This is a genomic window from Microbacterium sp. Y356, assembly GCF_059445355.1.
Genome location: NZ_JCAIUE010000001.1, coordinates 392087 through 1314832 on the forward strand (window position 1 = coordinate 392087; position 922746 = coordinate 1314832).

Below are 922746 nucleotides of genomic sequence, written 5' to 3' on the forward strand. Positions count from 1 at the left end.
CCGCCAGAGCGCGCCCACATGTGACCGCGGCGCGTACCAGCTGCGAACGCAAACAGCGCCACAGCCCCTATCAGCGTCAGCACGATCAGCGCGATCGCAGTGGGAAGAGATGCCGCATCCCCTGATCCCAAGCCGATGAATTCAATCAGCAGAAGACCAGTCAGAGCTGCGCCTTCCAGGGCGAGAACCACCGCTGCAGCAGCCGCTAGACCGGGTGAACGCACAATGTCTCCTGAGAAATCTGATTTGTAGGCACAAAATCCTTGATTTCGCGCCCGAGCTGTAACACAATGTTAACAGTCATGTGCTCCCACAGCGGCGTGGGGCGAGCGTCTGCTCGCACTACAACTGAGCGACGACACCCGATCCGTCGCCCGAATCGAGCATTCGCACCGCGAACGCTCACCGAGAATCCACACCAAGGAGCCCCAATGGACTGGCGCGATAAATCCGCCTGCCTCACCGTCGACCCAGAGCTGTTCTTCCCCGTGGGGAACACCGGGCCGGCCGTCGACCAGATCGAAAAGGCCAAGGCTGTCTGCGCCACCTGCACAGTCACCGAGGTTTGCTTGCAGTACGCCCTGGAGACCAGCCAGGACTCCGGTGTATGGGGCGGCCTCTCTGAGGATGAACGTCGAGCGCTGAAGCGCCGCGCTGCGCGCGCCCGCCGCGCATCCTGAGCTTTCCTCACTCGAAAACGGCCGGTCCCGCTGATGCGGGCCGGCCGTTTTCACGTATGCGGCGTTACTTCTTCAGCCAGCGCATGGGAAGGTCAATGACCACTTCTGTGCCCTCGCCCTCGCTGCCGCGCCACACGATCGTGCCGCTGAGCTCTCCCTGAATCAGAGTGCGGATGATCTGTGTCCCGAGACCCTGACCGATCCGCCCTTCCGGAAGCCCGTGCCCGGTGTCGTGCACCGTGACATGCAGATTCTCTTCGGTGCGCGTGGCATCGATCGTGATCATGCCTTCTTTGCCCGCGAGACCGTGTTCCACGGCGTTGGTGACGACCTCGGTGAGCGCGAGCGCGAGCGGCGTTGCGTATTCGCTCGGCAGAACACCGAAATGTCCAGTGAACTTGGTGCTCGCCCTGGTGTTGGGAGCAGCCGCCACCTCGGCGACGAGCTTGAGCACGCGGTGAAAGACCTCGTCGAAGTCGACCGTCTGCGTCAGCCCCTGTGCCAGCGTGTCGTGCACGACAGCAATGGCATCGACGCGGCGCATCGCTTGGGTGAGTGCGTCACGAGCTTCATCCGAGTGCGTACGTCGCGCCTGGATGCGCAGCAGCGACGCCACCGTCTGCAGGTTGTTCTTGACACGGTGGTGGATCTCACGGATCGTGGCATCCTTCGTGATCAGCTCTTGCTCCTGGTGGCGCAGTTCGCTCACGTCACGGCACAGAATGATCGCACCGATGCGGTTGCCGTGGTCCTTCAGCGGAATCGCCCGCAGCGACACTGTGACACCGCGCGCTTCGATATCCGTGCGCCACGGCGCACGTCCGGTGACGACCACTGGAAGCGATTCGTCCACCTCGCGGCTTGCTGGCAGGATCCTGGTCGTCACCTCAGCCAACGACTCCCCCTCCAGTTCGTCCTCGAATCCCATCCGGTTAAACGCGGAAAGCGCGTTGGGAGTGGCAAAGGTGCTGATGCCGTCCACATCGATGCGGATCAGGCCGTCAGAGGCTCGGGGCGCACCGCGACGTGGTGATGTCGGGGCAGCGAGGTCAGGGAACTCACCTGAGGCGATCATCCGGAACAGGTCATTCGCGCATTCATCGAAGGTGATCTGCTGCCGGGATGGAACCCGCGCCTCGCCGAGGTTGGTGTGTCTCGTCACTACGCCGATCACAGGTGCACGTTCGCCTGCTTTGCCGCGCTCGCGCACGATCGGCACGGAACGCACCCTGGTCGGGATCTCCTCGAACCAGTCGGGCGACGAAGAATCGACGATCTCGCCCGAATCGAAGGCGCCCTGCACTTGAGTGCGCCACTGCGGCCGGACGCGATCGCCGACGATGTCGCGATAGAACAGCGTCGCCGCGCCGCTCGGGCGTGTGTGCGCCACCGCGACGAAGGAGCCGTCATTTGTGGCCACCCACATGACGATGTCGGCAGATGCGAGGTCAGCGAGCAGCTGGCCGTCGCCGGCGAGACGGTGGAGCCATTCGACATCATTGTCGGTCAGGCAGCCCTGGGCATGGACGAGATCACTGAGGGTTGACACATGACCAGCCTAGAACCCCGGATGCCGTCGCTCGTGCAATGCCGCGTCACGTCGGGTGCAGCTGGCGCAGCAGGTCGCGATCAGAGCACCGCGAAAGAGGTGGCTCGCCACCGATGGTCCAAGCCTTCGAGACGGATTGCCACAGCTCTCGTTCGCCCCGGCCCCGCGACGATGACCACGGCTTCTACCACCCCATCGGCGGGTGTCGTCTCACGGATCGACAGGATCTCGAAGACGGGCCGCGCCGGCGACGTGCCTCGCGCACTTCTCGCCCTGGCGGAGAGATTCGACCGCGCCCCCAGCTTTCGATACGCATCCTCGCTGAACCACCGCGCCAGCTGATCCAGCTCTCGCACCCCGGCGAAAACCTCAAGAACTCCCTGGGTCAGGCTCCGCAGCAGCTGCGTGGGGTTGGGCAGATCGGTTGCAGCGGTCGGCTGCGGGGCAAAGTACTCATGAAGCGTCATCGTTGTCACTCTCGGTCTCTGATGCGAGTCAGTAGAACACGCGGCGCGTGCCGCTCGCAGGCCTCGGACCACAACATGTGGATAACTCGTACGCGCTCGGCGATTTCTCCCCTACGCTCGGTCGCGTGCATTGGGATCGCCTTTTCGAAGACCTCGAAGGTCAGCTCGCCGCCGAATGGGAGGCGGAGCGGGCCGTGCTGGATGCCGAGTCCGAGCGCCTGCGCATCGCGAAGCTCGGCCTCCGCACGAGATTGCGCATGCTGGAGTTGCGCGAGGCGCCGCTCACGCTGCGGTTGGTCGACGGTGAGCGTCGATCCGTGCAGCTCCGCGCCGTTGGCGCCGATTGGATTGCCGTGCAACCGCAGGACGCCCCGACCGCGATGATCGTCCCGCTGGCGGCCTTGGCGAGCGTTGAGACGCACCACGGCGCGATCCTGGAGACTCTGGAAGACACACCGCCGCGCTCAGACGGGCTGCGCGAGCGCATGACGCTGGGCTTCCTCCTGCGCGACCTCGCTCGCCGTCGCATCCCCCTGCACATGGCACTCCGCGATGGTGAGATGCTGCACGGGACCATCGATCGGGCCGGTAGCGACCACCTCGATCTGGCAGTGCATGATCCTGGTGAGGCGAGACGAGCCACTGCTGTGCGAACATTTCGAATCGTGCCGTTCGACGCGCTCATCTGGGCGCGCACCGACAGCACGGTGGTCTAGTCGCCATGACTCCTAGCGTCTATGGCCGCTGGGTTCCCCACACTTCAGGGAAGCTCGCCTCATCAGCTTGGCGCCACAAGGCCATGCGCCGCGCTTGTTCCGTCTGCTCTGCCAAGTAGTCGGAGATGCTCTGCTCTTCGACTCGCCAGCGCGCAGGTGATCCAAGTTGCGCACCTCGAAGCCGACCGGCAATGACTAGTGCGATGACCTCATCGACCTCAACGCCGAGCAGCTCGGCAACCTGCGCGGGCGCGAGGAAACGAGGAACAGATGCGGGCGTATCGTCCATGCATCCATTCTGGCGCGCCCCAGGCCTGCGCCCTAGTGGCATTCAAGCCCTGTGGATAACTTCTCACCCGACGCTGCTGATTCTGTGACGATAAGTGCATGACGACCCAAACGCGCACACGACGCGCCTTCTGGGGCGACGTCCGATTCCTCGTCGGCATCGCTCTGGTGATTCTCTCGATCGTCGGTGTCTGGCTCATCGTGTCATCCGCGAGGCAAACCACACCGGTGCTACAGGCGAACCGCACGATCACTCAGGGCGAGGCGCTGGTGTCTGATGATTTCCGTGTGGTGGAGGTGAGCCTAGGCAGCATCGTTGAGGGCTACCTGTCCCCACAAGACTTGGTCGCGGGGCTGATTGCCTCGCGCACATTGGCAGATGGCGAACTATTGCCAGCAGCAGCCGCTGCCGAGGCGCACAGCAGCCGCACTACCAACATCGTCGTCGAGAGCAGCGTCGGCTTGCCCGAGACCGTCGGGGTCGGAACCCCGGTCGAGCTCTGGTACTCACCGCTCCTCGTAGAGGATGATGGCTTCGAGGCCCCGAGGATTCTCGCGGCCGACGTCGTGGTCGCATCCGTCCCAGAGGCGAACGGCATGCTCGCGCAGCGCAACGCAGCCGTCGAGCTCGTGATCGATCGCGCAGACGTCGCCGCGGTACTGGCCGCGATCACCGGAGGGGCCGCGTTGTCTGTTGTTCCTCTTGGGTCTGGCTCATGACGTCGGTGCTGATCGCGCTGGATGAACCGCGCGGCTCGGAGCTCGGCGCCGAACTCGAACGTGACGGAATCCTGGTTGTCGACGTCGTGCCGCCCACACGCGTCGACATGGCGCTCCTGTCCGGGGCGGACGCGATCATCCTCCCTGCCACCCGCTCGGCCCTGACAAACGAGCTGGTGGCCTCCTGTGACCGGGCAGGCGTGCGGATCGTGACCCTCGGCGGTGGCGAATCACGTTTGCTCAGTCGGTATGGACTGCCCGAGGCACTCCCTGAGGACGCAGACTCTTGGCAGATCGCCGAGGCACTGTCGGAGGAAGAGCCAGATACTGCACCGCCTGTGCCACCATCGCGTCGTCGAATCATCGCCGTATGGGGTCCGCATGGCGCTCCAGGACGATCCACCGTCGCTATCCAGTTGGCTGTAGAACTCACCCGCTCCGGCCGCAGTTGCGCGCTAATCGATGCCGATACAGTCGCGCCTGCGTTGGCGCTGTTGCTCGGGCTCGGTGACGATGCTCCTGGCATCGCGGCTGCCTGCCGACGCGCAGAACTGGGCGGGCTGGATGCTGCTGAGCTCAGCAGACTCGCCACCAAAGTGGAGACCAGCGCCGGCAGCCTCGAAGTTCTTGGCGGACTCAACCGCCCGTCTCGCTGGCCTGAGCTCTCCGCCGCTCGCCTGAGCACGGCGATCGGACTCTGTCGAGAATGGGTGGATGAGACGATCATCGATGTCTCCGCGTCGTTTGATGCGGAGGAGGAGATCTCGGATGATCTCCTCGGTCCCAGAAGACATGCCGCGACGTCGACGGCCCTGCGCGAAGCAGACCTGGTCGTTGCTGTCACTGCTGCCGATCCGCTGTCGATCTCGCGGTTCCTCCGCGATCATGCAGAGCTCCGCGGCCTCATCGGTGGAACCACGCGGATCGCGGTCGTCGCCAATCAGGTGCGCCCAGGGCCGCTCGGCATAGATGCGCGCGGTCAGATCCGGCGCGCCCTTGAGCGCTTCGCGAGCATCACCGACGTGACTTTCTTGCCGTTCGATCAACGTGCAGCTGACGCCGCGCTGCTCCATGCTCGACCGATGGCAGATGTCACCCCTCGATCAGCACTGGTTGGTGCCATCCGCCGCCTCGCGGAAAGCCTGGAGCCACCGCGACCGCGCCGTGCCACGGTCACTGCCGATAGCTTGCGAGGAAGTTCCCGAGTCGCTCGATGGCTTCGCCCAGAACGCGTGGCTCTGGCAGCGTCACCACACGGAAATGATCCGGAGTGGGCCAATTGAAACCCGTGCCCTGTACGAGAAGGATGTGCTCAGAGATAAGCAGGTCGTAGATGAACTTCTCGTCATCTTGGATCGCGTGGACGTTCGGATCCAAGCGCGGGAAGGCGTAAAGCGCTCCCTGCGGCTTCACACATGAGACGCCGGGAATCGACTCCAGAGCCTGCCATGCGATGTCACGTTGTTCGTGCAGGCGACCGCTCGGAGCGATGAGGGCATTGATCGACTGCACGCCGCCGAGGGCTGCCTGCACAGCGTGCTGGCCGGGCACGTTCGGGCAGAGGCGGGTCGAGGCAAGGAGCGTGATTCCCTCCAGGAAACCCTTCGCGCGCTGCTGCGGACCTGTAATAACGACCCACCCGGAGCGGAATCCAGCAACCCGATACGTCTTGGACAGACCATTGAACGTCAGGCACAGCATGTCGGGCGCAAGCGTGGCTGTGGGAATGTGCACCGCGTCGTCAAACAGGATCCGATCGTAGATCTCGTCCGATAGCAGGAGTAGCTGGTGTTCCCGGGCAATCTGCACGATGCCCTCGAGTACCTCACGCGAGTAAACCGCGCCGGTCGGATTGTTCGGGTTGATGATGACGATCGCCTTGGTCTGCGGCGTCACCTTAGACCGGATATCCTCCAGGTCAGGCTCCCAACCGCTCTGCTCATCACAGACGTAGTGCACCGGGGTGCCGCCGGCCAGACTCGTCATGGCTGTCCACAGCGGATAGTCCGGGGCCGGGATGAGCACCTCGTCTCCTTCGTCGAGGAGCGCCTGCATGGTCATCGTGATCAGCTCGGAGACACCGTTGCCGAGATAGACATCATCTGGACCGAACTGCGGGAAGCCTTCGATCTGCTCGTAGCGACTCACCACCGCCCGTCGCGCGGAGATGATGCCTCGGCTGTCGCTGTAGCCGTGCGAGGTCGGCAGCGCCGCAAGCATGTCGTGCACGATCTGGTGCGGTGCATCGAACCCGAAGATCGCGGGGTTGCCGGTGTGCAGCTTGAGGATGTTGTAACCCTCGGCCTCCAGGCGCGCGGCCTCGACGAGCGCTTTACCGCGAATCTCGTACAGGACGTTCTTGAGCTTCGACGATTGATCGAAGTGGCGCGTAGGGGTCATTGAGAAAGCCTACCGGCTTATGCCGGCAGGCTTTTTCAACTCAGTTCGCGTCTACTTCTTCTTTTTGTCTGCAGCGCGACGCTGCTCGCGATTCTGCGGCTTATTCTGTGCGGGCGGCGCGGCGTCGGTGCGCTGGCCGAATGCTCCGCGCTGCTCAGGCGCCGCCGGAGTTTCATCCTCAGCGACCGTGGCTGCGGCCGCTGCGGCGGCCTGCTGGAGGCGATCGGTGGCCGACTGCTGCACCTGACCGCGGTCATTTCGAACCTCGACCTCACCGGCATCGTTGGGTGCGGAGTACTCAAGTCGCTGCTCGCCACCGTCGGTGGCAAGCCCCTTGGCCTCGACCTCGGTGGTCTGCGCGTCGCCGACACGGCGCACCTCGACCTCAAGGTTGTAGAGGTAGCCGACCGACTCTTCCTTGATCTGCCCCATCATCGACTGGAACATTGCGAAGCCCTCGCGCTGATACTCGATCAGCGGATCGCGCTGCGCCATCGCGCGAAGCCCGATGCCATCCTTGAGGTAGTCCATCTCGTAGAGGTGGTCGCGCCAGCGACGGTCGAGAACCTGCAGGACGACGCGCCGCTCGAGCTCGCGGGTCGCCGCTTCGCCGAGCATCTCTTCACGCTTTTCGTAGGCGATCTTCGCATCCGAAAGCAGTTCGCGGGTGAGTCCTTCGGCGGTGATGCCGCCCTTGCGTCCGCCTCCCTCGGCGACAACCTCGTCGATTGTCACGCCGACGGGGTAAAGCGTCTTCAGCTCAGTCCACAGGGCATCAAAGTCCCAGCTTTCGTTGTGTCCTTCACCGGTGTGATCCGTGACGACGCCGGTGATGGCATCCTCGATGAAGTGCTGCACACGGTCGGCAATATCATCGCCATGCAGAATCTGACGGCGGTCAGTGTAGATCGCCTCGCGCTGACGATTGAGGACATCGTCGTACTTGAGTACGTTCTTGCGCATCTCGGCGTTGCGAGACTCGACCTGCGACTGTGCGCTGCGGATGGCGCGCGAAACCAGACCTGATTCGATCGGCACGTCATCCGGGAAGTTGGTGCGCGCGAGAATCGCTTCGGCGGCACCCGACTGGAACAGACGCATCAGATCGTCGGTGAGGCTCAGATAGAAGCGGCTCTCGCCGGGGTCTCCCTGACGGCCAGAGCGACCGCGCAACTGGTTGTCGATGCGACGCGATTCGTGACGCTCGGTGCCGAGCACGTAGAGACCGCCGACGTCTGTGACCTTGGTACTCTCCTCGGCGACGATAGCCTTCATGGATTCGTACGCCTCATCCCAGGCGGCCTCGTACTCTTCCGGCGTCTCCGCCGGATCAAGTCCCTTGGCCTTCAGCTCCTGCACTGCGAGGAACTCGGCGTTTCCACCGAGCATGATGTCGGTGCCTCGACCGGCCATGTTGGTGGCAACAGTCACGCCACCGAGGCGACCAGCGCGGGCGACGATCTCGGCCTCACGTGCGTGGTTCTTCGCGTTCAGGACCTCGTGCTTGATGCCCTTCTTGGCGAGGAGCCGCGAGAGGTACTCGCTCTTCTCGACGCTCACAGTGCCGACCAGCACAGGCTGGCCGACCGCGTGGCGTTCGACGATGTCTTCCACAACCTGCGTGAACTTCGCCGTTTCGTTCTTGTAGACGAGGTCGGCGTTGTCCTTGCGGATCATCGGCCTGTTCGTGGGGATCTGCACGACGCCGAGTTTGTAGGTCGACATGAACTCTGCGGCCTCGGTCTCGGCCGTACCGGTCATCCCGGCGAGCTTGTCGTAGAGGCGGAAATAGTTCTGCAGTGTCACTGTGGCGAGTGTCTGGTTCTCTGCCTTGACCGGAACGGCTTCCTTGGCCTCGATGGCCTGATGGATGCCTTCGTTGTAGCGGCGTCCGACCAGAATACGGCCGGTGTGCTCGTCGACGATCATGACCTCGTCGTTCATCACGACATAGTCGGCGTTCTTCTTGAACAGCGCGAGGGCCTTGATCGAGTTGTTCAGGAACGAGATGAGTGGAGTATTCGCCGACTCGTAGAGGTTCTCGATGCCGAGATAGTCTTCGACCTTCTCGATACCGGGCTCGAGCACACCCACGGTGCGCTTCTTCTCGTCGACTTCATAGTCAACGCCGGCCTCGAGGGTGCGTGCGATCTTCGCGAACTCGGTGAACCATCGATTGGCTTCGCCTGACGACGGACCAGAGATGATCAGTGGCGTGCGAGCCTCGTCGATCAGGATCGAGTCGACCTCATCGACTACCGCGAAGAAGTGGTCACGCTGAACGAGATCTTCCTTGCGCCACGCCATGTTGTCGCGCAGGTAGTCGAAGCCGAACTCGTTGTTCGTGCCGTAAGTGATGTCGGCCGCGTACTGCTCGCGGCGCACCGCCGGAGTCTGACCAGACACGATGATGCCCGTCGTCATTCCCAGCGCGCGGAAGATTCGGCCCATGAGCTCGGCCTGGTACGACGCCAGGAAGTCATTGACCGTGATGACGTGGACACCCTTGCCAGCGATCGCGTTCAGATACGCGGGGAACGTGGCGACGAGGGTCTTGCCTTCACCCGTCTTCATCTCGGCGATGTTGCCGAGATGAAGGGCGACGCCACCCATTAGCTGCACGTCATAGGCGCGCATGCCCAGCGTGCGCTTGGCAGCTTGACGGACTGCGGCGAATGCCTCCGGCATCAACTGGTCGAGGGTCTCCCCGTTTTCGAACCGGGCGCGCAGCTCAGTCGTCTCGTTCGCCAGTTCTTCATCAGTGAGCTTCTCGAAATCGTCCTCGAGCGCGTTGACGGCCTTCACTACTTGGTTCAGGCGGCGGATAACGCGACCTTCGCCTGCGCGCAGCAGCTTCTCAAGAGGATTCGCCACTTATGTCTTCTCCCTGTTGTGGGTCAAAACCCGGCCGCCCAGATTGGGGCTTCAGTCCTGGGCATACCTCGCTATGTTACCGGCCGGTGACCTTTGCGTCGCCTGCGAGTCAGGCGGGTTCGCACATTTCCCTGTATGTATATACTCGGTATTGTCTTATTGATCGACCAGGAGGTCACCATGTCGGTGCGTCAGAGTCTGCTTGCCATTCTGGATCAGGGCGCGTGCTACGGCTACCAGTTGCGCCACGAGTTCGACCGGCGAACCGGGTCGACCTGGCCTTTGAATGTCGGCCAGATCTACAACACGCTCGAGCGGCTGGAGCGCGATGGCATGGTCGAGCGGGGCGAGGCCGACGAGCAGGGGCACGTGTACTGGGAGATCACGGATGCCGGATCCGCCGAAGTCGCGCAATGGCTCTCCTCCCCGGTTGTGCGGACCCAGGCCACCCGCGATGAGCTGGCGATCAAACTGGCGGTTGCGGCAACTCTGCCCGGAGTGGATGTCGCATCGGTGATCCAGGCGCAGCGCCGCGCTTCACTGTCGCACCTGCAGAGTCTGCAGCGGGCGAAGTACGCAGGCGGCGATCCAGAGGGGGCGGCAGAGCTCGCGTGGTCACTCGTCGTGGATTCGATGATCTTCACTGCCGAAGCCGAAGTACGGTGGCTCGATCACACCGAGCAGCGCCTGGCTCTGAAACCTCACCACACGATGGGCCTCGAACTTGCGACGGAGCGACCGAAACGCGGCCGCCCTACGAATCAGAGCACCGCCGCCGAGGCGGCGACACGATGACCGAGACGGTCTTCCAGCTGGTCGGTGTGACTCAGCAATACGGGCAAGGGACCACGTCCGTTTCCGCTCTCTCGGGAGTGGATCTTGAGGTCCGCCAGGGTGAGCTCGTGGCGATCATGGGCGCATCCGGATCAGGCAAATCGACGCTGCTGTCGATTGCGGGCGGGCTCGCGATGCCGACATCCGGCGAGGTGATCATCGAGGGCTCCCATCTCAGCGAGCAGACCCGAGCCCAGCTGGCGAAGCTGCGGCGGCGATCTCTGGGATTCGTCTTCCAGGATTTCAACCTCATCCCCACACTCACCGCGATGGAGAATGTCATCCTCCCGCTCGAGCTGGATGGCTTCCGTGGAAGGGTCGCCCGTCGCGCCGGTAAGGACGCACTTGCATCGGTGGGACTCGAGGACAAACACGATTCCTATCCCGATGACCTCTCCGGCGGCCAGCAGCAGCGCGTCGCGATCGCCCGCGCCGTCGTGGGAGGCAGACGTCTCATCCTCGCCGACGAGCCGACGGGGGCGTTGGATTCCGTCACCGGCGAGATGGTGCTGAGAATGCTGCGAGCACGGGTGGATGCGGGAGCAGCCGGCATCCTCGTTACCCATGAGGCACGCCATGCGGCGTTCGCCGACCGCGTCGTGTTCCTGCGCGACGGGCGCATCATCGACGAGTCCCGACGCACGGACGCCGACGTGCTGCTCACGGGCGCGTCGCGGTGAGCGCGACGTTGGAGTCGCGAAGAACTCGCGACGACGACACGCAACCTCCCGAGCGACGCGACCGCGGTTCTGTCCGCGCACGCTGGCGGATCGCCGGACGCCTTGCCCGGCGCCAGGTGCGGCGCACGATCGCATCGAGCGTGATGATCGCGATCCTCGTCGCGTTGCCGATTGCGGGAATGACCGCGTTCTCTGTCGTGATGTGGAGCACGATGGCGACGCCAGAGGAGAAGGTGCAGGCGGAGCTCGGCGAGATGCAGGCCTGGGTGCAGCCGATCGGCGTTCCCGATTCCGGGTTCTGGCAGGCTCCGACCGAACCGACGTGGAACGGATATTCATCCGCGAGCGACGGGCAGATAATCACGCCAGGTGGCGTGCCGATAGCTGATCCCACTATCGCGCTTCCCTCAGGCGCTGAGGCGATCCAGACTGTCGAAGGACAGGTTCGAACAAACACCGCGGAGGGTGTCGCACCGCTTCAAGCGTGGGCCGGCGACGTCTGGGATGCGCGGTTCGCAGGACGCTTCGACCTCATTGACGGACGAGTCCCCGCAGCGAGCGACGAAGCCCTGGTGGCCCCCGCCACGCTGAAGCGCCTCGGCATATCGATCGGTGGCGAGATCACGCTCCCCGATTCCGATGATTCATTCACCGTCGTGGGCACCATGAGCACTGCCTACGCGGCATCTAATCAATCGATGCTGTTCTTGCCGGCCGATGCCCCCGTGACCGGCGCCATGAAATGGTTTCTGCCGGAGCACGCGCTGACCTGGACAGACGTGCAGTCACTGAATGAGAAGGGCATCGTGGCGTACTCACGCATGGTCGTTCTCAATCCTCCGGATGCGACCAGCGCAGACCCGTGGGGCAACGTCTACGACCAGTACACCGGCGCAATGTGGAGCCTGATTGCCGTGCTCGCGACGGCCGCGGCCTTCGCCGCCTATGTGGTCGTGATGCTCGCGGGCGCCGCCTTCTCGGTAGCCGCCCGACGTCAGCAGCGGTCGCTGGCCGTTGCGGCGAGTGTCGGCGCGGCACCTGCCGATCTGCGCCGCACGATCATGCTGCAGGGATCGGTGCTCGGGTTCATCGGGGGCGGCGCCGGGCTCTTGCTCGGCGTTGGTATCTCCGCGCTCGTCATTTGGCTCACTGACGATGGTTCCGGTACTCGGTACTGGGGCTTTCACGTCCCGTGGGCGGCACTCGTCAGCATCCTCGTCTTCTCGGTGCTGGTGGGAACGGCAGCAGCCGCGATTCCCGCACGCACTGTGGCACGCACAGACACGCTGAGTGCGCTGCGCGGCGCACGCAGGCCGCAGATGCCTCGCGCGGCACGGCCCATCTGGGGCTCGATCGTCCTCATCGTCGGTGTCGGGCTCACGATTGCCAGCGCCCTGGCCACCTCAGCACTCCAGCTGGTCTCACAAGAAGACATCGCCGGGGATTCTCCTCTGCGGGCGATCCCTCCCTTCGGCATCGTGATCGGCCCGATCCTCGTACAGATCGGGATCCTGCTCTCGGGTCGTTGGTTGCTCTGGCTAGCCTCGCGTGCGCTGTCACGGCTGAGCCTTGCCGCTCGCGTGGCAACGAGAGATGCGGCAGCCAACGCCTCACGTACTGTGCCGGCGTTCGCGGCGATCGGGGCGACGGTGTTCATCGCCGTGTTCGCCCTTTCACAAACGTCAATGCAGAATGCCAGTAGCGCACGAAACTGGTATTACCAGGCTCCAGTGGGCGCCCTCACCGTCGAGTACTACCCTGGCGGCACGGGAATGCTCTCTCCATTGACCGCGAGTCAGACGACGGTCGCCGTGGAATCGGGTGTGGCGATCGCGACAGATGCCGGGGCGGACAGCACAGTAGTCATCCACCGGCCAGAACAATGGTCCTCTTCTTCCGTTTCCGAAGTGCCAGCAGACCTGCACTGGGTGATGGCGCTGATGCCCGAGGAAGAACTCATCGCCCCGTCCGCGAATGGTTACTTCGGTAACGGCCAGGATCTGGGGATTTCAGTGATCGACTCGAACGGCCTTTCCACGGCCACGGGCACTGAACTCACCGAGGCGCAACTCAGCGCATATCGCGGCGGAAGCGCACTTGTCACCGACGAGCGCTGGATAACCGACGGCACGATCGATATCGCCACCTGGTCGGCGCGAGATGCGTACGAGGGCAAAGTACCGAGCAACATCTGGACGAACGGTCCCGAGTCGCCACCCATCGCTGAACCGCTGAGCGAAGAGAAACTCGATGCCATCCTGATCGAGCAGCCGCATCAGCCCATCGCTATTGCGATCTCGCCTGAGACTGCCGAACGGCTCGGTATGGTCACCGCACCCACGAAGGTGATCGCAACTTTCGCGGAACCACTGACGGATGACGATATGGACCGTCTCCGATCTCATGCTGAGCTGCTCAGCACCCCCGAAGTCGTCCTGGCACCGCACAACGAGCGTGGGCCGTCCGAGGACGCATTCTGGATGATCCCCATCCTTGTCGGCGTCGGGATACTTGTGCTCGCAGCATCCTCCGTCGCTCTCGGTCTCGCACGCTTTGAACGTCGACCCGATGATGCCACTCTCACGGCGATTGGCGCGACTCCCGGGCTGCGCAGACGCATTGAATTCTGGCAAGGCCTCGTCATCGCCGGGTTCGGCACCTTAGCGGGCACAGCAGCGGGCATCCTCCCGCCAATCGGCTTCGCAATTCAGTCTCAAGACAGGCTGCTCGTCTCAGATATCCCCTGGTTCACGCTGGGTGCATTCGCCATCGCTCTGCCGCTGCTCATCGCTGTGGCATCCTGGCTGATCCCGCCACGCACCCCCGACCTCACCCGCCGTACAGTGATTGCATGAGCAGTCCTCGGCCGAGCATCCTCCGCTGAGGAGTTCGCCAGGAGCTGACGCACAGCCTGCACATCGCCCGTAGAAAGTAGGATCAAGCCATGGCCGGATTCTGGGGTAAGCGCAAGCGCGAAGAAGAAGCAGCTCGAGCGGCGCAGGATGCCGACCTCGCGCGCAAGGCAGAACAGGCCTTGGTTGCGACGGACGAGCGCATCCGCACTGCTGGCGATGAACTTGCCTTCGCCGAAGCGGAGCTGGGCGCATCGCTCACCAAAGACCTGAAGACAGCCCTGGGCGCCGTCCGCACGCACTTGGGAGAGGCCTTCCAACTGCATCAGCTCAATCACGATGAGATCCCAGACACCGACGAGGAACTTCGCACCCGCAACGCCCGCATCGTGCAGCTGTGCGAGTGGGCCGAAGACCTGCTGGATGAGAAGACGGCCACTCTCGCCGAATCCATCTCACGCGTTCGTCAGGCGCCGCAGGTCATTGCAAAAGTCCGCAAGGATGCCGAATCGCTCAGCGAACGGCTCCCCCAGATTCGAACCACCATCGAGCGTCTGTCCACGCGCTACGCGGATTCAGCGATGCACCAGATCTCGGCATCGGCAGACGAAGCCGAGCAGCTCATCGCCTTCGCCACGCACGGTGCTGAAGTGTCGGAACGTCGCCGCGCCGCCCGCCAGAACGAAGAGGCCAACCTCGCGCTGGAAACGTCGACCGAAGCAACCCGCCGCGCCGGCGCACTGCTGGACGCCGTCGAGGACTTCGAGATCGAAGCGCTCCGCGCAGAATCGACGCTCGCAGAGGTCGTCGCGGATTCCCGCGGCGACATCATCACGGCGCGCAACGCCCCGAAGGTGCCCGCAGTATCTGGCGCAATCACGGACCTCGAAAAGGCGCTTGGCGCCTTGAGCCCCGCCGCTTCCCGAAACGATCCCTTCGCCGAGCTGTCTCAGCTTCGCACTGCGAACACGGCCCTCGACGAGGCGATCGCGAAGGCGCAGTACCGCGCTCAGAACCCGCTGCCGAGCATCGCTCAAGTGCAGCATTCTCTCGATGACGCAGACCGCCAGCTCGGTGTCGCCCGCGGCCTCATCTCCGGGCACCGCGGATGGATCGGTGCAGATGCCCGCACCCGCTTCGCTGAAGCGGAGCGCCTGCGTATCGACATCCCGGAGCTGGTCTCACCCGAGGAGACACGCGAGCAGGCTCTCGCGGCTTCTCGCCGCGTCGCGCAACTGGCGGCCGAGGCGCTACAGCTGGCACAGCGCGACATCGACTCCGCGCGCCCTCAGCAGCAGGGCTGGGACAATGACGGATGGGGCGGCGGACGTGGCGGCGGCGGCAACCTCGCTTCCGGCATCATGGGTGGCCTTGTCATCGGCAGTCTCCTGGACGGCCTCTTCGACTGACACGAAAATGGCCCGCCCCGAGGAGCGGACCACTTCGTTTTCAACTCAGGACGCGAGCGCCTGCTCCGGCGGAGCCTGGGCGGTCAGTGAGATCACACCGTAATCCCAGCCCTTGCGACGGTAGACGACGCTGGGATGGTCTGTGCGGACGTCGACGAACAGGAAGAAGTCGTGTCCGACCAGCTCCATCCGGTCGACCGCTTCCTCCACTGACATCCATTCCGCATCGAAGTTCTTGGTGCGGATGACGACGGGCGAGTACGCTTCTTCCTCTTCACGTTGAACGGGCACGGTGCCGGTCGCGACCGCGTGCAGGAGGTCTGCCGATGCGGGCTCCACATCGATTCCTTCCAGAGAACCGCTGCCCTTCTCGTAGTGCGCTCCACGCGGATGCTGGCGTCCGTCGACGCGCTTCTCCTTCGCGCGGCGCAACTGCTCCGACATCTTGTCGACCGCGAGATCGAGCGCGACGAACTTATCTCCGTCGACAGCCTCAGCCCGCACCACCGGGCCCTTTCCCACGAGTGTGAGCTCAACGGTCTCATCCGGGACACGACCGCCACGATAGGCACGATGCGTGACTTTCACGTCCAGCCGTTGCGCCTTCGCCGCAAACTGCTGAACCCGGGCGATCTTATCCTCGACAACGGTTCGGAAGCGATCGGTGATACCTACCCCGACGCCAACGATGCTTGTTTCCATTGCTGCCTCCTTGTCCCGGTCCTCCCGGCCAAGGGCGGACCGTGGTCGCCTTGTGACCCCCTACGGTAGTCCCCGTTTCCCTAGATGTCACCACTCATTCACACAGTGTTCGTAATGAGTTGCTGATGTTTCGGAGTGGCGGCGAGCGCGAGCGCACCGCACACGCGGAATCCCGCCGCTGTCAGAGCGCGCGCGGCCTCGTCGAGAGTTGCCCCCGTAGTGACCACGTCATCGATAATCAGCACGTCCTGAGAAGCCCGGGCGTGTCGCGCACGCATGCTCATCGACACGTTGCGTTCACGTTCTGCGGCGTCAAGGTCGCGCTGATCCGCAGTACGCCGCGTCTGCACCAGAATCCGGCTGATCGGCAGCCCTGCGCACTGCATCAGTAGCTCTGGCACGCGATAGCCGCGACGCCGGAAAGCCGCTCGTCCCGTGGGCACAGGAACCATCAGCGAGGCAGGGAACTCCGCAGGCATCTCGGCCAGTGCAGCCGCGAGCGCAGCCCCCAACGGGCGGGCCAGCAGCGTCTCACCGTCTTCCTTCACACGACGGATGCAGCGCGCTGGCACCGACTCGAACGTGAACGCAGCGACAACTGGCATCCCCTCCGGCGTCCGCCTGTGCACGGGATCGGCGATCAATTCCTGCGTGCAGCGCTCACAAAGCAGTGTGCCAGGCGCATCGCAACCGGCACAGCATCCGGACAGGAGGAAGGCAGCGAGTTCATCGGCGAGTCCTGTCCACCAGTTTCGGTTCCGCATGACCCGATTGTGCTCTCGCGAGCGTTGTCGGCATCCGAGAAAACACACCATCTGCACAAACCCCGCCGGCAACCATGCCTGTGCAGAAGTACTGAAATCAGCAGAGCTACTGGCCGGCGTGCGTACCGAGCACCAGCACACCAGACAGCCCGATCTGCCAGGTCGTACCACGCTGGGCGAAAAGCACCCCGTCTTCGCTGAGGAGTCGCACTGCAGCAAGCGTGCGACCGCCAGAGACCGAATGGGCACCCGTCGGGGCTGCGCCGAACGTGCCGGGTCCGCCGACATCCTGAGTGAGAACCGTACGGTTCCCTTCGGTATCGAGGAGCGCGCTGAGCGAGTCTTCCCCGACCCAGGACAGGCCAAGCGCTGCAGTGTCAAGCTCGGCGACCATATGCATCGGACCGAGCTCCACAGGAACCTGGTTCTCATCACGGATGATCGCCGCGAGCGCGATCCAGCGCTGCCCACCGACCATCACGATCGCAGCGAGACGAACGCCGTCCGGCCCCACCCGAATCTGCGAAATCGAGGATGCTTCGGGGAACGCATTCAGATCCGCGAATGGCGTGACATCTGCCCGCCAGGCCGTCAGCCCCTGCGGAGCACCTGACTGCACCGACCAGGTGTATCCGTACGGGTCCATCGAGGGCTCGACGAGTCCCTCCCTGGAATCAAGCTCATCTACGCTGCCACCCGCCATTGTGTATATCGCACCGGTATTCAGTTGCACAGCCGCACGAGTGCCGTCCGCGGCGACATCGACAGCTGTCACGGATGGTGCGATGCTGACGAGCTCTGAAGTGATGCCCTCGTAGGGAGTGATCTCGTCGCCGACGTATGAACCGAACTCGCTTTCAGTGAGCACCACAGTCCCGGGTTCAGGGCTCAGAACTTCGATCGTCGCCTTCCCCGCATTCAGGTCACGACCGTTCACCATCAGTCGCACTTCGCTGACACCAGCAGGCCCCAGAGTCTCCTCCAACTGCGTCCGCATGCGTGACAGTTCGGTGGCATCCAGCGACAGCGCGGTCGAAGTCAGCTCGACGGTGGCAACCTTGTCTTGGCTCACCGGCACAGCAGCGCCAACCAGTGAGACGTCACTCGGGAACGCACTGCGTACCGCGGATGCCAACCATTCGCTGGGCGGACCGGAAAGCAGCGCCTGGGTGAGCGTCGTGGCGATCTGCGGACGCCGCGGATACCACCGAATGTCTGGAATCAAGTGGGTCCAGCTCTGGTCGAAGTACTGCAACGCGTACCGCCGGAACACCTGCGAGAACGCCTCGGCATCCAAGACGATTCCGTTTGCCGTAGTCGTAATACGCCATTCGCCCGCATCGTTTCGTGCCAGCTCGAAGGATGTCACGGAAGCCTCACCCGAGAGCTCGGTGTATGCACCTGACTCATCGACGCGCGCAACCTGATCCAACAGAACGCGCACAACACCTGACTGCGCTGAGTCCGGTTCACCGTCCAAATCAGCCGTAAACTCCCGGCTGGCGGCACCGGAATCGATTGTCACCTCGACGCTGGGCTTCCACGTTTCAGCAAGTTCAGCGCTGAGGAATTTTCGCGCCGTCGCCCAGCCGTCGGTCGGTGTAAGCGCGGCATCCATGAAGCCCTCGACGATCTCCTCCGGGCTCGCCCCCACAAGCGGCTCCGCCGCGAGCAAGCTGATATCAGGGGGCAGATCGGTGTCGCCCAGAGTCAGTCCTGGCGTGACATCACCCGATGTCGGCAGACCCGAACACGCCGTGAGGACGACGGCGAAAGCCGCAATCAGACTAACCATGACGCCTCGTCTGCGAATCATGAGTTCTTCTCCTCACCGGTCGGGATGGAGTCAGTGAAGTAAAGTTCCCGCAGCTCGGTGAGTTGGATCGGCTGAGTGGCACGACTGACGTCTGCGAGCATCTCCTGCGGTTCGACCGAGACCGGAGACGGTCCATCCAGTTCGCCAGGGGCGCGTGGCAGCGTCAGCACGAAATTGGTGCCAACCGCAAGCTCCGACCAGACCGCGAGCGTACCGCCATGCAGTCGTGCGTCCCCCAGCGCGATAGACAGGCCCAGACCTGTTCCGCCGATCGTTCGCTGGCGAGAAGGATCCGCGCGCCAGAACCGGTCGAAGACGCGCTCTGCATCACCCGGATCCATACCGAGGCCGAAATCACGCACGCCGACCGCAACCGCATGTTGATTGCTGTCAACCGTGATGACAACCGGGTGTCCTTCACCATGTTCAATGGCGTTGCCGATGAGATTTCGCAGTACTCGGCGCACACGACGTGGATCCATATCGACGGGAGAATATCCCCCAGGCGCAACCAGGCGCAGCTCTGAGCCGCGCTCCTCGGCGAGCGGGCGCATCTGGTCGATGGTGTCTTCTGCCAGCTCGGCGAGACTCGTCGCTTCGAGTTCCAGCTGAACAGATCCGGCGTCATACCTGCTGATCTCCAACAGGTCAGACAGCAGCGTCTCGAAGCGCTGCACCTGAGTGTGCAGAAGCTCTGCGGTCCGGTTCATGGTCGGGTCAAACTGGTCACGCTGGTCGTTGAGCATGTCGGCGGCAAGTCTGATCGTGGTCAGCGGGGTGCGCAATTCATGCGAGACATCAGACACGAAGCGCTGCTGCACGAGCGAGAGCTCACCGAGTTCCTTGATCTGCGATTCAATACTGTCCGCCATCGCGTTGAATGATCGTGCCAGAGTCGCCAGTTCATCTTCGCCGTACACGGGCAGCCGCACCCCGAGATCGCCGGCTGCGAGTCTCGCGCTCGTCTCGGATGCCTCGATGATGGGCCGGGAAACCAGCCGCAGCACGGTCCAGGAGATTCCAGCGACGATCGCGATGAGAATGAGACCGGCCGCCCACAGCGTGCTCTGCACGAACCGGAGAGTCTGTTGGGAGTCGGCCAGGTCGTACGCGATGTAGACCGCGAACGGACCGACTTCTGGCAGCAGCAGCTGCTGACCGACGACGATTCCCGGCGCGACCGTGCCATCCGCCATCGGCAGAGCGACAGACTGCCAGGACTGCCGGTCTGCGAAGGAGACCACTTGCAGGCGAAGCGCTGAACTGAGCACGTCACCGCTGAGGTCGTACGTGAAGCCGCGCACCCCGCTGCCGACAGGAATCTCATCGATCGGGAACACCGCGATATGCGTGGATGCTGCCGCGTTGGGAATCGTCTGCTGCACCTCTCCCCACGCCGCACGCAGAGCCGACGGGCCATCGGACACATCGACGGAATCAAGGTCTCTCTGCGCCGCGGCGACCGCGCTGCGTGCATCCGCGAGCACGTCGTCTCGACGTGACTCGAAGAGGTTGTTCTGGATGACGAGCGCCATCGTCAGGCTTGTCACGAAGATCGCGAATGACGTCAGCAGCAGCGTGACGGAGATCGTGCGAAAGCGCAGCGAGCGTCGCCACAGGTTCGCAACCGTCTCTGGCCAGTCACGCCAGTCACGCCACAGCGCGACGTTCGTCGTCGACGTGATCGTCGCGATCAACTCGATCTCCTAGCCGACGCTCCCGGCCCGGTAGCCCACGCCACGAACCGTCATCACGATCTTCGGCGCGTCGGGGTCGAGCTCGACCTTCGCTCGCAGCCGCTGGACGTGCACATTCACCAGGCGAGTATCTGCCTTGTAGTGATAGCCCCAGACCTGCTCGAGCAGCATCTCGCGTGAGAACACCTGCTGAGGCTTGGATGCCAACGCGACGAGCAGCTGGAATTCCAGCGGAGTCAGCGGGATCGCCATGGTGCCGCGGCGCACCTCATGCGCATCAACGTCGACGACGAGATCGCCGATGCGCAGCACCTCGTTGCTCGTCGTCGTCAGAGGACGCAATCGCGTGCGGATCCGAGCGACGAGCTCCTTCGGGTTGAAGGGTTTGACCATGTAGTCATCGGCCCCCACTTCCAGCCCGCGCACCACATCGGCGGTGTCGCTGCGCGCGGTGAGCATGATTATCGGAATGCCGGATTCCGCGCGGATGCGCGTGCAGATCTCGATCCCGTCCATGCCGGGGAGCATGAGGTCGAGCAGCACAAGGTCAGGGCGCTGTGTGCGCCACTGCTCGACCGCTTTCGCGCCGTCTGCGCAGAACACCGGTTCAAAGCCCTCGGTGCGCAACACGATCCCGATCATCTCGGCGAGCGCGGTGTCATCGTCGACCACGAGGATCCGTGAGGTCATCTGGTCCCAGCCTCATCTTTCTACCCATGTACGCCGCTCTGCGGACGAGAACGGACGCAACTTTTCCCAGCGTACTTCATGACAACGTTTGGATCACGGTAGCGCCCTCTACGTTTCTCCGGAGGAGGCGGCGAGTATGACACGATGGTTCTGCACATCGGAGGGAGCGTCATGAGCGCACAGAACTGGACGCCAGCACCGAAACCGGGGCTCATTCCATTGCACCCGTTGACATTCGGCGCCCTGTTGGCAAAGCCCTTCGCGGCGCTGAGACACAACCCAAAGGTGCTGTTCGGCTTCGCAATCGTCGTGCAACTCATCGTCGCGGCGATTACCGTCACCGTGGTCGGTGCGGTCGTGTACGGCACGTTCCTGCGCTTGGAGTCACTCTCCCCCAGCAGCCCGGATTTCTACCCTGTGTTGTGGGGATCGATCGCGATCAACGCCATAGTGGCGATCGCCATGAGTCTGGTCAGCGTCGCATTCACCGCTGTCATGCAGGGCGTCGTCGCAGCGAACATCGGCTATGCCGCGCTCGGTGAGAAGCCGACGCTGGGCACCCTCTGGCGCCGGATGCGTCCAGCGCTCTGGCGCCTCATCGGTTGGAGCCTTTTGCAGGCGCTCGCCGCTCTCGTGCTCATCGCCATCGTCGGTGGCATCATCGCCCTCGGAGTCATAGCGGGCGTCGGCGGCTCTGCAGAGGGCGTCGGCCTGACCGTTGTGATCGGGATTCTGCTCGTGCTTGGCATGATTCCTCTTGGTGTCTGGCTGAGCACGAAGTTGCTGCTGGTGCCGTCTGTGCTCGTTCTGGAAGGCGCAAGCATCCGCGAGGCCCTTGTGCGCTCGTGGCGCCTGACTCGAGGCCGGTTCTGGAACACATTTGCGGTGATCTTGCTCGTCAGCCTGATCATGAACACTGCCGTGAGCCTGGTGAGCATTCCGCTCTCGCTCGTTGGTTCCCTGTTCGGCTCGATCATCGCCCCCACCGGGCCCAACGACGCCTCAGAAATAGGCGCATATCTGCTGACTGTGATCGCTCCTCAGCTGCTGGTCTACGTACTGCAGGCGGTTGCGATCGTGGTGCAGTGCGCCGCGGCCGCATTCATCTATCTGGACTGCCGGATGCGATACGAGGGCCTGGACCATAGCCTCATCAGCTATCTGGAACGCCGAGACCGCGGGGCCACCGCAGAGCAGCTGGGCGACCCGTTCGCCGTCGATCCTGCCCGCGCCGTGAGCAGCGCGCCGCCCCAGCAACAGGCTCCCGCGTATGCGGCGGCACCGGTCGGCTGGGCGCAGTACCCGCAGCAGGGTTACCCGCAGCAGGGTTACCCGCAGCAGCCCTACCCGCCGCAGCCTTACCCATCCGCCCCGCCTTATCCGCAGCAGCAGACTCCGCCATATGGTGGCGCGACACCTCCGCCACCGGCTCCGCCGGCACCTCCCGCACCTCCGGCATCTCCCGAGCCGACGGCACAGCCGATTCCGCCGTCCAGCGAGAGCCCGTGGGCTCCCCCCGGGTCAGGCAGTGCATGATTCGATTCGATGTCGATCCGTTCGTTCCAGACGGCGAGGAAGCCCGCCGCTGGGCGGAGCAGGAGCTTCAGAATCCGCGCTACGCCGAAGCCAAACCGACGTGGTTCGACTACCTGGCTGAAGATGTGGCTGACTTCATCGCCAGTCTCTTCTCGACTGACACCGGCTCGCAGTTCGGCAATACTGCACTGATCATCGTCACAGTTGTGATTGTCGCGGCGCTCATCACCGTACTGATCCTCTGGGGCAAACCACGCATGTCGCGCCGCGTGAAGCGTCAAGGCATCGAACTACTCGGTGAACGTGATGATCGCACGGCTGCGCAGCTGCGCGCGGATGCTGAACGCAGCGCCCGAGGCGGAGATTGGGACGCGGCAACAGTGTTGCGCTTTCGCGCGCTCGCTCGCGGCCTGTTGGAACGCGACATCATCGACCCGGCCCCCGGAGCCACCGCCCAGGCAATCGCTCGCGAAGCCGCTCGTGTCTTCAATGCACACCATGTCGCGGTGACGGCGGCAGCCGGTGCCTTCGATGATGTCCGGTACCTCCGGCACCCCGCATCCGAAGAGAGTTATCTGGCGCTGGCCGCAACCGATGAGCTGCTCGCCTCGGAGCATCCGGCCGTCGTGCAGACAGAGTCGCCGCCTGAGGCGGTGCCGGCGTGAGTCTCACTGCGGAGCGGGATGCCGCGGCACCCGTCGACCTTCCCGGCACAGCCGTTCGGCCAAAGGGCCGGCTGCGCTCTGCGCTCGGCTGGATCGCGATCGTCGTCGCCGTGATCCTGTTCGCGTTCTTCATCGGCAGCATGAGCGTCACCAGCCCCGACTCGCGCGGAACCCTCGATCCGGACAGCGCCAAGGATTCCGGCGCGCTCGCCCTCTCGGAGATACTGCGGGATCAGGGAGTCGAGATCACAGTCGTCCGCACCCGCGCCGAGGCGATTGCCTCGAGCAGCGACGACACGACACTGGTAATGGCTGATCCCTTCAACCTCTCGGATGATGCGGTGAGACAGCTCATCGAGCCGGCGAACCGCACCGTCATCCTCTCCAGCTCATCACGCATGCTGCGCCTGCTCGACCTGGGCGAGAACGCGCCCACGATCGCCGACGACCTAGTCGCATCGTGCGATCTGCCCGAGCTCGCACACGTCGGCTCGGTGCGCCCGGAACGTTTCTTCACCCCTGCCGCGGGAGTTAATGGCTGTTACACGGATGCCGAACACAACGCGGGCCTACTCGTGGACGATCGTGACGGTACCCGCACCGTGCTGATCGAGGGCAGCGGCCTGTTCAGCAATGAGTATCTTGCCGAAAACGGCAATGCGGCCCTCGGGCTTGCCCTACTCGGCCAGACCGGCGACGTCGTCTGGTACGTACCCTCGCTCGACGACACCGACATCGAGGCCCAGGGCGCGGACACACTCGCCTCGCTCACGCCGGAATGGGTGACGCCAGCGATACTGCTTCTACTGCTGGCCGGCATCGTTGCCGCAATCTCCTACGGGCAGCGCTTCGGTCCACTAGTCGCTGAGACGCTGCCAGTGACCGTCAGAGCCTCCGAGACGATGCAGGGGCGCGCCCGCCTCACTGCGAAGGCCGCTGATTCCGCACATGCTGCCGAGGCGCTGCGCGACGGCTCGATGCGACGGCTGGCCGCGCGGCTCGGGCTCACCGCGCGCTCCACGCCAGAAGAAGTGGCCGACGCGGCATCCGACCGTTTGCGCATCCCTCGTGGCTCACTCCACCAGCTGCTCGCAGGCGCCCTGCCTGCGAACGACGCTGATCTGATCGATACCGCTCGACGACTTGCCGAACTCGAAGCGGCGGTCGACACCGCCGTTCACGTGGAAAGGAACAACACACCGTGACCACCGCATCAACCACGTTCAATGAGGGCGAGCTGCGCCAGGCCATGCATCGCGTGCGCGCTGAGGTCGACAAGGCCGTGATCGGACAGGCCGGCACGGTCACCGGTCTCCTGGTGTGCCTGCTCTCGCGCGGACACGTCCTGCTGGAGGGTGTGCCTGGCGTCGCCAAGACCCTCGTCGTACGATCCTTTGCCCGTGCGCTCGGACTCGACACCAAGCGTGTGCAGTTCACCCCCGACCTGATGCCGGGTGATGTGACCGGATCGCTCGTGTATGACGCACGCACAGGCGAGTTCGAGTTCCGCCAGGGACCGGTGTTCACGAACATCTTGCTGGCGGATGAGATCAACCGCACACCTCCGAAGACTCAGGCGGCCCTTCTCGAGGCGATGGAAGAGCGTCAGGTCTCAGCCGACGGCATCAGTCGCGATCTGCCGGACCCGTTCCTGGTGGCGGCGACCCAGAACCCGATCGAACACGAGGGCACGTATTCCCTCCCCGAAGCACAGCTTGACCGGTTCTTGATGAAGCTCGTGGTGGGCATGCCCGAGCGTGACGCCGAGGTCAGTGTGTTGCGCCTGCACGCCAGTGGATTCTCACCCCGTGCGCTCACTGGCGTCGAGGCCACCGTGACCGCGGAGGAAATCCGCGCCGCGCAGGATGCCGCAGCTCGCGTCGAGGTGACAGACGAAGTACTCGGCTATGTGGTCGATCTGGCTCGTGCCACCCGCCAGTCGCCGTCTGTGCTGTTGGGAGCGAGTCCGCGTGCCTCGACAGGGCTGCTCGCCGCAGCGAAAGCCTGGGCGTGGCTGAACGGATCCACCGCCGTGACCCCTGATCACGTGCAGACGATGCTCGTTCCGGTGTGGCGTCATCGACTGCAGCTGCGCCCTGATGCAGAGATGGAAGGCGTCTCCGCGGATGCTGTTCTGGCCTCCGTGATCCAGCAGACACGGGTGCCGATCTAAGGTGTTCATCTCGCCTCGCCTCGCCCTGGCCCTCGGGCTCGGGGTCATCCCTCTCGTCGCGTTCACCGCGGCGGGCATGCCTGTGTGGGCTGTGCTGGGTGGATGGGTGCTGCTGTGCGCCGCACTGCTCATCGTCGACGTCGCCACCTCGGCGAGCGCACGCACGGTCACGGTGACCAGACAGGTTCCCGGTCGAGCCAGGATGGGCGAAGCTGTCGAGGCGCAGATCTCCGTACACAATCACGGCACTCGAACCTTGAACGCACTCATCCGCGATGGGTGGCAACCGACAGCAGGGGCGAGCTCCCAGCGACTGCACGCCACGATTCCTCCGGGCGAGCGCCGACGGGTCACTGTGCCTCTCCTTCCTCGGCGCCGCGGTGAACTCGCCAGCGAGTTCGTCTTCATCCGCTCACGAGGGCCGCTCGGGCTGGGCGGACGTCAGGCCCGCCACCAGGTACGTGGGGCGGTCCGCGTGCTGCCCGCCTTCGCGTCGCGCAAGCACCTTCCCTCGCGCCTGGCCCGGTTGCGTGAGCTGGACGGCAACACCAGCATCCAGGTGCGCGGTCAGGGTACCGAGTTCGATTCGCTGCGCGAGTACGTGCGTGGCGACGACGTGCGTTCAATCGATTGGCGTGCGACCGCGCGCGCCGGAACGACCATGCTGCGCACGTGGCGCCCCGAGCGCGACCGCCAGGTCGTGATCCTGATCGATACCGGGCGCACAGCCGCCGCCCGCGTCGGTGATGGCACCCGGCTGGATGCCTCGCTGGAGGCATCCCTCCTCCTGGCGGCCCTCGCGACCCGCGCCGGTGACCATGTGCATCTGCTGATGTACGACCGCGCTGTGCGCGCACGCGTGACTGGCATCGACGGGGCCGGACTCCTGCCTGCGATGACGGACGCCATGGCCCCGGTGCACGCACGCTTGGTCGACACCGACTGGGGCGGTGCCTTCGCAGCGATCCGCACGCTGACGAACCGACCGTCGCTGGTCGTCGTGCTCACCGCGCAGGATGCCGCGGAATCTGCACGTGGCTTTCTCGGTGCGTTCCCGAATCCATCCCGTTCGACAACTGTGCTGGTCGGGTCGGTCACCGATGACGCGATCGGCGAGCTTGCGAAACAGCGAGATTCTCGCGAGGAGATCTATCTCGCTGCGGCCGCGGAGCGCACCCTGCGAGACGCCGAGAACGTTGCGGATGCTATCCGGCGTGCGGGTGGAGAGGCGATCACAGCGGATCCGGAGATCCTGCCACCGAAGATCGCTGACCGATATCTCGAACTAAAAGCTGCGGGGCGTCTCTGAGCCTTTTTCTGAATGATTCCTTTTTGTGAATGATTCAGAACAGTGGCATAATAGGGATATGGACCCGATCGTCGCGCTGGAAGCACCGGAGCGCCTGCGCGCCGCCGGGCTTCGCGTGACGGTGCAGCGCGTGGCCGTGCTCAATGCCCTGATCGCTCGCCCGCACACCTCTGCCGATTCGGTGCACGTCGCGATGCGCGATACACACAGCGCTGTGGCTCTGCCCACCGTCCACGGCATCCTCGGAGATCTCACCGATGCGGGCATCGTGCGCAGGGTGAGCCTTCCCGATGCAGCGAGTGCCCTATACGAAGTGCAGCACGCAGATGACAACCATCACCACCTGCAATGTGTGCGCTGCGGGCGTGTGGAAGATGTCGCTTGCGCTCTCGGCGCCGCCCCGTGCCTGCACCCATCCCACGATCACGGGATGCGGATCATCGAAGCCTCTGTGACCTACCGAGCCATCTGTTCTGACTGCGAAAGGAAAAGTGAATGACCTCCCCATCCTTCACCACCACCCAGACCGGCACCCCGGTTGCCAGCGACGCCCATTCGCTGACTGCCGGTGCTGACGGCACCACCGCGCTGCACGACCGTTACCTGGTCGAGAAGCTCGCATCGTTCAACCGTGAGCGTGTGCCGGAGCGCAACCCGCACGCCAAGGGCGGCGGCGCCTTCGGCGAACTCGTCATCACCGAGGACGTCTCGCAGTACACCCGCGCGGCCGTCTTCCAGCCCGGCGCCAAGAGCGAGACGCTGATCCGATTCTCGACCGTCGCCGGTGAGCAGGGTTCCCCCGACACCTGGCGCGATGTCCGCGGCTTCTCGCTGCGTTTCTACACGACTGAGGGCAACCTCGACATCGTCGGCAACAACACCCCGACGTTCTTCCTGCGTGATGGCATCAAGTTCCCCGACTTCATCCACTCGCAGAAGCGCCTCACCGGCTCTGGGCTGCGCGACGCCGACATGCAGTGGGACTTCTGGACCCTCTCGCCCGAGTCTGCCCACCAGGTCACCTACCTCATGGGAGACCGTGGGCTGCCACGCTCATGGCGCCACATGAATGGCTACGGCTCGCACACCTACCAGTGGATTAACGCCGCGGGTGAGCGTTTCTGGGTGCAGTATCACTTCATCTCGAAGCAGGGCGTCGAGCCGATGTTCGCCGACGAGGCAGAGCGCCTCGCCGGTCAGGACGCCGACCACTACCGTCGCGACCTGTACGAGGCCATCGACCGCGAAGAGTTCCCGTCCTGGGATGTTTGCGTACAGGTCATGCCGTACGAAGAGGCCAAGGACTACCGCTTCAACCCGTTCGACCTCACGAAGACCTGGTCGAAGAAGGACTACCCCCGCATCAAGGTCGGCACGTTCACGCTGAACCGCAACCCGCAGAACTTCTTCGCCGAGATCGAGCAGGCCGCGTTCTCCCCCGGCAACCAGGTTCCTGGCACCGGCATCTCGCCCGACAAGATGCTGATGGCCCGGGTCTTCTCGTACCCCGACGCACAGCGCTACCGCATCGGCACCAATTACAACCAGCTTCCGGTGAACCAGCCGCACGCCGCCCAGGTGAGCAACTACATGCACGAGGGCAACATGCAGTACCACTTCAACACGGCGGAACACCGCGTCTACACGCCGAACTCGTATGGCGTGGCAGGCGGCCCCGTGGCTGACCCGGCACGTGGCGTCGAGGCGAGCTGGGAAGACGACGGCACTCTTCTGCGCAGCGCGGCGACTCTGCACTCCGAGGACGATGACTTCGGGCAGGCTCGCACGCTGTTCAACGACGTGTTCTCCGATGAGGAGCGCGCGCGCTTCATCGAGACGCTCGTCGGCCAGTACAACGGGCTCAGCGTCCCCGCTATCCAGGAGCGCTTCTTCTGGTACTGGGGCCAGGTCGACCAGGCGATCGCCAACGCGGTGCGCGAGTTGGCAGGGCTCCCGATCGGCGAAGCCGAGCCCGTGGGCACCGGCGCGTAGTCACTTGATTTCGGTGGGGTCGGATGCTTCAGCATCCGACCCCTTCGTCGTATCTGCGCTCTGGCGAACCTGTGTGGACGCTGAGTAGGCGTCGGCGCGCCTCCCGCGTTGAATTCCCGCCAAGGTGGATGATGTGCCCTGATTCGGTCGTTTCTGACACGAACTGATGAAAGGGAATCCCATGAGTGAATCACTCGTCGAAGCAGCATCTCCCGTGCCTTCGCTCGGAGCTAAACTCACCTCCGAAGCGCTCGGCACATTCCTACTGGTATTTGGCGGTGTCGGCACCGCTCTGTTCGCTTCCAACCACTTCACCGATCCTGGTTCGGGCTCCGCCGTCTACGTCGCGGTCGCTCTTGCCTTCGGCCTCACAGTCGTGGTCGGCGTGTACGCCTTCGGTCCGATCTCTGGCGGGCATTTCAACCCTGCCGTCAGCTTGGGCCTCGCCGCTGCAGGACGTCTTCCTTGGCGTGACGTTCCGGGATATGTCATCGCGCAGATCGTGGGCGGAATCATCGCCAGCACGCTCCTCGTACTGATCGGCCTGTTCGGTCCGGACGGCTGGCTCGCCGGCGCGCAGGATGCAGGCTTCGCCAGCAACGGCTGGGGCGAACACTCCCCCGGTGGCTTCGGAATGTGGTCGGCCATCATCATCGAGGTCATTCTGACCGCAGTCTTCCTCTTCGTCATCCTGGGGACGACGCACAAGCTGCGCCCCACTCCGTTCGCCGGTCTCGCGATCGGTCTCACCCTGACGCTCATCCACCTGATCAGCATCCCGGTCGACAACACCTCGGTGAACCCCGCCCGCTCCATCGCCGCGGCGATCTACGGTGGAGTCGGCCCGCTGTCCCAGCTGTGGGTCTTCCTGGTGTTCCCGATCGTCGGTGCCCTCATCGCCGGCTTCGCATACAAGGCGCTCCTCGACGGCACGAAGAATATCTGACGCCTCTGCGCACCCTCGTCTCAACGCATCCTCGTCTCAGCGCATCCTCACCGAGGCATCCGCCGACGCGACCTTGCGGGAAGAATAACCCGGCTCCGGTTCATCCCGGAGCCGGGTTTTTCTTCCGCCATCAGCGGGCGACTGGCTCGGGACCGGACGGACGGACGGGCGGGATGGCTCGCGACGGATGCTGCCGGATGCCGCGCCGGTCAGCCGGCGACGAGCTGCGGCGTACCCGCCTCGTACTCAAGAAGGTCACCGCGTTCGCCGCGCTGGTAGGCCCGGCGACCGACGAGAAGCATGTATGCGAGGAAGACACCGAGCGCAGCGGCGCCGATACCGATCTTGATCGGCCACGGCAGTGACCAGCCGGTGACGAAGCCTTCCACCAGCCCGGAGAGGAACAGCGCGAACACCAGTCCGATGGCGACGGTCGCAAGGGCACGACCCTCCGCCGCCAGGGCGGTCGCACGGCTGCGGTGACCAGGAGCCACCCACGCCCAGAAGACATGCAATCCGGCGGCCGCGGCCACGAAGATGCTCGTCATCTCCAGCATCCCGTGCGGGAGGATGTACAGCACCATCACGTCGAGGCGATCGTGAGCTGCCATGACCGCACCGGAGACGCCGAGGCCGAACGCGTTCTGCGCGATCACGTAGACCGGCCAGATCCCGGTGACGCCGAACAGCACGCACTGCATGGCGATCCAGGCATTGTTCGTCCAGACCATTCCCGCGAAGACTGCCGCCGGGTTCTCGGTGTAGTACTCGGTGAAGCTCTCCTCGGCATACTGCTCGAGGAAGTCTGCCGGCCCGAGCGCGGCCACCAGAGCGGGGTCACCGGAGATCCATGCCGCGACGCCGACTGTGATCGCGATGAATGCGAGCGCGATGACGAGCGTGGTCCACCTCAGCCGGTACAGCGCCGCGGGCAGCTGGTCGGTGAAGAAGCGGCCGATCTGGGTGAGGATGCTGTCGGATGTGCCCGTCAGTCGCAGTCGCGCCTTCGCGAGAATCAACGAAAGGTATGCGCCCTGCGGAGAATCGCCCACCGAAGTCTTCAGCTCAGCGAGGTCCGCCGATGCTGCACGGTAGCGCACGATGAGTTCGTCAACCCCCGCGCCGTCCAGCCGCTGGCGGCTGAGTTCGTCGAGTCGTTCCCACTCGGCACGGCGAGCATCGCTCAAAGCATCAGCATCCACCTGATTTACTGTACTCATGTCTACGCCGATCGACACCGCGGACGAAGTCCTCTCCGGCGAAGCCGTCGCCATCGATGTCCAGCCGCTCGGGTTCTTCATGCGTGCCCTCGGCGCCCTGATCGACATGGTCGTCAGCTGGGCGCTGTTTCTCTTGTTCCTGTGGCTGCGCACGTGGCTGCTTGCCACCGGCATCGTCACTAGCTCGATCGACGGCATCGTGAATGTCCTGGCGCTGGTGGTGTGTTTCGTCGTCGTGCCGATCGTGATCGAGCTGGCACTGCGTGGCCGCAGCCTCGGAAAACTCGCCGTCGGCGGACGCATCGTCCGATTGGACGGCGGCGCGACCGGATTCCGCCACGCGTTCATCCGTGCACTGATCGGCGTGCTCGAGACTTATATGACGTTCGGCGCCATCGCACTGCTCTCCGGCGCGTTCACGGCGCGCTCGCAGCGACTGGGAGACCTCGTGGCCGGAACCTACAGCCAGCGGGTGCGTACCCCGAAGCTGGTCCCGCTCATCGCTGTGATGCCGCCTGCCCTCGCCGGCTGGGCACAGATCGCTGACGTCGCACGGATGCCGGACCGGCTCGCCCGACGCATCAACCAGTTTCTGCAGCACGCCGAGCGGATGTCGCCGTCCGCTCGTGCGCGGATCGCGTACGAGCTCGTTACCGAGACGGCCGAGTATGTCTCACCGCAGCCCGCAGCCCACCCTGAGCAGCTCCTCATCGCCATCACGGTGCTACGACGCGAGCGCGAGCGCCGTGCGCTGGCCATCGCCGACGCGCGAGCGGAGAAGCTCTCCGGTCGCCACGTCGGCGTCTGAGCCTGCATCAGCCGCTTCAGAAGCGGATCGCGTCGATCACCTTCACCCGGAGGGCAACCATCGCGGGAATGAATCCGGCGATCGCACCGACGATGACGGATGCCACAAGCCCCGTGACCGCCGCACGCATCGGGAACGGCGGAACATCCTGCATTCCAGGGAACATCGCCGGAACCACCCAGTCAGAGCGGAGCACGGCGACGACGATCGCGATGCCGATGATGCCTGCCACGGTCGTTGCCACCAGGCTCTCCAGCAACACGGATACGAACACGCGACCAGAGGTGGCACCGAACGCTCGTCTGACACCGATCTCCCGCACTCGCTGCCGCATGGCAACGAGTTGGATGTTGATCAGACTCAACGCACCGAGCGCGAGGATGAGAACGGCGATACCTCCAGTGATCAGCTCGAAGGTGCGCATGGAATCTTCCATGCCCGGCTGCGACGCCCAGTCAGTACGGCTCACCGAGATCGTCTGACCTGCCGGAAGCCCCGCGCGCAGATCCATCGCGAGCACAGGGCCGATCTCGGCCGCCTGCGCTTCTGTGACCCACACCTCGTGGCGTGGGTAGGCGCCCTCCGGCAACTGGTCGACGCGAGCAGCATACGCGTCGTAGAGCACGTCGATGCGCAGCTCCGTGTCCCACTCGCCCTGCTTCGGAACCACACCCACCACCTGATAGGTGCCGCCGGCGTCCCCGAGGAGCGTGATGGTCGGATGCTGGCTGACCGGCACCCGGCCGATGCGATCCCACAGCGGCTCAGTGATCACCACCGGCGGCGCAAGCGATTCCTCGTCGCCGGCACGGAACCAACGTCCCTCGACCAGCTGTTCACGATGCATCTCGGTATAGAGCGGATCGAGGAGCCTGCCGTAGACGTCTACAACGCCGTCTGGCAGCTGAGTGCTGAACATCAAGCCATCGGCTATCCGAGCAGTATGCGTGAATCCGAAGCGTTCGCTCACCCCCGCGAAACGCTCATCGAAGGCGTCAGAGTCGACGACGCTGCCATCCTCACTCATGATGCTGACCGCGATGGTGGCCGCGCGCCCGCCGAAGCGATCGGACTGCTCGACTTGGTATTGCCGCTGGTACTCCGAGAACGCGACGACCGCGGTCAGCGCGGCAACCGACACCGCGATGCCGATCAGGCTGAGCAATACGCGTAGCTTGTGCACGCGGATCTCTGACCACGCATCGGCAAGGGAACCGAAGAAGCCGCTCATGCGATGACCTCCGGCGGCTCGCTCAGTGCTGCTGCGACTGAGACGGGCGCGCTGCCCGCAGCGTCTACGCCTGGCACTGCTGCGGCAAGAGTGGACGCTTCAAAGGCGCGACTGAGGTCGACCGGTGAGAGCTGCCCCGCTTCCAACCGGTAGTGCCGTCGTGCGCGCGCAGCGACGTGCAGATCGTGCGTGATCGTCACGAGCGCGGCATCCGTCTCGGTGGCGACCTCGTCCAGGAGCGCCATGACGGATGCACCGGTGTCGATGTCCAGTGCTCCGGTCGGCTCGTCCGCGAGGATCAGCACCGGCTTGCGCACGAGCGCCCTGGCAATCGCGACGCGCTGCTGCTCACCGCCGGACAGGCGGTCAGCAAGCTGGTCGATGCGGTGTCCGAGGCCCACGCGCTCCAGCATGTCCGCGGCGAGTTCACGACGTTTCCAGAACATCCGTCCCTTCGCATGGCTCAATGGCATCATGACGTTGTCGATCGCGGTGCGTCCGGCCAGCAGGTTGAACTGCTGGAAGACGAAGCCGACGTTCGCGCCGCGCAGCCGATCGAGCTTGCTGCTGCGCATTTTCCGCACCGGCACACCCTCGAATGACACCGAACCCTCGGTGGGCGCATCGAGCATGCCGAGGATGTTCAGCAGCGTGGACTTGCCTGAACCCGAGCGCCCGACGATCGAGACGTGATCACCGGCATCCACTTCCAGACTGATTCCGCGGAGGATCTCCAGTCGCGAATCATCGGCGAGGAGGACACTCTTGGCGATGTTGTCCAGCGCGACCAGCGTCACCAGCTCATCCCGCTGTCACACTGCTCGACGCCGGGCTCGATTTCATAGCAGAATTCCTCGACTGGGGCGACGAAACCGGGCACGAACTGGCGCACCATCTCGCCCTCTTCGAGTCCGTCCACGACCTCGACGATTGCGCCGTCGTTGACGCCAAGCGACACTGTGCGCTCCTCCGGCTCGCCGCCGTCACCCGCGTCGATCCAGACAACGCCGGTGCCAGAGCCACCCTGCACTGCGGTCACCGGGACAACGACTGCGTCATCCACCTGTCCCAAAGCAAGATCCATCTGCGCAGGAAGACCGGCAAACACCGTCTGGTCGGCAGGGAGAGCGCACTGCACGGTCGCGGCACCATCGGCCGTGACCTGTACCTGCACACCTGTACAGACGAAGGGAGCGGGACCTCCGGTGATCCTCACGGTCGCCTCAGCGGGGGTGTTCACGAGTCGGTACAACTGGACGGGCTCGACGGCGGCGACTAGGTGATACCGCGCCGGGGTCAGAGTGACGACATCGACACCGACCGAAACCTGCTGGCCCTTGATAGCAGCGATCTCAGAGAGATCTCCTGCCTCGGGCGCCACGATGTCGATGTTGCGCACTGGATCGTCCTGCTTCACAGTGAACAGCACCTGTCCAGCAGCGACCGCGCCATTGCCGACGTGAACCGTGGTCACAGTGCCGTTGATCTCGCTGCGCACAGGGTAGGCCTCGTCGCGTGCGACATTGCCGCTCAATGACAGCTCATTGATTACCGAGGCTCGTTCCACGGGGATCAATGGGTCAGTGATGCCCGCTTCTGGGCTCACCATCGCCTCGCTGGTCTCAGGGAAGAATGCGAGCTTGACCAGGCCGACAGCGCACGCGCCGAATACGATTACGAGCAGGATCGGGAAAATCCATCGACGCCAGACGATCACGGGAGCCTCTCCGGAAGCGCCACCATGGTGCGTCCGGAATCATCATAGCCATAATTGCTTTCCAAGCAAGCAATTTATTAGCGTGGATACACCGAATTCAGGCGCGCAGGGCCTCATGTCGAACGACGATCCAGCCTGCCGGAACCGAGAGCCGCTCAGCATGTTGCGCACACAGATCGTGCGCGTGTGGATGGTCAGAGCCTCCGAGTGGCCCGAGGGCAGCCATCTGATCGCCGTAGTCGTAGGTCAGCGTAGCCACCGCTTCACGGGCGCAGGTGACCTTCGAGCAGAGTCGGGCGTTCATCTCTGTCAGCGTAGAGGGTAGGCAGCATCACGCCCGGATGCCGCGCGGGACGCCATAGACTTTCACCATGCCCCGTCACCGTTCTGAGCCCGGTGCCGCAGCTCCTCGCCGCGGTGCTCGACACGGACGACACGGGCGCCTTGGCCGCAGCGAGGTACTGCGCCCGCCCCTGCCACCTCTGGACGGCCGGATCGATCGATTCGATCTGACCATCGGAAATGCTGTCGAATTTCTGCGCGGTACCTGGCCGGAATTGCAGGAAGTGCGCTTCGAGATCGGCGGACTTCCACTCCACGCCGACGAGGCAGGCATCCCTCGCTGGCGCATCGATCGGGAAGAGCGCCGGATCGTGCTGTTTCGAATCCCGATCGAGCGATTGCTCCCCCCAGGACACGACGACGACGTGCACCGTCGCATCGCGATCGAAAGCGCGGTATTCCGCGCCGCCGCTGAGTACGTCGGCAAAGAGCCGTGGGAGTTTGGCCCGGATCAGGGATAGACGATGATGGCGTCCTGCGCGGATGCCGCGGGCCACAGCGGCCAGCCTGCCAGCTGATTGACGTCGGACAGCACGACTGCCGCGTGCAGATCCGCTCCATTCATCGTCAGCGCGTAGGTCGTGTCTGCCAGGACATCGACCACGACCGAGCCGCCAGCCGGAACCGTGACCTCATCCCCTGCGGCGCCATTGGTGGGAGCCAGTGTGACGGTTGCATCCGTTTCGCCCGAGTTCACCAGGTGCAGCCGAGGGTTCGGACCCGCGGGCACTGCGGCGAGCACGTCTCCATCGATCTCCGGCGCAGAAGTCATCCAGGCGAAGTCGGTGCCGGCTCCTGCACCGCTGCTTTGCCAGACGGCGCCGAGGATCGGCGCCTCCGCCTCTGCGGTGACGCTGTAGATGCCCGCGCGTAGACCTTCGAGGTTCACTTCGGCGGGTGTGGCTGCGTCCAATGGCACCGAGAGCGTCTGCACTTCACTGTCCGCCGAGCGCACCGTAACGGTGGCCGTGGTGGCCTGGTCAGTCGCCATCAGACGCAGCAGTGCGACCGGAGAGTCGGACTCGCCCGTAACGACCTGAACACCAGCGAACGTGAGGTCTGTGCGCGGCACGCCCGCGGTGTCTTGCACATCAATTCCGGACGGGTCGAGCGTGCGGATGAGCGAAGACTGCAGCACTGCCCGCAGCGGGGCTCCTGCTGCCGTGACACGCACCACCGGTTGCTGCAGCCCCGCGGCAATCGATGCCATCGGTACCGCAAGCTGCGTGCCCGCTGGCACCAACGTTTCGGTCGAAGTCTGCTCCGTGCCGAACACCGTCAAAGTCGCCGTCGCCGTGACATCGCCCGGATTCGACAGGATGATGAGATCGCTCGTGCCGGTTTCAACCGTTCCGCCCAACAGCCACGACTCCGTGCTCGGTTCACGGCAGGTGCTGGCAGCCAGCCCGGAGAGATCGGATGTGGCCAGGAAGATCGACTCGGATGCTGCGATCAGTGATGCTCCGTTCTGCTCGGCACTTCCGACGAAGCGCTTCGGCCCGGTAGCGGCATCCAGCAGATCGGATGCCGCGATCTCGGAGTCCGTACGCGGTCCGTTGCTGTCGACGGTGAGCAGGGGATCTCCGGCAGACGACATCTGCTGTGCGTTCTGCACGTCGCGGCCGATCGCGCGGAATGCTCCGCCGCAGACGAGAGTGGTGTCACCGGCGGCGGGTCGCACCGACACCTGAGCGGGTTTGTTCTCAACACCGGGCCATTCGAGTGCGACGGCAGCGGTGACACCAGCCACGCACAGGGCAGCGACAACCGCCCCGACAGCCAGTCGGGCACCCGTCGCGACAACACGGATCGCACGCTTCTGAGTCATCGCTCCTCCTCCGCTTGGTCGGACACTTGGTCGGGCTCTTGGTCAGACACCGGGTCGGACGCCGGGTCCGACACCTGGTCGGTAGCCGTCTCGGCTGGTTCCTCGTCGGAAACCACAGGCTCCAGATCCTCGCGCTCATGCTCATCGTCGAAGGAATCATCCGCGCGCTTCGGGAGCACCAGTGGCTCGTCTTGCGAACGCCCGACGATCCGCGACTGCGCGCGGGCAGCACGGCGCGATGCCCGCGTCGGGATCGACAGCAGCAGGGCGCCGAAGAAGATGAGGAGCTGAAGTGTCGTGACCGCGCGCAACGTGCGGGCCTCGGCGCTCGTGAGGCCAGGACGATCGGCCGCGGCAGCGTCCAAGCGCCACAGCACGCCCTTGTCCGTCTCCCCCACCTTCACGAAGCCGGCCCGCTGGTCGAGGGCCGTCACAGAGGCGACGCGGAAAGCGCGTGCGGCGTCCGATTCTTCGCCGGCAACCTGGTCGAGCAGCACGAAACGTATGCCATGCTCAGCAAGTTCTCCCGGGGCGTCGAAGGTGCGCGTGGAGAGCAGGTCGACGGCAAGCGCGCTGATGTCGATGCCCTGCGGCTCCGTCGCCGTACTCAGCATCGTCGTCTGCGCTCCGACCGTGCCGCTCGCGCCCCACACCACTTCTGAGGCCAGGCCGCCGCTGTTCTGTGGCGTGAGCACGAGAGTTGCGATCTCGCGATCCCCACGCGCCTCAGCGGCGACGTATGCCGGCAGCGTGCTTGTCGGCCCGTTGGTCAGCACGGTGCGATCTGCGTGCAGCGCTGTCAGCGCCGGCACTGCGCAGAGAGCAAGACACAGCCCAGCGACGGTGACCGCCGCTACACGTAGTCGGGGAAGGGTGATGGCCGTGTCCAGGGTGACGAGGGCGGCACCGACCACACCGGCCCAGGCGAGACTCAATCCGGTTCCCGGCCAGATCGGCACCGGCATGCCCTGCGAGAAGGAGACCGTTATGCCGACAGCCAGGAATGCCGTCGCAAGCCCGGTGAGTGCGACGACGAGCAGCATGATGCCTGCAGCCCAGCGCGGTGCGATCGCCGCGGCGAGCGCCAACAGCGCGATCGGGGCGATGAGGATCGGCGCCCAGACCGCAATGCTGGGGTCAACGAGCTGCATCCAGCCGGCGAGATCTTCGGTCGGGAATCCGCTGGCCAGCAGCATCCGCCCTGCGCTGTCAGCGGAGGCCTGAGGGCCCGCCCATGCGACTCCTGGGTCAGCGAAAATCGCCCACACACTTCCGTACTGCAACTGCCATACGACGATGGGCAGGAAGAGCACGATGCTCGGCGCGAGCATCCACAGCAGCCGCACCGCGCCGTGGAACCAGCCACGAGCGAGTACGAGGACGATCGCGATCAGCCAGAGCAACCCCAGACCCGGCGCGAGCACAGGGGCACAGGCGAGAACCGCGGCGAGAATTATGGATGCTGCACCGGCCGCGCCCCAAGACCGATGAGCGACGACCGCAGCGTGGAAGAGCCACGGCAGGATCAGATGCAGGAGGACCGCGGCAGGACGTCCCTCGACGAGAGCGGTGAGGAACGTCGGCGCCAGAGCCCATGCGACGCCACCGAAGATGCGCATTCCGCTGCGATCGGTGATTCGGGTCGCAGCGAACCATCCACCGAGCACAGCAAGCGGGAGCGCAAGCAGCCAGAGCAGCACCATGGCGAAGGACGGTGCGCCTCCCCACAGGGTTCCCACCACGGCGATCACGCTGGCGAACGGGTCAGCCGGTCCGGTGACCTCGACACCGACGCCACGAAGACCCCACGTGGCGTCTTGCCAGAGCCCGGCGACTGTATCCCGCATTGGCAGCAGCGCTCCGCCGCCGATTGCGGGCCAGGCCAGGAGGGTCGTGAACGATGCAATGCTCACGACGAGCGCGCCCAGCACTGCCCAGGCGCCACCGCCGGAGAAGAAGTTCAGCTCGCTGACCGCTCCCCCCTCGCTGCCGTTTCCATCATCGAGGCGGCGATGCAGTTGAGCGCGAGTTATCCGCAGCGGTGCGATGCTCGACCAGGTGGCCGTGCGGAACGAGCGGATGCGCCGGCGTGACCGCGCCACGGCACCAAAGCGCACCATGGCAGTTATCGCGGCGCCCCACTCAGGGAACACCGATGCAGGGTGTTTTCCGATCAGATGCACGATGGTTCGCCAGAGCGCGAGTGGCAGCAGCGTCAACCAGTGCAGCGGCACGGTCACCGCCGGTGCGTACGCGAGGCGGCGATGCAGCTGTGCGAGTCGGGTGACGAATGCGCGCTGCGCGGCATTCTGTGGAAGAGCGGCAGGTCCGTCAGGGTGCACGGAGATTCGCGCATTCGCGGCGAGGACGACGCGCCCGCCGCCCAATCTCGCACGCACACCGAGGTCAAGTCCTTCATCGGCACCGGCAAGAGCAACGTCAGGGCGCAGACGGTCGCGCACCTCGCTGCGGATGAGCACACCGCGGATGTCGGATCCCAGGGCATCGTCTGGGCCGTCGTGCTGCCCCTGGTCAAGCTCACCCGCGGCGAGCTCGACCGAGCGGCCGAGCGTGGTCATGGTCACGCCGAGCGAAACGAGTTCCCGGTCATAGTCGGCATTCACCAGCTTCGGCGCGGCAATCGCCGCCGAGGGAGAGCGTTCCAGAGCGCCGGCGAGCTGAGCGAGCGCCTGCGGGTGTGGAGCGGTGTCGTGCGCGAGCAGCCAGACGGCAGAGCCTTCTGCAACGCGTGGCCTGGCCAATTCAACAGCCTCAGCGAACGATGTGCTGCTGCGGGCCTCGATGATGCCCTCGACCAGGCGACCGACTGCTGCGCTCTCTCGAGCAGACGCCCCATCGCCGCAGACGACGAGGGTGACAGCGTCGGCGGGGCGGGTCTGCAGACTCAGCGCGTCAAGCGTTCGCAGCAGCTGCGCGCGTGACGAAGAACCGGGGCGCGCGACGATAATGGCATGAACTCGGGTTGGCATAGCCTGGTCAGCCTATGCGCTGGGTTCACGGGTAGCAGTCACCTCGTCCGGCGTGCCTGCGAAGCTATGAAGAATCAGCCGGCTTGGCGCTTGAGCTTGCGACGCTCGCGCTCGCTGAGACCGCCCCAAATACCGAAGCGCTCATCGTTGTTCAGCGCGTATTCAAGGCATTCGCCACGCACATCGCACGAGGAGCAGATTCGCTTCGCGTCTCGGGTCGAGCCGCCCTTTTCGGGGAAGAACGCCTCGGGGTCCGTCTGGGAACACAGTGCGTCGGTTTGCCAAGACAGCGCGCTGTCATCATCAGGCTCAACACGCCTGACCCCGGGAACCCCGAGATTGACCGGATCAACAAACCAGTTCTCGGGAACGTCGGAACGGTAACCCGTCATATCGTTCTCCTTGCCCTTACAGATGCCCCCCACCGGGCTGTGCGTTACTAATTACACCCGTGTCATTCGCTCCGGTCAAGTCGCGGATAGTAAACCCTCAAGAGTTCGTTGAAGGTTTACGGCGTGTCTGCGGCGTGTCGCCCAAAACCCGCAGTACGCCGTCACTCTCCGGGCTGAGCGACGAACGCCTCACCTGTACCGCGGAGGGTGAGCACCGTCTCTTCTGCGGTGGCGAAGACCGCCGTACCGACGGGGATCGACACCTCGTCGCCTGCGCCGGACACCGACACCGCTCCCCCGGTCGCGAGCACCATGGCCGGTCCTGACACGTCGACGGCGACGGGGCTACCGGAAAGAGTCACGCGTCGCAGCACGAAATCGGCGACGTCAGCCGGGTACACGGTGACCGCCTCGGATGCCGAGGGCCGCAGCACCGGCACTTCACCTGGGGTGGTGTCTAGCACGGACAACAGCTCAGCGACGTCGATGTGCTTCGGTGTGAGGCCGCCACGCAGCACATTGTCGCTGGCAGCCATGATCTCTACCCCAAGGCCTGAGATATAGGCGTGCAGCAGTCCAGCGCGCAAGAAGAGGCCTTCACCCCGGCCCAGCACGATGAAGTTCATCAGAAGTGCGACGACGACTCCAGGGTCGCCTGAGTAACGCTGCGCGATCGCTCGCCCGGCGGTCAGCTCCGCGGCAAACTCATCTGAAGATGCCTCGCCCAGCGCAGCGATGATCTCATCGACTTCAGTTTGCGCAGTGCCGGACAACAGCCAGCCCACCGCATCGCGCAGCAGATCGGCGTCATCTGCACCATCACCGCCGCTGAGTTTCTCGCGCAGCGCCGTGACGCCGGCCGACGAGCCCAGTGCATCAAGCAATCGCAGGGTCGCGGCAACGGGCCGTAAACCGCTCAGTGCCTCAAAGCGGTCGCTGAGCGCGACGATGAGCTCTGGCTTGTGGTTCTCGTCTCGGTAGCTGCGTGCAGGGTCGTCCGCAGCGAGCCCTGCCTCACGCGACCAGCCGTGGCGCGCTTGGGCGATGGTCGGGTGCACCTGGATCGACAGCGGTTCTGCTGCCGCGAGCAGCTTCAGCAGATAGGGCAGAGTCCCGCCTGTCACGGCATCCAGCGTCGTCCCGCCGACTACATCGGCGGGGTCGCCGGGGTGGTCGCCGAACCACACCTCGGCCTCCGGAACCCCAGCGGGATGGCGTCCCTCCAGATCGGCAATGAGCGAGGGCGATCCCCAGGCGTAGTCACGCGGCACATTCGACAGGCTCAATAGCATGACCCCAGGGTACCCATCCCGCCGTGCCGCAGCGATCTGCGGGCCGGTCGCGGTAGCCTGAATCCGATGGCGCAGTACACGAAGCATCCCGTGGCAGCCCCGCCCACCGCGCCGGAGCGCGAGTCGACGGGGCATCTGTTGTTGCGCGGTTACGCGATCATCGTGTTTATCGTCGCCTTCGCACACACCGCGATCTACAACCTCGTCGGCCAGTACGGTGCCGGCATCGTGATGATCCTTCTCACGCTCGCCGCTCTCGCGATCGGCGTTCCGATGATCGCGAAGTCGCGGCCGTACCCGTTCCCCTGGCGGCGACTCCCCTGGTCTGCGCTCGGATATGTGTGTTTCGCTCTGCTCTCCGTCGCCTGGTCGCAGTGGCGAGGTGCCACGATCATCACCTGGCTCCTTCTCGCGGCCGTGACGGTGAACGCGCTGCTGATTGCCCACGCGTTCAGCTGGCATGAGATCGTGCGTGCGCTCGCTTCTGCGTTCAAGTGGATCCTCGGCCTATCCCTTGCGCTCGAGCTGTGGGTGTCGCTTGTGCTGCGCGCTCCACTGCTGCCGAACTTCGTCACGTTGCCAGAGGGCAAGATCGATCCGCACTTGTACTGGGTGCGCGACAACCTCCTCGACGGCGGGCGCATTCAGGGACTGGTCGGAAACTCCAATGTGTTGGCGATCATCTGCCTGTTCGCGATCGTCACGTTCGGCGTTCAGTGGGCCCTTCACGCGCGTTGGCGCACGACGCTCGCGCTCTGGATGCTGCTCGCCGCCTTCCTGATGTTGCGCGCTTCCTCTGCAACCACCTACGTGTGTGCGATCGCTGCGGCCGTCGTGCTCGCGGTGGCATTGCTCATCCGTCGCACTCGCACGCCTGGTGCACGCACTCGTATCTACGTCACCTGTGTTGCCAGTGTCGCGATCGTGGTCGCCGCGCTGATCGTGTTCCACAAACCGCTTTTCGAAGCGCTCGGTCGCAGCGCAGATCTCACGGGCCGCACCGATGTCATCTGGACGAAGGTTCTCGAGCGGGCGGCCACTCACCCCGTGTTCGGCAATGGTTTCTCCAGCCCATGGATCCCCACCGATCCGTCATTTGACGGATGGATCACCGACCACGGCATCACTGTCTTCCACGCGCACAACATGTGGCTTGACGTGCTCATGCAGCTCGGAGTCGTCGGTGTGCTGCTGATGGCAGCCGCGTACTTCGGCCTGCTGTGGCGCGCCTGGTTCTTCGCCGCCGATCGACCGCGCTGGGATCTTCGTGCGAACCGGCCCTACTCCCCGCTGACGCTGCTGCCACTGTTGTTCACCGTCATCCTGCTTGTGCAGGGGCTTGCCGAGTCGACCCCCATCATGCTTTGGGGTTGGCTGATGCTGGTGCTGTTCTCGTTCAAGATCAAGTCGGTGCCGCTTGTGGGTGTGGGCCTCAACGAGATGTCCCACGTCACGGAGCGCGGCCAGACGGCGCGGCGCATCCCGTGATGTCACCCCAGGTTCGACTCAGCCGATTGCTCGGCTCCGTCGAGATGGCACGTGCGTACACAATCGCAGCCCTGACCGCGACGTTCGGTTCGTTCACGATCGAGCGGATGACGTCGACGGCGACGTTCGCGACGATCATCCTGTTGCTGGGTGTGCTGGGAGCAGCGATCCTGTTCGTGCGACGCGAGGAGCTCTCCTTGCTTCGCGTTGCCCCTTCATCGCTGCTCGCGTTTCTCGCGCTGGCTCTGCTCAGCGTGTTCTGGACGACAGATCGCTCTGACACCGTCATCGGCTGGTTGTGGTTGTTCGGTTTCGCGTTCATCGCGATCACGATCGGCCACATCCGCGACACTCTGCAGACCGTGCGCGCAATCGGTGACACGCTGCGGGCGCTGCTGGCGCTATCGCTCGGGGTCGAGGTCCTCTCCGGCCTCCTGATCGACGTTCCGATCGCGTTTCTCGACATCGAGGGCAATCTCGCGATGGGCGGGCCGATCCAGGGAATCTTCGGCACCCGCAACATGCTCGGTTTCGTGGCGGTCATCGCTCTCATCACATTCTTCATCGAATGGCGCACGCAGTCCCTCGCTGCCCCCATCGCTGTCCCATCGATCGCACTGGCAGCGTTCCTCGCACTCCTTTCCGCATCGCCTACTGTTCTCGTGCTCGCCGTCGTCGTAGGCGTGGCCACGGGTGCCCTGACGATTGTGCGCCATACACCGCCAGGGCGACGCACTATCGTCCAATGGATGCTGGGCGCGCTGGTCGCAGCAGCGCTCATCGTCGCTTTCGCGTTCCGGCATCCGATCATCGCTTGGATGGGCGCAGGTTCTGATTTCTCCGCCCGCGCCGACCTGTGGAATCAGATCCTTGATTTCGTTGCCGTCAAGCCGTTCCAGGGCTGGGGCTGGTTCGGCCCGTGGCAGCGCGGAGAATACCCGTTCACCTACATTAACTATCTGTTGGACGATCGCCACCAGACAGCACTCAACGCGTTCTTCGACGTATTGCTGCAGCTGGGGATCGCCGGCCTGCTGTTGTTTCTGCTTCTGGGCAGCGCGGCGCTGATCAGGTCGTGGCTGGTCGCCAGCGTGCGGCGTTCGGTCGTGTACGCGTGGACACCGCTCGTGCTCGTCACGCTCGCTGTTGACTCGATGTTCGAGAGTTTCACCATCTTCGGCGCCGGATGGTTCATGCTCGTGCTGTGCGCGCTCCGCGCTGGCCAGTCGCGCTCCTGGCGCGAGAATATCGATGCGGCGAACACCGGGGTCATCCCGACCCTGCGGCCCCAGAATTAGGCCCTGTCGAGGGCGGGAGACTTAGTCGAGCGAACGCAGTTTCTCAGCCCAGGCCAGGGCATCGCGGACGCCATCATCGATGGAACGCTCTGCTTTCCACCCGAGCACGGATGCTGCCCGGTCAACGATCGCGTAGGCGCCGGCCTGATCGCCTGGACGGCGCTCAACCTCCACGACAGGCAGCGGTTCCTTGGTGACACGCTCGAATGCCGCCACGAGCTCACGCACGGTGACGCCGTCGCCGGTACCGATGTTGAGCAACAGGTAGGGATCGGATGCTGTGGTGATCGTGTCGAAACGCTGGACTGCTGCGACGTGGGCAAGGGCAAGATCCCAGACGTGGATGTAGTCGCGCAGCCCTGAGCCATCGCGAGTGGCCCAGTCGGTGCCGGTGATCGTGAAGGGAACGCCAGCTGCACGCGACTGAATGATCTTTCCTAGTGCGTGGGATGGCGACGGGTTCTGCAGACCGGTGCGAAGGCGCGGGTCTGCGCCGATCGGGTTGAAGTAGCGCAGGGCAATGGCGCGCAGGCCGCCGGCCTGTGCGGTGTCGGAGAGAATGCTCTCGACCATCGACTTCGTGGTCGCATACGGACTCGATGGCGCAAGCGGCGCGCTTTCATCGACCCCTTCGCCGCCGTCTGCGGAATAGACGGCGGCAGAGGAACTGAACACGACACGGCCGATGCCGACCTTGCGGAGGTTCTGCAGCAGGATGACGGTCTTTCCGACATTCGTGTCGTAATAACCCAGCGGGTCTGCGACCGACTCCGGCACGACGACACGCGCTGCACAGTGCACGACAACGTCGATGTCAGGATGGTCTGTCACGATGCGCTCGAGGAGTTCGGCATCCGCTATGTCGCCGATATAAAGGTTTCGGCCCTTGCCGAAGTCTTCTCGGCCGGTGGATAGGTCGTCGAGAATCACCGTCTCGATGCCCGCTTCCAGGCATGCGGTTGCGACAGTTGAACCGATGTATCCGGCGCCGCCGGTGATCAGAGCTTTCATCGCGCTAATCGTAGCCTGCGCACCGTTCCGCCTGGCGGTGGCGCGCTCTCCAGGGATCTTCAAGAGCAGAAGGTAGGCTACTCGGTGCCCGCTGATTCCAGCATGCGCCCACTCGGGCGGGGCGAAGCAATCTCGGAGATCTTCACGTGGCCCACGTCTTGCAGAACGTAGTATTCCCGCTCGATCGCGACCCAGATCTGCTGCCGCTATACGCCGACCCCGAGACATGGTCTGTCATCGGCGAGGAACCCGTCCGCGTCTCCAACCGCGCGCATCTCGGTAACATCCTCGGTCGGCACCGCGCGCGCATCGTCTCGGGTCGCCGCGTCTCGCTCGGCACATATTTCAACGCTTTCCCCGCCTCGTACTGGCAGCACTGGACCAGCGTGCGACAGGTGCGACTCACAGTCCGCACCGCCGGCCCCGCGACGGTTCTCGTGTACCGCTCGAATGGCTCCGGCGTGCGCCAGCGTGTCGATACCCGCGAAGTGATGGGCGATGCCACCACGCACTTCGATCTCGACCTCACTCAGTACAGTGACGGTGGCTGGCTCTGGTTCGACATAGTCGCCGACGAGAAGAGCGCGGTGCTCGAGGGCGCCGAATGGACCACAGAGCAGGAGCCGACGCGCACGGGCAAGGCGTCACTGGGAATCACGACGTACAACAAGCCTGACTACTGCGTAGAGACGCTCCAGGCGTTGGCCGCATCTCCCGATGCACTGGAGTTCGTCGATCGCATCTTCCTCGTCGACCAGGGCACACAGCTCGTCTCCGAGCAGGACGGCTTCGATGACGTCGCAGGTTCGCTCGGCGAAATGCTTCAGGTCATCCGTCAGCCGAACCTCGGTGGTTCAGGCGGGTTCGCCCGCGCCATGCACGAGACGCTGCAACGCCCGGAGAGCGACTTCGTTCAGTTACTCGACGACGATGTGCGAATTGAGCCGGAGTCGCTGCGACGCTCGATCGTGTTCGGCCAATACGCGACGAACCCGATCCTCGTAGGCGGACACATGTTCGACCTGCTCGACCGGCCCAAGCTGCATGGCTGGGCCGAAGTCGTCGACGAGGGCCCCTTCATGTGGCGCAACCTCTACCAGGAGAAGATGCCGCACGACTTCGGCACCGCGAACCTTCGCCAGTCGAAGCTGCTGCACATGCGCATGGACGCCGACTACAACGGCTGGTGGATGTGTCTGATCCCGCTCGACGCCATCCGAAAGGTCGGGCTGTCGCTGCCGGCATTCATTAAATGGGATGACGCAGAATTTTGCTTGCGCGCAGGAGAAGCGGGCTTCCCCACAGTGTCAATGCCTGGCGTCGCGCTCTGGCACGTGTCCTGGGTCAACAAAGACGACTCTATCGACTGGCAGGCGTACTTCCACGCGCGCAACCGCATCGTCGCAGGCCTCCTGCACTCGAACGTCCCGCGCGGCGGCCGACTCCTCAAACACAGCCGCCGTGTCGACCTCAAGCACCTGATGATGATGCAGTACTACCCGGTGGCGCTGCGCGCGCAGGCGCTGCGTGATGTGCTCTCGGGGCCGGCACATATGCGCGAGAACCTCGCGACAGCCATGCCAGCGGCGCGTGCTCTCGCCACTGAGTATCCCGAGACGGTCGTGCACCGCGACCCATCGAAGGTGTTGCACTCTCGGCTCGGACGTCAGGTCTACAAGCAGCTATCCAAGAACGACTTCGACAGCCCGAGCGGTGTCAAGTTGCGCATCTTCACCCTCACGACACTCGTGGCGCACTGGCTGCACAAGCCGAGCCCCGCGAATGTGGCCCAGCCCGTGGTCGAGTTCGGCAAGGGAGACGCCCACTGGTGGCGTGTGCCTGCCTTCGACAGCGCACTGGTCAGCGCCGCGGACGGCTCTGGCAAGAACATCTACACCAGGGACCGTAAGAAGTATCGCCGGATGCTGCGTGACACGCTGCGTCTGCACTCGGAGCTGAAGCGGCGTTGGCCCGAGCTCCAGAAGCAGTATCGTCAGGCACTGCCTGAACTCGTGTCGAACAAGTCTTGGCAGCAGATCTTCGAGGAGAAGGCATGACCGCGGCTCCCGCTGCATTCACCCCCGCGTCGGCGACAATTGTCATCGTCACGTACAACCGCTCACATCTGCTCACGGGCCTGCTGGAGAGCATCACTGTGATGGATCCGAAGCCCGGCCACGTCGTCATCATCGACAATGCGTCAGCGGATGACACGACCGAGGTCGTGGATTCGTTCCGCGACCGCGTCGGCACCGAGATCGTCTACCGCAAGCTAGAGACGAACACCGGCGGCTCCGGCGGCTTCAGCGAAGGCATGCGTACCGCGTACGAGCTCGGCTCGGAGTGGATCTGGATGATGGACGATGACGTCGAGGTCTTCCCCGACGGCCTCGCGAAGATGGGATCTTGGGCTCCGCGCTTCAAGAGCATCCAGGGCCGCCGTGTGGACTTCGACGGTAGCGAGTTCTATTGGCAGTATCGGATCGCCGACCGCATGGGCATCCCGATCCCATTCGCTCCTGCCGGGTTCGATGACTCCGGCTTTAAGGAGATGAACAGCGGATGCTTCGAAGGCATGTTCATCCACCGTTCGATCGTCGAGCAGATCGGACTGCCCGATCCGCGCTTCTTCATCTACTGGGATGATCAGATGTACGGGTGGCTTGCCTCAAGGCTGACGACCGCCGTGATCGTAAACGAGTTCGTGCTGCGCCGCACCCGTGAGATCAAGCAGTGGGACATGGGAGTGCGGCATATGAACGCCTCCAGCAATGCATACCGCTACTACATCATGCGCAACCGCGCGTTCATCAAGCACTATTACCGTGTGCACGAGAACTACAACCCGGTACTCTTCGGCCTGGGCACGACAGCGACTTTCTTCAAGGAGCTGATCCGCCTCTTCTTCGTCGAACGCACGGTTCGCGGCACGAGCAACCTGTTCCGCGGCGTCCGTGATGGCGGCAAGATCGGTCGCGACCGCACCTGGCAGCCCATGCCCGCATTGGAGAACTGATGAGCCAAGAGCACCAGCCCGAAGCAGTGTGGGTGTTCCCCGAAGAGAAGAAGAGCAACAAAGGGGGCATCTGGCTGATCGTCATCCTCTCGGTCCTCGCCCTCGCGATTGTCGGCGTACTCCTGTTCTACCTATTGCCTCCTGCTGGCGGTCCTGAGCCGACGCCAAGCCCCACGACGTCGGAGAGCGCGACGCCAACCCCCACACCGACGGCGACGCCCGCTCCTACGCCCACCCCGACACCCACTCCGACGGCAGTGCCGACCCCCACTCCGACGCCGGAGCCAGAACCGGCGCCCACCGAGGAGCCGGTTCCGACCGAGCCCCCGGCACCTGATCCCGACCTCGAGACGTTCACTGCTGGAATGCAGCCGCGACTCGATGACGCATCGACCGGGCTCAGCATCATCGCCGAGGGTGGCGAAGACCCGGCGCAGGTCGTGGGCAACCTGCAGCAGGACGCGAATCGATTCTCCGACAGCCCAGCCCCGAGCCCCATCGCTGGCGCGTGGACTGACGCAGTCGCACTGTATGCCGATCGCCTCGCTGACCTGACCGCCGCGTACGAGAACGGCGCTGACCCCGTTCCCGCTTTGGATGCCGCGACCGCAGCACTGCAAAACCTTCGCGCCGTAGTCGGGCTCTAGCTCCCCTGCCTTCCTCTGGTTGGGAGTGGCCACTTCCAACCAGAGGATCAGCGGGCGGCGGAGTCGGCGTTGTAGCGGTCGAGGACCTCGTTGATACCGGCATCCAGCACGAGGGCGCCTTTGTCGAGATACAGGCCGCGCGTACAGAAGCGCCGCAGGTCGCGCTCGTTGTGGCTGACGAAGAACAGCGTTCGCCCCTCGGCGAGCAGTTCGTCGATGCGCTTGTAGCACTTGTCTCGGAAGCCTTTATCGCCGACCGCAAGCACCTCATCGACGAGCAGGATCGGCTCATCCAACTGCGATACGACTGAGAAGGCAAGACGCACCTTCATGCCGTTGGAGAGGTGCTTGTACGGCGTCTCTTGGAATTCTTCGAGCTCTGCGAAGGCGATCATCCCGTCGTAGCGGCGGGAGATCTCGCCACGCGACATCCCGTGCAGGCCGGCGGTGAGGCGAACGTTCTCGCGCACAGTGAGGTCACCGACGAATCCCCCGGTGAGCTCGATCAGCGGCGCGACGCCGCCATTGACGGTCACCGAGCCCTCGTCCGCGAGAAGGACACCCGCGACGAGCCGCAGCAACGTCGACTTGCCCTGTCCGTTGCGACCGACGACACCGATCGACTCACCAGGTTGCACAGTGAAAGAGACATTGCGCAGCGCCCAGAACTGCCCCGGACGGCTGCGTCGTGACGCGCCGGCGAAGAGGTCCTTGAAGCTCCGCCGTCCACGCCGGTTGCGGCGGAAATTCACGCCCAGTCCCTCGACTTCGATCGCGGCCGCCATCACAGCTCCTTCAGCACTGGGCGCTCAAGTGTGCGGAACACCCGTGATCCGAGAACGAAGATCGCGAGGGTCATCACGACGCTGATCAGAACCGTGTTCAAGTGCCACAGCTCGGGGAAGAAGGCCATCCGGTAGAGCGTGAAGATGCCCGCCAGCGGGTTGAAAGCTCCGATCGTCTCGAACGGACCGGGGAGGTTCGAGACGCTGTAGATGATGGGTGTTGCATAAAACAGTGCCCGAAGGATCAGCCCAGTCGTGCGCTCGAGATCCGTGTACAGCGCGCACAGCGGGGCGACCAGCATCCCGAGCCCGACGAGCAGAACAACCTGCAACACCATGGCTACTGGGAACCACAGGATCCCCCAGCCAATGTGAACGACTTGGTCCGGGTTCGTCTCGACCAACGAATTGATGATCACGAATAGTGCAAGAACGGGGAGCGAGAACAGAAACTCCATGCCTTTGCTCAGCACGATGCGGTTTACCCAGATCGAGCGAGGGATGTTCGTCGAGCGGACCAGGCGCGAGTCTCTCTTGAATGCCTTGGTGAAATCCAACACTGAAGAGTTGAACCATACCCAGGGCAGCAGAGCGGTGATGAGGAAAATGATATACGGTTGCTCGCCGATACTGTCCCGATGGAACACCTGCGTGAAGACGAACCAGTAGATCATACTCATCACCAGTGGGTCCAGCACCGACCATAGATAGCCGAGGAAGCTCGTCGAGTACCGGACCTTCAGGTCGCGGGCAGAAAGCAACCACAGTGAATGCAGGTATCGCCGGGGCGTACCCGGCGCCCCGACAGCAGCGTGACTCACGTTCCGAGCTTAGGCGAGGGTGTTGTTCCACATGGTCAGCGCCGAGCCGATCGCCATATGCATGTCGAGGTATTGGTAAGTGCCAAGGCGACCACCGAAATGGACACCGCTCTCACCCTTCTGCAGTTCGCGGTATGCCAGCAAGCCCTCGCGGTCGGCGGGCGTGTTCACCGGGTAATACGGTTCGTCAGTCTTCTCCGCGAAGCGGGAGAACTCGCGCATGATGACGGTCTTATCCGTCGGGTAGACGTCCTTGCGCTCCGGGTGGAAGTGCTTGAACTCGTGAATGCGGGTGTACGGGATGCCTGCATCCGGGTAGTTCATCACCGGAGTGCCCTGGAAGTCGCCGATACTCAGCACTTCCTGCTCGAAGTCGAGGGTGCGCCAGCTCAGCTCGCCCTCCGCGTAGTCGAAATAGCGATCCACCGGGCCGGTGTAGATGATCGGAAGCTGCCCCACGAGCGCCTTGCGGTTCAGCGGCTGCGACTCATCGAAGAAGTCCACACCAAGCTTGATCTCGATGTTGGGGTGATCCGCCATCCGCTCCAACCACGCGGTGTAACCGTCGGTGGGCAGACCTTCCCAGGTGTCGTTGAAGTAGCGGTTGTCGTAGTTGTACCGCACCGGGAGGCGGCTGATGATGTCGCCGGAGAGCTTGTGCGGGTCGGTCTGCCACTGCTTGGCCGTGTAGTCCCGGTAGAACGCTTCGAACAGCGGGCGCCCGACCAGGGCGATGCCCTTCTCTTCGAAGTTCTGCGCCGACTTGACGTCGAACTCGCCTGCTTGCTCCTTGATGAGCGCACGCGCTTCGTCTGGCGTGTACGCGGCCTGGAAGAACTGGTTGATCGTGCCGAGGTTCACCGGCAGCGGGTACACAACATTCTTGTGGTTCGTGTACACGCGGTGCACGTAGGTCGTGAACGTCGTGAACCGGTTCACGTACTCCCACACCGTCTCATTGGAGGTGTGGAAGAGGTGCGCACCGTAGCGGTGCACCTCAATGCCTGTCTCCGGCTCTGCTTCGCTGTACGCGTTGCCACCAATGTGCGAGCGGCGTTCGATGACGGTGACCTTCCGGCCAGCATCAGCAGCGCGCTCAGCGATGGTGAGGCCGAAGAAACCAGAGCCGACGATGAGAAGATCCATGGTCTCCATCGTATCGGTGAGCGTCCTACGCGAAGAATCTCAGGCGAGGAATCTAGACTGTCACTGCCATGACTCTGCAGATCTTCGTACCCTTCTGGGGCGACCCCGACCTCCTTTTCGAGACGATCGACTCGGTGCTCGCTCAGCGCAACCCCGACTGGGAGATGACGATCATCGACGATTGCTATCCCGATGAGTCAGTACCAGAGCGGATGGCCGCGTACACCGACGCGCGCATCAGCTACGTGCGAAACCCAAAGAACCTCGGCATCACCGAGAACTATCGAGAGGCGATTCGCCGCGCGAGCAGCGAGTACATCACGATTCTCGGCTGCGACGATCTCCTGCATCCGCACTATGTCGATGTGATCACCGACGCGATCAATCGGCATCCGTCCGTCGATGTCGTCCAGCCAGGCGTGAAAGTGATCAACGAGCACGGCACCACGATCAGGCCACTCACCGACCGAATCAAGCGGAGTGTGCTCACCCCGCGCGGGGGCGAGACGATCCTCAACGGCGAAGTGATGGCGACCAGCCTGCTGCGTGGCGATTGGCTGTACTGGCCTTCCCTGACCTTCCGCACCGAAACGCTGCGCCGCATCGACTTCCGCGATGGCCTACCGATCATCCAGGATCTTGCCCTTTTGGTCGATATCGCGCTGGACGGCGGCTCCCTCGTCTACACACCACCGGTGGCCTTCTCCTACCGGCGACACGGCTCCAGCGCATCCCAGAAGACGCTGTTGGACGGGCGGCGCTTCCAGGACGAACGGTCGTACTACGCGACCGCTCGCTCGCTCGCCGCAGCAAAAGGTTGGCCACGCACGGCGCGAGTTGCCAGGATCCGACTGATGGGGCGCCTGCACGCGATCACCGAGGTACCGAGTGTCCTCCGGCACGGCAACCGCGCTGGACTAAAGTCGACTCTGGCTCATATCTTCGCGCTCTGAAACAAACCGCTGCTGACACTAACCGGCGCTGACACACGCTGTCGACATCCGAAGCGAGATCGCTCGACTGGAGAGGTTCACCCCATGACCGAACACGTACTCATCACGGGCGGCGCCGGATTCATCGGCTCTCACCTGGCGCACCGGTTCGCACGGGATGGGCACCAGGTCACCGTGCTGGACTCGCTGTCCCCGCAGATTCACGGCCAGACGCCCGCCACCACTTCTCCCCTGCTGCGTTCACTCGACGGTGTCGCACGTGTGATCGAGGGCACCGTCACCTCCACCGACGATCTGCGTGGGGCGTTGCAGGGCGCCACCATCGTCATCCACCTCGCGGCGGAGACGGGGACGGGACAGTCGATGTACGAGATCGACCGATATGTGAACGCCAACGTCGGCGGCACTGCCAAGCTTCTCGATCTCCTCGCAAACGAGGAACACTCCGTCGGCCGCGTCGTCATCGCATCCTCCCGATCGATCTACGGCGAAGGCGCATATCGCACCGAAGACGGTCGCGTCGTCTACCCCGATCACCGCTCAGACGTAGACATGGCCGCCGGTGACTTCGATGTGCATCACCCAGGCGAAGGACCGCTCGAGCTCATCCCGACGGATGAATCAGCCGCTCTTCACCCCTCCTCGGTGTATGGCATCACCAAACAGATGCAGGAGTCGATGGTGCTGACCGTCGCACCCACGATCGGCATCGAGGCGACCTCAGTCCGGTATCAGAACGTGTACGGGCCAGGGCAGTCGCTGAAGAATCCCTACACCGGCATCCTTTCGATCTTCTCGACTCTCATCCGCCAAGGCAAAGAGATCAACATCTTCGAAGACGGCGAGGAAAGCCGTGACTTCGTCTACATCGACGACATCGTCGAGGCGACATTCCTTGCAGCCACCCTCCCGGCAGCCGCGGGCGAAGTGTTCAACGTCGGCTCCGGCGTCGGCACGACGGTGAATGAGGTGGTGGCGGCGCTGTTCGCGTCCCTTGGCCGCGAAGTTCCGACGCGCATCTCCGGAAACTACCGGCTCGGTGACATTCGTCACAACATCGCCGATACGTCCCGGCTGACCGATCTGCTCGGCTTCACCCCCGCCGTTTCGTTCCGCGATGGGGTCGCTAAGTTCGCCGAGTGGGTTCTGACCGAACCTGTCGAAGAGGATTCGTACCAGCGTTCCCTCGATGAGATGGCCCAGCGGAATCTTCTGAAGTGAGCCGTCCGCTACACGAATCGCGCGAGTTTCCGTACCGTTCGAACAGCCTCAACCTGTTCCGGTTGATTCTGGCGTTTCTCGTGCTCGTCGCGCATGCATTTTTCACCGCCGGCTACGACTGGTCGCCAGGATTCAACGGCGAGAACCTCGGCGGATGGGCGGTCATCGGGTTCTTCGTGATCAGCGGCTTCCTGATCACACGCTCTCGACTGGGTACAGATGCCGGAACCTTCCTCGTTCACCGCATCGCCCGAATCATGCCGGCGTTCCTCGTCTGTCTGGCGATCACGGCCCTCATCTTCGCCCCGATCGCTCAACTCGCCACTCACGGGACGCTCTCGGGATATCTGACGACGGGGCCCACTCCGCTGGAGTACATCTGGGGCAACCTTTTCCTGCACATCGACCAATACGCGATCGGCGAATCGCTGAGCGACGTCCCCTATCCGAATGCCTGGAACGGCTCGCTGTGGACTCTGTACTTCGAGTTCATCTGTTACCTGATCGTCTGGGTGTTCGGCGCGCTGGCCGTCTTCCGCCGCTCGGTCTTGCTGGTCGCCTCACTGTGGGCGGGATCCGTCGTCGTGCGCATCCTCACGGCCAATGGCGTCTCCGGTGGCCTGGACGGCGACTTCGATCTGCTCGCACGGCTACTGCCGTACTTCCTCGCCGGATCGCTCATCTACCTGGTCGTGCAGCGCTGGGGCTTCGTTCCGCTGATCGGCCTTGTATCGATACCGGTGGCGGCGATCCTGATGGTGTTCGTACCGACTGCCGGCGGCCCGCTCGCGGCGCCGTTCCTCTGCTACGCGCTGCTGTATCTGTCGACCATCGTGCCGCAGCCGCAGTGGATCGCGCGCAACGACGTCTCCTACGGCTTCTACATCTACGCGTGGCCCATGCAGCAGCTGGTGCTGATCTTCGGCGGCGCCCAGTTCGGAATCGTCGTGTACATCCTCATCACGACGATCGTCACCGCGCTCCTCGCAACGGCCAGCTGGTTCTTCGTCGAGCGTCCCGTGATGCGGCTCGCCCGCGGCAAGACGGCCGTCCGGGCGACTGCTGCGGCTCCGTAGCCAAGGCTCATACCGAGCGACGTCGCGCGCGCCGCCGCGCCTCGCGCCACAGCCGCAGCAACAACACCCGCGATTGCAGCGCCTGACGCAGCCCGCGCGGGCGCTCACTGGACGCATTCGCCTCGTGCAGGCGCCGGCGCACCGTGGGCTGCTCTACGTGTACGAGCTCGCCGCACGCGTTCGCGAGCGTCGCGATCCACAGGTCGTGTGATTCAGTCAGGTACTCCGGGAACGGTGTGGCGACCGACAGGAAATCCCGACGGATCGCCATCGCGCATCCGAAATACGGCGCATCGCCGATCAGGATCTTCCACTGGTTCCGACCCCGACGCGGTCCGTCCGCAGCGCGCAGCAGCCAATCCTTTCCGGTCAGCGGCGAACGCAGCGGCGCACCATCTCCGAGCAGCACGAGGTTGGATGCCGCGACAGCACGCTCCGCTGTGGCCGCCACCAGCAGAGCTCGCCGACCATGCACCCACACGTCGTCCTGATCGGAGAGCATGACGACGTCACCGGTAGCGCGCTGCAGGGCCTCCTCGAAGGTGCGGACGTAACCGTGGTTGGTCTCGCGGGCGTGCACGCGGACACGAGGATCACTGACGTCCGACAGCAACGCGACAGTGCCGTCTGACGACGCGTCATCAACGATGACCACTTCGTCCTGAGGCTCCAGCTCGACGAGGATCGAATCGAGCTGCTCGCGAAGGTACGCCTCGCCGTTGTAGGTCGCCATGCACACGCTGACTCGCACGTCGGTCATGCGCTCTCCTCCCTGGCATCAAGGGGATGCACCGGGTGCTCGCGCAATGCTCTTCGCAGCACCGTCAGCAGATACCCGGCGACGCACAGCTCGGAGATCGCGACCGCCCAGGCGACGGCCGGCACCGAGCCGAGCACCGCGAACAGGATGATCAGCGGGGCTCCGACGATGGCGCCGATCATCGTCGACACGGCGAGAGCGCGCACGCGCCCCAGGCTCACCAGGCACGCATAGCCGACCACTGCGGCGATGGCGATCCCGACGAAGGCGACGCCCAGCGGCAGTGATACCGAGAGCGGCACGGGGATGGCGCCGCCCGAAAGCAGCGTCGACACCCAGGGGCTGAGGAACGCGATCAGCGCGCCGCCGATGATCCCGATGCCCATGGCCGCGACGGTCGCGATACGCATCCGCCGGGGACGCCCGCCATCGTTCGCCGGCACCCAGCTCTGGAAGAACTGCTGGATGGGCAGCAGCGCGATCGATGCATACCGGAAAAGCTGATTGGCCAGCGCAAACATCGGCTGCAACGGCAGCAGGAATATCCACACGGCGATCATCGGAAGTGTGACGTAGAGACTGGTCACCAGTGTTGCCGAGACGGCATGCCGCTGCGTCGCCAGCAGCGTTCTCAGCGGTGTGCGATCTTCGAAGTCGTCGTCCTGTGGCGAGCGTCGCACGACGAGCGCGGAGATGCTGACCGCTGCCAGGTAGCCGAGGCCCTGGAAGACCAGGTACACCCAGAGCTCGCGGGTGATCCAGACACTGACCAACCCGAGCACACCGCCGATGACAGTGGGCACCGTATCGAAGAGTAGAAGCCGCTTCGGGCGTCCCTCGCCCGTGAAGTACCAGTTCGCACCCAGATACGGCAGTAGATAGACGGCGGCGCCAAGGATCGAGATGAGCACTTCACCGCCGGTGAGGAAGATCAACAGCAGCGCGAGGAGCGGGAAGACGCACGCGTAGAGCGCGGCGCGGGCCTGCAGCGACCGACGGAAGAACGCAGGTCGACGATCTTCCTGAATACCCGCGACAGTCGCCGCGCCCACCGCTCCCCAGCCGAACGCGACGAGGATGCCGCCGAACTGGGCGACGGTCTGGATGAGCGCCAGCGTGCCCCACGTAGCTTTGCCGACGGCATCCATCAGCAGTGGGATCGCGACGATGCCGAGCAGCGTCACGATGATCACCGAGACGGTGAATCCGCTCAGGCGGCCCGCCACGCTGCGGATGCCGGCGGCGCTCATGTTTGCTCCTCCTCGAGCACCGGAGCATCGAATACCGGGGCGTTCCACGTGATGGTCGCGGCGATGGGCGCAAGTGCCTCCGGCATCCGCCCCATCCGACCGCGGACAGCTGCGTTGATCGCCGCGCGGTACAGGCGCCACAGTGCACGTCTCGGGCGGGCCACCCAGAGCGCGTTCACGAAGTGGATGCCGTCGAGGAGGGTATCTTTCAGGATCTGACCCGGGGCTGCGGTGAGATACATCCGGTTCAGGATGATCCGGTTGCGCACGCGGTAGAAGTAGCGGAACGGTGTGCTCAGTGTCGTCTCCGGCGGAACACCGGGTAGACGCACCTGGCGCCCGAAGAGCTCCCGGCGATACTGCGTGCCGAGCGCATGCCCGAGCCGGATGCCGCTCGCAGCAAGCACAGCGAAGCCGGATCGCCGCAGCCGCAGCTCATATTCGGTGTCGACCAGATCGATGAAGAAGTCGGCGCGCAGATCACCGGCCGCATCGAGGACGGAGACCGGAATCAGCATCCCCGATTGAATGACATTGGCCGCAGGGCTGTATACGGGAGCCGCATCCCCTCGCGCCTGACGAACCGCGGCAAAGTACTCGGGCACGACGACGCCCACCCGGACGCCGTCCGCCCTGGCGGCCTCAGCCGCGTCGACGAGAGCGTCGACGAAGCCGCTCGGGACGAGGGAGTCCTGATCGAAGGTCACAATCTGTTCAGCACCGTGCTCACGCGCAGTGCGGATGCCATCGTTGAGGGCCGCGGCGATTCCGATATTCTCCGGCTCGCGGACAACGGTAATGCCCAGCGCGGCCAGCCGATCGAAGACCTCGTCAGCGGCAGCACCCGTCCCATCGTCGACGACGACGACGCCCTCGACCTGATCGATTACGGAGGCAACCGCACGCTCCGCAGATTCGCCGGGACGATAGGTTGAGAAGACCGCCCACACGGGCTGGAGATTCGGTTTCATCGCCCACCTAGACTAGCCTCATTCGCTGATGCGAACCTCAGACAAGGAAGGCGCTCGATGACTACCGAACGCCCCCACGGCACCATCGTGCTGGCCGCGTACTCCCCCGATCCCGAACTGTTCCGTGTGCAATTACTCTCGCTGCAGAACCAGAGCGTGCGGGACTGGGACTGCATCATCTCCGTCGACGGTGATCGTGCACCAGTGGCGGCGCTGGTCACCGAGATCGTCGGCGACGATTCCCGCTTCCGGGTGATCGGCGATGACTCCCGCCGCGGTTTCTATCTCAACTTCGAGCACGGTCTGCAGGCTGTCTCCGCGGATGCCGCATGGATTGCTCTTGCTGACCAGGATGACCGCTGGGACGAAGACAAACTGGCGACGCTGCTGCCTCATCTCACCGACGTCTCCCTCGTCTCCGGACAGGCGCGGCTTGTCCAGCATCCGTCCGGCGAGGTGACCGGAGTGACCGATCGCCGAGACCGAGGCGCAGTGCTCACTGTGCTGTCGAATCAGTTCACCGGCTCCCTGTGCGTCTTCGACCGCGAGATCCTCGGTGATGCGCTGCCGTTCCCTCGAGTGTCGACGCGCGTGGCGACACATGATCACTGGCTCGCCGTCGTCGCTGGCACTCATCGCGGCACCCGCGTCGTCGATGATGTCGTACAGGACTATGTGCAGCATGCCGCGAACGTTTTCGGGGATCCGAGCCGATTGGAGAAGGCAGGTATCGCTTCCTCCGTGCGGAACATTCTCGGCCTCGCCGAGCGCTACGAAGGGTCACGCTCCCCTCGCGCGCTGGCGAGGATGACGTTCTGGACCTACGTCGGTTGGCGTCAGATCATGGTCGACACCCTCCGCGCCCGTCGCGGCACCGCGGCCGGCGAGATGGACATACTGTTCGGCAGCGGACGACGCTGGAGTGCACTGAACGGCCTCCTGCGGGCATCAGAGCGCTCTGGCGACGTACCCCGACGCTTCGTGACTGAGTATCGCGCAAGCTGGCTCGCCGGCGCTATCAGCGGAGGTCGACGCGCCGCTACACATGCGGTCGCTCAGTCCGAGGGCTGAGCGTCTTCCGATAGGTCTTCCAACCGTTGCAGCCGCAGGTGCAGTGCTTCGGTCTCGGCACGAAGCAGAGCGGATTCCTCTGCCAGCCGGCGGATCTCATCCTCGGCGCTGCTGAGTTCCCACGACAGGTGAAACGTCACGCCGAGAAGTAGCAGGAGGGCTGCGGCAAACAGAAGATTCGATGGCAGCTGCACTCCGAGCAGCTGGGTGAGACCTTCCCACATTCCGGGGAAGATGCCCACGACCAACACGACCAGCGCGATCACCAGCCACAGCACGGCATACTTCTCGCGGAGGCGGCGCGTCAGCAGCATCCACAGCACGACTGCGATGATGACGACGGCGAGCACGATGCCGGCGACGATGATCATGTGGCGCTCACCTTCGGCTCAGAGTGATGGCCGGGATTACGCATCACGGCGAGTAGCAGCGCGAAAGCCGACCGGAAGAGGTAAACGGCGGCACCGATCGGATGCTGGCTGGGCGTGCCGTGCACGCGAGGGCGCATAGCCACCGGCACCTGCGCAACAGTGAGTCCGGAGTGGACGGCAGCCACCAGGGAGTCCACCGTATCGCCGAGATACTCGGCCGGGTAGTAGCTCACGTACTGTTCGATGGCCCGGCGGTTCGCGGCGCGGAACCCGCTGGTGACGTCGGTGAGGCGTGTCTTGGCGATCCGCGAGACGGCGCGCGCAAGGACGAGCATCGCCCACCAGCGTGGTCCGCGCACCGTGTACTCCCCCACCTCGGCGAAACGCGCGCCGATCGAGATGTCGGCGCCTTCGAGACCCGCGAGAACACGCGAGATGTCGGCGGGGTCGTGTTGCCCGTCTGCGTCGACCTGAATTGCGCGACGATATCCCTGACGGGCGGCGTAGGTGTACCCGGCGCGCATCGCACCGCCGACTCCGAGGTTGAACGGTAGCGAGAGCACGACAGCTCCTGCTGCGCGCGCGACATGCGCGGTGTCATCCGTGGAGCCGTCATCGATCACGACGACGTCGAAGTCTGCTGAGGCCGCCCGAATCTCCCGAATTGTGGTGCCGACGTTGCGGCTCTCGTTCCACGCCGGGACGAGAACGAGGACGCGATCGTGCTCTTGCGTCATCCGCTCGTTCTCCTCTGTTCGTTCAACCTCGCCCACAGGCGATCACCTCGTACAGTCTGGCATCGCCTTCGCTGTCGACCAGTCGCACGGCAGGTGAGTCCCCGAGATCTTGCACACCTGGGAGCGGGTTCAGGTCTTTCCTATGCACCTCGTCGCTGCCGAAGTCGAGCACAAAATCGACATCGAGAGCGTCGAGCGCATCGCACACCTCGGGCATCGATGCGGCATCCGCGAGATGCTCGTTGACGAGTTCGAGTTCCTCCGAGATATCCATCAGCGCATGCGGCATAAGCACCTGTCGATCCGACAGTGCATAGGCGAGACCGGCACCGGTAAAGGGGCTGCCGGCGATCACTGCGTCTTCTGGAACGATGTCGTCCACCCGCTCCAACAATGCCAGCTCATCAGCGGTGAGCAGATATGAGCCGCTGTCATAGCCATACACGTCGCTCGCCCATTCCTGCGCCTTGGGTGTCACTTGCAGATGGAAGGCGATGAACACGAGCAGCGCCGTCACGATCGCTGCGGTGAGCTGCACCGCAGCGGAGACGCGGCGACGACGGAGCACAGTGCCCACAACATCCGCCGTTCTCGAGATCCCGAGGGCAGCGAGCGGGACGAGTGCCAGCGCGAACAGCGCGGCGAGTCTCGGCCAGTTGTTGTACCAACTGCCGGTGAGTGCGTCACGGAGGGTTCCCCAGGGGAACGCGAGCGCCGCGACGAATAGCAGTGCACCGACAAACCAAAGGGACGCCACGACGATCAACTCGGCGCTGCGTTCACGCACCACCCAGTACAGGCCGACCAGAATCGAGATGCCGACCAGCCACGCGCCAGCGGGATAGAACAGCGTCACCGACAGGACCCGCCATAGCGCCTCGCCGAGCCCCGATTCGGTAGGCCACTGCCGCGTCGCCAACGGGGGGCGTAGCGCGCGTAGAAGTGCGATGCCTATGACTGCGTAGCCGATCGCGCCGATGATGATCCAGACACGGCGGCCGGAGCTAGTCGAGGCGCGCCAGAGACGCACGACGAACGCGATCACCATGGGTGCGCTCAGCGCGAGCCAGCCGACAAAGCCACCGGGGTGCGCCAACGCGACACCCGGCAACGCGCCGATGATGATGAAGCCCCACCAGCCTGGGGCAAGCTGCCGCGCTGATCGTCCAAGACCGCAAAGCCCCGCCGTCGCCGCGAGAGTCACCGGCAGCGCCACGAGTGCGAGCTGGTACGGGTACAGCACGCCGAAATCCATCGGCAGCAGTGGGAAGGCGGGCACGGCGGCTGCGACGATCCCCGTTCCGACCATCACCGAGGGCGACGACCCGATCAGCGTCCTGGACAGCACCAGAATGCCCAACGGCCACGTCACGGCAGCGGTTGTGATCGCCGCAGCGTTGACGGCGAGCGGAATACCCACCCCCGACAACTGCACGACGATCGCGACGGTCGCGTGCCACGCCGAGGGGTAGAACGGCAGTCCGCCGCCGGGGCTCGTCATCTGACCGATCTCCAGCGATGACGCGATGCCGGTGTCGACGATGTAACGGATGGCGTTGAGGTGGAAGATGTTGTCGAACGACTGGGAGATCGCGTCCGGGGTCTGCAGCACCCGAACGACCAACAGTGCGATTGCGAGCCCCGTGACCACGAGCACCCCGACCGTCCACCAGCGCCAGCGCCGCGGGAACCGGACGGTGTCCTTCGTCCCCGTCGCCCGCCTGACCACGACGATTCCGACGGCGATCACCAGTGCGGTCGCAAGTGCGGGCAGGACTGACCAGCCGATGCCGAGCCAGCCGGCGATCGTGGATCCGAGCCCGACGACGGTGGTGGCAAACACCGGGGCGGTAGCCGCTGCCCAGAGGCCACGCAGGCCCGTCAACAGAGCAAGCGACCACCCAAGTACTGCGTACACACCGAGGAGGACGAGCGCAGGCCACAACAAACCGAGCATTTCCACGTGGTATGCACCCTTCAAACCTTGATCAGAAAACCAGAATAGTCGGTGCTGCCTGGGGATCCGCGCGTGCCTGCTGCGAGTCGTGTGGCACGATGGACTCGTGAAGGGCATTATTCTCGCGGGCGGCTCGGGTACTCGGCTGCACCCCATTACTCTCGGCGTTTCCAAGCAGCTGATTCCGGTGTACGACAAGCCGATGGTCTATTACCCCTTGTCGACGTTGATGTTGGCGGGTATTCGGGACATTCTGGTGATCACGACGCCGCATGATGCGGAGCATTTCGAGCGGTTGTTGGGTGATGGTTCGCAGTTCGGGATCAATCTGACATTTGCGCAGCAGCCGTCTCCGGATGGTTTGGCGCAGGCGTTCACGATCGGTGCGGACTTCATCGGTGACGACAACGTTGCCCTCGTCCTTGGCGACAACCTGCTGTACGGGCCTGGGCTGGGCAGTAAGTTGCAGCGTTTCGCTGACATCGACGGTGGTGCGGTGTTCGCGTATTGGGTCGCGGAGCCAGAAGCGTACGGTGTCGTCGAGTTCGATTCCACGGGCCGGGCGATCTCTCTGGAGGAGAAGCCCGCCGTTCCCAAGAGCAATTTCGCCGTCCCTGGCCTTTATTTCTATGACAACGATGTGGTGCAGATCGCTCGCGAACTGAAGCCCAGTGCGCGTGGCGAGTATGAGATCACGGATATTAACCGGGCATATCTGGAGCGCGACAAGTTGCAGGTCGAGGTGTTGCCGCGGGGAACCGCCTGGTTGGACACCGGAACGTTTGATCAGATGACGGATGCCGCCGATTATGTGCGCACGATGGAGCGGCGCACGGCGTTGAAGATCGGTGTGCCGGAAGAAGTCGCGTGGCGTCAGGGGTATCTCACCGATGACGAGTTGCGTGAGCGTGCGGAGAAGCTTGTGAAGTCTGGGTATGGCACATACCTGTTGGATCTGTTGAAGAGAGGACACGCATGAGCCGTCTGCTCGTGACCGGCGGGGCCGGTTTCATCGGGTCGAACTTTGTTCACCATGTGACCCGGAACACCGACGACCATGTCACGGTGTTGGATGCGTTGACGTATGCCGGAAACCGGGACTCCCTTGCTGGGCTGCCCGAGGATCGGGTCACGTTCGTGCACGGGAGTATCACCGACGCACCTCTGGTGGATGAGTTGTTCGCGGAAGCGGATGCGGTGGTGCATTACGCCGCCGAGTCACACAACGACAACTCGTTGGATGACCCACGTCCGTTCCTGGACACGAACATCGTCGGCACGTACACGCTCCTCGAAGCAGCGCGCAAGCATGACACCCGCCTGCATCACATCTCCACCGACGAGGTGTATGGGGATCTGGAGCTTAACGACCCGGAGCGGTTCACCGAGTCAACCCCGTACAACCCTTCGTCACCGTATTCGTCGACCAAGGCTGGCAGCGACCTTTTGGTGCGTGCCTGGGTACGTTCGTTCGGGGTGCGGGCGACGATCTCGAACTGCTCGAACAACTACGGCCCGTACCAGCACGTGGAGAAGTTCATCCCCCGCCAGATCACGAACGTGATCCGCGGCATCCGCCCGAAGCTTTATGGCAAGGGTGAGAACGTGCGCGACTGGATCCACGCCGATGACCATTCCTCCGCCGTGCTGACGATCCTCGACAAGGGTGTGAACGGCGAGACGTATCTCATCGGCGCCGACGGCGAGAAGAATAACAAGGACGTCGTCGAGCTGATCCTCACGATCATGGGACAACCCGCAGACGCCTACGACCACGTCACCGACCGTGCCGGCCACGACCTGCGCTATGCGATCGACTCGACGAAGCTGCGCACCGAACTCGGCTGGACACCCTCGTTCGGCGACTTCGAAAGCGGCCTTGCCGCGACGATCGACTGGTACCGCGCGAACGAGAACTGGTGGGCGCCGAGCAAAGACGCCACCGAAGCCTTCTACGCAGGGAAAGGCCAGTGAGCGACATCTTCGGCAAGAAGCTGCAGCAGATCGAGACGACGATCCCCGGCCTGGTGCTCTTCGAACTGCCCGTGCACGGCGACTCTCGCGGCTGGTTCAAGGAGAACTGGCAGCGCGAGAAGATGACGGCGCTGGGCCTAGAGGACTTCGGTCCGGTTCAAAACAACATCTCCTTCAACGACGCGGTGGGCACCACGCGCGGCATTCATGCTGAGCCATGGGATAAGTGGGTCTCTGTCGCTACGGGGCGCATCTTCGGTGCATGGGTGGACCTGCGTGAGGGCCCCTCGTTCGGTGTGGCTTTCACCGCCGAGATCGATCCGTCACGGGCGATCTTCGTGCCGCGCGGGGTGGGTAACTCGTACCAGACGCTGGAGCCGGACACCGCATACGCGTATCTCGTCAACGACCACTGGTCGCCTGCCGCCGAGTATGCCTTCCTCAACCTCGCCGACGAGACGGCCGCCATCGAGTGGCCGATCCCGCTGTCTGAGGTCGAGATCTCAGACAAAGACAAAGTGCATCCGCGCCTGGCCGGTGTAACACCGATCGCGCCGCGCAAGACGCTCGTGCTCGGCGCGGCCGGACAGCTCGGCCTCGCACTGCACGCCCGACTGGGCGATGCCGCACATATTGAATACGTCACCCGTGGAGAGCTCGACGTGACCGCTCCCGGCCTTGCCCAGGCGCGCCACTGGCGCGACTACGGCACGATCATCAACGCGGCCGCCTACACGGCCGTCGACACGGCAGAGACCGCCGAGGGCCGCCAGGCTGCCTGGCAGGCCAACGCCACCGCAGTGTCTGCGCTGGCTCGGGTCGCTGACGATCACGGCATCACGCTCGTGCACGTCTCCAGTGACTATGTCTTCGACGGTTCCTCCTCGGAGCCGTACACGGAGGACGCCGCGTTCAGCCCGCTGGGCGTCTACGGACAGTCCAAAGCGGCAGGCGATCTCGCCGCCCAGACCGCCGCACGCCACTACATCGTGCGCACCTCCTGGGTGATCGGCGAAGGCAAGAACTTCGTTCGCACGATGGCTTCTCTTGCCGAACGCGGCATCGATCCGAGCGTCGTCAGCGACCAGATCGGGCGGCTGTCGTTCACTGAAGACATCGCCGCCGCGATCCAGCATCTACTCAATGTGGATGCCGCGTACGGCACGTACAACGTCACCAGCAGCGGCGCGGTGCTTTCCTGGGCAGACATCGCCCGCGAGGTGTTCCGCCTCACCGGCAGCGAGCCCGCACGCGTCAGTGACGTCACCACCGCGGAGTACTTCGCGAACGCGACCTCCCCGGTCTCTCCGCGCCCGCTGAACAGCGTGTTGGGTTTGACGAAGATCACCGCTACAGGGTTCGTCCCCCGCGACGGTGCAGAAGCACTGGCCGCCTACCTCGAAGTCTGAACCCGCGCGACACGCACGAAACCCCGCCGCGATTCGCGGCGGGGTTTCGTCGGTTCAAACCCGATGTCAGGCAGCTGTGCCGACGACGATGCGCGGCGTGCCGGCCCAAAGAGCAGCATCCGTCGTAGCGCGACCGTCGACGAGCAGCTTCACGCCGGGCAACTGCGCGGGACCCAGCGTGCGGTAGTCGGCGTGATCGGTCTGCAGCACTGCAAGGTCGACGTTGCCGCCGAGCGCATAGGGCTCAAGACCCAGGCCACGAAGTTCTTCATCGGTATAGAGCGGGTCGTGCACGACAACGTCGGCTCCGCGATCCTTCAGCGCCTTGACGGTCGGGAAGACGCCAGAGAAGGCGGTCTCCTTCACTCCCCCGCGGTATGCAGCGCCAAGGACGACGGCACGCTGACCGGCAAGGTCGCCGAGGATGCCAGCAGCCTGTGCGACCAGGCGTTCAGGCATCGAGGCGTTCAGCTGGCGGGCGACGCGGACGATGTCAGCACCGGGATCGGTCGACAGGTACAGCCGCGGGTACACCGGGATGCAGTGACCGCCAACGGCGATGCCTGGACGATGGATATGGCTGTAGGGCTGCGAGTTGCACGCCTCGATGACTTTGTAGACGTCAATTCCGTTGGCTGCGGCGAACAGACCGAACTGGTTCGCGAGGCCAATATTGACGTCACGGTAGGTGGTCTCGGCGAGCTTCGCCATTTCGGAAGCTTCAGTGGTGCCGAGATCCCAGACACCGTTCGGCCGAGGCAGGTCGGGGCGCTCGTCAAACTGCAACACGGCTTCGTAGAACTCGCGTGCAAGACGATTGCCCTCATCCGACAGTGCGCCGATGAGCTTGGGATACTTGCGCAGATCCGCGAACACACGACCGGTGAGAACGCGTTCCGGTGAGTATGCGAGGTGGAAGTCGACACCCTCGGTGAGCCCGGAGCCGGATTCGATCATCGGCTTCCAGCGGTTGCGGGTGGTGCCGACGGGCAAGGTCGTCTCGTAGGAGACCAGGGTGCCGGGTGTCAGGTGCTCGGCCAGCGAGGCTGTCGCAGCATCCATGTACTTGAAATCGGGCTCCCACGTCTCGTCGTCGACGAACACCGGGGCGACGAGCACAACGACGTCGGCACCGGGGATCGCCTCGGCGTAGTCGGACGTCGCGCGTAGCTTGCCCGCGGGAATGAGCTCGGCCAGCTTCTCCTGCAGGTGGGCCTCGCCCGGGAAGGGCTCGAGGCCCGCGTTGATGGTGTCGACAGCCCTCTGGTTGACATCGACGCCGATCACGTCATGACCCGAGGAGGCGAACTGGACGGCGAGGGGAAGCCCGATTTTGCCTAGGGCAACAACAGCAATGCGCATGGGTCCTAGTTTAGGTGGGTGCGGCTGGGCGTGGTCGCAGTGTCGCATCACTCCGACCGTTCCAGAAGCGTTTTCAGCGGATCAGTGAGCGCCGGAGCGAGATAGGAGACGAATGCCGTCGTCAGGTGATTGACGTCGCGGTAGACCAGGAGATTGTCGACGATGACGGGGCACGTATCCTCTTCGCAGATGTAGTCGGACATATCCACATAGCGCCCGTCGGCGCTTTCGACCGCAACGCTTTCACGAGCGCTCGCCGCCGCGTCAAGAACTTCTGCGCGTACACCGGCACATGACGTGACATCCATAACGTTTGCCGAGACGCAGGTGGAAGGCGTCACGCCGAAACGAGGGGTGTCGGCGATGACCAGCACCTCAGATCCCGCGGCCCGGAGTCGCTCGACGCTCGCGCTCAACCGCGCATCCCAGAGATCAGAAGCCGGCGTTTGATCCGAGGCCTCAGCGAGGTCATAGTACGCGAAGCTAGAAATTACGACGACGTCGGGCGGATCGCCCTCAAGTTGTTCGAACACGGCTTCTCGCCAGCGGTCACACGAAACGTAGGGCACGTCTTTGTCGAGCACAGTCGCCGAGACAGCGGGGCACGACGATTTAGTGAAAACCCGAATCCCGGCATCACCATCAAGTTCCGCGAAATCCTGTATTGCAGGAAGCCACTGGGCAGAGTGGGAGTCTCCGAACACAGCGATCGTGGACGCGCCATCGACATTGCCGTACACGCAGTCCTGCACGCTCTCCTCGTTCACGTCGTGATGGCATCCATCCGCATATACGGACGGGAGATCGCTCGCTGCATCCGCCAATGACGGCGTCATATTCCTCGGCACGAAACCGGTTGCGTGCGGCGGTGACACCGGGAATTCGGGAGCTTCGGCGACAACACCGCCCGTGCCGACGTCGCGAACCGATGCCCACTGCGCTGCCCCGACGAGCGCCCCGGACAGCAGCACTGTCACCCCGAGCGTTGCCAGCAATGTCACGCGCGGACGTCGACGAGTGAGGGCGCGTGGCGCACGCATCGGCGTCTCAACGAATCGGAACAGCAACCACGCCAACGGCACCGCGATGATGATCCCCAGCAGCACACGCACAACGAACCGCAACGGATTCTGCTCCCCCACCGCCGCCTGCGTCACGACGAGCAAGGGCCAGTGCACCAGATACAGCGAGTAGGAAATGAGTCCGATGAACTGCATCGGCCGAATCGATAGCAGCCAGGTGGGCCCACCGCGTGGGGACGCCGCTCCGAAGAGAATCACCAGTGCGGTACCGAGTGTCGGCACGATCGCGGCGGTGCCGGGGAATGCAGTCTGATCGTCGAAGAAGAACGCCGCAAAGAGGATCAGTGCGATACCCAGCCAGCCACCTATCGCACCGAACCAGGCGGGGATCCGGAGGGAACGATGCAGCAGAAGCGCGCCAACGAGCGCTCCAGCGAGCAGCTCCCACGCGCGTGTCGGGAGCTGGAAGAACGCGGCCGGCTGGTTGAGAGGTGTGAGCATCACACCCGCCGTCAAGCTGGCGAGAGCGAGCACCGAAATCCCCGCGATGACGAGCAAGCGACGTCGACGCACGAGGAGGAATAGCAAAAACAGAACGAGAGGCCAGAGCAGATAGAACTGCTCCTCCACACCCAACGACCAGTAGTGCTGATAGGGCGAGGGTGAATGATCAGCCAAGTAGTCTGTGTTCTGGATCGCGAACCAAATGTTCGGCACATACAGAATCGTCGCGAGGCCATCCCGAAGAATGCGCTCCAACCCCAACGGAGGGTAAAACGCGATGGCCGCGATCGCTGTCAGAACGGCAACGACGAGCGAAGCGGGCAGGATGCGTCGAATGCGCCGCGCATAGAAGTCGGCGAAGTTGATTTGGCCATCCCGCTCAAGCGACTCGAGGAGGTGGCTGGAGATGAGGAAACCCGAGATGACGAAGAATACGTCCACGCCGACGTATCCGCCGGTGATGAACGGTATTCCAGCGTGATAGATGAGGACGAGACCGACTGCAACGGCACGTAGTCCCTGGATGTCGCTGCGGAACCCTCGTCGGCTTCGTACATCTCCGCCTGGCTGCGTCACGCGTTCCCGACTTTGCCCGCCACTCGGAGAAGCTCGGCGACGACTCGACCCGCAGCTTGGCCGTCACCATAGGGAGCCGCATCCGTGTCGGCCGGTCGCGCACGGGTAACCCCGTGTGCGATCTCCTCGGCGGTGTCCGCAAGTACGTTCCAGCCGAGCTCGATCGTCTCGACCCATTCCGTTTCGGTGCGCACAGTCGTGCACGGCACGCGCAGCAGGAAGGCTTCCTTCTGTAGTCCGCCCGAGTCGGTGACAACGCCGGCGCTGGATAGTGCGGCAGCGATCAGATCCGCGTACGCCAGCGGCGCATGCGCGATAAGGGATCCCTGCGTGAGGTTGATTCCGTGCGAGGCCGCCTTTGCGACGACGCGCGGGTGCGCGAGCAGGATGACCGGCTTGTCGAGCGCGGCAAGGCCCGCGGCAACCTCGGCCAGCCGAGCGGGATCATCGGTGTTTTCAGCACGATGGATGGTGGCCAGGTAATACCCACCCGCGGTGAGCCCGAGTTCGTCAAGAAGGGCTGAGGGGCGCCCGGCGAGCTCGTCCCTCACTTGAAGGAGGACGTCGGTCATCACATCGCCAACGAGTACGGTGCGCGCTGCTAGCCCCTCGTTGGCGAGGTGATCGACGGCGACCTGCGTCGGAGCGAGCAGGAGGTCGGCCGCGTGATCGGTCATCACACGGTTGTGTTCCTCTGGCATCCGCCGATTGAAACTGCGCAGTCCTGCTTCAAGGTGAGCGACCGGGATGTGCATTTTCACCGCGCTCAGCGCCGCGGCGACCGTGGAGTTGGTGTCACCGTAGACCAGCACCCAGTCCGGACGATGTTCGTCGAACACAGCATCGAGGGCTGCGAGCATGGCTCCGGTCTGCACACCGTGCGAGCCGCTACCGACGCCCAGGTGGACGTCCGGTACGCCGATGCCGAGGTCCTCGAAGAAGACATCGGAGAGCATCGGATCGTAGTGCTGCCCGGTGTGCACGATCACGTGCTCGACGCCTGCATCCTTCGCCGCATAGTGGATGGGAGCGAGTTTCACGAACTGCGGGCGGGCACCGACGACACTAACGATCTTCACGGAACCCAAGTCTACGGCGAGGTGATGCCTTCGTCCGTCGAGTTAGCAGATCGGCGTGGTGCTGACCCGTCCAGAACCCGCGTACCAATGAACCGCGACGTTCGGATTGATCGCATGCACAGCATCCTCGAACGCGCGGTCCGCGCCGCCTTGACCGGGCGTAGGGCGCGCCGTCTCGACCATCAATTGCCCGAGCACGATATCTGGACCGAGACTCGGGCAGGGGTTGATACCGTAGCCCGGTGCGCATCCTCTTCGTGACTCCCTGGTTCCCGACGTCGGTGAACCCGATCGCAGGCATCTTCGTAGATCGAGACGCCGCGCTCATCGCCGAGTCGCATGAGGTGCACGTCGTCCACCTGGCAGACCCGGCATTGATCACCGACGCCGACCTCCATGTCACGCAACGAGGAGGGGTCACCGTGGAGCGACTCCCATGGGGGCGCCGCTCCATCACCGATCTGCTGGCAGTTCGCCGGCGCTTGAGACCTCTCATCGCGGGCGCGGATGTCGTGCACACGCAGGCGTTCCAGGCATTGCTCCCCCTCGCGGGGCTACGCGTCGCAAAACCGTGGGTGCACTCCGAGCACTGGTCCGGGATCGGTGACCCGGCATCCCTCACCCCACGCGGGCGCGCCGTCGTTACCGTCAGTGGACCGCTACTCAAACGTCCGGATGTCGTGACGACGGTGAGTAGTTATCTCGCGGAGAAGGTTCTCACTCACCGAGAGGGCCCGGTACGCATTGTGCCCTCGGTCGTACCGCCTTCGACGGGGCTCATCGCCCCGCCCGGAGACCCGAAACACATCAAGCTTGTCGCTGTGGGCAACCTCGTCGAAGGCAAAGACCCATTCCTTGCACTCGAGACGACACGGCAGCTTCGCAGGCAAGGCGTCTCGGTAGACCTCACCTGGGTCGGTGACGGCACTCTGCGCTCGTCGCTCGTCTCAGAGTCAGCGTCCGAAGATGGAATCGAATTTACCGGGGTGCGGGACGCGGCCGGTGTTCGCGCAGCGCTCGAAGGCGCGGATGTCTTTATCCTGCCCACCCGCGGGGAAACGCTCTGCCTCGCGGCGTTGGAGGCGATCACACACGGACGCCCCGTCGTCATCGGCGCCAATGGCGGACAACGGGACTACATCACCGCTCAGAACGGGAGGCTCGTCGAGGAACGGACGCCCAGCGCCTACGCCGCGGCGATACTCGACGTCTGGCAGACGCGCGGTACTCGTTCCCCAATGACCATCGCCGAATCTCTCGGCGACGCCTTCAGCCCTGCGTCGGTCCGCGCCGGTTACCTCGCCGCGTATGCAGAGGCGGACACGATCAGGAAGCAACGCTAATACGAGGCACAGCTGCCGCGGCGCGGAAGCCTATTGCGTCAAAGCGGCTGCTGCCTGTGCTGCGCGCGCCGACCAAGTGTGGTCGTTTCGCACACGCCGAGCACGCTCTGCTTTGTCGTAGTACTGCTCTGGATGCGCGCGTAGCTGCTCAAGGAGATCCCGAAGCGCCTCAGCGGAGTATGGCAGCACCCACCCGATATCGTTCTGCTCGACGAACTGCGCCGCAAGCGTTCCCTGCGTTGCGATGATCGGCCGACCATGGCCGAGATACTCGTACAACTTCATCGGGGCCGCGAACTCGCGGTACGGGATCGGTGCCATGAAAAGACACCCAAGAGCAGATTCTGCGTAGAAGGGTTCGAGTTCTTTGCCGCTGGCATGCACAATGCGTGTCGCGCCGGAGGTCAACAGGCTCTCGTATTCCCCCTTCTCGGCAGCCCACAGCGTCGCGCTCGTACAGAGGGTGAACACCGCGCCCTCGACGGATTCAAACGCCTGAACCGCTTCGTGAAGTTGATAATAGTGGCCCAGTGCGCCCACATAGAACATCGTTGCGGGATCGGCCACCGGCGGCGTCTCCACGATGTCTGATGCTGGCGGTAGCGCGATGCACTTTTCCACGTCGGTGTGCGGCATGACTGCGGCCATCCGCATCGACGGGACGAAGATTCGGTCAACGGCGCTTCGATAGCCGCGCAAATCTGCGTGGTAGCGCCAGCGCAGGATCGTCGCATAAAAGCGGCCAATACGTTCGACATACTCGTCGTTCTGCCAATAGATATCGCGGTAGAAGAGCCCGACTGGAATGCCGCGTCGACGACAGAACCGCAGGAACCCGATGTCTCGCGTCAGGCTCGTTGCCGGCGTAACTTTCTCACCGAGACCGGTGGGCGTTGTGGCGGCCTCAGAATAGACAAACTCGACCGGTTTTCCGGCAGCGATGCGCTTCCTGATCGCCCGCATTTGCGCGCGGCGCTGTGGATGAGCGCCAGAAACTTCCCAGACCTCGTATCCGAGGTCTTCGAAAGCGCGACGCATTCGCATCGGTCGGATGCCACTTGCGCTGGTCGCATCAGGGTTCAATCGGAACGGCACATGAAAAATCATCACCGGGCGAATAGCTCGGGCGGGCATACTGTCCATCGTACCGGTCTCCAGAAGCCGCCTCACTTGCCGTTCCGGCGACCGCGCATCGTCTCCTGTAGATCTTGTCCGAGGAAGGCCATCGCCAATGAAAGGATGAGGACGTGGACTCTTTGCTGATTGTGTCGTTTTCCGGGCTTGCGCAAGACGCACGCGTGCGCAGGCAGATCGACTTGTTTTCGTCCCTTTACCAGGTGACATCCGCAGCCCACGGACCTGCCGTTCCCGGTACAGCAGACCATGTGACGATACCGGTGCCGCCCGTCTCCGGCGCTGCACGCAAACGCCGATTTTACATCGAAGCCGCGCTGCTGCGCCTGCACTGGTACCGACTTCTGTACTGGACGGATCCGACCGTTCGTGCTGCTCGTCGGCTGCTGCGAAACACCTCATTCGACCGCGTCATCGCGAACGACATCGAGGCCGTTCCCCTCGCTCTGTTCCTCGCGCCGGCATCCAGTGTGCATGCCGATCTGCACGAGTTCTACCCAGGACTCCATGACGACAATCCGCGCTGGGTGCGGTTGCGCAAGCCGTACCTGGAATGGCTGATCCGCACGTATGCAACGAAGGCGGCCTCGGCAACCACGGTCGGTCAGGGTGTTCTGGACGCATATTCCGGTTTCAACATGGACCTGGGAATCGTCACAAATGCGCCGTCGTATCGATCATTGCAGCCGTCGCCGGTCCATGCGCCATTACGCCTCGTTCATGCGGGCGGCGCGATGCCTGGGCGCAAGATCGAGCTGATGATGCAAGCTGCTGCTTCAACAACGACGGACCTCGTCTTCACGCTTTACCTCACGTCGAGTTCACCTGCCTACCTGGCGGAACTCGGTCGTCTGGCCGAGGAACTCGGCGAGCGCGTACGTGTCGAGCCGGCGGTGCCGTCGACCGAACTCCTAGACCATTTACGTGAGCACGACGTCGGACTTCATCTCCTGCCCCCGACTGTGACCAATCAGGCACTTGCGCTGCCGAACAAGTTCTTCGACTTTGTCCAAGCGAGGCTCGGCGTCGTTGTCGGCCCCACGCCGGGAATGGCCTCCCTGGTGACCGCACACGATCTGGGAGCAGTCACCGATGGATTCAGCGTCGAAGACATCACTCGCGTTCTGGATTCACTGACCGTGGAGCAGGTCACCCAGTGGAAGGATGCCTCAAATCGAGCTGCGTCCGAGCTGTCAGCAGAGCACCAGCTACCGACCTGGGCGGATGCAGTCGCAGCGCTCGGTCGCAGTTAACCCGCAGACTAATCACGCTGCGTCGGGATCGACCAGGCCCGCCAGCGCGGCCTGAAGTGCGAAGTCCGGCTCTGCCGCCACAACTTGCTCGAACGTTCCGGCCGCGACGACCTCGCCATCACGCATGAAGAAGATCACATCGGCATTGCGGATCGTCGAAAGCCGATGGGCAACGGTGATCGTTGTAACACTCCCCCGCAAATCCTCAATCGCCTTCGTCACGGATGCCTCCGTCGCGGTATCAAGTGCGCTCGTTGCCTCGTCCATGACAAGCACATGGGGATCGGTATACAACGCTCGCGCGATGCCGAGCCGTTGTCGTTGCCCGCCCGAGAGAGCGAGACCGCGTTCGCCGATTTTTCCGTCGATTCCGCCTGCACGGGCCTCGATCAGTGGCAATAGCTGCGCCTGTCCCAAGGCTGCGATCACGCGATCTCGGTCAAAATCGGGCCGCCAGCTCAGCGCGACGTTCTGCGCGACCGTTGCGTCGAAGAGCGACACCTCCTGCGGCACATAGGAAACCTGAGCGCGCCAGGCATTCAGAACGGTGCCCAAAGGCACATCGTCTACGGTAATCGCACCCGATGTCGGTTCAATCAGGCCGAGAAGCAAGTCGATCATCGTCGACTTTCCTGCACCGGAGGCACCGACGAACGCGACCTGGGATCCGAACGGGATGTCTAGCGTGACTCCACGCACAGCATCCGCAGTATCGGGCGCATACCGGAAACTCACATCTCGCAACTCAAGGTGGCGTGCCTCTGGAGGGAGACTGCCGACATCGCCAATACTCGCCACCTCCATATATTGCTCCGAAAGACGAACCTCGTCGAGCACTGCACGTGCGTGGGGGCCACTCACGTTGAGCTGCTGCAGCACGCCTTGGAAGCGCACCAACGCGGGCGCGAGTCGGAAGCCTGCGAGTCCGAACAGGGCAATGGATCCCATCGCTCCCTGGACGTCCCCCGCGGTCAGGAAGCCGACTGCGCCCACTAGAACAATGCCGCCGATGAGCGCAACGTCGAGCACATATCGCGGGATCTGCGCGAGAAATTGGGAGTTGGCGCGCGCACGCGTGGCGTGCGAACGGTTCTCCTGGACGACACCGGCGACCTCGGCAGCGCTTCCGCGCAGCGTCACTTCTTTCAGAGCGCCAATCATCTCGGTGATGAGTCGAGAGGAACGCAGCGAATATCGCAACGCGACGAGCCCGGCCTGCCGAGAGCGACGAGATATCTGCAATTGCAGGACCATGGCGATGAGTCCGAGGTAGACCAGAGTCACGACGCCGACGAGGGGCTGAGCGATCGCCAGCACCAGAATCAGCGACACGAAGCTCATAAGCTCACCGATCAATGATGCGCCGGGTAACAAGAATCCAGAGATCGTTGTGCTCACGCTGCTATCGCTGATGCGGACGAGGTCGGAGGAGTTGCGCCGAAGTCGATCCACCCAGGGTGCCCGAATATAGCCGTCAAAGACTCGCGCACCCAGCGCGAGTTCGTATCGTGCGAATCGTCTCGTCGCGAACCACTGCAGGGTGAGCGCAAAGACGCCTTTAAGCACGATGAGCACACACACGATCACGAGGGGGATCAGCACTTGGGCGCCGTCGAGTCGTCCAACGATCGGCAGGTCGATCGGCGAGTTGCTCACCAACGGAGCAATCACGACGGCCAGCAGCCCGAGTGCTAGCCCGTCCATCAGCGCTAGTGCCCCCATAACGGAGGCGTAGAAGGTCAGGAACTTGGTCGCACTTCGTGGGAGGACCTGAAGCACCTCCCGATACAGCCCCCACTGCGCCTTCACGAGGACACCTCACTCGATCGGGCAGTCGAAATCGCGTTCAAGAACGAAACCCCCTCGGAAGCCGATGTGATCGTCTCGGCGACAACAGCCGCGTTCGCTTTCATCTGCTGCACTTGCTCAACGGCGAGCGCGGCAAGTGTCACTCGAAGGGACTCCGCGGTGAACTCGGGAACGACGACGCCATGCCCGTATTCACGGACGATTGGCGCCATGGTTGGGGTCTCACCGACGACCACCGCCAGGCGCCCCTGCGCGGCCTCGAAGAACTTGTTCGGCATCGCGAACTGCAGGTTGGGCTCGTGCGGCTTGTAGAAGATGATCTCGACGTCGTACTCGTTGATGTGCTCCGCGATCTCGCGCATCGGCGCGGGCGGAACGATGTGAATCCGATCACGTGCGGGGTGCGTGGCGATCGCCTCTTTCAATCGCGCATGCACTGCGGGATTCGGCATCAGCATGAACGTCATCGAGAAATGCTCGGGCAGGTCCTCCAGTGCCGCAAGGATCTCGACGAATCCACGCCGCCAGCTGGGGAGGCCATGAAAGAGCAGCCGGATATTCGCCGGGTCCACCAGGCTCGGCTCCAACCCGGGGACGAAGGGGGGCGCATTGCGCACCTCTGCCGGAACTGGGAATCCGAACTCATCCGAATACAGCTGGCCGATCGGCGTGTTCACCACGGTACGACTGGTGAACCTTTGCGATCCGAGATGCTTACGAACCCAGCGGTAGTGGGCTCCAGTCAGCCTGCCACCGAGGGTGCGTCGACGAACGTTCGGGTTGCGGAACTCGTGCAGGTCGAGATGGCGCATTCCGCGCAACGCCTGTGCGCCAAACTCACGAGGATCATCAACCCAGGGCGCGAACTCATATTCGTTGAAGACAATGAGCTCGTAGTGTCCGCTTCGGATCCGTTCACGCAATTTCAGAGGCACCCTGTTGGTCAACAGGGTGCGAAAACGCCAACGCGCAGGCAAGAGAACGTGAGACAGCAACGTTCCCAGTTTTCCCGTAGTCCAGGATTTCGGCGCTGTCAGAGTGAAGTGATCCCGAACGACAGAAGTCGGGTGTTCGCCGAGACCGAGCGTGTCGACAACCCAGCCTGCCTCATTCAGCCAGTCGATTTCGCGACGAACCCGCGGGTCGGTCGCGATGTCGGAATACGACAGCACGAGTACGGTGCCCATCTGAGTCGCCTTCACATCCGTCATAGGAATACGCGTCACAGCGTGACCGACTCGCCCGTCCTCGCCGAGTCGAGTGCCGCCTCGATGACCGTCAGTGCACGCAACCCCTGCTCCATGGTGACGACATCCGTCTGTTGACCGAGCACAGCGTCCCGGAAGGCCTCGTGCTCGACGCGCAACGGCTCACGCTTGGCGAAGGCGTAGCGGGTCACATCGCCCTCGGAAACGCCGCGGAAACTCGATACCGACTCCCATTCCAGCGGAATGGTGCCGTTGGCGTAGAAGGTGAGATCTCCTGTGGAAGTATCGGCGACGAAGGCGCCCTTCTCCCCCGTCACGACGGTGAGGCGCTCCTTCATGGGGCTCAGCCAGTTCACGATGTTGTTCACGATGACCCCGGATGCTGTGCGCCCAGTAATCGTGATCATGTCCTCGTACTCACGCCCGCTCTTGAACGCGGTCTGCGCGAAGATGCGCTCGTAGTCGCTCTGCACCACCCAGGCGGTGAGATCCACATCGTGCGAGGCGAGGTCCTTGGCGACGCCGACATCGGCAATCCGCGATGGGAATGGTCCCTGGCGTCGGGTGACGACCTGGTAAACCGCACCGAGGTCGCCAGCGGTGATCCGCCGGCGCAATTCCTGCAGCGCAGGGTTGAAGCGCTCGATGTGCCCCACCGCGCCGACCAGGCCCGCCTCGGCGAAGGCGTCGACCATGCGCTGTCCGGCCGCGACGGTGTCGGCGATCGGCTTCTCCACCAGGGTGTGCACACCTGCGACCGCGAGCTTCAACGCAGCATCCTCGTGGAAACGCGTCGGCACGGCGACGACGGCGATGTCGATGCCGGTAGCGATCAACGCCTCAATGTCCGGAAGGACCGGCAGATCTCCGGCAACTCCATGCGGGTCGCCGCCAGGGTCGGCGATCGCCACGAGGTCGATGCCCTCCACCTCGCGCAGCACGCGCGCGTGGTGGCGTCCCATCATCCCGACGCCGAGCAGTCCCGCCCTCAGCGTGGCCATCAGGAGCCCGCTCCGGCAACGATGTTCACCGCGGTGACGATGCGCTCCAGGTCGTCCTGGCTGAGCGAAGGGTGCACAGGCAGCGAGACGACCTCGCTGGCGGCCCGCTCGGTCTCCGGTAGATCGAGGCCAGGGGCATAGGGCGCGAGCGACGGCAGACGATGATTCGGGATCGGGTAATAGACACCCGCACCCACATTATGCTCGCCTTTGAGCGCCGCGACGAAACCGTCCCGATCCTCGGGCACGCGGACCGTGTACTGGTGGTAGACGTGCACCGCCCCGTCAGCGACCGGCGGGATGACGACACCGCGGAGGTTCGCGTCGAAGAACGCGGCGTTCTGCTGGCGGATCTTCGTCCAGGCATCAACCTTGGTCAGCTGCACTCGTCCGATTGCAGCGTGGATATCGGTCATTCGGGCGTTGAACCCGATGATCTCGTTCTCGTACTGGCGTTCCATTCCCTGGTTGCGCAACAGCTTCACCTGGCGGGCGATCTCCGCGGTCGCCGTGGAGACCATACCGCCCTCGCCACTGGTCATGTTCTTCGTGGGATAGAGGCTGAACATCGCGAAATCGCCGAACGTGCCGACCGGGCGTCCGTCGAGTGCGGCGCCGTGTGCCTGGGCTGCGTCTTCGTAGAGGGCGATGCCCCGCGTTGCGGCGAGCGCCTCCAACTCTCGCATCCGCGCCGGGTGCCCGTAGAGGTGCACCGGGAGAATGCCTTTGGTCTTCGGGGTGATCGCTGCGGCGACTGCGACAGGATCGAGCGTGAATGTGTCGGGCTCGATGTCTACGAAGACGGGCTTCGCGCCAGTGAGCGCCACGGAGTTTCCTGTCGCGGCGAACGTGAAGGACGGCACGATGACCTCGTCGCCAGCGCCGACGCCGGCGGCGAGTAGACCCAGGTGGAGGCCCGCTGTGCCGGAGTTCACGGCGACAGTCGGACGTCCCTGAACGAAGTGCGCGGAGAACTCCTGCTCGAAGGCTGCGACCTCGGGCCCCTGCGCCACCATGCCGCTGCGCATCACCCGGTCTACGGCTTCACGTTCGTCGTCGCCGATGATGGGCTTCGCGGGGGGAATGAAGTCGCTCACGCGCTCTCCTTGCTCAATTTTCCGTCGTTCTCCGAATAGCGTGCTCCGGTACTCGGGCACACCCACGTGCCTTCTGTCTCGCCACGGACCAGTGGAACGCCGGACTCGCCGACCCATCCGATCCGCCGCGCAGGGACCCCGGCGACCAGCGCGTATGCCGGGACGTCTTTGACGACGACAGCGCCTGCGGCAACCGTCGCCCATGCTCCGATTGTCACGGGGGCGACACAGGTAGCGCGCGCACCGATGGACGCGCCGGTGTCAATCGTGACGCCGACCGGCTCCCAATCGCGCGCGCTCTTCTGCGACCCATCGGCGTTGATCGCCCGCGGGTATGTGTCATTGGTCAGCACAACCGCGGGCCCGATGAACACACCATCGCCGAGGCGAGCCGGCTCGTAGACAAGCGCATAGTTCTGCACTTTGCAGTTGTCGCCCATGATGACGCCGGTGCCGACGTATGCGCCGCGGCCGACGATGCAGTTCTCACCGAGCTGAGCGTCCTCACGAACCTGGGCAAGGTGCCAGATCGATGAGCCGTCCCCGATGGATGCCTCGGGAGACACGTCAGCGGAGTCGACGATCCGCACACGGGACGGGTTGGTCACAGATCACTCCTCGTGTCGACACCGCACATCACGGATGCTCGACGGTCACCAAGTCTATCGTCGGGCGCGTGGATTCCTTCTCAGGGTTCCCCCGGCGGCGACCTCGGCCACGGCGCGCACCGCGACCGCCGCCCGCTCACCGGCCGCCGCCAGCGAGTAGTTCTGGTCGACCCATTGTGCACGTCTGCGGCGAAGCTGTTCAGTATGGCCAGACTGTGCCTGCTCGATGAGTCGTTCCATGGCAGATGACACGAGCTCTGTAGTGAAGTCAACGGACTCTCCCAGCTCACCGGCACGCACCACCTGAGCGCCGGTCGTGGCACCCGCGAAGAGCACCGGTGTGCCGCACGCGCCGGCAGCGTACGTCTTCGTCGGACGAGCGAAGTCGTAACCGATGCCGGGAACGATGCTCACCAGAGCGGCCACCGCGCCGCGGATCCACCTCGCCGACTCATCGGGACTGACGACGCCGCCGAAATGTATCCGATCAGGAGCAAGCGCCGTGGCCAGTTCACGAAGCTCCGCCTCGGCTGCACCCTGGCCGAAGAAGCGGATGTCGACGTTCAGATCGAGCTGCGCGAGAGCGCGGATGAAGACGCCTGGCTCCTGCCACTCCGACATCGTGCCGGTGTACACGAAGTATGGACGCTCAGTACGCTGAGGCTCCACATCAACGTTGAACACTCGAGTGTCGATGCCGTTGCCGACCTCGACGATCCGCGAGCGGTCCGCGCCGAGGGCGAGGAGTCGCTCGGTCACCTCAGGAGAAACCGAGAGGACTCCACGAGATCTACGAAGCACACGTGACTCCAACCACCGCATGACAGCGATCACCAGCTTCGATGCGCCCATGGCGATCACGCCATCTGTCCAGACATCGCCCGGGTAGTACACCAGCGGCTTTCGCTTCAGCCCGGACGCGACCAGTGAAACGAGTCCGGTCGTGGGCGGCGCCTCAGCGACGACTACGTCTGTACGCGTCATGAGCAGGCGGAAGAACGCCGGAATGTCGAAGGACAGGTACTGAAAGTAGCCTCGGATCGCGCCACTGCGATCGCGGAGCACCGGCGCCCTTCGCACCGTCACTCTGGAGAGTCGGCCCTTGCTCGGCTCATCGGCGACCGCTACCGGCGGCTTCGTCGTAAGCACCGTCACATCGTGATCGGTGGACAGCGCATCCGCGAGCGCTCGCATACGAAAACTCGCGGCGGTCACTTCCGGCGGGTAGAGCCGGGTGATGATCGCCACGGTTCGGCGTCGTTCTCGCATGAGTCTCCAGATCTGATCGGCTGTACTTCCGAGCTAGCCCGGAGCAGACACCTGACACAATGGTTTCATGTCTTCGCCCCACCCGGCACCTTCCTCGCCCGATCCGAATGCCTGGGTCATCATTCCGCTCTACAACGAAGCATCAGTCGTCGGTGATGTCGTCGAGAGCTTGCTGGCGCACTTCACGCATGTGGTTTGCGTCGATGACGGCTCATCGGATGGGTCAGCAGAGGTTGCACGTCGCGCCGGCGCGACACTCGTCCAGCATCCGGTCAATCTCGGCCAGGGTGCGTCTCTGCAGACCGGCATCACCTTTGCGCTGGGAGATGCGTCGTGTGAATACATCGTCACATTCGATGCGGACGGTCAGCACCGGATCGAAGATGCGTTGTCCATGGTCGCCGTGGCCCGACAAGAAGATCTCGCCATCATCTTCGGCTCGCGTTTTCTCGATGACCGCACGAAACCTGGTGTCGTCAAGCGCATCGTCCTGAAGACCGCAGTCTGGGTCTCGAACATGACGACCAGCCTGAAACTGACGGATGCGCACAACGGGCTGCGCGTCATCCGCAGGGATGCCGCCGAACACATCAATCTGAAGCAGGATCGCATGGCGCACGCGACTGAGATCGTGCTGCAGTTGAGCCGAACCGGCTTGCCCTGGCGGGAGTACCCGGTAGAGCTTCTCTACACGGACTATTCGAAAGCCAAGGGGCAGAGCGTCCTGAATGCAGTGAACATCCTCGTCGACCTGGTGGTGAAGTGATCATGTGGATCCAGATCCTGCTCATCGCGGCAATCGTTGTGCTCGCGGTTTTCATGATGCGCCGCACCGGAGCGGACAGCCATCTCGCGATCCGTCGATTGCTGATGGGCCTCTTCGTTGTCGTCGCAGTGCTGTCGGTGCTGTTCCCGCAGTGGCTCACCTGGCTCGCGAAACTGATCGGCGTAGGACGAGGCACCGACCTGGTCCTGTACGGACTCGTCATCGTTTTCCTGGCCTTCGTCTACACGCAGTACAGACGCAATGCCGTCCTGCAGCGTCAATTGACGGTGCTCGCGCGCAAGATCGCGCTGATGGAAGCTGAGACCGTCGAGCGGGATGACGCCGAACGTCAGTAATCGCAAGCGGTGATGCGCCAGAGCGAGGCGTCGCCGACCTCAGCCACGAGCTCGAATCCGTCCTGACCTTCGAAGTCGGTCATTCCGGGCATCTCGTAGCGCCCGGAGTTCGCCTCGCCGAGTCCAAAATCGAGTACATACTCAGGGCTCCCGTATGCCGCAAGCGCGTCACAGACGGTCGGGTCGGAAGCGGCGTTGCGCATTCCGGAAGCCAGCTGCTGCCACTGCGCGGTGGCAGGCGGAGACCATGTGCGCGGGTACACATCGATCCCGCTGAGCATGTAGCCGAATCCGGATCCGGTGCTGGGATTGCCAATCACGGTGGCACCGTCATCGACGAGGTCGACGAGCGATTCCAACAGCTCACGCTCATCGGTGCTCAGGTAGCTAACGTCCGATTCAAAGTAGCGAGGTTCCGTCTCAAACTCATTCAGGACGTAGTCAGGCATCGCGACAGGACGGACGAGAACGAGGATCAACGTGAACACGGTGATGATCGCGAGTCCGATGAACGAGGTGGGTCCATAGCTGTCTTCGGCGGCCGCTCCCCTGCTCCGCCAGCGTCCCGCGACCAGGCGGACGAGCGTGTCGAAGCCGATGGCTGCCAGCGGAATCACGATGATCGGGGCAAGTGCGGCAATCCGATACGGATCTGCGTACCAGGCGCCGAGAATACCGTCGCGGACGATGGGGGTGTTGAAGGTTGCCCCGAGTACATAGAGCGCCGAGAGGGCGGCCCAGGCGATCGTGATCCACCGCCACCGCGGTCGCAGCAACGCCACCGCTAACCCGATGAGCATCAGCACGCTGACGCCCCATGCGAACGGAATTCTCACCTGCCCGTTGAACAGGATATCGAGCCACACGTCGAACTTGTTGCGGAATGGCGGCCAATGTGACCCACTCGTACTGCCGGAGAAGATGAACCACACGACGGCGAGCACGATCCACCCCGTGACAACGCTCGCGATACGGATGACGACAGGCGGCGTGCCGCGCGCGAGTATCCACCAGCTGAACCAGATCATGCCGAGCAAAGCGAAGATGAGAGCTGACGCCGGTTGCGCGAACGCGATTGCGCTCAGCGCAATCACGGTGAAAAGTCCAGCTTGGATGGCGGATCGCCAGGGGCGCTCCGCGTGCGACCATGATGGAAGCGCCAGGACAAGCGCGAGGGATGCCGGAATGAGAGCGACCGACAGCGCATTCGGGTACAGCACGCCCCATTGCAACAGCAGCAATGGGAACAGCTGCAGTGCGCCGGACAGTACGGCCGTGTAGGACGCAATCGTGATCGAGCCGGTCGCAGCGCGTGCGAGCCAGGCCAGCCCGACCGGCCAGACAAGTGCCGCGATGACAATGGATAGAGCGTTCACCGCAAGCGGGATGCTCGCGCCGGTGGCCAGAACGATGACCGAGGCGAGTGCGTGCCATGCGGCTGGGTAGAAGCCCGCACCGCCGATGAAGGAATTGATGTCCAGCGACGACGCTGAGCCCGTTTCCTGGATGAATCGTAACGCGTTCAGGTGGAAGACGGCGTCATTCGTCTGCGAGATCGCGGACGGATCAGACACATAGGACGCGATCCGCCAGAAGCCGATGATCGCACCGATCGCGAGCGCAGTAGGGAGAAGCGAGCGGGTCGATGTCGGCGCGGCACACCGCTGTCGTCCACCGAGGGGCAGCGCTCGTCCCACCCACCAGGCCGCGACGCTGGTCAGCGCGACCACGACCGCGAAACTCCACGCCGACCAGTCGATTCCCAGCAGGCCTAGGGCGATCGCGGCAAGGGACGCGACCGCTGTGGTCATCACCGGGGCGAACGCCACCAGTGCGAGACCGCGCATTCCTGCCGCTGCCAACGACAAAAGCCCCGGGGCGAAGACAACAATGGCCGCGACCAGGATGACCGGTAGCGCGGTGAGCCAGTCGAGAATCACTTATCCACCAGTTTGATTGCGCCTTCGATCTCCCCGTCGTAGATGACGTTGCCCTTGTTGATCACCACGCCTCGGACAGAGAGCTCACGCACCATCTCCATGTCGTGGGTGACGACGACAAGAGTCTTACCCCGAGAGATAAGCTCCTCAAACTTCAAGCGACATTTCTCGCGGAACGGCGCATCGCCGACGGAGAGGATCTCGTCGACGAGTAGGACATCGAGTTCGACATGGATGGCGACGGAGAAAGCGAGGCGCATGAACATCCCGGAGGAATAGTGCTTGACCTCCTGATCGATGAACTCCTCGATCTCGCTGAACGCCACGATCTCGTCATAGCGCGCCTCGATCTCGTGCTGCTTCATGCCCAGAATGGCGGCGTTCAAAAAGACGTTCTCGCGTCCGGACAGCTCCGGATGGAATCCTGCCCCCACCTCAATCAGGCCTGCCACGCGGCCGCGAGTGAGTACCTCACCTGCATCGGGCTCCATGACCCCGGAGATAAGTTTGAGAAGCGTCGACTTGCCCGATCCGTTCAAGCCAAGGATCGCCACCGATTCGCCCTCGCCGATGACGAGATCGATGCCCTTGAGAGCTTCGAACGTGCTGGTCGTCTTCTGCCGACGAATCCAAGCCACCACTGTGTCCTTCAGGGAGAAGGCGTGGTTGAGGGTGAAGGTCTTGCGCACACCGTCGACGATGATGCTGGGCTTCGCCATAATCTGCTCGCTCATAGGTCTTGTGCGAACCTTCCTTCGAGGCGACGAAACACGAACTGCCCGATGAGCAGAGTGCCGACGGCGATGAGGAACGTCCAGAGGGTGTTCCAGGCGAGGTCAGGCGGCAGCACCATCATCTGATCGGCTGACGCTGTGCCTTCAGATGCCGGACGCCAGAAGGCGTAGTGGAACAGTTCAACCCCCTGCGTGATCGGGTTTAGCAGGTAGAGGTCCAAAAGCCAATGCGGCAAGCCGTAGTCCTGGACAGCATCCTTCACCATTGTCCAGGGGTAGAGCACCGGGGAGGCCCAGGTCGCCAGGAGCAGGAGGAGCTCTACGATGTTCTCCGCGTCACGGAAGCGGACGTTGATCGCCCCGAAGAAGAGACCAAGCCCGAGGGCGAAGACCATCACGATGATCATCGCCGCAAAGATCGCGAGCACCGAGAGGATCGAGATGTGCATGATCCAGCCCATGAGCAGACAGATCAGCAGCAGGAGCCCGACCTGCGGCAGGAAGTGCACGAAGGCGACGATCACCGATGAGATGGCGAACAGCTGACGCGGAAGGAACACCTTCCGCACCAGCGGCGCGTTGCCCACGATCGATGTGGTCGCGTTCTTGAATCCCTCGGAGAACAGGTTGATGACGACGATGCCGGAGAACAGGTAGATGGCATAGTTCGGGATGCCCTTGTCCAGCGTCATGAAGATGCCCAGGACGATCCAGAAGACTAGGAACTGCGCCGCAGGGCGCACGTACGACCAGGTCCAACCGAGTACCGAGTTGCGGTATCTGGTTGTCACTCCGGTGTGAACCAGGAGTCGTAGAAGGTACCGCCAGCGCACCACGTCGATGAGTCCGCGGCTCTTGCCTGGAACATCGAATGCGGAGCGCGGGACGGCGGCGAAAAGATCTCGGGTATCAGTCACTGGCCCACTCACTCTGCAGCGACGACGGTCATCGCCGCAAACCCTTTTATCCTATGTCACCCAGCTGAAAGCACTCCAGCAACTGCCCTACTTCACCGTGAACTGCTTGGTAGCGGAGTCATAAACGAGTGTGCCGTTCTTGAACGTCAACGAAATATAGGTTCCGGATGTCCGCAGCCCGCTAGCGGGATACCCGAGTTCGCTCTTCAGCGCCCCACGGCGGCGCCATTCATCCAGGATCGGCCCATTCGGGATCAGCTTTGAACCAGTACCCGCGCTGTATGCGACGAGCCCCTTCCGGAAGCTCATCACACAACCGCCACCGGCCACGGTGCAATCCACGGTGGACGTTGGCCAGCCCCACGCTGATCCCTGGGGGCCACCTGCAGCCAGATAGTTCCGAAGGAACACCCCAGATCCGATCCCGAACGCGCCACCTCCAGCCTCAAACATCGTGCCCCTGGTGAACGCCTGAACCCGGCCACCGCCGTTCTGACTCACTGCCTTCGCACCCGAAACCGGATACCCCAACCGGCCCGCACCGCCGTATCGCTGCCATTCAGCCGCTGCATTTTTGCTCATCAACACCGAACCGGTCCCCGCAGACCACGCCACAGATCCCTTCTGGAAGGACATCACGCAACCGCCTCCGGCCAGGGTGCAATCCACGGTGGACGTTGGCCAGCCCCACGCTGATCCCTGGGGGCCACCTGCAGCCAGATAGTTCCGAAGGAACACCCCAGATCCGATCCCGAACGCGCCACCTCCAGCCTCAAACATCGTGCCCCTGGTGAACGCCTGAACCCGGCCACCGCCGTTCTGACTCACTGCCTTCGCACCCGAAACCGGATACCCCAACCGGCCCGCACCGCCATATCGCTGCCATTCCGCGGCGGCTTTTTTGCTCATCAACACCGAACCGGTCCCCGCAGACCACGCCACAGATCCCTTCTGGAAAGACATCACGCAACCGCCTCCGGCCAAACGACACTTGGCGTTACCCGTCGGCCAACCCCACGCACCGCTCTCGGCACCGGCCGCTCGATAGTTCCTGAGGTATGCGCCGCTGCTCATGCCGTATGTTCCCGCCGCGGAGCTCCACAGCTGCCCCTTGGTGAAATGCTGGATCGTTCCGCCGCCATTTGCTGAGATCGACCGGACCGCAGTCGTCGGGTAGCCGAATCGGCTTGCGACGCCGCCCTCCGCTCGCCAGGCCTTAAGGAATCCGCCGCTGACCTGAACCAGACGCGTCGCCGGCGAGTAGGCGATCACTCCCCCTTGAAAATCCTGTTCGAAACCTTTGTTGGGCCCCGCGATGGCCGACTTGATCGGGTAACCAAACCGGCTGGATTCTGCGCCAAGCGTCACATACAGGGCGTCGAACTTTTTCGGGACGAGCACGGATCCGGTTGCCGCAGAGAAGTACCCGGTGCCCTTTTGGAAGGGCATCTTGCAGCCGGCTGCAGCGAGATGACAAACAGCAGCCCCCGTCGGCCAGCCCCACTTTCCCTTCTCCCCGCCGCTGGCGACATAGTTCGCTCGATAGCTTCCGGTACCCATCGAATACGCCTTAGACGATGACGCGGATTTCCAGATTGTTCCTTTGGCGAATTGCTGCACGTACCCGCCGCCATTGGCCGAGACGGACACCGCAGCGCTTGTCGCTGCACCGAATCTCCCTGTGGCGCCGCCCTGGGCCTTCCACTCCGTTGCAATTGCCCCCGAGACTGGATAACTCGTCGGCTTCGCAGGCGTCGTCGGTTTGCCGGTCTGCGTCGAACCGAACCAGTCGGTGAAGTAGTTGTAGAAGTTACGGTTTCCGTAGCTGGAGCACGCATTCTTCGCCTCGCCATATCCGGCGGCGAGGGCTGCCGCGTTCGGCTGGTATGGCGTGTAGTAGTACAGCGCTGATGTGGCCTTGTTCGCCATGTGTACCGGTGAGGACCCACACGACGCGTTCGGGTGGTAGCGAAGGTTCCAGGTCTTCCCTGGTGCGTACCAGGTGAAGTATCTGCCTTCCATGTAGGTCTGCATCTGGCGGGCGGCGCCATAGATCTGGTGGAAGAAACCGACGTACTTGGGATCACACGCGGCGGTATCCGGGCATCCCTGACCGAGTGCGATGTCATAGCGCCACTGGCTCGGCCACGTGTGATTGACCAGGCCCTGCTCCTTCTGGAGCATGACGATCAGCACCTGCGGATTGATGCTGCAGGCTTGTGCGACGCGGTAGATGATGCGGGCTGCGCTCTCATTCGAGGCGCCCTTGTACCCCTTGCAGTATGCATCGGCAGGACGCGTCACCGAAGTGATCTTGAAGTCCTTCAGGCAGGTGTACCCCGCTCGACACTTCGACACCTTGCCGTTGAAGAAGCTCTGAATTTGAGCCTCGGTCATCGTGTTCTTGTTCGTGAACACGGCGTCGCTGATCAGGTTGCCCGGCTTGAAGCCGGCCAACGAGGTCTTGGCGATACTCAGCTGCGCTGAGTCAACCGACGTGCGAGAGAGACTGACCGACGTGCTCTGCGAAGCGGACGCCGTGGCGACCTCCACCGGCGCCACGATGCCAACCACCACAGCGGTGACGGCGACGAGGACGGTGAAGAATCGGGCAATCCGGAGCACGTTTCGAGAGCGTGGGGCGCGTCGAGACATGTGACCAGTGTGACTGAAGTTGTACTATTTTTGGGGTTCGACACGACCTGGGTGCATACCGAGGCCGATTGTCGCGCAAAAGCGTACGGTTTTCGACAAAAACGTCGCGTCAGAGGTCGGCGTGCAACGACCAGACACGCTCGGCGGAGCTTGCCCACGAGAAGGCTCTCGATCTGTCCCCTGCCAGCACACGGAGCCGCTTCGCGCCGGTACCGACGGCATCGACCACAGCATCCGAAAGCTCGTCGATCGATACCAGGGCACCGCCCTCGGCGATCGCATCCTGGTGCACACCGCTGTCGACTGCGACGATCGGAACGCTGAGCGACATCGCCTCCATCGTCCGCCACGGCCATGCCGACAGCGCGCTCATGGCGACGAATACGGATGCTCCGCCCAGCACAGCCGCGCGGTCCTCCCGCGACAGCGCGCCGCGGATGTGCGCCCGACGCTCCGGAAGTCCGGCGGCCGAGGCAAGCTCTGCCAGTGCGGGTTCCGAGCCATCGGCAGCATCCAGCACGACCGCGTCTAGATCTGCCGCAGCGGCCGCTCGGAAGCCCTGTTCCAATTCTTCCGGTGAGCCAGCGAGAACTAGGTAGCGCTCCGGCAGCGACAGCGTCGTGCGGCGTGACGCGACGTCGGAAGGAACAGCGAACCCCTCGGGCGGGGCGCCAGCGACTACCCGCACACGGTCGCCCAGCTTCGCGAGGCTGCCGATCCGATCGACCATAGCGTGCGAGGGGACAACGACCACATCCGCGTGCTTGACCGCACGGCGCAGCATTCCTCGCTGCCATGCGACAGTCGTCTTGGACAGGGTCTGCGGTGCTTCCCACGCTTTCAAGTCCCATACCGTCACCGCGACCTGATCGTCGTCGTGCAGACGATCGTGCTTGATCAACGGCGCCATGAGCGTAGGCGCATGGATGAGTCCACCACCGACACCGGGAGCGATGCCCAAGTGCCAGGAGGCGGCAAGTTCACGCCGAGCCAGCCCGAGCGAGCGCACTCCGGCGAGGCCTGGAATATCTACGCCTCGTCCTGAGGGCACGATCGCTTCAACCGAGCATCCGGTGGGTGCGGTCGCAATGAGCCCGGCCGTAAGGTCAACGGCGGCGCCCGCCTGATCAGAGTCGACGATCTGCGTGATCTGGTCGAGAACGACGCGCAGCTGGGCACCCATACCCAAAGGGTAACGGTGGCATATGAAAAACTCGTGACAGACGCCCCACGTGCTTGAATGCTGAGGTGAGCGACGGTCGACTTCCGGTTAGACGACGCTGGGTGCGATGGATCATCGGCGCAGTGGTGGCGTTTCTGGTGCTCGCCACCGGGTGGGTCGTGATCCGCGGAGTTAGCGCGGTCAGCGAGTTGCAGAACATTCAGACCTCGGCCTCGCAGATGCGCGCCGCGATCGCTGAGGGCAACCTCGACAAAGCCGAGCGCATTGCGCCACGCATCGCGGATCATGCTGCGAGAGCGCACGGTCTGACCACTGATCTCATCTGGCGCGGCTTCGAGTTCGTCCCGTGGCTGGGTGCGAATTTCACCGCAGTGCGCGAGGTCGCAGAGATCGCCGACAGCATCGCCGCGGACGCCGTGACTCCAGTGCTCAAGGTCGCGAACGACATGGACCTCGCGAGCTTCGGCTTCACCGGTTCCACGCTTGACCTCGCTCCCCTCGCCGCAGTGGAAGCGCCTCTCGCCGCCGCCAGCGAGGCACTCAGCGCCGCTGACACCCAGGCCCAGCAGATCAACGCCGACGCGACGCTGCCCCCTCTGGCGGATGCCGTGTACGAGATGCGCGACGTCGTCACCGAGGCCGCCACCGTCGTGGGGGCACTGCACGGTGCATCCGTGCTGCTGCCGCCCATGCTCGGCGGCGAAGGCCCACGAACATACGTGGTCGCGATGCAGAACAACGCCGAACTCCGCTCCAGCGGCGGTATCGTCGGATCTCTCGCGCTGCTTCGTGCAGAGAACGGTACGATCAGCATCGAGCGTCAGGCATCCACGCGAGATTTTCCACCGCTCGATGAGCCACTGCCTCTGAGCAAATCGACAATCGCGCTGTTCGGGGACGGCCCGGGACGCCACGTGCAGAACATCACCAGCATCCCGGACTTCACAGACGCGGGCGAGACACTCGCCCTGCGCTGGGAGGGCCAGTTTGGTGAGAAAGTCGACGGCGTCGTCGCGATCGACGCCGTCGTGGCCTCACATCTGCTTGGGGCTACGGGAGACATCTCCTTCGGTCCGTTCACCGCGACGTCCGAGACGATCGTGCCCATCCTGCTCTCCGAGATCTATGCGACGATCACTGACCCGATCGAACAGGATGCTGTGCTCAACCAGGCCGCAAACACGCTGTTCTCGGCAGCCCTGAGCAGCGGAGAACCGCAGAAGCTGATCGGAGCGTTCGCCGCTTCGGCGGACGAGAACAGGATCCGAATCTGGAGCGCGCATCCGGAGGAGGAGAAGCTGCTCGCTGCCTCGAGCCTCGGCGGCGCACTTCCGGTCGATGGTCCTCGCGGACCGTATGTCGGAGTCCTCTTCAACGATGCCACGGGCGGCAAGATGGACTACTACACCGATGCGTCGATCAGCACGGCTGTCGGTGTCTGTCGGGGAGTTCCTACGACGCAGGTGCGCGTGACTTGGACGAACAACGCCCCCGCCGATGCCGAGCAATCGTTGCCGCTGTACGTCACCGGAAACGGCATCTTCGGCGTGTACGCAGGCTCGGTGCGAACGCTGATCGCCATCTACGGCCCAGAAGGCGCGACGGTACGCTCGGCAGACCAGGACGGTGAATCTGAGAGCGTACAGACCACGATGCTCGGCACCCGCAGCGTGGTGCAGCACGACGTCGAACTCGCCCCAGGCGAATCCTCCACGATCACCGTCTCTTTCGATGGCACCGGCGCCGGCGATCGTCTCACGAGAGTGCAGCACACCCCCTTGAGTGACACACCAGAAATCCCCCGTACGGAAATCATCTGCGAATAGTGACAAACGGCTCCGTCATGGGCTAATGTCATCAGCACTGGGGAATATTGGGCTCTAATATCCTGCCGTGGGGGCAGGAAGGGTCCACGCAGTCGAACGCAGGGGTGTGTTCGGGTGTGATTCCGCGTGTATCTCTCTGGGGGAGAATCATGCTGAAAAAACTGGCTGTAATCAGCCTAACCGCTGGCGCGCTCGTGCTCGTTGCACCTGCTGTTGCCTCTGCTGCACCGAATGAGTTCGTGCCATTCGCGTCCGACCCGTACGTCACGCCTCCGAAGGTCACCGTCGATTCGCCTGTGGTCGACACTTGCGAAGCCTCGACTGTCGTGTTCGGGTCCGGCTACTTCGAGCCCAACGAGAACGTTGGGGTCGGAGTCTCTGGTGTGGACGCAGCGAATGCCTCGTACTCGGGCAACGTCGCGAACACGGAGGGCGGGATGGTGCTCTCGTTCCGTCCACCCGCTGATGGCGCCGGAGCTTATGAGCTCGCATTCACCGCCAGCCGCTCTTACAGCGCGTTGATCACGGTGTCTCAGGGTCATGATGCCGCGGTGAGTTGCGGCCACGACCCAGGGTCCGCCCCCGCTGGTACGGAGTTGCCGCTGACCGCTGGTGGACTCGAGCTGGCCCTCACCGGCGGCGGAGCCTCACCGTGGGTACTCGGGGGCGGTGCTGTCGCCCTCGCGGCAGGAGGGGTGCTCATCGCAGCAGGAATTACGCGTCGCAAGCGCGCCTAGGTCGCGTTCGCCGCTTCGGCGGTGAGCGCGCGCCGGCGGCGACAGTCCCTCCCCCTCCGACTGTCGTCGTTCGGTGCCGTCCGGTGCATACCGGAAGGCCCACTGTTCGCCGCCACAGACGTGGGGTGGCAAGCAGTGGGCCATTGGCATGTCCTGGAACGGCTACATCACGGCTCAGGCGTCGGCGTCTCCGTCGGCGGATGCAGCGTCTGCTGGACGAGGTCGCGGATGTGCACGTAGTCCGGTTCGAACTCGTCGACGCCGTTCTCCGGGACGAGCTCGATCGGCGTGACTTCCTGTTCCTTCGCTTTCACCATTAGCTCTAAAAACTCCGAGAGCTTGTCTTTTGGCAGATCTGTATCGATCAGCACTGTGCCGGCTGCCGCAACGTCGTTGAAGCGCGTCAGCACGTTCTGCGGCGTGAACTGATCCAGGATCGCGACCTGCAACTCACGCTGACGCTCCATCCGGTCCCAGTCGCTGGTCGTATACCGCGAGCGGGCATACCACTGCGCTGTGTCACCGTTCATGTGCTGCTGACCCGGCTCGATCCAGCCGATCGCCCATTCGTTGACGTCGGTGCCTGTCCACCCCTCGGGCGGTCCACCCTTCGGCAGACGCTCTGTGACGTTGATGTCGACGCCGCCGAGAGCATCGATCATGGCGGCGAAACCGTTCATATCGATGAAGATGTAGTACGGAATCTCAATGCCGAGGATTCCCTCTGCGGCGTCCTTAGTCGCCTCGATTCCGGGTGACGATCCGTGCGACGCCGCGTCCGGGTACAGCTCTGATCCCTCGTCATCACGGCAGACCTCAGCCGCATAGCGGATGTGGTTCATCCAACCGTTCCACCCACAGGTAGAAGATGCCTGTCCTTGGAAACCATCGGGATACAGCGCCTGCATGGGGCTGCCGTCGCTGAATGGCGCGTGCGGAAGCTCGCGCGGAATGCCGACGATCGTGACCGCACCGGTGGTGGCGTTGACCGAGACGACCGAGAGACTGTCGAAGCGCATGGAATCGCGGCCATCGCCGCTGTCGGCTCCCAGCAGGAGGATGTTGTAGTAGCCATCGCTCGGCTCCACGCTGGGGCCGCTCTGCCCGAAGATGTCATTGATCACGCCTCGGCTGGCCCCCGCAACGGATGCGGCATAGCCCGCACCTCCGCTGAGAAGTCCGAGCAGTATCAGCGCCACTACAGGGATCGCAAGACGTGAGATTGGTGACACTTTCACCAGCCGGGCGAGGCGCACGGTGTCGATGGTGAGCACGACCCACAGCAGTGCATAGGCGATCAGGAGCACCTGAAGCGCGGTCAGAACGAACCAGTTCATGGCGATGGTGATGAGGGCGGAGCGCCAAAACACTGCTGCGACGACGGTAAGTACGACCAGAAACCAGCTGATCAGCGTCGCGATCAGACCGATGCGGCCGAGCTTGCGATTTCCGCCAGCGAGAGTCTGAGCGGAACCAGGCACGAGAACATTCATCGCGACCAGCCACCAGCCACGCCTCGCCATGAATGCCGGGTCGGCGGCATCCGGGTTGCGCAGCGGACGAGTCTCGATCACCGGATGCCGGGACCTACTCGTCGCGCGCGGCGCGGCCAGGGTCACAGGGAGTCCTTCAGCCGTTCGTTCTTCTCAGCAACCTGAGCCTCGAGAGTCTTCGCGTACTCCTCGATGCGGTCTGCAATCGCGGCATCCGATGCGCCGAGAATACGGGCCGCAAGAATACCCGCGTTGCGCGCGCCACCGATTGACACTGTCGCAACGGGGATGCCTGCCGGCATCTGCACGATCGACAGCAGCGAGTCCATCCCGTCGAGGTATGCGAGCGGCACCGGCACGCCGACGACAGGTAGCGGCGTCATCGACGCGAGCATGCCCGGTAGGTGTGCTGCGCCACCGGCTCCAGCGATGATGACTCGAATTCCGCGGCCGCGCGCTTCCCGCGCGTACTGCATGAGCTTGTCGGGTGTACGGTGCGCCGAAACAACCTCGACTTCGTGCGCGATACCGAACTCGGTCAGCGCCTGAGAGGCGTCGCTCATTACTCGCCAGTCGGAGTCAGACCCCATCACGACGCCGACGACGGGCACGGAAGAGGAATGCAGTGGCTCGGTCACTTCCCCAGGCTAATCTCTGATCCCCTCATGTTCCCTGAACAACGCGCCCTCCGCTGGGTGCGAGTGGGGTGATTAAGCGAAGTGAGCGGCCGCGGCACGCGCCGTGTAGACGACATCGTCGAGGTCAGCACCCGCGACATTCACGTGCCCCACCTTGCGACCGGGGCGAGCAGCTTTGCCGTAGGTGTGGATCTTCGCGTCAGGATGCTCGGCCATTGCCGCGTCAAAGCGATCCTCGAACGTGCCTTCAGAAGGCCCGCCCAGGATATTCACCATCACGCTCCACGACGCCCGCAACGATGCATCACCCAGCGGAAGGTCTGTGACCGCGCGCAGGTGCTGCTCGAACTGTCCGGTGACGGCGCCATCCTGACTCCAGTGGCCGCTGTTGTGCGGGCGCATCGCCAGTTCGTTCACGAGGATGCGCTCATCGTCCGTCTCGAACAGCTCGACCGCCAGCATTCCGGTGACGCCGAGGCCCTCTGCAATCTGTCGGCCAATGGCCTCTGCAACCTGAGACAGACGCTCGCCGGCACCGGGCGCTGGGGCGAAAACCTCTGCGCAGACGCCGTCGCGCTGCACAGTCTCCACAACCGGGTACGCGACCATTTGTCCGCTGGGGCGACGCGCGATCTGCTGTGCAAGCTCACGGGTGAATGAGACCAACTCTTCGACGAGGAGCGAATCGCCCCCGAGGTCGGCGAACCAGTCCGCTGCTTCCTCTGCACTTCGCACAACGCGCACGCCCTTGCCGTCGTAGCCACCGCGCGGGGTCTTCACGACGCCCTTTCCACCGTGATCGTCGAGGAATGCCTGCAGCTCATCGACACCGGCGACTGCCGCCCAGTCCGGCTGCGGCACACCGAGCTCCGTGAGCCGGGCCCGCATGACGAGCTTGTCCTGTGCAAACTGCAGAGCATCCGGGCCAGGGTGCACTGCAACGCCCTCATCGACGAGCGCCCGAAGGACGGCCTGCGGCACGTGCTCATGGTCGAACGTGATGACATCGACGTCTCGAGCAAAGGCACGGACGGTGTCCAGGTCGCGATAGTCCCCCACAGCCGTGGCCGCCAGCTGTGCCGACATTCCCTCGCCCTCAGCGAGCACTCGAATATCAAGGCCGAGTTCAATCGCCGGAGCGATCATCATCCGAGCCAGCTGTCCGCCGCCGATCACGCCCACACGCAACGCCATTGAGTTCTCCGTTCGTTGCGTCCATTCTCCCGCATACCGCGAGAAGCTGAACACCGCACCCGGTTGCCCGGGCGCCGATCACCGCGCGGCGTCTGGATCGGACATCGCCTGCGCATCGCGGTGCGCGAGGATCTGGTTGACCTCGATCTGATCAGCAAGCGCTTCATGCACAAGGGTGACGTTCGGCACGTTAGCCAGGCGCAGCGGGGCTTCGACCCCATTGGACAGCGTGATGGTACCCACGCCCCACAGCCGCTGCAGCAGGCCACGTCGCACACCGATCGTGTACCCGCGCACATGCGATATCTCGCTCCGTTGCCGCGCACCTATGCCGTGGTTCACGATCACTCTTCGCGTGGTCACCGTATAGCTGCGAGAGACCCAGACCAGGTACGGGATGAGCACGCCGACGATGAACAGCACAGCACCGGCGGAGATCAGCATCCAGTTCTCATACCCGGCCGGAAGATTGTCGTAGAAGTACGCGCCGACGCCCGATATGACAATCAACAGGGCGGCCGACCAGAACAATCGACGGGCATGACCGCGAAAGCGCGCGATGAGCAGCTCTTCGGCTTGCGCGCCCGGCGGCGGCATCATCGGCCGACCTCCGAGAGTCACTGGCTGTGTCATTCCTCCATTGTGCCTGCGACCTCAGACATCCTCGGCCGCGCTGCGGCGTGTCTAATCCGGAGCGCTCAGCTCAAACGTGCGTGCACGACGTCACCGGCCGCGATGAGGTGCTCGATGCCGTCGACGTCCACGGCGAGTCGACCATCTGTCTCGAGTCGAGTTGCGCTCCCGTGCAGCGTTGATCCGTCCGGCAACGTCACATCCACCTCTCGATGAATCGTCAGGCAGCGCTCCGACGCCGCGCGAAGCAATCCGCTGGCGTCGGCGTCGCCCGCGGCGGCGAGCGCCGTCAGCGTCTCATTGAGGCTGCGAAGGTAGTCGGCAACAAGTCGATCCTCATCGACAACCGCACCGAGCACCGCAAAAGAAGTGGCGGTGGGAACAGGCAACTGTTCCGTGGTCATCGCAGTGTTCACCCCCGCCCCCAGCACGACGGCGTCGCCGCTCGACTCTGCGAGGATGCCGCAGATCTTCTTCCCGTCCACCAATACATCGTTCGGCCATTTGACGCCGACCTCATGGCCGACGAGTTGTGTGGCCACCGCATCCGCCATGGCGACGCCCGCCGCCAGCGGAATCCAGCCGAAGGCCTCCGCATGAGCCGGGAGCTTGCGCAACAGCACTGAAATCGCCAGCGAAGCACCGGCCGGCGCGATCCAGGAACGATCAAGTCGCCCCCGACCCGCGGTCTGATTCGCGGTGAGGAGCACGGCCAGGTGCGGCCAGCCTTCGGCGTCTCCGGTATGTGCGCGCAAGTCGGCGTTCGTCGACGTGGATTCGGCTACGACCTCGAGTCTCGAGGCGAGGGCGGCGGCACGCGGAAAGCTCATGGCTGCCACTTTAGGTGCACCGACCTCCGCGTAATGCCACTCATCCCAATACGTCATGAGTTGTTCGACAGCAGAGTGAAATTTCGCGGTGGCAACTCCCGGCGTGGTGTCGCCGAAATAGTGCTGCGCCCACGTGCGCAGGCGGGTGATGGTGACGTCATCGGCGCGCACACGCTCCACTTCAGCGACGACATCGGCGTCGGTGGTGAGCCATTCGCAGTTGGCGAGATAGCCGCTGGTGTCCACTGTTGCGCGCGAGTCGACGGGACGAGTAACCATCAACGGTTTGCCTGTTGCGAGCCGGTCATAAATCATCGCAGAGATGTCCAAGATGGCTACATCCGCTGCCGCAAGCTGCCAGCCGATCTCCGGGCCGTCATCGTAAACATGGCACGCGGACGGATCAGAGGCATTGGCGCGAGCGATCGCATCGATGATCCGCCTGTTCGCAGCGCCGTATGAACCGTCGTTGACACCACTGCGCGGATGCGGTCGATAGATCACGCGGTGCCGCCCGGTCAGCAGCAACTCCTTGACGATTCGCTCCCCGTGGGTGATCACCGACCCGTAGCTCATCGAAGCGCGGTCGCCTTCCCACGTGGGCGCATACAGAACGACTTCCCGCTCATCAGACGGATACGGGGTCGCTGCCAGATAGTGATCTGCCTGCGGGCGTCCGATTGAAAACGTTCTGCGGTCGACGTCGTAGTCCCACTGTGTGCGCGAGAGTCGATCGTGTGCCGCCTGGCCAGCGATTAGCGCGAAGTCATACGCCTTGAACTGGTTACTCGCCATGTAGACCTTGTCGGATTCACCGTGGTTGATGAACACATGCCAACGCCGGCCGTAGCGGAACATCTGAAAGTTGCGGGTGTTCTGATTCACATAGAAGACGACCCTGATGTCCTGTTTGGCGATGAAGCGGTCGAGGTTGCGGACGGTCGGCACGAACGCCACCGGCAGCACGCCATCGTCAAGGAGCGCTTCCGCACCAACCGAGGAACGAGCGAGGACGACGATCGGCCAGCGCTTCGCCAGATCTGACAGCGGTTTGTACCACTGACGTATCTGGTACATGTTCACGTCGGTGTCAGCAAAATAGATCGCGATCTGGAACGCGCCCGGCTCGTGGATATCCAGCCGTCGACGCACACGTTGTGTTGCAGAACGCGAAACCAGTGCGCGATGCAACATACGAAAAGCGTCACGGCCGTCTGAAAGAAAGCCCATCAGACCAGGGTAGGAGCTTGCCCTCCGTCAAAGCTGAGACGACTATCGGGTGAGGTGCGACGTTGGTCAGGCGCCGCGTTACTCTTCCTTCGCTTCTTCGTCGTCATCGTCTTCATCAGTGGGAACAGCGCCGATCTCGGCCTGCTGCCATTCATCCCACTTCGCCATGAGCTGCTCAATTGCGGCGTGGAACTTCGCGGTCGCCACCCCGGGCGCTGTGTCACCGAAGTAGTGCTGCACCCAAATGCGCAGCTTTACGATGGCGTCGTCGTCTGCACGCACTCGCTCAACTTCGGCGACGATGTCTGCCGCAGCATCCACTGTCAGCCACTCGCAATCGGAGAGGTATCCGCCGGTATCGATCGATGCTCGTGGGTCTACCGGACGCGTGATCATGAGCGGCTTGCCCGTGGCGAGGCGGTCGTAGACCATGGCCGAAATGTCGACGATGGCGACGTCTGCCGCAGCGAGCTGCCAGCCGAGTTCTGGCCCGTCATCATGCACGTGCTGCGCGCCGAGGTCGGCGGCATTGGCCGCGGCGATCGCAGCGATGATGCGACGATGCGCTGCCCCGTAGGCTTCGTCGACCACTCCGCTGCGCGGGTGAGGTCGGTAGATCACGCGGTGCGAGCCGGTCGCAAGCAGTGCGTTCACGAGCTTCTCGCCGTGAGTGGCAATTGATCCGTAGTGGGCGCTCGGGCGATCCCCCTCCCATGTGGGGGCGTAGAGCACGACGGTGCGCTCGTCCGGCGTATACGGCAGCGTGCCCGAGAAGTGGTCTGCCTGAGGACGCCCGATCTCGATGGTGCGTTGATCGAGGTCGAAGTCCCACAGCGTGCGTGCCAGACGATCACGGGCTGCTTGCCCTGCTACCAGCGCATAGTCATACGCCTTGTACTGGTTCGTGGTCATGTACATCTTGTCGGACTCGCCGTGATTGATGAACACGTGCCAACGCCTGCCGTAGCGGAACATCTGGAAATTGCGCGTGTTCTGATTCACGTAGAGCACGATGCGGATGTCTTGCTTGCGGATGAAGCGCTCAAGATCACGCACCGTCGGCACGAAAGCCACCGGGGGTGAGTCTTCGACGAGCAGTTTCTCGGCGCCACCGGCGTTGCGCGCGAGCACGACGACCGGCCATTTCTTGGCGAGTTCGGCGAGCGGGCGGTACCACTGGCGCATCTGGTACATGTTGACCGCACCATCAGCGAAGTAGACGGCGATCTTGTAATGACGAGTTGGATGCGGCGGCTGAGACTGGAGGGTTCGACGAACGCGCTGAACGGCCATCCGTGACCGCAGCGCCCTTCGCAGGAGACGGAAGGACTTCTTGACATCTCTTACAGCACCCACGTGTCAAGACTACGCAAGCGGCACCCGTTCTCCGTGACATGATCGGGGGGTGGTAGAGAACGATTCGACAACGCCTTTGGAAGGTGTGTCGTTTGTCATGCCGGTATTGAACGAGCGTGCCTACCTCGAACATGCTGTCGCATCGGTGCTGGGGCAAGAGCTGGACGGCCCTGCAGAGCTCGTCCTCGCGCTCGGACCCTCAACCGATGGCACGACCGAACTCGCAGAGCATCTCGCCGCGGGCGATGAGCGCATCCGGCTGGTCGACAACGCCGCCGCGCACATTCCCGTCGGGTTGAACGCCGCCATCCGCGCGAGCAGGTATCCGACGATCGTGCGAGTGGATGCGCACTCTGAACTCTCCTCCGGCTACGCGCAACGTGCACTCGCCACGCTTGAGCGCACGGGAGCAGCGAACGTCGGTGGCGTGATGCGGGCGGACGGTCGCACCCCGTTCCAGAAGTCCGTGGCCCGCGCTTACAACTCCCCCGTTGGCCTCGGCGGCGGGGCCTACCACGGCACCACTCACGAGGGCGAAGCAGAGTCTGCCTACCTCGGCGTCATGCGCCGGACCGTGCTTGACGAAGTCGGTCTGTTCGACGAGTCAATCCGCCGCGGTGAGGACTGGGAACTCAACCTGCGCATTCGGCAGGCGGGATACAAGGTCTGGCTCGATCCGCAGCTGTCAGTGACCTACTGGCCGCGTGAGAGCTGGTGGCGACTGGCACGGCAGTTCCGCGCAACCGGTGCGTGGCGCGGCGAGCTCGTGCGTCGATTCGGGCGCAGCAACGGGGTGCGGTTCTTCGCGCCGCCCGCGCTGGTGCTGATTGTTGCGCTTGCTCTGATCGTCGGCGTGCTGCAGCTGACAGGGGTACTCGCCGGAGTGGCGTCGATCGTGGCATCCGTCGTGTACCTGCCGCTCGCGGCATACGCCGTGCTCGTGCTGGCGATGGCGCTGCGGCCCGGCGGCGGCCGGAGTCCGCGCGAGCGCATCTGGACACTCGCGGTACTCCCCACCATGCACCTCGCCTGGGGCCTCGGATTCATCGTCGGAGTACTCCGGGGTGCACGCGACACCGTCGATGCTTCGCGCCTCGGCACGCAGAACACTCCCCTGCCCTAGCCGACGGCCTCCGCCGTCGCGCGGAGGGGTCGCACATGGTCGCTCAGATCCCGCTGATGCGGCATGTTGCGACACCTCACGTGCGGGCGGCCCCGCGCATGGGTCGCACATGGTCGCTCCGATCCGTCTGAAGCGGCGTGTTGCGACACCTCACGCGGATCGCCGCGCGACCGGAATCCTCGACCCGGCTACGCGCGGACGAATCCGAGGTCGAGCAGACGTGACACCACACGTTCTGCGGCATGGCCATCATCGCGGGTGTTGAACTGCTTTCGCCAGGCCGCATAACGCTCGGCGAAGAAGCCAGGCAGCGTGTCGTCCATCAGCGCATCGGCAAGCTGATCCTGCGTCCGCACCAACGGTCCTGGTGCGCGCTCGGCAAGGTCGAAGTAGAACCCGCGCAGCTCGCCTCGATAGTGATCCAGGTCAGGCACCATGAAGTACATCGGCTTGCCCGTCACGCTGAAGTCGAACATCACCGATGAATAGTCCGTGATGAGGGCGTCCGCGGCCAGCAACAGTCGTGCTGTTTCCGGATAGCCGGTGACGTCGATGACGCGCGCACCAGACTGATCGCGTCCTGGGCGCAGCGTCCTGGAGTGACCCCGCACCAGCACCACAGCATCCGCCTGTTCGGCAAGTCGCTGCAGATCGATGAAGTCTACGATCTCGGTTCGGTCATCACGCCAGGTCGGCGCATACAGCAGCACGCGTTCGTCGGCGCGGATGCCCAGCGCCTTGCGCGTAGCGACCCCGTCCTGCGTCGAAAGCATGTCATTACGGGGGTAGCCGTCGGTCCAGATCGGTTTTCCGAAGAAAGCATATGCCTTTTTGAGAATGCGCTCAGAGTAGGTGTTCTGCGCGAGTAGCACGTCCCACCGGCGAGACTCCTTCACCACAGCGGCCATCCGGCGCGGGGCGAAGCCGGGGCGATGCAGTGCGAGCCGCTTGAGCGGCGTGCCATGCCACGTCTGCAGCACCTTCTGTCCGGACTTGCGGGCGAACCGCCGCCGCAGCCAGTCGTTCACGACGAGCAGTCGGGCTGCGCCGCGCGCATGCCACCATTCAGGACTTCCCTCGACCACTGCGATCGCACCCTCCGGTACGGGGACAGACAGGTCGACGACGCTCCAATACCGCGTGACGCTCGGCGCACGAGTGGCGAGCTCTCGGTCGATCGCGCGGGGGTTGCATCCCACGCTCTGCCCGTAGAAGCTCTCGAAGAACACCGCGTTCTCGTCTCCTCCGGACTGAGCGACATAACGCTCTTCCAAGGTCGACTGACCCTCGCCTGTCAGGTAGATCGGATCGATCGGAGCCGCGATGTCGACGCGAGAACCCTGTTGAGTAATCCGCAGCCCTGGCAGCATCTCCGGGCCGACCGCGATCTCGTCAAGGGCGATTCCATCGATCCGGAGCTCATACTCGCCGGCGGGAAGCGGCAGCGCTTCCCCACCCCACCGAGAAATTCGAAGCGAGAACGTGGCCTTCCACGTCTTGCCACCGCCGGTGAGCTTCGCTGTGACGCGTGCCCTGGCACCGTCAAGGGTCGCCGTGGCCGGTTTCGGCCCCGTGCCTGCGATGATCAGACTCTCAGTCTGCTCATCAATGCGGGCGGTGGTCATCTTGCTCCCTTCGGCGCGGGGATCCCCCGCGCGCGGATTGCCTGGTACACACGACGAGTATTTCTTCCGTCGCGATACGCATGTACCTGTGCGCTGAGCGTAGTGGACTGCTGCATGCGCTCCGTGAATATGCGCTCGTCGGTCAGCAGCAGCTCCAGCTGATCGAGCAGCGCACTCCAGTCGGTTGCGGCGTCGGTTCCTGCAACATCTTCATAGCGCCCGTAGAACCCACGGGTGCGGGCGTAGTCCTCGGCATCGGGCGCAAGATAGAGCACAGGCATGGCGAGCAGCCCCACGTCGTATGCGAGCGAGGAGTAGTCGGTGATCAGCGCGTCGATCCCAGGTAGCGCAGGCGTGACATCAGCGAGCACATCAGACCCCAGCATCCGCACCCTCCCGCTTGGAAGTGGCGGTTGGTATGCCCCAGCGCCGAGCGGGTGCGAGCGCACGAACAGCACGGTGTTCTGCTTTTCGAGCAGGGCGATTATCCGTACCCATTCTGACGCGGTCGGCACTGCCGGGTCGTCTCCCCCGTCGCGCCAGGTAGGCGCGTAGAGCAGCCTCCGTGCACCCTTCGGCAGTGTGTGCGTCACCTCAGCGAGCAGAGCGGATGCCGCATCCCGTCGTTCTGGTGCGGTGCCGGCTGACAGCACGTCGACTCTCGGTTCGCCGGTGACGATGACCCGCGAGTCTCCGAGCGCGAAGGCCGACTCGAGTCGTCCGCGTGAACGATCGGATGCCGCTGGCAGCACGCGAATCCGCTGTGCAGCGCCTCGATACAGCAGTCCGACGAACCGGCGCAGCAGGGCCGCACCTGGGATGTTCGGCACCTGTGTCGTGGCAGGCGAATCAAGACCGATTCGCTTGAGCGGGATCCCGTGCCACAGTTGCACGACGAAGCCGCCAGAGACGGCGTAACGGTTCACATCTCCGAGCCCGTGCGTGACGACGAGCACTCCCGCCCGTGCGGTTGCCCACCAGCCGCGCAGCGATGACTTGGAGATCGTCGAGATACCAAGGGCCGCCGCATCCACTTGCTCTCGATCGGTTGAGGTGAGCCACACGGCTTCGTGGCCCTCAGAGGTCGTAACCTGCCAGAGCGCAAGTGCGCCATCGCCGATTCCGGCGCCGCATCCGAACACCCAGCGGCGGCCCCTCGGCACAAGCAATGTTCCTATGCGTCCGACGGCATACAACGGGATGCGCAGCAGCTTCGCGGCATTGCCGGAGCCAAAAGAGAAGGACGCCACCCCGCGAGCCTATCGCGGGGTGGCGTCCTTCTCTGAGAATCCGGTGGCCTTCGTCGACCTCCCGGTGCTACTTACAGTTCGAGTTCACCGAGAGTCACATCAGTCTCGAACGACTTGCCGTCGCGAACGTACGTGAGGGTCGCATCGCTTCCGGCTGCGGCGGCGCGCACCTGAGCGGTGAGGTCAGTAGCGCTGCTGATCGGAGAGCCATTGAAGTTCGTGACGATGTCACCCGCCTTCAATCCCGCCTCGGCAGCCGCGCCGTCAGGTGACGGCTTGACAATGGCGGCACCCGCAACATCGGCATCCGCGATGGAGGCGGCATCCTGCACCGTTGCTCCGAGCAGGCCGTGCGTTGCCGCACCGGTCTCGATAATCTCACTGGCGACGCGCTTTGCGATGTTCGACGGAATTGCGAACCCGACGCCGATCGATCCGGACTCCTCAGCGCTTCCTGCGGTCGCGATGGCCACGTTGATGCCGATGAGGTGGCCCTCGCTGTCCACCAGCGCACCACCGGAGTTTCCTGGGTTGATGGCGGCATCCGTCTGGATCACAGCGATCGAGATGTTCTGGGTCGCACCCTGCGTGTTCGTGCCGGGGAGGTCGAACTGGAAGGGGCTGTCCTGGCCGGAGTCACCCTGGTCTTCCGGGGCGTCCTGCTCCGCAGATTCCGGCAGTGCTGCCGAGGCAATCTGGATGCTGCGGTTCAGCGCGCTGACGATTCCGGTGGTGACCGAGTTCGACAGGCCCAGCGGCGCTCCGACAGCAACAGCGGTCGAGCCGACGTTGATGTCGGACGAGTCCGCAATGTCGATGGGCGTCAGCCCTTCGGCATCCTCAAGCTGGATGACAGCCAGATCGTAGATCGGGTCGGTGCCGACGATCGTGGCGTTGTAGATGTGGCCGTCGGAAGTGGTGACCCTGATCGCGGGGTCCGCTGCGGCGCCGCCGAGGGTGACGACGTGCGTGTTGGTGACGACGTAGCCGTCCTCGCTGAGGATGACGCCCGAGCCGCTGCCCGATGCGCTGTCGCCGGCGACTTCGATCGTGACTACTGACGGCAACACCTTCGTGGCGATCGCCGTCGTCTCGTTGACAGATCCGGGGTTGTTCACCGTGATGTTGTCGGGGCCGCTGGCCGTGGTGCCGGTGGGCTGCGCCCACAGGGTGTTACCGAGATAGCTGGTTCCCAGCCCCACTGCGCCGCCGCCGACCAGGGAAGCTGCCACGATGAGCGCTGCGAGCTTGCCAGCGCCGAGGGGCTTCTTCTCCTTGGCCTTCGTCTCGACCGGTGCGATCGGAACTGTCGCGCCGGGTGCAGCGCCGTACTGGTACTCGGGCGAGGGGATGCCGAAGGCTGCGCCCTGCGGTGCCGACGGCGCCTGGGACGACTGCGGCGCGCTGGGCGACGTGAATGCGGTAGGGATCTCGTGGCCGGCACCGCTGCTTACCGGCAGCTGCGGTGCAGGCTGCTCGGACGCGGCGGTCTCGTTGGGAATGTTGTCTTCGTTCATGGTCTGCTCCTTCAACAACGTCTTTTCAGAGTGCCGGTCGTAGCTGTGTGTTCGTTATGGTCACGATGGGTGTCCACTATGGCCTTAGCCTGGTTTCCATGAGTGCTATTCCCGGCGCCTGGCGGCGCACCGCGGCTGGAGCCGGACTTCTTTCACCCGAGGGCGTCGTGGCGCCCACCATCTTTGCAGAGATGTCTGCGGCTGCGGTGAGAACCGGTGCAATCAATCTTGGCCAGGGATTTCCTGACGAGGATGGTCCCGCCGAGGTGTTGGACGCCGCTCGTGCCGCGATATCGCAGGGTATGAACCAGTATCCACCCGGACGCGGGTATCCCGACCTGCTCGCGGCGATCAGTGAACACCAGCACAGGTTCTACGGTCTCGAAGTAGACCCAGCGACCGAGGTGATCGTGACGGCCGGCGCAACCGAAGCGCTGACCGCGACGTTGTTGGCCCTGATCGACTCGCCCGATGACGAGGTCGTCGTGTTCGAGCCGTACTACGACTCGTACGCAGCCGCGGTGGCACTGGCCGGCGCGCGGCTGCGCACCGTTCCGCTGCGCCGAGGAGATTTTCAGCCGGACCTCGAGGTGCTCGCAGCCTCCGTCACTGATCGCACTCGGATCATCCTCGTCAACGACCCGCATAACCCGACGGGTGTGGTGTTCACTCCAGAGGTGAAGACCGAAGTCGTTCGCCTGGCGCACCAGCATGACGCGATCATCGTGACGGATGAGGTCTATGAACACCTCACCTTCGCGGCTCCGCATGTGCCGCTCGCAACGCTGCCCGGCGCCGCAGAGCGCACGCTGACGATCTCCTCCGGCGGCAAGACGTTTTCGGCAACGGGGTGGAAGATCGGTTGGATCCACGGCCCTGCCGACCTCATCACCGCGGTGCTGACCGTCAAGCAGTACCTCACGTACGTGAACGGGTCAGCGTTCCAGCCGGCGATCGCCGTTGGTCTGCGGATGCCGGATGCTTTCTTCACGGATGCCGCGGCTACCCTCGCGCGCAAGCATGGGATTCTCGGAGAAGGTCTCCGCAGCGCAGGCTTCGAAGTATCCGCCCCACAGGGTGGATACTTCACGGTTGCGGATGCCACAGCGCTCGGAGGATCGGATGCGGCGGCCTTCTGCCGCGCGCTGCCGGAAAAGGCAGGTGTGGTCGCGATCCCGATGAGTGCGTTCGTCAGCCCCGAGCACCAGGGCGACTACTCGGGGCTCGTGCGCTTCGCGGCATGCAAGAAGGTCGAAGTGCTGGAAGAGGCCGCTCGACGCCTCGCCGCGGCCTCGTTCTGAGGGGTAGCTCGTCCGGCGGGTGTCGCACATCGCCGCTCCCAGAGCAGCGAAGCGACCATGTGCGCCACCCGCCGGGCGCGCCCAGCCCTCCGCCGCCGCTGAGGGGTCGCAGATCGTCGCCTCAAGCCCAGCGAACCGGCCATGTGTGACACCCGAGAGCCTGCCGCGCCCGCGCGTCAGCGCGGCACGACACGATAGCGACGCAGCCGCAGTACCGGGTTAACCTCGCGTACGCCGGTGATCGCTTCCTGCGTGATCTGCGCGATCGCGATGCCCTCGCCGGTTCCGACTCCTGCGATCACGACACCCTGCGGATCGATGATCTGTGAGTGTCCGACGCCGATCGGGGTCGGGTGATCAGCGGCGACGACATAGACGGTGTTTTCGATTGCGCGCGCGGCCAGCAGTGTCGTCCAGTGGTGTTCCTTGAGCGCACCGCGCACCCATTCGGCCGGCACGACGATGACCTCGGCGCCGGCATCCACGAGTGTGCGTGCGACTTCGGGGAACCGCAGGTCGTAACAGGTCATCATCGCAATGCGCAGGCCATCGACGTCGAGCGTCTGCGGGTTGCCGAGCTCACCGGCTTCGATCCAGTCGGATTCGGTCTGCCCAAATGCGTCATAGAGGTGCTGCTTGCGATAGGTCGCACGCAGCCCGGCGGCATCGACGGCGACCAAGGTGTTGCGCACGCGCTCCCCCGCCGCTTCGACAAGCCCGGCGATGATCGTGACGTCACTAGCGGATGCCGCCGCCTGCAACGACCTCACGAATTCTCCGTCCAGAACCTCGGCGTTGACCGCAAAGGAAGCATCCATCGGATCGGCGAAGTAGCTGGAGTACTCAGGGAAGACGATCAGCCGCGCTCCCCTGCCCGCGGCATCCGCCACGAGTTCCGTGATGCGCGTGCGGTTGTCCTCCCGCACAGCGGTCGGACGGAACTGGCACACGGCGACGAGGAGCTCGGACATACTCCCTATCTTCGTGCATCGCTGCCCGTGGCGTCCGGCACTCAAAATCCGTACTAAGCTATAAGACGTGACGCGGGGTGGAGCAGTTCGGTAGCTCGCCGGGCTCATAACCCGGAGGTCGCAGGTTCAAATCCTGTCCCCGCAACTTGAGAAAGGCTCCTGATCAGGGATTTATCCCGATCAGGAGCCTTTTGCTTTGGCCTCTTAGTCTGCGAAGTGGCCCAGTCGACTCAGCGCACGGGTGCGCTGCTTCGACCCTCGGCTCGCCCGGTCATCTCTGCGTCGAAGGTCTCCTGCGCGACGCGCATTTGCTCGGCGTACATCGGATCCTGCAGCCGCTCCCACATCACATCTTCCGGAACGTCCTCGATATGGGTCATGACCCACCAGATGTTGCCGAACGGATCTTTGATCCGTCCGCCGCGCTGACCAAAAGCGCTGTCGGCAACCTCGGTCACGATCTTCGCGCCCGCAGCGACCGCCTTCTCAAAGACGGCATCCGCGTTTGGTACCCACACGCGCAGGAGGCTTGGCATTACGGGCCATTCTGGGGCTCGGTCGAAAGCCAGCACTACGGTGTCGCCGATCCTAATCTCACCGTGGCCAATCGCCCCGCCCTCGGTCGCCACGCGCCCGAGTTCTTCTCCGTCGAGCACTTGGGTGACGAAATCAAGGAATGCTCCGGTATCGGCGGTGGTGACCCAGGGTGCGACGGTTGTGTAGCCGTCCGGGGCGGAGTTCTGCAGCGATGGGGACATGTTCGGTTCCTTTCGGGGCGTTTCGCGGTTGTCAGCAACCATAAAAGTGAAATAGGTCAATTTCTGTCCTAGATGAACTAGCGGCCCGAAAGGAACCACCGTGCGCCCCCTCGTGTTGCTTCACTGCTGCAGATGTCACGCATCGCACTGTGTCCACTGCGAAAACTGACCATCGGCTGTGAGACCGTGCGACGCCGCCTGAGCGATGAGCCAGATCCCTTGCAACCACAGGGATGAACGCCGTCAACACGCCCATCCGGCGGCGATTGGATTTGAACCTAAACAGCACGTAAACTATTAAACGTGCCGCGGGGTGGAGCAGTTCGGTAGCTCGCCGGGCTCATAACCCGGAGGTCGCAGGTTCAAATCCTGTCCCCGCAACGAGAACGCGACACAAAAAGGCTCCTGATCAGGGATTTATCCCGATCAGGAGCCTTTTGCGTTCCGGAGCTGTATTTATCGGGCAGCATTGATCGGGCAGCGCAGGCATGTGGGAGCACGCTGCGATTGACTCCTCTCAACCACCGACGTCCTCCGCCTGCGGCGTCCTCTCCCCCGATGGAAGAAGAAATTCCCGGCCGAGATCAATATCTCAACCGGGAATTTCTTCTCGCATATGCTGGGTGAACCCGCAGGGCGGCCCAGGCGGGCCGGCCCGCGGGCCGTCGACTACTCCGTTGCGGTCTCGAGTGCCAGCAGCTCGGTGATCGCAGCTGTGAGGCGCTTGTCCGCCTCGGCGAACTTGGTGAGGTCACCGGCCTTCAGCGCCGTGTCGCGGTCTGTCAGCGCCTGCTGCGCGTCGGCCAGAGCCTGCTCGCGAGCGTCGCCACCAGTACCGGGTTCGGGCTCCGTGCCGCCTTCCGCAGGAGGCTCTGTGCCACCCTCTTCAGGAGGCGTCGTGCCCTCATCACCAGGATCTATCGGCTCCACTGTCTCGTCGCCGGCGGTCGCACCCGAGTCACCGCCGAAGATCACGTCGAGCGCCTCGGTGAGAGTGTCTTCGAAGGCGATGCTGTCACCGAACGTGACCAGCACCTTCTGCAGCAGCGGGAGCTGTGTGCCCTCCGACGACTGCACGTACACGGGCTGCACGTAGAGCAGACCACCACCGACAGGCAGTGTCAGCAGGTTGCCGTACAGCACCTCAGACTCACCCTGCTGCAGCAGGTTCAACTGCTGCACCACGGCCGGGTCAGAGTTGAACGTGTTCTGCACTTGACCGGGGCCTGGCACCGTCGTGTCGGCATCAATCTCCAGCAGGTTCAGCTGACCGTAACCCTCTGCCTTCTCGCCTGCAGTGGCTCCGGCATCCGAATCGACGGCCAGGTAACCGAGCAGGACGTTACGGCTGGTCGTTCCCTGCACGGATGCGGGAATGAAGGTTGAGAACATCGAGAACCGCGGCGAATCCTGACCGGGCATCTGCATGGACAGGTAGTACGGCGGCTGCAGCTGGGTGCCGTTGCGCGGATCGTTCGGCGTCTGCCAGCGGTTGTCCTGCTGTGCGAACGAACCAGCGGTGTCCACGTGGTAGACCTCGAGGATCTCGCGCTGCACCTTGAATAGGTCAGTCGGGTACCGCACGTGACTCATCAGATCGGCCGACATCTCGCTGATCGGTTCGACCGTCGCGGGGTACACCTTCTCCCACGCCTTGAGGATCGGGTCTTCGTCATCCCACGCGTACAGCGTGACCGTGCCGTCATATGCATCGACGGTGGCCTTCACTGAGTTGCGGATGTAGTTGATGTCATCGAGCGCGAAGGTCGGTGCCGTCGTGTTCGAGTCGGTGATCGCATCCGAGAGGCTCACGCTCGTAGAGTACGGGTACGACGAGCTTGTGGTGTAGCCATCGACGATCCAGACGATGCGACCGTCCACAACACTCGGGTACGGGTCGCTGTCAAGCTCGAGGTACGGGGCGGCCTTCTGCACACGCGTGACCGGGTCGCGGTCGTAGAGGATCTGCGAGTCATCGTTTACCAGGTCAGAGAACAGGATCTCCGCTTCCTGGAACTTCAACGCATACAACAACTTGTTGAAGGTGTTTCCGATGGCAGGGCCGCCGTCGCCTTCGAAGGTCGTCTTCGTCTCATTCGCACCGTCTTCACCACGCGGATAGTCGATCTCGACGTGGTCAGTCCCCTCAGGGGCCCCAACGATCGAGTACAACGCCGAGTCTTCACCGAAGTAGACACGCGGCTCGAAGTTCTCGCTCTCCGTCAGGAAGCCGGACGACGGAATGCCTCGTTCGAGGAATACCGGCTCGCCCTCGCTGGTGCGCTGGTTGCCCGCAGCGACCACCAGGCCGTAGCCGTGCGTGTAGACGGCGGTGCGGTTGTTCCAGTTGTTGCTTTCGCCGAGACGATTGACATCGAGCTCGCGAACAGCCACCACGGTGTCCTGTGTCTCGCCATCGATCTCGTAGCGGTCGACGTCGAGCGTCTCCTTGAACTGGTAGTAGCCGCGGAACTGCTCAAGCTGCTGCACGGTGGGGCTGATGATGCTCGGGTCGAGGATACGGATGGAGGTCGTGGTCTCGGCATCCTCGCGGAGCTGGCCAGCCTCAGCATCCGTCACTGCCTTGAATGGCGTGACTTCGATGTCGGCGATGTCATATGCCTGCTTTGTGCCGTCGATGTTGCGCTGGTAGTACTCGGCCTGGAAGCTGTTCTGGTTCGGGCGCACCTGGAAGGTGTCGACGACCCACGGGTAGCCGATGCCGACAACGAGGGATGCCACGAGCAGCAGTCCAGTGGCCACCAGAGGGAAGCGCCAGCGACCCATGATCGCCGTGACGAAGAAGAGGATTGCCACCAGGATCGCGAGAATCGCGAGAATCGCCATACCCGGGATGGTGGCGTTCACGGCGGTATACGCGGCGCCGGTGATGCGATCTTCTTCCGCGACAAGTGTCTTGTAGCGGTCAAGCCAGAGGCTCGCCGCCTGCACAAGCAGATAAAGACCAGCGAGGATGGCGAGCTGAATACGAGCAGCCTTCGAGATGCGTAGCTCTCCTTGACCGATGCGCACCGAACCATACAGGTACGAGACCAGCGCTGTGACGATCAGGCTCAGCAGGATGACAGCCGAGATGAACGCGAGAAGGATCGAATAGAAGGGCATCGCGAACAGGTAGAAACTGGTGTCCATGCCGAACTGCGGGTCGACCTCGCCGGTGGCGGTGCCATTGAACCAGAGCCACACGGTCTGCCAGTTGCCCGCCGCCGCGAAGCCGGCGAACAGGCCGAAGAAGATCGGCATGCCCCACATCGCGAGCCGACGCAGGGGCTCGATGACCTCCTGATACCGGTCAAGCTGCGAACTCAGTCGCACGTAGACCGGGCGGAGGCGATAGGCCAGCTGGATCACGACGAACAGCGGTACGGCCATCCCCAGGAACCCCACGACGAACATCAACGCGGTGGCTAGCCACTGCGTTGTGAGGACGTTCGTGAACTCCAACTGGTTGAACCAGAGGAAGTCCGTGTAGAGCGAAGCGAAGACGAAGAACGCCGCGATGATCGCAGCGATGATCACCAGCGATATCGTGATGATTCGTCGAGAGGTATTGGGCGTGGCCGGATTCGGCGCCGAGGTCGTGGTCACCTTTCCATCCTATGCGCCGCTGAATATGCGAAGGCTGTGCTTACGGTGACGGAGAGGTCACGATGCCGTGCATTTTGGCAGTGAATCGACGTCGCCGTCGTCGGCGATCACCTCGAGTGCACTCAAGGATTCTTCCAACGTCGCAGTGCTGATCACCTGCAGTCCGTCAGGGACATGACCGACGACCTCGTCGCAGTTCAACGACGGCGCCAGGAAGAAGTCAGCGCCCGCATCGCGTGCGCCGTAAAGCTTCTGCCGGATGCCACCGATCGGACCGACCGCACCCGTGGCATCGATCGTGCCAGTGCCGGCGATGTCGTTGCCGCCGGTCAGCTCACCCGGGGTGAGTTCGTCGACGATGCCGAGCGCGAACATCATTCCTGCGCTTGGCCCGCCGACATTGTCGAGCTGAATCGTCACGTCGATGGGGAAGTTGTATTCGGTGGTCAGAGTGATGCCGACCAGCCAGGTGTCCACGCCGTTCGAGGTGCTGAGCTCCGGTGTGATCTCCACCTGCTGCTCTTCACCATCGCGACGCACGGTGAGCTGCGCCGCAGCACCTTCTCCCTCTTGGATGCTGGCCCGCAACTCGCTGGCGCTGCTGACTTCGGCACCGTCGATCGCCACGATCACATCGCCTTCCTCCAGCAGTCCCTCGGCCGGTGAATTCTCGATGGCAGCGACGACCTGCACTTCAGCGCCGGTATCAAAGCCGAGTTCCTGCAGCGCGGCAGCGGTCGCCTCGTGCTGAGAATCGACCATCAGCACCGCGTTCTGCTCGTCGCGCTGTTCGCTGGTGACCCCTTCGGGGAACACTGAATCGATGGGAACGACGGCGCGAGAGGAATCCGTCCATGCCAGCGCAAGCTCAAACCACGAGGGTGTGCGCTCACGGTTGCCGACGACCTGCACTGTTGTGAGGTTCAGGCTGCCACTCGTCTCGAAGGTCTCCGCACCTTCGATGGCGATGAGCGGCACCTGCTCGCCATCGGCACTGGCCGCAGTGCCCAGGGTGTCGTAGACGGGCCCCGGACGCTGAATCACGTACGGAGTCGGCAGGAATGTCAGCACGACGAGGGCGATAAGCGCAACGATGAGTGCCCAGACACCGAGTCCGACCCTGGGTGTACGGGAGTGAGACAAGTGGATCCTCCGTCGTTCGCGACCGGCGTACAGCGATCTGCTCATTGCGGGGCCGCTGGCCGACGCGTGCAACTAGCGTAGATGCCACAGCTAGCGACGTGCTGAGAGGGCGACCGACATGGCAGACAACGAACCGACCCCCGAGGACTTCCAGGAGTTCTTGCGCAAGATGATGTCCGGCGCGGACGGCGGAGACTTCGACCTGAGCGCTCTTCAAGACGCGCTAGGCGGCGCAGAGGGCCTCCAGCTCGATCCGGCGATGATGGCCGGACTCATGCAGCAGTTGCAGGGAGCTTTCAGCGGAGACCCGTGGGAGAACACGCTGCGCCAGGCCCTGCACATTGCCAACCGGGAGGGTCTGGGCATCACCGACGGCGCGCAAAGCTCGCTCGTAGATGCCTTCGCTCTGGCAAACCTCTGGTTGGGTGAGGCCACCACCATCTCTGAACTCTCAGAGACCCCAAAGGCTATGACTCGGGGCGAGTGGGTGGAAAAGACGCTTCCGGTGTGGAAAGAGATCGCAGGCCCCGTCTCGACCAGCATCGCTGACGCCCTCACCGGTGCCCTCGACACCCAGGTTCCGGAGGACATGCGCGACGCGATCCAGGGCGCGGGCAAACTGATGCGCGGACTCGGCTCTTCGGTGTTCGCCGCCCAGTTCGGCCAGGTGCTCGGCAATCTCTCTCTCGAGGTCGTCTCCGGCGGTGACGTGGGCATTCCAGTGCTGCCTGCCGGAACCGCCGCTGTGATCCCGCAGAACATCACCGCTTTCGGTGAGGGTCTGGAGATCCCCGAAGACCAGATCGCGTTGTATCTTGCGACCCGTGAGCTCGCCTATGCCCGCCTCTACCGGCACGCGAAGTGGCTGCACCTGCACGTGATGTCGCAGATCACGGACTTCGCCCGCGGAGTGACCGTCGATGTCGAGGCGCTCGAGGATGTCGCGAGTCGTCTTGACCCGTCGAACCCGGAAGAGCTTCGCGCCGCGATCGAGGGCGGCGCATTGCTGCCTGCGCAGACCGAGGCTCAGCGCGAAGCGCTCGCCCGTCTGGAGAACATCATCGCGACGATCGACGGTTGGGTGGATGTCGTCACCAACGAAGCGACCTCGCGGCTGCCCGACGGCGCGCGCTTGACGGAGGCCGCTCGTCGCCGTCGCGCGGTGGGAGGGCCCGCCGAGGATGCGCTCGGCGCACTGGTCGGCTTGAAGCTGCGTCCCAGACGCATGCGTGAGGCCGCCGCGATGTGGCAGAAGGTGACGGATGCCGTCGGCATCGCCGCCCGCGACGCGCTATGGGATTACCCGGACTTGCAGCCGACCGCTGCCGACATCGATGACCCCACTGCTCTGATCGAACGGCTACAGGCGCTCGCTCGTGGTGAAGCACCAGCAACAGACGAATTCGATGAAGCTCTGGCGCGGCTCCTCGATGGTGAGGACTTCACCGACGGCGACGAGAACCCGGTCTGACCGGGCGGTGGCATCACACGATGCACAGAGTTCTCCACTGATCGCGATTTCGCGCCCCGCCGCGAGCGCGCGATGAGCAGACTCGGGACATGTCCCCGATCACGCCGCCGACGCTGACTCGCCTCGATCCGGCGTACCCGCTGCTGTGGCGAGACGTCGACACGGTGCAGTTCGGGCTGGAGGGGCGGGTCTGTGTCCCCCTGTCCGAACCATGGGTCGAGCCGCTGCTACAAGCGATGAGGAACGGGTTCCGCCGCAGTTCCTTCGATGTGATCGCCCATGCTGCCGGCGCACCGAGAGATGCCGCCAGAGAACTGCTCGCGACGCTCCGACCGGTGCTGCGCACGGATGCTGCTCCCGTACCGCGGGTGTGGATAGAGAGCGTCAACATCGCGGATTCGCGAGTTGAAGCTCGCATGGAGAGCGCCCTCGCGGACGAAGGCGTTGCCACGACTGATCGTGCCGATCGGAATGCTGTGGCCATCGTGCTCCTGCACGGCGCAGCATCCGCTCATCAGCTCGGCCGTTATCTGCGCGACGACCTCATGCATCTTCCGGTCGCGTTCGAACCGGGTGGAACCACCGTTGGCCCGCTCGTGGTTCCAGGCCGTACCGCCTGCCTGTCGTGCCGTGATGCGCACGAACGAGACAGGGATTCAGCCTGGCCGGCCATGCATGCGCAGCTGGTCGCCGCGACGTCCACACCCATCACGGCCGCCCGCACCGCTGAAGCTGCGGGCCTCGCTGTGCGAATCCTCGCTGAACCGGGAAAGGCGAAGCGCACGAAATTCGTGCGGATCAGCCCCGACGGACGGCGCGTGTGGCGCGCGGTGACGTTTCACGAAGAATGCCGGTGCCGCGAGCATTCGTTCCGATCTCCTGAAGGAACCGCGAAGGCTGACGCTCCCCCCGCCCCGCTGCGCGCGACCACGAGAGATCCAGAGTCCGCGCGGCGCGCGTGACACCGACATACGCCAGCCGTCGTTCCTCATCGATCGCTTCGAAATCTTTCGCATAACCGATCGGCAACGCACCTTCTGCCCAACCGGCGAGGTGCACGTGTGGCCATTCCAGGCCCTTCGCCGCGTGCAGCGTCGACAGCGTCACCGTCTGCATAGTCGGCTCATGCTGGTCTTTCGCTCGAGCCATGAGCACCTCGCTGAACGAGCGGAGCGTCGTGTCGCTCGGCGCTTCTTCAGCGAGCCGCAGAATCGCGCGTCGCGCCTCCCAGCCATCACGCTGCGCACCTCCGGCCGCCGGCGGTTCGTCGCTCAGGCCGAGCTCGTGCATGACCCGCAGCACGTTGGGAAGGAAACCGCGTTCGGTCGGGGCCACGGATGCGCCGCGCAGTGCGAGCACGGCCTGGCGCACCTCCGGCATGTCGAAGAAGCGCTTGCCCCCAAGCACAGTCGACGCGATCCCTACTTCGCCTAGCGCCTGCTGAATCACGCCGGACTGCGAGTGCGCGCGGTACAACACGGCGATCTCCGAAGCGGAGGCACCCGCCTTGATCCTGGCGACGATCGCCGCGGCGATACCGGCTGCTTCCTCGGTCTCGCTGTCGTACGCAGTCACCGTGGGCGGTTCTGCCGTCAAAGATTCACGCGCCGCCACCAGCTCGAGGGCGCCGGGACGCCCCTTCATGAGGGCGTTGGCTGCAGCAAGGATCGGGGGCTGCGAGCGGTAGTTGGTCTCCAACCGCACCACGGTGGCATCCGGGTATCGGCGGCCGAAGTCCAGAAGGTACTTCTGATCAGCACCGGCGAACGAGTAAATCGTCTGGCTGGCGTCGCCGACGACGCAGAGGTCGCTCCGCTCTCCCAGCCACAACTCCAACAGCCGGTTCTGCAGTGGCGAGACGTCCTGGTACTCATCGACGGTGAAGTGGCGGTACTGCTCATGTACTGACGCCGCCACCCGCGGCTCTGCCTCCAGCATCCCTGCGCACGCCAACAGCACGTCCTCGAAGTCGAGCTGGCGGCGGTCGTCTTTGAGGATCTCGTATGCCTGCTGAAACTCGGCGAGCTGTTCGGTGCTCACCCGGCCGATCGAGCGACCGAGCGCGGCGTGTTGCTCGATCGAGAGCATCGAGACCTTGCGCCATTCGATCTCGCTTGCGATATCACGCAGGGTGGCCGTGTCCAGGCGCAGCCGCAGCTGCTCGCCGGCCTGGCCAAGCATGCGCACCTTGTTGTCGATGATGTTCGGCGCCGGCGAGCCGGCGAGCGTCGGCCAGAAGAAGTTCAGTTGCGAAAGAGCCGCAGCGTGGAAGGTTCGCGCAGCCACGCCTTCGACTCCGAGTGCTCGCAGGCGTCCGCGCAGTTCACCGGCTGCTTTCGCGGTGAATGTGACCGCCATCACGCGACTCGGAGAGTATGCGCCGGTGTCAACGCCGTGGGCGATGCGATGCGTGATCACGCGCGTTTTTCCCGTACCCGCACCGGCGAGCACGGCGACCGGCCCGCGCAGCACGGATGCCGCTTCCCGCTGATGTTCGTCGAGAGAGTCCAGTGCGCTCACTCGCGAGCCTCGTACCAGTCCTCGATCAGAGCCCTGGCGATGGATACCGGCCCTGGTAGCCCCACCGGTCCGTCACCGTTCATCGCGCTGGCAATCTCGGCACGCGTGAACCATCGCACGTCGACGATCTCCTCACCATCCGGGCGCGCGGCACGCTCATCGGATGCTGTCGCGCGAAAACCGACCATGAGTGAGCGCGGGTACGGCCACGGCTGCGAGGAGATGTATCGGACGCTGCTCAGCAAGACACCCGCTTCCTCTTCGATCTCGCGATGCACTGTCGACTCCAGCGATTCGCCGGCCTCCACGAATCCGGCAAAGCAGGAGTACATCCGGCCGTGCCAGTTCGCGTTGGCCCCGAGTAGCAGCTTCTCGCCGTCTTCGCTCTCCACCGCCACAATCACCGCGGGGTCGGTACGAGGGAAGAATTCATGACCGTTGTCGACGCACTTTCGCGACCATCCGCCCTGCCGCAGTTCGGTCACTGAGCCGCACATCGTGCAGAAGCGCGCATCACGCAGCCACGACGCGAGCGTGACCGCTTCGACGAAGAGCTCAGTGTTCTCCGCGTCAAGCAGACCACCCGTGTCGCGCAGGCCCAGCCACGTTTCGGCAGGCGCGGAGTCGATGGAGTCTGTCAAGGGAGCAATCGCCGCGACGAGCACGGTGCTTCCGTCGCTGTGCCGACCCAGCAGCCCCCAGTCGGCGTCGCCAACCTCGGCGGGTGCCACAGTGAGCAGTGACCCGTCTTCGACGCGAACGCGTCCTTCTCGAACCACAATCACACGGGCATCGTCTGAAGAACGCAGTGCCTCGAGGATCCCCGGTTCGTCACGGAGGTGTCCTGCGCGATCGAACTCAGCACGGCGAACAGTCATCGACTCCCTCTCTCGCAGGCGTGGCGTAGGCGAATCCACACCCGAGCCGACCTACCCTGGGGGCATGGCACGGTCTCCCTTTACTCTAGCCGCGGCGGTCACGGCTGCACTGCCCGGGGCGGAGGTCGTGGGCGCACGAACTCTGACCTCCGGTGGCGACGGACGGTTCGACTCAGCGGTCGCGACGCTCGCAGACGGAAGCGAAGTCGCGATCCGCGTCGGCGATGACGACGAGACAGCGCGAGAGCTCGCTGCGGAATCAATCGCGCTGCGCGCGTTGACTGCCGGTGCTCGAGCAATGCTGCCTTTCAGCGCTCCGGAATACTTCGGGGAGGCGTTGCTTGCCGAAGGCCGCGCACTCGTCACTGGGCTGCTGCCCGGTTTCCAGATCGAAGCTGGCCACGTACCGGGTGGCCGAGGTGCTGCCGAGTCGATGGGTGCGTCGATTGCCGCGGTGCACGCACTTCCGGCATCCGTGGTGCGCAGCGCCGGACTCACCGCGCGCAGTGCCGAAGAGTCGCGGGAAGACATCCGCCAGCTGGTCGATCGCGCTGCGGCGACGGGTCGCGTACCCGCACGTCTGACGGTTCGCTGGCGCGAGGCCGTCAGCGACGACGATCTATGGCGGTTCGAATCTGCCGTGACCCTCGGCGGCACCCAGGCGACATCGTTCCTCTTCGAGGATGACCCAGAGCAGGGGCCCGCAGTCGTTGGCATCGTGAACTGGCACGGGCTATCGCTGGGAGACCCCGCCGTGGATCTGGCCTGGCTTTCATCCGCTCCGGATGCCGCCGGCGACGTCCATGCGGCGTACGCTGCGGCATCTGACAGGGCACCGGATAACGCACTCGCTGTGCGCGCCCGACTTTTGGCCGAGCTGGAGTTCGCTCGGTGGCTCGTGCACGGCGACGTGCTGCGACGCCCCGACATCATGGATGACGCAACGTCGTTGCTCAATTCGTTGTCTGAGGGGCTACGTGAACGCGATCTCTCAGTGATCGCGGCGCGCAGCGAAGGCGTCGATTCGGCAATGGATGCGCTGAGTCATGTGCCAGCAACGGCGGCGGCAAGCATCAACACTTCGATGCAGACCGATGCGTATAACCCGCATGACCTGCTGCCCGGTGAGGACACCGCCGAGGTGGTCGTGGGCGACGCCACCGAAGATCTCAGTGATGTCGCAGCGTCGGACCTACTGCCGAGGGATGGAGCGGATGCTGAATCCGCAGAGCTCCCGCTCGCTGAGCGCGTAGAAAAGACAAAACCCGAAAGCTCGTCAGGAAATGTTTCTGGGGATGGGTCAGGAAGCGATCCAGCCGAGGAGGCTCAGCGTGCAGCGCGCGCAGCGCTCCAACGCTGGACCAACTCTTCCTCCGAGTAGACCCGGTCGCCGCGGAGGACGAGGTCGTCGGCGACGTAATACAGCGCGACGTCGATCTCTTCCAACGGAACGCCGAAACGGCGATGATAGGCGAGGCGATAGAGCGCGAGCTGCAGCATCCGCTCGTCTCGCTCTGCCGAGTTTCGCGGCGCTTTCCCTGTCTTCCAGTCCACGATCTCGATGCGCCCACCGCGGTCTTCGCGTCGGTAGACCGCATCGAGCTTGCAGATCATGATGTGGCCTGCACCCGCCTCTCTGTCTGTGAGTGCACTGTCTGTGGATGCACCCAGGGCGAAGTCGATCTCGATCTCCACCGCGATGGGTTTGAGCGTGGCCCATTCGCTGGCTTCGAAGATCTCACGTAGGCGTTCGAGATCTGCAGCATCCGCCGCCGAGGCGTTCCAGACGTCGGACTGCTCCTCGTCGATCTCCCACAGCGCACTCTCGGGGCTCGGCGCCGTGCCGACAAGACCGGATCGATGCTCGACCCACGCGTGGAACAGTGTGCCGAGCCGGGTCTGCCGGTAGGGACGCTCCGGCATAGGGCGCGTGAGCCCGCGCACGGTGCCGTCGTAGTCGGTGACGTAGTCCTTGAACCGTGACGCAGGCACGCGGGTCGGTGCGCCAGCGGTGATTCCGCGTTGACGTTCGGCGCGTTCGGCGAGTAGCCGTCGGAGCAGGTCGGTCGGCTCTGCGGCATCCCGTTCGAAGGCCTCACTCACTGCCGACGCCGCACTCACGACCTTCTCACGACGTGACCCGAGCGGGTCGATGGGCCAGACGCTCGTCTTGCCCTCGCCCTCGTAGGGGTTTTCGTCCTCGTCGATCTCGGTGATCGGATCAACCCCGATGATCTCGAAGGCCTCACGAAGGAATGGCCCGGGCCCCCGCGGTTTCTTCTGTCCCGCCCAATGGGATCCACTGAGCATTAGGTCGGTGCGCGCACGGGTGACGGCGACGTAGCCGAGCCGCCGTTCTTCCTGCTGCTGGTAGTCGCGATACGCGTCTTTGAACACCGTGATCGCGCCGGGGGTCGTCTTGCTCGCGCTCGTGAGCGAGGCGATGCCGGCTTTGAGGCGCTTCTGCGGATCGAGTTCCTCTTCGACTGGCGGAAACCAGGTGAACGTCGGCAGGGCGGCGCTGTCGCCGCGCAGGGCAAATGGGAGCACGCCGAATCCAAACCAACCGGAGGTATCGCTCGGACGCGAAGGAAGCTCTCCGTCGACCATGCGCACGACTGCGACGGCGTCCCATTCGAGTCCTTTGGAACCGTGGATCGTCAGCAACTGCACGACACCGGGTTCCGGTGGCTCCGGGCGCGGCATGAGCTCGTCGGTGCTTTCAGCCTTGTCGAGCCAGGCGAGCAGGCTCCCGATCGTGCCGCGGTCGTCTGCGGCGAGGAACGCACGAACCTCGTCGGTGAAAGCGCGCAGCTGGGTGGCTGCGACACGTGCCGGTCCGCGCGTCTCGTTCGCGGCGAGTTCGATGTCGAGACGGAGCTCGAGCTCAATGAGGCGGATCAGCTCGGGAATCGGCTGGCCCGCGGCGCGCCGCAGGCGTTCGAACATCTCCCCCGCCGCACGGATCCGTCCGCGACCTTCGGGCGTGATGCCTTCTAGGAGCCGGTAATCGTCACGGAGCCCTCGGACCACGTCGACAGCATCCACTATCGACACCGCTTCGTCGGCGCCACGAGATGCGCGAATGCGGGCACGGAGCTCCTCCGGCAGCGGCAGTAGCCCGCTGTCACGGCGGGAAAGCTCGCTCGCCAGCGAATATAGCGCCCCCATGTCGGCCACCCCGACGCTGAAGCGCGGACCGACCAGGAGGCGGATTAGCGGAGACCCAGCGTTCGGGTCGTGGATGACGCGCAGCGCAGAGAGCACGTCGACGACCTCGGGTGTCGCCAGCAGACCGCCAAGGCCGAGGATCCGGTGCGGGATGCCGCGGGCGGCAAGCGCCTCGGCGAAGGTCTGCATGTGCCGCTTGGAGCGGAACAGGATCGCACCGGTATGCGGCTTTGCCATGTCTGCATGCGCGGCGCGGCGCTCGGCAAACCAGACCGCGACCGCAGCTGCCTCATCGTGCACGGTGAGCGGATAGCGAACCTCGACGGCGCCAGCTCCTGCGCCGGGGCGCGCTTCCAGCGGCGGCACTTCGAGTCCTGGTCGCCGCAGCGGCTTTAGTACCTCGTTGGCGATGTCGAGGATCGAGGTGTCGTTGCGCCAGCTCGTCATCAGGCTGTAGCTCTGCGCGGGCTGCTCGGCCGCGAACGTGCGGGCGAAGGCGTAGAGGTTGTCCGCGCTCGCGCCGCGCCAGCCGTAGATCGACTGATGTGGGTCGCCCACAGCCATGACCGCCGAATCACGGAACAACGCAGCGAGGAACTGCGTCTGAATCACCGAGGTGTCCTGATATTCGTCCAGGAGCACGACGCGGTGCTGCTCACGAAGAGCGTCGCGCACATCTGGGGACGACTCGACGATGTCGAAGGCGCCGCTGACTTGATCGGCGAAATCGAGCACGCCGCGACGGTGCTTCTCAGTGATGTACTCGCGCACGAGCGCGGTGAGCGTGGGCAGCGAGAGCAGGTTGTCGGCGATCTTCGCGATGGTGTCGCTACTCCGGTACGGATCGAACGCCCTGGCCTGCTCCGTGGCGATGCGCTCCGCACGTCCGAGATCGGCGCGATGGTCGAGTGCGTCGCCGGCTAGTCGCTGCACGGCGTCGACGACCGTCGCCACAGACAGGTCGATGTCCTCGAGCTGCGGCAGGTCTGCGCGCAGGACAACCTCGCGCGCCAGCATCCAGGACGCAGCCTGGCTGAGCATAGCGACATCAGGGTCGCGGCCGATCCGCGCTGCGTGCTCGCGGACGATCGAGTCCGCGAAAGCGTTGTATGTCGAGACCCGCGGTCGGACCAGTAGGTCGTCTGCGGTGCGGGGAGCGGTCTGATCCCACCCGGTGCCGTACTTCTCAGCCAACTCGTCGAGCACATGCGCGCGCACCGTGTTCTTCTGCGCGGCCGTGGTGGCCGCATCCACGCGCGCCAGCGCACCCGATGCCACAATCTCCGGCACGTGCGGCAGCAGCCCGCGGCGGCCGAACTCATCAATGACCGTGAGCCGTGCGCCGATGCGTTCGGCCAACTCACCCGCCGCCTTACGGGTGAATGTGAGTCCGAGAATCTCGTCACGACGCACGTGGCCATTGGCGACGAGCCAAACCACGCGCCCCGACATCGTCTCGGTCTTGCCGCTGCCGGCACCCGCGACGACGAGCGCGGGCGTCGGCGGCGCCTCGATCACGCGCTGCTGCGCTGCCGTCGGCGAGGGCTGCCCGAGAGCAGCTGCGACGTCGAGCGCGGACAGCCCTGGTCCTTCGAGCCACGTGGGGATCATGCGCTCACCGCCGGGACAGTGTGGATACGGCACGGCTGCACACGCCACTGCACGTCGGCGCAGTGCGCCTCAACATGCGCGGTGAAGCCGTTCCCCGACATGCCCTTGGCGGCATCAGCGAGCCGGTTCAGGAAGCGCGTGCGATCCTCGCCCTGAAGGGTGTGCTGGTGCGCGACCCGGTAGTCGCTGCCGGACAGCGTCTTCGCGACGAGCACCAGCCGCGCGCCGGTCAGCGCCGCAGCATCCGCACCCTCGACGAGTCCCTGCTCGACCGCTACCTGATACGCCGCGAGCTGCGCATGGTCGATGACCTTGCCGTCGGATTCTGGTTCGTATTTCCCAGTCTTCAGATCGACGACGACCACACGCTCCCCATTCGCTCCCTCGCCCATCGATGTGAAGCCACGACCGCGGGCAGCGGCGTGTTCACCGCCCGCTCGCGGATAGACCTCGACCCGGTCGATGAACCCGTGCACGACTGCGCGGTGCGGGCCGCCTGCCTCATCACCGACGTGCACTGCGGGCTCCTCTTCGGATTCTTCTGCGAGCACGTCGACCGCGAAGCGGAACTCGACTTCGCTCGCGAGCACACTCCCGTGCTCATCCGCGACCGTGCCCAGATAGGAGTGCAATCGGTCGACGTACAGCTCGGCCCTGCGGCGTTCCTTGCGCCCAATCCACTCGGTCTCGAACTCAAGCTCCGGCCAATGTTGGGCGACGACCGCACGCATTTTCTCGAGCTCGCCGTCCGGCGCCGTCTCCATCGCCGCGTGGATGATCGTGCCGATACCCGCCGATGGCGGCAGCACAGTGTCGCCACCGAGGGCAGCGATCGCCCAGTTCAGCTCGCACTCCTCGAACGACTCCATCTTCGACGGGGAGACGCGTGCCGCCTCGACCTCCAGATCGTGCAGCGGCGCCGACGTCGACGGTGCGGTGCTGCCGTACCACTCGCTGGGAGCAGCGCCTGGAACCTCGGCTTCGGCAAGCAGACGGAGCTGCTGCGCAGCCTCCGCTCGCGTGGTCGGATCGGTCGCACTTGTCAGCGTGCGCCGATATCTAGCGACCAGTCCGCGCAGTGTCAGCGGATGCTCGGATGCCGGATGCTCCGACAGCGGCGGCGGCACCGGCAGAAACGAGAAGAAGGCGCTCGGGCCCGTCGTGTCATCGTCGACAGCGGTGACCACGATGCGCGATCGCGCGCGGGACACCGCGCGTACGAACAGCCGCAGCTCATCGTGGAGGGCCTCGCGACGGCGGTCGAGCGCTCCCGGCGCCGCGGCGGGGATGCCCGCGCGTACGGCGGTCACGGCATCTGCCAGCCGCCAGGTCTCGAGCATGCCACCGCGCAGACGGGTGTTCGGCCAGACACCGTCCTGCACGCCCGAGACGATGACCGCATCGAACTGTGTGCCCAGCGCGGTCGCCGGAGTCAGCAGCGTCACCCGTCCCGGACGATCAGGGGTGGAAAGCGTGTCCTCCGGCACCTCGCTGTCGAGGATCTCACGCACAAACGTCTCCGGACGCTCGTCGGGCGTGCGCTCGACGAAGCGCTTGGCCGCGTCGAACAGCGAGACCAGCGCATCGAGCGCGCGGGAGGTCTCACCTCCGCCTGGTTGATCGGAACTCTCGCGCCAGTGCTTCTGCAGCTTCGAGCCGTCAATGGCGCGCGCATCGTCCCAGATGCGCCAGAGCAGCTCGTGGATCGTCTCCCCCTCATTTGCTGCGGCGGTCGTCTCTGCCAGAGTCTTTGCGAGGCGCGCGGCGACGCGCGCCTCCGGGGCATCGATGAAGGTGAAGGCCAGAGGATTCACCATCGCTTCACGCAGCAGCTCTGATGCTGGCGTCGAGCCTCCCTCGGCCAGCTCTGCGTGACGCATGCGTGCGCGCAGCCGACGCAGACCTACGGCATCCATCCCGCCGAACGGCGAGCGCAGCGCCTCGACGAGATCTTCAACCGAGCGATCCTCGATCGGGGTTAGCGCGAGTCGCACGATGCCGACGATGTCGCGTACGACGCCCTCGCTACCGAGTGGACGTTGCACGCCGGCAGCTCTGGTCGGCACCTCGCGTGCGGCGAGCTCGGTTTCGAGCATCATGACCTGGCGGGTGTCGTGGGCGATGATGGCCATGTCGCTCCAGGCGACGCCGTGGCTGAGGTGCCAGTCGCGTAGCGTGCCCGCGATCCGATCGACCTCTTCATAGGGGGATGACGCGAGGAAGGTCTGCACGGCGGGATCAGGGGTCTCGTGAGCCGGCCCGGGCGCACGGCGGTGTTCCACGCGCCCGGCGACGCCGATCGCCTGAGTGACGGTGCGGGTGAGGTCGCTGAGCGGCTGCGACTGCCGGTGCGGGGTATCTAAAACGAACACCTGGCCGAGCACCCCGGAGAGATCGTTGAACAGCTGCGGACTCGCGCCGCGAAAGGCCCCGGACGAGATGTCCGGATCGCCGAATGCCAGCACGGCGATGCCTCGTTCGCGGAGCGCCTGCACGAGGGTGACGCCGCCGCGGGTGATCTCCTGCGCGTCGTCGATGAGTACGACCCGCAGCGGCGCGAGCGGGCCGAGGGTCGCAGCATCCGCTTCTCGAAGAATCGCAGCTGCCTCGCTGACCAGATCGGCGGCGTCGCGATAGGAGGTGCGCATGCCCGCGAGCACGGCACGGTATTCGTCGATGAACAGCCCGGCGGAGCGCCAGACCGGACGATCGGAGGCCCGCAGTTCCTCGGGCAGCACGCCCAGCTCGGTGCACTCGGCCAGAAAGGCGCGCAGTTCGGAGCGGAAGCCCTTCGACGCGCGTACCGCCGGACTCAGCGTCTCGGGCCAGCGGCTCTCGAAGCCGGCAGCCTCATCTTCGGCGTCGCCACCGAGCAAATCGGCGATGATGCGGTCTTGGTCGGCACCGGTCAGTAGCGCAGGAGGGTCTTCCCCCGCACGCACCATCGCACCGCGCACGATCTGGAAGGCCAGTGACCCCAGTGAGCGGGCCAGCGGGCCCGGTGTCGCCTGCGCGATGCGCACCCCGATCCGGTCACGCAGGACGGTGGCCGCCTGACGGTTCGGAGTCAGCGCCAGCACCTCTTCGGGGGCGAGTGCGCCGTCGCCGCTCAAAAGGCGCACAACACGGTCGATGAGCGTCTGCGTCTTTCCTGTTCCCGGAGCGCCGATGATGACCCCGGATGCGTCAACAGGTGCGTCCACAACTGCGCGCTGTCCGGCATCCTGTGTCATGTCATCCACGTTATCGGCAGCCTCGGACACCGCCGGACACCGATCCGAAGGTGCTCACACAACAGACTTGTGCGCCCACGGCGAAACCGACGCCATGCCCGGATCCGGTCGGTTCGCGCCGGGGTAGAGTTGGGCGCAGTCCCCGAATCTTCAAGGAGCACGCGTGGAAATCCGCATCGGCATCATCAACACCGGCCGCGAACTGAACTTCGAGACCTCTACTAGTGCGGACGACGTCCGCACCCAGGTCGCCGCGGCTCTCGAGCAGAACACCGCGCATGTGAGCTTCACCGATGTCAAGGGCAACTCTTACATCGTTCCGACGGCGAACCTCGCCTACATCGAGCTGGGCACTGAAGAGTCGCGTCGCGTCGGTTTCGTCGCCTGACCCGCGATGTACATCCTTCTCGCGCTCATCGCAGCGTGCGCGCTGGGCATCGCCGTGCACTATCTTTTGCCTGACCGCATGCTGCGCGGCGTCGTCCTGATCCCCGCGATCGCGACGGCCGCCTCAGCTGTCATCTACACGGTGATGCAGTGGGCAGGAGCCGGTCAGGACAATGGCTGGCTGTGGCTGTCGAGCATCGTGGGCGCTACGGTGATCGCCGGCGTGGTGGGCTACCTGCTGACGCTCTCGCGTCGCAATTCGGATGCCGCACAGAAGGCTGCCCTCGGCGTCTGAGGTTCGCCTCGACTAGTACTACGCGGCAAGCCCCATCGCATCCATGCGGCGCGCGTGCGCGCCCATGAGCTCGGTGTAGACCGGCTCGACGCGGTCCTCGTTCACTGCGAGGCGCTCTGGCCGAAGTGCCTGCTTCGCCACGAGCAGCGTGTCGCCGACGAGCCGGCGAGCCCACATCGACAGCAGTGAGCGCCACTCGTTGTCGATCTCGATCGTCTGCTTCAAGATCGACACGATCTCTCCGGTGTCGTCGTCTTCGCTGAGGATGTTTGCGACGCGCTGCCCCGTCGCGCCGTAGCTGGAGGCAAGGGCGATGTAGAAGTCATCCAGCATCCCGGCCGTGATGTAGACCGCAAGGAGAGTCTCCCTCGGACGAACACCGATGGTCTTCCGCCGGAACGCGTCGAGATGCTCGCGGAACGGGAGCATGATCTCGGTCGGGTCTTCCCCCAGTTCGCGGATGACCTCGACGATGCCATGGTGCTTACTGAGGGCTGCTCCCGCGGCGCGCGCGAGGGCGCCCTTCTCTTCAAGCTCAGGTGTCGCGCGGATGAGTCGCGTAAGTGTTTCGAAGTACCCGAGCTGCAGGTACGCTGCCTGGCCGAGAAACCGATTCAGCTCGGGGGCGAGTTCGGCGAAATCCACCCTGGTCGCGTCGCCGAGCTCTCCGCGACTGCGGAGCGTCAGGTTACGTCGGGGGGTGTCTCGCTGCCAGAACCACTTCACCACTCGTTCAGACTACCTGCGCGCGGTGTACGCATCTGGAATCCACGTGGTTTTGCGCCCCTCGGGTACGCTTGAGGTGCCCCTGCCGTAGGAGCAGGGCCCCGCGCCTGTGGCACAAGAGACGGCGTGGATCCGTAACGAGGCGCTCCCTTCTCATCTGAAGGCCGCCGGACAGGCAAATAAATCAAGTGACAACTTTCGCTGATCTAGGTATCGATCAGGACATCGTCGACGCAATCGCTGCCAAGGGCATCATCGACGCGTTCCCCATCCAGGAGCAGACCATCCCCCTCGGCCTCCCCGGCCAGGACATCATCGGCCAGGCCAAGACCGGTACCGGTAAGACTTTCGGCTTCGGCGTGCCCGTCGTCCAGCGTCTCGGTAAGAACCCGGAACCCGGCGTCAAGGCACTAATTGTCGTGCCGACACGTGAACTCGCCGTGCAGGTCTACGAAGACATCGACCTGCTCACCAGCAATCGCTCCACCAGCGTCGTCGCCATTTACGGCGGCAAGGCATATGAAGGCCAGATCGACCAGCTCAAGGCTGGCGCGCAGATCGTCGTCGGAACCCCGGGTCGCTTGATCGACCTCGCCGGCCAGCGCCTGCTCGATCTGTCGAACGCGACAGAGGTCGTGCTCGACGAGGCAGACAAGATGCTCGACCTCGGCTTCCTCGCTGACATCGAGAAGATCTTCCAGAAGGTGCCCGCTGTCCGCCACACGCAGCTGTTCTCGGCGACGATGCCCGGCCCGATCGTGGCCCTGGCCCGCCGCTTCATGACCAACCCGATCCACATTCGGGCGAATGACCCCGACGAGGGTCTGATGCAGGCGAACATCAAGCACCTGGTGTACCGGGCGCACTCGCTCGACAAGGACGAAGTCATTGCCCGCATCCTGCAGGCCGAAGGCCGCGGCAAGACGGTGATCTTCACCCGCACCAAGCGTGCGGCGCAGCGCCTCGTGGATGAACTCGGTGACCGTGGCTTCAACGTCGGCGGTGTGCACGGCGACATGGGCCAGGAGCAGCGCGAGCGCTCGATGGCAGCGTTCAAGGCAGGCAAGCGCGATGTGCTCGTTGCGACGGATGTCGCCGCCCGCGGCATCGACGTCGACGACGTGACCCACGTGATCAACCACACGATCCCGGACGAGGACAAGACTTACCTGCACCGCGCCGGTCGCACAGGCCGCGCGGGCAAGACCGGAATCGCGGTCACGTTCGTCGATTGGGATGACCTGCACAAGTGGGCACTCATCAATCGGGCACTCGAGTTTGGCCAGCCCGAGCCCATGGAGACCTACTCGTCAAGCCCGCACCTCTACGAAGACTTGAACATCCCGGTGGGCACCAAGGGTCGTCTGACGACGGCGCCCAAGACGCAGGCTGTGAAGACGCAGCGCACGCCGCGTCCGGAGCGCGCTGCAGATGCCGCCGCTGAACAGGGTTCCGGCGAGAGCGGCACCCGTCGGCGTCGCCGCCGCGGCGGGTCGGGCGAAAAGGTCGGCTCGACCTTCGCCGAGGGTGCGCCCACCGAAGCGCCGGCATCGTCGGATGCGGCTCCTGCAGCCGACCGCGACGCCGAGGGCGCTGGCACTCACGATGGCAAGGGCGGTGAGCACCACGACGGCAAGTCCGCCCCGCAGCGCCGCCGTCGCCGTCGCCGCTCAGGTGGTGCTGCGCCAGCCGGCGCGTAGGTTCTGATATGAAAGGGCGGATGCTTCGGCGTCCGCCCTTTCGTGTGCCTGAGCGAGGAACGAGGCCGAGCAGCGAACGAACGCTCAGGGGTAGCGCGGCGGGGTCCCGGTGGCCTGGGCGATGATACGCGCGACCATCTCGTCGCTCGTGGTGTTCTCCCCCGGCAGGTTGGGCTTTCCGGAGCCGTGATAGTCACTGGAGCCGGTCACGAGGAGGTCGTGCTTCGCCGCCAGATCACGCAGAATCCGCTTGCCCTGCGCCGTGTTCTCACGATGGTCGATCTCGAACCCGCCGAGGCCAGCGGCGATGAGACGTTCAACGAAGCTGAGCGGCATCATCCGGTCCCGTCCTGCGGTCACGGGGTGTGCAATGACGGCGACTCCTCCGGCGTCCGTGATGAGCCCGACTGCGGTCAGCGGATCCGGTGCGTAGTGCGGCTCGTAATACCCTTCGCGCGGGTGCAGGATGCCGTCGAACGCCGCTGATCTGTCCCGGACGATACCGCGGGCGACGAGCGCATCAGCGATGTGCGGGCGGCCGACGGTGGCATCCGCCGTTGTCTGCTCGACGACGTCATCCCAGGTGAGGTCGTAATCACGGCCGATGTTGCGAACGATGCGCTCGGCCCTTCCGAGCCGATCCTCACGGATGCGATCAGTCTCAGCGCGCAGCGCGGCATCCTCTGGGTCGAAGAGGTATCCGAGCACATGCACACTGCGCCACTCATACTTCGACGACAGCTCCATTCCCGGCAGGAAGGTCATGCCGAGCGATGCCGCTGCCGCTGTGGCCTCGCCCCATCCTGTGGTGCGATCGTGATCGGTGAGCGCGAGCGTTCGGATGCCGTGGGCATGGGCCTGACGCACCACTTGCCCAGGGTTCTCGGTGCCGTCCGAGTGGTTGGAATGCAGGTGCAGATCGTTGGGTCCTCGGAAGCGCTGCACGTCTGTCATGCTTCGACATTACTGCCGTCGGCATGCACTGAGGCGGCAGGGGTTTCACAGTGAGCGCCCGTAGGCTGGGAGTGATGTTTCGACTGCTGGGGATCCTGATCACGGTGCTGTTCGCGATTGCGACGGCGATCGTCGTGTGGCCGCAGTTCTTCCAGCTCGAGCAGACATTCCCGATTGCGCAGTTGGTCGCCGTCCGCGGTGCGGTACTCGGCGGATTCCTCGTGATCGCGGTGGTCTCACTGCTGCTGTTGTTTGCACGGCCGCTGCGGGGGTTTGCAGCATCCTTTCTGATCATCTCCCTGGTGGGCGCTGTCGCCATTGGCGGGATCGGAGCGATGCGCGGTTTCGGCACCGGAACGATGCCTGAGAAGTCTGAGGACAGCGTGCGCGTGCTCACGTGGAACACTGCCGGGGAAGCAGTCTCGGCCGAGACGATCGCCGACACCATCCTCACGCAGCAGGTCGATGTGGTCACACTGCCGGAGACAGCGGAATCCGTCGGCGAGCGCATCGCGATAATGCTGCGTGAGCAGGGGCATCCGATGTGGGTGCACCACGTGCAGTTCGGCAACGTCGACAATGGCCCGCAGGCGTGGGAGACGACTATCCTCATCTCCCCCGAGCTGGGCGACTACACGGTGATCGCCTCGTCACAGGACGGCACCAGCAACACCAGTTCAGTGCCGAGCGCAGTCGTGATGCCGGTGGACAGTACTGGCCCCACGATCGTGGCTGTGCACGCCGTCGCGCCGCGCATCGAAGACATGGCGCACTGGCAGTCGGATCTGAAGTGGATCGCGGATCAGTGTCCGGCAGGTGATTTCATCCTCGCCGGAGATTTCAACGCAACGATCGACCATATGGCGACGCTCGGTGTAGAAGGCGGCGATATGGGCTACTGCCGAGACACAGCTACGCGCACCGGAACCGGGTTCACGGCGACATGGCCGGCTTCCTTCCCCGAACTCGTGGGTGCGCCGATCGACCATGTCATGGCAAGCCAGAACTGGGAACCGACAGGATCGCTTGTGCTGGATGCGTCTGGGAGCGATCACAGGGCACTGGTTGTGCAGCTGGAGCCGGCGGACTGAGGCCGTTCAGCGGCCCCATCCGTTCACAACTTCGCAGAATCGGCCACAGAACCGCATTTCTTAGCGCATACAGGTCGAGAACGATCGTTCCCTGCGAAGTTATGAACGCCCAGGCGCCCGCACTCGCTGCACGAGCGCCAGCACTGCACGCCACCCGAGCAGGAACAGTGCGAGCACCAGGGTTGCGACGATGACGAACGGCAGCGCCGTTCCCTGACCGCTGAGTGCGCGCAGCAGCAGACCGACGATCACGGTGACGGCCCAGATCATGGTGCCCGCCGGCATCCGGTCTGCGCGTCCTCGCCGCACGAGCACAACAGCGTGTGCGCCGAGAACGGCGATGAGGAATGGCCATGTTGTGTTCAGCAGGCCGGGAATATCGCTGAAGATGCCTTCAGCGTGTGAAAGGCGACCGATCACGCAGAACACGGCAACGAAGACCACGTCGATCACGATTGTGAGGAGCGTAGAGAATCGTGGCGCGGCGGTGTTGCTGGTCATGTTCCCCAGCCTAAGTCCGAGTGAGAGACTGGATGCATGAACACTGCAGAGAGCGACACCATCGCTGTAGCCCCCGTCACGAACCGCAAACAGCCATTCCCCCGCGGATTCCTCGACACGATCTCGACAGGCTGGGCAGAGCGGCCCGAGTCGATGCCGGAAGCGCGTGCGCAGGCGGAGTTCGCCGCGGCACGGCGGCTGGCCGTCTCTGCAGCGTTCCCTGGCAAGCGTCTCGTGATCGAGGCTGGGTCGCTCAAACAGCGCTCCAATGACACGGACTACCCGTTCCGCGCGCATTCAGCGTTCGCGCACCTGACCGGATGGGCTGCTGACACCGAGCCGGATTCCGTGCTTGTGTTCGAGCCGACGGATGCCGGGCACGATGTGACTCTGTACTTCCGCGAGCGAGCGGATCGCACGACAACCGAGTTCTATGCTGACGCCACCGTCGGCGAGTTCTGGATCGGTGCGCGGCCGTCACTGGCCGGCGTCGCCGCAGATCTGGCAGTCGCAACCGATCACCTCACCGCTTTCGCCGCGTCAGACGACGACGTCACGCTGGAGGATGCCGACCTCGCTCGCTTCGCATCTGAGCTGCGTCTGGTGAAGGACGAGTACGAGATCGGCGAGATGCGGCGTGCAGTGGAGATCACAGCGCGTGGCTTCGACGACATCATTCACGCTCTGCCCGATGCTGCCCGTCACGCGCGTGGCGAACGCGTCGTCGAGGGCGTCTTCCACCGTCGCGCGCGTGAGGACGGGAACGGCGAGGGGTACGACACGATCTCGGCATCCGGCCCGCACGCCTGCTACCTGCACTGGACGCGCAACGACGGCGCTGTCGTACCCGGCGACCTGATCCTGGTGGATGCCGGGGTCGAGGCCGACAGCCTCTACACCGCTGACATCACACGCACCCTGCCTGTGAACGGCACCTTCTCCGATGTGCAGCGGCGTGTGTACGAGACGGTACTTGAGGCTGCGGATGCCGCATTCGCCGTGGCCCGTCCAGGCGTGAGGTTCCGCGAGGTTCATGAGGCCGCAATGGTTGTGATCGCCAAGCGCGTGGCCGAGTGGGGCCTGCTGCCTGTCACCGCCGAAGAGGCGCTCGACGCGGATGCCGGTGGCCACCACCGTCGCTACATGGTGCACGGCACCTCGCACCACCTCGGCATCGACGTGCACGACTGCGCGCAGGCACGTCGTGAGATGTACTACGACGGCGTGCTGGAGGCGGGCATGGTCTTCACGATCGAGCCCGGCCTGTATTTCCAGATCGATGATCTGACTGTTCCTGAGGAGCTGCGCGGCATCGGCGTGCGCATCGAAGACGACATCCTCATGACGGATGACGGCCCCGTGAACCTGTCGGCGGAAATTCCGAGGACGGTCGACGACGTCGAGGCGTGGATCGCGCGGGTGCAGCAGGGCTGACGTGCACGCTGGACAGCTCGACGTCGATGAAGTTCTCGTCGGGCGACTGATCGACGAGCAGTTTCCCGCGCACCGTGGAATGCCGGTGCGGAGGGTCGCGACGCTGGGAACGGTGAACGGGATCTTCCGTATCGGAGCCCGCTTCGTTGCGCGGTTCCCACTCGAAGCCGTGTCTACGGCGGAGGTTGAGATTGAGGCAGAGCAACTGGGCACGTTTGCTGTCGCCGCGCCGTTTGCCGCTCCGGAGCCTCTCGGCGTCGGCGTAGCGACAGCGGAGTATCCGTCGGCATGGTCGATTCAGACCTGGGTTCCGGGAGACGTGGCAAGTCCATCTCGCAATGCCTCCTCCGAGGCCCTCGCAAACGACATCGTGACGCTGATCGCCGCGTTGCGTGGTGTGAGTTCCAACGGACGGACGTTCGATGGGAACGGCCGCGGTGGAAACCTCCGTGATCACGACGAATGGCTGGAACTGTGCTTTTCTCGAAGTGCGCGGCTGCTCGATGCCGAAGCCGCCGCCCGCCTGTGGAACGTGCTTCACTCATTGCCGTCGGCCGGAGCCGATGTCATGTCGCACCGCGATCTCACGCCACCGAATCTGCTCGTCTCGAACGGCCGACTCAGAGGAGTGTTGGATGGCGGCGCGTTCGGGCCCGCCGATCCGGCGTTGGATCTGGTCGCCGCGTGGCATCTGTTCGACGCGGATAGCCGCGAGCGTGTGCGACAGGGGCTCGGAGTGAGCGACGTGGAATGGCTGCGTGGCGCCGCCTGGGCCTTGCAACAGGCCATGGGCCTCGGTTGGTATTACGTGGACTCGAATCCTGCGATGAGCGCGCTGGGACTGTCTACGATCGAGCGACTATTGAAAGACGAAGAGCTTCGGGCGTTCGCTGGCTGATCAGGTTGTTGCTCGTGCGATGCCGGTTCGGTGGATGATCTCCGAGATCGCGTCATGCACTGACGAGGCGACGATCGTCGGCACCGGATCGCCCGGATGCGACGGCATTCCCTTACTGATCCACGCGGTCTCCAGACCGACGGCAGCGCCACCGGCGATGTCAGCATCGAGCGCGTCGCCGATCATCCATCCGGAGAGTGGGACGCCGAGTCGATGGGCCAGCGCTTCAAATATTGCTGGATCCGGCTTACGCGCCCCCACTTCCGCAGAGATCGCCCACCCGTCGACAACTTCTCCGAGGCCGGTATTGCGGATCTTGGATTCCTGGTTGTCCACTTCGCCGTTGCTGATGATGCCGATGGTCCACCCACTCACTCGCAACTTAATCAGCGCCTCGAGATCTTCCGCAGCGCAGCCGACAAGTTGCGGCATCCGAACTCGATAACCGGCCCAGACGGCATCCGCATCCAGAGGTAACCGGTGCTCGTTGATGAAATCTCGAAAGAGTTCACCCTTTGATCGCCGTTCAGCCAAGGACGCAGCGAGCCGTGCAACCTGGCCCTCGCTCAGCCCCTGTGCCCCACCAAACTCAGACGCCCACCGCTGCGCAGCGGCCGCCTGGTCTACGAGTGTTCCGTCGAGGTCGAAGATCGCGAGAGGCATCGAGAGGCATTCAGTAGCGCGCCGAGAAGCCGCCGTCGGCGTGCAGAAGCTGTCCAGAGACCCAGCGGCCCTCATCTGAGAGAAGGAACGAGATGAATGCTGCGATGTCGCTCGGTCTGCCGATGCGGCCGAGGGGATGCGCCGGGATGAGTTCGGTGGCAAAGCCTTCGTCCATCCATCCGGTGTCGATGGGACCGGGGTTCAGTACGTTCGCCGAGATACCGAGAGGTCCGAGCTCGCGTGCCGCAGAAATCACGAGACGGTCCAGAGCTCCCTTGGACGCGCCATAAGGCAGGTTCCCCGTGGTGTGGTCGCTGGTGAGCGCGACGACGGCTCCGCCACCTGCAGGAAGCTGTCGCGCGAACGCCGCGATGAGCAACAGGCTCGCACGCGCGTTGATCGCCACATGAGCATCGAAGCTCTCGGCAGTTGTATCGAGGATGCCGGAGTTCACATCGTGCGCATGGCTGAGCACGAGCGCGCTGATCGGCCCCCGGTCACGGATCACGGCTGCAATCAGTGCCTCCGGACCCTCGTGAGTAGACAGGTCGCAGGGAAAATCGGCATCTGAAAGGTCGCTCGTGGCGACTTCCCATCCGTCTGAGATCAGGCGCGGAACAATGCCTGCTGCGATGCTGTTTGCGCGAGCGGCGCCGGTGACGAGAGCAAGAGGCATCCCGCCATGTTACAGATCCCGAGAATCGGTTTCATCTGCGAGCGTTGCACTCGGAGATGTGGCGCATCCTCGGAGGAATCCTGGTGAAACGTCCGAAGAAGACGCACTTCTCCGAAGCGGGCGATGCCCCGCTCGTACGTTCAGCCAGCGACGATCTCCACCTTGAAACCGACAGCATTCTCAAGCCAGCCGGCATAGTGATCCGGGCCTCCCGCGTGCGGATAGCGGTCCTGATACAGCTCCTGCCAGCCGTGCGCAGGGGCCGAAGCCATCAAGGCATCCACCGCTTCCCGCGTGCCACCACGGAACGCCAGATGGTTCATACCTGGCCGACGACGATCATGCTCGGATACCGACAGATTCGGCGATGTCGTCAGCGTCAGGTACGCACCGCCCGCCTCCCAGGACATGCCATCCGACCACTCCTGCGTCAGTGTGAAGCCCAGTTCGCGCAGCAGCCAGCGCCACACACCGAACTCGGCATGGTCCGCTACCCATAGCTCGACATGATGGAACCCGCTCGTCACGGATGCCCCGCGTGCACGTCGCCAGCGAACTCCGCCACCAGCGGTGCCAACGACGCCCCGACGACCTCCGGAGCACGTTTGTTGCCCTTCACCTCGAACGAGTGCCCGCCGCCCTCGATCCAGTGGACACGAGCGTCCTGACAGGTCGCGACCACCTCTTCGAACTGCTGCAGCGGTTGAATGAACGCATCATTCGTCCCCTCGATGAAGAGCTGCGGCGCCGCGATCGCGGGCAGATGCTCGGCGCGGGGCTTCTCCGGCTTCCCCGGAGCATGCAATGGGTACCCGAGATAGATCAGCCCGTCGACCGCGAGCCCTTCGGCTGCGGCCATCGATGCCATCCGGCCACCATAGGACTTGCCTGCAGCCCACACCGGCGCTTCAGGCGTCTGAGCGCGGGCTAGCTGAACTGCCGCGCGCCAGGTCGCAATCGCATGAGTCGCTGGTCCCGGCATCCGACGCCCCTGTTCGCGATAGGGGAAGTTGAAGCGCAGCGTCGAAAAGCCCAGCGCGTTCAGCGCCTCTGCAAAGCCGGTGAGGAATGGATGCTCCATCCCTGCTCCCGCACCGTGAGCGATGATGACGGCGCCGCGACCCGATCCGGCACTCCACACGCCCGAGACGGAAACCGCCCCGTTCGGCAGTTCGACCGGAATGAGCATGCTCAGGCCTTATCGCCAGGCTCCTCAGCGGGGGAATCCGACTCAGCGGCGGATCCGGCCGACTCAACCGGTTCGGCCGACTTAACCGGTTCGGCCGACTCACCCGACGCCGAAGCATCCGCGGTTGAATCATCCGACACTCGCTCACCGAAACGAGGCGAAGGATCGGCCGGGCGCGGCGGAATCACATGCCCACCCACGGAACCTGCACTTGTCTCGCTGCTCGCAGACGCGGCAGGCTTCGCCCCCGGATCGACGCGCTCACCGTAACGCGGGGGCTCAGTCAGATCGACCGGTGGACGCACCACAGTGGTGCGCTGATCGCCGACGACTTCGCGAGCCTTCGCCAGCGACGCCGGCAGCACTGTCACCTCGTAGTGATCAGCGGCAAGCTGCGTGACGCTCGCGAAGTCGCGACGACGTCGCACAATCGCGTACGTCACCAGGCTCAGGATCATGCCGAGCGCGACGCCGATGAAGACGAAGCCGACGAACAGCTGTATCGGAGCATCCGGATTTCCGATCACTAGGATCGCTGACAGCAAAAGCCCGATGAGCACTCCGTTCACCGCGCCTGAACGCGCGGCCGCCGCGTAGCCGAGTCGCCCGGTGATGCGCTCGATCGTGCGCACGCCCTGACCGACGATCGCGATGTCGCGCGCAGGTACGTCACCTGCGATCAACTTCGAAACAGTCTTCTGGGCGGCCTCGTACTCACGTACCGAAGCGACGGTCTCGCCCACAACGGCACCAGCGGCAGGACGATTCAGCATGCTCATGCACCCATTGTTCCACGCATGCGAGCGCTGAGCCCGAGTTCGGCAGGCCGCGGACTACGCTGGGAGCGTGAGTACACAACGGGTTTTCGTCGCGCGCCTTGCTGGCTGCGCCGTCTTCGACCCCGTGGGCGACCGGCTCGGCAAGGTCCGGGATGTCGTCATCGTCTACCGAAGTACGGCGTCCCCTCGTGTGATCGGCCTCGTCGTCGAGATCCCCGGCCGCCGCCACGTTTTCATGTCGATCGGACGCGTCACCTCAATCCGATCAGGACAGGTGCTCACCACTGGCCTCATCAACGTGCGCCGCTTCCAGCCCCGTCCTGGTGAAGTGCGCGTGCTTGCCGAGCTTCTCGGCCGCCGCGTTGACCTCGTCGATGGCACCGGCAGCGCCGTGATTGAAGATGTCGCCATCGAACCGAACCGTCTGGGCGAGTGGAACGTCAGCCAGCTGTTCCTCCGCAAGCCCAAGACCAGCGCCTCCCCGTTCGCCAAGGGGCCAACGACTTTCGCCGCCTGGCACGAGGTCACGGAGAAGCGCACACCAGGAGAATCGCAGTCCGCGGAGCAGCTCGTCGCTTCCTACTCGGAGTTGCACGCCGCCGATCTCGCGACGACCCTGCTTGATCTGCCGCAGAAGCGCATGATCGAGGTCGCCGAGGAGCTTCCTGACGATCGCCTCGCCGACGCCCTCGAGGAGATGCCGGAAGACGAACAGGTGCACATCCTCGACGGATTGGGCGATGAGCGCGCCGCCGACATCCTCGACCACATGGAACCGGATGACGCCGCCGACCTTCTGGCGCAGCTCCCGAAGAAGCGTCTCGAGCAGCTCCTCGAACTCATGGAGCCTGAGGAAGCCGAAGACGTTCGGACCCTGCTCAACTATGGGCCCGATACGGCGGGCGGTCTCATGACCACCGAGCCGATCATCCTCTCCGCAGACGCCACCGTTGCCGAGGCGCTCGCATTGATCCGACGCCACGAACTGCACCCGGCTCTTGCCGCTGCTGTGTTCGTGACACTCCCGCCGTTCGAAACGCCGACGGGTCGCCTTCTCGGAGTGGTGCACTTCCAGCGGATGCTGCGCTACCCGCCGCACGAGCGTCTGGGTGCCATCGTGGACGAGACGATGGAGCCCATCTCGGTGACTGCGTCCGCCGCCGAGACCGCCCGCCTGCTCGCCAGCTACGACCTCGTCTCTCTCCCCGTCGTCGATGCTGCTAGCCGCCTCGTCGGCGTGGTGAGCATCGATGACGTGCTCGATTATCTACTGCCGGATGACTGGCGCACGCATGATTCCGAGGCTGCTGTCGCCACCGACGGTGGTGCGCAATGATGGCCAGGCCTGACCGTTCCGGACTGGACGCTCCGCTCGGGCGCGGTGCCTCCCGCCAGCGGCCTTCGTCGCGAGACCGGTTTGGCCGGTTCACGGAATGGGTCGCCAGGGCAATGGGAACGCCCGCGTTCCTGCTGATCCTCACGCTGTTCTGCGTAGCGTGGCTCGGGTGGAACACACTGATGCCCTACTCGGTGCGCTTCGACGACGCTGCCCTCGGATTCACCGCGCTCACCCTGATGCTCTCCCTGCAAGCGTCGTATGCTGCTCCCCTTATCCTGCTCGCGCAGAACCGTCAGGATGACCGCGACCGCGTACAGATGGAGCAGGACCGTCAGCGCGCCGAGCGCAACCTCGCCGACACCGAGTACCTCGCCCGTGAGATCGTCGCACTGCGCATGGCGCTGGAAGAACGCAACTCCCAGACGGTGACGCGGGATGTGCTGCGAGCAGAGCTCAAGGCGATGCTGGCCGGCCTCGACGACGAACGCGACGGCGGAGAGGCACCAGGCACCGAGACCGGCCCGATCTCGACCAAGCCGCGCCGCCCACGCGCATGACACTCTCAGAACTCGTACGGCAGGCGGTCAGCGCGGTATCAGACCCCGAGCTGCGACAGCCAATCGGCGACCTCGACATGGTGCGCGAGATCTCCGTCGACGGAGAGCATGCCCACGTCGGCATCGCGCTCACGATCGTCGGATGCCCCGCCTCAGACCGTATCGAGAGCGATGTACGTCGCGCCGCGGCATCCGTTCCCGGAATCTCTGATGTCACGGTCGATCTCGGGGTCATGACACCGGCAGAGCGCAAGGCGCTCACCGAGAAGCTCCGCGGTGGCCGCCCCGTTCGACAGATGCCGTTCGGGCCAGAATCGCTCACACGCGTCATCCTCGTCTCCAGCGGCAAGGGCGGCGTCGGCAAGTCGACAATCACTGCCAACCTCGCCGTCGCGCTGGCCGAGCAGGGCCTCGCAGTGGGCCTTGTCGATGCCGATGTACACGGGTTCTCGATCCCCGGACTGCTCGGCATCCCGCCCGGAACCCAGCCGACGCGCATTGACGACCTCATGCTGCCACCAGTGGCACACGGAGTGAAGACCATCTCGATCGGCATGTTCCTGCGCGATGGTGAGGCCGTGGTCGCCTGGCGCGGTCCGATGCTGCATCGCACCGTGCAGCAGTTCCTCACCGACGTCTTCTTCGGCGACCTCGATGTGCTGCTGATCGACATGCCACCTGGGACTGGCGACATCGCGATCTCGATCGGGCAGATCCTCCCCCACGCCGAGGTGCTCGTCGTCACGACGCCGCAGAGCGCGGCATCCGAGGTCGCCATCCGCAGTGGACTCGTCGCGCGGCAGACTGGCCAGAAGGTCATCGGCGTGATCGAGAACATGGCTGCACTCACACTTGCAGACGGCACAGTGCTCGACCTGTTCGGCGCGGGCGGTGGCGCCGAAGTCGCCGAAGCCCTATCTCGGCCCGGCGACGAGGTGCCGCTGCTTGCCAGCATTGCACTCAGCCCTGCCCTGCGTATGGGCGGCGACACCGGCATTCCCATCGTCCTGGGTGAGCCAGGCGACATCGCCGCTCGCACGGTTCGCGATCTGGCGGTGAAGCTCGCACATCAGGGGCGCCACCTGGCAGGCAGATCGCTGCCTATGACAGTGAACAGAGTAGAACCCGCCGGATAGTCACGCGGAGCGTGAAAGACTTCTGAGGTGACCAGCGAATCAGCACCCCGATCTCTCCTCGTCGACCAAGAGCTTCTGCGCGGCATGACATGGGATGCGACGATCTACACGCTGACTCGCCCGCTGGCGATCATCGCCTATACGGCGCTGATCGCCGCGTTCATCGTAAACGCCATCGTGCTGTCGATGATCGGCAACGTAGATGAGGAACAGGCGACGAATCTGAGCTGGACTCTCCTGGCAATTGCCGCACTGATCGTCGCATCGATCATCTTCACCCGGGCCTCCGTCAACCGTGCCATTGCCACGTCGATGCCTGCAGGTACCAAAGCGGCCGTGCAGGTCGGCGACGAGACGATCAAGCTGATCTCGAAGCGCGGAGTCTCCGATATGGCGTATTCGACATTTCGCGCTGTTCGCGTCGGCAAGCACGCGGTGATTCTGCAGTTGCGTGGCCAGTCCGTGATCACAGCGGTACCACGCGTGTTGCTGAGTGACGCAGATGTCGCCCAGCTCAAGTCACGAATCTGACTCAGGTTGCCTCAACGTCGAACGGCGGCGGAGAGTCACGTGTGAACTCCGGCCGCACCATGGAGGTACGCGGAGCGTCCGGCGCTACGGTTGCGACGGCGGCAGGCGCAGGCGGGCGAGATGTAGGGGTGTCCTCCATCAGGGCATCACGGATGATGCGGCGCGGGTCGTACTGACGCGGATCGAGCTTGCGCCAGTCGACGTCGTCGATCTCCGGACCGATCTCTTCACGCATTCTGGACTTCGTGTCGCGGAGGTACTCCCCCGCCTTTCGCACGAAGCCAGCGAACATCTCAGCGGCCTTCGGAAGTCGTTCAGGACCGATGATGATCGCAGCGACCACACCGATGAGCAGCAGCTTCTCGAAGGTGAGACCGAAATCCATGTACACAGGCTACCCGCCGCGCCTGCCGACCAAGAACAAGGCATGCGAATACTCTGGTGAAAGCAGCTATAGGAGATGGTCATGAGCGAGAACGACGCGAACGCACGGTACATCCGCGAGGCCATTATCGAGCCCGCAGCCATCGCGCGCGCCCGTGCGCATGCGATCGAGATCGGTGCTTCCCCTGTCAGCGCAGCGATCGGCGCACAGCTCGCAGTGCTCGCAGCGGCCACCAACGCCCGATCGATCGTCGAGATCGGCACCGGCGCCGGAGTCTCCGGCCTCTGGCTGCTGCGCGGGGCCCCTCAAGCAATACTCACGTCGATCGACAACGAACCTGAGCATCTCGCCGCGGCTCGTCGCAGCTTCAGCGAGGCAAAGATTGCGTCCACGAAGGCGCGCTTCATCACCGGTCGGGCATCCGATGTTCTGCCGCGCATGAATGAAGCGTCGTACGACATCGTCCTTGTCGATGCCGACCCCGAGAATGTGATCGAGTACGTCGAACATGGGCTGCGCCTTGTCCGCACCGGCGGCATCGTGCTGGTTCCCCGCGTTCTTGCGGGAGGCAAAGCCGCAGATCCGGTGCAACGTGACACCGTCACCAGCGCCTACCGTTCGCTCGTGCAGGAGACTCAGGAGTCCCCCGCGGTGCTCGCGGCGATCTCGACAGTCGGTGAGGGTCTGCTTCAGTTGGTCAGCATCAACGCAGACTGACAACCAAAAAGACGAAGGGCGGTGGATCGCGAGATCCACCGCCCTTCGTCTTTTTATCGAGATCAGCTCACGACGCCGGCCAGCACGTCGTGGAGCTCCTTTGCTTCAGCATCGTTCACGGAGACGACCAGTCGGCCGCCGCCTTCGAGGGGAACGCGGACGATGATCAGTCGTCCTTCCTTCACGGCCTCCATGGGCCCGTCTCCGGTCCTCGGCTTCATCGCTGCCATCGTGGCTCCTTTTCCCTCGGTGGTATTCATCAAGTTTATCGGTATGCTTCCGCCCCCGGCACGCACGCCGGAAGAATACGTCATGAACGTCTTTCAGGGCACCTGCCAGAAGGTGTTCCCTAGCGCATACACGTGATAAATCCAGAGCCACTGGCCGATCAGGCACAGCAGCAGCACCCCCACTCGGTATGGGCGTGACCGCGGCACCGCGACGGCTCCCCACAGCGGCGTGAGCGGAAGGAGCAACCGGAATACGCTCGACTGCGGGAAGAACACGGCCAGCAGGTACAGCAGATAGCTCGCACTCCACAGGCGCAGATCTGCACCGATCAGGCGAACCTGCGGGGCACGCAGCAGCACAGCAGCAACTCCGACGACCAGCAGCACGAGCGCCACGAGCCCCAGCCATCCAGGCATCCCCCACTGCGTGAACCAGAATTGCGCGGCCTGCACCCATCCGTCGAACGGCACGAACGTCTCCGCCCCGATGCCCCAGTTGCGCCGCCAGGACAGCTCGGTCGCCAAGTACGCACCTGGGTCGCCCGTCACGAGGCCGGCGATGACCTGCCAGGCGAAGCCGGTCACCGTGGCCAAAGCGCCGAGAGCGACAATGTGCACCACATCGCGCGTGGGCAGCGGGTCTGTGCGACGGCGCACCCAGCGCAGGATGCCGTAGAGCCCCAGATACAGCGCGAAGGCCAGGATGCCGGGGCGGGTGAATGCCATGACGACAATCACCGGGTACACCCATGCGAAGCGGCGTCGTGCCACAAGATCGAGCGCGATCAGCAGGAGCAGTACGAACAGCACTTCTGCGTAACCGATCTGGAAGAGTGCGGCCAGTGGCCCCCAGGCGAAGAAAGCGACGGCCCACAACGCGGCACTGTTGCCGATGCGTTGATGCAGCAGCCGGTACAGCATCAGGCACGCGAAAAAACCTGCAACCAGAGAGATCAGAAGTGCGCCGGCACCCCAGGATCCGAACGGGATGCCGAGCAGCTGAGCCGCGTATGCGTATACCGGCATGAATGCCCAGGCATTCTCTGCGACCTGTCCTGACTCAGCGAGCGGTAAAACCGATGGGTAGCCACCCCACGCCACCAGCCAGTACCACTGCGCATCCCAGCCCAGCACGAAACTGCCGATATTCGCATCAGCGCCGAAGCGCGTGCCGGGGCCGGAGAGGTGCGCGGCGAGCTGAAGAAATCCGGTGGTGATCAGGCGTCCGAGGACGTAGATCACCGCAATGCGACCGGCGACCGGTATGCGCGCCCAGCGGCGCACAGCGCCGATCAGCGCGCGGTGAGCCACGCCCGCAGACCCCGCTCTACGGCGTCGATCTGAGCGAGCGGTACCCGCTCCTCGTCATGGTGGGCGAGGTGCGGGTCTCCTGGGCCATAGTTGACTGCCGGTATGCCGAGAGCGGAGAACCGCGCTACGTCGGTCCAGCCATACTTAGGCCGCGGTTCGGCGCCGACGGCAGCGACGAACTGCTGTGCGATTGGAGCATCCAGACCGGGGCGGGCACCTTCTGCGGAGTCCGTGATCTCGACTTCGAAGCCCTCGAGTACACCGCGCACGTGAGCCTCGGCATCCGCTGCCGTCTTGCTCGGAGCGAATCGGTAGTTGACTTCGACCTCGCAGAGGTCAGGGATGACGTTGCCTGCGACGCCGCCGCTGATGCGCACGGCGCTGAGGCTCTCCCGGTAGGCGAGGCCCTCGACCTGTACCTCCTTGGCACGGTACTGCGCGAGGCGGGCGAGGATCGGCGCCGCAGAGTGGATGGCGTTCTCGCCGATCCAGGCACGCGCACTGTGGGCCCTGACGCCGTGCGTACGCACGATCGCACGGAGCGTACCGTTGCAGCCACCTTCGACCTGTCCGTTAGACGGCTCACCCAGGATGGCGAAGTCTGCGACGAACAGATCTGGCCGGTCGGCGGAGAGCAGATTCAGTCCGTTCAGGGATGCTGCGACCTCTTCGTTGTCGTACCACATCCAGGTGATGTCGACCACGGTATCGGTGAGCTCGGCGGCGAGCTTGAGCTGCACGGCCACACCGCCCTTCATGTCGACGGTGCCGCGACCCCAGAGGTGCGGCTCGCCATCGAAGTCAATGTTGCGCGTGGGCACGTTGTCGTTGATCGGCACGGTGTCGATGTGACCGGCGATCACCACGCGCTGCGCGCGGCCGAGGTTGGTGCGTGCGACGATCGTGTTGCCGTGCCGGATGACCTCAAGGTGCGACAGCGGCGTGAACGCAGCCTCGATCGCATCGGCAAGGCTCGCCTCATCGCCGGAGACGCTCGGAATGTCACAGATCGCGCGGGTGAGTTCAACGGATGATGCGGTGAGATCGAGCAGCATGCGTCCAGCCTACGGCGCACAGCCCTTCACCCGCTCTCCGCGCCCCGCACCGATTCTTTAGCGGGACGAAGGGCGCTACCGTTGAGGTATGAGCAACGCGCGCACTGTATGGGGTATCGGTCTGACCACTATCGCCGCCGACGGCACCGTTCTTGATGCCTGGTTCCCCGAGGTCTCCACGGGAGAGTTGACCACTGCGGATGCTGCGGCCGCCGCCCTCACGTGGGAAGCGCTGGCCGACACGGACGAGCGCCGAAACGTGCACACCGAGCTGATTCAGCTGCAGATCGATCTGGATGCGGCTCCCGCGTCCACCGCCGACGCCTACCTGCGCCTGCACGCACTCTCGCACCTCATCGTGCGCCCCAACGAGCTGAACCTCGACGGCATCTTCGGCCATCTACCGAACGTCGCATGGACCAATGCGGGCCCGATGCTCCCCGCAGATGCCGCACGTCTGCGTCCGCTGCTGCAGCGTCACGGCATCCAGGTGCAGGGGCTCGACAAGTTCCCACGCCTGACCGACTACGTGCAGCCGGAAGGCGTGCGCATCGCAGACGCATCCCGCGTGCGCCTCGGCGCCCACCTCTCCCCCGGCACCACAGTGATGCACGAGGGCTTCGTGAACTTCAATGCTGGCACCCTTGGCGCCGTCATGGTCGAGGGGCGAATCTCGCAGGGCGTCGTGGTCGGTGCGAACAGCGACATCGGCGGCGGCGCATCGATCATGGGCACTCTCTCCGGTGGCGGCACCGTGCGTGTTTCGATCGGTGAGCGCACGCTGCTCGGCGCGAACTCCGGCCTCGGCATTGCGCTCGGCGATGATTGCATCCTCGAGGCAGGTGTTTACATCACCGCAGGCTCGAAGGTCGTCCTGATCGACGGGCCAAACACCGCGAACGGTGGCAAGCGCGTCGTGAAGGCATCCGAACTCTCCGGACACAACGGACTGCTGTTCTGGCGCAACTCCGTGACCGGCGCCATCGAGGCCAAGCAGCGTGCGGGTGTCGGCGTCACGCTGAATGAGGCGCTGCACGCCTGAGGCGCGACGCGCGCATGCGGGGCATATACAGCTTCAGGCATGCACATCCTGCTACTGTTGAACAGTTGTCCAGACTGATGTCTGATAACTACGTCGTCGTCACGGGGTCTTCACAGACCGAAGCGAGCTGAACAGCTCCTCCACCAGTTGGCGTTTCGAACGGCGAACCTCTGCGCACTTCCTGTGCGCGGTCGCCCATTCACCTAGTCTCGCGCACTGACGTGCGCTCACGGAGTTTTCTCTATGCCTACTTTCCTTGACCTCGGCGTGCCCGCACCCCTGGCCGCCGTCCTTGCTGCTGAGGGCAAGACCGAGGCGTTCGCCATCCAGCGCGACACGCTTCCCGACTCGCTCGCCGGACGTGACCTTCTCGGTCGCGGCCGCACCGGCAGCGGCAAGACCATCGCCTTCTCGATTCCCCTGGTGGCGAGCCTGATCGCATCGGGGCGCAAGAGCCGCGCCGGCCACCCGCGTGGTCTCGTGCTCGCACCGACACGCGAACTCGCCACGCAGATCGCCGCCGTCATCGCACCGCTCGCGGAGGCTGTCGGCATGCGCGTCACTACCGTCTTCGGTGGCGTCAGCCAGCGACCGCAGGAGCAGGCGCTGCGCAGCGGCGTCGATATCGTCGTGGCCTGCCCAGGTCGCCTCGAAGACCTCATGAAGCAGAAGGTCGTTTCACTCGATTCTGTCGAGGTCGCCGTTCTCGACGAGGCCGACCACATGGCCGACCTCGGCTTCCTCCCCGGCGTCACGCGCATCCTCACCGCGACACCTGCCGGCGGTCAGCGCCTGCTCTTCAGCGCGACGCTGGACCGCGGGATCGACTCGCTCGCACGCCGCTTCCTCTCGAACCCCGTTAGCCACGAGGTCGACGAGTCCAGCGTGCCGACCGGTGAGATGATCCACCGCGTGTTGGTGACGACTTCCACCGAGCACAAGACCGTTCTTGTGCGTGAGCTTGCCTCGGGCATGGGCCGTCGTCTTCTCTTCACTCGCACCAAGCACCAGGCGAAGAAGCTTGCGAAGCAGCTCACTGCTGGCGGTATTCCTGCCGTCGATCTGCATGGCAACCTGTCGCAGAACGCCCGTGAGCGCAACCTCAGCGCATTCTCCGCTGACCCCGCCGACGGCGGCGTCCGTGTCCTCGTCGCGACCGATGTCGCGGCCCGTGGCGTGCACGTCGACGATATCGACCTGGTTGTCCACGTCGATCCTCCGATGGAACACAAAGCGTACCTGCACCGCTCCGGTCGCACCGCTCGTGCTGGCGCGTCCGGCACCGTGGTGACCATCGTGCTGCCCGAGCAGCGTCGCGATGTGAAGGACCTGCTCCGCAAGGCGCAGATCGCTGCAGAGCTCGAAACCGCTAACGCCGACATCGTCGATGAGCTTGTCGGCGAGCACGCTCCGCACGTGCGTCCTGCTCCCGTGCAGGTACAGCAGCAGCAGACGAAGAAGCCGCGTCAGGGGCAGCAGCGTCCGTCCGGAAACGCGCCGTCCGGCGCTCCCGCATCGCGCCGTCGTCGCCCGCAGGGCCAGGGCAGCAGCCAGGGCCAGGGCGGCGGACAGCGCCAGGGTAGCGGCAGCGCACAAGGCCGTGGTGGCCAGGGCGGCCGTGGAGGCTACGCCGGGCGCTGAGCCTCGCTGAAAAGGCGACATCTTCCCATCGGGAGGATGTCGCCTTTTTCGCATCATGCGTGCGCATGCGGCCCTACTGGGCCCACCCGCGTTTCTCTCAGCGGATCGGGAACTGGCGTTCCGCTGCTCCGGTGTACAGCTGCTGCGGGCGACCGATCTTGGTCTGCGGGTCGAGGTTCAGCTCGCGCCACTGCGCAAGCCAACCGGGCAGGCGCCCGATGGCGAACAGCACCGTGAACATGCGCGTCGGGAAGCCCATCGCCTTGTAGATCACACCCGTGTAGAAGTCGACGTTCGGGTAGAGGCGACGCTCCCTGAAGTAATCGTCCGCGAGGGCGATCTCCTCGAGCTCCTTGGCAAGGTCGAGCAACGGGTCAGTGACGCCGAGCTCCCGAAGAACCTCGTCAGCAGCATCCTTGACGAGCTTGGCGCGCGGGTCGTAGTTCTTGTAGACCCGGTGGCCGAAGCCCATGAGCTTGACGCCCTCCTCTTTGTTCTTGACGCGCTCAACGAAGCGCCGCACGCCCTGACCGGAATCACGGATGTCGCCGAGCATGGTGAGAACAGCTTCGTTGGCACCGCCGTGCAGCGGGCCCGAGAGCGCGTGAATGCCGGCCGAGATGGACGCGAACTGGTTTGCGCCGGTGGAACCCACCAGGCGAACCGTGGAGGTCGATGCGTTCTGCTCGTGGTCTTCGTGCAGGATCAAAAGCAGTTCCAGCGCCTTGGACATGACCGGGTTGATCTCGTACGGCTCTGAGTTCACACCGAAGTTGAGCTTGAGGAAGTTGTCGACGAAGCTCAGCGAGTTATCGGGGTAGAGGAATGCCTGTCCGACACTCTTCTTGTGCGCATATGCCGCGATTACAGGAAGCTTCGCGAGCATCCGCACCATGTTGAGCTCGACGTGCTCCGGATTGTTCGGGTCGGTCTGGCCCTCGTAGTAGGTCGAGAGTGCCGCAACGGCCGAGGACAACACCGACATCGGGTGTGCGGTGTGCGGCAGGGCCGAGAAAAAGTGTTTGAGGTCTTCGTGCAGAAGCGTGTGGCGACGGATGCGCTCATCGAAGTTCGCCAGTTCGTCAGCGGTGGGCAACTCTCCGTAGATGAGCAGCCAGGCGACCTCGAGGTAAGAGCTGTTCCCGGCGATCTGATCGATCGGATAGCCGCGGTATCGCAGGATGCCCTGGTCGCCGTCGATGAAGGTGATATCCGACTTGGTGGATGCCGTGTTGACGAAGCCGTAGTCAAGCCCCGTGTAACCGGTCTGCTTCGTCAGCGTCGAGAAGTCGATGCTGTCAGCACCTGCGGATCCACGCAGTACTGGGAATTGCGCCGTGGTTCCACCAATGGTGAGGGTGGCCTTCGCCTGCTGATCTCCCGCTGCACTCACGCGGACCTCCTTGTAAGTATCACGCGACCTGATTGGTCTTATTCGTCGAGGGCGATGCACGGCGCTGAGCGCCTGGTCGGGTCTCGACCGAATCGCCTCTACAGCCTAGTCGCCAGATTGGCCTACTGTGACAACCGCCAAGAGATCACGACGATACCTCGTGAGAACCTACAGTGAGCGGCCTTGCAGACGTCGAGCTGCCTCTGCAACGCGCTCCAGCGGAGCCGTCAACGACAGTCGCACATGCTGACCGGCATCCGCTCCATAGAACGGCCCGGGCCCAGCGAGGATGCCGAGATCGGCGAGCCGCCCCATCGATTCCCACGCGTCCTTACCCTCGGTCGACCACAGGTACAGACCAGCCTCCGAACCGTCGATCCGGAATCCAGCATCTTCCAGCGCCGGGCGCAGGAGCTCACGACGAGCGCGATAAAGCTCCTTCTGGGCTGCGACGTGTTCGTCGTCACCCAGGGCTGTGACCATCGCCTGTTGCACGGGAGCGGGCATCATGAGGCCCAGGTGCTTGCGTGCGGTAAGAATGTCCGCGATCACGCGTGAGCACCCTGCCACGAACGCGGCGCGGTAGCCCGCCAGGTTCGACTGCTTGCTGAGCGAGTAGACACTGAGCAGCCCTGCACTCGATCCGCCGGTCACACGCGGATCGAGCACCGACGGAATCGGCTCGCTCGCCCAGGGGCCGTCCCAGCCGAGTTCGGCGTAACACTCATCGCTGGCCAGAACGGCGCCAAGTTCGCGGGCACGACGCACGGCTGCGCTCAGCTCGTCGACGGTCCAGGTGCGTCCGTCTGGGTTGCCAGGACTGTTGATCCATATGAGTTTGGTGCCCTCCGGCCACGCAGCCGGGTCGTCCTCAGCGATTGGCGTCGCTCCAGCAACGCGCGCGCCGACCTCATAGGTCGGATAAGCGACCCGGGGGAACACCACGATGTCGCCTTCGCCGAGGCCCAGCAGGGTCGGAAGCAGCGCCACGAGCTCTTTCGAGCCGACCGTGGGCAGCACGTTGCAGGCGCTTAGTCCTGGAACTCCGCGGCGACGCGCGTACCAGTCGACGATGGCCTCTCGCAGCGCCGGCGTGCCGATGTTCTGCGGATAGGCATGCGCATCGGTCGCATCAGCAAGAGCCTTGCGGATGATCTCGGGCGTGGGATCGACAGGAGATCCGATTGACAGATCAACCAGGCCCTGCGGATGTGATGCTGCGCGCTCCCGATACGGAACGACGGCATCCCAGGGATAGTCAGCGAGGTCGCGGACTCCCACTGTGCTTACGCGCCCTGCGGGGGAAGAGCCGCAACGATCGGGTGGTCGTACTTGATGACGCCGACCTTTGCCGCGCCGCCAGGCGATCCGATCTCGTTGAAGAACTCCACATTCGCCTTGTAGTAGTCCGCCCATTCCTCGGGCGTATCGTCTTCGTAGTAGATCGCCTCAACAGGGCAGACTGGCTCGCATGCTCCACAATCCACGCACTCGTCCGGGTGAATGTAGAGCATCCGTTCACCCTCATAGATGCAGTCAACGGGACACTCGTCGATGCAGGCGCGATCCTTGACATCGACGCACGGGAGAGCGATCACATACGTCACTCCCCCAGTCTACGACTCGTTACCGGCGGCCGGCGCCTCCGCGCGTGCAGGTAGCCGCTTCAGATTCGGCCATGCGACCACCAACAGGGCGATACCCGCGACGAGATAGATCCAGATCTGCCCGACTGGAGTGTTCGGCACGATCACCGATCCTCCGGGGCCGGTGCCAGAGATAACCATCAGCATTACCAGCATCCCGATCGCCGTAGCCAGCGCGGCACCTCGATCACGCGTTAATGCGCGCACGGCGATGAGGAGCGCACCGCACGCGATGCCGCCGACGATCAGTCCGACCGGGATGATGCCCCACATAAGGCTGTGCGCGATGGTTCCTGCCGTGCCATAGACGGCGCCGACGAGGGCGGCGGCGATCCAGGACAGAGCACGGGAGATCCAATTTGGCACCCTGCGATCTTACGCCGCCCGGCTATGGCTGGCAGGTTCACACAGCCCAGCCGACCAGGCGCAGCAGCGCGGCCGTCGCCGCTGCCGCCACGACCACCAGGAGGAACGATTGGCGAAGCTGCAGCAGGCCTGCCGCCACCAGTACGGCCGGGATCCGGGCATCCACCACCACAGCCTGCCCAGCGCCAAGTGTCTGGACCGCAACCAGGGCAGCGAGCAGCGCAACGGTCAGCAGGTCTGAGATGCGCGCCGGACGCGGCGCTTCCAACAGGTGGGAAGGGATCAGATAGCCGAAAGCCTTGAGCGCCACGCAAATGCATGCTGCGAGCAGCACTGCGCTCCATACACTCATGCGACACCCTCCGTCTTCTCGATCTGAGGCGCGGCGAACCAGTTGAACCAGCCCACAGCGATCGCCACGATGGCCGCGACGAGTACCGGCAGCCCCGGCATGATGAAGGGCGTCAGCGCGGCTGCCACGACGGCGGCCGCGATTCCCACCGCGATCGCCTGTCGCTGTTTGAGCCGCGGCCAGAGCAGGGCGAGGAAGGCGGCGGCCGCCGCCGCATCCAGCCCCCATGTCTTTGGATCCCCCAGCACATCACCGATCAACGCGCCGACGAGCGTTGTGATGTTCCAGCCGACGAACACGCCGATTCCGGTGATCCAGAATCCGAGTCGGCGCAGCGGTGGTGAGCTCTGCGATATCGCCACCGCGGTCGACTCATCGATCGTGATCTGAGCGGCGGCGGTCCGCCGCCAGAAGCCACTGCCGATGATCGGCGACATCCGAATGCCGTAGGCCATGTTTCGCACACCCAACAGTGCGGCCGAGGCGACCGCCGAAGGCAGCGCGGCCAGGCCCCCAGCACTGAACACTCCGATGAAGGCGAACTGCGATCCCCCGGTGAACATCAGCAGGCTCAGCACGCAGGTCTGCCAGACGTCGAGACCGGATGCGACGGCGAGTGCGCCGAACGAGATGCCGTAGGCGCTCGTGGCCACGACGACGCCGATCCCCTCGCGCCAGACCTCGCGCCGTTCAGACACTTCGGATGCCTCCGACGCCGGCCGTTCGATTCGATGAACACATGCGTATCATTCTGAACAGCCGACATCGGATAGTCAAGTGAACGATCGTTTGACATGATGAACGCATGGAGGATCTCGGAACGCGCATAGCCCGCACTCTTCGGCGCGAGCGTGAAGCAGTCGGATTGTCAGTATCAGAACTCGCGCGTCAAGCTGGCGTCTCAAAGGCCACCGTGTCTCAGCTCGAAGGCGGTGCGGGAAATCCGAGCGTCGAGACCCTTTGGGCGCTCGGCGTGGCCCTCGGTGTTCCCTTCGCTGTGCTCGTCGACCAGCAGGCGAACGCGCCGACGCTGATCCGCGCCGATGATCTCGCCGGCGTCCCCTCTGCCGCGGCGGCCTACAACGCATCATTGCTCTCTGCGAGCCCACCAGGGGCGCGTCGAGACCTCTATCTCATCCGCGCCGAACCTGGTGAGCCGCGACGCTCAGAGCCGCACCATGTCGGCACGACTGAGCACGTCATCCTGATCTCAGGGCAGGCGCAGATCGGCCCCGTCGGCGAACCTGTGCTGCTGAATCCCGGTGACTACATGTCGTATCCCGGGGACACACCCCACGTCTTCGAGGCTACGGTCCCCGGGACAAGCGCCGTGCTGATCTCCGAACTACGCTGACTCAGTCGGACGCAGCGGCCGGAGACGGATCAGGAATCTCGTCTGGCTTGTAGCGAGGCAGACGCGAGGCAGGCAGGATGGCCAGCGCACTGATACCGGCGAGGATGAGCAGGCCGAGCCGAAGCGTACCGAGCCTGGCCTCCTCATTGATCGTCACGGCAGCCTCAACCTGCTCGGGCGTGGCATCCGTCCCTTCCAGCGCCGTGCGCAGATCGTCGTTGCTGACGAAGTTGATGTCGTCCATGTTGACCTGCGCGACGAGCGTCGGCGGCACTTCAGGATGCTCGAGGACCGCGCGCCCGACACCGATTCCGAGCAGCGATACGAGCAGGGCTCCGGCAACAGCTGTTCCCACTGCCGAGGCCAAGTTCTGTGTGGTGCCGCGCAGCGAGCCGACATCTCCGGCAAGCTCCGCAGGAGCCGAGGTGACGAGCACGTTGAACACCAGGGTCACCAGTGCGCCCTGCCCGATGCCGAACACGATGAGTCCCAGGATCGTCGGGAACGTCTCCCAGTTGTTGTTGACGACGATCGACAGCCAGATGAGCGCGATCGTCGTCAGGCAGAACCCGAACACTCCGATCGTGCGTGGCGGGTACTTCTTGTAGAAGCGCACGACGAGCGTCGCGGTGACGAAGACCGTGAGGTTGAACGGAAGCATTGCCATCGATGTGTCGAAGGGCGTGCGGCCCTGCACGATCTGGATGTACAGCGGGATGGAGAAGTTCACGCAGGCTTCAAGGGCGACGACGATGAACATCGCGTACACGGCTGCGCGGTCCTTAGAAGACTTCAAGACGCTGAGATCAATAAGCGGCACCTTGCCGGATGCCATCCGTCGGCGCGTCCACATGAAGAACGCCTGACCGAGCACGATACCGATCACGATGAACACCGGTGCCGGGGAGAGTCCGAGGACGCTGAATGGCGCGGCCTCCGTCGCTCCCAGCGCGCCCCAGGCATTGAGGTTGTTGAAGCCGAGCGTGAGCAGAACGACACCCGCACCGATGAGGAGCGAAGCCACGAGGTCGATTTTGATGGAGGCGTCACCTCGGTCACCGCGGAGAGTGAAGCTCAGCGCGAAGACGACCACCGCGATCGCAAACACGATGATGAAGATCGGACGCCAGCCGACCAACGTTCCCAGCGTTCCGCCGATGAGGAACGCGCTCACCCCGGAGATTGCGCGCGCCGAGCCGAGAGCGCCGATCGCCGTCGCCTGCTGTGGACCGCGATAGTTCTCCGCGATCAGCGCCACCAGAGCCGGAACGATGATCGCCGCGGCAGCTCCCGCAGCGGCCTGACCCGTGATCGCCCAGGCAATGGTCGGTGCGAAGATCATCAGCAGCGACGACCCCGCGAACAGGACGATCACGATGCGGAAGATCAGCACCCAGCCGATGCGCTGGCCGAGCTTCGCACCCGTCATCACCAGCGCGGCCACGGCGACGCCGTAGACGACGATCGTGGAGCTCGCGACCGTCGGCGGAACACCGAATTCCTCGACCATGCCACCGAGCGAGATCGGCAGCGCAGCCACATTGAACGACATCAGTACCTGCGCGAAGAACAGGCTGACCATCGGCAGCCAGGATCTCTTCTGCTCTGAGGGATTCTTTTTCGTCTGCCCGGTGCTCTGGCTCTGGCTCTGGCTCATAATTCGGCTCCTGAAGATGGGGGATGACGGAGATTACGGGCGCTCCGCCACGGCAGGAACCGAGGCGAAGAGATTCAAGCCCAGCGCGCGGGAAAGGTACCCGATGGCGAGCTGGGAGCGCACCGAGTTGCCTGCGCTGTCGAGGCGTGGAGAGAAAGATCCGGCAGCGCCCTTGCCTGGCGCGATAGCGACGATCCCGCCAGCAACGCCGGACTTCGCCGGCAGGCCGATCTCGAACAGCCACTCGCCGGATCGCTCGTAGAGGCCGGTGGATGCGACGACAGCAAGAGTGTCACGGCATACCTCTTCAGAGACGACACGCACGCCCGTGATCGGATTTACGCCACCGTCGGCCAGTGTCGCACCCATCACGGCGAGATCGTGTGCGGTGACGTTGAGGGCACACTGACGGGTATAGATGTCGACGACCTCGTCCGGATCGCCTTCGAGGCGTCCGTAGCTCTTCAGTAGCCGCCCAAGAGCCTTATTGCGCTCGTTGGTCTCAGCCTCGGAACGGTACACCTCGCCGTCGAGACTCAACGGTCGTCCGGCGAAGGCGGAGAGCCCGTCGCGGATACGCTCCCACTGCTCTGCGCCAGTGGCGCCAGGGATGAGAGCGGTCGTCGCGATCGCTCCGGCGTTGACCATGGGGTTCATCGGGTGGCCGTCATTGAGTTCCAGCGCCATGACCGAATTGAAGGCGAGTCCGGTGTTGTTCACTCCGACGATGTCGCGAACCTTTTCGTGCCCGTGTTCCTGTATGGCCAAGGCGTACACGAACATCTTCGATATCGACTGGATCGAGAACGGCTGGCCGGCATCTCCCGCGTCATGCTGTCCGCCGCCGACTTCAATGACCGAGACCCCGAAAAGCTCGGGGTCGACCTCGCCGAGTATCGGGATGTAGTCAGCAACCGTTCCCGAGGTTTCATCCGCAAAACGCCGGTGTACTTCTTGGACAAGCTCCTCGACGCGGCCCCATCCAGGCAGCGTTCCCGTGGACACCTCTTGCCGCAGGTCGTTATGGGCGGTAGGAATCACGCCACGCTCCTCAGAGGTTCAGGGACGACCAACCGGTCACGTCAAACCTAGACCCTGTCGAGGGCGGCGTCCGTCACAACGCAAGAAGGCTTCCACACCATCCTGATGACTCAGGAGTGCGGAAGCCTTCTTGTGCGCGATGCGCGACGCTTAGGCGTTGGCATCCTGACGCTTCAGACGCGAGGTCTCGCGAGCGCGAGTCGACGCGTCGAGGTTGACCTTGCGGATGCGTACGACCTCGGGTGTGACCTCGACACATTCGTCGTCGCGGGCAAACTCGAGGCTCTCCTCAAGGGTGAGCTGGCGCGGAGGAGTCATCGACTCGAAGGTGTCGGAGCTCGCGGCACGCATGTTCGTGAGCTTCTTCTCCTTGGTGATGTTCACGTCCATGTCGTCGGCGCGCGAGTTCTCGCCGATGACCATGCCCTCGTAGACCTCCTGCGTCGGCTGAACGAAGAAGGACATCCGCTCCTGGAGAGCAATCATCGCGAACGGGGTGACGACACCCATGCGGTCGGCGACGATCGAGCCGTTCTGACGCGTGCTGATGTGGCCCGCCCATGCGTCATAGCCGTGCGAGATCGCGTTGGCGATACCCGTGCCGCGCGTTGTCGTCAGGAACTCGGTGCGGAACCCGATCAGGCCGCGGGACGGAACGATGAACTCCATGCGCACCCAGCCGGTGCCGTGGTTGACCATGTTGTCCATTCGGCCCTTGCGGGTCGCGAGCAGCTGCGTGATCGCACCGAGGTACTCCTCGGGGGCGTCGATTGTCAGGTGCTCGAACGGCTCGTGCGTCTTGCCGTTGACCTGCTTCGTGACAACCTGCGGCTTGCCGACGGTGAGCTCGAAGCCCTCGCGACGCATGTTCTCGACGAGGATGGCGAGTGCCAGCTCGCCGCGGCCCTGAACCTCCCAGGCATCCGGACGCCCGATGTCGACGATCTTGAGCGAGACGTTACCGATGAGCTCGCGATCGAGGCGATCCTTCACCATGCGGGCAGTGAGCTTGTGGCCCCTGACCTTGCCCATCAGCGGCGACGTGTTCGTGCCGATGGTCATCGAGATGGCGGGGTCGTCGACGTGGATCTGCGGCAGCGGACGGACATCCTCCGGGTCGGCGATGGTCTCGCCGATGGTGATGTCCTCGAAACCGGCAATGGCGACGATGTCGCCGGGGCCGGCAGAGTCAGCCGGGTAGCGCTCCAGAGCGCGGGTCTTCAGCAGCTCGGTGATCCGAGCGTTCTGGTGAGTGCCGTCTGCGCGCACCCATGCGACGGTCTGACCCTTCTTCAGCGTGCCGTTGAAGACACGCAGCAGTGCGAGACGGCCGAGGAACGGGCTGGAGTCGAGGTTGGTGACCCACGCCTGCAGCGGAGCTTCGTCGTCGTACGCCGGAGCAGGAATGTGCTCGAGGATTGCGCCGAAGAGCGGCTCGAGGTCGTCGTTGTCTGGCAGCTCGCCGTTGCCGGGGCGGTTGAGCGAGGCAGCGCCTGCACGACCGGAGGCGTAGACCACCGGCACGTCGAGCAGCGCGTCGACATCGAGATCCGGCACGTCATCGACCATGTCGGATGCGAGGCCGAGCAGCAGGTCGTGGGCTTCTTCTTCGACCTCGGCGATGCGAGCGTCGGGGCGATCGGTCTTGTTGACCAGCAGGATGACCGGAAGCTTGGCCTCCAGCGCCTTGCGCAGCACGAAACGAGTCTGCGGCAGCGGGCCCTCGCTCGCGTCAACGAGCAGGACGACACCGTCAACCATGGACAGGCCCCGCTCGACCTCGCCACCGAAGTCAGCGTGGCCGGGGGTGTCGATCACGTTGATCGTGATCTCCTTACCGCCTGCGTGCTTACCCGTGTAGGTGATCGCCGTGTTCTTGGCGAGGATCGTGATGCCTTTTTCGCGCTCGAGATCGTTCGAGTCCATGGCGCGTTCGTCGACGTGGGCGTGCTCGCCGAAGGAGCCCGTCTGACGAAGCATCGCGTCGACGAGGGTGGTCTTGCCATGGTCGACGTGCGCGACGATAGCGACATTGCGGAGGTCAGAGCGAAGGGCGTGCGCCATGCAAATGTTCCTAAAAAGTGTGGGATTCGCCGGGATGCCGACATGACAGGATATCGCATACTGGCTGACCACTCTCTGAACAGAGATAGACCGCTCCCGTAACATCGTGCTGTGCACACGTCGAAACTCGATCTCGCCCCGCCTCCATCGCGTGCGCGCATCTGGTGGGAGATCGCCATCGTGCTGGCGCTGGGGCTCGGCGAATCAGCGGTTTATTCGATCGTGCAGCTCGCGTATCGCCTCACCGATTCGACGCCGCTCGCCGATCAGACCACGACGCTGAATCCCTCGCGCAGCGACCGCGAGATCTTCGATCTGATCTACCAGATTCTGTCGATCAGCTTCTCGATCGTGCCGGTACTGCTGGTGTGTTTCCTGCTCTGGCAAGCCTCGCGCCCGCATCTCGGGCGGCTCGGTCTGGACGGCACGCGTGTCGGCCGCGACACGGGCCGCGGCGTTCTGCTGGTCCTGGCCATCGGCATCCCCGGTCTTGCGTTCTACGTCGTGGGGCGGATGCTGGGACTCTTCGTCGCCGTGAACCCCGGCGGTCTCGACGCCCACTGGTGGACTGTGCCGATCTTGCTGCTTTCGGCCGCCCGCGCGTCGATCATGGAGGAGTTCGTCGTACTCGGGTACCTGTTCGCGCGACTCAAGCAACTCGGCTGGGGTATCTGGCCGATCATCATCGCCACAAGCGTGCTGCGCGCGAGCTATCACCTGTACCAGGGTCCAGGTGCGTTCATCGGCAATCTCGCGATGGGGCTGCTATTCGGCTGGCTGTTCGCTCGCACCGGCAGGCTTTTGCCATTCCTGGTGGCGCACTTCCTGATCGACGCGACGGTGTTCGTCGGCTACCCCCTCGTCGCGCCACTGCTCCCCTAGCTCCCTTCCTTCCTTCCTTCCTCGCGAACCTGCAAGACCACGCCGAGACGACAAGGATTCAGGTGCGTCTCGGCGTGGTTTTGTAGTTTCGCGAGCGAGGCGGGGTACCACTGGTTCTGCACACCGAACGATCTCGGTAAGCAACTGTGAGTAGCGCTGCTTCTGCCTTTGGGGCGAGCACCATGGTCGAATGCAGACACTACCGAGCCCGCTGCCCCTGATCCTGTCGCGCGACGAGAACTCCGGTCACACCGAACGCGGATGGCGGGACGGAACGCTGAGGCGACTCTTTCGTGGCGTGTATGTCAAGACCGAGGCGTGGAATGCGCTTCCGCCATGGGAGAAGAACCTGGTTCGTGTCCATGCGGCGATTGCCGTGGATCCTCGGCGCATCGTCTGCAGTGAGTCTGCCGGAACTTTGCTGAGTGCGTTGATCGCCTATCCAAGCCGCCCGGTCCACGTACTCACGAGTGGTGGATCGTCACGCGAGTACCGAGGCATCCGAACCCACATCTCCGTCGACCAGCGCGAGATCATCACCGTCGATGGCATCCGGCTCACGTCCCCCGCAGCCACGGCCGTCGATATCGCACGATCTCGCCCACCCGCGGAGGCGCTGGCGTACGCGGACGTATTGCTCCGCGCCGACCCGGCGACAAGCCGAGAGGCACTCATCTCGCTGAATGAAAGCCTCGCATCTGGGCGGGGACGCCGCCAAGCACGGTGGGCGCTGAGTCGGGCGAGCGGAATTCCGGAGAGCGTGCTTGAATCTGCGAGCCTCGCGGTGATCGAGTGGCTGGGGTACGAAGTGCCAATCCTGCAGCAGCAGTTCTTCTTTGAGGGAGAGAGCGATCGCTGCGACTTCTATTGGAAGAAGGAAGACATAATCGGCGAAGCGGATGGAGATGTGAAGTACTCAGCCGAACTGGGCGATCCTGCCGAGGCAATCGTCGCCGAGAAGCGACGAGAAAATCGCTTGCGCCGCAACACCTCCGGCATGGCGCGCTGGGGCTGGGACGAGTTGAACGAGATCGAGCCGCTCGACCAGGCTCTTCGCGCTGCCGGACTGCGCCCCGTGCGCCCACGCGACACGATGAAACTGGCGACGTTCACTTTGTTCGGGCGCTAGCCGCGCGCTCGCCTCGCGAGACTACAAAACCACGCCGAAACGACGCAAATTCGAATGCTTCTCGGCGTGGTTATGTAGCTTCGAGGAGAGGTTAGGACGCGGTGCCGAGCGTGATCGCTGCCCCGGGAATCGCGCGCAGCAAGCGATCGGTGTACTCCTGCTGCGGATTCGCGAAGATGTCGTCGACGGTGCCCTGCTCCACGATCCGGCCCTGCTCCATGACGCAGACGTGGTCGGCGATGACACGCACCACCGCAAGGTCGTGGGTGATGAAGAGGTACGTGAGGTTCAGCTCGGCCTGCAGATCCGCGAGCAGGGCGAGCACCTGCGCCTGCACCAGCACGTCCAGCGCCGACACCGCCTCGTCGAGCACCACGATCTCGGGCTTGAGCGCGAGCGCCCTAGCCACAGCGACACGCTGGCGTTGACCGCCGGAGAGCTCATTCGGGTACCGCTCCATGACGCTGGACGGAAGCGCAACCTGATCGAGGACTTCGCGCACGCGCGCCCGACGCGAAGCAGCATCGCCCACTCCGTGCACGCGCAGTGGCTCAGCCACCGTGTTCCCGATGTTGTGCAACGGGTCAAGAGATCCGTACGGGTCTTGGAACACCGGCTGCATCTGCCGACGCATCGCCTGCAGTTCCGAACGATTGAGAGTGTCGGTGTCTCTGCCGTTGACGAAGATCGATCCGGCGGTCTTGTGTTCCAGCCGCAGCAGCAGCTTCGCCGCCGTCGACTTGCCCGATCCGGACTCGCCGACGATCGCCATCGTCGATCCCTTCGGGACCTGGAACGAGATGTCGTCCACGGCAGTGAACCGCGTTGAGCTGAATCCCGTGCCACGAATCTTGAATACCTTTGTCACATTGCGGAACTCGATGACTGGTGCAGCCGCGTGCTCCACAGGCTGCCCAGACGATCTCTGAATGGTCGCCAGGTCGGGCACCGTCGTCGTCGTCGTCAGTGGGACGATCGCCTCGTCGTGACCCACCGCCACCTGGATCCGCTTCGAGGCGAGGCTGGGCGCCGCCGCCACGAGGCGCTTCGTATAGGGATGCTGCGGATTCTGCAGTATCTCCAGCGCCGGCCCAGACTCCACGATCCTGCCCCGGTGCATCACCAATAGGTTCTCGGCCCGCTCTGCAGCAAGACCGAGGTCGTGCGTGATGAACAGCATCGCAGTGTCGCGCTCGGAGGCGAGTTGTTCGAGGTGATCGAGGATCTTCTTCTGCACCGTGACGTCGAGCGCGCTGGTCGGCTCATCGGCGATGAGCAGATCCGGATGCGAAGACAGTCCGATGCCGATCAGCACACGCTGCCGCATCCCGCCGGAGAACTCGTGCGGGAACTGTCGCATTCGAGTGTCGGCGTCGGCGAGCCCCGCCTCTTTGAGAACCTCGACGGCACGCTTGCGAGCGGCACGCCGTGAATCTGCCAGACCGTTCGCGAGAATCGTCTCCTCCACCTGGAACCCGATGCGATGCACGGGGTTGAGGCTGTTCATGGGGTCCTGCGGCACGAGGCCGATGAGTTTCCCGCGCACATCCTCGATCTGAGACCGGCTCAGCTTCGTCAGGTCCCTCCCCTGGAAAGTCACCGATCCGCCGGTGACCTTTCCGCTGCCTGGCAGCAGATTGATGATCGCGTGCGCGGTCGTCGATTTTCCGGAACCGGACTCACCGACGATCGCCATCGTCTCGCCAGGGTAGATGTCGAAGCTCACACCGCGCACGGCCGGGACGACGCCATCCTGCGTGCGAAACGCGACCTCGAGATCCTGCACCGAGAGAAGCGGAGCGTTCGGGTCGTTGAACGAGGTCATCTCAGCGCCCTCGCCTTCGGGTCGAGCGCATCGCGCACGGTCTCTCCCAACATGATGAACGACAGCACGGTCAACGACAGCGCGATCGACGGGTAGATCAAGGGCATCGGATCGGTACGCAGACGGATCTGGGCCTTCGATATGTCGCTGCCCCAAGAGACGACGGAATCCGGCAGCCCCACGCCAAGGAAGGACAGTGTTGCCTCCGCCGTGATCGCTGCGGCGAGACCAATTGTGCTCACCACGATCACCGGAGCGATCGAGTTGGGCAGCACGTGTGTGAACATCGTGCGGATCCGAGATACACCGAGCGCTTCGGATGCCATCACGAAGTCGCTCGATCTCACCCTGAGGATCTCCGAGCGCAGAATGCGCGCGAGTGATGGCCAGCCGAAGAAGCCGATGGCGAGTGAGATCACCAGGATGTTCCGGTTGGCCAGGAACATCGACATGATAACCACTGCGGCAAGGACGTACGGGATCGCGAAGAACATGTCGCCGATGCGCATGAGCAGCGCGTCGATCCATCCACCGAAGAATCCGGCAAACGCACCGATGACGATGCCCATCACGGCGATGATGATCGTGACGATCACTCCGACGGCGAGCGAGGTACTCGCCCCGTGGATGACTCGCGAGTAGACGTCGCAGCCCTGGAAATCGAAACCGAGCGGGTGCCCGGCGCGAGGGTCGGCGTTCGAGTTCTCAAGATCGCAGGCACGGGGTGAGACCTGCACGAAAAGTCCAGGAAAGAGCGCCACCACGATGAGCAGGACGACGAACACCGCGGAGACCCAAAACATCCAGCGACCACGCAGATCACGCCAGGCATCAAGCCAGAGGTTGCTCTTGCGCTCGCTCACCCGTACGGCGTCGACCGCACCGAGTCCTGCCTCGTCGGCTTCGGCGACGTAGTGCGCCATGCGGCGCACAGGGATCTCATTTGACATAGCGAATCCTCGGGTCAAGCACACCGTACAGAAGGTCGATCACCAGGTTGACCAGGACGTAGATGACGACCAGAACGGTGACGATCGACACGATTTCCGGGGCATCGTGTCTTTGGATCGCGCCGAAGAGTTCGTTACCGACTCCTGGAACGTTGAAGATGCCCTCGGTGACCGTGGCGCCGACGATCAGGATGCCGAAATCGGCAGCGAGGTTCGTCGTGACAGGGATCAATGAGTTGCGAAGCACGTGCACAGGAATCACGCGTCTCATGGGGAGACCCTTGCCGAAGGCCATGCGTACGAAGTCCTGCTGGCGGGTCTCGATGACCGAAGCCCGCGTCAGCCGCACCACATAGGCGAAATTCAATGCGGCGAGCACTATCGCCGGGAGTATGAGATCTTCCCAGGGCACGCCTCTGCTCACTGTCGGCCGGAATATGCCGAGTTGGATGCCGAGAAAGAACTGCGCGATGAAGGCGAGCACGAACACCGGCAGAGAGATGAGCAGCAGGCTGATGAGCATCGACGCATGATCGAAGACGCTGTTCTTGCGCAGGCCGGCGACGAGGCCGACCGCGACACCGAACACAAGTTGCAGCACGATCGCGAGGAGTGCGAGACGCAGCGTCACCGGAAAGGTTCGCAGCAGGATGTCGTTTACTTCCTGCCCACGGAATGTGGTGCCCAGGTCGCCCCGGAAGAGATCACCGAGGTAGATCAGGTAGCGCGTGAAGAACGGCTGGTCGAGGTTGTACTCGGCCATGAGCGCCGCATACTGCGCATCCGTCGGCGTTTTGTCGCCGAACAGCGCGAGGATCGGGTCACCGGGAAGCAGGAAGACCATCGAGAAGATCAGGAAGGTCGATCCGAGGAAGACGGGTATCGCCTGAAGCAGGCGTCGAAGAATATATCCAGTCATAGCGAGCACCCGACCCGTCCGGTGCGGAGCGACGAATCGTCATCGCTCCGCACCGGACGTTCAGGACAGTGCCTGAGAACTACTCGGCCTTCGTGATCTGGTATACGATCGGCCAACTGTCCCAGCCGTACTCCACGTTCTCAACCACCGTGGAGTAGCCGGCGTTCGTCGAGCGGTACCAGAGCGGCAGCACCGGGAGGTCTGCGAACAGCACCTCCTGCGCCTGATCGAACAACGCCTGACCCTCTTCGACCGAAGGCGCCGTGGCGCCCTGCTGCACGAGTTCGTCGTACTTCGGGTTCGAGTAGTCGCCGTCATTTGAGCCTGCACCTGTGATGAACAGCGCACCCAGGATGTTGTATGCACCCGGGTAGTCGAACTGCCATCCCGAACGGGTCGCTGCGTTCAACGTGCGGTTCTTGATCTCTTCACGCAGCGTCGCGAGGTCAGGAAAGGACTGACCGGCCGCGTCGATGCCGAGTGTGTTCTTCAGCTGGTTCGTCGCGGCATCGACCCAAGGCTGGTGGCCACCATCGGCGTTGTACGCGATCGTGAAGGTGCCGCTCCATGGCGAGATGGCATCGGCCTGCGCCCAAAGATCCTTGGCCTTCGCAGCATCCGCGTGCGTGACCTCGGAACCGGCGAGCGAGTCATTCCATCCCTCGATCACCGGGGAGGTGTAGTCGACGGCGGGTGTCCTGGTGCCTTCGAAGATCACATCGGTGATCTCCTCGCGGTCGATGGCGTAGGAGATCGCCTGACGGCGCAGGAGTCCTTCTTCGTCGGCAGCGAAGTGATCGAGGCGGGCCGGAATCGTCAGGCCATCCCAGACCGCAGCGGGCTGGTCGACCGCGCGGTCGCCGAGGTCTTCCTTGTATGTGGCCAGCGCCGACGGCGGAACACCGGGGTTGATCACATCGAGGTTGTCGGAGAGCAGGTCGGCGTATGCGGCCTCTCCTGTGCCGTAGGTGACGAGGTCCACTCCGCCATTCTGCGCGGCGCGAGGACCGTCGTAGCCCTCGCTCGGGACGAGCGAGATGACCGTGTCGTGCTCCCAGTTGTCGAGCGTGTACGGGCCGTTGCCGATCGGAGCCGCACCGAACGCCTCCGGGTCGTCGAAGAACGACTCCGGCAGCGGCGAGAACACCGTGTAACCGAGCGAGATCGGGAAATCTGCCTGGGGAGCAGCGAGCTGTACCGTGAAGGTCGTATCGTCGACGGCCTCGAGGCTGAGAGTGTCTTGACCGCCTTCGGCGCTGTAGCCTTCGAAGTTCGCAAACCACCACTGGTTCTCGAACTCGGCATCAGATGCCGCGTACTGCCAGGCGTTCACGTACGACTCGGCGGTGACAGGCGTGTCATCGCTGAATTTCGTGCCCTCCTTGATCTTGATCGTCCAGAGCTGATTGTCGTCGGACTCGATCGATTCGGCGACGTCCATGGCCATCGCGCCGTCGGCTTCGTAATAGACGAGCCCGGCGAAGATGTTCTGCAGCACGAGGCCGCCGCCGACCTCGTTGGTCACGGCAGGGATGAGCGGGTTCTGCGGCTCATTGCTTTGGACTGTGACGATTCCGCCGGATGCGGCACCGCCACCGGCGTCGCCTCCTCCGTTGCCACCGCCTCCGCCGTCACTCGACGAGCATCCGGAAAGGGCAATGACGCCTGCGGTCAGCAGGCCCAAGCCCATCAGCGCAATCTTGTTTCTCTTCACGTTGTCCTCCCGTGGACATGTAGAAGTGCGCACTCGTCTTCGAGTCGCAGTGCATTGAGCGTAACCCCGCAGATCGCGCCTGCATACCTCCGTTAATGAACTGTTACTGAACGATCGGACAGAAATTCCCGAGACTGCAAAACCACGCCGAGACGACCCGGATAGGGATGCGTCTCGGCGTGGTTTTGCGGTCTCGGGATGAGGGTTAGGCAAACGCCTCCACCGGAGGGCAGGAACACACCAGGTTGCGATCACCGTATGCCTGATCGATGCGACGCACCGGCGGCCAGTATTTCCCAGCGACGAGCGCGTGCACGGGATATGCGGCATCCTCACGCGTGTAAGCGTGGTTCCACTCCCCCGCGATCAGCGACACCGCGGTGTGCGGAGCGTGCACGAGCGGGTTGTCTTCCGCGGGCCAACGGCCTGCTGCCACGGCATCCGCTTCGGCCTTGATCATGATCATCGCCTCGATGAACCGATCGATCTCGCCGAGGTCCTCCGACTCGGTCGGTTCGACCATGAGCGTGCCAGGCACCGGGAATGACATGGTCGGGGCGTGGAAGCCGTAGTCGATCAGTCGCTTGGCGACGTCGTCGACCGTGATGCCGGTGGCTTCCTTGAGCGGACGGAGGTCCAGGATGCACTCGTGCGCGACCCGACCGTTCTCACCCGTGTACAGCACCGGATAGTGCTCCCCCAGGCGCGCGGCGATGTAGTTCGCCGACAGCACGGCTGCAGCTGTCGCATCACGCAGTCCCGCAGCGCCCATCATGCGCACGTACGACCAGGAGATCGGAAGAATCCCCGCCGACCCATACGGCGCAGCAGAGACCGGCCCCCCGGCGAACTCGTAGCCGCCTGCGTGTGTCGTGCGCTGCGCGAGCGGATGCGAGGGCAGGTGCGGCGCGAGGTGCGCCTTGGCTGCGACCGGGCCGATGCCTGGTCCGCCGCCGCCGTGCGGGATCGCAAACGTCTTGTGCAGGTTCAGGTGCGAGACATCGCCGCCGAGGTCTCCGAATCGTGCGTAGCCCAGCAGCGCGTTGAGGTTCGCCCCGTCGACGTATACCTGGCCGCCCGCGTCGTGCACGGCAGAGGTGATCTCGACCACGTCGTGCTCGTACACACCGTGAGTGGACGGGTAGGTGATCATCAGAGCCGCGATCGACTCCGCGTTAGCCGCAATCTTCGCGCGCAGGTCGTCGAGGTCAACGTTGCCGAGCTCGTCACATGCGACGACGACGACCTTCATGCCTGCGAGCACGGCGGATGCCGCGTTCGTGCCGTGCGCGGACGACGGAATTAGGCACACCGTGCGGTGCTCGTCGCCGTTGGCAAGGTGGAAGCCTCGAATCGCGAGCAGGCCAGCGAGCTCGCCCTGCGAGCCGGCGTTCGGCTGCAGTGACACCGCGTCGTAGCCGGTGACCTCAGCGAGCCAGCCCTCGAGCTGATCGATCATCTCGAGGTAGCCCTCGACATCGGATGCTGGCGCAAACGGATGGATGCCAGCAAATTCCGGCCACGTAATCGCCGCCATCTCGGTCGCCGCGTTGAGCTTCATGGTGCAGGAGCCGAGCGGAATCATGCCGCGATCGAGCGCGTAGTCGCGGTCAGCGAGACTCTTGAGGTACCGCATCATGGCGGTCTCGCTGTGGTGAGTGTGGAAGACGGGGTGCGTGAGATATTCGTCTTGGCGGTGGAGAGCCTCTGGCAATGCGCCAGCAGATCCGGCACCGAAAGTGCCGAACGCACGCTGCTCTTTGCCGCCGAACATCAGCGCGGTTCGGTGCAGTTCGGTGTAGTCGGTGGTCTCGTCGACCGAGATGCCGACGGTGTCTGCATCAACCTGACGCAGCAAAATGCCGAACTCCTCGTGCGCACGAGCAACGAGCTCGGTCGCCGTACCGGGAACACGCACCTGCAGAGTGTCGAAGAACGATTCGTGGACGATGTCTGCACCGGCCTCGACGAGCCAGTCGCGCAGCAATACCGCCTTCGAAGCCGCCTCTGAGGCGATAGCCCGCAGCCCGTCCGGCCCGTGATAGACCGCGTACATCGCGGCCATGACAGCCAGCAGCACCTGCGCGGTGCAGATGTTGCTTGTGGCCTTCTCTCGGCGAATGTGCTGCTCACGCGTCTGCAGTGAGAGGCGGTACGCCGGCTTGCCCTCGGCATCCACCGAGACGCCGACGAGGCGACCCGGAAGCTGACGCTCCAGCCCTGCGCGCACGGCCATGTAGCCGGCGTGTGGTCCGCCGAAGCTCATCGGCACACCGAAGCGCTGGGTGGTGCCGACAGCGACGTCCGCGCCGAGGGTTCCGGGAGAGGTGATGAGTGTCAGAGCGAGCAGATCGGCGGCGACCACAGCAATGCCACCTGCGACGTGCGCAGCATCGATCACCGCAGACGGATCCCACACGAGCCCGGATGCCGCCGGGTACTGCACGAACACGCCGAAAAGCTCTTCCGGCAGGGCTTCGCCGCCGGACAGGTCACGCTCGACGAGTTCGATGCCGAGCGCAGCGGCGCGGGTCTCGAGCAGCGCCTTGGTCTGCGGGAATGCATCTGCGTCGACCACGAACACATCAGACTTCGCCTTCGATGCACGCCGTGCCAGCAGCATCCCCTCGGCAACGGCCGTGGATTCATCAAGCATCGACGCGTTCGCAGTGGAGAGCCCGGTGAGATCAGCAACCATCGTCTGGAAGTTGATCAGCGCTTCCAAGCGCCCCTGCGAGATCTCGGGCTGGTAAGGCGTGTAAGCCGTGTACCAGGACGGGTTCTCAAGGACGTTTCGCTGAATCACGCTCGGGGTAAGCGTGCCGTAGTAGCCGAGACCGATCATCGAACGGTTCACACGGTTGCGAGAGGCGAAGCCACGCAACTCGGCGAGCGCTTCTGCCTCGGAGGCGGCCGGCGGGATCGCCGACGTCTCTGATGCTGAGGTATAGATCGACGCAGGCACGGCACTGCGCATCAGCGTTTCCAGCGAGGTGGAGGAATCGGAAGTGTCGACGCCGAGAGCTTCCAGCATGGTGCGCTGGGTCTCGGCGGTCGTTCCGATGTGACGATCGGCGAAAGTGGTCACTGCGAAATCAACCCTCCGTCAGTGCGACGTATGCATCACGATCGAGCAGCGCGTCAGCCGCACCGTCGGCGATCGAGATCTTGATGAGCCAGCCGGCTTCGAATGGTTCAGCGTTCACGAGCGACGGGTCATCGACGACGGCGTCGTTGATCGCTGTGACGGTGCCGACAAGCGGCGCGTACAGCTCGCCGACCGATTTTGTCGACTCGATCTCACCGACGACAGCGCCCGCAGAGAGCTCGGTGCCGACCGCTGGGAGCTCGACGAAGACGACGTCGCCGAGCTTCTCTGCGGCGTAGTCGGTGATGCCGATGGTGGCGACACCGTCAGCGATGGCGAGCCACTCGTGCTCTTCGGTGTACTTCAACTCGTTGAGATCAGTCATTTCTTCCTCCGGTAGAAAGGCAGGGGTGTCACGGTCGCGGGGATCTTCGTCCCGCGCACATCAAGAAAAACTGCGGTTCCCTCTGCCGCGGAAGAGGGATCCACATACGCCATCGCGATCGGGTGGCCGAGAGTGGGGCTGAGGGCGCCACTGGTGATCTCGCCGAGGACGGTGCCGTCTTCGGAAACAACGGCGTATCCGGCCCGGCCGGCGCGCTTGCCCTCGGCAACGAGGCCGACAAGCACTGGTACACCGTCGTCGGGCGCGGCGCCCGACTTGCCGACGAATGACTCCTTATCGGATGCCACGACACGACCGAGGCCGGCCTGGGCCGGCTTCGTCTCCAGTGACAGTTCGTGTCCGTAGAGCGGCATTCCCGCTTCGAGGCGTAGCGTGTCGCGGGCAGCGAGTCCGGCGGGAACGAGTCCGTGCGGCTCGCCGGCGGCGATCACTGCGTCCCAGAGAGCAGCGGCATCTTCGCTGCGCACGAGCAGCTCGAAGCCATCCTCGCCGGTGTAGCCGGTGCGCGCGATGAGTAGCGGCTGGCCGAGGAAGAATGCATCCGTCCAGGCGTAGTACTTCTGCTCAGCCCAGTCGGTGCCGAGCTCGGTGATACCTTCCGTTGCCGCGGCGATGGTGGCCGCGGCCGGGCCCTGGATGGCCAGCAACGCGTACGTGTCGGACACATCCTCGACATCCACTCCCCTGTCGCCGAGAAAACCAGCGAAACTGCGGTCTTCACCGGCAGAGCGCGCGGGAAGATCTCGCTCCAGACGCGAAGGGAAGGCTCTGACGCGCGACGCGAACGCCGAGTCGACGAAACCGCGGTTGCCGGCATTCGCGATCACGAGATAGCGGTCGTCGGCGAGCCGGTAAGCGATGACGTCATCGATGATCCCGCCGTCCTCCGTCAGCAACAGTGAGTACTTCGCTTTGCCGACCGACATCGAGGAGATACGGCCCGCGAGAGCGAAGTCGAGGAACTCCCCGGCATACTCTCCGGTGACGAGAAACTCGGCCATGTGCGAGATATCGAAGAGACCAGCCGCCTGCCGCACCGCGTGGTGCTCGGCAAGGTCGGAGGTGTAGCGCACCGGCATCTGCCAGCCACCGAAGTCGGTGAAGGATGCACCGAGCGACTCATGTCGCTCGCGAAGCGGGGTGAAGCGGGCCTCAGCCATAGAGTTCTCCCGTAAAGGTCGGAAGGATGCCGTACGAGATGCACGGTATCCGAGAACTCCCCCTCTGTCATGGGCCTGAGAGTTTCGCTTCTGCAGAACGCAGGAAGCTTTCACCGTCGGCGGATGCGCGAGCATCACTTTTCAGAGCGGCCTGACCGGCGCGGTACGCGGTACCTGAGAGATTGGCGGGGAGGCTTGCTCCTTCGGTGCCCGGCCGCATTCACCGGGGCTCTCCCGCACGGGTCGTGGGGCCTGTCTTCAGTTATGCCCCCAGCATACCGGGCCCGCAAGTGCCCACTCGCAACGTCAGCTCGCCGCGTCAGAGGGACAGCTCCGCCCGCACTTCGTCGCGCAGGCGGCCAAGGTTCTCGGGCTCAGGGGCCGCGCCGAGCAGCGTCTTGGTGTACTCGTGCTGCGGGTTCAGGATCACCTCATCCGCAGGACCCCGTTCAACGATGTCACCGCGATACATCACGAGGATCTCATCACTGAAATGCCGTGCGGTCGCCAGGTCGTGCGTGATGTAGAGCACGCCGAGGCGCGACTCGCGCTGAAGGTCTGCGAGCAGATTCAGCACGCCGAGGCGGATGGACACGTCAAGCATCGAAACCGGCTCATCCGCGACGATGAAGCGTGCGCCAGGGGCAAGGGCGCGAGCGATCGCGACGCGCTGGCGCTGCCCGCCGGACAATTCGTGCGGTCGACGATCGGCATAGCTCTCACCCGGAGTCAGCCGCACCCGCTCGAGCAGATCCAGCGCGCGCTCGCGCACCTGATCCTTGGAAAGTTCACGATGATGGATCCGCAGTGGCCGCTCCAGATGATGGATGATCGTGTGAAACGGGTTGAGCGACGCGAACGGATCCTGGAACACCATCTGCACGTCGGAGCGGTAGCGGGCAAGTTCCCGGCCGTGGGTGCCGCTGGGGCGGCCATCCATCAGGATCTCTCCGGATGTCGGCGTCTCCAGTTTCATCAGCATCCGCGCGATCGTGGACTTGCCGCTGCCGGATTCGCCGACGAGAGCGACGGTCTTTCCTGGTTCCAGCGTGAAGGTGACGTCCTTCACCGCATGTAACGTCGTTGTCTTGAAACCGGAGCGGAGTTTGAAGTCTTTGGTCAGGTTTCGCGCTTCGAGAGTCTCGTTGCTCATCGTTCCTCCTCCAGGGTGTTGGATACCGAGGTGGCGGATGCCGAGATAGCGGATGCCGCAGCAGCCGTCCCCGACCGTACGAACCCGCCGCGCTCACCACGCAGACTCGGGAAACTGGACAGCAGCTTCTTCGTATACTCGTGCTGCGGGGTGCGGAAGATCTCCTCCGCTGTGCCCTGTTCGACGATCTCCCCCTGCAGCATCACGGCGATCCGGTCGCTGATCTCGATGAGCATCGGCAGATCGTGGGTGATGAAGATCACCGCGAACCCGAGCCGCTCACGCAGGCGCATGATCTCGCGGATGATCCCGCGTTGCACGACCACGTCAAGCGCGGTGGTCGGCTCGTCCATAATCATGACCTGCGGGTCAAGCGCAAGCGCCATAGCGATCATGACGCGCTGGCGCATCCCGCCGGAAAGCTCGTGCGGAAAACTTGTGAGCCGTGCGGGGTCAACGCCGACGAGTCGCAGCAATTCTTCTGCCCGCTCGGTCTTCACGCGTCGGCTCATGCCGGGCCGGTGCGTGTCGAAGATGTCGAAGATCTGCGCCTTCACGCTGATCACCGGATTGAGCGAGTTCATCGCGCCTTGGAACACCATCGAGATCTTGTCCCACCGGAACGCGCGCAGCTGCTCGTTCTCCAACCCCACAATGTTGATGTCTGTGCCGGATCGATCGTGGAAGGTGATCTCGCCGCTCGTCAACAGCGCTGGAGCCTTCAACAGTCTGTTCAGCCCATAGGCGAGAGTGGTCTTGCCGCATCCCGACTCCCCCGCAAGCCCGAGAATCTCCCCGCGGTGCAGTGTGAGTGAGACGTTTCGCACCGCCTTCACGGGCGGATCTACCTCGTACTCGATGGACACGTCGTGTGCGGTGAGTACTGCTTCCGGGGCGGTCACGCGGTGACTCCCTTCGTCTTGGCTGCTTTACGCACGCGGCGGGCAGCTTCTGGTGCGCCGCGCAGCTTCGGGTTGATGATCTCGTCGATGGAGAAGTTGATAAGCGACAGCCCGCAGCCGAGCAGGGCGATCATGAGGCCTGGCGGGATGAACCACCACCACGCTCCGGTGCCCAGCGCCTGGCCCGACTGCGCGTCGTTGAGGATCGTGCCCCAGGTGATCGAGTCTGTGGCGCCGAGGCCGAGGTAAGAGAGTCCGGCTTCTCCGAGGATCGCGAAGATGATCGCGAAGAGGAACTGCGCAGCAAGCAGCGGCAACAGGTTCGGCATGATCTCCACGAGAATCACGCGGAGCGACCGTTCGCCGGCGACCTTAGACGCATAGACGTAATCGCGACTGCGCAGCGAACGCGCCTGGGTGCGTAATACGACGGCCGACCCTGCCCACGAAGTGATGCCGAGCACCGAGGCGACCAGCAACCAGCTGCGGGTGTCGAAATAGGTGGCAATCACCATGACCAGCGGAAGCCCTGGGATGACGAGCATGATGTTCGTGAAGAGCGAGAGCACCTCGTCTTTCCACCCACCGAGGTAGCCCGCAAGGATGCCGAAGAAGATCGACAGCACGACCGCGATACCACCGGCGACGAGGCCGATCAGCAGCGAGCCCTGCGTGCCGTGCGCCAGTTGCGCGAGCACGTCGTAGCCGAGCTTGGAGGTGCCCAGCAGGTGCTCCGCACTCGGCGGTTCGAGCGCAGGATTCTTCGAGTTACGCGGATTCTGCGTGAGCATCGGGCCCAAGACGCCAAAGAGGACGATGCTGGCCACCAACACGATGCCGATGATGAGCTTGATTGATGGCCGCGGCAGCATCGCACGAAACCCGCCACGGGTGCGCCGCTGCGTGACGAGCACGGAGGTATCAGGCGCAGACGACGCCACCGTGCCGGTGACGGGGCCGCCAACGACCTCGGAAAGTCGGGTTTCAGACATTGTGACGCGCCCTCGGGTCGATGAAGCCGTAGACGAGGTCCATGACGAAATTCGCGGCAAGAACGGCGATCGTAATCACCAGGAACACGCCCTGCATGAGCGCATAATCGCTGTTCTGCACCGCCTGGAACATGAGCTTGCCGATGCCAGGGTAGGTGAATACCTGCTCCATCACGATGGAACCTGCAACGACGAACCCGAGCGTGATCGCGAATCCAGCGATGGACGGGATCGCCGCATTGCGGGCGGCGTAGGCGGTGAGGATGCGGCGGGGCCGCAGGCCCTTAGCCTCAGCGGTCGTGACGTAGTCCTCGGCGAGTGTGGAGACCATCATGTTGCGCATTCCGAACAACCAGCCGCCCACTGAACTCAACACGATGGTGAGCGCAGGCAGGACGGCATGTACCACGGCATCCGAGAAGAACGCCCACGTCCACTCCGGTCCGCTCGGGAAATCGAAGACGTTGTATCCGCCGAAGATCGGGAAAATCCCCATGCCGACGGAGAACACCGCGACGAGCACCAGCGCAAGCCAGAAGTACGGAATCGACTGCAGAATCGTGGTCGCAGGGATCAGGTGATCAACCCAGGTACCGCGCTTCCAGCCGACCCAGGCGCCGAGTCCGATGCCGAGCACGAAGGAGATGACGGTCGCGACGCCCACGAGGATGATCGTCCAAGGGAGAGCTGCGCCGATGAGTTCGGCAACAGGGGCCGGATACTTTGTGACCGAGACCCCGAGATCGCCTTGGAACATCCGCCCCCAGTACCCGATGTACTGCTCCCACATCGGTGAATCATCCGAGCCCAGCAGCAGTTTGATGTTGCGGATAGTGGTCTCGGAGACCTCGCCGCCCGCGCGCTGGATCTTCGCGATCATGATGTCGGCCGGGTCGCCCGGCATCATGCGTGGAAGCAGGAAGTTGAGTGAGATCGTGACCCACAGCGTGATCGCGTAGAACCCGATCCTTCTGGCATAGAACTTCATTTACTCAACTTCCTGCTTCCTTGCAATGTTGTGGACGGTCGGTTGTTACCCGACCGGCCCCAGGTGCTGCAGGATGAATCCGGCCGCGATCGAACCCCACGACGGCGGGAATGCGTACAGGTCTTCCTCGGTGGGCCAGCCGGTGAAGTCCTTCGTGTTGTAGAAGGTCTGCGTCGCGTTGATGACCAGCGGGATGTACGGCAGGTCGCGGACGATCTCCGTCTGGATCGTGGCGTAGAGGTCGAGCTTGGTTGCCTCATCGTTCGTGCTGGTCGCGGCCATGATCGCCTCATCGACGACAGGGTTGTTGTACCGGCTGAAGTTCCAGCGACCCGTGGGAACCTCGGCGCCGACGGCGCCGGTGGATCCCGCCTCGACGCCACCGACCCAGTCACGGTACATCTGGTACGGGTCTGCGACCGAGGTTCCGATCATGCCGCCGACGATCAGCTCGAAGGCACCGGTCTGGCGCGAGTCCGAGAACTCCTGCCACTGCACCGTCGAAGCGGTGATCTTCATTCCGGCTTCCGCGGCCTGCTCGGCGATGAGCTTGGCAGCATCGTTGTAGTCGGTCCACCCATCGACAGAGGTGAGTGTCATCTCGATCGGCACGCCGTCCTTGGCGTAGAACCCATCAGAGCCCTTCGCGTAGCCGGCTGCCTCGAGGATGGAACCAGCCTCGGCGACGTTCGCTTCCTGCGGGCTGACCGCATTGGCGGGGTCGGCAACCCACTTCTCATCACGCGGCAGCAGGGCGTAAGTCGGCGACATGTCACCAGTGAGCCCCACGAAGGCCTTGTCCTTGATGGTCGCGCGGTCGATAGCGACGTTGAGCGCCTGCCGGACCGCCACGTCGGTCTGCGCGCCAGTGCAGCCGAGCTCGGCGTTCGCGCAGGTGTAGAGCACGGTGGGGTCTTGAGGAGTGTTGATCCACTCGATCTGCCCGTTGGCCGTGACCGAATCCGGGTTCGGGATGAACATTCCCGTCCAGTCCAACTCGCCGGCGGCGAGGAGATCCTGCGCCGTCTGGTTGGTGTCAACCGCGATGTACTGCACCGTCTTGACGGCGGGCACCCCGGCATCGCGGAAGTTCTCGTTCGCGACGAGGATGTACGACTCGCTGGTGACGCTGTCGACAACGTACGCCCCCGATCCGACCGGCTCCTCGTTGGCGAAGCTCGCGAAGTCATCGACGTCGCTCCACACATGCTCGGGGAGAATCCAGGTGCCACCGAGGCGCTGGAACTCGGTGGTGTACTGCGCCGAGTCATAGGTGAGTACGACGGTGGTGTCGTCAGTCGCCTCAGCAGAGACGAGGCCATTGGTGTCCGGGCTGTTGCCCTCGTACATGAAGGTGAACGCGACGTCTTCCGCGGTGAGTGGCTCGCCATCGCTCCACTTCAGGTCAGGCTTGATCTTGATGGTGATCACGGTGCCGTCATCGTTGTACTCGTACGAGTCGCCGATCATGCCGGTAGGGTCTTCGGCCGCCGTCTTGTTGAAGAAGAACAGCGGCTCGTAGATCGGGCCGAGCGCACCGTGCAGCACGGTGGGTGCGAACGGGTTGAAGTTCGCGGTGATCGGCGTCTGGCTGCCGGCCCAGACCCGGAGCGTGCGGTCGCCATCGCCACCGCCGCTGTCACTGCCGTCGTCTCCCCCACCGGCACTGCAGGCGGTGAGCCCCAGTACGAGGACGGATGCCCCCGCGATCGCGGTGAGCGCAATACGGCGCTTTCCATTGCGGATCATTTGATTTTCCTCTCGATGCTGCGTTGCTTGGAGGGACTGCTCGTCGTTGAGTCACACACCCCCGGAAGGGGTTTGTTAGGACAGTAACCTAACAAACCCCTTCTGGGGTAACAAGGGCATCCGTCACGACGACATAACATTTCGGGATCATCAAGTCACTGACCACACCTGCGCCGCGCTGAACATCGGGCACCTCCGTCATCGAACGTCTTCAACTTCCCCTTCAGGTCTGAAAGACACTAAGATCAATGACGGAGGTTAAAGTCATGATGACCAAAACCAGAGAAGCAGGCATCCGCGTCGCGGTGTCGACGGTGATCCTGACGTTGCGCCGCGCGCCGGGCGACGAGTTCCCTACGCTCGCCTTGCCGCTCGTGCTGCGCACGCGCGATCCACATCAGGGTGACTGGGCACTGCCGGGTGGCTGGCTCGAACCGGACGAGAGCCCGGAGGATGCCGCGTCCCGCACCCTGCACGAGACAACAGGACTCTCGCCCAGCTACCTCGAGCAGCTCTACGCGTTCGGTGCCGTCGACCGTTCGCCGAGCCGCGTCGTCTCGATCGTCTATTGGGCACTGCTGCGATCCGACGAGGTCGACGCGCAGAGCGCCGCGCACGTGGCATCCGGTCTCGCACCAGAGAACGTGCAGTCGTTCGATGCCGCAGACCTCCCCCCACTTGCGTTCGATCACACCCAGATCATCGACTACGCCCTGTGGCGCCTGCGCAACAAGGTCGGCTACAGCCGGGTCGCTCACGGCTTCCTGCCGCCCACGTTCACCCTCGCCGATCTGCGTGAGGCCTACGAGGCGATCCTCGGCAAGCGACTCGATCCGGCGAACTTCCGCCGTCAGGTCGAGACATCCGGAACCTTGTTGCCGACGGAAGAATTCCGCACCGGCAACCACAGACCTGCCCGCCTGTACCGCTACAACGACGCCGTCGAGCTCGCCGATCGTGGCCCGCTCGCCGTAGAAGAGAAGAGGACCCGATGACCCTTCTGCCGTTCCCGCAGATCACCGACGCATCCGTGGATCACCTGATCCAGTCGATCGTCGACACGACAGATGCCACACTCACGGATGCCACCTGCAGCACCGACCTCGCCGACGGCCCGTGGACATTCGACAGCACCCCTGGCTACGGTCCCGGTTCTTCGATGGGCGATGTGATCCCCACCGGGGCACCACGCCAGGGCGAACTGCCCGTGGCGTATCGCGAGGCAAGCGAAGATGAGCTCGACGCGCGCATCCGCACCGCGAAGGCAACACTCGGCGAGCGCGTCGTCGTGCTCGGTCACTTCTACCAACGCGAAGAGGTCGTGCAGCACGCCGACTACGTCGGCGACTCGTTCCAGCTGGCGAATGCCGCCCTCGAACGCCCTGAGGTCGAGGCGATCGTGTTCTGCGGCGTGCATTTCATGGCCGAAACGGCGGATCTGCTCTCCACCCCCGATCAGGCGGTGATCCTGCCGAATCTCGCCGCCGGATGCTCGATGGCCGACATGGCCGACATCGACCAGGTCGAGGACTGCTGGGAGCAGCTCGCCGATGTCCTCGGCGATCTAGATGCGGTGGATGCCACCGGTCGCGTGCCGGTGATCCCGGTGACCTATATGAATTCCTCCGCCGCGATCAAGGGCTTCGTCGGACGCCACGGCGGGATCGTATGCACCTCATCGAACGCTGAGACAGTGCTGGAGTGGGCGTTCGAGCGCGGACAGCGCGTGCTGTTCTTCCCCGATCAGCACCTGGGACGCAATACCGCCAAGGCGATGGGGGTGCCGCTCGAACAGATGCCGATGTGGAACCCGCGCCGGCCGCTCGGGGGGTCTTCCGCTTCGCAGTTGGTCGATTCGAAGGTCATCCTCTGGCACGGTTTCTGCTCGGTGCATCGCCGTTTCACGGTCGGGCAGATCGATCAGGCGCGCATCGAACACCCCGGCGTACGCGTGATCGTGCACCCTGAGTGCCCGATGGAGGTCGTGGATGCTGCGGACGAGGCAGGTTCCACCGATTACATCCGACGGGCGATTGACGGCGCCACCGAGCCCACCGCCTTCGCGATCGGCACCGAGATCAACCTCGTCCGGCGCCTCGCCGCGCAGTATCCGCAGCATGAGATCTTCTGCCTCGATCCTGTTGTCTGCCCCTGCTCGACGATGTACCGGATACACCCCGGCTACCTCGCCTGGGTGTTGGAGGAGCTTGTCGCAGGGCGCGTCGTCAACCGCATCCAGGTCGCCGCCGATGTCGCAGCCCCCGCGCGCATTGCTCTGGAGCGGATGCTGGCCGCGAAGCCCCGCGTATGAACGTCGTCGTCGTCGGCTCGGGCATCGCAGGACTCACCGCGGCCCTGCACGCCTCCGAGGCCGGCCATGCGGTCGCCCTCGTCACAAAGGGCGCGCTCGGTGACGGCTGCACTCCCCTCGCCCAAGGTGGCGTGGCCGGTGTCTACGGCCTCGGCGACTCCCCCGCCCTGCACGCGGCAGATACGCTCTCCGCCGGCGCCGGGCTCTCCGACCCCGCGGCCGTGGACGTGCTTGTCCGCGACGGTGCCGCCCGCATCGCCGAACTGATTGCCCGCGGCGTGGCCTTTGACCGCACAGCCGAAGGCACTCTCATGCTCGGTCGTGAGGCCGCACACACCCATGCGCGCATCGTGCACGCCGGCGGGGATGCCACGGGGCTCGCGATCTCCACCGCCCTCATCGAACAGGTGCGATCGCGCCCGATCGATGTCGTCGAACACGCCTTCCTGCTCGACCTTCTCGTTGCAGACGGTCGGGTGCACGGCGTCCGACTCCTCCGCAGCAGCGCGACGGTCGAGAAAGCGGCGGATGCCGTGATCCTGGCAACCGGTGGTGCAGGCCAGCTCTACGCGCACACGACGAACCCAAACGGAGCGACCGGCGATGGGATCGCGGCGGCGATCAGGGCTGGCGTCGACATCGCCGATCTCGAATTCATGCAGTTCCATCCCACCGTGCTTGCATCGAAGACGTTGCTGGGTTCGACGAATGTGCTGGCTTCGAGCAACCCATTCCTCATCTCCGAGGCTGTGCGCGGTGAGGGCGCAACCCTCATTGATGACGAGGGCAGACGGTTCGTGTTCGACAGTCATCCTGATGGCGAGCTCGCCCCACGCGATGTGGTGTCACGCGCGATCGCACGTCAGGCCTCTGCCCAGGGCCGACCGGTGCTGCTGGATGCCACGATGCTCGGTGCCGAGCGCCTGGCCCACCGTTTTCCGACCATCGACCGCGTCACGCGCGCACGCGGCCTCGACTGGTCGCGTGAACCGATCCCCGTGACTCCGGCCGCGCACTACCTGATGGGCGGCATCGTGACCGATCTCGAAGGACGGACGTCGCTTCCTGGACTGTTCGCCGCTGGCGAGGTCGCGCGCACCGGCGTGCACGGCGCGAATCGTCTGGCCTCGAACTCCCTGCTTGAGGCCGCCGTGTTCGCCGCACGCGCCGCCGCGGCGGTCGGCACGTCGTTCCCGTCGCAAAAACTGTCGCTGCACGGCGCGCTGGGCGACAGAAAGTGCGACGGGAACAGCGAAAGCAGCTTCTCGAGAGCGGATCTGCAACAGCTCATGTGGGACGACGTCGGGCTGCTGCGCACCGAGGACGGGCTCTCCAACGCGCGCGGCACCATCCGCGCGTGGCGCGACGCAGCGACGACCCCGGCCACCATCTCCGAGCACGAGGATGCCAATCTGCTGTTGCTGGCCGAGGCCACAGCATCCGCTGCCCTCGCACGCACCGATTCCGTCGGCGCCCACCATATGACCCCCTCCCCAGCCTTGATCGGAGCCTGATGCTCACCGTTGCCACACTCACCCGCGTCGTCGGCGCAGCCCTTGAAGAGGATGCCCCGTGGGGCGACCTCACGAGTACGACGCTGCTGCCGGCCGATGCCACAGCGACTGCCGACCTCGCGGCCCGTGAGCACGGCGTTTTCAGCGGTGGGGACGTGTTCGCGGCCGCGTTCACGCTCACAGATCCGACTCTCACGGTCGATCTGCACGTCGGCGAAGGCGATGAGTTCGCGCCCGGCGATGTACTCGCCTCGGTGTCGGGATCTGCGCGCAGCATCCTCACCGCCGAGCGCGTGGCGCTGAACTTCACGCAACGAATGAGCGGCATCGCGACGCTCACCGCCCAGTATGTCCAAGCGGTCGAAGGCACCGGCGCACGAATCGCCGACACCCGCAAGACGACCCCTGGGCTGCGCGCATTCGAGCGGCAGGCGGTCGTCTCCGGCGGCGGCAACAATCATCGCTACTCGCTGTCGGATGCTGTGATGGCCAAAGACAACCATCTGGCTGTACTGCAACGCTCAGGAGCAGACCTCGCCACGGCCCTACGCGAGGCACTGTCACGGCTGCCGCACACCGCGCACGTGGTAGTCGAGGTCGATCGGCTTGACCAGATCGAAGCCGTACTCGCCGGCGGTGCGCACACCGTGCTGCTGGACAACTTCTCGCTCGATGACCTGCGCACGGGGGTCGCCCTGATCGGCAATCGGGCGACGGTCGAGGCATCCGGCGGTGTAAATCTCGACACGGTGCGCGCCATCGCCGAGACCGGCGTCGACGTCATCTCGGTCGGCGCATTGACCCACTCGGCACGTGCACTGGATCTGGGACTGGACGTGCGGATCGCCTGATGCTCTACCTCGATCACGCGGCCACGTCTCCGGTGCGTCCGGATGTACTCGAAGCCATGCACCCGTATCTGACGGGCGTCTTCGGCAATCCGTCCAGCCATCACACGGCGGGCGAGGCTGCAGCGAACGCTCTGGAGGATGCCAGGACACGGGTCGCTCGCGTGCTGGGCATGCGCGCGGGTGATGTGATCTTCACGGCCGGCGGCACAGAGGCAAACAACCTCGCGCTCAAGGGCATCGTGCTCGCTGCACTTGAGCGTGGTCGCCGCCATCTTGTGACGACGCCGATCGAGCATGAATCGATTCTTGAATCCGCGGAGTATCTGCGGCGATTCCATGGCGTAGAAGTGACGTACGCGGCTGTTACACGCGAGGGGCGGGTCACTCCGGATGCCGTGGCCACCGCGCTGCGCGAGGACACCGCGTTGGTCTCGATAGGCCATGCGAACAACGAGATCGGTACGGTGCAAGATGCTGCAGCCATCGCCGCCGTGACCGGCACGGTGCCCGTACACCTGGATGCCGTGCAGTCGGCCGGATGGCTTCCGCTCGCTGGCCTCGGCGCTGACGCGATCTCGATCGCAGGGCACAAGCTCGGCACGCCCAAAGGCATCGGAGCGCTGGCCGTCCGCGGACGAGTGCCACTGGAACCGCTGCTGCACGGCGGTGGCCAGGAGCGCGGGCGCCGCTCCGGCACTGAGAACGTCGCTGGCGCTGTCGCCTTGGCCACGGCGCTCGAGTTGGCGGAAGCTGAACGGGAATCGGCATCAGATCGTGTCGGTGAGCAGTCGGCGCGATTCATCGCCGGGGTGCTGAAGACGGTGCCACAGGCTGTGCTGACCGGAGACCCCGTCGACCGGCTTCCAGGTACCGCGAGCTTCACGTTCGCCGGCACGAGCGGAGAGGCCGTGCTGCTAGAGCTCGAGCGCCGTGGAGTCATCTCGTCAAGCGGCTCAGCGTGCGCCGCCGGCAGCGATGAGCCCTCACACGTGCTGCTGGCCTGCGGCATCGCGTCGGAGGTCGCACAGACTTCGGTGCGCTTCACCTTCGCCCGCGCGCCGCTGACCGAGAGCGCACCAGAGCAACTGGCGGCACTGGTTGCTGATGCCTTACGCGCCGTCGCAGGGCCATAGACTCGGCTGGTGCCCGCACCGATCGTCACGCTCATCGTCCCCGGCCGAGACATCGCCGCCTTCGCACCCGCCGCAATAGCGTCCCTGCACGCTCAGACCGAACCGCGCTGGCGAGCCATCCTCATCGATGACGGATCGAGAGATGCCACAGGCGCCATATTCGCGGATGCCGCAGCATCCGAGCCTCGGTTCACCTTCCTCCGCCACGAAGCCTCGCGGGGATTAGGCGCAGCGCGCAACGTCGGCCTCGATCAGGTCGACACGCCATTCCTCGGCTTCCTCGACGGCGATGATGAGTTGACGCCCACAGCTCTCGAACGCCTCACCGGCACGCTCGCCGAAACCCGCAGCGACTTCGCCGCCGGAGCCTACGTGCGCTCGCGACTACACGATGGCACCTACCGCGCCGGTCGCGTGCAGCCGTGGACATCCGCAGCCACCGACCCGCAGCGCCTCCGCACGACAATCACCGAGCATCCGCACGCGTCTGCCAACATCGTCGCCTGGTCAAAGATCAGCCGCACCGATTTCTGGAGCGATCTGCGCTTCCCCGAGGGTGTCGCATACGAAGACCAGATCGTCGCGCAACAGATGTACACGCGCGCATCCGCCTTCGATGTGATCCCTGATGTCGTCGTGCACTGGCGGATCCGCGCCAACGGCACCTCGATCACCCAGGGCAAGTCGCAACTGCCGGTGCTGCACGACTATCTGGCGGCGCTCCGCGGCGGCATCAGGGTCCTCCACGATGCCAGTGCCCATGACGCCGTGACCGCTCGACTCGATCTCATCCTCGCGATGGACGTGCCGCCGCTCCAGGAGATCGCCGGCACCCACCCCGACCCCGCATACGCCGCGGCGGTCACGGCGTTCATCGACGAACTGCGGTCATTCCCCGAGTTCGCTGACACCCACCCCGATCCGCACCTCACCGCCGCGCTGGCCTGGTGAGTGCTCAACAAAGGTCCTGACCAGATGAACAACTACCTTGCCGACCTCTTCGGCCTCGACGGCCGCACCGCAATCGTCACCGGTGGCAGTTCAGGCATCGGCCGCGGCATAGCGACCGCACTCGCCCATGCCGGCGCATCCGTCGTCATCGTCGCCCGCGGCCAGGATCGCGTCGGTGAGACTGTCCGCGAGCTGACGGATGCCGGGTGTCGCGCCGCCGGCGTCACGGGCGATCTGAGTACACGCGACGGCATCCACGCCCTCTCAGAGGCCGCGACCAGGCCGTTCGGGGAACCCGACATCCTGGTGAACTCGGCCGGCATCAACATTCGCCCGCCGTACGCTGCGATCACCGAGGACGACTGGGATGCCACGATGACAGTGAACGCGCTCGCGCCGTTCCTGCTCGGGCAACGCTACGGCGTTGGCATGGCCGAACGCGGCTACGGGCGCGTCATCCACATCAGCTCACAGCAGGCGCATCGCGCCTTCGTCGGCAGCGGGATCTACGGTGTTTCAAAGGGCGCAGTCGAATCGCTGATGCGTTCCGAGGCCGAAGCATGGGGCGATCGAGGCATCACCAGCAACACGCTTGTGCCCGGATTCGTGCTCACACCGCTCAATGCGCGGCTGCAAGAGGATCCGAAGCAGATTGCCGCCCTCGCGGCGCGCACCATGCTCGGTCGCAACGGGCTGCCGAGCGATTTCGCTGGCGCCGCGGTCTTCCTCGCCGGTGCAGGCTCGGCATACGTCACCGGTCATTCGCTGTTCGTCGACGGCGGCCTGTCGGCTCACTGAGTAGTCGCTCAGAGAGCGTGGGGGTAGTCGCTCAGAGATCGTGAGGATCCCGCGCACCGCGATGACCCTGGCCCTCACCGAGGAACTCGTCAGGCACCGGCAGAGTCGCAGTGATGACGGCCACGGCGTCCTCTCCCACGGAGTCCTCCGGCGCACGATCCGCGCGTCGGTCGGCAAACTCCGCGGCGGTGCCACCGCTGACCGCACTTTCTATGACGTTCTCCGTTTCAAGCACGCGGGATGCCGCCACCTGCTGTGCCGCGAGTTCGGCATAGAGACCGCCCTGCGTCAACAGTTCGCTGTGGGTACCGGACTCCACGATGTGCCCCGCCTCGAGCACGTGGATGACGTCGGCTCCCATCACGGTCGACAGTCGGTGCGCGATCGAGATCGTCGTGCGCCCCTTCGACGCCTCATCGAGTGCTTCCTGAACGACACGCTCTGACACGGTGTCCAGCGCAGAGGTCGCCTCATCAAGCAACAGCACCGGCGGATCCTTCAGCAGGACACGAGCGATCGCAATACGCTGCTTCTCGCCACCGGAGAGGCGGTATCCGCGCTCACCGACGATCGTGTCGTAGCCGCGCTCGAATCCGGCGATGATGTGATGGATGTTCGCGGCCTGGCAGGCTGCGATCATCTCCTCCTCGCTGGCCTCAGGCTTCGCGTACATCAGGTTCTCGCGGATCGTGGCGTGGAAGAGATAGGTCTCCTGCGACACGATGCCGATGTTGTCGATGATCGACTCCTGGGTCAGCGCGCGCACATCGGCGCCTGCGAACAGCACGGCTCCGCCGTGAGCCTCGTAGAGCCGCGGAGCGAGATACAACACCGTCGTCTTTCCGGCGCCTGATGGACCGACGAAGGCGACGTGCTGGCCGGGGTCAGCGACGAACGAAATGCCCTGCAATGTCGGGCGGCTGTCTTCGGCAGCATCCGGGTAGCGGAAGACGACCTGATCGAACTCAACGCGCCCACGCGGACCTGGCGCCTCGTCGACGGTGATGGCATCCGGAGCATCCTCGATCTCAGGGACGAGGTCAAGGTACTCGAAAATACGGGCGAACAGCGCCGACGACGTCTGCAGGTCCAGCGAGACCCTCATGAGCCCCATCAGCGGCTGCAGCAGGCGTGCCTGCACGGTGGTGAAAGCCACAACTGTGCCCGCGGTGACCGAATCCACCCCGCCCGTGATCAGATAGCCCGATACGAGATAGATCACCGCCGGCACGCTCGCCATCAGCACTTGCACTACCGCGAAGAAGCCCTGGCCACTCATCGCCCGACGCACCTGCAGCGTGACCTGGTTCTTGTTCTCCGCCTGGTAGCGCGCAGACTCCGCGCGCTGACGGTTGAATGATTTTGACAGCAGCATCCCTGAGACGCTCAGCGTCTCCTGGGTGATGCTGGTCAGCTCACTCAGCGATTCTTGGGTCTCCCCCGCGATGCGCGCCCGCACTTGGCCGACGCGACGCTGGACGACGATCAGGAAAGGCATGATCACAACGGCGATGAGCGTGAGCCGCCAGTCGATGATGATCATCGCGACCAGTGACGCGATCACCGTGACGACGTTGCCCAGGATGCTCGTGACGGTGTTCGTCAGCACTCCAGAGACGCCACCGACATCGTTCTGCAGTCGTGATTGGATGACGCCGGTCTTGGTGCGGGTGAAGAAGCCGAGTTCCATCGACTGAAGGTGCTGGAACAGCCGCACACGCAGGTCACCGGTGACGCTGTTGCCGACCGTCGAGGTCAGCCAGGTCTGCCCCACTCCGAGCACCGCAGAAATCAGGAAGAGACCGACCATGACGAGCACGAGTCGGATGAGTAGACCGATGTCGGGGCTACCGCCAGCGATCGGAAAGAGCGCGTCGTCGAAGATCCGTTGCACGAGCAATGGAGGGATGACAGCGATGGCCGCCCCTACCATCACGAGAATGCCGGTGACGATGATGCGACCGAGATAGGGGCGGAACAAGCGAACGACTCGGCTGCCGAGCCCTGAGATCTTGGGTGCCTGCGCGTTCAGCTTTTTCTGCGCGGCCGCGTCGACGCCACGGAAACCGCCGCCACCACCACCGTGGCCGCCACCCATACCGCCGCCCATACTCATTCGGTCAGCCTATCGGCGAGAAGTTCGTCGGCCTCGGGAATGCTCGCGGGGAGTCTCGCGTTACCCTAGAACGTTGTCCAAGAATGGATGCCGGATCTGTCGGCTCCTGCACTGGCCCTCCGCCACACCCATGCACTGAGGAGACGTTTTGGCCACCACATCCACCGGTTCGATTCCCGCTGTAAAGCCGGAGCCGTTCATCGCGCCGTCAGACATGCGCGTGATCTGGCTACTGCTGGTTGCTGCCTTTGTCGCGATTCTCAATGAGACGACGATGGGCATCGCGATCCCGCACCTCAACACAGACCTGGGCATTCCGCCCGAGCTCGGTCAGTGGCTGACGAGTGCGTTCCTGCTCACTATGGCGGTCGTGATTCCGACGTCCGGATTCCTGCTGCAGCGCTTCACGACGCGTCAGATGTTTATTGCTGCGATGAGCGCATTCACCCTCGGAACGCTGGTGTGCCTGGTCGCGCCCGGTTTCGCGGTTCTCCTTGCCGGCCGTGTCATCCAAGCAGCGGGCACCGGCATCATGATGCCTCTGCTGATGACCACCGTGATGAACGTTGTTCCCTCGCACTCACGCGGCCGGATGATGGGCCGTGTCGGTCTCGTGATCTCGCTCGCACCCGCGATCGGCCCCACCCTCGCCGGTGCGGTTTTGGAGACATTGAACTGGCGTTGGCTGTTCGCCATCGTGCTGCCGATCGCGATCGTCGCTTTGGCGATGGGCGCGAAGTGGATGACCAATCTCGGTGAGACGACGGATGCTCCGATCGATGTGCTGTCGATCGTGCTGTCTGCGTTCGGCTTCGGCGGAATCGTGTACGGACTCAGCCAGTTCGGCGGAGAGGGTGAGTCCGATGCAGCGACGATCGGCGTGACCACGCTCGTCATCGGCGCCGCTTCGCTCGGACTGTTCGTTTGGCGCCAACTCGTGCTGCAACGCAAGAACGACGCGCTGCTCGATCTGCGCGTGTTCCGCTCTAGCAACTACACCATCGCCGTGATCATCATGGCGGTGCTGTCGCTAGCGATGTTCGGCACGCTCACCCTGTTGCCGCAGTACCTGCAGAACGTCGCCGGGCTCAACGCGTTCCAGTCGGGTCTGATCCTGCTCCCAGGCTCGGTGCTGATGGGGCTGCTCGGCCCGTTGATGGGGCGCGTCTATGACGCCGTCGGCACGCGTCCGTTGCTCATCCCCGGCACGATCCTGGTATCCGCCGCTCTGTTCTTCTACTCGACCGTCAGCCAAAACACCGAGTGGTGGATGCTGGTGATCGCGCAGACGATGATGTCGGTGGGAATGGCGATGTCGTTCACGCCACTGTTCTCAGCATCGCTGGGCTCGCTGCGCCGCAACCTGTATTCGCACGGCTCTGCCGCGCTGAACACGGTGCAGCAGGTTGCCGGCGCGGCAGGTGTCGCGCTGCTGACAGTGACCTACTCGTCGATCCTGCACGCGGGCGAGCACGACGGACTGTCGACCGCAGTCGCCGGTGCACCGGGTGCACGCACGGCGTTCCTGATCGCGGCGATCGTCTCACTGGGAGCGGTCGTACTGAGTGCCTTCGTCCGCAAGCCAGCGGACGATGTCGAGGACTTCCACGGCGGTCACTGACCCCGTAGGTGCAATGCCGGGCGAGTTACTCGGCCGGCATTGCGCAGGACCCGCCGCAGCAGGACCCTGCACTCGCGTCCTCCAGCAGGTTGAGGCCTGCGGGAGCCATAAGAGGCTGCACGTTCGGCGTGCCCTCTGAGTTCTGCGAAGTGGTCATGACTCCATGCTACGCCGCTGCGGGCGCGCAAGGGTCTGGACAAGCTCGCCCACCTCGCGAAGACTCGACGCATGAATCGAGATACTCCCCGCGAGGCGCCGACCGGCGACGGCCGCGACGAGTCCGAAAATGAACGCGCAGATCGCAACTGGGATGAGCTCATGCAGGAGCTGCGGGTGATGCAGACCGGCACCCAGGTGCTCTCGGGTTTTCTGCTTGCTGTCGCCTTCCAGCCGCGTTTCACAGAGCTCGATGACCTGCAACGCGGGCTGTATCTCGTGCTCGTAGGGCTCGCAGCATTGGCGACGATCCTGTCGCTGGCCCCGGTGGGGATGCACCGGTCGCTGTTTGGGCGACGGCGCAAGCCGGAGCTGGTTCATATTGCTGCGCGAATCGTCAAGGCCGATCTTGTCGTGATCGGAGCGCTCAGCGTCGGCGTGACGACTCTGATTGTGGATTTCACTTTGCAGCGTGCAATGGGGATAGTCGTACTCATCGTCGGCACCCTCATCGTGATCGGATTGTGGCTCGTGCTGCCCCTGCGAATCGCTCGCGATCGTTGAGAAGCGGCGGCATCCATTCCAGAGGGGGCATGCGCGTTGGCCTACGGTTGAGGGATGCTGCGTCGCCTCCTCGCCCGTACCTTCTGGGCGTTCAGTCGCTGGAAGTTGACCGGCAACCCCGCTCCTGATCGCCCTACCGTGCTGATCGGTGCACCGCACACCTCGAACTGGGACTTCGTGCTGATGCTTGCCATTGCGTGGAGGCTGGGAATAGACGTGCGCTGGTTGGGCAAGGCGAGTCTGTTCACAGGTTGGCGGGGCCCTCTCATGCGGAGGCTCGGTGGAATCCCCGTCGACCGCGCGGACCCTAGCGCGGTGGTGACGGATGTCGTCGCACAGATCGCGTCCGGCGAAGTGTTCGGGCTGGTCGTCACGCCCGACGGTACACGCGGTGCGAATGCGTACTGGAAGTCAGGTTTCTATCGGATCGCTCGTGAGGCGGGGATGCCGGTGACGCTCGGGTTCGTCGATCGGACCACGATGACCACGGGGCTTGGGCCGACATTCGAGCTGACTGGCGACGTCGCATCCGACATGGATCGCATCCGCGCGTTCTACGCAGACAAAGCAGGTCTTCGACCTGAACTGCGCACCGAACCGCGCCTGCGCGAAGAGAATCCGCCGACTTGAGAGGTTCCTCACAATCCCGAGCTTGGGGTTGTAGGCCACGGCTCATTGAGGCATCGTGGCCCGGACATGTTCTGACCGGAGCATGTCCGGCAACCGGAAGGAGAGCACTGTGCTCACCCTGACCGAAAACGCAGATGCCGTCGTGACCACGATCGTCGGCCAAGAGGATGCCAGCGCAGACGCGGGGCTTCGCATCCAAACCGCCGAGGGGCAGGGAGCGAATGGAGAAGCACGCTTCGCCGTTCATGTCGTGCCCTCCCCCGAAGACGCTGACCTCGTGATTGAGGGAACCAGTAGCCGCGTCTTCCTGGAAGAGAATGCCGCCGACGCGCTCGCTGACAAAGTGCTCGACGCCGGAGTGGACGACCAGGGCGCTGTGAGCTTCACGATCCTGCCGCAGCCGCTCTGACGATCAGTCATTGAAGTGTCAGGGGGCGGGATGCGAAGGCATCCCGCCCCCTGCCGTTGCCGACCTATTACTTCACTCGATACCCATTTGCGCGCGCTCGCGCATCCGGGCGACGAGGTCATCCAGCCAGGCGCCGACATTGTGCCTGGCTTCCTGTGTGTCCGGGTAGCGGCATCGCAGGTGCACGCCGGCATCGTCGATGATGAACCACAGCATCACCGAGTCGGTGCGGATCGCGGCGCTGACGTACTGAGCATCCAGCGCTGCGGAATCGATCTTCACCGGCAGCCGGCGCATGTCCAGCCACGAGACCGCGAACATGCCCGGCGCCTCAGGCATTCCGCCCCATGGGGCCATGATCTCGGCCAGCGGCCATGACCCCAACCGGATTGCTTCCTTCACGGCCGCAGCGCACGCGAGCGGGGCCGGATCCGCAGATTCAAGGACTGAATTCGTGATGAACCAGCCGACCGAGTCGTGCCAACGCTCCTCATAGCGGCTGTGCACGGGGAACACCGCGCGTAGCGCCGTCCCTGCGAGATCCCGAGTGGTCTCGGTCATGGCCGAGACCGTGAACGCGAGAGTTGAAGTGTTCTCCCGCTTGGCTGTGGCGGAGAAGCCGGAGAGCTCATCGACATCGAGCACGTCGCGGACTACGACGCGTTCCGGCTGCATCGACGGGTCGCCGAGCGGCAACGGGAAGCGGGGCATCACGCCGCCGCCTGCATCGATGATCTCGTTCCAGCGCCGATCGATCTCGGCGGGTGCCTTCGGCCGCTCGTGCAGCGACTGAGTGTGATCAGCGAAAGCCGGAACCTCGATGATTCGAGGGGCCCTGCCCTCGCGGCTCTCCGCCAGGGCAGCGAGCAAGTCACGCGCGATGACCAACATCGACCACATGTCGACGTGCGAATGGTCCGCCGCCACCACGAGAGTCGGACCGTCTGCTGTTTCGATGACGCAGAGCCGGTGCGCCGGTCGTGAGTACGGCGTGCACCCGGTATCGAGCACCGAGCGGAGGGTGTCATTCATCGCCTCTCCTGGGGCGACCTCGTGCTCGGTCCACTCCCCCGTCCCGAGTGCGACCTCATGCAGCACAGGTACACCGTCGGACCCTGAAGTGAACACCGTGCGCAGCGTGCCGTGGGCTTCAACAACTGCGCGCCACGCGCGTGAAAGGTCGTCTCGCGAGACCGGCTCCGGCAACCGGAACGCCAGAGCCATCCATGACCCTGGACGATCCCCGCCGCCGACGTGACGACCCTGATCGAACGAGATCGGCAGCGCGCGTCCAGCGGCGGATGTCGTCAGACCGTAGCTGAGCAGCGGACCGAACGGCAAGCGAAGATACGAGACGTGGGTGAGCCGCATGGCAGTAGCCTATGTCCGACAGAGGCATGAACAGTGCGGAGCAGATGTGCATAGATTCGAGGTGCCCGGCGCGGAGCTCGCCTGGGCGTTCAGTGATGAGTCTGGGCATCCCGTCGTGCAGCTTCACGGACTGACCTCCAGCCGATCCCGCGATCGCCTACTCGACCTCGATCTCGGTCGCGGACTGTCCGGAACACAACTGCTGCGCTACGACGCGCGCGGTCACGGCCACTCGAGCGGTCGACAAGTTCCGGAGGATTACCGCTGGTCGGCACTCGCCGACGATCTGCTTCGGCTGCTGGATCATTGGTTTCCCGACGAGCAGGTGCACGGTGTCGGTCCATCGATGGGCACCGGCACACTTCTGCACGCCGCGGTACGCGCACCGGAGCGCTTCAGCGGCTTCACTCTGCTGCTCCCACCGACGGCGTGGGCGACCCGCGCGGCACGCACTGACGATTACCGACGGATGGCCGAGTTCATCGAATTGCACTCAATGGCACGGTTCATCGCCGCAGCCGGCATCCAACCCCGCCCGCCTGCGACCATCGGAACCCCCGACACGGTCCCGCACGTGAGTGAGGCGCTGCTCCCGTCGATCTACCGCGGCGCAGGGATGAGTGATCTGCCCACACCCGATCAAGTAGCCCGCATCACTGTTCCAACGACTGTGCTCGCCTGGGTGGATGACCCGGCCCACCCCGTCTCGACGGCCGAGGCGCTGGTCGAGCTGATGCCGCACGCCACACTTCAGGTCGCAGAGACACCTGAGGACGTCGCACGCTGGCCTGGCGTACTCGCGGACGATGTCGCACGGGCAGGCGTTGCCGCATCCGGAAGAGCTGACTAACACGTGGAGGACACTCGCCCCATGAAGGAATACCGGATCGACGGCGCCGACGTGAACGGCGTCTCCGACCTCTACGAACAGTTCAACCGCGAACTGATGTCCGATGAGGACTGGCAAATGGGGCAGAGCCTTGATGCGCTAAACGACATCCTCTATCGAATCGACAGCGACATCCGTAATGGAGATGCGGCCGTATTCGTGTGGAGTGACCACCTGCACAGCCGTGAATCGCTCGGGTTCGGTGAGACGCAACGATGGCTCCTCGACAAACTCTCACGCCCGGGTGCTTTCGATGATCGCCGCATTCAGTCGGATCTCGATGATCTGAGGGGCGGCGTCGGCAAGACGTACTTCGAGCTGGTTCTCGAAGTGTTTGCGGATCATCCGCTCATCGATCTCGAGTTACGCTGAACCCCAGATCACCGCGCTAACTGCAGCCGACCGAGCCGCATCGCCAGCGCGAAGCGGTCAGGCACTCCCCAATGCTCCACGATCAGACCGTCCTCAACTCGGGCGATGTCGATCACGGTGAAGGCGACCCTGATGCCCGTCGGCGGGCCCATGAAGGGTCCGGTGTTGGTGCCGACACCCTCAGCACGCACCCACACGGTGTCTCCGGTATCCGCCCAGTCAGCAATCGTGAATGCGAGGTCTGGCAGGCCAGCGTGCACCTCACTAATCGCGCGCTTCACCTTGGTGATCGCTTCTGCTCCGCGCCCGGCGAGGCCGAACTGATGCTCGATGAGATCTGGTGAGCAGAGCTCATCGACCAGGTCAGTGTTTCCGGTGGCGAATCCATCGTGCAGCATGCGTTCAAGCACGCCGACGCGAGACGATTCGACGATTGTGTTATCCATGATCCATCTCCTTTGCAGTTTGTATGCACTCAGTGCAGTTAGTCTGCACTGAGTGCATTGGCTAGTCTGATCCTCATGACGAACGATGTCAACACCCCCACCACGACGTACCGGCAGGAGCAGGCGGCCGCGACGAAGGTGCGCATCGCGATGGCCGCTCAGCAGTTGTTCGCCCGAGACGGATACTCGGCCACCAGCATGGCTGCCATCGCGGCAGAGGCAGGAGTCGGCAGCCGCACCGTCTACGCGGCGTTCGGCGCCAAGCGAGAGATCCTCAACGCCATCTGCGAGAGCTGGCTCGAGCGCGCAGGAGCACAAGCTCTCGCGAAATCGGTGCTCGGTGCAGATACACCGGACGAGCGCCTCCGAGGGGCGGCGCACTGGCTGACCGTTCTCTACTCAACAGACTTCGACGTCGTGCGGATACTCGATGCGGCGATGGACGAGGACGCCGAGACTCGCACGCTGCTGCGATCGAAGCTGCGCGGCCGCAATCAGGTGATGAACCGGCTGATCGCCTCTGTCGAGCAGCAGTTGGCCCTCCCGCTCGAGGAGGCGCAGTCGATCTTTCGCGCGTTCGCGGCACCGGGGGTCTACGGAGAACTGGTGATTGACCTGGGTTGGACGCCTGAGCGCTTCGATTCCTGGCTTGACGGCACCCTGCGCCACCAGCTGTTCGGCGCAGGGAGCTCCGCGTGAAGCGAGACTCCGTGCTCGATTCCTAGCGCCCGACGTTGGGTGGAACAGTCGTGCTATCTCTTACCCGCAGTTCGACGGGGATCACGATGTGCGCGGGCTCGCCGGCATCCGTGCGGAGCCTGCGACGCTCGAGGTCGAGGACGAGTTCATTGACCGCCCGCGCACCGAGGTCGTTGAGTCCGGCACGCACGGTGGTAAGCGTGGGCGATGTCAGCTGCGCGACATAGGTGTCATCGAATCCGATCACACTGATGTCCTCCGGGATGCGGATCCCGCGGGTACGCAGGCGGTCCATTAGCCCAACAGCCATGAGGTCGTTGTGCGCGATCACCGCCGTCGCGCCCGCCGCCGCCACGAGATCGGCTGCTGCACGACCGCCCTCCACGTGCGGAAGAAACGAGCCCACCGTCACGAGTTCCAGATCAGGAAAAGCCTCGCCTGCGTCATGCAGAGCAGCACGTCTGCGTTGGTCTGACCACGAGTGCGCTGGCCCACCCGCATAGGCAATACGTCGGTGACCCAGCGCACGCAGATGCGCGACGGCGAGCCCGATGCCCGCAACGTAGTCGGCTGTCACTGAGATCACGCCTTCCACCGCGCGGCTGAGCAGCACGACCGGCCGCGACCCGATGAGTTCCAGGTCTGCTTCGACCGCTCGGGGCGAGCACAGCACGATGCCGTCAGTCTGATTCCGCAGCTCGCGTACGAGTTCAGTTTCCAGATCAGCGTCTTCGCCCGAATCGACGATGAAGGCTGCCAGTCCGGTCGCACGCGCGCGACTCTGCACACCCTTCACGACTGACGCGAAGTACGGGTTCTCCAGATCTGGCACAACGACGCCGATCGCGCCGGTGCGCCCCGCGCGCAATCCAGACGCCGCACGATTGGGGCGATAACCCAACCTGTTGGCCGCTGAGAGAACGAGCTCCCGCGTTGCAGACGCGACCCGCTCCGGTTCAGCGAGCGCGCGCGACACCGTCGAGATCGACAGACCGCACTCTTCTGCGACATCCTTCGCCGTCACTGTCATGGCTGCCTCCTACGAACGATTGTAGTCGGGCATGACATTGAGAAGAGACAGCGCCGTGACCTAGAATGCAATCGTTCGCATCATCGCCGATGCACGACGATATCGGCTCAACGTCAGCCTCGACCCGGAGACCTCGTGACCCCCCTCCCCAGCAATACCGCCCCCGCGTCGATGTCGCCTCACGCGGCCTGGTTGCCTGCCACTGCATACGCCGCGTTACGCGGCAGGACCGTCCGCATTGACGCAGCGGGCCCCGTAGCCGAATCTCTGCAAGCGGATGCATCCGCAGCCGGCGCGCTTGTAACACAGGACGTGCACGCCGACCTCGTCCTCACCTATGATCCCGGCGCCGCGTCCGGCTTCACGGTCGCGCGCGATGACGCGACGCGCATCACAGCATCCTCGCCTGCGCTCCTCGCGAACGGGTGGTTCCACGTCGTCCGCCTCGGCGAGGCGGCTTTCGCAGGAAGCCTGCCCGCGACAGTGCACAGGCCAGAGCACGAACTGCGGATGCTCGACCACTGGGACAACGTCTCCGTCCATTCCGTCATGGGTCAGGTCGAGCGTGGCTACGCCGGCGGATCGATCTTCTACGAAGACGGCGTCGTGCGTGCGGACCTCTCGCGGGTGCGGGCCTACGCCCGACTGCTGGCCGCGATCGGGATCAATCGAGTCGCAATCAACAACGTCAACGTCGGCGCGGTGGAATCTCGGCTACTCACGGACAGACTCGATGACGTGGCGAGAATCGCCACGGAGTTCCGTGCATGGGGCATCCGTACCCACCTCTCCGTTTCGTTCGCGTCGCCGATGCGGCTGGGCACGCTCGATACCGCCGATCCACTCGATCCCGCGGTGCGCGCATGGTGGGCCGACGCGGCCGAACGCGTGTGGACGACAATCCCCGACTTCGGCGGGTTTCTCGTCAAGGCCGACTCCGAAGGCCAACCTGGGCCGTTCGCATACGGCCGCGATCACGCCGATGGTGCGAACATGCTTGCTGCTGCTGTCGCGCCGCACGGTGGCCTCGTGCACTGGCGTGCGTTCGTCTACAACCACACTCAGGACTGGCGTGATCGGCGGACCGATCGCGCACGCGCAGCGTTCGATCATTTCTCGCCGTTGGATGGCACCTTCGCCGACAACGTCATCGTGCAGGTCAAGCACGGTCCGATGGATTTCCAGACGCGCGAGCCAGTCTCCCCCGTGCTCGCCGCCATGCCGCACACACGTCTCGCCCTTGAGTTGCAGGTGACGCAGGAGTACACCGGTCACCAAAAGCACGTTTGTTATCTCGCTCCCTGGTGGCGGGAGATCCTGCAGTTTAGGCCGGGAACATCATCCGCCACTGTGTCGGCCATCGCGGCAGGCAACGGGCCCGACGCCTCAGCAGTCGTCCAGCAATCCCACGGCGGCGGGATCGTCGCCGTATCCAACGTCGGTGATGATGAATTCTGGACCGGGCATCCGCTCGCACAAGCCAATCTTTACGCGTTCGGTCGTCTGGCTTGGAACCCCGATCTCGACCCGGTCGAGCTGCTCGACGAATGGATCGCACTGACGTTCGCCGGGGAGGATGGCACTGTTGCTCCCCCCGTGCGATCTGCCCTGCACGCGATCATGGACGACTCGTGGGCGACGTACGAAAGCTACACCGCGCCGCTCGGCGTCGGATTCATGGTGACGCCAGGAACGCACTATGGCCCATCCGTTGACGGCTACGAGTACTCACCGTGGGGCACCTACCATTTCGCCGACCGCGATGGCCTCGGCGTCGACCGGTCGGCGTCGACCGGCACCGGATTCGCCGCGCAGTATCCGTCACCGTGGCGCGAGACGTATGAGCGCACCGAATCCTGCCCGGATGAGCTCCTGCTGTTCTTCCACCATGTGCCCTACTCCCACAGACTGCATTCCGGAAGTACCGTGATCCAGCACATCTACGACACGCACTTCTCCGGGGTCGAACGCGTCGATGTTGCAGCAGCACGATGGGACACTCTCGCAGGTCACGTGGAGCAGGCCACTTTTGCGCGCGTGCGCGAGCGGCTCATCGAGCAGGGCCGTTCTGCTCGCGACTGGCGCGATCAGGTGAACAGCTATTTCCTGCGCAAGTCAGGGGTCCCCGACGCGGCCGGCCGCCAGATCTTCTGAACCGCCGGTCCGGCGACCACCGATCCGGCGGCTGCCGATTTCGCGAGTTACTCAGACAGCCTCACGAATCACAAGCACATCGGTGGGTTCGAGGTGCAGTGGCTCGCCGCGTGTGATCGTTCGGCCGCTCAGTAATTCGACTCCCGAGGCGTGCGCGGTGACGTCCACCGCTGCGAGCGCATGATTGAGCACGAAGGCAGTGCGTTCGTCGCCGCGTTGACGCACGGTGAACTCGACATCGGGGGTATCCGCATAGGGCCCCCGCAGGTCATGCCTGTCCGCAATCCTGCGGATCAGCCATCCGAGGCCCGTGTCATCAAGCCCCGTGCCGACGTACCAGGCCTGCCCGCCTCCGGGGAGATCGTTGCGGGTCACCGCGGCCGTTCCGGCATAGAACTCGGATCCGTAGGTGGCCACCGTCTCCGCGCCGAGCGGCGTGAGCAGTTCGAAGACCAGCTCGGCGTTCGACACCGCGACCACGCTGTCGTCCGGTCCTCTGAAATCCACTCGGATCGTCACGCCGGGTTCCGCGGAGTCGGTCTCGTCCACTCGAACTCCGAAGATGTCGCCGAGTGGTCCAGGAGGATCCATCAGGAAGGCGTTGTCGTGCTCGTCGACGCGGCCCGTCCAGAACGAGGCGACCACACTGCCGCCGCGCGCCGTGACGCCCCGGAGCCGGTCGACGATGTCGCCGGTCAGCAAATGGAGCATCGGAGCGATGACCACGTCGTACGCGGACAGCTCTGCGCCGGCGGAGATGACATCGATGTCGATGTTCGCGTTCCACAGCGCTCGGTAGTAGCCGAGGACGGTCTGAAGGTACTTGGCATGACGGTTGAATCCGTCGGTCATCTCCGCGGCCCACCACGAGTTCCAGTCGAACAGCAGCGCGACCCTCGCCGGCGTGCGGGCACCGACGACGGCCCCGCCTAGCACTGAGAATTCTGCACCCAGCGCTGCGATCTCGGTAAAGGCGCGGGTGTCTGTGCGACCGGAGTGATCCAGCACCGCACCGTGGTACTTCTCGCAGGCTCCCTTGGACTGGCGCATCTGGAAGTACAGCACCGCATCCGCACCGTGCGCGACGGCCTGCCACGACCACAGTCGCAACACGCCGGGTCGCTTGACCGGATTCACATCTCGGCTCGCGGTGATGGTGGGCGTCTGCTCCATCACCCAGAACGGATCGCCGCCCTTGATGCCACGCATGATGTCATGCGCAAGCGCCATGCGCACCTGCTCACGTGCCCCAGGCGGGTAGTTGTCCCACGAGGCGAAGTCCAGATCCTCTGCCCACGAGTGATAGTCGATCGGTCGGAACGCACCCATGAAGTTCGTCGTCACGGGAACCACCGCATCGTGCTCGCGAATGCGCGCCTTCTCATCGCGGAAATTCTGCCGCATCGAGTCAGACATGAAGCGTCGGTAGTCCAGCGTGATCCCCTGGAACGCCGTGTGATCAGGTCCCCGCCAGTGTTCGCTGAGCTGGTTTGGCGGAACGATCTGATTCCAGTCGCTGAACAGGTGCGACCAGAACGTGGCGTTCCACGCGTCATTGAGCTTCTCGAGGGTGCCGTAGTGCTGGCGAAGCCAGACGCGGAACGCGACCGCGCAGTTGTCGCACCAGCATCCACCGTCATAGCCGCCGTATTCGTTGCCGACATGCCACGCGACGAGTCCGGGTGTGCCCGCGTAGCGCGCAGCGATCCTGCCTGCGAGTTCTGCCGAGAGGCGTCGATACACCGGCGAGTTGGGGCACGCGTTGTGTCGTTGGCCGTAGGCGTGTCGACGTCCTTCGAAGTCGGTGCGATTCACCTCTGGATACGCGGTGGCGAGCCAGGGCGGGAGCGCTGCGGTGGCGGTGGCCAACACGATCGAGCGACCGCCCGCCACGGCGCGCTCCACAATCTCGTCGAGTCGCGAGAAGTCGTAGGTGTCTTCATCTGTCTGCAGGTATGACCAAGCGAAGACGCCCAGTGTGACGGTATCGATCGACGCAAGCTCGAACGCCTCGTAGTCTGCCTCCCATACATCCCGTGGCCACTGCTCCGGGTTGTAGTCGCCGCCATACAGGATCTTCATGCGGGGGTGTCTCCGGTTTCCGAGTGCGGATCTAGGGGCGTCGCGGTGATGAACTGCTCGGCGACGGCGCGCAGCACCGGGCGCTCGTTGCGCAGCAGCAGCGTCGCCCACACGACCGCAATCAGGATCAACACGAACTCTGACGCGAAGTAGGTGACGCCGCCCGCGAGAACGATCAGTGAGAGCACGCCCAACGAGGACGGCAGTCGGCGTACGAGAAAAATCACGCCGAGCCGCAGTGCGTCGACGAAGCGAAAGGAGAAGAAGGTGCGGATGACCATGGCATGCGTGACGATCACCGTCACGACCGCGAGGATCGCGACCAGCACAAGGGCGTATGCATCCGAGACGCCCGCCGCCTGCCGATTGATGAGCACCGTCGCGACGAGGGCGACGACGACGAGCAGCGGTACCCACAACTGGAGTGCGTCGAGCGCTGTCGAGCGGATGCCCCGCCAGAACGCGCGCGCGGGCGTGATGTCATCGTCGTGCGCGCGCCGAGCGAGCGCCGAAATGCCGGCAGTCAGTGCGGGGCCGACCGGCACCAGTGCCGCGGCGAAGATCGGGACGTTGCCTGCGGACCTATCGAGAAGCAAGAACAGCGCGATGGTCGGCAGCAGCAACAGGATCATCAGCAGGTCCACGATGATGAACCAGTAGATGATCGTCGCCGCACGACCAAGCGGCCCGTCGATGAACTGCCTGTCTGTCTTCGACGGCGCGCGCGTCGGCGCGGGCTCGAACAGCATCGGCTGATGGGGCACGTGCACGATGTTCATGAGACTCCGGAATCGGAATGTGAGTGCCGCCGCCCGGACTGCGGGCGGCGGCACCGTGGAGTTCGTCAGGCGATCATTCGCCGGACTTCGCGCGCTCCAGCGCGCCGTTGACAGTATCGACCAGTTGCGTGGCGCCCTGGCCTTCCAGCTCTGCGACGAAGGCATCCCATTCGTCAAGTGAGCGCTGACCGGTGATGAATGCTGCGGTCGCCGCCATCACCGAGTCCTTCAGCTGCGAGTCCAGCAGAGAGTTCTGCTCGAGTTCGAGCTCATCGAGAGGTGCGGCGGGGGCTACTGCAAGAATTTCCTTCGCGTCGAGCACCTTGTCAGTCCACTCGCGCGTCTCCTCCGACATGACCGACTGGAGCAAGTCGGTCGACGAGCCGTTGGCCAGCAGGAACACACCGTTCGAGAATCCGAAGTCAGCGTTCAGCTTCTTGGGTGCATCGGGGTTGAGCGCATTCCAGCCAACGTCCGGGAGCAGTTCGCGCGTGCCATCGGCGGCCTTCGTGAAGGTCTCATCTTCCACACCCCACTGGGCGAACTCGATACCCTCGTCCGAGTAGTACAGCCAGTCGATGAGCTGCAGCGTGGCGAGGAAGTTCTCGTTCTCTGCCGCCTTGCTAGACATCATCAGACCGGAAGACAGCCGGCTGCCAGCGAGGTAGTCTCCGGCAGGTCCGCCCGGAAGCGTGATCATCTTCAGCGGAACGTCAGCCTGACCCGAGTCAGCGAACTTCGTGCGGTAGCTGTTGATCTCCTGCGTGTTGCCGGAGATCGCCGCAGTCTCGCCGGAGACGAACTTCTGGATGGCCTGATCGTCGGTCTGGGTGATCTCGGGGTCGAGCACGCCCGACTCGACGAGGCCTGCGCCGTACGTCAAAAGGTCTTTGTAGCCATCAGTCGTGCCGGTGAACTGGAACTCCTCAGAGTCCGTGTCATACCAGGTGTTTCCATAACCCCACCCGGCAGATGTGCCGTAGTTGGGAGCGATGTACTGCAGCATCGCACCGAGGGGCGTGCTGTCGGTCCAGCGGTCCGACATGGCGAACGAGAGCGCCGGGTTCGCTTCCTTGACCGCTTCGAGCTGCTCGGCGAATTCGTCCCAGGTCTTAGGGTCTTCGGTGATGCCGGCGTTGTCGAAGAGATCTTCACGGATGACCACGGAGTACTGCACGTCGGGAATCTCGCGGAGGCCAGGAAGGAGGTAGTACTTGCCGTCAGCCTGACGTCGTGCGTCGAGCTCGCCCTCGAGCCCCCAGTCTTCGACCTTCTGTTGGAAGTTCGGCATGTACTCGACATAGTCGGACATCGGGAGGATCGCGCCGCCAGACACGAACGCCGACTCCTGGCCCGGGTAGGTGACCGGGATGAGCGTGGATGCGTCGCCGGCGCCGATCAGGAGGGACTTCTTGCTGTCCCAGTCAGCGAGCGGGATCTCGGTGCGATCGAACGTGACGTTCTGGTTGGTCTTGAGATGCTCGAAGATCGACCAATCATCCAGGACGGGATAGTTCGGGTGGTCGCGGTACATCAGCGATATCTCGATCGGCTCCGTCGCCGAGAATGTGGTTCCGGCTTCGAAGTCCTCCATGGCTCCGACGGAGTGCTCGGCGTCGATGCCTGCACTGCTGTCGCTCTCGCCGGTCGCGGGTTCGCTTGAGCACGCCGCGAGCGAGAGTGCGAGCACGGCAACGGCGCCGATTGCCGCGCCTTTATGTGTGGTTCTCATGATTCTCCTTAGGGTGGTCGTCTTTCGACGCCGTTGAATACGTCTCATCGCTCAGCCCTTGACGGAGCCGAGCATCACGCCTGAGACGAAGTACCGCTGAATGAAGGGATAAAGACAAACGATTGGCAGGATGGTCAGAAGCATCGTGACCGACTGGATATTTGCGCCGATCTGCACGGCATCACCGCCGGCCCCGCCGGTGACAGCTTCCGTGCCGGTGGCGGCGGCAATGAGGTTTCGCAGATACACCGTGACCGGGAACATCTCTTTGTCGTCGAGATACAGGAAGGCGCCGAACCACGAGTTCCACATGCTCACTGCGTAGAACAGCGTCATCGTTGCGAGCACCGCCTTCGACAGCGGAAGAACGACGCGACCGAGGATGCCGTAGGTAGACAGGCCGTCGATCGCCGCCGCTTCCTCGAGCTCCGCAGGGAAGTTCTCGAAGAAGGACTTCATCACGAGGAGATTGAAGACGGAGATCGCTCCAGGCAATACGATCGCCCAGATCGTGTTGCGCATCCCGAGTACGTTTCCTACGAGGATGTAGTTCGGGATCAGGCCGCCGGAGAAGAACATCGTGAACACCGCGACGCCGACGAAGAACGAACGCCCCTTCAGCTGCGGACGACTGATGGCGTAGGCATACGTCGTCGTGAGCACCATCGCGATCAGAGTGCCCACCACGGTATAGACGACCGTGTTGCGGTAGTTCGTCCAGAACATCGGATCGCTCATCACGACGAAGAACGTCTCGACATTGAACCCGCGCGGCAGAAGATTGACCTCGCCGGCCGAGATGTAACCCTCAGACGAGAACGCCTTCGCAAACAGGTTGATGAACGGGTAGAGGACGACGCCGGTGACCGTCAGTAGCAGCACCACATTCACCACGCGGAAAACGCGATAGCCGACGGACTCTTTGATCATGCCGCCGACCCTGCGCACTGAGGTGATGTCGGGGGTGGCGATGGCTTCGGTCACCACAGTGACGCTCCAACCGTTCGGCGCGATATGTAGTTCGCGGAGAGGACGAGGATAAGGCCGATCAGCGCTTCGAAGAGGCCGATCGCCGTGCCGTAGGAGAACTGCGCAGATTGGATTCCGACGCGGTACAGATAGGTCGAGATGACGTCGGCTGTCGAGTAGATCAGCGGGTTCTGCAGAAGCAGCACCTTCTCGAATCCAACGGCCATAAAGGATCCGATGTTGAGGATGAGCAGCACCATCATCGTCGGACGGATGCCGGGCAACGTGATGTGCCACGTCTGCTGCCAGCGGTTTGCGCCGTCAATCCTTGCGGCCTCGTAGAGCTGGTCATCAAGCGTCGAAAGCGCCGCAAGATAGAGGATCGTTCCCCATCCGACCGTCTGCCACACCTCGGAGGAGACGTAGATCGACCGGAACCAGCCTGGTTGCTGCATGAAGGGGATCGCGTCACCGCCGAACGCTTCGACGATCTGGTTGATCGTGCCGTTGAGAGAGGTGAGTTGCAGCACGAGTCCGGCCACGATGACGATCGACATGAAGTGCGGCAGGTACGAGATCGTCTGGACGATCTTCTTGAACCTGCGCGAGCGCAACTCGTTGAGCATCAGAGCGAGCACAATCGGCAACGGGAAGCAGATGAGCAGCGTCAGTCCGCCGATGATCACTGTGTTCCAGAACACCTGCCAGAACTGGCTGTTGTTGATGAACATCTCGAAGTAGTAGAAGCCGACCCATTCGTCGCCGAACATCGATCCGCCAGGGCGGAATCGACGAAACGCGATGATGTTGCCGAGCATGGGCGCGTAGCGGAAGATCAGCAGGAACACCAAGGGCAGCACCAGCAGCGAATACAGCTGCCAGTCCTTGCGGAGTGCGCGCTTCCACGAGCGGTTTGTGGTCGAGGTTTTGCGTATTGCGCCGCGTCTGGCACGGGGCGACGGCAAGACGGTCGCCTGGGTGCTCAGCTCATCCACGGCCAACGCTAAACCGCCCCCGTGATGGCGAGATTCTCTATCTGCACAGATGACTCCTTCGTCTTCCGGTTACCACCCCCGCATGAGCAGGTGGTGGCTGCTCTTACGTTGAGCACCGAAACTATCGTTGCTTTCCCCGATAGTACTGAGCCGACGGTAATGCGATCCTTCCTCTCACGTCAAGCCGATTTTCAGACGACGCTCGAAAACTCCCGGTTTTTCAATGGAAAACGATTGCATTCGTTGCACACTTGTCATAAACGACGTGCGTGCCACGGTGCCGAAAACCCTGATAGGTTTCCTGCAGAGCCCGATAGAACGAACGCCGAGAGGACTGTCATCGATGACCCCGAGTCCCCAGCGCGCCTCCGGCCAGCCGACCATTTCTTCCATCGCAGTTGAGGCAGAGGTTTCTGTGCCGACTGTTTCCAAGGTGCTAAACGGCCGCCCCGGAGTTGCGGAGGCGACGCGCGCCAGAGTCGAGGCCGTGCTGGCACGCCATGAGTTCCGCCGGAGCAATCGAGGTCCGAGCGGCGCGGGCAGCCCGCTCCTGGACCTCGCGTTTCATGGACTGGCTTCCGCGTGGTCGATGGAGATCATTCTCGGCGTGGAATCGGCTGCAGCAGCGGCAGGTGCCAGCGTCGTTGTTTCGGAGTTCGGCGGACGCCGCAAACCACAACAGAACTGGATGGACGCCGTTCTCGCTCGCCGCCCGCTCGGCGTGATCCTCGTGCTGGCCACACTCGGCGTGCAACAGCGCCATCAGTTGGAGAGCCGTTCCATCCCGTTCGTGGTGCTCGACACCGCGGGAGAGCAGCCCACAGGCGTTCCCACGGTTGGTTCAAACAACTGGAACGGCGGACTCGTCGCCACCCGTCATCTCGTGGAACTCGGACACCGCCGCATCGCGGTGATCTCCGGGCCGGAAGAACTGCTGTGCTCGCGCGCCCGCATCGACGGCTTCCGCAGCGCACACGCCGAGGCCGGGCAAGAAGTCCAGGAAGACATGGTGATTTACGGGACGTTCGAGATCGAGGCCGGCTACCGACACGCTCGCGACCTGCTCAGCCGTCCTGACCGCCCGACTGCAATCTTCGCGGGATCGGACCTGCAGGCGATCGGCGTGCTGCGGGCGGCGGGCGAACTCGGCCTTGCCGTCCCGCGGGATCTGTCTATCGTCGGCTACGACAACCTGCCATTGACGCAGTGGTTCAGTCCCGCACTGACCACGGTGAACCAGCCACTGCAGGCAATGGCGACAGCCGCGACCAACCTACTCGTCAACCTCGCGCGAGGTGAGACTCCGCCCCTGCAGCGAATCGACCTTGCGACCGACCTCGTCGTACGCGAAAGCACCGCGCCGCCGGCACCAGGGAGCAACTGATGGCCTTCTTCGATCTGCCGATCGCCGCACTGCGCGAGTATCTTCCGGAACTGGCTGAACCCGCTGATCTCGACGCCTCGTGGGCTGAGACGCTCGCGGATGCACGACGATCTCCTGTGCTCATCTCGATCGAGCCCGTCGACAGCCCCCTTGCGATCATCGAAACGTGGGACGTGACCTTCGCTGGATTCGGGGGTGATCCGATTCGGGCCTGGTACTCGCGCCCGACCGGAGTTTCCGATCCTCTTCCGGCGGTTGTGGAGTATCTGGGCTACGGACGCGGACGCGGTCTTCCCCACGAACGCATCACGTGGGCAGCTGCCGGCTACGCGCATCTGCTGATGGACTCGCGCGGGCAAGGCGGCCAGTACGGCTCGGGTGGCGACACCGCCGATCCATATGGCACGCCATCGTCTGCCCCCGGCTTCCTCACACGCGGAATCCTCGATACGCAACAGCACTACTACCGCCGCCTCATCACCGATGCCGTGCGCGCAGTGGATGCCGTGCGGGTGTTGCCCGGCGTCGATGCATCGAAGGTGACGCTGGTGGGCAACAGCCAGGGCGGCGGACTCGCACTGGCAGCTGCCGGTCTCTCGGAGTCCCTCGCCGGCCTGATCGCGAGTGTGCCGTTCCTGTGCCACCCGGCGCGGGCGCTGGAGATCAGCGAACAGCATCCGTGGGGCGAGGTGTTGCAGTTCCTTTCCGTGCGCCGCGACGCAGAGGAGGCAGTGATGCGCACGCTGTCGTACGTTGATGCCGCGTCGCTGGGTCGCCGCGCCGATGCTCCTGCACTCTTCGCGGTTGGCCTGCGCGATTCGATCTGCCCGCCGTCAACCGTTTTCGCCGGTTTCAACCACTACGGTTCACTCGCCCAAGGCGCGCCAGCGAAGGACATCGCGGTGTATCCCCATAATCATCATGAGGGTGGTGACGCGTACTTCGTTCGGCGCTCGCTTGACGCAGTGGCCGAGTGGGCACCGAGCCCGCTGAGGGCAGCGTAGCCCTGTGAACTAGAGGTCAGCGCATGTTCGCCTGTGCCCGGAAGGCTCCAGGCGTCGTTCCGAGGATGCGGCGGAAGTGGCGGGTGAGGTGCGATTGATCGTGAAAACCTGCGTCCACGGCGACCTGGGCTGGCGCGTGTCCGTCCAATAGCAACCGTCGAGCGCGATCGATTCGACGTCCGGTGACGTACCGGTGAGGTGCGATCCCATAGGCCTGCGAGAAGGCACGCACCAGGTGGTTCGAGTTGACGCCGAGCGTCTGGGCTGCTTCAGCAAGGGTGAAGGTCTCCTCCAGCCGGTCGTCCAGCATCCACCGCAGTCGACGAGCCAGCGGTGCATCCGCCAATGCAGGAGGCGGCTCTCCGAGTCGTGCCTGCACGACGCCACGCAGTTCCAGAAGCGCACCTTCTGCGGCGAGCGCATCCCCCGCGGCCAGATCCTCATGGATGCTCGATACCTCGATGACCAGGTCTGCACCGGGGAGCGTGGGAGAGGACGCGGCAGCATCCACCATCTGAGGCGGGAGCCAGTTCGGTTCGAGGTAGAGCACTCGTTTGTGAAATGGCTTGCCCTCAACTGCCGAGCGCCCGTCGTGAGGGATGTGCGGGGGCAGCAGCGTCACCGCAGCGGGTACGGCATGATGTTCAGACCTGCGGAGGTCGTATGTGACGGCACCGCGGTCGAGGATCATCACCGTCCACGAGTCGTGCGTATGCGCAGGATATGCGTGCTGCGCGAACGTCGCGTGCAGCACCTCCTGCAGTTGAGGCACCTCTGGATGCCACGCACGAACAGATTCGACCACGGATCAAACGTACAAGACACCGGCCCGGCGGGTGCGGGATCGTGGAACCGTGAACACTACTGCCGTTGAAGAGAACTCCCCCGCGACCCTCGATGCCGTACCCCGTTTCGATACCAAGGTCGCGCTGCTGCTGCGCGATGACCTACTGCCGTGGCAAGAACTAAATGTCACCGCATTCCTCATGAGCGGTATTGCCACCAGCGAGACGGATCTCACCGGGGAGCCGTACCGTGACGGCGACGGAAACGAGTATCTGCCGATGCTTCGCCAGCCTGTGCTCGTGTTCAGCGCCGAGGCAGACAAGCTCTCCTCTGCTCGCACCAAGGCCCACAGCCGCGGCCTCGCAGTGGCGATCTACACCCGCGAACTTTTCAGCACGGATCATGACGCCCAGAACCGCGCCGCTGTGGCTGGTGTCGCCGCGGATGACCTCGATCTCGTCGGCGTCGCCCTTCGAGGCCCGAAGAACGTCGTCGATCGCATCACCAAGGGCGCCCGCATGCACGCTTGATCGGGTTCCGCTCTGGTAGTTCTCTCGAGAGGCCCTCAGAGTTCGGTGACCTGCCCCGCCTCGACTCGCCAATGCCGATCCGTATGTACGGTCGCGAGCATCCGCCGGTCGTGCGTGACGAGAAGAAGCGTGCCTTCGTATAATTCCAGCGCTTGCTCGAGCTGCTCGATGGCCGGCAGGTCGAGGTGGTTCGTCGGCTCATCGAGCACGAGAAGGTTGACGCCGCGCGCTTGCAGCAGGGCGAGACCTGCGCGGGTGCGCTCTCCTGGCGACAGCTCGTCGACGGGGCGGTTCACATGGTCGGCCTTGAGCGCGAACTTGGCGAGGAGCGTGCGCACCTCCCCCGAAGCCATGTCAGGAACGAGCTCCTCGAAGGCATCGGCGAGGGGTGTGGAGCCAGCCAGTAACGACCGGGCCTGATCGATCTCGCCGATCTGCACGCTCGCGCCGAGGCTCGCGGTTCCGTTGTCAGGCAGCTTCCTGCCGAGCAGAGCCCTCAACAACGTTGATTTTCCGGCGCCGTTGGGGCCGGTGATTCCGATTCGTTCGCCCGCGTTCACTTGCAGTGACACCGGCCCGAGTGTGAAGTCACCCTGCCGGAAGACTGCGGAACTCAACGTCGAGACCACCGAACTGGACCGCGGCGCGGAGCCGATGGTGAACTCCAGCTGCCACTCTTTGCGCGGCTCTTCTACTTCGTCGAGCCGTGCGATCCGGCTCTCCATCTGGCGAACCTTCTGCGCCTGTTTTTCGCTGGACTCCGTCGCAGCCTTGCGCCTGTTCTTGTCGTTGTCTGGCGCCTTCTTCATCGCATTTCGCACGCCCTGGCTCGACCACTCACGCTGCGTTCTGGCACGCGCGACGAGGTCGGCCTTCTTCCCTGCGAACTCGTCGTACTTCTCGCGCTGGTGGCGGCGGTTCGTCGCTCGCTCTTCCAGATAGGAATCGTAGCCGCCGCCGAAAACTTGGTTGGTGCCCTGCGCCAGATCGAGTTCCAGCACTCTTGTGACACAGCGCGCGAGGAACTCGCGGTCGTGGCTGACCAGCACGACGCCGCCACGGAGCCCCTGCACGAACGATTCCAGGCGTTCAAGCCCATCGAGGTCAAGGTCGTTGGTCGGCTCGTCCAGCAGCACGATGTCGAATCGTGAGAGCAGCAGCGCGGCCAGACCGACACGCGCCGCCTGGCCGCCGGAGAGCGAGGTCATCTGAATCTGTTCGGCCGATCCCTCACCGAGTTCGAGTCCGAGGTCAGCAAGCACTGCCGGCACACGCTCTTCGAGGTCTGCCGCTCCGCTGGCAAGCCACCGGTCAAGGGCTGCAGAGTAGACATCAGCGGGGTCGTTGCCCTCTACGGCCAACGAGGGGTCTCCGAGAGCTGCAGCCGCGGCATCCATCTCATTCGTCGCCTCGGCGCATCCTGTACGGCGGGCGATGTACTCGGTGACGGTTTCACCGGTGAGACGTTCGTGTTCCTGCGGAAGCCAGCCGACGAATGCATCGGCCGGCGCCAGCGCAACCGTACCGGCCTGTGGCTGGTCGACGCCGGCGAGCAGCCTGAGCAACGTGGACTTTCCGGCCCCATTTGCTCCGACGACTCCGACGACGTCACCGGGTGCGACCGTCAGGTCAAGGGAATCGAAGAGGGTGCGGTGGCCGTACCCTCCGGCCAGGCCCTGGGCCACGAGTGTTGCGGTCATCCTTCAATCCTGCCATCCGAAGATGGTGTCAGTTTTTTGGGAACCGTGCGCGCAGCGCGTCGAGGCTCTGCTGGGCTCCTCGGCGAACCTCGACCTCCGGGTCTTTGAGGAGGACGCGTATGCGGTCCATATCGTCCGATGACCCCACAGCGCCCAACGCCTTGGCCGCGGCCACGCGCACACGGGGTACTTCGTCATCGAGCAATGCCGCAAGTTCGGATGCCGCGGGGAGCTCGCGCGCCGCAACGACTCTGGCACCCATTTCGCGCACGCGCCACGCCGGATTATCCAGCGTGCCGATCACGGTCGATGCCGCCGACTCGTCCCAGACGTAAAGCAACGCACGTAGGCCCCACAGCTCTGGCCAGTAAAGGACTGGCGCGCCGTCCAGGATGCCGCGGGCATGTTCGCCGCCGACGAAGAGCAGAAAGTCCCCGCCTTCGTTGTTGCCGGCGAGTAGCGACAGTGAACGAGACACGACGTTCGCTTCCCCGTACCGCTCGACAGCCACCGCCAATCGACGCTCGGGCGGGAGATCGACGGGAACCGAGTCTGGTGAGGATGATGCTGCTGATTTACGGGGCACAGCTCAACCATAGTTCTCGGTGCTGAGGCGAGCTCCCAGCGAGAACGCGCGACTCACCCGGTAGTGGCCTGCCAAGGATCGATAACTGCCACGCCCATCGGTGCGAAATCCGCGACATTCCGAGTCACCACAGTCAGCCCATGTACTTGCGCGGTCGCAGCGATGTACGCATCCCGCTCCGGTCGTGGATCCGGAACGTGCAATATCGCTGCACGCCGCGCGACAGCGAGATCCACTGGGAGGATGCGACCGGCAAACCCTCCCAGAACTGCCCGATCGCACCATCGGCGAAGCACTTCACCTTGCACAGCATCCTTGCGCTCGATCTGCGCAATGCCCATTTCAATCTCCAAGACAGAGATCACGCTGATGGAGAGTTCCTCTGTCCCTTGATGAAGAGCCCAGTTCACGACATTCTGATCGGCGATGCCGGAGCGTTTACGAAGTTCGCTGAGGACGTTCGTGTCAAGCAGATAACTCACAGCTCTGCCGGCTGCGGAAAGCTCTGCAACCGCACGGGCTCGAACTCGACGTCTTCGTCCATTCGAAGGATATCGACGATACTCCGGCGGTCTTGCAAACGACGGAAATCATCGAATGTCAGCAGGACGAAGGCTGGTTCACCCCGGTCGGTGATCGTCACAGGTCCCGCTGCCGCTTCTCGCTTTGCTGCACTTACGTCGCGATTCAACTCACGTGAACTCATCACGGTTGCCATGACTTCACCTCCAGAACTTGTCGGTACGTACCTACATAATATCGCCGAGTGCGCACTCTGGCTACCCAATTTGGTAGGCGAATCCACGATTCGACGCCACGAGCTGTGCCACGAACTCCACGGCACGCTTCAGGAAGTCGAGCACGTACGGTGTGTCCTTCCCGTCTGCGTCGAGGGACTCCGTCACTTCAGCTGCGAAGCTCACCAGATCGTCGGCAATGATCGCCACTTCTTCGGGCGGCAGCACTCTCACCCACGGCTCCCATCCATAATCGGTGTGGGTTACGCGTCCCTCGAACATTCGATAAGCGGGCCGGGGCGTCTCTTGAGCTTGCGCTGGTGCCGCGAGCTCCTGCAGGTATCGCCAGGCTTTATCGAGATACAGCATGTCAATTTTCGGAGGCGTCTGCTCAAAATTCGTAACTCCCGCGCTGAACCCCGGAGGCATGCCCCAAGCATCAGCGAGCGGGTCGGAACTGATCACGCTCGCCGGATCGGCGAGTGCGCGTTCCGTGTCATCAGCGTCAAATGCGTATGCGTAGTATCTGATCCCCATAGATCGATACTGTTCGCGAATCGCCTCGTGGGGACGCCAGTATCCGTATCTGTGGACAACTCGCGCCGCACGAGCGGTGATATCGAGCGCGCTAGCGGCGCTCAGTCCCAATCCAGATATTCCTCAATGATCACCGCAGTCTCGATGGGGTGAGTTGCCGGGAACAGGTGATCTGCGCCGTCGATGGTCTTGATGCTCGCACGCTCCGGCGCGGTCGCCTGCAGCTTCTCAGCGACGGCAGGCAGGTTGATCTCATCGTTCGTCGCCTGGACGATCAGCACGGGAATCGCTGGGGCGAGCGGAATCTCTTCCTCTTCGACCCCGAGCAGCAGCAGTCCGTTCACTCGATCGGTGTGCTCTGCGGCGAACACGCGTGCCACGGTGCCGCCGATTTCGTGTCCACCGATCCAGGTGCTCTCGAGACCGAGCTGGTCGATGACAGAGATGATGTCTTCCACGCGCTCCCGGATGCTTGCGGTGCGGTCGGGGGCTGAATCAGCGCGCGATCCGATCTGGATGACGTGAAAGCCGGCTTCTTCGGAGAGATAGTGCGAGATGACGCCCAGGGCAGCTTCATTGCGACCAGATCCGGTGATCAGCACCAGCGAGACGGGACCTTCGCCCTCGACGATAAAAGGCACGGCACGGCCTTCCGGTTCGAAGATGCTCTTCTGTGCCACGGTCGTCTGTCCTCCTGTGTTGTCGACGTGTCCCACTTGCGCTCTATGGCCAAAAGGGAACGCCACAACGTTACCGCGCCGGGTGCGCCGACGCCGAAAACGGGCGCTGGCCAGAGGACTAGGCGTTCTGTGCCAGATGCCTCTTCGACCCTGCGGTCGTCGGGCCAAGCACCAAACCGCTCGGCATTGCCGTGGGATCGTGGCGTTCCCGAGGCACGATTCCGACCTGGAAGTCGTCCTCGTAGATCTGCTCGCCCGGATCTTCGACGGCGACAAGGTCATGCTCGACCCCATGCGCTGTCAGGATGCTCCGGAGAATCGTGATCCTCTGCGACATCTCGGCCGGCACCGGCGTCTTGAACCAGGTAACTGCCCCGATCGAGTTGCCGTCTTCGTAGAACGGCGGGTTGGGCAAGTGCTCGTTGAACCAGTCATCAATATCGAGATACTGCGCTTCCTCAGCATCCGACAGCCGTCCCGCACGTCGAAGGTGGTCGACGGCGACGAAAATGCCGACCTCCACGCCCAGTCGACCTCGATATCGGGCCTGGACACGCAGGTACTGTCCACCTGCAATCATCGCTTCGACGCTCATGCGTCAATGATGCCCGAGGTCAGCGGAAACTTATCGAACCTGAGCGTTCCGCGGGCGTCGATTCATCTCTCCGCGATCAGTCGACCCTGACACTGTGGCGGCGCCGAAATAGGCGAGAAGAATAAGCACGAGGGCTGCACCCGAAAGGATGCCGTCGGCGATTCCGGCGGGAAGCAGGAAGATCATCAGCACCAGGGTGACGCCGCACGTGATCACCGAGAGGGCAAGACCCCACATGCGGTCGCGCAACAGTGCCACCGCGCCGACGATTCGCAACACACCGAAGATGCCGCTCATCACCATCATCAGATAGAGGTTGTCCTGGAAGTACGGCAGCGCGAAGCTGAAGTGCTCACCGACGTCGGACTGCTGCACACCCAACATGAGAAGAACGGGAAGGCCGAGCCCGGCGGCAAGTTCCATGAGAACTCCCTGCGCGATCATCAGCCAGGCTGCAAGTCGATATCGCCAGTTCACGATTCGAGCCTATTGCCTGGCGTCGGAGGGTACGTTATCCGGATTCCAGCGCCCAGGCCATCACAGCCTGCTGCACCGGCTTCAGATACTGCTTGAATCCATATCCGACGAACGCAGGATGCTCGATGGCATCAGCAGACACTTCTCGTCCGCGCACGAACGGAGGGCACGGGTTGAAGCGCACGCCATCGGGAGCCCCATCAAGCAGCTCGGCGGTGACCATGTATGGCGCAAGCGCATCCGCGTGCGCCCCCGGAGCATCCGTGATCACAACATCGGTCGTGGTGATCGCCGATGACAGATCCCCGTCCCAGGGCATGCCAAGAGTTTGCAGACCATTCGGGCAGCTCTGCCGGATGTCCAGCCCGAGGGCGTGGCCAGCTTCCCACCATGCGCGGGCGATATTCCCATCCGCGCCCACGAACAGGAAGCGCAACGCAAACACGTCCGCCTCCTGCGACAGCGCATAGAGATCTGACAGAACCTCACAGGGGTGGTTCACACTGGTCATCGCGTTGACCACCGGCACCACGTTCGCGCCTGCCAGACGCTCCAGCACTGAGATATCTGGATGCCTGACCACAAGGAGGTTCGTCCATGACGCAAGGTATCCGACAAGATCGGCCAAGTCTTCGTCCTTGTCGAGTGTCTCGGGAGGAAACGTGACCGGGTGAAGTCCCATCTCCGCAGCACCCAGTTCGAAAGACAGCCGAGTCCGAATACTCGACGGCGGAAAGAACAGGGCCGCGGCGCCGTCGATACGCGCGCCTTGCCCCGCGCGATACTGGTCAGCGCGGTGGAACACATTCTCAAGGTCGTCGCGAGTCCAGTCCGCCAGGGACAGCAGGTGCCTCATCTGTTCCTCCTCCGGTAGGTGACGCGTCGCGCTGTCAACGCTAGACGTTGCGGCGAGGGCGCGCCCGCTCCGCTGCGGGTGCAGCGCGGCTACTGACCAGTTTTCGGGGGCTGCCGACAGAGCCTTAGGCGCGCATACGCAGTTGGTCGTGGGTGCAGAACCTCGCCTGCGGGATCGCGCTGATCGGCATCGCACTCCCCATCGTGACATTGGGGATCGCACTGTTCGTGCAGCACACGACCGGCCTTCAGCTGCGGTACTTAGCCAGCAGTTCCGCGCTGAGGTGACAGGAGTCCTCAGGGAAACGCGCAAGCCGATCCTGATGCTCATCGGCGCTTCGCACATAGTTGGCGAGTGGCAGTACCTCGACCGCGATACGGTCAGCGTCGTCCCTTGCCGCGATAAAAGCCCGCGCTTGTTCGAGGTGGATCAGCGTGTTGGAGTACACGCCGGTGCGATACTTCTCACCGGCGTCCGGTCCTTGTTCGTTCACGCTGTAAGGATCGATGATCTCAAGGAGGTACGCCATCAGCTGTGCGACGCTCACGACGGTCGGATCGAATCGTGTGCGCACACATTCCGCATACCCGTCGTAGTCGCTGTCGATGCGCTGGCTGGTGCCGTTGGCCCTTCCCGCCTCTGTGAACGTCACGCCGGTCAGCGTCGCGATAAAGGCCTGCACGCCCCAGAGGCAGCCGCCCGCGAGATAAAGCTCCTCAGCCTCGCCATCTGCATCCACATACCGATCGTACGGCCGACTACGCCAGGAATCCCTCAGAACTCTCGCTGCCCGCGTCACGAGCCCACATCATTTTTAGACGTTGAACCCGAACTCAGCGTCGCTGTCGCCAGTCATCCTCTCAGCACAACGCTCACTGGCGTGTCCTGACTGAACGTATTCCACCAGCGTCCGTCACGTTCGGCTATGAGATCAAGCAATCGACGACGGAGGTGGTCCTCCACATCGCGATGTGTATCCTCGGGCAGCGGCATGTGTCGGATACCGCGACCCCACGCCTCCTGGTCAAACGAAAGCCTGACCATCCCGTCTGCCTCGAGACGGCGCGCCATTGTCGATTTCCCCGAGCCTGCGGGGCCGCACATGAAGACAACTCTCGCCACGACCTCACCCTAACGCCAGAGCGTCTTCGCGCTGCGTCCCTTGACCGCTCCAACCCACATCCGCAACTCGGCGACAGCTGAGCTCACCGCTGATCGATGACGATCGTCTCAAAGCTCACCACGCGCGACCACTCAGGTCGACCTCGCCGACGGGCCAGGAAGTAAGCCGGTGTTCGATAGGCAAGACAAGCAGGGGTTGGCCTGGCGCGTCGAACACTGGCCGCCCCGTGCGGCCTATAGATCGCTCCGCAGCAGAGATTCGACTCCATCCGCATGCCGTGTAGAACGAGACCACTTCTTCACGACACCCGAGATAGCCGAACGCAATGCCGCCCGCAGCCGTCATCGACTCTGCCGCACGGGCGATCAGGCGACCACCCAGTTGTTGACCTCGCGCACGGTCGGAGACCAATACACCGCCACGCCTGCAACGACAACCTTATGAGCTCCGACACGGATCGCACGCCGCGCCCAACCGACATGGCCGACAACGCTGCAACCTTGCCGAGCGACAATATGGAAGTCGTGCGGAGCATAGCCATACGGCAGATCCGGATCCCAATCGCCGAAGTCTTGTTTGTACTCAGAATCGAACAGCCCCCGAAGCCCGGCAAGATCGACCGCCATGAGGTCAGAGTGTGCCACGAAGTCGATCGCAGATTCGGCCCCACTGCCTTCAGCCAGCATTCGCGACAACCTCACCCATAAATGTCGCGGCGGTGACCTACCCGTAACACCAGGACCACAACCTGCTCATCCTGAACGTCGTAGACGACCCGGTAGTCGCCGACCCGAATACGAAACTCACCGTCACCACCTTTCAGCTGGAGACAGCCAGAAGGACGTGGGTCATTGGCGAGCGCCCCGATCGCACCGAGCAATCGTCGGGCTACCGGCTTTTCGAGCTTCCGGATGGCCTTCGCTGACGAGGGAACATAATCGATCGCGTACGGCATCGAGAACGTTCAGACACCGAGCTCGCGCATGAGCTCTTCGTGGGAGACACGTCCGTCTTCCTCCCGCGCCTCGGCGGCACCACGAATGTCCCCCTGATCCTCCAGCGCTTGCAGCGCGCGGTCGAAGAAATCAGGCGACACAACGACAGCACGCCGTCCAGCACCGCGCGAAGTAATCTCGACGGGGCCGCGCTGCGCGGCCGCAATATAGTCGCTCTGCTGACTACGGAACTGAGACAGGGTCACGGAAGTCATGAACCAATAGTACAACTTGTACAAGTTGTACTCAAGTGGGCGGCAGCCGCAGTCCTGTGGATGATGATCAGCCTCGAGGAATCGGAACCGACTCCTGCTCCTTCGCTCACGCGACCTTCAGCGGCGTGATCGCGGCGACCTTGTCACGCAAAGCCCGGCGCTCAAGTCGCAACTCGTAGTTGGACTGCAGGTTCGTCCACAATTCCTCGGACGTCCCGAAGTACCGCGCCAGGCGGATCGCAGTATCGGCGGTGATGCCCCGCTTGCCGTGCACAATCTCGTTGATCCGGCTAGGGCAGCGACCCGGTCAAAGGTGACCGCGCTCATTCCGTGCTCGAAGAGCACGGACGCCACAGCATCGACAACGCCGCGCAGAAGCTAACCTCGACGGCTGGCCTTCGCCCTCGGCCCCGTCGTTGCTGTCGGTTGTCACTCAATGACGTGTTTATGGACATATCGTCCATTATAGCCTATCGTGCTTTATGTACCGATTGTTCATATCTAGGAGTCGTAATGGCTGACAAGCAAACTCGCACCGCGATCGTGACCGGTGCATCCGGAGACATCGGTCGCGCGGTCGCCGAATGCCTCGCCACTGACGGCCTGAACCTGGAGGTATTCGACCAGGTGCAGCGCACCAATGTGAGGGGCACCGTCGTCGTCGCCCGACAAGCTGCGCGCCGTGTGCGCACTGGCGGAGCGATTGCAACCATCTCCACGAGCATCACCCGTATTCAGTCACCGGGCTACGCGGCGTACGCCATGTTGAAGGGCGCGGTGGAGGCACTCACCCTAATCCTCGCCCGCGAATTGCGCGGCCGCGAGATCGCAGTCAACGCGATCGCACTTGGTCCGACCGACACCCCGCTGTTTCGCGAAGGAAAGCCGCAGCAACTCATCGACACCATTGCGAGCCTGAATGCCATGGGGCGGCTCGGCAGCCCCGAGGACATCGCCGAGGTTGTCTCCGCGCTTGCCGGTCCTGTGCGATGGATCAACGGCCAGGTGCTGTATGCAAACGGCGGTGCTGCGGCATGAGTCGCGCGCAGGCACAGGCAGTTGAACGGCTACTGCGCGAAGGACCACTCGATCTTGGCGGCGATCTTGCCGAACAACGTCCGCTGCTTGACACGCTGATGATGGCGCATCCGCTCCCGCCAGAGGTGCGCACAACACAGGACGAACTCGGCGGAGTCCCGGTCGTCGCCGTCTCCGTCGACGGAGCCGATGCACGCGGAGTGCTGTTCTATCTTCACGGGGGCGCCTACGCTCTCGGCTCGGCCGCAGCATCCGCTGGTTTGGTGGCCGACATCATTGGTCGCGCCAATATGCGCGGGGTCAGTATCGAGTATCGACTCGCACCCGAGCATCCGTACCCGGCCGCCGTCGAGGACGCCGTCGCCGCTTACCGCGGATTGCTCGCGTCCGGAGTGCCCGCTCACACGGTAATAGTCGCCGGCGAGTCTGCAGGCGGGGGCCTCGCGCTCGCGCTGCTCCTGTCGCTGCGCGAGCACGGGCTGTCGATGCCCGCCGCGTCGATCTTGCTGTCCCCTTGGGCCGATCTGACTCTCAGCGGTGCCTCACTCGCGACGAAGGCCGACGTCGACCCGGCACTGTCTCTGGCCGGGCTACGCGCCCGCGCCTCTGACTACCTAGCCGGACAGGACGCTTCGAACCCGCTGATCAGCCCCGCGCTGGCCGACCTCACAGGCTTGCCTCCGCTACTCGTGCAAGCTGGATCTCACGAGATCCTCCTCGACGATGCTCTGCGGGTAGTCTCACGCGCTGCCGAGGCCGACGTATCGGTCACCTTTGAGATCACCCCTGGTGTCCCCCATGTTTTCCAAGGCTTCGCCGCGGCCCTCGACGAAGGCGCGGCGGCGCTGGACTCCGTAGCCACATTTCTGCGTGCTCAGCTCGGATCGACACTGCAACCCCTGCGGCGCGACGGCTAGCGGGCTCGAGGTCCTGACGGGAGCTTCCGCTAGACGTTGAAGCGGAACTCAACCACGTTCTGTCGCTCATTCGTCTGTGCGGCCCACACCTTGGACTCGAGATCGATGAAGAATTGCGTTTCGCTCTCGCACATCTCGCCAATCTCACACATTTCGTCGCTTTCGGACCAGTCGCCTGGCCGATTCGTCATGTCACGACCAACTTCACGGGCCCCTCATCAGAAGTCGGCGGTTCAAAGTGGTCAAAGTAGGCCGCAGCAGTCGCCGCGCTCAACACGAAATCGTCGCCGTGCGAGTGGGCGCGGGCGGCCACTCGTTCCAGGCACGTAACCCGATCCGCCCAGATATACATCGTCTCCGGGACAACTCCGTGCGGCTCTAGGAGACGACGCCAATCGTCGCGCATCGCCCGCGACCAAAAGGCGAAGTCGAGCACGACATCACGTTTTTCGGCTATGAGATCAAGCAATCGACGACGGAGGTGGTCCTCCACATCGCGATGTGTATCCTCGGGCAGCGGCATGTGTCGGATACCGCGATCCCACGCCTCTTGGTCAAACGAAAGCCTGACCATCCCGTCTGCCTCGAGACGGCGCGCCATTGTCGATTTCCCCGAGCCTGCGGGGCCGCACATGAAGACAACTCTCGCCACGACCTCACCCTAACGCCAGAGCGTCTTCGTGCTGCGTCCCTTGACCGCGCCAACCCACATCCGCAACTCGGTGACGGCTGAGCTCACCCCTGAGTGGTGACGATCGAAATCTCCTGGTCTAATCCGGTCATCCGTCGAACCTCGTCAGCTAAGGATGCCCCGTCGAAGCCGCTCTCCTCATCGAACCGCATCACGTGGACCTCACCTCCCCGCTGTCGCCACGTCCCAACCACCCGACCGCCGGTGAGCACGAGATTGTTCCCCTTGGTCGCTTGCGCCCGACGCCGCGGATCGATGATCCGCGAGTCGGCGGTACCCGGCCCCATGACCCACGGGTCGGATCCCGGGATGAGTCGGACGGCAACGCTTGACCGAGCTTCACGCATCGCGTCGAGATCCTCGCGGAGCACGTACGCCTCCGAGCCAGCCGACTCCACCTCAATGAGTTCGTCCATATTCATGGAAAGCCATCGGGAAACCATGCGCGACGGGACAGAGAGGCCCTCGGTCAGCCAGTATCGAAGGTTCTCCCGTGTGGCGGGTGCGTACGACCGCACGTAGTCGCGAACGACTCTCGCGCCGATCGCGTCGGCATCGAGATCATCGACAGCGAGTGGCTCCGGCAGGTCGGGCCCGCCTCTCCGCAACTGGAACGTCGTCTGGCCGTCATGGTTCGGGCCGAAGCTGATGTCTCCCCACCAGTGAAGCGGCTTGTAGAGGGTGTCCGAGCCCGCACCAAGGGCGGCGGACGCAAGCGAACCGAGGGTAGCGCTCTCCCCGAGGGCCGACGAGATCTCCTCGCGGGTGCGGGGAGCCTCCGCAAGGATGTCGCGCATCGCCGCGCGAAATGGCTCCCAGTCCTCAAGGACGAATCCCGCCTGCCGCTGGAAACGGGGGTTCTCCCAAGCTCGGGACAATGCGCGTGCTGCAAGGATGAGAGAGCCGGCTTCCGGCGCGAAGACGTACGATCCGCCCCTGAACGCGTAGCTCATGATCAGCGCCCCTGCGGAGACTGCGCTCTCGACATTGCCCACGCTGTGCGTGGGCCGCCTCGCCGTGAGCGCAGCTTCGGCACGCGCGGCCGGCCACGCGCGGATGGCGACGACCCGCTCAACTGCCTGTGACACGGTGGCCGCGGCACGCGATTCAAGTCCGTGACGCGCGAGTCTCCAGGCAAGACTCGCATCGAGGTCGACCTTTGGCTTCACCCTCACACCGTACCCAAGCGTCTTCTACGACAGGTGGAGCCCATCGGGATTGCGGGTCAGGCGCAATTGCGTAGTGGGGCGTGCCTTGGCCTACACGTTAAAGCGGAACTCCACCACGTTCCGGTACGGGGCAACCTCACGCGACGTACAGAACCTCGGCGCTCTCCCGCGGCGAGAAGTTGCGATCGAACTCGATCTCGTTCGGCACCCACACGTCGCGCCACAGCCGCGAGTGGTCACGACCAAGCGCCTCATCTCGCCTCATCCCGCGCTCCCGCGCGGTCTCCAGAGGTACATCGATCCAGATCGTCAGATCCAATACAGGGAGCGCTTCAGGATGGAAGAGTCCGATGAGATCCACCAGGAGAATATCTCCGGTTGGCACCGGTTCAGGTTCCCCGAGCTCGCGACGACCCCAGTCGAAGCGCCGGAATGTGCCCATGCGCTCGTCACGGAACGGAATGAGTACATCGTCGACGAGCCGACCACGTTCGACCCCAGCCCAATCGCCCGACCGTTGGTGCGATCGCGACGGTTCGAGGAAGTCGTCCCCTCGCATCCTGACCATCGTCGGCTCGCCTTCGGCAATGCTCCGGACCAGGGTGCTCTTCCCCGAACCCGCGTACCCGGACACCCCGATCACAACCGGCCGCCCAAGATCCTGGTGCCTTCGCTCGATGAGCGCCCTCACTTGCTCTACGCCCGACAACGCCTGCTTTCGACCCATGTGTCACGCGACCTTCAGCGGCGTGATCTCGGCGACCTTGTCCCGCAGGGCCCGGCGCTCGAGCCGCAGTTCATAGTTCGACTGCAGATTCATCCAGAGCTCCTCGGACGTCCCAAAGTACTTCGCGAGCCGAATCGCCGTGTCCGCCGTGATTCCCCGCTTGCCGTGCACGATCTCGTTGATCCGGCGCGGCGGCACGCCGATTGAGACTGCCAGCTTGTTCTGCGTGATCCCGAAGCCTTCGATGAAGTCCTCCATCAGGATCTCTCCCGGATGGATCGGCTCGATCAAGTCAGCCTCGGTGATAATCGACGAGTTCGACATTGTCCGCACCTCCCTCTCTCCAGACGAAGCAGATACGCCACTGCGCGTTGACCCGGATGCTCTGCTGACCACGACGGTCACCAACGAGCTGCTCGAGACGGTTGCCGGGTGGGATCCGGAGATCCTCGACATCCTTTGCCGCGTGGATCAGCTCGAGCTTCCGCAGGGTTGCTCGCTGCACCGTCCGGTCGACGCGCTTGACGTACTGCTCATGCCAGATGCGCTCGGTGTCCTTGCTCCCGAACGATCTGATCACACGACCAGTATATAACGCAGAGCGTCAATAACGCTAGACGTTAAACCGGAACTCCACCACGTCGCCGTCCTTCATGACGTAGTCCTTGCCCTCAAGGCGCGCTTTGCCCTTGGAACGGGCCTCCGCGATAGAACCCGTCGCGACGAGGTCTTCGAAGGAGATGACCTCAGCCTTGATGAAGCCCTTTTCGAAGTCAGTGTGAATGACTCCCGCAGCCTGCGGAGCCTTCGAACCCTTGGGGATCGTCCACGCACGCGCTTCTTTTGGACCGGCGGTCAAGTAGGTCTGCAGTCCCAGCGTGTCAAAGCCAATTCGGGCGAGCTGGTCGAGGCCTGACTCGTCCTGGCCAGTCGACGCCAGCAGTTCTGCGGCATCCTCAGGGTCAAGATCGATGAGCTCAGACTCGATCTTCGCGTCGAGGAAGATGGCCTTGGCCGGCGCGACGAGAGCGGCGAGCTCTTCCTTGCGCGCAGCATCCGTCAGCACTGCCTCATCGACGTTGAAGACGAAGATGACGGGCTTGGCGGTCAGCAAGCCGAGTTCCTTGATGGGATCCATATCAATACCACTCACCGACAGCAGGATGCCGCGCTCAAGCGCATCCTTCGCGGCATTCGCAGTCTCGAGAACGACAGGATCCGCCTTCTTGCCGCGGACTTCCTTCTCGATGCGCACGATGGCCTTCTCGACGGTCTGCAAATCGGCGAGCATGAGCTCTGCGTTGATGGTCTCCATGTCGGATGCCGGGTTCACCGTGCCCTCGACATGGACCACGTCGCCATCGGCGAAGCCGCGCACGACCTGCGCGATGGCATCCGCTTCACGAATGTTCGCAAGGAACTGGTTGCCCAGTCCCTCTCCCTCGCTCGCGCCGCGCACGATGCCTGCGATATCGACGAACGACACAGCCGCCGGCAGGATGCGCTCACTGCCGAAGATGCCGGCGAGCACGTCGAGCCGCGAGTCAGGCAGATTGACGACACCCACGTTCGGCTCGATCGTCGCGAACGGATAGTTCGCCGCGAGCACGTCGTTCTTGGTGAGTGCGTTGAAGAGAGTGGACTTGCCAACATTGGGCAGGCCGACGATTCCGATAGTGAGAGCCACGAGGTAAGAGTCTACCGGGGGCGGATGGGCGAACCCGCAGAGGGGATACGCCCGCTGTCACCCGGTCGAGACCGCGACGCACGTCAGCACATCGCGCAGCGTGCGGCTGTCGTGATGCGGCATGTCTGCCCGCGGCGCCGCGGATGCTTCGCGATTGATCCACATAGCCGTCATCCCTGCACCCACCGCACCGGCGACATCCGCGGCGAAGTTGTCCCCAACATGCAGCGTCGTCTCTGCACGGACGTCCAGACCGTCCAGCGCTCGGCGGAAAATCGCGGCATCCGGCTTGAGCACTCCGATGTCTCCGGACGCCACGACGACGTCGAAGAAACCATCGATCCCGACCGTCACAAGCTTGGCCCGCTGGAACGCGGCGGGCCCGTTCGTGATCAACCCGATCGGCACGCCGCCCGCCCGCAACGACTCAAGCACGGACAGTGTCTCGTCAAAGAGGGTGAACGTGCCGTGCTCGGCTTCGACATGAAGTCGTACCGCTTCATCGACCAGGTCATCGTCATCGCGCCCCATCGCCAGCAGCGTGAGACGCCAGATCTCTCGGGGCAGCGCGTCATCAGGCAGCTCGCCACGCATCCACTGCTCCCCCTGGTCGCCCCACCCCTTCGCCCACGCCGCGTCATTCGCAGCGAGGATATCGGCGATCGCCAGTGCGTGGCGCTCGGCCAGTGCCGCGGCGGTCTGACGCACCGCGGCTCCCGCACCGTCGCGGATCAGCGTTCCGTCGAGGTCGAAGAACACCGCCTGCAACTCGTTACGCACGCCGCACCGCCCGGAAGGCCTTCGTCACATACGGCAGTTCGAGCGCGCCAGAGTCGTCGAAGTCGAGGTCATCGAACAGCGCATCCATCTCTCGTCTAATGCGGGCCTTCTCCACGTCAGATGCCGTGATGACGTAACTGCGGGAGGAGGCCATGTCGTGCAGATGCGACCGTGTCATCGCCCTGGACCAGCCCCATTCCCGACCCTCAAGCTCGGCGAATGGCGCGGCCACCCGTGGCCCGCTGGCCGCAAGCATCTCCTCCGCGGCGCTACCGTGCATGATGCCCGTCAGCTTGCGCACCCAGTCAGTGCGCTCGTCACGGATGTTCCAGATCAGCCCCAAGGTGCCGCCGGGCCGCACCACCCGACCGATCTCCGCAGATGCCGGATCGACCTCCACCCAGTGCCACGCCTGACCCAGCACGACAGCATCGACGCTCTCGTCAGGCAATGGCATCCGCTCGGCAGTCCCAATGAATGTCGGCACGCCGGGCACAGTCTCGCGAAGGGCCGCGAGCATCGCTGGGTCAGGATCGATCGCGACGACCTCGGCATTCGGCGCAGCAGCAAGTGCGCGCGTGAGCTTCCCCGTTCCCGCGCCGACGTCGGCGATCCGGCGTGATCCGTGCGGGAGCAACTCAAGCATCCATGCGACAGCCTCGAACGGGTACTCCGGACGCCCCGTCTCATAACTGCTGGCCTGCGCACCGAAGGACGTCGCTCGTTCATCCACCATGTCGCCAGCCTACGGCGAGTCTCCGACACAGCGTGGGCGAGCCGGGAGACAGTGAACACGTGCCTTTGGATTTCACCGCAATCGACTTCGAGACGGCGAATTCCTCTCCCGCCTCTGCCTGCTCAGTCGGACTCGTCCGCGTCCGCGACGGCGAGGTCGTCGCCACGACCGGCTGGCTGATCCGTCCGCCCGCAGGGCACGACGATTTCCAGGAGTGGAACATCAAGATCCACGGCATCTATCCGCAGGATGTCGCCACTGCAGCCACGTGGCCTGAGCAGTTCGACCGACTGTGCGATTTCGCAGGCGCCGACGTGCTTGTCGCGCACAACGCCGGATTCGACCTGAAGGTGCTGCGCACGGCGTCTGAGGTCACCGAACTCGACTGCCCTCCCTACCGCTCCCTGTGCAGTCTGCAGGTTGCCCGCAAGACCTACGACCTTGAGTCATATCGCCTCCCGAAGGCCGCAGCCGCCGCCGGATTCGCCGAGTTCTCGCACCACGATGCGTTGGCGGATGCCCGCGCCTGCGCCCAGATCGTCATCGATGCCGCACGCCTCGCTGGCGCTGACAATCTCGACGCCCTGGCGAAGACGCTCGGCCTTCGCCTGTCTGAGCCGCCCGTCGTCGCGGAACGTGAACGCGCCGCCTGAGCGCATTCGACCACCGAGCACGAGACAATGGGATCATGACGAACCCAGCCGGTGACTCCCCCGTCAGCCTTGAGGTCATCGAGGGCACCTTCGATCTCGCACGCCAGGGCCGCACCGGCCCGCTTGGCGAGATGATCGATGCCGGTGTGCCGATCGATGTGCACAACCCTCGCGGTGACACCTTCTTGACGGTCGCGACCTACGCCGAGCAGGAGCACACGGTCGCTGATCTGGTGCGACGTGGCGCCGATCTGGATGCCTCGAACGCCAACGGTCAGACCGCTGTCTCGTGTGCGGTGTTCCGCAAGAATGAGACGCTGCTGCGCATGCTGCTGGATGCCGGCGCAGACCCGGATGCCGGTGGCTTGTCCGCGGCGGCGATCGCTGACCAGTTCAAGCTGACCGAGATGCGCACGATTCTCGACGAGTACGCGAGCCGCTGATCGGAGCGGCACTCCCGCAATGTCCGAGGCCCTCGGCATCATGAGGGTATGGATGCTCCACTGATCGTTCTTCTCGCCGCCGCAGCGCTCGTGCTGGGTGTTGCGGTGGGCTGGTTCGCACGCGCAGCGCGCGGCGCTGCCGAACTCTCCCGCATCAGCACTGATCTTGCTCGCGCAGAGGCAGAGTTGAAGGCAGCGCGTGATGACCGCGATCGGCAGTACGACCTATATCGGGATGCCGTCGAGCACGCCCGCACAGAGCAGCGCGCCGAGGCACAGCGTGTGCAGCAGCAGAATGCTGTGCTCACGGCACTTGCTCCCGTGCGCGAGTCTCTGCAGCAGATGCAGAACAAGGTGACGACGCTCGAGCAAGATCGCCACGCCCAGTTCGGCTCGCTCGCCGAGCAGCTGCGCCGAGCGCAGGAGTCCGACGAGGCGCTGCGCGCGACCACCGAGTCACTCGCGGGTGCGCTGCGCTCGACCTCGGCGCGCGGCGTGTGGGGCGAGACGCAGCTGCGGCGGGTCGTCGAAGCGGCCGGTCTCATGCGACACGTCGACTTCGACCTGCAGTCAACGATCTCCTCCGATCGCGGCCAGGGGCGCCCCGACATGGTGATCCGGCTGGCTGGCGGCACTTCCATCGCCGTCGACGCGAAGGTGCCACTCGACGCCTATCTCGAAGCGAGCGCCCTCGCCGGACGCGACTCTGATGAGGCTCAGCGTCGGCAGTACATGCAGAAGCATGTCAAGGCCGTCCGTGCGCACGTCGACGCACTGGCGAAGAAAGCGTACTGGGCGGGCCTGGACGCGAGTCCGGAGTTCGTCATCTGCTTCTTGCCCAGTGAGTCTCTGCTCGCAGCCGCAATCGATGAAGACCCTTCGCTGCTCGACTATGCGTTCAGCAAGCAGGTGGCTCTCGCCTCCCCCGTGAATCTGTGGGCGGTGTTGAAGACCGTCGCCTTCACGTGGACGCAGCATGAGGTCTCAACCGAGGCACGCACGCTGCTGAACCTCGGCACGCAATTGCTCGACCGGATCGGCACACTGGCCGGCCACGCTGACGATCTGCGCCGCGCATTGGAGCGCACCGTCGACAGTTACAACAAGTTCGCCGGTTCGCTGGAGAATCGAGTGCTGGTCACTGCACGCCAGTTCCCTGGCATCGATGCGTCAGCACTCGAGACGACGCCTTCGACGATCACGACGCCGGCTCGACGGTTCACAGCGCCAGAGCTGGTCGAAAGCGCACAGGCAGCAGAGATCGAAGCCGACCTGGGCGCGGTGCGCGAGCGGATGGAAGAGCGCTGAGCTCGAACGTCAGAGCTCGAACGTCAGGCGCTGTACGGCACCCAGCTGAGTAGCGCGATAACGAGGCCCGACGTGACGATAAATGCGCCAATCATCCACCAGGAGCTGAGCTCGTGGCCCTCAGCGCGACGCACTCGGAAGAGCACATCAGCGCGACGAGCAGGATCGACGTGAGCGGGGGCTACGGTTGCGGCCGCGGCATCGGCCGCACGAGCGGCCGCATCCTCTGGCGTGATCCGCAGGATGCGTCCGGTGTTGGTGGTGACCATGTTCGACTGCACGGACTTCTTGTCGCTCCGCGACTGTTGCGTGGTCATCTCGCCCTCCCCGGATGCCGCCTTGATGGGGCCTGCGAAGGCGACGAATCCAAGCTCCATTGTGCCAGCAAAGGCTGAGAACGACGGCAGGCGCGTCTTAGCAGCAGTACCGGGCCGGTAACAATCGACTCACAGCCACTTGGAAACGAGGTGTTCTGACGCGATGCGGCGCAGTGTTCCAGAAGCCCCGCGCAGCACGACAGATTCGGTGTAGACGTAGTTTCCGTCGCGGCGAACGCCATCGACAAGTTGCCCATCGGTCACGCCGGTTGCAACGAAAATCGTATTGTCGCCCCTCACGAGTTCATCTGCCTCGTAGACGTAATCCATCTGAAGACCCGCATCGATTCCACGCTGGCGCTCATCATCGTCACGTGGCCAGAGACGTCCCTGGATGTGGCCGCCGAGCGATTTGATCGCACAGGCCGTGACGATGCCCTCCGGGCTGCCGCCCACACCCACGCACATGTCTGTGCGTGCGCCGTGACGAGCCGCGTTGATGCCACCTGCAACGTCGCCGTCGCTCATCAGACGCGTTCCAGCGCCGGCCGCACGAATGTCTTCGATGAGCTTCTCGTGGCGCGGACGGTTGAGCACCGAGACGACAATCTCGTCTACCGGCTTGCCGAGGGCCTTCGACAGCAGGCGGATGTTCTCACCGATGGGGAGCCGGATGTCAACGATGCCGACACCGGCAGGACCGGTGACGAGCTTGTCCATGTAGAAGACGCTGGATGCATCGAGCATCGTTCCGCGATCAGACACCGCGATCACCGAGAGCGCGTTCTGGCGCCCGGCCGCGGTCAGCGACGTGCCGTCGATCGGGTCGACAGCAATGTCGCACTCCGGACCCCTACCAGAGCCGACAACCTCACCGTTGAACAGCATGGGGGCGTTGTCTTTCTCGCCCTCACCGATCACGACGCGGCCCTGGAAGTTCACGGTGCCGAGGAAGGCGCGCATGGCATCGACGGCGGCGCCGTCTGCGGCTTCCTTGTCGCCTCGGCCGATGAATGGCACAGCCCGAATCGACGCCGCCTCAGTCGCACGCACCAGTTCGAGTGCGAGGTTTCGATCAGGACGCAGGGGGCTCATATCAGCCGTCAGACTCACCATGTGGTCAGCCTAGCCAGCGGACCGTTCGAAACAGGCGGTGTTTCGCACGAAAAACAGCGAAGGAATCACGTTTCTTAACAAGAGCGCAGGGCAGCCCCTCTTGACGACGACAGGGCCTCACGTTATCCGCTCGCCGCCAGCGATAGAGTTGAGGCTGTCCCGGCTCATCTATCGCAGGAGTTTTCATGCCCGTCGCCACTCCGGACCAGTACGCAGAAATGCTCGACCGCGCGAAGGCCGGTGGATTCGCGTATCCCGCATTCAACGTCTCCAGCTCACAGACCATCAACTCCGTCCTCCAGGGCCTGACTGAGGCCGGCTCTGACGGCATCATCCAGGTGACCACTGGGGGCGCCGACTACTTCGCCGGTCAGACCGTCAAGGCTCGCGCAACCGGCGCACTCGCCTTCGCGCGCTTCGCCACCGAGGTTGCCAAGAACTACCCGGTCACGGTGGCACTGCACACCGACCACTGCCCGAAGGACGCCCTCGCCGGCTTCGTCGAGCCGCTGATCTCTGCCTCTGAAGAAGAGGTCAAGGCCGGTCGTAACCCGATCTTCCAGTCCCACATGTGGGACGGTTCGGCTGTTCCCCTCGCGGAGAACATCGAGATCGCCCAGCAGCTTCTCCCCCGCATGAAGAGCATCAACGCGATCCTTGAGGTCGAGATCGGTGTCGTCGGCGGCGAGGAAGATGGCGTCTCGCACGAGGGCTCGAACGACGCCCTCTACACGACCTTCGCCGATGTTGACCAGGCCGTTCAGGCTCTGGGCCTCGGCGAGCAGGGCCGCTACATCGCCGCTCTCACCTTCGGCAACGTGCACGGCGTGTACAAGCCGGGTGGCGTAAAGCTGCGCCCCGAACTGCTGGGCGAGATCCAGCAGCAGGTTGCCGCCAAGTACAACACCGGTGCGAAGCCTCTCGACCTCGTCTTCCACGGCGGCTCTGGCTCGACCGATGAAGAGATCGCGCTCGCGGTCGCCAACGGCGTCATCAAGATGAACATCGACACCGACACGCAGTACGCGTACACGCGTGCGATCGCCGACTACATGTTCAAGAACTACGACGGCGTCCTGAAGGTCGACGGCGAGGTCGGCAACAAGAAGGTCTACGACCCGCGCGCCTGGGGCAAGGTGGCTGAGACCGCCATGGCCGCTCGCGTCATCGAGTCGACCCGCCAGCTCGGCTCGCACGGCCAGTCCAAGAGCTGACACAAGCAAACACCATGAGGATGCCTCGGCCCAGTTCGGGTCGAGGCATCCTCTTTGCTGGGACGCCCGACCCGCCGTACGTCCTTGCCACAGGTCGCTGCAAGGAGCATCGTTGAAGCATCCGATCCACGACGGAAGGATGTGATGGCGATGCAGGCCAAACCCGGTGACCGGTTGATCGTCGAAGGGCGCACCGATACGGCGCCCAGGCGCGAAGGCGAGATCCTCGAAGTCCACGGCGAGGACGGATCCCCGCCCTATATCGTTCGATGGGACGACGGGCACGAGGGCACGGTGTTTCCCGGACCCGATGCCCACGTCTCGGAGGGCTGAGGCGGTTCGCCTACGGCGTGCCGATTCGTCGACAACGATGATCCCGAGCTACGCGCACGATCACAAGCGCGCAGCTCATTCAGCCATGCGCTCCCCCGCCGGCGACAGCACCCACCACACGTCGTTGACACCCTGGCCGGCGACATCTCCGGCGACCGCATCGCCCGCGAAGTAATACAGCGGCCATCCGTTGAGCGTCACCTGGGTGGCACCGTCGACTCCGGTGATCGTGCCGAGCTCACCGGTCACGCCGTCACCGGCGACGGGGTCTGCGTCGCTGGTGAATGCCGGCCAGTTCTCGGCGCACTGTCCTTCGCAGGTGCTCGCATCTGCGCCCTGAGTATCGCTGTCGAACATGTACAGAGTCATGCCCTCGCCATCGACGACGATCTCTCCGAGTTCGGAGTCGGCGATCATCACCGCTGCACCATCTGCGGGCATCGAGTAGCCGTCGCCGGGCGCTTCATCGGGCGGTGGTGCTTCTCCTGGCTCGCTGGTGCCACCGGTGCAGCCCGAAAGAGCGAGTGTAAGCAGGGCGGCCACCGCGGCGACCCTACCGATGTGTGTGAACATGGGAAGTCCCTTCCTCAGCGACCGCGGAGGCGATCACTGGGGAAACGAGATCGGGCACTGACGGGTTCATCGCTCGCGGGATGCTGTCACGCGCGGTCGTGACGTCAGCCGGTCAGATCCGCGTGCATCAGCACCTGTCCCGAGTCGACCGCCCGAAGCTCAAGTGCGACGATCTCATCAGGATCGAGAGCCGTCGCCGTCGTCAGGTGCGCGCTGGTGCCCGGACGAGCACGCCAACTCGATGCCTGAACTTCGGTGCTGTCCTTCCCGATGACGTACAGCGCATACGGCCGTTCGACGCTGTATCCGTCGTCGGATCCCCCGTAGTGGCAGTCCAGTTCGATACGCGTTCCCCATTCGGTCTGTTCGAGTTTCACAGTCGCCTCCAGCGGCACGTCTGCGGAGCTCTCCAACGCCACCACGGTGCCTTCGCTGAGCGACGTACCGATCGCCGTCACCAGAGCCACCGCGACGACAATTGCTGCCGCGGCCGCCAGAGCACGTGACCAGCGGCGCCGACGCCGCCGCATCCTCTCGTGCGTCCCGACGCGAGCAAACTCCGCTCGTGCCGCTGGATCGGGCCCCGCCGGGGTTTCGACCAGAAGCGATTCGGCGTGTTCTTTATCGATGCGTCCGAGGAACCCTGCCATGGGTGCGAGCTCCGCAACCGCACGACGACATTGCCCGCAGTCCTCGAGATGGGCTTCGAATGCGTGACGGTCCCCCGAGCTCAGCGCGCCGAGCACATACGCCGCGTCCCAGTCGGCGACATGTGCATGTTCCAGACTCATCGCATCACCCCTTTCTCCTGCAGCGCGAGCCGCAATGATCGGATGCCGTAGTGCAGTCGGGATTTCACGGTCCCCTCCGGGATACCGACCTCTGCGGCGATCTCCGCGACGGTGGAGCCGCGGTAATACGCGCGAACGATGACTGCGCGATGTTCAGCAGACAACGTCGCCAGCGCCTCCTCGATGAGGATCGCCTCGAACAGGGCATCGGTGGCGTCGCCGGCGATGCTCTCAGGGGTCTCTGCCATCGGGATCTCGTGTCGTCGGCGGGCGCTGCGCACCTCGTCGATGACGAGATGCCGTGCCACTGTGAACATCCACGAGCGGGTCGTCGCGGGATCCTGCTCGAGGATTCGCGGGCTTCGCCAGGCTCGCAGCAACGTCTCCTGAACGATGTCGTCGGCGCCCGAGCGATCACTGGTGAGATGCACGACGTAGCGCCACACAGGGCCGGCGTGGGCGTCGTACAGCGCGGTCAACCGGTCCGAATCGTCGAGTGCCATCGATGCACCTCCCGCTGACGACACGATATGGAGCATCGGAACGTTCATCTGAACCGAATTCCGACGTCTGTCGTTTCCCCAGTATGAACCTGATATCGACCGCTGGCACCCTTGAGATCGGCGGGCTCCCCCTGCACCCACTCATCGTCCACGTGGTCGTGGTCTTAACACCTCTCACTGCGCTCGCGCTGGCGCTGGGCGCGCTCTGGCCGGCTGCGCGCCGACGACTCGGCATCGTCACGCCGCTCGCAGCACTCGTCGTGCTGATCCTCGTGCCGATCACCGTCGCCGCCGGTGAAAGCCTGAAAGAGGTGGTCGGTCCCCTGCCCGCCGTCGAGCGTCATGAATCGTGGGGACGGATGCTGCTTCCCTGGGCGATCGCGCTCTTCGTCGTCGCCGCTGCCCAGTGGTCCTGGTACCGCTACGGGCGCCCGGGAATCGTCGAAAAGCGACCCGCTCTGGCCCGGGTCGTCGGGGTCATGTTCAGCGTCCTCGCGATCGGAGTGAGCATCGGGACGACCGTCATCATCGTGCTGATCGGTGATTCCGGAGCCCGCGCGGTGTGGGGTGGGTGAGCGGGGCAATGCTGACAGTGCCCCGCGAGATGGCACCGCGCTACGCGGCAGAGCGGTCCTGACTCAGCGTCGACGCATCCGAACGCCCAGGATGATCAGATCCACCACGGCATCCACGATCATCAAGATGCCGAGAACGCGGCCAAATCCACGGAATCGAGACACCGCAAGCCCCGCAGTGAGCTCCGAGACGCTGAGAGCAGCACCGAGCATTGGGCGACGACGAATGCCAGCCGCCAAGCGGGCGAACGGACGATCTCGACGAGTCAGTGGTGTCATGCCACTCATCCCGTCGATCATCGTCTCGCGCAGTGCCGCCGGCCATCCGATCGGCTCGAATCGCTGCACTTCGAGCGCCGTCTCTTCTTCCAATGCAGCGTCGATCAGATCATTCGGGATGCCAAACGCGGCCAAGAACGCCCGCTCGCGCTCACGCGGGCCGACAACGCCGCCGAACGCCTCGGCGACGAGCGCACGGTGCGCAGCCTCCACATCCAGCCGCGTCGCCGCGGCCACCTCGGCCAGTTCGTCGATGCTTCCGTCGCCTTCGCTGAGCAGCCGTCGGCAAATCTCCGCTGTCTCCGGAACCGTGATCGCGTCCAGATCCAGCACCGACTCCGTCTCACGTTCGGCATCGAGCCAGAACGGGACGACCCCACCGTTGGTCGTCACTTCAATCCAGTCGCCACCAGTTTCGGTGCGATTCAGCTCGATGACCGGAAGCTCAGCCTTCGACGAGATCCAACCGTTCGTCAACTCGGCCGAACGCAATCGCTGCAGCGACCACACACCCGATTCGATATGTTCCACGGTCGTGCGGTTCGCCTCCGCGACGAAGCGGGCAGCCGCCGGTCCACGATGAGAGAACATCGCCACCCGCACCAGTGTCGGCTCGAACAGCGTCGGATCGAGTTCGTCGTCTTCGTCCGCGATCTCATCACTATCTGCCGCATCGGCCGCATCGGCCGCATCGGCCGCATCGAGCCCAGCATCAAGCCCAGCGTCCGAGGCATCCTCGACGTCAAGCCACAGCGTCAGACCTGCATCCGCGAACGTCTCACGCAACTGCGCTGCCGTCATCGTTGACTCGATGGTGTCTTCGGGTGTGAGCGTGAGGATGTGCCCGTCGTCGGTCATCGGAAGCAGGATCACGGCCTCCTGCTGATCGCTCCACGGCGCGACAGCACCACGTAGTCCGGCCGGAATGCGCAGCCTAGACAGCAGGTCACGCGTCTGCGGACGAGGGTCTGCGCCCCCATTGCTGTCAACGGATGCGTAAGAGAGCTGGACGCCGAAACTGTTCTGAAGCATTCATCGACAGTACCTTCCGACGATGTCGGGAGACGCCGGACTAGTTCAGGTAAGCGATGAAAGCGGGGTCGTTCATCATCGGCACGGCGATGCAGATCGAAACAATGATCATCGTCGCCGCTGCGCCGACCAGCGGCACCCACCAGGTGAGCTTCCCGGTCCGCAACCGTCGGAGTGAGATCAAAGCGGTCGCCACCCATCCGACGACCAGGATCACGGCAGCGATCGTGCCCCACAGCTTGCCCTGCGCGAAGTTCGTGAACTCTCCGTCGATGCCGAGGATCTTCATGCTGTCGTTCATAACCCTCGGCAGATCGAGGTACGCCATCCCTGTCATGAAGACGCTGACCATGCCATAAGCGAGCAGCGCGATCGTGATGACACGATCCCACGAACGAGGCTTGGTCGCCGCCGGCGCCGCCTGAGCGGGCGACCCGGCAATGACCACAGGGGCGGGTTGTGCTGCTCCGACTGAAGGCGGCACCTCAGTTACAGCATCCAACGGCGGCAGCCCTGCGAGTCGTCGCTGCTCCTCCGGAGTCGCGTATTCGCCGTATTGGGGCCGCTGATCGGTCATCAGGCCATGCTAAACCTCACGCCTTTGAGTAGGCCCCAGGCTGGCTCCGTTGCCAGTCGTAGCCCGAAACAAGCGGCGGCCCCAGAGGAATGGGGATTCCTCGGGGGCCGCTGACACTGAACGCTGGGGACGCTCAGGTCAAGATGAATAAGCGCTGGGGGCGCTTTCTCCATCTGTAGCCCCGTGATACAGGGACTACAGGAACCAGACTAGACAACTGTCCAGGTTAACGCGAGGGGTTGTTCTTCAGATAGTGAACTGCTACGCGTTTCACCCGATATTGCCGCCCCGGCCGAATTTCTCCGCACCGAGCTGCAGCGAGAGTCGGCCAGCTGCAGACCTCAGGGATCGAGCGATCTCCTCGATGTTCGCGTCACGATTCTCTGTCGGCACGGAGACCGCGAGCGAGGCATTCATTCCGGGGGCGCTGACGGGCACCGCGATGCAGGTGTGTCCGATCGCGTACTCCTCGCGATCGATCATCCACTCACGTGGGCGTTCCAGCACTGTGAGCAGCGCCCGCCGATTGCTGATCGTGTGCGGAGTCAGCTCGCCGAGCGGATGCCGTGAGACATAGTCCAGACGCTGTTCCAACGGCAGTTCTGCGAGGATCTGCTTGCCGAGGGCCGTGGCGTGCGCGCTGTCGTGCAGTCCGACCCAGAGCTCGACCCGCGGACTGCGGCGTGCATCGACGATGTCAATCAGATGCACCTCCCCATCGGAGAAGCGCGAGAGATAGGCGGTGACTCCGGTCTGGTCGGTGACATCATTCAGAGCGTTTCTCACATGTGCGAGGAAAACACCCCGACTGTCCTGCCCTGAGGAGAATCCGGGAAACCGCGGCCCGAGGACGAGTCCGTCCGGCTCGTTCACGAGGTAACCCTCGTGAATCAAGGTACGCACCAGGTTGTAGGTGGTCCCGGTGGTGAGTGCCGCGGATTGGGCGAGCGACTTCGCCTGCACCGGTCGCGCCGAGTTGGCGACGATGTCCACGAGAGAAAGTGCGCGCTGCACCGACCCGATCAGGGTCTGCTCTCGTTCTGCTGGTGTCGGCATCGCTCACCTCCTGGCCAGGATATTACTCGACCACGTTCGTCAGCCGCCAAACTCCCGGCCGATCGGATCAGTGCGCGATGCGTCCTCCGAGCGCGCGCCCATCTTTCTCGCCGGAAGCATCCTGGCGCAGCTCCTTGGGGAGTGAGAACATCAGATCTTCCTCGGCAGTACGGACTTCTTCGACGTCGCCGTACCCTGCGCTACTCAGCGCTTCGAGGACTTCCTCCACGAGGATCTCCGGCACGGAGGCCCCGCTCGTCACTCCCACGGTGGCGACGCCGTCGAGCCACTCTTGCTTGACTTCTTCGGCGTAATCCACACGGTACGCCGCCTTTGCCCCGTATTCCAGAGCAACCTCCACCAGGCGCACACTGTTCGACGAGTTCGATGAGCCGACGACGATCACGAGATCCGCGTTGACTGCGACCTTCTTGATCGCCACCTGACGGTTCTGCGTGGCATAGCAAATGTCATCCGACGGCGGATTCTGCAACTCAGGGAAGCGCAGGCGCAGCCGGTTCACTGTTTCCATGGTCTCGTCGACCGAGAGCGTGGTCTGCGAGAGCCATACGACCTTGGATGGGTCCTTGACCTGCACAGTGTCAGCCTCATCGGGCGAGTTGACGATGGTGACCCGCTCCGGTGCGTGGCCGGCGGTACCCTCGACCTCTTCGTGTCCTTCGTGACCGATGAGCAGAATCTCGAAATCATCGCGGGCGAAGCGCACGGCTTCGCGGTGAACCTTGGTCACGAGCGGGCAGGTCGCATCGATCGCGTGCAGCCCTCGGTCGGATGCCGCATTCACGACCGCCGGCGAAACGCCGTGTGCGCTGAACACGATGTGGGCGCCCTCCGGCACTTCATCAACCTCTTCGACGAAGATCGCACCCATCGCCTCGAGCTCGGTGACAACATGGATGTTGTGCACGATCTGCTTGCGCACGTAAACCGGTGCTCCGTAGCGCTGCAGAGCCTTCTCTACGGCGACGACAGCACGATCGACACCGGCGCAATAGCCGCGAGGAGCAGCAAGCAGAACCCGCTTGTGTCCTTCGACCGGGATATCCTGAAGCCGCGTCGCCCGCGATCGAGGAATGCGGGGAACGGGAAGATGTACGGTGACCTGGCTCACCCTTTGATCCTACCTTCGGACGCCGATGACAGGCCTGTGTGAGCGCTCAGGTGCACAAGTATGGAGGGACCCCGATGACGGTCTTCGAAGCATCATCCGCGCAAGGCGAGATTCCGCCGGCGGATGCTGTCGCTCCGCGTGACTCGACCGCGGATGCTCCTACCTCCGTCGCGCGGCTGAATGGAACGATTCGGGACTTCATCGCGCGCTGGAACGTCGTCTGGGTCGAGGGCGAGATCACATCCTGGAATGTCCGCGGCGGCAACGTGTTCGGCCGACTCAAAGACACCCAGTCAGACGCCCAGATCTCCATCCGCATCTGGTCAAGCGTTCGTGGACGCATCCCCGCAGACCTCGGTATCGGCGATCACGTGGTCGCCGCGGTCAAGGCCGATTACTTCGTCAAAGCTGGCGACTTCAGCTTCACGGTCTCATCGATGAAGCACGTCGGCCTTGGTGACCAGCTCGAGAAACTCGAGAAACTGCGCGCGCAGCTGCGCCAGGAGGGGCTGTTCGACGCGTCACGTAAGAAGCCGCTGCCGTTCCTCCCCCACGTCATCGGCCTCATCACCGGCGAGCGCTCGGATGCTGAGAAGGATGTGCACCGCAACGCCGAGCTGCGCTGGCCGCAGGTGCGCTTTCGCACTCAGTACGCCGCCGTACAGGGTGAGCGCTGCGTTCCGGAGACACTCGCCGCGCTCGCGCAGCTGGATGCCGATCCTGAAGTTGATGTCATCATCATCGCCCGAGGAGGCGGTGACCCGCAGACACTGATGGGCTTCAGTGATGAGCGGCTCGTGCGCGCGGTGGCCGCGGCATCGACTCCCATCGTCTCGGCGATCGGGCATGAGAACGACCATCCACTGCTGGACGACGTGGCCGACCTGCGCGCTTCGACTCCGACCGATGCTGCGAAGCGCGTCGTTCCCGACGTCGGCGAACAGCGCGCGCTCATCGGGCAACTGCGTTCCCGTGCCACTTCACGTCTCACTCAGCGCATCTCGCATGACATCGCGCAGCTCGAACAGCTGCGCACACGACCGGTGCTGCGCTCGCCTGATCCGATCATCGCCGACCGCGCGCAGGAGCTCTGGCTGTTGCTCTCCCGCGGCCGCGACACGATCACGCGACAGCTCGATCTGAACGGGCGTAAGACCAGTGAGTTGCGTGCGTCGCTGCGCGCCCTCTCCCCTGCGTCCACCCTCGCCCGCGGTTACGCCATCGCTCACCTCGAGGGTGGCGTGATTGTGCGGGATGCCGCGGATGCTCCGGCCGGCAGCGCACTGACCATCACCGTTAACCGCGGATCCCTGGCTGCCCGTTCTGAGGGCGAGATACCGGAGGCAGGATGAAGATGCACAGCGTCGTAGGATGGAAGGCGTGACTGCTTCGACCGACGCCCCCGTGGAAACACTGTCATTCGAGGCCGCTCGCGACGAACTCGTACGCGTCGTTGCCGAGCTTGAGCAGGGCGCACCGACTCTCGAACACTCGCTCGCTCTCTGGGAGCGCGGCGAGGCCCTCGCCGCTCGCTGCGAAGAGTGGCTGCTTGGCGCGAAGCGCCGTCTCGATGAGGCACGCACCACGGCATCCTCTGAGGATGACTCATGAACAAGCCCCCTCCCATCGTCGCCGAGATCGGACGCCCGGAGACTCCTGAGGAGACCGCAGCCCGCAAGGCGGAGTTCTCGAAGAACTACCGGGCAAGTCAGACATTCCGCAACCTCATCGCGGCGCTTATCGTTACCGTCGCGGTCGTTGCCGTCATCATTTTCGCCGTGCCGCGTGGCACACCGGAGTCCGCGCCGAAGATCGATGTGGCCAGCATTGCCGCCGATGTCGAATCCACGATGCAGAGCCCAGCTATCGTCCCCGAGCTGGGTGATTTCTGGCGCGTCAACGCGGCAGAGCTCCAGGGTGGAGCGACGGTCGTCTGGAACATGACGCTCGCACCGTCCGCTCAAGACGAGCGCGGTTTCATTCGCATCGCGCAGGCCTTCAACGCCGACGCTTCGTGGGCACCGCAGGTGCTGAATGGCACCGCAGCGACAGACACCACCGAGATCGGTGGGCTGGAATGGGACGTCTACAAGCTCAGCAGCGACGCTGCGGACAACGTCTCGTATGCGATCGGCACGCAGGCAGGTGACGACTACGTGCTGCTGTATGGCTCGCGTTCCGCTGATTCGACGGCCAAGCTCGCCAAGTCGCTCATCCCGCAGATCAAAGAGATTGCAGAGACCTCATGACCGCTCTCACCCCGACAGCAGCCTGGCAGCAGATGCTGGACGGCAATCGTCGCTTCGTCGCGGGTGAGCCGCGGCATCCGAATCAGGATGTCGAGCGCCGTCACGACCTCGCCCATGCGCAGGATCCGGTGGCCACGCTGTTCGGCTGTTCCGACTCGCGCCTGGCCGCCGAGATCATCTTCGACCTCGGCCTCGGAGACCTCTTCGTCGTGCGCAACGCCGGCCAGGTCATCGGTGAATCGATCGTCGGAAGCCTGGAATACGCCGTCGAGATCCTTAAAGTCCCGCTGATCGTCGTGCTCGCGCATGATGAATGTGGTGCAGTGCGTGCAGCGATCGACGGCACCGCGATCGACGCGGCCCCGCTGCCGCCGCACATCTGGAAGCTGATCGCCCCGATCATCCCCGCTGCCCGCAAGGTGCTTGCCACCAACGGCGGGACGTCCCCGGCCGACATCGACGCAGAGCAGGTCGGCCGTGAGCACCTGCGCAATACCGTCTCCAACTTGCTGCAGTCCTCCGAGCTGATCAGCGACGCTGTCGCCGAGGGCCGTTTGGGCATCGTGGGCGCCAACTACCGACTTGCAGAGGGCACTGCCGTGCCCGCCATCGCTGTGGGAATCGACACGGGGATCGAAGGCGTCCCCACAAGCCAGGAGGGATCGAAGTGACCGATACCGCATACCGCATCGAACACGACACCATGGGCGAGGTTCGCGTGCCCATCAACGCGCTTTACGGAGCGCAGACGCAGCGCGCCGTGGAGAACTTCCCGATTTCAGGCAAGGGGCTCGAGTCAACGCAGATCGCCGCCCTCGCACGCATCAAGAAGGCTGCGGCGCTCGCGAACAAAGCGCTCGGCACACTCGACGGTGCCATCGCAGACGCCATCGCACAGGCTGCCGATGAGGTGGCTTCGGGCGCGCACGACGGCGAGTTCCCCGTCGACACGTACCAGACCGGCTCTGGTACGTCTTCGAACATGAACATGAACGAGGTGCTCGCCACTCTGGCATCCGGCATCCTCGGCTCTGCCGTTCATCCGAACGATCACGTCAACGCATCGCAGTCGTCGAACGACGTGTTCCCGACCTCCGTGCACATCGCCGTGACGCAGGCACTGATCGACACCCTTATCCCCTCACTTGACCACCTCGCCGTGGCACTAGAGGCGAAGGCTGTGCTGTGGAAGGATGCCGTCAAGGCAGGCCGCACGCACCTCATGGATGCGACCCCCGTCACCCTCGGCCAGGAGTTCGGCGGGTACGCCCGCCAGATGCGCCTTGGTATCGAGCGCGTGCAGTCGGCGCTCCCCCGCGTGGCTGAGGTGCCACTCGGCGGCACGGCCGTCGGCACCGGCATCAACACCCCGCTCGGCTTCCCGCAGAAGGTCATCGCGCTGTTGGCGGAGGAGACCGAGCTGCCGATCACCGAGGCGAAGGATCACTTCGAGGCACAGGCCAACCGTGACGGCCTGGTCGAGGCATCCGGCGCGCTTCGAACCATCGCCGTCTCGCTGACCAAGATCAACAACGACCTGCGCTGGATGGGGTCTGGCCCCAACACGGGTCTCGGCGAACTGCACATCCCCGACCTGCAGCCTGGGTCGTCGATCATGCCAGGCAAGGTCAACCCGGTCGTCCCGGAGGCCGTGCTCATGGTGTGCGCGCGGGTCATCGGCAACGATGCGACCGTGGCGTGGGCCGGAGCATCCGGTTCGTTCGAGCTCAACGTCGCGATCCCCGTCATGGGCACCGCGCTGCTCGAGTCGATCCGCCTGCTCGCAAACGCCTCGCGCGTGCTGGCAGACAAGACCGTCGACGGCCTCGTCGCTAATACCGAGCGTGCCGCCGCGTTCGCGGGCATGAGCCCGTCGATCGTGACGCCGCTGAACAAGCTCATCGGCTACGAGGCTGCCGCCAAGATCGCCAAGTACGCCGTTGCTGAGGGAATCACGGTGCGCGACGCCGTCATCGCCCTCGGGTACGTCGAAAGTGGCGCGCTCACTCTTGAGCAGCTGGACGAGAAGCTCGACCTGCTGAGCATGACCCACCCGGGCTGAGTGCTGTTTCACCTGTCGGAGCCTGTTGCGCCCGTCGGAGGTTTCTTGTGAATTCCTCCGACAACTGCAACAGGCTCCGACATGTGTGATGCCGCGGCATCCGTCTCAGGAGGTCAGCGGCTCGGTTCGGAAGCGCACGAGCACGGTCTGAGAGTCGTCATCGACAGTGAAGTTGGCGTCGCCCATCTCTTTACGGAACTCCGGGCTGTGCCAGAACTTTTCGTGTCCGGTGCGCCAGCCAGCGACTGTCGTGAAGCCTTCGCCCTCTGCCACCGCATGGTCGAGGTCGACATCTGCCAGGCGTACGACGCGAACCTCGGTGATCTCTTCGACGCACACCGGCTGGCCGTCGGAGTCGATCACGACCGCGCGGTCTCCGACGGCAGGCAGCGGTTCGGCCTCGAGCTCGTACCCCGCGACGAGTGAGGTCGTTGACGTCTTCTCGCCGCTGAGGATCGCGCCGACGAGTTGGTCGCGAAGCGGCCCTGGGAACGCATACTCAGATACAGGCAGGTCGGTTGCGTCTGGCATCCGCTCAGCCTATCGACCGAGGATCCCGCGCACGGGTGTTGCGGGTGTCGCAGCCAAACTGGAACGTCGGGCGGCTCACTCTTCCTGCACAATCGGACCGCCCGCTGAACACCTGTGGAATCCGGTTTGAGGGCACGGCGATGCGGCACTGTGTGGAACATGCTCAGCCCTGCACAGACCATCCATCGCCTCGGCGGGAGGGTGTTACGTCTGTCGGTGTGATTCCCCCGAAATCTCCGACATTCGCAACACCCTCCGACGGGTGCAACACTCAGAGCTTGACCTCAGCTGCGCTCCGCGCCCTCCAGCAACTCAGTCACCAGGGCCGCGATCGCCGAACGCTCCGAGCGCATCAGAGTCACGTGTCCGAACAGGTCGTGCCCCTTCAACGTCTCGATCACCGAAGCGATGCCGTCGTGGCGCCCCACCCGCAGGTTGTCGCGCTGACCTACATCGTGGGTGAGCACGACGCGGGAGTTCTGTCCCATGCGGCTGAGCACTGTCAGCAGCACATTGCGCTCCAACGACTGTGCCTCGTCAACGATCACGAACGCATCGTGCAGCGAACGACCGCGGATGTGCGTTAGCGGAAGCACCTCGAGAAGACCTCGTTCGAGGACCTCCTCGACCACGTTGCCGGAGACGACCGAGCCGAGCGTGTCGAAAACCGCCTGACCCCAGGGCCCCATCTTCTCGCCCTGGTCGCCGGGGAGGTATCCGAGTTCCTGCCCGCCGACGGCGAACAGCGGCCGGAACACGATGATCTTCCGCTGCTGCTGACGCTCGAGCACGGCCTCCAGCCCGGCGCACAGAGCGAGAGCCGACTTTCCGGTTCCTGCCCGTCCACCCAGCGAAACGATTCCCACGTCCGCGTCCATGAGTAGGTCGATCGCGATGCGCTGCTCGGCCGAGCGGCCGTGCATCCCGAACACCTCGCGGTCCCCGCGCACCAGCCGGTACTCGCCATCACCGGTCACTCGGCCGAGCGCCGAACCGCGCTCCGAGTGGATGATGAGGCCGGTGTTGACGGGAAGCCCCCTGGCGTCCTCGCTGATGCCGACTTCGCTCTCGTAGAGGTCGCTGATGTCATCGCCGGACAGGTTGAGGTTGGAGATGCCGGTCCAGCCGGAGTCCACGGCCTGCTCTGCGAGGTACTCTTCCGCGGAGATACCGAGCGACGCGGCTTTGACCCTCATCGGGAGGTCCTTGGACACGATCGTGACATCTTGACCATCGTCAGCAAGATGCATGGCGACCGAGAGGATGCGACTGTCGTTGTCCCCGAGGCGGATGCCACTGGGCAGCGTCGATCCGTCAGTGTTGCCCAGCTCGACTCGAAGTGTTCCTCCCTCGCCGATCGGCACCGGAAAGTCGAGCCGACCGTGTTCGATTCGCAACTCATCGAGGTGCCGAAGCGCCTGCCGGGCAAAATACCCGATCTCTGGATCGTGGCGCTTACCCTCCAGCTCCGTGATCACGACGACCGGAAGAACGATCGAGTGTTCGGCGAAACGGAAGAACGCCTGCGGATCACTCAGCAGCACCGAGGTATCGAGCACATATGTGCGGAGGTCTTGATCGGATTTCCCTGAGGATGCCCGACGCGAGACCTGACGGGTGGACTGCTGTGCTGTACGTGTGGTCACGACCCACTCCCGACCCGGGATGATTCCCGGCTATGCCACGAGTCGACCTTGGGGCCACGAGTCGCGTACCTGAGGGCCGACCCGACCGGACACCGTGCCCGATGCCTAGAACGTACGACCGCGCGGACGACTCGCCCACGACGACACGCCAGAAGCGCGTGTTACGTGTTGGTGAACGTGCGCTGAACGCGCCTACATACCGGGAACAATGGCGGTGCCGATTGCTTCATCCAGCATCCGCAACGTCTCATCACTGGTTCCCGCGTGCGGCGCGACCCGCACGGTTGATCCGCGCGTGGTGGCGACGACGCCGGCGTTGGTCAGCGCCGCAGCAAGCGCGGCAGGCGCTTCCGGAGCCAATGCGACAATGCCGGCACGGCGCTCCGGGTCTCGGGGTGTGAGTACCGGGATGCCGTGGCGATCGGCGATCTCGAGAATGCTGTCGACATGGTCACGGATCGCAGCTTCGATCGTGGGCACCCCGGCGTCGCGCACATCACGCAGGCCGATGGCGAGACGCGCGACCGCGAGATGATCCGGGCCGTTGATCTGATAGGCGCGAGCGGATGCCGCTGGTGCCGGCAAATCGTCCAACGGAAGCCCACCCTCGACCCCGCCGAAGCCCGACAAGACAGGGGCGATGCGTTCTCTGGCCTTCGCCGAAAATGACGCGAACCCTGTCCCTCGTGCTGCCCGCAGCCATTTGTAGCCATGTCCGACGACGACATCCGCCACAGCGAAGTCGTCATCGACGATGCCGAACGACTGCACCGCATCCACGATCAGCAGTCGGTCGGGCCCGAGCACATCGCGAAGGGCCGCCAGGTCGACGCGGTAGCCGGTGCGGAAGTCAACGTGGCTGACGGCGAGCGCGGTCACGTCTCCGTCCAGTGCCTCAGCGACGGCCTCCGGCGTGACGAATGTGTGCTCCGGCGTGATCCACCGCGCTGCGAGTTTGCCATGGGATGCCTGCGAAGCGCGCTCCAGCGTGATGCTGATGCTCGGAAACTCGGCCGAGGAGGCGATCACCGTGCCCTTCAGCCCGTAAAGCGCGTGCATCAGACCTTGCGTTGCCGACGGCTGCAGCGTGACCGTGTCGAGGTCGATGTCGAGGAGCTCTGCCACGATGTCCTGCGCCTGATCTACGCGCTCGGCAATCAGCGCCCGTGAAGACGGACGTCCGCTACCCAAGAGGTCCGCGTCGGCAAAAACCTCGGTGCGGACGGTGGGCGATATCGGCCCGAAGGCTGCCCAGTCGAGATAGCCGGGGTCACCGTCAAAGGTGGCGAGGTATTCATCGAAATTACTCACCCTATGAGTGTCCCATGCAACCGCATCGAACACCGTCCGATGTTCAGCGAGAGCCCCCGGAGAAGCCGGAGACTACGGAGACATCAGAGACCCCGGAGACCTCAGCGACCGAAGCGGCGATCCCGGTCGGCGTAATCGCGGATCGCCCGTAAAAAGTCGACCTCACGTAGGTCTGGCCCCAGCGCCTCCACGAAGTAGAACTCGCTGTGTGCACTCTGCCAGAGCAGGAAGTCACTGAGTCGCTGCTCCCCGCTGGTGCGGATCACCAGATCGGGGTCGGGCTGACCGCCGGTGTAGAGGTGCTCGCCGATCATCTCCGGGGTGAGCTGGGCTGCGAGATCCTCCATCGTGCCGCCGGATGCGTCGTGCTCGGCGATGATCGAGCGCACCGCATCCACGATCTCATGGCGCCCGCCGTAGCCGACCGCGAGATTCACGTGCAGTCCGGTGTGATCCTTGGTGCGTACTTCAGCGTCGTGCAGCACCCGGGCGAGCTCATCAGGGATGATGTCGGTGCGACCGACGTGCTTGACGCGCCAGCCGCCCTCCTGCGACAGTGCCTCCGCAAGTTCGGCGATGATCTCGATCAGGTCGTCGATCTCTTTCGAGTCGCGCTTGATCAGGTTGTCGCTGGAGAGCAGATACAACGACACCACGCGTACCCCGATCTCGTCACACCAGCCGAGGAACTCGCGCATCTTGGCAGCGCCCGCACGGTGGCCGTCGGCCGGAGAATCAAAGCCCAGTTGGCGCGCCCAGCGCCGGTTGCCGTCGATCATCATCGCGACATGGTGCGGAACGGATGCCGGATCGAGCTGTCGCCGGAGCCGACTACTGTACAGCCGGTACAGCGGCCCTCGGCCCTCGCTCGTGCGTGCAATCACGTGCCTACGCTACCGCGCCTTCATCTTTCTCCCGTGCTCACTCTCCGGTATGTACATGTGACGGCATGGGTCGGGATCTAGAGTGAGGACGTGAGCACACCCGACGAGAACTCCATCCCGGTGCCCGAGCTTCCGCTGCTGGAAGCGGCACAGGCGGATGCTGACGTCGAGGTCAAGCCGACCTGGCGAGGCTGGCTGCACGCTGGCACCTTCCCCATCGCAATCGTCGCCGGCATCGTGCTCATCTTGCTCGCCGAAGGTGCGCCAGCGAAGTGGGCCGCTGCTGTATTCATGGCGAGCTCACTGCTGCTGTTCGGAATCTCTGCGCTGTATCACCGCATCGACTGGAGCCCGAAGACGAAACTGATCTTCAAGCGCATCGACCACGCGAACATCTTCCTGCTGATCGCCGGCACCTACACCCCTCTCGCCGTCAATGCGTTGATTCCGGAGAAGGGTGCGCTGCTGCTCATCCTGGTCTGGAGCGGCACGCTCCTCGGCATCCTGTTCCACGTCTTCTGGATCAACGCGCCACGCTGGCTGTACGTCGCCCTCTACCTCCTGCTCGGCTGGGCCGCTGTGATGTACATGGTTGACCTTCTGCAGGCAAACGTGGCGATGATGGTGCTCGTGTGCGTGGGCGGTCTGCTCTACACCGGCGGCGCGATCGTCTACGCGATGAAGAAGCCGAACCCGTGGCCAGGTCACTTCGGCTTTCACGAGATCTTTCATCTCTGCACCGTGCTCGCGTTCCTGTGCCATTGGACCGCGTGTCTGCTGATCTCCATTGCGCCGTACTCGCCTTCGCTCGGCCTTCCTGGTTGATAAAGCTCGGCCTCCCTGGCTGATAAATTTTCTCTGCACCCGCAGTCACAACGGTGTGCCCAGAACGACGAAGGAGAACCCCATGGCTGACGTCGAAAGCTTCGCGCTCGATCACACCGCTGTCCACGCGCCCTATGTCCGCCGCATCGCAGTTGAGAACGGCCCCAAGGGTGACGCGATCTCGAACTTCGACCTGCGCTTCGTGCAGCCCAACGAGGGCGAGATCCCGACCGCAGGGCTCCACACGATCGAACACGTGCTCGCCAGCTTGTTGCGTGATCACCTTGAGGGTGTAATCGACATCTCCCCGTTCGGCTGCCGCACCGGCTTTCACCTCATCACCTGGGGCGAGCCGAGCGTCGCCGAGGTCGTGGCCGCCGTGCGCGTCGGCCTCACCGCCATCGCCGAAGACATCACCTGGGAAGATGTACCAGGCGTCGACGCGATCAGCTGCGGCAACTACCGCGACCACAGCCTGCACAGTGCCCGCGAGTGGTCCAAGCGCATCCTCGAGCAGGGCATCAGCCTCGATGCATTCTCCCGCGTGGGAGTGTGATGTTCGACGAACTCCGCGGGCGCATCGTCTTCGTCACCGGTGGCAACAGCGGCATCGGTGCGGGCATCGTCGATGCTTTCCTCTCCGAGGGTGCGACCGTCATCAGCGCCGACCTGAGCCTGCCTGAGGGTTTACAGCGGTCGGGCGAGCATCGCTGGTCCGTCCGGCTCGACGTCAGCGATGAGACCGCCGTGGAAGCCGTTGTGGATGCCGTCTCGAAGATCGTCGGCACAATCGATGTGGCGGTGACCGCGGCGGGCACCTCGACGATGGGTTACGCCACGGAGACCACAGGGGCTGACTGGGATCGCAATCTCGATGTCAATGCGAAGGGTTCGTTCCTGGTCGCGAGGGGCGTGGCCAGCCGGCTCGTCGCCGAAGACCGCGCCGGACGCATCATCTTCATCTCATCGCAGGCAGGAAAGAACGGCTACCGCGGAATGACCGCCTATGTCGCATCCAAGCATGCCGTGATGGGCGTGACGAAGACGATGGCCACCGAACTCGCACCCCGTGGCATCACAGTGAACGCGATCTGCCCCGGCATTATCGAGACTCCGATGAAGCATCGCGAACGCATCGAAGGCGGTGCGCTTCGCGACATGACGGCCGAGGAGATCGCCGCCGAAGATCGTTCTCAGGTGCCCTTAGGACGCACCGGTACGACAGCGGATGTCGCGGGTGTCGCGCTCTTCCTCGCCAGCGATCTGGCCAGCTACATGACCGGCCAGGGACTCAATGTCACCGGCGGCATGACCATGCACTGAACCTGACTCAGGCGGTCGGCTTTCCTTCATCGGATGCCGCGTCATCATTGGCACTAGCGTCGGATGCCGCGTCGTCGACGCCACTCGCGTGGGATGCCGCTTCATTCGGCCCCTGCGCAGCGGCGTTGGCTGCCTCTTCAGCATCCAACTCTTCGCGGACTTCCTCGCGGTAGCGCACTCGGCGGATGCGGCGATTCATATCCCAGATGAGCAGTACGAGCGCGATCACCACGATCACGATCACCAGGAACCCGGCAGGGCCAGGCGTGACGGAGTTCGGGTCGACGGTCATCGTCGGCGTCGGAATCGGGGTCTCTGTTCCGAAGAGCACCATCAAGTGTCCGCCTCTCGTTCGCAGGTCGCGTACCCTGGAACTACTAGCCTAACGACCGAAAGACCCACCACGTGACGACCGCACTCGAGCTCGACGAGCGATACGGCCGAACGCGCAAACGGCGGTTGCCATGGGTCATCGGCGCAGCGCTCGCAGTGGCCGTGATCCTCGTCGCCGGGTGGGCGACAGTCAGCCAGTCCATGAACTCCGTTGGCGCCAACGATCTTGGCTACGAAGTGGTCGACGCACACAGCGTGACGGTTCACTTCCAGATCACGGCGACGCAAGGCAAAGACGTCGTCTGCGCGGTCCAGGCACTGGATGAGGAGTTCGGCGTGGTGGGCTGGAAGATCATGGAGATTCCGGCCGGTGACAGCCACCTGCAGCGGCTCAGCACCACCGTTCCGACGGTGGCCGAGGCGACCACAGGTTTGGTGAACAACTGCTGGATCGCATAGAATCCCCTGAGAAGACCGACGCCCTGGCCCATTGCCGGGGCGTCTTGGCATATCCCCCACCGCCCTGAAGGGCGTTCGCACAAAAGGAGCACGCTGTGTCCACAGACGCTCAGGTACCGTTCCTCACGCAGGAAGCCTACGATCGACTCGTCGCCGAGCTCGAGCAACGCTCCACGCTCGGTCGCGACGAGATCGCGAAACGCATTGAAGCGGCTCGCGAAGAAGGCGATCTCAAGGAGAACGGCGGCTACCACGCTGCAAAGGACGAGCAGGGCAAGCAGGAAGCCCGCATTCGCACTCTGGAGCAACTCCTCAAGACCGCCAAGGTCGGCGTCGCGCCCGCGAGCCGCGGCATCGTCGAGCCGGGAACCGTCGTCACGGCAATCGTCGCCGGAGGAGAAGAGACCTTCCTGCTCGGCAGCCGCGAGATCGCAGGCGGCACTGACCTCGATGTCTACAGCGAAGCCAGCCCCCTGGGCCAGGCCATTCTCGGTCTGAAGGTCGGCGCAAAGACCAGCTACGAGGCTCCCAACGGAAAGCCGATCGCGGTAGAGGTCACGAAGGTCGACACCTTCTCCGGCTGAGCCCGACGCCGGGATCGAACGCGACACATGAGCCCGGACAGGGGCCACGCGCCCAGAGGCTCCGGGCAGCGCGTAGCGATGTCTGGAGTGGGCGTGGGGATCAGTCCGGGATGACCTCTGGGTCGTAACCGGCGTGGCGGAGCGTGTCGAGCGTCAGCTCGGTGTGCTCCGCCCCTCTTGTCTCAATACTCAACTGCAGGCTCACCTGGCTGATCTGCAGACCCTGTCCGTGCCTCGTGTGCATGACCTCCATCACGTTGGCACCTGCCTGCGAGACGAGCTCAGAGACACGCGCCAACTGACCGGGGCGGTCGGGCAGCGGGATCCGGATGGTCAGGTAACGTCCGGATGCTGCCAGCCCGTGTGACACGACGCGCTGCAGCAGCAACGGGTCGATGTTGCCTCCGGAGAGCACTGCCAGGGTCTTTCCGGTGCCGGAGACCTTCCCGGCGAGGATTGCGGCGACGCCGACGGCTCCTGCAGGCTCGGCGACGACCTTGGCCTGCTCGAGCAGGATGAGGATCGCCCGTGCGATGTCATCGTCGGTCACAGTGACGACCTCGTCGACGAGTTCCTTGATGATCTCGAAGGGCACGTCTCCTGGGCGCGCGACCAGGATGCCGTCTGCGATGGTCGGCTGTGTCACGATCTCGACCGGATGCCCCTCGGCGAGCGACAACGGCATCGCGGCCGCGTTCTCTGCCTGCACACCGATGATCCGCACCGTGCGGCCAATCCTCGCTGCCGCAGCCTTCGCCGCGGCAGCGACCCCGGCAATGAGGCCGCCCCCGCCGATGCCGACGAGGATCGTGTCGACATCAGGAGCATCTTCGATCAACTCGAGGCCGAGCGTACCCTGCCCGATCACGATGTCGCGATGGTCGAAGGGATGGATCATCACCGCGCCAGTGCGTTCGGCGAACTCCGCGGCAAGCCGCAGAGATGTCGCGACGGTTTCGCCCTCCAGCACGACCTCTGCACCGTAGCCACGAGTCGCGAGCAGTTTCGGCACCGGTACGCCCAGCGGCATGAAGATCGTCGCCGCAATCCCGAGCGCCTGCGCCGCGAGCGCGACGCCCTGGGCATGGTTACCGGCGGATGCCGCGACCACACCCCGTGAGCGCTCTTCTTCAGTGAGCTGCGACAGTCGGTACGCAGCCCCTCGAATTTTGAACGAGCCGGTGCGCTGAAGATTCTCCATCTTCAGTACGACGGTTTCGCCAAGAATGTCGGACAGCGCTCTGGACGGCAGCGTCGGCGTGTGGGAAATCACTCCCGTCAGCCCCCGTGCGGCTTCTTCGAACTCGGCCAGGCTGGGGACTGCACTCATTTATTCCTCCGTCGCCGCTCCCGCGGCACTGTACTCCAGATCAGATCACCGGCAGGTTGCCTGCCGGTCTTCCACGAACCGCTACTCAGGGTCACAGCGACCACATTCACGAACGCGGCCAGCGGCACCGCAAACAGTGCGCCGGGGATGCCGGCGATCATCGATCCACCGGCCACCACGAGCACCACGGCAAGGGGATGAACCTTGACGGCAGTGCCCATCAGGATCGGCTGCAGGACGTGTCCTTCGAACTGCTGCACGCCGATGACGACGACGAGCATCCAGAAGGCATTCCACGGGTCGTTGTAGACGAGTGCCAGGAACACCGCCACCGCACCGGTGGCCACCGCACCGACGATCGGGATGAATGCACCGAGGAAGACCAGCACAGCCACCGGAATCGCCAGCGGAACGCTCAGCAGGAACGCGCCTAGGCCGATTCCGATGGAGTCGATCGTCGCGACCAGCAGCTGTGTCTTCGCGTAGTTGACGACTGTCCCCCAGCCATTGCGTGCCGCGGCGTCGACCGCCGGCCGCGCGTCTCGGGGGAACAGCTTCGTCGTCCACCGCCAGATGCCACCGCCGTCTGCGAGCAGGCAGACCAGAACGAAGGCGGTCAGCAGTGTGCCGACGACCACGTGCCCGGCTGTGGAGCCGATGGCGAGTGCACCGGACCACAGCAGCTCAGCCTGCTCCTGAATGAGTGCGAAACCCTGGTCTATGTATCCCTGAATCTGATCTTCCGACAGGTTCAACGGACCGTTCATCAGGTACTGCCGAAACTCGTCGACGGCCCGCAGGGTGCTCTCCTGCACCGAGGGCCACTCGCGAGCGACCTGCCATCCGACCAGCCAGAGCAGTCCGGCAACGATTGCGAATGTTCCGAGAAGGGAGATGACGATCGCGAGCCAACGAGGGAAGCGACTGCGCAGCATCAGGTCGAAGGCCGGCCACAGCAGCGCCGTGATGAGGATGCCGATCAGCATCGGGATCACGAGGAGCTTCAGCTGAATGACCAACCAGATAATGACGCCGGATGCCGCGGCGATGAGCAGAAGACGCCAGGCGTAGCCGGCGGTGATCCGCAAGGCGAGAGGCACGGCGTTGTCTGCTTCTGTTGAGACCGTACGATCGGTCGGCATACGACCCCACAGAAGATCGCGCTTGCGAGGGCGCTGCTCATCCGTCATGTCGTCAGTCTAGTTGCGGTGCTGTGCTCGCTGCCACGGCTGGCGGCCGCGGTGTCCGAGCCGGGCGATACGCTGACCACGTGTCCGATACTCTCAGCGCCGCGCAGGCTCGTCGTGTCGCTCTGGCAGCCCAGGGGTTCACCCGGCGCCGCCCAACGACCGAAGTCACAGCGAGTCATGTGCACCGCACGATGCAGCGGCTCGGCGTGCTGCAGATCGACTCAGTGAACGTCTTCGCGCGCAGCCACTACCTCCCGTTGTTCTCGCGCCTTGGTTCCTACGACCCGGCGCTTCTTGACCGTGTCTTTCTCTCCCGCACCACCCATTACGTGGAGTACCTCGCCCATGAGGCGACGTTTGTGCCTGTCGAAGACTGGTCGCTCTGGCGCTTCAGGATGGAGGCGTTCCGCAAGCGCTGGGAAGCCGACCCTGAGTCGTGGATGAGCCAGAACCTCCGCACCATCGCCTGGGTGAAGGATGAGCTGCGCGACCGTGGGCCGCTGCGTCCGGCGCAGCTGCGAGCCGATGCACCTCGCGAGCGCGGCACCTGGTGGGACTGGGATGATGTGAAGCTCGCCCTCGAGCACCTCTGGCGCACGGGAGACGTCGCCATCAGCGGTCGCCGCGGGTTCGAGCGCCACTACGCCCTCGAAGAGCAGGTCATTCCCGCTGAGGTCCGCGAGCGCGTGGTTCCTCGTGACGACGCGATCCGCGAACTCGTCCGCCGTGCCGCACGATCCAACGGCGTCGCCAGCGAAGCCGATCTCGCCGACTATTACCGCATTCGCGATCGCAAAGCCGTGCGGCAGGCGGTCGACGAACTCGTCGATACCGGCGACCTTCAGCCTGTGCGGGTGCAGGGCTGGGAGCGAGGCGGACGTCCGGTGCCGGCGTGGTTGCATCAGGACGCTGTGCTTCCCCGTCGAGTGGATGCCGCGGCGATTCTGACTCCGTTCGACCCTGTGGTCTGGTTCCGGGAGCGGGCGCTGCGCGCCTTCGATCTTGACTACCGCATCGAGATCTACGTGCCGGCGCACAAGAGGCGCTACGGCTATTACTCATTGCCTGTGCTCGTCGGTGATCGCATCGTCGCACGCGTCGATCTCAAGGCCGATCGTGCATCGTCCACGCTGCAGGTGCAGTCCGCCTGGTGGGAGCCGCAGGCAAGACCCAGTGACGCCGAGCCGATCGCGCGCGAGCTCACGCTGGCAGCGACATGGCAGGGATTGGAGAACGTGTCGGTATCGGGGTGGGGCGACGCGGCGGATGCCGTGGCCGGGGCGCTGCACGTCGAACGCGGCGGCGTGCGGCGCCACGTGCACGCGCGGGAGTCAGCGTGAGGCGGCGCACTATCTGGATCGTCGCAGGTGCGGCGGCAGTTGTCGTGGCCGTGACAGCACTGGTCTGGTTTCTCGCACCTCGCGGAAACAGCGCTGAAGACCAAGCCATCGCATACTTCCAGGCGCTCGCAGACGGCGACCTGGAGGCAGTGCAGGCCACCGGCGTCGAGGTGTCAGAAGAAGCGGCATCCGCCTTTCTCGCTGCCAGCGCGCGGATCAGTGAGGTAGCCCTCGAATCTTCGACTGAGCAGGAGTCATCGACACTCGTCACGGTCTCGCATGTGCTTGGCGACGAGCGGTTCGAGAGCCAGATCGCGATGATCAACGAGGCCGGCAGGTGGACGCCGGATGCCGTGTCCGCGCTGGGTGTCGTGCAATTCAACGTGCCGGTAGGCATCGACGACGCCGCAGCATCATCGGGTGCCACAGCGCCATCGGAGGCCACACTGACATCGGAGGCCGCAGTTTCGCTATTGCCGGCGGAGTATGAGTTCGCCGCGATTCCGACCAGGTTCTTGGACGCAGGCGCCACCGTGCAGGTACTGCCCGGGAGCACACAGAAGATCGAACTGGAGGTGGCTCTTCGTCCGGAAGCCACCGAGATCGCGCAGGCCCAGCTCGACGAGCATCTGACGGCCTGCACTGAGCCCGCAGCGGAGGTTCCGACATCCTGCGGCTTCGTCGTCCCGTGGGCTGCCGACTTCAGTTCGGTGAGCGAGATCAGCTACCGCATTGAAAAGGCGCCGGCCATCTCTCTCACGTTGACGTCGTTCTACGCAGGCGGCGGTGAGCTCGTCGCCACCGTCACCGGTACCGCGCTCGATGGTTCAGCGAAGTCGCTGACCTACCAAACCTTGAACTGGTCGCTGCGCGGTGACGTGACGTTCACCGCTGATGACATCGTGCTGTCGGTGTGGTGAGGGGCGAAACTAGAACTGCACGCGCGGCGGCTCGGCGATCGCAGCACTGTCTGCAACCTCGAAGAACTCCCGCTCGTTGAAGCCGAGGCCGCGTGCGAACAGGTTGTTCGGGAAGACCTTGATCTTCGTGTTCAGCTCGCGCACGCCACCGTTGTAGAAGCGGCGGGCGGCCTGGATCTTGTCTTCGGTGTCGACAAGAGCATGCTGCACCTGAAGGAAGTTCTGGCTTGCCTGCAGCTGAGGGTATGCCTCGGCAACCGCGAACAGGCTCTTGAGCGCCTGCTGCAGGTGGCCTTCGGCAATGCCTGCCTCACCAGGGCTGCCTGCGGACAACGTCTCGGCACGGGCGCGCGTGACATTCTCGAACACGGCCTTCTCGTGTGAGGCGTATCCCTTGACCGTCTCGATGAGGTTCGGGATGAGATCGGCGCGTCGTTTGAGCTGCACCGTGATACCGCTCCATGCCTCGTCGACACGGACATTCAGTTGTACGAGGGAGTTGTACGTCGCCCAGAAGTAGACGCCGATGAGCACCAGTACTGCAACGACAATCAGAACCGGAATGAGCCATTCCATGGCGAGTAACCCCCTTGAGCCGAATTTCTTTTCATACTATCCACGCAGTCTGCGTGTGGACTGGGTGACGCGTCACGCGCCCAGAATTCGGTCGAGATATCGGTTCGCAAACCGGCGTTCGGGATCCATCCGATCGCGCAACTGCACGAAGTCGTCGAAGCGGGGATAGCGTTCACGCAACTGTTCAGCGTTCAGTGTGTGCAGCTTTCCCCAGTGTGGACGCCCGCCGTACTCGAGACAGATCAGCTCGACGGCTTCGAAATACTCCGTCGGGTCAGCCCGCCAGTATCTGTGCACTGCGATGTAGCCGCTGGCTCGATCGTGAGCGGTGGAAAGCCATCGATCATCCGCTGCGGCGAAACGCACTTCGACCGGGAACTCGATCTTCCATCCGCGCTGGGCGATCAACTCCTGCACTGCACGAAAAGCCGGAACGACGTTCTCCGCAGGCAGTGCGTACTCCATCTCTCGGAACCGCACCGTGCGGCTCTGTGTCAGGACGGTGTGGGAGCGGTCGGTGTACTCCCGGTTTCCGGTGAGCTTCACTGCCAGTCGGCTGAACGGCGGAGTGACCGCCGGAACCACCTGTCCCGCCGCGCACACCATCCGGTACACGCCGTTGGACAGCAGAGTCTCATCGATCCATCTGCCGACGCGCGGCAGCGGGTGCCGCGGAGTCGATTCCGGCAGACGCGTCTGACGCTTCGTCAGCGCGACATCGGTGTGGGGAAACCAGTAGAACTCGAAATGATCCGCCGATGCGACACGCTCATCCAACGTCGCCAGCACATCGTCGAGCGGTGCCGGCTCATCGATCGCATGCATCACGAAGGCCGGCCCACACTGCAGCGTCACGTCAACGAGGATGCCGAGCGCGCCGAGCCCCAGTGCCACCGCCGGAAGGAGTTCGGCGTTCTCATCCTCGCTGACGCGCAGGAAGTCACCGTCTGCAGTGATCAGGGTCGCAGCGACCACCTGGGTCGCGAGTCCCCCGAACTCGGCACCCGTGCCGTGCGTTCCAGTAGAGATCGCGCCTGAGATCGACTGGCGATCGACGTCTCCGAGGTTCTGCATGGCCAGCCCGTACGGCGCGAGCAGGCGTGGGATCCGGTGTAGCCGGGTGCCAGCGAGCAGGGTAACTCGCGAGCGATGCGTGTCGACCGAGACCAACCCCTGCAAGTCATCGAGTTCCAGCAGCACGCCGGGTGCCACGGCGATGCCGGTGAAGCTGTGCCCTGCGCCGACTGCCTTGATCGGCAGATTGTGCGCGATCGCCGCCTGCACGGCGCGCTGCACACCTTCCGGTGAGCGAGGGCGTTCGATGCGACCTGGTCGGACGCGGGCCGAGCGGGCCCAGTTCTGCCAGGTCCCGCCTGGTCGGGTCACAGAAAGGCCTTCCCTTCACCACGATAGGTGGGCAGTTCGTCGATCACGTCGGTGCCGGATACGAGATGGTACGCATTGATGCGCTCGGCCGGTTCGCCGCTCTTGGCGTGCCGGAACCAGACTCGATCGCCGATCTTCAGATCACGTGCTGCGCCGCCCTGCAACGGTGTTTGCACCTCACCCGCAGCCTCCCTGGGCAGCGAGCGCAGCCCTTCTGGCCAGACCGCCATCGGCTGTCGTGAGGCGACGGCGGGGCCGGAAGCGATCCATCCTCCGCCAAGCACCGTGGCGATGTTCTCCGAGGGTCGGCGCACAACGTCGAAGGCGAACGCGGTCGCCGGTGCCGGATGGAACGACCGGTAGCCGTCGAACAGATGCCCTCCGAGCAGACCGCTGCCTGCGGAGGCCTCGGTGACCGACTCATCGCTGCCGGTAAACTCCAGCGAGCCGGTACCCCCGCCGTTGAGGAACTCCAGCGGTGCGATCTCAGTGAGTGCATCCGCAATCTCGGCGCGGCGCCTGCGCAGCTCGTTGCGAGAGCGTGCCTGCACCACCCGGATGAGCGGTGCATCCGGACCGTTATCCCCCTGACCTGCGATCTGCGCCTCGTACATCTGCAGACCGACCAGCTGAAAGCCGGGACGCCGCGTAATCAGCCGGGCGAAGCGGGCGACGTCAGCGGCGGTGAACAGCGGCGATCGACGCACACCGATGTGCCCGAGCGCCGCCGATCGCCATGAAGCATCAGCATCGATGACAACGCGAATGGTCTCGCGCTGCCCCGCGGCAGCGATGTTGTCGATCAGGTCGAGATGGGCGACATCGTCGACCATCAGCGCGATACGGGATGCCGCGACCTCGTCATGCACAAGACGCTCGAGCCCCGCACGATCGACCGTCGGATAGCCGAGCACGATGTCGTCGTGGGTCTCGGAGAGCCAGAGCGCCTCGGCGAGAGAGAAGGAGAGAATGCCTCGGTATCCCGGGATCCTCAGAACCGCGTCGAGCACCCCGCGAACACGCACCGACTTCGATGCGACACGAATCGGGATGCCTCCGGAGCGCACCAGCAGATCCATCGCGTTGTGACGCAGCGCATCGACATCGATGACGGCAACGGGCGCAGCGAGGTGAGCGGTGGCATCCGTCAGTCTCGGCCACCAGCGGCCAGGATGCTCCCAGGAACGGGTGTCTGCGGACGTCGATGTCGCGGTGAGGTCGAGCACTCCCCCACCCTACGACGTCACGGGATCTCATGCGCAGATAGGCTGGTCAATGCACGCCCCCATATCCCAATGGCAGAGGAAGGCGACTTAAAATCGCTACAGTCTGGGTTCGAGTCCCAGTGGGGGCACCGGTAGAACCCAGCTTCGACTCGCTCGCCGCTACGGGTTGCGGCGCAGCCTGAACACGTCGAAGACGACCTTGAGGGTGAGCATTCCCGAAACGACGACGAGAAGATATCCGAAGATCTGGAACAGGGTCAAGCTTGGTGTGACCACTGGTCCCGCGTCGCTGATCAGCAGCATCGCCGCCATGATGCCGAACACTCCCGCGAGGAAAGTGACCGCGAGGGTGCTCACGAGTTCCCTGACGAGCACCCGATCGCGGCGGTCTGCGAACATTCGCACGTTCATGCCGAAGCGCCCGGTCGTGAGCACGCCCGTGAGCTGGTCGACGCGAGAAGGCAGACGACGTAGGAGCGGCAGAAGGTTGCCGAGCTCGGTCTTCGCCGTCGAGAGGATGCCGTCGGGGCTCTGGGCCGCAGCGATGCGTACCTCGGCGAACTCGCCGGCCTCCACGAGCATGTCGAAGCTCGGGCTGAGGTGACGCAGCGTGCCCTCAAGCGTGCCGATCGCGCGCAACGATGCCGCAAGCTCGCCGGGCAGTGCGACGCGGTTTGTCGCGAGCAGCCGGATCATCTCGGTGAACACCGTGACGTCGATGGAGGAACCGGGTCCGAGCTTCGTTGACATGAACACGCCGATCTGGCGCCGCAACGCGAACTCGTCCACTTCGTCAGGCAACTCCACGAATGCCAGCAGTGCGTCAGCGAAAGCCTTGGAGTCGCTCCGGTAGAAAGCGAGCAGAACGTTGCCGATCTGCTCACGGAACTCGGTGTCCAGACGCCCGATCGACCCGAAGTCCAGCAGCACGAGCCCGCCGCTGGGAGTGACCATGACATTGCCGGGATGGAGATCGGCATGGAAGACGCCGTCGTCCATGATCTGGGTAAGTGTGGAGCGGAACAGATGAGCGGCTTGACGTACCCTCTCAGCATCCGAAATCTCCGTGAGCGCGTCGGCGTCGCTGAGCGTGCGCCCGATGACGAGCTCCATCACGAGAACCCGACTCGTGCACAGTCGAGGATAGTGGGTGGGGATCCTCAGTCGCTCCTCGGCGGGGTGGGCTTGCTGCGTATACGTCATGGCAGCCATGTTGGATGCTTCGACCAGGTAGTCCACCTCTTCGCGCAGGTTGGCGGCGAACCCGCCCGCCAGTTCGGCGACGCCAAGGTCTTTCGCCCATTGAGTGGAGGACTCCAGCTGCCTCGCGATGCGCAGGAGGATATCGACGTCGCGTTCGATGAGCGGGATGATGCCGGGGCGTTGCACCTTGACGGCGACAGCCTCCCCGCTCAGGAGCGTGGCGCGATGCACCTGACCGATGGATGCCGCGGCCAGCGGCTTCTCTTCGAATGATGCAAAGAACGTCTCGACAGGTCCGCCGAGCTCGGTCTCTAGCAGCATCCGGATCGGATCCCACTCTGCGGCGGGCACCCGTTGCTGCAACTGCGAAAGTTCAGCCAAAAATTCCACCGGCAACAGGTCGCTGCGGGTCGAGAGCACCTGGCCGAGCTTGACGAAAGCACCACCGGCCTCCTCGAGGGCAGCGCGCAGGGCGGCAGCCTGTCGCCGCCGTTCCGCCGAGCCCCTCGAGGAGGGGTCGGTGTTCGGTTTGAACGGCAGCAGACCCGTGCGCAGTGCGATCCTAGTGATCTGCACGTACCGTTTTGTGCGTTGGGACCGTCGCCGCATGCTCGGGATCCAGTCGTCCGGGCGGGGAATCGATCCTGCAGGAACGAGCAACTCCGCAACGACGAGGAACGCGACCGCGACGAGCATGATGATTCCGAGTTGGACCGGAAGTAGCGCTGGCGTGTAAGCCTGCTGATTCCAGACGAACTGCGACTCGAATCCGATCTCGGCACCGAGGCCGAGGAACCCGGCGATGATGATGCGTCCGATACCGATCTGGGCGCCGAGGATCCGTCTGACAAACGCGGCCAGGATGACCATGAAGACGATTGTCGCGAGCGCCATCACGACGATGTCGACAAGTACAGCGGTCACAGGCATTGGATCCCCTTGCTGGAGCTATGTGGACTTCACGTTACCGACGATGGCAGTGCCCATGTTGATTTCGTGCGGGATCCGACGATATTCGTCAAGGTCGAGACGGATGCTCAAGGAGCTTCGTCTTCGTGGACAAGATTCCACAGAATCTCGAAGTCTCTGATGGTGGGCATCGAGACTCAACGCGGCCGAGAACACAGAATCCGCCCTTCCCACGTGCAGGGAAGGGCGGATTCTGTGTTTTCGAAGCTACGGTGTTTTCGAAGCTACTTCGCGGCGGGAGCCTTCTTCGCCGGCGCAGCCTTCTCAGCTGTCGAGGCGGCGGCGTTGTCAGCGACGACCTTCTTGGCCGGGGCCTTCTTCACAGCAGGCTTCTTGGCGACAGGTGCCTCTGCTACGACAGGCTTTGCGTCGGTCTTGACCTCTGCAGGCTTGACCTCGGCAGGCTTCGCAACAGCTGCGGGCGTAGCATCCGCTGCAGGACGAGGACGCGAGGCAAATTCTTCGAAGAAGGCGCGCGGCTCCTGAACCTTCTCAAGGTTCACGATGTCGCGATCGAGCCACAGGTTGTTCCACCAGCCCCAGAGCACGCGGAACTTGCGCTCCCACGTAGGCATTGCCAGGCCGTGGTAGCCACGGTGTGCGACCCAGGCAAGGAAGCCCTTGAGCGCGAACTTCCCGGACTGGAAGACTCCGGTGCCGAGGCCGAGGCCTGCGACAGCGCCGAGGTTCTTGTGCACGTAGTTCACCGGCTCTTCGCCGCGAAGAACAGCGATGAGGTTCTTCGCGAGGCGCTTGGCCTGGCGCACGGCGTGCTGTGCGTTGGGGACGCAGAAGCCACCGACGCCGCCGCCGGTCAGATCGGGAACAGCCGAGACGTCACCAGCGGTCCACGCGCCTTCGACGACGTTGCCGTCAGCGTCGATGACGCGCAGCGTGGCCTCGGCACGGATGCGACCGCGCTCTTCGGTGGGCAGGTCGCCAGCGCGCACCACCTGCGGGTTGGCCATGACACCAGCCGTCCACACGATGATGTCGCTCGGGATGACCTCGCCGGTGGAGAGCTGAACGTTGCCGCCGACGGCGCCGGTCACCTGGGTGTCCAGATGCACGTTGGCTCCGCGCTTGGCCAGGTCCTTGAGCACCCATTCGCTGGTCTGCTGCGAAACCTCGGGCATGATGCGACCCATGGCCTCGACGAGGTGGAAGTGCGTCTCCTCGAAGGTGAGCTGCGGGTAGCGCTTGAGAAGAGCAGACGAGAAGGAACGCAGCTCGGCGAACGTCTCGATTCCGGCAAAGCCACCACCGACGACGACGACGGTCAGCAGGCGCTCACGCTCAGGACCGGCCGGAAGGGAAGCGGCCTTGTCGAAGTTCGACAGCACCTTGTCGCGAACCCAGACGGCCTCTTCGATCGACTTCATGCCGATCGCGTTGTCGGCGATACCGGGGATCGGGAAGGTGCGAGAGACGGACCCTGCGGTGACCACGATCTGGTCGTACTCGAACTCGTACGCCTCGCCCACGGCGGGCGTGATGGTGGCGACCTTGTTCGCGTGATCGATCTTGGTGACCTTCGCAGCGATCACGTTCGTGCGCTTGAGGTGGCGGCGCGTGGCAACCACCGCGTGCCGCGGTTCGATCGATCCCGCTGCGACCTCTGGAAGGAAGGGCAGGTAAGTCATGTACGGAAGCGGATCGACCATGGTCACTTCGGCTTCACGCTTGCGGAGCTGCTTCTCGAGCTTCCACGCTGTATAGAAACCCGCGTAGCCGCCACCGACGATCAGAATCTTGGGCACAGTGCTGTTCTCAGGCACAGAGGGATAACTCCTAGTCAGGCTGCTGGCGTGCGCTTATCGCGCGCCGATCGGATGAGCCGGGCAGCTGCGGTGACGCCTAGCCCTAGTAGAATACCAGGCACAGTGAGTGCAATCAGCGGCAGGGTACCGTATCGCAGTGATTCAGCACTCGGGAGTAGTGGAGAACCCGGCTCTGTGGGCGGCTCAGCCGCTGGCAACGCCTCGATCTGGACCGGTGTAATCTCCGGATCTGGCAGTGGTTCTGCATCCGCGCGGCGGAACAGCCGGATCCACTCTGCCAGGTCTCCCATCGGGTTCGCGTCCACGAGCGGCACGGATGCTGAGACCGCGGCAGATGCGTCCAGCAGCCCGTAGCCGTAGTTCGGGTCCGGAACTTCCGTGATCTCTTCCACCTGGATCGCCGTCTTGATGATGCGGTTGATCACGTTGGCGGCATCCAATTCGGGGTGCGCAGCCCGGACCAGCGCGACCGCACCAGCCACGATCGGTGCGGCGCCACTCGTGCCGTCCCACCACGGCTTCAGAGTGCCGTCTGCGGAGATGCCGAGCAATCCTTCGCTGGGCGCGGAGATGCCGATCGTGATGCCCTGAGTGGATGCCTCACGACTTGCGGTGCCGGTCTGATCGACACCGCCGACGGTGAGCACACCGGGAATGGTGGCGGGGGCGCCGACGACCGAGGTGCCGCTACCGCGGTTGCCTGCCGCGACCACGACGACGACATCGTGTTCGTAGGCATACATGAACGCCTCGTCCCAACTCTTGTCCCAGTCCAACGTGTTCGTCGTGAAAGACATGTTGATGACGTCGGCGCCGTGGTCGACGGCCCAGCGGATGCCGTTGGCAACCTGTTCGACGAACGGCACGGCAGCTGCGTCGCCGAATCCCACCGAGACCGAGAGCAGATTCGCCTCGGGTGCGACGCCGATCATTCCGGTGCCGTCGCTTTTGCCTCGGCCAGCCGCAAGCGACGCGACCCAGGATCCGTGGTCGGGGTCTACGGCGCCGACGGGCGAGCGTCCGTCTGGCGTACCGCTTCCGGACACGTCCGTACCGCCGACGACAGCTTCACCGAACGTGAGCGGCACCTTGCCGACGCCGGTGTCGATGATCGCGATCGTCACACCCTTGCCGCGCGTCGTATGCCAGGCCTGACGGATGCCGGCGCCGTCGAGCCAATACTCCTTGGCGCGCACCGGGTCGGACGGATCGTCAGCGACAGGAGGTGGCGTGGCTGTTGGGGTCGGTGTCGGAGTCGCGGTCGGCGTCGGCGTCGGGTCTGGAGTCGGGGCGGCCGTGGCCCCGGTGAGCATGACGGATGCCGCCACCGCCGCAATCGCGACGGTGCCACGCAGCATCCGCATCAGCGTCATGTGATCGCTGCCCCTGGCTCATCGCACTGGCAGCGCTCAGGAGACCACGAGGAACGCTCGAGCGCGGCATCACCGATCGGGTTCACTCCACGACCCGCGGCGAGCGCGTGTCCGGCCAGTGCATGCAGGCACTTCACGCGAGTGGGCATGCCACCGGCGGAGATGCCATCGATCTCGGGCACCTCACCGAACTGCGCACGATCTGCCTGATACGCCTCGTGCGCGGCGTGGTACGCGGCCGCGACAGACTCATCCTCGGCGAGGAGACTTGCGAGTTCAGGCATCACCAGTGTGGCCTCAAGCGTCGACATCGCGGCGGTCGCGGCCGGATGAGTCAGGTAATAGAACGTCGGAAACGGCGAGCCGTCTGGCAGACGCGGGCTGGTGGCGACGACGGTGGGGTTGCCGCAGACGCAGCGCGCAGCGATGCCAATGACGCCACGTGCCTGCCTGCCGAGCTGCGCTGATACGACGTCGATCTCGGCAGATGTGGGAGGGGCAAAAGGTGGTGTCGTCACGGTCCAAGCCTACGGGAGGTGATCCTGTGGAAACCCTACGGAGCCTCGCTGGCGGTCTGGGCAAGACCGGCCCCTGCGATCGTGCGCAGAAGCTGCGGCATCCAGTCGGCGGGCGTCTGCGTGAGCTCATCGCTCACCGGTGCTTGTTCCTGCGGCAGGGCCGCCGGGTCGAGGTCATTGTCGACGAGGTAGACCACTTCCCCGGGCTTGACGTAATAGAGGCGCTCGCGCGCCTGAGTGGTGATGTATGCCGGATCTTCCCAGCGGTCGCGCTCCTGCTCGAGCGCATCAATCTCGTCGGCGCTCACCTGGACGGATGCTTCGAGGGCAGCGATCTTCTGTCGCTGATCGATGTAGGTACCAAGTGTCGGTACGAGCACCCATGCGCCCAGCACAACGAGCGAGAGCATGATGACCATGAATCCCGACAAGCGGATGCCAGACGCCCATTCCCGCACGTCGACCTGAGGTCGAGATGCCTGTGAACGAGGGTCCTGTGAACGAGGGACCTGTGATCGAGAAGAGGAAGCCGGACGTCTCGTCATGGCTCCCCCTTCTCGTCTCAGTTCTTCAGTCGCTCTGTGCTGTCAGTGTTCAGCCCTTGAAACGGGGGAACGCCGAACGGCCGGCGAACACCGCGGCCTCAGCGAGGTCTTCCTCGATGCGCAGAAGCTGATTGTACTTCGCGACGCGCTCGCTGCGCGCGGGCGCGCCAGTCTTGATCTGACCGGCGTTGGTCGCGACGGCGAGGTCAGCAATGGTGGTGTCTTCGGTCTCGCCGGAGCGGTGCGAGAGCATCGCCGTGTAGCCGGAGCGCTGAGCGAGGCTGACCGCGTCGAACGTCTCGGTGAGCGTGCCGATCTGGTTGACCTTGACCAGCAGCGAGTTGGCAACGCCGCGCTTGATACCGTCGGCCAGACGTGCCGGGTTGGTGACGAACAGGTCGTCGCCAACGAGCTGCACCTTCGAGCCGAGGGCATCGGTGAGGAGCTTCCAGTTGTCCCAGTCGTCCTCCGCGAGCGCGTCTTCAATCGTGACGATCGGGAAGTCGTTGACCAGGCCGACGTAGTACTCGATCAGCTCAGGGCCGGTCCAGTCCTTGTTGTCGAGGCGGTAGACGCCATCCTTGTAGAACTCGGTTGCTGCGACGTCAAGACCGAGGGCGATGTCCTTGCCCGGGGTGAAGCCGGCCTTCTCGATCGCCTTGATCAGGAAGTCCAAGCCCTCGCGGTTGCTGGGCAGGTCGGGGGCGAAGCCGCCCTCGTCGCCGAGGCCAGTGGCGTAGCCAGCAGCCTTCAGCTCGCCGCGCAGCACGTGGTAGGTCTCCACGCCCCAGCGCAGCGACTCGGAGTAGCTCTCCGCGCCGATCGGCGCGAGGAAGAACTCCTGCATGTCGATGCCATTGTCAGCGTGCTCGCCGCCGTTGATGACGTTGAACAGCGGCACAGGAAGAACGTGCGCGTTCGGGCCGCCAAGGTAGCGGTACAGCGGAAGGTCGGCGCTGTCAGCGGCGGCCTTGGCAACAGCGAGGCTGACACCAAGGATGGAGTTTGCGCCGGTGCGCTGCTTGTTCTCGGTGCCGTCGACCTCGTTGAGGATTCCGTCGATGATGCGCTGTTCGCTTGCCTCAACGCCCTCGATGGCCGGTCCGAGCTCGTCAATGACGGCCTCGACGGCCTTCAGGACGCCCTTGCCGCCGTAACGGCTCTTGTCACCGTCGCGGAGCTCGTATGCTTCGAATGCGCCGGTGGATGCGCCAGATGGGACGGCCGCGCGCTGGACGATGCCATCGTCAAGGAGCACCTCCACCTCGACGGTTGGGTTGCCGCGTGAATCCAGAATCTCGCGTGCGCCTACAGCCTCAATGAGTGCCACGTATGTGCTCCTTGCTCAGAGAAAAGGTGGTTGTGGAGCGTCGTCGATCCTTGTTCAGTCTAGTCCGAGGCATCCGTCCGTCACATGACGATTGCGAGTGCCACGCCATCCCAGCCCTTGATTCCGACCGTCTGAAGCGCTGTGGCGTCGAAGCGCGGATCCTCGCCCAGCATCTGCAGCGCCTCGCGCGTTCCGATGACGCGCGGATCGGCGGTGTCTGCACGCACGATCTCACCCTCGCGGCCGATGTTGTCGAGCACGACCACTGTGCCGGTGCGACCGAGACGCGCTGCCCAGTCGAGGTAGATGGTGTTTGATTCTTTGTCTGCGTCGATGAACACAAGATCGAACGGCTCGGATCCTTCGAGCGTGGGCAGCACGTCTGCCGCACGCCCGATTCGGATCGCGACGCGATCGCCGACGCCGGCCGCATCGATGCTGGCACGGGCGATCGCTGCGTTGCCAGACTCCGCCTCGATGCTCGTGACAGTTCCACCTTCACCGACGGCGCGTGCGAGCCAGATCGTGGAGTATCCGCCGAGTGTGCCGATTTCGAGCACACGGCGCGCACCGCTGATCCGGGCGATGAGGTTCAGCAGCTTGCCGCTGACCGGTGCGACTTCGATGTCGGGAAGACCGGCGTCGCGCTGCGCGGCGAGCGCCGCTTCCAGGGCTGGGTCGTGCCCGACCAGCACGTCAGAGAGGAACTCATCAGTCAGGCGCCAGTTCTCCGCGGTTGGTTCAGTCATGTGTCCCACCCAACCCCGGCATCCTGTCGCCGTCAAGGGCTCACACGGCTGATGTGAAATCTCGCTCAGGGCCCGATCGCACAGTGTCTGGTGACGTAGCCGTACAACGCCGCGCGCTGGGAATCGTCGGCGACGATCACGAATACACCGGTCCGCGGAGTGCCGGTGAGAATCGTGACCATCGCCGGGAAGCGCGTGCCGACCTTGTCTTCGGCGACCGCATGCGGGTCGCAGCGAGCGGGGACCACCCGAAGTTCGACCGTCTCCGACGTTCCGGGAGCGATCGTGACCTGCGGATTCCAGGCCGCCTCGCCTCCATCCGGCGCGAGCAGCACCGTGCCCTCGACGGACTCGATCACCACGGCATCCTCAGAATTCGCAGTGACGCGCACTTCGAGCACGGCACCCTCGTCATTTGCCTCGACCATCACTCCCTCAAGCGCGATAGTGGCCGTCTCGCTGAGCTGCTCCGAAAAACACGCGGCCTCGACATATGCGGATACGAAGCCGAACGGATCGGTGACGTCGTAGACGGCGACCGCGTCACCATCGGATGTCGAGAACCTCAGCCGCGCCGTGCCACGCATCGACTCGACGTCTGCGTCGCAGTCGGGCGGAGGCACCTCGACGCGAAGAGCCCGTGCGGCTCCTGGCGGAATGTCGGTCGCACGGTTCCATTCGGGGATCGCTGCAAGCCGCGGGTCGATATAGGACGCTGACAGCACATGAATGGTCGCGCCGCCATCGTTCTGCACCCGCATCGCCACAAGTCCGCTGGCGATATCGGTCCGGCCCTGGACAAGTGAAACGCTCACTTCGTCCGGCGCGTCGACCTCGGCAGGCAGTGCGCACGCGCTGAGAAGCAGCAACGGCGTCATCGCGCAGGCGACGAACCACCTGCATGATGCGGGGCGTGCCATGGCGACCTCCCTGAGCCCGGTGTGACCAAAGCTAGTCATCCAGAGGGCTCTGCGGAATGCCCCTCAGTCGCGTGGCGCCGATAGCATGCGTCCGACGGCACCGTCCAGTTCCGGCTGACGACGGAACTGCCCCGCGAGAACCAGCACGACCACGACGATCGCGCAGGTGATCCATCCGGCGACGCCAAGCGGACCCGCCAGTGCCATATCGAAGGTCGTACCGGCGGCGAAGAACAGCCCGATCATCGCCGCAGCAGCATTCATTGCCCCGTGCGCGAAGACCGCCGGCCACAGCGATGCCGAGCGCAGGCGCAACCAGCCGAGTAGCACACCCCAGGCGACGCATCCAGCCATCATCAGCAGCACACCGGTGATGTCAAAACGGCCGAAGTTATAGCCGAGCAGGATGACCGGCGAGTGCCACAGCCCCCACACCGCGCCGCTGATGAGCAGCGAGGGCCAGGTGCCGAGCGGGCGCAGCGCCGGAACGAGGAATCCACGCCAGCCGAGTTCTTCACCGAAAGCGAAGAAGGCATTGATCGTCGCGGCGGCGAACGGGATCGCGACGAGCTGGGAAAGGATGATGACGATCGCCGGCGGCGCCTCGACGCCGGCAGGAAGGCTCGCTGCTAGCTGCTCAGCAAAGCCGGAGAAGTGAATGAGGTCCAGCGTGACCCAGCCGCACAGAGCGGCGACGGCGATGCTCGCGACGATCACGACGACGGGTCCGAATAGTCCGAGCACCATCATCCAGACCACTCGCTTGGCGGGGCGTAGCGGCCAGATGCCCAGAAAGCGCAGCCGCTCCCCCTTCGGGATCGGGCGCAGCACGAGCATGACGATCAGCACCGCGATCGCCGGGGTGAACATCATCACCTGGATGAGGCCACCGGCCAGTGGGCTCGCGAGCCCACCATCGAGCCACAGCGGCAAGGCAACGAGCCAGGCGAGCCCCAGTGCAAGGACAACGAAGGCGATTGTGGCGATCGGGCGGATGCGAGTCATGAGCTTCCCTTGTTCATCGAAGATGTCGGTTCGGCGCGGAGAGTTTCGAGTACGGCAGCGGCCCGTGATGCCCCGTCGAGGGTGACGACGAACACGCGTCCGCTGGTTTGTGTGATCTGCAGGGCTTCGCCAACGCGCAGCACGATGCCGCGACGCCCGTCTAACCCCAGCCGCCATCCCCAGCCGCCGAACTCGCGGAACGGATCAACCTCGACTGTCTCGACCCTCTCGATGTCAGAGAGTGGGATCTGAGTGCGCGGCCAGCCCAGCAGTGAGCGTGCAGACAGACCGTGGCCGTTCACGCGCACGCGGAAGGTCAGGGTGCTGCTGACGAGTAGCGCGATCACGACCGTGGCGACACCATAGATCCACCAACCAGCGTCACCCTCGGCGATCAACATCGCGGCCCTGATGGCCAGGAACGCGACGGCGGCGAGGAGCACCACGACGCCGATCCGGCTCATGTTCGCTGTGCCGACCCAGGCGATCTTCTCCCCGCCAGCGAGAGGAATCCGCTCCGCAGCGGTTCCGTTCTGCGCGGCTGGGTGGGGCGCCTTCGGTTGCAGGAACCAACCCAGCGCTGTGAAGCCGACGAGCACGACGAATCCGAGCACGATCCACAAGCCGATGCCGGGAGCGTCTGCAGCATCCGACAGTCCGCGCTGCACTCCGACGCTCACCACCGAAAGCAGCGAGATCATGCCTGCGGTGCCGAGGTTCACCCCACCGAGAAATCTCGCCGTGGGCGACCAAGGTTGCGTGCGCGGAGGGCCGCTCGACGGAAGGCGATGGGAGAACAGTGCCATTGCCGCGAAAAGTACGATCATGCCACCGCCGATACCGATGGGCATCACGAGGTAGGTCCACCCTGGGCCGAACCCATCGGCACCATCGGTGCCCCAATGCGTAGCCGCCGGCTCGGGGATCTGCGGAAGCCATGTGGCGATCACTACCGTGGCCAGGACGATGAGCGCCAGCGGCACGATCACTCCGACCCAAAGGAAGGCGGCGCGGGCTTTGCGGACGTCGTCAGTCATGCGGGAGTCTCCTTGATGAGAGCGGCAAGAGTGGTCGGTGACACCCCGAGGGCTGCGGCGCGGGATACGAGGGTCGTGATGTCGTGTGACAGTTCGGCGAGCGGACCGGCGGATGCCGAGATGACAGCGCCCCTCCCCCGACGAAGATCCACGAGCCCCTCATCGCGCAACTGCTGGTACGCGCGCAACACGGTGTGCAGGTTGATCTCGAGCGCCTCAGCAACCTCACGGGCTGCAGGTAGTCGATCTCCTGGGGCGAGGCGCCCGGCGACGATATCCGTGCGCACGGATGCGGCGACCTGGTCAAAAAGTGGTCGGGAGCTCTCAACGTCGATCTTGATCAGCATCGTTCTCCCTTCCATCCGAACTTATACTAATTCTAGTTCAACTAGAACAACTGTCACAACCCTCCATCTACTTTGTCGCGCCGTGCGCTCTCCGCCACACTGGCGAGATGAAGATCACTCCCCGACGCCTTGCGACCGGAATGAGCCTGTGGGCTCCGAACTTCTTCAGCGGCATCCGCATCCGCCGCTTCAGTCACGACTGGACACACGCCACCGTCGAACTGCACGTGAACCTCATCACCCGCAACTTCGTGAAGACCGCATTCGGCGGGTCGATGTCGGCAATGACCGACCCGTACTTCTTCATGCTCGTGATGCACCAGCTCGGCCGTAATTTCGTCGTGTGGGATACCCGCGGCGAAATCGAGTTCATCAAGCCGGGACGCGGAGTGTTGACCGCGCATTTTCACGTTTCGCAAGAGAAAGCTGCCGAGCTCCGCGAACGCGCCAAAGGCGGCGCGAAGGTTCTGGAGTGGTTCGAGACCGTGATCACCGACCGCGACGGCGATGTCGTGGCCAAGGTACGCCGTGAGGTATACATCCGCGAGAAGAAGCGCGTCACCGCGGCTCGCCAGAGTTGAGCACCAGCCGTTCACCGCTGCATGTCACGATGACCGGATGGAACTCGCTCGTCGCCTGACACTCACCGATGCCGTCGCCATTGGCCTCGGCTCGATGATCGGTGCGGGTGTCTTCTCAGTGTGGGGCCCGGCGATCGAGGTCGCCGGTTCCGGACTGCTCGCAGCACTCGCGATCGCCGCGGTCGTCGCATACTGCAACGCCGCCTCCTCCGCCCAGCTGGCCGCGGTGCATCCGGTCGCGGGAGGCACCTACGCGTACGCCCGCGCGGAAATCGGCCCCTGGTGGGGCTTCATAGCTGGCTGGTGTTTCGTCATCGGCAAGGTCGCAAGCTGCGCCGCAATGGCGATGACGTTCGCCGCCTACGCCGCCCCCGAAGGATGGCAGATCCCGGTCGCGATCATCGCCGTCGCGGCGCTCGCCACCGTGAACTGCTTCGGGGTCACACGCACGGCTCTTCTCACCCGCATCTTGGTCGTCGCCTCACTGTTGGGTCTGACCATCGTCGCGGCAGCGGGATTCACGGCGGCTCCCTCCGCCGTACCTGCGCCTCTGCCAGATGTCACCCTCTACGGCGTGCTGCAGGGCGCGGGCCTGCTGTTCTTCGCGTTCGCCGGCTACGCCCGCATAGCGACAATGGGCGAAGACGTGACCAATCCCGCCCGGAACATTCCGCGAGCTATCGCGATTGCCCTCTCCGGAGCTCTGATCGTCTATGTCCTGATCGCGATCGTCGTGGTTCTCACGCTCGGTGCGGATGCGACGACGAGCGCCGCACCGCTAGCGGCTGTCGTGGATTCCGCCGGCTGGTCTGCCATGGCGCCGGTCGTGCGCGTGGCAGCGGCTGCGGCATCCCTCGGCGCACTACTGGCTTTGCTCACCGGAACTGGGCGGACGACGCTGGCGATGGCCAGAGAGTCTGATCTGCCCCGCTTCCTCGCCATCGTCCACCCCCGCTGGCAGGTGCCGTATCGCGCAGAGATCGTCATCGCCCTGATCGTCATCGGGATCGTGCTCGTCGCGGACCTTCGGGGTGCGATCGGATTCTCTTCGTTCGGTGTGCTGCTGTACTACCTGATTGCCAATGCCTCGGCGTTCCGGCAGCAGCGCGCGGCGCGCCGCTATCCGCGATTCATTCCGGTCATCGGCGCACTTGGCTGCCTCGTGCTGGTGAACACTCTGCCTGTTGTGGCGTCGCTCGTCGGCACGGCAGTGGTGATCATCGGGGTGCTGTACCGGATGCTTCGTATCAGGGCGCTGCGGAGCCGAGCCAGCTCGGGTCACCGACGAGCGCTGTGAACTCTTCGATCAGACGCGCGGTGTGAAACCCATCGGCGGCGGCATGATTCATTTGAATCGCCAGTGGCAGGAACGTGCGGCCGTCGTGCTCGAAATAGCGGCCGAGCGTGAATATCGGCAGGAGGTGGTTCGACCCGCCGTCGATCTGCAACGAGAAGCCGGTGAACTGCGTCCACGGGAGGCTCGACACGTCGAAAGTGTTCGCCGGCGCATCTCCCTGTGGAAAGAAACTCGTCGCGCTTCTGTGCGTCTCCAGCAGCGGCGCGGCCACGTCGTGGAACCGCCCGAAGTCGGTGTCGAACGCCGACCACACACACGCGAACGTCTCCCGCTCCGAATTGAACACGGTGAACGCCGGATGCAGCACCTCCCAAATCGCGGGCTTCCCATCATCGGTGAGCGTCATCCGGAACTCGGCGTGCCTGTTGACAATCGCAGCGAGCGCCCAGACCTGCGCAATGTAAGTCTTCCGCTCACTGTCGCGCAGCGCGGCCACCATTTCTGTCACGTCGACTTCGACCGTCACCGCGTAGGTGCACGGCACTCGATCGCGATAGTGCTCGAAGTGCTCGCGTCGCGGCCACGTCGCGAGGTCAATCGGGTGCGCGATGTTCACTGGGCCATCCCCTGTCCGTCCGCCTGCGGCCCGGCGGATCTCCAGATTAAACCAGGACGCACGGTGATGATTTCGGTGTGCTTTCACGCCAATGAGGCCGCTCGGTTCAAACCTCCTCAGGATTCGCCGCCATGCTCGTGCTCCTCCGCACTGCGGTACGCATGCGGCGCGATTCCCAGCACCGTTCGAAAGTCGTTCGTCAGGTGAGCGTGGTCGGCGTAACCGAGTTCAGCCGCGATCGTCGACAGGTCGGTTTCCGGCTGCTCCCGCACGCGCTCGGCCGCCTCTTGCAGCCGCCGTCGCCTGATCATCGCTGCCGGCGGCAGGCCGACATGCCGATGGGCGAGGCGTTGCAGGGTGCGCACAGATATCGATAGCCGCACCGCGGCTTCCTCGGCCCGGGTGATCGTGGAATCGGCCATCAGCAGGGTGGACATCTCATTGGCCTGGCGCGCGAGCGGACTGATCTCTCCGACGCGCTCGACGAGCCAGGCCGCGTATGCCGCCGCCGCGTGAGCTCGGCTCGCGCTCCCGCCCTTGTCCATTGCCTGCGATACAACGCGGTGCAGATCAGGTGCATCGAAGCCGGTCGAGTCGTCGCGGAGTGCGGATGGGTCGTCAAGGAGCGCAGCGACGGATGCCGGCTTCAGCAGCGCTCCGACGGCCCACCCGCGACCGGTCAGATCGCGATGCGATGCGCGGGTCGATGCGCCAGTGAGCTCGACACCGTCAGGATCCACGACGAGGTTGAGTGCGGGATAGGCAACGACGTGCTGGCGCGACGTGCGCCCCGGTTCGATGTTCCACTCCGGAATCCAGAACCATTCGACAAGCTCAGCAGCCTCCGCCGGCGGCAGCAATCGGTGAAACTCCGGCATCCGCGCCGGGTACAGAATTCCCCGCCAAGCATCGATCACTCTCTGACGATAGTCATTGCACCCGACATCGTGTCGCGATTCTCCAAGCGCAGCACAGGCCATGCTCCGTAGCGTGAAGTCATGAACACGACATCAGGCCTCACCGGCACTCACACCACGCACGGACGCCCGAACAACGCGACTTCTCTGACTCCCTTTCTCGCGATCCAAGGAGCCGCCGAAGCGGTCAATTTCTACCGCGATGTCTTCGGTGCAACGGTCATCGACATCACAGAGATGGGCGGAGTCGTCGTCCACGCTGATCTCGACTTCGGGCTCGGACTGCTCCAGATCGGCGAGCCCAACGCGGATTACAAGCTCGTGCCGCCTCCTGCCGGCGACGACGACTGCTATTCGCTCGGCCTCTACGTCACCGATGTCGACGCCGTCCTCGACCGCGCTGTGGCCGCTGGCGCTCAGGTGCGTGAACCGGTATCTGAATTCGTCTCCGGCGATCGCTTCGCGAGCATCCGCGATCCGTTCGGCGTGCGCTGGTCACTGATGAGTCGCGTCGAGGACTTGTCTCCGGCCGAGAGCGCAAGACGCGTCGAGGAATGGGCAGCGTCGTTCAGCTCGGGAGAAGCACCTTCTGAAGATGCCGCGGCTGAGACTCCAGCGCCATGACCACCGCCGGCAGCAGTGCCTCGGCCGTACGGCGATAGCCGGCGGCACTGGGGTGGAAGCGGTCAAGGCTGAACATCTCCTCGGATTGCTCGCGAAAGGCGGGTCCCACCGCCTCACGCAGGTCGACCGGCACCGCACCCGTACGCCACGCGACTTTCGTCTGTTCGAGAGCGAGGCGTCGCGACATCCGTGACAGCAGCGCGCGCAACGGCTGCGGCACGGGCTGCAGGGTGCCGAGGTCAGGGCAGGTGCCGATCACGACCGAGGTACCCGATGCCTGAAGTCGCAGGATCGCCTGCTCCAGGCACTCGCCGGCAGCGCCGGGCGGAATCAGGTGCGTGACGTCGTTGCCGCCGACGACGATCACCGCCACGTCAGCGCGGTAGTCGTCAGGGAGGGAGTCGAGCTGGCTGGCGAGCGCCGATGATTCCGAGCCGACCACAGCGGCGGTGCGCAGCCGCACTGGGCGCTGCATCCGCTTGGCTGTGGCCTTTGCGATCCGGCCACCGAGGGTCTCTTTGCGGTGCTTGGCGCCGAGCCCTGCCGCCAGCGAGTCGCCGAGCAGCAGCAACTCCACCGGCGACCCGCTCAGCGAGCGCGTCCATAGCCGATCAGCATCCAGAGAGTCCTCGCCGAGCGGCTTGCCGATGCGCCGACGCGCAATCGCGGCTTGGCGGGTGAGCAGTGCGCTGCCCCCGAGCGCGACGGCAGCGAAGGCTGCTCCCGCGACGAGGGCAGCGCGGACCCGAGTCATGACCCCATTGGATCGCGCGCCCGTGAACACAGCGTGAACGTCGGCACACCTGTCGGTGGATTTCCACGGATGCCGGTCAGAACACCCGGATTTCGACAGACAGGTGCGATTGTCGGCCGACAGGTGTACTCGGTCGACAGAATTGCTCAGCTCAGCGGCTTGATCTCCAGCGTGCCCGGCTCGGCGCCTGCGGAAACTGCAACGAACGCCGTGTAGCCGTCTGCCGCAGAGCGTTCGAGCAAAGCCTTGAAGTTCTTCACCCGGCGCTCCAGGCGCACGCGGACACCCTGCCCGATGAACTCGGCCTTGTGCGCGATGAGTTCGGAGACCGGAACGTCAGCATCGTGCACGAGCACAACCGCACGCGCAGCGTCGCCGGCCTCTTCGGCGACGAGATCGACGAGTCGCTCGAACCCGAGGGAGAAGCCGACCGCAGAGACCTGCTGTCCAAGGAATCGACCGATCATGCCGTCATAGCGCCCGCCGCCGCCAAGCGAGTAGTCGACGGACGGGTGCGCAAGCTCGAAGATCGTACCCGTGTAGTAGCCCATGCCTCGGACAAGGAAAGGATCGAACGTCAACGGGATGTCGCCTTCGATCGCCCGACCTGCCGCAGCAGCCTCACCAATACCGACCAGGTGCGCGACGATCTCGTCCGGCGCGTGCTCCGGCAGCGCCTTGCGGATCTGCCGTTCACCGTACGGGTTGTACTCCATGGTCTGCGGGCGATTCAAGAACGCTTCGAAGGCGTCAACAGCGGCGGCATCCGATCCCCGTTCCCGCAACTCTTTCGCAACGCCGGCCGGGCCGATCTTGTCGAGCTTGTCGATCGTGATCAGCACACCCGGGCGCTCTGGCGCGGTGAAGCCGAAGGTGTCAAGCATCCAATCGAGCACGCGGCGATCATTGATCCGCACCGTCGCACCCTCAAGGCCCAGCGCGTCGACGGCGTCGAGCGAGGCAACCATCAACTCAGCCTCAGCTCGTGAGGAGTCATCGCCAATGATGTCGATGTCGCACTGCATGAACTGGCGATAGCGACCCTTCTGCGGGCGCTCCGCACGCCAGACCGGGCCGATCTGGATCGCCCGGAAGACCCCGGGCAGCTGGGCACGGTTGCTCGCATAGAAGCGGGCAAGCGGAACCGTCAAGTCATAACGGAGTCCGAGATCAGAGAGTGCCGCAGGATCATCGGCTGCCGCGCGGACCGCCTCAGCATCCAGCCCTCGACGCAGAACGTTGTATGCCAGCTTCTCGTTGTCGCCACCGATACCCGCGTGTAGACGCGAGTATTCCTCCAGCGCCGGTGTTTCGATCTCATCAAAGCCATGAGCGCGGTAGCGCCTACGGATGACGGAGAGCACACGCTCACGGCGTGCCTTGTCGGCGGGGAGGATGTCGCGCATGCCGCGCGGCGGGTTCACAGTAGCCACGTGTCTATCTTTCCAGGTCTTCAGCCGACCTCGACCGCGCGGACCTCTGTCTCCAGCAACCGCAGTCGCTCGCGAAGAGCACGCTCGGCATCCCAGCCGTTGGCTCGGGCGTGCGTGACCAGTGCGAGCAGCGCGTCGCCGAGTTCGGCTTCGGATGCGGGCACGGCCCCTTCGACAGGCTCCGTCGCCGGAAGCACAGGGGCGGCACGGCCCACGAGCTTCTGGGCGAGCGCGAGTGCAGGCATTCCACGCGGCACGCCGTCCAACACACTCTGCCGCGAGCGCTTCTCGGCGGCCTTGGCCGCATTCCAGTGCACCAAAACCTCTTCCGGCGTGTTCGCGACCGCGTCGGCGAACACGTGAGGGTGCCTGCGCACCATCTTCTCGGTGAGAGTATCTGCGACGTCGTCGATGTCGAACGGATCGTCCGGATCTTGAGCGGCGATCGCCGCATGGAACAGCACCTGCCAGAGCAGATCACCGAGTTCTTCACGCAGGTCTGCGCGAGTGCCGTTCTCCACGGCATCGATGACCTCGTGCGATTCTTCGATCAGGTACGGCACAAGGTCACGGTGTGTGATCTGCTGCGACCACACGCACCGCTCCCGTACTGCCCGCATGGTTTCGGCCGCTTCACGCAGCGCGTCAGGATTCTCGGCCATCGTTCCCCCTCAGAACGCTCAGGAACTCGCGGCCGTCACTCGGCGATGCCACGCGGCGCGCGAGGACACGATGACCGCCGATAGCAGCAGCGCGATCAGCGAGCCGACGAGCACACCGAGAATCGCCTGGTCCTTGGTGCCTGCATCGTTCGCAAACGCGAGGTTAGCCAGCAGCAGCGAGACGGTGAATCCGATACCGCCCAGAGTTCCTGCCGCGACCAGATCCAAGACCTGCAGCTCAGATTTGCGACCCCGGGAGCCGATCCGGATCGCGATCCAGCCGAACAGCGTGATTCCGATGATCTTGCCGACCGGGAGTGCCACGGCGATGCCGAAGAATGCCGGTGAAAGCTCCGACGGCGCGAGGGCCGGAATCACGACGAACGCCGCAGCGAAAGCGAAAATCGGCAGGATCGCGCCATTCACCCAGGGGTCAAGAGCGTAACGAGTGGGCATCGCCGGCGACTGCGCCATAGCGAGCCCCAGCATCACCCCGGCGATGGTGGCGTGGATGCCGGAGAGAAGAACGAGCCCCCACACCAACACACCCACGATGACCATCGCCACCACGACGATCCAAGATCGCTCGGTCGGAAGCATCCTCGATAGCACCGCGAAGAGTGCCACACCGATCACCGCGAGCAGGAGGTACAGCCAGTTCAGGTCGTGCGCGAAGAGCACCGCGATGAAAATGATGCCAATGATGTCGTCGAGGATGGCAAGCGCGAGAAGGAAGACGCGCACGGCCGGCGGCAGCCCCTTGCCGAACACCGCGAGCACTCCGAGGGCGAAGGCGATATCGGTCGCGGTTGGGATCGGCCAGCCTGATGCGGTCTGCTCGCCGCCAGCGATCATCAGGTAGATGCCGATTGGGACGAGCACGCCGCCGGCGGCAGCGATCGCCGGCTGCAGCGCCTTCTGGAAGGAGTTCAGCTCTCCGCGAGTCAGCTCGTACTGCAGCTCCATCGCGACGACGAAGAAGAAGATCGCGAGCAGGCCGTCTGAAATCCAGTGCGCCACAGACAGATCAATCCCGACCCCGGGGATCGCGATGTGAAACCCGAGCACAGCATCGATCGGGCCGAAAGTCGGCAGGTTCGCAAGAAGCAGCCCGAGCGCGGCGGCAAGGAGCAGCAGCACCGCGGGAAACTGCTGGGTGCGCAGAAGGTTTCTCGATTCAGACATCTCCCCCATGCTATGCCCGCCGCTCGCGCCTTTTCGGGCAGTCACGTGGTCAGGAACGCCCCTCGCCCGGGGATAACCTCGAGTGGTGACCCCCGAGCCCACCAACACAGAGGCCATCCGCGTCATCGGCCGTTTCGAAGCCGGACGCGGGATTCCCGACGAGATGCGTGCGGATGTCCGCATGCTCGGCGCCCTTCTCGGCCAGGTGCTGCGCGAATGCGGCAGCCCCGGCCTGTTCGAAGACGTCGAACGCCTACGCCTGGCGACAATCCAGGCATACGACGAAGAGAGCACTCACGCGTTCGAGCGCGCCACCGAAATCGCTGACTCATTCACGGTCGCGCGCGCTGATGAAGTTGCTCGCGCGTTCACCTGCTACTTCCACCTGGTGAACCTCGCTGAGGAGCACCAGCGCGTGCGCATCCTCCGCGAGCGCGCAGGCCGCCCCGGCCGCGAGGGAGCCGCAGACACGGTCGCCACCGCATACGCGCAGCTGCGGCGTGAAGTCGGCGATGACGAAGCACAGCGTCGACTCGAAGGCTTGCGCTTCCACCCGGTCTTCACGGCGCACCCCACCGAGGCCCGCCGCCGGGCGGTGTCTGCCAGCATCCGTCGCCTGTCTGAACTGCTGACACAGCACGATGGCACAAGCGATGGCGGAGCCGAACAGCACCGCGCACATCGCCGGATGCTGGAAGAAGTCGACACGCTGTGGCGCACCGCGCCCTTGCGCTCGAGCAAGCCTTCGCCCACCGACGAGGTGCGCACGGTGATGTCAGTGTTCGACGAGACACTCTTCACCACCGTCCCGCACGTCTACCGCCGTATTGACGATGCCCTCCGCGGCGAGGAGTCCGGCGCGAGCGCCCCGGTTGTCCCGGCATTCGTGCGGATCGGCTCTTGGGTCGGCGGTGACCGCGACGGCAACCCGTTCGTGACGGCATCCGTCACTCGCGACGCAGCACAGATCGCCTCTGACCACGTGCTTCGCGGTCTGGAACGCGCGATCGAGCGCATCGGCCGCGGACTGACGCTCGACGCGGAAGGCACTCCGCCGAGCAACGCGGTTGTCGCGCTCTGGGAGGCGTTCTCTGCATCCGACGAGACCACCGCCGCGGAGATCGCCGCACGCTCCCCAGAGGAACCGCATCGTCGTGTGCTGCTGGCCCTCGCGCGACGCGTCGCTGAGACCCGCCTCAAACTGGACGGCGGATACAGCGCACCAGAAGAGCTACTCGCCGACCTGCGCGCAGTGCAGGATTCGCTGGCGGCATCCGGTGCGAAGCGCCACGCATTCGGTGGCATCCAGCATCTGATCTGGCAGGTCGAGACCTACGGCTTCCACCTCACCGAGCTCGAGGTCCGCCAGCACTCGCAGGTGCATCGTGAGGCTCTGGCCGAGCTCGACGCCGGCGGCGCGCTCAGCGAGCGGACCGAGGAGGTCCTCGAGGTCTTCCGCGCGGTCTCCGATATCCAGCACACCTATGGTCTTCGTGCTGCGGGCCGCTACGTCGTATCGTTCACGACATCGGCAGCCGACCTCGCCAACGTCCACCGCCTCGCCCGCTATGCGCTCGGCGATGATGTTCCCGCTCTCGACGTCGTGCCGCTGTTCGAGACCTTCGCTGACCTGCAGGCAGCCCCCGGAATCCTCGCCGAGGTCGTCACTTTCCCGGAGTTCCAGGCGCGCCTTGTCGAGACGGGAAACCGCTTCGAGGTCATGCTCGGCTACTCCGACTCATCGAAGGACGTCGGCCCCGTCGCCGCCACTCTCGCGCTCTACGAGGCGCAAGAGAAGATCGCGCTGTGGGCGAAGGATGCCGGCATCGAGCTGACCCAGTTCCATGGTCGCGGCGGTGCTCTCGGCCGTGGCGGTGGGCCAGCGAACTCCGCGATCCTGGCGCAGCCGCCGCACTCCGTTGACGGACGCTTCAAGCTCACCGAGCAGGGCGAGACCATCTTTGCCCGTTACGGCGAGCCCGCCATCGCCATGCGACACATCGATCAGGTCGCCGCGGCCACACTACTGGCATCATCCCCTGGTGTCGAAGAGCGCACAAGCAGTGCCGCGGTTCGTTTCGCGGATGTCGCGAAGGTGATGGATGCCACATCACGCGAGCGCTTCTTCTCACTCGTGAAGGCAGAGGGCTTCGCACCCTGGTTTGCCACGGTGACCCCGCTGGAGGAAATCGGCCTGTTGGCTCTGGGCTCGCGCCCTGCCCGTCGCGGGCTCTCGGTGGAATCTCTCGAAGATCTTCGGGCGATCCCGTGGGTGTTCGCGTGGACGCAGGCACGCATCAACCTGGCCGGTTGGTTCGGTCTGGGTACGGCGCTCGAGGCTGTCGGGGACGAAGCTCTTCTCAAGGACGCATACCGCGAGTGGCCGCTGCTGCGCACCATGATCGACAACGTGGCGATGAGTCTCGCGAAGACGGATGAGCGCATCGCGCGTCGTTATCTCGCACTCGGTGATCGCGATGACCTCGCACAGTTGGTGCTCCACGAGCTGACTCTGACGAAGGAATGGGTCATCCGTCTCACTGGCGGAGGCGCACTGCTCGAGAACAAGCCGATCCTCCAGCGCGCGGTGACGCTGCGCAGCCCCTACGTGGATGCGCTGTCGCTTCTGCAGCTTCGCGCGCTGCGCGAACTGCGCGCGGCCGGGTCGAGCCCAACCGGTTCCGGTTCCGCGGAAGAGCAGCAACGGTTGCTCCTACTCTCGGTCAGCGGCGTTGCCGCAGGCCTGCAGAACACCGGGTGAACACCGCCTGATCTTCGGGCACAACGCCCCGTGTAACGTGCCGGAAACTTGCGGGGTAAAGTGAGAACTCGTGCCCGACCCGGTACACCTTTTCGCGCGACACGATCGCCCCTCAGCCACACTCTTCAGAAAGCCGTCCCGCGTGACCGCAACCCACACCGAATTTCACCCGCTCGCCGCTGCCGTGCAGCCCGTCTTCGACACCGTGCTCGCCCGCAGCCCTCACGAGCCGGAGTTCCACCAGGCCGTGCACGAGGTGCTGCACTCGATCGCTCCCGTGCTCGAACAGCACCCGGAGTACGTCGACGGCGGCATCCTGGAGCGACTGGTCGAGCCGGAGCGGCAGATCATGTTCCGTGTGCCGTGGGTGGATGACTCAGGCAAGCTGCACGTGAACCGCGGCTATCGCATCCAGTTCTCCTCCGTGCTCGGCCCGTACAAGGGCGGGCTGCGTTTCCACCCTTCGGTGAACCTGTCGATCATCAAGTTCCTCGGCTTCGAGCAGATCTTCAAGAATGCGCTCACCGGTCAGGGCATCGGCGGCGGCAAGGGTGGATCGGACTTCGACCCGCACGGGCGCTCCGATGCAGAGGTCATGCGCTTCTGCCAGTCGTTCATGAACGAGCTGTACCGCCACCTCGGCGAGCACACCGACGTCCCCGCTGGAGACATCGGTGTTGGTGGACGCGAGATCGGCTACCTCTTCGGCCAGTACCGCAAGGTCACCAACCGCCACGAGTCGGGTATGTTCACCGGCAAGGGCACCGGCTGGGGCGGTGCTGAGGTACGCACCGAAGCCACCGGTTACGGCGCAGTGTTCTTCGCGCAGGAGATGCTCGCAGTGCACAACGAGTCGCTCGCGGGCAAGCGCGTTGGCATCTCCGGCTCAGGAAACGTCGCGATCTACGCCATTCAGAAGGCCACTCAGCTGGGCGCGACTGCCGTCACGGCATCCGATTCCTCCGGCTATGTCGTCGATGACGCAGGTATCGACCTCGAGCTGCTTCGCCAGATCAAAGAGGTCGAACGCGGCCGCATCGTCGAGTACGCGAACCGTCGTCCTAGTGCACGCTTCGTCGAAGGTGGCAGCGTCTGGGACGTGCCCGTCGACATCGCGGTGCCGTCCGCAACGCAGAACGAGGTCAGCCTCGCAGATGCCGAAGCACTGATCGCGAACGGCGTACGTGCCGTTTCTGAGGGCGCAAACATGCCGTGTCTGCCGGAGGCCGTCGAGGCATTCCAGCAGGCCGGTGTCCTGTTCGCACCGGGCAAGGCCGCGAACGCCGGCGGTGTGGCCACCTCTGCCCTCGAGATGAGCCAGAACGCCTCGCGTCAGCGCTGGACCTTCGGCGACAGCGAGAACAAGCTGCGCGAGATCATGTCCGACATCCACGACGCCGCGTTCACGGCTGCCGAGAAGTACGGCGTTCCCGGTGACTACGTCGCCGGCGCCAACATCGCCGGTTTCCAGCGGGTCGCCACGGCGATGCTCGCTCAGGGCGTCATCTGACCCCGTCGCGGGATGACACCTGCACGATCATGTGGCGGATGCACGAGGAATCTTCAGGATTCCTCGTGCATCTGTCATTTCATCGGACAACTGTCGGGCGCGGACTGGGCACTCACGCCGGGTGATCATCCGCATGTCGGGCGAGAGAGCGGGCGTACCGCTCAGTGAGCTGAACCATGACGTCCGGGGTGTCCCGGTCGACACCGAAGACGTAGCCGGGGAAGTCGAGTTCCCGCTGCGCGGCGGCGATCTCCTCATGCCGGTCTGGGGGCAGCACCAGCAGCGGATCGCCGACAGCGACCCAGCCGATCGGAACTACGGCGTCCTCCGGCAGCACCGTCCGCAGATGCACGACGGCATTGATTCGCACCTCCGCGCGGTCGCCGATCTGGGCACCGTTGAAGACGCGCGTCCCGGTTGCGAGGAACACTTCGTTTCCGATCACCGCGCCGGATATGGATGCACCCGGTCCGATCAGCACGTGATCGCCGATGTGCACCGGATTCGCGGAGCTGGCACGCACGATCGCGTTCTCCATCACGATCACGTGCTCTCCGAGCGTGATCGGTCCGCCTTCTGCCGTGATCACGGCGCCGTGCAACACCTGACAGTCCGCGCCGATCTCCACGTCTCCGGAGATCACGGCGGTGGGCGCGACGACGGCGGTCTCATGGATCCGGGGCCGGGCCCCCAGGTGCTCATACAACATGAGGTCAGCGTAGTCCTCGCTATGCGATGGCTGCCGCATTCCCACTCAAGAGTTGCCGGTGCAGATCGTGGAGGTTCTCGGCGTAGTACGTGAAGTCGTCCCGGACCGTCGGCGCGTCGCCGTTCGGACGAGGAACATACGCGGTGCGCATTCCCACCGCTGCCGCAGCGCGGAGGTCCCAGGCGTGCGCCGCGACCATAATCGGAGGCCGCGAGTCGGACGGAACGCTCGCGATGGCGGCTTCGTAGATCCGCGGAGCAGGCTTGTAGCTCTGCACATCGTCGCCGGAGATGATCTGATGCCATCTCAATCCAGCGTGAGAGCTGAGACCGGCGAGTGACTTTCTGCTCGCGTTGGACAGGCCCATGACCGTCATGTCCTTCGCCAGTCGGTTCACACCTTCGATCGTGTCGTGCCACGGGGTGAGGCGCTCACCCGCGGCGTAGAGATCTGACACGCTTCGCCCCGGTTTGAAGGCCCAGGTCCTGGCCAATTCGTCGAGCGCTTCGCGATCCAGGATGTCACTGCTCACGAAGGCACGCCGATCGGCGACGATCTCCTCCTGCTGCGCTTCGACGTGCGCGAGCCACGAGGACAATGCAAGGCTCATCGCGTCCTCACCTGCCGCAATAACCAACGACATCTGTTTGAGCAGACTCCCCCGTTGATCCACGAGCGTACCGAGCACGTCGAAGACCAGGGTCTCTCGAACGAAAGCGCTGCCTGTCATTTCACGGCGACCGGCTCGGGGAACATCGCGGTGAACAGCATGCCCACCCACTCCAGCAGCTGCGCATCGGTCGGCGCTTCACCGCTGGGCCGAGGCAACGGCACGACGAGCGCTTCTCCCCCGGCAACGAGCTTCGCTGTGGGGTACAGACGCTGCAACCGCACCTTCATCGAATCTTCGAGGTGCGCCGGTGCAACCCGCAGATTCGAGCCCATCACCACGACATCGCTGAGCCCGGCTTTGGCCGCGCGTCGGCGTAGGCGCGCGATCTTGATGAGCCCTTCGACCTCTTCAGGAGCGGTGCCGTAGCGATCGGTGAGCTCCTCAATCACGAGGTCGATGGCGTCATCCTTCGCAGTCGCCGCGGCCGCCGCAGACAGCTTCTGATATGCCTCAAGACGCAGGCGCTCGCTGTCGATGTAGGTCTCGGGGATGCGGGCATCCACCGGCAACTCCATTCGCAGCTCGTTACCGGTCTCAACATCCTCGCCGCGGAACGTCGCAACGGCTTCGCCGACCATCCGCAGATAGAGGTCGAACCCGACACCGGCGATGTGACCCGCCTGCTCGCCGCCGAGCATGTTGCCCGCACCGCGCAGCTCGAGGTCCTTCAGCGCCACCTGCATTCCTGAGCCGAGCTCATTGTTCACGGCGATCGTCTGCAGACGGTCAGCGGCCGTCTCCGAAAGCGGCTTCGAATCGTCGTAAAGGAAGTATGCGTATGCCCGCTCACGACCGCGACCGACGCGCCCACGCAGCTGGTGCAGCTGGCTGAGGCCGTATTTATCCGCCTTGTCGATGATGATCGTGTTCGCGTTCGAGATGTCGAGGCCAGTCTCGACGATCGTGGTCGAGACGAGCACGTCGAATTTGCGCTCCCAGAAGTCGTCGACGACCTGCTCGAGCTGGTGCTCGCCCATCTGCCCATGGGCGACGCCGATTCGTGCCTCCGGCACGAGTTCGGCGAGCTCGCTCGCCACTCGCTGAATCGACTGCACCCGGTTGTGAACGAAGAAGATCTGCCCCTCACGCAGAATCTCGCGCCTGATCGCCGCGGCCATCTGTTTGTCGCTGCGGGGGCCCACGAAGGAAAGAATCGGATGCCTGTCCTCCGGCGGCGTCGCCAGCGTTGACATCTCGCGGATGCCGGTGACTGCCATCTCGAGTGTGCGCGGGATCGGCGTGGCACTCATCGCAAGGATGTCGACGTTCGTCTTCAGCTTCTTCAGCTTGTCCTTGTGCTCGACGCCGAAGCGCTGCTCCTCGTCGATGATGAGCAGTCCCAGATCCTTGAACATGACCTGATCAGTGAGGATCCGGTGCGTGCCGATGACCATGTCGACCGAGCCGGCGAGCAGCCCCTCGAGCGTGAGGCGGGCGTCCTTGTCGGTCTGGAAGCGCGACAGCGCCCGAACCTTCACTGGGAACCCGGCGAAGCGCTCGGTGAACGTCTCGATGTGCTGCTTGACCAGCAGCGTGGTCGGCACGAGCATCGCGACCTGCTTGCCGTCCTGAATCGCCTTGAACGCAGCCCGCACGGCGACCTCAGTCTTGCCGAAGCCGACGTCTCCGGAAAGCAGCCGATCCATCGGGATCGGCTTTTCCATGTCGGCTTTGATCTCGTCGATCGTCTGCAGCTGATCTGGGGTCTCCGCGAACGGAAATGCCTCTTCCAACTCCCGCTGCCAGGGGGTATCGGGGCCGAATGCGTGGCCCTTCGCCGACATGCGAGCCGAGTACAGCTTCACGAGCTCGACGGCAATGTCGCGTACAGCGCGGCGTGCTTTGCCCTTCGCCGCGGACCAGTCGCTACCGCCCATCTTCGAGAGCGTGGGCGCCTCCCCGCCGACGTATTTCGAGAGCAGATCGAGCTGATCCGTGGGCACGTAGAGCTTGTCGCCGGGGAACCCGCGCTTGGACGGCGCGTATTCCAGCACCAAGTAGTCGCGGGTCGTCTTCGTGGGGTTTCGCCCACCGGAGGAGACTTCGCGCTTTGTCATCTCGACGAAGCGTGCGATGCCGTGTGTGGCATGCACGACGTGGTCGCCGTTTTTGAGCTGCAGCGGGTCGACGACGTTCTTGCGACGCGAGGCGAGCTTCTTGACGACCCGCTGGTCTCCGCTGATCGTACGGCCGTAAAACTCGTTGTCGGTCAGGACGGCGAGCTTCGCCTCCGGCACTTGGAATCCGGATTCGAGCGCGCCGAGCACAAGAGTCGCGACGCCAGGGTCCGGGGCGTCAATGAGCGTGTCAACGATACGAGCGGCGAGGCCGCGGTCGGAGAGCACATCCCTGGCGCGGTCGACAAGTCCCGTGCCGGAGGCGACGACCACAACTCGCCAGCCGTCGCTGAGGCGGGACGCGACGAAATCGATCGCGCCGTCGACGTTTCCATGGAAAGACGGGATGATCGATGAGTCGATGTTCGCGGCATCCGCGTCGTCGGTCGCGAATGGGCTGAACCGCCACCAGACGCCGTCGCGCTCGCGGACGATCTCGCGCAGGCGCGCAACGGTGAGGAAGTCACCGGCACCAAGATCGATCGGCGCGGATGCTCCAGATGTCGCTGCACTCCACGCAGCATCGAGGAACTCGCGGTTCGTGTCGCCGAGGCTCTGGGCCCTGGCGCTCGAGCGCTCGGGGTCAACGAGGGCTGTGGCTGTTCCAGGCGGGAAGTACTCGGCGAGCGACTTCAGAGGGCCGGAGACCGCGGGCAGCAGCGATTCCATACCTTCGACGGGGATGCCCTCTGCCATCTTCTCCAGCATCCCGGCGATCGCGGGGAAACCGGCGATGAGCGCGCGCGCACGATCGCGCACCTCCGCCGTGAGCAGCAACTCACGGGTCGCAGGCAGATCCACTCGGTCGACATCACCGGGCAGCGATCGTTGATCCGCAATCGAGAATGCACGTATTTGGTCGATCTCGTCGCCGAAGAACTCGACGCGATACGGGTGCTCGCTCGTCGGAGGGAACACATCGAGGATGCCGCCGCGCACGGCGAATTCACCGCGACGCGACACCATGTCGACGCGCAAGTATGCGCGCTCGACAAGCTGCTCGACGGCGTCGTCCAGTTCGAGGTCACGACCGCCGAGAACGAGCGCCAGCGGCGCGGTGTCGCCGAGATTGCTGGCGATCGGCTGCAACGCGGCGCGCACCGAGGCGACGACGATGAGCGGACGTGGGCCCTCCCAGGTCGTGATGCGGCGGAGCGTCTCGAGGCGTCGGCCAACCGTGTCAGGACTCGGACTCAATCGCTCATGCGGCAGCGTCTCCCATGCAGGAAAGCTCAGGATCTCGGCATCCGGCACATAGGAGCCGAGCGCCGCCGCGAGAGATTCAGCTCGTCGCCCGGTGGGTGCAATGACGAGCATGGATGCGGGATGCCCCGCGCTAGTGCGTTTCTCCAACAGCCCCGCGATCGTCGGCGCGTCGAGGCCATCGACGAGGCCGAGGTCAGCGTCGGTCTGCGCCCAGGCGAGGGCGTCGTGGTACAGAGTCGCCCTTTCCAAGGCGCGGAGAATCCCCGGAACAGTCACCTGAAGAGTCTAATGCGCACCTCAGACAGCGGCTCTCATATGATGCCGTGATGGAACAGGTCACGCTACACACGGAACGCCTCACCCTCCGCGCCCCCGCCACCGCTGACGTCGATGCGATCACGGCAGCGTGTCAGGATCCGGAGATCCCCCGGTGGACCACCGTTCCGAGCCCGTACACGCGTGAACACGGCGAAGGCTTCGTGAAGCTGGTCACCGAGTCGTGGGAATCCGGAGAAGAGAGCGTCTGGGGCGTCTTCCATCACGAGGTGCTCGTCGGAATGATCGGCCTACATCACATCACCCCGCACGCCAGCGGCGGATCGACTGAGATCGGGTTCTGGGCGACAGCCGAGTCGCGAGGCCGGGGATTCATGGTCGAGGCGTCACTCGCCGTGATCGACTGGGCCTTTACCGAGCTGAAACTCGCCCGCATCGCCTGGCGCGCCGTTGCCGGCAACATCCCTTCCGCACGCACGGCGCGCGCCCTCGGCTTCCACTACGAGGGGCTGATGCGGAAGGCGCTCACCAGCCCGCGTGGTCGTGATGATGGCTGGGTCGCGGGGCTTCTGCGCGATGATGACCGCACTCCGGTCGAGTGGGCGATCCTTCAGCCCTGATCACGAGCCGACCCGGTCATAACGCATCACGACGCGCTCGCTGCCGAGCCAAGGAGTGCCGCAGAGCCATCGATCGGCAAGGGCGACTGCGGCGAGCAGATTTCTGGACACGTGACAAGGGGAACCTGGACACCCGTTCAGACCACTCGATTCCCGCCGTGATCGGGAGTATGATCGCTTCCACATCGCTGTTGGAGGAGGAGAGATGAGCGGCGTCAGTGTGCGCGCAGACAAGTCGGGTCTCGACAAGTTCGCGCGACGACGACACGAGCTCGCGGACGCCGCGCTCGCTGCAGTTGCTGCCCGTGGCTTCGCGCAAACCGGGCTGCGAGACGTCGCCGCCCACACGAGTCTCTCCCTCGGCATCCTGCACTACTACTTTCAGGACAAGGACGATCTGATCGGCCAGGCGATCTGGCAGTACAAGTCGGAGTGCGCCAGACGCTATGACGAGATCGTCGAGACGTCCCGCACCGGGACCGAACTCGCCGAGCGATTCGGTGCAGAAATGTCAGCGACTCTCCGCGATGAAGCCGACATGCACCGTCTCTGGTACGACCTGCGCAACCAGTCACTCTTCGACATCGGTTTCCGCGACACGATCATCGCGATCGACAAACTCCTCAGCGATATGGTGTGGGCCGTGATCGAACGCTACTGCGAACTCGAGAACGCAACGCCCACTGTCGACGCTGTCTCCGCGTACGCCCTGTTCGACGGCATCTTCCTCAACTCTCTGATCGCGCTCCTGCGCGGCGATCTCGACGCCATCAAGCGGGTCGAGATCGCCAGCATCCGACTGTTACACGGCGCGGTCTGACGCACGTCGGGCCTCGCTCGCTGTGCACAGCAACGCCACTGGACAGTCTTCCCTCCTATCGGATGCCGGTGACATGATGAAGACATGCCGGAGATGCCGGAGGTTCAGGGGCTCGTCACGTTCCTCGGCGAGCGCGCCGTCGGACGCACGATTACACGCACGAGCATCGGCGCCATTGCTGCGCTGAAGACCTACGACCCGCCGAACACTGCCCTGCACGGGGCGACGATCACGGCATCCGCTCGTCTCGGCAAGTTCATCGTGCTCTCTTGTGGCGAAGACCTTCATCTCGTGTTCCATCTCGCCAAGGCGGGCTGGCTGCGCTGGTATGAACTGCTGCCGACGACGCTGATCAAGCCGGGGAAGTCACCGATAGCGCTCCGCGTCGCCCTCAATGACGACAGCGGGTTCGATCTCACAGAGGCGGGGACGAAAAAGTCACTCGCCGTTTATGTGGTGCGTGATCCGCGGGATGTGCCGGGCATCGTCCGGCTCGGTCCGGATCCGCTGGACGAGTCGTTCGACCGATCCACATTCGCAGCTCTGTTGGAAGGTCGTCGCACGCAGATCAAGGGCCTCCTGCGCGACCAGTCCGTGATCGCAGGTATCGGCAACGCCTACTCGGATGAGATTCTGCACGCCGCACGCATGTCCCCGTATGCGATCGCCGCGACGCTCGGCGATGACGAGACCGAGCGCCTGTTCATCGCGATGAAGGAGACGCTGAAGGATGCTGTGGCCGCAGCATCTGGGAAGCCGCCGGCCGATCTGAAGGATGCCAAACGACGAGGGATGCAGGTGCACGCTCGACGGGGTGAGGCCTGCCCGGTCTGCGGCGACACTGTGCGCAGCGTGTTCTTCGCTGACAGGTCGTTGGAGTACTGCCCCACCTGTCAGACCGGTGGGAAACCACTCGCCGATCGACGGCTTTCGCGACTGCTGAAGTGATCCTTCTGCAGGTTCAGGAATCGATGGACCGGACACGGAATGAAATGCGCGCGAGCGTGTTGAGTACACTGAGCATCAACGTGCTCCGGGGTCGGTGAGAATCCGAACCGGCGGTGACAGTCCGCGAGCGCTTCGGTTTTCCGAAGTGCCGATCCGGTGAAATTCCGGTACCGACGGTGATGCGAGAGAAATCTCGCTAGTCCGGAAGGGAGGCAGCACGATGCGCGCGAGCGCGCCGTCTGTCACCCCCGGAGTGAGAAACCAAGGGACGACGGATGACAGTGCACGAGACAGAACGCCACGCGATGACGCGCGCGCTCGCACTCGCAATGCGCGGCCCCCGGGGCGTCAACCCTCAGGTCGGCGCAGTCATCCTCTCCCCCAGCGGCGAGATCCTCGCCGAGGGTTGGCACCACGGCGCTGGCACCCCGCACGCTGAAGTCGACGCGCTGTCGAAGCTTCCTGAAGGAGCGGCGCGCGGCGCGACAGCGGTCGTCACACTTGAACCCTGCAATCACACTGGTCGCACCGGCCCGTGTGCTCTCGCCCTCATCGATGCGGGGATTTCGCGCGTCATCTACTCGCTCGATGATCCGGGCGCTGTCTCCGGCGGCGGAGCCGAGCGACTTCGGAACGCCGGGGTCGAGGTCGAATCCGGTGAGCAGTCTGACGCTGCCCATGCCATGATCGCCGATTGGTTGACCGCACACAGGCTGGGCCGCCCGCACGTCACAGTGAAATGGGCGCAGAGTCTCGACGGGCGCGCAGCCGCGAATGACGGTACGAGCCAGTGGATCACCGGACCCGTCGCCCGCGCCGATGTGCATCGCCGACGCGCAGAAGCAGACGCGATCGTCGTGGGTACCGGAACCGTACTCGCCGATGACCCCGCGCTGACTGCACGCGACGGCGACGCCCTGTACGCGCATCAGCCAATCCCGGTGATCATCGGCTCGCGTGCAACCCCGGCGGATGCAGCCGTACGCCGTCACCCCCATGAGTCCCTCTTCTACGACACCCACGACCTGCACGCAGTGGTCACTGACCTTCATGGCCGCGGCATCCACCGCGTCTTCATCGAGGGCGGCCCGACGCTCGCCAGCGCATTCATCGCGGCCGGACTCGCCGATAGCGTGCTCGCATACATCGCACCGGTCTTGCTCGGCGGCGATCGTCTCGCACTCGCCGACATTGGTGTGCCCACCATCGACGACGCGCGCCGACTCACGATCGACGAGTGGATTCCGCTCGGGCCCGACATGCTTGCCGTCGCCCATTTCACAGAACCGCAGAACGAAGGAGTCCGCTGATGTTCACCGGAATCATCGAGGAGATCGGTGAGATCACCGCCATCGCACCGTCCGGTGACGGCTGGCGCCTCACAGTTCGCGCGCCGAAGGCGACGCACGACCCCGTGCACGGCGAGTCCATCGCAGTGTCCGGAGTCTGCCTGACGGTCGTCGGCTCGAGCGCAGACACCTTCGACACCGATGTGATGAAGCAAACACTCGATGTGTCGGCACTTGCCACGGCATCCGTGGGCACGAAGGTCAACATCGAGAAGGCGATGCCGGTCGGCGCACGGCTCGGCGGTCACATCGTCCAGGGCCACGTCGACGGCACCGGCGTTGTGGTCGACGTGCGTCCTGGCGCCGAGTGGAGCGTGCTGCGCATCTCGCTGCCCACAGATCTGACCCCTCTGGTCGTCGACAAGGGATCCATCTCCGTCGACGGCACCTCGCTCACCGTGAGCGCAGTGAGCGCTGCCTCAGCGGATGACGCGTGGTTCGAAATCTCCCTTATCCCGGAGACGCTCACCGCCACTACCCTCGGATCCCGCATCGTCGGCGACCGCGTGAATCTTGAAACCGACATCCTCGCCCGTCACGTGGAGCGCCTGCTCGCGTTTCGGGCTATCTCGGAAGGAGGCTCGCGATGAGCCTTTCCACTATCGAAGAAGCCCTCGAGTCGCTGCGTGCGGGCCGTCCGGTCCTTGTCGCTGATGATGAGAACCGTGAGAACGAGGGCGACGTCATCCTCTCGGCCGAACTCGCCACCCCGGAATGGGTCGCGTGGACTGTGCGCTGGTCATCCGGTTTCATCTGCGCACCGATGCCGGCCGATCTGGCCGACACGCTGAACCTCCCGCCGATGGTGGAGACCAACGAGGACGCTCGCTCGACCGCCTACACCGTCAGTGTGGATGCCGCTGAGGGAGTAACAACCGGCATCAGCGCCCACGACCGCGCACACACGCTGAACGTGCTCGCGAATCCGGCCTCGACGTCGACCAGTGTCATCCGGCCCGGTCACGTGCTGCCGCTGCGCGCCGTCGACGGCGGCGTGCGCGAACGCAGCGGACACACCGAGGCCGCCGTGGATCTCATGCGACTTGCTGGCCTGCAGCCGGTCGGCGCGATCGCCGAGGTCGTCGCCGAGGACGGCAGCATGATGCGCATGCCTGGCCTCATCGAACTGGGCGAGCGTGACAACGTGCCGGTCATCACGATCGAACAGCTGATCGCGCATCTCGACGAGATCGACCCACTGGATGCCCCGGTGACTTCGTCACGAGAGGGCCGCCGTCGTGTGAGTCTGCGAGCGGATGCCACGGTGCCGACCTCACATGGCACCTTCCGGTTCCTCGCCTACAAGGACCGCGTGACCGGAACCGATCACATCGCCGCCGTATCGGGAGAACTGGGTGACACGGCTCTCGTGCGCGTGCACTCGGAGTGCTTGACCGGTGAGGCGTTCGGATCGCTGAAGTGCGAGTGTGGCCCGCAGTTGGACGCCGCGCTCAACGCGATCGAGAAGGACGGTGGCGTCGTGATCTACATGCGCGGCCACGAGGGCCGAGGCATCGGTCTCATCAACAAGCTGCGGGCCTACAGTCTTCAGGAAGAGGGACTCGACACCGTCGATGCGAACCTCGCCCTCGGCTTGCCTGCAGATGCTCGCGAATATGCGGCGGCGGCCGGCATCCTTGGCGATCTGGGCATCTCGAAGATCCGTCTGCTGACCAACAACACCGACAAGGTGAACCAGCTGCGCGAACTCGGCCTCGACGTCATCGAGCAGGTGCCGCTGATCGTCGGCGTCGGACCAAACAACCACCAGTATCTCGAGACCAAGCGTGACCGCATGGGCCACATCATCGGCGACGCCGATCTGGCCGCTGCGCTCGCCCTCGGAAAGGACAACGCATGAGCGGCGCAGGAGCACCCACAGCAGCGGGTCAGATTGACGCGACGGGACTGAACGTCGTCATCATCGCCGGCACCTGGCACGACGTGATCACCGATGGGTTGATCGCGGGGGCCGAGCGGGTACTCAACGCTGCGCACGCAACGCACCGGCTCGTGCGCGTGCCTGGGTCATTCGAACTGGCGATCGCGGCCCAAGCCGCATTCGCCGGTGGAGCGGATGCCGTCGTCGCCCTCGGCGTCATCATCCGCGGTGGCACCCCGCACTTCGAGTACGTGTCGGCGGCGGCGACCGACGGCCTCACCCGAGTGTCGTTGGATGCCGGCAAGCCGGTCGGCTTCGGCCTGCTGACCCTGGATGACGAGAAGCAGGGACTGGACCGTGCCGGCATCGAGGGATCGAAGGAAGACAAGGGCGCCGAGGCTGCGGATGCCGCACTGCGGACGGCCCTGGTCCTCAAGACACTTCGCGGCTGAGCCGCACGCCCGCTGACTCGGCACTGGTGAGTCTCGCCTTGCTGGCGAAATTCCCTCACCGGGCCTACTGTGAGCGTATGGAGACTCTGCGCCTGATCGTCGTTTTCATCCACATCATCGGCTTCGCCGTGCTGTTCGGCGCCTGGGCGGCTCAGGCCTTCGGTGGTAAGCGAGAGTTCACTCGCCTGATGGACATCGGGCTGCTGATCGCCGGCCTCGCTGGCCTTGCTCTCGCAGCTCCCTGGGGCATCTCGTGGGAGCCGGGAGCGAGCTTCTACATCAAGGTCGGCGTCAAGCTCGTCGTCCTGATCATCATCGGCGCGCTGCTCGGTATCGGCTCCGCTCGTCAAAAGCGCGGCGAGGCCATTGCACCCGCCGTCTTCTGGCTCGTCGGCATCCTCACGCTCACAAACGCGGGCATCGGGCTGCTCTGGCGCTGATAGCGTCTCGCGGATAACAGTCGCGCATCGCTCGTGACGACAGGCCGTGGCCGCCGACAGCAACCACTGCATCTTCCCTATAATCGACCCGTTGCCGTAACGCGCGCCCATCACCGAGGCTGAGGCGCGCACCCACACGAGACGCTCCACCAATATTGAGCTGGAACCGATCTGCGGCTAATTCATCCATGCCTCACGTTCGGAGAATCTCATGCGCTATCTGCTTCGTACCGCCGTCGTCCTTTCTGCTACCGCACTCGTACTCACCGGCTGTGCCGCCGGTGACGGCGGTGAGTCCGGTGGTGAAGCCGGTGCGCTGAAGGGCTCCGGTAGCGGCGACAGCTGCGTGATCGACGGGACCGTCCCCGTGGGTGCGGCGCTGAGCCTGACCGGCGGTGCCGCCAGCTACGGCGAGTCACAGCAGAAGGGTCTCGAACTCGCGCTGGAAGAGCTCAACGCCGGCGAGGGAGTCGCCTACGACCTCACGATCGAGGACGATGGCACCGACCCGCGTCAGGCCATCAGCGTCTTCGAGGGGTTCGCCGGCAACGGCACCAGCGTCGTCATCGGCCCGACCCTCTCCAACACCGCTTTCCAGGCACAGCCCGTCGCACAGGAAGCCGGCCTCCCGGTGCTCGCGATCTCGAACACTGCCGAGGGCATTACCGCCCAGGGTGACTTCGTCTTCCGCGACTCGCTCACCGAGGGCCAGGTCATCCCGCAGACGATCGAGGCTGCCACCGAAAAGCTCGGCCTCGAGAAGGTCGTCGTGATGTACAGCAACGACGACGCATTCACCGAGTCCGGCTACGACGTCATGTCGTCCTCTCTCGAAGAGCAGGGCGTCGAGATCCTCGACACCCTGACCTTCTCGGTCAGCGACACCGACTTCCGCAGCCTGCTGACGGCCGCGAAGGAGCTCAAGCCCGACGCGATCGTCGTCTCGGCTCTCATCGAGGCAGCCATCCCGCTTGTCACACAGGCCCGTGAACTCGGCATCGACCAGCCCATCATCGGCGGCAACGGCTTCAACAACCCCCAGCTGATGGCAGACGCCGGCGACGCTGCCGAAGGCGTCATCGTCGGCGCTGCCTGGAACTCGGCATCCGACAGCCCCGAGAACACCGACTTCATGGCGGCATTCGAGGAGAAGTACGACTCGGCGCCCGACCAGTTCGCGGCCCAGGCATACACCGGCCTGAAGGTCATCGACCACGCGGTCCGCATGAACTGCTCCGGCGAGCGCACTGACGTGCAGGACGGCCTCACCCAGGTGAAGGATCTCGCGACCCCGCTGGGCTCGCTGACCATCAACGCCGACCGTGACGCCGAGCACCCCGCGGTCGTGCAGATCGTCAAGGATGGCTCTTTCACGGTCATGAACTGACCGACTCCCCCCTCCCTGAGGAAGCACCATGCAGCAACTGCTCAACGGCCTGTTCCTCGGTTCGATCTATGCGCTGTTCGCCATCGGGTTCACCCTGGTGTTCGGCATCCTGGATCGACTGAACCTGGCCCACCCTTCGGCGTTCGCCGCTTCAGCGTTCGTGGGAATCTGGCTCACCGATGCCTATGACCTACCGATCGGCGTCGTGCTGATCCTGGTGTTCCTGTTCGGCGGGATCCTGGGTCTACTCATCGAGCGCATCGCCTTCCGGCCGCTCAGGGATCGGCCGGACGCGCACTTCGCCGGGCTGATCTCGTCGATCGCGCTGGGTGGGATGGTGATTGCGCTGCTGCAGGCCTTCTTCGGCCCGAACACGCGACGCTTCCCCGCGGGCACTGTGTCGGACGACTCCGTTGAGATCGGCGGGGTTACCGCGAGCTACCTTCAGCTCGCGATCCTCGCCGTCTCGCTCGGTCTGATGATCGCGCTCACGATTCTGGTGAAGCGATCGTCTCTTGGCCGTTCGATGCGGGCGGTCGCGGAGAACCCCGCTGCCGCCCGAGTGCTCGGTGTGAATGTCGACCGGGTGACGTCGATGACGTTCGCGATCTCCACCGCGCTCGGCGCGGTGGCGGGCGTGCTGTTTGCCCTGAACGTCAACAGCGCGCAGCTCGGCATGGGAACGGCGATCGAGCTGAAGGGTCTCGCCGTCATCATCGTCGGCGGTATGGGGTCCCTACCAGGGGCGCTGGTCGGCGGATTGATACTCGGAATCGCGGAGGTGTTCACGATCCAGTACATCGGATCGAGCTGGCGTGACCTCATCGCTTTCGCCCTGCTGTTCCTGATCCTTCTGGTCAGGCCACAGGGGCTGTTCGGCAAGCGGAAAGTCCGAGAAGTCTGATGTTCTTCACCGAGTCGACTCTCGTCTTCATCGCGATGAACGGCGTTTTCGCGTTCTCGTTCTACGCGGTTCTCATCGCCGGACAGCTCAGCCTCGCCCAGGCCGGGTTCGCAGGTCTGTCGGCATTCGTCGCCGCCAGCATCGCACCTGCACCGACCGAGTGGGGTCCGATCCCGACGCTGCTGTTCTCGATGTTCGTCGGCATGGTCGTCGGCGCTCTGGCTGCGCTTATCCTCGGCCTGCCAACGATGAAGCTGCGCGGAGTGTTCCTCGCAATTGCAACGCTCGGATTCGCCGAGGCAATGCGCATCTTCATCCTGAACGCCGAGTGGACTGGCGGCGCCCAGGGCATGTCGGTGCCCAAGATCATGACGCCATTGATCGCCTGGATCGTGCTCATCATCGTCGCCTACTGGTTCTGGCGTCAGACCCGCTCCCGCTACGGTCGCGCCCTGGAGGCGATCCGTGAAGACGAGCTCGCCGCCCGCTCGATCGGCATCAACGTCGGCGGTCACCGCCTGACCGCGTTCGTCTCCGCTGGCGTCCTGGCAGGGCTCTACGGCGTCATGTGGGCGTATTACATGCGCCTCATTGCACCGGAGGATTTCGCCTTCGAGACCGCGATCGACGGACTGGTCACCGCAGTGGTCGGTGGAACGGCGAACTTCTTCGGCCCGATCCTCGGCAGCGGGTTCCAAACGCTGCTTCCCGAGATCCAGCGCATGATCGGAATCGAGGCAGGCTGGATCCGTCCATTCCTGTCTGGCCTGCTGCTGCTCATCGTCATCCTGTATCTGCCGGGTGGCATCGCCAGCCTGATCCCGCGCCGCAAGCAGCGCATCGATGTGAGCGCGCTCGACGTTGATGCACCTGCCACCGGCCGCAGCCACCCCGCCGCGGGCGAGGTCATCGCCGAGCTGAAGGGCCTATCGAAGGAGTACGGCGGCGTGCACGCTGTGCGCGGCGTCGACCTCACCGTGCGCAGTGGCCAGGTCGTCGGTCTGATCGGCCCCAACGGCGCAGGCAAGACCACGCTGGTCAACATGATCAGCGGCCTGATTCCGCCGTCTGCGGGGACGGCGACCGTGCTCGGCGTGCAGATCGGCAAGACGCCGGTGCACAAATTCGCCGCGGCCGGTGTGACGCGCACCTTCCAGCATTCCAAGCTGTTCAATCGCCTCACTGCGCTCGAGAACGTTCTCATCGGCGCACACCTGGTCGCCAAGCCGACTTTCCTGCGCCGCTTGCTCTGGCTGCCATCTGCACGCCGCGATGAGCGTCTGGCACTTGAGCACGCCGCACGGTGCCTTCGGCGCGTGGGACTGCTCGAGAAGGCGGATGTCACGGCTAAGGCGCTGTCCTACGGCGACCAGCGACGTCTGGAGATCGCACGTGCTCTCGCCGCTGACCCGTCGCTGCTGATCCTTGATGAGCCCGCCGCCGGCATGAACCATGTCGAGGCGGAGGGCCTTTCGACCCTCATCCGCTCGCTCGCCGAAGACGGTCTGACCATCATCTTCATCGAGCACAACGTCGGCATGGTGCTCGGCACCTGCGATTACATCATCGTGTTGAACTTCGGTGAGGTGCTCGCACACGGCACGCCAGAGCAGATCGCGGCGGACGAGCGTGTGATCGACGCGTACCTCGGCTCCGCCGAGAGCGCTGAAGCTTCCGAAGGTTCCGACACGGATGCCCCGGATGAGGCGGAAGCCACACGCGAAGCCCCAAACACAGACGGAGGCCGATGATCATGGCTGATTCACTCCTCAGCGTGAAGGACCTCGTCGTCTCGTACGGACGCGTCGAGGCCGTGCGCGGCGTCTCCTTCGACGTCGCACCCGGCTCGCTCGTGACACTCGTCGGCGCCAACGGCGCCGGAAAGTCGTCGATCATCAACGCCATCTCCGGTCTGGTTCGTCCGACATCGGGAACCATCACCTACGACGGCGATGACATCACCCGCACACGCTCGCACAAACTGGTTCCTCGCGGGCTGGTACAGGTGCCCGAGGGTCGCCAGATCTTGGCGACGATGACCATCGCGGAGAACATGCAGATGGGCGCCCGATCCGTCGGCCGCGGCGCAGGAGCGGCGATCGATGAGATGTACCAGCGATTCCCGGTGCTCGGCGAACGCCGCGCTCTGGCGGCCGGGTCCCTCTCAGGTGGCGAGCAGCAGATGCTTGCGATCGCCAGAGCGATGCTCGCGCAGCCACGCCTGGTGCTGATGGACGAACCATCCATGGGGCTGGCGCCCAAGATCGTGGATGAGGTGTTCAAGGTGATTTCCGAGATCCGCGCCACTGGCGCCACTGTGCTTCTGGTCGAACAGAACGCCCGGCGGGCGCTTCAGGCCGCAGACGAGGGGCACATTCTGCAAAACGGGTCTGTCGTGCGCTCCGGTGCGGCATCCGATCTGCTGGCCGATGATGACATCATCCAGGCATACCTCGGCACCGGCGGCACCACGAAGTGAGCACGACACGGCGGCAGATCCGTCGCCGCATTCCCACGTGGAGTGCGGTCGCCCCGCTGCTCGGGTTCCGCCGTCCGGTGCTCGACCCCGTCGAACGACGGCTGCGCGCGGCCCTGACGGTCAAGGATCTCGCCCGCGTCGCCCGGCGGAGAACTCCACGTTCGGTGTTCGACTATGTGCACGGCGCCGCAGAGGACGAGCTGAGTTTGCGCCGGGCACGGTCGGCGTTCGCGTCCGTCGAGTTCTCGCCACGGGTGCTGCGTAATGTGGGCGTCGTCGATACCTCGACGACGATCCTCGGTCGTCCGGCATCGTTCCCACTCATCCTCGCGCCGACCGGCTTCACCCGGATGATGCACCATGAGGGCGAAATCGCGGTCGCACGTGCGGCCGCGCGGGCGGGCATTCCGTACAGCCTGTCCACGATGGGAACCACTTCCCCGCGGATGCTGCAGCAGGAAGCCCCTGGCGACAACTGGTTCCAGCTGTACCTGTGGAAGGACCGCGAGGGCACGCTGAAGTTGATCGAGGAGGCGCGGGCGTCCGGCTTCGACACCCTCGTGCTCACAGTTGACACGCCTGTCGCCGGAAACCGGTTGCGAGATTCTCGCAACGGACTGACCATTCCACCGTCGCTGAATCTGAAGACGATGTGGGATTTCGCGTTGCATCCGAACTGGTGGATCAACGTGCTCACCACCGACCCGATCGAGTTCGCGAGCCTGCGCTCGTTCGACGGCACGGTGGCAGAACTTGTCGCGAAGATGTTCGACCCTACGCTGAACTTCACCGATCTCGCCTGGCTCCGTGAGCAGTGGGAGGGCAAGCTCGTCGTCAAGGGCATCCAGTCCGTCGACGATGCCCGCCAGGTGGTGGATGCCGGCGCTGATGCACTCGTCGTCTCCAACCACGGTGGACGGCAGCTCGATCGCGCACCCACTCCCCTGCGACTGCTGCCAGAGGTCGCTGCGGCCGTCGACGGCAAGGCGCAGGTCTTCCTCGACACCGGCATCCTCTCGGGCGCAGACGTGCTCGCTGCGCTCGGTCTCGGCGCAGACGCCTGCATGGTCGGGCGCGCCTACCTGTACGGCCTGATGGCCGGCGGCGAGCGCGGCATCGACCGAATGCTGGAGATTATGCGCGCAGAAGCCGTGCGAACGATGCAACTGACCGGCGTCTCGACCGTGTCGGAGCTTCGCGGTCGAGTGAGTCTAGGCCGGCCATAACCGGACGGATTCAGCGCACGCGCGGCGCGGCTGTGCTTTCGCGGATGATGAGTTCGGTGCCCACCAGCGGGGTCTGAATCCGCTGCCCGCCGTCCAGCTCCGCAAGTAGTGCATCCACTGCGAGCGCCCCGACCTTCTCCGGATGCTGTTGCACGGTTGTCAACGGCGGCCAGAGTTCCGCGGCATCCGGGAGGCCATCGAAGCCCACCACGCTCACATCGACCGGCACCCGCCTGCCCGATTCGTGGAACGCGCGCACCAGGCCGATCGCCATCTGATCGTTTGCAGCGAACACGGCCGTTACACCGTCGATGTCCCGCAGACGCACACCGGCCTCGTGGCCAGATCGCGCACTCCAGTCCCCCTGCATCACCTCGGGGACCGGGCGTCCGCGTTCTTCGAGGGTCATCCGCCAGGACTCACGACGGCGCTCAGCAGAGTACGACTTCAACGGACCGGCTACGTGCCAGACGGTCTCGTGACCGAGATCCAGCAAATGTTCGGTGGCCAGACGCGCGCCCTCTGCCTGGTCGGTGTCGACGAAAGGGTGGGTGGAGCGACGATCTGAGTCGACGATTACGACCGGCAATCCTTCCGGGATCTCTACCTCGGCCTCGTCGAGCTGATGTGCTTCGATCACGATGATGATGCCGTCGACCGCGTGTTCGTCGATCCGATGGAACGCCCCCACCACCGTCTCCTGCGCGCTCGACTCCACCGGGATCAGCGTCAGCGCGTACCCCATCTGCGCCGCGCGGACGGCGATCGCATCGAGCGTGCGCTGGTTCCCATATGAGCTGAACGAGAACATGATCACGCCGATTGCACGGAAACGCCCCGAACGGAGGGCGCGGGCCGCGCTGTTCGGTCGATAGCCGAGCTGCGCCATGGCTGCGTTCACCTTGACCCTGGTCGCCTCGCCGACGTAGCCGCGGGCGTTGACGACACGTGAGACGGTCTGCCCTGAGACACCGGCTTCACGGGCTACGTCCTCCATCGATGGCTCACGACGACGTGGCGGCAGCTCTGCCGAGGATTCGAAGGACACGATCAACCATCCATTCATATGTTGACGTTGACACACTACCAGCGGATCGCATATGTTGACGTTGACACATCGCGCATAGTGCGCACGAACCAAAGAAGGTCTCGTCAATGACGACTGGTATCACCACGGGTCTCGCCACCGCGACCATCCCCCGCCGCGAGAAACGCGATTGGAAGGGCTGGGCCTTCGTCGGCCCCTTCATGGTCGTCTTCGCCCTGGTCTTCCTCACCCCGCTCGCATACGCGCTCTACCTCAGCTTCTTCCAGGAGAAACTGGTCGGCGGAACATCATTCGTCGGCTTCGAGAACTACGTGCGCGCACTCGGCGACTCGCAGTTCTGGGAGGCATTCGGCCGCGTCCTGATCTTCCTCGTCGTGCAGGTGCCGATCATGCTCGCCCTCGCACTCGGCGCCGCCCTTGCGCTGGACAGCGCTCGACTGCGTGGAGCATCGTTCTTCCGCATCCTGATCTTCCTGCCCTACGCGGTGCCCGCGGTTGTCGCGGTCCTGATGTGGGGGTACATCTACGGCGATCAGTTCGGTCTCACCGCGAACTTCAATGACTTCCTCGGATTCGATCTGCTCACGCCGTTCGCGAAGGAATGGATGCTGGTCTCGATCGGCAACATCGTCACCTGGCAGTTCGTCGGCTACAACATGCTCATCTTTTACTCTTCGCTCAAGACCATCCCTACCGAGATGTACGAAGCGGCCTCCCTCGACGGTGCTGGCGCCTGGCGGACGATCCTCTCGATCAAGATCCCCTCGGTCCGCGGAGCCCTCGTTATCGCCACGATCTTCTCGATCATCGGCAGCTTCCAGCTGTTCAACGAACCGAACATCCTCCGCCCCCTCGCCCCGAACGTGATCACGACGTTCTTCACCCCGAACATGTATGCCTACAACCTTTCCTTCACCGGGCAGCAGTTCAACTACGCGGCGACGATCGCGATCATCATGGGCATCATCACTGCTGCGATCGCCTACGTCGTTCAACTGCGCGGCTCGAAGGCGGAGGTGCGATAGACCATGGCACTCACAATCGCTCGTACGCCCCGCAAACGCGGCAACTCACTGAACCCAAAGTCGTCCAAGACGCTCCTGATCGTGATGATCGTCTACGCGCTCTACACGCTCGTGCCTCTCGTCTGGCTGCTCTTCAGCTCGACAAAGACACAGGCCGGTTTGTTCTCGTCCTTCGGCCTCTGGTTCTCGGATGACTTCGCCTTCTTCGACAACCTCGCGGCGACGTTCGCATACGGTGACGGCATCTTCCTCCGATGGCTCGGCAACACGCTGCTGTATGTCGTTGTCGGCGCCGGTGGCGCGACGCTACTGGCAACGATGGCCGGCTACGGTCTCGCCAAGTACCGCTTCCCTGGTCGCCGCGCGGTCTTCGCGATAGTCCTCGGTGCGGTCGCCGTTCCTGGAACGGCACTCGCTGTACCGACATTCCTCTTGTTCAGTGAACTGGGGCTCACGAACACCCCGTGGGCGGTCATCATCCCGTCGCTGATCAGTCCATTCGGTCTCTATCTGATCTGGGTCTTCGCTTCCGAATCCATACCGACAGAGTTGCTCGAAGCTGCCCGCATCGACGGCGCAGGCGAATTCCGCACGTTCTTCACGATCTCGATGCGGCTGCTCGCACCAGGCATCGTCACGGTCGCATTGTTCACCGTCGTCGCGACCTGGAACAACTATTTCCTGCCACTGATCATGCTCTCCGACCCGGCCTGGTACCCGCTGACCGTCGGCCTGAATCAGTGGAGCAACCAGGCGATCGGCGCCGGATCCCAACCGATCTACAACCTCGTGATCATGGGGTCGCTGCTCACCATCATCCCGATCGTCATCGCCTTCCTGCTGCTGCAGCGGTTCTGGCAGTCAGGACTCACCGCGGGAAGCGTCAAGCAGTAGCACCGCTCCCCCACACAGAACGTCGGTCCTCCGAAGGACCGCACCCCGAAAGGACACAGCAATGAAGCACCTTCCCTCACCCGCCGGACGGCGCACCCTCTCGGTGCTCGCAGCCGGCACCGTGGCCGCACTGGCCCTCGCCGGATGCAGCGCTGGCGGAAACGACGCCGGCGGCACCGAAGCAGGCGACGGCTCCCTCGCTTCGGTAGAAGCCGCGCTTGAGACCGGCGGCGAGATCACCTACTGGTCATGGACGCCCTCGGCCGAGGCGCAGGTCGCTGCGTTCGAGAAGGAGTACCCGAACGTCAAGGTGAACCTCGTCAACGCTGGAACCAACAACGAGGAGTACACGAAGCTGCAGAACGCGATCAAGGCGGGCTCGGGCGCACCGGATGTCGTCCAGATCGAGTACTACGCCTTCCCGCAGTTCGCACTCACGGACGCGTTCGTCGATCTCTCGCAGTACGGCTTCGCCGATTTCGAGGATGACTACACGGCATCCACCTGGAATTCCGTTACCGAAGGCGACGCGATCTACGGCCTCCCGCAGGACTCCGGCCCCATGGCCCTGTTCTACAACAAGACCGTCTTCGACGCGGCCGGTGTCGCCGTGCCGACCACGTGGGATGAGTACTACGAGGCCGCGAAGGCGATCCACGCCGCCGACCCGAACGCGTACATCACCAACGACATCGGTGACGCTGGGTTTGCTACCAGCATGATCTGGCAGGCCGGCGGCCAGCCCTTCCAGACCGACGGCACGAACGTGACGCTCGACCTGCAGGATGCCGGGTCGAAGAAGTGGGCGGACAACTGGAACCGCCTCATCGAGGAAGACCTCGTGGCTCCATACGGCAGCTGGAGCGATGAGTGGTTCCGTGGCCTCGGCGACGGCAGCCTCGCAACCCTCGTGATCGGCGCCTGGATGCCCGGCAACCTCATCACCGGGGCACCTGACGGCTCCGGCGACTGGCGCGTCGCGCCGATGCCGACGTACGACGGCACGCCCGCGACGGCGGAAAACGGTGGTGGCGGACAGGCCGTCACGACGCAGAGCGCCAACCCTGAACTCGCAGCCGGATTCCTGCAGTGGCTGAACAACAGTGACGAGAGCATCTCGACGTTCCTTGAGAGCGGCGGGTTCCCGTCGACGACGGCAGAGCTGTCCAGCGAAGAGTTCCTCAGCGATGCTCCCGAGTACTTCGGCGGCCAGAAGATCAACGAAGTCCTTGCCGCGGCGGCCAATGAGGTCGTCGAGGGCTGGAGCTACCTGCCCTACCAGGTCTACGCGAACAGCATCTTCGGCGACACCGTGGGCCAGTCTTACCAGAACGGCACAGACCTGAACGAGGGCCTCGTCGCCTGGCAGGACGCGCTGGTCGAGTACGGCAACACGCAGGGCTTCACCGTAAACAAGTAACACCCGGATGGCGGGGAGGTCGGCGCTCTGCCGGACTCCCCGTCGCCAATTCACCCCTCTTCATCGAAAGCGCAGCACGTGACATCCTTTTCCATCGGCGAGACCGACTTCCTCCGTGACGGTCGGCCGCACCGCGTGATCTCCGGGGCCATTCACTACTTCCGGGTTCACCCGGATCAGTGGAGGGACCGCATCCACAAGGCACGCCTCATGGGCCTGAATACGGTGGAGACGTATGTCGCCTGGAACGCGCATGAACCGCGGCGAGGCGAATGGAATGCCAGCGGCTGGAATGACCTCGGCCGATTCCTCGACCTTGTTCGCGAAGAAGGCATGGACGCGATCGTGCGCCCCGGCCCCTACATCTGCGCCGAATGGCACAACGGGGGCCTGCCCACCTGGCTCGACGCCGACGAGAACACGCTGCGTACCTCAGACCCGGGCTACCTCGCCGATGTGACGGGGTTCCTTCGTCGCATCTACGACATCGTCGCCCCACGGCAGATCCAGCACGGCGGACCCGTCGTTCTCGTGCAGATCGAGAACGAATACGGCGCCTACGGTTCAGACACGGCATACCTCGAGGAGCTGGTGCGGGTCACGAAGGAGTCAGGGATCATCGTGCCCCTGACGACCGTCGATCAACCAGTCGATCAGATGCTGGCCGACGGCAGTCTTCCCGAGTTGCACCGCACGGGCTCCTTCGGCTCCCGCGTGCCAGAGCGCCTCGAAACACTCCGGCAGCACCAGAAGACCGGCCCGCTGATGTGCTCGGAGTTCTGGGACGGCTGGTTCGACTGGTGGGGCGGGGTCCACCACACCACCGGTGTCGCAGCGACCGCCACCGAGCTCGACGCACTGCTGGCCGCCGGGGCATCCGTCAACATCTACATGTTCCACGGCGGCACGAACTTCGGCCTCACCAACGGCGCGAACCACAAGGGTCGCTATCTGCCGCTGGTAACGTCGTACGACTACGACGCCCCGCTGGATGAGGCCGGCAACCCGACCGAGAAGTACTTCGCCCTGCGCGACGTGATCGCCAAGTACGCTCCGGTACCGGCTGAGGTGCCGACAGTGCCATCACCCGGCGTGGAACTCACGACGCCGCTCCGATCTGTTGGCCCGTGGACGGACGGCGGCAGCGCTGTGGCATCCGATCAGCCTGTGACCTTCGATGCTCTCGGACATCTGAGCGCCCTCGTCCGCTACGACATCGATCTGCCTTCACCTTCCGACGGGAGCCTGCTGGCTGTCGACGCTGTCCGCGATCTCGCCTGGGTTCGCGTGGACGACCAGCGTGTCGGTACTCTCGCCCGTACCCGACACGACCGCGCCATCGCGATCCCGGCCGGCGGCGCCCTCAGCATCCTTGTCGAGGATCAGGGCCGCGTGAACTACGATCACCGATTGGGCGAGGAAAAGGGGCTTGTAGGCACGCCCACGTTGAACGGTGAGCCGCTGATCGGGTGGCGCTGCACACCGCTGGACGTCGCCGCGATCGCCACTGAAGTGTCTGAGCGCACGACCGAAAGGGATGCCGGGTCCGCCCCATCGGCGTGGGTCGCCGACCTTCTCCTCGCCGGCAGCACCGATCTCTTCCTCGACACGTCGGACTGGGGCAAGGGCTACGCGTTCGTGAATGGCTTCTTCCTCGGGCGGTACTGGCGAAACGGTCCGCAGAAGACGCTGTACGTCCCGGCGCCGGTGACGCGTGCGGGAGCGAACCGTGTCGTCGTCCTGGAGCTCGAGCAGCTGCTCGTGCCACGCGTGACGACCGTCTCGGGGCTCTTGCTCGGCGACCTGGAGGAGTGAGCGCGTCAGCGGTCAGCTGTAGTCGGCGACGACTGTTCGCGCGGCTCCGTCCAACGTGATGCGTCCGCCGTACGGGATGATCCACTGCGGACGAGTGTGCCCGAACGGCACGCCAATGCAGATCACGGCATCCGGGTTGTACCGCATGACCGTTTCGATGACAACATCACGTTGCGCGTCACGCAGCGCCTGCGCCTCATCCGCCGAAGGGTGGAACTCGAAGTCGCTCACCGGCGGACGCGCGACGATCACGCCGGCGGCAGCAGCAAGGATGCCGCGCTCCCCCAGCCCGCGGAGCCAGCGGGCCACCCAGCCTGCAGGCGGACGTTCCTCGCTCGTCTCGAGGATCAGGATCGCGCCCTCAAGTTCGGATGCCGCTGGCAGCCGATCCGCGAACGCCAGACCATCCAGCCCTTCCAGACACCCACCCCAGGTGCGTCCTTCGACTCGTGTCGCAGGCCCCGACCACGTCCATGGCTCGGTCTGCACTCGGTCGCCGTACTCGGTGAGCGCCTTCGGGTCTTCCCATCGCCTTCCGACGTCCTCTGATTCGCCAGGTTCCGTCAACTCCAGCTGGCCGCCGTCCATCAACGCAGTGCGCAGCGAGCGCAGGTGAATGTCGTCGACGGCAGGGCCGGGGCCCAGGTGCACGGCCGTCGAACCACCGTAGAAGCCTGGGACATCGTGCTGCCACAGCCAATTCAGGATGTTCGTGTTGTCGCTGTATCCGACGAACGGCTTCGGGTCGGCCTGTGCGAGGGCAACATCCAGGTGTGGCACGACGAGGATCTGATCGTCGCCGCCGATCGTGGCGAGAATCGCCCGAATCGTGGGATCAGCGAAGGCGGCATTGACGTCCGCCGCACGCGCTTCCGGGCTCGCGTCGAGTTGGCGAGTGGTCGAATACTCCACGGGAATCAATTCGGTGAGTTCAGTGAGCCGGCGCATCGCCTGCTCATGCAACTCAGGCGCAACGGCGGGGGCAGCAAATGCGGGCGACAGGATGGCGACGCGGTCGCCGGGAACGAGCTTTGACGGCATCGAACCATTCTGCCGGATAACGTCGGTCGGCCGCGGGCTCCGCTCACGGAGTGATCACGAGTTCGATGGGTGGTCCTATGCCCGCGTCAACATTGCTTGACGACGAGTCCGCGTCAATGTAGATTGACTTTATGAGCACACACACCGCACTCGCCACCGACCCGGAGGGCGAACCACTCGCCGAGTTGCATCGCCTCACTGAGCTTCGCCGCGAAATCTCTCGCGCCGAGGAAGCCCAGGTGCGTCGCGCCCGCAACGCGGGCTACTCGTGGCAGGCCGTCGCCAGCGCCCTCGGCGTAAGCAAACAAGCGGCTCATCGCCGGTTCGGCCGGAGCTAGCAGTCCTCCAGCCCTTTCACCCGCTGGCAGCCTTCAGTCGGGAGCGGTAAGCGGCGACTTTCACTCGACTTCCGCAGGTCTTCATGGAGCACCATTCGCGGCGCTGCCCTCTGGAGCGATCAATGTAGACCTGAGTGCATTCAGGGCGAGCGCATTCTCGAAGCAGCCCTGCTTCCGATCCGCCGACCAGGTCAATCGCGCCTCGAGCGATCTCAGACAGCGCGGCTGCGCTGGTGCCCTCCTGGGAACGACCACCCTGATGAAGAACCCGCAGCAGGGGTGCGTGCGAGGCGTACGCGTTCACGGTGGTGATGCCATCTGCGGGCAGATCCTGGCGTTCGAGCCGTGCCAGAACGAGCGCATAGATCGCTTCTCGCAGCTCGATCGCGGCGGCCAGATCGTCAGAATTGGGACTCACACCGTTGGGCACGAGCGTGGATTCAACGAACCATGCATCGAGATCGGCGGGCGTACCCAGCATTTCCGTCGGCGACTCCTTGCGGCGCGCCTGCCAGGTCCCGACGAAGTCGAGGGCCGGGTCGCCGCAGGGGAACGAATGGATCATGTCACCACTCTAAGCGGTGACAGTTTTTCCACCAAATTTTGGTTACCCCCTTGACGGGTAACGGAACCTCTGTCAGTGTCGTTACTGCCCAAACAGGTAACACCAGTTCAACGGAGGAAATCATGGAGCTCAAGCTTGAAATCGTCGTACTGCCCGTCGCTGACGTTGATCGCTCGAAAGCGTTCTACGAAGGACTCGGATTCAGGCTCGACGCAGACTTCGCCACCGACCGCGGCCTGCGGGTCGTACAGGTGACTCCCCCCGACTCTGAAGCGTCGATCATCTTCGGAGACAACCTCACTACTGCCCAGCCCGGGTCAGCCCGTGGACTTCATCTGATCACTTCCGATATCGCCGAGGCGCGGCGCGAATTGTTGGCATCGGGAGCACCAATCAGCGAGCTCTGGCACGACGAAGACGGCATTTTCCACTGGGCCGATGACGCGCACCGCCTGCCTGGTGCGAGCACAGCCGGCGACAGCTATGCGACTTTCGCGTCGTTCGATGACCCCGACGGCAATGAGTGGATCTTGCAGCAGATCGTAGCTCGCGCCCCTGGCCGCTGAGCCCGCCACTCGAGACCCGAGAGAGATAACGATGAACATCGATCACGAGACACGCCAGCTCCTGTTTCTGGACCTCTTGACGAGGGCCGCGACAGCGCACGGAGTGTATGAAGCAGAAGTGCTCGGCGGTGTGCACCATGAGGAATGGGCGCACTGGTATGCCGAGCACATGGCGAATACCTTCGCTGACGCCGGCTACGCGATCACGCAGGTCGCATGATGCGCCGCGATGACGATGCACCGACAGGACCGTCGATCACTGCCCACAGCGATCAGGATCTTACCGATATCGACCGGGCAGCCATCGCCCGATACCTGGTGACACTGCGCGACTCGGACGGAGCTCTGAACATACGTCTTATCGACGCATTCGAGCGCCTCACTCCCCGCCAGGTGGATGTGCTCGCCGCGTCAGTCATCAAGGAGGGTGCGGCGGCGCCGAAGCCCCCGACGAACCTGGGCGCCACTCGACCCAACCAACCCGCACAGCCTTCCAATGCACCAGAACTGGGTCGGAGCGGGTGGATGAAGCGACTTTTCGGTGAACTCGCCGAGGACATGCATCCCGTCGCCATCTTGGCCGGGACAGCCCTGGCGATCGTGGCACTTGTCACCAGCATCGCGCTCTTGACCACCGCTTCCTCAGGCGCCAGCTCGAACGGAATGGATGAGCACTCTGGCGTGCAGTATCTGGAACCATACGCCGTCGACTACGGCTGGTACTGACTCCACGAGCATACGAATGAGGTTTCCGTCTAGACGCGTGGCGCCGATCCTTGGAGTGCGTGGTCTACGAGGCGCTCCGCCAGAGCGTCGTCGAGCGGTACTTTGAGCACGAGCAGTCGGTGGTAGCACGCCCCCCACAGCTGATCGACCATGATATCGAGGTCCGCGTCACCGCGTAGCTGGCCCGCTTCTTGTGCAGTGCGCAGGCGTACACGAGCGCGTTCACGTCGAGGAAGAGAATAATGCTCAGACCACGCGTGTGCGAGATCCGAATCCAACTGGGCCATGCCGACGAGCTCTGATACTGGCTTTCCCGCTCCCTCAACGGTCAGCAGACGGATAAACGACGTGAGCTGCGCAAGGACGTCCGCTCGCACATCCCCCGTGTCGGTGAACTCCAGAATCTGCTCGCTCTGCTCAAAATAGGCCTCGGCCGCCAGCGCACCCGGCGACGGCCACCATTTGTAGAGGGTCATCTTGCTCGACCCTGCTTCGGCGGCGACTCGCTCGAATGTCACGGCCTGGATTCCGTCGCGCAACAGAATCCGCCCGGCCGCAACGAGCACGCCAGCTCGCACTTCCGCCGCCGGACGGCGCCCCCGGCCTCGACGCTCGGCGGTAAGAGTGGTTTCAGGCATCAGCATCCCCTTGTGGACAAGGTGTACATTATTCCGTATCCTAGTAAATGTATCACTCGTACATATCCTAACGGAAGGTTCCCTCATGGCAGGCAACATTGATCGCGTCGCCATCGTTACCGGCGGCTCCGGCGGCATCGGACGCGCCGCCGCCCTGCGTTTGGCGGTCGACGGATTCGCCGTCCTCGTGCACTACGCGAGCAACGAGAACCGCGCCGAGAGCGTCGTGAATGAAATCGTCGATGCCGGTGGACGCGCAATCAGCGCAGGCGGCGATGTGGCTGACGAAACCGCGATGGCTGCGGTGTTCAGCGCCGCAGAATCTGCGTTCGGAGGCGTCGACGTCGTCGTGCACACAGCGGGCATCATGCCGCTGGCACCCATCGCCAAAATGGACCTGCAGACCTTCGATCAGATCCAGCGCACCAACGTGCGCGGGACATTCGTGGTCGACCAGCAGGCGGCGCAGCGCGTGCGTACAGGCGGCGCGATCATCAACCTCTCCACTTCGGTGACACGCCTGCAGATCCCGACGTATGGTGCCTATGCCGCGTCTAAAGGAGCAGTCGAAGCGTTGACGCTGATTCTGGCGCGTGAGCTGCGCGGCCGCGACATCACCGTCAACGCCATCGCGCCCGGCCCCACCGCGACGCCGCTGTTCTTCGAGGGCAAGACCCAGGAAGCCATCGATCGGATCGCTTCGATGAACCCCATGGAGCGACTCGGAACACCCGAAGACATCACCGAGATGGTGGCATTCCTCGCTGGCCCGGCCCGCTGGGTGAACGGGCAAGTGCTTTACGTCAACGGTGGAGCTGCCTGAGATGGGTCGGCTAGATCATCGCGCGACCCCGTCCTACAACCGGAGGTCGACGCGAGGCACCCGGTTCCGAGCGATGCTCGCGACCGCGACCGTCACCATGGTTCTCGCCGGCTGTACCGTCGATTCGGAGCAGCCGCCCTCCCCGGACCCGATGATTCCTCCCGCGACGTCAACGCCCTCGGGCGAGGCGGGAGAGATCGCTGTTCTCGGACAGCCCGAGGTGTTGACCACAGGGCTGAACGCTCCGTGGGGGCTCACGTTCCTGCCGGACGGGTCGGCGCTCGTGTCAGAACGCATTACCGGAGAGATCGTGCGCATTTCCGCCGACGGCGGCGACCCGCAGACGGTTGGCGTCGTGCCCGACGTGAGCGTGTCATCAGAGGGTGGACTGCTCGGAATCGTCGCCTCGCCCGACTTCGCTGATGACCGGACGGTCTTCGCCTCGGTCTCCGGGGCAGATCAGAACCGCATCGTGACGCTCACGATCGCCGACGACTTTGGCTCGCTCGCTGTCGATCGCGTACTGCTCGACGGCATCCAGACCGCGGATCGACATCACGGCGGGCGCCTCGCCATCGGTCCCGATGGGCATCTTTGGATCGGCACGGGCGACGCGTTCGAACCGGAGAACGCGGCCACTGCCGATTCCCTCAACGGGAAGATCCTCCGTATCGCCCTGGACGGCTCCATCCCCGACGAAAACCCCGACGACTCACCCATCTATTCCAGCGGCCATCGCAACGTACAGGGCATTGCATTCGGTCCGGATGGCACGGCTTACGCGACTGAGCTCGGCCACCGCACCTGGGATGAAATCAACGTCCTTCGCGCGGGCGCGGACTACGGATGGCCCGACTCCGAAGGCACCTCAGGGTCTTCCGGAGAGCAGCCGATCGCTGTCATCCATCCCGATGATGCCAGCCCTTCCGGCGTGGCCTACGCGGCCGGGTCGCTGTGGATCGGTGCCCTGGGTGGCCAGAGGCTCTGGCAACTCCCCGTTGACGGCGCGTCTGCAACGGCCGAGCCGATTGAGCACCTCGTCGGCGAATTCGGCCGCATCCGCACGGTCGAGGTCGCTCCCGACGGTGCGCTGTGGATCATGACGTCCAACACCGACCGTGCCACATGGGGAGGCGCCGATCCGCGACCAGGCGATGACCATATCGTCCGTATCGGGGTCGCCACACCGGCATCATGACAGTCCACCCATGGAGACACCGTAGCCACCCGCCGAATCGGAGCCGCCTAGTCGCGACAGCGGATCAGATCCCACTTCCGTAGTTCTCTGGATCCGCCTCGACGATGACGGGGTTCTGCCCCGCATCCCACAGGCCAATCGCACCGATCGGAAGCGGACCGACGACATCCGCACGCCATACGAGATCGATGCTCGATCTGCCGATGCCCTCGAACGTGGAAGTGATGACTGCGGCATCGTCCTGGAAGCCGAGCTGCGCCTCCAGACGGTCCGGCAGCACCAGGTAACTGGTCACCTGCTCGTGATGCCCCTCCTGCACCTGACGCTGTGCAAGCCAACTCGTGCTCAGCGGTGTGACCGGCTGACGCCGCCCGGCGAGTGCCCCAAGCAGGAAATCATCCCAGGCGATGCCCTCATCAATGCCGGCGGGGTCTGCCGTCGCAGCAAGCGCGTCGAGCGGGTTGTCATCGATCGACGTGACATGCGGAGTGCTGCTGTGCAGTGCATGGCGCTGAATCTCGGTCATCAGTGCGCGCAGGCGCGGGGCGGCAACACGAGTGAGCACCGACTCTCGGCGCATCGTGTCGCGAAGCATCTTTCGCGTGTTGTTCGAAGAGTGCGGCAGGTCATCGTCCAGCGCACCCACTCCGAAGGCGGTGCCATCCTGACCGAGCTCCGACCCGACCTCGCGCACAAGATCGTGGAACGCATCCGCACGCCATCCCCGCCTGACCAGGTGCTCAGTCGTCATGCGTCGGAGCCTCGTGGATGCCGCATGGTCGCTCTCCACGACTGTGCCAACGCTCATCGCGAAGGGCAACGACACGCGCGCTAGCTCGTAGTCGGGCTTCGCCTGCCACTCAGGACGGATCTGCCACGGGTGATGGATCGCACGCGCCAGCAGATCAAGCCAGTCGACTGTCTGGCGGTGCAGCGAGGTCAGGCGCGCCAGCTCACGGCGCGCGCTGCGCGAGGCATCCGAGATATGCCGCAGGTGCGCATGGGTGAGATTCACCCGACGTTGGAACGACGACCAGCCACGGTGGTAAGCCGCCAAGGAAATGCTGGTCAGCAGCACAGCCACGGCGGCAGCGACCACGATCGTAAGCCAGTCCTCTGGATACCAGAGACCGACGAGGAGCAGGCGCGGGCGCAGCTGAGGTATCCAGATCGGCACCAGAATCAACAGCGCCGCGACGACGGCGGTCACCAACCACCCGATGAGCATGCGTCGGTGGAACGCCTTGCGCAGTCGAACCAGCTCGCCCGGAACCGGGACGCGCAACTGCTCGATCTCTCGTGCGAACCGTGCGACGGCCTCGCCCGCCGACGCACGGTCGGCCGCAAGCCGGGACAAGAGACGCCACGCGAACGAGCGATCACGGCTGACGGCCCAGGTGTCGTAGTCAGCAACGCCCGACTCTCGTCGTTGCTGCTCAGCTGCCGCGGCTTCCGCTTCGGCCGCGGCCTCGTCGCGCCGACGACGCCTGTCTTCCCAGTGCCCGCGCATCTCGCGCTGCATCCGCTCCCGGTACTCGCGCTGCGCCACAGCCTCGACCGGAGACACGGCAGCGGATGCGGATGCGACATCAGCTTCGTCGTCTTCAGACTCATCTTTAGGGGTGTCACCGGGCAGCTCCACGGTGATCGACACCGTCTCGCCCGTGCCGGTCGTGATGAATGCATGACCACCCGGAGCATCGATGGCATCCGATTGCACGGCGACAGCACTGTCGACTTCCTGGTCACCGTCCTGTTCGTCAACGGGATCGGGCAGTAGCCGGAACGCGTGATCATCACCGGCGGCGTCCACCGCGGCACGCGCCGCCAACTCTTGCCCGTTCTGCATCCATCTGATCAGGTGACCGCGCGGGTCTCCCTGGGCGAGCACGTACCAATCGATCGGCAGCGACAGGTTCGATGGCCCGTCCTCGACAGTCCACGTCTCATCCGGCGAGGGGAACACGTCAGACACGCGTCCGAACACCGGCACCTTCTCCTCCACGGAAGCGAACCCAAGGTCGGAGAGATCGGAGCTGCCGTCGAGAGAACCGAACACTAGCTCACGCAGTCGCGCCCACAGCCGAGGCGTCGTACGGAGCCTGCTGATGCCGACTGGTGCAGCCATCGCGGCGCGCGCAACGCGCTCGGACTCGAAGATCTCGTCGCGTCGAGCAATCAGTTGCGCGTCACGCGCGTCGAGAATCGCGTCGTAGTCCTCCCCGACGATGTGCGTACCATCATCGGACTGCAGCTGTTTGGTGAGCGCCCGCGCCGTGCGCGACGTCAACCAGCGCCACACCCATTTCGGCATCGCGCTGATCTTGTCGACGCAGAACGCGCCGAAACTCTTCATCTGCGCACCGATGCCGATTCGTTCGCGATCGGGTGATTCCTCGGGGGCAGTCGGGTGAAAACTCAACGCACCCTGATCGAGAGCCATGGATGCCTCGACCATCTGCTCGACATATGCCGGAACCGCCTCGTCGTCGATGAACGCGGTGCCGGATGGCGGTGACCCGACGCTCGGGTCGATGATCAGCGAGTCCGCCTGGCTGGCGAGCTCGAGCACGTGAGCCGCGGTCCGCCGGCCGAGCGCCTCGGTGATGATCGCGTTGAGAAATACACGTGACACCCACACACTCTGCTGGCTCGACGCCTCCCGAGAGATGAGCTCGAATGTGCCGACGCCAGCTCCACTCCACAGGCCGGCGACACTCGCCAGATGCATCAGCGCAAAGCCGACGAAGCGATCGTTGTCGCGAACGAAGGCATCTCCCGACCACGGAGATGAGCGATCCTCCGGAGCAGCCACAACGACTGTGCCGTACTCGGACGCGACCCAATCCACCCGCTGCTGCAGCTGGAACTCCGTCGGTGCGCAGATCAGCGTGATACGCGAGAGATCGGTGGACTGATCCGCGATGTTCGCCGTCGGTACCGCCATCGGCATCGCCTTGGTGAGGTAGGCCTCGAGTAGGCCTGCGATCTCATCCTGTTCCTCATCGATCTCACGCGATGGCACCGCCGAACGCAACTTGACCAATCGCACGAGCGCGAGACTCTCGCGCGCCAGCGTTTCGAACAGGTCGACCTCGACATCCTGCAGTCGGTGCTCACGGTCGAGCACGAGGATGGTCGCGCCAATCCGCGGCGGCCCGGTGCGCGCGCGGCGCACTTGTTCTGGACGCACCCACAGTGCAGGGCCAAGAAGTCCCATCCGCGTCCATTCGCGAGCGACTTCCAGCACTGACTCTCCCTGCCGGCCGCTGGGAAGCAGGATGACACTGGCCTTCCCAGCCGGCCAGGACGAACGCAGCATGATCAGACCCCGCTGTCCGCGGCCCGCGTCGCCATCACAGACGACGACAGGCTCTGCAGTGCGGCCGTCACCTGGTGACGGATCTCCCAGCTGACCGGGTAGTCGTACACCGACACCGAGAAATCGTGCTCGGCTACCTGCGATCGGAAAGCGGAGTACTCGCTCGCGAAGTAGTCCCGCAGCGCCTGCTGGCGACCGTTGAGCCCAGCTGCGACGTCACCGGCGCGTGCGGCATCTGGCACCGGAGCGTCCGGATCGAGCTTGCCCTCCTGCACCCAGCGCATCAGGGTGTTCGACATCTCCAGATCGTCTCCGCCGAGCAGCGCCAAGACTTGATATGGGCGCAGCGGCTCCAGTGACTCCTGCGAGCTGCACAGTGCGAGTGCGATCGTCAGAGACTGCATCACCACACCCGGATAGTCATACGGCTGCGTGCGACGCGTGTCGAGCAGCGGACGAGGGAAGTCGGTGTACCGGCGAGCTGCCGGGTCCCACAGTGACAGCCCCGGGCCACGCTCGCCGCCGTCAGGATCGACTTTGAGCCAACCCAGCGCCTTGGCGACGTACCAACCGCGGATCATCGCCGAGATCACGGTCGGGTCGGCGGGGATCGCCTCACCGAGCAGACGAGACCGCTTGAACCGCCAGAATGCCTCACGGCTCTCCTGCGTGTTCGACTGCCGCAGCCAGTCGCGCGCGATCGGCTCCATGACCGAGTCCATGACGATCGGCTGGTAGGGGAACCCGCTCATCGCGAAGACCTCGATGCCCTCCACCCGAGCATCCTGGAACCACGAGTCGGAGATCGCATCGTTCCAGAAGCCCATGGCCCCCAGCACCTGCTTCGTCACGGCGTACATCTCGGTGCCCGTCTTGAACGGGATCGAGCTGAACACCAGGCTGGTCGCCTCGTTGATCGATTTGTCGTGCACAAGTCGCAGCAGCGTCGGGTTGAGCTTGACCAACGGTTCACTTGCTCCGAGCGCGGCCTGCAGCTGCTCACGGAACTTCTCACGACGCTGGCCGAACACATCAGGGGCAAGCTCGGCCTCATCGAAGAAGCTGCGCAAATCCTCGGTGACATAGGAGTTGAATGCCGTACCTTCGCGGCGCATCCAGAGTCGAGCACGGGCGACATAGCGCTCCGGACTCGTGGCCATCGTGAACCGAGGGCTCTGCGGCGAGCGCGCGGCTTCTGGGTCAGCAGTGACAGACGGCTTCCAGGTGCGCGCCTGATCGACGAGTGACCACTTCGTGGCATCGTCTTCCTTGCGCGAGCGCGCCTCTACGCCCACGATGAGCTCACGCATGACATCGAGCACCGCATCTGAGAAGCGCCCAGCGCCCTCACTGACGGTCGCACGCACCAAACGCTCGAACTCGCTGGGGTACTCATCCTGCTCGATGAGCAGACGTTCGTTCGGCGCAGGAGTGTACTTCCGCGGCACAGTGGAGTCTTCGCGCTTCGGCCAGAAATCGTAGTCGTTGTCGCGATCATCGCTGGTCTTACGTGCCCTAACGCGCAGAGAGAGCTCTTCGTACGAACCCTCCAGATGCACCCTGAGCGGTGCGAGAAAATCTCGACGCAACTCGTTCAGCAGCTGGGCCGCACTGCGCCGCAATGGCGACTCCGAGGCCCACTCCAAGCCCTGTTGGATGCGCTCGACTGCGCCGATCACGGCATCCTGATCCGGCCTGATCGACTGCTGGTTCGGCGCACTCTGCAACTGTTCGCTGACGAGCGACGGCAGGGACTGCACCCACTCATCGCGCTGCTGTGCTTCGGCCTCGAGGCCGTCTGCCGCACTCTTGAGCGTGCGATCGAGACGCGTGAGCAGCTCGGTCACGACGGGGAGGCCGTTCGTCGCAACATGCTGCGCGATCACGTGCAGCAGTTCATCCGGCACCTCGCGGGCCCAATCCTCCATAAGCGCCTGGCGGTGACCGTGATCTTCGCGCAGAAGCTCAGGCGCGCGCGCCGTCCACTCGGCCAGAAGTCGCTGGCTCCAGGTGGTGAGGTCGAGACCACCATTCTTGTCGAGTTGCGATGGATCGCCGAGCTTGTTGAGGATGTTGTGCGCGAGCCGGTTCTTCAGCGACTCGAGCTGTGCCGTGTCGCGCAGCCTGTCGACGACGTCGTTGTGCTCTTCGGTGTCTTCGTTCAGACGCAGTTCGCGCACGAACAGCTGATAGTCCTGATCGGCGCGAACGGAGATCCACTCTGCCTCAGTGCGCTGCGCGAACAGCGGGTCGGACTCGGTGTGTGCGTAAAGCATCCGGTCGATCACCGAGCGGGCGAGGCGCTCGGCGGAATACTCGAAGAACTTGTCACGGCCGAGGGTGACCCGACCGAACCCCATCGATGAGAATGCCGGTGAGTGCTGGCCGGGGTTGATGAGTCCGGTGTTGTCCGGTAGCACGTTCGCCGAGACCCGCGCCTGCCAGTTGCCGGAAGCATAGGCCGTGATGCTGTCTTGCACACGGTCATCGGTGATCCAGGCGGACAGGCTCGTCGCGACGGCGCTGTAAACCTCGCTCTGATCGGCGAAGGTGACTTTGGAGTTGCTGCGCCCCACGATGAACGGATATGCGGCGCCGACCCGATCCCGCGCGCCACCGTACGACGGCGTGACGCCCTGCGTCTGCAGCAACTCGATCGTCGAGTTCGACGGGGTGTCGGTCCAGAATCCGTTCATGGTCTCGGCGATCGCGGCCAGCGCGTTCCCCGGAGTTCCTGCGGTGACCCCAAGCTGGTCAAAGACGTCAGGCGCGTAGAGGATGCTGAACACCTCGTTCGACCACGGGTACTGCCGCGCGGTCGACTTCACGATCTCGACGATGTCAAGGAACTGCCCCGCACCTGAACCACCTGCGACAGAGGAAATCACGATGACGGTCGGACTGTTGTTCGTCGACTCATCACGTGCCCGAAGCGCCCGACCGAGCGTCTGCAGCTCCGCAAGCGCAGACGCATCTCCGAGGCGCGCGATGGCGTTGCGGGCCGCGACCGCGATGTCTTTCGTTGCCGATAGCGCCACAGCACGGCCGACCGCACGGAATTGCCCCGCACCCTTGGTGACATCCACCCGCACCCGACGCGGGTCGGGCAGTTGACGCTCAACGTCGGCGTGCACCGCCTGGTTAGTCGCGTGCGCACCTTCGATCGTCTTGTAGACCGTGTCGTAGTTTGCGCCGGCGCTCACTAGGCCCTTGTACTCCTGCGGGGGCAGGAACGGTGCGGGATAGTCGACGCCGTCCTGCACGGTGGGCGTGTCGAAGTGCAGGAACTGCCACGCAGCCGGGATCCCACCACTCCATCCAGCTTGCTGAAGCTTCAGTTCGAGCTGGTACTTGAGCCCGCGCAGCGTCTTGCCGCCGGAACCGCCGACGCCGATGATGAGGAAGGGACGAAGCATGGTGACTCCTGTTTTTCAATGTTCCGTGCGGTCGGGTGTGCAGTCAGGGTCGCGGTGGCGGAGGAGTGCTCGGTCGCGGAGGTGGTGGAACGCCCGTACCCACCGGCGGCGCAGTATCGCCGCGCGGGGGTGGAGCGCTGCCCGTGTTGTTCCGACGTGGCGGAGTGGATGCCTCGCCGTCAGCCCGACCAGGACGATCTGGGCGGTCTGGACGGTCTGGGCGGTCAGGGCGGTCTGGACGGTCTGGGCGAGAGGATGCCGCGCCGGCAGACGCTGTGCGCTCCTGCAGCTCGGCGCGTGCCCTGTTCACTGCCTCGGCCAGTTTGGTGTCAGCCTCGACCTCTCCGATGCGCTGAGCGTGCTGGCCCTGGTCGCTCGAAGACGCGCGGTGATAGATCACGAGCGTGCCATTCACGTCGTCGCCCCGCTCGGTCCGGCGCAGTTCTGCGTCGCTGACGACGACTGCCCAGAATCGATCAAGCGGAAGCTTCGCGAATCGCAGCCGCCCCTTCGAGTCCTTGGCCGCGGATGCCGTCCGCCCCGCCCTTGCCGTGATCAGAGCGCTTCCCGCAGGAGCAACTACTTCGTACCATGGCGCGCGCAGCGGGAACCATGGCACCCGCGAGCGCAGGACACCAAGATCGGCATCCGCAATCGTGCGCATACCCTCCGATGGCTTCCCGAATCGGAACGCATCCGAGAGCGCGCTACCCTCCCGAGGTGCCGTGACCTGCGCGCCTCCGGCCGTGATGCGCACCGGGAATGCAGCACGCTGGGTGTCCTTAGGCACGTCGATGCGTGTGGTTGCCCGGTTCACGAGCCACAGGATGATGAGGGGGATCAGAAGCCCCAGCAGCAGCAATCCCAGCGTCAGCAGCAGCACAGCTGCGGTATTCACCGGGTACGTGGAGCGGAACTGCAGCGGGATGTCCTGTGTGAGGACGTCACCGGATGCCGAGCGGAATTCGACCGGGACCGTCGCCTGAACGAAGCTGTCGGCCGGGGTGTCGTTGGCTGCGGAGATGGCCACGGTGACCTCACCGTTCATCGGCACCGTGATGCATTGCTCGCCGTCAAGACCACCGATGTTCCACCGCCAGCCATCACGGTTGCCCGCATCGCTGACCACGGTCGGGGCGTTCGGCAGGCACACGACGCCGTCGCCGCCCTCGGTCGGACCGGTCAGCGTGATGACGCCTGTCGCTTCGCCGTTTGCCCACTCGAGATCGGAGAGCGCCACTGGCACCGTCGCTACCCGTGGAAACTGCTTGGGCAGCGCCGTCGTGATCGTCTGCTCCACCGTCACCGGTGCGAGCGCCAACTGGTGCGTCCGTGTCACGAGCGGGTCAATCGATGCGGTGACGACGAGCTGCGCGAGGGTGAGATCAGCAGGCAGCGGTATGGATATTTTCCCCGTCGCAGCGTCGATACGCGCGCCGCTGAGTTCGGCGCGGGCGCCGTTCGCATCGAGGTACCACGCAGAGAAGGTGTTCTCGCCGAACACACTCAGATCGGTCGCGTCGCCTTCGGCATCCACAACCGTCGCATCCAGAGATGACGACGCCGATCCGTCGGCCGACAGCTCGATGCTGTTGCTGTCTTCGAACACGATCCGCAGATCGCTGAACAGGAAGAGCGAACGAGCATCGCTTGCCTTGAGCTGCCATTTGCCGGGAGAATCGGCGTCCGTGCGCACGTCGATGACGCTCGCCCCGTCGGTCACCGTGACCGTCGCCCAGTCCTGTTCCGCGCCGGAGGATGCCGAATTCAAGGGCGATCCCTCGGGCGGGGTGAGCGTCCAGTCCCCCGCGAGGATGATGCGGAAACGTGCCACGCCCTCATCGATCCAGAACGAGCCGTCTGCGTCGAGCAGCTGTGGGTTTCCGCCTTCGACCTGAGCGCTCAGCTGCAGGAAGACCTGCGCGAGGGAGTCTGGCGCCGATGCCTCGACGAACGCTCCGTGCACGTGAGATGCCGGCAGCGGCTGCTGCCCGCACTGCGCCTCCGAGCCGGTCGCGGTCCCCTCGACCAGCGACTGCATGTCAGCGGCGGCGCTCTGCGACGCGGAGTCCACCGCGAGTAGGGCCCCGATCACAACGACACCGGACTGGCGAAACGAGTTGAACACCCCGCTTGCGCTGCACATCTGCGCGAGGGCGTCGAAGTCTTCCTGCTGCTGACCATCTGGGGCTTGGATGTCGAGTTGCCCGTCGGTGAGCCAGATGAGTAGCTGACAGCCGGGAGCTGTGTCCTGCTGCGACGCAAGTGAGCGCTGGGCACCGGACAGCGCGGCGGGCCAGTTCGTGTATCCGCCCGGCGTCTTGGCCCTGATGGTGTCGGCTAGCTGGCCCGGGCTCGCATCATTCCACGGCTGCCAGCCGACCGCTGCGGAATAGTCGCTGGAGAAGAAACCGGCGGCCCAGTTCACCGAGATGTCATCACGGATCGCGCCGAGCTGCTCGAGGCTGTTGCCGAGGATCGAGGCCCGGACGATGTCAGGGTCAGACCCAGGGCCGCCGCTGTCGGCGACCTCGAGCGAGTAAGAGGAGTCGACGAGGTAGTAGACGTTTAGCGTGTTCTGCGATGCGAGGCACACGCGCAGGTCGGCGATCGCCGCCTGACCGTTGTCGGAGAGACCGCTGCCGGAGACGGCGGTGACCACGCCTGGCGTTGCGGGTACGTCGGCCGCCATCGCTGCGGAACTCAACGACGTCAACCCCATCGAGGTCAGCAGCAGGGTCGCCAGTGTGATCGCTGCAGTGCGGAAGGAGCGCCTCATGACAGCCCCCACGCTTCCGCGAGCGGAACGCTGAGGTTCAGGATGTGCCAGATGCCGATGAGGATGGATACCGCGACGGTCCAGCGAAGCACCGTGCCGTAGCCGGTGCGCTGCGAGAAGTTCACGTCACGGCGCATACCTGTCCGTTGTGCGATGGCATCCCATCCGTAGCAGGCGATCACGACCACAGGCGTCAGCAGATAACCGAGCAGGCTGAGCCACCATGACTCTGCCACGACCAAAGGCAGCGGAATCTCGAAGATCACCTTCACTGGAGCACTCTCGAGCGCGATGACCAGCGCTGCGAGGACGAGGCTGAGTGCCGTGGCGGAGAGTCCAACGATGAGCGGCACGACGCTAGCGCGGCCGGCGCGTGTCACCGCCGGTCGCTGCGTCACCGCACGTGCAGCTGACGTCATCTCTTCTTCCCCCTCACACCGGCTCGGGCTGTGCCATTTAGACAGTCCTCCACACATTAGCGGCGCCCTCTGACTGTGCCTATCCAGAAACTGCCATGCCCCGATCATGAGGCCGTTACCTGTGCTCCCGATCACAGACTTCGCTCATCGCGGAACCTGACAAGAGCTGTGCCGATCAGGAAGTACGGTCGTAGTACTCCCCTTCTCAGATCGAGGTCTCGTATGTCTCGCACGGCGACCAGCCGCCGGCGCGGGCGCGGCGCACCACAAGATGGTCCGCGCGCCACGTTCCGCCAGCTTCTTCCGTTCCTCTTCGAGCACAAGCGCACGCTAATCATCGTCGCGATTCTCAGCCTCATCGGAGCCGCGACTTCACTCGTGCAGCCGCTGCTGGTCGGACAGGTCATCCTCTCCGTTCAGGCAGGCGATGCTCTGGGGATGCTGGTGTGGCTGTTGGCCGGTTTCGTGATCGTGTCATCCGTGATCTCGGGCTATCAGCACTATCTGCTGCAGCGCACCGGCACCGCGGTGGTGTACTCCAGCCGCCGCCAGCTCATCGCCCGCATCTTGCACCTGCCGATCCGTGAATTCGACGCCCGCCGCACGGGCGATCTCGTCTCGCGTGTGGGCACAGACACGACGCTGCTCTACGCCGTACTCACACAGGGGCTTGCGGATGCCGTCGGCAGCGTCGTCCTGTTCCTCGGCGCAATGATCGCGATGCTCATCATCGACCCGATCCTGCTGCTCATCATCGTTGTGGTGGTCGGGGTGTCCTTGGGCGTCGTGGTGCTGCTGAGTGGACGCATCCGCTCGGCCTCCAGTGCACAACAGGTCAAGGTCGGAGAGCTGGCGTCTGCTGTAGAACGCGCCATCGGATCGATCCGTACCGTGCGTGCTTCTGGCGCCACCGAACGAGAGACGGCGTCAGTCTCGAAGCTTGCAGGTGAGGCCTACGGACTTGGCGTGCAGATCGCGAAGGTCTCCGCTCTCGTGGTGCCGATCTCTGGTGTCGCACTCCAACTGTCGCTGCTGGCGGTGCTGGGCGTGGGTGGATTCCGAGTGGCCGCAGGCGCCATCTCGGTACCCTCACTGATCACCTTTGTCATGTTCCTCTTCATGATGCTCATGCCTTTGGCTACCACGTTCGGCGCCATCACCTCGGTGAACCAGGCTCTGGGCGCGCTCGGTCGCATTCAAGAAGTGCTGGATCTTCCCACCGAAGACCAGGAGGATGCCTCGATCGCCGCGTCCCTGTCGGCCTCTGATCCGGCCCCTGAGCCCGTCGAAGGGCCCGCCCTCGTCTTCCATGACGTCCGCTTCCGCTATCCCGACGTCGTTGTCGCCGCACGTGAAGCGGCCGAGACAGAGGCGCACACCGTTCTCGTCGATGCGCATCTCGAGCGCAAGACGAGCGGGCCGGACACCGACAAGCCCGCCGATCGGGATGTTCTCCGAGGCGTCTCCTTCGAGGTACCCCGCGGCTCACGTATTGCGCTGGTCGGTCCTAGCGGTGCTGGCAAGAGCACGATCCTGTCACTGATCGAGCGGTTCTACGACCCGATCGGCGGTTCCATTCGCCTGGACGGTCACGACATCCGCACCTACCCGCGCGCCGAGCTGCGCGCCCGCTTCGGCTATGTGGAACAGGATGCCCCGACTCTCGCCGGCACGCTCGCCGACAATCTGCGGCTTGCCTCCCCCGATGCCACAGATGAGGACTGCGAGCGCGTGCTACGCGCGGTGAACCTCGGCGATGTACTGGAGCGCGGCACCTTGGGTCTGCAGACTCCCGTCGGCGAAGACGGCGTGATGCTCTCCGGCGGTGAGCGTCAGCGCCTGGCGATCGCTCGGACGCTGCTCACCGAGGCACCGATCCTGCTGCTGGATGAGTCGACGTCCTCGCTCGACGGAGTGAACGAACAGCGCATGCGCGAGGCCATTGACGCGGTCGCCACCGACCGCACGCTCATCGTGATCGCGCACCGACTGTCCACAGTCGTCGACAGCGATCTGATCATCGTGTTGCAAGACGGTGAAGTGGTCGGACAGGGCACGCACTCCGAGCTCATTGAGTCCACACCGCTGTATCGCGACCTCGCCCGGCACCAGCTGCTCGCGTAGCATCCGACATCGGCCGCTATGAAATGCGGACTCTGTCCCGATCTGCTGACTGATTCCCCCGAAACGTCAGCAGAACGGGACAGGCCCGGCTATTGGGACACGTGAGTGCCCGGATATACGCGACGGAAGGATGACGGGACCACTCAGCCATGGGTATGTCCCTGCCATCCCGCCGTCGCGGGTCTTTGTGCGCGCTACTGCGCGTGCGCGAGCCGGTACCGCAGCGACGCAAGCTCTGTGCGCAGCGCAACGGGCAGAGTGTCTCCGAAGGTGTTGAAGAACTCCTCCGTGGAATCCGCCTCGCGTAGCCATGCATCGGGGTCGATGGCGAACAGCTCGTCGAGGTCCTGCTGCGAGACGTCGAGGCCATCGAGGTTGAGGTCATCGATGATCGGCAGGCGACCGATTGGGCTGTCGACTGCTCCCACCTCACCGCTGATGCGGCGGATGATCCAGTCGACGACACGCGAATTGTCACCGAACCCCGGCCACAGGAAGCGGCCGTCATCACCGCGGCGGAACCAGTTGACCTGGAAGATGCGCGGTGCGCGATCGAAGCGCAACTTGCGGCCGACCTTGAGCCAGTGAGCGAAGTAGTCGCCCATGTTGTAACCGCAGAACGGGAGCATCGCGAAGGGATCGCGGCGCAGTTCGCCGAGCGTGCCTTCCGCCGCGGCCGTGCGCTCGGAGGAGATCGTCGATCCGAGGAAGACCCCGTGCGTCCAGTCGGTCGCTTCGACGACGAGGGGGACGTTCGTTGCGCGACGGCCACCGAACAGGATGACGTCGAGCGGGACTGCCTCTTCCCAGTCGTCCGAGATCTGCGGGCACTGCGCTGCAGAAACCGTGAAGCGGGAGTTGGGGTGCGCGGCCGGGCGCCCGGAGTCGGGTGTCCAGTCGTTGCCTTCCCAGTCGGTCAGGTGCGCCGGCGGCGTGTCCGTCAAACCTTCCCACCACACATCGCCGTCCGGGCGAAGTGCGACGTTGGTGAAGATCGTGTTGCCCCACAGCGTTTCAACGGCCGTGACATTGGTCGACTCTCCGGTGCCGGGTGCGACCCCGAAGAACCCAGCCTCAGGGTTGATGGCCCACATTCGACCGTCTTCGCCAGGACGAATCCATGCGATGTCATCGCCAAGGGTCTCGACCTTCCAGCCGGGAATTGTCGGACGCAGCATGGCGAGGTTCGTCTTTCCGCACGCCGAGGGGAAAGCCGCAGCCACGTGGTAGGCCTTACCCTTCGGGTCGATGACGCGAATGAGCAGCATGTGCTCGGCGAGCCAACCCTCGTCACGTGCGATCACCGATGCGATACGCAACGCGAAGCACTTCTTGGCGAGGATGGCGTTGCCGCCGTATCCCGAGCCGTAGGAGTAGACCTCGAGCGTGTCGGGGAAGTGCACAATGTACTTCTCGTCGTTGCAGGGCCACTCGACATCCTGCTCGCCGGGAGCGAGCGGCGCACCGACGGAGTGGACAGTCTTGACCCACGGCGCACCCTCGGCGATCTGACGGGTGACGGCGTCGCCGACTCGCGTCATGATGCTCATGGATGTCACGGCGTAGGCGCTGTCAGTGATCTGCACGCCGATGTGCGAGAGCGGGCCACCGATGGCGCCCATTGAGAACGGCACGACGTACATGGTGCGACCGCGCATCGATCCTTCGAAGATCTCGGTCATTTTCTCGTGCATCTCGGCGGGAGGCGCCCAGTTGTTTGTGGGTCCGGCATCGGATTCGCGCTCCGAAGAGATGAAGGTGCGCGCCTCAGTGCGGGCGACGTCGCTGGGGTGCGAACGTGCCAGGTACGACCCTGGCCGCCACTCGGGGTTCAGCTTGATGAGCTTGCCCTCGGAGACGAGTCCTCGCAGCAGCGCGTCGTTCTCGGCTGGTGAGCCGTCGACCCAGTGCACCGAGTCAGGCTGAGTGAGCGCGCGTACTTCCTCGACCCAGGCGGACAGCTCTGCCATCGCGGGTGTGTCATATGCGGGAGCCGTGCCCAGAGTGCGCGCCGGCATGACGGCTGGAACGCGGGGGGTGAAAGTCTCGACCATAACCATGTCTGCTCCCTTGAAGAGTTGATGACTATGCCCAGTCTGAGGGGGCAACGCGCATACTTTCGGTGAAACTGGGTCTAAAGAAACGCAATTCTTTCGCTATGCTCAAGGAATGAGCGGCTCTGATATTCATCTCACGACTCTTGGCCATCGCATCCGTCACCACCGTGTTGCACAGGGCTTCACGCTCGACGAACTCGGCGCGATGGTCGGGGTCGCTGGTTCCCAGCTCAGCCTCGTCGAGAACGGCAAGCGCGAGCCCAAGCTCTCGCTGTTGCAGGCGATCGCACAGGCCACGAACACCGATGTCTCCGACCTCATTTCCGGCGAACCGCCGAATCGTCGTGCTGCGCTTGAGATCGAGTTGGAGCGCGCACAGGCGAGCCCGGTGTTCCGTCAGCTGGGAATCACGCCGGTGCGAGTGTCGAAGGGCATGCCAGACGAGACGATCGAATCGGTGCTCGGCCTGCACCGCGAACTGCAGCGCCGCGAGCGCGAGGCCATCGCGACGCCCGAAGAGGCGCGCCGAGCGAACACTGAGCTGCGACTGCGCATGCGCGCGCAGAACAACTACATCGGCGACATTGAGAAGCTTGCCGAGAAGCAGCTGAAGTCGGCTGGACACGTCAGCGGCGCACTCACTCACCGCACCGTGATCATCATGGCCGAGAAGCTCGGCTTCGAGCTCATCTATGCCAACGACCTGCCGCACTCCACGCGTTCGGTGACTGACCTGGAGAACAGCCGGATCTATCTTCCGCCGGCATCCATTCCCGGTGGCCACGGTCTGCGTTCTATGGCGTTGCAGGCAATGGCGCATCGCCTGCTCGGTCACACACCGCCGACCGACTACGCCGACTTCCTGCAACAGCGCCTGGAGATCAACTACTTCGCGGCGTGCTGCCTGATCCCTGAGACGGCCGGTGTCGCCTTCCTGCAGCAGGCAAAGAAGGATCGCAACCTCGCCGTCGAGGACTTCCGCGATGCGTTCGGCGTCACCCACGAGGCCGCCGGAATGCGAATGACGAACCTGATGACCGAGCATCTCGGCATGTCGCTGCACTTCCTACGCGTCGACGACTCCGGCGCCATCACACGCGTCTATGAGAACGACGGCCTGCCCCTGCCGATGGATGTCACCGGAGCGGTCGAAGGCCAGCCGGTGTGCAGGAAGTTCCAAGCGCGGGCTGCGTTCACCCAGCAGAACCGCACCACCGAGCGCTACCAGTACACCGATACTCCCTCGGGGACGTTCTGGTGCGCGACGCAAACCGGAACCGCGAGCGACGGGGAGTACTCCATCACCGTGGGTGTGCCGTTCGATGACGCTCGCTGGTGGCGAGGTCGGGAGACCTCTGATCGCGCGGTCTCGACCTGCCCGGATGAGGCATGCTGCCGCAGGCCAGCACCGGATCTCTCCGACAAGTGGTCGAGCAAGGCATGGCCGAGCGCACGCGTGCACACGCACATGTTCTCGCCGCTCCCCCGAGGCGCCTTCCCCGGCGTCGACGAGAACGAGGTCTACACGTTCTTGGCCAAGCACGCAGCGGAGTAACCCCACCCCCTAGCGAACGGCCAATGTGGCTCGTTCGGCGTCGGAAACACAGCCACACGTGGCTGATCGATGCTAATCAACCAGTGATGAACGCAGCGTAACGGTCGAGCGACGCAGCGATCTCGTGCTCGGCCGCGACGCCGTCGGCGAGCATTTCCGGCACCGGGTCGTCGGTGTGACGACCTACCGCCGTGGAGTGCCGCCAGGTGCCGACCACGACGCCGTCGGCGAGGATAATCGGGCGCACCATGCCATTTTTGCCCGGCCCGATGGCCGCGAGGCGCTCCGGCGGGCAGGCGATCGTGCGGTCGATATAAGAGATGTAGAACTCCTCGAATGAGCCGAGCGCGAGAACGGATGCCACAGCAGCGCTGCGCCGCGGACGCGCGGTCGCTGTGAACAGTCCATCGTCAATCTGGTCGATTCGATCATCATCTGCGGATGCTGCGGATGCCGCCCGCGCGGCGCCGAGCGTAAGCCCTGCCCACCACGCGAAGTCTTCGGCAGTAGCGGGACCGTGGCCGATGACGTAGCGAACGAAGAACTCGGTTGCCGGATCGGCGGGGAAGTCCGAGTGCGTGATGTGCTCCTCGGTGAGGACGAACCGTTGCTCACGAGAAACTGCGCCCTGTCTGGTGACGACCGGGCCCTGGCAGATGATGCCCCGCAGAGCAAGATTCTGTACGGCATGCGCACCGCGCTGGTTCGCCGTGTCGATCTCCGCTCGCTCCAGCACGGCGAACAGCTCACTACGAAGCAGCTCATTACCTCCACTCAATGCCGCGCGGATCACCCGCTCGACCTTCGAGAGTTCGTCGACTCCGAGCCCGAGTTCGCGATAGCGAGGCGCGGCCATGCGCAACTGCCGCTCCCCCGTGACGCTCAGCACCCAGGCCAGATCTTCGGCGGGGATGATGTGCAGCGTGCCACGCTGTGTCCACGCGCGCACAAGAGCACCGCGGTTGAAGAGTCGATCGACCGTGCGAATAGTCGGCGCACCCGTCGTGCGCGCACCCAGTGCCCAGCGCCCGGCCCAGAAATCCTGAGCCTGCACCGCGAGCATGTGGTGCGCAGCATCCGCCACCGAACGGGCCGGCGCCGTCAGGCGATGCGCGCGCAGGCGTTCGGCGCGCAGGGTATACGGATCCATCACCCCATCCTGCCCGGTACCACCGACATTCCGGCGATGTTGAGCTCGTCTTTGCCGGCCGGGTTCGCCAGCGACCGCCGAGCGTCCATAGCCTGCCGAAGGCTCGACTCCCGCCGGGATAGCCTGGTGCCATGACTTCGATCACCGCGCGCGCGGCACTTCTCGACATGGACGGAACGCTCGTCGATTCCACGGCGGTCGTCGAGCGACTGTGGTGGGAGTGGGCGGCCCCGCACAGCCTCGACCGCGACACAGTGTTGGAGACGGTCCACGGCCGGCAGGGACATCAGAGCATGGCGATCCTGCTGCCCGAACGCGATCACGCGGTCAATCTCGAGGAGAACGCGCAGATGCTCGCGCGTGAGAGCGTCGAGGTTGACGGCGTCCTTGCAATTCCCGGTGCCGCCCCGCTGCTGCGTTCACTCGAGGGGCTCCCGCACGCGATCGTCACTTCTGCCGACCTCGCGCTCATGACCGCGCGGATGACCGCTGCCGGGCTGAACATTCCCGAGCAGCGGATAACCGCAGAAAGCGTCTCGAAGAGCAAGCCGGATCCGGAGGGCTTCCTGCTGGCGGCATCCGTTCTAGGAATCGCCCCCGCCGACTGCGTGGTCTTCGAGGATTCAGGAGCCGGAATTCAGGCCGGCCTGGCGGCAGGCATGACGGTGATCGGCGTCGGAGCGCATGCGTCACGATTCGCGCCGACGCATCACGTCGATGACCTCACACAGGTTGCGATCACGCCGACAACCGACGGGTTCGAGATTCAGATCAGCTAAGTGCGACGATCGCGTTGCAGATCATGCGCTGGGTGACAGCCCGAGGTCCTCTTCGCGAACGGTGCCCTGGAACGACCAGGGGAAGTCGATCCAAAGATCGGTGTCTTTCCAGGCGAAGTCTGGCTGGATGATCGTCGACGGCTTGGTGTAGATCGTCACTGAGCGCACATCGGCGCCCTTGTCCTGGAGCAGCTGAACGGCGAGCGCGAGCGTCCGGCCAGAGTCTGCGACGTCGTCGACGAGCAGCACCCGTCGACCGTCGAGATACGCCATGTCGAGCTCGGGAGGAAGCACCTCAGGAGCATCCAGCACTGTTCCGATGCCGGTGTAGAACTCGACGTTGATCGCGCCGCAGTTCTTGGCGCCCAGCCCGTAGGCGATCGCTCCCGCAGGCAGCAGCCCGCCACGAGCGATCGCGACGACCACCTCCGTCTCGAAGCCGCTGTCGAGGATCCTCCGAGCGAGGTCTCGCGTTGCCGATCCGAATCCGTCCCAGGTGAGCGTCTCCCGCTCGATAGCTGTCATGCCTCCATTCTCTCCCCTTTCACGCGGTACGATCGACGCGTCCGGTTTGCTGCCGGTGCTCGAAAAAAGGGCACGAAGCCGACGACGCATGGATGCGCCGCGCGAGACACATACGGAATCCCACAGATACCGTCTCGAAAGGCACTCCCATGCCCACTGTCTCCGCCCATGTGGCACTCACTCTCGCCCAGCACATCGACGCCGTCTTCGGTGTGATGGGCAACGGGAACGCCTATTTCCTCGATGCGCTCGAACGCCAGACGGATGCCGTATTCACCGCGGTGCGCCATGAACAAGGTGCCGTGGTCGCCGCAGATGCGCATCACCGCGCCTCCGGCCGAATCGCCGCTGCGAGCACCACCTACGGCGCCGGGTTCACGAACACGCTCACTGCTCTGGCCGAGTCGGTGCAGGCGCACATCCCGCTCGTGCTCGTCGTCGGAGATGAGCCCACCTCTGGCCCTCGACCCTGGGATGTCGACCAGATCGCGCTGGCCTCCGCCGTCGGCGCCCGCACCTATACCGTCGGACGCGCGGATGCCGCAGCGACCACGATCATCGCCATCGAACACGCCCTCACCTATCGCGTTCCCGTCGTGTTGGCGATCCCGTACGACGTGGCTGCGCTCGAAGCCGGGCCGGTGCCTGCCGCTCCAGAGCCGCGCGTCCCCGCACCCCTCGCACCCAAAGGGGAGTTCGCCGAGGGGATGCTGGATGAGATCGTCGCTGCGCTTGATAACGCCGAGCGGCCCTTCCTCCTTGCTGGTCGCGGCGCGTGGCTAGCCGGTGCCGACGAAGCTCTAGGCAACTTGGCTGCGGCGACCGGAGCACTGACGGCCTCCACCGCTCTCGGTCGTGGCATCTTTCCCGCGGGCGAGTATGACCTGGGTGTGACCGGTGGTTTCGGCGCCGAGGGTGCGATGGCGCTGGTCCGCGAGGCTGACGTCGCGGTCATCTTCGGTGCCTCGCTGAACCAGTTCACGATGCGCTTCGGCGAACTGTTCGCACCGGGGACGCGGGTGTTCCAGGTCGACGTTGCGCCCGCGGCGACACACGCGCACGTCGGAGGCTTCGTCCGCGGTGACGCCCGGGTCGTGGCGGAGGCACTGGTGGCTCGGTTGAGCGCCCCCGGGAATGGCGATGGTTCTTCCGGAGTTGTGCGAGACCGCTGGCGCAGCACCGCCGAGGTCGAGGCGGCAAAGGCCTATGAAACCGGGGATGACCTCGCCCCCGACGGTCGCCTCGACCCTCGGTCGGCCGCGCGGAGGATCGCCGAGCTGCTGCCGGAAGACCGCGTCGTAGTGTCTGACGGCGGGCACTTCATCGGCTGGGCGAACATGTACTGGCCTGTCGCATCCCCCGATCGGATGATGATGATCGGCACCGCATTCCAGGCGATTGGGCAGGGCTGGCCGAGTGTTGTCGGCGCCATCCGTGCTCGCCCGGAGTCCACCGTCGTCCTTACCTCCGGCGACGGCGGCGGGCTGATGGCCATCGCCGATCTGGAGTCCGCCGTCCGCGCCGCCGGCGGTCACGGCTGCGCCGTTATCTGGAACGACGCCGCCTACGGCGCGGAAATCCACCTCTACGGACTCAAGGGGCTCTCCGAAGCGCCGATGCGCATCCCCGAAGTCGACTTCGCCGCGTTCGCGACGGCGGCGGGAGGCGAGGGAGTTGTCGTGCGCACGCTCGCCGACCTCGATCGGCTCAGCACCTGGGCGGCAGCGGACGCGACAACCCGCCCGTTCCTGCTGCTCGATCTGCGCATCTCTGGAGATGTCGTCGCTCCGTACCAGCAGGAGATCATCCGCGTGAACTCTTGACACGCCTGCACGGCCCAGGTGCAACGTCGTTGCAGGCGTGCGTCGTCAATCGAGGTCTTCGATCCCCTGCACCCGCACCTGCTCAAGGTCGAGCCGCGCCGAGATCCTGCGCACCACAAGATCGTCCACCGTGCCTGCACGGCGAAGATCCAACAGCACCTCACGCTTATGCTCGAGCACTGCAAGCTTGAGCCTGGAGTATTCCTCGTGGCGCACGATGGGTGAGCGCTGCATCAGGTCGACGTCTGCCGATGTCGCGACCATCTGCAGAGTCGTGCCGTCGGAGAGATCGGCGGTGGTACTAACCGCGCCAAACGAATCAAGGTCCGCAGTCGTTTCGGCCTCTGTGGCGAGAGGATCCGGTGCATCCAGCAGATTCTCCATCGCACCCACCTCATCGTCTATGAGCGCGCGCTCCCTCGCCAGTGCGCGCGCGTTCGCCAGTTCGAGCATCTCGTAGCCGTCACGGCGGACGCGATCACGAACCTCCTCACTGATGTCATGCTCGGATGCGAGCGTATCCAGCGCGGCCATCGCCGCACCTGAGATCGCGCGCTCGGCGAGTTCGTGCTCCTCGTCGGCATCGTGATCGACAGGGAATCCTGCCCAGCGCACCACGGCGGGCAATACCGGCCCCTGCACCAGCAGGCTGAGCAGGATCACACCGGCAGTGACGAACACGATCTCATCGCGCCCTGCCAGCGGAGAGCCATCAGACGTGGTCAGCGGCACAGACAGCGCGATCGCCAGCGAGATCGCACCGCGCATGCCGGCGACGGTGCTTACGATTTGTGCTCTAGTGCGAAGCCGTCGAGGACGCGCGACACCGCCTCCGATCCGCTGGAACGGCACCGAAAGCAGTTGGAATCCGAAGCGCACCACGAGCAGTGTCACCCAGACCGCGAGCGTGACGAGCACGAGCCATCCGATCATCCGCAGGGACGTCTGGTGTGCAACCCACTGCAGCTCGAGCCCGATCAACACGAAGAGTGCGCCGTTGAGCATGAAGACGCCGAACGGCCAGACCGCATCTGCCTGCCGTCGAGAGGCCGCCGTACTGATCCGTGGCCCGAGGTAGGCCGCGATGAGCCCGGCGACCACGACCGCGAGCACGCCGGAGGCGTGGATCAGCTCGGCGAGCAGGAACGCCGTGAACGGGGTCAACAGCATGGCGACGTTGATCGTGATCGTCGTGCGCACCCGGCGCAGCAGCGCCCAGGCCGCCGCCGCCACGAGAGTCCCGACGGCGATCCCGCCGAGATACGAAACGATGACGCTCCACGTGACGGAGAGAGGCGTGATCGTGCCGCCGACCGCCAGTGATACCGCAATCGCGTACAGCACGAGCGCAGTGCCGTCGTTCGTGAGGCTCTCCGCCTTCAGTTTCATGAATGCGCGTCGCGGCAGCAGACGCCCGAGAGCGGCCACTGCGGTGGCGTCGGGCGGAGCGACGGCGGCACCGAGGATGAGTGCGATTTCCCATGGCAGGCCAAACAGCACGGCCACGGCGGCCACGGCAAAGGCCGAAGCGACGACGAGAAGCGTACTCATCGGCAGGATGTATCGGAAGTCCCGCCGGATGGAGCGCAGCGACGTCGTGAGACTCTCCCAGAACAGCATCACCGGCAGGAACAACAGCAGCACGGTCTCCGGCGGCAACTGCACCTCACGCAGCGCTGGCACGAATCCGAGCAGCAAACCGAACACGACCAGCACCAGGGGCAACGCAAGCCTGACGCGTGGCGCGAGCATCGTTCCTACCAAGATTGTCAGACCGAGTAGGACCGTAACCTCGAGACCTTCCATGCGATCTTCCCATCCACCGTCGCGAGTCTGGGCGCGAACGTGCTCACGACATAGCGCCCGTCATGCCCACGGTATTCCCGACTCGCCGTCGACGGAAGGGCATCTGTTGCCGGTGCGATGAAGGTCAGCTAGATGCGCTGTAGTCGGGCAGCTCCTGAAGCGTCCAGGTGTTTCCGTCCGGGTCGTCGAATGTGACGAAGCGTCCCCATGCTTGCTCGTCGACGCCCCGCGCCTCCACTCCGACCCCCTGCAGTTGCGCGAGTGCTTCGTCAGCATCGGGCACCACAACCTGGATCGTGTCCTGCGATCCCGGTGCGAGGTCGCTGCCGAGGTTGGTTCCGAAAGCGATGGAGCAGGCCGAACCAGGCGGGGTCATCTGCACGAATCGCAGACCTTCAGACGGGGTGTGGTCGTGGTCGGCGTTGAAGCCGATCTTCACGTAGAAGTCCTTCGCACGATCGACGTCAGTCACCGGCACGAAGATGAGTTCGATCTTCCAAGTCATGTCGCACTCTTCCTGGCGGGCATCGGCGCCCGACCAGTGGCAACGTTACGCGCGGGGTATGACATTGCGCAGACCGGCGAAGGTCTCAGATCCAGTGGGCGTCGCACGCGCGTGCTCAGAGACGTGTGGCGTCCATGGCTCTGCGCAGGATCGAGACGATCGGAGGCGTCGGCTTCGTGGTCGACCATATTTTGACGGCCGCATCGAAGCAGCCGAGAGCTGCGGCGATGGCTGCGGTCGCGCGTGGGTCGGTGCTGTCCGCGGGGTCGGCCCCGATACGGCGGGAGACCTCCGGGTGCAGCGCCGCAGCCCACTGGGCATGCTTCTCATGCTGAAAAGCAGCGAGTCCAGGGGTCGCAGCGATCAGCGCGGCCAACTGTCTACCGGGCCCCTGGTCGGCGTCGTAACGGTCGATCAGCGACTCGAGGGCATGTCGCAGGGCAGTCCAAACGGGTTCCTCGTCCGGGCGCACACGCAATGCGTCGCGCAGAAGGCCGGACGCCTCGTCCACATCAGTGAGGACGGCGTCGTCTTTCGACGTGAAGTAGCGGAAGAACGTGCTCCGAGATATCTCAGCGGCCGAGCATATGGCCTCGACAGTGATCGTCTCGTAACCGTGTTCGAGGACGAGCCTGCGTGCGGTCGTCGAGACATGCTCCTTCACCGCTTGCCGGGCCACCGCGCGCGATCCTCCCGAGCGCTGGTCTCGCATCATCATCGACACATGGTATCTCATTCTGAAAGTGATACAGTGTCTCATCTTCGGGAACATGTCCCAGAAATCTAGGAAGGTGGATGAACTGTGGTCGAGAAGAAAGTCATCGTGGTGACAGGGGCGAGCGATGGGATCGGCGCGGCGGCCGCACGGCGTCTCGCGAAGAGTGGGCATACTGTGGCGGTGGTGGGCAGATCTGCTCAGAAAACTGCGGCGGTGGCCGCCGACATCGGCGCCGACCATTTCGTTGCGGACTACACCCGCCTGGACGATGTGCGGCGACTTGCCGCAGAGCTGGACGCCGCATACCCGCAGATCGATGTCCTCGCCAACAACGCCGGCGGCGTCTTCGGCGATCGGGTCAAGACGGTCGACGGGTTCGAGAAGACCTTTCAGATCAATCACCTCGCGCCGTTCCTGCTCACGACGCTACTGATGGACAAGCTCGTCGCGTCTGGCTCGTCAGTGATCCAGACTTCAACTCTGCATGGCGGCATGGTCCGTGAACTCGATATCGACGACCTTGATTTGGACAAGGACTATGGCGTGGTGCGCGCCTACAACGCTGCGAAGCTGGAGAACGTGTTGTTCACCAAGGAACTCCACCGCCGATATCACTCGCTCGGCATCTCCGCGGCAGTGTTCTACCCCGGCAACATCGCCACGAGTTTCGGTTCTGACACCACCAGCGCCCTGATGCGGTTCCTCACGACCAGCCGGGTCTCCCGGGCCGTGCTCCTCACAACCCCAGACAAGGGGGCGGAGCAGCTGGTGTGGCTCGCCGAGGGAAAGCCCGGGAGCGACTGGGCTTCTGGGGAGTTCTACGCGAAGAAGATCGCAGGGAAGGGCCTAAACCCACTGGCCGACGACACCGACCTGGCCCGCCGACTCTGGGAGCGCTCAGAACAGCTCCTCAGCTGAGCCACGATGAGACTCTGCGACGCCGACAATCAGCAAGACCGTGCCGGCGACGATCACCATCCGGTTCGCTCTCGAACTCAGGCCGGGAGGAAGACGCCCTGGAGGAACTCCTCGAGCTCATCCGTGGCCGCCAGTGGCAACACCGCCGCGACGTACTGATCGGGACGCACCACGACAACCACGCCGTCGCGCGACAGCTCACGCTCCGCGAAGATGTCGGCCGCCGCCCAGGCGTTAGGGGCCGCGGTGTAAACCTTCTCCCAATCCGTCAGCTCCAGCGGGCCGCTCTTCGGCAGGAACAGTGGCGGCACCGACATCATGTCGATGTCCTCGAAAGCCTGCTGGTAGACCGCTTTCACATCGAGCACGGCATCCACGTCAGCATCCGCCGGCGTGAACTGCGCGACAACAGGCGCGACAGCCGAGGCCCACGCACCCAGGCGTGCGCCAGCGGCATCCGCGAATGCATAGATCCGCCAACGACCGTCTGCCTTCGCATGATGCCCGAGATGCACGACATTGCCGTCGCAGACCCGAACCACCTCCACGGACTTGAATCGACGGCCAAGCGGGAACCCGGCGGCGAGCGCCTGGTGTTCGTCGGAGCCGGTGATCGCCGACTGCGTGTAGTGCGTCATGAAGCCCGACGGGAACTCGGCCGTGGCCAGATAGTAGTTCGACAGCTCCTGCGGGTCGGAGATTTCCTCGGGCTTGCGCGCCATCAGCGACGACCATTCCCGGTCGAAGTCGATCAACTGCTGCGCAACCGGCTGCCGTTCGGCAGAATATGTCGACAGCAGCGACTCGGGGCTGCGTCCGGCGAGCACCGATCCGAGCTTCCAGCCCAGGTTGAACCCGTCCTGCATCGACACGTTCATCCCCTGCCCTGCCTTGGCACTGTGCGTGTGACAGGCGTCGCCGGTGAGGAACACACGCGGGTGACGATCGACAGCGCCCGCGACATCGTCGAAGCCGTCGGTGACGCGGTGCCCGACCTCGTACACGCTCGACCAGGCGACTTCTTTCACATCCAACGAGTACGGATGCAGGATCTCGTTCGCCTTGGCGATGACCGCCTCGATCGGTGTCTGACGCACCTGGTGGTTATCGCCCTCGGCGACCTCACCCAGGTCGACGTAGACCCGGCTGAGATAGCCACCCTCGCGCGGGATATGCAAGATATTTCCGGCCTGCGCGTTGATCGCGCACTTGGTGCGCCAGTCAGGGAAGTCGGTGTTGACGAGCACGTCCATCACGCCCCACGCGTGCGCGGAGAACTCTCCGACGTGGGTGCGTCCGATCGCCTCGCGCACGCCGCTGCGGGCACCATCGCTGCCGACGACATACTTGGCTCGAATGGTGCGCTCGCCCCGTTTATCTGAACGTGTGGCCTCCCGCACCCGAACTTCGACGGGATACTCACCTTCGTCATGCACCGTCAGCCCGAGAAACTCCACGCCGTAGTCGGGCACAATGCGTCCTGGACCGCCTGCCGCGGCCTCTGCGAAGTAGTCGAGAACGCGCGCCTGATTGACGATGAGGTGCGGGAACTCGCTTATCTTGAGCCCATAGTCCTCGGTACGCGTGGTGCGGATGATGTCGCCCGGGTTCTCTGGGTCTGGTCCCCAGAAGTTCATGTACGCGATGTTGTACGCCTCGGCGGTGATCCGCTCGGCGAAGCCGAAGGCTTGGAACGTCTCGACGCTGCGCGGTTGGATGCCGTCAGCCTGACCGAGCACCAGGCGCCCTTCGCGCTTCTCGATGACCCGCGTGGTGATGTCGGGGAACTGCGACATCTGGGCTGCCAGCAGCATTCCGGCCGGTCCGGAGCCGACGATGAGCACGTCCGTCTCATCCGGCAGATCGGCAGGCCGATCGACCCCAGTGCCGGAGGCCGAGACGATCCGCGGGTTTTGTGAGACGTAGCCGTGATGGTGGAACTGCATCGAAACTCCTTCAGATAATCGGGGCAGGGGCGGATGCGTTGGCGTCCACCCCTGGAATGGAATCAGGCCTTGGCGAGGCCGTAAATCGGACTCACGGACTGCTCTGCCTCATGGTCAGGGCCGAGCGGGATACCGCTGCGGTCGCGCAGCAGCAGCGTCGCAATGAGCCCGATCATCGTCATGCCCGCCAGATACCAGGTAACGCCCTCGGTCGAACCAGTCGCCTGCACGATGGCCGCGGCGATCGCCGGGGCGAACGCACCGCCGAGGATCGCGCCGATCGCGTACGAGATCGATACCCCGGAGAAGCGAATGGATGCCGGGAACAGCTCGGTGTACAGCGCCGCTTGCGGTCCGTAGGTGAAGCCGAGACCCAGCGTGAGGATCGCGAGCCCGGCGAACAGCAGCCAGATATCACCCGCGTTGACGAGCGGGAACAGCAGGAATACCCCACCCAGCTGAAGGATCCAGCCGATGATGTACGTGTTGCGACGACCGATCCGGTCACAGATCCACCCGGCAAGCAGTGTGGCGAGCAGCCAGGTCACCGCAGAACCGGTCACTGCCCACAGCACCGGGCCGCGCTCGAGTCCGATCGGCCCCTCCGGATCGGTCGCGTACCCCTGGATGTAGCCGCCAGTGGTCATGTAGCCGATGGCGTTGTTGCCGGCGAAGACGAGGGCAGCGATGAGGACGAGCAGCGCGTGCTTGCGGAACAGCTGCACAATAGGCATGTTCGCCTTCTCCTTGCGTGCGGCGAGCTCGGTGAACACCGGGCTTTCCTCGACGTTGCGTCGCACGTAGTAGCCCACCAGGATCAGCACGACGCTGAGCAGGAACGGGACGCGCCAGCCCCAGATGAGGAACTGCTCGCCCGGTGCGATGGCCGTCATGATCGCCATCACGCCGGATGCGAGAAGCAGGCCGAGCGGGACTCCGACCTGCGGCGATGCTCCGAAGATGCCGCGGCGCTTCTTGGGGGCGTGCTCGACGGCCATCAGGACTGCGCCGCCCCACTCCCCGCCGGCCGATATGCCCTGCAGGATGCGCAGCAGCACGAGCAGGATGGGGGCTCCGACGCCGATGACGTCGGCTGTGGGCAGCACACCGATCAATGCCGTGGCGGCGCCCATCAGGATGAGTGTCCACATCAGCACGCGCTTGCGCCCGAGCTTGTCGCCGAAGTGCCCGGCGAGGAAGGCGCCGAGCGGGCGGAACAGGAAGCTGATTCCTACCGTCGCGAACCCGAAGATCACCGAGTTCGCATCGAGCACAGAGAAGAATAGCTGGCCGAAAACGAGGCCCACGGCGGTGGCGTAGATGAAGAAGTCGTACCACTCGACGGTGGTTCCGACGACTGTGGCGAAGACGACGCGGCGGCGATCCGCCGCGCTGGCGATGGTGCCTGTCGGCGTGAAGCCGGGCTGATCAGTCATTGATGCTCCTTGGGTGACGTCGTTGTCTCGAGTGCAGATGGATGCTTGCAACCCGATGCCAGGATGATATACGATTTCGAATACATCGCACAAGAGCGATGCACCAGACGCAAGGAGGCGCCCCACGTGACGGACTCGATTGCCCGCCCCGGCAAGATCATCGCGATCCACCTCAGCTATGCCTCGCGTGCTGATCAGCGCGGTCGGCGCCCCGCGCATCCTTCCTATTTCTTCAAGGTCGCAAGCTCGGTCGCGGCTTCCGGCGACACCGTCGAACGCCCGGCCGGCACCGAGCTGCTCGCCTTTGAAGGCGAGATCGCGCTGGTGATCGGCACTCCTGCCCGCCACGTGCGCATTGAGGATGCCTGGTCGCACGTCGCATCCGTCACCGCAGCCAACGACCTCGGGCTCTACGACCTGCGCGCGAACGACAAGGGCTCGAACGTGCGATCGAAGGGCGGCGACGGCTATACGCCTCTCGGCCCGAACCTCATCGACGCGCGAGCCGTCGACCCGACCGACATCCGGGTCCGCACCTGGGTCAACGGCGAACTTCGACAGGACGACAACTCCTCCGGGCTCATCTTCCCCCTGGCACAGTTCGTGGCTGACCTCTCCCAGCACTTCACGCTAGAGACCGGAGATGTCGTCCTCACCGGCACCCCCGCGGGTTCATCCGTGATCGTGCCCGGCGACGTCGTGGAGGTCGAGGTCGATGCGCCGAATGCACCGGGTGCCCCGACATCCGGTCGGCTGATCACCACCGTCACGCAAGGCGATGTGCCGTTCGATGAGGCGCTCGGTTCGCTTCCCGCCGTCGACAATGTGCAGCGCACTGAGGCATGGGGTTCCGCTGAGGAAGCAGGGCTGGAGCCAGCCATTTCAGCCACCGGCAGTCTCTCCCCCGAGCTCCGCGCCAAGCTAGAAGCAGCGCCCACCGCAGGCTTGTCCGCCCAGCTGCGCAAGCTCGGCATCAACGCCTGCGTCATCGACGGCGTGCACGCTGCCCAGCCCGGCGTCAAACTCGTCGGCACCGCGAAGACGCTGCGCTTCGTGCCCGGCCGTGAAGATCTTTTCAAGACCCACGGCGGCGGATACAACGCGCAGAAGCGCGCGTTCGACACCGTTCGCGAGGGTGAAGTCATCGTGATCGAGGCCCGCGGTGAGTCTGGCTCCGGCACACTGGGCGACATCATGGCCCTCCGTGCGCAGGCCAGAGGCGCGGCCGGCGTCGTCACTGACGGCGGCGTACGCGACTACGACACAGTGGTCGAGATCGGGCTCCCCGTGTTCTCGCGCGGTGCGCATCCTGCAGTCCTCGGACGCAAGCACGTGCCGTGGGAGTACGACGTGGCAGTCGCCTGCGGAGGAACAACTGTCGAGCCGGGCGACATCATCGTCGGGGATGGTGACGGCGTGATCGTCATCCCGCCCGCACTGGCGGATCAGATCGCCGACGCCGCACTCGCCCAGGAGGAAGAAGACGCCTGGATCGCCGAGCGCGTCGCCGAAGGCCACGGCCTGGACGGACTCTTCCCGATGAACGCCGAGTGGCGAGCCAAGTATGAGGCGGACCGCGCATGACGAAGATCCTCAGCAAATCGCAGCGCGCCTATCACTGGATAAAGGAGCGCATCGCGGGACAGACCTACACTCCGGGCTACCGGCTGGTACTGGGGTCGATCGCCGGCGAGCTCGACATGAGCGTGGTGCCGGTACGCGAGGCGATCCGGCAGCTCGAGGCCGAGGGACTCGTGCACTTCGAGCACAACGTCGGCGCCCGAGTGGCCATGGTCGATGACACCCAATACCGGCACAGCATGGAGGCCCTCAGCATCCTGGAGGGCAGTGCGACCGCCCTTTCCGCGCGCCACCTCACCGCCTCCGATTTGCGGCTCGCGCGTGCGATCAACGCGAAGTTGATCGAGACCCTCAGCGACTTCAATCCGTCGGCGTTCACACAGCTCAACCAGCAGTTCCATGCGGCACTCATCGCCCCGTGTCCGAACCCGCGCCTGCAGGAGCTCGTCACACTCGAGATGGCGCGCCTGAATCGGCTGCGTGATTCGACGTTCAGCTTCGTACCTGGGCGTGCACACGAGTCGGTGCGCGAGCACGAGCACATCGTCGCCCTGATCGAGGCGAGCGCCCCCATCATCGAGATCGAGCGGGCAGCCCGCGAACACCACTCCGCCACGCTCGACGCCTATCTCACCCAAGAGCACCCCGACGAAGCCGTCGGCATGCACGTCCATTGACACCGGAGGAAACATGACTGATTCACGCATCCCCGCTGATCTCCCCGATCACATCCAGCACTACATCGATGGTGCGTTCGTCGACTCGGTCGATGGCGACACCTTTGATGTGCTCGACCCAGTGACGAACGAGAACTACACCACGGCCGCCGCTGGCAAGAAGGCCGATATCGACCTCGCCGTCGCCGCCGCCTCTCGCGCGTTCGCTGACGGGCCATGGCCCCGGATGCTGCCACGCGAGCGCTCACGCGTGCTGCACCGCGTCGCCGACATCGTCGAATCGCGCGATCAGCGCCTCGCCGAACTGGAGAGCTTCGACTCCGGGCTGCCGATCACGCAGGCGCTCGGTCAGGCCCGCCGCGCCGCCGAGAACTTCCGCTTCTTCGCCGACCTGATCGTCGCGCAGGCGGATGACACGTTCAAGGTTCCTGGTCGCCAGATCAACTACGTCAACCGCAAACCGATCGGTGTCGCAGGTCTCATCACCCCGTGGAACACGCCGTTCATGCTCGAGTCCTGGAAGCTCGGCCCCGCACTCGCGACGGGAAACACCGTGGTGCTCAAGCCCGCCGAGTTCACTCCGCTGTCGGCATCCCTGTGGGCCGGGATCTTCGAGGAGGCAGGTCTCCCCAAGGGCGTTTTCAACCTCGTCAACGGACTCGGCGAGGATGCCGGCGACGCCCTGGTGAAGCATCCGGATGTGCCGCTGATCTCGTTCACCGGCGAGAGCAGCACTGGACAGTTGATCTTTGCCAACGCGGCGCCGTTCCTGAAGGGCCTCTCGATGGAACTCGGCGGCAAGTCACCCGCCATCGTCTTCGCCGACGCCGACCTGGATGCCGCGATCGATGCGACTATCTTCGGGGTGTTCTCGCTCAACGGCGAGCGCTGCACCGCTGGATCCCGCATCCTCGTCGAGCAGTCGATCTACGACGAGTTCGTCGAGAAGTACGCGGCTCAGGCGAAGCGCGTCAAGGTCGGTCTACCGAACGACCCCACCACCGAGGTCGGCGCACTCGTGCACCCTGAGCACTACGACAAGGTCATGAGCTACGTCGAGATCGGCAAGACCGAAGCGCGCCTCGTCGCCGGCGGCGGGCGCCCTGATGGCTTCGAAACGGGCAACTACGTCTCCCCTACCGTGTTCGCCGATGTGTCCCCCGACGCACGGATCTTCCAGGAGGAGATCTTCGGCCCGGTGGTCGCGATCACACCGTTCTCGTCCGATGCGGAGGCGCTGGCGCTGGCGAACAACACCAGGTACGGTCTGGCTGCTTACATCTGGACGAATGATCTCAAGCGCGCACACAACTTCGCAGGCAACGTCGAGGCCGGCATGGTGTGGCTGAACAGCAACAACGTGCGCGATCTCCGCACCCCGTTCGGCGGAGTGAAGGCCTCCGGTCTCGGCCACGAGGGCGGCTATCGCTCGATCGACTTCTACACCGACCAGCAGGCCGTGCACATCACCCTCGGCGAGTCCCACAACCCAACTTTCGGCAAAAACTGACCCTTCCCCCAAGCCGCGAAACTTCGCCTGTGTCCCCGAATCGGACGGTTTAGATGGCACTCGCGAAGTCTCGCGAATCATGAGCAAGGACGCTGACATGACCAACCGTGACGGTATGACTCTCACCTCCTCCGGATACTACGTATCGCAGGAGGCACCGATCCACTCCGGCAACCCCGTCGCCACCCCGACGAGCACGCCCCCCGATATCCTGCGCTGCGCATACATGGAACTCGTGGTCACCGACCTCGCGGCATCCCGCCAGTTCTATGTCGATATCCTCGGCCTGTATGTGACGGCCGAGGACGAAGAGGCGATCTACCTCCGATCGACTGAGGAGTTCATCCACCACAACCTCGTGCTGCGCAGGGGTCCGATCGCCGCCGTCGCCGCATTCTCTTACCGGGTTCGGGCGGCCGAAGATCTTGACCGTGCCGTCGAGTTCTACACCGAACTCGGATGCCGCGTCGAGCGACACCCGGATGGATTCGTCAAGGGCATCGGCGATTCAGTGCGCGTGGAGGACCCACTCGGTTTCCCCTACGAGTTCTTCCACCAGGCCGACCACGTCGAGCGGATGTCATGGCGTTATGACCTGCACATCCCCGGCGAGCTGGTGCGCCTGGACCACTTCAACCAGGTCACACCCGACGTCCCCCGTGCCGTGGCGTTCATGCAGAACCTCGGCTTCCGAGTCACTGAAGACATTCAGGATGAGGAGGGCACGGTGTACGCCGCGTGGATGCGCCGCAAGCCCACTGTCCACGACACGGCGATGACGGGCGGCGATGGCCCCCGTATGCATCACGTGTGCTTCGCCACGCACGAGAAGCACAACATCCTTGCGATCTGCGACAAACTCGGTGCTCTGCGCCGCTCGGATGCGATCGAGCGCGGCCCCGGCCGCCACGGTGTGAGCAACGCCTTCTATCTCTACCTGCGCGACCCGGACGGTCACCGCATCGAGATCTACACGCAGGACTATTACACGGGCGATCCGGATAACCCTGTCGTCACCTGGGACGTACACGACAACCAGCGCCGCGACTGGTGGGGCAACCCCGTCGTTCCGAGCTGGTACACCGAGGCTTCCCTCGTACTCGACCTCGACGGCAACCCGCAGCCCGTCGTCGCCCGCACCGATACGAGCGAGATGGCGGTGACGATCGGCGCCGACGGCTTCTCGTACACGCGCAAGGGCGAAGAGATGCCAGAGTACAAACAGGGCGAGTACAAGCTGGGCCACCAGCTCTAACCGGGAGGCGAAGAGGATGCTGTCACCTGACGTGATCGAGCAGATCGCAGATGAGCTTGCTGACGCGGAGCAGAACAAGGCAGTGATCCCTCGGATCACCGCCAGGTTCCCGGATGCCACGATCGAGGACTCGTATGCCATTCAGGGCATATGGCGTGACAAGAACCTCGCAGTCGGGCGCACGCTCGTCGGTCGCAAGATCGGGCTCACATCCAAGGCGATGCAACAGGCAACCGGAATCACCGAACCCGACTACGGCGTCATGTTCGATGACACCGTGTATCCCTCAGGCGCAGAGATCCGCTTCGACGACTTCTCGAATGTGCGCATCGAGGTCGAACTTGCCTTCGTGCTCAAGCATCCGCTCGAAGGCCCGGACTGCACACTCGATGACGCCCTCGCCGCGATCGACTATGCCGTTCCCGCGCTCGAGGTGCTGAACTCGCACATCGAACTTGAGGGGCGCACGATCGTCGACACGATCAGCGACAACGCCGCGTACGGCGCGATGGTGCTCGGCGATGTGCACAAGCGGCCAGACGAGATCGATTTGCGCTGGGTGCCAGGCGTGCTGTCTCGCAACGGCGAGATCGAAGAGACCGGAGTGGCGGCCGGCGTTCTTGGGCACCCCGCCACCGGCGTCGCGTGGCTGGCGAACAAGTTCCACCAACACGGCGCGCGTCTCGAGGCGGGCGAGATCATCCTTGCCGGTTCGTTCACCCGGCCCATGTGGGTGTCCAAGGGCGATGAGGTGCTGTGCGACTACGGACCGATGGGAAAGATCACATGTCGATTCATCTAGAACCTGCGCCGTCGTTTCGCGATCGACTCGCGGCGGGCACACGCCCGCTGGTGGGCGCATGGATCTGCTCCGGCAGCCCGATCGCTGCGGAGATCGTCGCCGGATCGGGCCTCGACTGGACACTGATCGACGGCGAGCACAGCCCGATCGGCCTGGAATCGACGCTCGCCCTGCTGCAGGCCGTTGCGCCATACCCGATCACGCCGGTGGTGCGAGTACCGACCGGCGACCCCGTACTGATCAAGCAGTTCCTCGACCTCGGCGCTCAAAACCTGCTGGTGCCGATGGTCAACACGGCCGATGAGGCGTCGGCTGCGGTCGCCGCCACCCGCTACCCACCCCGTGGCATCCGCGGCGTCGGCAGCGCGCTGGCGCGTGCCGGGCAGTTCAACCGCATCGAGAATTATCTGCAGCGTGCGCATGAGTTCACGTCACTCACGGTGCAGATCGAAACGGATGCCGCGGTGCAGAACGCCCGCGCGATCGCCGAGGTTGACGGCGTCGATGCGGTGTTCATCGGACCGAGCGATCTGGCCGCATCCATGGGTCTGCTCGGGCAGCAGGAGCATCCGAACGTCATCGCGGCGGTGGAACAGACAATCGCGACAGTGCGCGCGTTCGGCAAGCCAGTCGGCGTGAACGCGTTCGCCCCTGCGACGGCCCGCCGTTACCTCGATGCGGGAGCATCCTTCGTGCTCGTGGCCGCTGACGTGTCGATCCTTGCGCGTGCGACCGAAAAGCTCGCGGCCGACTGGATCCCGAACGCCGACAGCACCCCGCGCGCCAGCTATTGACCCGCTGCAACTCTCGCCGACGACCGATGGCCGTCGGCGAGAGTCACCTCAGAGGCTGACGAGGAACAGCACGAGTGCCATCACCACTCCCGAGCCGAGCAGCGTGACGAAGGTGTACCCGAGGATGTCGCGCATCTTCAGCCCGGCGATCGCGAGCACCGGCAGCGCCCAGAACGGCTGGATCATGTTCGTCCACTGGTCGCCATAAGCCACCGCCATCACAGCGATCGACGGATCGACACCGAGCTGGTTGGCGGCATCCAGCATGATCGGCCCCTGCACCGCGAACTGTCCACCACCCGACGGCACGAAGAAGTTCACGATGCCGGCCGAAAGTAGCGCCAGCACACCGAACGTGGTCGGCGTGGCGATCGACACGAACGCGTCGGAGAACAGCGCGATGAGGCCGGACGACGACATGATGCCGAGAATGCCCGCGTATAGCGGGAACTGCACGAGGATCTCACCGACGTTCGATGCGGCCTTCTTGGTGAGGTGGATGAGCTCGAACGGGTTGCGCACCAGTAGCAGGATCAGTGCCAGGAACGACCAGTTCACGATGTCGAGGGTGAGTGTTCCTCCCCCGACGAAGTGCACGATGAGGTAGATCACCAGCGCGACACCGACGATCGTCGTCAGAATGCGCGACGCATCGATGCGGTCGGCCGGAGTCACGACTTCGTCGTCATACTCATCCGTCTCTTCGGATCCGACATTATCGGGCAGCTCGAAGATCGGATCGTTCTTCTTGGGTCGGATGAGGAACATCAAGAAGCCGACGACGACGATGACGCCCAGGGCCGCGAGAATATTCCATGTCGAGAAGGTCGTCTCGGTGATCGGCAGCACCTCACCGCCAAGACTCGGCGCGAGGAAGGAGTCCGGCGTCGCGGCCGTCAGTGGACCAGAACCGGAGTACCCCATGTGCCAGACGACGAAGCCCGAGTAACCGGCGGCAACCAGCAGCGGGAAATGCACCTTCATTCCACGCCTGCGCGCCTCGACCGCAATTTCACGGGCGAGCAAAGTCCCGACAATGAGCCCAAGACCCCAGGTGATGAGACTCGCGATCGCAGCGATGACGAACACGAAGACGTATGCGAAGCCGGCATTGCTGGGCACCCGTGCGAGCCAGCGCAGCAACTTCTGCACCGGCCGCGTATTGGCGAGCATGTACCCCAGCAACAGAATCAGACACATCTGGGTCATGAAGGCCAGCAGCCCGGCAAGCCCGTCACCCCAGCCCTTCACGACGTCGACGGGGCTGGTCTGTGTGAGCGTCATCGCCAAGATCGCCACGATCAGCGTCAGCACGATCGCGAATGTGAGGGCGGACGGGATCCACCGCTCCAGAAAACGGTTGATCGGCCGCATGACGCCCCGAGTACGGCGTTCTTCCTTCGTGTGAGACACGTTGAACTCCTTCGTTCATTGGTGAATGCGCCTTCACCCTAGCAACGACATCCTGCCCCGGACGGGAGCGAACTAGGGTGGTTGCATGCCTCGTCTGCTGGTTGTCCATCACTCGCCGACGCCGCGGCTCGCCGCGATCGCCGAGGCCGTGCTGCGCGGCGCGCGCACTGCCGAGAGCGAAGGTGTGGAGATCGTCGAACGCCACGCCCTCGACGCAAGTGCACAGGATCTGCTCGACGCGGATGCCGTCGTTTTCGGCACGACGGCGAACTTCGGGTACATCTCCGGAGCCCTCAAACACTTCTTCGATACAACGTTCAACGCAACGCACGAGCATACGAAGGGCCGACCCTTCTCATACTGGATCCATGGCAGCCATGACACCACGGGTGCTGAGAGAGCGATGCAGTCGATCACGACCGGGTACGGCCTCCGGATCGCCGCCGAGCCGGTGGTGTTCACCGGCCATGTCGATGATGAGCACGTGGCGCGCGCTGAGGAGTTGGGCGCGAGCATCGCCTGGACGCTGACGCTCTGACCTCGCAGCGCGCGACTTCCGGCGGCGCTACGTCTCCGTGAAAGCGCTTTCTCCGCTAGCATGCCAACATGCCTTCCGTCACCGCCGATCGCCCGCACAAGCATGCCCGGATCGCCTCGCTTCTTGATGCACGAGGCGTCGATCGGATGCTTCTCACGAGACCGGAGAACCTCGCCTGGTACTTCGACGGTGCACGCGTGCAGGTGCCGTTCGGAGGGGCAGCAGTGTGCTCGGCGATCATCCATCGCGACGGCACCGCAGTCGTCACCGCGCTCGAGAACGAGGCCGAGCGGCTGCAAGCCGAGGAGATCGCCGGGGCCGAGTTTCGAAGCATCCCCTGGTTCGGATCGCTTGCAGAGGCCCCGCAGGGAACTGTGACAGACAACGACATTCCCGAAGAGCTGCGTCAGGCGCGTGCAACGCTGCTTCCCGCTGAACGCGAGCGCTACGCACGGTTAGGGCAGGATGCCGCGGTAGCTGTCACAGCGGTGCTTCGAGCGAGCACAGCTGACATGACGGAGCACGAACTCGCCGCAGAACTCGGCCGCGCCGTCCTTTCGATCGGAGCGACACCAGCCGTCATCCTCGTCGCTGGTTCCGCGCGCGGTGGTGTGCAGCATCCGCTTCCCACCCACGCGCCGCTCGGAGATCACGCCCTCGCCGTCATCACTGCCGTCCGCCATGGGCTGCACGCCAGCTTCAGTCGCTGGGTGCGGTTCCGCGGTCAAGAGAGCGATGACGAACGCACCCTCCGCCTGGTCGAAGCAGACATCTTCGCCGCGACCAGGCCCGGTCGCGAGTTCGCCGATGTACTGACCGACGTCGCGTCCGCATACCAAGCCCACGGCTTCGGGAGCGCGCAAGAACCGGCCTGGCGCGCTCACCACCAGGGCGGACCGACCGGCTACCTTGGCCGCGATCCGAAAGTCTCCCCGGCGAGTGCCGGGCGGGTAGTCTCCGGTGCCGCCTTCGCCTGGAACCCCTGGGTGCCGCATGCCAAGCTCGAGGACACTGTGATCATCGACGATGCCGGCCCCACCGTGCTGACCGCCGACCCTGCGTGGCCGACCGTCGATGTGCGCGGTGTCCCCCGCCCGGTAACACTCGACCTCACCTGAGGCGACCGGCTCAGCCCAACGGATCAGCCAGCAACGGCGCGAACGCCGCTTCCGCCGCCCCGATCAACAGTCGGTCACGACCTAGTGCGGCCGACTGGATCTCGACCTGCTCGGCAGCAGCGGCCAGAGAACGCTCACGCACCTCGGCGTCGAAGGACTGGGCGTCGTACTCACGCAGAATGGAGAGGAACCCTCCGAGCACGACGGCCGATGGGTTGAGCACGTTCACAGCATTGCCGAGCGACGCAGTGAGGATGCGGCGTTGCCGGTCAACCTCGGCACGCACATCGACGTCTTCGGAGCCGACCAGCGCGGCGGCGAGAACCGCGTCGTCCGCCGCACCGAGGCCTGCGGCCCGCAACAGTCGAGCACGGTTGACCTCGTCCTCGAGCACGCCGTCGATGCTTACCCGGTCCGAGTTCGCCGCGATGCCAGGACGAGTCTGTCCCCATTCACCGGCGTATCCTCCCGCTCCTCCGATCAGATTTCCGTCGAGGATGAGCCCGCCACCGATACCGCTGGCACCACCGTTGAGATAGACCACATCACGGTGCTCCCGTGCCGCACCGAACAGTCTCTCGGCGCGCGCACCGAGCGACGCGTCGTTGTCGACAGCGACGGGCACACCCAGTGCGTCAGCGAGCGGCGTGGCGATGTCTTCATCACGCCAGCCGAGGTGCGGGGCGAGCCGAACGACGCCGTCTGCTGCGCGCACGAGGCCAGGCACGGCGACGCCAATGCCGACGATACGACAATCTTTCAATGCATCCTGATGCCACTGCTGCACGACGCGTACCACTGTGGCTACGGCATCCGCAGCGCTTGGGACGCTGTCCAGAGCAACCCTGGTGCGCTCGCGCAGTCCTCCCCCGAAACTGACCGCGCCGATCTCGATCGCGTCGACCTCCGGGTTGACACCGATGGCGACGACATCCGGATTCGCGGAAACCACAGGGCTGGGGCGCCCGACCCGCCTCGTGGGATCGGGGCTCTGCTCAAGCACGAGACCTGCAGTGACCAGACCGGTGACGAGATCGGCAACTGTCGAACGGTTGAGGCCGGTCTCCGCCGTAATGCGGGCGCGGGAGCGGGAGCCTTCCTGGTGGACGAGACGCAACACCTCACCGAGGTTGGTTCTGCGTACGCCTTCCACTCCGGATGACCGATCCGCCATGCTGCTCCCTCGTCACGCGATATTTGTTGTTCCGATCACGATATCCCGAGACGCGAAAGTCGGATGCCGGTCGGTCAGCGCGTCGAATACTCGAACGTCCGCAGGTGTAGCTCGGTGTCAGTGGGCATGCCATTGCTCGTGCCGTACACGCCGATCCAGAGCCCGAGGAAGCCACCCACCGCTCTGGCGTCGAGCAATCGGCCGTCAGCGACGCCGATGAGCATCGGCTCAGCCCCAGGGCCGCCAGCAAGTAGTTCATAGTTCTGCCCCCGCGCACGAAGCGTGAGTTCGATCTCGTCCGCTCCGTTTCGCGCAGCCTCGCCCAACACTTTCTCTACGCCGTCCTGTATGTGGACGGCGATAAATCGGGAAGCACCGTCGACACCACAGCGCAGCGCGAGCCGCACATGATCCTGCTCGGACTGGCGGATGATGAGACCCGCTTCTTCTCCCGCACGCAGATCAACGGCGATGCGGGCCACCACGTCGACATCCATGTGCTGCTGACGCACGCCGATGAACGCAGAGCGCGTCGGCACCGATGGTGACGCAGCGCGCAATGGCAACGTCCACCCGTCGCCGACAGGCATCCCGATTTCTGTGGGGAGAGCCCGCGTTGATGTCCAGCGCGGATCGTCCGCGCGCACAACGCCCGAGACCGTTCCCTGCATGATTCCAGGCGCGGATGCGTGCGCAAAAGCCACCTCGACCTCGCGCGGAACGCGTCCCTCGCCAGGTGCGAAGACCGGCCATCCGTCTTCCCAGCTGATGGGAACGAGGAAGGTCTCGCGCCCGAGATTGCAGAAGTTGCCGCCGTACGGACGCATCGCAAGCAACACTGCCCACCAGCTTCCATCGGTCGCCTGCACCATGTCGGCGTGACCGGCGGCGACCACGTCCATACCCTGGCCGAAATGGCGATGGGTGAGAACCGGGTTGCCCTTGTTGCCTACATAGGGACCGGTGACAGCATCCGCCTTCGCCACCGAAATTGCGTGGTGAAGATCGGTACCACCCTCAGCGGCAAGCAGATAATACGCACCGTCAACCTTGTAGAGGTGGGCGCCCTCTGCCCAAACGGCGCCCTTGACCGCTCCGTGCCAGAGAATGTGCTCCTCGCCGATCAGACGCATCGTTTGGAGGTCGAACTCACGCAGCCACACCTCGGTCTGATGGTGCCATTCGGGATCTGCCGCCAGGCGCGTGCCGTGCAGCCATGCTCTGCCATCGTCGTCGAAGAAGATCGACGGGTCGATGCCGTCCACATCCAGCCAGACCGGGTCAGACCACGGTCCAGCCGCTTCCTTCGCTGTCACGATGAAATTGCCACCGCGCGCGCTGCCGTCTCGAGGGACCATGGTGCACGTCACCCAGAACATGCCGTCGTGGTGGCGGATCGTCGGCGCGTAGAGCCCACCCGAGGATGCGACACCCTCCAGGTCGAGCATCCCTGGCCGATCGAACACGTGCCCGATCGGCTCCCAGTTGATCAGGTCGCGGCTGCGCTGCACCGGCAACCCAGGCTGATACTCAAACGTCGAGGTGACCAGGAAGTACTCATCGCCCACACGGCAGATGGTCGGATCGGGAAAGCATCCGGGCAGGATCGGGTTGGCGACCGCCGTCATCAGCTCGATACCGCTGCAGTGGCCGGGCGATGAGCCTCGGCGGTGACCAGGCGACGATCGCTCGGCACGACAACGTGCGCCTCCCCGGTGATCATCATCGACTCGCGTGCCGTTGCAGATGCCGATTCCACTGTCGCGGACGCATGTGCTCCGACCCAGATCTGCACGGCTCCAGGCTCGACAATGCGCGTCATCGAACGGTCGCTGAATGCGAATCGCTGTGTCGGCACCGAGAACGACACGGTCACGGACTGCCCCGGCTCCACGGTCACCCGCTGGAAGCCGAGCAGTTGCTCGACAGGACGCGTCACTGACGCGGCGAGGTCGTGGCCATACAACTGCACCACATCGTCCGTGACACGGGAGCCCGTGTTCGTGACGGTCACCGAAGCGGCGAACGCATCACCCGCCGCCACCTCGCTGTCGACGGCCAATCCGCTGTACTCGACCTGCGAGTAGGAAAGTCCGAAGCCGAACGGACGCACCGGCGTCGGGTCAGTGGCGGTGACTTCCGAGGCTCCACCCAGGGGCGGATGCAAGTAGGTGAAGGGCTGTGCCCCCGCTGATCGCGGCAGCGAGACCGGCAGCCGGCCGGAGGGATTGACCCGACCCGAGACCACTCCGGCGAGCGCTGATGCACCTTCCTCGCCGGGGAAGAACGCCTGGAGCACTGCCGCAGGTCGCGCCTCGCCGTCCAGCGCCCAGCTGATCGCATAGGGGCGGCCGGTCAGCATGATCATCACCACTGGGGTCCCCGTCGCAATGACAGCATCCACAAGCTCGCGCTGCACTCCCGGCAGCTCCAGGCTCTCAGAATCATTGCCCTCGCCGACGGTGCCGCGTCCGAACAGGCCGGCCTGGTCACCGACGACGACCACCGCAACGTCCGCGGCGCTCGCTGCTTTGACAGCCTCGTCGAAACCAGAGCGGTCCTCGCCCTCCACCTCAGCGCCCTGGGCATAGACCAGTTCCGCTGCGGTGCCGAGTTCATTAGTCAGCCCCTCCAGGAACGTCGGGATCTCAATGCCGATCGGGAACTCGGGGTGATGCGCGAGCACGTGGTTAGCGAACGAGTAGCACCCCATGAGTGCTTCCGCCCTATGCGCGTTCGGGCCGATGACCGCGATCCGCGAGGGCCGGTCATCCGAGATCGACAGCGGAAGGATGCCGTCGTTGGAGAGCAGCACCACAGACTCCTCCGCGAGACGTCGCGCAAGCTCACGATGCCGCGGAGAATCCAGATCGATGTTCGTTGGTGCCTCGTCCTCGAACACATCAGGCTCGAGCAGGCCGAGCTCTTCCTTCTGCGCGAGCGCGCGCAGAACCGCCCGGTCTACGAAGGCCTCATCGAACTCGCCGGCACGAATCCGCTCTGCCAGCGGGGCGAGGTAGGCATCGCCCGTGGGTAGTTCGACGTCGATACCCGCGGTGAGAGCAGCCGCAGCCGCTTCTCCTCTGTCTGCAGCGATCGAATGCATCACCTGGAGGAATGCCACAGCGAAGTAGTCCGCGACAACCACGCCGTCGAAGCCCCAACGCTCACGAAGAAGCTTGGTCAGATACTCCTCGCTGGAGCCAAGAGGCACGCCGTCAATCTCAGCGTAGGAGTTCATCACAGAACGCGCGCCACCATCGAGCAATGCCATCTCAAACGGCGGGAGGAAGACATCGGCGATCTCACGCGGACCGGCAGAGACCGGAGCGTGGTTGCGCCCGGCACGTGATGCCGAGTATCCGACGAAGTGCTTGAGCGTGGCGTGCACGCCGGTCGACTGCAAACCGGTGACATACGAGGTGGCCAGCACTCCGACGACGTAGGGATCCTCGGCGATGCACTCGTCCACGCGTCCCCAGCGCGGGTCTCGGATCACATCGAGCACCGGCGCGAGTCCCTGATGGATGCCGAGCTCCCGCATCGATTCACCGATCACCGCGGCCATGTCGTGCACGAGCTCGGGGTTGAAGGATGCTCCCCACGCGAGCGGCGTCGGGAACGTTGCGGCCTTCCAAGCCGCAAGTCCCGTCAGGCACTCCTCGTGCACGAGCGCGGGAATCCCCAATCGGGTCTCACGCTTCAGCCGGCGCTGCTCATCCCACAGCCAGGAGGCACGCTCCACAGGGTCGACGGGCCTGGTGCCGTATACGCGGGTGTACTGACCCAGGCCGTTCTTGGTCACATCAACCAGGTGTCCGGCATCCTGCTGTCCGGAGGCCATCTCCGACTGCATGGGAGCGACGACGCCGTTCTGGTCAAGCCAGTACCCGACGATCTGGGCGAGCTTCTCGTCCAAAGTCATCTGCGCGTGCAGCGCTCGCACTCGATCGGACACTGCGGGCATGGCGGGAACTCCCGCGGTCGATTTCGACACGGATCTCTCTTTCATTGTGCTCAGCCCTTGACCGCTCCGGTGAGGCCACCGACGATGCGGCGCTCGAACATAGAGAAGAAGATCAATGCGGGCAGCATCGACAGCGAGGTGTACGCGAGCACTCTCGCGGTGTCGACCGAATATTGTGATGCGAAGTTCTGCACCCCGAGTGGAAGCGTGAACAGGCTGGAGTCGTTGAGGATGAACAGCGGCAGCATGTACCCGTTCCACGATCCGATGAAGGCGAGGATGCCGACAGTGATCACTCCGGGCAGGCTCAGCGGAATCACCATTCTCCAGAAGAAGCCGAGTCGCGAGGCACCGTCGATCGATGCTGCCTCCTCGAGTTCTTTCGGGATCGCCCGCAGGAACGGCACCAGGATGATGATCGTGGTCGGCAAGGCGAACGCGATCTGCGGCAGGATGATTCCGCCGAGGCTGTTCACGAGACCGAGGTTGCGGATCAGCAAGTACAGCGGCGTGATGGCGACGGTGATCGGGAACATCAGCCCTGCGGCGAACAATGAGTACATGATGCCCTTGCCACCGAAGTCGTAGCGGGCGATCACATAACTGGCCATCACTCCGAGGATGACGGCGCCGAGGGTGGTGCCGACCGCGGAAATAGTCGAGTTCATCATCGCCGTCCAGAACTCACTGCTGGCGAGGACGTCGGTGTAGTTCCCGATCTTCCACGGCGCAGGCCATCCTGACGGATCGTTGGTGATCTGCGAGTTCGTGCGGAACCCTCCGAAGATGATGTACAGCAACGGAGTGATGCAGATCGTGATCAGGATCACCGCGAGCAGATAAACGCCCGGGCTCCCCCAACGCACAGCAGATGGCGCACGGCGGCGACCGCTACGGCCAACCGCCTGGATGGCCACCGAAGTCTTCAGAGTGTCGGTCATCGCCGGCGCCCCTTTCGGCTTTCGCCCGTCAGCGCACCCTCTGTGTCGCGGCGAAGAACAAACCGCTGGTACACGAGGGCGACGACGAGGGAGATGAGGAAGAGCATTACGGCAACCGCGTTGCCGAAGCCGTAGTTACCGGCCAGATGCCCGTTCTGATACATGTAGGTGGCCATCGTCGAGGTACCTGCGGTGGCCGCAATGTACTGTCCCCAGATGATGTTGACCAGGTCGAAAAGCTGCAGCGAGCCGATGATCGACAAGAACGCCCAGATGCGGATGGTCGGCCCGAGCAGCGGGAGCGTGATGCTCCACTGCGTCTTCCAGAAGCCGGCGCCGTCGATGGCTGCCGCTTCGTAAAGCTCTTCGGGGATCGACTGCATACCGGCGAGCATGAGAATCACTGCGAAGCCGATGTACTTCCACGTGATGATGATCATCAGCGACCACAATGCGATCGCCGGATCAGCGAGCCACGAGTTCTGCAGTGCCCCGAGGCCCATCTTCTCGAGCAGAGAGTTCAGCGCCCCCGCATCCTGCAGGATCAGGCTCCAGCCCGTTCCAACGACCACCTCGGCGATGACGTATGGCGCGAAGATCAGCACGCGGATCACTGATCGACCGCGAATCTTTTGATTCAGCAGCAGTGCGAACAGGATCGCGATCGGCCCCTGCATCACCAGCGAGAGAACGACGATCGCGAAGTTGTGTCCTACTGCCTCACGGAACGTGTCGTCCTGAAGCATCAGGACGTAGTTGTCGAGTCCGACGAACTCGGTGGGCCAGCCGTAGCCATTCCATTTGAAAAAGCCGTAGTAAGCGGCCATCATCACCGGGAAGATGACGAAGCCGACGAAGACCAGCAGTGCGGGTCCTGCCAGGAGAGTGATCTCGCCGCGCTTGCGCCAGTCTGGCCGTCGCGGCGCCCGTGTCGGGACCGATGCATGATCGGTCCCGACACGGTTGCTCCTCGCAGGCGCAGTAGATGCCATCGGCGCCTGTGATTCAGTCATATCGCTGCTCTCAGCCCCTTGCCGCGGCGTTCTCGATGCTGTCGACGAGCTTCTGCGGGTCGCCCTGACCTGCGAGCATCTCGACGACACCGGTGTTCAGCGCGTTTCCGACGTTCTGTCCGAGCGCGGTGTCCAGCCAGAGCGACACGTACGGCGCCTTGCTGTACGCCTCCATCAGCGGAGTCAGGGACGGGTCGGTCACGGCTCCTGTGGCGTCCTGGTTGGCCGGGATCGTCTGGAACGCAACGGCGTACTTCTCCTGCCATTCCTTCGATGCGACGAAGTTGAGGAAGTCCTCACAAGCCGTCGGAGAATCAATCGAGCACGAGTACCCGTCAACACCGCCCATCATTGCGCCAGGCGTACCGTCGCCGCCGTCAACCTCGGGGAAGGGGAACCAGCCGAGGTCTGGCAACGGCTGCTCGTCGGGGGTGAGGCCGGCGATGACGCCGACGTTCCACGCGCCCATAAGCTCCATGGCCGCCTTGTGGTTGGCGACGAGTCCGGCAGACGAGTTGGCGCCCTCCTGGGCTGAAGTCGTCAGGAAGCCTTCGTTGAAAGGCTCGATCCCCGCGAATTCGCTGAGGTTCGAGGCCGCATCCAGCCAGCACTCATCGGTGAAATCGGGGCTGGTGGCCAGGTTCTCGATGATGTCCTGTCCGCAGGAACGCACCGCGAAGAAGTAGAACCAGTGCGCCGCGGGCCAGGCGTCCTTCGCTCCGAGCGCGATCGGAGCGATCCCCGCTTCCTTGAGCTTGTCGACTGCATCCTCGAGCTCATCGATCGACGTCGGCTCTGATGTGATGCCGGCCTGCTCGAAGAGGTCTTTGCTGTAGAAAATGCCACCGGGCAGCACAGCGCTCGGCACGCCGTAAACCTTGCCGTCAACGGTGAACGCGCTGAACGGAGCCTCGCCGAAAGCTGTCTTCACGTCGTCGTCGATGAGATCGGTGAGGTCCTTGACCTTGCCCGCCTCGACGATGTCGGCGAGCTTCCCGCCGCCGCGCGCCATGAAGATGTCGGGCATGTCGCCCGAGTTCACGGCGGTCTGGAGCTTGCCGTCCATGTCTTCGTTCTGGATCGAGGTCACCTTGATCGTGACATCGGGGTTTTCCTCGTTGAAGGCCGCCGCGGCGTCTTCCCAGTACTGCTTGCCGTCGCCGGTCGTCGAGTTGTGCCACATCGTGAGTGTGGACGCACCACTCTCGTCTTCCCCGCCGCCACCGCTACTGCCCGTACAGCCGGACAGCAGCAATGCCAGGCCAGTCCCCAGTGCGACCCATGTCGCGCCTCGCATCTTACGTGTCATCATCAACCCTTTCGTCGTCCTTGACAGATCATGCGACCGCTCCCAGCGGTTCGATTACTGAGAATGACAGATCGCAGAGCGTTTAGTCAAACGATATCGATAACGTTTTCCAAACAACTTCGAAATGACGCGTCTTTACCTCGATGAAGGCTACGATCACCGTGTGACCCTCACCACACGACCCAGCCGCGCAACCATCACCGACGTAGCGCGAATCGCCGGCGTCTCCGTATCGACCGTGTCGAAAGTGGTCAACGGACGCGACGGCATTGCAGCCGCAACGGCCGAGCGCGTGCTCTCCGTCGTTGAGGATCTTGGCTACGAATCATCCATCGTTGCGAGCAGTCTGCGCCGCAGCCACACGGGCGTGATCGGAGTGCTGGTCGCTGACTTCGAGCCGTACTCGACTGAGCTCCTCAAAGGAATCTCTCGCGCAGCCGAGGGAACCAGCTACGAGCTCCTCGCCTATGCCGGAGGCAACGACGACGGGAAACGTTCGAACTGGGAGCGACGCTCGCTTTCTCGACTCGGCGGAACGCTCATCGATGGCGCGGTCGTTGTCGCACCGACGATGTCGATGACGGAGGGCACCAGCATCCCCGTCGTGGCAATCGATCCGCACACCGGCATCGAAAGCGTGCCCACTGTGGACGGCGACAATGTCGCGGGCGCCCGTGCCGCTACCGATCTCCTGATCGGATTGGGCCACCGCCGCATCGCGCACCTCGGGGGGCGGCCGGGGCTCGAGTCATCTCGGCTGCGACGAGAAGGCTATACAGAGGCACTCAAGTGTGCCGGCATCGAGGTCGACCCCGCCCTTGACCGCATCGGCGGTTACCGTGCAGACCTCACCGATGCCCCTGCCCACGAGCTGCTCCGACTGCCCGCTGATGAACGCCCCACCGCAATCTTCGCGGCGAACGACCTTTCTGCCTTACACGTCATGGAAGTCGCACGCGAACTGGGGCTACGGGTGCCTCAGGACCTGTCCATCGTCGGCTTCGACGATATTCCCGAGTCATCCATCAGCTCTCCCCCACTGACAACTGTGACGCAGCCGCTGCAGCAGATGGGCGCCGAAGCGCTGCGCATCTTGATCTCGCTGCTCGCGGGCGAACCTGTCGAAGAGCAGCACCTTCGCTTGCCGGCGACGCTCACCGTGAGAGAGAGCGTCGCCGCACCCCCGAGCGTGCACTGATTCCCCACCTCCGCCTGGGGCGTCATCGACGCCCCAGGCGGAGGTGGGGGCGTCATTAACGCCCCAGCCGAGCCGGGCGCATGACCAGCAGCATCCCGCCAATGACGAGCAGCAGGGCGGCGGCCAGTGCGATGCCCCACGGCAGCTTCGCACCGGTGACGGCCAGCTGCCCGGAAGCAACGACCGTGATCTCCACACTGATCGGGTCGAGTTCTCCGGACGCGATGACCAGGGTGTGTGCACCGAGCGACAGATCCGTGGGGATCGACACTTCGAAGCTCACCCGGCCTGAGGCATCAGCCGCGGGGATGCCGGTGACCTCGATCGGGTCGCTGAACAGCGTCGCCGTGACCTGCTGACCGGGTGCCAGACCCGACACGGTCACCGGCAGGGCGCCGCCCTGCTCCACGCGAGCGTCGCCGACGTCAACCGTCGCCCATACGACCACTCCGTCCTCACCCGGATCCCCTGGCTCGGTCGGCTCGGTTGGCGTCCCCGGCTCGGTTGGCGTCCCCGGCTCGGTCGGCGTCCCCGGCTCGGTCGGCGTCCCCGGCTCGGTCGGCGTCCCCGGCTCCTCTGGCTCCGTCGGCGTCCCAGGCTCCTCTGGCTCCGTCGGCGTCCCAGGCTCCTCTGGCTCCGTCGGCGTCCCAGGCTCCTCTGGCTCCGTCGGCGTCCCAGGCTCCTCTGGCTCCGTCGGCGTCCCAGGCTCCTCTGGCTCCGTCGGCGTCCCAGGTTCAGTTGGCTCCGACGGATCTTCCGCCGCCACCAGGCGCGCGACACCCCAGCGGGCCGTGTTCTGGTATCCGGTGCCTGTCGGGTCCGCCCAGGTGTGCACGGCGAAGCGGGCCCCGTCTCGTCCGTCATTGATCTGGAAGTCGAGGCCATGGAAGGTGTCGAGGCCGCCGAGCGGAACGTCGCTCTGACCGCCGGACTCGCCGACGAGGTCGATCGCGACCTCCACGACATAGCCGGTCTCTGTCAGAGCCGTCGCGCTGCTGGCCACGCGTGCCTGCTGCAGCGCGGCATCGCCCGTGCCGAACGACAGGTCCCCGTCGGTCGTGACCCGGATCTGCGTGTCGTTCGGGCCGAACGTCCCGGCCTTCGTGTTGCCCAGATCGAGGAACACCTCGATGGAGTCACGGTTCCACGCGTCGCTGTTGGTGTTGTCGACGACCGGATCCGTCACCTCGTACAGCACGTAGAGCTGGTTCCCCTGCCAGAGCGTGCGCACCTGCGCCTTGGCGCCGCTCGCATCTCCCTCGACCGTCCTCGCCGTCTGCGCCACGGCGGCGTCCGCCCACACCTCGTCGACGATGCCGTCGACCGCCGGGGCTGGTAGCTCCGGGATCTCCAGGTAGGACAGCGGCTCAAGGAATGTGAGCCGCCCCGTCTCACCGGGCGTGTTCCATGCGCCGATGACCGAGTCGCCGACGACGATACGCACGTCGAATTTCGTCGAGAAACCCTCGACGACGTCGCTGTGCGGTAGCTGCACCGCAATGAGATGCTCACCCGCGACGACTGTCTCGATACCGGGGACGGAGTCCGAGGCATCCTTCTGGTAGACGAACTCTTGGTCGCCATAGGTGAACTCGACGCGATCAGGGGCAATCGCGCTGCGAATCAGAACCGTCAGGTGGTCATCGCTCCAGCGCGATTGGAACCCGCCCACGTCTCCGGTCAGCACGTTCTCTGGCAGGTTCTGCCATTCGATCGCGTTCGCGAAGCCATCGGTCAGCGCGATGTCACCGGCGAACACATTAGCGGTGGTGATCAGCGCCGGCAGGCCATCCGGGTCATCGATGATTCCGTAGTAGGCGGGCTTGGCCTGCAGGTCTGCACCGAATACCAGGGGCTCCTGCTCAGATCGCCATGAGCGGTTGTCTGTAAGGCCCCAGATGGTGGCGGCGAACATCTTCTCCGCATCCGGTGCCGCCGCGTCATATGAGCGCAGCAGCCGGAACACATCGCGGTAGAAGTACCCCTGTCTGATCCGGTTGGCCTCGGTGGCCGGGTTGATCGTGACGTCGAGCTCGGTGACTTCCTGCAGCAGGCCGAGGCCGGCGAATCGGTCGAGCGCGCCCTTCAGTGACGCGATCGTGGTGTTGATCGAGACGTGGAACTGGTGGCCGACGCCGTCCACCGGCACTCCGGCGGCCAGCAGCCTCTTCACGAGAGCCTCGTATTGCGCGCCTTTACGGTCTTGCTCGGTGTTGTAGTCGTTGATAAAGAGCTTCACCGGGCGGTCGGTGTCTGATGCCGCGTAGGTGTTGTTAAAGGCCTCGTCTGCGAGTTCGAAAGCGAGATGGATGTACTCCTCGCCGAGCACTTGATACCAGCGGCTCGTGCGCAGCCCATCGCTAGTACTCTGATCCGCCACCACCTCGTTGACGACGTCCCAAGCGACAATCGGATTGGTCGATGAGCCATACAGGCCGTAGTCATCAGAGATAGAACGGGCCACGTTGTCGATGTGGATCGCAAGTCGGTCGCGGAGGATCTGCTTGTCCGCAGCAGAGTCGGTCAACTCCCGCCCGGTGTCGTCCTGGAAGAACCAGTCCGGCGTCTGCGAGTGCCACAGCAACACGTGTCCATACATGCGCAGGTCGTTCTGCTGCGAGAAGTCGAGCAGAGCCGTCGCCTCGGCGTTGCGCTGGAAGTCACCGTTCTCGTCGTACCAGGCCTCCACCTTCATATGATTCTCAGGCGAGATCTGGTCGAAGTGGTGCAGCAGCAGGTCGGCTGCGGCTCCGCTCGTCTCGCGAGAATCGATCGCGACGCCGACCGGGAAGTCCACGGTGTCCTTGATCGGCACCAGGCTGGTGTCGACCGGGTTCGGCTCCGGCACGCTCACGCGCAACTGATCGACCAGGAAGGCCGAGGTGTTGCCGCTGTTGTAGCGAGCCTCGACATAGAGTTCGGCAGCCGTGTCGTATGCGGGCACCGTGAACTCAGCAGACACGTTGGTCCACCCCTCGGCGCTGGCATCCTCGATCTGGAGCAGATTCGCGTACGCCGTGGAGTCGCCAGTGACGGTACGCATCGAAATGCTCAGTCCCTGTCCGACGTCTGCGCCCTTTGCGAAACGCACAGCGGCCTCGATCCGGTAGGTGCTCCCAGGCAGCAGCACGTCGACGACGTCGAGCTGGATGCCGTCACCCTCGTGCGTGCGCCCCGATACCTGCGCGGCGAAGGCAGAATCGTCGGCGCCGCCTGGCACGACTGAGACGGTCGGTGCTGATTCGCCCGACCCGGAGCGCGCGAACCAGCCGTTCAGCTCACCGTCGTCGAAGTTCGCGTCGATCAGCGCGGAATCTCCCCCACCTGCGGCGGGGGCACTGGTGATGAGCACATCGTCTAAATAGAACGATGACGTCGCCGGGTCCACCTCGATATAGACCTGCGTGTCATCCGCGTCTGCCGTCAACGTGCCGGAGATCGTGGTCCATTCCCCCGCGGGGATCGCCGTGTCGCCGACCCAGTGATAGCCGTCCTTGACAAGGAAGCGAGCCTGCGCGGCGGCATCCGGTATTAGCACTCGCGCTGAAAGCGTGTATGTCACGCCCTCGGCGAACAGGCCCTCAGGGCTCTGCAGGGTGTGCCAGGTCTCGGTGCGGTCGGCCACGCTCAGCACCTGACCTGAGGCTCCGGTCGGGTCGGCGGTGACGGTGAGAGTTGGGGCGCCGCTGGCGAACCAATCGCCGGTCGTGCCGTCCTCGAAATCGACGCTCGAGATGATCTCGGGATCGGCCGCAGCAGCGGATATGGGGATGAGTGGGGCCGCGATGAGAGTAGCGGCGGCTGACAATGCCAGCAGGGTAGATCGACGTCGCACGGGGGCGCTCCTTTGCGCAGATGATTTGTCGTTGCCCCAAACATATGGAGCAAACAGCCGTGCGCGTCAACCCGTGACCGAAACGTTACGAAAGTTTAGTCGGAAGTTTCGAAGGCGATTTAGGGTGCCAGCGGCGCCGTACTTCCGCGCACAACGAGGTGCGTGGCGAGATCCATCCGCAGCGTCTCCACGGTCTCCCCCTCCGCCAACCGCAGGACGATCCGAGTCGCTTCCTCCCCCATCCGACGCAGCGGCTGATGAATCGTGGTCAGTTGCGGACTCACCCAGCGCGCGAGAGCGATGTCGTCGTAGCCGACCACTGACAGGTCGGTGGGCACTGCCAGCCCTGCCTCTGTCGCCGCGGCGATCACACCGAGCGCCTGCAAGTCACTACCGGCGAAAATTGCCGTCGGGCGTTCCGGCCCCGCCAGCAGTTCGCGCGCTTCACGTTCGCCGCCGGTGGGATGGAAGTCGCCGAAGCGGATCCAATCTGGCTCGATCGGCAGATTTGCCGCGTTCATCGCCGACCGGTAGCCGTCCACTCTGGCAAGGGAGCACATCATGTCGTCCGGTCCTGTGATCGCCGCGATCCGAGTGTGCCCGAGCTCGATCAGGTGGCGCGTGGCCATCAGGCCCCCCGACCAGTTCGCCGAACCTACCGAAGGCACGTCAGGCGCCGGATCCCCTGCGGGGTCGACGATCGCAAACGGCACGCCGCGCGAGCGGAGCTTCTCGCGGTGCTGACGCGCCAGATCAGAGAAGACGAGCACGACTCCGGCTGGTCTGCGACGCAGGACGCCGTCGATCCAGTCAGCTGAGGGAGCATGCCTGTCACCGCTCACCGTGAGCATCACAGTCAGCCCGGCGGCGTGGGCGACTTCCTCGACGCCTTTGATCACTTCAATCGACCAACTCGACTCGAGCTCATGGAAGACCAACTCGATCGTCTCGGCACGGTGGGGCGAGGCACGCCGCGTGTAGCCGTGGCGCTTTAGAAGCCCCTCAAGACGCACACGGGTGGCCGGCGCGACATCGGTGCGCCCGTTGAGCACCTTGGACATCGTGGCGAGCGAGACACCCGCCTCGGCCGCAATGTCAGCCAGGGTGATGCGAGGAGTGTCGGTCATTGCATTCGATCCCATCCCGTTCGGCCACCGCACGAGGCACATGACACTCGCCCAGCGACAGGACCGATTGTCTCACTCCGAAGCACCCTAGCGAAAGTTTCGAAATCTCGACGGACGCCATAGAGCAGCATCCGAGCGCCAGGAGCGCTGGACTTAGGGGCCTGATTTGCTATAGGTTGTGAACAACAACAATTTACCTACGCGACGCCGCGTCGCAAGAAGGAGCCGTCATGGTCACCCCCACCCGCGAAGACAAGTTCTCCTTCGGTCTCTGGACCGTCGGTTACAACGGCACCGACCCGTTCGGCGGCCCGACGCGCCCGGCACTCGATGTCGTGCACGCGGTCGAGAAGCTCGCTGAACTCGGCGCCTACGGTCTCACGTTCCACGATGACGATCTGTTCGCATTCGGTTCGACCGATGCTGAGCGTCAGACCCAGATCGACCGTCTCAAGGGCGCCCTGGCCGACACCGGCCTCATCGTCCCGATGGTTACAACCAACCTCTTCAGCGCACCGGTCTTCAAGGACGGCGGCTTCACCTCGAATGACCGCGATGTCCGCCGCTTTGCACTGCGCAAGGTGTTCCGTCAGCTCGACCTCGGCGCCGAGCTGGGTGCAAAGACGTTCGTGATGTGGGGTGGCCGCGAGGGCGCAGAGTACGACTCCGCCAAGGACGTCCGTCAGGCACTCGAGCGCTACCGCGAGGCCGTCGACCTGCTCGGCGACTATGTCACCGACAAGGGTTACGACATCCGCTTCGCGATCGAGCCCAAGCCGAACGAGCCGCGCGGCGACATCCTGCTGCCGACCCTCGGCCACGCAATCGCGTTCATTGATTCGCTTGCACGCCCCGAGCTCGTAGGTGTCAACCCCGAGGTCGGCCACGAGCAGATGGCAGGCTTGAACTTCACGGCCGGCATCGCCCAGGCGCTGTTCCACGGCAAGCTCTTCCACATCGACCTCAACGGTCAGCGCGGAATCAAGTACGACCAGGACCTCGTGTTCGGCCACGGCGATCTGCACAACGCGTTCTCGCTGGTCGACCTGCTGGAGAACGGCGGAGTCGGTGGCGTGCCCGCATACGACGGCCCTCGCCACTTCGACTACAAGCCCTCGCGCACCGAAGACGAGACCGGTGTCTGGGACTCGGCCGCGGCGAACATGCGCACCTACCTGCTCCTCAAGGAGCGCGCTGCCGCATTCCGCGCAGACCCCGAGGTGCAGGAGGCCCTGGCTGCGGCCAAGGTCGCCGAGCTCTCCACGCCGACGCTGAACCCGGGCGAGTCCTACGACGACTTCCTGGCGGACCGCTCTGCATACGAGGACTTCGACGCTGACGCCTACCTCGGTGGCAAGGGCTTCGGCTTCGTTCGCCTGCAGCAGCTCGCTACCGAGCACCTGCTCGGCGCACGCTGATCGTGACGCTGGTTGCCGGCGTCGATTCCTCGACGCAAAGCTGCAAGGTCGTCATCCGCGATGTCGACTCCGGTGCTGTCATCCGCTCCGGCCGTGCCGGGCACCCGGACGGCACCGAAGTCGACCCAGCCGCCTGGTGGGACGCGCTGCAGAGCGCGATCGCGAATGCCGGCGGGCTTGACGACGTCGCGGCCGTCGGCGTCGGTGGCCAGCAACACGGGCTGGTGGCGCTCGACGCCACCGGCCACGTCATCCGTCCGTCCCTGCTATGGAATGACACGCGCTCCGCGGATGCCGCAGCTGCGTTGACTGCCGAGATCGGCGCGGAGGAGTACGCCCGTCGCACAGGTCTCGTGCCAGTTGCATCGTTCACGGCGAGCAAGGTGCGCTGGGTAGCCGATGCGGAACCTGCGAACGCAGCCCGCATCGCCGCTATCGCACTCCCCCATGACTGGCTGACCTGGCGTCTGCGCGGCTACGGTCCTGCAGAGGATTCGCCGCTCGGCCCGGTTCTCGAAGAGCTCATCACAGATCGATCGGATGCCAGCGGAACGGCATACTTCGATCCGGCACGAAACGAGTACGACCGGGAGCTGCTTTCGATCGCCCTACGTCGCGATGCTGCTGACGTCGTGCTTCCCCGCGTGCTCGGCCCGTCCGAGCACGTGCTCGGACAGAACGGAATCCTTGTCACCGGCGGTGCCGGAGACAATGCTGCCGCGGCCCTCGGGATGGGTGCGGGCAGTGGCGACATCGGCGTCTCGATCGGCACCAGTGGAACCGTCTTCGCCGTGACCGACGTCGCGGTTGCCGATCCGAGCGGAACCGTCGCCGGTTTCGCCGATGCCACCGGGAGATTCCTCCCGCTGGTTGCGACGCTGAATGCAGCGCGCGTGCTGGATGCCACGGCGGCTTTGCTCGGAGTAGACCACGACGAGTTCGCCCGTCTCGCGCTCTCGGCAGAACCCGGTGCCGGCGGACTCGTGCTGCAGCCCTGGTTCGAGGGCGAGCGCACACCGAATCTGCCGGATGCCACTGCCACCCTGTTCGGCATGACGCTGGGATCGACCAGCCGTGAGAACCTCGCGCGTGCGGCGATCGAGGGCCTGCTGTGCGGTCTGGCTGATGGCCTCGACCGCATCCGCAGCCACGGCGTCAGCGTCGATCGCATTCTGCTTGTCGGCGGAGCGGCGCAGAACGAGGCGGTCGCGCGAATCGCCGCTCAGGTGTTCGACGCTCCTGTGGTGGTGCCAGCCCCCGGAGAGTATGTCGCCATGGGCGCCGCAGTTCAGGCCGCGTGGGGTCTGCGTGGCACGGCTCCGGCATGGCCAGTCGAAATCACCGGGCGCTTCGAAGCCGACGAGCAGCCCGTCATCCGAGCCCAGTACACGGCCCGCCTCCCCTGACCACTCGCCCGCCCGTCGCTGACACAAGTCACCCCGTTTCGTACCGGGTCAGCGACGGGTGGGTGAGCTCACCTGCTCGCCACAGTGCAGGTCGTTTCAGCAGCGAAAGTGGCGAACTCATAGGATCTGGCACCACACTGGAGTCATGACCTTCGCCGCACTTCAGTCACTTGCCGATCGCGTCGCACTCTTCGCCGCCCTTCGCCAGGAGGCACTCACCGCCGCCGTCGACCAGCTCGGCGAACACCGCTGGGATGCTGACATCGCCGCGGGCACGCTCAGCTTCAGCTCGACTGCGAACCCCGAGCAGCAGCTGGTCACGACACCGCACCTGATCGCGACCATCGCACCAGGACCGCGCTCGCTGCTGTGGGCATGGGCGCACCCCCAGGGCGACACTGACGGCATTGCCGCACAGCTGCGCGACTACGGCACGCAGTACGGCATCGCAGAGCTGTCCCAGCCCGAGATCGCGTTCCCGGACGATACCGGTGACGACCTTGACGAGTGGATCGCACAGGCCGCACACCAGATCGGCGCGGTCGCCGTCGAGATCACAGGACGCTCGCCGTACTACTCGGCTCCGATCGAAGGTGGCACTCGTGCGATCTTCGTTCTCGATGCCCCGATTGCACCGCTGACAGTGCAGGATGCTGTCATCACCGCACCTCGCCTGCTGGCCGATCTCAACCTCAGTGACGCACGCTCGTCGGTGTGGGACGCGGCTCGCCTGGCCGGTTGGGGCATGAAGTGGACCGATGACGCCTTCTCCGGAGCGATCGTGACTGACGCAACCGGCGAAGCAACCTTCCATTTCGATGAGCAGGCACGCGTCGCCGGCATCGAGAGCAGGCTCGGCGCCTGATCTGCTCCCGCCTCCGTAATCGAGGCGTGCGCTCCCGTCATCGCTATGAAAGGCTGTGCACATGACGAAGTGGCTCGTACGTGCTGTCTCCCTTTACGTGTTCAACGTGGCGGTGCTGCTGCTGATCGGACTGCTCATGCGGAGCGTCGAGGTCGGCTGGAACGCGCTGTGGGCATCTGTCATCTTGACCTTGGCCACGCTGGCCCTCAAACCGGTGCTGCTGAAGTTCTTCCGTGGCACGGCCGCGAAGTCGACTGGTTCGAGGACAAAGGTCGGCGAAAAGGTCGTCCAGTACGGTCTGGTCTTCGTCGTAGAGCTCATCGTCTGGGTGCTGACCGTGATCCTCAGCGGTGTGAACGTGAGCGGCTGGTTCTGGGGCTACGTGCTTCCGCCGGTGTATCTGCTCATTGCCTGGGTGATCTACGACCAGATCGATGATCGGATCGAGGCGAAGACCGGTCAAGTGATTGGATCGGCGCAGGCGAAGATGACCGGCCGCCGTTCGGCCGGCTCCGCGCCCGCCGAGTCCAGCGCCGGCACCGGCTCCGGCCCCACAACCGCAACCGCCGCCGGTCGGGATGAGCTCCGAGACGGGCTCACCTCCGAACAGCGGCGGATGCTGGACGAGCTGTAGCTCGAACCTGCTCAGCTTCAACCGACGAGTCGCTCCGCGGCCTCGACGACGTTCGTCATCAACAATGCGACCGTCATCGGTCCGACCCCGCCGGGGTTCGGTGACACGAAGCCCGCTACCTCGGCGACATCAGGGTGCACGTCTCCGTAGACCTTCGACTTGCCAGTCTCCTCGTTGAATTCGCGCGTGACGCCGACATCGAGCACCGCAGCGCCGGGCTTGACGTCTTCGGCGCGGATGAGGTGCTTGACCCCTGCCGCGGCGACGATGACATCGGCATCCCGCAGGTACTTCGACATGTCGACCGTGCCGGTGTGCGTGAGCGTCACCGTTGCGTTGAGATCACGGCGGGTCAGCAGCAGCCCGATCGAGCGGCCGATTGTGACACCGCGCCCGACGACAACCACATGCTTGCCCTTGAGGTCGTAGTCGTTGCGCAGCAACAGCTCGATGACTCCCCGCGGCGTACACGGCAGCGGCGTGTGGATCGGCGCATTGACGTTCAGTACCAGTCGACCGAGGTTGGTCGGGTGCAGGCCGTCGGCATCCTTGTTCGGGTCAATCCGTTCGAGGATTGCATCCGTGTCGATGTGCTTCGGCAGCGGTAACTGCACGATGTATCCGTGGCAGCTGTCGTCGGCGTTGAGTTCGTCGATCAGCGCTTCGACCTGCTCCTGCGTGGCATCCGCCGGCAGTTCGCGTTGGATCGAGTTCATCCCGACCGCCTCGGACTGCCGGTGCTTCATGCCCACGTAGAGCTGGGATGCAGGATCAGCACCCACAAGCACGGTGGCGATGCCGGGGGTGATCCCCCGGGCGCGTAGCGCCGCGACACGTTCGGTCAACTCCGCCTTGATGGCCGCCGATGCGACCTTCCCATCGAGTACTGCAGCGGTCACTGCTGAAGGCCCGGGTAGAGCGGGAACGCACCAGCGAGGGCGTCAACACGTGCTTTGAGCGCCGCGACATCTGCACCGGGCAACAGGGCCAGGGCGATGATGTCGGCGACCTCGGTGAACTCGGCGTCGCCGAAGCCGCGCGTGGCGAGAGCCGAGGTGCCGATGCGCAGCCCAGAGGTGACCATCGGCGGGCGAGGGTCGTTCGGCACGGCGTTGCGGTTCACCGTGATGTGGATGTCGTGCAACAGGTCTTCTGCCTGCTTGCCGTCGATCGCCGCGTCACGCAGGTCAACGAGCACGAGGTGCACGTCGGTGCCGCCGGAGCGGACCTTGATCTGAGCATCCGCAACGTCCTGCTGGTTGAGACGCTCCGCGAGGATCTGGGCGCCGCTGATGGTGCGCACCTGGCGGTCTTTGAACTCCGGGGTGGCGGCAAGCTTGAACGCGGTCGCCTTGGCGGCGATCACGTGCATGAGCGGCCCACCCTGCTGGCCGGGGAACACGGCAGAGTTGATCTTCTTGGCGAGATCGGCGTCATTGGTAAGGATGAAGCCGGAGCGCGGGCCGCCGATGGTCTTGTGCACGGTCGAGGAGACGACGTGCGCGTGCGGCACAGGGTTCGGGTGCACGCCGGCTGCGACGAGTCCGGCGAAGTGCGCCATGTCGACCCAGAGGAGGGCCCCGACCTCATCAGCGATCTCACGGAACTTCGCGAAGTCGAGGTGGCGGGGGTATGCCGACCAGCCGGCGACGATGACCTTCGGCTTGTGCTCGATGGCGAGGCGACGCACCTCGTCCATGTCGACGAGCGAAGTCTCTGGGTTCACGCCGTAGGCGACGATGTTGTACAGGCGACCGGAGAAGTTGATCTTCATGCCGTGCGTGAGGTGTCCGCCGTGGTCGAGCGACAGTCCCAGCAGGGTGTCGCCGGGGCGGGCGATGGCGTGCAGCACAGCCGCGTTGGCAGTGGCACCGGAGTGAGGCTGGACGTTGGCGAACTCAGAGCCGAACAGGGACTTGACCCGCTCGATGGCAAGAGACTCGGCGACGTCGACTTCTTCGCAGCCACCGTAGTAGCGGCGTCCGGGGTAACCCTCGGCGTACTTGTTCGTGAGCACTGAGCCCTGCGACTGCAGCACCGAGACGGGCACGAAGTTCTCGGAGGCGATCATCTCGAGGTACGTGCGCTGGCGGTTCAACTCCCGGTCAAGAACCTGGGCGATCTCAGGATCAACCTCGGACAGCGGGGCGTTGAAATACTGATCGGTCATATCGACTTCTTTCGTTGCGGAATAGGTGTCATCGGCCCAGGCGCGCGGTCGAATTTCCGTAACAGTCGCTCCCCGGTGGTGACCCACCCAGACGCCAGTCGCGACCGTTCGAGCATAGCGGAACTCGCCACGCCCAGAGTAGTCGTGACACCTGGCCACCCGCACACCCAGCGGGTAGGTTTTGTTCATGGTCCTTCCCGTTGTTCCGCTTCCCTCTTCTTTCGCAGAATCCCCCGGCGCTTTCCGGCTTACCTCGAGCACGCGCATCGTCGTGGAGAACGAAGCGGATGCCGCGGCATCCGTTCTCGCGAACGTGATCGCCGAGCGCACCGGGCTCCACATTGGCATCGCCGTAGAGCCGGCCGCGACGGGTGATATCGTCCTGCGTCGCACCGCTCGTCAGGGCGAGCACTACACGTTGATGATCGGCGAAAGCGTACGGATCGAGGGGGCAGAGGCTGGCCTCTTCTACGGCATCCAGACTCTGCGTCAGATTCTCACCAAGGATGACAACGGCTGGATACTCCCCCGAGTAGAGGTCGACGACGCCCCGCGTTTCGCATATCGCGGCGTAATGTTCGATGTCGCGCGCACCTTCTTCGACGTCGACGCAGTCAAGGCGTTCATCGACCGGGCGGCATCTCTCAAGTTCAATCACCTGCACCTGCACCTGACAGATGACCAGGGCTGGCGCCTGCAGATCGGCAGTCGTCCGTTGCTGGCCGAGCGCAGTTCGACGACGGCGGTGCTCGGCCGTCCGGGCGGTTTCTATACGAAGGACGACTTCCGCGAGATCGTGCAGTACGCCGCGGCGCACCACATGGTCGTGGTGCCCGAGATCGATCTACCCGGCCACACGCATGCGATCGGCCTCGCATATCCCGAGATCGTGGAACCACCAGTCATGAACGACAACCTGCTGACACAGTCGAAGGAACTCGGCCAACCACTCCCCGAAGCTGGCGAGCCGTATCTCGGCTGGGGCGTCGGGCACTCCTCGGTGAAGATTCACGACGAGGCCACCTGGGAGTTCCTACGCGATGTCCTCACCGAAGTCGCTGAACTCACCCCCGGCCCATACCTGCACGTCGGTGGCGACGAAGCGCTCGGCACACCACAGGCCGACTTCGATGCGTTCATCGAGCGCGTCACCGCGTTGACCGTCGAGCTGGGCAAGATCCCGGTCACGTGGCATGAGGCCGGTTCAGCACAGGTCGCCGAGGGCACGGTCGGGCAGTACTGGGGCAACACCACCCCCGACGACGCGCACGCCGCTGCTGCGCGCCGCTTTGCCGCACGTGGGGGCTCGGTCATCATGTCGCCATCTACCACCGCGTACCTCGACCAGAAGTACGACGCTGACTTCCCGCTGGGCCTGGATTGGGCAGCTGTCATCAACCTGGAGACCGCGTACGGCTGGGAACCGACCACGATAGTCGATGGTCTGCCTCCCGAGGCGATTCTCGGCGTCGAGGCGCCGCTGTGGTCTGAGACGCTGACGACCCTCGACGACATCGACCAACTCGTCTTTCCCCGTGCCGCCGCCATCGCCGAAGTCGCCTGGTCACACGCTGGCGACCGCGACTGGTCCTCCTTCCGCGAGCGCGTCGGGGGGCTGGGAGCAGTTTGGGATGCCGCAGGATGGGGAGGCCACCGTCCTGCCGAGATCGCCTGGAGCAACTGATGACCGCGACCCTGATTCACTCTGCCCGCCTCATCACCGATGGTGTAGAGACCCCCGATTCCTGGGTGCGTTTCGAAGATGGCCGTGTGACCGCGACCGGTACGGGCACCGATTGGGCGGATGCCGACACGGTGATCGACGCGACCTCCGTCGCGGGCCCCGGTGCGATCCTCACGCCTGGATTCATCGACATCCACGTCCACGGTGGCGCCGGAGCATCCTACGGTGACGGCGTCGATGCGATCCGGACCGCCCGCGATCTGCACCGTGCGCACGGCACGACCCGTGGGGTCGTCTCGCTGGTGACAGCGCCGCTGGATGATCTCGCGCGGCGCGTAGGAGAGATCGCCGACCTCATGCAGACGGATGCGGACATCCTCGGGTCGCACCTGGAGGGTCCGTTCCTCGATCCTGCACACCACGGGGCTCACGAGCCCTCGTTGCTGCGCGATCCGGTTGCCGCCGACGTGCAGCGACTCCTCGACGCGGGGCGCGGCACAATCCGGCAGGTGACGATCGCTCCTGAGCTTCCCGGCGGCATCGAAGCCATCCGATTGATCGTCGCGGCAGGTTCCGTTGCGGCTGTCGGCCACACCAGTGCAGATGCCGCACAGGCTGTCGCAGCGTTCGAAGCCGGTGCGACGATCCTCACTCATGCGTTCAACGCCATGCCCGGCATTCACCACCGTGCTCCAGGCCCGGTGCTGGCCGCAGCCGCCGATCATCGGATCGTGCTGGAAGCGATCGCGGACAACGTGCACCTCGACCCGCACGTGATCAAGCTGATCTTCGATTCTGCTCCCGGCCGGGTCGCGCTGGTGACGGATGCCATGGCTGCGGCTGGCAGCACCGATGGAAGTTACGACCTGGGCACCGTCAAGGTGACGGTGAAGGATGGCGTTGCGCGCGCCGACGACACCGGTTCGATCGCCGGTTCCACACTGACGCAGGATGTCGCGCTGCAGCGCGCCGTCCAAGCTGGTGCCTCACTCGTTGAGGCAGTGCGCGCGCTGACTGAGACGCCCGCGGCGGCGATCGGATTCGGCAGCCAGCTCGGGCGGCTTGCACCCGGATACCTGGGCGATGCTGTGCTACTCGATGAGAAGCTGCAGGTCGCGCACGTGCAAACCGGCGGACCACTGCGCTGAATCTCATGTGGGCCCGAGGGCCGGATCGGGCCGCCGAACCCCAGCGGCGGCCCTGTCCCCCGACATGAGAGCGGGTGGACCCGAGAACTCCTCCCCCGAGGTGCTCGAATCCACCCGACCAGCACATTCCCCGCACTGGTGCCGAACTCCGCCCCCCGGTGGAGTTCTGATGGCTTTCTCTGTTGATGAGACGACGACTTGGTGGATTCATTACGTGAAATGTGAGATTTCTTTTCCGGAGTTGTCGTGGAGTTATCAACAGGGGTGGTCAGACTGGGAATTAAGGGAGAGAATGGCTCAGTCGCGTGAAGATCGAACTGTTCACGCGTCTCTTCTTGTGAGAGCACAACCCGCTCCCACGACCGATGGATGACAGTGCAGAACGACGAAACCTCCGAGACAAACGCGGCAGCCGATGCCGACCTGATCCTTCGCACCCGCTCGGGCGACGGGGACGCGTTCGGTGAACTCTGGCGACGCCACTACCGCTCGGGAATGACGGTTGCCCGTTCTGTCACATCGAGCATCGACCCTGACGATCTCGTGCAGGAATCGTACACACGCATTTATCAGGCGATCCTCAAGGGCGGCGGGCCGAACGGTTCGTTCCGCGCGTACCTTTTCACGAGCATCCGCAACACCGCCGCTGCGTGGGGACGCGCGCGTCGCGACACGACGATCGATGAACTGGATGCCGTTCCGGATCCCGACACCACCGAGCAGGCAACCAACGACGCGCTCGACCGCGGACTGACCGCACAGGCGTTCCGCAGCCTTCCCACTCGCTGGCAGGAGGTGCTCTGGTACACCGAGATCGAGCAGATGAAGCCTGCCGAGGTCGCTCCCCTGCTGGGCATGAAGTCCGGTGGAGTCTCGCAGCTCGCATTCCGTGCCCGTGAGGGTCTGCGTGAGGCCTGGATTCAGGCCCACCTGCGCAGTGCCGAGTCCGGTTCAGAGTGCCACTGGACCATCGAGCATCTCGGAGCTCATGCACGCGGCAACCTGAGCGCGCGCGATCAGCAACGCCTCGATCTGCACATCGAAGACTGCGCTCGATGCATGATCGTCGCTGCTGAGGCGCACGATGTGTCCAACCGCCTTGCGCTCGTGCTGCTTCCGCTCGTACTCGGTGTCGCCGGGGCGGCAGGTTACACCGCGATGCTCCAGGGCGGCGGAGCCCCGATCGTGGCACTGGCGGCCATGCCATCGGCCGTGATGGGCGGCGCAGTCACCGTTGGCGGCGCTAGCACCGTCGGCGGCGCTACTGCCAGCGGCGGCACCGCCGCAGGCAGCAATGTAATCGGCGGCAACAGTGGGTCGGCCGGGGGTGCCGGATCCACCGGAGTTACTGCGGGCGGAGCCGGAGCATCCGGCGGGGTCATGACCGGACTCGGTGCCCTAGTTGGCGTCGGATCCGCTGCGCTTGTCATCGCAGGAGTTGTGGCCGCCGCGGCGATCGTGCCCGGCCTTATCTCTGCAAGCCCCGTGACGTCGATGCCGAGTGCAGCAGACGCCAACGACTCGTCGATCAGCTCAGAGGTCACGCCCGACGGTGCACTCGACGCCGACGAGAAGTTCGTCCTCGAAGTCGCTGAGGATGCTCCGAAGTCAACGCCCAAGACGGATGCTCCTGACACCCCCGACACGCCTTCGACGCAGCCCGTGACTCCGTCGGCGCCCGCTGACGGTCGCGATGGCGGCGACGGTGGCAACACTGTCCCTCCCAGCGAGCCCGAAGAGCCTGCGGCGCCAGAGATTCCGGTGGTGCCGACGCCTGAGCCAGAGCCGACGCCGGAGCCGGAGCCCGAGCCAACGCAGCCCCCGGTACCAGAGCCAGAACAGCCAGCCGTGCCGGAGCCAACACCCGAACCGACCCCTGCGCCCAGTCCCGCACCGACGCCCACTGCGCCACAGCCAACGCCGACGCCCACTGCGCCACAGCCAACGCCGACGCCCACTGCGCCACAGCCAACGCCAACGCCGACGCCGACGCCGACGACCACTCCACCACCACCACCACCACCACCACCACCAACAATCCCGGAGGGCGCTCCAGAGTGGGCGGCGGCTAAGCAAGGGTGTTCAGCAGACGACAACGGGATTGTGACGACGGAGTACGTAGTCCCCCTCACCGGGGAACCACGAGCGACCGTGGCTGTTCGAATCGGTGAGGTATCCAATGACACCGAATTCAGCGAGCCATTGGATACCGACGGCATCGGAACGATCGTGCTGCATCCGACCGACGATCAGATCGCTGCCGCTTCAAAAACTGACGTCACGTTCTTCTACGTAGTTGGCGAACATAGTGGCACGCCTACCACGGTTCCTCTTAGCGGGCTTTACGACGGACCGCTCTGCAAGCAGATCGAAGAGCCGACGCCAACTCCGACGGAACCGCCTGCGGAGGTGCTCCCTGAAGGCACGCCGACCTGGAGCACCGCCGAAATTGACTTCGACGTGTTGACCTTGAAGACGCATTATCAGGTACCGATCACAGGGGAACCTGGTTCGACCGTTCGCGCGCTAGTCGATGGAAGCGGCGACGGGGCCGACGAGATCAGCCTCTCCGGTACGGACGGAACCGGAACGATCGATCTCCGCCCGAAGCTGTCTCAAATGTGCAACGACGCAACGGTTTCGTTCGTCTATGTAGCTGGTGACCAGACCGGAGCGGCCACGGAGACGACGCTCTGGAATCTGAACAACTTCAAAGTGCCTGACTCGATCTGTAGCGTGGCATCTTCGTTGAACGCCGACCCCTCTGCCGCCGATATCGCCGGCTACTACGACGCCAGGACTAACGAAGAATCAGCGCAGCCGTCGGATAATCTGGAGTCAGCAGTCCCCACAGATCCTGAACCTGCCGCCGAGCAGGAACCTGTCGCCGCTGATTCGACTCCCACGGACGAATCTGCCAGCGGCACCCAGCGAGAGCCGTCGACCTCCATCGGTGAAACAGCGTCAGATGCCACAGCATCGGATGCCACAGTGCCGTCGGTACACGCGGACCAAGCTGCTTTGCCCGTCGTCGAAGAGCCGGTCGTCGAGGAACCCACCTCTGACCCGGTTGCAGAAGACCCCCTCACGACCGAGGCCGCACCTCCCGCCGAATAGACTGGGAGCATGCCCGAAGCCCCCGACGCAGTCCCCGGTGTCAACCGTCCGACTCTTGTTCCGCTCGACATCATCCGGGCGGTCGTCCTGATCGTCGTGATCGCATCTCTGTCGCTGTGGGGCTTCACCATGTGGATGTTTCCTTGGAACATCGTCCTCGGCATCGGTGCACCGCTGATCGTCCTGCTCATCTGGGCGCTCTTCCTCTCCCCTCGCCCTGTGCTGAGGCTGCATCCGTTCGTGCGGGCCGCCGTTGAGCTGCTGATCTACGTGGGTGTGACCCTCGCCTGGTGGTCGATGGATCAGGCCTGGATCGGCCTCGGCTTCGCGGTCGTCGCCGTCACCGCTGGTCTCTTTGCCGGTCGGAGAAACCTGCAGTGACCGTCGCTGCGGCCCTGCGGGACGCTCTCGGTGACATCGTCGATATCACCGAAGACTCGCTTGAGGCCGCACGAGCGGATCGCTCAGGACACTCTTCTGCGGGCCGTCCACTTGCTGTCGTGCACGCCGAAACGGTCGCGCACGTGCAGCAGACCATGCGCATCGCCACTGCATCCCACACTCCCGTCGTGGTGCGCGGTGCCGGCACCGGGCTCGCAGGCGGGGCCAATGCCGGCCCCGGCGAAATCGTCCTGTCGACACTGCGCATGAACCGAGTAATCGAGGTGCGTCCAGACGACCTGTTCGCGGTCGTCGAACCGGGCGTCCTGAACGCCGAGCTGAACGGCTTGCTCGCGGAGCAGGGCCTGTGGTGGCCGCCCGACCCCGCCAGTCGCGACATCTCCACCATCGGCGGAAACATCGCCACCGGTGCAGGCGGATTGCTGTGCGCCAAGTACGGAGTCGTGCGAGACGCTGTCTTGGCGATCGACATCGTGCTCGCCGACGGACGGCTCATGCACCTCGGGCATCGCAGCGTCAAAGGCGTCACCGGGCTGGATCTCACCTCGCTCGTGATCGGTTCGGAGGGCACACTCGGTGTGGTTGTCGGAGCCACGCTGAAGCTTCGACGCATCATCGAGGGCGAGATCTGCACCATCACCGCCCTGTTCCCCAGCGTGCGCGCTGCGGCATCCGGATCTGCGGCGGTGACGGCATCCGGTGGGCAGCCCGCGATCATGGAGCTGATCGACGCGACCTGCCTCGCAGCGGTGCACGCTTTCCTGAAGCTGCCCGCGCCCACGGCCGGGGCATCCCAATTGACGATCCAGACGGATGGCCCCGCCGCCAAGGCGGAGGCAGACCAGATCGCTGCAGTGCTCCGCCACAACGGTGGCGACGTGACGCTGACCTACGACAGGGATGAGGGCGAGCGACTTCTTGCGATCCGCCGTTCGATACACCCCACATTGGCTGCCCTCGGCACCACACTGATCGAGGACGTCTCCGTTCCTCGAAGCGCCCTGCCAGCGATGTTCGACGAGATCGCCCGTCTCGAGAAACAGTACGGTCTCACGATCCCGACAGTCGCGCACGCAGGCGACGGAAATCTGCACCCGAACTTCATATTCGAGGGCGCAGAGGTTCCTGACGACGTGTGGGAAGCCGCGGACGGCCTTTTCCGCGCCGCCATTCGTCTCGGTGGCACATTGACCGGTGAGCACGGCATCGGCGTGCTGAAGAGCCGCTGGCTCGCCGCGGAACTCGGCGACGACCAGTGGGAGCTGCAGCGACAGATTAAGAGCGTGTTCGATCCGCTCGGCATCCTCAACCCCGGAAAGGTGTTCGACCGTGCCTGACATCCATGTGAGCGCCGCCATCATCCACGACGCCGAGGGTCGCGTGCTCGTCGTGCGCAAGCAGGGCACCACCGCATTCATGCAGCCCGGCGGCAAGCCAGAGGCCGGCGAGAACGCCGCCGAAACTCTCGCTCGCGAGCTCGATGAAGAGCTCGGCCTCAAAGTCGATGAAGGCGCACTGCGCCCGCTGGGCAGATTCATCTCCGCCGCGGCGAACGAACCTGGTCACCGTGTGGTGGCCGATGCCTTTGCACTCACGATCGACGCGGATGCCGTCGCCGTGCAGGCCGAGATCGCCGAGCTGCGTTGGATCACCCCGGCAGACATCGGCACGCTGGAACTGGCCCCGCTCAGCGTGGAGCATCTGCTCCCGCTGGCCTGGCCCTCCAACACATAGCGAGTGGCCCCCGCTTCAACCTATGCCCGGCCCGCTCGTGGATCCAGAGCCGTGGCTCATCGCACACCGCGTTGAACGCCTCGACGCTTCCGGCAGCGGCGGCCCAGACTTCTAACTCGTGAAGATCGAACGAACAATCGCTTCTGCCTCTGGCTTCATAAAATGAGCACAAACCGCCTCCTGAGTGGGGCACCGTTCAAAGTTGTGACAGATAAGGAGAATGAGAGCTCGGAGGAGGGAAACAAGTTGATCGGAGCCGAAGGCACCGATCAACCGATTGGCAACTGCACCGGCCGACTTCGCGAGAATCTGCGCGAGGAACTTCGGCATCCCCAAACCCAGGAACCCGCTGATCATCATTTCCTGAACGAGTTCAATGTACGTTCCTGGGGAAACCGCTTCGCTGGCGTCTTCGAGTAACTGGCATAGCAGATGGGAGCCATTGCGGCGCCGGTACCAGGGCAGACCTGCGAGGAACTCATCAGCTATCAGCCCGTAAACCGAATCCGTTTCGAAGATCACTCGAACTACCGCCGCCGAGCCAGCGTCCCCTCCCCGTCTAAGAAGTACCTCTTGAGAGCGTCGCCGCCCCTCAGCGATACGTGAAGAACCCGGTGGACGCGCGGTCGAAGGCATCTGACGTGGCACTGGCGATGGGCGCCTCGCAGTGTTCCGCTGAGGCGGTGGCGTCGACGATGGTGTCCGCGCTCTGCTCGGAGCAGACGAATGCGCGCGCCCTATCTGCGAGCTGTATCGATGGTCCCTCTTGCATCGCGCACACCAATACATTCCGTTTGCCATCCCCCACCTTCTCATGAAGATCCCCGACATCTACGGCGCCCAGAGGGTCTACGCACGACTGCGCAGCGACGGTCACGAGGTGGCCAGGTGCGCGACGGAACAGCTGTCACAGAGTCCATTCAGAACGGCGGATCAGGGTTCAGGACCCTAGAGATACGAGACGTCTCATGGCCGTCTGGACTGCTATGACCGGGATCGCGGCACCTGGCGGCCAAACGAGACACACGGACGAGCGCTCTTTCCGACGGGTCGTCGAGGCGTCAGAGATCGATTGGTCCAGGGGAAGGAACTTCCATCGGCAATCCGCCGTCAAGGATTCGCTCGACCATGCCGATCGCACGATCGGGGAGACCGTCACCCGGATAGAAATCCCCGTAGTGCTCCTCAGCCTCCTCCAGCGCGGTGACACCGCAGAGGGCGAGGAGCGCTTCCTTCGAGGCGACTTGGATGACGACGCCGTCGCGGTCGTAGATCGTCTTCCACTCGATGGCTCTCCGCCCGAACGTGGGCGCCGAATCCGCATATTCCACCGCGAAGTTGAACCAGCCGTCGCTCCACCCGCGTCTATCCCCCACGCGCGAGGCCGCGGCGAGGACAGCGTCGTCACTTCCGGGCTGGATGTGAAGGCAATCGAGGTCTCCGGTAGTGCGCCGGTCGAAGTACCTGAGGACGAGCGCGGCACCGCCGACCAGGCGTATGCCTGCGACTTCACCGGCCGCATGGAGCTCGCCCACAAGGTCGCGGAGACCGGAGATGATGTCGTCGCGATCGAGCGCATCGCCCATCAGACGCTCGCCAGCGTATCTCGCCAGACAAGGACGCCACGCTCGAGGAACTCGTCGGGCACATCTCCCGGCGCCGGGATCGGGTCGGCAGGATCGACGTCCAGAGTGCGAAGCGTTGCGACACGTCGGCTCGGGGCTTCAACCCACGCCGGAGCGGGGAGCCCCTCTTCGCTGAGGCGCAGATCGACCACAGCAGCCAGGGCGGCATCCCAGGCACGGTCCCCGGTCAGCTCGGGCTCGGCGAGGCCGAGCACTCCGCGCACAAGGCCATGCTCGGCGACGAGGTTGTCGCTTAGCTGGATGAGCTCTCGGAGAGCGCTGTACTTGTCGCCCGCACGCAGGTGTCCGCGGATCGCTGCCGCGATGGTCGCCGCGTCATCGCGCCGCGTGGGGGCGGAGTACAGGCGATGACCCGCACTGCTGAGAAATCTTTCGATGGTGCTGAACTCAGCCTCGCGGCCGCCTTCAACTCGTGAGACTCGACCCTGGTCGACGTTGGTTCGTTGGGCGAGATCCTTCTGAGTGAGGCCACGGCTCTTTCGTGCAGCGCGCACGAGCACTGAAGCATTAGTTCTCTTCTAGCCGAACAGATCGTCGATTGAGCGTTCCGCGAGCAATAGTGGACGTCCGACGACCATCCGTAGTGTCCCTCGTCTGCGATACGGTGTGCGCATGCAGAAGATGAGCGAGCGGACGGGTCTCATCGTGCGAATCGTCGTCGTCGGAGTCGCCGCAGCCGTAGCTGGCGCGCTCGTTCGCGGCTTGCTCCCGCCATTCGTGCTCGACGATCCATTCTGGCGCGACTTCTGGTCCGGACCTCCGGCCGCTGGCTTGTTCGCGATCGTCGCCGCGGTGATCGCATTCTTCCCTGCCTACAGGTCGACACGCATCGTGCGGGAGAACGCAGCTCGCGAGCAGTGGTGGAACCGCGCAGAGTGGGCACTGGGGCAGGCCGTTTCGGATAGGCAAGCCGACCGCGAGGTGGCGAACTCGGCACTGGTGGCGCTGTCTGAACAGGCCACGGAGATGGAAGCCAAGATGCTCTTCAGGGTCATCGAGAATCTCCAGGGGGCGTCTGTCGTAGACAACAGCCCGAAACGAGCGGAGAATGGAATGAAAAGGAGGTGGCCGTCGTGGAGAAGAAAAAGCTGACGAGCAGCCTGCAGCGTCGGATCGCCGCCGGCAAGGCTGAACCGATCAGCGATCTCGAGCGCGAACAGCTCGAGCAGTTGCGCGCGATCTACGTCCGCCGATTCGGCAAAGAGCCGGATGCTCAGCGTGACGAGCAGTTGATCGCATAGGCCGATCGCAGCACCTCCGGCTCGGGCGCCCTCCGGCTCGGACTCCGCATCCCGCATGCATTTCACCAAGAACGGGGTCCAGGGGTAGAGAAGCCCCCCGACATTCTAAGGACGAAGAAGTGCCCTGGTGGGGTGACGTGCACTCCCACCAGGGCACCATAAGCCGGAGCCTCGCTACTCCTTCGGGCTGTGCGCCCATTGAGGACGGACGAACCACGCCACGTAGGCGCTGGCCGCGAAGAGCGCTCCGAGCACCGCGAGGATCCACGGTTAAATCGTCACTTCCGGGTCCAGCGCCGTGTGATGTCCAGCACGAATGTGGCGTTGCTCGGCTGCACAAAGCCCGCGCCGATGATTGGGAAGGTCACTGACTTCACTCCGGCCTGGTCAACGAAGTCCATGGACGTCTGGAGCTCGATACCGGTGGTCGACATCTGCGTCGAGACGCTGGCCACAAGTTCGGTCGATGCCGCCTGATCGAGCAGGACCATCTCCGGTTCCGCCTCGTTCCCCGTCGGGGCCCCGATTTCGCCGGTTACACGTATCGTGACCATCGTCGGAAGGGTTAGACAAGACTCGGACACCCTTCATGGACTGGTGATCCAGCGCAATGCCGCAACGGTGACGGCGTGATCGATAAACGCTGTTCGTCGGGGCAGTAGACCCGCGATAGTCACCGGTGGGGTGGGGCTACAGCCCCTGCCACTCCGGCTTGTTCGCGAACGTGTAGCGGTAGTAGTCCGCAAGCTTCAGCTTCGAGGCCGCAGCCTTGTCCACGATGACCGTGACGTGCTCGTGTAGCTGAATTGCGGAACCGGGCAGGATCGCGCTGACTGGCCCTTCGACGGCAGCCGCCACGGCCTGCGCCTTGCCCTCACCGAAGGCGAGGAGCACCAGGTGACGCGCTCGCAGGATCGTGCCGAGTCCCTGCGTGATGCAGTGCATGGGCACGTCGTCGATCGAGTCGAAGAAGCGCGCGTTGTCTTTACGAGTCTGCTCGGTGAGCGTCTTGACGCGCGTACGCGAGGCAAACGACGAGCCGGGCTCGTTGAAACCGATATGCCCGTCGGTGCCGATGCCGAGGATCTGCAGGTCGACACCGCCGGCGGCCTCGATCGCCGCTTCATAGTCGGCGCCGGCGTGCTCTACGCCAGCGGTCGCACCGTTGGGCGTGCGGATCTGCTCGGGGTTCAGCCCCAGCGGCTCGACGACCTCGCGGGTGATCACCGAACGGTAGCTCTCCGGGTGGCTCGGGTCGATGCCGACGTACTCATCCAGCGCGAAGCCACGCACCTGTGAAACATCGGTGCCGGCAAGACGTCCGTGGAGTGCCTGGTAGACCGGCAGCGGCGTCGAGCCAGTGGCAAGGCCCAGCACGGCGTCGGGACGGCTCGCGATGAGCCGCACAATCTCATCCGCAACCAGTGCGCCTGCTGCGGCGGCGTTCTCGACGATGACGACTTCAGCCATGGACGGCGATCTCCTCTTCAGGGGTGTGCACACCAACCAGCGCGGCGCCGAGAGCAGCTGCAGGAAAACCGGAAGGAAGCAGTTCAATTCTCTCATCGAGGTGCAGCGAGCGAAGGAACGGCGATGCGCTCGCGTCCGCGATCAGAGCGGTGCGGATGCCGTCGCCGAGGCGGTCACCGAGCGCGGTGAGCCCTCCCCCGATGACGACCGTCTCAACATCAGCACCAAGCACGAGGATGCGCACCGCGGCCGCAGCACCGCGGGCAAGGTCGGCACGTAGCAGCATCGCTTCGGCGTCGCCACGGTCTGCCGCGTCGAAGATGTCGAGTACGGGGTACACGGCCGGCCGGCCCCAGGCGCGGGCAAGCGCCCCACCGCCGCAGAGCGTCTCGATGCAGCCACGCTGCCCGCAGCCGCACACGCGTCCGTTCGGGTCGACCGAGATGTGGCCGACCTCCCCGGCCGTGCCGCGCGCGCCGCGCCAGAGAACCCCGTCGACCACGATGCCGGCAGCGACGCCGGTACCGAGATTCAGGAAGGCCATCGACTTGCCGCTCAGATCTCCACGAATCGCGGCCGCGCCAAGGGTCGCCGCCTTCACGTCGTTCTCCACGATGACGGGAACGCCGAGTAGGCCCGCCGCTCGCGAGGCAAGATCCAGCGATTCGACGCCGAGATTCACGGCATGCAGCACCCGGCCGGTCGCAGTGTCGACGAGGCCGGGAATTCCTATGCCCACGCTGAGCACATCGGCCTTCGCGAACCCGACTTCGGCCTGTAGGTCGCGCACGCTCTCCACAACGCCGGCGACGACTGCCTCGTCGCCCTGCCCTGAATTCCGGCGGATGCGGCCGACGATCTCGCCGGCGACAGTCACCGCGACGGCATCGGTCTTGGTACCGCCGATGTCCAGGCCCACGCGAATAGGCCGACCGCTCAGGTCGGCCGGAGTCACCGGTGCCACTATGAAACTCCCAGCTGACCGGAGAGCACCATGACCGCGGCTCCGCGGAGCACGATGTCGTCTTGGCGAGTGAGCCGGATCACGACATCATCAAAGACTCCCTCAAGAGTCCGCTGCCGAAGTGTCACGGTAGCCGCATCGATGAAAGTGCCTTCGAGGAGGTCACCGGGGCCAGCAAGCACGACCTCTGACAGATCGAGCGCCGTGACGATTGGTGCGATCCCTATAGCCAGGCGAGCGCCTGCGTCGCGCAGGATCTCTTCCCTGGCGTCAGGACGAGCGTCGATCTCGTCGCGCAGTCGTTTGGCGCTCAGCCATGCTTCCAGACAGCCATCCTTGCCACAGACGCACCGCGGTCCCCCGTCATTGCCAACAACGACGTGACCGATCTCGCCTGCCGCGAAACGGCTCCCGAGCATCGGCTGGCTTCCAGAGATGAGACCGGCACCGACACCGACACCGACCTTGATCAGAATGAAATCGGCCCTGGCGTCGCCAAAGGTGTACTCGGCGAGCGCAGCGGCATTCGCGTCGTTGCGCGCAAGCACGGGCAGGTCAAGGTCGTGGCCCAGCTTCGACTCGAGGGCGAAGTTCGCCCAACCGAGGTTCGGAGATTTGAGCACGACGCCGTCAGGGCGCACCACACCGGGTGTGCCGACGCCGACACCCAGCAGCGCGGCTGTGGATGCTGCGACGAGCTTGCGGCTGAGCGCAAGGACAGCGGAGTACGCTGCCTCTCCGTCAGGCTGCGCGGGGCGTGCGATCTCGCGCCGTTCCAGCACATCACCGTCGAGGCTGAGCACCGCACCGCGGAACACTTTGGTGTCAGAGAGATCGAGGCCGACGATCTGGTGGCCGAGGCGGTCGATGTCGATGAGGATCGCCGGCTTGCCCGGACCGGAGGTCTCACGCACTCCGAGTTCGATGACGATGCCGTCTGCGATGAACTCTGCGACAAGATCGGAAATCGTGACACGGGTGAGGCCCGTCTCACGGGAGAGGTCGGCCCTACTCATCGAGCCGGCGTGGTAGAGCGTCTGCAGCACGAGTGCCCGGTTGTGTCCACGGGCGTGCTCGGGGAGCACCTTGGACCGTGAGCGAAGGTGCCTCGAAGGCCCGAAGGCGTGCGAATTGGCACCGGCGTAGTCGACCGGTGTGGATTGATGCAGCTCATCCGAATCGGACATATTTGTTAGTAGACCTTACGAACAAAAATTCCGCAACCTCTGCTCCCCACCCGAGTGGGAGGGTTACCGAACCGTTACATTAGCCGTCGCGGTGTTCCGACGACTCCCGTAAAGAGGCAGGAAGACCCTCGACGAGTGCAGCCACGATCTGCTCACGAGCCTGAGTTGTCATCGGCTTTCCGGGGATGCCTGGTCGCCGTTGATCGGGTGCTGGCCCATCGAGAGGACGATATCGCACACCTGCCGCCCGGAGTCGCCGCAGGTGCGCGTCGAGCCGGCGCAGGAACGCGGCGCTCTCCCCCGGCTCGCCGCCCAGCCATAGCCGTTCAGCGATAGCGCTAAGCCGCGGGAACATCGCGAAATTCACACGGTCCAGTGTCGGCAGATGCTCGGTCCAGACGTTCGCCTGGCCGCCCACGACGCCGTCAGGCAGGCGCAGCGTGTACGCGTCCTCGACAGAAAGCGGCGGACCGACCGGGACCGGCTCGTCGTCGGATTCGGACTGCCGGTAGTCCAGATAGGTCTCGAGATCGGGGCACCCGACGACGGGGATGCCGCGGCGGATGGCCTCCCTGAGTGCGACCGACCCACGCCAGGCGAGGATGCGCACGCCGTCGGGTACGTCCCCCTCAAGCACCTCGTCCCAAGCGAGCGCCGTGCGGCCACGCGAGCGCACATGCTCGACGAATTGGGCAGTGAACCAGGGCTGCACATCATTCGGTGCGGCGAGCCCGAGCTCGCGCATCCGGTCAGCGGCTGCACCGCTCTCGGCCCACTCCGTGGTCGGAACCTCGTCGCCGCCGATGCCGATCCACGGCGACGGGAAGATCTCGCACAGCGCATCGATCGCTGCCCGGCCAAAGGAGAGTGACGCCTCGGTTGGCGCCAGCGTGCGCGAGTTCACACCGAAGCGCTCCCAGGGCGACGTCACGAGTTCTGTCGCATCGGTGTTGCCGAGTTCGGGGTACGCAGCGAGCGCCGCCTGCACATGACCGGGCAGCTCAACCTCGGGCACGAGGGTGATGAAGCGCTCGGACGCGTACTCGACCAGCGAATGCAACTCGGCCGCGGTGTAGTACCCCTCATGTACGCCGGGTTCGACGGTTGCGAGCGGGCCGTGACCGCGCTGCGTGGCCTCCCGGCGGGCACCGACTTCGGTGAGCCGCGGATAGCCGGGTACCTCGAAGCGCCAGCCTTGGTCGTCAGTGAGATGCAGGTGCAGCACGTTCAACTGGTGGAGTGCGAGCAGATCGATCAGGCGACGGATGTCATCGGCCGGACGGAAGTGGCGAGCGACGTCGAGCATCACACCGCGCCATCCGTATGCGGGCGCGCCGTGCCATCCGCCCGCGGGGATATGGACGACGCTCTCATCCGAAACGCTTTCCGGCGGACGCAACTGCCGCAGCGCGGTAATGCCGCGGAAGACGCCTTCCTGGCTTGCTCCCCGCACTTCGACACCGGCGGCCTCAACCGTGATGCGGAATGCCTCGGCGCCCACGCGGCCGTCGGCGTCGACCGCAGCACCGACCTCGGGGTCGAGCGTGAGAGTGATCATCGGTGCAGCGGATGCCTCACCGCTGTGCACTGAAATCGCCCCTCGAAGCGAACCCGCGATGGCAGCGAGCTCGTCCGGCGCATGCACGGCGGTCGCTGGTGTCCAGACGAACGGTGCCGCGGCAGCGTCGATATGTCCTTCGATCAACGGCACCGTTGCCCGGTGGGCGGGCGGCGGCATCCGCAGGGCCTGCCCGGGAGTCGCGCCGGTGACCGCGCCCGCCTCGATCGCCGCAACACCGGCGACGAGCACATCGACGACGCCGACCGGTTCGGCACGCGGCGCGTCGAACGTCGCACCGGCGGCTACCCGATCGGGGTCGAACAGCACAAGATCAGCGGTGGCACCCTCGCGGATCACACCGCGCGGTGCATCACCGCGGTTCAGTCCGAGGCGAGCGGCGGGTGTGCCGGAGAGATGCCGGACGGCGTCTTCGAGGGTGAGTATGCCGAGCTCGCGCACGTAGTGGCCGAGATAGTGGGCGAACGCGCCGAAACCGCGCGGATGCGGCTTCGCGCCGACGAGGATGCCGTCGCTGCCGCCGGTGTGCCGCTCGTGCTGCATGATCGCACGCACGTTGTCCTCGTCACCGATGTGCATCAGGATGCCGGTGGCCCCGGCATCCGCGATGATCGTGTCGAGCACCACGTCGACCGCGCGTTTGCCCTCAGCGTCGGCGATCTGGGCGACCGTCCGCCCGATGAGGGATGCGAGTGCCGAGTTTGCGGTGCCGACGATCTCGATCGTCGACCAGTCCGCCCGCTCGCCGTGAAAGCCATCGCAGCCGACATCCTCAAGCTCGACGCGCACCCGTTCGCGATCTTCAGCGTCGAGTGTGCGGAGGGCGGCGATGAGGTCGCCGCCCTGAGCAAGCCTGCTCGGCAGCAACGCAGCCAGCGTGGTCGCACCGGGCAGGTAGGGATATGTGTCGAGCGTGACATCGACGCCGTCGGCGATGGCTTCATCGACGAGCGCGAGCAGCTCGGCTGCACGTCCCCGGTTGGGTGCGAAGTTCATGGTGGCGTGCGTGAGATGGATGGGGCATCCGGTGCGTCGCCCGATGTCGAGCACCTCCCGGTAAGCCTCCAGCGCTCCCCCGCCATAGCTGCGGGTGTGCGGCGCCCAATACCCGCCGCGCTCGGCCACGACACGGCAGAGCGCCTCGAGTTCGGCCGTGGAGGCATACATGCCCGGCGTATAGGTGAGCCCGCTCGACATACCGAATGCGCCCGCATCGAGGGCAGCGCCGAGCAGTGCGGCCATCTGCCTCATCTCGGCGCGGGTCGCCGCCCGGTTCTCGTTGCCGACAGTCATCATTCGCAGATTGCCCTGCGGCACGAGCACCGCCACGTGTGCGGCTGTCGCAGCGTCGACCGCCGTGAGAAGGTCGTCCATCGTGCGCCATGGGATGTCGTAGGGCAGGCCGTTCCAGCCCGCAATCTGCGCCGGGATGACGGATGCCGTGGCATCATCCAGTGGCGCGTAGCCCAGCCCGTCCTGCCCGATGACCTCGGTCGTCACGCCCTGTCGAATCTTGGCCAGGTGGGAGGCGCCCTCCAGCACTGCCAGATCGCTGTGCGCGTGCATGTCGATGAAGCCGGGCGCGAGGATGAGCCCTCGCGCATTCACCTCGACGGCACCCTCCGGCAGTTCGAGGATCCGCTCATCTTCAGGCCGGAGAATCAGCGCGATCCGCGCGCCCTCGACTGCGACATCCGCGCCATACCGCGCAGCGCCGGTACCGTCTACGACGGTGGCGCCGCGGTAGATGCGCACGCGTCCGGCGGCGGCATGCTCGGCGCTCAGAAGCACGTCGCCACCGCGCCGATCACGCGCGGGTCATCCGCGTCAGGATCGTCGATCAGTGGAATGACTCGCCACTTGTCGAAGGCCGTACAGGGGTGCGAGAGTCCGAGACGCACGACGTCACCCAGACGCGCTTGTGCACCTGGAGCGAGCTTCAGAAAGGCGTGCTGGTCATTCAGTGCGGTTATCTCGCCTGCGACCGTCTGCGGGATGGGCAGTCCGAGGTCGAAGGGCACATCTCGCCGACCGGCATCCAGCAGCGCAAGGCGCTCCTCCGGCTGCGAGACGACGCGCGCCCAGGCGTGCATGGCTGATCGCAGCGGCGCGGTGCCGGTGATCTGCCCGAACGGGGACATCCGCGAATAAAAGCCGTCATCGTGGATCTGGAACGCCCCTGACCGCAGCACGATCTCAGCTTCGTCTCGTAGTGGCGCGAGCACGGCGGCTGCACGTTCGGGAAACGCGCTGCCCCCGGCTGTGAGTACCGGACGGATTCCTGCCGGATACGACAGTCGATGATGCAAATCGACGATCGTGCTCAGGTAGTCATCCACGGCGCGCACCGAGAGCTCGCTGCGGTCGGGGCCGAACGGCCCCTCGTACCCGCCGACGCCGGCGAGACGGAGCCCTGGAGCGTGTGTGATCGCCTGAGCGATCCGTTCCCCCTCCTCGACGGTGCGGGCTCCCGTTCTTCCGCCGGTTCCGCCCATTTCGACGAGAACGTCGAGCGGATGCTGCGAGTCGGTGACCGCGCTCGCGAGCAGTTCTACAGCCTCGACCGCATCGACCCAGGTCAGTACCTGCAGGTCTGTGGATGCTGCGAGTTGCTCGCCGAGACGGGCTGCGGCAGCGGCATCCGTCACTGCGTTCGCGATCAGCACCCGGCGCACACCGGCATCGATCGCAACGGATGCCTGCCAGGCCGTGGCGACGGTGATCGCCCACGCCCCGGCATCGAGCAGCCGCTGCCACAGAGCAGGAGCCATCGTGGTCTTTCCATGAGGGGCCAACACAACCCCCTGCGCGGCGGCCCAGTCGAAGACGACGCGTTCATTGTGCGTGAGCGCGGCCTCGTGCACGGTCATGACGGGGGTGCCGAATTCCGAGAGCCGCATTCCCGCCGCAGGCACGTCGGAGAGTCGGAGACCGTGCGAGCGAGCGGGGAACGCCTTCGCCCACGGCCCGAGAACGGGATCCGGAATTCTTAGCGGCATGCGACCAGGCTACTAACCTGGTCGCATGAGCTTGAAGACCCGAGTCACCACCGATGCTGCACCGGCCCCCGCGCACACGTTCTCGCAGGGCGTCCGCAAAGGCCCGTTCGTCCAGGTCTCCGGCCAGGGACCGGTCGATCCGGTGTCCGGCGAGTACCTGTTCCCCGGTGATGTCGCCGCCCAGACCACCCGCACCCTGGAGAACGTCAAGGCGATCGTCGAAGCGTCGGGGGCGAGTTTCGACGACGTCGTGATGTTGCGCGTCTACCTCACGCAGCGGTCGGATTTCGCGAGCATGAATGACGCATACGGCGAGTTCGTTAGCGCGCACACGCCCAGCGGCGTACTCCCGTCGCGCACCACGGTCTTCACCGGTCTGCCCCGCGAAGAGATGCTCGTCGAGATCGACGGCATCGCCATCATCACGGATTGACGCTGAGCCGCCCTCATCCCCGTGGGCAGCGCTCCCCATCCGCGTTGACATCTGAGGTGTGTTTGACTAGTCGCCGACCGGAGAATCGCACCGCAGTTTGTGGTGCCACCATTGAGGGGAAACCACATGAATCGTCGTATCGCAGCCTGGACGATCGCAACCGTCGCCGTCCTGGGTCTCACTGCATGTTCTGGCTCGCCCAGCAGCACTGACGACACCTCTGGAGACGCCGCTCCCGTTGAGGAGGCAAAGTCAGACCAGTCGGTCAAGGATGCCTGCGCCATCGTCATCCCTGAGTTGTCAGAGGCCAGCACCGCTATGGGCGAAATCGACCCGACTGCCGCGGGCGCTGATCCTCAGGCCACCGTTGACCAGTTCAACAGTTTCGTCGATGTGCTCGGCGGGACCATCGACAAGGTCTCCAACTCGGAGGTCAAGGACGCCACGACCGCTGTGTACGACGACTTCGTCTCGCTCAGCGAGGTTATGTCGAAGGTCCTGGTCGATCAGGACGTTGCGGCCGCATCAGACCTCAGCACGATCACCACCGATATGACCGAGTCGGCCACAGCACTGCAGGAACTCTGCAGCTGAGCAGCCTCAGATTCTTCGAAAACCCCGTGGCCTAATAGTCACGGGGTTTTCGTCTGTCTGGGCCTCTGGCCAACCGTTGCCGCGCTGTTACCGGGGACACCGTATGATAGTGGGGTATGTCGCGTTGATATCACGGGGGTGAATTGGTGACTGATCTCATTGCCGCACCAGGTGCAGACACTGCGCAGACCACGGTCGTCACAGCAGCGTTGCCGCCGAACGATGGCGGACGTTCTGTCGAATGGGCTCCGCGCGAGCCCGCTCCAAAGAAGCGTCACGTAGGCCTGTGGGTCGGCCTCGGTGTCGGTGCGCTGTTGGTCGCCGCTGGTGCCGCGTCCCTTTTCCTCATCGCTCCTGGCACGACGATCGCCGGAGTTCAGGTCGGCGGATTGACGCCAGGCGCGGCCACCGATGTTGTCAACTCGCATCTCGCAAACCTCGAGATCACCATCACCGATATCGGCGATGAGCAGGTCATCACTGGCGCCGACCTCGGTGCGACGATCGATGCGCGCTCCCTCGCCGACGAGGCCTTCGCCTCGAGCCCGATGTGGAACCTCGGTGCGTGGATGCCCGCGCCCATCCCCGGCGCGATCACCCTCGACGCAACCGTCGCCACTGACACGTTGCGCGCGCTGATTCCAGGCAGCTTCACGGACGCCATCGACGCAGGCGTCGTGTTCGACGCAGCCACCGCGGCATATGTGACCACCGCCGCTGTTCCCGGAACCGGCATCAACCTCGAAGACCTGACCACCGCGGTGACGACGGCCCTCGCTGATGGCGGCAGCACTCTGAACTACTCCGGCGCGCCCGCTGAGGCGCCCGCTGCGGTCAGTGACGACGAGGCGGCGAGCACCGCTGAATCGCTGAACACCATGCTCGGATCCATCGGCTTCTACGTCGGTGAAGAGCGTACGGTTCCCGTCGCTCCGGAGGTCGCTGCGACGTGGCTCGAGGTCGTCGACGAGAACGGCGAGCTCGCCGTCACCGCCAACGCGCCTGCGATTCAGGCCGTCGTAGACACCCTCCCCGCAGCCGTGAACCGTGCCGCGATCAAAGCCGAGGTCGTCACCAACTCCTCCGGCGATGTGCTCCGCACCCTCACCGAGGGTGTCACCGGGCGAGAGCTCGGCGACGTCAGCGACACGGCATCCACCTTCGCCCAGCAGCTTGAGAACGGCAACGCCGCATACGAGCTCAACATCAACGAGACCGCGTTCGAGACGACTGCACTGTTCCGCCGCATTGATCTCAACCTCAGCACGCAGACGGCGACACTGTACGAGAACGAAGCCGTGGTGCAGTCCTGGCTGATCTCGTCCGGCACGAACGCGACTCCGACGCCGACTGGGAACTTCACAGTGTTCGGCTACTCGCGCATCCAGGACATGGTCGGCAACGATTACGTCACCGAAGATGTGCCGTGGAACACCTGGTTCGCCCCTGACATCGCCTTCCACGGCGCGTACTGGCACAACAACTTCGGCCAGCAGATGAGCCACGGTTGCGTGAACATGCCCGTGTGGCAGGCCGAGTACGTCTACGAGTGGACCACTACGGGCACCGAGGTCGCTGTCCACTGGTGATCCCCGCCTCATCGGGCTGAGCACGACCACACGGAACCAAGCCGTGAAACGCAAGTGGGGCGGATGCCGCAGCATCCGCCCCACTTGTCGTTCAGCGCTTACAGTGCGTCGATGATCCCGTTCAGAGTCGTCGACGGACGCATGATCTTCGCGACCTTGGCAACATCGGGGCGGTAGTACCCGCCGATGTCGACTGCGCTGCCCTGGACGGCGGCGAGCTCGGCGATGATCTCCTGCTCCTTGCCCGCGAGGTCTGCAGCGATCGGACCGAAGGCCGCTGCGAGTTCGGCATCCTTCGTCTGCGCAGCCAGCTCTTGTGCCCAGTACAGGCCCAGGTAGAAGTGGCTGCCACGGTTGTCGATCGAGCCGAGCTTGCGGCCGGGAGAGCGGTCCTCTTCGAGGAACGTTCCGGTCGCAGCATCCAGCGTCTCGGCGAGAACGCGAGCCTTCTCGTTACCGGTGCGGTCGGCGAAGTGCTCGAGCGAGGCAGCCAGCGCGAAGAACTCGCCCAGCGAGTCCCAACGCAGGTAGTTCTCCTCGACGAGCTGCTGCACGTGCTTCGGAGCCGATCCACCGGCACCGGTCTCGAACAGGCCGCCGCCGGCGAGCAGCGGGACGATCGAGAGCATCTTGGCGCTCGTGCCGACCTCGAGGATCGGGAACAGGTCAGTCAGGTAGTCACGCAGCACGTTGCCGGTCACCGAGATGGTGTCCAGGCCGTGGCGGAGACGTGCCAGTGTGTAGCGCGTCGCCTCCTCAGGGGCGAGGATCGAGATCTGAGCGCCCTTCGTGTCGAGCGTCGCGAGTGCCTGATGCACCTTGGCGATGAGCTGTGCGTCGTGTGCGCGGTTCAGATCGAGCCAGAACACGGCAGGAGCACCGGTCGCCTGCGCCCGCGAGACGGCAAGGCGAACCCAGTCGATAACCGGGATGTGCTTGGTCTGCGTTGCACGCCAGATGTCGCCAGCACCGACCTCGTGCTCGATGACCACGGTGCCTTCACCGTCGACGACCTCGACGCGTCCGGCAGTTGCAATCTCGAACGTCTTGTCGTGGCTGCCGTACTCCTCAGCAGCCTGGGCCATCAGGCCCACGTTCGGCACGGTGCCGATCGTTGCCGGGTTGAGCGGGCCGTTCGCGATCACGTCGTCGAGGACTGCCTGGTAGACGCCTGCGTAGGAGGAGTCCGGAATGACAGCCAGCGTGTCATCCTCGCCACCATCGATGCCCCACAGCTTGCCGCCGTTGCGGACGAGCGCAGGCATCGAGGCATCCACGATGACATCAGAGGGAACGTGCAGGTTGGTGGTGCCCTTGTCAGAGTTGACGTACGAAAGGCGTGCGCCGTTCTCGATCGACTTCGCAAACGCCTGGGCGATTTTTGCGCCACCTTCGACATCGGCAAGGCCGGTGAGGATCGAGCCCAGTCCGTCGTTGGCGTTGAGGCCGGCAGCAGCCAGCTGATCGCCGAAGCGAGCAAACACATCAGCGAAGAAAGTCTTCACGACGTGACCGAAGATGATCGGGTCTGAGACCTTCATCATCGTCGCCTTCAGGTGCACCGAATACAGCACATCTTCGGCCTTCGCCGTCTCGATCGTCTCAGCAAGGAACGCGTCAAGAGCGGATGCCGAGAGGAACGTCGCGTCGATGATCTCACGCGGCAGCACCTTGAGGTTGTCCTTGAGTACGGTGACTGTGCCGTCTTCGGCGGTGTGACGAATCGTCAGAACGTCGTCGTGAGCGGCGATCCAGCTCTTCTCGTTGTGCTTGAAGTCGTCCTGCGTCATCGTGGCGACGCGGGTCTTCGAGCCCTCGGGGAACGGCTTGTTCGTGTGCGGGTGCTTCTTGGCATAGTTCTTCACGGCAAGCGGGGCGCGACGATCGCTGTTGCCTTCGCGCAGCACCGGGTTCACCGCCGACCCCTTGATGCGGTCGTAGCGGGCGCGGATGTCCTTCTCCTCCAGCGAGGATGGCTCATCCGGGAAGCTCGGGACGTCGTATCCCTGACCCTGCAGTTCGGCGATGGCCGCCTTCAGCTGAGGAATGGATGCCGAAATGTTCGGCAGCTTGATGATGTTGGCCTCGGGGAGCGTGGCAAGACCGCCAAGCTCAGCGAGTGCGTCGGACACTTCCTGGTCGGCGCTCAGCCGCTGCGGGAACGCCGCAAGGATGCGCCCGGCCAGCGAGATGTCGCGGGTTTCGATCTCGATTCCGGCCTGGCCGGCGAAGGCCTGGACGATCGGAAGGAACGATGCGGTGGCCAGAGCCGGTGCCTCGTCCGTGTACGTATAGATGATGGCGTCGTCGGTCACCGGGAGATTCTCCGTTCACGAGTCAAATTTGTCTCGATACCAAGATACCTGAGTGCCCTCGATGACGTTCGCAGACATCTTTCAGCGCGAGATCTCGTTCGAGAGGTTACCCTGGGCATATGTCGGAACTGCGTGTGGTCGAACTCTCCGCTGCGACGATCGTCGCCGTGAACAATCTGTCTCTCAAGCCTGGGCAAGAGCAGTACCTCGCCCCCGTTTCTTACGGCATCGCGGCGACCGTGATCAACCCGCTGACCTCGTGGCAACGTGTGATCCTCGACGGCGATGAGGTCGTCGGCTTCGTGAGTGCCAGCTTCGATTCTGAAGCCGCCGAAGAACACTTCCGCTCGGTGTTGTGGCGAATCAACGTCGATGCGAACGACCAGGGCCGTGGCATCGGTCGTTTCACTGTGGACAGCCTTCTGGCCGAGGCGCGCACGCGCGGCATGGATCATGTTGCCGTGATCTACGAGGCCGGCGACGGCGGACCTGAGGCGTTCTTCCGCCGGGTGGGTTTCACCCCGGTCGGCGAGACGGAGTACGCAGAGGTCATCGCAGAAATTCGGCTCGCCCCCTAATAGCGGCGGCGGGGCTTCGGATCCCCTCCCCCACCGAGGCCCCGTCGCCTTCCCTTACTGACGATCGCCTGGCATTTCCTCGCATGATGCAACAAAATCGCGAATCACATGAAAGCGTGCGCGGCTGAACGATGAGTACGATGCGATTCGCCGGGATAGCTGAATCATGGCTGGAATGTCTGCCGCTCGGCGACGGCCGGCTGGGCGCCATGAGCGACGGCGGCGTGGTCACCACCACCCTGCACCTGAACGATGCGACCGCGTGGTCAGGGTCCCCGGCGAGCGAGGCTGTCGATGGCCTGTCGGATGCTGCGGAGAATGCACGCCTGCTCGCAGAGTCCCGTACGGCCATCGCGGCCGGGGACCCTGTGGGAGCTGAGGCGGCGCTGCAGGCAATGCAGACCCGCTACGCACAGTCGTATATGCCTGTAGGTGACGTCGTGATCGACGTCACGGGTGCAGATGCGGATGCTGCGCTCACCAGGGAACTTGATCTGCGTGCCGGCATCCATCGCTCTGTTGCAGACACGACGCGCACGACGACGTTCATCACCGCAAAGCAGAGCGTGCTCGTGCACGTGATTGAGCCTGCTGCGCCGGTCACGGTACAGCTGCGATCCGCACTGCATGGTGCCGCCAGCGATTCGCCAGAAGAAGTCTCCGTCGATGCTGACACCGTCGGACTACTACTGCGCCTGCCCAGCGACGTCGCACCTGGTCACGAGCCCGATCTGCCCGGCGCACTCTGGGACACGGCCCCCGGAGCCGCGCTTCGCGCCGCGATCGGTGCACGGGTCATCCAGGAGCCGGGGCGAACCGTCGTACTCATCGCCACTGCCACCACGTTCGGCGGCCTCGGGAAGGCTCCGGTCGGCACGGCATCCGATGCGCTGGCCGAGGCTCTCGAACGAATCGAACGCGCGGCGGAGATCGGCGTCGACACACTGCGTAGCGAAACCGAACGCGCGATGGGCGCACTTCTGGGCACCGTGACGCTGTCGCTCGGATCGCCGTCTGCCGTCGCCGCAGCAACAGGAGAACGAGACACCGCCGCGCGCTTCGCCGCCGCGCGCGCCGATCCCCGTGGCGTGCTGACAAGCGACCCCGGCCTTGCTGCGCTGCTCTTCGACTACGGCCGCTACCTGCTCGTCTCCTCCTCCCGGCCCGGCGGCCTCCCGGCCAACCTGCAGGGAATCTGGAACGCTGAACTTCGCCCGCCGTGGGGCAGCGCCTACACGCTGAACATCAACACCGAGATGAACTACTGGGGTGCGCACGTCACCGACCTCAGCGCACGGGCGCAGCCACTGGCCGAGTTCACGGTCGCGCTCGCCGATACCGCGGCCTCGCACACCCATCGGCTGTACGGCGCGCCAGGGTGGACCGTGCATCACAACAGTGATGCTTGGCTGTACGCCACCGCTCCCGGACGCGGTGCGGGCGACCCGCGGTGGGCCTTCTGGCCGCTGGGCGGCGCCTGGCTGGCCAGTCTCCTCCCCCAGGCATGGGAGTTCGGAGCGGCAGATGCCGAATATCTCGAGAGCATCTGGCCCGCTCTTCGCGGCGCCGCCGAGTTCGCGCTCGACTGGCACCGAGAAGGGCAGACCTCCCCCGCGACCTCTCCGGAGAATGCCTTCCTCACACCGGACGGCAGATCGGGGTCGCTCGCCGCGACGTCAACGATGGATCTCGCGTTACTACGCGACCTGTTCGCCGCGACCGTCCAGACTGCCGAGGCTCTGGGCCGCGTCGACGACGACGTCGCGAAAGCCTCCGGCACGCGGCTTTCGGTATTGCCCGAACAGCCGGCACTTACCCCGGACGGCGCGATCGTCGAATGGGACGTTCCTCGCCCCGAAGAAGATCCGCATCACCGTCACGTCAGCGCGCTGTACGGCTTGTTCCCCGGCACGGAGCGATGGGATGAGGCGCGGCGCGCCGCCGCGACGACGACGCTCGATCGCCGAGGCGACGATTCCAGCGGCTGGTCGCTGGTGTGGAAGCTCGCACTGTGGGCGCGACTGCACCGCCCGGACAAGGTCGCCGATCTGCTGGAACTCGCCCTTCGCAGTGCAGACGACGTCTCCGGCCCGTGGGCCGGCGGACTCTACCCGAACCTGTTTGCCGCCCATCCGCCGTTCCAGATCGACGCGAACCTCGGGCTCGTCGGCGCGCTCTCCGAGGCGCTCCTGCAATCCGTCGACGGCATCCATCTCCTTCCTGCCCTTCCCGCCGCGCTCTCCACGGGCAGTGTCACCGGGCTCATCGCCCGCCCCGGCGTCATCGTGGGGCTGGAGTGGCGCGATGCGCAGCTGCTGAGCGCGACGCTGCGCGCCCGGCATCCTGCCGCCGTCGGGTCGCACCGGGTGCGCTGGCGTGGCGACACGATCATCGTCCATATCGACACGGAGCACGACACCCGCCTCGATGCTCATTCATTCCTCGCCGAGGAGGTTCATCCGTGAGGTTCACTTACGGACACTGGCAGCGGCGCGAAGACTGGTGCACTGCCACCTCCACCCAACACAATGGATGGAGCGTCGCCGCTGGCATCGACGACACTGCGATTACCGCCCTCGATGGAAAGGCACACCTCGAATGACGCTCATTACCCCGCGCGATGACTACCGCGACTCCGGCCTCGTATTTCCTGACGGCTTCACCTTCGGATCCGCCACGGCGTCATACCAGATCGAAGGTGCTGCCTCAGAGGACGGGCGCACCCCGTCGATCTGGGACACGTTCAGCCGGACCCCTGGCAAGGTCTGGAACGGCGACACCGGAGATGTGGCGTGCGATCACTACCACCGCGTCGACGAAGATCTCGATCTGATGAAGGAGCTCGGCCTCGAGGCGTACCGCTTCTCGATCGCGTGGCCCCGGATCGTGCCCACCGCATCCGGTGAGGTCAATCAGGCAGGCATCGACTTCTACTCGCGCCTCGTGGACGGGCTGCTCGAACGAGGCATCCGTCCTGTCGCGACCCTGTATCACTGGGATCTCCCGCAATACCTCGAGGATGCCGGAGGCTGGACGTCACGCGCAACGACAGACGCGTTCGAGCGCTACGCCGAGATCATGGGCACTGCGCTCGGCGATCGGGTGCACACCTGGACGACGTTGAACGAGCCCTGGTGCTCGGCGTACCTCGGGTACGGCCAGGGCGGTCATGCTCCCGGACGCACGGAGCCGGCCTCAGCGCTGTCTGCTGTGCACCATCTCAACTTGGCACACGGTCGCGGCGTGCAGGCGCTGCGCGCGACCTCCACAGGAGATCCCGACTATTCCGTGACGTTGAACTTCCACGTTCTGCGCGGCAAGGGCGACGGGGCGGCCGAGGCCATGCGTCGCGTGGATGCGCTCGCGAACCGTGCGTTCACGCATCCGCTCCTGCTCGGCGAATACCCGGCCGATCTCCTCGAAGACACCGCTGCGGTCACTGACTGGGCGTTCGTGCAGGATGGCGACCTGGAGACGATCAACCAACCGATCGATGTTCTCGGCGTGAACTACTACTCGACCGCGACGGTGCAGCTCTGGGACGGCGTCTCGGAGAAGCAGCAGAACGACGGACACAAGGGCACGTCCGCCGGCACGGCATGGCCCGGCAGCGACCGGATCGTGGAGTTCTTGGCGCAGCCAGGCCCGTACACCGCTATGGGCTGGAACATTGCCCCCGAGGGCTTGGAGGAACTGCTCGTCTCCCTCTCTGAGCAGTTCCCGAACCAGCCATTGATGGTCACCGAGAACGGCGCGGCCTTCGATGATGAGGTGGCGGAGGACGGCACTGTGCCCGACCCCGAGCGCACGGACTACCTGCGGCGGCACTTCACCGCGGCGCACCGGGCGATTGAGCGCGGCGTGGATCTCCGCGGTTACTTCGTGTGGTCGCTAATGGACAATTTCGAGTGGGGCTACGGCTACGCCAAACGGTTCGGGATCGTCCGCGTCGACTTCGACACACTGGAGCGCACGGTGAAGGATTCTGGCCACTGGTACCAGGAGTTGGTGCGGACGCGGGTTCTGCCCGAGTAGCGACTACGAGTCGTCGCGGCGCGGCACCGGCCAAATCTTGGTCGGCTTCGGCTTCGGCTCGCTCTCCGGCGCGCGCGGTTCGTCTTCATGAGGCTGCCGGCGCGCACTCCAGGAGGAGAAAGCGGATGCCGCGGCGCTTGCCGCCTTATCGAGAGCGTCGGCTGACCGGCTGAACACCTGCTGGGCGGTGTCCTGCCACGCGGGCGCCTGGTTCGGATCTCGCCCCTCGGCACGGGCCTTCGCGGAGTATTCTGCGACATCGAACGTCCGCTCGAGATGCGCCACGGCATCCCGGTACGCGGCAAACTCTTCGGTCGTGATCCGTGTTCCCGGAGTCTGGCGCACTTCAAGAGCCTGACGTGCGGCGCTGAGAAACGCCCCCGTCGCTGGGTCCTTACCGTCACTCATAGCGGGATAGGCGATGAGCTTTGCAGGATCAGTTTCGTAGTCCATCCAGCGCGCGGTGATCGCGTCGTGCGTGCGATTCAGCCGTGCCACCGGGAAGCGCTCGCGTTTGGACGTCGTAGGGATCTCGGCGCGCGCCACCTTCAGCTTCACTCGATGCGCACGCACCTCTGCGTCGGCGGCTCTGGCGTCGAGCTCGGCCTGCTGCAGCACTCGCCTCGCGCTCGCGACCTCGGCCGATGTCGCCCTGGTTGCGGTGCGCTCGGCGACCAGGCGAGCATGCTCGGCGCGGGCAAGCTTTACGGCTCTGCGACGCTCACCGGACCGGTGTTGCGCTTCGGACAGGTCATCTCGTGCGGCGTCAAACGCCAGTCGCCGCCCGGTTGTGTTGCTGCGATGGCGCATACCGACCACTGTAACCGCCCCTGCGCCGAGCGCGCTCGGCGCAATCCACCACCATTCGGCCAGCAGCATTAGGGGATCCACTCTTAGATCGTAGCCAACGCTCCCGCCCGGACGCGCCGAGTGCCAGCATCCGAGAGGTATCGCGACGTGGCCGGCTCGGCCATCGTCATGTCAGGAGAGCGCGTGGGCGCCGACAGAAAGGTCATCGTCATCGATGACATTTCTCTGAAGCCATTGTGCGTAGACCACCCCATCGGCCTCGCACTTGCGGTACAGCTCGTTGGTCGTCACTGTGTGCGCGGTGGTGTGCCGCTTCGTGTTGTGGCCCCAGTCAGTGAGGAAGTACTGGTACTTGAGCCCCGCATTCGAGAGCCGAGACATGGACGCTTTGGTCCCAGCCGCCCAGTCATCGATGAACTGGTCAGTATCTGTCGATTGCCCATTCAGGGCTGCGCCGAATCGCGTGAGGGTGTCATCAAAGAGTGTGTTGCTGTGCAGATACTTGATGTCGCGGTGACGGTCGTCTGTGCGATGTATGAGCGCGTCCTCGTAGAGGTCGGTCCCAATCGTGAAGCCAAGGTTCGCGGCACTGTCGGCCTTCCAGACCTCGTCGACGACTTCGGGCCAGCGTCCGGAGCGGATGCCGACACCGTCCGAGAGGCAATAGATCTGCTTCTCCGGGAAGTGATCCGCGACTATCGGGGCGTAGAAGGCGGACGCCCACGCTCCGGAACTTTCGCCGGAGACCATGACCTTTCCTGCGCCGCGGAAGTTCTCGAACACCCACGCCAGCGCAGCCGTCGTGTTCTTGCGCCCGTTGTGGTGCACCTCGAATGTGCCCCGCTTTCCGGTGTAGGTATGCACGGCGTCGCCGATATGCATGTCGCCAGTGGTGTACGGGATGAACACGATGTTCCAGTCCCGGAAACCGTTCGCGGCGTCCCGACGGTTGGCAAGGCCGGTGAGACCCGCCGGGAACAATCGAGTGAGGGACGCGAAATAGAACGCTTTCAGGTCCCGCGTGTAGCCGCGGAGGACGCTCACCGGGGTGATCGGACGCGCAGCTGTGTCGTCATCCCAGCACGCACCGCCACCGGAGAAATGGATGATCAGATTCGCAGAGCTCCCGCGCCTCGCATAAATCGCATACGGTGACCCGTTCCCGCTGACGGTCGCATCCCCGACATCGACGGTGCGCCATTTCCCCTCGGTCAGACTCTCGAAGGCTGTCGCCGCACGCGGCGGGCGGAAGTGGATGAAATAGAGATACCCGGCTCCCAACACCACGACAGCAGTGATGATCGCGATCATCACCAGCGGCCGGAGCACCAGAGACCACACCGCCACCACGCCGACAAGCCCGGCAATGATCCACTTCGCAACCTTCATCTTTTCTCCGCCTCTTCGCTTCTCGTCGATCGTGAGCAATCCATGCGGACTGCATCGCCGAGCCGAGCACCACATTGGGTAATCGTGAGTAAGAGTATACCCGATTACCTATTACCCTCAATGGCTTTACATCTTCGGGATAAACTGCAGAGATGAGTGAGATGCCGCTGGGGAGACGAGAGAGGAAGAAGGCTGCTACTCGCGCGTTGATTCTCGACGCAGCTCTCAGCCTGTTCTTCCAACGCGGCTTCGACGCGGTGAGTGTTCGCGAGATCGCCGATGTCGCCGATGTGACGCCGAAAACCGTTTTCGCACATTTCACACGCAAAGAAGCCCTCGTCTTCAGCGATGAGGACGAGAGAAACGATCGCCTTGTCCGGGCCGTCATCGACCGACAGGCCGGCACATCGATCTCCGAAGCCCTCGCAGACCACTACCTCACAGAGCTCAATGCCCTACAGACCGAGCCTCAGCGCCGAGTCGTTGAGCTCATGCAAGAGACCCCCGCCCTCATGGAGTACGCCGAACGCATGTGGCTCCTTCATGAAGGCACGCTGGCCAACGCCATCGCCCAGGATTTCGCGCTGCCGGAGCCGACGACCGAAATACACCTCTACGCCCACTTCGCGCTGCAGATCCAGCTCCACGCCAGCCGCAGCGAAGACCCAGCACAGGCCATCGCTGCGGGATTCCGACTCCTCGATCACGGATGGGATCGATACGTCTCGCACGACGTGGTGTGATCGCCCTGGAAGCAGCCGTGAGCGCTACCTCCAGGGCGAGTTCTAAACCAGCGTCTCCTGCCAGGCCGCGTGCAACTGAGCGAACTTGCCCGTTCCGCTGATGAGTGCGGCCGGTGCGTCATCCTCGATGATCTGCCCGTGTTCCATCACCAGCACCCTGTCGGCGATCGCGACCGTTGACAGCCGGTGCGCGATGATGATGGCCGTCCGGTCGGCGAGCAGCGTCTGCAGCGCATCCTGAATGAGCCGCTCCGACGGGATATCGAGGGATGCCGTGGCCTCATCGAGAATCAACACCGCGGGGTTCGCCAGGAACGCCCGTGCGAACGAGATCAACTGACGCTGTCCTGCGGACACGCGTCCACCGCGCTTGTTCACGTCGCTGGAGTAGCCGTCTGGGAGCGCCGAGATGAACTCGTCCGCCCCGACTGCGCGAGCTGCGGCCTGTATCTCGTCCATCGTGGCATCCGGCTTGCCGAGCGCAATGTTGTCAGCGACAGTGCCGCTGAACAGGTATGCCTCCTGCGTGACCATGACGATCGCGCGGCGCAGGTCTTTCGGATGCAACGAGCGCAGGTCAACGCCATCGAGCGTCACACTGCCGAGCGAGGGATCGTAGAACCGCGAGATGAGCTTTGCCAGCGTCGACTTGCCGGCACCGGTCGTGCCGACAAGAGCGATGGTCTGCCCGGCCGGGATGTCGAGTGAGAAGTTCGGCAGAATCGTCTTCTCCCCCGAATACCCAAACGTGACCTCATCGAAGTTCACGTGTCCGCGCGCCTCCCACAGGTCAATCGGCTTCACCGGATCCGGAACCGTCGGCACCTCTTCGAGCACACCCGACACTTTCTCCAGCGCCGCTGTGGCGGACTGGTAAGAGTTCAGGAACATCGCGATCTCCTGCATCGGCGCGAAGAAGTTCCGCACGTACAGAACAGCAGACAGCAGCACACCGACGGTCAGCACGTCCATGGAGACGCGAACGCCGCCCCAGAGCACGACGAGGCCGAGGGTGATCGCAGCGACACTCATCAGCCCTGGCTCGAACGTGCCGAACAGCAGCATCGAGCGCCGGTTGATGTCGCGGTAGTCGCCAGCGACCTTCTGGAAGGTGACGTCGTTGCGCGGCTCCTTGCGGAACGCCTTGACGGCGCGGATGCCGGTCATCGTCTCCACAAACTGCACGATGACCTTCGCGCTGATGACACGCGATTCACGGAAGACAACCTGCGAACGCGAATAGAACCAGCGCATCAGGAACGCGAGCGGGATGAGTGCCAATGCGAGGATGATCCCCGACTGCCAGTCCCACACGAGCAGCGTGATGAAGGTGAAGATGCCGAAAAGCACGCCGGAGACGAGGTTGTTCAGCCCGCCGTCCAGAAGCTCACGGATCGAGTCCAGGTCGCTGGTCTGACGCGAGATGATACGCCCTGAAGTGTACGACTCATGGAACTCGAGACTCAGGCGCTGGGTGTGCAGGAAGATGCGTTTGCGCAGGTCGAGCAGCACGGCCTGGGTAATCCTGGCCGCGATGACGACATACCAACCGATCAGTGCCGCTGCCGTTGCACCTGCGAGCAGGTAGACGATGCCGATCACGAATGTCGGCATCCAATCCGCGTGTTCAAGAACGGCCGGCAGGGCCCGGTCGAGACCGATGCTGATGAGGATCGGTCCTGCCACCTGCAGTGCCGTGGAGATCACGAGCACGATGCCCGCGAGGACGATCTGCTTCTTCAGCGGCGAGACGAGCGAGCCGAGGAGGCGGAGCGAGCGCTGGCGGATCGCCCGGCTCTCCTCCTTGGTGTAGTTCGAGCGGTCCTCGCCCTGGGTTCCGGTGAGTGCTGCACTCATGCCTGCACCTCCTTCTCAGTGTTCTGCGTATCGTCTTCGGTTGCCGATGCGTTCGGAGTATCTGGGATGATCGAGATCGCGCCTGTGCGCGCCGCCTCCTCAGCCTCGAGGCTGGAGATCACGTGCCGGTAGTGCGAGCTGGTGCGCAACAGTTCCGAGTGCGTACCTACGGCGGTGATCCTGCCCCGCTCCAGCAGCGCCACCCTGTCGGCGAGCGCGACAGTCGATGGACGGTGCGCGACGATCATCGCCGTGGTGTCAGCGAGAACGCGGCGGAGCGCCTCTTCGACGAGCGCTTCGGTGTCGACGTCCAATGCCGAAAGCGGGTCATCCAGCACCAGCACGCGGGGGTTCGCCGCCACCGCACGCGCGAGTGCGAGACGCTGTCGCTGCCCACCAGAAAGGCTGAGGCCCTCCTCGCCGATTACCGTCTCGACACCCTCAGGCAGTTCGTCGACGAAGTGCGCCTGGGCGACGTCCAATGCTTCGCGCATCACGCGCTCGCCCTCTTCACTGTGGATGTCGAGCTCTGCGCGCCCGAGCAGCACGTTCTCGCGCACGGATGCCGAGAAGAGCGTGGCATCCTCGAAGGCCATAGCGATATGTCGTCGCAGGTCGACGAGCGTCATGTCGCGCACGTCGACGCCGTCGAGCGTGACCCTTCCGCCCGTGACGTCGTACAGTCGCGTGGGCAGGGTGGTCAGCGTGGTCTTTCCGCTGCCGGTGAGTCCGACCAGCGCCATGGTCTCGCCGGGGCGCAGAACCAGGTCGATGCCGTCGAGCAGGTCGCGCTCGGATGATCCGGCATCCTGATAGCGGAAATGCGCGCCCTCGAACGCCAGCTCACCTCGCGGCTCTTCGATGCGCACCGGGTTCGCGGGGTCCGAGATGCTGTTCGTCTCGGAGAAGATGTCGAACACGCGGTCGGTCGCGGTTCGGGCATCCAGCATGAATGAGAACAGGAACCCGATCGACTCGATTGGCCACCGAAGTACCGTCGCCATCGCAAAGAATGCGAACAGCTCGGGCAGCGTGATCGCATCCTGCGAAATCAGCCAGATTCCCGACATCAGGCTGACGCCGAACGCGATCTGCGGCATGAGGTCGAGCCAGAACCAGATCGAGCCGACAGAGCGTGCCTTGCTGAGTTCGGTGGCCCGAAGGGACTCAGCCTGCGTGCTGAAGCGGGTCAGCGCATGCTTGCCCCGACCAAACGCCTTCAGCACACGGATGCCGTGCACGCTCTCCTCGACGCTGGTGGCGAGGTCGCCGGCCTGGTCCTGACTCTGGCGCGCGAGGGCGCCGTAGCGCTTCTCAAAGCGGTACCCGGTGATCCAGAGCGGGATGGCTGTGACGATGAAGATGACGCCCAGCAGCCAGTGCCAGCGGAACAGCAACACGGAGCCGATGATGATCGTGAGGATATTCACGATCAGCAGGATCAGACCGAACGCCAGCCACCGGCGGATGAGGCCGATGTCCTGCATCATGCGGCTGAGCAGCTGGCCGGACTGCCAGCGGTCATGGAACGAGACCGGCAGCGTCTGCAGTCGCGAGTAGAGCTGCGTGCGCATGCGGTACTCGACGTCGGTGGATGGCTTGAGGATGAACCAGCGCCGCAGCCATACCATCAGGGCCTCACCGAGCCCAAGGGCAAGCACGGCGACCGCGCCGAGGGCGATCAAGCCGATCGACCCGGTCTGGATAGGACCCTGGACGATCTGCTCGAGTACGAGAGGGATCATCAGGGCGATGATGGCTGCGCCGAGCGCACTGGCGGCACCGCCAGCGAACCGCCAGACGACAGGACGGACAAATGGTTTCAGGCGCCACAGTGCGGCGGGGGTGGAGAGGGAGGCGGACGATTTCAGCGACGACGACGAGGAAGACATGTCTCTCAGATGAGTTTCGATGCGGAAGGGGGATTATTCGGGCACCGCGAACGCAGCGGTGCCATGGATGAGACGGCGGTGTGGTTGTCTACCCGCGGCGGTACGCCGGGGTCGAGCCAAGAACGGTGATCAGCGCGACGGCGATCGAAATCATGGTGTCCTCCTCAGGCTCGGCTTCGTCGCCCGGTCGGCGCGACAGCCCTCCAGCCTATTGCTGTGAACCGGCTGAGTGCAAGAGGCATTCCCAGTCAGTTTGTCGTGCCGCCCCGGCAGGGGTCGCACATGGTCGCCTGGGCTCCCCAAAGGCGACCATGTGCGACCCCGCGTCGCCGTAATGCGACCATCTGCGACCCCGCGGCCCTGGGGCCGGGCCGATCGGGGCCGGCCGGGAGCCGGGACGGGGCGGGAGCCGGGACCGGCGGCGGAAGGCAAGGCTCAGCGGCCGCTCTCCCGTGCGAGCAGCGAGTCCTTCACTGGCAGCCCCCAGGCGAAGCCGCCGAGGGACCCGTCGGCGCGCAGCACGCGATGGCAGGGTACGAAGAGTGCCGGCGCATTGCGCGCGCAGATGGATGCCGCGGCACGCACCGCCCGCGGACTGCCAAGCTCTGCGGCGAAAGATGTGTAGGTCAACGGCTCCCCTGGCGTGATCTGCCGCAGTGCCGCCCAGCCAGCTTTTTGCCGGTCGGTGCCGAATTGGTGCACCGCGACAGTGTCGATCGCACCGAGGTCACCGTCGTAGTAGGCACGGACGGCGGCCGCGGCATCCGTCTCGCCATCACGGATATCGGTCGGACGCACAGCGATCGAGAGCCGGTCGATGATGGCCGTGTGGTCGTCCGTCCAGCCCGAGGCGAGCACGCGCTGCTCTTCGTCGACGAGCAACGTGAATGCCCCGTCCGCAGTGTCGAGTGTCTCAATGATGCTCATGTGATCTCTCCTTCGCTCCCCCGCGAGACTTCGCTTGTGTCCCAGAAATCGCCGATAGTGGTGACACACGCGAAGTCTCGCGGGTGGTGTTGGTGGTGGCACGCCAGAGGTGGGCGGTGAGGTAACTGCGCCAGGGGGCGGTGCGAGTCGACCATGCGGTCAGCGGTGCAGGGTCCGCGGGGATGCCGGCTGCCGCTGCGCCGGCGCGCACGGCGACATCCCCGGGGAGGAACACGTCGGGGTCACCGAGAACGCGCATTCGCACGTAGTCGGCAGTCCAGGGCCCAATACCAGGCATGGCGAGGAGTGCCTCACGCTGCGCGACGCGATCGTCACCGACGGTCAATGTCAGCGACCCGTCGACCAGCGCGGCGGCAACACCGGTGATGGCGCGGATGCGCGCGGCAGGTCCGCGCAACACCTCGGCGCCGTGTTCGGCAATCGCCGTCATCGTCGGGAACAGCCGACCCTGCCCATCCGGCGTCAGATCCCCCAGCGCGTCGGCAAGCTTCGTGAGTGCCGTGCGCGCGGCGGCGACAGTGATCTGCTGGCCGACCATCGCGCGGATGAGCATCTCATGCGGATCCGCTGCGCCTGGTACGCGGATACCAGGGACCAGCGCCACCAGCGGAGCAAGCTCCGGATGCGACGACAGCGCCGCGTCGACGGCGATGGGGTCGGCATCCAAATCGAAGATGCGACGCGCGGTCGCGACGAGCGGGGCAAGGTCGCTGAGGTGGGTGACCTGGACTCGCAGTCGAAGTCGAGCGCTCTCATCCTGACGCACCTCGAACCAGGCCGGTCCCCCTGGCATCTGCAGGTGTCTGGCGAAGGAGGCGTCGGTTGTGCTCTCCACACCAGGCAGGGCGCGTGCAGTCATCCACGCGAAAATGCCGGCGGCATCCATCGGCTCACGGTGCGGAAGGATCAGGTCGATCGTGCCTGGTGCGACGATCGAGGAGATGCGTCGCCGAGCGCGCAACTCGGTGGGGGTCAGCCCGAACACCTCGCGAATTGTGTCGTTGCACTGACGGATGCTGGCGAAGCCGGCCGAGAACGCGATATCGGCGATCGCGAGATCGGTTCCGACGAGCAGCATCCGCGCGTTGTGCGCACGGTGGGCGCGGGCGAGAGCAAGTGGGCCAGCGCCGAGTTCGGTGGCCAGCAGGCGTGTGAGGTGGCGTGAGGAATAGCCCAGACGTGCGGCGAGGCCGGGTACTCCCTCACGCTCCACGACCCCGTCGGCGATCAGGCGCATCGCGCGCGCAGCAGTGTCGCCGCGAATGTCCCACTCCGGCGACCCCGGCGCGGCTTCAGGCAGGCAACGCTTGCACGCGCGGAAGCCAGCCTCGTGGGCCGCAGCGCTGGTCGGATAGAAGGTGACGTTCTCCTGCTTCGGGGTTCGCGCCGGACAGCTCGGGCGGCAGTAGATCCGAGTGGTGTGCACGGCGGTGACGAACTGCCCGTCGAAACGGGTGTCGCGTGCGTCGATCGCGCGGTACCGCTCATCGAAGCTCATCGAGCTCATCGCCAGGAAGGTCATGCCTCCACTCTCGCACGCGCGGCGACGGTCGGCTAGCGGAATTCGGACATGACTGTGGTGCGGCTGATCCACCCGGGGCAGGGGGTCGAAGATGGCCGCCTCAGCCGCCGCAAAGCGACCACGCGCGACACCTCCCCGCATGCCTCGCCCACTCCCTGGCCACCAGGGGTCGCAGATGGCCGCTTCAACCGCAGCCAAGCGACCATGTGCGACACCTCTCCCCCGGTACGCCCCGGAACAACGCCGACGCCCCCGGGTAGCGCCGAGGCCCCGTCGTATCGACGAAGATAGGACGGGCCTCGGCGGGCAGGCGGGGCGTCGCCGTACAACATCGCTCCCCGAGGGGCCACGCGCCCCCGAGGCTCGGGGCAGCGCGGAGCGATGCCCCGAGTGAGGCGTGGGGATCAGTGGAAGAAGTGGCGTTCTCCTGTGAAGAACATCGTCACACCAGACGCCTTCGCCGCAGCGATGACCTCCTCGTCGCGCACGGATCCACCCGGCTGGATGATCGTCGTGATACCGGCGTCGATGAGCACCTGAGCGCCATCCGCAAACGGGAAGAACGCATCGGATGCCGCAACCGATCCGACCGCGCGGGCGCCAGCTCGCTCCACCGCGAGGCGGCAGGAGTCGACGCGGTTGACCTGTCCCATGCCGACACCGACAGTGGCATTGCCCTTGGCAAGCACGATGGCGTTGGACTTGACAGCGCGGCAGGCCTTCCACGCGAAGATCATGTTTTCCATCTCGGCCTCGTTAGGACGCTCGCCGGTGACGAGCTCCCAGTTCTTCGCGACCGAGTCGATCTCAGCGGGGAATCGATCCGCATCCTGCAGAAGCAGTCCACCCGACACCAGGCGCACGTCCATCTGCTCCTGCTGCCAGTCATCGGGCAGCTGAAGCAGACGCAGGTTCTTCTTCGCCTTGAACACCTCGAGCGCGGCAGGCTCAAACGACGGGGCAACGATGACCTCGGTGAAGATGTCCTTCAGGTTCTCAGCCATCTTCAGCGTGACCGTGCCGTTGGTGGCGATGACTCCGCCGTATGCCGACACCGGGTCGCACTCGTGAGCCCGCAGGTGCGCGCTGGCGATCGGGTCGAGCGCGTTCGGCGCCGTGGTCGCGATGCCGCAGGGGTTCGCGTGCTTCACAATGGCGACGGCGGGCAGGACCATGTCGAACGCGGCGCGCAGCGCGGCATCCGCATCGACGTAGTTGTTGTACGACATCTCCTTGCCCTGCAGCTGCACTGCCTGGGCGATGCCGCGGCCTCCGACGCGGGAGTAGATCGCGCCGCGCTGATGCGCGTTCTCGCCGTAACGCAGAGTCGACAGGCGCTCGGCCTTGATCGTCAAGTGTTCGGGCAGGTCGCCGGGCTCGTTGAGAGTCTCCTCGGCAAACCATGCCGCGACGGCGGTGTCGTATGCGGAGGTGTGTGCGAACGCACGGGCGGCGAGCTCCCGGCGCTGTGTGAGGGTCGTTCCACCGGCCGCGATCGATTCGATGATCGCAGGGTACGACTCGGGCGAGACGACGATCGCGACGTTGGCGTGGTTCTTCGCTGAGGCGCGAACCATCGCGGGGCCGCCGATGTCGATCTGCTCGACGACGTCGTCGCCGGTCGCACCGGACGCGACAGTCTCGACAAACGGGTAGAGGTTCACGACGACGAGCTCGAACGGGTCGATCTCCAGCTCGGCGAGCTGCCGGGCGTGGTCTTCGAGGCGCAGATCGGCCAGTAGTCCGCCGTGGATGCTGGGGTGCAGGGTCTTCACGCGACCATCGAGCATCTCGGCGACGCCCGTGACGGTGGCGACGTCAGTGACGTCGTAGCCTGCTTCTCGAATGGTTGCCGCCGTCGATCCGGTCGAGACGATCTCGACACTGGCTTCGGCAAGCGCCGCGGCCAGCACGAGCAGATCAGTCTTGTCGCTCACCGAGACGAGCGCGCGTGCGATCGGCACAGTGTCGCGATCGCGGTACAGGGAAGAGTCGTGGCTCGGGCCGGCCATGGGAGGTCTCCTTCTTGCAGTATTCGTGCGGTGGTCGTGCGGTGCAGTGATTGTGCAGATTTCGTGCGGGGGAAAGCTCAGTGGGTCACGGCAAGCTCGCCGGTGGCGATGCGGCGCACCACATCGATCAACAGGCGGCGCTCGACGGGTTTAATGCGCTCGTGCAGGGTGTGCTCGGTATCATCCGGCTGCACTGGCACACGTTCCTGGGCGAGAATCGGGCCGGTGTCGATGCCGTCGTCGACGACGATGACGCTGGCTCCGGTCTGCTCGGCGCCTGCGGCGAGCGCGTCTCGAACGCCGTGCGCACCGGGAAACTCAGGCAGATACGCAGGATGCGTGTTGATGATCCGGGGCGCGAAGCGAGCGACCAGCGTCGCAGGCAGGAGCCTCATCAGGCCGCTGAGCACGATGAGGTCGGGCGTCCAGACGTCAAGCTGACGACCCAGTTCCTCGCCCCACGCTTCTCTGCTGTCGAAAGAGCGGAACGGCACAGTGAAGCTCGGAATGCTGAACTCTTCGGCATGAGCGAGACCTTCAGCATCGCGGTCAGCACCGACGACAACAATCCGCGCAGGAAAATCGGGGTGGCGTGCGGCTTCGAGCAGGGCGCGGAGGTTCGAGCCGGTGCCTGAGATGAGAACGGCGACCGTGAGCACCCGGACAGTCTACCGGGGCGTGGGAGTGCTGCCGTCCGCGAAGAAGCCATGCTCTCCGAGCGGCTGCGTGTCGGTCGCGTCCGGGGGCTCTGCATCCTGCGTCGGCCATACGGCGGCGGTGCCTGCATCGGTGCCGGCATCCGTGTCGGCATCCGTTGTGGGGGACGTGCCCATCTCGGCAGCCCAGCGATCTGTGCGCTCCTCGGCGAGCTCATCACGGTGTCGTGGGGCGAGCAGCATGATCGCGGCGCCGATGAGCACCTCCACTCCGATCGCGAGCGTCATCCACCCGGCGTGCGGTCCCGTCTCGGAAAGACGTCCAGGCCCGATGGATCCGGATGCCAGCACTGCCGCGACCGCGACGACTGCCGCAGTGACCAGGGCGATACCTGCAGCGATTGCGGCACGCGGAGCGAGACCACGCGCAACGTCTTCCCAGACAAGCGCAGACCTCACGATCCAGCCTGCGAAGGCGCCTGCGGCGACGGGCAGCAGTACAACGATCAGCATCCAGATCGTGCTGTTCTCCGGGAGCAGGCCGAAGAGCGGCACGCCAGGGACAACCCCAAGCTGCGTGCCTGCGGGTGAGACCGCGGTGCCTGCACCCACCGAGAATCCGGGGCCGGCGATCCAGGCCACTGCCCAGACGAGCAGAGTGGGCAGGTATACAAGGTGTCCGAGTGTGAGGACGGTGGCACCGGTGGCGTCGACGCGCGCAGCCTGGAAGAGGGCGACGACCTCTCCCCCGCGCAGCGCCACCATGAGCCCGACCACAAGGGCGGCGATGCCGGTGAGTCCTGCGACAACAGCGGTGGTGCCCCGGACGATTTCTGCGGGGACCACTCCCCAATCTCCCCAGTTGTCTACGACGTCGTGCAACCGGTCGATCAGAGAGTTGTCGCCCTCGCGCCAGGCGTAGCGGATGGCGCCGGAGAGAGCACCAACGAGATACACGGCGGATGGCAGCAGAATTGCGAGGCCGAACGGGACGTGCGCGATCTCCGCCTGTGCAGTGAGAGCAACGGCGGTTGCGATGAGAGCGAAGGCCACGGCGCCGGAGATGACACCGAGCATCCAGGCGCCCGAGCGTGCAGCTCTGGTGCCTGAGCGCACCGCGAACAACAGAGTGAAGACAAGGAAAGCGAGCGGCGTCAGCGAGAGCGTGAAGTTTGCGGCCTCTGGCGAGATACCGACGGCGGCAACCACGGCATCCGGGATCGCGATGTCGATCGGAACGCCATGACCGAACTGCCAGAGGGTGCCCGTGACAGGCCAGAGGGAGCCCCAGTCGGCCGTGACGCCGAAGGCGAGTGTCCAGAGAATGGTCAGCGGAGCGAGCAGCACGACGAGGCCGACGGCCGCCGCGATGGCAGCGTCGACGGCGGCGAGAATCGCGACGAGGAGGCGTTGCATGACTCCAAAGAGACTACGACGAGATCCTGACTGCCTCGCGGGGACGCGCGCGGGGCAGCAGACACGATATCGTCTCCAAGGAGGTTTAACCCGATGACAACTGCCCCCTCAACCACTACCGAGCAGACGGCTGAGCCGAAGAACGCACTTGACCGTTTCTTCGAGATCACCAAACGCGGCTCGACATTCGGCACGGAGATCCGTGGTGGCCTTGTGACGTTCGTCACGATGGCCTACATCGTGATCCTCAACCCGATCATTCTCGCCGGCGCCGCCGACGTCGACGGCACGGTGCTGAGCTTCAGCGCAGTCGGCGCTTCGACCGCGCTGACGGCCGGTGTGATGACGATCCTGTTCGGCTTGATCACGCGCCTGCCGTTCGGTTTCGCCGCCGGGCTCGGCATCAACGCGTTCCTTGCCTTCTCGGTTGTTGGCCAGGTCACCTGGGCTGAGGCGATGGCACTGGTCATGATCAACGGAATCGTCATCGTGCTGCTGGCTGCGACCGGCCTGCGCAAGATGATCTTCGATGCCGTGCCATTCCAGCTCAAGATCGCGATCACCGTCGGTATAGGTCTGTTCATCGCTTTCATCGGATTCGTGAACTCCGGCTTCGTGACCGCGACCGGTAGCGCTTCTCCCCCGGTCGGCCTCGGCGTCGGCGGCTCCGTCGCCACGGTTCCGACAGCCCTGTTCATCGCCACCCTGATCATCACCGGAGTCCTCGTCGCCCGCAAGGTCAAGGGCGGCCTGCTGATCGGCCTCGTCTCAGGCACGGTGCTCGCCGTGATCGTCGAGGCGATCTGGCACCTGGGCCCCCAGTTCGGCTCGGACGGCGAGTTCAACTCGGCCGGATGGAGCCTGACCGTCCCGACGCTCTCTGGATCCCCGGTCAGCCTGCCCGATATGAGCCTGATCGGTGCTGTCGACTTCGGGTTCGATTTCGGCAAGGTCAGCTTGGTCGCGATCGTGATGATCGTCTTCACCCTGGTGTTCTCGAACTTCTTCGACGCCATGGGCACGATGACCGGTCTTGCCAAGGAGGCGAACCTCGCGGATGCGAAGGGCGACTTCCCCCGCATCAAGTCCGCACTGATCGTCGAGGGTATCGGCGCGATTGCCGGTGGCGGTACCTCTTCCTCGTCGAACACCGTGTTCATCGAGTCCGGCGCAGGTATCGGCGAGGGCGCACGCACCGGCTTCGCCAACGTCGTGACCGGCGTGATGTTCCTTCTCGCGATGTTCCTGACGCCGCTGACCTCGATCGTCCCGACCGAGATCGCGGCTGCCGCGTTGATCATCGTGGGCGCGATGATGATGGCGCAGATCAAGTACATCGATCTGAGCGATTTCAGCGTGCTGCTGCCGGTGTTCCTCACCATCTCGGTGATGCCGTTGACCTACTCGATCGCCAACGGCATCGGTGCGGGCTTCGTCAGCTGGGTGCTCATCCAAGCCTTCTCCGGAAAGGCGAAGTCGGTCAGCCCGCTGCTCTGGATCGTCGCCGCAGGTTTCGTGCTGTTCTTCGCCCGTGGACCTATTGAGGCGCTGTTCGGCGTCGCCTGATCACCACCGACGACGCGAGGGGCGGATGCTGCGGCATCCGCCCCTCGTCGTCTCCAGCCGGTCTCCGCCACGGTGTCTTCCGTTAACCATGACCGGGCACGCTCGAGGTGTGCCCCAACGCACCGAACAGACCAGTCGAAAGCATCTCTCGATCGCTGCGACAATCCGCGCAGACATCGAGACCGGACGTGTGACCATCGGCGACGCGCTCCCCAGCGAGTCGTCTCTTGCTATCCGCTTCGGTGTGGCGCGCGGCACCATACGCCGCGCACTTGAACACGTCGAGCACACCCACCGCCGGCTGTCGCGACGCGGGACACGGTGGATCGTGCATGCGGCGACGCTCGCACAGGATGTCACCGAGCTGCGATCCTTCGGCCAATGGGCGAAGGCGATCGGCCATGAGCCTGGTGGACAGACGTTGCTCAGCAGCGAGGGACGCGCGACTGCCGAGGAAGCGCATGCGCTGGGAATCAGCGCCCAGCGTCCTGTCCTTCGCATCACCCGCCTGCAATCCATCGACGACGTGCCCGTCATGGTCAAACGCACCACCTTCCCGCAGTGGCTCATTCCGACGATCATGCAGCTCCCGCAGGATGCGTCTTCCATCATGGAAGTCGTCGAACGCGTGCACGGCCCTCAGCTCGCCTACGGCGAGCATCTGATTTCCGCTGTGCTTCCCGACCCTGAGGATGCGCGGCTGCTGGGAATCTCGCGCACCACCCCGTTGCTTCGCGTGCAGCGCTCCGCCCGAACATTCGATGGACGGCCCTTCGAGTACAGCGACGACCGCTACATCGCGACGTCGACCTCGCTGAGCATCGTGAACTCGGCCCGTTCTGCACTAGCTCGCTGAGGCGATCAGTGACGGTTCGACTCGACCGTCACTGCGAGTCACCAGCTCTTCGCCCAGATGCGCCCTGTTGGCCTTGCACCGTGCAGTGCGCGGACGTCCGTTCCTTCTTGAGTGGAGGTGCCCCGGGATCCACCCCGGGGCACCCCTCCCCCGGAAGGACACACCATGACCATTCGCCGTTCGCGTTTATCGCGTATCGGAGCTGTCTGCGTCGCCACGACCACCGTATTTGCGGGCGTTCTCGCCCCGGGCATCGCAAACGCAGCCACATCGGCCCCGACCGCCACGGATGTTCCCGTGGATGATCGGGTCTTCCTCTCCGAGACGTTCGACTCGGGCACGATCCCGGAGGACTGGAACGCAGTCGCAGGAACTTGGAGCGTGAAGGACGGAGAGCTCGTCGGTGCCAACGGCGCCAATGATGCCAAGATCACCTTCGGCGAAAACCGCGAGAACTTCGCGCTCGACGTCGACATCACGTTCGAATCGGCCGCGAACAGCGGGCGCTGGCTGGCGCTGCTGCTCGATGCTCCCGCTGACGGTTCCATCCCCTGGCAGCAAGCGGCACTTCGCAATGGCTCATCCGCGAGCAACGGCGTTGAGTTCACCCAACGCACCGCGGCTGACGCCTGGAGGGTCACGGACACAGGGGCGACCGCAAGCGACATCGGAATCGGCACCAAGGCGCACCTCCGCGTCGAGGTGAACGGAAACGTCGGAACCTGGTACATCGACGGCAAGAAGATCATGACGACCCGTCAGCTGGTGCGCACCGCGGACGGCGTGCAGGGGCTCGTAGCGAACCAATCCGTCGTGCACTACGACAACCTCGTCCTCACCGAGATCGATCCGCTTCCCCCGATCACGATCCGTCAGCCTGGCGAAACCGGAGTCATCGTCGGCCACCGCGGCAACTCATCCGTCACACCGGAGAACACGATGCCGGCGTTCGTCTCGACGACTCGTGCGGGTGCCGAGTACTTCGAGATCGACATCTACCTCTCCAAGGACCGCGTGCCAGTGGTCATCCACGATGGCACGGTGGATCGCACCACTGATGGCACCGGCTCGGTGACCAACATGACGCTTGAGGAGCTCCGCGCGCTGGATGCGGGTTCCTGGTTCTCCAGCGCGTTCGCTGGCACGAAGATCCCCACGTTCGACGAGGTTCTGACCTATGTCGCGAATGGCGGCACGGACGTCGTCATCGAGTACAAGGGCGACTGGAACGTCGAAGACACACAGCTCACGGTCGACATGATCGAGGCCGCCGGCGTCGAGAACAAGATCCTCGCGCAGAGCTTCAGCGCCACGACCGTCGCAAACTTCGCGACGGTGGCCCCCGATCTGCCGGTCGGCTGGCTCACCGGCGGAATCGACGCCTCGATTATCGGCACCGCGGAACAGATCGGTGCGGATGCCATCAACCCGAGCAACGCGACCGCAGACAGCGTCGCCATGGCCCACGACGCGGGTCTGGGTGTGTTCGTGTGGACGCAGAACAGCCCGGCAGCATGGGAGTCCCTGACTGCTATGGGAGTCGACGGCATTATCACCGATCGTCCCGACGCACTCCGTGGCTGGATGCAGCGCTACAACCAGGCTCCTCCGACCCCCGAAGAGCCTGAGACCCCGGCTGAGCCCGGTGAGAACGCGCAGGCCATCGCAGTGAGCATTCCCGACTCGACTCAGCCCGCAGGCGAGTTCACGTGGCGCTTCAGCTCGCAGGACGTGATCTCGCTTGGCGAGGCAGCTCCTCTGGGCGACAGCTACGTCGCGACCGGTGTCCTGAACGACATCGAGATCACGGACACCCGTGTGAACCCGTCCTCGAGCTGGACGCTGTCTGGTCAGGCATCCGCGTTCGCGTCTGCGTCTGACTCCTTCGAGTCGAGCGCGCTCGGCTGGACGCCGCGGCTCACGGCCGAAGGCGCCGGAGCGGTCGCCGGTGAAGCTGTTGCACCAGGCGCCGGCGGCGGACTTTCGCAGAACGCCGTGCTTGTCGCGGCACCCAGCGATGAGTACAAGGGCGTCGACACCGCGATCGTCGCGGCCGACCTCGCCCTGCGCCTGCCGCTGGGACAGGTCGCCGGCGACTACGCGTCGACGCTGACTGTCACCGTCATCCAGTAACCGAATGCGGGGCGCAACCGGCACGATGCGGCTGCGCCCCGCTTCCCCATTCCTCTTCGTCTTCGCTGAAAGGCCGCTCCGATGTCCCGTTCACTTCCTCGCCTCCCCCGCTTCGTCCTCGGCGTCGTCGCCGCCGCACTGCTGGTCGTCCTGAGCGCGACCGCGACCACAGCGCTGAAAGCGTCCGCGACCGAGGCCCCGGCCGCATCGCCGGTGCAGGCATCCGCCGCAAGCCAGGTCGCGTGGAGCATGGTGCCGGTCATCACCAACATCGGCGAGGAACGCAGCAACTTCGCATACGCCCTCGAGCCGGGTGCCGTCGTCGAAGACGCCGTTCTCGTTCGCAACTCCGGCGCCACAGGGCTCGACCTCGCCGTGTACGGATCTGACGCATTCACCGACGGATCCGGAGCCTTGGACATCGCGACGACCGAGACAGGTTCTGACGCCATTGGCACGTGGATCGCGCCGAGCGTCGCGAGCGTGCACATCGAACCCGGAGAAGTCACCCGCATCCCCTTCTCGGTCGCAGTCCCCGCGGACGCGCAGCCGGGCGAGCACGCCGGAGCCCTCCTCACAGTGCTGCAGAGCGCCGGAGACATGGTCTCCGTCGACATGAGGTACGCGACGCGCGTCACGGTAACCGTCGCGGGCGACCTCACCGCCGGACTCTCGCTGGATCAGGCACAGCTCGAGGTGGCGACCGGGTTCTGGCCATGGGAGGCGGCATCTGCCGATGTCTCCTACGCCGTCGCCAACACGGGCAACACGCGCCTCACCGCCATGCAACTGATCACGGCTCCTGGCGTCGAGGTCTTTTCTTCACCGGACGCGTCGACAGGCCTGGTCACCCTCGCCGAACTCCTTCCCGCGGCCAATGTCGACGTTGAGGCGACAGTCGAAGGACTCTCCGCCTGGTTGCCGTTCGCCGCGGTGCAGGTGGCGGTCTCTCCGACAGTCATCGCAACGACCTCAGATGAGGTACCGACGATCGCCCAGCAGCAGCTCAGCCTCTCTACCGTCGCCATCGCGCCCGGATGGTGGGTGCTCCTCGCCGGTGCCGCGCTGGTGATCATCGTCGCCGTGCGATTGGCCGTGCGCAGACGCGCCACTCCCTCGCATACGCCGTGATGAAATCCGCTGACTACGCACTAAGATACATACACATCGCATGTAAGGGAAGGGTATGCCCCGAACAACTGCGGCGGAAGCCGCTGAGACCTCTCGAAGAATCCTTGGGGTCGCCACCGCGCAATTCGCCGAGCACGGCTACGCCGCGGCATCCGTCGACGACATCGCCCGCACGGCCGGCGTCACCCGCGGAGCGGTCTACCACCACTACTCCTCGAAGCCCGCGCTCTTCACCGCGGTGGCCTCAGGGCAGCAGCAGCTGATAGCGGACGCGATTGCCATCTCGACGGAAGGAGCGGATGCCATGACCGCTCTCCGCCTCGGGAGTCACGCCTTCCTCGACGCGATCACGCAGGGCGCCGCAGCGCGCGTGCTACTCGTCGACGGACCGGCCGTGCTCAGCTGGGACGAATGGCGCCAGATGGATGCCGAGGGCCCGGCGACGCAGCTGCGGGAGGGACTGGCGGAGGCAGAGGTCGCGCCCGCACTGCTCGACGCTCTAACCGCAGCATTGTCGGGTTCGATGAACGAACTGGCGCTCTGGCTCTCTGAACGCCCTACCAATGCTGCGGCGCGCATCAACGCACACGAGACGCTCGATCTCCTGCTGTCTGCTGTGCTGGCATCCGGACGCCACTGATCGCGCGTCCGGACGGCGTCACCCGCCCCGCGGATCAGTCCTGGAGCGATTCGAGGCGGAAGGGTTCGAGCACAAAAATCGCGATCTTCCGATCGGTCTTCGTCTGGTACGTGTCGTAGGCAGGCCATACGGCGGCCGCACGACGCCACCACTGCTCGCGCTCATCGCCCGACAGCTCGCGCGCATTGTAGTCACGCTTGTCCGCGCCATCCTGCAGCTCGACGTGCGGGTTTCGGCGCATGTTTTCACCCCAGCGGGGCTCGTCAGGTGCCCCGCCCTTTGACGCGACGACGGCGTAGAGGCCCTCGTGTTCGACGCGCATCAGCGCGGTCTTGCGCAGGGCGCCCGTCTTGGTGCCGACCGTCGTCAGGACGATGATCGGCACGCCCTGGAGCGTGTTCGCCTCTTGTCCGTTTGACGCCTCGAACTTTTCGGCCTGCGTACGGGCCCATTCGGATGCGGACGGCTTGTATTCTCCGGTCAATGGCATGATCTCAGCGTACGACACGGCACCGTGCCTCGGCCGCTCTCGAACATTCCATCAAAAGTAACGAAAAGATCTCGACGCGGACGCGCGCCTCTGGCATGATGCAAATCATGAGCGTTCGCAGACGACGCCTGTCGTGCACAGGAGCCGTCTGCGTCGCTGTGTGGGCAGGGTTCACCGGCCTCGTCTCCCCGGCGGCCGAGGTGCTCACGCACTCCCCGATCGATGCGCGCACGGTCGTCGCTCCGACCGATGGCGAGCCATTGCTCCTGTCACTCGACATCGTCAGCCTGCGGCCGCTGGCCGTCCTCCGGCTTCCAGGACAGGCGGGCGTCATCGTCGCACACCGCGGGCATTCGTCGGCCGCACCGGAGAACACGATGCCAGCGTTTACGTCGACAACCGCCGTCGGCGGGGACTACTTCGAGATCGACATCCGCATGTCGAAGGACGCCGTCCCCGTCGTCATCCACGACAGCACGGTGGATCGGACAACCGATGGGTCGGGCGTCGTGGCGGACATGACCATCGAGCAGCTGCGCGCCCTGGATGCCGGGTCCTGGTTCGACGACGCGTTCGCATACACCAAGATTCCGACGCTCGACGAGGTGCTCGCCCACGTGGCCGACAGTGGCACCGACGTCGTCATCGAGTACAAGGGCACCTGGAGCATGGCGGGCGTGCGCACGACCATCGACATGATCGAAGCCGCCGGTCTCGAGAACAAGGTCATTGCCCAGAGCTTCAGCCAGAAGACGGTCACGAACCTCTCGAAGGTCGCACCCGAGGTTCCGGTGGGCTGGCTCACCGACACGATCGACGAGTCGATCATCACCACCGCACAGCAGATCGGCGCCGACGCCATCAACCCGAACAGCGCGACCGCCCGGGGCGTCACGCTGGCACACCGCGCCGGGCTCGGGGTCTTCGTCTGGACCCACGACGAGGATGCCGACTGGGAGGCGCTGACCGCGATGGGCGTGGACGGCATCATCACCAATCGTCCGGATGCGCTCCACGAGTGGATGCACGACCGCGACCGGATGCCCCGCGCAGCCGTCGCATCCACGGTTGATGCCGCCTCACAGTGACAGCATCCAGATGCAAGAAGGCCCCAGGCATGATGCCCGGGGCCTTCTACGAATTCAACTCAGTTCAGAGCGCTTCGACGATCGCGCGCATCAGGTCAGCAGCCTCGGAAGGCGTCTTGCCGACCTTGACGCCGGCGGCCTCGAGGGCCTCCTTCTTGGCCTGCGCGGTGCCTGCAGAGCCGGACACGATGGCGCCAGCGTGGCCCATGGTCTTGCCCTCAGGAGCCGTGAAGCCGGCGACGTAACCGACGACCGGCTTGGTGACGTGCGCCTTGATATAGTCAGCGGCACGCTCTTCCGCGTCGCCACCGATCTCGCCGATCATGACGATCGCCTTGGTCTCGGGGTCAGCCTCGAACGCAGCAAGTGCGTCGATGTGCGTGGTACCGATGACCGGGTCGCCGCCGATGCCGATGGCGGTCGAGAAGCCGAGGTCGCGCAGCTCGAACATCATCTGGTAGGTCAGGGTGCCCGACTTCGACACGAGTCCGATGGGGCCCTTGCCGGTGATGTTCGCCGGGGTGATGCCGACGAGCGCCTCACCGGGGGTGATGATGCCGGGGCAGTTCGGCCCGATGATGCGGGTCGTGTTGCCTTTGCTCTTCGCGTATGCCCAGGCCTCGGCGCTGTCACCGACGGGCACGCCCTCGGTGATGACGACGAGCAGCGGGATCTCGGCGTCGATGGCCTCGATCATCGCGTCCTTCGTGAAGGCGCCGGGGACGAAGGCGATGGACACGTCAGCGCCCGTCTCCTTCATCGCTTCGGCGACCGAAGCGAAGACCGGCAGCTCGACGGCGTTGCCGTCCTTGTCGGTGTGCGAGACGACAGTGCCCGCCTTGCGAGCGTTCACGCCACCGACGACCTGGGTACCAGCCTTGAGCATGAGGGCGGTGTGCTTGGTGCCCTCACCGCCGGTGATGCCCTGGACGATGACCTTGGAGTCCTTGTTGAGGTAGATAGACATATCTCTGTGTTCCTTCGCAGTCTCAGTCGGGCTCAGGCGTTCGCCAGCTCGGCGGCCTTGTCGGCGCCCTCGTCCATGGTGGCGGCGAGAGTCACGAGCGGGTGGGCGTATTCGGCGAGAATCGCGCGGCCCTCCTCGACCTTGTTGCCGTCGAGACGAACGACCAGCGGCTTCGTCGCTGTCGAACCGAGAGTCTCGAGTGCACCCTTGATGCCGTTGGCGACAGCGTCACAGGCGGTGATGCCACCGAAGACGTTGACGAAGACGGACTTGACCTGCGGGTCACCGAGGATGACGTCAAGGCCTGCAGCCATGACCGCTGCGGACGCTCCGCCGCCGATGTCGAGGAAGTTCGCGGGCTTGACGCCGTTGTGGTTCTCACCGGCGTAAGCGACGACATCGAGTGTCGACATGACAAGACCTGCACCGTTGCCGATGATTCCGACCTCGCCGTCGAGCTTGACGTAGTTCAGGCCGCTCTTCTTGGCCTTGGCCTCGAGCGGGTCAGCGGCATCCTTGTCCTCGAGCGCTTCGTGCTCGGGGTGACGGATCTCGGAAGCGTTCTCGTCGAGCGTGACCTTGCCGTCGAGCGCAATGATGGAGCCGTCCTCCGTGAGAACCAGTGGGTTCACCTCGACAAGCGTGGCGTCCTCACCCTTGTACACCTCGTACAGCTTCACGAAGACGTCAGAGACCTTCTCGATGAGATCTTCCGGGAAGTTCGCCTCGCGGGCGATCTCGAGGGCCTTCTCCTTGTCGATTCCGGTCAGCGGGTTGACCTCGATGCGGGCGAGAGCCTCGGGCTTCTCGACGGCGAGCACCTCGATCTCCATGCCGCCCTCGACCGAGCAGAGGCTCAGGTAAGAACGGTTGGCGCGGTCGAGCAGCACGGAGAAGTAGAACTCCTCAGCGATCGCTGCGCCCTGTGCGACCATGACGCGCTTGACGATGTGGCCCTTGATGTCGAGACCGAAGATCGTCTTCGCTGCCTCATATGCCTCGTCGGGGGTCTTGGCGACCTTGACGCCACCGGCCTTGCCGCGGCCACCGGCCTTGACCTGCGCCTTGACGACTACGACGCCACCGATCTTCTCAGCAGCTGCTTTCACCTCCTCGGGGGTGTCAGCAACGATGCCGGCGAGAACCGGCACCCCATACTTCTCGAAAAGGTCTCGTGCCTGGTACTCGTACAGATCCACTGTGCTTCCTTCGCTGGGCTGCGGTCCGGAAAGTCTCTCGATGTCGAGATATCGACCAGTACCAAATCTTACTACCTCTGGATGAACGGTCCCGTCGGTCTAGGCTTCTCGCTATGCATGAGTCCGCAGAACCGCGCACCGGCGTCGTGGCCGCTGCGCTTGCCCTATTCCAGGCGCAGGGTTTCGACCAGACCTCTGTCGAGCAGATCGCGAAAGCAGCAGGAGTCTCGCGTTCGACGTTCTTCCGCCAGTTCGGCGGCAAGGAAGACGTCGTTTTCACCGATCACGAGCTCCTGTTGGATGAGCTGCGTACGTTTCTCGCGGAAGGCCATTCGGATCCGTGGCTGGCGGTATGCGAAGCATCCCAACACGTGTTCTCGCACTTCGCGCACGATCCGGAGATCGCTCGCCTGCGCTACCAAATCGTGCGCCAAGTTCCTGCGTTGCGAGAACGCGAGATCGTGACGGTGTTCCGCTACGAGCGGCTGTTCGACGAGTATCTGCGTCGCGCGCTTCCGGGAATCGACCCTCTGGATGCCGTCGGCTTCGCCGCCATCGTCACCGCAGTGCACAACCACGTGCTGCGCCAACTGCTGCGTGGAACGAAGCGCGTTGCGCCCTCAGTACTGCAGAACGCCCTCGACGATGCGCGCCGCCGCTATGGCGTATTGCCCGAAGCCGTAGGCACCGCCGACGACGACTTAGTCGTGGCGGTCTTTCCCCGATCGATGCCGATCGCCGAGGTCACTCGGCGCCTGCAGAGCGACCTCAGCTGACGCGATCGGTTCAGCTCTCAGTTCAGCAGTTGCAGGTGCCCGAGGCGGTGCGAACCATGAAGCACACGTCGCACACTCCGTAGTCGCGCTCGATCGGCTTCGCGACCCGTGCGACGCGCGGCTCTGCTGCTGCAGATTTGGTCTTGCTCGATGCGCGCGACGCGCCCGCCGCTGGTGTCAGCGGGCGGAACTCGCTCGGGTGCGACACGTAGAAAAACGGCGCGCGACCCTCACTCGGGCGCAGACGCAACGTCGTCGACCCCACGGTGATCTGCTCATCTTCGGCGAAGCCGTTGGTGTAGGTCTTGCCGATATGCAGCGCCGTGCCGCCGTCGTGACGGATTGCCTCGATGTAGCGGCCACGGTCGATGAACGATGAAATACCGATGACATCGGTGATCGCAGTGATGAACTCGTGGTTCTCAGTTTCGATTCGGTGCGCGCGCAGCGCCTCCGGAAGGTTTCGATACGGACGGGAGGTGCCTGCGGGGGTCGGCCCCTGTATTTCGTTCATCAATACCAGGATCGCACGCTTCGCCACGGGTTTAGTACCCACTTGCGGTTTCGGCCCTCTGCTTTTCCACCGACATCTGCACCATCCCTTCCACGACCCGGGCCACGGCGCGAGGATGGAGGCATGCGCTATGAGATCCCGACACCGATGCTCGCGAAGGCCGCGGCGGCCGTGCCCGACCCGGCGAAGACGCCAGGCGGTCTGCTATTCGAACCGAAGTGGGACGGATTCCGCGGACTCATCGCCTGGGATGGCGAGACGCTCGAAATCGGATCCCGCGGCGCGAAACCCCTCACGCGCTACTTCCCCGAGCTCGTCGAAGCGCTGCCACAGATCCTCCCAGGCCCATGCCTACTCGACGGCGAGATCGTCGTCGCCACCGGTGCACAGGGCGCGCAGCGCCTCGACTGGGAGGCACTCAGCCAGCGCATCCACCCCGCAGCTTCCCGTGTCGTGCGCCTCGCGAGTGAGACGCCTGCGATGTTCATCGCGTTCGATCTGCTCGCCGAGGGAGACGAGGATCTACAGCAGGAACCGTTTCGAGTGCGCCGAAGTCGTCTCGAAGCGCTGCTCGCAGAAACCAGACATCCGCTCCAGCTCACCCGCACCTCCGAAGACCATGCCACCGCCATCCGGTGGCTCGCTGAGTTCGAAGGCGCGGGCCTCGACGGCATCATTGCGAAGCCGCTCGATCAACCGTATGCCCCGGGGAAGCGCACCCTCATCAAGGTCAAACACGCCCGCACCGCGGACGTCGTCGCGCTCGGCTATCGCATCCACAAATCCGGCTCTGGCGTCGGTTCGCTGCTGGTCGGGCTGTATGACAGCGACGGCATCCTCCGCCAAGTCGGTGGCGTCGCAGCGTGGAGTGATGTGCGCCGCAAGGAGCTCGTCGAAGAGCTCGCACCCCTCGTCGAACGTGACGAGGACGGCGCCGCGGTGACAGGTGAAGGCGAGCGCTCCCGGTTCACCGGCTCTAAAGATGTCTCCTTCGTCCGGCTTCGCCCCGAGCGTGTACTGGAGGTGCGTTACGACCAGCTGGAGGGCGCACGCTTCCGGCACACCGTGCAGTTCGAGCGGTGGCGTCCCGACCGTGATGCCCGCTCGTGCACCTATGACCAACTCGACACGGTCGAAGGCTACGACCTCGCAGAGGTGCTCGCCTGATCATGTTCTGATGCTCCGCCGCCCTAGTGCGGCAGTCAGCCTTCAACCCGTCGGCCTTGTTCGTCCCAGTTCTCCGCGACCCGCTTGCTCGGCTGCACGCGCGGCGGCTCACCGGGCATCTTCGGGAAGTCCGGCGGGAACGGCAGCTCGCCCAACCCGTCCTCGACATCACGCTCCCACCAGCCGAGAAGTGTGTCGATGCGTCCGGGTGCAGCCTGGAGGTCAGCCCACGGATCACCGATATCGGCAAGTCGCTGCGGGATGCTGCGCACGGTGAAGCTCTTCGGATCTACGTCGTCGAGCTCGTCCCAGTGCACGGGCGTCGACACCGTCGCGCCCGGCAGCACACGGGGGCTGTAGGCACCCGCCATCGTTCGATCACGATTGGCCTGGTTGTAGTCGATGAAGATGCGCTCGCCGCGCTCTTCCTTCCACCAGTTCGTCGTGACCTGTTCAGGCATCCGCCGCTCCAGCTCACGCCCAGCCGCGATCACCGCATGACGCACCTCGAGAAACTCGTGTGTCGGTTCGATCGGGCAGAACACGTGCAGGCCGCGATTGCCGCTGGTCTTGATGAATGCCTCCAGCTCGGCCTCACGCAGCACCTCACGCAGTGCATGGGCGGCGGTGATGGCATCCGCGAAGTCCGTTCCCGGCTGCGGATCAAGGTCGATGCGCAACTCAACCGGGTTGTCGGTGTCCGAGGCGAGCGAGGCCCACGGGTGGAACACAATCGTGTTCATCTGCACGGCCCAAACGATCGCGCTCGGCCTGTTCAAGACGATCTGCGGATGCTGGCGCCCGCTGTTGTACGTCACCGTTACGGCATCCACGTAGTCGGGCGTGCCCTTGGGCGGATTCTTCGAGAAGAATCCCTCGCTGCCGATACCAGCGCGGAATCGCTCCAGTGAGACCGGCCGATCACCGTTCGCGCTCAGGAACGGTTCTGCGACGACCTGGAAGTATTCCGCGAGCTCAGCCTTGGTGATGCCACCACCGGGCGCATCCGGCCACACGACGCGATTCGGACTGGACAGCTCGACGTCGCGCTCCCCCTCGGGATCGGAGACCGTCAACGTAATACGCTCGGAAGCCATGCTCTGACCCTAGGCCGAACCGCACGTGGCCGACAGTGCCAACATGTGGTTCGGCGGGCGCTCAGCGCGCGAGTTCGGCAGAGTCCTGCGCTGCGGCGTCCTCAACTGCGGCATCCTCAACTGCGGCATCCTGAAGTGCCCGACTGACGGCTTCCTGCACTCGTGCATCCTCTTCTGACTGACGCTTCGCGGCCCGTGCCCGCAGCAGGCGCGGCACGAAGATGATCGCAAGAACGAGCAACACGATGATGGCCAGAAGCGTCCAAGGCACCGCCCATCCCTGTGCCGACGCGCTGACGAACGACAACGCCGAGGTCGAACCGGATGCATCGGTGGAGGTCGGCACGACCGTCACGGTGGCGGTCAGCAGCACCAGCGAGGCGATGTCGGGAACAGTCACCGTCTGCTGCCAGCTCTCGCCCGGCAACAGCTGCGGCGGCGCTTCGACATCGACGGCATCCACGGGGAACCAACCGAACGGACCGCTGATCGTCGCACTCTGCGTTCCGGAGACGACCGTGTTGCCCGCGTTGTGGATCGAATACGTCACCGTCGCGTCACCGCCCGCGAAGGGGTTGAGCCCGCCTCCCCAGTTCACCTGCACATCGTCGACGACCATGGCCGGCGCAAGGTCGCCATTCACTCGGGTAGCCACGCGGATGCCGAGGCGCCGGTCCACGCTCACCCCGACCGCGGAACCGTCCTGCGCGAGCGAGGTGACGATACCGCCGGCGTAGTCGCCCGGCGTGGCATCGGCGGGAACCGTGAGCGTGAACGGCACTGTCGCCGTCTCCCCCGCCTTGACTGTGATGGTGTCTGATCCCGCAACCAGCCACGCGCCGATCCCCGTGGCGTCCTCGCCGAACGTGTCGACGTCGAACTGGCCGCCCTCGGTCGTGTACCCATCGGCGGCGTACACCGCGAGGGTGAGATCCTCGGCACCACGGTTCGCAATGATCAGCGCATCCGACACTGCAGCGCCGGGGTCGGCCGTGTACACGTAGCTGGTGCGGTCGTCCCCCAATTCATTGGATGCCGTGCGCACCGTCCATGTGACGTCGCCGGTGTCGGCTGCAGCCGGTACAGATGCGGACGCGTCCAGCGTCGGTGAGAGAACAGATGCCGCCACGAGAGCGACGGCGGCGAAGATGTGTGTGATGCGGAAGGCCATGAGAAGTCCTTGAAATGCCGTTGCGGGGCGGACACGGATGTCCGCCCCGCAACGGGTGTGATGGATGATCAGCCGGCGAGAGCCGTGATCGTCAGCGTCGTGCGATAGCTTCCCTGCTCGATCGTGTTCGGCAGCTTCAGAGCGAGGTCGGCACCGAGCGTGCTCTCTCCGCGATCGTGATCCTGCGCTGCGCCAGCCAGCCCGCGAGAGACGGAAAGACCGGTTCCACTGTCATAACCCGATGCGATCGCGGTACCAGTGACGGTGCCTGCACCTTCCTTCACGAGCTTCGGCGTCCAGCCGAGGTACTTGCCGGAGAAGGTCTTCGTACCGTCCTGGAAGTCGCCGACCGACGCCGACAGCGACCACGGTGCGAGCGATGCGCGCGTGTCGGAGACGACGATCGGGTTGATCTCACCCGATGCCTCGAAATACTGGTTGCTCGTCTCGACTGCGGTGCCGAGGTCGACCAGACCGTTGTGACCGTCGATGGTCCAGCCGAACTCACCAGGAGCGGACTCCGGGACATCGATCTGGATCTCCTGACCGTCGCCGTGGTTCGGGTGGATGATCACCTTGTCGATGACCGTTCCGACAGCTTCCCCGCCGGCGCCGACCTCACTGCGGATGTCCTGGACCACGAGCTGATCGCTCGCGACCGATACTTGAACGTAGGAGCGCTTCCGCTCCTGGCTCTGCACCGAGTTGTACCAGTAGCTGTCGGGGTTGAGCGGATCAGCACCGTTACCGGCACCGCCGACGCCCGAGCCATCCGGCGCGGTGATGTTGTAGTACTTCGAACCGGATGCCGAGTTCGCCGTCACGTAGACGACGCCGCCGGGGCCGGTGAAGATCTCGTCTTGGCCTGGCTGTTCGTCTGCGTTCGCCTTCTGGCCGCTGTTGATCTCGTAGCTGCGCGTGTAGACGTGGTCGTGTCCTTGCAGAACAAGGTCGACGCCCAGTGCCGAGAAGGTCTCCGGGAAGTCGACCCGACGGATCTTGGCGTCTCCGTCCTTGGCATGCGCGGCCGCAGAATAAATGGAGTGGTGATAGACGAGAACAGTGTGCTTCGCTTCGGCGCCATGCTCGTTGATGATGTTGGTCACGTACTCGACGTGCGCCTCGTCACCACCGCCACCCTGCGAGGTGGAGTAGCTGTTGCTGTTGAGATCGATGAACAGCACATCCTTGTGGATGAACCAGTAGTTACCACCGGAGGTGTTGGATGCCGGGTCACCGTTGGAGTAGTACGCCCCCGAACGGTCCGTGTTGGGCGTGAACAGGTGCTGCTCGTACGCCTTGCCGCCGACGTCGTGGTTTCCGATCGTCGCCGCCCAGGGGTACTGGCGGAGGTGATCGGAGCCGAGGAACGCATCCCACTGATCTTCGGCGTTGGCGTTCTCTACCTGGTCGCCGCCAGAGACGAGAAGTTCGACGTTCGGGTTCGCCGTGAGCGCGACATCCAGCGTCGCAGCCCATCCAGCGCCGTCGTTCACGACGTTGCCGGACGACCCGATCTGCGGGTCGCCGAAGAACAGGAAGTCGAAGTCTCCCTCGAACGACTGCGTCTTGAAGCTGTAAGCATCCGACCAGGTGCCGTCGCTGCCTACGCGGTAGGAGTACGCAGTGCTCGCGTCCAGACCGGTGATACTCGCGTGACGGTTGAACCCCCCACTGGAAGCGATGTTCGCTGTGCCGGTCGCGGTGAAGGTCTCGGCTGACGCCGGGAATTCACCGTTCGTGACCTCGTCTGTCGGCGCGATCTGAACGGTCTGAGCGGTGTCGGCGGATGAGTACCAACTGACGATCCGCTGCGATTCGTCTGCACCGACACCAAGGATGATGCCGGTGAGTTCGTCGGTGTCCGCGGCCGAAGCCGGGCCGACGGCAATTGCGCCTGTGAACGCGAGTGAGGCGCTCAAAGCGGCGGCGGACATCCACGTCACGTTTCGGCGTGGATGCCGTCGGATGTCATTCCTTGCACGAGGCGAAGGCATATGTGTTCCGTTTCTCTTGGCTCCCGGCATGGAAGCAACATGAATCCCGACAAGGGGGAGTTACTCGGGACCAGCGTCCAGGCTCGACCCGTGCGGTGAAATCCAAGTGAACGATGTGGGTGAGGAAGATGTCCGCCACGCGACGGTCAGTCGATGCGGCTCAGAGCCCTATCATTCGCTCAACGAACCAGATCAGACCGATCACGGCGACGACGCCCGTGATCACCGCAGTGACCCAGCGCCCCACCTTCGGCAGGCGTCGGCGCAGTAGTACGAGCAGCGGGAAGACGACCGCGATGATTGCTATCTGCACCGCCTCGATACCGACGTTGAACACCAACAGCGACCACAGCAGCATCCAAGACCACGGTTCATCGATGCCCAGCGCCGAGGCGAAGCCGAGCCCGTGCACAAGGCCGAACGCGAACACTACGGCGAGTCGGATCCAGCCCGCACGATCAAGGCCGAGTGGCCCGCTGTCACGTTCGAGCCGATCAACATCCTTGCCGTCGCGGAACAACCTGAACAGATACCAACCGGCGACGATCGATATTGAAATCGCGATGATCGGCTCGATGATGGCTGCTGGCACGCTGACAGTTCCCGTCGCGGCAAGAATGAACGTGATCGAATGCGCCACGGTAAATCCAGTCGCGGCAAGCACGACCTCGCGCAAGCGGCGGGAGCCGGCGATAAGCGCGAGCAGGAACAGCACATGATCGATTCCGAAGAGCAGATGTTCCGCGCCCAGGACGAAGAACTCCCAGAACCGCTCACCGACGCTCTGCGCGGTCGAGAACGACGTGCGCTCGGTGTCGAGAGCGGCACTGCCAGATCTCCCACCGATGTCATAGGTGAGGATGGTCTTCGTGTCGGTGACGTAGTCCTCGTCGTCGGGGAACAGCGTGCTCGTGACGCCGATATCGTCGCGCTGAGGCGCACAGGCATAGTCGAGCAGGATGACGGCATATGGCGCGTCGTCCTGCACAGTCATGGTGATCGAATCATCGATCGAGACGGTGCATGGCTCACCTGCCGAGGCGATCGTGAATCGGTCAGCGATGTATGACAGCACCTGTGGCGAATGCTCCTCGAGCACCTGCGCTCTGGTCTCTGCATCCCCCATCTCGAAGGCATACATGCCGTCTTCGAAGAGCAAATCGTCTTGTTCAGCGTCGGCAGCGGAGACGACGAGCAGGTCATACTCCAGCTGCAGCTCGACGGCGACGTGCCCCTGCTCCTCCCCTGCGCTCAGGTCGGCGTGGACGACGGAGGTGAACCCGTGCGCGGAGGCGGATGCTGCGCCGACGGCGAGCGCGGCGATCGCAAGACCACCGGTGACGAATGCGCGAAATCGTCGTGACCGACGCGAAATGGGATGCGAGGAGTGGGGGGAAGTTTTCATCGCTGGGGAGACTCGCGTGTGAAGGTGAACGGTTGGGTGTAGCGGGGAGAACAGCGGGCAAACCGCCCCGGTCTCGGTTGGTGCGGGTGGAAGAGTTGACCGACCCCCGAGTAGCTCTACCGAAGGAAGTATCTGTGCGCCGAGGCTTCCGCGTCGTGGCCCCATTCATGTTCTGCGCAGTACTGCTCAGCGGATGCGCGTCTACCGATTGGGCTGATCTGCGGCCCGCGCCGACAGCTGAAGGCACCCCAGGACCGGGGTTCATCCCGACGGCTGAGCCCAGCCCGGAAGCCACGGTGATACCCACCAACGGCTCATGGCAGAGCGCACACGCACCCGCCGGATACCGCGTGGTGCTGCTGACAGCGGGTGAAGACGCCGCAGCCGTGGCCGTGGCCGATGCGGTGCGCTCCTGGGCAGAGCAGGAGGACGTAGATCTCCGCGAGATCTCGTCAGATGATGATCTGATCGGCAGCATCACCGACGCGATGGAAATGCACCCCGAGCTCATCATCAGCGCCGGCAACGACCTGATCGACCCTCTTGCCACGGTATCTGCGCATCACCTCGACGAGCAGTTCCTCGTCGTGGGCGCCGAGGTTCCGGAGCCTACCGAGAATGTCACTGCCGTCGATTGGACCGGGGCGTCGTTTCGTGGACACGGGGTGACAGCATCCTCAGAATTCGACGAGAGCACATTCACGCCTGAGCGCTGCGCTGATGCCGTTCGCGCAGGAGTCGCGGCTGTGCTTAGTGGCATGACCGGCGTCGTGCTCTGGATCGATTGACCTGCGCGCAGCGACCGCTCACGCCTCGCTGTGCGCGAAACGGATCAGTCGCCGAGGTCGACGGCCAGCACGAGAACCTCGGCCAACGCGTCGCGCTCCACCATTATCGATGGTCCGGCGGGATCGACGAGCACTCCGGCCAGTTCACTGTGTGTGGAGAGCACCTTCGAAAGCTGCTCCGGCGTGAACGGCAGCGGCTTTTCTGCACGACCGAGCGCCACGACCTCGAGCGGGTGCGAGAACACCTGCAGGAAGCGCCTGCCATCAGCAGTGTGCGCCTCGGCGATACCGACCGCTCCGCCGCCGGTGCCATCGTTGACTGCGACCCAGACCTTGGTCTTGGCGAGCGCAGCGCCAACTTTGCGCACGGTGTCCTGCTCGCGGGGCGCAGCGAGAAGGGTCTTGATCGTCATGCCCGCATCGCCCTGCTCGAGCGCCTTCGCCAGCACTTCAGTCGGGTACACCGCGCGGTGCACGCCAGAGGCGTTGTCGATGATGAGGCCGCTGAACTTACCGGAGACCACCTGCTCAAGCACCGCCGTCACAGGCTGAGCCACCGCGGATGTTGCCGTCGGGTCAGTCTCGCGCTGCACCGAATCGCGTACCGCGACTGCCGAGCTGAACGCAAGCATGAACGCACGCTCGCCGTCACGAACAACGGCAACCGAAAGGGGCTTTCCCTCGGCGATCTGCGTGCGAGCATCGCCGTGCACGCGCAGGAAGAGGTGCCCCTGCAACATCTGGCGCAGCACGCCGATCAGCTGTTCGTTGCTCGGGCCTTCCTTGAGCTCGGCAAGGGCCGTGCGTAGCAGCACGTTGTCTTTCATGCCCGGAACTGATTCGGTCTGCTCTGGCGGCAGCGCTGGTGCGAGCGGAAGAGTGCGCTTCTCAGGAATTGTCGGAGTGGATGGCGGGGGCTGCGGTGCAGTGGGCTTGCGGGCAGGTGCGGGAGCGTTCGGGTCGGGAAGCTTCACCTCAGGGCCGGCGTCAGCACCGACGCCACGGAATGCCTGCACAGAGATGCCGATCTGCGGTACCGGTTCGCTGGGTGCTTCCACCGCGGCGATTTCCGCGTCGGGGCCATCAGCCTCGAGGGGTGCCTGCGCCTCGGGGGCAGCGTCGTCGGTCTTCTTGCGGCGGGAGAACAAAGCCATATCTGTCAGCCTAACGTGGGCCCGGCAGCGTCGAGGTATCTCGCGTGCCGTCTACAGCTTCTCGATCGGAGCGATCTTGATGAGGAGCTTCTTCAAACCCGCGGAGTCGAATCGCACATGGGCAATGCGCTTCGCGCCCTCGCCGGTCACTGCATCCACTCGACCCTCACCGAAGTCAGAATGACGGATGCGATCGCCCGCTGCGAGTTCGAGATCGCCATTGTCGCGAACCTTGCCGGTGACAATGTTGGGGAACTTGTCCATCGATGTCGACAGCGGCTTGAGCCCTTCACGCGCAGCCAGCGGCTTGACGGCGAATCGGTCGTTTCCGCCTGAGCCGCCGCTGAATCCACCGCTACGCCGTGCGTTCAGCGCACGCGACTGCATGCCGCCCCGAGAGTTCACGTCTCCTGGTGACTGGCGCCAGTCGACGAGATCTGCCGGAATCTCCTGCAGGAACCGGCTCGGCATGGCGACGGTCACCTCACCGAACTGCGCGCGAGTCATCGCAAGCGACAGGTGTAGACGCTTGCGGGCACGGGTGATTCCGACGTAGAACAGTCGCCGTTCTTCCTGCGGGCCACCCGGCTCCCCTGCCGAGATGCGGTGTGGGATGAGATCTTCTTCGACGCCCGTGACGAACACCGCGTCGTACTCGAGGCCCTTTGCCGTGTGCATCGTCATCATCGACACGGAGCCGGACTCGTCGTCCAGATCATCTGCGGCAGAGACCAGCGTCACTTCGGTGAGGAAGTCGATGAGCGTGCCGTCAGGGTTGTTGCGCGCGAAGTCCTTGGCGACTGCCACGAACTCGTCGAGGTTCTCGACGCGAGCTTCGTCTTGTGGATCACGGCTGGCTCGCAGCGAATCGAGATAACCGCTCTTTGCCAACAGTAGGATCAGGCCGTCGGCGACGACCGTGGGCGCTGGCACCTCGCCGGAGGCGGGGAGCATGAGTGCGGTCGCTTCCTTCAGCACCGCATCCAGCTGACCGATCCCGGCCTGAATCTTCGGGCCGACCCCGAGCTGGCCCGGCACCGACAGCGCTTCACGGAAGCTGATGGCGTTGTCTTCGGCGAAGCGCGCGATCGCGGTCTCGGTGACGTCACCGATGCCGCGGCGCGGTTTGTTCAGGACGCGCCGCACCGCCATCTCGTCTGCCGGGTTCGCGACCGACACGAGGTAGGCGAGTGCGTCCTTGATCTCGGCGCGCTCGTAGAACTTCGTACCACCCATGATCTTGTAGGGCACCGCAGAACGGATGAAGATCTCCTCCAGCGCACGTGACTGCGAGTTGGTGCGATAGAACACCGCCATCTCGGAGTACGGCATGCCTGCACGGTGCATCGCATCGATCTCGTCGGCGACGAACTGAGCCTCATCGTGCTGCGAGTACCCGGTGAAGCCAACGATCTTGTCGCCTGCACCCTTGTCGCTCCAGAGCTTCTTGTCTTTGCGGTCGAAGTTGTTGCCGATCACGGCGTTCGCAGCAGAGAGGATGTTCTGCGTCGAGCGGTAGTTCTGCTCGAGCAGAATCACCTTGGCTCCGGGGAAGTCTCGCTCGAACTCGCTGATGTTGCGGATGTCAGCACCGCGGAACGCGTAAATCGACTGGTCGGAGTCACCGACGACGGTGAGCGATGCGCCCTCCATCTCGGGCGTTGTTTCTGGCTCGAAGATCATCATGCCGTCAGAGGCATACGGATCTGGCGCCGCGGCCGACACCGGGCGCGTCAGCTCGTGAATGAGCGAGTATTGCGCGTGGTTGGTGTCCTGATATTCGTCGACCAGGATGTGCCGGAAGCGGCGACGATAGGTGTCAGCGACCTTCGGGAACGCGCGGAACAGATAGACCGTCTGCCCGATCAAATCATCGAAGTCGAATGCATTGGCCTTACGCAGGTTGCGCTGATAATCCGCGAAGATCTCGACGAACAGTCGCTCGGCAGGGTCGCTCATGTTCGCATCGCGCGCATAGGACTCGGCATCCGCCAGCTCGTTCTTCAATTTCGAGATACGCGACTGCACGGATGCCGGGGTCAACCCGTATGCGTCGGCCTGATGTTCCTTGACCAAACGCTTGATCAGTGCGCGCGAGTCGCCAGAATCGTAGATTGTGAACGCCTTGGTGAAGCCGAAGTGCTCGGCTTCTCGGCGGAGGATGCGCACGCAGGCGGCGTGGAACGTCAAGATCCACATGCCGCGCGCAGCCTCGCCGACGATTCCTGAGACGCGCTCGCGCATCTCACCGGCGGCCTTGTTCGTGAAGGTGATCGCGAGGATCTGGCTCGGCCATGCCTCACGACCTCGCAGCAGAGAGGCGATGCGTCGGGTGAGCACGCTGGTCTTGCCGGAGCCGGCACCGGCGACGATGAGTAGCGCGGGGCCGCGATGGGTCACCGCATCGAGCTGCTGCGGGTTCAGACCTGCGAGGAGGTCGTCCTGGTCTCCCGGCTGTGAAGATCGAGGGCCGGACGTTTCGGGGACAATGAGAGGGGCATCGGTCATGGCTCTTCGAGTCTAAGCGGCGGCACCGACGTTGCTGGCCCTGGCGCATTCCCATGAGCGGATGCCACAATCATTCACATGCGTACGATCCTCAACATCATCTGGCTGGTCCTGTCCGGCTTCTGGCTGTTTCTGGGATACATGTTCGCCGGCATCATTCTGTGCGTGCTGATCGTGACTATCCCCTGGGGGATCGCTTCCTTCCGCGTTGCCGGTTACGCCCTCTGGCCGTTCGGTCGTCAGATCGTCGACAAGCCCAGTAGCGGCGTCGGTGCGTTCCTCGGCAACGTTGTGTGGGTCATCCTCGCAGGCTGGTGGCTGGCCATCGCACACATCGTCTCTGGCATCGCGCTGTGCGTGACGATCATCGGTATCCCGATGGGCATCGCCGACTTCAAGATGGTGCCGATCTCGCTCATGCCGCTGGGCAAGGACATCGTCTCGACACGTCGGGGGCCTTTCGACTCGAAGTGATGGGCGTCAGGTCGACGGAACTTCCCATCGCAACCCGGGGAATCGAGCAAAATCGCGGTCAAGGGTAACGATTGTGGCACCGTGCTCGATCGCGACCGCCGCATGCGCGGCATCGCTGACCAAGTTCCCGCGGGCATCGGCACCCCGGCATAGTCCGGAGAAGATCTCCCAGTGCCGCGTCCCCGCGCTAATTCGTGTGACCCCTGGATGCTGGAGGAGCGCCTCGACCTGCGCGAGAGCAACGACGAGCGGCGTGGGCTCCGAGAAGATCCGACGGTGCGTTGCGACTCGAACGAATCCAGAGATGACGGAATCCGCAAGACCGAGCTGCTCATCCGCATTCACATGTTCCTGTAACCAGAGCGCCATCCACTCGTGTTCGACGGAGTCGTGCCGGTGGGCGTGGACAAGAATGTTCACATCGGGCATCTTCATGCACGAGCCTCCGGCTGAGCACGAACGCTCGTGACAGTGAAGTCGTCCGCGTCCATCAGGTCTTCGAGCACAGCGTTGCTGTTGAGGTCGACACCGGGCTGCACCCCGCCAGCTCCGACTGCAGGATGGAAGGCTTGAATCCGGAAGTCGGGCCTGACTCCACCGCGCTCCACTAGCGCCCGCCGCAACGCCTCTTCAAGGAAAGACGTCACGGTGCGGTCATCGCGGCGGGCACGCTCCTTCACCTGGCGATAGAGCTCGTCAGGAAGAATGACGGTAGTTCTCATATGCCTAAGCATATCAGGCTAGGAATATATATGCTCAAGTTCCCGGATGAAACGCCAAAGGCGCGAGGAGCCTGTTGCTCCTCGCGCCTTTGGCTTGTTATCAGGCCCGCTGCGTGCGTCGTCGCAGAGTCACTGCGAGCGCGCCCGCGAGCAGCAGCCCGAGCGCCAGTACGGCGTTGCCGACCGGGAACTCGGAGCCGGTGGCCGCCAGCGCCCCGTCTGACTCAACCTGGATGTCCACCCAGCCGAGCAGGTCACCAGCAACCGAGTAGACCGCGATCCGGTGCGCCCCAACAGAAATATCCTTCGGGATGCTGACGCTGATCGAGGCCGAGGCGTTCAATGTTCCGTTGGCGAGCAATACCGGGTCGGAGTACATCCAGACAGCGACGTCCACGCCGGCGTGCTGCGCGGCGACCGTGATCGTCACGCGGTCGCCGGGCGCTGCGACAGCGGAACTCACCGTTGCACCGCCCCTATTTCCGTTGACGAGATCGGCACCAGGCAGCGGCGGGATCTGAGTTCCCGGGGTGCCGGGCGCAGTCGGTTCCGTCGGCTGACCGGGTTCGGTCGGCTCCGTCGGCTCACCAGGCTCGGTGCCACCCGGCAGCGTGCCGGTGCGCAGCGCTTCAGAGGCGTAGCCGTCGGCGAACCACCACACCGGACGCTGACCGTCTACCGCGAGCGAAGCCGGCGCCGTGGTGAAGCCCTCGTTGTTGATGTCGGGCAGACCTGCCGGTCGCGCGAAGTGCGCGATACCGGGATCAGCCGTGCCGTTCAGCGTGATCTGCGCGGAGCGCCCCTGGCATCCGTCATCGCACACAGACCACAGCACTCCGAGCACGGAGTCGTAGTCCAGGCTCATGACCCCGGCGAGTCCAGGATCGATCGTCGAGACGAGCCGCGCCGAGCCATCCGCGGCGAGCGCGAAGGCGTACACGCCACCGCCGTCCTCAACCGCGACGAAGAACAGCCCATCGCCCTCGTACGCCGACGCGTCGTATGATGCCTGCGTGTTGTCGTCGAAGAGCTTCCCTGCGAGCACCTCATCCGACACCCACTCGACCGCTTCAATACCAAGGTTCGCTCCGACTGCCGGAAGCAGTTCGGTGAGGTCCCACTCGTTCAGCGCGATGAGGTCGGGGCCCGCTTCATTCGGATCGACCTGCAGCACCTTGTTCTGGTTGACGCCCTTCACGCTGTTGTCGCGCTCGGATGCTACATAGACGAGGCCCTCACCGTCGACGGTGATGCCTTCGGTGTCGGGGCCAGCAGCATCCGGTGCATCAGCATCCTTCTGGAAACGCACCCGCTTGCCGTCTTCCCAACCCTCGACAAGCGCGACCGAGCCGTCAGCCGAGGCGTCCAGCTTCCAAATGCGCCCCTCGCCGTTGTCGACGGCCCAGAGGAACGTGCCGTCGGCGGTCTCCTGAGTATCGAGCCCTGAGCTGTCCTCCAAGAAGGTCGGCACCGTGTCGAGCACCCGCACGTCTGCGGAGCCGGGCCACGGTGAATCTGCAATCTCACCGGCACACACATTCGCAGCACCCGGGGTGGACTCTGCAGTCACCGCGAAGGGTCCGTTGGTGTCGGGGCAGCGCCCCCAAGTCGTGGCCGCATGACTCTCGCCCCACGAGGTCGAGTCGACCAGCTGGTCGCCATCGAAGACACGGACCGTGTCGTTCTTGCCAACTCCGAAGCCGAGGTCGTCGAGCACGAGGTAGCCGCCCGCGGGGATGCTGGTGCCCTCAGAGATGAGGTACTCGTGCGAGTCGTCGTTATCCTTCACGATGATGCCGGAGACATCGAGTGCAGCGTCGGTCGGGTTGACGAGCTCCACCCAGTCCGGCTCGCCGTCGGACTCGACCTCGTTGATGGCGATCGTCGGCGGGACGACGCAGCTGTTTGCCGCACCCGGTGTTGCATACGCGAGAACGAAGGCGCCGACGCCATCGACACAGCGCGCGAGTGTGGCCGCGATCTCGTCACCGTCGATGTTGGCATGACCCTCCCATGCGCCGGTACCATCGATCTCTTTGCCGGCTCTGTCGAAGAGGCGGATCTCGTCGGCGCTGCCGATGCCGATCGGCGCGTCGAAGCGCATGAGCTTTCCACCAACCATTCCGAGCGAGGTCGCCTCAACCACGAGGAACTGCCCGCCCGCGATTGACGTGCCATTCTGGAATGCCCAGCGGTGGTCGTCGGAGTTGTCGCGAATCTCGTAGCCCGAGATGTCGAAGGGCTCGGTTCCCGGGTTGTACAGCTCCACCCAGTCGGCAGGCCCGGAGTCGACCTCATTGAGCACGACCGATCCGGGGACCGCCGGCTCCGTGCAGTCGTTGGCGGCGCCGGGCGTCGCGGTGGTCGCATGCGCCCAGTCGCCGGTGCCATCGGGGCAGCGCGCCCAGACTGCGATCGGCGCGGTGTTCTCGTATGTGTACGAGTCGATCACGGTGCCGGATGCATCAGCCAGCACGACAGCATCACCCTTGCCGAGCCCGAAGGGGAAGCCGACGTCCTTCTGCAGCAGAAGGAAATCGCCGGGCTCGAGAACGGTGCCGACGGACAGCACGCCGGAGTCCTCGTTCTTGTCGTCCGTGAGCCTCCACCCGCTGATGTCAACTGCAGCGCCGCCAGCGTTGTACAGCTCGATACTGTCAGTGTCGATACCAGAGATGTCGTCGTAGATGATCTCGTTGAGGACGACGCCCGAGGCGGATGCCTCAGGCTCGGCACCAAGGGCAGAGGTGGGAACAGCGAGCAGCAGAGCGGCGCTGAGTGCGCACACGGCTGTCGTCGCGAGTCCGCGTTGCAGGCGGGACATATGACTCCATAGTCAAGAGGCGGGCAGGGTGCCTCCAGAACATCGAGTCGCGCTTACGTCTCCGCGTCGGCAGGGTGTACGCCGAGTGAACGCCAGATGACCAGCCCTGACAGCTCAAGCGATGCGTGTGCCCGGCGGTAGCATGCGTGCTGGCGTGCGCGTGCGGGCCCACGCGCCGGCGAACAGCCCACCGGCGATCACGATCTGGATACCGAGGCCGACGAACCAGCTCGGCACACTGTTGTCGATGACTTCCTCTGCCGTGGGCATCGTGTCGCTCCCCAGTCCCGCGCACTCATCCCAGCGGTACTCCGAAGGCGGCTGCTGTGCGCTGCGCAGGCCGTACTTGATCTGGCCGAACAGGTCGACGGGCCATCCGTTCGAATCGAATACTGTGGGCGTGGCATCGGCCAGCACCACGAAAGGATTGGCTGCGAGCGCCCACCAGACCCGATCGAATCGCGGTGTCTCGTAGGTGTAACTGTCCCACCGCTCGCAGTCCACGTTTCCGAAGTTGTCGTAAGGGCGGTTGTAGCTGGTGACTTCGCTGCGCAACGCCGTTCCACCCAGCCCGAACGCGATGAGAGTGCCGATCGTCAGCGCCGCCACGACGAGATATGTTGCGGCGACAGAGAACAGCGGGCGCGCGATGAGTCCGCTGAGTCCCACCCCGATCGCCGCGACGATGATGATCTCGACGGCGAGCACGAGCAGCGACACGGCCAGAGTCACCGGGTGCACTCCGCCGCCAATCAGCGAGACCGCCAGAAATGGCAGTGCGACGACGAGGAAGACAGCCCCGGTCGCGATTGCTGCCAGAAGCTTGCCGAGCATGATGTCGCCGGTGGATGCCGCGGTCACCTGCACCGCGGCGAGCGTCGCCGCCTCACGATCGCCGTTGATGGCGTTTCCGCTGAGCGTCGGGGAGACCAGGACCACGAGCAACAACACCACGTTGACGACGATCGAGTAGACCCCCGCGCCAGTCGCTCCGCTATACGAATACACCGCGAAGGCAAGGCCGGTGACGGCGAGCAGGATCACGGCGAAGATCCCGAGCAGGATGTACCAACCGACGCTGCGAAGGCGCTGCGTGAGTTCAAGGCGGGCAACGGTGCCGATGTGTGCCATGGTCATGATCCGGCCTCCGTCCGTGGCAGGTTGAGGAACGTATGCTCCAGCGCACTTTGCGCGGGCACGAACTCACTCACCGCAAGACCTGCCTCCACGATCCTGCGCAGGCCATCGGCCGCCGCCAGCTCGGACGCGAATCCGACGAGCAGGGCCGTTCGATCGATGCCGAGCGACTCTGGCGCCATGGACAGCGCCGTGGCGACCCGATCGGCGTCAACACGCAACTGCTGCTCTCCGGATCCTGCAAGACGAATGCGCCAGGCGCGGATCGCCGACTGTGACGGCGCGGCATCCACGACGGATCCTGCAACGAGGAACACCGCATCATCGATGACTTCTTCGAGTTCGGAGAGGATGTGGCTCGAGATCAGCACCGTGCGTCCTTCGCCCGCGAGCCGCCTCAGCAGCACCCGCAACTGCACGCGTGCTTCCGGATCGAGACCTGATGCCGGCTCGTCCAGCAGCAGCACCTGAGGGTCGTGCACGAGCGCGCGGGCCAAGCCCAGCTTCTGCTTCTGTCCACGCGAGAGCACTTTCGCCGGAGCATCCGCGAGATCTGCGAGGCCGACCAGCGTCAGCAGTTCAGCAGCGCGTCCCTGCGCCGCTGACCGTTCGATGTCGTAGAGCCGTGCGGTGGTCACGATCGTCTCCCTGGCAGTGAGAGACGGCCAGGCGCCGAGGGCATCCGGCATCCAGCCAAGCAGGCGACGCGCACCCAGCGGATCGACAAGCGGATCGATTTCCCCGATCCGGATCGTGCCGGTGTCAGGCGCGAGCAGAGACGCCAGCATCAGCAGCAGCGTGGTCTTTCCTGCTCCGTTCGGCCCGATCAGGCCCGTCACCCGTCCCGGCGCGGCCTGGAAACTCGCGTCTCGGACAGCCTGCACCTGGCCGAAGGATCTGCTGACACCGTCAGCGACGATTCCGCTCATGCCGTCAGTCTGGCATCACCGGGACGCCGCACCACGCGACTCGCGGCAGACGCTCAGCCGCGGAAGAACGCCACCCCGAGATCGGGATGATCGACGAAGACCCCGTCCACCCCGGTGCGCGCGATCACTGCCCATTCCGACTCATAGTCGCCGAACTCGGGCTTGCCGCCGTCGCCGCGGAACTCCGCCGAGAGGAAAGCATTCTCAGGGCGGGCCGTCCAGGTGAAAACCTTGAGCCCCCGCTTGTGCGCATCGTCGACGATCGTGTTCCCCTTGGCGAGCAGCATCCGCTTGTTGACGCTGATGCCGTCGACTTTGCCGACCAACGCGTCCAAACCGGCCGGCGTGACCGTCGCCTTGTATGTGGCGGCCTGGCGACCGTGGGCGACCAGCTGGTCGTATGGACGGCCGGATGCCTCAATCAGGTAGATGTACGACGCGGGGATGCCGTGTGCCCGCAACTGCGCGAGCACCGTGGACTCAAACGCCTCGATGACGAGTGGCAGCTCGCCTTCAGCCCATCCGGCATCCTTCAGATCACGCACGATCAGCGGCACCAGGTCGAGTCCGATGCTCGCGAAGTACGTGGCGTGCTTGATCTCGAGGACGACGCCGATCTCTCGCCCGTGCTCGGCGGAGCCTGCCCGCACGAGATCCAGCACATCGATCAGGCGAAGGATGCCTTGCGCTCTGTCGAAGGAAGCACTCGAGGCACGAACAGCCGGCAACCGCTCGGTCACGCGCAACAGGGCGAGCTCGTCCCAGGTGAAATCCTCGGTGAACCAACCGGTCAACGGCTGCCCGTCGATGCGCTTGGTCGTCTTTCGATCGGCGAACTCGGGGTGATCCGCGACATCGGTGGTGCCGGAGATCTCATTTTCGTGCCGAACGACCAGCACGCCGTCCTTGGTCGCGACGACGTCAGGCTCCACGGCGTCCACGCCCATGGCCAGCGCGAGCTCATACGACGACTGGCTGTGCTCCGGACGGTAACCAGGGGCGCCCCGATGACCGATCACGAGGGGGAACTTCCTGGGCATGCTCTCAGCGTAGAACACGCCATGCCGAGAGATCGCCCGGTATCGTAGAGGAAAGCGACCTATATCCCCTCGGAGTGAGGCCCACAAATGAGCAATTTCGCATTCAATAATCCGGCGTTCAAGAAGCAGGATCCGCGCAACGTCGCAACCTATCCGGGTAGCTCGCAGGCTGCCCAGGGCGCTCAGGCCGCCTCGCTCCAGCACGCTGGTGTGGATGCTGCCGCCAACGCGCGCTTGGAGGGCATGTACGCCGCTCCCCCGGCTGGCGCCATCGAGACCGACCGGATGAGTGTCGAAGACACCGTCTGGAAGACCGCTGGTCTTTTCGCCATCCTCCTGGTCACGGCTGTCGTTGGCTGGGTCTGGACACTCAGCACGCTTCCGGCCACCGGCGAAGCGAACATGCTGCCCATGATCGTCGGCGCGCTCGGCGGATTCGTCCTCGCGATGGTCATCGTTTTCACCTCGCGCAAGAAGATCCGTCCTGCACTGATCTTCGCCTACGCCGCACTTGAGGGTCTTTTCGTAGGTGGCATCTCGGCGTTCTTCGAGACCTTCAACCCCGGCATCGTCCTTCAGGCGACTCTCGCGACGGTCGCGGTCGTCGGCGTGACGCTCGCACTCTTTGCCAGCGGCAAGATCCGCGCCTCCAAGAAGATGACGAAGATCTTCATGATCGCGATGGTCGGCTACCTTGTCTTCTCCGTGCTGAACCTGGTGCTCATGTGGACCAATGTTCTCCCGGCCGGCCAGGCATTCGGCCTGCGCAGCATGACGATCATGGGCATCCCGCTCGGCCTCATTCTCGGTGTTCTCGTCGTCTTCATGGCCGCATATTCGCTGGTCATGGACTTCGACCAGATCCAGCAGGGCGTACGCAACGGCGCACCTCGCAAGTACGGCTGGCTCGGCGGCTTCGGCATCATGGTCACGGTCGTCTGGCTGTACGTCGAGATCCTGCGCATGATCGCGATCGTCCGCGGCAGCAACTGACCTCGTCACACCAATCACCAAAGGACCTCGTCTCTTCAGAGACGGGGTCCTTTGTCATATCCACGACACGCGCGCAAGGGCCTGGCGCTGCGTCGATGAGAGGAGCATTGTGATCTCACCGCTACAGAAAAGGAGCACAAATCATGGGATTTCTTGCATTTCTTATTCTCGGGCTGATCGCCGGTGCGATCGCCAAGCTGATTCTGCCCGGCAAACAGGGCGGCGGTTGGCTCGTGACTCTGCTACTCGGCGTCGTGGGTGCTTTTCTGGGCGGATGGATCGGCGGATTGCTGTTCAATCGAGGCCTTGAACAGTTCTTCGATCTCGGCACCTGGGCTCTCGCAATCGGTGGCGCGATCATCGTGCTGCTGATCTACGGTCTGATCGTCGGCCGCGGCAACAAGGTCCGCGACTAGACCGACCCGGAGGCTTTAGCTTCCAGAAGGGCGCGCTCCCTGTCGTTCCCCGCGAGTCTCGCGGCGGTGGCGAACTCGGAGCGCGCCTCTTCTTTGCGCCCGAGGCGCAGCAGCATCTCCCCGCGGGTTGCCGGCAGCAGGTGATACCCCTTGAGAGCATCGGATGCCACGAGCTTGTCAATAATGCGGAGGGCAGACGCCGGGCCAGTGGCCATTGCGACAGCGGCTGCCCTGTTGAGCGCAACGACAGGTGAGGGCGCAATGCGCCCGAGCGCCTCGTAGAGCACGACGATCTGTTCCCAGTCGGTGTCATCGATGGATGCTGCGACCGCATGGCACTCGGCAATCGCGGCCTGCAGCGCATAGGCCGTGCGTCCGCCACCTAGCGCGTCGGCTTTGGCCAGCGCCACGCGGCCGCGCGAGATGCCGCCGCGGTCCCAGCGAGATCGGTCCTGTTCTGCCAGGAGCACCGGCTCGCCCTTCGCATCCAATCTGGCAGGAAAACGCGCGGCCGTGAGTTCCATCAAAGCGAGCAGGCTGTGGGCATCGCGCTCTTTCGGCACGAGCGAGGTGAGTACGCGAGCAAGGCGGATGGCCTCTGCGCTGAGTTCGGGGCGCATCCAGTTCGAGCCGCTGCTCGCCGCGTGCCCCTCGTTGAAGATCAAGTACAGCACGCCGAAAATCGCGCTCAGTCGTTCGGCGTACTCCTCGCGGGGCGGCACCTCGAAGGGCACGTTCGCCGCGGTCAACGTCTTCTTCGCCCGAACGATGCGCTGCTGCACTGTCGCGACCGGCACCAGGAACGCACGGGCGATCTGCTCGCTGCTGAGGCCAGCGACGACACGCAGCGTCAGAGCCACGCGGGCTTCGCGAGCGAGCACCGGATGGCACGATACGAAGACGAGCCGCAGCACGTCGTCGTCGATGACGTCGGGGTCCCAGGGATCGGCATCCGCGGCATCCGCCTGTTCACGTTCTAGATCGTGAGCGATTCCGGCTATGCGGTCGTCGTAGCGTTCCTGGCGGCGCCATCCATCGATCGCCTTGCGCTTGGCGACGGCCGTGAGCCATGCCGCCGGGTTTCGAGGCACGCCCTCGTTCGGCCACTGCTTCAGCGCATCGATGAGCGATTCCTGGGCGAGGTCTTCGGCGAGACCGAAGTCGCCGACCATGCGGGTCAGCGTAGCGACGATCTTGGCCGATTCAATGCGCCAGACCGCGGCGATGGTGCGCTCCACCTTTTCGGTGGAGCGCACCATCGCCGCGCCAGTCTGATCGGTCATTACTGCTGAGCGCGTTCGGCCTGCTCTTCGCGCCAGCCTTCTTCCTTCTCGATCCACTCGTTGTCGGCCGGGAAGTCCTCCGCCCCGGTCACACGGCGCACCTCAAGGAACGAGCCGGGACCCAGAGGGGCGCGTCCTGCCCACTCCGCAGCCTCTTCGCGAGTGGAGACCTCAATGATCCAGAAGCCGTTGAACAGCTCCTTCGTCTCACCGTAGGGGCCGTCTGTGATGAGGGGCGCCTCTGCCGAGAAGTCGACGACGAAGCCTTCTGCGGCGTCGGTCAGCCCCTCACCGGCGAGCAGCACGCCCGCCTTCATCATCGACTCGTTGTACTTGCCCATGGCCTCAATGACCTGCTCGAAGGGGACGTTCTTGTACGCCTCTACGGCCGCGTCGGTCGCTCGCATGATCAGCATGAACTTCATGATTGTTCTCCTTCAATCGCCGGGTCGTTTTCGACCCTCTCATTGAAGACGTCGAACGGGAAGAGCCCAGATCGACACGAGGGCAGAAAGTTTTTCGATCTGCGAAATTCCAGTTCCGTCGCGACGGATTCTCAGTTGGATCGGCTTGCGTGCAGCGTTGTGATCAGCGTCGTCGATGCTCGGGAAGCCCCAGCAGCCGTGGCAGGTCGGACATGTCGTCGAACACCGTCGTGTCCTCCCCTCGCAGCCATTCAGCGGGAGTGAGTCCACCGGCAAAGCCAAATGCGTGCATTCCGGCTGCGCGTGCGGCGGCGACACCGAACCGGCTGTCTTCGATGACGACGCACCGCGAAGGCGGCACGCCCATGCGCGAGGCTGCGTGCAGGAACAGGTCGGGGGCAGGCTTCCCTTCAGTGACTTCTGTCGCACTGAAGATCCGTCCTTCGAAGCGTGCGTGAAGCCCCGTGATCCCGAGAGTTCGACGGATCTTTTCATGTGGTCCGCTGGACGCGACGCACATCGACCACGGGATTCGTTCGATCGCTTCCTCTACGCCGGGTACAGCGACGAGTTCACGCTCGAAGGCGTCCTCGTACCAGGGAAGATACGGCTCTTCCCAGTCGTCGGGTAGCGCGCGTCCCAGGTGCAATTCCAGCTCGGCACGGAAGTGGGCGGACGATCTGCCGACGAATCGGTGCACGATTTGCTCGTGGGTGAGGTGCCATCCGAACTCCGCCAGCAGCCGGCGGTCGACCTCCACAGACAGAATCTCGCTGTCGACGAGAACACCGTCGCAGTCGAAGATCACCAATTCGATTGAGTCAGGGAGCATCGCCGTTACCAGCCCGGCATGGTCGTTGTCGTGTCGAGTTCGTCTTCTGCAAGGGCGATCATGCTCCACACGGTGTCATCGTCGGCTGTGAACTCGTAAGTGGGCGCAAGGTACTGCCCACCGTTCGCGCCGTGGAGCAGCGCAAGGCCCAGCCGGGCCGAGACGACCTCGTGTTCGGCGATCTGCCAGGGAACGGCGGAGCCGGCGTTGGGAACTTTGGCCGGAGCGGTGGGCGGCGAGTATTCAGCGGGTGCGCTCTGGTCTGGCCACGAGACGAGTCGCGGCGAGAATGCAGAGTCATTGAGGCGCGCCGCCGCTTCGGCGGGGCTCACAATCGGGTATTCACCGAGCGAGACCACCTCACCAATCGGACCGGATGCGTACCTGAGTCCTTGCGCAGAGACCTCGATGTACGCCGCGAGCTCGGTCACATTGCTCTCCACGACCATGGCTGCCGTCGCCATGACGGTTCGTCCTGACTCATCCGGCGTCACGGTGATCTGAACGGCATCCTCATCCAGGCCGATCGCGGCGAGGAAAAGAGAGACGGATTCGTCCACCAACTCATCGGATGGCAGAGGCGTGTCGGCCATGCACCGGCTCATCTCTTGGTCGAAGGCCCGAGTGTCCTCCTCGCTGAGCTGTCCGGCGCCATACACTGCGATCGCCGCCTTTTGGCAGACGTCCGCGGGATAGGGACTGCCGTCGCCGAAGCTCACTGTCCCCCACAGCGACAGCTCAAAGTAGGCGCCGGAGTAATCCCCGACGATCCACCCCTGGTCGAACTCGCTTTCGCGCACAACGCCCGCGACGCCGAGCACACTCGCCATTCGCGCAGTATCCTCCGCCGAGTACTGCGCACCTGCGTCAACGGCAAAAGCCCTCGCCTGCGACGGAGACGAGTCAAAGGCAGGCACGATGAAGCGGTGACGGTTGAGATTGCCCCACCAGGCGAAAGTATCTTCGTTCACCGAGTAGCCTTGCGCTCCGCCCTCCATTTCAGCGCCGCCCATTCCCGACGAGTTGCCTGAGTCGTCACCGAGTTCGATAGCTGCTGCCGGATCATCCGGCGTCCCGGTCTCCACCGCCAGCAGTACCGGCGCCGGACCGAGGTGGATCCCTCCCGTACCCCAGACGTAACCGCCACCGATCGCAGCGACGGCCACCCCCGCAGCAGCGATGGGCATGAGCCATCGGCGTCGGTGCCGGACCGGGACTGTGCGGTCGGCAGCAGGTATGCCAGCGACCCGAGCACGCAGCCCAGCCGGGGCTACGGCGTCCACGGCCGGATCCGCGGCCTGTACCGCACGAATGTCATCGTCGGCATGTGGTTCGTTCATGGTCCGCCTCGTCTCCTCGCAGCATCCGTCTCACTTGGTCAATGTCAGAGCGAGCCGCGATCTTGCATCAACGGCGTCCACAGCTCTCGCAACCGGCCACGAGCCCGCGAAAGAGCAGCCTGTGCGCCGGAGCGAGAGATCCCGAGCGCCTCGGCAAGCTCGGCGCCCGTCAGACCCTCCCACGCGTGCAGGAGCAAGATGTCACGGTCACGCTCCGACAACCCGGTAAGAGCACGCACGAGCTCGTCACGCTCAGCGATCCGCTGCGCATGGTCGCCATCGATCGGGGCATCCGTGAGGTGAAGCGGAACAACGTGTGCCCGGCGCCGATGGTTAGCGAGCACAAAAGCCGCCGTGCGATACAGCCAGGGCAAGATCCACTCAGCGGGAACATCATCGCGTCGACGCCACGCGATCTCGAACACCTCGGCGGTCAGATCGTCGGCATCCTGCCTGACTGCACGCCTCAGAAAGTAGCGATAGACCGAATCAAGGTGAGACGCGACCTCCGACGTGAACCATGCCTCAACGTCATCAGGTCGATGGCCCATGACACTCCTCACGGCGGGGCCGACGGCTCCGCTCACAAGGGATATGTCGGGTGTGAGCCGATTCTTGCAGAACGGTGCTGAGGACGGGGCCCGGCAGACCAACGCGAAGCTTCTGTCTATGCTGTCCCCGTGACTCAATCCCTCGATGACGGACCGTTCTTCCACGGCACGAAAGCAGACCTCCTAAACGGCGAGCTCCTCACTGCCGGTTTCAGATCGAACTATCGTCCCGAAGTCGTGATGAATCACATCTATTTCACCGCTCTTCCGAATGGGGCAGGTCTCGCTGCGGAGCTCGCGGCCGGAGACGGTGCGCCGCGCGTATACGTCGTCGAGCCGACCGGAGATTTCGAGAACGACCCGAACGTTACCGACAAGAAGTTCCCCGGCAACCCCACGCGCTCCTACCGCAGCAGGACCCCGCTCCGGGTGATCGGCGAAGTCACGGAGTGGACCCGTCAGGCGCCGGAGGCTCTGCAGGTGTGGAAGGAACGTATTAGTGCGCTCCAGTCGGACGAACGGGGCGAGATCATCAACTGATGATGTTCAATCATCAGGGCCGCCCATCCATCGCCCCGGGAGCGAAGCCGCTGGGCGGGATCAACTTTTAGAGGTCGAGGTCGAAATCCAGGGCGCGAGCCCTGCCCGCGCTTCGTAGAACGTTAGCGCTGCCGCATCGGGAAGTCGGAGATCGTCTGCCAGCCCCCACGCGACTGCTGCTCCATGACGGAGAGCGAGCGAACCGGGACTCGCAACGGGAGAGAGTCCGACAAGGCGCCTCCAATCTCCTCCCGCAGCCTCTCCGTCTCATTGCCGGGTAGGGCCCGAGCAATCGTGAGATGAGGAACAGGGTCAAGGATCGTGCCGCCGTACGGCGGCACGTCCGGGAACGCACGCTCAATTCGGTGCGCCAGCCCACGCAAAAATTGCTGAGGTTCCGGCCATAGATGCACCACACCGTCGAACGACCTGACGCTTGTGAAGACGATCTCTGTCGTGTCACTAGACGCCGCGATCTCCCGCACGATCTGCAGTTTGACGTCGGTGACAACGTCGACCCACGGATAGAGCAAAGTGATGTGCGGCGGCACACCACCCGGGTGCGTGCCTCGCCACCACTCGCCGAGAACTTCGGCGAGTGTCGGGAAGTGCAAATCAATGGAGCTAGGCAGTGTCTGACAATTGGATCGGCAGCGCACTGAGAGTCTGTAAGGGTGTCGCGGTTTCAGGTGCTGTCGGATGCTCAGTGGTTGTTGATCGAGGACATGCTGCCACGACCGACGGGACGCAAGGGTCGCCCGTTCGCTGACGCTCGGGTCATGGTCGAGGCGATCGTCTACCGGTACCGGTGTGGGATCGCGTGGCGGGATCTGCCCGAGGTATTCGGGCCGTGGCAGACGGCGTGGACGTGGCATCACCGGATGGCGGTGGAGGGGACTTGGGACAAGGTGCTCGCCAAGCTCACCGCTGCCGCTGATGAGGCCGGTCTGGTGGACTGGTCGCTGTCGGCGGACTCCACGATCGCTCGCGCGCATCAGCACGCGACGAACACCAAGCGCCTCACAGGGGGCTGGATCGAATTACACGAATCCAGCCGTCGAGCCGCGTGATCACGCGGTCGGCCGCTCCCGCGGCGGATTGTCGACGAAGATCCACCAGCTCGTCGATGGCAGCGGCCTCCCGCTGGTCGCGCTGCTGACGCCTGGGCAAGCCGGCGATTCGCCAATGTTCCTGCCGTTGATGGCGCATCTGCGCGTCGCGCAACCGGTCGGCCGGCCACGCACCCGCCCGGACGCGGTACGCGGAGACAAGGCGTATTCTTCCCGCGCGATCCGCGGGCATCTGCGCTCGCGCGGGATCAAGGCCGTGATCCCCGAGCCTGACGATCAGAAGGGACACCGCAAGCGGCGCGGATCACGCGGCGGCAGACCCGTCGGCCTCGACGCCGCAGATTACAAGAACCGCAACGTCATCGAGCGCCGCTACTGCCACGTCAAGCAATGGCGAGGGCTGGCAACCAGATACGACAAGCGCGCGATCGTCTACCGCGCCGCCGTGGTCCTCAACGCGGTAATCGCTTGGACTCGGCGGCTGTCCCAGTCATCCTAAGCGGTCGACTTTTTCTGCGCGGCGACCGCAGCGCCGATGAGCCCGCCCGCAGACGCCAACAGCAGGATGGCTCCGACGATCATCACGATCTCAACCGGCATCGGCAGTTCCATTGCCGCCGACAAGCCGCACAGAAGTACGGCGAGACCAGCTATACAGGCGGCAAGAGCACCGAACGCTTTTGTGTTCATTCCCAAACTCTACCGAACGACCGTGCCCCGGCAATTGTCAGACATGCCCTAGGCACGAGATGCACAATAGCAACGAGACGCCGCGGCAGGTTGCTAGTCGAGTTCAAGTTCCACGACCGCTCTCAGTATTGTCAGAAGCATGAACGGAGAGCGCAGACGCGGCGGCCGCGTGGTGTTCTGGGACTTCGACGGCACACTCGCGCAACGGAATGGCTTGTTCGCCGGCGCGTTACGGGACGCCCTGGACATCGTCGCGCCCGCACACGGCATAGCCCAGGAAGCGTTTCGGCTGGGCTTGAGGTCTCGCTTCCCCTGGCACTCCCCCGACGTCATTACCGAACCGTTGTCCGCATCGCAATGGTGGGCACGACTGCATCCGGTCTTCGTCGGCGCGTACGTCGGCGCTGGCGTGGCGCTCGACGTCGCGAACAGCGCAGCAGACCTCGTCGGAAGAGAGTTCTACCGAACGGATGCCTGGACGCTGGTCGATGGTGCATGCCAGGCGCTCACGACAGTGAGTGACGCCGGGTATGAGAACGTGATTCTCAGCAACCACGGCCCGGAGCTCCCGCTACTCGTGGAGCAGCTCGGGCTGGAGCCGCTGGTGACCCGCACGATCACCAGCGCGGCAGTAGGTATAGAGAAACCGAACCCGGCGATGTTCGCGCACGCGCTCGAGGCCTCCCATGCCGGTGCCGACGTGTGGATGGTCGGCGACAACCCGATCGCCGATGTTCAGGGGGCCGAGCAGGTCGGGATCCGTGCGATCCTCGCAGACGGCGTCTATCCGGATTCGCGCGGCGTCACCGTGCGTGAAGCAGCGCGGCTGATCGTGATGCTCTCTGAATTGCTGCCCTAGAACAGTTCAGCGCCCTGGCCGCGATACAGGGCTTCGAATGGCATCCCGAACCACAGCGCCGAGCGCCGCCATGGATGCTGCCGGATCCATGTTCGCGGCTGCGGAACGAGCCTCGGCCGCCAGCAGAGCGCGGCGATCCCGGTCGCCAATCACCTCGAGCATCGCAGAGGCCAGGGCATCGACATCACCGTCGGACACGAGAATGCCTCCGCCGTGGACAAGCGTGTCCCCCGGCCCGTACGGCATGTCGTAGGAGATCACAGGAACGCCGTGTCCGAGCGCCTCGAGCACAACGAGCCCCTGCCCCTCATTGGCGCTCGTGAGCACGAATGCATCCGCTTCCCGCCACGCATCCTCAAGATCAGGTACGTGCCCGTGGAGGACGACGTCCTCGGAGACTCCGAGCTCAGCGCTCAGCTGCTCCAGCTCATCGAGCAGGCCTCCCCCGCCATACACATGCAGCTGCGCAAAAGGAACGACCTGACGGACGCGCGCAAATGCGCGGATCGCATGATCGACCCGCTTACGAGGAATGAGCGAGCACATCATCGCCAGGCGACCAGGCACCGGATCGTTCGGACCGGTGGCCGGCACCGGATGCGGCACCACCGCAGAGCGGATGCCAGGACCGACCCGGCGCTCCACATCCGCCTGCTGAGAGGGAGTCAGCCAGAGCACGCCGTCGAATCGATCGGCGATATCAAGCCACCGCGTCCATGCGGCATCCATCGGTGAATCCCAGTAATACGGCGCCTGCACGTGGCAGGCGTGCGTGGCATGCAGCAGAAGCATGGCGGGGTCCAGCAACGGGGCTGCGTCGGCGACGAGCAGCTCACCGACCTGGCGCGCTTCGCAGATCACGACCGGAGCATCGTCTGACGACGCGCCGATCGCGTTCACCCAAGCCCGGTAGAGCGCCCCGAAACCGGCCAACCGGCCGATGGGACCGTCGACGCCCCACACGATGACCGGCGCTTCACTCAAATGCCAGTTCGGGTCGCCTGCAATGACCGGGAGCTCCAGCACCGTGCGGCCCGCCGCGTCTGAAATGACGCGTCTTTCGCCGGTGTCTGTCGCGTCGCCCGCACCCCCGAACGGAACCGCGGCGGCACGCAGCCACGCAGCATCCGCTCTGGCATCGTCGAAGAGATTGCGCAGTTCCACGCCATCCGGCAGCAGCCCACGGCGGCGCCATTCGGCACGGTGTGCGTCGTGATCCTCGGTAGTTCCTGGGTCTACCGTGAGCACGCGAACTCGTGCACCGGCCGCAGCCATATCCCGTGCGCGACGAAGCACCGCGATGGTGAAGCCACCGTCGAGATCGGGGATGAGTCGGCTGGCGAGCACGAGGTACTCAGCATCCGGCAGCACGGAACCCACGCTGGTTCCGCTCACTCCGCTACTCCCACTCGCCCGCTGGCGCGGTCGAGCGCCACGCTGTGCCCATGGTCGAGTGGTCGCGACTTCGTCACTCCCACTCGATGGTCCCCGGCGGCTTGGACGTGACGTCCAGCACCACTCGGTTCACGTCGCGCACTGAGTTGGTGATGCGGTTGGAGATCTTTGACAGCACGTCGTAAGGCAGACGAGTCCAGTCGGCCGTCATGGCATCCTCACTGGATACCGGGCGCAGCACGATCGGGTGGCCGTAGGTACGACCGTCACCCTGCACGCCCACGGAGCGCACATCGGCGAGCAGCACCACAGGGCACTGCCAGATCTCGTTGTCGAGCCCCGCCTTGGTCAGCTCTTCGCGGGCGATGGCGTCGGCCTCACGCAGAATCTCGAGACGGTCAGCGGTGACCTCACCCACGATGCGGATGCCGAGGCCTGGCCCCGGAAACGGCTGCCGTCCGACGATCGCTTCGGGAAGACCCAAGTCACGACCGATCTGACGCACCTCATCCTTGAAGAGGGTGCGCAGCGGCTCGATGAGCTCGAAGTCGAGGTCTTCGGGAAGACCGCCGACGTTGTGATGCGACTTGATGTTCGCCGTCCCCGTGCCCCCACCGGACTCGACGACGTCGGGGTAAAGAGTGCCCTGCACGAGGAACTTGACCGGCTCGCCGGAAGCCTTCGCCTCAGCGACGAGATCGAGCTGCACCTTCTCGAACGCGCGAATGAACTCGCGTCCGATGATCTTGCGCTTCTGCTCTGGATCGCTGACGCCCTTGAGGTGGCCGAGGAACGTGTCCGCGGCATCCACCGTAATCAGGCGCACACCCGTGGAAGCCACGTAGTCGTTCTCGACCTGCTCGCGCTCGCCCTTGCGGAGGAGCCCGTGGTCGACGAACACGGCGGTGAGCTGGTCACCGATCGCTTTGTGCACAAGAGCCGTCGAAACAGCCGAATCGACACCGCCGGACAGCGCCGAGATCACGCGAGCCGAGCCGACCTGCTCGCGAATGCGGGCGATCTGCTCTTCGATGACGTTGCCGCTGTTCCAGTCTGCGGCAAGGCCTGCAGCCTTGTGCAGGAAGTTCTCGATGACGGCTTGACCGTGGTCGGAGTGCTTGACCTCGGGGTGCCACTGGACACCGTAGAAGCACTTCTCCGCACTGCCGAACGCAGCAACAGGTGTGTCGGCAGTGGATGCGAGAACCTCGAAGCCCTCGGGTGCCTTGGCGACCTGGTCGCCGTGGCTCATCCACACGTTCTGGGTGTTCGGCAGCCCGCCGAGCAGCACGCCGCCGTCGCCGGTGAGCGCAGCATCCGTCGCGCCGTACTCGCGGAGGCCAGTGTTCGCGACCTCACCGCCCAGTGCGCGCGCCATGACCTGGAAGCCGTAGCAAATGCCGAGAGTCGGGATGCCGAGATCGAAGATCGCGTTGTCGAGCGAGGGCGCGCCCTCTTCGTAGACCGATGACGGTCCACCGGAGAGGATGAGTGCGACCGGGTTCTTCTCGCTGATCTCTGCGGCGCTGACCGTGTGCGGCACGACCTCGCTGTACACGCCGGCTTCGCGCACGCGGCGCGCGATGAGTTGTGCGTACTGGGCGCCGAAGTCGACGACAAGGACGGGACGCTGTGCGGTGTCGGCGCTCATCGCGCTGCCTCCTGGTTTTCTGCAGATGCGGCTTCTGCAGCGATCGCTGCTTCGCGGGATACGAGGTAGGTCTTGACCTCGCGAGAGACCTTGATCTCCATGATGAAGGAGAGTGCCGGGATGACGCCACCGAGCGCGAGAGTGATGAAGCGGCTGAACGGCCAGCGCATCAGGCTCCACAGGCGGAAGACGGCGAACAGGTAGAGAACATAGAACCAACCGTGCGCGACGAGGATCAGTAGCGACAGGTTCGTGCCGTCGCCCACAGAGATGAGCTCGCAGCCCATGCCGCCGGGGACGAAGAGCGAATACCACTGGCATCCGTCCGCCACGATGACGTCAGCGAACCAGAGCAAGCCACCCGATCCGCCGGCGAAGAGCTCGACGTGGATGGGGCTGTACTTCAGGATCATCTCGGCCAGCAGCAGAAGCAGCATGACACCGGTGATGATCGACGCGACCTGGTAGAACTTCAGCGCCCCGCGGATCTTCGGGAAGGAGGCAGCTTTCGGTTCAGGCATGATGTCCATTCTACCCGGGGCCTGCAGTGGCCTCGGTCACGCGGATGGCGAAGGTCTGGTCACGGCAGCCTCCCCATTATGTAAAGCGCTCGAATCTTTTTCACGGTTAATTCTGTCGCCTACTTGTTGGAATAAATCTTCCCGTCTAGATTTGCCTGCATGACCACGACGCCCTACGGGCAGCAGACGCATTTCGCCCGCATCCTGCAGGTGCTCGGGGCGTCCGGCGCAATGAGCCGCGCCGAGATCGCGAAGCGCGTCGGCATCTCCCGCACAACGCTCTCCGAGCTCACCTCCGCGCTGCTTGAGCGGGGTGCAATCGTCGTGGCCGAAACCGACGCATCCCGACGCACTGGCCGTGGCCGGCCCGCCGAGATGCTTGCGCTCGATCCAGCCGCCGGGCAGTTCATGGGTATCGACTTCGGTCGAACCCGTGGCCAGATCGTCGTCGCGGATGCCGCGCACGAGATCATCGCCTCTGACGGAGTCGAATACTCGCTGCAGACCTCCTGGCCGGATCGAGTCGCGGCATCCATGGCGCTGATCGATCGCATGGCAGCGAATCGCGGCATCCATTTCAACGCACTGCGGGGCATCGGAATCGGGTTCCCCGGACCACTGAGTCCTGCCACTCCGCGCCGCGGCCACGCAGGCGCGGGCGCAGGCGCTGATGACGGGGCCGCCGCCGTGCGTGACGCCTTCGTCGCGCGCTTCGGCAGCACCGTCGTGATAGACAACAACACCCGCTTCGCCGCTCTCGCGGAAGCGAGCTGGGGTCGCGCCGAGCACACCGAGCACCTGCTGTACCTGCGCTTGGCAGGCGGCGTCGGCGGCGGCCTCGTGGTCGGCGGTCACCTGGTCACCGGCTCCTCCGGCTTCGCCGGCGAACTCGGGCACATCCCGGTGGTCGGCCGCAGCGCACTCTGCCACTGCGGCAAGCGCGGATGCCTCGAGACCGTCGCATCCATCCCCGCCGTGTTGGAGCGATGCCAGGATGCCGGAGTGCACACCGTCGACGATCTGCGCGCGGCGGTGGCGGCATCCGATCCGATCGTCGCGGATGCACTGCGCGAAGCGGCCACCGCGATCGGTGAGGTACTCGGCACCGTCGCTGTGACGCTGAACCCCGCGGAAATCGTCATCGCCGGAGACCTCATCGACGCCGCCCCCGAACTGCTCCGCCATATCAGTCGCGTCATCGGCTATCAGCTGCTGCCGATGCTCGACGAGCCTCCGGCGATCCGCGCGTCACAGCTCGGCGAAGAGGCTGGAGCCCTCGGCGCACTCGTTGCCGTGCTCCGTCACTCTCCCCTGCTGGCCGACTACCCGACCTCTGTGCCGACGAGAGCGGTGCAGGGATGATGTCGCGCACGCTGCCCGCTCCTATCGTCGGCCCCGTCGCTGGGCGCGAGTCGCGCTACGCGTGGCGTGGACTCATGGTTGACTCCGCCCGAACTCGACTGTCTGTTCCGACGATCAAAAAGGTCATCGATCTCGCCGCGCGCTACGGCTTCAACCGCCTGCACTGGCATCTCACCGATGATCAGGGCTGGCGCTTCGAGGTGCCAGGCTACCCGCGTCTCACCGAGGTCGCCGCCCAGCTCCCGCGCGGTCAGTTCGACGAATACAAGTCCCTCCTCGGCGACACTCGCGAGCGTGCGATGGCCGAGGCCGCGCAGAAGTGGACGAACGGCTACTACTCCGACGCGGACATCGCGGAGGTCGTCACCCATGCCGCGCGGCACAGAATCGTGGTCGTCCCCGAGGTCGATGTGCCTGGCCATATGGCGGCTGCGATTGCGGCGTACCCTGAGCTCGGTCGCCCCGCTGGTCTTCCGCTCCCCGCGGGATCGATGCGTGAGCACATGTACTGGCCGGCCCGCAACGATCTGCTCTGGCCGACGGATGCCGCAGCCGATTTCGTCGCCGCGGTCATGCGCCGGATCGCAGAGCTATTTCCCGGACCGTACGTGCATACCGGCGGCGACGAGTGCGCGTATCAGCAGTGGGCATCCGATCCGCAGATCGATGACTGGCTGGCGCTCCGCGGCGTGACAGAAGTCAAGGATCTGCAGACCTGGTTCATGGATGCCGCGTCGCGCGTGCTCAAGGAGAGCGGCAAGTCAGTCGCTGGCTGGGATGAGGCCTGCGAGGTCTCCGATGACGAAGATCTGCTCGTCATCGCGTGGGCAGAGCAGCCCGGCATGGAACGTGTGAGCCGCGCGAGGCAGCAGTACGTCTTCGCCGACGCGCGCACCCTTTATCTGAACCGCATCGACCCCGACGCTGCGGCCCCGCAGAAGGGGATGACGCCGGGCATCTCGGTTGACGACATCCTCACCGCACCCTGGATCGAGGCGCAGCACGAGCGCTGCGTCGGCATCCAGGCGTGCGTCTGGTCGGAGTTCGTACTCGACGGCGACGATTTGTTGTCGATGTTGTTTCCGCGGCTACTCGCGGTCGCCGAGCGCATATGGAATCCCGCCGTCGATCCTGCTGACGCCCGCGCGCGCATCTCGCGCGAATACGAAACGCTGCGGACCGCCGACACACTGACCCTCCTGGAAGGAACCGCATGACCACGGGCCCGAAACGTCCCAACATCGCTCTGATCCTCACCGACGATCACGCCTCACACGCGATCAGTGCATATGGCTCCGCGGTGAACACCACCCCACGCATCGATGAGATCGCCGATGCGGGCGTGCGTTTGGACAACTGCTTCTGCACGAACGCTCTCTGCACGCCGAGCCGCGCATCGATCCTCACCGGGACGTACAGCCACATCAACGGCGTGACCACGCTGGAGACGCCCATCGATGCCGCACAGCCCACGTTCGTGTCGCAGTTGCGCGAGGCCAGCTATCGCACCGCGATCATCGGCAAGTGGCACATGGGCGAGGGCGAAGGCCACGACCCGCAGGGCTTCGATCACTGGGCCGTGCTGCGCGATCAGGGCGAGTACTTCGACCCGCAGATCCTCACCGAGAACGGCGTCGAGATCGCCGAGGGCTACGCCACCGACGTGATCACCGACCTCGCGCTGAAGTGGCTGGATTCCCTCGATGGCGACGAGCCATGGTGCTTGCTCATCCACCACAAGGCCCCGCACCGACCTTGGATTCCCGATGAAGCGCACGCCGGAATGTACGCCGACGTCCAGCTCGCCGTACCTGCGACCTTCAACGACGACTACAGCACGCGGTCCTCGGCCGCGCACCGGGCCGCCATGCGCATCGCCGATCACCTCACACTCACCGACCTCAAGATCGCTCCCCCGGAGGGACTGACCTACGAAGAGGCCGCGCTGTGGAAGTACCAGCGCTACATGGAGGACTACCTCGCCTGCGTCGCCTCTGTCGACGACAACGTGGGTCGCGTGATCGACTGGCTGCGCGAGAAGGATCAGTTCGACGACACCCTGCTGATGTACACGTCAGATCAGGGCTTCTTCCTCGGCGACCACGGCTGGTTCGACAAGCGGTTCATGTACGACGAGTCGCTGCGGATGCCTCTCGTACTCAGCTGCCCGTCCCGCGTGCCGGCGCGCAGCGAACCGCTCACTCAAATCGTCACGAACGTGGACTTCGCCCAGACGATCCTCGAGTTCGCCGGCGTCGAACCGCACGAGCGGATGCAGGGTATGAGCATCGTTCCGCAGCTGACCGCAGAGCCGGATCGCCCCACTCGCGAGGCCATGTACTACCGCTACTTCGAGAACGACGACATCAATCACCACGCGTTCGCGCACTACGGCATCCGCAGTGATCATCACAAGCTGATCTACTTCTACAACGACGGCATGGGTATTCCAGGGTCCTCACCGCACGCGTATCCCCCGGAATGGGAGATGTACGACCTGCAGGCAGACCCGGAGGAGCTCAATAACGTCTACCTCGACCCTCGCTACGCCGAGTTGCGGGAGGAACTGAAGGCGAAGCTGTGGATGCTGCAGGCCGAGCTGGGCGACCACCCACACCCCTCGCAGCCGAAACCGAGCCTGCTCGCCGGTTGAGCTCGCTCGGCCACGCGGGCCGAGGTGGCGCAGATGGTCGCCTCGCGAGCAGGATTGCGGCAATCTGCGACACCTCCCGTTCGGCCACGCGGGCCGAGGTGGCGCAGATGGTCGCCTCGCGAGCACGATTGCGGCAATCTGCGACACCTCCCGACGGGCGCGGGTGCGCACACGTCGCGCGAGCTCAGCTGCGCTTACTCCTCCGCGTCCTTGTCGACCGGACGCCGGCGACGGAACACCAGGAATCCGACACCGAGCAGCAGCAGGATCACCGCCACGACGATGTACGGGGTGGAATCTGCACCTGTCGTCGGCAGTATTCCCCCGCCGCCGGTCGCCGCAGTGACGGTGAGCGTCGCGGTGGCTTCAGCGCCGTTCGGCTGAATCGCTGCGAGAGTGTGTTCGCCTGCCGCGGTGTTCCTCGGCACGGTGACGGTGGTGCGGAAGGTTCCATCGTCTGCGACGGTCACGGTGCCGACCTGCACCGGCGTCGAGCGCAGCTCCAGCACCAGCTCGAGGCCGGCATCGAAGCCTTCGCCGCTGATCTCGACTGTGCCACCGGCCTGGGCCGACGTCGAGCCGAGCGTGATCGTGCCCGGAGCTGCAGGAGCATCAGCGAACACGATAGGCACCTGCACGCTCGTGCCAGAAGCGGCGGTCGCCACTGTGAGCATCTGCGCACCGAACACGTCCTCGGGAACCGTGAACGTCAGGCTGGCACGACCCGCTTCGTCGGTGGTGTCGACGATCGTGGAGTCGACGGTGCCAGTGGCGAGCACGACATCGCCCAGCGAAACTGTGGCGTCGCCCGGCTCTGCTTCTCCGCCGCTGAATGCCAGCGATGAGAGGTCGATCGTGACCTCTTCACCGGCGCTGAATCCGTCGGCATCCGTCGCGCTCACCGTCACACCGACCGCGCGCTGGGCGAGATCAGGTGTTGCCGCGGTGTTGGCGTCGAACCACTCCACCATCGAGGAGAGGTCGATCTTGCCGGTATCCGCTCTGTTCGTGCCTTCAGCCAGGGTGAAGAAGTTGTCTCCGCCCGTGGCGAGGAACGAGTTCGCGGCGACGCTGTAGCTCGCCGATTCGTCAATCGCCTCGCCGTTCAGCGTGATCGAAGTGATCCGCTCCCCTGCGGCCGCCGTCGGGTCATAGGTGTACAGCAGACCTTCTGAGAGTCCAAGCTTCAGGAATGGACGACTCGAACCGTCCGGCTGCCACTGCTCCTCCAGCACGCCCTTCAGCTGCGCACCCGTGAGGTCGAGCGTGACAAGAGTGTTGGCGAACGGCTGCACCGTCGCCGCTTCGCGGAACGTCACGTTGCCGTCGGCGTCGTTTCCTCCAGACGAGGCGTACGTCAGGTCTGCACGGATGCCGCCGGGATTCATCAACGCGATGTCTGCCCCGGTCGACCACTTGTGCACGTCGGCGACGAAGTTGCCGACGGTGGATTCACCGCCACGGTTCTCTGAACCGTCGGTCTGACGCGCCCTGTTGAAGTCGGCGGTGATCTCACCCACCGGCTCGGCTCCGAGCACGTCGGCCTCAGCTGTTGCCGCATCGACGATGTCTTGCACGCCTTGAACCGCGGGGTACAGCGCAACGCCATCGGCCGTGAGGGGCTTGATCTCGTTGGTGATCGAGATCAGCTCCTTCGACTTGGCATCGACCTGCAGGTTCATGAGCCCGAAGTTCTCTCCATACTGCCCTGCTGAGACGACGGGTCGTCCGTCAATGACGTGGTTGTACGCGAGGTGGGTGTGCGCCGAGACGATCGCGCTCACGCTGTCATCGACACCGGCGACGATCCTGCCGAGCGCCGACTCCGGCGTGATGCTGGCAATATCCGTAGACGTGGCGCCCTCGTGCACGAGCAGAATCAGCACATCTGCTTCACCGTTGGCGTCATCACCGTCGGTGAGGTTGGCTGCGACGGCGTTCACCGATTCAGCGATGTCACGAACCTCGAGCTCGGAGATTCCTTCCGGCGCGACAAGCGAGTCAAGCTCTTCGGTCACGGCGCCGATGAATCCAACCTTCACACCGTCGGTCTCGCTCACCCAGGCCGGAGCGAGGGCGGTCTCGCCGGTCTCGGTGAGGAACACGTTGGATGAGATGTACTCCCAGTCCGCGCGGTCCTGCACACGATCACGAAGGTCTTCCCAGCCCTGATCGAACTCGTGGTTGCCGGCCGCGCTCACATCGAGCCCCGCTGCATTCAACGCATCGATCGTCGGATTGTCGTCGTTGATGAATGAGGTGAAGGTGGATGCGCCGATGAGGTCACCGGCCGCGGCGAACACCGTGTTTGGGTTCGCGTCACGTACCGACTGCACGGCACCGGCGAGCACAGCAGCACCGGCCGAGGCACCATCGGCTTCGATGCGACCGTGGAAGTCGTTGATCGTGACGATGTCGATGCTCACCGGCGGAAGCTCGCTGGAGACACCGACGATCACCGGATCGTGGTCACTCGAGCGGAACGGCGTGCCGGACTCGGCAGCACCGAACTCGTAGCCGCGGTCACTCCACTCCGGAGAGTTGATGGTCCAGACCCCAGTGCCGGTCACCGACTCTGCCAGAGACGGCGAAGCGATCGCGTGGTCGAGCGATCCGAGCTCACCGTCGAAGGTGTAGGTGTATCCGGCTTCTGCCGCAGGCACGAGGTCGGTCCATCCGGCCTGTGAGAAGACATTGATCGGGTCTTCCTGCGCGTAAGCGTTGAAGTCGCCGAGCAGCAGGATGTTATCGCTGCCGCTGGTCTCCGCCAGTGTCTGGGTGAAACCGAGCAGCGACTGTGCCTGCGCGACGCGATCGTCGTTGAAGAAGCCTTGGCCGTCGGTCGGCTCGTCTCCACCGTCTTCCGGCGGGGACTTCGACTTGAAGTGATTGGCGACGACAGAGACGATCTTCCCGTCGATGTCGAAGGTCTGCGCGATGGGCTCACGCGCGTTGCCCCACGCGGCCTCGTCGATCACAGTGGCGCTGTCTCCGACCGGGGTGACGGCATCCGTCTTGTAGATGATCGCGTTGGTGATGACATCCGTCGTGGCGGTGTTGAGGAGTTCAGCCGGAGTCGGGACGTATGCCCACACGTCTGTACCAGCAGCCGCGTTGAGTCCGGCCACCAGGTCGGCCACGGCCGTGTCGGCCGGCTTGCCGAAGTGGATCGAATTCTCGATCTCCATGAGCGCGACGATGTCGGCGTCCAACCCGTTGATCGCGGTGACAATCTTGGACTTCTGGATTGCGAACTTTTCGGAGTTCGCCGCGCCACGAGCATCAGGGTTCTCGCTACCCAGCGTTGTGAAGTAGTTGAAGACGTTGAACGCTGCGATCTGCGCATCGCCGCCGACCTCTGGGGCCGTATCACTGCGCGAGTGCTCGGTCGTGAACGTCGCCTTGTACACCGCGTCGCTCTCGTCGTCGATCGCGATGATCGGCTGCAGCCGCCAGTCGTCGAAGCCGTACTGCAGCACGTAGCCGGTCTCGGCGAAAGCGACGAGGTCGCCGTTGCGCACGGTCGTGTCCTTGGTGAAATATGGCTGCTCGCCGGGGTGCGCGTTGCTGACGACCTGCGAATTCCAGCCGTCATCGAGCAGGATGCGCTCGGCACGATTCGCGCTTGCGATCGCGTTGGCATCGGCGCCTGGGCGCGTGGTCTCGGTGCTCTTGACGTTGAGCTCGCCTGGGTTCAGCCAGAGGGTGCCGAAGTTGTAGAGCTGGTGGCTGGATGCCAGCCGGTAGGTGCCGGTGGGCGCGACCAGCATGTTCTCGTAGGCCTCGCGGTCGGCACCGATGACCGAGTCCGGCAGCGGGGTGAGAGCCGGGGCACCGAATCCGGCGGTAACGACGGCGACGTTCTGCTCCGCCTCAAGCGAGATCTGCGTCTGTCCAAAGCTCTCGGCAACGATGCCGGTGACGGAGACGATGTCGCCGACCGCAAGCGACGGAGCGAAGTCGTTCAGATTGATGAAGATGCCGTCGGATGCTCCGGGCGTGGCATCCGTCTCGCCACCGCTGCCCGCGGTCTGGATCGAGATTCCCTTGTAACCGCCGACGCGGTAGTCGCCGGTGACGATGCCTTCGACAGTGACGGCCGCACCTACAAACGGCGATGACTCGCCGGTGCCCTGCACTGCGGCGATGCTCTGCGCATCCGCATACGCCGGGGCGGTAGCGAGCCCACCGAAGGCGAGTGCGGCAGCCGCGGTGGCGGCGAGTGTCGCAAGGCGTCGCCTGCGGGGTGAGTGGGACGATCCGATGGACTGTACTGCACCAGCAGGGACGGACATCATGCGGTAGTTCTCCTCGACGTCGACGGGAGGGACTTCGCACGCCATCGTGAGGCACACGAAGAGGAATCACCGCAGTCACACGTCAGCATGCGAAAGAGGCGCCCGGTTGTGAGCATATGACTACCCGCCGACATCCTCAATGGCGTTCTTCGAAGTGACGCTGCGAGTGCACGACGAAGGCCGCCGGGAGCGATCCCGGCGGCCTTCGTCATTGGCGAATCAGAACCAGCCGTTGAGGAGATCCCACAACCAGTCAAGGATGTCGCGGATCGGACTCTTGCCCTTGTTGACGGTGACCGAGCTGGTGGCCTGGTCTCCGTCTTCCTGAGCGACGATGACGGCGTACTTACCGGCATCCGTCTTCTTGGGAACGGTGACTGCGCTGGTGAAGGTGCCGTTCGCGGAGACCGAGGCGGTGCCAAGCTCGACGATCTTGCCCTTCTTCGACTCGAGCGTGATCGTCACGGTCTCGCCGGGTTCGAAGTCGGCGCCGGTGACGGTGAGCTTCTTGCCCGCACTGACGGTCTTCGATCCCACCTCGATGGTGCCGGTGAACTCAACGGGAGTCTCGACGCCGGTGACCGTGAACGGCACCTGCACGCTCGTCTCGCCAGTAGTCACGGTGAGCTGCTGCTCCCCGATCACGCCTTCCGGAACAGCGAAGGTCAGGCTCGCGCGTCCGACCTCGTCGGTGGTGTCGACGATGGCTGCATCGACCACACCTGTGGCGAGTGCGATGTCGCCAAGTGCGACGCTCACCTCACCGGGCGCAGCCTCGCCCGCGCTGAATGCCAGCGAGGAGAGATCGATCGTGACCTGATCTCCGGCGCTGTAGCCATCGGCATCCGGTGCGCTCAGCGTCACACCGACCGCGCGCTGCGCGAGATCGGTCGTCGCCGTGCCGTTGGCGTCGAACCAGTCGACCATCGACGCGAGATCGATCTTGCCGGTGTCTGCCTTGTTCGTGCCCTCGGCGAAGGTGAAGAAGTTATCTCCACCCGCGGCGAGGAACGAGTTCGCGGCGACGCTGTAGCTCGCTGCTTCGTCAATCGCCTCGCCGTTCAGCGTGATCGAGGTGATTCGCTCCCCAACCGCCGCACTCGGGTCGTAGGTGTACTGCAAGCCCTCCGAGACGCCGAGCTTCAGGAACGGACGACTCGACCCCTCCGGCTGCCACTGCTCCTCCAGCACACCCTTCAGCTGCGCACCGGTGAGGTCGAGCGTGACGAGCGTGTTGGCGAACGGCTGCACCGTCGCTGCTTCGCGGAAGGTCACGTTGCCGTCAGCGTCGGATGCTCCGGTCGAGGCGTATGACAGGTTGGCACGGATGCCGCCCGGGTTCATCAGCGCGATGTCAGCGTCGGTTGCCCACTTGTGCACGTCGGCGACGAAGTTTCCGATCGTCGACTCGCCACCGCGGTTCTCTGAGCCGTCGGTCTGACGCGCCCGGTTGAAGTCACCGGTGATCGCGCCGACCGGCTCCGCGCCGAGGATGTCGGCCTCGGCCTTGGCCGCGTCGACAATCTTCTGCACGTCGCCGTCGGCGTCGTAGAGCGGCGTGATGGTGACCTTGCCGGTGACCGGATCCTTCTCAGACTTCGTGAGGGGCTTGATCTCGTTGGTGATCGAGAGCAGTTCCTTCGTCTCCGGGTCGACCTGCAGGTTCATCTGCCCGAAGTTCTCACCGTACTGACCCGCCGAGATGACCGGACGGCCATCGATGACGTGGTTGTACGCGAGGTGGGTGTGCGCCGAGACGATCGCATTCACGCTGTCATCGACGCCAGCGACGATCTCGCCAAGCGCCGAGTCCGGCGTGATGCTCGCGACATCGGTCGACGTCGCGCCCTCGTGCACGAGCAGAATCAGCACATCGGCCTCGCCGTTGGCGTCATCACCGTCGGTGAGGTTGGCAGCGACGGCGTTCACCGAATCGACGATGCCGCGCACCTCGAGATCGGCGATGCCATCCGGGGAGACGAGCGAGTCGAGCTCTTCGGTCACTGCGCCGATGAAGCCAACGTCAACGCCTTCCATCTCGGTGACCCAGGCCGGAGCGAGCGCCGTCTCACCGGTCTCGGTGACGAACACGTTGGACGAGATGTACTCCCAGTCCGCGCGGTCCTGTATGCGGCCCTCCAGGTCTTCCCAACCCTGATCGAACTCGTGGTTGCCGGCCGCGCTCACATCGAGCCCCGCGGCATTCAACGCGTCGATCGTCGGGTTGTCATCGTTGATGAAAGACGTAAACGTGGATGCGCCGATGAGGTCGCCCGCAGCAGCAAACACCGTGTTCGGGTTCGCGTCCCGCACCGACTGAACGGCGCCCGCGAGAACCGCAGCACCCGCCGCGACGCCGTCGGCCTCGATGCGACCGTGGAAGTCGTTGATCGTGACGATGTCGATGCTCACCGGCGGGATCTCGCTAGAGACGCCGACGATCACCGGATCGTGGTCACTGGAACGGAACGGCGTGCCCGCCAGGGCCGCGCCGAATGCGTAGCCGCGGTCGCTCCACTCCGGGGAGTTGAGCGCCCAGACGCCTGTTCCTGTCACCGATTCGGCCAGCGAAGGCGACGCGATCGCGTGGTCGAGCGATCCGAGCTCACCGTCGAACGTGTACGTGTAGCCCGCATCGGATGCCGGAACCAGGTCGGTCCAGCCGGCCTGCGCGAACACGTCGATCGGGTCTTCCTTGCTGTACGCGTTGAAGTCGCCAAGCAGCAGGATGTCCTCGCTGCCGCTGGTCTCTGCCAGCGTCTCGGTGAAGCTCAGCAGCGACTGTGCCTGCGCAGTGCGGTCGGCATTGAAGTGGCCCTGGCCATCCTCGGGCTCCGCGCCGTCACCAGATTTCGACTTGAAGTGGTTGGCGACGACCGAAACCGTCTTGCCGTCAAGGTCGAACGTCTGTGCGATGGGCTCGCGAGCGTTGCCCCACACCGACTCGTCGACGACAGTCGAGCTGTCTCCGACGGGCGACGCGGCATCCTTCTTGTAGATGATCGCGTTCGTGATCACGTCAGTGTCAGTCGTCAGCAGCGCTTCCGGAGTCGGCACGAATGCCCAGATCTCGGAACCTGCATCTTCGTTGAGCCCTGCGACCAGATCCGCGACAGCGGTGTCGACGGGCTTGTCGAAGTGGATCGAGTTCTCGATCTCCATGAGCGCCACGATCTCGGAATCCAGAGCGTTGATCGCGGTGACGATCTTCGACTTCTGGATCTCGAAAAGCGCGGCTGTCTTGGCCCCGCGTGCGTCGGAGTCCTCACTCTGCAGCGTCGTGAAGTAGTTGAAGACGTTGAACGCTGCGATCTGCGCGTCGCCACCGACCTCTGGGGCCGCGTCCGTGCGCGGGTTCTCCGTCGTGAACGTCGCCTTGTACGTCGCGTCGCTCGCGTCGTCGATCGCAATGACCGGCTGCAGACGCCAGTCATCGAAGCCGTACTGCAGCACGTAGCCGGTCTCGGCGAAGTCGACGACATCACCGTTTCGCACCGTGGTGTTGGTGGTGAAGTACGGCTGCTCACCGGTGTGCGCTCCGCTAGTGACCTGCGAGTTCCAGCCGTCGTCGAGGAGGATGCGGTCAGCACGGTTGGCCGCGACAATGGCATTGGCTTCCGGACCAGGACGGGTCGTTTCTGTGCTCTTCACATTCAGGTCGCCAGGGTTCAGCCACAGGGTGCCGAAGTTGTACAGCTGATGACTGGATGCCAGGCGGTAGGTGCCGCTGGGGGCGACGAACATGTTCTCGTAGGCTTCACGGGCGACACCGACGGTCGATTCGGGCAACGGCGTGACGGCAGGAACGCCGACACCGGCCGTGATGACACTCACATCGCCGAGAACTGCGGGGGCGATCTGCGTCTGGCCGAAGTACTCCGAAACTGTGCCGGTGATCGAGACAAGGTCGCCGATCTCGAGCGTCGGGGCGAGGTTGTTCAGGAACACGAAAACGCCGTCGGATGCTCCGGACGCGGCATGCGTGTCGCCACCGCTATCCGCGGTCTGGATCGAGATTCCCTTGTAGCCGCCGAGGCGGTAGTCGCCAGTGACGATACCCTCGACGATCACAGTCTGGCCGTTCAGCGGCGAGACATCGGAAGCTCCCTGTACCTCGGCGATCGACGCCGCAACTGGGTCAGTGCCCGGTTCGGGTTCGGGATCGGGGTCCGGGTCAGGACCGGGAGCGCCGGAGCCCTGCGGGGTGATCGTGGCCGAAAGGGCGAAGTCTGCACGGTTGTCATCGGTGTCGACGCCGTCGGTGCGATTCAGTGACTTCACGTCGGTGTTGCCGGACGGCGAAATCGCCGCCGTGGTCTCGAACGTGTTCGACGAGCCGTAACCGAGAAGATCGACGACACCGTCGACGCCTGCGGTCGACCCTGGGGTGAGATTGACGGCGGCGGTGCCCTCGACGAGGGCGAGCGTGCCGTTGGTGCCGCTCGGAGTCAGAGTGGTGACGGCGTCCGGTTCCGGTAATTCGACACCATTCGCACCGTTGCTGTTGCCCTGCACGAGGAAATACCCGCCCGCCGGGATGACTCCGGTGAGTGCGGCGACGCCGTTGAAGTTGGCGGCTCCCGTCGCGGAGCGGTACTGCAGCGACAGCCCATCGAGGGTGATGGCCTCGGCCGTCGGGTTGTGCAGCTCGATGAACTTGTTCTTGAATGCTGCTCCAGCGCTCCCGCCAGAGAGGTACGCCTCGTTGATGACCACGCCCGTGCCTGACGTATTGGCGAAGGCGGGCGTTGCGATCAGGGCGCTAGCGCCAAGAGAAATAACACACGTTGCGGCAAGGACGCCGACGCGACCCCTGCCTCTATTGTGCGAAACAGAAACCCGGAGGTTCCTGCCGTCAGGGGCTGACATCATCGGTGATTCTCCTCGTCGACGCGAACGGCAGCTCTCGTGAAACTGTCGATGTGGACGCTCACAGCGCACACACATGTTCGCGAGCATACTGAGGGATTCCGACGTCCTCAATGGTGTTTGCCGATCGGTTACCCGAGCGTCACGTCCTTGACGTCAGGATGCCGCTGCGCGCTCCTCGAACTCCTCGACTTCGAGCTGCCAGCGATCCTTCGCCAGGCGATACCAGATGTAGAACGCGAAGCCGGCGAAGACCGCCCATTCGATGGCGTAGAAAATGTTCAACCAGTTGACGGTCGCGAGCTCCGCCGGTGCAGGCGAGACGATGTCGACCAGCCCTTCGGGCGCATCGATCGAAGCGAGGTACGGACGGTACACCGACAGCTGCTCGATGTCGTGCCATTGGCCCAGCAGCATCGCCGGCGACATCCGACTCATGGCGTGCGGGTCGTCTCTGGTGGGCGGCGACGTGCCCTCATCGGAGATCACGCGTCCGGTGATCGTCGACTCGGTTCCTGCAGCGTCTTCTTCGAGGGCGGATGCCGCGGCATCCGCTGTTTCGCGATCTGGGGCCCACCCGACAGCGACGGCGATCGATGTGCGCTCGGCGACGCGCAGCTGACCGGTCACCCAGTATCCCTCTGCATCGTCGTTGAAACGCGATGAGACGACCAGGAAGTCGCCAGCGACCCAGGTGCCTGTGGTCTCCACTCGCTGGCCGACGTACGGCTCTGGGAGATACTCGCCGGGGGCAACGACTTCAGAGAGCGGACGCACATCTTCCGTGATCCCCACCGGAGCTGGGTCGGTGTTGATGGCACGCTCGAGCTGCCATTGACCGAGGAAGGCGAAGACACCGGCGACCACGAGGCAGGCCAGGAGGACGCCGATCCAGCGTCCGCGCAGCATGACCTCGCGAAGGGTCGGCGGGAACTCCTGCGGAATCGTCACGTGCAGTGCGCGCCCGTCAGGAGAGGTGATAGGGAGCAAGTACGACCTCTACTCGCTGGAACTCCTTGAGATCGGAGTATCCAGTGGTGGCCATCGATTTGCGGAGCGCGCCGATCAGGTTGGCCGTGCCATCCGCGACAGGAGCCGGCCCGTAGAGGATCTCTTCGAGCGTCGCGATCCCGGGGGTCTTGACGCGACGTCCGCGAGGAAGCTGCGGGTGGTGTGCTTCTGGCCCCCAGTGGAAGCCGCGGCCAGGAGCATCCGTTGCGCGCGCGAGCGCGACGCCGAGCATGACGGCATCCGCACCCATCGCCAGCGCCTTGACGATGTCGCCCGAGGTTCCGACTCCGCCATCGGCGATGACGTGCACGTAACGTCCGCCCGACTCGTCGAGGTAATCGCGACGCGCAGCGGCGACGTCAGAGACTGCAGTGGCCATCGGTGCGTGGATGCCGAGGGTCGCACGAGTCGTGGATGCCGCTCCCCCGCCGAAGCCGACGAGCACTCCGGCAGCGCCGGTGCGCATCAGGTGCAGGGCCGTCGTGTAGGTGGCTGCACCGCCGACGATGACGGGAACATCGAGGTCGTAGATGAACTTCTTGAGGTTCAACGGCTCGGCGACGCTGGAGACGTGCTCAGCCGAGACGGTCGTGCCACGAATGACGAACAGGTCTACGCCCGCGGCAGCCACGGTGTCGTAGAGCTCCTGGGTGCGCTGCGGGGTGAGCGAGCCTGCCACAGTGACGCCGCCTTCGCGGATCTCCGCCAGGCGCGACATGATGAGTTCGGGCTTGATCGGCTCGGAGTACAGCTCCTGCATCCGCACGGTCGCCTTGTCTGCGGACAGCCCGGCGATCTCTGCGAGCAGCGGCTCCGGGTTCTCGTAGCGGGTCCACAGGCCCTCAAGGTCGAGCACACCGATACCGCCGAGCTTGCCGAGCATGATCGCGGTCCGAGGGCTGACGACCGAGTCCATCGGTGCACCGATGATCGGAGTGTCGAACTGGTAGGCGTCAATCGTCCACGCAGTCGAGACATCCTCGGGGTTGCGGGTCCGCCGTGACGGCACCACCGCGATGTCGTCGAACGTGTATGCGCGACGCGCGCGCTTGCCTCGGCCGAGTTCGATGTCCATGCTCACCAGACCAGCCTACCTGCGGTCGATCCGACTGCGAGACTGGTGACGATCGGGACTCGTGACTTTCGGGACTTGAGACTTTCGGGACTCGATATTGGGACTCGCTTTCGGGACTCGTCGTTATTGGGACTCGTCGCTATCGGGAGGATGCCGTGGGATCGGATGCTGTGGACGTCGCCGTCATCGGCGGCGGCGTGATGGGACTGGCGACGGCTTGGGAGCTCGCCCGCCGCGGCCACCGGCCGGTGCTGCTCGAGCAGTTCGCCCGAGGGCACGTGCAGGGCGCATCGCACGGCGCGACCCGCAATTTCAACAATGCCTACGAGAACGAGCACTATCTCGATCTGCTCGTGCGTGCCCGCGAGGGCTGGGACGCCCTCGGCACTCCCGGCGGCGAGCCGCTGCTGAGGATGCACGGACTGGTCACTTATGGCCGCGTCGACATTGCCTCGGTACGCGGTCGGCTAGCCGAGCGCGGGATCCCTGCCGAGATCCTGGATGCTGCCGAGGCTGCAGGGCGCTGGCCAGGTATGCGCTTCGAAGATGCTGTGCTCTGGTCATCCGATGCGGGTGTGGTGCGCGCATCCGCCGCTCTTCTCGAATTGGAGCGACGGATCGTCGAGGCCGGCGGCGAGGTGCGTTGGGAGTCGCCGGTGCGCGACATCGTCGAGGATGCCTCCGGCGTCACGCTGGCGCTGCCCGGCGGGACGCTGCATGCGGACACCGTCGTGGTCACGGCCGGCGCCTGGACCAGCCGACTGCTCGGCGGGATCCGGCTGCCCCGGCTGCGGGTGACCGAGGAGACGCCAGCGCACTTCTCGCCGCTCTCCACCTCCGACGACGTATGGCCGTCGTTCAACCACTACGTCGACACCGATCGCTTCCCCGCCACGGTGTACGGGATGCCGACACCGGGCGAAGGCATCAAGGTCGGGTTCCACGGCGTCGGCAACGAGGTCGATCCGGATGCTCGGCCGCACCGCACCACGCACGCAGATGCCCTCGCGGCATACGTGCGCGAGTGGATGCCTGGACTCGATGCATCGTCGGCGGTGCCGATCAGCTGCACTTACACGTCGACCGACGACGACACTTTCATCCTCGATCGTCAGGGTCGGATCGTCGTCGGCGCGGGCTTCTCCGGACACGGATTCAAGTTCGCCACCGGAGTCGGCGCCGTCCTCGCGGATCTCGCGCTCGATGCAGGGGCGCGCGCCGCTGAGCCGTTCCGGCTGCGGTGAGCTGAGACGCTCACGCCTTTCGTCTGCGCTGGGTCGTTCGCGTCATCTTCGAGGTTCAGCGCGTGCGCACCACTCGCCGTTCATCCCAGACTGCGGCATCCGACTCGTAGACCTCACCATCGGTGCCGAACACCAAGAAACGGTCAAAGGAGCGCGCGAACCACCGGTCGTGCGTGACCGCGAGCACCGTACCCTCGAACCGCGTGAGCGCGTCCTCCAGCGCCTCGGCCGACTCCAGGTCGAGATTGTCCGTCGGCTCATCGAGCAGCAACAGCGTCGCACCGGACAGTTCCAGAAGCAGCACCTGGAACCGTGCCTGCTGGCCACCGGAGAGCGAATCGAATGTCTGCTGTGCCTGCTTCACGAGCCCGTAGCGATCAAGCGCCGCGCTCGCCGCTTCGCGCGGCATCCCCGCCCTGCGTTCATCGCCTCGGTGCAGCACTTCCAACAACGTGCGCCCGACGAACTCCGGATGCGCGTGGGTCTGTGCGAACAGCCCGGGCACCACGCGCGCGCCCAGCGTCGCTCGCCCGGTGTGCGCGACGGCATCCACCTGCTCGCCCGTCGATGTCACATGACCGAGCGTCGGGTCGGGGTCCGTTCCTCCGCGGGCCAGCAGCCTCAGGAAGTGTGACTTGCCGGATCCGTTCGATCCGAGCACACCGATCCGATCGCCGTACCAGATCTCCGAATCGAACGGCCTCATCAGTCCGGTGAGCTCAAGGCGTTCAGACACGACGGCACGCTTGCCCGTGCGCGCGCCACGAAGGCGCATGTCGAACGCCTGCGCTGGCGGACGCTCCTCGGGCGGCCCAGCCTCCTCGAACTTCCGCAGCCTGGTCTGCGCCGCACGATAGCGAGACGCAAAGCTGTCGTTCGCCTCGGCCTTCACCTTCAGCGCCGCCACCAGATTCCGCAGCTTCTCGTGCTGCTCATCCCAGCGACGACGCAGCTCATCGAGCCGATCCATCCTCGCGATACGCGCCTCGTGGTAGGTGGCGAAGCCGCCGCCGTGCACCCACGCGGATGCTCCGGCGCCTCCCGGTTCGAGCGTGATGATGCGGTCGGCGGCGCGAGCGAGCAGCTCGCGGTCATGCGAGACGAGCAAGACCGTCTTCGGCGTCTGCCGCAGTTGATCCTCCAGCCAGCGCTTCGCGGGGACGTCGAGGTAGTTGTCCGGCTCGTCAAGCAGCAGTACGTCGTCAGGGCCCCGCAACAGTGCCTCCAACGCGAGCCGCTTCTGCTCTCCGCCGGAGAGCGTGACCAGCTCGCGGTAGCGCGCACGTTCGTAGGGCACACCGAGCGCGGCGACCGTGCACTGATCCCATACCGTCTCGTGCTCGTAGCCACCGGCATCCGCGTATTCGGCGAGCGCCGTGGCGTAACGCATCTGCGTATCGTGCTCGTCGCGCTCGATGAGGGCGTTCTCGGCGGCTTCCAGCGCCCCGGCCGCTGCCCGGATGCGGCGAGGAGCGACGCGCACCAGCAGCTCCTGTACAGTCTGCCCGGCTTCGCCGTGTCCGACGAACTGGTCCATCACACCGAGGCCGCCGTCGATCGTGACGGCGCCTGAGTCCGGCACCTGGTCACCGCGGATGATCCGCAGCAGCGTCGTCTTGCCGGCGCCGTTCGGCCCGATCAGGGCACTGGTTGATCCTGCGCCGACTCGGAACGTCGCCTCGTCGAGGAGCGGTCTGCCATCAGGCAGAGTCAGGGAGATGGCTGAAACATCGATGTAGCCCACGGGTGAAGCCGTCCTTCCGCCCGTATGCCGAGCCGATCAGGCTATCAGTTCACAGGGGCGGTGTCTCGTTCAGGCGGTGTCTCGGCCGGAGGCGTATCGATCAGGCCGCGTATCGTTCAGGCCGCGTATCGGCCGGAGGCGATCGCGCGGGCACGCTTCTTCGCCGTCTCCTCCTCGCGGTTCTTGGGCGGAGTCGTGGCGACGAGGTCGGCCAGCAGATGCTGCGTCACGTGCGCGATCTCAGCGACGGCGTGGTCGAAGGCTTCCTGGTTCGCCTTCGAGGGCTTCGTCGTCCCCGCGATCTTCCGCACGTACTGCAGCGCCGCCGCCTGGACTTCGTCCGACGTTGCGGCGGGCTCGAAATTGTGGAGGGTATGAATGTTCCGGCACATACCGGCACGCTACGCCGACAACCGAAATCGCGAAAGGGGCGGATGCCGCGGCATCCTGAGCCGTGCCTTCGCTCAGCAGGGGTCGCACATTGCCGCCTCGTGACCACGGAAGCGGTATCCCGCGACACCTCCGCCCGTGCGACGCCGCGCCCAACTCGGCAGGGGTCGCACATCGCCGCCTCGTGACCACGGAAGCGGCATCCCGCGACACCTCCCGCCCGTGCGACGCCGGGCCCAACTCGGCAGGGGTCGCACATCGCCGCCTCGCGACCGCGGAAGCGGCATCCCGCGACACCTCCCGCCCGTGCGACGCCGCGCCCTACTCAGCAGGGGTCGCGGATGGCCGCCTGCCGGCCACGGAAGCGGCATCCCGCGACACCTCCGCCCGGCGCGCGCCCGGCTCCCCGGCTCCCCGGCTCCCCGGCTCCCCGGCTCCCCGGCTCCCCGGCTGACGAGCCCTACTTCTTGTAGTTGGGCGCCTCTACAACGATCTGAACGTCGTGCGGGTGCGATTCCTTGAGCCCGGCCGCGGTGATGCGCACGAACTTTCCACGCATCTTGAGCTCTTCGATCGTGCGAGCGCCGACATAGAACATCGACTGGCGAAGGCCACCGACGAGCTGGTACGAAACCGCCGACACCGGGCCGCGGTACGGAACCTGACCCTCGATGCCCTCCGGGATGAGCTTGTCGTCACTCGGGACATCCGCCTGGAAATAGCGGTCCTTCGAGTACGAGGTCTGCTTGCCGCGAGTCTGCATCGCGCCGAGTGAGCCCATGCCGCGGTACTGCTTGAACTGCTTGCCTGCCTGGAAGACGATCTCGCCAGGAGACTCGTCAGTTCCGGCGAGGAGGGAACCGAGCATGACGGCATCCGCACCGGCGACGAGCGCCTTGGCGATGTCTCCGGAGTACTGCAGACCGCCGTCGGCGATCACCGGCACACCGGCGGGGCGCGCCGCGAGGGATGCCTCATAGACGGCCGTCACCTGTGGCACACCGACACCGGCAACAACACGCGTGGTGCAGATGGAGCCGGGGCCGACGCCGACCTTCACGGCATCCACGCCCGCGTCGACCAGCGCCTGAGCGCCCTCACGAGTCGCGACGTTGCCACCGATGACGTCAATGTGCTCGAAGGATTCATCTGCTTTGAGTCGCTTCACGAGGTCGATGACGCCCTGCGACTGGCCGTTCGCGGTATCGACGACGAGTACGTCAACGCCGGCATCGCGCAGCGCCTCGGCACGCTCCCATGCGTCGCCGAAGAAACCGATCGCCGCGCCGACGCGGAGGCGACCCTGCTCGTCCTTCGTCGCCAGCGGATACTTTTCGCTCTTGTCGAAGTCCTTGATGGTGATGAGCCCGGCGAGCTTGCCGTTGTCATCGATCAGCGGCAGCTTCTCGACGCGGTGCTTCGCGAACAGCGCGATAACGTCTCCCGCGGCGACGCCCACCGACGCTGTGACAAGGTTCTCGCTGGTCATGACGTCCTTGACGAACGTCGATTGCCGCTCGCGCCCAGACACGAAGCGCATGTCGCGGTTCGTGATGATGCCGACGAGGCGACCATCGGGGTCGACTACCGGCAGTCCGGAGATCCGGTACTTCGCGCAGAGCTCGTCGACCTCTTCGACAGTCGCATCGATGGTCGTCGTGATCGGATCGGTGATCATGCCCGACTCGCTGCGTTTGACGCGGTCGACGTGAGTGGCCTGATCGGCGATCGAAAGATTGCGATGCAGGATGCCGATACCGCCCTCACGCGCCATGGCGATCGCCATGCGACTCTCGGTGACGGTGTCCATCGCGCTGGAGAGCAGCGGGGTCGCAACCGAGATGCGACGACTGATCCGTGACGAAGTATCAGCCTCACTGGGGATCACATCGGTGTGCCCCGGCAGGAGCAGAACATCGTCGTAAGTGAGTCCGACGAAACCGAAGGGATCGGGCTGGTCCATGAAATCTCCTCGTGCTGCGCGTAGCGGTGTATCAATTCTAAGCGTGCAGAGGCTCCAAAAATTCCCCATGGAACGCGCCACCGTTTGATAACAACACTCCGGACACTAGTGAGAAACGAAGCCGACACATTACGCTCATATCGTCGATCATCATCGCCGATGCGACCCGAAGCCTCGGCACCCATGGGACGACAAGGGAGGTTTCGTGGAACTGACGACTAGCCACAAGCGTCGAACGGTGCCCTGGATCATCGCGCTAATGAGCGCGATGCTGGCCGCAACGATGCTGTTCATGACTGCACCAGCGGCATTCGCTGAGAGTGATGACAGCGGCACTAGTGAGACATCAAGTGCGGACAGCGATGAGGGCGCTGACGAGCAGGAGGTGACCGACTACTTCTTTGCCGGCGTCATTCGCTTCGACGACAATCCTCTCCCCGACGTCACCGTCGCGATCGAGGGCAACGGCTTCGATGCCGAGACCGTAACGGATGAGAACGGTCGATGGACGCTGTATGTGCCTGAGAAGGATGCCTATACGCTGACCGTCGACGAATCGACCCTCCCCGAGGGCGTGATCGTCGAAGGCGACTCCGCCTCGCAGGAGGTGGAATTCGGCCTCGCGAACCGCGTCGTCATCAACCTCTTCCTCGGTGAAGGTGTGCGAGAGACGACGAGCTTCATCGACCAGTTTGTCGAGCGACTGATCAACGGGCTCAACTTCGGACTTCTGCTTGCGCTCGCCGCGATCGGCGTCTCGCTGATCTTCGGCACCATGAACCTGACCAACTTCGCTCACGCCGAGATGGTCACATTCGGCGCGGTGATGGCGGTGGTATTCGGCGTCACATTAGCGGTGCCGATGTGGCTGACCATTCCGCTCGTCGTCATCTGCGGTGGAATATTCGGCTATCTGATGGATGTCGCCCTATGGAAGCCGCTGCGACGGAGAGGGATGGGCATCATCCCTCTCATGATCGTCAGCATCGGATTCTCGTTCGCGCTGCGCTACGTCTTCCTCTTCTTCTTCGGCGGCAATACGGTGCAGCTACCGAACGCCGGAGCACCGAAGATCGAGATCTGGGGTCCGATCAGACTCAGCGTCATCGACATGATGTCAATGGGCATCAGCGTGGTCGTCCTCGTCGCCGTCGCATTCTGGCTGCTGAAGACCCGCACTGGCAAGGCAACGCGAGCGATCTCCGACAACCCGTCCCTCGCCGCAGCATCCGGCATCAACGTCGACCAGGTGATCCGAATCGTGTGGATCCTGGCATCCGCTCTCGCCGCCCTCGGCGGCATCCTGTGGGCATATTTCCGTCCCGGCGTGCGGTGGGACATGGGAGTGCACATCCTGCTGCTCATCTTCGCTGCGGTCTGCCTCGGCGGACTCGGCACGGCCTTCGGCGCGCTGATCGGCGCGCTCGTCGTCGGCATCCTCGTCGAGGTGTCAACGCTCTGGCTGCCTTCCGACCTCAAGTACGTCGGGGCACTGGCCATCCTTATTCTGGTGCTGCTGTTTCGACCACAGGGCATCCTCGGTCGAAAAGAAAGGATTGGTTGACCATGGACTGGGGAGCAATTTTCAGCAGCACGGCAACATGGATTCTGAGCCCGACCACGATCGCGTACGCGATCGCTGCCACCGGACTCGCAGTGCACTTCGGGTACGCCGGACTGCTCAACTTCGGCATGGCCGGATTCATGGCCATCGGCGCGTACAGCTACGCGATCTCGATCCTTTCGTTCGGCCTTCCGTGGTGGGTGGGCATCATCGTCGGCATGGTGATGTCGACCGTCTTCGCCTTCATCCTCGGCATCCCGACTCTGAGACTGCGTGCGGACTATCTGGCCATCGCGACCATCGCGGCGGCCGAGATCGTGCGCTTGCTGTTCACCTCGACCGCGTTCGAAGAGCAGACCAACGCAGCCGACGGACTCGGCGGCTACCACGCTGGTTTCCGCGATGCGAACCCCTTCCCGGAGGGCACCTACGGCTTCGGTCCGTGGACCTACAACGCCAGCCAACTCTGGGTACGCGTGTTCGGTCTGCTCGTTCTCGCCGTCTGCATCTATCTGGTGTGGGCCCTGATGCGCAGCCCGTGGGGTCGCGTGCTCAAGGGCATCCGCGAAGACGAGGATGCCGTGCGCTCGCTCGGCAAGAATGTCTTCTCCTACAAGATGCAGGCGCTGGTGATCGGTGGAATCATGGGCGGACTCGGTGGAGCGGTCTTCGCTCTCCCCTCCGCGGTGGTGCCGGCGAGCTACACGACGTCCTTGACGTTCTTCCTGTGGACGATCCTGTTGCTCGGAGGGGCTGCAACGGTGTTCGGACCAGCCCTCGGCGCGGTGATCTTCTGGGTCATCATGGCGTTCCTTGAGGGAGTGCTGCCGAGCATGGCTGCACAGGGAATCCTGCCCATGTCGTCGATCCAGGCGGCTACTCTCCGCTTCGTGATCGTCGGAGTCGCGCTCATGCTGCTGGTGATATTCCGGCCGCAGGGGCTCCTCGGAAACAAGAGGGAGCTGACCTTTGTCAAATAACAATGCAGATGACGCATCTGCCGAAAACTCGGCACCGGCCGCACAGAAGGCGCCGCACACCGGGCGCATCAAGACGACCGGTCTTCACAAGGGCGAGATCGAGGTCGGCTGCGAGAAGGTCGACCCGATCCTCATCGCCGACAACGTGACCCGTCGCTTCGGCGGCCTCACCGCCGTCGATGTCGACCACCTGGAGATTCCGCGCCACGCAATCACCGCGTTGATCGGGCCGAACGGTGCGGGCAAGACCACACTGTTCAACCTCCTGTGCGGGTTCGACAAGCCGAACTCGGGCAAGTGGAGCTTCGACGGGCACCAGCTGTCTGGCATCCCCTCGTTCAAGGTGGCGCGGATGGGGCAGGTGCGCACGTTCCAGCTCACCAAGGCACTTTCGCTTCTGACCGTGCTCGAGAACATGAAGCTCGGGGCGCCGAACCAGAAGGGTGAGGGGTTCTTTCCTAGCTTGATCCCCGCGATCTGGCGCAAGCAGGACACCGAACTCGAGGCGAAGGCGATGGACCTCCTCGCGCGCTTCAAGCTTGATTCAAAGGCGCAGGACTACGCGGCCAGCCTCTCCGGCGGCCAGCGCAAGCTGCTGGAGATGGCGCGCGCGCTCATGCGCGACCCGAACCTGGTGATGCTCGACGAGCCGATGGCAGGAGTCAACCCCGCCCTCACTCAGTCGCTGCTGGATCACATCCTTGATCTCAAGGAACTCGGCATGACCGTGCTGTTCGTTGAGCACGACATGAATATGGTGCGTCACATCGCCGACTGGGTGGTGGTGATGGCCGAGGGTCGCGTCGTCGCAGAGGGACCGCCCGACCAGGTGATGCAGAATCAGGCCGTGATCGATGCTTATCTCGGCAGCCACCAGGACGTCGACCTCGGAGTCGTCACCGGGCGCTACTCTGGCGAACTCGACGAGTCAGCGGAAGAGATGTTGGAAGAGATCCGCGAGGAGCACGAGGCCGCGATACAGGCCGCAGAGGAGAACAACACATGAGTACTCCCGTGACCGTCGAGCCGCAGGGCACCCCCCGCACGGCAGAGATCGTGGTTGAGGTCAAGGGCCTCACCGCAGGCTATTTGCCGGGTGTGGACATCCTCAACGACACCAACCTCGTCGCGTCGAAGGGCGAGCTGATCGGCATCATCGGCCCGAACGGTGCCGGCAAGTCGACACTGTTGAAGGCGATCTTCGGACAGGTGAAGGTGCGTGGTGGCGAGATCCTCGTAAATGGCGAGAGCATCGTCGGCCTGAAAGCCAACGAGCTCGTGCAGCGTGGGGTCGGGTTCGTCCCTCAGACGAACAACGTCTTCCCCTCGTTGAGCATCGAAGAGAACCTGCAGATGGGCATCATCCAGCGCCCGAAGGCATACAAGGAGCGACTGGAATTCGTCACCGGGATCTTCGCCGAGTTGGGCTCCCGCCTGAAGCAACGGGCAGGATCCTTGTCTGGCGGAGAACGGCAGATGGTCGCGATGTCGCGCGCGCTGATGATGGACCCGTCAGTGCTGCTGCTCGACGAGCCGTCTGCCGGCCTTTCGCCGGTGCGCCAGGATGACGCGTTCATCCGCGTCTCAGACATCAACAAGGCGGGCGTCACGACGATCATGGTCGAGCAGAACGCCAGGCGCTGCCTACAGATCTGCGACCGCGGCTACGTGCTCGATCAGGGCCACGACGCCTACACCGGAACCGGTCGGGAGCTGCTGAACGACCCCAAGGTCATCGGTTTGTACTTGGGCACGCTCGGCGAGGATTAGGCGCGGGGGCGCGGCGCGGAGGGCCTCGCGGCGCGCCGTGCTCGCGCCCGCGGCGCGGGGTGCCGGCACGGGGGCGCGCGTGGCGCCCGCCTCGCGCATCCGCCCCGTTTCGCGCCCATGCGGGAAGAAAAACCCGGCTTCGGATGCCTCTTGGGTTCTAACGGCATCCAAAGCCGGGTTTTCCTTCCCACGATGGATACGACGGAAGCACGCACTCACCGGATGCACCAGACGCCACCGCAATGCCCCCACCCACCGCACACGAAAGGGACCGGATGCCGAAGCATCCGGTCCCTCGTGTCACTGCGTATCAGTTGATGCGCGTGTGCATGTTGTCTGCGCCGTACTGGAAGACGCCGATGGTCGCCTCGGTCGGGTCACCGTTATCGTCGAAGGTGATCGCGCCGGAGTATCCGTCGTAGTCAGCGGTTCCACCATCAATGATGATCGTGGCGCACGCCTCGAACGACTCGCACTTCTCACCATCGCCTGATCCGCCGGAGACTTCCTGCAGGAAGCCTGCGATTTCAGTAGCCTCCGTGGAGTTCGCAGCGAGCGACGCCAAGGCGAGCAGCACGACTGCGTCATAAGACTCAGCCGCGTAGTTGAAGTCGACGAGCTCCTTGCCCGACTGCTCCTGCCACTGATCAATCAGACGCTGCTGGAAGTCGTCAGCAAGCACGGGGCCAGGCTGAGTTCCCTTGCTGCCTTCAATCGGGACAGGCATGTCGGCGCCCCACTGCTGTGTGTTGCCGTCGACGAAGTAGAACTTGCTGCCGTCGAACCCGCTAGAGACGAATGCAGGAACGATCGTCGAGGTCTCCTCGAAGCCGATCACAGCAACAGCGTCAGGGCTCTGCGCCATGATCGTCGAGATCTGCGCGTCGAACGAGGTGTCGTTGGCGTTGTACGCCTCGGATGCCACGACCGTGCCGCCGCCGGCCTCGAAGTTCTCGGTCAGCGATGCCTCAAGACCCGAACCATAGGCGTCATTGAGATAGATGATGCCGAGGTTCGCGTAGCCGTCGATGCCGATCTCGGTAGCGAGCACCTCGCCCTGGAGCAGGTCGCTCGGAGCGGTGCGCCAGTAGAGGCCTTCGTCGGGCCACTCGGTGAAGTCCGGCGACGTGTTGGCCGGCGAGAAGGTGATGACGCCAGCACTGACTGCCTGGTCGAGGAATAGCTTTGTGACACCGGAGGACGCCGCACCGATCAGCGCGGAGACACCAGAGTCAAGCAGACGCGGGACCGTGGTCTCGAACGCCTTGTTGTCGGGGTCACCCGAGTCGCCGTATTCGACCTCGACAGTGACGCCGAGATCTGCCGCGTTGATCTCCGCGGTGGCGAGTCCGACACCGGCCTCCTCGGGCGGGCCGAGGTAGGCGAGCTGGCCGGTCTGAGGAAGGACGGTACCGATGCTGAGCGTGAGAGCTTCACGATCAGTGGGCGCCGCCGGCTCTTCGGACGGGTCTGCAGGGGTTCCCCCGCTGCTACACCCTGCCAGGACAATCGCGCTCGCGCTGACCAAGGCGAGACCGCCCAGGATCTTACGCGCGCGCGTGTGTGTGAAGACGCTCATGCTGCTCCCTTGCTGGTTCATGGTTCCCGGACGACTCGGGCGCCGTCCGTGACCTAAACGTATACGCGAACTCGTCATCCGTGTGTTGCGATGCGTTAACGGTGTGATACCGAATGTTTCACGAACATGACATCTTCGTGCGTCGGATCACGACATCTCCCTGGGACGGATCCCGCGGGGGATCACGCGATCGGCGCAAGACGGATGCGGCGGCCCCGACCGGCAGCGATCAGCAGGTCGACGACGAAGACGAGCACCGCGATCCAGACGATGATGAACCCGATCCAGCGTTCGGCGGGCATCGGCTCATGCAGGATGAGCACACCCGTCAGGAACTGCATGATCGGCGTCATGAACTGGATCATCCCGATGACCGTGAGATTAATGCGGCGGGCGCCGGCGGCGAACAGCAGCAGCGGCACCGCGGTGGCGATACCGGCGAACAGCATGAGAGACGTGTGCCACGTCCCTTCGGTACCGAAGGTGATGCCGGTGGTCTGCGCCACGATGATGAGCTGAACCACAGCAACTGGGAGAAGCCAGAACGATTCGAGGGTGAGGCCGCTCACGGCATCCACCGCAGGCCCGATCTTCTTCTTGATCAGACCGTAGATCCCGAAGGATGCTGTCAGCGACAGCGCGATCCAAGGGAATGAGCCGTAGGCGACAATGATCACGACGACGGCGATCAGCGCGATACCTATCGCGACCCATTGCAATCGACGGATGCGCTCATGCAGCACGAAGACGCCGAGCAGCACCGTCGCGATCGGGTTGATGAAGTAGCCCAGGGACGTCTCGATGACATTCCCGGTGAGGGTTCCGATCAGGAACACCTGCCAGTTGACGTAGATGAGCGCTCCGGCGAGCGCGGTCCAGCCGAGCAGCCGTGGCTGTCGGATGATCGCGATGATCCTGCGCCAGCCGCGAGCGATCGTCAGCAGCAGCAGACAGAAGATGAAAGAGAACACCACTCGCGCGGCGACGATCTCCCACGGGCCTGCTGGCACGAGCAACAGGAAGTACAGCGGCAGGACACCCCAGAGCAGATATGCCCCGCCCGCGTATGCCACACCGGCGGACTGGCTGCTGCGGTCTGTGATCACTGGATCACACTATGCCCGGCCACGGACCTTGAGTCGCACGCGCGCGTGATGTTGGCAGGAAACGAGCGGCAGCTGTCCGGGGGAATGCAAGAAGGCCCGGATGCGTGATGCATCCGGGCCTTCTACGCTTTTGTCGAAACGCTTAGCGAACGACGACGGCGAGGACGTCGCGAGCCGAGAGCACGAGGTACTCATCGGCGCCGAACTTCACCTCGGTACCGCCGTACTTGCTGTACAGAACGCGGTCGCCGACGGCGACGTCGATCGGAACACGGTTGCCGTTGTCGTCGATGCGGCCGGGGCCAACGGCCACAACCTCGCCCTCCTGGGGCTTCTCCTTGGCAGTGTCGGGGATGACCAGCCCACTTGCGGTGGTCTGCTCGGCCTCGACCTGCTGGATGACGATGCGGTCTTCGAGCGGCTTGATGGAAACCGACACGGTCTACCTCTTCTTTCTTGACGCTGACACGAAAGACTTGTTCGCACTCTCAACCCGAGAGTGCTAACTCGAGTGTATGCCGTCGGCTGGCACTCATGCAATGCGAGTGCCAGTTTTGGACATCTTGAGCCAGATCTTCGTCCGCCGATGAGGCCCGTGACCTGTCGCCTCGTAGGCTGGGCACGTGGAAATGTCTGAGCTCACTGCCCTGCTCACCCCAGAGGGACTCCGACTGCTCGATGATCTCGGCACGATCGAATCGACGGCGGAGGTCGCGCAGGCCGTCTCCCGCCTGCGCGCTGCAGGCCACTCCCCCGATCTCGTATCGGCTGTCGTCGGCCAGGCTCATCTGCGCGCGAAGGGCGCAGCCAAGTTCGGCGGCTTCGCCGAGCGGATGCTGTTCACGAGAGCCGGCTTCGAGCAGGCCACGCGTCTGGGAGTCGCCGCACGACACGCCGGACGCATGCGCCGCGCCGGAATCTCACACGTCGCCGACCTCGGATGCGGTATCGGCGGCGATGCACTCGCATTCGCCGGCGCTGGCCTCAGTGTGCTCGCGGTGGATGCGGACGAAGTAACGGCCGCAATCGCCGCCTACAACCTGGCCCCGTTCGGCGATGAAGTGACCGTGCAGCACGGCACGGCCGAGGACTTCGTGAGCGCGAACTTCACCGGCTCGAACTTCACGGGCGCGAACTTCGGAGATGTGCAGCATCCTCGGAGCAATTCTGCCGATTCGCCCGAAGAAGCTGCACATCTCCGAGGCAGCGGCACTGCGGTCTGGCTCGACCCCGCTCGCCGGACGGCAGGTCACGGCGAGACGCGGAGGGTCGCTGCATCCGACTACTCCCCCTCACTCGACTGGGCCTTCGACCTCGCATCCCGAGTTCCGACGGGCATCAAACTCGGCCCAGGGCACGACCGCGATGCGCTTCCCGCGGATGCCGAAGCACAGTGGGTCAGCGCCGACGGCAGCGTCGTCGAACTCGTGCTGTGGTCAGGCGTGCTGGCTCGCGAAGGTGTCCGCCGGGCGGCGCTGGTGATCCGCGGCGAGGATTCGCATGAACTCACCGGCGGGGCGGATGCCGAGGACGCCGACGTCCGTGAACTCGGCGCCTTCTTGCACGAACCCGATGGTGCGGTCATCCGTGCGCGCCTGATCGGCGACGTCGCACGCAGCCTCGAGGCCGGGATGCTGGACGAAAAGATCGCCTACATCACCGGTGACGCCGCTCTCACGAGCCCGTTCGTGCAGTCGTTCCGGGTGCGCGAGGTCATGGCCGCGAATCCCAAGTCGATCAACGCCGTGCTTCGTGCAAACGACATCGGCACTCTGGAGATCAAAAAACGTGGGATGGACATCGACCCCGCCGCGTTCCGCAAGAAGCTGAACCTCAAGGGATCGCAGTCGGCGACGCTGATCCTCACGCGCACCGGCGACAAGCGGATGGCGATCCTCGCCGACCGAGTCTGAGCGGGCGGCCACGCGAGGCGGGAGCCCGGCATCCGTGGTGATGGGAGAATACTTTCCCGGCTCCCGGGTGGGCTGAAGCCGGGAGATCATTCCCCCACCACCTCAATTTCAGCCGGTTTTATCGTCGAGCTCGATCTCGACCTTGTCGCCAACATCGAGCTCAACCTCGACTTCGGCTTCCTGAACGTCCGGGCTCCGCACGATCGTGAGCTGCTGGCCGCGCCGTTCGGTCTGGATCATGATGTACTGCGTCAGGACTCCACCCACGGATGCCGTAACAGCTAGTTCCGTCGGCGGCGTCTCACTGGTCGGTAGGCAGTCCGACACGATCCCATCGTCAGATTCTGCGATGACGCACATTTCGCTGCCCCAGCTCGTCCAGATCGGCGTATCGCCGTCGTAGCCGAGAATATTGAGCGAAGTGGCTTCGAAGCCCTCTGCTTCGAGGCGGCCGATGGCCTCAAGCTCCTCCTCGGTGAACTGCGATTCCCAGGTGGACTCATTTTGGTCCCAGATCTGGACGGTGGGCACGACCTCTCCGGTCGCTGAGAGAAACAGGTATGCCGAAAGCGTCTGCCCCGCCAACGCGTCGCCTTCTGGCACGGCGATGGTGGCGCTGGCGCCTCCCATGTTGGTGTCGTCCATCGTCGCGCATCCACTCTGCGTCATGGATGCCGCAGTCGCGATGACGCAATGCTGCTCACCCTCCTGGCGTTCTGCACGCCAGATGACCACGCCATGATTCTCGGCCACCGCGACCACTGTTCCCGGGTCGTAGTCGCCGCTCGCTTCCAGCTCGGCACGCTGTTCGGAATGAGTGGTGGCCAGGGCGAACTCGGCCGTGTTCCAGCCCCAGAGCATCCATCCGGCACCCAGCCCGATAAGCAGGGCGCCTGCGGCGGCGAATGCAGGCCATCGACGGCGTCTGCGTGGTGGAGCGGATGCTTCGGACGCGGAGTCCGGCCCGGCCTCGACCTTGGTGGCCGGTGAAACCTCGACCACTTCGACGGGTTCAGCCACCGAGACCGGTCCGCCCACTGAGCCCGCCGCACGGTCGGACACCACCACAGGCGCAACGACCGATGGAACCGTCGGCCGCAGCTTCGATTCCAACTCGTGCAGTCGCGCCGCGTCTTCAGCGGTCAGACCTCCATCGCGTCCGTACGCACGTTCTTGAAGCGACCGCAGCTCCGCGGTCTCAGATTCGTCAAGCATCCGTTCGATCATGTCATTCGTCGATGCTGCGATGCACGATCAGGTGCACGGCGGGTTCGCGCCCAGCTGTGAGCGGCGGTCTGCATCCGCTATCCGAGCTTCTCGAACTGCATCGCAGCCCAGATGAGCCACCCGAGACTGAAAATCGTGGCGGCGATCCCGAGCACGAGCGCCCAGCGCGCGATCGCACGGCTCTCGACCGGGCGACGAAGCGACATGATCGCGGCCACCACCGCGACGATCGCGAGAGGGATGCCCCAGCCGACGAACCACGATGCGACCAGGGCAACGATCGCGGCGACAAGTGCCCACGGTGCGAGGCGAGTATTGTCATCGCTGAGGGTCGCGTCATACGGAGCCCACTGCACAGCGGGCATGCCGGCTGTGTCAGCCGGGCCGCTGGCGATGACGGGTTCGACGCCGACCGGACCGGTGGGAAACTTCGTGTATCCCTCACGGGGCACGCCAGGCATCCGTGCTGTGCCTGCCGGCCGCTCAACCTCGGAGCTCGGCTCCTCGAAGGTCGGCCCGCCGGCTGGCATATCGCTGCCTGGCACATCCTTCGGCTCGCTCATGTGGCATCCGCTCGTTCGGCGACCTGAATCTCGGTGACCGGCAGCGTCGAGTCTGCCCCGAATGCGAGCGTCGACGGGCGACGTCCTGATGCGATGAGGTCAGCGGCGAGCGCGGCGATCATGGCACCATTGTCGGTGCACAACGACAACGGCGGGATGCGCACGGTGACACCTGCCGCTTCGGCACGCTCGACGGCCACATCGCGCAGACGCTTGTTGGCGATCACACCGCCGCCGAGCAGCAGTCGCGGCACCCCGAGGTCGGCGCAGGCGGCGAGCGCCTTGGTGACGAGCACGTCGACGACAGCCTCACGGAAGCTCGCCGCCACATCGGCGACCGGCACCGGCTTGCCCTCTGCCTCGCAACGCTCGACCCACCGAGCGACAGCGGTCTTGAGCCCGGAGAACGAGAAGTCGTAGCGGTGTTTCACCATATCCGGCGCTTTGGAGAGTCCGCGCGGGAAGCGGATCGCCTTCGGGTCTCCTCCGACCGCGGCCCGATCAATCTCGGGCCCGCCGGGATACGGCAGCGACAGCAACCTGGCGACCTTGTCGAAGGCTTCGCCTGCGGCGTCATCCATCGTCTCGCCGAGCAGCTCAACGTCGGTGGTGAGGTCGCGCACGTGCAGCAGCGAGGTGTGTCCACCCGAGACGAGTAGCGCGATCGTCGGATACTCGAGTGGCTCAGAATCGGGTGTGACGATATCGGCGGCGATGTGTCCGACGAGGTGGTTCACCGCGTAGAGCGGCTTGCCGAGCGAGACGGCGAGGCCCTTGGCCGCACCGACCCCGACCATGAGCGCGCCGGCGAGGCCTGGGCCGCTCGTGACAGCAATGGCATCGAGGTCTTCTAGGCGAACCTGCGCTTCGGCGAGCGCGGCCTCAATCGACGGCTTCAGGGCCTCGAGGTGCGCGCGCGCGGCGACCTCTGGCACGACGCCGCCGTAACGGGCGTGCTCGTCCATGCTCGAGGCAATCGTGTTCGACAGCAGCGTGCGTCCGCGGACGATGCCGATGCCCGTCTCGTCGCAGCTCGTCTCGATGCCGAGGACCAGTGGCTCGCTCATGCTGTCTCTTCCTTTGTCCACGCCCGCAGATCGAGCTTCATCACGATCGCGTCCACATTGTCGGGCTGGTAGTACCGCAGGCGGCGGGCGATCTCTTCGAAGCCCTCCGAGAGGTAGAGCTTCTCAGCGCCAGGGTTATCAGCACGGACCTCCAGAAACACCTCGCGGGCTCCACGAGTGGATGCTTCGGCAAGCAGTGTGCGCAGGAGCGCACGCCCACGCCCCTCTCCCCTGCGCGCCTCGAGAAGTGCGATGGTCTGGATGTCGGCATCCGCATTTCCGCGAATCGATCGGAGCCCGGCGTAGCCGATGATGTCTCCAGCATCCTCGTCGACGAGGTAGTGGCTGAAGTCAGTGGCGAGTTCCGCTGCCATCGACTCGGCGCTCCACGCGTCTGTCGGAAAGGAGGCGTTCTCGATCGCCATAATCGCGTCGATGTCACCAGGAGTCGCAATGCGGAGGGTCATGAGCTCACGCGTTTCGGGGCGCCGGGAACGGTGACATCCGGCTGGCGGAGATAAAGAGGTTCGGCACCGGTCAGCTCGCGTTCGGCGTTCAACGCACGGATGCCGACCCTGGCGAGTGCCGCGGCATCGAGAGTGGCGACCTCGATGGCATGGATGCCGCTGAGCCGCTCCTCCGAGTCTGCTCGCGGAACCAGCACCGTAGGAGCTATGAGATTCGGGATGCCGTCGGCGTCGAGGCCATCGAACACACTGATCGCGACTTCGCGGCGGCGGGCATCCGTGACGATCGCGAACGGGGTGTCTGGGGATTCCGCCTCGATCACTGCGAGAGCCGCAGCGAAGTGGCTCGGAACCGGGACGACCGGAATGCCGCGGCCGAGCGCAAATGCGCGAGCTGTCGCGATGCCGATGCGCAGACCTGTGAAGGGGCCGGGGCCCATGCCTGCGACGACGTGCGTGATTGCTTCTGTGCCGGCCTCCGTCAGCGCCTGCTCGAGGAGCGTGCCGATGACTTCGGCGTGCCCGAGCGGGTCGAGGTTTGAGGCGTCAGCGAGCAGACGGCCTTCACCGTCGACGATAGCGACGGCCGAGCCCAGCGAGGTGTCGACAGCGAGGATCACCTCTCCAGGGTAGTGGCTCTCGGTCAGCCCAGTGGAGCGCGCACGGGGTAGTCCTGCGCCTCCAGGATGATCTGGGCTGCGGCGCCCGTCTTTCTGTTGATGACGACGGGGGCGAGCAGGTTGACGCTTACGCCCTCGGCACCGGGGTGCGCGACCACGAGCAGCATCGCGTCTTCTGCGGATGTAAGCGCAAGTTCGGCGACGTGCTCATCCGTCAGAGTCGGTGCGTAGTCGGTGAGCACGATCTGCGGATCAAGCAGATAGAGCCGCAGGTCGGCGTCGTCGACCGACCGCAGTGTGAACAGGCCGTCAGCGCCGTCGATCGGAGCCAGCGCGAAGTGCGTGTGCGGCGCGAGCCCTGGGGGCGGCGCGACGAAATTCAGTGCGGCGCTCACTGTAGGAAGTCCATCAGCGACGGCTGCAGCACCCGTGCGGTCACCGACAGCGCAGAGCGGTAGACGAGTTCCTGCGCCTGCAGCTGCACGAGCACCTCCACGGAATCGACATCCTCCACTGCGGCTCTCCTTGTCTCCAGCGACACCGAGTTCTGCACGGTCGCCTCCTTGGCGCGCTCAATCTGCAACTGGCGGCTGCCCACTGCCGCCTGAGCACCGAGCATAGCGCTGAGCCGGTCGTCGATGTCGCCGAGACGGGGACCCACGTTCGTCCCGGAGCGCAGCTCGCCGATGATCGTGTCGATGAGCGCGAACGCCGACCCCGCTCCGGTGCCGAACACCTCGGCCCCGTCCGCATCGACGCGGACGGACGCACCATCGGAGACCCGGCGCATGACCTCGGATCCGGGGATACCGGAGTGCGCGTAGCCGGCGTCGAACGCTGCGTTATCAGAAGTGCCGGCGAACACTGAGCGGCCGAGCAGCTTCGTGTTGGCTGTCGTCAGCAGCTCGGCGCGGATCGCCTCCAGCTCCACGGCGATCGCCTCCTTCGCCGTGGCATCCATCGCGCCGTCGTTGGCGCCCTGCACGGTGAGGGCGCGCACCCGATTGAGTAACGCCGTGCTGGCGCTGATCGCCGTGTCCGCTGTGGTCACCCAGGCCAGGGCGTCGTCGATGTTGCGTGCGTACTGCTCGTTGCGCCGCTGTGCGGCGTGCAATCCCAGTGCGGCGGCAGCGGCGGCCGGGTCCTCGGATATCGTGGCGAACGCGCGCTGCGACGTCGCCTGTTCCTGCAGTCTGGACAGCTCGGACAGGTTCGTCTGCAACTGGCGCAAGCTGGCCTGCGTCATGGTCGATGAGGTCACGCGGGAGATCATGGTCGTCCTTCCGGTCAGCGTCCGACGACGCCCATGCGATTGATCAGCACGTCGAGCGCCTCGTCAACGGCCGTCATGACTCGAGCGGCCGCCTGGAAAGCGGTCTGGTATGTGAGCAGGTTGATGGTCTCCTCGTCGCCGTCTACCGCGGCGACCGACAGCTGCGCTGTCACGGCGGTGATGGCGGAGTTCTCGGAGAGTTGCGCCCGTTGCACATCGCCGGCGGTCGTGACTCCGAGGCGCGTGATCTGATCTACCCAGAGCGCGTCCGGCGAGGTGGCCAGGTTGCCGATCTGCGAGATTGCGTCGGCGTTGGTCGAATCCCACGCGCCCGCGCCCGGCGCGGCGAGCGCGAGATCGGTCACCGAGTCCACCGCGACGCTGAGTCCCAGTGCCGCGGGGCCCGTCGCCGACATCGAGAAGAAGTCGCCGCCGGCCACGCCCGAGGAGGTGACGCCGGCCCGATGCTGCGTGTTCACCGCGTCGGCGAGCCGTGTCGCGACCGCGTTGTATGTCGCCGCCAACTGAGCTAGTGTGCCGCCCTCGTCGGCGGGCGCAAGCACCGAGAGCATTCCGCCCAACTCGCCGTTCGCGACTACCGCAGGCTGGCCGTTATCCGCCCAGGTCACCGACAGCCGCGCACCAGCTTCAATCGAACTCGGTCCGCTGAACTCGAGGTGGCGAGCGTTGGTGCCAGCCACCAGGGGGTTGCCGTCGACGCGCACCGTCATCGTCCCGTCGGTCTCGACGGTTGCGACTCCGCCGACCATTCGTGCGACGTTCTGTGCGAGCACAGATCGCTGATCCATGAGCTCATTGGCCGGGCGTCCTGAGGCCTGCGCATCCCTGATCTCCCTGTTCAGCGAGGCGATCTGGTCGGCCGCGGTGTTGATCTGGGTGACCGTGCGGTCGGCCGACGCTCTGCCATCCTTCCACTGCGCAGCGACCGTGCGATACCCCTCGGCGATCTGCGAGGACAGTCGCTCGGCCGTCTGCAACACGGCCGAGGCAGCAGCACCGGAGTCGGGAGTCTTGACGAGATCCTGCCATCCAGACCAGAACTGCGACAGTCCTGCGGCGAGTCCGTTCTCGGTCGGCTCGGCGAGTGCGAGCTCCGCCGTCGTCGCCGCGACCGCTCGCGTGGACCAGAAGCCGGACGCGGCGAGAGTGTCGCGTACCCGTGCGTCCAGCAGTGCGTCGCCGAGTCGGGCGATCCCGGTGACGGCGACGCCGTTGCCTGGTACGGCGCCGAGGCTGAATCGGCCGGACTGCGCCACCGCAGCGATTGATGCCGTACTCACCCGCTGGCGTGTGTAGCCCTCAGTGAGCTCGTTAGCAATGTTCTGACCGACGATGTCCATACCGCGGCGAGCCGCAGCGAGACCGCTGGCAGCAGTGTGAAGTCCACTGAAAGTCGACATAATTCCTTTCCGGTCACATCTCGGTATCGATGATGCGTGCAGAGTCGTCGCGGGCGCGGTCGCCGCGGGTGTTGTATTCGCCGGAGTCGCCGTCGAATCCGGCGATCGTCTCCTGCGTCGCCCGGAGGACGGCGCGGAGCTGGTGATCGTTCGAATCGCGCAGCTGCCCGATCTCGGTGGTGAGCTGCGTCATGGCGAGCAGATGCTCCTCGAAGATCTCCCGCCAAGTGCCGAGCGGCGCGTGCGCGATGAGTTCACGAATAGTTGCACCTTCAGGAGCCCCCCACTCCTGCGCGACGGTATCCGCCTCCACGACGCGCGACATGCCGGTCGTGCGCAGGCGGTCAAGCACCTGCTCGATCTCGCGAGTCCCGAAATGAGTCCATCGCGATCTTCCTGCGGCGAGCAGCAGCTGCTGCTCGTCCAGCTTGAACAGCAGCATCTCCAAGAGCTCTCGCTCCCGCCACAGCTGCATGGACAGCTCGTTCGCACCCATATTTCCCCTGGTCCCCGATTACCCCTTAGAGAACTCTCGATTGAGAACCCATGAATTACTGTCGGTCGTCGTCACCCTATGGTTACTATGTGGACGGTGGGTAGTCCTCCCCATGGACAGATCATGAAGCACATGGTATCTCCATCTACCCGGTATCGAACACCCGTCCCAACCCAGGACGGTTCCAGAGAGGTGGAACTCCCCCGTATGCCGCCGCGCCATGAACGCAATCGCCTGGTAGAAGACAATCTCCCCCTTGTCGGATACCTCGCCTCAGAGACGCACGCCCGTGCGACGCATATTCCTCGCGAGGAGCTCGCCGCGGTCGGGGCACTCGCGCTCGTGACAGCGGCTGATGCTTTCGATCCCACCCTCGGAGTCCCCTTCGGAGCATACGCACGCCGACGCATTCTCGGTGCCTTCGCCGACGAGATGCGCTCGATGGACTGGGCCTCTCGCGGAACCCGCACCCGAATCAAGGAGACCGTGTCCGTCCAGGCCACGCTGTCCGCCTCATTCGGGCGCACCCCGACGATCGCCGAGATCGCCGTCGCGATGAGCGTCAGCGAGGAAGCCGTGTCCGGCGCTCTGGCGGATGCCTCGCGCACAGTGACCACCCTCGAGGACCCGGCGGCCCACGACCTCGCGGCGGAGATTCCGCTGCCCGAGGAGTCCGCCGCGCTCGCAGAGCGCCGACACGTGCTGACCTGCGCGATCGCCGCGCTGCCAGATCGCATGCGCAGCATCGTGCATGCCGTCTATTTCGAAGAGCGTCCGGTGAAAGACGTGGCCGAGGAGCTCGGCGTCTCGCACTCCGCCGTCTCGCAGCAAAGGTCCGAAGCCGTGCGAATGCTGCGCGACGTGCTCGAGCGCTACTTTTCAGACGGAGCGATGCCAGAGCCGGTCTCCCGCATTTCCGCCTCGGTGCGCGATGGATTTTACGCCCGCATCGCTGAGATCGGTGGTGCCCGGCTGGCGCGCGTCTTCGCTGCAGCCTCGCCATCGGCAGTGCCAATCGCGGTCTGCGCCGTATGACGCGATTCCCTGCGATCCCGCATCGTGGCTAACGCCACGAAACTGGATGCCGATAGGTGAGAGCGAAGCCCACGGATGGGCTTCAGCTCGGCCCAATCACGGAGGAGAACACCATGGGTATGCAGATCAACACCAACGTGTCGGCGCTCAACGCCTACCGCAACCTGTCCAACACGCAGAACGACCTGTCCAAGTCGCTGGAGAAGCTTTCCAGCGGTCTGCGCATCAACCGCGCAGCGGACGACGCCGCAGGCCTGGCGATCTCCGAGGGTCTGCGTTCGCAGGTCAACGGTCTGAACGTCGCGGCTCGCAACGCTCAGGACGGCATCTCGGTCATCCAGACCGCTGAAGGCGCCCTGACCGAGGTCCACTCCATCCTGCAGCGCGTGCGCGACCTCGCGGTGCAGGCCGGTAACGACTCGAACAACGCCGAATCGCGCACCGCGATCCAGGGCGAGGTCACCCAGCTGACCGAAGAGCTCGTTCGGATCGCGGATTCGACGAACTTCAACGGAATCGACCTGCTGAAGGGCGGCGCCGACCTGAGCTTCCAGGTTGGGGCGAACGGCGACGCGTCGTCGCAGATCACCGTTGCCCGCGGGGACCTGGCGACCTCGCTGGCGACCATCGCCGACATCACCTACGGTGCCGCCGGCGTCTCCTCGACGTACGCAGCGCCGGCGGCGGGCTTCGCGTTCGACACGGCCGCGAATGCGGCGCTGGCCGTCACAGCCATCGACACGGCCATCACGGCCGTCTCGTCGGAGCGTGCCAGCCTGGGTGCTTCGCAGAACCGCTTCGAGTCGACGATCAACTCGCTCAACGTGTCGTCGGAGAACCTGGCTGCTGCCGAGAGCCGCATCCGCGACACCGACATGGCGTCCGAGATGGTCAAGTTCACGTCGGCGAACATCCTGTCGCAGGCGGGCACGGCCATGCTGGCTCAGGCCAACCAGGTCAACCAGGGCGTTCTGCAGCTGCTGCAGTAATCCGCTATGAGGGCCCGGTGATCGGCAGATCACCGGGCCCTTCCCCCACCCTGACTCGGAAAGGTCGACATGGCACTCTCGCTCGACGGACTCGTCTCCGGCCTGGATACCAAGGCGCTCATCGATGCCCTCATGGATGTGCAGGCGATCCCCCGCACACTTCTCAAGAACAAGATCGATGACAAGGGCGTCATCATCTCGCAGCTGCAGACCCTGAACAATTCGCTCCAGGAGCTCGCCACCCGTGCGAAGGCGGCCGCCTCGGGCGACGCACTCTCTGCCTTCCGTTCGACGAGCTCCTCTGACGCCGTGGCAGTGACCACCCGCACCGGCGCCGCCCCCGTCGCCGCCGACATCATCGTCGATCGCGTCGCCCAGAACCACGCCATCGTCACTGCCGCATCCACAGCCTGGACCGACGCTCCGCCGGTCGTCACCCTCGAGAACGCCGCCGGCGAGCGATTGGAGGTCACCGCAGCATCCGGAAGCATGGCCGACATCGCGCGCGCTATCAACGCCGCCGGCTTCGGGGTCACTGCCACCACGGTCACCGCCGGCACCGATGCCGACGGCAACCCCCTGCAGCGCCTCCAGGTCACAGCCGCCGAATCTGGAGCTGACGGGGCCTTCCGGATCTATCGCGGCGACACCGCAGCGGTTGATGCCGGCACCGCCGCCGATCTCGCCGCGGGGCCGGGCGCCGCCGTCGTCACTGTCGGCACCGATGCACAGGTGCGACTGTGGGCCGGTACCGCGGCCGAGCAGGTCGTCACCAGCGCATCCAACACATTCACCGATTTGTTCGTCGGCGTCGACGTCACGGTCGCCCGCGCTTCAACCGAACCAGTCTCGATATCGGTCAGCGCCGACACTGAGGCCCGCACGAAGGCCGCCGGCGACTTCATCACCGCTCTCAGCGGCATCCTCACTCGCATCGACAACGGTTCGAAGGCGACGGTCGGCGGCGGGGCCGACGATACGACCATGCTGGGCGTGTTCACCGGTGATAGCACGGTGCGTGCCCTGCGGCAGGCGCTCGCCAACGCGGTGCAGTATCCAGTGGACGGGGCATCTCCCTCGTCGATCGGGATCTCGATCGACCGTTACGGCGTGCTCAGCTTCGACGAGGAGAAGTTCGCCGCGGCCTTGGCCGACGATCCTGAGGCCGTCGGTGCCATGTTCGGCACGATCGCTGGGCGCGTGCAGGAGACATCGGAGACGTATTCCGACAAGTACGACGGGCTCCTGACGTCCCGGATCACCGGACAGGAGAGCGAGGTGAAGACGCTCGGCGAACAGATCGACCGCTGGGACGTACGCCTCGAGCAGCGCCGATCGACCCTCGAGCGCACGTACGCGCGCTTGGAGACGATGCTGTCGCAGCTGCAGTCCCAGTCGGACTATCTCACCACGCAGCTGGACAGTCTTTCTTCGTCGAAGTCGCGTTCCTGACGATGAACGCCGCCGCCCGCGCCCAGCTGCGCTATCAGGAGGACGCTGTTCTCTCGGCCACGCCGGAGCGTCTTGTCACGATGCTGTACGACCGTCTGCTGCTCGACATCGACCGGGGTGAGGCTGCGCAGCGCGCCGAGGACTGGGTTACCGCGAACGCACAGCTGCAGCACGCGCAGTCCATCGTCGCTGAGCTGTCATCCTCGCTCACCGACACCTGGAACGGCAGCACGGGGCTGCGCGCCGTGTACACGTTTCTGACCCAGACCCTCATCGGCGCGAACATCGGCCGCGATCCGGAACGCACGCACAGCTGTCGCGAGCTCGTCGCGCCGCTGCGGGACGCCTGGCATGAAGCCGCCATGAGCCTCACGGCGGTCGACTCATGACCGACACGGCCTGGTCGACGCTGCTGGATCGCTTCGAACGCGACCTCGACACGGCATCGTCGACGCGCTCGGCCACAGCATTTCCAGAGGAACCGGGCGCGGCGTGGACTGCCCCTTCCACGATGTTGCCAGTCGAATTCGTCGGCCGGGTACAGGCACTGCTGGCCCGGCAGCAGGAGCAGATCCTGCTCACCCGCGCCGAGATGGACGAACTGCGCGGTCACCTGGATGCACTGCGCCGTGTGCCGTCGGCGCACGCGGACGACACCCCCGCCTATCTCGACACGAGCGCTTGAGAGCGCTCCTAACGAATCGTGCGCTCCGGCCGATAGAGCACTCAGAGCAGGGAACGCTCGACTGACTCGGCCATGGATCGGCCACATCGCCCACCGACGGGAACTGGGTTCGTGTTCGATTCTGTGACCATGACAGCGCTCTCGAGCGCTCTCGACGGCCTCGCGCTGCGACAGCGCGCCATCGCCGACAACATCGCCAACGTCAACACCCCGAACTATCACGCCAAGCGGGTGCTGTTCGAGGAGGCTCTCGCGGAGTCCATCGCCGTCGGGGAGGGACGCACCACCGCGACGACCGCGGAATCACTCGAACCGACGCGCCTGGACGGCAACAACGTCAACCTGGACACCGAGACGCTTTCCAGCATCGACACGATGCTGCGCTACCAGTTCGCGACGCAGGCGATCAATGGGTCGTTCTCGTCCGTACGCACCGCTTTGAGGACCACATCATGACTTTCGACGCCATTGGCATCGCCAGCACCGGGTTGACCGTCCACCGCAAGTGGCTCGACGCGCTCAGCGACAACATCGCCAACATCAACACCGCAACCGCGACTGATGGCGATGCCTTCCGCGAGCGATACGTGGTCGTTCAGAACAGCGATCAGTCCCCTGGCGTGTACGTGGCAGGGACGGCGCTCGGCGACGCCGAGGGCCGTCTTGCCTACAGCCCGGAGCATCCCCTGGCGGATGCCGACGGATACGTCCGCTACCCCGACATCGACCTCGGCGACCAGATGAGCCAGCTCATCATGGCCCAGCGCGGTTACGAGGCAAGTGCGGCCGTGGTCGATCGCGCCAGGAACACGTACGAGTCCGCACTCCAGATTGGGCGCAACTGATGGCCGCCGTCTCCGGCGTCGAGGGACTCTCCGCCGCACTGGCCTCCGCCGTGACCGGCCAGAGCGCCACGCCGAACACCACCACCACGGGGGACGATTCGGGATTCGCGGCAAGCCTGACCGGCGCGATCGACGAGCTGAGCGGGCTGCAGGCCAACTCGGACGTCCTCAAGGTCGCAGCGGTGACCGGCGACCTGAATGACATCCACGCCTCGATGATCGCCTCGACACGCGCCGCCGTCACGCTCGAGCTCGTCGCGGCCGTCCGCAACAAGGGCGTCGACGCGTTCAACGAGATCATGCGGATGCAAGCCTGATGCCGCAGGCCGTCACGAACATCTTCCAGCGGCTCGGGCGCGCCGTCGCGAGTTTCAGCCTCGCGCAGCGCACTATCGCAATCATCGGCATTGCCGCACTGGTGCTTGGTGCGATCGCGCTGTCCAGTTGGCTGACCCGCCCGAACATGACCCCGTTGTTCTCGGGCCTGAGCGCCAGCGACGCGAACGCCGTCGTCGAACAGCTTCGGTCTTCCGGCGTCTCCTATGAGCTCACCTCGGGCGGATCGACGGTGCTCGTGCCGGAGTCCGACGTCTACGATCAGCGGCTCACGGCCGCCGCGGCAGGGCTCCCTAGCACGGGCTCGGACGGCTATTCGCTGCTCGATTCCATGGGGGTCACCTCGTCGGAGTTCCAGCAGTCCGTGACCTACAAGCGCGCCATCGAAGGCGAGCTGGCCGCGACGATTGCTGCCCTGGACGGTGTCACGGCGGCGTCGGTGCAGCTGGCCATCCCCGAGGAGAGCGTCTTCGTCTCGGAGACGGTCGATCCGACCGCCTCCGTGTTCGTCGAGACGGGTGACCGCACGGAGTTGGGCAGCGAGCAGGTCGAGGCGATCGTGCACCTCACCTCGGCAGCCGTCTCTGGTCTGAAGACCGAGAACGTCGCCGTCATCGACCAGTCAGGCAAGACCCTGTCCGCCGCAGGCATCGGAACAACCGGTGGGGTTGATCAGCAGGCAAGCGACTATGAGCTGCGCGTCACGGCCGCCGTCCAGCAGATGCTGGATGCCGTCGTCGGCGCAGGCAACTCGAAAGTCTCGGTCGTCGCCGAGGTCGACCGCTCCGTGAACGAGCGGCTGGATGAGACCTACACCCCGGCCGAAGGCACGCCCCCGGTCTCCGAGCAGGTCCGCACCGAGACGAGCAATGGCGGCGAGACCGACGCCGGCGTGCTCGGACCGGACAACATCGCCGTTCCGGACGGCGACGGGAACGGCACCTACGAGTCGACTGAGGAGACGAACACCAACGTCGTGAACAAGAGCGTCGAGTCCACGACGACTCCTTCGGGCGGGCTCACCCGTCAGTCGGTGTCGGTAGCGGTGAACGCCGCGGCGGCAAACGACATCGGCGTCGTACAGCTCGAGGATCTCGTTGCGGCCGCGGCCGGCATCGACCCGGAACGCGGGGATGGCCTCTCGGTCGAGTTCGTGGCCTTCAGCCAGACCGGCGCGGAAGCGGCGCAGGCCGCCCTTCAAGCCGCCAAGGACGCTGCCGACGCAGAGCGGGCTTCGTCGTTGCTGAGCACGGTGATCATCGCCGCCGCCATCGCGGTGCCGCTGCTAGCGGGCGTCATCATCTACGTCATCCGGACCCGGCGTCGCGCCGAGAAGCAGGACGAGTTCGACTCATTGTTCGGCGAGCGACCTGCGCCTCTGTCGTCGATTGCCTCGATGACGACGGACCCATTCGCGCAGATCGAGCAGTCCCCCACGGTGCCGATGCAGTTCAGCGACCCGGAGCCCGATCCGGATCTTGAGCTCGAACTCACCTCCGAACCAGCGCAGGTGAGTCTGGAACGTCGCCGCGCCGAGCTGGATGCTCTTACGGGACGCGATCCCCAGCGCACGGCCGAACTGCTGCGCACCTTCCTCGACGATAGGCAGCCGGTATGAGTGGTCTGACCGGCCGGCAGACGGCCGCCATTGTGCTGATGAACCTTGATCGGGCGCACGCCATCGAGGTCATGAAACACCTGTCCGAGGATGACGCCGAGACGATCGCTGCCGAGATCATCGGCCTGCAGAATCTGGACACCGCGACGACCGCGCGCGCGCTCGCTGACTTCCAGAAAGTGGCCTCCGGACACCTACCCCCTGCACGCGGCGGGCGTGACGTCGCCGAGGGCCTGCTGCAGGCATCCTTCGGCTCCGAACGCGCGGCCGCGGTACTGGGGCGGGTGAACTCGGCGATGTCGAACTCCGCGTTCGACTTCCTCGGGGCTGCCGAGCCAGGGCAGCTGGCCACGCTGCTCGACGGCGAGATGCCACAGACCGTCGCTCTCGTCCTCGCCCACCTGCAGGTCGACCAGGCGGCGGCCGTACTGACTGCGCTCCCCGATGTCGCCCGCGCGGACGTCGCGCATGCGATCGCCACGATGGGCACCGCGACGCAGGAGGCGATCACGATCGTCGCCGACGCTATCAAGGCGAGATCCGGCGTCTTCTCGAGCCGGGAGGCTCCGGAAGCCCTGGGCGGCGTGCAGCCGCTCGTGGAGATGATCAACCGCTCCGACGCGAGCGTCGAGAAGGCACTGCTGGCGAGCATCGAAGACCGCGACAGCGCGTTGGCCGAAGACATCCGCTCTCGCATGTTCACCTTCGCCGACATCGTCAAGCTCGAAGATCGCGACGCCCAGCGGGTGCTGCGCAGCCTGGACATCCGCTCGCTCGCGCTGGCGCTCAAGGGAACGAACAACGCGATCGCCGAGCTCATCAACCGCAACGTCTCGGAGCGCAACCGCGAGAGTATCGCGGAGGAGACACTCGCCCTCGGCCCCGTGCGGATGTCGCAGGTGGAAGAGGCCAGGGCGGAGATCGTGCGGATGATCCGTGCCCTCGAGGCCGCGGGAGACATCACGGTGCAGCGCACCGACGAGGACGAGTATGTCTACTGACGCTTTCGCACCCTCGATCTTTCCGCGCCTGCTCGGCGCGGAGACCGTGCTCGAGCGAAAGCAGGCGCAGCTGCGGGGCTATGCCGAGGGGCACGCCGAGGGCTTCCGCGTGGCGACAGCCACCGCAGAAGCCGCTGCAGCGCGCGCCGATGCAGAGCGGCAGTCCAGCGCGGCCGAGACCGTGGCATTCGTCCAGCGGGCCGTGGCCTCACTGCACTCAGCGACCGCGCAGCTCGCGAGCCGTGCGGATTCGCTCGCGGTGGTCGCTCAGCAGAGCGTCCTGCGTCATGCCGTCGAACTCGCAGAACTCATCGTCGCTGACGAGCTGAGCGACGACGAGAGATCGGCCACTGCGGCCGTGCGCCGTGCGCTGGCAGGCGCCGAACCAGCCCGGGTGCACGAGGTGCGCCTGCACCCGGACGACATCGCTGTTCTGGAGCAGATCGACTCGATGCCTGAGGGCATCACGGTCGTGGCAGATGATGCCCTCGCCCGCGGCGATGCACTCGTGAGCGTGCAGGACGGCCTCGTCGATGCACGTGTCGCCGCCGCTCTCGATCGCGCCAGACGTGCGCTCGAGGAGGATGGTCCATGAGTGTCTGGGCGGCCGTTCTCGAGGCCGCACGCCCGGAGCGCATCGGACAGGTCTCGCAGGTGCGAGGACTCAGCGTCCAGGTGCGCGGCGTGGAGTGCGCGGTTGGCGACGTCGTACTGCTCGGCGACGACATCGAAGCCGAGGTGGTCGCAACCGGTCGTGACGGTATGCGCTGCATGCCGCTGAACTCCGTTGCCGGACTTGCGATTGACGCGCCGGTACGGCGCCGCAGCGGCGCACTGCGCGTACCGACCGGCAGGGCACTGCTGGGCAGAGTGCTGGATGGTCTCGGCCGTCCGATCGACGGCAAGGGGCCGATCAACGCGCCTCGGGTAACCCTCGATCACGCGACGCCATCGGTCATGGGTCGCGACCGGATCACCGCCCCAATGGCGCTGGGCGTGCGTGCACTCGACACGCTCGCCCCCGTCGGGCGCGGTCAGCGCGTCGGCCTGTTCGCAGGATCCGGCGTCGGCAAATCATCGCTGTTGTCGATGATCGCGCGGGGCACCGAGGCTGAGGCCACCGTCATCGCCCTCGTCGGCGAGCGCGGGCGTGAGGTGCGCGAGTTCATCGAAGACGATCTGGGCGCTGAAGGCCTCGCCCGCTCGGTGGTGGTCGTCTCCACCTCTGACCAGCCGGCGATGGCGCGTATGCGTGCGGCGTTCACTGCTACCCGCATTGCCGAGGCCTTCCGTGACGAGGGAGCGCACGCAGTCCTCATGATGGATTCCCTGACCCGCGTGGCAATGGCGCAGCGCGAGATCGGCCTGTCGGCCGGGGAGCCGCCAGCCACGCGCGGGTATCCGCCGTCGACGTTCTCTATGCTGGCAGGGCTTCTGGAGCGGGCCGGCACGGATCGGGGCGGGTCCATCACCGGCATCTACACCGTGCTCGTGGACGGCGATGATCACAATGAACCCATCGCCGATGCGGTGCGCTCGATCCTCGACGGTCATGTGGTGCTGGATCGCAAGCTCGCCTTGTCTGGACACCATCCGGCGATCGATGCGCTCGCTTCGATATCCCGCGTGGCGGGCAAGATCACCTCCGCCGAGCAGCGTGCTCTCGCGACCACACTGCGCTCAGTACTCGCAGCTCGCCGGGGCGCCGACGACCTCATCGACATCGGGGCGTACCACGCCGGTGCCAACCCACGAGTGGATGCCGCACTGGCCAGCGCGAGAGAGATCTCGGCCTTTCTTACCCAGCCGCTCGACGAAGTGAGTCAGTCAGACGAATCCTGGCGGCGTCTTGCCGGGCTCGTCGCGACGTTCGGAGACATCTCATGACACAGAAGTTCTCCCTCTCCGGCTTGATGCGGGTGCGCGGCATCCAGGAGCGCGCCGCCGCCGAACGGCTTTCACGAGCGGTCATCGACGCGGACCAGACCAGAGCGCGCGACCGCCAGTTACGTGCCGCGCTGGCTGGCGCCGGTTCGGATGCCGTCGACGTGCGCTCCCTCGCAGCGCTCGCCGCCGCACGTGTGTCCGGCCGCAGCCTCCTGGCCGATCTCGAATCGCTGTCGACGATGCAGCAGCAGACGGTGCAGGACGCCCGCGTGCAGCACCGCGAGGCGCGGCGCGAGGTGCGAGGACTCGAACGTCTCGCCCAGGCGCACGCGCTGCGTGAGCGTTCCGAAGATCTGCGCACCGAGCAGATCGAGATCGACGAGATCGCCGCACGCTCCAGGGCGGAGGACGGCTCATGAGCATGCTTGGATTCCTCACCGGCACCGCAACCGCCGCTCCGGCCAGCGTCTCCCCGGCGCGCGGGACCTCGACGAGCACGGCGGCGACGGCCTTCGCCGAGGCCATCCTGCAGGCGGCATCCGGTCATGCCTCCCCCTCCCTCGCTCTCTCGGACTCGCAGGGCGGCGATGCGCCGACCGACGCGGCCGACGGAGAGAGCACCGACACTACCGGCGAGGGGATGGCCGGCGCGGATGCCGCCGCCGATACGGTCTCGGCGCCGCCGCTGCTGCCCTCCGCCCCGTTCGGCGTGATCGTAAGCGGCATGCCGCCTGCGGGCGCCGAAGAGCACACCGCCGAGGCTCCGCCGGCCGATGCCGACGTGACGGCACCCACCGACGCTGTGCCCACCGACGCTGTGCCGACCGACGCGGTGCCGATTGATGTTGTGCCGACCGAGCCCGCGCCGACCGACGCGGTGCCGACCGACGCCGCGCAAACCGTGCCCGCGCCGACCGACGCCGCGCCGACCGAGCCCGCGGCAGTACCCGCCGCGGCAGCGCCCGCCACCGCTCTCCCCGCCACGTCGAGCCCACAGGTGGCACTGCCCGCCACTGTGCCATCCGAGGTGCCGCCCGAGGTGCTGCCGCCAGACGCCCGGTCGAAGGCCGCGACGCCGGGCTCCGTGCCTGCGACCCTCTCGGCGTCGTCCTCCGCCGCCGCCCTGTCGACCACGGCTCCCTCTACGACCACTTCTGCATCCGCCACCGCCGCCCCGATGCCGTCATCCGCGGATTCAGCACTCGCGGAATCGTCGCCCCAGGTTGCGACCCCTGCCGGCATACAGCCAGAGGTCCGCGCCGACCTTCGCGGCCAGCAGCCCCTGACCACTGGAATCGCGCCGGCCGCGCTGCCGAACGCGGCGAGTGATGCCTACGCGACCGCTGACGCTGCACCTGCCCTGCCCGCCGTCAGCGCCACCCCTGCTTCGGCACCCGCCGCGATCCCGAACGTACCGGCGGCGGCCGCTGCGCGTCCGGCCCTGCTGCCGCAGCTGTCCGCGCCAGTCATCGCACTCGCGCAGGCGCCGGAAGGCGAGCACCGGATGACGCTGACGATCTCTCCCGAGAACCTCGGCCCTGTGACCGTGCGCGCCCACATCTCCGGCGGTGCGATCCACGTCGAGCTCGTCTCCGCCACGGATGCCGGGCGCGAAGCGCTGCGCCTGATCCTCGCCGACCTGCGCCGAGACCTCGCCGCCGCGGCGCCGATGTCCTCGCTCTCCCTGGGCAGCCAGGACAGCCCGACGGGTTCAAGCTCGTCGGGTGCACACGCGGGCGGTGCGGGATCGACCGGGCCAGGGACACCTGGCCAACAGAGCGCGAACAGTTCGCAGACCCATGCGGGTCGCGCCGCCACCCCCGACACCGACGACGAGCCGCAGCATCCCGTCCCGACACCGCCGTTCCTCGAATCGCCGCACGGCGGCATCGACGTCTACGCCTGATCCGAGAGGAATCCCCAATGACCACAGTCGAACCGATCACTGGCACCAGCATCTACACCGGCACCACCACCGCGACCGCCGCGCCGAAGCAGACCCTGGACTCCGAAGTCTTCCTGAAGCTTCTCGTCACCCAGCTGTCGAACCAGGATCCGAGCTCTCCGATGGACACGAACGAGATGATCGCACAGACCACTCAGCTCGCGTCGATGGAGCAGCTCACCGCCCTGACGCAGACCACAAACGAGAACTTCGCTCTCAGCATGCGTCAGACCGCCGCTGCGCTGATCGGCCAGGAGGCGCAGTATGTCGACGCCGACGGTGTCACCCAGACCGGCATCGTCAGCGCTGTCTCGTTCAACGGCCCGGTGCCGATGGTGACCGTCGGCGACGCCTCGGTGTCACTCGACGCCATCTCCGGACTCTCCCTTCGTCCCTGACCCCTTCAGAAAGGCATCACCATGCTCCGCTCCCTCTACGCCGGCATCTCGGGCCTGCGTTCGCACCAGACGATGCTCGATGTCACGGGCAACAACATCGCCAACGTCAACACGATCGGCTTCAAGGGGTCGTCCGTGCAGTTCCAGGAATCCCTGGCCCAGCTTGTGCAGAATTCGACGTTGCCCCAGGCGAATGCCGGTGGATCCAACCCCGCTCAGGTCGGCCTCGGCGTGCAGCTGTCCGCTATCAGCACTAACTTCGCCTCCGGTACCCCACAGGCCACCGGTGTGCCCACCGATCTGATGATCACCGGCGACGGCTTCTTCATGATCCGCTCCGGCGGAGAGACGCTGTACACCCGCAACGGCTCGTTCGACTTCGATGCGGCCGGTCGCCTGGTCACCGCCGACGGCGCGCTCGTGCAGGGCTGGACCGCCGACAACGGCGTGATCACTCCCGGCCAGGGCGTGGGAGCCATTACGCTGCCCATCGGCGCGATCGCTCCCGGCAAGTCCACGACGACGGCATCCGCGGCCGGCAACCTTCCCTCCGACACCGCCATCGACGAAACGCTCGTCCGCGACCTGCAGGTCTACGACGCCGAAGGCGCCGCCAGCATGCTGCAGCTCACGTTCACGCGCACCGCCACCGGGTGGGACGTCACCGACGGCACCGGGACGCCGGCGGTCTCGCTGCCCTTCGTGGACGGCGAGCAGACCGTTGCAGGTTCATCAATCGTCTCCGGCGGCATCACCGTCGACCTGTCGACGCTCACCGGCTACGCGGATCTCAGCACCCTCACGCTCGGCGAGCAGAACGGCTCTCCGGCCGGCACCCTGCTCTCCTATGCCCTGACCGAGGATGGCAGCCTCGTCGGCACGTTCAGCAACGGTGACACCGAGGTCCTGGCCCGCCTCGCGCTGGCCGGCTTCACGAACCCCGGCGGGCTCGAGAAGGCGGGCTCTTCGCACTACCGACCGAGCACGAACTCAGGCGAGGCGACGATCGGCGCGGCCGGGACCGACGGGCTCGGCGGCATCATCAGCGGCGCACTGGAGATGTCGAACGTCGATCTCTCCCAGGAGTTCACGAACCTCATCGTCGCGCAGCGCGGGTTCCAGGCGAACGCGCGCATCATCACCACAAGCGACGAAGTACTGCAGGAGCTGACCAACCTCAAGCGCTGATCAACCGCGGCATCCGACTCGCTCGGCTAACGCGAGCGAGTCGGATGCCGACAGTGTTCACCGACGGCCCAGGACGGGCCGCGTTGTCCTGCCGCCCCACGGTGTCAGGACGGATTTTCCAGGATGGAGCCCATGATCGTCGTCACGCGCCTGAATCGCACCCGGTTCGCGCTGAACCCTGACCTGATCGAGCGGATCCAGGCCTCCCCCGATACCACCATCATCCTGGTGGATGCCGCGACCTTCGTCGTCACCGAGACGATGGACGAGGTGATCGCGAAGATCAGCGACTATCGCGCAAGCGTTCTCGCGACCGCCGCGAACTGGACCGGCTCCGCCATCTCCCACGCTGACGATGCGGAGGCGGTGCACTGATGGACCCGTCGCTCATCATCGGCCTCGTCCTCGCCTTCGGTGCCCTGCTCGCCATGATCACCATGGAGGGCGCCTCCATCACGGCTCTGCTGCTGCCGGCCCCCATGATCCTCGTCTTCGGCGGCACCATCGCAATCGGCATCGCCACCGGCACCATCCGCGACTTCATCTACGCGATCAAAGCCCTGCCACGTGCATTCCGCGGCGACCGCGGCACCGCTTCCAGCATGATCGACCAGATCACCGGCTACGCGGAGAAGGCGCGTTCCGAGGGGCTCCTCGCCCTCGAGCACTCGCTCGGCGACGAGAAGGATCCGTTCCTGCGCCAGTCGCTGCAAAGCATCGCCGACGGTGTCGACGCTGAAGAGCTGCGCACGCTGATGGAGGATGAGATTACGTCCGCCGCAGCGCGCAATCGCACCGCATCCAAGTTCTACATGACCCTCGGCGGGTTCGCGCCGACAGTCGGCATCGTCGGCACGGTCGTCTCGCTGACGCACGCCCTCGAGAATCTCGACCAGCCCGAAGAGCTCGGACACATGATCGCCGCCGCGTTCGTCGCCACACTGTGGGGCCTGCTGTCGGCGAACTTCATTTGGCTGCCGATCGGCGGCCGGCTCCAACGAATGGGTGAGCTGGAGGTTGAGCGGATGACACTGGTGATGGAAGGCATGCTGGCCGTGCAGGCCGGATCGCCTCCGCAGTTCGTGGGAGAGCGCCTGCGGGCGCTGGTCTCCGACCGTTCGCAAACGAAATCCAACCGCAGGGGTGCGGACCGAGGGGCCGCGGATCCGGCGCTGACGCCATGAGCGTGCGGGCGCGCAGGCGGGTCCCGCACGATGACCACAGTGGACCCGATGAGCGCTGGATGGCGTCGTACCTCGACATGATCACGGTGCTGATGTGTCTGTTCATCGTGCTCTTCGCGATGTCAACGGTCGACAAGGAGAAGTTCGAGGCGCTGAGCGCCTCCCTGGCGACGGGGTTCGGACAGGAGGCATCGGAGGACACCGATGTCTCGGAGGGTGTCGTCGTGCCCGCCGAACTGCTCAAGGAAGACGCGCAGGGCTTCATGGAAGCCGAGCTCAACGCCGCACAGGTCGAACTCGATGAGCTCACGGCTCTGCGCGAGCGCCTGCGCCAGGCACTGATCGAACAACACCTCGAGGATGCCGCGACGTTCACGATCGACGACCGCGGGCTCACGATCGGGCTGGTCAGCGCAGAGACCTACTTCGCCACGAACAGCACTGACCTCAACGCAGAGGCGATCACGCTGCTGGACACTCTCGGCGGTGTGCTGGTAGACGTGACAAACGAGATCTCCGTCGAGGGCCACGCCGATCAGCGTTCGGCTGCAGCGCCGTTCGCCACGAACTGGGAGCTTTCGGTCGGTCGCTCCACGCAGGTGCTCCGGCGCTTCGTCGAGGCCGTCGGCGTCGACCCCACGCAAATCAAATCCGTTGGCTACGGGGATGCGCGCCCCGTGGCGGAGGGGTCGGCCGACGACGCGCTGGCTCAGAACCGACGCGTTGACGTGGTGGTCCTCTCGGATGCCGATGAGGGGGTGCGCGAGCTCCTCCCTGGACTTCAGGGGGCGAAACCCAGCTTCTGATCCGCTCTGCTTACGCACGCCGCCCATCACCCGATAGTCGAGTTCGTGGTGATTCAGGACAGCGTACGTACGAGCGTGCCCGCGGAACAGGTGCATGGCGACGTCGAGGTGTACGACTTCGGCCGGTCTGCTTCGCTGTCGCGCGAACACACCCGGGCACTCGAGGTCGCGTTCGAGACGTTCGCCCGCCAGTGGGCACCTGAGCTGTCCGCTCATACCCGCGGTCGCGCGCACGTCACGGTCGAACGCGTCGCGACGCAGACCTACGCGGAGTACACGAACTCCCTCCCGTCGACGACGACCATGGTGGTGTGCGCTCTGCCCGAGACGGATCGACGCATCGTCGTGCAGTTCCCGCTCTCGGTCGCGAACGTGTGGATCGTGCAGATGGTCGGTGGCCGTCCGGTCGCGGCTGGCGAGGATCGCACGCTCACCGCGATCGAGCAGGCACTGATCCGCGCGGTCATGGCGGATGCCATCACCCAGCTCACCGGCGCTTTGGGCGGACTGCTCCCGAGCGGTATCACCATCACCGGCATCCAGCACAGCTCGCAGTTCGCGCAGGTGTCCGCAGATGCAGATCTGGTGATCGTCGCGCAGCTTTCGATGCGCCTGGGAGGTCGCACAGTGCCGGCCAGCGTCATGCTGCCGGCCGACGTGATCATCGACGGCTTCTCGACACGCGATTCCGGCACCGCCCAGGTCGCAGGCACCGGCCTCATGCGACGACAGGTCGAGCTGGCTCCGGTCGAGGTCGCACTGCGCCTCGCCACACGCACCGTCCGTCCCAGCGAGGTCCTTGGGCTGTCCGTCGGCGACCTCGTGTCTCTGCCGCACTCCGCCGACCGCCCCCTCGATCTCGTGGTCGACGGGTACACCATCGCCACCGCAGCCGTCGGAACCAGCGGCGCCCGCCTCGCGTGCGTCGTGACCGCCACCGTCCCCGATCCCGCCCCCGCCGAGGAGTCCGCGTGACCAATACCACCGCCTACGAATCCGCCGTCGCCGCTGCCTTCGCGGCGAAGCTCCCCACCGCGGGAGTCACTGTCACGCGCGCCTCGCAACCTTCCGGTGACACCGGCGACGCCGTCGTCGTGTCGTACGTCGGCGAATCGAGCGGTCAGCTGGCCGTGCAGATCCTCGACCCGCAGGCGCTCATCGATGGTCTCGCGGATGCTCCGCTCACCATTCGTCTGCAGGGCGCTCTGGATGCCGCGGCCGGCGCGCTCGGCCCTGGCACTCTCGGCGAGGCGACCATGCAGGATGCTTCACCGATCTTTTCCGACGCTCTCGCCCAGGTCTTCGATCTGCAGGACGAGACTGGGCACACGATCGGCCGTCTCGCCGTTCGGATCACGCGCGCCCCCGCCGCCACGTCCACGGCGTCTCGACGCCTGCACCGCATCGCCGGCGTCGAGATGGACCTGACCGTGGAGATCGGCCGCACCCGCATGGCCGTCCGCGACGTCCTCGATCTGGAGCCGGGTCGCATCGTCGAGCTGGATCGCTCAGCGGGCGCTCCAGCCGATGTGAAGCTCAACGGCCGGATCATCGCGCACGGCGAGATCGTCGTGGTCGACCAGGACTATGCGGTGCGCATCACTCGGATCCTCGAGAACATCGAGGTCTGATCCTGGACGACCTGCTCCTGCTGCTGCGCGTGGCCGTCTCCCTGGCGGCGGTGCTCGGTCTGCTCTGGTACCTGCAACGGCGACTGTCGCGCAGCACGGCACGCAAGCGCGACGCCGAGACGATCACGGTGCTGGGCCGTCAGGGCCTCGGCGCCAAAGCGCAGCTCGTGATCGTGCAGACCGAGGATGCCCGCTACGTGCTCGGCGTCACCGAACACGGCGTGAACGTCGTCGATCGTCTGCCGGCGGCGGACCGCCGTTCGACGAACATTCCGGTGGGAAGCGCAGCGGAGCAGAACCTCCTCACGCAGGAGAGCACACAGACGTGGCAGGACGGGCAGCAGTCTCCGGTTCATGACTTCGACCAGGCGCTCGCCGCATCCGCTGCCGAAGACGTACCGCCGCTGCGCCTGCGCGTGCGCCACCGCAACGATGCTCTGCACGGTTCTATCCTCTCCCCCAGCACCTGGCGCCAGACGGCCGAGGCCATCCGGCGCGCACGATGAGCGCTTCGTCCTCGGTGGCCCGCGGTCGCGCTCTGCGCTGGGTCGTACTGATCGCCGCCGTGCTGCTCGTGGTCGCGGTGATCACGCTGCTGATCCAGTCGCCGGCGCACGCCGCCCCGGTCACCGCCGACGTGCCGATGGCCCCGACGGATCCCGCCGATCCGGCGGAGGACTCCGAAGGCATCACGATCGATATCAACGGTGTGGACGGCTCGCCGTCGACATCCATCCTCACTCTTCTGGGCATCACGCTGCTGTCGATCGTGCCGGCACTGCTGCTGATGATGTCGTCGTTCACGAAGATCTTCGTGGTGCTGGCGATGACCCGCAATGCTCTCTCGCTGCCGACCATCCCGCCGAACCAGGTGCTCGCAGGGCTGTCGCTGTTCCTGTCGATTTTCATCATGTGGCCGGTGCTCACCGATATCAACACGGTCGCGGTGCAGCCATACATTGACGGCTCGCTGAGCTTCGCTCAGGCCGTAGACATCGGCCAGGCGCCATTGAAGGAGTGGATGCTGGCCTTCACGCGCGAGGAGGATCTCGCCCTGATGGCCCGTGCGGCAGGAGACGCGAACCCGGCGGATGCGGCGAGCGTGCCCCTGTACATGCTGATCCCCGCGTTCATGCTCTCCGAACTGCGGGCCGCGTTCATCATCGGGTTCGTCATCTTCGTGCCGTTCCTTGTGATCGACATCGTCGTGGCCGCTGCACTGATGTCGATGGGCATGATGATGCTGCCGCCAGTGATGATCTCGCTGCCGTTCAAGATCCTGCTGTTCATCCTCGTCGATGGCTGGGGCCTCATAATCCGGTCGTTGCTGGAAAGCTACGGGGGTGTCGGATGAGCCCGGAGGCCGTGCTCGACATCGGAGCGCAGGGGCTGCTGATCGCCGCGAAGCTCGCGGCCCCGATCCTGATCACCGCACTGGTGGTCGGCTTCGCGATCTCGCTGCTGCAGTCGATCACGCAGGTGCAGGAGGTGACGCTCTCGTTCGTTCCGAAGATCGTCGCCGTCGGCATCGCGCTTCTCGTCTGTGGAAACTGGATGATCGCCGAGATCATCGCGTTCACGCACGAGATGTTCGACCGCATCCCGATGCTGCTGAGCGGGGGATGACGTGCACATCCCCGTTGACTTCGCCTGGCTGGAGGCGACGATGCTGGCAGCCGTACGGATCACCGCTTTCCTGGTGATCGCGCCGCCCTTCTCGTACGGCGCCATCCCGGCCAGGGTCAAGGCGATGCTCGCGGTCGGCCTGGCACTGGCTATGGGGTCAACGGTGGCGCCCGGATATCAAAACCTGGAGACCGCGGCGTTCTTCGGCGCACTGACTGTGCAGGTGCTCACCGGGGCGCTGCTGGGCTTCCTCGTGATGCTGTGCTTTTCTGCCGTTCAGGCCGCCGGCAGCCTGATCGACGTGTTCGGCGGTTTCCAGCTCGCGCAGGCGTTCGATCCGGCATCACAGGTCAACGGCGCCCAGTTCACCCGCCTGTTCCACCTCACGGCAATCACGCTGCTGTTCGCCTCCGGCGGCTATCAGCTGATCATCGCCGGACTCGCCCGCAGTTTCGAGGCTGTGCCGGTCAATGGCCTATTCGAGATCGCCGATCCGGCGCGGATCCTCGTCGAAGGCGTCTCACAGATGGTGCTGGCTGCCGTGCAGATCGCCGGCCCCCTTGTGCTGGTCCTGTTTCTCGCCGACGTCGGCCTTGGTCTCATCACGCGCGTCGCGCCCGCACTGAACGCGTTCGCGATGGGCTTCCCGGTGAAGATCCTGCTCACTCTGATGCTCGCAGGACTCGTGTACGTCGCCCTTCCCGGCATCGTCGACGCGCTCTCCTCAACGGCCTTCAAGATGATGCGGGGGGTGAGCGAATGAGCAACAGCGACAGCAGTGAACGCAGCGAGCAGGCCACCGACCGGCACCTGAAGGAAGCCAGGCAGAAGGGACGAATCTCCCGAAGCCAGGATCTGACCGCCTGGCTCGGCATCGGCGCGGCGGCGATCGGAATGCCAGCGACGATCGCGCTGGGGACGTCGGCCGGCACCGAGCAGCTCATCACGATGACCGCGATCGCCAAGGCCCCCAGCACCACCTCAGCGCTCGATGCCCTCGGGCGCGGACTCGCCTCGGTGCTACCCACTCTCGGCGCCATGCTCGCCACGGTCGCCATCGTCACTCTGCTGGGCGCCGCGGTGCAGGGCGGAGTGCACGTGCGCAAACTCTCCGGACGATTCGAGCAGTTCAACATCGTCTCCGGCATCCGCCGGGTATTCGGGATGCAGGCCCTGTGGGAAGGCGTCAAAGCGCTGCTGAAGACCGCGGCCATCGGAATCGCGCTGTGGATCGTGATCTCCGGCCTGATACCGGTGCTGTCCGCCAGCGGAGCACACTCGATCAGCAGGCTCCTCGGCACGGCCGCGGACGGCACTGCTGCGCTGCTGCAGACGGCGATCGTCGTGGGGGTCGCTCTGGCGGCGATCGATGTGTTCGTCGTCATGCGCCGCAACAAGAAGCACACCCGAATGACCAAGCGCGAGGTGCGCGACGAGAGCAAGAGCAGCGAGGGCGATCCTCTGATCCGCCAGCAGCGACGCTCGCGTCAGCTCGCGATGAGCCGGAACCGCATGATCTCCGCCGTCGCCGGCAGCGACGTCGTCCTCGTGAACCCCACGCACGTGGCCGTCGCCCTCCGCTACGAGCCGGGTCGCTCGGCCCCCAAGATCGTCGCGAAGGGCAGCGGCATCATTGCCGATCGCATCCGTGAGAAGGCCGCAGAGGCTGGCGTCCCGATGGTGCGCGACATCCCACTCGCTCGCGCGCTGCACGCCGCGTGCGAGCTCGGCCAGGAGATTCCTGAAGACCTATACAACGCCGTCGCCCGAGTACTGGTGTTCGTCGACACGCTTCGCCGACGCGGATCCGCGCGCGGCATCCATTCCCTTCCCCAGAGGAGGACCGTATGAAGTCCGTGCTGAGCAAGCTGGCGGTGCCGGTAGGCGTCGTCGGCATCATCATGCTGTTGGTGGTTCCGATCCCGCCGCCGCTGCTGGATGTCCTCATCATCCTGAACATCATGTTCGCGCTCGTGATCCTGCTGACGACGATGTTCGTGAAGAAGCCACTGGACTTCTCGGTGTTCCCCTCGCTACTGCTGGTCGGGACGCTGTTCCGACTCGGCCTGAACGTCGCCTCGACACGTCTCGTCCTCGGCGAGGCCTATGCCGGACAGGTGATCGAGGCGTTCGGCGCGATCGCGGTCGGCGGCTCGCTGATCATCGGCGCCGTGGTGTTCCTGATCCTCGTCGTGATCCAGTTCGTCGTCGTCACCAAGGGCGCAGAGCGCGTCGCCGAGGTCGGTGCGCGATTCACCCTGGACGCCATGCCCGGAAAGCAGATGGCGATCGACGCCGATCTCAACGCCGGGCTCATCACCGACGTGCAGGCGCGCGAGCGTCGCGCCGAGGTCGCCGCAGAGGCGGACTTCTATGGCGCGATGGACGGCGCATCGAAGTTCGTCAAGGGTGACGCGATCGCTGGCCTGGTGATCATCATCATCAACCTCATCGGCGGCATCGCGATCGGCATCGTCTCGCACGGGATGTCGATCGAAGAGTCCGTGAGCACGTACAGCCTGCTCACGATCGGAGATGGCCTCGTCACGCAGATCCCCGCACTGCTGATGGCCGTGTCGACCGGCATGATCGTCACCCGCTCTAACGCGGAGAGCGAGATGGGGCAGGAAGCAACCGCCCAGCTCGGCCAGAGTCGCATGGCTCTGAACATCGCGGGCTGCGCGGCCATCGTGATGGCGTTGATCCCGGGGATGCCGGTGCTGCCGTTCGTCGCGATCGGAGCCCTGCTGCTGTTCGCCGGGCAGCGGATCAAAGCCTCGCAGGTGCGGAAGGAGGCGGCGGTGCAGGCGCAGACGCCGACCGCACCAGTATCCGAGAACCCGGAGGAGCTCATCGAGAAGATGCGGGTGCACGCCCTCGAGATCCTGCTGGCCCCGAACATCGTCGATCTGGTCACCGGCGGCCCGGACGACCTGCTCGCACGGGTGAAGACCCTGCGACGCCGGATCGCGCTCGATCTGGGCCTGGTCGTTCCTCCGGTGCGAACGCGTGACAGCATCGAGTTGCCCCTGTCGACGTATGCGATCCGGATCGCCGGCGTGGAGGCCGGACGAGGAACAGCTCCGTCCGGATCCGTGCTCGCGCTCGGTCAGGGGCTGGACACACTGCCCGGTGTGGCAGGAGTGGACCCGGTCTTCGGCCTAGAGGGCAAGTGGATCCCCGCCGAAATGCGGCACAGCGCGGAGCTCGCCGGTGCCACCGTCATCGATCGGGCGAGTGTGATCATCACCCACCTTTCGAGCGTCATCCAGTCCGGGGCCGCACGTCTGCTGAGCCGGGAGGACGTTCGCCAACTCACCGACGCGCTCAAGCAAGTCTCGCCCGCGGCCGTCGAGGAGCTCACCCCCGCGCTGTTGTCGCTGGCCGAGATCCAGCGGGTGCTGCAGGGACTGCTGGCCGAGAGAGTGCCGATCAACGACCTCAGCCGGATCTACGAAGCTCTCGCGCTGCGCGCCAAGGTATCGACCGAACCGGACGGACTGATCGAGGTCGCACGTGCGGCGCTGGGGCCGGCGATCGCCGCGCGCTTCGCGGAAGCCGGCACGCTGCGCGTGATCATGATCAACCCGCTGCTCGAGCAGTCCATGCTGGAGAGCATTCGCACAGGCGAGGAGGGCACCCAGATCGTGTTCGACCCGCAGCGGCTCGAGGCCGTCATCAAATCCGTGAAGCAGGCGGTGGCCGGGGCCGGCGACGGTGGCGAGCCGGTGCTGGTGTGCGCGCCGACGCTGCGTTCTGCCGTCCGCCGACTCGTGTCGGCGCAGACGGACGGGCTGCCGGTGCTGTCGTACACCGAGGCGACGTCCTCGACGCTCACGATCGAGACCATCGGAGTGGTCCGCGACACGGCAGCTCTGCCCGCGCCGGCGGGCGCAGCGGCAGGTGTGGCGATCCCCTTGGGTGCCGGCTCTCATGCCGCGACACAGTAGGCTGATCTGATGCTGGTGTTGACGAGGCGGATCGGCGAGAGCGTGCTGATCGGCGGTGAGATCGAGGTTACGGTTCTCGACGTCAAAGGCGACAGCGTGCGGATCGGCGTTCAGGCGCCGCGCGAGACACGCATACAGCGTTCCGAGATCGTCAAGGCCGTTGGCGAAGAGAACGCCTCAGCGGCCGCAGACTCCGGCGCGGCCGATGTAGCTGAGAGTGCGATCGTCGAAGCGCTCGAGCGCGCAAGATCGACCGCTCCTTAGCCCGCACTCAGCGCTCGCAGCGCCCTCAGCGCTCGATGTGCTCGATCGTCACGACCCGCGGAGCATCAGCATCCAGGTCTTCGTCCGCGACGCCGTCATCGGCGACCCCAACCGGGCGCTCGAGTTCGATATCCCACCAGGAATCCGCGATCGACGACGCCATCTCGCGCCCCCACTCGACCACGACGACCGAGCGCGAGAGATCGACGTCGAGATCGTCGAGCTCTGCCGCCGATCCCAGTCGATAAGCGTCGACGTGCACGAGCGGGGCGCGTCCGACGAGTGAGGGATGCGTCCGGGCGATGACGAAGGTCGGGCTCTGAACGGGTCCGCGCACGCCGAGTCCCTCGGCAAGCCCCCGCGTGAAGGTCGTCTTGCCCGCCCCGAGCGGTCCGGTGAGCACCAGCAGGTCTCCGGCATCCAACTGTTCGCCGATAACGAAGCCCAGCCGCTCCATGTCGTCCGAGGTCGCGATCTCGCGACGTCCGAGGAAAGCCGGATCGACGCTCATGCGCTCCTCCGCGGCACCCGGTTTCCGATGCGCGTGACGATCTCGTAGTTGATGGTGCCTGCCGCATTCGCCCATTCGGTGGCAGACGGGGCGCCCAGAGTCGGGTCTCCGAACAGCACCACCTCATCGCCCACCGCGACGTGGGTGTCGCCGACGTCGACGACGAACTGGTCCATCGCGATGCGGCCCGCCACCGTAAACCGATGGCCGTTGATGACGACAGGACCACGACCGGATGCCTGACGAGGGACGCCGTCGGCATAACCCAGCGGAATCAGAGCGAGGGTCGTGTCGTGGTTCGCGCGATGGTCGTAGCCATACGAGACGCCGGCACCGGCGGGCACGCGTCGCACGCCGGCAACCGCACCGCGCAGAGTCATGGCCGGTCGCAGCCCGAGCTCGGCCGACGAGCGGTCATCAAACGGCGACAGCCCGTAGATCCCGATGCCGATACGCACGGCGTCGAGGCGCGTCTCGGGCAGGTCGATCGCGGCGGCAGTGGCCGCGAGGTGGCGGATCTCAGGGCGAATACCAGCGGATGCTGCGGCATCCACCCCCTCGTTGAACCGGGCGAGCGCTTCACGGTCGTCCTCGGGCGAGGCGTTCGACAAATGGCTGAAGAGACCGACGATGCGCAGGCGTCCAATGCGTTCCAGGCGCGCAGCCTCAGCGAAGATGCGACTCCAGTCGCTCGGCGCGATTCCGTTGCGAGAAAGACCTGTCTCGAGCTTGAGGTGCACGCTGACGGGCTGATTGACGCCAGCTGCAGCCCCGGCGGCTTCCAGCTGGTCGAAGGACGAGATGCCCACCTCAATGCGGTTGGCCGCGGCAAGCTCGAATCGCTGGCCCGGCTCGTGCAACCACGCCATGATCGGAGCGTTGATCCCCTGGCGCCGCAGATCGAGTGCTTCGGCGATCTCGGCAACGCCGAGCCGAGTAGCACCGCCCGAGAGCGCGGCCACGGCAGCCGGCGCAGCGCCGTGACCGTAAGCATTGGCCTTGACGACGGCGATGACCTCGACGCCGGTGAGACGGCGAATGTGCCGGGTGTTGTCGGCGATGGCATCCATCTCGATGGTGGCCTCGCGGAACGGAACGGTCATGCTTCTCCCTCGGCGACGCGCGGTGCTCCTTCGGCGACGACGAAGGCCGTGGCAAGACCCGCATCGTGCGACATGGTCAGGTGCAGGTGCAGGATGCCGCGCTGCTCCACGACGTCGGCGGTTGTGCCCGACAGCCTGAAATATGGTCTGCCGGACTCTTCTGAGGCGATTTCGATCTCAGTCCAGTGCACCCCGTCGGATCCGCCGAGCGCCTTGATCAACGCTTCCTTCGCGGCATAGCGTGCGGCGAGCGAAGGAAGTCTGAGCGTGCGCTCTGACGGTGCGAAAAGTCGCTCCAAGAGCCGCGGGGTTCGGGACACAGTGCGCTCGAACCGCGGAATGTCGACGAGGTCGATGCCGGTCCCGATGATCACGGTTCCAGCCTACTCGGGCCGATCTACTCGACCGTGACGGACTTCGCGAGGTTGCGCGGCTGGTCCACGTCGAGGCCCTTTGCCGTCGCGAGCGCCATGGCGAAGATCTGCAGCGGAACGACCGTGAGAAGCGGCTCGAACATCGCGCCCGCGAGCGGGATCCGGATGACCTCGTCGGCGAACGGCAGCACAGCGGCGTCGCCCTCTTCGGCAATCACGATCACGCGAGCCCCACGCGCACGGATCTCCTGAATGTTCGAGACCACCTTGGAGTGGATCAGCGCCGAGTGACGCGGCGACGGCAGGATCACGAACACCGGCTGGCCCGGCTCGATCAGCGCGATCGGACCGTGCTTGAGCTCACCAGCAGCGAAGCCCTCAGCGTGAATGTATGAGATCTCCTTGAGCTTGAGCGCGCCCTCGAGCGCGATCGGGTAGCCGACGTGACGACCGAGGAACAGCACCGATCGGGTGTCGGCCATCCAGCTCGCCAGCTGCGAGACGTGCTCGTGCTCTTCCGCCAGAACGCGCGCGATCTTCTCGGGCAGCGTGGTGAGTTCTTCGACATCCGTCGAATCGGCGGGAAGCGTCGAACGCACGCGGCCCATGTGCAGGCCGAGCAGCAGCAGCGCGGTGATCTGCGCAGAGAACGCCTTGGTAGATGCGACGGCAACCTCGGGGCCGGCGTGGGTGTAGACCACGGCATCCGACTCGCGAGGAATCGTCGCGCCCTGGGTGTTGCAGATCGACAGGGTGCGCGCACCGCGTTCGCGGGCATACTTGACGGCCATCAGCGTGTCCATGGTCTCGCCAGACTGGCTGATCGAGATGACGAGCGTGTCGTCGCCGATCACCGGGTCGCGATAGCGGAACTCGTGCGCGAGTTCGACGTCGGTGGCGATGCGCGCCCACTGCTCGATCGCGTACTTGCCGACGAGGGCTGCATAGGATGCCGTGCCACACGCCGTGATGATCACACGGTTGATACCGATGAAGAGCTCGTCCAGTCCCTCAAGCTCGGGGATGATGACATGTCCGTCCTGCACGCGGCCGCGGATGGTGTTCGCGACGGCCTCAGGCTGCTCGGAGACTTCCTTCGCCATGAACGAAGACCAGCCACCCTTCTCGGCAGCCGCGGCATCCCACGAGACCTCGAACGGCTCGGCCTCGACCGGGTTGCCTTCGAAGTCGGTGACCGTGACCGTGGAAGGCGTGATCGAGACGATCTGATCCTGGCCGATGGCGAGCGCCTTGCGCGTGTGCTCGACGAAGGCGGCGACGTCGGAGCCGAGGAAGTTCTCCCCTTCGCCGAGGCCGATCACGAGCGGCGAGTTGCGGCGAGCGCCGACGACGAGTCCGGGGTGGTCCTGGTGCATCGCGAGAAGAGTGAAAGCGCCCTCGAGACGGTTCACGACGTTCTGGAACGCGGTCTGCAAGTTGCCGCTCTTGGCGTACTCCTGACCGAGCAGTGCCGCGGCGACCTCGGTGTCGGTCTCGCTGCGGAAGGTGGTGCCGGCGGCGAGCAGTTCCTCGCGCAGCGCGGAGAAGTTCTCGATGATGCCGTTGTGGATGACGGCGAGCTTGTCGTTGTCAGCAAGATGCGGGTGCGCGTTGACGTCGGTGGGCCCACCGTGGGTCGCCCAGCGCGTGTGGCCGATGCCGGTGTTGCCATCGCTGAGCGGGGAGTCGGCGAGCGAGTCGCGCAGCATGTTGAGCTTGCCCGCTTTCTTGCGCATTCCGAGCTCACCGTTGCCGTCGATGATCGCGACTCCAGCGGAGTCATAGCCGCGGTATTCGAGGCGGGCGAGGCCGGCGATAAGGATGTCCTGGCTGGGGCGCGGGCCCACGTATCCGACGATTCCACACATGCGCTCAAGGGTAAGGCCGAAAATTTGCGAGGGTTCTGAACGAAATGCGGATGCGCAACGCCGAGGGGTTGCACATGGCCGCATAACCCGCCACGACACGACAACCAGCGCCACCTCACCCGCCCGACCGGCAACCCCGCAGCGCCGAGGGGTCGCACATGGCCGCACAACCCACCACGACGCGACAACCAGCGCCACCTCACCCGCCGCAGCGACACGTTCCCCCACGTGACCGGCCCTCCCTCTATGGTGAGATCGTGCCGACTTCCTGGAATGTGGCGATCGTCGATGATCATGCCCTGGTCGCGCTCGCTGTCGGCCCGCTGATCGAGAGTGCCGAGGAGCTTTCCTTCGTCGGTGCTGCCGCCACTGTCACTGATCTGCTGTCCCGCCGCATCCCGCTGGACCTGGTCGTCCTCGACCTTCTGCTTCGTGACGGATCGCAGCCGGCCGAGAACATCCAGCGACTGCGGGCGGCGGGCGCAGAGGTGCTGGTGCTAACCTCCGGCGACAACCGGTTCCTGCTGCGGGAGGCCCTGCGCGCCCCGACCCTGGGTGTGGTGCGCAAGTCCGCACCACCAGAGCAGATCCTGCAGGCGATCCGCACCGCCGCATCAGGAGAACCGGCGGTCACCGGCGAGTGGGCGATCACGCTGGACTCGGATCCGGAATTCGCCACCGCCCCTCTGACCGCACGCGAACGAGAGGTGCTGTCGCTGTATGCATCCGGTGTGGGTGCGAAACAGGTCGCCAACGCTCTGCACATCACTGAGAACACCGTGAACGACCACCTCAAACGCATCAAACTGCTGTACCAGCGGCTCGGACGCCCCGCGAACACCAAGGTCGACCTCTACCGGCGGAGCCTCGAAGACGGCTACCTTCCGCCGCCCGCAGAATAGCCGCCCGCAGAATGCCGCCCACCAAATGACCCACCGCAGAATGACACGACTACCCGTGGCCGATACAAACGCAGAGCTGACAGCGACTCGCCTGCTCACCGCAGGGATCGGCACTGTCGCTGCGCTCGCCCTGCTCGGCACCACCGTCGTCGTGCAGCCGACCGCGCTTGACGTTCCCGATCCGTACCGCGGGCTGCTGTTCACTCTCTTCGTGCTCGCCGTGGCATTCGGTGTCGTCGGATCGTTCGCCTCGCTCGCCCTGCTGCGGGTATTGAACGGCACGCTCGCGATCACATACCTGGGCATGCTCTGGATGCTCTGGCCGCTGATGCTCCTGACCGGCGAGAATGTGCGGCAGGGGCAGCTCGTCTGGCTGCTCACCGTGACGTCGCTGCCCGTGCTGTGCGCGGTGATCGCGTGGGGTCCGCGCAGCGGCTGGATCGTGCTGGGAGCGCTCAGCGTGACGCTCCCGGTACTGCGCGCGGCGTTCAACGACACGACGCCGAATGCCGTCGTCAACGACATCCATTCCATCTCGATGGCCGCACTGATGTGTCTGCTCAGCGGCTTGGTGCTGCGAGAGGCACGCGCCGCCGACCGTTCGGCAATCGCCGCTCGTCGCGCGATCGTGCGCCGTTCGCAAGAGCTCGCCCGCCAGACCGCTCGTGTGCGCACCCATGCGTTGGTTCACGATGAGGTGCTCGCCACGCTCGGGTTCGCTGCGCGCGCGACACCGGCGATGGTCGCGCCCCTCGCCGCGCAGGCCGCTCGGGCGCTCGAACTGGTCACGGCACTAGCAACGCCCACTTCGCACAACGAGCCCGTCGCCTCCGCAGCACTGGCCGGGCAGCTGCGAGATCTTGCAGACCGGTTCGACGCCGCGTGCGAGATCCGGGTCACCGCCGACGCTCCCGATATTCCTTCGGATGCCGCGGGTGCGCTGCTCGGAGCCAGTCAGCAGGCGCTCGTGAACAGTGCACAACATGCCGGGGCGGATGCCAGACGAACGGTTCGCGCGCACGCATCAGCAGACGGCATCCGCATCGAGATCGCCGATACCGGCACCGGGTTCGAACCGGAGCGGATCGGCGCAGAGCGCATGGGCATCAGCGTCAGCATCCTTGCGCGCATGCACGCCATCATCGGAGGGGCGGTGTCGATCAGGTCTGCGCCGGGCGAGGGTGCCACCGTGGCGCTGATGTGGAGTCAGGATGCCGGGGCTGCTCCGACGCTCCCGTCCACACCTCGCCGCGCACACGATCCGGCCCTGAGACTTTCCCCCAATGCCGTGCGCGTGGTTGCCGGGCTGCTCGCTGCGCTGCAAGCCGCTGTCGGCATCTTTATGGCGACCACGGTGCAGCCGGCCTGGCCGCAACTGCTGGCCGTTGTCGGCGTGAGCGCCATCTTCTTTCTCGTCGCCCGCGGCCCGCGTGCGCCGTCGTGGCCGATTGTGCTTGTCGTCGCCGCGCTCGCGATCGCGACCAGCGCCGTGGCGTGGCTGCCGGGCCCGCCTCACGAGTTCCGCTATGCCGACGGCTGGTTCGTGGTCAGCCTGACGATCGCGTTGGGGATGCTCGCGCTGAACGGACGACCGGTCGCCGCGCTTGCCATCGCGATGTCGGCGTTCGCGATGCTCGCCGCTGCCGTCGTCCTCGGCGGACATGCCACGCCTCAGCTCGGGTCGATCGCCGGTCGCACGATCGCGATCACCGTGATGGGTCTGCTGATGTCGACCACGATCGCGTCAATGCGCAGACGGGTCGAGCGCAGCCGCACCGCCGAGTTGACGGCATCGGCTGACGCGGCGTGGGCCGAGGCGAATCACGACGAGCTGCAGCGGCGATCCACCGGGCTGCTGCACGACGTGGCACCCGCGCTGCAGCAGATCTCTCTCGGCACACCGCTGGATGCAGCGGAAGCGGCGGACTGCCTTGCCCTGGAGGGCGGGCTCCGCGATGAATACCGCGGCGGCCGCCTGGCGCACGAGCCGGTCACCGGTGCAGCGGCGGCCGCGCGCCGTAGGGGTGTCGACGTGACGCTCGTCGATGACGTCCCGGATCGCGTTCTCGACGAACCCACGCTTCACGCATCCCGCGAATGGATGGCCGCTGCCCTTGATACCGTCTCGAATGGGTCGTTCGTCGGCCGCCTGGTGCCTGCCGACCGCGACTCGATCGCATCCGCCGTCGCCGTCACGGATGAGGGAACGCGAGCCACCCATTTTGGTGGCCGTACCCCTGGGCGCCAGAGCGCCACTACGCCCTAGCATCTAGGCAAAGGCACCGACTACCGGGCCTTAGAAGGAAATCTGCTGTGGTTGATCACATGAGCTGGGGGCGAATCCCCGCACAGTTGCGCGTCGCCGCGCGTCTGTTGCTCGGGGGAATGTGATGGTCGGAATGTTCGTGGGGACGCTCATTCCGGCCGCCGCAGTGGCCCCAGCGGCGTTCAGCATCACCGGCGACGAATCCCGACGTCCACCGACCCCGTGACGCGCGCGGGGGACGATTCTGAGCCCGAGACCGCCGACGTCTCAGTTCTGCGCAGCCTCTGGCAGGGCATCCGTATCGGCATGCTGGGTCTTGCCGTGCTCCTCGCCGGACTCGCGCTCATCATCCCTCTCGTATCGGGGGCGGAGACGTACACGGTCACCGAGACGTCGATGGAACCGGCGATTCCGGTCGGATCGTTGATCGTGGTGCGGCCGACGGATCCGGAAGACCTGCGGATCGGCAACGTCATCACCTTCGAACTCGAATCAGGAAAGCCGCAGGTTGCCACGCACCGCATCGTCGGATTGACCTTCGAGTCCGGTGAGCGCGCGTGCATCACCCGGGGCGATGCGAACGAGAAGGCCGACACCGAACCTGTTTCGACACCTCAGGTGCGCGGTGTGCTGTGGTACTCGATCCCGCTGATCGGCTGGGTCAACGCGGCGCTGCCTCCCGGCATCCGCGCGTGGCTGATTCCCGCGGTCGCCGCCGCACTGATCGGATATGCGTTCTGGGTGTTTGCCGGCTCGGCTAGACGGGCGCGCCGTCGACGACGAGAACTTGGGGATGCCGGTGCGGCCTGAGCCGCGGGACGCGAGCCCGAAATGCGCGCGTGGGTGAGTCTCACACCTTGCGCAGCAGTACGCTCTCGACGTTGTGGTCGATGCCCTTGTTCAACACCAGAGTCGCGCGGTGCTTGGTCGGCATCACGTTCTCGACGAGGTTCGGCATGTTGATGTCGTTCCAGTAGCCGAGGGCCGTGGCGACGGCCTCTTCATCGGTGAGGTGCGCGAACACGTTGAAGTACGACGACGGATTGCTGAACGCGCCCTTGCGCAGCGCCAGGAACCGATCGACGTACCACTTCTCGATGTGCGCGGTGTTCGCGTCGACGAAGATCGAGAAGTCGAACAGGTCGCTGACGGCGACATCGTTCGGCGCGGGCGGCGGCTGCAGCACGTTCAGGCCCTCGACGATCACGACGTCAGGGCGTCTCACGACGACGCGCGCGTCGGGCACGATGTCGTAGCGCATGTGCGAGTAGAACGGAGCGCGCACCTCGGGCGCCCCTGACTTCACCTCGGTGAGGAAATCCAGCAGCGCACGGCGGTCGTACGACTCGGGGAAGCCCTTGCGATCCATGAGTCCGCGTCGCTCGAGTTCGGCGTTCGGGTAGAGAAAGCCGTCTGTGGTAACCAGCTCAACCCGCGGGGTGCCCGGCCACCGGCTCATCAGCTCGCGCAGCAGACGCGCGATCGTCGACTTGCCGACGGCCACCGACCCTGCGACACCGACGACGAACGGCGTGGTGGTGTCGTCCTCGTCGAGAAAAGCGCTGGTGGCCGCACCGAGCCGTTTGGTCGACGACGCGTAGAGGCTGAGCAGCCGGCTCAGCGGCATGTAGACCTCGCGCACCTCGGTGAGGTCGAGGCGGTCACCGATCCCGCGAAGTTCGACGACCTCGGTCTCGCTCAACGGCTGATCCAGGCCCGCAGCCAATCGGGCCCACTCCGCACGTCCGATCTCGCGGTACGGCGACAGGGGCAGTGTGGGGTCAGCGGTGGTCACGATGTCCATCGTAACGGCGCGCGTACGTACGCAGCGCCGATGGATGCCGCATCACGAGGCGAACATCGAAGCTTCAGCGACTGAACCGCACGCTCACCGCACTGGCAGAAGGTGGCGCGGCGGGCCTTCGACGCGTGCGATGGCGATCTTGACCTCGACGAGTTCATCGGCCACCCGATCGATGCGCGCGCCGAGACCACTTTCAACACGGTCAATCAGGATCGTGATCATTTCGACGGACATGGACACCCTTCCATTGTGCCCGAGAACGGGTTCGAGCGGCGGTGTGGTCGAGATTACAGACAGCATCCGCGCTACCGACCCGCGTAGTCTCAACCCGTGCGCTTGGGAATTCTCGACATCGGTTCGAACACTGTCCACCTGTTGGCTGCGGATGCCCGCCCCGGAGGTCGTCCACACGCGACGACCAGCGATCGCACGGTGGTGCGCCTGATGCGTTTTCTCACTCCAGAGGGCGCCATCAGCGAGGAAGGCGTGCTGGCCCTCGAAGCCGCAGTCACTCGTGCCCGCCGGATCGCTGAGACCGAGCGCGTAGAGACTCTGCTCGCGACGGCGACCAGCGCGGTCCGCGATGCTCTCAACGGCGACGACGTCATCGCACGCATCGAGAAGGCGCTCGGGCAGCCGCTGCAGGTGCTGACCGGCGTGCAGGAGGCCGAGCTCACGTTCCTCGCCGTGCGGCGCTGGTTCGGGTGGGATGCCGGACGCATTCTGCTGCTCGATATCGGCGGCGGCTCGTTTGAGTTCGCGGCGGGCGAGGATGAGACGCCAGAGGTCGCCGAATCGGTCCCGCTGGGCGCCGGTCGCATGACCGTGCAGTTCTTGCCGGAGGACCCTCCTGGCGAGGATGCCGTCGAGCTGCTGCGCGCGCATGCCCGCGAGGTTCTCACTCCGGTGGTCGCGAAGCTCAAAGTTCTTCCTGACCCTGACCACATCGTGGGCTCGTCGAAGGCGATCCGCTCGCTCGCGAACCTCGCTGGACGCGAGGTGTCCGGCCTCGGTTTCGACCGGGTCGTGATGTCGCGCTCATCATTGAAGTCGTGGATTCCGCGGCTCGCGCGCATTCCGGCATCCGCTCGTCAGGAACTGCCGGGAATCACACCCGACCGCACCTTCCAGATCGTCGCAGCTGCGGTGTCACTTCACACGGCGATGAAGATGCTCGATCTCGATGAGCTCGAGGTGTCGCCGTGGGCGCTGCGCGAAGGCGTGCTGCTGCGCTACACCGAGTCGCTCAGCTGGGGCGGCGTCGGGATTTAGCAGGGCGGTCCCCCAGCGGCTGGGCCAATGTCCTGCCACGCACTTACTCGCAGCCGACGCCGTCGCCGTCCCGGTCGAGCTTGCGGCTGTAGCCGGGATCCCCGACGTGGATCGGAGCCGCGCCGGCTGCCCGAACGGCCGTGCAGTTCTCGTAGTACACGGATGCGGGCGGCGCAGGCGCAGGAACCTCCGGGGCGGGCGGCGCAGGTGCAGGAACCTCCGGGGCGGGCGCAAACGGCACAGGTTCAGCAGGCACGGGTGCCACGGGCACGGGTTCAGCAGGCACGGGTGCGGGCACCGGCGGCGCCGGAGCGGGCTCAGGTATGACCTCCACAACAGGGGCCACCGCCGCGTACGCCGACGTCACCGCCGGCTCATCCGAGCATCCGTCCAGCAGACCAGCAATGGCGTCATGCTCGGCCTGCGTGACCCACAGCCCGTACGTCGCCTTGACCGACACCTGCCGTGCGACATACTCGCAACGGAAGCTCTTGTTCGCCGGCAGCCATGTGGCGGCATCCCCATCGCCCTTCTGGGCGTTGGCCTTGCCGTCGACTGCGAGCAGGTTCAGCGGGTCATTCGCGAAGGATGCACGCTGATCTACCGTCAGCTGCTGAGCGCCCTTTTGCCACGCGTCGGACAGCGCGACGACGTGATCGATCTGAACCAGCTCAGAGGTTCCCTGGCCGCGCACGAAGTCGATCGTTGTCCCTGTGAAAGGGTCGTCGAGGATGCCGGATATGACCCTGCACGGACCGGAACGGGTGAGGTCGGTCAGCTGTGCCGCCAGCGTGTCGTTGCGGGTGTCGCATCCGTTGCGATCGACGTCGAGCCAACGCTGGCCAAACTCGTCGCGGTCATATCCCGTCTTCGCGGCGCGGCCCTTCACCGGCAGCGTCTCGAGCACCTCAAGCGCGGTGCGCCCGTCGGTCGCTGAGCTGTCGGCAACGGTCATCACGTCGCCGGCGAACGCGACAGGTTCCGGGTCATCCTCGACAGGTGGTGTGACTGAGGGCGTCGGAGTCGAGCTGGGAATCGCCGTCGCGGTGGGCGAAGACACCGCCGTCGGCTCGTCGGGCGTCGGGCCGAGCACCATGGTGCTGAGGTTCCCGGTGATGAGGAACGCGACCGCAGACACCGCGGTGACGATCGTGGCGACCTTGCGATCACGGAAACGTAGCCAGGTCGGCGTGTTCTTCACGAGCGCGACGATGCCGGTGATGAGCACGACCAGCCACAGGGGCGCGAAGATCGGAGCGAGGATCAGTCCGAGGCCAAGGACGGCGATCCCGATCAGGATCCACGCCCAGATCGGCAGCCGGCGCCGTTTCGTGACGAGGGCAGGGACGGATGCCGCAGGCGGCGGGAGCACAGATATCGGCGGCGCAGCGGGTTGCAAGTGCGCTGTCCACGTCGCGCCATCCCACCAGCGCATGCCACCGGTGCGGTCAGCCGAGGGGTCCTGATACCACCCCGCGGGGGGAAGCGATGACATTCCATCTCCTTACAGAGACTTGCAGCCACCGTTGTCGGCTGACACTCATCACGCTAGCCCATCGCACCGTGGTCCCCTGGCCGGGCCCTTCGCCTGTTGTTACGGACGGCCCATCCCGTAGTACCTGAATCCGGCAGCACGCCACGCGGCCGGATCCAGACAGTTACGACCGTCCACGACGATCCGGCCGGTCACGAGACCTGCGACATGTTCCCGAGACATCTCACGACGATATTCGTCCTACTCGGCGACGACCAACACCACCTCGGCGCCGGTGAGTCACGGACGTCATCGCTGTGCGGCTTGAATGCCGCTCCCAGCATGGTGATCTTCCGCCGTTGGGCTGTCGTACTCGCGCTGACGCCCCCTATGCATGAGTACAATCGGGGGAGATAGATGGAGGCAACCGGGGTGCTACTAATCGTCGTTGGCTCAGTGCTGGCGCTCGCGAGTGTGCTCTTCCTTGCGAGAGTTAGCCGCAGGCCGGCGAAGTGGTTGCTGATCTTTCTTACTCTGGTTCTCGTTAGCTTGACTGTGCTTCCCCGCAACATCGTCGTGCTTGGTCCAGAGGACGCCCAACACGCCGGCATCTCAGCATCGGCCCCTCTGATAACGACGTACACAATTGTCATCACGCTCGTAGTTCTCGCACTTGCCGGCCGACGCAAAATGCGGATACCGATTCCACACCGGATCTTCTTAGTCGCCGTACCTTTGATGATCCTCATGGTCTGGGGGAACACGACCGCTCAATGGGCAGGATACGTCCACCTACTAACTGCCGTTCTCGCTTGGGGTGTGGGATACGCACTCTCGACAACCCTCAAGGCGGACGAATCTGGGTCCACCTTCTGGGCGGCCCTCATCACTCTGATCCTGGTTGTCCAACTAGGCGTGGCGCTATTGCAGGTAGCGGGAGTGCCGCTACCTGTGCTCGTGAGTGGCGTGTGGGAGACCGTCAACGAACGAGCGATCGGCACGCTCGCAAACGCGGCGAACCTCTCCAAGATCATTTTCTTTCTGCTCATAATTCTGCTCCCCCTGAGCACGTCTAGCATTCGGAAGACCCGTAGCTGGGCATTTATCGGAATCGTCGCCGCCGTCGCCACCACGGGACTGACGATCAGCAGAGCTAATATGTTCGCCGTGGGAATCATGCTAGTGATTTGGGGCCTCTTCGTTCCGGGGCGTGTAAAAATTAGCCAGCGACTCCTGATCATCGTCGCTCTTGTGGCCGCGATGTGGGCCTTTGCTGGAGAATTCCTAGCCCGATTCATAACCGACGACACTGATCCTCGCGGCGCTTTAATGAATGCGGCCCTCGCTCACCTTCCAGAATATTTTTGGACCGGGCTAGGAGTCAATTCATACGTCCCGGTAGTCGGTGCTGTAGATGCCGCCACTGCTGCTGGCTTCCCGGTGCATAACGCCTTCCTGCTCGTGCTCATTGAGATGGGCCTGATTCTCGCATTGTTGTTCTTTTTGCCCCTCGGGACCCTCACAGCACGGGCATTGGCCGAATCGACACGTGGGCGGCGAGGGAATATCTTCTCCTGGGCCCTTCTCGCCTCGGTACCGGGCCTTCTTGCAATCATGGCCACAGGGTGGGGGGTACTCGGCGGATTTGCACTGCCGTCGCTCTTTCTCATTTTTGGCATCATCGATCAACAGACGCGAAAGCCGACTGCGAATGGTGCGCAGCACGACTTACTCAGTTCCCCACAACAACGCGCAGGCAGCGGCACTCGACCTCAAACATTCTTGGTTTGAGGCACTGCGGCCCCGCTGAGCACCTGACTACAGCTTGGATGAGTATCTGGTCTTCTGAGCGCCATCGGTATTGCGGTTGAGCGCCGCTTCGTCGTCGTCGCGCTTCCAGTGATCAGGAAGCCAGAAACGACAAAGAAGCCATCGACGCCGACCCGACCACCCGGGAACCAGTCGAACCCCGCATGGCAGACGAGGACCGCGAGAACTGCGATCGCGCGGAGGCCATCAATATCAGTGTGAGTATTTGGAGTGTTGAGTATTTGGAGTATCGAGGGCCAGTGATTATTGCGGTCCAGGGCCACCCGATATTGCCGTTGGGGGTCACCGGGTATTGCCGGTGAGCGCCAGCTGTCCGGGTGGCGCTCACCGGCGGGCGGTCAGCTGGTCATGGCGGTGTGTTCGCGCATGTTGGTGTTGCCGGTCTCGATCCAGATCGTGTTGTGGACGATGCGGTCCATGATCGCGTCGGCGTGGACGCCGGAGCCGAGCCTCTGGTGCCAGTCCTTCTTCGCATACTGAGTGCAGAACACCGTCGATGTGGCGTCGTAGACGTAGCGACGCTTGAGCAACACTAGAAGTATGCTGCGAATGGCGTCATCGGGCGGGTCGAGGAGCCACTCATCAATCGTGAGGAGCGTGAACGTCGCATACGTGCAGAGCCGTTTCTCCTTCCCCCAGGCTTGTCCCGTGCCGCAGCCTGGCCTTGACCCCGGTTCATGGACACGGGGTTGTGCGGCTGTTTGTCTCGGTGCGGGGCATCGCGAGCCCGGGCAGATACCCCACCAACACACCCTCCGCCTGCGCGACCGCAATCGGTAGGACGCCAATCGTCACGGGCTGATCCACGACGAAGAGCACCAGACCATGTCGTTTTAGGCTACCAATGACCGCGCAGAGTCGCGCCTCGTCATTCGGGAGCGCCTTGTCATAGAGCACGGCTCCGGCCCGGTCCAGGGCACCGATGAAAACATCGACCTGTTCGTATCGTTCGATTGTCACCTGCTTCTCCGTCCATGAGACGCGGCCTGAACCAGGGCGGTGAGCCTCGGCATCCACGTTACGAAGGACCTCGGCGAAGTACCGGGTCCAGCCCCTATCAGCGATCACTCACTGCCGAACCGGACCCGGTGACAACACCCCCCGGATCATCAACGACTGGGGGCAGCAATCATGCCGGGCCCGGCAGGCCAGCACCCTTCAAGATGACCCTTGAAGGGCTACGAAGAAAGTATCGGGGCGAGCCCCTCCAACGCTCGCGATGCTGTCACTGCCTCCTCCTAAGCCCGAGCGCTGCCGCCAATTCAGCCCGCCATGCATTGGGCATCGGCGCTGCAGCACGGTTCATCGCTTCTCGCACACGGATTCGTAAAGCTCCAGATGGCTCTTCCCGATGCCAGACCAGTCCCGTGCTGACATGTCAGGTGCTGCCAACTCCTCGCGACCTCGCGACGCCCATACAATCGCTGCCTCTAGTTGGACGGGGCTCAACTCGCCGTCGTAGGTGCGTATCCAATTTGAACCGAATTCCTGTAGCAGATTTCGCGCATTGGAACCGTCTGCGGTAAGTACGGGGCGCCCAAGCGAGAGAGCGAGCAGAATTGACCCCGAATTTAGTCCCGCGTATGGCAAGACCACAAGTGGCGATCGCATGATTTCGTCCGAAAGATCACCCTCTGGAACAATTCGCAAGTCAGATGAAATTCGCGTATCTCGATCGGAAGCAGCGGAAACCGCATCACGAAGCTCGGAGTCGACAGGATTACCAACGATTCGCAGCCGCCACGCAACCTTCTCCGGTGCACTTGCAAAGGCATGGAGCAACGTCTCCACCCCTTTGTACGGCCGAATCAATCCAAAATACAGAATACGCTCCGACTCAACCTCCACCTTTCGATTGAGAAGAGCAGAAAACCAGCCACGATAGTGGCCGTGAGGAATATAACGAAATGGTGCTTGCGTCGGCAATTCAGTATCCGGGTTCATAACGATATACGCCGAGGTGACAGAATCTATCTGTTTCGCCAACCAGTTCTGCAACTTCCAGCCCGATTCATGTGCAGCAGAATTATGAATCGTTCGGACAACAGGAAGGTTGCTCAAGCGAATTCGCGTCAGCAACGCCAGCGTCAGGAGAACCTTAGTGAACGCTTTGAATCCATTACTTCCCCCATACAAGTATTCCGGCCAGTGCACATGTAGAACATCGTATGACCCGAAAATGGCCCGCGGCCAACGGAAAGACAGAACTTCTGCGCTGCCCTCCAAGCTTTCAACTAGAAGACGTGTGAATGGATTCGCGTTGCCACTTTGGGTGTCAAAGGTCTGTAGGACGCGAACCATATTAACTCCTATCCCGCGCACGGCGTATCGTTTTCAAGATCAGACGCGCATCATTGCGGTAAGGACGAAATAGAAGCGCTACAGACACAAGCACCCCCTGCGTAGATACCGAGAGCAAAAGATTTAAGAATGGCGGCACGGACGGCTCTATAATCACGGTTGATACCACGAAGGTGAAAAAACTCGCCACGAAAAAAAGCCCTAGAGGTCTCACAGTCACGGAAAGCAGTCGCCGTAGCGAAAGGCCCGCCTTTCGCACGCCAAATATTGAAAGTAATATCCAATTCAGAATCAGTCCAGATACTGCGGCGAAGGCAACAGCGATCGCACCAAACTGCGCGCATATGATGATGACAAGAACCATCGTAGAACGACTGATGAGACCAATCCTCAGCTGGAGAGCCGTCATGTTCCGCACTAGGAATACCCAGTAGTAGACGTATCCGAGGGTTTGAAATATTCCCCCGATGGCCAACACGCGGAAAATAGCTGGGGCCTCCGCCCATTGCTCTCCCAGCATCGTTTCAATAAGGGGCGTGGAAACTGCTCCCGCTGTAAGGAACGCGCCACCAATCGCGTACACCAGGATCAGTTGCGCTCTCTCGACATAGAGACGAAACGTGGCTGAATCTTTAACACGTGCAAGAATTGGGACGGCAACTCTCGTCATAGGGGAAGCTAGTTGTTGGATCGGGACCCGGAACAATTGATAAGCCTGATCATATTGGCCGACGACGGATGGACCCCATACTCGTCCGAGGACCACTGAGTCCACGTTGGAACTGAGGTAGTTTATGACCTGCACACCTCCGGTGTTCACCCCGAAGGTGAGCAGGGCTCTCATGCCGGCGACGCGACGCGGTATTCCTGGCTTCCATTTTGAAAGAGCAAAGAAGCCCAGGAAGAGCATCACTGCGGCAATGATTTGCTGAATCACCAGCGCCCAATAGGTTCCACCGACAATTGCTATTCCGATGCTGGCGACGACGCCCACAACCTGAGCAGCCACCTCGATTATCACGATACTTGTGAAACGAAGTTCTCTGGCGAGTTCGGCTCGGAACATCGCGAGGCCAGCGTTTACTAGATAGATTACCGAGATCGCACGCACCACATCCGCTGCGGGAGGTAGCCCATATAGCCCCGCTATGACGTCTGCAAGCAAAAATACCATCATTGCCGCAATCGCGCCGGCCAGAACATTTAGCCAGAACAAGTTTGACTTCTGCGAACTCGTAATATCCATCGACTGCATTGACGCCATCGAGAGACCGAAGTCGCTAATCAGCATCGCGAGTCCCGAAATCGCCGTCACCATAGCGACCATGCCAAAGTCGGATGGGTCGAGAAGCCGCGCGAGAACCATCGTTGCTGCTAGTTGAAGAACGAATCGAGTCCACGTTCCGCCAAGGGTTACGATAGCGCCGCGTGCGGCGCCACCTGCAAGGCTGCTGCTGGTCACGTCACGCTCCAGTTGTGCTCATTCGACGAACCTGTTGGGCCTTCCGGACTCCACAGGTCGAACGGAAACGCATCGCGAAGCACCCCTGGATCCCAGTCAAGGCCTGTGCTACGGGGAAGCGATCCGAGTCCCTCTTCGAAGGAATTCGCAACGTCCATCACGCGGATATCCCGTCCGGTGCCGGCTACGTAGTCGTCGAACTTGAACACTGGCTCCGCGTGTGAGCGGACGAGTGTTACAGGAACGTTGAACGCTTCCGCCACAATCAAGCCATGTAGCGACGACGTAACAACACGTTCGGCAGTCACAATCGCGCGCAGACAGTGCTCAAGAGGTGAGCGTGGGTTAAGGCAGCTCGATCCAGCCGCCCGAACTAGTCCGGGGTCGACACGGTCATTTAGATTCGGTACGACGATGGTTCCCGATCTCGTCGTCTGAGAGAGCCGCGCGAGATCGGGTCTAAGGGAAGGCAAAAGCAGGGCCGGATCACCGAACACCTCAGGGCACTCGATGCCTCGGCTGAGCAAAAATTCACGCGTGTTTGGCCCGCGCACGGCGCGTACATCTAGGCGCTTGAATTCGTGTTCACCGTCCGAAATTTTCCCGTTGACGCCCGTACCCCAGACCACGTCGTTATCCCTCGCAAAATGCATGATTGACCCGACGGCGAGCAGTCGTCGGTTCCCCGACGTCTTTCGGATTCGATTTCCGACTAGTCGCTGGACGACTATCGGCCCCAACAGGTCCCCGAAGTTGTTGACACGCGGACCCACTCGAACGCGATTAAGAACTGGGACACGCGCAATTGGGGCGCGGGGGTTCCAATGCACGACCGGCACGCCGCCGATCTCCATGGTTGACACCTCGTGTCCTCCTCTCTCTAACGAGCGTCAGGCATCGATAGCCCGCGCGATTGCAGTCGCCACACCACTTGGATCCCAGGTAGCAAGTGCGCTAGTGCGTGCTGGAGAATACACCGCAAGCTCAAGATCAGAGGTCAGTCCAAGCCAGGTTTGTACCGCTTCTACGATGCCCGCTGCACTACCGGGCCGGAAGCGAATCGAGTTCACCATTGGGGTAAGAGCCTCGACCTCAGAGCCGTTCATCGGGTTGTCGGGCACGAGCACGGGCGTTCCGACGCGCAGTGCATCGATCGCCAGGAGGCCCATGTGGTATGGCGAGCACACCAGCGTCGCATCCCGGAAATAGCGGTCGAGCTCGTCGGGGTCGTATATCCAACCGTGGAAGTGAATCCACGACTGCGGGAACGCTTCGCTAAGCGCGGCCCGTGCGTCGCCGTCGCCGATGAGATCGATCTCTAGTTCTGTGTACTGCTCACGAAGCTTGACTGCCGCCCGCAGGAGAACATCGAGTTGCTTGCTGCCGTTGAGTCGCCCGACAAAGAGCAACCGCATTCGGCCCGTCTCTCTGGCCTCACGCGCGGCTTGCTGCGCACGGCGAAGCGATGCTTCGCCGTCGTCATACTTCAGCGCATCGATATTGGAGCGAGTCGCGTTGCGAACCACCGTGATCTTGCGCGGGTCAAGTCCGAGCTGGCCAGCGGCCTCGGCCTCGTTCTGACCGTAGACCAGCACGCCCGTGGCTATGCGATTCATGGCCTCTTGCACCCAGCGCTTGAGCGAACGATCACCGTACCGACCGCACTGCCCCCAGAGGAACACTTTGCGACGCGCCAGCCGTCGAACTGCCAGAATCGCCCACGTGCTCAACGAAAGCGTTGCCGGTCCCAGGATCACCGAATCGTACTTCTTACTCAACGCACGACGGAAGACACCGCGATCCCAGCTGATCGGGCCCAGGCGAACGCTGCGCACGATCTCCAGGCCATCGACATCATCTTCGGACAGGGCCGCGATGTTCGCCCTGGAGTCACTCCCTGCGGCGAACTCGAAGCTCGGTTCGTGAGATTCCGCCAGCGCCTGGAGAATCTCACGGCGGTAGTGCGGAAATGCGAAGTAATAGACGAGGTTGGTCATGAAGTTGGTCCGAGCAGCCCGAGTCGACGATGATGCGACGGCGCGGTCCCGTGGATGAAGTTCAACACGCGCTGAGCAGTGTCGGTGATCTGATAGTCAACGGGCGTCTGCGGCCGAGTACGCTGACCGAGCACGAGCCGCACCGCCGCGAGGACGCGCTCAGGCTCGATCCCGGTGGTGACGATCGCCCCGGTGTCGACCGACTCCGGTCGCTCGATGAAGTCACGCAGTGTGACCGCGGGGAATCCGAGCAGGCTGGACTCTTCACTGATCGTGCCGCTGTCAGACAACACAAGCGTCGATTCAAGCTGAAGCTTGCAGTAGTCGTGGAACCCGAACGGCTGATGGAAGCGCACCCCGTCGCCCTCGTCGATGCCCAATGCCACGAGCCTCTTGCGCGTGCGCGGGTGCGTCGATACGAGGACCGGAAGCTTGTATGCGTCGCTGAGCGCGTGCAGTGCGTCGACTGCGGATTGTAGACGCTCCGGATTGTCGACGTTCTCCTCGCGGTGCAGGCTGACCAGGAAGTACTTCCCTACTTCGAGCTCAGCCCGGGCCACTGCATCGCTGGCATCAATCTGGTCCCGGTTCTGCTCCAGCACCTCGCGCATGGGCGAGCCGGTGAGGAGAATCCTCGAGGGGTGCAGGCCTTCTGCGAGGAGATTGCGCCGGGCGTGCTCGGTGTATACCAAGTTGTAGTCGGCCACATGGTCGACTAGACGACGGTTCGTCTCCTCTGGCACGTTCTCATCGAAGGACCGGTTTCCCGCCTCCATATGGAACACCGGAATCCTCATGCGCTTCGCGATCACCGCGGAGATACAGCTGTTGGTGTCGCCGAGCACGAGGAATGCGTCGGGACGCTCTTCGAGCAGGACTTGCTCGGTCTTCGCGAGAATCGATCCCAACGTCGCTCCCAGTGACGATGTGTCCGCCTCGAGGAAGTGATCGGGCTTGCGCAGACGCAGATCCTCGAAAAAAACCTCATTGAGTTCGTAGTCGTAGTTCTGGCCGGTGTGGACCAGCACTTGATCCGTGTGCTCGTCCAGCAGCTTGATCGTCGCAGAAAGTCGGATGATCTCGGGTCGGGTTCCGACCACGGTCATCACCTTGAGCTTGTCAGCCATGTCACACTACCTCGGGAATCGTGTCAGCGTTCTGGGGGTCGAATATGTCGTTCGTCCAGAAGGAGGTGTAGAGAGTGTCGCTCCCCACGTTCGTAATGTTATGAGCCCACATCGTCGGCATATCCACCGCTCCGGGTGCATCACCGGAGACCTCGAACGACACGACATCGTCGGAGAACAAGCGCCGCAGCGAAATTCGCGCCTTCCCCTGCAGAACTGTGAATCGCTCGATCTTACGCCGGTGGAAATGGTCGCCGCGTGTTACGCCGGGCACGGTCGTCGAAAACGAGGCCTGCCCCGGGCCGCCGTGCGAGCGGATGATCTCAAAGAACGATCCGCGCGCGTCGGCATGCCGGGTCAAAGAGAGCGGCGCTTGCTCGGGGAAAGTGAACGAACGATAGGTGTTGAAAAGGTCCCGGTCGAAGTCATTGTCAACGTTGGGAATCTCACCCTCGTTGTACAACGCCGCGTAGCCCTGCAGCCGTTCGAGCAGACCGACCACGCTCTCGATTTCCTCAAGATCAGGCTGATTCTCGAGTCGAGCTGCACCCGTCAGCAGATCCGCAGCGTTCTGCGCGTGCAGAAGCGTCAGTTCCTTGTCGTTCTCTACTGTCGGATTCTCCCCGTTCGCAATCAGATGGCTGAACGTTGCCGTCACCGCGTTGTAAAACGGTCGGCCGTGCTCCCCGAAGAGGTTCGGAAGCGGCACGTTCACGAACTCTGCTCCGATGTCCGAGGCTGCCGCGGCAAGGGTTTCCGCCGCACGCGCCTTCGCCTCGCCGTAGACGGAGCCATTGCCGACTTGCGTTGAATTCGCGTACGCCACAACCGGCGGTGGGTTGTCCGCAGTGCGAAGCGCGGAGGCGAATTGCTCTGCGAACGCGACGTTTCCTGCCAGGACCTCGTCGTCGTTCGCGCGGTTGACGCCAGCGATATGGATGGCGCGCGCGCTGCCGTCGATGGCACTGGTAGCGCTCTGCGCGTCGAATCCATTGCCGAGTGAAACGGCATTCACGGTCACGTCGATCTCATGAAGTGCAGCTCTGGTATGCCAACCGAGGAACCCACCAGACCCGGAAACGGCGAAACGGGTCATCTGTTGGTCTCTTCCACCGCGATTTCGGCAAGACTCAGCTCGTCACGCACCTCGGGCAGAGTGAGAAGAAGCTGTTCAACCTCTTCGACCGACATTTGCGCCACGGTGTGAGAATCGTAATCCTCAAACTTAGCCTGCGTCGTGTCACCTTCTTCGAAGTAGGCACTGTAGTTGAGGTCGCGCTTGTCCGCCTCGACGCGGAAATAATCACCCATGTCCCGCGCACGCGCGAGCTCTTCGCGCGTGGCAAGAGCTTCCGAGAGCTTCTCCGCGTGCCGGGTACCGATCACCTCGAGCTTCGCCTTCGATTGGAACAGATTCAGAACTGCCTGAGCGAGCGAGCCGATCGAGCATGCCTTTGCCTTGCGCACGAACAGATCGCCCTGCTGGGCATTCTGGAATGCGAATTCGACGAGGTCGACTGAGTGTGCGAGCGACATCATGAAGCGTGTCATGTCGGGGTTGGTGACCGTGATGTTCTTGCCCGCCTTAAGCTGACGGATGAACAGCGGGATCACAGAACCACGGGAGTACATGACATTCCCGTAGCGCACGCAGGAGACTGTCGTCACCGCATTCGGGTTGTTCAATCCGTGCGACTGAGCGACCTTCTCCATGAGCGCCTTCGACATTCCCATGGCGTTCACCGGGTAGACGGCTTTGTCAGTACTGAGGCACACGAGCGACTTCACGCCACTCCGGTCCGCTGCACGGACCACGTTCTCACTTCCCGTCACGTTGGTACGAACTGCCTCCATCGGGAAGAACTCGCACGAGGGTACCTGCTTCAGGGCGGCCGCGTGGAAGACGAAGTCGACGTCGCGGCTGGCGCGCTCGACGCTGTCGTAGTCACGAACATCACCCACGTAGAACCGCAGGCGACTGTCATTGATCTCGTGGCGCATGAGATCTTGCTTGGCCTCATCGCGGCTGAACACTCGGATCTCTGCCACGTCTCGCTCGAGGAGCTTCCGCGCCACTGTGTGCCCGAAAGAACCGGTTCCACCAGTGACGAGTATGTTCGTGCCAGCGTACGTCGTCATTCTTCTATTCTCCCGTGGTCTTCCGAGGCGTCGCGATTGGCGATCGCAGTCAGGATGGTTTCGATCGAGGTGACAGCGCGTTCCTTGGTCAAGTGCGCGTTGTAGAAATCCCGAGCGCGTTCTCGGAATGCTTGTCTCTCTTCGGATGTCGTCGCATAAGCCAGCCGAAACGCATCCGCTAGCGAATCGACATTCTCAGGCTCAGCGGCCATTCCGAGTCGATTCTCGACGACCAGGCGCGATACATCTCCCGCTACGGTCGTGATGACCGGAACCTGATGGGCGAGCCCGGCCTGGAATTTCGACGGGATTGTACCGGCGAAGATGTCCAGTTTCTTGAGCGAGACGATCTGGAAGTCGGCCTGTTCATAGACACCCGCGATGTCGTCAGGATGTACTTTCCCGAGGAACTCGACCCTCTCTTGCAAGTCCAGCTCATTGGTGATTTCCTTCAGACGACCCTCCAGAACGCCAGCCCCTGCGATGAGAAGCCGGAAGTCCTTGAGATCGTCCAGGCGTGCTGCTGCCTTGATTACCGTCTCCAGGTCCTGCAGAGCACCGAGGTTGCCCGCATACAGCAGGGTGAGTCCCGGTCTGTTCCTCTGGGGTGCCGAAGCGGCGCGCTTGGAATCTCGTGCCCAGTTGTAGACAAGGTGCACGCGATCGGAGGATGCGCCCCGATCCACGAAAAGCTTCTGTGCGCTTGGCGCGATCGCAACCACTGCAGCCGCCGTGGCGTAGACCTTACGCAGCCACCGACTTATGGCGCGGTCCGCGAAATTTCCCACAGCCCCGGGAAGGAAGCCTGACCCAGTCACCGACTCCGGCCAGATGTCCTGCACGTGGTACAGGTAAGGGATTCCGAACTTCTTCGACCACAGATATGCGACGTGCGCGGCGGTCGCTGGAGTGCCATGAACATAGATGACGTCGGCATCCTTCACGAACGACGCCGCAAATCGTGCTGACGACGGGAAGCTCAAGTAGTTCGCGATTCGGCCGCTGGCGTTGCTGGAGTGACTTGCGATGATCGGCACTCGCCGCACGCGCACCGCACCCCGTGACTCGACATGCCGCAACCGCTGACGATACTCGGGAGGGACTTTGCCAGTGTCATAGTGCGGAAACGCGGTCAGCACTCGGACGGAGTGCCCTCGGCGAGCGAGCTCTTGCGAAAGCTCGTCTGCGATTCGACCCGGCTTATCCGGTGGGAAGTACTGCGAAACGATGGCGATCTTCATTCGCCATCCTTCTTTTCGCCGATGTGCCGCCGAATATCACCGTTGTGCGCGCTCAACTCGTCATGCTTCTCGAAACGAAGTCCCGTGCCGGATACGACAACGTTGAGAGTCTTCGCCATGATCTTCAGATCGAGACCGACACTCACGTTACGAACATAGGCGAGGTCCATCGCGATCTTCTGATCCCAAGTCAGGGAGTTGCGACCCTTCACCTGCGCAAGCCCGGTCATCCCCGGTCGGACGTTCATCCGCTTGCGCTGGCCTGCGTCGTAGCGCTCAACTTGATATTGCAGGGCCGGCCTGGGGCCGACGAGCGACATATGTCCGAGGAAGACGTTGAACAGTTGCGGCAGCTCGTCGATGCTCGTGCGCCGCAGAATTGCGCCGATGCGCGTCACCCGCTGGTCGTTGGTGAGCTCGTTTCCCTCTGCGTCGTAGCTGTCCTCGAAGGTCAGCATGCTGCGGAACTTGATGATGCGGAACGTTCGCCCGTGGAGTCCTGGACGATCCTGGAAGAAGAAGGCCGGACCTCGCGAGGTCGTCTTCACCAGCACCGCGCTGACTAGCACCACAGGCGACAGCAGGATTATGGCGATCGCGCTCCCGAAGAGATCAACAAGCCGCTTACCGAAGCGAGCGTAGGAACGCGAGCCGGCCGTCCGCGACGCAGAACTACCCATTCAGCTGTCTCCCTTGAGATATGTCTCCCGTGCAGCGCGCAACTTCGCACCCGTACGAGGGAATGCAGCGGAATGGCTTTCGCGCTGGCGTCGCGTGATCCCTTCGAAGTCGTCGACGACGGCGTTCAGTCCCTCGACATAATCCATGAAGAAGTAATCTCGCAGATCGCGCGGTTGTCCCTCCAGGACACCCTCGAGCGCACCCACGTTCTTGCCGTAGTAGTACTGCTTGTCCCCAAGGACGTCCTTGAGCACACTGATGAACGGCGTCCCCACGGAGAGCGCGAGGATTACAGCGTGGTATCGGCTGGAAATGACCAGCTCCGCATCGCGTACGAGTGCGACGGCGTCTTCGATCGGCAGGTAGCCGCGATCAGTGATGTCGAAAATCTCGACGCCGTCGAGCCGCTCCGCGAGAAGCTGTCCTTGATCGACACCGCCGTGCCCCAGGTTGAAAGGGACAAAAATAACCCGGAGCCCATGGTCATTCGCCATCCGCTGCGCGAACCGTTCAAAATGGGAGAAGTTGTCCGCGACGAAATCAGTCGGAAGATAGGTCTCAATCACGACATATCGTCCCGCCTGCGGCTCCCGCTTCGGCGCGAGTCGCTCGTCGATGAAGAGCAGATCATCGGGCAGCGTATGGATCCGTTCTGGGCGGATGCCTGCCTGGTTCAACCAGTGCGGTGAGAGAATCGTGTCCCTTGCGCCGAAGCGCGCATTCGGCAGTGACCCGAAGAAGCTGGCGAAGAACTCCGTGTCGCCGCGGAAAGGCCCGTAGCCGTTCGCGGTGAACACGATCGGAACGTTCATCGTTGCAGCGACGAGTGCTGGTGCGATGATCTGGACCAACCGCTCAATACGGTGAGACTGTGTCCACAGCGAGTTGAAGTAGCCGCCGCCGTTGATGTACAACGTGTCCATGCCTGCCACGGCCGCAGTCACTTCGTCGATGTTCTCGATCTCACGAAGGATCTCCACGGGAGTCAAATACCGAGTGTCTCTACCCTCTGAGAACGCTCCACGCCTCAATCTGACCTCAACGAGCCGCACCTGGCGGTCCCCGAAGTAGTCAGCGCGGATCTTCTCAACGAATGGCTTGTCGTATACAAAGACCGTGATGTCCTGCGCGTCAAGCGTGTACACATTGTTGACGAGCATCGCGTAGTCGCCAAAGTTGACATCCGAGTACGGGCCTGTGAATCCGATCACTGCGGCAGTCTTCCTTTCTCACGACGGGACTGATTGCCCGCCGCATGTTGTGCTGTCGCACCGGTCGTGGGGAACACCGAGATCGTCTCATCGACGACGACCGCGTCATCGATGACGTAGTGCAGGCCGAGCGGCCGACGAACTCGGACAGTTCCCCAACCCAGCTGATGTGGCGCGTTGAAGTCTTTCATCGGATTGTCGCCGAAATAGACGAACTCAACACCCGGCCCAGGAAACCTAGATTCGATGAGACGGAACGCGTCTTCATTGGGTTTCGTCCATCCTGGGCCATGCTCGCCGGTCACAACGATGTTGTCGAGAACGTCGTCGAGTTTCAGAGCACGAAGTTTTCGCCGCTGTCCCTCGGCGTATCCATCCGTGATCACACCCGTGCCGACAGCGTCGTCAGGGAGATTCTGCAGGTACGACAGCGCATCGGGCTGAAGTGCGATCGCTGGATCATGGTTGCGGTACTCCTCAACGAAAATCCGAGTCGCTTCGGGGGGCAGTGAGAAGTGCGCCGCGAGGAGGTCGAAGGTGTTACCGCGAGTGCCGTGCTCGAACAGCGACCATGCATGTTCACCCACGCCGTCAATTCCATAACGGGATCGAGAAACGTCTCCGATGTGCATGAACCCGCTACGTACGTAGTCCCGCTCGAGGTAGAGCGTGTCATCGAGATCGAAAACATAGACCCGATCAACCATCGATGCTCCGCACGTCGAAATCCGACACGATCACCTCAGTGTCGTACCGCAGAAGCAACGTGCCCGCTTCCCATCTCAACTCCTCGATGTGCTCGCCTCGTCCATCTCTAAGGAGAGCATCGAAGAAGTTCGCGCCGGCGAAGTGGGCGAGCGGGTAGCCGCCACCGAATCGGGGGTTGATCTCAATGATGTTTATCTCGCCAGTCGTCGGTTCGTAGAACACCTGCACATTGAGCGCGCCATACGCCCCAGGCAACTGAGTCGCGACGCTACGTGCCACATCGATCACAGCGGAATAGTCGACGGTGACGCCTTTGGATACCTCGCCTCCGCGCACCTCTATGCGGCGGCGCGGAACGATGGCGAGCACACGCCCGGCTCGCCCGACCGCGAAGTCAACCGTTACTTCGAAACCCGGGGCCTTCGACTGCACGATATAGCTCTCATCGAGTCCTTCGATGTCCAGATCCTCAACCGAGTCTGCTAACAGGACGCCGATGCCGGAGGAGCCCGAGCGCGGCTTCGCAACCACTGCATCTTGCAGGCTTCCCTCGGGCAAGTCAGTCACTTCGAAGGTTTCGACCGTGGGGAGGCCTCTTTCCTTCAGCCATGTGTACAAGGCCCATTTGTCCCACCCGAGTTGGGCCACCTCCGGAGTCGACACCCAGACGTCAATCCCGTGCTGAATAAAAGTGTCCCGATGGTAGGCGAACACCTCGATCTCGGGGTCGATCGTCGGAATAATGACCCCGACGTTGTGCTCTAAGGCGATCTCCAACGTCCGTGAGATGAATTCGGGATCTCTGACAGGCGGAACCTGCTCGAATTCGTCGGCCAATCGTCCTGCCGCTGAAAGTGGCGACAAATCGGTCGCGACGACTCGGGATACCTCGCCGCGCAAAGGCTGCTTCTGCAGGAGCTTTACCAACGACCCTCTGCGCCCAGCGCTCGATAGCAGCCAGGTTGACTTATTGTCATCCATACTCTTCACCGCTCCGTCAGGAAGCCGCGGATTGTTGCGAGCACGCGCTCGCGTTGCTCACCACTCAGCGCGGAGCCACTCGGCAACGTCAACCCCCGCTCGAAAAGCGACCCCGAAGTACCATCGATCTCGCCACGGCATGCCTCGAATACAGGCTGTTTGTGCATCGGTTTCCACAAAGGTCGGCTCTCGACGTTCTCTTTGGCGAGCGCGGCCGAAAGCGCCGTCGGCGACCAGCCTGTCACCATCTCATCGACGACGATCGATGTCAGCCACACGTTGTCCGCCTCGTCACCATCGGCACCAAACACCTCGACCCCGTCGACGTCGGCGAACAGCTGCTTGTACAGCTCCCGCATCTCCCGCCGGCGAGCGATCATCTCGTCGAGGCGAGACAGCTGCGCCCGTCCGAGCGCCGCCAACAAATTGCTCATCCGGTAGTTGTAACCGATGTCGGTGTGCTCGTAATGAACAACAGGTTGCCGGGCCTGGGTTGCAAGGTAACGCACGTGCTGGGCGAAGTCTGCGTCGTCTGTGAGCAGCATTCCGCCACCCGACGTCGTCATGATCTTGTTGCCGTTGAAAGACACGATCGACGCGCGACCAAAGCTTCCTGCTGCCTTGCCGTTGTGCGTCGCGCCAAGCGATTCTGCTGCATCCGCGATCACGGGCACGTCGAACTCCGCAGCGATCGCCAGGATCGACGTGTAATCGACAGCCTTGCCAAGAAGATCGACGGGAACAATCGCCGCTACCCGTTCACCTGAGGCTCGGAGCGTAGTGAGCGCCTCGCGCAGCAACACGGGATCCATGTTCCCGGTCGCGAGATCTGCATCAATGAAGTACGGCTCCGCGCCCGTATACACAATCGCGTTTGCCGTCGCGACGAAAGTCATCGTCGAAGTCAGCACGATATCGCCCGGGCCGACGCCCAGCGTCAGCAGCCCGAGGTGCAAAGCTGCGGTTCCCGAGCTCAGTGCGACACCATGCGCGACGCCAACTCGTTCGGCGAGCTCACGTTCGAAGGCGTCGACGTCGGGGCCCAACGGCGCGATCCAGCCCGATCGCATGGCCGCGATCACCGCATCCTCTTCGAGCTGGCCGACGTCAGGCGATGACATGTAGATGCGTTCAGTCACGCGTGTGTGCTCCTTGGGCGGTGATCGGCTCGATTGCGGCCGTATCGTTGTTGCGCGGTTGCGTGAACATACGCGCTTTCCAGCCCGCCTTGTCAAGGCGTTCCGGAGTGATCACGTCTGCTCTTGTGTGTGAGACCTTAGGATGGAACGGTCGTTCGAGGCTCTCACTGCTTCCGACCAGTTCTTCATGCAGCTTCTCGCCAGGACGCAGACCTGTGAAAACGATTTCGATCGCTTTGCCCGACATCGCAATCATGCGCTTGGCGACCTCGAGAATCGACACCGGCTTTCCCATATCGAGGATCAGCACTTCACCAGGGCGGCCAATCGCCCCCGCCTGGATCACCAACTGACATGCTTCGGGAATCGTCATGAAGAATCGAGTGATATCGGGGTGCGTGACAGTCAGTGGCCCACCGGCGTCGATCAACGCTTGGAAGGTCGGCAGCATCGAACCGCGGCTGCCGATCACATTCCCGAACCTCACCGAGAGGTAACGCTTGCCGGTCTCTTCGCCCGCCCAGGCGGTGAGCTTCTCGGCGACACGCTTGGAATGCCCCAGCACGCTTGTCGGATTCGCCGCCTTATCGGTCGAGATGTTCACGAACGTTTCGACGCCCACCGCCCGCGCGGCATTGATCACGTTGAGCGTACCGAGAACATTCGTCTTCCACGCTTCGTCGGGGTACTGCTCGAGCATCGGCAGATGCTTGAGCGCGGCCGCATGGAACACCACCTCGGGCTGGCGCTCAACAAAGATCGCCTTCAGGATGTCGGCCTCGCGAATGTCAGCAAGCACAACGTCACGAGTATCGAGCAAACCGTGCCCGGCGGTGCCCAACTGCGCGAGCTGCAGGCCCGTCTCATCGCGATCGAGCATGATCAGCTCGCTGGGGCCGAATTTCGACAGCTGTCGACAAAGCTCTGAGCCGATGGATCCGCCGGCACCCGTCACCAGGACTCGACGCCCGGTGACGTAGCCGGCAATCAGTTCGACGTTTGTATCGACCGGGGTGCGACCGATCAGATCTTCGATACTGATGTCACGGATGTCGGATGCCGACTGTTCGCCCGACATCAGGCTGCCAAGTGAAGGAGTGACAGTGACTCGCAGCCCCGCCTTCTCGGCACGATCGGTCAAAGTGCGCAGAAGCTCGCTATCGGCGCGCGCCACGGCAACCACCAGCATCTTCGCTCCGGTCTGCGCCGCGGCCTCAGCGATGTGCTTCGTTTTGCCGACTACAGGGATGCCCCGCAGACGAAGCTTCTTCTTCGAGGGGTCGTCATCGAGAAGGCCCACCGGGCGAATCGGTGACGAAGGGTCGATAGCCGCGGCCCGCAGGACCATATCGCCCAGTTCACCCGCGCCGACGATCAAGGCCGGCACTGCTGTGCCGTTGTGCTTGACCGCGCGGTCGCTAAGAAGGCGCGACGTATAGCGAACACCGAACATCAGCAGAAGCACGCCCGGGAACGCGAGGAACATCGTTCCACGGGGCAGCCCCACGGCGTTGCCAAAGAGCACGACGAAGACGGAGAGCACGATCATCTCGATCAATACCTGCAGGGTGAGATCGCGCACCTCTTCGAATGACCCGTAACGCAGTCGGCCGCGGAATCGCACGAGCAGATACCCGAGAAGAACCTGCAGTCCCGCAGCGATCAACGCCAGGATCAGTGTCGCCAACCAGCCCGCAGGCGTCAGGGCAAACTCGAATCGAAGCAGCACCGCCGCGAAGATACCCACCACCCACGCAAGGCAGTCGACTGCGACCACTGCCACGCGCCGACGCCACTGAACCGACGTCAACCTGTCGCGCGTAGAGTCCGCGTTCATCGCCAAACCAATCTGTCCGCGTCCGATGGCTCATCCCTTAGAAATGTGCCGATCCCCCATTGGATGCATGTGAATCATTCCCCAGCATAGTGAATGGACAGTGAACTGAGGCAGCTTGTGACGGACTCGAAAGCGTGAACTCACGGGTTCACCAGAGCAGCAGGGCGGCCCCGATCACATTGTGTACGGTGTGCGCGGTGATCGCCGCGCTCAACCGGCCGGTCACCGCGGTCAGCAGACCGCACACGACGCCGACAGCGATCGTCGATACCAAGAGCCCTGTCTGCATCTGCCCAGTCGTGACGTGCGCCAGAACGAACACCGCTGTCGTGATCGCGATAGACACCCCCGTCGCTACGGCACCGCCAGAGGCATGCATTCCATCAGCTAACGCGCGCTGCAGAACACCACGAAAGAGAAGCTCTTCGACAAAAGGAGAGACCACGACTGCGACGATGAGCGACAGCATAATTGCTGGCGCAATGCCCCCGCCGAGCGGATTACTCACTGTGCCCGTCGTCGGAGAGAGCATTTCGATGACAGCCCGCAAGATGAGGCCCGCGCCCACTCCCATGCCGATATCCGTGACGCGCAGTCGTGACAGCCCCACGGCAGTGGCGAAGCCGGCCTTAGTGGTCAAGAAAGGGATCAGAATGCCCGCCACCAGCAGCGGCAGGGTTGTGGCCAGTGTCACTACCCCTGTCTGTGCGAAGCCAACGAGCGGGAGGGTAGTGGTGAACTCGCGAAGCACGACACTCACGCCGACACTGATCAGTGCCAAGATGATGGCTACTGCCGGGCGATTAAACGCTTCGGGCAGGCGCACAGAAAACGCCGACCGGCCCGGGGGATGATCCGGAGCGGTCGGCGTTTTCGAATTCAGCGGTACGACTCGATGCTTAGTTGGTGCTGTTGGAGCGACGGCGTGCAGCGGCTGCGGCTACTGCGAGGCCACCGAGGCCGATGGCACCAACGCCAGCCCAGATCACGCCAGCCGGCACATCGCTACCCGTTGCGGCAAGACCGTCATCGCCAGGAGTGCCAGTTGCGGCAGCAGCAGCGACGACGACGCTGAGGGTAATCGGGTCCATACCTTCACCGGTGACGACAACGGAGTAGGTGCCTGGTCCGTTCGGGGTAAACACGGCCGAAGCGGAGTTATTGGCGACGGACTTGTCGACAGACAGATCGACCGTGCTGGTAGCAGCGAAGACCATCGACGTCAGCGTCGAGCCAGCAGGCGTACCGTTGATCGTGAACGTGACGTCGGTCACGCCATCGGGAACCTGGACGGTGAGGGTGACACCCTGGCCGGCGACCGGCGTGGAGTCACTGATGGTGATGTCGGGGCCGTCTGCCGGGTACTGCGCGGCGTTTGCGGCCGAGGCACCACCGACGACGAGAACTCCAGCGAGCGCGAGGCTCGTCAGCGTCTTCTTCATGTATGCATCCCTTACGTTGCGTGAGGGGTCACCGGCCCAGTGCCGAACCGCTGCAGATGCGCGGTTGCCCCTATAACATCTGAATTCTGGCATAGAACACGCCCGGATGCGACTTCTGGCGGCATATACACCGAACGTTAACCCCAGAGTGTGCCGACGACCGCGAGAACGATATAGATCGCGTTGAACACGAAGTGCACGAACACCGCTCCCCAGATTCGACCGGTGGCGAGCACCAGCGCCCCACAGGCGAGCCCCACGATCATCGGTGTCACCCAGGCCTCCCACGACGTCCCTGCGGTCCCGGCGTGCGTGGCGATGAACGCGGCAGTGCTGAGAGCAAGAGCGGTGAGGATCGCCGGAACACGGCCGCCCACACGTCGGACGACAGAATAGGCGGTCACCAGCAGCACCCCTCGGAAGAACAACTCTTCGATCAGGGGGGCAATGAGCAAGAACGATCCAACATCGGCGAACAGCCAGACACTCTGCTGCCCCGGCCCGTAGCTCGGAAGCGCACCCGCCCCGCCCGCCGCAACAGCCAGCCAGCCCTGCACGAGCCGCAGTGCCAGGCCGAATGCCAGGCCATAAAGAATGTCTACAGCGCGCACTTGCAGCAGCGGGCGCGGCTTTGCTCGCAGAAACGCGATGGCCACGACCACCAGCATCCCCACCAGCACCACAGCGCGTGCGACCAGCGGTGCCGTCGTCGCCGGATCGAAGCCCCGAATGGCGGCGGCGACCAGAAGGGCCAGGCCGAGCACGACCAAGGCGATGGCGAGAACGGTCTCGTCCCAGGGCTTAACTGTTCGGCCGCCGTCTCGCCAGTCACGGCGGAGACGGACGCGGGAGGAGGTCAGCTCTGCGGAGGAGATGTCGGCTACCACGTCTCCCACGCTACCGTGAGACGCCCGCTATGCCGCCGTCACAGCCCGATCCGGGGTGTGCGCTATGGCAGGATTGAGGTGAATATCGACAGGGAGCCCATGGAACTGCGCGACTACCTCCACGTTCTGCGTAAGTACGCAGTGCTGATTGTGATCACGACCCTCGTCGGCATCGGCGCCGCTGCAGTGTGGTCCCTCACCCGAACTCCCATGTACGACGCGTCGAGTACGGTCTACGTCTCGACGCAGGCCGGCGAATCGGTAGCCGAACTGCAGCAGGGCCAAACCTTCACTCAGGCGCGCGTCGCAACCTATGCCGCACTCGCGACGAAGCCGGTCGTCATCGACCCAGTAATCACTGAGCTCAGCCTCGACTCGACTGCTGCATCGCAGGCGAGCCGAGTCACAGCCACAGCGCAGACGGGCACGAACCTGATCACCATCACGGTGACAGATGCCGACCCCGCTCAGGCAGCAGAGATCTCTAATGCGATCTCTGCCAGCCTCACCACGACCGTGGAAAGCCTTGACACGCTCGCGGGTCAAGCCAGCCCGGTCAGATTGACCCGCGTCGAGAATGCCCTTCCGCCGTCGAAGGCTTCCAGTCCCAACGTGCCACTCAATCTCGCACTCGGCCTGCTGCTCGGCATCGCCGCCGGTGTTGGCATCGCGACGCTACTCACCGTGCTCGACACGCGTGTGCGCACGAAGCGCGATGTGCAGCACATCACCGACGTGCCTGTGCTCGGGGCGATCCCGTTCGACGCGAAGTGGAAGCAGCGCCCGCTAATCATCAACGTCGACCCACTGAGCCCGCGCGCCGAGGCCTTCCGCTCGCTGCGCACCAACCTGCAGTTCGTCGAGTTCGACGGCAAGCACAGCTTCACGGTCACATCTTCCATGCCGTCTGAGGGCAAAAGCAGCACCTCAGTCAACTTGGCGATTGCACTCGCCGACGCCGGCAAGAAGGTTGCTCTGCTCGATGCCGATCTACGCAAACCCAAGGTGGCTGAATACTGCCAAATCGATGGGTCGATCGGCCTCTCTGACGTACTCATCGGCAGCGTGCGCCTCGGCGATGTGATGCTGCCGTGGGGCGAGCGCAGCCTGTGGATCCTGCCCGCAGGGCGCATTCCCCCGAACCCGAGCGAACTGCTCGGTTCATCGCAGATGCGCCAGCTGCTCGAAGTACTCGAGCGAGACTTCGATGTCGTCATCTGCGACTCGCCGCCGCTGCTGCCGGTGACCGATGCTGCGGTGCTATCGAAGGTCACGAGCCGGGTCATCACCGTCGTCGCCGCCGGTGAAACGACGAAGCAGCAGCTCACCGCCGCGATGTCAGCGCTGGAGCACGTCGATGCGAATCAGGCGGGCATCGTGATGACCAAGGTGCCCACGCGCGGTGCGGATGCCGCCACCTACGGCTATGGCTACGGATACGGCGAGCAACGCTACGGCGACGAGCCGGCTGAAGAGCCGCGTCGTAAAAGGCGCTCAGCGGCCGCTGACGGCCAGGCGTGAGGATCAATGCGCCCGCCCACCGCAGGCCGTAAGGTTGCCGCCATCGCGATCGTCGCCGTGCTCGGCGTCGTCGTGGCGGTGCTGTCTGGCATCGCGCTCACGCGGCCGCAGTCGGCGACCCCCGTCAGCAGCGCTGAGCCGTTGCCAGTGCTGAGCCCGACGACGAGCACGACTCCGACTCCCACGCCCACGCCCAGCTCTCTGCCATCGAATCGCGCTGACGAGCGCTTCGTCTCCTTCGCCGGAGACAGTGGCTGGCGTGCGACGGCGGGTTCCTGCGAAGGTGCCGCGCCCCTGCTTCAGCGTACGAACGAGCAGGGCGAGTGGGTGGATGTGATCCCCCGTGAGTACGGAGTGCGCCAAATCGCCTCGCTCGACGCATACAGTGACGGGGCAGAGCTGGTCGGCGGGGTGGACGATGCGTGCACCGCAGCATCCTTGCGCACCTTCAGTGGGGGTGAGGCGTGGGCATCGTACGAAGACGCCCTCGAACGCTCGCGCTATCTCGACCTCACCGATCCAGGCGTCGCACACACACGCAACGGTGATATTGCCGCACCGTGCGCGAACGCCACTGGTCTGCGTGCCTCGGGAGACATCGTCGCCCTGATCTGTGACGGGCAGGCGTGGCTCCAGACGGATGACACGTGGACGACTCTGGAGCTCGTGAATGTGAAGGCCATCGCCATCGATAGCACCGACCTCATCATCGGGCACCAGACCGCTGAGTGCGCCGGACTCGCTCTGACGCGGGTCTCCAGCACCGAGAGCATCGCAATCGGCTGCGCTGAGAATGTCGACGTCGCCCAGCCCATCGCGGTTGCACCGAAAGACGACGGCGTGGTCGTCTGGGCAGCCGATGACATGATTCAGGTCGTCGGCTGATGTTGATTTCGTCTGAACAGAGCAAGCGCATCGGCAGGACTGTCGGCTGGACGCTGGCCGCGATTCTCATCGCCGTACTGGCGGCAACGCTGTGGATCGCGTTCCGCGGTGTCTCTGCCGCCCAACATATGCAGGCCGCGCGCGCGCAGATCGATACCGCCACCGAAGCCATGAGCGACCCTGACGCCGCAGCCATCGCCATCCGGGAGATTCGCGAGAACGCACGCGCCGCCCACGGGTTGACGAGCGACCCGATCTGGTGGGCTGGGTCGCAGTTGCCGTGGGTCGGGCCTCAGCTCGGAGCCGTGTCGACGATCGCCGCAACCCTCGATGACATCAGCACCACCACGCTGACTCCGCTCGCACACGTGCTCGCGAGCGTCGACATGGATGCGTTCCGCTTCGAGGGCGGCGGAATCGACCTCTCGGTGTTCACGACCATTCAAGATGCCGCCGATCAGGCGGCGGCTGGAATGTCATCCGCCTCTGCCACGCTGAACGCTGTCGATACGAAGCCGCTGCTGCAGCCCCTGCGCGAAGTGGTCGAGACCTCTGCTGTGCAGGTCGAAGAAGTCGCAAATGCGGCAGACACGCTGCAACGCACGGCCACGCTGCTGCCCACAATGCTCGGTGGCGAAGAGAAACGCACCTGGCTGCTGCTGTTCCAGAACCCGGCCGAGCTTCGTTCGCTGGGCGGTATGCCGGGGGCCACCGCAGTGCTCACCGCAGAGAACGGGCGCGTCAGTCTGGCCGAGCAAGGCGATGCGAACATGCCGCGGTTCCCTGAGCCGGTCATCCCGCTCGATCCCGAGCTGCAAGCGCTCTACGGAGATCGCCCTGCCCTGTTCTTCTCAGGCACGACGATTCTCCCGGATTTCTCTCTCGCCGCTCCTCTCGCACGGGAGATGTGGGAACGTGCGCATGGCACAAGCGCCGACGGTGTCATCTCTATCGACCCCATTGTTCTTTCGTACCTGCTCGAGGCCACCGGGCCCATCAAGCTGCTGACCGGCGAGACACTGACCGCTGAGAACGCCGTGGATCTGCTGCTGCACGATGTCTATCTGCGCTATGAAGATCCTGTCGAGCAGAACCTCGTATTCGCTCAGGCCGCCGCCACGGTGTTCGAGACGCTGATGAGCGGCACAGCAGACCCAGCGAAGATCCTCTCGGCGCTCAGCCGCGCATCCGATGAGCGCCGGCTGCTGCTGTGGAGTGCCCATGAAGACGAGCAGCAGATACTCGCCGAGACGACGCTCTCGGGCCATCGCCCCGTCACCGATGAGGATGCCGCGCGCTTCGGCATCTATCTCAACGACGGCACCGGGTCGAAGCTCGGCTCCTACCTCGATGTCGACCCACAGGTCGCATGGGACCGCTGCGGTCCAGGGCAAGTGACGTCTGAGGCCACGCTCACCCTGACGTTGACCAACACCGCTCCGGCGGATGCCGCGACCACTCTGCCGCCGGCGATCGCCGGGGGCAACTACGGAGTGCCCGCCGCGACGCTGCGCGTCGTCAGCTACATCTACCTGCCCGTCGGAGCGAACCTGCTCGAGTCGTCGCTCTCGGGAGATCTCGCCTTCGGCGGCGGACCCGACGGCGAGTACCGCGTGCTGAGCTTCTCGGCCGACCTCGCGCCGGGCGATTCGACGACCGCGACACTCACCGTCTCACTTCCGAACGCCACCCCGGACGAGATCATCGCCGAGGTCACGCCTGCCTTCGGGGCGACCTCGGTCGTCGCGACCTGTGAGTCCTGACCCCCGCATGTCAATGCTCGCGTTCCTGTCACGCGTGCTCCTGGTGCCCTACACGGCCGCTGTGGCGCTCATCGTCTGGCTGCCTGATGAGCAGGCGGGCAAGGTCACTGGAATTGTCGCGCGGCTCGCGAGATCGCTGGGATACCGGCTCGACGTTTCATTCGCCGATACCTACACTGTGCTGGAGTTCGTGGCGAACATCGCTCTGTTCGTGCCGTTCGGCATTCTGCTCGCCCTCGCCTGGCCACGCCTCAAGGTGTGGCACATGGCCGCGCTGGGCCTGCTGACAAGCGGGGTGATCGAGTTCGTTCAGATCTTCCTGCCGACACGGTTCTCCACGCTCTCCGACCTGATCGCGAACACGGCTGGGGCATTGCTCGGGTGCCTGATCGTTCGTGTGCTCGTCTGGCTCTCGCACACGCCCGCACCGGGCGGACGACCTAGGGTGGAAACGTGAGTTCATCTGCCGATCCTGCTGCCACCATGAATCGTCGCGAATGGCGGGAGCACCATGCGGCGCCTTCGGCCGAGTCGCCCTCGCCGTCGCCCTCAGATGACAGCCCCCTGAATATCCTGGTCGTGTGCACCGGCAATATCTGCCGCTCCCCCATGGGTGAAGTCGTGCTGCGCGCGCGGCTGCAACCGCTGGGTGTCCATGTGCACAGCGCCGGGACCCATGCCCTCGTCGGTCACGAGATGACCGAGCCTGCGCAGGCTCTCGCCGTCGAGTCGGGCGCCAAGACTGAGGATGCCGCAGGCCATATCGCCCGCTACCTGGTGGAGCCGATGCTGCTCAGTGCAGATCTCGTGCTCACGATGACGCGTGAACACCGCACGCACGCCGTCACGATGGTGCCGAGCCGAATACGCCGCACGTTCACGGTCCGCGAGTTCGCGCGCCTTGCCGCTGGCCTGAGCACCGAAGACGCCCGCAACGCGGCTGAGACAGCCGGCGGCAACCTCAAAGTTCGATTTGCTGCCGCGCTGCAGGCCGTCTCCGATCAGCGTCCTCGCACCGCCGCCACCGATCAGAAGAATGACGACGTCATCGACCCGTATCGTCGCTCTTCAGAGGTGTACGCGCAATCGGCAGCGCAGCTCATTCCCGCGCTAGACGAGGTCGAGCGCATCGTTCGCGCAGCACTGGTCTGACTCGAACGGCTACCCGACCGTGAGCACCGCCGCTACCGGTAGCTCGTCAGCGCTCGACCCTGCGGCCACCCGGTAGTCGCCGGGCTGAACGCGCAGCGCGCCCTCGTGCAGCCAGTCGTCCACGGCACCGTCGAGCCGCAGCGCGTCATCCCACACTGACAGCCGCGCGATGTCGAAAGACACCTCCACTTGGCGCTCCTCCCCCGGCTCTAGGCGCACACGGCGATACCCGACCAGCAGACGGCGCGGGGCCGGCAGTGGCAGGACCGGCGCCAGCACGTACACCTGCACGAGCTCTTCTGCCACGCGGTCGCCGGTGTTCGCGACGGTGACAACGGCCGCGATCTCGCCTCGGACGCCGAGCGCCGGATGCTTGTGCGTCGGCGCTCGCGCCGCCACCCGATTCGCGTTGAGCGTCACACCCCGGTACTCGACGGTTGAGTACGTCAGGCCATGCCCGAAGGCGAAAGTGTAGGGGTCAGGCTGGTGCCGGTACGTTGCCTGCTGTCGCAGTGTGTCGTAGTCGAACAGGTCGCCCGCCTGCGCGGGATCGGCCGGCCATGACTGTGCCAGACGCCCGGTCGGCTCACGATCACCGCTGAAGACATCGGCGATGCCGTGTCCGAGTTCCTGACCACCGTGGCTCGACCAGACCACCGTGGCCGCGGCATCCGCTTCTCCAAGCACATACGGGTAGCTCGACACAATCGTGAGCACGGTGCGCTCGTTGGCCTCCTGCGCCGTGCGCCAGATCTCCGTGAACGCGCCCGGCAGCATCAGGTGCGGACGATCCTCGGTCTCGCGCCCGGCCAGGTGCGGATCATTGCCCACAGCGACCACGACGACATCCGCCGCGGCCGAGGCGGCAGCGACCGCGGCGTGGCCCGCACGCACCGTGCGCACGCCGAACCGCTCGGCCTGATCGAGAGTCACGCCCTCGGCCAACAACAACCCCACTTCGCGCGCCACGCGCACCCATCGGCCAGAACCAAGGTGCAACAGCGACCAGGTGCCGTCGGCGTGCACGTGCGCGCGGAAACTTTCCTGCACGACCCACTCACCGACCCGCGCAGAATCGGCACGCATAGGCCAGGCGCCGCCCGTGAGCAGCTTGCCGCTGGCCTGCGCACGCAACGTCAGCAGCCCATCACCCCAGTCGGTGACGTCGAACAACGCGGCATCCTCTACGGAAGGTGCGGTCGCCGCGACCGTCTTCCCGTCGGCAGATGCCACGACATATTGGCCGTTCGTCGCACGCAGCGAGATCGTGTCTGCGCCGGTCTCGACCACGACATCCGCAGACGGATACCGCTCGGCAAGCCCCTGCGCGATGCCCACCGCGTACGGCGGAGTGCCCGAGTACCAGTCGGTCAGCACCGCATCGGCGAGCGGTCCGACAACGGCGATCCGCTTGGGCGAAGCAAACGGAAGCACACCCTGGTCATTGCGAAGCACGACCACCCCGCGACCGGCGGCCTCGCGTGCCAACTCTCGCGCGCCAGGTGCGTCGATCGCATCCGCGCCGATACCGGCGTATGGGTCGGCATCTCCGTCGAACTCGCCAGTGCGAATGCGCATCTCGAGGATGTGCGTCACCGCCTGATCGACGTCGGCTGTGGTGAGGAGTCCCTGCTCCAGCGCGGCCGTGAGGTTCTTGATCGTCGGCTGCGCGTCAGCATCATTGTCGGTGAACGAGTCCATGCCGCTGGTCACCAGCGCCGCCGCCGCATGGATGCTGTCGGGCTGTGCCCCCTGGATCGTCACGGTGAACGTCGGGGCACCGGCATCCGACACGATCGCCAGCGATCCCTCTGCCCAGCTGCGCGCCTCGGCGACGAGCTCGGGCTGCGTGTGGGCGGGCGACCCGTTGACCCGGTTGTATGCCAGCATCATGCTGCCGGCAACGCCCTGCTCGATCGCCGCACGGAACGCAGGGAGCTCTTCCTCGTGCAGCGTACGCAGCGACATTTCCGATGACGTCGCGGAGCGGTCGGTCTCGTTGCTGTACGCCAGGAAGTGCTTCAGCGCTGGAACCGTCTTCCATACCCGCTCGTCGTCGCCACGCAGGCCCTTCGAGTAGGCGGCACCGAGCTGACCCGTCAGATGCGGGTCCTCGGAGTAGCCCTCCTCGTTGCGGCCCCACTGGGGGTGGCGCAGCGTGTTGACCACTGGCGCCCACACGTTCAAACTCACCAGCGGGTCTTCGGCGCGCTTGGCACGCGCCTCCGTCGACGTCACGGCTCCAATGGCTTCGAGAAGCTCGGTGTCCCAGGTCGCGGCCATGCCCACCGGCTGTGGAAATACGGTGGCATTGCCCAGCCAGGCAACTCCGTGCAAAGTCTCGGCACCGGTGCGAGACTCGGCGACGCCCAGGCGCTCGATCGCCGGCATCGCCTGATGCAGCATTGCGATGCGCTCCTCGAGCGTCAGCTGCGACAGCAGGTCAGCGGCACGCTCGGACACCGACAGATCGGTACGACGGAACAGTTCTTCGCTCACTTCACATCCTCCACAGACGCAGCTTCTACAGAAATAGACACTTCACCGGCGCCATCCGCCGACACGACACTCGCACCCACCTGCAACGACCACGATGCGGTCGCGTCGGTACTGGTTGCGGTGACACGCGAGCCCTCGCGCCGCACACGGAAGCTCGTCGACAACCCGGCAAGTCCCGGAACGACCGTCACTTCGTCATAGCCATCCGACAGTTCGAAGCAGCGCAGCGTCACGCCATCCGCCCACTCGTAATCGGGGCGGGAACCGGTCGCACCCCACGGCAGCACGGTGCCCGGACGCACGCGCAGCGGCACCGACAGGTAGTCGTGGTTCTCAGAGATCCAGCGACTGCCGTCCACGATCGAGCCGTCGATCAGAGAGGTCCACGATCCAGCCGGAAGGTAATACGAGGCATCCCCCTCGGACGTGAACACCGGCGCCACCAGCAGCGAGCCGCCCAGCATGTACTGGGTGTCAGCGTCGTAGCCAGAGCGGTCTTCGGGGAATTCCAGCACCATCGGACGCATCATCGGAATTCCGTCTGTGTGCGCCTGCTCGGCGACACCAGCCAGATACGGCATAAGTCGCATTTTCAACGTGGTGAACGCGCGAGTGACGTCGACGGCCTCTTCGTCGAACATCCACGGCACCCGGAAGCTGTCCGAGCCGTGCAACCGCGAGTGCGAAGACAACAGCCCGAAGGCGAGCCAGCGCTTGAACAGCCCCGCATCAGGGGTGCCCTCGAAGCCGCCGATGTCATGACTCCAGTAGCCGAAGCCACTCATCGCCAGCGACAGACCGCCGCGCAACGACTCGGCCATAGACGCGAACGTCGAGTCGCTGTCGCCGCCCCAGTGCACCGGGAACTGCTGCGTGCCTGCGGTCGCCGAACGAGCGAAGAGCACTGCCTCCCCAACACCCCGATGCTTCTCCAGCGCACGGAAAACGACCTCGTTGTACAGCTTCGGATAGAAATTATGCATCCGCGCGGGGTCAGAGCCGTCGAACCACTCCACGCCCTCATGCGGGATGCGCTCGCCGAAGTCGGTCTTGAAAGAGTCGACTCCCTGCGCCATCAGTCGTTCCAGGTGCGCGACGTACCAGTCCGCGGCATCAGGGTTCGTGAAGTCGACGATGCCCATGCTCGCCTGCCACAGATCCCACTGCCAAACGCTGCCGTCGGTGCGCGTGAGAAGGTATCCCTTCTCTGCTGCCTCGGCGAAAAGCGCCGAGCGCTGCGCGATGTACGGGTTGATCCAGGCCGAGACCTTGAGCCCGCGCTCATGCAGACGAGACAGCTGCCCCTCTGGGTCGGGGAAGGTCCGTGGGTCCCACTCGAAGTCGGTCCACTGGTACTCGCGCATCCAGAAGCAGTCGAAATGGAACACGCTCAGCGGCAGCTCGCGCTCGGCGAAGCCATCGATGAACTCGTTCACCGTCGCCTCGTCGTAGTTCGCTGTGAATGAGGTCGTCAGCCACAGGCCGAACGACCACGCCGGCACGCGCGCCGGACGACCGGTGAGTCTCGTGTAGCGGCTGAGGACGGCCTTCGGGGTGCCTCCGCCGATGACGAAGTAGTCGAGAGTCTCACCCGCCACCGAGAACTGCACGCGTGAGTTGACCTCGCTGCCGACCTCGAACGAGACCTCATCCGGACTGTCGACGAGCACGCCGTAGCCACGCGAGGTGACGTAAAACGGCACAGCTTTGTACGACTGCTCGCTCGAGGTGCCGCCATCGGCGTTCCAACTCTCGACGGTCTGACCGTTCTTCACGAACGCGCCGAACCGTTCGCCGAATCCGTAGACGCGCTCGCCGGGTGCCAGCGCCAGCTGCTGGTGCACCCACGTAGCCTGGTCTGCGGCGCTGTAGTGACCGACCGAACGCTGCTCGGAGCGGGTGAGCTCACGGCCGTCCTGCTCGAAGACGACATCCCACCCGTCACCGCGGTTGACGCGCACCGTGAGGTCGCCGGTCTGCAGCACGCCGCCGTTCTCGTCGGCCGATACGGCCGGCACGAACCCGGGCTCTGCGTTGATTTCGAAGTCGGGCCCACGATGCACACCGCCGGCATGACGCTGCACACGCACCTTCACGACGCCGGGCGCCGGAGACGAGTACGTGACGGTGATCATCGGGCGGTTCAACGTGTCTCCGCGGTGGCGGATGTGCGCCGTCGGCGCATACACGGTGAGCGTGCCCGCCGCCTCATCGATGCGGATGTCGTCGACTTCGACCGCGAACAGCGGGGTGAGCCCCGGTCTTGTCAACCAGTAGCCGTCGGTGAATTTCACCTCGTGTGCCTTTCGCTCAGTGCGCGGACTTCGCCGGGCGCAATGCCGACGATTCCGGTGGTCTCATCTCCGGTGAGCAGGTCGATCAGACCCGCAGTCACCGGCACTTCAAGGGGATGGATGCCGTGATTCAGCAGGAACAGCACGTCGCCACGCTGCACGGCCTCGAGCCCTTCGGGCAGCACCTCGAGCCCCTCCACTGCGCCGGACACGGATGCCGCGGCGAGAGCTTCGGCCACCACAGCGTCCAGCGCGCCATCCGAGACGACCGAGCCCAGATACCAGGCGGTGCCGTTGCGCGTGATCGCCGGAATTCCTGCCAGTTCGCCGCTGTCGTGGGTTGCGACGACGTCGGCGCCCTCAGCGCGGAGGCGCTCGGCAAGGATGCTCGCGGTCTGCGGCTCTGCAGCGTTGAAAGCATCGCCGAAGCCATCGGCGAATCGCAGGGCGCCAGGCTCATCCGGCATCCCGGCCCATTCTTCGCCGCTCACGCCGAGAAGTTCTCGCAGTAGCACGGGTGATCGCCCCTGCGAGATTGCGGCGTTCTCGTCGGCGACGCCGCTGAACGGCCCGATCACGATCTGCGCGCCGCGGGCAGCGGCTGCGGCGAGCGCCGCGGCGGTGGCGGGATTGAGAATATACGCATGCGGCACCAGGATCACCTTGTACGCATCCAGCACGGCGTCATGGCTGAGCACGTCGACTGCAATGCCACGGCGCCACAGTGAGCGGTACCAACGGTTCATCTCGGTCATCGTCGACAGTCGCTCTGTGGGGCGTGCCGGCTCCTCCCCCGCCCACCAGCTCGACCAGTCGAACAGCATCGCGACATCGGTTTCGACACGGGCGCCGCCCACTGACGCGAGCAATCGGAGATCAGCACCCTGCCTGCACACGCCGCGGAACACATCGCTGTCTGCGCCGGCGTGCGGAAGCATCGACGAATGGAAGCGTTCTGCACCTGAGCGCGCCTGCCGCCACTGGAAGAAGCAGATGGCGTCTGCGCCGCGGGCGACAGCCTGGAGCGAATCCTGACGCGCGCGCAACGGCGACTTGGGCACGTTGTGCGCGCGCCAGTTGACCGCGCTGATGGACTGCTCCATGAGCACCCAGCTGCGACCGCCACCGAGAGAACGCATCAGGTCCTGCACCAGGGCGATCTCGCTCGGCGCGTTCGGGCTCGCCGGGTCGGGGTACTGGTCGTCCGCGACGACGTCGACCTCGCCCGCCCACGAGTGATAGTCGGCCAGGGCGAAGAAGCCCATGAAGTTCGTGGTGATCGGCTGCTCGGCGCCGGTCTGACGAATCGCGTCGCGCAACTCGGTGTAGCAATCCAGCAACTGGTCGGAGCTGTACCGGCGGAAGTCGAGGGACTGCGCGGGGTTGACCAGATATGGCATGCGCCTCGGCGGCAGAATCTCGGCGAAGTCGTCGTACCGCTGCGACCAGAACGCGGTGTTCCAGGCCCGATTCAGCTCATCGATCGAGTCGTAGCGCTCCTTGAGCCACCGACGGAACTCGCGCGCCCCCTCATCGCCGTGGTCGACCTGGCCATACTCGTTGCCGACATGCCACATACGCACGGCGGGGTGAGTCGCGTAGCGCTCGGCGATGTCTCGTGTAATCGCCAGCGCATGCTCACGGTATGTGCGCGAGGCCGGAGAGAACTGGTTGCGTGATCCCGCGATCAGTCGCACACCGTCACGGTCGACGGGCAGGGTATCCGGATGCTGCACACCCAGCCACGGCGGCGGGGATGCCACTGGTGTGGCGAGGTCGACTGAGATGTCGGCGGCGTGCAGCAAATCGAGGATCTCGTCTAGCCATCCCCACTCACGGGCACCGGGGCGCGGCTCGATCATCGCCCAGCTGAAGACGCCGACAGTAACGAAGTTGACTCCGGCCTGGCGCATGAGTTCGACGTCTTCACGCCACGTCTCCCTCGGCCACTGTTCGGGGTTGTAATCACCGCCGAATGCGAGTCCGCGGTCGGAAATGAGCGCGTCGAAGGCATGCCGTGCGCTGGTCGTCGATGACATTTTCAGTGATTCCCCGTCGAATTGTCGAAGCGTTTCAACAACGAGAACATATACTAACCAGATGCGGATGTCCACGCGGGCCATGGAGGCCCTCCACGTGTTGCGTTGCCGACGTCCGCCGACCATAGAAACAAGGGAGCTTTCATGGTGACGATCGCTGATGTCGCAGAGGCCGCTGGTGTCTCGATCTCAACTGTTTCCTATGTCATGAGCGGCAAACGCACGATCTCACAGGACACCAAGGAGCGCGTCGAGGCCGCCATCGACAAGCTGGCGTACAGCCCGCACGCCAGTGCGCGTTCGCTCGCGTCCCGTTTGACGAACGTCATCGGCCTGCAGGCGCCGCTGCGTGCAGGCGTCGACGTGAACGTCATCATGGAGATCGTCTCGGGCGTCGTGAAGGAAGCCAGAGAGAACCACTACGACATCCTGCTGCTCACCAGCGACGATGCCGAGGGACTGGGCCGCGCCGCGCGAGGGTCGATGGTTGATGCCCTGATGGTGATGGATATCGAATCGAATGACCCGCGCATCGCGACGCTGCAGGAGCTGTCGACGCCCAGCGTTCTCATCGGCCTCCCCGCCGGCGCAGACGACCTCCTGTGCGTCGACTTCGACTTCGCGGCCGCCGGTCGGCTGGCCGCCACACGCCTGGCCCGGCTCGGGCACCGACGCGTTGCACTGTTCGGCGCATCCGCCGAAGTGCTGCAGCGGCACACCTCGTACGCCGAGCGTTTGAACGACGGATTCCTATCGGCATGCCGGGAACTCGGCGTGACCGGCAGCGTACACGCCTGCCCCAGTTCAGCGGATGCTGTCGGGGTCGTAGACGCCGTGCTGCAATCGGATGCGGAGATCACCGGCATCCTGTTTCACAATGAGGCCGCGCTCTCCCACGTCGCCGGTCATGTGACGGGTCGCGGACGTGATGTCATCGCACTGAGCCCGGCGCATCTGGTGCGAGATATGCCTGGGCTGCTCGACACGATCGACGTGCCGGCGGCTGAGATCGGCGCGAGCGCAACCCGCGCGATCCTGGCCGTGCTGGGCGACGAGAAGCCCGAGCGGGTGCAGCTGCTCGCCCCGACGTTCGTCTCGGGCGTGGATCTCTCCAGCACGGAGTTCTGAGTGCGAATCGATCCAGAAGGCCGCACGGCGCAGGGCATCACCGGTTTCCTCAGCTTCGTGGCGCTGAACCTGCTCTACCTGCTGCTGTGTCTGCCCATCGTCACCATCGGAGCAGCCACCGCGGCGCTGTACCAGGTGACGATCCGCTACTCGGATGATGAGAGCGGACGCCCGCTGAAAGACTTCTTCCCGGCGTTCATTCGCAACTTCAAGCCCGCCTCGCTGCTGGCTCTGGTGTTGCTGCTGCCAGTGCTCCTGCTGCTGGCAGTCGCGGTGTTCTGGTCGGGCTCTGCCACTGTGGTCGGAGGTGTCGCCATGGTCATCTCGATCATCGCGGCGTTCTACCTGTTCGCGGCGTTCTTGTTCGCCATGGCGCTCACCGGCGTGTATGAGACATCGTTCCGCCAGACCGTGAAGAATGCGCTGCTGCTGCCGATGGCGCAGCCACTGCGAACGATGGGAATCCTGTTGGTGCCGGCGGCGCTGATCTGCATCACCGTAGTCATTCCGATGTTCGGAGTGATCCTCGCCACGGTCGGTTTCTCGGTGGGCGCCTACGTGACAGCGTTCCTCTTCCGCAGCGCCTTCGCCCGCCACACTCCCGGCGCCTGAGCTCGCCCGCGGCTTCGGCCCCGCCCGATGCCCGCGCCTTCGGCCCCGCCCGATGCCCGCGCCGGTGCCCGCACGCTTGGGCGGACTTCGCACTCATGGGCGGAGGATTCCTCAAGATTCCTCCGCCCAAGCGTGCGTTCTCCGCCCGAACGGGTGCCCGGACACGGCACCGGGACCCCGAACGGATGCCCGGACACGGCACCGGGCCCGGGGCGCTTGCGCACTCCGGGCCCGGTGCTGCTGCTACTGACTACTCGGTGAACTCAGCGGCGACCGCCTCGCGCTGCTCGTTCTGGTCCTTCGCAGTCGCGAGGTCGACCTCGAGCACTTTGTCGTAGCCGAGGCCGGACGCGGTCTTCTGCAGGTCGGCCCAGATCGTGTCGAACTGCTCATCGCTCTCGGCGAAGACCGATTGCCACGAGGCCTGCACGATGATGGTCTTGACCTGGTTGCGCAGCGTCTCGATCTCAGAGTTGTCGGCCGGAATCGTATAGCTGGCCCCTGGCGCGACAAGCAGCTGGTCGTTGTCTTCCAGGTACTGCATCGTGGTCGTGGCACCGCCCATGTGCTCTGCCCAGTCGTCGGTCAGCGGGTTGGCTGTCTGCTCCTGGTAGGTCTCCCAGAGCTTGTAGCTGTACGGGAAGCCGGTGTCAGGATCGGTTTCGATCGGCAGGACGACGCTGATGTTCAACGTCGAGGCGCCATCGAGGTAGCTCCCGCCGCCGCCCCATTCTTCCGGCACCGTCGCGTCGCCTTCGAGAAAAACTTCCTTGCCGAAGTCGGTGAGTTCCGGCTTGCCGTCCGCGTTCATGTCCCAGGTCAGCCCCTGCGGACCTGCCGCACCCATGGTCTGACTGCTGTTGGACAGCGAGCCCTCGGCGGAGTACAGCCAGTCGATGAACGCCGCGATGCGCTCCGGGTCCTCAGCCTGCGACCCGATCGCGAGCACCTGCTTGCCGCCGTATGCTTCGGCGCCGTAGGAGAAAATCTCCTGATCCTTGAGCGGGGCGATCATGAAGCCCTTGCCCTCGGCCATGTTGCTGTCGGTGTTGTATGCCGACTGCCCGAGCCACGGCCACCAGGTGAACAGCACCTGACCGTTCTGCATCTTCGAGAACAGTGTGTCGTAGTTCTGCGTCGTCGATTCAGGGTCGACCAGGCCGAGCTTGTTCGCTTCGTAGAAGAAGTTCAACACCCGCTCGTACATGCCGTCATCGTCGAGGATGCCCTCGTAATCCGAGCCGTCGGCCTTGGCGAGCGCGAATTGGACCTCGTCGTAGCCGTAGTAGGTGATGGGCTGCTTAGCGTTGTTCATGAAGTTGCCGTCCCAGTCCTTGAACAGCGACAGGGCGTAGACCTTCTGACCGTTCGGCGCGGTCGGCTCGAGATCCTGCATCTCCTTCAGAATGGGCAGCAGATCCTCGAGGGTGTCGATTTCCGGGTAGCCGAGCTCGCCGTAAAGGTCCCACCGCAGGAATGGCCCGAACGTCGGATCGATGCCCTCGGAGGGCTCGGTCGGCAGCAGACTGGATACCGAGCTCGGGAACGCGTAGACGCCGTCTGCGCTCGCGTTCAGATTCTCGACGGCGGCGTCGAAGCGAGCCGCGTTCTCCATAGCCGGGTAGTAGGCGGATGCATCCGCTACCAGCCCGCCCTGGATCAGCTCGTCGAGCTTCTCGCCCTTGTCGGTGATGATGAGGTCGCCGAGGTCGCCAGCAGAGACTCGGGTGTTGTAGAGGGTGTCGCCGCCGCCCGCGACGTTCGGGGCGATGATGTTCAACTCCATGTTGAACTTGTCCTTGACGATCTTCGCGAACCATCCTTCTTGGATGCCCATGTAGTTGGCCAGGCCATCGAAGACGTCGATCGTGATCTCTTCCTCCCACTGCGAGGGGAAGGAATCGATGGCCTCGGCTTCCGCCTTGTCGTCACCTCCGCCCGTGCATGAGGTGAGCATTCCCGCGGCGACAAGGGCCACTACGCCCGCTGCAACTTTCCGCTTCAGCTTCATTGCTTTTCCTTTCTTATGGATGCGAAGACGCGTCAGCCCTTGACGGCGCCCAGCATGATGCCCTTCACGAAGAAGCGCTGGAACAGGGGGTAGATGAAGATGATCGGCAGCACCACGAGCACCGAGACCGTCATCCGAATCGAGGTCGGCGTTTGCGAGGTGGCAGCTCCGACGATGGCGCCAAGGTTTCCGCCGGCGTTTTGCGCCGCCTGGGCGAGGCTGGATGCCTGATTGATGAACATGTAGAGCAGGTACTGCAACGTGTACAGACTCTGGTCGGTGATGTAGATCAGGGTGTCTTGGAAGCTGTTCCACTGCGCCACTGCCGCGAAGATCGCCACGGTCGCCAGGATCGGCGTCATGTTCGGCAGATAGACCTTGAAGAAGATCTGTACGATGTTCGCGCCATCCAACTCGGCGGCTTCCTGCAGAGATTCCGGCATCGACTCGACGTAGGTCTTGACCAGGATGATGAAGAACGGCTGCACGATAAATGGCAGCACATAGACCCAGAAGTTGTTCGTCAGTCCGAGGTTCTTCATGATGATGAACACCGGGATCAGGCCAGCGCTGAAGTACATCGTGATGATGACGGAGCGGTACCAGAACTGGCGTGCCCACATGCGACTCTGCGTGAACATGAAGCCGAGGAAAGCGGATGCCAGCACCGTGGCGACTGTGCCGATCACTGTGCGCGCGACGCTGACGATGGCTGCCATCCCCAGCCCGTTCAGATTGAAGACGTCCTTGTAATTCTGCAGGTGGAAGCCGATCGGCCACAGTCGCACATCGCCGAGCGCGGAGACGTCGTTGGCACTGACGGAGTTGATGATCAGGTAGTAGAACGGGTAGGCGCAGATCACCACGAGCAGCCCGAAGACCGTGTAGTTGATGATTGCGAAGAGCACGTCCCCGCCGCTTTGGTGCGACGTCTTGTGCGACAGCGCAGCGTTGTTCTTCAGCGGACTTTTGAGCGTGGGAGCAGTGGCGAGACCGGTCATGTGCAGATCCCTCTCAGACGATCGCTTCGCCGCGTACACGCTTGGCGATGCCGTTGACGGTGAACAGGAGGATGACCGAGATGATGCTCTTGAGCATGCCGATCGCGGTTGCCATCGACAGGCTGTTGCCGGTCATGCCGATGTTGTAGACGTACAGGTCGAGCACCTGAATCCATTGCATGTTGAATGCGTTCTGGAAGACGAAGTACTGCTCCATGCCGTTGTTGAGCAGGTTCGCAACCGACAGCAACAGCAGCACGAGGTAGGTCGGCATCAGCGCGGGCACCGTGATGTACCACATGATCTGGAAGCGCCCGGCGCCGTCGATTCGAGCCGACTCGTACATCGAGGGGTCGATTCCGGAGACGGCAGCCAGGTAGATGATCGCGCCCCAGCCGAGCCCCTTCCAGACGCTCCACAACGTCATCACGATCCAGACGTTGTCGCTCGTGTCGAGAAACTTGAGCGGCGCGGTGATGAGGCCGAAGTCCGAGAGCACGTTGTTGACGAGGCCGGAGCTCGAGAACAGCGAGAAGGCGATCATGTAGACGAGCACCCACGAGATGAAGTTCGGCAGTGTGGTCAGCGTCTGCACTGCGTTGCGGAACCACTTGGCGCGCACTTCGTTGAGGAACACCGCGAACGCGAGCGGGAGGATCGAGGTGAGGATGCCGAGGAAGCTGATCGCCAGGGTGTTCATCAGCACCTGGCCGATCTGCGCCATCTGCGTCGGCGAGCTGACCAGCATCCGGAACCACTGCAGCCCGACAAACTCGCTGCCCTCAAGACCCAGTGCGGGCTTGTAGTCGAACAGCGCGTAGATCCAGCCGTACAGCGGGAAGTAGCTGAACAGGAACACCAGCACCAGGAACGGCACGATGACCAGGAACATCCCGTATGACTTCCGACCGCCAGACCGTTTCTGCAGGCGCTTCTTTGCGCGCGGCGAACGCTCGCTCTTGTTGTCGAGCTGTTCAGCCACTGTCCTCGTGACCGTCGTGGGCATCGTCATCGTCTACCGCCTCTGGGGGCAACAATCGTCATCGAATCTCCACTCACCTCGGGTCATTGAGGGCGTTTCGGAATGCGGCAGAGCATTCGAAGTCGAAACGCTTCGACCGAGAGTATCCGCTCAGGCCACGATCCGCAATCCATCAGGCGAAGCGTTTCGAATATGGCCCGGTTTTGCGATACGGTAACCGTCGTGCCACTGACTGATATGCCCCTCGATGACCTTCGCTCCTTCCGCCCGGATGTCGCCGAGCCGAGCGATTTCGATGACTTCTGGAGTGCCACTCTCGCTTCGTCGCGCGCGGCGGGGCCAGAGGCGCAACTCGCGGCTGCGGAGACTCCGATCAGTCAGTTGACCGTGGAGGATCTGACGTTCTCCGGCTTCGGCGGTGAGCCGATCCGCGCGTGGGTCACTCGCCCACGCAGCGGCGAGGCTTTGCCTGCCGTGGTGGAGTACATCGGTTACGGCGGCGGCCGCGGCATGGCCGGCGAACGCCTGCAGTGGGCCAGCGCCGGATACGTGCATGTGCTGATGGATACGCGAGGGCAGGGTGCGAACTGGGGCTCTGGCGGCGATACGCCCGACCCGCACGGCTCGGATGGCGCATCGACCGGATTCATGACTCGCGGCATTTTGAATCGCGACGAGTACTACTACCGTCGACTGTTCACCGATGCAGCGCTCGCGGTCGACGCTGTGCGCTCGCTCCCGTTCGTGGATGCTGCGCGGGTCAGCGTGACCGGAACCAGCCAGGGCGGCGGCATCGCACTGGCCGCGGCAGGTCTGCACCCCGACGTGTTCACGGCGATGCCCGATGTGCCGTTTCTGTGCCACTTTCGGCGTTCGGTCGAACAAACGCCAGAGCATCCGTACCGCGAGATCGAGCGTTACCTCGCCGTGCACCGCGATCGTATCGACCAGGTGTTCGAGACACTGTCGTACTTCGATGGAGTGAACTTCGCCCGCCGCATCACCAAGCCTGCGCTGTTCTCGGTCGGGCTGATGGACGCCATCGTGCTCCCCTCGAGCGTGTACGCCGCATACAACCATCTGGCGTCAGCGGATGCCTCGATCGAGGTCTATTCGTTCAACGGACACGAGGGCGGTCAGCACGCCCATTGGCTGCGCCAGACGCAGTGGCTCGCGGAGCGCCTCGAGGGCTGAGCGCGTCGTGGCAGCGTTCCTGCGCGAACGCGGCAAGAGGAATCGACACGAATATGTCGATTCGTCAGATTGTCTCTTTCGTTTCGTCCCGCGCTCCGCTAGTGTGGCGAACATCTGAACTGCTAGATAGTGAGTGCCGCTGGGAATCGGCACACACAACGTGATGTGGGATTACGTAGTCGAGCAGCATCGTGAAGTCTGCGGTGACAGATAACCCGTGCGTGTGGGACGTGCGGTCAGGGGATAAAACTGGGGAAATAATGTCGCACTGGGGATTTTTGCGTACATTCACGGCTTGGGGCCGACGGGTATGACATCCGTCGACGATGCCCTGAGCTTGACACGCGTCGAAACGGCCGTTTTCACGGCATCTGTTCCGCGCGCTGTCCGGACCGAAACGACCACGGTGTTCACACCGCGCGTTTCGGCGACACTGGAGCGCCGTCAGCAATGGGAACGGGCGTACCGCGCCCGTCTCGGGCTGACGGATGCCGCTGTGATCGCGATCACCGTCGGTGTCGCATCCAGTGTCCTTCTCCAGTATGGTGAGCCGCTCACGGGCGCCGCGATGCAAGGGACGCTGCTGGCAGTCGCATGGTTCGTCATGCTGCTGACCACGCGCACCCGCAACGCGGCACTGTTCCGCTCGAGCGCTGAGGAGTACCGAGGCATCGCGCATGCCTCTGGACTCGCTGTTGGCATGGTGGCGGTAACCGCCTTGCTGCTCGGCTGGGACTCAATGCGGCTCATCGTGCTCGTCTCCCTCCCCGCAGGCGTGCTCGGCCTGTTGATGAGCAGGTGGTCATGGCGGCGCTGGTTGAGCAACCAGCGCCGTCATGGCTACTTCACCTCGCGCACCCTCGTCGTGGGCAACCGCGACGACGTCGACTACGTTGTGGATGCGCTGCATCCGATCGGCACCGCCGGATATCAGGTCGTTGGTGCGACTCTGCTCGACGGTAACGCCCGCGAGCTACATCTCGACGGCACCACCATTCCGGTGCTGGGCAACGTCACCTCGGTCGCGAATGTCGCGCGTCAGATCGAAGCCGACACGATCATCGTGGCCGGTCGTCCCGAAGGCGATCCCGACTTCGTCAAGAACCTCAGTTGGCAACTAGAGGGAACGGCCGCAGAGCTGGTGCTCTCGAGCCGCCTCGCCGACGTCGCAGGGCCGCGACTGTCGTTCGCACCGGTGGATGGCCTGCCGCTGATCAAGGTGCAGATCCCGACCTACGAAGGTGCCAAGCACCTGCTCAAGCGCGCTCTCGACATCGCAGTCTCCGTGCTCGCGCTGATTCCGATCGCGGTGATCACACCGCTGCTCGCGCTGCTGATCAAGCTGGATTCTCCCGGCCCCGTGTTCTTCTTCCAAGAACGCGTGGGTCGGGATGGGGAACGATTCCAGATCGTCAAGTTCCGGTCGATGCACGCGGATGCCGAACGGAAACTCGCCGCCTTGAAAGCGAACCATGACGGCGCTGGCCTCCTGTTCAAGCTGAAGGACGACCCACGCGTCACCCGCGTCGGAAAGGTGCTGCGCAGACTGTCGTTCGACGAGCTGCCGCAGTTCTGGAACGTGCTCGCTGGCGAGATGAGCGTCGTCGGCCCGCGCCCGCCACTGCCAAGCGAGGTCATCGCCTACGACGGAACCGTCTCGCGCCGGCTGTACATCAAGCCCGGAATCACTGGACTCTGGCAGGTATCGGGTCGCAGCGATCTGAGCTGGGACGAGAGCATCCGTCTCGACCTTCGCTACGTCGAAAACTGGTCAGTGATGACCGACCTGCAGATCATGTGGCGCACAGCCAAAGTGATGGTCGCTCCGACGGGAGCGTACTGATGACTCTTCTGAACAGCGACCGATTCGTGGGTGGCGGAGATCGGGCGGATATCGCGGTGATCGTCGTGACGTACAACAGCGCCGACGACATCGACGGGCTCATTGCCTCGCTCCGAGCAGAGACGGCGGATCTGCGCCTGCGTGTGGTCGTCGTCGACAACTCCCCTTCGGAGGGGACGCTCAACCGCGCGCGACGCCATAATGACGTCGTCGCGGTAGCGACTGGAGGAAATCTCGGCTACTCCGGCGGCATCAATGTCGGGATGGAGCACATCGGGGACGCAGATGCGATCCTCATACTCAACCCCGACCTGCGGGTGGAGCGCGGCGCGATCCGCTGCCTGTGGGACACATCCCGAGCCAGTTCCGATGCCAGCATCGTCGTGCCTCGCATCGTCGACGACCACGGCGAAGTGAGAAACTCAATCTTCAACGAACCGGGTGTTCTTCGAGCCTTTGGAGACGCGGTCCTAGGTCCCCTCTGGCAGTCCCGCCCGCAATGGATGACCGAGTGGGTTCGTGGCTCGGAGGCGTACTCGCGATCGCACGCAATCGACTGGTCGACTGGTGCTGCGCTGCTGATTCCCATCGAGATCGCTCGGGCCGTAGGCGAATGGGACGAGCAATTCTTTCTTTACTCGGAGGAAACGGATTACTGCCGCCGAGTGCGGGACCTCGGGTATAAAGTGCTGTTCGAGCCCGCGGCGGTTGTGAACCACAGCGAGGGCGGTTCTGGTACCTCCGTCGATCTCGCTACGTTGCTGAACGTCAACCGCGTGCGGTACATGCGCAAACACTCTCCGAATCGAGCCGGCACCTATCGTGCGGTCGTCCTGCTTGGGGCCTGGCTGAGGAGCACACGCAGCGAGTCAGCATCCGCCACAGTTTCCGTGGTCCGCGATGAGGGACGCTGGAGCGCCCTTCCTGCCGCAACATGGTACGGGGAACCATCTGGCAGGCGACGATCATGATCCTTCGCTGACGAAACTGCCGTGATCGAACGCACGCTCACTACCTGGCCGTGATGCTGGGGTACGACTCTACTGGGAGGGAAGAGGATGGGCGAAACAATCACAACCGACGCTCACGGCGCCGCGAAGCACGAAGATTCCGGTCTCTCGTGCGACCATATCGTTCTGCAGGGGGTCCCCTTCGCGACGATCGGCGGGCGGGCTGTGCACCTCACGGTCGCAGAAGAGGCCATTGCGATCATCATTCGCGCTGCCACCGCGACCGGCCGCGACGTGCCGTTGGGAGTGGCATCCATCAACCTCGATCACGTTCATCACTTCGGCACTCGCGCCGATCACGTGCCCGTGGCCGGCTACCCCGATCATCCGAGCATCGCCTGGCTGAATCTCATCGATGGCGCTCCGATCGCCGCGCAAGCGACGCGACTATCCGGTGCAGAACATCCACGACTCGCCGGCAGCGATCTCACGGCTGGAATCCTTGATGAAGCATCAAGGCTCGGACTCTGCGTCGGAATCGTCGGTGGCTCGATTGAACTGACCGGAGCGTTGCGCGACCGGCTGACCGCCGATTGGCCTGGCGTCCATTTCGCCGGTCACTGGGCACCAGAACGAGAGGTTTTCGCCCAGCCAGAGGCCGCGCGTGCCCTCGCGCTCGATGTTGCGAATGCGAGGCCCGATATCCTCTTGGTATGTCTGGGCAAACCTCGCCAGGAGCAGTGGATCGACGCGTACGGCAAAGCCACCGGTGCCGGCGCGCTGCTCGCCTTCGGCGCGGTCGTCGATTTTCTCGCCGGCCGAGTGAACCGGGCACCGACATGGATCTCCCGTGCCGGCATGGAGTGGGCCTGGCGGCTTGTTCTCGAGCCGCGTCGCCTCGCCCGCCGATACCTCGTCCAGGGACCGCGCGCGTACCTGACCGTGCGTCGTTCAAGAAGCGACCATGAACATTAGCGACGAAGAGACTCCCTCCGACGAGACCTTGCCAGAGGGTCGTTCACTGACCCGCGGCATGAAGATCGTGATCGCCGTCGTGATCGCGCTCGTCGTCGTCGGCGCAGTCACGATCGTTTGGCTGTTCTCCGGTGACGTCGCAAGCACCCCGAATGCAGACGGCTCATCGACCTCTGAGGCCGGCAACTCTCAGAGCGCGGCGACCCCTGGCACGAAGGCGGGGACGCCTGCGACCCCTGGCACGAAACCGGGGGCAACGGCGACGCATGGCCCGAAACCAGGGGCAACACCGACCACAGGCTCCGAAGTCCTGGCGCCTACCGAGCCGCCGGGCTACACCCTCCCCCCGATCACCCCAGAGCCGCCCCTGCTGCAGGGACCGCTGCCGGAGACGGCGAACGCGGAGGATAGCCTCGTCGATGGGTATCCAGAGCAGCCGATGGGCCCGGTGACAGAATCGAGGATTGTGTCCAGCTCAGTTGCCAGTGACGGTACCAGACTGCAGGCCACGCTGGTGGCTGTATCCGACTCATCCAAAGCGGCGATCGCGAACCACTATCGAACACTGTGGGCCTCCCTCGGCCTGCAAGATCAAAGTACGGACGACGCCACCGTCGTCTACTCGGGGGCGTACGAATCTATAACGCTGTCGTTCGGCTCGACCGGCACAGGAGTGCGCTATCTCCTATTCGGAACGTTTCGAACGGACTGACACGCGTGTATATCTCGCTCTCCAATACACCCGCACCAGACGACGACCCCGCCTCGCAGCCGTCGGCTGCGCCGACGGGGGTACGCACGGTGTCATCGACCGTTGTCAGCTTCGGCATCGTCTCGATGCTCACGGACATCTCGTCCGAGTCGGTCGCCGCAATCCTGCCGATGTACGTCACGGGTGCGCTCGGGCTGTCGATGATCGCCTACGGGTTCATCGACGGGATATACCAGGGCATCAGCGCCGTCGCACGCATCGCCGCCGGATACAGCTCCGACCGGCTCGACCAGCCGAAGTGGGTAGCGTTCGTCGGGTACGCTCTCGCCGCCGTCGCACGCGTAGGTTTGCTGTTCGCGACTGGCTTCGGCGCCATACTTGCAGTGATCTCCGCCGACCGCATTGGGAAGGGCATCCGCACCGCACCACGTGATGCAGTGATCACCGCATCATCACGGCCAGAGAATCTCGGCGCGTCCTTCGGCGTTCATCGGACGCTGGACAACATCGGGGCGGCTTTGGGCCCGCTGATGGCGTTCTTCATCCTGATGCTGGTCCCCGACGGCTACCACGTCATCTTCATTGCTTCGCTCGCGTTCGCCGTCGTGGGCGTCGTCGCGCTCGGCCTGTTCGTGCCCAACGTGCGCCCGCAGGCCATCGCTCACCAGCGCACGTCGGATTCCGCTGCTCCCCGGCAACGTTTTGATTGGGCCGTGATCACACGCGGACCGATCCGACGCGTGCTCGCAGCAGCCGGCATTCTCGGGCTGCTCACGATCGGCGACGGATTCGTCTACCTCGTCCTCCAGGACCGCAGCGATTTTGCTGCGCAGTGGTTCCCTCTTCTCTACGTTGGCACGAACGTCGCATTCCTCGCACTGGCCGTTCCGCTAGGGCGTCTGTCCGACCGAATCGGTCGCAGCAGAGTGTTCGTCTTCGGACATTTCGCACTGCTCGCAGCGTACGTCGTAGCGGTCCTGCCCATCGCGGATCTCGGTGCCACACTGACTGTGCTGGCATGTCTGGGCGCCTTCTACGCCGCGACGGATGGCGTGCTCGCTGCCCTGGCGGCCGAACTCACGACTCCGTCCACGCTTGGGACGGGGATCGCCGCCGCGCAGACCGTCGTCGCTGTCAGCCGTTTCCTCTCCGCCGCTGCGTTCGGTGTGCTCTGGTATGCGCTCGGCCGGGAGACGTCGATGTTCATCGTCGCCGGGCTTCTCGTAATCGCGATCCCGTTGGTCGCGCTGCTACTACGGCCGTATATGCGTGCGCCGCACCGGGATGCTACGGCATGAGTCTGCGTGTGAAATGGCTCGTAATCGCTCTGCTTTCCTTCGTGATGCTGAGTGCGACAGTCGCGGTCGGAATCGTTGCCTGGGCGAAATACGAGCAGCGGCAAGACGCGCCGATCGCTGTGAGCATCCAGGCACCGGGCGACACCGCGGACGATGATCGGATTGTGTTCCGCAACACCGCCGACGGTCAGGGGTACGGGACCGTCGGCAGCGTGCCGCTGGGCGCCCCCGATGGGCCGCGCACCCTTACCGGCATCGCGTGCGACCGCGTCGATGCCACCACGGCGGCGATCGTATGCCTCCGGTCCGAGCGTGGGATCACGCCGACTTACACCGGCACGCTCTATGGCGCCGATGGCGCCGAGCAGCTGAGCTGGCCGCTTTCCGGAATCCCGAGTCGTGCCCGTTTCTCACCCGATGGCGCTCTCGTAGCAACGACTGCGTTCGTCACCGGGCATTCCTACGCCACGGTTGGCTTCTCAACTGAGACCGTGATCCGCGACACCGCCAGCGGGGCCGATCACGGCAACCTCGAGGAGTTCGCTCTCTTTATCAATGACGAACCGAGCGCCCCTATTGACCGGAACATCTGGGGCGTCACGTTTGTCGACGATAATCGGTTCTACGCCACCGTCGGCACCGCGGGGCAGACTTACCTCGTCGAGGGCGATCTTGGTCAGCGCACGCTTCGCTCCATCGCAGAAGGCGTCGAATGCCCGTCGCTTTCCCCTGACCAGACGCGCTTGGCATTCAAACAGGTCACCGCCGACTCGGGGGTGAGCGTGATCTGGACTCCTGCGGTGATGGATCTGGCCACTGGCAAGGTCGAGGTCCTCGACGCAGAGACGCACAACGTCGACGACCAGATCGCCTGGCTCGACAATGAGACCCTGCTATACGGGCTGACGAACGACACGGTAGGCGACTCCGACGTCTGGTCCCTGGCCGCAGACGGCAGCAGCCAGCCGGAGATCCTCATCGAGCACGCGTTGTCGCCGTCCGTGGTGAAGGCAGGATGACAGCTCAGTTCGACTGCGTGCTCGCACGGGCGGCGTGAGCGCGACGGCGATCCCGATACAACACGATCGACCACGCGAGCGCCGCGCCGATCATTGCACCCAGAGTGTTCGAAATCACATCGCGCACGCTCGCCACTCGCTCGGGAACCACCAGTTGCACAACTTCAACCCCGGCTGAGATCACCAATGCGAGGACGATTCCGTACCAAGGGTGGCGGAACAACAGCGTGAGCAAGAAGCCCAGCGGTGTAAACATCAGGGTGTTCGCACCGAACTCGACCCATCCTGCGCCAAAGGATGTCCAGCCGAGCTCTGAGCGCATCCATCCCCATATCGCCACGACGATCTCCGAGTACGAGACCGGCAGCAGCACGAGGACCGCGACGATCGCCAGGTACACTCCCAGCGACCACACCACCCACCACCGTCCCTGGAATGCCGCCATAGCTCGTCACCGACCCACAGCGCTATGTGGCGCTACGGCAGCTTTCGTGAACTGATCCGCGACCGCGATCGTTCGTATGGCCGCGGCGAGACCGAGGAAGAGCACAAGCAACCCCGCCGCGATTGGGAAGCTGAGCCCGTCGAAAAACAGGAACAGCACGGCGAGTGTGATGATTCCCGAGTTGATCGCGCCCGCCAACATCTTCGTGTCTGCGTACCGGGAACGGCGGATGGCGAACACAGCGCTCCACACGCCAGCGGCCACCAGACATAGAAAGGCAAGCGTCCCGAGGATCCCCACTTCGATGATCAGTCCCGCCCACTGGTTGTCAAAGATGTAGTAACGCGAGGTGAACGTTCCCCAGCCATCCCCAATGAGCGGCGAGGGCGAGAGGAAGTCCGGGATACGCTCCAGCCCACCGGTTCGCGACTGCGCGCTCGGGTCGCTTTCGGCTTCAGTGAACAGCGCGATCGTCGCATTCCACATTCCTGGAGCGACGATGATCACTACCACGACCGCCAGGAGTCCACCGAACGCTGCTCCCCACTGGTAGACCTTCGGCAGCACGGGCGCGACGAATACGAATGCGACGACAATGCCAATGAACGCCGAACGCGACACCGAGACGAGAAGCGCGATCATGATCAGCGCGACGATAATCCACCAGCGCAAACCGACCCGAGACTGCTTCCGAAAACCGGCGGCGACGACCATGACGAGCGCGAGCGGGAGCGTGGCGCAGAGCGCCGCGATGAACTCCAGCGGGTGCGTAGCCGTTCCCGCAGCGCGCACGAAGTCGCCGCGACTGTCGATTCCTCCCCAGTCGTAAGTCAGGCCAGGAATATTGGCCACCCACTCCAGCAGACTCGATCCGGTCGCGACCTGCGCAAGTCCCAACGCGGAGATTGCACCAGCGCTGACGACGAGGACTCGAACGATCCTGATCATGTCGTTGTGTGTTCGGATACCATCCATCGCGACGAGCGCGACCCCGGCCCAGGATGCGAGCCGCACCACAGCGGTAATCGCGGGGCTCACCTGATCGGCCGGCTGCCCGCGCAGCAGGGCTGCAGCGAAGCCGACTAGCACCAGCACCGTGAACACGACGAACATCCACCTCACCGGCTGATGCGGAGGCGGCACATCCTCCGCCGCCCGCTGTAGTCGGCTCAGAGCCCACCAGAGCAACAGCACCAACCCCCACAGCTGAGATGGTCGTCCCAGGGCGCCCAGACCTGTGATGGTGAAGTTAGATGGGATGGCAAAAAGCAGCACTACGTATACGGTGAGCATGCCCACTGGCTTCCACCACCGGTTTTCCCACGCACCTCGGTGCATATGCGCAGCGATCGGTGGGAATGCTGACCCTGCCATCAATCACCTCTGGGCGCGTACCGGACCGGTGGATCATCAGCGTCGACGATCTCCTTGTCTACGAACGCATCGTCGTCGGTTTCGTCATCGCGGGGCGACTGGGCGTCCGACTCGTCGTCGATCCCGTCCACATCGCCATCGGGGACGGACGAGGCGTCGCTCGACCGGCGCCTCCTCCTCGTGAGCACTCCGTCGACACCGCCTGCCACGAGGACTGTCAACAACAACAACCCAAGGCCGCCAGCCGCGGTCATGAGCACCCGCTGGCGCTCCTTGATCACGCTGACGTCGGGCATCGAGATCGTTGTAATGTCGACACGGTCAGACGCAGGGACGTCCTGCTGCGCCTGCAGTTCATTCAATGTCACCGTAGCGAGTTCGATCACCTCATCGAGGCTCTCAGACGCCTCAGCGTCGCTGTTCGCCGTGACGGTAGTAAGGACGACCGGGCCAGACAGCGAGGCATCCCGCAAGATCGTGACCTCTACTCCCCGCTCACGGTACTCAATCAGTAGATCGTCCGAGTTCACGGCCCGGACGAGAACATCCGCTACCGGCGCTAACCCGCCCAGATACAGATACCGATTCGTCGCGCCTTCGGGAAGCGCACCATCCCCTGGCAGAAGCAGCTGCGTCGCTGTGCGCTCGTACTCAGGTGACACAGTGAACCACAAAGCCCCCGAGACAAGGATCGCGAGGATGGCACCGGGAATGGTGATGTACCACCGTCGCCACAAGCCTCTCAAGACGTCCAAGATATTCATTCGGTCGATCCCCCTACAGCTGCCAGACGTCGGGCAGCCTTCGTGCGTGCATTCTTTGCACGCATCCAATCAATGATCCATGCCGCACCGGCGCCGACGATCAACCCCACGGAGAGCATTGCGGCGGTCGCGATCAATTGCTCCCGTCGTGATGGTTCGATGTAGGCGATCTCTCGGGTGAGCGGCTCGACGTGTACCTCGAGCTGATCCTGCTCGGAAACGCCGAGCATCCGTTGATTGTCAGCGGCCGTCGCCTCGATCTTGCCCAGCGCGAGTTCTTGATTTTCCTCGACCCATTCCGCAGTGCGCCCCACGATCTGCACTTCGATCACCGCCGAACTGATGCTGGACTGCCACTGATTTCCCTCATCGCGGACCGTTACGACGACTGCCTCGCGAAGGCCAGCACCATAGATCGGCGCGTCGATGTGCGAGTAATACTGGGACTCCGTCGTGTGGCCGTTCACCTGCGAGGCGACCGAGGCCGCAAGCGTAATGACACCGCCATCCTCGGTACCGTTATAGGGCGTGGCAGTGCCCAAGCCCTGCCAAGTAAACGAGACGAGGGTGCGTGACGTATAAATACCACCATCTCGAACGAACAGCACGGTCATGAGCACGGCGATTCCCAAGGCCGCGAGCATCACAATCCAGTACCGCCGCATCAAGCGCAGCAAGTCAGTCAGCGTCACAGCCGCTCGCTTTCAGATCCCCGAAATGCCCATGCTAGCGATAGTGCCTGGATCCGCGCTGTGGCCTGCATGTTCGCCGATAGGATTGACCTGACGCACCCGACACATGGAAGCGAACAGCGATGCACCCATCGACCGCCACGCGGCGCGCGCTCGCCTGGTACCGCGACCGCAGCGACCGTCGAGTTCGCAGCATCCCGGCCATCCGCCCGCGCAGCGCTACTGCGACACCGTCGGTCTACTATCTGGTACCGCACAGCAGCAGTCCTCAGGGCGGCATTCGCGTGGCCTACCGGCACGTCTCGCTGCTGAACTCCATGGGCATCCGCGCCGCGATACTGCAGACGTCGGCCACCCGGCCGGCATGGTTCGCCAGCGACGCGCCCGTCGTGTCGTACGGCGCAATCGACTTCCACGCCGACGACATCCTCGTCGTGCCGGAGTTCTACGGCCCTTCCATGGCAAGCATCTCCCCTGAGGTACGGGTACTCGTCTTCAATCAGGGCGGGTACATCACCTTCGATAGCCTCGACCTCGACGGCACGGAACCCGGCGCACCCTATCGGTCGATCAAGCGACTCGAAGGCATCATGACGGTGTCGCGCGACAGCGCGGAGCTGCTGAGGCTGTCGCATCCAGATGTCAAGCTCGACATCGCCCGCCCCGTCATCGATCCGGTGATCTTCCATCCCAACGGCCGCAGCACACGTGACGCCTTCTCCTTTACGACGACGAGGCGCGCTCAGGAGCGCAACCAGATCTTGCACATCCTCCGCGCCAGAGGGAGTCGATGGTCGCCCATCGCGCTGCGCGGGCTGACAGACACTCAGGTCGCCGAGTCGATGCGCAGCACTCCGATCTTCCTGAGCCTCAGCGATCGCGACGGGTTCGGTCTTCCGGCTGCTGAGGCGATGGCCTGTGGATGCTTCGTCATCGGTTACCCGGGCGGCGGCGGTGGTGAGTTCTTCGATCCAGCACACAGCGCACCCATCGCCTCGACCCACGATGCCGTCATGGCCCTGGAGACGGCCATGAGCGCACCGCCCGACACACTCGCTGAACAAGGTGCGCGCGCTTCCGCGACGATCCTCGCACACTACAACGATGAAGGACTGAAGCTCGACCTCACCCGGATCTTCTCGCGGCTGGTGTGATCTCACACCGGCCGCTGAGCCGTGTGAGCAGCCGCCACGTCCAGGGCCGCAAGGATGCGGCTGGCTACTCCCTGCCAGGTGGCTGTCGCAGAGGAGGCCCGACCGATCACGCCGCGGCGCTGGGCTTCTCGCGGGTCCGCGAGCACCAGCATGGCCCGCAAGATCGCATCGTCATCGAATGGCGATACCACGATCGCCCCCTCGCCGAGGAGTTCTCCAGCACCACCTTCTGATGTCGCGATCACGGGGAGCCCCGCGGACGCTGCTTCCAGGTACGCGATCGGCGAGGGATCGAACCTGCTCGGCAGTACGAAGGCGGTTGCCTGCTGCAGCAGGTCATCGAGGCCCTGCTGGCCCGCGGGGTCATCTCGGGCGAGTAAACCGTGGTCGATGACCCCAGGCTCCTCAATTTTCGGATGGATCCCGACGAGATGCAACAGAGCATTCGGATGCGTGCGCCGGACCTCGCGGAAGGCCCGCAGCACCGCTTCGCCATTCTTGCGACGCCAATCGATGCCCACGAACAGGAACGTCGGCGTGGACCAGTCACGCACCGCCGGATCGACGCCGGACCGAACGCGGTGCCCCATCCCAACCGTCACGACTCGCTCGGCAGGGATCGCGTAGTCGTCGCGCATGGCCCGACCGGCCCAGCCCGTGCTGACACAGTTCACCGTAGCCGCCCTGCTCGATGCCTGCTGCGTCGCGATCCACCGGATCACGTCCGCTTCGCGAAAACCCGCATTGCTCGTGTCGGATTCGGGATGCGCCCACATGGTTGCCAGCGTGGCGTCGTCGTAAGTGGCCACTGGGACGGAGAGTCCAAGATCGCCCAGCTCGTAACAGTCGCTGCCTACCGCGATCGCGGCGTCGAACGGACCCAGCTGCACCAGCTGACGTCGGAAGGTCCTGCGGCGGAGCCCTCTCTTGAGTGGGCTCCGCTCTGCCGCTGTGACATCGCGCGTGGTCGCCCGTGCGAGCACATGCACAATGCGGCGGATCGCGGGATGCACCGCATAGCCGATCTCGGTCACCTCGATGCCGAGCGAGCGTAGCGCGGTTACCAGACCGAGCGGGGTACCCGACCAGTCCTGGTTCGTGATCGGCCCTCGTGATGGATGCAGGAATGCTACCCGCAGGCCCCGCGCTCCGCGCTCCCCCGCACGTGATGTGTGAGTTGTCATGTCGCTCAGATCCCCCTCAGTCGCCAGCGCCACCAGCGCACCCGGTCATTCACGGCACGCGTGAGCCGGCCGACGACGGGGTCAATTCGATCGCCAAAACCGCGCCGCGCCGCAACGAGTGCATTCAGTTCCCGCCCAACGACCATTCGCCGCCACTGCGGGTGAACGACGTCTGCGAACATCGTGCAGGCCTCCAGCTCTTCGTGATTTAGAGCGCTTCCGTCACGGAGTGAGGAGCACGCCCAGCTCAGCGCTTCATGCGCCAACCGACGCCCCATCATCGCCCGGAGGCGTGCGATGCGCTCAGGTGGCTGCGCGCATCCGTCGAGGAACGATTCGTAGGCAGCCCGCCGCTCCTCGAGATCCACGATGGGGCTGGCGAACGTGGTTTGCATCATGCTGGCGCTATGGACGCGTCGGAACGCCTGGTCCGGCCCATGAACTCGCGCGACGGCTGTGACATCGGCAATCCGCAGCCACATCTCGAGATCTCCCGAGTGCGGCAGCTCGGGGCGATACCAGCCGACCTGACGATGCACGCTCGTGCGCACGACCGCTTCCGGGCTGTAGATGATGCTCAGACCTCTATAGAACTGGTGGTCCATCCATCGTTTCCCCGACCACACTGTGCTCGTCATACGCCGCGCCGAGTGCACAACGGGCTCGGTCTCGAAGGCTTGGGGATGACCGTAGACGAGACCAACCTCCGGGCGGCGCTCCATGATTGCCGTCGCACGCCCCAGCGCTCCTGGCGCGAGCATGTCGTCCGCCGACAGGAGCACGACATAGTCACTCGTGGCGCTTGAAAGGCCCTCGTTGTAGGTGCGAATGTGTCCCAAGTTCTTCTCATGAACGATCACCCGTACGCGCGGGTCGGCCGCCGCGAGCCCTCGCGCGACCTCGGCGCTGTCGTCCGGCGATGCGTCGTCGATGATCAACACCTCAGCCGCGACGCCGTCCTGCGTCAGGATGCTCGTGACGCACTCCGGCAGATATCGGCCGTAGCGGTAGCAAGGCACGACGACAAGGACGCTCGGCAGCGCCGCATCCTTCAGATTCGAGTGTTCACTCATTCCGACTCCTGTGCGATTTGCGATGTCTTATCGGGCGTGGTGTTCCTACGGCGGCGGAAGATCCTGCTCCCCACGAGTTCCCATGCCTCGGCGAACGTCTGCGGGAGCACGATTCGCACCCCTAACAGGTGAACGGCTACCGTGGCGATCCCCGCGACCGCCATGATGAGCAGCGACGATGCTGCAGAGGAAGGGAGCAACGCGTCGAGGCCGACAACGATGCCGGCGCCCACCGTGGCCGAGACCGCGACAATCAGCAGCGGCAAGGCTGACAGCCCGGCGATCCGGCGCACCGAAACCCCCAGAAGATGCCCGACTATCCAGAATCTGGCGATCGTCGCGGCGAGAGCGACTGCCGCCCATCCCCACACCACGGCGTCCAAACCGAAGCGCACCAGCGCGAGGGTGAGGCCGAGCTGCGATACTTCGACTCCGACGGCGTAGATCAGCCAGCGTCCTGGCCGCCCCAAACCATAAAAGAGGCCATGATCCAGGGTTGCCGTCAGGCCAAGCAGGCCTGCGACGGCGAGTGCGATCGTCGGCACGATCGCCTCGTCCCAGTTCGACCCGAACACGAACGGGATCACAAATGGAGCGAGGATCGCGAGGCAGGCAAGCGCTGGCGCGGTGACGACGTAGAACAACCGGACAGCTCGCGCGTATCCCGCGACGACACGTGAGGAATCCTCTCGCACCTGCGCGAACGCCACGGTAACGACGGGTGCGATCGCCCCACCAGTCAGGTCGCGGACAGTCTGCACCAGTCTTTGAGCGATGCTGATCTGTCCGAGTGCGCCAGCGCCAAGTTGGCGACTCACCACGGCGTTCTCCACCCATAGCCTCGCCAGAGCGGTGAAGTCCACCGCCATGACGTTCGTGCCGAAGCCAAGCATTGTCGGCAAGCTGCGGATCGAGAGCCGAAGCTTAGGCCACCATCGCGCACTCACCCAAGCGCACACGAGGGTCGCGGTCTGAGCGACGAGGATCTGCGCGACCAACGCCCAGACACCACCGCCCGTGAACGCGATGACCAGCGCCACAGCCTGCCCAAGAAGTGCGGACACGGCGCCTTGGATCGAGAGCAACCTGAATCGCATGCCGCGACGCAGCAGAGCCGTCGGCGTTGCAGCGAGCGAGACCAGGAGAACCGCTGGCGCCAACGCGAAGATGATCGGCGTTGCGGCGGGTGTGCCGAACAGAGCCGCGATCAACGGGGCGAGCGCGGCGAGGCCGGCAGCGAGCACGACACCGATCACCGTCGACGCCCAGAACGCCGTCGTCGTCTCGCGCGGCGTGAGATTCTTTGCCTGCACGATATACGTGGTGAATCCTAGATCGGCGATGAGATACACCATTGACAGCACTGACAGCGCGATCGCCACCAGGCCGAAGTCTGCCGGCAACAGCAGTCGGGCGAGCACCGCCACAGTGACGAAGGCGCTCAGCCGCACAACCCAGCTCTGCACTGTCAGCCACATCGCACCGGACGAGGCCCGGCGCGAAAGCGACTCCTCCGCCTGAACGACCATCACTCATCCGTCCACGGCAGCGGCCATCGCCGCTACCACCGTCGTCTGCTGCTCTTCACTCAGGTGCGGGAACATCGGCAACGAGAGGATGCGATCCGCCGCCGCCTCGGCAATCGGGAACTGGCCACGCCGATAGCCGAGGCTCGCGTACGCCTCGGTGAGGTGCACGGGTGTTGGGTAGTGGATGCCGACGCCAATGCCGGCTTCGCCGAGATCGGACATGACGCGGTCGCGATCCTCGACGCGCACGACGTAGAGGTGCCAGACGTCATCGTTCCCGGCGCGAACCGCCGGTGTGCGGACCCCTTCGATGTCGGTGAGCAGCTCTGCGTAACGCCCGGCCGCCGTGCGGCGCGCAGTGTTCCAACCGTCCAGACGCCGCAGCTTCGCGCGCAGCACGGTCGCCTGCACGGCGTCCAACCGTGCGTTCATGCCGATCCGGTCGTGCACGTACTTGACGCTGCTGCCGTGCCCACCGAGGTTCCTGACGATGTCGGCGATCGCCGAGTCATCGGTCATCACCGCGCCGGCATCACCGGCGGCGCCCAGATTCTTTCCCGGGTAGAAGCTGGTGGCGGCCACACGCCCCAGTGCGCCGGCACGACCGGCCGGGCCGGATGCGCCTTGGGACTGTGCTGCGTCCTCGATGATGACGAGGTTGTGCTTTTCCGCGATCGGGACGATGTGCTCCATCGGAGCCGTCTGTCCGAAAAGGTGAACCGGAGCGATCGCGCGGGTCCGCTCGGTGATCGCTGACTCGATAGCGGCTGGGTCGATCAGAAGATGGTCGTCATCCACGTCGACGAACACCGGCACTGCTCCGATGCGCGATGCCGCCTCGGCGGTCGCGATGAAGGTGTTCGCCGGCATGATGATTTCGTCGCCCGGCTGCACGCCGACCGCGCGATAGGCGAGCTCGAGCGCATCCGTGCCGTTGGAGACGCCGACGACGTGCTGCACGCCGATGTACTCGGCATACTCACGTTCGAATGCAGCGACATCGGGGCCTCCGACAAAAGCCGCCGTCTCGAGCTGGTCCTTCCAGCGCACGAGAACTTCATCGGCGACCTCGGCCTGCTGCGCGGCGAGATCGAGGAACGGGACCTTCATCTGTTCTCTCCCAGCTGTCGTGCGGGCACTCCGGCCCAAGTCTGTTGATCGGGCACGTCGGTGAGTACCGCGCTGCCCATGCCGACGGTGGCGTCGTGCCCGACCGTCACGCCCTGCCTCACTGAGGCGTTCATGCCGATATATGCCGCTTCAAGTATGCGAACGCCGCCGCCGAGCGCGACCCCCGCTGCGAGGGTGCTGAAGTCTTCCAGCACGTCGTCGTGCGTGATCGTGCAGTTCGGCATGACGACGACGTGCTCGCCGAGCCTGGCATCCGCCGTGATGACGACTCCGTCCAGCACAATGCTTCCCGCGCCGATGTCGCTCGTCGTGCCGATTCGGGCAGAACGCGCGGCGAAGATGGCAAACCGTTCTGCGCCGATGCCCAGCTCCTGCAGGCGTCGCACCACCGTGCGACGAGCCCTGCTCGGGCCGATGCACAGCAGAAGCTGCTCGTCCCGATCCGCCGCCGAATCGACCGCGCCCAATACGGGAACGCCACCGATCTCGGTGCCGTGCAGGTTGGAGTCGTCGTCAAGAATTCCGACCACTTCCACCATGCCTGCCGCCAGCACTTCTCTGGCCAGTCCGCTTGCCCCGATCAGCAGAACCCCCTCCGCCTCGGTCATTCGAATGCACCGCCAGGGAGCTTCAACACCGTGATGACCCGGTTCTGCTCCTCCGAACTGAGAGTGTGGAAAACCGGAAGGATCAGGGTGCGATCGTTCAGTCGCTCGGTGACCGGGAGCCCGTCCGCAGGCGTGAGATCCCGATAGGGCAGCTGCCGATGCGCGGCCATGATGCCGCGCCGCGCGGAGATGTCGGCATTCGCGAGAGCCACCAGCAACCCATCGCGATCGGTCGGGTACTCGTCCTGCACCTCAACCCAAAACGACTGGAAGTTGCTCGTGCCATAGGCCGGGTCAACGACAGCACGCAGCCCCGGGATCCCCTCGATCGCCTCCTGGTACCGGACGGCGATTTCGCGACGGCGCGCGACGATCGCGGGCAGTCGCGTGAGCTGCACGAGCCCGACTGCGGCTTGCAGGTCAGTCATCCGGAAGTTGAACCCGACCTCGGAATACTCCTCAGCCGGCGGCAGCACCGACGCGTGTCGATCAGCCGCGGAAACGCTCATGGCGTGCTCGCGAAGGTGCTTGGCGCGCGCAGCCCAATCCTCACGAGATGTGGTGATCATGCCACCCTCACCCGTGGTGAGGAGCTTGCGCGGATGGAACGACCACGTCGCGATGTCTGCTCCCGCGCCCACCGGACGGCCCTTATAGGTCGAACCAGCACCGCACGCGGCATCCTCCACAATGACGATGCCGAGAGGGTCGGTGACCTGACGGATGTCGTCGAGGTCGACGGGCACGCCACCCTGATCGACAACGATGACGGCCTTAGTCTGCGGAGTCAGCGCGGCGGCGATGCTCTTGCCCGTGACGTTCCCGGTGACCGGGTCCACGTCCGCGAAGATCGGCGATGCCCCTACGTACCCCACGGCGTTCGTCGTCGCGATGAAGGAAAATGACGGGATCACGACATCGTCGCCCGGTCCGATACCCGCTACGACCAGGGCGAGGTGCAGTGCCGTCGTGCAGCTCGTGGTGGCGACCGCGAACGGCGCTTCCATCGCGGCCGCGAACTCCTTCTCGAAGCGCGCGACACGAGGGCCCTGCGCCACCCAGCCACTTGCGATCACCTCAGCCAGCGCATCCGCCTCCTCCTGGCCGAGCCAGGGCAACATCACGTTGATGCGCTCACTCATCGTGCATCCACCGCCCGTCCGGCAGCGATTTCGTCGCGCAGCGGCGTCCACCACTCAACGAGCCGCTCGAGTCCGTCTTCCAGATCGATCGTCGGCTCCCAGCCGAGGTCTCGCTTTGCGGCACTGATGTTGGCCAGGCGTCGCGCGACGCCATTCACGGCGCGCTCTGGCCCATGCTCGACATCGAGGTCGGAGCCCATGACGCGCAACAATGCCTCGGCGAGCTCGAGCAAGCTCGACTCGGTGCCGCTAGCGATGTTGTACGTCCCCTCGACGATGTCGCTCTGGGCCGCGAGGACGTTTGCGCGTGCGATATCCGGCACACACACGAAGTCCATGGTCTGCTGTCCGTCACCGAAGATGAGCGGGGGCTTGCCATCGACGATGCGCTCCATCCACCGAACCAGAACCTCGGTGTAGACGCCGTGGACGTCCATACGCGGGCCGTACACGTTGAAATAGCGCAGCAGAACGTAGTCGAGTCCCTGCATTGCACGGAAGCTGCGGATGAGTCCCTCGTTGAAGGTCTTGGCAGCACCGTAGATCGTGTCGTTGTTCTCATGGTGGTGTCGCTCAGTGGTCGGGAACTCCTCGGCCATGCCGTAGACCGACGCACTTGAGGCCGCGATGAGCTTCTTCACCCGATGTTTCGCGGCCGCCTCGACGACGTTGAACGTACCATCGACCAGCACTTCGAGTGCAAGACGCGGCTCTTCGGCGCACTGCGTGATGCGGATCGCTGCCTGATGGAACACGATGTCTTTGCCCGCGACGAGATCGTCGACGAGTTTGGCATCGCGAATATCGCCGTCGATGAGTTCGACGCGTCCGGTTGCGAGGGCATCGTCGAGGTTCGCTCGACGACCGCGCACGAGGTTGTCGACCACGTCCACGTGAGCGGCACCAGCGTCGAGGAGCTGGTCCACGAGCGTCGAGCCGATCGTCCCTGCGCCACCGGTGACGAGAATGTTGGCACCATCGATCGAGGTCATGCTGCTCTCCTTGCGGGCTGAATGTCGAGACTCATGGGGGCCGGTGCACCGCCGGCAGCGAGGCTGCGGCGTGCAGCGTCTAGAACGGAAAGCACGCGCAGGCCGGCGTCGCCGCTCGTGCGTGCGGGGCGTCGCTCGTTGATGGCAGCGGCGAACTCCGTAACGACGCCAGCGAGTGCTTCGCGTTCCGGCAGCGCCGGCGACCAGGTGTCGCCCAGGCGATACGAGATGTTGGCATCACGCGCGTTGGTCGACGCCGACTTCGTGACGGCGGCGAGGTCGACACCGCGGTCGTAGACGCTGAGTCGCTGCTGCGGGTTGAGGTCGTCCCAGACGAGTGTGCGCTTGGTTCCGCCGATCACCATCTGCCGGATCTTCGTCGGGCTCAGCCAGTTGACGTGGATGTGAGCCATCGCCCCGCCGGCCAGCGGCATCGCGAGGTACCCCACGCACGCTTTTCCCGTGCGCAGCGGGTCGGCCCCGTGCGCGGAAACCGACGTCGTGTCGAGTCCGCCCGGCAGCACGAAATCGATGATCGACAGGTCGTGCGGCGCAAGATCCCAGAACACATCGACATCGGGCTGAATGAGGCCAAGGTTGATGCGCACGCTGTCGACGAAGAGGATGTCGCCGAGGGCACCCTCTGCGATCAGCTCACGAATCTTGAGCACTGCGGGTGTGTAGCAGTAGGTGTGATCGGCCATAAGGACGAGCCCCCGCTCATCCGCACGTGCGACCATGTCTTCGCCCCGATGCCGTTCGTCAGCAAGAGGCTTTTCGACCATCACATGTTTGCCCGCATCGAGCGCAGCCAGCGAGATCGGATGGTGTGTGCGTGCCGGCGTGGCGATCGCGATCGCATCGATCGACGCATCGGCGAGCACCTCGTCAAGGCTCGCCGTGACCGGCACACCCCCGACGCCGTCCGCAACGCCCTGCGCGCGCTCTATGTCGAGGTCGCATATCGCGGCCAGATTCCAGTCGGCGCTCGCGCGGAAGTTCCGTGCGAGATTGGGACCCCAGTACCCAGCGCCGACCACGGCGACATTCAGTCGTTCCGTCATGATTCCCCTCACTTCTCCCCTTGTGTCATCACGGTAATTTCGTCGTAAGTCTTATTCGAGCGGGTCGAACAGCACATCGACCCAGTAGTTGTTTATGGATGCATTGCCGGGGAACTCACGGGAATAGACCCATGCGCTGCCGCTCGCCGGAATCGTGAAGTGACCGATGCTCACCTCTTCGGCGAGAGTTCCGAGATCCACTGCGTACCTGCCCGTTGTGCTGAACAAACCGACTCGGTACTCGATGTCTGGTTCCAGGAGGATCGGCGTGGAAAATGTGGCGGTCTGCCAGCGGTCTGTCGTTTCATCGGAGAAGGCGACTTCCGCGAGCTTCGAGCCATCAGCATTCCAGAGGTATCCGGTGTGCTCACCCGTGTTCGCTGTGCCCTTGTAGAAGCGAACCCCGGTCGCCTCGCCTGCCCCGTCGACGGTGAATCTCGTCGCGACTTGCACACCGTTCGGGTCATCCCACCATGGGTTCTGCGGAATTGCATCGCCGAAGATACTCGTCACGTCTACGATCTGCGGTGCGGATGCCGTTGTAAAGGTCCAAGCCAAATCACTGATGGTCTCGCCGCCGACCGTCGCCGTGTAGGTCGTAGACCATGCCAGTGGCTCGGTCGGCGTGAATGTCACTGTACGCGTCACGGGGTCGTAGGCGGACTCGCCCGCGACGGCCGCAGTCCCGGCAGAAACAGATAGTGAGGTGGAAGGCACATCGGAGTCGAGAATGGCTGTCACGGTAGCCGTCGGGGCAACCTCGACCGCAGCGCTCACCGGCTCCCGGGCCGTGATCGAAACCGACGGCGACGGGTCAGGCGTCGGAGTCGGCGTCGGGTCAGGCGTCGGAGTCGGCGACGGCGACGGCGACGGCGACGGGTCAGGAGTGGGAGTCGGGTCGGGCAATCCCGATCCGAAGACGATCTCGACGTCAACGAAGTATGCCGATGACCGATAGGAGCCCTCCGGCAACCCTCCATCCGCACCATATCGGAACCGCCCGTTCTCACCGGCCGCGCCGACGATAAACCCGCTGACGACCGGGCTATCGAAGTGGTACTCCTGCTTTGAAAAGCCGCCGTTCGGGGCGAAGTACGAGGCGACATACGTCTCGCCGGGTACCACCGTCACCGGGTGAGATAGCTCGGCGCGTTGCCATCCAGTCGCCGATTCGTCGGTGAACGTCACGGAGGAGAGCTTCGTCCCGTCCGACGCCCACAACGACCCAGTGTGCGTCCCAGTGTTTCGACTTCCCTTGTAGAACCGCAGCGCCGTCACCTGCCCGACCTCGGTGACGCTGAAGGCCGTTCCGAGTTCGATCGGTGAACTCTCGAAGACACTTTGTTGCTCGGGGACTACGCTCCCGCTCCAGAGAGTCTGCGGAGCGTCCGAGGCCGCCGTGGTGAACTCGACATCGACGTAATAGTTCGTGGAACCGTACGTCTGCGTCGGACGCCCCGACGCCCCATAGCCGAAGACGCCGTTCTCCGTGGAGACTGCGGTGAGTGGCCCGTTCGTCACCGAAGAGGCGAAAGCACCAGCCGTGTATGTGTAGTTTCCATTCGGCGCGAGATACGACACTGTGTAGATCTGCCCCGGCTGCACCGCGACGGGCTCGCTGATTCTCGCACTCTGCCACCCCGTCGCGCTCTCTCCCGCGAAGGTGACAGTCGCCAGCGGAGTCGACCCGGCACCCCACAGCCAACCCATGTGCGTGCCGGTGTTCCCGGCCGCCTTGTGGAATCGCAACGCACGAATCTCACCAGCCGTCGAAACGGTGAACTTCATACCGAGCACGACCGATGCCGGGTCGTCCGTTGCCGTTGCGACGCCAATCATCGGGTGATCGTCCAGCAGACTGATCGTGGGCGACGTGGCATCCGTTGCGGTAGTGAACGACCAAGTAACGTCGGATCCGCCGACGCTGTTCGCACCTTCCACATCCGCCACCGAAACGACAAATACCCCGCCGCCTGTCAACGCATCCGTCGGTGAGAATGTGAACGATGTGCGATCGGCGCTCCACACGGTCGTTCCGCTCAAGGTCGTGCCGCTCCGTGTGACAGAGATCTCGGCGGCGGTGACGGGTGAATCGAACTCAGCGGACACCGTGGACGAGACGGCGACTCCAGTCGCGCCAACGGCAGGGGTCGCCGACACCAGAGCGGGGCCAGCCTGCATCGGGACGAAGACGACATCGACGCCATAGCCGGTCGTCGAGCGGTTGGTCGGGAATCCGCCCACGTAGCTGTAGACGGAACCGTCGGTTGGAACAGTGAGCGGGCCTCGTGAGTACCCCGAGCCAAACTGGCCGACCTCGACCGCGTACCCGCCATCGGGTGCTGTGTAGGACGCAACATACTCCACACCCGAAGACACTTCGACCGGCTCCGATAGCTCAAGCGTCTGCCATCCGCGCACCGTCTCTCCTTCGAAGGTGCCGGTGGCGAGGATCGAGCCGCCCGCAGTCCACAGGGTCCCCGTGTGTGCTCCGCTGTTAGCTGTGCCCTTGTAGAAACGCACGGCGCTGATCGTGCCAGAACGGTCCGGCGTGAACCGCACTCCGAGCGTCACAGCTGCGCCATCATCCACCGACGCAGTCGACGGGGCTGAGGAATCCGGGAAGAGTTGGCACGGGCATGTGCCGACGGGCGCCGTAGCCTGCGCACTGCGGAACGTCCAAGTGTCGTCGCCGTCGATTCCCGTACCGGATGCGTCAACCGCGGTAATCGTCGCTGCAAAGACGGTGTCGGGCTCCAGCGTCGCAGTAGGTGTGAACGTAGCGGTCCTCGATTCCGCGTCATAACCAGTCGCACCCGAGATGCTCTCGCCCTCGGCGTTCTGCACGACAATCTCGACTGAGGACTCCACAACCGCCCGAGAGAGAGTCGTCGTGATCGGCATCGTTACGGGATTGCTCGACGAGCCGTCCAACGGTGTGGCCGCTAGCCGGCGCACTGGCGCATCATTGTTGAGTGAGAAGACGACGTCGACGAAGTAGTTCGCGTCCTGATACCGCGAGCCTGGGAGAGTGCCGATCGCCCCGTACACTCCAGGTGCGGACGAGCTGACCGTAGAGTTTACGGAGATCGGCACGCTGGCATCGGCCTCGTACGGCCAGTACCGGCTCACTGCGGCGTATCCGCCATTCGGCGCGCCATACGACACGGTGTACGTGCGGCCGGCGACGAGCTCGACCATATCGGGGAAGTGCGCAGCTTGCCACCCCGACGCCGTCTCGTCGGTGAACGTGACCTGGGCAAGGCGTTGACCTGTGGTGCTGTCCCACAGCGAGCCAACATGCGTCCCGGTATTCTCGGCCCCCTTGTAGAAACGGACTCCAGATGCGAATCCGTCGACCGTCGGAGTGAACTGCAGTCCGAGTTCGACGGCAGCATAATCGTTCACCGAGGGCACAGCTGGAATCGCTGAGCCGAGGGCCGAGTACGGCCCTTCGACCTCCACCGCCGCGGTGGTCACTGCTGAGGTGTTTGTGCTGTCATCTGTCGCCCTGACCCGAATGTCCGCGCTATCGACGCCCTGCTGCACATAACTGTAGGACCAGGAGGTCGTACCGGATGCTGGGTGCCACCGCTCACCGCCGTCCGTCGAGACCTCGACGCCGGCCACGATGCCGCTTGCATCCGCCGCGGTGCCGTTCACTGTCACTTCGGTGCCATTCGCGATCACGACGTTCGCGTCCGGGGTGCCGATGCTAACGATCGGCGGTGTGGTGTCCGTGCTCTTGGATCCTGCGACGAGGCCCGCCATCAATGTGCTCGGCTGCACGTCCATATCCGCGAGCAAATTCACCTCTGCCTGCTGGATGCGCGAGTCGGACTCGGCAGGAACATCTGCGTCGTGCATGTCGTCGAGGCCCCAGCCCCACTGCACAGTTCCCGCGGAGAATACCAGCGCGCCGCTGGCCGCCTTGTACAGAGTGATGTTGTGCCTCGTGGTGCCCGCGGCGACATTGTTGCCGTAATCGTAGAGGTACTGCGTCGTGTCCTTGATTGTGGTGGACATCCGGATCAGGCCGGCCGGCCTATGGCCGTTGTCGACATCCTCGTTCGTCTCGTACCCGACAATGCCCTCGCCGAGATCTGCGGAGGTGTCCGTCGGCAACGACGCAAGGTCCGTTCCTCGCCAGATGCGATACTGGCCCTCCGCCGCTGTCACCGTCAGTGGTTCGGAGATGACGTTGACCATATACATCGTGCCCGTCAGCGCGTTTTCGGGTGTCATGCCGCCGTGGTCGACCGTCGCGTACCGTGGGTCGCGCCACGTGCCAGTCCATTCGTCCGACGACGAATCGATCTTGCCGCCACCCGGATTAAGTGCGTTGCCCCAGGTCTCCTTGTACGAGACGAGCGTCCGATAGTTGGTGTGGGAGGCATCGGCCGATGGTTCCCAGCGGGTCCGCCAGTACATTTCATTGCCGGAGAGGAACTGCAGGTTCACCCCGGCGTCACGCGCGGCAGTCACGTTGTCGCGCTGCGCGCCAGACCAGTATTCGTCGTGCCCGACCGAGAGGAACACCTTGTGGTTCAGCAGCTCAGTTGGATACCGGTCGGAGTCGACTCCCGCCAGGTAACTCACGTCGTAGCCGTTGCGCTCCAGGAACCGTACCGTCGCGTACTCGGCGCTGAAATAGAAGCTGCGCGCCTCGATGGTGCCGCGGGTGGCGAAGGGACGGTTGTAGCTGATCTTGTACGCCCGGCCATTCGCAGCACCCTGGTAGAAGTCGGAGCCGCCGTAGGTGTTGTACGCCTGCCACGTTGAATCCGAGGTTTGGAAGACGATGTCAGAGTGATTGCCATCGTCGCGCACGATGAAGGTGATGTGGCTCTCGTGATCGTTGTCCTCGCGGGTCAGTTTCGCAACATATACCCCTGACACGGCATCCGCCGGCACGTCCCAGGACGCCGAAATGTCCCAGTTGCCGCAGTCGTACAGCTCTGTGGTTGCATCGGTGATGCACTCTAGCTGCGTCTGTGGGAGCACCGCCGACGGCACAACTGAATCGATCAGGCGCGCGCCGAGACCCTGGTACCACCCGGTGCGATACACGTCGATTGAGTACGAGGACGCCGTCGTATCAATCTTGAAGTCGATCTGGTCGCCAGCGTTCACGCTGATGTCCGTCGCGAACCCCTGGATATCTGGGTCGCCAGCGCCCGCGATGTCCCACACCGAAGGATCCGTCCCAGGTTTCGCGTTCTCGCACGTGATCTCGTTGATGTCGGCGCCGCACTCGCTTCCGGCTGCCTGCGCAGGAGTGGGGAGGATGGCGAGTCCGCTCGACACGACGACAAAAGCGGTCGCCAACGTCACCAGAACGCGCCCGTAGCTATGCGCCGCCTTTGTACGGCGAACGGATATGTTCCCCATGCTCCCCAGTTTCCCCAGCTCGGTCGCTGCGCTCACACGCGCGACCCCTTCGTGGTCTGCGCGCATTCACCGCTCGTTCCCAAACGAGCGTACGCAGCAAACCCTCCCGAGCGTTACTATAGCGGCCAAGCCGCTTGCCGTCACCCCATACTTTTTTTGAGCGTCGGGACTACCCCCTTCATTGCGGGCGCATCCGTCTGATGCTCAGCCAGAACTCAGCCTCTGCGTGCTTCGGCTAGGTGGTGAGCCAACCGCACCGCGAGCACGGCCGCGAAGAACGTCGGGTTCGCTTCCGCCGATGTTGGGAACACACTGCTCGACGCGATAAAGAGGTTATCGGTGCCATGAACGCGCAGGCTCGCATCGACCACCCCAAGCCGCGGATCTTCGCTCATGCGCGTGGTACCAATGCTGTGGAATCCGTCCGTGGCTTGCTCCCAGGCCATCGCTCGCACTCCAGCGTCATCCGCAGCGAGATACTCGAGATGGCCGATTCCCGCCCCACGTAGCTCAGCGTCGAGCAATTCGTGACATCTCAGCAGGGAGTCGATGTCCTCTTCTCGATAACGGTAGTCGACTCGGAGCACCTCGTCGCCTTGTGTATCGACGGACAAGTCAAGCCGACTCTGCGGATCGGGAAACTGTTCGCCGTGGTAATGGATGGCGTAGCGGCCACCGTCGTTGCGGAGGATGAATCCGGGCTTGCGGACCGCTGAGATGTAACGGTGGCGGAGGATGTCCAAGATGTCCGCGGCCGCTCGGAATGGTCGCCGCAGGATGTTCCAGAGGTGTTCACGCACATGATACGGACGCGGCCCGACGTGCCGCTGCCGGATCCCTTCAGCGAGGATGAGCCGTCCGATCGGACGCATCGCCAGCCCGAGGAAGACCGCTGACAGTGTCGCGTTGCGGTGATCGTATTCATAGAAAGGCGGGTTATCCAGGTAGAAAGCCGTATTTAGCACCCGATGATGGCGCTGCGCCTGCGGAGTGAGTGTGAATCGGCGGCGGATGTAGGTATCGTGCTCATCGCGCGTGAAATCGAGATCGGCCGCTCGCGCAGGATCGTCCAGGACGATGTCGGCCAGGCTTCCCGTCACATGTCCCATGTAGGACCGCCCGAGTGGACCGTCCTCACCTCCGAACGAGTGTGGAAGTTGACGCTGCAGGCGCAGGAGCAGGCGGGTGATCTCCAGTCCACCCATCGCGAGCACGTAGGAGGCGGCCTTCACGCGAACGACCGCGTGCTCTCCTTGGATGACCAACGTGTCCACCGAGCCGTCATCTGCGAAGTCGATGTCGACCAGACGTGCGCGGAACATCGCGTCGACCCGGGGATGGTCGATCACACGGCTGCCGAGACCGCTCGCCAGTTTCGGCCGTCGCGTCCACCGCTCAAGGTTCGACATCGTGAAATCGGAGAGTCCGTCCCAGTCCGGCAGATCAGACCGGAATACCGCAGCGCCACAGTCCAGATGCTGCGCTGCCGACTCGTACCACTCTTGCACGTCGGCGATTCCGATAGGCCATTTGCTGTTCTCGACATGATCGCGATGCTCGAAGTCGATCGGCTCAAACGCGACGCATCGCCCGCCCCACATCGCGGAGGTGCCGCCGAGCCCCTCACGCGTTGTGAGTTTAAGAGGCGCATGCCGAGCAGCATCGACGATCTCGGTGCGCTGGCCGGGAACGGGTTCGACATCGTGCTTCCACGACGCCTCGTCACCGGCATCGACCAGCAGCACCCTACTTCCCAGTTCGGCCGCTTCCATGGCCAGTGCTAGACCGACCGGACCCGCCCCCACCACACAAATGTCGTACTCCGTCACAGAACCGTCAGTTGACGCACCATCACTCATCGAGACTCCCCAGCACTCGTTCGGCTTGACCCGTCTCGCTCCCACCGCGGGCGACCTTCAGATCTGAAGGTCGCCTGAGCGCGTGAGCGCGAAACGACTGTCAGAAGCGTATATGAGATGGCGTCGAGCGCGCTGCGTGGCCCCCGGACGGAAGCCAGCAGGGAACGACCGCGCGACGTGGTGTGTGCCGAAATTCCCATCTCGACGTACCCGCGGCGCTGGCGGGAGAGAACCGCAAGCAGACCCTGGATGGTGCGGGGAGTGACCACACGCATCGGCGAAGTGGGAACGACGCGCTTCTCCTCCTCGGAGAACTGGGCGTCAAACCAGGAATCATCCGCGGTGACCTGCTCGAACCGGTTGAATTTGGCGTGCCCCTCCTCGTTCGTTGCGTAGCCCCCGGCACCCCACAGCCGCGCCGGCGGAGCGGGAATTCGGCTGCGCGCACGGTAGTAGGCCCGAACGAGTGGGCTCGCGCCGTTGACGTCGTACACGTAGGTCGGACGAGCGGCGAGCACACCAGTCACGGTCAGCGCATCGAACACAGCAAGAACGGCGCGTGGCTCAATCTCGATGTCCGCATCTAAGTACAGCCGCGGCCAGGACGTCGCCACCTCATCGCCTTTGTTCAGGGCAGCGGTTTTCGATGCCGCACCCATCTCCAACACTTGAACTCCTGCGAATTCTTGTGAAATGGCCGCAGTGTCGTCGGAGCATCCGTTGCACACGACGATGATTTCCACGTCCGTCGACTTCGAGAGAGGCATAAGCGAGCGCAATGTCCTAGCGATGACAGCGGCCTCGTCATGAGCCGGGATAATTATCGCCCCGGTGGCGTTCGCCTCCTCCAATCCCAGACTCGGTCCGCTCCGATCAAGGGGTCGCCGGACCACGCTGCCATCGTCGGGCAACGTGGATCGAGCACGACGTCGAGCCATAGGGCGCCACCACTTTCTCAGGAATGATTCGGACACGTAGACAGTATCTGAGCGCACTGCGAAGGCAAGCTTCGCCTGTCTTCCCTATGCTGAATCCATCCATCCAATCATCGGAGGTCCCAGTGAGCATTGCAGAATCAGCCACGATCCAGCCCACGGCCGATGTCGATGAGCGCGTCGAGATCGGTGCCGACTCGCGTGTCTGGCACCTCGCGCAGGTACGCGAGGGTGCGCGCATCGGCAGCGGCTGCAACATCGGTAGAGGCGCCTATATCGGTCCGGATGTGGTCCTTGGCGACAACTGCAAGATCCAGAACTATGCGCTCATCTACGAGCCGGCCCGCCTCGCCAATGGCGTGTTCGTGGGTCCGGCGGCCGTGCTGACCAATGATGAGTTCCCGCGGGCGGTGAACCCCGATGGGTCAGCGAAATCGGCTGACGACTGGCATGCCGTCGGGGTGACGATCGAGGAAGGTGCCTCGATCGGCGGACGTGCGGTGTGCATCGCACCCGTGACCATCGGCGCGTGGTCGCTGGTCGCCGCCGGCGCTGTCGTCACGAAGGATGTGCCCGCGCACGCGCTCGTCGTTGGAGTGCCTGCACGGCGCGTGGCCTGGGTCGGTCGCGCAGGGCGTCCCCTGGTTCGCGACGGCAACGACTGGGTATGTCCAGTCAACGGCGAGCGGTACCGCGAAGATCACGACAGTCTGCAATTGATGTCGTGAGCATCGCTGGCACCTGGAGCGCTATAGCGCCAGACGTTCCTTGACCACGCCGGCGAGCTTCTCAGCGAAGGACTGAGCGGTCTCAGCATCCGCAGCCTCAACCATGACACGCACGAGCTGCTCGGTGCCAGACTTGCGCAGCAGCACACGCCCGGAGTCTCCGAGTTCCGCTTCGACAGCGGCGACAGCATCCTGCACGCCTTCGTCGTCAGCGCAACGATCCTTGTCGACGTCGCGCACGTTGATGAGCACCTGCGGGTACACCGTCATGACCGAGGCGAGCTCGGCGAGGGTCTTCTTCTGATGCGCCATCTCAGCAACCAGGTGCAGCCCTGAAAGCACGCCGTCGCCCGTGGTTGCGAACTCGCTCATGATCACGTGACCGGACTGCTCGCCGCCCAGCGCAAAACCGCCGGCGTTCATGTCTTCGAGCACGTAACGGTCACCGACGGCCGTCTGGCGCACAGTGATCCCGTGCTCTTTCATCGCCATGTGCAGACCGAGATTGCTCATCACGGTCGCGACGAGAGTGTCGTTGGTGAGGTGTCCGCGTTCCTTCATCGCCACCGCGAGGATGGCCATGATCTGGTCGCCGTCGATCGAGTTGCCATCAGCATCCACGGCGAGGCAGCGATCTGCATCGCCATCGTGTGCGATGCCGACGTCAGCGCCGAGCCGGACGACAGCCTCAGCAAGGTTGTCGAGATGCGTCGAACCGACACCGTCGTTGATGTTGATGCCATCAGGGTCTGCGCCGATGACGGTGAGGGTGGCGCCGGCATCCCTGAAGGTCTCAGGCGACACACCGGATGCCGCGCCATGCGCACAATCAAGCACCACATGGATGCCGTCAAGCCGATGCGGCAGCGACGCGAGAAGGTGCAGCTTGTAACGGTCCTCCGCGTCGGAGAACCGTTGAATACGGCCCACGCCGGAGCCGGTGGGGAGAAGTTTCTCCCCCGCCATCGCGGCCTCGATGCGCTGCTCGACCACGTCGGGGAGCTTCACACCACCACGGGCGAAAATTTTGATCCCGTTATCGGGCGCCGCGTTGTGCGACGCAGACACCATGACGCCGAAGTCGGCATCGTGATCTGCGACGAGGAACGCCAGGGCCGGAGTCGGAATGACGCCGGCATCGAGCACGTCGACGCCGGATGCTGCGAGACCGGCAGAAACTGCGGCCACGAGGAACTCACCGGAAACACGCGGGTCGCGGGCGACGACTGCGGACAGCCGCTTACCGTCGGCCTTGCGAGCCTCTGCAGTGCGGCCCTGGCCCAGGACGACAGCAGTCGCCTGGGCCAGGGTGAGCGCGAGGTCGGCGGTGAGGATGCCATTGGCAAGCCCTCGCACGCCGTCCGTGCCAAAAATCGGCATCGAGACGATGGACCTTAACGCTTCGAGTACTGAGGGGCCTTGCGAGCCTTCTTGAGTCCAGCCTTCTTGCGCTCCTTGACGCGAGCGTCACGGGAGAGGAAGCCGGCCTTCTTAAGGGCTGCGCGGTTGTTCTCTTCGTCGATGCCGTTCAGCGAACGAGCGATGCCGAGGCGCAGTGCGCCGGCCTGACCCGAGTCGCCGCCACCGGAGATGCGCGCGATGACGTCGTACGCACCCACGAGGTTCAGCGTCGTGAACGGGTCGTTGATCAGCTGCTGGTGCAGCTTGTTCGGGAAGTAGTCCTCAAGCGAACGGCCGTTGACCGTGATCGTGCCGGAGCCGGGGACCAGACGCACGCGTGCGATGGCCTGCTTCCGACGGCCGACAGCTGCGCCGGGGACGTTCAGCACGGGACGGGGAGCCGTCTCCGTTACTGCAGTCTCCGGGCTCGAGGTCGAGTAGTTCTGAGGGGTTTCGGTGGTGTCCTGAGTATCAGCCACGAGAATGTCCTTAGTAATCTTTGCGGCGCTTACTGGGCGACCTGGTCGAGGGTGTACGTCGTGGGCTGCTGAGCAGCGTGCGGGTGCTCTGCACCGACGTAAACCTTGAGCTTCAACAGCTGAGCGCGACCGAGGCTGTTCTTGGGGAGCATGCCGCGGACGGCCTTCTCCACAGCGCGGATCGGGTTCTTCTCGAGGAGCTCTTCGTAGGAGACCTTCTTGAGGCCGCCCGGGTAGCCCGAGTGGCGGTACGCCATCTTCTTCTGGAGCTTCTGACCCGTGAGCACGACCTTGTCGGCGTTCACGATGATCACGAAGTCACCCGAGTCGAGGTGGTTTGTGAAGGTCGGCTTGTGCTTGCCGCGCAGGAGCGCTGCGGCGTGGGAGGCGAGGCGGCCGAGAACGACGTCGTTGGCGTCGATGATTACCCAGTTACGCTGGATCTCCCCGGCCTTCGGGGTATAAGTGCGCGTCACAATAGTGCTGCTTTCTTGTCGAACGGAGAGGTTCGTGAATCCCACTCCGGGGTGGTTCCTGTCGGAACACGCCAGTGGAGGGCTCACGTTCGCGGCACTCGGCAGTCGAGTACCAAAGGTATAGCTTACGTCATCTCTCCCAGAAGTGGGAATCGGGGTGGCTCGGGTGCGGCGGGCGGCCCGGTCGGGCGGCCCCGGTCGGGCGGAGGTGTCACTCGTTGCCGCTTCACCCCGCCCGAAGCGACCACCTGCGACCCCCGCCCGCGCGCCGCACCACACGACCCCGCAGGAGGTGTCACCCGTTGCCGCTCCACGCAGCCCGAAGCGACCATCTGCGACCCCCGCCCGCGCGCCGCCCCGTTCCTTCGGCGCCCCGCAGGACGCGCGACTCCATCTGCACAATTCGCGGATGCCGCCGATTCTGCACGGATCACGGGTTTCGACGCTCGGCGGCGCACCCTGACGAGGCACTGTTGGCTCATGACGCGGCATCCGCTCCCTCTTCCCTCCGATCTCGGCGGGCAGTTCGCCGTGTCCGACGCCGTCGCCGAAGGATCCTCACGACGACGGATGCGCGCGACAGACCTCACGTCGCCGTTCTATGGCGTCCGTCGCCGCGCCGAACTCACTCGCCAGCGCGCTGAAGCCGCCGAAAAGGACACCGATCCCCATGCCGAGCTCCGCCGAAAACGGCTGGAGCTGATCGATGATGCGCGGGCTTACGCCACGGTCATGCCCGAGGGTAGTTTCTATTGCGGACGCACGGCTGCGGCCATCCTCAACGCGCCGATCACGATTCCCGATCACCCCGATGTCGCGGTCATCGCTCCCCGGCGGGCCCCGCGAGCGAAGGGTATCCGTGGGCGCAAGGTGGCCGCGCACCTGGTCGACGTCGGCAGTTTCGACGGGTTGCCGGTATCGAGTCCGGCATCCACCTGGGCGATGCTCAGTCAAGAGCTTTCGACACGCCAGCTCGTGGAGGTCGGCGACGCACTGGTGCAGATCCCGCGGGATGATTTCGGGACTCCACATCCAACTCGAGCGCTCGCGTCGTTGCGTGACTTGACTGATGCAGTCGCAGCGGGCCCCCGACCTGGTGGCACTCAGCGGTTGCGCGATGCTCTCGAGTTGATCCGGGTAGGCAGTTCTTCGCCACTCGAGACCGACTACCGACTGGATGCCGCGTCGGCGAACCTGCCCATCCCCGAGCTGGATGTGGACATTCACGATGAGGATGGGCGGCGGATCGGCATCTCGGAGTTCCTGTACCGCGACTATCGGGTCGTCGTGGAAGTGGAAGGAGACCAGCACCGAACTTCACGAGCCCAATGGAACCGCGACATCGAGAAGTACTACGCGTACGCTGCGATCGGACTGGAAGTCGTACGCCTCACCTCGAAGCACATCCTCGGCCGGTATCCGACGGCCGTCGACCTCGTCGCCGCCACGCTGCGCCGCCGTGGCTGGAACGGGTGACGTCCCGCACAGATCGGGTTCCGGTTAGGCCGGGAAGTGACGCAGATCGGTACCGGCCGGTCCGGAGGGTCGCAGATCGTCGCCAACAGGCTGCACGAACGGCAATGTGCGCCCCCTCGCCGCCACTGGTGCGGAGGTGGGTGCGGCGGGAGGTGGCGCAGGTTGCCGGGTTGATCCGCGAGAGGCGGCAATGTGCGACACCTCCACCCGCGCCCCCGAGCGCCCCTCACTCCGGGAACGGCACCCGCGACGCGCGACCCGACGGCGCCTGCTCGAGTCGCTTCTCCGCGCGAATGCGATCCCGCTCGATCGTCTCGAACGCCGACTCCACGGATGCCGCAAACACCTCTCCGCCGGCCTCATCTGGGTGGATGCCGTCGCCGGCGAGCAAATCCGTGTGCGAAGTGATCGCGCCCGACCAGTCAGCGACCCACACCTTGCGGTGTCGGTCTGCGAAGTCGTCGAGGTCGGCGTTCACGCCCGGGATCCACTCCCGCGGAGCGTAGGCGTTGACGAGGATCAGGTTTCGATCTGTACCGACGATCTGCGACATCTGATCGAGCACGCCTTGATCGACGGGCCCGTTGGTCCCGAGCGCGACGACGACGTTCTCACGCAGCTCACCATTCGCGGCGAGTGCGGTCAGGAGATCCGGCCCCGCCCAGATCGAACGCGATACTTCCGCGTCCACCGCGATCCCAGGGAACTGGTCGATCAAGGATGGCGCCGACGCGAGCATCACCGAATCGCCCACGGCCGTGATCTGCGTGCCATCAGGCACGACGATCGCAGATTCAGATGCCGCAGCATCCGATTCCCCCGGCGCGAGAGGCGCGGCGGTCGCTGCAGGCACGCCAGGCGCTGGAGTCTCGCCAGGCGCAGGCGCGCGAGGCGCTGGAGTCTCCGATGCATCTTCCACGGCCCGCTCACCGAGGGTGATCATCGCCACCGCCGACGAAGTATGGGGAGCGTTCACGATCGCACCCGTCGTCCCCGCGATAGCGACGAGCGCGACCGTCAGTGCAGCGAGTCCGGTGAAGCGAGTCATAGGTGTCCCTGCGATCCGCTGTCCGAGCGCGCGCAGCGAGCGGCGGAATCCGTAGCGTCGCAACGGTTGCTCGACGAACCTGTACGACAGTGCGGCCGCGGTGACCGAGATCACGAGCGCCAACAGCCCGGCCACCACCGGAACTCCTCCCTCGGGCCCGAACCCCTGCACACCGATGAGTACGAGCACGAGAACCGGCCAGTGCCACAGGTAAATCCCGTACGAGCGGTCGCCGACCCAGCGCAGCGGAGCGACATCCAATCCGCGTCCGAACCACGACCCCGGCCAGATGCCGGCGAACACGGTGAGCAGGCTACCGACGGTCGCAAGCAGCAGCGCGCCGGGGAAGGTCACAGCATCCGCAGTCTCCGGCATCAGCGCGGCGATCACGATCGCACCGAGGCCCGCGGCCCCGATGCCCAGCGATGCCACCTGCATTCCACGCCCGCGCATCCATGCCCTCTCGGGCATATTCGCGGTAGCCAGCGCCAACGCGATGCCGAGCAGCAGGCCGAATGCGTGCGCGTCGGTGCCGAAGTACGCGCGCGTCACCTCACCAGCTCCGACGAGCTGCGCCATCCACCACGCAGACCCACCAGCGGCGACGACGAGCACCGCCACGCGCACCCAGCGACCGGGGATCAGCAACACCAGCGGAAGCAGCAGCGGCCACACTACATAGAACTGCTCTTCTACAGCCAACGACCAGAAGTTGCGGAACAGCTCGGGCGCGGTCGCAGCGAAATAATCCGTACCGTCGGCGACGGCGAGCCAGTTGTAGCTGAAGGTCGCAGCCCCCAGCACCTGGCGCCCCATCCCGACCAGCAGATCACCGCCCACCAGCCAGGCCGCGGTCGCACACACCGTGATCACGACGGCCAGAGCGGGCAGCAGCCGGCGTGCACGGCGACGCCAGAAATCGAGAAGTCGACCGGGCGCACCGAGGTGACCGAGCGGCGATGGACGCAGCAGCAACGAAGTGATCAGAAACCCGCTGATCACGAAGAAGACGTCGACCCCGACGAATCCGCCCCGCAGCGGCGAGGCCGGGAAGAGGTGGTAGACGACTACGAGGATGACAGCGAACGCACGCAGACCGTCGAGGCCCGCGAAACGTATGGAGGAGGTCTGGTTCTGTGTCATCGTGAGAGGTGCGCATCGGCTCGCGGCCGAACGAAGTCGAACGTCCAGTCTAAGCTGGTGTGGTGCGAATTCGGCTCGACATCGCCTATGACGGCACCCACTTCCGTGGCTGGGCAAAGCAGCCACGCCTGCGTACGGTGCAGGGAACTTTGGAGGATGCTCTCGCGCGCATCGTCGGCTCCGACGTCCAGTTCGTGGTCGCCGGGCGCACGGATGCGGGTGTGCATGCCGCCGGCCAAGTCGCACACGTCGATCTCGACGACGTCCAGTGGTCGCGTATTGCAGCACGGCGTGGTCGTGCTGCAGAGGATTCGGCCGCATCCATCGCTCGTCTCATGCGCGGAGTCCTCAGCGCGTACCCCGATTCCACGGTGCACCGCTCGTCGCTCGCTCCAGACGGCTTCGACGCACGATTCTCTGCGGTGTGGCGACGCTATCGCTACCGGCTGGCAGACGACGTCACCGGCTACGATCCGACACGCAGGCTCGATACCACCCGCATCCGCGGCGAGCTCGACGTCGAGGCGATGGATGCCGCGGCACAGTCCCTGATCGGCCTGCATGACTTCACGTCCTATTGCAAACCCCGCGAGGAGGCAACCATGATCCGCACGCTTCTCGACTACCGCTGGAATCGTGATGCCGAGGGCACACTGGTTGCGGAGGTCAAGGCCGACGCGTTCTGCCACAGCATGGTGCGCGCGCTCGTCGGAGCATGCGTCGCGGTCGGTCAGCACAGGCTCGATGTCGGCGATCCGGTTGTGCTGCGCGACGCGCTCGAGCGCACCAACCAGTTCAAAGTACTCGCCGCACGCGGTCTCATACTGACCGAGGTCGGCTATCCGTCAGATGACCTGCTCGCCGGGCGCGCAGAGCAGACACGCGCTCGCCGCAAGCTCCCGGAATGAACGATCACGACTGGCACGCGTTTCCATGGTTTAACGCAGTAGCGTGGCACTAATGAAGGTCATTTCTTACAATCTGCGCAAGCATCGTGCTGCGACTGAGCTTGAGGAGCTCGTGGCCGAGCACGGGCCAGATGTCCTCTGCCTTCAAGAGTGCGATGTGGATGCTCTGCCAGACGAGATCGGCGGGCTCAGCCTTGCGGATGCCACGCAGGGCAACCGCCTCGGTTTGGCGGTCTACTACCGGACCAACACCTTTCACCTACAGGCCATTCGCACGTTCGAGCTGAAGAAATCGTTGCACGATCGGATGCTGAAGCCGGCGCACGAACGTCTGCTTGGTGTGCGGCTGCTAGACATCGACGACGGTGGAGAGCTGATCGTGGCATCCTTCCACGCCGCTCCCCTCACCGCGCTGAATTCACTGCGACGCAACCAGATCCGCAAGGCCCTCACTCAGCTCGAATCGATGGGACCCGGGCTTCCGATACTCATGGTCGGGGACTACAACTACCCCGTGTTCAAAGAGAACCTCGGCCAGACCGTGCGCGATCACGGGTACACCCTGACGCTCAGCGACGACCGCACCTACACCCGATATCGGGTGTTCAAGGGGCACTACGACTTCGCCACCTCTGATGGCTTCACGATCAACAGCATCCAGACTCTTCCGCAGCGCTCCAGCGATCACCGACCGATCCTGGTGACGTCTGCCGTGGACACTTCCCGGTAGGTCGCTGTCCCCGCCACAACAAGGCAAGGGTCACAACACGGCAAGGGTCACATCACGGCAAGGGTCACATCACGGCGGGGTCGCAGATTGCCGCCGACACAGCCCGGATGCGACCATGTGCGACACCTCCGACGCCGGATGCGACCATGTGCGACACCTCCGACCGACCAACGTGCCGCGTCAGCCGCCGATGGCGTTCATGCCGCGCGCAGGCTGCAGGAAGCTCGGGTCGTTGATCGCATGACCCGGCAGTTTGCCGCGGATGCAGGAGCGCAGCATCCGATCGATCCTGACGTCGACAGACTCGGCCTCTGAGGCCTCATCGGCGCGCAGGATCGGCACCAGGTCGAACTCCGTCGTGGAGAACAGGCAGTTGCGCAGCTGACCATCCGCGGTCAGGCGCAGGCGGTCGCAGTTTCCGCAGAACGGGGCCGTCACTGAGGCGATGACGCCGACGGTGTGCGTGCTGCCGTCCAGCACCCATCGCTCTGCCGGTGCACCACCGCGCCCCGGCACGGGCGTGAGTTCCCAGCGTGCGGACAGCGCAGTGAGAATCTCGTCGCGCGTGACCATCTTCGAGCGATCCCAGGTGTGACCAGCATCCAAAGGCATCTGCTCGATGAATCGCAGCTCGGCATCGTGGGCGATCGCGAACTCGACGAGGTCCACCAATTCATCGTCATTCACGTCACGCATGGCGACGGCATTCAGCTTGAGCGGGCGCATCCCGGATGCCTGCGCAGCAGCGATCCCCGCCAGCACATCGTCGAGGCGGTCACGGCGAGTGAGCGCGTGGAAGCGATCGCGACGCAGCGTGTCGATGGAGATGTTCAGACGCCGCAGCCCCGCATCGGCGAGAGCGGGCAGTACTTCGGGCAGGCGGATCCCGTTCGTCGTCATCGCCAGCTCGACCGGGGTGCCGTCCGGCCCCTCGATCACGGAAAGCCGCCGCACGATGTCGACAATGTCGGCGCGCAGAAGAGGTTCACCACCGGTGAGTCGGAAGGTCGTCACACCGGCCGCCGCGGCAACCCGAGCAATCCGCTCGATCTCATCGATGGTGAGGATGCTGGAACGCGCGAGCCACTCGTTCCCCTGCTCCGGCATACAGTACGTGCAGCGCAGGGAGCAACGATCGGTCAACGAGATGCGAAGGTCGCGGTGCGCGCGGCCGTGCGTGTCGACCAGCGGCGAGGCCACGGGGACGACTGCGGCCACCGCTGCGCCTGGAGCATCCATATCACCGAGCGTAGCCCGCTCGCGCAGGATCGGCGGCGGCAGCGGACACACTGTTACCCCGCACAGGCTGCAACCGCACATGTTCCCGAGGGATCGAGAGCGTCACTGGCGTGCCGGGCGCCAACTGCAGAGCTGCGGCCTCCTCGACGGAAACGTCAGCTACGACCTCAGGCGCACTCGTGTGCACGCGCACGCCGCCGACCGCCTGTTCCAGGCGTACGACGCGGGCGCTCCACCGAGCGTCAACACCGTCAGCAGTATCGGATGCAGCACCGGTAGCACCCTCGCTGTCGGAGGCGGCACCCACCTCAGCATCCGCGGGAACCATCGGCGCGAGTCGCACCACGCCCGGATGGAACACAGCGGCGAGCGGCGAGCCATCCCGCATCCCCTCCACGGGTGCTCCCGCCTCCAGAACCAGCCCTGCCGCGCGCCAGCGGCCATCGATGATGCGCCCTTCGACGCGGTTCACTCCGGCAATCGTTGCCACGAACCCGGTCTCCGGCGCCGCCAGCACGTCGCGCACCGAGCCCGCCTGCGTCAGTGCGCCTTCCTCGACGAAAAGCAGACGGCTGCCGATGGCGACAGCATCCATCACATCATGCGTCACGATCAATGCCGTCGTTCGCGTCGCAGCCAACTGATCGTGCAGCAGGGCACGGATGTCACTCGCCGTCTGCGCATCCAGCGAGGTGAGCGGCTCATCCAAAAGCAGAACGTGAGGGTCGACAGCGAGGGCGCGGGCGACGGCGACGCGCTGCTGTTGCCCGCCGGAAAGTTGCGAGGGGCGCCGACCGCCGGTGCCATCCAATCCAACTCTGGCCAGCCACTCGTCTGCCCTTCGACGCGCCTCATCACGGCTGACGCCACGTGCACGCAGCCCGAAGGCCACATTCGCACTCGCGGTGAGGTGTGGAAAGAGGTGCGGCTCCTGCCCGAGCAGGACAACGCCGCGATCCGCCGCCGCGACGAAAGACCTGGCGGATGCGACCTCCCGTCCATCGATTGCGATCGAGCCGGAATTGATGCGCCTGAGCCCTGCAATCGCCTCGAGCAACGTCGATTTGCCTGCACCACTCGGACCCATGACCGCCACCACTTCGCCCGGCGCGAGGCGGAAAGCCACGTCGAGCTGAAACCCGTCCGGCTGTGTGACGACGATGTGCGCGTCCAGCGCCGCACCGGTCATCGTGATGCCCCGGGACGCCACGCACGCACGAGAAGCAGCACGGCGAGCGCGGTCACCAGCAGCAGCAGGCTGAGCGCCACAGCCGTGCCCTGCCCGACGCCTGAGCCGTTGAATGCCGTGTAGATCGCCAGCGGCATCGTCTGCGTGACGCCAGGAGCGTTGCCCGCGAACAGCGCGGTCGCACCGAACTCCCCCACCGCACGCGCGAAGCACAGCACTGTTCCCGCGATCAGACCGGGCGCCGCCAGCGGCAGCGTCACCCGCCAGAGGATCGTCCATCGCCCGGCCCCCAGCGTGGCCGCCGTGCGTTCGTATGCCGTACCGGAGGTGCGCAGCGAACCCTCCAACGCCAGCACGAGGAAGGGTAGCGCAACGAATGTCTGCGCCAGCACGACGGCGGAGGTGCTGAAGGGGATCCGCAGGCCCCACCAGGCATCCAGCAGCTGGCCGAGCGCACCGTTCCGGCCGAAGAGGAACAGTAGCGCGACGCCGCCGACCATCGGCGGCAGCACCAGCGGCACGGTGACCAGAGCCCGCAGCACTCCCGCAGTGCGCTGTCCACTGCGGGCGATGAGAAGTGCCAGCGGCACCCCGAACACCACGCACAGCGCCGTCGCGATCAGGCCGGTCTGCAGTGATAGCCCCAGCGCGTCCAACGCCGGGCGCGCAGTGATGTCGGCCCACAGCGTCGCCCACTGCACGCGCCCGACCAGAGCGATCAGCGGTACGACGAGAAGCGCGAGTCCGAGGATCGCTGGGAGCGCCAGCACCCGCGGAACGAACCCACTCACTTCGCGCATGCGTGTCACGGGCGGGGTGCGCCGAAGCCGTAGGACGCGAGGATCGCCTGGCCCTGTTCACCTGTGACGAACGCAGTGAACGCTGCGGCGGCATCCGGATGCTGCGATTCTGCGAGCGCGGCGATCGGATAGTCGTTCACGACGCTGTCGGCCCCCTCGGGCACAAAGGAAGCCACGTCCGTTCGACCCTGCACATCGGTGGCATAGACGAGCCCCGCATCCGCTTCGCCGGTGGCGACCTTCGTGAGGACGGCGGTGACATTCTGCTCAAGACTCACGGGCGTGGCAGCGACTCCGGAGTCGTCGAGGAGCGTCTGGGTCGCCGCGCCACACGGCACTTCCGGTGCGCACACGACCAGCGCGAGATCCGGCCGCGCGAGATCTGCGAGCTCGGCCACATCGGCGGGGTTGCCGGTGGGAGTAGCGACCACGAGAGTGTTGCTGGCGAACCGCTCCGGCGTGCCCGCGACCAACCCGGCATCCGTCACCTTCTGCATGTTGTTCTCATCGGCTGAGGCGAAGACGTCGACCTCCGCGCCGGCGATGATCTGCGTGGCGAGCACACCGGATCCGTCGGTGATGATGGGATTCACCGCGATGTCGGGATGCGCGCCCTCGAACTCGGTCGCGATCTCGTCGAAGGCCGCGCTGAGTGACGCAGCTGCGGAGATCGTGATCTCCACCTGCGGCTCGTCGACCGGAACATCGGTCGAGCCGCCAACCGAGGGCGTGGCCGCGCATCCAGTCAGCAGCAGCAGGGCGGATGCGGACACTGCGAGTATCCGTTTCATTACTCAATCCCTCGGGGTCTCGACGATCACATTCGTGGCCTTGACGATCGCCGTCGCGAGCGAGCCGACATCGAGGCCGAGCTCTCGAGCCGCCTCGGCCGACATCAGAGACACCACCCGGTGCGGACCGGCTTGGATGTCGATCTGGGCCATGACGCCTTCGATCTGCACGCGCGTCACCAATCCGGTGAAGCGATTGCGAGCGCTCGTGGGCACGTCCGGCGTCCCACTCGTCGATCCCGCCATTTCCGTCGCGCGAGCGGCGAGTGCCGCGCCGGGAATCTCTGTCGGGCTGGCGCCGGTCGTCGGCAGCAGCTCGTTGTCCACCCATCGACGCACGGTGTCATCGCTAACGCCAAGAAGCCGTGCGGCATCCGAGATCTTGAAGGCCTGCATGCCACGACAATAGCAGTCGCATTCGCGGGAAACTTGTCTTTTTTCTTCCGCAGATGCGGATATCTAAGATGACGGCACGTCCTGATGCCGAGCGACGCGCGGACTACCCTGAAGCCATGCATCTTCCTCCGCTCGTCGAACCTCTCGCAGCGCTCACCACAGAGGAGCGCGCTCGCACTGCGCGCCATGCCAGCCTGCGCGTCCTCGGCGAACTCGGGCAGCGACGACTGGCCGCTGCCCACGTCGCAGTGGTCGGCGCCGGAGGCCTCGGCTCGCCGGTGATCCTGGGGCTAGCCGCCGCCGGCATCGGAACCCTGACGATCATCGACGACGACGAGGTGGAGATCTCGAATCTGCAGCGCCAGGTGATCCACCGGCACTCCGATGTCGGCTCGGGCAAGGCCGATTCGGCCGTGCGCGCGGCCAGAGATCTCGCGCCGGCGGGTCTCGTGCGCCCCGTGTACGAGCACCTCACGCCGGACAATGCCGCCAGCATCCTGCGCGGAGCGGATGTCGTCATCGACGGCACCGATACCTTCGAGACGCGCGAGGCTGTCGCCGGCGCCTGCGAGTCGCTCGGCATCCCCCTGGTGTGGGGCACCGTGCAGGAGTTCGACGCGCAGGTGACGGTGTTCTGGTCGAATCCTCCTGCAGGAATCGCCGCCCGACGGCTGGCGGATCTCTACCCGCCCGGCAGCGTCGGCGAGCTGCCCACCTGCGCCGCGGTGGGTGTGCTCGGCACCGTCTGCCTGCAGGTCGGTTCTCTACTCGCAACGGAGGCGATCAAGCTCATTACCGGCATCGGAGATTCGCTGTTCGGCCGTGTCCTCGTCATCGATGGGCTGAACTCGCGCCAGTGGGAGGTTCCGCTCGGATCGCCGACAACAGCGGTTGCCGTCACAACGGCGAGCGCAGCCCCACCTTCCGCACCGCAACCCGCCGCAACGCCCCCTCCCGCACCCGCGCCGCATCCCACGATCTCGGCGCGCGAACTCGCGGACGCACTCTCGGCCGGCACTGCGGATGCCGTCGTCGATGTGCGCGAGGCCGACGAAGTGGCGACGGGGATGATCCCCGGCGCCACGCACCTGCCTCTGGCCGAACTGCTGGCCGAGCCCTCGATCGTGCGCGGTCCGGTGATCCTGGTCTGTCATGCCGGCTCGCGCGCCACTCGGGCCGCGGATGCTCTCACCGAAGCGGGCATAACGGCAACGGTGCTCGCGGGCGGCATGCTCGCCTGGGCTGCCGCCCTCGAGGCGGAACGCGCCTGATGCGCACGGTCGAAGAGCAGCTGGCGATTGTGCTCGCCGCTGTACGCCCGCTTCCCGCCGAGCGGATCGGATTGGCCGAAGCACTCGGTCGGACCCTTGCGGAGCCGGTGCGCGCGACGCTCGATATCCCCGTCTTCGACAACTCCGCCATGGACGGATTCGCCGTGCGTTTTGATGACGTCGCCGTCGCCACATCAGATTCCCCAGTGCGATTGCGCATCGTCGCCGATCTCCCCGCCGGGACCGAGCGTGATCCGACGCTCGACTCCGGCGAGGCCGCGCGGATCATGACGGGGTCGCCGGTGCCGACCGCGGCCGATGCCATCGTGCCTTTCGAGGACACCGTCGGCGGTCTCGAGAACTCCATCGACGAGGTGATCGTCGTCAGCTCTCCAAAGACCCGCGGAGCACACATCCGACGCCGCGGCGACGATGCCCTTGTCGGCGACGAGGTCGTGCCTGAGGGTGTCGCGCTGGGTGGTTTCCAAGTTTCGGCCGCGGCCGCAGCCGGCGCATCCGTGCTCAATGTCAGTCGCCGCCCCCGGATTGCCGTCATCTCCACCGGGTCGGAGCTTGCCCCTCCCGGCGCAGCGCTGCGGCGCGGGCAGATCCCCGAGTCGAACTCGTACCTCTTGGAAGGACTGGTCGCCGAGTGCGGCGCCGACGTGGTGCTGCGGGCCGTGGTTGCCGATGATGTCGAAGCGTTCCGCGCGGCCTTGGCGGAGGCATCCGCATTGGGTGCCGATGCGATCGTGACGTCCGGGGGCGTGAGCGCCGGTGCCTATGAAGTCGTCAAAGATACCCTCGGCCCTGGCGGAGAGCTGGAGTTCACGAAGGTGGCAATGCAACCGGGCAAGCCACAGGGGTTCGGGCGTCTCTCGGACGGAACTCTCGTGTTCGGTCTGCCGGGCAACCCGGTCAGCGTTGCGGTGTCATTCGAGACGTTCGTGCGCCCGGCGCTACTGACGATGCAAAGGCGAGACCACGTGCACCGCTCGCTCCTGCGGCTTCGCGCCGCGGAGGGGTGGCGCACCCCGGTGGGTCGTCGACAGTATCTGCCGGCAGCGATTGATCGACAAGACGCCGGGGGCTGGACGGTGCGACCTGCGACGGCCGGTGGCTCAGGCTCGCATCTGGCCGGCGGCCTCGCCCTCGCTGAGGCCCTCGCAGTCGTCGATGCGGCGGTCGACGTCGTACGCACCGGTGATCTGGTCGATGTCATGCTGTTGTCATGACCTTTACGCATCTGGACAGCGCAGGCCACGCACGCATGGTCGATGTCACCGAGAAACAGCCGACCGTTCGTGCCGCGACGGCCCGCGGGTTCGTCCGGTGCACTCCCGAGGTCGTCGCCGCGCTGCGCGATGGAACCGTCCCCAAGGGAGATGTCTTCGCGGTCGCGCGGATCGCGGGGATCGCGGGCGCCAAGCGCTGTGCCGAACTGCTGCCGCTTGCGCACGTCATCGGCGTGCACGGCGCAACCGTCGATGTCGCCGTAGAGGATTCCGGCGTCAGCATCGAGGCGACGGTGCGCACCGCAGACCGCACCGGCGTCGAGATGGAAGCGCTCACTGCGGTGTCGGTCGCAGCGTTGGCGGTCGTCGACATGGTCAAAGGACTCGATAAATCAACGTCGATCGAGAACGTGCGCCTCGTCGCGAAGACCGGCGGTAAGAGCGGCTCATGGGTGCGGTCCGACGAGTTGTGAGTCCTGCAGGCATGGTCGACAGCGCCACCGGAGTGCCCACTTCGGTCAGTGCGATCGTGCTCGCAGGTGGCCGCGCGACGCGCGTGGGCGGCGCGGCGAAGCCCCTCTTCGAAGTCGGCGGCACGACACTGCTCGCGCACGCCGTCGCCGCGGCGCACTCCATCGGATGCATCTCGATCACCATCGTCGGGCCTGAGCCTCACTCGGTTGCCGCGGACACGGCGGCTCCGCCGAGCGAATCTGCGGCGCCCGTCTGGGTGCGCGAAGATCCGCCGTTCGGCGGACCCGTATCCGCGATTGTCGCCGCACTGCGGTCATGGGGCGAACTGGCGGACACCGTGGCCGAATGGACTCTCATACTGGCGAGCGATCTCCCTCAGGCCGAGGCCGGTGTCGCTCTGCTCGCTGCAGGCATGGTCTACTTGCCGGCCGAGGCGGACGGCGTGTGCCTTTCGGATGCCTCGTCAAAACTGCAGTGGCTGACCGGCATCTATCGCACGTCGGCGCTCTTGCATGCGGCATCGAGCGTTCCGGATGCCGGCCACGGCGCATCCATGCGCGCATTGTTATCCGACCTGGTGATCGTCTTGGTCGACGCGCCCGGGCAGATCACGGCCGACGTCGATACGTGGGAAGATCTCGATGACGCGCGGCGGCTGTGCGCCGAGCGGGAAATGGAGCAGACATGAGCGACAATTCTTCGCGAACGCTGCCGCCAGAGGCATTGGATGCCTGGGCTGCCGCACTGCGCGAACGGTTCGATCTAACGGCGGAGGACCTGCCGATATCGCTGATCTTGAACCTTGCCGGCGATGTCGCGCGCGGGGTCGCCCGCCCGGCCGCGCCTTTCAGCGCCTTCGTCGCCGGACTCGTCGCCGGACGTGCCGGTGGGTCCAGCACCGATATCGCCGAAGCGGTCGATGCAATCACCGCACTGGCGAAGACTTGGGAGCAGTAGTGGCACACGTACGCTATTTCGCTGCCGCACGCGAGGCCGCCGGCGTCGACGAGGAAGAGCGTCCGGAGTCGACCCTCGGTGCACTGCGCGCGGCCCTCAGCGCCGATCGTCCTGCACTCAGCGGTGTGCTCCCGCGCTGCGCGGTGCTGGTGGGCGGTGTTCGAGTCGACGATGCGACCCCGATCGGCTCCGACACACTGGTAGACATCCTCCCGCCGTTCGCCGGCGGTTGAACGCCCGGCCGCTAGCCGCCGAGCCCTATCCAGGCAGTGGTGCCGTCGGCCTCAACCTGGCGCTTCCACACCGGCAAATCGACCTTGATCGCCTCGATAATCGTGCGGCACACGTCAAATGCCTCGGCCCGGTGAGCTGAAGCGACCGCAATGACGACGGCGGCTTCGCCTACGTTCAGCCGACCGATCCGATGACCTACCGCGACGATCGCAGTGCTCCCCGCCTCCCCCGACCGCTCTGCGAGCGCGCGCAGCGCCTGTTCGGCATCCGGATGTGAGGAGTATTCCAACGCCACAACCTCGCCCGCGGCATCCGGATCGTGATCTCGCACTCGACCAACGAAAGTCGTGGTCGCCCCGGCACGAGGGTCATCCACCGCGTCGAGATACTCCTGCAGGTTCAGCGGCTCGGCGCTGATTCGAGCAATGCGTACATCGGCGCTCATGCGTGGTCTCCTCCTGCAAGCTGGTCGATGACGTGGCCGGCGATCGACACGATCACCGGCATCCCGGATGCAACGGCGGCCGGAGATCCGGGAAGATTGACGATCAGCGCCTGGTCTGTCACCCCGGCGAGACCCCGCGTCAGCATGCCCGCTGGTTTCTCTTCCGCGCCGCGTCGTCGTAGCTCTTCGGCGATTCCCGGAACCTCGTGCGTGAGAACACGCGCGGTGCCCTCTGGGGTTTCATCGCGCGGCGAGACTCCGGTGCCCCCAGTCGTGACGATCAGACGCGCGCCGGCCGCGAGAGCCGCCCGCAACGCCCGCTCGACGCTGTCGGCGCCGTCGGCCACGACGATCGCGTCCTCGACGGTGAATCCCGCTGCGCGGAGAGCCTGCACCGCAAGCGGTCCGGCACTGTCTGCGCGCGTCCCCGAGGCTGCTCGATCGGAGACGGTGATGACTGCTGCGGGGCGCTGCACTCCTTCAGCCTAAACCGGATCTTCGACACATTGTCCAGCTTTGCTCTGTTGCTCGACGCGGTATACCGCTACCGTCCTGGTCTAAGGGCAGTTATCAAAAGCGCGCAGCTAGAGGAGACCGCGATGACTTCACCAGTGGGCTCAGCACTGAAGTCTGATCTGTCCAACTGGGATCCGGAGAATCCTTCGACCTGGGACCCCAAGCGCGCATGGGGCACGCTGATCATCACGACCTACGCGATGTTCATCAGCTTCGCCACCTGGTATGTGGTCAGCGCCGTCGCTCCTCGGCTGAACGACGTCGGATTCGCACTCGACTCGCAGCAGCTGTACTGGATCGTCGCCGTTCCTGGCCTCTCCGCAGGGCTGCTGCGTATGGTCTTCATGTTCCTTCCACCCGTGCTGGGCTCGCGCGTGCTCGTGGTGCTGTCGTCATTGCTCCTTCTGATCCCTCTGATCGGTTGGACACTCGTCGTGCGCAACACCGACACACCGTTCTGGGTACTCATCGCCCTGGCGTTCAGCGCCGGCGTCGGCGGCGGCACGTTCTCTGGATTCATGCCGTCGACCAGCTACTTCTTTCCGAAGCGACTGAGCGGCACTGCCCTCGGGCTGCAGGCGGGGCTCGGCAGCTTCGGCATCTCCTTCGTGCAGCTGCTGACGCCGTGGATCGTGGGTTTCGGCCTGTTCGGCACCGCCGCGATCACCCCCTCCACCGACGCGACCGGCCAATTCATCTGGTTGCACAACGGCGGACTCGTCCTGGTGCCGTGGGTGCTCGTGGCAGCCGTTGCGGCCTTTCTGTACATTCGGCGTGTGCCGGTGACGGCAAACTTCCGCGAGCAACTCGACATCTTCCGCCTCAAGCACCTGTGGATCCAGACCACCCTCTATGTCATGGGCTTCGGCTTGTTCTCCGGGCTCGCAGCGCAGACCGCGCTGATGATCAACGACATCTACGGCGACTTCGACAACCCACCGAACGCCATGCTCTACATCTTCATCGGCCCGGCTCTCGGCGCGGGCGTGCGTGCCATCTGCGGGCCGTTGGGCGACAGATTCGGCGGCGGCATCTTCACATTGATCGGCGCCATCGGCATGCTCGCCGGGTGTGTCATGACGCTGTTCTTCTTGTCGCCGACCGAAGTTTCGCAGTTCTCGGGCTTCCTGACCGGCATCCTGATCATCTTCTTCTTCTCTGGCCTGGTCAACGCCGGAACGTTCAAGCAGATGCCGACGATCTTCCCCAAGCGGCAGGCAGGTGGAGCCATCGGCTGGACTTCGTCGGTCGCCGCGTTCGGCCCGTTCTTCGTGGGCGTACTCCTATCCACGATCGGCGTCATGCCGTTCTTCATCTGGTCTACCTTCCTGTGCGTGGTGTGCGTATGGCTGACCTGGCATTACTACGTGCGCCCCGGCGCCGAAGCGAAAAGCTGATTCGAGCAGAAGGAAGTGCAATGACGCCCAACACTCGTGCCATCCACCCCGCGACCGACGGGCCGCTCGCTGATTCGCTGCTGAACATGGGACGATTCTTCCGTCGTGGCGAGGTCTCCGAAGATCTGCGGGCGCTGTTCCTGGAAGGTGGGCGTTCCGGAGACTCCTTCTACCGCGACCGCTGGTCGCACGACAAGGTCGTCCGTTCCACTCACGGGGTGAACTGCACAGGATCGTGCTCGTGGAAGGTGTACGTCAAGGACGGCATCATCACCTGGGAGACCCAGCAGACCGACTACCCATCGGTCGGGCCCGACTCCCCCGAATACGAGCCGCGCGGCTGCCCCCGCGGCGCTGCCTTCAGTTGGTACACCTACTCGCCGACGCGCGTGCGCTACCCGTACATCCGCGACACTCTGGCCGAACTGTACCGTTCAGCGAAGGCCGTACACCCCGACCCAGTGGACGCCTGGGCTTCGATCGTGGACGACCCGGAAGCATCCCGCGCCTACAAGAGCGCGCGGGGCAAGGGCGGACTCGTGCGCACCACCTGGGACGAGGCAATGGAGATCGCGGCTGCCGCACACGTGCACACGGTGAAGAAGTACGGGCCGGATCGCATCGCCGGGTTCTCACCGATCCCGGCGATGTCGATGGTGTCGCATGGCGCGGGGACCCGGTTCATGAATCTGCTCGGCGGCACCATGCTGTCGTTCTACGACTGGTACGCCGACCTGCCGGTCGCCAGCCCTCAGGTGTTCGGCGATCAGACCGATGTGCCGGAGTCCGCGGACTGGTGGAACGCCGGATACCTCATGATGTGGGGATCCAATGTGCCGGTCACCCGCACGCCGGACGCGCATTTCATGACGGAGGCGCGCTACCGAGGGCAGAAGGTCATCACGGTCTCGCCCGACTACACCGACAACACCAAGTTCGCCGATGAATGGGTGGCCCCGCACCCCGGCACCGATGCCGCCCTCGCCCTCGCGATGGGTCACGTCATCCTCACCGAGCACTACGTCCACAAGCGCACACCGCGCTTCGAGGACTACATGCAGCGCTATACCGACTCGCCCTACCTGGTCACGCTGGAACAGAACGGCGACGCCCTGGTGCCTGGCAAGTTCCTCACCGCGAGCGATCTGACCGGAACGGATGCCGCCACTGCGGCGCGCGCGGATTTCAAGACCGTCATGCTCGACCAGAACGGCGACCCGTTCGTCCCGAATGGGTCGCTGGGGCACCGTTTCACCGCGGAGGATGAGGGCCATTGGAACCTCGATCTCGGCGACGTCGTGCCCCCGCTGTCGCTGCGCGATCTCGCCGACACCACGGAGTCGGCCGAGATCCTCCTGCCGCGATTCGATCTCGCCCCCGAAGCCGGCGGCGAGCATGCCGGCGGTTCTGGCGTCGTCGCACGTGGCGTGCCGGTCAGGCACGTCGCCGGGCGCCTGGTGACCACAGTGTTCGATCTGCTGCTCGCCCAGTACGGGGTGGGCCGCGAAGGCCTGCCGGGTCAGTGGCCGACGGGCTACGACGACACGTCGACCCCTGGTACTCCCGCCTGGCAGGAGGAGATCACCTCCGTTCCGGCAGCACAGGCAACCCGCATCGCCCGCGAATTCGCCGACAACGCCGACCGCTCCGGTGGTCGTTCGATGATCCTCATGGGTGCCGGCACCAACCACTGGTTCCATTCCGACACGATCTATCGCACGTTCCTGGCGCTGACCACGATGACCGGATGCCAGGGGGTCAACGGTGGCGGCTGGGCGCACTACGTAGGTCAGGAGAAGGTGCGCCCGATCACGGGCTACTCGCAGTACGCGACAGCGGGCGATTGGAATCGCCCTCCGCGTCAGCACATCGGCACTGCGTTCTGGTATCTCGCGACCGACCAGTGGAGGTACGACGGTCTACCTGCCGACCAACTCGCATCCCCTCTCTCACGCGGCTCCTTCGCGGGGCGTACCACCGCCGACTGCCTGGTCGACTCGGTCAAGCGCGGCTGGATGCCGTCGTATCCCACGTTCAACCGCAATCCGCTCGACCTGTGCGACGAGGCCGAAGCCGCGGGCAAGGAGCCAGCGCAGTACATCGTCGACAGCCTCACCGACGGCTCTCTGGAGTATGCGGTCGAGGATCCGGATGCTCCGGAGAACTTCCCGCGCATCGTGACGATCTGGCGTGCGAACATCCTCGGATCCTCCGGCAAGGGCAACGAGTACTTCCTCAAGCACCTGCTGGGAACCGACTCCGCGGTTCGCGCACCCGAGACGGCGGACGGGTTCCGCCCGCGCGACGTGCGCTGGCGCGACGATGCTCCGACCGGCAAGCTCGACCTGCTGATGACGGCCGATTTCCGGATGACCAGCACGACGCTGTTCAGCGACCTCGTGCTGCCGGCGGCGACCTGGTACGAGAAGTACGACCTGTCCTCGACCGACATGCACCCATTCGTGCACGCGTTCAGCCCCGCGATCAAGCCGCCGTGGCAGACCCGCACCGACTATGACCTGTTCGGTACTCTTGCCCGGCGCTTCAGCGAACTTGCCCGCACCCACCTCGGTGCGCGGCGCGACATCGTCGCATCGCCCCTGCAGCACGACACACCGGATGCCATGTCCACACCGCACGGCGTGGTCCGCGACGGCCTGCCACTAGTGCCGGGCGAGACGATGGCCAAGCTCATCGTCGTCGAACGTGACTATGCGAACCTCTACGAACGCTGGAAGACGCTCGGGCCGCTGACGTCGAAGCTCGGGATGACCACCAAGGCCATCACCTACCGACCGGACAAAGAGATCGAACTACTCAGCGCAGTCAACGGCACAGCGAAGACCGGCCCGTACGTGGGTTCAGTGCTGCTGGACACCGACAAAAGCGTGTGCGAGATGATCCTGGCGTTCTCCGGCACGACGAACGGCCGTCTGGCGGTGCAGGGGTTCAAGGAACTCGAGAAGCGCACCGGACAGAAGTTGGCGTTCCTCGCCGAGGATCACGAGGGCTCCCGGATCACGTTCACCGATGTACAGGTGCAGCCGCGCAGCGTGATCACTTCGCCGGAGTGGTCGGGGTCAGAGCACGGCGGACGGCGCTACACCGCGTTCGCCGTGAATGTCGAGAATCTGAAGCCGTGGCACACGCTCACGGGGCGCCAGCACTTCTTTCTCGACCATGACTGGATGGAGGACCTCGGAGAGAATCTGCCGATCTTCAGGCCGCCGCTGGACATGCATCGTCTGTTTAACGACACCAAGCTCGGCACCACCAAGCGGCTGGGCGGTCCTGATGCCGTCGCGCAGGCGGAGGTGACGGTGCGCTACCTGACGCCGCACTCCAAGTGGTCTATCCACTCCGAATACCAGGACAACCTCTTCATGCTGTCGCTGTCTCGCGGCGGCCCCACTATCTGGATGAGCCCGCTGGATGCACAAAAGATTGGCGTCCGCGACAACGAGTGGATCGAGTCCTACAACCGCAACGGCGTCGTGGTGGCTCGAGCAATCGTCTCTCACCGGATGCCAGAGGGGACGGTGTACATGTACCACGCGAAGGACCGCACGATAGATGTCCCGATCGCCGAGACCAGCGGCCAGCGCGGCGGCATCCACAACTCGTTGACCCGAATCCTGCTCAAGCCCAGCCATCTCATCGGCGGCTACGCCCAGCTCGCGTGGGCGTTCAACTATCTCGGACCGACCGGCAATCAGCGTGATGAGATCACCACGATCCGTCGCCGCAACCAGGAGGTGCAGTACTGATGAAGGTCATGGCGCAGATGTCGATGGTGATGAACCTCGACAAGTGCATCGGATGCCACACGTGCTCCGTCACGTGCAAGCAGGCATGGACGAACCGGACCGGAGTCGAATACGTCTGGTTCAACAACGTCGAGACCAGGCCAGGGGTCGGGTACCCGCGTGGGTACGAGGACCAGGAGAAGTGGGGCGGCGGCTGGGTGCGCACCAAGCGCGGCCGGTTGAAGCTGCGCAGCGGCGGCAGGCTCGCCAAGCTCGCACGCATCTTCTCCAACCCGAACCTCCCGGAGATCAACGACTACTACGAGCCATGGACTTACGACTACGACATGCTCCTGAACGCTCCGAAGGGCGAGCAGACTCCGGTGGCCCGTCCGAAGAGCCTGCTCACCGGCAAGGACATGAAGATTTCCTGGTCCGCGAACTGGGACGATAACCTCGGCGGCTCCTTGGAGACGATGAAGGATGACCCCATCCTGAAGAAGATGAGCGAGCAGGTGGAGGCCGAGTTCGAGAAGGCCTTCATGTTCTACCTGCCCCGAATCTGCGAGCACTGCCTCAACCCCTCGTGCGTCGCATCCTGTCCCTCCGGTGCGATGTACAAGCGCGCGGAGGACGGCATCGTTCTGGTCGATCAGGACGCCTGCCGCGGATGGCGGATGTGCGTCTCCGGATGCCCCTACAAGAAGGTGTACTTCAATCACCGCACCGGCAAGGCTGAGAAGTGCACGATGTGCTACCCGCGCATCGAGGTGGGGCTGCCCACCGTGTGCTCGGAGACGTGCGTCGGACGACTGCGCTACCTCGGCCTCGTCCTGTACGACGCGGATCGAGTCGCCGAAGCGGCGAGCGTCCCGGACGCAGACCTGCTGCAGGCGCAGCGGGACATCATCCTCGACCCGCACGACCCCGCCGTAATTGAGGCGGCACGGCGCGACGGCATCCAAGAGGACTGGATCGAGGCGGCCCAGAAAAGCCCGATCTGGCGGCTGATGCAGTACGAAGTGGCGCTTCCGCTGCACCCGGAATACCGGACGATGCCGATGGTTTGGTATATCCCGCCGTTGTCGCCGGTGGTCGACGTGATCACCGGCTCGGGTAGTGACGGTGAGGATGCTCGCACGCTGTTCGCGGCGATCGACAAGCTCCGCATCCCGATCGGCTATCTGGCCGAAATGTTCACGGCGGGCGATGTCGCGCCGGTCGATAAGGCGCTGCGCACGCTTGCCGCCATGCGGTCGTACATGCGCGGGATCAGCATCGACGATGAGCGCGATGAGAGCATCGCGAACGCGGTGGGTATGTCGGGTCAGGAGATGGAGGAGATGTACCGGCTGCTCGCGATCGCGAAGTATGAGGAACGATATGTCATCCCTTCCGCTCACACCGAGCTGGCGCATGATCTCGAGGAGATGGCGTGCTCGCTGGACTTCGAGGATGGTCCGGGGATGGGCGGGGCCGGTCCGTTCGGCTCATCCAGCGGCAAGTCGGTTCCGGTGGCTGTGGAGAACTTCCACATCCTCTCGGATCGGCAGACCGCCGATCGTCCGTCAAGCCCAGGGCGCGTGAATCTGCTCAACTGGGACGGCAACGGCTCGGCCGGGCTGTTCCCGCCGGGGGCGAAGGACAATGCGACCGATTCCGCCGATTCGACGCCGACGAAGGACGGATCATGAGCACGAGCTTCGTGCGAGTCACGCCCCGCCGACGGGTGCCAGCGAATCTGGCATCGCTGTCGCTGACATCCGAGCAGCGGGCGCGCACGCACATGCTCGTCTCGTTGCTGCTGGACTATCCGGATCCGGAGTGGTTCGCACGGTCCGACATACTGCGATCGCAGTTTGTCGGGCTCCCCGCTGCGCTGGCCGTGCTTTTCGAGGCGTTCCTCGCCGAAGCCGAGCTCGCCGGCCCGACCGAGTGGCAGCGGCAGTATGTGACGACGTTCGATCTCAAGCGCAAATGCAGCCTGTACCTCAGCTACTACGCCACCGGTGACACCCGGCGGCGCGGTGTCGCGCTGGTGACGTTCCTGGAGGCGTACCGCGCGGCGGGCTACGAATTCGACGCCGACGATCTGCCGGACTATCTGCCGGCCGTGCTGGAGTTCTCGGCGCGTTCATCCTCGCCGGTCGCCGATGCGCTGATCTCCTCGCATCGCGAGGGCGTCGAAGTGCTGCGTGCGGCGCTGGAAGGGATGGACAGTCCGTGGGCACCGCTGATCCGGGCCATCACACTGTCACTGCCGCCGATCGACGCACGGACCCGCGATCGCTATCTCGAGCTGATCAACGAGGGCCCACCAAGCGAGACCGTGGGACTGAGCTTTCTCGGCAATCTTCCGCCCTTCAGCCCTAGGGAGAACTCGTGAGTGCACTGCAGGCGATCCTCTGGGTCGCGATCCCCTATGCGGCGATCGCCGTATTCATCGTCGGTCACATCTGGCGCTACCGCTACGACAAGTTCGGCTGGACGACGCGGTCCAGTCAGACCTACGAGAACCGCCTGCTGCGTTGGGGGTCGCCGATGTTTCATCTCGGCATCCTCATGGTCATCGCCGGGCACGCCGTCGGGCTCCTCATCCCCCGCGAATGGCTGTATGCGATCGGGATCACCGAAGAGATGTACCACATCGGCGCGACCGTACTCGGGACTGCGGCGGCCGCACTTACGCTGCTCGGGCTGGCGGTTCTGATCTACCGCCGCCGCACCGTCGGCCCGGTGTTTCTCGCCACCACCGTGATGGACAAGGTGATGTATGTCTTCCTCGGCGCCACACTGCTTTTCGGCACCGCGGCGACCGTAGTGCACCAGGTGTTCGGCGGCGGCTTCCACTACCGCGAGACGATATCGCCGTGGATCCGCAGCATCCTGTTCTTCCAGCCGCAGCCCGAACTCATGGCGCACGTTCCGCTGCTGTTTCAGATGCACGTCCTGACGGCGTTCGCGTTGTTCGCTCTGTGGCCGTTCACGCGCCTCGTGCACGTGTTCTCGGCACCGGTCGGATACCTGTTCCGCCCGTACATCGTCTACCGCACTCGCGACCAGGTTCGGGGCGGCCGGGCACCGCGTCCAGGGTGGGAGCCCGTGGAGCAGCCCGACCCGGAGCGGCTGCGCAAACTGTAGGAGGCGCGCGGCACCTACCGCCGCAGCACCCGCTGCGCGAGCCAGTTGCCGAAGATCTGACCCACCTGCACGATGACGATGATGATCGCCACCGTGACCCAGGTCGCCTGTGCATCGAACTGGTTGTAGCCGTAAATGATGGCGAAGTTTCCGAGCCCACCGCCGCCGATGTAGCCGGCCATCGCCGACATGTCGACCACCGCGATGAACATGAAGGTGTAGCCGAGGATCAGGGGTGCAAGCGCCTCAGGGATTACGACGCCGAACAGGATCGAGAATCGCTTGGCACCGATGGCCAGAGCCGCCTCTACGACACCTGGGTCAACGGCGACGAGGTTCTGCTCGACAACGCGGCCGATGACCACAGCGGCCATGATCGTCATCGGCACGATTGCGGCCGTTGTACCGAGGGTGGTGCCCGCGACCACCTTGGTGACCGGGCCCACCGCGGTGAGGAAGATGATGAACGGGATGGGCCGGATGAGGTTGATCACCAGGTTCATTACGTTGAAGACGGCCCTGTTCGCGAACAGGTTGCCTGGGCGTGTGGCGTACAGCACCGCGCCGATCAGGAGGCCGGCGACGCCACCGATGAGGAGAGTGACGGCGACCATGTAGATGGTCTCCTGAATTGATTCCAGGAGCACAGGCGTCAGCGAATCCCAGTTCGCTAGGGGGTGGAAGCCGGTCATGCGTCCGCCTCCGTTCCGGATGCCTGCACCGCAGTGGACGCATCCGTCAGAACCTGCGCCCTGGTGTGCGCCGAGAGCTCGACGACGGCCGCAGCGACGGCATCCGCTCCGGCTTGCAGGCGATAAGTAAGTGTTCCGAGCTGCCGACCGCGGATGTCGGTCACTCCGCCGAACACCACCGCACGACGCACGCTGTGCTTTTCGAACACCTCGTCGATGTCTTCACTGGTGAACTCATTGACGTCGACACTGAGCAGGGTTCCCCCGCCGACGCGCAGAGCGTCCAGGGTGTCGCCAGCCGGCACGCCCTGCGTGACGGCTGCGACGAAGCGCTCGGTGAGTGCCGCACGCGGATGCGCGAACACTCGGTACGTGTCGCCGGCATCGACGACCCTGCCACCGTCCATCACCACGACCTGATCGCACAGCTCGTGCACGACCGAGATCTGGTGGGTGATGACGACGATCGTGATGCCGAGTCGACGGTTGATCTCCTTCAGCAGCGCCAGAACCTCGCCGGTGGTCTGCGGGTCGAGGGCGCTGGTGGCCTCGTCGGCGAGCAGGAGCTCCGGGTTCGCGGCAATCGCACGGGCGATACCGACGCGTTGCTTCTGTCCGCCTGACAGTGCGCGGGGATAGCGATCCGCCTTGTCACCGATGCCGACGAAGTCGAGCAGTTCGGTCACGCGAGGTCCGATGTCGGCGCGGTTCCACCCAGCGACCTTGAGCGGATACGCGACGTTGCCGCGCACGGTGCGGGCGTTAAAGAGGTTGAACTGCTGGAAGATCATGCCGATACGGCCGCGTAGCGAGCGCAGTTCGGTCTCGGACGCGTTTCCGACATCCGTCCCGAGCACATTCACCGTGCCGCCAGTGGGCTTCTCCAGCCCGTTGATCAAGCGGACGAGGGTGGATTTCCCTGCCCCGGAATACCCGATGACGCCGACGATGGAGCCCGCCTGGACTTCAAGGTCGACGTCTTCGAGAGCGTCGACGACGGGCCCCCTCCGCGTTCCGGGGAACGCTTTGGAGACAGAATCGAACGTGATGATGTTTGTCATGGGCCCGTCGTCGTGCGAATCAGTGCGGGTCGATCTACTTCGCGTCGCGAAGCAGATCTTCGAGGCGAGTGAGCTCAGTCTGCAGGTCTTCGGCAGTCCAGTCGCCCTTGAATTGCAGGTTGCCCTGATTCAGCTCGGTGACTGCGGCCTCGACCTCGGTCGAGTGGTACGCCTCGATCAGCTTCTCCCAGCGAGGGTCGTCCTTGTTCTCGTCCTTCACGACGAAGGCGTTGATGTACGGCGCGAGCTCTGGGTTGTCCAGGTCTTCTTTGAAGATGATCAGCTCGTCGCCGAGCCCGCCCTTCTGTGCCTGCGTGTTGTTGACGATGGCGGCCTGAGCACTGCCGTCCTTGAGTGCGGTGACCGTCTGGTTCGTATCGACCGGCAGGATCTCGACCTTGCTGGAGGTGATGTCAGCCTCGGTCGAGAAGGCGTCGCCGCCGTCCTCGAGTTCGAGCAGCCCTGCACGCTGCAGGTTCAGCAGGGCGCGGGCGAGGTTGGTCGGGTTGTTCGGCAGGGCAACGGTGGAGCCTTCAGGGAGGTCGGCAACGTCGGTGTACTCCTGGGAGTACAGCGCGAGCGGGTACACGGCGGTGGCGCCGATCGGCACGAGCGTGCCGCCGCTGTTCACGTTGAAGTCAGACAGGAAGATGAGGTGCTGGAACAGGTTCACGTCCAGCTCGCCATCCTGCACGCCCTGGTTCAGCTGCACGGCGTCGGTGATGGTGCGCACCTCGAGCTCGATGCCCTCTTCTGCCAGTTTGTCCTTCAGGATCGTCCAGTGCTCTTCGGTGCCATCGTCGGCTCCGAGCACGATCTTGGTCTCGTCGGCATTGCCAGCATTGCCGCCATCAGCGGTGTCTTCGCCTCCCGCGCAGGCCGCCATCGACAGAGTCAGCGCGCCGGCCGCCAGCACGCCGAGAACGGACAGAAAATTCTTCTTCACACGGGAGTTGTTCACGAGAGTGAGTGAACCACGTGAACACCCGAGTCTCCGATTCGAGAAGTAACCGCGCGTAATGCACACGGCATCCGCCATACGCTGAGGTGGTGACCCACAGCCTGCTGGAAGAAGAAGCGCTCCGCTTCGTCCGCGATCTCATCCGGATCGAGAGCGTCAACACCGGCGACCTCGAGACGATCGGCGACGGCGAGACTCGCGCGGCGCGCTTCGTGCAGGCTGCGCTGGAGGAAGTGGGAATCGAGACGACATTCGTCGAGCCGATCCTCGGACGCGGCAGCGTGATCGCGCGCATCGTCGGCAGCGAAGCGGATGCCGCGGCGCTGATCGTGCACGCCCACCTCGATGTCGTTCCGGTCAACGCTGAGGATTGGACCCATCCGCCATTCGGCGCCGACATCGAAGACGGCCTGCTGTACGGGCGCGGCGCGGTCGACATGAAGAACTTCGCCGGCGTCATCCTCGCAGTGGCACGGCATTTCGCGCGTTCCGGCATCCGCCCTCGTCGGGATCTGATCTTCGCGTTCCTCGCAGATGAAGAGAGCGGCGGCGTGTGGGGTGCATCCTGGCTGGTCGACAACCGGCCCGAGCTGTTCGCCGGGGCAAGCGAAGCGATCAGCGAGGTCGGTGGGTTCTCGGTGCCGTTGGCCGAGGGCCGCCGCGCGTATCTGCTCGCGACCGCAGAGAAGGGCGTCGGCAGCGTCAAGCTGACTGCACGTGGTGAGGCCGGGCACGCATCACGGCCGCTCCCGAGCGATCCTGTGCCGCAGCTCGCTGGCGCCGTGGCCCGCATCGGCGCGCACCGCTTCCCGGTGGTGCGCACGCCCGCATTGGAACGGTTCCTCGAAGTGTTCGGCGCCGCCCGCGGGGTCGAGTTCACCGACGAGAACCTGGATGCGGAGCTCGAAGATCTCGGATTCGTGGGACGCGTAATCGCCGCCGCGGCGCGGAACACCGCGGCACCGACCGTGCTGCGTGCCGGGGACAAGAGCAACATCATCCCCGGTAGCGCACACGCGACGCTGGATATCCGGGCGCTGCCCGATGGCGAAGCTGCCCTGCGCGAGGGCATCGAGACGCTCGCCGGAGACACGGTCGAAGTGTCCTGGCAGCGGATGATCTCCCCGATTGATGCACCGATCGACGGCCCGTTCATCGATGTGATCTCCGCAGCCATCGGCGCCGAAGACCCCGATGGTGTCGTCGTGCCCTATCTGCTGCCGGCTTCGACCGACAACAAGCACTTCGCCCGTCTGGGTGTGAACGGATACGGTTTCGTGCCGCTGCGGGTGCCCGACGACTTCGATGTGTACGGCCAGTTCCACGCCGCCGACGAGCGTGTCCCGGTGGAGAGTTTGTACTTCAGCGCGCGCACAACGGCCCGGATTCTGCGCACGGCCTGAGCACGGCCTGAGCCCGGCCTGCGCACGGCCGTTCAGGCCTCGTCGCGTCCCAGCATCCCGTCGGCGTTGTCGGCGACCCACGCGACCATTGGCAGCATCCGCTCCATGAGATCTCGTCCGAGCGGCGTGAGGCTGTATTCGACGTGCGGTGGCACCTGGGGAAGCGACTCCCGATGCACGAGACCGTCATCTGCGAGAGTGCGCAATGTGGAGGCGAGCATCTTTTCGCTGATGCCGCCGATAGTGCGGCGCAGCTCACCCCAGCGATGGGTGCCGTCAGACAGGCAGGCCAGCACGAGCACACCCCACTTGCTCATGACGTGGTCGAGGATGATCCGGGTGCCACAGCCCTCGTCGAAGACGTTGGGAGTTTTCTCCTGAATCTGCGCAAAACTAACGGTCATGTGGGTACCTTACTTCAAAGTGGGTACCACTGGATCGGAAGGTTATCGGTGCGCAGCGAGTTGTCCCCGATGATCTTCCCCACGAAAGGACCCACATGAACATTCTCATCACCGGTGCGACCGGACAGCTCGGCCGCCTCGTCATCGACAGCCTCCTCACCCGCGGCGCAGATCCGGCGTCGATCGTGGCCGGAGCCCGCGACCTCACAAAGGCGTCCGACCTCGCCGATCGCGGAGTGCGCGTCGTCACGCTGGACTACAACGACGCCGCCACGGTCACGACGGCCGTTGAAGGCGTCGATGCCGTGCTGCTGATCTCCGGTTCGGAGCTCGGCGCTCGCGTGGCGCAGCACCAGACCGTGGTGGATGCCGCGAAGGCAGCCGGTGTCGCGAAGCTCGTCTACACGAGTCTGCCGAATGCCACCACCAGCACTCTGCCGATCGCACCGGAGCACAAGGCGACCGAAGAGTTCATCGCGGCATCCGGCGTTCCCGCAGTGATCCTGCGCAACAACTGGTACACCGAGAACTACGCGCGCGACTTCGCCCAGGTCAGCGCATCCGGGGTGCTCGCGGCGAGTGTCGGTGACGGCAAGGTCGCATCGGCCAGCCGCCGCGACTTCGCAGATGCCGCGGCCGTCGTCCTGCTTGAGGAAGGCCACATCGGAGAGGTGTACGAGCTCGCCGGCGACACCGCCTGGGACTACACCGAGCTGGCAGCCACGCTTACCGAGGTACTAGGCCAGCCTGTGCAATACCAGTCGCTGTCGGCCGAAGAGCACGCCGCCGCGCTCGAATCTGCCGGGTCGGATGCCGGGTTCGCGGCCTTCATGACGGGTCTGGATGCTGGCATCCGCGCCGGTGGACTCTCCGACACCGATGGCACGCTGTCCCGACTCATCGGCCGTCCGACCACTCCGCTGCTGGACGGCCTGCGCGCGATCGCCTGATCCTGCACCCCGGCCTTCCCGTCGCGATTTCTGTCGCTTGAGCCACGCTTGGGCGACAGAAATCGCGACTGGAAGCAAGCCGTCACCGCTCGATGAGGATGCCGTCCTCGTCGCTGTACAGATGAGCGCCCACTCGGAAGAGCACTCCCGCGAACGAGATGTCGACATCGACCTCACCGGCGCCGAGCTTGGCACTCTTGCGCGGGTTCGTTCCGAGCGCCTTCACGCCGAGATCGAGGCCGTCGATCGCGACGCTGTCGCGAATCGCGCCGTTGATGACAACGCCTGCCCAGCCATTCGCGACAGCGGATTCGGCGATCAGGTCGCCCATCAGTGCTGTCTGCAGCGAAGAACCCCCATCGACGACGAGCACGGCTCCGTCGCCGGGCGTCGCCAACATCGACTTCACGAGCGCGTTGTCTTCCAGGCAGCGAATCGTGCGGATGCGGCCGTCGAACGCGGCCTTGCGTCCGAACGAGCGAAACTGCACCGGCAAGGATTGGATGCTCTCTTCGAGCTCGTCATAGAGATCGGCGGTAGAGATGGGCATGGGAGTTCCTCTCGTCGCAGCAGTGCGGACATCGTCTCATGGCCCGATTCCCTGGGCACACGAAAAAGGCCCCCGACCGAAGTCGGGAGCCTCTTGTCAGGCGATGAAGTCAGCTCTTCGCGAGCGCCGTCGCCTTCAGTTGGGCGAACTCGTCAGCGGTGATCGTCCCCGCGTCGAGCAGTTCCTTGGCGCGAGCGATGTCCTCGACCGGGTTGCCCGCGACGGTACGGATGTAGCGGTCCGCTGCATCCTTGGCGGCTTGCTGCTGAGCAGCCGCACGCTCGCTCATGCCGCGTCCACGGAAGATGAGGTAGGCGAGAGCGGTGAGCAACGGCAGGAAGATCAGGAAGATCAACCAGATTGCCTTGGCGACGCCGTTGAGCTTGTGGTCGCGGAACAGGTCGCTGATGATCGAGAAAAGTGCCATCAGGTAGGCGATGAAGACCGTGAAGGTCAGCGCCCACAGCAGCACATCCCAGATTGCAGACCAGAAAGACATGAGTTTGACCCTTCGTCAGTGATTGATGGGGCTAATTCCGCGAACTATGCCCCGCTGAAGTATGGCGGAAGACGCATACACGCGTCCAGAGCCACGCCAGCCGTCATTCACCAGAAGAAATGACTCGGCAACGTCTTCAGGAATACCCCCCTGGGGTATTCTGTTACTCTGAGTGAACGCCCATCCGGGGCGTTCAAGCGAGAGGATCAAGACATGAGCACCACCGAATACCAGGTGACCGGAATGACCTGCGGCCACTGCGAGATGTCCGTCCGCGAAGAGGTCAGCCAGATCGCAGGAGTAGAAGGCATCGAGGTCAGCGCCAAGACCGGCAAGCTCGTCGTGACGGCAGACGCTCCTCTCGCCGATGCCGACGTGCTGGCGGCCGTCGATGAGGCGGGCTACTCCGCCGTCCGCGCCTGAGCCGACGACGATCATGAAGGTGTCGACCGCCGCGGACTTCGCCGATTCGAGCGTCGAGCTCGAAATCGGCGGGATGACCTGCGCTTCTTGCGCGACGCGTATCGAACGGAAGCTGAACAAGCTTGATGGCGTCGCAGCCACCGTCAACTACGCGACCGAGAAAGCGAAGGTGAGGGTGCCGTCGGGCTATGACTCCACTGCCCTCATTGCCGAGGTCGAGAAGGCGGGATACACCGCGACGCTGCCCGCGCCTCGTAACGCGAAGGATGCCCCGGCGAGCGACGCCGACCCCGAGCTCACTTCACTGCGCCAGCGGCTGATCATCTCGATCATTCTGACTGTGCCGGTCATCCTGATGGCGATGGTTCCTCTGCTGCAGTTCACCTATTGGCAGTGGGCGTCGCTGGCGCTGGCCGCGCCCGTGATCGTCTGGGGTGCGTGGCCTTTCCACAAGGCCGCCTGGACAAATCTGAAGCACGGCGCAGCCACCATGGACACGCTCATCTCGATGGGCACCCTCGCGGCATTCTTCTGGTCCCTGTACGCGCTCTTCTTCGGCACCGCCGGGATGCCAGGGATGACACACGGCTTCGAGTTCAGCCTCTCCCGCTCTGACGGCGCGGCGAACATCTATCTCGAGGTCGGCGCCGGGGTGACGATGTTCATCCTCGCCGGTCGCTACTTCGAGAAGCGTGCCAAGCGTCAAGCCGGTGCGGCGCTGCGCGCGCTACTCGAGCTCGGCGCGAAGGACGTCTCTGTGCTGCGCGACGGAGTCGAGATTCTCGTGCCGATCGAGGAACTGCACGTCGGCGACGAGTTCCTCGTTCGTCCTGGCGAGAAGATCGCCACCGACGGCGTCGTGACCTCTGGCGTATCGGCCGTGGATGCCTCGATGCTCACGGGCGAATCTGTTCCCGTTGAGGTCACCGTGGGTGATGTCGTAACCGGAGCAACCGTCAATGCCAGCGGACGACTTGTGGTGCGCGCGACAAGGATCGGCTCTGACACGCAGCTCGCGCAGATGGCAACACTCGTCGAGGAGGCACAGACCGGCAAGGCTGAGGTCCAGCGCCTCGCCGATCGAATCTCGGGCGTCTTCGTGCCGATCGTCATTGCGATCGCGATCGTTGCTCTCGCCGGATGGCTGCTGGCGGGCTTCCCCGTTGCCGCCGCCTTCACCGCAGCCGTTGCGGTGCTGGTGATCGCCTGCCCATGTGCGCTGGGACTCGCGACCCCGACCGCCCTTCTCGTCGGCACCGGACGCGGCGCGCAGATGGGCATTCTCATCAAGGGCCCTGAGGTACTCGAGTCCACCCGCAAGGTCGACACGATCGTGCTCGACAAGACCGGAACCGTCACGACAGGCAAGATGACGCTCGTCGACGTGGTTGCCGAGGTCGGTACGGATGCCGATGAGCTGCTGCGCCTGGCGGGAGCGCTGGAGGATGCATCCGAGCATCCGATTGCTCAGGCCATTGCGAAGGCCGCGGTCTCGAAGACCGGCTCGCTGGCAACGGTCACCGATTTCGCAAACATCGAGGGCAAGGGCGTGCAGGGCGTCATCGACGGGCACAGCGTCATTGTCGGTCGCGATTCGCTGCTGGCCGACTGGTCACTCGCTCTGTCGCCGGTTGTCTCCGACGCCAAGGCTGCCGCCGAACGCGAAGGCAAGACCGTCGTCGCTGTTGGATGGGACGGGGCTGCCCGCGGCATCCTGATTATCGCAGACACCGTCAAGCCGACCAGCGCCGAGGGGATCGCGCAGATGAAGAAGCTCGGCCTCTCCCCCGTGCTGCTGACGGGAGACAACGAAGCTGTCGCCCGCCGGATCGCCGCAGAGGTCGGGATCGACGAGGTCATCGCCGAGGTTCTGCCGAGGGACAAGGTCGAGGTCGTCAAGCGCCTGCAGGCCGAGGGCAAGGTCGTCGCGATGGTCGGCGATGGTGTGAATGATGCTCCGGCGCTGGCTCAGGCTGACCTCGGTCTGGCCATGGGAACCGGTACGGACGTCGCGATCGAAGCATCCGATATCGCACTCGTCCGCGGTGACCTACGCAGCGCGGTCGACGCGATCCGGCTGTCTCGCAAGACGCTCGGAACGATCAAGTCGAACCTGTTCTGGGCCTTCGCCTACAACGTCGCCGCGATCCCGATCGCCGCGCTCGGAATGCTGAACCCGATGCTCGCCGGCGCGGCCATGGCCCTGTCGAGCGTGTTCGTGGTGGGCAACAGCCTGAGGTTGCGCGGGTTCAAGAGCACCGCGAAGTAGCGCGCCGCGCGACGGGTGCCCTACGCGGCGATCCCACATGTTGGGGGCAGGGCACTTCTGGATGACCTCCCATCTGGCCCCAGGGCGAGTACCGTGGGATCGGGAGGACACTATGGACAGTGTTCGCAATCTCGTGACTGAAGCGGAGATTCGCTCTGAGCTCGAACCCGGCAATACGGAGCGCTTCGCCGGGTACGCACTCATGAGCCTGCCTTTCAGCTCCGGCTACGTGCTGGGTCTCCGCCGGTTCCCCGTCACCTCGATCGGCCCGGGGTATACGTCTGTCTGGCTGCGCACTCCTGCGGATGCCTGGACTATCTACACCACCGTCAATGCGACCGTCTCCTGCCCCCGCTACTTCGGGCGAGCGCTGGAGTCCACCTCCGTTCACAGGATCGATGTCGAATGGGTCGGCGAGCGCACCTCCATCGTGACCATCGGCGACGAGGTCGATCTCCGCTGGTCGGTCACGCTCGCCGCCACGCCTATGACGCGGATTATGTCCCGCGTCGCCAGTTCGCTACCTGCTCGTTTCTGGCAGAGCGAACGGTTCCTCTCCGCACTGGGCGCAGTCGCTGGCCCGTCGCTCCGGGCCGGGCGGATCGGAATGACGGGGAAGACTCCGAACGAACAGCTGTTCAAAGCACGCCTCCGACGAATGTGGATCGTCGATACGTCGCAGGCATCCATCCGCGGCGAGGATCTCGGCGTGATCGAACCATTGCCTCGGCAAACCAGACTCGGTGACTTCTGGATGCCGCAGCGCGGGATTTTCATGATCGGAGGCGCTGCATTCGATCCTCTGGAAGCAGGGGTCGATCTGCCGACGACCAAGGGCCCCTCCCCCGGTGCCCCCGAGGACACTGAATAGATACTCGAGGTTGAGACCACCGACGATGAAGGCAGGCCGCTCGAAAACCCGTCGGGAGGCTGAACAACGACCGCGCCCCCGCCAGCCTCGTCTATTTTGGAGTCTTTCATCGTTGCCGGGGTACGGTTCACTATGGGGATTTTGAGATATGACGGAACGTCGGAACCTATTGAGATCGATGACGCGACGCTCGCTCATCTGAAGATCATTGTTGGGACGAAGCTCCGGCGGCAAGAGAGCTTCATGATGACGTGGCTTCCCGTCGCCGGAGATCAGCGACGGGCAACGATCTGGATTCATCCGGCGATCCCGCTTCAGTTCCTTTTCGACGAGGCGGCCTCGCCAACCATCGAGCCGGACCGCATCGAGGAACTTATGACGCGACTGAATGCCACAGGCGAACTCGTTATCGATGAGCTCACTAGTCGCAACCGCGCCGCTGGTCACGACCCGCGCTGATCTGACGCACCTAAAGCCGCCCCCTAGCCTTCGGGCCGGGTGGGGGTCTTCGTCGGTTTAGAGCCCGTTACGCCGATGAGGTACACGACCAAACTGTTTGATTCTTCAAAGCGGGTTTCGTAAAATGGTCTCGACGCCTGATGGGTGGACGCACCTGCCGAGCGGGTGAGATTGTCCGCTCACCCTTGTCCCGCTCGATCGTGTGTGAGTTCACCGCCGGTCGCATGAAAGCGCACCTTGATGCCTTTTGTCAAGGGCTGGCTTCTGCGAGCCCTTCAGACCGACACTGATTCGGAAACGAGCCGACACTGGTTCTGAAATGATTGGAGTGTTGATATGTCCGCGATGCCCGATCCCCGGTTCGAGTTGAAGAAGATCACCGACACCGAGTGGCTGATCCACGATCACCGATACCGTCCGAACGACGCACGTCGAACGATCGCGTGCTTGTACCAGTTGGACCCGAACGACATCGAAGTCGTGTGGCTGCGCGATCTTCCCCTCGCTGCCCGCTACATGAGCCCGTTCGAAGTTCTCGAAGACGTGCACAAGTTCTACGCGCACGAGCGGGCGCGGCGCCCCATACCGATCCCGCACATGCCGCCGCTCAGCGCAACCACCTGAACCACTCGTTGCGCCTGCGAAGTCCTCGCGACCCCATCGTGGTCGGTATACCGCATCGGATCGTCCGTTGGCAACCCTTCAAGCGGTTTTCCCTGTGCGCCATAGGCTTGGTGGCGGAGGGTAAATCCACGGGCCTATTCGGGTAGGCCTATTCTCGGGTAACTCCGACCGGCGGTCCACGGGGGCGATGGGCCGCCGGACACTCCCTCACCCGCTCTGGACGCTCGGCCCGTCGAACTTCGGTAGGGGTGCGTCCAGGGATTCACGCGGGGTATCGCTCAGGCGGTCAGCGGCGAACTCGGCAGTGAGTTTCAGCGCTGCATTCGGGCAAAGCAAAACCCCCGAGCTTCCCTACGTTTCCAAGGGGTTCGGGGGTTATATCTCTGTAGCAGGAGCGGGGCTTGAACCCGCGACCTCACGATTATGAGTCGTATGCCGTGGGCCGGTGGGTGCTCGTTGGCCGTCGTTTGCCGCGTGATTCCGCGGAAGTTGTCGTGGTTGGTCGCGGCTGGTTGAGGGTGATTTCAGCGGAGCTACCGGCACGGAACCGGCACAACCGAGTGGCTCACTTTATTTTTCCCAGTGCGTTTGGAGTTAGAAGATAGCGACTTGAACTGGTCTACTCTGCATCAATCTTCAAATCGAATGTCATCTGTCCGCGTTGAAGAATTGGCATTAGCAGCGGCGAGTTGAACACCCGTAGAGTCACGTCGGCGATCGACTGGCGCACAAAAGGGATGATGTGCATCAGGGCGACGCCGTTCACGTATTCGTTAAACGCTTCAGAAGATCCTGGTCCTAGGCGAACGCCCGTGTGTTCATACTCAGCGTAGACACCGCACTCGACTTGTCCGATCGGAGTCTCGATCTCAGTAACCAGCCTTACACGGAAGCCAGCGCCGTCATCGCGAAAGTCGGCTGTCAGCGAGTAACGCGGGTCAATCTCGAAGTCCTCCGTCGGCGTGGCGTCAAGATGTCGAACAGCCGACAGCTGAGACACATTGATCCCCAGCAATGTCGTGGCCTCGACGAGACTCTGGACGTCGACAATCACCTCGTCAGCGGATGACATGGGCCTCGACTTGAGCGGGTCCGTCCGACCATGACCAGTCGAAGGAGCGTGGCCGTTGCCATGCGGCGGAAGGCGTGCCAGAGAACACCGCAAACACCTCGTTAGTGAAAGCGCAGCAGAAGTCCTCAACGACGTGGTCAATCGACCCCCCGACAGCCAGGGCGTAACGACGGATCGTCGACAGCGTGGGGTTGGCGTCGTACCGCTCGAACGCGGCGACAGTCGGTTGACTCACGCCCATGCGTTCGGCGACGTCCGACTGCGTCAATCCGTGAGCCTGACGAAGCTTGACCAGCTTCTCAAGCAGCTGGTCGTCTGATTCAACGAGCGAGTCTGCGAGTTCTTCCAGCTGGGCACCGGTAAGTTCCATAGATTAAACTCTATATCGACGCTTGCTGATCTGCAATTCCCCATGTCGAAGGTTCGCCGTGGGCGTACCACTTGATGGCAACCCCGATCTCGATCTGCTGGGCACCGTTGATGTCCTCGATGTCGGTGAGCTTTTCATGCGCGTGATGCCCGACGAAGTACTCCGGCGTTGCGGTGGGCTCGGAATGATACATCCGCACGAGTACCTGCCTGTGTCTGACCGCTCCCTCCGCATCGCGCTCTGTTACAGGGATGTGCTGCCATCGAATCTCATAAAGGGGCGGCGGATTGCGGACATCGACCGGGGGAACCTCGTCTACGGGGTTCAAACGACCGTTCATCGCCTTCTTTAGGCGCTGCTTGAACTCAGCCTTCGCCATCGCCTTTGCGGCCGGGCTCCACAGTCGGCCTTCGCGTGAGATCGTGGCCAGAAGAACTTCTAGCGCAGTGTTGAAGTCATCGCCAACGGTGCATTGCGGGTAGCCGTACCACCGGAACTTGGCGCCATAGGGAACGCTACAACGTGATGGGGCGTCGTACTGGAGCACGGGTGAGAGTCTATCGGTGAGCCCGGACAGTGAGCCTGCTCCCGCCTGGAGTGGTGCCAGGTAGTGGATAGGACCGTTGCCGAGGAGCGCCCGCCCGGAGCGCAGCGAGGACGGACGCACCGCAGCGCGGCGATCCTATCCACTGCGCCGGCCGCTAGGCCGGCCTTGAACGAGTAAAGAAAGTTCTCACAGCTCGTCGGTCGCGCGGAGAATCGCTGGGCTCGTCGCCAGGCCCTCTCATCGGGTGGAAGCCAGTCATGAAACGTGAGATCTGCCTCCGTTTCAGCGATCGCTGATGCCGCTGCAACAATCTAAAGCCGTGAGTACTCGATCGGAATCCCGATCTTGAGCTTGCGCCACACTAGAACGTCCAGCGCTGTCGTGAGCTGGAGGACGAGAGCATCTACCGTGTATTGAAGTGTCTGCGTGTCATTGCTGATCTGCACGTTGAGCATCCCGTCCTCACGCTCGGCGAGTTCGGTTCGTGGCATGAAGCGAACGATGCGGAGCATCGATGGATGACTCAGGCCGCTAATCATCCGCCAGACCATCTCCCCGTGGCCGCCGGGCAGCCCGGTCGCGACTGTGGCCTCGCGAGTAATCTCGGCGAAGCCGACGGCATGCCGTCCCAGCGTGGGATCGGCCACTCCTGCTCGCGCCGCTACCGCCCGGATATGGTCCACGTACTTACGCTTCCACGCCTTTTGTCCCTTGCGCTGCCGATCCGCGAGATGCATCAAGTCGGCGGTAGCTAGGCGCTCCGAAGCCCCCACGAACGATGCCTCATCGCTGACCTCGCGCCAGAGGTTTCGCAGATGGCGTTCGATCCTCTGTCGGGGATCATCCGGATGCAAGATCCAAAGTGCAGTCGAAGCGGCCTCGAGTCCTGAGCGCGCCACCGGGAAATGCGCGACGTAGGGAATGATGAGTTCGCCCTCGGGCGGGATCAGAACACCGAGCGCACGCAGGCAGTCAACTGCATGGTGCAGATTGTGTACGACGTGGGAGCTGACACGCGTCCAATGCGTCAAAGCGTCGTCGCGGGCCAACTCGCTTCGTGGACCTGCTTTCCCGCGCGCGATCCGATTCCACCGTTCAGCAATCTGCGGCACCAGCGCCAACCTGTCCCGGATGTGCTGCACCGCAGCAAGTTCGCTGGGATCGTCGATCGGTATCGCGCGACTCCCGTAGTGTCCGTCAGTCATATGACGAGTCTGCTGGCGACCCCCGACATCAGGCCTAAATTGGGACTCAACCGGCACAAACCCGGCACAACTCTCCCCCGCGCCGCTCCGGTCCACTAGCCAGATACGACAAAACCCCCGATTTCCCGGGGGTTTTCATCTGTAGCAGGAGCGGGGCTTGAACCCGCGACCTCACGATTATGAGTCGTGCGCTCTAACCAGCTGAGCTACCCTGCCGCGAGGCATCCGTCCGCGTGAGATGAATGCTGCGAGCCCCGACCGGGATTCGAACCCGGGACCCCTTCCTTACCATGGAAGTGCTCTACCACTGAGCTATCGGGGCGCTCGCTGCCCAGAAGGCAACTATACGAGAATACCAGTTCTTCGGCGTTCTCAAAAACCGAGACCGTTAGTAGTCGTCCCTTCCCGCGTTTGCCTGCAACCAGGGCAGCGGGTCGATGGTCGAACCATTGACGATCAGCTCGAAATGCATGTGCGCACCGTAGGAACGACCCGTGTTGCCGACCAGGCCGATGATGTCACCAACCTCGATCTTCTCGCCTGCGGTAACCCGCAATGACCCGTACTGCATGTGCGAGTAATGGCTCGTGATGACTTTTCCGTCGATGACGTGATCGACGTAGACGGTCACACCATAGTTACCGCCGGACTCGGTCGCGATGCGCACGGTTCCGTCGGCGATCACCTGCACAGGAGCACCCGCACCGGGAACGAGGTCAAGACCCTCGTGCATGCCGGTGTCGCGCATTCCGTACGGCGAACTCATCGCCACACCGACCACGAACGGCCACTGGATGGCGGCATCCGGGTCATTCGTGTAGAGCGCGTTGGAGTAGTGGATACCCTGCTCCGCGGCGAGGTCGACGAGGGACGCCGTCGTGAAGTTCTCCGTGCGCTGGATCGTTTCGTTCTGCACATCGGATGAGGCGACGTACGCCTGAATCTCGTCGTCAGTAGCATCGGATGCCAGCAGCTGCGACCCCGTCGCCACCAACGAGGTGGCCGACTTCACCTGGGCACCTTGCGCGGCCGCGACGGCCTCTGTCGGAAGCGTCATCGATACTGCAAGCAGACCCGCGATTCCCATGACACCCACCGTGGCACCGGCCGTGTAAATCTTGCGGCGGACCTTGCTCTTGCGCGGGGCTACGTGAATCGTGGTCGCTTCGGCCGGAAGCGACTGCTCGGAAGCAGCGACGAAGAACGAAGGCTCTGTGGCGACAGCACGGAACGCACGGGAGGCTGAGACGAACGGATCAGCAACAGAAGCAGCAACCGGCTCATCCAAGACAACGGGCTCATCGACGACAACCGGCTCATCGACGACAACGGGCTCATCGACAACAACAGGCTCATCGACGATCTGTGGCACGGCGGACATCGTGGCGCGCTGGCGCTCGCGGACGGCTCGACGCGAAAGCGGCAGCACGACAGCTTCAACCAGAGAGGCGACAGCATCCACTGACGTCACTTCGACGCCAACCGGGGTCGCGGAATCCGCGGTGCGGTGACGGCTGGAACGGCGCGTGGGCGCAGGCTCAGCCATGGGGGAATCGAAGGGCAAAACGGTTCTCTCGGGGTTTGTACAGAAGCGGGGGGGACCCTCGAAGTTCGGGCAACGAAGGTAACGAACAGATAAACCTTAGCGCGCTGGCGCTGAGAATGCCATGTACACGCCCTCAGTTCTCGTTGTTGAATATCGCTGAAATTCTGTCGTGCAGGGCAGGACCAGCCGCGATCAGCATCGGACGATCGGATGCCGTGTCATACCGCGACACCGTGCCACCGGCTTCTGCGACCAAGAGCGCGCCGGCCGCGAAGTCCCACGGCTTCAGTCCACGCTCGAAGTAGCCATCCAACCGACCTGCCGCGACGTAGCTCAGATCAAGCGCCGCGGATCCGCCCCGGCGCAGGTCGCGAGCAAGCGGCATGACTCGACGCACCGTGGCCAGATCCCCGTCGTGCGTGGCCGGATCGTAGCCAAACCCGGTCGCAAGCAGCGCTCCCGCCGGTGTCTCAGTGTTGACGGAGAGCCGCGTGCCATCCAGCCAGGCGCCCTCACCGCGTGCTGCCGTGAACATCTCCCCCAGAACGGGGCTGTAGACAGCCGCGGCCAGGGACGTCCAACCGCTCGGGTCAGCATCGCCTTGAACGGCCCCGATGCTGACGCTGTACGCCGGCATGCCGTACGCATAGTTCACAGTGCCGTCGATCGGGTCGACGACCCACGTCACACCGGTGGTGCTGCGGGCTCCGCCGGATTCTTCACCGAGGAATCCATCCCCAGGACGCTCCGCCTGCAGCCGCGAGCGGATGAGCGCTTCCACCTCACGGTCCGCTTCGGTGACGATGTCGGCGACCGTCGACTTCGTCGCTGCCAATGAGACACCCTCGGCCCGCCGCTGGCGGGCGAGATCGCCCGCCTCACGAGCTATATCCGAGGCAAGTGCCTGCAGTTGCCGAACGTCACTCACGCCGCCGCTCACTGCGGGGGCGCCGGCGGCGGGGGCGGGAACGAACCAGGAGCGGGATGCTGACCCGGGGCAGGCTGCTCCGGCGCGGCAGGAACCTCTGGTGCGGGCTGCTCGAACCCAGGCACCTCTGGTGCAGCAGGAATCTCCGGAACAACCGGCACCTCGGGCACGCTGGGCGCTTCAGGCAGGCCGGGCGCCTGCGGAACCGCTGGCGCCTGCGGGTAGTCCGGTGCGACCGGGAAGCCCTGCGCCGGAGCAGGGAACTGGGCCTGCTGTTGCGTCGGGTACCCGGTGTAGTACGCGTTCCAGTCTGGTGATCCGTCCTGGAGCACAGGGAGCGGAGTCGCCCCATCAGCATAGGTCGGCCACTGCTGAGCAACCGGCGCTGCAACAGCCGCAACTGCCGGAGCAGCAGCGAACGAGTTGGGCGCGTAGTGGGCCACCGTGGCCTCGCGCTTCTTAGGGGCGAACAGCGCGTTCAACAGCGGGATGAGAGTCGTTCCGACCGCGGCGAGAATCGCCAGCGCGACGACGATGCGCCAGTACAGCTCGTCAAAGTCGAAGGTATCCGGGAACGTGAGGTAAATCACGAGCATCCCCACCAGCAGCACCAGAATCGCGACGGTGACGTAGTAGATGACCTGGGTGAAGGTCGTCACATAGCGGCGAGCTGCCGGTGTGAACAGGCGCAGATGCAGTAGCGCGAGCTGCATCACACCGATGACGAGCAGCAGCATGAAGAAGCGACCAACACCTCCGGCGTAATCGCCCAGCGTCGTGGGCAGCCAGATCTTGACCGCACCAACGAGGAGCGCGACGATCCAGGTGATCATGCTGGCAAGCGCCAGCCACTCCGGGCGGTTCGGGGCGAGACCAGCCTCAAGAATCGCGATTCCGGCGAACGCTGCGAGTAGCAGAATTGTCAGGAATGCGCGGCCGATGATGCCGTCCTGATTGCCGACGAGAACCCAGATGACGCAGACGATGGCAGCCGCGATCAGCGCACCGATGGCGATCCAGATCGCTCCTCTGATCATGAGGGAGGCGTTCGCCTTCCCTGTTTGCTCAGTTGTGACCTCTGACATGGTGTTCCCCTCTTCGGCCGACGTTGCTTTCATCCTGCCACGCGCGGATCCCGTCGAACGGTGACGTCGCGCGTTTGTGCATAAATCAGGTGCGTCAGCGTGACTTCTTCGCGGATGCTGCAGCAAACGCCGCGACGCGCGCCTTGGCATCCGCCGTGTCGAAGGCGGCGCCGATGGAGCGTGCCTCCTCGCTTAGCTGCTCGGCAAAAGTGCGCTCCGGCCTGGAGCGCACGAGGCGCTTCGCCTGCCCATAGGCGACAGCAGCACCGGCGAGCCAGAATCGCGCGATCTCCTCCGCCCGTTCGCGTACCCGATCGGCCTCGTCCGCAGCATCCGTTCCGCTGACGATCTCGGCAGCGATCCCCCACTCCTGCGCCTCTTCTGCGGTGAGTAGCCGATCCTGCAACACCAACTGCAGGGCGCGGCGCTGCCCGACCGCGGCCGCAATCTGGGCGGATACCGACAGGTCAGGGGTGAGCCCGATGTTCGCGTACAGGCTGCCGATCTTGGAGCGCGCGCCGACGACGGCGTAGTCCGAGCAGAGCAGGATGCCGAGGCCCCCGCCCGCTGTTGTGCCGTGGGCTGCCGCAACCACCGGGATCGCCGACTCGGTCAGCGCACGGATGCCGACGTTGATGACGCCCGCAAGATCGGCGATCTGCGACCCCTCGCCCATCGTCGTCGCCATATCGATCACGTCACCGCCCGCGCAGAAGGCGGGGCCAGCGGCATCCAACAGGATGGCCCGCACATCATCACGCGACGTCGCCTCGGTCGTCGCGTCGCGCCAGGCCTGGGCGAGGTCGGCGTTGAACGCATTGAGGCGCGTGGGACGGTTCAGCGTCAGCCGAGCCAACCCCTCATCGACTGAGAACAGAATGGCATCGCTCATGGCATCTCCCTTGAAGCACTGGACGGACTCCGCCAGCCTAGCCGCGGCTCGAGATCAGTCCGTTCCTTCGTAGACGCGCGCGACGAAGCGCTCCATGCGTCGACGCGTGCCGTCGAGTCGCATGTCGACCTGCCCTTCGGCGCGGATTTCGCTGGGCGCGAGCGGATGCGCGAGCCGCACGCTCTCGTGACAGGACAGGTCGGTGCACATATAGGTGCCGACACTGTCGCCTCGGCGACCAGCAGCCCCCGCTCGCCGCGCAGAGAAGAGCGCGATCTGGTTGCCAGGCTGCATCGTGTGGCAGATGTTGCACATGCCAGAGCGTGTGCGACCAGGGTCACTCGCCCGCAGCACGATCCCAGTGATGCCTCGATCAGTCTCAACGACGACACAGCCGCGTTTGCTCGACGCCGGGTCTCGCCAGGCGAGAAAGTCGTGAAACTCCCAGTCGACGAGCAGGAAATCATGGGGCATCTCGATCAGCGAGAACTCATCCTCCTGCGCATTGATGAAGGATGCACGGACGTCCGGTTCGGTGAGCGCTCGCATCCGTCCAGTCTATGAAGCTGCCACGACACTCGGCTCACGCTCGCGGATGAGGAAGCCGAATCCGAAGGCGATGAAGAACATGAGAACGCCGTAGACCGCCGCGGGCAGGCTCAGCTCGACCGAACCCAACACTGTCTGCGCGATGACGATCGCCAGGGTGGCGTTGTGGATGCCGATCTCGAACGAGATCGCTACCGACTGCCGCCTGCCCACCTTCAGCATCCGCGGCACCCAGAACCCGATCGCGAGACTGATGAGGCAGAACAACATCGTGATCAGGGCAAGCTGCGCGAAATTGTCGATCAGGAGTTCCCAATTGGATGCCACAGCACCGCCGATCACAACGACGAGGATGACCACGCTGGCGATGCGCACCGGCTTATCCATGCGGTCTGCGAACTTCGCCCAGAAGCGTCGCACCAGCATCCCGATCGCAACGGGAAGCAGCACGATCGCGAACACCTCCAGCGCCTTGGCCCACTGCAGACCGAGCTGGTCATCGAACGGGTTGAAGTACATGATCGCGAAGTTCGTGATCACCGGAAGAGTGATCACGGCGATGACCGAGTTCACCGCGGTGAGAGAGATGTTCAGCGCGATGTCGCCGCGGAACAAATGGCTGTACAAATTCGCTGTCGTGCCGCCTGGCGAGGCAGCAAGCATCATCATTCCCACAGCCAACACGGGCGGGAGCTGAAACAGCAGCACAAGTGCGAAGCAGATGGCGGGCAGCACCAGGAGCTGACAGAGGAGAGCGACGAGCACCGCCTTCGGCTGTTTCAGCACGCGCGCAAAGTCCGCGAGCGTGAGGCTGAGCCCCAGGCCGAGCATGATGATGCCGAGTGCGACAGGTAGTCCGATGGTGGTCAACGCTGATCCCATGGTTCTCAGTGTGGCGGATGCAGGCATCCAGTGTCACGCGATTAACCGAAATCTCTTCGGGGTGGCGATCATCCTCCGGCACCCGATGTCCCCGCGAACGACTGAAGGCCCCGCTCGCGCGGGGCCTTCTAGTCTTGTGGTGGCGAGTGAGGGATTCGAACCCCCGAATGCTGAGCAGTCTGATTTACAGTCAGATCCCTTTGGCCGCTTGGGTAACTCGCCAATGCGCACCCGTCCAGCTTGTACAGCCAACCGGGGGCGCGATTATCAAGCATACCCGCCAGAAGCGGGTGTAAGAAATCGACAGTTCAGCTGCCGCGGACTCCGCGTTCGCCGGTCTCAAGCGACTCGGGCGTGCGCAGCAATCCACCTTCGGAACGGCAGGTCGCCGCAGCCACTTCCATCGCCCGATCGAGCAGCCGCTGCCACTCCTCCCCTGCCTGCGGGCGCTTGCCGACAAGCCCTTCGGCGACCGCAGACAGGGTGGCGTCGCCGGCACCCACAGTGTCGACGATCGGCCCTGGTAAGTCGGCAATCGGAGCAATGAACGTTCCGGCATCCGCCTCGAGCACAGCACCGTCTTCGCCCGCCGTCGCGAGCACGGCGTCTGCTCCCAGATCGCGCAGCCTCAACCGCAGCGCGTCAAGGTCGCCGTCGTAGAGCAACGCTGCATCGTCCGCACCGACCTTGACCATCGCGGCATCCGCAGCCAGTCGCTCGAATCCGCGCACGAACTCTTCACGATCGCTGAGCATGCCGGAACGCGGGTTGGGGTCGATCGCGACCCTGACGCCCGCGAGCGCTTCGGCGAGGGCATCCACCTCGGCCGGCACATCGAACGGGAAGCAGCTGACCACCGCGAGATCCGCATGGAGGAGTGCCTGCCGAGCCTCCTGCCCGTAGCGGATGCTGCGGCGCTGAGCCGCCTCGTTGAAGACGTAGGTTGGCTCACCATGCGCGTCGCGCTGCACGATCGCACGGGACGATCCGTGCGGCGCCTCGCTCGAAATCAGCCGAACGTCGTGGTCGCCGAGATACTCACGGATGTGCGCACCGGCTTCGTCGTCGCCGACCATGGCAATGAGGGTCGTGGGCACGCCGAGACGTCTGAGGCCGACAGCCACGTTCAGCGCAGCACCTCCGACCAGCTCGCGCACGCCGCCGGCGTCGTGGATCTCATCAATGAGGGCATCGCCGATGACGACGGCGCCTGGTGTGTTCTGAGGCATCCCCTCATTCTGGCCTACCCGCTGCCCGACGAGCCTCCGTGCTGCGTCGGCGAGACGGCGCTACGGTATGGCCATGAAAGCATCGCGTCTCGTCACCATCGCCACCGTGCTGCTGATGACCTCGGTCCTCGCCGGATGTGGCGGCGATCCTACTCAATCGCCTTCTTCTGCTGGGTCCTCGCCCGAGCAGAGCGAGTCGCCCACGGCATCCGAGACTCCAAAACCGACGCCCACTCCCACGTCCGAACCGATCGCGCTCCCAGATGACTGCCGTGCGATTCTGAGCGACGAAGTGCTGGCAGAACTCGGCAGCACGCCACTCAACGATCCCTCGCTGGGGCCCTCCGGAGTTCAAGCCGATGGGTCACTGCTGTGCATCTGGCGCGATCCGGGCGCAGACACGACGTCGCTGGTCACTGAAATATCCGGAATGAACCGGGGGCCCGCACTCGACATGCTGAACGCTCTGGCCGACGACGAGGGCTTCACGTGTTTCACGCCCGACGACGGCACACGCTGCGAGAAGACGTGGACGAACGAGACGCACCCCGTCACCGACGGACGCACTCTGTACTGGCGAGATGACGTGCTCATCGATACGACGTACTCGAACCTCGCCCCCAGTGGATACACCTCCAGCATCGTGGCGCACCTGTTCGATTAGTCAACGATCGGCGGCGTCGGCGCCCGCCCCGCAACCCTGGCGAGAGGTCGCACTTTGCCGCATCCACCGCGCCGACCCGGCCATCTGCGACACCTCGCGCCGCCCGCCCGCCCCGCAACCGTCGCGAGGGGTCGCGCGTTGCCGCATCCACCGCGTTGACCCGACCATCTGCGACACCTCCCGCCGCACGCCCGCCCCGCGCCCGCCGCCCGCCCGGCGACACCGCCGCGCCCAGACACGAAGAAGGCCCCAGGGCGAACCCCGGGGCCTTCTTCAATCAGTCACACTCAGTTGTAGGTACCGGGGGTGACGTCATCTGTTGAGAACGCGTCGAAGTCGACGTAACCGAAGTCGCCCTCAGCGTACGCGCCGTCGGATGCGAAGATCCGGTTCGGGTAGCGCTCGCTCTTGGCTTCCTCAGTCGCCTCGACAATGATGTCGCGGTACTTCGCGAGACCGGTTCCGGCGGGGATGAGCTTACCGATGATGACGTTCTCCTTGAGACCGATCAGCGGGTCGCGCTTGCCCTGCATGGCAGCCTCGGTGAGCACACGGGTCGTCTCCTGGAAGGAAGCGGCCGACAGCCACGATTCGGTCGCAAGCGACGCCTTCGTGATACCCATCAGCTCCGAACGACCAGATGCCGGACGCTTGCCAGCGGCAACCGTCTCGCGGTTGATCGCCTGGTAGCGCTTGAGGTCGACCATTTCACCCGGAAGCAGACCGGTGTCGGCGTGATCGACGACGGTGACCTTGCGGAGCATCTGGCGGACGATGACCTCGATGTGCTTGTCGTGAATCGGCACACCCTGCGAACGGTAAACACCCTGGACGCCGTTGACGAGGTAACGCTGCACCTCACGGGCACCCATGACACGCATGACCTCCTTGGGGTCCAGCGTGCCAACCAGGATCGGCTGACCGACCGTGACGTGCTGACCGTCCTCGACGAGAAGCGTTGCACGCTTCAGCACCGGGTAGATCACTTCCTCGTCACCGTTGTCTGGCGTGAGGATGACCTTCTTGGCCTTGTCGTTCTCGTCGATCGTGATGCGACCATCGGCCTCTGCGATCGGCGAAGCGCCCTTCGGCGTACGAGCCTCGAAAAGCTCTTGCACACGGGGCAGACCCTGAGTGATGTCATCCGCCGATGCCGAACCACCAGTGTGGAACGTACGCATCGTCAGCTGGGTACCGGGCTCACCGATCGACTGTGCGGCGATGATGCCGACGGCCTCTCCGATGTCCACGATCTGACCCGTTGCGAGCGAACGGCCGTAGCACTGTGCGCAGACACCAACAGCCGAGTCACACGTCAGCACGGAGCGCACCTTGATGGTGTCAACACCGAGCTCGACGAGCTTGTCGATCAGGACGTCTCCGACATCGTCACCGGCAGAGGCAAGAACCTCACCGGATTCGCTGACAACGCCAGCGGCCAGGGTACGAGCGAACACCGAGTTCTCGACGTTCGCGTCGCGCACAAGCTCACCCTGCGAGTTCGGAGCGGCGATCGGGAGCTCAAGGCCCTTCGACGTGCCACAGTCCTCTTCGCGGATGATGACGTCCTGCGAGACATCCACCAGACGACGGGTCAGGTAACCCGAGTCGGCGGTACGCAGAGCGGTGTCAGCCAGACCCTTACGGGTACCGTGCGTCGCGATGAAGTACTCCGCAACCGACAGCCCCTCGCGGTACGAGGAGATGATCGGGCGAGGGATGATCTCACCCTTCGGGTTGTTCACCAGGCCTCGCATACCCGCGATGTTACGGATCTGCAGCCAGTTACCACGAGCGCCGGAGGTGACCATCCGGTTGATGTTGTTGTCTTCCGGGAAGTTCTCGCGCATCGCGACCTGAACCTCGTCGGTTGCCTCGGTCCAGATCTTGATGAGCTCCTGGCGACGCTCGGAGTCGGTCGTCAGACCCTTCTCGTACTGCGACTGAACCTTCGCGGCCAGCTTCTCGTAGCGGCCGACGATCTCCTTCTTGTTCGGAGGAGTCAGGATGTCGCTGAGGGCGACGGTCACACCGGAGCGAGTAGCCCAGTAGAAACCGGCATCCTTGATGCGGTCCAGCGTTGCAGCCGTCTCGACCTTGGGGTATTCCTCGGCCAGCTTGTTGACGATCTGCGACAGCTTGCCCTTGTCGGCAGGCTCACGCACGAAGGGGTAACCCTTCGGGAGCGTGGCGTTGAAGAGCGCCTGACCCAGCGAGGCATCCACGAGGCCGTGGCGCTCGTAGCCCTCAGGTGCCTGGCCCTCGAGGAAGGTCAGACCCGGGATGCGGATGCGAACCTTCGCCTGCAGGTCGAGGGTGCCCTCGTCCTTGGCCAGGATCGCCTCGGAGACCGAGACGAATGCGCGACCCTCACCGGTGGCGCCGCTCTTCAGCACCGTGAGGTGGTGAAGACCGATGATCATATCCTGCGAAGGCAGGGTGACCGGACGACCGTCAGACGGCTTCAGGATGTTGTTCGACGCGAGCATCAGCACGCGAGCCTCGGCCTGAGCCTCGACCGACAGCGGCAGGTGCACAGCCATCTGGTCACCATCGAAGTCAGCGTTGAACGCTGCACACACGAGCGGGTGAAGCTGGATGGCCTTACCCTCGACGAGCTGAGGCTCGAAGGCCTGGATGCCCAGACGGTGCAGGGTGGGTGCACGGTTCAGCAGCACAGGACGCTCGCGGATGATCTCCTCGAGCACGTCCCAGACCTCGGGACGGGTGCGCTCGACGGCACGCTTCGCGGCCTTGATGTTCTGCGAGTGACCGAGGTCGATCAGACGCTTGATCACGAACGGCTTGAAGAGCTCGAGCGCCATCTGCTTGGGCAGACCACACTGGTGCAGCTGCAGCTGCGGGCCGACGACGATGACCGAACGGCCAGAGTAGTCAACACGCTTTCCGAGCAGGTTCTGGCGGAAACGACCCTGCTTACCCTTCAGCATGTCGCTGAGGGACTTGAGAGCGCGGTTACCGGTACCGGTGACGGGGCGACCACGGCGACCGTTGTCGAACAGTGCGTCGACGGCCTCCTGCAGCATCCGCTTCTCGTTGTTGACGATGATCTCGGGGGCGCCGAGGTCGATCAGACGACGAAGACGGTTGTTGCGGTTGATCACGCGGCGGTACAGGTCGTTCAGGTCGGAAGTCGCGAAGCGGCCACCGTCGAGCTGCACCATCGGGCGCAGCTCGGGCGGGATGACCGGAACGACGTCCAGGACCATGGCGGCCGGGCTCATGCCGGTCTCCAAGAACGAGTTGACGACCTTCAGACGCTTGATCGCGCGGATCTTGCGCTGACCCTTGCCCTCGGCGATCTGCAGGTGCAGGTTCTCCGACTCGGTCTTCAGGTCGAAAGCTGCCAGGCGACGCTGGATCGACTCGGCGCCCATGTAGGCCTCGAAGTACTGCCCGAAGCGGTCCTGCAGCTCGTGGAAGACGTCATCCTCCGGACGAAGCGCGCCAACATCGAGCGTGCGGAAGTCTTCCCACACGCGCTCGAGCTTGGCGATCTGCTCGTCTGCACCCTTGCGGGTGAGAGTCATCTCCTTCTCGGCGGCGTCCTTGACCTTCTTCTTGGCGTCGGCCTTGGCACCCTCAGCCTCAAGGGCTGCGAGCTCCTCCTCCAGCCGGGTGAGGCGCTCGGCGATCTTCGCGTCGCGACGATCCCCCAGCGTCTTCAGCTCGAGGCGGATGTTGTTCTCCTGCGTGGCGAGGTCGCGGTGGCGAGCATCCTCGTCAACCGAAATCACCATGTAGGCGGCGAAGTAGATGACCTTCTCGAGGTCCTTCGGCGCCATGTCCAGCAGGTAGCCAAGACGCGAGGGAACGCCCTTGAAATACCAGATGTGGGTGACGGGTGCGGCCAGCTCAATGTGGCCCATGCGCTCACGACGGACAGAGCTCTTGGTGACCTCTACGCCGCAGCGCTCGCAAACGATGCCCTTGAAGCGGACACGCTTGTACTTACCGCAAGCACACTCCCAGTCGCGGCTGGGTCCGAAGATCTGCTCTCCGAAGAGGCCGTCCTTCTCGGGCTTGAGCGTGCGGTAGTTGATCGTTTCGGGCTTCTTGACCTCACCGTAAGACCATCCGCGGATGTCGTCAGCGGTGGCCAGGCCAATGCGAAGCTCATCAAAAGTATTTGACTCGAGCACTAGTTCTCCTGTGTCTCAATAAAAATTCTGCGAAATCGGACGCTGTCGAAGCGTCAGATCTCGTCGATCGAGGCGGACTCGAATCGGCTGGAGATGTTGATACCGAGCTCTTCCGCTGCGCGGAATGCTTCATCATCGGTGTCGCGGAGGTTGACCGTCGTGCCGTCTGCCGAGAGGACCTCGACGTTCAGACAGAGCGACTGCATCTCCTTCATGAGCACCTTGAACGACTCGGGGATGCCAGGCTCCTGGATGTTCTCGCCCTTGACGATCGCCTCGTAGACCTTGACGCGGCCGAGGATGTCGTCGGACTTGATCGTGAGGAGCTCCTGGAGTGCGTATGCCGCACCGTAGGCCTCGAGGGCCCACACTTCCATCTCACCGAAACGCTGTCCACCGAACTGCGCCTTACCACCGAGCGGCTGCTGGGTGATCATCGAGTACGGACCGGTCGAACGCGCGTGAATCTTGTCGTCGACGAGGTGGTGGAGCTTCAGGATGTACATGTAGCCCACCGAGATCGGCGCAGGGAACGGCTCGCCGGAGCGGCCGTCGAACATCTGCGTCTTACCGGTCGAGTCGATCAGGCGTACGCCGTCACGTGTCGGCAGCGTGGAGTCGAGGAGACCTGCGATCTCGTGCTCCTCCGCGCCATCGAACACCGGGGTCGCAACCTTGGTGCCTGGAGCAGCCTCGAATGCGGCCTTCGGCAGAGTCGAAGCCCAATCCGGGTTGCCTTCGACCTTCCAGCCCTGCTTGGCGATCCACCCGAGGTGGGTCTCCAGCACCTGTCCGAAGTTCATTCGTCCAGGAATACCGAGCGGGTTCAGGACGATGTCGACCGGAGTACCGTCCGGAAGGAACGGCATGTCCTCGATCGGAAGGATCTTCGCGATGACACCCTTGTTGCCGTGACGACCGGCGAGCTTGTCACCCTCGGTGATCTTGCGCTTCTGGGCGATGTAGACCACGACGCGGCGGTTGACGCCACTGCCGAGTTCGTCGTCGCCATCTTCAGCGTTGAACTCCTTGACAGCGATGATCGTGCCCTGCTGACCGTGGGGAACCTTCAGCGAAGTGTCGCGAACCTCACGGCTCTTCTCGTTGAAGATCGCACGCAGCAAGCGCTCCTCGGCACTCAGCTCGGTCTCGCCCTTCGGCGTGACCTTGCCGACGAGGATGTCGCCGGGGCGAACCTCGGCGCCGATGCGGATGATGCCGCGCTCGTCGAGGTCCTTCAGCAACTCGGGGCTGACGTTGGGGAGGTCACGGGTGATCTCCTCCTTGCCGAGCTTCGTGTCGCGGGAGTCGACCTCGTACTCTTCGATGTGAATCGAGGAGAGAGTGTCGTCCTTCACCAGGTCCTGGCTGAGGATGATCGCATCCTCGAAGTTGTAGCCTTCCCACGTCATGAACGCGACCAGAAGGTTCTTACCGAGCGCGAGCTCGCCGTTCTCGGTGGCGGGGCCATCAGCGATGATCTCGCCGACCTCGACACGTTCGCCGGCAGAGACGACGACCTTCTGGTTGTAGGAGGTGCCCTGGTTGGAGCGGTCGAACTTGCGGAGGTAGTACTCCTGGGTTCCACCCTCGTCGAGCTGCACGACCACGCGGTCTGCGGAGACCTCGGTGACGACACCAGGCTTCGCGGCGCTGATGACGTCGCCGGCGTCGATGGCTGCGTAGCCCTCCATACCGGTTCCGACCAACGGCGAGTCGCTGCGCAGCAGCGGCACAGCCTGACGCTGCATGTTGGCGCCCATGAGCGCGCGCTGCGCGTCATCGTGCTCGAGGAACGGCACGAGCGAGGTTGCTACCGACACCATCTGGCGCGGGGAGACATCCATGTAGCCGATTTCGGTCGGCTCGAACATGTCGACCTCGCCACCGGGGCGGCGGGCCAGAACACGTGCGTCACGGAAGCGGCCGTCGGCCTTGAGACCGGCGTTGGCCTGAGCGACGATGAAGTCGTTCTCCTCAGACGCGGTCAGGTAGTCGATGTCATCGGTGACCTTGCCATCGACAACGCGACGGTACGGGGTCTCGATGAATCCGAAGGCGTTGATGCGCGCGAAGGTTGCGAGCGAGCCGATCAGGCCGATGTTCGGGCCTTCAGGAGTTTCAATCGGGCACATGCGGCCGTAGTGCGACGGGTGAACGTCACGCACCTCGACGCCTGCGCGGTCACGAGACAGACCACCGGGGCCCAGCGCCGAAAGGCGACGCTTGTGCGTCAGGCCCGCGAGCGGGTTGTTCTGGTCCATGAACTGCGACAGCTGCGACGTTCCGAAGAACTCCTTGATCGCGGCGACGACGGGGCGCACGTTGATCAGGGTCTGCGGCGTGATGGCCTCGATGTCCTGCGTGGTCATGCGCTCGCGAACGACGCGCTCCATGCGGGAAAGACCCGTACGGACCTGGTTCTGGATGAGCTCGCCGACAGCGCGGATGCGACGGTTACCGAAGTTGTCGATGTCGTCAGTTGACATCCGGATCTCGGCCTTCTTGCCGCTGCGGAGGCCTTCGAAGGTCTCGTCGCCACGGTGCAGACGCACGAGGTACTTGATGGTCCCGACGATGTCTTCGACGGTCAGCACCGAAGAGTCCAGCGGCTGGTTCAGGCCCAGCTTCTGGTTGATCTTGTAACGACCGACCTTCGCGAGGTCATAGCGCTTCGAGTTGAAGTAGAAGTTGTCCAGCAGAGCGCGGGCAGCCTCAGCGGCAACCTGCTCGCCCGGACGAAGCTTGCGATAGATGTCGCGAAGCGCGTCTTCCTTGGTGAGGATGGTGTCCTTGGCCAGCGTCTCCTCGATCGAGGGGTAGCCGGCGAACTCAACGAGGATCTCTTCGCTGGTCATGCCGAGCGCCTTGAGGAACACGGTGACGGACTGCTTGCGCTTGCGGTCGATGCGCACGCCGACCTGGTCGCGCTTGTCGATCTCGAACTCGAGCCATGCACCACGGCTCGGGATCACGCGAGCGGAGACGATGTCCTTGTCAGAGGTCTTGTCCGGGGACTTGTCGAAGTAGACACCCGGTGAGCGGACCAACTGCGAGACGACGACACGCTCGGTGCCGTTGATGATGAAGGTTCCCCGCAGCGTCTGCAACGGGAAGTCACCCATGAAGACGGTCTGAGTCTTGATCTCACCGGTGAGGTGGTTCATGAACTCGGCCTCGACGTACAGTGGCGCGGCGTATGTCTTGCCGCGCTCCTTGCACTCATCGATCGAGTACTTCTCAGGCTCGAGGTACGGGTTGGTGAAACTCAGCTGCATGGTCTCGCTGAGGTCTTCGATCGGAGAGATCTCCTCGAAGATCTCCTCCAGACCGCTGAACTCATTGAGATCCGTGCGGCCGGCCTTCTTGCCTTCAGCGAGGCGGGCCTTCCAGGTCTCGTTGCCAACGAGCCAGTCGAACGACTCGGTCTGCAGCGCGAGGAGGTCAGGGACCTCCAACGTGTCGGAGATCTTGGCGAACGAGAGCCGCGATACGCCGCGCCCGTTCTTGTTGGTGGTGGATGTGGATGCGTTGCGAGCAGCAGCCAAGGGAATAACCTCCGTGAGCCCCGCAGGGCTTCTCGATTCCTTTGTCGTCAGGTGAGTGCGCACTCGTTTACTCAACAACTGCCGACCACCATATGAGGGCAGGGAGAACCGAGGCGCAAAGAACAACTATACGTCGGATTTCGCGACATGGCAAGCGGGATCCTTGACCAATTCCGAAACCTGCGGTAATGGCATCCGCCTTCCCCGCCCTCAGAGCCGACTAAGAGGCGATGTTCAGTTCGTTGCCCGGGATGGATGCCAGCAGGCGTCTGGTGTACGGATCGCGCGGGTTCGTGAAGATCTCTTCGCTGGATGCCGCTTCCACGAGTGCGCCGTCTTTCATCACGCACACGTAGTCACTGATCAGCCGCACGACGGCGAGGTCATGCGAGATGAACAGATAGCTGAGTCCGTACTCGCTCTGCAGATCGCCGAGCAGTGTGAGGATCTGGTCCTGCACCAGCACGTCGAGCGCGGAGACCGGTTCGTCGCAGACGATCAGATCGGGTGAGAGAGCCAATGCCCTGGCGATCGCGACACGTTGACGCTGACCGCCCGACAGTTCAGACGGATACCGACGCAGCATCGATTGCGGCAGTGCCACGTCCGCAAGCAACTTGCGGACGCGCGCCCGCCGCTCTGCGCTGCTGCCACGCTTGTAGAAGTCCAATGGCTCCTGAATCAGACGCTCAATCGTGAACATCGGGTTCAAGCTCGAATACGGATCCTGGAAGATCGGCTGCACACGCTGTCGAAAGTCACGGGTCTCTGCTCGACTGAGCGAGGAGATGTCTTTGCCCTCGTACGTGATGAGGCCACTGGTCGGCTCGATCACCTTCAGCAGCATCCGTGCCGTCGTGGTCTTGCCCGAGCCGGACTCCCCCACAATCGCCACCGTCTCCCCGCGTGGGATCACGAGCGAGACATCCTTCACGGCGATGAAATCCTCACGCTGGCCACGCACAGGATAGACCTTGGTGAGGTTCTTGATCTCGACGATGTTGTCGGATGCCGCGGCTGCTTTATCTTTCGTCGAAGAGACGAACGCCTGCGGCTGGAGGCGCGCGACGGCGACCGACGGCGCAGCCGCCACCAGCGACTGCGTGTACGGGTGTTGTGGGTCTTCCAGGATCTGACGGGCAGAGCCCTGCTCCACAACCTTTCCTCGGTGCATCACGATGACGCGCTCAGCCCGCTCTGCGGCCAATCCCAGGTCGTGCGTAATCAGCAGCACAGCCGTACCGAGCTCACGGGTCATCGCGCCGAGCTGGTCGAGGATCGTCTGCTGCACCGTGACATCCAGGGCGCTCGTCGGTTCATCGGCGATCAGCAGGCGCGGTTTACATGCCAGGCCGATCGCAATCAGCGCGCGCTGGCGCATACCGCCGGAGAACTCGTGCGGATACTGTTTGGCCCGCTTCGCGGCATCAGGAAGCCCGGCGGCTTCCAGCGCTTCGACGACCTTCTCTGTCACGTTCCGGCGCGTGGCGAGCCCGTGGGCGAGCAACGTCTCAGCAACCTGCGTGCCGATCTTGGCAACCGGGTTGAGGTTCGACATCGGGTCCTGCGGAACAAGACCGATGTCGCGCCCACGGATCGCACGCATCTCGTGCTCTGACGCGTGCGTGATCTCCCGCCCATCGAGGCGGATGCTGCCGGACGCGATGCGCCCTCCGCCAGCGAGGAGGCCGATGATCGCCATCGCTGTCGTCGACTTTCCAGAGCCAGACTCGCCTACGATGGCGACCGTCTCGCCCGGTGAGATCTCCAGATCAACGCCTTCGACCGCATGGACGGGACCGTCCAACGTCGAGAAGTCGACCGCGAGGCCCTGGACCGATAGCAGCGGAGCGGTGCTCATGTTCTGTTCCTTCGACATATCAGCGTGCCCTCGTTCTCGGATCCATGGCCTCACGCAGAGCTTCACCGAAGAGGGTGAAGCCGAGCGCGGTGACCGCAATGCAGATGCCAGGGAAGAATGCCAGCCACGGCGCGATCGCCAGCTCGCTCTGCGCGTACGTGAGCATCCGCCCCCATTCAGCCGTCTCCGGCCGTCCTCCACCGAGGCCGAGGAAGGAGAGCGCCGCCGCGTCGATCACGGCGGTCGCCAACGTTAGCGTGCCCTGCACGATGACCGGTCCGACCGCGTTCGGCAGGACATGCGACATCGTGATCCTGCCGCGACCCAGACCCAGGGTCTGTGCGGAGAGCACGTAGTCAGATGTGCGCTGCTGCAGCATGGATGCGCGCAGCAGCCTGGCGAAGATCGGCACCTGGGATGCTCCGATGGCGATCATCACCGCGTACGGAGTCTGCCCGAGGATCGCAGCGATCGAGACGGCGAGGAGCAGGTTCGGAACCGACAGGATGATGTCGACGATGCGCATGATGACCGTGTCGACCCAGCCGCCGAATGTGCCGGCGACGAGTCCGAGAATCATGCCGCCGACCAAGCCAAGGGCTGTGGAGATGACACCGACCAGCAAAGACGCCCGCGCACCCCAGATGAGTTTGGAGAGCACGTCGCCGCCGAACCGGTCAAGCCCCAGGGGGAATTCTGGCAGCTCGCCCGGCCCTGGAATGTGCGTCGGCGTGATGAACTTCGCGCCGGGCAGCGCCGTCTCCGGGTACGGAGCGAGAAGCGACGCGAAGGCCGCGACGAGTATGAACAGCACGACGATCACCGCGCCAGCCCATGCGGTCGGGTTGCGACGGATGCGGCGGAAGACGTCCTGCCAGAACCCGCCGGATCCGTCCTTGAGCTCCGCCTGTGCGACAGCGACGGTATCGATGATCCCGCCGCCTTGGGCTGGGGGAAGAACTGCACTCATTGGACCCTCACTCTCGGGTCGATCAGGCTGTAGGAAACATCAACAGCCAGGTTGATCAACGCATATGCGATCGCGATGAAGATGATGAACCCCTGCAACACCGGGAAGTCCCTGGTGAAGATCGCTCTCGCAAGGAAAGCGCCGATGCCAGGGAAGGCGAACACCGTCTCGGTGAGCACCGCGCCGGAGATCAGCAGTCCCGTCTGCAGCCCGATCGTGGTGATCACGGGCAACATGGAGTTACGGAGGATGAAGCGATTCCGCAGCGTCGCCGGGGCGACGCCCTTCGCCCGGCCGGTGCGCACGTAGTCGGCGTTCTGCACCTCGAGGACACTCGCCCTGGTGATGCGTACGATGATCGCCAGGGGGATCGTGCCCAATGCCAGCGCCGGCAGAACGAGGTGCAGGATGGCATCCCATGAGGCGTCGAACTCCCCAGTGATGATGCCGTCCCAGACGTAGAACCCGGTCGGATGAGTGGCGTCGATCCTTGGATTCTGGCGGCCGTCGGAGGGCAACCAGCCCAGCTGCACGGCGAAGACGTACTTCAGGATGAATGCCAGGAAGAACACCGGGATCGTGATGCCGATCAGGCTCAGCACCACGGAGGCATGGTCGGTGAGCTTCCCGTGCCGTCGAGCGGCCCAGTAGCCCAACGGGACGCCGACGCCCACCGCGAAGATGAGCGCCGCGATAGACAGCTCGATCGTTGCAGGGAACCGGCGGAGGAACTCCTCGAGCACCGGACGGTTCGTCTGGATCGATGCGCCGAAATCACCCTGCACGAGCCGGCCGACCCAGATGAAGTACTGCTCAAGGAGCGGCTTGTTGAAGCCGTAAAGTTCGTTGACTCTGGCGATCGCATCCGGTGTCGCCTTCTCGCCGAGAAGAGCAACGGCCGGGCCGCCTGGAAGGGCCCTGACCCAGGCAAAGAGCAGGATGCTCAGGCCGATCAGTGTGGGAATGAGGAACAGCAGTCGCCTGCCGATGGTACGCAGCAAGAGGTATCTCCCAGCTTTTCAGGTGCGGCACGACACCCCTCCGATCAGTCTGGTCGGAGGGGTGTCACACCGAGTGAGCCCTACTTGGTGAGGACGATGTCTGTGAAGACCTCGTCGTTCACCGGGCTGGCCGGGTAGCTCTCCACACGCGGGTCAAACGCCAGCGTGGGAGCGGGGTGCGCGAGCGGCACTCCGGGGATGAACGTTGCGACGTCCTCGTTGATCTCCTCGTACAGTGCGCTCTGCTCGTCGAGGTCAGAAACCCCGCGGGCATCAGCGAGCTTCTGGAAGAGCTCCGGGTTGTCGAAGCCCCACTCCGAGCTCTGCGCGCCGAAGAACACACCGACGAAGTTGTCTGTGTCGTTGTAGTCGCCGGTCCACCCCAGCAGGTGGATGCCGTGGTCAGGGGTGCCGGTGGTGCGGTCGAGGTACTCGACCCATTCCTCGGAGACCGGAGTGGTCTCGACGCCGACCTCGGCGAGCTGCGTGGACAGCACGGTGAAGATCTGCTCGGGGTCTGGCATGTATGGACGCGACACGTTGACGGGGTAGTTGAAGTCAAGCGCCAACGGGTTGGCCTCGTCGTATCCTGCCTCAGCAAGCAGCGCCTTGGCCTTCTCGGGGTCGTAGTCGTACGTCGTGACGTCCGGGTTGTAGCCGTTGACAGAGTCCGGCATGAACTCGATGGCCTTCTCAGTGCCTTCAGGCAGAACCTGAGTGATCAGGGCGTCCTTGTCGATTGCGTAGGACAGCGCCTCGCGCACCTTCGGGTCCTGCAGTGCAGGAATCGCCTGGTTGAATGCCAGGTAGAGGATCGTGAACGGCGGGCGCGGCACCATGGTGAAGCCGTCCTCGTCGAGGGCAGCGGTGTCGGCGGGACCGACGAGGTCGTAGCCGTCGATGGAGCCGGACTCGAGCGCCTGGCGGCGCGCCGTCGGGTCATCGATCGTGCGGAAGATGATCTCGTTGATCTGACCCTTGTCGCCCCAGTAGCCGTCGTAGCTCGTCAGCGTGACGTTCTCACCTGGCGCCCAGGAGTCGAACTGGTACGGCCCGGTACCGACGGGATGCCCCATCGCATACTCGGACATCTGAGGCGCCTCGGCGGAGCCGCTCACGGCATCCGCTTCGAACTCAGCAAGGGCGGACGGGCTCTGCATCGAGAATGCGGGCAGCGAGAGGGAGGGGATGAAGCCGGCGAACGGCTTGTTCAGCTCGATGGTGACCGAGTAGTCGCCGTCCGGGGTGCAGGACTTGTAGACGGCATCGGCGGCGTTGGACGCATACCCGTGGAAGAGCTTGCTGTAGTAGTAGCCGAACGCCTCAGAAGCGGCGAGGCCCTCCCAGTTGAACCAACGGTCGAAGTTGTAGCAGACCGCTTCAGCGTTGAACGGGGTGTCGTCCTGGAAGGTGACATCCTCCTTCAGCGCGAAGGTGTACGCCATGTTGTCCTCAGACGGCTCCCACGACTCGGCGAGCAGCGGGGCGGGGTCAGCGGTGCCGGGCTCGGTGCCGACGAGTCCTTCGAAGATCTGACGTGAGACGCGGAATGTCTCGCCGTCCTGAGCGAAGGCCGGGTCGAGGCTGGCCGGGTCTGATGACGCGGCGAAGACGAATGTGCCGTCGACGTCCCCCGCGCCCTCAGCGGGCTCGCCTGTGTCGTCGCCGCGATCGCTGGCTACGCAACCCGCGAGCAGTAGCGCTGCGATCGCGGTTCCGGTGACGGCGATGAGTCCTCGCCGGCGCATGGATGAGTGGAGCATGCTGTGTACCTTCCCTGTGGGGCGCTTCATTGCGCGTGCTGAGAGCGTCGTCGCTCTCATCACGGTGATGATTCGACGCTACCCAGCCCGCTCCTGGAATCCAAACCCATCCATGTTGCGATCCGGTATCAGCTCGGTAACGTTGCGTGACCTGATCAGTGCCGCCCCGGCACGTCGTAGGCTCAAGAGCATGGGCAGAACGCGCGCGAAGGACACCGAGCATCCTGAGGCCCGCCTCGATCACGGCGGTATCGCGCGGATCATCCCCTCGGAGTACACGAGCGGGTTCGAGCTCATCGTCGATGACACGCCCCAGTCACACGTCGACCTCGACGACCCCACACATCTGCACTTCGAGTACGTCGTGCGAATGGGTGCAGTGATCGATCAGCTGACCTCTCCCGGCGAGGCTCTCACCGCCGTGCATCTCGGCGCAGGTGCGCTGACTGTGCCGCGCTACATCGAAGCGACGCGGCCGGGTTCTCGGCAGCAGGTGATCGAGCTGGAAGCCCCTCTCGCCACTCTCGTCCGCGAGCACCTTCCGCTGCCGCGCGGAGCATCGATCCGCATCCGCATCGGTGATGCCCGCGAGGGTGTGAAGAAGCTTCCAGCCGCACTCGTCGGCGCATGCGACCTTGTCGTCTCGGATGTATATTCCGGCGCTCAGACGCCGGCGCACCTGACCAGCGTCGAGTTCTACACCGAACTGCGCGCCCTGCTCGCTCCCACCGGAGTGCTGCTCATCAACGTCGCCGACGGTCCGGGCCTCGCGTTCGCCAGGCGTCAGGTCGCGACCGTCGCACAGGTGCTTCCAGAAGTCGCGCTGCTCGCCGACACCCAGGTGCTCAAGGGCCGTCGATTCGGGAACCTTGTGGTCGCGGCATCCGCTTCTCCCCTACCCACCGAATGGCTGCCGCGGATGCTGGCAGCGGGCCCCCACCCGGCGAAGATCGCTCAGGATGCGGAAGTAGAAGCGTTCGCGAAGGGTGCGCGGATCGTCACCGATGCGGACGCCGTGGCATCCCCGAAGCCTGACGCGTCGATCTTCCTGCGCTGAAATCGCTGTCCGGGGCGCGCCAACCGTCAGTCCGCTGAACTGACAGGCACACTGAGAGGAGCGCTGCGAGAGGAGAGCACATGGGTTACATCAGGGGTTACGACTCAGAGACTCTTCGGGAACAGGTCGATCAGCGCGAATGCGCCGACCGGTTGGCCGAGATCGAGTCACAGCGGAGCCTGCCTGCGCTGCTGGAACGCGTCTGGCTGCTGAAGGTCCTCGACCGTCTGGATGAAGCGCTCACGCTGTCTGACGAGTCGGTGCGGGTGGCGCGAATGGCCGGCACCCGCAAAGATGTGCTGCGCTCGCGCGTGCTGCACGCGACGATCCTGCAATACCGCGGTGCCTACGCGGCAGCCGAGCAGGAACTCACGACGTGCGCGACGGAAGCCGAAGGTCAGGGCTGGGCATCGATCGCGGCGTTCGCGCACCAGCATCACGGCAAGAATGCCTATGACGCCGGCGACTACGACGCTGCGCGCGAAAGTTTCAAGCGCGCGCTTTTTCTGCGTCGAGAGACCGGCGCCCCCGACCAGGAACTTGAGACCGCACTGCTGGCGATCGAAGCCGCGCAGAAGCGCAGCAGCGGGCAGCTCATCTCGGGCTGACCGGCACGGTTTTCGTCACCTGTCGCGTAATGTCGGCGGGATGATTTAGCCTTGGCGCATGGCGGAACTTGACCGTGTGCGCATCTGGGGCGAAGCGCTGATCCGGTTGCACCTTGACGAATCCTGGTCGTTCGGTTTCGACCATGCAAAGCGTCGCGCCGGGCAGTGCGATTTTCGCGCGAAACGGATCACCGTCTCGCGCTATCTCGCCGCCAGGTTCGAAGACGATGAGATCCATCAGGTGCTGCTGCATGAAGTCGCGCATGCACTCGCCGGGCACCGGGCTGCGCACGGTGCGAAATGGAAGCGCATCGCCGGCGACCTCGGCTACGTCGGGGGCACGACGCACCGCGGTGAGACGGCGGAAGAGCTGGCACCGTGGGTCGGCACCTGCCCTGCAGGCCACGTGACGTACAGACACCGGCAGCCGAACCGGCCGACGTCATGCGCGAAGTGCTCACGGGCGTTCGATGCGCGATTCGCCTTCAGCTGGGTGCGCCGCGAGATCAGCGCGGCCGTGCGGCTCGCCGCGCAGATGCCGCGCGATTAAGCCTCGAACGCGACGAAGACGCCATCCACGAGGACCGGCACGGCATCGCTCGCATCAACCTCGGCGGCTGCGGCTGTCTCGGTCGGGATGAGGCCGGCCGCCTCGATGCGTGCAGTCGCGTCGACACCGTCCGCGATTTCTTTGCCAGACCCGGATGCGGTGAGCAGATGCCTCATCGCCCGGCGCAGCCCCCTGGCCGACTCACATGCTGCCGCGGCATCCGGCGAAGTGTGGTCGGCACCCAGATCGCTGAGAGCCGCGATGATCGTTCCCGCACCGAGCTGATCTTCAACGGCGAAGCGGAGCTCTCCGGCATCTGTGAGCTCGCCTGCCGCGATCACGGCGACTGAGGTGCGCTGCTGGCGGCGATTCTGGATCTCGAGCACGGTGCGCGCGACGGCAGAGGCGTTGCGCAGCGACCCGAGCAGCACGGTCGCACCGGTTTCCGCTGCGGCAGCGGCCGTGGCTGCGCCGTTGCGCGACCAGCCCACGGCATCCGTCAATGAGACTGTGCGCCCAGATGCCACGGCATCCGTCACCGTCGACGAGAAACGCAGCACGTCCACGACCACGACGATATCGGCTGGCGCGAGTCGCTGAAGACCCGCGACTCCCCACTCGTGGCGGACTTGATACGAGGACTGATCGAACGGCTGCGACATCACTCCAGCCTATGGCCGGGGACTCGCGAGTACGGACCGCTCAGCTCAGCGCACAGCCGACACTCGGCGCGCAACTACGACCTCGACGCCCTTGTCGCGCAGACGAGAAATATGGCTCACGTCTGTGTCTGCATCGACGATGACAGCATCGAACTCGGTCAGCGGCAACAGTGCGTGCAGCGCCCGCTTGTCGAACTTCGTGTTGTCAGCCAGAAGGATCCGCTTCATCGAAGAATCGAACATGGCGCGCTTGACATCCACCGTCTCCAGCGTCTGATGGAAGGCGACGTCATCGGAGATCGCCGCTGTGGACATGATGAACAGGTCGGCACGCATCGCCTTGATGGCGGTGGTGGTGATGTGCCCCATGAACGAGCTGCACCAGTTGTGATATTCACCGCCCAGCCCCAGCAGGGTGATGCCATTGGCGCCACGGAGCTGATCCATGATCGTGAGCGTGTGGGTGATCACCGTCAGCGGCCGCTTCGCCCTCAGATGCGGGACGAGGTGCATCGCGGTGGTCGAATCATCAAGCATGATTGCCTGCCCCGGCTCAATGAATTCGAGCGCGGCGTGTGCGATCGCCTCTTTCTGAGTGCCCTCTCGACCCGACCGGTACACGTCGGAGGACTCAACGAGTGCCGTCGACAGCGCGGTGGCGACTCCCCGGTTCTTGCGCAGGAGCCCGCGCCCCTCGAGGTCGTCGAGGTCACGGTGCACCGTCATGACGCTGATATCGAAGCGCTCCGCAAGCTGTTCGATCCGAACCGAACCTTCGGCCATGACAGCCTCAGTGATGGCGCGCTGGCGTGTCAGCTGTCGACTCTGCCGCGATTCACTCGCCGCGGTCTCGTCGTCATCTATCGCGCTGTCCATCGAATTCGACCTCCCGCCATTCACCGTAGCGCGGCGGCTTCGTCAATGATGTGAGCGAGATCCTCTGGGTCATGGGCGAAACGACCGAGGAAGAGCCCATCGACGCTGTCACCAAGGGCGGTCAGGGTGCCGCGCTGCGCGCTGCCACCGTAGATCACCCAGGAGGAACGCAACGATGATTCGGAAGCCAGCCGTGCGCGCAATGCTCCCGCTACAGCGATGACATGCTCCACCGACGCCGGTTCTGCCCTGCCGATCGCCCATTCCGGTTCGTAAGCGACAATCAGCTCACTGGCGAGATCCTGCTGATCGGGATCAGAGTGCGCGAATGCAGCGTCGAGTGCGGAGTCGAGCGCCGCATCGAGCTGAGCGATGCACTCCGCGGCCGCGGCATCCGCCGACATCTCCTCCTGCTCGCCGACACAAAACACCGGTGTCAATCCGTTGCGGAAGGCTGCTTCCAGCTTGCGCTTGACCACCTCGTCGCTCTCGCCGAACACGTGCCGTCGCTCGGCGTGACCGACTTCCACGACACTGCAGCCGACAGCGGCGAGATCCGTGCCACTGATCGCACCGGTGAACGGGCCGCGATCCTCCCAGTGGAGATCCTGCGCACCCCACGCCACTTCGCTGCCTGTCAGCGCAGCGCGCACAGCAGGAAGCGCCGGCAAAGAGGGCAGCGCGAACAGTTTGACTGCGCCGCTCTGCACCGCTTCATGCTCGCGTGCGATCACAGCGACGTCACGCGCCCACTGCGAGGTCTGAGCGATGTCGAGGTACAGCTTCAGACTCACCCCGAGAATCACCGGCCGTTCGGATGCCGGTCTCCCGGAAGCCGTCGACTGGTCACTCACAGGTACCTGTCTGTTCGTACTCCTCAATGACAGCGACCTTTTCAGCAGAGGCAGAGCTCTCATCGAAGACGTAGCCGAGCCATTCCTTCGCCAGGCGACGCGCGAGCTCAAGGCCGACGACGCGTTGTCCGAAGGTCAGGACCTGAGCATTGTTGCTGAGCACGCTGCGCTCGACGCTGTAGCTGTCATGCGCGGTGACCGCACGGATACCTGGCACCTTGTTGGCTGCGATCGCGACACCGAGGCCGGTACCGCAGACGAGCAGAGCACGGTCGACCTCACCCGCACGGATCTTCTCAGCCGCAGCGATCGCCACACGAGGGTAAGCAGTGTGCCCGTCCGCATCCACTCCCACGTCGATGACCGACGCCACGCGCGGGTCATTCTCCAGGTCGGCCTTGAGTGCTTCCTTGTACTGGAATCCTGCGTCGTCGGATCCGACGACAATGCGCCACTGAGCGGTCATGAGTTCTCCTTCGGTTCTGCACTGTTCTGCGCGACATCGTTCAGCACGGCGGATGCCGCGGTCATCGCCAGCGCGAGCGAGATCGCACCGGGGTCAGGGGTGCCGAGGCTCTTCTGCATGTGCGGGCGGGCCCGTCCCATCCGCGGCAGCAGGTCTGCCGTCGCGTCGGCCGCGGCGTTCGCTGCTGCTGCGGCATCCGTCCAGCTCGCAGCGAGTCCGGCTCCATCGGCCACCCGCGCTGCCAGCGTCTCTACGAAAGGAACCAGCGCGTCGACGAGGGTCTTGTCCCCGACAATCGCCTTTCCGAAGTCCTGGATCGCCGCACGAGCAGCTTCGACTCCGGCGGCGACACTTCCGGCATCCGGAGCATCTTGATCGCCGATCGTCTCGCCTACCGCGCGGAGCCCGGCGCCCCACAGCGCGCCAGAGGTGCCACCTGCTTTGTCGGCCCACTCATCTCCGGCGATCGTAAGCACGGTACCAGCCCCCGCGCCGCGCTTGACCGCTTCCGCCGCCGCCGCAGCAGCGGCGCGCGAACCGCGCTTCATTCCGATGCCGTGGTCACCATCACCGGCGATGGCATCGAGCCGTCCCAGCTCGTCGGCCTCGCGATCGATGACCACCCGAATTGCTTCGATGACCGTGGCCACGTGCTGCCCGCTTGCTACCGAAGCGGCAGAGGCGTCGCCCACGGCGGCAAAAGTCTCGTCCATAGCCTCGTCGGCGATATCAATCGCATCCCCACGCGCCACAACGCCCTTGCGGTACGCCGGGGCGTATGCGGGCGAGGTCCACGCCGCCTCGAGCTCGTCGTCGAGCCAGAAAGCAGTCAGCGAGACACCGGCCATCTCGAAGCTGGTGACGAGCTCGCCGACTTCAGGGTCGACCACGGTAATCCCGGCGGCTTCCAGCTCTGCGGCAACAGTGCCGTAGATGACGAACAGCTCCTCTGACTTCACTGCGCCGAGGCCGTTCAGAATGATGCCTACCTTGGCACCCTCGAGCAAGACGCCGTCCGGGAGTTCTGAGAGCAGACTCTCGACGAGGAACTCCGCCATCTCGCGCGCGGTGGGCAAGGGCCTCATCTCGATGCCAGGTTCGCCGTGAATGCCCATTCCGACCGCCATCTGCCCGGCCGGGACAGTGAATAGCGGCTCGGATGCTCCGGGGAGAGTGCACCCTGAGAAGGCGACGCCGATGGAGCGTGTTCGCTCGTTCGCACGGCCGGCGATCGCGGCGACAGCGTCTAGGTCGAGCCCCTGCTCGGCGGCCCATGCCGCAGCTCGGAAGATCGCAAGATCTCCCGCGATTCCGCGGCGCTTCTCTCGCTCCTCCGCCGAGGCGCTGAAGATGTCATCAGTCACGCGCACCGTACGGCAGGGAATGCCCTCGGCGATCAGCCTGCGCTGCGCGAGATCAAAGTTCAATGCGTCGCCGGCGTAGTTCCCGTAACTCAGGAGAACTCCGGCCTTCGTCGCCACAGATTTGGCGACGGAATAGACCTGCTGGCTGCTCGGCGATGCGAAGACGTTGCCCAATGCCGCAGCGTGCGCGAGCCCCGCGCCGACAAGGCCGGCAAAGGCGGGGTAGTGACCGGATCCACCGCCGACGACGATCGCGACCTGTCCGTCCGGCGTTGCCGATCGACGTGCGACGCCACCGGTCACGCGCCGCACGAGAGCCTTGTTCGCCGCAATGAATCCGAGAGTGGATTCATCGGCGAAGGCCGCTGGGTCATTCACAACGTAGCTCATAGTGTCTCTCGGTCTTGGGGTGAAAATGCGGGGGCGGATGCCGGCAGGCTCCCGCCCCCGCTGTTTCGCGCAGGTTCGCGCGAGATGTTACTCAGCCGATCAGGGCGTGTAGGTGAACGGCGCCGTCATGTTGGCAGCGTTGTCCGCCGTGATGAGGATGCAGTCGAAGGACTGCTTCTCCTCCGCAGGAGCCTCGCCGGTGCGGATGAAGGTATCCGCCAGGACAACGGCTTCCTCGGCGAAGACAGCGACCGGCTGCAGCACCGTGTAGGCCATCTCGCCAGAGATGACAGCCTCTACAGCGTCAGGTGCGCCGTCGAAACCACCGACGACCATGCCCTCGAGCTTGCCTGCTTCCTTGAGCGCCGCGATCGCGCCGAGCGCCATCTCGTCGTTGCCTGCCATGACACCGTTGATGTTCGGGTTGGCCTGCAGCAGTGACTGCATCTTGTCGTGACCCTTGGTGCGATCCCAGTCGGCGACTTCCTTGCCGACCTGAACGAGCTCGGGGTACTGGCTGATCACGGTCGTGAAACCGTTCGAGCGCGTCTGAGCGTTGTTGTCTGCCGGGGCACCGAAAAGCTCGACATATTCGCCGGCCTCGCCCATCGCGGAGACCCACTCCTGAGCGCCGAGAGCAGCACCCTGAGCGTTGTTCGAGACAAGCTGCGCCTTCGCGAGACCGGTCTCGTTGATCTCGGCGTTCACCAGGAACACCGGGATGTCCGCCGCGTTGGCCTTCTTCACCGCAGCGATCGAACCGTCGGCGTTCGCCGGGTCGAGGATGATCGCGACAGACTTGTTCGAGATGGCCGTGTCGATGAGCGTGTTCTCGGTGTTAGCGTCGCCCTTGTGAGCGCCCACCGTTGCCTCGTAGCCCAGCTCTTCGGCAACAGCCGTGGCAACGTCGCCTTCGGTCTTCCAGTACGGGTTGGACGGGTCGTTGACGATGATCGTGATGAGACCTCCGCCGTCACCGCTTCCACCATCGGTCGGCTCGGCTGATTCGTCCGCACCGCCGCTGGCGCAGCCAGCGAGGCCGAGGACGAGCACGCCCGCAGTTGCGAAGGCAGCAAGTGCTTTCATGCGCACCATGTGATTGTGTCCTTTCTTGATGGCTCGGCAACGTTCGTCGGTGCCGAGTTCGTGGTTAGGATTTGGGCTCGGCCGTAGCCGAAGCATCCTTTTCCGACGCTGTGGGAGTCGCGGTATCGACAGACGCCGGCGACGAGGGGGCAGCCGCGCTGGAAGCGGCGGGCTTACGACGACGCCCGTACTGCAGTGTGTTGAGCAGCACGGCGATCACGATGACCGCACCGATGAAGACCATCTGCCAGTAGGCGGAGACGCCGACAATGACCAGACCGTCAGAGAGGAAGACGATGACGAAAGCGCCGAGCAGCGTACCGCGGACGTTGCCTCGGCCACCGGTGAGGGCAGCTCCTCCGATGACGACGGCAGCGATCGCGGTCAGCTCGTAGGTGTTACCGGCCGTCGGGCTCGCACTCGTCAGAGTCGACGCCAGAATGAGACCTGCGATCGCGGCGCACGTGCCCGAGATCACATAAACCCAGATCTTGACGGCCTTGACAGGAACACCCGACAGTTCTGCTGCCCGCTCATTGCCGCCCGATGCGTACAGCCAGCGGCCGAACTTCGAGCGCCCGAGCACGACACCGAGGATCAACGCGACGACGCCCATGATGATGACGCCGATCGGAATGTTCAGGATGCGGTTGAACCCGAGCCAGTCGAACCCGGTGTTTCCGAGTTCGGGGGCGCCAGACAGGTTGTTGATCGTGAGCCCGTTCGTCATCAGCAGTGCGAGGCCGCGAACGACATAGAGCATGCCGAGCGTCGCGACGAAGGGCGCGACGTTGAACTTCGAGACCAGGATGCCGTTGACGAGTCCGACGAGAGCGCCGACGCCGCACGAGAGCAGCACCACCACGGGAACGTTCGGATACAGCGTCATCCCCAGGAAGTTGATCGGAACACCCTGCAGGAGGAAGCCGGCGATGACCGCGGAGAACCCGAGAGTGGATCCGACCGAAAGGTCGATTCCTCCGTTCAGGATCACCATCAGCATGCCAAGTGCCAGGAGGGCGTAGATGGCCACGTGGGAGGCCATGATCAGAATGTTGTCGACCGTGAAGTAGTTCGGCGACATCACTGAGAACACGATGATGATCAGAATGAGCGCGAGGAAGGCGCGCCCTTCAATAAGCAGCTTCGTGAATGAGAACTGCTTTTTACCTGCCACGATGGCAGTGGTCGTTGTCGTCGTCATTGTCGGATCCGATCTGGGATTCAGGCGGCCACGGCCTCGCCGGAGGCGGCCATGATCATGTCTTTGGAAACGTCGGGCGTGAACTCGGCAGAGATCCGGCCACGTCGCATCACGATGATCCGATGCGCGATGCTGAGGCATTCGCCCACTTCGGAGGTGGAATAGACGACCGCGAGGCCGCTGCGTGCGCGCTCGGCGAGTAGGCGGAAGACTTCGCCCTTCGCTCCGACGTCGATCCCGCGGCTGGGTTCGTCGAGCAGCATGACCCTGGGGTTCGTGGCGATGATCTTTCCGATCACGACCTTCTGCTGGTTGCCGCCGGACAGCGAGCCGATCGGGAGATCCGGCCCTGGCGTCTTGACGGTGACCGACTTGATGAGCTCCTGCGATCGGGCCTTCTCCACGCGGCGCGAGATCATTCCGCGTACAAGGCTGCTGTCCAGGCTCGCGAGGGTGAGGTTCGTGCCGACATCGAAGGTCTGCACGAGCCCATCACGCTGACGGTCCTCGGGGACGAGACCGACGCCAGAGGTGATGCGACTCGCAATCGACTTCGAGAGGATGGATTCACCGTCCAGAAGGATGTCCCCCTCAGCGACAGGCTCCTTGCCCGCAATGGCCTCGAGCAACTCGGTGCGCCCGGCCCCCATGAGACCGTAGATGCAGACGATCTCGCCGGCTTTGACGTCGAGATCGAGCCCGTTGACGATCGCGCGCTCTGGGTTCTCACGGTCAAGCACCGTGAGGCCCTTGACGCTGAGCACTGTGTCGCCGAATTCGTAACCGGTGGGTGGTGAACCCAGATCGAAGTTCTCGCCCACCATGTTGCGGACGATCCACTCGAGGTCGATGTCAGCACGCTGGCCCCTGGCAGTCATCGCGCCGTCGCGGAGGACGACAGCGTGGTCGGTGACCTCCAGCGCCTCCTCGAGATGGTGAGAGATGTACACGATCGCCACACCGCGAGCGAGCAGATCACGGATGATCCCGAACAGCACCTCGACCTCTGCGGCGGCGAGCGCCGATGTGGGCTCGTCCATGATGAGGATCCGAGAGTTCACCGACAGCGCGCGAGCAATCTCGATGATCTGCTGCTGGCCGACCCGAAGGTCTGCGACCAGGGTGTCCGGCTCGATCGGCAACTGCAGATCGAGCAGAAGCGCCTTCGCCTGGCGAGTTTCCTCCGCATAGTCGACCCCGAACGGACCGGTGATCTCGCGACCCATGAAGATGTTGTCGCGCACTGACAAGTTCGGGGCCAGGCTGAGTTCCTGGTGGATGATCGATATGCCGCGGTCTCGAGCAACGGTCGTCGAGGTAAAGACGACAGGTTCACCGTCGAGGATGATCTCGCCCGACGTCGGCTGCTCCACCCCGGAGAGAATCTTCATGAGCGTGGATTTGCCGGCGCCGTTCTCACCGAAGAGCGTCGTGACGGTTCCCTTGCGGATCTCGAAGTTCACACCTTTGAGCGCACGGGTTCCCCCGTACGTCTTCACAATGTTTCGGGCTTCGAGGACGACGTCGTCGAAGCCGGGAGCGTCAGTCATTCGACGTCGATCTCGATCGGGGTGACCAGCCATCCGGCCGGGTTCACCATCGTGAATGCACCTGTCACTGTGACTGTCTTGCCGGCAAGGGCTGAGGCATCGATGTCTGCGAGAACGTCGACCTTCAACTGCTCGTTGAGCGCAGCGGCAGCATTTTGGAAGTCAATCTGGTTCTTGAACTGACCGAACTCGATATCCCCGCTCGCGTCACGCAGTTCGGTGCCGTTGATGGCGGGGCCGGTCTGCACGCGGATGAGGAGGTCGCTCGGCACACCCTCGACGGTCACCGGATAGATGCCCGATTGTCCTTCACCAACGACGCCAGTGAACTTGACGCTGTAAACGGGCCCTCCGGAGCTGGCAACCGCGTACTCGGCGGCCGCGGCGTCCGGATCTGCCGCGATGGCCTCGGCGAGCGTAGCGGCAGGAGTCGCACGATCGACGATTCCCTCCTGAACAGTGGGGAAGTTGTCCGCGCCGAAGGTCGCCGGGTCAAACGCCACGGCCCCCTGGGCAAGCGGATCGTCACTCGGGACGGCCTTGGTGCCCAGGACGATACCGAGGATGACGAGAACGATCACGCCGATCCAGACGCCGCGTTTGGCACCAGGAGAGAGCTTCTTGCGCGGCGCTTTCGACGTGGTGGCGCTGGTCGCCCCGCTCACAGGAACACTCGCGATTCGGTGTCGTTCGGACGGATCTGGAGCTTGCGCCCCTCACCCCGCCGGAACAGATCCAGCGAATCTGAGTAATCGTCGAGAATGAACGAGTGGCTGATCATGGCCGGAGCGTTGATCGCCCCTGCTTCGAAGAGCTCGACGGCGCGTCCGAAGGAGTTGAGGACCGCCATGGTTCCGACGATCGAGATCTCGTCGCGGTAAACGCGGAACGGCGAGAACTTCGCCATCTGATCTGCTGGCGCAACGCCGAAGTCCTGGAAGAACCCGGCTGGCTTCACGCGGGTGAGTGCGTCTTCGATCGCCCGAATGTTTCCGGTGCAGTCGATGACGACATCCCACTTCTCACGCTCTGCTTCGTCGGGGCTGGTGTAGCGCAGCTCGATCCCGCACTCAGCAGCGGTCTCGAGGCGGGCAGCGTTGAGGTCGACGATCGTGACGGTGGCGGCTCCAGCCTTTCCCGCGAGCTGCGCCATCAGCAGGCCCATGGTCCCGGCGCCGTAGACCAAGACGTGATCGCCGAGGCGGCGCGGCAGAACATCCCACCCGCGGATCGCACACGCGAGCGGCTCGATGAGCGCTGCCTGATAGATGTCTGTTTCCGGCTTGAGCTTGTAGACGTTGCCGGCTGGTGCGGTGAAGAACTGCTGCGCCGCACCGTCAGAGGCGACCACACCCAGTCCGTTCCAGAAACGGCAGAGGTTCTGGTGGCCATTGAGACAGAACTCGCACTCACCGCAGGTGGTGCTCGGGTTCACCGCGACGTGGTCGCCGACCTTGAAGTCGAAGACGCCGCTGTTCACACCCTCACCGAGAGCGACGATCGTGCCGGTCGCCTCGTGTCCGGGAACCAAGGGGAACACCGTTCCCTCGAACTCGCCATCGAACACGTGCGTGTCGGTTCCGCAGATGCCGACCGCAGCAGTCTCAATGAGGATCTCTTTGTATCCGGGCGTCGGCGTAGGACGCTCCTCGAGTGCCAGCTGGCCTTCGGACGTGAATACAATTGCGCGCATCTTTGCTCCTGTTTGTGCTTTCGCCGCCATCGGCTTTCGTCACGGGCCTATGTTAGGTTCTCTGTGATCTTGACACGTAACTACGTTATATTCAACATAGAAACATCACATTCCGATGTCAACTTCGAATGTGAACATGAGGAAGAGGCATCGTGGCCAGCACTAATAAAGACATCGCGCACCTCCCGACGCCGACGATGCGCGCGAGCGTGCTGTTGAAGGCCGGCGAGGTCGTGCTGCAGCAACGTCCTACGCCCACCCCCGCGGCCGACGAGGTACTCGTACGTGTCACTGCGGTCGGCGTGTGCGGCTCTGACGTGCACTTCTACAAGGACGGCCACCTCGGAGACTGGGCGCTGGACGGGCCCCTCGTGCTCGGCCATGAGTCCGGCGGAGTCATCGTCGCCGTCGGAGCCCACGTCAGCCCGACGCGGATCGGGCAGCGCGTTTCGGTGGAGCCGCAGCATCCTTCGACGCAATCGGCGGAGTCGCTGCGTGGCGACTACAACCTCGACCCAGCGATGAAGTTCTACGCGATCCCCGGCACCGATGGGGCCTTCCAGGAGTACGTGACGATCCAGAGTCATTTCGCTCACGAGATCCCGGATGCCGTCAGCGATTGGGCCGCGGCGCTCTTGGAGCCGCTCTCCGTCGCCGTGGCATCCGCACGCAAGGCGCAGATCGCACTCGGCGACCGAGTTCTCATCACCGGCGCGGGGCCGGTCGGATTGGCACTGGCGCAGGTGGCGCGTGCCGCCGGTGCGGCCGAGATCATCGTCACCGACATCAGCGAGGGGCGCCGCGCTTCCGCTCTGAAATTCGGCGCCACCTCGGTACTCGACCCGAGCACCGAGGCTTCGGCGATCGCGAGCGTGCACGCCGACTCGTTCATCGACGCTTCAGGGGCAGCACCCGCCGTGTGGAGCGGCATCGAGGCGCTCCGCCCCGGCGGCCGTGCGGTGCTCGTCGGCATGGGGCAGAGCACGCTTGCGCTCCCCGTGGGACGAATCCAGTCCCACGAGCTGATTCTCACCGGCGTCTTCCGCTACGCGAACACGTGGCCGGCCGCGATCGCACTCGCCGCCACCGGACAGGTCGATCTCGACGCAATGGTCACCGGCACGTTCACTCTCGAACAGGCTCAGGACGCCCTGGAGTCCACCGCAAACCCGGCGACGATCAAGTCGATCGTCGAGCCGCACCGCGTCTGAGCTCGAATCACCGCGGCCCCGTCCTGCCGCCGAGATCCCGTCGCAATCACGTAATTGCGACGGGGTCTCGACGCGGAGACGGGGCGTCGACGAAAGTTCAGCGACGGCGCCGGCGAAGTTCAGCGACGGCGCCGGCTCGATGACGCGGTCGTCTTCTCGTAGCCTTGCTCATGATGAGCAACGAGAGGGACGTCATGCCTAAGACCATCGTGATAACCGGAGCAAGCGACGGCATCGGTGCCGCTGCGGCCCGTCAGCTGCATCGAGACGGGCACCGGATCGTCATCGTCGGCAGGTCTCGGCAGAAGACCGAGGCGGTCGCCAACGAACTGGGCGCAGATCACTTCGTTGCTGACTTCGCCCGCCTGACGGACGTGCGGACTCTCGCCGCAGAACTCGATGCGTCGTATCCGCGCATCGACGTTCTCGCCAACAACGCGGGTGGCATCTTCGGTGACCGCGCCAAGACAATCGACGGATTCGAGAAGACCTTCCAGATCAACCACCTTGCCCCGTTCCTGCTGACCACGCTCCTGCTGAACAAGCTGGTCGCGAGCAACGCCAGTGTCATCCAGACCTCCAGCGCGGGCGCACGCCTCTTCGGCAGGGTGGATATGGATGATCTCGACCACGACCGCGATTTCACGCCACAACTCGCCTACGGAACCGCAAAGTTGGAGAACATCCTGTTCACGACCGAGCTTCACCGTAGATACCACGCACAGGGGCTGTCTGCTGCCGCATTCCACCCCGGTCTCGTCGCCACCGGCTTCGCCACCGAAAGCGCGAGCTTCATGAAGCGCTTCTACAACAGTCGCCTCGGACGCGCAGTGATGTTGAGCCCCGAGAAGGGTGCCGATCAACTGGTGTGGCTGGCTACGGCAACGCCCGGCTCCGAGTGGCAGTCCGGGGTCTACTACGAGAAGCGGAAGCCAGCACGCCGGAACAGCCCGCAGGCACTCGATCGCGATCTCGCACACGAGCTCTGGGATCGCTCGGCCGAGCTGCTCAGTCAGAAGACCCACTGACGCTCCGGTCAACGCGGCTAGCCGCCGGCTAGGACTGTTCCGCGGCTAGTCCACGGCGAGCGCCTCGACGGGAGCAACTCGCGTCGCGAGGCGCGTCGGTGCCGCCGCTGCGACGAGCGTGAGCACCGCTGTTGCGACAACGATCACGACAACGGGAATCCACGGCACCGCGGGAGCGACCAGGCCGGCTGTCTCTTCGAAGAACGGCGGCATCCGCACCGACCCCAGCAGGGACTGCGCGGCGATCCAGCCGTACAGCACCCCCAGCACGAGTCCAGTCACGGTCGACGCGATCGTGATGTGCAACGCTTCCAGCAGGATCATCTGCCGCACCTGTCGATTCGACAGTCCGATCGCCCTCAGCAGCCCGAGTTCTCGTCGACGCTGCACGACACCGATCGTCAGCAGATTCACGAGCCCCACTCCGGCGATGACCGCCGAGATACCGACCAGCACCATCATCACGGCCGCGAAGCTGTCCATGATTACCGCAAACTGCGGATCGAGCTCACCGCCGGCAGCCTTCGCCAACAGCACTTTCACTGATTCCAAGGCCACGGCGAACATCGTCACGAGCGTCACACCCATCACCACGCCGATTGCCATGCGGCTCGAGCGCTCCGGATACCGTAGAGCATTCTCGGCAGCGAGCCTGGCCGTCGCCGAACGCCCGAACAGGCCTCCGACGACCCTCAGCACCGGCGGCATCACGAGCACCGCACCGACCGACAGTCCGGTGAACGACAGCAGTCCGCCGAAGAACGCGATCACGACGCCCAGCGGTGAGACCAAACCCACCATGATTCCGAACACCAGCAGCGCGGCACCGATGAGCAGCAACAGCAGCGCCCCGACGTGCCGGGTGGGGCGTGCCGAAGCATCCTCGTGCGAACGCTCGACGGAACCGGCGATCGCCTGCAACGGCGTCACCGCAAGCACCCGGCGCGAACCGCTCCAGGCCGCTGCCCAGGTCGTGAGAGCGACACCGACCGCCGGAATGAAGATCGCCGGCTGAGCCATCGTGAAGTCGGAGACGGGGCCGAGGAACCTCTCGGCAAGATACACACCGGATGCCGCGAGCAGCAGCCCAATAATCAGCCCCTGCACGGCTCCGATCACGCCGACGACAAGCCCCTGCCTGGCCACTTCCGCTCGCTGTGAGCGCGCGCTCGCGCCGATCAGCCTCATCAGGGCGATGCGCCTGGTGCGGCCAGCGATGATCGTCGAGAAGGTATTGGCGGTGACGATCGCCGCGACATAGAGCGCGACGCCGACAAGCAACACGGTGAGGATCGAGACGACCACGGCAAGCGTGCCGCTGTCGCCGATATAGGGATCCGACCTCAGCATCACGCCGATGTATGCGGTGGCCTCGACGAGCACAACACCGAACGCCGACGCAAGCGCCGCGACCAGGATGCTGGCGCCCATCCCCCGATCGCGCAACCAGCCGAACCGCGGGCCGGTGGACGTTGATTCGGGAACGAATGTCGCCACCGCGCTCATGCCGCCACCTCCGCTGCCAGCATGTATGCCGAGATCTCCTCTGCGCTTTGCCGCGGATGATCGGCGACGATACGCCCGTCACCGAGGAACAGCACTCGGTCGGCGTGACTCGCGGCGATCGCGTCGTGCGTGACCATCGCGATCGACTGGCCATGCTCCCGGCTCGCCGTGGCGAGCAACTGCAGCACCTCTCGGCCCGTTGCCGAGTCGAGGTTCCCCGTCGGCTCGTCGGCGAAGACGAGGTCGGGGGCGGTCGAGAGCGCACGCGCGATTGCGACGCGCTGCTGCTGTCCTCCGGAGAGCTCGTGCGGACGATGGCTCAGCCGCGTCGAGAGCCCGAGCCGCTCGATGAGGCCGTTGACACGGGCGCGCTCGATCGCGGTCGGCCTGCGCCCGTCGAGCTCGAACGGCAGCATGATGTTGCCGAGAGCGTCGAGAGTCGGCACCAGGTTGAACGCTTGGAAGATGAAGCCGACGCGGCGACGCCGCAGGATGGTCAGATCAAGGTCGCCCAGGCCAGTGATGTCGGTATCGCCGATCCAGGCACGCCCCTCGGTCGGAGCATCCAGCCCGGCCATGATGTGCATCAGCGTGGACTTGCCCGAGCCGCTGGGACCCATGATCGCCGTGAACTGTCCGCGACGGATGCCGACGCTGATGTCATCGAGCGCTGTGACGGCGCCTTCGCCTGTGCCATAGGACTTGGTCAGGTGCTGGACGCGGGCTGCGAGCCCGAGGTCGCTGGTAGTGATCTCCATACCTACGACGCTACGAACGATGCCTCTCGGCTGCATCGGCCGCGGGTAGCATCCGCCTACATCCAGAGGATGATCCCGAGCGGCTATGCAAGCCCGTGCTCGAAGGCGAACACGACGAGCTGCACGCGGTCGCGCAGCGCGAGCTTGGCGAGAATGCGACTGATGTGCGTCTTCACCGTCGCTTCGCTGAGGAACTCTCGCCCCGCAATCTCGGCGTTCGACAGGCCGCGCGCGGCGAGCGCGAAGATCTCCTTCTCGCGATCCGTCAATGAGGCGAATGACGGCGGCACCGGTTTCGTCCGCTCTGTGAAGTGTTCGAACAGCTCACGGGTGGCGGATGCGGCGATCACGTTCGATCCGGAATGCACAGTGCGGATCGCCGCGAGCAGAAACTCGGGGTCAGCGTCTTTCAACAGGAACCCGCTGGCGCCTTGACGGATGGCTCGTGCCGCAGCCTCGTCCAGGTCAAAGGTGGTGAGCATCACAACCTTCGGTGCATCCGGTGCCTTGAGGATCTCTGCTGTGGCAGTCAGACCATCCATCACCGGCATCCGAATGTCCATGAGTACGACGTCTGGCGTCGCCTGGGCGACCGCGGCGAGCGCCTCCTGCCCATTGCCGGCCTCTGCAACGACTTCCATATCGGGCTGAGATGAGACCAGCATCCGGATGCCTGCGCGGAATAGCGACTGGTCATCGACGAGCAGTACGCGGATCATGCGTTTCCCTCCGGAGCTTCAAAGCCGTCTGATGACACGCCGATCGGCAGTGTCCCGCGCACGACGAACTCGTCGCCCTCGCGCGCGGCGCTGAGCGCGCCGCCAATGAGCTGCGCTCGCTCGCGCATGCCGACCAGGCCGTGCCCGCCGGGCGCTCCCTGAGCAGCAGCAGAGCTGACCGTGTTGCGCACTTCGAAGTCAATCCGATCGGCCAGCCATGCCAGTTTCACGTCGACAACAGCACCGGTGCCGCCCGCACCGTGCCTGATCGCATTCGTCAACGCCTCCTGCAGGATGCGATACACAGCGAGCTGAATCGCCGCCGGCGGCTCCCCCGGCGGCATCGGATCGACTGTGACGCGCGGATCCAGCCCCGCCTGTCGCACCTGCACGAACAGCTGCTCTAGGTCGGCGATGGTGGGCTGCGGCCCGTCACCCTGGCGGTGGCGCAGCTGCGTCAGCAGCATCCGCACATCAGACAGCGCTCCGCGAGCCGTCTGCGCAATCGTGCCGAGCGCTTCGGTAGCCACTCCAGGATCGGATGCTGCGGCGTAGCGCGCGCCGTCGGACTGCGCGACGATCACTGCCAGCGAGTGCGCGACGATGTCGTGCATATCGCGGGCGATGCGGACCCGTTCCTGTTCCTCCGCTGCGGCGACCTCGGCGATCGTCTGTGCCTCGCGGCTGGCGCGCCAGCGCAGCACCATCCGCCACCCGAAGCCTCCAAGCCAGGGAGAACCGAGCGCGAGGATGCTCATGAAGGCCACGAGCACGAACGTTGCCATCATGCTGGCGAATCCGGTCGTCGCCAGCCCCTCGGTAACGAACATGATCTGCGCGGCAGCGATGATGCCGCCGACGAACGACGAAGCAAGCCCCGCCCAGAAGACGCGAGTCGTGCCCCACGCGCCGGTCGCATATAGGACGCCCAGGATCGCAAGGTTGATCGGCAGCGGGCCGTGGCCGCCCGCCAGCTGCACGATCGCTCCCGCCCAGGCGGCGATGAGCGCGATTCCCGGGGCGAGTCGTCCGATCGCGACCGCGCCGAACTGCAGCACACCCGCAACGACCAGTGCCAAGATGCCGATGGCCTCCGGCACAGCCGTGTTGAGGCCTCCTGGTGCGTAGAACGCCAGGGAAGTCGGTGTCAGCACGGCGAACAGCACGAACGCCCCGACAATGTCGAGGACGAGCGAGGTGCGAGACAGCGGCCGGATCACCCTCTCACGCTACGCGAGGTACCGGCTCGCAACATCCGTCGCGCGATGTATCTGACCGCGGCACGTACACGGGAGGGTGTTGCACCTGCAGGAGGGTGTTGCACCTGCAGGAGGGTGTTGCACCTGCAGGAGAAGACAGCCGATAACCTCCGACGCCCGCAACATGCTCCGACGGACGCAACAGGCATGGCATGTCGCGAGACTTCACTTGTGTCATAAAAATCGCCCGATTCGGCGTCACACGTGAAGTCTCGCGAGCAATGTCAGAGCATGCGGCGGATTGCCTCACGGTCGGGCTTGCCGGATGCCAGCAGCGCCAGCTCGTCGACGATGATGAGCCTGGCGGGGCGCGCGGGCTTGCCCAATTCTGCGGCGACGACCTCGCGCGCATGCTCGAGCTGCTCGGCCTCGCTGCGGCGTAGCGCCTCACCGCGCGCGGCGACGATCACGGATGCTTCGCCCCATCGTTCGTCCTCGACGCCGACAACCACGGCACCGGTGAGTCCAGGGACGCTACGAACCAGCTGCTCGACACGATCGAGTGAGATGTTGACACCGCCGGACACGATCACGTTGTCGGCGCGGCCATGCACCCGAACGACGCCGTCGTCGACGATGCCAAGGTCGCCGGTTCGATACCAGCGGATGCCGAGATCATCCCGCACGAAAGTCCGCTCCGTGAGGCCGGGATCGCCGAGGTATCCGTCGGAGAGCATAGGACCCGCGATGCGCAGCTCTCCGTCGACCGTCTTCACTGCGACCGTCTCCAACGGGATGCCGTCGTACACGCATCCGCCGCTCGTCTCGGTCGAACCGTAGGTGCGCACCAGCCGTGCGCCCATCTCGGCCGCGCGTACGCGCACTGGTTCGGGCAGCGCCTGCCCACCCACGAGGATGGCACGGTATGCCTGCAGCGCGGCAAGTACTGTGGTGTCTTCCTCGGCCGCTTCGAGCAGGGTCGCCACTTGAGCGGGCACGAGTGAGGTGAACAGCTGCTCAGCGTCCGATGACCGCGGCATCAACAGCGTCGCCTCAGCGAACGCACGGGGTGAGAACGCGCCTTCCACTACGGCGGGCGTAGTCCCCGCGAGAATCGAACGGACCAGCACCTGCAGGCCGGCAACGTATCCCGCGGGCAGCGCCAACAGCCAGCTGCCCGTGCCGATCCGACGCGCAGTCGCCTCGGCACCTGCGCGCAGGGCCTCGGCGCTCAGGATTACCCGCTTGGGGATGCCACTGGAACCGGAGGTGCCGATCACCACGGCCGTACCCACATCGACGGTCGCAGGCTGATCGCCCAGCATCCCTAGTCCGAGTGCCGGTCCACCGTCAAGTGCCGCTCGCAGCGCCGCTTGCAGCGCAAGCGGGTCTTCCCCATTCGTCGAAATCAGCGCGCGAGACTTCGCGTGTGTGCTGTTTTCGGAGTCAATCTGGGTCATAAGTGAAGTCTCGCGAGCTGTGGTGGTTGGGTTAGAAGTGGTAGGGGAAGGAGGTCCAGTCGGGGGCGCGCTTCTCCAGGAACGCGTCGCGACCTTCCACAGCCTCATCGGTGCCGTAGGCCAGACGCGTCGCCTCACCCGCGAACACCTGCTGGCCGACCATCCCGTCGTCGGCCGCGTTGAACGCGAACTTCAACATCCGGATGGCCGTCGGCGACTTCGTCAGTACGGTGCGCGCCATCTTCAGCGCCTCACGCTCCAGCTCCTCGTGCGGCACGACCCGGTTCACCGAGCCCATCTCATACGCGCGCTGCGCGGAATACTCCTCGGCGAGGAAGAACACCTCACGAGCGATCTTCTGCCCGGTCTGGCGCGCCATATACGCCGAGCCGTAACCGGCGTCGAAGCTGCCGACGTCGGCATCCGTCTGCTTGAACTTTCCGTGCTCGGCGGACGCGATCGACAGGTCGCAGACGATGTGCAGCGAGTGTCCGCCTCCCGCTGCCCAGCCGGGAATCACAGCGATGACGACCTTCGGCATGAAGCGGATCAGTCGCTGCACCTCGAGAATGTGCAGGCGTCCGGCGCGCGCAGGGTTGGCCACCGATGTCTCGTCTTCGGAGTACTTGTACCCGTCACGTCCGCGGATGCGCTGGTCGCCGCCGGAGCAGAACGCCCAGCCCCCGTCCTTCGCGCTCGGGCCGTTGCCGGTGAGGAGCACCGCGCCGATCTTCGGATCTTGCCTGGCGATGTCAAGCGCGCGGTACAGCTCGTCAACCGTGTGCGGGCGGAAGGCGTTGCGCACCTCCGGACGGTTGAACGCGATGCGCGCGACACCGCCGTCGTGTGTGACGTGGGCGGTGATGTCTGTGTAGTCCTCGGCGCCGGGCGCAAGCGCCCATTCCGCAGGATCGAAGAGCTCGGAGACCATGGGCCCAGCCTATGCCTGGAGTGCCGCGCGGCGTGCCTTGCGCCAGCCGTCGATAGAGTCCCAGACTGCGATGCCGACAGCAACGAATCCGGTCAGCACGGCCAGAATGCGCAGCACGTTCTCATCGACAGCGCCGGTGAAGGCGAACTCCACAAAGTCGGGGTTGATCAGCTGACCGCGACCGAGAAGCGTCAGCCACCAACTCACGAACAGCACCGCAACAGCTGTGTTCATGATGGCGAGGGTTTTGTTCCAACGGCGGTTCCCGTAGACCGCGATCGCAATCACGACCTCAGCCACCAGGAGCGCGAAGAGTCCCGTGATCCACCAGGGCCACAACTCAGGGTTGAGGATGGGGATGTGCTCGCCGTCGGTGGGGAAGAAACCGCGGAAGTGATCCCAGAGCACCGCGCCTGTCACGATCACCAGGTATGCCAGCGAGGTGATGAGTTCGGCTAGCGACGCATCCTTCGCCTGCGGCTCTGGAAGATGGTCTACGTTCCAGCGCACCCCGGTATCTGCGCCGGTGCGCTCCAACACGGCGAACACCAGCGTCACCCAGAATGCGATGTGCATGGCGACGCTCAGCCCGATTCCGATGGCCGATCCGATGATCTCGCCGATGGTCCCGCCCGCAATCGCCTGACCGAGCGCGACCGCACCGGCCACCGAGACAGGACCAATGATCAGCAGCAGCTTGAGCAGCCGCCACCAGGTGAGGTAGTAGCGCGGACCGATCAGCAGCAACGGTCGATCGGCGAATCCCGCGGCGAGCGCTGCCGGATCGCCGAGTTCCGTGAGCACGGTGCGCTCGGCATCCTCTTGTGTCTGCCCCTGCTCGAGACGCGCGTCGACGGCATCGGCGATGGATGCTTCGAGCTCGATACGCACGTCATCCTGGGCTGTGGGGTTCAAAGTTCTTGTGACGGCGGCGATGTACCGCTCGGTGAGCGTGGAGGTCATTTCAGCGTTCCTCTGTGTCTGAAGATGTGGAGGTGAGCGTGGCGATCGCGGCAGTGAGCGCGAGCCAGTCCTGGGTGAGTGTGTCGGCGAGGCGGATGCCTGCGTCTGAGGTGCGGTAGAACTTGCGGGGCCGCGCCTCGTCGGTGTTCCACTCGCTGGTGAGGTATTCCTGCTTCTCCAGTCGGCGAAGTAGCGGGTACAGCGTGTTCGCATCGGTGGCGAAGCCTCTGCGTTCCAGCTCTTCGAGCAGTGCGTACCCATAGTCCGGTGTACGCAGCAGCTGCAGACACGCGAGCACCACTGTGCCGCGCCGCAGCTCCTGCAGGTGAGTATCGAGCGTCTCGTTCATGCCCATCACATTACTGTGCCTCACACACTATAGTCAAGCGCACATTAATATTTATCGTTCGACCACCGTTCCCGTCGCAATTGGTTCGGCTCTAAGCGCGCGAAAGAGACACAAGCTACGACGGGAGCGGGGAGGACGCGACTAGCGTCGAGTTCATGGATGTGCGCCAGATCGACCCCTTCGACACTGCTGATGTGAATACCTGGTGGGAGATCTACGCGACCGCAGAGCGCGCTGATCGCGGAGCGGACACCTCGGTGTGGACCCTCGAGGAGTCACGCCTCGAGCTTCAGCAGCGCACTGACATGATCGAACGGCGCGCACATCTCGCGTACATCGACGGCGAGGTCGTAGCCGCAGGTCGACTCGCCCTGCCCTTGCGCGACAATGTGCGCAGCGCGGGCATCGGCGTGCACGTCGTGCCAGCGCTCAGACGCCGCGGGATCGGCAGCGCGGTGCTCGCCACACTTGAGGCAGAGGCGCGGGCTGCCGAGCGCAGCATCCTGGACGGCGAGACCTCCTGGCCGTATGCCGCAGGCGAAGACGGCGCAGGAGTTCCCGGCCGCGAGTTCGCCCGACGCCACGGATACGCTCTGGCACTCGGCGATGTGCAGAGCCAGCTGCAACTTCCGGTGGACGGCGGGTTGCTCGACGGGCTTGAGGCCGAGGCATCCGCACGCGCCGTCGGGTACACCCTGCACTCGTGGGTAGGTGTAGTTCCGCAAGAGTACGTCGCCGGATGGGCCGAATTGGATGCCGCTGTCGATACCGAGGCCCCCGTCGGCGATCGCTACATCGAGGCGAAGACGGTCGATATCGCCAACGTGCGCGAGACCGAGGCCCTGCTCGTGCAGCAGGACCGCACCAGCTACGGCACGATCGCCCTGGATGCCGACGGCCGAGCCGTTGCGTTCACGAATATCGTCGTGTCCGGACACGATGGAAACGCGTATCAGTGGGGGACCCTGGTGCACCGCGCCGCGCGCGGAAACCGACTAGGCATGGCCGTGAAGATCGCCAACCTGCGGATGTTGCAAACCCACGCCCCCACCGTTACGTCGGTCTACACCTACAACGCCGGCGTGAATGCCCACATGCTCGCCATCAACACCCACCTCGGCTTCGCCCCGTCAGAGCGCATGGCCGAGCTCCAGAAACACCTGACCTGACGTTCTCGTCGCGATTTCTGTCGTTGGAGCTCAACTCAGGCGACAGAAATCGCGACGGGAAGTGCGCCTGTGGACAACTTTTGAGGGCGCACGTCGGACCGTGGCACGGTGGGTGCGTGCCGAAGCCGCGTGAGCTCCCCTCCCATCTGGGCGAGGTCTTCAGCGTGCGCGCGGCTGCGGATGCCGGAGTGAACGCGGACCGGCTGCGTCGCGACGACCTCGATCGCCCGTTTCGCGGTGTTCGCCATCGCCCGCAGGACGCGGAGCCAGTGCCGAACCAGGACATCTTCGAACGACAGGCCGCACAGCGGCGGGCACGCGCCACGTCATATGCACCATTGCTGCGCACCGATCAGTTCTTCAGCCACGAAACAGCAGCCGCTTTCGGAGGCGCACCGCTGCCCCTGGTCACGAACAGCTTCGGCCCCGTCGATGGCGCCGATCTTCCCGTGCACGTGAGCACGTTGGGCGCGGGTCCGCTGGCGCGTACGCAGGGCGTGCGCGCGCATCGCGCCGACTCACGCACATCGGCGGTGGTGCTGCACAACGGGCATCCGATCTCCTCACCAGCAACCACATGGGCATCTCTCGGCGCGTTCTCGGTGTTCGATCTCGTCGCGCTCGGGGATTTCCTCTGTCGATGTTGGCGCCCAGGAGCCGGACGGAAGAACGTGGGTCGCCATCCCATCTCGACCGTTGAAGAGCTGCGCACGATGATCGCATCCGGACGACGCATCGGCAACCGCCAGCTGCGCGAAGCCGTCGAGCTCATCCGCACCGACAGTTGGTCGCCTCGAGAATCGCGTGTGCGATGCATTCTGGTCGCAGCTGGACTCCCCGAGCCTGAACTCAACATCGACGTGCGCGACCGTAACGGCCGGTTCCTCGGATGCGTCGACATGGCCTATCCCGCCCAGAAAGTGGCCGTCGAATACCACGGCACAATGCACAGCGAGCGTTACGCCCGGGACGTGGAACGCATCGCCGCGCTACGCGCCGCCGGATGGATTGTCATCGAGGTGACAGCCACGCTCCTCAAACGGCCCGCCGAGCTCGTGCGCCGTGTCACTGCCGCCTTGTCTGCTACCTAGCCTTCCCGTCGCGATTTCTGTCGTTGGAGCTCGACTCAGGCGACAGAAATCGCGACGGGAACGGCGATGCGGACACGAAGAGGGCATGATGGGGACATGAACGTCCCGATCGCAGATCTGCTCGGCACCGCCCGCGTCGTCGCGTTGCCGATGTCCACCCGATTCCGTGGCATCGATGTGCGTGAGGCACTGCTGTTCGAGGGGCCAGAGGGATGGGCTGAGTTCTCCCCGTTCACTGAATATGCGGATGCCGAGGCAGCCACGTGGCTCGCCGCGGCGATCGACTACGCCTGGAACGCTCAGCCCGCGCCGCTACGCGACCGCATCCCCGTCAACGCCACGGTGCCTGCCGTCGACGCCGCCCGCGTTCCCGAGGTGCTGGCTCGCTTTCCCGGATGCCGCACCGCCAAGGTCAAGGTCGCAGACCCCGGCCAGCTCCTGAGCGACGACATCGCCCGCGTGCACGCCGTGCGCGATGTGCTCGGCCCTGAGGGCCGCGTGCGGGTCGATGCGAACGGCGCCTGGAATGTTGATGAGGCCGAGCGTGCCCTGCACGCCCTCGCCGAGTGCGATCTCGAATACGCTGAGCAGCCGTGTTCCACAGTCGATGAGCTCGCAGAGCTGCGCGCACGTGTGAAGTACATGGGCATCCCGATCGCCGCTGACGAGAGCGTCCGCAAGGCCGAGGATCCGATCGCCGTCGCCCGCGCGGGCGCCGCCGACCTCATTGTGATCAAGGCGCAGCCGCTCGGCGGCCTCCGGCGAGCGCTCGACATCGTCGCCGAAGCAGGCCTGCCCGCGGTGGTCTCCAGCGCTCTGGACACTGCCGTCGGACTCAGCCAGGGCGCTGCCCTCGCGGCCGCACTTCCTCAACTCGATTTCGACTGCGGTCTCGGCACCGGAGCACTTTTTGTGGAGGACGTTGCCGATCTCTTGCCTCTCGACGGGGCGATCACAATCGGCCGAGTCATCCCCGATGGGTCGAGGCTTGAGCGGCTCGCCGCATCCGCCGACCGTCGTGACTGGTGGCTCGAGCGGCTGACCCGCTGCCACGCGCTGCTGTAGCGAGCGCCGCTGGCCGCCCTACTAGCGAGCACCGCTCGACGCATCCGGGTTACGTGCGGATCAGCCAGTCCAAATCAGTCTGTGCGGACGATCAATTTCACCAGTTCGCCGAGGGATTCGCTACCGGAATGCTGCAGCTGGGCAGGCGACTGCCGTTCGATCGCACCGTATGCCATCGAGTGCTCCCAGACCGTCATCAGTAGCCCCGCCGCAGTCGCGACGTCAATACGCAGCGCGAAGAGACCGGCATCGACGATGCCCTGAATGATCTGCTGGATGCTGGCGCGAAGCTCGCGTTCCTGCAGGAGGTACGCCGCACCGAACGCGTCATCGCGTAGCGCACGAATGCGAATCTCACTCATCATCAGGACGCTGAGTCGATCGTCCTCGCCCGATTCCATCACCTGCCGCACGAGGTCAATCGGGTCGGCGTCGCGGCTCAGCACTCCAGCTTCGACGAACTCATCGATGCGCGAACGCACGAGCGTGAGCCGCCTCTCGGCGATCACCGATGCCAGCTGAAGGAACAGCTCATCCTTCGATTCGAAGTTCGAGTAGAAGGCGCCACGAGTGAAGCCCGCACGTTCGCAGATCGCCTCGACGCTGGCACCTTCGAGGCCGACCTCCGCGAACACTTGAGATGCGGCGTCCAGCAGGCGCGCACGCGTGTTCTCACGCCGCCTCGTCACGGGAATTGACATCGTCCTCCATTCATACCGGTCACTGAGCAAGGGCGCCAGCGCTCTGTCGCAGGGCGAGTCCTGAGCCTGCCGCAAGTTTCACATCTGGCGCACAGATTCGCACTTCTGACTCACCGTAGGATACACAGATGTATCGGATACACCTCTGTATCCATTCTCCCATCCGGACTCTCGGAGGAATCTGTGTCCACACTGCTGTCGTCTCTCGGGCGCTGGTCTTTCGTACACCCGTGGCGTGTACTCGTCGCCTGGTTGATCATCCTGGCCGCGGCCGGCGGCGGAGCCCTCGCGCTCAACCAGGGCACGGACAACTCCTTCAGCATCCCCGGCACTGAGTCTCAGGACGGCCTCGAGCAGCTCTCGCGCTCCTTCCCCCAGGTGAGCGGCACGAACGCGCAGTTCATCGTGGTGGCAGCCTCCGGCGATTCGATCACTGACGACGCCTACCGCGAGCCGATTGAGGATGCGGTCGACGAGCTCGCCGACCTCGATGGAGTGATCGCTGTCACCTCCCCGTATGACGAGATGATCTCGGGCATGATCAACGAGAATGAGACAGCGGCCATCGTGCAGCTGCAGTTCGACGGTCAGGCCACCGATGTGTCAGACGAGACGAAAGACACGCTCACCGCAGCGGTCGATGACCTATCAGGGCAGCTTCCCGAAGGCTCGCAGCTCAAACTCGGTGGCGATCTCTTCGCGATCTCAATCCCGGGCGTGACGCTCACCGAAGCCGTCGGCCTGATCATCGCGCTGCTTGTGCTGATCGTCACCTTCCGCTCGTTCGTGATCGCGGGACTCCCCCTGCTGACCGCGATGCTCGGCGTTGGCATCTCGATGTGCGGCATCTTCGCCGCGACGGCCTTCGCGAGCGTGTCATCCACAACTCCGCTGCTCGCACTGATGCTCGGGCTCGCCGTCGGCATCGACTATGCCCTGTTCATCATGGCAAGACACCAGGATCAGGTGCGCGACGGCGTTGATCCGGAGGAGTCCGCCGCCCGCGCTGTTGGAACGGCTGGTTCGGCGGTGGTATTCGCCGGTATCACCGTGCTCATCGCTCTGATCGGACTCGGCTTCGCCGGCATCCCGTTCCTGACGACGATGGGTATCGCGGCATCCGTCGCCGTGGCCATTGCCGTCGCAATCGCTGTTACCCTGACGCCCGCTGTGCTCGGGTTTATGAAGGGACGGATCGTCGGCCGACCGAAGCGCGTGAGGGTGCCGAAGAAGGACAAGGAACCGAAGGTTCGCCGCGGCCTGACCCTCAATAGATCGATGGGCGAACGTTGGGTCGGCGGAGTGACGAAGCATCCGATACTCACCTCGCTCGCCGTCGTCATCGGACTCGGCGTCGTCGCGATCCCCGCGCTCAGCCTCAACCTCGCACTGCCCAACGCCGGCGTGCTTGCCCCCAAGGACGAGGCCCGACAGAGCTACGACCTCGTCGCAGAAGAATTCGGCCCTGGATTCAACGGCCCGCTGGTGCTCACCGGAACCATCGTCACCTCGACGGATCCGGTTGTGCTCATGGAAGACCTCGGAGATGCCGTCGCCCAGATCGACGGCGTGAAGGAAGTTGTCCTCGCCACCCCGAACGAGACGGCAGACACCGGCATCGTTCAGGTGATTCCCGAAACTGCGCCGGATGACCCGGCGACCAGCGATCTCGTGCGCGAACTGCGCGCGCACCACGATGAATGGCTCGAAGAGTTCGGCATCGATGTAAAGGTCACCGGCTTCACCGCCGTTGCAATCGACATCTCGGATCAGCTCGGCGGCGCCCTGCTGCCGTTCGGCATCTTCGTAATCGGGCTGTCGCTGATTCTGCTGACGATCGTGTTCCGCTCGCTCTGGGTGCCGATCACCGCCGCCCTCGGATACCTGCTCTCGATCATCGCCGCATTCGGCATCGTCGGCGCCGTGTTCGAATGGGGCTGGCTCGCCGACTTCCTGCACGTCGCGAAGGTCGGGCCGATCATCAGCTTCATGCCGATCATCCTCATGGGCGTGCTGTTTGGGCTCGCGATGGACTATCAGGTGTTCCTGGTCTCCCGCATGCGCGAGGACTTCGTGCATGACCCCGATTCGAAATCGCCTTACCGTGCGACGCGCCGGGCTGCTGCGCTCCGCGCAGTTCGCAGCGGCTTCACGGGATCGGCGAAGGTCGTCACGGCTGCGGGCCTGATCATGTTCGCCGTGTTCGTGGCGTTCGTGCCGGAGGGCGACTCCTCGCTCAAACCGATCGCACTCGGCCTTGCTGCCGGCATTGCGATCGATGCGTTCCTCGTGCGCATGACGCTCATCCCCGCACTCATGGCGATCCTCGGCGAGCGCGCCTGGGAGCTACCGGCATGGCTCGAGAAGATCCTCCCCAGCGTCGACATCGAGGGTGAAGCCGTCGAACGCGAACGACACCTCGCGGCGTGGCCCGGTGACGACTCGATCGTCGCCGCGGACGACCTCGTGCTCAGCGCGGATGCTCCGGTCATCGAGGCACTGACGCTGCGCGTCGCCCCTGGCAGCGCCATGGTCGCCACCGGATACAACGGCCGCGCGCGCCGTGCGCTCGCGCTGGCAGTCGCCGGCAGAGTCACCCCGAATGACGGCAAGCTGCGCGTCGCGGGACACCTGATGCCCGGACGCGCCGCGTGGGTACGCAGTCACGTCGGCTGCGTACTGGTGGATGACGCGGATGCCGCACTGCTCGACCTGCGAGAAGCACTGCGCGGAACGTCGAAGATCATCGTGGTCGACGGCATCGACCGCTTCACCGGCGGCCAGCGAGATCAGGCCACGGCGATGCTTCGGGATGCCACGGCCTCGCGCCAGCTCGCAGTGTTCGCCACCGCATCCGACGCCGCTCTCGCCTGCCTCATCCTGGCGGAGGCCTCTTGGCCGACCGTCGACATACTCGATGCTTCCGCACCGCACAGCGGGGCTTCAACTGTTTCGACATCGATTCACGACGATTCCTCTGAGGTAAACGCATGACCCTCTCAATTGAACGGGCCCGCTCCCGCAGGCCAATCTCCTGGCTCACACTGCTGGGCGTCCTGCTGTTGCCTGCCCTGATTGGCGGCATCCTGGTCGCTGCCCTGCAGAACCCGACCGAACGCCTGGACAGCATGACCGCTGCGATCGTCAACCTCGATGAGCCGGTCACGATCGATGATCAGTACACGCCACTCGGCCGGCAGCTTTCCGCAGGTCTCGTGGAGGGCACTGACGACCTGGACTCCAACCTCAACTGGGTGATTTCCAATGAGGCGGATGCCGCTGCGGGCCTCGCCGATGGCAGCTACCAGGCAGTCATCACGATCCCCGCGGAGTTCTCGGCATCCGCCACATCGGCAGGAAGGGCGATCTCTGACGGCGGCGGCAACGCAGAGCAGGCGATGATCAGCGTGACGACGCCGGATGACGGGCTCGTCGCCGACGACCTGATCACAGGGCAGATTGCGGATGCCGCGGCAGCCACGATGGGAACCATGCTGTCGGAGGCGACCATGGAGAACGTGCTGGTCGGCTTCACGACGATCGGTGACCAGATCGGCGAGGCGGCATCCGGTGCGCTGGAACTTGCGACCGGTGCACGGTCGGCGGCGGATGGCGCTGCGGCACTTCCGGGCGGCGCAACGCAGCTCGCGGACGGGGCCTCCCAGCTGGCCAACGGCGCAACGGAGCTGGGCTCCGGGGCTTCCGAGCTTTCGGCAGGCCTCGGCACGCTCTCGGCCAAGACGCGAGAGGCGGGTGCCGGAGCGACCACGCTGGGAACGGGGCTGACCGATGGTGCCGCGGCGCTCGAGCAGAACGGACTCGTACCCGACGAACTGTTCACTGCGGCCAACGGCGCCCAGCAGGCGACCGCCGGCGTCGAAGGCGGCCTGGATGAACTGGCCAGCGGCCTTGGCGCACTGCAAGCGGCATGCGCCGGCCGCGAAACGACCGACCCGGTGTGCGTGGGGCTTGCGCAGATCACCGACTCGCTGCCTGCGTTGCAGGGCGCTGCCGGGCAGGCTTCACAGGCCGCTGCCGGCACTGCGGGCGGTCTGACCTCCTTCGATACGGCGGCTTCGCAGGAACTCGCTGGGCAGATGCGCGCTGCGGGGTCAGGCGCGATCACTCTGGCTGACGGACTAGGACAGCTCGCCGGAGGCATCGACCAGTCTGCGTCAGGTGCCGCAGCGCTGAGCAGTGGGGCAGGCTCGCTGAGCGGCGGAGCAACTTCCTTGAGCAGCGGAGCAACCACCCTGGGCACTGGAGCGAGCGAACTCGCCACCGGCCTTGACACCCTCGCGACGGGCACCGGAGATCTGGCCGGTGGGCTTCAGACAGCATCCGAGTCGCTTCCCTCGTTCGACGACGAGGAGTCGACCTCTCTGGCATCCGTCATCGCCAATCCCGTGTCCTCGAACTCGCAGGCGAACACGATCTTCGGGCCCACCGCCATTCCGCTGCTCGCCGCTGTGGTGCTGTGGTTTGGCGCTCTGGCATCGTTCATCGTGATGCGCGCTCACACGGCACGCACGCTGACCTCCCGCCGGTCTTCCGCCGCGTTGACGCTCAAGGCGTTCGCACCGGCCGCGCTGATCGGCGCCGGGCAGGGTGTGCTCGTGGCAGTGATCGTTCAGATCGTCGCTCGGTACGACGCCGGCGCATGGTGGGCGTTCGCCGGCACGGCCGTGCTGGCGGGCATCGCGTTCGCCGCGGTGAATCAAGCGCTGGTCGCTCTGTTTGGCGGGATCGGACGCTGGGTCAGCGCGCTGGTCGGTGTCATCGCCGTGGCCACCGGCCTCATCTCGACTGTGCCCGGCTGGCTCGCTTCGATTGGTGGCGCGCTGCCGACTGCGTCCGCATTCACCGGGTTGATCGCCGCAAACGGCAGCGCGATCGCAGCGCTCGTCGTGTGGGGTGTGCTGTCTCTCGTCGCGACGACGGTCGTAGTGGCGCTGCGTCGCACGACGTCGACAAAGGCTGTGCTCGCCGCGGCCTAGCATCGAGCGAAGTACGAGAATCCCCTCTCCACAGTCTTGTGGTGAGGGGATTTCCATATCCCCTCGGTGCGGGTCTATCGTCGTCCCATGCGTCGCCCGATCATGATCGATCCCGCCCAGCTCGCTTCACTGGAGGGGCAGCAGTACCTGCTGCTGCGGCCCGTCGGAGCGGTCGCCGACGATTACGCGGCAGTGCAGGATGCCGTTCTCAAGAAGCTTCCGGTCGGAGTGACGCACCCGCACGCCGCGCACGTCACGCTGCGCGGCTTCTCCGAGGCGGATCGTTTGGACGATGTCCGCGCTCTCGTGCGCGGATGGGGTGCGGCGCAGCATCCGATTGAAGTCGCGACCGAAGCGATCGACATCTTCCCCGCTCCGTGGCAAATCGTCATCGCACGACTCGCGCGCACGGCATCCCTCGTGTCGGCGTACTCGACGTTGACCGACCTTCTCGCCGGCACCGACTTCCGTCGTCTCGACGAGCGCAGTCTCGAGGACTGGACGTTCCATTTGTCGGTCGTCTACGGGAAGACAATGGATGCGCCGGCGTGGGCCGTCGTTGCGGCCGCGGTGGCGCGCGAGCACTCCGATCAACCCACGGAGGTCGTATACGAGGCGGAGCTGGTCTGGTACCAGGGCGGGGTCGAGCACTACGAGGTCATCCCGCTGGGCTGAGCCGAACCGGTACCCGACTTGTGGTGTCGCAGATCGTCGCAGGTGTCGCACATTGCCGCATTCAGGCTTGGGAGGCGGCAATGTGCGGCCCCTCCCGCAAGCGCTGATCGTCGCAGGTGTCGCAGGTTGCCGCATTCAGGCAGGCAACGCGGCAATCTGCGACACCCGGACGCGCGGAAGCGCCGGGCGAGGTCATCCCGCTGGGCCGACCTGGCCGATCAGTCTGATTCCACGCTCATGGCTTCGATGACCGCCTGAATGCGGGCGATGGCCGCAGCATCGAGCCCTGCGTCACCGGTGACCTCTCGCCAACCCGTGGTGATGACGTCGCCGAAGTTGTGCCCATGGCGCGCTGGCACCGACTCCCCCATCAGCATGTCGACGGCAACCTGCACCGCGGTGACCCCCGGTATCCATCGCATCGACGGGCTCACGTCCGCACCACGCTGGTCGGCGTCCAGCCATTCCGGCTGGCTCCAAATGAGTTCGGGGCCCAGCCAGGTCACCGGATCCGTCGCGTGCTGCAAATAGAGCACCCTGGGCTCTGACCACTCGCCGGCGAGTGCCTGTTCGTCGCCCAGCTTCGACAGCCACCGCACCTGGCCACCCTCGTTCAGTACGGGTTGCCATGCGGGGCTCCCCGGATCTCGAGATTCCTGCAGCGTCCGCCACAGCTCCGCACCGTTCGGGCTACCGACGAACAGTGCCCCATCCGTCCGTGCACGCACATCATCGATATCGTCGAACAGTGCCTGGCTGCCGTGCGCACCGAGGCTCAGCCCATAGCTGATGAGCATGGGCCGATCGTCCGCCGGGAGCTGAACCCAACGCTCATGCACCGCATCGAAGAGCGATCCTGCGGCCTCGACCGGGGCATCCGCATCGAACAGGAACGATACCCAGCTCGGCGTGTAGGCGTACTGCATCGCGGCGATTGCGGTGTCACCCGCGTGCAGATATTCGAGGGCGTCGACCGTCTGCGGTTCAAGCCAGCCGGATCCCGTCGCCGTCGCCACGACCAGCACTGAACGCTCGAAAGCGCCCGTCCGTTCGAGCTCAGCGACCACGAGATCCGCTCGCTCGGCAGCCGTCGGTGCAGATTCCAACCCCGCGTACACCCGGATCGGTTCGAGGGCGGGCTCGCCAGTCACCGCTTCGATCTCGGATGCCGTCGGGCCTCCGCCGACAAAGTTCGATCCATGCCGGCCGAGGGTGTCCCAATCAATCGTGGAGTCGACACCGGCAGAACGGTAGGTAGAAGCGGGTTGCACAGCATCCGCATCCGCAACTCCGTTGAGATTCAGATAGATCCCGTCGACGGCGATCATCACGGCGAGCAGCAAAGCACCAAGCGCCGCGACGATGACGGTCAGCGTGCCGAGGAGACCTATGACAGCGCCGGAGGTGCGGCGAAGCGCGTGATGCATTCGCCGAATTCCTTTGCCGATCGTGACCAGGAGCGCCGCAACAGGAAGGAAACCAAGCAGGAATGCCGCCACATCGATGCCGGGCAGCGGCGGCATCTCTACAAGTGATCGCACCTCGTTCTGCCAGACGAAAGAGAGTACAGAGAGGGCGCCGAGCGCGACGAGCCACAGCAGTCCATAAACGATCCATAGGGCGCGCTGCACTGTTCGGCTTGGGCGCCAAGGAATGGTGCGGCGGAGGATCGCCCAGACCGCGACACCGAGCATGTACCCGAGCCCGAACGCGACGGCCGCGATCGCACCCTGGAACAGCGCCGGCCGCGGCAGGAGAGACGGGGTCACGGAAAGGATCGCCAGAAACAGCCCACCGATCGACCCGCCGGGGTCGAGAGCCCACCAGCGACGGGGGCCGTCAGCCTTGTGCGCGGTGTCGGGGCTCGAGGTGTTCGTGTTCACAGCATCCTTAGTGATGGACCATCGCCTTGAGGGCGATCAGAATGCCGCCGAACGTGGCCGTAAGCAGAGCGCCACCGAGTCGTGCCCAGATGTTGTCAGTGCGCGTGGCCGCGATGAACCAGCCGAGGGCGCCCAACAGCAACGCGTCGACTCCGAGAGCGAGCCAGACCGCGTTGGCGTCGCGAAGGACGCCGATGACTCCGAGGGCCAGCACGGCGATGGGGATCGCGCCGAGCAGGAGCAGGCCTACCGAGTCGTGCAGGCCATGGCGGAATGCTTCGCCCATTCCACGGCGCTCACCTTCCGGGCTCACCATCCACGACACGGCTGCCGCGTATACATGGGCTGCGAAGAAGACCAGCAGCGTGGCGACGACGGAGAGAAGCGCCGCGCCGGTGTCATCGCTCAAATTGCTGCTGACGACGATCATCCCGGCCACGATGATGAGGCCGTATACACCTCCGGTCGACGTCGCCAGGGTTCCGATACCGATGGGACGCTTCTCGTCAGAGGTCCGCTCTGGCTGTGCGCTCACCGGTTGGTCGGATTCCACGTCCTCGCCAAACGAATAGTCATGCGAGCGCCTTGGCCAGCGCCGCCTGCTTCAGAGTCTCGAACTCGGCTGCCGTGAGCACGCCAGCATCCAGCAGTTGCTTCGCGCGGATAATCTCGTCAGTCGGCGTGGCAGCGCCCGCGGGTGCCGCTGGTGCAGGCGCCACCGGCACCGGCGGAAGTGGCGGCGCGGCAGCCGCGGCGGCTGCATCCTGTGCCGCCCATTGGTTCTGCTGCCGACGCTGCACATTTCCGACCACTCGTGCCGCGACGGATGCGCGGGCCGCGGTGCGTAGCAGGCTCATGATTCCTCCTCCGAGGCGCTATCGCCATCGGTATCCAGGTCAGTGACGTCAATTCCGCCAGAGAAGATCTCGCGACCACCGAGACCGATGATCCTGTCGCCGACGGATGCCAGGCTCCGGTCTTCATAGACGATGACCAGGGCCTGTTCACCCTGCTCAAGTTCAGAGCCGATCTGCTCAATGTCCTCGGAGTCCAGCAGGTCGGTCTCGACTGCGGACAGCTCGCCGAGCACCGCATCGGTGGCCTCGTCTGACAGAACGTTCCGTCGCACCACGCCTTCGGCGTCGCGTTCGATCAGCTCGACGTCCAGAACCTCAATCGTGTGTGATCCGCGCAGCCGTTGCAGATCGCCGACGACGTCGGTGAGATCCGCGCCGACGGGTACTGCGAGAACGGTGAAGCTGAGCGGCCCAATGTATGCGGACAGTGGCATGGGTTCCTCCTGCAGATGAGAATGCGACTTGCGGTCAGTTTCCCACACACCGCCGTGCGTGGTGGTCGGTCAGCGCGCGCCGGTGAAGGCGCACGCTGACCGAGATTCATGCCTTGGCGAGAGCCGCCTGCTTCAAGGTGGCGAACTCTTCGGCCGTGATCGCGCCAGCATCCAGCAGCTGTTTCGCCTGCGATATCTCTTCGGTCGGCGTCGCCGCCGTCCCAGCGACCGACCGGATGTACTCGTTCGTCGACTCCTGCGCATCGATGACCTGGCGCTGGGCGCGCTCGCCCATGCCTCGACCGCGCACGATCAGGTAGACCAGTGCTGTGGCGAACGGCAGGAAAACCAGGAAGAGCAGCCAGATCGCTTTGGCGACCCCGTTGAGCTTCCGATCCCGGAACAGGTCACTGATGATCGAGAACAGCGCCATCAGATAGGCGACGAATATGAAGATGGTCAGGAACCACCAGATGGTGTCCCAGATCGTGGACCAGAATGGCACGTGTTACTCCTTGGTGTGTTGGATGAGGTCGGGTCAGCTGGTGCACGACGTGGCGTCCGTCAGGACTGCCCATCCGGCGCGAAATTGCGCGCCGATTCGAGCAGAATCCGCGCACCGTATCCGGTCGCTCCCGCGGTTCGCCATGAGTCGTCCTTCTCCGTCTGCATGGTGCCGGCGATGTCGAGGTGCGCCCACGGCGTCGTACCGACGAAGTGCTCCAGGAAGAGCGCCGCAATCGTCGCTCCAGCGAACGGGCCGCCGAGATTCGAGATGTCGGCGATGTCGGAGTCGAGCTGCTTGCGGTACTTCTTCTCGAGTGGAAGCTGCCAGGCCGGCTCGTCCACCGTTTCGGATGCTGCGCGCACCAGATCAACCGTCGACTGGTCGTTGCCGAACAGCGGAGCGGTGGCCGCTCCCAATGACACGAGAGCTGCGCCGGTGAGGGTCGCGATGTCGATGATCGCATCGACGCCATCCTCGTTGGCGAGCACCATCGCATCGCTCATCACGAGGCGCCCCTCGGCATCGGTATTCTTCACCTCGATGGTCGTTCCGCCGCGCGTGGTGAGCACGTCACCGAGCTTGTACGCCGTTCCGGAGGGCATGTTGTCGGTGCACATCAGCCACCCGGTGACCTTCGCGGTGACGCCGGTGTCACGGAGTGCTGTGAACGCACCCAGCACCGCGGCAGCACCGCCCATGTCCATCTTCATCAGCAGGTGCATCGGATCGCTCGGCTTCAGGCTGATGCCGCCGGAGTCGTACATGATGCCCTTGCCGACGAGGCCGAGGTGGCGGGTGGAGCCCGACGGTGCATAGGTCATCTTGATCATCCGCGGCTCCTCGGTTGAGCCCTGGTTCACACCGAGCAGTCCGCCGCAACCGAGCTCGATGAGCGCGGCCTTGTCGAAGAGCTCCACGTCGAAGCCAAACCGTGCACCGAGATCGACGGCGATGTCCCCCATGTTGGCGGCGGTGAGGTGGCCCGGCGGGGTATTCGCCAGATCACGCGCGACGACGGCCGCGCGAGCGGTCGCGAATGCCTCGGCGACGGGCGCATCCGTCCCGCCAGGGACGTCAATCGTCAGTGTCGCCAGACCCACATGCTTCGACGAGGCGCTGAGAACGGTGTAGCGGTACCGGGCGAGCAGCGCGCCTTCGGTGAGCGCACGTACGGCCTCCACCGAATCCACGCCGGCGAGGTCGTCAATGCGCAGCCCCAGGCGGGAACGGCGGGATGCCGCACGCGCGAGTGCAGCCGCGGCATCACGCAGCACGCGCGGATCCGCGTCGGCGCGCGCGCCGAGCCCGACCGCAACGAGGTCGGGTTCGCCTGCCCGCGGGAGCAGGAGCGTGGTGCCCTCGGATGCCGTGAACCCGGCACCCTCGAGTGCTGCACGATCGAATCCGAGCTCGCCCGGTACATCTGCATCCGAGTAGACTCCGACGCCGATCGCCTCGACATCGGCCCCGATCGTACCGATCGTGATCACGGCGGCATCGAGTGCGTCCAGGCCTGGCACCGTGGCGAGGTCTGCGGGGATCACCTTGTTGGGGCTGCGTTGCATGAGTCTGCTCCTTCTGTTCGAGTGAGTTCAGCGTCAGTCAGATACGGAAATTGGCTCAGCCGACCATGTCAACCGGGGATCCAGGCCCCCACGGGATACCGAGCAGGAACCAGACGGCGAAGAGCGCCGTCCATGCCAGGAGCATCCAGAGGGCGTACGGGATCATCAGGGCGATGATCGTGCCGATTCCGGCATCCTTCTTGTACCGCTGGGCGACGGTCACCATGAATGGCAGGTAGACCATCAGCGGCGTCAGCACGTTGACCGGCGAATCACCGACGCGGTAGGCGGCGAGCAGCGTCTGCGGAGCGACATCGAGCGAGGCAAAAATCGGGATGAACACCGGTGCGAAGATGACCCACTTGGGCACAAGCCCGGGGAGGATGAAGTCCAGGATCACGATCACCAGGATGAAGGCGAGCAGCAGCACGATCGCCGGAACGTTCGCCTGCTGCAGCAGATCGGCAGCGGAGACGGCAGCCACCGTCGGAAGGTTCGTCCAGTTGAACAGTGCGATGAATTGGGCGATCATCAGGAACATCACCAGCAACCCACCCAGGCTCGCGAAGGTCTTGCCGATGGCGCCGACCGCGGCGGAACCGCCCTGAAGGGTCTTCGCTCCGGCGCCGTAGGCGACACCGCAGACGAGGAATGCGAGCGAGATGATGAAGACCAGGCTGGCCATGAACGGCGTCGTGCCGATGATGTCGCCGGTCTCGGGATCGCGCAGCGGCGCCCCTGGGGGAAGCGTCAGCAGCAGGATCAACGCGACGAACGCGATCAGCGCCCAGAACGAGAACTTCAGCCCGCGTGCCTCGGCGTCGTGATCGACCGCCTCAGCTTCGTCCGCGATGGTGAGTTCGCTCCGGTCATACTTGCCCAGCCGCTTCTCGGTGATGAACACCGTGACCACCAGCGCGACGGCCGCGAGCAAGAACGACGAGACGATCCCGAAGTAGAAGTTCTGCGTGACCTCGATCGGCTGCATGCCGGCAGAGGTCAGCACCTCGTTGGTGATCTCGGTGAGCATGCTGTCGCTCGGCGTGATCAGCAGGTTCGCCCCGAATGCGGCGCCGACACCGGCGAACGCGGCGGCGAGACCCGCGAGCGGATTTCGCCCGACCGTGAGGAAGGCGGCCGCCGCCAACGGCACGAGAATCAGGTAGCCGGCGTCCGTCGCCACTGACGACAGCACACCGACGAAGATGAGAATGAATGCCAGCCAGCGCGGCGGGGCGACCTTGACAACCCGCCTGATGAGAGCTCCCATCAGGCCGGCGTGCTCCGCGACACCAACGCCGGCCATCGCAATCAGCACGACCGCGACGACGCCGAAACCGGCGAAGTTGTCGACGAAGGAGCTGAAGAAGAAGCGCACACCTTCGACCGAGAGGAGGTTGCGCACATCGAAGGTGCGCTCCTCGACGATGTAGTCGGGAACCTCCGCGGGCTCGCCAGTGGTCGAGTCGTAGATGCTCCACGTGCCGCCGAGGTGCTCATTGATCTGCGAGAACTCGTCACGGGGCACGGGTGTGACCACGTCGTCCGTGACAGAAACGCCGACCCATGACAGGATCGCGGAGAGCACTGCGATGATGCCGATCAGGTAGACGAACATGATCGTCGGGTTCGGCACCTTGTTGCCGACCTTCTCAATCCAGTTCAAAAACCCCTTGCTCTCGGCATCCGGGGTATTCAACGCCTTTTCAGCAGCCATGATGCCCATCATCCTGGCGTGTGCGTCTCACGAGCAACTCATCCCCCCAGAACTGGGGGATACTCGTTGCGGGTACGCCCTCTATCGTCGAGATATATGGACCCGATCGTCACGACTCTTGTCATCCTGCTCTGCGCAGTGATCGCTTTCGTGTCGAACCGCGTACCGCTCGGCATCGTGGCCGTAGGTGTCTCGGTCGCCCTCTACTTGTTCGGCGTTCTCGATCTGAACAGCGCACTCGCCGGCTTCGGCGATCCGACCGTGCTGTTCATCGCCGCACTGTTTGTGGTCAGCGAGGCACTGGAATCCACCGGAATCGTCGCATGGGCCGGCAACGAGGTCATCAACCGCACCGGTACGAACAGGATTCGGCTGCTGCTCACCATCGGTGTGCTGGTCGCCCTCCTCACGGCCGTGATCAGCGTCAACGGCTCGGTGGCATCATTGCTGCCACTGGTGGTCGTAGTAGCCGCCCGTGCCGGCATCCGCCCGTCGCAGATGCTCATGCCCCTCGCCTTCTCGGCGCACGCCGGATCTATGCTGGCGCTCACCGGCACGCCCGTGAACATCATCGTCTCCGACATGGCCGCGGACAGCGGCGGCAGGCAGTTCGGATTCTTCGAGTTTGCCCTCGCTGGTCTCCCGCTGCTCGTCGGCACTCTGGCGATCATCCTGCTCCTCGGGTCCCGGCTACTGCCCGATCGCACACCCGCCTCGGCGCCGATCGACCTCGAGCAGCTAGCCTCGACGCTGCGGACAGACTACGAGATTGCTCCCGATCGCACCCTGATGTCGTCGGGGCGTGGCGTCGCGGAGGTCGTCGTCCCCCCACGTTCCTCGCTGATCGGACTGCATGTCTTCCCTGGCATGTGCACCCCCAGCGGAGAGCTGGTGGTGCTGGGCGTGCGCCGTGGCGATGAGGCTCTCGACGAGTCCGGAACCGAGCTCCGAGCGGGCGACGCGCTCCTGCTCGACGGCTCATGGGACGATTTGCAGCGGCACACTGCGAAGCGCGACGAAGTGCTCGTCGTCGACGCACCTCACACCCTGCGACGGTCGGTGCCGCTCGGCAACGGCGCAAAGCGCACCCTCGTGATCCTGGTCGCGATGATCGTCCTGCTCGCGACGGGCGTCGTGCCCGCGGCGATCGCTAGCCTGCTTGCGGCTGGCGCGCTAATCCTCACCGGTGTCGTCTCGATGACCAGGGCCTACCGGGCAATCTCCTGGACGACGGTGATCCTCGTCGCCGGTATGATCCCGCTGGCCACGGCGTTCGAGGAGACGGGAGCAGCCCGACTCATCGCCGAGGGACTGCGCGACATACTCGGGGATGCCGGGCCCTACGCTGCCGTCGCCGTGATCGTGCTCATTACGCTGGTGCTCGGCCAGCTGATCAGCAACACCGCGACCGTGCTCATCGTCGCCCCGGTCGCGGTGGCGTTGGCCGTCGCGATGAATGTCTCGCCACAGCCGTTCATGATGGCGCTCACGATCGCCGGAGCCGCCGCATTCCTCACCCCCGTCGCCACGCCTGCCAACCTGATGGTGATGGAACCGGGCGGCTACCACTTCGGCGACTACGCCAAGCTCGGACTCCCCCTCATGGTGCTGTTCTTCGCCGTGGCGGTGTTCTACGTGCCGCTGATCTGGCCGTTCACGAGCTGAATCGCCTGATCCCCGATCGATCGACCTTCGCGATCGAACACGATTCGTTCGCCCCCGCCGTCCGCACACTGAATCGACATCGAGACGACGTCCTCGCCGCCCGCTGCGAACGCACGTATGGTGATGGCGCATGCGTCATCCTGCGCGAGCGCGCACGCGATCGCCGTCGCGAGCTTGCGAGAGATCCGCGCGGAGCGCGGATCCTCGTCGGCGAGCAGCAGCACCTGCACCCCTCGGCGCCGGGCTGCGGACACGGCTTCCGCCAGAACGACATGATGCAGCAAGGGCGCTCGGATGCGGTCGCGGATGCTGCCCTCGACGGCCCTGGCCTCCCGGACGAGCTCGTCATCCATCGCATCGCCGGCTGCCATGCGGGTCAGCACAGGTTCTGCCAGGCGGAGAATCTCCGTCAGTTCGCGACGGGAGGCCCACCTCTCAGAGGCGGCGACGGCGGCGCTCGTGGCGGCACGTCTGGCCGCGGACTGCACTCCGCGCTCCTTCCGAGTGATGGCGACGACGCCGGTCAACCAGGTGTACCCGACCAGCAGCGAGATCAGCGTCGGCGTGGCCATCACGGCCAGATCTGCCACGTCCTGATTCCGCATGCCGCCCCATGCGCCCAACAGCACGAGAATCGTGCCCGCACCGATCCCGCCGATCACTGTGTTACCGCGGGCGGCGATCACCGCGACGATGTAGGACGCGAAGGTCAGTAGCCAGATCTCGGCCGCCCGCACACCGATGAGATCGAAGTAGATCAGCACCGATACGGCGATCGCGATGCTGCAGCCGATGCCGGCGAAGGCAGTGGCCCTCCGGAGCACCCCGGGTCGCTGCGTCGTCACCAGCAGCACGCCGATCAGCCCCGCCGCGTAGGTCGGCGCGGCGCCGGTCCCCGGGAGATGTCCGACGATCAGTCCGTGCGCGACACCCGTCACCCATACCGCAATGAACGCGATACGCGCGGTCGGTGTGGAGAGACCGGCATCGATCACCTCGGTCGCCGTCCGTTGCCAGCCCACCTCGATGCGCGTCCCGCGCGGCCCTGAAGTCACCTGCGCCATGCCGCCGGGGAGTTCACGCATGCGCTCGAGGATGCTGAGCCGCACTCCCATCCGTTCCGGGTCTACCGCCGCCGTGTCGAAACCGGACCCGCGGTCGGAGACGACGAGCCGGAGCCGTCCGCGGCCGATCCGACCGGTGACAATCGGAGAACTCAGCGTGCGTGCGTGCGTGACGCTATTGCGCAGCGCCTCGGCGAGAGCGTGGGAGGTGCGCTCGACCACCTCGGCTGGCACGGTGCCATGGCCGAGGGTGATCCGCGTGCTGTCGCCCGGCGCAGCATCTGCGGCGATTTCGATCAGAGTCTGGTGCGCTACAGCCGCGGCGAGTTCGCCGGTTCCGGCTCCCGCTCTGGTCGCGCCCCGCAGTGATGCGAGGTACCTCAACGATGCAAGCCCTGCGGCTGCAGCGCGGCGGACCTCCGGATGAGACGGTCCGGCAAGACGGGTCGCCGCAGTGAGCGCGGAGAGCACATCGTCGTGCACGAGGCGGGCGATCGCCTGCTGTCGCCGCAGCCGCGCCTGAGTCCGCAGAGAGCGCACCTCGAGCCCGCGGGTGCGCTGCTCGGCATCCTCGAGGCCGCACAGGCGCGTGTGCACCCCCATCACGATGACGAGCACAGCGATGTTCCCGAGATGGATCGGCGTCATCGCGAGCACCATATCCGGGATCCGCCCAACGAACAGCAGCGCAGACAACACCGATGTGAACGGGAGGAGCACACCGATCGCGATGGCCACCACCGGACGGAACAGCAGCGGCAGCAGACACATCGCCACCGGCTCAAGCATCCATGCCCAGGAGCGCAGTCCATCCGGATCGGATCCGGAATATCCGAGGAACATCGTCACCTGCACGAACGTCACCACCACGACGATGACGCCCCAGATAACCCGGAGGACGCCGTGCGGAAGTCTGCGACCGGACGCCGTCAGGACCCAGAAGAGCATGACTGGCACGAACGCGATGGCAGACCACCACAGTGCAAACTCAGGGAACTGGGCGACGATGCGCTGCCACGCCGCGAGCGTCGCAAGGAGGCCGCAGACCGCGATCATCCAACCGAGCTTCCGGTCGACCTCTCGCCCGGCCGCTTTCGCGTCACTCATCGATCCTGCAGCACAAGGCCGTCTTCAACGGCCCTGCGGAACAGGTCTACCTTCGTGGGGGCGGCGCGGTCGACGGCTGCGTACTTCGCGCGGATGTGTCGGACGTGATCGGTGACGGTCTCCCGAGATAGGAACAGAGTCTGCGCGACGCGCTCGGCCGTCTCGCCCGAGGCGTACAGTGACAGCACCTCGGCCTCACGTCGACTGAGATGAGCGGAGACGAAGTCACGATCGGAGTCGAGAGCGGCGGCCCAGTCCGGCGATGCGACGTTCTGGCCTCGCGCGGCACGGCGCACCGAGTCGATGAGGACCTCGATCCGCTCCGACTTGCGGATCATTCCTGCCGCACCCGCTCGTGCCGCCTCACGGATGAGTTGCGGCTGATCGCCGGACGTGTAGGCGAGGATGCTCGCCCCGAATGGCTCAAGCGTGCGGACGTTCGAGGCCGGGTCTGTGCCATCTGACAGCGACAGGTCGAGCAGCACCACATCGAGCCGACGAGCACGTGCGACGATTTCAGCCGCCGTCGCTCCGCTCGCGGCGACACGGATGTCCGAGGTGTTGTTCAGGATCGCGACGGTTCCGAGCAGCATCGCAGGATGATCCTCAACAATTCCGACGAGAATGGGCATTCTGGTCATCCCTCCGCTGGCTGCCACGGTACCCTTCCCCCCGCGATGAGCCTACAGGGGCAGGGTACGGGAGTGGGAGGTCAGACCGTCACACGCGGAAACGCCGGATCAGCAAACGCCAGCTCAACTCAGGCCGGAGTACGCGTGCAGACCCTTGAAGAAGACGTTGACGATCGTGAAGTTGAAGATCACCGCGGTGAAGCCGACAATCGACAGCCATGCTGAGCGATTGCCGCGCCAGCCGCGAGTGGCGCGAGCGTGGATGTACCCGGCGTAGAGCACCCAGACGATGAAGGTCCAGGTCTCCTTGACGTCGAAGCCCCAGTAGCGGCCCCAAGCATCCTGAGCCCAGATGGAGCCGGCGATGAGCGTGAAGGTCCAGAGGATGAAGCCGACGATCGCGAAGCGGAACGCCATGCCTTCCAACCGGTCGGCCGTGGGAAGCGTGCGCAGGAATGCCGGACCGGGCTTCTCGGCGTTCTCAGCGATGCGACGCTGACGACGCTCCTGCATCAGCTGCAGCACCGACAGTCCGCACGCCAGCGCGAAGAACGCCGTCGACAACGACGCCACGAAGACGTGGATGACGAGCCACACACTCTTCAGCGGGTCCATCAGCGGCACAACGCCGACGTAGAAGCTGATCGCCGCAGCCCCCATCAGAACAATGACCAGCCCCGTGATGAACGTGCCGAGGAAGCGCAGGTCGATGCGCGTGAGCATCAACAGATAGACGAGAACGACCAGCAGGGTGCCGATCATCGCGAACTCATACAGGTTCGCCCATGGCACGCGCTGTGCGGCGATACCGCGCAGCACCGTCGCCGCCAGGTGGAACACGAACGCCAGCGTGGTGAGTGTGGTGCCGATTCGCGCCATCAGATAGCGCGGCTTGGCTGGCTCTGTGGATGCCGCATCTGCGGTCAGGACCGAACCAGAAGCCGCACCGGCGCCGGCGCTGACCAGCACACCCTCGCGCGCAAGACGCGCATCAGCGCTCACCTCTGAGCGCCGCGCAAGATCGAATGCGTAGGCGATGAATGCTGCCGCGTAAATCGCGATCGCTGTCCAGATGAACAGGATCGAGAGGGAATCGAGGTCCATGGTGCCAGTCTACTTTCGCGGCTTATCGAGGGTGGGGCCGACATCGAGCAGTCGTGTGTGGCCGGCGACGAGATCATCGACCGCGGAGGCAAGAGTCGGGTCTTCCCCGCGGGCAAGACCGGCATACTCAAGCTGCACGGCGTCGCCTGCGGCGCTCGCCTTGACCCACATACGGCGGCGAGGAACGAACAGCGCGAGCATGAGTCCGGCAAGTGCGAGCAGTGCGAAAACGAGCACCCACACGGCCGAATCGTCGTGGTGGATCTGCAGAGACACGAAGCGCTTGACCGACTGCTCGTAGTTGGTGGCGCCAGCGGGCGACTCGTCTTCGAAGGTGATCGTTCCGAGCCCGTTCGGCAGGTCGGCGCTCTCACCTGGCTGCAGTTCGATCGATGCGACGTCGGTCGTGCGGCCGGTGAGCTTCGTGAGTTCTCCTGTGTCAAGCACATACACCGAGCGAGGTGTTCCCTCGTTGATGCCGAGGTCGCCCTCGTATACATCCAGAGTCAGCAACGGTGACAGCAGCTCGCCGTGCGCCGAGGTGAAGGCGCCGGTGTCGAGCTTGGCCGCGCTCGGGTAGAAGAACGCCGCGATGCCGAGCTGCTGCGGCATCCCGTCGGTGACCTTGACCACTCCGAGCGAGGTCATGTTGTTGTCCTGCGGCAGGAAGGGCACTGAGTTGCTGTAAACAACCTCGCCCTCAGCGTTGCGCACGGTAAGCGTGGGCGCGTAGCCGTTGCCGAGCAGGTAGATCTTGTCGCCGGTGACGCTCAGCGGATGGTTCACCCGTACGGCGTCCTCGCTCGTCTCGCCGTTCTCGCGCACCGACACGTTGGCGGAGAAATTGCCTGCCTGGCCGGATGCCGCGGAGCCGTACTCCTGGTACGTCACATCGAACGAGTCCAGGGTCACCGCATAGGGGCTGAGCGCGTCGTCACTGACGAAACGTCCGCGGTTCATCGACTCGTAGTCGAGCAGTGTGTTGACGAACGTCTGCCCTTCGACGATCACGCGCTGTCCGGTGTACGCGAAGCTGCCGCCGATGCCGACGGTGAGCAGCACGCCGACGAGTGCGAGGTGGAAGATCAGGTTGCCGGTCTCACGCCAGTATCCGCGCTCAGCAGAGACCGAGTAGGTGCGGCCCCTGTCGTAGCGTTCGACGCGATAGCCGAGTGCTTTGAGCTGCTTCTGCGCGACATCGATCGCACGGGATGCTTCAACATCGGCATCCGCCGCGCCTCCTGCGCCCGCAGAAGGTCGCGTGACCTCACGGTGATCTTCGAGCCGCTGCAGTCGCGCCGGCGTACGTGGCGGCCGCGCGCGCAGCGCCTTCAGATGATGCTTGATGCGCGGAATCACGCATCCGACCAGCGAGATGAACAGCAGCAGATAGATCGCCGAGAACCACGGCGAAAGGTACACGTCGAACAGGTTCAACGCGTCGAGCACAGGGAACAGATCGGGGTTGTCAGTCTGCCACTGCGTGACGCCGTTCGGGTCGGCCATTCGCTGCGGGAAGATCGAGCCGGGGATCGCCGCGATCGCGAGCACCAGCAGCAGGATGATCGCGGTGCGCATCGAGGTCAGCTGACGCCAGCCCCACCGCAGCCATCCGACGAAGCCGAGTTTCGGTTGGGTGATCCCCCCGCCATCGCCGTCGATGTGATCGGAGGGGCGCAGAGGATCGGAGGCGTCGCTGTTCACAGCATCCTTGTTCTTCAGATCTGGACGGGAATCAGAGCGGGAGGATGACACTGCCCATCACCGCCCCGAGTCGCGACATGATGTCGGTCCACAGGCCGCTGACCATCAGGATGCCGAGCAGGATGAGCATGGCCCCGCCGATGATGTTCACGATGCGGATGTGGCGGCGCAGGAACCCGATCGTCTTCGTTGCCCAGCCGAAACCGAGGGCGACGAGCAGGAACGGGAGGCCAAGGCCGAGGCTGTACGCCAAGCCGAGGAGGCCGGCCCGGACAGGATCGCCGAGTGTCCACGAGACTGCAGTGATTGCGGCCAGCGTCGGCCCGATGCACGGTGCCCATCCGATCCCGAGTGCGAACCCCAGAAGAGGCGCGCCGATCAGACCGGTCTTCGAGTTGACATGCAGGCGGAACTCGCGCTGCGCGAAGCCGAACAGCCCGAGAAAGACGAGGCCCATCACGATGATGACGACGCCAAGGATGCGGGTGATCAGCTCGCCCCACTGCAAGAAGAAGACCGCCGCCGTGCCGCCGATCACGGTGAAGGCGATAAACACCACGCTGAAACCGAGGATGAACAGCAGCACACCGAGCACAAGGCGTCCACGTCCGGTCGCTGATGCGTTCCCCGCAGCGTCAGAAGCGCCCCGCGGCGCCACCGCACCGCCGAGGAAGCCGAGATAGCCGGGCACGAGCGGCAGTACGCACGGTGAAAGGAACGACACGAGCCCAGCGAGCATTGCGACCGGAATCGCGAGCCAGAGTGCGCCGGAACCGATCAGTTCGTTTGTGTTCACGCGCTCTCCGCGAGTGCATCCCGCACGAGCGTGGAGAGAATCGACGGGCCATCAAGTGGACCGATGATGCGCGCTGCGACGCGACCCTGTTTGTCGAGCACGAGCGTGGTCGGGGTCGCCTGAATCGGAGTGACCGTGGCGAATGCGAGCTTCGCGTCGCCGTTGTCCACGTCGATGAGGCTCGGATAGGTCACGTCGTATTCTTCAGCAAACGCGCGTGCGGTATCGGCCTGGTCATAGGTGTTGACGCCGACGAACGAGACTCCGTCGCCCTCGTACTCCTGCCAGACCGACTCAAGGTCTTTCGCTTCGACCCTGCACGGGCCACAGGCGGCGTACCAGAAGTTGACGACCGTGACATCGCCGGCGATGTCTGCGCTCGCGAACTCGTCGCCGGATTCTGTGACACCGCCGAACTCAACGGGTTCACCACGATCGTCAGGAGCGATTTCAACGACTGTGAGCTCTGCCGAGATGTAACCCTTGTCATCGCCCTCGAGAAACTGCTGAGCGACGGGGTCGGCGGTGCAGGCGGTCAGAGCGACAGCGAACAGCACGGCGAACGCGGCTCCGGCCACACGACGCGAAGGTCGAGTGCGGGAGAGGCGGCCGTCGCGAATCGGTCGAATCGTCGAAGCGAGTGGCACGTCAACCAGTCTAAGCCTGGGATTCTATGGGTGATCTGGACGCATCGACGGGCCTCTCAGAATCGGGCAAGCACGTCGTCAACCCCGGCTCTGAACCTCGGACAGGTGGTGATGTCGTGGGCGCTGCACTGCAGTGCATGCTCGGTCATCTCACGCGAGCGCTGCATCTCCAGCATCCGTTGATCGATGTCTGCGAGGTGCGCATAGAGCACTTCGTGGCGCCCCCTGCGTCCGTCATCCAGTAGCACCGCAATCTGCTCCAGGGTCATTCCTGCGGCCTTGCTTCGCTTGATCACGGCGATGCGCACGATGTCATCCTCGCCATATCGTCGGCGGTCAGCCGAGTCGCGTTCGGGGCGAAGGAGCCCCACGCTCTCCCAGTGCCGCAGCACGTTGCTGGGCAGTTCGAACTTTTCCGCGACCTCGCCGACGGACCATGAACTCGACGTATTTGACTTCATGTTGACATGAAGTCACACACTGGTCCAGAACGCAAGATCAGAGAGGAACCCACCCATGTATGACGCGATCGTGATCGGCGCTGGACCCGCAGGCCTGCAGGCAGCGCTGACCCTTGGAAGGATGCATCGCAGCACGCTCGTGCTCGACTCCGGACAGTACCGAAATGGCCCGGTGTCTCATATGCACAACGTGCTGGCCGACGACGGTACTCCCCCAGCCGAACACCGCGCACGGGCTCGCGCGCAACTATCGGCCTATCCCGATGTGGAGTTCAGGACTGCCGTGGCGGAGAGCATCGTCGGGGCTGCAGACGACTTCAGGGTCTCGCTCGAAGGCGGCGAGTTCGAACATGCACGGCGAATCATCCTCGCGACTGGTGTCACCGATGATCTCCCGGCTGTTCCTGGGCTCGATGACCTCTGGGGCCACCGTGCCTTCGCCTGCCCGTTCTGCGACGGCCACGAGTTCAATGGTGCCGAGATCGGCATCATCGGCGCCGGACAGCGAGCAGGACACCTTCTTGCACTGCTCAGTCCGGTGGTCGGCGGAATCACGGTGTTCCCCGTCGACGTCGCCGTGACAGAAGACGAGAGAGCAATGCTGGAGACGGCGGGAGCACGGGTGTCGGCCCACGTCGTTGATTCGGTGCGACCGGGGCCGGACGGTGGCGTGATCGTCGCCGCCGGCGGAACCGACACCGCGCTGGCCGGACTGTTCGTCGCGGCCGGATCGATCAGGCAGCGTGCTCCGTTCGCCGCGCAGTCAGAACTACAGATGTTGCCCAGCGGTGCGATCGAGATCGATGATTTCGGGCGCACTTCCGCACCCGGGATCTTCGCCGCGGGTGATCTCGCTCACCGCGCGACGATGCCGGGGCCTGTTGCATCCGTCATCCAGGCTGCCGCCGCAGGACAGCTGGCCGCGGCGTTCGTTGTGCAGGAATTGAGCGCGTGATGTAGACGCAGCGGCTCAGACGGCGCCGACGTCGACGGCGCCGCCGGTCGCAGCGGGTTCGGCGTAGTCGACTTCCCGCCAGACATCGCCGACCCGCTCGAAGGAGGTCACGCTCGACAGCGCGCAGCGGCGGGTGCGTGGATCGTGGCGCAGCGGGAGTCCAGCGACATTAAGGTGTGTGATCCAGATCGGCGCCTGATGCGAGACGAACACGACGTCGCCACCGTCGGTCTCGTGCCAGGCGCTGTTCATTGCCTCTTCCACACGATCGGCGATCAACGCGTACGGCTCGCCCCAGCTGGGAACCGATGGTCGACGCAGGTGCCACCAATTGAGCGGGTTGCGCAGTGAGCGACTCATCCGCGTGCCTTCGAAGACGTTGGTCGGCTCGATGACGCGTTCATCGATGATCGGGTCCAGCCCGAAGATCGCGGTGAAAGGCTCTGCTGATTCCTGAGCGCGTTGCAAGGGCGAGCAGCGCAACGAGGTCACCGAGCGATCGAGTCCCGCGATGTACTCTGCGGCGGACCGCGCCATCGCCTTGCCTGCTTCACTCAACCCATAATTCGGAAGGCGACCGTAGAGAACCCGTTCGGGATTGTGCACTTCGCCGTGGCGGACGAGATGAAGGCGGTCGGCAGGCATGAGGTCAGTCTAGGGATGTCGCAGCGGTGAGTCAGGCGCGACGGCACGCACGACGTGCCCACGTAGAATGGCGGAGTTCCCTTTACTGAACTGGAGGAATCTTCCGTGCTTCGCACTCACACGACCGGCTCCCTGCGAGCCGAACACATTGGTCAGACCGTCACCCTCACGGGGTGGGTTGATCGTCGTCGTGATCACGGAGGAGTCGCGTTCATCGATCTCCGCGATGCCTCCGGCATCGCCCAGGTGGTCATCCGCGACGAAGAGACTGCACACCCGCTGCGCAGCGAGTTCGTGCTGAAGGTGACTGGCCAGGTTTCGCAGCGCCCCGCAGGCAACGCGAACCCGAACCTCCCCACCGGCGACATCGAGATCATCGCATCCGAAGTCGAAGTTCTCAACGAGTCCGCTCCCCTGCCGTTCCAGGTGTCCACCGGACTCGGTGACACCGAGACGATCGGTGAGGATGTTCGGTTCAAGTACCGCTATCTTGATCTCCGTCGTCCAACGTCGGCAGCCGCTCTGCGACTGCGATCGAAGGTCTACAAGGCAGTACGCGAGGTGCTCGAGACACGAGAATTCGTCGAGGTCGAGACTCCGACGCTCACACGCTCCACGCCTGAGGGCGCCCGCGACTTCGTCGTGCCCGCTCGCCTGCACCCCGGTAGCTGGTACGCCCTTCCGCAGAGCCCGCAGCTGTTCAAGCAGCTGCTCATGGTTGGCGGCATCGAGAAGTACTACCAGATGGCGCGCAGCTACCGCGATGAGGACTTCCGCGCCGACCGTCAACCGGAGTTCACCCAGCTCGACATCGAGATGAGCTTCGTCGACCAGGAAGACATCATCGAGATGATGGAGGCTGTCATCCCCGCGATGTGGGCAACTATCGGCGTCGAGGTCCACACTCCGCTGCCGCGCATCACTTACGCAGACGCCATGGCGAAGTACGGCTCCGACAAGCCCGACCTGCGCTTCGGTCTCGAGCTCGTCGAGGCGACGGACTACTTCAAGGACACCACGTTCCGCGTGTTCCAGGCCGACTACGTCGGCGCTGTGCTGATGCCTGGTGGCGCCGGCCAGCCACGCAAGCAGCTGGATGCCTGGCAGGACTGGGCCAAGCAGCGCGGAGCGCGTGGCCTCGCATACGTCCTGTTCAACGAGGATGGCTCGCTCGGCGGCCCTGTCGCCAAAAACCTTTCGGATGCTGAGAAGGCCGGCCTCGCCGACCTCGTGGGCGCTGCCGCAGGCGACTGCGTGTTCTTCGCCGCCGGTTCTGCAAAGGAAGGCCGTGCGCTGCTCGGCGCTGCCCGCGTGGAGATCGGTCGCCGTCTCGGCCTCCTCGATCCAGACGTCTTCGCATTCACCTGGGTGGTCGACGCCCCGATGTTCGAGCCTGCGGCCGACGCTGTGGCATCTGGTGACGTCGCCGTCGGCGCTGGCGCCTGGACAGCCGTTCACCACGCCTTCACCGGCCCTAAGCCGGAGTTCGCGGACACGTTCGACACTGATCCAGGATCTGCGCTCGCCTACGCATACGACATCGTCTGCAACGGCTCAGAACTCGGCGGCGGGTCGATCCGCATCCACCGCGAGGACGTCCAGAAGCGCGTCTTTGAGGTCATGGGTATCAGCGATGAGGTTGCCGATGAGCAGTTCGGCTTCCTGCTTGACGCGTTCAAGTTCGGTGCCCCGCCGCACGGTGGCATCGCGCTGGGCATGGACCGCGTGCTGCAGCACCTCACCAAGACCGACTCGATCCGCGAGGTCATCGCGTTCCCGAAGACCGGCAACGGTTTCGATCCGCTGACTTCGGCGCCGGCACCGATCACCGATGCGCAGCGCGCTGAGGCTGGAGTCGACTTCACGCCGGAGGACGACGAGGCCTGAGCCCCGCCCCGCGCTGAGCCCCCGTCTTGCCGCCGAGCCCCCGTCGTATTGACGTCAATACGACGGGGGCTCGGCGCGTAGACGGGGGCTCGACGACTGCTGCCCGCACCCGCCACATCCGTCCGCCACAGAACAGACACCTTGCGTTCACCAGGGCCGCGCCCGCCAGTCATTCCCATCCAATAGTTTCCTCTCGCAACCCGATTTCGGCCTACCCGTGGCCGGATACCGAGAGGACACCTCATGGCATTCTTCCCCCGCCGCACGCGACTCGTCGCCGGCATCGCCTTGGCCGCGACCGCGGCCCTAGCACTCACCTCCTGCGCTGCCGACACTGCTACCGGAGGCGGCACCGATTCCGGAGCGGATGCGGCGACCGCAACCTCGCTCGCGGACTTCGGCTCGTTCGAAGACCTTGAGACCGCAGCCAAGGCCGAGGGCCAGCTGAACGTCATCGCCCTCCCCCGCGACTGGGCCAACTACGGCGAGATCCTCGACCTGTTCGCCGAGCGCTACCCCGAGATCACCATCAACGAGCAGTCCCCCGACGTCTCCAGCGCGGACGAGATTACCGCCGCCGAGACCAACCAGGGCCTCGACACCGCCCCCGATGTCTTCGACCTGGGCCTCGCCGTCGCACTCGAGCACACCGATGTGTTTGCCCCGTACCAGGTGCAGACCTGGGACGAGATCCCTGACGCATTGAAGGAGTCGACCGGCCTGTTCGTCGGCGACTACGGCGGATACATGTCCGTCGGCGTCGACACGTCGAAGTTCCCGGCACCCGCCGACCTCGCAGACCTCCTCGGCGCGGACTACAAGGGCGCCGTCGCGATCAACGGCGACCCGACCCAGGCCGGTGCCGCCTTCGCCGCGGTCGGCCTGGCCGCAATTCAGTCCGACGGCACGCTGGATGACTTCCAGCCTGGCATCGACTTCTTCGGCGAGCTGCAGGGGGCCGGCAACTTCCTCAAGGTGGATGCCACCACCGCGACCGTCGCCAGCGGCGAGACGCCCATCGTCTTCGACTGGGACTACCTGAACGCCTCGCACACGACCGACAACCCGGACTGGGAGGTCGTTGTCTTCGACGGCATCGGCTACGCCGGCTACTACAACCAGGCGATCAACAAGGATGCCCCGAACCCGGCAGCGGCACGCCTGTGGCAGGAGTTCCTCTACAGCGACGACGCGCAGAACCTCTACTTGAAGGGCGGCGCACGTCCGGCCCGCATGGAGGCCATGACCGAGGCCGGCACCATCGACGCCGACCTCGCCGCAGCTCTCCCTGAGGCTCCGGAGGAGACGGTCGTGCCGACCGAGGAGCAGAGCAGCAACGCCGGCACGCTTCTCGGCGAGAAGTGGGCCGCGGCGGTCCAGTGACCTCAATCACCTTAGGGGCGGATGCCACGGCATCCGCCCCTTCCACCGCCGGGCCATCTCGCACGGCCCGGCGGTCTGGGGCATCCGCGGCGTGGCTGGGGCTCGTGCCCTTCGCCGCGTACGTGGTGCTGTTCCTCGCCGTGCCGACGGTGCTCGCGATCGGGTCCGGCTTCTTCGCAGATGACGGCACCTTCACCTGGGAAAACGTCAAAGCCCTCGCCGATCCGGTCGTGCTGAACACCTTCGCGGCATCCGCGTGGCTGTCGCTGCTCACCGCCGTCGTCGGTGCGCTGGTCGGCGCGCTCGTCTGTTATGCCCTGCTCGGCATGAATCCGCAGGGCGCGACCCGGCAGGCGGTGGATGCCGCGGCCGGCGTCCTCGCGCAGTTCGGCGGCGTCATGCTGGCGTTCGCGTTCATCGCGACCATCGGCGTCCAGGGCGTCGTGACCGCGTTTCTCAGGGATGACCTCGGCGTCGACATCTTCAAGGACGGCGTGTGGCTTTACGAGTTGCCCGGCCTGATCCTGCCCTACATCTACTTCCAGGTGCCGCTCATGGTCATCACCTTCATGCCCGCTCTCGCAGCGCTCAAGCCACAGTGGGCCGAGGCCAATCTCACACTCGGCGGCACCCGCTCAAGCTTCTGGGCGCACATCGGATTCCCGGTGCTCGCCCCGGCGTTCCTGGCGAGCCTGCTGCTGCTGTTCGCGAACGCGTTCTCCTCGTACGCCACGGCCGCGGCCCTCGCCAGTCAGGGCTCGCAGATCGTGCCGCTGCAGATCCGCGCCGCACTCACCAGCGAGACCCTGCTCGGTCGGGAGAACCTCGCTGGCGCCCTGGCGTTGGGCATGATCGTCGTGGTCGGCATCGTCATGGGCCTGTACTCGATCATCCAGCGGCGAGCCGCGAGGTGGCAGTCATGAATGGCCTCGCCCCGTCCCGCGCGACCCGATGGATCATCGGCATCATGGTCGGCGCCTTCTTCGCGATCCCGCTGGTCTCGACGTTCCTCTACACGCTGCGCGGACGCGACGGCAGCATGTCCTTCGACCGCTGGGTCGCGCTGTTCGACCCCGCGGCATCCGCTGCAATCAAGCCGATCTGGGTGGGCCTCGGAAACTCGCTCGTCCTCGCCGTCGTTACCGTGGCAATCGTGCTCCTGCTGCTGGCGCCGACGATGATCCTGGTGAATCTGCGCTTCCCGAAGGTCAAACCGTTCTTCGAATTCATTGTGCTGCTGCCAATTTCGATCCCGGCGATCGTGCTCGTGGTCGGTCTCGCTCCGATCTACCTGCAGATCGGTCGCACGCTAGGCACGGGCACCTGGACGCTCGCCTTCGCCTACGGCATCATCGTGCTGCCGTTCGCGTACCGCTCGATCCAGGCATCCATCGACGCCGCCGACCTGCGCACCCTCGCCGAGGCTGCCCGATCGCTCGGTGCGAGCTGGCCGGTCGTCGTGCTCAAGGTGCTCGCGCCGAACATCCGTCAGGGGCTGCTTGCCGGCTCCCTCATCTCCATCGCTGTCGTGCTCGGCGAGTTCACGATCGCCTCGCTCCTGAACAGGCAGGTCTTCCAGACCGCGCTGGTCGTCATCAACAAGCAGGACGCCTACGCCCCAGCGATCTTCACACTGCTGGCGCTGCTGTTCTGCTTCCTGCTGCTGCTCATCATCGGCCGCGTCGCCCGCGGCAACAGAAAGGCCAACCCGTGACTGCTCTGCCCGCCACCGCCGACAATCTCCTGCTCGCCGAAGCCGGCGAGGGCACGCGCGTGCAGTTCCAGGGCGTCGAGAAGAGCTACGGCACGAATCGGGTGCTGCACGGCGTCGACCTCGACATCGCCCCCGGGGAGTTCGTCTCGCTGCTGGGCCCGTCCGGCTGCGGTAAGACGACGGCGCTGCGAGTGCTCGCCGGACTCGAGCGCGCCGACGGCGGCGCCGTGCTCCTCGGCGGCCAAGACGTCTCGCGCGTGCCGACGAACAAGCGCGACATCGGCATGGTGTTCCAGTCGTACTCGCTGTTCCCCCACCTGCGCGTTGTCGACAACACCGCGTTCGGTCTGCGGCGTCGCGGCGTCGGCAAGGCGAAGGCCGGCACGCGGGCGATGGATGCCCTCGCACTGGTCGGATTGGAAGCGTTTGCCGATCGGTTCCCGCACCAGCTGTCCGGTGGGCAGCAGCAGCGCGTGGCCCTCGCCCGCGCCCTTGTCACCGAACCGCGTGTGCTGCTGCTCGACGAGCCGCTCTCGGCGCTCGACGCTAAAGTGCGCGTGCAGCTACGCGACGAGATCCGTCGCATCCAGCTGCGCCTGGGCATCACTACGGTCTTCGTTACGCACGATCAGGAGGAGGCGCTGGCCGTCTCTGACCGCATCGCGGTGATGGATGCCGGACGCATCGACCAGATCGACACCCCGGAAGAGCTGTATCTGCGGCCCGCCACCGCACACGTCGCTGCCTTCGTCGGTCTCTCCAGCATCGTCTCGGGCACAGCCGCGGGTGGCCGTGTGACGGTCTGGGGCCGAGACCTGCCGACCAACTCGCCTGCCGAGGGCGAGGTCGAGGTGCATCTCCGCCCGGAGAACCTGCGTTTCGCGGGCGAAGCGGATGCCGCGACCAGCGGCATCGTCGAGGAAAGCACCTTCCTCGGCAGCATCCGCCGCACTCTCGTGAAGACCGATTCCGGCGAGCTGGTGCGCGTGCAACACGACGCGCAGTTCCACCCCGCGTTCGGCGACCGCGTACACCTCGCTGTCGAGCCCGTTCCGGTAGCCGTGCGACCCAAGTAGCGGATCCCTCGAGACGCTGAAGTCGAAGACCGACACCGGCGCCGGCGGAAGTGCCGCGCGGAGAGACGTTAAAGCACGCGCGACAGGAAGTCTTGGGTACGTGGATGCTGGGGATTCGCGAGCACCTCGCGCGGGTCGCCCTCTTCTACGATCGCTCCGCCATCCATGAAGATCAGGCGTGAACCCACTTCACGGGCAAAGCCCATCTCGTGTGTGACGACGAGCATCGTCATGCCCTCGTCCGCCAACGAGCGCATCACCTGCAGCACCTCGCCGACGAGCTCAGGATCAAGCGCTGAGGTCGGCTCGTCGAACAGCATCATGTCGGGGTTCATGCACAGCGCCCGTGCGATCGCCACGCGCTGCTGCTGACCGCCGGAAAGATGTCCCGGATACTCATCGGCCTTCTCGGCGAGACCGACGCGATCGAGCATCTCGTGAGCGACCTTTTCGGCATCCGCCTTGGAACGCTTGAGCACGCGGCGCTGCGCGAGTGTGAGGTTGCCCAGCACGTTAAGGTGCGGAAACAGATTGAAGCTCTGGAACACCATCCCGATGCGGGTGCGCACGCGGTCGATGTCGATATCAGGATCGATGACGTCGATACCCTCGATGAGAATCTTGCCGGCGGTGGGTTCCTCTAACAGGTTCACCGATCGCAATAGCGTCGACTTGCCCGATCCGGAGGGCCCGATCACACAGACCACCTCGCCGGGGGTCACCGTGAGGTCGATACCTTTGAGAACCTCGTTGTCGCCGAAGCTCTTTCGCAGCCCGCGGACCTCGATGGCCGGGGCGTTGATGTCGATCATGTCGGTGCTCATCGCTGCTTCGCCATCTTTCGTTCCAGCCACGCAACCGCCCGTGTGAGCGGAATCGTCACCACCAGGTAGAGCAGCGCCGCCATGATCAGCGGCGTCGAGTTCGCGTCCATCGACTGAGCGTCGCGGGCGAAGGTGGTGAGCTCCTTCGTCGCGATCGTTGATCCGACGACAAACAGGAGTGATGTGTCCTTCAGCAGCAACACGAACTCGTTGGTCATCGGCGGAATGATGATGCGGAATCCCTGCGGGAGCACGATCCAGAACATGGTCTTCATCGGCGACATCCCGAGAGACCGAGCGGCCTCGGTCTGCCCCTTTGGCACTGCCTGGATCCCCGATCGCACGACTTCTGCGATGTAGGCGGATGACACCATGATGAGGCCGAGAAGGCCCGAGACGATGGCCCCGCCAGGCATCTTGAACCCAAGCCCGATCGGAAGACCGTAGGCGATAATGAACAGGGTCAGGATGGCTGGCATGCCCCGGAACAGCTCGATCCACGCGGTGGCGAACCACCGGTACGGCCCGACGCTGGACAGTTTCATGATCGCGAACAGAATGCCGAGGATCGCCCCACCCACGAACGCGATCAGCGTGAACAGCACTGTGTTTCGCAGCGCGATCACGATGATGTTGGGGAACTGCTTGATCGCCACTTCGACGTTGAAGAAGACCGTCGTGATCTTCACCCAATCGGTGGCGATCGCCACCCACACGACAATGGCGATGAAGATCGCATACATCGTGACCCGGTATAGCTTCTTCCGGGTTGTACGTCTCATCGCCATCGCCCGCAACCGCCCCTACTACTTCGCCGAGAAGTAGGAGTCGTAGATCGTCTGGTAGGTGCCGTCATCGCGCAGCTCCTGCAGCGCCGTGTTGACCGCTTCGATCAGCGTGCCGCGCTCGCCCTTCGCGAAGGCCCAACCATAGGCCTCATCCGTGTCGTACTCCTCGACGATCGTGTACGTCGAATCGGCCTTCTCGTGCTCGATGTTCACCGGCTGGTCCTGCAGGATCGCGTCGATATTTCCTGCCTGCAATGCCGGCCACAACTCACCGTCCGACGGGTACGAGACAACCTCGGCACCAGTGGCGTTCTCGTTCGTGTATGCCTCGCCGGTGGTGCCCTGCTGGACACCGACGGTCTTGCCGTCGAGGTCCTCGATCGACTCGATGCCGGAATCGGCGCGCACCAGCAACGACTGCAGCGAGTCGTAGTACGAGTCGGCGAAGTCGATGTTCGCCTTGCGCTCGTCAGTGATGGTCATCGCCGATGCGCCGACATCGCACTGGCCTGCGGCAAGGGTTGTACCCGACTGCAGCGCGTCGAAACCGACGTCCTGCACCGCGAGCGTCAGATCGAGCTTCTCCGCGACGGCACCGAGCAGATCGATGTCGAAGCCCGAGTAGCCGGTCTCCGTGCTGGGATCCTCGAACTCAAAGGGAGCGTACGGGATGTCGGAGCAGACCGTAAGAACGCCGGCTTCGATGAGGCCGTAGTCGTCGCCGCCGGTTGTGGGCGTGGCGCCCTCTCCGCCCGCATCGCTTCCACCAGCGCAGCCGGCAAGAGTTAGTGTGGCGGTCGCTACGAGAGCAAGACCGAAGATGAGATTACGGCGACGGGGCATGACCGCTCCAAGGTGACGGGGCGGCTAAGCCCACGGACGGGTATGCAGATCATCCTGACACGGGGCGACACATACTCACCCACTCATAGGGTTACGTTTGCGTTTCACTCATGCGAGCCCTGCCGGATGCCGCGGCTTCAGACCTCGAAGTCGACGGCCACGCGCGAGGCGACGACTGAGCGAATGTACACCGCAGCATCCTCATGAGCCGGGTGCACCACATACTGCTCGAGCGTCTCGACCGAGGCGAAGTCGGCGACCAGCGTGACGTCCCAGTTCGCATCCGGGTACACCGCGTTCGCACCCGCCGAGATGGAGAGCAACTGGGGCACGACGCCGTCCAGCGCGTTCAGACGCCGAGCGACCTCGGCAGCCTGCTCGCCGCGCTCCGCAGCATCCTCGCTCTTGAGCTTCCAGGTGACCACGTGGCGAATCGTCATTTCTGCTCCAGTCTCTGGCGCAGCCGGTCGGGGGAAACCCGCCAGTGCGCGTGCAGTTCCTCGTCGATGAGCACGACAGGAATCTTCTCCCACCAAAGTTCATACAGGGCAGGATCGTCTTCGATCGACCGTTCGACGATCTCGATGTCGTCGCCGATCTCATCAGGCAGCTCAGCCACCACGGTCTCCACGATCTCCAGCGCCGTGGGGCACAGGTGACAGCCCGGCTTGCCGATGATCGTGATCGTCGTCACGCGGCAGGAACCTCGACCGGGTGACCGGCGGCGATCCATTCACCGGTGCCGCCTTCGACGTTGGTCGCGTCATAGCCGCGTGGCTCGAGCGCCTGAACGACACGTGCGGAGCGCCCGCCGGCCTGGCAGATGACGTCGAAGGCCTCGGCCGGAAGCTCTTCGAGTCGGTCTGCGATCTCAGACATCGGAATGTTCACCGCACCGGGAACATGCCCTGCCGCGAACTCGTCCTTCTCGCGCACATCGATGAGCGGGGTGTTCTCGCGCGCGGCGAGGTCTGCGATGTTTATCGACTTCATGAGATCCTCACGGTCGTGTCTCTGAGATAAAACGGCGGCTGATTTTAAACGGCGACACAGCTTTTAAATGGCGACACAGACACGAAGCGCCCCTTCGACAAGCTCTGTGAGCAGGCCGGGGGCGCTTGTGTCTTTTGCCGCGCTTACTTCTTGTTGCGGCGCTGGTGGCGAGTCTTACGAAGCAGCTTGCGATGCTTCTTCTTCGCCATGCGCTTGCGGCGCTTCTTGATGACAGAACCCACGGAAACCTCACTAAGTCAAGGGGCTGGGCGTCGCAGTATGTCGGACACCCGGGTACGGGCACGGAAAATGCCTCGGATCATTCTATCAAACCACGGCCGGTGCAAAGTGCACGACCATGGCGAACGAGCCGAGACGGTCAGCCGACCTCTGAGATCGGCCGTTGGAGGACGTCGGCAACTGCCGACTCTGGCACGCGGTAACTGCGTCCGAAACGAATCGCCGGCAGCTCACCGGAGTGCACCAGTCGATAGACGGTCATTTTCGACACACGCATGATCTCTGCGACCTCTGCGACCGTCAGGAATCGAACATCTGGAACTTCGGGCATCCCCATTACCCCTTTCTCTGAAGCACACTCTAGAGGGAAGGTGGGACGCGTGTAAACCTGCGGGGCGATTGTGGCCTGTGTGAATAGGGCACGGTCAGCGCCCCCGCGCGAGGCGCTCGCGTGCATCCTTCAGCACTTGCCGCTCGATCTTGCGGGCGTCACGCAGAGCCTTCTCTGCCACTCGCACGGCTTTTCGCGCCTCGCGAACCTTCTTATCCACGGCGAGTTCAGGAGGCTCGATCTCGACCCACTGATCGGTGATCACGCGCTGATCCCCGCGGTCAAGACCTGCGATGTACGCTTCGATGCCGTCGAAGCTGCGCTCGATGCCGAAGCGGAACGGATCATCTTCCGCCAGGAAGACACCTGCATCGATCGCCCTTCGCAGCGCGGGGTATTCATCGGCAGTGATGACACGATCGAACATCTCTGCCTCGTACACCGCGATCTGCTCAGACGACATCCCCGTCGAGCGTTCCTGCTGCGTGTACCCGGCAAGCACGATGCCATACCAGCGGGCAGCTCCCGTCACCGTGAGCACGACCGCGAGACGCTCGATGTCAGTGAGGGGCGTGCCTTCGAGGCTCGCCAGCCCTGCATCCATCCACGCAGAGCTGTTCGGGGTGATCGGCGACCCTGTGATCGGAAGCGACAGCATCCAGGGATGGGCGAGATAGTGCAACACCTGCGCCTCGAACAACGCGCGCAGCTTCGCGCGCCATCCCTCCTGCTCACGATGCTCCTCCGGCGGCAGCCCGGTCGCTTCCTCCTGCATGAGCAGCAGCAGATCGTCCTTCGCTGTGACGTAGCGATACAACGACATCGGGGTGAACCCGAGCGACGCAGCGACAGCAGCCATCGACACCGCGCCAAGCCCTTCCGCATCGGCCAGTTCGACAGCTGCGGCGACGATCTTCTCGACGCTCATCTCACGCTTCGGCCCGCGCTGCGGATTGGCAGCCACTCCCCAGGCGAGGGCGATCCCTCTCGGGAGCTCTGGCAGTTCGATGTCACTCATGTCGCCAATCCTAGTTCTGTTTATTTAGTAAACAGTGTGTTACGGTCATACACAGTTGTTAATGCCATACACAGTTTGCGTCCTACACAGAAAGATCTGCTCATGACCACACCAGCCATTGATGTCCGAGGGCTCCGCAAGAGCTTCGGCGCTCAGACCGTTCTCGACGGCCTCGATCTCACCGTCGCGCGCGGCGAGGTGTTCGCTCTGCTCGGCCCGAACGGCGCGGGCAAGACCACCGCCATCAATATCCTCACGACGCTCGTCAAGGCGGATGCCGGCACCGCGAGCGTCGGCGGATTCGACGTGGCATCCGAGCCCACGCAGGTGCAACGACGAATCAGTCTCACCGGCCAGTCCGCCGCGGTGGACGACGTGCTCACTGCCTTTGAGAACGTCGTGATGTTCGGTCGTCTGTGCGGTCTAGGACGCACGGCGGCCCACCGACGCGCGACGGAGTTGCTCACTCATTTCGCCCTCCTGGATGCCGCGACCCGCAAAGTCAGCACCTTCTCCGGAGGCATGCGCCGCAGGCTCGACCTGGCGCTGAGCTTCGTCGTGACGCCGGAGGTGCTCTTCCTCGACGAACCGACCACGGGTCTCGACACTCGCAGCCGCCGCGACCTCTGGGACATCATTCGCTCCCTCGCCGCGGCCGGAACCACGGTGTTCATCACCACGCAGTATCTCGAGGAGGCCGACCAGCTCGCCGACCGTATCGCGGTGCTGCACGAGGGACGCATCGCCGCGCTCGGCACCGCTGCAGCGTTGAAAGCTCGCATCGGCGGCGACACCGTCGAACTCCACGACGAGCATGGCGAACTGCTCCGAGAGATCGCCACTGACGGCACCGTCTCCGATCTGCGGCGAGCGCTCGATCTACTCGACCAGCAGGGCACAGACGGGGTCGTGACGCTGCGCCGCCCGACGCTGGACGACGTGTTTCTCGCCGTCACGAGCGCCGATAAGTCCACCGACAGGACCCCCGTGAAGGAGATCGCATGACCACCGCACTCGCCGCTACCGCGGCATCCGCTCCCCCGTCCGTCCGCCCGCCATTGCGAGGTATCTCCGCGGAGCGTGTCTTCGTGGGCAGGAGCCTTCGGCACTCATTGCGCGACGGCGAATCTCTACTGATGGGGATCATGCTGCCGGTGATGCTCATGCTGATGTTCACCTGGATCTTCGGCGGGGCCATCGATTCCTCAGGCGACTATGTCGACTATGTCGTGCCGGGCATCATCATCCTGTGCGCAGGATTCGGTGCCTCCTCGACGGCAGTCTCCGTCGCGAACGATATGCGCACCGGCATCATCGACCGATTCCGTACGATGCCGCTGCGCGCAGGGGCCGTCCTCACCGGACACGTGGTGGCCAGCCTGGTGCGCAACCTCGTCGCCACCGCAATCGTGATCGGGGTTGGCGCGCTTGTCGGGTTCCGCCCGAATGCGAATCTCGCCGAATGGATCGCCGCCGCGGCGCTCATCGCGCTGTACATCCTGGCGATCACCTACCTGTTCGCCGCAATCGGGCTTGCGGCAGGTTCGCCGGAGGGTGCGAACGGCTACGGCTTCGTGCTGCTGTTCCTGCCGTATCTGTCCAGCGCCTTCGTGCCGGTCGCGAGCATGCCGCAGTGGCTGCAGCCGATCGCGGCGAACCAGCCGATCACTCCAATTGTCGAGACGATCCGCGGGCTCCTGATGGGCACACCACTGAATGCCGAACCGTGGTGGGCGATCGCGTGGTGCGTCGGCATCCTTGCGGTCGCCGTGGTGTGGGGCGCGCGGCTGTTCCGCCGGAAGGCCGGTCAGCGCTGAAACAGCGCGGTATTCGGGACCTGGGCTGCGTGCGGCTCAGGTTCCGAGGCGCTTGAGCGCCGTGGTGACGACATGCTTTGCGGATGCCGCGGCGCGGCCGAAGACCTCGGCGGCGTGCGCGGCACCATCGGGAAGCGGAACGAGAGAGAAATCGATGTCTGGTGCGTCGTCGCCGAAGGCGTCGACGAGGAAGGGCACGAGCCAATCGTCAACGACCTCGAGCGGCCCCACATCGATGCTGTAGAAGCGACGCTGCCCGTCTTCGCGCACGCTCACCAGTTCTGCTTCGCGCAGAACTTTGAGGTGCTTCGACACCGTCGGCTGGCTGATTCCGAGTTCGCTGACGATGTGCGAGACGCTGATGCCGGCGTCTTCCTCAGATGACCGGCGCAGGAGGAGCTGAAGAATATCGCGCCTGGTGCCGTCTGCGATCACGTCGAAGATGTCGGTCATGAGATCAGGTTAGTCGCCCCGGTCGCGGAGTACCATGTCGATGACTTGTCGAACGATCCTCGACGGGTATCTCAGAAGAAGCTCAGGGAGGGTCTCGATGTCCAGCATTGGACTGTCGTCGTCGTCGCGCACGCGTGCGGGCGATCTCTGGCACTTCATTCGCCGGCTCATCACCTCGTCACCGTCACGCTTTGCGATCGCCATCTTCGTCGCTCTGATCTTGCTGTTCACCGGCCTTTTCTCCCTGCCCTTCGCCTCAGCGTCCGGCACGATCACCCCGATCAGCGATGCGCTGTTCACCGCCGTGTCGACGATCTGCGTCACCGGCCTTGCCACCGTCGACATGGCAACACACTGGTCACCGTTCGGACATGTGCTGATCTTCCTCGGCGTGAACATCGGCGGCATGGGCGTGTTGACCCTGGCATCACTGTTGGGACTTGTGATCTCGAAGAGGCTCGGGCTGCGCGCCAAGCTCATGGCGGCCGGAGACACCAACCCGCTGCGCGCTCATGGAGGCGTGGTCAACGAGGGTCAGACGGTGAGGCTCGGCGAGGTCGGGCAGTTGTTGACGACCGTCGCGATGTCACTGCTGGTAATTGAGCTCGTTGTGGCGGCGCTGCTGTACCCCGGCCTGGTGATGGCAGGCATTCCCCCGCTCGCCGCCCTCTGGGAAGCCCCGTATTACGCGGCGATGTCGTTCACCAACACCGGTTTCGCGCCGAACGCCACCGGCGTGGCCGAGTTCGCCGATGACTACTTCGTTCTCACCGTGCTCATGGTGAGCGTCTTCCTCGGCAGTATCGGCTTCCCGGTGATCTACACGCTCGCCAAGCACCACTGGCACGTGAAACGCTGGTCGCTGCACTCCAAGCTCACGCTGATCACGACGGTGATCCTGTTCATCGCCGGAGCCGCAGTCTTCCTCATTCTCGAGTACGACAACCCACTCACATTCGGTTCGATGGACGCCGGAGACACCACGTTCCAGGCGTTCTTCCTCTCTGCGATGACCCGATCCGGAGGGTTCAGCGTCATCGAGATCGCTGATCTGAACGGCTCCTCCACGCTCGTCATGTCGATGCTCATGTTCGTCGGCGGCGGCTCGGCATCGACAGCGGGTGGTATCAAGGTCACCACTCTCGCCGTCCTTGCCATCGCCGTGTGGTCCGAGGCACGCGGACGTCAGTCGGTGGAGGCGTTCGGTCGCCGCATCCCGAGCGACGTGCAGCGCGTCGCACTCAGCGTTGTGGCGTGGGGCGCGACGATTGTCGCGCTGTCGACAATCATCATCACCCAGCTCACAAAGGCCCCGCTCGAACATGTTCTCTTCGACGTGATCTCCGCGTTCGGTACTGTCGGGCTCTCGACGGGCCTGACCGCGGAACTGCCTGATTCTGCCACCTACGTCATGGCCGTCACCATCTTCATGGGGCGCATTGGTACAGTGACTCTCGCCGCGGCAGTCGCCGCGACATCGCGTTCGCAGCTCTACTCGCTGCCCGTGGAAAGGCCGATCGTTGGTTGAAGCGCTCCGGGGAGATGCTCCCGTGCTTGTGATCGGACTCGGTCGATTCGGCGCTGCGTGCGCGGGAGAGCTCGACCGTCTCGATCGCGAGGTGCTCGCGATGGACGAGAGTCTCGAGCTCGTCCAGAAGTGGTCAGATCGAGTCACGCACACCGTGCAGGGCGATGCCCGCAACATCGATGCCCTCAAGCAGATCGGCGCGCAGGATTTCCAGGTCGCTGTCGTTGCGGTCGGCTCGCTCATCGAGGCGTCCGTGCTCATTACGGCGAATCTCGTCGACTTGAAGGTCCCGCAGATCTGGGCCAAGGCTGTTTCTCAGTCGCACGGCAAGATCCTCGCTCGCGTGGGCGCAAACCACGTCATCTACCCCGAGCGCGAGGCCGGCGAACGCGTCGCGCACCTCGTCAGCGGCCGGATGCTGGACTTCATCCGTTTCGACGACGACTTCGTGCTGGCGAAGATGTACCCGCCTAAGTTCATTCGCGGCGTCGGACTGAACGAGTCGGGCGTGCGTTCGAAGTACAAGGTCACGGTCGTCGGTGTGAAGAGCCCCGGCAAGCCATTCCGCTATGCCGAGGCCGACACCGTCGTCACGAACCATGACTTGATCATCGTCTCGGGCACCAACAGCGATATCGAGCGATTCGCCAGCCTCGACAGGTAACCGCCGCGATCAGTTCCCCGCGGCCATCTCTCTCGCGCGCGCCAGCGCAGCGTCCGTCGCCTCGGCGAAGACTTGATCGAGACGCGCGTCCTGCAGCACCGCGATCGCCCGCTCCGTGGTGCCCTTCGGGCTCGTCACTCGGCGACGCAGCTCGGCGGGGTTCTCTCCGGACGCCGCAAGCAGAGCGGCCGCGCCGATGAAGGTCTGCTCTGCCATCAGACGAGCATCCGCCTCGCTGAAGCCCTTGCCGATCGCCGCCTTCGTAAGCTCCTCGATGAGCAGGAACACGTAGGCAGGACCTGAGCCGGAGATGGTGGACAGCGCATCGATCTTGTCTTCTGATACCTCGACCACGGCCCCGACGAGTTCGAACAAGCGGCGAACGACCGCAAGATCCTCAGCCGATGCCGCAGCCCCGGCGGCAAGCCCCGTGACACCCTTGCCTACGGTGGACGGAGTGTTCGGCATCGAACGAATGACACTGACATCAGCGCCGAGGTGCTCGGCGAACGTCGCCAGAGTGACGCCGGCGGCAAGGCTCACGACGATCGCGTCGTCTCGCACAGCAGGCGCGATCTCGCGCAGCAGGTCGGGGACCATCGCCGGCTTCACTCCGACAAGAATGATGCGGGCAGCAGCCGCAGCAGCCGTATTTCCGGTCGGCTGCTCGTCTAGCGCAATCGCCGTCACGCCCTCGAGGCCTGCGAGACTCGCGGCCTTCGCGGCCGTGCGATTGGTCGCGATGATGCCACCGTCGACCTCGAGCCCAGAGGCGACGACGCCGTGCAGAATGGCGCCACCCATGGATCCAGCACCAAGGAACGCGAGAGAAGGAAGCGATTCAGCCATGCGGCCATCCTATTCGCGGCATCCGACGACGCCGAAGGTGCTCCTGCACTTCCCCACGTGCGGAACTAGAATCGCGGCATGAGTGCATCCGGTGGTGGCAAGGCGATCCTCGCGGCGTTCCTGGCGAACTTGGGCATCGCAATTGCGAAGTTCGTGGCGTGGGCGCTCTCCGGTTCTGCCTCGATGCTTGCAGAGGCGATCCACTCGGTCGCCGACTCCGGCAACCAGCTGCTGCTCATGCTCGGCGGACGCAAGGCCAAGCGCTCCGCAGACCGCGATCATCCGTTCGGGTACGGGCGCGAGCGCTATGTGTACGCCTTCGTGGTGTCGATCATCCTGTTCTCGGTCGGTGGGCTGTTCGCGATCTACGAGGGCATCGACAAGCTCACGCACCCGCACGCGCTTGATCCGGTGTGGTGGTGGCTGCCGCTCGTCGTGCTCGTCATCGCGATCGGGCTGGAGTCGTTCTCACTACGCACCGCGGTGAAAGAGAGCAACCTGGTGCGCGAGCGCGGGCAGTCCTGGGTGTCGTTCGTGCGACGCTCGAAGGCCCCTGAGCTGCCCATCGTGCTGCTGGAAGATGTCGGCGCTCTCACGGGTCTGACCTTCGCGCTTCTCGGTGTCGGACTCACCGTCATCACCGGCAACAGCGTATTTGACGCCCTCGGTACGCTCGCCATCGGTGTGCTGCTCGTGCTGATCGCGCTGGTTCTCGGCATCGAGACCAAGAGCCTGTTGGTCGGCGAGGGCGCGAACCAGGCCGATCTCGATCTGATCATGGATGCCATCGTCGGATGCCCCGACGTGGAAAAGATCATCCACCTCAAGACGCTGTACCTCGGTCCGGATGAACTCCTGGTGGCTGCGAAGATTGCGCTGACCTCGGACAAGACTGTGCGCGAAGCCGCAGACGACATCAATCACATCGAGCGGCAGATTCGGGATGCCGTTCCCGTCGCCCGCGCGATCTACATCGAGCCCGATATCTACCGTCCGGCAATCGATCCGGAGCCCCCGACCGATGCGTTCGTGCTGAAGTCTGCCGACTGACTCGCCTCGAGGCCTCGGACGGTCAGCGGCGCTGCTCGAAGAAGTCGCGTAGGAGTGCGGTCGCGGACTCCTCTGCAACTCCCCCGATGACCTCGGCGCGGTATGGCAGGCGCCGGTCGCGGAGCACGTCGTACATCGACCCCGCGGCTCCTGCCTTCTCATCCCAGGCACCGAACACCACCCGCCCGATTCGCGCCTGCAGGATCGCCCCCGCGCACATCACACACGGCTCAAGCGTGACCACGAGCGTGTGACCTTCTAGATTCCATGACCCGATGGATGCCGCGGCCTGCCGCAGCGCGACGACCTCGGCGTGTCCGGTCGGGTCGTACGTCTCCTCGCGGATGTTGCGCCCCTCGGCGATGATGCGACCGGAGCCGTCGAGCACGACCGCGCCGACGGGCACTTCCCCCGCAGCTGCAGCTTCTGCGGCGAGCGCGAGAGCTCGCAGCATCCCGTCGTCATCCGCCTTGCCCATGCTCCGAGCTTATTGCCCCGCCGCCACGCCCTCGGTGTGATCGGCGAGGCGCGAAGACAGGGTGTTCAGGAAGTCGGCGAACGTGCGACCGGCGTCTTCGAGAGCGCAGTCGTTGACGATCTCAAGGTCGACAGGAAAATTCGGGGACGGATCGGCCCTGCTCATCCGCGCGTGGATGTCGGCATCCACCTCCCGACCGCGGTCGGCGATGCGCGCACGGCGCAGCTCCTCAGGCACGGAAATGCGGACCACGGCGGAACGTACGAAGCGCTCGGCAAGCCCCTGCAGTACCCCTCGTGAGACATTCACGACCACGACGTCGCCGCCTCGCACTGCGTCAAGGACCGCGGCGGGCACTCCGTACGAAAGCCCGTGTGCACGCCAGCTCAGCGCGAATCCGCCCTCGTCCTCGATCCTCGCGAAGTCGGCGACGCTTATGGGTACATGGTCTTCGCCTGGCCCTACCGGTCGCGTGATGAGCCGGCGAGGGAAGACGAATCCGGTGCATCCGTCGGTGGCGGCGGCGCCGTCGGTGCGCACTGCGTTTTCGGTGAGCAGTGCGCGGGCAGAGTCGATGACCGAGTCCTTGCCAGATCCGCTCGCGCCGACCACCGCAACGATTGCGCCGCTCATGCGACCCGCTCGCCCTCGCGCCAGACGCTCCGTACCACCGGCACTGCGGACCCAAGCGGATGCTGTTCGCTCGATGCTCCCTCGTAGGCATGCACGCGGATCAGGTCCGCTCGCAGGCCGGGCTCGATGACCCCGCGGTCGTCAAGGCCGACCGCACGAGCCGGGTTCGCGCTGAGGAGCCTCGAGGCCTGCGGCAGAGTCGCGTCGCCACGAGCGACCAGCACGAACGCGGCCTGGAGCGAACTCGCCGGCACGTAATCGCTCGAGAGAATGTCAAGCAGACCCGCTCGCACCAGGTCGACGGCCGCGACGTTTCCGGAGTGTGATCCCCCGCGCACGATGTTCGGCGCGCCGGACACCACGAGCTGGCCGGCAGCCCGCGCCGCCACCGCGGCATCGACTGTCGTGGGGAACTCCGAGATCCGCACGCCCAGCGCCGATGCTTCGTCCACATGCGCCTGCGTTGCGTCGTCGTGAGCTGCCATCGTGATGCCCCGTGCGGTGGCGCGTTCAGCCATCAACCGCCGGTGCGGGTCTGCGTACTGTGCCGACAGCCGATGCAGCTCCTCGACGTGCGAGTCGAACTCTGAGTCGGCCAGCCGCCCTTTGCCGACCATGTAGGTGCGGAATGCCTCGACGTCCGCATACTGGCGCTGACCAGGAGTGTGGTCCATGAGCGAGACCATCCGCACGCGCTCGTGTGCTCCGACCTCGTCGAAGACCTCCACCACATCAGGTGTGGAGACCTCGCAGCGCAGGTGTACGAAGTGATCAGCCCGCAGCAGCCCCGACTCAGCCGCGTGGATGACCGCGTCGACGAGCAGCCGCGCGTTCGCCGCCATACGGTTGCCATCGGTCGGCCCAGTGCCGATGCGCAGAGCATCGAGCACGGTCGTCATCCCAGACGCTGCCATCTGCGCGTCGTGGGCGATCACCGCGGTGATCGGATCCCAGTAGCGCTTCGGTCGGGGCTGAAAATGCGTCTCGACCTGGTCTGTGTGCAGCTCCACGATGCCGGGCATGAGATAGTCGCCGGCCAGATCGATGCCGGGAAGAGTCGGGTCATCGGAGATCTCGGCGATAACTCCGCCTTCCACTCTCAGCGATCCGTGAATCACCTCGTCGCCGAGGACGATGTGGGCGTTGGTGAGAATCGTGGACGGCATCAGACGGTCTCCTGCGGGTCGGTGTCGAATTCAGGGGCGCGTTCGGAATCAGTGGCGCGTTCGGAATCATGAGCGCTGAGCGGGTGGACGGAGAGCAGTTCGAACGCAGCCCCGGGTTCGGGCTCGACGAACAGCGCGATCGAGCGGAGGACAACGTCCGTCGGCGCAGCGGCGAAGTGCTCGGCGAGGGCCTCGTCGATTTCGCTCTCTCGCTCGAGTCGGATGCGATCGGTGAGCGTCAGGTGAAAGCGGAACTCGTCGAGCACATAGGGGTAGCCCCACTGCTCGAAGAGCTCCCGCTGCCGCGGTGGCAGCTTCTCTGGCCGACGACGGCGGATGTCAGCGGCATCCGGTGCCGCACGAAACTCATCGAAGGAGCGCACCGCCTCGTCGGCGAGTGACCGGATGCCGGTCTCGTCGCCGTGCAGGAGCAGTGCGCGGAACCCGCCCAAGCTGCGGGCCTGAAGCCCTGGCAGGACGACCGATGCGCGTGCGGCCGCAAAGTCCTCGGCAGCGTCACGCAGTTCCGCCTCGGCCCGTCCCTCCGCCAGACGGAAGGGTGCTTTGAGCGTGCCGTGGAAGCCGTAGCGACGTGCATCCACCGTGAGGTCGCGGAACGATTCCTGCGTGTACCAGGCCTCGACTGCGCTTCTCAGGCGGACGGCCGCGGGGTCATCGCCCTCGCCGAGCACCCCTGGTACGGCGTACACCGCGTAGCGTGTCACGCGGCAACTCCTGCCGTGGCTGCAGCAGGAGCGAACCGCTGCACATCGACGGTCGCATCCGCCACGGCATCCCGCACATCAGCGTCGTGGAAGATCGCAAGGATTCCGACGCCCCGCGCGAGGCTTTCGCGAACCAGACCGATGACGACCTCGCGGTTGCGGGCGTCGAGGGATGCGGTCGGCTCGTCGAGCAGGAGCAGCGAGCGCTCGAGGACGAAACCGCGCGCGATGTTCACGCGCTGGCGCTCACCGCCGGAGAAGGTCGCCGGCGGCAGCTGCCAGAGTCGCTCCGGGATTGTCAGGCGCGCGAGTAGCTCGCCTGCCCGCTCACGCGCGGTCTCGCGATCGACACCGCGCTCGACGAGCGGCTCGGCCACGACGTCGATCGCCGGCACACGCGGCACCGCTCGCAGGAACTGGCTCACATAGCCCATCGTGGAGCGCCTGGCGGCGAGTACCTGACGCGGCTGCGCCGTCGCCAGGTCGAGCTCTCCGCTGTCTTGGGCCAGCAGAATGCGTCCGGAGTCGACGCCGTAGCTGCCGTAGACCATCTTCATCACCGAGCTCTTACCTGATCCGGACTCCCCGCCGAGCACCACGCAGGTGCCGCGCGGAACGTCGAAGGTCAGTCCGCTCACCACCGGCAGCTGCTGCGCGCCCTGCAGGTGCAGGGTGAAGCTCTTCGAGACGTCCTGCACGCTGAGCACCGGATCGGAGGTCATGTCACTTTTCTGGTTCATGTCAGTCCTGAAGGATCGAGGAGACGAGGAGCTGGGTGTACGCGGCCTGCGGATCGTCGAGCACGCGATCCGTCAGCCCGGATTCGATGACCGCGCCATCCTTCATCACGAGCGTGCGGTGCGAGATGAGCCGCGCCACCGCGAGGTCGTGTGTGACGATCACCACGGCGAGACCGAGGTCGGCGACGAGTGAGCGGATGAGATCGAGCAGACGCGCCTGCACCGACACGTCGAGGCCGCTCGTCGGCTCATCCATGAAGACCAGTCGCGGCCCGAACACGAGGTTGCGGGCGATCTGCACACGCTGGCGCATGCCGCCGGAGAAGGTGATCGGCGCGTCATCGATGCGGTCGATCGGAATCTCGACGCGAGCGAGCCACTGCTCGGCCTGCTCCCGGATCTGGCCGTAGTGACGCCATCCGTTCGCCATGAGCGGCTCGCCGATATTACCGCCAGCGCTGACGTGCATGCGCAGCCCGTCAATCGCGTTCTGGTGCACGTAGCCCCACTCGGTGCGCCACAGCCGCCGAACCTCGCGCTCGCTGAGAGAGGCGAGGTCGACGAGCTCGGCGGGCCCGCCCGCGGAGGCCGTGCGGTACTGCACGGTGCCCTCATCAATGCTTAGGCGCTGCGACAGCATCCCGAGCAGCGTCGACTTGCCCGAGCCGGACTCCCCGACGATCGCGAGCACCTCCCCCGGCCACAGGTCGAAGCTCACGTTCCGGCATCCGAAGGTATCGCCGTAGGCGTGCCCCGCGTCCGTCACGCTCAGCAGCGGTTGCTCGTCCGTCGTGTCTGCGTCGCCTTTCACAGCAGTGCCTCCTTCCGAGCGGCGGTGCGCTCGCAGTGATCGGTGTCGCTGCACACGTACATCACGGTGCCGCGGTCGTCCATGACGACCTCATCGAGGTATACGCCCTCGGACGAGCAGATCTCGCAGGGCGTGTCGAAGCGCTGCGGCTCGAAGGGGAAGTCCTCGAAGCCGAGACTCACCACATCCGTGTACGGCGGGATCGCGTAGATGCGTTTCTCACGGCCGGCGCCGAACAGTTGCAAGGCGGAGCTCTGATGCATCTTCGAGTTGTCGAAGCTCGGGATCGGTGAGGGCGCCATGACGTAGCGGTCGTTCACGAGCACCGGGTAGTCGTAGGTGGTCGCGAAGTGACCGTATCGGGCGATGTCCTCGTAAAGCTTGACGTACATCAGGCCGTATTCTTCGAGGGCGTGCAGCCGCCTGGTCTCGGTCTCGCGCGGTTCGAGGAAGCGCAGCGGCTCGGGAATCGGCACCTGATAGACGATGATCTGTCCGTCGCCCAATGGCGTCTCGGGGATGCGGTGGCGGGTCTGGATGACGGTCGCCTCATCGGTGCGCGTAGTGACACTGGTGCCGGCGACCTTCTCGAAGAACTGCCGGATCGAGACCGCGTTGGTCGTGTCGTCCGCGCCCTGATCGATCACCTTGAGGGTGTCGGATGGTCCGATGATGGATGCCGTCACCTGCACGCCGCCGGTGCCCCAGCCGCGCGGCATCGGGACCTCCCTTGAGGCGAACGGCACCTGGAACCCCGGAATGGCGACGCCCTTCAGCAGCGCCCTGCGCACCACACGCTTGGTCTGCTCGTCGAGGTAGCCCTCGTTGTAGACGATGCGCGGCGCGCTCATGCGTCCTGCTCCTGTTCCTGTGCTTCTGCGGCGACTCTCTGTTGTTCGGAGATGCGCTGTTGGGAGATTCTGCGCTTGCGGAAGTCCTGATTCAGCTGGCGCAGCAGCACCAACTCCCCCTGGAAGTCGACGTAGTGCGGGAGCTTCAGGTGCTCCACGAATCCGGTCGCCTGCACGTTATCGGCATGGCTGATCACGAACTCCTCGTCCTGGGCTGGCGCATTCGCGAGCTCGCCGAACTCCTCGTGCCGCAGCGAACGATCGACGAGCGACATCGACATGGCCTTGCGCTCGCCGCGGCCGAAGACGAGTCCGTAGCCACGGGTGAACTGAGGCGGACGATCCGCACCGCCGACGAACTGGCTCACCATCTGACACTCGGTGACCTCGATGCGGCCGATCGGAACGGCATGACCGATCTCGGGGGCGTCGAACTCAATCTCGACTTCGCCCACTCGAACCTCACCCACGAAGGGGTGGGTGCGGCCGAAGCCGCGCTGCGTGGAATAGCCGAGCGACAGCAGGAAGCCCTCGTCGCCACGGCTGAGCGCCTGCAGCCGTTCGGCGCGGCTCATCGGGTGCGATGTGGGCTCGCGAGTCAGGTCAGCAGGATCCGGATCCGTCCAGTCCTCGCCCTCCGGCCGGTCCGGCTCGATGAGCGCGTCGACGCCCAGCAGATCCGTAACCCGCGGCATCGGCTCGCCATCAAGCTGGTCTCCTGCCGGCTCGAAGGCGTCGAGATCATCGACGTCGTCGAGATCGTCGGCAAGCAGTCGGTGCGTGTAGTCGAAGGTCGCGCCGAGCTGCTGACCGCCGGGGATGTCCTTGAAGGTCGCCGACACGCGCCGCTCCGGTGGAAGGCCCGCGGTGTCGATCGCGATGGTCACCCCGAAGCGGGGCAACGTCGTGCGGTACGAGCGCATCAGCGTCACAGCCTCGAGCACATCGCCCTGGGCTTGCAGCAGCGCTTTCGCAGCGAGGTCCGGGTCGTAGAGTGAACCCTCCGCCATCACGCGCGAGACGAGCACGCCCATCTGGTCGCGTACCTGCTCGTAGTCGATGCGTGCGGCGGATTCCTCGCCACGTCCACGCTGGGCGAGGAGGGCGTGCGCGTTGGCGATCGCCTTCTCGCCTCCCTTGACGGCGACATACATCAGACGCTCCTGTTCTCGGCGCCCTGCAGCCGTGTGCTGCGGGGCAGGCCCCGGATCGATTCGTGATCGGTGAGGATGACATCCACGCCGCGAGGGAAGCGTGCGTGATTCTCCTGCCACTGCGCGAGGAATCCAGCCGGGAGGCCGGCACCATCCCAGTCGACGGAGCCGTTCACGCCGGGACCGGTCGCGGTGAGCGTGCCGATTCCGGGGGCACCAGTGGCGTCGATCACGAGCGTCGCTGAGCGGTGCGGTTCCTCGTCCGTGCCCGCGGCGAGCTCGGTGAGACGCGGTGCGGTGGATGGGGACGATGCGACGATGAAGAGGGCATCGCTCTCGGCATCCACGAGGCGTGCTCCGGTGTGGAAACGCAGCCACGCGCAGACATCATCGGACGCGCGCAGCACGCTGTCGAGCCAGATCGGAGTCTGCTCGTCGCACAGCGCCAGCAGCACAGCCCCCGTCGCCGCGCTGAGCGGTGCTGGCGGCTGCGTCGCCGGCACGAAGTCCTGAGCGAGAGTCGGGCGGGCGAGAGCGGCGAGGGTTGCGCGGAAGATCAGCTGTGCGTCCTGCACCGGGTCGGCGAAGCCGGGAAGATGGCGCCCTGTGCCAGGCATCCGCGAGTCCAAGTGAGTCGTCATTCGTCGTCCTCGTCATCCGTTCCGTAATCGGGACCTTCGTTCTCGCGCGCAACAGTGAAGAAATCCACGACCGTCTTGCGCGCATCCGCTTGTGTGCGGGCATCCCGATCGGTCTGGGCATTCTCGAGGGGCACGATGACGTCTGCGAGGACGCGCTCGCGCGCCTCACCCGCCAACAGCGCCTCGAAGATCGCGGCAAGACCGGCATGCTCGGGATGACTGCCCAGAACATAGGCGGTGCCGACGGTCTCTGACCGGATGCCACGGGCAACGACCGTTGCACGGCTCACCGTGGCCTCCCCGAAGTTGAACCGGTCGCCGGTGCCGCCGACGCGGCCCTGCACCATCACCAGTCCCGCCTCCGGGCCTCGGACGTACTCGATCTCCGGCCGGTCGGGCCAGGCATCCCACAGCGCCGCCAGGTCAGCTTCGGACGCGCCTGCGAGCACACGCGCCGTGCGCCGCCGTGTTGCCTCAGCGCGTGCGGTGTCGTCATCCCGATTCATTTTCGCCTCTCGAAAAGTTGTCTATCTTTCTAGACAACTGCAACGCTAGTGGCAAGATGAGAACCAAGGAACCTGCAAGGCGGAACGAACAGCCGACGATCGCGTGAACGTCCGGTGAACAAGCATGAGGAGAAGCAGTGAGCAATGCAGTACCGCCGCGCGCAACCGGCTATTCCGCCTGGCGCCTCATCGCGGAGGAGCTGCGCGCGGACATCGCAGACGGGCACCTGCATACCGGCGACCGACTGCCAGCCGAGACCGCGCTTGCGACGCGATTCGGCGTCAATCGGCACACCGCAAGGCAGGCGCTCGCCTCCCTCGCCGCCGACGGACTCGTCGAATCCCGCCGCGGCAGCGGCACCTTCGTGACGAGCAGCACAGTGCATGTGCACCGCATCGGCATGCGCACAAGGCTCACCACCAGCCTGGGCGGACAGCGTTCCGCCGCCGGCCGAGTGATCGAGAGCGCTGTGGAACACGCTCCGGCGCACGTCGCGCGCAGACTGCAGATCACCGATGGGGACGCCGTTCGTGTCGAGTCGCTGCGAACCGTCGACGGGGAGCCCTTCGCGCTCGGCACGCGCTGGTTCGATGCCGCAAAGTTCCCCGACATCGCCGCCTCGCTGCGCCGCACGGCCTCGGTCACCTCGGCGCTGCGTGCCAGCGGCGTCGATGACTACGTGCGCGTGTCGACCGTCGTCTCGGCGCGACACGCGACCGCGTCAGAGTCCGCCCTGCTGGGGTTGGACGCCGGCGCGATCGTCCTCGTCACGGAATCGCTCGACGCATTCCCCGACGGCACCCCTCTGCAGCACCTCATCACCCGCTTCGCCGCACAGCGCGTGCGCCTCGACATCGAGCATCCAGACCCGACAGCGTGAGACGGCTTTCTTCTGGCGGCGCATCCGCCTTGCGGGGGATGCCGCCGCTTGCCGAAGATCCACCCCGCGGCGGATTCGGGTGAATCTGCGGCTCGATAAATTCAAGGCATGGAAACTTTCGCCCACGTCCTCATCGTCTCTGCTGCACCTCTCATCACCGCTCTCGTCTTCGCCCTGAACTCGAAGAAGATCAACGCACAGTGGCGCGAGCGCCGGGCCGCGCGTCTCGCCGAAGAGGCCTGAGACCGGCTCCCCGATAAACCCACATCGTTCAGACAGGCTGTGGCGCACTAATCTGGTGTTTATGCGTGTCCACGTCGCCGACCACCCTCTCATCACCCACAAGCTCACGGTGCTGCGCGATGTGCGCACCCCGTCTCCTGTTTTCCGGCAGTTGACGGAAGAGCTCGTGACGTTGCTCGCCTATGAAGCAACCCGTAACGTCAAGGTCACTCCGGTCGAGATCACCACCCCGGTCACCAAGACCATGGGTGTGAAGATCTCTGAGCCGCGGCCAATCGTCGTTCCGATCCTGCGCGCGGGCCTCGGAATGTTGGAGGGGCTCGTGAAGCTCCTTCCCACCGCTGAGGTCGGCTTCCTCGGAATGATTCGCGACGAGACGACGTTCGAGCCGACGACCTATACCGAGCGCCTCCCCGACGATCTCAGTGACCGCCAGTGCTTCGCCATCGACCCGATGCTTGCCACCGGTGGCTCGTTGGGCGCGGCAATCGAGTTCCTGTTCGCGCGCGGTGCGCAGGATGTCACGGCAATCTGCCTGCTCGGCACACCCGAGGGTGTTGCGGCCATCGAGAAGATCGTCGGCGACCGAGATGTGACCCTCGTCCTGGGCGCTCTCGATGAGGGCCTGAACGAAAAGGGCTACATCGTTCCCGGCCTCGGCGATGCCGGCGACCGGTTGTACGGCACGGTCTGACTCTTCCGATGGCTGCGGAACTGCAGCCCGCTGACCGCGACCGGTGACCGACTACTGCCGCGCCCAGACTCCGAGTTCGTTGCCGCTGGGGTCAGTGAAGTGTAGTCTGCGCCCGCCCGGAAACGCATAGGCTGCTTGCACAATCGCGCCGCCCGCTCTGACGATGGCGCGCTCCGACTCATCCAGGTCGTCTGAAAAGAGCAGCACGAATGGACCACCGCTCGGGCGCGGATGAGAAGCGGCGAGGAGCCCTCCGACTTCTTCACCATCATTCGCGGGAGATGCGATCCCGGCGTAATCCGGCCCATAATCCACGAAGCTCCAGCCGAAGGCATCTGCGTAGAAGGATTTGGCCGCGCCGATATCAATGACGGTCAGCTCGACGTAGTTCAGCGAGTGGTGTGGTGGGTTTGATGTCATGCCCGCGACGGTAGCATCGGCGTCCGACATCCGTTCATCGGATTCAACCGGCACCGACCAGGCGTGCGAAGGCGCTGAGCCGCGCGACTCCTTCAGGCGTGTAAGGCAGGTCGTCGAGCAGCGCGGGTGAGTGGATCAGGTACGCCACAACCTGAGCGCGTGAAATCGCCACATTCAGCCGGTTCTGCAGCAGCAGGAACTCCGGACCGCGTGGCGCATCCCGCCCGCTGGAGGCCGCAAGAGTCGTGATGGACACCGCTGCTTCCTTGCCCTGGAAGTTGTCGACCGTCCCCACCGGAACGCCGGAGAGCCCTGCCGCCGCGAGCGCGTCGATCACCAACTGCTTCTGCGCGTTGTAGGGCGCGACCACGATGAAGTCCGCCTCGGCCAGAGGCCGGGGCACCGCTTCGGGGTCCATGTCGGTGAACTCGCGGCCGAGCAGCTCACGCACGATTCTCACGGCCTCGGCCGCTTCCTCAGCGGACTGTGTCGCGTTGCCTCGGTGACGCATCGGGACGACGTGCAGCCCTGGTTCGACCCCGTCGATTGCGCGTCGTTCGGTGCCGCTTGCCGAGGCCAGCTGCCCCGCGTACGACAGCCGTGAGACCGGACCAGCGACTGCCGGGTGCATCCTCCAGCTGTGATCAAGGAAGTATCCGTACTCCGGGCGGACGACGGCGTCGCCGTCCATCACCCAGCCGAGTGCGGAGGTGTCGACCGGCTCTGGATGCGCACCCTGGCTGACCTGTGGCAACTGCTGTGGATCGCCGAGCAGCAACAGCCGCGCAGCTCCCGCTGCGACGGCAATCGTGGAGGCGAGCGAGAACTGGCCGGCTTCGTCGATCACGAGCAGGTCTAGGCCGTGGCGCTCTACACGTCCGGTATTGCTGAAGTCCCAGGCGGTGCCGCCGACGACGACGCCCTGGCCTTGTCGTTCGGAGAGGAACGACGCCATGCCGCTCTTCGGGATCACCGTGTAACTCGGCGCGCTTCCCTTCTCCTTCGGCGCCTTCGCCACCTGCCCCGGTGGCACCCCATCGGCGACGACACGCTCCAGCAGTGTCTCGATGATGGCGTGAGACTGCGCAACGACTCCGATTCGGAAGCCGTACTCGTTCACGAGGCGCGCGATCACACGCGAACCTGTGTAGGTCTTGCCCGTTCCTGGAGGTCCCTGCACTGCGAGATAGCTGCGGTCCAGATCGAGGATGCCCCGCACGATCGCATCGATCGGGTCATCCCCCGCCGCAGGCAGCCTCGCGCCGGAGACCGTGCGCGGAGGGATACGGCGCAGAATGTCGGTCGCGGCGTCGGAGGGGAATGACGGCGCCGCTTCATGCACGGCATCCGCCCACTCATCGATCGCACCCTGCAGCGAGATGACGCGGGGCGGTGCCGCTGGTGTCAACGCGAGCGGAAATTCGTCCCAGGTCTGTCCGCCCACCGCCGTCTCAGCGATCACGTAGCCGTCGTCGAGCGTCTCGACAACGGTTGCTGTGCGCGGCACGTGGATCGCGCGGGATGGCGCCTCGACATCGAAGGGCGCCGGGAACGGATACAGCGCGAACGGGTTCGCCCCCTCGCCGAGTGTCGTGCCGGGCGAGATCTCGCCGCGGATCTCGATCTCGCGAGACATGACGCGGCGCCCCTCTTCGACGCTCCAGTCACGTCGCAGCACGGAGCCAGTCGCATCCACCCGCACGACGTCGCGAGTCTGATCCCACATCGACACCGGCTCACGCAGTCGTTGGAAATGCGATACCCAGAAGCTCTTCGCCTCGCGCGGATAGTAGTCGATCGCCGCCGCGGCTACGCGATGCACTTCACCGTCGCCGCCAGCCTCGACATCGCGCTCGGCGTCGGCAAGCAGGGCGACCGAACGATGCGAAGGCTCATACACCAGCTCCTCGGCCGCGTCCGGTGGGGCGGGGTTAACACCCCTTGCCTTCGCGATCTCGATCAGCCAGTTGCGCAGGCGCCGAGTCGAGACGCAGTCGTAGCGGTTGTAGTCAGCGAGATCGGCAAGCACTGCCTCGGAATCGGACGTCTCACCTGCCGCCGCCAGCTGGCGTGCAGCGACGTACTGCACGATCGAGTCGTCGCCCTTCTGCACGTCGCTCGTTCGCACGTCGTCGCCCATGTAGAGCGGCTCGAGTTTCTTGATCGAATATGAGCGTGATCCAACGCGCACTGTTCGCAGCACGAGCGGGTACAGGTCGACGAAAACGCCCTCGCGCAGCAGTTTGTCGACCTCGCCCTCGCGGATGCCATAGCGCGATGCCATCGCGACGAGATGAGATGTCTCGTACGGCGCGTAGTGATAGATGTGCATGTCGGGGTGGGCGGCCCTTCGCGCATTCACGAAATCGAGGAACTGCTCGAGTGCGCGCTTCTCGTCGGCGAATGTGTGCGCCCAGAGCGGCGTGTACTGGTCCTCGTTGTCGACCCAACCGAACAGGTAATCAATGCCCCACTGCGCGTGCCCGTCCGGAGCGGGCTCGGTATAGAGCGGGTCACCCTCGAAGTCGAAGAAGATGTCACCCCGACTCGGTCGCGGCAGATTGTGGATGGCCTGCGGGTGATAGACGTCGAACGTCGGAGCGTCATCGGCATCGGCACGCAGTTGCAGTCGCGCCTGGGCGCGCAGCGACTCGAACGTGTCGACGTTCATGCCATCAGGCGCATCCTCTGCCGCGGCAAGGTCGTCGATAGTCTCGATTCCGGCGGCGCGCAGCCGCGCACGCTGCACCGGACGCATGCGAGCGACCATCAGCAGATCACGCGCAGCATCTACCTGCTCGGTGCACGTCGCGCACCGTCCGCACGCAGAGATGTCGAGGTCTCCTCTGCCGTCACCCCAGGCGAGCGGAGCACCCGCCGCACCAGCAGGCACGTCGCGGTCGGCGATCACGGCACGCAGTCGCGCTCTACGAACGTGAAACAGTGGCAGCAGATCGTCGACGGAGTGGGTGCTGATCGTTCCATCGCCAAGGATGAGGTCGACCTGGTCGGATCGCGGGACGCCGAGGCCATCCAGCTGGTCAACATATGCCGCCAGCTGCATGAGTGCGGTTACTCTCGCTTTGCGGGCGAGCTTCGAATCCTGCACGCGCCAGCGCCCGTCGTCTTCGCGAAGCAGAAAATCCGCAAAACCGACGAACTCCTCGGTGGAGAACGCTCCTTGGAACAGCACCTTTGCGTCGGAGCGAAGCGCCTCCCCCGTCTCAGCGACGACGGCAGCGAGTGAAGCAGGGTCGGCCGATGACACCTTCGACACCTCGTACACGGCATCCGAACCGAACTGTTCGCGGTAGGCCTCGAGCACCTTCAGCTCGTGCGCATCGCCGAGCTTTGCCGCCCGAGCGAGCGTGGCATCCACCGTCTCTTCGACAGCGGGAACTCGTCCGAGCTTCGCATCGATCGCGCGCGCCCAGGCGAACTCGCACTCTGCGGCAGCCTTCAGGTCAGTGGCGCTGAAGATGACGCGTTGGGCCTGGGTATCGATCCGCATGCTTCGAGGTTAGCGGGGACGTCAGACAGTGCCCGCGCCCGTACGGACAGTCGACCCTTCAGCGCCACCAGTCATCTGCAGGGCCGACCGGAAGGTGGCGCTTGTGCTGTGTGGCGAGGTACTTGCCTTCGAGCCTGGCAGCAGCGTCAGCATCCACCGGCTTGCCTTCGAGGTAGTCGTCGATCTGCTCGTAGGTAAGTCCGAGTTCATCCTCGTCTGCACGTCCGGGCTGCCCGTCAAGAAGGTCAGCGGTGGGAACCTTCAGCCAAAGCCGGTCCGGAGCATCCAGCTCGCGCAGCAACGCCTTGCCCTGCCGTTTGGTGAGGCCTGCCAACGGCAGAACATCGGCCGCGCCGTCACCGAACTTCGTGAAGAAGCCCGTGATCGCCTCGGCGGCGTGGTCGGTGCCGATCACGAGATGTCCATCGTGCCCCGCGAGCGCATACTGCGTGACCATGCGGATGCGTGCCTTGATGTTGCCTCTGTTGAAATCTGAGACGTCGGCCCCGGCCGCCTGCTCGATGTCCTTCTCGACACCGTCCACGCCGCCCTGGATATTGACCTCAACCGAGCGATCTGGCGTGATGAAGGCGAGCGCGGCGGCAGCGTCATCCGCATCGTGCTGGACCTTGTACGGCAACCGCACCGCGGTGAAGTCGGCAGCACCGCCACTCGCACGCACGCGCTCGACGGCAAGCTGCGCGAGGCGCCCCGCGAGAGTGGAATCCTGCCCTCCGGAGATGCCGAGCACGAACCCCTTCGCGCTGGTCTTCACAAGGTAGTCGACGAGAAACTGCACGCGCCGTTCGATCTCGGCCGCCGGGTCGATTTCGGCGTGCACGCCGAGGGTCTGCGCGATCTGCTGCTGAAGCGTCATGCGTCCAGTATCTCCCCTGAGTGTTACGTCTCCGTGACGGACTCCGAATATGCATGCCGCGGATGCGCTTGACTCGGGTAGACGAAAGAAAGAGAGATTCCATGACCCTCCTCGGCCGCAGCGACCTCGACGTTTTCCCGCTCGCCCTCGGCGGCAATGTGTTCGGCTGGACCGCCGATCGCGATGCGTCGTTCCAGATCCTCGACGCCTTCGTGTCCGGAGGCGGCAATTTCATCGACACTGCCGACGGCTACAGCGCCTGGGTGCCGGGCAACAGCGGCGGCGAGAGCGAGACAATCATCGGCGAGTGGCTCGCCTCACGGGGGCCCTCCGACGTCGTCGTCGCGACGAAGGTCAGCAGCCACCCAGAGTTCAAGGGTCTGTCGGCCAAGAACGTCCGCGCCGCCGCAGAGGCGTCGCTGAATCGTCTCGGGGTCGACACGATCGACCTGTACTACGCGCACTTCGATGACACCGAGACGCCGCTGGAGGAAACCGTCGCGGCCTTCGGACAGCTCGTCACCGACGGTCTGGTGCGCTACACCGCCGTGTCGAACTACTCGGCCGACCGCATCCGTTCGTGGATCTCGCTCGCACAGGAGGCCGGAACTGCCCTTCCCGTCGCCGTCCAGCCGCACTACAACCTCGTACACCGGGGCGGTGTGGAGGAGAGCATCATCCCCACAGCCTCGGAGTTCGGGCTCAGCCTGGTTCCGTACTACGCGCTGGCGGCAGGGTTCCTCACCGGCAAGTACCGTTCGACGGATGCTGCGGCAGTCGATTCTCCGCGCGCCGGCGGTGCCGCAAAGTACGCCACCGAGCACGGACTCCGCATCATCGGGGAGCTCGAGCGCATCGCCGGCCAGCACGATGCGTCGATCGCGTCCGTGTCGTTGGCGTGGCTGCGAGCGCAGCCGACCGTCGCCGCGCCTATCGCCAGTGCGTCACGGGTCGACCAGGTCGCCGGACTTCTCGCCGGAGCACGACTCGAGTTGGCGTCCGACGACGTACGGGCGCTGAACGCCGTGTCGGAATGGGTTCCGTCGAACGCGTGAACCCGCCTCGTGTGGACTGATGGCCGTGTCGTCCCGAACAGGGATGACGCGGCCGTCTCGTGTCAGGAGCGGATGCGGCTAGGCCCGCTCGCGGTCTGTTCCACGACGAGTTGCGCGGGAATCTGCTCCTGCATCGACTCGACGTGACTGATGACGCCGACGGTGCGCCCGCCAGAGCGCAGTTCGTCAAGCGTGCGCATGGCGACCTCGAGCGTGTCGGCGTCGAGAGATCCGAAACCCTCATCGATAAATAGCGTGTCGAGTTGGATGCCGCCCGCTCTGGCCGTGACGACCTCGGCGAGGCCGAGCGCGAGCGCGAGTGAGCTGAGGAACGTCTCACCTCCGGAGAGTGATTGTGCGGGACGCGCCTGCCCAGTGAACGCATCGAATACGACGATTCCTAAGCCGGATGCCGCACCACGTGCCGCGAGTGCGTCGGAGTGCTGCAGCTGGTAGCGCCCGGTCGACATGTCGCTGAGGCGGCGGTTGGCTGCCCCCACGATCTCTTCGAGTTCTGCGGCGAGCACGAAGGTCTCCAGCGTCATCTTGTGCGTATTGCCGGCACGACCGGCAATGGTGTCGGCGAGGCCCTTCAGCACCTCAAAGTCGGCCTGCTGCGCGGCGCTGGCTGCGTATTCGGCCGCGGCCGAGTCGATGAGTCCGCCCAGCTGCTCGACTGTGGTCTTCGCTCGCCCTGCGGCATCGATCGCGTCCTTCCATGCCGTACGAGCGCCGGCCGCTGATTCTTCAACCCCGCTGAGCTCGATCGGCTCCTCGGGAAGCGCCCGCATCTCCAGCGCCAATAGCAGCTCGCGCTGCTTCTCGCGCTGCACGTTGTGGCCCGAAATGCGATCTTCAAGCCCCTGCTGCTCGGCTGCTGACCGCAGCGCCAGCCGCGCGGCCGTGGTGTCGTCGAAGTCGGATGCCGCGAGCGCGCGTGCCTGCTCCGCCGCGGCCTCGGTGAGTGCCCTCCCCCGCCGGGCGCCCTCTTCGAGAGCATCCGCCAGGGCGTGGGCGGTTGCGACGTGCGCGGTAACCTCGGCGATACGCGCGGCGACAGTGCCGAAGGATCCGCGTGCCGCGGTGATGACGGTCTGAGCCTCGGCGCTGCGCTGCGTGACCAAGGCGAGCGACTCGCGCGCCTTCGCCAGCGCATCCGCCGCCTCTGCGCGGTCCTTCTCGAGCTGCGCAGAACGCGCAATGGCTTCGCCAAGCGCAGCGACCGCGGCAGGGAGTGCACCGGCGGCGGCCAGTGCCTCGGTATGCGCGGATGTCGCAGCGGTGACCTCGTCCTCAGCCACAGCGACAGAGCGCTTTTCAGCCATCGCGTCAACGGCTGCGAGATTGCGCTTCAGATCGGACACCCTGTCGAGCGCCTCGCGATCGCCCTTTGCTGCGGTGTCGCGCACGGCTTCGGCCGCCTCGACGTCTTCCTGCGAGACGGGATCGCTGTGTTCGGCCGGTGAGGGATGCTCGGTGGCCCCGCACACGGTGCAGGCCTCCCCCGGAATCAGTGCAGTCGCGAGTTCCCCGGCGAAGCCGTCCAGACGGCGGCGGCGCAACTGTGTGAGCGCGAATTGCGCCTCGTCGAGCGCACTACTGGCGGCTACGAGCGCGCGTTCGGCCTTGTCGAGGTCGCCATGAAGCCGCTCGGCCTTCACTGCCGCGTCTCGGCGTGCCTTCGCGGCGTTCAGCGTTGTGAGCAGGTCATCGAGGCGGTCGGCGCTGCGCTGCGCGGCATCCCGCTGGGCGGTCAGCTCGGTGACCCGCGCCGGAAGTTCTGCCCGTTCAGCGTCGTGGGCGTCGACGAGAGTGGATGCTACGGCGACCTGCTCCACAGCGTCCGCCTGCTCCATAGCGAGAGCTGTGGCGCTCCGCTCGAGCTCAGCTGCACGTTTCCACTCGCCACTCTGGCTGGTCCGCTGCTCAGCCCATGCTTCCAGTGCCTCGGCGGTGACCTCGCCGCGTTCGATGTCAACAAGTTCGATGTCAGCGGCACCCCAGGCTTCGCGGGCTGCGCGTTCGGCGATCTCGGCCTTCTCGCGGTCGCTGGCGGCCCGATCTGCGGCGTTGAGGGTTGCGCGCAGCGCCTCGGCCGTTCTCGCCTGCTGCAGCGTCGTGCGGGCCGCGGCGATCTCGGATTCTTCGGCGTCGATTCGCTGTACGGCGATTCGGGTCGCGTCCCGATCCTGTTGCGCCTTACGCTCCTCGCGTGCGCGGGTCAGGGCTGCTTCCGCCGCGGTGCTTCGGGTCTCGGCTTCAGCGCTCTCAGCGGCCCGGCGTTCGACCTGGTACTCGGCCCGATCGAGCGCGACGCGAAGCTGCTCGAGGCGCTTTTGGGTCGTTTCCGCAGATGTATCAACCGGCTCATGCTCGCCCCACAGCTGCGCGGCAGTCACCATCCGCTCCGCCTGCTGAAGCCCCGCGTTGACAGTGGCGGAGCGCCCGGCGAGCGCGTTCTCTGCCGTCTTGCGTCGATCGTCGAAACGCGACTGCACGTCTTCGAAGCGCTCAGTGCCGAATAGCCGTCGCAGCAGCGACTGTCGTTCCTTGCTGTCGGCGAGCAGGAACCGGGCGAACCGATTCTGTGCGAGCAGGATCACTTGCAGGAACTGTTCGCGACTCAGCTGAAGTATCTCGTCGAGCTCGTGCCCGACCTCCCGCTCTTTCGCAGCTAGCGTGACCCAACCAGCGTCGGCGAGAGTATCGAGCTGGACACCCGAGGCCTGCTTCGTCAAGCCTCCGCCACGTTTAGCGGGCCGCATGTACTCCGGCGAGCGCGTCACCCGATACCTGCCGGCCGTCGTAGTGAACTCGACGACGACTTCGCTGAGATCTTCAGGAGCGCAGTAGTCGCTGCGCAGCCGTTTATCGCCGCTCTCGTACCGTGGCACTCCCCCGTACAAGCCGAAGCAGACGGCATCCAGGATGCTCGACTTCCCCGCACCGGTACGCCCAGCGATGAGGAAGATACCGTCGTCAGCGAAGCTGTCGAAGTCGACGATCTGTCGATCGAGGAACGGGCCGAAGCCCTGGATCTCGAGGCGGTGAAGACGCACTAGACGAGAGCCTCTGCCACCACGCGCTCATCGAGCACCTCGCGGATGAGTTCGCTCTCTCGCTCGCTCGCGCCCTGGCCGGCGCGCACGTGCTCGAGGAATGCCTCGATGCGCTCGGTATCAGTCACAGCCGATTCCAGCCGCGCGGCGTAGGACCGCTCCACACGCTCGGCGCCGCTGACGGGGGCGTGCTGCACCATCGCGCAGTGCGGGAAGTGCTCTTTCAGGCGCCGCATCGGTTCGGCCTGCGGCAATGCGTCGGTGTAGACGGCGCACACCCAGTCATCTGCGTGGGTGGCGACATTCTCCGCCGAGAGGATCTCGTCGAGCGTTCCGGTAAGGGTGATGAGACGACGCGGCACCGGCAACGCCAGCCACTCGACTGAGGCGAGGCCAGAAGCATCAAGATCGATCAGCCACGAGCCGCGCTCTTTGTGCTGCTCGCCAAAGCTGTAGTGCAGCGGCGCTCCGGCGTAGCGGACCCGCTCGCTCAGCGCCTGGCGTCCGTGAATGTGACCGAGAGCAATGTAGTCCGGCCCGTCGAACACGCTTAGCGGCACGACATCGAGTCCGCCCTGGCGCACTTCGCGTTCGAGTCCGGCCGTGGCATCCACACCTGCCGCGAAGCAGTGCGCGATCGCCACGGAGCGTCCCTCGCGCGATGCCATACCGGCCCGCACGAGTGACATCGCGTGCGCCATGGTTTGTGCCTGGGTGCGAAGCAGCATCTCTGGCCAGTGCTGCCGCACGATCGCAGGCTCGAGATAGGGGATGCCGTAGAAATGCACAGGCCCATCGGCATCGTCAATCGTGATCGGCTCGCCGATAGAAAGCGGGTCTGTCATCATGTGGATGCCGTCGCGCAGAAGTCGCGCCTGAAATCCGAGTCGGGCCGCGGAGTCGTGGTTGCCGCTCGTGACGATGACCTTTGCGCCGGTGTCGTGGAGAGCGGCGAGTATGTCACCCAGCAGTGTGTAGGCGGGGCCAGCAGGCGTTGCAGAGTCAAACACGTCGCCCGCGACGATCACAGCATCCACCGCGTTGCCGCGCACCTGCTCGACCAGCGCCGACAGCACCTCGGCCAGCGCATCCATGGTCGAGGTGCCATGGAAGGTGCGGCCGATGTGCCAGTCAGAGGTGTGCAGGATTCGCATATTCACACCGTACGGAGGGCCTCGGACATTACCGCCGAGGCCCGCCGTGGCATCCTGATCAGCGCGCCAGAGAGAGCGTGTCTGTGTCCGAGGACGCTGGCTTATCCGCGGCAACCGCAGTGTGCTGGGGCATCAGGTCTTCCTTGCGACCGCGCACCATCGTGAACGCGACGACAGATGCCAGCACCATGGCGACCGCTGCGGCGAGGAACACTCCGCCGTAGCCGTCCGTCAGCGTGTCGAGACCGACCTCGCCCTGCGCGTGGCCGCCGACGATCGCGGCATAGACGGCGGTGAAGATCGAGAGTCCGACCGATCCGCCGATCTGCATCGCCGAGTTGGTGACGGCAGAGGCGATACCGGCGTCGTGCGGTGCCACGCCGGTGAGGGCAAGGTTCTGCAACGGAATGAAGACGAACGACATTCCGAAGCCCATGACCAGCAGCGCCGGGGCGACCTGGACGAAGTAGTTGCCGTCCGCAGTGATGAACGAGAGATACACGAGTGCCGCTGCGACCACGAGCGGTCCGCTGATGAGCATCAGTCGCGGACCGATCTGACCGAGCATCTTCGTCGCGAGTCCGGCCAGCACCATGGTTCCCAGAGGCAGCGGCAGGCTGGCGACGCCGGCTTCGAGCGCGCCCATGCCGAGCACGATCTGCAGGTGGAAGGTGAGGTACAGGGTCGCGCCGATCATGACGCTGCCGGCGACGGCCTGGATGAGGAAGGCCCCTCCGCGCACCTTATTCGTCACAACACGCAACGGCAGCAAGGGGTTGGAGACCTTCGCCTGAACCCACACGAACACCGCGAGAAGGACGAGTCCGAGCACGATGAAGCCGACCGTGAGCGGGTTGGTCCAGCCGGTCTCAGCGAGACTGAAGCCGTACACGAACGATGCGAGGCCGGCAGTGACCAGCAGCGCTCCCCACAGGTCGTACCGCTTGTCGCCGTCTGCCCGGCTCTCGGTGAGGAACAGCGCGCCGCCGATAAGACCGACCGCACAGAAGAACAGGTTCACCAGCAGGCACCAGCGCCAGTCGAAGAACTCGGTGAGGAATCCGCCAAGCACCATGCCGACTGCGGCACCGGTACCGGCGACCGTTCCGAAGACAGCGAAGGCGATGTTGCGCTCCTTGCCGGACGGGAACAGCGTCGTCAGCAGCGCGAGTGCGGCGGGCGCCAGCATCGCGGCGAAGACACCCTGCAGGGCGCGTCCGAGGATCAGCTCCCAACCTGCGGCCGCGAGACCCGCATAGAGGGATGCCAGGGCAAAGCCGACCATGCCGACCATGAAGGTGCGCTTGCGACCCCAGTAGTCGGCGATACGCCCGCCGAGCAACAGCAGGGCTCCGAACGAGAGCGCGTAGGCGGTGACAACCCACTGACGCAGGTGATCGTCCATATCCAGGGCGATCTGCGCCTGCGGCAGGGCGATGTTGACGATGGTGCCGTCAAGGACGACGACGAGCTGGGTCAGAGAGATGACGAACAGGGCCCACCATTTGGCTTTGGGGTGGGCGCGCAGAGTCTGAGACATGAGAAAACCTCCGGTGTCTGATGAGGATGCCGGAGGTTTCAAGCCTCGGACCAGCTCCCGTTCGGAAGGCTGACCGCCTCAGCGAACGGTGCTGAGCAGAGATATATTCTAACGTGCGTGTCCCTGTGAAAACGAGACGGATGCTTCGCCGCGGCGGCCGACCGGCATCATCGGCGGTCCGATTCCGGACCGGGACTGACCCGAATCCACCCCTCGCGCAGAACCGTCGCCCGGTCGGGAAGCGCGGCCGACTGGGTCGCCGCGAGGATCGCGTCGTCACGCCACGCTGCTGGTCCTTCTCGCACGGTGAGGGACTGCGCCTCGCCGAGGGCTGCAACCAGCGGCAGCCGGACATCGCCCGGATCGATCAGCACCGGCCCCACTCGCACCGCCGGTACGAGTTCGTCCAACGCTGGAGTAAACCATCCACGCTGCAACTGCACCCGACTCTGCGGCACGATCCCGCTCGTGAAGTGCACGGCCGCGCCTGGCGTCATCAGCAGTGTCAGCATCCGCGGGACACCCGGATGCACGACGAGCTCGGTCTCCGACGAGACGTACTCGTGCGTGATCGGCTCGACGCCGGTCGGATCAACGACGACCCCCCAGCCTTGCAGGAACCCCTTGCCGTGCCCGGCGGGGGACGCAGCGTTCACGATCGCCTTGTCGACCAAATGCACGCGCGAGTAGTCATCGTCGACGAACCACGCCACGAGCCCGTCGTCGGGCCGGGTGAGCTCGCCGAGGCGCACTGGGACGCCGTGCTGCGAGAGAACGGCGTATGCCGCGCGACGAGCGGATGCCTCGTCCTCCGACAGCGCGAGGGACGACGTGTCATCGAGTAGATCGACGCTGACGACCGCGCGGACGACCGCGAGCGGCGCACCGACGATCGACGCCAGCTGGGCAGACCCAGCGCCGGCGTTGCCATCCACCGTCCATAGCGTCGTGTCGATCGAGCGCAGCAGGGCAGCGAGCGCCGACTCGGCATCGGGCATGGCCCGCTCGGACCCGCGCGCTGCAGCATCCGCGACCACGATTCCGGTGGCGAACCGGCCGAGCACATGCTCGTCGGGAAGCAGACCGACCGAGGGCGCGGCATCCGCCGGTACCGGGCGACCTGGCGCGGGCTCCCAGATGACGCCACCGCCAGAGGAGCCGATCTGGCCGGTGACCAGAAGCTCGCCGAGCGGGGTCGCATCCGGGCCGAACACCTCGATCGACTCATCGACATGATCCGGCAACAGGAACCCGCATACCGGGCTCACCTGCCCTGAGGCAGACGACTCGTCAATATGGGCATCCCTCGCCCCGTCGACACCGGTCGACTCCGCACCGACGAACCGTACGCGCACCCTGGTCGGCGGGGTGAATCGCGGCGCCCGCAGCATCGCACCGGCACCGGCCTCGAACCGGGCCGGAACGATCGCCGACTGCGGGTCGAGGTCGAGCACGCGCCCGTAGGTGTCTACGACCCGCAACCCGGTGACGCGTACCGCACCACCCAGCAGAAGGATGGGATCCTCCGCGCGCTCCAGGAGGACCTCGCCGTCGGCATCCGTCGCCTGGAAGGCCCTCTCGAGGAGTCCCAGCATCCTTCGTCGCACACCATCCAGAGACGCACCGAGCAGATCGGCGCTCGCGCCCAGGTTGCGCAGCGATCCCAGCGCACCCACGAGATCATCGTCGATGAGGGCGCTCTTGCCCGCATCGCGCTTGCGCTCCTCCTTGAGGTACTGCTCGATACTGCCGCCGAGTGCGCGCGCGACGCCGGTGGTCAGCGGCACCCTGGCAATGGCCGTGCGCACGACGTCGCCCGAGAGCCCCTCCACGGCGGTGAAGTCATGCGACTCGAGATCCCATCCGGCAAAGCCGGGACGGCCCTCGACATCGACGCGGTACTCGAGCCACAGCGGACACCAGGGCTGCGCCCACGCCGTGATTCCGACCGGTGAGGGGGAAGAACCTCCCAGCAGCGATTGCTGCATCAACCCCTGCGCCACCTGCTCGCGCACGCGGGGGTCAGCGGTGTCGAGCTTCGCGCTCACCGAGACGGCATCACCGGTGTAAGCACCTGTCTCGTCATAGCGCAGCAGCAACTCAGCCTCGAAGCGCCGCTCATAGGCGCGGACCACTTTCGCGTCGAGTCCCCTCCGCCCCTTCGGCGAAGTCTTCGCCGCAGCGCGCTCTGCCAGCCACCCTGATGCGAAGTCGCTGAGCAGCAGAGCCTCCCTGGCGAGCGCCGTGGTCTCGGCGGGGATCGCACCAGAGGCCAAAGGTGCGAGCACCTCGGATCCCGCCAGCACGTCCTTGTAATAGTCGGTGATCAGGCTGGGCGAGCGTACCTTCAGCCGCCCGTCGTCGAGCCACGCGCCATCTCCGCCGTGACGCGGAGAGCGCCCGGCGCCTCGCACCAGCAGATAGGGGTCGGATGCCTGGAAGAACGGCGGTTCTGGCCGCACCTCCGTGCGCACCCTCGGGGCCCCAGCCGCATTCCGTGCGGCAGATCCCGCTCGATGCTCGGCACCTGCCGCCTGCTGGAATGCCTCAGTCTGCACCGCCGAGATCGGCAGCGACGCACGCGCGATATCGGCGTGCACGCTGTAGAGCGAGCTCTTGAACGCGTCTGCGACCGTAGCCGTCTGGGCGACATCGCCCACGCCGATGGGCGAGCCCTTTTTATACCCGCCGACGAAGTACAGCGAGCTCTGGTCTGCGGCGATCTTGTACGAGTTGGTTTTCTTGGTGCTGGCGAAGGCGCCAGAGCTCACCGTGCCGACGCGTCGTCCCTGATCGTTCAGCGGCACCGCCCCGTCGACGAGCCGGTCGGTGACTCCGGGAAACGGCGATGCGACGGTTTCGAAGCCACCGGAATGAAGGCCTTCGTCGATCTCTGCAGCCCCCGCCGGGTCATCGAGATCGGTGAGCCTGCCGCGTATGAACGCCTCAACGAGCTCTTCGAGAAGTTCACGCTCCTCGCCCACGGCCACCGGCGCCAATGAGCGCGCGGAGAGCGCCCCGAGTGCATCGGAGAGTGAAGCGCCGAGCGCGATCGAAACCCGTGCGGCGGATGGTCGCTGTTCTGCCGGCGCCACCCGCTGCCTGGCACCCTCGACGAGAGCGGGTACGCCGATGACCGCCCCATGCAGCAGCGTGGAAGCCTCCGGCCGCGGTGGATTGGCCGGTTGGATGTGCTGGGCATCGGCGATGCCGAGCCCTGCGAGCAGCGAGGGTGAGACCGACACCCCCTTGTACCGGAAGGCGGAAGCGGAGTCCGACGAGGCACTCGCACCCGAGCTCGGTGTCCCTGTGGAGGTGCTCGCGGTGCCGGTCGGCACGGGAGAATGGTTAGGCGCCGCCGATTCCTCCAGCTTCCATTTCAGTGCGGTGAGCCGGCGACCGCGGGCCGCCGTGCCGCGGATCCCGTCCAACGGGTCGAGATCGGCATCCGCCCACCAGCCGACGACGACGTATGTGGCCCGTCCACCCACTGGTCCACCTGGCACGGTGCCGCCGAGTGTCGCATCCCTGGCGAGGTCATCCTGCGGATCGTGGAAGGTGAAGCGTCCCCGCGCGGCGTCGTAGGCGGCCGTCCACGTGAGCGTGCCACCCGAGGTGCCGTTGAGAGTGCCCGCCGCCACGGATTCGGTGTCAGCGGGCGCGGGCGCACCGCTCTCCCCCAGCGGCCAGACTGCTCCGGTGAGCGCGTCGACAGCCCAGGATTGTGTGACAGCCCACGTCCCCGTCGCCGGTACAAGGATCCGTGTGATGACCCACCGGTCCGGCAGCGGAGCCATTCCGAGGTCGCGGGCGGCTGGTGCACTATCCGATGCCCGCCCCTTCATCAGCGCGTCGGGCATCGCCCAATGCAGGTGGATGCCGCTCTCGCGCGCGGTCGGCTCATCGAACGGGTCGGACCCCGTCAGGGCCGTGCGTTTGACGTCAGATTCCGCGTCTGCGGGAACGGCCCTTCCCGGCGTCAGCGGGCCATCCAAGCGCACACCGGCGGAGTCCGGATCGTCGCCCAGCACCACGAGCGCCTGCACATCGATCGGCACGCAGACACGCGGTTCGCGCAGCAGCTCGTTGTCCCAGTCGATGGCCTGGGCGATGTCTGTGCCCCAGCGCTGAGCGACCGAGAATTCGGGTGCACCGAGAAGGAGCCTGGCCTTGTCCGGGTCGTAGATCATGTCATCGGCTTTCTCAGACGCGCTTCACGGCGGCGCCGGACACCGGATAAGGGTGTATCGACGGGCCCTGTGCGATACGGTCCTGAATGATCTCGTAGGAGATCTCGGGATGGAACACCGCAGACATGTCGGGCGCGGCCCCACCGTTCTCCTGCAGCGACTGGTCGCCGAAGACGGCGCGCCAAGGGAATTGGATCAGCTGCATCGCGAGCGTCGCGGCATCCTTCCTGCTCCCGATCTTGGTCTCATCCACCTCGGCGAGCCGGTTCATCAGCTCTCCGATGTGGACTACGCCAGGAGCGCCCTTGCGGAAGGGCACAGCGACGGTCTCACTGAGACCCTCGCCGTTGGTGACATCGCGAGTGCGAGAACGCATCGACACCCTGCCGCTGGGCGCCGCGGTGTCCTCGAATCCGAACTGCACGCCGGCACGCGGCTCCTCCACGTGCACGACCTCCGGCACGCCGTCGAAGAGGACGAGCAGGACGGCGGGCGCGAGGCGCTCAAAGCGGAGCACCTCCAGCTTTTGCATCGCGCGCTCCTGCGCGGCAGCATTGGCAGCGTCGCCCATCCCCACATGCTCGTCATCGGCATGCAGCGGGCCGGTCAACCGGTAATTGTCTCGGCCGTATCCGCGCACGGTCATCGCAGGCCAACCAGAGACCAGGCGCGAGCGGAGCAGGAATCCCGAGATCGGACCCGCCGGACCCGCCGGAACGTTCGCGCCGGGCTCCCAGCCCGGCAGGCGCACGAGCCGCTCTGCCTCATCGACTTCAGGGCGCAACATCGGATAGATCGCCCCCAGCGTCGCGCGATCCGCGGTCGTCACCGTACCGACGGAGAGGGCTCCCTCGACCAGCGCATCCGTCCATCCGCGATCGACGTGAAAGAAGCGGATCGACTCCGGTGGGAGGAGCGTCGCATCGGCGACCAGGTGACTGAACGGAACAGCCTCCAATAGGCGAAGACGTGCAAGCCACAGCCGCAGTGCGCGCGGCGTTCGCCGCGGTCCAGGGTCCGGTGCGTCCTGCACCTCCTGTTCCGGTTCCATCGTGGCGAGGATGTGCGCGGTCATCTCCGCCACTGCGCTCACGAGCTGCGCGGTCGACAGCGTGAAGCTCATTTCATCCTCCCGAGGATGTCCGATATTTCGATACCGCCCGATTGGAGAGCATCCACTCCCTCTATCAGCTCGGCGACGAGGCCTTCCATCGCGATGCGCGCCCCGGCGAGCTCGGCCGCCTGGTCGCGCTCGACCCTCGCGAGCGGGGTCGAGGCCAGCTGCCTGGCGATCTCTTCCGCCGGCGCCGCCAGATCCATGTCCAGCGCTAGCCCCTGAGCGAGGCGTGTCGCCCTGGACCGAGTAAGTTTCGCCATGTCGTCTCGCGCGAATCCTGCGTTTGCGGCAGGCAGCGGCGATGCGATCTCGACCGCTGAGGCGTCGAGCGCCGACAGCAACCCGCGGATGAACTGTCTGCCGGTCGGCGCCCTCTCGAAAGGCTCCGGAGTCGGCCCCGGCAGGTCGTCGCCGACGGCGACCGGTATCCCCTGCCTCAGCGGATCGGCCAACCGCATGCTGTCGCGCAGCGCGCTCGGCAGCTGTGCGAAGAGGTGGGCCTGGACTGCGGCGGTCGTCGCCGCGGCGAACTTCTCGCGCCGCCAGCGTGCGAGCAGCGCGACCACTCCCGGCCTGCTGAGTGCCAGCAGGCGCCCAATCTCGAACGCCGAGGAGTAGGTGAGATCCTGCAAGCCGTCCGGGACGATCAGCCGCAGCTGGTCGGCGTGATGCGCGAGGACCACCCGATCGGAGTCTCCTGGCGTGGGTCTCACACTCGGGTTGGGGATCAGCGGCCCGCGGAAATACGCCTGACTGTCGTCGCCGAAACGGGTCCGATAGGCGGTGACGATGTGGCCAGACTCGGTCACCAGCGGCAGCGGACGGTTAGACGGCGGTTCCGTGAGGGTAGGCAGGTCCTTGGTGCGCGGTCCGCCGTCCGGGTCCTCCGGTGCAGACGCGACATGGCCGAGCAGCCGCGAGGAGACCTCGTTCGCAAGCGTTGCGAAATCGCCGTCGCCGTCGCAGGTAAACGACCAGGAGGTCAGCACCGGGAAATGCCGCACCGTATCGAGCAGCTCGTAGGGGATGTTGAGCAGGCCGAGAAGCGGCTGCGCGGAGACGCTCGTCTCGCCCGCTGCGGCCTGAACTGTCATCGACGCGTCGTGCTTAGTGCCCGCAGCCCACACCGCTCCGGTGTTCGCGACGGCGTAGCCAGCGACCGCTTCGGCCGCGGCGACGGAGGCGACTTGCGTGGCCCCCATCACGGCGGCATCCGTGCTGACGGGGTGACTGCTGGCGAGCACCTGGGTGAACTCGCCGATGTCAAAGACCACGCTGAACGGATCGAAGGAGTTCTCAACGGCCGGGTCGTCTGGCAGATGCGCGGTCTGCGAATCGATGTTGATGAGGCACGCGGTGTAGGTCACGCCAGCCTGCGGCAGGCGATTGCACAGGATGACGGCGAGCCAGCCGTCGTCGTCGGCGATGGCGAGTTCGGTGTCGCTCATATCGACTTCCCGCACGTGCGTCAGCAGCGACAGGTCGTCTGCGGTCGGGAATGTCCGGGTGACGACCGACTGCGGAACCTTGAGATACGAGCCCTTCGGTGTGTCGAACACGTCCGGCTTCGGCAGGGTCGTCCCCGGCGTCACGCACTCCGCGATCGGTCGGTCGACCACGAGCGTTCCTTCCCCCGGAGCGATGAGCACCAGGGCGAGCCATGGCATCGGTGCTCCACCTTCCCCCGGCGGCATCGACCACTCCCACGGCAGCGTGCGCCGCTTGATCACGATCTGCGGCAGCCGCCTGCTGTACGCGCCGCGAGAGCCTGAGGGCGGATAGGTGGAGAGCACCTGGTCCGGCGGCAGCTGATATCGCGGCCCCTCGACGTCGAACGCACCCTGCAACTGCTCGAACGTGCCGACCGGCGTACCGATGGGCTGTGGGGCGGCCGCGGCCTTGTCCGCGACGTCGATGATCTCGATCCCGCCGTCGACGACGTACTTGCCGATCGTGATCGGCGGGAGGGCAGCGGGGTAGATTCGGAACGTTCCCGCCGGTGGCCTGCTCATGACTGCCTCCAACGGATGCGGGTCGTGCCTGCGCCGGATGCCGCGACCGGGCGATCGAGGCCGGCGAGCCCGCGGGCGCCGATCGCGTTCGCGAGCCACCTTGCAGCGGTCTCCGGATCGGATTGCGCCCCCTCCAGCGGAGCGGATGCCGCAAAGACTCCGGTGACGTCTCGCCCATCTTCGACGGACGTGTTGACCACGACGACGCCTGTTCCGCTCTGACGGATCGCGAAGACGAGTACCGAGGTTCCGTCGGTGTCCACCGTGACCAGCGGCGCACCGAGTGGTTCTGCGTTCTCCAGCCCCACGGCGACCCCATCGGATCCCGACCCGGTGACCCCCACCGCGATCGCGGCGATCGCGCGGTCAGCAGCAGGCGCACTCAGCGTCGTGGTCGTGGGGGCGAGGTCTGCGGTGATGGCAGCCGGCGTGGTCCACGAGGTGTCGACATCCGCCGCAGTGCGGGCGAAGACCCCGACCGCTGCGACAACGCATCCGACGCCGACCAGCGCACCGGCGGTCGCCGATGGCAGCATGCTCGTGTCGTGCCAGCCGCCGTGCACCGCGACGCCTGCGGTGGCAGGGATGTCCGGACCGGCGATCACGGCCAGGCCGCTGGCGCCGGCTGCAATGATGACCGCTTGCTCTCGCGTGCAGTAGGAATCGGAGAGCACGATGCCGCCACCGCCGAAGCTGACGATGCGCGCGCCACCCTTCTCCACCCGCAGAGCTGGCCGCGCGGTGCGCCCGTCGCGCCCGGCATCCGGAACCTCCAGCATCGCGACGTCCCCGTCGCGGAGCGTCCATCCCCGCTCCGTCAGCTCCTGCGACGCCGCACGCACGGTGCGGACGCTTCCGGGAGCCGCCAGCCGGGATGCCGTGCTCGCGGAGATCGCCGTGAAGACGGCGACGGGCAACGGACTGCTTGCGAGCACCGTCGAACCGGACACCTTGGCTGCGGAACCGACCCTGACGAGCCTGGTGGGGATCGCGCCGTCCAGCGAGGACGCCACCGCGGCCACGCTCGGCGCTGTCATGCTGCGAGCACCCGCCTTGCCTGCCAGCGTGGACATCAACGCAAAGGAGACGCTGGTGCCGCCGAAAATTGTCGCCACGACACTGTCATGCAGAACGGGTGCCGTCATCACCGTGCGAATCCGGGCGGGACGGATCTCGTGCGCGGCCACCGGCGATACGGCGACGTTCGCGATCGCTGGCTCTGGAATGAGCAGCCCCAGGTCCTGACCGAGCGATCCGAGCCGCACGGGTGCGGCGAGTGCTGCGCGCCAGTCCTGCGCCCTCAGACGTCCGATGCCGCCCCGGTCTGCGAGCAGCCCCATGGCGATCGTGGTGTCATCGGCGCCTCCGGATGCCGCGCGCAGCGCCTGCACTGCATCCGAGGTCAGCGCCGCGGCCTGCTGCGTCGCCGTGCGCTGGAGGGCAGCGACCGAAGGCAGCAGCGGCAGCACCCGCCGCCTGCCGGTGCGCACCTGCCGGTACTTGATCGGCGGCGGCGCTGGTGTCATAGCGATGTCGGCTTCGACGTCGATGGAGATCGTGTTCGGCGCCTTCAGCAGATCGCCCTGAGGAACGGTCTCCTCGTCTGGCAGCGGCCCCCACACGCCGATCGGGAAGTCTCCGTTCGCGTGTGCCCCTGTCACACCTGGCAGCGCGAGGTAGTCGTTCGGATCGGACTCGTCGATCCCACCGGAGGCGCTTCGCGCTCTCGCCGACAGTGTCAGGCAGGTGAGAACTTGCCCCTTGCGCATGGGGGCGACGGCTATTGGAAGGATGCCTGGCAGCGCGAGCGCGCCCGACGCGGTCACCGGTCCTTGGGCCGTCTTCAAGGGCGCCCCTCGGTACCAGGTGATCGGCACGGTCGATGTGAGCGTCACCTGGAACTCCGCGACGACGCGGAACGGGCGATCGGGCTGCCCATCCGGAGACGCGGCCCCTCCCGAGGCAGCTCCGCCTGCCGGCGGAATCGTGCCCTTGCCGGTGATGATGCTCAATGCGCGCGCCGTGTTCGAGCCGGCATCCTCAAGGTACTTCTCGAGGAACGTCGGCCAGTCCAGCGGCTTCGGCACGCTGACGGACGGTCCTATCTCCAGCGTCACCTCCGCAGGGCCGATCTCCAGCGTCGCGATCACGTGGAAGGGGGGACCGGTGAGAGTGACCCGCGCTCCGATGTGCACAGCGAGGGTGATCTTGCCGATCCACACGTCGATCGTGATGCCGGCGTCGATCGAGGCATAGATGGTGACGCTCAGCCAGAACGGATCGAAGTAGATGATGGCATCCGCCCCGAGTACGACGTGCGCCCATGCAGGGCCGAGCTCCGCATGGATCTCGATCCGCACGCCAGCCATGAGCGCCTCGCTGGTCAGCGCGAAGTAGGACTTGCCCATGATGACGACGAAGTCACCGATGGAGACCTCGATGCCCAGGCGCGGGACGACCGGGTATCCCTCCCGCACGAAGTCGGGGTGGTAGCCGCCAATGGTGAGCACGAACTGACCCTTGTTGGGTCCTGCGAACCAGGCTGCGAACGCGAACCCACCGGTGAGCTTGACACTCGGCAGCAGGAGCCAGGAATTGTCGGTCAGCTGCGCCTGGACGAGGATGATGCCCTCACGGCTCGACACCCTGGCAACAAGTGCGAGCTCGATCGACACCAGGGTCAGCTGCGGGCGTGGCAACGCCATGCGAGCGAGACCGAGGATGCTGAGTTCGAAGCCGTTTCCGAACTCGATGCCCACCACCACGATGCCGTCGACCAGCACAAAGCTGTTGAACGAAAGCCCTGCAGCGAACCAGAACGATCCGCGTTCTGGCGGGAAGTCTCCTCGCAGCCTCGCGATCTCCGCGAACGGATCGACATCGGTTGCGGCAGAATCGAGCGCGCGGATGAGAGCGAAGGTCGGGATTTTGTTCAGATCGCTTGGGATCACTAGACGCCGGTTGACGCCGAATCCGCCGGCGATGCCGGTGATGAAGAAGGCGGGCACGCCGCCGATCGGCCCGTTGACACCGCCGATGAGGAAGAGGGAGAGGTACTGGTCCTCGTCCTCTCCGACCAGCCCGAACCCGCCGTAGACGGTGAGCCCGTATGTGCCGAATCGTGCGAGCAGCATGCCGAGATACTCAACGCCACCCTCGATGGGCTCGAACTTACGCAGTCCGCCAGCGAGCGTGAGACCGCCGGTGTCGGCCGAGATCGCGAACCCTTCGACATCCACCGCCCAGGATGCCGCTGTGAACGGGCTACCAGGCGCGCGATAAGTGAGGGAGAGATTATCGACGGATGCCGCAAATCCGAACAACGAGACGGCCCCGTCGACGAGCACGCTGATGCTGGTGATCGCACCGTCCGCCGTCGTGACGTCCAGCCCCACCTGCTCAAGATAGATCGGCCCGAACTCGCGCTGCACCGTGAGCCACCACGGTCCCGGTGCGGTGCCAGCGCTGACGTCGACGGCGAGCTGCTCACCCGGCTTCTTCAGGATGCTGAGCGACGGGCTGAACGCGGGCTTCGGCGCATCTTCGCCTGCACCGCCGGAGGGCATGACGCCCTCGGCGATCGGGTTGGATCCAGTGCCGCCGTCGCCCGCACCGCCCAGGGCCAAACCGAGACCCTCCAGAGCGACGCTCACCCCACCGCCGAGTTTCACTCCGTCGGCGCTGTCTTTGACGCTCCCGTATGTGAGCAACTGCACGGACTCGATGCGCAGGCCGGCATCCAGTAGCGGGCCGCTCGCCCTGGAGAGCCGGATGCCGAGACCGCGCACCTCGATACCGAGCGCCACTTCGACGTCGTCGTCGCCGACGGTGATCATCGGCACGCGGATTCCGGCCGGACCATCCTCGTCGTCGATCCAGGTGGCATCCGCGACCAGGCTCACGACGACATCGTCTCCACCCAGCGGCGTCTCGGCCGCGACATCGAGACGGAGCCCGAGCAGCGTCCGCCCTGCACCCACCGGTTCCGCGAGGATGCCGACGCCGTAGCCACCGCCGAGCGGCACCGCAGGCAGCGCGGGTGCGAGGTTGACGGCGAGGCGCCCGACGCGGGCGAGAAGTGCGCCTGGTTCGTCGAGGTCATCGATGATTCCGAGATCAAGCCTGCCGCCGGAGAGCACGACGCCCTCGAGCACGTCGCGCAGGGGTGTGCCGGCGGCGCCGGGCATCGGCAGCCTCGTGTCGTCGAGGAAGCCTGCGACGTCATCGAGCGAAAGGACCACGTCGGCGGCAAGCGAGAGCATGGTGCGCGCGAGCGCGGCGGCCACCGCCTCCGCCTGTTCCAGAACTCCGCCACTCGCGGCGAGGAGCGTGTCGGGGTCGATCTCGCCGATCTCAGCCACCAGCGCAAAGATGAATGCGGCTGTGCCCGTCCGCGTCAGCCGGGCGATGACCCGCGACTCATCGCTCGCGGCCAGGCCGACTTCGATCGCGGTGGCGGCGGGGGTCCACGAGAATCGGGCGAGCGGGGTGAGCACGACCGGCCCGATCGGGATCTGGGTGGGGCCGATCACTACGCTCACGCGCTGCACGCCGACCGGAGTGATCCTGGCGCCGCCGCGGATTGCACCGAGCACCGGGATGCTGTCGCAGGCGACGTCGATCGAGATCGCTCCAGCCGACGTTTCCCATTCCAGCCGCACTCGCGCCTCGGCCGGTCCCGCTTCGATCGCGAGCACGCCGCCGGTGACGGTGATTTCGAACAGGTCTCCGACGTCGAACAGCGCCTCCGCTGCGTCCCGGAGCAGGCCGAGCGCCTCGCCCACCGCGGCGCCGAGCGCTGCCTGGAGCGCCGCCGTGGGCGCGGTCGCGAACGCCGCGAACTTCGTCGCATCGAACGTTGTGACGCCGCCGGCAGCTGTGGCGAGCCCGAGGGCGCGTCCCGCGGTGGCGACGACCCGCGCGGCAATCTCGAGGGGGTCGTCCGGTGCGCCAGCAGCGTCGTGGGACGCGAGGGCGTCGAGCAGGCGCGGCAGGGCTGCGATGGCGGTCGTGGTGGCGAGGTCGACGGCGGAGCCGACACCGTGACCGCCAGGGTACAGGGGGAATGCGCTGCCGCCGGCGCGACGAAGTGCGACCTCAAGACCGATGGCGTCGCCGACACCGCCCGCCTGCGCGCCCAGCGTCACATCGAGCGAGCCCTCGGCCGTACCGATTGTGAGCGTCGCCTCCGGCACGACCACGCCGTCCGGACGGACGAGCGCCGCGCCGGTAAGTCCGAGGACGAAGCCGGGCGCCGCTCCCGAGAAACGTGCAGCGTCGACATCGACGCCGACGCGGAGAACTCCGTCGACGGAACGCGCGGTGAGATCGAACCCGTCGACGAGGCTCAGCCTGCCTGGAGTCGCGGTGATGCCGGCAAGGGATGCCGCGGCATCCAGCAGCTGCGGGAGCGCAGCCGCCGCACCGCCGACCTGATCGCTCAGCCACCCTGCCGGATCCGCTATGAGCCCGCCCGGCCAGACGAGGCGGTCGCCATCGAGCAGTCCAACGGCGCCGAGCAGTCCATCGACCAGCCCACGCTCTGGCGAACCGGAAATGAGTGTCCCCCGCAGCGCGCGGGTGGCGACGGTCAGCGCGGCATCCCGCGCGAACGTGAGCGCCAGCACGCCGATCCGCAGCCCAGACGCGAGGGCCGCCTCCGGTGGCCACAGCCGGATCGCTTCGCCAAAAGCGTCGTATGCGAGACCCGCAGACACGACGAGCTCGTCGCCGCCTGTGAGCGACGCCTCGATCTTGAGGCCGTCCACCCAGCCGAGCTCCAGGCCGAGCGAAACGCCAGCACGCGCTGCGGAGAACTCCAGCGCGATGCCAGGAGCCGCCGGATCCGCAGACGCGACCTCGGCGTGCGCGGTGAGCGTGCGGGCCGAGAGGTCGATGCTCGCCACGGCGGCGCCGGCGTGCACTTCGACGGTGGCCGAGGCATCCGTCCGCGTATCGCCGACCGCGTCGCGGAGGGCCGCGGCCAACGCTTGCGGCGCGTTCGCGAGCGTTGTCTGCAGCACGGCACCAGGGTCGGACAGGAAGGTCGTGAGCGTGACAGGGTCGAACCCGCCGTCTGGGCCGATGAGCCCCAGGGTGCGCAGCAGGTCCAGCGCCGCCCGGGCCGAAGTGTCGGCGACAGCGCCAGGCGCGGCGCTGGCGGCAGCGACAACTTCACCTGCAGCGCGGCGCAGCGACGTCGCGAGCTCGCCGAGCAGCGCCCGCACCTCCGGCAGCAGGGCGCCGGTGTCGGACAGATCGATGACCCAGCGCGCACGGCGAACGCCGAACACGAACGCGTCGTGCAGGATGAGTCGGCCGTTGCCGCGTGGTGCAGCTGCGCCGCTCTCGCCGATCGCCGGGAGCGGGATCTCCGCTTCGAGCGTGACGGCGCGCAGTCCGAACGGCCGTGGCCCAGGGGCGCGCCCTGGATCCGGTCCCCCGATGAGCCAGCGTCCATCCGCCCACAGGCGCAGCCGCGGCGCAATGCGACGAGGGATGTCTCCGCCTGCGAGTGCCGCGCCAGCGAAGGCCGCGAGATCGAGGTCAGTGTCAAGCTTCGCCCGCAGCCCGCCCGGCTGATCCCCCCACGCGAGCGGAATTCGCACGCCGAGTCGCGAGAGCGCGTCTTCCGCCGCGGCCGGCACCGCCCGCACGGCGCTGCGCACATCGAGCGCACGGCGCACGATCGCCGTGATGGCCTCCCGTGCAGCATCGGCATCGACCCGGCCGACGATCGCGCGGACATCGAGCCCTGCGGGAAGCGCACGCGCCGGAGCCGACAGCTCGGTCAACGGATCGCCGCGTACGTCGCGACCGAGGAGTGCAGCGATGAGGTCACGTCCGCGTTGCACTGCTACACCCGCCACCGCACCCAAGGGCGACCCGTCATCGCCGAGATCGGCGAGCGAGGCAAGCAGTCGCAGTCCGAGGGAAGCCGGCCCCGAGTCCAAGTCGCCGAGGGCGAGCGGGCTCCACGGTGCGCCGACCGTCACCACGCTGGCTACGTCGCTGCCAGCGGCTGCGGCGACCGCAACGCGTCCGGCCGCACCCCCTGCGACGACGACGACAGGATCCCCGCCGGACGAGAGCGCGGCGAGCGCAGGGGCGAGCCGCGCCACCTGCGCGTCGAATCCGGAGTCCGCCGTCACCACCGTGCCCTGGACGCTGCTCGCACCTTTTCCTGCGAGGCGCACCACGGTGATGCCGACGGGAGCGGAGCCTGGCCTCGGGAAGGATGCCACTGGCGCGCCAGCGGCAGTCAGGTCGACATCGAGTTCGATGACGGCGTCGCCCCGCGCGGGCAACAGCGCGGGCTCGCCTTCTGCTTCGACGCCGACCAGAACGAGGCGCGCCGGTGTCGAGCCGAGCACGCTGGCCACGGCGTCGCGCACTCCGGCGCCGCCCAGCGGCATCCCGTGCACGAGACCGTCGATGCGGGTGAGTTCCAGCCCTGCCGGCAGTGCGGCTGCGGCGACGGCGACGACGCCGTCGGTGTCCGCCCAGCGCGCGACGAGCCCCTCGATCATGTCCGGACCAAGCTCGCGCCCCGCGAGCAGGTCGGCGAGGACGCCGTCGATCCCGGCTTCAACAGCGAGCCCCTCCAACAGCTCGGCCGACGAGGGCAGCGCGTCGCCCGGCGTCCAGCCGTTCAGGATGCCGGTGACGCGCGAGACGAGCCGCTGGGCATCCTCCCCTGCGACGCCAGCGAGAAGCTCGACACCCGGCATAACGAAACGCAGCGGATCGTCCGCGAGCCCCGCAGTATCTGGAATGTCGAGGCCTGTGAGCCTCGCCACCCGAGCGACCGCCTCGATGAGTCGATCAGGATTAGTCACCTCGCCTGCTGCGGGATCGATGCCGAAGGCTGCCGCGCACCAGCGCCGCAGTTCCGTGGCAGGGTCAGCGACCAGCGCGGCGATCGACAGCGTCTCTCCGCCGACATCCCCCCAGGCGACGAGGTCGCGCACGGCGACGAGCGCGTCGGAGCCCGCGGCCGTGAGTATCCCCGCACCGAGATGTTCGACCGCGGCGGCGAGGGCATCGGCGGCCGCATCGCCCCATGCTGCTGCGACATCCACCGCCTGCTCGGCGAGAACGTGCGCGGCATCCATTGCCGCATCTGCAACAGCTTGCGATGCGACCTCCGCGAGCGGGGTGGCTCCCCCCGCGAGCACCCCTGCCGCCTGAAGGCTGTCCAGGTCGACGGTGACCGTCCCGATGCGCAGTGCCGCCTCCCGAAGCCAGGGGGTAACGGCAGGATCCGCCCCTGGGCGCCACCGGACGCGTGCGCCAAGCCCCCGGGTGCGCACCGAGACCTGCTCGTCGCCAAGCTCGATCGGAGCCGCTCCGGACGGCACCACCGACACTGCGGCGGCGAGGTCGCCGAGGACCGATGCCGACGGATGCGCCGGATCCAGGTTCGCACGCAGCAGCGCCACCCGCGCATCGAATGCGAAATCCATCGATGGCAACAGCTCCTGGTCGACATGCGCCGAGAGCGCGACGACGATACGGGTTCCAACACGAACAAGCTCCACCGCGAGGCCAGGCACGAGCACAAGCCGATAGGGATCTTCGGGGGATCCGGTGCCTTCGACGGGCAGTGCACGGCCCGCGTCGGAGGCGAACGCGTCGCGCAGTTGTTCGAGCACGCCACGCACGACGCCGGGTGCTTCGTCGAGCAGGTCCAGCCACCGCTGCCTGATGGCGCCGATCGGATCGGACAGCAGCCGCACCGGGTCGATTTGCGGCGTCGTACCGCCGTCCAGCCCGATGAGTCGGCCGAGCACGTCCCCCACGTCACCGAGCTGATCGAGCAGAACCTCCGCGGCGTCGCCGAGCGCCGTGCCGCCTGCGGCCGCGAGCGCGTCGCCGTTAGACAGATCGAGCAGGTCGTATGGCGTTGTCCCTATGACGGCGTTACGTGCGGCGAGCACGAACTGCGGTGTGCGATCTGCGGTGAGCGCAAAACCGGCGGTGATGCTGCCCACACCGATCGACAGCCCGCCGACGGTTTGAGTGGGAAGGAGCGGTCCGCCATCCCCCGCGATCGTGGCGACGACGCGAAGGCTGGGCAATGCGACGGCAGCGCCGGATGCCAGATCGAGCGAAATCGGTTCGACCTCGGCAGAGAGTTCGACACCGGTCGCCGCGGCCGCGACGATCGCGATCACCGGCGTCACCACGGGGAGTCCGGCAGCGCCGGGGGCCGTGCGCACGGCGATGCGCAGCCGGACAGTGCTCGTGAGGTCGACGTCGACCGCCGGCAGTCCTTGGAGTGTCGAAGCTGTGCCGCCCAGCAGTGTTCGTAGGTGCGCGAACCAGGCATCACCGGAACTGCCGGACAGGGCGAGACCCCACCATCGTGCGAGCGCGCCAGGGCCTTCCTGGACGAGCTGCGCGATCGGGAAATCGGGCACGCCGTCGGCGGCGACGAGACCAAACAGTCCACCGAGCGCGCGCACAGGGTCGCTCGCGCCGAGCCCGTCCAGCTGCGCGCTCACCAGCCCCATCACGAACTGGAGCAGCGAATCGCCGAGATCCGCGAGAGAGTCGGGCGCGACGACCACGTCGACGGGTTCAGCGGCCCCCGGCATCCGCAGACCGCGCAGCGCCAGGCCGAGATCAGGAAGCGCGCCGTCGGTGGGGATACGCAGTGTCAGCTCCGCCGCCCCGAGGCTGAGCCCGCCGGGCCCCGGGGCCGCTCCCGTCGGCAGGTCGATGCCGACGTCGAGGCGGATCACGCCGTGCTCGGTGCCGAGAAGGAGCGGCTCGGTGGACGGGGAGTCTCCGGATGCCGCGACCAGCGGCACCTCTAGGTCCAGTCGTCCGCCGACCTGGGTCGCGGAACCGGCCAGCCGCACCCGCACGAGCAGTCCGATGTCGAGGAGTCCTGCGCGCTCGGTGAGCGTGCCAAAGACCTTGACGACGCCGATATCTGCGATCGGCAGCAGAGTACGGTCGCCCTCTTGTGTGGCATCCTCACCACCCAGCAGCGTGTCGATCACTTCGATGAGTGCCGCGCGCTGCTCCGGATCGGAGAGCATCGTCTTGAGGTGCGTGTCTGGATGGGAGAACCAGCCGTCTTTCGTGACACCGAGGGCGGTTGCGATCCCACCGATGTCGCCGAAGAGATCGCTCATCTGCGTGCCTGCGACATGCCGAGGCCCATCCGGTCGAAGGTGTGACGTGCCTGGACGCCGAGCGAGAAGCCGCCCGAAGTGGCGAACCACCGGCTGGGCACGAGAGCTGCGCCGTCCTCGTCGTGACCGAGAGTTGCGCCCATCGCTGCGGACACGTCGATCAGCGCTCGCCAAGCGAACGCAGTGAGGGCGTCCGCCCAACGCTGGGTAATCACGTCAGGGCCGCGCGGCGGCGTCGCCGCGAGCATCGCCCCGGTCGGCCGCTGCACAGTGCCGACGACGAGGTCGACCCACACTCTCGCCCTGCGGTCGCGGCGCGCCGGCAGCTCGTCGCACGCGACTTCGACGGAGACCGACACGACGCCCTCTGCTGTGTCAACCCGCACGGTGTCAAGTAGTACGAGCAGTGCATCCGGTCCGTCACGCCACAGCACCGCGCGTGGGGCATCCTGTTCATCCCCACGGAAGTCAACGGAGCGCCAAGCGCTCTGCGCCGCCGCAGCCTGGATGAGCGCGGACATGCGTTTCTTCTCCAGCGGCACCGGCGCCGATTCTTCGCCCGGAGCGAGCGGGGTGGGAAGGACGTCGGGACAATGCTCGCGCAGATACTCGACCGCTTCACGGCATCCGCGCGAAAGCGGGCCGTCGTCCAGCTCGGGTGGTGCGTGGTACTGGTGAGTGCACTGCGGCAGGTCCGCCAGGCGCATGCCCTTGCCCGCCTCCGCGCGCAGGTACGCCGTGCCCCGATCGTTGACCGCGACCCGCAGCGGCACATGCAGGGGCGGTCCGGAATGCGTCAGCGGCCGCCGACTCTGCAACACGAGGTGCAGGCCGTTGCGCGCGAGTTCGACGGCCTCGGCCAGCGGCAGATGCCACTGCCGGCCCCGCGCATCGATTCCTCCGATGGAGTCGATCGCGCGCCCATCGTCGCTGCCGTCCGGCACCCTGCACCGGACGATCAGTGAAGTGGTCGTGACGCCGTCCCCCAGCCCCCCGGCGCGGAAATCATCACCCATGATGAGGTTCTTCTTTCGCGAGAACGACGCCAGGGTACACCCGGGCGACCTCGCGAACAAGGAATCGGGGAAAGTCGCCTACCACGGGCTGTCAAGCCTCGGCGGGCTCCATCTCCCGCGTCCTTGCGAGTTTCAACGTGAGGCGTAACAGAGCGTCACATACCTCGAACGCTCACCGTCGGCGCAGCAGCCCTGCGTGATCGGGGTTCTGCTCGAACCATTCGGCGACGTACCAGCAGACGGGATCGACCTTACGATCGCCACGGCTCTCGATCTCGGCGACAGCACCAGCAACCACGCGCGCCGCATGCCCATGCCCGCGGAAAGTCGGGATAGTGAAGGCCCTGGTCAGCGCGATCGTCGACCCGTCATCGCGGTAGTCGAGAGCGCTGACGAGCACTCCATCTCGCATGAGCGTGTAGCGCGAAGCATCCTTCTCATCAGTGAGGATGAAGCCGTCGATGGTGGTCGAAGTGGTCACATCTCCACGCTATCTGCCTTTGACACGCGGGGACTCGTTTTGACACGGTACGACTTCGTCAGTAATAATCCCCCCATGACCACCAATGCGCGCCCTTTGTCCGCCCAGGAGGCGAACAGGACTGCCGGGATGATGATGCCCGGCTGCATTGGCATGTGTTGCCGAATGTGTAGCTGACCACAGCCACCCCGCCACGCTCGGTGAATTCGCGATCTGCGACGCCTGAGCCCCGAGCACCCACCCCCGTGCTCGATCCCGGCCCTCTCGGTCATTCACGCAACACATTAGAGCCGTATCGGCTCACCCCTTCGCAAGGACCCATCATCATGTCGAAATCCGCACTCCTCGAGCGTCCAGCCACCCGCGCCCCGCACCTCCGCGCTGTTCCGCCACTCGCCGAGCAGCCTGCTGTCGCTCCCGCTGTCACCGCTGATCTTCCCGCCACCCGCTCGCCGCGTGGCTTCGCCCTCTACGTCGGACTCGACGAGCTCAAGGCCGCCGAAGCCGGCGTCAGCCTGCCGGTTCTCGTCGACGCGCTCCGCCGCACGCTCGCCGAACTCGCCCCCGGTGCCGAGACGCACGCCACCGTCGCTCTCGCACCTCACGGTTCGGGTGGCCGCGACCTTGACGTCGTCCGCCTCGCCCTGCAGGAGCCGGGTGCGATCGCTCGCACCAAGGCAGCAGAGGAAGAAGAGCAGGACGAGAACTACGGCGTCACCGTCGACATTTCCCGCAAGCGCGTGCTGATCGACGGCGAATCCGCCGCGTTCACCTACAAGGAATTCGAGCTGCTGCAATACCTCGTACTCCGCGAGGGCCGCACGATCGAGCGCACTGAGCTCGTCGGTGCACTGTGGCAGTCGCCGGATGACGAGACCCCCGGCGAGCGCACGATCGATGTGCACGTGCGTCGGCTGCGCGCCAAGCTCGGCCGCTACGAAGACATCGTGCGCACCGTGCGCGGCGTCGGCTACCGCTTCGACCGTCACGCTGACGTCGTCATCCGCTACGGCCACGGCACGCCTTCGCCTGACCGCTTCTGAGCACAACCGCGGTTCGGCACCGCGCGAGGTCTCCCCGCAGACGTCTCCCCGCAGGGGTCTCCCCGCAGGGGTCGCACATGGTCGCCAATACCGCAGCCACGCGACAATGTGCGCCACCTCCCGGCGCAAGCAGACCCCGAGGCTCCCATCGGGGGTCGCACATGGTCGCCACTGCCGTAGTCACCCGACAAAGTGCGTCACCTCCCGAACCCGGAGGGTGCCGAGACGTTACCGTGTCGGACACGCGGCGTAGGGTGTTCGCATGTCAATGACAGCGGATGCCGCGCCGAATATGCCGGCCCCGCTCACCGCGACATACCACCCGGCGCATCCGCTGAACCTCTTCCGCACGGTCGGCGTGCTCATGCGCGGGCCGAAGGATCCGACGACGGTCGTCGATGGTTCAACGCTGTGGCGCACCAGCCGCACGCCCGAGGGCATCGCCACCCTGGCACTGCGGCAAAGCGGCGAGGGCATCCACGCCACGGCGTGGGGCCCCGGAGCGGACTGGGTGCTCGAACAGTTGCCCGCGCTCTGCGGCGCTGACGACGATGCGAGCGGATTCGATGTAGCGGGGCATCCGATTCTCGCCGACATCGCCCGTCGAACAGTCGGCAGCCGACTCACCCGCACCAACCTGGTCTTCGATGCACTCGCGAGCGCCGTGATCGAGCAGAAGGTCACATCCCTTCAAGCCTTCGGCGCCTGGCGCACCCTCATTGCCCGCTTCGGTGAACGTGCACCTGGCCCGACCCCTCGACCGATGTTCGCACCACCCACGATCGACGGTTGGCAACGCATCCCGTCCTGGGCGTGGCACCGCGCTGGTGTCGAGCCGCCGCAGTCCCGTGCGATCGTTCGCGCGGCGGAGCGCGGGCAGCGCATCGCCGATGCTGTGATCGCAGCCGAGACCGGTGACGAGCGCGAGCGCATCCTCACGAGCCTGCCCGGCATCGGGGCCTGGACTGCAGCCGAGACCCGCATACGTGCGCTGGGCGACCCGGATGCTGTGAGTGTCGGCGACTACCACCTCGCTCATGAGGTCGGCTTCGCACTGACCGGCGCCCGCGTCGACGACGATGGGATGCTGGAACTCCTCGCCCCATGGGCGGGCCACCGCCAGCGCGTCATCCGTCTTATCCTGGCCGGGGGCCCACGCGAGGCTCGCCGCGGCCCGCGCTTGGCACCAGAGGACCATCGCACGCGCTGAGCCGGACGGCGCCCTGCTCGCCGACGCCCCTGGTCACCGCCGACGCCCGCCGCTAGGGACGCACCTAGACCGGGGCGTGGACGCTACCCCGGGGCCCCGACGACGCATACGGCCCCGACGACCCCGACCACTAGGCTGGCCACATGGCAGCGACGAAGAAGCAGCGTTTGACGTGGCTCGGCGGAACCATCGCCCTGATCGTGCTCGGCGTGGTGATCGGACTGATTCTTCAGAACGTGTGGCTGGGCCTGCTGCTGGCTTTGATCGTGTCGCTGGTCTGGCTGATCTCCGCCGAATCACGCAAGGGCGGCAACGCGGGCGTCAACGACGAGACGCACGGCATCGAGCTCTAGCTCAGCACCGACATTCTCAGCTGTAGTAGAGCGCGACGCGCTGCCCATCGATCTCTCGCACATCCACTGGTGTGCCGTAGACCTCTTCGAGCACCTCGGGGCGCATGATCTCGGCCGCCGGAGCATCCGCGATCACCTGCCCGTCGCGCATCGCGACGATGCGATCAGCGTAGGTCGCCGCAAAATTGATGTCGTGCAGCACCACGATGACACGCTTACCGAGTTCGTCGGCCATTCGCCGGATGAGCTTCATGATCTCGGTCATGTGCTTCAGGTCGAGGTTGTTCAGCGGCTCATCGAGCAACACGTACTTGGTGTCCTGAGCGAGCACCATCGCGATGAACGCACGCTGCCGCTGTCCACCAGACAGTTCGTCGAGGAAGCGCTCCCTGAACTGGTTGAGATCGAGGTAGTCGATCGCCTGGTCGATATGTGTGCGGTCCTCCACAGTGAGCCGCCCTCGCGAGTGCGGGAAGCGACCGAACTCGACAAGGTCGTGCACCGTGAGGCGCGCGGCGATGTGGTTGTCCTGTCTCAGCACCGCGAGCGTCTTGGCCAGCTCGTGTGAGGGCGCAACGGACACGTCCATCCCATCCACCTCGATCGTGCCGGCATCCGGCTTGATGAGACGGCCGATAAGGCCGAACAACGTCGACTTGCCCGCACCGTTAGGTCCTATCAGCGCCGTCACGCCGTCGTCACCGAGTTCGATGGTGACGTCGTCGAGCACAGTCTGGGAGTGATAGCGCTTTGTGGCGCCTCCGAGCGCGATCATCGCGCCCCCTTTCGCAGAACGAGATAGAGGAAGAACAGACCACCGGCGAACTCGATGACCATCGAAAGGCTGCCGCCGAACCCGAAGATCTGCTCGAGCACGATCTGGGCGAGCAGCAGACAGGCGACGCCGATGAGTGCAGCCGCGGGAAGGGTCCACACGTGCCGGAAGGTTCCGGCAAAGGTATATGCCAGGTTCGCCACGATGAGCCCGAAGAAAAGAATCGGCCCCGCCAGGGCTGTGGATGCCGCGATCATGATCGAGACGACCATGAACAGCGCCATCACCGTCTTCTTGTGGTTCACGCCGAGCCCGACGGCGGCCGGTTCCCCCAGCGTCAGCACGTCCAGGGTACGCAGCATGGGGATGACTGCGATGACGCCCAACACGACGAGAATCGCCGTGAAAGTGAGCAGCATCGGATCGGGCCTGGTGATCGAGGCGAACATCGCGTCGGAGAGGATCTGAAAGTCGAGCGGGTCCAGCATCCGCTGCATCCATTCGGTGAATCCACGAAAGAACGTCCCCAGCACGATGCCGACCAGCAGCATCAGATGGATGGAACGTCGTTTGCCGCCGAACAGCCAGGTGAACAGGAACACGCTGAAGGCGACCATCACGATCACCTGCACGATCCACAGCGTGAGCTTGTCTACACCGAGGAAGGATGCCGAGCCGAAGAAGAACACGATGATCGTGGAGATGAGCACGTAGAACGCGTCGAACCCCATGATCGATGGAGTGAGGATGCGGTTCTGGGTGATGGTGTGAAAAACCACCGTGGAGACGCCGACAGCGGTGGCGATGACGAGCATCGCGCCGACCGTGAGACTGCGCACCTTCAGTGCGAACAACAGAGAACCAGGGATGTCGGTGAAGAGGTACACCGCAGCGAGCGCGAGAACGACGACGACGAGAGTGCCGATCCGAACCTGCGGCTTCGCCCACGCGTTGCGGATGCGCGAGCGCGAAGGTGCTGCGCGAGTGAGAGTGTCAGTGTGCACGGCTCCTCCTTCGCAGCAGCAGCCAGAGGAAGAGGACAGCGCCGATCACGCCGACGATGACCGACAGCGGCATCTCGTAGGGGAAGCGAACCACGCGTGCGACCAGATCACACGCGAGCACGAATACCGCACCGAGCCCTGCGACCCATGGGATGGCACGGCGCACATTGTCGCCGATGATGATGCTGACAACGTTCGGGACGACGAGTCCGAGGAACGGAATGACACCGGCGGTGACGAGCACTGCAGCGGTAATGATGGCGATGACGACCATCCCGATCGCCACGACCTTGCGGTAGTCCAGACCCAGGTTGGTGGCGAACTCCTCGCCGAGGCCGATGACGCTGAATCGGTCGGCGGCGAACCAGGCGACGATGACCATCGCTCCGGCTATCCAGAGGAACTCGTACCTCCCCTGCATGATCGACGCGAAGCTGCCCTGCGCCCAGGTACTGAGCGACTGCAGCAGGTCCAACCGGTACGCGAAGAAGCTGGTGACGGCCGCGACGACGCCGCCAAGCATGATGCCCACCAGTGGCACCAGCACGAGCTGTCTGACCGGCACCGCCTTGACGACCTGCAGGAAGACCCAGGTGCCGATGAGGCCGAAGACGGCGGCGACACCCATCTTTCCGAGCAGCGCCATGCCCGGCGCGAAGACCATCACCAGAAGCATGCCGAAGGTCGCGAACTCGGTGACGCCGGTGGTGCCTGGCTCGACGAATTTGTTGCGCACGAGCATCTGCATGATGAGCCCGGCGATTCCGAGAGACGCCCCGACGAGCAGCACGGCGACGGTTCGCGGGATGCGGCTGGCGAACAGGAGGAAGGCCGGGGTGTTGTCCGACCCGCCGTCGAGAAGCGACATCGGCGAGACGTCAGAGACTCCGACGAAGAGACTGACGACGGCGAGGACGACAAGGCAGACGCCGATGAGCACCCCCACCCAGGTACGCCGAGGTCGAGCCTGGGTGGGGGTGCTCTGCGCCGCGGGGGCGGTGACGGTCACAACGAGAAGAGAACGTGCAGGAGTGCGATCACTCTGCGATCTGCAGCACGTCGTCGATCAGCAGCTGCGTCGTCTCGACGCCGCCGTAGACGATGTACCACGCGGTCGGGTTGAGGTAGACGATGTTGTCGTCCTGGAACGCGCTGGTCTGCTTCACGATGTCGTTGTCGAGCACCTCAGCCGCAGCGTTTCCTGCTTCGACCTCACCGGTCGCAGAGTCACGGTCGACGACCCACAGCGTGTCGGGGTTGTGCTCGAGAAGGAACTCGAAGGAGATCGGGTCGCCGTGCGTCGCTGCGGCGATGTCTTCGATCGCGGGCTCCACACCGAACACGTCGTAGATCAGACCGCCGCGCACCGCTGCACTGCCGCCCTCGGGCGGAGTCGGGGACATCGCCTTGAGCTCGCCACCTGAGACCATCATGGCCAGTCCGTTGCCTGCTTCGTTGGCGGCGGCCTTGGCCTCGTCGATGCCGTCGTTCAGATCGCTGAGCGCCTGCTCTGCCTCGGCTTCCGCACTCAGCAATTCACCGAAGAACGTGGTGTTGCGCTCGAGGGTCTCCAGGTACGTGCCGGCGATCCCGAGGTCGATGGTCGGCGCGATTTCGCTCAGCGCTTCGTAGAGACCGGAGGAGCGTCCGCCGATGATGATGAGGTCGGGCTGCTGCGCCTCGATCTCGATCAGGTCCGCTTCGAACAGCGTGCCTGCGTTGAATGCGTCATCCGCAAGGTTGTCCTGCAGGTAGTCCGGCACCGAGTCGAGCGGAGCGCCTGCGACCTCGCCGCCCAACGCGCCGATGGTGTCGACGCTGGCCATCTCGAACGCCACGATCTTCTCGGGGTTGCGGGGAACCTCGACGGTCGTCTCCTCGTACTCCGGGTCTTCATCTTCACCGGCGACGTTGCGATCCCAGGAGAACGTCAGCGTCTCCTGTTCCGCCGCAGCGGTGTCGGGTTCGGCCTCTGCCGGCGCTGACGCGCAGCCAGCGAGGGCCAGCGCAGAGACGAGAACGAAGGATGCTGCGGCGAGTGGACGTCGCGAAGACATAGAGGACTCCTCTGAATTGTGCGGGGAAGGTGCTGAGAAAGGTAAGGCTTACCTCAGCTCGTCGTTATGTAGGCTAGCCTAACTTCATGACCGATCCGAATTCCGCCTTCTCGCTGGAGCGTCATCCACTCGATCTCCAGTTCCGCACCGTCGCGCTCACGGCACGCGAGCAGCTCGCTCCGAATTTTGTGCGTGTACGCCTCGAGGGCGATGATCTTTTCGGCTTCGATTCTCTCGGTAGCGATGACCACATGCGGCTGTTCTTCCCTGAGGAGATGCCCGACTCCGTCGAGGAGATGCGAGCCGCACCCAGCCGCGAATACACACCATTGGTGTGGGGTGACAACTGGCTCGAGGTCGAGTTCGCCGTGCACGGCGATGAGGGTGTGGCGGCAGTATGGGCGGCGAGCGCTCCGATCGGCTCGAAGATCGGCGTCGGAGGACCGCGGGGATCTGCGGTGATCACCGGAACCCCCGGTTCGTGGCTCCTGGTGGGCGATGAGACGGCGATCCCTGCGATCCGTCGCTTCGCAGCACTGATCGGCGAACAGCCAGCACGCATCGTCATCGAAGTGCACGACGCCGAAGAAGAGCTCGACATCGAGGCACCGGTCGACGTCGAATGGCTGCACCGCGGCGATGCCCCGGCAGGTTCCGCGCTGATCACCCTTTTGGAGGGGCTCACCGAAGCGGATGCCGTGGGCAACGACCCGTTCGTCTTCATCGCCGCTGAGCAGGCCATCGTCAAGCCCGGTCGTGCGCTGCTGAAGCGCTGGGATATCGACTCATCGCGGGCAATCGTGAAGGGGTACTGGAAGCGCGGCGAAGCCGAGTACCACGCCCCGCACTGACAGTGTCTCTGGCTGCCGTTAGGGTCGGATGCATGTCATCGTCTGACACTCTCGCGTCCCCGGTGGGCCTGCTTACTGTCGTGAGCGATGGCCAGGCGATCACGCGCCTGGCGTGGAGAACGACTCCCCTGCCTGCGCTCGATCACCCACACGATCCGCTCCTTGCCGAAGCCCTGCGGCAGCTGCGCGCCTACTTCGACGGCCGGCTGACGACGTTCGACCTCCCGTTCGATCTTGGCCAGCAGTCCGACACCACCCGCGCCGTCCTGACCGCGTTGGCAGAGACCGTCGAACACGGGCAGTCGATCACCTACGGTGAGCTCGCAGCCAGGAGCGGCACGAGCATCCCTGCCCGCGGCGTTGGCGCCGTCATGGGTGCGAACCCGATCCCCATCATTGTTCCCTGCCATCGTGTGGTCGCCAGCGACGGCTTGGGCGGCTATTCCGGGGGCGACAGCGGCCAAGGGCTCGTGACGAAGCGCTGGCTACTGGAATTCGAAGGCGCCCTTCCGACCGCGCTGTTCTGAGCCAGACTGTGCAGATGGCCACCTTCGATCACCTCGGCATCACCGTCGACAATGTGCCGCAGGCATCCGCGCAGTTCAATCCGGTGTTGGAAGCGCTCGGCTACATTCGCGCTCACGACGCGGAAGACCTGGCGTACTGGCAAAAGACGGGCGAGCCCGAGCTCCTGCTGTATCCCGCACGCGAGGAAGGAACCGGCCCTCACCGACACGGCCGCGTCGGCTGGCAGCATCTCGCCTACGCCGTCGATTCGCGGGCGGAGGTCGACCAGCTGCACGACATTGCGATCGCGGCAGGATGGACCGAAGTGCGCGGGCCGAAGGAGTATCCGCGCTTTACCGACGGGTACTACGCCGCCTTCGTTGAGGATGCGAACGGCATCCGATTGGAATTCATGCACAATCCGAAGGGTTGGGAATGACTACGAGCTTGAATTGACTACGAGCTTGAATTGACTACGAGCTTGAATTGACTACGACGCGACGGCTTCCGCCTCGTCCGCCGCACGGTCAGTGAACGCGTGCTTCGGCACGAACACCAGCAGCGCGGCCGCCACGAGTGCTGTCACACCGCAGACGACCCACACCGTCATGTAGCCCTGAAGCGATCCGGCCGTTCCTTCGGTCGCCCCGGCTGTTGTGGCGACCCCGTGCATCAGAGCGATGCCGAACACGCACGAGGCGATCGCCCCACCGAGCGTCTTCACCGAGTTGGTGAGACCGGTCGCGACGCCGGTCTGCGTTTCGGGAGCAGCGGATGCCGCGGCCGCCGGGAGAGCGGCGACGAGCGCTCCCGAACCGATGCCGACGATCACCATGTTCGTGATCACCTGCGCGTACGCGTCGTGGAACGGCAGAAACAGCAGGAACCCGATGCCGACCAGCAGCGCCGCCCCGATGAGCGTGAGCCGGGGCGTGATCAGGCGGGCGATCCGCGAGTAGAGCAGTGCACCGGTGATCATGCCTACGAGGTAGATGCCGATGATCAGCGAGGTTGCGAACCCGGTGGTTCCGAGACCGTAGCCGTAGACATCCGGGTCAGTGCGCGCGAAGGTCGACAGCGGAGCTTGAGCGCCGAGCACACTCACACCGAACAGGCCGGCCGTGAGGAATACCGGGCCGAGCGCGGGCGAGCGGAACATGCGCACGTCGATCAGCGGATCGTCATGACGCAGCTCCCACAACGCGAACGGCACGATGAGCAGGATTCCGAGGACCACGACGGCCCACGACCACGGATTGACGAGGCCGCCCTCCAGACGCAGCAGGCTGAGGCCGCCGGTGAAGCAGATGAGAGCGATCGAGATGAGCACGAGTCCGACGGTGTCGAGCACGCCCCCGGTGGAGTCGGGCGACTCCTTCACACCGAACAGGATGACGAAGAAACACACCACAACGAGCAGCGCCGGAATCAGCAGCACGATCGTGAGCGGCAGCACATCGATCAGTGCACCACCGACGAGCGCGCCCGCAATGGCCCCAATCTCGAGCGCCGCGACGAGCAGTCCGGCAGCGCGAGCAGTGATGATCGAGCGCCCCTCCATCCGCCGCGACCGCGACCAGATCAGCGCGATCTCCAACGGTAACCAGACGACGTAGAAGCCCATGAGCGTCCACGCAACGAGGAACACCCAGAACGAGTCGGTAAACGGCAGCGCCAACGCGGCAGCGGCCGTGAGGGCGGTCGAGATCAACAGCATCCGCTTGTGGCCAACCATGTCGCCGAGCTTTGCGAACGCGGGCACCACGAGGGCCGACAGCATGAGCTGCGTGCCCTCGAACCAGTTGACGTCCGCATCGTGGATCTGCAGGTGGCGAGCGATATCGGAGAGCATCGGCGTGTAATAGCCCTGCAGCACGCCGCTGGTGAACTCGACGAACGCGAGGAATCCGACGACGGACGCAAGGGCGCCCAGTGTGGCAGTACGAGACATCTTCGTCCTCAGTTCAGCAGTTCGAGCAGCGCTCGGTGGAAGATTTCGCCACGCTCCAGAGTGGCGATCTCGACACTCTCATCCACGCCATGGATCGATGCCCGTTGGGCATTCGACATCTCCAGCGGCGCGAAGCGGTAGACGGCCGGCGAATACCGGTGGAAGTGGCGCGAGTCGGTTGCGGCCATCATCACGTAGGGCACCGGCCGGACGCCGGGAAAAGCCTGTTCCAGCGCCTCACCCAGCAACGCGAACTGGGCATTGTCGGTGGGCGATTCCGCCGACGGCTCACTGCCCTCGAGCACATCGATCGAGACGAGCGGGTCGTTGATGCGCTTGCGCACGCGGACGACGGCGTCGTCGACCGTCTCGCCTAGCGCGATACGCAGATTGATGGTCGCGGATGCCTGCGATGGGATGACGTTGGCCGCTGTTCCTCCGGACTGCATGGTCGCGGCGACCGTTGTGCGCACCATCGCAGCTGGTTCCCCGCCGAGCGCCGCGAACACACGCGCCGTCAGGAAGGGCACGCCTGCCAGCACCTTCAGCAGCAGGCGCGATGGTCCGGATGCCTGTTCGGAGAACTGCGACAGCATCCGCGAGATCGCCTTCGGCGTGCGAGGACGGAACGTTCTTGGATCGAGTCGGCTCACCGCACGGGCGATGCGACGAACTGCCGTGAGCGTCGGCGGCGCTGAGGCGTGACCACCGTCGCCACGAGTGCTGAGTTTCAGAGTGAGAACACCCTTCTCGCCGACACCGATCATCGCGGCACGGCCCTGTACGAACGACAGCGGCGCATCCACCACGGCACCGCCCTCATCGAGCACGAGCCACGGCACGATTCCTCGGTCCTTCAGGACACGGGCGATCTCCACGGCTGCGGCGCCGAAGGTCTCCTCGTTCCCGCCGAACGAGAGGTATACGTCGCGCGTGGGAACGAAGCCGGCAGCGAGCAGATTCTCCACGGCTTCGAGCACCACGATGAGCGGCCCCTTGTCATCGAGTGCGCCACGTCCGTAGACGCGGCCATCCGCGATGGTGCCAGAGAACGGCGGATGCGTCCACGAATCGCTCTCGTCAACAGGGACGACGTCGTAGTGCGCCATCAGCACGAGCGGGCCGTCAGAAGCCACAGTCCGACCCTTCCATTGGAACAGCAGCCCGAAATCGGTGTGGCGCTCGAGTGTCAGCCGCTCATGGACGAGCGGGTACAGCTCTGCGATCAGCGCAACGAAGTCCTCGAACGGCCCGTTTCCGCGCTCTTCGAGCTCTGCGGACACCGTCGGCAGCTGGATCATCCGAGAGAGCCGGTCAGCGATGCCCGGCCGCGCTGTCACTGCAGTCATCGAGCCAGAATAGCCGCCCGCAGGAGCGAGCGCTGCGTACTCATGCCCCGGACCCGCGCGCGCCGAGAACCGCCCAGGAATATCATCGAACCGAAGGAGGACATCGCATGAAGATCGCAGTGGCAGGAGGTACGGGCGTCGTTGGTCGGCACACCGTAGACGCCGTGCAGGCCGCAGGAAACGAGGCGGTGGTGCTGAGCCGCTCGCACGGAGTGGATCTCATCACCGGCACGGGCCTGAGCTCTGCACTCGTCGGTGTCGACGCCGTCATCGACACCGCGAATGTGACGACGTTGAAAGCGGATGTTGCGATCGAGTTCTTCACGACGGCATCCGGAAATCTGGTGCGCGCGGCTGCTGATGCCGGAGTCGGTCATGTCGTGCTGGTGTCGATCGTCGGCATCGATCGGATGCCGCACGACTACTACGCCGGCAAGATCGCCCAGGAGAAGGTGTACGAGGAGTCGCCCGTGCCCTGGACAATCCTGCGTGCAACGCAGTTCCATGAGTTCGCCGCGCAGTTGTTCGCCCGCGCTAAGGCGGGGCCACTCCATCTCGCCCCGCGCGCCCGTGTGCAGCCGATCGCAGCCCGCGAGGTGGGCGCGCGCCTTGCCGCCCTCGCCGCAGGGACTCCTCAGGGTCGCACCCGCGACGTCGCTGGCCCCCAAGAAGAGGCCCTCGACGCGATGATCAAGGCCTATGCGCGCGCCGAGGGACACCGCGGGTGGATCCCCTCGATCAACCTGCCCACGGCGCAGATGAAGGGGATGCGTGCGGGCTACGCCCTGCCAGGACCAGGAGCCGAGCTGGGCCGTCAGACATTCGCGGATTGGCTCACGGCACGCTGAGCGCGACCGCTGACTCGTACTGCGCAATTGTCCGCCCGGCGGACTTATCCACCGATTCCGCGTTGTGGGCGACCCACTTGGCAAGGTGGACCTTGTCGATGACAATGAAGGGGTGGACGCATTGAACGATGCACAGATATGGACGATGATCGGGGCCTTCATCGCCCTGATGTTCGGCATGCTCACTGTCGTCTCCACGCTTTTCATTCGCGTGGTTCGCACCGAGATCGGCGGCCTGCGAGGTGAACTCGGTGCCGAGATCGGCGGCCTGCGCGCAGAGATGAGCGCACGCTTCGACGCGGTGAACACTCGTCTCGACGCGATGAACGGCCGAATGGACGGACTCGACCGTGATGTGCAGGCGCTTGTGAAGCGCACCTTCGGACTCGACCGCGAGTGAACCTTCTCCGCAGCTGAGCCCGGAAGCGGCTGACCGGCGGAAGCGCGCGGGAGACGGGAGGACAATAGACGTGTGAGTCTTTTCGCCTTCGCCCCGTCCCATGGTCCTCGTTGGCAGCTGGGACTGCAGGCTGCGATCGGACTCACCATGCCGATCGTCGTGCTGACGCTGCTGGGGATGCCCACGCTCGGGTATATCGCGGCATCCGGTGCGTTCACCGTACTTTTCGCCGGTGCGTCCCCCGTGGTCGAGCGCGCCAGAGTGCTGCCGTTCGTCGGCATCGGGCTCACCCTGAGTGCCATGTCCGGCGCCCTTGCTGCGGCGGAGCCTTGGCTGGTCAGCGTTGGCGTCGTGGTCGTGGCGCTCGTCAGCGCGGGACTCGCGTTCGGATTCCGACTTGGCCCACCCGGCCCGCTGTTCTTCGTGCTGATGTTCGGGCTGTCGGCCCAGGTCGTCGCCCATGCTCAGATCACGCCACTCGAGTACACCGCCGCCGTTGCTGGCGGTTGCCTGTTCGCCTATCTGGTTGCCGCGTCTCCGCTGCTCATCCCCCGCGTACGAGCCAGACGTGCGCGCCCTCTGAGCGAGTTGCTACCCGGCCCGGCGCTCGATGCCGATGCGAAGGTGCTGCTTCTGCGCGTGGCCATCGTGTCAGTGCTCGGGGTGCTGATCGCTTCCTTCGTCGATCCTGGGCGCAGCTATTGGATCGTCGGTGCCGCCATCGCCGTGATCGGTTCAGCCGCCGCGCGCAAGGCTGCCTTCCAGCGCGGCTTGCACCGAATGCTGGGCACGGTGCTCGGCGTCGGCGTCTATGCGTTGCTGGCGCTGCTGCATCCTTCGGGTCTCTGGATCGCGCTCCTGCTCGGGATCATGCAGTTCTCGGTCGAACTCGTGGTGGTTCGCCACTACGCCCTCGCGCTCATGATCATCACTCCGCTCGTACTACTGCTAACGGGCGCCGCCACCGGTCAGATCGGATCGATGGACATCGCCTTCGAGCGCATCATCGACACGGTGGTCGGTGCGGCGCTCGGCGCCATGTCCGGTGTCCTCCACGCGAAGCCGCGGCCAGCGAGCGCATCCACCGACGTCAGCCGGTGACCGGGCGTTCCCGAGTAAAGAGCGCTCAGCGCATGCCGAGCTGAGACTCCATCACCGTGGCCGCGGCACCGAGCAGAACCAGATCGGGATCGTTTGCGCCGACTTCAATATCCAAGCCCTCGATGATCGCGGGGCGTAGCCGTGAGTGGATGCCGCTGACAACACCATCCGCGAACGGGCCTTCGACGAGCGATGCCGGCCCCACCACCACGATCACATTGATGTTCAGCATGATCACGATGGGAGCGAGCACCTCGCCCAGAATGCGCCCGGACGGTTCGAGGATCCCCTCGCCCTCTGCCCCGAGCCGTCGGGCCAGGTGCTGAGCACCAACGATCATGTCGAGGCATCCGCGTCGTCCACACGGGCACATCTCGCTGTCGGCGGCGACGGTGAGATGCGCGATCTCCCCCGCCGCGAACTGCTCGCCGAGCACGGGCTCGCCACCCTCGAGCACGGCAGCACCCACGCCGTTGTCGAGCGCGACGACGATCGCGTCGCGTCCTGAGCGGTTGCGGAAGCGGCTGAGCCCGAGCGCCAGCAGATTGACATCGTTGCCGACGACGGTGGGGATGCCGGTGCGTTCCTGCAACACGTCGGCGAGCGGCACGTCGCGCCAGCGCAGCCGATCGGCGACATGCACCTGACCGCGATCGTCCACGAGTCCAGGCGACGCCACCCCGATTCCGACGACCTGCGCCGTCGCCCGGTCGATCAACAGAGCCGCGAGGTCCGCAGCGTGCTCCAGCGCGGCGTCACCGCTGGCATCGCCGATGTTGACCTGCACTCGGTCGACCACAGTGCCATCCAAGTCGACCAGCGCACCGATGAACATGTCGTCGTGTGTGAGATCGAGCACGATCGAGACGTTACCGGCGGCATCGATCGCCACGCGCGATGCGGGCTTGCCCACCTTGGCCCGCGCGATCACACCCAGATCTTGCACCGTGCCGGCATCCACCAGCGCTGAGACGAGTCCGCCGACGGTCGGCAGCGACAGGCCGCTGAGACGAGCAAGTTCGGGCCTGGTCTGTGGTCCGTTCGCGTAGAGCAGACGGCGGATGACCGACAGGTTGTGCTGCCTGGTGACGTGGATCGCGGGCCCGCCGGGAGACTGCGGCTCACGTCGCAGCGCGCGCAACTCCGTCGGGGTCAGCGCCAGAATGCCGGTTGCCCGGCGAGGCGGCTCGCCCTGTCGTGCCATGTCATCCTTCTCTCGCACGTTCACCGTACGATCGCGGACGTCAGCGCGTCGATCTCCTGCTGCCGTTCCGTTTGGTTCTGGATGCGTCCGCTCACTCCGGGACGCTCCTGCCACGGTAGCGGCCCAGAGGTGCGCCGGTATTCCACGCCACGCTCATCGAGGCGCCGCAAGTGCGTGTCAAGACGCGCGGCGAAATCATCGAAGTCGCCTCCGGGTCCGCTCCACAGCACCTCGGCCAAAGCACACGCACGTGGCCACAGCATGTAATCACGCACTCGCGCATCTTCCATGTGCTCAGCCCACAGGTTCGCCTGCGCACCGCGCAGGAACGATGCCTGTTCGGGCGTTGCCCATGCCGGCACCGGCACGAAGTTGTAGACCTCCCGAAGCCCGACGACCACACCGACGGGAATCGGCTCGCGGGGATCCTCGGATTGGCGGTAGTCGAAGTACAGCTGATTGTCGGGGCAGGCGATGACCGGAATGCCGCGGCGCAGGGCCTCACCGATCCCGGCATCCCCTCGCCATCCGAGCACCGTGACATCGGAGGTGACCTCGTGCTCGAGCACCTCATCCCAGGCCAGCATCCGCCGCCCCTTCTGCTGGATATGCGTGCGCAACTGCTCGAGGAACCAGAACTGCAACTCCCGCGGACCAGTCAGGCCACGTTCACGCGCCAACTGCTGCGAGCGCGGGTCGGCTTCCCAAGGCCCCGCAGGCACCTCGTCGCCACCGAGACCGATGTCGATGGAGGGGAACAGTTCGAGCACCTCGTCGAGAACTGTACGGAAGAAGTCGACGGTGGTGTTCTCGGCATTGAGCGGGTACGGGCTGACGCCCCAGCGTGGGTAGACCTCGACCCCCTGCAGCGCACCGCCCGGGCCAGGAACGCCCAGTTCGGGATACGCCGAGATGGCGGCCTGTGAGTGTCCAGGCAGATCGATTTCGGGAACAACCTCGACCCCACGGCCTGCGGCATACGCGACGATCTCGCGAATGTCATCCTGCGTGTAGAAGCCACCGTGCGGACGCGTGACTTCAGGAGCGGTCGCGTCGTCGGCGCCTACCTGCGTGCGGTCACGCCAGGAGGCCACTTCGGTCAGACGAGGGAAGGCGCGGATCTCGACCCGCCAACCCTGATCATCAGTGAGGTGGAAATGCAGACGGTTGAACTTGTGCATCGCGAGCAGATCGACGATGCGCAGCACCTCGCGCACTGGTAGGAAGTGCCGCGCCACGTCAATCATGACTCCGCGCCATTCGAATGCTGGCTCATCTTCGATGCGGCAGGCCGGGATCTCGATGGTACGAGGCAGAGCAGATGCCGCCCGCCAGATTCCTTCTCCCATGAGCTGCAACAGGGTCGCGACCGCGTAGCGGAAACCGGTGGCATCCGCCGCGGTGATCGTGATGATGAGCGTCGTCACCTCGATCGAATACGCTTCAGACGCCAGCGCAGCATCCTCCACGAAGTGGATGCCGGCACCATCGCTCTTTGAGTTGTCCACGCGGATGCGAGCACCGGCCCACAGTCGTTCGGTGAGGACAGCGACAGCGTCCGTGGCGCCCGGAATCTGCACGACCGCAACGGATTCTGCGATGACGAATTCACCGATTGCCGTCTCGAACAGGCGAGGACGAGGGATGAGAGTGTGCGCGAGCATCAGCCCTTCACCGCCCCTGCCGTCATTCCGGTCACGAGCTTGCGCTGCAAGAACACGAAGAACACCACCACGGGTAGAGAGAAGAGAACGGATGCCGCCATCTGACCGCTGACGTCAGTGCCGGTGATCGGCGAGCTGAACGAGGCGAGCCAGACGGGAAGCGTGTACATCGTCTGGTCCTTCATGAACGTGTAGGCGATGAGGTAGTCGTTCCACGCGTTCATGAACGTGAACACGCTGGTCGCGAGCACGCCTGGCAGCACGAGCGGGAACAGGATGCGGGTGAGCACCTGCCACGTGCTGGCTCCGTCGAGCTGCGCGGCTTCTTCGAGCTCTGCGGGCAATGCCAGGAAGAAGCTGCGCATCATCCAGATCGAGAACGGCAGGGTCGCCGAAACGTAAGCGAGGATCAGACCGAAATAGGTACCAAGCAGGCCCGTCTCATTGAAGACGAGGTACTGCGGGATGAGGGTCGCACCGCCGGGGATCATCTGGATCAGCAAGATGATCACGAGGATCGAACGACGCCCGCTGAAGCGGAAGCGCGAGAGCGCGGCAGCCGCGAACAGACCGGTAAGGATCGCGAATATCACGGCACCGGTGACGACGATCAGAGAGCTCCTGAGGTTGTCGAAGAATCCGGCCTGGAAGATCGCGGTGTGGAAGTTGTCGAGCGTCGGGTTCATCGGAATGAACTGCGGCGTCGACTGCAGTGCGTCACGACGTGGGGTGAACGCTGTCTTGACCATCCAGTAGATCGGGAAGGCCCAGAGCACGCAGAAGACAAGCGCAACGATGTTGGCGGTCGGCGATGGAGTGCCGAGCTTGCGGCCGCGGCGCTTCTTGGCGAGAGCCTTGGTCGTGGCGGTGGGAGGCGTGGTGACGGAAGTCGTGGTGGTGGGAGTCATGATGCTCATAGGTTGTCCTCCCCCGAGCGGATGAGATGGCGGATATAGACGCTGGTCAGCGCGGCAAGCAGCAGGGCGGTGATGAGCGCGAGGGCCGCACCGGTACCGAGATCGAGGCCGACGAATGCCGTGATGTAGGTGAAGACACCGAGCGTCGAGGTTGAACCGTCCGGGCCGCCCTTGGAGACGAGCCAGATCTGGTTGAAGACGTTGAAGTCCCAGATGACGGAGAGGATCGTGATGAGCAGGATTGTGGGCTTGAGGAACGGCAGCGTCACGTTGAAGTAGATGCTCCGTTCGGATGCTCCGTCCAGACGCGCGGCCTCGACGTACTCGGCACCGACCTGGGTTTCAGCCGCGTAGACGGTGAGGGCGATGAACGGCACCGCGCCCCAGACCACGAGCATCCAGATGGAGGTGAATGCGAGTGCGGTGTTGGAGCCCCAGTCGGTGGCGGTCATGTCGCCGAACACACGCAGCTGGGTAAGGATCCAGTTGATCACGCCGTAGCCGGGCTGGAACATCCAGTTCCAGACGAGGGATGCCGCGACGTTCGGCATGGCCCACGCGAAGACGAGCACGATCGTGACGACCGTGCGCATCTTCGATCCGAGCCGGGTCAGCAGGTGCGCGATGGCGACGCCGATGACGAGGCTGCCGATGACAAGCGAGGCGGTGAACCAGAGCGTGCGGAAGAACGATCCCCAGAAGGCGCCGTCGACGAGGATATCGGCGAAGTTCTGAAGGCCGACCATCTCGTAGGCACCGGTGAACAGCGAGCGCTTGTCATAGTCGGTGAAGGCCATCCACACCATCACCCCGAGCGGGATGAATGTCACGGCAGTGAGGAGGAGGCCCGCCGGCGTCAGCAGCAGGAACGCTGGGAGTCGGCGGTCGGCGAAAGCGCGCGCCGAGCGGGGGTTCTTGGTCACTTCATTCTCCAGGTCGGCGGGAAGGAAAGGGCGGGCACCTGTGCGGTACCCGCCCTTCGAGATCACTTCAGGTACGCGTCAGCCTTGGTGTTGTAGGTGGCCGCAGCCTCCTCCGGAGTGGCGGTGCCGGCAGCGACGGTAGAGAACAGCTCCTGCAGCAGGCGTGCACCCTCGACCTCGGTCCAACCGGGGGAAGCCGGGGTGGCACGGGAGTTGAGCGCGGCAGCGAAGAAGCCGACCTTGGTGTCTGGCAGGTCGGCGGCGACCTTCTCACCGATCTCGACGGAGTTGGGCATCAGACCCTGTTCCCCGAAGACGTAGTCGACCTGAATGTCGTCGCTGGTGGCGATCTGAGCCCAGACGAGCGCGAGGTCGGGGTTCTGGCTCTTCGCCGCGATGCCCCAGACCGAGCCGCCGAGCATGACCGGCTGAGTGTCTTCGACCTGGCCAGGCAGGGCAAACGTGCCGAGGTCATCCTCGGTCAGGTCGGGGTTGGCGCCGAGGATGGCATTGATCGAGCCGTTGGTGGCGATGATCGCGCCGGCCTTGCCGTCAGCGAAGATCTGCTCCTGCTCGGGGTTGTCAGCGTCGACGGTTCGCGAAGAGGCGACCGAGTAGGTGTTCTGGAATTCCTTCCAGGCCTCGATGCCCTTGATGGCCTCGTCCGAATCAGCAGTGGAGGTCCACTCGCCATCCTCGGAGACGGCGACCTCGCCACCGTTCTCCCAGAGGAACTGCAGGCCGACATAGAAGTGCTGGCCGGGGACGTACATCGGCGAGAAGTCTGCTGCCGTGTTGGCTGCGGCCAACGTGTCGAGGTCAGCGGTCAGCTCCTCCCACGTGGTCGGAGCCTCGGTGATGCCGGCCTCAGCCCACAGCACCTTGTTGTAGATCACGGCGCGATTGCCGGCGAAGCCGGGGATGCCGTAGAGGACGCCGTCGATGGTTGCCGGGTCTTCGAGACCACCGAGCCAGGTGTTGCCCTGCTGCAGGTCTTCCTTGTACGCGGTGATGTCGAGCAGTGCACCGTTGGCCGCGTAGCCGGCGACCTGGGTGTTTCCGATGTCGACGATGTCCGGCGGGGTGGAGGTGCCGAGCGCAGTGCTGAGCTTGGTGGCGATGCCCTCCCACTGCTGGACCTGCACGTCGACCTCAGCGCCGGTGCGCTCGGTGAACTCGGCCTTCATCGCCTCAAGCGTGGAATCGCTGTAGTCGTCCTGCATGATCCAGACGGTCAGCTTCTCGCCTGCCGCGTCGATGGTCTCGGGGATGCCGTCCGGGAGCTCGCCGCCAGCAGCACCGCTGCCGCTCGAACCACACCCGGCCAATGCCAGGGCCGCTACTCCGGCAGTGGCGAACGCCGCCACTCGCATGATCTTTCGCATCTGAACTCCTCTGTGAGCCTCTAGGTAGACCATCGCGAGCAGACCCGGATGGATTAATTAATAATCCACACTTATTAATTAAACCGCAACCCCTCCGACGGAATTTGTTTACCCGAGTGCGCGTTGGGGCGGAGTAGGGAGGTTGCTCTATGGAGTTGACACTGATCACGTCGGCGTTCTGCGGCGCATGCTCACGCACGCGTGCGGTACTCGCTGACGCGGCACGGTTCCTCCCGGACGCGACGATCACCGAGATCGATGTGGCTCAGGATCCGGATGCAGCCGAGGCGCTGGACATCCGTTTCACCCCCACCGTGATCGTGAGAAATGCCGCGGGCGTTCAGGTGTTCCGCGCCGAAGGCGTGCCGACGGTGCCACAGGTACTGGCCGCGGCCGTGAAGGCACTGCCAGCGGAGTAGGAGCAGGCGCTGCTACTCCACCAGCGCCATTGTCGTCGGGTCGCGGTCGACGAGCTCACCGGCCGTCCGCACGATCACCCGCCGCATCGCCGCCGCCGCGCGGGTGGGATTGACGTCAGAGCGGTGGGCGAGGCCGATCGTACGGGCAAGACGCGGGTCGCGCAGGCGCGCGGACCGCAGCGTCGGCCGGTCGAGCAGCACCATCGCCGGAACGACCGCGACGCCGAGTCCTCGCTCGACGAACCGCAGCACGGCATCCATCTCGGCGCCCTCGACGACCGGCGTCGGCGCCAGGCCGGCCGCGCGAAAGGCGGCATCTGTCGCCGCACGCAGGTCGTAGCTCTCCGCGAAGAATACGAGCGGCAGACGTGCGAGACCGGCAAGATCGATGCCCTCGTCGGTGGCGACTGGCGGGTGCGCCGCCGATGAAACGACCACTAGTTCCTCAGTCAGCAAGGGCGTGCGCACCAGCGCAGCTCCCGTCACCGGAAGCGCATCCGAAAACGTGATGAGCGCCATGTCGACGGCACCGGCGGCGAGCTGCTCGATCAGTACGTTCGAGCCGGCCTCAGTGAGCAGCAGCTCCACACCGGGATGCGCGACATGGAACGCGCCCATCGCCTCTGCGACGAGGCTGATACACAGAGTCGGCGTGGCACCGAGACGCACACGCCCTCGCTGGAGACCCGCGAGCTCTGCCATCTCGGAACGAATGGCATCGGCATCTGCCAGCATGCGCCGCGCACGCGGCAGAAGCGTCTGCCCCGCGTCAGTGAGCGAGATGTTCCCGCGAGCGCGATGAAACAATTCGGCGCCCAACTCTTGCTCCAACGTTGAGATCTGGCGGCTAAGCGAAGGCTGGGCAAGATGCAGATTCTCGGATGCGCGAGTGAAGTGTCCGATGTTGGCGATTTCGACGAAACCTCGCAGCTGCTCCAGGTTCATGCTCAGAGTCTATCGACACGAGATAAACAATGCATTGGAGTTATCGGGCGCGCGTTCTTAGCGTGGAAGCATGAGTACACGCGAACGACAGATCTCCACCACCGTCCTGGTTATCGGCACCGGTGGTTCCGGGCTGCGCGCAGCCATCGAGGTCGCTGAACGCGGCGTCGACGTGCTGGCCGTCGGCAAGCGCCACCGCGACGACGCACACACCTCTCTTGCCGCGGGCGGCATCAACGCTGCTCTCGGCACGATGGATGCCGACGACAGCTGGCAACAGCACGCCGCCGACACGATCAAGGAGAGCTATCTCCTCGCCAATCCGCACACGGTCGAGGTCGTCACGCAGGGCGCGGAGCGCGGCATCCGTGATCTGGAGCGCTGGGGCATGGACTTCGCACGTGAAGATGACGGCCGCATCTCGCAGCGTTTCTTCGGGGCGCACACATTCCGCCGCACCGCATTCGCCGGCGACTACACGGGGCTGGAGATCCAGCGCACGTTGGTGCGCCGAGCCGAGCAGCTCGATGTGCCGATCCTCGACGGCGTCTACATCACGCGCATTCTCGTCAAGGACAACGTCGTCTTCGGCGCGTACGGCTTCGATCAGTCCGACGGCACGCGTTATCTGATCCATGCGGATGCGGTGATCCTCGCGGCCGGCGGACACACCCGCATCTGGCGCCGCACCTCGTCTCGTCGCGATGAGAACACCGGCGACGCGTTCCGGCTCGCCGTCGACGCCGGGGCGCGACTGCGCGACCCCGAGCTCGTGCAGTTCCACCCCTCCGGCATCATCGAGCCGGAGAACGCCGCTGGCACTCTGATCTCTGAGGCCGCCCGCGGTGAAGGCGGCATCCTCCGCAACGCACTCGGCGAGCGCTTCATGTCGAAATACGACCCGGAGCGGATGGAGCTTTCCACCCGCGACCGCGTCGCACTTGCCGCCTACACCGAGATCGCGGAGGGTCGCGGCACTGAGAACGGCGGCGTCTGGCTCGACGTATCTCATCTGCCTCGCGAGACGATCATGACCCGTCTCCCCCGCGTCTACCAGACGATGATGGAGCTGCAGATGCTCGATATCACCACGGACCCGATCGAGATCGCCCCGACCGCGCACTATTCAATGGGTGGCGTCTGGGTGCGTCCGGAAGACCATGGCACCGACGTCGACGGGCTCTACGCGATCGGCGAGGCCTCCAGCGGGCTGCACGGCGCAAACCGCCTCGGCGGCAACTCCCTGATCGAGCTGCTGGTGTACGGGCGCTTGGTCGGGCAGGCCGCGATCGTACACGCCGAGGGCTTGGACGCTCAGCACCGCTCGGCAGAGGCGGTGGCCGAGGCACGTGCGGAGATCGATGACCTGCTCGCCGCCGATGGCCGAGAGAACGTGCGCGCGCTGCAGCGCGGCATCCGCAACACAATGACCGAGCACGCCGGTGTGGTGCGTTCCGAAGAGGGGCTGTTGGCTGGGCTTGCCGAGCTGGACCAGATCGAAACTCGGATGCAGGATGTCGGTATCCACCCCGACATCGCCGGTTTTCAGGATCTCGCGCACGCCTTCGACCTCAAGGGTTCGGCGCTGGCCGCACGGGCAACTCTCGAAGCCGCGCTGGAAAGGCGCGAGACCCGCGGATGCCACAACCGCAGCGACTTCCCGGATACGGATCCGGCGCTGCAGGTGAACCTCGTGTGGTCACCGACCACTGGTGTGACGCGTGAGGAGATCCCACCCGCGCCCGCCGAGATCCTGGCGCTCATCCGCGAGGTCTCCTCCGAGGGCAAGCTCGTGGAGTGAGCCGACCCGCGCGCCGTAGCGGGAAACCCTTCCCGCTACAGTGGCGCAGGAGCTCAGCCCAGCTGAGCGAGAGTCAGCCCCCAGAAATACAGCACACCCGGCCAGAGCGTGATGAACAGTACGATCGCGGAAACGAGGAAGCCGATCAGGCTGAAGGTCGTCCCCCGCAGATTTGGATCGGCCTGCAGCGCACGCCGCGCCTGAAGACTTGTGGAGATACCGGCAAGCGCGCACGGAATGGCGACAAACCAGAGGCCCATCACCGTCGTCACCACCGCCGCGACAGCAAGCATCGGGCTGGCGATCGCGGCCCCTGCCATCGGGCGCGCTCGCGTCGGCTCCAGTGCCACAGCGTCTCCGATCTCGGGTCAAGTTCTTGGAACGGTATCAGGCTCCCGCTCCGGCCGCCTCAGCTCGAGAGGACTGAGAGGATATTGCCCGCAGGGTCCTTGAACCAGGCGATGTCGGGGCCACGGCCTGCGGCCTTGCCGCGCGCGATCCCCTTCTCATCCTGCCCTGAGCCCTCATACCGCTCCATCGTCACGCCCTTGGCGACAAGCTCGTCGACGACCGCGTCGATGTCTTCGACCGGGAAGTTGAGGATCGTGAACGTCGCTGGCTGGTGGTTATCCTTCGGGTAGATGAGTACGGCGCCACCTTTAGGCAGTTGCACCGCGATCAGGCCATCGCCCTGTTCGACGACGACGAGGCCGAGAACCCCCTCGTAGAAGTCGCGTGAGGCGGCGACGTCGTTGGACGACATACCGCTGAAGGCATCGGAGTTCTCGAACATCGCTCTGCTCCCTGTGTGTGTCACGATCAGTATCCGCGCGTGGCTTCAAGACTTTCACCACGTCGAAGGTCTGTCCACAGGTATGCGCACGAAGAAGGGCCGCCTCCGGAAGGAGACGGCCCGACCTGCATTCGTATCGACAGTCAACTGATCTTCTTGCGATAGATCGCGACGGCGGCGAGGTAGCCGACAACGAGGATGCCGACGAGCCAGGCCAGGGCGATCCAGATGTCGTTGCCGACCGGCTGCTCGGCGAACAGCGCGCGGATACTGTTCACGATCGATGTCACCGGCTGGTTCTCGGCGAACCAGGCCACCGGCCCAGGCATCGAGGCGGTGGGCACGAACGCGGAACTGATGAACGGGAGGAAAATCAACGGATAGCTGAATGCGCTCGCGCCGTCGACGGTCTTCGCCGCGAGGCCCGCGATCACCGCGAGCCAGGTGAGGGCAAGGGTGAATAGGGTCAGGATGCCAGCGATGGCCAACCAGGCACCGAAGGATGCCCCGGTACGAAATCCCATAGCGAACGCGACGCCAGTAACGATCGCGATCGAGAGCAGGTTCGAAACCAGGGATGTGAGCACGTGCGCCCACAACACGCTGGATCGGGCGATCGGCATCGACTGGAAGCGTTCGAGGATTCCGCCCTGCATGTCGAGGAACAGCCGGTACGCCGTATACGAGACGCCCATCGCGACCGTGATGAGCAGGATGCCGGGCAGCATGTAGTTGATATAAGACTCGTCCGAGCCAGTGTTGATCGCACCGCCCAGGACGTACACGAATAGCAACATCAACGCGATCGGGGTGACAGCGGTCGTGATGATCGTGTCGGGGCTGCGAACGATATGAGTCAGGGACCGCCCGGTGAGAACTCGGGTGTCGCTGAGGAAGTGACTGGTCATTACAGTTCCTTTCCGCTGGATGCTGCGGTCGATGTCTCGCCGACGAGCGCGAGGAAGACGTCTTCGAGGGAGGGCTGCTTCTCGATGTACTCGACCTTCGCCGAGGGGAGGAGCTTCTTGAGTTCGGCGAGAGTGCCGTTCTGGATGATGGTGCCCTTATGCAGAATCGCGATCCGATCAGCGAGATGCTCCGCCTCATCGAGGTACTGCGTGGTGAGAAGCACCGTGGTTCCCGCCTTGGCGAGTTTCTTTATGGTCTGCCACACCTCGATGCGGGCCTGCGGGTCCAAACCGGTGGTGGGCTCGTCGAGGAAAATGATCGGCGGATTGCCGATCAGGCTCATCGCGATGTCAAGCCGACGCCGCATCCCACCCGAATATGTCGCGGCCTTGCGGGCACCGGCATCCGTGAGCGAGAACCGGGCAAGCATCTCATCTGCGATCTCTCCAGAGTTCTTCAAATGCCGCAGCTTCGCGACCAAGACAAGGTTCTCCCGGCCTGTGAGCACCTCATCGACTGCGGCGAACTGGCCCGTCAGACTGATCGACTGACGCACATCGTTCGGCGCTGCCGCGACGTTGAACCCATGAACGACTGCCGTACCCGCATCCGCCTTCAACAGCGTCGACAGGATCCGTACGAGTGTGGTCTTTCCGGCACCGTTCGAACCGAGAAATGCAAAGATGCTGCCTGCCTGGACATCGAAATCGACGCCCCGCAGCACCTGCAGATCCTTGAAAGACTTCGTGACGCCCTGCACCCGGATCGCGGGCCCGCTGGACTTGTCGGTGATCATTTCTTCTCCTCCTCGTCTGCGCCGTTGATTGCCGCCGTGAGGCGTGCGCGCTCTTTGTCGATCCACCGCTTGCCCAGATACGCGCTGGCGAACGTCTCGGTGAACTCCACCGGATCGTCACCCACGATTTCGCGCACCGGCGTGCCGTCGACCGCGGCGCGCTCCCAGAGGTCGGCCAGGTCGGTGAGCATCGTCATGAGGGTCTCGCCGTCGGTGACGTTCCCGGAGTACATGAGGTACCGGTGCATCGCGTTGGCTGCCGTCGCATAGGGCTCGGGGAGCCCATCGATGCGGGCCTTGTCCTGCTTGTACTGCTTCTTCTGTTCGAGCGTTCCAGTGAGCGCTTCGATCCACTTTGCTGCCATGATCATTTCCCTTCGTCGTATGTGTTCTGGTGGAGGTGTTCGATGCGTTCGGAGAGGAAGCTCCAGGTCTTCCAGAATTCTCCGAGCTGGGTGCGCCCGGTCCGATTGAGCGAATAGACCTTGCGGGGCGGCCCCTTCTCAGAGGGAACCTTCTTCACATCCACGAAGCCGCGTTGCTCGATGCGGACGAGCAGCGCGTACACAGTGCCTTCGACCACGTCGACGAAGCCTTCGTCGCGCAGCCGCGCCGTGATCTCGTACCCGTACGCGGGGCGCTCGGTCAGGATGGTGAGGACGATGCCCTCGAGAGTGCCCTTGAGCATCTCGGTAAGTTGACTTGCCATTGACTGCTCCCTTCTACTCGGTGTCACTGACTACCAGTAGAAAGTAACACTAAGTACCGGTACTTGGCAAGACTGAGTAGCAATATCTTCGAACGACCGCTCACACCGGGCATTCAGGCGGCACGGAGGCCACACATAGGGTCGATGATGCAGAATCGTTACTTTGCGCGTCCAGCCCCGAGGTCGCGCTTGCCGCCCCGAAGCGGCGCTGATAGCTATAAGGATCGTTACGTTCGTCATGCCCAAAACTCAGTTGCTCACACCCACCCGCCCGCGCACCACTGTCATCACCCTCGCCGTGGGAGCGGTTCTGGGGCTACTCGTCACTGCGGGAATCTCGGCTGCGGCCCCCGCCGTCGCCGCTTCGCCCGGACGCGCTGCGGTCGCCGACTCGGCGCAGCTCGGAGTGGGATTGGCCGAAGCTGAGTCGGCAGTTGCCACCGGCCGAACCGCATTGACGGATGCTGCGAAGGTCGTCCTGGACGCGAAGTCAGCCGAAGTTGATCTGGGCGCCGAGAGCATCGCGATTGAAACCACAGGCCTCCTGAGCGCGCTCGGCTCGCTCTCGCAGGACGATGTCGACACGATACTGCAGCGCCCCGCCCTCACCGCCGACCTCGCCGCACAGACCGAGCTGGTGACAGCGCAGTCCGCCGCGCTACGCGGACGCATTGATGCCGCGATCGCACAACAGCAGGCTGAAGCAGCCGCCGCCGCGGCTCTCACCGCAGCGAACACACCCGACGGCGCCCGCAATGTTGCGCGGCAGATCGCTGCCGACCAGTACGGCTGGGGCGACGACCAGTTCTCCTGCCTGAACTCGCTGTGGAACAAGGAGTCAGGCTGGGACTACCAGGCGTACAACTCCGGCGGTGGAGCAACTGGCATCCCGCAGTCCCTCCCCGGCAACAAGATGGCCAGCTTCGGCGACGACTGGGCGACCAACGGAACCACGCAGATCCGCTGGGGCCTGGATTACATTCAGCGCGCCTACGGCGCACCCTGCTCGGCATGGGGTCACTCGCAGTCGGTGAACTGGTACTGAGCGGCGGCCAGGTTGTCAAGCGCCTGCCCACCAGCAGGGATAGCGGCGACACTGGGCATGTAGGTCTCTACAAGATCGGCAGGATCACCGTCATACCGAAAGGCAGGACCATGCGCGCCGTACGCTACACGCAGTACAAGACATTCCCCACAATCGAAGAGGTAGAACGTCCCAAGCCCGGCCCCGGGGAGGTTCTGCTGAAAATCGCCGGTGCGGGAGCATGCCACTCTGACGTCGCCGTCTACAACGAAATGGATGAGGGCACTCCAGGAGCAATCCCGCCCGCCTTCACCCTGGGGCACGAGTCATCCGGCTGGATCGAAGAAGTCGGAGAAGGAGTCACCGGTTTCGCCAAGGGCGATGCGTACCTCGTCTACGGCCCCATCGGATGCAAGCACTGCAAGGCGTGCTCTCGCGGACAGGACACGTACTGCGAGAACGTCGCCGAGGTGGGCTACCTAGCGACCGGGCTCGGACGTGACGGCGGCATGGCTGAGTACATGACCGTGCCTGCCACGAACCTCATTCCGCTTGAGGATGCCGACCCCATCGACGCCGCACCACTCGCCGATGCGGGACTCACTCCGTACCACGCGATCAAACTCGCTCTTCCTGCGCTTCAGGCCGGAGGCAAGAGCGTCCTCGTCATTGGACTCGGTGGACTCGGCCTCATCGGCGTGCAGATCCTCAAGGCGCTCACAGGCGCGCAGGTCATTGCCACCGACATGAAGGAGTCTGCGATGCGTCGCGCCGAAGACTTCGGCGCGGTCACTGTGGCCGGAGGCGACGGCCAGGCCGAGCGCATTCGCGAGCTCACCGGCGGGAAGGGCGTCGATGCCGTCATCGACTTCGTGGGCATCACCCCGACGATCGCACTCGGTCAGTCGCTCATCCGCCAACAGGGGCGCCTTATCGTCGTCGGCATCGCGGGTGGCGTCGTGGAGTGGTCGTTCTTCACCAACCCGTACGAAGCAGCAATCCTCAACACCTACTGGGGCACGATTGAAGACCTCTATGAGGTGGTAGCCCTCTACCGTTCAGGGCAGATCCGTCCCGACGTCGAGCGTTTCACGATGGACGAAGCTCTCACTGCGTACGAGAAACTGCAAGCCGGCGAGATCTCCGGTCGAGCGGTCGTCGTTCCGCACGCCTGACACGATCGGCATCGCTCCCTTCCTTGCCTTGCGGCCAGGAGCGGTACCCCGCCTGGCTCAGTGCGCCTGGCGTGGGCTCAGCGCCGAGAGCATCCGCATCTTCTCGTGCGTCTCCGACCCCGGTGCCGCCGTGTAGACGAGCAGCCGATGCGACTGCATCGGATCAAGCAGCGTCTGGCATGCGAGGTCGAGCGTGCCGAGCTCGGGGTGAATGAAGTGCTTGGTCTCTCGCGGACGCAGCCCGACCTCCTGCCTGTCCCAGAGCGCGCGGAACTCGGCGCTCTGGGCGAGCAGAAGATCGGCATACTGACCTGCACGCGAGTCACGTCCGCGCCGCGAAACCGCTTCACGGAGCCCTGAGACCCACAGTCGGGAGAGGAACCCGTGATCCTCCGGTGCGTAGAGATCCCGCGTCCGCGGATCAGCGAACCACCGGAAGCCGATGCTGCGATGCGCCCCGCTGAGACCAACCAGGTCACCCGTGAGGGCGACGCCCAGCGGGGTCTGGCGCAGCGTCTCTCCCAGCTCTGTCACGATCTCGGCGGGGGTGTCCTGCAGGCGATCGAAGATGCGCAGCATCCCCGGACTGATGTGATCGCTCATCAGCCCGCGCGCTGGCGGCTGATGGCCCGCGAGACGGAACACGTGATCCCGCTCCTCGATCGACAGGTGCAGCCCCTGGGCGATCGAAGCGATCATCTGCGCTGAGGGCTGCGGTCCACTGCCCCGCTCCAGCCGGGCGTAGTAGTCGGGCGACATGTGACAGAGCACGGCGACTTCCTCGCGCCTGAGCCCTTCGGTCCGCCGACGCTGACCATGCGCAAGCCCGACGTCTTCCGGCTGCAGCGCGTCACGCCGGTGGCGGAGAAAGTCCGCCAGCCCTGCTTTGTCGATCACCATGTCTCGCCTTCCATCTGCATCGATCCTGGCACTCGGACACGATCGGTATCCACTGACTGAGAGGTCCTGGATGCCGGATGTAAGAACCCGCAGAGTGGAGGAAGTCAACGAAGGAGCACCGACATGCCACGCAGGACCATCGACATCACCATCCCCACGCTGACCGGCCGTCGCGCCGTCATCACCGGAGGCAGCGACGGCGTCGGGTTGCGGATCGCCACTCGTCTCGCTCGGGTGGGTGCTGAACTCGTCCTCCCCGTGCGCAACGCAAGCAAGGGTGAGGCAGCCGCCGACGGCATCCGGCGGCTCGTCCCGGACGCAAAGATCACGCTGCTGCCCTTGGATCTGTCATCGCTTGAATCGGTGGCTTCTCTGGGCGAGACTATGCGTGCTGACGGACGACCGATTCACATGCTCATCAACAACGCCGGCGTAATGACTCCACCCGAGCGGCAGACGACGGCTGACGGGTTCGAACTGCAGTTCGGCACCAACCATCTCGGCCATTTCGCGCTTGTCGCACACCTGCTGCCGCTGCTGCGCGCCGGCCACGCACGTGTCACCTCGCAGATCAGCGTGGCTGCGAACCAGGGGTCAATCAACTGGGCGGATCTGAACTGGGAGAATTCCTACGACGGGATGCGCGCCTACAGCCAGTCGAAGATCGCCTTCGGGCTCTTCGGACTCGAACTCGACCGACGAAGTGCTGTCGCGGGTTGGGGCATCACCAGCAACCTCTCTCATCCGGGCATCGCGCCAACCAGCTTGCTCTCCGCCCGTGCTGAAATCGGACGAAGCGAAGACACTCTGGGCGTCAAATTGATCCGCTGGGCCTCAGCACGCGGGCTGGTCGTCGGGACGCCGGAAACCGCCGCGCTCGCTGCGCTGGCTGCCGTCACCGCGCCGGATGCCGGCCGCCGTCGCCTGTACGGGCCGGGCGGGATCGGCCAAATGGGCGGCGCGCCGGCCGAGCAGAAGCTCTATTCCCGGCTGCGCAGCGAAGAAGAGGCTGCGCGAGTATGGAAGATCTCGGAGGAGCTGGTCGCGGTAACGGTCGCCCCGTAGCGAGTCGTCACCGGTACCATCACGGGAGTCATCATTCCCGGATCAGGAGGCGCCCAACTATGACGACCGATACGAATCTGCTGCCGGACGGCGCGAACATCGAGCGGCTCGCGACCGGGGCGACCTGGAGCGAGGGCCCGCTGTGGATGCCCGCCGAGCGTGCAGTGCGGTGGAGCGACATCCACAACAACCGCATCATGCGCTGGGATGCGGCGACGGGCGCGGTCAGCGTGTACCGGGATGGCGTCGAGTTCACCAACGGTCGGATGCTCGACCGCGATGGCAGCGTCGTGCAGTGCTCTCACGGGATGCGGCGACTCGAGCGAGAGGCTCCCGACGGCACGGTGACGGAGATCGTCGACCACTGGGGCGAGCATCGATTGAACTCGCCGAACGATGTGGCGCTCGCGCCCGATGGCTCATACTGGTTCACCGATCCGGACTATGGCATCGTGCAACCGCAGGAGGGGCATCCCGGCGAGCGCGAGTACGGGGGCTGTCGGGTCTTCCGCTGGTCGAAGGAAGACGGCCTCACGTCGGTCATCGACGACATGGACCGCCCGAACGGACTGGCCTTCTCCCCCGACGGGCTCACCATATACGTGACGGACACTGGGTCCGGTCTGGATGACGGGCCAGGGCATTGGATCCGCGCGTACGACGTCGATGGTGCCCACGCACGAGGTGGCCGACACTTCGCCACGATCGAGGTCGGCCTTCCCGACGGCATCGCAGTCGACGTCGAAGGCCGCGTGTGGTCGTCAGCAGGCGACGGTATTCATGTCTTCGCGATCGATGGCGCAGAACTCCTGTTCGTCCCTGTGCCCGAAGTTGTCGCCAACGTGTGCTTCGGAGGAGACGACGGATCCGACCTCTTCATCACCGCGACGACGAGCCTCTACCGGCTTCGAACATCGACGCGTGCCGCTCGCTGAGGGACTGCTCCGGTGCCCAATTCCGCACCAGTGACGACTCAGCTCTCTGCACAGACACCACTCGACAAGTAAGGCAAGTAGATGGTCAACGCTTTGGTAACCGGCGCCTCGCGCGGAATTGGACGCGCTACGGCAATCGCCTTGAGCCAACGCGGTGATCGCGTTGCGGTCCACTACGGCTCCAACCGTGCATCCGCGGAAGAGACTCTGAGCCTTCTGAACGGTCAGGGACACCACCTCGTGAACGGGGACCTCACCGACCCCGAGGTCGCACGAAACGTGCTGGATGAGAGCGTCCGTGCCCTCGGATCCGTGGACATCCTCGTGAACAACGCGGCGATGGCACCCAACGAAGCGAACTTTCACCGCGTCGACCAGACCGACTACGCCACGTGGATACGCGCCTGGAGGCAGATGATCGACGTCGATCTCCTCGCCGCTGCCAACATGAGCTATCTCGTATCGAACGCGCTCATCGACGCAGGGAAGCCGGGAACGATCGTGAACATCGGCTCGCGCGGAGCAAACCGAGGCGAGCCCGACTACCCCGCGTACGGAGCGGCGAAAGCGGGACTGCACGCGCTCGGGCAGTCCCTGGCTGTGGCACTCGCGCCGCACCAGATCTCCGTCGTCAGCGTCGCTCCCGGGTTCATCGGCACCGAACGACAGGAGTCGAAGCTCACGGGCGACGGCGGAGACGCGCTCAGAGCGCAAAGCCCGTTCGGTCGCGTCGGCACTCCGGATGAAGTGGCCGCAGCGGTCATCTACCTCACCTCACCGGGGGCGCAGTGGGCATCCGGCGCGGTCCTCGACCTCAACGGCGCGTCTCACCTTCGGTAGTCGCCAGGACGCCAAGTCCTAGTGACGTCGATGGATCCCGAGGTCGGTGCGCCCCGGTGCGAACTCCTCGCGTAGAGCACGACCTGGACGATAGTCACCGCTCATCATCGTGCGATACGGGGTCGGAGTCTCCTCCGCCACACCGGCGATGCGATCAGTGAATCGCCTGATCTCACGCTCCACATCATCAGGACCCAGGTCATCGGCATCCGCGATTATGTGAAGCGGAAGTGGTTCGATGCCGGTGTAGAACAGCGTGCCGTGAGTAAGAGGGAAGAGAAGAGAATCAAGATCACCCGCGATCCCACGCGGCGCGACCGAGCGGAGGCCCTCCCCGAGCGATACGGAGATCAGGGCGCGCTTCCCGACAAGCACACCGTCACCGTATTTCCGCGGGATGCCAGTCGCGGGATCAAGCACATCGAATCCGAATCCAGACGCGAACACCCGATCGAACCACCCCTTGAGCGTCGCAGGCACCGAGTACCACCAGAGCGGGAACTGGACGACGACAAGTTCAGCATCCAATAGCTTCTGTTGTTCGATACGGACATCCTCAGGAAGCTGCCCCTCCGCGTACGCATGTGCCCAACGTGTGAGGAAAGGTTCATCCGACTGCGCGAAACCACCTAGATCAGCACGGGTGAGAACGGGGTTGAATTCCATGGCGTAGAGGTCGCTCGTCACAACGTCGTGGGTGCGTTCGAGTGCGGCTCGCCCCGCTTCGAATAATTGCCGGTTGAACGACCGTTCATCGGGATGCACGTAGACATAAAGCGCTTGTGGCCTTCTCGTAGACATGCAACGATCGAACCACCTACTCCATATTTTGTGAAGTATGCACTTTTCTGTCCTATACCGACTGTCTGGATAGTGTCGAAATGAGATCTTCCACCACACATGCCGCCTCCGTATGCCCCGTTGAGGTGACGGTGAGCATCGTCGGAGGGTCATGGAAGCTGACGATCATCCAGAAGCTTCTAGCCGGCACGCGCAGATTCGGCGAACTCCGTCGGGACATCGGCGACATCACGGACCGCGTGCTCACCCGTCAGTTGCGCGAACTGGAGTCGGACCATCTCGTGCATCGCGAAGTGTTCGCGCAGGTTCCGCCACGCGTCGAGTATTCACTCACTCCTCAAGGCCGATCGTTGGAGCCGCTCGTCGAGATGATGGATCAGTGGGGTCAGCAGTGGACTGCCGACCACAAAGAAGGCGTCACACTCAACGCCGAGTGACCGGCTGCTGCAGCTCCGTCACCCAATCGGACTGGTCATCCGAGACAGCCCGCACATACAGCTCGCGGCACGGGCCGGAGTGCACCAGACCCCGAGCAAAGATCTCGGAGTGGATCGCCTGCCAGCTTTCGGCGATCTGCTCCATCGATCCGAGATGGATGCCGCAGACGGCGGCTTCCGCGGCCGGCAGCTCGATGATCTCGAAGCCATCCCGAGCGGGACCGTTATACGCGTAACCCGCGATGATCTGGAGTCCGCCGTCGATCGTCTCGTATTGGGCAATCGGCGTCGTCAGCGATCCGGGCTCATCGCCGATGAGCTCTGAGACGGCATCGAACGCTGGTCCCACGAAGCCCGCAACGTCGGGTTGATCGGCGACGACAGTGCGACGGGCTGCGAGGCGGACAGCGGGCAGGGGCTTCTCGATGATTTCAATGTGCGACATGTGATTCTCTTTCTCGATGAGGTGAAGCCGCCGTTCCACGTCAACGAGTCTGCCAGCGGCAATTCGATGCTCCTGCTCGACCTCGGCACGCCGAATTCGCAACAGCGCAGCGATGCGATCCGCGTCAACTCCCTGGTTGAGAATCGATGAGATGTCATCGAGACCGAACCCGAGTTGACGCAACGCGACGATCCGATGCAGTCGTTCCAGCTGCGATGGGTCATAAGAGCGATAACCGCTGAACTCGTCCACGTGAGCCGGTACGAGCAGACCTGCGGTGTCCCAATGCCGAAGCATCCGATGGGTCACCTGGCCGATCTGCGCGAAAGCTCCGATGGATAACATGTCTCAGTTCTCCCGCCTGCCACAGTGTCAGGGTCAAGTATCGCGTGATCGGCTCGGACCTTTGCTCAGCGCTTCACACCTAACTGGGCGAGGGCGGGTTCCACACCGCTGACCTCGATCGACCAGTCTGGACGCACGAACGCAGCCTTTTCAAGGCGCACACGCTGCTCCTCGACGGGCTCGCCCTGCCGCGGCGCGACCCGAGTGATGCCGTTCAGCTCGTAGCCGAGTTTTTTCGACACGTTCAGGGATGCCTCGTTCCAGCTCGCAGCACCGGATTCAGCCCATTCCGCTCCGAGCACATCGAACGCGAACAGCAACAACGCGGCGCGCATCTCGGTTCCCAGCCCCTTGCCGTGCACCCGCTGGGTGAGCCAGGATCCGGTGTTCACCGTGCGCCGGTCGGTGAAGTCGTGGGCAGAGAGATCCTGCGACCCGACTACGCGACCCTCGAAGTGGACGCCGAAGGCGACGTTCCAGTGTCGCTCCGAGACGCGGTTGCGCAGACTCCACTGGAATGTCGCGAGGTTCCTCGGCAGGTCACGGGGATCGGCGTCGGTCCACGGCACACTGAATGGCGTCCGTTCAGGATCATGCACACCGTCAAGAGCCGCCCGCACGAGCTCTGGCAGGTCGATGTCTCTGATCGGTCGCAATACCAACCTCGGAGTGGTGATCTCGAGTCCGAACAGCGGCCAGATGTCTTCCAATTCCATTCCGTGACGCTATCCCACGTTGCGGATACGAAGGTGCTCTGTTACTTCTCGTCAGCTGCCCCGTGCCTCAGATGCGACGCCGTCGCCGTGGCTACCGTCCGTCTCGTTTCGCTTGACGGCGGGCGCCCTGGGCGCGACTGGAGGCATCGCGTTTCACGCCACCTGTGGTCTTCTGATGCGAGCGGGTCTGCCCAGGGCCGATCCCATTTTCGTCCTGGATGCCCGACGTGTCGGGCCCGGTCGACTTTCCGGCGCGCGCACGCGCCAAGCGTTCATCCTTGAGCGCCTCGGCCGCCTCGTGTGCCACCCTGGCCAGCTCGGCACTCACGATCGAAAGCGCCTCTTCGAACACATACGCACGGGCGCGTGATTTGCTTGAGACCGGGGCAGCGGCTCCTCTGCCTCCCGCCTCCTGTACTTCTGCGGCCGCGCGACGACGGTAATTCTTGGTGTGTTTGTTGCGTGCTCGACGGATGCGTTTATGCAATGACAAGAGCTCGTCTTCATCGAGCGCCGCGATGCGGTCGGGCTCAAGTTCACGAATCAGATCGAGTTCGTCACGCTTCAGTACCCACAGATATTGCTCCATTTGCCGATGATGGCACAGCGTCACGCGCCGCGATAGTAGCAAATAGCCGCCCGCTAACTGGACGTGCCATCGAGCTTCTCCTCGACGAAGACATCCTCGATCTCGAGTTCGTCGTCCAGCTGTGCACGAATCCACGATTCGGGGAACTGACGCGGCGCGACAAAAGACAGCAGAACCGCGTCGGGCAGCACGGTTATCGAGTGCACCTCGAGATCCAGCCGCAGGTCGGTCTTCTCCGCGATCGCGTCGGGATCGCCGACGGCATCCTCAATCTCTTCCGCAATGCGATCGAGGACCGCCCGCCAACGCGCCTCGGGAAAAGCAAGCACCCGCGACACCATCTCCACGAGCCCGCGAACGTCGATGTCATCGTCGTCGGCCTCCTCAAGATCTGGGTCGACATGCACTGTCACGGCGTTGCCTGCCGTCTCGAAGTGTGCCCGTCCGGAGACGAATCCATCGTCGATGGACGGCTCGTCGAGGAGCCCTTCGGCGGAGAGTCGGAGTTGGAGGTCGCTAAGGATGATCGCGGTCACGAATCAATTCTCTCGCGATATCGAATGGTTAAGGCGTGGATCTGTCGGCTCAAAGGTCGAAGAGGCCGCCAAAGGGCACGTCATCATCGCCCGTATCACGAGGATCGAATTGAACGGTCTCGACAGACACCACGACTTCAGTGCTTGAGGAAACCAGAACGCTCACCGCGCGATTGCCCACGACCACGAAGTCCACGAATTTCCCAGTGGACTGCGCGGCGTCTTCGACCTGCCGCTTCAGGTTTTCGAGGTCCTGACCCTGCGCCAGGAAGAAGCTTCCACCATTCACAGCAATCTGCGTGCGCACCATCGTCTGCATCTCGTCCATCCGGAGACCTTACCCTTTCCTCGCCCGCCATCGGCCACCCTGCTCAGGTCATTCGTCCGAACGTCGCATCGATATCGGCCATTTCCATCGCCGCAGTGGCTTCGATGAGCTTCCGAAGTTCGTCATCGGCTCCCGGCGAGTACTCCTCGAGTCGTTCGGGTGAGATGGTCATCGGAACTCCCGACGGCGCCTGCTCACTCGCGTCGAGAACCGTCCCGTCATTCGAGGGCGATGCTCCCTGGAAGATCTTCCCCGCCTCGGACTGCGCCGTCAGGTCGAAGGAGTACTGCTTGCTCTGCAGCCCGAGGTCGAGGAGCGCCTTGACCTCAGGGAACTGCTCGGCATTCGTCTTCGGGATGGGCAGCGAAGTACGCCAGTTCACTCCGAGCGTTTCCAACGCCTTCGCATACGCGTTCTCGTGCGCCTGATCTCGAACGATGAGATAAGAGATCGTGCTGCGGGCGGTCTTATTGTCGGTCATCTCGTAGAGGCGGCACTTCTGCAGACGGCCGGTCGATTCGAGCATGAGGTTGTAGAGCAGGTCGAGGACGAGGTTGCCCGAATTGTAGACGTAGCTGCCCATCCACGGATTGCCCGCAGCATCCACGGGAAGGGCCCCCTGTGCGCCAACGAGGTAGTGGTGGATGTTGCTCGTATCCAGCGCGATGCTCAACGGCGTGGCTCCGCCGGCAGCCGGCTCGTCGACCGGATCAGTGGGCTTTCCCTGGTAGCGCGGGGATCCGTCGAGTAACCGCGAGATCGTCGTCCCGATCAGTTCGACGTGGCTGATCTCTTCCGTACCGATGCCCTGGATCAGGTCCTTGTACGGCTTACCGTTCGGACCGCGGAAATTGATGCTTTGAAAGAGGTACTGCATCATCGTTCGCATCTCGCCGAATTGTCCACCAAGGCCTTCTTGCAGCGCGTTCGCTGCCGCGGGATCCGGCTCGTCCTGAGCGATCTCGTTGATGAACTCTTGCACGTGAAAATACATTGCTTGCCTCCATGATCTCGTTGCGCCGCTGCCGGATGGCCTCCGAGCGGGTCTACTCGACAGGTTTACGCCCCACACGAGCGGTGGCGTTCGGGGGTTGCGTCAACGGGCAACATGTGGGATACGTGTGAGCGAATCGCTACTTGCTCCGGCGGCAAACGTCAAGGAGGTTCTTTCGCGACATCGATACCCGCAAAATGCTGGTATCCCCAGGAACGGAGTGACTTGTGTCCACCATCGCCATCGCCCCAGACGCTGTCCGTCTGCCCTTCGCTTCGCGCGGACCACTCAGTAACGCCGTAATGCGTCACCTCACCGGCTCACGCGAAGGCCTTGATCATGGCGCCTTGGCAGCTCGCGCGGTCGCTGAGACTTCTGACATCTTCAGGGACGAAGACATCCAACTCGCCCTATTCACGTTGTACGCATCCGCCTATGGATCGGTCGATCAATTCGCATCGGATCTTGAATGGGACCCACAGCTGATCACAACGCGACGAATCCTAGAAGAGCGCTTCGAAAGCGATCTCCGCGCGGCCGTGCAGATACCGGATCTCCCCGATCCTGCGATCGATGCCGTCGCCAGATCGCTGTTCGCGCTCACCAATGACGACTCCGGACCGAGCCTGTCGCGCTATGTGGCCAAGAAGGCGACGGTGGAGCAGGCGCGCGAATTCCTCGTGCAGCGATCCGTGTACACCTTGCGCGAAGCAGATCCGCACTCCTGGGCGATCCCCCGCTTGCACGGTCGCGCCAAAGCAGCGCTCGTGGAGATCCAAGCCGACGAATATGGGGGTGGGCGAGCTGATCGCATGCACGCCACGATCTTCGCTGCTTCGATGCGGGGTGCCGGACTGGACGACTCATACGGCAGCTACGTCGACGTGGTCCCGGCTGTCACCCTCACTTCGCACAACATGATGTCGATGTTCGGTATCAACCGACGACTCGTCGGAGCGATCGTCGGCCACCTCGCCGCATTCGAAATGACATCCTCGATTCCGAACCGCATGTACGGCGATGGCTTTCGACGACTTGGTTTCGGCGAAGACGTCACTGACTACTTCGACGAGCATGTCGAAGCGGACGCCGTGCATGAACAGATCGCAGGCCGTGATCTCGCCGGCGCACTCGCCGAGGACCGGCCCGACCTGCTCAAGGACATTATGTTCGGTGCGGCCGCGTGCCTGACCGTCGATGGTTGGGTAGGGGCGCACATCCTCGACGCATGGTCGAACGGAACATCATCATTGCGGACAGGAGGCACACGATGAACACGGAGCGCGCGACGATCACACCTTACCCGGATGGCCCCCTACTGCTCCGCGGCGACGTTGAGCTTCGAACCCCAGACGGCGAGCCCATAAAGCGCAGTCGCCGTACCGTGGCCCTGTGTCGGTGCGGCTTGTCCACGATCAAGCCGTTCTGTGACGGGACACACAAGGCAGCCAATTTCCGCACAGAAGAGTGACGTCGACTACGTCCCTCCGTCATCCGCTCTTTCACCGGTCCTCCGGAAATTCGAAGAGAATTGTCCGCATGAACGACATGCTCCGAGCCGCCGTGTGGTGGATATGGGACTACGCGTATGCACTGGTATGGCAGACGCGAGCGCTCTTCAACCGAACCGCCCCCTCTTCCTTCCTGATCGGTAATGGGGTTCCCATCATCGTGCTGCCCGGAGTTTTCGAAACCTGGAAGTTCATGCAGCCGCTGGTCGAGGAGATGCATGCCAGGGGCCACCCTGTACACATCGTGGAGTTACTCCGACGGAACCATCGACCGATCGCGGAAATGGCCGAGGAGGTCGCGTCTTACCTGCAGGCCGAGAATCTCAAGGACGTTGTCCTGGTAGCGCACAGCAAAGGAGGCCTCGCGGGAAAGCTGGTGATGGTCGGTGCTGCCGGAAGCCGGGTGCGCGGCATGCTCGCCATTGCGACACCTTTCGGTGGATCTCGATATGCGCGTCTGATGGTCGGCCGCACGCTGCGCGCATTTTCTCCCACCGACCCGGAGATCGTTAGCCTCACCCGGAACACAGCCATCAACAGCAGGGTCATCTCGGTTTATGCCCGCTTCGATCCCCACATTCCTGAGGGCAGTGAGCTCCCGGGGGCCAAGAACGTCCTGCTCGACACGGGCGGCCACTTTCGTGTGCTCGCGCATCCCCGAGTCCTCGCGGAGCTCACTGCTATCTGCAAATAGCATCTATGTGAACACGACGACTAATTGTCAATGGGCGATGCGAAACTGCCTTTGGCTGTCAACCTGGTTCCCACCGACCAAAGGAAACGCGATGTCAGAGTTGAACATGTCAGCAGACGGAAGTGACGACCGAACTCCCGAAGAAGGAGACCTGAACGTCGATGACGGCATGACGGATGAGCAGAAGCGCCACGACCAGTTGACCTCGGCTCCCGACGCCTCGGAAGACGACGCGGCTCCGCGAATTGAGGTGACCGAGCGCAACGGCGTCACGCGAGTCGATATAGCGAAAGACACGCCAGTTCGCCCCGGCCCCGGTCCCGGCATGCCCGAAGCGGATGCTCTACCGTCCGACGAATAGTCCGCCCTCAGCGCGATGCGATTTCCGAGAGGAATGTCCGCGTGCTCTGCGCAATCTCCTTCGACAGGACGTGGTGCAGGTAGTGGGGTGCATCGAGGACCTCGATCTGACCATGATCGACGCTTTCCACTTGCTGACGGTGGATCTCCACCCAGCCCGTCACGCCGGTATCAATCGAGCTGACGAAGTCCAGCACTGGCAGGTCCGCGGGAAAGGTCTTGCCGCTGGCCGCGGCGAAGTTCGTTGACTTGTGCCGCATCTCATCCACCATCGTTGATGCAGTGGTGTTCTTCATCGTCAACAGCCCCATCTGTTCTTTTTCTTGCTCGCCATACGGGAATCCCTCGTAAGCGTCACCCGACATCGCCGTGAGGACACGCATGATCCCGAGGTCGCCCAGCGTGGCTATGAAGTCCGCCGGAAGCGGGTCTTCTGCGCCCGCCTGATCAGGGACGCTATTGTCGATGCCGATGAATGCGATGAGGTCATCGGGATATGCGCTGCTGTAGGTGAGTGCATAGATTCCTCCGACCGAATGCGCCATCAGTACGAAACGGTCGACACCGAGGTGCTCGAGCGCCTCATGCATCTCCCCCATGATGTTCTCCGCGGTGCGCGCCGTGTCGGTGCCGTCGCTGAGACCTGTGCCAAAAGGCTCGACCACGATGACGCGATAGTCGCTCTTCAGCTCCTGGACCAGAGGCGCGAAGTCGAGCCCTGGTGCGGCGGTCCCGAGCCCGGGAATGAGCACGATGGTCTCCTCGCCGTCACCGGAGATGACGACGTTCACCTCCTTGCCATCAACAGGCACGAGCTGCCCGTATGGCAGGATCCTTCCCGCTTCCATACTCGTTGCGACGACATTCACGGTGAAGGTCGTCGCAACGGCCAGTACTGGTACGGCGATGATGACGCCTACGCCGATAAGGATGGATTTGGTGATCTTGCGCATGGATGCCGTTCGAGTCGAGACGCGCACAGTAGCGCGCAGAGGGTGTCCGACAAGACCATCAGGTGCGCGGAGCACCCGGAAGTGTCAGCGCGTCACGATACTTCGTGACAAGTGTCACCTTGGTGAGGGTCTGCCTTAGCGCTGCAGCCAGGCGAGTACCGCCAGCACACGGCGATGCGCCGATCCAGAGCCGTCGAGGCCCAGTTTGCTGAAGATTGATGTCGCGTGTTTCTCAACCGCCCCAACGCCGATGACAAGGCTTTCCGCGATGCCGGCGTTGGTGCGGCCTTCCGCCATCAACGCGATGACTTCGCGTTCCCGAGGGGTCAGAGCTGCGAGCGGATCCCGACGGCGTCCGAGGAGCTGGCGCACGACCTGCGGGTCGAGCACGGTCCCGCCGTCGGCAATCCGCGCGACAGCATCCTTCAATTCGTCGATTGATGCGAGCCGGTCTTTCAGCAGATAACCAAGACCTGTGTCTCCGGCGGCGAGCAATTCCACCGCGTAGGTCTCTTCGACGTACTGGCTGAGCAGCAGGATGCCTACATCCGGATGCCGGTGGCGCAGCTCGAGGGCAGCACGCACCCCCTCGTCGCGAAAGGTCGGCGGCATCCGTACGTCGAGCACGGCGAGGTCGGGCTGCAGCTCCGCCACCTCGGCGAGCAGGGCATCCGCGTCGCCGTAGGCGCCCACCGTCTCATACCCTGCCTCGTCGAAGAGTCTGATGAGACCTTCGCGCAGCAGGAGAGAGTCTTCGGCCAAGACGATTCTCACCGCCGTGCGATCGTCATCCCTCTGGCCTGCCATCCGATCAAGATACCGTGCCCGTTGTCGCCTCATACGGGATGCTCGCCGAGATGACGGTTGGACCGCCTGCCGGACTCGTGACGTGGAGGCTGCCGCGGAGGCCATGGATCCTCTCACGGAGGCCGGCCAGGCCGCGCCCTTCTGCCACTTCCGCTCCCCCGACGCCATCATCGGAGACGACGATCGACAGCACGTTTCCCGCACCGGCAATGGCCCTGGTCGAGTCGACGGTGAGCTCTGCCCGCGATGCGGATGCATGTTTCGTCACGTTCGTGAGAAGTTCAGCCACCACGAAGTATGCGCTGCGCTCGACCTCTGGCGGCAGCGCCTGACCGGTGAGTGTCACCGTTGTGGTCACGGGAACTGTGCTGCGTCCGGCAAGCGAATCGATCGCAGCGGCAAGGCCGCGGTCTTGCAGGATCGGCGGTGCGAATCCGCGGGACAGCTCACGCAGCTCTTCAAGCGTGTCGCGAGATTGCTGCATGGCGCCATCGAGTAGCGTGCGGGCGGCTTCCGGATCGCTCTCAAGCTTGCGCCCTGCGCTGGCCAGATCAAACTGCAGCCGCACGAGCCGCTGCTGAGGCCCGTCGTGGATGTCGCGCTCAAGGCGGCGCAGCGAGTGGTCCTCGGCTGCGACGGCCGCACCACGCGACGCGCCGAGGTCGGCGACCTCTCGCTCGAGTGCCTCTGAGCGGAATGCGCCGAGCACACCTACCGCGAGTCCCTGATGCAACAGGATGAGACCTCTGGCCACCCACGGCAGCGTCGCCAGGAAGACGACGCCGGCTATCGCGTACAGCACGCTCTCTCCATAGAAGCGCCCGACGTAGCTGTCTGCCATCTGGAACTCGGGAAAGAAGAACCGGAGCACGACGTCATGCAACCAGACGTCTTGCTCGCTCTGCGGAAGGAATCGACCCCAGAACCAGTAGCTGACACCACCGACACCCACGGCCACCCACACGAGGCTGACGGCCCAGGTGAATGTCCCCAGGATAAATCCGAGCAGCAGGGTGTGCAGCAGATAGAGCCAATAGTGAGCGTTGCTGAAGAGACCACGGAACCAGCCGCTCAGGCCCGGACGGCGAACGGCCGGCTCCCAGCGTGGACGAGCAATAGCCGGAAGCCCGGCCCAACTCAACCTGGTGAGTTCTAGGGTGCCGAAGGCCCGGGCAACGAACAAGCCGGCAACGAATATGAAGAGGCCGATCCAAATGATCAGGGTTGCGATCCCGACGGCGAAGAGCACCCACCCGATCACGAGCCCGACCGTCACGATGGGGAACGTGAGCAGCAGGAAGCCCAGCTCACGCGGTACGGACTGCCACAGCCTGCCGTAGCTAGAGCCGCGCTTCGGGCGTTCGATGGGCGGTGAAGAAGTCACGTGTCCCAGCGTGTCAGAATCGCTACCAGCTTGGGCATCGAGCAGGAAGTTGGTCATGAATCAATCCTCGCTTCGTATGGTTCGATCAGCCAGCGGGCCAGCATCCGATTCTTCACGGGGGTTATCCCCCCGTTGTGTGATGCGGCTCGGCGTGAATCGATGATCTTGCCGGTCAGACGAAGCGATCCGTCAGAGCTGCGACCTCGTCGAACTTCTTCTTGATATCTGGCAGCGAAGCCGTGCCGTCTCGATACGACTGTTTGGACATGTCGACGTTGCCGAAGCGCAGACGGCCAGAGTCGCTATCAACGACGTCCGCGACGACCAGTTCGCGGGTCTCGCGATCGAAACCACACTCGATCTTGAAGTCCATGTAGACGCCGCCTTGCTGTCGCCAGGCGTCCTCAATAATCTCGAAGGCCGAGACGGTTCGGTCCCGAAGGCTCGCGATGAGCTCCGGCGAGATATCGGCGTAGCGGCTCTCGCCCAGAGGCTCCTCGCTGATGAGGTCGCCCGCCTTGACGCCTGCTCCGATCGCTTCGGCCGCCGTGTTGTTCGGCACGCGGCGCCGCAAAAGGCCAGCATCGAAGTCAAAGTCGAGCAGCGGATCGTGTTGGGCATCGTCTTTCTCGAAGATCTCAAAGACGAGTTCTTCGAGGAGCGCACCTTCGGACAATTCGGGGAAGCGATCTCGGAAGCTACCGGCGGCGTAACGACGCGCTACGAGTTCCAGCGGAATCATCTCTACGTCGCGAGCTCGGAAAGTGACGTCGTCAACGCTGTCCACGAAGTGGGTCGGGATGCCGTTGCGCTCGAGCAGTTGGAAGACATTGGATGTCGTCCGCGTGGATGCGGCGGCCTTCCCCTCAAGCACGTCGTGCCTTGCCCCGTCGGCGGCGGTTATGTCGTCCTTGCTGCGGACGAGCACTTCACCATTACCAGCATCCTCGATCGTCTTGGTCTTTCCATCCGCCACCACTCGTGACAAGCGTGCCCACGCGGTCTGCTTGGTCACACCGAGAGCCCGGCCGATCTCTGTCCACGAACGCCCCTGTTCCCTCGCCATTGCGACGAGCTCATCCATCTTCGATTCGATGTCTCGAACAGATCCCGCTCCGGCATAGATGAACAGCAACGGGTCGGCTACCCCGTCCAGCTCCGACAATTCAGACGGAAGCGAGAAATGAACCGTCCACGGTGTGCTCCTGAACTCCGGTAACTCGGCTCGCCCAGACAATATGTCCGAGCCTTCCAGTTCCAAGACCCAGTCAGGGTGATGCGAACTCGGCAGGGAACTCTTCATCATCTGCGTCTCCTCGTGGTCGTCGTCAGATATCACTGACGTCAGTATTATCTGACGTCAGTGCATCCTGACGCAACCCCCAAGTGGCGGATCGCCGGCTGATCGGCGGTCAGCTCTTCTTCAGTTCCTCCGCGAGCATCACGAGAATGCCACTGGGGCCACGGAGGTACGTGAGTTTGTAGACGTCCTCGTAGGTAGCGACGCCACGAAGCGGATGACACCCGTGCCGCGCGGCTATCGCCAGGGCTTCGTCAATGTCGTCGACGGAGAAGGCGACGCGGTGCATGCCGATCTCGTTGGGGAGAGTCGGTGTCGACTCGATCGCGTCGGGGTGGATGTATTCGAAGAGCTCAAGGCGACCGTGACCGTCTGGGGTCTGGAGCATCGCGATCTTGGCATGGTTGCCATCCAGGCCGACGGCTGTGTCTGTCCATTCGCCGCTGACCGTGTCCCGCCCGATAACCGTGAGCCCGAGGTCAGTGAAGAAGGAGATCGTTGCTTCGAGATCGCGAACGGCGACGCCGACGTTCTCAAGTTTGATAGCCATGCGTTGCATGCTACCGAGCCGGCCGATTCGCCGCATCCGGGTAGTTTGAGCGCATGACAAATCTGACCGCGGACGCTCACGTTCACAGCGAGTATTCGTGGGATGCCGGTTCTGACCCGTCTTCGGCTGGTGCCATGGGTCGAATCTGCGCGCAGGCCTCTCGAATCGGGCTGCCAGCGCTCGTCTTCACGGAGCACCTTGATCTGGAGGATTTTTGGCGCGTCGACGCCGGAGATATCGGTGAATACGGCCAGCGCTACGTCGACGAATCCGGGTACGTGAGACTCCCCCCGTTCGATTTCGAAGGATACCTAGAGGCAATTGACCGTTGTCGTCACAAGTACCCAGACCTCCGCATCCTTACTGGGGTGGAATTCGGGCAACCCCACCTGTGGGACAGCAAGGCCACTGCTCTGCTATCGAGCGGGCTGATCGATCGCGTAAACGGTTCTTTGCACATGCTCCCGTCCGATGGCCAGGATCGAACGGAGCCAACAACCCTTTATCGCCATCGACCAGCGGATGAAGTCATGCGGGCGTACCTCGAAGAGATCCCGCGAATGGTCGCTGGCTCAGATTCGTTTGCTGTCTTCACGCACATCGATTACGCGGCCCGCTCCTGGCCAGTTCTCACGGCAGGGCCTTTCAATCCGCGACCATTCGAAGACGGGTTCCGGGCGGCGATGCGCGCGATCGCTGATTCTGGCAGGGCTTTGGAGATGAACACCCGACGACTTGAGCCGTGGATTCCGCAGTGGTGGGGAGAAGAAGGAGGGCGCGCGGTGTCGTTCGGCAGCGATGCTCATGGCCCGGCCACACTCGCGGCGAACTTCCCTGAGGCCATGTCAATGGTCGAAAGCTTCGGCTTCCGACCTGGGTCGACCCCTGAAGGCTTCTGGACCCGCTGAGATGCGAGAATCGGCAGGTGTCTCGCTCTGAACCGTTGTCCCGGCGCTTCGGGGGCACCGGATCACAGGTTCAGCGTGATCTCTGCTCCCTCACGTAGCTGGGCAGCCAGTGTCTGGTAGGCCTCGGACTTCTTGGTGTTCACGGCCTGTTCGACGATCTGCGGTTTCACCTCTTCGAACGGCGGTAGCGCCTCGCCACCGGACTGCTCCTGCTGGGCGGCAGCCTGGTCGTAGAGTTCGAGGAGCTCCTCCTCGGTCGGTTCCGCGTCTCCGACCTCCTCGGTAAGAAGACGGTCCACTCTCTGCTGCATCTCCAGCTCAGCGAACACTTCCTTCTCACCCATGCCCTGTTCCTTCAGCGCCGCGAGCAGAGCATCCGTCGACTCCATCTGGCTGGACGTAGCAAGCTGCTCCAGCGCGGAATCGAGTTCCTCCTGTGTTATTTCGATCTTGCGCTCGTCTGCTTCCTGCACGAGGAGCTCGGTGTCGACCATCGCTTCCGCCGTCTGCGTGCGCAACTGATCCTGATCGATAGCTTCGCCGGTCTGCTGCGCTTGAGACTGCGATTGCGTGAACTGCATCTCATAAAGACTGACGAATTCGTCCTTGGTGATCTCTACGCCGTTCACCTCCGCGACCACGTCAGGGACACCCTCCACATCGGGTTGTTGAGACGAACCCTCCTGCTGACTGCTCTCGGGGGCTGGTTCCTCTGAACTGGTGCTGCTGCATCCGACGAGACCAAACAGTGCGACTGCCACGCCCAGCCCTACCCAAATTTTGCGACTCACTCAATCGTCCTTTCGCTGGGGAGCGACGCTAACAGCACGACCTGAACGGCAGATCAATCGGGTGGGCGGCGGTCGCTCTGAGTTGCCGCAGACGCTGAAGACGCGACATCCCCCGACTGCGCGCAATCTCGTAGCCACGTCACCAAATCGTTTCGAGCGGCGCCGTCGATGTGACGCGAACTGGCCGGCATCTATTGCTGGTGGGACGGGCGGACGAGGATCTCGTTTATTGCGACTCTCGCTGGCCTGGTGATGATGTATTCGATAGCGGAGGCGATGTCGTCGGGGTGAAGGATGTCCTGCTCGGACGCCATGTGGTCGTAGAACGCTTGGGTTGCGTCTTGGAACGAGCCAAGTTCGGTGTCGACGAAACCGGGTTCAACCGCCGAGAATCGGAGCCCCGTGCCGGCGTACTCCTGCCGCCATGCGTCTGTCGCGGCAGTCACGGCGAACTTCGTTGCCGTGTAGATGGCCGTATTCGCTGCGATGACCCGGCCCGCAACGCTGCTGACGTTGATCACATCAGTGGGGCCACCGTGTTCCGAGGCTGTGGTGAGGAGTCGCGGTAGGGCTGCTTTGGTCAGGTGCATCAAGCCGCGCAAATTGACGTCGATCATGCGTTCCCAGTCGTCCACGGGCTGTTGCACGGAGTCACCAATGAGCATGAGACCCGCCGCGTTGACCAGAACGTCGAGTCGATCCGCCATGTCGATCGCCGCCGCGACGGCAGCTTGCGCGGTGTCGGGATGAGCGAGGTCACCGTCCACAACCCTCACTGTTCGCTCGGCAGCGCCGAGGTGGGCGGCGAGTTGCTCGAGCCGGTCCTTGCGGCGCGCGACGAGGACGAGGTCATACCCGGCCGCCGCGAGTCGTTGCGCGGTGGCACGGCCAATGCCGCTCGACGCGCCGGTCACGATGGCGACTTTGTTCGTTGTGTGCGTAGTCATTCCTCCACTTTCCCGGCATTAGGTGCCGGGTGGAAGGTGACCTTTTAAGGGGGTGTCGGTGTCACCACCCAGGGGGCATTCGTCTCGGCAGCGTCAATGATCGCGGCGAACGCTTCGTATGCCGCAGAATCCTGCGCCGCGTTGTAGATGGTGAACCGAAAGTCTGCATCTGTCGGAGGAACAAGGACCTCGTAATGCACGTCGATGACGTGGCTGCCGAACTGGAAGCGTTTGGATCCGCTGGTGTTGGCAGTGACATCGTGCTGTTCCCAGAGCTGCGCAAATCGATCGGATCCGTGGAGGCGCTGTATGAGACGGTCGAGTGCCACATCGTCCTGCCGCCGCGTCACGCCGTAGCGGAGTGTTGCGACCATGCTCTCGGCCACCTCATCCCAATCCGGATGCGTCACTTCAGCGTGAGGGTCCTCGAACACGTACCTGGCAAGGTTCCAGTCGTGTTGCCCGCCACTGATCGCCCCGCCCATGAGCGCGTCTGCGATGCGGTTGATGGCAAGCACGTCCATACGGTGATCGACGATGAATGCGCCTTGAGTGCGCATCCCCTCGACCAAGTCGCGAAGGCCACCCCGCAACTTTTCCGTGCCCTTCGCCGGTTCGTCGTAGCGTGTCAGGCGGGTCAGATACGAACGCTCCGAGGCGTCCAAATCAAGCGCATCGCTGATCGAGGCGAGCACTGCGACGGACGGTCGGAGGTCCCGCCCCTGCTCGAGCTGCGTGTAGTAGTCGACGCTGACGTTTGCGAGAGCCGCGACTTCTTCGCGCCTCAGGCCCGGGACCCTGCGCCGGCTGCCCGCGCCGAACCCTACCTTCTCGGGGTCGATTCGAGCGCGTCGTGACTTCAGGAACGACCGCACATCCTCGTTGGAACTCACATCGACAAGCTACGCGAGATTCGGTGGATAAAGGCCAACTGCCTCATCGATCAACTCGCCAAGCTGACTGGCAGGGATGACGCCGCAGTTGACGAGGCCGGCGAGGCCTTGGAGAGTGGCGAGGAATACGAATGAGACTCGTTCCGGCTTCCGGCCCCGCAGTAGATCTTGGGTCCCGCTGCTTTGGAACACGTGCAGAATCGGAGCAAATGCGGCCTCGGCATTCTGGCCCACAGCTTCACTGCCTGCTCCGTGTTTATGAGCGAACATCAGCTCGACGAGGTTCGCTTCGGAGGTCGCGAAGTCGAGGTAGACGCGCGCGATCGAACGAAGCTGTTCGTGAAAATCGGACGATGCCTCGACAGCTTCATTCAGTCGGGTACCGAGCCGAACGAAACCCTCGACAGCCAGGGCATCGAGAAGGTCTTGCCTGCCGGCGAAGTACCGGCGCGGGGCGGCATGGGTGACGCCGATCGTCGCGGCCAGTTCGCGCAACGACAGTTCAGAGACTCCCCGGTCACGCACCACGATCGCCGCTTGATCGAGCACGGCCCGACGAAGATTGCCGTGGTGATACGGACGGGAAGTCGTCATACGCGCAGTCTATCAATGATGTATCCGTTGACAAGATTGTTTCCACTGGTTACATTAACGTCATGTCTAAATTGACTTCACCTTCTCAGATACCAAATCAGACCGGCCGCACCGTCATCATCACCGGCGCCAATAGCGGGATCGGCCGGGCGGCGGCAGCCGCGCTGGCTTCCAAAGGAGCACGAGTCGTCCTCGCCGTGCGAGATCAGGACAAGGGTCGAGCTGCGGCCGCCACGATCGATGGTGAAGTCGAAGTCCGCCCGTTAGACCTCGCGTCGCTAGCGTCGATTCGGGACTTCGCCGCCGGCATCGACAGCGCAGTGGACGTACTCATCAACAACGCCGGCACGATGACCGACTCGCTACAGCACACCAAGGATGGCTTTGAGACCCAGTTCGGGGTCAATCATCTCGGGCATTTCGCGCTGACTAACCTGCTGCTTGACCGCGTCGCTGACCGAGTCGTGACCATCTCGTCATCCGCACACCGCACCGCGCGGATCGACTTCGATGATCTGCAGTGGGAGCGGCGCGCGTTCAAGCCGTTCGGCGCCTATGGACAGTCCAAGTTGGCGAACCTGCTGTTCACCGCTGAGCTGCAGCGCCGCCTGACCGCTGCCAGCTCACCGGTGATCGCCACCGCCGCCCATCCCGGCTGGGCGTCTACCGGATTCCGGATCACGAGCGGCAACCGGGCTCTCGATGTTCTGTCGGCGATCAGCACGCCTCTGCTCGCCCACGGCCCCGAGGGCGGCGCACTTCCCACTCTGTTGGCGGCGGTCGGAGACCTGGGCGGCGGCAGCTTCGCGGGGCCGAGCCGTTTCGGCGGAGTCCGCGGACCGGCCGCGGTGGGTGCGCCGTCCGCCGCCGCACAGGATCTAGACACGGCCAGACGGCTTTGGGAAGTCTCCGAACAGCTCACTGGAGCACGCTTCCCTCTCAGCACCCGGTCAGTCGCCTCAGAGTAGGAGTCACGCTGTCAGGACCGGACCGCCGCTGCCCGCACGGGCGACCGCTCCGGCCCTGGCGATCAGCGACGACCAAGCGAAAGTCGACCTCGACGGCGCGCCACGATCAGAAGCACCGCTGTCGCCACCGAGCACACCAGGACGGCGATGATGCTGGCTTCTGGTCCGAAACTTCCCCCGGAGAGCCATGCCGGCCCGCTTGTCACGGCGGTGACAAGGGAATCGCGCGCCTCAGAGCCGGAGGTCACGGTGCCGAAGATGCCCACCGTCGCAAAGTTCCAGCCGAAGTGCAGGCCGATGGCCAACCACAGCGACCCGGTCGCGAGGTAGGCAGCGCCCAACATGAGTCCGGCTTCGATCGTGATCACAACCGCACCCCACAGCGAGGCGCCCGGGTTGAGCATGTGGACGAGTCCGAAAATGATCGCCGAGGCGCCGAGCGCCACGACTGCGCCCCATCGACCTTGGATGAGTCGGAACACGACTCCCCGGAAGAACACTTCTTCCGAAACGGCGACCGCGCACATCGTTCCGGCGACGGCCAACGCACCGGCGAGTGACCCCCAGCCGGTGATCGTGTAGGCGCCGAAAAGCGCGAGAATGCCGATGGTCACCGCCGACAAAGCTAATCCGACCCCCGCGCCAATCAGCAGGTGACGGGTAGCGCCCTTCGCTGCGAGATCTGTCACCTGGCGACGTTCGACGCGTCGGCCTGTCCAGATGTACAGGTATGCCATCGCAATGGCCAGGACGGGTCCGATGATGAGCGCAGCCACAGGGTTGTGCAGCTCTGCGGCGATGGAGTTCGTGAGGAGCATCGCCACGGCGAAACCGACGACGACGACGGTCGTTCTGATCCAGGATCGAGTTCGGGGTCCCTCGATTCTGGGCTTGGCTGATGGCTTGAGATCCTGCGTGGATTTCGTCATTCTTGCTCCTTATCCCCTACTCGATTTCGGGGTGCGAGAATGACGTTACGGAGCTTGCGAACACGGCGAATCCCACGAGGGTGGACACTTGTGATCCCTCGCTCGGGGGACCCAAGTGGCATGGATACTAGCGATCCGCGCGGAGAGTCAAGACCAGGCGGCGAGTCCCGCTCTGTGCGCGAGGACTACAGCCTGCACCCGATCACGCACGTCGAGCTTCGTCAGGATGCGTGACACGTAGGTCTTCACCGTCTCATGGCTGATGACGAGCTGTGCAGCGATCTCTGCGTTCGATAGCCCCTCGGCGATGAGGATCAGCACTTCGCGTTCCCGCGCCGTTAGCGCTTCGAAGATCGCACCGCCCTGCGTCGAAGGTCGCAGCCGCTCACCGTAGCGTCCGATCAACGATCGCGTCACTGCCGGCGCGATCAGCGAGTCGCCCGCGGCAACGGTCCGAATAGCCGCCGTCAGCTCGGCGGGCCTGGCGTCTTTCAGCAGGAAGCCGCTCGCGCCCGCGCGTAGGGCGTCGTATACGAGTGAGTCCAGCGAGAACGTCGTGACCACGAGCACGCGCGCCGCGTCCGAGACCTGCGGCCCCGCTATTCTTCTCGTGGCTTCGATCCCGTCGAGAAGAGGCATACGGATATCCATCACTACGACATCCGGCTGCTCGCGACGGGTGACCCGTACGGCCTCTTCTCCGTCAGCCGCCTCGCCGACGACTATGAGATCGGGCTGAGCATCGATGATGGTGACGAATCCGGTGCGCACGAGCTCTTGGTCGTCGCAGACGACGACACGGATGGGCATGCTCGTCGAGTCCGCACTCATGCGGGAAGCCGCCCACGCACGATGAACCGATCGCCGACCGGTTCGGCCTGCAGGTCGCCGCCCACGAGTTCCACGCGCTCACGCATCCCGATGATCCCCCGACCCCCAGACATCGAAGCCGCACTCTTGCGGCTGCGGCCGGAACTGACCACTTCAACCAGGATCTCACGTTCGCCATATTCGATCGCCACCGCTGCGGCACCGTCACGCGAGTGCTTCATCGCATTTGTGAGGCTCTCCTGCACGACCCGAACGACCACGAGTCCGGTGGCCCCTGTCAGCGGTCGAGGCTCGCCACGCTCCACGAGCTCGACCACCTGACCGGTCGAGCGGGCCCGGGTGACGATCTCGCCGACCTGCTGCTCGGCGGGCGCTCGCGTGACCTCAGCATCCCCCTCGAGAGCCCCGAGCAGACTGCGGAGGTCGACGAGCGTCGTTCTGCCCCCGTCGGCGATGGACGCAAGGAGATCCAGCGTCCCCTGATCGATATTCTGACGAAACTGACCGGCCTCAGCCTGCACGACCATCGCCGTCACATGATGAGTGACCACGTCGTGCAGCTCGTGTGCAATGCGCGCCCGTTCGGCCGTGATCGTCTCCCGTTCAGCTCTCTCAGTGCGGCCGCGACGCAAAGCGGCCTGCGATCGGAGCCACGAACCGAACATCCACAGCGCCGCCAGAAGCGCGCCGAAGACCAGTGCGTCGAGCACGGTGAGTGCGGCGTTGAGCGCGATCAGCGCCACGACGAGAGCGACGTACCCACCCAAGGCGAGCATCGCAGTTAGCATCCGATGCCGCTCGACCAACGCCCCCGCGCCCACCAGTGCAACGAGCAGACCGAGGGCAGCGAACGTCGTGGGGAACCCGAGCAGTTGGTACGCCGCGAACGCTGAAAAGGTCAGTGCCAAGGACCATTGTGGCCATCGGCGCAGTAGCGCGACTCCGCCGCCCTGGATCACGATGAGCGATGCGCCGAGCAGATCGAGCGGTCGATCGGGCGAGGTGGCCAGCTCCAGCCCCTGCTGCGCCACACCCGGCACGAACGACAGGCCGACGAGAACGACCGCGGACAGTACGTCCCACTTGACACGAGTCAGGAGAAAGCGGACGACCCTCATCCTTGCATCGTACGCGGAGGCAAGGATGAGTCTTGGCCCCGGCACTGTCCCTGCGGGCGACACCCCGCCGCATCCGTCCGCGCCGACCTCTGAATTACCGCGCGGCGAGAATTGCGGCGGACAGCCACTGGCCGAGGTCTCGGAAACCGGGCCCGTCACCGTCGCTCTGCTCTCGGCGAGCGCTGTCGAGGAGAGCCGCATCCGGGTGGGGTTGATCATTGATGATCGAGACGAGTTCGAGGTAGCGCCCCTCGGTCGCGTTGTAGTCCGCGTCCTGGAGCGCCTCGAGGGTGAGACTGTCGAGATCGTGATAGCGGGCCGCGAGCCGTCGCCGAAGGTCGTCGTCAGCCGCGACTCCGAAGGCCTGTGCGAGCTGCTCGACCAGTTGTGCGGCGAGGGCGACCACCTGGGCGTCATCCGCAGCGTATCCCGCCTGCTGAGCAGCCATCAGTTTTGGCGTCAGGTCGGTGCCCGCCGAGTTGATGAAATCCTGCACGTGAGGTGTGGAGATCTCCGAGCCGGGGAACTCCGCATACGTCTCGTGCAGATAGGAACGGGTCGCCTCACGGAACCGGTCGTCCCGCAGCAGCTCTGCCAAGGTGACCCAGGCATCGAGCTGTTCCGGGGCAGGGTCGGGCGATAGCACTGGCCGCGCTTTACGGATCCGCTCGATCGCCTCATCTGGAAGGCCTGCGGTGACGTCATCCAGGAAGTCATCGACCAGTCGCTGACGCTCGGCGTCGGACATCGTCACCAACTTGCGCAGGAGATTCGCGCGTTCCGTCGTGCCCTCCTGCCGCACGAGTGCGCGGAGCACGGCTCGCTTCGCCTGAATGTCCGTCGTCCGCCTCTCGATGACATCGAGATGCTCGGCGAGGATGTCTCGCAGCGAGGTCGTTCCGGCGAGGACGCGGCGCACCTGATCCAGACCGGTCTCGAGGTCGCGCAGCGTGCGCACGAACTCCAGGCGGGCGATCGCATCCACGTCGTAAAGGCGATGGCCGCCGTCGGTCGTGTCCGTCGAGTGTACGAGCCCCTCATCGGCGTAGTAGCGGATGGCGCTGACGCTGAGCCCGGTGCGATGTGCGACCTCGCCGATGGAGTAGAGAGTGTCTTCTGAAATGTTCATGTCCCCACCTTGCGACCTCAAGCGGCTTGAGATGCAAGTCGTCGTCTCCCCGGCTTGCATCTCGCAGCTCGCACGCGCTGGTCTCTGAGTGATGGAGGCGTCACGCGAGGTAGCTACCCAGTGCGTCGAGCAGGCCTCGGGTGCCTTCCTCACGTCCCGGCCCGTCAGCCCAGAACTGGTCGAAGAAGACACCGTGCTCGACGTGCGTGAATCTGGTGCCCGCATCCGTCGGCTCGAATTCCAATGACGCCACGGATGTCGACATGTGGGCCCCGTCGAGCCACATGTCGTATGTCGTGACGATGCGGACGTGTTCGACGATGTCGGTATACGTGGCCTCGTACCGTGAGACTGGACCGTTGTGGAATTTACCCTCGTCGACGTCGCGTCCGCCGACGCGGAAGTCGAACACCCACTCACGAGTCTCCACGCGGTCGCCGTCACCCCACCAAACCAGCTTCTGGTCCTCGTCGGCGAACGCATCCCAGATGCGCTCAAGAGGAGCGGGGTAGTCACGGGTCAGGGTGAATCCGGAGCGAGCGAGTCGGCGTTCTATCGTCATCAGTGCGTCCTATCGCGTCAGAGTGACGTGGATCACGCCGCTCTCCGCTACTTCCGTCGTAACTTTGTGGGTGAGTTCGAAGCTGCGCAGGTCGTCCCACAGCCGATGACCACGGCCGAGGAAAATCGGAGCGACCTGGAGGTGCAGGTCGTCGACGAGCCCGGCGCGCAGGAAGTCGCGCGCCGTACGGTACCCACCACCGACGCGCACATCCAGGTCGCCAGCGGCCTCCGTCGCCTCGGCGAGCACGTCCTCTATCGCGGTATCGCGGAAGTGGAACGTGGTGCCGCCCTTCATCGGGAGCGACGGACGCGATGCGGCGTGGGTGAGCACATAGACCGCGGTGCCGAACGGCGGTGTATCGCCCCACCAGCCTTTCCAGTCTGCATCGTCCGGAAAGGAGTGGAGTCCGAACATCCCCGCGCCCATAATTTCGGCGCCGACTCCCTCGGCGAACGCGACGGCGTATCGGTCATCGACGCCGGTCGTGCCTGCGCCGCTAGTGTCGCCGAAGACCTTTTCCCGGAACGTACGGGTAGCGGCGTACGCAGCTGTGAGGCGCTCCCAGTCTTCGCCCATCGGGTTGTCGGGTGTCGCGTCGGACGGCGTGTAACCGTCCAGCGAAGTGAAAAGGTCCATGCGAACGCGGGTCATTTCAGATTCCCTTCGGGGTCGCCAGTGCGAGATGGATGCCGAGCCGGTCGGCTTGGTGTTCTGCGGGGGTTCGCTGCTCGCCGAGCCACAGATGTAGCACGTCGAGGGCACCCGGTCGCAGGCTCACGGTACGCACGCGCCCGTGTTTCTCCGACGTGACCACACCCGCGTTCTCAAGGATGCTGAGGTGCTGCATGAGTGATGGCAATGCCATCGAGAACGGTGCCGCGAGGTCGGAAACGATCGCAGGGGACTTCGTCAGCCGCTCCACGACGGCCCGGCGGGTGGGATCCGCGAGAGCGCGGAGCACGGCATCGACTTCATCGACATACTTAGGCATATGCCTAACCGTAAGTGAGATGTCGGATTTCGGCAAGGCATCTCGCCACCCGGCTATTACGGGATGAGACGTTCGTCACGGTAGCGATCGAAGAGCTCAGCGAACGCCTGCTCCGTGCGCCGGTAGGAGAGGAACCCGGCATCCCGGCTCTTACCCATGTCGGTGACGACTTCCATTTCGCGGCCTAGGTCGGCGTCAGTGTGCCACCAGGAGGCGACGCGGCTGAGGTCGGACTCGACCAACCCATGCTTGCTGGCGATATCGGGCCAAGCATGCTCGTGAGCGGCCATCTGCTCTTCGAGGGGTTTTGGCGCACCCTCGTAGCCCTTGACACGCCGCGGGTCGATGCCGAGGTGCCCGGCCAGGCGTGGCCACATCCACCGCCACCGGAAAATGTCGCCGTTGACGATGTTGAACGCTTCGTCGGCGCCCGCGGGATCCGTCGAGGCCCACACCATCTGCTCGGCCAGGACACCCGCGTCGGTCATGTCGGTCAGCCCGTTCCACTGCATGTCACTGCCGGGGAACACGAAGTCCAGGTCGAGCTCCTTCGCGATCGTCGCCTGCACCGCGATCGTCAGTCCCATGTTCATCGCGTTGCCGACGGCGTAACCGATCACGGTGTGCGAACGATGCACCGACCAGGTGAAGCCCTGTTTCTCGGCGGCAGCGAAGAGCTCGTCCTCCTGCGCATAGTAGAAGTTGGGAGTGTCGAGGCGCGGCTCCTCCTCGTGGAACGGAGTGTCAGGCATCTCGCCTGCGGCGTAAGCCTCGAATGGGCCGAGGTAGTGCTTGAGGCCCGTCACCAGAGCGACGTGTTCGAGTGGTGCATGCGACAGGGCCGCGAGGAGATCGCGAACCATCGCCCCGTTCACCGCAATATTCTCGGCCTCGGTCGCCTGCCGCTGCCATGCCGTGAAGAACACGTGGGTAGGGCGCTCATTGGCGAGAGCTGCAGTGAGGTTGCCAAGGTCTCGCAAGTCGGCGGCGATGCCGCGAACCCCCTCGGACGAGGACGCGCGCCGGGAGAGCGCCAGTACCTCCCAGCCGTCGTGCACAAGTTGCTCCACCAGCGCCGACCCTGTGATTCCAGAGGCTCCAACGACAAGAGCTGTGCGGGCGGGGGCGGTCGAGATACCTACGGAAGAAGTCACCCTTGCCACAACCAGTGACGCGTGCAGGTATTCCTGCAGAAGCGGGGATGCGCCCCCATTCGTCAGTCGGTGAAGTTCCTGTGGAGTGGTTCCGGAGGCAATGCCAGCTCTCGTGAGAACGTGCCAACTCTCGTGAGAAGGGACAGAACATCGGCATCCATCCAAACTTTCCGTAACCAAACCGTTGCATTCGTTACCACGCCGTTATACAGTTATCGCACGGTGAATGTTTGCTGTGGCATACACCGCATGTGATTGCAGGACACTCTTGGTGCAAGGGACAAGGGCCGGTCGGGAGCCTCTCCGACCGGCCCTTCACCATTCCGTTACTCTGTTGTTATGACAGACCGTAAGCTCGCGCTCGAAGCGTGGGAAGGCCTGTTCCGCGCGCAGCATGAACTCTTCGCCGCGATGGCGGCAGACTTCGAGAACACTCCGATCACGCAGGCCGAGTACGACGTACTCCTCACCGTCACGCGTGCACCGGAGATGACCACTCGCCTGCGCGACGTGACAGCGAACATGCTCATCAGCCAGCCCAGCGTCTCGCGCCTCGTCGATCGAATGGTCGCGAGGGACCTGATCGCCAAATGTCCCGATCCGGAAGACGGACGCGGTGCACTGCTTAGAGCGACGGATGCCGGCGCTCGGGCCTTCCGCGAAGTGGCATTGGTACATGGCCGCTCGATCGCGAAGCAGATGTCACGCCTCAACGACGGCGAACTGCGCACGCTCCGAGAGCTGACCGAAAAGCTCCGCGAGGTCTGACCGAAGTATCCACAGCCCCGTTGTTCGTCGGCCATGTCTGGCATAGTCGACTCTGTGTAGTTTCCGCGAAAGCGGACCACAGGGAGGGTACATACATGGAGATCGCAGGAGCCTTCGGCATCCTAATTTTCGTCGGCATCGGTGTCGTCGTCCTGATCGTGGTCGGTCTGATCACACTGCTGCTCGCACGCAGCTGGATCAAGGTGGCGCGCGCAGATGAGGCGCTGGTCATCTCGGGCCGCAAGCAGAAGGTGCAACGCGCGATCGTCTCGGCGGATGGCACCAGCAGCTCCGAGACCATCGACTCGCCCGTTACGGTCATCGTGAACGGCAAATCGCTCGTCAACCCGATCACGCAGCGCCACGAGATCATCTCGCTGCGCTCGCGCCAGGTTTCATTGAACGCCGAGGCGCAGTCGCTGGACAGCGTGACTCTGAACGTCGATGGCGTCGCGATCGTGAAGATCGGCTCCGATCCGCTCTACGTGCGCCGGGCCGCAGAGCGTTTCGCCTCGCAGGATGCCGCCATCGAGCAGTTCACCACCGAGCAGCTCGAAGGTGCTCTCCGCGGTATCGTCGCCACACTCTCCGTCGTCGAACTCATGCGCGATCGCAAGAAGTTCTCCGACCAGATCGCTGCTGACGTTTCACAGGATCTCGCCGAGCAGGGTCTGATCCTCGACTCGTTCCAGATCAAGGGCATCACCGACGCCGTCGGCTACATCCGGTCGCTCGGTGCGCCGGAGATCCAGTCGAAGCGCCAGTCGGCCGAGATCTCGCAGACCAACGCCGATCGTGCGATCAACCAGAAGGTCATCACCAACCAGGAATCGAACCTGGTCGAGCAGACCGCCCTCGACACGAACACCGCCAACTCGAACGCCGGTATCGGCCGTGCCCGTGCTGAGGCAGAGCAGGCAGAGCACCTCGCCCGCGCCCAGGCCGAGCAGGCAGTTCTCCAGCAGCAGGCAGAGAACCGCCAGGCGCAGCTGGATGCCGACGTCAAGCGTGTCGCGGATGCACAGCGATACGAGGCCGAAACCCGCGCTCAGGCTGAGCTCTACACTCGCGAGAAGGCGGCCGAGGCCGGAGCGATCGAAGAGGTCAAGCGGGCAGAGGCACGCACCCGCATCGCCGAACAGCAGGCAGAGGCTGACAAGGCCCGCGCGGCTGGTGAAGCCCACGCCGCAGAAGCCAAGGCAACCGGTGAAGCAAACGCACTCCGTGCTCTCGCCGAAGCCGAATCCGAGGCCCGCCGCCTTCGTGCCAACGCAGAAGCCGACGCCATTCGTGCGGAGGGTGACGCGCGAGCATCCGCCCTCGAAGCAGAGGCAAAGGCCATCGCGTCGAACCAGGAAGCATTCCTCTCTCAGCGCGTGCTTGACGTCCTGCCGGACATCATGAGCGAGTTCGCCAAGGGCTACGCCACGATCGGCAGTGTCTCGATCATTGGCGGCTCCGGCGAAGACGGCGCCTCCAGCGTCGTCGGTGCTGACAGCGCGAAGGCGTTGAAGTCAGTGTTCGACAGTGTGAGCTCGGCCACCGGGCTCGACCTCGCCGCGATCATCCAGGGCCAGGCCGTCGGCCGGGGTATCGGCACGGGCATCGCGGAGGCGCAGGCGCCTGCGCCTGCCACGGCACCCAAGCGCGCCAAGGCGAAGGCTCCTGAGTCCGAAGCAACTCCCCCGGCTCCGCCCGCTGTAATCTGAGATTCAGACCAGAATGCCCCGCCGCGGATCTCTTGAGATCCACGGCGGGGCATTTTTAGGTCTCAGCCGGCTGCGAGTCGCTGCGTTCGGTCTGCGCGTATTGCGTTCGGCGCCGCAGCGTTAGCGGTGCCGCAGCGTTAGCGGTGCCGCAGCGTTAGCGGTGCCGCAGCGTCATTGCGTTCGGCGCCGCAGCGTCAGCGGCGCCAACACGAGGAAGCCGACCGCGAACGCCGCCACGATCAGCAACGGGCCCCCGACGTCCCATCCCGCATCCCCTGCAGCGACCGCCTGAATCGCGTCGATCGCATGACTGAGCGGCAACCAGTCCGAGATCGCATACAGCACGTCGGGCATCTGATCCCGCGGCATGAACAGCCCGCCGAGGATGATCTGAGGAAACACCAGCAACGGCATGAACTGCACTGCCTGGAACTCCGTCTGCGCGAAAGCGCTGGCCAGTAGTCCCAGGGCTGTGCCGAGCACGGCATCCACCACCGCCACCGAACCCAGCTGCCAGAGCGGGCCGTCGACCCCTAAGCCGCAGACGTAGACGGCGAAGGCAACCGTGATCACTGCCTGCACGATAGCCATCAGCCCGAACGCGAGGGCGTAGCCGAGGATGAAGTCGGCTTTGCCGAGGGGCGTGGTCATCAACCGCTCGAGGGTTCCTGACCGTCGCTCACGCAGCGTCGTGATCGAGGTGATCAGGAACATCACGATGAACGGGAATAGCGCCAGGATCGCTCCGCCGAACTGGTCGAAGACTCCTTCCTGATCGGCGAACAGCCAGGCGAACAGCCCCACCAGCAGGCTCGGGGCGATGAGCATCAGCGCGATCGAGCGCGGATCGTGGCGCAGTTGGCTGAGCACGCGACCAGCGGTGGCGAGAGTGCGGCGGAAGTTCATCGCTCCCCCTCCCGCCGCGAGCGACGCGTCTCAGGATGCGCTGAAATGCTGCTGTGCTCGTCCGCTGTGTCGCGTTCACTCTCTGTGTCGCGTTCGCCTGTGGTGTCGCGTTCGCTCGGGGTGTCGCGTTCGCGCGTGGTGTCGCGCTCGATCAACACAAGGAAGGCTGCCTCGGCATCCATCTCACCCGTCGCCTCGAGGAGGCCCTGCGGAGTCGTGTCGGCGATGATTCGCCCCTCGCGCATGAGTAGCAGCCGGTCGCAACGCAGGGCCTCATCCATGACGTGGCTCGACACGAGCATCGTGGTGCCAGCATCGGCGATGCGACGAAATAATGCCCAGAGTTCGGCGCGCAGCACCGGGTCAAGGCCCACCGTCGGCTCGTCGAGAACGACCAGTTCAGGAGAACCAAGCAGCGCAACTGCCAATGACACCCGGTTCAGTTGGCCGCCGCTGAGAGCAGCGACGGACTGTTGCGCGTGGTCGTTGAGGCCCACCTCGGCGATCACTCGATCAACATCAGTGCGCGGAGCGCCGAGCACGGATGCAAAATACCGCAGATTCTCGCGCACGCTGAGGTCGGTGTACACAGCCGCGCCCTGCGTGCCGTAAGAGACTCGACGACGGAGGCCAGGAGATCCAGCGGCCTCGCCGAGCACAGTCACTGATCCGCCTTGCGTGCGCTGCACGCCGACGATCGTGCGCATCAGAGTCGTCTTGCCGCACCCGGACGGACCGAGAAGCCCGATCACCTCGCCCTTCGGGATGCGCAGCGACAGTCCATCGAACACGCCGCGCTTCCCACGGCGGACGCGCAGATCTTCGATCACCACGGCGTCGTGATCTCTCGCGCGCGCATTAATCGTCATGTGATGAATTATCGACCTGCCGCGGCCTCGGGGCCAGCCCTATTGTTCTGCACAGGTTTGGCGTTTTGTGGAGTTATCCACCGTTCGTGAATAGCTTCTGATCTGGGCTTTATCCGACGGATGAATGTCTGTGGCCTGCGGTTGAATGGAGGTATGACATCGCTTGTGCAGGAGTTGGAGAGCATCGATCGGCAGTTGGCCGATGCGATGTCTGCTTCTGCGGCACGTGGCGGGGTACGGTTCGCGGACGACGGTGAACTGTTGGGCATCATTCAGGCTCTCGGCAGTATTCAACGGCGGGTGGACGGTGCGATCGTTGAAGCGACAGACCGGGTGGTCGAGCGGGACCAGTGCGAACGCGACGCGAGGTTGACGACACAACTCGGATGCCGGGACGCCGCCGAACTCCTCCGACGCACACTGTTGGTGGATGGGCACGCGGCCCGGCGATATGTCTCGGCGGTGGCGGCGGTGCACCGGGATCTGGACATCACCTCGGGCGAGCTTTTGCCAGGGGTGTTCCCGGAGTTGTCGGCCGCGCTGGCCGATGGGGTGATGTCGTTGAGTGGGTTTCTGGCCTGCACGACACCGTTGCTGAAGGCCAGGCGTCTCGGGGCGGCGGATCGGTTGGCGGCGGATGCCGTACTCGCACGCTTCGCGCGTGGGCTGGCGTTGGATGGCGACAGCACCGACACCTGCGAGACGGCACCACCGCCCACAACGGATGAGCTGGCCGGGTTGACCGCGCACATCATCGACCGGCTCGACCCGGACGGTGCGGAGCCGAAAGATCGGGCAGGCAAGCGCCGCCGGTTCTTCACGATCGGGCGGCTCCGGGACGGATCCGTGCCTGTGCGTGGTGAGCTCCTCCCGGAAGTCGCGGCGCAGTTGCAGAAACTCTTCGACAGTCTGATGAACCCCAAAGTCGATGACGAGGCCAGTGCGGGAGGCGCGGTGCGATTCCGGTCCTCTGACGACGACGGCGACGGTGATGGTGCTGACGACGGGGGTTCCGGCCACGGGGGTTCCGGCCGCGGGGGTTCCGACGACGACCGTGTAGGCGACGACCATGCAGGCGCCCCTGCCGCTGACGACCGGGGTTCCGACGACGACGGGGGCGACCGGGGCGACGCCGGCGACGACAGTGTCGACGGCGACGGCGACGGTGCCGCTGATGACCGTGATCGCTTCGCCGCCAAGTACAGCACGGCACCCGGCACCGCGCCCGCCAGTGAGAGTGATGGTCTCTCCGGCCGTGCCGACGGTCTCCCGGACCACAAAGCCGCCTCGCCCGCGTCGGGGACGGCTGATCTTCGCACGCATGCGCAGAAACGGCACGACGCGTTCGCGAGCATCATCATGGTCGCTGCCGCATCCGATGGCATGCCCACCCTCGGTGGTGCCGCACCAACCCTCGTCGTCTCAGTGCGTGCCGACAACTACATCCACCGCACCGGCCGCGCGACGGTAGAGGGCGCCGGATACGACGTGCCCCTCGGCGCCGCCGACCACGCCGCATGCGCAGGCGGCATCGAACGCGTACTGTTCGATGAACACGGTGCGATCGTGGGAATCAGCACCACCGCGCGGATCTTCAACGCCCGCCAACGCCGGGCGATCGTGCTCCGAGACCGACAATGCCTCATCCCCGGGTGTGACATCCGTGCAGAATGGTGCGAAATCCATCACGTGACCGAACACGCCCTGGGTGGGCCCACTCACACCAGCAACGGGGTACCCCTATGTTGGCACCACCACCGCACCCTCGACGAGAACATCTGGCTCATCCGCATGCGCAACGGCATGCCCGAAATCCGAGGCCCGAACTGGTGGGACCCCTACGCCCGCTGGCGATCACCACACCATAACTACACCGCCGTCGACGAAGCCCTCGGTGCCGAGAAAGACCGAGCCTGGGCGACATGGTGAATGCAGCATCTCGATGCGCTCGGATGTCGACGACCTCAGCACTCGCGTCGTCGCACCGCCCTGACCCCACGCGATGCCCCGACGTCGCTACTGCGACCAGACGGCCACCGCCTCGTTTTGATCCCTAAGCGCGCAGCGAGACTGACCTGCACGCGCCACGCACCCCGCACCCCGCACCCCGCACGCACCCACCCACGCACCCACGCACCCACGCCGCGAAACTGACCTGCACGCGCACGCGCCTCGAACGCTGAGAGACTGGAGGGGTGACCAGCGCCCCGTTCGACCCGTCGAGGATCGGTCGCGGGCTCGCGTTCGCCTCCGCCGTCGATGATCTGCGCGCCGCACTCGACCGGAGCGCATCCGTAGCCATCAGCGCGCCACCAGGTACGGGCAAGACCACGCTCGTCCCGCCGATCGTTGCCGATCGTGTCCCTGGCCGAGTCATAGTGACTCAGCCAAGACGGGTCGCCGCCCGCGCCGCCGCTCGACGGCTCGCGCAATTGGACGGATCGCCCCTTGGCTCCCGCGTCGGGTTCACCGTACGCGGCGAGCGCCACGTGGAACCCTCCGCCCGAATTGAGTTCGTGACCGCCGGAGTGCTGCTGCGCCGTCTGCTCGATGACCCAGGACTCGAAGGAATCGGCGCAGTCATCATCGACGAGGTGCACGAGCGCGCTTTGGAGACGGATCTGCTGATCGGACTGCTCGGCGAGGTTCGGGAACTACGCGAAGACCTCGTCCTCGTCGCGATGTCTGCGACTCTTGACGCCGATCGGTTCGCGACGGTCCTCGGTACGGATGCGTCGCCTGCCCCAATCGTGAATCAGACGGTTCCCGCGCATCCACTCGACGTGCGCTGGGCGCCGAGCCCCACCCCGCGACTGGACGAGCGCGGGGTGACCTGGGCCTTCCTCGACCACGTCGCGAGCACGGCGGTTGCCGCGCACCGCGATCTGGTGCGCAGCAACCCGACCGCCGACGCCCTCGTCTTTGCGCCCGGAGCGCGCGAGGTATCCGAGATCGCCAGACGCATCCGAAGTCTCGCCGCGGAGTTCGACGTCCGCGAACTGCACGGCCAAATCCCCGCCGCCGAGCAGGATGCCGTGATCAGCGGGAGAACCCCCGATCAGCCAGCCCGAATCATCGTCACGACGTCACTCGCCGAATCCTCGCTGACCGTCCCCGGCGTTCGCCTCGTCGTCGATACGTGCCTGTCTCGTGCACCGCAACGCGATGCGGCGCGAGGGATGAGTGGTCTTGTCACTGGGCCTGTATCCCGCGCATCCGCTATCCAGCGCGCCGGGCGCGCCACCCGACAGGGACCGGGCATCGTGGTCCGATGCGTCGACGAGCGGACGTACGCCGCGGCACCCGCGCGCCCCGCCCCCGAGATCCAAGCGACGGATCTCACCGATGCTGCCCTGCTCCTCGCCTGCTGGGGTGCACCAGGCGGCGCAGGGCTCCGGCTGGTTGATCCGCTTCCCGCCGACAGCCTGCGTGACGCCCTCGCCGTGCTGCACGGACTCGGCGCGATCTCCACTGATGGACGGGCCACCGCAGAGGGCCGGCAGCTCGCCCGCATTCCGACTGATCCGCGTCTTGCCCGCGCGCTTCGCGACGGGAGTGTGCTGGTCGGCGGGCGCATGGCGGCCGAGGTCGTCGCGCTGATCGGCGGTGAGCTCCGTATCGCTGACGGAGATGTCACGGCCACACTCATCGCGCTAAGAAACGGACGAAGCCCCGACACCCGCCGCTGGGAGCAGGAAGTCCGGCGCCTCGAACGCTTCACTTCCACCGACAGCAAGATCAGCAGGAACAGTAAGACCGGCGCAGAGCGCGGGGGCGCCGATCAGGTCGGACTTCTGATCGCACTCGCCTTCCCCGAGCGGATCGCCCGCCGCGTCGACCACTCGGCGCACGGTGCCACCTTCCTCCTCGCGTCCGGAACCCGTGCGGGGATCGCAGGTCCGCTCGCAGGTGTCGAGTGGCTGGCGGTGGCCGATGTCACGCGCGCTCAGGGTCGAGCTGCCGCAGGAACCGGAGCGATCATCCGCTCCGCTGCCGCCATCTCGGAGAGCCAGGCAGAGCAGGCAGCGGCCCATCTGATCACCGACCGGATCGAAGCGCAGTTCGTGAATGGTCGCGTCCAGGCGCGTCGCGAGCGCCGGCTCGGCGCGATCGTCCGCTCGTCCGTCCCCGTGCGCGTTCAGGCGGGTGAAGGCGGCCGAGATGCCGCTCGCCGTGCCGTCGAGGAACAAGGCCTCGGGGTGTTCACGTGGTCAGAGGCCGCAGATAGCCTGCGGCGGCGCCTCGCTCTGCTGCATCGCGAGCTCGGGTCCCCCTGGCCGGATGTCTCCGATGCTGCACTCCTCGGCACCCTCGATTCCTGGCTCGGCCCTGAGCTCTCGAACCTCGCCACCGGCATCCCCGCCGCGCGCATCGACCTGACCTCGGCGCTCCGGCGCGTGCTTCCCTGGCCTGCCGCAGCCGACTTCGACGCACTGGTTCCCGAACGCCTCGAGGTACCCAGCGGATCACGCGTCCGTCTTACCTACCCACCTGTCGATGACCCAACGGCAAGGCCTGTCGTGGCGGTGAAACTGCAGGAGTGCTTCGGTTGGGCAGAAACGCCGCGTCTCGTCAGGGGCCGCGTGCCGGTGCTGTTCCATCTGCTCTCTCCCGGCGGACATCCCCTTGCTGTGACCGACGACCTGGCATCGTTCTGGGCCGGCCCATACTCGCAGGTGCGCGCCGAGATGCGTGGCCGCTACCCAAAGCATCCATGGCCCGAGGATCCCTGGTCCACGGCGCCCACCCGGCACACCACGCGACGCGCTGCGCAGCAATGAGCGGCGCAGATACCCCACCACGGCGCAACATCTAATCGAGCAGATGACGGAGATAGCGCTCCGGAGACTCCAGGTACGACCGCCAGTGGTTCACTATCTCGAGATCGTGCCAGTCGACAGGGCGGATGCCCCAGTCGCCGACCTCCAGTATCCGCGCGCCGGGAAGAGCAGCGAGGACCGGTGAGTGAGTCGCGCACAGTACTTGGCCGCCATCGTCGACGATTCGTCGAAGCACGGCGATCAGGGACAGCGTCGATCCGAACGACAGGGCCGCCTCTGGCTCGTCAAGGCAGTAGAACCCTGGCTCATCGAATCGACTCTCCAAGAGCGCGAGGAACGATTCGCCGTGGCTCATCTCGTGAAAGGCGACGTCCGGCGACGTCATCGAGGGATTCTCCTCCAGATATGTGTAGAACGAGTGCATCGTCTCGGCGCGCAAAAAGAAGCCCCATCTGCTGGCGCCGACGCCGCGCTGGAGGCGGAGCCAGTCCGACAGCGGCGATTCGGTCGAACGAGTACTGTGCTGCGCCTGGCGGGATCCGCCCTCGGGCGAAAGACCGTAGGCAAGCGCCACTCCCTCCACAATGGTGGATTTCCCGCTTCCGTTCTCGCCGACGAGGAACGTGATGCCAGGATCGAGGTCGATCCCGTCTCGCAGCACCTGGGCAACAGCCGGAATGTTCGTCGGCCAGCGACCGCCGGGCGTCGGCGCATCCTCAGTCGGTATGACAGCGACCACCGGCTGCTGACGTCGGCGACGACTATTGGGGTCCCAGAACGAATCCATCCCGCTCAGCACTCGATGACGTTGACCGCGAGACCGCCCTCGCTGGTCTCCTTGTACTTCGTAGACATGTCGAGTCCGGTCTGCCGCATCGTCTCGACGACGGCATCCAGCGAGACATAGTGATGTCCGTCGCCGCGCAGGGCAAGGCGCGAAGCGGTCACTGCAGTGGATGCCGCAATAGCGTTGCGTTCGATGCAGGGAATTTGCACGAGCCCGCCGATCGGGTCGCAGGTGAGACCCAGGTGGTGCTCCATCGCGATCTCCGCGGCATTCTCGATCTGCCGGTTGGTGCCGCCCATCACCGCGGTCAGCCCGGCTGCGGCCATCGCGCACGCAGCACCGACCTCGGCCTGGCATCCGCCTTCCGCACCAGAAATCGACGCGTTTGCCTTGAAAAGCGCTCCGAGTGCGGTGGCGGTGAGCAAGAATCGACGGATGCCACGGCGACGGTTCGCCTCGGCGACCACCTCGCCATCGGCATCCTGTATGTCCGCTATCTCGCCACCGAACCCGAGCAGCGCACTGCCGACGAGCTCGCCGTACGGCGTGACGGCATTGCCCGCCCCGAGTCCTGAGTCAGCGAGGAATCGCCACCAGTACATCGCGACAGCGGGAAGGATGCCTGCAGCACCGTTGGTCGGCGCGGTGACGACTCGTCCCCCAGCAGCGTTCTCCTCATTGACGGCGAGCGCAAAGGCACCTAGCCACTCGCCAGGGATCTCCCGCGCACCGTCGGCTTCAGCAGATTCCAACTGCTCGCGAATCGCGCCGGCGCGACGCTTGACCTTGAGGATGCCCGGCAGCACGCCATCCGCGTGCAGACCGGCGTCGACACACGACGCCATCGCATCCCAGATCGCATCGAGACCGGCCGCGACTTCGTCTTCAGAGCGAAGTGCCATCTCGTTGCGGCGAGCGATTTCGGCAATCGAGAGTCCATGCTCGTCACACAGCTCCAGCAGCGATGCGGCGTCGGGGTACGCGAAAGGGAACCCGTGCGCGGCGATCTGAACGTCCTCGCCCTCCCGTCGAATGAATCCCCCACCGATCGAGTAGTAGGTCTCCTCTGCGAGCGCAGCGCCATCGCCAGAAAGGGCCGTGAGCGTCATCGCGTTCGGATGCCCCGGCAACCGTGTGCGCGGCGCGAACTGGATGTCGTCCTTCGCGAACGCGACCTCGTGAATGCCGTCGACGAGCAGCACTGCTCCATCGGGGAAGTTCGTCCAGGCGGCACGCACTTCGCCGGGTTCACACGTCTCGGGAGCGAGTCCGCGCAGACCTGCCACGACAGCATCCGGTGTGCCGTGTCCGATACCCGTCGCTCCGAGCGAACCATAAAGCGTGCACGTCACTCGTGCCACATCGGCAAGTGCGCCGCTGGCGCTCAGCCGTCGGGCGAAGTCCCGTGCTGCGCGCATCGGCCCCACGGTATGGGAGCTGGAAGGCCCCACCCCGATGGAGAAGAAGTCGAATGCCGAGACGTACGCTGTCACGCCTCCCAGGCTACGCCGTGAGAACGTCGCGCAGTTCAGCGGAGGCACACGTCTCGCCGAGTATCGCGTGCACATAGTCAGGTACCTTTACTACTGTCGTCGTTCAACCAGACCGACGACATCTGTAGACCTCGTCAGACCAGAACGACGAGAGAATCGGGAGCGATATGAACGACGAGCAGCGGATTGATCTAGGGCTGTCGTTGTTAATCCCGTATCGATACACCGAGAACCGAATCTTCCGGGCCGTTCAAGATGCTGGATTTAACGACTGGACACTCACCCAGTGTCGAGTGTTCCAACGCATCGCCCCGGAAGGCTCGCGCCTCACAGACCTTGCTGACCAGGCGCAGATGAGCAAGCAGAGCGCGAGCGTGCTGGTTGATCAGCTGGAACGTTTGGCCTATGTTCGGCGGGTCCCTGACCCGAAGGATGGCCGCACCCGGTTGATCGTGCTCGAGGAACGCGGCCTGCGGGCGGTCGAGGTCGCCACGGCAACACTCGACGAGATCCTCTCGGAGTGGGAGTCCTATCTGGGCACACGTAACTTCACGTTGCTGCAACAGATCTTGGATCAACTCCGCGACATCACTGATCCGTATGCGAGTAGCCCTGTCCGACTCGCACCGCGCCGTCCAGAGCCCCGCTCTCCCGAAACGCAGTGACAAGCGACCGACCGCGAGCCCCGGCTTCGCCTTGACATTAGTCAACTTTCATGACTATTATCGTCAATGTTGTTGACGAGTTTTCGGTGATGGATGAGTGATTGCGATGATGCGGGCCCAAACTAGCCGCTCATCAGAACGCCCATTCATCCATCAACTGAAGGCGAAATATCATGAAGTTCCTTGTCCTTGGAGCAACCGGCCGCACCGGCGTCCCCTTTGTCAAAAAAGCGCTCGATCAGGGCCACCAGGTCACCGCCCTCGTTCGGAGGGCCGACGCCAAAATTGACCCGCGCGCTCACATCGTCAGCGGTGATGTCACCGACGCCGCTGTGATCGCGGCGGCAGCCCGAGGCCACGACGCGGTGATCAGTACGCTCGGGGCCAACAACGTTCGCGAAACCCCGACACTGATCACAGACACTGTCCGCGCCGTCATCGCGTCCGCCCAGACGTCAGGCGTTGACCGTTTCGTCATCGTGTCCGCATTCGGAGTCGGCGCTTCTCTCGCAAAGGCTTCGTTCCTGGCTGGCCTGATATTCCGCACTGCGCTGCGCAAGAAGTACGCAGACAAGGCTGCCTCGGAAGTGCTCTTGAGTGCCAGCGACCTGAAATGGACACTCGAGTACCCCGGAATGTTGAACGACCGCGACGGCACACGCTATGCCGCGGTCGCGCTTGAGGACGTCACGAAATTGCCGATCCTCCCCTCAACCTCCCGCGCCAACGTCGCCGACTTCCTCCTCCACTCCGCAGTGGAAGACACCTTCATTCGTCAGGTCGTCGTCGTCACCGACGCTAAATAGGTTGCGCTCCGGTGGCACAGAGGCAAGGGCTACGCCGCGGAAGCCAGCCCCCGCCGTTCTGGGCCAGACTGGTGGCGTGACCATCGACGCGCCGCGCTATCGCGATGTCGCGAACCGTCTCGCACAGCGGATCGCCGACGGAGAGTTCCCTGTCGGGTCCATGCTGCCGGGCGAACAGGCCCTGGCTAGCGAACATGGCGTCGCGCGCGGCACCGTGCGCAGCGCCCTGGCTCAGCTCGCCCGGCGCGGCACTGTCTCCTCGCGTCCCGGCGCCGGGTGGATAGTGCAGTCGTCGGCGCACACGCAGGGCCTCGCCGCGTTCGGATCCTTCGCCCAATGGGCAAAGAATCGCGGTCTCACCCCGGGTGGACTGGCCGTCCAGGAGCAGGAGTCGCAAGCGACTGCAGATGAGGCACGGATGCTGCGGATCGCGCAGGGGTCTCTCGTGCTGCGATTCACCCGACTGCGCAGTCTCGACGGGCACGTGGTGATGGTCGAGCGGCCCGTGTATCCGGCGTGGCTCGCTGCCGCGCTACGCGGGCTGCCCGTCGACACGCCCTCCCACGCCGCGGTGCTCGAGGCTGCTGGCCACGGCGAAGTGTTCGGGTCGCACCGGATCGACGCTGTCGCCGCCTCAAGTGAGGATGCACGTCTGCTCGGTGTGCGCCGGTCGAGCCCGCTGCTGCGCGTGCGAAGACAGGCCTTCGCACGCGACGGGCGCCCGCTCGACCTCACCGAAGACCGCTATCTGCCCGACGCCGTGTCCTTCGAGGCCTCGTCAACGTCGGATACCCAGCCCGGAGGATGGACCCGCACCCTCTCCTGACGCAGACGCAGACGCTGACGCAGACGCAGATCCTGATGACGGCAGCTGGACAGCTGTGCACAGCCGTCCCTGCCATTTCGGCGGATACCGGCCGGTTTCGCACCCCGTTGGCGAGGTGTTCATCGAACGTTCGAAGACGGTGCTGAGACTCGAGGCAACGCCACCCCGGCGCCCTCCGAAAGGATCACGATGCCTCCCCTCAAACGCTCCCGCCCGCATCTGCGGCGCGCGATCGTCGTTGCCACGACGATCGGCCTCATCGCCGCTCCCGCCGTCCCCGCAGTCGCCGCCGACAGTTTCGGCCTCACTGTCCCCTCCGCTGTCGACGCTCAGGCCGGATCGACCTTGACAGCCGAAGGTGTCGACCTTCTCGAAGGCGCCCCGGTGGTCCTCTCCTGGACGACCGATGTGCCTCACGCCACGAACTGGATCGGTGTCTACCCGAAGGGCGTCAAGCCCGGCTCCACCGCATCGACTCAGTGGGCGTACACAGCAGCCGAGTCAGGCACGGTGACCTTCTCCGGACTCCACGCCGGCGTCTGGGAAATCTATCTGCTCGCGCAGGATGGATACGGCGTGCTGGATGGCCCCGTATCCGTGACGATCGCCGGTGATCCGGACCGTCCTATGCCGGGAGACGCGAACGCCGCCGTCGAGATCGATCCGATCGTCACGGACAACGACACCGACGAGGTCATCGCACGTGAGGCCTTCGGCACTGACGGGGCCGACCAGTGGAGCGTGAGCTTCGATGAGGCCATGACCGACCAGGGCACGGACGACTACCGCGGCTGGCAGTTCACCAGTCGCGACGAATGGACCGACGAGGTCGACGAGATGCGCAAGCGCTTCGGCCGTGCGCACGACACGATCGTTGTGGCCGACGCGCAGCAGTTCGGGGACCTGCCGTTCAACACGACCCTCACCGGCGCTCCCATCTCTGTCGAGGGCCTGGGTGCGGTGCGCCTCACCTTCGACAGCCACTATCGCGGCGCTGCGGGACAGTCCGGCACCGTCGGGGTGAGCTTCGACGGCGGGGAATCGACCGAGATCCTGCGGCTCGACTCGGCGTCCGTCGCCGACGGCTACGACGCGCGTCAGCTGAACTACGCACAGGATGTCACTGTGGATGTTCCGGCTGGAGCCGAGAATGCCGTCTTCACCTGGAACCTGTCCGGCGGCGCCGACGCTCGATACTGGGCGATCGACTCTGTCGCCGTGCACGAGTCGCTTGCCGCTCCGACCGGCGACCCCACCAGCGCCTGGGTGATGAGTGATATCCAGGGCCACCCGCAGGATCTGCAGCACGCTCTCGGCGACTATGCAGCGCTCCTGCCAGGGGCCGACGGCATGCTGATGGTCGGCGACATCGTGAACAGCGGTTCAGACGCGGACTGGGACGAAATCTACGATGTGATGGATGCCACGGCCGACATCCGCCCACGTCAGACCGTCGCGTCGATGGGCAACCACGAGCGCTACGCCGATGGTGGTTTTGGTGCGAACACCAACCGATTCCTCACCTTCGCGGAGCGCGACCGAGTGTGGGACGAGTATGTGATCGAAGGGCCTTCCGGTGACCTGCCCGTGATCGTTCTTGGCCAGGAGTTCGCCAGCCCCACGGACGTCGCCATGAGTGATGCTCAGGTGGAGTTCCTCGAGGAGCGTCTCGCGCACTGGACCGCGCTCGACAAGCAGGTCGTCGTGATGACGCACTTCCCGCTCGGCGACACGGTCTCCGCGTCGTGGATCCCCTGGTACCACGGTCACCACCAGATGAATGATCGGCTCACCAGCATCCTCGGCAACTACCCGAACGCCATCGTGTTCTCGGGGCACACGCACTACCCCGCCGAGCTCGGCGACTGGGCCGTGCAGCGCCGTACCGCAGATGGGCACGCCGACGGGTTCTGGGCCGTGAACACCATCGCGATGCACGTGGAATGGGATGCACGCGGAGAGAACACCGCCGGCATCGACGAGATCGTGACGCGCGACATCAACCAGGGACTCACGCTCGAAGCCTATGGCGACCGGGTCGTGGTGAAGGCTTATGACTTCGCGGGCGACACGTGGCTGCGCGAGGCTGTGATCCCCAACCCGCTCGTCGCGAGCGCGACCGTGGAAGGCATCGTGGCTGGCACTCCGAAGATCGTCTCCACGCACCACCTCGGCATCAAGCCGGGTGCGAAGCTCACGGTCGAAGAGGGCGACTGGACCGATGGCACAGAGTTCTCCTACCAGTGGCTGGCCGACGGCGAGCCGATCGACGGCGCCACGACCGAGCGGTTCCACCTGGTCGGCAAGTGGAAGGGCCAGGACATCACGGTCCAGGTAACCGGCACGGTTCAGGGACTCGCTCCGGCGACCAACGAATCCGAGCCGATCCGCATCGACTGACATTCCCACCGTGCCCCGCCCTTCCCGAGGGCGGGGCACTGCCGTACCACCACAGGAGTTCGAATGCTTTACCCCCGTACACACGCCCGTCGCCTGCCCGCCGCAGTCCTGTGGGACATGGACGGCACCATCGTCGACACCGAAGGCCACTGGATCACCGCGGCCGAGCGGATGCTGGCGGCGGAGGACATCGTCGCACCTCAGCGTTCGCTCGACGGGCTGATCGGACTCGCGCTGCCCGATGGCGCGCGTGTAATCCGCGAACTCGGAGCGTCGGGGTCACCTGAGTCAATCGTCGAGCGCTGGCTCGATCTGGCGTTGGAGTGCACCCGCGCCGAGGGAATCGAATGGCGTCCAGGCGCGCGGAGCCTTCTGAGTGATCTCAAAGCTGCCAATGTGCGGCTCGCGCTGGTCACGATGTCATACCGCCGCTACGCGGAAGAGATCCTCAGCGCCCTCCCCTCCGGGTTGTTCGACACGATCGTCACCGGTGACGATGTGTCGCGGGGCAAGCCGTTCCCTGACGCTTATCTTCGCGCCGCCGAGCTGCTGGGGGTCGATCCCGCGGATTGCATCGCGATCGAAGACTCTCCGGTCGGCCTTGCCGCCGCGCGTGCCGCCGGTGTGGTGACGGTCGGCGTGCCGCATCATTTGCCGCTCGCCGATGACAGCGCCGACGTGCTCTGGCCGACGCTGAGAGGGCGCGGCGCGCAGGATCTCCGCCTGCCTCTGCGCCCTGCAGCGGGCAGCGGGGACGACAAAACCCCCGCCGCTTTCGCGACGGGGGTTTCACATTATGTGCGCCCGAAGGGACTCGAACCCCTAACCTTCTGATCCGTAGTCAGATGCTCTATCCATTGAGCTACGGGCGCATTTTTTCGGCCTGTTCCAGTGGAACGGGCCTCACAAAGAATACATGACGGAGGGCCCGAACGCGAAACCGGGCGTCAACCCGTCGCTTCGCGCTTGCGCTTTGCACGCTGTTCCGACGACAGCGCCTGCAGATCTACGAGGCGAAGCGCCTGCATCCGCGCCTCGCGCATGACCTCGTACTCGGGATCTTGGTCTGGACGCATGCCCTCAACGTGCAGTCGACGATCGAGATTGCCTCGCACTTCACCCCAGGCGGCCTCCCGCGCATCCTCCACGAGCGCGCCCAACTTCTCGGGGTCTTCCGACATCGCCCTCAGCCGAGCGGCGACGCCGGCCGACTGCTTGGCGCGGCGGCGGAGGTTGCGCACATCACGGTCACGGTAGTCGTGAGTACCCGACGGATCGGAGTGCCGGCCCCGCGCACGCCGTCGCAGTGTGGTCACCATCTCGGCTGCCTGCTCGGCTTCCGTCGCCATCGCATTCAGCGCTTCGCGCGCGACTTCGAGGTACTGGGCGGCGTCGAACACTCCGCCCTTGGCGATCGTGCCGACGAGGATCTGGTTCTTCACCGCTAGTCGGGCCGCGGCCGTGGCAATGGCGACGCCCTCGGCGATAGCATCCGCAGTTCGTCCCACCACAACCTCCTTTCAAATCGTACCGTTACCCACCGACCTCAGTGTCAGCCAGAATAGAAGACAACAGGTTCTCCCCGCCTGCAACGACGCGAACGGCGCATATCTGATGCGCCAGGAGGAGGATTGGATGCCACAGCTCACCCTGGCCGGACACACCACCGTGATCACCGGCGCCGCCAGCGGCATGGGCGCGGAGATCGCACGCCAGCTTTCCCATGCTGGCGCACATCTCGCTCTGCTCGACCACAACGCCGCGGCTCTGGCCTCCTTGGCCTCCGAGCTGCCAGGCACAGTCACGACTCATATCGTCGACCTACGTGATGACGACGCCGTGTCCGAGTCCGCCACAGCCATCATCGCCGCGCATCCGCAGATCAACGCCCTCATCACATGTGCCGGCTCCTCGATGCTCGGCAGCCTCGAGCAGCTCACCATGGAGGAGATGCGCTGGCTCGTCGACGTGAACCTGTGGGGCACGGTCTCGATCACGAAAGCGCTACTGCCTGCGCTGCACGCGGCGCCCGCAGCACACATCACCCACCTCGCCAGCGTCTACGCGCTCGCGGCCCCCGCCGGACGCATCCCCTATGCGATGAGCAAATTCGCCGTGCGCGGCTTCTCCGAAGCTCTGCGGCACGAGTTGGAGGGCAGCACGGTGAGCGTCGGTGCGGTATATCCGGCCGGCGTGCGCACTGGCATCATCCTGCATGGCCGCTACGCCGCGGCCATCGATCCCGCCGTCGCCGCGCGCGCAGCGTCAGCCCAGGCATCGATGTACCACACCGAACCGGCAGATGCTGCGGCACACATCATCCGGTCCATCGAGCGACGCAAAGCCCGCACAATGGTCGGGCGTGAAGCGCGCCTCATCGACGTGCTGGTGCGGCTGTCACCGACCGGCTACTGGCGTGCAATGCGCGGGGCGCTGCGGCAGGCGACTGATACGACGACGCCGGTGAGCTAACAGCCGTCAGCGCACCGAGCCCACCCAGATCGCCGAGGCCCAGACCTGCTGATCGCCGTCGCATCCCACCGATCCCGGGTAACCGCGCACGAGCGCCATGCAGTTCGCGAGGAACTCAGGATCCCCGCCGAACAGCGAGTGATAGGCCGATGAGGAGTTCAGCGATCCCCACACCTGAAACTGGTAGATGTGGCCGAGCTCGTGCGCCATGGCCCAGTTGAGGCGAGAATCGCTCCAACCGGCCACGTCCGCGCGGTACTTGATGTAGCCGTCACTGTTCGCGCACGCGGGCGCGGATCCTCCTGCGCACGATGCTGACTCGTAGAGGCCGACTCCGCCGCCCCCGACGCGATCAAGCGCGGCACGCACCCTGGCGTATCCGTCCGGTCCACTACTCGACCACAGCGGCCCCGCGGCGACTGGAACGTTTCGTTGAGCCGCCTCCCACGTGCCGAGTTCGTCGTTCACCTTTGCAGTGAGCGCGTGGATCGTCGCCGCCGCATTCGTCACGACTGCGGGATCGTCACGCTCGGCGAGCACCGCGTCTTGTGTAGCGATCGCCGCCGCGCGATGCGAAGCCGTGTCGAGCTTTCCCTCGGCCTTCTCCAGCACACCACTAAGCGCTGCGATTTCAGCGACGAAGTCAGGCCGCACTGCCAGCACCGCTTCCAGATCAGCTTTCTCGTCCTCGTTATACGCGATGAGTGACTCGATGTAACCGCCTCGAGCGGTTGTTGTGCCGATCTGCGCCTGCAGGCCCCCGGCCTGAGCGATGAGGTCTGCCCTCTGATTGTCTAGTGCCTGAGCCTTGGCGGTCACGGCCCCTCCGCCGATCAGCATGAGGCTCATGATGATCGCAACTGCCCGCCGAAACGTCACTTCAGGAACCCATCAGAATCGGCCAGCTGCGCCTGCTGCTCAGCAATTGCCGAACGCAGGGTTGTCAGCGTCTCGGCATGCGTCAGGTTCAGCTCGCGCGCGCTTTCCAGCCTCTGCTCCAACACGACGACGCTCTGTCTGGTCTGTTCCAGTGTCGCTTCACGTTCCTGATCGGCGAGTACGACAATTACGGCCCCGCTCAGAAGCAGAAGGCCGCCCAGCGTCAGTGCGACAATTCGCATGCATATTCCCAGTGATCGGAGTCCCCCTCCGCGCTCACAAATCTAGCCGTTCGACGATGCAGTCAGTGACGCCGCTTTTGCGAAGCGCTGTTCAGCGTCCCTTCGCCCCGCAGCCAAATGCCGAGACACCAACAGCTTCACCAGTTCGACGTCACGCGACGCGATCGCCTCAAACAGCCCCCGGTGTTCCGCCGCCATTGCCACCAGATCATGGTGCGCACCGAATACCCACTTCAGTCGTGTGGCGAAGACCTCGACCAGCTCAGTGAGCATGTCATTTCCTGCCAGCACTGCCATGTACTCGTGGAATGCACCGGCGACGGCGCGAGACTCGCACACATCGCCTGCGTTTGCTGCGCGCTCCTCCCGCTCCAACAGCTGCCTCAAGCCCGCGAGGCCCTGCTCGTCGTGCCGCTCTGTCGCGTATACGAACAGCAGTGTCTCGATGGACTCGCGCACCTCGGCGAAGTCCTGGATGTCGTTAAACGTGAACTCGCGCACGACAGCCCAGGTGCGAGGGCGGGCGATGACGATCCCTTCAGCTCCGAGCGCGCGGATCGCCTCGCGCACCGGCAGTCGGGAGACATTGAGTTCGGCGGCGATATCGCGTTCAACGAGCTTCGATCCGGGCATCCTTCTGCCCAATACGATGTCTTCCCGCAAAATGCGCGTCACGCGCGCCGATTCAAGCTCCCCAGATGTTTCCCCCATGCGACGCATTCTCGCATTCATCTGCGGTTTTGACCAGGTTTGGTATCCCATTCACTCTGGTCCTCACCGACTGGGGGAAAACTCACACCGTGGTCAGTCTCCCGGCAGGCAGGATGCCGACCGCAACGGGCTTGCCCCGAGTGTTCGACCACTGGCTCCAGGAACCCGGATACACGCGCGCACGAATTCCCGCATACTCCAGCGCAAACGCCGCGTGCGTCGCTGCGATCCCCGAACTGCAGTACACGGCGACGTCGGTGTCGGCATTCACACCGGCGCTGGCGAAAATACGACGCAGCGCATCCGGATGCTGCAGACGGCCATCGCTTCCGACTGTCGCCATTGCGGGCAGATTCACCGCGCCGGGGATGTGGCCCGCAATGGGGGTACTCGCCGTACGCGTGCCGTTGTACTGTTCAGGGCTGCGTACATCCAGCAGCACCCCGTGCTCGATGAAGGCATCGATCTCATCGATCTCCAGCACGTCCGACGTGGGGTCCTGACTGAGCGAGACATTGCCGACAGCGGGGCGAACGTCACCGGCCTCGACCGGGAGCCCCTCGCCCACCCACGCACGGATGCCACCATCGAGCACTCTGGCGTCGACCCCAGAACGCCGCAGCAGCCACCACAGTCGGGCTGCCGGCACACTCCGGTTGTCGTCATATCCGACCACGATGTCGCCGTCGTCGAGACCCCAGTCGCGGGCTGCGCGCTCAAGGTCAGACTGCTCTGGCAGTGGATGCCGCCCATCTTCAGGCTGCCCTCGATGCGCGAGCTCGCGCTCCAAATCCACGTACGCCGCGCCGGGGAGGTGCGCCCGCACGTACTCTGGCCTGCCCTCCGGCCGATCGAGTCGCCAGCGCACATCGAGCAGCCGCACGGCGGGGCCGGTGCGATGCTCTGCGGAGCGTTGCAGATGCAGGAGCTGCGCCACGCTGACGAGTTGAGTCATTCCATCAGCATCCGCGTCAGGCGTTCAGCCGTCACTGGGCGATGACACGCACGTTAACGAAGCGTCATGCTGGGACATGAGAGTCCCGCATACTTCGCCTCAGTTCAGCTTGCGCAGCGCGTCTTCAGCGGCAACCCAGGCGAGCATCGCGCACTTCACCCTGGCGACGTAACGTGAAACGCTGCCGAGGGCCGCCGCATCGCCGAGCAACTCCTCATCGGGCTCGATCTTGCCCCGCGAGCGCAGCGCCTCGCGGAACGCATTGATGCGCGTTTCGATCTCTGGCACCGTCATGCCTTCGACGAGTTCTGCGAACAGCGAAGCCGACGCCTGCGAGATCGCACAGCCGTGGCCTTCCCAGGCGACGGCCTCGATCGTGCCGTCTGCTGCCGGATGCACCTGCAGGGTGATCTCGTCGCCACAGGTGGGGTTGAGTTGATGCGACTGCGCCTTCACCTCCTCGCGGAGGCCGAAACCGTGCGGGGTGCGGGAGTGATCGAGGATCAACTCCTGGTACAGGTTCTGCAGTTCGCTGGAAGTCATGAGCGCACTCCGAAGAATTCGATGGTCGCGGCGACGCCCTCAATGACGGCGTCGACCTCGGCCTCGGTCGAGTAGAGGTAGGTGCTGGCGCGGGTCGACGAGGTCACGCCGAGACGGCGGTGCAGCGGTTGCGCGCAGTGATGCCCGACCCGCACGGCGATCCCGCGGTCGTCGAGGAACTGTCCGACATCGTGCGAGTGGATGCCGGGGATGTCGAAGCTCGCCAGCCCCACCCGCGGCAGATCGATGCCCGCGCCGAGCACGCGCACCCCATCGATCGCGGAGAGCCCGTCGACGAGGCGCTGACCGAGATGCTCTTCGTGGGCGGCGATCCGCGGCATCCCGACGGCTGTGAGGTAGTCGATCGCCGCGGCGAGCGCGATCGCCTGCGATACCCGTTGGGTGCCAGCCTCGAACCGCTGTGGCGGCGGCAGGTACTGAGCCTCGGTTGTCGTGACGGTGGTGATCATCGAGCCGCCGGTGAGGAACGGCGGCATCACTTCGAGCAGTTCACGACGTCCGTACAGGGCGCCGATGCCGGTGGGACCGAGCATCTTGTGTCCTGAAAGGACGGCGAAGTCGACGTCGAGCGCGCGGACGTCGAGCGGTAGGTGCGGCGCGGACTGACAGGCGTCGAGCAGCACGAGGGCGCCGACCTCGTGGGCTGCGGCGATGATCTGTTCAACCGGGTTGATCACACCGAGCACGTTGGAGACGTGGGTGACGGCGACGAGCCTGGTGCGCTCGTTGATCGGGGCTTCGTCGAGACGAAGTGCCCCGTCGTCATCGATCGGGATCACGCGCAGCGTCGCGCCGGTGCGCGCCGCGAGTTCTTGCCACGGGATGAGGTTGGCGTGGTGCTCCATCTCGGTGGTAACGATCTCGTCGCCGGGACCCAGCCGAAGCCTCTCGGCTGCCACACCCCCACGGCCGAGGGATGCGTTAGAAAGCGAGTACGCGACGAGATTGATCGCCTCGGTGGCGTTGGAGGTCCATACGATCTCGTCGTCGTCTGCGCCGATGAAGCGCGCGAGCGTGCTGCGGGCGTCTTCGAACGCCTCGGTCGCCTCGGCGGCGAGGGTATGCGCGCCGCGGTGCACCGCGGAGTTCAGTGTGGTGGCGAATTCACGTTCCGCATCGAGGACGGCCAACGGGCGCTGCGAGGTCGCGCCGGAGTCGAGATAGACAAGCGGATGCCCGTTCACCTCGGTCTGCAGGATCGGGAAGTCTCCGCGGATGCCAAGAATTTCAGCATCCGTCAGAGGAAGGTCTGCAGGGGTGGTCGAGCTCATCCTTCAAGTTTCTCATCTGGCCGCTCCCCCCGGGCCAGGTCAGTCGCTCAGGCGGGTGCGTCGTCGGGGTTGAGGGTCTTCAGCATGTCCTCTTCGACCGCATTGTCAGCGTCGAGCTGTTCCTCGGTCGTCGCGTCACCACCCAGCGGCGCAGACTCCTGTTTCGACCTCGCAGATTTTTCGGGGCGAATTTCCTCAGGGGGCTCGGGTCGGCGTTCGTCCATATTCGGGACGCTACGCCGGATCCGGCTGATGCGCCATAGGTTTGTGCGAGGTCACGCCGCGGGAATGGTCCGCTCGTTCTTGACCAGCGCCCCGGCCGTGATGAACGCGAGCGCCGCGACGAAGTGCGCGACCGTCCACACCCAACCGCTGAACCCGAACGGAAAGATCGGATTCCAGATCACCGCGACGGCGACGAACACGATGCTCCACCACCACTGCCCTGCCTTGAACGCGAACCACGCGACGATGACCGCGAGGATCGCGACGAGGTAGAGGATCACCGTCGCGACGGTTCCCTCGGGGAACAGGGGCGAGAGGAAAAGTGCGATCGCCGCGAGCAGGCCGGGTGCGAGGGCGTTGCGCTGCGTCTGCGGGGCGGAGGAAGTCATGTCTTCCATCTTCCCGCACTTCCAGTTTACCGGCGAGGTGGGGGCTTGTGGCAAGGCCCCCTAGTGGGCGCATACTGGTCGATCGTGCGGTCTGAGTAGCCCGGCCGCACGATCGAACGGAGCACCGTGATTCAGCACACCACCAGCGCTTTCCACCTCTCAGAGCAGCTCGTCGGCAAGGCCGCACCCACCTTGATCGCCGCAGACGACGAGCACTTCACTGCGATCGCAGAGACCCTCCGCCGCAGCCTTGCCGAGGCATCCGCTCGTCTTGACCGCGCGCTCACTACACCCCCTGGGGTCGGCGGCGCTGCCGTCGAGCGCGACCTCGAGATCCATCGGCTGAACGCCCGACTCACAATGTTGCGTCGGTACGGCATCGACATGTGCCTCGGCCGCATGGTCACAGGCCGCGGTGAGCATATTTATATCGGCAGGCTCGGACTCACCGGTGAAGACGGGCGTCAGCTGCTCGTCGACTGGCGCGCGCCGGCGGCTGAACCCTTTTTCGGCGCGACACACGCCGAGCCGATGGGGCTGATCAGCCGTCGTCGCTACCGCTGGGCGAGCGGACGCATCAGCGACTACTGGGACGAGGCATTCACTGCCGAGGCGCTGGCGGATGGCGGCGCGCTCGATGATCAGTCGAGCTTCATCGCCAGCCTCGGAAGCTCCCGCTCCCCTCGCATGCGAGATGTGCTGGCGACGATTCAAGCCGATCAGGATGCGATCATTCGCGCAGGGTCCGAAGGAACACTGGTCGTGGACGGCGGGCCAGGAACGGGAAAGACGGTCGTCGCGCTGCACCGTGCCGCGTACCTGCTGTACTCCGACAGCCGCATCTCACGCGGCAGCGGTGGCGGAGTGCTGGTCGTCGGCCCTCACCAGCCCTACCTCGCCTACGTCGACGACGTGTTGCCGAGTCTCGGCGAAGACCGCGTGCAGACCTGCACGCTGCGCGACCTCGTGCCTGAAGGATCGGCTGCTCCCCGGGAAGCCGATCCGACCGTCGCCCGGTTGAAGGCATCCGGGCGGCTCATCGATGCGGTGGAGTCGGCCGTGCGTCTCTACGAGCGCCCACCCGAGCGAGGCACGGTGGTCGAGACGCCATGGATCGACCTGCGCGTGCGAGCGGGCGACTGGGAGGAGGCGTTCGATGCCGAGCCCGGCGCTGCGCACAACGACGCCCGCGACGAGGTGTGGAACGCGTTGCTGGAGATCGTGCTCGACCGCTTCGAGGAGCAGATCTCTCGTGCGCAGCTGCGTCGAGTGCTCGATCAGGACGAAGCGCTCACCCAGACCTTCAACCGTGCATGGCCGCTGCTCGACCCGCTCGGGCTCGTCTCGGCGCTCTGGAGCAATCCAGAATTCCTGCGCAGGTGCGCACCATGGTTGACCGAGAACGAAGTGCGGATGCTGCAGCGCGAGGATGCCGGAGCGTGGACGGCATCCGACCTGCCCCTTCTTGATGCGGCCAGGCACCTGGTGGGCGACCCGAACACCTCACGCTCCCGCCGCGAGCGCGAGCGGGCGAAGGCTGAGGAGCGGGAGTACCGGGCGAGCGTCGCCGACTATCTCGTGGAGGCGTCCGACGACGATATGGGGCTCATGTCGATGCTGCGCGGAGAGGACGTGCAGAACAGTCTCGATGATGACGATGCGTTGCCGAGGATGAGTCGCGACCTGCTCGCGGGCCCATTCGCGCACATCATCGTCGACGAAGCGCAGGAGCTGACCGATGCCGAATGGCGGATGCTGTTGAGTCGCTGTCCTTCGCGTAGCTTCACGATCGTCGGCGATCGCGCCCAAGCAAGACATGGGTTCACCGAGTCATGGCAGCAGCGGCTCGAGCACGCGGGGCTCAAGGACGTGCACATCGCCGCGCTCACCGTGAACTACCGCACGCCGGAGGAGATCATGTCCGAAGCCGAACCGGTGATTCGCGCAGTCCTACCCGATGCGAACGTACCGACTTCGGTGCGTACGAGCGGCATCCCGGTGCGGTACGCGCATCCGCGTGAACGCGACGCGATCATCGAATCGTGGCTCGCCGCGAACGCCGATGGCACCGCCTGCGTCATCGGGGATTCGAGCTTCGCGGGGAAGGATCGTGTGCGGTCACTGACGCCGGAGCTGTCGAAGGGGCTGGAATTCGACCTGGTCGTGCTCGTCGAACCCGAGGCGTTCGGCGATGGCATCGAGGGCGCAGTGGACCTCTACGTGGCGATGACCCGCTCGACGCGCGAGCTGGTGATGCTGAACTGAATTAGTTCGCCGCAGTGTCAGCTGTGCGCATCCCCGAGCACTCTGTCCAGATGCGCATTGCGGAACTTGCCATCCGGGTCGACGCGCGCCGCGAGTGCTGCGAAATCAGGTAGCCGCCTGAATGCCGCTGCCTGATCGAATCCACGACTGTAGACCTTGCCCCAGTGCGCGCGCGGTGTGAACGGTGCGAGCGCTGCTTCGATGTCAGGGAGGAGCGCGGCGACCTCGGCCGGGCGCTGATGCCAGGTGAAATGGATGGCGACGCGCGGGCCACCCTCTCCTCCGCTGAGCCAGAGGTCGTCGCCAGCGAACGTGCGGAACTCGCTGACGTGCAGCAGCGGGTCGATACGGTCTCCGAGCGGGCGGATGGCACGCAGCGCGTCAACCGCCTGAGCCCGCGGCACGAAGAACTCAGACTGGATCTCGTTGCCTCCGGCGCTGGGTGCGCGGTCGAAACGGAAGTGGGCGAGCCTGCTCGACCACGCTCCACTGGTGCCGAGCGGAGTCATGTTGTCGTCAGGTGCGTCGCCATCGATGACGGCATGGACATCGGCCGTGACGCGTTCGCCCCCGAAACGGTTCGCCGCAGCATCCGCCCCATCGCTACGGTTCTTGAACCACAGTGTCGACAGGGTCGGGGCGCTCCAGCGGCCCAATCCACTGACGCTGTAGGCACCGCTCATGATCTCGTCGAATTCGTTGAGGAACGTGTCCCAGGCGACTCCGGTGTATACCTGCTGCGTGATGTTGTAGGTCGGCTCGATCGCGAGAATCATCCGGGTGATGACGCCCAGCGCGCCGAGCGCGACGATGCTGCCGTCGAAGTCAGGATCGCCTGCGCGCACCCAACTCAGTTCGCCATCGGCGCCGATGCGCTCAATGCCGCGCACGGCAGTGGAGAGCACGCCGTTGCCGTCGCCGGAGCCGTGCGTCGCCGTGGCGGTGGCGCCCGCCACCGAGATGTGTGGCAGCGAGCCGAGGTTGTGCAACGCCCAGCCGCGCTCCTGCAAGAAAGCGGCGACGCCGCCGTAAGGAGCAGAACCGGGGACAGTGACAGTGCGCGAGACCTCGTCCAGCTCGAACGGCAGGGAAATTTCGCTCAGCGATATGAGCTGCGCGGCATCCGCGATGTCGTTGAAGGAATGGCGGGTACCGAGCGCTCTGATCTTCGTTGCTGTCGCGATCAGCTGCTGGGCCTCGGGAATGTCTGCCGGACGCAGGACGTCCGCGGGGGTGAAGACGACGTTGCCTGCCCAGTTATTCAGTGCCATTCGTCCATCATGGCGTAGCGTATGTCCATGGGGATGATCTATTACGGCGGGGCCGCCGACCCGATCCACATCGAAGATCGTGCGCTCGCGCATCTCAAGGTCGTGATCGCAACGAAGCTCCGCCGGAATGAGAGCTTCACTCTCTCCTGGAAGCATCCGGAGGGCGATGCGCCCGGTCGTTCGACGATCTGGCTGCACCCCTCCATTCCGCTGCGTTTCGTGTTCGATTCGACTGAGCCTCCCGAACTCATGTCCGAGTGGATAACGGCGATGGCGAACTCAGCCAATACCAGCGGCGGAATCACGATAGTCACCGAAGATATGCTCTGCACTCCCCCGGGGAAACCGCCGCGCCGCACCTGAGTTGGCACAGGGGCGAAATGTGGTCAACCCCCTCGGCATCCGCCATCTGAGCGCGTATCGTCAACGCAACGTGAGATCACAGCGGCTCCAATGGAAGGGCAGATAATCATGACTGACCCGCAGGGATATCAACCGACGACAACGCACGCGGAATGGGGTGCTGGCGATCCGCATCTGCGCATCACGCGCAACGACGACCGCTTAGTGTTCCACCTCACGATGGACACCGTGCGCATCGGCGCTGCTGACGGCAATGAGCTTCAGTTAACGGAGACCGATCCGGTGCACGCGACGATCGTCCACGACGAGCGCGACGAATACGTTCTCACTTTGCACGGTGAAGGCGAGATGAACGCCAGCCCGCACGCCGCAGAAACCGGACCTGGCGAGCGGACAGAGATTCTTCGCACCGGAGCACATTTCACAGCCGGGCCATGGACACTCGTTTTCGGACGAGAAGAATTCGCTGACCACGGACGACCGTTCGGCGGACGAGAAGGTGGCGAGTTGGATGATCAGGCCCCGCAACCAGCACGGCCAGATTACCGTCAGGGTGAGGACGATGTTCCTGACGAAGAGTTCGAGGTGAAGGACGGTTGATCGCCGCTCATTCCGACTCCCACGCCGAAACGTTGTGCGGGGCGCCGACCGGCTTCGATTCAGCGGTGCCACGCTGTCGCAGATAGATCGCGAACGCGACCATCGGCGCTGACGACGTCAGTCGATCCACCCGATCGGCGGCTGGTCGTGCCACGCGTTCTCCTTTCGACATGGCCCCTCCGATTCTCGATACCGCCAGCCTCTGGCTCCGCGCACAAGAAAATGATGGGATCGACGTGCGCGTGTGCCGGTGTCAACCCCCTGTGAGCGTTCGAGGCGGAACCTTATCGTCGAGTCAACGACAAAATCAATAGGAGAGGAAAACCCATGACGCTCACACGCGAAATCATGACGCCTTCGCCGCGATGCATCGGTGAAAACGACTCCCTCAGCATCGCCGCAGCTCTGATGGCCGAGTTGGATATTGGCGCCCTACCCATCTGCGGCGAAGACCGAAAGCTGAAGGGGATGCTCACCGATCGCGACATCGTGGTCAAAGCGGTAGCGGAAGGCCTCGATCCGGAAACCACACCGTCGCGCGCGCTGGCTGGTGGCAAACCGGTGACCGTCGAGGCGTCTGACGATGTGACCGTCGCGCTGGCGCGGATGCAAAAGCACCAGGTGCGGCGTCTTCCGGTGATCGAGGATCACCTTCTCGTCGGAATCGTCAGCCAGGCTGATGTGGCGCGGGCGCTGGCGCCGGAAGTGACCGGGGTCACGGTTGAGAGCATCTCGCAGAGATCAAACTAGAAGAGAGAACATCGTGATACCCCAGCAACCCGGAAACGACATCGACCGTCTCAGCCAGTTGGCTCGCACGCGCGGGCTTCGCATCGCGGTGGTCGAATCGCTCACCTCTGGTGCGCTCGCTCAGGCTGTAGGCGCCGGCAAGGATGCCAGTGATTGGTTCGCCGGCGGCATCGTCGCCTACATGACCGATGTCAAGCAGCACCTACTGGGGGTCACAGCGGACGTCGATCCCTGTTCCGCGGATTGTGCGGAACAACTGGCCCGCGGCGGCCTGGATCTGTTCGCGGCCGACCTCTGCATCTCGACCACCGGCGTCGGCGGACCGGATCCAGAAGGCGGCCATGGTGCAGGAACGGTATATCTGGGCTGGGCGATGGATCACGTCAGCGGACATCTCCACCTGCAGTTGGTGGGCGATCCCACCCAAGTGCTTGCCGACGCAGTGGACGCAGCGGTCCACTTGCTTGTGGCCCGCTCCGAAGACTTCCATCGGCAGGAGCATGTCGGCGCATCCGCCGCATCTTGAACTACTTCCGCGTTGAACTATCGCCGCGTTGAACTACTGCCGCGGCAGCACCGTCAGCACGCGCTGGATGTGTTCACGGTACTCAGCCATGTACGCGCGAAGGAAGTCTTCCGTGTCAGGCTTCGTAATCGTCCCGTCGTCCAGGAAAACTTCTTTTGTGAAGTGGATGTACGCCTCGGGAGCAGTCATCTGACGGGCGTTGCAGAACGCGAGCACGGCACGCAGGCTCTGTTGCGCGACGGCCGTGCCGATGACGCCGATGGATGCTCCGATCACGGCCGCCGGCATGTGATCGAAGGAGTTCTGACCCCACGGGCGTGAGGCCCAATCGATCGCGTTCTTCAGCGCACCGGGGATCGACCGGTTGTACTCGGGTGTGACGAACAGCACCGCATCGCTGGCCGCGATCGCGTCCTTGAGCGCGCGAGCCTCGGCCGGGTAGTCCGCGTCGTGGTCGGGGCTGTACAGGGGCAAATCACCGATCGGGATCTCGGTGAACTCAAGATCATCCGGCGCCACACTGATCAGCGCCTTCGACAGCACGCGGTTGATCGAGGTGGACGACAGGCTTCCGACGAAGTACCCGACCTTGTACGACATGACTGCTCCTCACGTTGGCTGACCTGACCAGTGTGCGCCGCGGATGCTGCCAGCGATAGGCCCTCCTAGATCACACCCCACACCGGCAGCTCGACGCGCGAAGCGTGAGGTCCCGCGTGCGAGATCTCCTGATCGGCGATCCCGGCGGAGACGGCAGTGAACCCTGGTTCCGCTGATCCGGGGTTGCGGGCGTATCTCGGGTGCGCTCCTGAGCTCACCTGCACGCCGATGCGATGTCCGGCGGCGTACCTATGGAACACCGGCCACAGCGGCACCTCGACCTCGCGATAGTCGTCTGCATCAGGGGCGGGATCGGTGGCGGCGCTTCCGGCGCTGCCGATGCGCCGGATGCCGTCGCTCACCGTCAGCGCCTGCCCGTCGGGGGCGATGTCGGTGATGCGCACGAATACGTCGTATGAGGGCTGAGAGGCGCGGAAGCGGATACGTGCGACCGGCGTGCCGGCAAGCGTCACGGCCGACCCTAGTGCGTCGCCACTGAACACCACGACATCGCTCCGCTCTTCGTGCGCACGGTTGTCCTTGGGCAGCGTGTCCGGCGTGAGGCTCGGCCCGCCCACCGCGGGTGTGGGAGCATCCGGGTCGTATTGATAGCGGGTGGTACCGCCTGCCGCGGCATCCGTCGACAGCTTTCCGCCGTCGTGCAGGTGCCACGTCTGCGCGGCGGATCCGACCGGTGGCCAGTTCTGCAGATCATGCCATTCATCCGCGCCGGTGAGATAGGCGCGCACGGGAGTCGTGCGCGCCGAGCGCGCTCCCGCGAACGTATCCTTCAGGAACGCCACGGTGTCATCGTGCATCGGCGCTCCCATTCCCGCGCTGGTGTGGCCCCACGGCCCGACGGTCAACAACGGCGGATTACCGGCCTCGACGAGCTGCGCGTAATTGCGCAGCTGCCAGGGCAGGAAGATGTCGTACCAGCCGGTGACCATGAGCACCGGAGCAGTGACGTCGGCGACGGATGCCGTGTGCGACTGCTGCGTCCAGTATTCGTCAGTGAGCTTCTCGTGCCGCACCCAATCCTGATACCAGTCCACCTGTTCCCCGGTGGCGACAACATCGCCGTCCCCCAGCGGAAGGGTGGCGAACCCCTTCTCCAGCTTGCGATCGGGGAGCAACATTGCCAGCATGCCGATTCCGCCCTTACGCATGCGGCGCATCATGCGCGTCCACCCCAGCGCATTGCGCAGTGAGAATGCGTTGTTGTCCCAGGTGATGGCACCGAAGTCGGGCATCGTGACCTGGAGCACCAGCGCCTCAGGTGCGGTCTCCGGTTCGTCGCGTTGCAGTTTTCCGGCTACGGCCCACTGGGTGTACCCGAGGTAGCTCTGGCCGAATGTCGCCAGACGCCCGGTGAACCACGGCTGCTGGCGCACCCAGCGGTGAGTGGCAATCCCGTCGCGCTGTTCGTCCACCTGTGGGTGGAACTTCCCCTCGGATCCCGAGGTGCCCCGACAGCTCTGCACGAGCACCGTGCATCCCTCATAGGCCAGGCGTCGTGCGCTGCCAGCCATCAATCCGCGTCGCCCGTACGGACTGCGCATCACGATTGTGGGCATTGATGCGTCGGCGCCTTTCGGCACAATCAGATCGGCGAGCAACTCGACGCCGTCATCCATCGGGACACGAACGTCCTTGCGGATCTCGATTTCATGTGGGCCGAGAGCTATGTCTTTGACAGCTCTGGCATCCATGGCACGGGTGATCTTCTGACGCAGGGTCATTCCGCCTCCTTGCGGTCGGGTTCCTCAGCCTCAGGGTAACGGCGAAGGCCCCCGCTCCCGTGCCGTGCGTCAGAGCTCGACGGGCGGAGCAGGCTCCGACTCAGCCACCTCGGGGTGGCGTGCAAGGTTCACGATCGCGGCGATCAGTCCACCCCAGACCGTGATCATGGCGATGATCATGAAGACGATGGCTGTGGCGGTCATGCGTCCGTTCCCTTCGCGTGAGCCGTCGTCGACGGCACCCTGATCGTGTCGGTCTCCGGATCGGGGTCGTATTTTTCTACGTCGAGGAACTCGTCGTAGTCCGGGTCGTCCTTCGCGTGCGAGCGTGCGCGCCACGGCACGAGCGAAAGCAGGATGCCTCCGATGACCAGCGAGATCACCATGCCCCAGCCGAAGATCGAGAGGAACCAGATCGGGTAGCCCTCGTAGGGGTTCGAGATCTTCGCGATCAGTTCGCTGATGAACAGGTAGCCCAGCACGATCGGGCCGAGGATGCCGATCAGTAGACGCCAGATGCGTCCGACGCGGAAACTGGAGCGACGGTTCAGGTGCTCTTGCAGTGCGGGCAGTTTGTGCAACAACCACGCCACAACGATGACAGCCACGAGAGCGACCGCCATGATGCCGAAGGCGTTGACGAAGGCATCCGCCGTGTCGAGCACTGCCAGCGCGGTCGTCGTCGAGAACAGTGCCATCGATATGACCGCGAGCGGAATCGCCACGGTGAGGGTGGTGCGGATGCGTCCCCAGCCGAGCTTGTCCTGAAGGGCTGCGACGATCACTTCGAGGATGGAGATGAGCGAGGTGATGCCGGCGAAGACCAGCGCCCCGAAGAACAGCACGCCGATGATCGAACCGCCGGCGGCCTGCGAGACGATCGTCGGGAATGCGATGAACGCGAGCCCGATGCCGGAAGACGCGACTCCTGCCACATCTGTGCCCTGCGCCTGAGCCATGAATCCGAGGGCTGCGAACACCCCGATGCCGGCAAGGATCTCGAACCCAGAGTTAGCGAATGCGACGACCAGACCCGAGCCGGTGAGGTCGGTCTTGCGCTTGAGGTACGAGGAGTACGTCACCATGATGCCGAACGCGACAGACAGCGAGAAGAAGATGTGCCCGTAGGCGGAGGCCCACACGGCCGGGTTGGCCAGCGCCTCCCAGTTCGGAGTGAAGAAGGCGTTGAGGCCCTCCATGGCGCCGGGGAGGAACAGCGACTGAACGACGAGGATCGCGAACATCACGGTGAGCAGCGGCATGAGGATCATGTTCGCCCGCCCGATTCCGCGCTTGACACCGAGCGCCATGATCACGATGACGACCAGCCAGACGACGATCAGCGGGATGCCGACCTGAGGCACGAAGTCGGTAGAGACTCCGACCTCTGCGACATCTGCCATCTGCAGGAAGTCGGTGAAGAAGAAGTCGTTTTCGTTGCCAGGACCCCAGGTGAGCTGTGCCGAGAACCAGGTGTACATCGCTGCCCAGGCGATGATGACGGCGTAGTAGACCGAGATGACGACGCAGATCAGCACCTGCCACCACCCGAGCGGTTCGGCAGCACGGTGCATGCGCCGGAAGGCCAGCGGCGCCGAGCCGCGGAACCGGTGGCCGATCGCGTAGTCGAAGAACAGCAGCGGAATGCCTGCGGTCAACAGCGCGCACAGGTATGGGATCAGGAACGCCCCACCGCCGCCCTCGTACGCGACGTACGGAAAGCGCCAGATGTTTCCGAGGCCGACGGCAGAGCCGATGGCCGAGAGGATGAAGACGTTGCGCGAGCCGAAGGCCTCGCGTTTTTGGGTCTGCGTCGATGCGGTCGCCATGCTGGTGACATTACCCGAGACGGGAAGTTCTGTCAGGAACCAATTCGCCCCGATACTGGACGAATGCAGGCAGTCATGTTCGATGCGATCGGTGCGACACCACGCGTCGTCGAAGTCCCCGCTCCCGAGTGCCCGCCGAACGGCGTAGTGATCCGTGTCGGCGCGACGGGGGTGTGCCGTTCCGATTGGCACGCCTGGCGCGGGCACGACCCTGTGTCGTTGCCACATATCCCTGGCCACGAGTTCGCGGGCACCATCGCCGAAATCGGGCGCCAGGTAAAGAACTGGCACGTCGGAGACCGCGTCACTGCGCCGTTCGTCAACGGCTGCGGCGACTGCGACACGTGTCGACGCGGTGACACACACGTATGCCCGAACCAGACACAGCCTGGCTTCACACACGCGGGCTCATTCGCCGAGTACGTCGTCGTGCACGCCGCCGATCTGAACCTGGTCGCGCTGCCGGCGGCGCTCGACTTCACAACGGCGGCCGCTCTTGGGTGCCGATTTGCTACCGCGTTCCGGGCCGTGACCGTTCACGCGCAGGTCGGCCCCGGCGATGAGGTCGCCGTGTTCGGATGCGGCGGCGTCGGCCTTTCTGCGATCACAATCGCCGTCGCACTCGGTGCCCGCGTCACCGCGATCGACGTGTCGGAAGCCGCACTCGATCAGGCGCGGCGACTCGGAGCCGCAGAGGTGGTGCAGGCCACCGCAGAGCAGGCCGCCGATCCCGTCGATGCTGTCGTGCGTGCGACCGGCGGCGGCGCGCACGCGACCATCGATGCGCTGGGTTCTCCTGCGACGGCGAACGCGGCGGTTCGAAGTCTCCGGCGACGCGGACGGCATGTGCAGGTGGGGCTCATGCTCGGTGCTGCCGCGAACGCCGCGCTCCCCTGGGACCGAGTGATCGCCTGGGAGCTGTCGGTCATGGGTTCACACGGGATGCCGGCATCCGACTACCCGGCGATGATGGCAATGATCGAAGACGGTCGCCTGAACCCGGATGCGCTGATTGGCAGTCTCACTGATCTGCACGGCGCCGCAGAGGCGCTCATGGCGATGGACTCGGCTGCGTTGACGCCGGGGATCGTGGTCGCTCGTCCATAGCGACGATGACGTCGCCGGTTATCCAGACTCCTGGCTTCGCGCCACGTGCGCGTTTTGGTGCCGACGCCTTCGGGGCGTTCTTCTCTGGATCATCATCGAAATGTCCAGGCCGGGCGTCCAGATCGCCCATGGCTCAACCGTGTGGACCACGCGTAGGGTCGCATCCGCACCATCACTAAACCCCGCTTGCAAAGGAGCATTCACCATGTCGCAACGTCACCGCCGTGGCACTCGCGTATCGGCCACCGCGGCCGGCACTCTCGCGGCCGCACTCGCCCTCACCGCCTGCGGCGCTGGGGCCAGCAGCGGCACCGCTGAAGGTCCGGTCGAACTCACATTCCAGTCCTGGGTTCCGAACATCGACCGCGCCGTCGATGCGTTCAATGAAGCGCACGACGATATTCACGTCACCCTCGAGACCATCACAGCTGGCCCCGACGGCGGCTACGCGAAGATGTTCTCGGCCGTGCAGGCGGGCAATCCCGCTGATGTCGCGCAGGTTGGTTACGACGCGATCCCCGAGTTCCTTGTCAACGGTGCGGTCGAAGACATCACCGACTACGTCAGCGACTCCGCAGACCTCTTCACCGACTGGCAGTGGCAGACGGGCGTCTTCGACGACCGCGTGTACTCGATCCCCCAGGCATCAGGACCGCTCGGTCAGTTCTATCGCCAAGATATCTTCGATGAGCTCGGTCTCGAGGCTCCATCCACCTGGGATGAGTACTACGAGGCCGCGAAGGTAATCCGCGCATCTGATCCCAACCGCTACATCGCGGCGTTCGCGTTCAACCAGGCCCCGTGGTTGATCGGTCTCTCGCAGCAGGGCGGCGGCAAGTGGTTCAGCCCCGAAGGCGATGCCTGGGGTATCGCGATCGATGACGAGGCGACATTGAAAGTAGCCGACTACTGGCAGAAGCTCATCGACGAGGATCTCGTCAAGATTGAGGCCGATATGTCCAGCGAGTGGAACGCAGATATCCAGAACGGCAACGTCGTCACCTGGATCTCTGGCTCCTGGGCCGATGCGATCGTCCGCGGCACTGCGCCCGACACTGCTGGTTCTTGGGCAGTGTCCACCGTTCCGCAGTGGAACGCCGGCGAGAATGTCTCTGCAACGTGGGCCGGCGGCTCCGCGAACGTCGTATTGAAGGGCTCAAAGCACCCAGAAGCCGCTGCCGAGTTCGCGCTATGGCTGAACAGCGACCCCGAGAGCGTCAGCACCCTCACAAGCATCGGCGCCGGTTGGCCGGCAATCACCGACCTCGCCGCTGTCGACAGCTTGAAGGACGATCCTGAGGTCTTCGCCTTCTACGGTGGCCAGAATATCTGGGAGGTCTTTGCTACCTCCGATGCGTCGGTGGACTCGGATTGGGTCTGGCCGCCGCTGTCTCAGACGCTTTTCGCCAGCCTGACCGACAACGTCAAGTCCAGCGTCGAACAGGGCACTCCGCTTTCGGACGCTTTCGTACAGACGCAGAAGGACTTCGTCGCCGCAATGAAGGACAAGGGCATCTCCGTCGCCGATTGACGACATCGGGGTGGGTCGAACCTCCGACTCACCCCGATCCGAACTGCGGATCCTCCGAGGCATCCGCTCAGCAACACCGAGGAGTTAACGTGTCGGCCATAGCCGCCCCAGCCACCCAACAAACACGCCGGCGGCGTCCACCCGCAGCTCTGTGGATCCTGCTTCTGCCATTCATGATCATGTTCGTGGCGTTCTTCATCGCTCCGATCGTGTACGCGATCGTCGAGAGTCTCTTCGCCCAGAAGTCGAGCGGCCTCGGTCTGACCGTGCCAACTCGCGAATTCGTCTTCCTCGACAACTACATCAGCGCACTGTCGACCCCGTCATTCCTTGCAAGCCTCGGCCGCCTGGTTGCTTTCTCGGCGATCGAAGTCCCCCTCATGGTGGTCACAGCACTCGCGCTTGCCCTACTCCTCGGTGCAGGCGCTGCGCGCTTTCCTCGGATCTTCCGCGTCACGTACTTCATGCCGTACGGGGTTCCTGGGGTGATCGCTGCGCTCCTGTGGGGGTTCCTCTATGTGCCTGCAACCAGCCCGGTACTGCAAGTGCTGTCAAACTTCGGCATCGATGTGAACCCGCTCTCGAGCGATGCGGTGCTGTTCGCGATCGCGAACATCGCGCTCTGGGGTTTCGCGGGCTACAACATGCTCATCCTGATCGCCGCGCTCGATGCCATTCCATCCGAACTCTACGAGGCTGCCCGCCTGGACGGCGCAAGCGAATGGCACATGATCTGGCACATCAAGCTCCCCCTCATCCGGCCCTCTGTCGTGCTCATCACGCTGTTCACAATCATCGGCACGTTGCAGTTGTTCGTCGAACCACTCGTCCTGCGACCACTCACCACTGCGATCAGCTCTGACTTCACTCCGAACCTCGCCGCATACAACCAGGCCTTCTCACAGGGGAACCCCAACCTCGCCGCGGCGATGGCCGTCATCGTGGCGCTCCTCGCCTTCGCTTTCTCGGCCCTGTTCATCCGTATCGTGAACCGGAAGGGGAACCGCGCATGGTAACCACCGAATCGCACTCCCGCCGCCGATCGCTGCCTCGTCCAGGCGGCACGGCAGGCGCAATCCTCGTGAACGCCGCGCTTGTGGTCGCCGCAATCTACTTTCTGCTGCCCATCGTCTGGGTGCTGATCGCGGCGACAAAATCACCGAGCCAGCTCTACTCGACGTTTGGGCTGTGGTTCTCCGATACGCCCCAGGCCTGGCAGAACCTCGTCAACCTGTTTACGCAGGATGGCGGCGCTTTCTCCATCTGGATCCTCAACAGTGTCCTCTACTCGGGCGGCGGCGCCCTCGTCGCGACGGTCATTGCAACCGCCGCGGGGTATGCCTTTGCGAAATACGCGTTCCGGGGCAAGGAGGCGCTGTTCTGGACGATCCTCGGTGGAGTACTGGTTCCAGCGACCGTCATCGCCCTGCCGCTGTACTTCCTGTTGAACTCCGTCCAGCTCACAGGGTCATATTGGAGCGTGCTGCTTCCCAGCATGGTGAGCCCGTTCGGCGTTTATCTCGCCCGCATCCACGCGAGCGGCTCCGTCCCCGACGAGATCATCGAGGCAGCCCGCATCGACGGCGCCGGCGATCTGCGCATCTTCGGTGCCATCGCAACGCGAATGATGACTCCGGCGATCGTCACGATTTTCCTGTTCCAGTTCGTGACAATCTGGAACAACTACCTGCTTCCACTGGTAATGCTGAGTGACACGAAGCGCTTCCCCATCACGCTTGGCCTCACCCTTTGGAATTCGCAGATCCAGCGTGACCCCGCATTCACGTCCCTGGTCGTCACGGGGTCAGCTGTCTCGGTGATCCTGCTGATCGTATTGATGGTCTCGCTGCAGCGTTTCTGGAAGGCCGATCTCACGGCAGGAGCCACCAAGGGCTGAGCCGTATGCCCCGATTACACGATGAGTCCGAGCGACTAGCCCTTGCTGTGCAGGCGGTAGTCACTCGGACTCATCCCGTGCACCCGGCTGAACTGCCGCGAGAAGTAGAACGGATCTTCATAGCCGACCTGGCGCGCGATCTCAGACACATGCATTGATGTGGTGTCGAGATAGCGTCGAGCACGCCCCATCTTGAGCCCCGTGTGGTACGCAAGAACTCCCCCACCGGTGGCACCCCGAAAAAGGGCACCGAGGTGCGAGGCGGAGACGCCGATGAGGCGGGCGAGTTCAGAGACGCGAATACTGCCATCGGCGCGCTCTTCGAGGTAACGCATAGCTCGCTCGAGCGGTTCTCCCTGCTCAGGGAGCCTGCGATCCACCGCGAACTGGGTCATCAGTCGCCAAGCGATACCAGCGGTCGCGAGCAGGCGAGCAGGCGACTGATCGCGTTCAAGCGAGGAAACTATCTCATCCATCAGCGCCGTCACTCGCTCGAGCGCACGCAGAGATACCACGGGATGGCCACGATCAACTCCGATCGCTGCCCAGTGGTCCGCCACATCACTGCCGAGCAGATGGCACCACCAGATCGTCCATGGCTGGCCCTCATCTGATCCGTAGGAATGCGGAGTCCGCCGCGGGATCAGCACGCTCGTCCCCGGTCCCACCCGATGCCGCCCCTGACCGACGTCAACCCAGCCGCTACCTTCGGTGCATACGATCACGATCGCTTCTTCGGCACCTTCTTGCCTGACACGCAGATGCCCCGCCGCTCCTGGGAACCACCCAGCATCGGTCACCACGAGCCGTCGAGTCACCGGCTGCGCGAGGGCCTCCGCGATCGCGGGACGCGGCACAACGCACAACCGCTGCCGGTCGAACCCATCACGACGCTCCATGCCGTCAATTCTGGCAGAGATAGTAGAAACGTCCATGTCAATCCGATGATCTCCTATGTCTCGACGCGCAGGCCGACAGTAAATTTGACTACATGAATACCTCGCACCAGCCGATCGTGCTACCTGATGCGCCGGAAGCCGAGCGCGCCCGTCTCGAAGCGGGTGGCGTCGCCTGCTGGGAAGAGTCGATCACCATCGACACGTACGATGCGGCCGAGCCCGACCAGTACCCCGCCTTCCTCGATCGCCGGGTCTATCAGGGATCAAGCGGAAAGATCTACCCGATGCCGTTCACCGACCGAATCGAGTCGGAGCGGCGGCCACGCACATGGCGCGCGATCCACATCGAGAACCGTTGGGTACGTCTCGTGCTCCTGCCGGAGCTCGGCGGCCGGATCCACATCGGATACGACAAGACACGCGACTACGACTTCTTCTACCGCAACAACGTCATCAAGCCCGCACTCGTAGGCGTCGCCGGCCCCTGGATATCCGGTGGCGTCGAGTTCAACTGGCCTCAGCATCACCGCCCGGCGACCCACCTTCCGGTGGAGACACACATCGTTCGCCATGATGATGGCGCGGTCACCGTGTGGCACAGCGACCTCGACCAACTGCAACGCATGCGTGCCAGTCACGGGATCGGACTGCGCGGCGATTCGACAGTCATCGAACTAGAAGCCCGTCTCGTGAACCGCACCGATGTGCCTCAGACGTTCCTCTGGTGGGCGAACGTCGCCGCACGCTCGCACGATAAGTACCAGTCGTTCTTCCCCACCGATGTCGGCTATGTGGCCGACCACGCGCGTCGCGCGATCACTGCGTTTCCGGCTGCCGACCGCCCCTACTACGGCGTAGATTATCCAGCCCTGGAATCTGCTGAGACCGGCGCCGACCGCATTGATTTCTACGGCAATGTGCGTGTCCCGACTTCGTACATGATCACCGACACCGTCGACGACTTCTTCGGCGGCTACGATCATGAGGCGCAAGCCGGATTCGTGCACTGGGCCGACCGAGCGATCGCACCGGGCAAGAAAATGTGGACGTGGGGCAATGGTCCGGTTGGACATGCCTGGGACCGCCACCTCACCGATGGTGATGGCCCGTACGTCGAGCTTATGGCCGGAGTCTTCACCGACAACCAGCCCGACTTCACCTGGCTGCGCCCCGGCGAGACTCGGACCTTCAGCCAGTATTGGTATCCGATCCAGGACATCGGCCCTGCCGTGCAGGCAACGCTCGATGCAGCCGTCGGGCTCGAGGTCGATGGGTCTCTGGTACGACTCGGCATCGCCACGACCCGCGAACACAAAGAGCTGCGCATCGAGTTGCGGCGCAACGACACGACGATCACGAGCTGGTCGGCGCCGTGTGGCCCTGGCGCACCCTTCACCGCGGAGTTCGAGCTCGAAGAACCGGCCACCCGAGACGATCTGGATGTTGTCGTGTATTCCGACGCGTCCATCGCGCGCGAACTCGTTCGATGGAGTGCGCACCACTCCCCTGCCGTGGAGCCATGGGTTGCTGAGGAGCCCGCTGATCCGAACGACATCGAGTCCAACGATGAACTTGTCGTGACGGGACGCCACCTCGTGCAATATCGGCACCCGAGCCGAGCTGCCGAGCCCTATTTCCGCGAGGCGGTTCGTCGCGACCCGGGTGATGCCCGGGCCCACGAGGGGATCGCTCGGTTGGCGTTTGCTCGAGGCGATTTTCCACAGGCACTCGAACACCTCGACCTGGCGCTCGCCCGCGAAACGCGACGCAACCTTAACCCCGAACACGGTGACATCAGTTTCCTGCGCGCGCTCGTGCTTGAGCGTCTCGGCCGTTTCCACGAAGCTGCCGACGCATTCGGTAAGACCATGTGGGATGGCGGCCTCGCGCTGCCAGCGCTGCTGGGTCGTTCCCGGCTGGCGCTTCGCGCGGGTGACGCGCGCCGTGCGCTGGAGTTCGCAAATATGGCGGCGAAGCTGGATTCCTCAAGCAGCCAGGCCCTCGCGGCCCAGGTGACGGCGCTGCGGGCGCTCGATCGCGCTCCCGAAGCCGACCGACTCCTTGTGCCGGCTCGGGCTGCCGATCCGCTGGATCCGCTGCTCGCTGCACTCGATGATGCGCTGGATCCGATCGATCCCCGCACGCTGCTCACCATGGCCCATGAAATGCATCGTCTCGGCGAGCGCGAACGTGGCATCGCTCTGGCAAAACGCGCCATGCTGGCAAGACCTGGTCGCTTCGGCAACCCCGCGCCGATGGCTGCGTACGCGCTGGCGGTCTTCCTCGACCAAGCGGGCGAACACGAGCGGGCCATGGCTGCGCGTTCTGCCGCTCGAGAAGCAGATCCTCTCCTCGCCTTCCCCGCCGGATTGGATGACCTCGCGATGCTTCAACTCGCGCTCGACGCCGACCCCGGCGATCCCCGTGCGAACGGGATGCTCGGTTGCTGGCTGCTCGATGCGGGGCGTACGGCAGAAGCTCTTCGCGCCCTCGATGCCGCGATCTCGGCCGGCGCAGACGACCCGGTGGTGTGGCGAAATGCGGCAGTCGCGGTCGTCAACACCGGTGGCGACCTTGAGCTCGCCGACGAGCGATACGCGGGAGCACTGAAGCTGAGTGGCGCGTCCGACGCCCGGCTCGTGTACGAGCGTGATCAGCTGTCCGCATTGCGCGGAATCAATGCCGCGGCGCGGCTGTCAGCGATCGAGCAGGCTGGGCCTTCGGTGCTGATCCGCGATGACCTAGCCGTCGTGTATGCCGATCTCCTGGTCAGTTTGGGGCGCGCCCGCGAGGCCCTATCGCTGCTCGGCGAACGCAGCTTCCAGCCCTTTGAAGGAGGAGAGGGCAAGGTGCTTGCGGTCTTCGATCGTGCGACGACCGCAGTAGCGCGCGAAATGATCGATACCGACCCAGGCTCGGCTCGCAAGCTGCTGAAAGCGGGCATCGTTCCCCCCGAGCATCTCGGCGAGGGGCGCCACCCCGCAGACGTCGTCGCCGAACGATTCGTGCTGCTCGGCGACGCAGAAGCCGCGCTTGGTGACGATGCGGCGGCTGCCGCCGCATGGCGCCGTGCCCGCGAAATTGACGGGCCGCTCGCTGCCACCGGGCACCTGGTCACAACACGCGATGTGTGGATCGGCTGGGCGCACCTGCGCCTGGGTGAGACCGACCAAGCACGGCACGTATGGGACGTTCTCGATGCGCGAGCAGACGATCTCGAAGCGGCTGCCGACCGGATCGACTACTTCGCCACCTCGATGCCGGAGCTGCTACTCTTCTCGATCGACACCGCTGAGCGGCGAGCCGCCGAGGCGCAGGAGCTCCGAGACCTCGCGGCACAGGGTCGCCACCAGATGGAGTTCACCGCATGAGCGAACGTTACCTCGGCACCTCTGTGATGCCCGCTGCACCCGATTCCACGCTTACCGGAGCGGTTCCCGCGCACCTGCCAGAGCGCCTCGCCGTCTGTTTGTGGGACTTCTCCTGGTACACCAGGGCGGGTTCTGACGAGCCGTATGAGAACGTCGAGCAGGCGATGGCCGAAACTGCTGCGCGCGGTTACAACGCCGTGCGCATCTGCGCTGCGCCATTGCTTCTCGCCGGAGACCTCGGTCTCGACGCTCTTGCCGAAGCGCTGCCGATCGAGGGGCTGGGCGCGGCACCCGGCCACGGCTATTACGGGCAGCGGACCCGCTGGTATGACAGTCCCGGTGGGTACACGATCGATGTGCGAGCGCGTTTCTTCGCCGTGTTGGAAAGTGCCAAGAAGCACGGGATCGTTGTCATCCTCGCGAGTTGGGAGTACCAGCAGTCCACAGCATTCGCGGGTGACCCCGCCTGGTTCGAAGCAATCGACAGGGTGCCGATCGGACGTCGCTACGAGGCCCTCGCCGATGCATTCGGCCGGCTCCTCGATCAGATCCGCGCCGCGGGCCTGATCGAATCGATCGCGTTCACTGAATTGCACAACGAGGTCGACTTCTCGATCCTTCCTCCTATCGATGCGACTGATGATGGCCCAGGGATCGTGAACGGCATCGCCGCGATGGAGAGGCTCCGCTCGCGGCATGCCGATCAGCTCATCACCGTCAGCTACGGCAAGCCACCCCACCTGGCCATGCACCGTCTCACGCCGGACCTGCAGGTGGCACAGTTCCATGTCTACAGCTACGGTGTGCTTGATGCTCTGCAGCGACGCATCGATATCCGTTCCGAAGGCACCGAGGGCTTCCCGAATGCCGAGTTGCGTGCTCTGCTGCGGCCTGATGCCCCGAGCGTCGACGAGTACGGACGGCCAGCCAGCTGGAAGCTCAGGGCCACGGTCATCACCGACCAGATGATCTACGGATATGACTGGATTGACGCTGCCGCGTGGGATGCGTGGCTCGACGCGCACTATGACGCACACCACGAGGTGATGCAGCGCGAGATTGAGTCGCGCGTCATCGCCATCGCAGAATGGGCACGCTGGCGCGGCGTGCCGGCTGTGATCGGTGAGGGGTGGATCGGCTACACGCCCCGAGACGGACGTTTCGAAGAAGGGCCCGTGGGCCGGGCACTTGCCGAGCATGGGATGCGCACCGCTCGCGCGCACGGCGTCTGGGGTGTCGTCGCGTGCTCGAATGCAGCACCGCACCACCCCATGTGGGCCGATACCGAGTGGCAGCGGCGTATGAACGCGCTGTTCCTCGAGCCCTGACTCGACTGTCACGCGACGGGAGCCTTCTAAACTGAGGGAATGTTCGTCGGCCGCGCCAGTCTGGGCCCAGTCCGCATCGCGTGGGCAGATTCCGCGGGCCCGAACCTTCCCGACGTGTCGATTCTGCGCGGCCTTGGTACGGCGCAGGTGCAGCGGCACGCAGGCTTGCAAGACGTTCAGGCCGCGCGATTCCTCACCGGGCGCTGGCTGATGACGCAGCTGCTCACTGAGCTCTCGACACAGGCCGATGCTGAGATATCAACCGTGTGCGAGCGGTGCGGCGGCGATCACGGTGCGCCGAGAGTGGTGGATGCACCTGTCTCATTGAGCGTCAGCTACGCGGGCAGCATGGTGGCTATCGCCGCGGTGCATGACGCTGATGCGAGTGCCGTCGGCATCGACATCGAAGCTGAGTCCAGGGTCGGGCCGCTCGACGAGCTCGCACGGCTTTTCGCGCCGGCACCGCCGCCCGATCTGCGGGGATGGACGCTGATCGAGGCCGCCCTGAAAGCCGACGGCCGCGGACTCCGTGTGCCGCCGGCGACTGTGTCGTTCCACGATCGAGAAGGCCGCATCATCCGCGGTGCACATCGGATGTCGATACCAGGCCGCGCCGAGACGATCGAAGCATCCGCCGCGCCTGGCCCGAACGGTTTCGTTCTCAGCGTGGCGGTCGCGCCAGCTGCGTAAGCGAAGCGGTTAGCGGCAGCGGTGGCAGCGCCGGAACGGCGAGCCACGTGCGAAAGACCGCCGCGAGCGGGATACCGCTCATCTCCTCTGCGAGCACGATGAAATCCTCCGTCGTTGCGGTGGCGGCACCGTAACTGCGGGTCCAGCTGCGAAGCACCTCGAAGAACGTCTCGTCGCCGATCGCGAGGCGAAGGGCGTGCAGGGTGAGTGCGCCTCGCTCATAGACGCGGTCATCGAACATGAGGTCGGGTCCAGGGTCGCCGAGGACGAGGTCTTGCGGAAGCGCGCGCAGACGCGCGTGGTGTGCGAGCGCCTTCTCATTTGCGCTGGGACCACCCGAACGTTCCGACCAGATCCACTCCGCGTAGCAGGCGAATCCCTCGTTCAACCAGATGTCGGACCACTGCGACAGCCCGACGCTGTTGCCGAACCACTGGTGCGCGAGCTCGTGCGCGATGAGTCGTTCCAAGCCGCCGACGCCGTCGATGTGGTTCGCACCGAAAATCCCCACGCCCTGCGCCTCGAGCGGGATTTCGAGGTTGTCCGGTGTAACGACCACCGTGTATTCCGCGAACGGGTAAGGACCGAAGGCATCCTCGAAGACCGTCATCATTCGCGGCAGATCCGCGAAATCCGCGTGCACACGCGCGGCTAGCTCCCGCGGATAGTGCAGCTCGCCGGCGGCCGAGCCCAGCGCGAGGGACTCCGTGGTGTACCTGCCCAGCTGGACCGTGGCCAGATACGTCGCCATCGGTACATCGTGCGCGAAGGTCCAGGTCGTCTTGCCACCACGAGTCGAACGACCGGTGCGCCGACCCGCAACCACCGTGTACGCCTGGTCGGTGGTGAACTCGATCCCGTAGGTGGCCTTGTCTGACGGCAGATCGTTACAGGGGAACCACGTGGGCGCTCCGGTGGGCTGTGACGCGACGATGACTCCGTCTTCCAGCTCTTCCCACCCGATCTGCCCCCATCGGGAGCGGCGCGGTCGCGGGGCCCCAGCGTAGGTGATCGTAACGGTGAATTCTTCGCCATTCTCGAGCGGGTGCCCTAGCGTGATCCAGAGTTTGCGGTCAGTCTGGCGGAACCCCGCATTCTTGTCTCCGGCGACGCGCACGCGGGTGGCGCGCACGCCGACCAGGTCGAGTGCGATCGATTTGGCCGACTCCAGCACATGCCCCCGGAGAACCGCAGTCCCGCTGAGCCGGTTGGTCGGAACCTTGTACTCGAGGCTCAGCTCGTAGTGGTCGATGCTGAGGTTCGGGTCGCCGCTCTGCGGCGCGTAGCGATCGCCCGTCATCTGTCGGCCTGCTGATACGCGCGCACCTTCACCGCGCGCCATGGGCCGATCGGATTGCCGCTCCAGCGGCTGCCAACGGGCACGACCTCGCCTCGCATGACCAGCGATGCGGGCCCGACGGTGGCATCCGCGCCGATCGTCGCTGCAGGAAGGATCACGCTGTGTGGGCCCAGAGTCGCACCCGCTTCGAGTGTGACGGTATCAATGCTCATCACTCGATCATGGAACAGATGCGTCTGAACCACACATCCGCGGTTGACGGTGGCACCGTCGCCGAGGGTCACGAGGTCGGGTTCTGGAAGCCAATAGCTGTCGGTCCACACACCGCGACCGATCTTCGCACCCAGCGATCGCAGCCACATCGCGAGCGCCGGGGTTCCCGCAGCGGCGTTCGCGAACCAGGGCGCCGCGAGCATTTCTGTGAAGGTGTCCGAGACCTCGGTGCGCCACACGAAACTCGACCAGAGCGGGTGTTCGCCCGGGCGTATCGGGCCGACGATCGTCCACTTCGCCACGGTTGTGATGCCGGCGGCGAGGATGCTCGCAATCATCAGGACAACGCCCGACAGGACGATCGTGAGGGCGAGCCCCCACACGTCGATCATCACCGAAAGAGTGAAGAGCACACCGAGCCCGAGACCGCATGTCACGAAGACCGGGATCACGCGGCTCAACTCCCACAGGGCACGCGCGACGCGCAACGACCGGCGAGGCTTGTACGTGCGTTCAAGATCGGAATCGTTCACGACCCGCCGCAGACGCATCGCCGGAGAACCGAGCCACGACGACCCTGGCTTCGACTTCTCGGGCGCAACCGAGAGCACCGCGACCAGTCCGTCTCGCGGAACCCGGTGCCCTGGACCCGCCATCCCTGAGTTACCGAGGAACGCGCGCTTGCCGATGCGTGCCTCGGCCAGGCGCATCCATCCACCCTTCAACTCGTAGGTGGCGACCATCGTGTCGTCGGCGAGGAAGGCGCCGTCGTCGATCGTTGAGAGGGAGGGCAGCAGCAGGACAGTGGATGCCTCCACATCGCGACCGACCCGCGCGCCGAGCATCCGCAGCCAGATGGGAGTGAAGAGGCTCGAGTAGATGGGGAACAGGATCGTGCGCGCCGAGTCGAGGAGACGCTCGATGGTCCAGGCCTGCCAGGCAATCCGACTTCGCACCGGATGCACGCCCTCGGCCAGCCCGATTGAGAGCAGTCGCACGAGCACCAGAACCGCTCCCGCGAATACCAGGCCGGAAACGAGGGTGGCCGGAATGAGCCAGGCAAGCGCGGGAAGGATCGCGGCGCCGATCGAGGACGATCCAGCGATCGCCTGCGCGATCACCGCACCGCCCAACGCGAACGAGATGAACGGCAGCAAGCCGAGCAACGCCGACGAGGCTCCGTACGCCCACAGCCAGCGCTTCGGCGCAGGGGGTCGCTCAGAGGCAAGGGGCGTCGAGGTTCCGCCGACTCGAGCCGCGGGCGATCCTGCCCAGCGCTGCCCGGCGCGCACGCGCCCGAAGACAGCAGAACCGGGAGCGATCTCGGCATTACGACCGATCTTCGTACCGGGGGCGAGCGTGCTGCGTGCGCCGATCGAGGCGCCGGCCCCGATGCGGATTCCGCCGATGCGCACGGTATCGCCGTCGATCCAGTAGCCGGTCAGATCGACTTCTGGTTCGATCGAGGCCCCCTCGGCGACGTTCAGCATGCCCGTCACTGGCGGGAGGGTATGCAGATCGACGTTCGGGCCGATCTTGGCACCGAGCGCGCGGGCGTAGTAACTCACCCAGGGTGCACCGGCGAGACCGACCGGGTCGATCTGCTGTGCGATCTGCTCGGTGAGCCAGAGTCGAAGGTGCACTCCCCCGCCGCGCGGGTAGTCACCGGGCGTGAGCCCGAGCAGGAGCACTCTGCTGAACCCGGCGGACAGCGCCATCTTGCCGAACGGCGTGGCGAATAAGAAGAGACCTGCAAGGACCACCCACCCCGGGGCATCCGGCAGGAAGTCGAAGCCGGGGAACAGTCGCAGAATCCAACTCGTCGCCAGCAGCCACATCGTCCACCGCACCCCGGTGAGGATGAACAGCGGTGCGCCGGCGATGCTCTGCACCCACTGCATCACCCGCGGCGTTGGCCGCGGGGTGCTGAAGGTGAGCGGCGTCTCGTCATCGGATGCTTCCGCTTCCACAGCCTCCGCCATCTGGCGCAGACGAGGCAGATCATAGACATCCGCCATCGTGAACTCCGGCGCACGAGTGCGGATGCGTGAGACGACCTGGGCCGCTGCAAGCGACCCACCACCGAGTTGAAAGAAGTTCGCATTCTCATCAGCAGGACGGATGCCGAGCACAGCCAGCCACTGCTCTGCCAGCCACGCCGCCGTTCCCGTCAGCGGGGAGTCAGAGGCGTCCGTGTCGGTGAGCGGCCACGGGAGTGCGGCCTTGTCGACCTTGCCCGAGGTTCGAACGGGCAGGTCATCCACAACGGCGAGAAGCGGGATGAGCGGTGCTGGGAGCATTTCGGCAAGCTGCGCTCGAGCAGTCTGCCGATCAAAACCCTCTGTCGCGACCACGTATCCGACCAGAAGCGCCACTCCGGCCTCCGAGTGCTGCACGACGACAGCGGCCGCCGAGACGGCACTGAGCGACTGAAGCGCCGTTTCGACCTCGCCGAGTTCGATGCGTCGGCCGCCGACCTTCACCTGATCATCGGCGCGCCCCTGGAAGAGGAGTCCGGCACGGTCTGCACGCACCAGGTCGCCGGACCGGTAGGCGCGGTCCCAGCCGAGGGTCGGCATCGGGGCGTACTTCTCCGCATCCTTCGCTGGGTCGAGGTATCGCGCAAGCCCGACGCCACCAATGATGAGTTCGCCGACTTCGCCGTCAGGAATCGGAAGGCCTTCGCCGTCGACCACTGCCAGTGCCCAGCCGTCGAGCGGGAGGCCGATACGCACCGGTCCCTCGCCGTCCATGATCGCTGCGCACGCCACAACGGTGGCCTCAGTGGGACCGTAGGTGTTCCACACCTCGCGGCCCTCACCCACCAGTCGCGCGACGAGCTCGGGCGGACAAGCCTCGCCGCCGAAGATGAGGAGCCGCACGTTCTCGATCGCGTCTTGCGGCCAGAGCGCCGCCAGCGTCGGGACGGTAGACACCACGGTGATCCCGTGGCCGACCAGCCACGGACCCAGGTCTTCTCCTGAGCGCACCAGGGCACGCGGGGCCGGCACCAGGCATGCGCCGTGGCGCCAGGCAAGCCACATCTCTTCGCAGGAGGCGTCGAATGCGACCGAGAGCCCGGCGAGTACTCGGTCGCCAGGACCGAGCGGGGCGCCCTGCAGGAAAAGCCGCGCTTCGGCATCCACGAACGCTGCCGCCGAGCGATGAGAAACAGCGACGCCCTTCGGCACGCCGGTCGATCCAGACGTGAAGATGATCCACGCGTCGTCCTCGAGACCCGGTGGCGGAAACTCGTCGGATGCGTCATCCGCTCGCTCGCTGGACCACGACTGGTAGCCATCGCTCGTGATGACCCCGCTGACGACTGCCTCGCCGAATACGAGGTCGGCGCGTTCCTGCGGATCGTCGGCGTCGACGGGCACGTAGGCTGCCCCTGCCGCCATGATTCCCAAGATCGACAGATAGAGCTCACGACCTCCCGAGGGCATCCGCACGCCGACCCGATCGCCGCGGCGCACGCCCTGCGCGTGCAGTCGCTCGGCCATAAGCGAGACCTGCGCGAGCAGCTCCGCGTAGCTCAGTGCGCCCGAAGCATCTTCAAGAGCGGATGCCTCGGGGTATTGCGCTGCGGACGCCCGAAGGATGTCGATCAGCGTTCGCGGCGCCGGGGCATCGCCGCGGCGATCGAGATACTCCTGCACGCGGATCAGGAAGAGAGCAACGCGACGAGTTGAGCTTTCGAGAACCGTGAGAACCCGGTACGCCCCTCAGATCGAGCCCGATCGCGCAGCTGCAGCACGGTGAGTGCGGTCAGTCCGGTGGAGGTGGCGGGCTTCTTAGCAACGGGGGCCTTAGCAGCAGCGGGCGCCTTCTTAGCAACGGGCGCCGTCTTAGCGACCGGCGCCTTCGTAGCAGCGGGCGCCGTCTTGGCCGTGGGCGCCTTCTTGGCGGGCTGCGACTCCTTTGCCACGGCCGCCTTCTTCACAACAGTCGCCGCCGCGGTGGCACGCTTCTTCTCGATCTTGTCGGTGGCTTTCTCGAGGCGTTCCACCGCCGTTATGGCCTTCTTCTCGACCTTGCGCGGGCTGCGCGCGATCTTCTTCTTCGATACCTTCGCCGCATCCTTCGCTTCGTCCGCGAGGGTGCGAAGCTTCTTCGCATCCTTCTTGGGCAAGGTCTTGCTGAGCTGTTTGGCGTCCTTCGCTGCGGATCCCGCTGCGGTGATCGCTGTGTTCGCGGACTTCGCCGCTTTCGTGGTCTTCGCCATGGTTCAACCTTTTCGCTTCCGGAGAATACCGTGCCGAGATCAGACACGCGGTGAGGGCGCTAACAATACAGCGTGAACGTGAACGAAGCGGAAACATGCGTCAGGCGCTGGGGATGCGGGCAGACTGTGAGTGTGACTTCTGCGCAGACCATCCGAGACCTCATCGTGCGTCAGGTGGACGCTTCCGGTTTCGGAGCCCACGGCGTGCACGTGCGCACCGGCGACGACGTTGCGGAGCACCGCTGGACGCCCGACATCCGCGAAGACATCCACTCGGCAGCGAAGGGCATCTGCGTGCTCGCGGCTGGCATCGCTGCAGACGAGAACCTGATCTCCCTGGATGCGCCGGTATCGACCTATCTGCCGGAGGTCGCGCTCGGTGACGGTGTCGCGGACGTCACCCTCCGCCATCTCTTGAGCATGTCGAGCGGAGTAGACCTGCCGTGGTCGGAGACGATGATGACGGACTGGCCGGATCTCGCCCACGAGTTCCTCGCGAGGCCAGCTCGCGGACGCGTGTTCCAGTACTCCAACGCGAGCACGTATACGGCGATGTTCTTGCTCGCCACCAGGGTCGGCGATGTACTCGAGTACCTCATCCCACGCCTGTTCGCTCCCCTCGGCATTGATGACCTCGAATGGGCTCGCTGCCCTAACGGACGGATCGTCGCCGGCGAGGGCCTCGCGCTGCGCACCGAGGAACTGGCGCGAATCGGACGCCTCGTTCGGGATCGCGGCGTCTGGGAGGGACAACGCCTGGTAGCCGCCGAGTGGATAGACGCGATGCACTCGGACTGGGTGGTCGCAGGCGTGAATCCAGGCTACGACCGCTATGCGCTCAGCGGATGGGGCGGCCCCGGGCCGGCGTGGAGGCTGCATGGGGCGTACGGCCAACTGCTCATCTTCGTCGGCGATGCCGTCGTGACGATCACTGCCGACGATCACTTCGGCGCGGATGCGATGGCTGCGTTCGTAGCCTCGGAGCTTGTGGCGCAGTGAGCGGTCTCCCCGGAGCCGTATTCTGCATCGAATCGGGACTACGCCGACTGCGCCTTGTGGCCCCCCAGTACTTTGCCGAGTAGTTCGACGAGGCGTTCACGCTCGGCGACGTCGAGCCCCTGTAGGAGATCCGCTTGGACCTCATCCGCATAGGCTTGCAACTCATCGAGATGACGCAGGCCTGCCTCGGTGAGGCTCACGATGTTGCGTCGTCGATCATGTGAATCGGGTTCGCGTTCAATATGGGCAGCCGCCTGAAGGCGGGTCACGATCCCGTTCACGTCATTGCGGTCGAGGCCGAGCCGGCGGCCGAGCTCTGCCTGGCTGAGGGAGCCGTATTCGTCGAGGGCGGCGAGAACGGCAAAATCGGCGCGCGCGCCGAGCGGGAGGCGCTGTGCTGTGAATCGTGCGCCGAGCGTCGATACTCGCGCGGACTGCCACGAGACCAGGCGTCGCAAGCGGGCCGGGGGTCGCGTTGTGTCGTCATTCTCTGGCATCCCTCAACTTTACTCGCAGACTGTTGGTCATCCCAACATCATGGTATACATTGGGAACCCCAACGTTGGACTCACCAACGTTATGCGATCAAAGAGAGAACCATGACTGACAACACTGTCGCTTCCGACCTGAGCCATGACGTGTTCGTGTCCGAGACGCTCGAGCTTGCCCTGACCGACCTGCTCCCGAACGGAGGCGCTCGGACCTGGGCACCTCTCGCGACCACACTGATCTACGGCAGCCACGATGCCGTTCTCGTCGATCCGCCGCTGACGAGCACGCAGGCGGCAGCCGTCGGTGATTGGGTCAAGGCCAGCGCCAGACATCTGACCCACATCTTCATCACCCATGCTCACGGTGACCGCTGGTTTGCGGCCGGCGTGCTCGCCGAACGCTTCCCGGACGCGATCGTGGTCGCGGCCCCCAGCACGATCGAGCAGATGGCCGCCAATGCGGGGATGCGTGAGAGTTTCTGGGACCGCATCCTCCCCGGGCAGATCCCCACAACGCCCGTGACCGTCACGCCCGTGACGGACGGGTTCATCCCGCTCGAGGGGCACAAGCTGCACGTGATCGAGGTGGGCCACTCTGATACCGATGGCACAACAGTGCTGCACGTGCCGAGCCTCAGTCTCGCGGTCACCGGCGACGTCGTCTACAACGGCGTGCATCTATACCTCGTCGAGTCCAAGAACGGTGGTCGCGATGCTTGGCGCCGTGCTCTCGATACCGTGGCGGCGCTCCGCCCACGCCTGGTCTCGACCGGTCACGTGCGCGCGCACCTCGACCGTGATGCCGCACGTGCCATCAACGAGACGCGCCGCTATCTCGACGACGTGGACGAGCTTCTCGACACGCACGCGACACCGGTCGAGTTCTTCAACAGCATGACCGATCGATACCCCGAGCACGCCAACCAGAGCTCGCTCTGGGGCAGCGCTCTCGCGCTCTACGCAGAAAGAAAACGCCCCTGAGATGCGGAGCCCCGTGCCGCGCGTCAGGTACGCAACGGCACTCGGACATCGCCGCCTGCTTCCTGAGTGAGGCGCTCTCCCATCTGGACGAACGTCGGGTCCGAGATGAATCCACCGGCGAAGAGCGCCTGTCCCTGTGTGAAACTCTGCGCCTGACGGATGTCCTCTTCTGGGACGAAGCCGAACACCTCGGCGAGCTCGGCGATGTCACGCGGCGCGTTGACGCGCATAAGACCGAGGTTGTCGCACTGCGAAAGCACGTTCGGATGGATCTTCGTCGGTCGCTGGGTCGACAGCAGAAGCCAGAGTCCGAACTTCCGCCCTTCTGCCGCAATCTGCACAAGCTGCTCGGTGAGTGCCCGCTCGACTGCGGTGCGTGGCTCCGGCGAGCAGAGGTTGTGCGCCTCGTCGATCACAATCAGGATGGGCCGACGACTCTCCCGCCGCGCCCAAAGTTGCTCAAGCACTGCGAGGGCCGCAACCTTGGGCTCCGCCGGGTGATCGAAGCCGCCAAGATCCAGAACCGTCGCCCTCGGCCGCTCCTCGATCACGTCGATGACGGATCCCGCACCTCTGGACCAGAGGTTCCACTCCAGAACCTGTAGGTTCTCCATCCGGTTCGCGAGCCGGATGCGCGCGGAATCACCCGAAGTACGGAAGTCCGCGAGCATCTTCGCGGCATCGAACTCCGTCGCGGCCGAGGCATCCTTGGCCCAATGCAGTAGGACGTTGTACTCCTCGGCGTCTGCGATCGGGTCCATCTGCAGAACCGCCGCCTGCGCCGCCGGAGACAGGTCAAGATATCGGGCGTGCAGCCGCTCGCCCTCCGATTCCCCGGATCTGAACACTCGAATGTCGCTCTGCGAGATCTGAGCGGCGTCCTCTATCGGCACCTCCGCTCTGACCTGGTTTAACCGCACGAAGTCTGCATTCGGATCGAGGATGACCATCGGCAACTCTGTGTGCAGAAGCAACTGCTCAAGCACGACACCGAGCGCGTAGGTTTTCCCGCTGCCGCTCTGACCGCACCAGAATGTGTGCCGGTTGAACCGACGAGCGTCAAGCGCAGCAGGTGTCACTGGATCGGTGATCGTTGTGCCGATGTTGAGAAGGGTCATCGGTGCTCTCTCTCGCGTGTGCTTCTAGCATGCCCCGAATGAGGGTGTGCGATCATCACACTTCGCGGGTGACGCGCAACCTCAGCGTCGGCGCGAGAATCGGCGGCGAGAGCGCATGGGATCAACTCTGCGCGCATCGTGCCGGTACGCCGGCGGAGAGATGGCAATCATGTCCGCATCCGAAAAATCCGCCTGGACTGGATGGGCAGCCTTCGCCGGCGTCATCATCCTGGTGAGTGGAATCTTCACCCTGTTGCAGGGCCTCGTGATATTGATCGGCCCACAGGCCTCCTACGTCGTTATCGACGGCTCCCTCTTCGTCTTCGATCTCGTCGGATGGGGCTGGTGGAACATCGTCGTGGGCGCACTTCTCACCGTCACTGCCCTCATGTTGTTCAGCGGTGCGGTCTGGGCCCGTGTCGTCGCAGTGGTCCTCGCGGTCATCAGTGCGGCCGGTCAGCTGCTCGTCCTTCCGGTACAGCCTTGGTGGTCGGTCATCGTCATCGCGATGGACGTTCTCATCATCTACGCACTCACCGTGCACGGCCACGAGCTGGCCCAACGTCGCACGGTGCGAGGGCGCGGGAGCCTCATATGAGCGAGCGGATGCCGCTCGAGCAGGTGCTGCGGCATCCGCTCTCCAATACACAATCGCGCGAGTCTGCCGCGCTGCTCGTCGGCGCGGCCGCGCTGATCATCGCAACCGGAATCGCGCTCTTGGTCTTCTGGGGCCACACGTTGGCGATCTCGGGGCCGGGGTCGATCGGTCAGTTCATCGCGATCGGTTCGGCGATAGCTGCGGTACTCGTTTTTCTCGGGACTCGTTCGCTCGCCGACTCTCGGCCGCAAGGAGACGGTGTGGCGGTGAGGATGCGCTGGTTCGACGCGGCGAGCGTCGCGATCGCGCACGGCGTCATCGCGCTGCTGGGATGGGTAGGAATGGCCGACATCGTGGAGCGCTGCTTCGTCGGGGCCGAAGTGTTTCCGGTGGCGGGGGCGGTGCTCGCTGGCGTGGCGATCGCGTGCACGGCGTACGTCGTCACGCTCTCGGCCGCGAACATGACCCCGACCCTGTTGTCGTTGGTGCTGATGGTGTTTCTCGTCGTGGGAATTCTCGCGAGCATGCTCAGTGCGTCGGATGACCAATGGTGGAAGCTGCATCTCAGTAGCCTCGGTGTCACCGATGACATCTCGGCGCTGACCTTCAATGTCACGGTAATCATCGCGGGACTCATGGTGACGGCGGTCGCTCACTTCGCCACAGCCGCGATTCCCGCAGCGAGTGCCCACGCGGCGCGAGGGCGCCGGATCGTTCGGCTTGAGCTGAGCGCGATGGGGATTCTGCTGTGCGGTGTCGGTCTCTTCCCCGTCGACCGATTCGCCACGCTCCACAACCTCTCAGCGATGGGAATGGCTGTCCTGTTCGTCGCGATGGTGATCGGCCTCCGGCGCAGCGTCCCGGCGACCCCGCATGTTTTCCTCACGCTGGGGTACGTATTCGTCGCCTGCATTGTGGTGCTCGCGGTCCTATTCACCACTGGCTATTACAACCTGACCGCGGTCGAACTCATCGCGTTCCTGATCATCTTCAGCTGGTTGTTGCTGTTCCTTCGCAACGCTGTTCCTCCGCAACTCCGGATCCCTGCGAGCGATCTCCGGGACTCCCCAATGCGGTGATCGCTCGCAAGGTCTCGTGTTAGGCGAGCGCCTTCGCCTTCAGCAGATCGAACTCGGCCGACGTGATCACGCCGGCGTCGAGGAGCGCTTGCCCCTTCGTGATGTCGTCCGCGGGCGAAGACGAACGCGCCGCCTCTCGGATATAGGCCTTTTGAGTGGCTCGCATCGCATTCATCTGTTCGCCTCGACGCTCTGCCATGCCCGCCCCACGGGCGATCAGGTAGACGAGCGAAGTGAGGAACGGTAGGAACACCAAGAAGATGATCCACACCGCTTTCATCCATCCGTTCAACGCGCTGTCACGGAAGATGTCCCCGATGATCGTGAAGACCACCATCAGGTAGGAGATGAAGACGAAGGACCAGAAGAACCAGCCCATAAGATTCCAGATGTTCATGCGCGACTCCTTCGATCGGGAGAATTCAATGCCAGATCTGAAGCTAGCCAGGCGTCGATGCGGTCGCGTCACCCTGCCCGGGTGACTCTCGCGGCACCGACGGAACCGGATTCACGGAGACCACCTCGATGTGGAGGTCGTCGAAGGCACCGAGTAAACCGAGCAGACGCGGTTGGTCATCAACGGCGCCAACGATGCTCGTCAACCCTCCCGGCCGCGCCTCGACGGTGAACCCATCCAACGCCTGCGCAAGTTCCGTGCTCATCCTTCCGCGGACGAGCACTTCGAAGACCTGGGTCATGACGGCATGCCTCCCTAAAAGCTCACACGTCGAGATGGTGCGTGAGCGTCGTCGTCTCATGATCGGCCGCATCGTGCAGTTTCGTCCTCATCCCGTATGGATGATCTCGTCGCGCACTGCGATACTGACGGTGAGAATGCGATGACCGCCATACCTCCCACCCCGGATCATGCCGTCGATCGTCCGCAGTTGTGCCGCCGACTCGATGAGGCTCTGTCCGCGCCCCTCAGCGTCATCGTCGCCCCGGCCGGTTCTGGCAAAACAGTACTGCTGTCGCAATGGGTGGCATCACACCCAGACTTCGATGTCATCTGGATGGGCATAGAGTCCGCCGACAGAGATCCACGCCACTTCATCGATCATTTGCTCAGCGGAGTGCGTGCCAATACTCGGGATACACCCGACCTCGGCAGGCCGCACGCTCTCAGCGACCGGGCGCTCGGCGAGCACGTGCTCGAAGCACTGATTACGGTCTTCAGGGAGAACCCCGGCATCGTATTCATCGTCGACGACCTGCATCTGCTGTCGGACTCACCCCTACTCGCGGATCTGTGGTGGCTCGCCGATCATCTGCCCGAGAAAACTCGCATGGTGTTCTCCTCGCGCGTCGACTTCGGTCTGCCCCTGGGACAGCACCGATTGCGTCACTCGCTTCTGGAGCTGCGCCAGGCTGACCTCGCCTTCGACGAGGGCACCACCGCCACTTTGCTTGAACGGATTGTCGGCACTCAAGTCAGTCAGGGCACACTCGCCGCCGTGATGGAGAGGACGGAGGGGTGGGCGGCCGGAGTGCTACTGACCGGACTCGGTCTGCGCAGTCAGTCCGACCCGGAGCGCTTCGCGCGACAACTACGGGGAACAGACCGCCTGATCTCGGAGTATCTGAGCGAACAGGCCCTCGGTCAGCAGTCTCCTCCGCGGCGAGCGCTGTTGTTGCGCCTGTCTGCCCTCGATCGGATGTCCGTTGACCTCATCGAAGCGATCATGGATGTCGACGATGCGACGTCGCTGTTCGAGGACCTGGAGCGCGAGTCGATGTTCCTCGTCGCGCTCGACAGCGACCGGGAATGGTTCCGATTCCATCCGCTCTTCCGCGAACTTCTGCGCTACCGACTGAAAGCGCAGAGCCGCGCCGAGGCAACAGCAATCCTCATCGCCGCGGCCGAGTGGCATCTGGGCCAGGAGGACGCGACCTCGGCGATCGAATACTTCCTCGAGGCGCATGCCTGGGATCGCGCGCTCGAGCTCATCGCAGGGCGTGGACGAGAGGTCTTCGAGCGAAGCACCACCGCGTCGATGAGCAGGTGGCTCGATGCGGTGCCGACCGAAGTTCGCGCGGCACGTCCGGATGTCGAAATCCTGCACGGCATGCTGCTGATGCTGAACGGCGATGCAGCCCGGAGTGAAGACATGCTCCGTCAGCAGGCTGCCCGATCGACCCTGACGCCGCATCAATCGGCGATCGTGCATACCTATCTCGCCGCCCGCGTGCAGTTCCGATCCGAACCCGCCGTCGCGCTGCACGAGGCAGGCTTGGCCGTCGATATCATCCGTGACCACCCGCACCTTCGCCCGCCAGTGCTGCTGGGGCTGACGCATCCGAGTCTTCTCCTCACCACGTCACTGACTTCGGGAGGTCGCGCGCATCTTTTTGCAGGCGACTTCGCGCCGGCCCGCAACTGGTTCGACGAAGCGCTCGCCTCCCCTGGTGCGCAGTACAGCCCGTACCGCATCCATCTGCTCGGTTCCCTCGCCCTGTTGGAGGCATGGTGCGGCCGACTGCCTGCCGCTTCTGCCCTGGCTGACGAAGCCCTCAGCCTCGCCGCGGAGACACAGCTTCTCTCGCATCCGTCTCCGGCGGACGCCTATCTGGCAGCGGCGTTCGTGGCCATCGAGCGTGGGGAACCGGAAAGCGCCGCGCTGAATCTGCATGAGGGCAGTCTCCGGGCCGACGCCAACCGCCGCACGCAGCTCATGTGGATCGCCCATCTCCAGCGGGTCCTGATCGACCGGGATGATGCCTCACCGGACGAGCACCTCTCGACGAATCCGCCGCCGATCGTCGCGGCAGCGCTGCAGGCGGAAGATGCCCGTATGCTCCGTCTCGAGGGCACCCCCTCGAGTACTTTCCGATCAGCCCCGTCCGGGAGCTGGTCCCCGCTCGCCTTCGAATCCGCCGCCGCCGCGCTGGCGAATCATCACCCAGATCTCGCGCGTGCCCATCTGGATGCCGCAGCGGCAGAGCAGTCCGAGCTGATGCCACGCGCGACGGTCGAACAGCTCGTACTGCGCGCCTGGCTCGCATCGAGCGAGAACGGTCCAGGTGCGGCCGGAGACACCATGCGATTGGCGATGGAACTCGCATCCCGTCACGACCTTGTCGCCGTCTTCGTGCGCGCGGGCCCCGAAGTACTCCGGCTGGCATCGGACCTTCCCGGCGCTCCGGCACGCTTCCGTGCACGCGTGTCCGAGCGGGCGCGTTCCCTCCGCCGCCCCCGGGCCACATCCCCGCAGTTGGCGGAGCAACTCACCGACCGTGAACTGGAAATCCTCGCGTATCTGCCGACCCGGATGACCAACACGGAGCTGGCCGCGCGATGCTATGTGTCGCCCAACACGATCAAGACACACATGGCGCACATCTACCGGAAGCTCGCGGTACCCAATCGCAATTCGGCCGTTGCCCGTGCCCAAGAGCTCGGACTTCTCTGAGCGCGCGATCGTCCTGCAGGCAAATCGCCCTGAAAGGGTGACGCGGTCGCGCGCCGTGCGCCCCAGAGTGACACGGTGAGCGATTCACGCATGTCCGAAGAGAGTCCGGCGCCACTTCGCCGCGCTGGACGTTCGCAGCGTTCACGATCAATCCAGATCACGGTCACCCATCCATTCGTCTTCGGCTTCGTGTTCGTCCTCGGTGGCCTCGGCGCGTTCGTTCTGGGACTGGCGCTGAGCTCTGTCACCACGATCCTGATATACATCGCTCTGGCGATCTTCATCGCCCTTGGGCTCGATCCGATCGTCCGGCGACTCGAAGGCAATGGCCTCTCTCGTGGTCGAGGGATCGTGTTCGTCTTCACCGCGTTCGTCGTCATCCTCGCGGTCATCATCACATTTGTCTTGCCTCCCGCGCTGCTGCAGGTTGCTGAGTTCGCTCGCTCCATACCCGCGTCCATCACAGATTTCCAGGCTTCAGATTGGTATCGCTCGTTCGAGGCACAGGTCGGCGACGTTGTGGGCACCGCACTCGATCAGCTCAAGCTGTTCCTCGCTGACCCGGGAAATCTGCTCGCCGTCGGCGGCGGGGTGCTCGCGGTCGGCTTCGGCGTCGGCAGCGCGATCTCGGGCGTGATCATCGTGGTCGTCCTCACGCTCTATTTCCTCGCATCCCTGACCTCGATCAAGGATGCCTTCTACACGCTCGCTCCTGCACGCGACCGGGCGACGCTCACATCGCTGACCGAGCGAATCACCGATTCGGTGGGCGGATACCTCATCGGCATGGTGGTCCTCGCGGCGTGCAATGCCGCCTTCTCAACCCTTCTGCATTTCGTTCTCGGGCTGCCGTTCCCCGCCTTCATGGGCCTGGCAGCCTTCCTGATCACGCTGATTCCCCTCATCGGACCGGCAACCTATTGGGTTATCGCGTCGCTCGTCGCGCTCTTCACCGACCCCGTACTCGCCCTCATCTTCGCTCTGCTTTATCTGATCTACATGCAGTTCGAGGCATACCTGCTGACGCCTCGGATCATGAACAAGGCGATCGCAATACCGGGTTCTCTCGTCATCATCGGAGCGCTGATCGGCGGAACCCTGCTCGGGCTCCTCGGCGCTCTGGTGTCGATCCCGGTCACAGCGGCGATCCTCCTGATCATCAAGCAGGTCCACATTCCCCGACAGGATGCGAAGATCTGAGAATGAAAGAGAACATGGCGCGATCGGCAGTCGACGAGCTTCAGCAACGGCTGACGCAACTCGAGGCGGAGAACACGGCGTTGCGCGCGGCGGCCGCAGGGGATGGCCTGCCTCCGACGATCGCATCCGGCAGTCGTCCGGTTCGAAAGCGCGCGTGGGGTCGCACCTTGCTCGCCACTGTGCTGATCGTGATCGGCGCACTGATCGCGCCCGTTGCCGTGGTGGCCGCGTGGGCGAATGTGCAGCTCACAGACACAGATCGATTCGTCACCAGCTACGCACCCTTAGCGAATGACCCGGCCGTGCAGGCGCTCGTCACCACGCAGGTAGTGAGCGTGATCGAGCAGCAGGTCGACATTCCCACGCTTACCGCCGATGTCATTGACGGTGTCATTGACCTGGGAACGGGTCCTGCGGCGACCCGCGCCCTGGAGCTGCTGAAGGGTCCGGCGACACAGGGTCTGCAGTCGTTGGTGGGAACAATGATCGGGCGGTTCGTCGAATCCGAGGCGTTCGCGAATGTGTGGGCATCGGCGCTTCGCGTGAGCCACTCGCAGTTGGTGGGCGCGCTCCAGAACGACCCGGATACGGCCGTAGATTTTGGACAGGACGGCACGATCGGAATCCAACTGGCGCCGATCATCGATGCAGTGAAGGTCGTCCTCGTCGAACAGGGCGTCGGATTTGCGGCGGCGATTCCGACCGTTGACCGGACGATCGTCGTGGCACAGACGGACTCGCTCGCAACCGTTCAGCTCGCCTACGGACTGGTGCTGGCTGCCGGTCTCTGGCTGCCGTGGATTACGCTGCTGCTGCTCGCTGCCGGGGTCGTCGCGGCCAGGCGGCGTTCCGTCGCCCTGATCACCGCATCGCTCTCTCTGGCTGCAACGATGATCATCCTGATCGCGAGCATTGCGATCGGGAGGGTGTTCTTCGACGCGGCGCTGCGCTCCGGCGCGATACCCGCGGATGCTGGCGGGGTGATCTACGAGCAGGTCGTCGGTGCGATGCGGGACACCTCCGTCGCCGTTCTCGTCCTCGCGCTCGCCACCGCAGCCGTGGCGTGGTTCACCGGGCCGTTCGATATTCCACGCCGACTGCGCGGGGCCGTCCGCGCCGGCGCGGGCCGGCTTCGCACTGCACTGGAGCGGCGTGGCCTCAGCACGGGTCGCGTCGGCGGGTGGCTGTATTCGCAGCGGGTACTTCTGCGCGTCGCCCTCGCTGTAGTGAGCGCCGCGATCGTGTTGCTCGTGCGTCCGCTCACTCCCGCGCTCACCTTGTGGACCCTTGCGCTGGCGCTGCTGGTGGCGCTCGTGCTGGAGGTCATCGAGCGTCCGCCGACGGCCCCGGTGGAGGACGAGTCCCCAGACCGCGAAGAGCTGTCACGGGTCTAGTCCATGAGCGAAATGCCGGCTATGAATCGTGAGAGGGAGGAAGTACAGCCGTTCGAGGCTCGCCGTGCTGCCGGTCGCGCCGCGCGCGTGCGCATGCCGCGATCTCGACTGGGTCACTGGATGCCTGCAGCGGATCGGCCCGACCCGATTTCCCTGCTGGAGGAGCAGGCACGCTCACGTGTGCGGGAGCTCGTGCCGGTGAGATACGCGCGAATGTCGGCATCGCCGTTCGCTTTCTATCGCGGTGCGGCGCTTCTCATGGCATCCGATCTCGCATCTTCCCCGCACAGCGGGATCACCGTGCAGCTCTGCGGCGACGCGCACCTGTCGAATTTCGGACTCTTCAGCACACCAGAGCGGCACCTCACGTTCGACATGAACGATTTCGATGAAACGCTGCCAGGGCCATTCGAATGGGATGTGAAGCGCCTTGCCGCGAGCTTTGCCGTGGCGGGTCGGCAGCGTGGTTTCAGCGCCGTCGAGACGCAGGCGAGTGTCAGGGCCGCGGCGAGCGGCTACCGCTCGATGATGAGAGCGGCGGCGAAGAACACCGTGCTTGGCGCCTGGTATGACCGGCTCGATGCCGAGCGCGCTCGACGATGGATCCGGGAGGAGCAGCGCGAGCGGCGGGCGAGCGATATCGAGGTTCAGCGCCTGGATTCCGCGATCAAGAAAGCGCAGAAGCGCGACCATCAGAAGGCGTTCGCGAAACTGGTGCGCGTCGTCGACGGCCGGTTGCGCATCGTCGCCGACCCGCCTCTGATCACCCCTGTCGAGGATCTCAACGTGGGCGGCGACGCTTCCGACGAGGTGAGCGTCATGCAAAGGGTGCTGGAGTCCTACCGGACAACGCTCGTCGGTACACAGCATCCGATCGCCGAATACCGCTACCGCCACATGGCGCGCAAGGTCGTCGGGGTGGGAAGCGTGGGGACGCGTGCATGGGTGATTCTGCTCAGCGGTTGTGACGATGGTGATCCGCTCCTACTGCAGGCGAAGGAGGCCGGGGCCTCGGTTCTGGAACGATTCCTCGGCCCGAGCGAGTTCGACAACCACGGCGAACGCGTCGTTCGTGGGCAGCGACTCATGCAGGCCTCCAGTGACATCTTCCTCGGATGGCAACGCGTCACCGGAATCGACGGACAACCACGAGACTTCTACGTGCGCCAATTGCAGGATGGAAAAGGGAGCATCGACCCCGATGCCATGAGCGTTCGAGGAGCCGCGCTCTACGCACGGATCTGCGGAGAAACGCTCGCGCGGGCGCACGCTCGATCCGGCGACCGGGTGGAGATCGCGGGATACCTCGGTCGGAGCGGCGCGTTCGATGAAGCGATCGTTGGGTTCGCCGACACCTACGCCGATCAAAACGACCGCGACTTCTTGGAGTTCTCCGCGGCGTTGAGCTCAGGACGACTTCCGCTGGGCGAGAACCACAGATGACTCTCCCAACGCACGTCGCGAGATCAGCGTCCGGATGGCGCACCGGATATTGGCTCATCATCGCGCTGCTCATCCTCACTTACGCGCTGTGCGCAGCACAGACCACGAGCGATCCGAGCCCGTCCGCGTTCGTTGTACAACTCGCCACGGTCGCCGCGGTCCTGCGGGTTACTGAGGCGCACGTGGGTGTGCAGCGCATCGCATGGTTTGTGCTGTCGTTTGCGGGCATCGCGGTCATCATCGTCGCGGTCATAGGTACGCGCGGCGCGGTACTCGACATCGTGCTGTCTGCAGCCTCGATGATCGCGTTCTTTGTCGCGCCAGTCGCCATCATCCGCCACCAGGTCATGCGGCGGGGCCTGGACATCGAGGCTCTGCTTGCCGCGACCGCGGCGTATGTGTTGGTGGGGATGTTCTTCGCTCTCCTCTACAACCTGATCTCGCTGCTCACGGTCACACCGACATTCGGGGATCAGAGCGTCGATTCGCTATCCAGCCAGCTCTTCTTCTCCTTCACCACGCTCACAACCACCGGCTACGGCAACATCGTGCCCGTCACCGCCGCGGTTCAGGGGATCGCAGTCGCCGAGGCCATCACCGGGCAGCTGTTCCTGATCACGGCCGTGGCGCGGATCATGCGCGGATCTCGTGGCCCCGCATCCGTCGGTATCACGCCGGATGCGGCAGCGAAGGAGACATCGTGAAGGAGACGCCGTGAAGAAGTGGAACGTCATCCTCGTCCTCGGTGCGGCACAGTTTGTCATGGTGCTCGACGGGACGGTCATGAACGTGTCGATCTCGACCGTCGTGAACGACCTGGATACGACGGTGGCCGCGATGCAGGCGGCGATCACGTTCTACACCCTGACCATGGCGGCTTTCATGCTTTTGGGGGCGAAGCTCGGCGACGTCTGGGGGCGTCGCCGAGCTTTCGTGATCGGCTCATGCATCTATGCGATCGGTTCGCTGATCACAGCTTTAAGCCCGTCGGTGGGTTTCCTCTTTCTCGGCTGGTCGGTGATCGAAGGGCTGGGAGCCGTGCTGGTGATCCCGGCAATCGCAGCCCTCGTTGCCGACAATTACCACGGTCACGATCGAGTTACCGCCTTCGCGATCATCGGCGCCGTTTCGGGCGCGGCGGTCGCTGCGGGGCCACTGATCGGCGGGGCCGTGACAACCTACTTCAATTGGCGATACGTCTTCGTCGCCGAGGTGGTGATCATGGTCGGTGTCGTCTTCTTCGCTCGCATCGTCACGGACGCCACACCACGCCAGAAAATGCGGATCGATATCGGCAGCGTTCTGATGTCATCCGCCGGCCTCGTGCTGATCGTGTTCGGCATGCTCCAGAGCAAAACCTGGGGATGGATCATCCCACTGCACACGCCCGAAGTCGCCGGGATCCCCCTGGCCCCTCTCGGCGTCTCGCTCACCGCCTGGTGCATGGCGCTCGGTGCCGTGCTGATCTCACTGTTCATCGGATGGCAACGCCGGCTCGTCCGCAACGGGCGAGCGCCGCTGTTGCAGACAGTGCTGTTCTCGATCGCACCGCTGCGCAGCGGTCTTTCAGTACTCGGGGCCCAGTACGCGGTGACCGCCGGGCTCTTCTTCATGGTGCCGGTCTATCTGCAGATGACGCTGGGGCTGGACGCGCTGGAGACGGGAATCAAGATCTTCCCGCTCTCGGTCTCCTTGATCCTCTTCTCGATCGTCGGCACGCGGCTTTCGGGGATGTGGTCGCCTCGGCGCATCGTGCGGGTCGGGCAGCTGATCCTGGTGCTCAGCGCGGTACTTCTTCTCGGCGCGGCCACCAGCGATCTGCGCGGCGGCCTGTTCGCCACCGGCATGTTCCTTGCCGGGAGCGCGCTGGGTCTGCTCGCCTCGCAGCTCGGCAACGTGAACATGTCGAGCGTGACCGAGAAGGACACCAGCGAGGTCGGTGGGCTTCAGGGCGTCTTCCAGAACCTCGGCTCTTCACTCGGCACTGCCCTGATCGGATCGATTCTGATCGGTGCTCTGTCCACGTCGTTCGCCTCCGGAGTCGCCGTCAGCGACCTTCCGGATGACACACGCGTCGCTGTGGCTGCAGCCACCGATGGCGGCGTCACGATCGTGCCAGCAGCAGACGTGGCAGCGCTCGCCGAACAGGCGGGTCTCACCGAAGAAGACGCTGACGAACTCGCTGATATTTACCGTGAGTCTCAGCTGTCCTCCCTGCGCGTGGCGTTTGTCGGGCTGATCGTGATCAGTCTTCTCTCGATGCTCTTTTCACGAGGAATTCCGACGGAAATCGCGATTCGGCGTCGAACGAGCGTTGGTTGACGAGCGCCTTGCGGTGTGAACTATGGGCGGATGAGGTGTTGGAAGGTTTCGAGGATGAGCTCCACGCTGAGGTGCTCGGGTACGTTGAGCTCGCCGGCTTCGAACTCGGCTAGCTCCACCCCGCGGATGCTCTCGGTCGGCAGTGCCGCGAAGATAGCTGAGATTTGGTGAGGACGTAGGCCGTCGGGGATCTTGTACGCCGCGGGAATGTAGCCGGGCTCGAGCACGTCCCAGTCGACGTGGATCCAAATGGGCCTACCCGCAACAAATTGGCTCACGGCCGCAGGCGTGCTCTCTGACGGAGAAAAGATACGCACTCCGGCTGCGGTCAAGAGTTCTCGTTCTGCTTCGTCGATGTCCCGGGCGCCGATGAGGGCAACCTGAGTGGGGGCCAGCCCCGCGCCGTGGCCGCTGTCCCAGAGCCCACAGGCCCCGGACAAGGCCATGCCGCCGAGGTAGCCAGAGCCAGTCGTATCTGGGGTGTTGAAGTCTCCGTGCGCGTCGATCCACAGGACCACTGCATCCGGAAAACGCTCTGCGACCTCCGGCAATGTTGCGAGGCTTGCCGCGCAAGTGTTCGTGGCAAGAATAGGAACCGATCCGACGTCAAGAGCTCGTCCGAGCGCCGATCGAAGTTCAGTCAGGACTGTGTTCGCGGCCGGGAGACTTTCGGTCCAGTCGTCATCGCGCGCTGGCGTTGGTGTTCCAATGTGAACAGGATCGACACCAAGGAGCGAGGCCAGAGCATCGCCTGTCAGACGAGCTCCCACGAGCGCTCCGTCTGTCCTGTCCGCAACGCGCCCCTGCGAAACGATCACCGTGTGCATTGTCATACTTCTCCCATCCGCCAGCTACCTATCAAAGTACTCTTTGGGCGCGGAGGCTCCTTAGTCCGGTGCGGATTTCGCTGATCATGATCTCGGGCTGCTCGAATGCCGCGAAGTGCCCACCCTTATCGGCTTCGCCATAGTGGATCAGATTGGAGTAGGTGTCTTCGATCCAGCTTCGTGGCAGAAGCGGGATGTCACGGGGGAACACCGTCACCGCGACCGGCAACGCCAGTTTGGGGCCAGCCATGCTGCCTCCTTTGTTCTCCCAGTAGATGCGGGCAGACGACGCGGCACTGTTTGTGAACCAATAGAGAGATACCGCGTCCAGGATTTCATCGGTGGTGAGGGCGTCCTCGGCCAGCCCGTGATTGTCGGTCTTGGATTGGAACTTGTCGTAAATCCAGGCCGCCTGGCCAGCCGGGGAGTCCGCCAGCGCGATTCCGATGGTCTCTGGTTTCGTGCCTTGAAGGTGGTTTGCTCCCCCCATGTCGCCGCTGTAGAGGGAGAGGGTATCCACGGCCCTCTGCTCTTCGGGCGAGAGCGTGTCGGGGATCTGTGCGGGGAAGGCGTATGGGCTGTTCAAGTGGATGCCGAGCAGACCCTCTGGCTGCATAGCCCCGAGGGCGGAGGTTACGACCGATCCCCAGTCACCGCCCTGAGCAGCCCACTTCTCGTAGCCAAGACGCTTCATGAGTTCCGTCCACGCGGTTGCGACACGTGTGACGTTCCACCCCGTCTCGGTCGGCTTTTGGGAGAATCCAAATCCGGGCAGAGACGGGACGACGACGTCAAATGAATCTTCAACGTTTCCGCCGAACGCCACCGGATCAGTCAGCGGGCCAATCAGCTTCAGGAATTCGACGATCGAACCGGGCCATCCGTGCGTCAGGATGAGAGGCATTGCATTCGGGTTCTTGGACTTGACATGAATGAAGTGAATATCCAGCCCATCGATCTCGGTCAAGAACTGTGGGAAACCATTGAGCTCCGACTCGAATCGACGCCAGTCGTACTCTCGCTGCCAGTAGGCGACAAGCGATTTTGCATGATCCAAGCGGACGCCTTGTGACCAGTCCGGCACAGTTTCCGGATTCGGCCAACGAGTTCTGGCCAGTCGCACCTTGAGGTCGTCGATCTCGGAGTCTGGGATCGCGACGGTGAATGGGCGGACGAGGGGCGAGAGTGAGGGTGTCGATGTGGTCATGGCCTTGTTCTCCTGAGCGTTTAGTTCGCAGCATGAGGATCTATTGCACAATGGTGTGCAATCCCAGTGATGTGCAAATCTACTTCATTGCACACTGTTGTGCAATGATTGGATTGTGCAGAACGAATCCGCCAGGGCGCGCTCCGTGAACGACACACGGAACCGAATCCTCGACGTCGCCCTCGAGGTGTTGGGACAGAATCCGGACGCCGGCATGGGAGACATCGCCTCTGCTGCCGGCGTGGTCCGCCGCACCGTTTACGGCCACTTCCCCACTCGCTCCGACCTCGTGCGGACTCTCACGCAACACGCAGTGAACGAGATGACAACCGTACTCACCGAGGTCGAAGACTCCGACGGAGCAGCCGACGCGGCGTGGGTCGATTTCATCGCCCGCCTGTGGCCCCTGGTGCACCGATACCGAGTGCTGTTGGCGCTCCGGCGAGGCGAGTACGGCGAGGAGATCCACGCCCTACTCGGCCCATTCGACAAGACCCTTGCTGGCCTCGTGCAACGAGGCCAGGACAGCCAAGTATTCGGACAACACCTGCCCGCGGGAATCCTCAGCCAGGTTGCCTATGCCGCCGTGTTCTCCATCGCGGACAGCGATCTTTCACATGAGAGCCCCGGCGCCCACGCGGCAACCATTACGAGCCTGCTCATCCTGGGAGTTCCCGAACCGCGCGCAAAGGCCCTCGTGGGCGACCGGCCGTGACGCGCAGCGGCTACGGGCTCGGCGGGGATGCTTCAGGGCGCTCCACACCTACGTGACTTCTTGTGCGTAGAGCCGGGTCACCGTGTCGACGAGGTCGGCGAGTCCGGCGGGCCGCGCGTCGCGCCACCAGGCGAGCCTCACCGGGATGCGGGGGCCGTCCTTGATAGGGCGATAACTGACCCCGGGCCGCGGGTGATGATGCGCCGTCGCTTCGGCCGTGGTGCCGACTCCGCGGCCCGCGGCGATGACATCGAGCCACCCATCGACATCTGTGGACTCGATGAATCGAGGCGCTCGCTCGGAGCCACGCCAGAGTTCTTCACTCGTCGTCCCGACCCGCGGATCGACCACGATGGTGCGCTCGGCGATCTCGGCCATGCTCAGCTGTCGTCGTCGCTTCCACTCCGGGTCGTCGGATGCGAAGGCGACGACCCGCCGTTCGAGACCGACCACCACGGATTCGAACCGGCGTTCGTCGACAGGACGACGACTGATCGCCACATCGCAGATACCCTCAGCCAAGCCCGCGGTCGGCGAGTTGTGACGTACCAGTTCCAGCTCGACTGCTTCGTGCTCCGTGCTCCATCGGCGTTGGAACGATGTCGTGCGGTGCCCGAGCGCCGCCCAGGCATAACCGAGCCGCAGCCGGGCATGTCGCGTCCGAACGAACTGGTCGAACCTGTCCGCCTCAGCGAGTACACGACGCGCGTGCACCAGGACCTGCTGACCGGCGCTCGTCAACTCACAGCCTCGGGGCACTCGTCGCAGAAGCTGCACACCGACGCTGCGTTCCAGCGAGGCAATCGTGCGGGAGACCGCCGCCTGCGAGATGTGTAGGTCCCCGGCCGCGTCCGTGAAGGAACCTGTCTCCTCAGCGGCGACGAACACTCTGAGCTCGCGCAAGGTCCAATCCATAACCTGAGCGTATGGCACAAGCAATATATGCACTAGGCGGTTGGGGACGTCGCTCCTAGCGTGGGTCACATGACGACAACAGGGGGTACATCCGTGCCGGCAGAAACTCGTGCCGCTCTCTCTGCTGCGACGGCGACAGCAGGTCAGCGGGCCTCCGGCATCGCCATGATGCTCACCAGCTCAGCATCCAATCAGACCGGCGCAGCCCTGGGCGCCCTCGCGTTCCCCATCATCGGTCCGGTCGGCGTAGTCGCAATCCGCCAGTTCGTCACTGCCCTCGTTCTAGTTCCGCTGGTGCGGCCGCGATTTCGGAGCCTCTCCCGGGCACAGTGGCACTCGATCATCGGTCTCACGGTGGTGTTCAGCGTGATGAACCTCGCCCTATACGCAGCAATCGAGCGGATCGGATTGGGGCTCGCGGTCACATTGGAGTTCTTGGGGCCGCTCGCCGTGGCGGTCGCCAGCTCGCGACGGGCCGTAGACATCGGATGCGCCACCCTCGCCGGAGTCGGTGTCGTCGTACTTACCAACCCCGGCCCCACGACTGACGTCATGGGCATCGCACTTGCTCTCATCGCCGCCGCGGCTTGGGGATGCTACATACTGCTCAACCGCAGCATCGGTCAACGACTGCCCGGATTGCAGGGTACAGCTCTTGCCAGCGCTATTACCGCGGCTTTCTGGCTGCCCCTCGCCGCGGCCTGGTTCATCACGCACCCGCCGACGGTCGCTGCTCTGCTGCTTGCAACTGCGTGCGGAGTTTTGTCTTCCGTGGCACCCTACGTCGCAGATCTACAAGCGTTGCGCAGGATTCCGGTGTCCATGTTCGCCACCTTCACCAGCATCAACCCTGTCTGGGCCGCCTTCGCCGGGATGCTGATCCTGCACCAGACGCTCGGCGTCAACGAATGGATCGGAATCGGGCTGATCGTGGTCAGCAACGTTGTCGTCTCCGGTCGAGGGTTGGGCACGCCAAGGACTGCTGCGAAAGGCAGGAGACGAGGATGACGTCAAGCCACCGAGACGGACGAACCGGTGAGTCGGTGCTCTGGTCCGTATGATCTGGGCTCACACGACGGCCGTGAAACTCGCACGACGTTACGTTGAAGACATCCCCGGGTCCACGTACGCTTCCAGCCCAACCGAGGTGCCGGATCACGGCGAAACGAGAGTTCGCGACCAATCGGCATGCGGTCGATCTGCCATGCTCGACATGTGCCAGATCAACGGTCCATCTCCGAAAAGTCGCAAGACCGCAGAAACGAACGTTCGCTTCAGAAATCCGCCGACTCTGCCACGGCGACCGCTAATGCCGTGAAGGACATGATCAAGCTCAGTCGGGAGCAGCTGAAGCTGTCGGCTGCGCAAGTCGAGTTGACGGGCGCCGCTCGGGCAGATGCTGAACGCTCAGAGCGTTTCACACGATGGATGACGTGGGGCTCTCTCACGGTAGCGATCGCTTCCCTTGGAGTTGCGGTCGTCGCGCTCTCAATCTGATGGTCACTCTGAGTGCAGCGGTATTGACCCGCTCCTTCCGGGAGCGCGTCAGTACGCATTCAGCCAACTTCCGCCATCGCTACCCCGTGGCGTTCACTCTCCGCCGTGGCTGTGACCACGCCGCCTTCGCTCGTGCTGCGGATGACTGCGAACGTGCGTCCCTGGTAGGTCGAGTGTGTGTCGTCCACAAAGCTCTCCTCCGTCGCGGGCGCAGCGCTGCCGAAGGCGATGAGCTCCGCAGGTCAGTCGATTCGCACTGAGATTTTGTCCCGCGCTGCGCTGTCAACGGTTCCCGAATCGTCGGCGAGTTCGAGCCATATGAACGCGATCTCGTCGTCTGCCCGCTCAGGCTCCTCGACACGCAACGTCAACCGATTCTCGCTGACCGACCGCAGCTGCGAGCGACCAGTCTCGGCGCCGTTGCGGTAGCCGATGGCGACCAGTTCGCCTGGCTCGTATTCGGCGGTGAATCGTGTGATGAATCCCACGCGGCGGCCTACGCGACGTCGACCGAGTGATCGCCCGTTGAGGCGCAGTTCGACCTGTCCGGCACGATCCAACGGATGGACGGCGATCGCCGGCGCAGCCAGCCGGCCCCACGCCGCCTGCGCCAGATATACGGGCGCTCCGGGCTGCCCGGTGATGTCGAACGCACCCGATCCTGCGAGCAACGCCGGGTAAGGCTTGTTGAGGCCGCCTGCTTCCTGGCCGTACGACCAGGTGCCAATACCGGATTCACCGAGATAGTCCCAGCCGGTCCACATGAAGTCACCGCACAAGCACTGCTCTGGATCCTCACCCTGACCCTGCTGATCAGCTGCATCCGACAAGACCTCCGAAACCGCACGCAACGCAACCACCGAGCACGTTGGCCGCGGACAACTCCCGCCCGGTTCCTCCGCTCAGGTTGCGGTGGGGCCAATCGCACTCGCATCAACGGCGCCAGCACTGATGCCTTTAAGTTCGACAAGGATCGTGTGGGTGGGTGTCGCCCCGGTGTTCTCGCCGGCGTGACGTTGCGCCGGAAGCCACACTGCCTGGTTAGCACTGAGTTCGACGTCGCGATCTCCGGCCGCGGTGCTGAGCCGCCGCTGGAAGCTGGTGAGCGTAATCATCACGCTGTTCGGATGCACGTGAGGGGTGGTGCTCTCACCAGGCAGGTCTGAATAGTCCAGCACACGGACATGTTCATTCTCGAAAATTGTGCGGTAGTGCTCTGGGTTGGACCTCACCGGGTCTTCGTTGACCATGCCGGTAAGCGTACTCTCACGTCTGAATTTAGGCTCGATGGAATCTGTGCTGGAGAGGCCAGAGAAGCACAGCATGTGCCCGTGGTTGCCCGCGCTGTGCTGAACGAATGAGGGCCAACGGGCGATCGGTGCGAGACCGTGGCGTGTAGCAAAATCCGGTCACATATTCAGTGAGATAGGGCTCCCGCTGCACGATCTCTTCCTTGAACCTCAGAGCAACGGAAGCCCACGAACGGCGGGTGAGCAACTCCCCAGCGCCCCCAAAACGCCGCTCTATGCGGAAGAATACGCCGCAACATTTGCGAAGTCCAGAGGCGTCCGCCGATGGTGCACAACGTCGGGGGCCGTTGCTGGGGACGCACCACCGGCGGGCTCATGTAGCTTCAGCTTTTGGCCCCGCGGGGCGGCAAGTGTGGGATCGGAATAGGGCGGGTTGAGCGATTCACCTCATATAACCGCCGAACCTCGTCCAGCACCTCGAATGCCGTCGAATGCTCTTTCGCCAGAGGCGCCTCCCGCACCCATACAACCTCCACACGCGTCGCATCAAGTTCGTGAACACACGCGACTGTGTACAACGGATCGCTTGGCTGATAACGGTGGTCCAGGATCCACCATTCAACATCCGATACCTTGCACAACTCGAACCGTGACTCGGCCGCCGCGTTCATCGCAACCTCCAACCAGTCAGACCGATTCAGGCTGATGAGTCGCGTCGCGCGGTGGGCGGGCACAGGGCGGACGAAAGCCCGAGAAGGGCTTACCCGACCCGTTCGAGAGCACCATCACCCGTCAGCCGTCATTCAAAATTGTACGCCGATGCGTGCGTGTCGTCGATGGACGCAGGCGGCATCTGCCACGTAGCGACCCATTCTTGAGTCAGACAAGGGAACGGTGAGAGACCGAGGGAAAATGTCCCTCCGTCTCCTCGCGGCGCACGAAGATGAAAGGTCGCGTGAACAGGGCTTTGATACGCGGCCGCAAGACGAATCGGAGGCCTTCTGCGCACACTTCCGTGGGCAATTTGACGCAAACTGTGGGCGCGGATCCCAACTCTGGCACTGCCACGTCGTCGACAGCATTCTGCGTTCAGACCAGTCTCGCGTGCCGCAATTGGTAGCGCTAGAGGTAAGGCCGTTCGGGTGACGTCCCAGGGGTGGCGGAGCGGCGATATTCGCCTCGCGTGTGGCGTGCCCGTGTGTTGCGACCGAGACGGCCGCACGCCACCCACAACGGTGCGGATGGGTGAGGTCGAGCATGGTACTTGCGTTACTGTGTGACTCTATGTAATGTGTGCGGCATGGTAGATCGCGGGACGCAGCTCGGTCGGCTTGAGCAGGACCTCCGCAAGGGTGTCCTGGTGCTGGCCGTGCTCTCCCAGCTGCGCACCCCGCAGTACGGCTACTCCCTACGGCAAGAACTTGCCCAGCGCGGGATGCCTATCGAGGAGGGAACGCTCTACCCTCTACTGCGGCGGTTGGAGACTCAGGGGCTACTCGCGTCGCAATGGCAGACGGATGACGGGCCTCCCCGCCGCTATTACGAGCTCAGCACGCTCGGCGCGGGGCTGTTCCAAGACCTGACCTCCGCATGGGGGTCGCTGGCGTCGGTGATGGACCGGCTCCTGACCGAGGAGGACTGAAGTGGATCCCAACGCCATCATCGACAGCTACGTGGCCGACGTCGTACGGCACCTTCCGCGACGCCAGCGCGCCGACGTCGCCCTCGAACTCCGCTCGCTGCTCGACGAGGAGCTAAATGGTCGAGCAGCGGATGCCGGTCGCCCAGCCGACTCCACACTCGCCATGGAACTGCTCACAACCTTCGGCACACCCCGGGACGTAGCGGACCGCTATCGACCCGCCGGCTTCACGATCATCCGTCCCTCCGACGCCCCCCGATTCACCTGGATCGCACTCGGTGGCGTCGCGCTGATCTGGGCGATCACTCTGCCAGCCATCATGCTCGGCGTCATCCCCGTCCTCGGCTGGGACTACGGCGCAAACGCCTGGTGGGGCCGCCTCACCGTCTGGTGGCTCGGCCCCGGCATCGGCGCCCTCTGGTGGCCCGGCGTGGTGATCACCTTCACACTCATCGGCGCGCTGGTCACACACCGCCGCGAGTCCGGGCCGAAGACCTGGACTCCTACCCCGCCCCGAATGATCGACCGCGACCTGGTCAGTCGCCCAGGCACGGTCGTTGGAATCGCGGCCGGGGTGCTTGGCGCCGCCCTCGTCATCGCCCTCCCCTGGCTTCCCTCCTGGGCGCCCGGGCTCCCAAAACCCGCCATCGAAGCCCTCGCACTCGACCCCGAGTTCCTGCAGTGGCGAGCGCCCTGGGTGCTTCTCTTGTGGGCGGCGGAGCTGGTCCTGTACGTGCTCGTGCTCATCGCAGGGCGATGGACTGTACCCACTCTGCGCGCCCGCAGCGTGCTGTCTCTGGCCGGGGCCAGCCTGCTGCTTTGGTGGTCTCTTGCGGGGCCGGTGTTCATTGCCCCAGTGACCGACAGCACAGCGAGGCTCCTCTTGGGACTGCTCGCCATATACCCAGCAATCGACGCGGTCGTCGCCTTCCGACGCAGTAGGTCAACGTCCCGAAGAAGACGCGCGTAGCAGTGTGTCTATCGGGTTCCGTTGATGGGGTCGGCAGGCCTGGTCGACGTCGGTCTCAATCATCCTCGATCCGTCTCGTTCGCGCTCGGTCGCCTCAATCGCGCGTGCTCCGCGAACAGGACCCATCCAAGGCAACGCCTGACCTGAACCGCCTCAGGGTTTGATGCACATTCTGTCGAGTTGAAAGCATGAGGACCGTTGTCGGTATGGTTCGCGCCACCGTGTGACGAAACTTTCGCGAGCCATTCTTGAGCCAGACAAGGGGTCGGTGAGAGACCGAGGGACAATGTCCCTCCGTCTCCGTCGCGCCTTAGCGAAATGCAACTGGTCAGCACTTTCACGCATGTTTGCCGGACGGGCCGGGCGCTCTTGGTCCACAATCCCGTGGGCAATCTGACGCAAACCGAGTGCAGAGCATTTAAGACATTGCTTCTGACCAGGGATTTTATGGCGGAGACGGAGGGATTTGAACCCTCGGTCCCCTTAAGAGGACTCCACCTTAGCAGGGTGGTGCACTAGGCCACTATGCGACGTCTCCAGGCATCCAGGCCAAAACTCGGATGCACTCAGCAAGCATAACCGTTCAGAGAGAGCGGAGCGAACCGACTACTCGAGCACAGACTGGGCATCCGCGAGCAGGCGCGCACTTGCTGTCGCCATATGCACCGCCATTGCAGATGCTGCAGCGTCGGCATCCTGCGCGCGGACCGCTTCAAGGACCGCCTCATGCTCAGCAACCGCACGCACAGCGTGCTCGCGATCATGCACGGCCCGATCTGCGTATACCTGCAGCAGCGACCGGACGACATGGACCTGATCTGTCAGCGTCTCGTTGCCTGCGGCTTCGGCCAGCGCATGATGAAAGTCCAGGTCGGCGCGCGCAAACGCAGCCAACTCGGTCACCGTCGCGCGCATCCGTTCGACGATTCGCTCCATCCGCTCGAGAATCGCCTCGTCCGCCCGCGTCGCCGCAAGGCGCGCAACGTAGATCTCTAGGCCTTCACGCAGCTCGAGCAACTGACCGGTGCGTCGCTCACCAATCAAGAGCCCCCACCTCAGCGTCTGCGGAAGAAGCTCGCTCGCCGCGCCTCGCAGATAGGTGCCGGATCCTGGGCGCACGTCCACGATTCCGAGAATCTCCAATGCCGCCAGGGCCTCACGCACCGCAGATCGCCCCACCGCAAGCGTCGCAGCGAGCTGCCTTTCGGGTGGCAGCCGCGTGCCAGAAGCGACAGACCCGCTGGTGAAAAGGTCCATCAGGCGTCGCGCGACCTCGGACACCGGGGTCCCTGACGGCAGCGAACCGAGGGCAGCTGTGATGTCGTCGACTCGATCACCGGGATATGCGGGCATGAAATCAACTTACTCTGATCGTGACGATTTGACTTGCAATTGGTCAACCGGTTTGCCAAACTAGCAGCATGATCGGCCTCGGCACCTACGCCTACTTCTGGCAGCATTCCGAACGAGCACCGGAGCCACTGAACCTCATCGGCGCATTTGAGGACACTCGCGCTCAGGGTGTCGATCTGTTCCAGATCTGCGACTACGCACCACTGGAGCAGATGAACGACGCCGAGCTGCACGACGCCGCCCGCGCCGGCCGCGACCTCGGCCTTACCATCGAGCTGGGCACGAAGGGCATCGCACCCGAGCACTTGAACCGCTACTTGAAACTCGCGGAGTTCTTCGATGCGCACCTTGTGCGCAGCATGCTCTACGGTCCGGATTCGCACCCCAGCCTCGCCGAGGCCGAGACCTGGCTGCGCCACGCGCTGGCGGCATACGAATCCGCGGGCGTCACGCTCGCGCTGGAGACCTACGAACAGCTCGCCACGACGGATCTCATCGGGGTCATCGAACGCGTCGGAAGTGACCGGCTCGGGATCTGCCTGGACCCCGCGAACGTCACGGCCAGACTCGAATCTCCGCGCACCTGCATCGAACAGACAGCGGCGCTCACCAAGAACGTGCACGTGAAGGACTTCGCCTTCGCCCGCCAGCCGGGCTGGGTCGGCTTCACCTACAGCGGGGCGCAGATGGGCACCGGCCTGCACGATTACGCCCACCTGCTCGCGACTGTGCGCCCCCGCGAACGCGGCATCAACGAGATCATCGAACACTGGTTGCCCTGGCAGGACGATGCTGCGACAACGATACGAACCGAGCGGGAATGGACCCGCACCACCCTGGACTACCTGAGGAGCACACTATGAGCGACAACTACAAGATCGCCGTCATCGGCGCGGGCGGCAAGATGGGCATGCGCGTGTCCAACAACCTCGTGAAGACCGACCACACCGTCTGGTATGTGGAGAACTCCCCCGCCGGACAGCAGCGCACCCTCGACGCAGGCCGCGAGCTGACGGATGCCTCGGTAGCGGTTGCCGACGCCCACATCGTCGTGCTCGCCGTCCCCGACCTGGCGCTCGGCCCTGTGACCGCAGACCTCGTCCCCCAGCTACGCGCAGGCGCGATCGTGCTGACACTCGACCCTGCCGCCGCATATGCCGGGCTCCTCACCACCCGCGAGGACATCATCCAGGCGGTCGCCCACCCGTGTCACCCGTCGATCTTCCTGCAGCGCGAGACCCCGGAGCAGTGGGCTGACACCTTCGGTGGCATCGCCGCGCCACAAGATGCCATTGCCGCAGTAGAGTCGGATGACCCGACCAAGAAGGCCATCGTCGAGGCCACAGTGCGAGCGATCTACGCGCCCGTCATCGATGTGCACTGGGTCACGATCAAGCAGCTCGCGCAGCTCGAGCCGACCCTCGTGGAGACAATCGCCTGCATGATCGGCGCACTCCTCAGCGAGGCTCTGCAGGAGACCGTGAACACTATGGGCGTGCCGGAGGCAGCTGCGCGTAGCATCCTCTACGGCCACACGCAGGTGGCCCTCGCAAACGGTCTGCGCGGCGACAACCCGTTCTCTGACGCGTGCCTCATCGCGATGGACTACGGCCGCGAGAGCATCATCAAGGATGATTGGAAGAAGATCTTCCGCGATGATGAGCTCGACAAGAACCTCGCCCGCATGCTCCACCTCGACGAAATCACCCGCTGAGATGACACGACTTCAGGGAAAGACCGCGCTGGTCACCGGCTCCGGCTCCGGGATCGGTCGCGCTGTCGCCGAGCGTTTCGCACGCGAAGGCGCACGCGTGATCATCGCCGATCGTGATGCGGATGCCGCATCTTTGGTCGCTGCATCCATCGGTGAATCCGCCCGCGCCGCGGTGATGGACATTTCGGATGAGACATCCGTCGAGTCTGCCTTCGTCGAGCTCACCGGGGCGGGCTGGAGCCCGAGCGTCGTCGTCGCGAACGCCGGCGTGCAGCTCTTCGGCCAGGATGCCAAGATCGCAGATCTGGATCTCGATGTCTGGCGACGCACGATCGACATCAACCTGACGGGCACGTTTCTGACGGTGAAGCACTCGGTGCGGGCGATGCTGGCCGCAGGCGGCGGTTCGATCATCCTCACCGGCAGCCCGACCGGACTCAACGGAGAAGGGCAGGACTTCACGGCCTACTCGGCATCGAAGGCGGGCATCCACGGGCTCACGCGCACTGTCGCCGCCGCATATGCCGCAGACGGCATTCGCGTGAACACGGTGGTTCCTGCGTACACCGAAACCGGGCTGGTCTCGACGATCTCCGAAGACCCTGAGTCTCGTGCCGCGATCGTCGGGCGAATCCCCCTGGGCCGTGCAGGAACACCAACCGATGTCGAAGGCATCATGGTGTTCCTCGCAAGCGCCGACGGAGAGTTCGCGACCGGCGCGCTGTTCGCGGTCGACGGTGGAATGACGAACCTCTGACGATCGGGCGATTGCGATGACGTGGTGGCGGACGGATGCCGCGCCCTGGCGTGCGCACGGCTGGAGCATCGAGGTGCGCGGCGACGAGCTCGCCGACATCCGGCGGGATGGGCGGCTGGTGCTGCGCGGCGTGCGCGCCGTCGTACGCGACCATGGCTGGAACACCGTGCCGGTCGTCGTCGAGTCGTTCACGACCTCCCCTGAAGGGCTCGAGTTCCGGCTGCGCCACGACGGACTCGGCGCTCGTGTCACCGCGCTTCTGCGGGTCGACGTCCGCGACGACGAGCTGACCGTCTCGTGGGATGCCGTCAACGAGTTGGGATTCGACACCTGCCGCGCCGGACTCGTCGTGCTGCATCCGGCGATGACTGCGGGGTCGGCGGTGACGGTCACCCACTCGGACGGTTCCTCGGAGCAGACGATGCTGCCCGTCGCGATCAGCGGCCACCAGCCGATTATGGACATTCGCGAGCTGCGGATCGGCTCGACCGCCTCGACCACGCTTAGGTTCGACGGCGAAGTGTTCGAGATGGAGGACCAACGAAACTGGTCCGACGCGTCGTTCAAGACGTACAGCCGACCACTCTCGCTGCCGTACCCGTACCGCCTGGAAGCCGGCGAGCATGTCCGGCAATCGATCAGTATTCGGGTCGACGGCATGGCGCCCAGAGGCACCACGTCCGGTGCGGATCTCGTCATCGGCCTGCACCCGGCCGGCGCGTTCCCGCAGATCGGAATCGAGGCCTGCACTGCCCCGGACCCGGTCCCCGCAGTCACGATCGGTGGGTTCCGCGTGGTGGAGCTGGACCTCACCACCCCTAACTGGCCCGCGGCGCTGACCAGAGCGTCGGCCGACCGGCGTCCGATCGACGTTCGCCTCGTGACCGACGGCGAAGCCGGGCTTCTCGAACAAGCGGCGCGCTCGCTCCGGGATCACGACGTGCAGCGAGTGACGCCGTTCGACGCCACGATGCACGTGAGCAACCGAGCCGTCGTCGAGGCTACTCGTACCGCGCTCGCCTCTGCGGGTCTTTCTGTGCCGATCCTGGGCGGGGCGCGCTCGCACTTCACCGAGCTCAACCGCGAGCAGCACCAGGTGCCGCGCGACGTGGACGGTATTGCCGTGAACACCACGCCGCTGTTCCATTCCCTGGACACCGAGCAGCTCGTCGAGGCTCTCCCGATGCAGCGGCTCATCGCCGAGCAGACCGTGCGGATCGCTGACGGCTTACCGGTGCACATCGGCCCGGTCTCGTTGCGCCCGCGCTTCAACAACGTCGCGACCAGCCCGAAGCCGGCGCCGACCCGTGGCGAACTCTCCGAGGGGTACGGCGCACAGTTCACCGGGGCGGCCGACGAACGGCAACGCGCCGCGGAGCTGGCCGCGTGGGTGGTCGCGAGTGCGGCGGCCCTGGCCGCGCCCGGGGTGGCGAGCCTCTCTTGGTTCGAGACGTTCGGGCCGCGTGGACTGCGCGACGCAGACGTCGCCTTCCCGGTCGCGGCGGCGATCGAGTCGCTCATCTCGCTCGCCGGTGGCACCCTGCTGACCGGCAGCAGTCCGGATGGACTCGTCTGGGCGATCGGATCACGCAGTTCGGACGAGGACATCGTGCTCGTCGCGAACCTCGATCAAGTGACGAGGAAGTTCGGCGTGCAGGTGACGGGCGGAGCGACACAGGACGTCGTCGTCGAACCCGGCAGCTGGACACGCTTGAGCGCCACCCGCTGACCCCGACAAACGTTCCCCGTGTGGTCGCGAGTACTACGACGCGCGGCGGCGGTTCCTTGGACGCAGCCGGGCTGGCGGAAGCGGCGGTGCCGGCACCTGCTCCCCGACCGTGTTGACGAGTTCGCCGATGCCTTCGATAACCATCCGCACCTCGTCGCCCTCCTGCAGCGGAGGCGGGGTGAGGGCCTGGTTGCGGCCCCAGAGCTCGCCGAGGCATCCGCCGTTACCGACTGTCCCCGAGCCGAGCACATCGCCGGGCACGACGCGCGAGTTGCGCGAGGCGTAGGCAACGAACTCCGGAAATGGCCAACCGGCGTTCGATAGCAGGTCCTCGCCGATCAGCTCGCCGTTGACGTACACCTCGGCGCGGAGCGCCAGGAAACCGTCATCATCGAGATACGGCGCCACCTCGTCGGCGGTGACGATCCACGGGCCCAGCGTCGTGCCGAAGTCCTTGCCCTTTGCCGGCCCCAGACGCACCTTCATCTCGCGGGCTTGGAGGTCACGCGCTGACCAGTCGTTCATGATCGTGTAGCCGAAGATGACGGATACCGCGGACTGCGCGTCGAGGTTCGACTCCCCCGCTTGTGCATCGGCGCCGATGACGATCGCGAGTTCGAGCTCGAAGTCGAGCTTCTCGGTGACCGGCGGACGCAGCACGTCTCCAGGACCCGAGATTGTGTGCGGGTTCGTGAAGTAGAACGTCGGTGCGTCGTACCACTCCGCGGCGACGTCGCTCTTGCCCTCGACCCCGGCGCTCACTCCTTCGACGTGCTCCTCGAACGCGACGAAGTCCCGCACCGAGGCTGGCACAACCGGTGCGAGCAGGCGCACGTCGGCCAGCGGCTCACCGGCGCTCTCGACCCGCTCAAACAGGGAGTGAGCCTCGGCGAGACCGCGCCGCAGCACGTCGGTGACAGTGAGACCGTCGGGAAACGGCACCACCCTGTCAGCAATGATGAAACCCTCGCTGACGCCCTGTCCGCTCTCCCAGCGAGCGATCCTCATGCCTGCACCCTCGCTGTCAGCAGGTCGGCGGCGTTCCCGGCCAGGATGCGCTCGGCGATCTCGGCGGAAAGCCCTGCGTCCTGCACGAACGCCACCGGGTCGTCGAGCCCCATGTCGAACGGGAAGTCGCTGCCGAGAACCACCCGGTCGGCGCCGGCGACATCGATCAGCTGCCGGAGTGATGTGGGACTGTGCACGACCGTGTCGAACCAGAGCTTCTTCAGATACGTCGATGGCGCCTCGGCGCAGCGCTGCGCCTCGGGCCGTACGGCCCAAGCCCGGTCGGAGCGGCCGATCGCGAATGGCAGGTAGCCTCCGCCGTGCGCCGCGATGATCTTCAGCTCCGGATGCCGATCGAGCACACCCGCGAAGATAAGGTGCGAAAGTGCCACCGCGTTCTCAGTCGGTTGCCCGACCGTGTTGGCCAGGTAGAAGCGGTCGAGCCGCTCATCCAGGCTGCAGCCGAACGGATGCAGGAAGAGCACGCAACCGAGTTCGGCGGCACGCGCCCAGAACGGCTCGAGCCGCTCGTCCGAAAGCTCGACATCGCCGGCGAACGACGATATCTCCACTCCGGCCAGTCCCCGCCCGAGCACGGCATCATCGAGGCACTCCACGATTCGCTCCGGATGCTGCAGCGGGACGAGTCCGAGCCCGACGAGGCGATCCGGGGCCTGCGCCACGTGCTCGGCCACGAGCCTGTTCGCCTCGTTCGAAGCCCACACCGCGAGGCCCTCCGGCGCCCACGGATAGAAGTGGTTTGGCGACGCGCTCACCCACTGCACCTGGACACCCTGCTGGTCCATCGCGGCGAGCCGTTCGGTGACCGAAGTGAGTTTCGGGATGCGGGCGCCGACCATGGGGCCGGACACAGCTGCGCTCTCCGCACCGTTGCGCTTCAGCTCAAGCGCAGCGGCCTCTGCGACCAGCTCTGGCACTCGCGCCTCCACCGCCGCCTGGATCGACGGCAGTAGGAGATGGGCGTGCACATCCGTCACGCGGACGCTCATGCCGGTGCCGCCATCTGCTTCGCGATCCCAAAGATCAACCCACCAGCGTCGGCGTCGCGGTCGCCGTCGATCTGCCACTGCGCGAGCTGCGAAGACGCCTCAACAACAGCCGTCGCCCGGGGGATCCTGCGGCTGTGGAACTCGTCCCACAGCGCCTCGTTGATAGCATCTGCCGCGACCAGAAGCTCGGTGAGGACGACGGCATCCTCCAGCCCCTGCGCGGCGCCCTGCGCGATCGTCGGAGGGCAGGAATGCGCGGCGTCGCCGATGATCACGACGCGTCCGCGGTTCCAGGGTGCGTCGACGATGTGCCGCGTGAACCAGGTGTAGTTCGCGTGCGCGCCCTTCTCCAGGTCGGTGCGGATAGAGTCCCACGGGCCTGCATAGGCCCGAGATTCCTCGAGCATGATGCGCGTGGCATCCTCGTCGGAATGGCTGAATCGGTCCTGCGCCTTCTCGACCAGGAACGCATACATCGAGTCCTCGCCAGTGGGCGTGTAGCCGGCGATGTACACCGGTCCGCCGTAGTACAGCTCACTGCGCTCGACCTCGGCCGGACGTGACACGAAAGTGCGCCAGATGCCCATGCCGTTCGGCTCGGGCTTCGTCTCGATCCCGATGAGTCCGCGAACGGTCGAGTGCAGACCGTCAGCGCCGATCAGCAGGTCGTATGCTCCGGCGGATCCGCCATCCACGAACACCTCGACGGAGTCCGGTGCGCTCGCGTCGATTCCGGTGACCTTCGCGCCGAAGACGAGGTTGACGCCCGCCGCCTGCGCGTGGGCGAGCAGGATGCGCGCCAGTTCGGCACGCGGCATCCCCATCGCGGCCGGGTACTCGGGGCCTCCGGTCTTCACGTCGGGAAGCGATGCGACGATCGGTGCGTCGGGTCCGGGAGCTCGGAGGTTCAGTCCCTCGAACGGGTAGCCTGCCTCCCTGATGTCGTCCCAGGCACCAATCGCGTCGAAGCAGCGCAGTGCGTTCCCCTGCAGGGAGATGCCCGAACCGAGGGCGCTCAAATCGGGTTTGGCTTCGAAGACGTCGACCTCGACGCCCGCTTTCGCCAGCTGGATCGCTGCGGCGAGTCCTGCGACGCCGCTGCCGGCGATCGCGACCTTGGATACTGCGGTCATGTCAGAACCTCCTTGTTCTGGTGTGGTGCATCGGAAAGCTAGAGAAGGGCGATGGGATTGATCGGAGAGCCGACCGCACCCGTGATGGGCAGGGGCGGGGCGGAGAGCAGGAACTCCCAGCGGCCGAGCTCTCCGCAGGTCGCGGCGAGCTCGTCGAGGTTCCACATCTCGCCGATCGTGAGTCCCATGTTCGGGATCACGACCTGGTGCAGCGGCTGGAAGGCCGGCGCGTCAAACTCGTTCGGGCGCACCTCGAAGCCCCAGGTGTCGGTCGCGATAGCGGCGATCTCGGTGCGATGCAGCCAGCCGGCAGTGGTGAGTGAAAGGCCGGGTGCGGGTCCGCCTGCATAGTCGCCCCAACCGTCGCGGCGGGTGCGCGCGTACTGACCTGTGCGGACGAGGACGATGTCGCCGCGGCCGATGCGGGCGGAGTCGCCCTGCGCTGCGGCAGTCGCCTCGAGGTCGGCGACGGTGATCGCGTGGCCGTCGTCGAGCTCGCCCGTCTCGGGGTGCAGATGCCGGCCGACATCGAGCAGCACACCGCGGGAGATGACGACGGATGCCGCATGCTCAATGCCTGTGATGAGGTCGCCCTCACTTGTGACGACGTCGCCCGCGCGCCGACCGTTCCAGGCGTTCCCGTGGTCGAAGATGTGGCCGAGACCGTCCCACTGGGTCGAGCACTGCAACGGCATGGCGATCACGTCATCCGCGCCGCCGATCCCGTGCGGGAAGCCCTGGTTGCCGCGTTCGGCATCTGTGCCGGTGTCGGTCATCGTGTGCACCGGGTTGGTGCGTCGGCGCCAACCCTTTTGCGGACCGTCTGTGTCGAAGGGCTGCGAGAGCGAGATCGCCCGGCCGTCGCGGACCAGGCTCGCGGCCTGCACGCGCTTGGCCGCGTCGATGAAGTTCAGCGTGCCGAGCGCGTCGTGCTCGCCCCAACGGCCCCAGTTGCGGAATGACTCGGCGCGGAGGGCGATCTCCGCCTCTGGATCCTGGCGGTCGAGGTCGGCGGGGTTCTCGGACGGACCGGTCATGACGCCTCCTCCGCGACGCAGCGGATGACCTGGGTGCCGAGGTTGCCAATCGTCCCTGTCATGACGTCGCCGTCGCGCAGGAACCTCTTCCAGTGCTGACCATTGCCCGCGGGACTTCCGGTCAGCAGCAGGTCGCCCGGCAGCAGCGGCATGTTCTGCGAGGCCGCCGAGATCAGTGCGGGGATGTCAAAGAGCAGGTCGGTGGTGGAGGCGTCCTGCATCACCTGTCCATTCAATTCGAGTCGCACCGCCGCATTGCTAGCATCCACGAACTCGGCCGGCACCAAGAAGGGACCAGTGGGCAGGAAGCCGGGGGCGTTCTTGCCGCGGTACCAGTCGGTGCCGATGTCTTTCATGTCCTCGCGGAATACGAGGTCACGCGTGGTGACGTCGTTGACCATGGTGTAGCCGGCCACGTGCTCGAGGGCATCCTCGCGAGTCACCCGAAATGCCTCCCGACCGATCACTACGGCCAGCTCCAGCTCCCAGTCATGCACCTCGCTGTAGCCCGGCAGCACGAGCGGTACGTCGTCGCCGACGACGCACGCGGGCAGGCCGATGAAGAAGTAGGGCTCACCGTTCACGGCCCGATCGTCCATCAGCTTGGCCGCGAACTCGCGAGCTTCTTCGATTGTGCGACCGCTGTTCTTCGACACTCCGGCGGCGACCAGCTCGATCACGTGCTGACGGTAGTTCGCTCCGGTCTGCAGCACCTGGCGCGGCTCGACCGGCGCGGTCAGCACGACCTCGTCCAGCGGACGCCAGGCGCCGTCAGCACTTTCGGCGAGCGCGCCGAGGCGATCCCAGTCGGGGGCGGCGAGGAATGCGTTCAGCCCGGCTGCGCCGAGGTCCTCGTCATCCAGCGGTCGGATGCGGTCTCCCGCTACCAGCCCGAGACGCGCAGAAGCGCCGTCCCGGTAGCGGGCCAGCGCGAAGGGTGCCGTGGTGGTCGTCATCGATCCTTCTCCAGTTTCGTTTCTCAGTCTGTGTCATGAGGGTGGGAGGAGGGGCGCGGCATCACCGCACCCCTCCTGTCCACTCAGCCCTAGCCGTGCTGGGTGTACGGGTTCAGCAGCAGGTCTTTGATCTCGTCGGGCACGCCTTCTTCGGTCGCGGATGGTCCGTCAGCTGGCGGGAACGACTCGGTCATCGACATCGGCATGGAGCCGTTGCGATAGAAGTTGCTCGATCCCTGCGACGGGCGCCAGGTCTGGGCATCCCAGTCCGGAACGTAGTTGCGGTAGCCGCCGGTGTTCACTTCGATACGCATCGTCGACGGCTCGCGGTAGTACAAGAACGTCTGCTCACCGATGCCGTGGATGTTCGGTCCGTATTCGATCGGGGTGCCATTTTCCATGAGCGTATCCGCGGCGATGAGTAGCTCCTCGCGGGTGTCGACCCAGAACGCGTAGTGATTGATGCGCCCTGCGAGGCTGGAGCTGTCGAGGACGATACCGAGGTCGTGTGACTTTTCGTTCGTGGTGAGCACGGAGAACACCGAGATCGGTGCCTCGTCCAGAACCGTGCGGGCCATGAACCGGAAACCGAGCACGTCGACGTACCACTGGACGAAGCCGTCAACGTCACTCGCCGCGATGGTGACATGGTCGAGTTGGCGCGGTGCGCCCGCGACGGTCGAGCGCTTCTCCGGACGGTCGGGATAGATGGATGCCGTGTCACCCTGCGCCTGGTGACGGGTGACGTCCCAGTGCAGGGTCATGCTGTGGCCGTAGGGCCCGGTGAAGCGGTACGCCCGGCCGATCTTGTAGCCGTCGAACCACTCGCCCTGGATGCCGGCAGCCTCGATGCGCTTCGCGGCCTCTTCGAGCGCCTCGGCGCTGGTCGTGCGCCACGCCATGGTCTCGAGGGCGGGCTCTGCGCCTTCGACGACAACAACTGAGTACGAGTAGTAGTCGCCCCAGCAGCGCAAGTACACGCGATCGTCCTCTCGAGCGACCTCGGTGAGGCCGACCTGAGTCTTGTAGAACTCGACCGACGCCTCGACGTCAGGCGTCGTGATCGCCACATAGGAGAGATGGGAGAGCAGTTTAATCATCGTTGATTCCTTCTGAGGTGGGCTCGTCGTGTTCCTACTCTGCGCCGAGCTGCAAGTATCAGGGAATCCGAATTCAGCTATCTCCGGTATCAGTGCGACTGATACGATCGGCCTCAGCTCACCGACGAGCCCTTATCCACCTGAGGAAGACCCTGCCCGTGTCTGATCAACCGCTGCTCTCCCGCCTTGACCTGAACCTGCTCGTGTCTTTGGACGCACTGCTCACCGAGCGCAGCGTCACCAGGGCAGCAGAGCGACTGCATCTCAGCCAGCCCGCTCTCAGCGCCTCGCTCGCACGACTGCGTACGCACTTCGACGATCCGATCCTCGCCCGCCGCGGGAACTCCTACGAGCTGACCCCGCTTGCCATCCGGCTCACGGACCACACCACCACGGCGCTCGAAGCCGCCAGGCGAGTGTTCGAGAGCCAGGCGGCGTGGAATCCGGAGCTGTCGACACGAGAGTTCGCCATCTACGGGTCGGACTATTCCTTCGTGACCGTCGGGCGACGCGTCAGTCTGCTGGCCAGACAGCAAGCGCCCGGGGTGCGCTTCCGGTTCATGCTGCACAGTCCGGCAGTCGTGGAGGATGCCGCGACGAGGCTGCGCTCGGCGGACGCGATGCTCATCCCGCATGGCTTCCTCAGCGATCTGCCGTACGCCGACCTCTGGCAGGACCACTGGGTGGGGATCACAAGCACGCACGACACGACGATCGGCGAGCGGGCCACGATGGCCGATCTCTCTGCGCGTCCCTGGGTCTTCACCTATCAGTCCCGCGAGGCGTTCACCTCGGCGAGTCGCCAGATCCAGCAGCTTGGCATCGAGCCGAGATTCGAGGCCGTCGTGGAGAGCTTCCTCGCCCTGGCGTATTTCATCGAGGGCACCGATCGACTCGGTCTGGTGCAGGCGTCTGTCGCACCCGCTCTCGAGCGCTCCGCTGGCGTGCGTACCTTCGCCCTGCCCTTCGACGCGACCCCGGTGCTCAACGCCGTGTGGTGGCATCCTGTGCACGATCGCGATCCCGAGCACCAGTGGATGCGCGGGCTTTTCGTGCAGGCTGCGGCGGAACTCGGAGACGCGCACTAGTTGCCGAGAGGCCGAATCGCGCTCCGGCCTCTCGGTTCAGCTCGGTTCAGCTCGGTTCATTTCACCCGAACGCCTCCGCCGTGGCGTATCCCTTGCCGTTGTACTTCTGCACGACAACGTCAGACACGGCGGGCTTGCCGTCGACCGTGGTGTCGATTACCGATCCCTCGAGCATGAATGGCGCCTCGTATCCCTTGATGCTCATGAGCGCCTCCATGAAGCTCTCGCGCGTCGGCTCCTTCATCTGGCTGAACGCCTGCTCAAGGGTCGCCGCGCCAATCCAGCTCCACACGCAGTGCGGGAACGCAGGGACGCCCTCCTGATCGGTGTATTCGCCGATCGCGGCGAGGAACTCCTTCCCCTCTTCGCTCTCCTGGAACGTCGGGCTCGCCGCCGACTCCGAGAAGGCGACGGTGTAGATGCCGGGGAAGACATCGGCGTGCACGTCCGGCTGCTGCAGGATGCCGCCGGGGCTCGACGTGTTCGACGGCAGGAACCAGCTGGGCGTCCAGCCGAGTTCCTCGGTCTTCTTCAGCGCGGAGATGACCAAGGGTGTGATCGACATCGCGTTGAAGAACACGTCCGCGTCGCTGGCGGCGAGTTCGATGATCTGCGCGTCCACCGAGGTGTCGGTCGCCTCGTAGGTGAGCTCTTTGACGACCTCGATGTTGTCCGCGCCGTCGATGGCCTCCATGAACCCCTCGACGTAGCCGTCGCCGTAGTCGTCGTTCTGCGACAGGACGGCGACCTTGTGCTCTTCAGCCGAGGCGGCGAGCAGTTCGCCGAATGCGGCGCCCTCCTGCTGGTAGATCGGGACCAAGCCGATCTGTTCGGGGCTCGCTTCGCGGTCACTGAAGATCGGGTCCCCCGTCTGCACCAGCACCTGCGGGACGCCCTCATCGATGGCCGCCTCACGCCAGGCGCGGTTTGTCGGTGTGCCGAGCCCGAGTCCCACGGCGAAGACGCCGTCAGACACCATCTGCTGGAAGTTCGCCAGGGCCTTCTGCGGATCGTAGGTGTCGTCGTACGCCTTGATCTCGACGGTGCGGGTCTTTCCGTCGCCGAACTCGATGCCGCCCTCGGCGTTCTTGACGCCGAAGTAGGCGAGTGCCCCGTCGACCGTGCAGTTGCCGGGGCCGGCGACCGCACCGCTCAGGGGGCTGGTGATGCCCAGCGTGATGCTGTCGTCGGTGATGCCCGGGCTGGCTTCGGCCGATCCTTCACCAGGATCGTCGTCGCCCCCGCCTCCGCGGGCGCACCCCGTTGCGAGGACGGCGACGATGCCGATCCCTGCGATGACCGAGGCTGTTCGCCTCTTGCTGCTGAACGTTCTCATGTGTCCTGCCTCTTTCTTTCAGATAGCGCGGTTCGGGTGGGATCGGGTGATGCGGCATCCCGCCCTCGTCTTCGTCGACGCCAGAGCCGGGGAAGCGAGACCAGACCGCCGGGGAGGACGAACAGGATCACGAGGAGGATGATGCCTTGCATCACTGCCGTGAGACTCGAATCGACGGCATTGGTCAGTTGCGGTGCCAGCACGTAGTACGCGCCGCCCAACAGCGAGCCGAGAATGCTGCCCGCGCCGCCGATCACCATGGAGGCCAGCAGTGTGATCGAATGCCCAAAACTCATCGTCTCGGGCGAGGTGTACTGCACGACGACCATGTAAAGGAAGCCGCTGACGCCGCCGATGAGAGACGCGATCGTGAACGCGAGCACCTTGTAGCGATATGGCGAGATGCCCATCGATGATGCGACGGCCTCGTTGCCCTTCACGATCGCGAACGCCCGGCCATACTTTCCCCGCATCAGGTTGCGAGTCAGCACGAACACAACCCCAGCGATAGCGAACACGATGTACAGCTGCCACTGATCATCCGCCAGGCCCGACCAGTCCGGTGCGCCCGAGAACCGCGCCGATGTGCCCTGCGAACCCCCGGTGAACTCCGCGAGTCGTTTGGCGAGCGGGACGCCGACAATGGGCAGCGCGATCGTGACCATCGCGATCGCCAGTCCGCTCAGCCGTGCGGCGGCCAGCGCAATGAGCAGGCCGACTACCGCAGGCACGAGCGCGGCGAGGACCAAAACGAGTGCGATGTTCCAGCCAGCGTTCACGCCGTAAGCGGTGACATATGCGCCGAGGCCGACGAAGAAGATCTGCCCGAGCGAGACCTGACCGGTATAGCCCATGACCACGTTGAGTCCCAGCACCGCGACGGCGAAGACGCCAATGCGGGCGAGCGTCTGGTTGACGAAGATCGGGAGGATGAGCGGAGCAATCAGCAGAAGCAGGACGAGCAGCAGCACGCCGACCCAGCGCACCCACGGCCTGCTCATGAATTCCTTCGCCGACGCCATCACACGCGCACCACGTCTTTCCGGCCGAAAAGGCCTTGCGGGCGCACGATGAGCACCACGAAGATCAGGATGAACGGCACCGCGACCTTCAGGTCGTAGCCGATGAAGGGCACGTAGACCGCGGCCAGGTTCTCCAAGACGCCGATCAGCCATGCGGCGATCACCACGCCGACCGGACTCGACAGACCACCGAGGATGACCGCGGCGAGAGCGTAGACCAAAGCCGAATCCATCATCCCCGGAGTGAGCGTGAGCGATGGGGCGATCAGCGCGCCGGCGATCGCCCCGAGTCCTGCCGCCAGCCCCCAGCCGACCATCAGCAGCCTTCCGACCGGCAGCCCCGAGAACGAAGCCGACTGCGGGTTGACTGCCACTGCACGCAGCGCCAAGCCGAGCTTGGTGCCGACGAAAAGCAGCTGCAGCAGGATCATGATGCCGACGATCACGAGCGTCGTGCCGACGGAGCGGATACTGAGTACCGCGCCGAGGAAACTGATGTTCTCCACGGGGAACAGCGACGGGAACTGCAGGTTGTTGAAGCTCCAGATGTACCCGCACAACCCCGTGATCAACATCAGCAGCCCGATCGTCACCACCACCGCGGTGTCGGGGTCGCCCTGTTCGAATCGGCGCATCAGGAAGCGTTCGATGATCGCACCGAGAGCGCAGGACACGAGAATCGAGAGGAGGATCGCGAGGATCAGCGGCAGCCCCCACTGAAGAAACGCATAGGCGAAATACGCGGCGAGGACCGCCATGCCACCCTGGGCGAAGTTGATGAGACCGGTCGCCTGGTTCACGAGCACGATCGCCAGTGCCAGCGCCGCGTAGATCGAGCCGGCGGAGAGGCCGTCGACCACGAGTTGAATGAAGGTGCCCACGGTCAGCCCCCCAGGTAGGCGCGTCGGATCTCGTCCATGCCCTTGAGCTCCGCCGAGGTGCCGGTGAGCACGCTGCGGCCCACCTCCAGCACCGTGACAGTGTCGACGAGCGTGAAGGCGAGGTTGGCGTTCTGCTCCACGACGAGCATCGCGATCCCGGACTCGCGGCGCAGCCGCCCGATCGCGCGGTACACGTCCTTCGCGGTGCTCGGGGCGAGTCCGAGCGAAGCCTCGTCGAGAAGCATCAGCCGGGGCTTCGCCATGACCGCGCGGGCGACCGCGAGCATCTGTTGCTCCCCACCGGACAGCGCCGAACCGTGGGAGCGGATGCGTTCGCGGAGGTTGGGGAAGAGATCGAGGCAGTACTCGATGTCGGACTCGATCCCCTTCCGGTCCTTGCGCAGGTAGGCGCCGACCCGGAGGTTCTCCTTCACAGTCAGATCCGACAGTGTGCCGCGCCCCTCCGGCACATGGGCGATGCCGAGCGCAGCCGCTCGGTCCGGCCGCATTCCGCGGATGTCTTTGCCATCGAACACGATGCTGCCGCCAGCGCGCACAGTTCCACTGATCGCTCGGAGTGTGGTGGTCTTGCCTGCCCCATTGGCCCCCAGAATCCCCACCGCACCTCCGTCGGGGACGGTCAGCGAGACGCCGTGGAGCACCTGGACGGGTCCGTAGGAGGCGGTCACATCGGTGAGCTCAAGCAGCGTCATCGGCGGCGTCCTTCCCGATGTATGCCTCTACGACGCGCGGGTCGGACTGCGCCTCGGCGGCCGTTCCTTCCATGAGCTTGCGCCCGTGATCGAGCACGACAACCCGGTCGGTGAGCGCGGCGATCAGGCCCATGTGGTGCTCGACGATGACGACCGTGATGTCCTCCTCGTCGCGGAGACGCTTGATCGAGTCGATGAATTTCTCAACCTCGGCATGCGGCAGGCCAGCTGCCGGCTCGTCGAGCAGCAGAAGGCGTGGTTTCGAAAGAAGCGCGCGGCAGAGTTCGATGCCCTTGAGTAGCCCGTGCGACAGCTCGTCGGCGTGCAGGTCCGCCGCCCACCCGAGCCCATTGCGCTCGAGCATCTCGCGTGCCTCCGCTCGCAGGTCGCGTTCGGATCTGGTCGTCCAAGGCAGTCGCAACGACCATTCCGCTGGACCACCGCGGAGCCGGGTGTGCGCGCCGAGCAGCACGTTCTCAAGGACGGTCGCGTGCAGTTGGAGAGCCGGATGCTGGAATGTGCGGGCGAGACCGTGACGAGCGAGCGCAGAGGGCCGCATGCCGAGGACCTCTGTCTCGTCGATGCGGATCGAGCCAGACGTCGGCCGGTAGTGCCCGCTGATGCAGTTGAACAGCGAGGTCTTGCCCGCGCCGTTGGGACCGACGAGTCCGAAGATCGCGCCCGGTTCGACGTCGAATCCGACCTCCTCGAGCACCTTGATGCCGCCGAAACGCAGGGACACGTCGGTCAGTCTCAGCCTCGCGGCCATGGATCACCTTCCCTGATTGCGACTCTGCACAGGAGAACGGCGGAATTCACCTACCGCCATAGGCAAACGATAGGGATCGATGACGAGATTGTCAACGAGTCCCGCGCACCGGTTCGCGACCGGCGCGAGCGCCGTCACAGTTCGACACGCCTCGCGCCGCCCCCGGCACTTGAATTAGGGTGGCCGCATGTCTGTCAACCCGCCTTTCCGCGCCGATATCGTCGGTAGTTTCCTACGTCCCGAATCACTGAAGAACGCTCGCGCACTGCATGGGGCGGGCGAACTCGACGCTGAAGGACTCCGCGCCGTCGAGGACTCCGCGATCCGCGCGCTGGTTGCCCGCGAAGCCGCTGCCGGCCTGAAGGTCGCGACCGACGGCGAGTTTCGCCGCTCATGGTGGCACTTCGATTTCTTCGAGATGCTGGACGGCGTCAACGTCGTGGAACTCGATCACGGCATCCAGTTCCAGGGTGTACAGACCCGCCCACGCGGGCTGCAGATCGACGGCACAATCGGCTTCCCTGCAGACCACCCGATGCTCGAGCACTTCCGCGCCCTGAAACCGATCGCCGAGGCCGTCGGCGCCGTGCCGAAGTTCACCATCCCCGCACCGACAGTGCTCGACTTCCGCCTCGAGCGCGACGCTCTCGAGGGATCCGCCTATAGCGGGCACGACGACATCATCGACGACCTGGCAGCGACGTATCGCGCCGCGGTTCAGGCCTTCTACGACGCTGGCTGTCGCTACCTGCAGTTCGACGACACCGCCTGGGCATACCTCTGCTCGGACATCGAGCTCGCAAAGGCGTCGGAACGCGGCGTCCGAACCGATCACCTCGCTGAGCGCTACGCGGCCTTGATCAACGCGTCGCTGCGCGACAAGCCTGCAGACATGGTCATCACCACCCACGTCTGCCGCGGCAACTTCCGGTCCACGTGGATCTCTTCCGGCGGCTACGAGCCAGTCGCGGAGCAGCTGCTGGGCGAGACCGCGTTCGACGGCTACTTCCTCGAATACGACAATGAGCGTGCCGGCGGGTTCGAGCCGCTACGGTTCCTCCCGAAGGGCGAGAAGGTGGTCGCGCTCGGCCTGGTCACGACCAAGTCCGGCACGCTCGAAGATCGAGACGAGCTGAAGCGTCGCATCGATGAGGCGTCCGCGATCGTGCCACTCGAGCAGCTCACGCTGAGCCCACAATGCGGCTTCGCATCCACCGAGGAAGGCAACGTCCTCACCGAGGATGAGCAGTGGGCGAAGGTCGAGGAGACCGTGGCGATCGCTGCCGAGGTGTGGCCGGACGCCTGAGCGGTCGCGCCACGAGGGCGGGGGCGGGGGCGCCCCAGCCTCCACCCCTGCCCTCGTGGCGACGCTCAGTCCTTGCGATAGCTCTCCGGGCTCAGACGGCGGCGGCCGCTGTGCGCCATCCGCCGTGGTACTCGGTGCGTGCCGTCACGGCGTAAGGCGCCGGGCTGACAACGGCGCGGACGGCGAGCTGCTCGTGCGGCTGCACCGTCGTCTTCCTGGATCCGCCGTTCGGCTCACCCCAGACGACCCGCACCTCGGCCCCGATGGGCACGTCGGGGTCGACCGTGGCCAGCGACAGGCCACGCTTCTCGTTCGCGGTGACGCCGGTGAATAGCGATAGGCCGATCGTGTCGCCGTTCGCGTCGATGACCTCGTCGTAGTTCGACGAGCCATAGTTCGCGTTCGGCAGGTCGAAGACCTGGTATCCGGTGCCGTCGCGGTCGATCGGCGTCGTCAGCAGCTTGGCGAGGTCCTCATCGTTCCAGGCGAGCGTGACCTTTCTGCGCTGCCGATCCGGGTCGATCTTCTCGAGCGCGTCGCGACCGATGAAGTCGTGATCGAACTTCACGAACGAGCCGTAGCCGAGCTCCCACGGGTTCAGGTAGTAGTCCTCGATGCTCTCGGAGACGAAGGACCCTGCGAGCGCGTTGATGGCCTCGTAGCTGTCGGCCGGGAGCCATTCGCGATAGGCGCGCTCCTCCTCGCTCGAGTAGATCGCGGGAAGCGGAGAGGGGATCCATCCGGACTCGAGAGTGTTGGAGGAGTATGCGCGGGATCCGCACGGCTCGATGCCGAACTCGCGTCCGGCCTCGAGGATTGCGTCGCGGATCTTGCCGTGCTGCTCGTACGGCCCCCAAAGCTCCAGCCCCGGAGCACCGGCCATGCCGTGGCGGAGCGTCCGCACGCGCTCACCAGCGATGGTCATTTCGCCCATGTGGAAGAAGCGGACCTTCTCGAGGGTGCCCCCGTTGAGCTTCTCGATGATCGGCCAGGCGTTGGGCCCCTGGATCTGGAATCGGTAGTACTGACGATTCACCGCTGCACCGTACGGGCGTGACGGGGAACGGTCGTCGTAGCGGAATTCGACGTCGTAGCCTCCGGTCTCGGCGTGGAACTGCAGCCAGTTCGCTGCGGGGGCACGGCCCACATACACGAACTCGTGCTCGCTCTCATGGAAAAGAATGCCGTCGCCGATCACACCCCCGTTCGAGGCGGTCGGGACGAACTGCTTGGCGGTGTTCACCGGGAAGTTCGCGAAGCTGTTGATTCCGGTGTCGGACAGCAGCTTCAGCGCATCCGGACCGGACACGAAAAAGTTGACCATGTGGTGCGACTGGTCGAAGAGCACGGCGGTCTCGCGCCACGAGATCTGCTCACGGCGCCAGTTCGTAAACTCCGCCGGCACGACCGGATAGATGTACGTCCCGAGCTGCGAATTGCGCAAGTGCTCGACGGTGTTCCCCGCCTGATCGAGGACGTTCTGCAGACTGCCTGCCATGTCATTCCCTTCAACTTCTTCGTCGTGTGGTCCTGAACGCGATGCACGACCCAATTTACCTATGCTCAAAGTGAACCGTGGTCGCCAAGATTGTATGCAGAACGTTGACCAATTCGCTAGGGGTGTGATTCTCTGTGCCCTAACCACCCCATCCGAGAGGACCACAATGACCGAGTACACCTCGTGGGACGAGTATCAGCGCTACACGATCAAGCTCACCGCCTCGTCCGACGCCGGTTCGGACTCGGCGAGGGGTGGGTCGACGGCGATGAAGGCATAGGGCCGACCTATCTGTTTCGCGATCCCGACGGCCATTCGATGGGCGTCTACTACGAATCGAACGCTACGTCGCGACCGACGACAAGCCGGCGCTGAAGAACCAGGCATCGGTCTTCCCGGCAGGGGCGTCAACGCGCGGCGGCTCGATCACGTCAACTATCTCGCGAAGGATGTCGTCGCCAACGGCGAGTTCATCGCACAGGCCCTCGGCGGCCGGGAGAGCGAACGGTTCGCCCCAGACACCCGCGAAGACATTCTCAAGGCCGCCGATATCTTCCTCGAGAACGGCATCCACATGGAGTCCGGTCCACACAAGCACGCCATCAACCAGACTTTCTTCCTCTACGTGTGGGAGCCCGGCGGCAACCGCATCGAGTTCGCCAACGCCGGCGCCCGGCTTCTGCTCGACCCCGACTCCCCCGTCGTTGAGTGGACCTCCGAAGAACGCAAGAAGGGCCAAGCGTGGGGCATGAAGACGATCGAGACCTTCCACACGCACGGCACGCCGGTCGTCAAGGACGAGCACTGACGATTCGACTTGCGGGACCCGTTGACAAAAATGTCAGCACACTTGTTTACTGACCATACGGAGTGCGGCGCCCGTTGTCGCTCGGCTCGACTTCTCGCTTCACCGAACCCAGGCAACATCGCACAGAGAGGTGTGACGAATGAGTGACGCAATGACCACGAGGTCCGAGGTCCGGACGGGCCTGTACATCGGAGGCGCGGAGCGTCATACCGACGCCACCCTCGAGATTGCCGACCCCGGCAAGCCCGAAGCGATCGTCGGCCGTGCCGCCGCGGCGACTTCGCAGGATGTCGACGATGCGATCGCAGCAGCGAAGGCCGCCTTCCCGGCGTGGTCCGCGCTGAGCGCGACCGAACGGGCCGCCGTCATGGCCGATGCCATAGCGGGCATCGCCGACGATCGTGACGAGGATGCCGCGATCCTGTCGCAGGAGAACGGCAAGATCCGCTTCGAGGCGTGGATCGACGCACTGGTGTTCGAGATCCGCTGGAACCTCGCGCTGATGCTGGCAGGCGAGGTCGACACCGGAAAGACGCTCCCGGTCGCGCCCGGCATCCCGGTCGAAACGACCGTCTCCTACCAGTCGCTGGGCGTTGTCACCGTGATCGTGCCGTTCAATTGGCCGATCGCGATCCTCGGTGCCGCGCTTCCGCACGCACTGCTGGCTGGCAACACCGCGATCGTCAAGCCGCCGCCCACCGCGCCGCTGGCCACGACCCGTGTCGTCCAGCGCCTTGCCGAGAAGCTGCCGGCAGGCGTGCTCAACGTGGTCACTGGCAAGGACGCCGAGATGGCCGCGCTGATCAGCAGCGACGACATCGCGAAGGTCTGTTTCACCGGGTCGGTGAACGGTGGCAAGCGCATCATGGAGATGGCGTCGAAGTCGCTCACCCGCGTGACCCTCGAGCTGGGCGGGAACGACGCCGCACTTTTCCTCGAGGACGCGATCCTCGACGACACGCACCTCGACCGCATCTACGCGGCCGTGTTCGACACGACCGGACAAATCTGCATGAATGCCAAAAGGCTGTACGTGCACCGCTCGCGCCTCGAAGAACTCGTCACGGGGCTGTCCGTGCGCCTCGAGAAGGCGGTCATCGGCTACGGGCTCGACGAAGGCACCACGATGGGTCCGCTGCACTCGCCCGTGCAGAAGGCGTTCGTCGAGGAGATCATCGAAGAGGCGAAGAATGCCGGGGCCGACGTGCGCGAGTTCGGCCAGCTGCCCGGCGGGGATCTCGCCGGCGGGAACTTCGTTCGCCCCGCGATCGTGGTCGATCCCGACCCGGCACTGCGGGTGGTTACCCAGGAGCAGTTCGGGCCCGTCATCCCGGTCATCCCCTTCGACTCGGAGGACGAGGCGATCGCCGCGGCGAATGACACTTGGAGCGGTCTGTGCGGATCGGTGTGGACCGCGGACGTGGACACCGCGAACCGGGTCGGGGGCAAGCTCGTCTGCGGTTATGTCTGGGTCAACGACCACGGCGCGACCCGGCTGGACCTGCGCGCGCCTTTCGGTGGCATGAAGCAGTCCGGTTTCGGACGCGAACAGGGCATCGAAGGCATCCGAGCATTCCAGGACACCCGCTCCATCGCGCATATAGACGCGGCGGCCCTGGCGGCGCAGGCGCACTGACAGCGGCGCCCGCGGTCATCTGACCCGACCGCAGGTCAGGCGGGTGGCGCGAAGCTGGTGATCGCGTCGACGAGGTCGGCTGGCGCTTCCAAAGGGATCAGGTGTCCGGTGTTCGGGATCACCGTGAAGTCGGCGTCGGAAAGGTAGGGCACGAGGTTCTTGCGGAGCACGTCGACGGGCTCAACGAGGTCTTTCTGGCCGGCGATGACGAGCGCGGGGACGCTGATCATCTGCGTGTGCTCGGTGATGTCCTCCGCAATACCGCGCAGCGGCCACTCGGCGCGGGCGGCGTCAGTGGCGGCCCGGGAGTCGGCGACGATCTGCGCCTTGATCGTTTCGGGCAGCCTGGTCGCGGTGAGGACGTTGTCGCGTGCGCTGGCGACGGAGTCGTCGGAGTCGTACGCGTGCGAGAGGAGTTCCTGATACTCGGGAGTGATCTCCATGGCGGGTTTCGCAGGCCCGGAAGCGACGAGGACGATGCCCCGCAGCCCCGTGGGCTGGGTCGCTGCGATCAACTGCGCAACCTTGCCGCCCATGGAGTGGCCCACGAGGATGTAGTCGGCGACTCCCGCCTCTGCGATCACCGCGAGCGTGTCGTCTGCGAGCCTACGGAGCGTGAACGGGCCGGGAAGTGCGCTCGAGCGCCCCCACCCGCGGAAGTCGCCCGTGAGCACATCACGGTCGGGAAGACGTTCGAGGACGAGGTCCCATGTTCGAGCGGAGCCACCCCAGTAGTGCAGGAGTACCAGGGTTGGTCCGGCGCCGATTTTGTGGTTGTAAACGGGAAGAACCGCCTGCTGCGTCATACTCATGAAAGTTCCCTCGATAGTGTGGTTCGGCTTCTGCTGCCTGGATTCCATTGAAATATGCCAACCCTGGTTACGCATCGGCACGAATGGTCGAGCCATGGTAGAAACAGGACTCATGACCTCAATTCGAGAGATGACCTACCACCCTGCTGGACGCAGTACCGGCGCGGTCGAGACGATGACGCTGAACCGCCTTCGCACGATGAACGACGGCGGCACGCAACGAGCTGATTTCCACGTCCTCGCCCTCATCGACGCCGGTCACGGCACTGTCACAGTCGACTTCACCCGACACCCGCTCACGCCCCATTCCTCCGTCTGGATCACCCCTGGGTCGGTGCACCGGTGGGACGACATCACCGAGCTCATCGGGGACCTTGTGTTGTTTGTTCCGACCGCGCCGGTCACCCACGCCACCCGTGAACTCGTCGCGTCCCCTGGCCTGGTTCCGCAGTGGACAATCCCCGACGATGAATGGCTGCTCGTCGACGCTGCACGCAACCACCTCGTTCTCGAAGCGGCTGCCGTGCCAGGGAGTGCATCAACGGAGCTGCCCGCGATCCTGCTCTCGGCCCTCATCGCCCGACTTCAACCACCGCGCGGCGAGGCCCGCCCGACGAACTTGGTCTTCCGCGTGTTCCGAGCAAGCGTCGAAGCACACTTTCGCGAGCACCACGATGTCGAGTACTACGCCCGAGCCCTTGGGTACGCACCCCGCACGCTCTCCAGAGCTGCGCAGCAGGTCACCGGGCGCACCGCCAAGGCGCACATCGTCGATCGGATCGTTCTGGAAGCCAAACGGCTTCTCGCGCATGACCGCCTTACCGCGGCCAACTGCGCAACCACTCTCGGCTTCCTCGATGCATCGAATTTCTCGGTCTTTTTTCGGAACGCAACCGGCATGCGCCCCGGTGCGTGGCAGGCGATGTCGACCGGCAATTGAGGACAGCTGCGACGTGCATCCTTCCCTATAGACATTCCCTATACGCATAGGTACGCTGGTCGGGAAGCGCAGAGGCGCGCTTCCACGCGCAGCGGAAAGGACCTCGATCAGTGTCGAAGACCACGCATGTCATCGCCGATCCACAGGCGGCCCTCGATCTGGTGAACGGCTACTCCCTCGAGATGACGGGTAAGGATGTACCCGGTCTCCTCGAGGCCAAGGACGCCATCCCCGAGGGTACAAAGATCAACGTCACGTTCCTGGGCAACGAGGACCTGGAGATGCGGGTGTCCGCCGCGAAGGCGGTTCGCGACCTCGGTTTCACCCCCGTCCCTCATATCTCGGCCCGCCGCCTGGCGTCCCAGGCCCAGCTCAAAGAGTTCCTCACCCGCCTGCAGGATGTCGGAGCCACCGAGCACGTCTTCGTCGTCGGAGGCGACCCGGCCACACCCGAGGGTCCCTACGAGAACTCCTACGACGTCATCCGCTCCGGGGTGCTCCTGGACTACGGAGTCAAGGAGGTGTCCATCGCCGGTTACCCGGAGGGTCATCCGGACATCGCTGACGACGTACTCTGGCACGCGCTGGACGAGAAGGTACTCTCCCTCGCCCAGCAGGGTCTGGGTTCGACGATTCTCACCCAGTTCGCGTTCGACACCGATCCGGTGATGGCCTGGATCGACGCGGTCCGAGAACGGACCATCGAAAGCACCATCCGCATCGGCACACCCGGCCCCGCCGGGATCAAGCGACTGCTCGGGTTTGCACGCCGGTTCGGGATCGGCGCCAACGCGATGATCGTGAAGAAATACGGCTTCTCCCTCACCAACCTGATGGGTACGGCCGGCCCTGACACCTTCGTCGCCGACCTGTCGGCGCTTCTCGCCGACTCGCCCGCACGGCCGGGCGCCGACGTCGCCGACGAGACGGCGACCCGAACCGAGGAAGACGTCAAGCTGCACTTCTACACGTTCGGCGGACTGCTCGCGACAGCGGAATGGGCGCGCGACTTCGTCGCCGCACGAAGCTGAAACTTATCGCGGCCAGCTCTCGAGGATGACAGCGATGACACTGCACACCGACGCACTGCGCAACCACGCCTGCTTGATCGTGCACGGGCCGGATCGTCCCGGGATCGTGGCGGCGGTGACCGCCTTGATAACCCGCAACCGTGGCAACATCGTTGCACTGGATCAGTACTCCGATGATGCCGACGGCGGAGCCTTCTTCCAGCGGGTCGTCTTCCACCGGTCTGATCTGGCTGCGGCGATCATCGAGATCGAGGCGGACCTGACGAAGACCGTCACCCCGCTCGGCCTGGAATGGACCCTCACTGACCAGTCCGTGCCGAAGCGGATGGCGATCCTCGTTTCCACCTCCGACCACTGCATGCTTGAGCTGCTCTGGCGGCATCGCCGTGGCGAACTGCCGGTGACGATCCCGATGGTGATCTCCAATCACACCAACGCCGCGGACGACGTCCGCTCGTTCGGCATCCCGTTCTTCCACGTCCCCTCCCAGGGGCCGGACAAGTCGGCGGCCGAAGCGGAGCTCGTGAAGCTGCTCACAGACAACGTCGACTTCGTGGTTCTCGCACGCTATATGCAGATCCTCTCGTCCGATTTTCTGGACAAGGTGGGCGTGCCGGTGATCAACATTCACCATTCGTTCCTCCCCGCCTTCATCGGCGCCGCGCCATACCGCAAGGCCAAGGAGCGCGGCGTGAAATTGATCGGCGCGACCTCGCACTATGTGACGAAGGACCTCGACGAGGGCCCGATCATCGAGCAGGACGTCGCACGCGTCGATCACGCGCACTCGGCCGCCGACCTCCAGGCACGAGGCGCATATGTGGAACGCGCCGTGCTGTCCCGCGCCGTGCAGTGGCACGCTCAGGACCGCGTGATCCGGCGGGGCAATCAGACAATCGTCTTCTAACCGCACGGGTGCCTCGTGCTGAGGCATCCTCAACCCAAAGAGAAATCAGAGGTTCATCGTGGCACCCAAGAATCTGCAGGAAGTGATCGACGCCGCCGGTAACCCCGTCGAACTGCTGCGCAATTCGCAGATCGGCTCGTACATCTATCCGGTCGTCCCCGCCGACTTCCAGAATTGGATCAAGGAGCAGAAGGCGTGGCGCGACACCGCCGTGCTTTACGATCAGTCGCACCATATGGACAACCTCTTCCTCAAGGGGTCGGATGCCATCCGCCTGATCTCGGACACCGCGATCAATTCGACCGCCGTCTTCCCTGTCGACAAGGCCAAGCAGTACGTCCCGACCACCGCATCCGGTCACGTGATCGGCGACGGCATCCTGTTCCGTGAAGCCGAGGACGAGTATGTCTACGTCGGCCGGGCTCCCGCGGCGAACTGGCTGCTCTACCACGGGGAGACCGGCGGCTACTCGAACCTCGACATCGAGATCGATCGCCGTTCGCCCTCGCGGCCATATGGCCACGCAGTCACCCGCCGGTACTACCGCTTCCAGATCCAGGGGCCGAATGCCTGGCAGGTCATCGAGAAGCTCAACGGCGGCCCGCTGGAGCGGCTGAAGTTCTTCAACATGTCGACCATGACGATCGATGGGACCACCGTCCGCACTCTCCGCCATGGCATGGCTGGGGCGCCCGGCCTAGAGATCTGGGGTCCGTACCAGGACCACGACCGCATCTGGGACGCGATCGTCACCGCCGGCGCGGAGTTCGGGCTGGTACCGGTCGGCTCGCGTGCGTATCCGTCCAACACGCTCGAGTCCGGCTGGATCCCCTCGCCGCTGCCCGCGATCTACACGGGCGCCGAGGAGCGCGGCTACCGCGAATGGCTGCCGGCGGACGGATATGAGGCGACCGGCACGCTGGCAGGCTCCTTCGTGTCGTCCGACATCGAGGACTACTACCTGACACCGTGGGAGCTGGGGTACGGGAACTTCGTGAAGTTCGACCACGACTTCATCGGTCGCGATGCCCTCGAGAAGATTGATCTGGCCTCGCAGCGTAAGAAGGTCACGCTGGCCTGGAACGCGGACGATCTCGGGAAGGTGTGGACATCGCTGCTCAACGTGGACGGTCCGAACTACAAGTTCTTCGACCTGCCGCTGGCGAACTACGGCTCCGCCAACTACGACTCGGTCGTGGACGAAGACGGAACCGTCGTCGGGTACTCGATGTTCACGGGATACAGCGCAAACGAGCGCCGTGGACTGTCGCTGGCGACGGTCGACCCGAACGTGCCCGAAGGCACCGAACTGAAGGTCGTCTGGGGCGAGCCAGGCGGCGGAACGACGAAGGCGAGCGTCGAGACGCACGAGCAGACGGAGGTGCGGGCCGTGGTCAGCCCGGTGCCGTACTCGACCGTCGCCCGTGCCACTTACCACGGCGGCTGGCGCACGAACTACCAGCCCGCCTAGGTCGGAAAGTCTGGGCCGCCGCGTAAGCTCGAGGGGTCCGCCCGATCAGATTCGATGAGTCTGTGATGGGCAGGCCCCTCGTCCGATTCTCGGTATCTGCGACACGAAGGAGGCACCGTGAGCCTGCGCTACGCCCTGCTCGCGCTGCTGCGCGTGGGACCGCTTTCCGGCTACGACCTCCAGAAGCAGTTCTCGCTCTCTGTCGGTCACGTGTGGCATGCGCCGGACTCGCAGATCTATCCCGAGCTCCGCAAGATGGCGACCGAAGGTCTCATCCAGGGCGAGGAGCAGACGCGGGGCCAGCGGGGCACACGTCGCGTTTACCACGTGACGGATGCCGGCGAGCAGGCGTACACCGAATGGATGCGGTCGCCACTGGACTATCAGCGGGTTCGCGATCCCGCCCACCTGCGCGCCGCCTATTTGGAGAACACCACGCCCGACGCTGCCCGAGTGTTCTTCCACCGGCACATCGCGGAGTGGCAGTCCGAGCTGGAGCAGTGGGAGGGCGAGCTACGCCGCATCGACGCTCGCGACAATCCCATGCTCATCCGCCGGCTCGCCGTCACGCCCGAGAAGGAACAGGATCGCACGGTCGCCTTCAAGCGGTTCGCATACGAAGGACTCGTCTACCGGGCGAATGGCGAGATCGCGTGGGCGCGGCGGGGACTAGAGCTCGTCGATCAGCTCGACGCCTGATCCCGGCGACGCCTGATCCCGGCGACGCCTGATAGCGGCACCGCCCCGCTATCACCATCATCGATGAGCGCATAACAAGAAGCCTCTTTCCCGCCGCGGCGCGGTCGACTGTCATTGCAAGAGAACAAGGGAGTTCTTTTGATGACGAAATCGTCAGTACCAGCACTCCGACTCATCGACGTCGGGATCGGCTTCCGCGGAGTGCGCGCGCTCGACTCGGTGACATTCGACGTCCCGCAGGGTGGCGTCAGCGCCGTTATCGGTCCCAACGGCGCCGGGAAGACCACGCTCTTCAACTGCGTCAGCGGCATCTACCGGCACGAAGGCTCGATCCTCCTTGAGGGCAATGCGCTCGACGGCAAGCGCGCGTTCCGTCGTCCGGGCGCCGGTATCGCCCGGACATTCCAGACCCCGGTGCTGCTGGACGACCAGGACGTGCTCACGAACGTGATGCTCGGCTCCTACACCCGCACGCACGCCGGCATCTTCGCACCCCTCTGGTCCCCGGCCCGCGTGCGCCGCGAGGAACGCGCCGTCCGCGAGAAGGCGATGGCCATCATCGAGCGCGTCGGACTTCGCACTCACGCGTGGACTCCGGCCGGGGCCCTCGCTCATGGCGACCGGCGCCGCGTCGAGATCGCTCGCGCGCTCATCGCTGAGCCCCGGTTGCTCATGCTCGATGAGCCGGCGGCTGGGCTGAGCGAGCAGGAGGCGAACGCTCTCATGGATCTCGTCGTCGCGCACGGCGCTGAGACGGGAATGACGTGCGTGCTCGTGGAGCACGATGTTGCCCTCGTCATGCGCTATGCGACCACGATCGCCGTACTCGACGCCGGCCGGCTCCTCGCCGTCGGCGCTGCCGCGGAGATCCAGAAGAACCCCGCGGTCGTCGCGGCGTACCTCGGAACCGACGTGGAGGTCGATGCGACGTGAGTCTCCTAAGTCTGCGCGGCGTCACCGCCGCATACGGGAAGGTCGAAGTGCTGCACGGCATCGATCTCGATATCGACGAGGGCAGCATCGTCGCGGTGCTCGGACCGAACGGCGCCGGCAAGACCTCGCTCCTCCGCGCGATCAGCCGCACCATCGCCGTCAACGGCACCCGCACCTTCGCCGGCACCGACATCGCACGGTTGCGCACTCCCCAGATCGCCCGGCTCGGCGTCGGACATGTTCCTGAGGGCCGCGGCACCTTCTCCGACTTCACCGTCGAGGAGAACCTCCGTCTCGGCAGCGTCGCGCGGCCGTCGGCACGGCGCACCGACAGCGCGGCCGACCTCGCGCGCATCTTCCGCTCGTTCCCGATCCTGGAGGAGTTCCGGAAGCGCCCGGCCGGAGCGCTCTCGGGCGGGCAGGCGCAGATGCTCGCGATCGCCCGGGCTCTCCTGGCACGGCCTCGGCTGCTGCTCGTCGACGAGCCGTCCCTCGGACTTGCGCCTCTGACAACCAAGGAGCTGTTCTCCCAGTTCACGGCGCTGCGCACGGAATGGGACCTCACGGTGCTCCTCGCGGAACAGAACGCACGGCTTTCGCTGGCGGTCGCCGATCGAGTGGTGCTGCTCAGCCGCGGCCGCGTCGTCCACGACGGACCTGCAGCCGAATACCAGTCGACCGATGCCTTGCAGGCCCACTATCTCGGCGGCGCATCGTCGCCCGCCGACCAGACATCCGCCGTAGGCCCGAAGGAGGGCTCCGCATGATCGAGTTCATCCAGATCTCACTCGACGGTCTGATGACCGGGCTGATCTACGCAGCTCTCGCACTGGCCCTGAGCGTCATCTTCCAGGGAACCGGGATGCTCAATCTCGCCCAGGGCGAGATGGCTGTGCTCGCGGCATACATCTCCTATACGGTTCTGCTCCTCGGGCTCCCGCTGTGGCTCGCCATCCCGATCGCGATCGTCGTCTCCGCGGTGGTCGGCGCCGCGATCTACTTCTTCGTCGTGCGATGGGTGGACCGACGCAACCAGACGGCGCTCACCACGCTCGGCGTCACCCTGCTGCTGGGCGTCAGCGCCGTGATCAGCATGATCTGGGGCACGGATCCACACAGATTCCCCCCGCTCTTCGGAACCTGGGTCTTCCACTTCGGCGAAGTGCGACTAACGAGCCAGCAGGTGGCAGGGGTCGTCCTCGTCGGCGGTGCGATGATCGCCATGGCGCTCCTGCTCACCCGCACAGATTTCGGGCTGCGCCTGCGCGCGGTGGCGCAGAACCAATCGTCGGCTGCGCTACTCGGGCTCTCGGGCGGCCTCTGGCTCGCAACGGGATGGGCGGTAGCCAGTGGCGTCGGCACGATCGCCGGCGTCGTGGCTGCTCCCACGCTCGGGTTGTCACCCGGCATGATGACGGTGCCGCTGCTGATGGCACTGGCTGCGACGAACCTCGGCGGGATCACCAGTCGTGTCGGCGTCGTCCTCGGCGGACTGATCATCGGGGTGCTTGCCGCTCTGGGCGGACGTTACGTCCCCGGGCTGGGCGGGGATCTCAACGTACTCCTGGCGTTCGGGGTCGTAATCGTGGTCGTGCTGTTCAAGCCCGCCGGCCTGTTCGGCCGTGAGAGCACGGTGCGCGCATGATGGCTTCACTGCGGACCTGGCTGCCGCGCGGTATCGCGGTCGTGGCGATCATCGTCGGCATCCTGATGCCCTTCCTCGTCTCCGACTACGACCTGTTTTCGATGAGCCGCGTGCTCGCGGTCGCCCTCGGCGTCGTGAGCCTGAACCTCCTGATGGGCTCCTCCGGCCAGATCAGCCTGGGACACGGCGCAATCTTCGGTGTCGGCGGCTACGCGGCAATGATGCTGATGCGCTTCATGGAGTGGCCGATCGGCTTGGCCGTTCTCGGCGCGGTCGTCCTGTGCATAGTGCTCGGCGTAATCCTCGGGTTCCCCGGCGTCCGTTTAGGCGGATTCAATCTCGGTCTCCTGACGATCGTGATCGCTGCACTTTTCCCGATCCTGCTCTACCGCTTCTCCGACTTCACTGGCGGTCAGGCAGGCATCACCCTCAGTGGCGCGGGGCTGATCTCCCCCACGGATGCCCTCACGGACGCCCAGTGGGCGTATCTGGTCATACTCCTCGTGCTTCTGGCGTGCGTGGGGATGCTCCGAGGCGTCGTCTCCGGACGAACGGGCCGCGCGCTCGCCGCAGTACGGGCTTCGCCGATCCTGGCCGCTTCGATGGGCGTCAACGCCGACCGGCTCAAGCTGGTCGTGTTCGTCATCAGCTCGGCTCTCGCCGGCCTTGGCGGCGCCCTCTACGCCTTCGTGCTCGGACTCGTCGTGCCGGAGTCGTATCCGCTCGTCTTCTCGATCACGCTGCTCGTCGCATCCGTCGTGGGCGGCAGCCGATCCTGGTGGGGCGCGATCATCGGCGCCGCTGTCATCGTCTACCTCCCGACATGGTTCAGCGAAGCGGTGCCTGGTGACACCTCGGCGTATCTCGCGCAGCTGATCTTCGCGATCGTGCTCGGCGTGTGCATCATCGTCGCCCCCGGCGGCATCGCCGGCCTGCTCTCGCGTCTGTACCGCTCGGTCTGGCCGGCTCACGCCGTCCAACCGCGTCCCTCCGTTCCCGCCCAACCCGACCCACAGGAGATTCGATGACGAAGTCCATCCGCCGCGGCGCGCTGACGACTGTCGCGCTGCTCGGCACCATAACCCTCGCCCTTTCCGCCTGCACTCCACGAGGCGGTGAAACAGGGCAGTCGCCGGAAGGCGAAGACAAGGCACCGATCGTCATCGGCGTCAGCTGGCCACTGAGCGGTCCGGCCGGTTCCGTCGCGCCGGGGCTGGCCGGCATCGAGACGTACATCGCAGAGACCAACGAGGATGGCGGGATCGACGGGCACCCCGTCGAGCTCGTCACCGCTGACGACGCGTACGATCCGGCACGCCTGGTCGAGAACCAGCGCAAGTTCGTCGAGAAGGACGGCGCCGTCCTGGTGGTCAACTTCGGCGGCATCTCCATCGCCGGACGCGACTACCTCAAGCAGAACGATGTGGCTGGCGTGTCCCTGGCGGGCAACTCTCCCCTCAGCGACATCGAGAACTATCCCCTCCAGCGTGCCTTCTGGCCTGATGTCGCGTGGGAGGGCGAGCTCCAGGCACAGTGGATCACCGAGCAGAACCCGGATGCCGTCGTCGGATACGTCGGATTCAACAACGATCTGAGTGAGAGCCAGCTCGCGGGCCTCGCCGCCGGCGACGTGGTTCCTGCTGAGCAGGCGCTGGTCGCACCCGGGACGTCCGACCTCAGCGCTCAGGTCAGCCAGTTCCAGGCCGCAGGCGTGGACACGCTTGTCGTCAACATCGGCGCGCCGACCGTCGGCGCGCTGCTCGGATATATTCACCAGATCGGATGGAAGCCGACGCTGATGCTCGGATCCACGACGTCGGACTTCACTGCCGCCATCAACCAGGCGACGCCCCCGGCGGTCGAAGGCGCGTACGCCTTCAAGTGGTACATGGACCCGTCCGACCCGCTCTTCGCCGAGGACGAGCGCTATCTCACGTACGCCGAGGCGATGACCGCGCAGGGCCACGAGGACGACATTGGTGACTCGCTAGCGTTCAGCGGATATGGCCTCGCGGCGGCGATCGTCGGCGCCTTGGGGCAGGCCGAGTCGCTCGACAGCGAAGGATTCGTCGCCGCTTGGGACTCGCTGTCCGACCTGGAGAACCCGCTGACGCTCCCCGGCATCACCTTCGATTCCGGCCCTGACGGGCGCATCGTCTTTCAATTCCAGCTGAGCCGGTTTGACGGCACCAGCTGGCAGCCAGAGGGCGAGATCGTCGACGTCCGGGAACTCGGGATCGTCGAATAGCACGATTGATGGGGGGCGGCGGCCAATCGGCTGGCGCCCCCATCCTGTTCGGAAGGTCTCTCAGCCGGAGGTCGACTGACGAATCACCAGCTCGGGCTGGAACCGAACGTTGCGCTCATAGGCGCCGTCCGGGTCATCGATGAAGCGCAGCAGCAGGTCGACCGCGGTGTGCCCGATCAGCTGCGCCGGCTGACGGATCGAACTCAGCGGTACGACGGTCGCAGCAGCGAAGTCAATGTCGTCATACCCGATCAGCGCGATATCCTCGGGCACTCGCACCGTGCTGAACATAGAGAAGGCCTGCAACAGGCCGACCGCCAACAGGTCGTTCGCTGCGAAGATCGCTTCCGGCCTGACTGTGCGCCCCACGATCGTCTCGCCAGCAGCGCGGCCGTTGAGCACCGTGAGCGCAGGCATCTCGATCACCTCGATGCTCGCTCCCGGCGTCTCCTCTACGGCACGCTGTGCGCCGAGCAAGCGGTTCGCGACCTGCGCGATCGATGCCGGTCCCCCGATGAATGCGATCCGCCGTCGACCGATATCGATCAGGTGCCGCACCGCGAGATATCCGCCCTCGACATCGTCCACCGACACCGAGCAGAAGGCACTTCCTGGCAGCTCATGGTCGACAAGGACGACGGGGATGCCGGCATTCTGCACCCGCTCGAGCTTGTCGACGTCATCGGATGCCGGGCTGATCAGCACGCCGTTCACGCGCTGCTCGCGGAACAGATCGAGGTAGCGGTCCTCGCGCGAAGAATCCTCATCACTGTTGCCGAGCAGCACTGACAGCCGATTCTCTTCAGCTCTGGCCTCAGCTCCGCGAGCGACGTCCCCAAAGAATGGGTTACCGGCGTCGGGCACGACGAGGCCGATACTCCGGCTCCGACCGGCTCGCAGCTGACGGGCCGCGTCGTTGCGCACGAAGCCCAACTCCTCGATCGCCGCTTGGACACGCTGAACCGTCGTTTCGGCGACCTTTTCTGGTCGATTCAGCACGTTGGAGATCGTGCCCACCGACA

At 64.6% G+C, this 922746-nt stretch carries 855 protein-coding genes, 8 tRNA genes, 3 pseudogenes and 4 riboswitches (2 of these 870 only partly in view); of the genes and pseudogenes, 359 read left to right on the forward strand and 507 right to left on the reverse strand.

The features are described from left to right. Positions 1-224, reverse strand: the 5' portion of a protein-coding gene (locus tag AC1C2Q_RS02010; protein ID WP_495448798.1) for a hypothetical protein. Its footprint begins 199 nt before the window's first position; the window shows 224 of its 423 coding nt (coding positions 1-224); the start codon lies at positions 222-224; its stop codon lies off the left edge, out of view. A 207-nt stretch (positions 225-431) separates the two neighbouring features. Between AC1C2Q_RS02010 and AC1C2Q_RS02015 the strand changes: the two genes are divergently transcribed. Continuing rightward, a complete protein-coding gene (locus tag AC1C2Q_RS02015; RefSeq protein WP_438253564.1) occupies positions 432-680 on the forward strand; it encodes a WhiB family transcriptional regulator in 249 nt (82 codons plus the stop codon). Between the two features lie 64 nt (positions 681-744). On the opposite strand, the gene AC1C2Q_RS02020 is transcribed toward AC1C2Q_RS02015, so the two are convergent. Together AC1C2Q_RS02020 and AC1C2Q_RS02025 are read right to left on the reverse strand one after the other, a co-directional pair. Then, entirely contained in the window at positions 745-2229 is a 1485-nt protein-coding gene (locus tag AC1C2Q_RS02020; protein WP_495429391.1) for a sensor histidine kinase, read from the reverse strand. Positions 2230-2309: 80 nt separating this feature from the next. Then, a complete protein-coding gene (locus AC1C2Q_RS02025; RefSeq protein ID WP_495429392.1) occupies positions 2310-2696 on the reverse strand; it encodes an Rv3235 family protein in 387 nt (128 codons plus the stop codon). 77 nt (positions 2697-2773) lie between these two features. Here AC1C2Q_RS02025 and AC1C2Q_RS02030 point away from each other — a divergent pair, with 77 nt between their 5' ends. After that, a complete protein-coding gene (locus AC1C2Q_RS02030; RefSeq protein WP_495448799.1) occupies positions 2774-3412 on the forward strand; it encodes a hypothetical protein in 639 nt (212 codons plus the stop codon). Positions 3413-3431: 19 nt separating this feature from the next. On the opposite strand, the gene AC1C2Q_RS02035 is transcribed toward AC1C2Q_RS02030, so the two are convergent. After that, positions 3432-3701: a helix-turn-helix domain-containing protein gene (locus AC1C2Q_RS02035; RefSeq protein WP_495429394.1), complete on the reverse strand. Its 270-nt coding sequence runs from the start codon at positions 3699-3701 to the stop codon at positions 3432-3434. Between the two features lie 98 nt (positions 3702-3799). Between AC1C2Q_RS02035 and AC1C2Q_RS02040 the strand changes: the two genes are divergently transcribed. Both AC1C2Q_RS02040 and AC1C2Q_RS02045 read left to right on the forward strand, forming a co-directional pair. Next, a complete protein-coding gene (locus tag AC1C2Q_RS02040) occupies positions 3800-4420 on the forward strand; it encodes an SAF domain-containing protein (RefSeq protein ID WP_495429395.1) in 621 nt (206 codons plus the stop codon). Then, positions 4417-5703: a CpaE/TadZ family protein gene (locus tag AC1C2Q_RS02045; protein WP_495448800.1), complete on the forward strand. Its 1287-nt coding sequence runs from the start codon at positions 4417-4419 to the stop codon at positions 5701-5703. Before AC1C2Q_RS02040 ends, AC1C2Q_RS02045 begins: the two co-directional genes overlap by 4 nt. On the opposite strand, the gene AC1C2Q_RS02050 is transcribed toward AC1C2Q_RS02045, so the two are convergent. Together AC1C2Q_RS02050 and secA are read right to left on the reverse strand one after the other, a co-directional pair. Continuing rightward, complete coding sequence (locus tag AC1C2Q_RS02050; RefSeq protein WP_495429397.1) at positions 5594-6820, reverse strand: pyridoxal phosphate-dependent aminotransferase; 1227 nt, start codon at positions 6818-6820, stop codon at positions 5594-5596. The genes AC1C2Q_RS02045 and AC1C2Q_RS02050 overlap by 110 nt on opposite strands. A 51-nt stretch (positions 6821-6871) precedes the next feature. Continuing rightward, positions 6872-9694: a preprotein translocase subunit SecA gene (gene secA / locus AC1C2Q_RS02055; RefSeq protein ID WP_495448801.1), complete on the reverse strand. Its 2823-nt coding sequence runs from the start codon at positions 9692-9694 to the stop codon at positions 6872-6874. A 180-nt stretch (positions 9695-9874) separates the two neighbouring features. Between secA and AC1C2Q_RS02060 the strand changes: the two genes are divergently transcribed. The 4 genes from AC1C2Q_RS02060 (at position 9875) to AC1C2Q_RS02075 (ending at position 15469) form a co-directional block, all read left to right on the forward strand. Beyond that, on the forward strand, positions 9875-10489 hold the full coding sequence (locus AC1C2Q_RS02060) for a PadR family transcriptional regulator (RefSeq protein ID WP_495448802.1): 615 nt from the start codon (positions 9875-9877) through the stop codon (positions 10487-10489). Then, the gene (locus AC1C2Q_RS02065) at positions 10486-11208 is read left to right on the forward strand and encodes an ABC transporter ATP-binding protein (RefSeq protein WP_495448803.1); all 723 of its coding nucleotides are present in this window, start codon (positions 10486-10488) and stop codon (positions 11206-11208) included. Before AC1C2Q_RS02060 ends, AC1C2Q_RS02065 begins: the two co-directional genes overlap by 4 nt. Next, the gene (locus AC1C2Q_RS02070; protein ID WP_495448804.1) at positions 11205-14063 is read left to right on the forward strand and encodes an FtsX-like permease family protein; all 2859 of its coding nucleotides are present in this window, start codon (positions 11205-11207) and stop codon (positions 14061-14063) included. The genes AC1C2Q_RS02065 and AC1C2Q_RS02070 overlap by 4 nt, the downstream gene beginning before the upstream one ends. Before the next feature lie 89 nt (positions 14064-14152). Continuing rightward, on the forward strand, positions 14153-15469 hold the full coding sequence (locus AC1C2Q_RS02075; protein ID WP_495448805.1) for a coiled-coil domain-containing protein: 1317 nt from the start codon (positions 14153-14155) through the stop codon (positions 15467-15469). A gap of 45 nt (positions 15470-15514) precedes the next feature. Here AC1C2Q_RS02075 and hpf read toward each other — a convergent pair whose 3' ends face one another. From hpf to mtrA, 5 genes are all read right to left on the reverse strand, one after another. Beyond that, positions 15515-16171: a ribosome hibernation-promoting factor, HPF/YfiA family gene (gene hpf, locus AC1C2Q_RS02080; RefSeq protein WP_495448806.1), complete on the reverse strand. Its 657-nt coding sequence runs from the start codon at positions 16169-16171 to the stop codon at positions 15515-15517. Positions 16172-16269: 98 nt separating this feature from the next. Next, a complete protein-coding gene (locus AC1C2Q_RS02085) occupies positions 16270-16935 on the reverse strand; it encodes a ComF family protein (protein ID WP_495429404.1) in 666 nt (221 codons plus the stop codon). A 106-nt stretch (positions 16936-17041) separates the two neighbouring features. After that, positions 17042-18730 (reverse strand): LpqB family beta-propeller domain-containing protein, encoded by a 1689-nt coding sequence (locus tag AC1C2Q_RS02090; RefSeq protein WP_495448807.1) that lies wholly within the window; start codon positions 18728-18730, stop codon positions 17042-17044. Between the two features lie 17 nt (positions 18731-18747). After that, a complete protein-coding gene (mtrB, locus tag AC1C2Q_RS02095; RefSeq protein ID WP_495448808.1) occupies positions 18748-20448 on the reverse strand; it encodes an MtrAB system histidine kinase MtrB in 1701 nt (566 codons plus the stop codon). Positions 20449-20457: 9 nt separating this feature from the next. Continuing rightward, entirely contained in the window at positions 20458-21138 is a 681-nt protein-coding gene (gene mtrA, locus AC1C2Q_RS02100) for an MtrAB system response regulator MtrA (protein ID WP_495429407.1), read from the reverse strand. Between the two features lie 171 nt (positions 21139-21309). Here mtrA and AC1C2Q_RS02105 point away from each other — a divergent pair, with 171 nt between their 5' ends. From AC1C2Q_RS02105 to aqpZ, 8 genes are all read left to right on the forward strand, one after another. Further along, positions 21310-22674: a DUF7847 domain-containing protein gene (locus AC1C2Q_RS02105; RefSeq protein WP_495448809.1), complete on the forward strand. Its 1365-nt coding sequence runs from the start codon at positions 21310-21312 to the stop codon at positions 22672-22674. Next, positions 22671-23339 (forward strand): DUF4129 domain-containing protein, encoded by a 669-nt coding sequence (locus AC1C2Q_RS02110; protein ID WP_495448810.1) that lies wholly within the window; start codon positions 22671-22673, stop codon positions 23337-23339. The genes AC1C2Q_RS02105 and AC1C2Q_RS02110 overlap by 4 nt, the downstream gene beginning before the upstream one ends. After that, positions 23336-24544 carry a DUF4350 domain-containing protein gene (locus AC1C2Q_RS02115; RefSeq protein WP_495448811.1) on the forward strand — a complete coding sequence of 403 codons (1209 nt, stop codon included), beginning with the start codon at positions 23336-23338 and terminating at the stop codon, positions 24542-24544. The genes AC1C2Q_RS02110 and AC1C2Q_RS02115 overlap by 4 nt, the downstream gene beginning before the upstream one ends. Before the next feature lie 44 nt (positions 24545-24588). Further along, positions 24589-25512, forward strand: a complete 924-nt coding sequence (locus AC1C2Q_RS02120; protein ID WP_495431678.1) for an AAA family ATPase — start codon at positions 24589-24591, stop codon at positions 25510-25512. Position 25513: 1 nt separating this feature from the next. Beyond that, positions 25514-26821: a DUF58 domain-containing protein gene (locus tag AC1C2Q_RS02125; protein WP_495448812.1), complete on the forward strand. Its 1308-nt coding sequence runs from the start codon at positions 25514-25516 to the stop codon at positions 26819-26821. 58 nt (positions 26822-26879) lie between these two features. Beyond that, complete coding sequence (locus tag AC1C2Q_RS02130) at positions 26880-27320, forward strand: Fur family transcriptional regulator (protein ID WP_495429412.1); 441 nt, start codon at positions 26880-26882, stop codon at positions 27318-27320. After that, the gene (locus AC1C2Q_RS02135) at positions 27317-28813 is read left to right on the forward strand and encodes a catalase (RefSeq protein WP_495448813.1); all 1497 of its coding nucleotides are present in this window, start codon (positions 27317-27319) and stop codon (positions 28811-28813) included. The genes AC1C2Q_RS02130 and AC1C2Q_RS02135 overlap by 4 nt, the downstream gene beginning before the upstream one ends. Before the next feature lie 181 nt (positions 28814-28994). Then, a complete protein-coding gene (gene aqpZ / locus AC1C2Q_RS02140; RefSeq protein WP_495429414.1) occupies positions 28995-29759 on the forward strand; it encodes an aquaporin Z in 765 nt (254 codons plus the stop codon). Between the two features lie 209 nt (positions 29760-29968). Here the strand turns inward: aqpZ and AC1C2Q_RS02145 are convergent, their stop codons facing one another. Continuing rightward, a complete protein-coding gene (locus AC1C2Q_RS02145; protein ID WP_495431679.1) occupies positions 29969-30961 on the reverse strand; it encodes a stage II sporulation protein M in 993 nt (330 codons plus the stop codon). A gap of 16 nt (positions 30962-30977) precedes the next feature. Between AC1C2Q_RS02145 and AC1C2Q_RS02150 the strand changes: the two genes are divergently transcribed. Continuing rightward, positions 30978-31787 (forward strand): RDD family protein, encoded by an 810-nt coding sequence (locus AC1C2Q_RS02150; protein ID WP_495448814.1) that lies wholly within the window; start codon positions 30978-30980, stop codon positions 31785-31787. A 16-nt stretch (positions 31788-31803) separates the two neighbouring features. Here the strand turns inward: AC1C2Q_RS02150 and AC1C2Q_RS02155 are convergent, their stop codons facing one another. The 4 genes from AC1C2Q_RS02155 to AC1C2Q_RS02170 form a co-directional block, all read right to left on the reverse strand. After that, positions 31804-33018: an ABC transporter permease gene (locus tag AC1C2Q_RS02155; protein ID WP_495429416.1), complete on the reverse strand. Its 1215-nt coding sequence runs from the start codon at positions 33016-33018 to the stop codon at positions 31804-31806. Next, positions 33015-33815 carry an ABC transporter ATP-binding protein gene (locus AC1C2Q_RS02160; RefSeq protein WP_495448815.1) on the reverse strand — a complete coding sequence of 267 codons (801 nt, stop codon included), beginning with the start codon at positions 33813-33815 and terminating at the stop codon, positions 33015-33017. The genes AC1C2Q_RS02155 and AC1C2Q_RS02160 overlap by 4 nt, the downstream gene beginning before the upstream one ends. After that, the gene (locus AC1C2Q_RS02165) at positions 33812-34735 is read right to left on the reverse strand and encodes an efflux RND transporter periplasmic adaptor subunit (protein WP_495448816.1); all 924 of its coding nucleotides are present in this window, start codon (positions 34733-34735) and stop codon (positions 33812-33814) included. Before AC1C2Q_RS02165 ends, AC1C2Q_RS02160 begins: the two co-directional genes overlap by 4 nt. A 97-nt stretch (positions 34736-34832) precedes the next feature. Further along, a complete protein-coding gene (locus AC1C2Q_RS02170; RefSeq protein WP_495429419.1) occupies positions 34833-35039 on the reverse strand; it encodes a DUF3499 family protein in 207 nt (68 codons plus the stop codon). A 67-nt stretch (positions 35040-35106) separates the two neighbouring features. On the opposite strand from AC1C2Q_RS02170, the gene AC1C2Q_RS02175 reads away from it, so the two are divergent. Beyond that, positions 35107-35538: a hypothetical protein gene (locus tag AC1C2Q_RS02175; RefSeq protein ID WP_495429420.1), complete on the forward strand. Its 432-nt coding sequence runs from the start codon at positions 35107-35109 to the stop codon at positions 35536-35538. On the opposite strand, the gene AC1C2Q_RS02180 is transcribed toward AC1C2Q_RS02175, so the two are convergent. The 4 genes from AC1C2Q_RS02180 to manA all read right to left on the reverse strand — a co-directional run bounded on the left by AC1C2Q_RS02180 (position 35529) and on the right by manA (position 41579). Next, entirely contained in the window at positions 35529-36905 is a 1377-nt protein-coding gene (locus AC1C2Q_RS02180) for a DUF5719 family protein (RefSeq protein ID WP_495429421.1), read from the reverse strand. The two genes, AC1C2Q_RS02175 and AC1C2Q_RS02180, sit on opposite strands and share 10 nt — an antisense overlap. Beyond that, complete coding sequence (locus AC1C2Q_RS02185; protein WP_495448817.1) at positions 36902-39895, reverse strand: glycosyltransferase; 2994 nt, start codon at positions 39893-39895, stop codon at positions 36902-36904. Before AC1C2Q_RS02185 ends, AC1C2Q_RS02180 begins: the two co-directional genes overlap by 4 nt. Positions 39896-39969: 74 nt before the next feature. Continuing rightward, positions 39970-40287 carry a WhiB family transcriptional regulator gene (locus tag AC1C2Q_RS02190; RefSeq protein WP_439278646.1) on the reverse strand — a complete coding sequence of 106 codons (318 nt, stop codon included), beginning with the start codon at positions 40285-40287 and terminating at the stop codon, positions 39970-39972. Between the two features lie 161 nt (positions 40288-40448). After that, positions 40449-41579: a mannose-6-phosphate isomerase, class I gene (manA, locus tag AC1C2Q_RS02195; protein WP_495448818.1), complete on the reverse strand. Its 1131-nt coding sequence runs from the start codon at positions 41577-41579 to the stop codon at positions 40449-40451. A gap of 66 nt (positions 41580-41645) precedes the next feature. Between manA and AC1C2Q_RS02200 the strand changes: the two genes are divergently transcribed. Both AC1C2Q_RS02200 and AC1C2Q_RS02205 read left to right on the forward strand, forming a co-directional pair. Next, positions 41646-43067: an O-antigen ligase family protein gene (locus tag AC1C2Q_RS02200; protein WP_495448819.1), complete on the forward strand. Its 1422-nt coding sequence runs from the start codon at positions 41646-41648 to the stop codon at positions 43065-43067. Beyond that, complete coding sequence (locus tag AC1C2Q_RS02205) at positions 43067-44365, forward strand: O-antigen ligase family protein (protein WP_495450529.1); 1299 nt, start codon at positions 43067-43069, stop codon at positions 44363-44365. The genes AC1C2Q_RS02200 and AC1C2Q_RS02205 overlap by 1 nt, the downstream gene beginning before the upstream one ends. 21 nt (positions 44366-44386) lie before the next feature. On the opposite strand, the gene galE is transcribed toward AC1C2Q_RS02205, so the two are convergent. Then, positions 44387-45376, reverse strand: coding sequence for a UDP-glucose 4-epimerase GalE (gene galE / locus AC1C2Q_RS02210; RefSeq protein ID WP_495448820.1), 990 nt, complete (start codon positions 45374-45376; stop codon positions 44387-44389). Positions 45377-45522: 146 nt separating this feature from the next. Here galE and AC1C2Q_RS02215 point away from each other — a divergent pair, with 146 nt between their 5' ends. From AC1C2Q_RS02215 to AC1C2Q_RS02225, 3 genes are read left to right on the forward strand one after another with little or no spacing between them, the layout of a single operon-like run. Further along, positions 45523-47433 (forward strand): glycosyltransferase, encoded by a 1911-nt coding sequence (locus AC1C2Q_RS02215; protein WP_495448821.1) that lies wholly within the window; start codon positions 45523-45525, stop codon positions 47431-47433. Continuing rightward, the gene (locus tag AC1C2Q_RS02220) at positions 47430-48392 is read left to right on the forward strand and encodes a glycosyltransferase (protein WP_495448822.1); all 963 of its coding nucleotides are present in this window, start codon (positions 47430-47432) and stop codon (positions 48390-48392) included. The genes AC1C2Q_RS02215 and AC1C2Q_RS02220 overlap by 4 nt, the downstream gene beginning before the upstream one ends. Further along, a complete protein-coding gene (locus tag AC1C2Q_RS02225) occupies positions 48392-49039 on the forward strand; it encodes a hypothetical protein (protein ID WP_495448823.1) in 648 nt (215 codons plus the stop codon). Before AC1C2Q_RS02220 ends, AC1C2Q_RS02225 begins: the two co-directional genes overlap by 1 nt. A 47-nt stretch (positions 49040-49086) precedes the next feature. On the opposite strand, the gene AC1C2Q_RS02230 is transcribed toward AC1C2Q_RS02225, so the two are convergent. Genes AC1C2Q_RS02230 through glf form a run of 3 tightly spaced genes read right to left on the reverse strand, consistent with a single transcriptional unit; the run spans position 49087 to position 51791 of the window. Next, the gene (locus AC1C2Q_RS02230; RefSeq protein WP_495448824.1) at positions 49087-49824 is read right to left on the reverse strand and encodes an ABC transporter ATP-binding protein; all 738 of its coding nucleotides are present in this window, start codon (positions 49822-49824) and stop codon (positions 49087-49089) included. Further along, positions 49824-50645, reverse strand: a complete 822-nt coding sequence (locus AC1C2Q_RS02235; protein WP_495448825.1) for an ABC transporter permease — start codon at positions 50643-50645, stop codon at positions 49824-49826. Before AC1C2Q_RS02235 ends, AC1C2Q_RS02230 begins: the two co-directional genes overlap by 1 nt. A 9-nt stretch (positions 50646-50654) precedes the next feature. Beyond that, the gene (gene glf, locus AC1C2Q_RS02240; protein WP_495448826.1) at positions 50655-51791 is read right to left on the reverse strand and encodes a UDP-galactopyranose mutase; all 1137 of its coding nucleotides are present in this window, start codon (positions 51789-51791) and stop codon (positions 50655-50657) included. Positions 51792-51859: 68 nt separating this feature from the next. On the opposite strand from glf, the gene AC1C2Q_RS02245 reads away from it, so the two are divergent. From AC1C2Q_RS02245 to AC1C2Q_RS02255, 3 genes are all read left to right on the forward strand, one after another. Next, on the forward strand, positions 51860-52744 hold the full coding sequence (locus AC1C2Q_RS02245; RefSeq protein WP_495448827.1) for a glycosyltransferase: 885 nt from the start codon (positions 51860-51862) through the stop codon (positions 52742-52744). An 84-nt stretch (positions 52745-52828) separates the two neighbouring features. Beyond that, complete coding sequence (locus tag AC1C2Q_RS02250; RefSeq protein WP_495448828.1) at positions 52829-53965, forward strand: NAD-dependent epimerase/dehydratase family protein; 1137 nt, start codon at positions 52829-52831, stop codon at positions 53963-53965. Next, the gene (locus AC1C2Q_RS02255; RefSeq protein ID WP_495448829.1) at positions 53962-55041 is read left to right on the forward strand and encodes an acyltransferase family protein; all 1080 of its coding nucleotides are present in this window, start codon (positions 53962-53964) and stop codon (positions 55039-55041) included. The genes AC1C2Q_RS02250 and AC1C2Q_RS02255 overlap by 4 nt, the downstream gene beginning before the upstream one ends. 7 nt (positions 55042-55048) lie before the next feature. Here the strand turns inward: AC1C2Q_RS02255 and AC1C2Q_RS02260 are convergent, their stop codons facing one another. Genes AC1C2Q_RS02260 through AC1C2Q_RS02270 form a run of 3 tightly spaced genes read right to left on the reverse strand, consistent with a single transcriptional unit; the run spans position 55049 to position 58022 of the window. Further along, positions 55049-55801 carry a glycosyltransferase gene (locus tag AC1C2Q_RS02260; protein ID WP_495448830.1) on the reverse strand — a complete coding sequence of 251 codons (753 nt, stop codon included), beginning with the start codon at positions 55799-55801 and terminating at the stop codon, positions 55049-55051. Next, complete coding sequence (locus AC1C2Q_RS02265) at positions 55798-57051, reverse strand: lipopolysaccharide biosynthesis protein (RefSeq protein ID WP_495448831.1); 1254 nt, start codon at positions 57049-57051, stop codon at positions 55798-55800. The genes AC1C2Q_RS02260 and AC1C2Q_RS02265 overlap by 4 nt, the downstream gene beginning before the upstream one ends. Beyond that, positions 57048-58022 (reverse strand): glycosyltransferase, encoded by a 975-nt coding sequence (locus AC1C2Q_RS02270; RefSeq protein WP_495448832.1) that lies wholly within the window; start codon positions 58020-58022, stop codon positions 57048-57050. Before AC1C2Q_RS02270 ends, AC1C2Q_RS02265 begins: the two co-directional genes overlap by 4 nt. Before the next feature lie 57 nt (positions 58023-58079). On the opposite strand from AC1C2Q_RS02270, the gene AC1C2Q_RS02275 reads away from it, so the two are divergent. Next, positions 58080-59093 carry a glycosyltransferase gene (locus tag AC1C2Q_RS02275; RefSeq protein ID WP_495448833.1) on the forward strand — a complete coding sequence of 338 codons (1014 nt, stop codon included), beginning with the start codon at positions 58080-58082 and terminating at the stop codon, positions 59091-59093. Here AC1C2Q_RS02275 and AC1C2Q_RS02280 read toward each other — a convergent pair. Genes AC1C2Q_RS02280 through AC1C2Q_RS02290 form a run of 3 tightly spaced genes read right to left on the reverse strand, consistent with a single transcriptional unit; the run spans position 59078 to position 62158 of the window. Then, complete coding sequence (locus AC1C2Q_RS02280) at positions 59078-59464, reverse strand: DUF2304 domain-containing protein (RefSeq protein ID WP_495448834.1); 387 nt, start codon at positions 59462-59464, stop codon at positions 59078-59080. The two genes, AC1C2Q_RS02275 and AC1C2Q_RS02280, sit on opposite strands and share 16 nt — an antisense overlap. Continuing rightward, a complete protein-coding gene (locus AC1C2Q_RS02285) occupies positions 59461-60201 on the reverse strand; it encodes a glycosyltransferase family 2 protein (protein ID WP_495448835.1) in 741 nt (246 codons plus the stop codon). Before AC1C2Q_RS02285 ends, AC1C2Q_RS02280 begins: the two co-directional genes overlap by 4 nt. A gap of 22 nt (positions 60202-60223) precedes the next feature. Continuing rightward, a complete protein-coding gene (locus tag AC1C2Q_RS02290; RefSeq protein WP_495448836.1) occupies positions 60224-62158 on the reverse strand; it encodes a DUF6541 family protein in 1935 nt (644 codons plus the stop codon). 106 nt (positions 62159-62264) lie between these two features. Between AC1C2Q_RS02290 and rfbA the strand changes: the two genes are divergently transcribed. From rfbA to AC1C2Q_RS02305, 3 genes are read left to right on the forward strand one after another with little or no spacing between them, the layout of a single operon-like run. Then, positions 62265-63137 carry a glucose-1-phosphate thymidylyltransferase RfbA gene (gene rfbA / locus AC1C2Q_RS02295; protein ID WP_495429441.1) on the forward strand — a complete coding sequence of 291 codons (873 nt, stop codon included), beginning with the start codon at positions 62265-62267 and terminating at the stop codon, positions 63135-63137. After that, complete coding sequence (gene rfbB, locus AC1C2Q_RS02300; RefSeq protein WP_495448837.1) at positions 63134-64132, forward strand: dTDP-glucose 4,6-dehydratase; 999 nt, start codon at positions 63134-63136, stop codon at positions 64130-64132. The genes rfbA and rfbB overlap by 4 nt, the downstream gene beginning before the upstream one ends. Then, positions 64129-65541: a sugar nucleotide-binding protein gene (locus AC1C2Q_RS02305; RefSeq protein ID WP_495448838.1), complete on the forward strand. Its 1413-nt coding sequence runs from the start codon at positions 64129-64131 to the stop codon at positions 65539-65541. Before rfbB ends, AC1C2Q_RS02305 begins: the two co-directional genes overlap by 4 nt. A 66-nt stretch (positions 65542-65607) precedes the next feature. Here AC1C2Q_RS02305 and AC1C2Q_RS02310 read toward each other — a convergent pair whose 3' ends face one another. The 3 genes from AC1C2Q_RS02310 to wecB (AC1C2Q_RS02320) are packed head-to-tail and all read right to left on the reverse strand — an operon-like array spanning position 65608 to position 70084. Beyond that, complete coding sequence (locus tag AC1C2Q_RS02310) at positions 65608-66903, reverse strand: nucleotide sugar dehydrogenase (protein WP_495448839.1); 1296 nt, start codon at positions 66901-66903, stop codon at positions 65608-65610. Between the two features lie 47 nt (positions 66904-66950). Then, positions 66951-69005 carry an acyltransferase family protein gene (locus AC1C2Q_RS02315; protein WP_495448840.1) on the reverse strand — a complete coding sequence of 685 codons (2055 nt, stop codon included), beginning with the start codon at positions 69003-69005 and terminating at the stop codon, positions 66951-66953. Further along, positions 69002-70084, reverse strand: a complete 1083-nt coding sequence (gene wecB, locus AC1C2Q_RS02320) for a non-hydrolyzing UDP-N-acetylglucosamine 2-epimerase (protein WP_495448841.1) — start codon at positions 70082-70084, stop codon at positions 69002-69004. Before wecB (AC1C2Q_RS02320) ends, AC1C2Q_RS02315 begins: the two co-directional genes overlap by 4 nt. Before the next feature lie 242 nt (positions 70085-70326). Here wecB (AC1C2Q_RS02320) and AC1C2Q_RS02325 point away from each other — a divergent pair, with 242 nt between their 5' ends. Continuing rightward, positions 70327-71427: a glycosyltransferase family 4 protein gene (locus AC1C2Q_RS02325; RefSeq protein WP_495448842.1), complete on the forward strand. Its 1101-nt coding sequence runs from the start codon at positions 70327-70329 to the stop codon at positions 71425-71427. 30 nt (positions 71428-71457) lie between these two features. Here AC1C2Q_RS02325 and AC1C2Q_RS02330 read toward each other — a convergent pair whose 3' ends face one another. Then, complete coding sequence (locus tag AC1C2Q_RS02330) at positions 71458-72561, reverse strand: glycosyltransferase family protein (RefSeq protein ID WP_495448843.1); 1104 nt, start codon at positions 72559-72561, stop codon at positions 71458-71460. A 113-nt stretch (positions 72562-72674) separates the two neighbouring features. On the opposite strand from AC1C2Q_RS02330, the gene AC1C2Q_RS02335 reads away from it, so the two are divergent. Continuing rightward, positions 72675-73814, forward strand: a complete 1140-nt coding sequence (locus tag AC1C2Q_RS02335) for a glycosyltransferase family protein (RefSeq protein ID WP_495448844.1) — start codon at positions 72675-72677, stop codon at positions 73812-73814. A 12-nt stretch (positions 73815-73826) separates the two neighbouring features. On the opposite strand, the gene AC1C2Q_RS02340 is transcribed toward AC1C2Q_RS02335, so the two are convergent. From AC1C2Q_RS02340 to AC1C2Q_RS02365, 6 genes are read right to left on the reverse strand one after another with little or no spacing between them, the layout of a single operon-like run. Beyond that, complete coding sequence (locus tag AC1C2Q_RS02340) at positions 73827-75623, reverse strand: ABC transporter ATP-binding protein (protein ID WP_495448845.1); 1797 nt, start codon at positions 75621-75623, stop codon at positions 73827-73829. Continuing rightward, complete coding sequence (locus AC1C2Q_RS02345) at positions 75620-76810, reverse strand: glycosyltransferase family protein (RefSeq protein WP_495448846.1); 1191 nt, start codon at positions 76808-76810, stop codon at positions 75620-75622. The genes AC1C2Q_RS02340 and AC1C2Q_RS02345 overlap by 4 nt, the downstream gene beginning before the upstream one ends. A 35-nt stretch (positions 76811-76845) precedes the next feature. Further along, a complete protein-coding gene (locus AC1C2Q_RS02350; protein ID WP_495448847.1) occupies positions 76846-77832 on the reverse strand; it encodes a Gfo/Idh/MocA family oxidoreductase in 987 nt (328 codons plus the stop codon). Continuing rightward, positions 77832-78929, reverse strand: coding sequence for a DegT/DnrJ/EryC1/StrS family aminotransferase (locus tag AC1C2Q_RS02355; RefSeq protein ID WP_495448848.1), 1098 nt, complete (start codon positions 78927-78929; stop codon positions 77832-77834). Before AC1C2Q_RS02355 ends, AC1C2Q_RS02350 begins: the two co-directional genes overlap by 1 nt. Beyond that, a complete protein-coding gene (locus AC1C2Q_RS02360) occupies positions 78926-79537 on the reverse strand; it encodes an acyltransferase (protein ID WP_495448849.1) in 612 nt (203 codons plus the stop codon). The genes AC1C2Q_RS02355 and AC1C2Q_RS02360 overlap by 4 nt, the downstream gene beginning before the upstream one ends. Positions 79538-79591: 54 nt before the next feature. Beyond that, positions 79592-80806, reverse strand: a complete 1215-nt coding sequence (locus tag AC1C2Q_RS02365) for a glycosyltransferase family 4 protein (RefSeq protein ID WP_495448850.1) — start codon at positions 80804-80806, stop codon at positions 79592-79594. Positions 80807-80873: 67 nt separating this feature from the next. On the opposite strand from AC1C2Q_RS02365, the gene AC1C2Q_RS02370 reads away from it, so the two are divergent. Continuing rightward, a complete protein-coding gene (locus AC1C2Q_RS02370) occupies positions 80874-81572 on the forward strand; it encodes a glycosyltransferase family 2 protein (protein ID WP_495448851.1) in 699 nt (232 codons plus the stop codon). A 2-nt stretch (positions 81573-81574) separates the two neighbouring features. Continuing rightward, positions 81575-81928, forward strand: coding sequence for a DUF2304 domain-containing protein (locus tag AC1C2Q_RS02375; protein ID WP_495450530.1), 354 nt, complete (start codon positions 81575-81577; stop codon positions 81926-81928). Here the strand turns inward: AC1C2Q_RS02375 and AC1C2Q_RS02380 are convergent. The 5 genes from AC1C2Q_RS02380 to AC1C2Q_RS02400 all read right to left on the reverse strand — a co-directional run bounded on the left by AC1C2Q_RS02380 (position 81922) and on the right by AC1C2Q_RS02400 (position 89357). Next, complete coding sequence (locus AC1C2Q_RS02380; RefSeq protein ID WP_495448852.1) at positions 81922-83868, reverse strand: DUF6541 family protein; 1947 nt, start codon at positions 83866-83868, stop codon at positions 81922-81924. The two genes, AC1C2Q_RS02375 and AC1C2Q_RS02380, sit on opposite strands and share 7 nt — an antisense overlap. Next, the gene (locus AC1C2Q_RS02385) at positions 83865-84602 is read right to left on the reverse strand and encodes an ABC transporter ATP-binding protein (RefSeq protein ID WP_495448853.1); all 738 of its coding nucleotides are present in this window, start codon (positions 84600-84602) and stop codon (positions 83865-83867) included. Before AC1C2Q_RS02385 ends, AC1C2Q_RS02380 begins: the two co-directional genes overlap by 4 nt. Beyond that, positions 84599-85519, reverse strand: coding sequence for an ABC transporter permease (locus tag AC1C2Q_RS02390; protein WP_495448854.1), 921 nt, complete (start codon positions 85517-85519; stop codon positions 84599-84601). The genes AC1C2Q_RS02385 and AC1C2Q_RS02390 overlap by 4 nt, the downstream gene beginning before the upstream one ends. An 87-nt stretch (positions 85520-85606) precedes the next feature. Further along, the gene (locus AC1C2Q_RS02395) at positions 85607-88174 is read right to left on the reverse strand and encodes an LGFP repeat-containing protein (protein WP_495448855.1); all 2568 of its coding nucleotides are present in this window, start codon (positions 88172-88174) and stop codon (positions 85607-85609) included. A 109-nt stretch (positions 88175-88283) separates the two neighbouring features. Then, positions 88284-89357 carry a glycosyltransferase gene (locus tag AC1C2Q_RS02400; RefSeq protein WP_495448856.1) on the reverse strand — a complete coding sequence of 358 codons (1074 nt, stop codon included), beginning with the start codon at positions 89355-89357 and terminating at the stop codon, positions 88284-88286. Between the two features lie 65 nt (positions 89358-89422). Here AC1C2Q_RS02400 and AC1C2Q_RS02405 point away from each other — a divergent pair, with 65 nt between their 5' ends. Both AC1C2Q_RS02405 and AC1C2Q_RS02410 read left to right on the forward strand, forming a co-directional pair. Beyond that, positions 89423-91183, forward strand: coding sequence for a DUF4012 domain-containing protein (locus AC1C2Q_RS02405; protein ID WP_495448857.1), 1761 nt, complete (start codon positions 89423-89425; stop codon positions 91181-91183). 149 nt (positions 91184-91332) lie between these two features. Beyond that, positions 91333-91920, forward strand: coding sequence for a hypothetical protein (locus AC1C2Q_RS02410; protein ID WP_495448858.1), 588 nt, complete (start codon positions 91333-91335; stop codon positions 91918-91920). A 167-nt stretch (positions 91921-92087) separates the two neighbouring features. Here AC1C2Q_RS02410 and AC1C2Q_RS02415 read toward each other — a convergent pair whose 3' ends face one another. The 6 genes from AC1C2Q_RS02415 to AC1C2Q_RS02440 all read right to left on the reverse strand — a co-directional run bounded on the left by AC1C2Q_RS02415 (position 92088) and on the right by AC1C2Q_RS02440 (position 99294). After that, a complete protein-coding gene (locus tag AC1C2Q_RS02415) occupies positions 92088-93539 on the reverse strand; it encodes an LCP family protein (RefSeq protein WP_495448859.1) in 1452 nt (483 codons plus the stop codon). Beyond that, positions 93536-94003, reverse strand: a complete 468-nt coding sequence (gene purE, locus AC1C2Q_RS02420; protein ID WP_495431683.1) for a 5-(carboxyamino)imidazole ribonucleotide mutase — start codon at positions 94001-94003, stop codon at positions 93536-93538. Before purE ends, AC1C2Q_RS02415 begins: the two co-directional genes overlap by 4 nt. A 120-nt stretch (positions 94004-94123) precedes the next feature. Continuing rightward, a complete protein-coding gene (locus tag AC1C2Q_RS02425; protein WP_495429468.1) occupies positions 94124-95245 on the reverse strand; it encodes a 5-(carboxyamino)imidazole ribonucleotide synthase in 1122 nt (373 codons plus the stop codon). A 78-nt stretch (positions 95246-95323) separates the two neighbouring features. Next, entirely contained in the window at positions 95324-95878 is a 555-nt protein-coding gene (locus tag AC1C2Q_RS02430; RefSeq protein WP_495429469.1) for a PH domain-containing protein, read from the reverse strand. 65 nt (positions 95879-95943) lie between these two features. After that, entirely contained in the window at positions 95944-97938 is a 1995-nt protein-coding gene (locus AC1C2Q_RS02435) for a biotin--[acetyl-CoA-carboxylase] ligase (protein ID WP_495448860.1), read from the reverse strand. A 78-nt stretch (positions 97939-98016) separates the two neighbouring features. Next, complete coding sequence (locus AC1C2Q_RS02440; RefSeq protein ID WP_495448861.1) at positions 98017-99294, reverse strand: CDP-glycerol glycerophosphotransferase family protein; 1278 nt, start codon at positions 99292-99294, stop codon at positions 98017-98019. Positions 99295-99343: 49 nt separating this feature from the next. Between AC1C2Q_RS02440 and AC1C2Q_RS02445 the strand changes: the two genes are divergently transcribed. Next, positions 99344-100417 carry a glycosyltransferase family 2 protein gene (locus AC1C2Q_RS02445; RefSeq protein WP_495448862.1) on the forward strand — a complete coding sequence of 358 codons (1074 nt, stop codon included), beginning with the start codon at positions 99344-99346 and terminating at the stop codon, positions 100415-100417. Positions 100418-100605: 188 nt separating this feature from the next. Here AC1C2Q_RS02445 and AC1C2Q_RS02450 read toward each other — a convergent pair whose 3' ends face one another. The 3 genes from AC1C2Q_RS02450 to AC1C2Q_RS02460 form a co-directional block, all read right to left on the reverse strand. Next, positions 100606-102042, reverse strand: a complete 1437-nt coding sequence (locus AC1C2Q_RS02450) for a CDP-glycerol glycerophosphotransferase family protein (RefSeq protein ID WP_495448863.1) — start codon at positions 102040-102042, stop codon at positions 100606-100608. Next, a complete protein-coding gene (locus AC1C2Q_RS02455) occupies positions 102039-103292 on the reverse strand; it encodes a CDP-glycerol glycerophosphotransferase family protein (protein WP_495448864.1) in 1254 nt (417 codons plus the stop codon). The genes AC1C2Q_RS02450 and AC1C2Q_RS02455 overlap by 4 nt, the downstream gene beginning before the upstream one ends. 71 nt (positions 103293-103363) lie before the next feature. After that, positions 103364-104809: a S1C family serine protease gene (locus tag AC1C2Q_RS02460; protein WP_495448865.1), complete on the reverse strand. Its 1446-nt coding sequence runs from the start codon at positions 104807-104809 to the stop codon at positions 103364-103366. A 98-nt stretch (positions 104810-104907) separates the two neighbouring features. Between AC1C2Q_RS02460 and AC1C2Q_RS02465 the strand changes: the two genes are divergently transcribed. Beyond that, positions 104908-106110, forward strand: coding sequence for an aminotransferase class I/II-fold pyridoxal phosphate-dependent enzyme (locus AC1C2Q_RS02465; RefSeq protein WP_495448866.1), 1203 nt, complete (start codon positions 104908-104910; stop codon positions 106108-106110). Positions 106111-106286: 176 nt separating this feature from the next. Here AC1C2Q_RS02465 and AC1C2Q_RS02470 read toward each other — a convergent pair whose 3' ends face one another. Beyond that, on the reverse strand, positions 106287-107081 hold the full coding sequence (locus tag AC1C2Q_RS02470; RefSeq protein ID WP_495448867.1) for a carbon-nitrogen hydrolase family protein: 795 nt from the start codon (positions 107079-107081) through the stop codon (positions 106287-106289). Between the two features lie 71 nt (positions 107082-107152). On the opposite strand from AC1C2Q_RS02470, the gene AC1C2Q_RS02475 reads away from it, so the two are divergent. Then, positions 107153-107226, forward strand: a tRNA-Met gene (locus tag AC1C2Q_RS02475). 85 nt (positions 107227-107311) lie between these two features. Here the strand turns inward: AC1C2Q_RS02475 and AC1C2Q_RS02480 are convergent. Further along, positions 107312-107839, reverse strand: a complete 528-nt coding sequence (locus tag AC1C2Q_RS02480) for a VOC family protein (protein WP_495448868.1) — start codon at positions 107837-107839, stop codon at positions 107312-107314. Between the two features lie 307 nt (positions 107840-108146). Between AC1C2Q_RS02480 and AC1C2Q_RS02485 the strand changes: the two genes are divergently transcribed. After that, positions 108147-108220 (forward strand) — tRNA-Met (locus AC1C2Q_RS02485). A 288-nt stretch (positions 108221-108508) separates the two neighbouring features. On the opposite strand, the gene AC1C2Q_RS02490 is transcribed toward AC1C2Q_RS02485, so the two are convergent. Then, on the reverse strand, positions 108509-111448 hold the full coding sequence (locus AC1C2Q_RS02490) for a UPF0182 family membrane protein (protein WP_495448869.1): 2940 nt from the start codon (positions 111446-111448) through the stop codon (positions 108509-108511). Positions 111449-111505: 57 nt separating this feature from the next. Beyond that, positions 111506-112636 carry a YlbL family protein gene (locus tag AC1C2Q_RS02495; protein ID WP_495448870.1) on the reverse strand — a complete coding sequence of 377 codons (1131 nt, stop codon included), beginning with the start codon at positions 112634-112636 and terminating at the stop codon, positions 111506-111508. Positions 112637-112709: 73 nt separating this feature from the next. Here AC1C2Q_RS02495 and AC1C2Q_RS02500 point away from each other — a divergent pair, with 73 nt between their 5' ends. Then, complete coding sequence (locus tag AC1C2Q_RS02500; protein WP_495429481.1) at positions 112710-114062, forward strand: zinc-dependent metalloprotease; 1353 nt, start codon at positions 112710-112712, stop codon at positions 114060-114062. A gap of 798 nt (positions 114063-114860) precedes the next feature. Here the strand turns inward: AC1C2Q_RS02500 and AC1C2Q_RS02505 are convergent. Together AC1C2Q_RS02505 and nudC are read right to left on the reverse strand one after the other, a co-directional pair. Next, positions 114861-116582: an ATP-dependent helicase gene (locus AC1C2Q_RS02505; RefSeq protein WP_495448871.1), complete on the reverse strand. Its 1722-nt coding sequence runs from the start codon at positions 116580-116582 to the stop codon at positions 114861-114863. Next, on the reverse strand, positions 116579-117460 hold the full coding sequence (gene nudC / locus AC1C2Q_RS02510; protein WP_495448872.1) for an NAD(+) diphosphatase: 882 nt from the start codon (positions 117458-117460) through the stop codon (positions 116579-116581). Before nudC ends, AC1C2Q_RS02505 begins: the two co-directional genes overlap by 4 nt. A gap of 64 nt (positions 117461-117524) precedes the next feature. On the opposite strand from nudC, the gene AC1C2Q_RS02515 reads away from it, so the two are divergent. Then, positions 117525-118841 carry a phosphotransferase gene (locus AC1C2Q_RS02515; RefSeq protein WP_495448873.1) on the forward strand — a complete coding sequence of 439 codons (1317 nt, stop codon included), beginning with the start codon at positions 117525-117527 and terminating at the stop codon, positions 118839-118841. Here the strand turns inward: AC1C2Q_RS02515 and AC1C2Q_RS02520 are convergent. After that, the gene (locus AC1C2Q_RS02520; RefSeq protein ID WP_495448874.1) at positions 118787-122242 is read right to left on the reverse strand and encodes an ATP-dependent helicase; all 3456 of its coding nucleotides are present in this window, start codon (positions 122240-122242) and stop codon (positions 118787-118789) included. The genes AC1C2Q_RS02515 and AC1C2Q_RS02520 overlap by 55 nt on opposite strands. Then, the gene (locus AC1C2Q_RS02525) at positions 122239-125475 is read right to left on the reverse strand and encodes an ATP-dependent helicase (protein ID WP_495448875.1); all 3237 of its coding nucleotides are present in this window, start codon (positions 125473-125475) and stop codon (positions 122239-122241) included. Before AC1C2Q_RS02525 ends, AC1C2Q_RS02520 begins: the two co-directional genes overlap by 4 nt. Positions 125476-125638: 163 nt before the next feature. Here AC1C2Q_RS02525 and AC1C2Q_RS02530 point away from each other — a divergent pair, with 163 nt between their 5' ends. Both AC1C2Q_RS02530 and AC1C2Q_RS02535 read left to right on the forward strand, forming a co-directional pair. Next, complete coding sequence (locus tag AC1C2Q_RS02530; RefSeq protein ID WP_495429486.1) at positions 125639-125863, forward strand: DUF3107 domain-containing protein; 225 nt, start codon at positions 125639-125641, stop codon at positions 125861-125863. Positions 125864-125869: 6 nt separating this feature from the next. Beyond that, positions 125870-126157, forward strand: coding sequence for a hypothetical protein (locus AC1C2Q_RS02535; protein WP_495448876.1), 288 nt, complete (start codon positions 125870-125872; stop codon positions 126155-126157). 18 nt (positions 126158-126175) lie between these two features. Here AC1C2Q_RS02535 and AC1C2Q_RS02540 read toward each other — a convergent pair whose 3' ends face one another. After that, on the reverse strand, positions 126176-126886 hold the full coding sequence (locus AC1C2Q_RS02540; RefSeq protein ID WP_495429488.1) for a ferritin-like fold-containing protein: 711 nt from the start codon (positions 126884-126886) through the stop codon (positions 126176-126178). A gap of 185 nt (positions 126887-127071) precedes the next feature. Between AC1C2Q_RS02540 and AC1C2Q_RS02545 the strand changes: the two genes are divergently transcribed. Next, a complete protein-coding gene (locus tag AC1C2Q_RS02545) occupies positions 127072-128583 on the forward strand; it encodes a DEAD/DEAH box helicase (protein WP_495429489.1) in 1512 nt (503 codons plus the stop codon). Positions 128584-128667: 84 nt separating this feature from the next. Here the strand turns inward: AC1C2Q_RS02545 and AC1C2Q_RS02550 are convergent, their stop codons facing one another. Next, entirely contained in the window at positions 128668-129537 is an 870-nt protein-coding gene (locus AC1C2Q_RS02550; protein ID WP_495448877.1) for a PHP domain-containing protein, read from the reverse strand. A gap of 74 nt (positions 129538-129611) precedes the next feature. On the opposite strand from AC1C2Q_RS02550, the gene AC1C2Q_RS02555 reads away from it, so the two are divergent. Next, on the forward strand, positions 129612-130628 hold the full coding sequence (locus tag AC1C2Q_RS02555) for an endonuclease/exonuclease/phosphatase family protein (protein WP_495448878.1): 1017 nt from the start codon (positions 129612-129614) through the stop codon (positions 130626-130628). 99 nt (positions 130629-130727) lie between these two features. Here AC1C2Q_RS02555 and AC1C2Q_RS02560 read toward each other — a convergent pair whose 3' ends face one another. Further along, positions 130728-131129: a DUF3054 domain-containing protein gene (locus tag AC1C2Q_RS02560; RefSeq protein WP_495448879.1), complete on the reverse strand. Its 402-nt coding sequence runs from the start codon at positions 131127-131129 to the stop codon at positions 130728-130730. Positions 131130-131165: 36 nt separating this feature from the next. Here AC1C2Q_RS02560 and AC1C2Q_RS02565 point away from each other — a divergent pair, with 36 nt between their 5' ends. After that, complete coding sequence (locus tag AC1C2Q_RS02565; RefSeq protein ID WP_495448880.1) at positions 131166-132563, forward strand: aminopeptidase P family protein; 1398 nt, start codon at positions 131166-131168, stop codon at positions 132561-132563. 1 nt (position 132564) lies between these two features. Then, positions 132565-133461 carry a phosphotransferase gene (locus tag AC1C2Q_RS02570; RefSeq protein WP_495448881.1) on the forward strand — a complete coding sequence of 299 codons (897 nt, stop codon included), beginning with the start codon at positions 132565-132567 and terminating at the stop codon, positions 133459-133461. Here the strand turns inward: AC1C2Q_RS02570 and AC1C2Q_RS02575 are convergent, their stop codons facing one another. From AC1C2Q_RS02575 to AC1C2Q_RS02595, 5 genes are all read right to left on the reverse strand, one after another. After that, positions 133462-134124, reverse strand: a complete 663-nt coding sequence (locus AC1C2Q_RS02575; RefSeq protein ID WP_495448882.1) for an HAD family hydrolase — start codon at positions 134122-134124, stop codon at positions 133462-133464. Between the two features lie 10 nt (positions 134125-134134). Further along, entirely contained in the window at positions 134135-134800 is a 666-nt protein-coding gene (locus AC1C2Q_RS02580) for an SDR family oxidoreductase (RefSeq protein WP_495448883.1), read from the reverse strand. A 140-nt stretch (positions 134801-134940) separates the two neighbouring features. After that, on the reverse strand, positions 134941-135327 hold the full coding sequence (locus tag AC1C2Q_RS02585) for a VOC family protein (protein WP_495448884.1): 387 nt from the start codon (positions 135325-135327) through the stop codon (positions 134941-134943). Continuing rightward, positions 135324-135989, reverse strand: a complete 666-nt coding sequence (locus AC1C2Q_RS02590) for an alpha/beta hydrolase family protein (RefSeq protein WP_495448885.1) — start codon at positions 135987-135989, stop codon at positions 135324-135326. The genes AC1C2Q_RS02585 and AC1C2Q_RS02590 overlap by 4 nt, the downstream gene beginning before the upstream one ends. A gap of 2 nt (positions 135990-135991) precedes the next feature. Further along, positions 135992-136768, reverse strand: coding sequence for a YflT domain-containing protein (locus tag AC1C2Q_RS02595; protein WP_495448886.1), 777 nt, complete (start codon positions 136766-136768; stop codon positions 135992-135994). 67 nt (positions 136769-136835) lie between these two features. Here AC1C2Q_RS02595 and AC1C2Q_RS02600 point away from each other — a divergent pair, with 67 nt between their 5' ends. From AC1C2Q_RS02600 to AC1C2Q_RS02615, 4 genes are read left to right on the forward strand one after another with little or no spacing between them, the layout of a single operon-like run. After that, positions 136836-138104, forward strand: coding sequence for a magnesium transporter MgtE N-terminal domain-containing protein (locus AC1C2Q_RS02600; protein ID WP_495429499.1), 1269 nt, complete (start codon positions 136836-136838; stop codon positions 138102-138104). Further along, positions 138104-138664 (forward strand): DUF1003 domain-containing protein, encoded by a 561-nt coding sequence (locus AC1C2Q_RS02605; protein WP_495431685.1) that lies wholly within the window; start codon positions 138104-138106, stop codon positions 138662-138664. The genes AC1C2Q_RS02600 and AC1C2Q_RS02605 overlap by 1 nt, the downstream gene beginning before the upstream one ends. Continuing rightward, positions 138661-139800, forward strand: coding sequence for an Mrp/NBP35 family ATP-binding protein (locus AC1C2Q_RS02610; RefSeq protein WP_495448887.1), 1140 nt, complete (start codon positions 138661-138663; stop codon positions 139798-139800). Before AC1C2Q_RS02605 ends, AC1C2Q_RS02610 begins: the two co-directional genes overlap by 4 nt. A 27-nt stretch (positions 139801-139827) precedes the next feature. Beyond that, entirely contained in the window at positions 139828-140331 is a 504-nt protein-coding gene (locus tag AC1C2Q_RS02615) for a YcxB family protein (RefSeq protein WP_495448888.1), read from the forward strand. 1 nt (position 140332) lies between these two features. Here AC1C2Q_RS02615 and AC1C2Q_RS02620 read toward each other — a convergent pair whose 3' ends face one another. Next, positions 140333-140716 carry a twin-arginine translocase TatA/TatE family subunit gene (locus AC1C2Q_RS02620; RefSeq protein WP_495429502.1) on the reverse strand — a complete coding sequence of 128 codons (384 nt, stop codon included), beginning with the start codon at positions 140714-140716 and terminating at the stop codon, positions 140333-140335. 81 nt (positions 140717-140797) lie between these two features. On the opposite strand from AC1C2Q_RS02620, the gene AC1C2Q_RS02625 reads away from it, so the two are divergent. After that, positions 140798-141433 carry an O-methyltransferase gene (locus AC1C2Q_RS02625; protein WP_495429503.1) on the forward strand — a complete coding sequence of 212 codons (636 nt, stop codon included), beginning with the start codon at positions 140798-140800 and terminating at the stop codon, positions 141431-141433. 62 nt (positions 141434-141495) lie between these two features. Here AC1C2Q_RS02625 and AC1C2Q_RS02630 read toward each other — a convergent pair whose 3' ends face one another. The 3 genes from AC1C2Q_RS02630 to dapE form a co-directional block, all read right to left on the reverse strand. After that, positions 141496-141663, reverse strand: a complete 168-nt coding sequence (locus AC1C2Q_RS02630; protein ID WP_084595462.1) for a DUF3117 domain-containing protein — start codon at positions 141661-141663, stop codon at positions 141496-141498. Positions 141664-141756: 93 nt separating this feature from the next. Continuing rightward, the gene (locus tag AC1C2Q_RS02635; RefSeq protein ID WP_495448889.1) at positions 141757-142974 is read right to left on the reverse strand and encodes a putative hexosyltransferase; all 1218 of its coding nucleotides are present in this window, start codon (positions 142972-142974) and stop codon (positions 141757-141759) included. After that, complete coding sequence (dapE, locus tag AC1C2Q_RS02640) at positions 142956-144029, reverse strand: succinyl-diaminopimelate desuccinylase (protein WP_495448890.1); 1074 nt, start codon at positions 144027-144029, stop codon at positions 142956-142958. Before dapE ends, AC1C2Q_RS02635 begins: the two co-directional genes overlap by 19 nt. An 88-nt stretch (positions 144030-144117) precedes the next feature. Between dapE and dapD the strand changes: the two genes are divergently transcribed. Both dapD and AC1C2Q_RS02650 read left to right on the forward strand, forming a co-directional pair. Beyond that, a complete protein-coding gene (gene dapD / locus AC1C2Q_RS02645) occupies positions 144118-145071 on the forward strand; it encodes a 2,3,4,5-tetrahydropyridine-2,6-dicarboxylate N-succinyltransferase (protein ID WP_495448891.1) in 954 nt (317 codons plus the stop codon). Between the two features lie 243 nt (positions 145072-145314). Beyond that, positions 145315-146712 (forward strand): DEAD/DEAH box helicase, encoded by a 1398-nt coding sequence (locus AC1C2Q_RS02650; protein ID WP_495429507.1) that lies wholly within the window; start codon positions 145315-145317, stop codon positions 146710-146712. 97 nt (positions 146713-146809) lie between these two features. On the opposite strand, the gene AC1C2Q_RS02655 is transcribed toward AC1C2Q_RS02650, so the two are convergent. The 6 genes from AC1C2Q_RS02655 to AC1C2Q_RS02680 all read right to left on the reverse strand — a co-directional run bounded on the left by AC1C2Q_RS02655 (position 146810) and on the right by AC1C2Q_RS02680 (position 151167). Further along, a complete protein-coding gene (locus AC1C2Q_RS02655) occupies positions 146810-148105 on the reverse strand; it encodes a citrate synthase (RefSeq protein WP_495429508.1) in 1296 nt (431 codons plus the stop codon). 168 nt (positions 148106-148273) lie between these two features. After that, positions 148274-149386 (reverse strand): succinyldiaminopimelate transaminase, encoded by a 1113-nt coding sequence (gene dapC, locus AC1C2Q_RS02660; protein ID WP_495448892.1) that lies wholly within the window; start codon positions 149384-149386, stop codon positions 148274-148276. A gap of 5 nt (positions 149387-149391) precedes the next feature. Then, positions 149392-149712 (reverse strand): ferredoxin, encoded by a 321-nt coding sequence (fdxA, locus tag AC1C2Q_RS02665; protein WP_495448893.1) that lies wholly within the window; start codon positions 149710-149712, stop codon positions 149392-149394. Between the two features lie 9 nt (positions 149713-149721). Next, positions 149722-150117 (reverse strand): histidinol dehydrogenase, encoded by a 396-nt coding sequence (locus AC1C2Q_RS02670; RefSeq protein ID WP_495448894.1) that lies wholly within the window; start codon positions 150115-150117, stop codon positions 149722-149724. Between the two features lie 37 nt (positions 150118-150154). Further along, the gene (locus AC1C2Q_RS02675) at positions 150155-150469 is read right to left on the reverse strand and encodes an AzlD domain-containing protein (RefSeq protein WP_495448895.1); all 315 of its coding nucleotides are present in this window, start codon (positions 150467-150469) and stop codon (positions 150155-150157) included. Further along, positions 150466-151167, reverse strand: a complete 702-nt coding sequence (locus AC1C2Q_RS02680) for an AzlC family ABC transporter permease (RefSeq protein WP_495448896.1) — start codon at positions 151165-151167, stop codon at positions 150466-150468. The genes AC1C2Q_RS02675 and AC1C2Q_RS02680 overlap by 4 nt, the downstream gene beginning before the upstream one ends. A 107-nt stretch (positions 151168-151274) precedes the next feature. Between AC1C2Q_RS02680 and AC1C2Q_RS02685 the strand changes: the two genes are divergently transcribed. Next, positions 151275-151823 carry a helix-turn-helix domain-containing protein gene (locus AC1C2Q_RS02685; RefSeq protein WP_495429514.1) on the forward strand — a complete coding sequence of 183 codons (549 nt, stop codon included), beginning with the start codon at positions 151275-151277 and terminating at the stop codon, positions 151821-151823. Position 151824: 1 nt separating this feature from the next. Here the strand turns inward: AC1C2Q_RS02685 and AC1C2Q_RS02690 are convergent, their stop codons facing one another. The 3 genes from AC1C2Q_RS02690 to typA form a co-directional block, all read right to left on the reverse strand. After that, positions 151825-153480, reverse strand: a complete 1656-nt coding sequence (locus tag AC1C2Q_RS02690; protein ID WP_495448897.1) for an MFS transporter — start codon at positions 153478-153480, stop codon at positions 151825-151827. 33 nt (positions 153481-153513) lie between these two features. Continuing rightward, positions 153514-154521, reverse strand: coding sequence for a glutaminase A (gene glsA, locus AC1C2Q_RS02695; RefSeq protein ID WP_495448898.1), 1008 nt, complete (start codon positions 154519-154521; stop codon positions 153514-153516). Positions 154522-154671: 150 nt separating this feature from the next. Next, the gene (typA, locus tag AC1C2Q_RS02700; RefSeq protein ID WP_495429517.1) at positions 154672-156585 is read right to left on the reverse strand and encodes a translational GTPase TypA; all 1914 of its coding nucleotides are present in this window, start codon (positions 156583-156585) and stop codon (positions 154672-154674) included. Positions 156586-156696: 111 nt separating this feature from the next. On the opposite strand from typA, the gene AC1C2Q_RS02705 reads away from it, so the two are divergent. Both AC1C2Q_RS02705 and AC1C2Q_RS02710 read left to right on the forward strand, forming a co-directional pair. Next, on the forward strand, positions 156697-157467 hold the full coding sequence (locus AC1C2Q_RS02705; protein WP_495429518.1) for a CPBP family intramembrane glutamic endopeptidase: 771 nt from the start codon (positions 156697-156699) through the stop codon (positions 157465-157467). 190 nt (positions 157468-157657) lie between these two features. Continuing rightward, positions 157658-158596 carry a type IV toxin-antitoxin system AbiEi family antitoxin gene (locus AC1C2Q_RS02710; RefSeq protein WP_495448899.1) on the forward strand — a complete coding sequence of 313 codons (939 nt, stop codon included), beginning with the start codon at positions 157658-157660 and terminating at the stop codon, positions 158594-158596. 91 nt (positions 158597-158687) lie between these two features. Here the strand turns inward: AC1C2Q_RS02710 and AC1C2Q_RS02715 are convergent, their stop codons facing one another. The 12 genes from AC1C2Q_RS02715 to AC1C2Q_RS02770 all read right to left on the reverse strand — a co-directional run bounded on the left by AC1C2Q_RS02715 (position 158688) and on the right by AC1C2Q_RS02770 (position 174442). After that, entirely contained in the window at positions 158688-160421 is a 1734-nt protein-coding gene (locus tag AC1C2Q_RS02715; RefSeq protein WP_495429520.1) for an ABC transporter ATP-binding protein, read from the reverse strand. After that, positions 160418-161371: an ABC transporter permease gene (locus AC1C2Q_RS02720; RefSeq protein WP_495429521.1), complete on the reverse strand. Its 954-nt coding sequence runs from the start codon at positions 161369-161371 to the stop codon at positions 160418-160420. Before AC1C2Q_RS02720 ends, AC1C2Q_RS02715 begins: the two co-directional genes overlap by 4 nt. Continuing rightward, a complete protein-coding gene (locus AC1C2Q_RS02725; RefSeq protein WP_495429522.1) occupies positions 161361-162290 on the reverse strand; it encodes an ABC transporter permease in 930 nt (309 codons plus the stop codon). Before AC1C2Q_RS02725 ends, AC1C2Q_RS02720 begins: the two co-directional genes overlap by 11 nt. 79 nt (positions 162291-162369) lie before the next feature. Further along, positions 162370-164004: a peptide ABC transporter substrate-binding protein gene (locus AC1C2Q_RS02730; protein WP_495429523.1), complete on the reverse strand. Its 1635-nt coding sequence runs from the start codon at positions 164002-164004 to the stop codon at positions 162370-162372. A gap of 205 nt (positions 164005-164209) precedes the next feature. Further along, a complete protein-coding gene (gene gcvP / locus AC1C2Q_RS02735) occupies positions 164210-167038 on the reverse strand; it encodes an aminomethyl-transferring glycine dehydrogenase (RefSeq protein ID WP_495450531.1) in 2829 nt (942 codons plus the stop codon). Between the two features lie 61 nt (positions 167039-167099). Further along, the gene (gene gcvH, locus AC1C2Q_RS02740) at positions 167100-167477 is read right to left on the reverse strand and encodes a glycine cleavage system protein GcvH (RefSeq protein WP_495429524.1); all 378 of its coding nucleotides are present in this window, start codon (positions 167475-167477) and stop codon (positions 167100-167102) included. Then, the gene (locus tag AC1C2Q_RS02745) at positions 167474-168658 is read right to left on the reverse strand and encodes a glycine cleavage system aminomethyltransferase GcvT (protein WP_495448900.1); all 1185 of its coding nucleotides are present in this window, start codon (positions 168656-168658) and stop codon (positions 167474-167476) included. Before AC1C2Q_RS02745 ends, gcvH begins: the two co-directional genes overlap by 4 nt. Positions 168659-168712: 54 nt before the next feature. Continuing rightward, positions 168713-168809: riboswitch (glycine riboswitch) on the reverse strand. Continuing rightward, positions 168810-168905, reverse strand: a riboswitch (glycine riboswitch). Positions 168906-168977: 72 nt separating this feature from the next. Continuing rightward, positions 168978-169811, reverse strand: coding sequence for an ABC transporter ATP-binding protein (locus AC1C2Q_RS02750; RefSeq protein WP_495448901.1), 834 nt, complete (start codon positions 169809-169811; stop codon positions 168978-168980). Continuing rightward, complete coding sequence (locus AC1C2Q_RS02755) at positions 169808-170713, reverse strand: ABC transporter ATP-binding protein (protein ID WP_495448902.1); 906 nt, start codon at positions 170711-170713, stop codon at positions 169808-169810. The genes AC1C2Q_RS02750 and AC1C2Q_RS02755 overlap by 4 nt, the downstream gene beginning before the upstream one ends. After that, positions 170710-171705 (reverse strand): ABC transporter permease, encoded by a 996-nt coding sequence (locus tag AC1C2Q_RS02760; RefSeq protein ID WP_495429528.1) that lies wholly within the window; start codon positions 171703-171705, stop codon positions 170710-170712. The genes AC1C2Q_RS02755 and AC1C2Q_RS02760 overlap by 4 nt, the downstream gene beginning before the upstream one ends. After that, positions 171698-172693 (reverse strand): ABC transporter permease, encoded by a 996-nt coding sequence (locus AC1C2Q_RS02765; protein WP_495429529.1) that lies wholly within the window; start codon positions 172691-172693, stop codon positions 171698-171700. Before AC1C2Q_RS02765 ends, AC1C2Q_RS02760 begins: the two co-directional genes overlap by 8 nt. 45 nt (positions 172694-172738) lie before the next feature. After that, positions 172739-174442, reverse strand: coding sequence for an ABC transporter substrate-binding protein (locus AC1C2Q_RS02770; RefSeq protein WP_495448903.1), 1704 nt, complete (start codon positions 174440-174442; stop codon positions 172739-172741). A gap of 266 nt (positions 174443-174708) precedes the next feature. Here AC1C2Q_RS02770 and AC1C2Q_RS02775 point away from each other — a divergent pair, with 266 nt between their 5' ends. Genes AC1C2Q_RS02775 through AC1C2Q_RS02805 form a run of 7 tightly spaced genes read left to right on the forward strand, consistent with a single transcriptional unit; the run spans position 174709 to position 182000 of the window. Then, positions 174709-175437: an NUDIX hydrolase gene (locus AC1C2Q_RS02775; RefSeq protein WP_495429531.1), complete on the forward strand. Its 729-nt coding sequence runs from the start codon at positions 174709-174711 to the stop codon at positions 175435-175437. Next, on the forward strand, positions 175434-176753 hold the full coding sequence (gene nadA, locus AC1C2Q_RS02780; protein WP_495448904.1) for a quinolinate synthase NadA: 1320 nt from the start codon (positions 175434-175436) through the stop codon (positions 176751-176753). The genes AC1C2Q_RS02775 and nadA overlap by 4 nt, the downstream gene beginning before the upstream one ends. Continuing rightward, complete coding sequence (gene nadB / locus AC1C2Q_RS02785) at positions 176750-178267, forward strand: L-aspartate oxidase (protein WP_495448905.1); 1518 nt, start codon at positions 176750-176752, stop codon at positions 178265-178267. Before nadA ends, nadB begins: the two co-directional genes overlap by 4 nt. Beyond that, complete coding sequence (nadC, locus tag AC1C2Q_RS02790) at positions 178267-179118, forward strand: carboxylating nicotinate-nucleotide diphosphorylase (protein WP_495429534.1); 852 nt, start codon at positions 178267-178269, stop codon at positions 179116-179118. The genes nadB and nadC overlap by 1 nt, the downstream gene beginning before the upstream one ends. Then, positions 179118-180251 carry a cysteine desulfurase family protein gene (locus AC1C2Q_RS02795; RefSeq protein ID WP_495448906.1) on the forward strand — a complete coding sequence of 378 codons (1134 nt, stop codon included), beginning with the start codon at positions 179118-179120 and terminating at the stop codon, positions 180249-180251. Before nadC ends, AC1C2Q_RS02795 begins: the two co-directional genes overlap by 1 nt. 9 nt (positions 180252-180260) lie before the next feature. Further along, on the forward strand, positions 180261-181202 hold the full coding sequence (locus tag AC1C2Q_RS02800; RefSeq protein WP_495448907.1) for a glycosyltransferase family 2 protein: 942 nt from the start codon (positions 180261-180263) through the stop codon (positions 181200-181202). Between the two features lie 24 nt (positions 181203-181226). Beyond that, positions 181227-182000, forward strand: coding sequence for an SDR family NAD(P)-dependent oxidoreductase (locus tag AC1C2Q_RS02805; protein ID WP_495448908.1), 774 nt, complete (start codon positions 181227-181229; stop codon positions 181998-182000). Positions 182001-182031: 31 nt separating this feature from the next. Here AC1C2Q_RS02805 and AC1C2Q_RS02810 read toward each other — a convergent pair whose 3' ends face one another. After that, complete coding sequence (locus AC1C2Q_RS02810) at positions 182032-184116, reverse strand: ABC transporter ATP-binding protein (RefSeq protein WP_495448909.1); 2085 nt, start codon at positions 184114-184116, stop codon at positions 182032-182034. Positions 184117-184330: 214 nt separating this feature from the next. On the opposite strand from AC1C2Q_RS02810, the gene AC1C2Q_RS02815 reads away from it, so the two are divergent. Then, positions 184331-185737: an MDR family MFS transporter gene (locus AC1C2Q_RS02815; protein ID WP_495450532.1), complete on the forward strand. Its 1407-nt coding sequence runs from the start codon at positions 184331-184333 to the stop codon at positions 185735-185737. Positions 185738-185762: 25 nt separating this feature from the next. Here AC1C2Q_RS02815 and AC1C2Q_RS02820 read toward each other — a convergent pair whose 3' ends face one another. Next, a complete protein-coding gene (locus AC1C2Q_RS02820; protein ID WP_495429539.1) occupies positions 185763-185894 on the reverse strand; it encodes a hypothetical protein in 132 nt (43 codons plus the stop codon). Between the two features lie 71 nt (positions 185895-185965). Between AC1C2Q_RS02820 and AC1C2Q_RS02825 the strand changes: the two genes are divergently transcribed. The 3 genes from AC1C2Q_RS02825 (at position 185966) to AC1C2Q_RS02835 (ending at position 187496) form a co-directional block, all read left to right on the forward strand. Then, a complete protein-coding gene (locus tag AC1C2Q_RS02825) occupies positions 185966-186457 on the forward strand; it encodes a DUF6328 family protein (protein ID WP_495448910.1) in 492 nt (163 codons plus the stop codon). Positions 186458-186511: 54 nt separating this feature from the next. Further along, complete coding sequence (locus AC1C2Q_RS02830) at positions 186512-187087, forward strand: 1-acyl-sn-glycerol-3-phosphate acyltransferase (RefSeq protein ID WP_495448911.1); 576 nt, start codon at positions 186512-186514, stop codon at positions 187085-187087. A 109-nt stretch (positions 187088-187196) separates the two neighbouring features. Beyond that, entirely contained in the window at positions 187197-187496 is a 300-nt protein-coding gene (locus AC1C2Q_RS02835; RefSeq protein ID WP_495429542.1) for a Fe-S cluster assembly protein HesB, read from the forward strand. 72 nt (positions 187497-187568) lie between these two features. Here the strand turns inward: AC1C2Q_RS02835 and AC1C2Q_RS02840 are convergent, their stop codons facing one another. Further along, positions 187569-188867 (reverse strand): condensation domain-containing protein, encoded by a 1299-nt coding sequence (locus tag AC1C2Q_RS02840; RefSeq protein ID WP_495448912.1) that lies wholly within the window; start codon positions 188865-188867, stop codon positions 187569-187571. A gap of 46 nt (positions 188868-188913) precedes the next feature. Here AC1C2Q_RS02840 and AC1C2Q_RS02845 point away from each other — a divergent pair, with 46 nt between their 5' ends. Both AC1C2Q_RS02845 and AC1C2Q_RS02850 read left to right on the forward strand, forming a co-directional pair. Further along, entirely contained in the window at positions 188914-189717 is an 804-nt protein-coding gene (locus tag AC1C2Q_RS02845; RefSeq protein ID WP_495448913.1) for an alpha/beta fold hydrolase, read from the forward strand. 21 nt (positions 189718-189738) lie between these two features. Beyond that, positions 189739-190128: a barstar family protein gene (locus tag AC1C2Q_RS02850; RefSeq protein ID WP_495448914.1), complete on the forward strand. Its 390-nt coding sequence runs from the start codon at positions 189739-189741 to the stop codon at positions 190126-190128. 8 nt (positions 190129-190136) lie between these two features. Here the strand turns inward: AC1C2Q_RS02850 and AC1C2Q_RS02855 are convergent, their stop codons facing one another. Continuing rightward, positions 190137-190574, reverse strand: a complete 438-nt coding sequence (locus tag AC1C2Q_RS02855; RefSeq protein WP_495448915.1) for an ester cyclase — start codon at positions 190572-190574, stop codon at positions 190137-190139. A gap of 75 nt (positions 190575-190649) precedes the next feature. On the opposite strand from AC1C2Q_RS02855, the gene AC1C2Q_RS02860 reads away from it, so the two are divergent. Further along, positions 190650-191273, forward strand: a complete 624-nt coding sequence (locus AC1C2Q_RS02860; RefSeq protein ID WP_495448916.1) for a TetR/AcrR family transcriptional regulator — start codon at positions 190650-190652, stop codon at positions 191271-191273. Positions 191274-191295: 22 nt separating this feature from the next. Here the strand turns inward: AC1C2Q_RS02860 and AC1C2Q_RS02865 are convergent, their stop codons facing one another. Further along, positions 191296-192303, reverse strand: coding sequence for a LacI family DNA-binding transcriptional regulator (locus AC1C2Q_RS02865; RefSeq protein ID WP_495448917.1), 1008 nt, complete (start codon positions 192301-192303; stop codon positions 191296-191298). A gap of 171 nt (positions 192304-192474) precedes the next feature. Between AC1C2Q_RS02865 and AC1C2Q_RS02870 the strand changes: the two genes are divergently transcribed. Then, positions 192475-194457 carry an alpha-glucuronidase gene (locus tag AC1C2Q_RS02870; protein ID WP_495450533.1) on the forward strand — a complete coding sequence of 661 codons (1983 nt, stop codon included), beginning with the start codon at positions 192475-192477 and terminating at the stop codon, positions 194455-194457. A gap of 51 nt (positions 194458-194508) precedes the next feature. Here the strand turns inward: AC1C2Q_RS02870 and AC1C2Q_RS02875 are convergent, their stop codons facing one another. The 5 genes from AC1C2Q_RS02875 to AC1C2Q_RS02895 all read right to left on the reverse strand — a co-directional run bounded on the left by AC1C2Q_RS02875 (position 194509) and on the right by AC1C2Q_RS02895 (position 200954). Beyond that, positions 194509-196539: a beta-galactosidase gene (locus tag AC1C2Q_RS02875; protein WP_495448918.1), complete on the reverse strand. Its 2031-nt coding sequence runs from the start codon at positions 196537-196539 to the stop codon at positions 194509-194511. Beyond that, on the reverse strand, positions 196536-197318 hold the full coding sequence (locus tag AC1C2Q_RS02880) for a DUF624 domain-containing protein (protein ID WP_495448919.1): 783 nt from the start codon (positions 197316-197318) through the stop codon (positions 196536-196538). The genes AC1C2Q_RS02875 and AC1C2Q_RS02880 overlap by 4 nt, the downstream gene beginning before the upstream one ends. Positions 197319-197391: 73 nt before the next feature. Then, positions 197392-199050, reverse strand: a complete 1659-nt coding sequence (locus AC1C2Q_RS02885) for an ABC transporter substrate-binding protein (RefSeq protein WP_495429551.1) — start codon at positions 199048-199050, stop codon at positions 197392-197394. A 51-nt stretch (positions 199051-199101) separates the two neighbouring features. Further along, on the reverse strand, positions 199102-199980 hold the full coding sequence (locus AC1C2Q_RS02890) for a carbohydrate ABC transporter permease (RefSeq protein ID WP_495431689.1): 879 nt from the start codon (positions 199978-199980) through the stop codon (positions 199102-199104). 50 nt (positions 199981-200030) lie between these two features. Beyond that, positions 200031-200954, reverse strand: a complete 924-nt coding sequence (locus AC1C2Q_RS02895; protein WP_495431690.1) for an ABC transporter permease — start codon at positions 200952-200954, stop codon at positions 200031-200033. A gap of 403 nt (positions 200955-201357) precedes the next feature. On the opposite strand from AC1C2Q_RS02895, the gene AC1C2Q_RS02900 reads away from it, so the two are divergent. Continuing rightward, a complete protein-coding gene (locus AC1C2Q_RS02900; RefSeq protein ID WP_495429552.1) occupies positions 201358-202398 on the forward strand; it encodes a LacI family DNA-binding transcriptional regulator in 1041 nt (346 codons plus the stop codon). After that, complete coding sequence (locus AC1C2Q_RS02905; RefSeq protein WP_495448920.1) at positions 202398-203402, forward strand: acetylxylan esterase; 1005 nt, start codon at positions 202398-202400, stop codon at positions 203400-203402. The genes AC1C2Q_RS02900 and AC1C2Q_RS02905 overlap by 1 nt, the downstream gene beginning before the upstream one ends. A 16-nt stretch (positions 203403-203418) precedes the next feature. On the opposite strand, the gene AC1C2Q_RS02910 is transcribed toward AC1C2Q_RS02905, so the two are convergent. Beyond that, a complete protein-coding gene (locus tag AC1C2Q_RS02910; RefSeq protein ID WP_495448921.1) occupies positions 203419-204207 on the reverse strand; it encodes a helix-turn-helix transcriptional regulator in 789 nt (262 codons plus the stop codon). 49 nt (positions 204208-204256) lie between these two features. On the opposite strand from AC1C2Q_RS02910, the gene AC1C2Q_RS02915 reads away from it, so the two are divergent. Then, positions 204257-204718, forward strand: a complete 462-nt coding sequence (locus tag AC1C2Q_RS02915; protein WP_495448922.1) for a DUF2000 family protein — start codon at positions 204257-204259, stop codon at positions 204716-204718. A gap of 35 nt (positions 204719-204753) precedes the next feature. Here AC1C2Q_RS02915 and AC1C2Q_RS02920 read toward each other — a convergent pair whose 3' ends face one another. The 15 genes and pseudogenes from AC1C2Q_RS02920 to AC1C2Q_RS02990 form a co-directional block, all read right to left on the reverse strand. Further along, positions 204754-206418, reverse strand: coding sequence for an ABC-F family ATP-binding cassette domain-containing protein (locus AC1C2Q_RS02920; protein ID WP_495448923.1), 1665 nt, complete (start codon positions 206416-206418; stop codon positions 204754-204756). Positions 206419-206446: 28 nt separating this feature from the next. Continuing rightward, entirely contained in the window at positions 206447-207004 is a 558-nt protein-coding gene (locus AC1C2Q_RS02925; RefSeq protein WP_495448924.1) for a HEAT repeat domain-containing protein, read from the reverse strand. Positions 207005-207057: 53 nt separating this feature from the next. Then, a complete protein-coding gene (locus AC1C2Q_RS02930) occupies positions 207058-207486 on the reverse strand; it encodes a type II toxin-antitoxin system VapC family toxin (RefSeq protein WP_495429558.1) in 429 nt (142 codons plus the stop codon). Next, complete coding sequence (locus tag AC1C2Q_RS02935) at positions 207483-207722, reverse strand: type II toxin-antitoxin system prevent-host-death family antitoxin (RefSeq protein WP_495429559.1); 240 nt, start codon at positions 207720-207722, stop codon at positions 207483-207485. The genes AC1C2Q_RS02930 and AC1C2Q_RS02935 overlap by 4 nt, the downstream gene beginning before the upstream one ends. 61 nt (positions 207723-207783) lie before the next feature. Next, positions 207784-208278 (reverse strand): hypothetical protein, encoded by a 495-nt coding sequence (locus tag AC1C2Q_RS02940; RefSeq protein ID WP_495448925.1) that lies wholly within the window; start codon positions 208276-208278, stop codon positions 207784-207786. 101 nt (positions 208279-208379) lie between these two features. Next, positions 208380-208958 carry an alpha/beta fold hydrolase gene (locus tag AC1C2Q_RS02945; RefSeq protein ID WP_495448926.1) on the reverse strand — a complete coding sequence of 193 codons (579 nt, stop codon included), beginning with the start codon at positions 208956-208958 and terminating at the stop codon, positions 208380-208382. A gap of 118 nt (positions 208959-209076) precedes the next feature. After that, positions 209077-209553 (reverse strand): hypothetical protein, encoded by a 477-nt coding sequence (locus tag AC1C2Q_RS02950; RefSeq protein WP_495448927.1) that lies wholly within the window; start codon positions 209551-209553, stop codon positions 209077-209079. A gap of 30 nt (positions 209554-209583) precedes the next feature. Beyond that, positions 209584-210030, reverse strand: a complete 447-nt coding sequence (locus tag AC1C2Q_RS02955) for a hypothetical protein (protein ID WP_495448928.1) — start codon at positions 210028-210030, stop codon at positions 209584-209586. 34 nt (positions 210031-210064) lie between these two features. Continuing rightward, positions 210065-210886: an ornithine carbamoyltransferase gene (locus AC1C2Q_RS02960; RefSeq protein ID WP_495448929.1), complete on the reverse strand. Its 822-nt coding sequence runs from the start codon at positions 210884-210886 to the stop codon at positions 210065-210067. Between the two features lie 247 nt (positions 210887-211133). Further along, the gene (locus AC1C2Q_RS02965; RefSeq protein ID WP_495448930.1) at positions 211134-211625 is read right to left on the reverse strand and encodes a peptide-methionine (S)-S-oxide reductase; all 492 of its coding nucleotides are present in this window, start codon (positions 211623-211625) and stop codon (positions 211134-211136) included. A gap of 113 nt (positions 211626-211738) precedes the next feature. Then, positions 211739-211990 carry an AAA family ATPase gene (locus AC1C2Q_RS02970; RefSeq protein ID WP_495450534.1) on the reverse strand — a complete coding sequence of 84 codons (252 nt, stop codon included), beginning with the start codon at positions 211988-211990 and terminating at the stop codon, positions 211739-211741. A gap of 384 nt (positions 211991-212374) precedes the next feature. Next, on the reverse strand, positions 212375-212635 hold the full coding sequence (locus AC1C2Q_RS02975) for a hypothetical protein (protein WP_495448931.1): 261 nt from the start codon (positions 212633-212635) through the stop codon (positions 212375-212377). Positions 212636-212706: 71 nt separating this feature from the next. Further along, entirely contained in the window at positions 212707-212964 is a 258-nt protein-coding gene (locus tag AC1C2Q_RS02980) for a type II toxin-antitoxin system RelE family toxin (protein ID WP_495448932.1), read from the reverse strand. Positions 212965-212973: 9 nt separating this feature from the next. Continuing rightward, the gene (locus AC1C2Q_RS02985) at positions 212974-213219 is read right to left on the reverse strand and encodes a type II toxin-antitoxin system prevent-host-death family antitoxin (RefSeq protein ID WP_495448933.1); all 246 of its coding nucleotides are present in this window, start codon (positions 213217-213219) and stop codon (positions 212974-212976) included. Between the two features lie 106 nt (positions 213220-213325). Further along, positions 213326-213514: pseudogene (locus tag AC1C2Q_RS02990) on the reverse strand (HigA family addiction module antitoxin); the annotation flags it as partial. A 218-nt stretch (positions 213515-213732) separates the two neighbouring features. Between AC1C2Q_RS02990 and AC1C2Q_RS02995 the strand changes: the two are divergent. Both AC1C2Q_RS02995 and AC1C2Q_RS03000 read left to right on the forward strand, forming a co-directional pair. Further along, a complete protein-coding gene (locus AC1C2Q_RS02995) occupies positions 213733-214257 on the forward strand; it encodes an SDR family oxidoreductase (protein WP_495448934.1) in 525 nt (174 codons plus the stop codon). Beyond that, positions 214254-215174, forward strand: a complete 921-nt coding sequence (locus tag AC1C2Q_RS03000; RefSeq protein ID WP_495448935.1) for an alpha/beta hydrolase fold domain-containing protein — start codon at positions 214254-214256, stop codon at positions 215172-215174. The genes AC1C2Q_RS02995 and AC1C2Q_RS03000 overlap by 4 nt, the downstream gene beginning before the upstream one ends. A 187-nt stretch (positions 215175-215361) precedes the next feature. On the opposite strand, the gene AC1C2Q_RS03005 is transcribed toward AC1C2Q_RS03000, so the two are convergent. The 8 genes from AC1C2Q_RS03005 to AC1C2Q_RS03040 all read right to left on the reverse strand — a co-directional run bounded on the left by AC1C2Q_RS03005 (position 215362) and on the right by AC1C2Q_RS03040 (position 220964). Continuing rightward, on the reverse strand, positions 215362-215808 hold the full coding sequence (locus AC1C2Q_RS03005; RefSeq protein ID WP_495450535.1) for a P-loop nucleotide/nucleoside kinase family protein: 447 nt from the start codon (positions 215806-215808) through the stop codon (positions 215362-215364). A 101-nt stretch (positions 215809-215909) separates the two neighbouring features. Then, positions 215910-217034: a DNA glycosylase AlkZ-like family protein gene (locus AC1C2Q_RS03010; protein ID WP_495448936.1), complete on the reverse strand. Its 1125-nt coding sequence runs from the start codon at positions 217032-217034 to the stop codon at positions 215910-215912. Positions 217035-217170: 136 nt separating this feature from the next. Further along, positions 217171-217593, reverse strand: coding sequence for a uridine kinase family protein (locus tag AC1C2Q_RS03015; protein WP_495448937.1), 423 nt, complete (start codon positions 217591-217593; stop codon positions 217171-217173). Positions 217594-217764: 171 nt separating this feature from the next. After that, on the reverse strand, positions 217765-218085 hold the full coding sequence (locus AC1C2Q_RS03020; RefSeq protein ID WP_495448938.1) for a HigA family addiction module antitoxin: 321 nt from the start codon (positions 218083-218085) through the stop codon (positions 217765-217767). Continuing rightward, positions 218054-218341, reverse strand: a complete 288-nt coding sequence (locus tag AC1C2Q_RS03025; protein ID WP_495448939.1) for a type II toxin-antitoxin system RelE/ParE family toxin — start codon at positions 218339-218341, stop codon at positions 218054-218056. The genes AC1C2Q_RS03020 and AC1C2Q_RS03025 overlap by 32 nt, the downstream gene beginning before the upstream one ends. Positions 218342-218374: 33 nt before the next feature. Next, positions 218375-219448, reverse strand: coding sequence for a redox-regulated ATPase YchF (gene ychF / locus AC1C2Q_RS03030; protein ID WP_495429566.1), 1074 nt, complete (start codon positions 219446-219448; stop codon positions 218375-218377). Positions 219449-219505: 57 nt separating this feature from the next. Then, positions 219506-220228, reverse strand: a complete 723-nt coding sequence (locus tag AC1C2Q_RS03035; RefSeq protein ID WP_495429567.1) for an HAD family hydrolase — start codon at positions 220226-220228, stop codon at positions 219506-219508. Beyond that, entirely contained in the window at positions 220221-220964 is a 744-nt protein-coding gene (locus tag AC1C2Q_RS03040) for a class I SAM-dependent methyltransferase (RefSeq protein ID WP_495448940.1), read from the reverse strand. Before AC1C2Q_RS03040 ends, AC1C2Q_RS03035 begins: the two co-directional genes overlap by 8 nt. A 59-nt stretch (positions 220965-221023) precedes the next feature. On the opposite strand from AC1C2Q_RS03040, the gene AC1C2Q_RS03045 reads away from it, so the two are divergent. The 3 genes from AC1C2Q_RS03045 to AC1C2Q_RS03055 are packed head-to-tail and all read left to right on the forward strand — an operon-like array spanning position 221024 to position 223368. Further along, a complete protein-coding gene (locus AC1C2Q_RS03045) occupies positions 221024-221617 on the forward strand; it encodes a 3'-5' exonuclease (RefSeq protein WP_495448941.1) in 594 nt (197 codons plus the stop codon). A 35-nt stretch (positions 221618-221652) separates the two neighbouring features. After that, positions 221653-222060, forward strand: coding sequence for an ankyrin repeat domain-containing protein (locus tag AC1C2Q_RS03050; protein WP_495448942.1), 408 nt, complete (start codon positions 221653-221655; stop codon positions 222058-222060). Positions 222061-222108: 48 nt separating this feature from the next. Further along, the gene (locus AC1C2Q_RS03055; protein WP_495448943.1) at positions 222109-223368 is read left to right on the forward strand and encodes a DNA recombination protein RmuC; all 1260 of its coding nucleotides are present in this window, start codon (positions 222109-222111) and stop codon (positions 223366-223368) included. 23 nt (positions 223369-223391) lie between these two features. On the opposite strand, the gene AC1C2Q_RS03060 is transcribed toward AC1C2Q_RS03055, so the two are convergent. Then, positions 223392-223745 (reverse strand): hypothetical protein, encoded by a 354-nt coding sequence (locus AC1C2Q_RS03060; protein ID WP_495429572.1) that lies wholly within the window; start codon positions 223743-223745, stop codon positions 223392-223394. A gap of 69 nt (positions 223746-223814) precedes the next feature. Beyond that, on the reverse strand, positions 223815-224801 hold the full coding sequence (gene glpX, locus AC1C2Q_RS03065) for a class II fructose-bisphosphatase (RefSeq protein ID WP_495429573.1): 987 nt from the start codon (positions 224799-224801) through the stop codon (positions 223815-223817). 185 nt (positions 224802-224986) lie between these two features. Here glpX and fbaA point away from each other — a divergent pair, with 185 nt between their 5' ends. Both fbaA and AC1C2Q_RS03075 read left to right on the forward strand, forming a co-directional pair. After that, positions 224987-226015 (forward strand): class II fructose-bisphosphate aldolase, encoded by a 1029-nt coding sequence (gene fbaA, locus AC1C2Q_RS03070; protein ID WP_495448944.1) that lies wholly within the window; start codon positions 224987-224989, stop codon positions 226013-226015. 144 nt (positions 226016-226159) lie between these two features. After that, on the forward strand, positions 226160-226348 hold the full coding sequence (locus tag AC1C2Q_RS03075) for a DUF1918 domain-containing protein (protein WP_495448945.1): 189 nt from the start codon (positions 226160-226162) through the stop codon (positions 226346-226348). Positions 226349-226423: 75 nt separating this feature from the next. Here the strand turns inward: AC1C2Q_RS03075 and AC1C2Q_RS03080 are convergent, their stop codons facing one another. The 3 genes from AC1C2Q_RS03080 to AC1C2Q_RS03090 form a co-directional block, all read right to left on the reverse strand. Further along, on the reverse strand, positions 226424-226891 hold the full coding sequence (locus tag AC1C2Q_RS03080) for a COG4315 family predicted lipoprotein (protein ID WP_495448946.1): 468 nt from the start codon (positions 226889-226891) through the stop codon (positions 226424-226426). 134 nt (positions 226892-227025) lie between these two features. Next, positions 227026-227712: a zf-HC2 domain-containing protein gene (locus AC1C2Q_RS03085; protein ID WP_495448947.1), complete on the reverse strand. Its 687-nt coding sequence runs from the start codon at positions 227710-227712 to the stop codon at positions 227026-227028. Beyond that, complete coding sequence (locus tag AC1C2Q_RS03090) at positions 227709-228215, reverse strand: sigma-70 family RNA polymerase sigma factor (RefSeq protein WP_495429578.1); 507 nt, start codon at positions 228213-228215, stop codon at positions 227709-227711. The genes AC1C2Q_RS03085 and AC1C2Q_RS03090 overlap by 4 nt, the downstream gene beginning before the upstream one ends. Positions 228216-228298: 83 nt before the next feature. Between AC1C2Q_RS03090 and AC1C2Q_RS03095 the strand changes: the two genes are divergently transcribed. Then, on the forward strand, positions 228299-228790 hold the full coding sequence (locus tag AC1C2Q_RS03095; protein ID WP_495448948.1) for a DUF2231 domain-containing protein: 492 nt from the start codon (positions 228299-228301) through the stop codon (positions 228788-228790). A gap of 63 nt (positions 228791-228853) precedes the next feature. Here the strand turns inward: AC1C2Q_RS03095 and AC1C2Q_RS03100 are convergent, their stop codons facing one another. The 4 genes from AC1C2Q_RS03100 to AC1C2Q_RS03115 all read right to left on the reverse strand — a co-directional run bounded on the left by AC1C2Q_RS03100 (position 228854) and on the right by AC1C2Q_RS03115 (position 232866). Further along, the gene (locus tag AC1C2Q_RS03100; protein WP_495429580.1) at positions 228854-230101 is read right to left on the reverse strand and encodes a hypothetical protein; all 1248 of its coding nucleotides are present in this window, start codon (positions 230099-230101) and stop codon (positions 228854-228856) included. Positions 230102-230141: 40 nt separating this feature from the next. Continuing rightward, entirely contained in the window at positions 230142-230678 is a 537-nt protein-coding gene (locus tag AC1C2Q_RS03105) for a DUF6264 family protein (RefSeq protein ID WP_495429581.1), read from the reverse strand. 270 nt (positions 230679-230948) lie between these two features. Beyond that, positions 230949-231734 carry an IclR family transcriptional regulator gene (locus AC1C2Q_RS03110; RefSeq protein WP_495429582.1) on the reverse strand — a complete coding sequence of 262 codons (786 nt, stop codon included), beginning with the start codon at positions 231732-231734 and terminating at the stop codon, positions 230949-230951. Between the two features lie 67 nt (positions 231735-231801). Continuing rightward, positions 231802-232866 (reverse strand): 4-hydroxy-3-methylbut-2-enyl diphosphate reductase, encoded by a 1065-nt coding sequence (locus tag AC1C2Q_RS03115; protein ID WP_495429583.1) that lies wholly within the window; start codon positions 232864-232866, stop codon positions 231802-231804. A 74-nt stretch (positions 232867-232940) separates the two neighbouring features. On the opposite strand from AC1C2Q_RS03115, the gene xseA reads away from it, so the two are divergent. From xseA to AC1C2Q_RS03140, 5 genes are read left to right on the forward strand one after another with little or no spacing between them, the layout of a single operon-like run. Continuing rightward, positions 232941-234218, forward strand: a complete 1278-nt coding sequence (xseA, locus tag AC1C2Q_RS03120) for an exodeoxyribonuclease VII large subunit (protein WP_495429584.1) — start codon at positions 232941-232943, stop codon at positions 234216-234218. A gap of 19 nt (positions 234219-234237) precedes the next feature. Next, positions 234238-234477 (forward strand): exodeoxyribonuclease VII small subunit, encoded by a 240-nt coding sequence (locus AC1C2Q_RS03125; RefSeq protein ID WP_495429585.1) that lies wholly within the window; start codon positions 234238-234240, stop codon positions 234475-234477. Beyond that, positions 234474-235115 carry a DUF4245 family protein gene (locus tag AC1C2Q_RS03130; RefSeq protein ID WP_495429586.1) on the forward strand — a complete coding sequence of 214 codons (642 nt, stop codon included), beginning with the start codon at positions 234474-234476 and terminating at the stop codon, positions 235113-235115. Before AC1C2Q_RS03125 ends, AC1C2Q_RS03130 begins: the two co-directional genes overlap by 4 nt. Further along, positions 235112-235786: a carbonic anhydrase gene (locus AC1C2Q_RS03135; RefSeq protein ID WP_495429587.1), complete on the forward strand. Its 675-nt coding sequence runs from the start codon at positions 235112-235114 to the stop codon at positions 235784-235786. Before AC1C2Q_RS03130 ends, AC1C2Q_RS03135 begins: the two co-directional genes overlap by 4 nt. Continuing rightward, entirely contained in the window at positions 235783-237177 is a 1395-nt protein-coding gene (locus tag AC1C2Q_RS03140; protein WP_495448949.1) for a class II fumarate hydratase, read from the forward strand. Before AC1C2Q_RS03135 ends, AC1C2Q_RS03140 begins: the two co-directional genes overlap by 4 nt. 105 nt (positions 237178-237282) lie before the next feature. Here AC1C2Q_RS03140 and AC1C2Q_RS03145 read toward each other — a convergent pair whose 3' ends face one another. From AC1C2Q_RS03145 to AC1C2Q_RS03160, 4 genes are all read right to left on the reverse strand, one after another. Further along, positions 237283-237708: an ASCH domain-containing protein gene (locus AC1C2Q_RS03145; RefSeq protein WP_495448950.1), complete on the reverse strand. Its 426-nt coding sequence runs from the start codon at positions 237706-237708 to the stop codon at positions 237283-237285. Positions 237709-237992: 284 nt separating this feature from the next. Beyond that, on the reverse strand, positions 237993-239267 hold the full coding sequence (phoH2, locus tag AC1C2Q_RS03150; protein WP_495431692.1) for an RNA 5'-3' helicase PhoH2: 1275 nt from the start codon (positions 239265-239267) through the stop codon (positions 237993-237995). A gap of 279 nt (positions 239268-239546) precedes the next feature. After that, positions 239547-240665: an aminotransferase class V-fold PLP-dependent enzyme gene (locus AC1C2Q_RS03155; protein ID WP_495448951.1), complete on the reverse strand. Its 1119-nt coding sequence runs from the start codon at positions 240663-240665 to the stop codon at positions 239547-239549. A gap of 101 nt (positions 240666-240766) precedes the next feature. Next, positions 240767-241546 (reverse strand): isoprenyl transferase, encoded by a 780-nt coding sequence (locus AC1C2Q_RS03160; RefSeq protein WP_495431693.1) that lies wholly within the window; start codon positions 241544-241546, stop codon positions 240767-240769. A 123-nt stretch (positions 241547-241669) separates the two neighbouring features. On the opposite strand from AC1C2Q_RS03160, the gene trhA reads away from it, so the two are divergent. The 3 genes from trhA (at position 241670) to AC1C2Q_RS03175 (ending at position 243697) form a co-directional block, all read left to right on the forward strand. Further along, positions 241670-242374, forward strand: coding sequence for a PAQR family membrane homeostasis protein TrhA (gene trhA, locus AC1C2Q_RS03165; RefSeq protein ID WP_495431694.1), 705 nt, complete (start codon positions 241670-241672; stop codon positions 242372-242374). An 82-nt stretch (positions 242375-242456) separates the two neighbouring features. Then, positions 242457-242930, forward strand: coding sequence for an S-ribosylhomocysteine lyase (locus AC1C2Q_RS03170; RefSeq protein WP_495429591.1), 474 nt, complete (start codon positions 242457-242459; stop codon positions 242928-242930). After that, positions 242930-243697, forward strand: a complete 768-nt coding sequence (locus tag AC1C2Q_RS03175) for an SDR family NAD(P)-dependent oxidoreductase (RefSeq protein ID WP_495448952.1) — start codon at positions 242930-242932, stop codon at positions 243695-243697. Before AC1C2Q_RS03170 ends, AC1C2Q_RS03175 begins: the two co-directional genes overlap by 1 nt. Positions 243698-243704: 7 nt before the next feature. Here AC1C2Q_RS03175 and AC1C2Q_RS03180 read toward each other — a convergent pair whose 3' ends face one another. Then, positions 243705-244031: a hypothetical protein gene (locus tag AC1C2Q_RS03180; protein ID WP_495448953.1), complete on the reverse strand. Its 327-nt coding sequence runs from the start codon at positions 244029-244031 to the stop codon at positions 243705-243707. A gap of 71 nt (positions 244032-244102) precedes the next feature. Between AC1C2Q_RS03180 and AC1C2Q_RS03185 the strand changes: the two genes are divergently transcribed. Both AC1C2Q_RS03185 and greA read left to right on the forward strand, forming a co-directional pair. Further along, positions 244103-244489, forward strand: a complete 387-nt coding sequence (locus AC1C2Q_RS03185; protein WP_495429594.1) for a DUF4307 domain-containing protein — start codon at positions 244103-244105, stop codon at positions 244487-244489. Positions 244490-244584: 95 nt separating this feature from the next. Further along, entirely contained in the window at positions 244585-245073 is a 489-nt protein-coding gene (gene greA / locus AC1C2Q_RS03190; RefSeq protein WP_495429595.1) for a transcription elongation factor GreA, read from the forward strand. A gap of 100 nt (positions 245074-245173) precedes the next feature. Here greA and ilvA read toward each other — a convergent pair whose 3' ends face one another. Together ilvA and AC1C2Q_RS03200 are read right to left on the reverse strand one after the other, a co-directional pair. Continuing rightward, positions 245174-246403, reverse strand: coding sequence for a threonine ammonia-lyase (ilvA, locus tag AC1C2Q_RS03195; protein WP_495448954.1), 1230 nt, complete (start codon positions 246401-246403; stop codon positions 245174-245176). Continuing rightward, a complete protein-coding gene (locus AC1C2Q_RS03200; RefSeq protein ID WP_495429597.1) occupies positions 246400-247593 on the reverse strand; it encodes an AI-2E family transporter in 1194 nt (397 codons plus the stop codon). The genes ilvA and AC1C2Q_RS03200 overlap by 4 nt, the downstream gene beginning before the upstream one ends. Positions 247594-247673: 80 nt before the next feature. Between AC1C2Q_RS03200 and AC1C2Q_RS03205 the strand changes: the two genes are divergently transcribed. Both AC1C2Q_RS03205 and AC1C2Q_RS03210 read left to right on the forward strand, forming a co-directional pair. Further along, the gene (locus tag AC1C2Q_RS03205; protein ID WP_495448955.1) at positions 247674-248933 is read left to right on the forward strand and encodes a winged helix-turn-helix domain-containing protein; all 1260 of its coding nucleotides are present in this window, start codon (positions 247674-247676) and stop codon (positions 248931-248933) included. Next, positions 248930-249853, forward strand: a complete 924-nt coding sequence (locus tag AC1C2Q_RS03210; protein WP_495448956.1) for a hypothetical protein — start codon at positions 248930-248932, stop codon at positions 249851-249853. The genes AC1C2Q_RS03205 and AC1C2Q_RS03210 overlap by 4 nt, the downstream gene beginning before the upstream one ends. 9 nt (positions 249854-249862) lie before the next feature. On the opposite strand, the gene AC1C2Q_RS03215 is transcribed toward AC1C2Q_RS03210, so the two are convergent. From AC1C2Q_RS03215 to AC1C2Q_RS03225, 3 genes are all read right to left on the reverse strand, one after another. Then, positions 249863-250429, reverse strand: coding sequence for a LemA family protein (locus AC1C2Q_RS03215; RefSeq protein ID WP_495429600.1), 567 nt, complete (start codon positions 250427-250429; stop codon positions 249863-249865). A gap of 72 nt (positions 250430-250501) precedes the next feature. Continuing rightward, positions 250502-251815, reverse strand: coding sequence for a D-arabinono-1,4-lactone oxidase (locus AC1C2Q_RS03220; RefSeq protein ID WP_495448957.1), 1314 nt, complete (start codon positions 251813-251815; stop codon positions 250502-250504). Beyond that, entirely contained in the window at positions 251812-253041 is a 1230-nt protein-coding gene (locus AC1C2Q_RS03225) for an alanine racemase (protein WP_495448958.1), read from the reverse strand. The genes AC1C2Q_RS03220 and AC1C2Q_RS03225 overlap by 4 nt, the downstream gene beginning before the upstream one ends. 55 nt (positions 253042-253096) lie before the next feature. On the opposite strand from AC1C2Q_RS03225, the gene AC1C2Q_RS03230 reads away from it, so the two are divergent. Then, positions 253097-253169, forward strand: a tRNA-Leu gene (locus AC1C2Q_RS03230). A gap of 31 nt (positions 253170-253200) precedes the next feature. Here AC1C2Q_RS03230 and AC1C2Q_RS03235 read toward each other — a convergent pair. From AC1C2Q_RS03235 to AC1C2Q_RS03285, 11 genes are all read right to left on the reverse strand, one after another. Then, entirely contained in the window at positions 253201-255174 is a 1974-nt protein-coding gene (locus tag AC1C2Q_RS03235; protein ID WP_495448959.1) for an ABC1 kinase family protein, read from the reverse strand. Positions 255175-255437: 263 nt separating this feature from the next. After that, positions 255438-256973, reverse strand: a complete 1536-nt coding sequence (locus AC1C2Q_RS03240; protein ID WP_495450536.1) for an NAD(P)/FAD-dependent oxidoreductase — start codon at positions 256971-256973, stop codon at positions 255438-255440. A gap of 35 nt (positions 256974-257008) precedes the next feature. Continuing rightward, positions 257009-258358, reverse strand: a complete 1350-nt coding sequence (locus AC1C2Q_RS03245) for a S8 family serine peptidase (RefSeq protein ID WP_495450537.1) — start codon at positions 258356-258358, stop codon at positions 257009-257011. A 5-nt stretch (positions 258359-258363) separates the two neighbouring features. Next, positions 258364-258885: a DUF501 domain-containing protein gene (locus tag AC1C2Q_RS03250; RefSeq protein ID WP_495429603.1), complete on the reverse strand. Its 522-nt coding sequence runs from the start codon at positions 258883-258885 to the stop codon at positions 258364-258366. A gap of 35 nt (positions 258886-258920) precedes the next feature. Continuing rightward, positions 258921-259304: an FtsB family cell division protein gene (locus tag AC1C2Q_RS03255; protein ID WP_495448960.1), complete on the reverse strand. Its 384-nt coding sequence runs from the start codon at positions 259302-259304 to the stop codon at positions 258921-258923. Between the two features lie 175 nt (positions 259305-259479). After that, positions 259480-260760, reverse strand: coding sequence for a phosphopyruvate hydratase (gene eno / locus AC1C2Q_RS03260; protein ID WP_495429605.1), 1281 nt, complete (start codon positions 260758-260760; stop codon positions 259480-259482). 80 nt (positions 260761-260840) lie between these two features. After that, positions 260841-261509 (reverse strand): O-methyltransferase, encoded by a 669-nt coding sequence (locus tag AC1C2Q_RS03265; protein ID WP_495448961.1) that lies wholly within the window; start codon positions 261507-261509, stop codon positions 260841-260843. 65 nt (positions 261510-261574) lie between these two features. Continuing rightward, positions 261575-262429, reverse strand: coding sequence for a hypothetical protein (locus AC1C2Q_RS03270; RefSeq protein ID WP_495448962.1), 855 nt, complete (start codon positions 262427-262429; stop codon positions 261575-261577). Between the two features lie 63 nt (positions 262430-262492). Beyond that, entirely contained in the window at positions 262493-263434 is a 942-nt protein-coding gene (locus AC1C2Q_RS03275) for a CPBP family intramembrane glutamic endopeptidase (protein WP_495429608.1), read from the reverse strand. Next, entirely contained in the window at positions 263431-264471 is a 1041-nt protein-coding gene (locus AC1C2Q_RS03280; RefSeq protein ID WP_495448963.1) for a DUF1648 domain-containing protein, read from the reverse strand. Before AC1C2Q_RS03280 ends, AC1C2Q_RS03275 begins: the two co-directional genes overlap by 4 nt. Next, a complete protein-coding gene (locus AC1C2Q_RS03285; protein WP_495448964.1) occupies positions 264468-264818 on the reverse strand; it encodes a GntR family transcriptional regulator in 351 nt (116 codons plus the stop codon). The genes AC1C2Q_RS03280 and AC1C2Q_RS03285 overlap by 4 nt, the downstream gene beginning before the upstream one ends. Positions 264819-264925: 107 nt before the next feature. On the opposite strand from AC1C2Q_RS03285, the gene AC1C2Q_RS03290 reads away from it, so the two are divergent. Both AC1C2Q_RS03290 and AC1C2Q_RS03295 read left to right on the forward strand, forming a co-directional pair. Beyond that, positions 264926-265399 (forward strand): DUF4442 domain-containing protein, encoded by a 474-nt coding sequence (locus AC1C2Q_RS03290; RefSeq protein WP_495448965.1) that lies wholly within the window; start codon positions 264926-264928, stop codon positions 265397-265399. Positions 265400-265436: 37 nt separating this feature from the next. Beyond that, a complete protein-coding gene (locus AC1C2Q_RS03295; protein WP_495448966.1) occupies positions 265437-266696 on the forward strand; it encodes an APC family permease in 1260 nt (419 codons plus the stop codon). Here the strand turns inward: AC1C2Q_RS03295 and AC1C2Q_RS03300 are convergent. Next, the gene (locus tag AC1C2Q_RS03300; RefSeq protein WP_495448967.1) at positions 266647-267312 is read right to left on the reverse strand and encodes a CatA-like O-acetyltransferase; all 666 of its coding nucleotides are present in this window, start codon (positions 267310-267312) and stop codon (positions 266647-266649) included. The genes AC1C2Q_RS03295 and AC1C2Q_RS03300 overlap by 50 nt on opposite strands. Positions 267313-267428: 116 nt before the next feature. After that, positions 267429-268229, reverse strand: a complete 801-nt coding sequence (locus tag AC1C2Q_RS03305; protein WP_495448968.1) for an AraC family transcriptional regulator — start codon at positions 268227-268229, stop codon at positions 267429-267431. An 81-nt stretch (positions 268230-268310) separates the two neighbouring features. Here AC1C2Q_RS03305 and AC1C2Q_RS03310 point away from each other — a divergent pair, with 81 nt between their 5' ends. Next, positions 268311-268853, forward strand: a complete 543-nt coding sequence (locus AC1C2Q_RS03310) for a VOC family protein (RefSeq protein ID WP_495448969.1) — start codon at positions 268311-268313, stop codon at positions 268851-268853. Here AC1C2Q_RS03310 and AC1C2Q_RS03315 read toward each other — a convergent pair. The 4 genes from AC1C2Q_RS03315 to nhaA all read right to left on the reverse strand — a co-directional run bounded on the left by AC1C2Q_RS03315 (position 268798) and on the right by nhaA (position 272887). After that, on the reverse strand, positions 268798-269607 hold the full coding sequence (locus AC1C2Q_RS03315) for an SGNH/GDSL hydrolase family protein (protein WP_495448970.1): 810 nt from the start codon (positions 269605-269607) through the stop codon (positions 268798-268800). The two genes, AC1C2Q_RS03310 and AC1C2Q_RS03315, sit on opposite strands and share 56 nt — an antisense overlap. Positions 269608-269753: 146 nt before the next feature. Beyond that, positions 269754-271013, reverse strand: coding sequence for a histidine--tRNA ligase (gene hisS, locus AC1C2Q_RS03320; protein WP_495450538.1), 1260 nt, complete (start codon positions 271011-271013; stop codon positions 269754-269756). Positions 271014-271060: 47 nt separating this feature from the next. Continuing rightward, positions 271061-271702 carry a MazG nucleotide pyrophosphohydrolase domain-containing protein gene (locus AC1C2Q_RS03325; protein WP_495448971.1) on the reverse strand — a complete coding sequence of 214 codons (642 nt, stop codon included), beginning with the start codon at positions 271700-271702 and terminating at the stop codon, positions 271061-271063. A gap of 18 nt (positions 271703-271720) precedes the next feature. After that, a complete protein-coding gene (gene nhaA / locus AC1C2Q_RS03330) occupies positions 271721-272887 on the reverse strand; it encodes a Na+/H+ antiporter NhaA (RefSeq protein ID WP_495448972.1) in 1167 nt (388 codons plus the stop codon). Between the two features lie 163 nt (positions 272888-273050). Here nhaA and AC1C2Q_RS03335 point away from each other — a divergent pair, with 163 nt between their 5' ends. Together AC1C2Q_RS03335 and gdhA are read left to right on the forward strand one after the other, a co-directional pair. Then, a complete protein-coding gene (locus tag AC1C2Q_RS03335; RefSeq protein WP_495450539.1) occupies positions 273051-275648 on the forward strand; it encodes a phosphoenolpyruvate carboxylase in 2598 nt (865 codons plus the stop codon). Between the two features lie 142 nt (positions 275649-275790). Further along, on the forward strand, positions 275791-277158 hold the full coding sequence (gene gdhA / locus AC1C2Q_RS03340; protein ID WP_495429620.1) for an NADP-specific glutamate dehydrogenase: 1368 nt from the start codon (positions 275791-275793) through the stop codon (positions 277156-277158). 112 nt (positions 277159-277270) lie between these two features. Here gdhA and AC1C2Q_RS03345 read toward each other — a convergent pair whose 3' ends face one another. From AC1C2Q_RS03345 to mfd, 3 genes are read right to left on the reverse strand one after another with little or no spacing between them, the layout of a single operon-like run. Beyond that, on the reverse strand, positions 277271-277867 hold the full coding sequence (locus AC1C2Q_RS03345; protein ID WP_495429621.1) for a gamma carbonic anhydrase family protein: 597 nt from the start codon (positions 277865-277867) through the stop codon (positions 277271-277273). A 19-nt stretch (positions 277868-277886) separates the two neighbouring features. Continuing rightward, positions 277887-278597 (reverse strand): haloacid dehalogenase type II, encoded by a 711-nt coding sequence (locus AC1C2Q_RS03350; protein WP_495448973.1) that lies wholly within the window; start codon positions 278595-278597, stop codon positions 277887-277889. Further along, a complete protein-coding gene (gene mfd, locus AC1C2Q_RS03355) occupies positions 278594-282139 on the reverse strand; it encodes a transcription-repair coupling factor (RefSeq protein ID WP_495448974.1) in 3546 nt (1181 codons plus the stop codon). Before mfd ends, AC1C2Q_RS03350 begins: the two co-directional genes overlap by 4 nt. A 50-nt stretch (positions 282140-282189) precedes the next feature. On the opposite strand from mfd, the gene AC1C2Q_RS03360 reads away from it, so the two are divergent. From AC1C2Q_RS03360 to AC1C2Q_RS03420, 13 genes are all read left to right on the forward strand, one after another. Continuing rightward, complete coding sequence (locus AC1C2Q_RS03360) at positions 282190-282759, forward strand: GNAT family N-acetyltransferase (protein WP_495448975.1); 570 nt, start codon at positions 282190-282192, stop codon at positions 282757-282759. A gap of 205 nt (positions 282760-282964) precedes the next feature. Then, entirely contained in the window at positions 282965-283579 is a 615-nt protein-coding gene (locus AC1C2Q_RS03365; protein WP_495429625.1) for a TetR family transcriptional regulator, read from the forward strand. A gap of 84 nt (positions 283580-283663) precedes the next feature. Beyond that, on the forward strand, positions 283664-284527 hold the full coding sequence (locus AC1C2Q_RS03370) for an Fpg/Nei family DNA glycosylase (RefSeq protein WP_495448976.1): 864 nt from the start codon (positions 283664-283666) through the stop codon (positions 284525-284527). A 77-nt stretch (positions 284528-284604) separates the two neighbouring features. Next, positions 284605-284749: riboswitch (FMN riboswitch) on the forward strand. A gap of 53 nt (positions 284750-284802) precedes the next feature. After that, positions 284803-285837, forward strand: a complete 1035-nt coding sequence (gene ribD, locus AC1C2Q_RS03375) for a bifunctional diaminohydroxyphosphoribosylaminopyrimidine deaminase/5-amino-6-(5-phosphoribosylamino)uracil reductase RibD (RefSeq protein ID WP_495448977.1) — start codon at positions 284803-284805, stop codon at positions 285835-285837. Next, on the forward strand, positions 285837-286466 hold the full coding sequence (locus tag AC1C2Q_RS03380; protein ID WP_495448978.1) for a riboflavin synthase: 630 nt from the start codon (positions 285837-285839) through the stop codon (positions 286464-286466). The genes ribD and AC1C2Q_RS03380 overlap by 1 nt, the downstream gene beginning before the upstream one ends. Further along, positions 286463-287737, forward strand: coding sequence for a GTP cyclohydrolase II (gene ribA, locus AC1C2Q_RS03385; RefSeq protein WP_495448979.1), 1275 nt, complete (start codon positions 286463-286465; stop codon positions 287735-287737). The genes AC1C2Q_RS03380 and ribA overlap by 4 nt, the downstream gene beginning before the upstream one ends. Further along, positions 287734-288210 carry a 6,7-dimethyl-8-ribityllumazine synthase gene (gene ribH, locus AC1C2Q_RS03390; RefSeq protein WP_495448980.1) on the forward strand — a complete coding sequence of 159 codons (477 nt, stop codon included), beginning with the start codon at positions 287734-287736 and terminating at the stop codon, positions 288208-288210. Before ribA ends, ribH begins: the two co-directional genes overlap by 4 nt. Before the next feature lie 77 nt (positions 288211-288287). Further along, positions 288288-288650, forward strand: a complete 363-nt coding sequence (locus AC1C2Q_RS03395; RefSeq protein ID WP_495448981.1) for a Fe-S protein — start codon at positions 288288-288290, stop codon at positions 288648-288650. A gap of 211 nt (positions 288651-288861) precedes the next feature. Further along, a complete protein-coding gene (locus AC1C2Q_RS03400) occupies positions 288862-290037 on the forward strand; it encodes an ABC transporter substrate-binding protein (protein ID WP_495448982.1) in 1176 nt (391 codons plus the stop codon). Positions 290038-290065: 28 nt separating this feature from the next. Then, positions 290066-290941, forward strand: a complete 876-nt coding sequence (locus AC1C2Q_RS03405; RefSeq protein WP_495429633.1) for a branched-chain amino acid ABC transporter permease — start codon at positions 290066-290068, stop codon at positions 290939-290941. Next, on the forward strand, positions 290941-292692 hold the full coding sequence (locus AC1C2Q_RS03410; protein ID WP_495448983.1) for a branched-chain amino acid ABC transporter ATP-binding protein/permease: 1752 nt from the start codon (positions 290941-290943) through the stop codon (positions 292690-292692). The genes AC1C2Q_RS03405 and AC1C2Q_RS03410 overlap by 1 nt, the downstream gene beginning before the upstream one ends. A gap of 2 nt (positions 292693-292694) precedes the next feature. Further along, a complete protein-coding gene (locus tag AC1C2Q_RS03415; RefSeq protein WP_495429635.1) occupies positions 292695-293420 on the forward strand; it encodes an ABC transporter ATP-binding protein in 726 nt (241 codons plus the stop codon). Beyond that, on the forward strand, positions 293417-294646 hold the full coding sequence (locus tag AC1C2Q_RS03420) for an alpha-hydroxy acid oxidase (protein WP_495448984.1): 1230 nt from the start codon (positions 293417-293419) through the stop codon (positions 294644-294646). The genes AC1C2Q_RS03415 and AC1C2Q_RS03420 overlap by 4 nt, the downstream gene beginning before the upstream one ends. 10 nt (positions 294647-294656) lie before the next feature. Here AC1C2Q_RS03420 and AC1C2Q_RS03425 read toward each other — a convergent pair whose 3' ends face one another. Further along, complete coding sequence (locus AC1C2Q_RS03425; protein WP_495450540.1) at positions 294657-295643, reverse strand: LacI family DNA-binding transcriptional regulator; 987 nt, start codon at positions 295641-295643, stop codon at positions 294657-294659. A gap of 158 nt (positions 295644-295801) precedes the next feature. Between AC1C2Q_RS03425 and AC1C2Q_RS03430 the strand changes: the two genes are divergently transcribed. From AC1C2Q_RS03430 to AC1C2Q_RS03445, 4 genes are all read left to right on the forward strand, one after another. Then, positions 295802-296719 carry a carbohydrate ABC transporter permease gene (locus AC1C2Q_RS03430; RefSeq protein WP_495429637.1) on the forward strand — a complete coding sequence of 306 codons (918 nt, stop codon included), beginning with the start codon at positions 295802-295804 and terminating at the stop codon, positions 296717-296719. 48 nt (positions 296720-296767) lie between these two features. Beyond that, on the forward strand, positions 296768-297613 hold the full coding sequence (locus AC1C2Q_RS03435; protein ID WP_495450541.1) for a carbohydrate ABC transporter permease: 846 nt from the start codon (positions 296768-296770) through the stop codon (positions 297611-297613). Between the two features lie 61 nt (positions 297614-297674). Beyond that, positions 297675-299033, forward strand: coding sequence for an ABC transporter substrate-binding protein (locus tag AC1C2Q_RS03440; protein WP_495448985.1), 1359 nt, complete (start codon positions 297675-297677; stop codon positions 299031-299033). Positions 299034-299111: 78 nt separating this feature from the next. Next, positions 299112-300848, forward strand: a complete 1737-nt coding sequence (locus AC1C2Q_RS03445; protein WP_495448986.1) for a glycoside hydrolase family 35 protein — start codon at positions 299112-299114, stop codon at positions 300846-300848. A gap of 12 nt (positions 300849-300860) precedes the next feature. Here AC1C2Q_RS03445 and AC1C2Q_RS03450 read toward each other — a convergent pair whose 3' ends face one another. Continuing rightward, positions 300861-301889 carry a S66 family peptidase gene (locus AC1C2Q_RS03450; RefSeq protein WP_495448987.1) on the reverse strand — a complete coding sequence of 343 codons (1029 nt, stop codon included), beginning with the start codon at positions 301887-301889 and terminating at the stop codon, positions 300861-300863. A gap of 131 nt (positions 301890-302020) precedes the next feature. Between AC1C2Q_RS03450 and AC1C2Q_RS03455 the strand changes: the two genes are divergently transcribed. Next, a complete protein-coding gene (locus AC1C2Q_RS03455; protein WP_495429642.1) occupies positions 302021-302227 on the forward strand; it encodes an AsnC family protein in 207 nt (68 codons plus the stop codon). Between the two features lie 16 nt (positions 302228-302243). On the opposite strand, the gene AC1C2Q_RS03460 is transcribed toward AC1C2Q_RS03455, so the two are convergent. Then, positions 302244-302792 carry a CGNR zinc finger domain-containing protein gene (locus AC1C2Q_RS03460; RefSeq protein ID WP_495448988.1) on the reverse strand — a complete coding sequence of 183 codons (549 nt, stop codon included), beginning with the start codon at positions 302790-302792 and terminating at the stop codon, positions 302244-302246. Between the two features lie 122 nt (positions 302793-302914). Between AC1C2Q_RS03460 and AC1C2Q_RS03465 the strand changes: the two genes are divergently transcribed. The 3 genes from AC1C2Q_RS03465 to AC1C2Q_RS03475 are packed head-to-tail and all read left to right on the forward strand — an operon-like array spanning position 302915 to position 304084. Further along, complete coding sequence (locus tag AC1C2Q_RS03465; RefSeq protein ID WP_495448989.1) at positions 302915-303358, forward strand: VOC family protein; 444 nt, start codon at positions 302915-302917, stop codon at positions 303356-303358. 31 nt (positions 303359-303389) lie between these two features. Then, the gene (locus AC1C2Q_RS03470) at positions 303390-303578 is read left to right on the forward strand and encodes a hypothetical protein (RefSeq protein WP_495429645.1); all 189 of its coding nucleotides are present in this window, start codon (positions 303390-303392) and stop codon (positions 303576-303578) included. Then, on the forward strand, positions 303575-304084 hold the full coding sequence (locus tag AC1C2Q_RS03475) for a hypothetical protein (RefSeq protein WP_495448990.1): 510 nt from the start codon (positions 303575-303577) through the stop codon (positions 304082-304084). The genes AC1C2Q_RS03470 and AC1C2Q_RS03475 overlap by 4 nt, the downstream gene beginning before the upstream one ends. Positions 304085-304113: 29 nt before the next feature. On the opposite strand, the gene AC1C2Q_RS03480 is transcribed toward AC1C2Q_RS03475, so the two are convergent. Then, positions 304114-304722 (reverse strand): TetR/AcrR family transcriptional regulator, encoded by a 609-nt coding sequence (locus AC1C2Q_RS03480; RefSeq protein ID WP_495448991.1) that lies wholly within the window; start codon positions 304720-304722, stop codon positions 304114-304116. 85 nt (positions 304723-304807) lie between these two features. Between AC1C2Q_RS03480 and AC1C2Q_RS03485 the strand changes: the two genes are divergently transcribed. Both AC1C2Q_RS03485 and AC1C2Q_RS03490 read left to right on the forward strand, forming a co-directional pair. Beyond that, entirely contained in the window at positions 304808-305545 is a 738-nt protein-coding gene (locus AC1C2Q_RS03485; RefSeq protein ID WP_495448992.1) for an SDR family oxidoreductase, read from the forward strand. Between the two features lie 73 nt (positions 305546-305618). After that, positions 305619-306743 carry a PQQ-dependent sugar dehydrogenase gene (locus tag AC1C2Q_RS03490; RefSeq protein WP_495448993.1) on the forward strand — a complete coding sequence of 375 codons (1125 nt, stop codon included), beginning with the start codon at positions 305619-305621 and terminating at the stop codon, positions 306741-306743. A 64-nt stretch (positions 306744-306807) separates the two neighbouring features. Here AC1C2Q_RS03490 and AC1C2Q_RS03495 read toward each other — a convergent pair whose 3' ends face one another. The 4 genes from AC1C2Q_RS03495 to AC1C2Q_RS03510 all read right to left on the reverse strand — a co-directional run bounded on the left by AC1C2Q_RS03495 (position 306808) and on the right by AC1C2Q_RS03510 (position 316679). After that, positions 306808-309993 (reverse strand): hypothetical protein, encoded by a 3186-nt coding sequence (locus tag AC1C2Q_RS03495; RefSeq protein WP_495448994.1) that lies wholly within the window; start codon positions 309991-309993, stop codon positions 306808-306810. A gap of 74 nt (positions 309994-310067) precedes the next feature. Continuing rightward, the gene (locus AC1C2Q_RS03500) at positions 310068-313481 is read right to left on the reverse strand and encodes a tubulin-like doman-containing protein (protein WP_495429652.1); all 3414 of its coding nucleotides are present in this window, start codon (positions 313479-313481) and stop codon (positions 310068-310070) included. A gap of 43 nt (positions 313482-313524) precedes the next feature. Further along, positions 313525-316260 carry a vWA domain-containing protein gene (locus AC1C2Q_RS03505; RefSeq protein ID WP_495448995.1) on the reverse strand — a complete coding sequence of 912 codons (2736 nt, stop codon included), beginning with the start codon at positions 316258-316260 and terminating at the stop codon, positions 313525-313527. Then, positions 316257-316679: a hypothetical protein gene (locus tag AC1C2Q_RS03510; RefSeq protein ID WP_495448996.1), complete on the reverse strand. Its 423-nt coding sequence runs from the start codon at positions 316677-316679 to the stop codon at positions 316257-316259. Before AC1C2Q_RS03510 ends, AC1C2Q_RS03505 begins: the two co-directional genes overlap by 4 nt. Before the next feature lie 222 nt (positions 316680-316901). On the opposite strand from AC1C2Q_RS03510, the gene AC1C2Q_RS03515 reads away from it, so the two are divergent. Beyond that, positions 316902-318803: an ABC transporter ATP-binding protein gene (locus tag AC1C2Q_RS03515; protein WP_495448997.1), complete on the forward strand. Its 1902-nt coding sequence runs from the start codon at positions 316902-316904 to the stop codon at positions 318801-318803. Between the two features lie 194 nt (positions 318804-318997). On the opposite strand, the gene AC1C2Q_RS03520 is transcribed toward AC1C2Q_RS03515, so the two are convergent. Continuing rightward, a complete protein-coding gene (locus tag AC1C2Q_RS03520; RefSeq protein ID WP_495448998.1) occupies positions 318998-320863 on the reverse strand; it encodes a phosphoenolpyruvate carboxykinase (GTP) in 1866 nt (621 codons plus the stop codon). Between the two features lie 109 nt (positions 320864-320972). On the opposite strand from AC1C2Q_RS03520, the gene AC1C2Q_RS03525 reads away from it, so the two are divergent. Then, the gene (locus tag AC1C2Q_RS03525; protein ID WP_495448999.1) at positions 320973-322415 is read left to right on the forward strand and encodes a helix-turn-helix domain-containing protein; all 1443 of its coding nucleotides are present in this window, start codon (positions 320973-320975) and stop codon (positions 322413-322415) included. 76 nt (positions 322416-322491) lie between these two features. Here AC1C2Q_RS03525 and AC1C2Q_RS03530 read toward each other — a convergent pair whose 3' ends face one another. Then, positions 322492-323565: a winged helix DNA-binding domain-containing protein gene (locus AC1C2Q_RS03530; RefSeq protein ID WP_495449000.1), complete on the reverse strand. Its 1074-nt coding sequence runs from the start codon at positions 323563-323565 to the stop codon at positions 322492-322494. Between the two features lie 131 nt (positions 323566-323696). Here AC1C2Q_RS03530 and AC1C2Q_RS03535 point away from each other — a divergent pair, with 131 nt between their 5' ends. Beyond that, positions 323697-324344 carry an HAD-IA family hydrolase gene (locus tag AC1C2Q_RS03535; RefSeq protein WP_495449001.1) on the forward strand — a complete coding sequence of 216 codons (648 nt, stop codon included), beginning with the start codon at positions 323697-323699 and terminating at the stop codon, positions 324342-324344. Positions 324345-324365: 21 nt separating this feature from the next. Here AC1C2Q_RS03535 and AC1C2Q_RS03540 read toward each other — a convergent pair whose 3' ends face one another. Beyond that, positions 324366-324869 carry a phosphoribosyltransferase gene (locus tag AC1C2Q_RS03540; RefSeq protein ID WP_495429659.1) on the reverse strand — a complete coding sequence of 168 codons (504 nt, stop codon included), beginning with the start codon at positions 324867-324869 and terminating at the stop codon, positions 324366-324368. A 149-nt stretch (positions 324870-325018) separates the two neighbouring features. On the opposite strand from AC1C2Q_RS03540, the gene AC1C2Q_RS03545 reads away from it, so the two are divergent. Next, entirely contained in the window at positions 325019-326692 is a 1674-nt protein-coding gene (locus AC1C2Q_RS03545; RefSeq protein WP_495449002.1) for a thiamine pyrophosphate-binding protein, read from the forward strand. A gap of 45 nt (positions 326693-326737) precedes the next feature. On the opposite strand, the gene AC1C2Q_RS03550 is transcribed toward AC1C2Q_RS03545, so the two are convergent. The 3 genes from AC1C2Q_RS03550 to AC1C2Q_RS03560 all read right to left on the reverse strand — a co-directional run bounded on the left by AC1C2Q_RS03550 (position 326738) and on the right by AC1C2Q_RS03560 (position 329721). Then, positions 326738-328498, reverse strand: a complete 1761-nt coding sequence (locus AC1C2Q_RS03550; protein ID WP_495429661.1) for a Na+/H+ antiporter — start codon at positions 328496-328498, stop codon at positions 326738-326740. A gap of 124 nt (positions 328499-328622) precedes the next feature. After that, the gene (locus AC1C2Q_RS03555; RefSeq protein ID WP_495429662.1) at positions 328623-329003 is read right to left on the reverse strand and encodes a VOC family protein; all 381 of its coding nucleotides are present in this window, start codon (positions 329001-329003) and stop codon (positions 328623-328625) included. Between the two features lie 115 nt (positions 329004-329118). Then, the gene (locus AC1C2Q_RS03560; RefSeq protein ID WP_495429663.1) at positions 329119-329721 is read right to left on the reverse strand and encodes a TetR family transcriptional regulator; all 603 of its coding nucleotides are present in this window, start codon (positions 329719-329721) and stop codon (positions 329119-329121) included. Between the two features lie 84 nt (positions 329722-329805). Here AC1C2Q_RS03560 and AC1C2Q_RS03565 point away from each other — a divergent pair, with 84 nt between their 5' ends. After that, the gene (locus tag AC1C2Q_RS03565; protein WP_495449003.1) at positions 329806-330639 is read left to right on the forward strand and encodes an SDR family NAD(P)-dependent oxidoreductase; all 834 of its coding nucleotides are present in this window, start codon (positions 329806-329808) and stop codon (positions 330637-330639) included. Positions 330640-330716: 77 nt separating this feature from the next. Here the strand turns inward: AC1C2Q_RS03565 and AC1C2Q_RS03570 are convergent, their stop codons facing one another. Both AC1C2Q_RS03570 and AC1C2Q_RS03575 read right to left on the reverse strand, forming a co-directional pair. Beyond that, complete coding sequence (locus AC1C2Q_RS03570) at positions 330717-332585, reverse strand: FAD-dependent monooxygenase (protein ID WP_495449004.1); 1869 nt, start codon at positions 332583-332585, stop codon at positions 330717-330719. A gap of 62 nt (positions 332586-332647) precedes the next feature. Continuing rightward, positions 332648-334021: an MFS transporter gene (locus tag AC1C2Q_RS03575; protein WP_495449005.1), complete on the reverse strand. Its 1374-nt coding sequence runs from the start codon at positions 334019-334021 to the stop codon at positions 332648-332650. A gap of 126 nt (positions 334022-334147) precedes the next feature. Here AC1C2Q_RS03575 and AC1C2Q_RS03580 point away from each other — a divergent pair, with 126 nt between their 5' ends. The 6 genes from AC1C2Q_RS03580 (at position 334148) to AC1C2Q_RS03605 (ending at position 340640) form a co-directional block, all read left to right on the forward strand. Continuing rightward, positions 334148-335605 (forward strand): fumarylacetoacetate hydrolase family protein, encoded by a 1458-nt coding sequence (locus AC1C2Q_RS03580; protein ID WP_495449006.1) that lies wholly within the window; start codon positions 334148-334150, stop codon positions 335603-335605. Beyond that, positions 335602-336279 (forward strand): GntR family transcriptional regulator, encoded by a 678-nt coding sequence (locus tag AC1C2Q_RS03585; RefSeq protein WP_495429668.1) that lies wholly within the window; start codon positions 335602-335604, stop codon positions 336277-336279. The genes AC1C2Q_RS03580 and AC1C2Q_RS03585 overlap by 4 nt, the downstream gene beginning before the upstream one ends. A gap of 13 nt (positions 336280-336292) precedes the next feature. Beyond that, on the forward strand, positions 336293-337789 hold the full coding sequence (gene hpaE, locus AC1C2Q_RS03590; RefSeq protein WP_495429669.1) for a 5-carboxymethyl-2-hydroxymuconate semialdehyde dehydrogenase: 1497 nt from the start codon (positions 336293-336295) through the stop codon (positions 337787-337789). Positions 337790-337886: 97 nt separating this feature from the next. Further along, a complete protein-coding gene (gene hpaD, locus AC1C2Q_RS03595; RefSeq protein ID WP_495449007.1) occupies positions 337887-339044 on the forward strand; it encodes a 3,4-dihydroxyphenylacetate 2,3-dioxygenase in 1158 nt (385 codons plus the stop codon). 16 nt (positions 339045-339060) lie between these two features. Then, on the forward strand, positions 339061-339846 hold the full coding sequence (locus AC1C2Q_RS03600; protein WP_495449008.1) for a 2-keto-4-pentenoate hydratase: 786 nt from the start codon (positions 339061-339063) through the stop codon (positions 339844-339846). Continuing rightward, the gene (locus AC1C2Q_RS03605; protein WP_495449009.1) at positions 339831-340640 is read left to right on the forward strand and encodes an HpcH/HpaI aldolase family protein; all 810 of its coding nucleotides are present in this window, start codon (positions 339831-339833) and stop codon (positions 340638-340640) included. The genes AC1C2Q_RS03600 and AC1C2Q_RS03605 overlap by 16 nt, the downstream gene beginning before the upstream one ends. A gap of 48 nt (positions 340641-340688) precedes the next feature. Here AC1C2Q_RS03605 and AC1C2Q_RS03610 read toward each other — a convergent pair whose 3' ends face one another. Then, a complete protein-coding gene (locus AC1C2Q_RS03610) occupies positions 340689-342014 on the reverse strand; it encodes a short-chain fatty acid transporter (protein WP_495450542.1) in 1326 nt (441 codons plus the stop codon). 124 nt (positions 342015-342138) lie between these two features. Between AC1C2Q_RS03610 and AC1C2Q_RS03615 the strand changes: the two genes are divergently transcribed. Continuing rightward, a complete protein-coding gene (locus AC1C2Q_RS03615; protein ID WP_495449010.1) occupies positions 342139-342591 on the forward strand; it encodes a flavodoxin family protein in 453 nt (150 codons plus the stop codon). A gap of 68 nt (positions 342592-342659) precedes the next feature. Then, positions 342660-343709, forward strand: coding sequence for a M24 family metallopeptidase (locus AC1C2Q_RS03620; RefSeq protein WP_495449011.1), 1050 nt, complete (start codon positions 342660-342662; stop codon positions 343707-343709). Positions 343710-343719: 10 nt separating this feature from the next. Here the strand turns inward: AC1C2Q_RS03620 and AC1C2Q_RS03625 are convergent, their stop codons facing one another. From AC1C2Q_RS03625 to AC1C2Q_RS03650, 6 genes are all read right to left on the reverse strand, one after another. Then, entirely contained in the window at positions 343720-344883 is a 1164-nt protein-coding gene (locus tag AC1C2Q_RS03625) for an ROK family protein (RefSeq protein WP_495449012.1), read from the reverse strand. A 74-nt stretch (positions 344884-344957) separates the two neighbouring features. Further along, complete coding sequence (locus tag AC1C2Q_RS03630) at positions 344958-346511, reverse strand: glycoside hydrolase family 43 protein (RefSeq protein WP_495449013.1); 1554 nt, start codon at positions 346509-346511, stop codon at positions 344958-344960. After that, positions 346511-348895, reverse strand: a complete 2385-nt coding sequence (locus AC1C2Q_RS03635) for a beta-xylosidase/alpha-l-arabinosidase (protein ID WP_495449014.1) — start codon at positions 348893-348895, stop codon at positions 346511-346513. The genes AC1C2Q_RS03630 and AC1C2Q_RS03635 overlap by 1 nt, the downstream gene beginning before the upstream one ends. Positions 348896-348900: 5 nt before the next feature. Then, a complete protein-coding gene (locus tag AC1C2Q_RS03640; RefSeq protein WP_495449015.1) occupies positions 348901-349791 on the reverse strand; it encodes a carbohydrate ABC transporter permease in 891 nt (296 codons plus the stop codon). Then, on the reverse strand, positions 349788-350804 hold the full coding sequence (locus AC1C2Q_RS03645) for a carbohydrate ABC transporter permease (protein ID WP_495449016.1): 1017 nt from the start codon (positions 350802-350804) through the stop codon (positions 349788-349790). Before AC1C2Q_RS03645 ends, AC1C2Q_RS03640 begins: the two co-directional genes overlap by 4 nt. A gap of 10 nt (positions 350805-350814) precedes the next feature. Further along, the gene (locus tag AC1C2Q_RS03650; protein ID WP_495449017.1) at positions 350815-352113 is read right to left on the reverse strand and encodes an extracellular solute-binding protein; all 1299 of its coding nucleotides are present in this window, start codon (positions 352111-352113) and stop codon (positions 350815-350817) included. A gap of 163 nt (positions 352114-352276) precedes the next feature. Here AC1C2Q_RS03650 and AC1C2Q_RS03655 point away from each other — a divergent pair, with 163 nt between their 5' ends. Next, a complete protein-coding gene (locus AC1C2Q_RS03655; RefSeq protein ID WP_495449018.1) occupies positions 352277-353311 on the forward strand; it encodes a LacI family DNA-binding transcriptional regulator in 1035 nt (344 codons plus the stop codon). 55 nt (positions 353312-353366) lie between these two features. Here the strand turns inward: AC1C2Q_RS03655 and AC1C2Q_RS03660 are convergent, their stop codons facing one another. Together AC1C2Q_RS03660 and AC1C2Q_RS03665 are read right to left on the reverse strand one after the other, a co-directional pair. Further along, a complete protein-coding gene (locus AC1C2Q_RS03660; protein ID WP_495449019.1) occupies positions 353367-357146 on the reverse strand; it encodes an endo-1,4-beta-xylanase in 3780 nt (1259 codons plus the stop codon). A gap of 119 nt (positions 357147-357265) precedes the next feature. After that, positions 357266-358273 (reverse strand): LacI family DNA-binding transcriptional regulator, encoded by a 1008-nt coding sequence (locus AC1C2Q_RS03665; RefSeq protein WP_495449020.1) that lies wholly within the window; start codon positions 358271-358273, stop codon positions 357266-357268. Positions 358274-358503: 230 nt separating this feature from the next. Here AC1C2Q_RS03665 and xylA point away from each other — a divergent pair, with 230 nt between their 5' ends. The 4 genes from xylA to AC1C2Q_RS03685 all read left to right on the forward strand — a co-directional run bounded on the left by xylA (position 358504) and on the right by AC1C2Q_RS03685 (position 362596). After that, entirely contained in the window at positions 358504-359691 is a 1188-nt protein-coding gene (xylA, locus tag AC1C2Q_RS03670; RefSeq protein ID WP_495429694.1) for a xylose isomerase, read from the forward strand. Between the two features lie 2 nt (positions 359692-359693). Beyond that, entirely contained in the window at positions 359694-361097 is a 1404-nt protein-coding gene (xylB, locus tag AC1C2Q_RS03675) for a xylulokinase (protein ID WP_495449021.1), read from the forward strand. A 145-nt stretch (positions 361098-361242) separates the two neighbouring features. Beyond that, positions 361243-361962, forward strand: coding sequence for a DUF6882 domain-containing protein (locus tag AC1C2Q_RS03680; protein ID WP_495429696.1), 720 nt, complete (start codon positions 361243-361245; stop codon positions 361960-361962). A 61-nt stretch (positions 361963-362023) separates the two neighbouring features. Continuing rightward, the gene (locus AC1C2Q_RS03685) at positions 362024-362596 is read left to right on the forward strand and encodes an SND2/TMEM208 family protein (RefSeq protein ID WP_495429697.1); all 573 of its coding nucleotides are present in this window, start codon (positions 362024-362026) and stop codon (positions 362594-362596) included. A gap of 17 nt (positions 362597-362613) precedes the next feature. Here the strand turns inward: AC1C2Q_RS03685 and AC1C2Q_RS03690 are convergent, their stop codons facing one another. Both AC1C2Q_RS03690 and glyA read right to left on the reverse strand, forming a co-directional pair. Then, positions 362614-363495, reverse strand: a complete 882-nt coding sequence (locus AC1C2Q_RS03690; RefSeq protein ID WP_495449022.1) for a bifunctional methylenetetrahydrofolate dehydrogenase/methenyltetrahydrofolate cyclohydrolase — start codon at positions 363493-363495, stop codon at positions 362614-362616. Next, positions 363492-364766, reverse strand: coding sequence for a serine hydroxymethyltransferase (gene glyA / locus AC1C2Q_RS03695; protein WP_495449023.1), 1275 nt, complete (start codon positions 364764-364766; stop codon positions 363492-363494). The genes AC1C2Q_RS03690 and glyA overlap by 4 nt, the downstream gene beginning before the upstream one ends. Before the next feature lie 27 nt (positions 364767-364793). Further along, a riboswitch (ZMP/ZTP riboswitch) is annotated at positions 364794-364878 on the reverse strand. Between the two features lie 75 nt (positions 364879-364953). Between glyA and AC1C2Q_RS03700 the strand changes: the two genes are divergently transcribed. The 6 genes from AC1C2Q_RS03700 (at position 364954) to AC1C2Q_RS03725 (ending at position 372851) form a co-directional block, all read left to right on the forward strand. Continuing rightward, on the forward strand, positions 364954-366450 hold the full coding sequence (locus AC1C2Q_RS03700) for a beta-N-acetylhexosaminidase (protein ID WP_495449024.1): 1497 nt from the start codon (positions 364954-364956) through the stop codon (positions 366448-366450). Further along, on the forward strand, positions 366450-367598 hold the full coding sequence (gene nagA / locus AC1C2Q_RS03705; protein WP_495449025.1) for an N-acetylglucosamine-6-phosphate deacetylase: 1149 nt from the start codon (positions 366450-366452) through the stop codon (positions 367596-367598). The genes AC1C2Q_RS03700 and nagA overlap by 1 nt, the downstream gene beginning before the upstream one ends. A 369-nt stretch (positions 367599-367967) precedes the next feature. Continuing rightward, positions 367968-370715, forward strand: coding sequence for a sigma-70 family RNA polymerase sigma factor (locus AC1C2Q_RS03710; protein WP_495449026.1), 2748 nt, complete (start codon positions 367968-367970; stop codon positions 370713-370715). A 9-nt stretch (positions 370716-370724) separates the two neighbouring features. Then, positions 370725-371096 (forward strand): YrdB family protein, encoded by a 372-nt coding sequence (locus AC1C2Q_RS03715; RefSeq protein WP_495449027.1) that lies wholly within the window; start codon positions 370725-370727, stop codon positions 371094-371096. Next, positions 371093-372454, forward strand: coding sequence for an FAD-binding oxidoreductase (locus tag AC1C2Q_RS03720; RefSeq protein ID WP_495449028.1), 1362 nt, complete (start codon positions 371093-371095; stop codon positions 372452-372454). The genes AC1C2Q_RS03715 and AC1C2Q_RS03720 overlap by 4 nt, the downstream gene beginning before the upstream one ends. Continuing rightward, positions 372447-372851 carry an NUDIX hydrolase gene (locus tag AC1C2Q_RS03725; RefSeq protein ID WP_495449029.1) on the forward strand — a complete coding sequence of 135 codons (405 nt, stop codon included), beginning with the start codon at positions 372447-372449 and terminating at the stop codon, positions 372849-372851. The genes AC1C2Q_RS03720 and AC1C2Q_RS03725 overlap by 8 nt, the downstream gene beginning before the upstream one ends. Positions 372852-372962: 111 nt before the next feature. On the opposite strand, the gene AC1C2Q_RS03730 is transcribed toward AC1C2Q_RS03725, so the two are convergent. The 4 genes from AC1C2Q_RS03730 to AC1C2Q_RS03745 form a co-directional block, all read right to left on the reverse strand. After that, a complete protein-coding gene (locus tag AC1C2Q_RS03730; protein ID WP_495449030.1) occupies positions 372963-373373 on the reverse strand; it encodes a hypothetical protein in 411 nt (136 codons plus the stop codon). A gap of 70 nt (positions 373374-373443) precedes the next feature. Beyond that, the gene (locus tag AC1C2Q_RS03735) at positions 373444-373623 is read right to left on the reverse strand and encodes a hypothetical protein (RefSeq protein WP_495449031.1); all 180 of its coding nucleotides are present in this window, start codon (positions 373621-373623) and stop codon (positions 373444-373446) included. 289 nt (positions 373624-373912) lie between these two features. Continuing rightward, entirely contained in the window at positions 373913-374437 is a 525-nt protein-coding gene (locus AC1C2Q_RS03740) for a hypothetical protein (RefSeq protein ID WP_495449032.1), read from the reverse strand. Then, positions 374437-374991, reverse strand: a complete 555-nt coding sequence (locus tag AC1C2Q_RS03745; protein WP_495449033.1) for a helix-turn-helix domain-containing protein — start codon at positions 374989-374991, stop codon at positions 374437-374439. Before AC1C2Q_RS03745 ends, AC1C2Q_RS03740 begins: the two co-directional genes overlap by 1 nt. Before the next feature lie 118 nt (positions 374992-375109). On the opposite strand from AC1C2Q_RS03745, the gene AC1C2Q_RS03750 reads away from it, so the two are divergent. Continuing rightward, on the forward strand, positions 375110-375589 hold the full coding sequence (locus AC1C2Q_RS03750) for a hypothetical protein (RefSeq protein WP_495449034.1): 480 nt from the start codon (positions 375110-375112) through the stop codon (positions 375587-375589). Then, positions 375571-375738 (forward strand): hypothetical protein, encoded by a 168-nt coding sequence (locus tag AC1C2Q_RS03755; protein WP_495449035.1) that lies wholly within the window; start codon positions 375571-375573, stop codon positions 375736-375738. The genes AC1C2Q_RS03750 and AC1C2Q_RS03755 overlap by 19 nt, the downstream gene beginning before the upstream one ends. A 278-nt stretch (positions 375739-376016) precedes the next feature. On the opposite strand, the gene AC1C2Q_RS03760 is transcribed toward AC1C2Q_RS03755, so the two are convergent. The 6 genes from AC1C2Q_RS03760 to AC1C2Q_RS03785 all read right to left on the reverse strand — a co-directional run bounded on the left by AC1C2Q_RS03760 (position 376017) and on the right by AC1C2Q_RS03785 (position 383937). Beyond that, on the reverse strand, positions 376017-376292 hold the full coding sequence (locus AC1C2Q_RS03760) for a hypothetical protein (RefSeq protein ID WP_495449036.1): 276 nt from the start codon (positions 376290-376292) through the stop codon (positions 376017-376019). Positions 376293-376428: 136 nt separating this feature from the next. After that, positions 376429-377208 (reverse strand): glucosamine-6-phosphate deaminase, encoded by a 780-nt coding sequence (gene nagB / locus AC1C2Q_RS03765; RefSeq protein WP_495449037.1) that lies wholly within the window; start codon positions 377206-377208, stop codon positions 376429-376431. Further along, on the reverse strand, positions 377201-378133 hold the full coding sequence (locus AC1C2Q_RS03770) for an ROK family protein (protein WP_495450543.1): 933 nt from the start codon (positions 378131-378133) through the stop codon (positions 377201-377203). The genes nagB and AC1C2Q_RS03770 overlap by 8 nt, the downstream gene beginning before the upstream one ends. 38 nt (positions 378134-378171) lie before the next feature. Beyond that, positions 378172-379359, reverse strand: coding sequence for an ROK family transcriptional regulator (locus tag AC1C2Q_RS03775; RefSeq protein WP_495449038.1), 1188 nt, complete (start codon positions 379357-379359; stop codon positions 378172-378174). Positions 379360-379438: 79 nt separating this feature from the next. Next, positions 379439-382729, reverse strand: a complete 3291-nt coding sequence (locus tag AC1C2Q_RS03780) for a family 20 glycosylhydrolase (RefSeq protein ID WP_495449039.1) — start codon at positions 382727-382729, stop codon at positions 379439-379441. After that, entirely contained in the window at positions 382720-383937 is a 1218-nt protein-coding gene (locus AC1C2Q_RS03785) for an alanine racemase (RefSeq protein WP_495449040.1), read from the reverse strand. Before AC1C2Q_RS03785 ends, AC1C2Q_RS03780 begins: the two co-directional genes overlap by 10 nt. Before the next feature lie 25 nt (positions 383938-383962). Here AC1C2Q_RS03785 and AC1C2Q_RS03790 point away from each other — a divergent pair, with 25 nt between their 5' ends. The 3 genes from AC1C2Q_RS03790 (at position 383963) to AC1C2Q_RS03800 (ending at position 386553) form a co-directional block, all read left to right on the forward strand. Then, complete coding sequence (locus tag AC1C2Q_RS03790) at positions 383963-384370, forward strand: RidA family protein (RefSeq protein ID WP_495449041.1); 408 nt, start codon at positions 383963-383965, stop codon at positions 384368-384370. A 126-nt stretch (positions 384371-384496) separates the two neighbouring features. Further along, positions 384497-384964 (forward strand): hypothetical protein, encoded by a 468-nt coding sequence (locus AC1C2Q_RS03795; protein WP_495449042.1) that lies wholly within the window; start codon positions 384497-384499, stop codon positions 384962-384964. A gap of 146 nt (positions 384965-385110) precedes the next feature. Further along, a complete protein-coding gene (locus AC1C2Q_RS03800) occupies positions 385111-386553 on the forward strand; it encodes a L,D-transpeptidase (protein WP_495449043.1) in 1443 nt (480 codons plus the stop codon). Between the two features lie 98 nt (positions 386554-386651). On the opposite strand, the gene AC1C2Q_RS03805 is transcribed toward AC1C2Q_RS03800, so the two are convergent. After that, on the reverse strand, positions 386652-388868 hold the full coding sequence (locus AC1C2Q_RS03805; protein ID WP_495449044.1) for an NADP-dependent isocitrate dehydrogenase: 2217 nt from the start codon (positions 388866-388868) through the stop codon (positions 386652-386654). 119 nt (positions 388869-388987) lie between these two features. Between AC1C2Q_RS03805 and AC1C2Q_RS03810 the strand changes: the two genes are divergently transcribed. The 3 genes from AC1C2Q_RS03810 to AC1C2Q_RS03820 all read left to right on the forward strand — a co-directional run bounded on the left by AC1C2Q_RS03810 (position 388988) and on the right by AC1C2Q_RS03820 (position 393481). Further along, the gene (locus AC1C2Q_RS03810; RefSeq protein ID WP_495429714.1) at positions 388988-389446 is read left to right on the forward strand and encodes a GNAT family N-acetyltransferase; all 459 of its coding nucleotides are present in this window, start codon (positions 388988-388990) and stop codon (positions 389444-389446) included. A gap of 131 nt (positions 389447-389577) precedes the next feature. Continuing rightward, positions 389578-391911 (forward strand): glycosyl hydrolase family 95 catalytic domain-containing protein, encoded by a 2334-nt coding sequence (locus AC1C2Q_RS03815; RefSeq protein ID WP_495449045.1) that lies wholly within the window; start codon positions 389578-389580, stop codon positions 391909-391911. 133 nt (positions 391912-392044) lie between these two features. Next, complete coding sequence (locus tag AC1C2Q_RS03820) at positions 392045-393481, forward strand: GH1 family beta-glucosidase (protein WP_495449046.1); 1437 nt, start codon at positions 392045-392047, stop codon at positions 393479-393481. Between the two features lie 3 nt (positions 393482-393484). Here AC1C2Q_RS03820 and AC1C2Q_RS03825 read toward each other — a convergent pair whose 3' ends face one another. Beyond that, positions 393485-394372 (reverse strand): hypothetical protein, encoded by an 888-nt coding sequence (locus AC1C2Q_RS03825; RefSeq protein WP_495449047.1) that lies wholly within the window; start codon positions 394370-394372, stop codon positions 393485-393487. A gap of 90 nt (positions 394373-394462) precedes the next feature. Then, a complete protein-coding gene (locus AC1C2Q_RS03830; RefSeq protein ID WP_495449048.1) occupies positions 394463-395680 on the reverse strand; it encodes a pectin acetylesterase-family hydrolase in 1218 nt (405 codons plus the stop codon). Positions 395681-395832: 152 nt separating this feature from the next. Here AC1C2Q_RS03830 and AC1C2Q_RS03835 point away from each other — a divergent pair, with 152 nt between their 5' ends. After that, positions 395833-396423, forward strand: a complete 591-nt coding sequence (locus AC1C2Q_RS03835; protein ID WP_495449049.1) for a TetR/AcrR family transcriptional regulator — start codon at positions 395833-395835, stop codon at positions 396421-396423. A gap of 42 nt (positions 396424-396465) precedes the next feature. Here the strand turns inward: AC1C2Q_RS03835 and AC1C2Q_RS03840 are convergent, their stop codons facing one another. The 7 genes from AC1C2Q_RS03840 to AC1C2Q_RS03870 form a co-directional block, all read right to left on the reverse strand. After that, entirely contained in the window at positions 396466-398280 is a 1815-nt protein-coding gene (locus AC1C2Q_RS03840) for an ABC transporter ATP-binding protein (protein ID WP_495429721.1), read from the reverse strand. Further along, complete coding sequence (locus tag AC1C2Q_RS03845) at positions 398277-400172, reverse strand: ABC transporter ATP-binding protein (RefSeq protein ID WP_495429722.1); 1896 nt, start codon at positions 400170-400172, stop codon at positions 398277-398279. The genes AC1C2Q_RS03840 and AC1C2Q_RS03845 overlap by 4 nt, the downstream gene beginning before the upstream one ends. 435 nt (positions 400173-400607) lie before the next feature. Then, entirely contained in the window at positions 400608-401099 is a 492-nt protein-coding gene (locus tag AC1C2Q_RS03850; protein WP_495449050.1) for a methylated-DNA--[protein]-cysteine S-methyltransferase, read from the reverse strand. Continuing rightward, positions 401086-402642: an AlkA N-terminal domain-containing protein gene (locus tag AC1C2Q_RS03855; protein WP_495449051.1), complete on the reverse strand. Its 1557-nt coding sequence runs from the start codon at positions 402640-402642 to the stop codon at positions 401086-401088. The genes AC1C2Q_RS03850 and AC1C2Q_RS03855 overlap by 14 nt, the downstream gene beginning before the upstream one ends. A 404-nt stretch (positions 402643-403046) precedes the next feature. Further along, entirely contained in the window at positions 403047-404654 is a 1608-nt protein-coding gene (gene purH / locus AC1C2Q_RS03860; RefSeq protein WP_495429725.1) for a bifunctional phosphoribosylaminoimidazolecarboxamide formyltransferase/IMP cyclohydrolase, read from the reverse strand. A 77-nt stretch (positions 404655-404731) separates the two neighbouring features. After that, a complete protein-coding gene (gene purN, locus AC1C2Q_RS03865) occupies positions 404732-405313 on the reverse strand; it encodes a phosphoribosylglycinamide formyltransferase (protein WP_495449052.1) in 582 nt (193 codons plus the stop codon). Positions 405314-405322: 9 nt separating this feature from the next. Next, positions 405323-406726, reverse strand: a complete 1404-nt coding sequence (locus tag AC1C2Q_RS03870) for a cell division protein PerM (RefSeq protein ID WP_495449053.1) — start codon at positions 406724-406726, stop codon at positions 405323-405325. 93 nt (positions 406727-406819) lie between these two features. Between AC1C2Q_RS03870 and AC1C2Q_RS03875 the strand changes: the two genes are divergently transcribed. The 5 genes from AC1C2Q_RS03875 (at position 406820) to AC1C2Q_RS03895 (ending at position 413052) form a co-directional block, all read left to right on the forward strand. Then, positions 406820-408292: an NCS2 family permease gene (locus AC1C2Q_RS03875; RefSeq protein WP_495449054.1), complete on the forward strand. Its 1473-nt coding sequence runs from the start codon at positions 406820-406822 to the stop codon at positions 408290-408292. A 109-nt stretch (positions 408293-408401) separates the two neighbouring features. Further along, positions 408402-409148, forward strand: a complete 747-nt coding sequence (locus AC1C2Q_RS03880; RefSeq protein ID WP_495429729.1) for a GntR family transcriptional regulator — start codon at positions 408402-408404, stop codon at positions 409146-409148. A gap of 165 nt (positions 409149-409313) precedes the next feature. Then, positions 409314-411281 carry a glycerophosphodiester phosphodiesterase gene (locus tag AC1C2Q_RS03885; RefSeq protein ID WP_495449055.1) on the forward strand — a complete coding sequence of 656 codons (1968 nt, stop codon included), beginning with the start codon at positions 409314-409316 and terminating at the stop codon, positions 411279-411281. A gap of 81 nt (positions 411282-411362) precedes the next feature. Further along, positions 411363-412412 carry a hypothetical protein gene (locus tag AC1C2Q_RS03890; protein WP_495449056.1) on the forward strand — a complete coding sequence of 350 codons (1050 nt, stop codon included), beginning with the start codon at positions 411363-411365 and terminating at the stop codon, positions 412410-412412. A gap of 55 nt (positions 412413-412467) precedes the next feature. After that, positions 412468-413052, forward strand: a complete 585-nt coding sequence (locus AC1C2Q_RS03895) for a TetR family transcriptional regulator (protein WP_495449057.1) — start codon at positions 412468-412470, stop codon at positions 413050-413052. Positions 413053-413086: 34 nt separating this feature from the next. Here AC1C2Q_RS03895 and AC1C2Q_RS03900 read toward each other — a convergent pair whose 3' ends face one another. Continuing rightward, complete coding sequence (locus AC1C2Q_RS03900) at positions 413087-413542, reverse strand: nitroreductase family deazaflavin-dependent oxidoreductase (protein ID WP_495449058.1); 456 nt, start codon at positions 413540-413542, stop codon at positions 413087-413089. A gap of 107 nt (positions 413543-413649) precedes the next feature. Here AC1C2Q_RS03900 and AC1C2Q_RS03905 point away from each other — a divergent pair, with 107 nt between their 5' ends. Continuing rightward, positions 413650-414630: a glycerophosphodiester phosphodiesterase gene (locus tag AC1C2Q_RS03905; RefSeq protein WP_495449059.1), complete on the forward strand. Its 981-nt coding sequence runs from the start codon at positions 413650-413652 to the stop codon at positions 414628-414630. A 64-nt stretch (positions 414631-414694) separates the two neighbouring features. Here AC1C2Q_RS03905 and sucD read toward each other — a convergent pair whose 3' ends face one another. Continuing rightward, positions 414695-415597 carry a succinate--CoA ligase subunit alpha gene (sucD, locus tag AC1C2Q_RS03910; RefSeq protein WP_495449060.1) on the reverse strand — a complete coding sequence of 301 codons (903 nt, stop codon included), beginning with the start codon at positions 415595-415597 and terminating at the stop codon, positions 414695-414697. 32 nt (positions 415598-415629) lie between these two features. After that, the gene (sucC, locus tag AC1C2Q_RS03915; RefSeq protein ID WP_495429737.1) at positions 415630-416796 is read right to left on the reverse strand and encodes an ADP-forming succinate--CoA ligase subunit beta; all 1167 of its coding nucleotides are present in this window, start codon (positions 416794-416796) and stop codon (positions 415630-415632) included. A 113-nt stretch (positions 416797-416909) separates the two neighbouring features. On the opposite strand from sucC, the gene AC1C2Q_RS03920 reads away from it, so the two are divergent. After that, positions 416910-417572: a TetR family transcriptional regulator gene (locus AC1C2Q_RS03920; RefSeq protein ID WP_495449061.1), complete on the forward strand. Its 663-nt coding sequence runs from the start codon at positions 416910-416912 to the stop codon at positions 417570-417572. A gap of 22 nt (positions 417573-417594) precedes the next feature. Here the strand turns inward: AC1C2Q_RS03920 and AC1C2Q_RS03925 are convergent, their stop codons facing one another. After that, positions 417595-418086 carry a hypothetical protein gene (locus AC1C2Q_RS03925; RefSeq protein WP_495429739.1) on the reverse strand — a complete coding sequence of 164 codons (492 nt, stop codon included), beginning with the start codon at positions 418084-418086 and terminating at the stop codon, positions 417595-417597. Positions 418087-418209: 123 nt separating this feature from the next. Here AC1C2Q_RS03925 and AC1C2Q_RS03930 point away from each other — a divergent pair, with 123 nt between their 5' ends. Beyond that, positions 418210-419253 (forward strand): ATP-dependent DNA ligase, encoded by a 1044-nt coding sequence (locus AC1C2Q_RS03930; protein WP_495449062.1) that lies wholly within the window; start codon positions 418210-418212, stop codon positions 419251-419253. A gap of 35 nt (positions 419254-419288) precedes the next feature. On the opposite strand, the gene ligD is transcribed toward AC1C2Q_RS03930, so the two are convergent. The 4 genes from ligD to AC1C2Q_RS03950 all read right to left on the reverse strand — a co-directional run bounded on the left by ligD (position 419289) and on the right by AC1C2Q_RS03950 (position 424923). After that, complete coding sequence (gene ligD, locus AC1C2Q_RS03935; RefSeq protein WP_495429741.1) at positions 419289-420350, reverse strand: non-homologous end-joining DNA ligase; 1062 nt, start codon at positions 420348-420350, stop codon at positions 419289-419291. Between the two features lie 61 nt (positions 420351-420411). Continuing rightward, a complete protein-coding gene (locus AC1C2Q_RS03940; RefSeq protein WP_495449063.1) occupies positions 420412-421521 on the reverse strand; it encodes a WxL protein peptidoglycan domain-containing protein in 1110 nt (369 codons plus the stop codon). A 68-nt stretch (positions 421522-421589) separates the two neighbouring features. Beyond that, positions 421590-423458, reverse strand: a complete 1869-nt coding sequence (locus tag AC1C2Q_RS03945; RefSeq protein ID WP_495449064.1) for a purple acid phosphatase family protein — start codon at positions 423456-423458, stop codon at positions 421590-421592. A gap of 220 nt (positions 423459-423678) precedes the next feature. Next, the gene (locus AC1C2Q_RS03950; protein WP_495449065.1) at positions 423679-424923 is read right to left on the reverse strand and encodes a HupE/UreJ family protein; all 1245 of its coding nucleotides are present in this window, start codon (positions 424921-424923) and stop codon (positions 423679-423681) included. A gap of 134 nt (positions 424924-425057) precedes the next feature. Between AC1C2Q_RS03950 and AC1C2Q_RS03955 the strand changes: the two genes are divergently transcribed. Further along, positions 425058-425711 (forward strand): hypothetical protein, encoded by a 654-nt coding sequence (locus AC1C2Q_RS03955; protein ID WP_495449066.1) that lies wholly within the window; start codon positions 425058-425060, stop codon positions 425709-425711. Between the two features lie 44 nt (positions 425712-425755). Here the strand turns inward: AC1C2Q_RS03955 and AC1C2Q_RS03960 are convergent, their stop codons facing one another. Together AC1C2Q_RS03960 and AC1C2Q_RS03965 are read right to left on the reverse strand one after the other, a co-directional pair. Further along, a complete protein-coding gene (locus AC1C2Q_RS03960) occupies positions 425756-426865 on the reverse strand; it encodes an SseB family protein (RefSeq protein ID WP_495449067.1) in 1110 nt (369 codons plus the stop codon). Between the two features lie 51 nt (positions 426866-426916). Beyond that, positions 426917-429373: an ATP-dependent helicase gene (locus AC1C2Q_RS03965; RefSeq protein ID WP_495449068.1), complete on the reverse strand. Its 2457-nt coding sequence runs from the start codon at positions 429371-429373 to the stop codon at positions 426917-426919. A gap of 78 nt (positions 429374-429451) precedes the next feature. Here AC1C2Q_RS03965 and AC1C2Q_RS03970 point away from each other — a divergent pair, with 78 nt between their 5' ends. Further along, a complete protein-coding gene (locus tag AC1C2Q_RS03970) occupies positions 429452-429847 on the forward strand; it encodes a YccF domain-containing protein (protein ID WP_495449069.1) in 396 nt (131 codons plus the stop codon). A gap of 6 nt (positions 429848-429853) precedes the next feature. Here the strand turns inward: AC1C2Q_RS03970 and AC1C2Q_RS03975 are convergent, their stop codons facing one another. The 6 genes from AC1C2Q_RS03975 to AC1C2Q_RS04000 form a co-directional block, all read right to left on the reverse strand. Beyond that, positions 429854-430282: a type II toxin-antitoxin system VapC family toxin gene (locus AC1C2Q_RS03975; protein WP_495449070.1), complete on the reverse strand. Its 429-nt coding sequence runs from the start codon at positions 430280-430282 to the stop codon at positions 429854-429856. Next, entirely contained in the window at positions 430279-430569 is a 291-nt protein-coding gene (locus tag AC1C2Q_RS03980) for a ribbon-helix-helix domain-containing protein (RefSeq protein WP_495449071.1), read from the reverse strand. The genes AC1C2Q_RS03975 and AC1C2Q_RS03980 overlap by 4 nt, the downstream gene beginning before the upstream one ends. A gap of 100 nt (positions 430570-430669) precedes the next feature. After that, on the reverse strand, positions 430670-433393 hold the full coding sequence (locus AC1C2Q_RS03985) for a lamin tail domain-containing protein (RefSeq protein WP_495449072.1): 2724 nt from the start codon (positions 433391-433393) through the stop codon (positions 430670-430672). 114 nt (positions 433394-433507) lie between these two features. Continuing rightward, positions 433508-434530: an ABC transporter permease gene (locus AC1C2Q_RS03990; RefSeq protein WP_495449073.1), complete on the reverse strand. Its 1023-nt coding sequence runs from the start codon at positions 434528-434530 to the stop codon at positions 433508-433510. Then, on the reverse strand, positions 434527-435459 hold the full coding sequence (locus tag AC1C2Q_RS03995; RefSeq protein ID WP_495449074.1) for an ABC transporter ATP-binding protein: 933 nt from the start codon (positions 435457-435459) through the stop codon (positions 434527-434529). Before AC1C2Q_RS03995 ends, AC1C2Q_RS03990 begins: the two co-directional genes overlap by 4 nt. Positions 435460-435512: 53 nt before the next feature. Further along, positions 435513-436499, reverse strand: a complete 987-nt coding sequence (locus AC1C2Q_RS04000) for a glycerophosphodiester phosphodiesterase family protein (RefSeq protein ID WP_495449075.1) — start codon at positions 436497-436499, stop codon at positions 435513-435515. 87 nt (positions 436500-436586) lie between these two features. On the opposite strand from AC1C2Q_RS04000, the gene AC1C2Q_RS04005 reads away from it, so the two are divergent. Both AC1C2Q_RS04005 and AC1C2Q_RS04010 read left to right on the forward strand, forming a co-directional pair. Beyond that, entirely contained in the window at positions 436587-437492 is a 906-nt protein-coding gene (locus AC1C2Q_RS04005; protein WP_495449076.1) for a Bax inhibitor-1/YccA family protein, read from the forward strand. 143 nt (positions 437493-437635) lie between these two features. After that, positions 437636-437908 (forward strand): GlsB/YeaQ/YmgE family stress response membrane protein, encoded by a 273-nt coding sequence (locus tag AC1C2Q_RS04010; RefSeq protein WP_495449077.1) that lies wholly within the window; start codon positions 437636-437638, stop codon positions 437906-437908. On the opposite strand, the gene AC1C2Q_RS04015 is transcribed toward AC1C2Q_RS04010, so the two are convergent. From AC1C2Q_RS04015 to AC1C2Q_RS04035, 5 genes are all read right to left on the reverse strand, one after another. Continuing rightward, the gene (locus AC1C2Q_RS04015) at positions 437905-439191 is read right to left on the reverse strand and encodes an RNA polymerase sigma factor (protein ID WP_495449078.1); all 1287 of its coding nucleotides are present in this window, start codon (positions 439189-439191) and stop codon (positions 437905-437907) included. The two genes, AC1C2Q_RS04010 and AC1C2Q_RS04015, sit on opposite strands and share 4 nt — an antisense overlap. Continuing rightward, positions 439191-439616 (reverse strand): YciI family protein, encoded by a 426-nt coding sequence (locus AC1C2Q_RS04020; protein ID WP_495429758.1) that lies wholly within the window; start codon positions 439614-439616, stop codon positions 439191-439193. The genes AC1C2Q_RS04015 and AC1C2Q_RS04020 overlap by 1 nt, the downstream gene beginning before the upstream one ends. A 163-nt stretch (positions 439617-439779) precedes the next feature. Then, entirely contained in the window at positions 439780-440448 is a 669-nt protein-coding gene (locus AC1C2Q_RS04025; protein ID WP_495429759.1) for an HAD family hydrolase, read from the reverse strand. A gap of 5 nt (positions 440449-440453) precedes the next feature. Then, positions 440454-441788 (reverse strand): hypothetical protein, encoded by a 1335-nt coding sequence (locus AC1C2Q_RS04030; protein WP_495449079.1) that lies wholly within the window; start codon positions 441786-441788, stop codon positions 440454-440456. A 44-nt stretch (positions 441789-441832) separates the two neighbouring features. Then, complete coding sequence (locus AC1C2Q_RS04035) at positions 441833-442339, reverse strand: RNA polymerase sigma factor (RefSeq protein WP_495429761.1); 507 nt, start codon at positions 442337-442339, stop codon at positions 441833-441835. A 129-nt stretch (positions 442340-442468) separates the two neighbouring features. Here AC1C2Q_RS04035 and arr point away from each other — a divergent pair, with 129 nt between their 5' ends. Next, the gene (gene arr / locus AC1C2Q_RS04040) at positions 442469-442879 is read left to right on the forward strand and encodes an NAD(+)--rifampin ADP-ribosyltransferase (protein ID WP_495449080.1); all 411 of its coding nucleotides are present in this window, start codon (positions 442469-442471) and stop codon (positions 442877-442879) included. A 122-nt stretch (positions 442880-443001) separates the two neighbouring features. Here arr and AC1C2Q_RS04045 read toward each other — a convergent pair whose 3' ends face one another. Next, the gene (locus tag AC1C2Q_RS04045) at positions 443002-443493 is read right to left on the reverse strand and encodes a 2'-5' RNA ligase family protein (protein ID WP_495449081.1); all 492 of its coding nucleotides are present in this window, start codon (positions 443491-443493) and stop codon (positions 443002-443004) included. A 60-nt stretch (positions 443494-443553) separates the two neighbouring features. On the opposite strand from AC1C2Q_RS04045, the gene AC1C2Q_RS04050 reads away from it, so the two are divergent. Further along, positions 443554-444448 (forward strand): IS5 family transposase gene (locus AC1C2Q_RS04050; RefSeq protein WP_495449082.1). Its coding sequence is split into 2 segments (ribosomal slippage): positions 443554-443904 and positions 443906-444448, totalling 894 coding nucleotides; the frame shifts between segments, so codons are not numbered across the junction. Here AC1C2Q_RS04050 and AC1C2Q_RS04055 read toward each other — a convergent pair. After that, entirely contained in the window at positions 444445-444639 is a 195-nt protein-coding gene (locus AC1C2Q_RS04055) for a hypothetical protein (protein WP_495449083.1), read from the reverse strand. The genes AC1C2Q_RS04050 and AC1C2Q_RS04055 overlap by 4 nt on opposite strands. 139 nt (positions 444640-444778) lie before the next feature. Between AC1C2Q_RS04055 and AC1C2Q_RS04060 the strand changes: the two genes are divergently transcribed. Next, complete coding sequence (locus AC1C2Q_RS04060) at positions 444779-445498, forward strand: HAD family hydrolase (protein ID WP_495449084.1); 720 nt, start codon at positions 444779-444781, stop codon at positions 445496-445498. 6 nt (positions 445499-445504) lie between these two features. Here the strand turns inward: AC1C2Q_RS04060 and AC1C2Q_RS04065 are convergent, their stop codons facing one another. From AC1C2Q_RS04065 to AC1C2Q_RS04075, 3 genes are all read right to left on the reverse strand, one after another. Beyond that, entirely contained in the window at positions 445505-446893 is a 1389-nt protein-coding gene (locus tag AC1C2Q_RS04065; protein WP_495449085.1) for a glycosyltransferase, read from the reverse strand. 73 nt (positions 446894-446966) lie between these two features. Further along, complete coding sequence (gene guaA, locus AC1C2Q_RS04070; RefSeq protein ID WP_495429765.1) at positions 446967-448544, reverse strand: glutamine-hydrolyzing GMP synthase; 1578 nt, start codon at positions 448542-448544, stop codon at positions 446967-446969. Beyond that, positions 448541-449065 carry a DUF3817 domain-containing protein gene (locus AC1C2Q_RS04075; RefSeq protein WP_495429766.1) on the reverse strand — a complete coding sequence of 175 codons (525 nt, stop codon included), beginning with the start codon at positions 449063-449065 and terminating at the stop codon, positions 448541-448543. The genes guaA and AC1C2Q_RS04075 overlap by 4 nt, the downstream gene beginning before the upstream one ends. Before the next feature lie 159 nt (positions 449066-449224). Between AC1C2Q_RS04075 and AC1C2Q_RS04080 the strand changes: the two genes are divergently transcribed. From AC1C2Q_RS04080 to AC1C2Q_RS04090, 3 genes are read left to right on the forward strand one after another with little or no spacing between them, the layout of a single operon-like run. Further along, complete coding sequence (locus tag AC1C2Q_RS04080) at positions 449225-450427, forward strand: ROK family protein (protein WP_495449086.1); 1203 nt, start codon at positions 449225-449227, stop codon at positions 450425-450427. Then, positions 450424-451644: a family 20 glycosylhydrolase gene (locus tag AC1C2Q_RS04085; protein WP_495449087.1), complete on the forward strand. Its 1221-nt coding sequence runs from the start codon at positions 450424-450426 to the stop codon at positions 451642-451644. Before AC1C2Q_RS04080 ends, AC1C2Q_RS04085 begins: the two co-directional genes overlap by 4 nt. Continuing rightward, positions 451641-453080, forward strand: a complete 1440-nt coding sequence (locus AC1C2Q_RS04090) for a sulfatase family protein (RefSeq protein WP_495449088.1) — start codon at positions 451641-451643, stop codon at positions 453078-453080. Before AC1C2Q_RS04085 ends, AC1C2Q_RS04090 begins: the two co-directional genes overlap by 4 nt. A gap of 194 nt (positions 453081-453274) precedes the next feature. Here the strand turns inward: AC1C2Q_RS04090 and AC1C2Q_RS04095 are convergent, their stop codons facing one another. The 4 genes from AC1C2Q_RS04095 to AC1C2Q_RS04110 all read right to left on the reverse strand — a co-directional run bounded on the left by AC1C2Q_RS04095 (position 453275) and on the right by AC1C2Q_RS04110 (position 464333). After that, a complete protein-coding gene (locus AC1C2Q_RS04095) occupies positions 453275-457378 on the reverse strand; it encodes an ExeM/NucH family extracellular endonuclease (protein ID WP_495449089.1) in 4104 nt (1367 codons plus the stop codon). 219 nt (positions 457379-457597) lie between these two features. Next, positions 457598-462250: an ExeM/NucH family extracellular endonuclease gene (locus tag AC1C2Q_RS04100; protein WP_495449090.1), complete on the reverse strand. Its 4653-nt coding sequence runs from the start codon at positions 462248-462250 to the stop codon at positions 457598-457600. A 153-nt stretch (positions 462251-462403) separates the two neighbouring features. Next, positions 462404-463156, reverse strand: coding sequence for an SURF1 family protein (locus AC1C2Q_RS04105; protein ID WP_495431703.1), 753 nt, complete (start codon positions 463154-463156; stop codon positions 462404-462406). A gap of 58 nt (positions 463157-463214) precedes the next feature. Next, positions 463215-464333 carry a GuaB3 family IMP dehydrogenase-related protein gene (locus AC1C2Q_RS04110; RefSeq protein WP_495431704.1) on the reverse strand — a complete coding sequence of 373 codons (1119 nt, stop codon included), beginning with the start codon at positions 464331-464333 and terminating at the stop codon, positions 463215-463217. Between the two features lie 155 nt (positions 464334-464488). On the opposite strand from AC1C2Q_RS04110, the gene AC1C2Q_RS04115 reads away from it, so the two are divergent. Further along, complete coding sequence (locus AC1C2Q_RS04115) at positions 464489-465577, forward strand: FAD-dependent oxidoreductase (protein WP_495449091.1); 1089 nt, start codon at positions 464489-464491, stop codon at positions 465575-465577. 55 nt (positions 465578-465632) lie between these two features. Here AC1C2Q_RS04115 and AC1C2Q_RS04120 read toward each other — a convergent pair whose 3' ends face one another. Both AC1C2Q_RS04120 and AC1C2Q_RS04125 read right to left on the reverse strand, forming a co-directional pair. After that, a complete protein-coding gene (locus tag AC1C2Q_RS04120; RefSeq protein WP_495449092.1) occupies positions 465633-467321 on the reverse strand; it encodes an ABC-F family ATP-binding cassette domain-containing protein in 1689 nt (562 codons plus the stop codon). A gap of 116 nt (positions 467322-467437) precedes the next feature. Further along, positions 467438-467713 carry a DUF2277 domain-containing protein gene (locus AC1C2Q_RS04125; RefSeq protein WP_495449093.1) on the reverse strand — a complete coding sequence of 92 codons (276 nt, stop codon included), beginning with the start codon at positions 467711-467713 and terminating at the stop codon, positions 467438-467440. A 182-nt stretch (positions 467714-467895) separates the two neighbouring features. Here AC1C2Q_RS04125 and AC1C2Q_RS04130 point away from each other — a divergent pair, with 182 nt between their 5' ends. After that, positions 467896-468165: a hypothetical protein gene (locus AC1C2Q_RS04130; RefSeq protein ID WP_495449094.1), complete on the forward strand. Its 270-nt coding sequence runs from the start codon at positions 467896-467898 to the stop codon at positions 468163-468165. 6 nt (positions 468166-468171) lie between these two features. Here AC1C2Q_RS04130 and guaB read toward each other — a convergent pair whose 3' ends face one another. Continuing rightward, a complete protein-coding gene (guaB, locus tag AC1C2Q_RS04135) occupies positions 468172-469674 on the reverse strand; it encodes an IMP dehydrogenase (RefSeq protein ID WP_495429775.1) in 1503 nt (500 codons plus the stop codon). Positions 469675-469879: 205 nt separating this feature from the next. On the opposite strand from guaB, the gene AC1C2Q_RS04140 reads away from it, so the two are divergent. From AC1C2Q_RS04140 to AC1C2Q_RS04155, 4 genes are all read left to right on the forward strand, one after another. Beyond that, on the forward strand, positions 469880-471238 hold the full coding sequence (locus AC1C2Q_RS04140; RefSeq protein WP_495429776.1) for an ABC transporter permease subunit: 1359 nt from the start codon (positions 469880-469882) through the stop codon (positions 471236-471238). A 2-nt stretch (positions 471239-471240) separates the two neighbouring features. Then, positions 471241-472218, forward strand: coding sequence for a branched-chain amino acid ABC transporter permease (locus AC1C2Q_RS04145; protein ID WP_495429777.1), 978 nt, complete (start codon positions 471241-471243; stop codon positions 472216-472218). Between the two features lie 67 nt (positions 472219-472285). Next, positions 472286-473224 (forward strand): ABC transporter ATP-binding protein, encoded by a 939-nt coding sequence (locus AC1C2Q_RS04150; RefSeq protein WP_495431705.1) that lies wholly within the window; start codon positions 472286-472288, stop codon positions 473222-473224. After that, positions 473221-473988, forward strand: coding sequence for an ABC transporter ATP-binding protein (locus AC1C2Q_RS04155; protein ID WP_495429778.1), 768 nt, complete (start codon positions 473221-473223; stop codon positions 473986-473988). Before AC1C2Q_RS04150 ends, AC1C2Q_RS04155 begins: the two co-directional genes overlap by 4 nt. Positions 473989-474298: 310 nt before the next feature. Here the strand turns inward: AC1C2Q_RS04155 and AC1C2Q_RS04160 are convergent, their stop codons facing one another. From AC1C2Q_RS04160 to groES, 3 genes are all read right to left on the reverse strand, one after another. Beyond that, entirely contained in the window at positions 474299-475567 is a 1269-nt protein-coding gene (locus AC1C2Q_RS04160; RefSeq protein WP_495429779.1) for an ABC transporter substrate-binding protein, read from the reverse strand. 182 nt (positions 475568-475749) lie between these two features. Further along, complete coding sequence (gene rarD / locus AC1C2Q_RS04165; RefSeq protein WP_495449095.1) at positions 475750-476673, reverse strand: EamA family transporter RarD; 924 nt, start codon at positions 476671-476673, stop codon at positions 475750-475752. 142 nt (positions 476674-476815) lie between these two features. Further along, positions 476816-477112 carry a co-chaperone GroES gene (gene groES / locus AC1C2Q_RS04170; RefSeq protein WP_028502311.1) on the reverse strand — a complete coding sequence of 99 codons (297 nt, stop codon included), beginning with the start codon at positions 477110-477112 and terminating at the stop codon, positions 476816-476818. 184 nt (positions 477113-477296) lie between these two features. Here groES and AC1C2Q_RS04175 point away from each other — a divergent pair, with 184 nt between their 5' ends. Next, on the forward strand, positions 477297-478586 hold the full coding sequence (locus AC1C2Q_RS04175) for a THUMP-like domain-containing protein (RefSeq protein ID WP_495449096.1): 1290 nt from the start codon (positions 477297-477299) through the stop codon (positions 478584-478586). Between the two features lie 108 nt (positions 478587-478694). Here AC1C2Q_RS04175 and AC1C2Q_RS04180 read toward each other — a convergent pair whose 3' ends face one another. The 9 genes from AC1C2Q_RS04180 to flgN form a co-directional block, all read right to left on the reverse strand. After that, positions 478695-479801 (reverse strand): hypothetical protein, encoded by a 1107-nt coding sequence (locus AC1C2Q_RS04180; protein WP_495449097.1) that lies wholly within the window; start codon positions 479799-479801, stop codon positions 478695-478697. Between the two features lie 89 nt (positions 479802-479890). After that, on the reverse strand, positions 479891-480376 hold the full coding sequence (locus AC1C2Q_RS04185) for a hypothetical protein (protein ID WP_495449098.1): 486 nt from the start codon (positions 480374-480376) through the stop codon (positions 479891-479893). Beyond that, positions 480373-481443, reverse strand: coding sequence for a tRNA (adenosine(37)-N6)-threonylcarbamoyltransferase complex transferase subunit TsaD (tsaD, locus tag AC1C2Q_RS04190; protein ID WP_495429785.1), 1071 nt, complete (start codon positions 481441-481443; stop codon positions 480373-480375). The genes AC1C2Q_RS04185 and tsaD overlap by 4 nt, the downstream gene beginning before the upstream one ends. Continuing rightward, positions 481440-481910 carry a ribosomal protein S18-alanine N-acetyltransferase gene (gene rimI / locus AC1C2Q_RS04195; protein ID WP_495449099.1) on the reverse strand — a complete coding sequence of 157 codons (471 nt, stop codon included), beginning with the start codon at positions 481908-481910 and terminating at the stop codon, positions 481440-481442. Before rimI ends, tsaD begins: the two co-directional genes overlap by 4 nt. Further along, positions 481907-482530, reverse strand: a complete 624-nt coding sequence (gene tsaB / locus AC1C2Q_RS04200; RefSeq protein ID WP_495449100.1) for a tRNA (adenosine(37)-N6)-threonylcarbamoyltransferase complex dimerization subunit type 1 TsaB — start codon at positions 482528-482530, stop codon at positions 481907-481909. Before tsaB ends, rimI begins: the two co-directional genes overlap by 4 nt. A gap of 23 nt (positions 482531-482553) precedes the next feature. After that, positions 482554-482925: a flagellar assembly protein FliW gene (gene fliW, locus AC1C2Q_RS04205; protein ID WP_495429788.1), complete on the reverse strand. Its 372-nt coding sequence runs from the start codon at positions 482923-482925 to the stop codon at positions 482554-482556. Further along, a complete protein-coding gene (gene flgL / locus AC1C2Q_RS04210) occupies positions 482922-483791 on the reverse strand; it encodes a flagellar hook-associated protein FlgL (protein ID WP_495449101.1) in 870 nt (289 codons plus the stop codon). Before flgL ends, fliW begins: the two co-directional genes overlap by 4 nt. 26 nt (positions 483792-483817) lie before the next feature. Continuing rightward, entirely contained in the window at positions 483818-485224 is a 1407-nt protein-coding gene (gene flgK, locus AC1C2Q_RS04215) for a flagellar hook-associated protein FlgK (protein WP_495449102.1), read from the reverse strand. A 13-nt stretch (positions 485225-485237) separates the two neighbouring features. After that, positions 485238-485720, reverse strand: coding sequence for a flagellar export chaperone FlgN (flgN, locus tag AC1C2Q_RS04220; protein ID WP_495429791.1), 483 nt, complete (start codon positions 485718-485720; stop codon positions 485238-485240). A 207-nt stretch (positions 485721-485927) separates the two neighbouring features. On the opposite strand from flgN, the gene AC1C2Q_RS04225 reads away from it, so the two are divergent. The 28 genes from AC1C2Q_RS04225 to csrA all read left to right on the forward strand — a co-directional run bounded on the left by AC1C2Q_RS04225 (position 485928) and on the right by csrA (position 508560). Further along, complete coding sequence (locus AC1C2Q_RS04225; RefSeq protein WP_495450544.1) at positions 485928-486755, forward strand: sigma-70 family RNA polymerase sigma factor; 828 nt, start codon at positions 485928-485930, stop codon at positions 486753-486755. A 113-nt stretch (positions 486756-486868) separates the two neighbouring features. Continuing rightward, positions 486869-487744, forward strand: coding sequence for a flagellin N-terminal helical domain-containing protein (locus AC1C2Q_RS04230; RefSeq protein WP_495449103.1), 876 nt, complete (start codon positions 486869-486871; stop codon positions 487742-487744). Positions 487745-487813: 69 nt separating this feature from the next. Further along, on the forward strand, positions 487814-489196 hold the full coding sequence (gene fliD, locus AC1C2Q_RS04235; protein ID WP_495449104.1) for a flagellar filament capping protein FliD: 1383 nt from the start codon (positions 487814-487816) through the stop codon (positions 489194-489196). A gap of 2 nt (positions 489197-489198) precedes the next feature. Continuing rightward, a complete protein-coding gene (gene fliS / locus AC1C2Q_RS04240; RefSeq protein ID WP_495449105.1) occupies positions 489199-489585 on the forward strand; it encodes a flagellar export chaperone FliS in 387 nt (128 codons plus the stop codon). After that, positions 489582-489881 carry a hypothetical protein gene (locus tag AC1C2Q_RS04245; protein ID WP_495449106.1) on the forward strand — a complete coding sequence of 100 codons (300 nt, stop codon included), beginning with the start codon at positions 489582-489584 and terminating at the stop codon, positions 489879-489881. The genes fliS and AC1C2Q_RS04245 overlap by 4 nt, the downstream gene beginning before the upstream one ends. Before the next feature lie 111 nt (positions 489882-489992). Continuing rightward, positions 489993-490337, forward strand: a complete 345-nt coding sequence (gene flgB / locus AC1C2Q_RS04250; protein WP_495449107.1) for a flagellar basal body rod protein FlgB — start codon at positions 489993-489995, stop codon at positions 490335-490337. Then, positions 490334-490726, forward strand: coding sequence for a flagellar basal body rod protein FlgC (locus AC1C2Q_RS04255; protein WP_495429797.1), 393 nt, complete (start codon positions 490334-490336; stop codon positions 490724-490726). The genes flgB and AC1C2Q_RS04255 overlap by 4 nt, the downstream gene beginning before the upstream one ends. Further along, on the forward strand, positions 490726-491043 hold the full coding sequence (fliE, locus tag AC1C2Q_RS04260; protein ID WP_495429798.1) for a flagellar hook-basal body complex protein FliE: 318 nt from the start codon (positions 490726-490728) through the stop codon (positions 491041-491043). The genes AC1C2Q_RS04255 and fliE overlap by 1 nt, the downstream gene beginning before the upstream one ends. Then, positions 491043-492680 carry a flagellar basal-body MS-ring/collar protein FliF gene (gene fliF, locus AC1C2Q_RS04265; protein WP_495449108.1) on the forward strand — a complete coding sequence of 546 codons (1638 nt, stop codon included), beginning with the start codon at positions 491043-491045 and terminating at the stop codon, positions 492678-492680. Before fliE ends, fliF begins: the two co-directional genes overlap by 1 nt. Continuing rightward, on the forward strand, positions 492677-493681 hold the full coding sequence (gene fliG, locus AC1C2Q_RS04270; RefSeq protein ID WP_495429800.1) for a flagellar motor switch protein FliG: 1005 nt from the start codon (positions 492677-492679) through the stop codon (positions 493679-493681). Before fliF ends, fliG begins: the two co-directional genes overlap by 4 nt. Beyond that, positions 493671-494276, forward strand: a complete 606-nt coding sequence (locus tag AC1C2Q_RS04275) for a FliH/SctL family protein (RefSeq protein ID WP_495449109.1) — start codon at positions 493671-493673, stop codon at positions 494274-494276. Before fliG ends, AC1C2Q_RS04275 begins: the two co-directional genes overlap by 11 nt. After that, positions 494273-495568, forward strand: a complete 1296-nt coding sequence (locus AC1C2Q_RS04280; RefSeq protein ID WP_495449110.1) for a FliI/YscN family ATPase — start codon at positions 494273-494275, stop codon at positions 495566-495568. The genes AC1C2Q_RS04275 and AC1C2Q_RS04280 overlap by 4 nt, the downstream gene beginning before the upstream one ends. Continuing rightward, positions 495565-495987 (forward strand): flagellar FliJ family protein, encoded by a 423-nt coding sequence (locus tag AC1C2Q_RS04285; protein WP_495429803.1) that lies wholly within the window; start codon positions 495565-495567, stop codon positions 495985-495987. Before AC1C2Q_RS04280 ends, AC1C2Q_RS04285 begins: the two co-directional genes overlap by 4 nt. Continuing rightward, positions 495984-497474: a flagellar hook-length control protein FliK gene (locus tag AC1C2Q_RS04290; protein WP_495449111.1), complete on the forward strand. Its 1491-nt coding sequence runs from the start codon at positions 495984-495986 to the stop codon at positions 497472-497474. The genes AC1C2Q_RS04285 and AC1C2Q_RS04290 overlap by 4 nt, the downstream gene beginning before the upstream one ends. A 17-nt stretch (positions 497475-497491) precedes the next feature. Further along, the gene (locus AC1C2Q_RS04295) at positions 497492-497911 is read left to right on the forward strand and encodes a flagellar hook assembly protein FlgD (RefSeq protein WP_495449112.1); all 420 of its coding nucleotides are present in this window, start codon (positions 497492-497494) and stop codon (positions 497909-497911) included. Between the two features lie 21 nt (positions 497912-497932). After that, entirely contained in the window at positions 497933-499099 is a 1167-nt protein-coding gene (locus AC1C2Q_RS04300) for a flagellar hook protein FlgE (protein WP_495449113.1), read from the forward strand. Between the two features lie 132 nt (positions 499100-499231). After that, entirely contained in the window at positions 499232-499474 is a 243-nt protein-coding gene (locus tag AC1C2Q_RS04305) for a flagellar FlbD family protein (protein ID WP_495449114.1), read from the forward strand. Continuing rightward, the gene (locus tag AC1C2Q_RS04310) at positions 499474-500283 is read left to right on the forward strand and encodes a motility protein A (protein WP_495429808.1); all 810 of its coding nucleotides are present in this window, start codon (positions 499474-499476) and stop codon (positions 500281-500283) included. The genes AC1C2Q_RS04305 and AC1C2Q_RS04310 overlap by 1 nt, the downstream gene beginning before the upstream one ends. Further along, a complete protein-coding gene (locus AC1C2Q_RS04315; RefSeq protein ID WP_495449115.1) occupies positions 500280-501089 on the forward strand; it encodes an OmpA/MotB family protein in 810 nt (269 codons plus the stop codon). Before AC1C2Q_RS04310 ends, AC1C2Q_RS04315 begins: the two co-directional genes overlap by 4 nt. 45 nt (positions 501090-501134) lie before the next feature. Next, positions 501135-502064, forward strand: a complete 930-nt coding sequence (locus tag AC1C2Q_RS04320; protein ID WP_495429810.1) for a flagellar motor switch protein FliM — start codon at positions 501135-501137, stop codon at positions 502062-502064. Beyond that, a complete protein-coding gene (gene fliN, locus AC1C2Q_RS04325) occupies positions 502061-502720 on the forward strand; it encodes a flagellar motor switch protein FliN (RefSeq protein ID WP_495449116.1) in 660 nt (219 codons plus the stop codon). The genes AC1C2Q_RS04320 and fliN overlap by 4 nt, the downstream gene beginning before the upstream one ends. 29 nt (positions 502721-502749) lie before the next feature. Beyond that, on the forward strand, positions 502750-503226 hold the full coding sequence (locus tag AC1C2Q_RS04330; RefSeq protein WP_495449117.1) for a FliO/MopB family protein: 477 nt from the start codon (positions 502750-502752) through the stop codon (positions 503224-503226). Continuing rightward, positions 503223-504074, forward strand: a complete 852-nt coding sequence (gene fliP, locus AC1C2Q_RS04335; protein WP_495449118.1) for a flagellar type III secretion system pore protein FliP — start codon at positions 503223-503225, stop codon at positions 504072-504074. Before AC1C2Q_RS04330 ends, fliP begins: the two co-directional genes overlap by 4 nt. Beyond that, positions 504071-504346 (forward strand): flagellar biosynthesis protein FliQ, encoded by a 276-nt coding sequence (gene fliQ / locus AC1C2Q_RS04340; protein ID WP_495429814.1) that lies wholly within the window; start codon positions 504071-504073, stop codon positions 504344-504346. The genes fliP and fliQ overlap by 4 nt, the downstream gene beginning before the upstream one ends. A 1-nt stretch (position 504347) precedes the next feature. After that, positions 504348-505109 (forward strand): flagellar biosynthetic protein FliR, encoded by a 762-nt coding sequence (locus AC1C2Q_RS04345; protein WP_495429815.1) that lies wholly within the window; start codon positions 504348-504350, stop codon positions 505107-505109. Further along, the gene (locus tag AC1C2Q_RS04350; protein ID WP_495449119.1) at positions 505106-506197 is read left to right on the forward strand and encodes an EscU/YscU/HrcU family type III secretion system export apparatus switch protein; all 1092 of its coding nucleotides are present in this window, start codon (positions 505106-505108) and stop codon (positions 506195-506197) included. The genes AC1C2Q_RS04345 and AC1C2Q_RS04350 overlap by 4 nt, the downstream gene beginning before the upstream one ends. Further along, a complete protein-coding gene (locus AC1C2Q_RS04355; RefSeq protein ID WP_495449120.1) occupies positions 506194-508296 on the forward strand; it encodes a flagellar biosynthesis protein FlhA in 2103 nt (700 codons plus the stop codon). Before AC1C2Q_RS04350 ends, AC1C2Q_RS04355 begins: the two co-directional genes overlap by 4 nt. A gap of 9 nt (positions 508297-508305) precedes the next feature. Continuing rightward, the gene (gene csrA / locus AC1C2Q_RS04360; protein ID WP_495449121.1) at positions 508306-508560 is read left to right on the forward strand and encodes a carbon storage regulator CsrA; all 255 of its coding nucleotides are present in this window, start codon (positions 508306-508308) and stop codon (positions 508558-508560) included. Positions 508561-508585: 25 nt separating this feature from the next. Here csrA and tsaE read toward each other — a convergent pair whose 3' ends face one another. Genes tsaE through glmS form a run of 4 tightly spaced genes read right to left on the reverse strand, consistent with a single transcriptional unit; the run spans position 508586 to position 512416 of the window. Next, positions 508586-509071, reverse strand: coding sequence for a tRNA (adenosine(37)-N6)-threonylcarbamoyltransferase complex ATPase subunit type 1 TsaE (gene tsaE / locus AC1C2Q_RS04365; protein WP_495449122.1), 486 nt, complete (start codon positions 509069-509071; stop codon positions 508586-508588). Then, a complete protein-coding gene (gene alr / locus AC1C2Q_RS04370; RefSeq protein ID WP_495449123.1) occupies positions 509068-510174 on the reverse strand; it encodes an alanine racemase in 1107 nt (368 codons plus the stop codon). Before alr ends, tsaE begins: the two co-directional genes overlap by 4 nt. Further along, on the reverse strand, positions 510171-510548 hold the full coding sequence (locus AC1C2Q_RS04375; RefSeq protein WP_495449124.1) for a holo-ACP synthase: 378 nt from the start codon (positions 510546-510548) through the stop codon (positions 510171-510173). The genes alr and AC1C2Q_RS04375 overlap by 4 nt, the downstream gene beginning before the upstream one ends. 23 nt (positions 510549-510571) lie before the next feature. Beyond that, entirely contained in the window at positions 510572-512416 is a 1845-nt protein-coding gene (gene glmS, locus AC1C2Q_RS04380; RefSeq protein WP_495449125.1) for a glutamine--fructose-6-phosphate transaminase (isomerizing), read from the reverse strand. 257 nt (positions 512417-512673) lie between these two features. On the opposite strand from glmS, the gene AC1C2Q_RS04385 reads away from it, so the two are divergent. The 3 genes from AC1C2Q_RS04385 (at position 512674) to AC1C2Q_RS04395 (ending at position 516394) form a co-directional block, all read left to right on the forward strand. Then, positions 512674-513318 carry a LuxR C-terminal-related transcriptional regulator gene (locus tag AC1C2Q_RS04385; RefSeq protein ID WP_495429828.1) on the forward strand — a complete coding sequence of 215 codons (645 nt, stop codon included), beginning with the start codon at positions 512674-512676 and terminating at the stop codon, positions 513316-513318. Between the two features lie 55 nt (positions 513319-513373). Continuing rightward, positions 513374-515584 carry a sensor histidine kinase gene (locus AC1C2Q_RS04390; protein ID WP_495449126.1) on the forward strand — a complete coding sequence of 737 codons (2211 nt, stop codon included), beginning with the start codon at positions 513374-513376 and terminating at the stop codon, positions 515582-515584. Positions 515585-515806: 222 nt separating this feature from the next. Beyond that, positions 515807-516394 (forward strand): signal peptidase I, encoded by a 588-nt coding sequence (locus AC1C2Q_RS04395; RefSeq protein ID WP_495449127.1) that lies wholly within the window; start codon positions 515807-515809, stop codon positions 516392-516394. Positions 516395-516434: 40 nt separating this feature from the next. Here AC1C2Q_RS04395 and coaA read toward each other — a convergent pair whose 3' ends face one another. Together coaA and AC1C2Q_RS04405 are read right to left on the reverse strand one after the other, a co-directional pair. Beyond that, complete coding sequence (coaA, locus tag AC1C2Q_RS04400; protein ID WP_495449128.1) at positions 516435-517388, reverse strand: type I pantothenate kinase; 954 nt, start codon at positions 517386-517388, stop codon at positions 516435-516437. Between the two features lie 84 nt (positions 517389-517472). Next, on the reverse strand, positions 517473-517628 hold the full coding sequence (locus AC1C2Q_RS04405; RefSeq protein ID WP_495449129.1) for a hypothetical protein: 156 nt from the start codon (positions 517626-517628) through the stop codon (positions 517473-517475). Positions 517629-517718: 90 nt separating this feature from the next. Between AC1C2Q_RS04405 and AC1C2Q_RS04410 the strand changes: the two genes are divergently transcribed. Then, on the forward strand, positions 517719-518660 hold the full coding sequence (locus tag AC1C2Q_RS04410) for a Ppx/GppA phosphatase family protein (RefSeq protein WP_495449130.1): 942 nt from the start codon (positions 517719-517721) through the stop codon (positions 518658-518660). Between the two features lie 43 nt (positions 518661-518703). Here the strand turns inward: AC1C2Q_RS04410 and AC1C2Q_RS04415 are convergent, their stop codons facing one another. After that, a complete protein-coding gene (locus AC1C2Q_RS04415; protein ID WP_495449131.1) occupies positions 518704-520155 on the reverse strand; it encodes a GmrSD restriction endonuclease domain-containing protein in 1452 nt (483 codons plus the stop codon). Positions 520156-520254: 99 nt separating this feature from the next. Beyond that, positions 520255-520377 (reverse strand): hypothetical protein, encoded by a 123-nt coding sequence (locus AC1C2Q_RS04420; RefSeq protein WP_495449132.1) that lies wholly within the window; start codon positions 520375-520377, stop codon positions 520255-520257. 174 nt (positions 520378-520551) lie between these two features. Between AC1C2Q_RS04420 and AC1C2Q_RS04425 the strand changes: the two genes are divergently transcribed. Then, positions 520552-521925, forward strand: coding sequence for an O-antigen ligase family protein (locus tag AC1C2Q_RS04425; RefSeq protein ID WP_495449133.1), 1374 nt, complete (start codon positions 520552-520554; stop codon positions 521923-521925). On the opposite strand, the gene AC1C2Q_RS04430 is transcribed toward AC1C2Q_RS04425, so the two are convergent. The 20 genes and pseudogenes from AC1C2Q_RS04430 to AC1C2Q_RS04525 form a co-directional block, all read right to left on the reverse strand. Beyond that, positions 521907-522227, reverse strand: a complete 321-nt coding sequence (locus AC1C2Q_RS04430; RefSeq protein WP_495449134.1) for an acyltransferase family protein — start codon at positions 522225-522227, stop codon at positions 521907-521909. The two genes, AC1C2Q_RS04425 and AC1C2Q_RS04430, sit on opposite strands and share 19 nt — an antisense overlap. Before the next feature lie 75 nt (positions 522228-522302). Beyond that, positions 522303-522599, reverse strand: a pseudogene (locus AC1C2Q_RS04435) (ATP-binding protein); the annotation flags it as partial. A 76-nt stretch (positions 522600-522675) separates the two neighbouring features. After that, positions 522676-522924, reverse strand: a pseudogene (locus AC1C2Q_RS04440) (IS110 family transposase); the annotation flags it as partial. A 342-nt stretch (positions 522925-523266) separates the two neighbouring features. Continuing rightward, on the reverse strand, positions 523267-524265 hold the full coding sequence (locus tag AC1C2Q_RS04445; protein WP_495449135.1) for a glycosyltransferase: 999 nt from the start codon (positions 524263-524265) through the stop codon (positions 523267-523269). 1 nt (position 524266) lies between these two features. After that, entirely contained in the window at positions 524267-525727 is a 1461-nt protein-coding gene (locus AC1C2Q_RS04450) for a lipopolysaccharide biosynthesis protein (protein WP_495449136.1), read from the reverse strand. Next, positions 525724-526581, reverse strand: coding sequence for a polysaccharide pyruvyl transferase family protein (locus AC1C2Q_RS04455; protein ID WP_495449137.1), 858 nt, complete (start codon positions 526579-526581; stop codon positions 525724-525726). The genes AC1C2Q_RS04450 and AC1C2Q_RS04455 overlap by 4 nt, the downstream gene beginning before the upstream one ends. A gap of 36 nt (positions 526582-526617) precedes the next feature. Further along, the gene (locus AC1C2Q_RS04460) at positions 526618-527724 is read right to left on the reverse strand and encodes a glycosyltransferase (protein WP_495449138.1); all 1107 of its coding nucleotides are present in this window, start codon (positions 527722-527724) and stop codon (positions 526618-526620) included. Then, positions 527721-528851: a non-hydrolyzing UDP-N-acetylglucosamine 2-epimerase gene (gene wecB, locus AC1C2Q_RS04465; RefSeq protein WP_495449139.1), complete on the reverse strand. Its 1131-nt coding sequence runs from the start codon at positions 528849-528851 to the stop codon at positions 527721-527723. Before wecB (AC1C2Q_RS04465) ends, AC1C2Q_RS04460 begins: the two co-directional genes overlap by 4 nt. A 1-nt stretch (position 528852) precedes the next feature. Next, on the reverse strand, positions 528853-529947 hold the full coding sequence (locus AC1C2Q_RS04470; RefSeq protein WP_495449140.1) for a polysaccharide biosynthesis C-terminal domain-containing protein: 1095 nt from the start codon (positions 529945-529947) through the stop codon (positions 528853-528855). Then, positions 529944-530990, reverse strand: a complete 1047-nt coding sequence (locus AC1C2Q_RS04475; protein ID WP_495449141.1) for an SDR family NAD(P)-dependent oxidoreductase — start codon at positions 530988-530990, stop codon at positions 529944-529946. The genes AC1C2Q_RS04470 and AC1C2Q_RS04475 overlap by 4 nt, the downstream gene beginning before the upstream one ends. Further along, positions 530987-532231 carry a glycosyltransferase family 4 protein gene (locus AC1C2Q_RS04480; protein ID WP_495449142.1) on the reverse strand — a complete coding sequence of 415 codons (1245 nt, stop codon included), beginning with the start codon at positions 532229-532231 and terminating at the stop codon, positions 530987-530989. The genes AC1C2Q_RS04475 and AC1C2Q_RS04480 overlap by 4 nt, the downstream gene beginning before the upstream one ends. After that, a complete protein-coding gene (locus tag AC1C2Q_RS04485; protein ID WP_495449143.1) occupies positions 532228-532911 on the reverse strand; it encodes a sugar transferase in 684 nt (227 codons plus the stop codon). The genes AC1C2Q_RS04480 and AC1C2Q_RS04485 overlap by 4 nt, the downstream gene beginning before the upstream one ends. After that, positions 532912-534123 (reverse strand): polysaccharide pyruvyl transferase family protein, encoded by a 1212-nt coding sequence (locus tag AC1C2Q_RS04490; protein ID WP_495449144.1) that lies wholly within the window; start codon positions 534121-534123, stop codon positions 532912-532914. Then, positions 534120-534830 carry an HAD family hydrolase gene (locus tag AC1C2Q_RS04495; RefSeq protein ID WP_495449145.1) on the reverse strand — a complete coding sequence of 237 codons (711 nt, stop codon included), beginning with the start codon at positions 534828-534830 and terminating at the stop codon, positions 534120-534122. Before AC1C2Q_RS04495 ends, AC1C2Q_RS04490 begins: the two co-directional genes overlap by 4 nt. Continuing rightward, a complete protein-coding gene (locus AC1C2Q_RS04500) occupies positions 534823-535812 on the reverse strand; it encodes an ATP-grasp domain-containing protein (protein ID WP_495449146.1) in 990 nt (329 codons plus the stop codon). The genes AC1C2Q_RS04495 and AC1C2Q_RS04500 overlap by 8 nt, the downstream gene beginning before the upstream one ends. 5 nt (positions 535813-535817) lie before the next feature. Then, positions 535818-536951 (reverse strand): DegT/DnrJ/EryC1/StrS family aminotransferase, encoded by a 1134-nt coding sequence (locus AC1C2Q_RS04505; RefSeq protein WP_495449147.1) that lies wholly within the window; start codon positions 536949-536951, stop codon positions 535818-535820. Continuing rightward, positions 536944-538734, reverse strand: a complete 1791-nt coding sequence (locus AC1C2Q_RS04510) for a polysaccharide biosynthesis protein (RefSeq protein WP_495449148.1) — start codon at positions 538732-538734, stop codon at positions 536944-536946. Before AC1C2Q_RS04510 ends, AC1C2Q_RS04505 begins: the two co-directional genes overlap by 8 nt. Before the next feature lie 202 nt (positions 538735-538936). Then, on the reverse strand, positions 538937-539548 hold the full coding sequence (locus AC1C2Q_RS04515) for a CPBP family intramembrane glutamic endopeptidase (RefSeq protein WP_495449149.1): 612 nt from the start codon (positions 539546-539548) through the stop codon (positions 538937-538939). A gap of 139 nt (positions 539549-539687) precedes the next feature. After that, positions 539688-540230 (reverse strand): hypothetical protein, encoded by a 543-nt coding sequence (locus AC1C2Q_RS04520; protein ID WP_495449150.1) that lies wholly within the window; start codon positions 540228-540230, stop codon positions 539688-539690. A 137-nt stretch (positions 540231-540367) separates the two neighbouring features. Beyond that, a complete protein-coding gene (locus tag AC1C2Q_RS04525; protein ID WP_495449151.1) occupies positions 540368-541117 on the reverse strand; it encodes a CPBP family intramembrane glutamic endopeptidase in 750 nt (249 codons plus the stop codon). A 78-nt stretch (positions 541118-541195) separates the two neighbouring features. Here AC1C2Q_RS04525 and AC1C2Q_RS04530 point away from each other — a divergent pair, with 78 nt between their 5' ends. From AC1C2Q_RS04530 to AC1C2Q_RS04550, 5 genes are read left to right on the forward strand one after another with little or no spacing between them, the layout of a single operon-like run. Continuing rightward, the gene (locus AC1C2Q_RS04530; protein WP_495449152.1) at positions 541196-542638 is read left to right on the forward strand and encodes a tyrosine-protein kinase domain-containing protein; all 1443 of its coding nucleotides are present in this window, start codon (positions 541196-541198) and stop codon (positions 542636-542638) included. A gap of 6 nt (positions 542639-542644) precedes the next feature. Further along, positions 542645-543523 carry a hypothetical protein gene (locus tag AC1C2Q_RS04535; protein ID WP_495449153.1) on the forward strand — a complete coding sequence of 293 codons (879 nt, stop codon included), beginning with the start codon at positions 542645-542647 and terminating at the stop codon, positions 543521-543523. Beyond that, positions 543523-545286: a DUF4012 domain-containing protein gene (locus AC1C2Q_RS04540; RefSeq protein ID WP_495449154.1), complete on the forward strand. Its 1764-nt coding sequence runs from the start codon at positions 543523-543525 to the stop codon at positions 545284-545286. Before AC1C2Q_RS04535 ends, AC1C2Q_RS04540 begins: the two co-directional genes overlap by 1 nt. Positions 545287-545293: 7 nt before the next feature. Continuing rightward, positions 545294-545743 (forward strand): VanZ family protein, encoded by a 450-nt coding sequence (locus AC1C2Q_RS04545; RefSeq protein ID WP_495449155.1) that lies wholly within the window; start codon positions 545294-545296, stop codon positions 545741-545743. Then, positions 545740-546438, forward strand: coding sequence for an arsenate reductase/protein-tyrosine-phosphatase family protein (locus tag AC1C2Q_RS04550; RefSeq protein ID WP_495449156.1), 699 nt, complete (start codon positions 545740-545742; stop codon positions 546436-546438). Before AC1C2Q_RS04545 ends, AC1C2Q_RS04550 begins: the two co-directional genes overlap by 4 nt. A gap of 9 nt (positions 546439-546447) precedes the next feature. Here AC1C2Q_RS04550 and AC1C2Q_RS04555 read toward each other — a convergent pair whose 3' ends face one another. From AC1C2Q_RS04555 to AC1C2Q_RS04565, 3 genes are read right to left on the reverse strand one after another with little or no spacing between them, the layout of a single operon-like run. Then, on the reverse strand, positions 546448-548937 hold the full coding sequence (locus AC1C2Q_RS04555; RefSeq protein ID WP_495449157.1) for a beta-glucosidase family protein: 2490 nt from the start codon (positions 548935-548937) through the stop codon (positions 546448-546450). Continuing rightward, positions 548934-551231: an alpha-xylosidase gene (yicI, locus tag AC1C2Q_RS04560; protein ID WP_495449158.1), complete on the reverse strand. Its 2298-nt coding sequence runs from the start codon at positions 551229-551231 to the stop codon at positions 548934-548936. Before yicI ends, AC1C2Q_RS04555 begins: the two co-directional genes overlap by 4 nt. Beyond that, positions 551228-553270, reverse strand: coding sequence for a beta-galactosidase (locus tag AC1C2Q_RS04565; protein WP_495449159.1), 2043 nt, complete (start codon positions 553268-553270; stop codon positions 551228-551230). The genes yicI and AC1C2Q_RS04565 overlap by 4 nt, the downstream gene beginning before the upstream one ends. A gap of 144 nt (positions 553271-553414) precedes the next feature. Here AC1C2Q_RS04565 and AC1C2Q_RS04570 point away from each other — a divergent pair, with 144 nt between their 5' ends. Both AC1C2Q_RS04570 and AC1C2Q_RS04575 read left to right on the forward strand, forming a co-directional pair. Next, positions 553415-554398, forward strand: coding sequence for a LacI family DNA-binding transcriptional regulator (locus AC1C2Q_RS04570; protein WP_495429860.1), 984 nt, complete (start codon positions 553415-553417; stop codon positions 554396-554398). Next, entirely contained in the window at positions 554399-555010 is a 612-nt protein-coding gene (locus tag AC1C2Q_RS04575; protein ID WP_495449160.1) for a DUF624 domain-containing protein, read from the forward strand. 250 nt (positions 555011-555260) lie between these two features. Here the strand turns inward: AC1C2Q_RS04575 and AC1C2Q_RS04580 are convergent, their stop codons facing one another. The 3 genes from AC1C2Q_RS04580 to AC1C2Q_RS04590 are packed head-to-tail and all read right to left on the reverse strand — an operon-like array spanning position 555261 to position 559034. Further along, positions 555261-557021: a type 2 periplasmic-binding domain-containing protein gene (locus AC1C2Q_RS04580; RefSeq protein ID WP_495449161.1), complete on the reverse strand. Its 1761-nt coding sequence runs from the start codon at positions 557019-557021 to the stop codon at positions 555261-555263. Positions 557022-557053: 32 nt separating this feature from the next. Next, positions 557054-558022: a carbohydrate ABC transporter permease gene (locus AC1C2Q_RS04585; protein ID WP_495449162.1), complete on the reverse strand. Its 969-nt coding sequence runs from the start codon at positions 558020-558022 to the stop codon at positions 557054-557056. A 13-nt stretch (positions 558023-558035) separates the two neighbouring features. Next, the gene (locus AC1C2Q_RS04590; protein WP_495449163.1) at positions 558036-559034 is read right to left on the reverse strand and encodes an ABC transporter permease; all 999 of its coding nucleotides are present in this window, start codon (positions 559032-559034) and stop codon (positions 558036-558038) included. A 192-nt stretch (positions 559035-559226) separates the two neighbouring features. Between AC1C2Q_RS04590 and AC1C2Q_RS04595 the strand changes: the two genes are divergently transcribed. The 7 genes from AC1C2Q_RS04595 to AC1C2Q_RS04625 all read left to right on the forward strand — a co-directional run bounded on the left by AC1C2Q_RS04595 (position 559227) and on the right by AC1C2Q_RS04625 (position 566995). Then, positions 559227-560198, forward strand: a complete 972-nt coding sequence (locus AC1C2Q_RS04595) for an acetylxylan esterase (protein ID WP_495449164.1) — start codon at positions 559227-559229, stop codon at positions 560196-560198. Between the two features lie 310 nt (positions 560199-560508). Beyond that, entirely contained in the window at positions 560509-562041 is a 1533-nt protein-coding gene (locus AC1C2Q_RS04600) for a sugar transferase (protein ID WP_495449165.1), read from the forward strand. Then, positions 562041-563012 carry a glycosyltransferase family 2 protein gene (locus AC1C2Q_RS04605; protein WP_495449166.1) on the forward strand — a complete coding sequence of 324 codons (972 nt, stop codon included), beginning with the start codon at positions 562041-562043 and terminating at the stop codon, positions 563010-563012. The genes AC1C2Q_RS04600 and AC1C2Q_RS04605 overlap by 1 nt, the downstream gene beginning before the upstream one ends. An 87-nt stretch (positions 563013-563099) precedes the next feature. Beyond that, a complete protein-coding gene (locus AC1C2Q_RS04610; RefSeq protein ID WP_495449167.1) occupies positions 563100-563966 on the forward strand; it encodes a WecB/TagA/CpsF family glycosyltransferase in 867 nt (288 codons plus the stop codon). Next, positions 563956-564678, forward strand: coding sequence for a hypothetical protein (locus tag AC1C2Q_RS04615; protein ID WP_495449168.1), 723 nt, complete (start codon positions 563956-563958; stop codon positions 564676-564678). Before AC1C2Q_RS04610 ends, AC1C2Q_RS04615 begins: the two co-directional genes overlap by 11 nt. A gap of 5 nt (positions 564679-564683) precedes the next feature. After that, positions 564684-565976: an MFS transporter gene (locus AC1C2Q_RS04620; protein WP_495449169.1), complete on the forward strand. Its 1293-nt coding sequence runs from the start codon at positions 564684-564686 to the stop codon at positions 565974-565976. Continuing rightward, positions 565973-566995, forward strand: coding sequence for a TolB-like translocation protein (locus tag AC1C2Q_RS04625; protein WP_495449170.1), 1023 nt, complete (start codon positions 565973-565975; stop codon positions 566993-566995). The genes AC1C2Q_RS04620 and AC1C2Q_RS04625 overlap by 4 nt, the downstream gene beginning before the upstream one ends. 4 nt (positions 566996-566999) lie before the next feature. Here the strand turns inward: AC1C2Q_RS04625 and AC1C2Q_RS04630 are convergent, their stop codons facing one another. The 4 genes from AC1C2Q_RS04630 to AC1C2Q_RS04645 all read right to left on the reverse strand — a co-directional run bounded on the left by AC1C2Q_RS04630 (position 567000) and on the right by AC1C2Q_RS04645 (position 570270). Continuing rightward, positions 567000-567440 (reverse strand): VanZ family protein, encoded by a 441-nt coding sequence (locus AC1C2Q_RS04630; protein WP_495449171.1) that lies wholly within the window; start codon positions 567438-567440, stop codon positions 567000-567002. Between the two features lie 6 nt (positions 567441-567446). Then, complete coding sequence (locus tag AC1C2Q_RS04635) at positions 567447-568733, reverse strand: O-antigen ligase family protein (protein ID WP_495449172.1); 1287 nt, start codon at positions 568731-568733, stop codon at positions 567447-567449. A gap of 80 nt (positions 568734-568813) precedes the next feature. Next, a complete protein-coding gene (locus tag AC1C2Q_RS04640) occupies positions 568814-569578 on the reverse strand; it encodes a hypothetical protein (protein WP_495449173.1) in 765 nt (254 codons plus the stop codon). Continuing rightward, positions 569575-570270: a hypothetical protein gene (locus AC1C2Q_RS04645; RefSeq protein WP_495449174.1), complete on the reverse strand. Its 696-nt coding sequence runs from the start codon at positions 570268-570270 to the stop codon at positions 569575-569577. The genes AC1C2Q_RS04640 and AC1C2Q_RS04645 overlap by 4 nt, the downstream gene beginning before the upstream one ends. A gap of 122 nt (positions 570271-570392) precedes the next feature. Here AC1C2Q_RS04645 and AC1C2Q_RS04650 point away from each other — a divergent pair, with 122 nt between their 5' ends. Further along, complete coding sequence (locus tag AC1C2Q_RS04650; RefSeq protein ID WP_495449175.1) at positions 570393-571424, forward strand: glycosyltransferase; 1032 nt, start codon at positions 570393-570395, stop codon at positions 571422-571424. Between the two features lie 2 nt (positions 571425-571426). Here AC1C2Q_RS04650 and AC1C2Q_RS04655 read toward each other — a convergent pair whose 3' ends face one another. From AC1C2Q_RS04655 to AC1C2Q_RS04705, 11 genes are all read right to left on the reverse strand, one after another. Further along, positions 571427-572608 (reverse strand): glycosyltransferase family 4 protein, encoded by a 1182-nt coding sequence (locus tag AC1C2Q_RS04655; protein ID WP_495449176.1) that lies wholly within the window; start codon positions 572606-572608, stop codon positions 571427-571429. Between the two features lie 5 nt (positions 572609-572613). Beyond that, complete coding sequence (locus AC1C2Q_RS04660) at positions 572614-573681, reverse strand: glycosyltransferase family 2 protein (RefSeq protein ID WP_495449177.1); 1068 nt, start codon at positions 573679-573681, stop codon at positions 572614-572616. Next, positions 573678-575210 (reverse strand): lipopolysaccharide biosynthesis protein, encoded by a 1533-nt coding sequence (locus AC1C2Q_RS04665; RefSeq protein WP_495449178.1) that lies wholly within the window; start codon positions 575208-575210, stop codon positions 573678-573680. The genes AC1C2Q_RS04660 and AC1C2Q_RS04665 overlap by 4 nt, the downstream gene beginning before the upstream one ends. A gap of 3 nt (positions 575211-575213) precedes the next feature. Continuing rightward, positions 575214-576320, reverse strand: coding sequence for a DegT/DnrJ/EryC1/StrS family aminotransferase (locus AC1C2Q_RS04670; protein WP_495449179.1), 1107 nt, complete (start codon positions 576318-576320; stop codon positions 575214-575216). Then, a complete protein-coding gene (locus AC1C2Q_RS04675) occupies positions 576317-576949 on the reverse strand; it encodes an acetyltransferase (protein WP_495449180.1) in 633 nt (210 codons plus the stop codon). The genes AC1C2Q_RS04670 and AC1C2Q_RS04675 overlap by 4 nt, the downstream gene beginning before the upstream one ends. Next, positions 576946-578091 carry a DegT/DnrJ/EryC1/StrS family aminotransferase gene (locus tag AC1C2Q_RS04680; protein ID WP_495449181.1) on the reverse strand — a complete coding sequence of 382 codons (1146 nt, stop codon included), beginning with the start codon at positions 578089-578091 and terminating at the stop codon, positions 576946-576948. Before AC1C2Q_RS04680 ends, AC1C2Q_RS04675 begins: the two co-directional genes overlap by 4 nt. Next, on the reverse strand, positions 578088-579083 hold the full coding sequence (locus tag AC1C2Q_RS04685; RefSeq protein WP_495429889.1) for an NAD-dependent epimerase/dehydratase family protein: 996 nt from the start codon (positions 579081-579083) through the stop codon (positions 578088-578090). The genes AC1C2Q_RS04680 and AC1C2Q_RS04685 overlap by 4 nt, the downstream gene beginning before the upstream one ends. Next, entirely contained in the window at positions 579080-580147 is a 1068-nt protein-coding gene (locus tag AC1C2Q_RS04690) for a Gfo/Idh/MocA family protein (protein WP_495449182.1), read from the reverse strand. The genes AC1C2Q_RS04685 and AC1C2Q_RS04690 overlap by 4 nt, the downstream gene beginning before the upstream one ends. 51 nt (positions 580148-580198) lie before the next feature. Next, positions 580199-585538 (reverse strand): DUF4082 domain-containing protein, encoded by a 5340-nt coding sequence (locus AC1C2Q_RS04695; protein WP_495449183.1) that lies wholly within the window; start codon positions 585536-585538, stop codon positions 580199-580201. Between the two features lie 215 nt (positions 585539-585753). Continuing rightward, positions 585754-587397, reverse strand: a complete 1644-nt coding sequence (locus AC1C2Q_RS04700; RefSeq protein WP_495449184.1) for a GMC oxidoreductase — start codon at positions 587395-587397, stop codon at positions 585754-585756. Beyond that, entirely contained in the window at positions 587394-588335 is a 942-nt protein-coding gene (locus AC1C2Q_RS04705) for a glycosyltransferase (RefSeq protein WP_495450545.1), read from the reverse strand. The genes AC1C2Q_RS04700 and AC1C2Q_RS04705 overlap by 4 nt, the downstream gene beginning before the upstream one ends. A 122-nt stretch (positions 588336-588457) precedes the next feature. Between AC1C2Q_RS04705 and AC1C2Q_RS04710 the strand changes: the two genes are divergently transcribed. Further along, positions 588458-589060 carry an acyltransferase gene (locus AC1C2Q_RS04710; RefSeq protein WP_495449185.1) on the forward strand — a complete coding sequence of 201 codons (603 nt, stop codon included), beginning with the start codon at positions 588458-588460 and terminating at the stop codon, positions 589058-589060. Positions 589061-589081: 21 nt separating this feature from the next. Here the strand turns inward: AC1C2Q_RS04710 and glmM are convergent, their stop codons facing one another. Genes glmM through rplM form a run of 3 tightly spaced genes read right to left on the reverse strand, consistent with a single transcriptional unit; the run spans position 589082 to position 591416 of the window. After that, positions 589082-590440 carry a phosphoglucosamine mutase gene (gene glmM, locus AC1C2Q_RS04715; RefSeq protein WP_495449186.1) on the reverse strand — a complete coding sequence of 453 codons (1359 nt, stop codon included), beginning with the start codon at positions 590438-590440 and terminating at the stop codon, positions 589082-589084. Between the two features lie 14 nt (positions 590441-590454). Further along, positions 590455-590940, reverse strand: coding sequence for a 30S ribosomal protein S9 (gene rpsI / locus AC1C2Q_RS04720; RefSeq protein WP_495449187.1), 486 nt, complete (start codon positions 590938-590940; stop codon positions 590455-590457). Positions 590941-590969: 29 nt separating this feature from the next. Beyond that, complete coding sequence (gene rplM / locus AC1C2Q_RS04725; RefSeq protein WP_495429895.1) at positions 590970-591416, reverse strand: 50S ribosomal protein L13; 447 nt, start codon at positions 591414-591416, stop codon at positions 590970-590972. A gap of 480 nt (positions 591417-591896) precedes the next feature. Here rplM and AC1C2Q_RS04730 point away from each other — a divergent pair, with 480 nt between their 5' ends. Then, a complete protein-coding gene (locus AC1C2Q_RS04730) occupies positions 591897-592892 on the forward strand; it encodes a putative endonuclease domain-containing protein (RefSeq protein WP_495449188.1) in 996 nt (331 codons plus the stop codon). A gap of 226 nt (positions 592893-593118) precedes the next feature. Here the strand turns inward: AC1C2Q_RS04730 and AC1C2Q_RS04735 are convergent, their stop codons facing one another. Next, a complete protein-coding gene (locus AC1C2Q_RS04735) occupies positions 593119-595083 on the reverse strand; it encodes an acyltransferase family protein (protein WP_495449189.1) in 1965 nt (654 codons plus the stop codon). Positions 595084-595145: 62 nt separating this feature from the next. Between AC1C2Q_RS04735 and truA the strand changes: the two genes are divergently transcribed. Both truA and AC1C2Q_RS04745 read left to right on the forward strand, forming a co-directional pair. Continuing rightward, positions 595146-595991 (forward strand): tRNA pseudouridine(38-40) synthase TruA, encoded by an 846-nt coding sequence (gene truA, locus AC1C2Q_RS04740; protein WP_495449190.1) that lies wholly within the window; start codon positions 595146-595148, stop codon positions 595989-595991. Positions 595992-596043: 52 nt separating this feature from the next. After that, positions 596044-596721, forward strand: a complete 678-nt coding sequence (locus AC1C2Q_RS04745; RefSeq protein WP_495449191.1) for an endonuclease/exonuclease/phosphatase family protein — start codon at positions 596044-596046, stop codon at positions 596719-596721. Between the two features lie 180 nt (positions 596722-596901). Here the strand turns inward: AC1C2Q_RS04745 and moaA are convergent, their stop codons facing one another. The 5 genes from moaA to AC1C2Q_RS04770 are packed head-to-tail and all read right to left on the reverse strand — an operon-like array spanning position 596902 to position 601136. Beyond that, positions 596902-597960 (reverse strand): GTP 3',8-cyclase MoaA, encoded by a 1059-nt coding sequence (gene moaA / locus AC1C2Q_RS04750; RefSeq protein ID WP_495429900.1) that lies wholly within the window; start codon positions 597958-597960, stop codon positions 596902-596904. Position 597961: 1 nt separating this feature from the next. Continuing rightward, positions 597962-599170 (reverse strand): sulfate/molybdate ABC transporter ATP-binding protein, encoded by a 1209-nt coding sequence (locus AC1C2Q_RS04755; protein ID WP_495449192.1) that lies wholly within the window; start codon positions 599168-599170, stop codon positions 597962-597964. After that, on the reverse strand, positions 599146-599949 hold the full coding sequence (locus AC1C2Q_RS04760; RefSeq protein ID WP_495450546.1) for an ABC transporter permease: 804 nt from the start codon (positions 599947-599949) through the stop codon (positions 599146-599148). Before AC1C2Q_RS04760 ends, AC1C2Q_RS04755 begins: the two co-directional genes overlap by 25 nt. Positions 599950-599954: 5 nt before the next feature. After that, a complete protein-coding gene (gene modA / locus AC1C2Q_RS04765) occupies positions 599955-600740 on the reverse strand; it encodes a molybdate ABC transporter substrate-binding protein (protein ID WP_495449193.1) in 786 nt (261 codons plus the stop codon). 3 nt (positions 600741-600743) lie between these two features. Next, positions 600744-601136 carry a TOBE domain-containing protein gene (locus AC1C2Q_RS04770; RefSeq protein WP_495449194.1) on the reverse strand — a complete coding sequence of 131 codons (393 nt, stop codon included), beginning with the start codon at positions 601134-601136 and terminating at the stop codon, positions 600744-600746. Between the two features lie 68 nt (positions 601137-601204). Here AC1C2Q_RS04770 and AC1C2Q_RS04775 point away from each other — a divergent pair, with 68 nt between their 5' ends. The 6 genes from AC1C2Q_RS04775 to AC1C2Q_RS04800 are packed head-to-tail and all read left to right on the forward strand — an operon-like array spanning position 601205 to position 605306. Next, a complete protein-coding gene (locus tag AC1C2Q_RS04775) occupies positions 601205-602407 on the forward strand; it encodes a ThiF family adenylyltransferase (protein ID WP_495449195.1) in 1203 nt (400 codons plus the stop codon). After that, entirely contained in the window at positions 602407-603642 is a 1236-nt protein-coding gene (locus AC1C2Q_RS04780) for a molybdopterin molybdotransferase MoeA (RefSeq protein WP_495449196.1), read from the forward strand. Before AC1C2Q_RS04775 ends, AC1C2Q_RS04780 begins: the two co-directional genes overlap by 1 nt. Continuing rightward, positions 603639-604115 (forward strand): cyclic pyranopterin monophosphate synthase MoaC, encoded by a 477-nt coding sequence (moaC, locus tag AC1C2Q_RS04785; RefSeq protein WP_495449197.1) that lies wholly within the window; start codon positions 603639-603641, stop codon positions 604113-604115. The genes AC1C2Q_RS04780 and moaC overlap by 4 nt, the downstream gene beginning before the upstream one ends. Further along, positions 604091-604804 carry a molybdenum cofactor guanylyltransferase gene (gene mobA, locus AC1C2Q_RS04790; RefSeq protein ID WP_495449198.1) on the forward strand — a complete coding sequence of 238 codons (714 nt, stop codon included), beginning with the start codon at positions 604091-604093 and terminating at the stop codon, positions 604802-604804. Before moaC ends, mobA begins: the two co-directional genes overlap by 25 nt. Beyond that, complete coding sequence (locus tag AC1C2Q_RS04795; protein WP_495449199.1) at positions 604801-605073, forward strand: DUF6457 domain-containing protein; 273 nt, start codon at positions 604801-604803, stop codon at positions 605071-605073. The genes mobA and AC1C2Q_RS04795 overlap by 4 nt, the downstream gene beginning before the upstream one ends. Continuing rightward, entirely contained in the window at positions 605073-605306 is a 234-nt protein-coding gene (locus AC1C2Q_RS04800) for a MoaD/ThiS family protein (protein ID WP_495429909.1), read from the forward strand. The genes AC1C2Q_RS04795 and AC1C2Q_RS04800 overlap by 1 nt, the downstream gene beginning before the upstream one ends. Positions 605307-605317: 11 nt before the next feature. Here the strand turns inward: AC1C2Q_RS04800 and AC1C2Q_RS04805 are convergent, their stop codons facing one another. Both AC1C2Q_RS04805 and AC1C2Q_RS04810 read right to left on the reverse strand, forming a co-directional pair. After that, complete coding sequence (locus AC1C2Q_RS04805; RefSeq protein ID WP_495449200.1) at positions 605318-605752, reverse strand: molybdenum cofactor biosynthesis protein MoaE; 435 nt, start codon at positions 605750-605752, stop codon at positions 605318-605320. Beyond that, the gene (locus AC1C2Q_RS04810) at positions 605749-606228 is read right to left on the reverse strand and encodes a MogA/MoaB family molybdenum cofactor biosynthesis protein (RefSeq protein ID WP_495449201.1); all 480 of its coding nucleotides are present in this window, start codon (positions 606226-606228) and stop codon (positions 605749-605751) included. The genes AC1C2Q_RS04805 and AC1C2Q_RS04810 overlap by 4 nt, the downstream gene beginning before the upstream one ends. Positions 606229-606351: 123 nt before the next feature. On the opposite strand from AC1C2Q_RS04810, the gene AC1C2Q_RS04815 reads away from it, so the two are divergent. From AC1C2Q_RS04815 to narI, 5 genes are read left to right on the forward strand one after another with little or no spacing between them, the layout of a single operon-like run. Next, entirely contained in the window at positions 606352-607665 is a 1314-nt protein-coding gene (locus AC1C2Q_RS04815; protein ID WP_495449202.1) for an MFS transporter, read from the forward strand. A 20-nt stretch (positions 607666-607685) separates the two neighbouring features. Further along, entirely contained in the window at positions 607686-611432 is a 3747-nt protein-coding gene (locus AC1C2Q_RS04820; protein ID WP_495449203.1) for a nitrate reductase subunit alpha, read from the forward strand. Beyond that, on the forward strand, positions 611432-613105 hold the full coding sequence (narH, locus tag AC1C2Q_RS04825) for a nitrate reductase subunit beta (RefSeq protein WP_495449204.1): 1674 nt from the start codon (positions 611432-611434) through the stop codon (positions 613103-613105). The genes AC1C2Q_RS04820 and narH overlap by 1 nt, the downstream gene beginning before the upstream one ends. Beyond that, positions 613102-613797, forward strand: coding sequence for a nitrate reductase molybdenum cofactor assembly chaperone (narJ, locus tag AC1C2Q_RS04830; RefSeq protein WP_495449205.1), 696 nt, complete (start codon positions 613102-613104; stop codon positions 613795-613797). Before narH ends, narJ begins: the two co-directional genes overlap by 4 nt. Positions 613798-613802: 5 nt before the next feature. Next, positions 613803-614552: a respiratory nitrate reductase subunit gamma gene (gene narI / locus AC1C2Q_RS04835; RefSeq protein ID WP_495450547.1), complete on the forward strand. Its 750-nt coding sequence runs from the start codon at positions 613803-613805 to the stop codon at positions 614550-614552. Between the two features lie 14 nt (positions 614553-614566). On the opposite strand, the gene AC1C2Q_RS04840 is transcribed toward narI, so the two are convergent. Genes AC1C2Q_RS04840 through AC1C2Q_RS04850 form a run of 3 tightly spaced genes read right to left on the reverse strand, consistent with a single transcriptional unit; the run spans position 614567 to position 617266 of the window. Further along, positions 614567-615244, reverse strand: a complete 678-nt coding sequence (locus AC1C2Q_RS04840) for a methionine ABC transporter permease (RefSeq protein WP_495429912.1) — start codon at positions 615242-615244, stop codon at positions 614567-614569. After that, positions 615241-616305: a methionine ABC transporter ATP-binding protein gene (locus AC1C2Q_RS04845; protein WP_495449206.1), complete on the reverse strand. Its 1065-nt coding sequence runs from the start codon at positions 616303-616305 to the stop codon at positions 615241-615243. The genes AC1C2Q_RS04840 and AC1C2Q_RS04845 overlap by 4 nt, the downstream gene beginning before the upstream one ends. 34 nt (positions 616306-616339) lie before the next feature. Then, positions 616340-617266 carry a MetQ/NlpA family ABC transporter substrate-binding protein gene (locus AC1C2Q_RS04850; RefSeq protein WP_495429914.1) on the reverse strand — a complete coding sequence of 309 codons (927 nt, stop codon included), beginning with the start codon at positions 617264-617266 and terminating at the stop codon, positions 616340-616342. An 89-nt stretch (positions 617267-617355) separates the two neighbouring features. On the opposite strand from AC1C2Q_RS04850, the gene AC1C2Q_RS04855 reads away from it, so the two are divergent. Next, the gene (locus AC1C2Q_RS04855) at positions 617356-618669 is read left to right on the forward strand and encodes a M20/M25/M40 family metallo-hydrolase (RefSeq protein WP_495449207.1); all 1314 of its coding nucleotides are present in this window, start codon (positions 617356-617358) and stop codon (positions 618667-618669) included. Between the two features lie 32 nt (positions 618670-618701). Here AC1C2Q_RS04855 and AC1C2Q_RS04860 read toward each other — a convergent pair whose 3' ends face one another. Then, a complete protein-coding gene (locus AC1C2Q_RS04860; RefSeq protein ID WP_495429916.1) occupies positions 618702-619073 on the reverse strand; it encodes a winged helix-turn-helix transcriptional regulator in 372 nt (123 codons plus the stop codon). Between the two features lie 95 nt (positions 619074-619168). Here AC1C2Q_RS04860 and AC1C2Q_RS04865 point away from each other — a divergent pair, with 95 nt between their 5' ends. Next, positions 619169-620023: an SDR family oxidoreductase gene (locus AC1C2Q_RS04865; protein ID WP_495449208.1), complete on the forward strand. Its 855-nt coding sequence runs from the start codon at positions 619169-619171 to the stop codon at positions 620021-620023. Between the two features lie 82 nt (positions 620024-620105). Here AC1C2Q_RS04865 and rraA read toward each other — a convergent pair whose 3' ends face one another. Further along, positions 620106-620573 carry a ribonuclease E activity regulator RraA gene (rraA, locus tag AC1C2Q_RS04870; protein ID WP_495449209.1) on the reverse strand — a complete coding sequence of 156 codons (468 nt, stop codon included), beginning with the start codon at positions 620571-620573 and terminating at the stop codon, positions 620106-620108. 109 nt (positions 620574-620682) lie between these two features. Then, the gene (locus AC1C2Q_RS04875) at positions 620683-621072 is read right to left on the reverse strand and encodes an SHOCT domain-containing protein (protein WP_495429919.1); all 390 of its coding nucleotides are present in this window, start codon (positions 621070-621072) and stop codon (positions 620683-620685) included. A gap of 213 nt (positions 621073-621285) precedes the next feature. Here AC1C2Q_RS04875 and AC1C2Q_RS04880 point away from each other — a divergent pair, with 213 nt between their 5' ends. The 5 genes from AC1C2Q_RS04880 to AC1C2Q_RS04900 all read left to right on the forward strand — a co-directional run bounded on the left by AC1C2Q_RS04880 (position 621286) and on the right by AC1C2Q_RS04900 (position 625718). Then, positions 621286-621495 (forward strand): heavy-metal-associated domain-containing protein, encoded by a 210-nt coding sequence (locus AC1C2Q_RS04880; RefSeq protein WP_495449210.1) that lies wholly within the window; start codon positions 621286-621288, stop codon positions 621493-621495. Positions 621496-621508: 13 nt separating this feature from the next. Further along, positions 621509-623764: a heavy metal translocating P-type ATPase gene (locus tag AC1C2Q_RS04885; protein ID WP_495449211.1), complete on the forward strand. Its 2256-nt coding sequence runs from the start codon at positions 621509-621511 to the stop codon at positions 623762-623764. Positions 623765-623876: 112 nt separating this feature from the next. After that, positions 623877-624635, forward strand: coding sequence for a hypothetical protein (locus tag AC1C2Q_RS04890; RefSeq protein ID WP_495449212.1), 759 nt, complete (start codon positions 623877-623879; stop codon positions 624633-624635). A 132-nt stretch (positions 624636-624767) separates the two neighbouring features. Further along, positions 624768-625094, forward strand: coding sequence for a DUF7882 family protein (locus tag AC1C2Q_RS04895; RefSeq protein ID WP_495449213.1), 327 nt, complete (start codon positions 624768-624770; stop codon positions 625092-625094). A gap of 336 nt (positions 625095-625430) precedes the next feature. Further along, positions 625431-625718 (forward strand): hypothetical protein, encoded by a 288-nt coding sequence (locus AC1C2Q_RS04900; protein ID WP_495449214.1) that lies wholly within the window; start codon positions 625431-625433, stop codon positions 625716-625718. A 619-nt stretch (positions 625719-626337) separates the two neighbouring features. Here the strand turns inward: AC1C2Q_RS04900 and AC1C2Q_RS04905 are convergent. From AC1C2Q_RS04905 to AC1C2Q_RS04970, 14 genes are all read right to left on the reverse strand, one after another. Further along, positions 626338-626772 carry a hypothetical protein gene (locus AC1C2Q_RS04905; RefSeq protein ID WP_495449215.1) on the reverse strand — a complete coding sequence of 145 codons (435 nt, stop codon included), beginning with the start codon at positions 626770-626772 and terminating at the stop codon, positions 626338-626340. A gap of 4 nt (positions 626773-626776) precedes the next feature. After that, on the reverse strand, positions 626777-627160 hold the full coding sequence (locus AC1C2Q_RS04910) for a helix-turn-helix domain-containing protein (RefSeq protein WP_495449216.1): 384 nt from the start codon (positions 627158-627160) through the stop codon (positions 626777-626779). Positions 627161-627170: 10 nt separating this feature from the next. Further along, positions 627171-627707 carry a hypothetical protein gene (locus AC1C2Q_RS04915; protein ID WP_495449217.1) on the reverse strand — a complete coding sequence of 179 codons (537 nt, stop codon included), beginning with the start codon at positions 627705-627707 and terminating at the stop codon, positions 627171-627173. Positions 627708-628018: 311 nt separating this feature from the next. After that, on the reverse strand, positions 628019-628912 hold the full coding sequence (locus AC1C2Q_RS04920; protein ID WP_495449218.1) for a hypothetical protein: 894 nt from the start codon (positions 628910-628912) through the stop codon (positions 628019-628021). A gap of 142 nt (positions 628913-629054) precedes the next feature. Then, a tRNA-Met gene (locus tag AC1C2Q_RS04925) sits at positions 629055-629128 on the reverse strand. Between the two features lie 34 nt (positions 629129-629162). Beyond that, a tRNA-Thr gene (locus AC1C2Q_RS04930) sits at positions 629163-629234 on the reverse strand. A gap of 66 nt (positions 629235-629300) precedes the next feature. After that, positions 629301-630458 carry a M23 family metallopeptidase gene (locus AC1C2Q_RS04935; protein WP_495449219.1) on the reverse strand — a complete coding sequence of 386 codons (1158 nt, stop codon included), beginning with the start codon at positions 630456-630458 and terminating at the stop codon, positions 629301-629303. A 133-nt stretch (positions 630459-630591) separates the two neighbouring features. Further along, positions 630592-631386, reverse strand: a complete 795-nt coding sequence (locus AC1C2Q_RS04940; protein ID WP_495449220.1) for an inositol monophosphatase family protein — start codon at positions 631384-631386, stop codon at positions 630592-630594. Between the two features lie 8 nt (positions 631387-631394). Next, positions 631395-632471 carry a hypothetical protein gene (locus AC1C2Q_RS04945; RefSeq protein ID WP_495429927.1) on the reverse strand — a complete coding sequence of 359 codons (1077 nt, stop codon included), beginning with the start codon at positions 632469-632471 and terminating at the stop codon, positions 631395-631397. A 94-nt stretch (positions 632472-632565) separates the two neighbouring features. Beyond that, entirely contained in the window at positions 632566-633363 is a 798-nt protein-coding gene (locus tag AC1C2Q_RS04950; RefSeq protein WP_495429928.1) for an enoyl-CoA hydratase/isomerase family protein, read from the reverse strand. 54 nt (positions 633364-633417) lie between these two features. After that, positions 633418-633912 (reverse strand): FBP domain-containing protein, encoded by a 495-nt coding sequence (locus AC1C2Q_RS04955; RefSeq protein WP_495449221.1) that lies wholly within the window; start codon positions 633910-633912, stop codon positions 633418-633420. A gap of 9 nt (positions 633913-633921) precedes the next feature. Continuing rightward, positions 633922-634794 (reverse strand): bile acid:sodium symporter family protein, encoded by an 873-nt coding sequence (locus AC1C2Q_RS04960; RefSeq protein WP_495429930.1) that lies wholly within the window; start codon positions 634792-634794, stop codon positions 633922-633924. Positions 634795-634931: 137 nt separating this feature from the next. Next, positions 634932-635016: transfer RNA gene (locus AC1C2Q_RS04965), tRNA-Tyr, on the reverse strand. A gap of 86 nt (positions 635017-635102) precedes the next feature. Continuing rightward, positions 635103-636023 carry a carbohydrate kinase family protein gene (locus AC1C2Q_RS04970; protein ID WP_495449222.1) on the reverse strand — a complete coding sequence of 307 codons (921 nt, stop codon included), beginning with the start codon at positions 636021-636023 and terminating at the stop codon, positions 635103-635105. 73 nt (positions 636024-636096) lie between these two features. On the opposite strand from AC1C2Q_RS04970, the gene AC1C2Q_RS04975 reads away from it, so the two are divergent. Beyond that, the gene (locus tag AC1C2Q_RS04975) at positions 636097-636687 is read left to right on the forward strand and encodes a DUF3558 domain-containing protein (protein ID WP_495449223.1); all 591 of its coding nucleotides are present in this window, start codon (positions 636097-636099) and stop codon (positions 636685-636687) included. Between the two features lie 287 nt (positions 636688-636974). Here AC1C2Q_RS04975 and rpoC read toward each other — a convergent pair whose 3' ends face one another. The 6 genes from rpoC to AC1C2Q_RS05005 all read right to left on the reverse strand — a co-directional run bounded on the left by rpoC (position 636975) and on the right by AC1C2Q_RS05005 (position 649993). Then, on the reverse strand, positions 636975-640850 hold the full coding sequence (gene rpoC, locus AC1C2Q_RS04980; RefSeq protein ID WP_495429933.1) for a DNA-directed RNA polymerase subunit beta': 3876 nt from the start codon (positions 640848-640850) through the stop codon (positions 636975-636977). 53 nt (positions 640851-640903) lie between these two features. Further along, positions 640904-644398 carry a DNA-directed RNA polymerase subunit beta gene (rpoB, locus tag AC1C2Q_RS04985; protein ID WP_495429934.1) on the reverse strand — a complete coding sequence of 1165 codons (3495 nt, stop codon included), beginning with the start codon at positions 644396-644398 and terminating at the stop codon, positions 640904-640906. Between the two features lie 220 nt (positions 644399-644618). Further along, on the reverse strand, positions 644619-646259 hold the full coding sequence (locus tag AC1C2Q_RS04990) for an ABC transporter ATP-binding protein (protein WP_495449224.1): 1641 nt from the start codon (positions 646257-646259) through the stop codon (positions 644619-644621). Between the two features lie 19 nt (positions 646260-646278). Beyond that, positions 646279-647229 (reverse strand): ABC transporter permease, encoded by a 951-nt coding sequence (locus AC1C2Q_RS04995; protein WP_495449225.1) that lies wholly within the window; start codon positions 647227-647229, stop codon positions 646279-646281. Then, complete coding sequence (locus tag AC1C2Q_RS05000; protein ID WP_495429937.1) at positions 647226-648230, reverse strand: ABC transporter permease; 1005 nt, start codon at positions 648228-648230, stop codon at positions 647226-647228. The genes AC1C2Q_RS04995 and AC1C2Q_RS05000 overlap by 4 nt, the downstream gene beginning before the upstream one ends. A gap of 80 nt (positions 648231-648310) precedes the next feature. Beyond that, positions 648311-649993, reverse strand: a complete 1683-nt coding sequence (locus tag AC1C2Q_RS05005) for an ABC transporter substrate-binding protein (RefSeq protein WP_495429938.1) — start codon at positions 649991-649993, stop codon at positions 648311-648313. A 190-nt stretch (positions 649994-650183) separates the two neighbouring features. Here AC1C2Q_RS05005 and AC1C2Q_RS05010 point away from each other — a divergent pair, with 190 nt between their 5' ends. The 3 genes from AC1C2Q_RS05010 (at position 650184) to AC1C2Q_RS05020 (ending at position 652208) form a co-directional block, all read left to right on the forward strand. Further along, positions 650184-651050, forward strand: a complete 867-nt coding sequence (locus AC1C2Q_RS05010) for a spermidine synthase (protein WP_495429939.1) — start codon at positions 650184-650186, stop codon at positions 651048-651050. An 80-nt stretch (positions 651051-651130) separates the two neighbouring features. Then, on the forward strand, positions 651131-651658 hold the full coding sequence (locus AC1C2Q_RS05015) for a hypothetical protein (protein ID WP_495429940.1): 528 nt from the start codon (positions 651131-651133) through the stop codon (positions 651656-651658). 58 nt (positions 651659-651716) lie between these two features. Beyond that, complete coding sequence (locus AC1C2Q_RS05020; RefSeq protein WP_495429941.1) at positions 651717-652208, forward strand: SprT-like domain-containing protein; 492 nt, start codon at positions 651717-651719, stop codon at positions 652206-652208. Here the strand turns inward: AC1C2Q_RS05020 and AC1C2Q_RS05025 are convergent. The 10 genes from AC1C2Q_RS05025 to AC1C2Q_RS05070 all read right to left on the reverse strand — a co-directional run bounded on the left by AC1C2Q_RS05025 (position 652205) and on the right by AC1C2Q_RS05070 (position 662353). After that, the gene (locus AC1C2Q_RS05025; RefSeq protein WP_495449226.1) at positions 652205-652870 is read right to left on the reverse strand and encodes a 2-phosphosulfolactate phosphatase; all 666 of its coding nucleotides are present in this window, start codon (positions 652868-652870) and stop codon (positions 652205-652207) included. The genes AC1C2Q_RS05020 and AC1C2Q_RS05025 overlap by 4 nt on opposite strands. A 45-nt stretch (positions 652871-652915) precedes the next feature. Continuing rightward, positions 652916-653746, reverse strand: a complete 831-nt coding sequence (locus AC1C2Q_RS05030) for a DeoR/GlpR family DNA-binding transcription regulator (protein ID WP_495449227.1) — start codon at positions 653744-653746, stop codon at positions 652916-652918. A 20-nt stretch (positions 653747-653766) separates the two neighbouring features. Beyond that, positions 653767-654600: a triose-phosphate isomerase family protein gene (locus tag AC1C2Q_RS05035; protein WP_495449228.1), complete on the reverse strand. Its 834-nt coding sequence runs from the start codon at positions 654598-654600 to the stop codon at positions 653767-653769. Next, positions 654593-655066 (reverse strand): ribose-5-phosphate isomerase, encoded by a 474-nt coding sequence (locus AC1C2Q_RS05040; RefSeq protein WP_495429945.1) that lies wholly within the window; start codon positions 655064-655066, stop codon positions 654593-654595. The genes AC1C2Q_RS05035 and AC1C2Q_RS05040 overlap by 8 nt, the downstream gene beginning before the upstream one ends. After that, positions 655063-656820, reverse strand: a complete 1758-nt coding sequence (locus AC1C2Q_RS05045) for a dihydroxyacetone kinase family protein (protein WP_495449229.1) — start codon at positions 656818-656820, stop codon at positions 655063-655065. The genes AC1C2Q_RS05040 and AC1C2Q_RS05045 overlap by 4 nt, the downstream gene beginning before the upstream one ends. A 99-nt stretch (positions 656821-656919) precedes the next feature. After that, complete coding sequence (locus AC1C2Q_RS05050; protein ID WP_495429947.1) at positions 656920-657915, reverse strand: D-ribose ABC transporter substrate-binding protein; 996 nt, start codon at positions 657913-657915, stop codon at positions 656920-656922. Positions 657916-657970: 55 nt separating this feature from the next. Then, the gene (locus AC1C2Q_RS05055) at positions 657971-659110 is read right to left on the reverse strand and encodes an ABC transporter permease (RefSeq protein WP_495449230.1); all 1140 of its coding nucleotides are present in this window, start codon (positions 659108-659110) and stop codon (positions 657971-657973) included. A 20-nt stretch (positions 659111-659130) separates the two neighbouring features. Then, on the reverse strand, positions 659131-660660 hold the full coding sequence (locus tag AC1C2Q_RS05060) for a sugar ABC transporter ATP-binding protein (protein WP_495449231.1): 1530 nt from the start codon (positions 660658-660660) through the stop codon (positions 659131-659133). After that, complete coding sequence (locus AC1C2Q_RS05065; protein WP_495449232.1) at positions 660657-661325, reverse strand: DUF2291 family protein; 669 nt, start codon at positions 661323-661325, stop codon at positions 660657-660659. The genes AC1C2Q_RS05060 and AC1C2Q_RS05065 overlap by 4 nt, the downstream gene beginning before the upstream one ends. Then, positions 661322-662353: a zinc-dependent alcohol dehydrogenase family protein gene (locus tag AC1C2Q_RS05070; RefSeq protein ID WP_495449233.1), complete on the reverse strand. Its 1032-nt coding sequence runs from the start codon at positions 662351-662353 to the stop codon at positions 661322-661324. Before AC1C2Q_RS05070 ends, AC1C2Q_RS05065 begins: the two co-directional genes overlap by 4 nt. Positions 662354-662505: 152 nt before the next feature. On the opposite strand from AC1C2Q_RS05070, the gene AC1C2Q_RS05075 reads away from it, so the two are divergent. Both AC1C2Q_RS05075 and AC1C2Q_RS05080 read left to right on the forward strand, forming a co-directional pair. After that, the gene (locus AC1C2Q_RS05075) at positions 662506-663564 is read left to right on the forward strand and encodes an NAD(P)-dependent alcohol dehydrogenase (protein ID WP_495449235.1); all 1059 of its coding nucleotides are present in this window, start codon (positions 662506-662508) and stop codon (positions 663562-663564) included. Between the two features lie 173 nt (positions 663565-663737). Further along, on the forward strand, positions 663738-664592 hold the full coding sequence (locus AC1C2Q_RS05080; RefSeq protein WP_495449236.1) for an SDR family NAD(P)-dependent oxidoreductase: 855 nt from the start codon (positions 663738-663740) through the stop codon (positions 664590-664592). A gap of 45 nt (positions 664593-664637) precedes the next feature. Here the strand turns inward: AC1C2Q_RS05080 and AC1C2Q_RS05085 are convergent, their stop codons facing one another. The 8 genes from AC1C2Q_RS05085 to AC1C2Q_RS05120 all read right to left on the reverse strand — a co-directional run bounded on the left by AC1C2Q_RS05085 (position 664638) and on the right by AC1C2Q_RS05120 (position 672477). Next, complete coding sequence (locus tag AC1C2Q_RS05085; protein ID WP_495449237.1) at positions 664638-666098, reverse strand: ABC transporter permease; 1461 nt, start codon at positions 666096-666098, stop codon at positions 664638-664640. After that, complete coding sequence (locus AC1C2Q_RS05090) at positions 666095-666856, reverse strand: ABC transporter ATP-binding protein (RefSeq protein WP_495429955.1); 762 nt, start codon at positions 666854-666856, stop codon at positions 666095-666097. Before AC1C2Q_RS05090 ends, AC1C2Q_RS05085 begins: the two co-directional genes overlap by 4 nt. A gap of 83 nt (positions 666857-666939) precedes the next feature. Continuing rightward, positions 666940-667575 carry a response regulator gene (locus AC1C2Q_RS05095; RefSeq protein WP_495449238.1) on the reverse strand — a complete coding sequence of 212 codons (636 nt, stop codon included), beginning with the start codon at positions 667573-667575 and terminating at the stop codon, positions 666940-666942. Further along, the gene (locus tag AC1C2Q_RS05100; protein ID WP_495449239.1) at positions 667572-668795 is read right to left on the reverse strand and encodes a sensor histidine kinase; all 1224 of its coding nucleotides are present in this window, start codon (positions 668793-668795) and stop codon (positions 667572-667574) included. Before AC1C2Q_RS05100 ends, AC1C2Q_RS05095 begins: the two co-directional genes overlap by 4 nt. Before the next feature lie 263 nt (positions 668796-669058). After that, positions 669059-670234, reverse strand: coding sequence for an AMP-binding protein (locus tag AC1C2Q_RS05105; protein ID WP_495449240.1), 1176 nt, complete (start codon positions 670232-670234; stop codon positions 669059-669061). 31 nt (positions 670235-670265) lie between these two features. After that, positions 670266-671165 (reverse strand): 1,4-dihydroxy-2-naphthoyl-CoA synthase, encoded by a 900-nt coding sequence (locus AC1C2Q_RS05110; protein WP_495429960.1) that lies wholly within the window; start codon positions 671163-671165, stop codon positions 670266-670268. Between the two features lie 9 nt (positions 671166-671174). Next, a complete protein-coding gene (locus AC1C2Q_RS05115; protein WP_495449241.1) occupies positions 671175-672128 on the reverse strand; it encodes a permease prefix domain 1-containing protein in 954 nt (317 codons plus the stop codon). 1 nt (position 672129) lies between these two features. Continuing rightward, entirely contained in the window at positions 672130-672477 is a 348-nt protein-coding gene (locus AC1C2Q_RS05120; RefSeq protein ID WP_495429962.1) for a PadR family transcriptional regulator, read from the reverse strand. Between the two features lie 155 nt (positions 672478-672632). Between AC1C2Q_RS05120 and AC1C2Q_RS05125 the strand changes: the two genes are divergently transcribed. From AC1C2Q_RS05125 to AC1C2Q_RS05135, 3 genes are all read left to right on the forward strand, one after another. Continuing rightward, positions 672633-673646, forward strand: a complete 1014-nt coding sequence (locus AC1C2Q_RS05125) for a GNAT family N-acetyltransferase (protein WP_495449242.1) — start codon at positions 672633-672635, stop codon at positions 673644-673646. 116 nt (positions 673647-673762) lie between these two features. Beyond that, complete coding sequence (locus tag AC1C2Q_RS05130; protein WP_495449243.1) at positions 673763-674737, forward strand: DUF559 domain-containing protein; 975 nt, start codon at positions 673763-673765, stop codon at positions 674735-674737. Positions 674738-674833: 96 nt separating this feature from the next. Further along, positions 674834-675802: an o-succinylbenzoate synthase gene (locus tag AC1C2Q_RS05135; protein ID WP_495449244.1), complete on the forward strand. Its 969-nt coding sequence runs from the start codon at positions 674834-674836 to the stop codon at positions 675800-675802. A 74-nt stretch (positions 675803-675876) separates the two neighbouring features. Here AC1C2Q_RS05135 and AC1C2Q_RS05140 read toward each other — a convergent pair whose 3' ends face one another. Then, on the reverse strand, positions 675877-676503 hold the full coding sequence (locus AC1C2Q_RS05140) for a TetR/AcrR family transcriptional regulator (RefSeq protein WP_495449245.1): 627 nt from the start codon (positions 676501-676503) through the stop codon (positions 675877-675879). 183 nt (positions 676504-676686) lie between these two features. On the opposite strand from AC1C2Q_RS05140, the gene AC1C2Q_RS05145 reads away from it, so the two are divergent. The 3 genes from AC1C2Q_RS05145 (at position 676687) to AC1C2Q_RS05155 (ending at position 682175) form a co-directional block, all read left to right on the forward strand. Continuing rightward, a complete protein-coding gene (locus tag AC1C2Q_RS05145) occupies positions 676687-679497 on the forward strand; it encodes an MMPL family transporter (RefSeq protein ID WP_495449246.1) in 2811 nt (936 codons plus the stop codon). Beyond that, positions 679494-681500, forward strand: coding sequence for a YhgE/Pip domain-containing protein (locus AC1C2Q_RS05150; RefSeq protein WP_495449247.1), 2007 nt, complete (start codon positions 679494-679496; stop codon positions 681498-681500). Before AC1C2Q_RS05145 ends, AC1C2Q_RS05150 begins: the two co-directional genes overlap by 4 nt. Positions 681501-681587: 87 nt before the next feature. Continuing rightward, positions 681588-682175 carry a 2'-5' RNA ligase family protein gene (locus AC1C2Q_RS05155; RefSeq protein ID WP_495449248.1) on the forward strand — a complete coding sequence of 196 codons (588 nt, stop codon included), beginning with the start codon at positions 681588-681590 and terminating at the stop codon, positions 682173-682175. 218 nt (positions 682176-682393) lie between these two features. Here the strand turns inward: AC1C2Q_RS05155 and AC1C2Q_RS05160 are convergent, their stop codons facing one another. The 7 genes from AC1C2Q_RS05160 to AC1C2Q_RS05190 form a co-directional block, all read right to left on the reverse strand. Further along, entirely contained in the window at positions 682394-684058 is a 1665-nt protein-coding gene (locus AC1C2Q_RS05160) for an alpha/beta hydrolase (RefSeq protein ID WP_495449249.1), read from the reverse strand. Between the two features lie 7 nt (positions 684059-684065). After that, positions 684066-684611, reverse strand: coding sequence for a hypothetical protein (locus tag AC1C2Q_RS05165; RefSeq protein ID WP_495449250.1), 546 nt, complete (start codon positions 684609-684611; stop codon positions 684066-684068). A gap of 19 nt (positions 684612-684630) precedes the next feature. Beyond that, positions 684631-684915, reverse strand: coding sequence for a hypothetical protein (locus AC1C2Q_RS05170; RefSeq protein WP_495449251.1), 285 nt, complete (start codon positions 684913-684915; stop codon positions 684631-684633). Then, positions 684912-685349 (reverse strand): hypothetical protein, encoded by a 438-nt coding sequence (locus tag AC1C2Q_RS05175; RefSeq protein WP_495429972.1) that lies wholly within the window; start codon positions 685347-685349, stop codon positions 684912-684914. Before AC1C2Q_RS05175 ends, AC1C2Q_RS05170 begins: the two co-directional genes overlap by 4 nt. A gap of 106 nt (positions 685350-685455) precedes the next feature. Next, positions 685456-685854 carry an SHOCT domain-containing protein gene (locus AC1C2Q_RS05180; protein WP_495429973.1) on the reverse strand — a complete coding sequence of 133 codons (399 nt, stop codon included), beginning with the start codon at positions 685852-685854 and terminating at the stop codon, positions 685456-685458. Positions 685855-685913: 59 nt separating this feature from the next. Further along, on the reverse strand, positions 685914-687422 hold the full coding sequence (locus tag AC1C2Q_RS05185) for a leucyl aminopeptidase family protein (RefSeq protein WP_495449252.1): 1509 nt from the start codon (positions 687420-687422) through the stop codon (positions 685914-685916). A 55-nt stretch (positions 687423-687477) separates the two neighbouring features. Next, on the reverse strand, positions 687478-689139 hold the full coding sequence (locus AC1C2Q_RS05190; protein ID WP_495449253.1) for an AbgT family transporter: 1662 nt from the start codon (positions 689137-689139) through the stop codon (positions 687478-687480). 96 nt (positions 689140-689235) lie between these two features. On the opposite strand from AC1C2Q_RS05190, the gene AC1C2Q_RS05195 reads away from it, so the two are divergent. After that, positions 689236-690804, forward strand: a complete 1569-nt coding sequence (locus tag AC1C2Q_RS05195; RefSeq protein WP_495449254.1) for an SLC13 family permease — start codon at positions 689236-689238, stop codon at positions 690802-690804. On the opposite strand, the gene AC1C2Q_RS05200 is transcribed toward AC1C2Q_RS05195, so the two are convergent. From AC1C2Q_RS05200 to AC1C2Q_RS05230, 7 genes are all read right to left on the reverse strand, one after another. Then, positions 690771-692975, reverse strand: a complete 2205-nt coding sequence (locus tag AC1C2Q_RS05200) for a sensor histidine kinase (RefSeq protein ID WP_495449255.1) — start codon at positions 692973-692975, stop codon at positions 690771-690773. The two genes, AC1C2Q_RS05195 and AC1C2Q_RS05200, sit on opposite strands and share 34 nt — an antisense overlap. Further along, a complete protein-coding gene (locus AC1C2Q_RS05205) occupies positions 692972-693607 on the reverse strand; it encodes a response regulator transcription factor (protein WP_495449256.1) in 636 nt (211 codons plus the stop codon). The genes AC1C2Q_RS05200 and AC1C2Q_RS05205 overlap by 4 nt, the downstream gene beginning before the upstream one ends. Before the next feature lie 123 nt (positions 693608-693730). Beyond that, positions 693731-694711 (reverse strand): c-type cytochrome biogenesis protein CcsB, encoded by a 981-nt coding sequence (gene ccsB / locus AC1C2Q_RS05210; protein ID WP_495449257.1) that lies wholly within the window; start codon positions 694709-694711, stop codon positions 693731-693733. 9 nt (positions 694712-694720) lie between these two features. Next, positions 694721-696466, reverse strand: a complete 1746-nt coding sequence (resB, locus tag AC1C2Q_RS05215) for a cytochrome c biogenesis protein ResB (protein WP_495449258.1) — start codon at positions 696464-696466, stop codon at positions 694721-694723. Beyond that, positions 696447-697211 (reverse strand): cytochrome c biogenesis CcdA family protein, encoded by a 765-nt coding sequence (locus AC1C2Q_RS05220; protein WP_495449259.1) that lies wholly within the window; start codon positions 697209-697211, stop codon positions 696447-696449. Before AC1C2Q_RS05220 ends, resB begins: the two co-directional genes overlap by 20 nt. Next, the gene (locus AC1C2Q_RS05225) at positions 697208-697858 is read right to left on the reverse strand and encodes a TlpA family protein disulfide reductase (RefSeq protein WP_495449260.1); all 651 of its coding nucleotides are present in this window, start codon (positions 697856-697858) and stop codon (positions 697208-697210) included. The genes AC1C2Q_RS05220 and AC1C2Q_RS05225 overlap by 4 nt, the downstream gene beginning before the upstream one ends. A 56-nt stretch (positions 697859-697914) precedes the next feature. Continuing rightward, entirely contained in the window at positions 697915-698319 is a 405-nt protein-coding gene (locus AC1C2Q_RS05230) for a MerR family transcriptional regulator (protein WP_495429983.1), read from the reverse strand. A 55-nt stretch (positions 698320-698374) separates the two neighbouring features. On the opposite strand from AC1C2Q_RS05230, the gene AC1C2Q_RS05235 reads away from it, so the two are divergent. Continuing rightward, on the forward strand, positions 698375-699274 hold the full coding sequence (locus AC1C2Q_RS05235; RefSeq protein ID WP_495449261.1) for an NAD(P)/FAD-dependent oxidoreductase: 900 nt from the start codon (positions 698375-698377) through the stop codon (positions 699272-699274). 15 nt (positions 699275-699289) lie between these two features. Here the strand turns inward: AC1C2Q_RS05235 and AC1C2Q_RS05240 are convergent, their stop codons facing one another. Next, entirely contained in the window at positions 699290-699919 is a 630-nt protein-coding gene (locus tag AC1C2Q_RS05240) for a histidine phosphatase family protein (RefSeq protein ID WP_495449262.1), read from the reverse strand. Positions 699920-700024: 105 nt separating this feature from the next. On the opposite strand from AC1C2Q_RS05240, the gene aspS reads away from it, so the two are divergent. From aspS to AC1C2Q_RS05265, 5 genes are all read left to right on the forward strand, one after another. Then, positions 700025-701806 (forward strand): aspartate--tRNA ligase, encoded by a 1782-nt coding sequence (gene aspS / locus AC1C2Q_RS05245; protein ID WP_495449263.1) that lies wholly within the window; start codon positions 700025-700027, stop codon positions 701804-701806. A 243-nt stretch (positions 701807-702049) separates the two neighbouring features. Beyond that, the gene (locus tag AC1C2Q_RS05250) at positions 702050-703189 is read left to right on the forward strand and encodes an ABC transporter substrate-binding protein (RefSeq protein WP_495449264.1); all 1140 of its coding nucleotides are present in this window, start codon (positions 702050-702052) and stop codon (positions 703187-703189) included. After that, the gene (locus AC1C2Q_RS05255; RefSeq protein ID WP_495449265.1) at positions 703186-704112 is read left to right on the forward strand and encodes an ABC transporter permease; all 927 of its coding nucleotides are present in this window, start codon (positions 703186-703188) and stop codon (positions 704110-704112) included. Before AC1C2Q_RS05250 ends, AC1C2Q_RS05255 begins: the two co-directional genes overlap by 4 nt. Next, positions 704109-704903, forward strand: a complete 795-nt coding sequence (locus AC1C2Q_RS05260) for an ABC transporter permease (protein ID WP_495449266.1) — start codon at positions 704109-704111, stop codon at positions 704901-704903. Before AC1C2Q_RS05255 ends, AC1C2Q_RS05260 begins: the two co-directional genes overlap by 4 nt. After that, complete coding sequence (locus AC1C2Q_RS05265; RefSeq protein ID WP_495449267.1) at positions 704900-705979, forward strand: ABC transporter ATP-binding protein; 1080 nt, start codon at positions 704900-704902, stop codon at positions 705977-705979. Before AC1C2Q_RS05260 ends, AC1C2Q_RS05265 begins: the two co-directional genes overlap by 4 nt. Before the next feature lie 68 nt (positions 705980-706047). Here AC1C2Q_RS05265 and AC1C2Q_RS05270 read toward each other — a convergent pair whose 3' ends face one another. From AC1C2Q_RS05270 to AC1C2Q_RS05310, 9 genes are all read right to left on the reverse strand, one after another. Next, positions 706048-706803: an amino acid ABC transporter ATP-binding protein gene (locus AC1C2Q_RS05270; RefSeq protein WP_495429991.1), complete on the reverse strand. Its 756-nt coding sequence runs from the start codon at positions 706801-706803 to the stop codon at positions 706048-706050. Further along, the gene (locus tag AC1C2Q_RS05275; protein WP_495449268.1) at positions 706800-707585 is read right to left on the reverse strand and encodes an amino acid ABC transporter permease; all 786 of its coding nucleotides are present in this window, start codon (positions 707583-707585) and stop codon (positions 706800-706802) included. Before AC1C2Q_RS05275 ends, AC1C2Q_RS05270 begins: the two co-directional genes overlap by 4 nt. 24 nt (positions 707586-707609) lie before the next feature. Next, positions 707610-708434, reverse strand: coding sequence for a transporter substrate-binding domain-containing protein (locus AC1C2Q_RS05280; protein ID WP_495429993.1), 825 nt, complete (start codon positions 708432-708434; stop codon positions 707610-707612). A 137-nt stretch (positions 708435-708571) separates the two neighbouring features. After that, entirely contained in the window at positions 708572-708874 is a 303-nt protein-coding gene (locus tag AC1C2Q_RS05285; RefSeq protein WP_495449269.1) for a Dabb family protein, read from the reverse strand. Further along, the gene (locus AC1C2Q_RS05290) at positions 708871-709128 is read right to left on the reverse strand and encodes a glutaredoxin family protein (RefSeq protein ID WP_495429995.1); all 258 of its coding nucleotides are present in this window, start codon (positions 709126-709128) and stop codon (positions 708871-708873) included. Before AC1C2Q_RS05290 ends, AC1C2Q_RS05285 begins: the two co-directional genes overlap by 4 nt. Continuing rightward, positions 709125-709427, reverse strand: a complete 303-nt coding sequence (locus AC1C2Q_RS05295) for a rhodanese-like domain-containing protein (RefSeq protein WP_495429996.1) — start codon at positions 709425-709427, stop codon at positions 709125-709127. The genes AC1C2Q_RS05290 and AC1C2Q_RS05295 overlap by 4 nt, the downstream gene beginning before the upstream one ends. Before the next feature lie 143 nt (positions 709428-709570). Continuing rightward, positions 709571-709669, reverse strand: coding sequence for a 30S ribosomal protein bS22 (locus AC1C2Q_RS05300; RefSeq protein ID WP_003792170.1), 99 nt, complete (start codon positions 709667-709669; stop codon positions 709571-709573). A 137-nt stretch (positions 709670-709806) separates the two neighbouring features. Then, a complete protein-coding gene (locus tag AC1C2Q_RS05305) occupies positions 709807-709998 on the reverse strand; it encodes a helix-turn-helix domain-containing protein (RefSeq protein ID WP_495429997.1) in 192 nt (63 codons plus the stop codon). Between the two features lie 94 nt (positions 709999-710092). Further along, entirely contained in the window at positions 710093-711016 is a 924-nt protein-coding gene (locus tag AC1C2Q_RS05310) for a TetR/AcrR family transcriptional regulator (protein WP_495429998.1), read from the reverse strand. A 102-nt stretch (positions 711017-711118) separates the two neighbouring features. Between AC1C2Q_RS05310 and AC1C2Q_RS05315 the strand changes: the two genes are divergently transcribed. Together AC1C2Q_RS05315 and AC1C2Q_RS05320 are read left to right on the forward strand one after the other, a co-directional pair. Further along, a complete protein-coding gene (locus tag AC1C2Q_RS05315) occupies positions 711119-712021 on the forward strand; it encodes an ATP-binding cassette domain-containing protein (RefSeq protein WP_495449270.1) in 903 nt (300 codons plus the stop codon). Further along, entirely contained in the window at positions 712018-712833 is an 816-nt protein-coding gene (locus tag AC1C2Q_RS05320; protein WP_495430000.1) for an ABC transporter permease, read from the forward strand. Before AC1C2Q_RS05315 ends, AC1C2Q_RS05320 begins: the two co-directional genes overlap by 4 nt. A gap of 36 nt (positions 712834-712869) precedes the next feature. Here AC1C2Q_RS05320 and AC1C2Q_RS05325 read toward each other — a convergent pair whose 3' ends face one another. Next, positions 712870-713286 (reverse strand): ArsR/SmtB family transcription factor, encoded by a 417-nt coding sequence (locus AC1C2Q_RS05325; protein WP_495430001.1) that lies wholly within the window; start codon positions 713284-713286, stop codon positions 712870-712872. 97 nt (positions 713287-713383) lie between these two features. On the opposite strand from AC1C2Q_RS05325, the gene AC1C2Q_RS05330 reads away from it, so the two are divergent. Together AC1C2Q_RS05330 and AC1C2Q_RS05335 are read left to right on the forward strand one after the other, a co-directional pair. Continuing rightward, positions 713384-714814: a TrkH family potassium uptake protein gene (locus AC1C2Q_RS05330; RefSeq protein WP_495449271.1), complete on the forward strand. Its 1431-nt coding sequence runs from the start codon at positions 713384-713386 to the stop codon at positions 714812-714814. Further along, entirely contained in the window at positions 714807-715478 is a 672-nt protein-coding gene (locus tag AC1C2Q_RS05335; protein WP_495430003.1) for a potassium channel family protein, read from the forward strand. The genes AC1C2Q_RS05330 and AC1C2Q_RS05335 overlap by 8 nt, the downstream gene beginning before the upstream one ends. A gap of 9 nt (positions 715479-715487) precedes the next feature. Here the strand turns inward: AC1C2Q_RS05335 and proC are convergent, their stop codons facing one another. Next, positions 715488-716327, reverse strand: a complete 840-nt coding sequence (gene proC, locus AC1C2Q_RS05340) for a pyrroline-5-carboxylate reductase (protein WP_495449272.1) — start codon at positions 716325-716327, stop codon at positions 715488-715490. Between the two features lie 78 nt (positions 716328-716405). On the opposite strand from proC, the gene AC1C2Q_RS05345 reads away from it, so the two are divergent. Continuing rightward, the gene (locus AC1C2Q_RS05345; RefSeq protein WP_495449273.1) at positions 716406-717377 is read left to right on the forward strand and encodes a cation diffusion facilitator family transporter; all 972 of its coding nucleotides are present in this window, start codon (positions 716406-716408) and stop codon (positions 717375-717377) included. Positions 717378-717399: 22 nt separating this feature from the next. Here AC1C2Q_RS05345 and tadA read toward each other — a convergent pair whose 3' ends face one another. From tadA to phnG, 10 genes are read right to left on the reverse strand one after another with little or no spacing between them, the layout of a single operon-like run. Continuing rightward, the gene (gene tadA, locus AC1C2Q_RS05350; RefSeq protein WP_495449274.1) at positions 717400-717855 is read right to left on the reverse strand and encodes a tRNA adenosine(34) deaminase TadA; all 456 of its coding nucleotides are present in this window, start codon (positions 717853-717855) and stop codon (positions 717400-717402) included. A 9-nt stretch (positions 717856-717864) separates the two neighbouring features. After that, complete coding sequence (locus AC1C2Q_RS05355) at positions 717865-718488, reverse strand: ribose 1,5-bisphosphate phosphokinase PhnN (protein ID WP_495449275.1); 624 nt, start codon at positions 718486-718488, stop codon at positions 717865-717867. Next, positions 718485-719654, reverse strand: a complete 1170-nt coding sequence (locus tag AC1C2Q_RS05360) for an alpha-D-ribose 1-methylphosphonate 5-triphosphate diphosphatase (RefSeq protein ID WP_495430008.1) — start codon at positions 719652-719654, stop codon at positions 718485-718487. The genes AC1C2Q_RS05355 and AC1C2Q_RS05360 overlap by 4 nt, the downstream gene beginning before the upstream one ends. Then, the gene (locus AC1C2Q_RS05365; protein WP_495449276.1) at positions 719654-720379 is read right to left on the reverse strand and encodes a DUF1045 domain-containing protein; all 726 of its coding nucleotides are present in this window, start codon (positions 720377-720379) and stop codon (positions 719654-719656) included. The genes AC1C2Q_RS05360 and AC1C2Q_RS05365 overlap by 1 nt, the downstream gene beginning before the upstream one ends. Next, entirely contained in the window at positions 720376-721101 is a 726-nt protein-coding gene (phnL, locus tag AC1C2Q_RS05370) for a phosphonate C-P lyase system protein PhnL (RefSeq protein WP_495449277.1), read from the reverse strand. Before phnL ends, AC1C2Q_RS05365 begins: the two co-directional genes overlap by 4 nt. Positions 721102-721120: 19 nt before the next feature. Further along, positions 721121-721930, reverse strand: coding sequence for a phosphonate C-P lyase system protein PhnK (gene phnK, locus AC1C2Q_RS05375; RefSeq protein ID WP_495449278.1), 810 nt, complete (start codon positions 721928-721930; stop codon positions 721121-721123). Continuing rightward, positions 721927-722781 carry an alpha-D-ribose 1-methylphosphonate 5-phosphate C-P-lyase PhnJ gene (locus AC1C2Q_RS05380; protein ID WP_495449279.1) on the reverse strand — a complete coding sequence of 285 codons (855 nt, stop codon included), beginning with the start codon at positions 722779-722781 and terminating at the stop codon, positions 721927-721929. The genes phnK and AC1C2Q_RS05380 overlap by 4 nt, the downstream gene beginning before the upstream one ends. Next, complete coding sequence (locus AC1C2Q_RS05385; RefSeq protein ID WP_495430013.1) at positions 722778-723935, reverse strand: carbon-phosphorus lyase complex subunit; 1158 nt, start codon at positions 723933-723935, stop codon at positions 722778-722780. The genes AC1C2Q_RS05380 and AC1C2Q_RS05385 overlap by 4 nt, the downstream gene beginning before the upstream one ends. Beyond that, the gene (gene phnH, locus AC1C2Q_RS05390; protein WP_495449280.1) at positions 723935-724576 is read right to left on the reverse strand and encodes a phosphonate C-P lyase system protein PhnH; all 642 of its coding nucleotides are present in this window, start codon (positions 724574-724576) and stop codon (positions 723935-723937) included. The genes AC1C2Q_RS05385 and phnH overlap by 1 nt, the downstream gene beginning before the upstream one ends. Next, positions 724573-725082 carry a phosphonate C-P lyase system protein PhnG gene (gene phnG / locus AC1C2Q_RS05395; RefSeq protein ID WP_495430015.1) on the reverse strand — a complete coding sequence of 170 codons (510 nt, stop codon included), beginning with the start codon at positions 725080-725082 and terminating at the stop codon, positions 724573-724575. The genes phnH and phnG overlap by 4 nt, the downstream gene beginning before the upstream one ends. A 137-nt stretch (positions 725083-725219) precedes the next feature. Between phnG and phnF the strand changes: the two genes are divergently transcribed. The 3 genes from phnF to upp all read left to right on the forward strand — a co-directional run bounded on the left by phnF (position 725220) and on the right by upp (position 726900). Further along, positions 725220-725963 carry a phosphonate metabolism transcriptional regulator PhnF gene (gene phnF / locus AC1C2Q_RS05400; RefSeq protein WP_495449281.1) on the forward strand — a complete coding sequence of 248 codons (744 nt, stop codon included), beginning with the start codon at positions 725220-725222 and terminating at the stop codon, positions 725961-725963. A 108-nt stretch (positions 725964-726071) separates the two neighbouring features. Beyond that, positions 726072-726206: a hypothetical protein gene (locus AC1C2Q_RS05405; RefSeq protein WP_495449282.1), complete on the forward strand. Its 135-nt coding sequence runs from the start codon at positions 726072-726074 to the stop codon at positions 726204-726206. Positions 726207-726267: 61 nt separating this feature from the next. Beyond that, on the forward strand, positions 726268-726900 hold the full coding sequence (gene upp / locus AC1C2Q_RS05410) for a uracil phosphoribosyltransferase (RefSeq protein ID WP_495430018.1): 633 nt from the start codon (positions 726268-726270) through the stop codon (positions 726898-726900). A 51-nt stretch (positions 726901-726951) separates the two neighbouring features. Here the strand turns inward: upp and AC1C2Q_RS05415 are convergent, their stop codons facing one another. Genes AC1C2Q_RS05415 through nadE form a run of 3 tightly spaced genes read right to left on the reverse strand, consistent with a single transcriptional unit; the run spans position 726952 to position 731708 of the window. Next, the gene (locus tag AC1C2Q_RS05415; RefSeq protein WP_495449283.1) at positions 726952-727350 is read right to left on the reverse strand and encodes a VOC family protein; all 399 of its coding nucleotides are present in this window, start codon (positions 727348-727350) and stop codon (positions 726952-726954) included. 13 nt (positions 727351-727363) lie between these two features. Further along, entirely contained in the window at positions 727364-730831 is a 3468-nt protein-coding gene (locus AC1C2Q_RS05420) for a TM0106 family RecB-like putative nuclease (RefSeq protein WP_495449284.1), read from the reverse strand. Between the two features lie 58 nt (positions 730832-730889). After that, positions 730890-731708 carry an NAD(+) synthase gene (gene nadE, locus AC1C2Q_RS05425; RefSeq protein WP_495449285.1) on the reverse strand — a complete coding sequence of 273 codons (819 nt, stop codon included), beginning with the start codon at positions 731706-731708 and terminating at the stop codon, positions 730890-730892. 101 nt (positions 731709-731809) lie between these two features. Here nadE and AC1C2Q_RS05430 point away from each other — a divergent pair, with 101 nt between their 5' ends. Further along, entirely contained in the window at positions 731810-732763 is a 954-nt protein-coding gene (locus AC1C2Q_RS05430) for an aldo/keto reductase (protein ID WP_495449286.1), read from the forward strand. 62 nt (positions 732764-732825) lie between these two features. Here the strand turns inward: AC1C2Q_RS05430 and AC1C2Q_RS05435 are convergent, their stop codons facing one another. The 9 genes from AC1C2Q_RS05435 to AC1C2Q_RS05475 all read right to left on the reverse strand — a co-directional run bounded on the left by AC1C2Q_RS05435 (position 732826) and on the right by AC1C2Q_RS05475 (position 757477). After that, positions 732826-735822, reverse strand: coding sequence for an AAA family ATPase (locus AC1C2Q_RS05435; protein WP_495449287.1), 2997 nt, complete (start codon positions 735820-735822; stop codon positions 732826-732828). Next, on the reverse strand, positions 735822-736976 hold the full coding sequence (locus AC1C2Q_RS05440) for an exonuclease SbcCD subunit D (protein WP_495449288.1): 1155 nt from the start codon (positions 736974-736976) through the stop codon (positions 735822-735824). Before AC1C2Q_RS05440 ends, AC1C2Q_RS05435 begins: the two co-directional genes overlap by 1 nt. A gap of 58 nt (positions 736977-737034) precedes the next feature. After that, positions 737035-738516: an MFS transporter gene (locus tag AC1C2Q_RS05445; RefSeq protein ID WP_495449289.1), complete on the reverse strand. Its 1482-nt coding sequence runs from the start codon at positions 738514-738516 to the stop codon at positions 737035-737037. A 167-nt stretch (positions 738517-738683) separates the two neighbouring features. Then, positions 738684-742706, reverse strand: coding sequence for a hypothetical protein (locus AC1C2Q_RS05450; RefSeq protein ID WP_495449290.1), 4023 nt, complete (start codon positions 742704-742706; stop codon positions 738684-738686). Between the two features lie 13 nt (positions 742707-742719). After that, positions 742720-743829, reverse strand: coding sequence for a hypothetical protein (locus AC1C2Q_RS05455; RefSeq protein ID WP_495449291.1), 1110 nt, complete (start codon positions 743827-743829; stop codon positions 742720-742722). Continuing rightward, positions 743826-745835 carry a hypothetical protein gene (locus tag AC1C2Q_RS05460; RefSeq protein WP_495449292.1) on the reverse strand — a complete coding sequence of 670 codons (2010 nt, stop codon included), beginning with the start codon at positions 745833-745835 and terminating at the stop codon, positions 743826-743828. The genes AC1C2Q_RS05455 and AC1C2Q_RS05460 overlap by 4 nt, the downstream gene beginning before the upstream one ends. Beyond that, positions 745832-755980 (reverse strand): DUF6603 domain-containing protein, encoded by a 10149-nt coding sequence (locus AC1C2Q_RS05465; protein WP_495449293.1) that lies wholly within the window; start codon positions 755978-755980, stop codon positions 745832-745834. Before AC1C2Q_RS05465 ends, AC1C2Q_RS05460 begins: the two co-directional genes overlap by 4 nt. After that, positions 755977-756996, reverse strand: a complete 1020-nt coding sequence (locus tag AC1C2Q_RS05470) for a hypothetical protein (RefSeq protein ID WP_495449294.1) — start codon at positions 756994-756996, stop codon at positions 755977-755979. The genes AC1C2Q_RS05465 and AC1C2Q_RS05470 overlap by 4 nt, the downstream gene beginning before the upstream one ends. A gap of 172 nt (positions 756997-757168) precedes the next feature. Beyond that, a complete protein-coding gene (locus AC1C2Q_RS05475) occupies positions 757169-757477 on the reverse strand; it encodes a GNAT family N-acetyltransferase (protein ID WP_495430026.1) in 309 nt (102 codons plus the stop codon). A 326-nt stretch (positions 757478-757803) separates the two neighbouring features. Here AC1C2Q_RS05475 and AC1C2Q_RS05480 point away from each other — a divergent pair, with 326 nt between their 5' ends. The 3 genes from AC1C2Q_RS05480 (at position 757804) to AC1C2Q_RS05490 (ending at position 760083) form a co-directional block, all read left to right on the forward strand. Next, positions 757804-758520, forward strand: a complete 717-nt coding sequence (locus AC1C2Q_RS05480; protein ID WP_495430027.1) for a winged helix family transcriptional regulator — start codon at positions 757804-757806, stop codon at positions 758518-758520. A gap of 262 nt (positions 758521-758782) precedes the next feature. Further along, on the forward strand, positions 758783-759730 hold the full coding sequence (locus tag AC1C2Q_RS05485; protein ID WP_495449295.1) for a DNA-3-methyladenine glycosylase family protein: 948 nt from the start codon (positions 758783-758785) through the stop codon (positions 759728-759730). A 143-nt stretch (positions 759731-759873) separates the two neighbouring features. Continuing rightward, positions 759874-760083 (forward strand): hypothetical protein, encoded by a 210-nt coding sequence (locus tag AC1C2Q_RS05490; protein ID WP_495430029.1) that lies wholly within the window; start codon positions 759874-759876, stop codon positions 760081-760083. Between the two features lie 16 nt (positions 760084-760099). On the opposite strand, the gene AC1C2Q_RS05495 is transcribed toward AC1C2Q_RS05490, so the two are convergent. The 4 genes from AC1C2Q_RS05495 to AC1C2Q_RS05510 are packed head-to-tail and all read right to left on the reverse strand — an operon-like array spanning position 760100 to position 763919. Continuing rightward, a complete protein-coding gene (locus AC1C2Q_RS05495; protein WP_495430030.1) occupies positions 760100-760858 on the reverse strand; it encodes an iron ABC transporter ATP-binding protein in 759 nt (252 codons plus the stop codon). Beyond that, positions 760855-761862 carry an iron chelate uptake ABC transporter family permease subunit gene (locus AC1C2Q_RS05500; protein WP_495449296.1) on the reverse strand — a complete coding sequence of 336 codons (1008 nt, stop codon included), beginning with the start codon at positions 761860-761862 and terminating at the stop codon, positions 760855-760857. Before AC1C2Q_RS05500 ends, AC1C2Q_RS05495 begins: the two co-directional genes overlap by 4 nt. Further along, a complete protein-coding gene (locus tag AC1C2Q_RS05505; protein ID WP_495449297.1) occupies positions 761852-762871 on the reverse strand; it encodes an ABC transporter permease in 1020 nt (339 codons plus the stop codon). The genes AC1C2Q_RS05500 and AC1C2Q_RS05505 overlap by 11 nt, the downstream gene beginning before the upstream one ends. A 28-nt stretch (positions 762872-762899) precedes the next feature. After that, the gene (locus AC1C2Q_RS05510; protein WP_495449298.1) at positions 762900-763919 is read right to left on the reverse strand and encodes a siderophore ABC transporter substrate-binding protein; all 1020 of its coding nucleotides are present in this window, start codon (positions 763917-763919) and stop codon (positions 762900-762902) included. Positions 763920-764005: 86 nt separating this feature from the next. On the opposite strand from AC1C2Q_RS05510, the gene AC1C2Q_RS05515 reads away from it, so the two are divergent. Genes AC1C2Q_RS05515 through AC1C2Q_RS05525 form a run of 3 tightly spaced genes read left to right on the forward strand, consistent with a single transcriptional unit; the run spans position 764006 to position 765716 of the window. After that, entirely contained in the window at positions 764006-764770 is a 765-nt protein-coding gene (locus AC1C2Q_RS05515) for a siderophore-interacting protein (protein WP_495449299.1), read from the forward strand. Between the two features lie 32 nt (positions 764771-764802). Next, positions 764803-765297 carry a methylated-DNA--[protein]-cysteine S-methyltransferase gene (locus AC1C2Q_RS05520; RefSeq protein ID WP_495449300.1) on the forward strand — a complete coding sequence of 165 codons (495 nt, stop codon included), beginning with the start codon at positions 764803-764805 and terminating at the stop codon, positions 765295-765297. 14 nt (positions 765298-765311) lie between these two features. Beyond that, entirely contained in the window at positions 765312-765716 is a 405-nt protein-coding gene (locus AC1C2Q_RS05525) for a VOC family protein (RefSeq protein ID WP_495449301.1), read from the forward strand. 51 nt (positions 765717-765767) lie between these two features. On the opposite strand, the gene AC1C2Q_RS05530 is transcribed toward AC1C2Q_RS05525, so the two are convergent. Together AC1C2Q_RS05530 and AC1C2Q_RS05535 are read right to left on the reverse strand one after the other, a co-directional pair. Then, the gene (locus tag AC1C2Q_RS05530; RefSeq protein ID WP_495449302.1) at positions 765768-767228 is read right to left on the reverse strand and encodes an MFS transporter; all 1461 of its coding nucleotides are present in this window, start codon (positions 767226-767228) and stop codon (positions 765768-765770) included. An 8-nt stretch (positions 767229-767236) separates the two neighbouring features. Next, on the reverse strand, positions 767237-768577 hold the full coding sequence (locus AC1C2Q_RS05535) for a M20/M25/M40 family metallo-hydrolase (RefSeq protein WP_495449303.1): 1341 nt from the start codon (positions 768575-768577) through the stop codon (positions 767237-767239). A gap of 107 nt (positions 768578-768684) precedes the next feature. On the opposite strand from AC1C2Q_RS05535, the gene AC1C2Q_RS05540 reads away from it, so the two are divergent. From AC1C2Q_RS05540 to AC1C2Q_RS05550, 3 genes are all read left to right on the forward strand, one after another. Further along, entirely contained in the window at positions 768685-769425 is a 741-nt protein-coding gene (locus AC1C2Q_RS05540) for an SDR family oxidoreductase (RefSeq protein ID WP_495449304.1), read from the forward strand. 112 nt (positions 769426-769537) lie between these two features. Further along, positions 769538-769825 carry a hypothetical protein gene (locus tag AC1C2Q_RS05545; RefSeq protein WP_495430039.1) on the forward strand — a complete coding sequence of 96 codons (288 nt, stop codon included), beginning with the start codon at positions 769538-769540 and terminating at the stop codon, positions 769823-769825. Between the two features lie 72 nt (positions 769826-769897). Continuing rightward, complete coding sequence (locus AC1C2Q_RS05550) at positions 769898-770926, forward strand: FUSC family protein (protein WP_495449305.1); 1029 nt, start codon at positions 769898-769900, stop codon at positions 770924-770926. A 25-nt stretch (positions 770927-770951) separates the two neighbouring features. On the opposite strand, the gene AC1C2Q_RS05555 is transcribed toward AC1C2Q_RS05550, so the two are convergent. The 5 genes from AC1C2Q_RS05555 to AC1C2Q_RS05575 all read right to left on the reverse strand — a co-directional run bounded on the left by AC1C2Q_RS05555 (position 770952) and on the right by AC1C2Q_RS05575 (position 777019). Beyond that, positions 770952-772130, reverse strand: coding sequence for an ROK family protein (locus AC1C2Q_RS05555; RefSeq protein WP_495449306.1), 1179 nt, complete (start codon positions 772128-772130; stop codon positions 770952-770954). Between the two features lie 20 nt (positions 772131-772150). After that, a complete protein-coding gene (locus AC1C2Q_RS05560) occupies positions 772151-773794 on the reverse strand; it encodes a beta-N-acetylhexosaminidase (protein WP_495449307.1) in 1644 nt (547 codons plus the stop codon). Beyond that, on the reverse strand, positions 773794-774711 hold the full coding sequence (locus tag AC1C2Q_RS05565; RefSeq protein ID WP_495449308.1) for a carbohydrate ABC transporter permease: 918 nt from the start codon (positions 774709-774711) through the stop codon (positions 773794-773796). The genes AC1C2Q_RS05560 and AC1C2Q_RS05565 overlap by 1 nt, the downstream gene beginning before the upstream one ends. Next, complete coding sequence (locus AC1C2Q_RS05570) at positions 774708-775634, reverse strand: carbohydrate ABC transporter permease (RefSeq protein WP_495430044.1); 927 nt, start codon at positions 775632-775634, stop codon at positions 774708-774710. Before AC1C2Q_RS05570 ends, AC1C2Q_RS05565 begins: the two co-directional genes overlap by 4 nt. Positions 775635-775696: 62 nt before the next feature. Beyond that, positions 775697-777019, reverse strand: coding sequence for an extracellular solute-binding protein (locus AC1C2Q_RS05575; protein ID WP_495430045.1), 1323 nt, complete (start codon positions 777017-777019; stop codon positions 775697-775699). Positions 777020-777168: 149 nt separating this feature from the next. Here AC1C2Q_RS05575 and AC1C2Q_RS05580 point away from each other — a divergent pair, with 149 nt between their 5' ends. Further along, positions 777169-777438, forward strand: a complete 270-nt coding sequence (locus tag AC1C2Q_RS05580) for a glutaredoxin family protein (protein ID WP_495449309.1) — start codon at positions 777169-777171, stop codon at positions 777436-777438. Between the two features lie 12 nt (positions 777439-777450). Here AC1C2Q_RS05580 and AC1C2Q_RS05585 read toward each other — a convergent pair whose 3' ends face one another. Beyond that, entirely contained in the window at positions 777451-778383 is a 933-nt protein-coding gene (locus AC1C2Q_RS05585) for a LysR family transcriptional regulator (protein ID WP_495449310.1), read from the reverse strand. 70 nt (positions 778384-778453) lie between these two features. On the opposite strand from AC1C2Q_RS05585, the gene AC1C2Q_RS05590 reads away from it, so the two are divergent. Then, entirely contained in the window at positions 778454-780184 is a 1731-nt protein-coding gene (locus AC1C2Q_RS05590) for an L-aspartate oxidase (protein ID WP_495449311.1), read from the forward strand. A 53-nt stretch (positions 780185-780237) separates the two neighbouring features. Here AC1C2Q_RS05590 and AC1C2Q_RS05595 read toward each other — a convergent pair whose 3' ends face one another. From AC1C2Q_RS05595 to AC1C2Q_RS05620, 6 genes are all read right to left on the reverse strand, one after another. Next, complete coding sequence (locus tag AC1C2Q_RS05595) at positions 780238-780534, reverse strand: hypothetical protein (RefSeq protein WP_495449312.1); 297 nt, start codon at positions 780532-780534, stop codon at positions 780238-780240. A 59-nt stretch (positions 780535-780593) separates the two neighbouring features. Beyond that, the gene (locus tag AC1C2Q_RS05600) at positions 780594-780977 is read right to left on the reverse strand and encodes a VOC family protein (RefSeq protein WP_495449313.1); all 384 of its coding nucleotides are present in this window, start codon (positions 780975-780977) and stop codon (positions 780594-780596) included. Between the two features lie 143 nt (positions 780978-781120). After that, complete coding sequence (locus AC1C2Q_RS05605) at positions 781121-781885, reverse strand: ABC transporter permease (RefSeq protein WP_495449314.1); 765 nt, start codon at positions 781883-781885, stop codon at positions 781121-781123. Further along, positions 781885-782682, reverse strand: a complete 798-nt coding sequence (locus AC1C2Q_RS05610) for an ABC transporter ATP-binding protein (protein ID WP_495449315.1) — start codon at positions 782680-782682, stop codon at positions 781885-781887. Before AC1C2Q_RS05610 ends, AC1C2Q_RS05605 begins: the two co-directional genes overlap by 1 nt. Further along, the gene (locus AC1C2Q_RS05615; protein ID WP_495449316.1) at positions 782679-783047 is read right to left on the reverse strand and encodes a DUF1048 domain-containing protein; all 369 of its coding nucleotides are present in this window, start codon (positions 783045-783047) and stop codon (positions 782679-782681) included. Before AC1C2Q_RS05615 ends, AC1C2Q_RS05610 begins: the two co-directional genes overlap by 4 nt. 2 nt (positions 783048-783049) lie before the next feature. Beyond that, positions 783050-783391 (reverse strand): PadR family transcriptional regulator, encoded by a 342-nt coding sequence (locus AC1C2Q_RS05620; RefSeq protein WP_495430054.1) that lies wholly within the window; start codon positions 783389-783391, stop codon positions 783050-783052. A gap of 238 nt (positions 783392-783629) precedes the next feature. Here AC1C2Q_RS05620 and AC1C2Q_RS05625 point away from each other — a divergent pair, with 238 nt between their 5' ends. Next, positions 783630-784436 (forward strand): aggregation-promoting factor C-terminal-like domain-containing protein, encoded by an 807-nt coding sequence (locus AC1C2Q_RS05625; RefSeq protein WP_495449317.1) that lies wholly within the window; start codon positions 783630-783632, stop codon positions 784434-784436. A gap of 110 nt (positions 784437-784546) precedes the next feature. Then, positions 784547-785590, forward strand: a complete 1044-nt coding sequence (locus tag AC1C2Q_RS05630; RefSeq protein WP_495431711.1) for an NAD(P)-dependent alcohol dehydrogenase — start codon at positions 784547-784549, stop codon at positions 785588-785590. Between the two features lie 57 nt (positions 785591-785647). Here the strand turns inward: AC1C2Q_RS05630 and AC1C2Q_RS05635 are convergent, their stop codons facing one another. Then, complete coding sequence (locus AC1C2Q_RS05635; RefSeq protein ID WP_495430056.1) at positions 785648-786490, reverse strand: helix-turn-helix transcriptional regulator; 843 nt, start codon at positions 786488-786490, stop codon at positions 785648-785650. A 123-nt stretch (positions 786491-786613) separates the two neighbouring features. Here AC1C2Q_RS05635 and AC1C2Q_RS05640 point away from each other — a divergent pair, with 123 nt between their 5' ends. From AC1C2Q_RS05640 to AC1C2Q_RS05650, 3 genes are all read left to right on the forward strand, one after another. Then, positions 786614-787555, forward strand: a complete 942-nt coding sequence (locus tag AC1C2Q_RS05640) for an SDR family oxidoreductase (RefSeq protein WP_495449318.1) — start codon at positions 786614-786616, stop codon at positions 787553-787555. A 59-nt stretch (positions 787556-787614) separates the two neighbouring features. Next, positions 787615-788490: an SMP-30/gluconolactonase/LRE family protein gene (locus tag AC1C2Q_RS05645; RefSeq protein ID WP_495449319.1), complete on the forward strand. Its 876-nt coding sequence runs from the start codon at positions 787615-787617 to the stop codon at positions 788488-788490. A gap of 81 nt (positions 788491-788571) precedes the next feature. Next, on the forward strand, positions 788572-789330 hold the full coding sequence (locus AC1C2Q_RS05650) for an SDR family NAD(P)-dependent oxidoreductase (RefSeq protein ID WP_495449320.1): 759 nt from the start codon (positions 788572-788574) through the stop codon (positions 789328-789330). A gap of 18 nt (positions 789331-789348) precedes the next feature. Here the strand turns inward: AC1C2Q_RS05650 and AC1C2Q_RS05655 are convergent, their stop codons facing one another. Further along, positions 789349-790131: an NAD(P)H-dependent oxidoreductase gene (locus AC1C2Q_RS05655; protein WP_495449321.1), complete on the reverse strand. Its 783-nt coding sequence runs from the start codon at positions 790129-790131 to the stop codon at positions 789349-789351. 80 nt (positions 790132-790211) lie between these two features. Here AC1C2Q_RS05655 and AC1C2Q_RS05660 point away from each other — a divergent pair, with 80 nt between their 5' ends. Next, positions 790212-790568, forward strand: coding sequence for a winged helix-turn-helix transcriptional regulator (locus AC1C2Q_RS05660; protein ID WP_495430063.1), 357 nt, complete (start codon positions 790212-790214; stop codon positions 790566-790568). Here the strand turns inward: AC1C2Q_RS05660 and AC1C2Q_RS05665 are convergent. The 6 genes from AC1C2Q_RS05665 to AC1C2Q_RS05690 all read right to left on the reverse strand — a co-directional run bounded on the left by AC1C2Q_RS05665 (position 790555) and on the right by AC1C2Q_RS05690 (position 794521). Beyond that, positions 790555-791358, reverse strand: a complete 804-nt coding sequence (locus AC1C2Q_RS05665; RefSeq protein ID WP_495449322.1) for a MerR family transcriptional regulator — start codon at positions 791356-791358, stop codon at positions 790555-790557. The two genes, AC1C2Q_RS05660 and AC1C2Q_RS05665, sit on opposite strands and share 14 nt — an antisense overlap. A gap of 65 nt (positions 791359-791423) precedes the next feature. Then, positions 791424-792074 (reverse strand): GNAT family N-acetyltransferase, encoded by a 651-nt coding sequence (locus tag AC1C2Q_RS05670; RefSeq protein WP_495449323.1) that lies wholly within the window; start codon positions 792072-792074, stop codon positions 791424-791426. 91 nt (positions 792075-792165) lie between these two features. After that, positions 792166-792663 carry a hypothetical protein gene (locus AC1C2Q_RS05675; RefSeq protein WP_495449324.1) on the reverse strand — a complete coding sequence of 166 codons (498 nt, stop codon included), beginning with the start codon at positions 792661-792663 and terminating at the stop codon, positions 792166-792168. 53 nt (positions 792664-792716) lie between these two features. Next, the gene (locus tag AC1C2Q_RS05680) at positions 792717-793199 is read right to left on the reverse strand and encodes a cytochrome C5 (protein WP_495449325.1); all 483 of its coding nucleotides are present in this window, start codon (positions 793197-793199) and stop codon (positions 792717-792719) included. A 49-nt stretch (positions 793200-793248) separates the two neighbouring features. Next, positions 793249-793527, reverse strand: coding sequence for a hypothetical protein (locus AC1C2Q_RS05685; RefSeq protein WP_495449326.1), 279 nt, complete (start codon positions 793525-793527; stop codon positions 793249-793251). Positions 793528-793570: 43 nt separating this feature from the next. Then, entirely contained in the window at positions 793571-794521 is a 951-nt protein-coding gene (locus tag AC1C2Q_RS05690; protein ID WP_495430078.1) for a manganese catalase family protein, read from the reverse strand. A 302-nt stretch (positions 794522-794823) separates the two neighbouring features. On the opposite strand from AC1C2Q_RS05690, the gene AC1C2Q_RS05695 reads away from it, so the two are divergent. The 4 genes from AC1C2Q_RS05695 to AC1C2Q_RS05710 all read left to right on the forward strand — a co-directional run bounded on the left by AC1C2Q_RS05695 (position 794824) and on the right by AC1C2Q_RS05710 (position 797087). Continuing rightward, on the forward strand, positions 794824-795795 hold the full coding sequence (locus tag AC1C2Q_RS05695) for an iron-containing redox enzyme family protein (protein WP_495450548.1): 972 nt from the start codon (positions 794824-794826) through the stop codon (positions 795793-795795). Next, positions 795792-795992 (forward strand): CDGSH iron-sulfur domain-containing protein, encoded by a 201-nt coding sequence (locus AC1C2Q_RS05700; protein ID WP_495430079.1) that lies wholly within the window; start codon positions 795792-795794, stop codon positions 795990-795992. Before AC1C2Q_RS05695 ends, AC1C2Q_RS05700 begins: the two co-directional genes overlap by 4 nt. A gap of 68 nt (positions 795993-796060) precedes the next feature. Further along, a complete protein-coding gene (locus AC1C2Q_RS05705; RefSeq protein ID WP_495430080.1) occupies positions 796061-796726 on the forward strand; it encodes an esterase/lipase family protein in 666 nt (221 codons plus the stop codon). A gap of 91 nt (positions 796727-796817) precedes the next feature. After that, positions 796818-797087 carry a multidrug transporter gene (locus AC1C2Q_RS05710; RefSeq protein ID WP_495449327.1) on the forward strand — a complete coding sequence of 90 codons (270 nt, stop codon included), beginning with the start codon at positions 796818-796820 and terminating at the stop codon, positions 797085-797087. Positions 797088-797094: 7 nt separating this feature from the next. Here the strand turns inward: AC1C2Q_RS05710 and AC1C2Q_RS05715 are convergent, their stop codons facing one another. The 5 genes from AC1C2Q_RS05715 to AC1C2Q_RS05735 form a co-directional block, all read right to left on the reverse strand. Beyond that, positions 797095-798039 carry an alpha/beta hydrolase gene (locus tag AC1C2Q_RS05715; RefSeq protein WP_495449328.1) on the reverse strand — a complete coding sequence of 315 codons (945 nt, stop codon included), beginning with the start codon at positions 798037-798039 and terminating at the stop codon, positions 797095-797097. 135 nt (positions 798040-798174) lie between these two features. Then, a complete protein-coding gene (locus tag AC1C2Q_RS05720) occupies positions 798175-798846 on the reverse strand; it encodes a response regulator (protein WP_495430084.1) in 672 nt (223 codons plus the stop codon). 4 nt (positions 798847-798850) lie between these two features. Continuing rightward, complete coding sequence (locus AC1C2Q_RS05725) at positions 798851-800287, reverse strand: sensor histidine kinase (protein WP_495449329.1); 1437 nt, start codon at positions 800285-800287, stop codon at positions 798851-798853. 115 nt (positions 800288-800402) lie between these two features. Then, entirely contained in the window at positions 800403-801536 is a 1134-nt protein-coding gene (locus AC1C2Q_RS05730) for a phosphoribosylaminoimidazolesuccinocarboxamide synthase (RefSeq protein WP_495449330.1), read from the reverse strand. Between the two features lie 106 nt (positions 801537-801642). Beyond that, the gene (locus AC1C2Q_RS05735; RefSeq protein ID WP_495449331.1) at positions 801643-802080 is read right to left on the reverse strand and encodes a VOC family protein; all 438 of its coding nucleotides are present in this window, start codon (positions 802078-802080) and stop codon (positions 801643-801645) included. A gap of 53 nt (positions 802081-802133) precedes the next feature. Here AC1C2Q_RS05735 and AC1C2Q_RS05740 point away from each other — a divergent pair, with 53 nt between their 5' ends. After that, on the forward strand, positions 802134-802988 hold the full coding sequence (locus AC1C2Q_RS05740; RefSeq protein ID WP_495449332.1) for a PHP domain-containing protein: 855 nt from the start codon (positions 802134-802136) through the stop codon (positions 802986-802988). 62 nt (positions 802989-803050) lie between these two features. Here the strand turns inward: AC1C2Q_RS05740 and AC1C2Q_RS05745 are convergent, their stop codons facing one another. The 4 genes from AC1C2Q_RS05745 to AC1C2Q_RS05760 form a co-directional block, all read right to left on the reverse strand. Next, entirely contained in the window at positions 803051-803779 is a 729-nt protein-coding gene (locus AC1C2Q_RS05745; protein ID WP_495430090.1) for a SurA N-terminal domain-containing protein, read from the reverse strand. A 191-nt stretch (positions 803780-803970) separates the two neighbouring features. Beyond that, entirely contained in the window at positions 803971-804726 is a 756-nt protein-coding gene (locus AC1C2Q_RS05750; protein WP_495449333.1) for an SDR family oxidoreductase, read from the reverse strand. A gap of 44 nt (positions 804727-804770) precedes the next feature. Beyond that, entirely contained in the window at positions 804771-805619 is an 849-nt protein-coding gene (locus AC1C2Q_RS05755) for a helix-turn-helix domain-containing protein (protein ID WP_495449334.1), read from the reverse strand. A gap of 9 nt (positions 805620-805628) precedes the next feature. After that, positions 805629-806213, reverse strand: coding sequence for a TetR/AcrR family transcriptional regulator (locus tag AC1C2Q_RS05760; RefSeq protein WP_495430093.1), 585 nt, complete (start codon positions 806211-806213; stop codon positions 805629-805631). A 62-nt stretch (positions 806214-806275) separates the two neighbouring features. Here AC1C2Q_RS05760 and AC1C2Q_RS05765 point away from each other — a divergent pair, with 62 nt between their 5' ends. Beyond that, positions 806276-807181: an oxidoreductase gene (locus AC1C2Q_RS05765; RefSeq protein ID WP_495449335.1), complete on the forward strand. Its 906-nt coding sequence runs from the start codon at positions 806276-806278 to the stop codon at positions 807179-807181. 62 nt (positions 807182-807243) lie between these two features. On the opposite strand, the gene AC1C2Q_RS05770 is transcribed toward AC1C2Q_RS05765, so the two are convergent. From AC1C2Q_RS05770 to AC1C2Q_RS05805, 8 genes are all read right to left on the reverse strand, one after another. After that, complete coding sequence (locus tag AC1C2Q_RS05770; RefSeq protein ID WP_495449336.1) at positions 807244-808110, reverse strand: CPBP family intramembrane glutamic endopeptidase; 867 nt, start codon at positions 808108-808110, stop codon at positions 807244-807246. A 147-nt stretch (positions 808111-808257) separates the two neighbouring features. After that, positions 808258-808941, reverse strand: a complete 684-nt coding sequence (locus AC1C2Q_RS05775) for a response regulator (RefSeq protein ID WP_495430096.1) — start codon at positions 808939-808941, stop codon at positions 808258-808260. Continuing rightward, on the reverse strand, positions 808938-810059 hold the full coding sequence (locus AC1C2Q_RS05780; protein ID WP_495449337.1) for a sensor histidine kinase: 1122 nt from the start codon (positions 810057-810059) through the stop codon (positions 808938-808940). Before AC1C2Q_RS05780 ends, AC1C2Q_RS05775 begins: the two co-directional genes overlap by 4 nt. A 94-nt stretch (positions 810060-810153) precedes the next feature. Next, positions 810154-811188: a helix-turn-helix domain-containing protein gene (locus AC1C2Q_RS05785; protein WP_495449338.1), complete on the reverse strand. Its 1035-nt coding sequence runs from the start codon at positions 811186-811188 to the stop codon at positions 810154-810156. 100 nt (positions 811189-811288) lie between these two features. Beyond that, positions 811289-811750, reverse strand: a complete 462-nt coding sequence (locus tag AC1C2Q_RS05790; protein WP_495430099.1) for an SRPBCC domain-containing protein — start codon at positions 811748-811750, stop codon at positions 811289-811291. Between the two features lie 9 nt (positions 811751-811759). After that, positions 811760-812404, reverse strand: a complete 645-nt coding sequence (locus AC1C2Q_RS05795) for a dihydrofolate reductase family protein (RefSeq protein WP_495449339.1) — start codon at positions 812402-812404, stop codon at positions 811760-811762. A gap of 1 nt (position 812405) precedes the next feature. Beyond that, positions 812406-812744: an ArsR/SmtB family transcription factor gene (locus AC1C2Q_RS05800; RefSeq protein ID WP_495449340.1), complete on the reverse strand. Its 339-nt coding sequence runs from the start codon at positions 812742-812744 to the stop codon at positions 812406-812408. Positions 812745-812800: 56 nt separating this feature from the next. Beyond that, positions 812801-813898, reverse strand: a complete 1098-nt coding sequence (locus AC1C2Q_RS05805; RefSeq protein ID WP_495449341.1) for an SDR family oxidoreductase — start codon at positions 813896-813898, stop codon at positions 812801-812803. A 339-nt stretch (positions 813899-814237) separates the two neighbouring features. Here AC1C2Q_RS05805 and AC1C2Q_RS05810 point away from each other — a divergent pair, with 339 nt between their 5' ends. After that, positions 814238-814666 carry a MarR family winged helix-turn-helix transcriptional regulator gene (locus AC1C2Q_RS05810; protein ID WP_495430113.1) on the forward strand — a complete coding sequence of 143 codons (429 nt, stop codon included), beginning with the start codon at positions 814238-814240 and terminating at the stop codon, positions 814664-814666. Between the two features lie 95 nt (positions 814667-814761). Further along, complete coding sequence (locus tag AC1C2Q_RS05815) at positions 814762-816375, forward strand: SPFH domain-containing protein (protein WP_495430114.1); 1614 nt, start codon at positions 814762-814764, stop codon at positions 816373-816375. A 171-nt stretch (positions 816376-816546) separates the two neighbouring features. Here the strand turns inward: AC1C2Q_RS05815 and AC1C2Q_RS05820 are convergent, their stop codons facing one another. Continuing rightward, positions 816547-817281 (reverse strand): ABC transporter permease, encoded by a 735-nt coding sequence (locus tag AC1C2Q_RS05820; protein WP_495449342.1) that lies wholly within the window; start codon positions 817279-817281, stop codon positions 816547-816549. Beyond that, positions 817278-818150 carry an ABC transporter ATP-binding protein gene (locus tag AC1C2Q_RS05825; RefSeq protein ID WP_495449343.1) on the reverse strand — a complete coding sequence of 291 codons (873 nt, stop codon included), beginning with the start codon at positions 818148-818150 and terminating at the stop codon, positions 817278-817280. Before AC1C2Q_RS05825 ends, AC1C2Q_RS05820 begins: the two co-directional genes overlap by 4 nt. A 153-nt stretch (positions 818151-818303) precedes the next feature. On the opposite strand from AC1C2Q_RS05825, the gene AC1C2Q_RS05830 reads away from it, so the two are divergent. Both AC1C2Q_RS05830 and hrpB read left to right on the forward strand, forming a co-directional pair. Further along, a complete protein-coding gene (locus AC1C2Q_RS05830; RefSeq protein WP_495449344.1) occupies positions 818304-820079 on the forward strand; it encodes an HNH endonuclease signature motif containing protein in 1776 nt (591 codons plus the stop codon). Positions 820080-820345: 266 nt separating this feature from the next. Continuing rightward, entirely contained in the window at positions 820346-822931 is a 2586-nt protein-coding gene (gene hrpB, locus AC1C2Q_RS05835) for an ATP-dependent helicase HrpB (RefSeq protein ID WP_495449345.1), read from the forward strand. A gap of 31 nt (positions 822932-822962) precedes the next feature. Here hrpB and AC1C2Q_RS05840 read toward each other — a convergent pair whose 3' ends face one another. Both AC1C2Q_RS05840 and AC1C2Q_RS05845 read right to left on the reverse strand, forming a co-directional pair. Continuing rightward, complete coding sequence (locus tag AC1C2Q_RS05840) at positions 822963-823718, reverse strand: AAA family ATPase (RefSeq protein WP_495430119.1); 756 nt, start codon at positions 823716-823718, stop codon at positions 822963-822965. Positions 823719-823723: 5 nt separating this feature from the next. Then, on the reverse strand, positions 823724-825211 hold the full coding sequence (locus AC1C2Q_RS05845) for an L-serine ammonia-lyase, iron-sulfur-dependent, subunit alpha (RefSeq protein WP_495449346.1): 1488 nt from the start codon (positions 825209-825211) through the stop codon (positions 823724-823726). Between the two features lie 167 nt (positions 825212-825378). Here AC1C2Q_RS05845 and AC1C2Q_RS05850 point away from each other — a divergent pair, with 167 nt between their 5' ends. The 5 genes from AC1C2Q_RS05850 (at position 825379) to AC1C2Q_RS05870 (ending at position 830742) form a co-directional block, all read left to right on the forward strand. Beyond that, positions 825379-825876: a MarR family winged helix-turn-helix transcriptional regulator gene (locus AC1C2Q_RS05850; RefSeq protein WP_495449347.1), complete on the forward strand. Its 498-nt coding sequence runs from the start codon at positions 825379-825381 to the stop codon at positions 825874-825876. A 173-nt stretch (positions 825877-826049) separates the two neighbouring features. After that, a complete protein-coding gene (locus AC1C2Q_RS05855) occupies positions 826050-826682 on the forward strand; it encodes an NAD(P)-dependent oxidoreductase (RefSeq protein WP_495449348.1) in 633 nt (210 codons plus the stop codon). Positions 826683-826758: 76 nt separating this feature from the next. After that, complete coding sequence (locus AC1C2Q_RS05860; RefSeq protein WP_495430121.1) at positions 826759-827508, forward strand: GntR family transcriptional regulator; 750 nt, start codon at positions 826759-826761, stop codon at positions 827506-827508. Positions 827509-827697: 189 nt separating this feature from the next. Beyond that, entirely contained in the window at positions 827698-829908 is a 2211-nt protein-coding gene (locus AC1C2Q_RS05865; protein ID WP_495449349.1) for a DUF4073 domain-containing protein, read from the forward strand. A 63-nt stretch (positions 829909-829971) separates the two neighbouring features. Further along, the gene (locus tag AC1C2Q_RS05870) at positions 829972-830742 is read left to right on the forward strand and encodes an HAD family hydrolase (protein WP_495449350.1); all 771 of its coding nucleotides are present in this window, start codon (positions 829972-829974) and stop codon (positions 830740-830742) included. Here the strand turns inward: AC1C2Q_RS05870 and AC1C2Q_RS05875 are convergent. After that, positions 830708-830780, reverse strand: a tRNA-Arg gene (locus AC1C2Q_RS05875). The genes AC1C2Q_RS05870 and AC1C2Q_RS05875 overlap by 35 nt on opposite strands. Positions 830781-830855: 75 nt before the next feature. After that, positions 830856-831416: an asparagine synthase gene (locus AC1C2Q_RS05880; protein WP_495430144.1), complete on the reverse strand. Its 561-nt coding sequence runs from the start codon at positions 831414-831416 to the stop codon at positions 830856-830858. 127 nt (positions 831417-831543) lie between these two features. Here AC1C2Q_RS05880 and AC1C2Q_RS05885 point away from each other — a divergent pair, with 127 nt between their 5' ends. Continuing rightward, positions 831544-832380, forward strand: coding sequence for an SDR family NAD(P)-dependent oxidoreductase (locus tag AC1C2Q_RS05885; protein WP_495449351.1), 837 nt, complete (start codon positions 831544-831546; stop codon positions 832378-832380). Positions 832381-832386: 6 nt separating this feature from the next. Here AC1C2Q_RS05885 and AC1C2Q_RS05890 read toward each other — a convergent pair whose 3' ends face one another. The 8 genes from AC1C2Q_RS05890 to AC1C2Q_RS05925 all read right to left on the reverse strand — a co-directional run bounded on the left by AC1C2Q_RS05890 (position 832387) and on the right by AC1C2Q_RS05925 (position 837616). Continuing rightward, positions 832387-833259: a hypothetical protein gene (locus AC1C2Q_RS05890; RefSeq protein WP_495449352.1), complete on the reverse strand. Its 873-nt coding sequence runs from the start codon at positions 833257-833259 to the stop codon at positions 832387-832389. Beyond that, a complete protein-coding gene (locus AC1C2Q_RS05895) occupies positions 833256-833501 on the reverse strand; it encodes a hypothetical protein (RefSeq protein ID WP_495430147.1) in 246 nt (81 codons plus the stop codon). Before AC1C2Q_RS05895 ends, AC1C2Q_RS05890 begins: the two co-directional genes overlap by 4 nt. Before the next feature lie 42 nt (positions 833502-833543). Then, on the reverse strand, positions 833544-834212 hold the full coding sequence (locus AC1C2Q_RS05900; RefSeq protein ID WP_495449353.1) for a GntR family transcriptional regulator: 669 nt from the start codon (positions 834210-834212) through the stop codon (positions 833544-833546). Positions 834213-834294: 82 nt separating this feature from the next. Further along, positions 834295-835167 (reverse strand): sulfurtransferase, encoded by an 873-nt coding sequence (locus AC1C2Q_RS05905; protein WP_495449354.1) that lies wholly within the window; start codon positions 835165-835167, stop codon positions 834295-834297. A 99-nt stretch (positions 835168-835266) separates the two neighbouring features. Then, the gene (sufU, locus tag AC1C2Q_RS05910) at positions 835267-835710 is read right to left on the reverse strand and encodes a Fe-S cluster assembly sulfur transfer protein SufU (RefSeq protein ID WP_495430150.1); all 444 of its coding nucleotides are present in this window, start codon (positions 835708-835710) and stop codon (positions 835267-835269) included. Then, positions 835707-837002 (reverse strand): cysteine desulfurase, encoded by a 1296-nt coding sequence (locus tag AC1C2Q_RS05915; RefSeq protein WP_495449355.1) that lies wholly within the window; start codon positions 837000-837002, stop codon positions 835707-835709. The genes sufU and AC1C2Q_RS05915 overlap by 4 nt, the downstream gene beginning before the upstream one ends. Before the next feature lie 47 nt (positions 837003-837049). Next, a complete protein-coding gene (locus AC1C2Q_RS05920; protein ID WP_495449356.1) occupies positions 837050-837226 on the reverse strand; it encodes a hypothetical protein in 177 nt (58 codons plus the stop codon). A 51-nt stretch (positions 837227-837277) separates the two neighbouring features. Next, on the reverse strand, positions 837278-837616 hold the full coding sequence (locus AC1C2Q_RS05925) for a DUF6804 family protein (RefSeq protein WP_495449357.1): 339 nt from the start codon (positions 837614-837616) through the stop codon (positions 837278-837280). Positions 837617-837742: 126 nt separating this feature from the next. Here AC1C2Q_RS05925 and helR point away from each other — a divergent pair, with 126 nt between their 5' ends. Next, entirely contained in the window at positions 837743-839881 is a 2139-nt protein-coding gene (gene helR / locus AC1C2Q_RS05930) for an RNA polymerase recycling motor ATPase HelR (RefSeq protein ID WP_495449358.1), read from the forward strand. 17 nt (positions 839882-839898) lie between these two features. Here the strand turns inward: helR and AC1C2Q_RS05935 are convergent, their stop codons facing one another. Then, a complete protein-coding gene (locus tag AC1C2Q_RS05935; protein ID WP_495449359.1) occupies positions 839899-841152 on the reverse strand; it encodes an FAD-binding protein in 1254 nt (417 codons plus the stop codon). A gap of 27 nt (positions 841153-841179) precedes the next feature. On the opposite strand from AC1C2Q_RS05935, the gene AC1C2Q_RS05940 reads away from it, so the two are divergent. Together AC1C2Q_RS05940 and AC1C2Q_RS05945 are read left to right on the forward strand one after the other, a co-directional pair. After that, a complete protein-coding gene (locus AC1C2Q_RS05940) occupies positions 841180-841515 on the forward strand; it encodes a DUF7882 family protein (RefSeq protein WP_495449360.1) in 336 nt (111 codons plus the stop codon). A gap of 108 nt (positions 841516-841623) precedes the next feature. Then, entirely contained in the window at positions 841624-842115 is a 492-nt protein-coding gene (locus AC1C2Q_RS05945) for a hypothetical protein (protein WP_495449361.1), read from the forward strand. A gap of 7 nt (positions 842116-842122) precedes the next feature. On the opposite strand, the gene AC1C2Q_RS05950 is transcribed toward AC1C2Q_RS05945, so the two are convergent. Then, positions 842123-842269, reverse strand: a complete 147-nt coding sequence (locus AC1C2Q_RS05950; protein ID WP_495449362.1) for a DUF6766 family protein — start codon at positions 842267-842269, stop codon at positions 842123-842125. Positions 842270-842442: 173 nt separating this feature from the next. Here AC1C2Q_RS05950 and AC1C2Q_RS05955 point away from each other — a divergent pair, with 173 nt between their 5' ends. Next, positions 842443-842865, forward strand: coding sequence for a CBS domain-containing protein (locus AC1C2Q_RS05955; protein WP_495430159.1), 423 nt, complete (start codon positions 842443-842445; stop codon positions 842863-842865). Between the two features lie 13 nt (positions 842866-842878). Further along, positions 842879-843391 (forward strand): CinA family protein, encoded by a 513-nt coding sequence (locus tag AC1C2Q_RS05960; RefSeq protein ID WP_495449363.1) that lies wholly within the window; start codon positions 842879-842881, stop codon positions 843389-843391. A gap of 33 nt (positions 843392-843424) precedes the next feature. Here the strand turns inward: AC1C2Q_RS05960 and AC1C2Q_RS05965 are convergent, their stop codons facing one another. The 4 genes from AC1C2Q_RS05965 to AC1C2Q_RS05980 all read right to left on the reverse strand — a co-directional run bounded on the left by AC1C2Q_RS05965 (position 843425) and on the right by AC1C2Q_RS05980 (position 847562). Further along, positions 843425-843991 (reverse strand): NADPH-dependent FMN reductase, encoded by a 567-nt coding sequence (locus AC1C2Q_RS05965; RefSeq protein WP_495449364.1) that lies wholly within the window; start codon positions 843989-843991, stop codon positions 843425-843427. 65 nt (positions 843992-844056) lie between these two features. Next, positions 844057-845733: a CocE/NonD family hydrolase gene (locus AC1C2Q_RS05970; RefSeq protein ID WP_495449365.1), complete on the reverse strand. Its 1677-nt coding sequence runs from the start codon at positions 845731-845733 to the stop codon at positions 844057-844059. Positions 845734-845802: 69 nt separating this feature from the next. Then, the gene (locus AC1C2Q_RS05975; RefSeq protein ID WP_495430163.1) at positions 845803-845937 is read right to left on the reverse strand and encodes a methionine/alanine import family NSS transporter small subunit; all 135 of its coding nucleotides are present in this window, start codon (positions 845935-845937) and stop codon (positions 845803-845805) included. Continuing rightward, a complete protein-coding gene (locus tag AC1C2Q_RS05980) occupies positions 845934-847562 on the reverse strand; it encodes a sodium-dependent transporter (RefSeq protein WP_495449366.1) in 1629 nt (542 codons plus the stop codon). Before AC1C2Q_RS05980 ends, AC1C2Q_RS05975 begins: the two co-directional genes overlap by 4 nt. Before the next feature lie 63 nt (positions 847563-847625). Between AC1C2Q_RS05980 and AC1C2Q_RS05985 the strand changes: the two genes are divergently transcribed. From AC1C2Q_RS05985 to AC1C2Q_RS06000, 4 genes are all read left to right on the forward strand, one after another. Then, entirely contained in the window at positions 847626-848669 is a 1044-nt protein-coding gene (locus AC1C2Q_RS05985) for a zinc-dependent alcohol dehydrogenase family protein (protein ID WP_495449367.1), read from the forward strand. 205 nt (positions 848670-848874) lie between these two features. Continuing rightward, complete coding sequence (locus AC1C2Q_RS05990) at positions 848875-850200, forward strand: ABC transporter substrate-binding protein (protein WP_495430166.1); 1326 nt, start codon at positions 848875-848877, stop codon at positions 850198-850200. Between the two features lie 89 nt (positions 850201-850289). Next, a complete protein-coding gene (locus AC1C2Q_RS05995) occupies positions 850290-851216 on the forward strand; it encodes a carbohydrate ABC transporter permease (protein WP_495449368.1) in 927 nt (308 codons plus the stop codon). After that, the gene (locus AC1C2Q_RS06000) at positions 851210-852097 is read left to right on the forward strand and encodes a carbohydrate ABC transporter permease (RefSeq protein WP_495430168.1); all 888 of its coding nucleotides are present in this window, start codon (positions 851210-851212) and stop codon (positions 852095-852097) included. The genes AC1C2Q_RS05995 and AC1C2Q_RS06000 overlap by 7 nt, the downstream gene beginning before the upstream one ends. Positions 852098-852132: 35 nt before the next feature. Here the strand turns inward: AC1C2Q_RS06000 and AC1C2Q_RS06005 are convergent, their stop codons facing one another. Then, the gene (locus tag AC1C2Q_RS06005; RefSeq protein ID WP_495449369.1) at positions 852133-852996 is read right to left on the reverse strand and encodes a helix-turn-helix domain-containing protein; all 864 of its coding nucleotides are present in this window, start codon (positions 852994-852996) and stop codon (positions 852133-852135) included. 92 nt (positions 852997-853088) lie between these two features. On the opposite strand from AC1C2Q_RS06005, the gene AC1C2Q_RS06010 reads away from it, so the two are divergent. The 3 genes from AC1C2Q_RS06010 to AC1C2Q_RS06020 are packed head-to-tail and all read left to right on the forward strand — an operon-like array spanning position 853089 to position 858385. After that, the gene (locus AC1C2Q_RS06010; protein ID WP_495449370.1) at positions 853089-856367 is read left to right on the forward strand and encodes a DUF5107 domain-containing protein; all 3279 of its coding nucleotides are present in this window, start codon (positions 853089-853091) and stop codon (positions 856365-856367) included. After that, complete coding sequence (locus tag AC1C2Q_RS06015) at positions 856364-857695, forward strand: cellulase-like family protein (protein WP_495449371.1); 1332 nt, start codon at positions 856364-856366, stop codon at positions 857693-857695. Before AC1C2Q_RS06010 ends, AC1C2Q_RS06015 begins: the two co-directional genes overlap by 4 nt. Before the next feature lie 39 nt (positions 857696-857734). Further along, positions 857735-858385: a 4'-phosphopantetheinyl transferase family protein gene (locus AC1C2Q_RS06020; protein WP_495449372.1), complete on the forward strand. Its 651-nt coding sequence runs from the start codon at positions 857735-857737 to the stop codon at positions 858383-858385. Here the strand turns inward: AC1C2Q_RS06020 and AC1C2Q_RS06025 are convergent. The 3 genes from AC1C2Q_RS06025 to AC1C2Q_RS06035 are packed head-to-tail and all read right to left on the reverse strand — an operon-like array spanning position 858357 to position 864126. Continuing rightward, positions 858357-859685 (reverse strand): M1 family metallopeptidase, encoded by a 1329-nt coding sequence (locus tag AC1C2Q_RS06025; protein ID WP_495449374.1) that lies wholly within the window; start codon positions 859683-859685, stop codon positions 858357-858359. The two genes, AC1C2Q_RS06020 and AC1C2Q_RS06025, sit on opposite strands and share 29 nt — an antisense overlap. Further along, on the reverse strand, positions 859682-863560 hold the full coding sequence (locus tag AC1C2Q_RS06030) for a Pls/PosA family non-ribosomal peptide synthetase (protein ID WP_495449375.1): 3879 nt from the start codon (positions 863558-863560) through the stop codon (positions 859682-859684). Before AC1C2Q_RS06030 ends, AC1C2Q_RS06025 begins: the two co-directional genes overlap by 4 nt. A gap of 5 nt (positions 863561-863565) precedes the next feature. Further along, positions 863566-864126, reverse strand: a complete 561-nt coding sequence (locus AC1C2Q_RS06035) for a hypothetical protein (protein ID WP_495449376.1) — start codon at positions 864124-864126, stop codon at positions 863566-863568. 132 nt (positions 864127-864258) lie between these two features. Between AC1C2Q_RS06035 and AC1C2Q_RS06040 the strand changes: the two genes are divergently transcribed. Beyond that, positions 864259-865125 (forward strand): serine hydrolase domain-containing protein, encoded by an 867-nt coding sequence (locus AC1C2Q_RS06040; RefSeq protein WP_495449377.1) that lies wholly within the window; start codon positions 864259-864261, stop codon positions 865123-865125. A 38-nt stretch (positions 865126-865163) separates the two neighbouring features. Here AC1C2Q_RS06040 and AC1C2Q_RS06045 read toward each other — a convergent pair whose 3' ends face one another. Beyond that, positions 865164-865622 (reverse strand): MarR family winged helix-turn-helix transcriptional regulator, encoded by a 459-nt coding sequence (locus AC1C2Q_RS06045; RefSeq protein WP_495449378.1) that lies wholly within the window; start codon positions 865620-865622, stop codon positions 865164-865166. A gap of 102 nt (positions 865623-865724) precedes the next feature. Here AC1C2Q_RS06045 and AC1C2Q_RS06050 point away from each other — a divergent pair, with 102 nt between their 5' ends. Then, a complete protein-coding gene (locus AC1C2Q_RS06050) occupies positions 865725-866597 on the forward strand; it encodes an MBL fold metallo-hydrolase (protein ID WP_495449379.1) in 873 nt (290 codons plus the stop codon). A gap of 23 nt (positions 866598-866620) precedes the next feature. Here AC1C2Q_RS06050 and AC1C2Q_RS06055 read toward each other — a convergent pair whose 3' ends face one another. Next, positions 866621-867715, reverse strand: coding sequence for an ATP-binding protein (locus AC1C2Q_RS06055; RefSeq protein ID WP_495449380.1), 1095 nt, complete (start codon positions 867713-867715; stop codon positions 866621-866623). A gap of 169 nt (positions 867716-867884) precedes the next feature. Here AC1C2Q_RS06055 and AC1C2Q_RS06060 point away from each other — a divergent pair, with 169 nt between their 5' ends. After that, positions 867885-868313: a DUF7144 family membrane protein gene (locus AC1C2Q_RS06060; protein ID WP_495449381.1), complete on the forward strand. Its 429-nt coding sequence runs from the start codon at positions 867885-867887 to the stop codon at positions 868311-868313. Next, a complete protein-coding gene (locus AC1C2Q_RS06065) occupies positions 868310-869392 on the forward strand; it encodes a DUF998 domain-containing protein (protein ID WP_495449382.1) in 1083 nt (360 codons plus the stop codon). The genes AC1C2Q_RS06060 and AC1C2Q_RS06065 overlap by 4 nt, the downstream gene beginning before the upstream one ends. Positions 869393-869411: 19 nt before the next feature. On the opposite strand, the gene AC1C2Q_RS06070 is transcribed toward AC1C2Q_RS06065, so the two are convergent. Together AC1C2Q_RS06070 and AC1C2Q_RS06075 are read right to left on the reverse strand one after the other, a co-directional pair. After that, a complete protein-coding gene (locus AC1C2Q_RS06070) occupies positions 869412-869789 on the reverse strand; it encodes a PLDc N-terminal domain-containing protein (RefSeq protein ID WP_495449383.1) in 378 nt (125 codons plus the stop codon). A 43-nt stretch (positions 869790-869832) separates the two neighbouring features. Next, complete coding sequence (locus AC1C2Q_RS06075; RefSeq protein WP_495430183.1) at positions 869833-870090, reverse strand: DUF8691 family protein; 258 nt, start codon at positions 870088-870090, stop codon at positions 869833-869835. Between the two features lie 141 nt (positions 870091-870231). Here AC1C2Q_RS06075 and AC1C2Q_RS06080 point away from each other — a divergent pair, with 141 nt between their 5' ends. From AC1C2Q_RS06080 to AC1C2Q_RS06105, 6 genes are all read left to right on the forward strand, one after another. After that, positions 870232-872802 carry a winged helix-turn-helix domain-containing protein gene (locus AC1C2Q_RS06080; protein WP_495449384.1) on the forward strand — a complete coding sequence of 857 codons (2571 nt, stop codon included), beginning with the start codon at positions 870232-870234 and terminating at the stop codon, positions 872800-872802. Between the two features lie 75 nt (positions 872803-872877). Continuing rightward, positions 872878-874002, forward strand: a complete 1125-nt coding sequence (locus AC1C2Q_RS06085; protein ID WP_495449385.1) for an AI-2E family transporter — start codon at positions 872878-872880, stop codon at positions 874000-874002. A gap of 2 nt (positions 874003-874004) precedes the next feature. Further along, positions 874005-875396, forward strand: a complete 1392-nt coding sequence (locus AC1C2Q_RS06090) for a hypothetical protein (protein ID WP_495449386.1) — start codon at positions 874005-874007, stop codon at positions 875394-875396. Between the two features lie 21 nt (positions 875397-875417). Beyond that, the gene (locus tag AC1C2Q_RS06095) at positions 875418-876839 is read left to right on the forward strand and encodes a DUF2252 domain-containing protein (protein WP_495449387.1); all 1422 of its coding nucleotides are present in this window, start codon (positions 875418-875420) and stop codon (positions 876837-876839) included. Beyond that, a complete protein-coding gene (locus tag AC1C2Q_RS06100; protein WP_495449388.1) occupies positions 876836-877543 on the forward strand; it encodes an ion channel in 708 nt (235 codons plus the stop codon). The genes AC1C2Q_RS06095 and AC1C2Q_RS06100 overlap by 4 nt, the downstream gene beginning before the upstream one ends. 10 nt (positions 877544-877553) lie before the next feature. Then, positions 877554-879161 carry an MFS transporter gene (locus tag AC1C2Q_RS06105; protein ID WP_495449389.1) on the forward strand — a complete coding sequence of 536 codons (1608 nt, stop codon included), beginning with the start codon at positions 877554-877556 and terminating at the stop codon, positions 879159-879161. 20 nt (positions 879162-879181) lie between these two features. On the opposite strand, the gene AC1C2Q_RS06110 is transcribed toward AC1C2Q_RS06105, so the two are convergent. Both AC1C2Q_RS06110 and AC1C2Q_RS06115 read right to left on the reverse strand, forming a co-directional pair. After that, complete coding sequence (locus AC1C2Q_RS06110; protein WP_495449390.1) at positions 879182-879994, reverse strand: arginase family protein; 813 nt, start codon at positions 879992-879994, stop codon at positions 879182-879184. Positions 879995-880019: 25 nt separating this feature from the next. Further along, positions 880020-881195, reverse strand: a complete 1176-nt coding sequence (locus AC1C2Q_RS06115) for an epoxide hydrolase family protein (protein WP_495430191.1) — start codon at positions 881193-881195, stop codon at positions 880020-880022. A 145-nt stretch (positions 881196-881340) separates the two neighbouring features. On the opposite strand from AC1C2Q_RS06115, the gene AC1C2Q_RS06120 reads away from it, so the two are divergent. After that, a complete protein-coding gene (locus AC1C2Q_RS06120; protein ID WP_495430192.1) occupies positions 881341-881910 on the forward strand; it encodes a TetR/AcrR family transcriptional regulator in 570 nt (189 codons plus the stop codon). A gap of 48 nt (positions 881911-881958) precedes the next feature. On the opposite strand, the gene AC1C2Q_RS06125 is transcribed toward AC1C2Q_RS06120, so the two are convergent. Continuing rightward, entirely contained in the window at positions 881959-882825 is an 867-nt protein-coding gene (locus tag AC1C2Q_RS06125) for a LysR family transcriptional regulator (protein WP_495449391.1), read from the reverse strand. Between the two features lie 69 nt (positions 882826-882894). Between AC1C2Q_RS06125 and AC1C2Q_RS06130 the strand changes: the two genes are divergently transcribed. Together AC1C2Q_RS06130 and AC1C2Q_RS06135 are read left to right on the forward strand one after the other, a co-directional pair. After that, positions 882895-883833: an EamA family transporter gene (locus AC1C2Q_RS06130; RefSeq protein ID WP_495449392.1), complete on the forward strand. Its 939-nt coding sequence runs from the start codon at positions 882895-882897 to the stop codon at positions 883831-883833. Between the two features lie 306 nt (positions 883834-884139). After that, positions 884140-884322, forward strand: a complete 183-nt coding sequence (locus AC1C2Q_RS06135) for a hypothetical protein (RefSeq protein ID WP_495449393.1) — start codon at positions 884140-884142, stop codon at positions 884320-884322. 59 nt (positions 884323-884381) lie between these two features. Here the strand turns inward: AC1C2Q_RS06135 and AC1C2Q_RS06140 are convergent, their stop codons facing one another. From AC1C2Q_RS06140 to AC1C2Q_RS06150, 3 genes are all read right to left on the reverse strand, one after another. Further along, positions 884382-884552 carry a hypothetical protein gene (locus AC1C2Q_RS06140; protein WP_495431714.1) on the reverse strand — a complete coding sequence of 57 codons (171 nt, stop codon included), beginning with the start codon at positions 884550-884552 and terminating at the stop codon, positions 884382-884384. A 12-nt stretch (positions 884553-884564) separates the two neighbouring features. Further along, complete coding sequence (locus tag AC1C2Q_RS06145) at positions 884565-885152, reverse strand: DUF4982 domain-containing protein (RefSeq protein WP_495449394.1); 588 nt, start codon at positions 885150-885152, stop codon at positions 884565-884567. A gap of 72 nt (positions 885153-885224) precedes the next feature. Further along, positions 885225-885572, reverse strand: coding sequence for a cupin domain-containing protein (locus AC1C2Q_RS06150; protein ID WP_495430196.1), 348 nt, complete (start codon positions 885570-885572; stop codon positions 885225-885227). Positions 885573-886872: 1300 nt separating this feature from the next. Here AC1C2Q_RS06150 and AC1C2Q_RS06155 point away from each other — a divergent pair. Together AC1C2Q_RS06155 and AC1C2Q_RS06160 are read left to right on the forward strand one after the other, a co-directional pair. Next, entirely contained in the window at positions 886873-887214 is a 342-nt protein-coding gene (locus AC1C2Q_RS06155; protein WP_495430197.1) for a PadR family transcriptional regulator, read from the forward strand. Between the two features lies 1 nt (position 887215). Then, positions 887216-888184: an HAAS signaling domain-containing protein gene (locus AC1C2Q_RS06160; protein WP_495449395.1), complete on the forward strand. Its 969-nt coding sequence runs from the start codon at positions 887216-887218 to the stop codon at positions 888182-888184. Positions 888185-888632: 448 nt separating this feature from the next. Here the strand turns inward: AC1C2Q_RS06160 and AC1C2Q_RS06165 are convergent. Beyond that, positions 888633-888722: transfer RNA gene (locus tag AC1C2Q_RS06165), tRNA-Ser, on the reverse strand. Between the two features lie 68 nt (positions 888723-888790). Then, positions 888791-889537: a FadR/GntR family transcriptional regulator gene (locus AC1C2Q_RS06170; RefSeq protein ID WP_495430199.1), complete on the reverse strand. Its 747-nt coding sequence runs from the start codon at positions 889535-889537 to the stop codon at positions 888791-888793. 68 nt (positions 889538-889605) lie between these two features. Between AC1C2Q_RS06170 and AC1C2Q_RS06175 the strand changes: the two genes are divergently transcribed. The 4 genes from AC1C2Q_RS06175 to AC1C2Q_RS06190 are packed head-to-tail and all read left to right on the forward strand — an operon-like array spanning position 889606 to position 893737. Next, positions 889606-890400, forward strand: coding sequence for a sugar phosphate isomerase/epimerase family protein (locus tag AC1C2Q_RS06175; protein WP_495449396.1), 795 nt, complete (start codon positions 889606-889608; stop codon positions 890398-890400). After that, positions 890397-891251 (forward strand): phosphogluconate dehydrogenase C-terminal domain-containing protein, encoded by an 855-nt coding sequence (locus tag AC1C2Q_RS06180; RefSeq protein ID WP_495449397.1) that lies wholly within the window; start codon positions 890397-890399, stop codon positions 891249-891251. The genes AC1C2Q_RS06175 and AC1C2Q_RS06180 overlap by 4 nt, the downstream gene beginning before the upstream one ends. A gap of 1 nt (position 891252) precedes the next feature. Next, a complete protein-coding gene (locus AC1C2Q_RS06185; RefSeq protein WP_495449398.1) occupies positions 891253-892008 on the forward strand; it encodes an SDR family NAD(P)-dependent oxidoreductase in 756 nt (251 codons plus the stop codon). Between the two features lie 16 nt (positions 892009-892024). After that, positions 892025-893737 (forward strand): D-apionate lactonase family protein, encoded by a 1713-nt coding sequence (locus AC1C2Q_RS06190; RefSeq protein WP_495449399.1) that lies wholly within the window; start codon positions 892025-892027, stop codon positions 893735-893737. Between the two features lie 33 nt (positions 893738-893770). Here the strand turns inward: AC1C2Q_RS06190 and AC1C2Q_RS06195 are convergent, their stop codons facing one another. The 6 genes from AC1C2Q_RS06195 to AC1C2Q_RS06220 all read right to left on the reverse strand — a co-directional run bounded on the left by AC1C2Q_RS06195 (position 893771) and on the right by AC1C2Q_RS06220 (position 899981). Continuing rightward, a complete protein-coding gene (locus AC1C2Q_RS06195) occupies positions 893771-894745 on the reverse strand; it encodes a fumarylacetoacetate hydrolase family protein (protein WP_495449401.1) in 975 nt (324 codons plus the stop codon). Continuing rightward, entirely contained in the window at positions 894742-895755 is a 1014-nt protein-coding gene (locus AC1C2Q_RS06200) for an amidohydrolase family protein (protein WP_495430206.1), read from the reverse strand. The genes AC1C2Q_RS06195 and AC1C2Q_RS06200 overlap by 4 nt, the downstream gene beginning before the upstream one ends. Beyond that, positions 895752-896888, reverse strand: a complete 1137-nt coding sequence (locus AC1C2Q_RS06205) for an FAD-dependent monooxygenase (protein WP_495449402.1) — start codon at positions 896886-896888, stop codon at positions 895752-895754. The genes AC1C2Q_RS06200 and AC1C2Q_RS06205 overlap by 4 nt, the downstream gene beginning before the upstream one ends. A gap of 38 nt (positions 896889-896926) precedes the next feature. After that, the gene (locus AC1C2Q_RS06210; protein ID WP_495449403.1) at positions 896927-897925 is read right to left on the reverse strand and encodes a cyclase family protein; all 999 of its coding nucleotides are present in this window, start codon (positions 897923-897925) and stop codon (positions 896927-896929) included. Further along, on the reverse strand, positions 897922-898881 hold the full coding sequence (locus tag AC1C2Q_RS06215) for a fumarylacetoacetate hydrolase family protein (protein ID WP_495449404.1): 960 nt from the start codon (positions 898879-898881) through the stop codon (positions 897922-897924). Before AC1C2Q_RS06215 ends, AC1C2Q_RS06210 begins: the two co-directional genes overlap by 4 nt. An 89-nt stretch (positions 898882-898970) precedes the next feature. After that, on the reverse strand, positions 898971-899981 hold the full coding sequence (locus AC1C2Q_RS06220; protein ID WP_495449405.1) for a VOC family protein: 1011 nt from the start codon (positions 899979-899981) through the stop codon (positions 898971-898973). A 158-nt stretch (positions 899982-900139) separates the two neighbouring features. Between AC1C2Q_RS06220 and AC1C2Q_RS06225 the strand changes: the two genes are divergently transcribed. Further along, positions 900140-901069: a LysR family transcriptional regulator gene (locus AC1C2Q_RS06225; RefSeq protein ID WP_495430211.1), complete on the forward strand. Its 930-nt coding sequence runs from the start codon at positions 900140-900142 to the stop codon at positions 901067-901069. A 61-nt stretch (positions 901070-901130) separates the two neighbouring features. Here the strand turns inward: AC1C2Q_RS06225 and AC1C2Q_RS06230 are convergent, their stop codons facing one another. From AC1C2Q_RS06230 to AC1C2Q_RS06250, 5 genes are read right to left on the reverse strand one after another with little or no spacing between them, the layout of a single operon-like run. Continuing rightward, positions 901131-902405 carry an ABC transporter substrate-binding protein gene (locus tag AC1C2Q_RS06230; RefSeq protein WP_495449406.1) on the reverse strand — a complete coding sequence of 425 codons (1275 nt, stop codon included), beginning with the start codon at positions 902403-902405 and terminating at the stop codon, positions 901131-901133. Beyond that, positions 902402-903406 (reverse strand): branched-chain amino acid ABC transporter permease, encoded by a 1005-nt coding sequence (locus AC1C2Q_RS06235; protein WP_495449407.1) that lies wholly within the window; start codon positions 903404-903406, stop codon positions 902402-902404. Before AC1C2Q_RS06235 ends, AC1C2Q_RS06230 begins: the two co-directional genes overlap by 4 nt. A gap of 20 nt (positions 903407-903426) precedes the next feature. Next, positions 903427-904308, reverse strand: coding sequence for a branched-chain amino acid ABC transporter permease (locus tag AC1C2Q_RS06240; RefSeq protein WP_495430214.1), 882 nt, complete (start codon positions 904306-904308; stop codon positions 903427-903429). A 2-nt stretch (positions 904309-904310) separates the two neighbouring features. Continuing rightward, positions 904311-905021: an ABC transporter ATP-binding protein gene (locus tag AC1C2Q_RS06245; protein ID WP_495449408.1), complete on the reverse strand. Its 711-nt coding sequence runs from the start codon at positions 905019-905021 to the stop codon at positions 904311-904313. After that, a complete protein-coding gene (locus tag AC1C2Q_RS06250; RefSeq protein ID WP_495449409.1) occupies positions 905008-905763 on the reverse strand; it encodes an ABC transporter ATP-binding protein in 756 nt (251 codons plus the stop codon). The genes AC1C2Q_RS06245 and AC1C2Q_RS06250 overlap by 14 nt, the downstream gene beginning before the upstream one ends. A gap of 214 nt (positions 905764-905977) precedes the next feature. Here AC1C2Q_RS06250 and AC1C2Q_RS06255 point away from each other — a divergent pair, with 214 nt between their 5' ends. Continuing rightward, positions 905978-907096 (forward strand): 5-methyltetrahydropteroyltriglutamate--homocysteine S-methyltransferase, encoded by a 1119-nt coding sequence (locus AC1C2Q_RS06255; RefSeq protein ID WP_495449410.1) that lies wholly within the window; start codon positions 905978-905980, stop codon positions 907094-907096. 91 nt (positions 907097-907187) lie between these two features. Here the strand turns inward: AC1C2Q_RS06255 and ligM (AC1C2Q_RS06260) are convergent, their stop codons facing one another. After that, positions 907188-908594 carry a vanillate/3-O-methylgallate O-demethylase gene (gene ligM, locus AC1C2Q_RS06260; RefSeq protein ID WP_495449411.1) on the reverse strand — a complete coding sequence of 469 codons (1407 nt, stop codon included), beginning with the start codon at positions 908592-908594 and terminating at the stop codon, positions 907188-907190. Positions 908595-908937: 343 nt separating this feature from the next. Beyond that, a complete protein-coding gene (locus tag AC1C2Q_RS06265) occupies positions 908938-909168 on the reverse strand; it encodes a hypothetical protein (RefSeq protein ID WP_495449412.1) in 231 nt (76 codons plus the stop codon). On the opposite strand from AC1C2Q_RS06265, the gene AC1C2Q_RS06270 reads away from it, so the two are divergent. Both AC1C2Q_RS06270 and AC1C2Q_RS06275 read left to right on the forward strand, forming a co-directional pair. After that, positions 909169-909402: a VOC family protein gene (locus AC1C2Q_RS06270; protein WP_495449413.1), complete on the forward strand. Its 234-nt coding sequence runs from the start codon at positions 909169-909171 to the stop codon at positions 909400-909402. Positions 909403-909553: 151 nt separating this feature from the next. After that, positions 909554-911038, forward strand: coding sequence for an aldehyde dehydrogenase family protein (locus AC1C2Q_RS06275; protein WP_495449414.1), 1485 nt, complete (start codon positions 909554-909556; stop codon positions 911036-911038). 35 nt (positions 911039-911073) lie between these two features. Here AC1C2Q_RS06275 and AC1C2Q_RS06280 read toward each other — a convergent pair whose 3' ends face one another. After that, positions 911074-911850, reverse strand: a complete 777-nt coding sequence (locus AC1C2Q_RS06280) for an alpha/beta fold hydrolase (protein WP_495449415.1) — start codon at positions 911848-911850, stop codon at positions 911074-911076. Between the two features lie 112 nt (positions 911851-911962). Between AC1C2Q_RS06280 and AC1C2Q_RS06285 the strand changes: the two genes are divergently transcribed. The 10 genes from AC1C2Q_RS06285 to AC1C2Q_RS06330 all read left to right on the forward strand — a co-directional run bounded on the left by AC1C2Q_RS06285 (position 911963) and on the right by AC1C2Q_RS06330 (position 921724). Beyond that, positions 911963-912790: a helix-turn-helix domain-containing protein gene (locus AC1C2Q_RS06285; RefSeq protein ID WP_495449416.1), complete on the forward strand. Its 828-nt coding sequence runs from the start codon at positions 911963-911965 to the stop codon at positions 912788-912790. 182 nt (positions 912791-912972) lie between these two features. Continuing rightward, a complete protein-coding gene (locus AC1C2Q_RS06290; RefSeq protein ID WP_495450549.1) occupies positions 912973-913821 on the forward strand; it encodes a methylenetetrahydrofolate reductase in 849 nt (282 codons plus the stop codon). A 34-nt stretch (positions 913822-913855) separates the two neighbouring features. Next, entirely contained in the window at positions 913856-914728 is an 873-nt protein-coding gene (gene purU, locus AC1C2Q_RS06295) for a formyltetrahydrofolate deformylase (protein ID WP_495449417.1), read from the forward strand. Between the two features lie 58 nt (positions 914729-914786). Next, complete coding sequence (gene ligM / locus AC1C2Q_RS06300) at positions 914787-916199, forward strand: vanillate/3-O-methylgallate O-demethylase (RefSeq protein WP_495449418.1); 1413 nt, start codon at positions 914787-914789, stop codon at positions 916197-916199. 117 nt (positions 916200-916316) lie between these two features. Further along, positions 916317-916898 (forward strand): PadR family transcriptional regulator, encoded by a 582-nt coding sequence (locus tag AC1C2Q_RS06305; RefSeq protein WP_495430223.1) that lies wholly within the window; start codon positions 916317-916319, stop codon positions 916896-916898. A gap of 141 nt (positions 916899-917039) precedes the next feature. Then, positions 917040-917831, forward strand: coding sequence for an ABC transporter ATP-binding protein (locus tag AC1C2Q_RS06310; RefSeq protein ID WP_495430224.1), 792 nt, complete (start codon positions 917040-917042; stop codon positions 917829-917831). Beyond that, positions 917828-918598 (forward strand): ABC transporter ATP-binding protein, encoded by a 771-nt coding sequence (locus AC1C2Q_RS06315; protein ID WP_495449419.1) that lies wholly within the window; start codon positions 917828-917830, stop codon positions 918596-918598. The genes AC1C2Q_RS06310 and AC1C2Q_RS06315 overlap by 4 nt, the downstream gene beginning before the upstream one ends. After that, positions 918595-919476, forward strand: coding sequence for a branched-chain amino acid ABC transporter permease (locus tag AC1C2Q_RS06320; protein ID WP_495449420.1), 882 nt, complete (start codon positions 918595-918597; stop codon positions 919474-919476). Before AC1C2Q_RS06315 ends, AC1C2Q_RS06320 begins: the two co-directional genes overlap by 4 nt. Continuing rightward, positions 919473-920504 (forward strand): branched-chain amino acid ABC transporter permease, encoded by a 1032-nt coding sequence (locus tag AC1C2Q_RS06325; RefSeq protein WP_495449421.1) that lies wholly within the window; start codon positions 919473-919475, stop codon positions 920502-920504. The genes AC1C2Q_RS06320 and AC1C2Q_RS06325 overlap by 4 nt, the downstream gene beginning before the upstream one ends. Next, a complete protein-coding gene (locus AC1C2Q_RS06330) occupies positions 920501-921724 on the forward strand; it encodes an ABC transporter substrate-binding protein (protein WP_495449422.1) in 1224 nt (407 codons plus the stop codon). Before AC1C2Q_RS06325 ends, AC1C2Q_RS06330 begins: the two co-directional genes overlap by 4 nt. A 60-nt stretch (positions 921725-921784) precedes the next feature. Here AC1C2Q_RS06330 and AC1C2Q_RS06335 read toward each other — a convergent pair whose 3' ends face one another. Continuing rightward, on the reverse strand, positions 921785-922746 hold the 3' portion of the coding sequence (locus AC1C2Q_RS06335; protein ID WP_495449423.1) for a LacI family DNA-binding transcriptional regulator. Its footprint extends 40 nt past the window's final position; the window shows 962 of its 1002 coding nt (coding positions 41-1002); the start codon falls outside the window, past its right edge — the gene reads right to left on this strand; its stop codon occupies positions 921785-921787.

Excerpts from the sequence above, each read along its gene's own strand:
- AC1C2Q_RS02015 (WP_438253564.1), top strand. The coding sequence starts at position 432 with ATGGACTGGCGCGATAAATCCGCCTGCCTCACCGTCGACCCAGAGCTG.
- AC1C2Q_RS02025 (WP_495429392.1), bottom strand. The coding sequence starts at position 2,696 with ATGACGCTTCATGAGTACTTTGCCCCGCAGCCGACCGCTGCAACCGAT.
- AC1C2Q_RS02035 (WP_495429394.1), bottom strand. The coding sequence starts at position 3,701 with ATGGACGATACGCCCGCATCTGTTCCTCGTTTCCTCGCGCCCGCGCAG.
- AC1C2Q_RS02040 (WP_495429395.1), top strand. The coding sequence starts at position 3,800 with ATGACGACCCAAACGCGCACACGACGCGCCTTCTGGGGCGACGTCCGA.
- AC1C2Q_RS02045 (WP_495448800.1), top strand. The coding sequence starts at position 4,417 with ATGACGTCGGTGCTGATCGCGCTGGATGAACCGCGCGGCTCGGAGCTC.
- AC1C2Q_RS02050 (WP_495429397.1), bottom strand. The coding sequence starts at position 6,820 with ATGACCCCTACGCGCCACTTCGATCAATCGTCGAAGCTCAAGAACGTC.
- AC1C2Q_RS02060 (WP_495448802.1), top strand. The coding sequence starts at position 9,875 with ATGTCGGTGCGTCAGAGTCTGCTTGCCATTCTGGATCAGGGCGCGTGC.
- AC1C2Q_RS02065 (WP_495448803.1), top strand. The coding sequence starts at position 10,486 with ATGACCGAGACGGTCTTCCAGCTGGTCGGTGTGACTCAGCAATACGGG.
- AC1C2Q_RS02075 (WP_495448805.1), top strand. The coding sequence starts at position 14,153 with ATGGCCGGATTCTGGGGTAAGCGCAAGCGCGAAGAAGAAGCAGCTCGA.
- hpf (WP_495448806.1), bottom strand. The coding sequence starts at position 16,171 with ATGGAAACAAGCATCGTTGGCGTCGGGGTAGGTATCACCGATCGCTTC.
- AC1C2Q_RS02085 (WP_495429404.1), bottom strand. The coding sequence starts at position 16,935 with ATGCGGAACCGAAACTGGTGGACAGGACTCGCCGATGAACTCGCTGCC.
- AC1C2Q_RS02090 (WP_495448807.1), bottom strand. The coding sequence starts at position 18,730 with ATGGTTAGTCTGATTGCGGCTTTCGCCGTCGTCCTCACGGCGTGTTCG.
- mtrA (WP_495429407.1), bottom strand. The coding sequence starts at position 21,138 with ATGACCTCACGGATCCTCGTGGTCGACGATGACACCGCGCTCGCCGAG.
- AC1C2Q_RS02105 (WP_495448809.1), top strand. The coding sequence starts at position 21,310 with ATGAGCGCACAGAACTGGACGCCAGCACCGAAACCGGGGCTCATTCCA.
- AC1C2Q_RS02110 (WP_495448810.1), top strand. The coding sequence starts at position 22,671 with ATGATTCGATTCGATGTCGATCCGTTCGTTCCAGACGGCGAGGAAGCC.
- AC1C2Q_RS02120 (WP_495431678.1), top strand. The coding sequence starts at position 24,589 with ATGCATCGCGTGCGCGCTGAGGTCGACAAGGCCGTGATCGGACAGGCC.
- AC1C2Q_RS02130 (WP_495429412.1), top strand. The coding sequence starts at position 26,880 with ATGGACCCGATCGTCGCGCTGGAAGCACCGGAGCGCCTGCGCGCCGCC.
- AC1C2Q_RS02135 (WP_495448813.1), top strand. The coding sequence starts at position 27,317 with ATGACCTCCCCATCCTTCACCACCACCCAGACCGGCACCCCGGTTGCC.
- aqpZ (WP_495429414.1), top strand. The coding sequence starts at position 28,995 with ATGAGTGAATCACTCGTCGAAGCAGCATCTCCCGTGCCTTCGCTCGGA.
- AC1C2Q_RS02150 (WP_495448814.1), top strand. The coding sequence starts at position 30,978 with ATGTCTACGCCGATCGACACCGCGGACGAAGTCCTCTCCGGCGAAGCC.
- AC1C2Q_RS02155 (WP_495429416.1), bottom strand. The coding sequence starts at position 33,018 with ATGAGCGGCTTCTTCGGTTCCCTTGCCGATGCGTGGTCAGAGATCCGC.
- AC1C2Q_RS02170 (WP_495429419.1), bottom strand. The coding sequence starts at position 35,039 with ATGAACGCCCGACTCTGCTCGAAGGTCACCTGCGCCCGTGAAGCGGTG.
- AC1C2Q_RS02175 (WP_495429420.1), top strand. The coding sequence starts at position 35,107 with ATGCCCCGTCACCGTTCTGAGCCCGGTGCCGCAGCTCCTCGCCGCGGT.
- AC1C2Q_RS02180 (WP_495429421.1), bottom strand. The coding sequence starts at position 36,905 with ATGACTCAGAAGCGTGCGATCCGTGTTGTCGCGACGGGTGCCCGACTG.
- AC1C2Q_RS02185 (WP_495448817.1), bottom strand. The coding sequence starts at position 39,895 with ATGCCAACCCGAGTTCATGCCATTATCGTCGCGCGCCCCGGTTCTTCG.
- AC1C2Q_RS02190 (WP_439278646.1), bottom strand. The coding sequence starts at position 40,287 with ATGACGGGTTACCGTTCCGACGTTCCCGAGAACTGGTTTGTTGATCCG.
- manA (WP_495448818.1), bottom strand. The coding sequence starts at position 41,579 with ATGCTATTGAGCCTGTCGAATGTGCCGCGTGACTACGCCTGGGGATCG.
- AC1C2Q_RS02200 (WP_495448819.1), top strand. The coding sequence starts at position 41,646 with ATGGCGCAGTACACGAAGCATCCCGTGGCAGCCCCGCCCACCGCGCCG.
- AC1C2Q_RS02205 (WP_495450529.1), top strand. The coding sequence starts at position 43,067 with ATGTCACCCCAGGTTCGACTCAGCCGATTGCTCGGCTCCGTCGAGATG.
- galE (WP_495448820.1), bottom strand. The coding sequence starts at position 45,376 with ATGAAAGCTCTGATCACCGGCGGCGCCGGATACATCGGTTCAACTGTC.
- AC1C2Q_RS02220 (WP_495448822.1), top strand. The coding sequence starts at position 47,430 with ATGACCGCGGCTCCCGCTGCATTCACCCCCGCGTCGGCGACAATTGTC.
- AC1C2Q_RS02225 (WP_495448823.1), top strand. The coding sequence starts at position 48,392 with ATGAGCCAAGAGCACCAGCCCGAAGCAGTGTGGGTGTTCCCCGAAGAG.
- AC1C2Q_RS02230 (WP_495448824.1), bottom strand. The coding sequence starts at position 49,824 with ATGGCGGCCGCGATCGAAGTCGAGGGACTGGGCGTGAATTTCCGCCGC.
- glf (WP_495448826.1), bottom strand. The coding sequence starts at position 51,791 with ATGGATCTTCTCATCGTCGGCTCTGGTTTCTTCGGCCTCACCATCGCT.
- AC1C2Q_RS02245 (WP_495448827.1), top strand. The coding sequence starts at position 51,860 with ATGACTCTGCAGATCTTCGTACCCTTCTGGGGCGACCCCGACCTCCTT.
- AC1C2Q_RS02250 (WP_495448828.1), top strand. The coding sequence starts at position 52,829 with ATGACCGAACACGTACTCATCACGGGCGGCGCCGGATTCATCGGCTCT.
- AC1C2Q_RS02260 (WP_495448830.1), bottom strand. The coding sequence starts at position 55,801 with ATGACCGACGTGCGAGTCAGCGTGTGCATGGCGACCTACAACGGCGAG.
- AC1C2Q_RS02265 (WP_495448831.1), bottom strand. The coding sequence starts at position 57,051 with ATGAGCGCCGCCGGCATCCGCAGCGTGGCGGGCCGCCTGAGCGGATTC.
- AC1C2Q_RS02270 (WP_495448832.1), bottom strand. The coding sequence starts at position 58,022 with ATGAAACCGAATCTCCAGCCCGTGTGGGCGGTCTTCTCAACCTATCGT.
- AC1C2Q_RS02275 (WP_495448833.1), top strand. The coding sequence starts at position 58,080 with ATGACTACCGAACGCCCCCACGGCACCATCGTGCTGGCCGCGTACTCC.
- AC1C2Q_RS02280 (WP_495448834.1), bottom strand. The coding sequence starts at position 59,464 with ATGATCATCGTCGCCGGCATCGTGCTCGCCGTCGTCATCATCGCAGTC.
- AC1C2Q_RS02285 (WP_495448835.1), bottom strand. The coding sequence starts at position 60,201 with ATGACGCAAGAGCACGATCGCGTCCTCGTTCTCGTCCCGGCGTGGAAC.
- AC1C2Q_RS02290 (WP_495448836.1), bottom strand. The coding sequence starts at position 62,158 with ATGCTCGGTTTGTTGTGGCCTGCGCTCGTCCTCCTCGGTGTGTACGCA.
- rfbB (WP_495448837.1), top strand. The coding sequence starts at position 63,134 with ATGAGCCGTCTGCTCGTGACCGGCGGGGCCGGTTTCATCGGGTCGAAC.
- AC1C2Q_RS02310 (WP_495448839.1), bottom strand. The coding sequence starts at position 66,903 with ATGCGCATTGCTGTTGTTGCCCTAGGCAAAATCGGGCTTCCCCTCGCC.
- AC1C2Q_RS02330 (WP_495448843.1), bottom strand. The coding sequence starts at position 72,561 with ATGCCCGCCCGAGCTATTCGCCCGGTGATGATTTTTCATGTGCCGTTC.
- AC1C2Q_RS02345 (WP_495448846.1), bottom strand. The coding sequence starts at position 76,810 with ATGGGCACCGTACTCGTGCTGTCGTATTCCGACATCGCGACCGACCCG.
- AC1C2Q_RS02350 (WP_495448847.1), bottom strand. The coding sequence starts at position 77,832 with ATGGCCACGCTGAGGGCGGGACTGCTCGGCGTCGGGATGATGGGACGC.
- AC1C2Q_RS02365 (WP_495448850.1), bottom strand. The coding sequence starts at position 80,806 with ATGCGAGAACGACGCCGAACCGTGGCGATCATCACCCGGCTCTACCCG.
- AC1C2Q_RS02370 (WP_495448851.1), top strand. The coding sequence starts at position 80,874 with ATGTCTTCGCCCCACCCGGCACCTTCCTCGCCCGATCCGAATGCCTGG.
- AC1C2Q_RS02375 (WP_495450530.1), top strand. The coding sequence starts at position 81,575 with ATGTGGATCCAGATCCTGCTCATCGCGGCAATCGTTGTGCTCGCGGTT.
- AC1C2Q_RS02385 (WP_495448853.1), bottom strand. The coding sequence starts at position 84,602 with ATGAGCGAGCAGATTATGGCGAAGCCCAGCATCATCGTCGACGGTGTG.
- AC1C2Q_RS02395 (WP_495448855.1), bottom strand. The coding sequence starts at position 88,174 with ATGTCTCGACGCGCCCCACGCTCTCGAAACGTGCTCCGGATTGCCCGA.
- AC1C2Q_RS02400 (WP_495448856.1), bottom strand. The coding sequence starts at position 89,357 with ATGGGTGCCCAGCTGCGCGTCGTTCTCGACCAGATCACGCAGATCGTC.
- AC1C2Q_RS02410 (WP_495448858.1), top strand. The coding sequence starts at position 91,333 with ATGCTGAAAAAACTGGCTGTAATCAGCCTAACCGCTGGCGCGCTCGTG.
- purE (WP_495431683.1), bottom strand. The coding sequence starts at position 94,003 with ATGGGGTCTGACTCCGACTGGCGAGTAATGAGCGACGCCTCTCAGGCG.
- AC1C2Q_RS02425 (WP_495429468.1), bottom strand. The coding sequence starts at position 95,245 with ATGGCGTTGCGTGTGGGCGTGATCGGCGGCGGACAGCTGGCTCGGATG.
- AC1C2Q_RS02430 (WP_495429469.1), bottom strand. The coding sequence starts at position 95,878 with ATGACACAGCCAGTGACTCTCGGAGGTCGGCCGATGATGCCGCCGCCG.
- AC1C2Q_RS02435 (WP_495448860.1), bottom strand. The coding sequence starts at position 97,938 with ATGGGCTTTCTTTCAGACGGCCGTGACGCTTTTCGTATGTTGCATCGC.
- AC1C2Q_RS02450 (WP_495448863.1), bottom strand. The coding sequence starts at position 102,042 with ATGACCACCGCCCGCATTGATGAGCAGACTGAGAGTCTGATCATCGCA.
- AC1C2Q_RS02460 (WP_495448865.1), bottom strand. The coding sequence starts at position 104,809 with ATGAACGAAGACAACATTCCCAACGAGACCGCCGCGTCCGAGCAGCCT.
- AC1C2Q_RS02465 (WP_495448866.1), top strand. The coding sequence starts at position 104,908 with ATGAGTGCTATTCCCGGCGCCTGGCGGCGCACCGCGGCTGGAGCCGGA.
- AC1C2Q_RS02470 (WP_495448867.1), bottom strand. The coding sequence starts at position 107,081 with ATGTCCGAGCTCCTCGTCGCCGTGTGCCAGTTCCGTCCGACCGCTGTG.
- AC1C2Q_RS02480 (WP_495448868.1), bottom strand. The coding sequence starts at position 107,839 with ATGTCCCCATCGCTGCAGAACTCCGCCCCGGACGGCTACACAACCGTC.
- AC1C2Q_RS02495 (WP_495448870.1), bottom strand. The coding sequence starts at position 112,636 with ATGAGCAGATCGCTGTACGCCGGTCGCGAACGACGGAGGATCCACTTG.
- AC1C2Q_RS02500 (WP_495429481.1), top strand. The coding sequence starts at position 112,710 with ATGGCAGACAACGAACCGACCCCCGAGGACTTCCAGGAGTTCTTGCGC.
- nudC (WP_495448872.1), bottom strand. The coding sequence starts at position 117,460 with ATGACTGTTCGCCGTGCTGAGTTCGATCGCGCAGGACACCTCCGTGAC.
- AC1C2Q_RS02515 (WP_495448873.1), top strand. The coding sequence starts at position 117,525 with ATGGCACGGTCTCCCTTTACTCTAGCCGCGGCGGTCACGGCTGCACTG.
- AC1C2Q_RS02520 (WP_495448874.1), bottom strand. The coding sequence starts at position 122,242 with ATGATCCCCACGTGGCTCGAAGGACCAGGGCTGTCCGCGCTCGACGTC.
- AC1C2Q_RS02525 (WP_495448875.1), bottom strand. The coding sequence starts at position 125,475 with ATGACACAGGATGCCGGACAGCGCGCAGTTGTGGACGCACCTGTTGAC.
- AC1C2Q_RS02535 (WP_495448876.1), top strand. The coding sequence starts at position 125,870 with ATGTACATCCTTCTCGCGCTCATCGCAGCGTGCGCGCTGGGCATCGCC.
- AC1C2Q_RS02550 (WP_495448877.1), bottom strand. The coding sequence starts at position 129,537 with ATGACAGACGTGCAGCGCTTCCGAGGACCCAACGATCTGCACCTGCAT.
- AC1C2Q_RS02555 (WP_495448878.1), top strand. The coding sequence starts at position 129,612 with ATGTTTCGACTGCTGGGGATCCTGATCACGGTGCTGTTCGCGATTGCG.
- AC1C2Q_RS02560 (WP_495448879.1), bottom strand. The coding sequence starts at position 131,129 with ATGACCAGCAACACCGCCGCGCCACGATTCTCTACGCTCCTCACAATC.
- AC1C2Q_RS02565 (WP_495448880.1), top strand. The coding sequence starts at position 131,166 with ATGAACACTGCAGAGAGCGACACCATCGCTGTAGCCCCCGTCACGAAC.
- AC1C2Q_RS02575 (WP_495448882.1), bottom strand. The coding sequence starts at position 134,124 with ATGCCTCTCGCGATCTTCGACCTCGACGGAACACTCGTAGACCAGGCG.
- AC1C2Q_RS02580 (WP_495448883.1), bottom strand. The coding sequence starts at position 134,800 with ATGCCTCTTGCTCTCGTCACCGGCGCCGCTCGCGCAAACAGCATCGCA.
- AC1C2Q_RS02590 (WP_495448885.1), bottom strand. The coding sequence starts at position 135,989 with ATGCTCATTCCGGTCGAACTGCCGAACGGGGCGGTTTCCGTCTCGGGC.
- AC1C2Q_RS02595 (WP_495448886.1), bottom strand. The coding sequence starts at position 136,768 with ATGAGCATGCTGAATCGTCCTGCCGCTGGTGCCGTTGTGGGCGAGACC.
- AC1C2Q_RS02605 (WP_495431685.1), top strand. The coding sequence starts at position 138,104 with ATGGCCAGGCCTGACCGTTCCGGACTGGACGCTCCGCTCGGGCGCGGT.
- AC1C2Q_RS02610 (WP_495448887.1), top strand. The coding sequence starts at position 138,661 with ATGACACTCTCAGAACTCGTACGGCAGGCGGTCAGCGCGGTATCAGAC.
- AC1C2Q_RS02620 (WP_495429502.1), bottom strand. The coding sequence starts at position 140,716 with ATGGATTTCGGTCTCACCTTCGAGAAGCTGCTGCTCATCGGTGTGGTC.
- AC1C2Q_RS02625 (WP_495429503.1), top strand. The coding sequence starts at position 140,798 with ATGAGCGAGAACGACGCGAACGCACGGTACATCCGCGAGGCCATTATC.
- AC1C2Q_RS02630 (WP_084595462.1), bottom strand. The coding sequence starts at position 141,663 with ATGGCAGCGATGAAGCCGAGGACCGGAGACGGGCCCATGGAGGCCGTG.
- dapE (WP_495448890.1), bottom strand. The coding sequence starts at position 144,029 with ATGCTGCTCGATCTCACCGCATCATCCGTTGAACTCACCCGCGCGATC.
- dapD (WP_495448891.1), top strand. The coding sequence starts at position 144,118 with ATGAGCAACGCGCGCACTGTATGGGGTATCGGTCTGACCACTATCGCC.
- AC1C2Q_RS02650 (WP_495429507.1), top strand. The coding sequence starts at position 145,315 with ATGCCTACTTTCCTTGACCTCGGCGTGCCCGCACCCCTGGCCGCCGTC.
- AC1C2Q_RS02675 (WP_495448895.1), bottom strand. The coding sequence starts at position 150,469 with ATGAGTGTATGGAGCGCAGTGCTGCTCGCAGCATGCATTTGCGTGGCG.
- AC1C2Q_RS02685 (WP_495429514.1), top strand. The coding sequence starts at position 151,275 with ATGGAGGATCTCGGAACGCGCATAGCCCGCACTCTTCGGCGCGAGCGT.
- AC1C2Q_RS02690 (WP_495448897.1), bottom strand. The coding sequence starts at position 153,480 with ATGAGCCAGAGCCAGAGCCAGAGCACCGGGCAGACGAAAAAGAATCCC.
- typA (WP_495429517.1), bottom strand. The coding sequence starts at position 156,585 with ATGGCGCACGCCCTTCGCTCTGACCTCCGCAATGTCGCTATCGTCGCG.
- AC1C2Q_RS02710 (WP_495448899.1), top strand. The coding sequence starts at position 157,658 with ATGCAGACACTACCGAGCCCGCTGCCCCTGATCCTGTCGCGCGACGAG.
- AC1C2Q_RS02715 (WP_495429520.1), bottom strand. The coding sequence starts at position 160,421 with ATGACCTCGTTCAACGACCCGAACGCTCCGCTTCTCTCGGTGCAGGAT.
- AC1C2Q_RS02720 (WP_495429521.1), bottom strand. The coding sequence starts at position 161,371 with ATGTCAAATGAGATCCCTGTGCGCCGCATGGCGCACTACGTCGCCGAA.
- AC1C2Q_RS02725 (WP_495429522.1), bottom strand. The coding sequence starts at position 162,290 with ATGACTGGATATATTCTTCGACGCCTGCTTCAGGCGATACCCGTCTTC.
- gcvP (WP_495450531.1), bottom strand. The coding sequence starts at position 167,038 with ATGCTGGAAGCTCTCGGCGTCGACACTTCCGATTCCTCCACCTCGCTG.
- gcvH (WP_495429524.1), bottom strand. The coding sequence starts at position 167,477 with ATGACTGATCTCAACGAGTTGAAGTACACCGAAGAGCACGAGTGGCTC.
- AC1C2Q_RS02745 (WP_495448900.1), bottom strand. The coding sequence starts at position 168,658 with ATGGCTGAGGCCCGCTTCACCCCGCTTCGCGAGCGACATGAGTCGCTC.
- AC1C2Q_RS02750 (WP_495448901.1), bottom strand. The coding sequence starts at position 169,811 with ATGAGCAACGAGACTCTCGAAGCGCGAAACCTGACCAAAGACTTCAAA.
- AC1C2Q_RS02760 (WP_495429528.1), bottom strand. The coding sequence starts at position 171,705 with ATGTCTGAAACCCGACTTTCCGAGGTCGTTGGCGGCCCCGTCACCGGC.
- AC1C2Q_RS02765 (WP_495429529.1), bottom strand. The coding sequence starts at position 172,693 with ATGAAGTTCTATGCCAGAAGGATCGGGTTCTACGCGATCACGCTGTGG.
- AC1C2Q_RS02770 (WP_495448903.1), bottom strand. The coding sequence starts at position 174,442 with ATGATCCGCAATGGAAAGCGCCGTATTGCGCTCACCGCGATCGCGGGG.
- AC1C2Q_RS02775 (WP_495429531.1), top strand. The coding sequence starts at position 174,709 with ATGATGACCAAAACCAGAGAAGCAGGCATCCGCGTCGCGGTGTCGACG.
- nadA (WP_495448904.1), top strand. The coding sequence starts at position 175,434 with ATGACCCTTCTGCCGTTCCCGCAGATCACCGACGCATCCGTGGATCAC.
- nadB (WP_495448905.1), top strand. The coding sequence starts at position 176,750 with ATGAACGTCGTCGTCGTCGGCTCGGGCATCGCAGGACTCACCGCGGCC.
- nadC (WP_495429534.1), top strand. The coding sequence starts at position 178,267 with ATGCTCACCGTTGCCACACTCACCCGCGTCGTCGGCGCAGCCCTTGAA.
- AC1C2Q_RS02795 (WP_495448906.1), top strand. The coding sequence starts at position 179,118 with ATGCTCTACCTCGATCACGCGGCCACGTCTCCGGTGCGTCCGGATGTA.
- AC1C2Q_RS02805 (WP_495448908.1), top strand. The coding sequence starts at position 181,227 with ATGAACAACTACCTTGCCGACCTCTTCGGCCTCGACGGCCGCACCGCA.
- AC1C2Q_RS02810 (WP_495448909.1), bottom strand. The coding sequence starts at position 184,116 with ATGAGTATGGGCGGCGGTATGGGTGGCGGCCACGGTGGTGGTGGCGGC.
- AC1C2Q_RS02815 (WP_495450532.1), top strand. The coding sequence starts at position 184,331 with ATGCGCGTGATCTGGCTACTGCTGGTTGCTGCCTTTGTCGCGATTCTC.
- AC1C2Q_RS02820 (WP_495429539.1), bottom strand. The coding sequence starts at position 185,894 with ATGACCACTTCGCAGAACTCAGAGGGCACGCCGAACGTGCAGCCTCTT.
- AC1C2Q_RS02825 (WP_495448910.1), top strand. The coding sequence starts at position 185,966 with ATGAATCGAGATACTCCCCGCGAGGCGCCGACCGGCGACGGCCGCGAC.
- AC1C2Q_RS02830 (WP_495448911.1), top strand. The coding sequence starts at position 186,512 with ATGCTGCGTCGCCTCCTCGCCCGTACCTTCTGGGCGTTCAGTCGCTGG.
- AC1C2Q_RS02840 (WP_495448912.1), bottom strand. The coding sequence starts at position 188,867 with ATGCGGCTCACCCACGTCTCGTATCTTCGCTTGCCGTTCGGTCCGCTG.
- AC1C2Q_RS02850 (WP_495448914.1), top strand. The coding sequence starts at position 189,739 with ATGAAGGAATACCGGATCGACGGCGCCGACGTGAACGGCGTCTCCGAC.
- AC1C2Q_RS02855 (WP_495448915.1), bottom strand. The coding sequence starts at position 190,574 with ATGGATAACACAATCGTCGAATCGTCTCGCGTCGGCGTGCTTGAACGC.
- AC1C2Q_RS02860 (WP_495448916.1), top strand. The coding sequence starts at position 190,650 with ATGACGAACGATGTCAACACCCCCACCACGACGTACCGGCAGGAGCAG.
- AC1C2Q_RS02865 (WP_495448917.1), bottom strand. The coding sequence starts at position 192,303 with ATGACAGTGACGGCGAAGGATGTCGCAGAAGAGTGCGGTCTGTCGATC.
- AC1C2Q_RS02870 (WP_495450533.1), top strand. The coding sequence starts at position 192,475 with ATGTCGCCTCACGCGGCCTGGTTGCCTGCCACTGCATACGCCGCGTTA.
- AC1C2Q_RS02875 (WP_495448918.1), bottom strand. The coding sequence starts at position 196,539 with ATGAAGATCCTGTATGGCGGCGACTACAACCCGGAGCAGTGGCCACGG.
- AC1C2Q_RS02880 (WP_495448919.1), bottom strand. The coding sequence starts at position 197,318 with ATGAACATCGTGCACGTGCCCCATCAGCCGATGCTGTTCGAGCCCGCG.
- AC1C2Q_RS02885 (WP_495429551.1), bottom strand. The coding sequence starts at position 199,050 with ATGAGAACCACACATAAAGGCGCGGCAATCGGCGCCGTTGCCGTGCTC.
- AC1C2Q_RS02890 (WP_495431689.1), bottom strand. The coding sequence starts at position 199,980 with ATGATCAAAGAGTCCGTCGGCTATCGCGTTTTCCGCGTGGTGAATGTG.
- AC1C2Q_RS02900 (WP_495429552.1), top strand. The coding sequence starts at position 201,358 with ATGACCCCGAGTCCCCAGCGCGCCTCCGGCCAGCCGACCATTTCTTCC.
- AC1C2Q_RS02905 (WP_495448920.1), top strand. The coding sequence starts at position 202,398 with ATGGCCTTCTTCGATCTGCCGATCGCCGCACTGCGCGAGTATCTTCCG.
- AC1C2Q_RS02920 (WP_495448923.1), bottom strand. The coding sequence starts at position 206,418 with ATGACCGCAACACTCGTGGCCCAGGGCCTGGCCGGAGGGTACGGCCAC.
- AC1C2Q_RS02935 (WP_495429559.1), bottom strand. The coding sequence starts at position 207,722 with ATGGCAACCGTGATGAGTTCACGTGAGTTGAATCGCGACGTAAGTGCA.
- AC1C2Q_RS02940 (WP_495448925.1), bottom strand. The coding sequence starts at position 208,278 with ATGGGGATCAGATACTACGCATACGCATTTGACGCTGATGACACGGAA.
- AC1C2Q_RS02950 (WP_495448927.1), bottom strand. The coding sequence starts at position 209,553 with ATGAGCGTCGAAGCGATGATTGCAGGTGGACAGTACCTGCGTGTCCAG.
- AC1C2Q_RS02960 (WP_495448929.1), bottom strand. The coding sequence starts at position 210,886 with ATGAGGCACCTGCTGTCCCTGGCGGACTGGACTCGCGACGACCTTGAG.
- AC1C2Q_RS02970 (WP_495450534.1), bottom strand. The coding sequence starts at position 211,990 with ATGTGCGGCCCCGCAGGCTCGGGGAAATCGACAATGGCGCGCCGTCTC.
- AC1C2Q_RS02975 (WP_495448931.1), bottom strand. The coding sequence starts at position 212,635 with ATGGCGGTCGATCTTGCCGGGCTTCGGGGGCTGTTCGATTCTGAGTAC.
- AC1C2Q_RS02980 (WP_495448932.1), bottom strand. The coding sequence starts at position 212,964 with ATGCCGTACGCGATCGATTATGTTCCCTCGTCAGCGAAGGCCATCCGG.
- AC1C2Q_RS02985 (WP_495448933.1), bottom strand. The coding sequence starts at position 213,219 with ATGACTTCCGTGACCCTGTCTCAGTTCCGTAGTCAGCAGAGCGACTAT.
- AC1C2Q_RS02995 (WP_495448934.1), top strand. The coding sequence starts at position 213,733 with ATGGCTGACAAGCAAACTCGCACCGCGATCGTGACCGGTGCATCCGGA.
- AC1C2Q_RS03000 (WP_495448935.1), top strand. The coding sequence starts at position 214,254 with ATGAGTCGCGCGCAGGCACAGGCAGTTGAACGGCTACTGCGCGAAGGA.
- AC1C2Q_RS03005 (WP_495450535.1), bottom strand. The coding sequence starts at position 215,808 with ATGTGCGGCCCCGCAGGCTCGGGGAAATCGACAATGGCGCGCCGTCTC.
- AC1C2Q_RS03015 (WP_495448937.1), bottom strand. The coding sequence starts at position 217,593 with ATGCGAGGGGACGACTTCCTCGAACCGTCGCGATCGCACCAACGGTCG.
- AC1C2Q_RS03020 (WP_495448938.1), bottom strand. The coding sequence starts at position 218,085 with ATGTCGAACTCGTCGATTATCACCGAGGCTGACTTGATCGAGCCGATC.
- AC1C2Q_RS03040 (WP_495448940.1), bottom strand. The coding sequence starts at position 220,964 with ATGGTGGATGAACGAGCGACGTCCTTCGGTGCGCAGGCCAGCAGTTAT.
- AC1C2Q_RS03050 (WP_495448942.1), top strand. The coding sequence starts at position 221,653 with ATGACGAACCCAGCCGGTGACTCCCCCGTCAGCCTTGAGGTCATCGAG.
- AC1C2Q_RS03055 (WP_495448943.1), top strand. The coding sequence starts at position 222,109 with ATGGATGCTCCACTGATCGTTCTTCTCGCCGCCGCAGCGCTCGTGCTG.
- AC1C2Q_RS03060 (WP_495429572.1), bottom strand. The coding sequence starts at position 223,745 with ATGGAGCTTGGATTCGTCGCCTTCGCAGGCCCCATCAAGGCGGCATCC.
- glpX (WP_495429573.1), bottom strand. The coding sequence starts at position 224,801 with ATGGTGAGTCTGACGGCTGATATGAGCCCCCTGCGTCCTGATCGAAAC.
- fbaA (WP_495448944.1), top strand. The coding sequence starts at position 224,987 with ATGCCCGTCGCCACTCCGGACCAGTACGCAGAAATGCTCGACCGCGCG.
- AC1C2Q_RS03075 (WP_495448945.1), top strand. The coding sequence starts at position 226,160 with ATGGCGATGCAGGCCAAACCCGGTGACCGGTTGATCGTCGAAGGGCGC.
- AC1C2Q_RS03085 (WP_495448947.1), bottom strand. The coding sequence starts at position 227,712 with ATGAGTCTGGAACATGCACATGTCGCCGACTGGGACGCGGCGTATGTG.
- AC1C2Q_RS03090 (WP_495429578.1), bottom strand. The coding sequence starts at position 228,215 with ATGGCACTCGACGATTCGGACCGGTTGACCGCGCTGTACGACGCCCAC.
- AC1C2Q_RS03095 (WP_495448948.1), top strand. The coding sequence starts at position 228,299 with ATGAACCTGATATCGACCGCTGGCACCCTTGAGATCGGCGGGCTCCCC.
- AC1C2Q_RS03100 (WP_495429580.1), bottom strand. The coding sequence starts at position 230,101 with ATGCTTCAGAACAGTTTCGGCGTCCAGCTCTCTTACGCATCCGTTGAC.
- AC1C2Q_RS03105 (WP_495429581.1), bottom strand. The coding sequence starts at position 230,678 with ATGACCGATCAGCGGCCCCAATACGGCGAATACGCGACTCCGGAGGAG.
- AC1C2Q_RS03110 (WP_495429582.1), bottom strand. The coding sequence starts at position 231,734 with ATGCCGACACCAGCAGAACGAGAGCAGACCCTGATCGGGTCGGTGCAG.
- xseA (WP_495429584.1), top strand. The coding sequence starts at position 232,941 with ATGACGGTCTTCGAAGCATCATCCGCGCAAGGCGAGATTCCGCCGGCG.
- AC1C2Q_RS03125 (WP_495429585.1), top strand. The coding sequence starts at position 234,238 with ATGGAAGGCGTGACTGCTTCGACCGACGCCCCCGTGGAAACACTGTCA.
- AC1C2Q_RS03130 (WP_495429586.1), top strand. The coding sequence starts at position 234,474 with ATGAACAAGCCCCCTCCCATCGTCGCCGAGATCGGACGCCCGGAGACT.
- AC1C2Q_RS03135 (WP_495429587.1), top strand. The coding sequence starts at position 235,112 with ATGACCGCTCTCACCCCGACAGCAGCCTGGCAGCAGATGCTGGACGGC.
- AC1C2Q_RS03145 (WP_495448950.1), bottom strand. The coding sequence starts at position 237,708 with ATGCCAGACGCAACCGACCTGCCTGTATCTGAGTATGCGTTCCCAGGG.
- AC1C2Q_RS03170 (WP_495429591.1), top strand. The coding sequence starts at position 242,457 with ATGGCTGACGTCGAAAGCTTCGCGCTCGATCACACCGCTGTCCACGCG.
- AC1C2Q_RS03175 (WP_495448952.1), top strand. The coding sequence starts at position 242,930 with ATGTTCGACGAACTCCGCGGGCGCATCGTCTTCGTCACCGGTGGCAAC.
- AC1C2Q_RS03180 (WP_495448953.1), bottom strand. The coding sequence starts at position 244,031 with ATGGTGCTCTTCGGAACAGAGACCCCGATTCCGACGCCGACGATGACC.
- ilvA (WP_495448954.1), bottom strand. The coding sequence starts at position 246,403 with ATGAGTGCAGTCCCCAGCCTGGCCGAGTTCGAAGAAGCCGCACGGGGG.
- AC1C2Q_RS03200 (WP_495429597.1), bottom strand. The coding sequence starts at position 247,593 with ATGACGGATGAGCAGCGCCCTCGCAAGCGCGATCTTCTGTGGGGTCGT.
- AC1C2Q_RS03215 (WP_495429600.1), bottom strand. The coding sequence starts at position 250,429 with ATGGAATGGCTCATTCCGGTTCTGATTGTCGTTGCAGTACTGGTGCTC.
- AC1C2Q_RS03235 (WP_495448959.1), bottom strand. The coding sequence starts at position 255,174 with ATGCCTGTGACCGCTGTACTTGTCGACATCGTCGTGATGGCGCTCGCG.
- AC1C2Q_RS03245 (WP_495450537.1), bottom strand. The coding sequence starts at position 258,358 with ATGCGGATGCTGCGTGGCACCGTCGCGATTGCGGCGGTGGCGGCATCC.
- AC1C2Q_RS03255 (WP_495448960.1), bottom strand. The coding sequence starts at position 259,304 with ATGGTCATCATGCTCTCGCTCGTTGTGCTGGGCGCATGGGTGCTCGTA.
- AC1C2Q_RS03265 (WP_495448961.1), bottom strand. The coding sequence starts at position 261,509 with ATGACTGAACCAACCGCGGAGAACTGGCGCCTGACTGATGAGTTCCTC.
- AC1C2Q_RS03270 (WP_495448962.1), bottom strand. The coding sequence starts at position 262,429 with ATGGCACGCCCCGCATCATGCAGGTGGTTCGTCGCCTGCGCGATGACG.
- AC1C2Q_RS03275 (WP_495429608.1), bottom strand. The coding sequence starts at position 263,434 with ATGACTCGCATCCGCCCGATCGCCACAATCGCCTTCGTTGTCCTTGCA.
- AC1C2Q_RS03280 (WP_495448963.1), bottom strand. The coding sequence starts at position 264,471 with ATGACTGACGACGTCCGCAAAGCCCGCGCCGCCTTCCTTTGGGTCGGA.
- AC1C2Q_RS03285 (WP_495448964.1), bottom strand. The coding sequence starts at position 264,818 with ATGCTGATCAAGATCGACGTTGAGAGCTCCCGACCACTTTTTGACCAG.
- AC1C2Q_RS03290 (WP_495448965.1), top strand. The coding sequence starts at position 264,926 with ATGAAGATCACTCCCCGACGCCTTGCGACCGGAATGAGCCTGTGGGCT.
- AC1C2Q_RS03295 (WP_495448966.1), top strand. The coding sequence starts at position 265,437 with ATGGAACTCGCTCGTCGCCTGACACTCACCGATGCCGTCGCCATTGGC.
- AC1C2Q_RS03310 (WP_495448969.1), top strand. The coding sequence starts at position 268,311 with ATGAACACGACATCAGGCCTCACCGGCACTCACACCACGCACGGACGC.
- AC1C2Q_RS03315 (WP_495448970.1), bottom strand. The coding sequence starts at position 269,607 with ATGACTCGGGTCCGCGCTGCCCTCGTCGCGGGAGCAGCCTTCGCTGCC.
- hisS (WP_495450538.1), bottom strand. The coding sequence starts at position 271,013 with ATGCGCGACATCCTCCCCGCCGACAAGGCACGCCGTGAGCGTGTGCTC.
- AC1C2Q_RS03325 (WP_495448971.1), bottom strand. The coding sequence starts at position 271,702 with ATGGCCGAGAATCCTGACGCGCTGCGTGAAGCGGCCGAAACCATGCGG.
- nhaA (WP_495448972.1), bottom strand. The coding sequence starts at position 272,887 with ATGTCTGAATCGAGAAACCTTCTGCGCACCCAGCAGTTTCCCGCGGTG.
- AC1C2Q_RS03335 (WP_495450539.1), top strand. The coding sequence starts at position 273,051 with ATGCGTGCGGATGTCCGCATGCTCGGCGCCCTTCTCGGCCAGGTGCTG.
- AC1C2Q_RS03345 (WP_495429621.1), bottom strand. The coding sequence starts at position 277,867 with ATGTTGTATGAGCACCTGGGGGCCCGGCCCCGGATCCATGAGACCGCC.
- AC1C2Q_RS03350 (WP_495448973.1), bottom strand. The coding sequence starts at position 278,597 with ATGACAGGCAGCGCTTTCGTTCGAGAGACCCTGGTCTTCGACGTGCTC.
- AC1C2Q_RS03360 (WP_495448975.1), top strand. The coding sequence starts at position 282,190 with ATGGAACAGGTCACGCTACACACGGAACGCCTCACCCTCCGCGCCCCC.
- AC1C2Q_RS03365 (WP_495429625.1), top strand. The coding sequence starts at position 282,965 with ATGAGCGGCGTCAGTGTGCGCGCAGACAAGTCGGGTCTCGACAAGTTC.
- AC1C2Q_RS03370 (WP_495448976.1), top strand. The coding sequence starts at position 283,664 with ATGCCGGAGATGCCGGAGGTTCAGGGGCTCGTCACGTTCCTCGGCGAG.
- ribD (WP_495448977.1), top strand. The coding sequence starts at position 284,803 with ATGACAGTGCACGAGACAGAACGCCACGCGATGACGCGCGCGCTCGCA.
- AC1C2Q_RS03380 (WP_495448978.1), top strand. The coding sequence starts at position 285,837 with ATGTTCACCGGAATCATCGAGGAGATCGGTGAGATCACCGCCATCGCA.
- ribA (WP_495448979.1), top strand. The coding sequence starts at position 286,463 with ATGAGCCTTTCCACTATCGAAGAAGCCCTCGAGTCGCTGCGTGCGGGC.
- ribH (WP_495448980.1), top strand. The coding sequence starts at position 287,734 with ATGAGCGGCGCAGGAGCACCCACAGCAGCGGGTCAGATTGACGCGACG.
- AC1C2Q_RS03395 (WP_495448981.1), top strand. The coding sequence starts at position 288,288 with ATGGAGACTCTGCGCCTGATCGTCGTTTTCATCCACATCATCGGCTTC.
- AC1C2Q_RS03400 (WP_495448982.1), top strand. The coding sequence starts at position 288,862 with ATGCGCTATCTGCTTCGTACCGCCGTCGTCCTTTCTGCTACCGCACTC.
- AC1C2Q_RS03405 (WP_495429633.1), top strand. The coding sequence starts at position 290,066 with ATGCAGCAACTGCTCAACGGCCTGTTCCTCGGTTCGATCTATGCGCTG.
- AC1C2Q_RS03410 (WP_495448983.1), top strand. The coding sequence starts at position 290,941 with ATGTTCTTCACCGAGTCGACTCTCGTCTTCATCGCGATGAACGGCGTT.
- AC1C2Q_RS03415 (WP_495429635.1), top strand. The coding sequence starts at position 292,695 with ATGGCTGATTCACTCCTCAGCGTGAAGGACCTCGTCGTCTCGTACGGA.
- AC1C2Q_RS03425 (WP_495450540.1), bottom strand. The coding sequence starts at position 295,643 with ATGGAGGACGTAGCCCGTGAAGCCGGTGTCTCAGGGCAGACCGTCTCA.
- AC1C2Q_RS03430 (WP_495429637.1), top strand. The coding sequence starts at position 295,802 with ATGACGACTGGTATCACCACGGGTCTCGCCACCGCGACCATCCCCCGC.
- AC1C2Q_RS03440 (WP_495448985.1), top strand. The coding sequence starts at position 297,675 with ATGAAGCACCTTCCCTCACCCGCCGGACGGCGCACCCTCTCGGTGCTC.
- AC1C2Q_RS03450 (WP_495448987.1), bottom strand. The coding sequence starts at position 301,889 with ATGCCGTCAAAGCTCGTTCCCGGCGACCGCGTCGCCATCCTGTCGCCC.
- AC1C2Q_RS03455 (WP_495429642.1), top strand. The coding sequence starts at position 302,021 with ATGAGCACACACACCGCACTCGCCACCGACCCGGAGGGCGAACCACTC.
- AC1C2Q_RS03460 (WP_495448988.1), bottom strand. The coding sequence starts at position 302,792 with ATGATCCATTCGTTCCCCTGCGGCGACCCGGCCCTCGACTTCGTCGGG.
- AC1C2Q_RS03465 (WP_495448989.1), top strand. The coding sequence starts at position 302,915 with ATGGAGCTCAAGCTTGAAATCGTCGTACTGCCCGTCGCTGACGTTGAT.
- AC1C2Q_RS03470 (WP_495429645.1), top strand. The coding sequence starts at position 303,390 with ATGAACATCGATCACGAGACACGCCAGCTCCTGTTTCTGGACCTCTTG.
- AC1C2Q_RS03475 (WP_495448990.1), top strand. The coding sequence starts at position 303,575 with ATGATGCGCCGCGATGACGATGCACCGACAGGACCGTCGATCACTGCC.
- AC1C2Q_RS03480 (WP_495448991.1), bottom strand. The coding sequence starts at position 304,722 with ATGCCTGAAACCACTCTTACCGCCGAGCGTCGAGGCCGGGGGCGCCGT.
- AC1C2Q_RS03485 (WP_495448992.1), top strand. The coding sequence starts at position 304,808 with ATGGCAGGCAACATTGATCGCGTCGCCATCGTTACCGGCGGCTCCGGC.
- AC1C2Q_RS03490 (WP_495448993.1), top strand. The coding sequence starts at position 305,619 with ATGCTCGCGACCGCGACCGTCACCATGGTTCTCGCCGGCTGTACCGTC.
- AC1C2Q_RS03500 (WP_495429652.1), bottom strand. The coding sequence starts at position 313,481 with ATGCTTCGTCCCTTCCTCATCATCGGCGTCGGCGGTTCCGGCGGCAAG.
- AC1C2Q_RS03505 (WP_495448995.1), bottom strand. The coding sequence starts at position 316,260 with ATGAGGCGCTCCTTCCGCACTGCAGCGATCACACTGGCGACCCTGCTG.
- AC1C2Q_RS03510 (WP_495448996.1), bottom strand. The coding sequence starts at position 316,679 with ATGACGTCAGCTGCACGTGCGGTGACGCAGCGACCGGCGGTGACACGC.
- AC1C2Q_RS03515 (WP_495448997.1), top strand. The coding sequence starts at position 316,902 with ATGTCTCGCACGGCGACCAGCCGCCGGCGCGGGCGCGGCGCACCACAA.
- AC1C2Q_RS03520 (WP_495448998.1), bottom strand. The coding sequence starts at position 320,863 with ATGGTTATGGTCGAGACTTTCACCCCCCGCGTTCCAGCCGTCATGCCG.
- AC1C2Q_RS03525 (WP_495448999.1), top strand. The coding sequence starts at position 320,973 with ATGAGCGGCTCTGATATTCATCTCACGACTCTTGGCCATCGCATCCGT.
- AC1C2Q_RS03530 (WP_495449000.1), bottom strand. The coding sequence starts at position 323,565 with ATGGATCCGTATACCCTGCGCGCCGAACGCCTGCGCGCGCATCGCCTG.
- AC1C2Q_RS03535 (WP_495449001.1), top strand. The coding sequence starts at position 323,697 with ATGACTTCGATCACCGCGCGCGCGGCACTTCTCGACATGGACGGAACG.
- AC1C2Q_RS03540 (WP_495429659.1), bottom strand. The coding sequence starts at position 324,869 with ATGACAGCTATCGAGCGGGAGACGCTCACCTGGGACGGATTCGGATCG.
- AC1C2Q_RS03545 (WP_495449002.1), top strand. The coding sequence starts at position 325,019 with ATGCCCACTGTCTCCGCCCATGTGGCACTCACTCTCGCCCAGCACATC.
- AC1C2Q_RS03550 (WP_495429661.1), bottom strand. The coding sequence starts at position 328,498 with ATGGAAGGTCTCGAGGTTACGGTCCTACTCGGTCTGACAATCTTGGTA.
- AC1C2Q_RS03555 (WP_495429662.1), bottom strand. The coding sequence starts at position 329,003 with ATGACTTGGAAGATCGAACTCATCTTCGTGCCGGTGACTGACGTCGAT.
- AC1C2Q_RS03560 (WP_495429663.1), bottom strand. The coding sequence starts at position 329,721 with ATGATGATGCGAGACCAGCGCTCGGGAGGATCGCGCGCGGTGGCCCGG.
- AC1C2Q_RS03570 (WP_495449004.1), bottom strand. The coding sequence starts at position 332,585 with ATGCAGTTCCACCATCACGGCTACGTCTCACAAAACCCGCGGATCGTC.
- AC1C2Q_RS03575 (WP_495449005.1), bottom strand. The coding sequence starts at position 334,021 with ATGACTGATCAGCCCGGCTTCACGCCGACAGGCACCATCGCCAGCGCG.
- AC1C2Q_RS03585 (WP_495429668.1), top strand. The coding sequence starts at position 335,602 with ATGACGAAGATCCTCAGCAAATCGCAGCGCGCCTATCACTGGATAAAG.
- hpaE (WP_495429669.1), top strand. The coding sequence starts at position 336,293 with ATGACTGATTCACGCATCCCCGCTGATCTCCCCGATCACATCCAGCAC.
- hpaD (WP_495449007.1), top strand. The coding sequence starts at position 337,887 with ATGACCAACCGTGACGGTATGACTCTCACCTCCTCCGGATACTACGTA.
- AC1C2Q_RS03600 (WP_495449008.1), top strand. The coding sequence starts at position 339,061 with ATGCTGTCACCTGACGTGATCGAGCAGATCGCAGATGAGCTTGCTGAC.
- AC1C2Q_RS03605 (WP_495449009.1), top strand. The coding sequence starts at position 339,831 with ATGTCGATTCATCTAGAACCTGCGCCGTCGTTTCGCGATCGACTCGCG.
- AC1C2Q_RS03610 (WP_495450542.1), bottom strand. The coding sequence starts at position 342,014 with ATGCGGCCGATCAACCGTTTTCTGGAGCGGTGGATCCCGTCCGCCCTC.
- AC1C2Q_RS03615 (WP_495449010.1), top strand. The coding sequence starts at position 342,139 with ATGCCTCGTCTGCTGGTTGTCCATCACTCGCCGACGCCGCGGCTCGCC.
- AC1C2Q_RS03620 (WP_495449011.1), top strand. The coding sequence starts at position 342,660 with ATGCCTTCCGTCACCGCCGATCGCCCGCACAAGCATGCCCGGATCGCC.
- AC1C2Q_RS03625 (WP_495449012.1), bottom strand. The coding sequence starts at position 344,883 with ATGGCGGATCGGTCATCCGGAGTGGAAGGCGTACGCAGAACCAACCTC.
- AC1C2Q_RS03630 (WP_495449013.1), bottom strand. The coding sequence starts at position 346,511 with ATGACGGCGGTCGCCAACCCGATCCTGCCCGGATGCTTTCCCGATCCG.
- AC1C2Q_RS03635 (WP_495449014.1), bottom strand. The coding sequence starts at position 348,895 with ATGAAAGAGAGATCCGTGTCGAAATCGACCGCGGGAGTTCCCGCCATG.
- AC1C2Q_RS03640 (WP_495449015.1), bottom strand. The coding sequence starts at position 349,791 with ATGACCGACACTCTGAAGACTTCGGTGGCCATCCAGGCGGTTGGCCGT.
- AC1C2Q_RS03645 (WP_495449016.1), bottom strand. The coding sequence starts at position 350,804 with ATGACTGAATCACAGGCGCCGATGGCATCTACTGCGCCTGCGAGGAGC.
- AC1C2Q_RS03650 (WP_495449017.1), bottom strand. The coding sequence starts at position 352,113 with ATGACACGTAAGATGCGAGGCGCGACATGGGTCGCACTGGGGACTGGC.
- AC1C2Q_RS03665 (WP_495449020.1), bottom strand. The coding sequence starts at position 358,273 with ATGACCGACACTCCTCGCATCACCCTGGCTGACATTGCGGCCGAGGCG.
- xylA (WP_495429694.1), top strand. The coding sequence starts at position 358,504 with ATGGTCACCCCCACCCGCGAAGACAAGTTCTCCTTCGGTCTCTGGACC.
- AC1C2Q_RS03680 (WP_495429696.1), top strand. The coding sequence starts at position 361,243 with ATGACCTTCGCCGCACTTCAGTCACTTGCCGATCGCGTCGCACTCTTC.
- AC1C2Q_RS03685 (WP_495429697.1), top strand. The coding sequence starts at position 362,024 with ATGACGAAGTGGCTCGTACGTGCTGTCTCCCTTTACGTGTTCAACGTG.
- glyA (WP_495449023.1), bottom strand. The coding sequence starts at position 364,766 with ATGACCGATCAGTATTTCAACGCCCCGCTGTCCGAGGTTGATCCTGAG.
- AC1C2Q_RS03700 (WP_495449024.1), top strand. The coding sequence starts at position 364,954 with ATGGTCCTTCCCGTTGTTCCGCTTCCCTCTTCTTTCGCAGAATCCCCC.
- nagA (WP_495449025.1), top strand. The coding sequence starts at position 366,450 with ATGACCGCGACCCTGATTCACTCTGCCCGCCTCATCACCGATGGTGTA.
- AC1C2Q_RS03710 (WP_495449026.1), top strand. The coding sequence starts at position 367,968 with ATGACAGTGCAGAACGACGAAACCTCCGAGACAAACGCGGCAGCCGAT.
- AC1C2Q_RS03715 (WP_495449027.1), top strand. The coding sequence starts at position 370,725 with ATGCCCGAAGCCCCCGACGCAGTCCCCGGTGTCAACCGTCCGACTCTT.
- AC1C2Q_RS03735 (WP_495449031.1), bottom strand. The coding sequence starts at position 373,623 with ATGCAAGAGGGACCATCGATACAGCTCGCAGATAGGGCGCGCGCATTC.
- AC1C2Q_RS03740 (WP_495449032.1), bottom strand. The coding sequence starts at position 374,437 with ATGGGCGATGCGCTCGATCGCGACGACATCATCTCCGGTCTCCGCGAC.
- AC1C2Q_RS03750 (WP_495449034.1), top strand. The coding sequence starts at position 375,110 with ATGCAGAAGATGAGCGAGCGGACGGGTCTCATCGTGCGAATCGTCGTC.
- AC1C2Q_RS03760 (WP_495449036.1), bottom strand. The coding sequence starts at position 376,292 with ATGGTCACGATACGTGTAACCGGCGAAATCGGGGCCCCGACGGGGAAC.
- nagB (WP_495449037.1), bottom strand. The coding sequence starts at position 377,208 with ATGGCTGAAGTCGTCATCGTCGAGAACGCCGCCGCAGCAGGCGCACTG.
- AC1C2Q_RS03775 (WP_495449038.1), bottom strand. The coding sequence starts at position 379,359 with ATGTCCGATTCGGATGAGCTGCATCAATCCACACCGGTCGACTACGCC.
- AC1C2Q_RS03785 (WP_495449040.1), bottom strand. The coding sequence starts at position 383,937 with ATGCCGCTAAGAATTCCGGATCCCGTTCTCGGGCCGTGGGCGAAGGCG.
- AC1C2Q_RS03790 (WP_495449041.1), top strand. The coding sequence starts at position 383,963 with ATGAGCTTGAAGACCCGAGTCACCACCGATGCTGCACCGGCCCCCGCG.
- AC1C2Q_RS03795 (WP_495449042.1), top strand. The coding sequence starts at position 384,497 with ATGAATCGTCGTATCGCAGCCTGGACGATCGCAACCGTCGCCGTCCTG.
- AC1C2Q_RS03810 (WP_495429714.1), top strand. The coding sequence starts at position 388,988 with ATGTCGGAACTGCGTGTGGTCGAACTCTCCGCTGCGACGATCGTCGCC.
- AC1C2Q_RS03815 (WP_495449045.1), top strand. The coding sequence starts at position 389,578 with ATGAGTACGATGCGATTCGCCGGGATAGCTGAATCATGGCTGGAATGT.
- AC1C2Q_RS03820 (WP_495449046.1), top strand. The coding sequence starts at position 392,045 with ATGACGCTCATTACCCCGCGCGATGACTACCGCGACTCCGGCCTCGTA.
- AC1C2Q_RS03830 (WP_495449048.1), bottom strand. The coding sequence starts at position 395,680 with ATGAAGGTTGCGAAGTGGATCATTGCCGGGCTTGTCGGCGTGGTGGCG.
- AC1C2Q_RS03835 (WP_495449049.1), top strand. The coding sequence starts at position 395,833 with ATGAGTGAGATGCCGCTGGGGAGACGAGAGAGGAAGAAGGCTGCTACT.
- AC1C2Q_RS03840 (WP_495429721.1), bottom strand. The coding sequence starts at position 398,280 with ATGAGTGCAGCACTCACCGGAACCCAGGGCGAGGACCGCTCGAACTAC.
- AC1C2Q_RS03845 (WP_495429722.1), bottom strand. The coding sequence starts at position 400,172 with ATGTCTTCCTCGTCGTCGTCGCTGAAATCGTCCGCCTCCCTCTCCACC.
- AC1C2Q_RS03850 (WP_495449050.1), bottom strand. The coding sequence starts at position 401,099 with ATGAGCATCATTGAGACACTCGACACTGCGGACGGGGCATTCACGTTG.
- AC1C2Q_RS03855 (WP_495449051.1), bottom strand. The coding sequence starts at position 402,642 with ATGACCTTCCTGGCGATGAGCTCGATGAGCTTCGATGAGCGGTACCGC.
- purH (WP_495429725.1), bottom strand. The coding sequence starts at position 404,654 with ATGGCCGGCCCGAGCCACGACTCTTCCCTGTACCGCGATCGCGACACT.
- AC1C2Q_RS03870 (WP_495449053.1), bottom strand. The coding sequence starts at position 406,726 with ATGCAACGCCTCCTCGTCGCGATTCTCGCCGCCGTCGACGCTGCCATC.
- AC1C2Q_RS03875 (WP_495449054.1), top strand. The coding sequence starts at position 406,820 with ATGACAACTGCCCCCTCAACCACTACCGAGCAGACGGCTGAGCCGAAG.
- AC1C2Q_RS03885 (WP_495449055.1), top strand. The coding sequence starts at position 409,314 with ATGACCATTCGCCGTTCGCGTTTATCGCGTATCGGAGCTGTCTGCGTC.
- AC1C2Q_RS03890 (WP_495449056.1), top strand. The coding sequence starts at position 411,363 with ATGTCCCGTTCACTTCCTCGCCTCCCCCGCTTCGTCCTCGGCGTCGTC.
- AC1C2Q_RS03895 (WP_495449057.1), top strand. The coding sequence starts at position 412,468 with ATGCCCCGAACAACTGCGGCGGAAGCCGCTGAGACCTCTCGAAGAATC.
- AC1C2Q_RS03900 (WP_495449058.1), bottom strand. The coding sequence starts at position 413,542 with ATGCCATTGACCGGAGAATACAAGCCGTCCGCATCCGAATGGGCCCGT.
- AC1C2Q_RS03905 (WP_495449059.1), top strand. The coding sequence starts at position 413,650 with ATGAGCGTTCGCAGACGACGCCTGTCGTGCACAGGAGCCGTCTGCGTC.
- sucD (WP_495449060.1), bottom strand. The coding sequence starts at position 415,597 with ATGTCTATCTACCTCAACAAGGACTCCAAGGTCATCGTCCAGGGCATC.
- AC1C2Q_RS03920 (WP_495449061.1), top strand. The coding sequence starts at position 416,910 with ATGCATGAGTCCGCAGAACCGCGCACCGGCGTCGTGGCCGCTGCGCTT.
- AC1C2Q_RS03925 (WP_495429739.1), bottom strand. The coding sequence starts at position 418,086 with ATGAACGAAATACAGGGGCCGACCCCCGCAGGCACCTCCCGTCCGTAT.
- AC1C2Q_RS03930 (WP_495449062.1), top strand. The coding sequence starts at position 418,210 with ATGCGCTATGAGATCCCGACACCGATGCTCGCGAAGGCCGCGGCGGCC.
- ligD (WP_495429741.1), bottom strand. The coding sequence starts at position 420,350 with ATGGCTTCCGAGCGTATTACGTTGACGGTCTCCGATCCCGAGGGGGAG.
- AC1C2Q_RS03940 (WP_495449063.1), bottom strand. The coding sequence starts at position 421,521 with ATGGCCTTCCGCATCACACACATCTTCGCCGCCGTCGCTCTCGTGGCG.
- AC1C2Q_RS03945 (WP_495449064.1), bottom strand. The coding sequence starts at position 423,458 with ATGTCCGCCGCCGCTTTGAGCGCCTCACTCGCGTTCACAGGCGCAATT.
- AC1C2Q_RS03950 (WP_495449065.1), bottom strand. The coding sequence starts at position 424,923 with ATGAAAACTTCCCCCCACTCCTCGCATCCCATTTCGCGTCGGTCACGA.
- AC1C2Q_RS03960 (WP_495449067.1), bottom strand. The coding sequence starts at position 426,865 with ATGGCTTTGTTCTCCCGCCGCAAGAAGACCGACGACGCTGCCCCCGAG.
- AC1C2Q_RS03965 (WP_495449068.1), bottom strand. The coding sequence starts at position 429,373 with ATGACCGATGCCCCTCTCATTGTCCCCGAAACGTCCGGCCCTCGATCT.
- AC1C2Q_RS03970 (WP_495449069.1), top strand. The coding sequence starts at position 429,452 with ATGCGTACGATCCTCAACATCATCTGGCTGGTCCTGTCCGGCTTCTGG.
- AC1C2Q_RS03975 (WP_495449070.1), bottom strand. The coding sequence starts at position 430,282 with ATGAAGATGCCCGATGTGAACATTCTTGTCCACGCCCACCGGCACGAC.
- AC1C2Q_RS03980 (WP_495449071.1), bottom strand. The coding sequence starts at position 430,569 with ATGAGAACTACCGTCATTCTTCCTGACGAGCTCTATCGCCAGGTGAAG.
- AC1C2Q_RS03985 (WP_495449072.1), bottom strand. The coding sequence starts at position 433,393 with ATGTCCCGCCTGCAACGCGGACTCGCGACGACAGCCGTGTGCGCACTC.
- AC1C2Q_RS03990 (WP_495449073.1), bottom strand. The coding sequence starts at position 434,530 with ATGACCATGGCACACATCGGCACCGTTGCCCGCCTTGAACTCACGCAG.
- AC1C2Q_RS03995 (WP_495449074.1), bottom strand. The coding sequence starts at position 435,459 with ATGAGCGGAATCGTCGCTGACGGTGTCAGCAGATCCTTCGGCCAGGTG.
- AC1C2Q_RS04000 (WP_495449075.1), bottom strand. The coding sequence starts at position 436,499 with ATGCCCAGGAAGTTCCCCCTCGTGATCGGTCATCGGGGCGCCCCTGGT.
- AC1C2Q_RS04005 (WP_495449076.1), top strand. The coding sequence starts at position 436,587 with ATGAGCAATTTCGCATTCAATAATCCGGCGTTCAAGAAGCAGGATCCG.
- AC1C2Q_RS04010 (WP_495449077.1), top strand. The coding sequence starts at position 437,636 with ATGGGATTTCTTGCATTTCTTATTCTCGGGCTGATCGCCGGTGCGATC.
- AC1C2Q_RS04015 (WP_495449078.1), bottom strand. The coding sequence starts at position 439,191 with ATGACCGATCAGACTGGCGCGGCGATGGTGCGCTCCACCGAAAAGGTG.
- AC1C2Q_RS04020 (WP_495429758.1), bottom strand. The coding sequence starts at position 439,616 with ATGAAGTTCATGCTGATCATGCGAGCGACCGACGCGGCCGTAGAGGCG.
- AC1C2Q_RS04025 (WP_495429759.1), bottom strand. The coding sequence starts at position 440,448 with ATGCTCCCTGACTCAATCGAATTGGTGATCTTCGACTGCGACGGTGTT.
- AC1C2Q_RS04030 (WP_495449079.1), bottom strand. The coding sequence starts at position 441,788 with ATGAACGAACCACATGCCGACGATGACATTCGTGCGGTACAGGCCGCG.
- AC1C2Q_RS04035 (WP_495429761.1), bottom strand. The coding sequence starts at position 442,339 with ATGGGCCATCGACCTGATGACGTTGAGGCATGGTTCACGTCGGAGGTC.
- AC1C2Q_RS04055 (WP_495449083.1), bottom strand. The coding sequence starts at position 444,639 with ATGAACACAAAAGCGTTCGGTGCTCTTGCCGCCTGTATAGCTGGTCTC.
- AC1C2Q_RS04060 (WP_495449084.1), top strand. The coding sequence starts at position 444,779 with ATGAACGGAGAGCGCAGACGCGGCGGCCGCGTGGTGTTCTGGGACTTC.
- guaA (WP_495429765.1), bottom strand. The coding sequence starts at position 448,544 with ATGAGCGCCGACACCGCACAGCGTCCCGTCCTTGTCGTCGACTTCGGC.
- AC1C2Q_RS04075 (WP_495429766.1), bottom strand. The coding sequence starts at position 449,065 with ATGCCTGAACCGAAAGCTGCCTCCTTCCCGAAGATCCGCGGGGCGCTG.
- AC1C2Q_RS04080 (WP_495449086.1), top strand. The coding sequence starts at position 449,225 with ATGACCACGACGCCCTACGGGCAGCAGACGCATTTCGCCCGCATCCTG.
- AC1C2Q_RS04085 (WP_495449087.1), top strand. The coding sequence starts at position 450,424 with ATGATGTCGCGCACGCTGCCCGCTCCTATCGTCGGCCCCGTCGCTGGG.
- AC1C2Q_RS04090 (WP_495449088.1), top strand. The coding sequence starts at position 451,641 with ATGACCACGGGCCCGAAACGTCCCAACATCGCTCTGATCCTCACCGAC.
- AC1C2Q_RS04095 (WP_495449089.1), bottom strand. The coding sequence starts at position 457,378 with ATGATGTCCGTCCCTGCTGGTGCAGTACAGTCCATCGGATCGTCCCAC.
- AC1C2Q_RS04100 (WP_495449090.1), bottom strand. The coding sequence starts at position 462,250 with ATGATGTCAGCCCCTGACGGCAGGAACCTCCGGGTTTCTGTTTCGCAC.
- AC1C2Q_RS04105 (WP_495431703.1), bottom strand. The coding sequence starts at position 463,156 with ATGCTGCGCGGACGCTGGATCGGCGTCCTCCTGGCCTGCCTCGTGGTC.
- AC1C2Q_RS04110 (WP_495431704.1), bottom strand. The coding sequence starts at position 464,333 with ATGGACATCGAACTCGGCCGAGGCAAGCGCGCGCGTCGCGCATACACG.
- AC1C2Q_RS04125 (WP_495449093.1), bottom strand. The coding sequence starts at position 467,713 with ATGTGCCGGAACATTCATACCCTCCACAATTTCGAGCCCGCCGCAACG.
- guaB (WP_495429775.1), bottom strand. The coding sequence starts at position 469,674 with ATGGACCAGCCCGATCCCTTCGGTTTCGTCGGACTCACTTACGACGAT.
- AC1C2Q_RS04145 (WP_495429777.1), top strand. The coding sequence starts at position 471,241 with ATGGACTGGGGAGCAATTTTCAGCAGCACGGCAACATGGATTCTGAGC.
- AC1C2Q_RS04155 (WP_495429778.1), top strand. The coding sequence starts at position 473,221 with ATGAGTACTCCCGTGACCGTCGAGCCGCAGGGCACCCCCCGCACGGCA.
- AC1C2Q_RS04160 (WP_495429779.1), bottom strand. The coding sequence starts at position 475,567 with ATGAGCGTCTTCACACACACGCGCGCGCGTAAGATCCTGGGCGGTCTC.
- AC1C2Q_RS04180 (WP_495449097.1), bottom strand. The coding sequence starts at position 479,801 with ATGCTTGACGAATCTGAGACCGCGGAGCTGCGGTCGCTTCAAGAACGT.
- AC1C2Q_RS04185 (WP_495449098.1), bottom strand. The coding sequence starts at position 480,376 with ATGAGCGAGCCGAAGGATGTGCCAGGCAGCGATATGCCAGCCGGCGGG.
- tsaD (WP_495429785.1), bottom strand. The coding sequence starts at position 481,443 with ATGAGCGAGCCACTGGTCCTCGGCATCGAGACGAGCTGCGACGAGACG.
- rimI (WP_495449099.1), bottom strand. The coding sequence starts at position 481,910 with ATGACCCTCCGCATTGCGACTCCTGGTGACATCGACGCGATTATGGCG.
- flgK (WP_495449102.1), bottom strand. The coding sequence starts at position 485,224 with ATGTCGACTTTCAGTGGACTTCACACTGCTGCCAGCGGTCTCGCTGCG.
- flgN (WP_495429791.1), bottom strand. The coding sequence starts at position 485,720 with ATGGGTGCGAACGAGCTGTCCATGCAGCTGTGGCGGGAGCGAGAGCTC.
- AC1C2Q_RS04225 (WP_495450544.1), top strand. The coding sequence starts at position 485,928 with ATGCCGCCGCGCCATGAACGCAATCGCCTGGTAGAAGACAATCTCCCC.
- AC1C2Q_RS04230 (WP_495449103.1), top strand. The coding sequence starts at position 486,869 with ATGGGTATGCAGATCAACACCAACGTGTCGGCGCTCAACGCCTACCGC.
- fliD (WP_495449104.1), top strand. The coding sequence starts at position 487,814 with ATGGCACTCTCGCTCGACGGACTCGTCTCCGGCCTGGATACCAAGGCG.
- fliS (WP_495449105.1), top strand. The coding sequence starts at position 489,199 with ATGAACGCCGCCGCCCGCGCCCAGCTGCGCTATCAGGAGGACGCTGTT.
- AC1C2Q_RS04245 (WP_495449106.1), top strand. The coding sequence starts at position 489,582 with ATGACCGACACGGCCTGGTCGACGCTGCTGGATCGCTTCGAACGCGAC.
- AC1C2Q_RS04255 (WP_495429797.1), top strand. The coding sequence starts at position 490,334 with ATGACTTTCGACGCCATTGGCATCGCCAGCACCGGGTTGACCGTCCAC.
- fliE (WP_495429798.1), top strand. The coding sequence starts at position 490,726 with ATGGCCGCCGTCTCCGGCGTCGAGGGACTCTCCGCCGCACTGGCCTCC.
- fliF (WP_495449108.1), top strand. The coding sequence starts at position 491,043 with ATGCCGCAGGCCGTCACGAACATCTTCCAGCGGCTCGGGCGCGCCGTC.
- fliG (WP_495429800.1), top strand. The coding sequence starts at position 492,677 with ATGAGTGGTCTGACCGGCCGGCAGACGGCCGCCATTGTGCTGATGAAC.
- AC1C2Q_RS04275 (WP_495449109.1), top strand. The coding sequence starts at position 493,671 with ATGTCTACTGACGCTTTCGCACCCTCGATCTTTCCGCGCCTGCTCGGC.
- AC1C2Q_RS04280 (WP_495449110.1), top strand. The coding sequence starts at position 494,273 with ATGAGTGTCTGGGCGGCCGTTCTCGAGGCCGCACGCCCGGAGCGCATC.
- AC1C2Q_RS04285 (WP_495429803.1), top strand. The coding sequence starts at position 495,565 with ATGACACAGAAGTTCTCCCTCTCCGGCTTGATGCGGGTGCGCGGCATC.
- AC1C2Q_RS04290 (WP_495449111.1), top strand. The coding sequence starts at position 495,984 with ATGAGCATGCTTGGATTCCTCACCGGCACCGCAACCGCCGCTCCGGCC.
- AC1C2Q_RS04295 (WP_495449112.1), top strand. The coding sequence starts at position 497,492 with ATGACCACAGTCGAACCGATCACTGGCACCAGCATCTACACCGGCACC.
- AC1C2Q_RS04300 (WP_495449113.1), top strand. The coding sequence starts at position 497,933 with ATGCTCCGCTCCCTCTACGCCGGCATCTCGGGCCTGCGTTCGCACCAG.
- AC1C2Q_RS04305 (WP_495449114.1), top strand. The coding sequence starts at position 499,232 with ATGATCGTCGTCACGCGCCTGAATCGCACCCGGTTCGCGCTGAACCCT.
- AC1C2Q_RS04310 (WP_495429808.1), top strand. The coding sequence starts at position 499,474 with ATGGACCCGTCGCTCATCATCGGCCTCGTCCTCGCCTTCGGTGCCCTG.
- AC1C2Q_RS04315 (WP_495449115.1), top strand. The coding sequence starts at position 500,280 with ATGAGCGTGCGGGCGCGCAGGCGGGTCCCGCACGATGACCACAGTGGA.
- fliP (WP_495449118.1), top strand. The coding sequence starts at position 503,223 with ATGAGCGCTTCGTCCTCGGTGGCCCGCGGTCGCGCTCTGCGCTGGGTC.
- fliQ (WP_495429814.1), top strand. The coding sequence starts at position 504,071 with ATGAGCCCGGAGGCCGTGCTCGACATCGGAGCGCAGGGGCTGCTGATC.
- AC1C2Q_RS04350 (WP_495449119.1), top strand. The coding sequence starts at position 505,106 with ATGAGCAACAGCGACAGCAGTGAACGCAGCGAGCAGGCCACCGACCGG.
- AC1C2Q_RS04355 (WP_495449120.1), top strand. The coding sequence starts at position 506,194 with ATGAAGTCCGTGCTGAGCAAGCTGGCGGTGCCGGTAGGCGTCGTCGGC.
- csrA (WP_495449121.1), top strand. The coding sequence starts at position 508,306 with ATGCTGGTGTTGACGAGGCGGATCGGCGAGAGCGTGCTGATCGGCGGT.
- tsaE (WP_495449122.1), bottom strand. The coding sequence starts at position 509,071 with ATGAGCGTCGATCCGGCTTTCCTCGGACGTCGCGAGATCGCGACCTCG.
- alr (WP_495449123.1), bottom strand. The coding sequence starts at position 510,174 with ATGACCGTTCCGTTCCGCGAGGCCACCATCGAGATGGATGCCATCGCC.
- glmS (WP_495449125.1), bottom strand. The coding sequence starts at position 512,416 with ATGTGTGGAATCGTCGGATACGTGGGCCCGCGCCCCAGCCAGGACATC.
- coaA (WP_495449128.1), bottom strand. The coding sequence starts at position 517,388 with ATGGACATCGTGACCACCGCTGACCCCACACTGCCCCTGTCGCCGTAC.
- AC1C2Q_RS04415 (WP_495449131.1), bottom strand. The coding sequence starts at position 520,155 with ATGTCATCGCTTCCCCCCGCGGGGTGGTATCAGGACCCCTCGGCTGAC.
- AC1C2Q_RS04420 (WP_495449132.1), bottom strand. The coding sequence starts at position 520,377 with ATGTCTCGGGAACATGTCGCAGGTCTCGTGACCGGCCGGATCGTCGTG.
- AC1C2Q_RS04425 (WP_495449133.1), top strand. The coding sequence starts at position 520,552 with ATGGAGGCAACCGGGGTGCTACTAATCGTCGTTGGCTCAGTGCTGGCG.
- AC1C2Q_RS04445 (WP_495449135.1), bottom strand. The coding sequence starts at position 524,265 with ATGGTTCGCGTCCTACAGACCTTTGACACCCAAAGTGGCAACGCGAAT.
- AC1C2Q_RS04455 (WP_495449137.1), bottom strand. The coding sequence starts at position 526,581 with ATGGAGATCGGCGGCGTGCCGGTCGTGCATTGGAACCCCCGCGCCCCA.
- AC1C2Q_RS04460 (WP_495449138.1), bottom strand. The coding sequence starts at position 527,724 with ATGACCAACCTCGTCTATTACTTCGCATTTCCGCACTACCGCCGTGAG.
- wecB (WP_495449139.1), bottom strand. The coding sequence starts at position 528,851 with ATGGCTGACAAGCTCAAGGTGATGACCGTGGTCGGAACCCGACCCGAG.
- AC1C2Q_RS04470 (WP_495449140.1), bottom strand. The coding sequence starts at position 529,947 with ATGACCCGTTTCGCCGTTTCCGGGTCTGGTGGGTTCCTCGGTTGGCAT.
- AC1C2Q_RS04475 (WP_495449141.1), bottom strand. The coding sequence starts at position 530,990 with ATGACGACGTACGCTGGCACGAACATACTCGTCACTGGTGGAACCGGT.
- AC1C2Q_RS04480 (WP_495449142.1), bottom strand. The coding sequence starts at position 532,231 with ATGAAGATCGCCATCGTTTCGCAGTACTTCCCACCGGATAAGCCGGGT.
- AC1C2Q_RS04485 (WP_495449143.1), bottom strand. The coding sequence starts at position 532,911 with ATGGGTAGTTCTGCGTCGCGGACGGCCGGCTCGCGTTCCTACGCTCGC.
- AC1C2Q_RS04495 (WP_495449145.1), bottom strand. The coding sequence starts at position 534,830 with ATGGTTGATCGGGTCTATGTTTTCGATCTCGATGACACGCTCTACCTC.
- AC1C2Q_RS04500 (WP_495449146.1), bottom strand. The coding sequence starts at position 535,812 with ATGGATGACAATAAGTCAACCTGGCTGCTATCGAGCGCTGGGCGCAGA.
- AC1C2Q_RS04520 (WP_495449150.1), bottom strand. The coding sequence starts at position 540,230 with ATGAAGAAGACGCTGACGAGCCTCGCGCTCGCTGGAGTTCTCGTCGTC.
- AC1C2Q_RS04535 (WP_495449153.1), top strand. The coding sequence starts at position 542,645 with ATGCGCCCGCCCACCGCAGGCCGTAAGGTTGCCGCCATCGCGATCGTC.
- AC1C2Q_RS04540 (WP_495449154.1), top strand. The coding sequence starts at position 543,523 with ATGTTGATTTCGTCTGAACAGAGCAAGCGCATCGGCAGGACTGTCGGC.
- AC1C2Q_RS04545 (WP_495449155.1), top strand. The coding sequence starts at position 545,294 with ATGTCAATGCTCGCGTTCCTGTCACGCGTGCTCCTGGTGCCCTACACG.
- AC1C2Q_RS04565 (WP_495449159.1), bottom strand. The coding sequence starts at position 553,270 with ATGTCATCGACGACCAGCGCACGGCATGCCTTCGACGCGCTCATTTCC.
- AC1C2Q_RS04570 (WP_495429860.1), top strand. The coding sequence starts at position 553,415 with ATGGTGACGATCGCTGATGTCGCAGAGGCCGCTGGTGTCTCGATCTCA.
- AC1C2Q_RS04580 (WP_495449161.1), bottom strand. The coding sequence starts at position 557,021 with ATGAAGCTGAAGCGGAAAGTTGCAGCGGGCGTAGTGGCCCTTGTCGCC.
- AC1C2Q_RS04585 (WP_495449162.1), bottom strand. The coding sequence starts at position 558,022 with ATGACCGGTCTCGCCACTGCTCCCACGCTCAAAAGTCCGCTGAAGAAC.
- AC1C2Q_RS04590 (WP_495449163.1), bottom strand. The coding sequence starts at position 559,034 with ATGACGATGCCCACGACGGTCACGAGGACAGTGGCTGAACAGCTCGAC.
- AC1C2Q_RS04600 (WP_495449165.1), top strand. The coding sequence starts at position 560,509 with ATGACATCCGTCGACGATGCCCTGAGCTTGACACGCGTCGAAACGGCC.
- AC1C2Q_RS04605 (WP_495449166.1), top strand. The coding sequence starts at position 562,041 with ATGACTCTTCTGAACAGCGACCGATTCGTGGGTGGCGGAGATCGGGCG.
- AC1C2Q_RS04610 (WP_495449167.1), top strand. The coding sequence starts at position 563,100 with ATGGGCGAAACAATCACAACCGACGCTCACGGCGCCGCGAAGCACGAA.
- AC1C2Q_RS04615 (WP_495449168.1), top strand. The coding sequence starts at position 563,956 with ATGAACATTAGCGACGAAGAGACTCCCTCCGACGAGACCTTGCCAGAG.
- AC1C2Q_RS04625 (WP_495449170.1), top strand. The coding sequence starts at position 565,973 with ATGAGTCTGCGTGTGAAATGGCTCGTAATCGCTCTGCTTTCCTTCGTG.
- AC1C2Q_RS04630 (WP_495449171.1), bottom strand. The coding sequence starts at position 567,440 with ATGGCGGCATTCCAGGGACGGTGGTGGGTGGTGTGGTCGCTGGGAGTG.
- AC1C2Q_RS04635 (WP_495449172.1), bottom strand. The coding sequence starts at position 568,733 with ATGCTCACCGTATACGTAGTGCTGCTTTTTGCCATCCCATCTAACTTC.
- AC1C2Q_RS04640 (WP_495449173.1), bottom strand. The coding sequence starts at position 569,578 with ATGAATATCTTGGACGTCTTGAGAGGCTTGTGGCGACGGTGGTACATC.
- AC1C2Q_RS04650 (WP_495449175.1), top strand. The coding sequence starts at position 570,393 with ATGCACCCATCGACCGCCACGCGGCGCGCGCTCGCCTGGTACCGCGAC.
- AC1C2Q_RS04655 (WP_495449176.1), bottom strand. The coding sequence starts at position 572,608 with ATGACAACTCACACATCACGTGCGGGGGAGCGCGGAGCGCGGGGCCTG.
- AC1C2Q_RS04660 (WP_495449177.1), bottom strand. The coding sequence starts at position 573,681 with ATGAGTGAACACTCGAATCTGAAGGATGCGGCGCTGCCGAGCGTCCTT.
- AC1C2Q_RS04665 (WP_495449178.1), bottom strand. The coding sequence starts at position 575,210 with ATGGTCGTTCAGGCGGAGGAGTCGCTTTCGCGCCGGGCCTCGTCCGGT.
- AC1C2Q_RS04670 (WP_495449179.1), bottom strand. The coding sequence starts at position 576,320 with ATGAAGGTCCCGTTCCTCGATCTCGCCGCGCAGCAGGCCGAGGTCGCC.
- AC1C2Q_RS04675 (WP_495449180.1), bottom strand. The coding sequence starts at position 576,949 with ATGACCGAGGCGGAGGGGGTTCTGCTGATCGGGGCAAGCGGACTGGCC.
- AC1C2Q_RS04680 (WP_495449181.1), bottom strand. The coding sequence starts at position 578,091 with ATGAGTGAGCGCATCAACGTGATGTTGCCCTGGCTCGGCCAGGAGGAG.
- AC1C2Q_RS04685 (WP_495429889.1), bottom strand. The coding sequence starts at position 579,083 with ATGACCTCGATCGATGGTGCCAACATTCTCGTCACCGGTGGCGCAGGG.
- AC1C2Q_RS04690 (WP_495449182.1), bottom strand. The coding sequence starts at position 580,147 with ATGACGGAACGACTGAATGTCGCCGTGGTCGGCGCTGGGTACTGGGGT.
- AC1C2Q_RS04695 (WP_495449183.1), bottom strand. The coding sequence starts at position 585,538 with ATGGGGAACATATCCGTTCGCCGTACAAAGGCGGCGCATAGCTACGGG.
- AC1C2Q_RS04700 (WP_495449184.1), bottom strand. The coding sequence starts at position 587,397 with ATGAGTGATGGTGCGTCAACTGACGGTTCTGTGACGGAGTACGACATT.
- AC1C2Q_RS04705 (WP_495450545.1), bottom strand. The coding sequence starts at position 588,335 with ATGGCTCGACGTCGTGCTCGATCCACGTTGCCCGACGATGGCAGCGTG.
- glmM (WP_495449186.1), bottom strand. The coding sequence starts at position 590,440 with ATGCCGATTTTTGGCACGGACGGCGTGCGAGGGCTTGCCAATGGCATC.
- AC1C2Q_RS04730 (WP_495449188.1), top strand. The coding sequence starts at position 591,897 with ATGACGCGGCATCCGCTCCCTCTTCCCTCCGATCTCGGCGGGCAGTTC.
- AC1C2Q_RS04735 (WP_495449189.1), bottom strand. The coding sequence starts at position 595,083 with ATGACACAGAACCAGACCTCCTCCATACGTTTCGCGGGCCTCGACGGT.
- AC1C2Q_RS04745 (WP_495449191.1), top strand. The coding sequence starts at position 596,044 with ATGAAGGTCATTTCTTACAATCTGCGCAAGCATCGTGCTGCGACTGAG.
- moaA (WP_495429900.1), bottom strand. The coding sequence starts at position 597,960 with ATGGATGCTCCAGGCGCAGCGGTGGCCGCAGTCGTCCCCGTGGCCTCG.
- AC1C2Q_RS04760 (WP_495450546.1), bottom strand. The coding sequence starts at position 599,949 with ATGCGCGAAGTGAGTGGGTTCGTTCCGCGGGTGCTGGCGCTCCCAGCG.
- modA (WP_495449193.1), bottom strand. The coding sequence starts at position 600,740 with ATGAAACGGATACTCGCAGTGTCCGCATCCGCCCTGCTGCTGCTGACT.
- AC1C2Q_RS04770 (WP_495449194.1), bottom strand. The coding sequence starts at position 601,136 with ATGCAGGCCTTCAAGATCTCGGATGCCGCACGGCTTCTTGGCGTTAGC.
- AC1C2Q_RS04775 (WP_495449195.1), top strand. The coding sequence starts at position 601,205 with ATGACGGCACGTCCTGATGCCGAGCGACGCGCGGACTACCCTGAAGCC.
- AC1C2Q_RS04780 (WP_495449196.1), top strand. The coding sequence starts at position 602,407 with ATGCGCACGGTCGAAGAGCAGCTGGCGATTGTGCTCGCCGCTGTACGC.
- moaC (WP_495449197.1), top strand. The coding sequence starts at position 603,639 with ATGACCTTTACGCATCTGGACAGCGCAGGCCACGCACGCATGGTCGAT.
- mobA (WP_495449198.1), top strand. The coding sequence starts at position 604,091 with ATGGGTGCGGTCCGACGAGTTGTGAGTCCTGCAGGCATGGTCGACAGC.
- AC1C2Q_RS04795 (WP_495449199.1), top strand. The coding sequence starts at position 604,801 with ATGAGCGACAATTCTTCGCGAACGCTGCCGCCAGAGGCATTGGATGCC.
- AC1C2Q_RS04805 (WP_495449200.1), bottom strand. The coding sequence starts at position 605,752 with ATGAGCGCCGATGTACGCATTGCTCGAATCAGCGCCGAGCCGCTGAAC.
- AC1C2Q_RS04815 (WP_495449202.1), top strand. The coding sequence starts at position 606,352 with ATGACTTCACCAGTGGGCTCAGCACTGAAGTCTGATCTGTCCAACTGG.
- AC1C2Q_RS04820 (WP_495449203.1), top strand. The coding sequence starts at position 607,686 with ATGACGCCCAACACTCGTGCCATCCACCCCGCGACCGACGGGCCGCTC.
- narH (WP_495449204.1), top strand. The coding sequence starts at position 611,432 with ATGAAGGTCATGGCGCAGATGTCGATGGTGATGAACCTCGACAAGTGC.
- narJ (WP_495449205.1), top strand. The coding sequence starts at position 613,102 with ATGAGCACGAGCTTCGTGCGAGTCACGCCCCGCCGACGGGTGCCAGCG.
- AC1C2Q_RS04840 (WP_495429912.1), bottom strand. The coding sequence starts at position 615,244 with ATGACCGGCTTCCACCCCCTAGCGAACTGGGATTCGCTGACGCCTGTG.
- AC1C2Q_RS04845 (WP_495449206.1), bottom strand. The coding sequence starts at position 616,305 with ATGACAAACATCATCACGTTCGATTCTGTCTCCAAAGCGTTCCCCGGA.
- AC1C2Q_RS04860 (WP_495429916.1), bottom strand. The coding sequence starts at position 619,073 with ATGACCGTTAGTTTTGCGCAGATTCAGGAGAAAACTCCCAACGTCTTC.
- AC1C2Q_RS04865 (WP_495449208.1), top strand. The coding sequence starts at position 619,169 with ATGAACATTCTCATCACCGGTGCGACCGGACAGCTCGGCCGCCTCGTC.
- rraA (WP_495449209.1), bottom strand. The coding sequence starts at position 620,573 with ATGCCCATCTCTACCGCCGATCTCTATGACGAGCTCGAAGAGAGCATC.
- AC1C2Q_RS04875 (WP_495429919.1), bottom strand. The coding sequence starts at position 621,072 with ATGTCTTTCTGGTCTGCAATCTGGGATGTGCTGCTGTGGGCGCTGACC.
- AC1C2Q_RS04880 (WP_495449210.1), top strand. The coding sequence starts at position 621,286 with ATGAGCACCACCGAATACCAGGTGACCGGAATGACCTGCGGCCACTGC.
- AC1C2Q_RS04885 (WP_495449211.1), top strand. The coding sequence starts at position 621,509 with ATGAAGGTGTCGACCGCCGCGGACTTCGCCGATTCGAGCGTCGAGCTC.
- AC1C2Q_RS04890 (WP_495449212.1), top strand. The coding sequence starts at position 623,877 with ATGGACAGTGTTCGCAATCTCGTGACTGAAGCGGAGATTCGCTCTGAG.
- AC1C2Q_RS04895 (WP_495449213.1), top strand. The coding sequence starts at position 624,768 with ATGGGGATTTTGAGATATGACGGAACGTCGGAACCTATTGAGATCGAT.
- AC1C2Q_RS04900 (WP_495449214.1), top strand. The coding sequence starts at position 625,431 with ATGTCCGCGATGCCCGATCCCCGGTTCGAGTTGAAGAAGATCACCGAC.
- AC1C2Q_RS04910 (WP_495449216.1), bottom strand. The coding sequence starts at position 627,160 with ATGGAACTTACCGGTGCCCAGCTGGAAGAACTCGCAGACTCGCTCGTT.
- AC1C2Q_RS04920 (WP_495449218.1), bottom strand. The coding sequence starts at position 628,912 with ATGACTGACGGACACTACGGGAGTCGCGCGATACCGATCGACGATCCC.
- AC1C2Q_RS04935 (WP_495449219.1), bottom strand. The coding sequence starts at position 630,458 with ATGGCTGAGCCTGCGCCCACGCGCCGTTCCAGCCGTCACCGCACCGCG.
- AC1C2Q_RS04945 (WP_495429927.1), bottom strand. The coding sequence starts at position 632,471 with ATGTCAGAGGTCACAACTGAGCAAACAGGGAAGGCGAACGCCTCCCTC.
- AC1C2Q_RS04950 (WP_495429928.1), bottom strand. The coding sequence starts at position 633,363 with ATGAGCGATGCCATTCTGTTCTCAGTCGATGAGGGGTTGGCTCGGCTG.
- AC1C2Q_RS04955 (WP_495449221.1), bottom strand. The coding sequence starts at position 633,912 with ATGCGAGCGCTCACCGAACCGGACGTCCGTGCATCCTTCATCAATGCG.
- AC1C2Q_RS04960 (WP_495429930.1), bottom strand. The coding sequence starts at position 634,794 with ATGGGATCAGCGTTGACCACCATCGGACTACCTGTCGCACTCGGCATC.
- AC1C2Q_RS04970 (WP_495449222.1), bottom strand. The coding sequence starts at position 636,023 with ATGCCTCAGAACACACCAGGCGCCGTCGTCATCGGCGATGCCCTCATT.
- AC1C2Q_RS04975 (WP_495449223.1), top strand. The coding sequence starts at position 636,097 with ATGAAAGCATCGCGTCTCGTCACCATCGCCACCGTGCTGCTGATGACC.
- AC1C2Q_RS04990 (WP_495449224.1), bottom strand. The coding sequence starts at position 646,259 with ATGAGCACCGCTCCGCTGCTATCGGTCCAGGGCCTCGCGGTCGACTTC.
- AC1C2Q_RS04995 (WP_495449225.1), bottom strand. The coding sequence starts at position 647,229 with ATGAGTGCAGTTCTTCCCCCAGCCCAAGGCGGCGGGATCATCGATACC.
- AC1C2Q_RS05005 (WP_495429938.1), bottom strand. The coding sequence starts at position 649,993 with ATGCTCCACTCATCCATGCGCCGGCGAGGACTCATCGCCGTCACCGGA.
- AC1C2Q_RS05010 (WP_495429939.1), top strand. The coding sequence starts at position 650,184 with ATGGGCAGAACGCGCGCGAAGGACACCGAGCATCCTGAGGCCCGCCTC.
- AC1C2Q_RS05015 (WP_495429940.1), top strand. The coding sequence starts at position 651,131 with ATGGGTTACATCAGGGGTTACGACTCAGAGACTCTTCGGGAACAGGTC.
- AC1C2Q_RS05020 (WP_495429941.1), top strand. The coding sequence starts at position 651,717 with ATGGCGGAACTTGACCGTGTGCGCATCTGGGGCGAAGCGCTGATCCGG.
- AC1C2Q_RS05025 (WP_495449226.1), bottom strand. The coding sequence starts at position 652,870 with ATGTCGCAGCCGTTCGATCAGTCCTCGTATCAAGTCCGCCACGAGTGG.
- AC1C2Q_RS05030 (WP_495449227.1), bottom strand. The coding sequence starts at position 653,746 with ATGGACAGCGCGATAGATGACGACGAGACCGCGGCGAGTGAATCGCGG.
- AC1C2Q_RS05040 (WP_495429945.1), bottom strand. The coding sequence starts at position 655,066 with ATGACCGCTCAGTGGCGCATTGTCGTCGGATCCGACGACGCAGGATTC.
- AC1C2Q_RS05045 (WP_495449229.1), bottom strand. The coding sequence starts at position 656,820 with ATGAGCTACGTTGTGAATGACCCAGCGGCCTTCGCCGATGAATCCACT.
- AC1C2Q_RS05050 (WP_495429947.1), bottom strand. The coding sequence starts at position 657,915 with ATGGTGCGCATGAAAGCACTTGCTGCCTTCGCAACTGCGGGCGTGCTC.
- AC1C2Q_RS05055 (WP_495449230.1), bottom strand. The coding sequence starts at position 659,110 with ATGACGACGACAACGACCACTGCCATCGTGGCAGGTAAAAAGCAGTTC.
- AC1C2Q_RS05060 (WP_495449231.1), bottom strand. The coding sequence starts at position 660,660 with ATGACTGACGCTCCCGGCTTCGACGACGTCGTCCTCGAAGCCCGAAAC.
- AC1C2Q_RS05070 (WP_495449233.1), bottom strand. The coding sequence starts at position 662,353 with ATGCGCGCAATTGTATTCACGTCCGAAGGCCAGCTGGCACTCGAGGAG.
- AC1C2Q_RS05080 (WP_495449236.1), top strand. The coding sequence starts at position 663,738 with ATGAGCAACGAGAGGGACGTCATGCCTAAGACCATCGTGATAACCGGA.
- AC1C2Q_RS05085 (WP_495449237.1), bottom strand. The coding sequence starts at position 666,098 with ATGAGCGCGGTGGCGACATTCGTTCCCGAATCAACGTCCACCGGCCCG.
- AC1C2Q_RS05090 (WP_495429955.1), bottom strand. The coding sequence starts at position 666,856 with ATGGAGATCACTACCAGCGACCTCGGGCTCGCAGCCCGCGTCCAGCAC.
- AC1C2Q_RS05095 (WP_495449238.1), bottom strand. The coding sequence starts at position 667,575 with ATGATCCGCGTACTGCTCGTCGATGACCAGTCGCTATTCCGCGCAGGC.
- AC1C2Q_RS05105 (WP_495449240.1), bottom strand. The coding sequence starts at position 670,234 with ATGACCCAGATTGACTCCGAAAACAGCACACACGCGAAGTCTCGCGCG.
- AC1C2Q_RS05110 (WP_495429960.1), bottom strand. The coding sequence starts at position 671,165 with ATGGTCTCCGAGCTCTTCGATCCTGCGGAATGGGCGCTTGCGCCCGGC.
- AC1C2Q_RS05115 (WP_495449241.1), bottom strand. The coding sequence starts at position 672,128 with ATGACCTCCACGCTCACCGAGCGGTACATCGCCGCCGTCACAAGAACT.
- AC1C2Q_RS05120 (WP_495429962.1), bottom strand. The coding sequence starts at position 672,477 with ATGAACGAGACGCTCGATACTCACCTGCAGGAGCTGCGGCGCGGCACA.
- AC1C2Q_RS05125 (WP_495449242.1), top strand. The coding sequence starts at position 672,633 with ATGGATGTGCGCCAGATCGACCCCTTCGACACTGCTGATGTGAATACC.
- AC1C2Q_RS05135 (WP_495449244.1), top strand. The coding sequence starts at position 674,834 with ATGAACGTCCCGATCGCAGATCTGCTCGGCACCGCCCGCGTCGTCGCG.
- AC1C2Q_RS05140 (WP_495449245.1), bottom strand. The coding sequence starts at position 676,503 with ATGTCAATTCCCGTGACGAGGCGGCGTGAGAACACGCGTGCGCGCCTG.
- AC1C2Q_RS05150 (WP_495449247.1), top strand. The coding sequence starts at position 679,494 with ATGACCCTCTCAATTGAACGGGCCCGCTCCCGCAGGCCAATCTCCTGG.
- AC1C2Q_RS05155 (WP_495449248.1), top strand. The coding sequence starts at position 681,588 with ATGCGTCGCCCGATCATGATCGATCCCGCCCAGCTCGCTTCACTGGAG.
- AC1C2Q_RS05170 (WP_495449251.1), bottom strand. The coding sequence starts at position 684,915 with ATGAGCCTGCTACGCACCGCGGCCCGCGCATCCGTCGCGGCACGAGTG.
- AC1C2Q_RS05175 (WP_495429972.1), bottom strand. The coding sequence starts at position 685,349 with ATGCCACTGTCCGCATACATTGGGCCGCTCAGCTTCACCGTTCTCGCA.
- AC1C2Q_RS05185 (WP_495449252.1), bottom strand. The coding sequence starts at position 687,422 with ATGCAACGCAGCCCCAACAAGGTGATCCCCGCAGACCTCGCCACGGTG.
- AC1C2Q_RS05190 (WP_495449253.1), bottom strand. The coding sequence starts at position 689,139 with ATGGCTGCTGAAAAGGCGTTGAATACCCCGGATGCCGAGAGCAAGGGG.
- AC1C2Q_RS05195 (WP_495449254.1), top strand. The coding sequence starts at position 689,236 with ATGGACCCGATCGTCACGACTCTTGTCATCCTGCTCTGCGCAGTGATC.
- AC1C2Q_RS05200 (WP_495449255.1), bottom strand. The coding sequence starts at position 692,975 with ATGAGTGACGCGAAAGCGGCCGGGCGAGAGGTCGACCGGAAGCTCGGT.
- AC1C2Q_RS05205 (WP_495449256.1), bottom strand. The coding sequence starts at position 693,607 with ATGCCCATTCTCGTCGGAATTGTTGAGGATCATCCTGCGATGCTGCTC.
- ccsB (WP_495449257.1), bottom strand. The coding sequence starts at position 694,711 with ATGGACCTCGATTCCCTCTCGATCCTGTTCATCTGGACAGCGATCGCG.
- AC1C2Q_RS05230 (WP_495429983.1), bottom strand. The coding sequence starts at position 698,319 with ATGAAGTCAAATACGTCGAGTTCATGGTCCGTCGGCGAGGTCGCGGAA.
- AC1C2Q_RS05235 (WP_495449261.1), top strand. The coding sequence starts at position 698,375 with ATGTATGACGCGATCGTGATCGGCGCTGGACCCGCAGGCCTGCAGGCA.
- AC1C2Q_RS05240 (WP_495449262.1), bottom strand. The coding sequence starts at position 699,919 with ATGCCTGCCGACCGCCTTCATCTCGTCCGCCACGGCGAAGTGCACAAT.
- AC1C2Q_RS05250 (WP_495449264.1), top strand. The coding sequence starts at position 702,050 with ATGGCATTCTTCCCCCGCCGCACGCGACTCGTCGCCGGCATCGCCTTG.
- AC1C2Q_RS05260 (WP_495449266.1), top strand. The coding sequence starts at position 704,109 with ATGAATGGCCTCGCCCCGTCCCGCGCGACCCGATGGATCATCGGCATC.
- AC1C2Q_RS05270 (WP_495429991.1), bottom strand. The coding sequence starts at position 706,803 with ATGAGCACCGACATGATCGACATCAACGCCCCGGCCATCGAGGTCCGC.
- AC1C2Q_RS05275 (WP_495449268.1), bottom strand. The coding sequence starts at position 707,585 with ATGAGACGTACAACCCGGAAGAAGCTATACCGGGTCACGATGTATGCG.
- AC1C2Q_RS05280 (WP_495429993.1), bottom strand. The coding sequence starts at position 708,434 with ATGCCCCGTCGCCGTAATCTCATCTTCGGTCTTGCTCTCGTAGCGACC.
- AC1C2Q_RS05285 (WP_495449269.1), bottom strand. The coding sequence starts at position 708,874 with ATGACGATTCGCCACGTGGTCACCTGGAAGCTCAAGAGCGAGGATGCT.
- AC1C2Q_RS05295 (WP_495429996.1), bottom strand. The coding sequence starts at position 709,427 with ATGAAGTCGATAAACATCGCAGACCTCGCCGCGCGCGAGAACACCCCG.
- AC1C2Q_RS05305 (WP_495429997.1), bottom strand. The coding sequence starts at position 709,998 with ATGCCCGAAGTTCCAGATGTTCGATTCCTGACGGTCGCAGAGGTCGCA.
- AC1C2Q_RS05310 (WP_495429998.1), bottom strand. The coding sequence starts at position 711,016 with ATGAGTGACATCGAACTGCCAGAGCTCCCGAGAGGGATCGCCCTCGCC.
- AC1C2Q_RS05315 (WP_495449270.1), top strand. The coding sequence starts at position 711,119 with ATGACCACACCAGCCATTGATGTCCGAGGGCTCCGCAAGAGCTTCGGC.
- AC1C2Q_RS05320 (WP_495430000.1), top strand. The coding sequence starts at position 712,018 with ATGACCACCGCACTCGCCGCTACCGCGGCATCCGCTCCCCCGTCCGTC.
- AC1C2Q_RS05325 (WP_495430001.1), bottom strand. The coding sequence starts at position 713,286 with ATGACCGACATCTTCGACGTGATCGCAGACGGCACCAGGCGCGATATT.
- AC1C2Q_RS05330 (WP_495449271.1), top strand. The coding sequence starts at position 713,384 with ATGTCCAGCATTGGACTGTCGTCGTCGTCGCGCACGCGTGCGGGCGAT.
- proC (WP_495449272.1), bottom strand. The coding sequence starts at position 716,327 with ATGGCTGAATCGCTTCCTTCTCTCGCGTTCCTTGGTGCTGGATCCATG.
- AC1C2Q_RS05345 (WP_495449273.1), top strand. The coding sequence starts at position 716,406 with ATGAGTGCATCCGGTGGTGGCAAGGCGATCCTCGCGGCGTTCCTGGCG.
- tadA (WP_495449274.1), bottom strand. The coding sequence starts at position 717,855 with ATGGGCAAGGCGGATGACGACGGGATGCTGCGAGCTCTCGCGCTCGCC.
- AC1C2Q_RS05355 (WP_495449275.1), bottom strand. The coding sequence starts at position 718,488 with ATGAGCGGCGCAATCGTTGCGGTGGTCGGCGCGAGCGGATCTGGCAAG.
- AC1C2Q_RS05360 (WP_495430008.1), bottom strand. The coding sequence starts at position 719,654 with ATGCCGTCCACGATTCTCACCAACGCCCACATCGTCCTCGGCGACGAG.
- phnL (WP_495449277.1), bottom strand. The coding sequence starts at position 721,101 with ATGACCTCCGATCCGGTGCTCAGCGTGCAGGACGTCTCGAAGAGCTTC.
- AC1C2Q_RS05380 (WP_495449279.1), bottom strand. The coding sequence starts at position 722,781 with ATGAGCGCGCCGCGCATCGTCTACAACGAGGGCTACCTCGACGAGCAG.
- AC1C2Q_RS05385 (WP_495430013.1), bottom strand. The coding sequence starts at position 723,935 with ATGTATGTCGCCGTCAAGGGAGGCGAGAAGGCGATCGCCAACGCGCAC.
- phnH (WP_495449280.1), bottom strand. The coding sequence starts at position 724,576 with ATGACGACTCACTTGGACTCGCGGATGCCTGGCACAGGGCGCCATCTT.
- phnG (WP_495430015.1), bottom strand. The coding sequence starts at position 725,082 with ATGAATCGGGATGACGACACCGCACGCGCTGAGGCAACACGGCGGCGC.
- AC1C2Q_RS05405 (WP_495449282.1), top strand. The coding sequence starts at position 726,072 with ATGGAAACTTTCGCCCACGTCCTCATCGTCTCTGCTGCACCTCTCATC.
- upp (WP_495430018.1), top strand. The coding sequence starts at position 726,268 with ATGCGTGTCCACGTCGCCGACCACCCTCTCATCACCCACAAGCTCACG.
- AC1C2Q_RS05415 (WP_495449283.1), bottom strand. The coding sequence starts at position 727,350 with ATGTCGGACGCCGATGCTACCGTCGCGGGCATGACATCAAACCCACCA.
- AC1C2Q_RS05420 (WP_495449284.1), bottom strand. The coding sequence starts at position 730,831 with ATGCGGATCGATACCCAGGCCCAACGCGTCATCTTCAGCGCCACTGAC.
- nadE (WP_495449285.1), bottom strand. The coding sequence starts at position 731,708 with ATGACGCTTCAGCAGCAGATCGCGCAGACCCTCGGCGTGCACGCCGAA.
- AC1C2Q_RS05430 (WP_495449286.1), top strand. The coding sequence starts at position 731,810 with ATGACCCTCCTCGGCCGCAGCGACCTCGACGTTTTCCCGCTCGCCCTC.
- AC1C2Q_RS05440 (WP_495449288.1), bottom strand. The coding sequence starts at position 736,976 with ATGCGAATCCTGCACACCTCTGACTGGCACATCGGCCGCACCTTCCAT.
- AC1C2Q_RS05445 (WP_495449289.1), bottom strand. The coding sequence starts at position 738,516 with ATGTCTCAGACTCTGCGCGCCCACCCCAAAGCCAAATGGTGGGCCCTG.
- AC1C2Q_RS05450 (WP_495449290.1), bottom strand. The coding sequence starts at position 742,706 with ATGATCTACGACCCGGACAAGGCCAGGCTCCTTCTCGGTGCACCCGAA.
- AC1C2Q_RS05455 (WP_495449291.1), bottom strand. The coding sequence starts at position 743,829 with ATGAGCTTCACGCTGTCGACCGCGCAGCTCGTGAGCGCAGTGGCGGAG.
- AC1C2Q_RS05460 (WP_495449292.1), bottom strand. The coding sequence starts at position 745,835 with ATGAGCAGGCCACCGGCGGGAACGTTCCGAATCTACCCCGCTGCCCTC.
- AC1C2Q_RS05465 (WP_495449293.1), bottom strand. The coding sequence starts at position 755,980 with ATGAGCGATCTCTTCGGCGACATCGGTGGGATCGCAACCGCCCTCGGT.
- AC1C2Q_RS05470 (WP_495449294.1), bottom strand. The coding sequence starts at position 756,996 with ATGGGTGATGATTTCCGCGCCGGGGGGCTGGGGGACGGCGTCACGACC.
- AC1C2Q_RS05480 (WP_495430027.1), top strand. The coding sequence starts at position 757,804 with ATGTCGAAATCCGCACTCCTCGAGCGTCCAGCCACCCGCGCCCCGCAC.
- AC1C2Q_RS05485 (WP_495449295.1), top strand. The coding sequence starts at position 758,783 with ATGTCAATGACAGCGGATGCCGCGCCGAATATGCCGGCCCCGCTCACC.
- AC1C2Q_RS05490 (WP_495430029.1), top strand. The coding sequence starts at position 759,874 with ATGGCAGCGACGAAGAAGCAGCGTTTGACGTGGCTCGGCGGAACCATC.
- AC1C2Q_RS05495 (WP_495430030.1), bottom strand. The coding sequence starts at position 760,858 with ATGATCGCGCTCGGAGGCGCCACAAAGCGCTATCACTCCCAGACTGTG.
- AC1C2Q_RS05510 (WP_495449298.1), bottom strand. The coding sequence starts at position 763,919 with ATGTCTTCGCGACGTCCACTCGCCGCAGCATCCTTCGTTCTCGTCTCT.
- AC1C2Q_RS05515 (WP_495449299.1), top strand. The coding sequence starts at position 764,006 with ATGACCGATCCGAATTCCGCCTTCTCGCTGGAGCGTCATCCACTCGAT.
- AC1C2Q_RS05520 (WP_495449300.1), top strand. The coding sequence starts at position 764,803 with ATGTCATCGTCTGACACTCTCGCGTCCCCGGTGGGCCTGCTTACTGTC.
- AC1C2Q_RS05525 (WP_495449301.1), top strand. The coding sequence starts at position 765,312 with ATGGCCACCTTCGATCACCTCGGCATCACCGTCGACAATGTGCCGCAG.
- AC1C2Q_RS05530 (WP_495449302.1), bottom strand. The coding sequence starts at position 767,228 with ATGTCTCGTACTGCCACACTGGGCGCCCTTGCGTCCGTCGTCGGATTC.
- AC1C2Q_RS05535 (WP_495449303.1), bottom strand. The coding sequence starts at position 768,577 with ATGACTGCAGTGACAGCGCGGCCGGGCATCGCTGACCGGCTCTCTCGG.
- AC1C2Q_RS05540 (WP_495449304.1), top strand. The coding sequence starts at position 768,685 with ATGAAGATCGCAGTGGCAGGAGGTACGGGCGTCGTTGGTCGGCACACC.
- AC1C2Q_RS05555 (WP_495449306.1), bottom strand. The coding sequence starts at position 772,130 with ATGGCACGACAGGGCGAGCCGCCTCGCCGGGCAACCGGCATTCTGGCG.
- AC1C2Q_RS05560 (WP_495449307.1), bottom strand. The coding sequence starts at position 773,794 with ATGCTCGCGCACACTCTCATCCCTCGTCCTCGCCTGTTCGAGACGGCA.
- AC1C2Q_RS05565 (WP_495449308.1), bottom strand. The coding sequence starts at position 774,711 with ATGAGCATCATGACTCCCACCACCACGACTTCCGTCACCACGCCTCCC.
- AC1C2Q_RS05575 (WP_495430045.1), bottom strand. The coding sequence starts at position 777,019 with ATGCGAAAGATCATGCGAGTGGCGGCGTTCGCCACTGCCGGAGTAGCG.
- AC1C2Q_RS05580 (WP_495449309.1), top strand. The coding sequence starts at position 777,169 with ATGGAGTTGACACTGATCACGTCGGCGTTCTGCGGCGCATGCTCACGC.
- AC1C2Q_RS05585 (WP_495449310.1), bottom strand. The coding sequence starts at position 778,383 with ATGAACCTGGAGCAGCTGCGAGGTTTCGTCGAAATCGCCAACATCGGA.
- AC1C2Q_RS05590 (WP_495449311.1), top strand. The coding sequence starts at position 778,454 with ATGAGTACACGCGAACGACAGATCTCCACCACCGTCCTGGTTATCGGC.
- AC1C2Q_RS05600 (WP_495449313.1), bottom strand. The coding sequence starts at position 780,977 with ATGTTCGAGAACTCCGATGCCTTCAGCGGTATGTCGTCCAACGACGTC.
- AC1C2Q_RS05605 (WP_495449314.1), bottom strand. The coding sequence starts at position 781,885 with ATGACCAGTCACTTCCTCAGCGACACCCGAGTTCTCACCGGGCGGTCC.
- AC1C2Q_RS05610 (WP_495449315.1), bottom strand. The coding sequence starts at position 782,682 with ATGATCACCGACAAGTCCAGCGGGCCCGCGATCCGGGTGCAGGGCGTC.
- AC1C2Q_RS05615 (WP_495449316.1), bottom strand. The coding sequence starts at position 783,047 with ATGGCAGCAAAGTGGATCGAAGCGCTCACTGGAACGCTCGAACAGAAG.
- AC1C2Q_RS05620 (WP_495430054.1), bottom strand. The coding sequence starts at position 783,391 with ATGGCAAGTCAACTTACCGAGATGCTCAAGGGCACTCTCGAGGGCATC.
- AC1C2Q_RS05625 (WP_495449317.1), top strand. The coding sequence starts at position 783,630 with ATGCCCAAAACTCAGTTGCTCACACCCACCCGCCCGCGCACCACTGTC.
- AC1C2Q_RS05630 (WP_495431711.1), top strand. The coding sequence starts at position 784,547 with ATGCGCGCCGTACGCTACACGCAGTACAAGACATTCCCCACAATCGAA.
- AC1C2Q_RS05635 (WP_495430056.1), bottom strand. The coding sequence starts at position 786,490 with ATGGTGATCGACAAAGCAGGGCTGGCGGACTTTCTCCGCCACCGGCGT.
- AC1C2Q_RS05640 (WP_495449318.1), top strand. The coding sequence starts at position 786,614 with ATGCCACGCAGGACCATCGACATCACCATCCCCACGCTGACCGGCCGT.
- AC1C2Q_RS05645 (WP_495449319.1), top strand. The coding sequence starts at position 787,615 with ATGACGACCGATACGAATCTGCTGCCGGACGGCGCGAACATCGAGCGG.
- AC1C2Q_RS05650 (WP_495449320.1), top strand. The coding sequence starts at position 788,572 with ATGGTCAACGCTTTGGTAACCGGCGCCTCGCGCGGAATTGGACGCGCT.
- AC1C2Q_RS05655 (WP_495449321.1), bottom strand. The coding sequence starts at position 790,131 with ATGTCTACGAGAAGGCCACAAGCGCTTTATGTCTACGTGCATCCCGAT.
- AC1C2Q_RS05660 (WP_495430063.1), top strand. The coding sequence starts at position 790,212 with ATGAGATCTTCCACCACACATGCCGCCTCCGTATGCCCCGTTGAGGTG.
- AC1C2Q_RS05665 (WP_495449322.1), bottom strand. The coding sequence starts at position 791,358 with ATGTTATCCATCGGAGCTTTCGCGCAGATCGGCCAGGTGACCCATCGG.
- AC1C2Q_RS05670 (WP_495449323.1), bottom strand. The coding sequence starts at position 792,074 with ATGGAATTGGAAGACATCTGGCCGCTGTTCGGACTCGAGATCACCACT.
- AC1C2Q_RS05675 (WP_495449324.1), bottom strand. The coding sequence starts at position 792,663 with ATGGAGCAATATCTGTGGGTACTGAAGCGTGACGAACTCGATCTGATT.
- AC1C2Q_RS05685 (WP_495449326.1), bottom strand. The coding sequence starts at position 793,527 with ATGGACGAGATGCAGACGATGGTGCGCACGCAGATTGCTGTGAATGGT.
- AC1C2Q_RS05690 (WP_495430078.1), bottom strand. The coding sequence starts at position 794,521 with ATGTATTTTCACGTGCAAGAGTTCATCAACGAGATCGCTCAGGACGAG.
- AC1C2Q_RS05695 (WP_495450548.1), top strand. The coding sequence starts at position 794,824 with ATGCGTCACCTCACCGGCTCACGCGAAGGCCTTGATCATGGCGCCTTG.
- AC1C2Q_RS05700 (WP_495430079.1), top strand. The coding sequence starts at position 795,792 with ATGAACACGGAGCGCGCGACGATCACACCTTACCCGGATGGCCCCCTA.
- AC1C2Q_RS05705 (WP_495430080.1), top strand. The coding sequence starts at position 796,061 with ATGAACGACATGCTCCGAGCCGCCGTGTGGTGGATATGGGACTACGCG.
- AC1C2Q_RS05710 (WP_495449327.1), top strand. The coding sequence starts at position 796,818 with ATGTCAGAGTTGAACATGTCAGCAGACGGAAGTGACGACCGAACTCCC.
- AC1C2Q_RS05715 (WP_495449328.1), bottom strand. The coding sequence starts at position 798,039 with ATGCGCAAGATCACCAAATCCATCCTTATCGGCGTAGGCGTCATCATC.
- AC1C2Q_RS05720 (WP_495430084.1), bottom strand. The coding sequence starts at position 798,846 with ATGGCAGGCCAGAGGGATGACGATCGCACGGCGGTGAGAATCGTCTTG.
- AC1C2Q_RS05725 (WP_495449329.1), bottom strand. The coding sequence starts at position 800,287 with ATGACCAACTTCCTGCTCGATGCCCAAGCTGGTAGCGATTCTGACACG.
- AC1C2Q_RS05730 (WP_495449330.1), bottom strand. The coding sequence starts at position 801,536 with ATGATGAAGAGTTCCCTGCCGAGTTCGCATCACCCTGACTGGGTCTTG.
- AC1C2Q_RS05735 (WP_495449331.1), bottom strand. The coding sequence starts at position 802,080 with ATGGCTATCAAACTTGAGAACGTCGGCGTCGCCGTTCGCGATCTCGAA.
- AC1C2Q_RS05740 (WP_495449332.1), top strand. The coding sequence starts at position 802,134 with ATGACAAATCTGACCGCGGACGCTCACGTTCACAGCGAGTATTCGTGG.
- AC1C2Q_RS05750 (WP_495449333.1), bottom strand. The coding sequence starts at position 804,726 with ATGACTACGCACACAACGAACAAAGTCGCCATCGTGACCGGCGCGTCG.
- AC1C2Q_RS05760 (WP_495430093.1), bottom strand. The coding sequence starts at position 806,213 with ATGACGACTTCCCGTCCGTATCACCACGGCAATCTTCGTCGGGCCGTG.
- AC1C2Q_RS05765 (WP_495449335.1), top strand. The coding sequence starts at position 806,276 with ATGTCTAAATTGACTTCACCTTCTCAGATACCAAATCAGACCGGCCGC.
- AC1C2Q_RS05770 (WP_495449336.1), bottom strand. The coding sequence starts at position 808,110 with ATGACGAAATCCACGCAGGATCTCAAGCCATCAGCCAAGCCCAGAATC.
- AC1C2Q_RS05775 (WP_495430096.1), bottom strand. The coding sequence starts at position 808,941 with ATGAGTGCGGACTCGACGAGCATGCCCATCCGTGTCGTCGTCTGCGAC.
- AC1C2Q_RS05780 (WP_495449337.1), bottom strand. The coding sequence starts at position 810,059 with ATGAGGGTCGTCCGCTTTCTCCTGACTCGTGTCAAGTGGGACGTACTG.
- AC1C2Q_RS05785 (WP_495449338.1), bottom strand. The coding sequence starts at position 811,188 with ATGAACATTTCAGAAGACACTCTCTACTCCATCGGCGAGGTCGCACAT.
- AC1C2Q_RS05790 (WP_495430099.1), bottom strand. The coding sequence starts at position 811,750 with ATGACGATAGAACGCCGACTCGCTCGCTCCGGATTCACCCTGACCCGT.
- AC1C2Q_RS05795 (WP_495449339.1), bottom strand. The coding sequence starts at position 812,404 with ATGACCCGCGTTCGCATGGACCTTTTCACTTCGCTGGACGGTTACACG.
- AC1C2Q_RS05800 (WP_495449340.1), bottom strand. The coding sequence starts at position 812,744 with ATGCCTAAGTATGTCGATGAAGTCGATGCCGTGCTCCGCGCTCTCGCG.
- AC1C2Q_RS05810 (WP_495430113.1), top strand. The coding sequence starts at position 814,238 with ATGACAGACCGTAAGCTCGCGCTCGAAGCGTGGGAAGGCCTGTTCCGC.
- AC1C2Q_RS05815 (WP_495430114.1), top strand. The coding sequence starts at position 814,762 with ATGGAGATCGCAGGAGCCTTCGGCATCCTAATTTTCGTCGGCATCGGT.
- AC1C2Q_RS05820 (WP_495449342.1), bottom strand. The coding sequence starts at position 817,281 with ATGAACTTCCGCCGCACTCTCGCCACCGCTGGTCGCGTGCTCAGCCAA.
- AC1C2Q_RS05825 (WP_495449343.1), bottom strand. The coding sequence starts at position 818,150 with ATGACGATTAATGCGCGCGCGAGAGATCACGACGCCGTGGTGATCGAA.
- AC1C2Q_RS05830 (WP_495449344.1), top strand. The coding sequence starts at position 818,304 with ATGACATCGCTTGTGCAGGAGTTGGAGAGCATCGATCGGCAGTTGGCC.
- AC1C2Q_RS05840 (WP_495430119.1), bottom strand. The coding sequence starts at position 823,718 with ATGGATTCGTTCTGGGACCCCAATAGTCGTCGCCGACGTCAGCAGCCG.
- AC1C2Q_RS05850 (WP_495449347.1), top strand. The coding sequence starts at position 825,379 with ATGAACGACGAGCAGCGGATTGATCTAGGGCTGTCGTTGTTAATCCCG.
- AC1C2Q_RS05855 (WP_495449348.1), top strand. The coding sequence starts at position 826,050 with ATGAAGTTCCTTGTCCTTGGAGCAACCGGCCGCACCGGCGTCCCCTTT.
- AC1C2Q_RS05865 (WP_495449349.1), top strand. The coding sequence starts at position 827,698 with ATGCCTCCCCTCAAACGCTCCCGCCCGCATCTGCGGCGCGCGATCGTC.
- AC1C2Q_RS05870 (WP_495449350.1), top strand. The coding sequence starts at position 829,972 with ATGCTTTACCCCCGTACACACGCCCGTCGCCTGCCCGCCGCAGTCCTG.
- AC1C2Q_RS05885 (WP_495449351.1), top strand. The coding sequence starts at position 831,544 with ATGCCACAGCTCACCCTGGCCGGACACACCACCGTGATCACCGGCGCC.
- AC1C2Q_RS05895 (WP_495430147.1), bottom strand. The coding sequence starts at position 833,501 with ATGCGAATTGTCGCACTGACGCTGGGCGGCCTTCTGCTTCTGAGCGGG.
- AC1C2Q_RS05900 (WP_495449353.1), bottom strand. The coding sequence starts at position 834,212 with ATGGGGGAAACATCTGGGGAGCTTGAATCGGCGCGCGTGACGCGCATT.
- AC1C2Q_RS05905 (WP_495449354.1), bottom strand. The coding sequence starts at position 835,167 with ATGACTCAACTCGTCAGCGTGGCGCAGCTCCTGCATCTGCAACGCTCC.
- sufU (WP_495430150.1), bottom strand. The coding sequence starts at position 835,710 with ATGACTTCCAGCGAACTGCAGAACCTGTACCAGGAGTTGATCCTCGAT.
- AC1C2Q_RS05915 (WP_495449355.1), bottom strand. The coding sequence starts at position 837,002 with ATGAGCTCGACCACCCCTGCAGACCTTCCTCTGACGGATGCTGAAATT.
- AC1C2Q_RS05920 (WP_495449356.1), bottom strand. The coding sequence starts at position 837,226 with ATGGACGAACGCCGACCCGAGCCCCCTGAGGAAATTCGCCCCGAAAAA.
- AC1C2Q_RS05925 (WP_495449357.1), bottom strand. The coding sequence starts at position 837,616 with ATGACTTCCTCCGCCCCGCAGACGCAGCGCAACGCCCTCGCACCCGGC.
- AC1C2Q_RS05935 (WP_495449359.1), bottom strand. The coding sequence starts at position 841,152 with ATGGCACTGAATAACTGGGCAGGCAACGTCGTCTTCACCCCCGCGGAC.
- AC1C2Q_RS05940 (WP_495449360.1), top strand. The coding sequence starts at position 841,180 with ATGGGGATGATCTATTACGGCGGGGCCGCCGACCCGATCCACATCGAA.
- AC1C2Q_RS05945 (WP_495449361.1), top strand. The coding sequence starts at position 841,624 with ATGACTGACCCGCAGGGATATCAACCGACGACAACGCACGCGGAATGG.
- AC1C2Q_RS05955 (WP_495430159.1), top strand. The coding sequence starts at position 842,443 with ATGACGCTCACACGCGAAATCATGACGCCTTCGCCGCGATGCATCGGT.
- AC1C2Q_RS05965 (WP_495449364.1), bottom strand. The coding sequence starts at position 843,991 with ATGTCGTACAAGGTCGGGTACTTCGTCGGAAGCCTGTCGTCCACCTCG.
- AC1C2Q_RS05970 (WP_495449365.1), bottom strand. The coding sequence starts at position 845,733 with ATGACCCTGCGTCAGAAGATCACCCGTGCCATGGATGCCAGAGCTGTC.
- AC1C2Q_RS05975 (WP_495430163.1), bottom strand. The coding sequence starts at position 845,937 with ATGACCGCCACAGCCATCGTCTTCATGATCATCGCCATGATCACGGTC.
- AC1C2Q_RS05980 (WP_495449366.1), bottom strand. The coding sequence starts at position 847,562 with ATGGCGACCGCATCGACGCAGACCCAAAAACGCGAGGCCTTCGGCTCG.
- AC1C2Q_RS05985 (WP_495449367.1), top strand. The coding sequence starts at position 847,626 with ATGCAGGCAGTCATGTTCGATGCGATCGGTGCGACACCACGCGTCGTC.
- AC1C2Q_RS05990 (WP_495430166.1), top strand. The coding sequence starts at position 848,875 with ATGTCGCAACGTCACCGCCGTGGCACTCGCGTATCGGCCACCGCGGCC.
- AC1C2Q_RS06000 (WP_495430168.1), top strand. The coding sequence starts at position 851,210 with ATGGTAACCACCGAATCGCACTCCCGCCGCCGATCGCTGCCTCGTCCA.
- AC1C2Q_RS06005 (WP_495449369.1), bottom strand. The coding sequence starts at position 852,996 with ATGGAGCGTCGTGATGGGTTCGACCGGCAGCGGTTGTGCGTTGTGCCG.
- AC1C2Q_RS06010 (WP_495449370.1), top strand. The coding sequence starts at position 853,089 with ATGAATACCTCGCACCAGCCGATCGTGCTACCTGATGCGCCGGAAGCC.
- AC1C2Q_RS06015 (WP_495449371.1), top strand. The coding sequence starts at position 856,364 with ATGAGCGAACGTTACCTCGGCACCTCTGTGATGCCCGCTGCACCCGAT.
- AC1C2Q_RS06020 (WP_495449372.1), top strand. The coding sequence starts at position 857,735 with ATGTTCGTCGGCCGCGCCAGTCTGGGCCCAGTCCGCATCGCGTGGGCA.
- AC1C2Q_RS06025 (WP_495449374.1), bottom strand. The coding sequence starts at position 859,685 with ATGACGGGCGATCGCTACGCGCCGCAGAGCGGCGACCCGAACCTCAGC.
- AC1C2Q_RS06035 (WP_495449376.1), bottom strand. The coding sequence starts at position 864,126 with ATGGCGAAGACCACGAAAGCGGCGAAGTCCGCGAACACAGCGATCACC.
- AC1C2Q_RS06045 (WP_495449378.1), bottom strand. The coding sequence starts at position 865,622 with ATGCCAGAGAATGACGACACAACGCGACCCCCGGCCCGCTTGCGACGC.
- AC1C2Q_RS06050 (WP_495449379.1), top strand. The coding sequence starts at position 865,725 with ATGACTGACAACACTGTCGCTTCCGACCTGAGCCATGACGTGTTCGTG.
- AC1C2Q_RS06055 (WP_495449380.1), bottom strand. The coding sequence starts at position 867,715 with ATGACCCTTCTCAACATCGGCACAACGATCACCGATCCAGTGACACCT.
- AC1C2Q_RS06060 (WP_495449381.1), top strand. The coding sequence starts at position 867,885 with ATGTCCGCATCCGAAAAATCCGCCTGGACTGGATGGGCAGCCTTCGCC.
- AC1C2Q_RS06065 (WP_495449382.1), top strand. The coding sequence starts at position 868,310 with ATGAGCGAGCGGATGCCGCTCGAGCAGGTGCTGCGGCATCCGCTCTCC.
- AC1C2Q_RS06070 (WP_495449383.1), bottom strand. The coding sequence starts at position 869,789 with ATGAACATCTGGAATCTTATGGGCTGGTTCTTCTGGTCCTTCGTCTTC.
- AC1C2Q_RS06075 (WP_495430183.1), bottom strand. The coding sequence starts at position 870,090 with ATGACCCAGGTCTTCGAAGTGCTCGTCCGCGGAAGGATGAGCACGGAA.
- AC1C2Q_RS06080 (WP_495449384.1), top strand. The coding sequence starts at position 870,232 with ATGACCGCCATACCTCCCACCCCGGATCATGCCGTCGATCGTCCGCAG.
- AC1C2Q_RS06090 (WP_495449386.1), top strand. The coding sequence starts at position 874,005 with ATGAAAGAGAACATGGCGCGATCGGCAGTCGACGAGCTTCAGCAACGG.
- AC1C2Q_RS06095 (WP_495449387.1), top strand. The coding sequence starts at position 875,418 with ATGAATCGTGAGAGGGAGGAAGTACAGCCGTTCGAGGCTCGCCGTGCT.
- AC1C2Q_RS06100 (WP_495449388.1), top strand. The coding sequence starts at position 876,836 with ATGACTCTCCCAACGCACGTCGCGAGATCAGCGTCCGGATGGCGCACC.
- AC1C2Q_RS06110 (WP_495449390.1), bottom strand. The coding sequence starts at position 879,994 with ATGACAATGCACACGGTGATCGTTTCGCAGGGGCGCGTTGCGGACAGG.
- AC1C2Q_RS06115 (WP_495430191.1), bottom strand. The coding sequence starts at position 881,195 with ATGACCACATCGACACCCTCACTCTCGCCCCTCGTCCGCCCATTCACC.
- AC1C2Q_RS06125 (WP_495449391.1), bottom strand. The coding sequence starts at position 882,825 with ATGGATTGGACCTTGCGCGAGCTCAGAGTGTTCGTCGCCGCTGAGGAG.
- AC1C2Q_RS06130 (WP_495449392.1), top strand. The coding sequence starts at position 882,895 with ATGACGACAACAGGGGGTACATCCGTGCCGGCAGAAACTCGTGCCGCT.
- AC1C2Q_RS06150 (WP_495430196.1), bottom strand. The coding sequence starts at position 885,572 with ATGGTCAACGAAGACCCGGTGAGGTCCAACCCAGAGCACTACCGCACA.
- AC1C2Q_RS06155 (WP_495430197.1), top strand. The coding sequence starts at position 886,873 with ATGGTAGATCGCGGGACGCAGCTCGGTCGGCTTGAGCAGGACCTCCGC.
- AC1C2Q_RS06170 (WP_495430199.1), bottom strand. The coding sequence starts at position 889,537 with ATGCCCGCATATCCCGGTGATCGAGTCGACGACATCACAGCTGCCCTC.
- AC1C2Q_RS06175 (WP_495449396.1), top strand. The coding sequence starts at position 889,606 with ATGATCGGCCTCGGCACCTACGCCTACTTCTGGCAGCATTCCGAACGA.
- AC1C2Q_RS06180 (WP_495449397.1), top strand. The coding sequence starts at position 890,397 with ATGAGCGACAACTACAAGATCGCCGTCATCGGCGCGGGCGGCAAGATG.
- AC1C2Q_RS06185 (WP_495449398.1), top strand. The coding sequence starts at position 891,253 with ATGACACGACTTCAGGGAAAGACCGCGCTGGTCACCGGCTCCGGCTCC.
- AC1C2Q_RS06190 (WP_495449399.1), top strand. The coding sequence starts at position 892,025 with ATGACGTGGTGGCGGACGGATGCCGCGCCCTGGCGTGCGCACGGCTGG.
- AC1C2Q_RS06195 (WP_495449401.1), bottom strand. The coding sequence starts at position 894,745 with ATGAGGATCGCTCGCTGGGAGAGCGGACAGGGCGTCAGCGAGGGTTTC.
- AC1C2Q_RS06200 (WP_495430206.1), bottom strand. The coding sequence starts at position 895,755 with ATGAGCGTCCGCGTGACGGATGTGCACGCCCATCTCCTACTGCCGTCG.
- AC1C2Q_RS06205 (WP_495449402.1), bottom strand. The coding sequence starts at position 896,888 with ATGACCGCAGTATCCAAGGTCGCGATCGCCGGCAGCGGCGTCGCAGGA.
- AC1C2Q_RS06210 (WP_495449403.1), bottom strand. The coding sequence starts at position 897,925 with ATGACCGGTCCGTCCGAGAACCCCGCCGACCTCGACCGCCAGGATCCA.
- AC1C2Q_RS06215 (WP_495449404.1), bottom strand. The coding sequence starts at position 898,881 with ATGACGACCACCACGGCACCCTTCGCGCTGGCCCGCTACCGGGACGGC.
- AC1C2Q_RS06220 (WP_495449405.1), bottom strand. The coding sequence starts at position 899,981 with ATGATTAAACTGCTCTCCCATCTCTCCTATGTGGCGATCACGACGCCT.
- AC1C2Q_RS06230 (WP_495449406.1), bottom strand. The coding sequence starts at position 902,405 with ATGAGAACGTTCAGCAGCAAGAGGCGAACAGCCTCGGTCATCGCAGGG.
- AC1C2Q_RS06235 (WP_495449407.1), bottom strand. The coding sequence starts at position 903,406 with ATGAGCAGGCCGTGGGTGCGCTGGGTCGGCGTGCTGCTGCTCGTCCTG.
- AC1C2Q_RS06245 (WP_495449408.1), bottom strand. The coding sequence starts at position 905,021 with ATGACGCTGCTTGAGCTCACCGATGTGACCGCCTCCTACGGACCCGTC.
- AC1C2Q_RS06255 (WP_495449410.1), top strand. The coding sequence starts at position 905,978 with ATGTCTGTCAACCCGCCTTTCCGCGCCGATATCGTCGGTAGTTTCCTA.
- ligM (WP_495449411.1), bottom strand. The coding sequence starts at position 908,594 with ATGGCAGGCAGTCTGCAGAACGTCCTCGATCAGGCGGGGAACACCGTC.
- AC1C2Q_RS06270 (WP_495449413.1), top strand. The coding sequence starts at position 909,169 with ATGGAGTCCGGTCCACACAAGCACGCCATCAACCAGACTTTCTTCCTC.
- AC1C2Q_RS06275 (WP_495449414.1), top strand. The coding sequence starts at position 909,554 with ATGACCACGAGGTCCGAGGTCCGGACGGGCCTGTACATCGGAGGCGCG.
- AC1C2Q_RS06280 (WP_495449415.1), bottom strand. The coding sequence starts at position 911,850 with ATGAGTATGACGCAGCAGGCGGTTCTTCCCGTTTACAACCACAAAATC.
- AC1C2Q_RS06285 (WP_495449416.1), top strand. The coding sequence starts at position 911,963 with ATGACCTCAATTCGAGAGATGACCTACCACCCTGCTGGACGCAGTACC.
- AC1C2Q_RS06290 (WP_495450549.1), top strand. The coding sequence starts at position 912,973 with ATGACGGGTAAGGATGTACCCGGTCTCCTCGAGGCCAAGGACGCCATC.
- purU (WP_495449417.1), top strand. The coding sequence starts at position 913,856 with ATGACACTGCACACCGACGCACTGCGCAACCACGCCTGCTTGATCGTG.
- AC1C2Q_RS06310 (WP_495430224.1), top strand. The coding sequence starts at position 917,040 with ATGACGAAATCGTCAGTACCAGCACTCCGACTCATCGACGTCGGGATC.
- AC1C2Q_RS06320 (WP_495449420.1), top strand. The coding sequence starts at position 918,595 with ATGATCGAGTTCATCCAGATCTCACTCGACGGTCTGATGACCGGGCTG.
- AC1C2Q_RS06325 (WP_495449421.1), top strand. The coding sequence starts at position 919,473 with ATGATGGCTTCACTGCGGACCTGGCTGCCGCGCGGTATCGCGGTCGTG.
- AC1C2Q_RS06330 (WP_495449422.1), top strand. The coding sequence starts at position 920,501 with ATGACGAAGTCCATCCGCCGCGGCGCGCTGACGACTGTCGCGCTGCTC.